The sequence below is a fragment of the Colwellia sp. 20A7 genome (genome assembly GCF_009832865.1).
Taxonomy (GTDB): Bacteria; Pseudomonadota; Gammaproteobacteria; order Enterobacterales; family Alteromonadaceae; genus Colwellia.
The window spans coordinates 2018504-2941249 of the sequence record NZ_CP047130.1; the positions used below are offsets into that span (position 1 = coordinate 2018504).

The 922746-nt window shown below is 35.9% G+C and carries 766 protein-coding genes, 11 tRNA genes, 3 rRNA genes, 19 pseudogenes and 1 riboswitch (1 of these 800 running past the window's edge); of the genes and pseudogenes, 401 read left to right on the forward strand and 398 right to left on the reverse strand.

Features of this window, described 5'->3' with window-relative positions:
* Positions 1–25: 25 nt before the first annotated feature.
* Complete coding sequence (locus GQS55_RS19990) at positions 26–214, reverse strand: hypothetical protein (RefSeq protein ID WP_442872193.1); 189 nt, start codon at positions 212–214, stop codon at positions 26–28.
* 337 nt (positions 215–551) lie between these two features.
* Between GQS55_RS19990 and GQS55_RS08785 the strand changes: the two genes are divergently transcribed.
* Both GQS55_RS08785 and GQS55_RS08790 read left to right on the forward strand, forming a co-directional pair.
* A complete protein-coding gene (locus GQS55_RS08785; RefSeq protein ID WP_159819804.1) occupies positions 552–3353 on the forward strand; it encodes a hypothetical protein in 2802 nt (933 codons plus the stop codon).
* Between the two features lie 132 nt (positions 3354–3485).
* A complete protein-coding gene (locus tag GQS55_RS08790) occupies positions 3486–6152 on the forward strand; it encodes a TonB-dependent receptor domain-containing protein (RefSeq protein ID WP_159819806.1) in 2667 nt (888 codons plus the stop codon).
* 160 nt (positions 6153–6312) lie between these two features.
* Here GQS55_RS08790 and GQS55_RS08795 read toward each other — a convergent pair whose 3' ends face one another.
* The gene (locus GQS55_RS08795) at positions 6313–7434 is read right to left on the reverse strand and encodes a polysaccharide lyase family 7 protein (protein ID WP_236559805.1); all 1122 of its coding nucleotides are present in this window, start codon (positions 7432–7434) and stop codon (positions 6313–6315) included.
* A gap of 375 nt (positions 7435–7809) precedes the next feature.
* On the opposite strand from GQS55_RS08795, the gene GQS55_RS08800 reads away from it, so the two are divergent.
* The 6 genes from GQS55_RS08800 (at position 7810) to GQS55_RS08825 (ending at position 13114) form a co-directional block, all read left to right on the forward strand.
* Positions 7810–8607, forward strand: coding sequence for a DUF3450 domain-containing protein (locus tag GQS55_RS08800; RefSeq protein ID WP_159819808.1), 798 nt, complete (start codon positions 7810–7812; stop codon positions 8605–8607).
* A 13-nt stretch (positions 8608–8620) separates the two neighbouring features.
* Complete coding sequence (locus GQS55_RS08805) at positions 8621–10030, forward strand: MotA/TolQ/ExbB proton channel family protein (RefSeq protein WP_159819810.1); 1410 nt, start codon at positions 8621–8623, stop codon at positions 10028–10030.
* A 3-nt stretch (positions 10031–10033) separates the two neighbouring features.
* Positions 10034–10561 (forward strand): MotA/TolQ/ExbB proton channel family protein, encoded by a 528-nt coding sequence (locus GQS55_RS08810; protein WP_159819812.1) that lies wholly within the window; start codon positions 10034–10036, stop codon positions 10559–10561.
* 70 nt (positions 10562–10631) lie between these two features.
* Positions 10632–11042: an ExbD/TolR family protein gene (locus tag GQS55_RS08815; RefSeq protein ID WP_201294601.1), complete on the forward strand. Its 411-nt coding sequence runs from the start codon at positions 10632–10634 to the stop codon at positions 11040–11042.
* An 83-nt stretch (positions 11043–11125) separates the two neighbouring features.
* Entirely contained in the window at positions 11126–11695 is a 570-nt protein-coding gene (locus GQS55_RS08820) for an energy transducer TonB (protein ID WP_159822678.1), read from the forward strand.
* A gap of 60 nt (positions 11696–11755) precedes the next feature.
* Positions 11756–13114, forward strand: coding sequence for a tetratricopeptide repeat protein (locus tag GQS55_RS08825; protein WP_159819814.1), 1359 nt, complete (start codon positions 11756–11758; stop codon positions 13112–13114).
* A gap of 535 nt (positions 13115–13649) precedes the next feature.
* On the opposite strand, the gene GQS55_RS08830 is transcribed toward GQS55_RS08825, so the two are convergent.
* Positions 13650–13952 carry a DUF6172 family protein gene (locus GQS55_RS08830; RefSeq protein ID WP_159819816.1) on the reverse strand — a complete coding sequence of 101 codons (303 nt, stop codon included), beginning with the start codon at positions 13950–13952 and terminating at the stop codon, positions 13650–13652.
* A 172-nt stretch (positions 13953–14124) separates the two neighbouring features.
* Positions 14125–14580: a methylglyoxal synthase gene (locus GQS55_RS08835; protein WP_159819818.1), complete on the reverse strand. Its 456-nt coding sequence runs from the start codon at positions 14578–14580 to the stop codon at positions 14125–14127.
* Between the two features lie 375 nt (positions 14581–14955).
* On the opposite strand from GQS55_RS08835, the gene GQS55_RS08840 reads away from it, so the two are divergent.
* The 3 genes from GQS55_RS08840 (at position 14956) to GQS55_RS08850 (ending at position 19788) form a co-directional block, all read left to right on the forward strand.
* Positions 14956–17133 carry an OsmC domain/YcaO domain-containing protein gene (locus tag GQS55_RS08840; RefSeq protein ID WP_159819820.1) on the forward strand — a complete coding sequence of 726 codons (2178 nt, stop codon included), beginning with the start codon at positions 14956–14958 and terminating at the stop codon, positions 17131–17133.
* Positions 17134–17409: 276 nt separating this feature from the next.
* Positions 17410–17901: a hotdog fold domain-containing protein gene (locus tag GQS55_RS08845; protein ID WP_159819822.1), complete on the forward strand. Its 492-nt coding sequence runs from the start codon at positions 17410–17412 to the stop codon at positions 17899–17901.
* A gap of 288 nt (positions 17902–18189) precedes the next feature.
* Positions 18190–19788, forward strand: coding sequence for a cation:proton antiporter domain-containing protein (locus GQS55_RS08850; protein WP_159819824.1), 1599 nt, complete (start codon positions 18190–18192; stop codon positions 19786–19788).
* A 125-nt stretch (positions 19789–19913) separates the two neighbouring features.
* Here GQS55_RS08850 and GQS55_RS08855 read toward each other — a convergent pair.
* Positions 19914–21121 (reverse strand): annotated as a pseudogene (locus GQS55_RS08855) (IS256 family transposase).
* A gap of 537 nt (positions 21122–21658) precedes the next feature.
* Between GQS55_RS08855 and GQS55_RS08860 the strand changes: the two are divergent.
* Entirely contained in the window at positions 21659–23596 is a 1938-nt protein-coding gene (locus tag GQS55_RS08860; RefSeq protein WP_159819826.1) for a hypothetical protein, read from the forward strand.
* Positions 23597–23862: 266 nt separating this feature from the next.
* On the opposite strand, the gene GQS55_RS08865 is transcribed toward GQS55_RS08860, so the two are convergent.
* Positions 23863–25662, reverse strand: a complete 1800-nt coding sequence (locus GQS55_RS08865; RefSeq protein WP_159819828.1) for an ATP-binding protein — start codon at positions 25660–25662, stop codon at positions 23863–23865.
* Positions 25663–26273: 611 nt separating this feature from the next.
* Here GQS55_RS08865 and GQS55_RS08870 point away from each other — a divergent pair.
* The 5 genes and pseudogenes from GQS55_RS08870 (at position 26274) to arsJ (ending at position 32510) form a co-directional block, all read left to right on the forward strand.
* Positions 26274–28103, forward strand: a complete 1830-nt coding sequence (locus tag GQS55_RS08870; RefSeq protein ID WP_159819830.1) for an SLC13 family permease — start codon at positions 26274–26276, stop codon at positions 28101–28103.
* A gap of 187 nt (positions 28104–28290) precedes the next feature.
* Positions 28291–29112, forward strand: a complete 822-nt coding sequence (locus GQS55_RS08875) for a metalloregulator ArsR/SmtB family transcription factor (protein ID WP_159819832.1) — start codon at positions 28291–28293, stop codon at positions 29110–29112.
* 40 nt (positions 29113–29152) lie between these two features.
* Positions 29153–30163 (forward strand): annotated as a pseudogene (arsB, locus tag GQS55_RS08880) (ACR3 family arsenite efflux transporter).
* A gap of 67 nt (positions 30164–30230) precedes the next feature.
* Positions 30231–31253, forward strand: a complete 1023-nt coding sequence (locus GQS55_RS08885; protein ID WP_159819834.1) for an ArsJ-associated glyceraldehyde-3-phosphate dehydrogenase — start codon at positions 30231–30233, stop codon at positions 31251–31253.
* A gap of 27 nt (positions 31254–31280) precedes the next feature.
* Positions 31281–32510 carry an organoarsenical effux MFS transporter ArsJ gene (arsJ, locus tag GQS55_RS08890; protein ID WP_159819836.1) on the forward strand — a complete coding sequence of 410 codons (1230 nt, stop codon included), beginning with the start codon at positions 31281–31283 and terminating at the stop codon, positions 32508–32510.
* Between the two features lie 407 nt (positions 32511–32917).
* Here arsJ and GQS55_RS08895 read toward each other — a convergent pair whose 3' ends face one another.
* Together GQS55_RS08895 and GQS55_RS08900 are read right to left on the reverse strand one after the other, a co-directional pair.
* Complete coding sequence (locus GQS55_RS08895; protein WP_159819838.1) at positions 32918–34489, reverse strand: cation:proton antiporter family protein; 1572 nt, start codon at positions 34487–34489, stop codon at positions 32918–32920.
* Positions 34490–34618: 129 nt separating this feature from the next.
* Positions 34619–35257: an arylesterase gene (locus tag GQS55_RS08900; protein WP_159819840.1), complete on the reverse strand. Its 639-nt coding sequence runs from the start codon at positions 35255–35257 to the stop codon at positions 34619–34621.
* Here GQS55_RS08900 and GQS55_RS08905 point away from each other — a divergent pair.
* The 3 genes from GQS55_RS08905 (at position 35256) to GQS55_RS08915 (ending at position 39626) form a co-directional block, all read left to right on the forward strand.
* A complete protein-coding gene (locus GQS55_RS08905; protein WP_159819842.1) occupies positions 35256–35969 on the forward strand; it encodes an ABC transporter ATP-binding protein in 714 nt (237 codons plus the stop codon). The two genes, GQS55_RS08900 and GQS55_RS08905, sit on opposite strands and share 2 nt — an antisense overlap.
* Positions 35959–38466, forward strand: a complete 2508-nt coding sequence (locus GQS55_RS08910) for an ABC transporter permease (protein ID WP_159819844.1) — start codon at positions 35959–35961, stop codon at positions 38464–38466. Before GQS55_RS08905 ends, GQS55_RS08910 begins: the two co-directional genes overlap by 11 nt.
* 89 nt (positions 38467–38555) lie before the next feature.
* Positions 38556–39626: an AI-2E family transporter gene (locus tag GQS55_RS08915; RefSeq protein ID WP_159819846.1), complete on the forward strand. Its 1071-nt coding sequence runs from the start codon at positions 38556–38558 to the stop codon at positions 39624–39626.
* Between the two features lie 650 nt (positions 39627–40276).
* Here the strand turns inward: GQS55_RS08915 and tssK are convergent.
* The 4 genes from tssK to GQS55_RS08935 form a co-directional block, all read right to left on the reverse strand.
* Positions 40277–41605 carry a type VI secretion system baseplate subunit TssK gene (gene tssK, locus GQS55_RS08920; protein ID WP_159819849.1) on the reverse strand — a complete coding sequence of 443 codons (1329 nt, stop codon included), beginning with the start codon at positions 41603–41605 and terminating at the stop codon, positions 40277–40279.
* Between the two features lie 21 nt (positions 41606–41626).
* Positions 41627–42097, reverse strand: coding sequence for a type VI secretion system lipoprotein TssJ (gene tssJ / locus GQS55_RS08925; RefSeq protein ID WP_159819851.1), 471 nt, complete (start codon positions 42095–42097; stop codon positions 41627–41629).
* Between the two features lie 16 nt (positions 42098–42113).
* The gene (tagH, locus tag GQS55_RS08930; protein ID WP_159819853.1) at positions 42114–43445 is read right to left on the reverse strand and encodes a type VI secretion system-associated FHA domain protein TagH; all 1332 of its coding nucleotides are present in this window, start codon (positions 43443–43445) and stop codon (positions 42114–42116) included.
* 101 nt (positions 43446–43546) lie between these two features.
* Positions 43547–45517 carry a serine/threonine-protein kinase gene (locus tag GQS55_RS08935; protein ID WP_159819855.1) on the reverse strand — a complete coding sequence of 657 codons (1971 nt, stop codon included), beginning with the start codon at positions 45515–45517 and terminating at the stop codon, positions 43547–43549.
* A gap of 505 nt (positions 45518–46022) precedes the next feature.
* Between GQS55_RS08935 and GQS55_RS08940 the strand changes: the two genes are divergently transcribed.
* The 25 genes from GQS55_RS08940 to GQS55_RS09060 all read left to right on the forward strand — a co-directional run bounded on the left by GQS55_RS08940 (position 46023) and on the right by GQS55_RS09060 (position 79478).
* Entirely contained in the window at positions 46023–46571 is a 549-nt protein-coding gene (locus GQS55_RS08940; RefSeq protein ID WP_236559806.1) for a DUF4198 domain-containing protein, read from the forward strand.
* Between the two features lie 32 nt (positions 46572–46603).
* The gene (locus GQS55_RS08945) at positions 46604–47776 is read left to right on the forward strand and encodes a lipase family protein (RefSeq protein WP_159819857.1); all 1173 of its coding nucleotides are present in this window, start codon (positions 46604–46606) and stop codon (positions 47774–47776) included.
* Between the two features lie 321 nt (positions 47777–48097).
* Positions 48098–49393: a type VI secretion system protein TssL, long form gene (gene tssL, locus GQS55_RS08950; protein ID WP_159819859.1), complete on the forward strand. Its 1296-nt coding sequence runs from the start codon at positions 48098–48100 to the stop codon at positions 49391–49393.
* Positions 49394–49412: 19 nt separating this feature from the next.
* Entirely contained in the window at positions 49413–52961 is a 3549-nt protein-coding gene (gene tssM, locus GQS55_RS08955) for a type VI secretion system membrane subunit TssM (RefSeq protein ID WP_159819861.1), read from the forward strand.
* Positions 52943–53659 (forward strand): type VI secretion system-associated protein TagF, encoded by a 717-nt coding sequence (gene tagF, locus GQS55_RS08960; RefSeq protein WP_159819863.1) that lies wholly within the window; start codon positions 52943–52945, stop codon positions 53657–53659. Before tssM ends, tagF begins: the two co-directional genes overlap by 19 nt.
* Before the next feature lie 2 nt (positions 53660–53661).
* Positions 53662–54435: a PP2C family protein-serine/threonine phosphatase gene (locus tag GQS55_RS08965; protein ID WP_159819865.1), complete on the forward strand. Its 774-nt coding sequence runs from the start codon at positions 53662–53664 to the stop codon at positions 54433–54435.
* 227 nt (positions 54436–54662) lie between these two features.
* Positions 54663–55769 carry a type VI secretion system protein TssA gene (gene tssA / locus GQS55_RS08970; RefSeq protein ID WP_201294603.1) on the forward strand — a complete coding sequence of 369 codons (1107 nt, stop codon included), beginning with the start codon at positions 54663–54665 and terminating at the stop codon, positions 55767–55769.
* Positions 55770–55818: 49 nt separating this feature from the next.
* A complete protein-coding gene (gene tssB, locus GQS55_RS08975; RefSeq protein WP_159819867.1) occupies positions 55819–56319 on the forward strand; it encodes a type VI secretion system contractile sheath small subunit in 501 nt (166 codons plus the stop codon).
* The gene (gene tssC / locus GQS55_RS08980) at positions 56319–57806 is read left to right on the forward strand and encodes a type VI secretion system contractile sheath large subunit (protein WP_159819869.1); all 1488 of its coding nucleotides are present in this window, start codon (positions 56319–56321) and stop codon (positions 57804–57806) included. Before tssB ends, tssC (GQS55_RS08980) begins: the two co-directional genes overlap by 1 nt.
* A gap of 44 nt (positions 57807–57850) precedes the next feature.
* Entirely contained in the window at positions 57851–59380 is a 1530-nt protein-coding gene (gene tssC / locus GQS55_RS08985; protein WP_159819871.1) for a type VI secretion system contractile sheath large subunit, read from the forward strand.
* Between the two features lie 18 nt (positions 59381–59398).
* On the forward strand, positions 59399–60184 hold the full coding sequence (locus GQS55_RS08990) for a type VI secretion system accessory protein TagJ (RefSeq protein WP_159819873.1): 786 nt from the start codon (positions 59399–59401) through the stop codon (positions 60182–60184).
* A 254-nt stretch (positions 60185–60438) separates the two neighbouring features.
* The gene (tssE, locus tag GQS55_RS08995) at positions 60439–60927 is read left to right on the forward strand and encodes a type VI secretion system baseplate subunit TssE (protein WP_159819875.1); all 489 of its coding nucleotides are present in this window, start codon (positions 60439–60441) and stop codon (positions 60925–60927) included.
* Positions 60927–62759, forward strand: coding sequence for a type VI secretion system baseplate subunit TssF (tssF, locus tag GQS55_RS09000; protein WP_159819877.1), 1833 nt, complete (start codon positions 60927–60929; stop codon positions 62757–62759). The genes tssE and tssF overlap by 1 nt, the downstream gene beginning before the upstream one ends.
* The gene (gene tssG, locus GQS55_RS09005; protein WP_159819879.1) at positions 62756–63742 is read left to right on the forward strand and encodes a type VI secretion system baseplate subunit TssG; all 987 of its coding nucleotides are present in this window, start codon (positions 62756–62758) and stop codon (positions 63740–63742) included. The genes tssF and tssG overlap by 4 nt, the downstream gene beginning before the upstream one ends.
* A 69-nt stretch (positions 63743–63811) precedes the next feature.
* Complete coding sequence (tssH, locus tag GQS55_RS09010) at positions 63812–66415, forward strand: type VI secretion system ATPase TssH (RefSeq protein WP_159819881.1); 2604 nt, start codon at positions 63812–63814, stop codon at positions 66413–66415.
* 427 nt (positions 66416–66842) lie between these two features.
* The gene (locus tag GQS55_RS09015) at positions 66843–67322 is read left to right on the forward strand and encodes an Hcp family type VI secretion system effector (protein ID WP_159819883.1); all 480 of its coding nucleotides are present in this window, start codon (positions 66843–66845) and stop codon (positions 67320–67322) included.
* 64 nt (positions 67323–67386) lie between these two features.
* The gene (locus tag GQS55_RS09020; RefSeq protein ID WP_159819885.1) at positions 67387–69195 is read left to right on the forward strand and encodes a type VI secretion system Vgr family protein; all 1809 of its coding nucleotides are present in this window, start codon (positions 67387–67389) and stop codon (positions 69193–69195) included.
* A gap of 2 nt (positions 69196–69197) precedes the next feature.
* Positions 69198–69551 carry a hypothetical protein gene (locus GQS55_RS09025; protein ID WP_159819888.1) on the forward strand — a complete coding sequence of 118 codons (354 nt, stop codon included), beginning with the start codon at positions 69198–69200 and terminating at the stop codon, positions 69549–69551.
* A 39-nt stretch (positions 69552–69590) separates the two neighbouring features.
* Positions 69591–69881, forward strand: a complete 291-nt coding sequence (locus GQS55_RS09030; protein ID WP_159819890.1) for a PAAR domain-containing protein — start codon at positions 69591–69593, stop codon at positions 69879–69881.
* Positions 69882–69974: 93 nt separating this feature from the next.
* Positions 69975–71174, forward strand: coding sequence for a hypothetical protein (locus tag GQS55_RS09035; RefSeq protein WP_159819892.1), 1200 nt, complete (start codon positions 69975–69977; stop codon positions 71172–71174).
* Complete coding sequence (locus tag GQS55_RS09040) at positions 71174–72283, forward strand: hypothetical protein (protein ID WP_159819894.1); 1110 nt, start codon at positions 71174–71176, stop codon at positions 72281–72283. The genes GQS55_RS09035 and GQS55_RS09040 overlap by 1 nt, the downstream gene beginning before the upstream one ends.
* A 59-nt stretch (positions 72284–72342) precedes the next feature.
* Positions 72343–77115, forward strand: a complete 4773-nt coding sequence (locus GQS55_RS09045) for an RHS repeat-associated core domain-containing protein (protein ID WP_159819896.1) — start codon at positions 72343–72345, stop codon at positions 77113–77115.
* Positions 77116–77160: 45 nt separating this feature from the next.
* Positions 77161–77724, forward strand: a complete 564-nt coding sequence (locus GQS55_RS09050; RefSeq protein ID WP_159819898.1) for an SMI1/KNR4 family protein — start codon at positions 77161–77163, stop codon at positions 77722–77724.
* Between the two features lie 162 nt (positions 77725–77886).
* Complete coding sequence (locus GQS55_RS09055; protein WP_159819900.1) at positions 77887–78756, forward strand: hypothetical protein; 870 nt, start codon at positions 77887–77889, stop codon at positions 78754–78756.
* 116 nt (positions 78757–78872) lie between these two features.
* Positions 78873–79478 carry a hypothetical protein gene (locus tag GQS55_RS09060; RefSeq protein ID WP_159819902.1) on the forward strand — a complete coding sequence of 202 codons (606 nt, stop codon included), beginning with the start codon at positions 78873–78875 and terminating at the stop codon, positions 79476–79478.
* 322 nt (positions 79479–79800) lie between these two features.
* On the opposite strand, the gene GQS55_RS09065 is transcribed toward GQS55_RS09060, so the two are convergent.
* Positions 79801–80969 (reverse strand): IS3 family transposase gene (locus GQS55_RS09065; protein WP_159819904.1). Its coding sequence is split into 2 segments (ribosomal slippage): positions 79801–80726 and positions 80726–80969, totalling 1170 coding nucleotides; the frame shifts between segments, so codons are not numbered across the junction.
* A 202-nt stretch (positions 80970–81171) separates the two neighbouring features.
* Between GQS55_RS09065 and GQS55_RS09070 the strand changes: the two genes are divergently transcribed.
* Entirely contained in the window at positions 81172–81702 is a 531-nt protein-coding gene (locus tag GQS55_RS09070) for a hypothetical protein (RefSeq protein ID WP_159819906.1), read from the forward strand.
* Between the two features lie 311 nt (positions 81703–82013).
* Positions 82014–82292, forward strand: a complete 279-nt coding sequence (locus GQS55_RS09075; RefSeq protein WP_159819908.1) for a hypothetical protein — start codon at positions 82014–82016, stop codon at positions 82290–82292.
* Positions 82293–82713: 421 nt separating this feature from the next.
* Here GQS55_RS09075 and GQS55_RS09080 read toward each other — a convergent pair whose 3' ends face one another.
* The 7 genes from GQS55_RS09080 to ubiG all read right to left on the reverse strand — a co-directional run bounded on the left by GQS55_RS09080 (position 82714) and on the right by ubiG (position 89300).
* Complete coding sequence (locus GQS55_RS09080) at positions 82714–83118, reverse strand: lysozyme inhibitor LprI family protein (protein WP_159819910.1); 405 nt, start codon at positions 83116–83118, stop codon at positions 82714–82716.
* 21 nt (positions 83119–83139) lie between these two features.
* Entirely contained in the window at positions 83140–83442 is a 303-nt protein-coding gene (locus GQS55_RS09085) for a YciI family protein (RefSeq protein ID WP_159819912.1), read from the reverse strand.
* Positions 83443–83450: 8 nt separating this feature from the next.
* Positions 83451–84074: a septation protein A gene (locus GQS55_RS09090; RefSeq protein WP_159819915.1), complete on the reverse strand. Its 624-nt coding sequence runs from the start codon at positions 84072–84074 to the stop codon at positions 83451–83453.
* A gap of 212 nt (positions 84075–84286) precedes the next feature.
* Positions 84287–84577 carry a class I ribonucleotide reductase maintenance protein YfaE gene (gene yfaE / locus GQS55_RS09095; protein WP_159819917.1) on the reverse strand — a complete coding sequence of 97 codons (291 nt, stop codon included), beginning with the start codon at positions 84575–84577 and terminating at the stop codon, positions 84287–84289.
* 19 nt (positions 84578–84596) lie between these two features.
* A complete protein-coding gene (gene nrdB, locus GQS55_RS09100) occupies positions 84597–85727 on the reverse strand; it encodes a class Ia ribonucleoside-diphosphate reductase subunit beta (RefSeq protein ID WP_159819919.1) in 1131 nt (376 codons plus the stop codon).
* Between the two features lie 107 nt (positions 85728–85834).
* Positions 85835–88105, reverse strand: a complete 2271-nt coding sequence (gene nrdA, locus GQS55_RS09105; protein ID WP_159819921.1) for a class 1a ribonucleoside-diphosphate reductase subunit alpha — start codon at positions 88103–88105, stop codon at positions 85835–85837.
* A gap of 466 nt (positions 88106–88571) precedes the next feature.
* Positions 88572–89300: a bifunctional 2-polyprenyl-6-hydroxyphenol methylase/3-demethylubiquinol 3-O-methyltransferase UbiG gene (gene ubiG / locus GQS55_RS09110; protein ID WP_159819923.1), complete on the reverse strand. Its 729-nt coding sequence runs from the start codon at positions 89298–89300 to the stop codon at positions 88572–88574.
* A gap of 305 nt (positions 89301–89605) precedes the next feature.
* Here ubiG and gyrA point away from each other — a divergent pair, with 305 nt between their 5' ends.
* The 9 genes from gyrA (at position 89606) to pyrF (ending at position 100404) form a co-directional block, all read left to right on the forward strand.
* The gene (gyrA, locus tag GQS55_RS09115) at positions 89606–92323 is read left to right on the forward strand and encodes a DNA topoisomerase (ATP-hydrolyzing) subunit A (RefSeq protein ID WP_159819925.1); all 2718 of its coding nucleotides are present in this window, start codon (positions 89606–89608) and stop codon (positions 92321–92323) included.
* A gap of 173 nt (positions 92324–92496) precedes the next feature.
* Positions 92497–93585 carry a 3-phosphoserine/phosphohydroxythreonine transaminase gene (gene serC / locus GQS55_RS09120; RefSeq protein ID WP_159819927.1) on the forward strand — a complete coding sequence of 363 codons (1089 nt, stop codon included), beginning with the start codon at positions 92497–92499 and terminating at the stop codon, positions 93583–93585.
* Between the two features lies 1 nt (position 93586).
* Positions 93587–94867 (forward strand): 3-phosphoshikimate 1-carboxyvinyltransferase, encoded by a 1281-nt coding sequence (aroA, locus tag GQS55_RS09125; RefSeq protein WP_159819929.1) that lies wholly within the window; start codon positions 93587–93589, stop codon positions 94865–94867.
* An 84-nt stretch (positions 94868–94951) separates the two neighbouring features.
* Complete coding sequence (cmk, locus tag GQS55_RS09130; RefSeq protein ID WP_159819931.1) at positions 94952–95632, forward strand: (d)CMP kinase; 681 nt, start codon at positions 94952–94954, stop codon at positions 95630–95632.
* 144 nt (positions 95633–95776) lie between these two features.
* Positions 95777–97438, forward strand: coding sequence for a 30S ribosomal protein S1 (gene rpsA, locus GQS55_RS09135; RefSeq protein WP_159819933.1), 1662 nt, complete (start codon positions 95777–95779; stop codon positions 97436–97438).
* A 144-nt stretch (positions 97439–97582) separates the two neighbouring features.
* Positions 97583–97870, forward strand: coding sequence for an integration host factor subunit beta (ihfB, locus tag GQS55_RS09140; protein WP_159819935.1), 288 nt, complete (start codon positions 97583–97585; stop codon positions 97868–97870).
* Between the two features lie 155 nt (positions 97871–98025).
* Positions 98026–98271: a lipopolysaccharide assembly protein LapA domain-containing protein gene (locus GQS55_RS09145; protein WP_236559807.1), complete on the forward strand. Its 246-nt coding sequence runs from the start codon at positions 98026–98028 to the stop codon at positions 98269–98271.
* Positions 98272–98285: 14 nt separating this feature from the next.
* Entirely contained in the window at positions 98286–99455 is a 1170-nt protein-coding gene (gene lapB, locus GQS55_RS09150; protein ID WP_159819937.1) for a lipopolysaccharide assembly protein LapB, read from the forward strand.
* 253 nt (positions 99456–99708) lie between these two features.
* Positions 99709–100404: an orotidine-5'-phosphate decarboxylase gene (gene pyrF / locus GQS55_RS09155; RefSeq protein WP_159819939.1), complete on the forward strand. Its 696-nt coding sequence runs from the start codon at positions 99709–99711 to the stop codon at positions 100402–100404.
* A gap of 148 nt (positions 100405–100552) precedes the next feature.
* Here the strand turns inward: pyrF and gap are convergent, their stop codons facing one another.
* Positions 100553–101560, reverse strand: coding sequence for a type I glyceraldehyde-3-phosphate dehydrogenase (gene gap / locus GQS55_RS09160; RefSeq protein ID WP_159819941.1), 1008 nt, complete (start codon positions 101558–101560; stop codon positions 100553–100555).
* A 355-nt stretch (positions 101561–101915) separates the two neighbouring features.
* Here gap and gndA point away from each other — a divergent pair, with 355 nt between their 5' ends.
* Together gndA and msrB are read left to right on the forward strand one after the other, a co-directional pair.
* Positions 101916–103445, forward strand: coding sequence for an NADP-dependent phosphogluconate dehydrogenase (gene gndA / locus GQS55_RS09165; protein ID WP_159819943.1), 1530 nt, complete (start codon positions 101916–101918; stop codon positions 103443–103445).
* Between the two features lie 56 nt (positions 103446–103501).
* Positions 103502–103873 (forward strand): peptide-methionine (R)-S-oxide reductase MsrB, encoded by a 372-nt coding sequence (gene msrB / locus GQS55_RS09170; RefSeq protein ID WP_159819945.1) that lies wholly within the window; start codon positions 103502–103504, stop codon positions 103871–103873.
* 281 nt (positions 103874–104154) lie between these two features.
* On the opposite strand, the pseudogene tnpA reads toward msrB, so the two are convergent.
* Positions 104155–104529: pseudogene (gene tnpA, locus GQS55_RS20285) on the reverse strand (IS200/IS605 family transposase); the annotation flags it as partial.
* A 58-nt stretch (positions 104530–104587) separates the two neighbouring features.
* Here tnpA and GQS55_RS09180 point away from each other — a divergent pair.
* Both GQS55_RS09180 and GQS55_RS09185 read left to right on the forward strand, forming a co-directional pair.
* The gene (locus GQS55_RS09180; RefSeq protein ID WP_159819947.1) at positions 104588–105814 is read left to right on the forward strand and encodes an RNA-guided endonuclease InsQ/TnpB family protein; all 1227 of its coding nucleotides are present in this window, start codon (positions 104588–104590) and stop codon (positions 105812–105814) included.
* A gap of 386 nt (positions 105815–106200) precedes the next feature.
* Complete coding sequence (locus tag GQS55_RS09185) at positions 106201–107652, forward strand: glyceraldehyde-3-phosphate dehydrogenase (RefSeq protein WP_159819949.1); 1452 nt, start codon at positions 106201–106203, stop codon at positions 107650–107652.
* A 170-nt stretch (positions 107653–107822) separates the two neighbouring features.
* Here GQS55_RS09185 and GQS55_RS09190 read toward each other — a convergent pair whose 3' ends face one another.
* The 6 genes from GQS55_RS09190 to GQS55_RS09215 all read right to left on the reverse strand — a co-directional run bounded on the left by GQS55_RS09190 (position 107823) and on the right by GQS55_RS09215 (position 110877).
* Positions 107823–108155, reverse strand: a complete 333-nt coding sequence (locus GQS55_RS09190) for a TusE/DsrC/DsvC family sulfur relay protein (RefSeq protein ID WP_159819951.1) — start codon at positions 108153–108155, stop codon at positions 107823–107825.
* A complete protein-coding gene (gene tusB / locus GQS55_RS09195; protein ID WP_159819953.1) occupies positions 108146–108487 on the reverse strand; it encodes a sulfurtransferase complex subunit TusB in 342 nt (113 codons plus the stop codon). The genes GQS55_RS09190 and tusB overlap by 10 nt, the downstream gene beginning before the upstream one ends.
* Before the next feature lie 65 nt (positions 108488–108552).
* Entirely contained in the window at positions 108553–108924 is a 372-nt protein-coding gene (tusC, locus tag GQS55_RS09200; protein ID WP_159819955.1) for a sulfurtransferase complex subunit TusC, read from the reverse strand.
* Positions 108924–109322: a sulfurtransferase complex subunit TusD gene (tusD, locus tag GQS55_RS09205; RefSeq protein ID WP_236559808.1), complete on the reverse strand. Its 399-nt coding sequence runs from the start codon at positions 109320–109322 to the stop codon at positions 108924–108926. The genes tusC and tusD overlap by 1 nt, the downstream gene beginning before the upstream one ends.
* 124 nt (positions 109323–109446) lie before the next feature.
* Positions 109447–110115: a Bax inhibitor-1/YccA family protein gene (locus tag GQS55_RS09210; RefSeq protein WP_159819957.1), complete on the reverse strand. Its 669-nt coding sequence runs from the start codon at positions 110113–110115 to the stop codon at positions 109447–109449.
* A gap of 153 nt (positions 110116–110268) precedes the next feature.
* Positions 110269–110877: a DNA-3-methyladenine glycosylase I gene (locus GQS55_RS09215; RefSeq protein WP_201294609.1), complete on the reverse strand. Its 609-nt coding sequence runs from the start codon at positions 110875–110877 to the stop codon at positions 110269–110271.
* A gap of 520 nt (positions 110878–111397) precedes the next feature.
* Between GQS55_RS09215 and GQS55_RS19995 the strand changes: the two genes are divergently transcribed.
* From GQS55_RS19995 to GQS55_RS09285, 15 genes are all read left to right on the forward strand, one after another.
* Complete coding sequence (locus tag GQS55_RS19995) at positions 111398–112054, forward strand: TonB-dependent receptor plug domain-containing protein (protein ID WP_236559809.1); 657 nt, start codon at positions 111398–111400, stop codon at positions 112052–112054.
* A complete protein-coding gene (locus tag GQS55_RS09220; protein ID WP_236559810.1) occupies positions 112041–113864 on the forward strand; it encodes a TonB-dependent receptor in 1824 nt (607 codons plus the stop codon). The genes GQS55_RS19995 and GQS55_RS09220 overlap by 14 nt, the downstream gene beginning before the upstream one ends.
* 518 nt (positions 113865–114382) lie before the next feature.
* The gene (locus GQS55_RS09225) at positions 114383–115114 is read left to right on the forward strand and encodes a histidine phosphatase family protein (protein ID WP_159819959.1); all 732 of its coding nucleotides are present in this window, start codon (positions 114383–114385) and stop codon (positions 115112–115114) included.
* A 40-nt stretch (positions 115115–115154) separates the two neighbouring features.
* Entirely contained in the window at positions 115155–115922 is a 768-nt protein-coding gene (locus GQS55_RS09230; RefSeq protein ID WP_159819961.1) for an SDR family oxidoreductase, read from the forward strand.
* Positions 115923–116042: 120 nt separating this feature from the next.
* On the forward strand, positions 116043–117158 hold the full coding sequence (locus tag GQS55_RS09235; protein WP_159819963.1) for an NADH:flavin oxidoreductase: 1116 nt from the start codon (positions 116043–116045) through the stop codon (positions 117156–117158).
* A gap of 64 nt (positions 117159–117222) precedes the next feature.
* On the forward strand, positions 117223–118431 hold the full coding sequence (locus GQS55_RS09240) for an acyl-CoA dehydrogenase family protein (RefSeq protein WP_159819965.1): 1209 nt from the start codon (positions 117223–117225) through the stop codon (positions 118429–118431).
* Positions 118432–118536: 105 nt separating this feature from the next.
* A complete protein-coding gene (locus GQS55_RS09245) occupies positions 118537–119568 on the forward strand; it encodes a phosphotransferase family protein (RefSeq protein ID WP_159819967.1) in 1032 nt (343 codons plus the stop codon).
* A 66-nt stretch (positions 119569–119634) separates the two neighbouring features.
* Positions 119635–120396: an SDR family NAD(P)-dependent oxidoreductase gene (locus GQS55_RS09250; RefSeq protein ID WP_159819969.1), complete on the forward strand. Its 762-nt coding sequence runs from the start codon at positions 119635–119637 to the stop codon at positions 120394–120396.
* Between the two features lie 102 nt (positions 120397–120498).
* A complete protein-coding gene (locus GQS55_RS09255) occupies positions 120499–122304 on the forward strand; it encodes an acyl-CoA dehydrogenase (protein ID WP_159819971.1) in 1806 nt (601 codons plus the stop codon).
* A gap of 97 nt (positions 122305–122401) precedes the next feature.
* Positions 122402–122863, forward strand: coding sequence for a MaoC family dehydratase (locus GQS55_RS09260; protein WP_159819973.1), 462 nt, complete (start codon positions 122402–122404; stop codon positions 122861–122863).
* A 35-nt stretch (positions 122864–122898) separates the two neighbouring features.
* Positions 122899–123819 (forward strand): SDR family NAD(P)-dependent oxidoreductase, encoded by a 921-nt coding sequence (locus GQS55_RS09265; protein ID WP_159819975.1) that lies wholly within the window; start codon positions 122899–122901, stop codon positions 123817–123819.
* Between the two features lie 97 nt (positions 123820–123916).
* Entirely contained in the window at positions 123917–125098 is a 1182-nt protein-coding gene (locus tag GQS55_RS09270) for an acetyl-CoA C-acyltransferase (RefSeq protein WP_159819977.1), read from the forward strand.
* Between the two features lie 112 nt (positions 125099–125210).
* Positions 125211–126869 carry an AMP-binding protein gene (locus GQS55_RS09275; RefSeq protein ID WP_159819979.1) on the forward strand — a complete coding sequence of 553 codons (1659 nt, stop codon included), beginning with the start codon at positions 125211–125213 and terminating at the stop codon, positions 126867–126869.
* A gap of 174 nt (positions 126870–127043) precedes the next feature.
* Positions 127044–128042: an NADP-dependent oxidoreductase gene (locus GQS55_RS09280; protein WP_159819981.1), complete on the forward strand. Its 999-nt coding sequence runs from the start codon at positions 127044–127046 to the stop codon at positions 128040–128042.
* Positions 128043–128175: 133 nt separating this feature from the next.
* Positions 128176–129084 carry a haloalkane dehalogenase gene (locus GQS55_RS09285; RefSeq protein WP_159819983.1) on the forward strand — a complete coding sequence of 303 codons (909 nt, stop codon included), beginning with the start codon at positions 128176–128178 and terminating at the stop codon, positions 129082–129084.
* Positions 129085–129239: 155 nt separating this feature from the next.
* On the opposite strand, the gene GQS55_RS09290 is transcribed toward GQS55_RS09285, so the two are convergent.
* The 6 genes from GQS55_RS09290 to GQS55_RS09315 form a co-directional block, all read right to left on the reverse strand.
* Entirely contained in the window at positions 129240–129932 is a 693-nt protein-coding gene (locus GQS55_RS09290) for a crotonase/enoyl-CoA hydratase family protein (protein WP_159819985.1), read from the reverse strand.
* 29 nt (positions 129933–129961) lie between these two features.
* Positions 129962–130570 carry a glutathione S-transferase family protein gene (locus GQS55_RS09295; protein WP_159819987.1) on the reverse strand — a complete coding sequence of 203 codons (609 nt, stop codon included), beginning with the start codon at positions 130568–130570 and terminating at the stop codon, positions 129962–129964.
* A 137-nt stretch (positions 130571–130707) separates the two neighbouring features.
* Entirely contained in the window at positions 130708–131646 is a 939-nt protein-coding gene (locus tag GQS55_RS09300; RefSeq protein ID WP_159819989.1) for a bile acid:sodium symporter family protein, read from the reverse strand.
* A gap of 50 nt (positions 131647–131696) precedes the next feature.
* Entirely contained in the window at positions 131697–132824 is a 1128-nt protein-coding gene (locus tag GQS55_RS09305; RefSeq protein WP_159819991.1) for a DUF2855 family protein, read from the reverse strand.
* A 106-nt stretch (positions 132825–132930) separates the two neighbouring features.
* Entirely contained in the window at positions 132931–133866 is a 936-nt protein-coding gene (locus GQS55_RS09310) for an alpha/beta fold hydrolase (RefSeq protein ID WP_159819993.1), read from the reverse strand.
* Positions 133867–133871: 5 nt separating this feature from the next.
* The gene (locus GQS55_RS09315; RefSeq protein ID WP_159819995.1) at positions 133872–134534 is read right to left on the reverse strand and encodes a nitroreductase; all 663 of its coding nucleotides are present in this window, start codon (positions 134532–134534) and stop codon (positions 133872–133874) included.
* Between the two features lie 542 nt (positions 134535–135076).
* On the opposite strand from GQS55_RS09315, the gene GQS55_RS09320 reads away from it, so the two are divergent.
* Both GQS55_RS09320 and GQS55_RS09325 read left to right on the forward strand, forming a co-directional pair.
* Positions 135077–136873 (forward strand): acyl-CoA dehydrogenase C-terminal domain-containing protein, encoded by a 1797-nt coding sequence (locus tag GQS55_RS09320; RefSeq protein ID WP_159819997.1) that lies wholly within the window; start codon positions 135077–135079, stop codon positions 136871–136873.
* Between the two features lie 455 nt (positions 136874–137328).
* A tRNA-Ser gene (locus tag GQS55_RS09325) sits at positions 137329–137419 on the forward strand.
* A 530-nt stretch (positions 137420–137949) separates the two neighbouring features.
* Here the strand turns inward: GQS55_RS09325 and GQS55_RS09330 are convergent.
* On the reverse strand, positions 137950–138222 hold the full coding sequence (locus GQS55_RS09330; RefSeq protein WP_159819999.1) for a hypothetical protein: 273 nt from the start codon (positions 138220–138222) through the stop codon (positions 137950–137952).
* A gap of 299 nt (positions 138223–138521) precedes the next feature.
* Here GQS55_RS09330 and GQS55_RS09335 point away from each other — a divergent pair, with 299 nt between their 5' ends.
* From GQS55_RS09335 to GQS55_RS09355, 5 genes are all read left to right on the forward strand, one after another.
* On the forward strand, positions 138522–138872 hold the full coding sequence (locus GQS55_RS09335) for a hypothetical protein (protein WP_159820001.1): 351 nt from the start codon (positions 138522–138524) through the stop codon (positions 138870–138872).
* Positions 138873–138924: 52 nt separating this feature from the next.
* Positions 138925–140142, forward strand: a complete 1218-nt coding sequence (locus GQS55_RS09340; RefSeq protein ID WP_159820003.1) for a TolC family protein — start codon at positions 138925–138927, stop codon at positions 140140–140142.
* 45 nt (positions 140143–140187) lie between these two features.
* Positions 140188–141495, forward strand: a complete 1308-nt coding sequence (locus GQS55_RS09345) for an efflux RND transporter periplasmic adaptor subunit (RefSeq protein ID WP_159820005.1) — start codon at positions 140188–140190, stop codon at positions 141493–141495.
* Between the two features lie 11 nt (positions 141496–141506).
* Positions 141507–144707, forward strand: coding sequence for an efflux RND transporter permease subunit (locus GQS55_RS09350; RefSeq protein WP_159820007.1), 3201 nt, complete (start codon positions 141507–141509; stop codon positions 144705–144707).
* A gap of 125 nt (positions 144708–144832) precedes the next feature.
* Positions 144833–145729 carry a cation diffusion facilitator family transporter gene (locus GQS55_RS09355; protein WP_159820009.1) on the forward strand — a complete coding sequence of 299 codons (897 nt, stop codon included), beginning with the start codon at positions 144833–144835 and terminating at the stop codon, positions 145727–145729.
* Positions 145730–146037: 308 nt separating this feature from the next.
* On the opposite strand, the gene GQS55_RS09360 is transcribed toward GQS55_RS09355, so the two are convergent.
* Positions 146038–146664, reverse strand: a complete 627-nt coding sequence (locus GQS55_RS09360; RefSeq protein ID WP_159820011.1) for a recombinase family protein — start codon at positions 146662–146664, stop codon at positions 146038–146040.
* 166 nt (positions 146665–146830) lie between these two features.
* Entirely contained in the window at positions 146831–149845 is a 3015-nt protein-coding gene (locus tag GQS55_RS09365; RefSeq protein ID WP_159822690.1) for a Tn3 family transposase, read from the reverse strand.
* A gap of 411 nt (positions 149846–150256) precedes the next feature.
* On the opposite strand from GQS55_RS09365, the gene GQS55_RS09370 reads away from it, so the two are divergent.
* On the forward strand, positions 150257–151201 hold the full coding sequence (locus GQS55_RS09370; RefSeq protein ID WP_159820013.1) for a hypothetical protein: 945 nt from the start codon (positions 150257–150259) through the stop codon (positions 151199–151201).
* Positions 151202–151651: 450 nt separating this feature from the next.
* On the opposite strand, the gene GQS55_RS09375 is transcribed toward GQS55_RS09370, so the two are convergent.
* Positions 151652–152806: an IS110 family transposase gene (locus GQS55_RS09375; RefSeq protein ID WP_159820015.1), complete on the reverse strand. Its 1155-nt coding sequence runs from the start codon at positions 152804–152806 to the stop codon at positions 151652–151654.
* Between the two features lie 158 nt (positions 152807–152964).
* Between GQS55_RS09375 and GQS55_RS09380 the strand changes: the two genes are divergently transcribed.
* From GQS55_RS09380 to GQS55_RS09405, 6 genes are all read left to right on the forward strand, one after another.
* Complete coding sequence (locus GQS55_RS09380) at positions 152965–153927, forward strand: hypothetical protein (RefSeq protein ID WP_159820017.1); 963 nt, start codon at positions 152965–152967, stop codon at positions 153925–153927.
* Between the two features lie 2 nt (positions 153928–153929).
* The gene (locus tag GQS55_RS09385) at positions 153930–154307 is read left to right on the forward strand and encodes a hypothetical protein (protein WP_159820019.1); all 378 of its coding nucleotides are present in this window, start codon (positions 153930–153932) and stop codon (positions 154305–154307) included.
* A 244-nt stretch (positions 154308–154551) separates the two neighbouring features.
* The gene (locus tag GQS55_RS09390) at positions 154552–155361 is read left to right on the forward strand and encodes a hypothetical protein (protein WP_159820021.1); all 810 of its coding nucleotides are present in this window, start codon (positions 154552–154554) and stop codon (positions 155359–155361) included.
* Positions 155349–155735, forward strand: coding sequence for a hypothetical protein (locus GQS55_RS09395; protein ID WP_159820023.1), 387 nt, complete (start codon positions 155349–155351; stop codon positions 155733–155735). Before GQS55_RS09390 ends, GQS55_RS09395 begins: the two co-directional genes overlap by 13 nt.
* Before the next feature lie 212 nt (positions 155736–155947).
* Positions 155948–156973 carry an IS110 family transposase gene (locus GQS55_RS09400; RefSeq protein ID WP_159817298.1) on the forward strand — a complete coding sequence of 342 codons (1026 nt, stop codon included), beginning with the start codon at positions 155948–155950 and terminating at the stop codon, positions 156971–156973.
* A 350-nt stretch (positions 156974–157323) separates the two neighbouring features.
* On the forward strand, positions 157324–157704 hold the full coding sequence (locus tag GQS55_RS09405; protein ID WP_159820025.1) for a hypothetical protein: 381 nt from the start codon (positions 157324–157326) through the stop codon (positions 157702–157704).
* Positions 157705–157827: 123 nt separating this feature from the next.
* Here GQS55_RS09405 and GQS55_RS09410 read toward each other — a convergent pair.
* Positions 157828–157974, reverse strand: a pseudogene (locus GQS55_RS09410) (IS110 family transposase); the annotation flags it as partial.
* Positions 157975–158071: 97 nt separating this feature from the next.
* Here GQS55_RS09410 and GQS55_RS09415 point away from each other — a divergent pair.
* From GQS55_RS09415 to GQS55_RS09430, 4 genes are all read left to right on the forward strand, one after another.
* Complete coding sequence (locus GQS55_RS09415; protein WP_236559812.1) at positions 158072–158530, forward strand: DUF3781 domain-containing protein; 459 nt, start codon at positions 158072–158074, stop codon at positions 158528–158530.
* Positions 158496–158855: a hypothetical protein gene (locus GQS55_RS09420; RefSeq protein WP_159820027.1), complete on the forward strand. Its 360-nt coding sequence runs from the start codon at positions 158496–158498 to the stop codon at positions 158853–158855. The genes GQS55_RS09415 and GQS55_RS09420 overlap by 35 nt, the downstream gene beginning before the upstream one ends.
* A gap of 315 nt (positions 158856–159170) precedes the next feature.
* Positions 159171–159716, forward strand: a complete 546-nt coding sequence (locus GQS55_RS09425) for a carboxypeptidase-like regulatory domain-containing protein (RefSeq protein WP_236559813.1) — start codon at positions 159171–159173, stop codon at positions 159714–159716.
* The gene (locus tag GQS55_RS09430; RefSeq protein ID WP_159820031.1) at positions 159713–160861 is read left to right on the forward strand and encodes a lipase family protein; all 1149 of its coding nucleotides are present in this window, start codon (positions 159713–159715) and stop codon (positions 160859–160861) included. The genes GQS55_RS09425 and GQS55_RS09430 overlap by 4 nt, the downstream gene beginning before the upstream one ends.
* A gap of 53 nt (positions 160862–160914) precedes the next feature.
* Here the strand turns inward: GQS55_RS09430 and GQS55_RS09435 are convergent.
* Positions 160915–161724, reverse strand: a pseudogene (locus GQS55_RS09435) (transposase); the annotation flags it as partial.
* A gap of 62 nt (positions 161725–161786) precedes the next feature.
* On the opposite strand from GQS55_RS09435, the gene GQS55_RS09440 reads away from it, so the two are divergent.
* The 5 genes and pseudogenes from GQS55_RS09440 to GQS55_RS09460 all read left to right on the forward strand — a co-directional run bounded on the left by GQS55_RS09440 (position 161787) and on the right by GQS55_RS09460 (position 164802).
* A complete protein-coding gene (locus GQS55_RS09440; protein WP_159822694.1) occupies positions 161787–162023 on the forward strand; it encodes a DUF3750 domain-containing protein in 237 nt (78 codons plus the stop codon).
* Positions 162024–162328: 305 nt separating this feature from the next.
* Positions 162329–163660: a diguanylate cyclase gene (locus tag GQS55_RS09445; protein ID WP_159820033.1), complete on the forward strand. Its 1332-nt coding sequence runs from the start codon at positions 162329–162331 to the stop codon at positions 163658–163660.
* Positions 163661–163779: 119 nt separating this feature from the next.
* Positions 163780–164073 (forward strand): annotated as a pseudogene (locus tag GQS55_RS09450) (NYN domain-containing protein); the annotation flags it as partial.
* 70 nt (positions 164074–164143) lie between these two features.
* On the forward strand, positions 164144–164200 hold the full coding sequence (locus GQS55_RS20290) for an SEC-C metal-binding domain-containing protein (RefSeq protein ID WP_159822696.1): 57 nt from the start codon (positions 164144–164146) through the stop codon (positions 164198–164200).
* 74 nt (positions 164201–164274) lie between these two features.
* A complete protein-coding gene (locus GQS55_RS09460; protein WP_159820035.1) occupies positions 164275–164802 on the forward strand; it encodes a DUF3750 domain-containing protein in 528 nt (175 codons plus the stop codon).
* Between the two features lie 124 nt (positions 164803–164926).
* Here the strand turns inward: GQS55_RS09460 and gloA are convergent, their stop codons facing one another.
* The gene (gloA, locus tag GQS55_RS09465; protein WP_159820038.1) at positions 164927–165454 is read right to left on the reverse strand and encodes a lactoylglutathione lyase; all 528 of its coding nucleotides are present in this window, start codon (positions 165452–165454) and stop codon (positions 164927–164929) included.
* 187 nt (positions 165455–165641) lie between these two features.
* Between gloA and GQS55_RS09470 the strand changes: the two are divergent.
* Positions 165642–165935 (forward strand): annotated as a pseudogene (locus GQS55_RS09470) (transposase); the annotation flags it as partial.
* 80 nt (positions 165936–166015) lie between these two features.
* Here GQS55_RS09470 and GQS55_RS09475 read toward each other — a convergent pair.
* Complete coding sequence (locus GQS55_RS09475; RefSeq protein WP_159820040.1) at positions 166016–166603, reverse strand: YchJ family protein; 588 nt, start codon at positions 166601–166603, stop codon at positions 166016–166018.
* Between the two features lie 289 nt (positions 166604–166892).
* Between GQS55_RS09475 and GQS55_RS09480 the strand changes: the two genes are divergently transcribed.
* Positions 166893–169379, forward strand: coding sequence for a S9 family peptidase (locus GQS55_RS09480; protein ID WP_159820042.1), 2487 nt, complete (start codon positions 166893–166895; stop codon positions 169377–169379).
* Positions 169380–169578: 199 nt separating this feature from the next.
* On the opposite strand, the gene rrtA is transcribed toward GQS55_RS09480, so the two are convergent.
* A complete protein-coding gene (gene rrtA / locus GQS55_RS09485) occupies positions 169579–170196 on the reverse strand; it encodes a rhombosortase (RefSeq protein WP_159820044.1) in 618 nt (205 codons plus the stop codon).
* An 87-nt stretch (positions 170197–170283) separates the two neighbouring features.
* On the opposite strand from rrtA, the gene GQS55_RS09490 reads away from it, so the two are divergent.
* The 9 genes from GQS55_RS09490 (at position 170284) to GQS55_RS09530 (ending at position 180185) form a co-directional block, all read left to right on the forward strand.
* Entirely contained in the window at positions 170284–170946 is a 663-nt protein-coding gene (locus GQS55_RS09490; RefSeq protein WP_159820046.1) for a tRNA-uridine aminocarboxypropyltransferase, read from the forward strand.
* Positions 170947–171196: 250 nt separating this feature from the next.
* On the forward strand, positions 171197–173347 hold the full coding sequence (locus GQS55_RS09495; RefSeq protein WP_159820048.1) for a TonB-dependent receptor: 2151 nt from the start codon (positions 171197–171199) through the stop codon (positions 173345–173347).
* 403 nt (positions 173348–173750) lie between these two features.
* Positions 173751–174221, forward strand: a complete 471-nt coding sequence (locus GQS55_RS09500; RefSeq protein WP_159820050.1) for a low molecular weight protein-tyrosine-phosphatase — start codon at positions 173751–173753, stop codon at positions 174219–174221.
* Positions 174222–174456: 235 nt separating this feature from the next.
* Entirely contained in the window at positions 174457–176883 is a 2427-nt protein-coding gene (locus GQS55_RS19855; protein WP_201294611.1) for an Lcl domain-containing protein, read from the forward strand.
* Positions 176884–177538: 655 nt separating this feature from the next.
* Positions 177539–178195, forward strand: coding sequence for a Bax inhibitor-1 family protein (locus GQS55_RS09510; protein ID WP_159820052.1), 657 nt, complete (start codon positions 177539–177541; stop codon positions 178193–178195).
* A 109-nt stretch (positions 178196–178304) separates the two neighbouring features.
* On the forward strand, positions 178305–178673 hold the full coding sequence (locus GQS55_RS09515) for a DUF1304 domain-containing protein (RefSeq protein ID WP_159820054.1): 369 nt from the start codon (positions 178305–178307) through the stop codon (positions 178671–178673).
* Positions 178674–178810: 137 nt separating this feature from the next.
* Positions 178811–179137 carry a YceK/YidQ family lipoprotein gene (locus GQS55_RS20165; RefSeq protein WP_159820056.1) on the forward strand — a complete coding sequence of 109 codons (327 nt, stop codon included), beginning with the start codon at positions 178811–178813 and terminating at the stop codon, positions 179135–179137.
* Positions 179138–179188: 51 nt separating this feature from the next.
* Positions 179189–179788 (forward strand): GDSL-type esterase/lipase family protein, encoded by a 600-nt coding sequence (locus GQS55_RS09525; RefSeq protein WP_159820058.1) that lies wholly within the window; start codon positions 179189–179191, stop codon positions 179786–179788.
* Positions 179789–179825: 37 nt separating this feature from the next.
* Positions 179826–180185: a VOC family protein gene (locus GQS55_RS09530; protein WP_159820060.1), complete on the forward strand. Its 360-nt coding sequence runs from the start codon at positions 179826–179828 to the stop codon at positions 180183–180185.
* Between the two features lie 99 nt (positions 180186–180284).
* On the opposite strand, the gene msrA is transcribed toward GQS55_RS09530, so the two are convergent.
* On the reverse strand, positions 180285–180875 hold the full coding sequence (msrA, locus tag GQS55_RS09535) for a peptide-methionine (S)-S-oxide reductase MsrA (protein WP_159820062.1): 591 nt from the start codon (positions 180873–180875) through the stop codon (positions 180285–180287).
* A gap of 693 nt (positions 180876–181568) precedes the next feature.
* Between msrA and GQS55_RS09540 the strand changes: the two genes are divergently transcribed.
* From GQS55_RS09540 to GQS55_RS09565, 6 genes are all read left to right on the forward strand, one after another.
* Positions 181569–183062 carry an acetyl-CoA hydrolase/transferase family protein gene (locus tag GQS55_RS09540; RefSeq protein ID WP_159820064.1) on the forward strand — a complete coding sequence of 498 codons (1494 nt, stop codon included), beginning with the start codon at positions 181569–181571 and terminating at the stop codon, positions 183060–183062.
* Between the two features lie 621 nt (positions 183063–183683).
* Complete coding sequence (locus GQS55_RS09545) at positions 183684–185567, forward strand: methyl-accepting chemotaxis protein (protein ID WP_159820066.1); 1884 nt, start codon at positions 183684–183686, stop codon at positions 185565–185567.
* 260 nt (positions 185568–185827) lie between these two features.
* Positions 185828–186172: a 5-carboxymethyl-2-hydroxymuconate Delta-isomerase gene (locus GQS55_RS09550; protein ID WP_159820068.1), complete on the forward strand. Its 345-nt coding sequence runs from the start codon at positions 185828–185830 to the stop codon at positions 186170–186172.
* 62 nt (positions 186173–186234) lie between these two features.
* Positions 186235–186789, forward strand: a complete 555-nt coding sequence (locus GQS55_RS09555) for a histidine phosphatase family protein (protein WP_159820070.1) — start codon at positions 186235–186237, stop codon at positions 186787–186789.
* Positions 186790–186854: 65 nt separating this feature from the next.
* Positions 186855–187313 (forward strand): GNAT family N-acetyltransferase, encoded by a 459-nt coding sequence (locus GQS55_RS09560; RefSeq protein WP_159820072.1) that lies wholly within the window; start codon positions 186855–186857, stop codon positions 187311–187313.
* A gap of 281 nt (positions 187314–187594) precedes the next feature.
* On the forward strand, positions 187595–188329 hold the full coding sequence (locus GQS55_RS09565; RefSeq protein ID WP_159820074.1) for an SDR family oxidoreductase: 735 nt from the start codon (positions 187595–187597) through the stop codon (positions 188327–188329).
* 183 nt (positions 188330–188512) lie between these two features.
* Here the strand turns inward: GQS55_RS09565 and hflX are convergent, their stop codons facing one another.
* The 3 genes from hflX to ppsR all read right to left on the reverse strand — a co-directional run bounded on the left by hflX (position 188513) and on the right by ppsR (position 192454).
* Complete coding sequence (gene hflX / locus GQS55_RS09570; protein ID WP_159820076.1) at positions 188513–189853, reverse strand: GTPase HflX; 1341 nt, start codon at positions 189851–189853, stop codon at positions 188513–188515.
* Between the two features lie 575 nt (positions 189854–190428).
* The gene (locus GQS55_RS09575) at positions 190429–191478 is read right to left on the reverse strand and encodes a 3-deoxy-7-phosphoheptulonate synthase (protein WP_159820078.1); all 1050 of its coding nucleotides are present in this window, start codon (positions 191476–191478) and stop codon (positions 190429–190431) included.
* A 166-nt stretch (positions 191479–191644) separates the two neighbouring features.
* Positions 191645–192454: a posphoenolpyruvate synthetase regulatory kinase/phosphorylase PpsR gene (gene ppsR / locus GQS55_RS09580; protein ID WP_159820080.1), complete on the reverse strand. Its 810-nt coding sequence runs from the start codon at positions 192452–192454 to the stop codon at positions 191645–191647.
* A gap of 170 nt (positions 192455–192624) precedes the next feature.
* Between ppsR and ppsA the strand changes: the two genes are divergently transcribed.
* Complete coding sequence (gene ppsA, locus GQS55_RS09585) at positions 192625–195003, forward strand: phosphoenolpyruvate synthase (RefSeq protein ID WP_159820082.1); 2379 nt, start codon at positions 192625–192627, stop codon at positions 195001–195003.
* A gap of 118 nt (positions 195004–195121) precedes the next feature.
* Here ppsA and GQS55_RS09590 read toward each other — a convergent pair whose 3' ends face one another.
* Both GQS55_RS09590 and GQS55_RS09595 read right to left on the reverse strand, forming a co-directional pair.
* The gene (locus GQS55_RS09590) at positions 195122–195832 is read right to left on the reverse strand and encodes a transglutaminase-like domain-containing protein (RefSeq protein WP_159820084.1); all 711 of its coding nucleotides are present in this window, start codon (positions 195830–195832) and stop codon (positions 195122–195124) included.
* Between the two features lie 315 nt (positions 195833–196147).
* Positions 196148–196891, reverse strand: a complete 744-nt coding sequence (locus GQS55_RS09595) for a helix-turn-helix transcriptional regulator (protein ID WP_159820086.1) — start codon at positions 196889–196891, stop codon at positions 196148–196150.
* A 193-nt stretch (positions 196892–197084) separates the two neighbouring features.
* Here GQS55_RS09595 and GQS55_RS09600 point away from each other — a divergent pair, with 193 nt between their 5' ends.
* On the forward strand, positions 197085–199169 hold the full coding sequence (locus GQS55_RS09600) for a sensor domain-containing protein (protein ID WP_159820088.1): 2085 nt from the start codon (positions 197085–197087) through the stop codon (positions 199167–199169).
* A 152-nt stretch (positions 199170–199321) separates the two neighbouring features.
* Here the strand turns inward: GQS55_RS09600 and ybaK are convergent, their stop codons facing one another.
* On the reverse strand, positions 199322–199789 hold the full coding sequence (gene ybaK, locus GQS55_RS09605) for a Cys-tRNA(Pro) deacylase (RefSeq protein WP_159820090.1): 468 nt from the start codon (positions 199787–199789) through the stop codon (positions 199322–199324).
* Positions 199790–199892: 103 nt separating this feature from the next.
* Here ybaK and sbcD point away from each other — a divergent pair, with 103 nt between their 5' ends.
* The 5 genes from sbcD (at position 199893) to GQS55_RS09630 (ending at position 207965) form a co-directional block, all read left to right on the forward strand.
* On the forward strand, positions 199893–201227 hold the full coding sequence (gene sbcD / locus GQS55_RS09610) for an exonuclease subunit SbcD (protein ID WP_159820092.1): 1335 nt from the start codon (positions 199893–199895) through the stop codon (positions 201225–201227).
* On the forward strand, positions 201227–204799 hold the full coding sequence (locus tag GQS55_RS09615; RefSeq protein WP_159820094.1) for an AAA family ATPase: 3573 nt from the start codon (positions 201227–201229) through the stop codon (positions 204797–204799). The genes sbcD and GQS55_RS09615 overlap by 1 nt, the downstream gene beginning before the upstream one ends.
* A 114-nt stretch (positions 204800–204913) precedes the next feature.
* Positions 204914–205834: a DMT family transporter gene (locus tag GQS55_RS09620; protein ID WP_236559815.1), complete on the forward strand. Its 921-nt coding sequence runs from the start codon at positions 204914–204916 to the stop codon at positions 205832–205834.
* A 178-nt stretch (positions 205835–206012) separates the two neighbouring features.
* Positions 206013–206507: an FKBP-type peptidyl-prolyl cis-trans isomerase gene (locus GQS55_RS09625; protein WP_159820096.1), complete on the forward strand. Its 495-nt coding sequence runs from the start codon at positions 206013–206015 to the stop codon at positions 206505–206507.
* 129 nt (positions 206508–206636) lie between these two features.
* The gene (locus tag GQS55_RS09630; protein ID WP_159820098.1) at positions 206637–207965 is read left to right on the forward strand and encodes a metal-dependent hydrolase family protein; all 1329 of its coding nucleotides are present in this window, start codon (positions 206637–206639) and stop codon (positions 207963–207965) included.
* A 169-nt stretch (positions 207966–208134) separates the two neighbouring features.
* On the opposite strand, the gene GQS55_RS09635 is transcribed toward GQS55_RS09630, so the two are convergent.
* On the reverse strand, positions 208135–208494 hold the full coding sequence (locus tag GQS55_RS09635; protein WP_159820101.1) for a DUF2750 domain-containing protein: 360 nt from the start codon (positions 208492–208494) through the stop codon (positions 208135–208137).
* Positions 208495–208964: 470 nt separating this feature from the next.
* On the opposite strand from GQS55_RS09635, the pseudogene GQS55_RS20295 reads away from it, so the two are divergent.
* Positions 208965–209102 (forward strand): annotated as a pseudogene (locus GQS55_RS20295) (IS110 family transposase); the annotation flags it as partial.
* Positions 209103–209139: 37 nt separating this feature from the next.
* Here GQS55_RS20295 and GQS55_RS09645 read toward each other — a convergent pair.
* Together GQS55_RS09645 and GQS55_RS09650 are read right to left on the reverse strand one after the other, a co-directional pair.
* The gene (locus GQS55_RS09645; RefSeq protein WP_159820103.1) at positions 209140–209481 is read right to left on the reverse strand and encodes a DUF6694 family lipoprotein; all 342 of its coding nucleotides are present in this window, start codon (positions 209479–209481) and stop codon (positions 209140–209142) included.
* Between the two features lie 427 nt (positions 209482–209908).
* Positions 209909–211624 carry a cation:proton antiporter gene (locus GQS55_RS09650; RefSeq protein ID WP_159820105.1) on the reverse strand — a complete coding sequence of 572 codons (1716 nt, stop codon included), beginning with the start codon at positions 211622–211624 and terminating at the stop codon, positions 209909–209911.
* A 284-nt stretch (positions 211625–211908) separates the two neighbouring features.
* On the opposite strand from GQS55_RS09650, the gene recC reads away from it, so the two are divergent.
* Genes recC through GQS55_RS09670 form a run of 4 tightly spaced genes read left to right on the forward strand, consistent with a single transcriptional unit; the run spans position 211909 to position 221920 of the window.
* Entirely contained in the window at positions 211909–215619 is a 3711-nt protein-coding gene (recC, locus tag GQS55_RS09655; RefSeq protein WP_159820107.1) for an exodeoxyribonuclease V subunit gamma, read from the forward strand.
* A complete protein-coding gene (gene recB / locus GQS55_RS09660; protein ID WP_159820109.1) occupies positions 215616–219404 on the forward strand; it encodes an exodeoxyribonuclease V subunit beta in 3789 nt (1262 codons plus the stop codon). The genes recC and recB overlap by 4 nt, the downstream gene beginning before the upstream one ends.
* Positions 219404–221356, forward strand: coding sequence for an exodeoxyribonuclease V subunit alpha (recD, locus tag GQS55_RS09665; protein ID WP_159820111.1), 1953 nt, complete (start codon positions 219404–219406; stop codon positions 221354–221356). The genes recB and recD overlap by 1 nt, the downstream gene beginning before the upstream one ends.
* A 54-nt stretch (positions 221357–221410) precedes the next feature.
* Positions 221411–221920 (forward strand): DUF3087 domain-containing protein, encoded by a 510-nt coding sequence (locus tag GQS55_RS09670; protein ID WP_159820113.1) that lies wholly within the window; start codon positions 221411–221413, stop codon positions 221918–221920.
* A gap of 136 nt (positions 221921–222056) precedes the next feature.
* Here the strand turns inward: GQS55_RS09670 and infA are convergent, their stop codons facing one another.
* The 5 genes from infA to ald form a co-directional block, all read right to left on the reverse strand.
* On the reverse strand, positions 222057–222275 hold the full coding sequence (gene infA, locus GQS55_RS09675) for a translation initiation factor IF-1 (protein ID WP_011043571.1): 219 nt from the start codon (positions 222273–222275) through the stop codon (positions 222057–222059).
* Between the two features lie 171 nt (positions 222276–222446).
* Positions 222447–223163, reverse strand: a complete 717-nt coding sequence (locus tag GQS55_RS09680; RefSeq protein WP_159820115.1) for an arginyltransferase — start codon at positions 223161–223163, stop codon at positions 222447–222449.
* 140 nt (positions 223164–223303) lie between these two features.
* The gene (gene aat, locus GQS55_RS09685; RefSeq protein ID WP_159820117.1) at positions 223304–224038 is read right to left on the reverse strand and encodes a leucyl/phenylalanyl-tRNA--protein transferase; all 735 of its coding nucleotides are present in this window, start codon (positions 224036–224038) and stop codon (positions 223304–223306) included.
* 96 nt (positions 224039–224134) lie between these two features.
* A complete protein-coding gene (gene trxB / locus GQS55_RS09690; protein ID WP_159820119.1) occupies positions 224135–225082 on the reverse strand; it encodes a thioredoxin-disulfide reductase in 948 nt (315 codons plus the stop codon).
* 199 nt (positions 225083–225281) lie between these two features.
* Entirely contained in the window at positions 225282–226400 is a 1119-nt protein-coding gene (ald, locus tag GQS55_RS09695) for an alanine dehydrogenase (RefSeq protein ID WP_159820121.1), read from the reverse strand.
* 219 nt (positions 226401–226619) lie between these two features.
* On the opposite strand from ald, the gene lrp reads away from it, so the two are divergent.
* The 12 genes from lrp (at position 226620) to GQS55_RS09755 (ending at position 241324) form a co-directional block, all read left to right on the forward strand.
* On the forward strand, positions 226620–227102 hold the full coding sequence (lrp, locus tag GQS55_RS09700) for a leucine-responsive transcriptional regulator Lrp (RefSeq protein ID WP_159820123.1): 483 nt from the start codon (positions 226620–226622) through the stop codon (positions 227100–227102).
* A 105-nt stretch (positions 227103–227207) separates the two neighbouring features.
* Complete coding sequence (locus GQS55_RS09705) at positions 227208–229772, forward strand: DNA translocase FtsK (protein WP_159820125.1); 2565 nt, start codon at positions 227208–227210, stop codon at positions 229770–229772.
* A 12-nt stretch (positions 229773–229784) separates the two neighbouring features.
* Positions 229785–230567 (forward strand): outer membrane lipoprotein chaperone LolA, encoded by a 783-nt coding sequence (gene lolA, locus GQS55_RS09710; RefSeq protein ID WP_159820128.1) that lies wholly within the window; start codon positions 229785–229787, stop codon positions 230565–230567.
* A 146-nt stretch (positions 230568–230713) separates the two neighbouring features.
* Entirely contained in the window at positions 230714–232033 is a 1320-nt protein-coding gene (locus GQS55_RS09715) for a replication-associated recombination protein A (RefSeq protein WP_159822702.1), read from the forward strand.
* Positions 232026–232427: a fluoride efflux transporter CrcB gene (gene crcB / locus GQS55_RS09720; RefSeq protein WP_159820130.1), complete on the forward strand. Its 402-nt coding sequence runs from the start codon at positions 232026–232028 to the stop codon at positions 232425–232427. Before GQS55_RS09715 ends, crcB begins: the two co-directional genes overlap by 8 nt.
* A gap of 61 nt (positions 232428–232488) precedes the next feature.
* Entirely contained in the window at positions 232489–233769 is a 1281-nt protein-coding gene (gene serS / locus GQS55_RS09725) for a serine--tRNA ligase (RefSeq protein ID WP_159820132.1), read from the forward strand.
* Positions 233770–234142: 373 nt separating this feature from the next.
* The gene (locus GQS55_RS09730; RefSeq protein WP_236559817.1) at positions 234143–234649 is read left to right on the forward strand and encodes a TlpA family protein disulfide reductase; all 507 of its coding nucleotides are present in this window, start codon (positions 234143–234145) and stop codon (positions 234647–234649) included.
* Between the two features lie 95 nt (positions 234650–234744).
* Positions 234745–235887 carry a M14 family metallopeptidase gene (locus GQS55_RS09735; RefSeq protein ID WP_159820134.1) on the forward strand — a complete coding sequence of 381 codons (1143 nt, stop codon included), beginning with the start codon at positions 234745–234747 and terminating at the stop codon, positions 235885–235887.
* Positions 235888–236010: 123 nt separating this feature from the next.
* Positions 236011–237519: an alanine/glycine:cation symporter family protein gene (locus tag GQS55_RS09740; protein WP_159820136.1), complete on the forward strand. Its 1509-nt coding sequence runs from the start codon at positions 236011–236013 to the stop codon at positions 237517–237519.
* Positions 237520–237625: 106 nt separating this feature from the next.
* Entirely contained in the window at positions 237626–237952 is a 327-nt protein-coding gene (locus GQS55_RS09745) for a zinc ribbon domain-containing protein (protein WP_159820138.1), read from the forward strand.
* 12 nt (positions 237953–237964) lie between these two features.
* Positions 237965–238303 carry a YeaC family protein gene (locus GQS55_RS09750; protein ID WP_159820140.1) on the forward strand — a complete coding sequence of 113 codons (339 nt, stop codon included), beginning with the start codon at positions 237965–237967 and terminating at the stop codon, positions 238301–238303.
* Positions 238304–238378: 75 nt separating this feature from the next.
* Positions 238379–241324: a DUF349 domain-containing protein gene (locus tag GQS55_RS09755; RefSeq protein WP_159820142.1), complete on the forward strand. Its 2946-nt coding sequence runs from the start codon at positions 238379–238381 to the stop codon at positions 241322–241324.
* A gap of 602 nt (positions 241325–241926) precedes the next feature.
* Here GQS55_RS09755 and ansA read toward each other — a convergent pair.
* The 8 genes and pseudogenes from ansA to GQS55_RS09795 form a co-directional block, all read right to left on the reverse strand.
* Entirely contained in the window at positions 241927–242949 is a 1023-nt protein-coding gene (gene ansA / locus GQS55_RS09760; RefSeq protein WP_236559818.1) for an asparaginase, read from the reverse strand.
* A pseudogene (gene sppA / locus GQS55_RS09765) lies at positions 242949–244856 on the reverse strand (signal peptide peptidase SppA). The gene ansA and the pseudogene sppA overlap by 1 nt, the downstream one beginning before the upstream one ends.
* Before the next feature lie 578 nt (positions 244857–245434).
* Entirely contained in the window at positions 245435–245683 is a 249-nt protein-coding gene (locus GQS55_RS09770; RefSeq protein ID WP_159820144.1) for a hypothetical protein, read from the reverse strand.
* Between the two features lie 325 nt (positions 245684–246008).
* Positions 246009–248003 (reverse strand): response regulator, encoded by a 1995-nt coding sequence (locus GQS55_RS09775; RefSeq protein WP_159820146.1) that lies wholly within the window; start codon positions 248001–248003, stop codon positions 246009–246011.
* A gap of 20 nt (positions 248004–248023) precedes the next feature.
* Positions 248024–248506 carry a response regulator gene (locus tag GQS55_RS09780; protein ID WP_159820148.1) on the reverse strand — a complete coding sequence of 161 codons (483 nt, stop codon included), beginning with the start codon at positions 248504–248506 and terminating at the stop codon, positions 248024–248026.
* A 42-nt stretch (positions 248507–248548) separates the two neighbouring features.
* Positions 248549–250039 (reverse strand): sensor histidine kinase, encoded by a 1491-nt coding sequence (locus GQS55_RS09785; RefSeq protein WP_159820150.1) that lies wholly within the window; start codon positions 250037–250039, stop codon positions 248549–248551.
* 14 nt (positions 250040–250053) lie between these two features.
* The gene (locus GQS55_RS09790) at positions 250054–250284 is read right to left on the reverse strand and encodes a histidine kinase (RefSeq protein WP_159820152.1); all 231 of its coding nucleotides are present in this window, start codon (positions 250282–250284) and stop codon (positions 250054–250056) included.
* A gap of 36 nt (positions 250285–250320) precedes the next feature.
* Entirely contained in the window at positions 250321–251667 is a 1347-nt protein-coding gene (locus tag GQS55_RS09795; protein WP_159820154.1) for a sigma-54-dependent transcriptional regulator, read from the reverse strand.
* 335 nt (positions 251668–252002) lie between these two features.
* On the opposite strand from GQS55_RS09795, the gene GQS55_RS09800 reads away from it, so the two are divergent.
* Both GQS55_RS09800 and GQS55_RS09805 read left to right on the forward strand, forming a co-directional pair.
* Positions 252003–252575, forward strand: coding sequence for a BON domain-containing protein (locus tag GQS55_RS09800; protein ID WP_159820156.1), 573 nt, complete (start codon positions 252003–252005; stop codon positions 252573–252575).
* Between the two features lie 77 nt (positions 252576–252652).
* Complete coding sequence (locus GQS55_RS09805; protein ID WP_159820158.1) at positions 252653–252853, forward strand: hypothetical protein; 201 nt, start codon at positions 252653–252655, stop codon at positions 252851–252853.
* 60 nt (positions 252854–252913) lie between these two features.
* Here the strand turns inward: GQS55_RS09805 and GQS55_RS09810 are convergent, their stop codons facing one another.
* Positions 252914–253837, reverse strand: a complete 924-nt coding sequence (locus tag GQS55_RS09810; RefSeq protein ID WP_159820160.1) for a DMT family transporter — start codon at positions 253835–253837, stop codon at positions 252914–252916.
* 834 nt (positions 253838–254671) lie between these two features.
* Here GQS55_RS09810 and GQS55_RS09815 point away from each other — a divergent pair.
* Positions 254672–255214 carry an NAD(P)H nitroreductase gene (locus GQS55_RS09815; protein WP_159820162.1) on the forward strand — a complete coding sequence of 181 codons (543 nt, stop codon included), beginning with the start codon at positions 254672–254674 and terminating at the stop codon, positions 255212–255214.
* Between the two features lie 94 nt (positions 255215–255308).
* Here the strand turns inward: GQS55_RS09815 and asnS are convergent, their stop codons facing one another.
* Positions 255309–256709, reverse strand: a complete 1401-nt coding sequence (gene asnS / locus GQS55_RS09820) for an asparagine--tRNA ligase (protein ID WP_159820164.1) — start codon at positions 256707–256709, stop codon at positions 255309–255311.
* Positions 256710–256857: 148 nt separating this feature from the next.
* Here asnS and GQS55_RS09825 point away from each other — a divergent pair, with 148 nt between their 5' ends.
* From GQS55_RS09825 to bioC, 3 genes are all read left to right on the forward strand, one after another.
* Positions 256858–257238: a hypothetical protein gene (locus GQS55_RS09825; RefSeq protein ID WP_159820166.1), complete on the forward strand. Its 381-nt coding sequence runs from the start codon at positions 256858–256860 to the stop codon at positions 257236–257238.
* A gap of 229 nt (positions 257239–257467) precedes the next feature.
* Positions 257468–258541 (forward strand): biotin synthase BioB, encoded by a 1074-nt coding sequence (gene bioB, locus GQS55_RS09830; protein ID WP_159820168.1) that lies wholly within the window; start codon positions 257468–257470, stop codon positions 258539–258541.
* Between the two features lie 766 nt (positions 258542–259307).
* Positions 259308–260105: a malonyl-ACP O-methyltransferase BioC gene (gene bioC / locus GQS55_RS09835; protein WP_236559819.1), complete on the forward strand. Its 798-nt coding sequence runs from the start codon at positions 259308–259310 to the stop codon at positions 260103–260105.
* Between the two features lie 106 nt (positions 260106–260211).
* Here bioC and GQS55_RS09840 read toward each other — a convergent pair whose 3' ends face one another.
* On the reverse strand, positions 260212–260637 hold the full coding sequence (locus GQS55_RS09840; RefSeq protein WP_159820170.1) for a type II toxin-antitoxin system HicB family antitoxin: 426 nt from the start codon (positions 260635–260637) through the stop codon (positions 260212–260214).
* Positions 260638–261093: 456 nt separating this feature from the next.
* Here GQS55_RS09840 and GQS55_RS20005 point away from each other — a divergent pair, with 456 nt between their 5' ends.
* Positions 261094–261540, forward strand: a complete 447-nt coding sequence (locus tag GQS55_RS20005) for a hypothetical protein (protein WP_236559820.1) — start codon at positions 261094–261096, stop codon at positions 261538–261540.
* Between the two features lie 81 nt (positions 261541–261621).
* Positions 261622–262215 carry a hypothetical protein gene (locus GQS55_RS20010; RefSeq protein WP_236559821.1) on the forward strand — a complete coding sequence of 198 codons (594 nt, stop codon included), beginning with the start codon at positions 261622–261624 and terminating at the stop codon, positions 262213–262215.
* A gap of 59 nt (positions 262216–262274) precedes the next feature.
* On the opposite strand, the gene GQS55_RS09850 is transcribed toward GQS55_RS20010, so the two are convergent.
* Complete coding sequence (locus GQS55_RS09850; protein WP_159820172.1) at positions 262275–263852, reverse strand: FGGY-family carbohydrate kinase; 1578 nt, start codon at positions 263850–263852, stop codon at positions 262275–262277.
* Positions 263853–263873: 21 nt separating this feature from the next.
* On the reverse strand, positions 263874–264554 hold the full coding sequence (locus GQS55_RS09855) for an alpha/beta hydrolase (RefSeq protein WP_159820174.1): 681 nt from the start codon (positions 264552–264554) through the stop codon (positions 263874–263876).
* 350 nt (positions 264555–264904) lie between these two features.
* Between GQS55_RS09855 and GQS55_RS09860 the strand changes: the two genes are divergently transcribed.
* On the forward strand, positions 264905–265177 hold the full coding sequence (locus GQS55_RS09860; protein WP_159820176.1) for a DUF4242 domain-containing protein: 273 nt from the start codon (positions 264905–264907) through the stop codon (positions 265175–265177).
* 174 nt (positions 265178–265351) lie between these two features.
* Here the strand turns inward: GQS55_RS09860 and GQS55_RS09865 are convergent, their stop codons facing one another.
* Complete coding sequence (locus GQS55_RS09865; RefSeq protein WP_159820178.1) at positions 265352–265807, reverse strand: Lrp/AsnC family transcriptional regulator; 456 nt, start codon at positions 265805–265807, stop codon at positions 265352–265354.
* A 137-nt stretch (positions 265808–265944) separates the two neighbouring features.
* On the opposite strand from GQS55_RS09865, the gene GQS55_RS09870 reads away from it, so the two are divergent.
* The 19 genes from GQS55_RS09870 (at position 265945) to GQS55_RS09960 (ending at position 277291) form a co-directional block, all read left to right on the forward strand.
* The gene (locus tag GQS55_RS09870; protein ID WP_159820180.1) at positions 265945–266565 is read left to right on the forward strand and encodes a LysE family translocator; all 621 of its coding nucleotides are present in this window, start codon (positions 265945–265947) and stop codon (positions 266563–266565) included.
* A 133-nt stretch (positions 266566–266698) separates the two neighbouring features.
* Complete coding sequence (locus GQS55_RS09875; RefSeq protein ID WP_159820182.1) at positions 266699–267106, forward strand: GFA family protein; 408 nt, start codon at positions 266699–266701, stop codon at positions 267104–267106.
* A gap of 201 nt (positions 267107–267307) precedes the next feature.
* Positions 267308–267721: a CBS domain-containing protein gene (locus GQS55_RS09880; protein WP_159820184.1), complete on the forward strand. Its 414-nt coding sequence runs from the start codon at positions 267308–267310 to the stop codon at positions 267719–267721.
* A 42-nt stretch (positions 267722–267763) separates the two neighbouring features.
* Entirely contained in the window at positions 267764–268036 is a 273-nt protein-coding gene (gene nrtS / locus GQS55_RS09885; RefSeq protein WP_201294613.1) for a nitrate/nitrite transporter NrtS, read from the forward strand.
* Between the two features lie 30 nt (positions 268037–268066).
* The gene (locus tag GQS55_RS09890) at positions 268067–268471 is read left to right on the forward strand and encodes a DUF1801 domain-containing protein (protein ID WP_159820186.1); all 405 of its coding nucleotides are present in this window, start codon (positions 268067–268069) and stop codon (positions 268469–268471) included.
* Between the two features lie 100 nt (positions 268472–268571).
* Positions 268572–269021, forward strand: a complete 450-nt coding sequence (locus GQS55_RS09895) for a GNAT family N-acetyltransferase (protein WP_159820188.1) — start codon at positions 268572–268574, stop codon at positions 269019–269021.
* Between the two features lie 379 nt (positions 269022–269400).
* On the forward strand, positions 269401–270084 hold the full coding sequence (locus GQS55_RS09900) for an alpha/beta hydrolase (RefSeq protein WP_236559847.1): 684 nt from the start codon (positions 269401–269403) through the stop codon (positions 270082–270084).
* A 231-nt stretch (positions 270085–270315) separates the two neighbouring features.
* Positions 270316–271308 (forward strand): alpha/beta fold hydrolase, encoded by a 993-nt coding sequence (locus GQS55_RS09905; RefSeq protein ID WP_159820190.1) that lies wholly within the window; start codon positions 270316–270318, stop codon positions 271306–271308.
* 196 nt (positions 271309–271504) lie between these two features.
* Positions 271505–271942, forward strand: coding sequence for a hypothetical protein (locus tag GQS55_RS09910; protein WP_159820192.1), 438 nt, complete (start codon positions 271505–271507; stop codon positions 271940–271942).
* Between the two features lie 8 nt (positions 271943–271950).
* Positions 271951–272163, forward strand: a complete 213-nt coding sequence (locus GQS55_RS09915; protein WP_159820194.1) for a helix-turn-helix transcriptional regulator — start codon at positions 271951–271953, stop codon at positions 272161–272163.
* Positions 272164–272173: 10 nt separating this feature from the next.
* Positions 272174–272773 (forward strand): glutathione S-transferase family protein, encoded by a 600-nt coding sequence (locus GQS55_RS09920; RefSeq protein ID WP_159820196.1) that lies wholly within the window; start codon positions 272174–272176, stop codon positions 272771–272773.
* Positions 272773–273243 carry an HAD family hydrolase gene (locus GQS55_RS09925; RefSeq protein ID WP_159820198.1) on the forward strand — a complete coding sequence of 157 codons (471 nt, stop codon included), beginning with the start codon at positions 272773–272775 and terminating at the stop codon, positions 273241–273243. The genes GQS55_RS09920 and GQS55_RS09925 overlap by 1 nt, the downstream gene beginning before the upstream one ends.
* 33 nt (positions 273244–273276) lie before the next feature.
* On the forward strand, positions 273277–273657 hold the full coding sequence (locus GQS55_RS09930; protein ID WP_159820200.1) for a VOC family protein: 381 nt from the start codon (positions 273277–273279) through the stop codon (positions 273655–273657).
* Positions 273658–273676: 19 nt separating this feature from the next.
* Positions 273677–274150, forward strand: a complete 474-nt coding sequence (locus GQS55_RS09935; RefSeq protein ID WP_159820202.1) for a GNAT family N-acetyltransferase — start codon at positions 273677–273679, stop codon at positions 274148–274150.
* 102 nt (positions 274151–274252) lie between these two features.
* Positions 274253–274858: a DUF998 domain-containing protein gene (locus GQS55_RS09940; protein WP_159820204.1), complete on the forward strand. Its 606-nt coding sequence runs from the start codon at positions 274253–274255 to the stop codon at positions 274856–274858.
* A gap of 80 nt (positions 274859–274938) precedes the next feature.
* Positions 274939–275319, forward strand: coding sequence for an STAS/SEC14 domain-containing protein (locus tag GQS55_RS09945; RefSeq protein ID WP_159820206.1), 381 nt, complete (start codon positions 274939–274941; stop codon positions 275317–275319).
* A gap of 32 nt (positions 275320–275351) precedes the next feature.
* Complete coding sequence (locus tag GQS55_RS09950; protein WP_236559609.1) at positions 275352–275948, forward strand: hypothetical protein; 597 nt, start codon at positions 275352–275354, stop codon at positions 275946–275948.
* Between the two features lie 73 nt (positions 275949–276021).
* A complete protein-coding gene (locus GQS55_RS09955) occupies positions 276022–276801 on the forward strand; it encodes a TSUP family transporter (protein WP_159820208.1) in 780 nt (259 codons plus the stop codon).
* 73 nt (positions 276802–276874) lie between these two features.
* Positions 276875–277291: a GFA family protein gene (locus GQS55_RS09960; protein WP_159820210.1), complete on the forward strand. Its 417-nt coding sequence runs from the start codon at positions 276875–276877 to the stop codon at positions 277289–277291.
* Between the two features lie 87 nt (positions 277292–277378).
* Here GQS55_RS09960 and GQS55_RS09965 read toward each other — a convergent pair whose 3' ends face one another.
* Both GQS55_RS09965 and GQS55_RS09970 read right to left on the reverse strand, forming a co-directional pair.
* Positions 277379–278458 carry a nucleoside hydrolase gene (locus tag GQS55_RS09965; RefSeq protein WP_159820212.1) on the reverse strand — a complete coding sequence of 360 codons (1080 nt, stop codon included), beginning with the start codon at positions 278456–278458 and terminating at the stop codon, positions 277379–277381.
* A gap of 72 nt (positions 278459–278530) precedes the next feature.
* Entirely contained in the window at positions 278531–279448 is a 918-nt protein-coding gene (locus GQS55_RS09970; protein WP_159820214.1) for an alpha/beta hydrolase family protein, read from the reverse strand.
* 465 nt (positions 279449–279913) lie between these two features.
* Between GQS55_RS09970 and GQS55_RS09975 the strand changes: the two genes are divergently transcribed.
* The 3 genes from GQS55_RS09975 to GQS55_RS09985 all read left to right on the forward strand — a co-directional run bounded on the left by GQS55_RS09975 (position 279914) and on the right by GQS55_RS09985 (position 282014).
* Entirely contained in the window at positions 279914–280528 is a 615-nt protein-coding gene (locus GQS55_RS09975) for an NADPH-dependent FMN reductase (protein WP_159820216.1), read from the forward strand.
* A gap of 308 nt (positions 280529–280836) precedes the next feature.
* Entirely contained in the window at positions 280837–281250 is a 414-nt protein-coding gene (gene rnk, locus GQS55_RS09980) for a nucleoside diphosphate kinase regulator (RefSeq protein WP_159820218.1), read from the forward strand.
* A 161-nt stretch (positions 281251–281411) separates the two neighbouring features.
* Positions 281412–282014 carry a pentapeptide repeat-containing protein gene (locus GQS55_RS09985; protein ID WP_236559610.1) on the forward strand — a complete coding sequence of 201 codons (603 nt, stop codon included), beginning with the start codon at positions 281412–281414 and terminating at the stop codon, positions 282012–282014.
* 42 nt (positions 282015–282056) lie between these two features.
* Here GQS55_RS09985 and GQS55_RS09990 read toward each other — a convergent pair whose 3' ends face one another.
* Complete coding sequence (locus GQS55_RS09990) at positions 282057–282203, reverse strand: hypothetical protein (protein WP_159820220.1); 147 nt, start codon at positions 282201–282203, stop codon at positions 282057–282059.
* A gap of 413 nt (positions 282204–282616) precedes the next feature.
* Between GQS55_RS09990 and GQS55_RS09995 the strand changes: the two genes are divergently transcribed.
* The 6 genes from GQS55_RS09995 to dld all read left to right on the forward strand — a co-directional run bounded on the left by GQS55_RS09995 (position 282617) and on the right by dld (position 287230).
* A complete protein-coding gene (locus GQS55_RS09995; protein WP_159820222.1) occupies positions 282617–282847 on the forward strand; it encodes a DUF904 domain-containing protein in 231 nt (76 codons plus the stop codon).
* Entirely contained in the window at positions 282847–283128 is a 282-nt protein-coding gene (locus GQS55_RS10000; protein ID WP_159820224.1) for a cell division protein ZapA, read from the forward strand. The genes GQS55_RS09995 and GQS55_RS10000 overlap by 1 nt, the downstream gene beginning before the upstream one ends.
* A 161-nt stretch (positions 283129–283289) precedes the next feature.
* Entirely contained in the window at positions 283290–284009 is a 720-nt protein-coding gene (gene minC, locus GQS55_RS10005) for a septum site-determining protein MinC (RefSeq protein ID WP_159820226.1), read from the forward strand.
* Between the two features lie 26 nt (positions 284010–284035).
* Entirely contained in the window at positions 284036–284845 is an 810-nt protein-coding gene (gene minD, locus GQS55_RS10010; RefSeq protein ID WP_159820228.1) for a septum site-determining protein MinD, read from the forward strand.
* A gap of 1 nt (position 284846) precedes the next feature.
* Positions 284847–285128: a cell division topological specificity factor MinE gene (minE, locus tag GQS55_RS10015; protein WP_159820230.1), complete on the forward strand. Its 282-nt coding sequence runs from the start codon at positions 284847–284849 to the stop codon at positions 285126–285128.
* Positions 285129–285460: 332 nt separating this feature from the next.
* Complete coding sequence (dld, locus tag GQS55_RS10020) at positions 285461–287230, forward strand: D-lactate dehydrogenase (RefSeq protein WP_159820232.1); 1770 nt, start codon at positions 285461–285463, stop codon at positions 287228–287230.
* Between the two features lie 472 nt (positions 287231–287702).
* On the opposite strand, the gene GQS55_RS10025 is transcribed toward dld, so the two are convergent.
* The 6 genes from GQS55_RS10025 to GQS55_RS10045 all read right to left on the reverse strand — a co-directional run bounded on the left by GQS55_RS10025 (position 287703) and on the right by GQS55_RS10045 (position 291826).
* Complete coding sequence (locus GQS55_RS10025) at positions 287703–287975, reverse strand: hypothetical protein (protein WP_159820234.1); 273 nt, start codon at positions 287973–287975, stop codon at positions 287703–287705.
* Positions 287976–288055: 80 nt separating this feature from the next.
* Positions 288056–288571: a hypothetical protein gene (locus GQS55_RS10030; RefSeq protein ID WP_159820236.1), complete on the reverse strand. Its 516-nt coding sequence runs from the start codon at positions 288569–288571 to the stop codon at positions 288056–288058.
* A 4-nt stretch (positions 288572–288575) separates the two neighbouring features.
* On the reverse strand, positions 288576–288707 hold the full coding sequence (locus GQS55_RS20170; RefSeq protein ID WP_268892392.1) for a hypothetical protein: 132 nt from the start codon (positions 288705–288707) through the stop codon (positions 288576–288578).
* Positions 288708–288746: 39 nt separating this feature from the next.
* Positions 288747–289256 carry a hypothetical protein gene (locus GQS55_RS10035; RefSeq protein WP_159820238.1) on the reverse strand — a complete coding sequence of 170 codons (510 nt, stop codon included), beginning with the start codon at positions 289254–289256 and terminating at the stop codon, positions 288747–288749.
* A 32-nt stretch (positions 289257–289288) separates the two neighbouring features.
* A complete protein-coding gene (locus GQS55_RS10040; RefSeq protein WP_159820240.1) occupies positions 289289–290635 on the reverse strand; it encodes a hypothetical protein in 1347 nt (448 codons plus the stop codon).
* Positions 290636–291127: 492 nt separating this feature from the next.
* Positions 291128–291826 carry a putative porin gene (locus tag GQS55_RS10045; RefSeq protein WP_159820242.1) on the reverse strand — a complete coding sequence of 233 codons (699 nt, stop codon included), beginning with the start codon at positions 291824–291826 and terminating at the stop codon, positions 291128–291130.
* 400 nt (positions 291827–292226) lie between these two features.
* Here GQS55_RS10045 and GQS55_RS20015 point away from each other — a divergent pair.
* The 5 genes and pseudogenes from GQS55_RS20015 to GQS55_RS10065 all read left to right on the forward strand — a co-directional run.
* Positions 292227–292538 (forward strand): annotated as a pseudogene (locus tag GQS55_RS20015) (type I restriction endonuclease); the annotation flags it as partial.
* Between the two features lie 36 nt (positions 292539–292574).
* Positions 292575–293459: pseudogene (locus GQS55_RS20020) on the forward strand (restriction endonuclease subunit S); the annotation flags it as partial.
* A gap of 40 nt (positions 293460–293499) precedes the next feature.
* Positions 293500–294855, forward strand: coding sequence for a DUF262 domain-containing protein (locus tag GQS55_RS10055; RefSeq protein ID WP_159820246.1), 1356 nt, complete (start codon positions 293500–293502; stop codon positions 294853–294855).
* The gene (locus tag GQS55_RS10060) at positions 294848–296806 is read left to right on the forward strand and encodes a GmrSD restriction endonuclease domain-containing protein (protein ID WP_159820248.1); all 1959 of its coding nucleotides are present in this window, start codon (positions 294848–294850) and stop codon (positions 296804–296806) included. Before GQS55_RS10055 ends, GQS55_RS10060 begins: the two co-directional genes overlap by 8 nt.
* Before the next feature lie 57 nt (positions 296807–296863).
* Positions 296864–297940: a zinc-ribbon domain-containing protein gene (locus GQS55_RS10065; RefSeq protein WP_159820250.1), complete on the forward strand. Its 1077-nt coding sequence runs from the start codon at positions 296864–296866 to the stop codon at positions 297938–297940.
* Between the two features lie 382 nt (positions 297941–298322).
* Here GQS55_RS10065 and GQS55_RS10070 read toward each other — a convergent pair whose 3' ends face one another.
* Positions 298323–299096, reverse strand: coding sequence for a hypothetical protein (locus GQS55_RS10070; protein WP_159820252.1), 774 nt, complete (start codon positions 299094–299096; stop codon positions 298323–298325).
* A gap of 349 nt (positions 299097–299445) precedes the next feature.
* Here GQS55_RS10070 and GQS55_RS10075 point away from each other — a divergent pair, with 349 nt between their 5' ends.
* From GQS55_RS10075 to GQS55_RS10110, 8 genes and pseudogenes are all read left to right on the forward strand, one after another.
* On the forward strand, positions 299446–300579 hold the full coding sequence (locus tag GQS55_RS10075; protein WP_159820254.1) for a hypothetical protein: 1134 nt from the start codon (positions 299446–299448) through the stop codon (positions 300577–300579).
* A gap of 307 nt (positions 300580–300886) precedes the next feature.
* Complete coding sequence (locus GQS55_RS10080; protein ID WP_159820256.1) at positions 300887–301525, forward strand: YagK/YfjJ domain-containing protein; 639 nt, start codon at positions 300887–300889, stop codon at positions 301523–301525.
* A 137-nt stretch (positions 301526–301662) separates the two neighbouring features.
* Positions 301663–302334 carry an inovirus Gp2 family protein gene (locus tag GQS55_RS10085; protein WP_159820258.1) on the forward strand — a complete coding sequence of 224 codons (672 nt, stop codon included), beginning with the start codon at positions 301663–301665 and terminating at the stop codon, positions 302332–302334.
* Positions 302335–303027: 693 nt separating this feature from the next.
* Positions 303028–304659 (forward strand): pentapeptide repeat-containing protein, encoded by a 1632-nt coding sequence (locus tag GQS55_RS10090; protein ID WP_159820260.1) that lies wholly within the window; start codon positions 303028–303030, stop codon positions 304657–304659.
* 379 nt (positions 304660–305038) lie between these two features.
* Positions 305039–305371 (forward strand): hypothetical protein, encoded by a 333-nt coding sequence (locus GQS55_RS10095; protein WP_159820262.1) that lies wholly within the window; start codon positions 305039–305041, stop codon positions 305369–305371.
* A gap of 221 nt (positions 305372–305592) precedes the next feature.
* Positions 305593–308193, forward strand: a complete 2601-nt coding sequence (locus GQS55_RS10100; RefSeq protein WP_159820264.1) for a DEAD/DEAH box helicase — start codon at positions 305593–305595, stop codon at positions 308191–308193.
* Between the two features lie 387 nt (positions 308194–308580).
* A pseudogene (locus GQS55_RS20300) lies at positions 308581–308721 on the forward strand (hypothetical protein); the annotation flags it as partial.
* Between the two features lie 103 nt (positions 308722–308824).
* Complete coding sequence (locus GQS55_RS10110) at positions 308825–309397, forward strand: hypothetical protein (protein WP_159820266.1); 573 nt, start codon at positions 308825–308827, stop codon at positions 309395–309397.
* Positions 309398–309794: 397 nt separating this feature from the next.
* On the opposite strand, the gene GQS55_RS10115 is transcribed toward GQS55_RS10110, so the two are convergent.
* From GQS55_RS10115 to radC (GQS55_RS10125), 3 genes are all read right to left on the reverse strand, one after another.
* Positions 309795–310355 (reverse strand): tyrosine-type recombinase/integrase, encoded by a 561-nt coding sequence (locus GQS55_RS10115; RefSeq protein WP_159820268.1) that lies wholly within the window; start codon positions 310353–310355, stop codon positions 309795–309797.
* A gap of 217 nt (positions 310356–310572) precedes the next feature.
* Positions 310573–310992 carry a DUF2787 domain-containing protein gene (locus GQS55_RS10120; protein ID WP_159820270.1) on the reverse strand — a complete coding sequence of 140 codons (420 nt, stop codon included), beginning with the start codon at positions 310990–310992 and terminating at the stop codon, positions 310573–310575.
* A 16-nt stretch (positions 310993–311008) separates the two neighbouring features.
* A complete protein-coding gene (gene radC, locus GQS55_RS10125; RefSeq protein WP_159820272.1) occupies positions 311009–311491 on the reverse strand; it encodes a RadC family protein in 483 nt (160 codons plus the stop codon).
* A gap of 135 nt (positions 311492–311626) precedes the next feature.
* Here radC (GQS55_RS10125) and GQS55_RS20305 point away from each other — a divergent pair, with 135 nt between their 5' ends.
* The 3 genes from GQS55_RS20305 (at position 311627) to GQS55_RS20175 (ending at position 312640) form a co-directional block, all read left to right on the forward strand.
* Complete coding sequence (locus GQS55_RS20305) at positions 311627–311938, forward strand: helix-turn-helix transcriptional regulator (protein ID WP_159820274.1); 312 nt, start codon at positions 311627–311629, stop codon at positions 311936–311938.
* A 424-nt stretch (positions 311939–312362) separates the two neighbouring features.
* The gene (locus tag GQS55_RS19860; protein ID WP_201294497.1) at positions 312363–312515 is read left to right on the forward strand and encodes a hypothetical protein; all 153 of its coding nucleotides are present in this window, start codon (positions 312363–312365) and stop codon (positions 312513–312515) included.
* Positions 312516–312517: 2 nt separating this feature from the next.
* Positions 312518–312640, forward strand: coding sequence for a hypothetical protein (locus GQS55_RS20175; protein ID WP_268892393.1), 123 nt, complete (start codon positions 312518–312520; stop codon positions 312638–312640).
* Positions 312641–312682: 42 nt separating this feature from the next.
* Here the strand turns inward: GQS55_RS20175 and GQS55_RS10135 are convergent, their stop codons facing one another.
* A complete protein-coding gene (locus GQS55_RS10135; RefSeq protein WP_159820276.1) occupies positions 312683–314017 on the reverse strand; it encodes a hypothetical protein in 1335 nt (444 codons plus the stop codon).
* A gap of 360 nt (positions 314018–314377) precedes the next feature.
* Here GQS55_RS10135 and GQS55_RS10140 point away from each other — a divergent pair, with 360 nt between their 5' ends.
* From GQS55_RS10140 to GQS55_RS10150, 3 genes are all read left to right on the forward strand, one after another.
* Positions 314378–314887 (forward strand): hypothetical protein, encoded by a 510-nt coding sequence (locus GQS55_RS10140; protein ID WP_159820278.1) that lies wholly within the window; start codon positions 314378–314380, stop codon positions 314885–314887.
* A gap of 105 nt (positions 314888–314992) precedes the next feature.
* On the forward strand, positions 314993–315334 hold the full coding sequence (locus tag GQS55_RS10145) for a hypothetical protein (protein ID WP_159820280.1): 342 nt from the start codon (positions 314993–314995) through the stop codon (positions 315332–315334).
* Between the two features lie 402 nt (positions 315335–315736).
* Entirely contained in the window at positions 315737–316471 is a 735-nt protein-coding gene (locus tag GQS55_RS10150) for an endonuclease (RefSeq protein ID WP_159820282.1), read from the forward strand.
* A gap of 10 nt (positions 316472–316481) precedes the next feature.
* Here the strand turns inward: GQS55_RS10150 and GQS55_RS10155 are convergent, their stop codons facing one another.
* The 7 genes from GQS55_RS10155 to radC (GQS55_RS10185) all read right to left on the reverse strand — a co-directional run bounded on the left by GQS55_RS10155 (position 316482) and on the right by radC (GQS55_RS10185) (position 321619).
* Positions 316482–316709 (reverse strand): hypothetical protein, encoded by a 228-nt coding sequence (locus GQS55_RS10155; RefSeq protein WP_159820284.1) that lies wholly within the window; start codon positions 316707–316709, stop codon positions 316482–316484.
* A gap of 443 nt (positions 316710–317152) precedes the next feature.
* Positions 317153–317704, reverse strand: a complete 552-nt coding sequence (locus GQS55_RS10160) for a hypothetical protein (RefSeq protein WP_159820286.1) — start codon at positions 317702–317704, stop codon at positions 317153–317155.
* 98 nt (positions 317705–317802) lie between these two features.
* Positions 317803–318693: a serine protease gene (locus GQS55_RS10165; protein WP_159820288.1), complete on the reverse strand. Its 891-nt coding sequence runs from the start codon at positions 318691–318693 to the stop codon at positions 317803–317805.
* Between the two features lie 740 nt (positions 318694–319433).
* Positions 319434–319910: a lecithin retinol acyltransferase family protein gene (locus GQS55_RS10170; RefSeq protein WP_159820290.1), complete on the reverse strand. Its 477-nt coding sequence runs from the start codon at positions 319908–319910 to the stop codon at positions 319434–319436.
* A gap of 21 nt (positions 319911–319931) precedes the next feature.
* Entirely contained in the window at positions 319932–320492 is a 561-nt protein-coding gene (locus tag GQS55_RS10175) for a tyrosine-type recombinase/integrase (protein ID WP_159820292.1), read from the reverse strand.
* Positions 320493–320647: 155 nt separating this feature from the next.
* Positions 320648–321070 (reverse strand): DUF2787 domain-containing protein, encoded by a 423-nt coding sequence (locus GQS55_RS10180; RefSeq protein ID WP_159820294.1) that lies wholly within the window; start codon positions 321068–321070, stop codon positions 320648–320650.
* 75 nt (positions 321071–321145) lie between these two features.
* Positions 321146–321619, reverse strand: coding sequence for a RadC family protein (radC, locus tag GQS55_RS10185; protein WP_159820296.1), 474 nt, complete (start codon positions 321617–321619; stop codon positions 321146–321148).
* Positions 321620–322175: 556 nt separating this feature from the next.
* Here radC (GQS55_RS10185) and GQS55_RS10190 point away from each other — a divergent pair.
* The 3 genes from GQS55_RS10190 to GQS55_RS10200 all read left to right on the forward strand — a co-directional run bounded on the left by GQS55_RS10190 (position 322176) and on the right by GQS55_RS10200 (position 326965).
* Positions 322176–323057, forward strand: a complete 882-nt coding sequence (locus tag GQS55_RS10190) for a YDG/SRA domain-containing protein (RefSeq protein ID WP_159820299.1) — start codon at positions 322176–322178, stop codon at positions 323055–323057.
* A 486-nt stretch (positions 323058–323543) separates the two neighbouring features.
* Positions 323544–324899: an SIR2 family protein gene (locus GQS55_RS10195; protein WP_236559611.1), complete on the forward strand. Its 1356-nt coding sequence runs from the start codon at positions 323544–323546 to the stop codon at positions 324897–324899.
* A complete protein-coding gene (locus tag GQS55_RS10200; protein ID WP_159820301.1) occupies positions 324896–326965 on the forward strand; it encodes an ATP-binding protein in 2070 nt (689 codons plus the stop codon). The genes GQS55_RS10195 and GQS55_RS10200 overlap by 4 nt, the downstream gene beginning before the upstream one ends.
* Before the next feature lie 70 nt (positions 326966–327035).
* Here the strand turns inward: GQS55_RS10200 and GQS55_RS10205 are convergent, their stop codons facing one another.
* From GQS55_RS10205 to GQS55_RS10230, 6 genes are all read right to left on the reverse strand, one after another.
* A complete protein-coding gene (locus tag GQS55_RS10205; protein WP_159820303.1) occupies positions 327036–328292 on the reverse strand; it encodes a Y-family DNA polymerase in 1257 nt (418 codons plus the stop codon).
* Complete coding sequence (locus GQS55_RS10210; RefSeq protein WP_159820305.1) at positions 328280–328693, reverse strand: LexA family protein; 414 nt, start codon at positions 328691–328693, stop codon at positions 328280–328282. Before GQS55_RS10210 ends, GQS55_RS10205 begins: the two co-directional genes overlap by 13 nt.
* Positions 328694–328816: 123 nt before the next feature.
* Positions 328817–330052, reverse strand: coding sequence for an integrase arm-type DNA-binding domain-containing protein (locus GQS55_RS10215; RefSeq protein WP_159820307.1), 1236 nt, complete (start codon positions 330050–330052; stop codon positions 328817–328819).
* A gap of 207 nt (positions 330053–330259) precedes the next feature.
* A tRNA-Pro gene (locus GQS55_RS10220) sits at positions 330260–330336 on the reverse strand.
* Positions 330337–330780: 444 nt separating this feature from the next.
* Entirely contained in the window at positions 330781–332517 is a 1737-nt protein-coding gene (locus tag GQS55_RS10225) for a DUF3413 domain-containing protein (protein WP_159820309.1), read from the reverse strand.
* 63 nt (positions 332518–332580) lie between these two features.
* Positions 332581–332799, reverse strand: coding sequence for a DUF1414 domain-containing protein (locus tag GQS55_RS10230; protein ID WP_159820311.1), 219 nt, complete (start codon positions 332797–332799; stop codon positions 332581–332583).
* Positions 332800–332893: 94 nt separating this feature from the next.
* On the opposite strand from GQS55_RS10230, the gene yejK reads away from it, so the two are divergent.
* From yejK to GQS55_RS10270, 8 genes are all read left to right on the forward strand, one after another.
* Positions 332894–334009 carry a nucleoid-associated protein YejK gene (gene yejK, locus GQS55_RS10235; RefSeq protein ID WP_159820313.1) on the forward strand — a complete coding sequence of 372 codons (1116 nt, stop codon included), beginning with the start codon at positions 332894–332896 and terminating at the stop codon, positions 334007–334009.
* A gap of 127 nt (positions 334010–334136) precedes the next feature.
* The gene (gene pyrC / locus GQS55_RS10240) at positions 334137–335195 is read left to right on the forward strand and encodes a dihydroorotase (protein WP_159820315.1); all 1059 of its coding nucleotides are present in this window, start codon (positions 334137–334139) and stop codon (positions 335193–335195) included.
* Positions 335196–335295: 100 nt separating this feature from the next.
* Entirely contained in the window at positions 335296–336186 is an 891-nt protein-coding gene (locus GQS55_RS10245; RefSeq protein WP_159820317.1) for a 6-carboxytetrahydropterin synthase, read from the forward strand.
* A complete protein-coding gene (locus tag GQS55_RS10250; protein WP_159820319.1) occupies positions 336179–337009 on the forward strand; it encodes a M23 family metallopeptidase in 831 nt (276 codons plus the stop codon). Before GQS55_RS10245 ends, GQS55_RS10250 begins: the two co-directional genes overlap by 8 nt.
* A 102-nt stretch (positions 337010–337111) precedes the next feature.
* Positions 337112–340915, forward strand: a complete 3804-nt coding sequence (locus GQS55_RS10255) for an ATP-binding protein (RefSeq protein ID WP_159820321.1) — start codon at positions 337112–337114, stop codon at positions 340913–340915.
* Positions 340915–341538: a hypothetical protein gene (locus GQS55_RS10260; RefSeq protein ID WP_159820323.1), complete on the forward strand. Its 624-nt coding sequence runs from the start codon at positions 340915–340917 to the stop codon at positions 341536–341538. Before GQS55_RS10255 ends, GQS55_RS10260 begins: the two co-directional genes overlap by 1 nt.
* 82 nt (positions 341539–341620) lie before the next feature.
* Positions 341621–342907: a hypothetical protein gene (locus GQS55_RS10265; protein WP_159820325.1), complete on the forward strand. Its 1287-nt coding sequence runs from the start codon at positions 341621–341623 to the stop codon at positions 342905–342907.
* Positions 342908–342995: 88 nt separating this feature from the next.
* Positions 342996–343901, forward strand: coding sequence for a DUF7281 domain-containing protein (locus tag GQS55_RS10270; RefSeq protein WP_159820327.1), 906 nt, complete (start codon positions 342996–342998; stop codon positions 343899–343901).
* 17 nt (positions 343902–343918) lie between these two features.
* On the opposite strand, the gene GQS55_RS10275 is transcribed toward GQS55_RS10270, so the two are convergent.
* Positions 343919–344827 (reverse strand): tyrosine-type recombinase/integrase, encoded by a 909-nt coding sequence (locus GQS55_RS10275; protein ID WP_159820329.1) that lies wholly within the window; start codon positions 344825–344827, stop codon positions 343919–343921.
* Between the two features lie 303 nt (positions 344828–345130).
* On the opposite strand from GQS55_RS10275, the gene GQS55_RS10280 reads away from it, so the two are divergent.
* Complete coding sequence (locus GQS55_RS10280; RefSeq protein WP_159820331.1) at positions 345131–345862, forward strand: hypothetical protein; 732 nt, start codon at positions 345131–345133, stop codon at positions 345860–345862.
* 728 nt (positions 345863–346590) lie between these two features.
* On the opposite strand, the gene GQS55_RS10285 is transcribed toward GQS55_RS10280, so the two are convergent.
* Positions 346591–347115, reverse strand: coding sequence for a hypothetical protein (locus GQS55_RS10285; protein ID WP_159820333.1), 525 nt, complete (start codon positions 347113–347115; stop codon positions 346591–346593).
* 1283 nt (positions 347116–348398) lie between these two features.
* Between GQS55_RS10285 and GQS55_RS10290 the strand changes: the two genes are divergently transcribed.
* The 4 genes from GQS55_RS10290 to GQS55_RS10305 all read left to right on the forward strand — a co-directional run bounded on the left by GQS55_RS10290 (position 348399) and on the right by GQS55_RS10305 (position 354390).
* Positions 348399–349085: an RNA polymerase sigma factor gene (locus GQS55_RS10290; protein ID WP_159820335.1), complete on the forward strand. Its 687-nt coding sequence runs from the start codon at positions 348399–348401 to the stop codon at positions 349083–349085.
* Positions 349082–350125: a FecR family protein gene (locus GQS55_RS10295; RefSeq protein ID WP_159820337.1), complete on the forward strand. Its 1044-nt coding sequence runs from the start codon at positions 349082–349084 to the stop codon at positions 350123–350125. The genes GQS55_RS10290 and GQS55_RS10295 overlap by 4 nt, the downstream gene beginning before the upstream one ends.
* Before the next feature lie 130 nt (positions 350126–350255).
* The gene (locus GQS55_RS10300) at positions 350256–352748 is read left to right on the forward strand and encodes a TonB-dependent receptor domain-containing protein (RefSeq protein WP_159820339.1); all 2493 of its coding nucleotides are present in this window, start codon (positions 350256–350258) and stop codon (positions 352746–352748) included.
* A gap of 112 nt (positions 352749–352860) precedes the next feature.
* Positions 352861–354390 carry a purple acid phosphatase family protein gene (locus GQS55_RS10305; RefSeq protein ID WP_159820341.1) on the forward strand — a complete coding sequence of 510 codons (1530 nt, stop codon included), beginning with the start codon at positions 352861–352863 and terminating at the stop codon, positions 354388–354390.
* A 78-nt stretch (positions 354391–354468) separates the two neighbouring features.
* Here GQS55_RS10305 and GQS55_RS10310 read toward each other — a convergent pair whose 3' ends face one another.
* The 4 genes from GQS55_RS10310 to GQS55_RS10325 form a co-directional block, all read right to left on the reverse strand.
* On the reverse strand, positions 354469–355338 hold the full coding sequence (locus GQS55_RS10310) for an aldose 1-epimerase family protein (RefSeq protein ID WP_159820343.1): 870 nt from the start codon (positions 355336–355338) through the stop codon (positions 354469–354471).
* 154 nt (positions 355339–355492) lie between these two features.
* Positions 355493–356680, reverse strand: coding sequence for an AGE family epimerase/isomerase (locus GQS55_RS10315; RefSeq protein ID WP_159820345.1), 1188 nt, complete (start codon positions 356678–356680; stop codon positions 355493–355495).
* A gap of 10 nt (positions 356681–356690) precedes the next feature.
* Complete coding sequence (locus tag GQS55_RS10320) at positions 356691–357584, reverse strand: carbohydrate kinase family protein (protein ID WP_159820347.1); 894 nt, start codon at positions 357582–357584, stop codon at positions 356691–356693.
* Between the two features lie 188 nt (positions 357585–357772).
* On the reverse strand, positions 357773–358414 hold the full coding sequence (locus GQS55_RS10325; RefSeq protein ID WP_159820349.1) for an RpiB/LacA/LacB family sugar-phosphate isomerase: 642 nt from the start codon (positions 358412–358414) through the stop codon (positions 357773–357775).
* Between the two features lie 522 nt (positions 358415–358936).
* Here GQS55_RS10325 and GQS55_RS10330 point away from each other — a divergent pair.
* From GQS55_RS10330 to GQS55_RS10345, 4 genes are all read left to right on the forward strand, one after another.
* Positions 358937–361726, forward strand: coding sequence for a TonB-dependent receptor (locus tag GQS55_RS10330; RefSeq protein ID WP_159820351.1), 2790 nt, complete (start codon positions 358937–358939; stop codon positions 361724–361726).
* Between the two features lie 170 nt (positions 361727–361896).
* Positions 361897–363696, forward strand: a complete 1800-nt coding sequence (locus GQS55_RS10335) for a hypothetical protein (RefSeq protein WP_159820353.1) — start codon at positions 361897–361899, stop codon at positions 363694–363696.
* A 127-nt stretch (positions 363697–363823) separates the two neighbouring features.
* Positions 363824–364639, forward strand: a complete 816-nt coding sequence (locus GQS55_RS10340) for a hypothetical protein (protein WP_159820355.1) — start codon at positions 363824–363826, stop codon at positions 364637–364639.
* A gap of 118 nt (positions 364640–364757) precedes the next feature.
* Positions 364758–365444, forward strand: a complete 687-nt coding sequence (locus tag GQS55_RS10345; RefSeq protein ID WP_159820358.1) for a GDSL-type esterase/lipase family protein — start codon at positions 364758–364760, stop codon at positions 365442–365444.
* Between the two features lie 241 nt (positions 365445–365685).
* Here GQS55_RS10345 and GQS55_RS10350 read toward each other — a convergent pair whose 3' ends face one another.
* The 5 genes from GQS55_RS10350 to GQS55_RS10370 all read right to left on the reverse strand — a co-directional run bounded on the left by GQS55_RS10350 (position 365686) and on the right by GQS55_RS10370 (position 371603).
* Complete coding sequence (locus GQS55_RS10350; RefSeq protein ID WP_159820360.1) at positions 365686–367059, reverse strand: hypothetical protein; 1374 nt, start codon at positions 367057–367059, stop codon at positions 365686–365688.
* Between the two features lie 223 nt (positions 367060–367282).
* The gene (locus GQS55_RS10355) at positions 367283–368050 is read right to left on the reverse strand and encodes a glucose 1-dehydrogenase (RefSeq protein ID WP_159820362.1); all 768 of its coding nucleotides are present in this window, start codon (positions 368048–368050) and stop codon (positions 367283–367285) included.
* A 35-nt stretch (positions 368051–368085) separates the two neighbouring features.
* On the reverse strand, positions 368086–368979 hold the full coding sequence (locus tag GQS55_RS10360; RefSeq protein WP_201294498.1) for an ROK family protein: 894 nt from the start codon (positions 368977–368979) through the stop codon (positions 368086–368088).
* A complete protein-coding gene (locus tag GQS55_RS10365) occupies positions 368976–370196 on the reverse strand; it encodes a glycoside hydrolase family 88 protein (RefSeq protein WP_159820364.1) in 1221 nt (406 codons plus the stop codon). Before GQS55_RS10365 ends, GQS55_RS10360 begins: the two co-directional genes overlap by 4 nt.
* A gap of 345 nt (positions 370197–370541) precedes the next feature.
* Positions 370542–371603: a LacI family DNA-binding transcriptional regulator gene (locus GQS55_RS10370; protein WP_159820366.1), complete on the reverse strand. Its 1062-nt coding sequence runs from the start codon at positions 371601–371603 to the stop codon at positions 370542–370544.
* A 421-nt stretch (positions 371604–372024) separates the two neighbouring features.
* Between GQS55_RS10370 and dctP the strand changes: the two genes are divergently transcribed.
* The 4 genes from dctP to GQS55_RS10390 all read left to right on the forward strand — a co-directional run bounded on the left by dctP (position 372025) and on the right by GQS55_RS10390 (position 378487).
* Positions 372025–373050: a TRAP transporter substrate-binding protein DctP gene (dctP, locus tag GQS55_RS10375; RefSeq protein WP_159820368.1), complete on the forward strand. Its 1026-nt coding sequence runs from the start codon at positions 372025–372027 to the stop codon at positions 373048–373050.
* Positions 373051–373095: 45 nt separating this feature from the next.
* Positions 373096–375045: a TRAP transporter large permease gene (locus tag GQS55_RS10380; RefSeq protein WP_201294499.1), complete on the forward strand. Its 1950-nt coding sequence runs from the start codon at positions 373096–373098 to the stop codon at positions 375043–375045.
* A gap of 135 nt (positions 375046–375180) precedes the next feature.
* On the forward strand, positions 375181–376833 hold the full coding sequence (gene pgi, locus GQS55_RS10385; protein ID WP_159820370.1) for a glucose-6-phosphate isomerase: 1653 nt from the start codon (positions 375181–375183) through the stop codon (positions 376831–376833).
* A gap of 49 nt (positions 376834–376882) precedes the next feature.
* Complete coding sequence (locus tag GQS55_RS10390) at positions 376883–378487, forward strand: sialate O-acetylesterase (protein WP_159820372.1); 1605 nt, start codon at positions 376883–376885, stop codon at positions 378485–378487.
* Between the two features lie 236 nt (positions 378488–378723).
* Here GQS55_RS10390 and GQS55_RS10395 read toward each other — a convergent pair whose 3' ends face one another.
* Together GQS55_RS10395 and GQS55_RS10400 are read right to left on the reverse strand one after the other, a co-directional pair.
* Positions 378724–379932: an IS256 family transposase gene (locus GQS55_RS10395; protein WP_159820374.1), complete on the reverse strand. Its 1209-nt coding sequence runs from the start codon at positions 379930–379932 to the stop codon at positions 378724–378726.
* Positions 379933–380007: 75 nt separating this feature from the next.
* On the reverse strand, positions 380008–380886 hold the full coding sequence (locus GQS55_RS10400) for a LysR family transcriptional regulator (protein ID WP_159820376.1): 879 nt from the start codon (positions 380884–380886) through the stop codon (positions 380008–380010).
* Between the two features lie 91 nt (positions 380887–380977).
* Here GQS55_RS10400 and GQS55_RS10405 point away from each other — a divergent pair, with 91 nt between their 5' ends.
* Positions 380978–381406 (forward strand): PACE efflux transporter, encoded by a 429-nt coding sequence (locus GQS55_RS10405; RefSeq protein WP_201294500.1) that lies wholly within the window; start codon positions 380978–380980, stop codon positions 381404–381406.
* Between the two features lie 388 nt (positions 381407–381794).
* Here the strand turns inward: GQS55_RS10405 and GQS55_RS10410 are convergent, their stop codons facing one another.
* Together GQS55_RS10410 and GQS55_RS10415 are read right to left on the reverse strand one after the other, a co-directional pair.
* Positions 381795–382520 (reverse strand): siderophore-interacting protein, encoded by a 726-nt coding sequence (locus GQS55_RS10410; RefSeq protein ID WP_159820378.1) that lies wholly within the window; start codon positions 382518–382520, stop codon positions 381795–381797.
* Between the two features lie 39 nt (positions 382521–382559).
* Positions 382560–383015 carry a DUF2798 domain-containing protein gene (locus GQS55_RS10415; protein ID WP_159820380.1) on the reverse strand — a complete coding sequence of 152 codons (456 nt, stop codon included), beginning with the start codon at positions 383013–383015 and terminating at the stop codon, positions 382560–382562.
* Between the two features lie 103 nt (positions 383016–383118).
* Here GQS55_RS10415 and GQS55_RS10420 point away from each other — a divergent pair, with 103 nt between their 5' ends.
* On the forward strand, positions 383119–383547 hold the full coding sequence (locus GQS55_RS10420; protein WP_159820382.1) for a MarR family winged helix-turn-helix transcriptional regulator: 429 nt from the start codon (positions 383119–383121) through the stop codon (positions 383545–383547).
* A gap of 184 nt (positions 383548–383731) precedes the next feature.
* On the opposite strand, the gene GQS55_RS10425 is transcribed toward GQS55_RS10420, so the two are convergent.
* The 7 genes from GQS55_RS10425 to GQS55_RS10455 all read right to left on the reverse strand — a co-directional run bounded on the left by GQS55_RS10425 (position 383732) and on the right by GQS55_RS10455 (position 391137).
* Positions 383732–383872 (reverse strand): helix-turn-helix domain-containing protein, encoded by a 141-nt coding sequence (locus GQS55_RS10425; protein WP_159820384.1) that lies wholly within the window; start codon positions 383870–383872, stop codon positions 383732–383734.
* A gap of 35 nt (positions 383873–383907) precedes the next feature.
* Positions 383908–385164 carry a valine--pyruvate transaminase gene (locus tag GQS55_RS10430; RefSeq protein WP_159820386.1) on the reverse strand — a complete coding sequence of 419 codons (1257 nt, stop codon included), beginning with the start codon at positions 385162–385164 and terminating at the stop codon, positions 383908–383910.
* A 175-nt stretch (positions 385165–385339) separates the two neighbouring features.
* The gene (locus GQS55_RS10435) at positions 385340–386578 is read right to left on the reverse strand and encodes a tyrosine-type recombinase/integrase (protein ID WP_159820388.1); all 1239 of its coding nucleotides are present in this window, start codon (positions 386576–386578) and stop codon (positions 385340–385342) included.
* A 202-nt stretch (positions 386579–386780) separates the two neighbouring features.
* Positions 386781–388007, reverse strand: coding sequence for an EAL and HDOD domain-containing protein (locus GQS55_RS10440; protein WP_159820390.1), 1227 nt, complete (start codon positions 388005–388007; stop codon positions 386781–386783).
* A gap of 89 nt (positions 388008–388096) precedes the next feature.
* The gene (locus tag GQS55_RS10445; RefSeq protein WP_159820392.1) at positions 388097–389350 is read right to left on the reverse strand and encodes an alkaline phosphatase family protein; all 1254 of its coding nucleotides are present in this window, start codon (positions 389348–389350) and stop codon (positions 388097–388099) included.
* Positions 389351–389400: 50 nt separating this feature from the next.
* Entirely contained in the window at positions 389401–389955 is a 555-nt protein-coding gene (locus tag GQS55_RS10450; protein WP_442872144.1) for a phosphoribosyltransferase, read from the reverse strand.
* A 372-nt stretch (positions 389956–390327) separates the two neighbouring features.
* A complete protein-coding gene (locus tag GQS55_RS10455; RefSeq protein WP_159820396.1) occupies positions 390328–391137 on the reverse strand; it encodes a sulfite exporter TauE/SafE family protein in 810 nt (269 codons plus the stop codon).
* A 375-nt stretch (positions 391138–391512) separates the two neighbouring features.
* Here GQS55_RS10455 and GQS55_RS10460 point away from each other — a divergent pair, with 375 nt between their 5' ends.
* The 4 genes from GQS55_RS10460 (at position 391513) to GQS55_RS10475 (ending at position 395468) form a co-directional block, all read left to right on the forward strand.
* A complete protein-coding gene (locus tag GQS55_RS10460) occupies positions 391513–392493 on the forward strand; it encodes a DUF1852 domain-containing protein (protein ID WP_159820398.1) in 981 nt (326 codons plus the stop codon).
* Positions 392494–392596: 103 nt separating this feature from the next.
* A complete protein-coding gene (locus tag GQS55_RS10465) occupies positions 392597–393640 on the forward strand; it encodes a methionine synthase (protein ID WP_159820400.1) in 1044 nt (347 codons plus the stop codon).
* Between the two features lie 517 nt (positions 393641–394157).
* Positions 394158–395021 (forward strand): hypothetical protein, encoded by an 864-nt coding sequence (locus tag GQS55_RS10470; RefSeq protein WP_159820402.1) that lies wholly within the window; start codon positions 394158–394160, stop codon positions 395019–395021.
* Positions 395022–395144: 123 nt separating this feature from the next.
* Positions 395145–395468 (forward strand): hypothetical protein, encoded by a 324-nt coding sequence (locus GQS55_RS10475; RefSeq protein WP_159820404.1) that lies wholly within the window; start codon positions 395145–395147, stop codon positions 395466–395468.
* Positions 395469–395936: 468 nt separating this feature from the next.
* Here the strand turns inward: GQS55_RS10475 and GQS55_RS10480 are convergent, their stop codons facing one another.
* Entirely contained in the window at positions 395937–397091 is a 1155-nt protein-coding gene (locus GQS55_RS10480) for an IS110 family transposase (protein WP_159820015.1), read from the reverse strand.
* A gap of 127 nt (positions 397092–397218) precedes the next feature.
* Here GQS55_RS10480 and GQS55_RS10485 point away from each other — a divergent pair, with 127 nt between their 5' ends.
* On the forward strand, positions 397219–397473 hold the full coding sequence (locus tag GQS55_RS10485) for a hypothetical protein (RefSeq protein WP_159820406.1): 255 nt from the start codon (positions 397219–397221) through the stop codon (positions 397471–397473).
* A 29-nt stretch (positions 397474–397502) separates the two neighbouring features.
* On the opposite strand, the pseudogene GQS55_RS10490 reads toward GQS55_RS10485, so the two are convergent.
* Positions 397503–398458 (reverse strand): annotated as a pseudogene (locus GQS55_RS10490) (IS110 family transposase).
* A gap of 476 nt (positions 398459–398934) precedes the next feature.
* Here GQS55_RS10490 and GQS55_RS10495 point away from each other — a divergent pair.
* Both GQS55_RS10495 and GQS55_RS10500 read left to right on the forward strand, forming a co-directional pair.
* Positions 398935–399405, forward strand: a complete 471-nt coding sequence (locus GQS55_RS10495; RefSeq protein ID WP_159820408.1) for a DUF6795 domain-containing protein — start codon at positions 398935–398937, stop codon at positions 399403–399405.
* A gap of 59 nt (positions 399406–399464) precedes the next feature.
* Positions 399465–400595, forward strand: a complete 1131-nt coding sequence (locus GQS55_RS10500; protein ID WP_442872145.1) for a lipase family protein — start codon at positions 399465–399467, stop codon at positions 400593–400595.
* A 445-nt stretch (positions 400596–401040) separates the two neighbouring features.
* On the opposite strand, the gene GQS55_RS10505 is transcribed toward GQS55_RS10500, so the two are convergent.
* Complete coding sequence (locus GQS55_RS10505) at positions 401041–402195, reverse strand: IS110 family transposase (RefSeq protein WP_159820410.1); 1155 nt, start codon at positions 402193–402195, stop codon at positions 401041–401043.
* A gap of 118 nt (positions 402196–402313) precedes the next feature.
* On the opposite strand from GQS55_RS10505, the gene GQS55_RS10510 reads away from it, so the two are divergent.
* The 6 genes from GQS55_RS10510 (at position 402314) to GQS55_RS19870 (ending at position 405600) form a co-directional block, all read left to right on the forward strand.
* A complete protein-coding gene (locus GQS55_RS10510; protein WP_159820412.1) occupies positions 402314–402664 on the forward strand; it encodes a hypothetical protein in 351 nt (116 codons plus the stop codon).
* A gap of 187 nt (positions 402665–402851) precedes the next feature.
* Positions 402852–403124, forward strand: coding sequence for a methyltransferase family protein (locus GQS55_RS20310; RefSeq protein ID WP_442872194.1), 273 nt, complete (start codon positions 402852–402854; stop codon positions 403122–403124).
* A 75-nt stretch (positions 403125–403199) separates the two neighbouring features.
* Entirely contained in the window at positions 403200–403571 is a 372-nt protein-coding gene (locus GQS55_RS10520) for a hypothetical protein (protein WP_159818046.1), read from the forward strand.
* Positions 403568–403906, forward strand: coding sequence for an IS66 family insertion sequence element accessory protein TnpB (tnpB, locus tag GQS55_RS10525; RefSeq protein WP_159817815.1), 339 nt, complete (start codon positions 403568–403570; stop codon positions 403904–403906). Before GQS55_RS10520 ends, tnpB (GQS55_RS10525) begins: the two co-directional genes overlap by 4 nt.
* Positions 403907–404002: 96 nt before the next feature.
* Complete coding sequence (locus GQS55_RS19865) at positions 404003–404647, forward strand: hypothetical protein (protein ID WP_201294501.1); 645 nt, start codon at positions 404003–404005, stop codon at positions 404645–404647.
* A gap of 2 nt (positions 404648–404649) precedes the next feature.
* The gene (locus GQS55_RS19870) at positions 404650–405600 is read left to right on the forward strand and encodes an IS66 family transposase (protein WP_236559830.1); all 951 of its coding nucleotides are present in this window, start codon (positions 404650–404652) and stop codon (positions 405598–405600) included.
* Between the two features lie 703 nt (positions 405601–406303).
* Here GQS55_RS19870 and GQS55_RS10535 read toward each other — a convergent pair.
* Positions 406304–407329: an IS110 family transposase gene (locus tag GQS55_RS10535; protein WP_159820416.1), complete on the reverse strand. Its 1026-nt coding sequence runs from the start codon at positions 407327–407329 to the stop codon at positions 406304–406306.
* Positions 407330–407630: 301 nt separating this feature from the next.
* Positions 407631–408620, reverse strand: a complete 990-nt coding sequence (locus GQS55_RS10540) for an LLM class flavin-dependent oxidoreductase (RefSeq protein WP_159820418.1) — start codon at positions 408618–408620, stop codon at positions 407631–407633.
* 287 nt (positions 408621–408907) lie between these two features.
* On the opposite strand from GQS55_RS10540, the gene GQS55_RS10545 reads away from it, so the two are divergent.
* From GQS55_RS10545 to GQS55_RS10575, 7 genes are all read left to right on the forward strand, one after another.
* On the forward strand, positions 408908–409600 hold the full coding sequence (locus GQS55_RS10545; RefSeq protein WP_236559612.1) for a type 1 glutamine amidotransferase domain-containing protein: 693 nt from the start codon (positions 408908–408910) through the stop codon (positions 409598–409600).
* A 2-nt stretch (positions 409601–409602) separates the two neighbouring features.
* On the forward strand, positions 409603–410022 hold the full coding sequence (locus GQS55_RS10550; RefSeq protein WP_201294502.1) for a hypothetical protein: 420 nt from the start codon (positions 409603–409605) through the stop codon (positions 410020–410022).
* Positions 410023–410065: 43 nt separating this feature from the next.
* A complete protein-coding gene (locus tag GQS55_RS10555; protein WP_201294503.1) occupies positions 410066–410509 on the forward strand; it encodes a hypothetical protein in 444 nt (147 codons plus the stop codon).
* A 138-nt stretch (positions 410510–410647) separates the two neighbouring features.
* Positions 410648–410917 (forward strand): VanZ family protein, encoded by a 270-nt coding sequence (locus GQS55_RS10560; RefSeq protein ID WP_236559849.1) that lies wholly within the window; start codon positions 410648–410650, stop codon positions 410915–410917.
* 109 nt (positions 410918–411026) lie between these two features.
* Positions 411027–411308 carry a hypothetical protein gene (locus tag GQS55_RS10565; protein ID WP_159820422.1) on the forward strand — a complete coding sequence of 94 codons (282 nt, stop codon included), beginning with the start codon at positions 411027–411029 and terminating at the stop codon, positions 411306–411308.
* 59 nt (positions 411309–411367) lie between these two features.
* The gene (locus tag GQS55_RS10570; protein WP_159820424.1) at positions 411368–411580 is read left to right on the forward strand and encodes a hypothetical protein; all 213 of its coding nucleotides are present in this window, start codon (positions 411368–411370) and stop codon (positions 411578–411580) included.
* Between the two features lie 127 nt (positions 411581–411707).
* A complete protein-coding gene (locus tag GQS55_RS10575; RefSeq protein WP_159820426.1) occupies positions 411708–412055 on the forward strand; it encodes a DUF6404 family protein in 348 nt (115 codons plus the stop codon).
* Between the two features lie 353 nt (positions 412056–412408).
* On the opposite strand, the gene GQS55_RS10580 is transcribed toward GQS55_RS10575, so the two are convergent.
* The 3 genes from GQS55_RS10580 to aroG form a co-directional block, all read right to left on the reverse strand.
* Positions 412409–412499 (reverse strand) — tRNA-Ser (locus tag GQS55_RS10580).
* Between the two features lie 98 nt (positions 412500–412597).
* Entirely contained in the window at positions 412598–412978 is a 381-nt protein-coding gene (locus GQS55_RS10585) for a hypothetical protein (protein ID WP_201294504.1), read from the reverse strand.
* Between the two features lie 425 nt (positions 412979–413403).
* The gene (aroG, locus tag GQS55_RS10590) at positions 413404–414459 is read right to left on the reverse strand and encodes a 3-deoxy-7-phosphoheptulonate synthase AroG (RefSeq protein WP_201294667.1); all 1056 of its coding nucleotides are present in this window, start codon (positions 414457–414459) and stop codon (positions 413404–413406) included.
* A 191-nt stretch (positions 414460–414650) separates the two neighbouring features.
* Here aroG and add point away from each other — a divergent pair, with 191 nt between their 5' ends.
* Positions 414651–415643 (forward strand): adenosine deaminase, encoded by a 993-nt coding sequence (gene add / locus GQS55_RS10595; RefSeq protein ID WP_159820430.1) that lies wholly within the window; start codon positions 414651–414653, stop codon positions 415641–415643.
* 230 nt (positions 415644–415873) lie between these two features.
* Positions 415874–416578, forward strand: coding sequence for a purine-nucleoside phosphorylase (gene deoD / locus GQS55_RS10600; protein WP_159820433.1), 705 nt, complete (start codon positions 415874–415876; stop codon positions 416576–416578).
* 64 nt (positions 416579–416642) lie between these two features.
* Here the strand turns inward: deoD and GQS55_RS10605 are convergent, their stop codons facing one another.
* Positions 416643–417527, reverse strand: a complete 885-nt coding sequence (locus GQS55_RS10605) for a LysR family transcriptional regulator ArgP (protein ID WP_159820435.1) — start codon at positions 417525–417527, stop codon at positions 416643–416645.
* Between the two features lie 182 nt (positions 417528–417709).
* Here GQS55_RS10605 and GQS55_RS10610 point away from each other — a divergent pair, with 182 nt between their 5' ends.
* Entirely contained in the window at positions 417710–418255 is a 546-nt protein-coding gene (locus tag GQS55_RS10610; RefSeq protein WP_236559613.1) for a LysE/ArgO family amino acid transporter, read from the forward strand.
* On the opposite strand, the gene GQS55_RS10615 is transcribed toward GQS55_RS10610, so the two are convergent.
* A complete protein-coding gene (locus GQS55_RS10615) occupies positions 418229–419503 on the reverse strand; it encodes a phosphopentomutase (protein ID WP_159820439.1) in 1275 nt (424 codons plus the stop codon). The genes GQS55_RS10610 and GQS55_RS10615 overlap by 27 nt on opposite strands.
* 181 nt (positions 419504–419684) lie before the next feature.
* Between GQS55_RS10615 and udk the strand changes: the two genes are divergently transcribed.
* The 4 genes from udk (at position 419685) to GQS55_RS10635 (ending at position 423147) form a co-directional block, all read left to right on the forward strand.
* A complete protein-coding gene (gene udk / locus GQS55_RS10620) occupies positions 419685–420335 on the forward strand; it encodes a uridine kinase (RefSeq protein ID WP_159820441.1) in 651 nt (216 codons plus the stop codon).
* 53 nt (positions 420336–420388) lie between these two features.
* Positions 420389–421633 carry a NupC/NupG family nucleoside CNT transporter gene (locus tag GQS55_RS10625; RefSeq protein ID WP_159820443.1) on the forward strand — a complete coding sequence of 415 codons (1245 nt, stop codon included), beginning with the start codon at positions 420389–420391 and terminating at the stop codon, positions 421631–421633.
* A 100-nt stretch (positions 421634–421733) separates the two neighbouring features.
* A complete protein-coding gene (gene deoC, locus GQS55_RS10630) occupies positions 421734–422549 on the forward strand; it encodes a deoxyribose-phosphate aldolase (protein WP_159820445.1) in 816 nt (271 codons plus the stop codon).
* 16 nt (positions 422550–422565) lie between these two features.
* Positions 422566–423147, forward strand: a complete 582-nt coding sequence (locus tag GQS55_RS10635) for a thymidine kinase (protein WP_159820447.1) — start codon at positions 422566–422568, stop codon at positions 423145–423147.
* On the opposite strand, the gene GQS55_RS10640 is transcribed toward GQS55_RS10635, so the two are convergent.
* From GQS55_RS10640 to GQS55_RS10695, 12 genes are all read right to left on the reverse strand, one after another.
* Positions 423139–423813, reverse strand: coding sequence for a class GN sortase (locus GQS55_RS10640; RefSeq protein ID WP_159820449.1), 675 nt, complete (start codon positions 423811–423813; stop codon positions 423139–423141). The two genes, GQS55_RS10635 and GQS55_RS10640, sit on opposite strands and share 9 nt — an antisense overlap.
* The gene (locus GQS55_RS10645; protein ID WP_159820451.1) at positions 423814–426171 is read right to left on the reverse strand and encodes a marine proteobacterial sortase target protein; all 2358 of its coding nucleotides are present in this window, start codon (positions 426169–426171) and stop codon (positions 423814–423816) included.
* Between the two features lie 174 nt (positions 426172–426345).
* Positions 426346–426606, reverse strand: coding sequence for a DUF5062 family protein (locus GQS55_RS10650; protein ID WP_159820453.1), 261 nt, complete (start codon positions 426604–426606; stop codon positions 426346–426348).
* Between the two features lie 111 nt (positions 426607–426717).
* The gene (locus GQS55_RS10655) at positions 426718–427431 is read right to left on the reverse strand and encodes a hypothetical protein (protein WP_159822763.1); all 714 of its coding nucleotides are present in this window, start codon (positions 427429–427431) and stop codon (positions 426718–426720) included.
* Between the two features lie 5 nt (positions 427432–427436).
* Entirely contained in the window at positions 427437–428225 is a 789-nt protein-coding gene (locus GQS55_RS10660) for a hypothetical protein (RefSeq protein WP_159820455.1), read from the reverse strand.
* Positions 428215–428607, reverse strand: a complete 393-nt coding sequence (locus GQS55_RS10665) for a cupredoxin domain-containing protein (RefSeq protein ID WP_159820457.1) — start codon at positions 428605–428607, stop codon at positions 428215–428217. The genes GQS55_RS10660 and GQS55_RS10665 overlap by 11 nt, the downstream gene beginning before the upstream one ends.
* Complete coding sequence (locus tag GQS55_RS10670; RefSeq protein WP_159820459.1) at positions 428600–430039, reverse strand: ATP-binding protein; 1440 nt, start codon at positions 430037–430039, stop codon at positions 428600–428602. The genes GQS55_RS10665 and GQS55_RS10670 overlap by 8 nt, the downstream gene beginning before the upstream one ends.
* Positions 430040–430041: 2 nt before the next feature.
* Positions 430042–430722: a response regulator gene (locus tag GQS55_RS10675; protein ID WP_159820461.1), complete on the reverse strand. Its 681-nt coding sequence runs from the start codon at positions 430720–430722 to the stop codon at positions 430042–430044.
* Position 430723: 1 nt separating this feature from the next.
* Positions 430724–431692 carry an FAD:protein FMN transferase gene (locus tag GQS55_RS10680; RefSeq protein WP_328698810.1) on the reverse strand — a complete coding sequence of 323 codons (969 nt, stop codon included), beginning with the start codon at positions 431690–431692 and terminating at the stop codon, positions 430724–430726.
* Between the two features lie 40 nt (positions 431693–431732).
* On the reverse strand, positions 431733–433052 hold the full coding sequence (locus GQS55_RS10685; RefSeq protein WP_159820463.1) for a DUF3570 domain-containing protein: 1320 nt from the start codon (positions 433050–433052) through the stop codon (positions 431733–431735).
* A gap of 97 nt (positions 433053–433149) precedes the next feature.
* Positions 433150–433380, reverse strand: coding sequence for a DUF4266 domain-containing protein (locus GQS55_RS10690; RefSeq protein ID WP_159822769.1), 231 nt, complete (start codon positions 433378–433380; stop codon positions 433150–433152).
* Between the two features lie 2 nt (positions 433381–433382).
* Positions 433383–433889, reverse strand: coding sequence for a TlpA family protein disulfide reductase (locus GQS55_RS10695; protein ID WP_236559614.1), 507 nt, complete (start codon positions 433887–433889; stop codon positions 433383–433385).
* A gap of 307 nt (positions 433890–434196) precedes the next feature.
* Here GQS55_RS10695 and asnB point away from each other — a divergent pair, with 307 nt between their 5' ends.
* Positions 434197–435861, forward strand: a complete 1665-nt coding sequence (asnB, locus tag GQS55_RS10700) for an asparagine synthase B (protein WP_159820465.1) — start codon at positions 434197–434199, stop codon at positions 435859–435861.
* 190 nt (positions 435862–436051) lie between these two features.
* Here asnB and GQS55_RS10705 read toward each other — a convergent pair whose 3' ends face one another.
* The 28 genes from GQS55_RS10705 to GQS55_RS10840 form a co-directional block, all read right to left on the reverse strand.
* The gene (locus GQS55_RS10705; protein ID WP_236559615.1) at positions 436052–437803 is read right to left on the reverse strand and encodes a GGDEF domain-containing protein; all 1752 of its coding nucleotides are present in this window, start codon (positions 437801–437803) and stop codon (positions 436052–436054) included.
* Positions 437804–438160: 357 nt separating this feature from the next.
* Positions 438161–438718 carry a GNAT family acetyltransferase gene (locus GQS55_RS10710; RefSeq protein ID WP_236559616.1) on the reverse strand — a complete coding sequence of 186 codons (558 nt, stop codon included), beginning with the start codon at positions 438716–438718 and terminating at the stop codon, positions 438161–438163.
* A gap of 114 nt (positions 438719–438832) precedes the next feature.
* Positions 438833–440692 (reverse strand): Lnb N-terminal periplasmic domain-containing protein, encoded by a 1860-nt coding sequence (locus GQS55_RS10715; RefSeq protein WP_159820469.1) that lies wholly within the window; start codon positions 440690–440692, stop codon positions 438833–438835.
* Between the two features lie 94 nt (positions 440693–440786).
* Positions 440787–441266 (reverse strand): DUF3015 domain-containing protein, encoded by a 480-nt coding sequence (locus GQS55_RS10720; protein ID WP_159820471.1) that lies wholly within the window; start codon positions 441264–441266, stop codon positions 440787–440789.
* Between the two features lie 168 nt (positions 441267–441434).
* The gene (gene pyrD / locus GQS55_RS10725; RefSeq protein ID WP_159820473.1) at positions 441435–442445 is read right to left on the reverse strand and encodes a quinone-dependent dihydroorotate dehydrogenase; all 1011 of its coding nucleotides are present in this window, start codon (positions 442443–442445) and stop codon (positions 441435–441437) included.
* Between the two features lie 171 nt (positions 442446–442616).
* On the reverse strand, positions 442617–447485 hold the full coding sequence (locus tag GQS55_RS10730; protein WP_159820475.1) for an NAD-glutamate dehydrogenase: 4869 nt from the start codon (positions 447483–447485) through the stop codon (positions 442617–442619).
* A 627-nt stretch (positions 447486–448112) separates the two neighbouring features.
* Positions 448113–450431: an efflux RND transporter permease subunit gene (locus GQS55_RS10735; RefSeq protein WP_159820477.1), complete on the reverse strand. Its 2319-nt coding sequence runs from the start codon at positions 450429–450431 to the stop codon at positions 448113–448115.
* A 45-nt stretch (positions 450432–450476) separates the two neighbouring features.
* Positions 450477–451520 carry a WD40/YVTN/BNR-like repeat-containing protein gene (locus tag GQS55_RS10740; protein ID WP_159820479.1) on the reverse strand — a complete coding sequence of 348 codons (1044 nt, stop codon included), beginning with the start codon at positions 451518–451520 and terminating at the stop codon, positions 450477–450479.
* A gap of 128 nt (positions 451521–451648) precedes the next feature.
* The gene (locus tag GQS55_RS10745; RefSeq protein WP_159820481.1) at positions 451649–453055 is read right to left on the reverse strand and encodes a DUF1329 domain-containing protein; all 1407 of its coding nucleotides are present in this window, start codon (positions 453053–453055) and stop codon (positions 451649–451651) included.
* Between the two features lie 14 nt (positions 453056–453069).
* Positions 453070–455145 (reverse strand): DUF1302 domain-containing protein, encoded by a 2076-nt coding sequence (locus tag GQS55_RS10750; RefSeq protein ID WP_159820483.1) that lies wholly within the window; start codon positions 455143–455145, stop codon positions 453070–453072.
* Between the two features lie 418 nt (positions 455146–455563).
* A complete protein-coding gene (locus GQS55_RS10755; protein WP_159822773.1) occupies positions 455564–455779 on the reverse strand; it encodes a DUF2835 domain-containing protein in 216 nt (71 codons plus the stop codon).
* A gap of 67 nt (positions 455780–455846) precedes the next feature.
* Positions 455847–458432, reverse strand: coding sequence for an aminopeptidase N (pepN, locus tag GQS55_RS10760; protein WP_159820485.1), 2586 nt, complete (start codon positions 458430–458432; stop codon positions 455847–455849).
* 60 nt (positions 458433–458492) lie between these two features.
* The gene (gene nhaC / locus GQS55_RS10765) at positions 458493–459974 is read right to left on the reverse strand and encodes a Na+/H+ antiporter NhaC (RefSeq protein WP_159820487.1); all 1482 of its coding nucleotides are present in this window, start codon (positions 459972–459974) and stop codon (positions 458493–458495) included.
* Positions 459975–460121: 147 nt separating this feature from the next.
* Positions 460122–462299, reverse strand: coding sequence for a carboxy terminal-processing peptidase (gene prc, locus GQS55_RS10770; protein ID WP_159820489.1), 2178 nt, complete (start codon positions 462297–462299; stop codon positions 460122–460124).
* A gap of 67 nt (positions 462300–462366) precedes the next feature.
* Entirely contained in the window at positions 462367–463047 is a 681-nt protein-coding gene (proQ, locus tag GQS55_RS10775; protein WP_159820491.1) for an RNA chaperone ProQ, read from the reverse strand.
* A 39-nt stretch (positions 463048–463086) separates the two neighbouring features.
* Complete coding sequence (locus tag GQS55_RS10780; protein ID WP_159820493.1) at positions 463087–463377, reverse strand: hypothetical protein; 291 nt, start codon at positions 463375–463377, stop codon at positions 463087–463089.
* Entirely contained in the window at positions 463374–463898 is a 525-nt protein-coding gene (locus tag GQS55_RS10785) for a GAF domain-containing protein (RefSeq protein ID WP_159820495.1), read from the reverse strand. Before GQS55_RS10785 ends, GQS55_RS10780 begins: the two co-directional genes overlap by 4 nt.
* Positions 463899–463968: 70 nt before the next feature.
* Positions 463969–464784 (reverse strand): SIMPL domain-containing protein, encoded by an 816-nt coding sequence (locus tag GQS55_RS10790; protein WP_159820497.1) that lies wholly within the window; start codon positions 464782–464784, stop codon positions 463969–463971.
* A gap of 67 nt (positions 464785–464851) precedes the next feature.
* Positions 464852–465532 (reverse strand): DUF2057 family protein, encoded by a 681-nt coding sequence (locus tag GQS55_RS10795; protein ID WP_159820499.1) that lies wholly within the window; start codon positions 465530–465532, stop codon positions 464852–464854.
* Positions 465533–465696: 164 nt separating this feature from the next.
* Complete coding sequence (gene prpF, locus GQS55_RS10800) at positions 465697–466875, reverse strand: 2-methylaconitate cis-trans isomerase PrpF (RefSeq protein WP_159820501.1); 1179 nt, start codon at positions 466873–466875, stop codon at positions 465697–465699.
* Between the two features lie 209 nt (positions 466876–467084).
* Entirely contained in the window at positions 467085–469688 is a 2604-nt protein-coding gene (acnD, locus tag GQS55_RS10805; RefSeq protein ID WP_159820503.1) for a Fe/S-dependent 2-methylisocitrate dehydratase AcnD, read from the reverse strand.
* Between the two features lie 165 nt (positions 469689–469853).
* Positions 469854–470978 carry a bifunctional 2-methylcitrate synthase/citrate synthase gene (prpC, locus tag GQS55_RS10810; protein ID WP_159820505.1) on the reverse strand — a complete coding sequence of 375 codons (1125 nt, stop codon included), beginning with the start codon at positions 470976–470978 and terminating at the stop codon, positions 469854–469856.
* A gap of 73 nt (positions 470979–471051) precedes the next feature.
* Positions 471052–471957, reverse strand: coding sequence for a methylisocitrate lyase (gene prpB, locus GQS55_RS10815; protein ID WP_159820507.1), 906 nt, complete (start codon positions 471955–471957; stop codon positions 471052–471054).
* 10 nt (positions 471958–471967) lie between these two features.
* Positions 471968–472672, reverse strand: coding sequence for a GntR family transcriptional regulator (locus tag GQS55_RS10820; protein WP_159820508.1), 705 nt, complete (start codon positions 472670–472672; stop codon positions 471968–471970).
* A 221-nt stretch (positions 472673–472893) separates the two neighbouring features.
* Positions 472894–472969, reverse strand: a tRNA-Glu gene (locus tag GQS55_RS10825).
* Positions 472970–473173: 204 nt separating this feature from the next.
* A tRNA-Glu gene (locus GQS55_RS10830) sits at positions 473174–473249 on the reverse strand.
* Between the two features lie 109 nt (positions 473250–473358).
* Positions 473359–473434: transfer RNA gene (locus GQS55_RS10835), tRNA-Glu, on the reverse strand.
* Between the two features lie 72 nt (positions 473435–473506).
* Positions 473507–473582 (reverse strand) — tRNA-Ala (locus GQS55_RS10840).
* Positions 473583–474033: 451 nt separating this feature from the next.
* On the opposite strand from GQS55_RS10840, the gene GQS55_RS10845 reads away from it, so the two are divergent.
* Complete coding sequence (locus GQS55_RS10845) at positions 474034–474939, forward strand: gluconeogenesis factor YvcK family protein (RefSeq protein ID WP_159820509.1); 906 nt, start codon at positions 474034–474036, stop codon at positions 474937–474939.
* Between the two features lie 10 nt (positions 474940–474949).
* On the opposite strand, the gene dcd is transcribed toward GQS55_RS10845, so the two are convergent.
* Positions 474950–475555 carry a dCTP deaminase gene (gene dcd / locus GQS55_RS10850; protein ID WP_159820510.1) on the reverse strand — a complete coding sequence of 202 codons (606 nt, stop codon included), beginning with the start codon at positions 475553–475555 and terminating at the stop codon, positions 474950–474952.
* A gap of 67 nt (positions 475556–475622) precedes the next feature.
* The gene (gene apbC / locus GQS55_RS10855) at positions 475623–476798 is read right to left on the reverse strand and encodes an iron-sulfur cluster carrier protein ApbC (RefSeq protein ID WP_159820511.1); all 1176 of its coding nucleotides are present in this window, start codon (positions 476796–476798) and stop codon (positions 475623–475625) included.
* Positions 476799–476881: 83 nt separating this feature from the next.
* On the opposite strand from apbC, the gene metG reads away from it, so the two are divergent.
* The 4 genes from metG to tsaA all read left to right on the forward strand — a co-directional run bounded on the left by metG (position 476882) and on the right by tsaA (position 482493).
* Entirely contained in the window at positions 476882–479008 is a 2127-nt protein-coding gene (gene metG, locus GQS55_RS10860) for a methionine--tRNA ligase (RefSeq protein ID WP_159820512.1), read from the forward strand.
* A 138-nt stretch (positions 479009–479146) separates the two neighbouring features.
* On the forward strand, positions 479147–481279 hold the full coding sequence (locus GQS55_RS10865) for a cation:dicarboxylate symporter family transporter (RefSeq protein WP_159820513.1): 2133 nt from the start codon (positions 479147–479149) through the stop codon (positions 481277–481279).
* A gap of 64 nt (positions 481280–481343) precedes the next feature.
* Entirely contained in the window at positions 481344–481754 is a 411-nt protein-coding gene (rcsF, locus tag GQS55_RS10870; protein WP_159820514.1) for an Rcs stress response system protein RcsF, read from the forward strand.
* Position 481755: 1 nt separating this feature from the next.
* A complete protein-coding gene (tsaA, locus tag GQS55_RS10875; RefSeq protein ID WP_159820515.1) occupies positions 481756–482493 on the forward strand; it encodes a tRNA (N6-threonylcarbamoyladenosine(37)-N6)-methyltransferase TrmO in 738 nt (245 codons plus the stop codon).
* A 71-nt stretch (positions 482494–482564) separates the two neighbouring features.
* On the opposite strand, the gene GQS55_RS10880 is transcribed toward tsaA, so the two are convergent.
* The gene (locus GQS55_RS10880; protein WP_159820517.1) at positions 482565–484388 is read right to left on the reverse strand and encodes a nitrilase-related carbon-nitrogen hydrolase; all 1824 of its coding nucleotides are present in this window, start codon (positions 484386–484388) and stop codon (positions 482565–482567) included.
* A 404-nt stretch (positions 484389–484792) separates the two neighbouring features.
* On the opposite strand from GQS55_RS10880, the gene GQS55_RS10885 reads away from it, so the two are divergent.
* A complete protein-coding gene (locus GQS55_RS10885; protein ID WP_159820519.1) occupies positions 484793–485395 on the forward strand; it encodes a PEP-CTERM sorting domain-containing protein in 603 nt (200 codons plus the stop codon).
* 517 nt (positions 485396–485912) lie between these two features.
* Here GQS55_RS10885 and GQS55_RS20210 read toward each other — a convergent pair.
* Complete coding sequence (locus GQS55_RS20210) at positions 485913–489050, reverse strand: S8 family serine peptidase (RefSeq protein ID WP_159820521.1); 3138 nt, start codon at positions 489048–489050, stop codon at positions 485913–485915.
* Positions 489051–489643: 593 nt separating this feature from the next.
* On the opposite strand from GQS55_RS20210, the gene yddG reads away from it, so the two are divergent.
* Complete coding sequence (gene yddG, locus GQS55_RS10895; RefSeq protein ID WP_159820523.1) at positions 489644–490564, forward strand: aromatic amino acid DMT transporter YddG; 921 nt, start codon at positions 489644–489646, stop codon at positions 490562–490564.
* Positions 490565–490701: 137 nt separating this feature from the next.
* Here the strand turns inward: yddG and yiaY are convergent, their stop codons facing one another.
* Positions 490702–491850, reverse strand: coding sequence for an L-threonine dehydrogenase (gene yiaY, locus GQS55_RS10900; RefSeq protein ID WP_159820525.1), 1149 nt, complete (start codon positions 491848–491850; stop codon positions 490702–490704).
* 281 nt (positions 491851–492131) lie between these two features.
* Here yiaY and GQS55_RS10905 point away from each other — a divergent pair, with 281 nt between their 5' ends.
* Positions 492132–494237 (forward strand): S9 family peptidase, encoded by a 2106-nt coding sequence (locus GQS55_RS10905; RefSeq protein WP_268892394.1) that lies wholly within the window; start codon positions 492132–492134, stop codon positions 494235–494237.
* A gap of 134 nt (positions 494238–494371) precedes the next feature.
* Here the strand turns inward: GQS55_RS10905 and trxC are convergent, their stop codons facing one another.
* The 5 genes from trxC to GQS55_RS10930 form a co-directional block, all read right to left on the reverse strand.
* Positions 494372–494884, reverse strand: a complete 513-nt coding sequence (trxC, locus tag GQS55_RS10910) for a thioredoxin TrxC (protein WP_328698813.1) — start codon at positions 494882–494884, stop codon at positions 494372–494374.
* Positions 494885–494963: 79 nt separating this feature from the next.
* Entirely contained in the window at positions 494964–496637 is a 1674-nt protein-coding gene (locus GQS55_RS10915; protein WP_159820529.1) for a B12-binding domain-containing radical SAM protein, read from the reverse strand.
* A 112-nt stretch (positions 496638–496749) separates the two neighbouring features.
* Positions 496750–497244, reverse strand: coding sequence for a tRNA-uridine aminocarboxypropyltransferase (locus GQS55_RS10920; protein ID WP_159820531.1), 495 nt, complete (start codon positions 497242–497244; stop codon positions 496750–496752).
* Between the two features lie 13 nt (positions 497245–497257).
* On the reverse strand, positions 497258–498247 hold the full coding sequence (locus GQS55_RS10925; RefSeq protein ID WP_159820533.1) for a DUF1186 domain-containing protein: 990 nt from the start codon (positions 498245–498247) through the stop codon (positions 497258–497260).
* A gap of 101 nt (positions 498248–498348) precedes the next feature.
* Positions 498349–500700: a sensor domain-containing diguanylate cyclase gene (locus GQS55_RS10930; protein ID WP_159820535.1), complete on the reverse strand. Its 2352-nt coding sequence runs from the start codon at positions 500698–500700 to the stop codon at positions 498349–498351.
* A gap of 515 nt (positions 500701–501215) precedes the next feature.
* Here GQS55_RS10930 and GQS55_RS10935 point away from each other — a divergent pair.
* Both GQS55_RS10935 and GQS55_RS10940 read left to right on the forward strand, forming a co-directional pair.
* The gene (locus tag GQS55_RS10935; RefSeq protein ID WP_159820537.1) at positions 501216–501683 is read left to right on the forward strand and encodes a hypothetical protein; all 468 of its coding nucleotides are present in this window, start codon (positions 501216–501218) and stop codon (positions 501681–501683) included.
* Positions 501673–502791 (forward strand): PQQ-dependent sugar dehydrogenase, encoded by a 1119-nt coding sequence (locus GQS55_RS10940; protein ID WP_201294506.1) that lies wholly within the window; start codon positions 501673–501675, stop codon positions 502789–502791. The genes GQS55_RS10935 and GQS55_RS10940 overlap by 11 nt, the downstream gene beginning before the upstream one ends.
* Positions 502792–502946: 155 nt before the next feature.
* On the opposite strand, the gene GQS55_RS10945 is transcribed toward GQS55_RS10940, so the two are convergent.
* From GQS55_RS10945 to GQS55_RS10970, 6 genes are all read right to left on the reverse strand, one after another.
* The gene (locus tag GQS55_RS10945) at positions 502947–504569 is read right to left on the reverse strand and encodes a methyl-accepting chemotaxis protein (protein WP_159820539.1); all 1623 of its coding nucleotides are present in this window, start codon (positions 504567–504569) and stop codon (positions 502947–502949) included.
* Between the two features lie 231 nt (positions 504570–504800).
* Positions 504801–505343 (reverse strand): DoxX family protein, encoded by a 543-nt coding sequence (locus GQS55_RS10950; RefSeq protein ID WP_159820541.1) that lies wholly within the window; start codon positions 505341–505343, stop codon positions 504801–504803.
* A 46-nt stretch (positions 505344–505389) separates the two neighbouring features.
* Entirely contained in the window at positions 505390–506232 is an 843-nt protein-coding gene (locus GQS55_RS10955) for an HvfC/BufC N-terminal domain-containing protein (protein WP_159820543.1), read from the reverse strand.
* Positions 506232–507185, reverse strand: coding sequence for an MNIO family bufferin maturase (gene bufB / locus GQS55_RS10960; RefSeq protein WP_159820545.1), 954 nt, complete (start codon positions 507183–507185; stop codon positions 506232–506234). Before bufB ends, GQS55_RS10955 begins: the two co-directional genes overlap by 1 nt.
* The gene (locus tag GQS55_RS10965) at positions 507160–507507 is read right to left on the reverse strand and encodes a BufA1 family periplasmic bufferin-type metallophore (RefSeq protein WP_159820547.1); all 348 of its coding nucleotides are present in this window, start codon (positions 507505–507507) and stop codon (positions 507160–507162) included. The genes bufB and GQS55_RS10965 overlap by 26 nt, the downstream gene beginning before the upstream one ends.
* A 266-nt stretch (positions 507508–507773) precedes the next feature.
* Complete coding sequence (locus GQS55_RS10970; protein WP_159820549.1) at positions 507774–507977, reverse strand: hypothetical protein; 204 nt, start codon at positions 507975–507977, stop codon at positions 507774–507776.
* Positions 507978–508628: 651 nt separating this feature from the next.
* Between GQS55_RS10970 and GQS55_RS10975 the strand changes: the two genes are divergently transcribed.
* On the forward strand, positions 508629–511169 hold the full coding sequence (locus GQS55_RS10975) for a TonB-dependent receptor plug domain-containing protein (protein ID WP_159820551.1): 2541 nt from the start codon (positions 508629–508631) through the stop codon (positions 511167–511169).
* Positions 511170–511422: 253 nt separating this feature from the next.
* Complete coding sequence (gene arfA, locus GQS55_RS10980) at positions 511423–511623, forward strand: alternative ribosome rescue factor ArfA (RefSeq protein ID WP_159820553.1); 201 nt, start codon at positions 511423–511425, stop codon at positions 511621–511623.
* 260 nt (positions 511624–511883) lie between these two features.
* Here the strand turns inward: arfA and GQS55_RS10985 are convergent, their stop codons facing one another.
* Positions 511884–512243, reverse strand: a complete 360-nt coding sequence (locus tag GQS55_RS10985) for a DUF7674 family protein (RefSeq protein WP_159820555.1) — start codon at positions 512241–512243, stop codon at positions 511884–511886.
* A gap of 816 nt (positions 512244–513059) precedes the next feature.
* Between GQS55_RS10985 and GQS55_RS10990 the strand changes: the two genes are divergently transcribed.
* Together GQS55_RS10990 and GQS55_RS10995 are read left to right on the forward strand one after the other, a co-directional pair.
* The gene (locus tag GQS55_RS10990) at positions 513060–513374 is read left to right on the forward strand and encodes a hypothetical protein (protein WP_159820557.1); all 315 of its coding nucleotides are present in this window, start codon (positions 513060–513062) and stop codon (positions 513372–513374) included.
* A 56-nt stretch (positions 513375–513430) separates the two neighbouring features.
* Positions 513431–515203 carry a lysophospholipid acyltransferase family protein gene (locus tag GQS55_RS10995; protein ID WP_159820559.1) on the forward strand — a complete coding sequence of 591 codons (1773 nt, stop codon included), beginning with the start codon at positions 513431–513433 and terminating at the stop codon, positions 515201–515203.
* Between the two features lie 147 nt (positions 515204–515350).
* On the opposite strand, the gene GQS55_RS11000 is transcribed toward GQS55_RS10995, so the two are convergent.
* The 26 genes and pseudogenes from GQS55_RS11000 to GQS55_RS11125 form a co-directional block, all read right to left on the reverse strand.
* The gene (locus GQS55_RS11000) at positions 515351–515842 is read right to left on the reverse strand and encodes a hypothetical protein (protein WP_159820561.1); all 492 of its coding nucleotides are present in this window, start codon (positions 515840–515842) and stop codon (positions 515351–515353) included.
* Between the two features lie 34 nt (positions 515843–515876).
* A complete protein-coding gene (locus GQS55_RS11005; RefSeq protein ID WP_159820562.1) occupies positions 515877–516137 on the reverse strand; it encodes a zf-HC2 domain-containing protein in 261 nt (86 codons plus the stop codon).
* A gap of 45 nt (positions 516138–516182) precedes the next feature.
* Entirely contained in the window at positions 516183–516860 is a 678-nt protein-coding gene (locus tag GQS55_RS11010; RefSeq protein ID WP_159820564.1) for a sigma-70 family RNA polymerase sigma factor, read from the reverse strand.
* Positions 516861–517004: 144 nt separating this feature from the next.
* Complete coding sequence (locus GQS55_RS11015) at positions 517005–518156, reverse strand: acyltransferase family protein (protein ID WP_236559617.1); 1152 nt, start codon at positions 518154–518156, stop codon at positions 517005–517007.
* A 199-nt stretch (positions 518157–518355) separates the two neighbouring features.
* Positions 518356–518706: a hypothetical protein gene (locus GQS55_RS11020; RefSeq protein ID WP_159820568.1), complete on the reverse strand. Its 351-nt coding sequence runs from the start codon at positions 518704–518706 to the stop codon at positions 518356–518358.
* Positions 518707–519071: 365 nt separating this feature from the next.
* Positions 519072–520160 (reverse strand): hypothetical protein, encoded by a 1089-nt coding sequence (locus GQS55_RS11025; RefSeq protein WP_159820570.1) that lies wholly within the window; start codon positions 520158–520160, stop codon positions 519072–519074.
* Positions 520161–520456: 296 nt separating this feature from the next.
* On the reverse strand, positions 520457–520969 hold the full coding sequence (locus tag GQS55_RS11030) for a cupin domain-containing protein (protein ID WP_159820572.1): 513 nt from the start codon (positions 520967–520969) through the stop codon (positions 520457–520459).
* 57 nt (positions 520970–521026) lie between these two features.
* Complete coding sequence (locus GQS55_RS11035) at positions 521027–521428, reverse strand: NUDIX hydrolase (RefSeq protein WP_159820574.1); 402 nt, start codon at positions 521426–521428, stop codon at positions 521027–521029.
* Between the two features lie 125 nt (positions 521429–521553).
* Complete coding sequence (locus GQS55_RS11040) at positions 521554–522033, reverse strand: shikimate kinase (protein WP_159820576.1); 480 nt, start codon at positions 522031–522033, stop codon at positions 521554–521556.
* 68 nt (positions 522034–522101) lie between these two features.
* On the reverse strand, positions 522102–522677 hold the full coding sequence (locus tag GQS55_RS11045) for a YdeI/OmpD-associated family protein (protein ID WP_159820578.1): 576 nt from the start codon (positions 522675–522677) through the stop codon (positions 522102–522104).
* A gap of 115 nt (positions 522678–522792) precedes the next feature.
* Complete coding sequence (locus GQS55_RS11050) at positions 522793–523107, reverse strand: DUF4144 family protein (protein ID WP_159820580.1); 315 nt, start codon at positions 523105–523107, stop codon at positions 522793–522795.
* A gap of 304 nt (positions 523108–523411) precedes the next feature.
* On the reverse strand, positions 523412–524104 hold the full coding sequence (locus GQS55_RS11055; protein WP_159820582.1) for an aspartate/glutamate racemase family protein: 693 nt from the start codon (positions 524102–524104) through the stop codon (positions 523412–523414).
* Between the two features lie 62 nt (positions 524105–524166).
* Positions 524167–524487 (reverse strand): hypothetical protein, encoded by a 321-nt coding sequence (locus GQS55_RS11060; RefSeq protein ID WP_159820583.1) that lies wholly within the window; start codon positions 524485–524487, stop codon positions 524167–524169.
* 105 nt (positions 524488–524592) lie between these two features.
* Positions 524593–525369: a type I methionyl aminopeptidase gene (gene map, locus GQS55_RS11065; RefSeq protein ID WP_159820584.1), complete on the reverse strand. Its 777-nt coding sequence runs from the start codon at positions 525367–525369 to the stop codon at positions 524593–524595.
* On the reverse strand, positions 525362–525568 hold the full coding sequence (locus tag GQS55_RS11070; RefSeq protein WP_159820585.1) for a ParD-like family protein: 207 nt from the start codon (positions 525566–525568) through the stop codon (positions 525362–525364). Before GQS55_RS11070 ends, map begins: the two co-directional genes overlap by 8 nt.
* Positions 525569–525746: 178 nt before the next feature.
* A pseudogene (locus tag GQS55_RS11075) lies at positions 525747–526121 on the reverse strand (GFA family protein).
* Between the two features lie 52 nt (positions 526122–526173).
* A complete protein-coding gene (locus GQS55_RS11080; RefSeq protein ID WP_201294671.1) occupies positions 526174–526671 on the reverse strand; it encodes a GNAT family N-acetyltransferase in 498 nt (165 codons plus the stop codon).
* Positions 526672–527184: 513 nt separating this feature from the next.
* Complete coding sequence (locus tag GQS55_RS11085) at positions 527185–527766, reverse strand: VC2046/SO_2500 family protein (RefSeq protein ID WP_159820587.1); 582 nt, start codon at positions 527764–527766, stop codon at positions 527185–527187.
* A gap of 136 nt (positions 527767–527902) precedes the next feature.
* Positions 527903–529927 (reverse strand): hypothetical protein, encoded by a 2025-nt coding sequence (locus tag GQS55_RS11090; protein WP_159820588.1) that lies wholly within the window; start codon positions 529925–529927, stop codon positions 527903–527905.
* Positions 529924–532269, reverse strand: a complete 2346-nt coding sequence (locus GQS55_RS11095; RefSeq protein ID WP_159820589.1) for a hypothetical protein — start codon at positions 532267–532269, stop codon at positions 529924–529926. The genes GQS55_RS11090 and GQS55_RS11095 overlap by 4 nt, the downstream gene beginning before the upstream one ends.
* Complete coding sequence (locus GQS55_RS11100; protein WP_159820590.1) at positions 532262–533734, reverse strand: BatA domain-containing protein; 1473 nt, start codon at positions 533732–533734, stop codon at positions 532262–532264. Before GQS55_RS11100 ends, GQS55_RS11095 begins: the two co-directional genes overlap by 8 nt.
* A complete protein-coding gene (locus GQS55_RS11105) occupies positions 533731–534639 on the reverse strand; it encodes a DUF58 domain-containing protein (protein ID WP_159820591.1) in 909 nt (302 codons plus the stop codon). Before GQS55_RS11105 ends, GQS55_RS11100 begins: the two co-directional genes overlap by 4 nt.
* Before the next feature lie 20 nt (positions 534640–534659).
* Positions 534660–535670 (reverse strand): AAA family ATPase, encoded by a 1011-nt coding sequence (locus GQS55_RS11110; protein WP_159820592.1) that lies wholly within the window; start codon positions 535668–535670, stop codon positions 534660–534662.
* A gap of 22 nt (positions 535671–535692) precedes the next feature.
* Complete coding sequence (locus GQS55_RS11115) at positions 535693–536394, reverse strand: DUF4159 domain-containing protein (RefSeq protein ID WP_159820593.1); 702 nt, start codon at positions 536392–536394, stop codon at positions 535693–535695.
* 128 nt (positions 536395–536522) lie between these two features.
* The gene (locus GQS55_RS11120) at positions 536523–537899 is read right to left on the reverse strand and encodes a TldD/PmbA family protein (protein ID WP_159820594.1); all 1377 of its coding nucleotides are present in this window, start codon (positions 537897–537899) and stop codon (positions 536523–536525) included.
* A 48-nt stretch (positions 537900–537947) separates the two neighbouring features.
* Positions 537948–539576: a TldD/PmbA family protein gene (locus GQS55_RS11125; RefSeq protein WP_159820595.1), complete on the reverse strand. Its 1629-nt coding sequence runs from the start codon at positions 539574–539576 to the stop codon at positions 537948–537950.
* A 313-nt stretch (positions 539577–539889) separates the two neighbouring features.
* Here GQS55_RS11125 and xthA point away from each other — a divergent pair, with 313 nt between their 5' ends.
* Both xthA and rlmA read left to right on the forward strand, forming a co-directional pair.
* Positions 539890–540699: an exodeoxyribonuclease III gene (gene xthA, locus GQS55_RS11130; RefSeq protein ID WP_159820596.1), complete on the forward strand. Its 810-nt coding sequence runs from the start codon at positions 539890–539892 to the stop codon at positions 540697–540699.
* 55 nt (positions 540700–540754) lie between these two features.
* Positions 540755–541564: a 23S rRNA (guanine(745)-N(1))-methyltransferase gene (gene rlmA, locus GQS55_RS11135; protein ID WP_159820597.1), complete on the forward strand. Its 810-nt coding sequence runs from the start codon at positions 540755–540757 to the stop codon at positions 541562–541564.
* Between the two features lie 72 nt (positions 541565–541636).
* Here rlmA and yfbV read toward each other — a convergent pair whose 3' ends face one another.
* The gene (gene yfbV, locus GQS55_RS11140) at positions 541637–542107 is read right to left on the reverse strand and encodes a terminus macrodomain insulation protein YfbV (protein ID WP_159820598.1); all 471 of its coding nucleotides are present in this window, start codon (positions 542105–542107) and stop codon (positions 541637–541639) included.
* A gap of 339 nt (positions 542108–542446) precedes the next feature.
* On the opposite strand from yfbV, the gene GQS55_RS11145 reads away from it, so the two are divergent.
* The 5 genes from GQS55_RS11145 to GQS55_RS11165 all read left to right on the forward strand — a co-directional run bounded on the left by GQS55_RS11145 (position 542447) and on the right by GQS55_RS11165 (position 545558).
* Positions 542447–542827 (forward strand): ACT domain-containing protein, encoded by a 381-nt coding sequence (locus GQS55_RS11145; RefSeq protein WP_159820599.1) that lies wholly within the window; start codon positions 542447–542449, stop codon positions 542825–542827.
* 51 nt (positions 542828–542878) lie between these two features.
* On the forward strand, positions 542879–543250 hold the full coding sequence (locus GQS55_RS11150; protein WP_159820600.1) for a Spx/MgsR family RNA polymerase-binding regulatory protein: 372 nt from the start codon (positions 542879–542881) through the stop codon (positions 543248–543250).
* A gap of 69 nt (positions 543251–543319) precedes the next feature.
* On the forward strand, positions 543320–544507 hold the full coding sequence (gene dapE / locus GQS55_RS11155) for a succinyl-diaminopimelate desuccinylase (protein ID WP_442872195.1): 1188 nt from the start codon (positions 543320–543322) through the stop codon (positions 544505–544507).
* Positions 544504–545259 (forward strand): M15 family metallopeptidase, encoded by a 756-nt coding sequence (locus GQS55_RS11160; RefSeq protein WP_159820602.1) that lies wholly within the window; start codon positions 544504–544506, stop codon positions 545257–545259. The genes dapE and GQS55_RS11160 overlap by 4 nt, the downstream gene beginning before the upstream one ends.
* A gap of 104 nt (positions 545260–545363) precedes the next feature.
* Complete coding sequence (locus tag GQS55_RS11165) at positions 545364–545558, forward strand: hypothetical protein (RefSeq protein ID WP_159820603.1); 195 nt, start codon at positions 545364–545366, stop codon at positions 545556–545558.
* A 619-nt stretch (positions 545559–546177) separates the two neighbouring features.
* Here GQS55_RS11165 and GQS55_RS11170 read toward each other — a convergent pair.
* On the reverse strand, positions 546178–550251 hold the full coding sequence (locus GQS55_RS11170; RefSeq protein WP_159820604.1) for a hybrid sensor histidine kinase/response regulator transcription factor: 4074 nt from the start codon (positions 550249–550251) through the stop codon (positions 546178–546180).
* Positions 550252–550696: 445 nt separating this feature from the next.
* Here GQS55_RS11170 and GQS55_RS11175 point away from each other — a divergent pair, with 445 nt between their 5' ends.
* The 3 genes from GQS55_RS11175 to GQS55_RS11185 all read left to right on the forward strand — a co-directional run bounded on the left by GQS55_RS11175 (position 550697) and on the right by GQS55_RS11185 (position 553102).
* Positions 550697–551200: a hypothetical protein gene (locus GQS55_RS11175; RefSeq protein ID WP_236559618.1), complete on the forward strand. Its 504-nt coding sequence runs from the start codon at positions 550697–550699 to the stop codon at positions 551198–551200.
* Positions 551201–551270: 70 nt separating this feature from the next.
* Positions 551271–552125 (forward strand): delta-class carbonic anhydrase, encoded by an 855-nt coding sequence (locus tag GQS55_RS11180; RefSeq protein WP_159820605.1) that lies wholly within the window; start codon positions 551271–551273, stop codon positions 552123–552125.
* 74 nt (positions 552126–552199) lie between these two features.
* Positions 552200–553102, forward strand: a complete 903-nt coding sequence (locus GQS55_RS11185) for a delta-class carbonic anhydrase (protein ID WP_159820606.1) — start codon at positions 552200–552202, stop codon at positions 553100–553102.
* Positions 553103–554101: 999 nt separating this feature from the next.
* On the opposite strand, the gene bamC is transcribed toward GQS55_RS11185, so the two are convergent.
* A complete protein-coding gene (bamC, locus tag GQS55_RS11190) occupies positions 554102–555220 on the reverse strand; it encodes an outer membrane protein assembly factor BamC (protein ID WP_159820607.1) in 1119 nt (372 codons plus the stop codon).
* 252 nt (positions 555221–555472) lie between these two features.
* On the opposite strand from bamC, the gene GQS55_RS11195 reads away from it, so the two are divergent.
* Complete coding sequence (locus GQS55_RS11195) at positions 555473–556000, forward strand: glycine cleavage system protein R (RefSeq protein ID WP_159820608.1); 528 nt, start codon at positions 555473–555475, stop codon at positions 555998–556000.
* A gap of 143 nt (positions 556001–556143) precedes the next feature.
* On the opposite strand, the gene GQS55_RS11200 is transcribed toward GQS55_RS11195, so the two are convergent.
* The 3 genes from GQS55_RS11200 to GQS55_RS11210 form a co-directional block, all read right to left on the reverse strand.
* On the reverse strand, positions 556144–557742 hold the full coding sequence (locus tag GQS55_RS11200) for an IS66 family transposase (RefSeq protein ID WP_159819285.1): 1599 nt from the start codon (positions 557740–557742) through the stop codon (positions 556144–556146).
* A 96-nt stretch (positions 557743–557838) separates the two neighbouring features.
* Positions 557839–558177 (reverse strand): IS66 family insertion sequence element accessory protein TnpB, encoded by a 339-nt coding sequence (gene tnpB / locus GQS55_RS11205; RefSeq protein WP_159817815.1) that lies wholly within the window; start codon positions 558175–558177, stop codon positions 557839–557841.
* On the reverse strand, positions 558174–558545 hold the full coding sequence (locus GQS55_RS11210; protein ID WP_159818046.1) for a hypothetical protein: 372 nt from the start codon (positions 558543–558545) through the stop codon (positions 558174–558176). The genes tnpB (GQS55_RS11205) and GQS55_RS11210 overlap by 4 nt, the downstream gene beginning before the upstream one ends.
* A 69-nt stretch (positions 558546–558614) precedes the next feature.
* On the opposite strand from GQS55_RS11210, the pseudogene bcp (GQS55_RS11215) reads away from it, so the two are divergent.
* The 6 genes and pseudogenes from bcp (GQS55_RS11215) to bcp (GQS55_RS11240) all read left to right on the forward strand — a co-directional run.
* A pseudogene (gene bcp / locus GQS55_RS11215) lies at positions 558615–558950 on the forward strand (thioredoxin-dependent thiol peroxidase); the annotation flags it as partial.
* An 89-nt stretch (positions 558951–559039) separates the two neighbouring features.
* Entirely contained in the window at positions 559040–560431 is a 1392-nt protein-coding gene (locus GQS55_RS11220) for a tyrosine-type recombinase/integrase (protein WP_159820609.1), read from the forward strand.
* A 1-nt stretch (position 560432) separates the two neighbouring features.
* Positions 560433–562769 (forward strand): hypothetical protein, encoded by a 2337-nt coding sequence (locus GQS55_RS11225; protein WP_159820610.1) that lies wholly within the window; start codon positions 560433–560435, stop codon positions 562767–562769.
* Between the two features lie 3 nt (positions 562770–562772).
* The gene (locus GQS55_RS11230; RefSeq protein ID WP_159820611.1) at positions 562773–564977 is read left to right on the forward strand and encodes a site-specific integrase; all 2205 of its coding nucleotides are present in this window, start codon (positions 562773–562775) and stop codon (positions 564975–564977) included.
* The gene (locus GQS55_RS11235) at positions 564974–565465 is read left to right on the forward strand and encodes a bacterioferritin comigratory protein (RefSeq protein ID WP_159820612.1); all 492 of its coding nucleotides are present in this window, start codon (positions 564974–564976) and stop codon (positions 565463–565465) included. Before GQS55_RS11230 ends, GQS55_RS11235 begins: the two co-directional genes overlap by 4 nt.
* Positions 565466–565561: 96 nt before the next feature.
* Positions 565562–566026, forward strand: coding sequence for a thioredoxin-dependent thiol peroxidase (gene bcp, locus GQS55_RS11240; RefSeq protein WP_159820613.1), 465 nt, complete (start codon positions 565562–565564; stop codon positions 566024–566026).
* A gap of 779 nt (positions 566027–566805) precedes the next feature.
* Here bcp (GQS55_RS11240) and GQS55_RS11245 read toward each other — a convergent pair.
* The 4 genes from GQS55_RS11245 to GQS55_RS11260 all read right to left on the reverse strand — a co-directional run bounded on the left by GQS55_RS11245 (position 566806) and on the right by GQS55_RS11260 (position 570119).
* On the reverse strand, positions 566806–567723 hold the full coding sequence (locus GQS55_RS11245; RefSeq protein ID WP_159820614.1) for a DUF2971 domain-containing protein: 918 nt from the start codon (positions 567721–567723) through the stop codon (positions 566806–566808).
* A 64-nt stretch (positions 567724–567787) separates the two neighbouring features.
* Positions 567788–568615, reverse strand: coding sequence for a hypothetical protein (locus GQS55_RS11250; protein ID WP_159820615.1), 828 nt, complete (start codon positions 568613–568615; stop codon positions 567788–567790).
* Between the two features lie 521 nt (positions 568616–569136).
* On the reverse strand, positions 569137–569868 hold the full coding sequence (locus GQS55_RS11255) for a DNA/RNA non-specific endonuclease (protein ID WP_159820616.1): 732 nt from the start codon (positions 569866–569868) through the stop codon (positions 569137–569139).
* Positions 569869–569930: 62 nt separating this feature from the next.
* Entirely contained in the window at positions 569931–570119 is a 189-nt protein-coding gene (locus GQS55_RS11260; RefSeq protein ID WP_159820617.1) for a hypothetical protein, read from the reverse strand.
* A 150-nt stretch (positions 570120–570269) separates the two neighbouring features.
* Here GQS55_RS11260 and GQS55_RS11265 point away from each other — a divergent pair, with 150 nt between their 5' ends.
* Positions 570270–570974 (forward strand): AHH domain-containing protein, encoded by a 705-nt coding sequence (locus GQS55_RS11265; RefSeq protein ID WP_236559619.1) that lies wholly within the window; start codon positions 570270–570272, stop codon positions 570972–570974.
* Positions 570974–571558, forward strand: a complete 585-nt coding sequence (locus tag GQS55_RS11270; protein ID WP_159820618.1) for a hypothetical protein — start codon at positions 570974–570976, stop codon at positions 571556–571558. The genes GQS55_RS11265 and GQS55_RS11270 overlap by 1 nt, the downstream gene beginning before the upstream one ends.
* A 475-nt stretch (positions 571559–572033) precedes the next feature.
* On the opposite strand, the gene GQS55_RS11275 is transcribed toward GQS55_RS11270, so the two are convergent.
* On the reverse strand, positions 572034–572576 hold the full coding sequence (locus GQS55_RS11275) for a response regulator (RefSeq protein WP_159820619.1): 543 nt from the start codon (positions 572574–572576) through the stop codon (positions 572034–572036).
* A 93-nt stretch (positions 572577–572669) separates the two neighbouring features.
* On the opposite strand from GQS55_RS11275, the gene GQS55_RS11280 reads away from it, so the two are divergent.
* The 3 genes and pseudogenes from GQS55_RS11280 (at position 572670) to GQS55_RS11290 (ending at position 574764) form a co-directional block, all read left to right on the forward strand.
* Positions 572670–572885, forward strand: a complete 216-nt coding sequence (locus GQS55_RS11280) for a helix-turn-helix domain-containing protein (protein ID WP_159820620.1) — start codon at positions 572670–572672, stop codon at positions 572883–572885.
* Between the two features lie 670 nt (positions 572886–573555).
* Positions 573556–573696: pseudogene (locus tag GQS55_RS11285) on the forward strand (thioredoxin-dependent thiol peroxidase); the annotation flags it as partial.
* Positions 573697–573984: 288 nt separating this feature from the next.
* Entirely contained in the window at positions 573985–574764 is a 780-nt protein-coding gene (locus GQS55_RS11290; RefSeq protein ID WP_159820621.1) for a zinc ribbon-containing protein, read from the forward strand.
* A gap of 61 nt (positions 574765–574825) precedes the next feature.
* Here GQS55_RS11290 and GQS55_RS11295 read toward each other — a convergent pair whose 3' ends face one another.
* The 10 genes from GQS55_RS11295 to GQS55_RS11340 all read right to left on the reverse strand — a co-directional run bounded on the left by GQS55_RS11295 (position 574826) and on the right by GQS55_RS11340 (position 587961).
* Positions 574826–576313, reverse strand: a complete 1488-nt coding sequence (locus GQS55_RS11295; protein WP_201294507.1) for an NAD(P)H-hydrate dehydratase — start codon at positions 576311–576313, stop codon at positions 574826–574828.
* Entirely contained in the window at positions 576313–577707 is a 1395-nt protein-coding gene (gene pntB, locus GQS55_RS11300; RefSeq protein WP_201294673.1) for a Re/Si-specific NAD(P)(+) transhydrogenase subunit beta, read from the reverse strand. The genes GQS55_RS11295 and pntB (GQS55_RS11300) overlap by 1 nt, the downstream gene beginning before the upstream one ends.
* A gap of 10 nt (positions 577708–577717) precedes the next feature.
* Positions 577718–579256: a Re/Si-specific NAD(P)(+) transhydrogenase subunit alpha gene (locus GQS55_RS11305; protein ID WP_159820623.1), complete on the reverse strand. Its 1539-nt coding sequence runs from the start codon at positions 579254–579256 to the stop codon at positions 577718–577720.
* Positions 579257–579478: 222 nt separating this feature from the next.
* The gene (gene adhP, locus GQS55_RS11310; RefSeq protein WP_201294675.1) at positions 579479–580501 is read right to left on the reverse strand and encodes an alcohol dehydrogenase AdhP; all 1023 of its coding nucleotides are present in this window, start codon (positions 580499–580501) and stop codon (positions 579479–579481) included.
* A gap of 59 nt (positions 580502–580560) precedes the next feature.
* Entirely contained in the window at positions 580561–581952 is a 1392-nt protein-coding gene (locus GQS55_RS11315; protein WP_159820625.1) for an NAD-dependent succinate-semialdehyde dehydrogenase, read from the reverse strand.
* A 307-nt stretch (positions 581953–582259) separates the two neighbouring features.
* A complete protein-coding gene (locus GQS55_RS11320; protein ID WP_201294508.1) occupies positions 582260–582997 on the reverse strand; it encodes a ZIP family metal transporter in 738 nt (245 codons plus the stop codon).
* 201 nt (positions 582998–583198) lie between these two features.
* The gene (locus GQS55_RS11325; RefSeq protein ID WP_159822789.1) at positions 583199–583825 is read right to left on the reverse strand and encodes a response regulator transcription factor; all 627 of its coding nucleotides are present in this window, start codon (positions 583823–583825) and stop codon (positions 583199–583201) included.
* Entirely contained in the window at positions 583815–586247 is a 2433-nt protein-coding gene (locus GQS55_RS11330; protein WP_159820626.1) for a PAS domain-containing sensor histidine kinase, read from the reverse strand. Before GQS55_RS11330 ends, GQS55_RS11325 begins: the two co-directional genes overlap by 11 nt.
* Before the next feature lie 368 nt (positions 586248–586615).
* Positions 586616–587686, reverse strand: a complete 1071-nt coding sequence (locus GQS55_RS11335; protein ID WP_159820627.1) for an AI-2E family transporter — start codon at positions 587684–587686, stop codon at positions 586616–586618.
* Positions 587687–587700: 14 nt separating this feature from the next.
* A complete protein-coding gene (locus GQS55_RS11340; protein WP_159820628.1) occupies positions 587701–587961 on the reverse strand; it encodes a sulfurtransferase TusA family protein in 261 nt (86 codons plus the stop codon).
* 233 nt (positions 587962–588194) lie between these two features.
* On the opposite strand from GQS55_RS11340, the gene GQS55_RS11345 reads away from it, so the two are divergent.
* The 5 genes from GQS55_RS11345 (at position 588195) to GQS55_RS11365 (ending at position 594419) form a co-directional block, all read left to right on the forward strand.
* Positions 588195–589661: a beta-barrel assembly-enhancing protease gene (locus GQS55_RS11345; RefSeq protein ID WP_236559620.1), complete on the forward strand. Its 1467-nt coding sequence runs from the start codon at positions 588195–588197 to the stop codon at positions 589659–589661.
* 30 nt (positions 589662–589691) lie between these two features.
* Positions 589692–590033 (forward strand): arsenate reductase (glutaredoxin), encoded by a 342-nt coding sequence (gene arsC / locus GQS55_RS11350; protein WP_159820629.1) that lies wholly within the window; start codon positions 589692–589694, stop codon positions 590031–590033.
* A 32-nt stretch (positions 590034–590065) separates the two neighbouring features.
* Positions 590066–590467: a DUF2069 domain-containing protein gene (locus GQS55_RS11355; RefSeq protein WP_159820630.1), complete on the forward strand. Its 402-nt coding sequence runs from the start codon at positions 590066–590068 to the stop codon at positions 590465–590467.
* Positions 590468–590503: 36 nt separating this feature from the next.
* The gene (locus GQS55_RS11360) at positions 590504–592405 is read left to right on the forward strand and encodes a hypothetical protein (RefSeq protein WP_159820631.1); all 1902 of its coding nucleotides are present in this window, start codon (positions 590504–590506) and stop codon (positions 592403–592405) included.
* A gap of 322 nt (positions 592406–592727) precedes the next feature.
* Complete coding sequence (locus GQS55_RS11365; protein WP_159820632.1) at positions 592728–594419, forward strand: methyl-accepting chemotaxis protein; 1692 nt, start codon at positions 592728–592730, stop codon at positions 594417–594419.
* Positions 594420–594504: 85 nt separating this feature from the next.
* Here GQS55_RS11365 and GQS55_RS11370 read toward each other — a convergent pair whose 3' ends face one another.
* The 3 genes from GQS55_RS11370 to GQS55_RS11380 are packed head-to-tail and all read right to left on the reverse strand — an operon-like array spanning position 594505 to position 597133.
* On the reverse strand, positions 594505–595155 hold the full coding sequence (locus GQS55_RS11370) for a fumarylacetoacetate hydrolase family protein (protein ID WP_159820633.1): 651 nt from the start codon (positions 595153–595155) through the stop codon (positions 594505–594507).
* A gap of 53 nt (positions 595156–595208) precedes the next feature.
* A complete protein-coding gene (hda, locus tag GQS55_RS11375) occupies positions 595209–595928 on the reverse strand; it encodes a DnaA regulatory inactivator Hda (protein ID WP_159820634.1) in 720 nt (239 codons plus the stop codon).
* Positions 595928–597133 carry a DUF2066 domain-containing protein gene (locus GQS55_RS11380; protein WP_159820635.1) on the reverse strand — a complete coding sequence of 402 codons (1206 nt, stop codon included), beginning with the start codon at positions 597131–597133 and terminating at the stop codon, positions 595928–595930. Before GQS55_RS11380 ends, hda begins: the two co-directional genes overlap by 1 nt.
* Positions 597134–597414: 281 nt before the next feature.
* Here GQS55_RS11380 and purM point away from each other — a divergent pair, with 281 nt between their 5' ends.
* Genes purM through GQS55_RS11395 form a run of 3 tightly spaced genes read left to right on the forward strand, consistent with a single transcriptional unit; the run spans position 597415 to position 600006 of the window.
* Positions 597415–598455, forward strand: a complete 1041-nt coding sequence (gene purM / locus GQS55_RS11385; protein WP_159820636.1) for a phosphoribosylformylglycinamidine cyclo-ligase — start codon at positions 597415–597417, stop codon at positions 598453–598455.
* Between the two features lie 41 nt (positions 598456–598496).
* Positions 598497–599153 carry a phosphoribosylglycinamide formyltransferase gene (gene purN / locus GQS55_RS11390; RefSeq protein ID WP_159820637.1) on the forward strand — a complete coding sequence of 219 codons (657 nt, stop codon included), beginning with the start codon at positions 598497–598499 and terminating at the stop codon, positions 599151–599153.
* Positions 599154–599208: 55 nt separating this feature from the next.
* Positions 599209–600006, forward strand: a complete 798-nt coding sequence (locus GQS55_RS11395; protein ID WP_236559621.1) for a DUF3108 domain-containing protein — start codon at positions 599209–599211, stop codon at positions 600004–600006.
* Positions 600007–600141: 135 nt separating this feature from the next.
* On the opposite strand, the gene GQS55_RS11400 is transcribed toward GQS55_RS11395, so the two are convergent.
* Positions 600142–600927, reverse strand: a complete 786-nt coding sequence (locus GQS55_RS11400) for a class II glutamine amidotransferase (RefSeq protein ID WP_159820638.1) — start codon at positions 600925–600927, stop codon at positions 600142–600144.
* A 151-nt stretch (positions 600928–601078) separates the two neighbouring features.
* On the opposite strand from GQS55_RS11400, the gene fadE reads away from it, so the two are divergent.
* From fadE to GQS55_RS20050, 3 genes are all read left to right on the forward strand, one after another.
* A complete protein-coding gene (gene fadE / locus GQS55_RS11405; protein WP_159820639.1) occupies positions 601079–603505 on the forward strand; it encodes an acyl-CoA dehydrogenase FadE in 2427 nt (808 codons plus the stop codon).
* 206 nt (positions 603506–603711) lie between these two features.
* A complete protein-coding gene (locus GQS55_RS20045; RefSeq protein WP_236559622.1) occupies positions 603712–603882 on the forward strand; it encodes a hypothetical protein in 171 nt (56 codons plus the stop codon).
* Positions 603883–603945: 63 nt separating this feature from the next.
* Positions 603946–604104, forward strand: coding sequence for a hypothetical protein (locus GQS55_RS20050; protein WP_236559623.1), 159 nt, complete (start codon positions 603946–603948; stop codon positions 604102–604104).
* 141 nt (positions 604105–604245) lie between these two features.
* Here GQS55_RS20050 and GQS55_RS11415 read toward each other — a convergent pair whose 3' ends face one another.
* The 11 genes from GQS55_RS11415 to ydiJ form a co-directional block, all read right to left on the reverse strand.
* Entirely contained in the window at positions 604246–604539 is a 294-nt protein-coding gene (locus GQS55_RS11415) for an integration host factor subunit alpha (RefSeq protein ID WP_159820640.1), read from the reverse strand.
* A gap of 3 nt (positions 604540–604542) precedes the next feature.
* Positions 604543–606981, reverse strand: coding sequence for a phenylalanine--tRNA ligase subunit beta (gene pheT, locus GQS55_RS11420; RefSeq protein ID WP_159820641.1), 2439 nt, complete (start codon positions 606979–606981; stop codon positions 604543–604545).
* A 10-nt stretch (positions 606982–606991) separates the two neighbouring features.
* Positions 606992–607987: a phenylalanine--tRNA ligase subunit alpha gene (gene pheS / locus GQS55_RS11425; RefSeq protein WP_159820642.1), complete on the reverse strand. Its 996-nt coding sequence runs from the start codon at positions 607985–607987 to the stop codon at positions 606992–606994.
* Between the two features lie 337 nt (positions 607988–608324).
* Positions 608325–608912, reverse strand: a complete 588-nt coding sequence (locus tag GQS55_RS11430; protein ID WP_159820643.1) for a cytochrome c3 family protein — start codon at positions 608910–608912, stop codon at positions 608325–608327.
* Between the two features lie 8 nt (positions 608913–608920).
* On the reverse strand, positions 608921–609427 hold the full coding sequence (locus GQS55_RS11435; RefSeq protein WP_159820644.1) for a nitrate reductase cytochrome c-type subunit: 507 nt from the start codon (positions 609425–609427) through the stop codon (positions 608921–608923).
* A gap of 9 nt (positions 609428–609436) precedes the next feature.
* The gene (napA, locus tag GQS55_RS11440) at positions 609437–611932 is read right to left on the reverse strand and encodes a nitrate reductase catalytic subunit NapA (protein ID WP_159820645.1); all 2496 of its coding nucleotides are present in this window, start codon (positions 611930–611932) and stop codon (positions 609437–609439) included.
* A 105-nt stretch (positions 611933–612037) separates the two neighbouring features.
* A complete protein-coding gene (locus GQS55_RS11445) occupies positions 612038–612325 on the reverse strand; it encodes a chaperone NapD (RefSeq protein WP_159820646.1) in 288 nt (95 codons plus the stop codon).
* Positions 612326–612371: 46 nt separating this feature from the next.
* Positions 612372–612935, reverse strand: coding sequence for a ferredoxin-type protein NapF (gene napF, locus GQS55_RS11450; protein WP_159820647.1), 564 nt, complete (start codon positions 612933–612935; stop codon positions 612372–612374).
* Between the two features lie 4 nt (positions 612936–612939).
* Complete coding sequence (locus GQS55_RS11455; RefSeq protein ID WP_159820648.1) at positions 612940–613104, reverse strand: periplasmic nitrate reductase, NapE protein; 165 nt, start codon at positions 613102–613104, stop codon at positions 612940–612942.
* A gap of 88 nt (positions 613105–613192) precedes the next feature.
* Positions 613193–613441, reverse strand: a complete 249-nt coding sequence (locus tag GQS55_RS11460) for a hypothetical protein (RefSeq protein WP_159820649.1) — start codon at positions 613439–613441, stop codon at positions 613193–613195.
* A gap of 34 nt (positions 613442–613475) precedes the next feature.
* Positions 613476–616595, reverse strand: a complete 3120-nt coding sequence (gene ydiJ / locus GQS55_RS11465; protein WP_159820650.1) for a D-2-hydroxyglutarate dehydrogenase YdiJ — start codon at positions 616593–616595, stop codon at positions 613476–613478.
* 611 nt (positions 616596–617206) lie between these two features.
* On the opposite strand from ydiJ, the gene GQS55_RS11470 reads away from it, so the two are divergent.
* Both GQS55_RS11470 and alr read left to right on the forward strand, forming a co-directional pair.
* Positions 617207–618790 carry a putative bifunctional diguanylate cyclase/phosphodiesterase gene (locus GQS55_RS11470; protein WP_159820651.1) on the forward strand — a complete coding sequence of 528 codons (1584 nt, stop codon included), beginning with the start codon at positions 617207–617209 and terminating at the stop codon, positions 618788–618790.
* Between the two features lie 227 nt (positions 618791–619017).
* Positions 619018–620100, forward strand: a complete 1083-nt coding sequence (gene alr, locus GQS55_RS11475; RefSeq protein WP_159820652.1) for an alanine racemase — start codon at positions 619018–619020, stop codon at positions 620098–620100.
* Between the two features lie 105 nt (positions 620101–620205).
* Here the strand turns inward: alr and queE are convergent, their stop codons facing one another.
* A complete protein-coding gene (gene queE, locus GQS55_RS11480) occupies positions 620206–620877 on the reverse strand; it encodes a 7-carboxy-7-deazaguanine synthase QueE (protein ID WP_201294509.1) in 672 nt (223 codons plus the stop codon).
* Between the two features lie 85 nt (positions 620878–620962).
* On the opposite strand from queE, the gene queC reads away from it, so the two are divergent.
* Positions 620963–621652: a 7-cyano-7-deazaguanine synthase QueC gene (gene queC / locus GQS55_RS11485; RefSeq protein ID WP_159820653.1), complete on the forward strand. Its 690-nt coding sequence runs from the start codon at positions 620963–620965 to the stop codon at positions 621650–621652.
* 58 nt (positions 621653–621710) lie between these two features.
* Entirely contained in the window at positions 621711–622655 is a 945-nt protein-coding gene (locus tag GQS55_RS11490) for an ion transporter (protein WP_159820654.1), read from the forward strand.
* A gap of 473 nt (positions 622656–623128) precedes the next feature.
* Here the strand turns inward: GQS55_RS11490 and uvrB are convergent, their stop codons facing one another.
* Entirely contained in the window at positions 623129–625156 is a 2028-nt protein-coding gene (gene uvrB, locus GQS55_RS11495) for an excinuclease ABC subunit UvrB (protein WP_159820655.1), read from the reverse strand.
* Entirely contained in the window at positions 625153–626541 is a 1389-nt protein-coding gene (locus tag GQS55_RS11500; RefSeq protein WP_159820656.1) for an MATE family efflux transporter, read from the reverse strand. The genes uvrB and GQS55_RS11500 overlap by 4 nt, the downstream gene beginning before the upstream one ends.
* A 492-nt stretch (positions 626542–627033) precedes the next feature.
* Here GQS55_RS11500 and GQS55_RS11505 point away from each other — a divergent pair.
* The 3 genes from GQS55_RS11505 (at position 627034) to GQS55_RS11515 (ending at position 627438) form a co-directional block, all read left to right on the forward strand.
* Positions 627034–627109, forward strand: a tRNA-Asn gene (locus tag GQS55_RS11505).
* A gap of 41 nt (positions 627110–627150) precedes the next feature.
* Positions 627151–627226: transfer RNA gene (locus tag GQS55_RS11510), tRNA-Asn, on the forward strand.
* 136 nt (positions 627227–627362) lie between these two features.
* Positions 627363–627438, forward strand: a tRNA-Asn gene (locus GQS55_RS11515).
* Positions 627439–627728: 290 nt separating this feature from the next.
* Here the strand turns inward: GQS55_RS11515 and GQS55_RS11520 are convergent.
* The 3 genes from GQS55_RS11520 to GQS55_RS11530 all read right to left on the reverse strand — a co-directional run bounded on the left by GQS55_RS11520 (position 627729) and on the right by GQS55_RS11530 (position 629812).
* Positions 627729–628064: a chaperone modulator CbpM gene (locus GQS55_RS11520; RefSeq protein WP_159820657.1), complete on the reverse strand. Its 336-nt coding sequence runs from the start codon at positions 628062–628064 to the stop codon at positions 627729–627731.
* A gap of 4 nt (positions 628065–628068) precedes the next feature.
* Positions 628069–629022, reverse strand: a complete 954-nt coding sequence (locus GQS55_RS11525; RefSeq protein ID WP_159820658.1) for a DnaJ C-terminal domain-containing protein — start codon at positions 629020–629022, stop codon at positions 628069–628071.
* Positions 629023–629353: 331 nt separating this feature from the next.
* A complete protein-coding gene (locus GQS55_RS11530; protein ID WP_159820659.1) occupies positions 629354–629812 on the reverse strand; it encodes a hypothetical protein in 459 nt (152 codons plus the stop codon).
* Positions 629813–629860: 48 nt separating this feature from the next.
* Between GQS55_RS11530 and GQS55_RS11535 the strand changes: the two genes are divergently transcribed.
* Positions 629861–631315 (forward strand): phospholipase D-like domain-containing protein, encoded by a 1455-nt coding sequence (locus tag GQS55_RS11535; protein ID WP_159820660.1) that lies wholly within the window; start codon positions 629861–629863, stop codon positions 631313–631315.
* A 365-nt stretch (positions 631316–631680) separates the two neighbouring features.
* Here GQS55_RS11535 and clpA read toward each other — a convergent pair whose 3' ends face one another.
* Together clpA and clpS are read right to left on the reverse strand one after the other, a co-directional pair.
* A complete protein-coding gene (clpA, locus tag GQS55_RS11540) occupies positions 631681–633942 on the reverse strand; it encodes an ATP-dependent Clp protease ATP-binding subunit ClpA (protein ID WP_159820661.1) in 2262 nt (753 codons plus the stop codon).
* A 54-nt stretch (positions 633943–633996) separates the two neighbouring features.
* A complete protein-coding gene (gene clpS, locus GQS55_RS11545) occupies positions 633997–634317 on the reverse strand; it encodes an ATP-dependent Clp protease adapter ClpS (protein WP_159820662.1) in 321 nt (106 codons plus the stop codon).
* Between the two features lie 245 nt (positions 634318–634562).
* On the opposite strand from clpS, the gene cspD reads away from it, so the two are divergent.
* A complete protein-coding gene (gene cspD / locus GQS55_RS11550; protein ID WP_159820663.1) occupies positions 634563–634781 on the forward strand; it encodes a cold shock domain-containing protein CspD in 219 nt (72 codons plus the stop codon).
* Positions 634782–634857: 76 nt separating this feature from the next.
* On the opposite strand, the gene GQS55_RS11555 is transcribed toward cspD, so the two are convergent.
* From GQS55_RS11555 to GQS55_RS11595, 9 genes are all read right to left on the reverse strand, one after another.
* A complete protein-coding gene (locus GQS55_RS11555) occupies positions 634858–635157 on the reverse strand; it encodes a PilZ domain-containing protein (protein WP_159820664.1) in 300 nt (99 codons plus the stop codon).
* A gap of 146 nt (positions 635158–635303) precedes the next feature.
* Positions 635304–639413 carry an ATP-dependent RNA helicase HrpA gene (gene hrpA / locus GQS55_RS11560; protein WP_236559624.1) on the reverse strand — a complete coding sequence of 1370 codons (4110 nt, stop codon included), beginning with the start codon at positions 639411–639413 and terminating at the stop codon, positions 635304–635306.
* A 149-nt stretch (positions 639414–639562) separates the two neighbouring features.
* Positions 639563–639997, reverse strand: a complete 435-nt coding sequence (locus tag GQS55_RS11565) for a CBS domain-containing protein (protein ID WP_159820665.1) — start codon at positions 639995–639997, stop codon at positions 639563–639565.
* Positions 639998–640170: 173 nt separating this feature from the next.
* Positions 640171–641031, reverse strand: coding sequence for an aminotransferase class IV (locus GQS55_RS11570; RefSeq protein WP_159820666.1), 861 nt, complete (start codon positions 641029–641031; stop codon positions 640171–640173).
* Positions 641032–641072: 41 nt separating this feature from the next.
* Complete coding sequence (locus GQS55_RS11575) at positions 641073–641927, reverse strand: DUF4392 domain-containing protein (protein ID WP_159820667.1); 855 nt, start codon at positions 641925–641927, stop codon at positions 641073–641075.
* Positions 641928–641954: 27 nt separating this feature from the next.
* Positions 641955–642902 carry a biotin-dependent carboxyltransferase family protein gene (locus GQS55_RS11580; protein WP_159820668.1) on the reverse strand — a complete coding sequence of 316 codons (948 nt, stop codon included), beginning with the start codon at positions 642900–642902 and terminating at the stop codon, positions 641955–641957.
* Positions 642899–643654, reverse strand: a complete 756-nt coding sequence (gene pxpB / locus GQS55_RS11585) for a 5-oxoprolinase subunit PxpB (protein WP_236559625.1) — start codon at positions 643652–643654, stop codon at positions 642899–642901. The genes GQS55_RS11580 and pxpB overlap by 4 nt, the downstream gene beginning before the upstream one ends.
* On the reverse strand, positions 643654–644379 hold the full coding sequence (locus GQS55_RS11590; RefSeq protein ID WP_159820669.1) for a 5-oxoprolinase subunit PxpA: 726 nt from the start codon (positions 644377–644379) through the stop codon (positions 643654–643656). Before GQS55_RS11590 ends, pxpB begins: the two co-directional genes overlap by 1 nt.
* Positions 644380–644415: 36 nt before the next feature.
* The gene (locus tag GQS55_RS11595; RefSeq protein WP_159820670.1) at positions 644416–645228 is read right to left on the reverse strand and encodes a putative hydro-lyase; all 813 of its coding nucleotides are present in this window, start codon (positions 645226–645228) and stop codon (positions 644416–644418) included.
* Between the two features lie 229 nt (positions 645229–645457).
* On the opposite strand from GQS55_RS11595, the gene GQS55_RS11600 reads away from it, so the two are divergent.
* From GQS55_RS11600 to GQS55_RS11645, 10 genes and pseudogenes are all read left to right on the forward strand, one after another.
* The gene (locus tag GQS55_RS11600; protein WP_159820671.1) at positions 645458–646471 is read left to right on the forward strand and encodes a phospholipase A; all 1014 of its coding nucleotides are present in this window, start codon (positions 645458–645460) and stop codon (positions 646469–646471) included.
* A 671-nt stretch (positions 646472–647142) separates the two neighbouring features.
* Positions 647143–647745, forward strand: coding sequence for a thiamine biosynthesis protein ThiC (locus GQS55_RS11605; RefSeq protein ID WP_159820672.1), 603 nt, complete (start codon positions 647143–647145; stop codon positions 647743–647745).
* Between the two features lie 388 nt (positions 647746–648133).
* Positions 648134–649036, forward strand: a pseudogene (locus GQS55_RS11610) (tyrosine-type recombinase/integrase).
* A 9-nt stretch (positions 649037–649045) separates the two neighbouring features.
* A complete protein-coding gene (locus tag GQS55_RS11615; RefSeq protein WP_159820673.1) occupies positions 649046–650245 on the forward strand; it encodes an IS91 family transposase in 1200 nt (399 codons plus the stop codon).
* Positions 650246–650943: 698 nt separating this feature from the next.
* Positions 650944–651627 carry a response regulator transcription factor gene (locus GQS55_RS11620; RefSeq protein WP_159820674.1) on the forward strand — a complete coding sequence of 228 codons (684 nt, stop codon included), beginning with the start codon at positions 650944–650946 and terminating at the stop codon, positions 651625–651627.
* 9 nt (positions 651628–651636) lie between these two features.
* On the forward strand, positions 651637–653079 hold the full coding sequence (locus GQS55_RS11625) for an ATP-binding protein (protein WP_159820675.1): 1443 nt from the start codon (positions 651637–651639) through the stop codon (positions 653077–653079).
* A gap of 316 nt (positions 653080–653395) precedes the next feature.
* Positions 653396–654637 (forward strand): efflux RND transporter periplasmic adaptor subunit, encoded by a 1242-nt coding sequence (locus GQS55_RS11630; protein ID WP_159820676.1) that lies wholly within the window; start codon positions 653396–653398, stop codon positions 654635–654637.
* A gap of 3 nt (positions 654638–654640) precedes the next feature.
* A complete protein-coding gene (locus tag GQS55_RS11635; protein ID WP_159820677.1) occupies positions 654641–656644 on the forward strand; it encodes a MacB family efflux pump subunit in 2004 nt (667 codons plus the stop codon).
* 431 nt (positions 656645–657075) lie between these two features.
* On the forward strand, positions 657076–657600 hold the full coding sequence (locus tag GQS55_RS11640; RefSeq protein ID WP_159820678.1) for a YgjP-like metallopeptidase domain-containing protein: 525 nt from the start codon (positions 657076–657078) through the stop codon (positions 657598–657600).
* A 264-nt stretch (positions 657601–657864) separates the two neighbouring features.
* Positions 657865–660234 carry a TonB-dependent receptor gene (locus GQS55_RS11645; protein ID WP_159820679.1) on the forward strand — a complete coding sequence of 790 codons (2370 nt, stop codon included), beginning with the start codon at positions 657865–657867 and terminating at the stop codon, positions 660232–660234.
* 241 nt (positions 660235–660475) lie between these two features.
* Here the strand turns inward: GQS55_RS11645 and GQS55_RS11650 are convergent, their stop codons facing one another.
* Together GQS55_RS11650 and GQS55_RS11655 are read right to left on the reverse strand one after the other, a co-directional pair.
* Complete coding sequence (locus GQS55_RS11650; protein WP_159820680.1) at positions 660476–662182, reverse strand: alkaline phosphatase D family protein; 1707 nt, start codon at positions 662180–662182, stop codon at positions 660476–660478.
* Positions 662183–662312: 130 nt separating this feature from the next.
* On the reverse strand, positions 662313–662867 hold the full coding sequence (locus tag GQS55_RS11655) for a DsrE family protein (protein ID WP_159820681.1): 555 nt from the start codon (positions 662865–662867) through the stop codon (positions 662313–662315).
* Between the two features lie 223 nt (positions 662868–663090).
* Between GQS55_RS11655 and GQS55_RS11660 the strand changes: the two genes are divergently transcribed.
* Complete coding sequence (locus tag GQS55_RS11660) at positions 663091–665079, forward strand: oleate hydratase (RefSeq protein WP_159820682.1); 1989 nt, start codon at positions 663091–663093, stop codon at positions 665077–665079.
* Between the two features lie 199 nt (positions 665080–665278).
* Here the strand turns inward: GQS55_RS11660 and GQS55_RS11665 are convergent, their stop codons facing one another.
* Genes GQS55_RS11665 through GQS55_RS11675 form a run of 3 tightly spaced genes read right to left on the reverse strand, consistent with a single transcriptional unit; the run spans position 665279 to position 670907 of the window.
* On the reverse strand, positions 665279–668410 hold the full coding sequence (locus tag GQS55_RS11665) for an efflux RND transporter permease subunit (RefSeq protein ID WP_159820683.1): 3132 nt from the start codon (positions 668408–668410) through the stop codon (positions 665279–665281).
* A 12-nt stretch (positions 668411–668422) separates the two neighbouring features.
* Positions 668423–669508: an efflux RND transporter periplasmic adaptor subunit gene (locus GQS55_RS11670; RefSeq protein WP_159820684.1), complete on the reverse strand. Its 1086-nt coding sequence runs from the start codon at positions 669506–669508 to the stop codon at positions 668423–668425.
* A gap of 10 nt (positions 669509–669518) precedes the next feature.
* Entirely contained in the window at positions 669519–670907 is a 1389-nt protein-coding gene (locus GQS55_RS11675; protein ID WP_236559626.1) for a TolC family protein, read from the reverse strand.
* A 171-nt stretch (positions 670908–671078) separates the two neighbouring features.
* Between GQS55_RS11675 and GQS55_RS11680 the strand changes: the two genes are divergently transcribed.
* Positions 671079–671498 (forward strand): Cd(II)/Pb(II)-responsive transcriptional regulator, encoded by a 420-nt coding sequence (locus GQS55_RS11680; protein ID WP_159820685.1) that lies wholly within the window; start codon positions 671079–671081, stop codon positions 671496–671498.
* Between the two features lie 220 nt (positions 671499–671718).
* Here the strand turns inward: GQS55_RS11680 and GQS55_RS11685 are convergent, their stop codons facing one another.
* The 3 genes from GQS55_RS11685 to GQS55_RS11695 all read right to left on the reverse strand — a co-directional run bounded on the left by GQS55_RS11685 (position 671719) and on the right by GQS55_RS11695 (position 674709).
* The gene (locus tag GQS55_RS11685) at positions 671719–672759 is read right to left on the reverse strand and encodes an NADP-dependent oxidoreductase (RefSeq protein WP_159820686.1); all 1041 of its coding nucleotides are present in this window, start codon (positions 672757–672759) and stop codon (positions 671719–671721) included.
* A gap of 17 nt (positions 672760–672776) precedes the next feature.
* The gene (locus tag GQS55_RS11690; RefSeq protein ID WP_159820687.1) at positions 672777–673946 is read right to left on the reverse strand and encodes an iron-containing alcohol dehydrogenase; all 1170 of its coding nucleotides are present in this window, start codon (positions 673944–673946) and stop codon (positions 672777–672779) included.
* A gap of 76 nt (positions 673947–674022) precedes the next feature.
* Entirely contained in the window at positions 674023–674709 is a 687-nt protein-coding gene (locus GQS55_RS11695) for a type 1 glutamine amidotransferase domain-containing protein (protein WP_159820688.1), read from the reverse strand.
* Positions 674710–674895: 186 nt separating this feature from the next.
* Here GQS55_RS11695 and GQS55_RS11700 point away from each other — a divergent pair, with 186 nt between their 5' ends.
* Positions 674896–675807, forward strand: a complete 912-nt coding sequence (locus GQS55_RS11700) for a LysR family transcriptional regulator (protein ID WP_159822804.1) — start codon at positions 674896–674898, stop codon at positions 675805–675807.
* Between the two features lie 44 nt (positions 675808–675851).
* On the opposite strand, the gene GQS55_RS11705 is transcribed toward GQS55_RS11700, so the two are convergent.
* Positions 675852–676901: a hypothetical protein gene (locus GQS55_RS11705; protein ID WP_159820689.1), complete on the reverse strand. Its 1050-nt coding sequence runs from the start codon at positions 676899–676901 to the stop codon at positions 675852–675854.
* Positions 676902–677245: 344 nt separating this feature from the next.
* The gene (locus tag GQS55_RS11710; protein WP_159820690.1) at positions 677246–678919 is read right to left on the reverse strand and encodes an alpha/beta hydrolase; all 1674 of its coding nucleotides are present in this window, start codon (positions 678917–678919) and stop codon (positions 677246–677248) included.
* Between the two features lie 240 nt (positions 678920–679159).
* Between GQS55_RS11710 and GQS55_RS11715 the strand changes: the two genes are divergently transcribed.
* From GQS55_RS11715 to GQS55_RS11740, 6 genes are all read left to right on the forward strand, one after another.
* Positions 679160–681295, forward strand: coding sequence for a TonB-dependent siderophore receptor (locus GQS55_RS11715; protein WP_159820691.1), 2136 nt, complete (start codon positions 679160–679162; stop codon positions 681293–681295).
* A gap of 494 nt (positions 681296–681789) precedes the next feature.
* Positions 681790–682089, forward strand: a complete 300-nt coding sequence (locus tag GQS55_RS11720) for a hypothetical protein (protein WP_159820692.1) — start codon at positions 681790–681792, stop codon at positions 682087–682089.
* The gene (locus tag GQS55_RS11725; protein WP_159820693.1) at positions 682086–683654 is read left to right on the forward strand and encodes a PepSY-associated TM helix domain-containing protein; all 1569 of its coding nucleotides are present in this window, start codon (positions 682086–682088) and stop codon (positions 683652–683654) included. Before GQS55_RS11720 ends, GQS55_RS11725 begins: the two co-directional genes overlap by 4 nt.
* A gap of 302 nt (positions 683655–683956) precedes the next feature.
* Positions 683957–684982, forward strand: a complete 1026-nt coding sequence (locus GQS55_RS11730; RefSeq protein WP_159820694.1) for an extracellular solute-binding protein — start codon at positions 683957–683959, stop codon at positions 684980–684982.
* Between the two features lie 158 nt (positions 684983–685140).
* Complete coding sequence (locus tag GQS55_RS11735) at positions 685141–686622, forward strand: ABC transporter permease (RefSeq protein ID WP_236559627.1); 1482 nt, start codon at positions 685141–685143, stop codon at positions 686620–686622.
* Between the two features lie 5 nt (positions 686623–686627).
* Positions 686628–687728 carry an ABC transporter ATP-binding protein gene (locus GQS55_RS11740; protein ID WP_159820696.1) on the forward strand — a complete coding sequence of 367 codons (1101 nt, stop codon included), beginning with the start codon at positions 686628–686630 and terminating at the stop codon, positions 687726–687728.
* Positions 687729–687755: 27 nt separating this feature from the next.
* Here the strand turns inward: GQS55_RS11740 and GQS55_RS11745 are convergent, their stop codons facing one another.
* From GQS55_RS11745 to lysC, 3 genes are all read right to left on the reverse strand, one after another.
* Complete coding sequence (locus tag GQS55_RS11745) at positions 687756–688403, reverse strand: response regulator transcription factor (protein ID WP_159820697.1); 648 nt, start codon at positions 688401–688403, stop codon at positions 687756–687758.
* Entirely contained in the window at positions 688403–689725 is a 1323-nt protein-coding gene (locus tag GQS55_RS11750; protein WP_159820698.1) for a sensor histidine kinase, read from the reverse strand. Before GQS55_RS11750 ends, GQS55_RS11745 begins: the two co-directional genes overlap by 1 nt.
* A gap of 501 nt (positions 689726–690226) precedes the next feature.
* Positions 690227–691606 carry a lysine-sensitive aspartokinase 3 gene (gene lysC / locus GQS55_RS11755; RefSeq protein ID WP_159820699.1) on the reverse strand — a complete coding sequence of 460 codons (1380 nt, stop codon included), beginning with the start codon at positions 691604–691606 and terminating at the stop codon, positions 690227–690229.
* Between the two features lie 127 nt (positions 691607–691733).
* Positions 691734–691938, reverse strand: a riboswitch (Lysine riboswitch).
* 341 nt (positions 691939–692279) lie between these two features.
* On the opposite strand from lysC, the gene GQS55_RS11760 reads away from it, so the two are divergent.
* Entirely contained in the window at positions 692280–693041 is a 762-nt protein-coding gene (locus GQS55_RS11760; protein WP_159820700.1) for an ElyC/SanA/YdcF family protein, read from the forward strand.
* Between the two features lie 119 nt (positions 693042–693160).
* On the opposite strand, the gene icd is transcribed toward GQS55_RS11760, so the two are convergent.
* From icd to GQS55_RS11775, 3 genes are all read right to left on the reverse strand, one after another.
* Positions 693161–694411, reverse strand: a complete 1251-nt coding sequence (gene icd / locus GQS55_RS11765; protein WP_159820701.1) for an NADP-dependent isocitrate dehydrogenase — start codon at positions 694409–694411, stop codon at positions 693161–693163.
* Positions 694412–694695: 284 nt separating this feature from the next.
* Positions 694696–696105 (reverse strand): Re/Si-specific NAD(P)(+) transhydrogenase subunit beta, encoded by a 1410-nt coding sequence (gene pntB, locus GQS55_RS11770; RefSeq protein ID WP_159820702.1) that lies wholly within the window; start codon positions 696103–696105, stop codon positions 694696–694698.
* A gap of 9 nt (positions 696106–696114) precedes the next feature.
* On the reverse strand, positions 696115–697662 hold the full coding sequence (locus GQS55_RS11775; RefSeq protein WP_159820703.1) for a Re/Si-specific NAD(P)(+) transhydrogenase subunit alpha: 1548 nt from the start codon (positions 697660–697662) through the stop codon (positions 696115–696117).
* Positions 697663–697903: 241 nt separating this feature from the next.
* Between GQS55_RS11775 and GQS55_RS11780 the strand changes: the two genes are divergently transcribed.
* Entirely contained in the window at positions 697904–698956 is a 1053-nt protein-coding gene (locus GQS55_RS11780) for an ABC transporter substrate-binding protein (protein ID WP_159820704.1), read from the forward strand.
* A 72-nt stretch (positions 698957–699028) separates the two neighbouring features.
* On the opposite strand, the gene GQS55_RS11785 is transcribed toward GQS55_RS11780, so the two are convergent.
* From GQS55_RS11785 to GQS55_RS11800, 4 genes are read right to left on the reverse strand one after another with little or no spacing between them, the layout of a single operon-like run.
* On the reverse strand, positions 699029–699895 hold the full coding sequence (locus GQS55_RS11785; protein WP_159820705.1) for a DMT family transporter: 867 nt from the start codon (positions 699893–699895) through the stop codon (positions 699029–699031).
* Between the two features lie 37 nt (positions 699896–699932).
* Entirely contained in the window at positions 699933–700451 is a 519-nt protein-coding gene (locus GQS55_RS11790; protein ID WP_159820706.1) for a YcgN family cysteine cluster protein, read from the reverse strand.
* A 14-nt stretch (positions 700452–700465) separates the two neighbouring features.
* Complete coding sequence (locus GQS55_RS11795) at positions 700466–701506, reverse strand: lytic murein transglycosylase (RefSeq protein WP_159820707.1); 1041 nt, start codon at positions 701504–701506, stop codon at positions 700466–700468.
* Positions 701496–701780 (reverse strand): YcgL domain-containing protein, encoded by a 285-nt coding sequence (locus GQS55_RS11800; RefSeq protein ID WP_159820708.1) that lies wholly within the window; start codon positions 701778–701780, stop codon positions 701496–701498. Before GQS55_RS11800 ends, GQS55_RS11795 begins: the two co-directional genes overlap by 11 nt.
* A 113-nt stretch (positions 701781–701893) precedes the next feature.
* Between GQS55_RS11800 and GQS55_RS11805 the strand changes: the two genes are divergently transcribed.
* Complete coding sequence (locus tag GQS55_RS11805) at positions 701894–702304, forward strand: hypothetical protein (protein WP_159820709.1); 411 nt, start codon at positions 701894–701896, stop codon at positions 702302–702304.
* A 141-nt stretch (positions 702305–702445) separates the two neighbouring features.
* Here GQS55_RS11805 and rnd read toward each other — a convergent pair whose 3' ends face one another.
* From rnd to rnm, 4 genes are all read right to left on the reverse strand, one after another.
* The gene (gene rnd, locus GQS55_RS11810) at positions 702446–703597 is read right to left on the reverse strand and encodes a ribonuclease D (protein WP_159820710.1); all 1152 of its coding nucleotides are present in this window, start codon (positions 703595–703597) and stop codon (positions 702446–702448) included.
* Between the two features lie 100 nt (positions 703598–703697).
* On the reverse strand, positions 703698–704771 hold the full coding sequence (gene rluB / locus GQS55_RS11815; RefSeq protein WP_159820711.1) for a 23S rRNA pseudouridine(2605) synthase RluB: 1074 nt from the start codon (positions 704769–704771) through the stop codon (positions 703698–703700).
* Positions 704772–704863: 92 nt separating this feature from the next.
* On the reverse strand, positions 704864–705484 hold the full coding sequence (locus GQS55_RS11820) for an L-threonylcarbamoyladenylate synthase (protein WP_159820712.1): 621 nt from the start codon (positions 705482–705484) through the stop codon (positions 704864–704866).
* A 63-nt stretch (positions 705485–705547) separates the two neighbouring features.
* A complete protein-coding gene (rnm, locus tag GQS55_RS11825) occupies positions 705548–706453 on the reverse strand; it encodes an RNase RNM (protein WP_159820713.1) in 906 nt (301 codons plus the stop codon).
* A gap of 489 nt (positions 706454–706942) precedes the next feature.
* Between rnm and GQS55_RS11830 the strand changes: the two genes are divergently transcribed.
* From GQS55_RS11830 to GQS55_RS11860, 7 genes are all read left to right on the forward strand, one after another.
* Entirely contained in the window at positions 706943–708598 is a 1656-nt protein-coding gene (locus GQS55_RS11830; RefSeq protein ID WP_159820714.1) for an anthranilate synthase component 1, read from the forward strand.
* Complete coding sequence (locus tag GQS55_RS11835; protein ID WP_159820715.1) at positions 708598–709269, forward strand: aminodeoxychorismate/anthranilate synthase component II; 672 nt, start codon at positions 708598–708600, stop codon at positions 709267–709269. The genes GQS55_RS11830 and GQS55_RS11835 overlap by 1 nt, the downstream gene beginning before the upstream one ends.
* 1 nt (position 709270) lies before the next feature.
* On the forward strand, positions 709271–710287 hold the full coding sequence (gene trpD, locus GQS55_RS11840; protein ID WP_159820716.1) for an anthranilate phosphoribosyltransferase: 1017 nt from the start codon (positions 709271–709273) through the stop codon (positions 710285–710287).
* 2 nt (positions 710288–710289) lie between these two features.
* Complete coding sequence (trpCF, locus tag GQS55_RS11845; RefSeq protein ID WP_159820717.1) at positions 710290–711705, forward strand: bifunctional indole-3-glycerol-phosphate synthase TrpC/phosphoribosylanthranilate isomerase TrpF; 1416 nt, start codon at positions 710290–710292, stop codon at positions 711703–711705.
* A gap of 1 nt (position 711706) precedes the next feature.
* Positions 711707–712957, forward strand: a complete 1251-nt coding sequence (gene trpB, locus GQS55_RS11850) for a tryptophan synthase subunit beta (protein ID WP_159820718.1) — start codon at positions 711707–711709, stop codon at positions 712955–712957.
* Complete coding sequence (trpA, locus tag GQS55_RS11855; protein WP_159820719.1) at positions 712957–713811, forward strand: tryptophan synthase subunit alpha; 855 nt, start codon at positions 712957–712959, stop codon at positions 713809–713811. The genes trpB and trpA overlap by 1 nt, the downstream gene beginning before the upstream one ends.
* 208 nt (positions 713812–714019) lie before the next feature.
* Positions 714020–715043, forward strand: a protein-coding gene (locus tag GQS55_RS11860) for an IS630 family transposase (protein ID WP_442872147.1) whose coding sequence is annotated in 2 segments (ribosomal slippage) — positions 714020–714474 and positions 714473–715043 — 1026 coding nt in all. Because the reading frame shifts where the segments join, the coding sequence is not laid out codon by codon here.
* Positions 715044–715176: 133 nt separating this feature from the next.
* Here GQS55_RS11860 and rrf read toward each other — a convergent pair.
* The 4 genes from rrf to GQS55_RS11880 all read right to left on the reverse strand — a co-directional run bounded on the left by rrf (position 715177) and on the right by GQS55_RS11880 (position 720661).
* Positions 715177–715291: ribosomal RNA gene (gene rrf / locus GQS55_RS11865) — 5S ribosomal RNA — on the reverse strand.
* 209 nt (positions 715292–715500) lie between these two features.
* A 23S ribosomal RNA gene (locus tag GQS55_RS11870) occupies positions 715501–718395 on the reverse strand.
* A gap of 535 nt (positions 718396–718930) precedes the next feature.
* A tRNA-Ile gene (locus GQS55_RS11875) sits at positions 718931–719007 on the reverse strand.
* A 115-nt stretch (positions 719008–719122) separates the two neighbouring features.
* Positions 719123–720661: ribosomal RNA gene (locus tag GQS55_RS11880) — 16S ribosomal RNA — on the reverse strand.
* Together the 16S, 23S and 5S rRNA genes with 1 tRNA gene alongside form the textbook arrangement of a ribosomal RNA operon.
* 1402 nt (positions 720662–722063) lie before the next feature.
* On the opposite strand from GQS55_RS11880, the gene GQS55_RS11885 reads away from it, so the two are divergent.
* The gene (locus GQS55_RS11885; protein ID WP_159820720.1) at positions 722064–723233 is read left to right on the forward strand and encodes a cell division protein FtsZ; all 1170 of its coding nucleotides are present in this window, start codon (positions 722064–722066) and stop codon (positions 723231–723233) included.
* A gap of 13 nt (positions 723234–723246) precedes the next feature.
* Here the strand turns inward: GQS55_RS11885 and GQS55_RS11890 are convergent, their stop codons facing one another.
* Positions 723247–724266, reverse strand: coding sequence for a helix-turn-helix transcriptional regulator (locus GQS55_RS11890; RefSeq protein WP_159820721.1), 1020 nt, complete (start codon positions 724264–724266; stop codon positions 723247–723249).
* A gap of 606 nt (positions 724267–724872) precedes the next feature.
* Between GQS55_RS11890 and GQS55_RS11895 the strand changes: the two genes are divergently transcribed.
* A complete protein-coding gene (locus GQS55_RS11895; RefSeq protein WP_159820722.1) occupies positions 724873–725043 on the forward strand; it encodes a hypothetical protein in 171 nt (56 codons plus the stop codon).
* Positions 725044–725101: 58 nt separating this feature from the next.
* Here the strand turns inward: GQS55_RS11895 and GQS55_RS11900 are convergent, their stop codons facing one another.
* Complete coding sequence (locus tag GQS55_RS11900; RefSeq protein WP_159820723.1) at positions 725102–725359, reverse strand: Arm DNA-binding domain-containing protein; 258 nt, start codon at positions 725357–725359, stop codon at positions 725102–725104.
* A gap of 172 nt (positions 725360–725531) precedes the next feature.
* Here GQS55_RS11900 and sbcB point away from each other — a divergent pair, with 172 nt between their 5' ends.
* A complete protein-coding gene (gene sbcB / locus GQS55_RS11905) occupies positions 725532–726977 on the forward strand; it encodes an exodeoxyribonuclease I (protein ID WP_159820724.1) in 1446 nt (481 codons plus the stop codon).
* A gap of 241 nt (positions 726978–727218) precedes the next feature.
* Here sbcB and GQS55_RS11910 read toward each other — a convergent pair whose 3' ends face one another.
* From GQS55_RS11910 to GQS55_RS11920, 3 genes are all read right to left on the reverse strand, one after another.
* Positions 727219–728580, reverse strand: coding sequence for a sigma-54-dependent transcriptional regulator (locus GQS55_RS11910; RefSeq protein WP_159820725.1), 1362 nt, complete (start codon positions 728578–728580; stop codon positions 727219–727221).
* 8 nt (positions 728581–728588) lie between these two features.
* A complete protein-coding gene (locus GQS55_RS11915) occupies positions 728589–730430 on the reverse strand; it encodes a sensor histidine kinase (protein WP_159820726.1) in 1842 nt (613 codons plus the stop codon).
* Between the two features lie 86 nt (positions 730431–730516).
* Complete coding sequence (locus tag GQS55_RS11920; protein ID WP_159820727.1) at positions 730517–731572, reverse strand: porin; 1056 nt, start codon at positions 731570–731572, stop codon at positions 730517–730519.
* A 536-nt stretch (positions 731573–732108) separates the two neighbouring features.
* Between GQS55_RS11920 and GQS55_RS11925 the strand changes: the two genes are divergently transcribed.
* The gene (locus GQS55_RS11925) at positions 732109–733560 is read left to right on the forward strand and encodes an SLC13 family permease (RefSeq protein ID WP_159820728.1); all 1452 of its coding nucleotides are present in this window, start codon (positions 732109–732111) and stop codon (positions 733558–733560) included.
* Positions 733561–733710: 150 nt separating this feature from the next.
* On the opposite strand, the gene GQS55_RS11930 is transcribed toward GQS55_RS11925, so the two are convergent.
* The 3 genes from GQS55_RS11930 to GQS55_RS11940 all read right to left on the reverse strand — a co-directional run bounded on the left by GQS55_RS11930 (position 733711) and on the right by GQS55_RS11940 (position 735273).
* Positions 733711–734574: an NAD(P)-dependent oxidoreductase gene (locus tag GQS55_RS11930; RefSeq protein ID WP_442872148.1), complete on the reverse strand. Its 864-nt coding sequence runs from the start codon at positions 734572–734574 to the stop codon at positions 733711–733713.
* A gap of 62 nt (positions 734575–734636) precedes the next feature.
* A complete protein-coding gene (locus GQS55_RS11935; protein ID WP_159820730.1) occupies positions 734637–735008 on the reverse strand; it encodes a HopJ type III effector protein in 372 nt (123 codons plus the stop codon).
* Positions 735009–735015: 7 nt separating this feature from the next.
* On the reverse strand, positions 735016–735273 hold the full coding sequence (locus GQS55_RS11940) for a DUF2999 family protein (RefSeq protein ID WP_159820731.1): 258 nt from the start codon (positions 735271–735273) through the stop codon (positions 735016–735018).
* Between the two features lie 159 nt (positions 735274–735432).
* On the opposite strand from GQS55_RS11940, the gene GQS55_RS11945 reads away from it, so the two are divergent.
* Positions 735433–735915, forward strand: a complete 483-nt coding sequence (locus GQS55_RS11945) for a glutathione peroxidase (protein WP_159820732.1) — start codon at positions 735433–735435, stop codon at positions 735913–735915.
* Between the two features lie 17 nt (positions 735916–735932).
* Positions 735933–736418, forward strand: coding sequence for a MarR family winged helix-turn-helix transcriptional regulator (locus tag GQS55_RS11950; protein ID WP_159820733.1), 486 nt, complete (start codon positions 735933–735935; stop codon positions 736416–736418).
* A gap of 180 nt (positions 736419–736598) precedes the next feature.
* Here GQS55_RS11950 and GQS55_RS11955 read toward each other — a convergent pair whose 3' ends face one another.
* Positions 736599–737540, reverse strand: a complete 942-nt coding sequence (locus GQS55_RS11955) for a hypothetical protein (RefSeq protein ID WP_159820734.1) — start codon at positions 737538–737540, stop codon at positions 736599–736601.
* A 761-nt stretch (positions 737541–738301) separates the two neighbouring features.
* Here GQS55_RS11955 and GQS55_RS11960 point away from each other — a divergent pair.
* Positions 738302–740194, forward strand: a complete 1893-nt coding sequence (locus GQS55_RS11960; RefSeq protein ID WP_159820735.1) for a monovalent cation:proton antiporter-2 (CPA2) family protein — start codon at positions 738302–738304, stop codon at positions 740192–740194.
* Positions 740195–740446: 252 nt separating this feature from the next.
* Here the strand turns inward: GQS55_RS11960 and GQS55_RS11965 are convergent, their stop codons facing one another.
* The 3 genes from GQS55_RS11965 to GQS55_RS11975 form a co-directional block, all read right to left on the reverse strand.
* Entirely contained in the window at positions 740447–741406 is a 960-nt protein-coding gene (locus tag GQS55_RS11965) for a PA2778 family cysteine peptidase (protein WP_159820736.1), read from the reverse strand.
* A gap of 40 nt (positions 741407–741446) precedes the next feature.
* Positions 741447–741818 carry a PA2779 family protein gene (locus GQS55_RS11970; RefSeq protein ID WP_159820737.1) on the reverse strand — a complete coding sequence of 124 codons (372 nt, stop codon included), beginning with the start codon at positions 741816–741818 and terminating at the stop codon, positions 741447–741449.
* Between the two features lie 334 nt (positions 741819–742152).
* A complete protein-coding gene (locus GQS55_RS11975) occupies positions 742153–744744 on the reverse strand; it encodes a TonB-dependent receptor (RefSeq protein WP_159820738.1) in 2592 nt (863 codons plus the stop codon).
* 880 nt (positions 744745–745624) lie between these two features.
* Between GQS55_RS11975 and GQS55_RS11980 the strand changes: the two genes are divergently transcribed.
* The 3 genes from GQS55_RS11980 (at position 745625) to GQS55_RS11990 (ending at position 748347) form a co-directional block, all read left to right on the forward strand.
* Positions 745625–746950 carry an APC family permease gene (locus GQS55_RS11980; protein WP_159820739.1) on the forward strand — a complete coding sequence of 442 codons (1326 nt, stop codon included), beginning with the start codon at positions 745625–745627 and terminating at the stop codon, positions 746948–746950.
* A 196-nt stretch (positions 746951–747146) separates the two neighbouring features.
* The gene (locus GQS55_RS11985) at positions 747147–747776 is read left to right on the forward strand and encodes a flavin reductase family protein (RefSeq protein WP_159820740.1); all 630 of its coding nucleotides are present in this window, start codon (positions 747147–747149) and stop codon (positions 747774–747776) included.
* A gap of 145 nt (positions 747777–747921) precedes the next feature.
* Positions 747922–748347 carry a thiol-disulfide oxidoreductase DCC family protein gene (locus GQS55_RS11990; RefSeq protein ID WP_159820741.1) on the forward strand — a complete coding sequence of 142 codons (426 nt, stop codon included), beginning with the start codon at positions 747922–747924 and terminating at the stop codon, positions 748345–748347.
* Positions 748348–748464: 117 nt separating this feature from the next.
* Here GQS55_RS11990 and GQS55_RS11995 read toward each other — a convergent pair whose 3' ends face one another.
* The 4 genes from GQS55_RS11995 to ppiC form a co-directional block, all read right to left on the reverse strand.
* On the reverse strand, positions 748465–748680 hold the full coding sequence (locus tag GQS55_RS11995; RefSeq protein WP_159822806.1) for a TIGR02450 family Trp-rich protein: 216 nt from the start codon (positions 748678–748680) through the stop codon (positions 748465–748467).
* A 93-nt stretch (positions 748681–748773) separates the two neighbouring features.
* Positions 748774–749853, reverse strand: coding sequence for a ferrochelatase (gene hemH / locus GQS55_RS12000; protein ID WP_159820742.1), 1080 nt, complete (start codon positions 749851–749853; stop codon positions 748774–748776).
* A 158-nt stretch (positions 749854–750011) separates the two neighbouring features.
* Entirely contained in the window at positions 750012–750392 is a 381-nt protein-coding gene (locus GQS55_RS12005) for a sirohydrochlorin chelatase (protein WP_159820743.1), read from the reverse strand.
* Between the two features lie 346 nt (positions 750393–750738).
* The gene (ppiC, locus tag GQS55_RS12010) at positions 750739–751017 is read right to left on the reverse strand and encodes a peptidylprolyl isomerase PpiC (RefSeq protein ID WP_159820744.1); all 279 of its coding nucleotides are present in this window, start codon (positions 751015–751017) and stop codon (positions 750739–750741) included.
* Between the two features lie 382 nt (positions 751018–751399).
* On the opposite strand from ppiC, the gene GQS55_RS12015 reads away from it, so the two are divergent.
* The gene (locus GQS55_RS12015; RefSeq protein ID WP_159820745.1) at positions 751400–751957 is read left to right on the forward strand and encodes a DJ-1/PfpI family protein; all 558 of its coding nucleotides are present in this window, start codon (positions 751400–751402) and stop codon (positions 751955–751957) included.
* A gap of 71 nt (positions 751958–752028) precedes the next feature.
* Positions 752029–752427 carry a ribbon-helix-helix domain-containing protein gene (locus GQS55_RS12020; RefSeq protein ID WP_159820746.1) on the forward strand — a complete coding sequence of 133 codons (399 nt, stop codon included), beginning with the start codon at positions 752029–752031 and terminating at the stop codon, positions 752425–752427.
* Positions 752428–752599: 172 nt separating this feature from the next.
* Here GQS55_RS12020 and GQS55_RS12025 read toward each other — a convergent pair whose 3' ends face one another.
* The 4 genes from GQS55_RS12025 to GQS55_RS12040 form a co-directional block, all read right to left on the reverse strand.
* A complete protein-coding gene (locus tag GQS55_RS12025) occupies positions 752600–753052 on the reverse strand; it encodes an SMI1/KNR4 family protein (RefSeq protein ID WP_159820747.1) in 453 nt (150 codons plus the stop codon).
* Between the two features lie 118 nt (positions 753053–753170).
* Positions 753171–754616 carry a 30S ribosomal protein S12 methylthiotransferase RimO gene (gene rimO, locus GQS55_RS12030; protein WP_159820748.1) on the reverse strand — a complete coding sequence of 482 codons (1446 nt, stop codon included), beginning with the start codon at positions 754614–754616 and terminating at the stop codon, positions 753171–753173.
* Between the two features lie 301 nt (positions 754617–754917).
* Positions 754918–755769: a hypothetical protein gene (locus tag GQS55_RS12035; protein ID WP_159820749.1), complete on the reverse strand. Its 852-nt coding sequence runs from the start codon at positions 755767–755769 to the stop codon at positions 754918–754920.
* Positions 755770–755842: 73 nt separating this feature from the next.
* Positions 755843–756574: a hypothetical protein gene (locus tag GQS55_RS12040; protein ID WP_159820750.1), complete on the reverse strand. Its 732-nt coding sequence runs from the start codon at positions 756572–756574 to the stop codon at positions 755843–755845.
* Positions 756575–757015: 441 nt separating this feature from the next.
* Here GQS55_RS12040 and GQS55_RS12045 point away from each other — a divergent pair, with 441 nt between their 5' ends.
* The 5 genes from GQS55_RS12045 (at position 757016) to GQS55_RS12060 (ending at position 763518) form a co-directional block, all read left to right on the forward strand.
* Positions 757016–758266, forward strand: coding sequence for a zinc ribbon domain-containing protein (locus GQS55_RS12045; protein ID WP_159820751.1), 1251 nt, complete (start codon positions 757016–757018; stop codon positions 758264–758266).
* Between the two features lie 166 nt (positions 758267–758432).
* The gene (locus GQS55_RS12050; protein ID WP_159820752.1) at positions 758433–760790 is read left to right on the forward strand and encodes a right-handed parallel beta-helix repeat-containing protein; all 2358 of its coding nucleotides are present in this window, start codon (positions 758433–758435) and stop codon (positions 760788–760790) included.
* A 37-nt stretch (positions 760791–760827) separates the two neighbouring features.
* Entirely contained in the window at positions 760828–760956 is a 129-nt protein-coding gene (locus GQS55_RS20180) for a hypothetical protein (protein ID WP_268892395.1), read from the forward strand.
* Positions 760957–761284: 328 nt separating this feature from the next.
* The gene (locus GQS55_RS12055; RefSeq protein WP_159822808.1) at positions 761285–761776 is read left to right on the forward strand and encodes a PEP-CTERM sorting domain-containing protein; all 492 of its coding nucleotides are present in this window, start codon (positions 761285–761287) and stop codon (positions 761774–761776) included.
* A gap of 392 nt (positions 761777–762168) precedes the next feature.
* Positions 762169–763518, forward strand: coding sequence for a hypothetical protein (locus tag GQS55_RS12060; protein ID WP_159820753.1), 1350 nt, complete (start codon positions 762169–762171; stop codon positions 763516–763518).
* Positions 763519–763621: 103 nt separating this feature from the next.
* Here the strand turns inward: GQS55_RS12060 and GQS55_RS12065 are convergent, their stop codons facing one another.
* From GQS55_RS12065 to GQS55_RS12080, 4 genes and pseudogenes are all read right to left on the reverse strand, one after another.
* Entirely contained in the window at positions 763622–764902 is a 1281-nt protein-coding gene (locus tag GQS55_RS12065; RefSeq protein ID WP_159820754.1) for a cystathionine gamma-synthase family protein, read from the reverse strand.
* A 267-nt stretch (positions 764903–765169) separates the two neighbouring features.
* Positions 765170–765697, reverse strand: coding sequence for a hypothetical protein (locus GQS55_RS12070; protein WP_159820755.1), 528 nt, complete (start codon positions 765695–765697; stop codon positions 765170–765172).
* Positions 765698–765899: 202 nt separating this feature from the next.
* Positions 765900–766091 (reverse strand): annotated as a pseudogene (locus GQS55_RS12075) (EAL domain-containing protein); the annotation flags it as partial.
* 152 nt (positions 766092–766243) lie between these two features.
* On the reverse strand, positions 766244–766393 hold the full coding sequence (locus tag GQS55_RS12080) for a hypothetical protein (protein WP_159820757.1): 150 nt from the start codon (positions 766391–766393) through the stop codon (positions 766244–766246).
* 265 nt (positions 766394–766658) lie between these two features.
* On the opposite strand from GQS55_RS12080, the gene GQS55_RS12085 reads away from it, so the two are divergent.
* Both GQS55_RS12085 and GQS55_RS12090 read left to right on the forward strand, forming a co-directional pair.
* The gene (locus GQS55_RS12085; protein WP_236559629.1) at positions 766659–767825 is read left to right on the forward strand and encodes a GGDEF domain-containing protein; all 1167 of its coding nucleotides are present in this window, start codon (positions 766659–766661) and stop codon (positions 767823–767825) included.
* A gap of 152 nt (positions 767826–767977) precedes the next feature.
* The gene (locus GQS55_RS12090) at positions 767978–768658 is read left to right on the forward strand and encodes a phosphoglycolate phosphatase (protein WP_159820759.1); all 681 of its coding nucleotides are present in this window, start codon (positions 767978–767980) and stop codon (positions 768656–768658) included.
* A gap of 126 nt (positions 768659–768784) precedes the next feature.
* Here the strand turns inward: GQS55_RS12090 and GQS55_RS12095 are convergent, their stop codons facing one another.
* Positions 768785–770290: an FAD-dependent oxidoreductase gene (locus GQS55_RS12095; RefSeq protein WP_159820760.1), complete on the reverse strand. Its 1506-nt coding sequence runs from the start codon at positions 770288–770290 to the stop codon at positions 768785–768787.
* 411 nt (positions 770291–770701) lie between these two features.
* On the opposite strand from GQS55_RS12095, the gene GQS55_RS12100 reads away from it, so the two are divergent.
* Positions 770702–772498, forward strand: coding sequence for a DUF885 domain-containing protein (locus GQS55_RS12100; protein ID WP_159820761.1), 1797 nt, complete (start codon positions 770702–770704; stop codon positions 772496–772498).
* A 309-nt stretch (positions 772499–772807) separates the two neighbouring features.
* On the opposite strand, the gene GQS55_RS12105 is transcribed toward GQS55_RS12100, so the two are convergent.
* A complete protein-coding gene (locus GQS55_RS12105; RefSeq protein ID WP_159820762.1) occupies positions 772808–773380 on the reverse strand; it encodes a DNA-J related domain-containing protein in 573 nt (190 codons plus the stop codon).
* Positions 773381–773618: 238 nt separating this feature from the next.
* Here GQS55_RS12105 and GQS55_RS12110 point away from each other — a divergent pair, with 238 nt between their 5' ends.
* Entirely contained in the window at positions 773619–774320 is a 702-nt protein-coding gene (locus GQS55_RS12110; protein WP_236559630.1) for a PEP-CTERM sorting domain-containing protein, read from the forward strand.
* 276 nt (positions 774321–774596) lie between these two features.
* Here the strand turns inward: GQS55_RS12110 and GQS55_RS12115 are convergent, their stop codons facing one another.
* On the reverse strand, positions 774597–777974 hold the full coding sequence (locus GQS55_RS12115; RefSeq protein WP_159820763.1) for an nSTAND1 domain-containing NTPase: 3378 nt from the start codon (positions 777972–777974) through the stop codon (positions 774597–774599).
* Positions 777975–778270: 296 nt separating this feature from the next.
* Here GQS55_RS12115 and GQS55_RS12120 point away from each other — a divergent pair, with 296 nt between their 5' ends.
* Positions 778271–778924, forward strand: a complete 654-nt coding sequence (locus GQS55_RS12120) for a hypothetical protein (RefSeq protein WP_159820764.1) — start codon at positions 778271–778273, stop codon at positions 778922–778924.
* 20 nt (positions 778925–778944) lie between these two features.
* Here GQS55_RS12120 and GQS55_RS12125 read toward each other — a convergent pair whose 3' ends face one another.
* The 8 genes from GQS55_RS12125 to GQS55_RS12160 all read right to left on the reverse strand — a co-directional run bounded on the left by GQS55_RS12125 (position 778945) and on the right by GQS55_RS12160 (position 785888).
* Positions 778945–779400 (reverse strand): hypothetical protein, encoded by a 456-nt coding sequence (locus GQS55_RS12125; RefSeq protein ID WP_159820765.1) that lies wholly within the window; start codon positions 779398–779400, stop codon positions 778945–778947.
* A 299-nt stretch (positions 779401–779699) separates the two neighbouring features.
* Positions 779700–780719: an NAD(P)/FAD-dependent oxidoreductase gene (locus GQS55_RS12130; protein WP_159820766.1), complete on the reverse strand. Its 1020-nt coding sequence runs from the start codon at positions 780717–780719 to the stop codon at positions 779700–779702.
* A 412-nt stretch (positions 780720–781131) separates the two neighbouring features.
* Positions 781132–781737 carry a DUF1294 domain-containing protein gene (locus GQS55_RS12135; RefSeq protein ID WP_159820767.1) on the reverse strand — a complete coding sequence of 202 codons (606 nt, stop codon included), beginning with the start codon at positions 781735–781737 and terminating at the stop codon, positions 781132–781134.
* A 108-nt stretch (positions 781738–781845) separates the two neighbouring features.
* Positions 781846–782613 (reverse strand): TatD family hydrolase, encoded by a 768-nt coding sequence (locus GQS55_RS12140; RefSeq protein ID WP_159820768.1) that lies wholly within the window; start codon positions 782611–782613, stop codon positions 781846–781848.
* A 106-nt stretch (positions 782614–782719) separates the two neighbouring features.
* Positions 782720–783046, reverse strand: a complete 327-nt coding sequence (locus GQS55_RS12145) for a PilZ domain-containing protein (protein WP_159820769.1) — start codon at positions 783044–783046, stop codon at positions 782720–782722.
* Between the two features lie 10 nt (positions 783047–783056).
* Positions 783057–784019, reverse strand: coding sequence for a DNA polymerase III subunit (locus tag GQS55_RS12150; protein WP_159820770.1), 963 nt, complete (start codon positions 784017–784019; stop codon positions 783057–783059).
* Between the two features lies 1 nt (position 784020).
* Positions 784021–784668 carry a dTMP kinase gene (tmk, locus tag GQS55_RS12155; RefSeq protein WP_159820771.1) on the reverse strand — a complete coding sequence of 216 codons (648 nt, stop codon included), beginning with the start codon at positions 784666–784668 and terminating at the stop codon, positions 784021–784023.
* A 194-nt stretch (positions 784669–784862) separates the two neighbouring features.
* Positions 784863–785888, reverse strand: coding sequence for a DUF21 domain-containing protein (locus GQS55_RS12160; RefSeq protein WP_159820772.1), 1026 nt, complete (start codon positions 785886–785888; stop codon positions 784863–784865).
* 291 nt (positions 785889–786179) lie between these two features.
* Between GQS55_RS12160 and GQS55_RS12165 the strand changes: the two genes are divergently transcribed.
* The 5 genes from GQS55_RS12165 to GQS55_RS12185 all read left to right on the forward strand — a co-directional run bounded on the left by GQS55_RS12165 (position 786180) and on the right by GQS55_RS12185 (position 794090).
* The gene (locus GQS55_RS12165) at positions 786180–786644 is read left to right on the forward strand and encodes a DUF3627 domain-containing protein (protein ID WP_159820773.1); all 465 of its coding nucleotides are present in this window, start codon (positions 786180–786182) and stop codon (positions 786642–786644) included.
* Positions 786645–786654: 10 nt separating this feature from the next.
* Positions 786655–787440, forward strand: a complete 786-nt coding sequence (locus GQS55_RS12170) for a hypothetical protein (protein WP_159820774.1) — start codon at positions 786655–786657, stop codon at positions 787438–787440.
* A gap of 7 nt (positions 787441–787447) precedes the next feature.
* Positions 787448–788317, forward strand: coding sequence for a mechanosensitive ion channel family protein (locus GQS55_RS12175; protein ID WP_159820775.1), 870 nt, complete (start codon positions 787448–787450; stop codon positions 788315–788317).
* Positions 788318–788523: 206 nt separating this feature from the next.
* Positions 788524–790365: an autotransporter assembly complex protein TamA gene (locus GQS55_RS12180; protein ID WP_159820776.1), complete on the forward strand. Its 1842-nt coding sequence runs from the start codon at positions 788524–788526 to the stop codon at positions 790363–790365.
* Entirely contained in the window at positions 790362–794090 is a 3729-nt protein-coding gene (locus GQS55_RS12185; protein WP_159820777.1) for a translocation/assembly module TamB domain-containing protein, read from the forward strand. The genes GQS55_RS12180 and GQS55_RS12185 overlap by 4 nt, the downstream gene beginning before the upstream one ends.
* Before the next feature lie 196 nt (positions 794091–794286).
* Here GQS55_RS12185 and mltG read toward each other — a convergent pair whose 3' ends face one another.
* From mltG to yceD, 9 genes are all read right to left on the reverse strand, one after another.
* A complete protein-coding gene (gene mltG / locus GQS55_RS12190; RefSeq protein ID WP_159820778.1) occupies positions 794287–795291 on the reverse strand; it encodes an endolytic transglycosylase MltG in 1005 nt (334 codons plus the stop codon).
* A gap of 10 nt (positions 795292–795301) precedes the next feature.
* Complete coding sequence (gene pabC / locus GQS55_RS12195) at positions 795302–796123, reverse strand: aminodeoxychorismate lyase (protein WP_159820779.1); 822 nt, start codon at positions 796121–796123, stop codon at positions 795302–795304.
* A gap of 127 nt (positions 796124–796250) precedes the next feature.
* Positions 796251–797486 carry a beta-ketoacyl-ACP synthase II gene (gene fabF / locus GQS55_RS12200; protein ID WP_159820780.1) on the reverse strand — a complete coding sequence of 412 codons (1236 nt, stop codon included), beginning with the start codon at positions 797484–797486 and terminating at the stop codon, positions 796251–796253.
* A gap of 120 nt (positions 797487–797606) precedes the next feature.
* On the reverse strand, positions 797607–797840 hold the full coding sequence (gene acpP / locus GQS55_RS12205) for an acyl carrier protein (RefSeq protein ID WP_159820781.1): 234 nt from the start codon (positions 797838–797840) through the stop codon (positions 797607–797609).
* A 163-nt stretch (positions 797841–798003) separates the two neighbouring features.
* The gene (gene fabG, locus GQS55_RS12210) at positions 798004–798738 is read right to left on the reverse strand and encodes a 3-oxoacyl-ACP reductase FabG (protein WP_159820782.1); all 735 of its coding nucleotides are present in this window, start codon (positions 798736–798738) and stop codon (positions 798004–798006) included.
* Between the two features lie 34 nt (positions 798739–798772).
* Complete coding sequence (gene fabD / locus GQS55_RS12215; RefSeq protein WP_159820783.1) at positions 798773–799741, reverse strand: ACP S-malonyltransferase; 969 nt, start codon at positions 799739–799741, stop codon at positions 798773–798775.
* Between the two features lie 52 nt (positions 799742–799793).
* Positions 799794–800804 carry a phosphate acyltransferase PlsX gene (plsX, locus tag GQS55_RS12220; RefSeq protein ID WP_159822812.1) on the reverse strand — a complete coding sequence of 337 codons (1011 nt, stop codon included), beginning with the start codon at positions 800802–800804 and terminating at the stop codon, positions 799794–799796.
* Between the two features lie 84 nt (positions 800805–800888).
* A complete protein-coding gene (rpmF, locus tag GQS55_RS12225; RefSeq protein ID WP_159820784.1) occupies positions 800889–801059 on the reverse strand; it encodes a 50S ribosomal protein L32 in 171 nt (56 codons plus the stop codon).
* Between the two features lie 48 nt (positions 801060–801107).
* Positions 801108–801620 (reverse strand): 23S rRNA accumulation protein YceD, encoded by a 513-nt coding sequence (gene yceD, locus GQS55_RS12230; protein ID WP_159820785.1) that lies wholly within the window; start codon positions 801618–801620, stop codon positions 801108–801110.
* Between the two features lie 157 nt (positions 801621–801777).
* Between yceD and GQS55_RS12235 the strand changes: the two genes are divergently transcribed.
* The 3 genes from GQS55_RS12235 to GQS55_RS12245 all read left to right on the forward strand — a co-directional run bounded on the left by GQS55_RS12235 (position 801778) and on the right by GQS55_RS12245 (position 804226).
* The gene (locus GQS55_RS12235; protein WP_159820786.1) at positions 801778–802377 is read left to right on the forward strand and encodes a Maf family protein; all 600 of its coding nucleotides are present in this window, start codon (positions 801778–801780) and stop codon (positions 802375–802377) included.
* 593 nt (positions 802378–802970) lie between these two features.
* A complete protein-coding gene (locus GQS55_RS12240) occupies positions 802971–803549 on the forward strand; it encodes a YceI family protein (RefSeq protein ID WP_159820787.1) in 579 nt (192 codons plus the stop codon).
* Between the two features lie 305 nt (positions 803550–803854).
* Positions 803855–804226: a hypothetical protein gene (locus tag GQS55_RS12245; protein WP_159820788.1), complete on the forward strand. Its 372-nt coding sequence runs from the start codon at positions 803855–803857 to the stop codon at positions 804224–804226.
* A gap of 67 nt (positions 804227–804293) precedes the next feature.
* Here the strand turns inward: GQS55_RS12245 and GQS55_RS12250 are convergent, their stop codons facing one another.
* Complete coding sequence (locus GQS55_RS12250; RefSeq protein WP_159820789.1) at positions 804294–804941, reverse strand: HAD-IA family hydrolase; 648 nt, start codon at positions 804939–804941, stop codon at positions 804294–804296.
* Between the two features lie 21 nt (positions 804942–804962).
* Positions 804963–805973, reverse strand: a complete 1011-nt coding sequence (rluC, locus tag GQS55_RS12255; protein WP_159820790.1) for a 23S rRNA pseudouridine(955/2504/2580) synthase RluC — start codon at positions 805971–805973, stop codon at positions 804963–804965.
* 730 nt (positions 805974–806703) lie between these two features.
* On the opposite strand from rluC, the gene rne reads away from it, so the two are divergent.
* On the forward strand, positions 806704–810006 hold the full coding sequence (gene rne / locus GQS55_RS12260) for a ribonuclease E (RefSeq protein WP_159820791.1): 3303 nt from the start codon (positions 806704–806706) through the stop codon (positions 810004–810006).
* Between the two features lie 354 nt (positions 810007–810360).
* Here rne and GQS55_RS12265 read toward each other — a convergent pair whose 3' ends face one another.
* Positions 810361–811515 carry an aminotransferase-like domain-containing protein gene (locus GQS55_RS12265; RefSeq protein ID WP_159820792.1) on the reverse strand — a complete coding sequence of 385 codons (1155 nt, stop codon included), beginning with the start codon at positions 811513–811515 and terminating at the stop codon, positions 810361–810363.
* A 79-nt stretch (positions 811516–811594) separates the two neighbouring features.
* On the opposite strand from GQS55_RS12265, the gene GQS55_RS12270 reads away from it, so the two are divergent.
* Positions 811595–812509, forward strand: a complete 915-nt coding sequence (locus tag GQS55_RS12270; RefSeq protein WP_236559631.1) for an AraC family transcriptional regulator — start codon at positions 811595–811597, stop codon at positions 812507–812509.
* A 196-nt stretch (positions 812510–812705) separates the two neighbouring features.
* Here GQS55_RS12270 and GQS55_RS12275 read toward each other — a convergent pair whose 3' ends face one another.
* Positions 812706–813329, reverse strand: coding sequence for a LysE family translocator (locus GQS55_RS12275; protein ID WP_159820793.1), 624 nt, complete (start codon positions 813327–813329; stop codon positions 812706–812708).
* A 262-nt stretch (positions 813330–813591) separates the two neighbouring features.
* Here GQS55_RS12275 and GQS55_RS12280 point away from each other — a divergent pair, with 262 nt between their 5' ends.
* Positions 813592–815301: a proline--tRNA ligase gene (locus GQS55_RS12280; protein ID WP_159820794.1), complete on the forward strand. Its 1710-nt coding sequence runs from the start codon at positions 813592–813594 to the stop codon at positions 815299–815301.
* 206 nt (positions 815302–815507) lie between these two features.
* Positions 815508–816725, forward strand: coding sequence for a pyridoxal phosphate-dependent aminotransferase (locus tag GQS55_RS12285; protein WP_159820795.1), 1218 nt, complete (start codon positions 815508–815510; stop codon positions 816723–816725).
* Between the two features lie 129 nt (positions 816726–816854).
* On the opposite strand, the gene yfbR is transcribed toward GQS55_RS12285, so the two are convergent.
* From yfbR to GQS55_RS12300, 3 genes are all read right to left on the reverse strand, one after another.
* A complete protein-coding gene (yfbR, locus tag GQS55_RS12290) occupies positions 816855–817469 on the reverse strand; it encodes a 5'-deoxynucleotidase (protein WP_159820796.1) in 615 nt (204 codons plus the stop codon).
* Between the two features lie 13 nt (positions 817470–817482).
* Positions 817483–819033, reverse strand: coding sequence for an HD domain-containing phosphohydrolase (locus GQS55_RS12295; RefSeq protein ID WP_159820797.1), 1551 nt, complete (start codon positions 819031–819033; stop codon positions 817483–817485).
* A 121-nt stretch (positions 819034–819154) separates the two neighbouring features.
* The gene (locus GQS55_RS12300; protein ID WP_159820798.1) at positions 819155–819727 is read right to left on the reverse strand and encodes a DUF4136 domain-containing protein; all 573 of its coding nucleotides are present in this window, start codon (positions 819725–819727) and stop codon (positions 819155–819157) included.
* Between the two features lie 517 nt (positions 819728–820244).
* Here GQS55_RS12300 and GQS55_RS12305 point away from each other — a divergent pair.
* The 3 genes from GQS55_RS12305 to GQS55_RS12315 all read left to right on the forward strand — a co-directional run bounded on the left by GQS55_RS12305 (position 820245) and on the right by GQS55_RS12315 (position 822851).
* Positions 820245–821972 (forward strand): acetolactate synthase 3 large subunit, encoded by a 1728-nt coding sequence (locus GQS55_RS12305; protein WP_159820799.1) that lies wholly within the window; start codon positions 820245–820247, stop codon positions 821970–821972.
* An 85-nt stretch (positions 821973–822057) separates the two neighbouring features.
* Positions 822058–822555, forward strand: a complete 498-nt coding sequence (gene ilvN, locus GQS55_RS12310; protein WP_159820800.1) for an acetolactate synthase small subunit — start codon at positions 822058–822060, stop codon at positions 822553–822555.
* 86 nt (positions 822556–822641) lie between these two features.
* Complete coding sequence (locus GQS55_RS12315) at positions 822642–822851, forward strand: DUF1653 domain-containing protein (protein WP_159820801.1); 210 nt, start codon at positions 822642–822644, stop codon at positions 822849–822851.
* A gap of 69 nt (positions 822852–822920) precedes the next feature.
* On the opposite strand, the gene GQS55_RS12320 is transcribed toward GQS55_RS12315, so the two are convergent.
* The 7 genes from GQS55_RS12320 to GQS55_RS12350 form a co-directional block, all read right to left on the reverse strand.
* The gene (locus GQS55_RS12320; RefSeq protein WP_159820802.1) at positions 822921–823190 is read right to left on the reverse strand and encodes an acylphosphatase; all 270 of its coding nucleotides are present in this window, start codon (positions 823188–823190) and stop codon (positions 822921–822923) included.
* A 90-nt stretch (positions 823191–823280) separates the two neighbouring features.
* Complete coding sequence (locus tag GQS55_RS12325; protein WP_159820803.1) at positions 823281–824135, reverse strand: LytR/AlgR family response regulator transcription factor; 855 nt, start codon at positions 824133–824135, stop codon at positions 823281–823283.
* Between the two features lie 44 nt (positions 824136–824179).
* Positions 824180–825244, reverse strand: a complete 1065-nt coding sequence (locus tag GQS55_RS12330; RefSeq protein ID WP_159820804.1) for a sensor histidine kinase — start codon at positions 825242–825244, stop codon at positions 824180–824182.
* Between the two features lie 121 nt (positions 825245–825365).
* The gene (locus tag GQS55_RS12335) at positions 825366–825716 is read right to left on the reverse strand and encodes an HIT domain-containing protein (protein WP_159820805.1); all 351 of its coding nucleotides are present in this window, start codon (positions 825714–825716) and stop codon (positions 825366–825368) included.
* Between the two features lie 250 nt (positions 825717–825966).
* Positions 825967–827268 (reverse strand): thymidine phosphorylase, encoded by a 1302-nt coding sequence (gene deoA, locus GQS55_RS12340; RefSeq protein ID WP_159820806.1) that lies wholly within the window; start codon positions 827266–827268, stop codon positions 825967–825969.
* 56 nt (positions 827269–827324) lie between these two features.
* Positions 827325–827882 (reverse strand): cytidine deaminase, encoded by a 558-nt coding sequence (locus GQS55_RS12345; RefSeq protein ID WP_328698899.1) that lies wholly within the window; start codon positions 827880–827882, stop codon positions 827325–827327.
* A 73-nt stretch (positions 827883–827955) separates the two neighbouring features.
* A complete protein-coding gene (locus GQS55_RS12350; protein WP_159820808.1) occupies positions 827956–831072 on the reverse strand; it encodes a TonB-dependent receptor in 3117 nt (1038 codons plus the stop codon).
* Positions 831073–831553: 481 nt separating this feature from the next.
* Here GQS55_RS12350 and GQS55_RS12355 point away from each other — a divergent pair, with 481 nt between their 5' ends.
* From GQS55_RS12355 to GQS55_RS12365, 3 genes are all read left to right on the forward strand, one after another.
* Entirely contained in the window at positions 831554–832177 is a 624-nt protein-coding gene (locus GQS55_RS12355) for a TetR/AcrR family transcriptional regulator (protein WP_159820809.1), read from the forward strand.
* Between the two features lie 77 nt (positions 832178–832254).
* On the forward strand, positions 832255–833415 hold the full coding sequence (locus GQS55_RS12360) for an endonuclease/exonuclease/phosphatase family protein (RefSeq protein ID WP_159822816.1): 1161 nt from the start codon (positions 832255–832257) through the stop codon (positions 833413–833415).
* A 25-nt stretch (positions 833416–833440) separates the two neighbouring features.
* Positions 833441–834859 carry an alkaline phosphatase gene (locus GQS55_RS12365; protein WP_159820810.1) on the forward strand — a complete coding sequence of 473 codons (1419 nt, stop codon included), beginning with the start codon at positions 833441–833443 and terminating at the stop codon, positions 834857–834859.
* A gap of 93 nt (positions 834860–834952) precedes the next feature.
* Here GQS55_RS12365 and GQS55_RS12370 read toward each other — a convergent pair.
* The 4 genes and pseudogenes from GQS55_RS12370 to GQS55_RS12385 all read right to left on the reverse strand — a co-directional run bounded on the left by GQS55_RS12370 (position 834953) and on the right by GQS55_RS12385 (position 840932).
* Positions 834953–836160 (reverse strand): annotated as a pseudogene (locus GQS55_RS12370) (IS256 family transposase).
* 91 nt (positions 836161–836251) lie between these two features.
* A complete protein-coding gene (locus GQS55_RS12375) occupies positions 836252–837427 on the reverse strand; it encodes a cystathionine beta-lyase (protein ID WP_159820811.1) in 1176 nt (391 codons plus the stop codon).
* Positions 837428–837647: 220 nt separating this feature from the next.
* Positions 837648–838214 carry a hypothetical protein gene (locus tag GQS55_RS12380; RefSeq protein ID WP_159820812.1) on the reverse strand — a complete coding sequence of 189 codons (567 nt, stop codon included), beginning with the start codon at positions 838212–838214 and terminating at the stop codon, positions 837648–837650.
* A gap of 252 nt (positions 838215–838466) precedes the next feature.
* Complete coding sequence (locus GQS55_RS12385; RefSeq protein WP_159820813.1) at positions 838467–840932, reverse strand: DNA polymerase II; 2466 nt, start codon at positions 840930–840932, stop codon at positions 838467–838469.
* A gap of 90 nt (positions 840933–841022) precedes the next feature.
* Here GQS55_RS12385 and dinG point away from each other — a divergent pair, with 90 nt between their 5' ends.
* Positions 841023–843152 (forward strand): ATP-dependent DNA helicase DinG, encoded by a 2130-nt coding sequence (dinG, locus tag GQS55_RS12390; RefSeq protein ID WP_159820814.1) that lies wholly within the window; start codon positions 841023–841025, stop codon positions 843150–843152.
* A 20-nt stretch (positions 843153–843172) separates the two neighbouring features.
* Here dinG and GQS55_RS12395 read toward each other — a convergent pair whose 3' ends face one another.
* The 4 genes from GQS55_RS12395 to GQS55_RS12410 form a co-directional block, all read right to left on the reverse strand.
* Positions 843173–844360: a YbfB/YjiJ family MFS transporter gene (locus GQS55_RS12395; RefSeq protein WP_159820815.1), complete on the reverse strand. Its 1188-nt coding sequence runs from the start codon at positions 844358–844360 to the stop codon at positions 843173–843175.
* A gap of 536 nt (positions 844361–844896) precedes the next feature.
* Positions 844897–845517, reverse strand: coding sequence for a PEP-CTERM sorting domain-containing protein (locus GQS55_RS12400; RefSeq protein ID WP_159820816.1), 621 nt, complete (start codon positions 845515–845517; stop codon positions 844897–844899).
* Between the two features lie 100 nt (positions 845518–845617).
* Complete coding sequence (locus tag GQS55_RS12405; protein ID WP_159820817.1) at positions 845618–846265, reverse strand: PEP-CTERM sorting domain-containing protein; 648 nt, start codon at positions 846263–846265, stop codon at positions 845618–845620.
* A 446-nt stretch (positions 846266–846711) separates the two neighbouring features.
* Positions 846712–847707 (reverse strand): helix-turn-helix domain-containing protein, encoded by a 996-nt coding sequence (locus GQS55_RS12410; RefSeq protein WP_159820818.1) that lies wholly within the window; start codon positions 847705–847707, stop codon positions 846712–846714.
* Between the two features lie 126 nt (positions 847708–847833).
* On the opposite strand from GQS55_RS12410, the gene GQS55_RS12415 reads away from it, so the two are divergent.
* On the forward strand, positions 847834–849495 hold the full coding sequence (locus GQS55_RS12415; protein ID WP_236559632.1) for an FAD-dependent oxidoreductase: 1662 nt from the start codon (positions 847834–847836) through the stop codon (positions 849493–849495).
* Positions 849495–851231, forward strand: a complete 1737-nt coding sequence (locus tag GQS55_RS12420) for a thiamine pyrophosphate-binding protein (RefSeq protein ID WP_159820819.1) — start codon at positions 849495–849497, stop codon at positions 851229–851231. The genes GQS55_RS12415 and GQS55_RS12420 overlap by 1 nt, the downstream gene beginning before the upstream one ends.
* Here the strand turns inward: GQS55_RS12420 and GQS55_RS12425 are convergent, their stop codons facing one another.
* Together GQS55_RS12425 and GQS55_RS12430 are read right to left on the reverse strand one after the other, a co-directional pair.
* Positions 851232–853256 carry a tetratricopeptide repeat-containing sulfotransferase family protein gene (locus tag GQS55_RS12425; protein ID WP_159820820.1) on the reverse strand — a complete coding sequence of 675 codons (2025 nt, stop codon included), beginning with the start codon at positions 853254–853256 and terminating at the stop codon, positions 851232–851234.
* Between the two features lie 165 nt (positions 853257–853421).
* A complete protein-coding gene (locus tag GQS55_RS12430; protein WP_159820821.1) occupies positions 853422–856073 on the reverse strand; it encodes a TonB-dependent receptor in 2652 nt (883 codons plus the stop codon).
* A gap of 222 nt (positions 856074–856295) precedes the next feature.
* Here GQS55_RS12430 and GQS55_RS12435 point away from each other — a divergent pair, with 222 nt between their 5' ends.
* Positions 856296–858251: a BCCT family transporter gene (locus GQS55_RS12435; protein WP_442872196.1), complete on the forward strand. Its 1956-nt coding sequence runs from the start codon at positions 856296–856298 to the stop codon at positions 858249–858251.
* A 2-nt stretch (positions 858252–858253) separates the two neighbouring features.
* On the opposite strand, the gene GQS55_RS12440 is transcribed toward GQS55_RS12435, so the two are convergent.
* Entirely contained in the window at positions 858254–858751 is a 498-nt protein-coding gene (locus GQS55_RS12440; protein ID WP_159820823.1) for a MarR family winged helix-turn-helix transcriptional regulator, read from the reverse strand.
* A gap of 181 nt (positions 858752–858932) precedes the next feature.
* On the reverse strand, positions 858933–859793 hold the full coding sequence (gene pdsO, locus GQS55_RS12445; RefSeq protein ID WP_159820824.1) for a sortase-associated OmpA-like protein PdsO: 861 nt from the start codon (positions 859791–859793) through the stop codon (positions 858933–858935).
* A gap of 302 nt (positions 859794–860095) precedes the next feature.
* Between pdsO and pdsR the strand changes: the two genes are divergently transcribed.
* The 4 genes from pdsR (at position 860096) to GQS55_RS12465 (ending at position 866316) form a co-directional block, all read left to right on the forward strand.
* Positions 860096–860815: a proteobacterial dedicated sortase system response regulator gene (gene pdsR / locus GQS55_RS12450; RefSeq protein ID WP_159820825.1), complete on the forward strand. Its 720-nt coding sequence runs from the start codon at positions 860096–860098 to the stop codon at positions 860813–860815.
* A complete protein-coding gene (pdsS, locus tag GQS55_RS12455) occupies positions 860781–863024 on the forward strand; it encodes a proteobacterial dedicated sortase system histidine kinase (RefSeq protein WP_328698836.1) in 2244 nt (747 codons plus the stop codon). The genes pdsR and pdsS overlap by 35 nt, the downstream gene beginning before the upstream one ends.
* A gap of 144 nt (positions 863025–863168) precedes the next feature.
* The gene (locus tag GQS55_RS12460; protein ID WP_159820826.1) at positions 863169–864476 is read left to right on the forward strand and encodes a 3-oxoacyl-ACP reductase; all 1308 of its coding nucleotides are present in this window, start codon (positions 863169–863171) and stop codon (positions 864474–864476) included.
* Positions 864477–864795: 319 nt separating this feature from the next.
* Complete coding sequence (locus GQS55_RS12465; RefSeq protein WP_159820827.1) at positions 864796–866316, forward strand: hypothetical protein; 1521 nt, start codon at positions 864796–864798, stop codon at positions 866314–866316.
* 128 nt (positions 866317–866444) lie between these two features.
* Here GQS55_RS12465 and GQS55_RS12470 read toward each other — a convergent pair whose 3' ends face one another.
* The 6 genes from GQS55_RS12470 to GQS55_RS12495 all read right to left on the reverse strand — a co-directional run bounded on the left by GQS55_RS12470 (position 866445) and on the right by GQS55_RS12495 (position 873088).
* On the reverse strand, positions 866445–867203 hold the full coding sequence (locus GQS55_RS12470) for a Nif3-like dinuclear metal center hexameric protein (protein ID WP_159820828.1): 759 nt from the start codon (positions 867201–867203) through the stop codon (positions 866445–866447).
* Between the two features lie 243 nt (positions 867204–867446).
* Positions 867447–867719, reverse strand: a complete 273-nt coding sequence (locus GQS55_RS12475; protein WP_159820829.1) for a DUF3325 domain-containing protein — start codon at positions 867717–867719, stop codon at positions 867447–867449.
* A gap of 7 nt (positions 867720–867726) precedes the next feature.
* Positions 867727–869238, reverse strand: coding sequence for a PepSY-associated TM helix domain-containing protein (locus GQS55_RS12480; protein WP_159820830.1), 1512 nt, complete (start codon positions 869236–869238; stop codon positions 867727–867729).
* Positions 869235–869516 (reverse strand): hypothetical protein, encoded by a 282-nt coding sequence (locus GQS55_RS12485; protein ID WP_159820831.1) that lies wholly within the window; start codon positions 869514–869516, stop codon positions 869235–869237. The genes GQS55_RS12480 and GQS55_RS12485 overlap by 4 nt, the downstream gene beginning before the upstream one ends.
* Positions 869517–869534: 18 nt before the next feature.
* Entirely contained in the window at positions 869535–871946 is a 2412-nt protein-coding gene (locus GQS55_RS12490) for a TonB-dependent receptor (RefSeq protein WP_159820832.1), read from the reverse strand.
* 356 nt (positions 871947–872302) lie between these two features.
* Positions 872303–873088 (reverse strand): class I SAM-dependent methyltransferase, encoded by a 786-nt coding sequence (locus GQS55_RS12495; protein ID WP_159820833.1) that lies wholly within the window; start codon positions 873086–873088, stop codon positions 872303–872305.
* Positions 873089–873167: 79 nt separating this feature from the next.
* On the opposite strand from GQS55_RS12495, the gene gloB reads away from it, so the two are divergent.
* Positions 873168–873986, forward strand: coding sequence for a hydroxyacylglutathione hydrolase (gene gloB, locus GQS55_RS12500; RefSeq protein WP_159820834.1), 819 nt, complete (start codon positions 873168–873170; stop codon positions 873984–873986).
* Positions 873987–874064: 78 nt separating this feature from the next.
* Positions 874065–875708, forward strand: a complete 1644-nt coding sequence (locus GQS55_RS12505; RefSeq protein WP_159820835.1) for a lytic transglycosylase — start codon at positions 874065–874067, stop codon at positions 875706–875708.
* 101 nt (positions 875709–875809) lie between these two features.
* Here the strand turns inward: GQS55_RS12505 and GQS55_RS12510 are convergent, their stop codons facing one another.
* Positions 875810–876292 (reverse strand): hypothetical protein, encoded by a 483-nt coding sequence (locus tag GQS55_RS12510; protein WP_159820836.1) that lies wholly within the window; start codon positions 876290–876292, stop codon positions 875810–875812.
* Positions 876293–877205: 913 nt separating this feature from the next.
* On the opposite strand from GQS55_RS12510, the gene ccoN reads away from it, so the two are divergent.
* The 11 genes from ccoN (at position 877206) to ttcA (ending at position 887799) form a co-directional block, all read left to right on the forward strand.
* Positions 877206–878633 (forward strand): cytochrome-c oxidase, cbb3-type subunit I, encoded by a 1428-nt coding sequence (ccoN, locus tag GQS55_RS12515; RefSeq protein ID WP_159820837.1) that lies wholly within the window; start codon positions 877206–877208, stop codon positions 878631–878633.
* A 10-nt stretch (positions 878634–878643) separates the two neighbouring features.
* Positions 878644–879288: a cytochrome-c oxidase, cbb3-type subunit II gene (ccoO, locus tag GQS55_RS12520; RefSeq protein WP_159820838.1), complete on the forward strand. Its 645-nt coding sequence runs from the start codon at positions 878644–878646 to the stop codon at positions 879286–879288.
* 22 nt (positions 879289–879310) lie between these two features.
* Positions 879311–879517 carry a cbb3-type cytochrome oxidase subunit 3 gene (locus tag GQS55_RS12525; RefSeq protein WP_159820839.1) on the forward strand — a complete coding sequence of 69 codons (207 nt, stop codon included), beginning with the start codon at positions 879311–879313 and terminating at the stop codon, positions 879515–879517.
* Complete coding sequence (ccoP, locus tag GQS55_RS12530) at positions 879510–880481, forward strand: cytochrome-c oxidase, cbb3-type subunit III (RefSeq protein WP_159820840.1); 972 nt, start codon at positions 879510–879512, stop codon at positions 880479–880481. Before GQS55_RS12525 ends, ccoP begins: the two co-directional genes overlap by 8 nt.
* 182 nt (positions 880482–880663) lie before the next feature.
* Complete coding sequence (locus GQS55_RS12535) at positions 880664–881158, forward strand: FixH family protein (RefSeq protein WP_159820841.1); 495 nt, start codon at positions 880664–880666, stop codon at positions 881156–881158.
* Between the two features lie 118 nt (positions 881159–881276).
* Complete coding sequence (locus GQS55_RS12540) at positions 881277–883772, forward strand: heavy metal translocating P-type ATPase (RefSeq protein ID WP_159820842.1); 2496 nt, start codon at positions 881277–881279, stop codon at positions 883770–883772.
* An 85-nt stretch (positions 883773–883857) separates the two neighbouring features.
* Entirely contained in the window at positions 883858–884097 is a 240-nt protein-coding gene (gene ccoS / locus GQS55_RS12545) for a cbb3-type cytochrome oxidase assembly protein CcoS (protein ID WP_159820843.1), read from the forward strand.
* Complete coding sequence (locus tag GQS55_RS12550) at positions 884094–884834, forward strand: sulfite exporter TauE/SafE family protein (protein ID WP_159820844.1); 741 nt, start codon at positions 884094–884096, stop codon at positions 884832–884834. Before ccoS ends, GQS55_RS12550 begins: the two co-directional genes overlap by 4 nt.
* A gap of 81 nt (positions 884835–884915) precedes the next feature.
* Positions 884916–885635, forward strand: coding sequence for a fumarate/nitrate reduction transcriptional regulator Fnr (gene fnr / locus GQS55_RS12555; RefSeq protein WP_159820845.1), 720 nt, complete (start codon positions 884916–884918; stop codon positions 885633–885635).
* Positions 885636–885788: 153 nt separating this feature from the next.
* On the forward strand, positions 885789–886727 hold the full coding sequence (gene uspE / locus GQS55_RS12560) for a universal stress protein UspE (protein ID WP_159820846.1): 939 nt from the start codon (positions 885789–885791) through the stop codon (positions 886725–886727).
* A gap of 190 nt (positions 886728–886917) precedes the next feature.
* Positions 886918–887799 (forward strand): tRNA 2-thiocytidine(32) synthetase TtcA, encoded by an 882-nt coding sequence (gene ttcA, locus GQS55_RS12565; protein WP_159820847.1) that lies wholly within the window; start codon positions 886918–886920, stop codon positions 887797–887799.
* A 266-nt stretch (positions 887800–888065) separates the two neighbouring features.
* Here the strand turns inward: ttcA and GQS55_RS12570 are convergent, their stop codons facing one another.
* From GQS55_RS12570 to GQS55_RS12580, 3 genes are all read right to left on the reverse strand, one after another.
* A complete protein-coding gene (locus GQS55_RS12570; RefSeq protein WP_159820848.1) occupies positions 888066–889364 on the reverse strand; it encodes an Ig-like domain-containing protein in 1299 nt (432 codons plus the stop codon).
* Between the two features lie 50 nt (positions 889365–889414).
* Positions 889415–889945: an outer membrane beta-barrel protein gene (locus GQS55_RS12575; protein WP_159820849.1), complete on the reverse strand. Its 531-nt coding sequence runs from the start codon at positions 889943–889945 to the stop codon at positions 889415–889417.
* Positions 889946–890160: 215 nt separating this feature from the next.
* Entirely contained in the window at positions 890161–891981 is a 1821-nt protein-coding gene (locus tag GQS55_RS12580; RefSeq protein ID WP_159820850.1) for an acyl-CoA dehydrogenase C-terminal domain-containing protein, read from the reverse strand.
* A gap of 291 nt (positions 891982–892272) precedes the next feature.
* Between GQS55_RS12580 and GQS55_RS12585 the strand changes: the two genes are divergently transcribed.
* Positions 892273–892686: an RNA-binding S4 domain-containing protein gene (locus GQS55_RS12585; RefSeq protein WP_159820851.1), complete on the forward strand. Its 414-nt coding sequence runs from the start codon at positions 892273–892275 to the stop codon at positions 892684–892686.
* A 36-nt stretch (positions 892687–892722) separates the two neighbouring features.
* On the opposite strand, the gene GQS55_RS12590 is transcribed toward GQS55_RS12585, so the two are convergent.
* The 4 genes from GQS55_RS12590 to zwf form a co-directional block, all read right to left on the reverse strand.
* Positions 892723–893370 (reverse strand): bifunctional 4-hydroxy-2-oxoglutarate aldolase/2-dehydro-3-deoxy-phosphogluconate aldolase, encoded by a 648-nt coding sequence (locus tag GQS55_RS12590; RefSeq protein WP_159820852.1) that lies wholly within the window; start codon positions 893368–893370, stop codon positions 892723–892725.
* A gap of 107 nt (positions 893371–893477) precedes the next feature.
* Positions 893478–895292, reverse strand: a complete 1815-nt coding sequence (gene edd, locus GQS55_RS12595; protein ID WP_159822822.1) for a phosphogluconate dehydratase — start codon at positions 895290–895292, stop codon at positions 893478–893480.
* 90 nt (positions 895293–895382) lie between these two features.
* Positions 895383–896078, reverse strand: a complete 696-nt coding sequence (pgl, locus tag GQS55_RS12600) for a 6-phosphogluconolactonase (protein ID WP_159820853.1) — start codon at positions 896076–896078, stop codon at positions 895383–895385.
* A gap of 2 nt (positions 896079–896080) precedes the next feature.
* The gene (gene zwf, locus GQS55_RS12605) at positions 896081–897550 is read right to left on the reverse strand and encodes a glucose-6-phosphate dehydrogenase (RefSeq protein WP_159820854.1); all 1470 of its coding nucleotides are present in this window, start codon (positions 897548–897550) and stop codon (positions 896081–896083) included.
* Positions 897551–898077: 527 nt separating this feature from the next.
* Here zwf and GQS55_RS12610 point away from each other — a divergent pair.
* Entirely contained in the window at positions 898078–898926 is an 849-nt protein-coding gene (locus GQS55_RS12610; protein ID WP_159820855.1) for a MurR/RpiR family transcriptional regulator, read from the forward strand.
* An 82-nt stretch (positions 898927–899008) separates the two neighbouring features.
* Positions 899009–900460 carry a pyruvate kinase gene (gene pyk / locus GQS55_RS12615; protein ID WP_159820856.1) on the forward strand — a complete coding sequence of 484 codons (1452 nt, stop codon included), beginning with the start codon at positions 899009–899011 and terminating at the stop codon, positions 900458–900460.
* A 198-nt stretch (positions 900461–900658) separates the two neighbouring features.
* Here the strand turns inward: pyk and GQS55_RS12620 are convergent, their stop codons facing one another.
* From GQS55_RS12620 to GQS55_RS12665, 11 genes are all read right to left on the reverse strand, one after another.
* The gene (locus GQS55_RS12620) at positions 900659–902116 is read right to left on the reverse strand and encodes an NAD-dependent succinate-semialdehyde dehydrogenase (protein WP_159820857.1); all 1458 of its coding nucleotides are present in this window, start codon (positions 902114–902116) and stop codon (positions 900659–900661) included.
* Positions 902117–902494: 378 nt separating this feature from the next.
* A complete protein-coding gene (locus GQS55_RS19875; RefSeq protein WP_201294511.1) occupies positions 902495–902662 on the reverse strand; it encodes a hypothetical protein in 168 nt (55 codons plus the stop codon).
* Positions 902663–903063: 401 nt separating this feature from the next.
* On the reverse strand, positions 903064–903624 hold the full coding sequence (locus GQS55_RS12625) for a CBS domain-containing protein (protein ID WP_159820858.1): 561 nt from the start codon (positions 903622–903624) through the stop codon (positions 903064–903066).
* A gap of 232 nt (positions 903625–903856) precedes the next feature.
* Complete coding sequence (locus GQS55_RS12630; RefSeq protein WP_159820859.1) at positions 903857–904147, reverse strand: hypothetical protein; 291 nt, start codon at positions 904145–904147, stop codon at positions 903857–903859.
* A 129-nt stretch (positions 904148–904276) separates the two neighbouring features.
* Positions 904277–905161: a glucosaminidase domain-containing protein gene (locus tag GQS55_RS12635; protein ID WP_159820860.1), complete on the reverse strand. Its 885-nt coding sequence runs from the start codon at positions 905159–905161 to the stop codon at positions 904277–904279.
* 23 nt (positions 905162–905184) lie between these two features.
* Positions 905185–906018 (reverse strand): hypothetical protein, encoded by an 834-nt coding sequence (locus GQS55_RS12640; protein WP_159820861.1) that lies wholly within the window; start codon positions 906016–906018, stop codon positions 905185–905187.
* A 117-nt stretch (positions 906019–906135) separates the two neighbouring features.
* Complete coding sequence (locus GQS55_RS12645) at positions 906136–906780, reverse strand: LysE family translocator (RefSeq protein WP_159820862.1); 645 nt, start codon at positions 906778–906780, stop codon at positions 906136–906138.
* Positions 906781–906801: 21 nt separating this feature from the next.
* Positions 906802–907392, reverse strand: a complete 591-nt coding sequence (locus GQS55_RS12650) for a DUF1415 domain-containing protein (RefSeq protein WP_159820863.1) — start codon at positions 907390–907392, stop codon at positions 906802–906804.
* A gap of 96 nt (positions 907393–907488) precedes the next feature.
* Positions 907489–909276: an ABCB family ABC transporter ATP-binding protein/permease gene (locus GQS55_RS12655; RefSeq protein ID WP_159820864.1), complete on the reverse strand. Its 1788-nt coding sequence runs from the start codon at positions 909274–909276 to the stop codon at positions 907489–907491.
* 331 nt (positions 909277–909607) lie between these two features.
* Complete coding sequence (locus tag GQS55_RS12660) at positions 909608–909985, reverse strand: GGDEF domain-containing protein (protein WP_159820865.1); 378 nt, start codon at positions 909983–909985, stop codon at positions 909608–909610.
* Positions 909985–910701, reverse strand: a complete 717-nt coding sequence (locus GQS55_RS12665) for a hypothetical protein (RefSeq protein WP_159820866.1) — start codon at positions 910699–910701, stop codon at positions 909985–909987. Before GQS55_RS12665 ends, GQS55_RS12660 begins: the two co-directional genes overlap by 1 nt.
* Before the next feature lie 450 nt (positions 910702–911151).
* Between GQS55_RS12665 and GQS55_RS12670 the strand changes: the two genes are divergently transcribed.
* From GQS55_RS12670 to GQS55_RS12680, 3 genes are all read left to right on the forward strand, one after another.
* Entirely contained in the window at positions 911152–911400 is a 249-nt protein-coding gene (locus GQS55_RS12670) for a DUF3297 family protein (RefSeq protein ID WP_159820867.1), read from the forward strand.
* Between the two features lie 193 nt (positions 911401–911593).
* Positions 911594–911899: a DUF962 domain-containing protein gene (locus tag GQS55_RS12675; RefSeq protein WP_159820868.1), complete on the forward strand. Its 306-nt coding sequence runs from the start codon at positions 911594–911596 to the stop codon at positions 911897–911899.
* 136 nt (positions 911900–912035) lie between these two features.
* Complete coding sequence (locus GQS55_RS12680) at positions 912036–912638, forward strand: 3'-5' exonuclease (protein WP_159820869.1); 603 nt, start codon at positions 912036–912038, stop codon at positions 912636–912638.
* 833 nt (positions 912639–913471) lie between these two features.
* Here the strand turns inward: GQS55_RS12680 and GQS55_RS12685 are convergent.
* From GQS55_RS12685 to GQS55_RS12715, 8 genes are all read right to left on the reverse strand, one after another.
* Entirely contained in the window at positions 913472–914413 is a 942-nt protein-coding gene (locus GQS55_RS12685; RefSeq protein WP_159820870.1) for a M14 family metallopeptidase, read from the reverse strand.
* A gap of 38 nt (positions 914414–914451) precedes the next feature.
* Positions 914452–914622 carry a hypothetical protein gene (locus tag GQS55_RS20315; protein ID WP_159822824.1) on the reverse strand — a complete coding sequence of 57 codons (171 nt, stop codon included), beginning with the start codon at positions 914620–914622 and terminating at the stop codon, positions 914452–914454.
* 244 nt (positions 914623–914866) lie between these two features.
* On the reverse strand, positions 914867–915439 hold the full coding sequence (efpL, locus tag GQS55_RS12695; protein WP_159820871.1) for an elongation factor P-like protein EfpL: 573 nt from the start codon (positions 915437–915439) through the stop codon (positions 914867–914869).
* A 526-nt stretch (positions 915440–915965) separates the two neighbouring features.
* On the reverse strand, positions 915966–916103 hold the full coding sequence (locus tag GQS55_RS19880; protein ID WP_201294716.1) for a hypothetical protein: 138 nt from the start codon (positions 916101–916103) through the stop codon (positions 915966–915968).
* Positions 916104–916245: 142 nt separating this feature from the next.
* Positions 916246–916797 carry a DUF2058 domain-containing protein gene (locus GQS55_RS12700; RefSeq protein ID WP_159820872.1) on the reverse strand — a complete coding sequence of 184 codons (552 nt, stop codon included), beginning with the start codon at positions 916795–916797 and terminating at the stop codon, positions 916246–916248.
* 402 nt (positions 916798–917199) lie between these two features.
* Positions 917200–920448, reverse strand: coding sequence for a S41 family peptidase (locus GQS55_RS12705; protein WP_159820873.1), 3249 nt, complete (start codon positions 920446–920448; stop codon positions 917200–917202).
* Between the two features lie 911 nt (positions 920449–921359).
* Entirely contained in the window at positions 921360–921860 is a 501-nt protein-coding gene (locus GQS55_RS12710; RefSeq protein ID WP_159820874.1) for a GNAT family N-acetyltransferase, read from the reverse strand.
* 355 nt (positions 921861–922215) lie between these two features.
* A protein-coding gene (locus GQS55_RS12715) for a nucleotidyltransferase family protein (protein ID WP_159820875.1) crosses the window boundary here: on the reverse strand, positions 922216–922746 show its 3' portion. It continues 111 nt past the right edge of the window; the window shows 531 of its 642 coding nt (coding positions 112–642); the start codon falls outside the window, past its right edge — the gene reads right to left on this strand; it ends in the stop codon at positions 922216–922218.

Below are 922746 nucleotides of genomic sequence, written 5' to 3' on the forward strand. Positions count from 1 at the left end.
GGCACTGTATGTAAGCATGTCAATTTTAAGCAGCTAAAAGCATGATATTAAAATAGCGATAGTTGGTGTCAAGAAGGGTGTTTTTTTTCGCATAAATTATTAAACTTACATTAGCAATGTGAACACGATACACCTCATCCATGTTACTGGAATATATTCCCCAAAACCTCAAATGTTCTAATAAATGGACACTAATATCTGAGCTTCTTGTAATACTTTGTGGTTAAACGATAACCAGTTTAGCGCTTTCTCGATAAACTTCATTAATAGACTTCATAAAGTTAAGGGGTATTTATAAAAGTAAAACAGTAAAGAATTCATGTTTCAAATTAATGACAAGTGTAATTCAGCATAAACTGGTATTTATTATTCCTTTAAATGAAATATAGATAACGCTTGCAGGCCTTGACTAGTCATTGCTGTCATTAAAATGAAATATAACTGTAAAGAAACAGTCATATTTCTAAAGCATTTCTGTCATTTTTCTCTTGTAGCATGTTGGAAAAATTAATTAGTCCTTTAATAAAACAACTAACTCTTCGGAGAGAAACATGAAATTGAATAAGATCTTTAAACACAGCGCAACCAATATTGCTATTGTAACGGCTTTATCTCTTGGTCTATCTGCTTGTGGTGGTGATATAAATCTTGAGTCAAATGTAGATAATTCAGTCGGTGATACAGTTGTAACTAATCCATCACCAACTACTCCAACGACACCTGATGAAGTGTTACCGGGTAAATCGAATTCTGCATTAAGCACACAAGTTTCTGCTGCGCTAGGTTTTGATGTTCAAATACAAGTACTTGATACAAGAATTACAGAAAGCACAACGTTAGTAGCTAACGATAGTAATGGTAATGCTGTTATGTACGCCCTTAGCGGTGGTGTAGATGTTGGTGGTTTACAATCACGTAGTGATGATGATGTGGTATTAACAATTGAACCAGGTACGGTAGTTTTTGGTCAATCAGGTAATGATTATTTAGTTATTCACCGTGATGCGAAAATCATGGCTGAAGGCACTAAAACTAGCCCAATCATCATGACATCATTACAAGATGTTCAAGGCGAAACGACTGATGCAGGTCAGTGGGGTGGTTTAGTTATTTTAGGTAATGCACCATCAAATAAATGTCCAACTGATGGTAGTGATTGTGCACTACAAGTTGAAGGTGTTGGTGAAGGTGCAGTATTTGGCGGCACTAATTGGGAAGATGATTCAGGCGCGTTAAAGTATGTAGTGGTTAAATATGCGGGTTATGAAATTGCCCCAGACAATGAATTAAACGGTATCACTTTTGGTGGTGTTGGTTCAGGTACCTCTGTTGATTATATTCAAGTACACAGCAATGCCGATGATGGCGTTGAATTTTTTGGTGGTGCTGTTAACGCGAAACATTTAGTTTTAACAGGTAACAAAGATGACAGTGTTGACTGGGATAATGGTTATAAAGGTATGTTACAGCATATTTATATTGAACATGCTAATAATTCAGGTGAAGCTAACCGCGCTATCGAAGCAGATAATGATGGTAGCAACCCAGGTAAAGAACCACAGTCTAATCCAATAATTTCTAATATGACTATTATTGGCAATAACTTCGATACAGCTGATAAAGATTCTGAAGGCATTTACTTACGTGAAGGAACGGCAGCTAAAATATTTAATACTGTTATTACTGGCCCAAGTGAAATGGGTGAATGTTTAGAGTTCGAAGCTGGAATCACGGTAGATAATGCTAATAGCGGTAAAATCGTGATGGAAAATGTCATTATGTCATGTGAAGGAGAAAACTTTAAAGATTCTACTTCTTTTGACATGGAAGCTTGGTTTAGCGCTGAATCGTCAAATAGCATTAGCTCATCAATTTTAATTGGTGAATCAGGTATACCTGATAGTGACTCGCCACTTATTGCAGCTAATGCAGGTCAAGATGTTGCTAATACTCAAAATGCATTTTTTGATACTACTAACTATGTTGGCGCATTAAATGGCACTAATGATTGGCGCGAAGGTTGGGCATTTGGCTTTGGTGGTGGTGTTGTAACGGCAACTGCTGAATCTGAAGCTGAAGGCTGTCCAACGGGTACTACGCCAATTACCCCAATTGATGGCGTTACTACAACCTGTCAATTAACCGGTGAAATCACCAATGATTTAACTTTAACTGCAAATAATTTATATGCGTTAAATGGTCCGGTATTTATTGGTGAAGATAAAGCTAATAGCGCGACTTTAACAATTGAACCCGGTACTACAGTTTATGGTCGTTCAGGTGGTGATTATCTGGTAATTAGCCGTGATTCAGCTATTGAAGCGAATGGTACTGCGACTAACCCAATTACTTTTACGTCAAGTGAAGATATTGCTCAAGGTGTTACTGGCTCGGGTCAATGGGGCGGTGTTGTTATTCTTGGTAATGCAAAATCAAATAAATGTCCAACGGACGGTAGTGACTGTGCATTACAAGTTGAAGGTGTAGCTGAAGGTGGCGTATTTGGTGGCACTGACGATGAAGACAGTTCAGGTACATTACGTTATGTTGTTGTGAAACATGCCGGTTATGAAATTGCCCCAGATAATGAGTTAAATGGTATTACTTTTGGCGGTGTAGGCTCAGGCACAACAGTAGAATATATCCAAGTACATGAAAATGCAGATGATGGTGTTGAATTCTTCGGTGGTACTGTTAATGCTAAGTATTTAGTACTGACAGGAAACAAAGATGACAGTGTTGACTGGGATAATGGCTATCGCGGTAACTTACAATATGTACTAGTGAAACATGCAGATAATGACGGTGAAGCTAACCGTGCAATTGAAGCGGATAACGACGGTTCAACGCCTAATAAAGAACCTCAATCTAATCCAACAATTGCTAACATGACAATTATCGGTAATGGTTTTGATACGCCTGATAAAGCGTCTGAAGGTATATACCTTCGTGAAGGAACCAAAGCACAACTACATAACTTTGTTGTGACAGGTACTTCAGGTATGGGTGAATGTTTAGAACTTGAAGGTGGTAGCTCTACTGTAACAACAGACCAAGCATCAAACGGTGATACGGTTATTTCAAATTCAGTATTTGCTTGTGATGAAAACTTTAAAGATTCAAAAGCAACGGATGGCACGGTATTACTTGACGCTGAAGACTGGGTTCTTAATCAAAATGATGAAAACTCAACAGCTGAAAGTATGGGTACAGTACTAAACGGTATATTCACTATTGATACAACAACCCCGAAAGATTTTACAGGTAATGCTTTCTTTGACAACGCCAATCACATTGGTGCGGTAACGGAAGGAAACAACTGGACTGCTGGCTGGACTGTAGGCTTAGAGTAACAGACTAGCTAATTAAAATGCTGTAGCACAATCATTTTTATACTACAGCATTTCATACCAAACTGGTTAATTGAATGACGTTATTGATTAGTTTGGTATTAATGTTCAAATACCTAATTCATGAGGTTTACAATGAATAATAAGTTTAAATCTTTTGCTTTATCTTCTCTAACAATTGCTTTGATGGCAACGACAGGGCAAGCCATAGCAGAAGAAGACGATAACGAGGCCATTGAAGAAGTTGTGGTCAAAGCTAGTCGCTTAAAAGGTACCGCAAGTGCCGTAATGCAAGAACGTAAAAACCAAGCTTTTGTTGCCGATATTTTAGGTGCAGAGCAAATTTCTCGCACAGGCGATTCAGATGCGGCCGCAGCGCTTCGTCGTGTAACAGGTATAACACTTGTTGATGGTAAGTTTATTTATGTCCGTGGTCTTGGTGAGCGTTTTTCAAGTACACAATTAAACGGTGCTGCTGTACCTAGTCCTGATCCAACACGAACAGTAATACCATTAGATTTATTTCCATCAAGTATTATTGAATCGTTATCAGTACAAAAATCTTACTCTGCAAGTATGCCGGCGCATTTTGCTGGTGGTAATGTTGATGTTCGTTTAAAAACTATTCCGACAGATTTCGTTTTCAACATGAAAGGTAAACTTGGTGGCAACACTAATAACTTTGATGATGGACTGACATACAATGGTGGCGGAAACGATTGGTATGGTATCGATGACGGTACGCGAGCTGCGCCAGACGATTTAACACAATTATGGAATAGCTATACATCAATCAACAATTTAGACCAAGACGAAAACCGTTTAGTTGCTGGTCAGCTTAATCGTGATTATGATCCTAAAAGCGCAAGTATTAACCCAAATACTGGGTTGGATATAGCACTTGGTAATAAGTTTGATTTTGATGATTTTCGTTTAGGTTTTCTATCTTCGATTTCTTATGACAATAAATGGGAAGTATCAGAAGGTTACGAAGGTCAAGATTATACTAAAGGATCTGACGGAGCTTGGTCTTTAGTACGTGGTTTTGATGAGGTAGATACGACTGAACATTCCGTACGTTTTTCTGGCATGATGAGCTTAGGCTTAGAATACATGCGCAACCACCGTATCGATTTTACCTCACTAATTTTACATGATACTCGTGATCAAGTGAGTGACAAGCGAGGGAATACAAACAACGTTTTACTGAGTGATGGCTTAAGAATACGCGATAGCGAAGTTATCTATGAAGAACGTGAAATGATTTCCAATCAATTGCGTGGTACGCACAATTTAAATGACTGGTGGGGACTAGGGGTTGATTGGTTTTATTCCGATGCACGTTCTAACCGTTATGCGCCAGGCAATATAGAAACACGTTATATTATTTCTGACGGCTATAATGGACAACCAGAAGACGGAATCTTTGATTACATCAATGAAAGTTCATTAAGAAAAGCAAGTACTTCTACTCGTTATACCTTTCAAGATTTAGACGATGAAGTAGAGAACTATGGCTATAATTTATCTTTACCGTTAGCTTTTTCTGGTACTGAAGTTGAATTAAAGTTTGGTGGTAACTTTGTTAAAAAATCAAGAGAAGCATTTGCAAGACGTGTTGATATTAATACGTTAGCGCTAGGTGATCTGGATTTAACGGGTAGCCAACTAAATAATATACTAACCGATGATGTTATATTAAATTACCCATTAAGTGGTAATGACAATATTATGCGTGATACGTCAATTGCGGGTGATGATTATTATTCAGGACAAATGATTGATGCTTATTACGTAGAAGCTGATTTTTTCTTTAATGATAAGTTGCGCGTCGTTGGTGGTATTCGTTATGAAGACTTTAGACAAGTGGTTGCACCGCTTGACCCGGCAACAGGAAAGTTTGACTTACCATCACAACCAACAGAAGCCGATTTAGCAGATCTTGCTTTTCAAGAAGATGAATTCTTTGGCGCTTTAGCACTAACCTATATTGTAGACGATCAAGTGCAATTTCGTGCCTCAGTCGGTCAAACAACAATACGTCCTGATCTTCGTGAAGTTGCCCCTGCAACCTATATTGATCCCCTTACAGGATTCCCTATTGGTGGAACGCCAGGTGTGGAAAGCACAGACATAGTTAACTATGACTTGCGCTGGGAATGGTATATGGAAACAGGTGAGAACTTGTCGGTTGGTTTATTCTATAAAGATATGGATATGCCAATTGAATCTGTACAGTCACCTTCACAAGATGGTCCATCACTTATTCGTATTGCTAATGCTGAAGACGGCTATGTATACGGAATAGAAATGGAGTTTTTGAAAGACTTTACGTTCTTAGGTGATTTAGGCCCCGTAAATGGTGCCGACCTTTTCTTGTCTGGTAACGTTACGTTAAGTGATTCTGAAATTAATATTAATACACAAAGTGTTGTTGAACAAACAGGTGTATCTACCAGTATTACAAACCCTACACGCAGAATGACTGGTCATTCGGAGTACGTACTTAATTTCAATTTAGGTTGGGATGCACCTAATGGCTATCATAGTGCTACATTAGTTTATAACGTGTTTGGCGAACGTATTATTATACCAGGTATTGAAGGTAAAGATGATGCATACGAGCAACCATTTCATTCACTTGATATGGTTTATACTTATTATCCTACATTCTCTTCAACAGTAACCTTTAAAGTACAAAATATATTGGGTGAAGATAAAGCGATAGAATTTGAAGATACGCTAATACAAAGTGAGACGAAAGGTACTCAATTTGAAGTCGCGTTAAAATGGGATTTCTAGTTAACTATTACTGATGTAACAGGGTTTACGTTAAGTTAAATTGAACCAAGTTAAAAGCACGTTGATTAATCAACGTGCTTTTTTATTTTAAAATATTAAGGAAGGAACTTATTAACCCAGCTGTTTCAATAAAGTTATTTGATTAAAATTATTGATAACGTTATTGCGTAATAGGCGCAAGAGAGTCACTAAGAACTAATGAACTAAAAGCAACTTGCGTATAATCTCCATTTGCTTTATCTGTTTTCCAGTCTCCAGTACCTAAACAAGCGGCATACCACATGCCCTGCGCGTCTTTAGTGCTACATTGATTATAAGCACCGGCTTTAAAGTATAACCAGTCACCAGCATAGCCCCACTTGTTATCTTTAGAATCGATCTCGCCATTTGCATCAACATTATTTGCTAAGTTTACATTGTACTCTACCGTTGGTTTACCAGGTGAAGTGAACGTTAAGTACATAATGTTTTGGTGTACGTTAATTGTATAGCTGAACTCTTCTCCAAGTGCTATACCGCTATCGCCTGGCTCATTTGGATTTTTCCAAGTATTTCCCCAAACAGGAAAAGCAATATCTGTTCTGTTAGGATCATTTTTAGCTAGATTTCTTTCATAATTCCAAAAGACAGAGCCTTTTTCATGATTTGGCCATTTTTTATAATAAATCTTTATAGGCTCATTCCCTGCACCAAAACCTAAGTTTTTTGCCTGTAATGCTTTGTCTTTTCCAGCATGAATCTGTCCTACTACAACAGAGTATGCCGCAGGCTTATTACCATTTTTAGCTCTTAGTGCAACATGATCGACTTTTAAGGTCGCTTCCATTTTACCGCCTACCGCCCCAAAACGTTCAGATAATGGGTGTGCTGCAATAGCAAAATTGTTACCCGGGTAACTTGTTTTTATTTTTGTATTACTACCACGAACCATTTGACGTAATTCGCTTCGTGTATTACTTGAATTTGCCGTTGTTATTGCTTTATTTGGTGCGGCAAAAACCATATAGCCATTTTCATCAAGATAAAAGAAATCTGGGTGCGAGTAGCTTTGCATTTTTATTACTGAAATCTCATCAATTTTACCATCATTGTTTAAATCGACGGGTACATTCATTTTCCAATGTGATAAATCAAATTTATCTGCTGGAATTTCAGCAATTGTTTTAGGAGTAAAACTAGATTGTTCGTTATCTCCATTACTTGCGCATGACATCAGCATGGCGACAGAAATAGGTATAACTGTTAAAGATAAGATAGCTTGTTTTACTCGAATGTTATTCATAATGTTCTCTTAAATTATTTTTTGTTTGATTTTTATTCTTCATAAAAAGAATAATGATGAAGTAAACATAACTATTATATTTACAATCTCCCCTCTTACTCTTTGTTACTTTTTGGTGTACCAACCTACCATACCAACTAGGTATACCAATTTCAATGTTCTAAAGTGATACTGCACATTATTTGGTCATAATTAATAAGCAAATAAAGTGGATCATTAAATGGGTGCTTTATAGAGATAAAATATTTACCTCCTAAATAATTCATAAAAGTGAAATATTACTGCAACCTAACTGTCACATTTCTATAACTTAACTGTCATATTTGTTGGGTAGACTTTGTCACAATTATTTTATGACAAGATATAGGTAAATCCATGAAGTTATCACAACTTGCCAAAGCAAGCTTATTGCTTAGCTTAAGTGCTAGCAGCTTGTTACATACAAGTGCTATAGCAAATGAAAAAAACCAACCACAACAGTTAGATGAAGTGGTTGCTGCGGGACAACAAATTAATCAGTCTGCGGTTAATTCACAAGTTAAAGTGAATGGCTTTACAGAGCAAGTACAAACCAAATTACAACAATTTAATACCGTAACGAAAGAGTTAGACGGGTTGAATGTTTACAACTTACAAATGCAACTTCAATTAGATAATCAAGTGGCTGAATTAACTCAGTTAGCTAAGTCTATGGAAGAAGTAAGTGTTATTGAACGTCAAATATCGCCTTTAATGGCGCGTATGATTTCTACCTTAGAGAGCTTTGTGCAACTTGATGTTCCTTTTCTACCTGAAGAGCGTAGTAAAAGGCTGAATGACTTAAATGACATGATGGTTCGTGCTGATACCTCTGTTGCCGAAAAATTTCGTCGTGTTTTAGAAGCCTATCAAATAGAGGTTGATTACGGTCGTACTATTGAATCTTACAGTGGTCAGTTAACGGTTGAGAATCAACAGATGGATGTCGACTTTTTACGAGTAGGGCGTGTAAGTTATATTTATCAAACACGTGATGGAAGTCGTTTAGGTCAATGGGACCAAGCAAGTGGCCAATGGCAAACACTTTCACAAGACTACCGTTTAGGTGTAAATAAAGCCCTTCGTATTGCACGTAAACAACTAGCACCGGACTTAATCATGGTGCCATTGACCAACACACAAGCCAAGCTATAGCAGAGTAACAAACATGACTATTATTAATACTGTTAAATCGTTAACAACTTTTAGCAAACAAGCAATAACGGCTGTAACGCTTTCATTAACACTGGCAAGTGGCGCAAGTATGGCGCAACAAGCGACTAATCTTGATGATTTATTAAGTCAGCTTGAACAAGGTAAAATAGCTCAATCGAAGCAAAATCAAGACAGAGAAGCTGAGTTTAAAGCGAAGGTAAATCAACAGCAGGCAATGCTTAATGATATTAAAAATCAAAGAGATTCTGCGATTTCGTTAAGTGGTGAATTAGAAAAAACATTTGCTAATAATGAAATTCAATTAGCGAATAAAACTGAAGCACTTGATAAACGTTTAGGTGAATTAAAAGAATTATTTGGTGTGTTGCAGCAAGTGTCAGGTGATACCCGTAGTAAATTTCAAACTTCTGTTATTTCGGCGCAAATTCCTGGTCGTGGCGAGTTTTTAGATCAATTTGCGCAAAGTATGGGATCTACCAGTAAGTTAGCTTCAATTGAAGAAATAGAACGTTTGTGGTTTGAACTACAACGTGAAATGACACAAAGCGGTAAAATAAGTACGTTTAATCGTGAAATTGTTCTGGCAAATGGCGAACGCACAATGACAGACGTTACGCGTGTTGGTGGTTTTAACTTAGTTGCTAATGGCAAATATTTAGAATATATCGATGAAACAGGCAGTGTTGCTGAGTTAATTAGACAACCTGCTAACCGTTACTTATCAACAGTTGATGCCTTAACAACAAGCAAAGAAACAACCGCTTTTGCGTTAGACCCAACAGGTGGTTCAATTTTAAGTTTACTTGTTCAAGCACCAGACACACGAGAGCGTATTGATCAAGGTGGTGTTGTTGGTTATATCATTCTTGCCATTGGCGCAGTTGGTTTATTAATCGCGTTAATACGTTTAGTTAACTTGATATCTGTAGGCGCTAAAGTTAATCGTCAACTCAAGTCTGATGTTGCGTCAAATGACAATCCGTTAGGCCGTGTTATGCAAGTTAAAGACGATAACCCAGGCTTAGATACCGATACACTAGAATTAAAACTTTCTGAGTCGATATTACGTGAGTTACCAAAGCTATCTAGCATGTTAACGCTTATTAAAATCATCTCAGTGGTTGCACCGTTAATCGGTCTACTTGGTACGGTAACCGGTATGATTAATACTTTCCAAGCGATAACTTTGTTTGGTACAGGTGACCCTAAATTAATGGCTGGCGGTATATCTCAAGCCTTAGTTACAACGGTTCTTGGTTTAGTTGTGGCGATTCCAATGGTATTCATATTCGCTTACTTGAATAGCCGTAGTAAAAATATTATCAATATTTTACAACAAGAAAGCACCGGTATAATTGCTCAGCGCTCTGAAAATGCAGAGTTAGCAGGGCAGGGAGCATAAAACGTGATTGCCTTAACCGAAATGTTCGACGCTATTGTAGAGTTTATGGATACAGGCGGGCAGGTATTAACCGTTATTGGCTGTGTTATTTTCATCATGTGGTTAATGATCTTTGAACGATTTGTATTTATCTCATTAAGTTATAAAAGTGTTAAAAAGCATTTGCTTAGCACATGGGAAAGCAGAGCAGATCAAACTTCATGGAATAGTGAGCAAATCAGAACTGCATTGATTTCACGTGGTGCAACTAAGCTGAATCGAAATATTAGCTTAATTCAATCGTTGGTTGTGTTATGTCCACTTTTAGGTTTATTAGGGACAGTAACCGGCATGATTGAGGTTTTTGATGTAATGGCTATTTCAGGTAGTGGCAACGCTCGTTCAATGGCTTCAGGTGTATCACGAGCAACAATACCAACAATGGCTGGCATGGTTGGCTCATTATCAGGTGTTTTTACCGTAGCCTGGATTAAACGAAATGCTAAGAAAGAAACCGAGCTATTAGCTGATTCTTTAACTGCAAATCACTAAATACAATAAAGTTACGTACTAGCCAATAATTATTGGCTAGTACCACATAGATAAACTATTAGGAAAAATCATGCGTCACTTAAATAAAATGATACAAGCGCAGGAAGAAAAAGAAGAAATAGATATGACTCCAATGTTGGATGTGGTGTTTATCTTATTAATTTTCTTCATCGTTACTGCCTCTTTCGTTAAGGAAGCTGGTATTGATGTGAATCGTCCAGAGGCTGCAACAGCGGTCAAAAAAGAACGCGCGAACATATTGGTTGCCATTAGTGATAAAGGTGATATTTGGATCAACAAACGTAAAGTGGATATTCGCAGTGTACAAGCCAATATTGAGCGATTAAAAGCTGAGAACCCACAAGGTACCGTTGTTATTCAAGCAGATAAAAAATCAACAACAGATACTTTAATTAAAGTTATGGATTCAGCGCGCGCCGCTGGTGTGTTTGACGTATCGATTGCTGCGCAAGAATCGTAGTAAACGTTGGAGAATATTAAGTGACTACAGTAATTGTGCGCAGTGGTGTTCGATATGTTATCGCAGGTGCGTTGGCGTTAAGTATGACCTTTTTATTATTTTGGGGAATGCAAAATCTTATTGCTGGTGGTAATGATGTTATGTCAGAGCCAGTGAAAGGTAACGTGCTCGACTTTATTCGTTTAAAAAAAGACGAATCGGTTGTTAAAAAAGAACGACAAGTACAAAAACCAGCTAAGCCTAAAGAGCCGCCACCGCCAATGACAACACCTCCTATGCAGCAGAGTAACCCTAACGCAAACGCGACTAAAAGTAGTTTTGCTGCTGATATTCAATCAGATATAGGTTTGTCAGGTGGTTTGAATTTAGATAGTGGTGATGGTGATTATTTACCTATTGTAAAGGTTGCAGCAGTTTACCCACGTAGAGCGCAATCACGAGGTATTGAAGGTTATGTGATTGTTGAGTTTACGGTTACTAAAACAGGTGCTGTAACAAGTCCTATTGTAGTGCAAGCAGAGCCTGAAGGTGTTTTTGACCGAGCAGCATTAGATGCTGTGGTTAAATTTAAATATAAACCACGTGTTGTAGATGGTGTCGCAATGTCGGTAGCTGGTGTTCAAAACAAAATCAGTTTTGAAATCGACGGATAAAGTAAACGTCACAATATAAGCAAGTGTGTTTTTTAATATATAAATGAAAGGAGAGTTAAAATGAAAGTGAAAATTTCCTTATTTTTAGCTTCAACGCTAGGTTTGATGTCATGTTTATCATCAGACCAAGTATTAGCTAACGAAAGTAATTCAGCCAGTACTAAACAAGAAGCTAAACAAGAAACAAAGCAAGAATATAAAAGTTACCGTGAAAGTAAAAAAGTTCCGGCGATGCGAAACCGTGTTTACACACAACTTGCAAGAGCACAAAAACTGGCTGATGAAGGTGATATACCTGCAGGAATAGCTGTGTTGGCTGAAGTTGAAGAGCGACTTGATAGTTTAAATAGCTATGAACAAGCGATGTTATATAATTTTTATAGTTTTATGCATTATGCTAATGATGATGTAGAAAATGCGATTATTAACTTTAATAAAGTGATTCGTGACGAAAGTTCAATTCCAGATAGCTTACTTATTTCAACACGGTTTTCACTTGCGCAACTATCGATGCAAAACCAAGATTATTCTTCGGCATTAACACATTTAAAGGCTTGGCAAGAAATTAACTCAAAACCACTAACCTCTAGTCAGGAAATGTTATTTGCTCAAATTTATTACCAAGATAAACGATTTGTTGACAGTTTAATGCATATTGAAAATGCGATTAAAGTAGCGGAAATTGATAATAAAACACCGAAAGAAAATTGGCTTATTTTAAAACGTGCTACCCATTATGAGTTGAATCAGCCTGAGCAAGTAACTGAAGTGATGGAACAGCTTGTGCGTTTATATAGCAAGCCGGAATATTGGTTACAGTTAGCAGGTATGTATGGTGAAGTTGGAAAAGAAGATAAGCAAGTTGCTGTGATGGAAGCAGCTTATCAAGCCGGCTACATTACTAAATCAAATGATATAATGACACTTGCACAACTCTATCAATTTCATGGTGCGCCTTTTAAAGCGGCAAAATTGTTAGATGAAGCTATTGAACAAGGCACTGTAGTTGCACAAGAGAAAAGTTTAGATTTACTTTCTCGCGCATATTTAGGTGCTAAAGAAACAATGTCGGCCATTGAAACGTTAAAAAAACTAACTGAGTTAGCTGATGACGGTAAATATGATGCATTACTAGCACAAACATATTTGAATGCAGAGCAATGGCAGCAAGCTATCAGCGCAGCCGATAAAGCGATAACGAAAAGTGAAGGTTCAGCTGATTATCTCGGTAATATGTATCTTGCTAAAGGTATGGCAAATTTTAACCTAAAAGAATTTGATGCATCATTAGAAGCTTTTGAGCATGCAGAGAAATTGCCTAAAATTAAAAAGACAGCACAGCAATGGACTAAATATGTTGAACGTGAACAAGACGCTTTTCAAAGACAACAAGAAATGCGCTTAGCTATGCTTAACTAGCATAGAGAGCCTTTAACGCCCGACCCTGTAAAAGATTTTGTTGAATCTCCCTTTTAAGCGCCTTTTGGCGCTTTTTTTTATTTTGTATATTTCTGAGTCTTTTCTATGTGCGATTTTTGCATTCTATTGTCATATTCTATAGGTCACACCATATACTTCATAGGCCATTAAATACAAAACACTTCGTTATCTCCTGTATGTATTATTTTGTCGTTACTTATTCGTCTTATTTAGTCATTCCATAGGTATGTTGATACGTAATCTCATGTGTATGGTTGAATAAAAACGAGATTTTGAATTAAGTTCAGAATGACGGACGGGTGTTCAGGCGGGCGGCGTCATGCCGTTGATCGCTTAATACGGAATCTCATGCGTGTGGTTGAATAATACGTGAGATATTGAATCAAGTTCAGAATGACGGGTTTTACTCAGTATGACCGAGATTTATCTGAGGAGATCGAGGTTAAGCGGGATTACTAAACTCAAAATGGCGAGAATTCTAGTTCAGAAATGCTCGCCATCAATTCAAGTGTTTCTATTCTTCGTCTGCAATTGGCATTGATGTTCTAATTGCCGGCTTTGCAATAATTTCTAGGTAGAAGCTTTCTAGGTCATGTTGTGCTGCATCATCAATACACTTATTAAGTGTAGACATATGAACAACATCGGCTACCTCTTTAGTGTGACCATATTTACAATCAAAGTCCCAGAAGTCAGCGTCATCAGGTAGTTTTTTATTGCGTTCTCTTTTAATGTACTTTTTTACTTCGTGCTTAATTGCATCAATAAGTCTTGCTGGCTTAATTGTTTTATGAGTTAATAAAAATTTTTTTTTCATTGGGTACCTTGGATCGACTTTATATTTTAATATTTGGTTAGCGAGCTAATCCAAATGTAGATGTGCAGTATACCATAGCGCAATTTTGATACTATTTTACTATAGAGCCTGTCATAAATAGATATTAACATGAAAAGGGCGCTACCTGATATGAAAAAAGTGCTAATGACTGTTAGGTTCTTCTTGCTAAATAGCCTTTATAGTCAGGTATACGAGCATGATAAACTTTATCAAGGTGATATGAATCTAAAATAAAGTCTGCCGTTGCTAAATTTGTTGCTACTGGTATATTCCAAACTGCTGCAAGTCGTAATAATGCCTTTACATCAGGATCATGGGGAGCAGCATTCATTGGGTCCCACAAAAAAATAAGTATGTCTATTTTTCCTTCTGCGATTTTAGCGCCAAGTTGCTGATCGCCGCCCATCGGACCTGATAATAAGCTTTCAATTGGTAATTTTAATTTTTGTGAGAGCATAGTTCCCGTTGTGCCTGTCGCATAAAGCTTGTGATTTTTTAATATGTCTAATCTCACTTCAGCCCAATCGAGTAATGATTCTTTCATATGGTCGTGTGCAACAAGCGCTATGTGTTTATTTTGCGCTAATTCGCGTGTTATATATTCCATAACTGCCCTAATTTTTTGTCAGATAACTGTAATTAATTTAATAGATAGTAACATTTTGAACTTTTTATTCTAGCGATAATAGTTTTGTTGATGAATTGAAAACTCAAAGGGTGCTAATGGTATACTTCTGCATATAAGTTCTCACTAATTAAACGAGCAAGTAGTTAACGTAAGTTGATTCGACGCGTATAATATTTATATAAATACTTACTTATACAAATATTGAGTCAATTTCTGTTATTTTTAAGGCTAATACGGCTAAAATCCGATAATTACACTCATTAAATATTAAGATGCTAAATAGTTTCGGTGCACTCTCATCAGTTGAGACGATCCAAACACTTTTATTACAACACTAAAATATGGAAACGTTTCATGGAAATCAAAGTTAATTTTCTCGATAACCTTAGATTGGAAGCTAAGTTTGATGACTTTAGCGTCATTGCTGATCAACCTATTCGCTATAAAGGTGATGGCTCAGCTCCAGGCCCTTTTGATTATTTTCTTGCATCATCAGCCCTTTGTGCTGCTTATTTTGTCAAAGTCTATTGTTCTTCGCGTGATATACCAACTGAAAATATTCGCTTGTCACAAAATAATATTGTTGACCCTGAAGATCGCTACAATCAAGTATTCCAAATTCAGGTTGAATTACCTGAAAGTATTTCTGATAGAGACAAAAAAGGTATTTTACGTTCAATTGACCGATGTACAGTAAAAAGAGTTGTGCAATCGGGACCTGAATTTAAAGTAGAAGCGGTTGAAAGCCTAGAAGAAGATGCTCAGGCAATGTTGATGGGGCAGCCTACAGCTGATAGTAGTACCTATATTTTAGGAAAAGATTTACCACTTGAACAAACCATTAAAGACATGACTGGCATTCTGGCTGATTTGGGTATGAAGATAGAAATTTCTTCATGGCGAAATATTGTTCCAAATGTGTGGTCTTTACATATCAGGGATGCGGCTTCTCCTATGTGCTTTACTAATGGTAAAGGGTCAACAAAAGAAAGTGCACTTTGTTCAGCATTAGGCGAGTTTATCGAGCGTCTTAATTGTAACTTCTTTTATAACGATCAATTTCTTGGCGAAGACATTGCAAAGAGTGATTTTGTTCATTACCCCAATGAAAAATGGTTTAAACCAGCTACAAATGATGCCTTACCGGAAGGGATTTTAGATGACTATTGTTTAAGCATTTATAACCCTGAAGATGAGCTACGTGCGTCAAACTTAATTGATACTAACTCAGGTAATGTTGAACGTGGTATTTGTTCTATTCCTTATCAACGTCATAGTGACGGTGAGACAGTTTATTTTCCATCTAACTTAATTGAAAATTTATTTTTAAGTAATGGTATGAGTGCGGGCAACAACTTAGCTGAAGCGCAAGTACAGTGTTTGTCTGAAATTTTTGAACGTGCAGTAAAAAGACAAATTATTGAACAAGAAATTGTGTTACCTGACGTACCACAACAAGTACTTGAGAAATATCCAAGTATCTTAGCGGGTATTAAAGGACTGGAAGAGCAGGGCTTCCCAGTTGTTGTTAAAGATGCCTCTTTAGGTGGTCAATTTCCGGTTATGTGCGTCACGTTAATGAATCCAAAAACAGGCGGTGTATTTGCCTCATTTGGTGCACACCCAAGTTTTGAAGTGGCATTAGAGAGAAGCTTAACTGAATTACTACAAGGGCGAAGCTTTGAAGGATTAAATGATGTACCAAAACCAACATTTAATAGCATGGCAGTATCAGAGCCTGAAAATGCAGTTGAACACTTTATTGATTCAACTGGGGTTATTTCTTGGCACTTCTTTAGTTCAAAACACGATTATCAATTTTGTGAATGGGATTTTTCTGGCACAAATGAAGAAGAGTGCGATGGCTTGTTTGCTATCTTAAAAGCAATGGGCAAAGAGGTTTATACTACTGTCTTTGATCAACTAGGTGCTACTGCTTGTCGCATGTTAGTTCCTGACTATTCAGAAGTTTATCCGGTGGAAGATCTTATTTGGGATAACACCAACAAAGCATTAGATTATCGTGAAGATATTTTAAACCTTCATGTGCTAAGCGATGATGCATTACAAGCTTTATTTGAGCGTTTAGAAGATAGCCAACAAGATAACTACATTGATATTCGCACTTTAATTGGTATTGAATTTGATGAAAATACCGTTTGGGGACAGTTAACGATTCTTGAGCTGAAGATACTTATTTGTCTTGCGTTGGGTGCATTGGAAGATGCGCTTGATTTAGTTGGGGAGTTTTTACAATACAACGATAATACGGTTGAACGTGGTTTATTCTATCAAGCGGTTCATGCGGTACTCGAAGTTACGCTAGATGACGAATTAGAATTAGAGGATTTTATCACTAACTTTAATCGTATGTTTGGCGAAGATCACATGACTAATGTTGTTGGGTCAGTGTTTGGTGAAATCAGATTCTTTGGTTTGACTAAAACAAGTATGAAGCTTGAAGGTTTAGATAAACATTTAAGACTGATTGAAAGTTATAAAAAACTTCATCAAGCACGAAGCTTAAAATAACGTAAGTTAACTATAAATTTATTTAAATTACTTAAATTTTGCTGCCTACATTTAACCGTTATTTGTAGGCAAAAATAACGTTGCATGGAAGCAATGTTTTAATATCAAGCATAATACCTTTTCTTGTTTTATTCTAAGAGCATTTTTTTATTTGTATCGTTTACTTAATTCATAAACTAAGCATAAATAATTTTCGACGTGTATAAAGCTGATTGAGTTTTGGTAAATTAATGCTAAACTCATCTGACCAGATGAAACTAACACAGGAAATCTATCATGGCGCAAGACACCACAGCTAAGTCTACTCAAGCTAAACCTACTAAAGTTATGGCGCTATATAAAAGGGTAACCCGTTTACCAATGGGGAAGAAGTTATTCTCCATGATGGTTGCTCGCATGGCACCTTATTTTAGTACCATCAACCCTTTGATTACTGAGCTAAGACCTAACTATTGCGAATGCTTTATCAAAAAACGCAATAAAGTTCATAATCATATAAAAACGGTACACGTTATTGCTATTTGTAATGGTTTGGAAATGGCGATGGGTGTTATGGCTGAAGCTTCCATTCCTAAAAATTTACGATGGATCCCTAAAGGTATGTCACTAGATTATACGGCCAAGGCTGGATCAGATATACGTTGTGTCGCGCAAGTAGAGCCTGAGCAATGGCAAGTAGGTGATCTTCTTGTACCTGTTACCGCTTACGACTGTAATGAGGTTGTAGTCGTACAAGGTCATATAAAACTTTGGATTTCTGAGAAGTAAAAAATGTAAAGTAGCGCATTACCGCTAATGACCAACAGTTAATTACTACTAGCTGCTTACCCATAAAACATAACGAAAACGAGTTTTTTTGATTACAGAATAAGAAAGTTATAGATTTGAAATAACATGCTGATATATCATGTTATTTCAAAAGTTTTATTCTGGTGTGCAATACGCTTAATCGTTTGTAGTACAACCAATTATAATATCCACACTACCTTTACTGTTTTTCTATTTCAATTTATTCATTTGAATAGGCGAGGCATGAGGTTTATTTAAGGAAGTATAATGGACTCACTACTCGTTATTATTACAATTTCATTAGCACTCGCAAGTGTATTAAATATAATATTAACTCGGTTTTCTATCTCCCATATTATTGGTTATATCATTACAGGTACAATCGTAAGTTTTATTTTTGATTTCAACGGTAGTGAAGACCTACAATCACTCGATTTAATTGGTGAATTTGGAATTGTCTTTCTGATGTTTACGATTGGTTTAGAAATGTCTTATTCTAAACTTCATAAAATGAAACATCTTATATTCTATAATGGTTTCATGCAGGTAGCTTGCAGCTCTCTTATTATTTTTGCTTTAGCACATTATGTTTTTTCACTTGATACTATTTCATCTGTCATTATTTCCCTTTCTTTTAGTTTATCGTCAACGGCCATCGTATTACCGTATCTAAAAAAGTCTAAAGATATCGTTACTCCCTACGGTGAAAAGTCTGTAGCCATTTTAGTTTTTCAAGATTTAGCCGTTATTCCTATTTTATTATTGATGAGCTTTTTAGCAAATAATGAAATGTCGATGACAGATATTCTTTTGAAAACGTTTCTTTATGCGACGGCTATCATCGTTTTTATGTTTACTTTAGGTAAAAAAATAATTGAGTGGTTATTGCATTTTTCTTCCACAGCGAAAATGGAAGAGTTGTTTTTAAGCTCCGTTTTTACCATTGTTATTGGTGCTTCGTTATTGGCGCATGAGTTGGGTTTTACTTATTCTTTAGGTGCTTTTATTGCAGGAATGATTATTGCTGAAACTAACTTTCATATTAAAGTTGAGTCGGATATTTCTTCGTATAAGGATTTATTGTTAGGGGCCTTTTTCTTCTCTATTGGTACGAAAATAGATATTTTTTATTTTGCCAGCAACTTATATCTAGTGCTAGGTATACTCTTATTGGTGATGATTATTAAAGCCGTTCTTATCTATTTTATTATTAGAAAAAGTGCCAATAAAAGTGATGCCATAAAATCTGCATTGGCTTTATGTCAAATAGGTGAGTTCTCTTTCGCAATTTTTGCCTTGGCTGTACACCAGAATATTTTAGATAGTGAACTGGGGAGTTTTCTTATATTGATTACCGTGTTATCTATGCTGGTAACACCTTTCATGATCAATAATATCTACAAAATAGCATCTCTGTTTGTGGTTGAGTTTTTTGAAGCAGATAAAATTGCACCGGTAAATGTGCGCAATCATACGATTGTTTGTGGTTTTGCTACCTTAGGTAGAATTGTTGCAAAAGAATTAGCGAAGAAAGAGATTGATTTTTTGATCATCTCTGACAATTTACAACATGTTTTATTGGCTAGAAAACGAGGATACAATGCTTACTTTGGTCATCTCGATAAGCGAGTAGTGCTTGAGTCACTTAAAGTAGAGCTATCTAAAAGCATTATAGTGACTGTACATACACTAAAAGGAAAGCAGTTAATTTGTGAAGCAGTATTGGAATATTGTCCAGAAGCTAATTTGATTGTTCAAGTAAATACACTTGAGGAAAAAGTGGTTTTATCTGAACTAGACATAAAATCATTTGTGCACGCTCATCATGAAACCGCTGTTTTGTTAGTAAAAGAAAGTTTAGTTTAGATTTAGTTCAGCTTAGCTTTATTAGATTTAGTTTAATCTAAACCTAAACATCAAAAAGCAATATTTCTTTATTGTTTTTTGATGTTTCGTTTGACCCTGTAACAATATCTGTGTAAGTACCATTTTTAAATATAGTCTGAAATACGGTCTTCGAATTCAATCATAAAACGATTCAAGGCCGATTTCCAATTCCTTATTGGCATAGTCCATTTTTTCGATGCTTGAGTAATGGCTAAGTAAATAACTTTCTTAGCTGAGTCATCGTTGGGAAATACCTTTCTGTTTTTAACCGCTTTGCGTATAACGCTGTTTAACGATTCTATCGCATTCGTTGTGTATATAGCCTTGCGGATATCATTCGGGTAAATGAATAAGGTATTGAGATTATCCCAATGACGTCGCCAGGAAGCTGATATGCTTGGGTATTTATCGTCCCAGCGTGCTGAGAATGCATCTAATGCCTTCAATGCTTGCTCTTCGTTTATGGCTTGGTAAATCGTTTTTAGGTCTTTGGTTACCGCTTTATAATCATTATAAGGCACAAATTTCAGCGAATTCCTTACCATATGTACAATACATAACTGTATTTGAGTATTTTCAAAGGCGGTATTAATGGCATCAGGAAAGCCTTTTAAACCATCAACACAGGCAATAAGGATATCTTGAACGCCTCGGTTTTTGAGCTCGGTCAACACATTAAGCCAGAATTTAGCCCCTTCATTTTCAGAGAACCACATACCCAGTAAGTCCTTTTGCCCTGTGACATCAACGCCTAGCGCTAAATAAACCGCTTTGTTGATAACCTTATTATCTTCTCTGATTTTTAGACGGATACAGTCCATATAAACGATAGGATAAACAGGCTCTAACGGCCTTGTTTGCCATTCATCGACTTTTTCAATACCGCGTTGGTCACACGAGAAATTAAGGTGGGAGAGACTTCTGCGCCATAGAATTCATCAAACGAGTCGACGATATCGCGCGTCGTCATACCTTTGCCGTAAAGGTATAAAATCTTGTCGTCCATAGAGGTGAATCGTGTTTGATTTTTCTTTACGAGGAGCGGCTCGAAGCTACCATCACGGTCACGTGGTGTATTTAGCTCAAACTCTCCGTCCTCGGTTTTAACTTTTTTAGCGCTAAACCCGTTACGGTTGTTGGGCGTACTCGTTTTTTCATGTTTAGCGTAACCAAGGTGGTCGTCTAATTCGGCATTTAGTGCCGCTTCAACAGTAACCTTGGTTAGCATAGCTCTGAATTTATCTAAATCTTCGCCTGTTTTAATACTTTTTGCGGCTTCTTTTGCAAAAGCTTCAAGTTCTTTATGGTTCATGTGTTTTACCTTTCTTTGATACCACTAGGGTAACTGATGAAAAGTACTTACACAAAATCTGTTACAGGCTCGTTCGTTTTATTGGTCATACGTACCGTCAATGCTAAAGCTCTGCTCTCTGCATTCTAAACTCTGCTCTCTACACTATATTCTCTATTCCCTACAATCTATTTTCAACTCTCAAGTTAAAATTCAAAACTAAGTTAGCTTAAAGTTAGAATACAATTATTGATGATTGAACTGCAGATAAGTATTAATCATATATACGTCTTCGATATTAATGAGTTCCTCTTGTATACGTTGTTAAAAATAGACGCTCTCCAATGATGTCTTAATATTTTAATACGATCACATCATGAAGTTTGGTTTACCAATTTTCTTGGTTTTTATTGTTTGTTTTTATTATTGGTTGACAATTTGGTAATGCGCTGTGATTATAGTTGTCAGTGTTTTAATTAAAATCAACCTTCTTTAGGAGCTTGGTTTTATATTTATAACTACAAAAAAATTAAAATAATTTGTACGGGGATAACTATAATGAAAACCAAATTGTTAATAGCAATGACGAGTGCTTTAGCACTAAGTGCATGTAAAAGTGATTATGAACTACCATCAAGCGGTAACTCTTTAGGTAGTGTTGCGCTTTCTGGCGATGCTATTATCGGTTCAACATTATCAGCTGATATTACAGAAGGTAATGGTTTTGAATCGGGTAATGTCACCTATACTTGGCTGCTTGATGGCGTTGCCATTAGCGGTGCTTCATCAAGTTCTTATACTGTTTTGTCTACTGATGAAGGCGCCAAGATTTCATTAAACGTAAGTTATGTTGATAATGATGGCTATAGCGAAATAGCCACCTCATCATTAACTGATACCATAGAATTTCCAGCAGTACCGAGTGAAGGAAGTGTCGAGATCGCGGGTGATGCTTATATAGGCTTTGAATTAACAGCAGAAATAATTGATGACAACGGCTCTGGTGATACGTCAATTGACTATACATGGTTAGCTGACGGTGTTGTCATTGCTGAGGCAAATGAAGCAACTTATATGTTAACAGCTGCTGATGAAGGAAAAACCATTTCTGTTACAGTAAGTTACCTAGATAACGATGGTTTTGAGGAAGCTTCTACTTCGTATCCAACAGCCGCTATTACAGAAAAACCTGCTGATATTATTACCTCTAAAGTTGCCTCAATCACTGATACTATGGACGATGATGCAGGAGAGTTAAGGTATAAACATAGCTCAGCTATTGAAGAAGGTAAACTTACTGTTTCATTTGCAAAAGATGAAGTCTTGACCGCAGATGGCAGTGCTAAAGAAGCGTATATTGCTTTATATGGCAATTCAACTTCAACCGCTGCAGCCATAGTTGATTTAAGAATAGGTAACGGCACTTATACTATACGTAATAGTGATATTGCTGTTACATCAACATTCACACCAGGTGAATGGATTGACGTTGAAATGACTTGGGATGCCTCAAGCGCAAGTGAAAGCGTAGCACCGTTAGTGACTATTTCTATTAATGGTAGTGCAGTGACCACTGAAGCATTTAATTCTGTTTCTGAAGATCTTGCGTCAGTAATGGATGGTGCTAAAACGGTAGTATTTAAATTAGGTGATACTGGTTCTGTGGTAACAGGCGCTTATTTAGTTGATGATTTCACACTTTATTCTGATATTTCAGGTACAACAGTTGCTTATTCAGATGATTTTGAAGGTTATGAAGTCAATAGTTCATTAGATACTGATAATACTGAATCACCTTATGACTCAAGTACCGCTGATGCATTTGTGGTTGAAGTTATTAGAGCTGGTACTAGTACACCAACAGAGCCTGAAGCTCCATCTACCACACGTGGTAAGTTTGCATCAATTACTGATACTATGACCGACGATGCTGGCGAATTACGATTTAAAGGGGCAATGTTAGCGGCGGGTAAATTAACAGCATCATTTAATAAAGCTGAAGGTGATGAAAAAGATGCTTATATTGGCTTGTATGGTAACTCAACCAGTGTTGCTGATGCGGTTATTGACTTAAGAATTAAAAACGGTGTTTTTGAAATTCGCAATAACGAAACGATTCTTAGCGCAGTAACCTTTAAAACTGATGAATGGCATGATATTGAAATAACATGGGATTCATCAAGCACTACCGAAGTTACATCATTGAATCTTTCTATTGATGGCGAAGCGTTTGGCCCGTTCTTATCAGCAACAACTGAAACGTTGGACTTAACTACTGACGGTGTATCAACTGTTGTCTTCAAGTTAGGTGATAATGGTGGTGTAGCATCAACGGCTTTTTTAGTTGATGATATTAAGCTTTATTCTGATGTAGAAGCTACAATCGAGGTTTTCTCTGATGACTTTGAAGGTTACTCAGTCGGTGATTCATTAGCCGCAGATAATTCAGCGTCACCTTATAACTCGAACTCAGCTGAAGTTGTTGTTGGGCAGTAATTAACTTGTAGAATAGCTAGCCAATAATTACACATAAAAAAAATAGCGCTAATTATAGCGCTATTTTTTTGTCTATTTTTTTTGTCTATTATTTAGTGCAAAGGCTATGTTTAGTGAGTTAAGTAAACTAAATTAAGTAGCCATAGTTAGGTCGGCATAGTCAAGTAAGCATAGTTTAATAGACCATGCTGATTACCTAATTAGTACAATCTAACATTAAATTATTGCTTTAGTTTGATGTCTTATATGGCATTATTGAATTTAGACTACCCTTCATTATTCAGTGGCAATATTAATGAAAAAACACTGCCTTTATTTAGTTCGCTAGTGACACTAACAGTACCTTTATGTGCTAAAGCAATATGTTTTACAATAGACAAACCTAAGCCTGTCCCACCTAATTGTCGACTACGTGCTTTATCCACACGATAGAATCGTTCAAAGAGTCTTGATAAATGCTCTTCAGGAATCCCACTGCCTTGGTCAGCAATGTTTATTTTAATATCACTCTTTTCTTTAATAACCGTAATGTTTATTTCACTATTGCCATTACTGTATTTAATGGCGTTGTTTAACAGGTTAATAATCGCTTGTTCTATTAATGACGAATTATGGTTAAAGGTTATATCCTCTGCGTTATGCAATATGATTTTTATATTTCTTTTCAGAGCTTTGTCTTTACAAAGGAAAATAGCATTGCTTATCGCTAAGGTTACCGATTCATCAACAAAGTCTATTTCATCAACCTCTGTTTCTTTTTCTATTTTAGATAACGTAAGCAAATTTTCTATAATCCCTTCTAAACGAATAGAGTGGGTATGTATAACACCAATGAAATAACAGCGTTTTTCTTGATCTAATTCTGGAAATTCTATTAAGGTTTCAGAAAGACCTTGAATAGCCGTAAGTGGTGTTCTAAGTTCGTGCGATACATTAGCTACAAATTCTTTTCTTTGTAATTCAAATTCTTTTAATTTTGTTATGTCGTTAAATACAACAAGAGTGCCGCACTTGTTTTTGTGTATATCAAGTAGCGGGGCTGATTGAGCAAAAAGTACTTGCTCATGTGCATTTTCATTATGAATTATAATTTCTTGGCCAACTGGAGAGCTCTGTTGTAGCGAAAAGACAATAAGATTATATAATTCACTGTTGTCTATTGTGCTTTTTAACTTACTCCCTTCTATATTTTTTTCTCTTATTTTTAAAATATTATAGGCAGCCTGGTTAATACTGATGATTTTTTCATTACTATCAACAGCAAGAACGCCTTCTACCATACTAGAAAATACCGCCTCTTGTTCGTTCCTTTGGTTCAATATCGTTTCAATACGCTGATTTAACTCAATAGCAATTTCATTAAATGCTTGGCCTAATTGTTCAGATTCAAGAGAGTCATTTGAGCCTAATTGTACGCGGCTAGAAAAATCACCTTTAGCTAACCGTTGTGCTTGAATTTTTATCATTTCAAGCGGTCTTACTAAAGATTTTGACATCCACCAACTAGCAAAAACAGTAATTACTGTGAGAATAATAAACCCAATAGATATTTTATAATAAATTATCCATAGGGCATTTTGTAATGTATCTAAAGGTGTTGAGGTTCTGATAAAGCCAATAAGATTGCCTTGCTCAATAATTGGCATGGCAAAATTCATGGCATCTGTAGATATCGTATCACTGTACCTTATCGCCAGTCCTTTACCGCTTATAAGCGCTTGTTCTATTTCTGGACGGTCTATGTGGTTGTCCATTATTTTCGGTGATTTTTTGTTATCACCAAGTACTAATCCAGAAGGCAAAACAATCGTTATTCTGGTGAATGAATCGTCACCTAATTGTTGGGCTTTATTTTGAATCTCTTGGTAGCGTTTAGATTGAATAAGTCGAGAGAATTCAGGTGCTAATATTTTTGCTCTAATTTCTAAATCTAAGGCTCGCTCTTGATAATAAAACGATTTAAATGACCAAAGCGCAATCATTACAATAGCGAGTAATGAGATAAATGAGATGCTTAAAAAAGAGGGATATAATTTCCAAAAAAGAGTTTTGCGTTTTATTGTCATTGTATATTCGTTAGTGGTTATTTGTTGTGATTACTATTAATGTCTAAAAAATGAAATATTACATTCATTAGTAGCGTTGGCGTGTATGAACATTATCAATAAAAGAAAACTAAAGAAAGAGCGTTTAGTTTACTGTTCAAGTTGTAAAGTGACTAGCGTGACAGATGCTAAATTTCAACAATGTGTTATTTTTAGCTTTTTCATGAACAATGTTTTTTCAATATAAACCAAGATGTTAACTATTATACTCATTATGTCGCTAAATATAGAACTATTTAAAATATTTGAAGCAACTATAGTTGTTAATATTAATTAACTAGAAATAGGCTGTTTCTACATTAAGCGCAAAATTAAATTAAAATATCAAGCGATAGCGGTAAAGGGCTAAATAAAATTTATTAATAATGAATACATTAGTGGTGTTATATTGCGTAAAACACAGTCTATACTTAGACTAAATAATTAATAAACCGAAGTATATACTTGATCCAGAAGGCATTATAAAGTATTTATAATGAATAAAATTAATATTAGATGTATAACTTGTAGAGTCTTTAACGTAGACGCTGTCTAATTTAATCAACTTAACTTAATCAACTTGGTATTGCCCATTGAATATTCCTGACCTACCTAATTACCATGCATTAGCTATCTTATTGATTACAGTACTTGCGTTATATCTATTTCGTCGAGACAGTATTCCTCTAGAAACATCATCATTAGCTGTTATTGCCATTTTATGTGTGATGTTCTCAGTGTTTCCTTTTTATATTGATGGTGAGCATTTTGAACCAAGCACTTTGTTTTTTGGCTTTGGTCATGAAGCGTTGGTGACTGTTTGTGCATTGATGATTATTGGGCATGGTATTGTGCGAACAGGGGCCTTAGAGCCCATTGGTCGGCACTTAGCTAAACTGTGGAAGATTAGCCCGGCACTGTCCTTATTATTGACACTTGTTCTTGCTGGAGTGTTAAGTGCATTTATCAATAACACACCCGTTGTTGTTTTATTATTACCTATTTTGATCAGTGTTTCATTGCGTAACAAAACGGATGCTTCCCCAATGTTACTACCTATGGGCTTAGCAACATTGGTGGGAGGCATGGCTACTACTATAGGCACGTCAACAAACTTGTTGGTGGTTAGTATTGCTAAAAATATGGGGTCAGTTGAATTCGGATTGTTTGATTTTGTTCAACCAGCACTTATTGCGTCTTTAGTAGCTGTTATATATTTGTGGTTAATTGCACCTAAATTACTCCCAAGTCGCACACCGTTAATGCCCGACACGTCGCCACGATTATTTAGCGCATACCTTAATATTAATGAAGAAAGTAATGTGAACGAGAAAACCATTGCTGAAATAATTGCGATAACTGATGGGCAACTTAAAATAGAAAGTATTCAACGAGGGAAGGATAATCGTAATATTATTCCTTTACCAGACACTATACTTAAGGTTGGCGATAGGTTAAAAGTTCATGATTACCCCGATCGTTTAAAGGAGTTTGAGACGGTATTAGGTGCAACTTTATTCTCTGGATTGCATAAAGTTTCTGACGAACACCCATTAAAAGCCGATGAACAAACCTTAGCCGAAATTGTGATCATTGCTGGCTCAGGTATTGAAGGGAAAACATTACAACAAGCGCACTTTATTCAAAAGTATGCTATTTCAGTGGTTGCTTTACATCGTGCTGGTAAAGCCATGGAAATAGGGCGCAGTAGTATTGGTGATACCAAACTTAAAATTGGTGATGTATTACTAGTACAAGGTAAAACAGAACAAATACATTTGTTAAAATCTAAAAAAGGCTTTTTAACTATTGATGGCGCAGAAGCATTACCTCAAACCAGTAAAGCGCCAATTGCGTTAGGGACATTACTAGCGGTTGTTGCATCTTCAGCGCTTGGCCTGTTACCGATTGAAATTAGTTCGATCGTCGGTGTGTTAATACTGTTAATTACTAAATGTTTAAATTGGGAGGAAGCTGCATCAGCTTTGAGCACTCAGGTTATTTTAATTGTTGCCGCTTCACTCGCTTTAGGCTCAGCAATGATGATAACGGGAGGCGCTGAATACATCGCACAGGTTTTTGTTGCTTTATCATTTGGACTACCGCCGGGTGGTGTTATTGCGGCATTGATGTTGCTATTAGCCATTTTAACAAATATTGTATCAAACAATGCTGCGGCAGTTATTGGTACCCCCATTGCTATCTCAGTTGCTAGCCAACTTAGCCTGCCGGCAGAGCCTTTTATATTAGCCGTTTTATTTGGTGCTAATTTAAGTTATGCAACTCCGATGGCGTATAAAACTAATTTATTGGTGATGAATGCCGGCGGTTATCAGTTCTCTGACTTTATGCGTGTTGGTATTCCGTTGATTTTACTTATGTGGGTAACGCTTTCGTTCTTATTAAGCTTTCTTTATTTGTAATTAATATCTAATAAGAGGAATAGGTTAGTAGGAAGATAGTTTAATAGCTTACTAGAGCAATCGCTTTTTGAAATCAGAAAACGTAGATATTTACTCTAATATCTACGTTTTTTTATGCATCATAATTTGCATATGCGAAAAATCATATATATAATTATTGTTATGTATTCTGAGTGTAAGATTTAATATGAACAAAAGTAAACGCAGCGTACTTTTTCTGTGTACAGGTAATTCAGCGAGATCACAAATGGCAGAAGTATTGCTTAAGCATAAAGCAGCTGATCAATTTGATGTGTTCAGTGCCGGTACACAGCCTGAAAAAGTCGATTTACGCGCAATAGCAGCATTAAAAAAATTTGGTCTTGATGCACCGCAATTAATGTCTAAAGAAATTGAGACGTTTACAGGCCAAGCGTTTGATTTTGTTATTACCCTTTGTGATAAAGCCAGCAGTGAATGTCGGGATTTTCCTGATGCTAAACAGCAATATGCTTGGGATTTTCCTGATCCTAAAAACCGTTTAGGCAACGCACCATTTACAGCGACTTTAAATGAGTTAAATAGTCGTTTGTCTATGTTTCTTGCAATGGAAGGGGGAAATGCTCAAGCAAAGATGAGTAACAGCAATGAATCTAGTGTAATACAAGAAAAAACGCTGTTGTTAACACCAATTGATTTTTATAAAAATATGACAGATGAGATCAGAATGAAGGTCTTAATGTTATCCCATTATCATGGCGAATTGTGTGTCTGTGAAATAATGGAAGCTTTAGCGGAAGACAGTCAACCTAAGGTTTCCCGTAATTTAGCCGTATTAAGAAAATCTAATATTCTTAGCGCGCGAAAGCATGGCCAGTGGGTGTTTTATCGTATTAACCCGCAACTTCCGCAATGGGCAAAAGCGGTTATAGCAGAGACAACAGAAAATAATACCCCCCTTTTTAGTGATGCTAACCTGCGTTTAACTAAAATGAAAAGTCGACCTAATAAAGCTACTTTTTGTAAATAAAACTGTTTGAAGTAAAAATTAAATTTAAGGATATATTTTAATGGGTATTTTTGAGCGTTATTTATCACTTTGGGTAGGTATCAGCATGGCTTTAGGTGTGCTGTTAGGTTTATGGCAACCTGATATTTTTCAAGTTATTGCTAACGCTGAAATAGCACATGTTAATATTGTGGTCGCTGTATTTATTTGGGTGATGATTTATCCAATGATGGTACAAATTGATTTTTCAGCAATAAAAGATGTAGGTAAAAATCCGAAAGGTTTAGTGTTAACCGTAGTCATTAATTGGTTGATTAAACCCTTTACTATGGCAGGTTTAGGTTGGCTGTTTTTTAATGGTTTATTTGTTGATCTAGTCGATCCTGAATCAGCACAAGAATATATTGCAGGTATGATTTTACTTGGTGTTGCGCCATGTACAGCGATGGTTTTTATTTGGTCGCAATTAACTAAAGGTGATCCAAACTATACCTTAGTTCAAGTATCCGTGAATGATGTCATTATGATCTTCGCTTTTGCTCCTATATCGGCATTATTACTTGGGGTGAGTGACATTCAAGTACCCTGGGAAACCTTATTTATTTCAGTGGCTCTTTACGTGCTATTACCGTTAGTTGCAGGGGTGTTAACTCGAAAAACATTAAATAATCGTGAGAAATCGCTGACACATCTTCTATCAACCATGAAGCCTTGGTCAGTAATCGGGTTACTCGCTACCGTAATATTATTATTTGGGTTTCAAGCCAATACTATTATTAATGAGCCTGAAACTATTGGTTTAATCGCTATTCCATTAATGATCCAAACTTACGGTATTTTCATTATTGCTTATATCGCTGCTATATGGATGAAACTGCCTCAAAATATTGCGGCTCCAGCTTGTTTAATTGGTACTTCAAATTTTTTTTAATTAGCTGTTGCGGTAGCCATTTCGCTGTTTGGTTTACATTCAGGTGCTGCTCTTGCAACCGTCGTTGGTGTTTTGGTGGAAGTGCCAGTAATGCTCTCCTTAGTTTACATTATTAATCGGACACAACATTGGTTCAAATAAAACAAGCATAGCTTTATGTTTAACTCTTGGTGGCACTATATTTTTTATATTACTTTAAGGAAAAATAATGACAATTAAAATAGGTATTAACGGCTTTGGTCGTATGGGACGTTTATCAATGCGTGCAGCATTTGATTGGGATGATGTTGAAATTGTACACATCAATGATCCTGCTGCTAATGCGCATACCCTAGCACATTTAATGACGTTTGATTCTGTTCATGGGCGCTGGCGTTATGAGGCAACAAGTGAAGTAACACCCGATGGTGAATTTATGCTTATTAACGGCAAAGCTATCGCTTGTACACAAAATAAAATGACACAAGACACTGATTGGTCAAAATGCGATGTCGTGATTGAAGCATCAGGAAAAATAAAAACCAAGGCTCTTTTACAAGGTTATCTCGATCAAGGTGTTAAACGTGTGGTCGTTACTGCACCGGTTAAAGAAGAGGGCATTTTAAATATAGTTATGGGCGTAAATGACAACTTATATAACAAAGATATACATTCTATTGTTACTGCAGCTTCATGTACCACTAACTGCATTGCACCCGTGGTGAAAGTTATTCATGAAAAAATTGGCATTAAACACGGTTCAATAACGACTATTCATGATATTACCAATACACAAACTATTATTGATGCGCCGCACAAAGATTTACGCCGTGCACGCTCATGTGGTACTAGCTTAATTCCAACAACAACAGGGTCAGCAACCGCAATAACGCATATTTTTCCTGAGCTGAAAGGGAAGCTAAATGGCCATGCGATTCGCGTACCGTTAACCAATGCATCAATTACCGACTGTGTGTTTGAGTTAGAACAAAGTACGACGGTTGAAGAAGTGAATCAATTACTTAAAGAGGCCGCTGAAAACGAACTAACAGGAATTATGGGCTATGAAGAACGTCCTCTCGTATCTGTAGATTATAAAACTGATCCACGCTCAAGCATTATTGATGCGTTATCAACCATGGTAGTTAATGGTACTCAAGTTAAATTATATGTTTGGTATGACAATGAATGGGGCTATGCCAATAGAACGGCTGAATTAGCGCGTATGGTTGGCTTAGCTGATTTAAGCTAGTGCATTATTAGTAAGGAATAGTCATTCATGGGGCTTTTATCAGTAAACTCGTTATCACCACAAATTAAACAATATTTGATGATAACGGGTAATTATTGGGCATTTACTTTAACTGATGGTGCACTACGTATGCTAGTTGTGCTGTACTTTCATCAGTTAGGTTATAGCCCATTAACTATTGCTATGTTGTTTTTGTTTTATGAAATATTTGGCGTAATTACTAATTTAGTAGGAGGGTGGCTAGGTGCACGTTTTGGCTTAAATAAAACCATGAATATTGGTTTAGCGATGCAAATAGTTGCGTTGATTATGTTAACTGCCTCCACAGAAGTGCTCACCATTAGTTATGTGATGGTGGCGCAAGCACTTTCTGGTGTAGCGAAAGATCTTAATAAAATGAGCGCTAAAAGTGCGATTAAGTTGTTAGTACCTGAAAATTCGGAAAGTAAATTATATCAATGGGTTGCTATTCTTACAGGCTCTAAAAACACTTTAAAAGGCGTTGGCTTCTTTTTGGGTGGCATACTGCTTACTACGTTAGGATTTACTGGTGCTATTATCGTTATGGCGAGTTTATTAATACTGGTGTGGATAGTGAGTTTACTGTTTTTAAAAGACGATTTAGGAAAAGCCAAAAATAAACCTAAATTTACCGAGGTACTTTCAAAGAGTACAGCCATTAATCGTTTATCTGCTGCGCGGATGTTTTTATTTGGTGCGAGAGATGTCTGGTTTGTGGTCGCGCTACCTGTTTATCTTTCCGTAACCTTCCAATGGGACCATTGGTGGGTTAGTGGTTTTATGGCATCTTGGGTTATTGGTTATGGTATTGTTCAATCGTTCGCCCCTTACTTCACTGGAAAAAACCAAGGTAGAGTACCAACAGGACAGTCAGCCTGTTTATGGGCAGGAATGCTGAGTTTACTTCCTATAGTAATAGCTGTTGCATTATATTTTGACTTTTATATTCAGTATTCAATCATAATCGGTTTATTGGTATTTGGTATAGTGTTTGCGATTAATTCATCGTTACATAGTTACCTTATTGTAAGCTATGCTAATAAAGATGCGGTGTCACTTGATGTGGGCTTTTATTATATGGCCAATGCCATGGGTAGGTTAATCGGCACTGTATTGTCTGGCTGGGTTTATCAAGCACAAGGTTTAATTGCCTGTTTAGCCATTTCGACATTATTTGTGATCTTGGCTGCACTTATCTCAAGTAAACTGCCAAATAAAACTGAAGTGACAATCTAAAGGGTACTTTACCTAAGCTCGCTTTTTTATATAAAAAAAGGCCCAAACTATGCTAGTTTAGGCCCAAAAGGTCGGCTCAAAGGGGTTTGAGCCGTGCGCTATATGAGTTTATATACGTTACTAAATATTTTAATCATAAAGTCCAGACCCTGTCTGCTGCGAGCATATACTTTATTTCAGAGAGAGGAAGTAAAATATTTATGTATGTAAACTGCTATAGTGCTTGAATAAGTGTAGTGCAAGGTTTGAGTTATGCGAATTATTTTTAATAATAATACTAAATTGATTAAATGATTACTCACTTAGCCATAATTCAAAGGCTGATACTCTACCTCTAAACCTAAACCTAAACCTAAACCTAAACCTAAACTTATACTTATACTCTCCCTCTCACTTTAGCTCAAGAGTTAATTTGTTGTTTGTATCAGCCCCATACTTTCGTCAGCAAAACCAACACCTGCTTCAGTATAAAAGTTAAATACTTTATCAATGCCTAGTTCTTCTAACTGAGATCGTTCATCATCATAGCGAGCAATGGCAGCTATTTTCCCTTGATAACCTGCAGATTTTAACTGATTCGTTATATTCACACTATCTATTACATTCGGTAAGGCAAGTAGTACGAGCTTTAAATTAGACAAGTTAACTTTTTCCCAGAAGAATGCGTCTTCTGCATCACCACAGTAGACTTGTGCGCCTTGCTCTGAGAGCAATTTAACTTTTTCAGGCTCTGCATCTAGTCCCCAAGCAAGCTTATTGTCATGTTCACAAATGGCACGATAAGCCCCCATACCAACGCGACCCATTCCTATAATAACAATAGGTGCATCTTGAGGCTGACAGAAACTATCTTCAGCTAAATATTCATTGCGTTCAAATTTATGGAAGAACTCTTTATGTTTACTAAAAAAGTTATGAGCATGAGGATAGAGAATATTAGTAATAACAAAGGACATGGACACAGCTAAAGCTAAAATAACTAACCACACACTACTTAGCCACTCATTAGAAACGCTGATTGCAGCGACAATTAAACCAAACTCACTAAAATTACTTAATGCTAACGCAGATAAATATGATGTTCGACAACGTATTTTTAGTAGGCATAATAGACCAAAAAATAAAATGAATTTCAATGGAATAATTAAAACCAGCATTGCTGCTAACCCTAACATCTCTAAAGTAGGTATGGCGCTAAAACCGATAGATAAAAAGAAACCGATCAGAAACATATCTTTAAAGCTTAAGAGCGACTTATTTATTTCTGTGGCTTTAAGGTGTGAAGAAAGAAATATCCCCACTAACAAAGCGCCTAAATCACCTTTAATATTAACTAATTCAAATAACTCATAACTACCAAGCGCAATAAAGAAGCCTGTTAAAGGGAGTAGTTCTCCATGGCCAACATGATCTACAATTTTATTGATTACAGGTTTGATAATAAACAGTAGCAGTAATGCTAATGCCCAAACTGTTGGGGTTTTTCCGGTGGCAATAACTAAAAAAGCAACAGCGACAATATCTTGAATTACCAATATACCGACCGCTAATTTACCATGGCGAGTTCGCATTTCACCATTTTCTTCAAGTAGCTTAATCACGCATACCGTACTACTAAAACTTAAAGCGAAGACAATCAGTGTGGCGGTTAATACATCTAACTTAGAGAAGTAGCCAATAGCTGAAATAGTAAACAGTTTTATAATAATAACCGTGAGCACTATCCAAAGCAGGGTATGAAGCGAGCTAGCTAGCCAAATTTCATTTTTAAATAAACTTCTAACGTTAAGCTTTAAGCCAATGGTGAATAGCATTAAAGTAATACCTAAATTACTTAAAATGGTTAGGCTTTCATCTGCCTGATAGCCCATAAAGTTTAAAATAAAGCCCGCTAAAAGGTAGCCTATTGAAGGAGGGAAAGAAAAAGTTTTTGCTGCTAAACCACAAATAAAAGCAAAAAGAATCCAGATAAAGTCCATATTTAGCTCAAGTTAAGTTGTTATGCCATTAAATGATATTATTATAATAGCATAGCTATAAGAGGTTACTGATTGATATTAATCAATATTTATTATCACGTTACGTTATATTAGTATAGTAAATATTGCCTAGCTATCCAGCGATTCTAAGCTTTGCAGCCATTTATTGATTTCTACATACATAAAATCTTTAATTATAGGTTGTGCTTGAGCGTTTGGGTGTAAATTGTCGTTTTGCATTAATTCAGGTTCGACAGCAATTTGGCTCATAAAATAAGGCATTAAGTAAGCGTTTGTTGCTTTGGCGACCTTATCGTAACTATCAGTAAACATTTTAGTGTACCTAGCACCTAAATTGGGTGGAATTTGAATTTCCATTAGTGCTACTTGAGCACCTTGCGCTTGGCTTTTAGTCACAAGCTCGGTTAAATGCTTCTGTAGGATTTTTATAGGAAAACCTCTAATTCCGTCATTGCCACCTAGCTCTATTAATACGTGGCTTGGTTGGTGTGTTTCTAGCCATGTGTCTATTTTGAGTAGAGCATTGTCAGTGGTTTGTCCGCTAATAGCTGTGTTAATGATGATGATATCATTATCTTTTTTATTATATTTATTTTGTAACAAATGAACCCAAGCTTCTTCTTGCTCTAGTCCATAACCTGCGCTTAAGCTGTCACCAATAAGTAATATTTTGTCTTTAGCGATGGTTGTAAATGACAAACATGTTAGCATTATAACAACAGCGGAATTTAGGAAAAAACGAGTCATGCCAGTACCTTCTCAATTAAATGTTATCCAAGTCTCAGAATTAAGTAAACATGTTAGCACGCTTGAAGGAAGCCTCACTATCCTTAACGATATTAATTTTTCTGTCAGACAAGGGGAATCTGTCGCGATAGTTGGCGCTTCTGGCTCAGGTAAATCTACTCTATTGAGTTTGTTAGCCGGATTAGATGTAGCAAGTGAAGGTGAAATTTATTTAGATGGTGATGCCTTAAGCAAGCTTAATGAAGAAGCCAGGGCGAGAGTTAGAGCAGAAAAAGTAGGTTTTGTTTTTCAATCGTTTATGTTGGTACAAAGTTTAACTGCACTTGAAAATGTTATGCTGCCTGCCGAGCTAGCTGGCGATCATAATGCTAAAAAAGAAGCCTTATCGCTTTTAGAAAAAGTAGGGTTGTCTCATCGCTTAGAGCATTATCCATCTCAATTATCAGGAGGCGAGCAACAACGTGTTGCTATTGCTCGAGCCTTTGTCGGATCGCCCAAAATACTTTTTGCTGATGAACCTTCAGCCAACCTAGATAGTAAAAATGGGCATTTAATTGAAAAGTTATTATTTGATTTGAATAAACAAAATGGCACTACCTTAGTGTTAGTGACTCATGATGAACAATTAGCTAAACAATGTCAGCGAATTATTCATATTGAAGGAGGACAGCTTGAGAAAATTAGCGAAGGGGTAATTGCTAATGTGGGTTAAGTTAGCGTTTAAATTATTTGCTCGGGAATTTCGTCGTGGCGAACTAACAATTATATTTGCTGCTATTGCATTGGCGGTGTTAACTGTTTTTAGTTTATCGTCAATCACTGAACGTATTAGTTTAAACATAGAGCAAAAAAGTAGTGACTTTATTGCCGCAGATAGACGTCTGTCGAGTAACCATGCCTTTGATCCTGAAATACTGAATAAAGCCAATCAACAGGGACTTGAGACGGCGCAACTTTTATTTTTTGATTCTATGTTGTTTGCCAATGATGAATTAGTGTTAGGGTCGGTTAAGGCAACTTCGCAGTCTTATCCTCTGAAAGGAAAAATCACGATTAAAGATACTTTAGTTGGGGAATCCTATGAAGTTGATACTGGGCCAAAAGTCGGTGATGTTTGGCTGAGTGAAGGCTTATTTTATCCGCTTAATGTTAACGTGGGTGATAAAGTTGAGTTAGGGGCCGGTATCTTTGTTATTACCAAGGTATTAGTGAATGAACCTGATGCACCCTTTTTTTCCTTATCTGGGAATAAAAGGGTCTTACTAAATTATGAAGATATTCCCGTTACAAAAGCTGTACAAGCGGGGAGCCGGGTTTTTCATCGTTTACTGTTTGCTGGCGAAGAACAAAAGCTATCAGATTATTATACGTGGTTGAAGCCACAGCTTAAAAGTAATCAGAGCTGGGAAGGAATAAAAGATCGACAATCACCTTTGGGTAATAACCTAGATCGCGCCGAAAGCTTCTTATTGCTGGCTGGGTTGTTTGGCATTATGTTGGCGGCAGTTGCTATGGCGGTTTCTGCCAAGCGATATTGCGAACGACAATATGATCCTGTTGCTATGATGAAAACATTAGGTGGTAGCCGCACAACAATTCGCAATATCTTTTTACTTCACCTTAGTTTAGTTACTATTTTTTCTATTATGGCAGGGTTAGCGATAGGTTTTATTTTACAAAATATTGGCGCGAGTTATCTAGCCAATTTTATGGGAACCGAGTTACCTCAATCAGGCTTTAGACCTTGGTTTTTATCAATATTCATTGGTGTCGTTTGCGCATTAATGTTTTCACTTAAACCGTTATTAGACTTATTTGATATTCCACCGCTGCGAGTATTACGTCGTAATTTAGGCGATACGTTAGCATTAAGCCGTATTCATGTTACCCTGTCACTGCTTACTATTTTTGCATTAATGTGGTTATTCAGTGGTGCACTTGTTACCACTTTAGTTTTATTTGGTTCGACGTTATTAATTATTGTTATTCTATTTGCGGTATCGCGCTTATTTTTCGCAGCAGGGCGTAGTTTAGGATTAAGGCCTGGCTCTAGTTGGTCACTGGCAATCGCTACACTACAAAAACGAGCGAATGCCAATGCAATTCAATTAATTAGTTTTGCCCTCGCTATTCAATTGATGTTGTTTTTAGTCGTATTAAAAAATGACATGATTGCTGATTGGCAAATGCAAGTACCTGAAGATGCGCCAAATATGTTCATCATCAATATTGCAGAAGAAGAAATAGACCCTATAACACAGTTTTTTAATGATAAAGGTATTGGTCATGAAGCTTTTTACCCCGTATTTAAAGGTCGTGTTGATGCAGTAAATGGTGAAGAGTTTGCACGACGTGTTTCAAAGCAAGAAGGTGAAGAGAAAGATGAAGATGCTAGAAATGGTTCAAGGCGTGAGCCCAACCTAACTTGGTTAGATGATTTACCTGAAGGCAATGAAATAACTGAGGGGGAGTGGTTTAATACTAACAATAGCGATGTATTAGAGGTATCAGTATTTGAAGGCTGGAAAGATGATCTTGATATTGTGCTTGGTGATACATTAACTATTTTAGTGAATGAACAAAAATTTGAAGTAAAAGTTACTAGTTTTAGAAGTGTTAATTGGGGAAATATAAAACCTAACTTCTTTATGATTTTAAGTCCTAATATGGCAGGGAACGTACCGGTTAGCTATTTTAGTGCGGCAAAATTAGAAGAGAGACACACCAAGGATGTTAGCCTTTTATTACAACGATACCCCACTATTAATATGATTGATGTTAAATCACGTATGGAGCAAGCACAGGCTATTATTTCGCAAGTAACACTCGCGATAAGTTTTGTATTATCAATTGTATTGATTAGTGGTGCGTTAGTACTGGTATCACAAGTACAAGCAAGTTTGTCTGAACGTTTACAAGAAGTGGTTATATTACGGACTCTAGGTGCAAAAGGACGCTTGATTAAACTTGCCACACTTTATGAATTTTTATTACTTGGTGCAATTGCTGGTTTAGTTGCTGCTATGGTGAGTGATATTACTTTGCTTATTATTCAACAGCAGCTTTTTGATCTTGAAGGGCGATTACATCCTTATATATGGATACTTGGCCCGACAAGTGGTGCTCTGTTTGTTGGTAGCATAGGTTATCTTATGGTTGCCCAGACAATGCGTCAAAATACACAAGGTTTATTAAGGAAACTGAGTTAATCAAATATTGATAGCGGCTTCCTCTAAACTAGTGAAAGTGATTAATTTCAGGTATATTGACTCTTATTAAAAAATAAGAGTTTATTTTCATGGTTTTATCGGCTAAAAACAGCTCAATGGTTAAAGGGTTTGTTACTGTTGCTGCTATCTTTATTATTTTTGCAGGGGTAAAAACAGCAGCAAATATATTAGTACCTTTTTTATTATCTTTATTTATTGCCATTATTTGCAACCCTCTTGTTGTTAAAGCTAGTCAGTTTAAGATACCTAAAGCAGTGTCGGTTATTATTGTTATCGGTATCTTTGTTACTATTGCACTATCGTTAGCAGGTTTAGTGGGTAAGTCGCTAAATGAATTATCAGAGCTCATTCCTCAATATCGGCTACAATTTCAAGAACAATTCACCTGGTTAACCGCTTTTCTATCTCGTTATAACATTCAAATATCTTCTTCTATCTTATTAGAATACTTTGATCCCGCTGCTGCCATGGGCATGGCTGCAAATATGCTGAGCGGTTTTGGCTCGGTGATGGCTAATTTATTGTTAATCGTACTTACTGTTGTTTTTATGCTTTTTGAAGCCTCTTCGTTCCCGGTTAAATTACATTTTGCACTTGATGATCCTGAGATGCGTATAAAACAGATCGAGCGATTTTTAGCATCGGTGAATCATTATATCGCCATTAAAACGATGGTCAGTATTGCCACGGGTATGGTTGTCTCACTTATGCTTTGGGCTTTTGGTTTAGATTTTTATCTTCTGTGGGGAGTATTTGCCTTCTTACTGAATTATATTCCAAATATAGGCTCTATTATTGCAGCTGTTCCAGCTGTGACGTTGGCTACGTTACAGCTGGGTATTGGGGAAGCAGGTTTTATTGGATTAGGTTATGTTGCTATTAATATGGTGATGGGCAATATGATAGAGCCTAGATATTTAGGAAAAGGTTTAGGTTTATCAACGTTAGTGGTTTTCTTGTCATTAATCTTTTGGGGATGGTTATTAGGAACTGTTGGTATGTTACTGAGTGTACCGTTAACTATGATTCTAAAAATAGGTTTAGAGAGCACGCCTGAAGGTCGCTGGTTAGCTGTTTTACTCAGTGATGAAGACAGTGTTTTACTAGAAATGGAACAGATTCAAAACAATAAAGATTAATACGTTGTAAGCGTCCGCTGAATAGCAGATAACATCAATGTTATCAAATCATTATGCTGCTTCTGTTGATGACGAAATAAGTTTAATAAAGGCAGGGGGATTCAAGCAGATGAAACCTTGTTTAATGTGATTAAAGAAGATAAAGTTAAAAGTTACATATGGTTGTCTTGTACAGATAGTGGGAGGTGGATTATTAAAAACGCCCGCGAAAATAGGAAGTTGTCAGGAGTCCACCCTCCGTAAATTTATTGAAGCGCAAACAACTCAACTTAAAATTAAAACGAGCAAAGCAGACTTAAGCGGAGAATAGAAATCTAGTATTGTAAATAATGAGTAATATAAACTTCAGATGTAGCTTAGTTGGTGCTTACGAACAATTGGTAAGTATGTTTGTTAGAAAAATACTAGATTACATTCTGTTGGAAAAATCTCGATTATTGAATATTTTGTGAAAAGCTAGGTTTGGATGATAATTTATTTGAAAAATCGTTATTTACTTTGGATGTATAAAACTATTTAGCGGGGAGGGAAATCAAATAGTGATACTTCTTAATTGTGCCGTTATATTTGTTTGAGTATTACCAAAAAATAACGAAGTAAAAAATAAAACAGAGATGAGCAAATGTTGAGCCCATCTCTATAAATATTTACTAATGGTTTACCACCCAAAGTTCAATTTCTAGATCAGGATAGTGACCAGAAAGATGAAGAGCAATACCACCACTCGCCTGTAGCTTTAACCAATGGTTATTTTGTTTGTCTAATTGGAAATAATGATATCCAGAATGATAAGGTACTTGTCTTGGCGCTACCGGTAGCGCAATAATACCAATCCCTGGCAGTTGATTATTAACCAACTCTCGGATACTTTCCACTGAGCCTATTTTAATTTGTGCAGGTAAACGCTTACGTACTTCTTCGTTAGGTAAAGCTGCTTTGACCGCAATGATAAAGTCAGCGTGATCCAAAGAATTTTTATCATGTATTGGAGAAAAGTAAATACCATATTGGCTTTTTTCTAATACAAGCTGAATTGCTGTTTGTTCTAATACGCTACTTAAGCTCTGTGTGATACTCGCCATAATATTGCTAAAGACATAGCAGAGGTTGTCATGCTGATACTTAGGAAATTCAGGTGCGCGTTTAGTTGCCGAGCTAAACGTTGCTAATTCACCCGAAAAGCTAATAATAGAACGATATAGCGCTTCAGGATGAATACCAGACATAGCATTGTAATGCTCAAATAAAGGTTGGTATTTGTTAAGAAGTTGTAGCATTAAAAAGTCAGATATTGAGCTAGAAGAGCCCTGTGCTTGACATAATCTTGCGGCTATCGCATCTGCACGTTGATTTATCATGCCTTTTATTTCGCGAGTAACCTTTATTAACCCTTGAATATTATCGATAGATAAACAAGGGGGTATAAACTTTTTATCTAATGAGATAACGCCTTCCTCAGACACCTCAACTACTCTGGCTATAGCTATTGAAACATATCCAGAGCGATCTTCACTTTGTAGTTTAAATTGGCAATGTAATTTGCCTATTTGTAGTACTTCTGTTGCTTCTGAGCCTATAGATGTATCAATAATATTATGATCATGATAATGATAGCGGGTAATTAAAGTGCTATCTCCATTTGAAATATTTAATCCCGTACTTTTATTAATAGGTAATACAAGATAGATCAATTGGTCCAAAGTACCTGTAGGTATACTGATTGCTTCGGGCAGCAAGCCTTGCTCGGGCAATACTGCTAATGTATTGTCTTGAAAAAGACACTCAACACTGTTTAGCCGAAATTGGCCTAATGAAAGCATGCTGTTATCAATATCAAGGTCAAATATCCCCCAAGAAAGTGGACTGACTTTGGCATTGATTTTTGATTGTTGAAATTGTAGATAGCGTTCTTGTTGCTGCATATGCTGCGGTCGCAAGAACATACCTTCTGTCCATGCTACTGGGCTAAAATCACTCATAAAGTACTTCTTTATTTGGTTTTACTTATTACTAATATAAATGGCTAGTTTTTCAATATTCATAGTGAAAGTATCATAACCTGTCGGTGATACTTCAATAACCGAGCGCCAACGAGAACTATCAATATCTCGATAGGCAACGACAAAGCCAACATAACGGGTATTTTTGTTTAATACCATTTTATATTCTTTTAGCTCATCTGGCTGTAGTTCTAACTCGTCTTTTTTTAATAAATCAGGTCCTAAAATATCTTCAGGTGATTCATATAAGGTAAAGAAGTCCTGGTTATCAAAAATAGTGCGAGAAGATAATTCAAAAACTTTTATGACGACAGGCGATGCTCTGCCATTCATATCGGGGTTGATATCTGCTGAAGCGTTAAAGTTAACATCCGTCGATGGCGGAATAATAGCATTTATAGTCGAACAACTTGTGATGAACAACACACTCATTGAAACGACAAGCGCCATATATATATTTTTTAAAGTCATTTTTACCTTCTAATAATTATAATGATTTGATTTTCTTATCATATGCTTTAACGAAGTCATCTGATAACACTGAGCTGCCATTAGCAGTTATTTCATTTACCATTTCTTTATGCAAACTTTGATATGTTTTCCAGTAACGCAACTGTTTTTGTCCTGGAACAACTTGATCAAAGATAGAGTCCTTCAAATCTTTTTTCTCTATCTCTAAAGGTGCTAGTTGTTTAAATATACCTTCAATAGCGCCTAATGTTCCAGCAGTAAGGGCAATATCATGCTTTTTAGTATCATTAAATGCTTCTGTGATCGCTTGTGTTGACGGTAAAAAACTTGAGCTTCTTTTTAAGAATAAATTTTGAAAAACATCATCAATGGTTGCCGAAAATTTTAATGGGTTGTTTTCTTGCTGTTGAAATGTTGTTTGATTAATTCTAAATTCACTTTTCAATGCTGAGCGCGCTCTTAATGATTCAACTAAGCCCATTAGCATTAACTGCATGCTTTGGCCCATTTCATAAAGTAATTTATCATTTAACTGTTCAGGTTTAATCGATTCAGATACACCTAAACCTTTAATAAAAGCATCAAAAGAACTGTTTTCTAAAGGGCGGGCCGTTGTGATTCGCTGCTTTTCATCGTTTGTTGAAATTCTTTGTACTATTTTAGCTGATAGAGGGGCAACGGGTTCAGGAATCGTTGGTGAAATTGTCGCTTGTACAGGGATCGTTGGTACTGGTTGTTTCTCAACAATCGGCTTTTTTACGATGTTAGCGTTAATAAACTCATTATCCCATTCTTCTGGAATAGCCTGTGGTACGTCAAAATGGTCATGCAAATCATTATTAACAGCAGGCATATTAGGTGAGCTTTTTATGGCATTGGCTTGCTCACCAAACAAACTACTTGGGGATATACCTTGAACAGGTGAATTAATTTCAGCTTTGTTGTTAATCTCTGCTGTCGCTTGCGAAGGTATTGGGGAACTTTGCATTGAAGCGTTCGGTGTACTGGTATTAGCTAAAGGTGTACTAGTATCTTTAAGGGAAACAGATACTTCATAATCACCAAAGGTAAGTAAATCGTTGTCGCACAACCTATGTGTATTTGATTTACCTAAAGCCTCTACAGATCGATTGATATATAAACCATTGGTTGATAAATCATGTATATAAAAACCGTCAGTACGTTTTTCTACCCGAGCGTGACACCCTGAAACAACTTTTTCTGGATCTGGCAAATGCCAATCATTACTCTCAGAACGACCTAAAGTAAGTGTATTGCTAATACTTATGGTAGAATTTTGTTCAGGGGAAAGTCTGTGATAGCTAACGATGTCAAAAATCAGTTCCATGTCCTTTTTATGCCTTATGCAGTTAATACGCATTATTTCATTTGCGTATCATTAAAAATAACTAGTTAAATTGAAATTAGTATAAAATATTTGGAGTAAACTTAATTAATCACAGAATATAGTTCATTGCCTCTTTTGATTAATTGTCTGGCTGTTTTAAATCTTTTTTTCTCTAAATATAAATTACCATAATCAAGGTACGATCCTGCCATTGTTTTCTTTATTGCAGTTAAAGGAGAGAAGTCGTCTGGTATTTGTGTTTCTAATTCAGTAATTTTCTCATCAATTTTTATTAACTCTTTTGGGTTATCGATAAGTGATAAATCATCGTTGAATTGATCAAATGTTGACGCATAAAATACCTCGGCTGCTTCATATGGGTAACTTGCTGATTTTCCGTCATTTACTTCCGCATTATATTTTGCTAATTGTGCAACCGATGACTTCATCGTTCTTCCAAAGTCTAATAGCGGTTTTGCGTCACTATAATACGTAAATGCTAATTCACCCACTGAAATTAGTTGTGTAATTCTATCTACATTATGTTCGGTCAACGCTAAAGTGAAGGTATCACTATATATTTTAAATACTTCATCTTCTGGCTGAAATTTAAATTCTGGATCAACGAAGTTTAAATCGGTGATGATTTTTTCAATACTATTATCATCTGCTTCATTATATCGTCCTTGGAGCAGCAGTAAGTGTAAACGTTCAGACAGCGCGTCAATAATTGCTATACGGCTACTACTTGCTTCCATTTGTAATTGATTTAATCGTACAGAATCAGGAAAAACAGATAGCGCATTCGCTATAATTAGGTCAACTTGATCATAATCTTTGTATGTCCCCGTTGAGTCTTTAGCAACATTAAGTATACGCTTTTCAGCTATATTGATAATTGATTGTCTATGCTCTCTAAGTAATCCTTGTTTTAAAAGCCTTTGCTCTGCAGGTATATCCTCTAATTGAGCCAATAAATCGGTTGTGGATAAGTTTTTAAGTCCGTTTAGTTTTTTCTGTTCATCATCGTTCAATGTGATGAGGCTATTCAAGTTGTTAATTTCTTTTTCTTGTGTTTGATATACTTGAAAAGCACTTGCAGCAATGACAATCGCAGCAACTACCGACAACGCTTTAGGCCAAACGTTACGAGAGAAATCATTAATTATTTTTTGAATAGAATCACAACGTTGTTCTTTATGTATGGCTAAGCCTTTTTTTAAGCTAGGCCATAATAATAAATTTAAATGTTTAGGTTTTTTTAACGGTGTTTTTTGTAAATCGACTTTATTTGCTGCTACTCGTTGGTATGGGTGTTTACATGAGAGCAATTCATAAACAATACAAGAAAAGGAAAAAATATCATCAGCAGCACAAGGCGATTGCCCCTGTAGTTGTTCAAAACTTGCATACGCCGGAGTAAATCCTGTGAGTGGCGATGATTGGTCATTATCTTGTATTGCGTATTTATCAAAGTTTAATTGGACCGCACTTGCTACACCAAAATCAAAAATCTTAATATTACCTTGTCTGGTTAGTATAATGTTTGAGGGTTTTAAATCAGTATGAACAATACCCATTTTATGTGCATACGTGAGTGCTTCGCCAATTTGTTGAATTAAATTATTAGCGCCTTTGAAAGGTAAACCCATCGGTTTAGAGCGCTTAATGACTTGATCAAGCGTTTCACCGTCTAACCATTCCATAACAATAAAATGAAAGTTATCGTGGGAGTCTACATCATAAACTCGAATTATATTTGGGTGTGAGAGTTGTTGTGTTTTTCTTGCTTCTTTAATTAATATTTGTTTTGCTTCTGGAATTGACGAATATTGTTGAAGCAGCACTTTAATTGCAACATAAGGTTCATTAATCCCCGCTGTTTCTAAATGTAAATCTTTAGCTCTGTAAATATCACTCATTCCACCCGAGCCAATCAGTGACTCTATAAGATATCGACCTTTTAAAGACTTTCCTATTAAATTTATAGGCGTAGAAGTCTTTTGTGGAGATACACCAGCGATGAGTGTTTTATCATCGCTAATAGGGGCATTTGAGTGAGTATTTTCCATAATTTACAACTAATCCTTTAAAAACATTGGTAGGGATAAAATTTACCTAATAAATCGCAGCAATATTTTGCTACTTAAATGAAAATAATTCAATAAGAAATACTCTTTGTTTCTAAATTATAAGGAGATACTTGATTCTGATACTATTTTTTGTTTTTCTATCTATCCATTACTGTATTTTTTTAGGTTGTTCTAGGGAACAAAATACCGCTGAAGTAGGGGCCGGTAGCGTTTTGTTTATTTATTTTTTTAAGATCAATTTTTATGACTAATCACCATAGTGACAGAAATTTTGAATTTACTTAATTGTAACTAAACTTTAACAGCGGGTAGTATCAGGGGTAACAAGGCTTGAATCAGTCACTTTTTTCTTTTATATTACTTTCGCGATGCAACACTCGTGTATTACCTCTTAAGCATTAGCTTAAAAATTAAGCATTAGCTTAAAAATAAAGGAATACCAAGGAAATCAGGGACGACTATACCAAGGAAATCAGGGACGACTATGAATTTTGCTTTCTCTCATCAAAAACGTATTCTCGTTATTGTAATACTGGCTGTTTCAGTACTTCTTTTTTTACTATCTACACAGGTAACTGCAAGTATGTTTGGTTTATTTAAAAAATACGATGTTCACTTATCACCCGAAGTTCACGGTGTTATCACTAAAGAAGGTAAACCTGTTGTGGGTCTTGAGGTTTTTCGGGGGTTGACCTACGTCGGCGACAAAGAGCTTCTTGATAAAACTGTAACAGACCAGCAAGGAGTATTTTATTTTGCAGAAAAAAACATTCGTTCTCGAAGACCTGGCTCTATGTTTCATGAGGCAAGAATTCGCCAAATTATAGATGTAGATTATCAAGGTTCTCGATACTTGTTATGGGCAACTGTTGTAACAGGCATTACACCAAATATAGCCGTATCAAGTAAGTTAACTCAATTAAATTGTGACTTGAATAATTCAGAAGAATATTACGAATTTAATAATGTTGAGCACCCCAATGACCCACATGGGGTTGAGAGTATATGTCGTTGGGAACCGGTTGAAAGTTAGTATCTTAATAATTTTATAAAAGGATTTAATACATGAATAATATCCCCCCACAACTAGTATCTCAGCTTGCTAATGTTGTATATCAAATACAAGAACCCGATAGAGCAGGAAAATATAATCTTAGAGGCAAAGAAGCGGTCTATGTAAAAAAACACTTCGATTTCAACCTATCCAATGGCCCAGTCAAAGGCGTTTCAGGTGGTTTTTTATCACATCTTTTTAATCGAACGACTGGCTTTGCTTTGCTTGGTCAAGGAAAGGGCGTATACGAAGGCGATCATGTCATTGCCGTTAGGGGGACAGCTTCGCTTCGTGATGGTATAACCGATGCTCATGTAGGGTTAACGGGATCCGCAACAGGAACTAGTGTTCATGCTGGCTTTAATAAAACTTTTTCCACTATGAGACCTGCGTTTAAAGCGTATATATCAGGCGTACAAGGTAAAGTGGGTACCGTACATTGTGTAGGCCATAGTTTAGGAGGCGCACTAGCAGGCTTAACTGCTGACTGGTTGAAAAGTGAATATGATATGCGCGTTAATTTATATACGTTTGGTTCACCACGTATTGGGCTAAGTAGCTTCTCAACCCAAACGACCGCACGCATTGATAATATTTATCGTTGTACTCATGGTGCAGACCCAGTACCTAATGTCCCTCTATGGCCATTCGTTCATGCCCCTTACAATGGCTCAGAATACCGATTGAATAGCGGTCAAGGATTCACCCCAAGTGCTCATAAAATGGGTGCAAATGGTAATCCCGGTTATGTTAATTCAGCTAGAGGGAATGATTGGGGAGCATTACAAAAACGCTCAGATACCTTTTTAAATACACCAGTTCGCCTTGATTATGAACAACGCAATCAAGCGTCTTATAGTGCTTATTGGGCTGATAAAATAAGTGCCGCGCTTATTACGGTATTAAAAGACGCGGGATATTATCAAGCCATTTTGGCTCAAGCATCAATTGGCTCTGCTTTAACTTTTTATGATTTAGTTTCGCGAACGTTAGCGAAAGTAGCTCAAGCATCTGTTAAATATGCTAAACAAGTGTCTGGTTTATTGGGCCATATGTTGGTCTTTGCTGGGCAAGCTTATTATAAATTAGCAGAACTTACTTATGATGTTATCAAATGGGTTTTTGACAAAACATTGGGCGTTTTATATCGCTCTGTAAAAGAAGCAATTAATAGTGCTATGTAGTTGCCATGTAATGATTATTCATTTTATTTAAATAAAATAAACAATTCATGTTAATTATCAGCAGTAATAAAAACACTTGGTAAAAAGTGTTTTTTTATTTGACTGTATTTTTTTTATTTAACGGTACTTAAGTTATTAATATCTCAATTGCAAAGTAGAAAATAAAATACATAAAAAACAATAAATATAGCAATATTTATATCTAGTAGGCGTTAAACCATGATTATCTGTTCTTTTGTTGGCTTTACTAAGCCATAAAGGATGGTTTCAGTAACCTGTGCTAGATAAAATTTAATTGTTAAATTAAGGATCGATATTACCGTGAACGATAAAACAGTGGTTAAACCTAGGCCAGGCCGTGGCGCAGGCTCGTTTAATAAATCAGATAGCCAACTTGCAGAGAATGACGGTAAAACTATTGTGCATGAAGAAAAAGTGGGTAACCGCGCATATAATACCATTCTTACTATGACTAATAACCCATTAGTCGACAATGCAGGCGCATTACTTTCAACAGGGATTAAATTAAGAAATACCCAACAACACGATGATGTTAATACGTTAAGGTTGCAATGCATTGATTTAATTAAAAATTATGAACATACACTGAGAGCCGCCAATGTCTCTGCCGAAGATATTCAGTCAGCTCGCTATTGTTTATGTAGTTTTATGGATGAAATTATTTTGAACTCATCTTGGGGGGGCGATAGTGTATGGGCTTCTGAAAGTCTGTTGTCAACTTTTCACAGTGAAACCTTTGGGGGTGAGTATTTTTATACCTTACTTGAAAGCGCTTTACAGTATCCCGCCGAGAAAAATAACTTACTTGAACTTATGTATCTTTGCTTAACGTTGGGGTTTGTTGGAAAAATGAAAGTAGAGGCACAAGGTGAACAGAAGCTCGAAGATTTAAGAGATAAAGCTTATCACAGCGTTCAATCTTTTAAAGGAGACTTACTGCGAGAATTATCACCTGGTTGGCGAGATAAAGTTATTCACAATACTGAATTTCAACAACCCTTTCCTTTATGGGTCATTGGTGCTTTATTTGGTGTATTATTACTCTTTATTTATATGTCTTTCAGCTATAACATCAATAGTTATTCCTCTAGCGTATACAAAGAATTAGTCTCTTTAGTGCCATGGCACGACGATGATAAAGCACAAATTCAAAATATGAGTAGGGATGAAGCCTTAAAATTGCAACAATTACTACAAACAGAAATAGATAAAAATCTACTTGAAGTTGAGCAGTTATCTGACCGAATAAGAATTCGTATTGGTGCAGGCGCTTTATTTGCTTCTGGTAGTACAAAACCTCGAGCAGACTTTGAAGCTATTTTAGCAAAAATTGCTAGAACACTTGAAAGTACACAAGGAAAAATATTAATCACAGGTCATACGGATGACGAACCTATTTTTACTACAAAATACCCCTCTAATTGGCACTTATCACTAGCGCGAGCAACATCAATAGGTAACTTTTTGGCTAATAATGCATCGTTAAAAGGACGTTTGTGGCCAGAGGGAATAGGCGAATCACAACCAAGAGTTGATAATAGTAATGAGTATAACCGCTCATTAAATCGTCGCATTGAAATAGACTTGTTGTTTTAGTTGTTCACAGGGAATTGTTATGTCATTTAAAGAAAGCTTTAAGAAAATCATTACTAAATTAAAATCTAAAACTGTGATCACTATTGTAGGATTTATCTGCTTGGCATTACTAATATGGTTTGGCGGACCATTGATTGCTATTGCGGGCTATGAACCACTCATTAGTATATCTGCTCGTATAATTCTTTTATTAATTATTATCATTATTTGGGGGGCCATTAAATTCGCTAGTAAAGTACAAGACAAAAAACAAAGTGAAGAAATGGTTAATAACCTTATAAATGGTGAAGAAGGCAATAACGGCAGTTCAACTGACGAAACGGTGAAGAGCGAAATAGACGTTTTACATAAAAAAATGGTGCAAGCATTAGATATTTTAAAAACGACTAAATTTGCTAATAGTAAAAGTATATATGAATTGCCTTGGTATATTATGATTGGTCCTCCAGGATCAGGTAAAACTACGGCTATTCAGCAATCAGGTCTAGAATATCCATTAAAAGAAAAAATGGGTATAGATATGATTCAAGGCGTTGGTGGTACACGTCATTGTGATTGGTGGTTTACTAATAAAGCCGTTTTAATTGATACAGCAGGAAGATATACAACACAAGATAGTCATGCGAAACAAGATTCACGAGCTTGGCAGGGGTTTCTCGGTTTACTTAAGAAATTTAGACCATTACGACCTATTAATGGGGTCATTATTAGTATGGGAATGTCTGAGTTATTAAATCAAACGAAAACAGAAAGAAATTTACATGCCCGTGCAATAAAACAGCGTCTACAAGAGTTACAAAATCAACTAGGCATGACTTTTCCTGTTTATGTATTGTTTTCTAAGTCTGATTTGATCGCAGGGTTTAATGAATTTTTTGATGATTTCGCACAAGAAGATTGTGAACAAATTTGGGGAGTAACTTTTCCGCTTACGACTGATAATGAACAAGAAAGTATTGTTAGTACTTTTAATAAAGAATTTCATGCTTTATTGAGTAATTTAAATGCACGTATTAATGCTAGGTTAAAAAATGAAAGGGATCTTGACCGTCGTGCAGCCATATACGAATTTCCAAAACAATTGCGTTTATTGCAAGGTGCAGCAGATGACTTTTTAAAAGAAATATTTTCCCCAAATGCTTATGAAGAAGCCCCTTTATTACGCGGAGTTTATTTAACGAGTGCAACACAAGAAGGAACACCGATTGATCACCTTTCTGCAACGTTAGCTGCAGGTGGTAAAGCACAAGTAAAAGCGAGTGAAGTAAAACATCAACGCAGCTATTTTATAAAGCGTTTGCTTGAAGATGTTATTTTTCCAGAAAAAAACTTGGCATCGGTTAACCGACAACACGACAAACAAAATATGTTCTTAAGGCGTGCTACTGTTGCGATTGCGTCAGTGATTACTATTTTCTTTACTTACGGGTGGTGGTCTAGCTACGCTTGGAATACCGAACTTGTTGATCACACAAAAGATGCTGTTATTGAATACCAAGAAATAACTGATGGCGGTTTAACGGCACAATCTGAAATTATCACGTTAACTAAAGGCTTATCAACACTGAGAAATTTTCCTGTTGGTTATGCTAATGAAGAAAGTGAAGATGCTCACACGTTAGGTTTATATCAAGGTAATAAATTAAAACAACCCGCCAGTGCGGCTTACGAAAGAGCACTTGATGCTTATTTATTACCTTATTTAGCTAAAGCACTAACAAAGGAAATGTTAGAAAATTCAACCCATTTAAATTATGTATATGAAACACTTAAAACTTACTTAATGTTATTTAACCCTGAATATTTTGAAGAAGAAGATATCAAAATTTGGTTCTCTGCGTATTTTGATAGAAATATATCTGGGAAAATAAATGCGCCTATTAGAAGTGAACTCAATCAGCATTTGGCTACATTACTTTCGAAAGGTACGCGAGGCAGTGAATATAATGAAGAGGCGGTATTAGAAGCAAGACAAACACTGACCATGCTACCGTTAGTTGAGCGAGCTTATCAACGTTTAAAAAGTGACTTTGTTGACAGCAGTATTCCAGATTTTAAATTAATTGATATATTAAGTATTGATAGCCTACAAGGTTTTGCATTCCAAAGTGAACGAAACTTTGATGAAGGCATTCCTGGCCTTTATACCTATAATGGTTTTCATGGTATTTTTACCATCGAAAAAAATAGAATTATAAAACGATTAATCGAAGATAGCTGGGTTTATGGAGATGACTTAAATACCCTAGACGACGCGACTAAATCACAAATAACCTCTCAATTAGAACAAAAATATATACGCGATTATATTTTTTATTGGGAAGATTTTTTAAGCGATTTAACCGTTAAACCAATCAACACTTTGAGTGAAGGTGCTGAAGTTACACGTGCATTATCTAGTCCTGATGCGCCGATTAAAAGCATTATTGCCGCGGCTCAAAAAAATGTACAATTAACCAAACTGCCCATGTCTAAAAATGGGAAAGCCGCAGCAGAAATAGCTAAAAACACAACGGATGTATTATTTGCCTCGAAAAAATCAAGAATTAGCCGTTTATTACCTGATGAGCCTTTAGAGTTAGATATTGATTTACCTGGTAAAGAAGTCGAGTTAGCCTTTACTGATCTCCTTGCAGTTGATATTAAAGCGTTAGATGAAATACAAGGAACGTTAAGATTAATTAATCGTGGTATGAGTAAGACAAGTGGCACTTCACAAGAAAAATCAGTGTATATGAATCAACGTTTAGAGAGTGACTTTTCTTCTTTAAGTGCTGACCTACAAAAACAAATATCTGATATGCCTTTTCCTGTCGTTGATTGGCTTTCACCTATCGCTAAACGTACTAAAGGGTTTGCACAAACCAATCAAAATCAACGTTTAAATGGGATTTGGAAGTCTCAAGTATTAGCTGAGTACCGTCGAGCAATCAAAGGGCGTTATCCATTTAAACGCAGTTCAACAAGAGACGTTAGAATAAAAGATTTTAGTCGCTTTTTTGCATACGGTGGAACGCTAGATAAATTTTGGAATAAATATTTAGCTCAGCACGTTGATACCAGCAAATCTACTTGGCACTTTACTAAAAACATTGGTATCAGTAACAATGTTTTAACCATGTATCAACAAGCGCATACTATCAGAGAAGCTTTTTTCGAGTCAGACAACAAAACGCCTAAAGTAGATTTCAGTCTTGAGGCGCAATATCTCGATCGAAATGTAAGTCAATTCATGTTAGAAATTGATGGACAACAACTCAATTATCGCCATGGACCAACTCGAAAAGAGCAATTTGTTTGGCCTGGGATGAGCGCTAATAATGAGACTAGAATAGCCTTTACCCCACCAAATGGTGGTCGTCCACTCAATAAAAAATATACGGGTGAATGGTCGTTATTCAAGCTTTTGGATGATCTAAGTAGTGCACGCCCAGAAACTAAAAAAGATGGTTTATTAAAAATATCACTCAGCGGCTATAAAGCAGATATTAGGTTAATTGCGAACAGTGTTAATAATCCTTTTTGGATGGTGAATTTGGAGAGTTTTTCATGTCCAACAACACTGTAAACTCAATAGGTTTTTGTGGCAAAATCCCGACCAAAGGCGATTTTGTACAAAGTGAATTAAATAATGAGTTTTTAAAACATTGGAACGAGTGGTTGCAAGCAGTTATTGCTGTCAGTAAAGAACAACTAGAAGGGAGCTGGTTAGATTGTTATTTAACTAGCCCTGTTTGGCACTTTTCACTTTCTGCAGGGATTTGCTGTGATTCAGCTATTGTTGGTACTGTGATACCAAGCATTGATCAAGTTAATCGGCCTTTTCCTTTTACTCTTGCAACAGAGCATAGCAATACCGCATTGCAAGGATGGTATAAAAACACGTGGTCAGAAAAGTTTGAAAAAACGATCTTAATGGTACTTGACGATGATTTTGATTTTGATGATTGGTGTTCGGCGTTATCGAATGAAGAAGTTGAAATACAAAATATTAAAACGAAAGTAGTAACGACTGAATCCGACGACAAAATAAAAAAAGCGTGGATAATTCAAGGCGATGTTTCTCCTGAGTTGTTTGATTTACTTCATCATCAATACAGTCATCACTATGGGCGTTATAGTTTATGGTGGACGCTTGGATCATACACTGTTGAGCCTTGCTTTATTATTACCGAAGGTTTGCCACAAGTTAGTCAGTTTTCTGCAATGTTAAATGGAAAATGGCATGAAAATAGTTGGAACGTAACTAAAATATTAAAGGAATAATAATGTATCTATCAAGTCATGCACAAACACATCGAGGTACCGTTCGACAAATCAATGAAGATGCCTTCCTTGAGTTACCCCAACAAGGTCTATGGGTGGTTGCCGATGGTATGGGAGGGCATGCTGCGGGTGATGTTGCTAGTCAATTAGTCATTGATAATATTCAAGAAGCGATAGAAAATAAATTACCAGAACAAGTCAGTACTGATTTGTTAATTGAAATACTGCAAAAGTGTAATACTCAATTACAACAAATGAGTGAAAAGCAATTTTCAGGAAAAGTTGTAGGTTCAACGGTGGTTGTTTTATGGATTAAAGAAAGTGACTATTCATTTTTATGGGCTGGTGATAGTCGTGGCTACTTACTACGAAACAATATATTACAACAAATAACTAAAGATCATAGTCAAGTAAATGATATGGTTGACGAAGGTGTTTTAAAAGCAGAAGAAGCTGAAAGCCATCCATTAGCAAATGTGATTACTCGCGCTGTGGGGGTAGACGTTCATCTTGACGTTGAGGTAAAGACAGGCCCACTTTTAGTAGGGGATGTTTTTTTAATATGCAGTGATGGCTTAAATAAAGAAGTGAGTGATAGTGAAATTGAACGAGCGTTACAGTCAGGTAATATTATCGATGCAGGTATGGCACTAATGCATGCATCATTAGTGCGTAATGCTAGAGATAATGTTACTTGTATTATTGCGAAAAACAATCAACGTGAAAGCAATGTGATTAATTATGATCATGATGCTACAATTCCAGTTTTCACCTAAATTATTTATTTTTCGATTATTATTTAGTTATAGTTTTTTTACATCTAAAATAAAACGCTTATTTTTTTGTTTATTGTGGTGAAGAATATACAATTTTTTAAATAATAAAAGAAATAATTGCTATGTATTATTCACTTGTTTAGTATTGCAACTAAAATTTTACAATTGAATGTGAAGAAAAAATTCTAAAATTGAATTTAATTATTATATAACAAGGACGTTTCAATTTGTCAGCTCAAAATCTAAATATTGAAGATCTTATTCAACCTATCAATGCTGATATTGAAACGGGAACGAATCCTCGTGATGACGTTTCGCCAACGTCTATTTATTACCTCCTTAAAGATATTCGTAACACATCAAGAGCAAAAGAACGCAAAGCTTTAGTGAATGAGGAAAACCTACTTTCTATTGCAACTGATTGGCGTCCTATTCTCGAACAAGTACCTGATATATTAAAAAATCAGTGTAAAGACTTAGAATTTGTTGCTTGGTTAATTGAAGCACTTTGTCGTTTACAAGGTTTCAAAGGTTTAGCTCTCGGCTTTACATTAGCAGCTGAATTAATAGAGCGGTATTGGGACAATTTATATCCAACCCCCGATCTTGATGATCTTTCAGAACGACTAGCTCCCTTAATTGGCTTAAATGGCATTGAAAGTGAAGGTTCGTTAATACAACCAATTAAAGCCATTATAATTATAGAAGGTCAATCAGAAGGGCCATTTTCAACTTGGCAGTACGAACAAGCACTTGACGTTGATCGTCTAGATAGTGATAAACAAGTTAAAAAGATTGAATCGGGTGCTGTTGCTTTAGAAGACGTCGATATTGCAATAAAAGAAACATCGGACAGTTTTTTTATCCAATTAAATAATGATATTGATGATTCAATTGTCGCATTTAATCGCTTGTCTAAAGTAATGGACATTGCAATGGGCGGAGAACCTCAACCTACCAGTTATATTAGCGCTGCCATACAGGCTTGCTCTGTTTGTGTCAAACAACTCGCCGAAAAAGTATTAAAAAAATCAGCGGAAGTACAGGCAGTAGAAGAAGCCGAAAACATGAATAGTGAAGTAGAAAATACTGAACCTAATCATGGTATTAATCACCAGATCACTTCAAGAGAAAAAGCAATTGAAAACTTAGATGTTATTGCTGCTTTTTTTCGTAAAACAGAACCACATTCACCCATGTCATATGCCATAGAACAAGTGATACGTTGGAGTGAATTGAGTCTACCTGAATTATTGCAAGAACTTATTCAAGATGGAGAAGCCCGTAATGGTTTTTTCAAGTTATCAGGCATTAAAACAGAAAACGACACATAACACTAAAGCGGTACTTTACTGCGTAATTTAATATTTGAAAGGAGATCTCATGAGTATACATGATAAATTAAAAAGAGTTAGAAAACCCCGCGTTCACATTACATATGACGTAGAAACCGAAGGTGCTGTTGTTAAAAAAGAATTACCTTTTGTTATTGGTATTACAGGTGATTTTTCTGGTCATAATACAAAGGATTTAAAACCATTAAAAGATCGACGTTTTGTGCAAATCGACCGCGATAATTTTGATGATGTATTAAACCGTATGAATCCTCAATTAGAGATTGCAGTTGATAATACTCTAACTGATGATGATACACAGTTGAAAGTTGCTTTAGATTTTAAATCATTAAATGATTTTGAACCTGCTTCGATTGTTAATCAGGTTGAACCGCTTAAAAAAATGATGGAAACACGTAATAAACTGCGTGATTTAATGACGAAAGTTGATAGATCTGAAGATTTAGAAAACATTTTAGAAGACGTATTAAGTAATACGGCTAGTTTAGATAAATTAGCGAAAGAATTAGATATTCAAGGAGCAAAATAATGAGTACGGAAGCTGAAGCACTGCAAGCGTCAAGCGAAGAAACAAGCTTTTCTATTTTAGATCAAGCGATTGATGCAACTAAACAAACAGAGTCTTCTCGTGCAGAAGAACTAATCAGATCGCTAACAGAAGAAGCCCTCAAAGGCACGGTACAGTGGAACAAAAACCTGACTGTTACGTTCAACCAGGCAATTCAAATAATCGATGAAACTATTTCGAAGCAGCTTGCTGCTATAATGCATAATGAAGAGTTTCAAAAATTAGAAGGCAGCTGGCGCGGGCTAAATCACACCGTACAAAACTCAGAAACGAATGCAACACTTAAAATTCGTATTATGAGTTTAAGTAAAAAAGAACTTCATAAAGATTTAAGTAAAGCCGTTGAATTTGACCAAAGTCAAACCTTTAAAAAGATATATGAGGCTGAGTTTGGCACACCAGGCGGTGAACCTTACGGATGTATTGTGGGCGATTATGAATTCAGTAACCATCCTACTGATGTAGAAACATTATCATTAATGTCAAACGTAGCTGCTGCGGGTTTCTGTCCGTTTATTTCTGCTGCTGGCTCATCGCTCTTTGGTTTTGATGACTGGACAGAGTTAAGCAAACCTCGTGATTTAGAAAAAGTATTTGAATCATTAGAATATACTAAATGGCGTTCATTTAGAGACAGTGATGACTCTCGTTTTGTTACGTTGACAATGCCAAGAGTATTAGCGAGATTACCTTACGGTGAGTCTACTCAGCCAGTAGAAGAGTTCTGCTATGAAGAGCTAGAATTAGATGAGACGCAGACTCGCTCTAAAACTGCAGAACACGACAACTATTGCTGGATGAATGCATCTTATGTAATGGCAACGAATATGGGGAAAGCATTTAGTAAATATGGCTTTTGTACTGCTATTCGTGGTGCTGAGGGCGGCGGAAAAGTTGAAGGCTTACCTGCGCATATCTTTACAAGTGACGATGGTGATCCTGATCTTAAATGCCCAACAGAAATTGGCATCACGGATAGACGAGAAGCAGAACTTAGTAAACTTGGCTTTTTACCTTTATGCCATTATAAGCATACCGATTACGCTGTGTTCTTTGGATCGCAAAGTTGTCAAAAACCACAAGTCTTTGATAGTCATGATGCAACAGCAAATGCTGCGATATCTGCACGACTGCCTTACTTAATGGCAACGTCAAGATTTGCTCATTATTTAAAAGTAATGGCGAGAGATAAAATTGGTAGTTTTATGGAAGCAGAAGATGTTGAAGCTTGGTTAAACCGTTGGATTTTATCTTTTGTAAATGCATCTGAAGGGGGCGGCCAAGAAATTCGTGCTAAATACCCATTAGCCGATGCTAAAGTAGAAGTTAAAGAAATACCAGGTCAACCAGGTGCATATAACGCTGTTGCTTGGTTACGTCCATGGTTACAAATGGAAGAGTTAACTGCTTCATTACGCCTAGTTGCAAAAATCCCAAGTATTGGTTAATTTGTTAATTTATTGAGCTGATAGGTCAAGGATATATAAGAATTATGCAGGAAGCAATTTCATTTGTGGAAAATGAGGTATTTACCAAAGAGGTAGATAGTGAAGCCACAAATCCTTCAGCTCAACAGTTACACAGCAAGCATCTAGTTGACCGTTTTTTACGCGAAACAGACATGAAAAAATCGTTAATGTTATGGCTTGAAAATTCAGGTTATAACACTGACAACATTAAGAAAATTAATATACTTTCATTGCTTCGTAAAGCAATAGCAGACATAGATAAAAAACTATCCACCCAAATAAATTGCATTATTCATCATCCTGAATTCCAAGCGCTTGAAGCCGCTTGGCGTGGTGCGTTATATTTAGTCAACCAAAAAGAAATTAACGACAAAAATCAAAAAGTAAAAATAAAGGTATTAGACTGTAGTTGGCAAACACTCAGTAAAGATATAAATAAAGCGATAGAATTCGATCAAAGCGAATTCTTTAAACTTGTTTATAATAACGAATACGATATGTCAGGGGGAGAACCTTTCGGAGTACTCATTGGAAACTATCAAATATCTCATCAAAATAGAAAAGGTACTTTGATAAACGATATTGATATTCTAAAAGAAATCACCAGAACTGCTGCAGCCGCATTTTCTCCCTTTATCACTTCAGCTCATCCCTCTTTTTTTGGGGCTGATAATTTTTCTGATTTAGCAGCACACACCGATTTCACCAATAATTTCAACCAAATTGAGTACACCAAATGGAACTCTTTACGGAGTATGGATGACGCACGCTTTTTAGGCCTTACACTACCTTACACGCTAATGAGATCACCTTATAAAAATGATGGAAGTAGAAATGAAGGCTTCCGTTTTACAGAGGTAATTAAAGATCCACAAAAAGATCACCTATGGGGGAATGCTTCTTTTGCCTTTGGTGGCGTGCTTATTCGAGCGTTTGCGGAATCTGCGTGGTTTGGCCAGATTCGAGGCATGCAACCAGGCGTAAAAAGCAAAGGATTAGTGTGTGATTTGCCAGTATGTCAATATGAAACTGACTTGTATCGAGGAAGAAGCAAGCCTTCAATTAATCTATTAATCAGCGATCGCGCTGAAAAAGCACTTTCAGATAATGGTTTTATTCCCTTATCTGCTGTACCCGGTAGTGAGCACTTAGTGTTTTATAGTAATTCATCTACTCAAAAACCAATTGAATATGATTCTGTTTCTGCAACCGTCAATGCAAAACTCTCCTGTATGTTGCAATATATTTTATGTGTTTCTCGCTTCGCTCATTATATAAAAGCAATAGGACGAGAAAAAATTGGTACTTACAGAAATGCAGACCTTTGTGAACGAGAATTGCAAAAGTGGCTGTATCAATATACAACCGCCTCTGAATCAGCGTCAGACCTAGTACGAAGTAAATATCCGCTTCAAACTGCACAAGTACAAGTAAAAGAAATAAGAGGTAAGCCAGGGCACTTTTATTCAACTATTCAGTTGCAGCCCCATTTTCAATTAGATCAAATGATCTCAAGTATAAAACTGGTGACAGAGTTAACACCTAAAAATTAACGCTAAAAAGGAATTAACATGAAAAAGATACAAGAAATGCTTCAAGAGTCTCGATTGTCTGACAGCATATCTCATTTAGAAACACAGTTACGCGATGATCCATTAAATGTTGACGCTAAAAGTAGCTTAATTGAATTACTTTGTATTAATGGTGAATTAGAACGTGCTGATAAACAACTTAATTACATGGTGCAAAAACACCCTGACTTCTTGATTGGTGCTGCAAACTTACGACAATTAATTCATGCTGAGCAAAGTAGACAAGACTTTTTAATTGGTAAATCTGTTCCTCATTTATTTACTGAGTCTGATGCACACATTGAAGCGTTTATGAAGCTTCGAGTAGAAATGAATCAAGGAAGTGCAGAAAGTATAACCCAGTGTGCTTTATCACTTGAAGAAAACAGAACCGACATTCAAGTTGAGCTAAATGGTGAAGTTGTCAATGAGTTTAGAGATTTAGACGATTCACTTGGCGGTTTTCTTGAAATATTTGGGACTGATGGAAAATATTATATCGCTCAAATAAAAGATATTGACTATATCTATTTCAAGCCAGTTAGCTCTATTATTGAACAAGTATGGCGTCGTGTTGAACTAAGCATTAAAAATGGCCCAAGTGGCGAAGCACATATACCGTTAGTGTATGCTCATAGCGGTACGGATGCTGAAAAATTAGGTAGAGAAACCGATTGGCAAGAAAAAGCGCCAGGTGTCATGGTAGGTGTTGGACAAAAGATGTGGTTTGTAAACGATCAAGCCGTGCCATTATCTGATTTTATAAAACTGTCTAAGCTAGGTTAGTACCTGTTTTTAAACAGATAAAGTCTGTTGTATTGTCCTTTTAACGTCGGGTAAATATGTCATAAAAATGAATTTAAGAGTCATTTTTAAATAAAAATTATGCTTAACATTTACTTGTTTTACCCGTAAAATAATTGAAATTAAAGGATATAAATTGTTTGATAAACGCAAGAATACTCTGAACTTGATAATTAATATCAGTAAAGCGTATTCTTTTGAGTTGCGAGTATTATGGAAGATATTATGGAAACCACGTGGGTATAAATAAACATCAATTCATTCAAGCCTCTATTTTAGATAGGCTTATAGATGACTCTCCCCAAACCCCTGATATTAAAGAGTCTAATAAAGGTCTTAATTTAAAACAATTAAGAGCCAATGTTAGGCGCGACCTCGAAAACTTACTTAATGCTAAAGTGCCTTGGTTAACTTGGCCTGAAAACTATAAAGAATTAGATAAATCTTTACTGAATTATGGTTTACACGATTTCTCTAGTATGGCTGTTGCTAGCTTAGAAGGCCGACAACGTTTATGCCAACAAGTTGCAGAAGTCATTAGACGCTTTGAACCACGCTTTATAGAGGTCGATGTTGAGGCCATTGATAGCGAACAACCCTTAGATCGTATTATGAGATTACGAATAAACGCCTTACTCTATGCTGACCCTGAACCAGAATATATTACGTTTGATTCGGAAGTAGAGCCTGTTAGTTTAGGGTTAAAAGTAGTAGAGACCTTATAATGAATGAAGATTTATTAAAATATTACAACCGAGAACTTGCTTTTATACGTCATATGGGCTCAGAGTTTGCTTCAAATTACCCTAAACTAGCAGGGCGTCTACGTTTGAGTGATGAACACGTAGAGGATCCCCATGTATCGCGACTAATTGAAGCCTTTTCGTTATTAACAGCCCAAATAAGACAAAAATTGGATGATAGTTTTCCAGAATTGACTGAAGCTTTATTAGGACAACTTTACCCTGATTATCAAGCACCTGTGCCGTCAATGACCGTGATAAAAATGGTAACTGAAAATGTTTCTACAACGGGAATTTTACTACCAAAAAACACGAAGGTAGACACACAAGTAGAAGGAATGAAAACATGTCACTTTAAAACGTGCTACGACAGTTATTTATGGCCAATTGAAGTGGCAGATGCACAGTTTCAAAATGCACCTTTTAATGCCCCAGAACCCATCTGGCATTCACGTCCAAAAGCGATAATAAAACTCGCGATAAAAGGAGAGTTTGAAGACGTATCGATGGCAACCTTAGGACTTGATAAATTGCGTTTTTTCCTAAATGGTCAAGCACATCAAACCTATTATTTATATCAATTAATATTTCAACATTGCGTTGGGCTTGCCATCGTTAAAAATGATGATTGGTCGACCGTGAAATATTTAGAAAAAAGGCACCTTAAAGCCGTTGGTTTTGATGATGAAGACCAAGTGGTACCATACAGTAAAAAAACCTTGTCAGGCTATCGTTTATTAGTTGAAAACTTTATTTTCCCTGAAAAGTTTTTATTTTTCGACATCGATGAATTAGACAATAAATGGGTAAATATTGATGATAAATTTGAAATATATATTTATTTAAAAGAAGGCTCTGAAGACTTAGAAAAGCAAGTTAACGTGAACAATTTTTTATTGGGTTGCACACCCGTTATTAATTTATTTGAACAAGAGCTAGAGCCTGTTCGCGTTGAATCATCAGAATACGAGTACAAGCTTGCACCTCGATATCTTGATGCTGAGGTTGCTGAAATAATAAATATAAAAGAAGTTATCGCCTTCGACCCGAAAGATAATAAAACCACAGTGACGCCTTTTTATGGTGAAGCTCACCCAGCATACCTTGATCAAGACCGAATGTTTTGGAATGGTCGAAGAGAAGCCTCGAATTGGGCTGGTGGTTATGCTGAATTTGGTACCGATCTTTATTTGTCACTCGTAGACCACAATTTCAATGGTTTTAACGCACAAGAAGATTATGGTTCATGGCTGCTAAGTATTAGAGCTGAATGCAGTAACCGAAACTTACCCGCCCATTTACCTTTTGGTACGGATGAACCAAAAATGTTTATTCCTGACCGAGCGGATATTATTAAAAAGGTGAAATGTTTACTTGCGCCTACATTACCCGTGAGAGCTGCATTAAATGAAGCATCTAGATGGCAACTTATTAGTCACTTATCACTAGATAGCTTTAGTGGAGAGGATGCGCTACACCAGCTAAAAGAAGTTTTAAAACTTTACGATTTTAAATGTTCGCCCGAAAATAAAACGTTAATTGAAAATATTATGGCCATTGATGTTAGCACTACAACGGCACGTGTTAATCAACGAGGTTTAGTTGGTTTTAGTACAGGTAATGATATTTTACTCACGTTTGCTCAAGATCACTATTTAGGCAGTGGTATGTTCTTTTTCTGTACGGTACTTGATCGTTTCTTTGCTCAATTTGCCGCAATTAATAGCTTTACTCGCTTAAGTGTCCAATTTAATAATAAGGATGGTATATATCATACTTGGCCAAGTAGAGCAGGAAAGGCACCATTACTATGAGTATCCAAGAACTTATAGATAGCCCTAGCGAGCATGACTTTTATAAAGCGGTGTTCGTATTACAACAACAATTAGTATCGAGTAATTCTAAACATAATAAAGTAGGGTGTGATGGTTTACCTGAAAGCGAACTGGTTAGATTTAAAGCGGATCAACATTTAGGTTTTCCAGGGCAATCTATTAGTAAAATCAATGTAAAAGATAGCAAAAATAAAGATAAAATTGCGGTAGAAATGCATGTGTCGTTTATGGGACTTACTGGTATTAGTGGTGCATTACCTCAACATTACAGTGAATTAGTGTTGGAAAGGCTTAAGTTAAAAGATACAGGGATGTGTGATTTTTATGATTTATTTAATCACCGTCTTATCTCATTATTTTATCGAGCATGGGAAAAATATAGATTTTCTGTTAATTATCAAAACAATTTAGAGGGTAAACCAGACAGCTTTACCTCCGTATTAGGTAAACTTTCTGGTGAGCAAGCGATAAAAAAATACTATGCGGGATTTTTTAATAAGAAAATCAGAACCATTGATGGATTAACGCTAATTTTAAAAGATTTCACGCAATGTGGAGTAAGTATTAAACAATTCCAAGGGCAATGGCAAAAATTGTCAACATCAGATCAAACACGTTTAGGTGGAAGAAAATCGCCAGAAGGGCAGTTTGCTGCCTTTGGGGTTGATGCCACAATAGGCAGTAAAGTCTGGGATATAAACTCAGCAATAGCAATTGTGATCAAGCCAAATGCTGACACGAAAATACATTCTTTTTTACCAGGGCAAGAAACCAGCCGTTTGTTAAAAAGCTTGATCAAAAGTTATCTTGGTATTGCTATAAAATTTAAAGTACAACTTGAAATACAAACAAGGCAAATTCCAATGGCGCAATTGTCAAATAAATCAGTGCCATTAGGGCATGGGTGTGGTTTGCTTTCGAAAAAAAATGAAGAAATTAAAGCGTGTTTGTTACCTTTATAAATTATGCTTATTCGTTATAAAAAGCTGAACACAAAGAAACTGTAAATAAATGATAAGGGACTAATAATTATGTCAGCAATGACTTTGAGTAAACTAGTAGAAAAATTAACACCAGCCTGCCGCGAGTCGCTAGAATCTGCTGCAAGTATATGTCACAGCAGAAGTCAGTTTACGGTTGAAATAGAACACTGGTTACTTGCTTTATTAGAAAAAGAGTCTGATGATTTACGATTAATTATGGCAAGTTTTTCTGTAGAACGTGCGACATTAATTCAGGAGTTACAACAAGGATTAGAAAAGTTAAAAACAGGCAACAGTGCCGCACCTAGTTTATCTCCTCATATTGTTAACTTATTAAGTCAAACATGGCTTAACACCACAATAGAGTTTAATGACAACCAAATACGATCGGCTTACATTATTTATACGTTATTAAATAATGACTCGTTAAGTACGCTTATTTCTCGATCTGCTAAAGAGCTTCTTAAGGTTGATGCAGGTCAACTGCTACATGCATGGCCACAACTCTCAGCTCAGTCAGGTGAATCGTCAGATGAACAGCAACAATTAGCTTCGTCTACAGGCAAAAAAGCGAGTAAAACCCCTAGTTTAGAGCAATACACGCAAGACTTAACGGCAGACGCTAAATCGGGAAAAATAGATCCTATTTTGGGACGCGATAATGAAATCAGACAAATGATTGATATTTTGACACGTCGCCGACAAAACAACCCTATTTTAACAGGTGAAGCAGGTGTTGGTAAAACAGCAGTCGTTGAAGGATTAGCGTTAAAAATTGCGGAAAAAGATGTACCAAAAGCTCTTAAAGATGTGCGACTTCATGTATTAGATCTCGCATTACTGCAGGCAGGTGCAGGTATGAAAGGCGAATTTGAAAACCGCCTTAAATCACTCATTAGTGAAGTTAAAAATTCAATTCACCCAATAATTTTATTTATTGATGAAGCGCACACCATGATAGGTAGTGGAGGACAAGCCGGCCAAAATGACGCGGCCAATTTGCTTAAACCTGCTTTAGCGCGTGGTGAATTAAGAATGATAGCCGCAACCACCTGGGCTGAATATAAAAAATACTTTGAAAAAGATGCTGCATTAACACGTCGTTTTCAAGTAGTGAAAATTGAAGAACCTTCTGAGAAACAAGCCATTGTTATGATGCGTGGATTATTACCTGTAATGGAAAGTCATCATAAAATAATTATTTCTGACCAGGCACTACAAGCCTCTGTTAATTTATCTCATCGTTATATTACTGGACGTCAATTACCTGACAAAGCCGTTAGTTTACTTGATACTGCCTGTGCACGAGTTGCGATGAGTCAAGGCTCTACACCAGGTGCAGTAGAAAACTTACAACGTACCGAACAACAAATTGAAACACAAATTAATTTGTTAAAACGAGAAGTGAAAACTGGCGCAGACCATAAAAAAGCATTAACCGCGTTGAATAAAACCTTAAAAGAAACTCAACAAGCGTTGTTACCATTAAAAAAACAATGGCAAAACGAGCTAGTGCTTGTGAAGAGCGTGGCCACGTTGGTGACTGAGTTACAGCAAGATGATGTTGAAGATTATGATACTAAGTTAGTTGAATTGAATAAATTAAAGGCTGAACTATCCCTAAACCTTCAACCTATGGTTCATTGGCAAGTAGATGAACAACTTGTTGCTGAGGTTATCTCTGATTGGACAGGTATTCCTGTTGGTAAAATGCAAAATGATGAAATTGATATGGTTTTGTCGTTAAAAGAAACAATGGAAAAAAGAATTATTGGTCAATCGCATGCATTAGACCTTATTGCAAAAACGGTACAAATATCAAGAGCACAATTAGGAGATGAAAAACGTCCTATTGGTGTTTTTTTACTTGCTGGACCAAGCGGCGTAGGTAAAACAGAAACAGCGTTAACCTTGGCTGAACAAGTGTATGGTAGTGAAGAGAATATTACTGTAATCAACATGTCAGAATTTAAAGAAGAACATAAAGTCTCATTATTACTTGGTTCACCTCCTGGGTATGTTGGTTATGGTGAAGGTGGTGTTTTAACTGAAGCCGTAAGACGTAAACCTTACAGTGTTATTTTGCTTGATGAAATGGAAAAAGCACATCCGGGTGTACAAGATATTTTTTATCAAGTGTTTGATAAAGGAACAATCAAAGATGGTGAAGGTAGAGATATAGACTTTAAAAACACCATTATTATTATGACCTCAAACGCAGGTACAGATACAACGATGGAGTTATTTGAAGATGAGAATACAGCACCTTCAATTACAGGGCTACGTAAAGCACTGCAAGATGACTTATTAACCTATTTTAAACCCGCGTTTTTAGGGCGTATTAATGTCGTGCCTTATATTCCATTGTCTGACGACATGTTAAATCAGATAACAAAACTTCAATTAGCAAGAATTGGCGTAAGGTTGAGTAACCATCACCAAGCTAAATTTAGCTACAGTGATGACGTAGTGAAAAAGATAGTATCACTCTGCCAAGATGCTGGCTCAGGCGCACGAAATATCCATAATATTTTGCAAAATACTATGCTGCCAGAATTGTCGATTAAAATTTTGAATAAAATGACTAACAACAAAAAAACGACCAATGTGAATATCAATGTTAAGGAAGATGAGTTCACATACAAAGTTTAGGACGTCTTAATAAAACTGTCATAAATTAAACCCGAATCACTTAAATCCTATTTCTTTTAGTGGAACGGGTAGAGTACCTTCTTCAAATTTGAAGTTGGTACTTTGTTTTTTTCTTAAGCGTCTGAATTTAAAGTATTTTTTTATTTTGTTTCTATTTGTTTCTATACGTTTTTTTGGGTTGTTCGGTTTATTATTTTGGGTATAATACTACCTGTTTTCTTTTACTTTACCTTTGGTTTACTTTCGATTTACTTTTGTTGTAACTATTTTATAAACAAATTTATTGTATGAAGAAAAGCTACAATAACTAAGTTTTTTTATAAAATAGAATGTAGGTTTTATATTCTATAAAGTTTAATTTAACTTCTGTTTAAATTAAATAGCCTATCCACTAATGGATAAAATACATGCACAAGGAGCATTAATAATGCAAGCAAATACATATTTGGACTACGAAGGAATTAAAGGCGAAACAACGGCTGAGGGATACAAAGATAAAATTACTGTACTTTCTGTTGATTGGAATGTTAGCCGTGAACTTTCTTCATTTACTGGTACTGCACAAGATCGTGAAGCTAGCGCAACACGTCTTGGTGATGTAACTATCACTAAACTTCAAGATAATGCGTCTACGTACTTATTTGAAGAAGCGACTATCGGTAAAGGTAAAAAAGCAATCTTCTACATCACTAAACAAGGTGATAAAATTGAAGAAATTATGCAAATCGAATTAACTGATGCCATGATTTCTAGCTATAGTGTTTCAATTCAAGGTGATCGCCCAGTTGAAACTATTACTATTAGCTACACTGAAATGATGATGGCTGTTACTCCAACAGATGATAAAAATAACATTACTGCTGCGCTTAGATACGGCTACAGTGGTGTTAAAGGTCAACAAATGTAATTTTTTTGTTACCTAAGCCTTAAGGGATTAATCCCTTAAGGCTTTTTCAATATTGAGGCAAGGAATGCAAAAAGCTACCCAGAAAAATAATATTATCTCTATCTCTACTCCTTTAGGTAAAGATACCCTATATTTAACACATTTAAGTGCCACCGAGGCCATTTCACAACTTTATTCATTTACAGTATCAATGTTTACGGTCGGTACAACGATTTCACTCGATGGCTTAGTGGGTAAAAATGTGTGTGTTTCGTTAAGGAATGCGGAAAGTGGTGGCGCCATTCGTTATTACCATGGTGTTGTTAGTCACCTAGAATCAACAGGAATGAGAACTGCAGCGACAGACGATGTAGAAGATTATATAGATTATCAAGCTATTATCGTACCTACCGCAGCATTCATGAAAAAAAGAAGTAATTGTCGCATTTATCAAAACTTATCAGTAACAGACATCGTGGCAGATCTTTTTGGTCAACACAGTGTAGCCTTTCAAGATAAAACGACTAAAAGTTATCCCAAATACGAATATTGCGTGCAATATCAAGAATCTGATTTAGACTTTGTTACCCGCTTATTACAACAAGAAGGTATTTTTTACTTTTTCGAACACAGTAGTGGCGCGCACACATTAGTGCTAGCAGATGATATAACTGCGTATAAAAAATGTGCAGAAGCAAAGGTGCGTTGTTTTTCAGGACACTTATCGAAACCACATGTATCTCATTGGCAAGGTGGTTTAAGCATGGTTAGCGGGGCCTATCAACAAAAAGGCTATGACTTTGAACAACCGACACTCTTTCCAAGTGGTAACAAGGTAACCGCAAGTTTACCTGCACAAGGTGGTTTGGAAATATTTGACTATATGGGTGAATCAGAATTTAATAAACGCCCACAACCTTATGCAAATACCCAACTTGAAGCATTGCAAAAAGATATGCATAAATGCGCAGGTCAAGGCGACTGTCGTAGCTTTAGTATTGGTAAAACATTTACCTTTGAAGATCACGAAGACAGCAGTTATAAAGGCAAAAGTTATTTATTAACCGCCATTAGAACCAGTGCAACACAGCCTAATCAATCAGGGGCTAATCAATCAGGTGCAGAAAACGTTTTTACCAACGATTTTGAATGTGTGCCTAAAGACACTCCTTACAGACCAACAGTATCGCTTAATAAACCGCTAATTAATGGCGTTCAAACAGCGGTTGTAACGGGTGACCCTGGCGATGAACAGCATATTGATAAATATGGCCGAGTAAAAGTGCAATTTCACTGGGATCGTGAAGGCGCATATGACAGTAAAAGTTCTTGTTGGATCCGTGTTGCTCAAAACTGGGCAGGTAATAAATGGGGCGCTTTCTTCTTCCCCCGTGTAGGCCAAGAAGTTTTAGTTGAGTTTATCAATGGCGACCCTGATCAGCCAATTATTAGTGGTGCTATTTATAATGCCGACTTAATGCCTCCTTATGCCTTACCGGCTAAAAAAACTCAAAGTGGTATTAAATCACATAGTACTAAAAATGGTGGCGCAGACAATTTTAATGAAGTGCGTTTTGAAGATGACAAAGGTAAAGAACTGTTATTTTTTCAAGCGGAAAAAGATCACGAACTTAAAGTTAAAAATGACCAAAAAGACACCATCGACAATGACCGCTTAACCGAAATAGCCAATAACGACACGCTAAATGTTGGTAAAGTTCTTAAAGTTACTGCGGGCAGTAAAATAGAATTTAAAACGGGCAGTGCGTCTATAATAATGAGCAGTGATGGCTCTATTACCATTCAAGGCACCAGTATAAAAGTGAAAGGTACTGACATTAAAGTCAATGGTACAGGTATTACTATGCAAGCCCCGTTAATTAAGTTGAATTAGTAATGGAGGCTTATAACTATCCTAATGTTGGTCGTACAGGCCAATTTTGCCAAGGTCATTATGTTATTTGCCAATTTGGCTACCATTACTTGGCGTGTCGGCCAGAAGATAAGCCAGCAGATCCATTATTAAAAGCACCATTAAAAGAATTTTTAGTCAGTAGTACTTATGGGGCGCAATTTTTGCAAAATTTACATCCATGGAAAAATGAACAAAATATTATTAATCAGCTTTTTTACTATTTAGCGCGTGATGAATACCAGCATGAGATGCAGAGTATTTCAAAATCTATAAAATGTATTGCTAATGAATTATTCATCGGTAATTTATTATTAATTCCATTAGACAATAAATGAAAATTAAACATTTAAACAACGTAATTAGAGGAAATTAACATGGGAATGCCAGCAGCCACTGTTACACATATGCATCTTTGCCCTAAGGTTAATCCAGGGCCTGTACCTCATGTAGGCGGCCCAATAATTATGGGTTCACCAAATGTGTTAATTGGTAGTTTGCCCGCAGCAAGAAAGGGCGATAAGCTTATTTGTGTTGGACCACCTGATACAATTAATGCAGGTTCAAGTTCAGTGAAAATAAATGGTAAACCTGCGGCTCGTTTAAGTGATGGTACTGCACATGGCGGAATCATTGTGGTGGGCAATCCAACGGTTTTAATTGGATAGCTTAACTTAACGACAGTAAAACAAGAATATAATAAGGATTTCAAAAGCGTACTCTTATTTAAAGTGTACAGTTTTGTTTAAATAAGTCATCTTATGGATAAGCTCACCGTGCAACTTACTCAATTAATAGCCCAACGAAAAGTATTGAGCTTTAATTTTTGCTGCTATAAAGAAAGCTTTGTTGATAACACGCAAAAGCTAGTGACCGTCGCTCATCTTATCCACGCTCAAAATAATAACCTTTGTATTCTTAGCGCGCAAAATACCACGCAAATTATTGAACACCTTCAAGCTGAGCATCAGAATACGGAACAATATAACGAACCTGAACTGGCCCTTGTTCTGGCGTTAAAATTAATAATAAAACCACAATTACAGGGCGAATTACTGACCATAATGTTAACAAGTGAACAAGCCTACTTACAATCACTATCATTAGCGGTAGTAAAAGTATTGGGCGACAACTTGATTTTCACTATTGATTTTATTAATGAATTCACATTACCAATTTCTGGTATGTCTGCAGATGAAGCAAACGAAAATACGCCACAACAAGCCTTTATTCAAAAAGCGTTATTTACGCTATATAACAGTAAAAAATTAACGGCTTACTTAAGTTCAGAATTACCTGAATATAAGCAGTATGACAACAGAGTCGCGTCTTCAGAATCATTATCGGCAATAAACTGGCTCACCATTGATGTTTTATCTGATAACAAACCAGACGTGCAAAAAATCACAACAACGTTTATCCAGCAAGAGTATCTGAATAGCCATCTTTTTGATGTATTTATTACGTCACTTAATGAACATGAAGTGACTCAAGTAGTGAATCAACTCAGTGTTGATGATACTCACATTCCGTACATTATTCATGCTATGGCGCTTAGCGGTTATATTAAGTTTATCCCTTTTCTTGCTCAATATTTACAACAAGCCAATTTTGTATCAGACGCCTATCAGGCACTACGTATAATCCTTGGTAGCAAGTTAGATAAATTAATTCCGTTAAATATTCAATTTAATAGCGAGATAGATGAACGAATAAAAGATTTACCCTATTACGGAGCTAAAATACTCAATGCATGGCAGCAAGGAATGCCGAGTATAAGCTTTACTTTTGAACAGCCAGACAATAAACGTTTATTAAATGGGTTAGAATTATCAATACAAGCCGTAGAGCATGTGGCTATGTCTGGAAGCCAATGGCATCGTTATGTGGCAATGCTACATCAACAACAAGCGAACGCTACCGCTTATTGTTATAATGCGCATGCGTTGGCAGTAAATTAATGAAAATTAAACTGCATAACAGCCATGTGCTTATTGGTGCTAAACCAACAACAGCACAAGCGATAAACTTACCGCGAGTACCTCCTGAAGAAACGTTTATTACTGTTAACAATTCAGAATACGTCAGTTATTTCTGCTCATTACCTGAAAGTCGCCCAAGTGATAATAATGCTGATGAAGCTTTAGTTACTGATGACAAAGCCTCACGGTGTCTTCAGTTAATTAAACAACTGCTTGTGCAAATTGAGCAAACCGGTGAAAAACTTCCCTTTGATGCACCTGTATTTTGGTTATTACCTGAATTCGTAGAATCTTATATCGATGAAACCAACAAAACAGACATCAATAACCAACATACCTTTGCCGATTTTGCTAAAAAACTACAACAGGCGTTACCACAATTATTTAGTCACCCACAAAGCCAATTATTTCCCTTTGGGCGAGCGTCATTCCCTATTGCCTTAACTACCGCTAAAGCGTTATTAGAAGAAGGTAAAGCTAACACTGTTACGTTAATTGGTGTTGACAGTTTATGGCACGACATTCCTCAGTTGTTCGCTGATAAGGCTTTGGTTTCAGAAATAAGTGAGCAAGGCATTACACCTTCTGAAGGTGCAATTCTTACGCAAATATCACAAACGGATAAAGGCATATCAATCGACTTTATTCAAAATAGCGTAGCACCCAGTAAACAACGAGACGTTAGCGTAAAACAGTTGTTTTCTGAAAGTATGGCTGCGTTAGCTGAAATAGATCAGAGCATTAAAAACAAAGAACAGCAGAATGATCAACAATCATCACCAACAACGCTCTCCCACTTATATTTACCTGGCAATGGCGACGAAACATTACAAAACTCTTGGTTAGAAGCCTACTTTCAATTAGCAGGGTCTGTCGATGGCAATACCAAAATTTGCCAAAGTGGCATATTTACGGGGGAGCTCGGGTGCGTTACTGGCTTATATAATTTTTTACATATAGCAAACAGTTACGAACATAAATTTTTACAAGGAAATACACTACAGCTTGAAGTGTCTAATTCACTTCATCAAGGCGTTGTTTTATATTCATATAATAATGAAAACCATGGAATAAATCATGATGAATAGTGTCTTGCTAACAACAGGTAGGCTGAAGCAAATTTACGGACAAATAAGGTTTTAATAGGATGAGCGAGCAGTATTTTCAATTTAAAGGCAGAAACCGACGTATTGTTGTATTGCCTCGTAGTGCTGGAGCACCAAGTGGGTATAGTTTGGCTTCTGAAGGCGGTAACCAAGCACAAGCATTGGTAGACGAAATATCACCTCACTTAGCTAAAGACGTCAATGCCCTTGCACAAGCTTGTGGTTTACTCAAGCAAGTTAGTATTATTGTCACGCAACAGGCAAGGCAAGTTGCGCCCAAATTATGTGAAGCAATTCGTCGTGAATTAGTTCATGTGTATGCTGAAAAGCCTCAATCGTCTCTACATTATTCAACAGAAGAGGCGGGCCCTAAAGCAAGTGCGAGCAGTAGCGCCAAGCAACCCGAGGTAAAGCCCAGTAATCAAGGTAAACAGGCCGCCAATTCACAGCAAAGTGGTAGCGTTAGTAATAGTACACCGACTGAAGTACCAATAAGCGAGCAAGAATGTCGAAGTGACCCTGTTTCATTGCTCAGCGGTGAAGAAATACTACCGATAAACGACTTTACCTATCACGGCTTAGTACCTATTACGTGGCGACGCCTTTATCGCTCTAGTAAAATAAACAACAATGTGGGCTTAGGTTACGGATGGCGACATGGTTTTAGCGCACAGTTGCTGTCTTGTTATCAAGCACCGCCGAAAGTTGGCCCTGTACAGGCAGGTAAACATTGGTTTGAATTAACCGATGAAGAAGGAGCTGTGCATGTGTTTGACCAAGTAAAACCTGGGCAAACCAGCTATCAAACATCGTCAGGTTTAGCACTGTTTCATCAAGTTGACGGTAAACAGGTATTAATTAAACCCGATGACAGCCACTGGACATTTATAAAACAGCCTATCTTGTCTAAGGACAAAGAAGGGAAAAAGCAAAAACAAGAAACGCATGTTTGGTTACTAGACAGTATCAGTAATCATTTAGGGCAATGTATTAGTCTACATTATGACAATAAACAACGTTTAATCCAATTATCAAACAGCCCTAAACGGGGTATCGCGCTGCAATATAATCAACAAAACAATGTGGTTAAAATTGCCGCATATTGTTTGGATGATGATAACAAAAAAATTCTACAAACACCGTTATTAGCGCATTATCAATACAATGACGCACAAGCGATGGTTAACGCGACCAATAGTGAACAAAACACAGAGCATTATCTTTATCGTCAAGACTTATTGCTTGCACGTAGAACCCGTGCATCGGGGTTTAGCCATCACTTTTTATGGCAAGGCGAAGGCGCTAAAGGGCAATGTATTGAACAATGGGGCGATAACGATAACTATCATTATCATTTTACTTTTCAGCCTGCTGATGCCAGCAATGCCTTTGAGCAAGTAAGTACTTCAACCGACAGTTTTGGTCATACCGAACGTTTTGTTCATAATGCACAAGGCTTGTTAACGGAATATACCAATAATAATGGTGACACTACGGTTACCGATTATGATGGCCTAGGACGTAAGGTTAAAGTCACCGACCCACAAGGAAGTAGTACAGCATTTGACTACAATGACCAAGGGCAGTTATGCACGCAAATCGATGCCTTGGGCAATAAAACGTTATACCATTACAATAATTTGGGTAAACGCATAACCACCATTGACCCCCTTGGTCGACAGCATAAACGTCATTATGACGCCACAGGTCGCTTACTTGCTATTATTACCCCAGATGGCAGAAAGCACAGCTATCGCTATACCGAGCAAGGTAAACTTGAAAGTGAAATTGACCTACAAGGCATAAAAACACAATACCATTGGAGTGTTGATGGTGAGTTGTTAGCAAAGCAAGTAGCAAATAACTTAACGCGTTTTAGCTACGACAACCTAGGGCGTGTAAATGCTGACATTAATAGCCAAGGCTTAGTGACTGAATATAAACGTAATCGTAACGGACAGGTTAGTGAGCAATGCAGTTATGGCCAATCAACACCTTATAATAAAACAGTAAAAGCGTTTTCATACGACAACGCAGGGCGACTGTTAAGCATACAAGAGTTCGGTGAACAAGAGTCAAGCGCAGCAAAAGAAAATGACGACCAACAAGAAACGAAAAACCAAAAAGACAATCAATTAGATAATCAACCAGACAATCAAATAGACAGTCAGCCAGAGCTTACCCTATACCAATATCAAGGTTTAGCGCAGCCCAGTAAAAAAACCTTTCCTGATGGCAGTTGGCTTAGTTACGGTTATGATAACGAGCGTAATTTAACTGATATAACCCGCAGTGATGGCGCGCAATATCAATTACGTTATAGCCCGACAGAAAAACCAGTCGAGCTTATTGGCTTTGATGGCAGAAAACAAACCTATCAATACGATGCGAACGACCAATTAGCCAGTGTGAATGACAGCGACCGACGCTTCATTCGCTTAAAGCGTGACAAGGTAGGGCGAATTATTGAGCAAAGCGCGAGCCAAGCATCAATAGCCGTTAAAGGGAAAGCCGCTCCCCAGAATACAAGCCAGTTTAGTCAAAAAAATCACTTTCAATATGACAAAATAGGGCGAATAGTTCGTGCACATAACAGCGAGCGTACCGTTAACTTAAGCTATCATGCAAATGGTCAATTAAGCACAAGCCAGCAAGGTCATTGGCAGCTTAGCTATGACTACAATGAGCTTGGTCAACGTAAAAGCGTGCAATTACCTGATGGTAACCAACTGTGTTATGAATACACCGAGCAAGGGCAGTTAAGCCAAGTCAGCTTAGAATCTAGCATAAGTAATAATAGTACAAGCAATGATACTAAAAGCAAGGCACAATCGTTAGTTAGCTTTCAATACAATAATACTGGGTTAAACACTCAACAGCGCTTAGGTAATGGTATTGAGCTAACACAACAATTTGACGTGTATTCAAGACTGACTGAGCAACAATGGCAGCGTACAGACGAATCTATTGCTTTTGCCGAGCTACGAACTTATCAATACGATAATAAACATCAGTTAACGGCATTGCAGCAGAAAACCAGTGTTCAAAAGAGTAACGAAAAAACTAACCAAGCCTCTGTTGAAATACAGCAAGCTAAAACCTTTCGTTATAATAATTTAAGCCAGTTAATTTCAACCAGTGTTACACAAGCGAGTAATACAAATAGCGATAACAACACGCTTAATAATACTGACGTTTTACGACCAACGGACAAAGAGCATAAAGAAAATACAGAGCAGCACACACAACAATACCAGTGGGATGCGTTTGGTAACCCACAGAGTGCAGCTCAAACCAAAGATAGCAATAATAGTGATGATATCATCGTTAAAAACGACCAACTGTTCCGTTTTGCAGGCACTGATTACCGCTTTGATGATTGTGGCAATCAAATTTCTTTATGGGGTAAGGGCAGTAAACAACAACGTGTTTACAATGCATTCAACCAATTACAGCAGCTCAACCATAATGGCAAACTCGCCCATTACGAATACGATGCCTTAGGTCGACGTAGCGCCAAAATTACCGAACAGGGCAGAGTTGATTTTATTTGGGATAATAACCAACTGATTGGTGAGCACCAAAACGGCAAGTTCACTTGGTTTGTCTATCAACCCGATACGTTTTTACCGATAGCGTTAATAAAGCAGGGTGAAGTATATTACTATCACCTAGACCAACTCGGCACACCGCTTTGTTTAACCGATAGCAATGCAACACAAGTATGGCGCAATAACAGTGATGCATTTGGTTATGAGTTAGACAATAGCAAAGAAAGTAGCAAAGAGAATCGCCAAGAAAATACCTTCACTAATTTAATTGAAAACCCACTGCGTTTTCAAGGGCAGTATTTTGATGAAGAATCAAAACTGCATTATAATCGCTTTCGTTATTACTGCCCGAAACAGCAACGCTTTATTAACCAAGACCCGATTGGGTTAGTGGGTGGGATAAACCACTATCAATATGCGCCTAATCCGGTTAACTGGGTAGATCCGTTTGGGCTGCTGTGTAAAGAAGGGCAAAGACGTGTTGCTAATGCAATCAGTAAAGATGGAAATATTAGTGATGAATTAAGCGCTAAATTAATTGCTCTATCAACGACATCAATTTATACCGCAGATTCGATGGTTAATGCTATTGAAAGTGGCAATGCAGCTGATTTAATCAAGAAAAATGAATTGGATAAAGCAAAAGCTGCTATTGATGGTGGGTTTAATAGCAAACAAAAAAGTATTATATCCAATTTAAAAGATAAATATCCAAACGCGATACCTATCGATGTTAAGCCTACAAATACTAATGCTGGAACTGGTGCTCCAAAGTTTGATAAGTGGTCACGAGAAGATGGCGTCGTTTTATATGATGTTGAAAGTAATAGTTATATTTATGCTATTGAAATGGATACATCACTATTTGGTAGTAAAGTAGTTGATATTGAATATAAGGCTGATCCAACAAATCCAGCTATGCGATATCCAGACTTTGACGAATATTCGGTTGATGAGGTAGTTCTTCCAAATGGAGTAGCTAAACCGAAAGATAGACCAAAAGATTATGGGGATATGTATGAAGCTCTAGATAAAAAGCATGGTAAAAAAAATTATAGCCAAGAGAAGTATGGTGTACCAGTGCTACAAAAGGATGGTTCTTATAAACGGAGTTCTCCAAATAACCCGCAAAGTAAGGATATTGATGAAAATATATTATATACACCACATCATCATCAAGATATGAAGAAAATGCAAATGCTTGATTATGAAGTGCATCTAAAATTCAAACATGTTGGTGGTGTAAGTAATGCGAATAGTTAGTAGTTAATAGTTAATAGTTAATAGTTAATAGTTTTTGGAGGCATAATGGATAAATTAAATGATATGTGGAATAAATTAAGCAATATAGCTGTTGCTCCCTCAAGGGGAACAGAGTTAAGCGAATACATACCTAAATTAGAATCTTTAGTTGATTCACCTTTGCCTGATGACTTCAGGCAGTTTTTACTAAATATTGGGGGATATAAAATGGCTCCTCCTGACTCTCTTGATGTGGGCTATGTAATTAAGTTGCCTAAACCTAAAGGAGGAAGAAAATCTATAGGTTTATCTAGTTCCTTGAGTATAAAAGGCATGATTAAAAGATGTGCTGAATGGGGTAGTTCATTACCACCTAAATCGATATTAATAGAGTCTACAGGTGACGGTAGTCATATATTCATGAGTATGGTTCCTGGTTCTATTGGCGAAATATACTTTATTGAAAGGGATCACTATATGGATTCTGGTGAATTTGATGACTTTGAATTTGAAGAAGATGCCTGTGACGCTTTTGACCCTAAAAATGGGGTAGTTCCCAATATTTTCTCAAAATTAGCAGATAATTTTTATGATTTTATTATGGCAATAGAATTAGAGGGTCCAGAATAAAAGCCAATGGGGTCAAATCTTGACTTCATACATCTACTTTCATTATGTTGAATTTAGAAAAAACAAAGAAAATAACAAATACACCCACTTTAAATAGTGGGTGTTGATTTACTACTAACACGTTGTACTTAAACAAGATAACACTAAGAAAAGGACACTTCGATGCCAGCCATGAAATTAATCCAATCAGTAGGAATTGGCGGCGCAAATAAGCCAGATGATGTAAAGGCAGTACAAACCGCTTTTAATTCACTTCTTTCCCTTATACCACCAACTAAAAAATTAACCGTAGACGGCCGTTTAGGCTCACGCCCTGAAAATTCTAAAACCGTTGCCGCTATTAAGCTATTTCAAAGTAAAGTTGTGAATATGGTACGCCCAGACGGAATAATAGATCCAAATGGACGCACTCATAGAAAAATCAACGAAAAGCTTGCAAGTGCTGTAACAGCTGCGATTGTTCCAATATCTGGCAATTTAAAAGTAACATTAAAACAAAATATGAAGAAATATGAAGGTAATATTCCTCATATGTATTTAGACACAAAGGGCAAGGTAACAGTTGGTGTCGGTCATTTATTAAAGGATGTTGAAGCGGCAAAAAAAGTACCTTTTACCTTTCGTGATACGGGTGCCGTTGCCTCGGTAAAACAAATTGAAGATGAATTTAAACTAATTAAATCAAAGCCTTTTGGGAGTCAAGCGGCTCCTTTTTATAAGCCTTTCACTAAATTGGTCATTACAGAGGCAGTAAGGGAAGCTCAAGTTGAACAGCATATAAGAACATTTGAAAGTGAGCTTAAAATTATTTACGGTGCGTCAGAATTTTCAAGTTATCCTAACGATGTAAAATTAGCGCTATTTGATATGATTTTTAATTTAGGTATGCCTGAGCTTAAAGACGAGTTTCCAAATTTTAATAAACATATGAAAGTACGTGATTTCAAACAAGCAGCCATTGAATCAAATAGAAAAGATGTATCAGCTGAGCGTAATACTTATGTCCGCAACCTATTCAAGAGTGCAAAATGATAAAAAAAACGACTTTACTTATATGTATTAGTATCTCTAGTACAGCATGTGCAAATATAAAAGAAAATAAAATAGCTCCAACATATAGTTTAGAGAATAAAACTAACGGGTATTTTATGGAACCGGAAGTCTTAGAAACGCCGGAACAGGTTAATGCTTTATTTAGTAAAAACTGGTTTTATTCCTATGAGGTTGTTTTAGATAGTAAGCCAGCTATTAAAGTTGATAGTTGTAAAGTTTTATCTAAAGCATTTCAAGAGGGCTATAAATCAGCAGATTATAAAGAGCAGGTCGCGTTACTAGCTACTAATAAAATATGTACCACGTGGGCTGATATGGGGAAATTAAAGCCTTCAAAAGAAAGCTTTTTAAGTTCATTTGAGCACAGTTTAGCATTGCCTAAACAGATGCCGCCTGAGTTATCTTTAATTATCTCGAACGATGACGAGCGCCGCTTAGCAAAAGCGAGTAGCTGGGAAGAAATGAGCCACATTAAAAAAGTGGAACCAGTAAATGATGACCAAGCTATTTATTACGACAACAGTGGTGGTATTCAAAGGTTAACAATAATGGCGAAGGGTGATTATAACCAAGATGGTATTGAGGACATAGTTTTGCATTTAGCAAATGCAGTTGAACGTGGAAGTTATTCTTCTTCTTATAGTTATATTGTGACACGACTAACCGCCGATGCACCTTATACGTTAATTAAGCAGTTTTAATCACTTAGTATTGCAAATGTATACTGGCATAAAGCATTCATTTAAACCGTGAGTGCTTTATGTTTACTTATTAAAAATTAACAAATTAACGAGGACAGTCGCTCAAATTTTAAACATTGAACTTATTTCGATTGATTATTTAGTTTCTGTTTTTGTTTTGTCATAGAGCGATTTATAAGCGAGTGTCCTTGTTATTTTTTGTTATTCTTTTCAAGATAAAAAAATACAGGTTAGAACAACTTTTGGCACAGTTGAGGGTAATGAGAAGATAAACCATCTAATTTATCGATCTGACCTGGTCAAGTAAATTCAGACACCCTAGTTAAGCTACTTTTTCTAACTCATTAATTTTCAATTCAAAATCATTAGGGCTTTGATACCCTAAGTAAGAGTGTAGTCGGTTACTGTTGTACCACATGGTTATGTAATTCATTATATCTTGTTGAGCTTCATAGCGTGTTTCATAATTTTTCCAGTGGACACGCTCTTGCTTTAGGCTGCCAAAGAAGCTTTCGGCAACGGCATTATCCCAACAGCAACCCTTCTTACTCATACTACCAATAAAGCCATTGTTATTGAGTAATTGTCTATACTGGTGGCTTGCGTATTGAACACCTTGATCGGAATGAACAATAAGTCCTTTCTCAGGGCTTCTTTGCCAAATAGCCATTGTTAGTGCATCACAGACAAGTTGAGCTTTCATTCTCGACCCCATGCTCCAACCAACAACTTTACGAGAGTACAAGTCAATAACAACGGCTAAATAGAGCCAACCTTCTGCTGTCCAAATGTAAGTAATATCACCGACAAATGCTTGATTTGCTTGCTCTGTGGTAAAGTTTTGTTCAAGTTCATTTTTATAAAGTGGCTTATTATGATCACTATTAGTAGTGACTTTATATTTCTTTTTATAGCGAACCCAAACATTTGCCTCTTTCATTAATTTGGCTACTTTCCATCGACTGATAGGAAAACTCAAAGCATTCAGTACCGCTTTAATACGCCTTTCGCCATAAGTATTGTCACTGAATTTGGCAATATCCTTTATTAACTCAATCATTTCTTGATGTGTTGCATTATTTTTTTTACTTGTATTACGTTTCTGATAACTATAATAATTATTAGTTTTCACGCCCAATACGCGGCACATTAATACCACTGACCAGATCTTCTTATGATGGGTAATAAACGAATATTTTACTTCGTTTCTTTTGCAAAGAAGACCGTCGCTTTTTTTAATATATCGCGCTCCATTTCTAGGCGTTTGACTTGCGCTTTTAATTGACGATTTTCTTCTTGATCGGGTGTCAGTTTTCCATTACCTCGAAAAGCTTGACCATCTTCATTTTCAGCTTCTTTGATCCAGCGGCCGAGCATTTGATTTCCAATCCCTAGATTCCTGCTAGCTTCAGAAATACTAATGTTTTGATCTCTGACTAAAGAGATAGCATCAAGTTTAAATTCCTTGGAATATTTTTTACGTGTTGTCATTTTCATTCTCCGGTTAAGTTCATTATTCCTTAACTGGGGTAGTCGAATCAATTAAACCACGTCAATCAGAGCTTATACAAAAAGTAACGAAACTAATGAACAGCGATAATAAGTTGAAAGAATTTAAAGGTTACAACACGCCTTTAGGCAGAGGTACAGTACAAGAGTATGTGCATAATTGGCAAACATATGGAATTGACGTATGAATATAAATAAGTTTTTTATTTGTGTTTTATTAACAATCACAAGTCATGTATCTATCGCTTCTGACTGTTTAAGCATAAAGGTAATTGAACCGATTAAAGTTAATGACAAAACTGAGCGTATGCAGTCAATCAAATTTGATAAAGTTAAACTGCTTCATAAAGATAAGTCGGGTATTTGTTTACCTACTCAAGATACCTATGTTTTAGCTTTTAATGAAGGCATTCCTTTTATTGCGGCCCGGTTAAAGGGACATACACCAGATATAACCTTGATTGAAAAAAGTGATAATGACTATGCGTTAATTAACTATTACGCTGGTAATAAACTGCAAGTATTGAAAGGGTATCAACTCATCAATTCGGAGCTGCATGAGCTACCTAATTTTACTTTAAGTAGCAATGTAAGCAGCATTAATGTTACTGATGGATTAATTAGTGTTAAGAATAACCAGTTAGTTGAAGAGAAGTCGACTAATTCAGTCATACTTTATGATTTCGGTTTATCTGGTGTATTTATTAAACCTTAGATATGTTTAAGCAATAATAGTGACAAGTACCCTGAATTTGTGGAAAGGAGGCTTTAATCACAAGCCTTACTTGATGACACTTGCTGCATTAAAAAAGTTTGGTGTACTAGCTAATGATGGAATGTGTTTAGAACAGAATGAAAATTCAATTAAAATTGGATACATCAAACGGTGACTGTTCTTCAATTGAGCTTGAATAATCTACAATGCCTACCACAGGTGATTGGTGTGATTAATACTGCCGACAATATATAATGATAGACATCATACAAAATAAAAACTCAAACATATAACATAAAAGGACTTACTTTATGGACCAAAAACAACGTTTAGAATTAATTAACATCATGCATGAGCTTTATCAAACACCAACGACGATAGAGGAACAGTGGCATAGGGTAACGCCCTTATTAACAGAGTTTAACGCTACAATAGGTCAAGGGCTTGAAGGAATGGCAAGCATGATAAATAAACATTTTACTAACGCTGAAAAATTTAAAGACTCTAAAGTTCAGAAATTTGAACTTGAATCTGGCTTGATAAAGCTCAATATGTATTTTAAAAAGCTGGATACATTTGAAAAAAGTTAGTATTTAGCACAAATATCCCCAAAGATAGGTGTATTAACATGTATTGTAGGTACCTCAATGGTTGTAACGGCCAAACCGAATATCTTAATACTATTCGGTTATATTGCACCTTATCTTGAAGCACTGCTTGTCTTGAAACACTGATTGATAAGAGTTGTGATGTTGGCAACTCTTAACTTGGCGTGTTAATAATAAAAATAAAGGGGGAAACTATCCGTGATCAACATCCCTGTTTCAATCGTGCACAAACAGCACCATACAGGTTTGCCTAGTCCCTAAAGCCGCTATAGCAAGTTATCCAGAATTGTGCCATTATCAACAGACAGGCGCAGATTAAAAGTCAGCTACGTTAGTCACTGGTTTTTATATGCATGTATAGTATTAGGTTTTTATATTAAGATTTAAGTTCTTTAGAGCTGTTTTACAATATTTTACTTAATTGATCAATACGGTTCTGAGTGATTAATATATAACACTGTTTATAGGTTATTTTTGCACTTTGTTCTGGCGGGGTTGCAAAATATTGCCATCGACACTCATGTTCTCGAAAAGAAAGAAAGTCGCTTTCTGAACGTCTGAATAGCTTTAACGCTGCAGGACGCCATGTTGGTGTTATTTTTTCTTCTAAATTTAAAACATGAGTATTGATAGATGTTTGCAATTCATGTTCAAGTGCTAATTTTAGCCTATCAAGACAATGTAACTGACTTTTAGGTGTTTGCTCTACCTTTTTGCATTCATCTAACGCATTATGAGCGTAGACAGGATCAGAAAGTAATAGATGCGTAATTAGTAAAGCACTTGAGATTTGTTTGTTTTTAATCATATTTTAAATAAATGACAATTATCAGTTAGGTAATACTTTTTTATAAGGCTTAACAGTGACTTTTTCATAAACACCCGCCGCAATGTAAGGATCAGCATCTGCCCATTGTTGTGCTGCTTCCAAATTGTCAAATTCAGCAATAATTAATGAACCAGTAAAACCAGCGGCCCCTGGATCGTTACTATCAATGGCTGGGCATGGGCCAGCAACTAATAAACGTCCCTCACTTTGTAGATCGGTTAAACGCGCTAAGTGAAGCTCTCTTACTGATAATCGTTTTTCTAAACTATTAATAACGTCTTCACTATATATTAAATAAAACATTAAATTTCCTATATTTTGTCATTGTCTTTGTTATGTTGAGGTTTACTTATTACATTTGAATTTATTTCAATGCTATCTTCAATTGCATTCGTTATATCTTCGCTGTCATCACGCATATATTTATGCAAGGACAATATTGTAATAATAGAGAAAGCAAACATAAGTCCTGTTAAGCCAAATACTTTAAAGTTTACCCAAGTTTCTAATTCAAAATTAAAAGCAACATACCAATTAAGTACGCCACATAACGCAAAGAATAGCGCCCAAACTAAATTTAGCTTAGTCCACACTGGATCTGGAAGGTTTATCGACTCAGATAAAAATTGTTTAATAATATTCTTTTTGAAAATGTAATAACTAACGAGTAGGGCAATAGCAAAAAATTCATTGATGATAGTGACTTTCCATTTAATAAAAACATCATCATGTAAAAAGATAGTTAAGCCACCAAAAACAGCGATTAAACCAAAAAATATCCAATTTCGCGTTGGTACTTTTTCTTTTTTTATAAAGTAGTAAAGAATTTGTAAAGCGGAGGTAATGATGAGTGAGCCAGTAGCCCAATAAATATCGGCAAATTTATTTACAACAAAAAAGATAACTAATGGAATGTATTCAAAAAGTGCATGCATATTATAATTATTACTAAGGAAGAGATTGATTAATTGATTTTAGCGAAACTTCTTATACTTTAAAAGTTAAAGCTCAATATCTTGTTAAATAACTTATTTTCTTTGTCAGAATGTCTTAAGTTTGAATATAAACTTTGAATCTTTTAGATGTGCTATGTGTTCACGATAGTTGAAGAGTAACAGTGAAAATAAAGACATTTTAAATGCCTTTATTATTCATCAATTTCCACACTAATATTGGTCACTGGTATACAACAGCAAGGTAGTATTTCATTTTCACCAATATAGGCAAGCGGTTCACCTTCAGGGTAGTTTACCTCTCCTGAGGTTAATGTGACACGACAGGCTCCGCAAAATCCATCTCGACAATGATAATGAACCTCAACACCTGCGTGCTCTAAGCATTCTAATAAAGTCTGTTTTGGCTCGGTAAACGCAATCACCTTATCATTTACACTAATATTAGGTGCTGACTTTATAGAGGGTTTACTTGAAACAGACATAAAAAGGCATTAATAAACTTTATAAATCAAAATCATCAAAGTCATCAGCGTCAATTGTTGAATCAACTTGACCGACTAAATAACTTGAAATCTCTGTTTCTTGTGGCGCTACCTGAACATTATCACTCACTAAGTAAGCATTCATCCAAGGAAGTGGATTACTTTTGATATTGAATGGCGCACTAAAGCCAATAGCAGCAAGGCGTTGGTTTGAAATATACTCAATATATTGATTTAATATTTCAGCATTCAAACCGATCATTGATCCATCTTTAAATAAGTACTGTGCCCACTCTTTTTCTTGATCAACAACATCTAAGAATATTTTCAAGCCAGCATCATGCATTTCAGCACTGATCTCTTTCATTTCAGGATCATCTTTACCCAATCGCCAGTTATTTAAAATATGCTGAGTTCCGGTTAAATGAAGTGCTTCATCGCGTGCTATTAATTTAATTATTTTTGCATTACCTTCAAGTAATTCACGCTCTGCAAATGCAAATGAGCAAGCAAAGCTAACATAAAAACGAATCGCTTCTAGCGCATTAACAGAGCAGATTGCTAAATATAAACGTTCTTTAAGCTTCCGCTTAGTGACCTCAATAGTTTTTCCATTAACCTCATATGAGCCTTCACCTTGAGATTGAAATAACTGTGTCGTTAAAATAACCTCATCAAAGTATTTTGAAATACTGCTCGCTCGCTTTAAAATCGCTGGGTTTACAATAATATCATCAAAAACTTCACCCGGATCAGTAAATAAATTACGTAAAATATGGGTATAAGAGCGAGAATGTATCGTTTCGCTAAATGCCCATGTTTCTACCCACGTTTCAACTTCTGGTAAAGAAACTAAAGGTAATAATACTGCATTCACTGATCGTGCAGCCATAGAGTCAAGTAACGTTTGATATTTTAAGTTTGAAATGAAAATATGCTTTTCAGAATCAGTTAAACCTTGCCAATCAGATCTATCTTTTGAAACATCAACTTCTTCTGGTCGCCAAAAAAAAGAAAGTTGCTTCTCAATTAGTTTTTCAAACGCGATATACCGCTGCTGATCATAACGAGAAACATTAACACTATTACCTAAAAACATAGGTTCAAGTAAAGCATTATTTGGTGTTTGGTTAAACGTGGTGTACGTCATTATTTTTTATTCCTTAATATATTGCCAAGACAACTGAAGTAGGCAATAAAGAATCAAGTAACCTACTTGATTCATTTTATTTGTTTAATTATGTTCTGTGCTAGAAATTATATTTTACAAGCACCACCAGCGCAGCTATCGTCTTCCATTTCGATATCGTCATTCGCACCATCACGTGTATTATGGTAATACATGGTTTTAACACCAAGTTTATAAGCGGTTAAAATATCTTTTAAAATTTGTTTAATTGGAACTTTGCCACCGTCGAACTTCGAAGGATCATAATTTGTATTTGCTGAAATTGTTTGGTCTACAAATTTTTGCATAATACCAACAAGCTCTAAATAACCTTCATTACTTGGAATATTCCAAAGTAATTCGTAGTTGTCTTTCAGTCTTTTATATTCAGGAACTACTTGTTTAAGTACACCATCTTTACTTGCTTTGACACTAATTAAACCACGTGGTGGCTCAATGCCATTCGTTGCATTCGATATTTGAGATGACGTTTCAGATGGCATTAAAGCTGATACGGTTGAATTACGAACACCATACTTTTTAATACTCGTACGTAATGATTCCCAATCTAAATGTAGCGGTTCACCAGTAATATCATCAATAGTCTTTTTATAAGTATCAATAGGTAAAATACCTTGAGAAAGACGCGTTTCATCAAATTTAGGACAAGCACCTTTTTCTTTCGCTAAACCGTTAGTCGCTTTCAGTAAATAATACTGAATGGCTTCAAACGTTTTATGCGTTAAATTATTTGCACTGCCGTTTGAATAATATAAGCCATTTTTAGCTAAGTAATACGCATAATTAATAACACCTATACCTAACGTTCTGCGCGCTAAACTCGCACTACGTGCTGCCGGAATAGGGTAGTCTTGATAATCTAATAAACTATCTAACGCACGTACGGCTAAATCGGCTAACTCATCTAGTTCATCAAGAGACTCAATTGCGCCTAAGTTAAAGGCAGATAAAGTACAAAGCGCTATTTCACCATTTTCATCGTTGATATCAGTCATCGGCTTAGTTGGTAAGGCAATTTCTAAACACAAATTACTTTGACGAATAGGGGCTTTACTTGGGTCAAACGGACTATGAGTATTACAGTGATCAACGTTTTGTAAGTATATACGACCAGTACTCGCACGCTCTTGTGCAAATAAAGTAAATAACTCTATTGCTTTAATGCGTTTTTTACGAATCGAGTCATCGTTTTCATATTGTACATAAAGTGCTTCAAACTTATCTTGATCTTCAAAGAATGCATCATAAAGCCCTGGAACATCACTTGGACTAAAGAGGGTAATATGACCACCTTTAATCAGACGTTGATACATGACTTTATTAAATTGAACACCGTAGTCTAAATGTCTAACACGGTTTTCTTCAACACCACGATTGTTTTTAAGTACAAGTAAGCTTTCAACTTCTAAGTGCCAAAGTGGGTAGAATAACGTTGCTGCGCCGCCACGAACACCACCTTGTGAACAACTTTTAACGGCTGTTTGGAAATGTTTGTAGAAAGGGATACAACCTGTATGAAATGCTTCACCATTACGAATAGTACTACCTAATGCACGAATACGCCCTGCATTAACGCCTATACCTGCACGTTGAGAAACATATTTAACAATCGCGCTTGATGTTGCATTAATAGAGTCTAATGAATCATCACATTCAATTAATACACACGATGAAAATTGACGAGTAGGTGTTCTAACACCTGCCATAATAGGCGTCGGTAGTGATATTTTAAATGTTGATATGGCGTTATAGAAGCCTTTAACATAGCTTAATCTAGTTTCTTTCGGGTATTTAGCAAATAAACAGGCGGCAACTAAAATATATAAAAACTGCGCGCTTTCATAAATTTCGCCATTAACACGGTTCTGTACTAAGTATTTACCTTCAAGTTGCTTAACTGCAGCATAACTGAAGTTTAAATCACGACTGTGATCTAAAAATAACGACATGTGTTCAAAATCACTTTCGTCGTAATCAACTAATAAGTGTTGGTCATATTTACCCGCTGCAACCAGCTTCACTATATGGTCATATAGTTTTGGTGGCTCAAATTGGCCATAAGCTTTCTTACGTAGATGAAATACTGCAAGTCTGGCAGCTAAATATTGATAATCAGGTGTCTCTTCTGATATTAAATCTGCTGCCGCTTTAATAATAGTTTCATGAATATCTGCAGTTTTAATCCCATCATAAAATTGAATATGAGATTTTAATTCAACTTGAGAAACAGAAACGTCATCAAGATTTTCAGCAGCCCAAGCAATAACGCGGTGAATTTTTTCTAAATCGATGGGTTCTTTTTCGCCATTGCGCTTGGTAACAAAAAGTTTATTAGTCATGAAAGGCCTGTGGTGTAAATTGTTATTGTTTTCTTTAGTTTTAAAACGTTATTTATCACTAAAGAGTCCTGTGTTGTTTCTGCTTTTCAAATAGTCTAATAAATAGGCTGGTTAAAAAGTGCATGCACAACATCTAGGGTTAGATTGTAAATATAGACACAAGATAATGAGGTTTTGGGTTTATTGCAAGTGATAAAAAAGTACTAATTTAACTTGATTTTTTCATTGATAGCATTAGGTTAGTAATGACTAACCTAGTACCGTTAAAAGCTTTAGTAATTTGCTAAAATCAATCTTTATTTGAAAAAAAATAATTAGTTAAAAATATTTTTATTTTTTTTATTATATTTTTATAACGATTAAATATGAAATCCAATGAAATATTTAATTTTGTTATTTATCAGTGGCTTAGTTGGTTTTGTTTGTAGTTTGAACAACTTGGTTGAAAAAAAAACAAATCAGTAAGTTATATTTTCTTACAGCATAAAATGTAGTTTACATCTAAGCTATCAGTTAACTTATGATTCTCAGAAATTGGGTTGTAATGAATACCACTAGCATCTATACAATTTAACCCATACTGTTCAGCCCAACTTATCAGTTGAGAAGGTTTTATAAATTTATCATGCTCATGTGTACCATCAGGGACTAATTTAAATATTTTCTCAGCGGCCAAAATAGCAAGTAAATAAGATTTCACGGTTTTATTGAGTGTAGAGAAAAAGACTAAACCACCGGGTTTAACTAAATTAGCACAGGCATTTATGATAGAAGCAGGGTCTGGCACATGCTCAAGCATTTCCATACAAGTGACCATGTCAAAACCTTCATGATTTTGTTGTGCTTTTTCTTCAGCGGTTATTTTTTCGTAATTAATGGTTAAACCTGACTCAAGGGCATGCAGTTTAGCGACGTTAAGCGGCTCTGTGCCCATATCTATACCAGTCACAATAGCGCCTAATTTCGCTAAAGACTCTGATAAAATACCACCACCACAACCTACATCAATAACTTTTTTAGAAAAAAGTTCACTTTGTTGTTCGCTAACATGTTGACATATAAATTGTACTCTTAGTGGGTTAACTTGATGTAACGGCTTAAAGTCTCCAGTTAAATCCCACCACTGATTTGCAATTTGCTCGAATTTAGCAATTTCAGCATCATTTACATTCAGCACTTTATTAGTTTCGGTCATGGTTATATCTAGTTAATTTTTGAATTATTCAATTCTAAACGAAACTTTTAGCTAAGCAAAGCGTAAACGAAGCTCAAACAGCAGCCAAAGTAATGAATTAGATCAATTTAACTGTGCATTTGTTGTTTTTATCATCATTTTTTCAATGGCTCGCCATCTCTTTGTAAATGGACAAATAAAGCTATTTGGCATCACTAAAAATTGTGCTATTATGCCGCGTTGATTTATATATTTTTTATGAAAATATAATAATAAAAATATTGTGATTTTATAGTTACATTTTAAGTTAAGGGATACGTCTATATATGTCAGATCTGGCCAAAGAAATAGTTCCAGTAAATATTGAGGATGAGCTAAAAACATCCTACCTAGATTATGCCATGAGCGTAATTGTTGGGCGTGCATTGCCTGACGTTCGTGATGGATTAAAACCTGTACATCGTCGCGTATTATTCGCGATGGAAGTTTTAGGGAATGATTGGAATAAACCTTATAAAAAATCTGCCCGTGTGGTTGGTGATGTTATAGGTAAGTATCACCCACATGGTGATACTGCTGTTTACGATACTATTGTTCGTATGGCGCAATCATTTTCTTTACGTTATATGTTGGTTGATGGTCAAGGTAACTTCGGGTCTGTTGATGGTGATAGTGCAGCTGCAATGCGTTATACCGAAATTAGAATGTCGAAAATTGCGCATTCTATTCTTGCCGACTTAGATAAAGAAACTGTTGATTTTGTACCTAACTATGATGGTACTGAATTTATTCCAGCAGTAATGCCTACTCGTATTCCTAACCTACTTGTTAATGGTGGTTCAGGTATCGCCGTAGGTATGGCAACTAATATTCCACCGCATAATTTAACTGAAGTTATTAACGGTTGTTTAGCCTTAATAGAAAACAGTGAAATTACGTTTGAAGAACTATTAACGCATATTCCTGGTCCTGATTTCCCTACTGCGGCTATTATTAGTGGTAGAGCGGGTATAGAAGAAGCTTACCGAACCGGTCGTGGTAAAATAAAAATTCGTGCTCGTGCAGAAATTGAAGTTCACGAAACATCAGGTAAAGAAACCATAATCGTTCATGAGTTACCATATCAAGTTAACAAAGCTCGCCTGATTGAAAAAATGGCTGAACTTGTTAAAGAAAAACGTCTTGAAGGTATTTCAGCTTTACGTGACGAGTCTGATAAAGACGGCATGCGTATGGTTATCGAGATTAAACGTGGTGAAGTAGGTGAAGTTGTTTTAAATAATTTATTTAAACTAACGCAAATGCAAGTGTCTTTTGGTTTTAATATGGTGGCATTAGGTAATGGCCAACCGAAAATATTTAATCTAAAAGAAATGCTTGAAGAGTTTGTTCTTCATCGCCGTGAAGTTGTTACACGCCGTACTATATTTGAACTTAGAAAAGCCCGTGACAGAGCACATATCTTAGAAGGTCTATCGATAGCCCTTGCTAATATTGAACCTATCATTGAGTTAGTGAAAACCTCTCCATCAAGAAAAGAAGCGGAAGAGCAGTTAGTTGCTAAAGGTTGGGACTTAGGTAATGTTAGCGCAATGTTAGAGCGCGCTGGTACTCATGCTGCTCGTCCTGAGTGGTTAGAGCCACAGTTCGGTATTCGTGATGACAAATATTATTTAACACCTGTTCAAGCAAAAGCTATTGTAGAGTTACAACTTTATAAATTAAGTGGTCTTGAACACGAAAAAATTCTAAATGAGTATAAAGAGTTATTAGATCTTATTGCAGAGTTAATGCTTATTCTAGAAAATCCTGAGCGTTTAATGGAAGTTATCCGTGAAGAACTAGAAGCTATTAGAGATGAGTTTGGCGATGAACGCCGCACTGAAATTACTAATGCCTCTCATGACTTATCTTTAGAAGATTTAATTACTGAAGAAGATGTTGTCGTAACACTTTCTCATGAAGGTTATGTTAAGTATCAAGTATTAAGTGATTATGAAGCTCAGCGTCGTGGTGGCAAAGGTAAAGCTGCAACCAAGATGAAAGAAGAAGATTTCATTGAGCGCTTATTAGTAGCTAATACACACGATACTATATTATGCTTCTCAGATCGCGGTAAGTTGTACTGGTTGAAAGTTTACCAGTTACCACTAGCAAGCAGAACGGCACGTGGCCGTCCAATTGTTAATATTTTACCATTAGAAAGCGGTGAACGTATTACGGCAATTCTACCTGTACGTGAATATGAAGAAGATAAATACATTATTATGGCGACAGCGTCTGGTACTGTTAAGAAAACAGCGTTAACTGCTTATAAAAATCAAAGAGCTAACGGTATTATTGCGTTAAACCTACGTGATGACGATACCTTAATTGGTGTTGATATTACTGATGGCAATAATGACATTATGTTGTTCTCAGATGCAGGTAAAGTTGTTCGCTTTAATGAAAAAGTTCGTGATAGTGAAACAGGTGAAATCAAGCTTGATCCTGAAACAGGCGAACAGCGTTGGGCATTAAAACCTATCGGTAGAACCGGTACTGGTGTTCGTGGTATTAAACTTGAAAACGACCAAAAAGTTGTTTCACTGATTGTACCTAAAAACGATGGTCCTATTTTAACCATTACTGAAAATGGTTTTGGTAAGCGTACTGACTTAAATGAATATCCTGCGAAGAGCAGAGCAACGAAAGGTGTTGTTTCTATTAAAGTCAGTGAGCGTAACGGTAAAGTCGTTGGTGCAGTTCAAGTTGAAGATCTTGATGAAATCATGGTTATTACCGATAACGGCACATTAGTACGAACACGTGTTAATGAAGTGAGTGTTATTGGCCGTAATACCCAAGGTGTTCGTTTAATTCGTACTGTTGAAGGTGAGCATGTTGTTGCACTTCAACGTATTGATGAAATTATTGAACCAGAACTACCTGAAGGAGAAGAAGGTGATAATGTAGATGCTATTGAAGCAGATGAAACATTAGCTTCTAATACTTCTGAGAGTACTGAACAGTTAGATAACGAAAGTACACCCGACGACCAATAACAGGCGTCACATATGATATAAAGGCGGCTAATAACCGCCTTTTTTTATGTTCAGGATGAACGGTATTTCGCGGTGCCATGGATGGCAAAGAGCGTGTATGTTCAGGATGAACGGTATATCAAGCGTATATTTCAAGCTTGATAAGTTAAATTTACCTATTTTGAGAAAAGATAATGTCAGAAGTATTTAATTTTTGTGCTGGACCCGCAATGTTGCCAAAACCAGTAATGGCAAAAGCCCAAGAAGAATTTATTCATTGGAACAACACCGGCAGTTCAGTAATGGAACTAAGCCATCGTAGTGATGTTTATATGGCTATGGCTGCAAAGGCTGAAGCCGATTTACGTGATCTTATGGCTATTCCAAACAATTACAAAGTACTATTTTGTCATGGTGGTGGTCGAGGTCAATTTTCAGCAGTACCGCTAAACTTACTACCACCAGGTAAATCAGCTGACTATATCGTTAATGGTTCATGGTCAAAAGCGGCAGCTATTGAAGCGAAAAACTTCGGTGAAATTAATGTTATTAATATTCGAGAAGAGCACTCTGACGGTGAAATAAGCCTTGTTCCAAGTGAACAATGGCCACTCAATAGTGATGCTGCCTATGTTCATTACTGTCCTAACGAAACGGTTGATGGTATTGAAATTAATGATGTGCCTAATACCAACGGTATTCCACTTGTTGCTGATATGTCATCCACTATCTTATCTCATGAAATAGATGTTAGTAAATTTGGTGTTATTTATGCTGGAGCTCAAAAAAATATTGGGCCTTCAGGTTTAACAATTGTCATTATCCGTGAAGATTTACTTGGGAATGCACAAAAAGCGACACCTTGTATCATGAACTACGAAACATCAGCAAACAATGATTCTATGTATAACACTCCGCCAACTTATGCGTGGTATCTAGCAGGATTAGTTTTTCAATGGCTTAAAGCATTTGGCGGCGTAAAAGCCATCGCCAAAGTTAACCAACTAAAAGCTGAATTGCTATATCAAACAATTGATGCGAGTGATTTCTATACTAATACTGTCGAACATCAATACCGAAGTAAGATGAATATTCCATTTTGGCTTAAAGATGAAAGCTTAAATGAAAAGTTTTTAGCACAAGCTGAACAGCGAGGCTTAATGGCTTTACAAGGTCATAGAATTGTCGGTGGTATGCGTGCAAGTATATACAATGCAATGCCAATTGAAGGTGTGCAAGCGTTGGTTGATTTTATGCAAGAATTTGAAAAGGGGAATAAGTAGTATGGAGCAGTTAACATTACAGCCAATTGGCAAGATTAACGGCGAGATTTTCTTACCAGGCTCAAAAAGCTTATCTAATCGTGCATTGCTAATTGCAGCATTAGCGAGTGGCGTGACTAAAATTACTAACTTACTTGTTAGTGAAGATATTGAGCATATGCTTAACGCATTAACAACACTTGGAATAAAATACACGTTAAGTGATTGTGGTACAGAATGTACTGTTGTTGGCAATAATGGCTTTTTTAAAACAGATACACCATTAGAGTTATATTTAGGTAATGCTGGTACGGCTATGCGCCCATTGTGTGCAGCATTAGCTGCTAGTGAAGGCGAATTTGTTTTAACAGGTGAGCCAAGAATGAAAGAAAGACCTATTGGTCACTTGGTCGATGCACTTGCACAACTTGGTGCGGGTATAGAATACCTTGAAAATAAAGATTATCCACCAGTTAAAATATCTGGTAAAGCGTTAACAGGTAATATTGTCAGTATTGATGGTTCAATTTCAAGTCAGTTTTTAACGGCGATATTAATGATAGCGCCTTTATTAAAAACAGACACTAAAATTGAAATTGAAGGCGAATTAGTCTCTAAACCATATATAGATATTACACTTAATATCATGAGTCGATTTGGCGTTGATGTAAAAAACAACAACTATCAATCTTTCACGGTAACTGGTAATCAATCTTACCAAGCTGTTGAAAAGTATATGGTCGAAGGCGATGCATCTTCAGCGTCATACTTTTTAGCTGCCGGTGCAATTAAAGGTGGAAAAGTCACTGTACATGGTGTTGGAACATTAAGTGTTCAAGGTGATAAGCATTTTGCTGATGTACTCGAGAAAATGGGTGCAGAGGTTACTTGGGCTGATGAATCTATCACTGTTGTGGGTAAACCACTGACGGCGGTTGATATGGATATGAATCATATCCCTGATGCGGCAATGACCATTGCAACAACCGCACTTTTTGCGAAAGGCACAACAAGCATTCGTAATATTTATAATTGGCGAGTTAAAGAAACCGATAGATTAACAGCTATGGCAACAGAGCTCAGAAAAGTTGGAGCAGAGGTTGTTGAGGGTGAAGATTTTATCTCTATTACACCGCCAGAAACATTAAAACACGCTGAAATTGATACTTATAACGATCATCGTGTTGCGATGTGTTTTTCGCTTGTGGCTTTAAGTGATACACCAGTCACTATCAATGACCCTAAATGTACCGCGAAAACATTTCCTGATTATTTTGACAAGTTAGCGGAAGTTTCTTGTTAAACAGGTTAACAGATATTTTTTTGGCGATTTTAATATATAAATCCAGTATAATTCTGCCGATTTTTGACATAAGGAGAAATATGTATGCTGGAAAGCATTCCCGTAATTACTATTGATGGCCCAAGTGGGGCAGGCAAAGGAACTGTTGCCAGAATTGTGGCTGAACAGCTTGGCTGGCACTTACTCGATAGTGGTGCTATCTATCGTGTACTTGCTGTAGCAACCCAACATCATCATGTTAACCTTGATGATGAGGAACATTTGATTCCTATGGCTGCACACCTGGATGTACAATTTGAAATAACGGTCGAAGGCGAAAGTAAAGTTATTTTAGAAGGTGAAGATGTCACTGACACTATTAGAACAGAAGAAATTGGTGCTTTAGCGTCAAAAGTGGCTGCCTTTCCACGTGTTCGTGAAGCTTTACTACGCCGACAGCGTGCATTTAGTGTTGCTCCTGGGCTAGTTGCTGATGGTCGCGATATGGGAACGGTTGTTTTTTCTAAAGCACCAGTGAAAGTATTTTTGACGGCTAGCGCAGAAGAAAGAGCCGAACGCCGATTTAATCAGTTGAAAGAGAAGGGCTTTGATGTTAAAATCGGGCGCCTTTTGGATGACATACGTCAACGAGATGAAAGAGATAGCAACCGAGAAGTAGCTCCTCTTATTCCCGCAGAAGGTGCGTTAATTATTGATTCTACTGGCCTTTCTATACAAGAAGTGGTCAATAAAGTCCTTTCATTTGCGAATGGAAAGTTAACATAAACCCTTATTTTTTTTATTGATGTTGAAAAACTTAATAAAAATAAATTTAACTAAAGCCTACGTCATGGATGTACCGAGGCTAAATTAATAACCCCATGAAACAATGATGTTGACTGGATTAATAACTGAGTTAATAGACAAGTTATGATGGAAAATTTTGCAGAACTTTTTGAAGAAAGTTTAAAAGAAATCGAAACTCGCCCGGGTTCAATTATCCGTGGCACAATCGTTAAAGTAACCAAAGACAACGTAATTGTTGACGCTGGTCTTAAATCTGAGAGTGTAATCTCAATCGACCAATTCAAAAACGCTGCAGGCGAAGTTGAAGCGGTTGTTGGTGATGAAGTGGATGTATCGCTTAAAGCTACAGATGATGGTTTCGGTGAAACTATACTTTCACGTGACGATGCTAAACGTCACGAAGCATGGCAAGTACTTGAAAAAGCTTACGAAGAAAAAGAAACTATTATCGGTGTTATCAACGGTAAAGTTAAAGGTGGTTTCACGGTTGAAGTTAGCAATATTCGCGCTTTTTTACCGGGTTCATTAGTTGACGTACGTCCAGTACGTGACACAGCTCACCTTGAAGGTAAAGATTTAGAATTCAAAGTTATTAAGCTTGATCAAAAGCGTAATAACGTAGTTGTTTCACGTCGTGCTGTTATCGAAGCTGAAGGCAGTGCAGAACGTGATGAATTACTAGAGTCATTAGCGGAAGGCCAAGAAGTTAAAGGTATCGTTAAGAACCTTACTGACTACGGTGCATTCGTAGACTTAGGCGGCATTGACGGCCTACTTCACATCACAGATATGGCTTGGAAACGCGTTAAGCACCCAAGTGAAATTGTAAATGTTGGTGATGAAATTCAAGTTAAAGTATTGAAATTTGACCGTGAGCGCACTCGTGTATCTCTAGGTATGAAGCAGTTAGGCGAAGATCCATGGGTAGCAATTGCTAACCGTTACCCAGAAGGTTCTAAACTTTCTGGTCGCGTAACTAACTTAACTGACTACGGTTGTTTCGTTGAAATCCAAGAAGGCGTTGAAGGTTTAGTTCACGTTTCTGAAATGGATTGGACTAACAAAAACATCCACCCATCTAAAGTTGTTAACTTAGGTGACACAGTTGAAGTTCTAGTACTAGAAATTGACGAAGAACGTCGTCGTATTTCTCTAGGTCTTAAACAGTGTATTGCTAACCCTTGGGAAGAGTTTGCTAAAAACTTCAACAAAGGCGATAAAGTATCAGGTAAGATCAAGTCAATTACTGACTTCGGTATCTTCATTGGTCTTGACGGCGGCATAGATGGTTTAGTTCACTTATCTGATATTTCATGGGCTGGCGGTGAAGAAGCTGTTCGTGATTATAAGAAAGGCGATGAAATCACTGCTATCGTACTTCAAGTTGACCCTGAGCGTGAGCGTATCTCTCTTGGCGTTAAACAAGCTGAAGATGACCCGTTCAACATGTACCTAACTGATAAGAAGAAAGGTACTATTGTTACTGGTAAAGTAACTGAAGTTGACGCTAAAGGCGCTACAATTGAGTTAGCTGAAAGTGTTGAAGGTTACTTACGTGTTAGCGACATTTCTGTAGAACGTATCGAAGATGCATCTACAGTAATTAAAGTTGGTGATGACGTTGAAGCTAAGTTTATGGGTGTGGATCGTAAGAACCGTACTATCAGCTTATCTATCAAAGCAAAAGACCAAGCAGAAGAGCGTGATGCAATGGATAACCTAAACCAAGTTGAAGAAACTGGTTTAAGTGCTATGGCAGCAGCGTTCAAAAACGCTAAAAACTAATATCTTGTAACAAGATACTAATTTTATTTTTTGCACTTTTTATAGATTGTATTACACTATAAAAAGACTAGGTGAGGAGAGTATAATTACTCTCCTCTTATATTAACCTCATTAGCACGATGCTAGATGAATACTGGAGGGTCTATGACCAAATCAGAACTCATTGAAAAACTAGGTGATAAATTAAGTCATTTGTCAGCTAGAGATGTAGAACAATCGATTAAAGAAATCTTAGAATTAATGGCGCAATCTTTATCTAAAGGTGAACGCATTGAAATTAGAGGGTTTGGTAGTTTTTCATTACATTATCGTGCTCCAAGAGTTGGTAGAAACCCAAAAACAGGTGAATCAGTTGAGTTAAGTGGTAAATACGTACCTCACTTTAAACCTGGTAAAGAGTTACGAGAAAGAGTTAATCTTTCAGTAGCTTAATTGTGGTGTTCTTGTAAGCTCATTGCAAAAGAAACAAAAAAATTAGATAATAAACGGTATACTTCAGTATACCGTTTTTTTTTGTTATTTATTTTGTTTTATATTCAAAAGACGGTTATGTAATTTCACCAACAACTTCAAGCGAGATAGTCCACGTGCGAATTTATTTTACTCTTTTATTAGTTCTAATTTTACTCGCTATTGCCTTTGTTTTTGGTAGTCAAAATGAACAAATAATTTCATTAAATTATTTGATTGCTAGAGTCGAGCTTTCTATTGCTGCAGCTGTTAGTTTATTTACCGCGATTGGATTTTTTCTTGGTTTATTAGCGACCATCATATGGCGATTGATCCGCAAAGGTAAAAAATCATTAGCTAAAAACCGCTCAACTGAAATATAGAAATAAGTAATCAAATGATAGAGCTCCTTTTCTTACTACTCCCGGTAGCTATGGCCTATGGCTGGTTTATGGGACGAAATAGCATAAAACAAAAAGATCAAACCATTAAACAAGACTTGTCCATCAAGTATTCTACGGGTTTAAATTACCTATTATCTAATCAAAAAGACAAAGCAATAGATTCACTACTAGACGCATTAAAAGTTGAAGATGATAGTGTTGAAGCACATTTTGCTATGGCTAATCTTTTTCGTAAACGAGGTGAGCTTGATAGAGCATTAAAAGTACATGAGCATTTAGTGCGTCATGGCAACCTACCTACAAAAGATAAACAACAAGCGGTATTTGAATTAGGTAAAGATTTTTTAAGTGCAGGTTTATATGATCGCGCTGAAAAAATGTTTAATAAATTATTAAAATCTCCAGATTACGGCTTAAAGTCATTAACTTATTTATTGCAAATATTTCAATCAACGAAAGATTGGCAGCGTGGTATTGGTCATAAGAAATTAGCCATTAAATTTAATGATAAACGTTTATTGCATACATTAGCTAACTTTTATTGTGAACAAGCAACAACTGCTTTTGAGCAAGATAAGTTTATTGAAGTAATCGAATTACTTGAACAAGCACTTAAGCTTGATCCTAATTCTTGTCGTGCTAATTGGTTAATGGCTAAGATTTATGAAAATCATAAGCAGTGTGAATTAGCGGGCAAATGTTACCAAGATATCTATAAACAGGATAAAGATTTTTTTCCTGATGTTATCGATCAAATGCATCAGTGCTACCTTGATCTTGATGCCAGTGATGAATTTTTTAGTTTTATTAAAAAAGTTTATGATGAAACGGCTAGCTCAAGTGCACTTATTGCTTACTTAAGTCATGTTGAGAAAAAGCATGGTAATAAAAAGGCTAAAGAGTTTTTATTATCAGCACTTAAACGTAGACCGACCATTCGAGGCTTCAAACATCTGGTTAAAATGGAAATGAGCCAAAGTGATGAAGTAGAGAATAAGGCTAGTTTGGATTTGATAAAAGATCTAATCAGTGAATATTTAAAACTTAAACATAGATATAGCTGTCGTAGTTGTGGCTTTAATAGTTCTACCCATTATTGGTCTTGTCCATCATGTCATGAGTGGGAACAACTTAAGCCTGTGCGTGGTCTTGAAGGCGAGTAGTCTTAATCTGCGTTATCATACTTTGCTATTTCGGCGTCATAAGTACTCATTGACTAACGTCAACTCCGTGCTTATTCCTTGAACTAGCTTTGTTTGATTTAGCAGATAAAGCCGACTAATTTAACATTGTTATTATAAGTTTCAAATAACACGTCCTTCCGGTTGTGTCTTAAGCCGGAATCTATAGCTATTAACATAAATTATACCGTAAGAGCGACATTGTCGCGTGAAAGAATTAAGAATAGGAACCCTCATGTTTGATCCAAAAGTTGTTGTCGCTTTAGACTTTGATAAAAAAAACGATGCCTTGTCGTTTGTTGACAGAATATCTCCGACAGATTGCAAGCTTAAAGTTGGCAAAGAAATGTTTACCTATTTTGGTCCTGACTTTGTGAAAACGTTAACAGGGAAGGGCTTTGATGTCTTTCTTGATTTAAAATTTCACGATATTCCTAATACAGTTGCTAAAGCGGTGACTGCTGCCGCAGATCTTGGTGTATGGATGGTTAATGTACATGCTAGTGGCGGTAGTCAAATGATGACAAAAGCAAAACAAGCATTAGATAACTATGGTAATGATTCTCCACTGCTAATTGCTGTCACGGTACTAACCAGTATGAGTGAAAACGATTTACGTGGTTTAGGCATTAATAAAACACCGGCAGAGCAAGTGAACTTTTTAGCTAATCTAACCAAAGAAAGTGGTTTAGACGGTGTTGTTTGTTCAGCAATGGAAGCTGAGCAGCTAAAATTATCGCTTGGCCAAGAGTTTAAGTTGATTACACCAGGTATTCGACCTGCAGGCTCATCTAAAGATGATCAACAACGTATTATGACACCTGAGCAAGCAATCGCAGTTGGTGTTGATTATTTAGTGATAGGACGTCCAATTACACAAGCGGTTGATCCACAATTAGTATTAGAGCAAATAAATGCTTCAATAAGTTAATACAATAAGCGCTATACAATACTTATTGTAATAGGTGGAAATGCATATCAGGACGGGACATAAACAATAAAAAAGGCTAGATGGAATCATCTAGCCTTTTTTGATCTTAAAATTACAAAAGTAATATTAAAAACGTGATTTTGATAATTTATTTTTTATAGTTATGAATATAACTAACTAAATCTAATACTTTATTTGAATAGCCAATTTCATTGTCATACCAAGAAACTACTTTTACAAACGTATCAGTTAACGCAATACCTGCTTTAGCATCGAATACTGAAGTACATACTTCACCAACAAAATCATTAGAAACAACAGCGTCTTCAGTGTAATCTAATACACCTTTTAGTTCGCCTTCTGTTGCTGCAGCTTTCATAGCTTGGCAAATTTCTTCATAAGTCGCAGGGTTATTTAAGTTAACAGTTAAATCAACTACTGAAACATCTGGTGTTGGAACACGAAATGCCATACCTGTTAATTTACCGTTTAACGCTGGAATAACTTTACCAACGGCTTTTGCTGCACCGGTTGATGATGGAATAATATTCTGACCAGCACCACGTCCGCCGCGCCAATCTTTAGCTGAAGGACTATCTACTGTTTTTTGTGTTGCTGTTGTTGCATGCACTGTAGTCATTAAACCATCTTTAATGCCCCAGTTATCGTTTAACACTTTAGCAATTGGCGCTAAACAGTTAGTAGTACAAGAAGCATTAGATACAACATCTTGGCCCGCATATTCACCTAAGTTAACACCACAAACAAACATTGGCGTATCATCTTTAGACGGTGCTGAAAGAACAACTTTTTTAGCGCCAGCTTCAATATGTTTACGTGCTGTTTCGTCTGTTAAGAATAAGCCAGTTGATTCAACTACAACATCAACATCAATTTCATTCCATTTTAAATCGGCTGGATTACGCTCTGCTGTTACACGTACCACTTTATCATTAACGATAAGTTGTCCGTCAACAACATCAACCGTGCCATTAAAACGGCCGTGAGTTGAGTCATACTTCAACATGTATGCCATGTAATCAATATCAATTAAATCATTAATACCAACTACTTCAATATCATCTCTTGCTGCAGCAGCACGAAACACAAAACGACCAATACGGCCAAAACCATTTATACCAACTTTAATTGTCATAGAACTCTCCCGGGAAACTCAATATGTAGTAAAATTACACCATTTTAGGAAAATTTCAAGTTAAAGTTTGCTTATATGGCGTTAAATGTCATTTTAAGTTAATTATTTACATGTTTTTTCTGATAAACCGACATTTATGCTAAAGTATTTTAGCTTATGTGGTTTTATTCGCTATTTTCATGATTTAGCAACAGCTGCATGTTAGAATAAAGCTATTCCGATGTACTTTTTTCTTTTTATTTTTTGATAATAAAGATAATGACCGTTACATCAGTATAACGCTTTTATATAGTTAAATTTAAAAATATAAAGTCAGCACTTCGTGTAGAGCATTAATCTTTAGGAAAATAATTTTATGACACAGGATAAAATTTTGTGTGACATCGGTTTTATTGGCTTAGGTGTTATGGGCAAAAACCTTGTACTGAACCTTGCTGATAATGGTTATAATATCGCAGCTTTTGATTTGTCAGCCGAAAAAGTTCAAGGCGTTATTGAGCAAGATAAAAAGGAAAACACAACGGGTTTACCCCGTGTTTATGGATGTTCATCCTATACTGAATTATTAGCTCAATTAAAAGCACCTCATCTTATTGTGTTGAGTGTCCCTGCTGGCTCACCTGTTGATCAAGTTTGTGAGAGTTTAATTGGTGCAGGGGTTCAGCCAGACGATATTGTTATTGATACAGGAAATAGCCTTTGGGTTGATACTGTTGCTCGAGAACAAAAATATAAAAATAACTTTCTATTATTTTCTTCTGCTGTTTCAGGAGGAGAAGTTGGTGCACGTTTTGGACCTTCATTAATGCCAAGTGGTTCACCTTATGCTTGGACTCGGGTCAAGCCTATTTGGGAAGCCATCTCAGCTAAAGTTGATGCAAATACAGGAAAGCCTATTGAACGGACTAAACCTGGACAAGTTATCACTGAAGGTGAACCTTGTGCCACTTATATTGGGCCTGCTGGAGCAGGACATTATGTGAAAATGGTGCACAATGGAATCGAATATGCTGACATGCAAATTATTTGTGAAGCCTATCATATTCTCAAATCTGGTCTTGGTTTGTCTTCTGATGAAATAGCTGACATTTTTGAAAAGTGGAATAGTGGCTTGCTTGACAGTTACTTGATGGAAATTAGTGTTGAAGTTCTCCGACATAAATCGGTTGATACAGGCACTACACTTATCGATCTTATCCTCGATAAAGCAGGACAAAAAGGCACAGGGCTTTGGACTGCCATGAGTAGTTTGGAAGTAGGGTGCCCGGCACCTACTATTGCCCAAGCAGTTTATGCTCGTTCAATTTCGTCTTTTAAAGAGTTAAGAGTTAAGGCTTCTACAATATTAAGTGGCCCTGGCGAGGTAAGCTTATCAAATCAAGAAAAACAAGATTATATTGTTCAACTTCATGATGCTATTTACTGCGCTAAAATGTGTGCATACGCACAAGGTTTTCAATTAATGAAGTTAGCGGCGAAGGAACATGGTTGGACACTGGATTTTGCTAGTATTGCTAAGATTTGGCGAGCAGGTTGTATTATTAGAGCTACATTTTTACAATCAATTGTTCAAGCCTATGCAAGAGATGAAAATTTAGATAATTTATTATTAGATAGCTTTTTTGCTGAGCAATTGAACGCACGTCAGTCTAATTGGCGTAAAGCAATTTGTGGTGCAACCATGTTTGGTATACCAAATGGTGCACTCTCATCTGCATTATCATATTATGATTCTATACGTAGCGAAATGCTGCCAGCAAACTTGTTGCAAGGGCAACGAGACTTTTTTGGTGCGCATACTTTTGAACGTCTTGATAAAGCGGACGGTAAAAAATATCATGTTGAATGGTCTACTGCAGAGCGTAAAACTGTTGTTGTAGAATAGCTATTAAGCACTGAAACTCATATTAATAAGGCTTGTAGCCCTTAGGAGAAATATTGATGAACGATCATTATAAAGAAAAACTAAGTGAAGATGCTTATAAAGTTTGCCGGTTAGCTGCGACAGAACAGCCATTTTCGGGAATTTATAATGATCATTGGCTACCAGGCACATACCTGTGTGCTTGTTGCGATAAACCTTTATTTAATAGTGACAGTAAATTCAATGCTGGTTGTGGTTGGCCTAGCTTTTCTTCTTCCATTGAAGGTAATGTTGCTTACTTTGAAGATGAAACTCATAATATGAGCCGTACAGAAATCCAATGTAAGGATTGTCAGTCACACCTTGGTCATGTATTTGACGACGGACCTATGCCAACCGGCAAAAGATATTGTGTGAATTCGCTCAGTTTAACTTTTAAAAACAATTAAGCATTACTATCTCTCAGCATATAATTATCTCTACCATTTTACTGTTAATGGCTGCGAACAAAATGACTCACATCTTGGTGAGTCATTTATACAATCACTTTGTGTCACAACCTTAAATTACCATTCCTTATAGCAAATAATTTAACGGTTCCCATCGCCTAAAGGAAATCGTTTACTACAATGCCTATCAAAGAAAACAACGTATAATATTATTTATCGAAATATAACGAGAAAACCCCGTGATCCGAGCGGAGCGAAAGTCGCGGGGATGAATCGTTAAGTTATCCTTGCTCTTGAATGTATTTTCGAATTGTATCAGCAGAAGCGTTGCCGACTGAACAGACAAAATATCCGTCAGACCAAAACGTTTTTTCAACCCAAAAATGCTTTTTAAGATCAGGGTACCGACTCCAGACCATCTTATTGGTTTGTTGTTTGATTCTTCTCACATGCTGCCCAATAGAATATTTTGGAGAAACACACAAAAGTACATGGACATGATCTTTGTCTACTTCAATTTCCTCAACCGTAAAATCAGAGCACTCCGAAATACTGAGGATAGGTTCTTTAACAAACCTCCCTTTTTCACCTGTAAGTAGCTGTTTACGATATTTAACCACGAGTATTAGGTGTAGTGCAATTAGGTACTTGCAATGTGAACTTGATTGAAATTACATTTGACAAACTCGTTTTATACAGTAGTCTATACAGTATATGAAGAAAACGCTCAGATACAATTATCGGCTCAAACCGACAGCAGCACAGGAAGCTAAGTTCGTTGAGTTTGGCTCATATGCGCGTGGGTTGTGGAATTTGTTGCTGTCTGAGAATATGCGTCGCTACCGCTACGATAAAACGTTTTTGTTTTACAACGAAATGGCGAGGTTAATTCGTGAACTGAAAAAGTTCGACGAATTCGCTTGGTTAAAAGCCTTTGACTCTGCGGCATCACAACAAGTAGCACGCGATCTTGATTTAGCTTTAAAGAACTCGTTCGCAAAAGGCAGAGTTCAACGATTCCCGACTTTCAAGGTGAGTTTTAAGCAGAAGAAACGGCACGACGATAGTTTTCGGTGTGTGAATAACTCCAACTGTGTCCGTATTGAAAAAGGCGCTATTAGTCTTCCAAAAGTAGGTAAGGTTCCGTTGATTTTACATCGGGATTTAGCTAGTAAGATTAAAACGGCTACGATTCAATTTAAGCACGGTAAATGGTATATTTCACTGACTCAGGAAGTCGAGTGTAAAAGTGCAAAGCAAGTGTTATCAACGCTTGTAGGTTATGATATCAACAGTCAGTATACGGTTGTTGGTTCAAATGGTTGGTATGTTAAAAACCCAAAAGCTTTTAAAAAGGCATCGGTAAAACTAAAGCAAATTCAAGTCCAACTGAGTCGCCGGAAGAAGGGCTCTATACGCTGGCAAAAAACCAAAGCACGCTTAAATAAACTTCACGGAAAAATCTCTCGGCAACGCTTAGCGTTCGCTCACGAAGTATCATGTTCGATAGCCAAGACCAGTGATATCATCGTGTTTGAGGATTTAAACGTAAAGGGAATGCAGCAGTTCAACGGTCAAATGGTGAATGATAATGTGATGGGTATGATCACAGGCTTGGCCAAGTATAAGGCAGAATTAAATGGTGCTGTTTACCATGAAATAGGTCGATTTGTGAAATCATCGGGGATCTGTCATGAATGCAAACACGAGCATAAGTTCGATTTAAGCGTACGAGAATTTTCCTGTGAAAGCTGCGGATTAGTGCAGTGCAGAGATTTAGCAGCCGCTAAGTCTGTTGCCGATACGGGCGAAAAAGATTTAATGGCGACTGGGATAGTTGTCAGGGCATTGCCCAAATTTCAGCAGAAATCACCTTCTAAAACGAAAGTCTTTGAGCAGTCAAAGTTTGGTGTGGAAACTGAGAAAAAAGAAGCAGCCTAGTCATCAAAAACTAGATTGCAGAAGCCCCATGATCCGAGCGAAGCGAAAGTCGCGGGGTAGTTCACAGAATAACGAAGATAAACGAATAAAATAACGCGTTGATAAATATTGTCTATTCTAAGGGGTGACCTATAAATTTTAATTGTATATCAATAATATTGATCTATTACCTTAAAATCAGGCTAGGTAATAACGAATTAATAGCGTTGTAATAATTGTAGTTTTTCTCATTAAATTATTATGTAACCTATAGAGAAATATTACGTCTTGCATTACAATATGCCAAAATTAAATATCCACCTTAGTCTAGTTTTTTATTTTTTTAATTAGGCTAAGATTATTATATTAAACTTTCGCTCAATCACTTGAAATATAAGGCTTAACTAATGACGTCTCATCTTGAGGAAGAATATCAGATCAGCTGGCAAGAACGCCAAACTTTCGCAGAAAATATGCAACCAATCATTGGTCAGCTATTTAGAAATAAAGGAATTGAAATATCTGTTTATGGTAGACCGTTATTAAATGCTTCACCTATTGATATCATTAAAGCGCATAAATCAGTTGCTTTACATGAAGAAAGTAAATTACGCCTACGTGAAAGTTTTCCATTTGTTGAAGCGTTAAGCAAAATGTCATTAGCACCTGCACGTATTGATGTAGGTAAATTGGCATACCGTTACTTATTCAAAGATAAGTCTAATGGCTTGTCTATTGAGAAATATTTAGAAAAAGAATTAGAAACAGTCAATACGACAAATAATGTAGACCAAGGGCAAGATGTTGTTTTATATGGTTTTGGACGTATTGGTAGACTTCTTGCTCGTTTGTTAATTGAACAAACTGGTCCTAATGCTAAATTAAATCTTCGCGCTATTGTTTTACGTCCAAGTAAAGGCGGAGATGATTTAGAAAAACGTGCAAGTTTATTACGTAGAGACTCTGTGCATGGTGCATTCAATGGTAGCATTACTATTGATAAAGAAAATAATGTAATTAAAGCCAATGGTGCTTTTATTAAAGTTATTTATGCAAATTCACCTTCAGAAGTAAATTACATTGAGCATGGTATTAACAATGCCCTTGTTGTTGATAACACCGGTATCTGGACTGACGAAGATGGCTTAAGTCAACATCTACAGTCTAAAGGTGTTGCAAAGGTTTTATTAACAGCACCTGCGAAAGGCGATATTAAAAATATCGTTTATGGTGTTAACCAAAGCATGATTTTACCGGAAGATAAAATTGTTTCTGCTGCAAGTTGTACAACGAATGCGATTACTCCTGTTCTTAAAGCATTAAATGATGAATTTGGTATTCGTAACGGTCATGTTGAAACTATTCACTCTTATACTAATGATCAAAACTTAATTGATAATTATCATAAAGCGCCTCGTCGTGGTCGCAGTGCACCACTCAACATGGTTATCAGCACTACAGGTGCAGCAAAAGCAGTTGCAAAAGCACTACCTGAACTTGCAGGTTTGTTAACGGGTAATGCTATTCGTGTTCCTACGCCAAATGTCTCTATGGCCATCATGAATTTAAATCTGAAAAAAGAGACTGATAAAGATAGTTTGAACAACTATTTACGTGAGATGTCATTAGAATCAGACTTACAAAATCAAATTGATTACACTGCTTCAAATGAAATTGTTTCAACAGACTTGGTGGGCTCGCGCTATGCTGGTGTTGTAGACTCACAAGCAACAATTGTTGATGGTGATCGCGCGGTTTTATACGTATGGTATGACAATGAGTTTGGTTATAGCTGTCAGGTAGTACGTGTTATGTTAGAAATGGCAGGTATTACAATACCAACTTTACCAGTAAACTAATAATATAATTAACTGAACAAGTTATACCTTGAAACGCCTTCATTAAATTGTAGGCGTTTTTTATGCTTAAAATTTATTGGATTGTTTTGTTATACCTGTTTCATTAATTAAGTGAACAATTTTATACATAGAAAAAATTGCCAAATACAAGGCACTTTATCTTCGCATCACTATAAACAACGCTTAGGTTTAGGTAAACCTGCATATTTGGTCGCTTGTTTGGCTGGCCCGTCTGGAAATAAACGAAAAAGATAACGGCTATTGGCTTTATCTTCACCGAACTCAGCTTTCATTGCTTTTGTTAAGGCTCTCATTGCTGGAGAAGTGTTATAGGTTAAATAAAACTGACGAACAAAATTGATTATTTCCCAATGCTCAGCTGTTAATACAAAACTATCTTGATCTGCCATTACTTGCGCTAAATCGGCTTGCCATTGGGTATAATCTAACAGATAACCTTGTTTATCTGTGTCAATTTGTGCGCCTTTAAAGTCTATTGCCATGTTATTACTCTGTCATTTTCAAAAGTCAGTGAAACTAAATCTGCCATCTCAATTTGTGTGAAAACCGCTTCATTGATCTTAATTGCACGAGCATTAGCATGCTGTGCTATCACGTTGAGCTTTATGTTAATTGGGTTTTCAATGTTATCAGTTAAATTATTATTTGAATTATCGATTAAGTTATCGATTAAATTATCCGTTAAATGATGGTGTAAGTTATAGCAGCCATCATCAATAAAAACGATCACATCGTTATCACCAAGCACTTGCAAACATTGTGAATAATCATTGGTAGTAAAGGCACTTTGACGAACAATATGTAGTGTAGTCATAAACGTAATTCCTTGGCGCTTATCCGTAAATTAGTAAAAATATAAAGGAGTTCAAACTAAAAACACTAAAACCTTAAAATGGTATTATGCGATGTTAATTTATGCGCAAAATCGCGTTGATTTAATACCTGTACTGCCTCAATATGAAAAGTAGCAGGTAAATTACGCTCTTCTAACGAGCTTTGGCATACATAAATATCTTCAATATCGTAAAACTCAAAAGCTGAAAACGTTTTAAGGTAATCCTTAACTGAAATAGCAGAGCCATCTTGCCCTTGTACTAGTTGCCAAACGCCATCTCCTTGAAAGAATAATGAAACGGGTTGTTCAAAAGAGCCAAAAACCAAGGCAATATCTACAGAATCCTTCCCTGCGGTATCACTATAAGGTGCTTTACTATTAAGTATCGCTAGTGTTTTTAATGGGTTGTTACTCATTACAACTGCACCATCCTATCTGCTTTTGTTGAAAGTTCAACTAACTCTCCTAGGCCTGAAACAGTAAAAATTGAGTGTATAGATTCAGTATTTTCATCACTCATTCCACGTTTTTCTGCTGCTGTAATACACAAATGTAAGGGGAGGTTATAGGTTTGTTGTAATCGCTGCCAATGTTGTATCGCTTGAAATTCATCACTGGCTATTTGAATGCCCTTATTCGCATGCATAACACCGTTTTGGTAAAAGAAAACACCTACAAGCTCAATACCACTTTGAAGAGCAGTTTCAATATAATCAAGCGCTGTAACGCTTAAATTACTATAAGGGGAGGTGGTGACAAGAACGGCAAGTTTCTTCACGGTTACATCTCTATTTTGTGTATTAATAAGCGTCATCTGTTATACCAATGAAAAACTTTACATGTTAGGCATAAAAAAGCCCCGCGATTGCGAGGCTTGGTATTATAACGTTTTTTTTTGAGACTAAAAGCTAATTAGCTTAAGCTGATATACAGCTTTATTAGTCATCGCCACCGAATACACCTAGAAGGTGAAGAAGGTGAACAAAAATATTATAAATATTTAAGTATAATGAAACAGTTGCTCTAATATAATTACGTTCGCCACCGTTAATAATACGGCTAGTATCAAACAAAATTAAACCAGACATAATCATGATAACACCAGCACTAATAGCTAATGATAACGCTGGAATTTGGAAAAACATATTAGCAATCATTGCAACAAATACAACAATCAAGCCTGTCATCAAAAAACCACCCATAAATGAGAAGTCTTTTTTACTTGTTAATGCGTATCCAGATAAAGCGAAAAATATTAATGCTGTACCACCAAGCGCTTGCATGATCATTGCTGGACCACCAGGCATAGCTGCATAGCCATTAAGCATTGGCCCTAATGATGCACCCATTAAACCAGTGAAAGCAAAAATCCAGTAAATACCACTGGCAGAATCGGCTTTTTTATTAACAACAAACATTAAACCAAAAGCAACTAACATCATCACAAGTGCTGCCATGTGTGACAGGTTAATTGCCATTGAAACGCCAGCAGTCACGGCACTAAATGCTAGTGTCATAGATAAAAGCATATAAGTATTTTTTAATACTTTGTTAATTTCAATCGCTGAGCTTTTACTCGCGGTTTGAAAATTCATATTAGTTTGCATAAAACTTCCTTTAAGGTTTAATTATAATAACTTTAAATCTTTTACATGTTATAACTAAGATAAGGGCGTTTATATAAAGTTCAAGTATTTTTTCTTAACATTAACTAACGACCTTCTGACATATTATGACATGGTGATTTTTAAATAGCTAGTTTAGCACTGCTGATATTTATCAATAATTTGTTTCCGTTTGTAACATGTTAAACTGTGGTCATTAACCATGCCACATGCTTGCATATGAGCATAACAAATAGTTGAACCAACAAACTTAAACCCACGCTTTTTCAAATCCTTACTCCAAGCATCCGACTCAGTACTTGTGGCGGGATAATCGTTCAACGTTTTATATTCTTTAACAATCGTTTTGTTATCGACAAAGCCCCACATATAATTACTAAAGCTACCAAACTCTTGCTGAATTTTAATAAATAGTTGTGCATTGTTGATCGCCGCGTTAATTTTGCCGCGATGACGAATAATTTCAGGGTTCAGTAATAATTGCTCAACTTTATCCTGATCATATTGTGCAACAATATTCACATCAAAGTTTGCAAACGCATCGCGGTAGCCATTTCTACGTTTTAATATTGTGTACCAACTTAAACCGGCTTGTGCAGATTCAAGGCACAGAAATTCAAACAATTTCTGATCATTATAAACAGGCACTCCCCACTCTTCGTCATGATAAGCAACATAATCGGGCTTGGATGTATCTAGCCACGGACAACGGCATTGCAATAACGTTTTTTGTTTATCTTCCACTGAAACCTCTTTTCTATATTTAAATTAACTTTCTTAAATTAGTTTTATTAAATTCATTAGTCACTCATATTCTTCTCATTGCACACTGTGAGTAATTGACTAAATTTACCTGTCAAAGCTGTTTCTACCACAATGGGTCACCTTAAATATATCACCTTGAAATTTGCATTATATTTAAGCGCAGGTCCCTATATTTATAGATATTGTCATAATAATTAATTCATCATTTAATTTTATATTTTTCGCTATTCTTAGTATGCATAGTTAGTTATTAGAACTATTCATTTGTTTAATTTAATAGCTAGACCTAGCATGGTTAATAGTACAAAAATTGTGCTTGAGGAGTCATTAACCTTATGTTGATGATGACAATAAATGGTAACAACAATAAGTACGGCTTAGCCAACAGCTGCTGAAATGTACTTTATACAATAATTCATGTTCAAACAAAGTATTTGAATGGGATCATATTTAGTGAATACGTATTTTTTAGTATTTATAGCAAAATCGGGGATTCAAGATGAGAGATATATCAACAACAAGAACAACAAAATATTTTAAACGTACATTACTTGTTTCAGCAATATTGAGTGCTATCAACCTGAGTGCCGTTAGTGCTCAGGAAACTAATCAAACTGTTGAGGATGATGATAAAGATGTAGAAAGAATAATGGTCACCGCATCTAAACGACTTAGAGGCTTACAAGAATCTCCTGTAGCCATAACCGTTGTAAGTGGCCTCGCTGTTGATCAAGCAAAAGTTTTAGATATGAACGATTTACAAACGCTTGTACCAACCTTACGTGTAACCCCTTTACAACGTTCTATAAATACTAACTTTGCCATTCGAGGCTTTGGTAATGGTACTAATAATACCGGTATTGAACCATCAGTAGGTATTTTTATTGATGGTGTTTATCGATCTAGAGCTGCCGCTCAAATTGGTGATTTACCACGATTACAGCAAATAGAAGTACTAAGTGGTCCCCAGAGTACGTTATTTGGAAAGAATGCATCTGCCGGGGTTATTAATGTTAGAACTATGGAGCCAGCACATACACTTGAAGGCAACATAGAATTAGGTGCCGGTAATTTTAATCAAAAACTTGTTAAAGGTTATATTACTAATGGTATTACGGAAGAGTTAGCTTTCAGTTTATCTGGTGGTTTTCAATAAACGTGATGGTTACACCGATAGTGTCGTTGGGCTAAATAAAATTAATAATCGTGACCGCTGGAATATTCGTGGCCAAGCATTATATGAACCTACCTCAGATGTAACCTTACGTTTTATTGCTGATTATAGTGAAATAGATGAAGCTTGTTGTACTGCAGCAGATGTTATTAATGGACCTACAACAGCAGCTGTTCGAGCATTAGGTGGTGTCGTATTAGATGACAATGACCCATTTTCTTATAAATCATCACTTAATATAGACCCTGATAATACAGTGCAAGATAGTGGTGTTTCAGTACAACTTGATATTGACTTTGATGGTTTTTCTTTTACCTCAATCAGTGCACTACGTAGTAATGATTCAGATTTTTTAAATGATGTAGATTATACCTCGCTAGATATATTACGTGAAGGCGGGCACACTAAAATTGATACTATTACCCAAGAGCTACGTTTGACTTCAACAGGAAAGCAAACTTTAGAATGGATGGTAGGTGCCTATATATTTCAAGAAGAAGTAATCACTGGGGATACGCTATATTACGGAGATGATATTCGAACTTTTTTTGATGCTTTGATGACCGCTGGTGGTGCCGATGGTTTATTAGCAGGTGTTGAACAAGTTTACGGGCTTGAACAAGGCTCGTTTTTCTCAAATGAATCTTTTGTAAACTCTGAATTTACCCAAGATAATGACGCTTATTCATTATTCGCTAATTTTGATTATCATATAACGGAAGATTTTACGGCTATTTTCGGTGTTAGTTACACGAAAGATGAAAAAACCATAACAGTTGAACAGATCAATAAAGATGTATTGTCTGGCCTTGATATAGACACTGAATTAACAGCGTTTGGTGTACCATTATCACTTATTCCAACACTTGCTCCAGCCATCCCTATTTTAAATAGCATTCAATTGTTACCACCCATGCCGAGTTTGCCTAACGACGTTGAACAGAGTAAATCTGAAGATAGTAAAACAACTTGGTCAATGCGCTTAGCCTATGAGGTAAACGATAACTTTAATGTTTTTGCATCAGCAGCTACTGGCTTTAAAGCATCATCATGGAATCTCGGACGAAATAGTAATCCGTTCCTTGCAGATCAAGCAGCAATGGAAAGTGCAGGTATTGCACTTGCTAATCAAACCTACGGTGGTCGTTTTGCTTCTCCTGAAGAAGCAAAAGTTTATGAATTAGGTCTGAAAGCGAGATTTAAAAAAGGGGCATTTAACGTAACCTTATTCGACCAAACAATTGAAGGATTTCAGTCATCTATATTTATTGGTACTGGCTACGTATTGGCAAATGCCGGTAAACAAAGTACGCAAGGGGTGGAGTTTGATTCAGTTTACAACCCAACTGAAAACTGGTCGTTCACGTTAGCCGGTACTTTTCTTGATCCCGTTTATGATTCATTTGTTGGAGCAACAGGGATAGATGGTCCTATTGATTTATCAGGTGAAAAGCCAGCAGGTATTCATGAACGTAGCATAACAGCCGGCATTACTTACAGTTATGAATTAGAAAATGGTGCGTATGGTTATGTTAGAACTGATTACATCTATGAAAGTGAAGTTTATCTTGCTGAAAATGTGCCAGACTCGTTAACGCGAGAAGTTGGTACGTTGAACGCGACAGCAGGGCTAAGCTTTAATAATGGGCTTAATCTTCAGCTTTGGGTACGTAACCTAAATAATGATGAGTACTTACATTCAGCATTCCCACCACCGATTCAGGCGGGTAGTTATAATGCTTACCCGAGTCAACCACGTATGTATGGTGCCTCTGTTTCTTATGAATTTTAAACAAAAGGATTAATACATAACTCACGTTTAACTACCCGATCAAACTCAAATCGATTTTATTTTCGAGCAGAGCTGATTATCAACGTAAATTAAAGCAGCCTTGTAATATTTTATTGCAAGGCTGTTTATCATTTCATTGTTACATCTTCAGAGTTATACCAATCTCACTAGCTATGTGATCATTTCTACGTATAAAATTGTTCACTTAATTAATGAAACCGGTATCATTTAAATAAACCTATATAATTCAATGCTTTATATTTGTACCTTCTAAAGTCTCATTACTTAACACTTCTACTTTTACCTAAGAAGCTAAATTCATATTGAGAATAGTAGGTTATAAGAACTATTCATTTGTTTAATCATTCGATTGGGCATAGCATGAGTTATTCGCGTTAATCCAATGCTTAATTAACTTGGTTAACAGTTTAACTATATTGGTGGTAATAAATAAAATGATAAAAATAATAAGCGTTATCCCAGTGCAACACCCAACCTTGATAATAGCAGCGTAACTTATGTCTGCTATCTATCTTATTCGCCATGGGCAGGCTTCATTCGGCAAAGCTGATTATGATCAACTGTCTGATAAAGGTTGTCAGCAATCTGAATTACTTGGTCAATATTGGCAAACGCTTAAGACACCGAATAAGCCAGGGAAAATGTTTTCAGGCGCATTATTACGTCATGAACAAACACTTGAAAATTTTTTAAAAGGTTATCAAGGCGAGGTTTCATCTACAGTACTGCACTCTGGCTTCGATGAATTTAATCATGTTGATATGTTGTCGCGGTACGATGCCCAATGGAAAAATTATGCAAAGATGGCCGCGTTAGTTAGTAAAAAATCAGAAGCAAATAAAGTGTTCCAAAAAGAATTTTCTTTAGCGCTTAACCGTTGGGTAAGTGGCAAATATGATGGTGATTATATGGAAAGTTGGTCGCAGTTTAAAAAGCGTTGTATCACTGCATTACAAGACGTGATTAACCAAGAACTCGATGCTAAGAAAGAGTTCAGTAACATAACGCCATCAAATAACATTTGTATTTTTACTTCTGGCGGCACCATCTCAGTGTTGGTTCAACATATTTTAGGCTTATCTGATCAGAATACGTTATCAATCAATCAACAATTGCGAAATACCAGTGTTACAAAGCTACTCTTTACCAAAGGTAGCCTAAGCATTGATTACTTGAATAATTATGGTCATTTAACCCAAGTGGGTCATGACTGGGAAACCTTTAGATAAAGGTAGTTAACAAAATAAAATTTTAAAGAGGAATTTAGATATGAGTACTAATTTGTTCGACTTAACAGGAAAAGTTGCTTTAGTTACCGGTGCAAGTCGAGGTATTGGCGAGCATATAGCAAAGTTACTCGCAGAAAATGGCGCTCATGTCATTGTATCGAGCCGTAAAATAGACGGTTGCCAGGCGGTCGTTGACCAAATCATTGCTGCCGGTGGAAGTGCCCAAGCAATTGCTTGCCATATTGGTGAAATGGAACAAATAGAAAGTATATTTGAGCAAATATCAGCCGAGCACGGAAAACTAGATATATTAGTAAATAATGCCGCTGCAAACCCTTATTTTGGCCATGTATTAGATACAGACCTGTTAGCTTTCCAAAAAACGGTTGACGTTAATATCCGTGGCTACTTTTTTATGTCTACTATTGGCGCTAAATTGATGAAAGAAAATGGTGGCGGGGCGATTGTTAATGTTGCCTCAATCAACGGAATAATTCCTGGCGACTATCAAGGTATCTACTCTATTACCAAGGCAGCGGTTATTTCTATGACAAAAACGTTCGCTAAGGAATGTGCACAATTCAATATTCGTGTTAATGCCTTATTACCTGGTGGTACGGATACTAAATTCGCTTCAACCTTAGTAAACAATCCAAAAATATTAGAACAACTGATGCATCACGTGCCAATGAAACGCGTTGCACAGCCAGAAGAAATGGCCGGTACGGTACTGTATTTAGTTTCTAATGCCTCTAGTTACACCACCGGTACGGCAATAAATGTTGATGGCGGTTATTTGATTGGATAAATAGAAGCACATAAATAAGCCGTACGTTTTGTCTATCTGTGTACGGTGTAAATTTAAACAATATCAAGTTAGCAACCGTGTTAACAATAAATAATTAGCAAATGAATGTTAGGAAATAAAATGAGCAACAACAACGCAGCAAAACTATTTAAGTCATTTTCATCAGGAACCTTAAACTTAAAAAATCGCACCGTGATGGCGCCCATGACACGTACGTTTTCACCTAACTATATTCCAACGGATGACGTAGCAAAATATTATCGCCGCAGAGCAGAAGGCAATGTTGGTTTAATTATTACCGAGGGAACGTTTATTTCTCATAAAGCCGCAAACGGCTATGAACGTGTGCCAGCAATTTTTGGTGATGAGGCTTTAGCGGGTTGGAAACACGTGGTTGACGAAGTTCATGCTGCAGGCGGAAAAATAGCACCACAACTTTGGCATGTAGGTTCGGTACGTAAAGAAGGTATTGGTCCAGATAAAGAAGTTCCGGGCTATAGCCCATCAGGTTTATATAAACCGGGCGCACCAAACGGTGTTGCTATGAGTAAAGCAGATATCGATGATGTTGTTGCTTCATTTGCCCAAGCCGCTGCAGACGCGAAAGCTATTGGTTTCGATGCTATCGAAGTACATGGTGCACACGGTTACTTGGTTGATCAATTCTTTTGGGAAGGCACTAACCAACGTAACGATGAATACGGTGGTTCATTAGAGAACAGAACTCGTTTTGGCGTTGAAATAGTCAAGGCTATTCGTGAAAAAGTAGGTAAAGACTTTCCAATTATCTTTAGATTTTCACAATGGAAGCAACAAGATTACAACGCCAAACTTTGTCAAACGCCTGAAGAGTTAGCAACATTTTTAACCTTATTAAGTGATGCTGGCGTTGATATTTTCCACGCAAGTACTCGACGTTTTTGGCTACCTGAATTTGAAGGCTCAGATCTTAACCTTGCCGGTTGGACAAAAAAATTAATCAATAAACCTGTCATTACCGTGGGCAGTGTTGGTTTAGACAGTGACTTTACCGGTGAAGGCAGTGTTGATCTTGCTGGCACGTCAAACCCAACGGGAATCGAAGGGTTATTAACGCGTTTAAATAATGATGAGTTTGATTTAGTCGCTATTGGTCGTGCCTTGTTGGTTGATCCTGAGTGGGTAAATAAAATTGAACATAATAAAGAAGACGAAATCGCACCGTTTAATAAAGAAGCATTAATGAAATTAAGTTAGTACCTTAATTTGATATTAGTTAATCACTTACATAACTTTATAGTAAAAATAATAAGGATCTCCCATGGATTTTGAATACAGCGACAAAGTTAAAGAATTAATGGCACGTGTTAGCGCATTTATGGACGAGTACGTTTATCCCGCTGAAGCACAAATGCATGAGCAAGTGGCGCAGGATCAATGGACAACACCTGCTTTAATGGAAGAACTGAAAGCCAAAGCGAAAGCACAGGGGTTATGGAATTTATTTTTACCGGTTAGCTATGGAAAATACAGTGCAGGACTTACCAATTTAGAATATGCACCACTTGCTGAAATTATGGGAAAAGTGTTTTGGGCTCCTGAAGTGTTTAATTGTGCAGCGCCTGATACAGGTAATATGGAAGTACTCGCTAAATATGGTAATGAAGTACAGAAGAAAAAATGGTTAGAGCCGCTACTTGAAGGAAAAATTCGTTCGGCTTTTGCTATGACCGAGCCAGAAGTTGCATCAAGTGATGCGACGAATATAGAGCTAAGTATTGTACGCGACGGTGATGAATACGTTATCAATGGTCGAAAATTTTACATCAGTGGCGCTTGTCGAAAACAATGTGAAATTATGATTGTGATGGGTAAAACTGACCCAGACAATACTGACCGTTACATCCAACAATCTCAAGTTCTTGTACCAATGAAAACAGCAGGAGTCACTATGGTGCGTCCAATGAAAGTTTTTGGTTATAACGATGCACCAGAAGGACATGCAGAAATCACCTTTGACAATGTTCGTGTACCTGTTGAAAACATCATTGTTGGAGAAGGTAAAGGCTTTGAAATTGCACAAGGTAGATTAGGCCCAGGTCGCATTCATCATTGCATGCGATCAATTGGTGTAGCACAACGAGCCCTAGATTTAATGTGCCAGCGCGTTAACGATCGTATTGTCTTTGGTCGTCCAATGATCAAACAACAATCTATTCGAGAAGATATTGCCATTTCTGCCTGCCAAATTGAACAAGCCAGACTGATGACGTTAAAAGCGGCTCAAAAGATGGATCTTGAAGGCAATAAAGCGGCCAAAGATATTATCGCAATGATAAAAATTGTTGCTCCGAGTATGTCACTTGATGTACTTGACCGTGCTATTCAATGCCATGGCGCTGTGGGTGTTAGTCAAGATACCTTTTTAGCTCATGCTTTTGCCGGCCAAAGAACGTTGCGCTTAGCTGATGGTCCTGATCAAGTACACATGATGCAACTTGGACGAGATATAGTTAAAAAATCAATATAGTACTTAACGCTATTAATAAGCAGCGGTAATTATTACCGTTACTTATAGATTTAATATTAATGCGTTAACTATTAATGCGTTAAATAAATGAAAGAGATAAAAATAATGTCAGTAACCGTTTCTTTTGATATAGAAAAATTGACTCGCTATTTGGAATCTAATGTTGAGGGGTTTGTTGGTCCTATCACATTAGAGAAGTTTCCGGGTGGTCAGTCAAATCCAACGTTTAAAGTAAATGCTAAGTCTGGTCTTTATGTTCTGCGTAGTCAGCCGCAAGGAAATTTATTGAAGTCTGCACATGCTGTAGATCGAGAGTTTCAGGTACTTGACGCATTAAAAGATACCGATGTACCGGTAGCTAAGGTTTATCACCTTTGTATCGATACTAGCATTATAGGCTCGATGTTCTATTTAATGGAATTTTGTGATGGCACTGTTTATTGGAGTGCTTCACTACCTGAAATATCAACTAACGCTTATCGAAGTCAGCTATACGACACAATGAATAGGGCTTTGGTTGCATTACATAGTGTTGATCTTGATGCTGTTAATTTACGTGATTATGGCAAAGCAGGTAATTACTTCGAACGCCAGTTTTCTCGATGGACATCACAATATCGTGCTACTGAATTACAACAAATCGATGCGATGGACAACTTAATATTATGGCTTGAAACACATCTACCGATAGATGATGGTCGAGTTTGTTTAGTTCATGGTGATTTTCGTTTAGACAACATTATGTTTAAAAAGGATAAAGCTGAAGTGATCGCGGTCCTTGATTGGGAGTTATCGACTCTTGGGCACCCATTTTCTGATTTAGCTTATCAATGCATGCAATTGCGTATGCCACAAGGTATGGGAACTATTGATGGTTTACAAGGAATAGACAGAGAGAGTCTGGGTATTCCTACGGAAGAAGAATATGTTGCCACTTACTGTCAGCGTATGGGTATTGATCATATTGAAAATTGGACATTTTATCTTGCTTTTAGCTTCTTTAAATTAGCCGCTATTGCGCAAGGTGTTGCAAAACGAGCCTCACAAGGTAATGCAACTAATGAACAAGCGAATAAAGTTGGTGCTTTTGTTGAACCGCTGGCACAAATGGCTTTAAGTATCATTAGTGATGAATAAAAACATAACAAACTGTTACCTAAACACTAAATTATTAAACAATATTTGTAACGTAAGGAATTTACCATGGATCCACTATTAGATTTTACAGGAAAAGTCGCCGTTATTACAGGTGCAGCTCAAGGGTTTGGTCAGCTGCTTGCTGAAGAATTAGCTAAGCGTGGCGCAAAGCTAGTGATTAGTGATATTAACGAAGCAGGTGTAATGAAAGTTGCTGACGGCATTAAAGCAACAGGTGCAGACGTGATTGCCATGGCGTGTAACGTTGCAAAAAATGATGATTGTAAGGCAATGGTAGATGCCGCCATTGAGCACTTTGGCAAAGTTGATATTGGGGTGAATAATGCCGGTATTGCCCACGAATTTATGCCACTACATGACATAGATGAAGCCATCATGGACTCTCAATTTGCGGTTAATGTAAAAGGTGTTCAATTTGGTATGCGTCATCAAATACAACAAATGCTTAAACAAGGCGAAGGCGCGATTTTAAATGTCAGCTCTATGGCAGGATTAGGTGGCGCAGCAAGAGGTGGTGCTTATGCAATGGCTAAGCATGCGGTTATTGGTTTAACAAAGACTGGCGCTGTTGAATACGGTCGTAACAATATTCGTATTAATGCTATTTGTCCGTTTTTTACCTTAACGCCAATGGTGACCAACTTTGCTGACGATGAACAGCAAAAACGAATGAGCAGAGGGGCACCTATGCATCGACTAGGCGAGCCTAAAGAGATTGTTGCCATGATGTTGATGATGCTATCACCAGCAAATACTTATATGACAGGGCAATGCATTGCAATAGATGGTGGTGTATCTGCACAGTAAACGGTAACGCAATACGCTTTTGTAGGGCAGTGTATTAGTCGTAAATCTTTGTTTTTATGGCTAGTAATATCGATAAGTAAAAAAAGATAATAAGAGAAAAGTATGACAGCCACTTTAATGAACGAACGAGATCTTGAATTTATGCTCTATGAGCTTTTTGACAGTGAAGCGCTGATCAAACGCAATAGATATCAAGACCATGACCGTCAGACTTTTAATGAAGTCATCAATACAGCGAAGGCGATAGCTGAAAAACACTTCTTACCTATTCGTCAAAAACTTGATACTCATCAACCAACATTTGATGGCAAAAAAGTCACACTTATTCCTGAGCTTAAACCAGCTATTGAAGCGATTATTGACTCAGGTATCTCCTCTGCAACGGCTGATTACGAATTAAATGGTATGCAGTTACCACCGATAGTTGCCAGTGTGGCGAGCACCTATTTAACGGCTGCAGGTGGTGTTGGTTTAGGCTATAACATGTTGACCAATGCCAATGCCAACTTACTTGAAGCTCACGGCAGTGAAGCGTTAATTGAAAAGTGGGTTAAACCGATGCGTTCTGGACGGTTTATGGGCACGATGGCGATGACTGAACCCGGCAGTGGCTCAGGGCTAGGCGACCTAATCACGAAAGCCGTGAAATCAGACGATGGCACTTACCGACTTAGTGGTAATAAAATTTATATTTCTGGTGGCGATCATAATTTAAGTGAAAATATTGTTCATTTAGTTTTGGCGCGTATTCCAGGTGCACCAAAAGGCGTTAAAGGTATTTCTTTGTTTGTGGTACCTAAATTTTTAGTAAATGACGATGGTACGTTAGGTGCTGATAATGAAGTTGCCCTTGCAGGCTTATTTCACAAAATGGGGGGCAGAGCACAAACATCCACCGCGTTAAGTTTTGGTGAAAAAAATGGCTCTATTGGTTATTTAGTTGGGGAAGAAAACCAAGGGCTCAAGTACATGTTTCATATGATGAATGAAGCTCGTATTATGGTTGGAACTAGTGGTGCAACACTTGCCGTTGCTGGTTATCAATATTCTGTCGACTACGCAAAAAACCGTCCTCAAGGACGCTTACCTTCTTGTAAAGATCCGCTTTCACCAATGGTTAATATTATCGAACACGCTGATGTTCGTCGTATGTTACTTGCACAAAAAGTTTATGCCGAAGGTGCGTTGTCATTAGTACTTTACGGCTCTCAACTGAGTGATGATGAAAAAACAGCACCGACAGAAGAAGCACGAGCACATGCGCATGTGTTATTAAACTTTCTAACTCCTATTATCAAAACTTGGCCGTCTGAATATGGCACTAAAGCGAATGATCTAGCGATTCAAGTACTGGGTGGGCACGGTTATATTAACGAACATCCGGTTGAGCTGTTTTATCGTGATAATCGTTTAAATCCTATTCATGAAGGTACTACCGGTATTCAATCGCTAGATTTATTAACCCGTAAAGTACCCATGAATAAAATGGCGGGCTACTCAGCAACTCTGAGTGAAATTTATAAAACTATTGAACAAGCCAAGAAATATAGCAATTTAACTGTGTTTTCAGCACAGCTTAGTGATGCAATTGAAATACTTCAACAAACGACTGATGCGGTATTAACTGCAATGAAAACCACGAATATTGACCTTGCATTGGCGAATTCAGTGAAATATTTAGAAGTATTTGGTCACGTTATCATTGCTTGGTTATGGTTAAAGCAAGGTATCGTTGCTAGTGAAGCATTGAGCAAGCAGCAGCACCAAGCAGATGAAGATTTTTATAATGGCAAACTACAAGCATTACAGTATTTCTATCGTTTCGAATTACCAGAAATAACGTTGTGGTCAAATATTTTATGTACTGGCGACAGTACAACATACGATATGAAAGTCGCTTGGTTTTAAGCGTATACCTATAGTTTTAACAATGTTTAAAGCTATAGCTAAAAATAAATTTTAATAATAAATAACATCAAAATGTTTAGATAAATAAGGACTTACAATGCCAACAATGATAAAAAAAGATCAAATAGCGGATTACATTGGCTTTCAATCAGCGCCAACACCTTGGCACGTAATAAGCCAAGAACAAATTAATCAATTTGCCGATTGTACGCTCGATCATCAATTTATCCATGTTGATGAAGAAAAAGCGAAAGCAACACCTTTTGGCTCTACCATTGCCCATGGTTTTTTATCGTTATCTCTATTGTCGCATTTCGCTGAAGACTTTAGTGTCATTATCGACGGCTTCTATATGGGCTTAAATGCAGGTTTCGATAAAGTTAGGTTTTTACAGCCCGTTAAAGTTAATAGTCGCGTCCGCGCACATGCTAAAACCTTGGTAATTGAAGAGAAAAAACCAGGGCAATATCGTTTATGTACAGAAGTTACCGTTGAAATAGAAGGTTGTGACACCCCCGCACTTGTTGCTGAATGGGTTTCTGTACAAATGGTTAAATAACGGTCGTTATTATAAAAAAATTTTAAGGAAATATTATGTCAATCAGTTTTGAAGGTAAGGTCGCCATTGTAACGGGTGCAGGTAATGGTTTAGGTCGCTCACACGCATTAGCACTTGCAGCACGTGGTGCAAAAGTTGTTGTTAATGATTTAGGTGGTGCTCGCGACGGTAGCGGTGCCTCGTCAGAAGCCTCTCAAGAAGTGGTACGCTTAATTGAAGCACATGGCGGTGAAGCGATTAGTCATGGTGCTAATGTTGCCAACTTCGATGAAGTACAAGATATGGTTAATCAGACCATGGATAAATGGGGTCGTGTTGATATTCTTATCAACAATGCAGGCATTTTACGAGATAAGTCTTTTTCAAAAATGACGTTAGATGACTTTAAACTTGTGATGGATGTTCACGTGATGGGTTCAGTTAACTGTACTAAAGCCGTTTGGGAAATTATGCGTGCACAAAATTATGGCCGAATTGTTATGACTACCTCATCAAGTGGTATGTACGGTAATTTTGGTCAATCAAATTACGGCGCTGCAAAAATGGCGGTGCTAGGGTTTATGAATACGTTAGTGCTAGAAGGTGCTAAAAACAATATTCGTGTTAATGCTTTAGCGCCAACTGCTGGCACAAGAATGACTGAAGACTTAATGCCGCCAGAAATTGTACAAGCATTTGCTCCTGAAGCAGTAACAGCGGGTATGTTAACGTTGTGTGATGAAGAAGCACCAAATCGGTTTATTTTATGTGCGGGTGCAGGTGGTTATTCAAGTGCTGGTATGTTTGAAACCGAAGGATGTTTTATTCCAGAGCACAAACAGAGCCCTGAAACTGTACTTGAGCAATGGTCTGAATTAACCGATCAAACAGGACAAGCAGCGTTGATATCAGGCGATAAACAAGGTGAGAAGTTTGTGTTAAAAGCAATGGCGTTTATGAAATCACAACAAAAATAGTGATACAGCACTTTTTCATTGAACGTTTAAATATAGTAAGCAGTAATTCATAAAAGTAATTCATTAAAGTAATTCATTAAAGTAATGGGGAGTCATCATGAGAGAAGCAGTAATAGTATCTGTAGCACGTACACCAATAGGTAAAGCATATCGCGGCGCATTTAATGATTTATCAGCACCAACATTGGCGGCAGTGGCGGTAAAAGCTGCGGTAGAGCGTGCAGGTATCGATGCGAATGAAATTGAAGACTGTATTTTTGGTGCAGCGTTAACCCAAGGTAATCAAGGTATGAACTTTGGTCGTCAAGTTGCTATGGCTGCCGAGTTACCGGTATCAGTTGCTGGTATGACGATTGATCGTCAATGTTCATCAGGTTTAATGTCGATAGCAACCGCAGCAAATCATATTGTTTGTGATGGAGCTCAGGTTGTTGTTGCTGGAGGGTGTGACTCTATTAGTTTAGTGCAAAATGATAAAATGAATATGCATCGTGCGGTTGACCCCAGTGTAAAAGCTTATCGCCCAGCGATATATATGCCGATGTTAGATACCGCAGAAGTGGTAGCTGATCGTTACAATATTTCAAGGGCAGCACAAGACGCTTATGCCCTTAAATCTCAACAACGTACAGCAGCAGCTCAAGCTGAAAACAAATTTGATGATGAAATTGTCCCTGTCACCGCAACAAAATTAGTGATGGATAAGGCAACAGGTGATATCAACAAAGAAGAAGTGACGCTAACTAAAGATGAAGGTAACCGACCATCGACTAACATCGAAGGCTTATCAACATTAAAAACAGTAAAAGATAACGGCACTATTACTGGTGGTAATGCGTCTCAGCTTTCTGACGGCGCAGCTGCAGTTGTGGTGATGGAACGCGGATTAGCCGAGCAACGTGGTCTAAAACCTTTAGGTGCCTATCGAGGTATGGTTGTTGCCGGTTGTGAACCCGATGAAATGGGTATTGGTCCTATTTATGCTATTCCAAAGTTATTAGAACGTAATAATTTAACAATGGATGACATTGGTTTATGGGAAATCAATGAAGCCTTTGCTGTTCAAGTTATTTATTGTGCAGAAAAATTAGGCATTCCAGAAGATCGCTTAAATGTTGACGGCGGGGCAATTTCAATTGGGCATCCTTATGGCATGAGTGGAACCCGTATGGTGATGCATGCCTTAATTGAAGGTAAGCGACGCGGTGTAAAATATGTAGTAATCAGTATGTGTATAGGTGGTGGACAAGGCGCAGCAGGTTTGTTCGAAGTGCTTTAGTTATTATGAATAAGCGCTAGTATCTAAAAAAGTATAAGTAATCAAATATGCGAAAGAAAGTGTCATTAATAATAACAGTGGCACTAAAATTAGTGATTGGGGAGAGAATATAATGGAAAAAATTTGGCTTGAGAAGAGTTATCCAGCAAGTGTTGAATTTGAGATAAACCCAGATAAATATAGCTCTTTAGCAGAGTTGTTTTTTAAATACACTAAACTATATAAAGATAATGTAGCATTTATTAATATGGGTTCTAGCATCACTTACCAAGAGCTTGAGCAGCAAGCTACTGACTTCTCGGCCTATTTACAGCGCGATTTAGGGTTAGTGAAAGGTGATAAGTTCGCCATTATGATCCCTAATATTTTGCAATATCCGGTTGCATTATTTGGTGCACTAATCGCAGGCTTAACTGTGGTTAATGTTAATCCACTTTACACGCCTCGTGAATTACAACATCAATTAAAAGATTCTGGCGCAAAATCTATTCTAATCCTTGAAAATTTTGCTCACGTATTAGAAGCCGTTATTGATAAAACAGATATCGATAAAGTTATTATTACGGGTGTTGGCGACAGATTAAGTACAATTAAAGGTGCTATTGTTAATTGCGTATTGAAGTACGTAAAAAAACAAGTACCAGCCTACAATTTACCAAATGCGGTAAGATTTAATCAAGCTATGGCAAAAGGTGCAAAGCTTAACTTTACCTCAGTGCCTGTTAATGGTGACGATTTAGCCTTTCTACAATATACCGGTGGTACAACTGGGCCTTCAAAGGGCGCAATGTTAACTCACCGTAATTTAATTGCAAATATTGAACAGTCTAATGCATCGACTAAAAATGTTTACGAAATAGGCAAAGAGATAATGGTGACGGCTTTACCTTTGTATCATATCTTTGCATTAACCTCTAATTGCTTGTCTTTTATGCCTTTTGGTGGCGCAAATCTATTAATTACCAACCCAAGAGATTTAGATGGCTTTGTTAAAGAATTAGCTAAATATCCTTTTACTGCCATTACAGGGGTTAACACTTTGTTTAATGGTTTATTGCATACGCCAGGCTTTGATCAACTTGACTTTAGTCACTTAAAACTAGGTTTTGCTGGTGGTATGGCGGTACAGCGTTCAGTGGCTGAATTCTGGGAAAAAGTAACAGGAACACGTTTATTAGAAGGGTACGGTTTAACTGAATGTGCACCATTAGTGACGATGAGCCCTTACAACCAAGAAAGTTACAATGGCACTATTGGTGTACCAGCACCGTCAACCGATATACGTCTGATTGGTGATGATGGTGAAGACGTTGCGTTAGGTGAACCTGGTGAAATGTGGGTGAAAGGACCACAAGTAATGAAAGGTTATTATAACCGTCAAGATGCAACCGATGAAGTATTACAAGATGGTTGGTTAGCTACAGGTGATATTGCCACTATGGATGAAAACGGTTTCTTCAATATTGTTGATCGTAAAAAAGATATGATCATTGTTTCTGGGTTTAATGTTTTCCCAAATGAAATTGAAGAAGTACTCGTAATGCATGAAGGGATACTAGAAGCCGCGGCAATTGGAGTTAAAAATGAGGTTACCGGCGAAGCCGTAAAAGTATTTATTGTTAAGAAGGATCCTAACTTAACAGAAAAACATATTTTTGATTTGTGTAATGAAATGCTGACTAACTATAAACGTCCTAAATTTATTGAATTTATGGATGACTTACCCAAAACAAATGTCGGAAAAGTCTTAAGAAAAGAATTACGAGAATAAGTCACAAGTAATAGCACTTTCATTAAGTTTATTAACATGACTATTTGCCAATATAGGCTTAATAGAAAGTAACAACAGCGTTATCTGGTGAGTGCTAATTCATTAGATAACGCTGTATCACAATGCTGTACCTCAACGCCGCACATCAGGGCAGCACCAAAAAAGAGAAACATCATGACTACTTATACCGCAATTAATTTAATCGCTCGTCCAACTGGAGGGCCAATAGGTCCAGAATTATTTGACGTTGTGCAACTTGATATACCAACGGTTGGTAACGGGCAATTTTTAGTAAAACAAAATCACATGTCGTTAGACCCTGCAATGTTTGGTTGGATGAGCCCAGATACCGAAAGCTATATTCCACCCGTGGCATTAGGTGATGTTATGCGCAGCTCTGGTATTGGTGAAATAGTAGAAAGTAATCATCCTGATTTTAACGTAGGTGATCGTGTTATGGGCATGATGGGTTGGAAAGAGTACCATTTAAGTGACGGCACAGGGTTAAATAAAGTGTCTGCGCCATTACCAGACGAAGCTATTTTATCTGTTTTTGCTTTACCTGGTTTAACGGCTACACAAGGTTTATATAGTATTGGTAAGCCACAAAAAGGTGAAACCTTAGTGGTGTCTGGTGCCGCAGGCTCAGTTGGCTCTATTGTTGGTCAGCTAGCTAAAGCGGATGGATTAACGGTTATTGGTGTTGTTGGTAGTGATGAGAAAGCCGATTGGATTATTAACGAATTAGGTTTTGATGGCGCGGTTAACTACAAATCAACAGATTTAGCTGAAGCGCTAGCCAAACTAACGCCACATGGTATCGATGTATACTTTGAGAATACTGGTGGGCCAATACAACATCACGTATTTGACCGCATGAACGCTCATGGCCGTATTGCTGTTTGTGGTTTGATTGCTGATTATCCAAAGCAAACACCAGATTTAGGTCCAAACTGGATACCGATCATTAAAAAGCGTTTAACCGTTCAAGGTTTTACCATGCCAGATCATTTCGGTGAGATCCCAGCATTATTAGAGAAACTTACACCGTATGTAATGGCCGGAAAAATCAAACATCGTGCGCATGTTCTTGATGGTTTACCGTCAGCAATGACAGGGTTGAACTTATTTTTCACTGGAAAAAATAAAGGTAAGTTGATTGTTAAAATTTAAGTTAACTCATTTTTATTTAACTTATTTTAACTGAACTGAACTGAACTGAATTGAACTTAATTTGATTTGAACTTAATTTGATTTAACTTAGCTTCATCAAATAATACTAATTATTATAATAATAAGGACGCATATGGACTTTTTAAGAACTGACGATAGTTGCTTTGCAACATTAGAAGGTTATAAATTTTCACCCAATTATTTACTCGTTGATGATACTGAAGGTGGGCAACTTAGAGTCCACTATGTTGATGAAGGCCCTAAAGATGGCCAGCCAATATTGCTATTACACGGTGAGCCGTCATGGAGCTATTTATACCGTAAAATGATACCACCACTGGTTGCAGCCGGTTATCGTGTTATTGCACCAGACTTAGTTGGTTTCGGTCGCTCTGATAAACCAACAAAACGCACCGATTATACTTACCAACGTCATGTTGATTGGATGCACAGCGTGCTTGATCAATTAGAATTAACAAGTATTACGTTATTTTGCCAAGATTGGGGTGGGTTAATCGGTTTACGTTTAGTGGCAGAGCAAAGTGATCGCTTTGCCCGTGTTGTTGCAGCAAATACCATGCTACCCACAGGAGAACATTCTCCGGGCGAAGCTTTTATGAAATGGCAGAAGAACTCGCAAGAGATGCCTGTGTTTCCAGCGGGTAAAATTATCAATGGTGGTACAAATTCAGACTTAACGCCTGAAATCCTTGCTGGCTACAATGCTCCTTACCCTGAAGAAAGTTATAAAGAAGGGGCTCGCCAGTTTCCATTATTGGTGCCAACTAGCCTTGATGACCCAGCATCAACAAGTAACATTGCTGCTTGGCAGGTATTGACTCAGTGGAATAAGCCATTTTTAACGGCATTTAGTGATAACGATCCTATTACTTGTGGCGCAGATAAAATATTACAAAAACTTATCCCAGGTACAAAAGGGCAGGCGCATACAACCATTGAAAATGGCGGGCATTTCTTACAAGAAGATCAAGGTGATAAAATAGCGCAAGTGATTATTGATTTCATCAAAGCCAATGACTAAGCTGCTAATATAGCTTTTAGTTAATGTAGGTTAAGGCAAGTAAATAAAACTAATTACTTTAAAATACAGAGTATTAAAATAAAAAAGAGGACCTTAATCGTCCTCTTTTTTTTTGTACTATGGTTGTACTATGGCTTATGCTAGAGCTTTAACACCTATAGCTTTAACACTATGGTTGAATCAAGTTCAATGGCTGCATCTAATGCCGCTAACATATCTTTTCTTTCTTTTAATTTAGTACCATGATGCGCTGTCATATTTAACGTCAGCATTTGATTAGCGATAATCTTTGCCGTGGCCATTAACTGCTCTGGCTCTACTACTGTATCTAAAAAACCGGCAGGAATAGCCGCTTCTGGTGAGAATAATTCTGCATTAATCACTGAACGTGTTAAATAGTTAATTGGAATACGATTACGCGCGACTTCGATACCCGCTTGATGCATCGTCATACCAATGGCAACTTCATTTAAGCCTATTTTAAATGCACCTAAACTGCCAACACGGTGATCGCAACTCAATAACAAAAAGGCACCTTTCGCGATTGCATGACCAGTACATGCGCCGATAATAGGGAATGGAAATGACAACATCCGACGTGATAATGTTGAACCCGCAGTAACTAATGCTACCGCTGACTCTGAACTTTCTTTCATGGTTTTTAAGTCAAAACCACCTGAGAATATTCCCGGTTGGCCAGTTAAAATAACGACAGCACCTGCCGATTCTGCTTGATCTAAAGCGTCATTTATTTCCACAATCACTTGAGGAGAAATAGCGTTAACCTTGCCATTTTTTAAGGTAATTGTTGCAATTTGTTCAGTAATATCTAAATCGATTAATTCCACGGTATTTCCTCGTGCTAAATAATTATAATTTAACCAAAACTCGCTGCTTTTTGATAGGCAGGTCTTTGCTTCATATTTACAAGATAAGCTTTGATATGTGTTCTGTTTTCTAACAAGCTAAGGTTATCAGCAATATCTAATATAATTGTCATCATAATATCTGCTGCGCTAAAAGCACCGTCAGCAAAATAGGTACGTTGGCTTAACGTATCGTCAATATATGAAAAGTCTAGCTGTAGTTCTTTCGCAATATAACCATCAAGCGGTTTGTTACCGTCACGGGTTTCCATCGACATTAATAAGCTACAGATTATTGGTAAACTTAATGACCCTTCAGCAAAATGAAGCCATTCTAGATATTGATAGTATTGAGCGCTATCAATCTTAGGTCTTAAAGTATCATTGCTTGCTTGGTTAAGAATATATTCCATTATTGCGCCGGATTCACATAAGGTAACATCGTTATCAACAATAATAGGAGCCTTAGCTAATGGGTGAATTTTCTTTAAACTTTCAGGCGCTAAACCTGTTTGCGAGTCTCGTTCGTGATTAACTATGTTATAGGGCATATTCAGCTCTTCTAGTAACCAAATAACGCGAGTTGAACGTGACTTATTTAAATGGTGAATCGTTATCATAATAAGGTAAGGCCTTAAATTTTGTACAGCTTCAACATTAGAGTTGAAGCTGTAAATGGAGTAATAGAATAACAGTATAACTTAAAAAAAACTGCTTATAACTTACCGTAACAACAAGAAACTTATTGGAATTGGTATTACGCAAGCTCATCAATAACATCAGCTTGATTTTTAGCTTTTTGTTGTTGTTTTAGTGCTAGCTCTACATTAACTTTCGAGCGAAAGAATCGAACAAGTACACCTGCGGTAAACAGCATAATTAAAGTGTATATTGCTGGCGTAAATGACATTTGATAATTCGCTAATAAAGTGAGTGCCATAAACATTGATAAAGTACTATTTTGTAACCCTACCTCAATTGTAATAGACGTAGTTTGTGCGGTATTTAAGCCAAACCAACGACTCGAATAATAACCTAATGCCATGGTAGAAATATTAAGAATAAGTGACACAGGGCCGGTTGCTATAATGGCAGAAACAATAATGTCTTGCTGAATATACGTTAAAAACATGACCAATAAGGTTAAAAATAACACACCAAATCGTGATACGTGTATTTGTGAGCTATCGGCAAATTTAGGGGCAAACGCTTTAATTAACATACCAATAATAATAGGCACTATCGTTAACTTCATTAAACTTATCATGGTTGCCATCATAGGTAATTGAAATTCATTGCCTTCACCCATAAAATGCTGCAAAGATAGGTTTAACACAACAGGAATAGTAAAAACGGTGATCAAACTTGCTACCGCTGTCATGGTAACTGACAGGGCAACATCGCCTTTCGCCAAATGGGTAAACATGTTTGAGGTGGTTCCGCCTGGACATAGCACGAGTAGCATTACACCAACGGCATATTCAGGCTCTAGTGGCATAATATTAGCTAATCCAAAACCAATCAAAGGTAAAAGTATTAGCTGATTGAGTAAACCTACGGACACTGCTTTTGGGTATTTTAATACGCGCTTAAAGTCGTTAGGAACAAGCGATAATCCCATCCCCATCATAATGAGAAATATGCAAATAGGAACGACTTTCGTATTGACCATTGTTATTAACTCTGTGCCTTCCATATTCATATCTCCAATTATTAAATAGTTTATGTCTGGTGGGGTTAGTTAACTCATAAAGAGATTATTTGCCCCGTATTAGCATCTGACGTTCCTGATAACACGCGTTGATAAATAGGGTTGATTTTTTCACTGTCTGTTGTGTGCTCTATCGTGATGGTGCTTTGGCAAAATTGAATATAATTGAGTAATGACAAGCCTATTTTTTGCATTACTGTATTAGTGCCCCAGTCATCTATCCGCTTTTTAAGCTGTGTCGGGGCAAAAAAGAAGGTTGGCGTAACGCCAGGTAAAGTTGATATTTTACTTAGTTCATCTGGTAATAAATCATCATGATGGGTTACGCCTATACGGCATGAATAACGTAATTGATCGCCAAAATGATAATAAATTTTTGACAAAACACTTTGGCTACCAGCCATATCAACCACAACTGATAATTGTCTCGCGTCTAAGGTGGCAATTTCGTCATAGCTAATGACTTCATCATAGCAACCTAAAGAGGCGACAAAATCACGATGAGTTGCAGAAGTAATACCAATACTCGGGACTGTTCCTCGTTGTTTAATCGCAAAGGCAAGGGCTATGCTGGTTTTACTTGAGGCACTGGTAATTAAGTATTGCGAAGCACCAAAATACTGATTGTCATCGATAAAATCATCAACCAGCCAAGAGGTAGTAAATAAACCACGAACAAGTATGTCGAAATCTTCATTTTCTACTGAATAAAAAGGGTTAGCACTTACAAGTTCAAATACTGAATATAAAGGAGCAAGTCCTTTTCTATAGGGGCTTACATCTGAAAAACCATTTTTATTAACGTTACCTGCTAGAATTTTTACGTGGCTTGCCATCGGCATGAAGCCCCAAACGCGTTGGCCAACGCTAATGTGCTCATTATTTGATGCAACAACGTTAGCAAATCCCATCACTGGTAATCGACCCCATTGTTTTTCACTTGTTTGTTCTGTAGGAAAAAACCGCCAATAACCTAGGCTATCACCCGCTACTCCATAACTGATGTTATTGGCGGTAAGGGCAAATTTATCGACTTTAAGCACGACTTCATTTTCACTCAGTGGCATTGCAATTGTTGATGTTGTTAAGCGTGTTGTTTGTAAATTAGCTTTTTCAACTTCAAATGTTTGAACGTTAATATCCTGCATTTTAGTACCTTGCATTTTAATTTCCTTAACTTTGGCTTGTCCTATTTACCTATTTACCTATTTACTATGCTTGTAGCGTTGGTAAGTTTTAGCTAGCGACAAGGGGATGTCTACGGCAATATTATTCGTTAATGAAGTGGGCTATTGCGTTGTTAATTTCGGGTGATTTTTCATGCGTAAGCCAGTGCGTAGCATCACAAAAACGTTCAATACGGCAATCGGGTACATATTCTTCAATACCACTAAGGTTCTCATTGACAAAAGCTTGATCATTTTCACCCCAGAGAATAAGTGTTGGTACATTGATTCTTATTTTTGGAATTCTCATTTTGCTTAGATCAGAGACTTGTGCGGGATTATCCTTACTTTCTTTTTCATGGTGCGAATTAGCATTAGCAGCAAGTTGTGGCATCGCACGATAATATTGCAACATACCGTTAATGGCATCAGGTTGTTGCCATGCTTGCTGGTAATGGCTAATTTCTTCGTCGGTAAAAATAGCTGAAGTTGACGCCACCAATATCTTTTCACGTAAGAATTGATAATTATTATCAGCTAATAAATGTTCAGCTCCCGCGCTGATCAATTGATGAATGTAGGCACTTTTTTCTCGTTGAATTGGATTATTGATCATTTCACGGGTAAAAGTACTTGGGTGCGCAGCATTTAAAATAATCAGTTTTTCAATATATTGAGGGTAGAAAGCGGCTAATGGCCAAGCTATTGCGCCGCCCCAATCATGAGCGACTAAGTAGACTTTTTTACTTGGACTGACAGCACGGATAAACTTGGCAAAAAATTCAATTAAATTAGGTATTTCGTAAAACGAAACATCTTCAGGTTTACCACTCAAGTTATAGCCCGGTAAATCAGGCGCAATAACATGATGATCAGTACAAAAGTAGTCGAGTTGGGCTTGCCACGTTTGCCAATATTCAGGAAAGCCATGTAAAAATAGTAAAGTAGAGCCTTCTAAAGCTTTATTTTTAGTAGGACCCGCTGACATGTAATGAATGTTAACGTCATCAATAAGTGCGAAGTTACTTTGAAGTTTCATGGTAATTAATTAAAAAAAGAAACAGCATTATTAAGTGATTCACGCTCGGTACGTGTGTTATTTACCGCAGCACTTTCGTCAGCGTAACCAAATGACATACCAAACAAAATACCGCGTTGTTCAGGTAACTTTAGTGCTTTTTTAACCGGATCTGGAAATTGCCCTAAGGCACCTTGCATACAACAAGATATCCCGTTTTCTTCGAGTAGTAATGCCAAAGTTTGTGCATAAATGCCAAGATCAACCGCGCCCATAATGTCTAAATATTTGTCCATGGTAAAAAAGGCGGCATGAGGTGCATCAAAAAATTGCCAGTTGCGTAACATCGACATTTGGCGTCCTTTCTTATCTTCACGACTAACACCTATTGAATTGTATAACGCATTAGCAGAGCCAAACTGACGTTCTCGATGAACGCCTTCATATTTTGCTACCCAATTAAAATCTGGGTTAGGCGCTGCACCTTTCATCACTGCAGAAACTAAATCAACTTTTAATTGGTCTTTCGTATTGCCAGAAACAACACAGGTTTGCCAAGGTTGAACATTACAATTTGAAGATGATTGTTGGGCTTGGCTAAAAATTGATTCTAATAAATCCTGTGGTACAGGTTTGTCTAAATAAGCGCGAACAGAATAGCGTTTTTCTAATAAAGCATTTAATGACATAAGAAAACCTTAATAATGTGTAAATTAATCACCGTTACTTTTATATGTTAAAAATAGTATTAACAGTAACTTAAAGATAAATGTATGTAATTTAGTATCACTCATGCTAAAGCCGATATTTTTATAATGCCAATGAATAATTATCATTGTGATGTATTCATAAAACATATAGTTATCAAAATAAGCCGGATGAAAAAATAAATATCCCTTGTAGTAACGGAATAACAAGGAGGTTACCGAGAATTAGTCAAAATAATAGCGATGCTTAATTTGCTTGAGTATACGAATAATTAATAGTTTCTTATAAGTAATATTCATTTGTTTTATATATGCAGGGTAAATTAGCATGGTTAGTAGAGTAAAGGTAACCGTGAACGTTCAGTAATCACCTTGCTACCTAAGTGCATTAACTAAGTTTGTCTGCATTGCTAGCACAAGTGGGTAAGCTAAATAGCGAGTTAACTAATGACTGAGCATTTGAATTGGTATTGAAAATAACACTTATAAAATTTTTTGATTAAAAAATAATACGGAGAGAAAAAATGCCTGAGTACAAAGCCCCAATTAGAGATATTAAATTTGTAATGAACGAATTGTTAGACTGCGACACTCACTATCAACAACTAGGTTACACTGATGCCACAGAAGATATGGTGGATGCTATTCTTACTGAAGCGGCCAAATTTACTGAACAGGTTATTGCTCCGATAAACCAAATTGGTGATCAACAAGGCTGTACGTGGAAAGAAGGGGTAGTAACAACACCTGATGGCTTTAAAGATGCTTATAAACAATATGTTGACGGCGGTTGGCCGACATTATCACAAAGTGTAGAGTTTGGTGGGCAAGGGTTGCCACATTCACTTAATAGTGCCATTAGCGAAATGATGTCTTCTGCTAATCATAGTTTTGCGATGTATCCCGGTTTAAGTCATGGTGCACTTGCAACCATTGAAGCGCACGGTACTGAGATACAAAAACAACAGTTTATGCCTAAGCTTGTTGAAGGCAGCTGGACCGGCACAATGTGTTTAACCGAGCCACATTGTGGCACTGACTTAGGTATGCTTCGCACAAAAGCCGAATTAAATGACGACGGCAGTTATTCATTAACGGGCACAAAAATATTTATTTCAGCAGGTGAACATGACTTGTCTGACAATATTGTACATATTGTTATTGCACGTATTCCTGGCTCGCCTGAAGGCAGTAAAGGTATCTCTCTTTTTATCGTACCAAAATTCAATGTGAACGACGACGGTACCATTGCTGATAGAAACGGCGTTAATTGTGGTTCGATCGAACACAAAATGGGTATCAACGCCAATGCTACATGTGTTATTAATTTTGATGGTGCCAAAGGTTATCTTATTGGTGAAGTAAATCGTGGTTTAAACTGCATGTTTACCTTTATGAATGCTGCACGTTTAGGTGTTTCACTTGAAGGCACGGCAGCTACTGAAGCGTCTTTTCAAGGTGCATTAGCTTATGCAAAAGACCGCTTACAAATGCGATCTATTAGTGGCGTTAAAAACCCTAATGGTCCTGCAGACCCAATAATTGTCCACCCTGATGTTCGTCGTATGCTGTTAACCCAGAAGTCTATTGCTGAAGGTGGTAGAGCGCTTGTCGGTTATTTATCACAATTAGTTGATATAACGCATGCAGGAAAGGATAAAGCTAAAATAGCTGAAGCAGATACAACGCTTGCTTTATTAACACCTATAGCAAAAGCGCTATTAAGTGAATTAGGGTTTGAATGTACAAGTCACGGCGTACAAATTTTTGGTGGCCATGGCTTTATAAAAGAGTGGGGTATGGAACAACTAATGCGCGATACTAAAATTAGTTGTTTATATGAAGGTACTACCGGTATTCAAGCCTTAGACTTACTTGCACGTAAAGTATTAGGCAGTAAAGGTGCGATTCTAGAACCATTTATGGTTGATATTGGCGCATTTTGTCAGGCAAATGCTGGTAATCCTGCAATGGCGCAACATATACAAGCATTAGGTGCTTACTGTAAACAATGGCAAGAAATTACGACAGACGTGGGTAAAAAAGCAATGAGCAACGCTGATGAAATTGGTGGCGCATCGGTAGATTACTTAATGTTTGCTGGTTATGTAACCTTAGCTTATTTCTGGGCGAAAATGGCAGCAGTAGCTCACAGTAAATTAGAAAGTGCTGGTGAAGATAACGCTTTTTATGAAACAAAACTTCAAACCGCAGATTTTTACTTTAAACGTATATTGCCGCGCGCTCAAGGACACGCAGCTTGTATTGCAGGTGGTGTTGACTCAATGATGGCAATACCAAGTGAAAACTTCGCCTTTTAAATATTATTAACGCAACGTTAGCGTCAGTAATATTTTAATGGTTAAATTTCATAAGCACAGCAATATAAAATAGTAATACAAAGTAGTAACTAATGTTGGGTCATAGCGTTGGTTACTATTTTTATTTTTTATAAACAATGTAATTTAGTTTAATTAGCCTGAACTCAGGTTAATTATTCCCAATAAAGAGATAATACCGAAAAAGCATAATTTAATAATGAAGCCTAAATATTACCGAAAGTAATAAAAGGGTGCATAAACGAAAATATAAACATAAATAAAAATGCCTGAAATATGAACAAAGTACGAGAGAGTGATTGATTTTTGATGATTAATTCAGCACTTAGTCAAAATAAAGTGAAAAAATGCAAAATAAGCGAAATTAGCACTTTACAAGAGCGTAACGAAACTTTAATATTCGCCTCGTTCTGAAGCAGCAATGCTTTTTAACTTCAGGTGAGATGGCTGAGTGGTCGAAAGCACCGGTCTTGAAAACCGGCAAGGGTTTGTAGCCCTTCTAGAGTTCAAATCTCTATCTCACCGCCACATTCTAAAAAACCGTTATATTAATTTATAGCGGTTTTTTTTCGTCTGGAGTTTGTTAAATACAACTCCGTGGTTTGTAGCGCTGCATCTTCGAGTAGAGTTCAAATCGCTATTTTCACCGCCACATTTTAAGAAACCGCTATATTAATTTATAGCGGTTTTTTTCGTCTGGAGATTGTTAAATATAAACCCGAGGTTTGTAGCGCTGTATCTTCGAGTAGAGTACAAATCGCTATTTTCACCGCCACATTTAGAAAACCCGTTAATCGAAAGATTAACGGGTTTTTTGCTTTTAGGGGTTTTGTGCCCATCCCCTCGAAATTGCTAATAGGGTGTATTTCAAGCAATTGTGATTATTTCACTGGAAAAAATCAAACACAAATAAATCAGTACCGGTACAAACTTTTCTATGCCATTGGGGCAAAGCTCCATAGGTTTGATGGCAACTTCGTGCTCTAAGCCGGTGAATGTTAGAGTTTAATTCAGAACACATCTTTTCTAATAACCTAAAATAAATCACCTTACCTTATTTAAAGCTTTTCGCATGAACAATACGATATAAAATAGGCAATACAAATAGCGTTAATAAGGTCTTGGGCACTTAATACGATGATATATCGTCGAGTTACTTCACCTAATAAAGTTAATGTTTCAATTTTTCGTTCAGCTTTTAATAAAACACTTCGCTCAGAAATGACACCAATCCTAGCCTCTCGTTTATCTGCCATTTCAATTACTGAGGATAAAGAAACAGTAAATTCCGCACCATCAATGCCATTTAACTGTCCTATTTTCAACGTCAAAACCTAACTCGTAAGCAGGTGCTAGAGCTTGCGTTTGTTGTTGCCCATCAAGAGACTGCTGCCGATATTTAAATGCCTTAAGTCTGGGATTATTTGCCAAGGTTGTTGTATTGCTTGTGTGAGGGTTAGCGAATTAACCGTTGATTTGTCTTGTGCTACTTTCAAAGTTTGCGCTAATGCCTCTGAACCATTGAAATTATATTATTGAAAAATCACACTTGAAAATCACGTTAAGTTTTGACTTTAGGTTGATAGCTTGACAAACTATATTAGGAAATAACATTTCATTGGAATACTTTTTGAAAAATAGGTTGTTAGTAAGCATATTCTTATTAGTGTCGATTGTTTTACAATCGTTCGCTTCTATTGCTTCACCTGCTGAAAACCATCAAGTAGATGTTGAACACCTTCAATCTGTTCATGTACATGCCAACGATAATGCTCTTCAGGAAACAGACGAAGCTGGACATGATATTAAAGATTGTCATCACTGCGGTCATTGTAGCGCCTCTCACTCAGTCTGGATGACGGTTAAAAACTCAATTAAAATTTTTAGTGTTAATTCCTTTGAATCTTCCCTTTATCTTGTAAAGTCCCCTTCAAAATATATAGAAACAACGTTTCGTCCTCCCATTTCTTATTTGACTTAACTTTTTTGGGCCGTTTTCGGCTAAATTTTTAATTAAAATTAAGAAATATTATATGTATATATTTAAAAATCATACAGGTTTTTTCCTGTTTGTGAGCTTTGCTGCTCTATCATTTCAATCGGTTGCACAAAACCGACAGAATGATACTTGGGTGGATTCCCAAGTTAATAAAAATCCGGCAGTAATAGAAGCGAGAGAATTATTAAATTCTTCAGCATTTAAAGCGAAAAGTTTAAATCAGCCAATTTATAATCCTAATCTTGAAACAAGTTATGAAAGGGAAGGTGATGGCAATAACTATTCAATCGGTTTCAGTCAAACCATCGATTTAAATGATAAAAAATCCATCAATAAAAATATTGGAAAGCTATCCTATATAGCTGATCAGAACCGCTTAAAAGCAATTTTTGAACAAACGAAAGCTGATGCATTAACTGCATTGATAAAGTGGCAGTTCGCTCAAAAGAATGCAGCGTTGGCTTTTGAACAAGAACGCCAATTGCAGCGACTTTTGACCATCGTTGATGAAAAAAAATCGGCAGGCATATTAGAGCCTCTCGATGTTGAGTTAATCTACCTGAACCTTTCTAAAACACTCATCTCAATTTCAGAAAACCAAATAAAATTGAAAGAAACAGAAGTGAAAATTAAGGAATTATTGCCTGATTGGACTCCTGAGAAAGTGGTTATACCTGTAAATGGCTTAGGTCTTTCTAATTACAGAATCGACCCGAATTGGATTGTTCAACACCCTGTAGTAGAGCTGGCCAAAACAGAGTGGAAAGTTAAACAAATATCCACTCGACTCATTGAAAAAACGTCTAAGGCTGATCCAACCATAGGGTTAAGTGCAGGGAAAAATGACCGAGAAAATATTGTCGGTATTACCTTCTCTATGCCTATCAATATTAGAAATAACTACTCTGATGAGATCAAAGCTTCCTATAGTGAAGCGTTAGCTGCTGAAGCAAAATTTCAATCTGTCTACCGCCAACAAACCTTTGTTGCAAAGGCGAATTACGAGTCACTCTTGACGAGTAAAAAGTACTTTGAACAATGGCGTACTTTAACGGCAGGACGAGCAGATAACAGTGCAAAGCTTTTAAATGTTAGCTGGGAATCGGGTGACATTAGTACGTCAGATTACCTTACTGGCTTATCTCAACGAGCTGATGGCCTTTATTCAGGTATTGAATTGGAGATGCAGTTTAAGTTAAGAGAAATTTATTTTCTTTTAAGCATCGGCCAAATATCACATTTAAAAATATAAAACCTCGTTATCTAAAATTAGTAGATAACGCTATTGGTGAGAATTATGAAAAAATTTAACAGAAAAAAAATATCAATTATTACACTTATTTCCGTATTTATAGGAGTTACTAGCAATGCTTACTCGGCAGAAACTATTGATGCTTCATTGCCGAAATCTCAAGTCAAATCGGTACAGAAAGAGGAACAACATAAAGGAGATGAACATAAGAGTGAAGAAGGACATGACGAACATAGTGATCATAGTGAAACTAAAGAACATGATGAACATGATGAACATCGTGAGCATAATGAAACTAAAGGGCATGATGGTGAAACGGAAGATAAAGGACATACGGAGTCTGAAGAAGGCATAACTCTGTCGCCAGAGAAAATGTCGATAGCTAACATCATTGTTGAGTCGATTTTACCTAAGATACATTTCAACACGGTCTATGCCCCAGGTGAAATAAAAGTTAATGGCTATAAAAGCTATGTTGTATCGCCTCGAACTGAGTCTGTCATCATAAAAAGACATGCAATATTGGGTGAACATGTTAATAAAGGTCAAAATTTGGTCACGCTTTTTAGTGAAGCCATGGCTCAAGCTCAAGCTGACTACCTCATTGCTTCAACTGAGTGGCAGCGTGTTAAATCACTAGGAAAACAAACAATAAGTGAGAGTCGATTACTGAATGCGGAAACAACGTTTAATGCATCCTATGGCCGACTTTTTGCGTTTGGTTTAACAGATGATGCCATTAAAACCATTTCAAAGAGCAATACCACTTCATTTGGGCAATACTCTTTAACCGCTCAACGTGCGGGTATTGTGTTAAGTGATGATTTCTCTCAAGGACAGCGTGTTGCAGCGGGTGATGAAATTATGCTTTTAGCAGATGAAAATGACTTGTGGGTAGAGGCTAAAGTTGCGGCTAGCAAGAAATTGAATTTATCGATAAATTCACCTGCTATTGTGAATTTAGATGGGCAGGATTATAAGGCTAAAGTCATTCAAGAAGCACACACCATCGATCCAATTACTCGAACACGGATTGTAAGATTATCGGTAACAAACAAGGATGACAATTTACATTCAGGCATGTTCGTTAAAGTAAATTTTCAGTTTGAAACTGATACTCAAGTGATGGCTGTACCTGAAGATGCTTTAATACGTGGGGCTGATGGTGATTGGACCGTTTTTGTAGAAGACCACCCTGGTGAGTTTAACGCTATAGAGGTTGAGTTAGGACAAACATTTGGAGATTACCGAGAAATCATTGGCTTAAACAGCGGTAGTCGCGTGGTAACTAAAGGAGCATTTTTTGTGGCTTCTGAAATAGCTAAAGGCGGATTTGATCCGCACAACCACTAGGAGTAACCACTATGTTTAATAAAATGATTGATTGGTCTATCAATAATAGACTACTGGTATTAATTGCTTTAATTGTCACCTTAATTGGTGCGGTTATGGTTATTCCTAAGCTTAATTTAGATGCTTTTCCTGATGTGACAAACGTGCAAGTAGCCGTAAATACAGAGGCTCCAGGGTTAGCTGCGGAGGAAGTTGAGCAACTAATTACATATCCTATTGAAGCGGTTATGTATGCTTTACCCGATGTTGAGCAAGTGCGTTCAATATCTAAAACAGGATTATCAGGTGTAACTGTTGTCTTTAAGGAAGGCACCGATATCTATTTTGCTAGGCAGCTAGTGTTTGAGCGACTACAAGCAGCAAAAGAACTCATTCCAAAGGGCGTTGGTACACCGGAGATGGGGCCAAACACTTCGGGGTTAGGCCAAGTTTATCAATACTTACTTATCGCAGACAAAGGCTCTGAATATGATTCAATGTCTTTAAGAAGCTTAAATGATTGGATCGTTAAATTACTGATAATGCCAGTAGATGGTGTCACGGATGTACTGTCATTTGGTGGTAATGTTAGACAATATCAAGTCAATGTCGATCCCTCTAAATTACTTTCTTATCAAATATCTCAAGACGATGTCGTTCAAGCGTTAGATCGGAACAATGCTAATGTGGGCGGTTGGTATATGAACCGAGGCCAAGAACAGTTAGTCGTTAGGGGTACTGGTTGGTTTAAGAGTGGTGAAGCAGGCATAGAAAACATTAAACAAGTACCTGTGAAAAGTGTCGAAGGCACCGTTGTTACTGTAGCTGATGTTGCGAAAGTTGAGTTAGGTAGTGAAATTCGACAAGGTGCAGCCACAATGACTCGACGAGCTGAAAACGGTAATGTTGAGCAACTAGGTGAAGTAGTCTCAGGTATTGTCTTAAAGCGCATGGGTTCCAATACCAAGGCGACTATTGATGGCATAAACTCACGGATTGATTTGATTAATCAGGCGTTGCCTGATGGGGTGAGATTTGAAGCATTTTATGACCAGGGCGACTTAATAGAAAAAGCAGTTAATACGGTTGTTGAAGCATTAGCACTCGCTTTTATCTTCATTGTCATTGTAATTGCTTTGTTCTTAATGAATTTAAGAGCTACGTTTTTAGTGCTTATCTCTATCCCAATATCAATTAGTATTGCCTTGATGGTGATGGCTTGGTGGGGCATATCTGCCAATTTAATGTCTTTAGGTGGTATTGCTGTTGCCATTGGTATGTTAGTTGATGGCTCTGTGGTGATGGTAGAGAATATGTTTAACCATCTTAATAGGCCAGATGCGACCCATCTAAAAAATGTAGAGTCACGTGTCCCTCATGACGATGAAGATCCTCACCGAGTAGAGGGAGATGACCATGGTATAGACTTACGATTAAAACAGGCAGGTAAAGAAGTTGCTCGGCCCGTCTTTTTTGCAGCGTCCATTATTATTGTTGTTTTTATGCCGTTATTTAGCTTTGAAGGTGTTGAAGCTAAGCTATTTCAGCCGATGGCTATCAGCATAATTTTAGCGGTAGTCTCTGCCATTATGGTTGCACTATTAGTCGTTCCGGCTTTGGCAACGTTTATGTTTAAAAAAGGCATAAAACAACGGGAAAGCTTTGTGCTTAAACCGTTAGATAAATGGTATAAGAAAGGGCTTAAAATAGCACTAACAAGAACTAAGTTGGTCATTATTACCTCCGCACTGCTTGTTATATCAGCCTTAGCAATTATTCCTCAAATTGGCACTGAATTTGTACCGGAATTGGAGGAAGGCACCATCAACTTGAGAGCTACGTTAGCACCATCATCTAGTTTGGAGACTGCCTTGTCGGTAGCGCCTATACTTGAAGAAAAATTAATGGCGTTTCCCGAAGTGACCTATGCATTAAGTCGAATTGGTCGAGCGGAAATTGGTGGAGATCCAGAGCCTGTTAATAACATTGAAATTTATATCGGCTTAAAACCTGTTTCACAATGGACAAGCGCTTCTAATCGATATGAATTACAAGATTTAATGGAACGTGCATTAGAAGTTCATCCCGGACTTTTATTAAACTTTTCTCAGCCCATAGCCACACGTGTCGATGAGCTTTTATCAGGCGTGAAAGCGCAACTGGCAATTAAGCTCTTTGGACCAGAACTCGATGTATTGGCGAGTAAAGGCCAAGAGATTGAAGCTGCAATCAAAACTATTAATGGTACACGTGATGTTGCACTAGAGCAGATAGTGGGTGAGGCACAACTCGTCATTGATCCAAACAGACTACAATTATCGCGATTTGGACTGTCGGTAGGTGACATTATGGACGTAGTTCAAAATGGTATTGGTGGAATAGAAGCAGGACAAATTATCAATGGTAATGAACGTTATAGTATTTATGTTCGCATAGCAGAGGAGTATCGTAAAAATATAGAGGCTATTGCTGATATTAGACTTCAATCTCCTAGTGGTGCATGGGTACGTTTAGGTGATGTGGCAACTGTTACTTATCAATCGGGTCCTCCGCAAATTAGACGTGATGATGTTCAACGCAGAGTGGTTATTCAGGCCAATGTTCAAGGTCGTGATATGGGCAGTGTTGTTGCTGACATTAGGACTGCAATTGCAGAGAAGGTTGAGCTACCAACGGGGTATTCCATTGTGATAGGTGGCCAATTTGAAAATCAGCAACGTGCGCAAAAGCGACTTGCTATTGTTGTGCCTATTTCTTTAGCGCTAATCGCACTACTGCTTTACTTTGCCTTTGGCTCAGTGGGTCAGGCTATGCTGATATTAGTTAACGTGCCACTTGCTGTTATTGGTGGTGTTTTCTCGCTTTATCTCTCTGGGCAGTATTTGTCTGTGCCAAGCTCTGTTGGTTTTATTACGCTGTTCGGTGTTGCCGTTTTAAATGGTGTCGTGATGGTTGAAAGTATTAACCAGCGCATTAAAGATGGCTTGGACAGTTCTAAAGCAATATTTGAAGGTGCAACGTCAAGATTGAGACCTGTTCTTATGACTGCAATCACCTCGGCTTTAGGATTGATCCCGATGTTAATGTCTAACGGTGTTGGCGCAGAAATACAAAGACCGCTGGCAAGTGTGATCGTAGGAGGGTTGGTTACAGCAACCTTACTGACACTCTTTGTTTTACCTGTGTTGTATCCTTGGTTTTCAAAGAAAAAAATAGAATTGTTAAGTCGTTAATGAGGTAGATAAATAACAATCCCATTTCATCATAGTTATGGGATTGTTTCCTCGTTTAGGTCGCTAAATACAATTACAACAAATTAAGACAACTTAAGTAAAGTTAACAAATAAGGACTGTTTTTATGGGTCACCACCATGGTCACGATCATTCCCATACACATGACGGTAAGCTAAGTTTTGCTGTTTTTATTAATATTTTGCTAACGGTAGTACAAATAATTGGTGGGCTTGTATCAGGTAGCTTATCTCTTATAGCAGACGCACTGCATAATTTAAGCGATGCAGGTGCTATTCTCATCGCTATTGTCGCAAGAAAAATAGCTCGAAAGCCTGCTAGTAGCAATATGACTTATGGGTTTAAGCGTGCTGAAATTATAGGTGCGTTAATCAATAGTACAACGCTGATTATTGTTGGTTTTTATCTTATTTATGAAGCTATATTTAAATATTTTAACCCAGAGCCGATAGATGGATGGATCGTTGTTTGGATTGCGACAATTGCCTTGGTAATAGATGCGGTAACAGCATGGCTAACCTATAGATCGGGGGTGAAAAACAACTTAAATTTAAAAGCCGTATTTATTCATAACATGTCAGATGCTTTTGCGTCTATTATCGTTATCGTAGCAGGCACGCTTATTATTCTATACCAATGGTATTTTGTTGATATCATCGCGACAATTGCAATATCCATCTATGTGATATATCACGGTTTATCACTGGCTAAACAGACAATTAAAATTTTAATGCAGGCAGTACCAGATGACATTGATATTGAAGAGTTATGTACTGTGATTGAATCTCTCTCTAGCGTAAAAAAAGTTAATCATATACATGTGTGGCAACTCGATGACAATAAGAAATTCTTGGAAGCACATGTCACTTTAGAGATAGACCAAATCGATAATGGTGTGATTCAAATTAAAAAAATTCTCGTTAACCAATATGGCATTGACCACTCGACTATAGAAAGGTGTATCGCAAATCAAGAAACCTTAGACCATTGTTATCACCCGTAGTGAGTCAGTTTTATTGAATCTAATTGACGTACCTTAGAATTAACACTCTATTTTATGACAACTTTGAAATATTCTAATGTTCGCTGAAGTGGATGTACACCTAACATTGTGGTCAAGTAAAACTGACTACAATGTTAGTTTTTTAACTCGTAAAGGGTGATGTCGCCATAGAGTATCAACGCTTTTGACTACTAATTCTCTATTTAACATATTGTGGTTATGTGCATAAACGTGATATTTTTCGCGTAAATTGCTGTCCCACTTGTTTGGCAAGGATTATAGAGGATGCATTGTTTATATTTTGTAAATTATCCTGACTTTAACCTTTTTGAAACTTTGGAAATTGTTGTACGAGAACAACTTAAAATATGCTGAATATAATCATAGGATTTTTTATCTAATAACATCCCTTCAATTTTTTTCTGCAATTCTACATCGAGTGGTCTTCCACGGTATCGCCCCTCAGACTTCGCTTTAGCAATCCCTTCATGTTGACGGCGTCTTCTGTCTTCGTAGTCCTTTCGGGCAATTGCTGCCAGCATGTCGAGCATCAAATCATTAATAGCTGATAACATTCTTTCTGTAAATTCATCTTTAACGACTGCTGCAAACTGGTGACTAGTTGGTAAATCTAATGAAACGATCCTTAAACCTTTTGTTTTTATGATGGCCTTGAGTGAAGACCAATCATCATCTTTTAATCTGGATATACGATCTATTTGCTCAACTAGTACAACATCGCCTTTTTGGGCTATTTCAAGCAACCTGAATAATTCTGGCCTTTCCAATTTTGCTCCGGATTCATTTTCTGCAAAGAATGCAGATATTACCAAATCATGTTCATTGGAAAACCGTAACAATGCATCTTTTGCGCGAGTAGCATCTTGCTCTTTTGTTGAAGCTCGCAAATAAGCATAAGTTCGAAAATTGCTCATCGTGGAAATAGTCCATTTTATATAGTCTCTTTATGTCAGTCCATTATACATAGTGTTCAGGATTTAGTGGACTATAATAACACGGGGTTTCAAGAAGTTCTGTTAAGGTATACCTTAATGAGACTTTGTAAAAGAGCGTATATTTATTATCACATAGTTTGTTTGTTCAATCGACACTATCAAGTGTTTCAATACCATTGAGCAAACCGATTAAATCAATTTCCTTACGATCTTTATTAAAGGCATATTCACCATTCAAGTTTATATGCTGCCAAGCGACAGGCGATAACCTTGAAATAATATCAACTACGTCTTGTCTGCCGTTCTTTTCTTGAATTTGTAAAAATGCCGATAATAATGCTGAATTATAATAAATAATACAGTTTGAAATAAGTCGAGCGCAGTCGTTCCATTGTGATACTTGATAATCATTACCACCTCGAAATTTATTACCGTTTACGGAAGTTATAGCCCGTTTCAACTGGTGATAAGCTTCACCTCTGTTTAATGCTTGCTGGACATAATGGCGCAGTGTTGAATTATCAACATACTCCAACACATAAATAGATTTAATTAATCGATCGTATTCATGCAAAGCAGACAACGTGCGGCTCTTGCCATTACTAATCTTTCTAATAATTGTGCTTTGAGTCGTTGTTTTACGGCTCAGTGAACAAATGATATGCTGAATATTATCCCACTCTTCAGCAATTAATTTATGGTTAATATCTTTCTTTAACTGAATACGGCCACCGTCTTCTTCAGTCACCTCAAATAAATTAAAAAATACCTTTTTCATTTTTGCGTATCGAGGGGCGAACGTATAACCAAAAAAATCTAGAATGGCGAAGTTAACATTGTTGGTACCATGCGTGTCGGTCGATAACGTATTTGGCTGTATATCTGATGAATTGTTATAAAGTAAATCGAAAGCAAAATGCCCCTCATACTCATTCGCGCCAATCACTTGCGTACTTACGGGGACATGGTTTGAAATCAATGTGAGTGCAGAAACACCTTTACCTTTAGAAAAGTATTTAGATGAATAACGCGCCTTAAAGGTATTAATTCGACACTCAAATTTTTGACCATCGATACTTGAAAATAATTGGTTATCATCAACATGGTAATATGAAAATATTGGTAACATTGCTATGCCATTAGAAACCTTATCATTCGACTGAGTTAACGTTTCATATCGAATATAACTATCATCTACACTACGTAATTTACCTATTGAACGGTCGGAGATATTCGCCATTTTATATAAACCGTAATTTGTACCATTCGCTAAGATGCAAGCGATCAGATCTTCCTTATTTGCCGATGCTTTTTCTTTGTTGACAGAGATGTGAGTGAATGATTTTAAATAGTCAGTCTTTTGATCAACAAACAACATGAGTTCAACAATACCCATATGTTGTATTTGATTATAAAGAGGATTTTCGATACTCTCATGCCATCGGATGTTTGGAATTGACCACTTAAGTTCGGCCTTACCAGGAATAAACTCAACGTACTTATTATCGCCACTAAAAATGTGTTCACTTACTTCCTTCAGCTTATCTTCTAGCTGTTGGCTCTTATCTGCTAATGTCTGGTTAATGGAAGTGCTCAACTTATCAAGCCCTGTATTTTCAATGATTTCAGCCTTGTTTTTCCATTCTTTAGGTTGGATCAAGTCAGAAGTTAAGCTTCTATTATTAACACTCTCTTTAACGGTTAGGTTGTTACTATGAAATAGTTGCTCTGCTTTTCGGTAAAGGAAGTATTCAAATCGATTGGCAATTAATTTGGTATTATCATCTTCGAAATATTCACGGTCACTTTTAGGTATCACATCGATGTTAATTGTTTTTATCATTTTGAACGCCCCTAATTCTTCGTGAGCAGTAGTGTACTGTTCACGCAATTCATCTTTTAGGTGAATGAACTCAATATCAATAGACAAGAAGAGTGAACGGATAAGTTTTTTAATTTTACTCGATTGTTTATCGATAAATTGCCATTCATATTGACGGCCATCAAAGTCATTGTTATCTAGATGATCACTTAGTAACTTAATACTCTCTGCGGGGATAAGCTCAAAGGCTTTCTTACGCACATCACCAAAGCTAAGGTTATCGTCCATGTCGGCATCGATAAAATACTTTAATAAACTACCCGCAGATTTTAATTTAGTGCGAACGATAGTGACATCTTCTACAATACGCTGTTTTGCGTAGCCCTTGGCTGATTCCGTTAACTTATTGATCATATAGATAAAAGCAGAAACTAAATTGTCATTGGTTTCTCGGTACCTAAAAAATAAATAACAAACAAGATATAAAATAGTTTGGCTGTCATCGTGTCTTCTGAGTTTATACACTGTCTTGTGTTTAACTAATGACGCGTAGTATTCAAGGTTTTTAGGTGATAGCTCCAATTCAGTAATAAGCACTTTAATTTCTGGATAAAGTGAACGTATAATTTTATGTGTCTTCAACTCTTGTGCAATTTGACTGGCCGAGAAGTCTTTAGCCATCTTTTTTAATTTGGCTAAATCTGTAAAGGTATTATTTGATTCCAGTAATTTAAGTAACGTTGCTTTTGTGGGTGGTGTTAAGTTTTCATTGAGAACAACTTCAATACGATTTCGTTCATTTGATAATACCGTTGATATAGTATCTTGCAGTGTTGTGTAACCCGCTAGCGCTATTCTATTTTGACCAAAATATGCAATGCACTCATCGAAAACATATCTAGGCTCTAAATTGATTTTTACAACATCATTAAGTCTGTTAATTAATAATGATTTATCTATTTTACTTTTGTAGATTGAAAAACTGGCATATTTAAGTAATTTATTAACTAATATAGTTTTCGTTGCTGGTGATAAATTTACTCTAAATGTTTCCTTATCTTGAAAATACTTGCGCTTTATATAATCATAATCAGCTTCTACATCGGCAAATGAAAAGTTAAAAATTATAGGGCGTGATCTGAAGTAGCCTAAAAGTAGAATAAAATAAATTCGCGCTTCAATTAATCGTGATTTATTGATGATTTTTTTTGTTTCGCTGTCTAAAGAAAAGTATTCCTCTCTATCAGAGTGATTAAAGTTTGGGAGGGTGTAAAGTTCGGTGATTTCAGATTGGCTAAGTATGTGAATACGTTTAGTGTTTTGAGTGACGATGATTATTTACCCTAGGAATGTTTTTCATTATCATACATCAATCAATTGTGTGAAAAATAGGCTTAATAGCAATTTCGAGGGGATGGGCACAAAACCCCTACTTGCAAAATGCGGGTTCGAGACCCAGTAGACTATTCGAGTGTGGTGCTTGGAGTCCTTTGTCGCGTTCGTTCTTGTTATCGGTCTCTCAACAGAGGAGCCTTCATTCAATCGAACTACGACAAGGAAAGCTTAAGTTGCTGCTTAAGCCTGGGTCTCACATTACCCGAAAAGGGTTTAAAATAGTAATTTAGATGGGTGTATTATCCATACAAGGCATTTAAACGGAATTAAAACAGTGGGTTAAGTTTCGTATCTCAACATTGTAACCCACTATTTTAATCCGCTTAATGCGGCGTTATAAGGCAAGGAGAGCTAGTGGCTAATCGTAAATTTGTTTCAGAATTCGGACTTAATATGTTGAATGGATTAAGGTTGCTTCTTCAACAAGAGCACCTTAGTTTGATAGATCAAACAGGAATCAAACCCCATATATATATTATCTCTCGTAGACCCAGAATATCCATAGTCCCTGAATCCATTAAATGCGAAGGCGATTTAATTTCAGGTATATTTAGAAAACAAATTAAAGATACATTTGAAGAAATTCCTTTTAAAACTAATAACTACTTAGGAACCACTGATTTAACTTTTAAATCAGAATATCCTTACACTGAATATGAGGTTATTGATAATAAAACTCAAAAGCTTCTAGCAAACGGTAAATCAGCATTGCTTTTAGCTAAATTAAATCCAGACTATCAAGCTCACCTTGATCTTGAAATTCTTTATGTTGGTCAATCGTATGGTGTAGAGGGGGCTAGAACTGCCGGAGAAAGACTAAAAAAACATGAGACACTGCAAGGTATCTACTCAGAGGCAATTAGAAAATCACCTGACCAAGAAATTTGGTTGTTTGTTTCGGAGTTTGAAGAAATATTGTTAGCCTCATTTGACGGTAGGCACGATGAGTATGAAACAACAGAAGATCAAGATAATACACATATAAAGAATGTTTTGAATAACGAGATGACGGAACAGCAAAAGATCAACTTTACAGAAGCTGCTCTTATTCGTCATTTTCAACCACCTTACAATAAAATATATAAAGATACATTCCCAAATCCTGCCCACAAAACGTATTCTGAGTGTTACGATATTGACTTAAATATGGTTTGCGTTGAACTTCAAACAGATGAATTAGCATTTCGCTTTTGGAGTGAAAATGTGCCGCCCAACTGGCTTCACTTTTGTTCATTCCCTCTGCACTCCAAAGAAGAGAGGATGTATATGTTTGAGATTGATGGAGAAGTTGCCTTATAACAAGCTGTTAAAGCGGGACAAATTACAGTTGGCTGTTTCGCTCCGTTCACATTATAGCCAACTACAATTCGCCCCTTAACAGGGCGTTGGTATGACTCCCCACGTCAAGTTAAACCGTAAAACATCCTGCTTTTTTTCGAGCCATGATTTTTCTCTTTTCAAGTTGAGTGAGTTAACGCATAGAATGAAGCAAGTAATTTCGTCGGTTATCATGCTGATATTCGTGGATTATTAACCTATTGGCTAACAGCGCCTACCTTACTTTTTCCGTCGTGACACCTAATTTCAGTCTATGCTCGTGGTTCAATGGCCGTTAGGCTATTGCCATCCTAACGCCCTCGGTGGTTGTGCCACATCCGATGCTTGACTCCATGCGCTAACTCAAAACTTTTTCTCATTTAATCTTTTCTCTTTTTCATGTTGTTTCTTTATTTACGACTCACTTTTTGATTATGCTGGTACCCTTGAAATACGCGTACTTGGGTCAACAGGCACTAATATTACTTCTCGTGATATCGCCCAAATATATGCGAGCATTTCACGGGCAATGGCAGCGACAACAATATTACGATGCTTACCGCGTTGCATCAGGCGTTTGTATCGTCGGCAAAGCCTTAGTTGGGCTTTCCAAGCAATATCAATAACGACCTTAGGCAGTGTTTCTTGCCGCTTTTGTAGCTCGGTTGACACGTTTGCGTTGTGCTTATAGGTTTGAGCCCCTTCAATTAATAATCGACGTGCTCGGCCATTACCACATTTAGTGATGCCGCCTAGCTTTCGATTATCCCCACTTGAGTTTTCTTTGGGAACTAATCCTAAGTAAGCCATTAGCTTTCTCGGGTGGTCAAAGCGTCTTAAATCACCTAACTCAGCAATGGTACCTACAGCGACTAAAAAACGAATACCTCGCATCGCTTGCAATGCTTGAACGACGGGATAATAGCGCCATAGTTTTGCTTGATGTGCTAATTCATTAACTAATCGTTCAACGCGCTTAATACGTTCGGTAATGGTTTGTATCATTTCTTGCAGCACAATTTGTTGGCTTGGATGCGGCAAAACTAACTCAGTTAGCCAACGTAAATGTTGATTTGACCAATTGTCATTCACTTTGCAGGTGATGTTGTTGCGCAGAAATAAACCTTTAAGTTGGAATTTAGCATCTTTTAAGTCTTTCATAGCGGTTTCTCTTGCCCTGGATAAATCACGTATTGCTTCGTCTTCAGGCTCGGGGACATAAATCGGGGTTAGCTCCTCGTCTTTAAGGAGTTTGGCCAACTTCATTGCATCACGTTTATCGGTTTTGACTTTATCTCCTGGTTTTTTAGGGATAAGCGATGGCGCAACGACATAACAGCAATGACCTAAACTTGTCAGTAGACGGTAAATCCAATAGCCACATGGACCTGCTTCATAAACAAAATGCAATGTCGCATTAGGGTATTTAGATTGATATTGCCGAGCAAGTTTAGTGATTGCTGCTTTGGTTGTTTTAATTTTTCCTTGATGAACAGTTTTTGCGCCACGTTGGTCTTCAATGTGTGCAACTTCAGTAGATACTTTATGGGTATCTAAGCCAATGAAAAGTATGTTATGTTTATTCATGCTAGCCTCTATTTTATATTGTTGATAAATATATTATGGCTCTGGTTTGTAAAACTAACCCACGAATTTAGAGGCTAGCACTTTGTGGGGAGTCATTATGTCTAAACCTCTAAATCAACGTTTAGAGTATAATTCAAACTTTAAAAGGAACTTAAAAAATGAGTGAAATAATTTTATGTAATCGAAATTTTAGCGCAAGTGCGTTTAAAAATGACTGTGGTATTGAAATTGAGCAGGCTTCTTCTCTTACATGTCCTAATCCAGAGTTGATTATTGCTAATAAACCTTATTTATTACAAAACGGTCATTCTACTATTGGTGCAACTTCACTAGCAAAATTGTCCAATCCTTCAATTGCAAAAAATCTTACAAACTTAGCTTTATCTTTTGGTGGAGATAATCTAATAGCGCTTTCTACTATTACTTCTAAATTACAAGAGTACAATGTAGGGTTGATGGGTGCATCAGCCAGCGTTTACGCTAATAGAATGGGTGGTTTTGTTGGAGCAGTAAAAGACTACCAATCGGCTTTAATGGAATATCGTCAAGTATCAATAATTAAATCTCCTGCTAATGTAGCAGCTAAGCAAAAAGCAAAAATATCTTTTGATAAAATGCAGAATGGCTTTAAGCACGAGATAAAAGTAGTAACAAGCCACGTAAAATCAGGTCGTGGTACGCCTATGACTAATTTTGATAGAGGTGCAAATATAGCTAAAAGCAGCAGAAGCATTGCTAAACTCGATTTAATTAACCCTGTTCAAGCCGACAATATTGTTAAATTGGCGAAACACGCTAAATTTTTAGGTAATGGGTTAGCAGTTATCGACTTTGGTAGTCGTGTGGGTAATATTCATAATAGTTATAAAGCTGACGCCAATTGGGAGCGTGAAATGTTTATTGAATCAAGCAGTTTTGCTGCTAGTGCAATAACGGGGACTTTAGTAGTTGAAGCTGGCTTAGCGATTCTAATTTTTGCAACACCAGTTGGTTGGATGGGCCTTATCGTTGGTGGCTTAGCTGTTGCAGGTACCGCAGCAATAACTTCTATTGCTGTTAACAATGAGTTTAAAAGTAATAGCGGCAAATGGTATGACTCTATAATGACATTAGTGAATTAGATATGAGTTTATTTTCACAGCTATTAGCCGTTTCTGCCGCAATTGGTTTTTTTGCATTAATTTTTTATGTTGTATTTGGTCAAGTTACAGTGCGTAAGCTTAGAAAAAACCCTAAAACAAAAGACGCTCTTGGAAGTGAGCTGGCAAGTGGTTGGGATATTTTAAATGTGGCTAAAGCAATGGCTCTTCCTATTTCATGGAGTAAAAAGTTTGAGAATAGTCCCTTATCATTTATGTATGCTAATTCAAACGTTGTACTTAAGCACACAAATAAATTAGATCGCTTTTTAGGTATATTATTTTTTTGGTTATGGCTAGTCTCAGGCAGTACGATGATATTTTTAATACTTTTAAAATATTTAGGTGTTTTTTCACAATAGAGGCTTAACAAGAAAATCAACAAGGACTAAAAACAGCGGGCTGTTCGCTTTGCTCCATTTTAGCCCACTATTTTTAGCCTGTTATTTGGGCGTTAGGTATTTAGGAGATAGTTGCAACTCTTGGTCGACTATACTACTTGACAATAAAATATCCGAAGCGATATAGTGCTGCACTTAAAGTAATCAAGGATGATTGTTAACTATCCCTTAGTTAATATAATCTCTTAATAATATGGAGTATAAAATGGATTTAGCCACCGCAAACCCGCAAAAAAATGCCCTTACCTTAGAAAGATTTGAAGAACATTTACATAAAGCGATTGATAAACCAACCACAAATTTTCGAATGAGAAGAGTGGGTCCTTCTAGGCAAGGCAGAAGAAGAGAAGTAAAAGTTCATAATGGCGCTCACCGAGCAACATGGGCTAAAACAACCATTAATAGTCGTTTAAGAACCATCAGCATTAACGTATTTCTTAACTTTAAGCAAAATAATTTAAGGCAGGCAGATTATAGTAAATTAAAAGCTCTCGCTATGGCGGGTATTAAACAGTATTGGTCTAACACTATCACGGTTGATGGGGTGCGCTTTAACGTAATAGTCAACGCTTTGCATAAAAGTAGCAGTGATGCCATTCCCGTTGATTTAATGATTGAAGAGAGCCCTGACTATGCTAGATCAATGAACCCCGCGATATTAGGTATAGATGCAAGTTTCGTTTATCAAAAAGGTATACAAGCTCTTGGTGCCCCAGAAAAAGCAATCGATGATGATTTTAAGCTTACTTCAGCGCATGAATTTGGTCATTCTGTTTTAATGTATGTTGGCGGTATCAGTTTATCTTGGGGTCATAAAGGCTCGACCAACGCGCTATTGCAAAATGTAAAATCATCAACTCCTGGATACCCAAACAAAGGTAAACTGGATTTAATGAAATACTATGATGCTAGTAAACGACAACCAGAAAAGCGTCAAAGAATAAATGACTCTATGGCAATAGAAATAGATGTTAAACGATTAATATGGAGTTCTGAAATATTATGGAAAGATTAAGAAATTGGTATAAGTATTTATTGATAATACTTATACCTATACTACTTAGTGCATGTTCAAATATTTACTGGGGAATTATTAAAAACAATACTAATGAGGTTATTAAAGTAAAGCTTACTTTAACAAACGAATACGGCACTCAGGTTTTGGAGCTTCTACCTATAGAATCTAAAGACAGTAGCATATGGGAATATGAACAATCATCACTTATAATCAGCAAAATAGATAAAGATTTATCTTTGGTTGAGGCAACGAATAGAAAAGGTTGCACTATTACTTTTGATCGCACAGCGATAGAGAAAAACGTTGAAAGCCATAGACAACAAATCGTGATTGAACCTCAAGACTTCATTGATGCTTGTGGAAAACAATAATAACCTAGATGAACATTCTGACTACTACCAAATAGCATCTAAAGAAACTATTTGGTAGTAGTCAAAGCATAAAATAATGTAGCTGAATTAAATACCTAACAAGGGTTTTCAAGTCGGACAAATTACAGTTGGCTTTTTGTTCAATGGTATGGACTCCTCACCTTTGACCAAATAGGTTAAGGTGAAGACGCGAATCATTAGGAGCCCAAACCATGAAAAATTCTACCACTATCAGTATCGATTTAGCTAAAACTGTTTTCCAAGTTGCCTTATTTAATAAATATGGCGTAATGAAATCTAATAATAAAATGAGCCAAGCTAAAATGGTTCAGTTTATCGCCCAGCACCCAGAAGCAACTATTTGCATGGAAGCATGCGGAACCGCTCATTATTGGGGGCGTCGTTTTCAACAAAGTGGTCATAAAGTATTACTTGTTCCTGCACATATTGCCGCAAAATACCGCACAGGTAATAAAAATGATGCTAACGATGCGTTAGCTATTTATGAGTCAATTAATCGTCCTAAAACTTATTTTGTCCAAGTAAAAAACCTTGATCAGCAAGACTTGGCAAGTTTACTTAAGCTACGACAAGGCTATGTAAAACAACGCACTCAAACAGCAAATAGAATAAGGGGCTTAGGCCTAGAATATGGGGTTAAAATTCCTAAAGGTATTGCTAAAATACGCAAAGATTTACCATGTTTCCTGGAAGATGCAGAGAATGAGTTGACGACGTCTAGTCGATTTATTTTAAGGGATCTACTCGATCAACTTTTGTTGCTGGATGGTCAAATTGATGAATCAACGAATAGATTAGTTGCTAGAGCTAAGGAAGTACCTGTTTGTATACGATTGATTGCGTTGCCAGGTGTTGCTTGGATAATTGCCAGTGCGCTTTATGCAAGATTGGGAGATGGCTCAGCGTATAAGTGTGGTCGTGATGCCAGCGCAAGCGTTGGTGTAGTTCCTGCTCATTCAGGAACGGGTGGAAATAATAAGTTATTAGGGATAACGAAACGAGGTGATAGGTGTTTACGCTCATTACTTGTTCATGGAGCACGTTCAGTTGTTAGTCGAATTAAAGACAAGCAAGATGGGTTGAGTTGTTGGATAAGAGAGCAACTATCAAAGAATCATTTAAACAAAACTGCGGTTGCTTACGCCAATAAGCTAGTCAGAATGGCATGGGCTATTTTGAAGAGTGGTGAAGAATATCGAACACCTTTAGCTCAGTAGTGTTTGATAAACCTTGAAAAAGTAACTAAGTTAACCGAGTATAAGCAGTCGTAAAATAATAATGTAAAGTGTATCAACGCACGCAAGGCAAAACCTGTGAGGCACGACGGTATTCAAATACCTCTTACTCGTTAAGGAGCTTTGTAAGTGGATTAAGCCATTAAGGTTCGGGGTAGCTCCCCATCAGAAACCGAATATACGTGAACTTGCTACATACATTTAAATTTATTACGATTAACGGCTTGCTATGCAAGAGGAGTCCATATACGTGCCTCACTTATTTTAGCCAACAGCAATTTGCCGCTTAAAACGGCGTTAGGTGCAAAGACAACTCATGCATTCGAGGCAACATGGATACATATAATCCCAATAAAGCAGTAGAACCCGAAAACTGGTTAGCCCTAGATGAAGCTACAAGAATTGAATTAGTTCATGATTTCCATATTGGTTTAGATCACGAATTAACCGAGGATGCTTTAAGTGTACATTCATCAATTCATGTAATAGTTGAAAATCAATTAGCTATGGAGGTTGATTTAATACCTGAAACTATTGCAAAACTTACAAGGCAAGGACTGAATCGGCATGAAGCCATTCATGCAATTGGAGCAATAATCACCGAAGATATTTTTAATGTTATGAAGGGAAATACGGAAGAATTTTCACCTAAGAAATACAGAAGAAAGCTTGAAAAGCTTACAGCAAAAAGGTGGTTAAAAGGGCAATATTAAATTTTGCACCTAACACAATCAAAAAGGACAGTCGCTCACACAATCAAAAAGACACAATCAAAAAGGACAGTCGCTCAAATTATATTAGGTTTGCTTTATAAGCGAGTGTCCTAGTTAAATTCACCGAGCAAGTTTAGTGATTGCTGCTTTGGTTGTTTTAATTTTTCCTTGATGAACAGTTTTTGCGCCACGTTGGTCTTCAATGTGTGCAACTTCAGTAGATACTTTATGGGTATCTAAGCCAATGAAAAGTATGTTATGTTTATTCATGCTAGCCTCTATTTTATATTGTTGATAAATATATTATGGCTCTGGTTTGTAAAACTAACCCACGAATTTAGAGGCTAGCACTTTGTGGGGAGTCATTATGTCTATGAGTTTAAGTATGAATCAAGCTTTGAAAGTGTCGATAACTGAAGGTTTTAAAAATACTGCTTTAGGATTTTTGAGAATAAGAAAAAATCTAAATGTCACTCATTTTTCAGACGTTGAAACAGAAGGTTATTTAAAAGAAATCCTATTATCAACCCCGCTTGAGGATATAGAATCGAAGGGTAAAAACCATTATTTCAAATGCATTAGTAAAAATGCAATTTTAACGGTTAACTCTCATAGTTTCACTATTATCACCGCAAAGGAAATAAACAAGAGTCCGCGGGTAAAAAACTCCATACAAGGCATTAAAGTCGGACTCGTAACAGTTTGCTCGGTTCCGCTTCACATTTTAGCAAACTGTTTCTCGCCGCTTAATGCGGCGTTAGCTGTCACAATCCACCAATGGAGTATTACAAATGAACTTGGAAGTTTTAGAATTTTTACTGGATAACGAAAACTATATTGAAGAAATGGCAAACGAAGCTGGTGTTGATTCAAGTGCTAGTGTTGGGATAGTTAAATTACTTCAAGCAAATGCCGGTGATTTGAGCATATTGAAAGGTAAGCAAACTTATCATTATGAAAAAGTCATCAAACCTTTACTTGAAAGTGTTCAATGTGCAGGCCCTATCGGAATGATCGAAGATGATGATGGTAATTGGGATACGAGTTGTATAAATGGCGGTATTGTTGATGATGAGTCTCTTTATCAAAGCTATTTAGAGGAAGACTTCAAGTGCCAAATTTGTCGTTATGACTCTGAAAACATGAGATGACAGCTAACAAGCAAATTAACTAGGACTTAAAACAGTTTGCTGTTTTTCGTTCCTCAAACATTTTAGCAAACAATTTTAAGCCTGTTATTTGGGCGTTAGCTGCAAATCATCTCTTATAGCCAGTATTCTCAAAAGCATTCCATATAGTATTTACTTCATTTGGTCTATCAGATAAAATTACAAAAAATAATTCAGCAAGGACAGCTAATGATTAAGCGTAAGAAACTCTTTATTTCACCTCTTCGTTTTCGTTCCTTTTTATTCTTAGTTATTTCATGTGCACTCATGTTCCCAATAATAAGCCAAGGAGTTGATATGTTTGGTTGGTTTAAAAAACAAGACGTATTTTTAAGTTCAGAAGTGAGCGGTGTAGTAACTGAAAATGGTAAACCCGTTGCCAACATAGAAATTACTCGCTCATTAATGTATATCGACGAAAAAGATCATCGTGACACTGCCACTACTGATGAGCAAGGGCATTTTCATTTTCCACAAAAGAGTATTCGTTCATCCATTCCGAGTAAGCCTTTTTCTGAGGATAGAGTGTCACAACAGATCACCATTAATCATGATGGCACGCTTATTCCTCTCTGGATAGCAACTCATGTTGGCATTACCGAAATACCTGAATACACTAAAAAGTTAGCTTTTTTGAACTGTGAATTAACCAACAAACGAGTGAGTTTTCAGTTTAAAAATAACAATCCCAATAATCGAGAATACCAAGCCTCTAGCATTTGTCGTTGGGATGATGACTACATCCCTTTTCTACTTTATGATGGGGAAAATCAGTATATTGTTGAAAATGGGGATTTTAATACACTAACGGATCGTTTTACAGGAAAGGAAGCAAAACTATGAATAAAACAATATCGCCAAGCATTGCGGCAAGTGTTGCCGATAGAGTCTATGATATTAGAAAATCAAAAGAATTTGTCGATGAATTCCATCTTGATTTTATACGTAATTTCAAAATTACTAACAGCCAAATACAAGGCATTAGTGGCGGTGTAATAAATCAAATACTTAATCGCAGTACAGGCTTTGCGTTAACAGCTCAAGGTATTTCTCCACAATTTAAAAATCATCATATTATTGGTGTTCGTGGCACTAAGTTTTCCTCATTTGCCGATTGGTTAACGAACGCTAATGTCGCAGTAACACTTGGCCCTAAAAACCTTGAAGTACATTCAGGTTTTCAAAAAGCTTTTAGCAGTATGCAATCTTCGTTTAACCAATACGTAACACAACATAAACCACAATGTTTACATATTGTGGGTCATAGTTTAGGTGGGGCAATTGCTGAATTAACTGCTATTTGGGCAAGTGAACGTGGCTTAGCAACTAAACTGTATACGTTTGGCGCACCACGTGTTGTACTTCAAAACTCCGCACATAGAGCATCTACTAATATAGAGCATTACCGTGTGACTCATGGCGCAGACCCTGTACCGAATGTACCTGTTTGGCCTTTTACTCATACCGTAGGTGAATATCAAACCGCAATGAATAGTGGCGCTTTTTTTAGTCTAGGTGCTCACTCTATGGCAAAGTCTGCGCCAGGATATGTCAATACTGTAAATGCTTATAAGGATTACAGTAGTATGGGGGCTGCGCTTAAAACACAACATTACAATCACATAGTACTTAAATATGAGCAGCGTCATAACGCTTCGTTTTCTCAACGGTGGCAGCAAATCATCACAGATGCGTTAGTGACACTTTTAAAGAAAACAGGGCAATATGCTCTTATTGTTGCACAAGCTTCTATCAGTGTAGGATTGTCATTTTACGATATACTTGCACGTTGCTTACACGAGACTATCGTGAAATCTAAAGAAATAGCGGAAGAATTAAGAGGTCTATTAGGGCACATGCTCGTGTTTTCAGGTAAGAGAAATCATGTGGTCAAAGATATGAGTGCTAAGTTTATTCGTTGGGTCTTAGAGTTAATGATAAAAACATTATATACCACAGCAAGGCAAGCTATTGAGCTTGTATTTTAATTTTTACGCCCATAATTGCAGCTAACAACACGCCCTGAGGTGGACAGCAAGTATTAAAACTTACTTTCCACCGCATATTTCAATAGTGGTGATCCCTTACTTTTCAAAGCGGCAAGGTAGGTAGGTTCATCATATGCCGTACTTGTTTTCCAACACCGAAATAATATCCTTATCCACTTAAAAGCCAATGCTCTAATTATCGTATTGTGCGGTTTTCCTTTAGCAGCTTGTTGTTGGTAATACGCTTTCGCCCAAAAAGAATAACGAACAGATAACCCCGCCGATTCAACAAAGGTTTGTCGTAAAAATTTAGTACAGGAGTAGCGCCAATGTATCCATTCTTTTTTACCGCTTCGCTCTGTTACAGGCGCTATGCCAGCATACTTTTGAACCTCTTCACATGACTGATAACGCTCTCTATTTGAGCCCATTGCGGCCAATAAACGCGGAGCTATTTGTGGGCCTGCACCAGGTAAACTGTCAAAGATGAACTTGTCCTTATGGTTTCTATATATTGCTTTTATCTCAACATCAAAGCGCTCAATAGCGACCATTAACTGTTTAAGTTGAGCGGTTAAACATTCAACGAGTAGTTTGTTAGGCGAGATAATCGCATTATCTGTGGTAAGTGCTTCTGCGCTTTTTATCTCCTGAATACGCTTTTCATTGACTGCTGGGTAACGTGAATTATGTTGGTTAAAAAAATCAATTAATGTTTGTTTTCTTGCGCGTTTGACTTGCTCAAGAGATGGCCAGCGCATGATGAAATCACAAAACACCTGAGTATCTTTTTCTTTAAACCAATCAAGTACATGTGGGTAATAATTTTTAAGGGTTGTGGTTATTTTATTAGTTAAGTTCAAATCAAAAAGGACAGTCGCTCAAATTATATTAGGTTTGCTTTATAAGCGAGTGTCCTAGTTAAATTCATAAATTTTGGTTCGGATCCAAACCTGAATTATTGCTTTCGATTAAAGGAAAGAAGACCGCTAAGCTTATTCCCCAAATTAAAGCAGCCATAGCGGTTTACCCTTGGCCAAATGAATATCAAGTTATTCCAGGTCCAAATAGTAATACCTTTGTCGCTTGGGTGGCTCTTCAAATACCAGAACTTGAACTAGAATTACCGTTTAGTGCCATTGGCAGTGGTTATGCCGATTAATGAGTGTAATTAACAAAATTACAAAATCAACAAGGTAAGTCGCTCAAATTTTCAAATTTGAACAACACAGACTTCTCAACTAAGGTTAATAAATAACTTGTATGAAGCGACCCTTTACAATCCTGTAAACTTTTTAACGTTTGTTGATTGGATTAAAAGAGTAACTTGTTCAATCTGAAGAAAATTGGGATTATTTCCTAATGAAACTTTATGTAATAGCCTCATTTAAGCTATACAATACTCTACAGTAGTGATGTTTGTTTTAAACCATCATAAAAACAATAACTAATAATAAGAAACAGACCATGAATGTTCTAAGTGCTTTTTTACTTAACGTTGCTATATATTCAATTTTCCCTCTGTTATTAACCACTGTAAAACCTAAATCACGCACGATCTTATTTTATGTATATATCAGTGCTGTATTAGTTTTAGGTGGCGTGCTCGGTAGTATTTATTCATTTAAGTTAAGCGAAAATATCGTTATTTCAGGCGGAACTATCGCTTTTGGTGCTTTCATGATGAGTATTACCATGCTGATAATAATTGAACGTAACGTCAGCGTTATCAATAATGTAATGAAGCTAGTTTTACTGGTGAATACGCTTACTTATCTTAGTTTTAAACTTTACAGTTTGTTGCTTGATTCAGATGTGGTTATTAATCATCTTAATATTTCGATAGATATATTTCAGACTTCTTTTTCAATGCTGTTAATAGGTGGAGGATTAATAATTTTAGAGTTATTAATCTTACTGTTTTTGTTTATTCAAATTCGTAAAGTTATCTTTAATATTTCTTTTCTTGCCTTTATTTATACTACTGCATTTATCGTTATTTTATGTATTGATGGTTTGCTATTTCCTCTGATTGCGATTGGTTTGGATGAAAACCTAAGCAATATCATCATGGATAATATAACCGGTAAATTGATACTAGCTTTAAGCTATAGTTTTCCTATGTTGATTTTTTATTGGGTATTTAAACGACATTTAGTGCTATTTCTAAAATCCCCCATACAGCTTAAAGATTTGATGACTGCACCAAGAAAAAAATTACTTGAAGAACTTCATCGTTACGAAATGCAGGATCAACAATTACGCCAAAAGAATTTAGAATTATTAGAATTGTCTAATCAGGATTCACTGACATCATTAGCCAATAGAAGAAAATTTGATGACGCCTTAAATATTGAATGGAAGCGGTGTGAACGTAGTAAAAAACCTCTAACATTGGTGATTGGTGATTTAGACTTTTTCAAGCAATATAACGATCAGTATGGTCACCAAAAAGGTGATCATTGTCTTAGAGCGATAGCAGTTCTGTGGGGAAAGTGTTTTAGCCGTCCTGCAGACTTGGCTGCTCGAATAGGTGGTGAAGAATTTGCCATGATATTACCCGAAACGCTGGCAGCTCAATGTGTTGATGAATTAAATCTGTTTATGCAAAGATTACAATCGGAAAAAATTCCCCATATAAAATCTACGGTGTCAGATTATGTCACCATGAGTATTGGAGTGGCTAGTGCTATCCCCAATAAAGATAGCTCTGCGAATGAGTTATTAGATTTAGCTGATAAGAATCTTTATCAAGCTAAACAGCAGGGAAAAAATCGTATTATTAGTACAAATAACTAAAAAAATAATAAGGACAGTCAATTAAATATTTAGCCCTTATGCTCAAATAGTGAAATGAGTTGAAATTTTATGAGGGTATGGCATAAATAGATTATACAGAACTTGAAAGGAATCAAATTTTGAAGGACAAGGAAAAAATCGCATTATTTATTGATGCTGATAATGCGCCTGCTGCAAAGATTGATGTTATTTTGTCTGAACTTGCACGTTATGGTGTTGTTAACATTCGTAAGGCTTATGGAAACTGGAAAAGTCACTGTATTAAACCTTGGGAAGATGTTCTTCATGAATATGCCATTCAACCTATCCAACAATTTGATCTTACCAAAGGTAAAAATGCCACCGACATTGCACTCGTCATTGATGCGATGGATATTCTTTACACTAAAGATGTAGATTCAATTTGTCTCGTAATTACAATTAGCAAGGACAGTCGCTCATATTATTTTAGAGAACAGTGTACTTATTAGTTAATTAGCACCCGTGGGTCGCAACGATCCTTGTCCGTGTGGCAGGGATAAAAAATGTCGTTTACGTTAGCTTAGTAGCTCGGTAAACAGAAATAAGCCATCAATGGTTTCAGTGAAATATAATGTATAAGACAAGTAGGGTATATGAGAACTTTGATTATTGTTTGCGTTGTATTATTTATTAGTGCTTGTTCAAATACTAATTGGCGTACAGCGAGCCGAGAGCCTGCGGGTATTGCTACTCCTCCTAGTGAAGATAGCAGAGCTATTATTGAATTTTATGCTGCCGATGCGTATAGCTGGCGTGGTTGGTTTGCGGTTCACCCTTGGATTGCAATTAAAGAAGAAAAAGCAACTAAGTATAGTGTTTATGAAGTTACAGGTTGGCAAGTAGAACGTGGCTTATCTGCTATAAGAGAATACGAAACGGTGACACCTGATAGATATTGGTTCGGATCCAAACCTGAATTATTGCTTTCGATTAAAGGAGAGAAGGCCGCTAAGCTTATTCCCCAAATTAAAGCAGCCATAGCGGTTTACCCTTGGCCAAATGAATATCAAGTTATTCCAGGTCCAAATAGTAATACCTTTGTCGCTTGGGTAGCTCTTCAAATACCAGAGCTTGAACTAGAATTACCGTTTAGTGCCATTGGCAGTGGTTATGCCGATTAATAATTAACAAGGATAGTCGGTCAAGTTTTAGCTAAAATGGATGAAGTGACTTTTACTTATAGCTAATTGTTTATTTGAATAAAAACCAGCTTTACAGCTGGTTTTTTAGTATTTAGTAAGCAGGTTATTTACCAAAAATAATATCGGTAATGCCTTCTGGTGAGAGTATTTCTATCCAGTAGCCGTCAGGGTCTTTTATAAATGCTAGGCCTTTCATTGAGCCATCATCCGGTTTTTTTACAAACTCTACATCGTATTTTGCAAAGCGTTCACTGGCGGCATAAACATCTGGCACGCTAATACCAATATGGCCAAAGCCTTTAGGCTCTTGGTTGCCGCTGTGGTAGCCCTCAAAGCTATCGTCGTTTTCAGTTCCCCAATTATGAGTAAGCTCAATTAGCGCAGGGCGACCAAATACCCATTTAGCTTTTGTTTTATCATCACCTTGCGGTTGCTCTGGTTCGTAGCCTAAAAAGTACAAAGTAAACTTCATGTCAGGAAAGTCATATTTACCTAATAACTTCATACCTAATACATTTTGATAAAATTCGAGCGACGGCTTTGGATCTTTAATACGCAACATGGTTTGTTGCATCACATAGCCTTTAGTGGCTTGTTCAATTTCCTCTGGAGATTCGTTATAGCTAGACATGGTGATCCTTTCTAAAATTTATAAAGCGAAAGCATATATATAATGCTTAAGCTATTATAATCAACCGAAGTTTCAATTTAAACTGCCTAAAAAGCATTAACTAATTAACAGAGGCAGTTGTTTAAATTTGAACAACACAGACTTCTCAACTAAGGTTAATAAATAACCTGCAAGTGGGAGGGATTCCATGACAACTGCCAGAAAACAATTGATTAGCTTAGCTGATACACCTTATTATCACTGTATTTCTCGTTGTGTTCGTCGTGCTTTTTTATGCGGTGAAGATAAAAATACAGGGAAAAACTTTGACCACAGGCGAGGTTGGGTAGAGGATAAATTACTTAGCCTAACTCAGGTGTTTGCCATTGATGTTTGCGCTTACGCTATTATGAGTAACCATACACACACGGTATTGTTTATCGATGAAAATACTGCAAAAGGATGGTCAACCAAAGCAGTACTTGAGCGTTGGCATCAGTTATTATTTTAAGATACCTTATAAGCGAGTGTCCTGGCTAATTAATCTGGCTAATTAAGCTAATTTACTAGCTAATTAATTGCTCACGTATCCCAACATTGTTTAAACTTTTTGCCCTTTTTAATTGACCAAGCAGTAGGGTAATTATTGCAAGGGCATAAGTCTTTTCGTTTTATTTGCTTTAGTTCGCTATGTTCAATAATATCACCATCTATATATCGCCATTGTAAGTTTTGCTTTTCTTCAGCATTATTCTCTAAGATAACGGGGTTTGATGGAACGTTCTCTAGAATAAAACGTGAGTTTTCTCTTAATTCACACAGAGTATTATCTGTTATATAAAAAGCCGAAAATTCAACAAATTGATCAGAATATTCATTATATATTGTATTTGAATTATTGTTGATTGCATGAATTTTAAGCGCAATCCATGTACAAGACTTCCCCCAATCATTAATTTCTTTCACCGACTGTGAAGCTTGGCTTATTTTGGCGTAAGTGTCATAAATGTATTGACCATTCCCCAAGGCATAAGCACTAAAACGTGAGCGCATTAATTGTTCAGGGTTCTCAGGATATATTGCTTTTATTTCATTATTTTCAATAAAAACTTGGCAGCAATTAGCAAAGATTTTTTCTGAGCCGCAAAAACAGGGATTATTAGTTAACATAGAGGATTACACATACAAAAAATAGGACTTTAGTGATTAATAAATTAGGATTCGTTTTATTATAGCTTTTATTGCTGTTAACCTTAACTTGGTTTTCGTGTTATTTAGCGAGTTTTATCGCAGAAACCAGGCTATTGGTGGTTTTCCCTTACACTTTCACTAAAAATTCAAATACTCTATTCGCTTATGCGTATTGATCAATTCCTATTTGATTAGTATAACTGTGAACACGTGAATAAATTAATCCAATATATTAATTCTTACTCTCAAATTAAGAGACTATAACTTTATGAAATTAAACCTAATAGCGGCTGTTTTAAGTATTTCTTTAGTTGCTTGTGCAAGCACTGAAGATACCTCACAAACTAGCTCAACTTCGTTAAAATCGCCTGCCACTGTGTTATCGCCTACAGCTAAAACTGGCGATGTAACCAATAATAATGAAGTTATTACATTAAAAAAAATCACATTAGAAAAAATCATGTCTGATCCTGACTGGTTTGGACGTGCTCCTGAATCTTGGTATTGGGGTGATGATAGCAATACCATTTTCTATAAACAAAAACAGTTAGGCAACCCGCTAAGAGATCTTTGGGTTAAAAATTTAGGTTCAGACTCACAAGCACAGCAAGTTAGTTTCTCTGAGCTGCATAAAGTTGCAGACAGCAATGCAAAAAGTAATAACGATGGTAGTCTTGAGATTTATAGCTTCGAAGGTAATGTTTTTGTTAAAAATGTTGCAACTAAATCAGTAAAACAAATTACGTATACGTCTGCTAATGAAAGTGATGCGTTATTTTTAACTAATGGCAAAATCGCTTACCGTATCGACAATGTTTTTTATGCACATGACTTAGTCACCGGGCAGGTTATTGAATTAGCTAACTTACAAATGGCTGAAAAACCTAAAGGCATTGAAGCACCTACAAGTTACTTAGCTAAAGAACAGCATAAACTGATTAACTACATTGTATTACAGCAACGTAATGGCGAATTAAAAGAGCAACAAAAAGACAGCTTAACAGCACAAAACACGACAGTGACACAAACCAAGTATTATTTTGGTAAAGACAATCAAGTAAGCCACGCAAGCTTGTCGCCAGCGGGTGATAAATTATTTGTGAGTATTACTGAGGCTAAATCAAGCCGAGATGATTCGGATATTATGCCAAACTATGTAACTAAAGATGGCGTAATTGCGGCTGAAAAAGTACGCGCTCGTGTGGCTAATAACCGTCAGTATAAAGAAGAACTATTTTTTATCGATTTAAAAGCAGGTAAAAAAGTTGCGTTGAACTACGAATCATTGCCTAATTTTGATACTGATGTACTTGCAGCAGTAAAAAAAGAAAACTATGCACGTGAAGGAAAAACCTATAAAAGTAGTAAAATGGCTAGAAATATTCACTTATTACAAATGTGGTTTCCTGTTAAATGGAACGATGACGGCAGCCAAGTAGCATTAATGTTAGAAGCTTGGGATAACAAAACTCGTTGGTTAGCCACTGTTGATTTTGAAAAAGAAGCCTTAGTTAATCAACATAAGTTACAAGATGATGCTTGGGTTAACTGGAGTTTTAACGAATTTGATTGGGTAGGTAATGATGTGCTTTACTATTTATCAGAAGAAAGTGGTTATTCTCATCTTTATTACAAAACGTTAAATAACGGTAAAACTAAACAGCTAACGTCGGGTAAATTTGAAGTAAGTGACGTTACTCTAACAAAAGACCAAAAACGCTTTATTTTTAAAGCCAATATAAAACACCCTGGTATTCATGAAATTTACCAAGTTGATTTGGCTAATAATGTTACTGCATTAACCGATCTTGGCGGTCAAAATAGCTACGCTTTAAGTCCTGATGAATCTTCATTACTTATTGAACATTCTAGCTTAACTATGCCGCCAGAATTGTATGTTCAATCATTAACGTCAAATGCATCAGCTACACAAATAACGCATACCGTTTCTGATGAATTTAAAGCCTTACCATGGGTTGCACCAAGTATTGTTGCTATACCATCAAGCAAGCAAAAAGAGCCGATTTACTCTCGTGTTTATTTACCTAAGAATTATGATCAAACAACTGAGAAAAACCGTGCGGTAATGTTTACTCATGGTGCTGGGTACTTACAAAATTCTCACCTTGGTTGGTCTGGTTATTTCCGTGAATTCATGTTCCATTCAATGCTAGTGCAGCAAGGTTATGTGGTGATTGATATGGACTACCGTGCTTCAGCAGGTTACGGCCGAGATTGGCGTACCAGTATCTATAGACATATGGGTAAAGTTGAAGTTGAAGATATGCGTGATGGCGTTAACTGGATTGTTGAAAATGCTAATGTAGACGCTAAACGTGTAGGTACTTATGGTGGCTCTTATGGCGGGTTTTTAACATTAATGTCAATGTTCACAGACCCTACGTTATTTGAATCTGGCTCAGCTATTCGTTTAGTGTCAGATTGGGCTTATTATAACCATGGCTATACGTCTAATATTTTAAATACCCCAGAAGATGATGCTATTGCTTATGAGCGTAGTTCACCTATTTATTTTGCTGAAGGTTTAAGTAAGCCGTTATTAATTAACGCACCAATGGTTGATGATAATGTGTTTTTTGAAGACACTGTTCGTTTAGTTCAACGTTTAATTGAATTAGAAAAACAAGACTTTGAAACGGCTATTTATCCGGTTGAACCACATGGTTTTGTACAACCGAGTTCATGGTTGAATGAATACCGTCGTATTTATAAGTTGTTTGAAAATACATTATAAATATAAATATAAATATAGATCTATAATGTAAACCAATTAGCTAAGCCAAATTGGATAAGATAATTAGTTTATAAAGCTTTTTAGTGATCATCAGTGGTTGCTAAAAAGCTTTTTTTTAAACAAAATAATTATTTAGAAAAGAAGATAATACGTGAATTAAAAACGTTAGGCTTTTGGCGTGAAAGGTGAGTTTATTTCACTAATCGATAGTAATGGTTTTAAAACGAAAGAAACGTAAATAAATAATCGTAAATACTAATCCGCCAACCGCGCCCCATAAATGCGCATCAACAGCAACACTTGCTTCAATTAAATCACTGACATCGGTACTAGCACCATAAATTTGTTCGTGAGCTATTTTCATAAAAACGCCGATAAAAAGTAAATAACCTGTTTTATCTTTTGCAGCAATATCCATTATCGCCCCAAACACAAATATGCCATGTAATACGCCAGATAAACCAACATATTGTATTATTGACGGTGAGCCATAATAAATACCCATACTGGTAATGAAGGCGCAAAAAGTAAATAAAGCACAATAATTTTTAATGGTGTAGAAACGCCCATGTAATGCCCAAAGCATAACTAGCGCGGCTAGGTTGAGCAATAAATGATAACCGTTAGTGTGTAATAAATGTCCTGTGAATAATCGCCATATTTCTCCTCGGACAATTAAGTTTCGGTGATAAACGAATACCTGAGTAACAGAGTCATTAATGAAAAATTCAGCCGCAAAAGCAAAAATTGAAACAACAGCAATAATTAATACTATTAACGAGTGCTGTTTCGAAAATGGAAAAGAACTTAATTTCATTTATGTTGATGCTTTAGGCTGAACTCATTGAAAGTTGAGTATACAATGTCAGCCTATTAATTTTAAGATTCTTGATGTTTTTATTTTATGGCCAGAAATTTATGCACACCATGCCAACGACCCACTAGTGCTTGTATTTGTAGTTTTATCATAGAAACACACAATAAAACGCCTTTGTTAGTCTTGCAGCATCCAAGTGAAGTTAAACAAAGTAAAGGCACAGTCGCTTTATTAAATGGTTCGTTAACGTCTTGTAAAATACTGGTGGGTGAAGATTTCACTCATAACGTCGAGCTGAATGAAATATTAGCGTCGCATCAAGTATTACTGCTTTACCCAGGTGAACACTCACAAATTCTCTCTTTACATGATAAAAAGAATGAAGGTAAGTTTACACAAACAGATAAGGCTAAGCCGCTTTTGTTATTGGTACTCGACGGCACATGGAAAAAGTCGTACCGTATGTTTATGTTGTCTAAAAACCTACATTCACTTACGCAAGTCTGTTTACCTGATTATCTTGCTAATAATGGGCAATACTTAATTCGTAAAGTCGCCAAAAAAAATGCGTTATCGAGTTTAGAAGCAACTTGTTATGCATTAGCATTATTGGAAGGGGAAATAAAAATTACAACAGCAGATAAAAGCCTAAAGACGGTAGAGCCAGACAATATTGATTGTGGGAATTATCAACCCATGCTAAATAATTTTATAAAATTTAATCATTTCCAGTTATCTTTTAGAGGGTAACATTTTTATCAATAATGTTAAGTACCATCGCAACTATTCATTATTCCTGTTTTTAATATAAATAATAAGTGTCATTCAATGATCTTTAAAACCCTTTTAACATTATCTACGGTAAGTTTATTGTTAATTAGTAATCTACCAGTATTCAATATACTCTCTTTTCATTACATAAAAAGGGTGTTTACGAGTAACGACTCCCTTTGTTAAAGTACTATTTTTTCCGCAATACCTCTTAAAGGATACAGTATAGATGTTACCAGGATTCCCCAGAACAGTTGTTAGCACAGTTTGTTTATCTATGGTTAGTTGCTCAGCACTAGCTGCTACTGATAAAACAGCGCTATCCACGACGAATGATAGTAATAATATAGCAGAGGTTATCGTTGTTACTGGTACGCTTCATCAATCCGAACTTCTCTCACTAACCGGTAATATCGATCGTATATCAAGTGATGATATTGCTTCAGTTAACGCTGTGCATCCAAGTGATATTTTAAACAGAGCAACAGGCGTTCATATACAAACTAATAATGGTATGGAAACGCTACCTTCGTTACGCTCTCCAGTGTTAAGTGGTCCAGGCGCTGCAGGCGCTTTTTTATTTCTTGAAGACGGTGTTGCTACTCGAGCGGCCGGCTTTGCTAATAATAATGCGTTGTCAGAGTTAAACTTAGCTCAGGCGAGAGAAATAGAAATAATTCGCGGTCCTGCCAGTGCTATTTATGGATCAAATGCGGTTCATGGTGTGGTGAATGCTTTAACTAAAGCCCCTAAAAATGGTGGGGATGTAACACTAATTGCAGGGCCAAACGACAGGTATCAACTGCAAGGGACAATTGGTAGCGAATCAGATAATCATGGCGTTAGTGCTAGTATTCAAGCTGTTGATGATGGTGGTTACCGTGATAATAGTGACTTTCGCTCTTTAAAATTGGGACTTCGTCATGACTATGTTAACGGAGATGATCATTTTAAAACGGTCATTGCTGGTTTTGTGCTTGATCAGGATACTGCTGGGTTCGTATCGTCTGGAGACAATGGCAATGAATGCTATAGCTCAATTTATTCAGATGAAACACTTTACAAAGATACTAACACCATGCAAAAAAATTGTGACAGTGATGCCTATCGTGAATGGTCGTCAATTCGTGTCGCAACAAGTTGGCAGAGAGAGTTAAGCGCAGACAGCAGCTTCACTATAACCCCATATTTTCGACTTAACCAAATGGAGTTTAGCCAACATTATTTACCGTCAAAGGCTATTGAAGAAAATAGTCATTATAGTGTGGGCATGATAAATAACTATCATTGGCAGATCGGTCATGACCTTGCTGTTGTGATGGGTATTGATCTTGAATGGACAGAAGGGGAGTTAACACAAACTCAACAACAGCCTGACAGCTATAGCTTTGGTAAAGCACGTCAACAAGGCTTACATTATGACTATAACGTTGATGCCTCAATTATTGCTCCCTATATCCAAACAGACTGGCAATTAACAGAACAATTACAACTCACCGGTAGTGTTCGCTTTGATGCAACACAATATCGATATAATAATTTAATTGCCGATGGCACGACTAAAGCCGACGGCAGTTCATGTGTAAATAGTAATAACGAGCCTATAGATTGTTTATTTAAACGTCCTAGTGATAATAATGATAGTTTTAATAATACTAGTACTAAATTAGGTTTCAATTATCGATTAAATAACAAAATCGCATTTTTTGGTAGTTGGTCACAAGGCTTCAGAGCACCGCAAACTACTGATATGTACCGACTTCAAAACCAGCAGTTGGTTGGTGAGATTGAAGCTGAACAACTTGACAGTTTAGAGCTAGGTTTACGTGGAATAAGTAATAGCCTCACTTATGAACTTGTTATGTATGGCATGAATAAAGACAATTTCTTTTTTCGTGATGACGACGGTTTAAATGTTACGGATGGTGAAACCTCACATAAAGGGCTTGAACTGAGTCTTAATTATGATTTAACTGAGCAATTTAGTGTGGCCGTTAATTATAGTTATGGTCAGCATGAGTATGAGTTTGATCGAGCCAGCAGTGGAGTTATTAAAGGCAATAAAGTAGACACAGCTCCAGAACAAATGGCTAATGTTCGCTTTGCTTGGCAGCCTACAGATAGCAGTAAACTTGAACTAGAATGGTTACATATGGGGGAATATTATTTAGATCCGGCTAACGAACATGATTATGCCGGACATGACTTATTACAACTTAGAGGCTCACTAGCACTCAATCATAATACACGTATATTTGCGCGGATAGAAAACCTGACGGATGAGAAATATGCGAGTAGGGCTGACTTCGCCTTTGGAACATACCGTTTCTTTGGTGGTCAAACTCGGACATTACACTTAGGTGCTTCTATTTCTTTTTAAATATAGCTGAGAAACAGTAAGGATTTTGATATAAATCAAGACTATAACCTCATTGTGATTGACTATATTTAATAACATTCTTATTGAAGTAATGCCGAAAATTTGAGCGTAAAACATAATCATTTGAACGCTCAAATACAATCTATAGCAAACAAATGGGATGTATCTCAAATTAGTTTTTATTCTAATAATACATAGCCATTTTTTCATAGTGATGAATAAAATTATTTATGTTAATGTAATGTAAATCTAATGGGGCTTTTAAGTTGTCTTTTAGCTTTTTGTAAAAACAAGTCAAAATAGTTTTATAAATTCGGTGAAGCAAAAATTTAACGCAATGACTAATTCCGTATGATAAACACTGAACATAACATGTAAAATACATATATTGGTAGATAAGTTTATGAATTATAAAGGAGTCAAGAGTGTACTTTTTGTCTGTATGGGCAATATTTGTCGCTCACCTAGCGCTGAAGCTGTTTTTAGGCAGAAAGCACAAGCGGAAGGTTTATCATTAAAAGTTGATTCAGCTGGTACTGTGGGTGCTCATGTTAGAGAAAAACCTGATCATCGAGCGCAAAAAGTAGGTGTTGAACGTGGCTATTCATTTAAAGGTATTAAAGCCCGAAAAGTGACAGTACAAGACTTTGATAACTTTGATCTTATATTAGCAATGGATAATGCAAACCTAGCAGAACTTCATAAAATTGCTCCTGAGCACTTACAATATAAAGCGAAACTCTTTTTAGATTTCGCTGATAATCATGACGAAGAGGAAGTACCAGACCCCTATTACGGTGGCGCTAATGGTTTTCGTTTTGTTCTAGATTTAGTTGAAGATGCCAGTGACGGTTTACTAAAGCAGTTGAAATAAGTGCTTTAATATAACTTTTTATTCCACGTCTTGTTACGAAGCCTCACAGTAATATGGTTAATATACGAGTTTTCTGGTATCTGTAGAATGCTAATGTGCTTAAGTATGAGTTTGAATTTTTAGAACACAGTAACCATTGGCTTGAGTAAAGTTTTGTAAATTTCCTGAAAACACCTGAATAGCTTTGTATAGTCACCCAAGTTAAAGAATATGAAATCATTATATCCTTGCAATATTGGGTGTTTACTATGAAAAAAACCATCATTACGCGACTTCTCTCGGGGTTGCGATATTTCTATCTGCTTTTATATTATTACCAACTGTTAATGCTTCTGAGCAACTTACAGCGACCATTATTGGCTCAGGTTCGCCGATTTATAATGAAAACCGTGCAAGTGCTAGTACTTTAATTTCAGCAGGTGATACCCATATTTTAGTTGATATGGGAAACGGCACACAGGCTAATTTGAATAAATTAGGTTTTGATGCCCGTAACCTTTCTGCATTAATGTTCACTCATCATCATCTTGATCATAATGAAGAATTTGTACCTATGTTCATCCGTTTGTTATTAGGGCAAGGTGATTTCACCATTATGGGACCGCCTAATACTGTTACGCTTACTGAGTCAAATTTAACCTTGTATGAAGAAGATATCTCATACCGCTTAGGTAAAACTAATCGTAAAATTTCAGAGCGTGTGAAAGCCTTTGAAGTGCATGATTTAACCGGTGGGGAATCCTTTAAGGTTGGCGATATTCTTGTTACTACGTTGAAAGTACCACATACTATTTATACCCTTGCTTATCGTTTTGACTATCAAGGTCAATCGGTTGTTATTACGGGAGATCTTACTTATTCTGACGAGTTACCAACATTAGCCAAAAATGCCGATTTTATGATTATAGATTCAGGCGGTATGGTAATGAAAGATGGACGTCGTAATACGAATAAAGGCAATAAAGTTAATAAAAATGGCAGTCAAAGCAGTGGAGATAAAGGGAAAAAGTCGACAGAGCGTGCTCATCTTAATTTAGCCGACTCAAGCAGTATGGCAGAGCAAGCGAACGTTAAAAATTTAGTGTATACCCATTTTAATTCTACTACGGTTGATACGGTTGCCAGTTTAAAAGAAATTCAAAAGAATTACCGTGGTAATGTGATTTTTGGTGAAGACTTAATGGTTATACAAGCAAGCATTGTTTCCACGCCAACTGCACCGTTAATATCAACTCCTAACTTGCCTAAAGTAGATAGCAGCTACGCTATTGTTGATACTGGGCAACGAATTGCTTATAGCAACAATGATGTTATTTCATTACCGGCGGATAAGGATAAGTTTTTCGGGCAAGATGCGAGTTATATCATTAATGCACCGTCTTATACTGACAATAATGACGGCACAATAACCGATAATGTTACAGGTTTAGTATGGCAAAAAGATATGGGACAGAAACTATCTTTTGAGGAAGCGCTAACAAAAGTTAATGAAGTGAAACTAGGTGGATATAGCGACTGGCGCATACCTACAATTAAAGAGCTTTATTCATTAATTCAATTTTCAGGCAGTGTGAAAGGCGAAAAAGCGCTTTATCCTTTTATAGACACAAGATTCTTTACACAACCTATTGGTGATACAAGTTCGGGCGAACGTGAGATAGACGCGCAAACCTGGTCGAGTACTGAGTATGTTGCTAAAACAATGACAAATGATGATACGGTTTTTGGTGTTAATTTTGTTGATGGCCGTATTAAAGGTTATCCAAAGTATAATCCACGTAGCAAAGCAGCTAATAAAATGTATTTTAGGTTTGTGCGAGGTAATACTGATTATGGTAAAAACAGTTTTGTTGATAATAATGATGGTACGGTATCAGACACTGCAACAACACTAATGTGGCAACAAGCGGATAGTACACAAGGACTAAACTGGCAAGAGGCACTGGAATATGCACAGCAATCGACGTTAGGTGGTTACAATGATTGGCGTTTACCTAATGCGAAAGAGCTACAAAGTATTGTTGATTACACACGTTCACCCGAAACCTCAAATTCAGCAGCGATAGATCCTATATTTAAGGCTTCATCAATTAAAAATGAAGGTGGTGAGCAAGATTATCCATACTATTGGAGTTCAACGACTCACCTTGATGGCCCTGTACCAGAGTCAGGTGCTGTTTATGTTGCTTTTGGTAAAGCTTTAGGTGAAATGCGTGGTAAAACAATGGACGTTCATGGTGCGGGATCGCAACGTAGTGATCCGAAAACGGGCGAGCCAATGTCTAGAGGCCCACAAGGTGACATGATTCGCGTTGAAAACTATGTACGTTTAGTGCGTGGTGGCGAAGTTAATGTTGCAACAGGGGAATTATCAGAGGTAAAAAGTGAATATAACGCTCCTAGTTCATTACAAAGCAGTTCAGCACAAACAAGCTCTTTGTCGAAAGCTTTATCATTAATTAGCTCAGCATCTAAAAACTCAGCACTAACTTTGAATAATGCTAATAAGTTTATTAATCGCTTTGATCAAAATAACAATGGTAAGGTTGAATTGTCAGAGTTTAAAGCAGGTGAGCAACGCTTTAAGCATTTTGATAAAAATAACGATGGTTTCATCAGCGCAGAGGAAGCACCAACCGCGCCACCTAAAGACGAGCGTTAAAATATTATTGATTTAGTTACTAATTGCGGCGCTTTCTATGCTACCTTTTACTGATAATGTTGGGGATAACAAAGATGATAACCGTGTCTACGCAGCAATTTCAGCCATTTTTTGTGACTATATTGCAAGGTGAATTATCCTAGTTTGCAAAGTCTAAGCTAGTATCTTAAAGCCCTAACGAATAAAATTAATAAGCATAAAGATGTTTCACCATAGGTTGAAATATCTTTATGCTTTTTTACCTATTGTTAGCGTTATTAGGAGTTTTAATAAAATGTATTCAGCAGAGTTATCAATTTTATTATTAAATTTAATTATTATTTTACTCGCGTACTTCTCTATCTATCCAAAATTAGCAGGTAACAGCTTTAATAAAATTTCTTTTTATGACATTTTCACATCTGGCTTTGCTTTGTGCATTGTTGGATTCAATTACTGGGGGAGTGGGCATCAATTCAATTTGTTGTTTTATCCAGTAAACTGGTTTTGGTTTACGCTGTTAACTTATGCAGCGATAGAAATACCGATTATGCTTTTGTACTTTAAAAAATATAACGTTAAGCTATGAATAACGCCGAAAAAAACATACAGCAATGGGTTTTTCAATAAAATAGTTGATTAGGCTTATGGAAGTTAATATAAATAAGGAAATAAAATGGATGTAGACGTATTTAGTAGAACAGAAACGAGTGACAAAATAATAGGCGCTTCAACTTACAATTTGGTCATTGGTCTGACACTGATATGGGGTTTTGCCATTAACTGGTTTATGGTGCAAAACATTTCAGTTGAATCTATTAGTAATATCAATCCAATCGTTTTTTTCATTGGTTATTTTGCCTCGTGTTTTTTCGGTATTTATTTGTTTCGTAAATCTGACAGCCCATTAGTTAGCTTTATTGGTTACAATTTTGTGGTTGTTCCTTTTGGGCTAATTATTAATTTAGTCGTTAGTCAATATAACCCCGACATTGTCCTTGAAGCGATAAGAGTTACTGGCATGGTAACCTTTGTTATGATGCTGTTAGGTTCAATGTATCCTGCGTTTTTCAATAAAATAGCAGGTGGACTCACCATTGCTTTGTTTTGTGTGATTGTAGTAGAGCTAATTGAAATATTTATATTTAATACGCATCATGGCATTTTAGATTGGATCGTTGCCGTTATTTTCTGTGGTTATATTGGCTACGATTGGGCAAGAGCAAATGCTATTCCAAAAACATACGATAACGCAGTTGATAGCGCCGCGGCTTTGTATATGGATATTATTAATTTATTTATTCGTATACTAAGAATATTGGGCAGAAAATAGCATTAATTTATTACGCAATCCCTATTACAATAAGGAAGCAATAAATGAGATCTCACTCAGTTTAAAGTAATGAACTTAATTATTAATCAAAGGAATATGGAAAACGTATATGAAATTATTAGCAAATATTTTTGTTTTTTTTGTGGCAATAAGTCATGTTGGAATTTTGGTTTTGGAAATGTTTTTTTGGAATCACCCAATAGGCCAAAAAATATTTTTAATGACACCTGAAGTAGCAGAATCTTCAGCATTGCTTGCTATGAACCAGGGGCTTTATAATGGTTTTCTTGCTGCTGGATTGTTTTGGGGGCTGATTATCAGTCGTTTTGATATTAAAGTGTTCTTTTTATCTTGTGTCATCGTTGCCGGTATATTTGGCGGTATTACTGTAAAAACCAGCATTATATTTACGCAAGGATTACCAGCACTGATAGCCTTGGTTTTAGTAATTATCAGTTCACGCAAAACTATTAGTTAATAGTGTATTAAGCTCTGTGATGCTTGTTATTCAAGCGTTCAAGCATCACTTTTTATCTTTTTCATTTTAAATTAATTAAGGTTTAGCTTTAATTTTATAATGCCTTATCCCATTATTCTCCTAAGAAGTAAGTACATATGAAAATACTCACTGTTTTTTTGTTCACTTTGTTTATATGCTCATGTGCAACAATTAAAACGATTAATCCTTACAATAACCATATTAATATCTCTCATTTTGGCAAGAAAAGTTATTGTAAAGATATACCAAGAATTTATAGTGGTATTTCATACAACCTTTGTCTTATGTACGGTGAACCCAGTAATAAAACAAACATAGGTAGTTCTGTTAACCACGTCCCCTTAGTGTTTATCGATACAGCTTTATCCGCTGTTTCAGATACAGTCGTTTTACCCTATACCATTATTATGCAGGCTGAAAAGGGCGATATTAAGGTTAATTAATAAAAAGTTCAGTTTCATTACTAAGTACACAAAGGGCGAGTAACTCATTATATGTATTGTCGATTTAAATCAATTGTTACCTTAATATTTTTTCTTATTGTTGGTTGTTCAGAGCAAGATAAAACAATTAAATTAACGCAAGACAGTGTCATTCTTGCCTTTGGTGATAGCCTTACTAAAGGCACGGGTGTTACCGTAAATAAGAGTTATCCAAATATTTTACAAACAACGTTAGGTATCACGGTAATCAATGAAGGTATACCTGGTGAAACAAGTAGTAAAGGTCTGCAGAGGTTAGAAAAAACACTTAAATTAACAACGCCAAGTCTTGTTATTTTATGCCATGGTGGAAACGACATTCTTAAAGGTTTATCCAAAGAAAAACTTGAAAATAATTTGGCTCAGATGATTGAGTTAATTCAGTCTTATGGCGCAGAAGTCATGTTAGTCGGTGTGCCCAAACCTTCAATCAATTTATCAACGTTACCCTTATATGAAAGGTTAGCGGGCCAGTATATGTTGGTGTCTGATTTAACAAGTTTACCTGATTTACTTAAGCAGCGAAGTATGAAGTCAGATAGTGTCCATTTAAATGACAAAGGTTATCGTCAATTAGCGTTAAACCTGGCCGCTAAAATTCAAATTATTTAATGTAAATAACTAATATCTATCAAGGAGTTCTCAATCAATGTCTCACCATGAAAAACTGAATTATGTAGAATTTCCAGCGACAAACCTTTCAGCAACTAAATTGTTTTTTGAGCAAGTATTTGGATGGTCTTTTGAAGATTTTGGGCCTGAGTATACGGCATTTACCAATCAAGGAATTGATGGTGGTTTTTATCAGTCAGACTTAACGGCAACAACAGCTAACGGATCTGCTTTGCTAGTGTTACTAAGCGATAACCTTGAATTATCTCAACGTAATGTTGAATCAGCGGGAGGGAAAATTATTAAACCTATTTTCTCTTTTCCTGGCGGTCGTAGATTTCAATTTACCGATCCCAGCGGTAATGAATTAGCGGTATGGTCAAAAGCTAGTGTATAGTCTGAGCCTTGCTTAGCTAATATTTACTTATTATCCCACTATATTAATCTTTAATAATATAGTGGGAATTATATTCTCTAATGCTTTTATATCATATTACTAGTGAGTAGCGCTTTCGCCCCAAATTTCTTGTAAACGTTTGTCTCGACCACATCCCCAACGATAAGCGTTATAACGAACAGGACTATTTTTATAAAAGTCTTGGTGATAGCTTTCAGCTCCCTTAATAGGATAAAAAGTACTAGTAGCTAAAATAGGTGTAACAACGGTTTGATTAGGAAACTTTGCTACAACAGCCTTTTTTGTCTGTTCAGCTAATGCTTTTTCTTGATCGTTGGCAACAAAAATCGCACTCAAGTAGCTTGGTCCTTTATCGCAAAACTGGCCTTTAGCATCAAAGGGATCAATATTTACCCAAAAATGGTCTAATATCCCTTGATAACTTACTTTTTCTGGATCATATGTTATTTCAACTGCCTCATAATGTCCGCGATGATCGCCTTGATAAGTCGGATTTTTTACTTTCCCCCCTGTAAAACCTGAAACAACCGAGGTAACGCCAGGTAATTTTTCAAAGTCAGATTCCATACACCAAAAACAACCGCCAGCTAAAACGGCCTTATCTGCATTCGCTATGGATGTATAAAAAAGTAACGATGTTGATAAAACTAAACCAAGTATTTTTTTCATAAAAAATTTCGCTCTAATGAATATTTATGTAGATGTAATTAATAGACCCGAACAGGCTAAAAAACATTTCATCACTTGTTAAATTCACACATTAAATAAGATACTTTTTCACGTTTTTATAGGACGAACATACCACAAATTTGGTGTGCAATAACGGCTCTGTTATTGTTTATATAATAACCGTTTTATTTTTGTCTTTGTTTAAAAATAGCGCTAAAAAAAATAAAAATAGAGTAAAAGTTCTAATTTTTTCATGAATTTTAAAAATAATTTATGTGATTAAAATGAATAATTAAAAAAACAAAACCTTCGCGGAAACTCAATGATATCGCGCTTTCTACGTTTTTTGTTTTTCCGTGAAGTCAAAAAAAATTTCTGAATAATTATCTGATTTTCCTTCAGGTTCGCATGGAACACTTGGCAGGTACATTAACAAATACTACAATACTGCCTTGCTAAAATACGACAAGGATGCATTTTAGTACAAATTATTACTCAGTTGAAAAAAATAATTTCAAGCAATTAACTGTGTAAAAAATGTGTCTGTTTTATCGGGGTAAATTCATTCTCTATGTAAATTACTAATTCGCCAAATGACATACTAGAAATCTAATATGTAATGAAAAGTAAAACATCATAGGTAATACATACGTCATAAAATCTCTATAATCTTAAAAATAAAAGTGGTTGAATATGCAATTAGAACGCATTCGAAATAGTGAGTTACATCAAAAAATAATGTCAGCTGAAGAAGCTTGTGATTTCATTGAAGATGGAATGACAGTAGGGATGAGTGGTTTCACTCGTGCAGGAGAAGCTAAAGCAGTTCCTAAAGCATTGGCAGAAAAAGCAAAATTAAACCCTATGAAAATCAATCTAATGACAGGTGCTTCATTAGGTAATGATTTAGACAAACTTTTAACGGAAGCTGGCGTTCTAGCACGTCGTATGCCATTCCAAGTAGATAATACATTACGTAAAGCGATTAATAATGGCGAAGTAATGTTTATTGACCAACATTTATCTGAAACTGTAGAACAAATGCGTAATAAGCAATTGCCTCTACCTGACGTAGCAGTTATTGAAGCGGTTGCAATTACAGAAGAAGGGCACATTGTACCTACTACTTCTGTTGGTAACTCAGCAAGTTTTGCTATTTTTGCTAAAAAAATAATCGTTGAAATTAACACCTTGCATCAGCCAGAGTTAGAAGGCTTACATGATATTTATATCCCTTCTTACCGTCCGACTAGAACGCCAATTCCATTAGTTAAAGTAGATGATCGCATTGGTAGTACGGCTATTCCAATCGACCCTGCTAAAATTGTTGGTATTGTTTTCACTAACCAAAGTGATTCATTCTCAACAGTTACAGACCCTGATGAAGATACCGCTAATATTGCAAAACATTTAGTTAATTTCTTTGAACAAGAAGTTGCTGAAAAACGTCTTCCAGCAAACTTAGGTCCACTTCAAGCAGGTATTGGTAACATTGCTAATGCTGTAATGATGGGACTATTAGATTCTGACTTTAAAGATCTAACAATGTATTCAGAAGTTTTACAAGATTCTACATTCGATCTAATGGATGCAGGAAAACTAGACTTCGCATCTGGTTGTTCAATTATTTTATCTGAGCGTTGTAATTCACAAGTATTCAACAACCTAGAAAAATATAGAGACAAACTTGTTTTACGTCCTCAAGAAATGTCTAACCACCCTGAAATTGTTCGTCGTTTAGGTATTATTGCAATAAACACAGCACTAGAATTTGATATTTACGGTAACGTAAACTCAACACATGTTTGTGGTACTAAAATGATGAATGGTATTGGTGGCTCAGGTGATTTCGCTCGTAACGCTAACCTTTCTTTCTTCGTAACAAAATCTATCGCTAAAAACGGTGCAATATCAAGTGTTGTTCCTATGGTTAGCCATGTTGATCATACTGAACATGATGTTGACATTTTAGTGACAGAACAAGGATTAGCTGATTTACGTGGTTTAGCACCACGTGAAAGAGCAGTAGAAGTTATTAATAACTGTGTACATCCTGATTACCGTGAAGCAATGTTAGAATACTTTGAGCGTTCATGTGAACGTGGTGGACATACACCTCATATACTTGAAGAAGCTTTCAGCTGGCATACTCGCCTTGAAGCTACAGGCACAATGAAAAAAAGTTAATTCGTTATGCTACTAGTTGATAGCAGTTAATGATATAAAATTTTTAAGTTCGCAAAAAGCTCATTTTATTTAATAAAGTGGGCTTTTTTATTGGTTAAATTTAAGTTTATTTTCATGATACCAATCTCACTAGCTATGTGATCATTTCTACTTGCTAAAACCTCAACTACATCGTTATTTATTTAATAATTAGAACAACTAGTTATTGAAATAAATGCCTTGTATTTGGCAATTTTTTCTACGTATAAAATTGTTCTCTTAATTAATGAAACTGGTATAAGAAATTAATGACGCTTGAGTAGGGGGATGTATTTATAAAAAAGTGATAGATAAATTAGTATTTCCTATATTAAATAAAGTGAATTATTAAGCACTCGCGAGGGAAATTAAAGAAAAAGTTACCGTCAATGTAATAGCAGTGACAATCAAATATGCGCGAATTTTTAGGGTTAAGTTGGATAATAAAAGTCATGGATGGCTTAAAGAAAAGGGCCTGCTAAAATAAATTAAATGCTTCTTACATAATTTTAGTTAATTATTAACATAGTGTTGTATGATGGTTAATAGTGTCCGCTCAATAAGTCAAACTAATTGTAATTATAGTATTTAAGGAAAATAATCATGAGTATTTCTATCGGGTTTAAGCAAAGAATAATGTTGGCTTCAACGCTGCTAGTGGCAATATCTTTGTTGGTAACTAACTGGCTTGATTATACTAATAATCGCAATGAAAGCATGATTAGGATTGAGCAACAGGCTAGTTCAGAGATTAGTCGTATTAAAAAGGACATCAATACATGGTTAACTAGCAATATGACTGTTGTCTCTAATGCTAAAGCCCTCCTTAATAGTAATGATACAGATAAAAAAATAGAAATTGCTAAACTACTTGTGGCTTCAACGCCTTTAGATGCGATTAACTTTGCAGACAGTGATGGCTTAACTATTGGTAATGCGGGCGCTATTAATAATTATGATGCTAAGCAAGAAGCATGGTATCAAGATGCCAAATCGGCCAATCGATTAATGATGACCGAGATTTATTTTGATCAAGGCATATCTGATAAATACATGTTTAGTTTCTTAGACGTAAAAAACAACGGTGTTATTGGTGGGGACATATTTCTTGAAGCTGTCAATGCCTTTATAAATAACGGCGATTTTTATGGCGCTAATATAACCCTTTATGACGGTAAAGGTGGACTTATTAGTACATCTGGCAAGGGGGCTTTTGGTGATAAGATTTCTGATAATAAAGCGTTAATCGATATTGAAAAAGAAGTGTTATCTAATAGCCGTGGCACCTATCGTTACAAAGATGATGGCGATAAACATTATGCTTCATATTCTGAATTAGGCTTACTTGGTGGCGGTAAATGGCACATTGTTATTGATATTGATGAATCGATATCTTTCGCCTTTTTAGATGAACTATTGTTCTCTGCCATTTTCACCACATTCATCTTAATTATATTAACAGTTATATTGTTAATTTTTACTCTATCAAAAATATATACGCCAATTATAACGTTAAAACAAAGAGTTGAAGATTTAGCCAAAGGTAATGGTGATTTAACTCATCGTTTAGAGGTTAAAGGAGATGACGATTTAGCAAAAATTGCTGAATCAGTTAATACGTTTATTAGCCAGTTACAATCAATGATGATTCAAATTTTAGCTTCGTCAGATCATATTTCAAAAGAAATTGATCAACTTAAAAATATGTCAGACTTAAATGCTCAATCTTTAACAATACATAGTAGTGAAACAGAACAAGCAGTTACAGCAATTACTGAGATGAGCGCCTCTGCCAGTGCGGTTGCTGACAATGCTAAACAAACAGCGTTAAGTACCAAAAAAGCAAGTGATGAAGCTTTATCATCTAAAAACTTAGTGCTTACATCTTCACAAAGCGTGCAGACCTTAGTAAATGAAGTGGAGTCAGCAGCAGGATGTATTAATACCATGAACAATAATACGCAAGAAATTGTATCTGTATTAAGTGTCATAGGCGCAATTGCTGATCAAACTAATTTACTGGCATTAAATGCTGCGATTGAAGCGGCACGTGCAGGTGAACAAGGACGTGGGTTTGCTGTTGTAGCGGATGAAGTTCGCTCTCTTGCTGCTAGAACGCAATCGAGTACTGCGGAAATCAATGACTTACTTGCTAAATTAACAAGCGATGCAACATTGGCGGTTAAAGCAATGGATTTAACGAAAGAAAGTTGTCAATCAACTACTGACAATACATTAATGGTTGGTACTGGACTTGATGCTATGGCTGGCTCTATTATTGAAATTAATGAATTGAGTACGCATATCGCTACGGCTTCTGAAGAACAAAGTCAGGTAGCAGAAGAAATAAATAGAAATATGTCCTCTATCCAAGATATGGTGGTCAGCTTGACAGAAAACGGTATATTAACAGTTGCAAGTACAGATGAATTGTTAGCAGAAAATACTCAATTAGTGAATTTAGTAAGTCGCTTTAAGTTGAGTTAAGATAATTAATCGCTCTAGCATGCTTAGTAATCAATGGAGTGAATTTGTTGATTAGTAAGCTGCGTTTACTCATACCACATCGATAAAGCTCTTTTATAGTATAGACAGGGTTTTATGGTTATATGAGCTTACTGAAAATAAACAACAAAATGATTAAACTAATTTTTATACCTGCGTTGCTTCTTATAACATACGTTTGTACTTTGTAAATTAAGATCTAAATAGGTTCGTTAGTAATATAATCATAGTAAGGAAAATTAATGCCACATTTTGTAATGGATTGCTCTGCAAGCGTCCTTGAATACCATGATGAAGAATTTATCATTGAACAAATACACCTTGTCGCAAACTCAACGGACTTGTTCGATGAGGGCGATATCAAAGTTAGAATGAACCCATTTAAAAAATATTCTGTGGCTAATAAACGTGAAGATTTTATTCATGTTTTTGCTCATATAATGCAGGGGCGTACAACGGAGCAAAAGGCAAGTTTATCGAAACAAGTGGTAAATAAATTGGTGGTTTTGTTTCCAGAAATCCCTAATATAGCAATGAATATTAGTGACTTTGAAAAGGCGACTTATTGTAATCGCGCTATGTTGTAGTTCAGTCTACCTTTAACCTTAACCTTATAAGTATTTGAGAATTGATAGGTGTTTAGTTATTCATGGAAATCATTTTAATTCGACACGGAAAACCAACGTCGGCAAATAATCCTATCGTTAATGCTAGTGAGTATACAAAATGGATCAGGCGATACAATTTTTCTGACGTTGCTGATAATAGTAGGCCTGAAAGTATAAATGCCAACTACACATCACTTTATACGATATCAAGTGATTTAAAACGAGCAATACACTCTGCAAATATTTACGTGAGTAGAAACCCAGAAGAAATTAATAGGCTATATAGGGAAATGGATATACCCAGATATAAACTGCCATTTCAATTAACCGCATGGCATTGGGTGTACCTTTGTAGAGTGTTATGGATGTTTGGGTTTAGAGGACCATTTGAGCCTTTCAAGCAAGCAAAACAGCGCGCTAATATTGCCGCAATTCAATTAATAGAAACAGCTAAAAGCCAAGACAGGGTTGTATTATTTGGTCATGGGTTTATGAATCGTTATATAAGAAAGTCATTAATTCAAAAAGGCTGGACGTTAACCTCTAAAAGTAATGATTATTGGGGTATTACTCACCTTAAAATCGAGTCAAAATGAATCAATTTTGTTAAAAACGTTGATTATCACGAAAACGTTGCCGCTTAATAAACAAGAAACGGATTATGAAATTAACAGTGCCTACAGACCAACAGCTTGTTGAGTTAATGTCTTGGTTTTCGAGCGAAGAGCAACTAACGGTTTGGTCTGGCCCCAACTTTAGCTATCCGTTTGATCTGAAATCATTTAAGCGTGATTTAAAACTTAACATGTTATCGTCATTTTCGATGGTTTCAAGCGAAGGCGATTTGTTAGCATTTGGACAATATTATTTAAGGTTAGGTAAGTGTCATCTTGGCAGGTTAGTGGTTAATCCTCATTCTCGTGGAAAAGGCGTTGTAGCTAGTTTGATAGGCCAATTGAGTGTTTTAGGTAAGTCAGATTTAAATACGCAATCATGCTCACTATTCGTTTTAGATCATAATAAAAGTGCAATTAAAGCCTATACCAAGCTTGGCTTTTGTATCACCGATTATCCAGAAAAAATAGCATTAGAAAATTGCTTATATATGGTGCAACAATAAGTACACAATAAAAGGGCAAACTCGCTTATTTATTATATAGGTACTGACTTTTTTATCTCAACATTTTGCATTAACTCCTCTAAACAAGTGGTTATGTAAAATTTCTTTAGAACACGCCATCGCTGATATAGGTATTTTTTTACCACTAAAAGTACGTTCCCACTGTCTAAAATAAATCTTATAAAGATAATTGACCTGCCTTACCAATCGGTATAGAATGCAATTAAATATACCGATCGGTACAGTTTTTATATATTTAAAGCATCAATAGGAGCAACAAAATGGGCGATGCAATTAAAGGTAAAGTAGCATTAGTGACTGGGGCTAACCGTGGAATTGGTAGAGCGATTGTCGACTCACTTCTCACTAATGGCGCTGCTAAGGTTTACCTTGCTGTACGTAAGCCTGAGTCAGCTAAAGAAATTGAAGCACAATATGGTGATAAAGTTGTTACATTAGCTGCAGATGTTGCTGATACAGCATCTATTCAACATTTAGCTACTCAAGCTAGCGATGTTGATATTTTAGTAAACAACGCGGGTATTATGCATATTACGTCACCATTAAGTGAAAATTCCGAAGAGTCGTTGATGGAGCAAATCAATGTTAATGTTTTTGGTTTAATGCGTGTAGCGAATGCATTTTCAGATATTTTAGAGCGCAACAAGGGTGTGCTAGTGCAGTTAAACTCTATTGCTTCTGTTAAAACGTTTGGTGATATTGCGACTTACTGTGCATCCAAAGCCGCTGCATATTCGATTACTCAGGGTTTGAAAGATAAATGGTCTGATAAAGGTATTCGTGTATTGAGTGTTCATCCAGGTCCAATTGGTACTGAAATGGGTAATTCAGCGGGTTTTGAAGGTGCACCAGAAGCAACGGTAGTGTCAGAAGCTATTATTACTGCACTAAATAATGGCGATTTTCATACCTTTCCAGATCCTGTTGCAAAGCAAATTGAAGCGGCTTATCAGTCTTTCTCTGATGCGATTATTACTAGCGATATATCAGTGTAGAGCGTTGATTTAAGCAGGGGATTCTTTGATTTACACTTGTGTAACGCGAATCATAGAACAATAAAAGTCGATTAATGTAAGTTAATCTACTTTTTATTGAGCTATTCTAAACCTTATTTTCCAACGAAAGTAGAGTGCTGATACTAGGTATTATCTATGCAATATTGACCATCAAACATCAAACTATAAGTTCAGCATCTTCTTCTTTAATCTCGCTAACTCAATGGCGTTAGAGCGTACAGTGAGTTTAATATGATCAAATTCATAGTCTTCTTTAGTAACACTCATAGTGGAGCGTATTTCACCAACGATGCCTTTAGCGGTATAAGGAATAACGATTTCTTCCTCAATCATTTCTTCTTGAGCAACGTTAACGATATATTTATGCAATTTGCTAACATCAGCCGGGTTACGAGCTGATGTTAACATCGCATCTGGAAATTCTTCCATCAATGCGTTTTGTTGTTCAATACTTAGTTGGTCAGACTTATTAAGTACGAGTAGCTTTTTACTGTCTTGCACGCCTACTTCTTCTAAAACTTCGTGGACTACGTCAAGTTGTGAGCGAAATGAAGGGTCTGAAGCATCAACAACGTACAGTAATAGTGAAGCATCATGCGCTTCTGCTAACGTAGAATGAAATGAAGCAACAAGATCATGGGGTAACTTTTTAATAAAACCAACAGTATCAGAGACTAATATGCGAGGGTGGGTTACTGGAAACAAGGCACGAACAGTGGTATCAAGAGTTGCGAAGAGTTTATTCTCACCTTCAACATCACTACCAGTAATAGCGCGCATCATTGATGATTTACCCGCATTCGTATAACCGACTAACGCAACACAGAAGTTTTCTGAACGTTGTGTACGTCGGCCTTTCATTTCGTCTTGAACATTGACCAATTCGCGTTTTAATTCTGCTAATTGATCACGTACTTTACGGCGATTTAGCTCTAGCGTAGTTTCACCGGCACCTTTACCCATTTGGCGCTCTTTATCACCACAGGATGTTTCACGAAGGCGCGGTGCGACATAATTTAAACGTGCAATTTCAACTTGCAACTTAGCTGTTTTAGTACGCGCATGACGACTAAATATTTCAATAATAACGCCGGTACGATCGAATACTTCTACGCCCAATTGATTTTCTACGTTACGTAGTTGTGAAGGTGTTAAATCACAATCAAAGACAACCACGTCAGCACAGGCAAAAGGAAGGTTCTCTGATGGTAAAGTAGTTAATTCATCGTCATCAAGTGAAACTTCGTTTTCTTCACTAATTTCAATAATCCCTTTATTCCCGGTAAGTTCAGCTATTTCAGCTAGCTTTCCTAAACCGAGTACATTAACTCTTTTAGTTGAACTTTGTTTTTGTGACTGGGTGCCAACTACTTTGAACCCTAATGTGGTCACTAAACGTGCAAGCTCGGCAAGTGATTCTGTTGCTTCATCGCCTTTAAAATCGGGCGTACAAACAGAAATGAGTAAAGCGTGATTAAGTGATGCTTTTGCGGTTAACTGCATAATTTTTTTATGTTAATGCACTGACTAGTGCAAACCTAATTTTTAATCTGAATATGTGTTGATCTTACGCTGTTATAGCTCAGCTTTATAGGGGAGATAATGTTTATTTTAGTGTTGGGAATACAGTTACTATTTTTAAAGGGATAAGCGTATTTTTTGAGGGCTTTGTTCACTTTATATAAACGTGGAACTTTCAGGGCCTAAATCACCAGCACTTCGTTCATTGTACAGTCCATTCCTTCATTAGGCTCACAAAGGTTATCCAAGTCATCATCTAATTCAAAGTCTATGTCAAAATCACGATTATTATAAAAAGACGAGAAATTCACATCAAACGGATTAGTAATGTCAAAATGATTTATTTCAATAATTAGTTGTTTTAATTATTAAAAAAATAACGATGTCGTTGGTGATTTTAGCAAGTAGAAATGATCACAAAGCTAGTGAGATTGGTTTAAGCATATTCAAATAGTGATAACATTCAAATATGCTTATAGAATTATGTTTAAAGACCTAATGTAGAGATGTAGTTTAACGGCTGGGTTTAAATGCCTACTTTAAACATAATAGCCAAGTTACTGTTTTTGTTTTACGGCATTAGCTAGTAAGGCTAAGATGTCTTCACTAACGGTCAAATCAATACAAGCATCAGTAATACTTTTACCATAAACAAGTGGAACATCAGCTTTAACGGCTTGGTTTCCTGCTTCGATAAAGCTTTCAATCATTACACCAAATACGTTATTATTACCTTGATGAATTTGTTCAGTCAATGAACGGGCAACATCAATTTGCTTGTTGTGATCTTTATAGCTATTACCATGGCTACAATCTACCATAATACTCTGATTAAGTTGTGCTTTTTCTAATTTATCACAAGTATCTTTTATGTCATCTGCACTATAATTAGGTACTTTACCACCACGTAAAATTACATGGGCGAACGGATTACCATGCGTACGATAAATACACATTTGTCCGCTTTTATCGGGAGAATAAAGTACGTGAGGTACGCTTGCTGCTTGAATTGCGTCTAGTGCTATTTTCACATTACCATCTGTACCATTTTTAAACCCAACAGGGCAGGAAAGTGCAGAAGCTAACTCTCTATGAACTTGGCTTTCGGTAGTTCTAGCACCAATAGCGCCCCAACTTATTAAATCAGAGATATATTGTCCAGTAACCATATCTAAAAATTCAGTACCTGCGGGTAATCCCATTTCATTTATATCAACGAGTAACTGACGAGCAAGGTTAAGCCCTTTAGCAACATTAAATGACTTATCTAAGTCTGGATCGCTAATGAGTCCTTTCCAACCTACGGTAGTACGTGGTTTTTCAAAATAAACACGCATCACGATTAATAACTCATTGCTGTATTTATCACGTAATTTTTTTAATCGTTGTCCGTAATCAATTGCCGCTTTAGGATCATGAATTGAGCAAGGCCCAATAATCACTAATAAACGTTTATCTTCGCCTGTGATTATTGCTTCTACTTCTTGTCGACTTTTCATAATAAAATCGGCAGTATTTTTACTAAGCGGTATTTGCTCTGATAATTCGGCTGGAGACACTAAGTTTTCAATTAAACTTGTGCGTAATTCATCTGTTTTTATGGTCATGGGACTAATTATTTTGTTGCATTATACGCAGCAGCTTTAAAAGTGATAAAAATACTGCGTATAAAGTAAAGTATGGGGCTAAGATAGCTAAATTTAGGGGTAATGTGAACTATTTTAACTATTTAAATAATGGCTAATTACCAATGTTTGTGAATATATTAGCGTGTTAGTATTTATATCTTTGCAGTCCTGTTTCATTTAGGATTTTAGCAGTAATTTCTTCTACTGAAAACTTAGTGGTATTAATAAAAGGAATTTTCTCTTTTTTATACAGCTTTTCGACTTCACGCACTTCCATTTTACATTGTCTTGCCGAGGCGTATTTAGAGTTCGACATTCTTCCTTCACGAATATCGACTAATCGTTGTGCATCTATAGTTAAACCAAAAAGTTTCTTTTTATAAGGTTTTAAAAAATCAGGTATTCTAAGTTCATCCATATCATCCTCGGTAAAAGGATAATTGGCCGCTTTAATACCATACTGTAAAGCTAAATAAAGTGAACTTGGCGTTTTACCCGAGCGAGAAACACCAACTAAAATAACATCGGCTTCTTCATAATTAGTGACGTTTGAACCATCATCGTTAGCTAATGCGTAATTCACTGCTTCAATTCTATAGTCGTAACTTTTATCCTGAATACTATGTGTTCTATGCGCTTTTGGCCTAGCTTTCATATTTAATTTTTTTTCTAACGGCTCAACAAAGTGCTCTAAAAAGTTAAATATAACGCCATCGCAACTATCAATTATTTCACGAATATCGTTATTCACAAAGGTATGAAATACTAAGGCAGGCTCTTTAGAACGGGCAGTTGCCTTATTTATTTTCTCTTTTGTCGCGAGTGCTTTTTCTGTTGTTTCTACAAAAGAAATAGTTTGATGTTCAAACGTGGTTGGAAATAAAGAAAGTAAAGCGTGTCCGAAAACCTCAGAGGTGATAGCAGTGCCATCAGAAATATAAAAAGCTGTACGCATTTAAGGTCCTTATAATAGAGTTTTGAAAGTAAGAGTGAAAACTTCTAAGTTTTATATCATTTTAGGTTTTAGTTTCAATAGTTGGCAGTGTAGAATGTTCCAAGTTATAAATATAGTATAAAACTTTAATTAGCTCTTTTATCTTTTTGTCGATTCAATGGAGAATTGTTGTGCAAGAAAATGTACTGTGGTATGAAAACTTGGGAATGGGTGATGTTGACCGTGTAGGCGGAAAAAATGCATCACTTGGAGAAATGATTTCAAATTTGTCAAATGTAGGAGTGCAGGTGCCTACAGGTTTTGCGACAACATCTTTTGCCTTTAATGAATTCTTAGAACAAAGTGGTATTAATGAAAAAATATATCAACTTCTTGATACACTTGATGTTGATGATGTTAATGAATTATCAAAATGCGGAGAAACTATTCGCCAATGGATTATTGACACACCTTTCTTACCGCAAATGCAGCAAGACATTGAACTCGCTTATAATAAATTAGCGGGTGATTTCACTGACGACGCTTCTTTTGCTGTACGTTCATCGGCAACCGCTGAAGATATGCCAGATGCCTCATTTGCTGGTCAGCAAGAAACCTTTTTAAATGTTCGTGGTCTTGAAGCTGTTATGATAGCAATTAAGCATGTTTTTGCTTCGCTATTTAATGATCGAGCTATCTCTTACCGCGTTCACCAAGGTTATGATCATCGCGGTGTTGCACTATCTGCGGGTATTCAACGCATGGTACGTAGTGATATTTCAGCTTCAGGTGTTATGTTCACTATTGACACCGAATCTGGCTTTGAAGATGTTGTATTTATTACGTCAAGCTTTGGTTTGGGTGAAATGGTAGTACAAGGTGCTGTTAATCCTGATGAATTTTATGTTCATAAACCAACATTAGCGAAAGGTAAACCTGCTGTTATTCGCCGTAATATTGGTAGTAAAGCCATTAAAATGGTTTATACCGCATCTCAAGAACATAATAAACAAGTTGAAATTGTTGATATTGATGAAAAAGATTCTAATCGTTTTTCATTAACAGACAATGAAGTACAAGAATTAGCTAAACAGGCTGTAATCATTGAAAAGCATTATGGTCGTGCAATGGATATTGAATGGGCTAAAGATGGATTAGACAATAAACTTTATATTGTTCAAGCTCGTCCTGAAACCGTTAAAAGCCGCGAAAACACCAATGTAATGGAGCAATTCCAATTACAAGCAAGTGCAAATGTTATCTGTGAAGGTCGCTCTATCGGTCATAAAATAGGTAGTGGTGAAGCGAAAGTTTTATCTTCAATTGCCGAAATGGATAAAATTTTACCTGGCGATGTCCTTGTTACTGACATGACAGATCCAGATTGGGAGCCTATCATGAAACGTGCTTCTGCCATTGTTACTAACCGTGGCGGTAGAACTTGTCATGCAGCTATTATTGCTCGTGAAATGGGTATTCCAGCGGTAGTTGGTTGTGGTAATGCAACTGATTTGATTAAGACGGGTGATAATATCACTGTTTCTTGTGCTGAAGGTGACACCGGTTTTATTTACCAAGGTAAACTTGATTATACTGTTACCACGTCTGAAATTGATTCTATGCCAGAATTACCGCTTAAAATAATGATGAACATTGGTAACCCAGACCGAGCATTTGCTTTTGCCAAATTGCCAAATGCAGGTATTGGTTTAGCGCGTTTAGAGTTCATTATCAATAAGATGATTGGTATTCATCCAAAAGCATTATTAAATTTTGATAAGCAGTCTGCTGATTTACAAGACGAAATTAATGACATTATTGCCGGTTACGAAAGCCCAGTTGAGTTTTACATTGCTAAGCTTACTGAAGGTATTTCAACGTTAGCATCCGCTTTCGCACCGGAAAAAGTTATTGTTCGTATGTCTGACTTTAAATCGAATGAATATGCTAATTTAGTAGGTGGCGAAGAATTCGAACCTGATGAAGAAAACCCAATGATTGGTTATCGTGGTGCTGCACGTTACATTTCAAAAGATTTCCGTGATTGTTTTGCATTAGAGTGTGAAGCAATTAAACGCGTAAGAAACGAAATGGATTTAACCAATGTAGAAGTAATGATCCCGTTTGTTCGAACTCTTGAAGAAGCAGCCGATGTTATTGATATTTTGGCAGAGCACGGTTTAAAACGTGGTGAAAATGGTTTACGTATTATTATGATGTGTGAATTACCGTCAAACGCTTTACTGGCTGACCAATTCCTCGATTATTTTGATGGTTTCTCTATTGGCTCTAACGATTTAACTCAGCTAACACTAGGTCTAGATAGAGATTCAGGGTTAATCGCTCATTTATTTGATGAACGTGATCCTGCAATAAAAATCTTATTATCAATGGCAATTAGTGCATGTAAAAAACGTGGTAAATATGTCGGTATTTGTGGTCAAGGCCCGTCAGATCATGAAGATTTTGCTGCATGGTTAGTTGATCAAGGAATCGATAGTGTTTCATTGAATCCTGACACCGTTTTACCAACATGGTTATATTTGGCCGATAAGTTAGCCAATAAATAAAAGGCAGTAAGCCACTAACGTTATTAGTGGTTTACTTTGTACTTTTATAAATAAACGGCATTATTGTTAATGAATTAGGCATCACTAGATAACTAGTGGTGCTTTTTTTTGATAAAAATTAACTTGGCAATCCATTGTTACGTAAATTTTTCACATTACGGTTAATGATATGTCTTAAGGCTATTCTGTACAGTAATTTTTTAAACCCCATTAGATTGCTGCCATGTAAGTTATAAAAATCGTCAGGGGTGTCGAATATTCCAAAATCATCAGCAATACCACTAGACTGAATGTAAGTAGACTCAGTTGTTATTTCATTGTCGGGTCGATGTAAATCAGAGACAGCAATACCGTAGCCGTTAAAATTTTTACTCTCAGGATAGGCTTGCTGTACTTGAACTAGTAATGGTTTATCGATGATGAAACCTTCATGGTTTAACCATACACCATTAATTTTTACCTCTACCCAGCTATGCAAAATACGCTTTGGCGCAAGTAACATTAAGTAATTAGGAATAACGCCTCGTTGCAAAGCATTATAAATTGTAAAACCATGAAATTTACAGGGAATATTTAAAGCTCTAAGTAATGCCATAAATAACGTACTTTTGGTATTACATTGACCATAACCATCATTAAGTACATCACTCGCAGATATGCTGTCATCTATGTTGTAACCAAACTTTATCTCATCACGTATAAAATAATATACCGCTTGTAGTGCTTGTTCTGGTGTTAATCTTCGCCATGCTTTGTGTTTGATAAGGGCTTGAATAGTTGGATGCTGATAATTAAGTATTTCACTGCTTTCTATATAGTTCGTCGTCATATTAACCTCTAAAATTTAATACCAGTTTCATTAATTAAGTGAACAACTTTATACGTAGAAAAAATTGCCAAATACAAGGCGTTTATTTCAATAACTAGTTGTTCTAATTATTAAATAAATAACGATGTAGTTGGTGATTTTAGCAAGTAGAAATGATCACATAGCTAGTGAGATTGGTATAACTTTATATTTCATTAATTTTTAGAGAAGCATAACTAAGAGAAGCAGCTAATTATTGAATAAACTAGCTACTTTACTTACATCAATGAAAAAGAGTGCTTAATTTTATAAGGATGGCTAGCTATAACAATAACTTCATCTGAAACAACTTAGTAATTGTTTACTGGTCATGCCAAATGTTCTTTTAATGGTTCGACACAGGTGCGCGCTATCACTGAAACCGGAAAGATAAGCGGCTTCAGTCAAATTAACTCCTGTTTTAATTGCCTGAATAGCACATATTAATCTACGCCATAATAAATAAGGGCGCCACGATACACCTAACTCTTTGGTGACTAGGTGTAAAAATTGACTCTCTGAAATTGCTAACCAATTAGCCACATCTTTTGCGCGCCATTGGTCTGGTTTTAAACAGTTACCGTTTAAACAGCTATCTAGCCGAGCAAGTAATTTTAATAAATGCTTGCTTTGACATTGATAAGGGTTATTTTTTAGCGACTCAACTAATGGTATGTAATGATCTAGTTTTGTCACTAGTGCACTGATACTGACATTATCGGTTGGTATCATTACAGGTAAAGGGGGTGATGCTTTTGTTAATATTTGTATTGAAAGTTCACGCATTGTGTTACCAAGTTTACTTTCAGGCTCCGCAAGTATGATCCAACCTTCAGACATTGATAACTGATGCGGTTCGTTTGGTTCGATAATTTTACCTGTTAATAATACCTCACCATTTAATGTGCTAGTTTTACTAGGGATACAAAGTTGCCATAAAGAATGTTGATGAGGCTTGGTATCAATTGCTGATCCATAAGCAATCACTACGCCAGGTGAAAAATAGGAGAAATTCTGATTATTGTTCAATGCTAAGTTCATGGCTCTATCACGTAATAAATTTTGTCGAGTTGACTATTAAGGGTAATAGTAAGCATTTATTACAAAATTGTTAACGTTACTTTGCAATAATTGATGATCGATATTATCTAATTATTTTTAACATAAATAGGCAGCTTTGATCATTTTAGACTAAAGTTAGGTTGTTATTAACCTTTTACGGCCCTTAATCCATATGGATTCACCTATAGATACTACTCTTTTAAATCATCAGTTTATAGTCAATGATCCGCTTCATTATTTATTTGATGCGGTCAAGGCTATTGCTGTGCAAGGTTACGATGAAGACAGATGTGTTATTTATTGGAATAAGGGAAGTGAATTGTTATATGGCTATACAAGTGAGGAGGCCTTAGGACAAAAACTTGAAGATTTAATTATTCCACCTGCCATCAGGAAACCTGTTGTTGATGAAATTACCGTTTGGTTGCAAAAAGGCACCGAAATTCCTGCTTCTGAGATAACGCTACGTCACAAAAATGGTAAGGATGTCCCTGTATTTTCAAGTCATGTGATATTTACTAATAAGTACAAGAATAAACAATTGTATTGTATCGATGTAGATTTAGCTGATGTAAAAGCCGCGCAAGCACAAGTCATTTATAAAGAGCGGATGCTTAAGGCTGCGTTTGAAACAATACCCGATTTGTTTTTTTTAATGACTGAAGAAGGTGTTATTAATTATTACCATACGAGTAATAAGCAAAATCTATATAAACTACCAATAGACTTTATTGGTCAGTCAATGGTTGATTGTTTACCTATGGATGTTGCTGATAAATTTATTAATAACATTAAAAAAGTTGTTGCACAAAATACAGTCGAGTGTTTTGAATATGAATTAAGCATGCCTCAAGGTCTTGCTTGCTTTGAAGCAAGAATTAGTCACTTGCATGAATATAAACAAGTAGTGGTGATTATTCGTGATATTACAGAACAGCACAAAGCGGCAGAAATAATCAAGCATCATGCCTATTACGATGCGTTAACCTTAGTGCCGAATCGTTTTCTTGCATTAGATCGATTATCCCAGTTGTTAAGTGAAGCTGAGAGAAATAATGAAAAAATAGCCATACTTTTTATAGATTTAGATGACTTTAAGAAAGTGAACGATACCTTAGGTCATGAAATAGGTGACAAACTACTGGTTGAGTCGGCGAATAGGTTAAATAAAGTTGTACGTAAAGAAGATACGGTTGGTAGATTAGGTGGTGATGAGTTTATTGTATTATTGAAAGGGGTAAATGATAATCTTGATGTGTTAACTGTTGTAGAAAATCTATTGAAATGTTTTAGAGAGCCTTTTAGCTTAGACGGCAGGGATTTAACGCTTACGCTAAGCTTGGGGATTGCTATATATCCTGATAACGGAATAACGTCTTCTGAATTGCTACGTAATGCTGATATAGCTATGTATCAAGCAAAATTTTTAGGACGGAATACCTACTCATTTTTTACCAAAAAAATGAACAGTAGTATGTTACGTCGATTAGAGATTGAAGAACAAATGTATGGTGCATTAGAGCGAAATGAATTTGAAGTTTATTATCAGCCCAAAATTGATATAAAACATAATAGTCTAGTGGGCGCTGAAGCATTATTGCGATGGTTTAATCCATCATTAGGTAATATTACTCCGAGTGAATTTATTCCTATCGCTGAGCATACCGGGTTAATTGTACCTATTGGTAATTTTGTGATTAAGCAGGCGTTAAACTTTCTGCATCGGTGGCAAAATATTCAACAAAGTCCATATACTATGGCAATAAACATTTCACCCCGTCAATTTAGAGATATTGAATTACTTACTTTTGTTAAAAATACACTGACCGACGAAAATGTTAATGCTAAAAGCATTGAGTTTGAAATTACAGAAGGTCTATTGATGAATGGTCAAGCGTATATTCATGAAGCATTAACGGGACTGAATAAGTTGGGCATAAAGCTTTCTATGGATGATTTTGGCACCGGATACTCGTCATTAAGTTATTTACGACGTTATCCTTTTGATGTTCTAAAAATAGATAGAAGTTTTGTTAAGGGTATTACCATCAACAAAGCCGATCTTGACTTGGTTAAAGCAACGATATCTATGGCGCACAGTTTAGATATATTAGTAGTAGCTGAAGGCGTTGAAACCAAAGAACAAGTCATCATACTTCATGAATTAGAATGTGATTATTTACAAGGATATTATTATAGCAAGCCGGTGACAGAGCAAAATTTAATTGCGTACTCAAAAAAGCTATTATGCTTTTGATTAAACAATTCTAGTTAACTTAATAATTAGAATTAGAATTAGAATTATATAAACTGTTCCTTGAAATAGTTCGTTTAAAAAAATTACTTAATTATGACTCAGTCATTGGTATCGTTTGTAGTCATTGTTAATCTAAACACATATTATAAATATTAAGTGGAAATAGCGGCGAAGCTGGCTTGGCTTAATGTTTTTAAATCCGTTGGGGTGAGTGCTATTTCTAACCCTCGTTTACCACCGCTAACATACATTACTTCAAGTGTTTCAGCACTGCTATCTATTACTGTAGGTAAACGCTTCTTTTGGCCTAACGGACTTACACCACCTAATACATAACCGGTTGTAACTTCAACTCGTTTAGCGTCAGCCATTTTTACTTTCTTTACTTTTAACTCTTTAGCAATGGCTTTTAAATTTAACTTTAAATTTACGGGCACTATTGCGACAGCAAGTTGATCTGTATCACAACAAACAACTAAGGTTTTAAATACTTGTTGAGCTTCAAGGGACAATTTTTCTACGGCTTCAAGACCAAAGGAAGTTGCATTAGCGTCATGATCATATTGAAGTACTTCAAAGGGGATTTTTTTTTGTTTTAGTTGTTGAGTTGCTGGCGTCATTTTTTCTCAATCTATAATTTTATTGTTAATCATTAATGGTTTATTGTCACCTTTCAGGTAGAATTATCAACCATTATTTTCCTTATCATTAATTTTCCTTTTTATGCGCATTATTCACACATCTGATTGGCATTTAGGTCAATTCTTTTATGGTAAAAGCAGGGCTAATGAACACCAACAGTTTTTAGATTGGTTATTAACTAAAGTCGAAGACAACGCTGTTGATGCCATTATTGTGGCCGGTGACATTTTTGATACCGCAACGCCGCCTAGTTATGCAAGGCAAATGTATTTTAACTTTATAAGTAAGCTACAGCGATTTAATTGCCAACTTGTTGTATTAGCTGGTAATCATGACTCTGTCAGCATGTTAGCTGAATCAAAAGAGCTATTGAGCGCATTATCAACAAAAGTTATCGCTAACGTCACAGATACTTCAATTTCTGCTAATTTAGCTGACCAAGTTTTTGCCATTAAAAATAAACAAGGAATCGTACAAGCTGTTATTTGTGCTATCCCATTTATCAGGCCACGTGATGTAATAAAGAGTCAAGCAGGGCAGTCAGCCACAGATAAATCTAAGCAATTGCAACAAGCTATTGTTGAACATTATCAGCGTTTATTTGAACAAGCTCAGCTGCTCGTCGCTCAACATGAAAAAAGCGCTAACGGCATTAAGTTACCTATTATTGCGACCGGACATTTAACTGCATTAGGTGTTACCACCTCAGATTCAGTACGAGATATTTACATTGGCACATTAGAAGCTTTTCCAAGTAATGCATTTCCTGCTGCCGATTATATTGCTTTAGGACATATCCATCGTGCTCAAAAAGTAGGTAAAACAGAGCATATTCGTTATTGTGGCTCGCCAATAGCCCTTAGCTTTGATGAAGCTAAGCAAAAAAAACGTGTATTACTTGTGGGTTTTGATGAAAATAAGCTATCGACGGTAACAGATTTAATTATTCCAACGTTTCAACCGTTAGCGATGTTAAAAACGACACTCGACACACTCAATCAAGATCTTGAAACACTTGTCTCAACACTAATTAGTGATGACAACGACAGTAAACTTTGGCTAGATATTGAATTAGCAAATACCGGACTGTTAAGTGATTTACAGCCTAAAATTACCGCGTTAGTCAAAGACTTTCCTGTGGAAGTGTTACTTGTTAGAAGGCAAAAGCAAGTAAGGCAACGTTTATTGTTAGAAAAACAACAAGATCACAGTACATTAAATGAATTAACGTTAGACGAGGTTTTTGACTCTCGTTTACAGCAAGAAGCTTGGCTCGATGATGACACTATGGATTCAGAGTCAATTGATTCAAAGTTAATTGAAACAGAGCTAAATAATGCAAAATTAACACGTAAAGAGCAGTTACAAACCTTGTTTAAGCAAACCGTTGCGCAAGTATTAAGTGAAGGTGAATAATGAAAATATTGCGATTACGATTTGAGAACATTAATGCGCTTAAAAATGCTTGGCAATTAGATTTTACGCAAGAGCCATTTGACTCTAATGGACTTTTTGCTATTACCGGTGCTACAGGTGCAGGTAAAACAACTATTCTCGATGCTATATGTTTAGCTTTATATCACGAAACACCACGTATTAAAGTGTCTGCGAGTCAAAATCAATTGATGACACGTTTTACCGCTAATTGCATGGCAGAAGTAGAATTTGAAGTAAAAGGTCAAGGATACCGTGCTTTTTGGAGTCAAAAACGCGCGAGAAATAAAGCGGATGGAAACTTATTAGCGCCTGTTGCTCAGTTGTCTTTGATTGATGGGACAATTATTGCTGAAAAATTAAAAGATGTTAAAGATAATATCGCCAAGATCACCGGTTTAGATTTTTCAAGATTTAGAAAGTCGATGATGTTATCTCAAGGGGAGTTTGCTGCCTTTTTAAACGCAGCGCCTAATGATAGAGCACAACTGTTAGAACAGCTAACCGGCACACAAATTTATGGTGATATTTCAAAACAAGTTTTTACTAATCACAAAGTGGCTGAAAAATCATTACAGTTAATGCAGGCTAAATCTCAAGGAGTCACGTTATTAACAACACAGGAGTTAAGTGATTTACAAGCACAAGAACTTGAAATAGAAAAACAAAGTAATGAAATTATACTTGAACAATCAGTCTATTCATCGTTAAAAAATGTTGTATTAATTAATGAAGCTCATCAAAAAAAATCTATTCAAATAAACGATTTAATAATACAAAGTAAAAGTGTGCAGGAACAAGCCAGTTTAGGAAGAGCAACCCTTGATGAGTGTTTACTTGCACAAGAAAAAGAAGAAGTTAAACATAAGCTTATTGAAAATAAACTGATTGAACGAATATTACCGTTAGACAGTGAAATAGCCAATATTAACGCACAATTATCACAGGTTTTAGAGCAAGAAGGCAGACAAACGCAGGAGTTAAGTCAGTTAACAATAAGCCAACAACAAACGCAAAGTAATAAAAATAAACTACGCGCAGATATTGATAAATTACAAACCTATATCAGTGAACATCAACCACTTATCCAAGTAAAAGAAAAACTGCCTTTATGGTCTAGTCAAGTCAGTCAGCTAGTTCAAATACAAGTTAATATTGATAATAAAACACAAGATTTAATAACAATAAATAATAATCATCAGCAACTTGTTAACGAACAAAATAAGCAACAAACATTATTAAGTGATAGCACACTAAAAAATAGTCAATTACAGAGTCAACAAGCAGATCTTGATAACCAAAAACAACAATTAGTTACTCAAAATTTAACTTTATTGAATACTATTGAATTAACGGGCGAAACACTAACTCCTGACAGCTTAAATTGCAAAATTAATCAGTGGCAACAGCAACAAAACTCTTGTGGGCAAGCATTTCAGCTAGCTAACCGACATAACATACTTTTTCAAGAACAAGCACAACTTAGTAATCAAAAACAATTGGCAATGCCAAAATTGGCTGAGTTGAAATCACAATTGATTGATTTACGGAAACAATTTACTCAGTTAAAACAGCAAAAAACTGATGTTGAAACCTTAATTGCTCAGCAACAAACAATTATGGCGTTAAGTGAGCATAGGGATAAATTACAGCCTGAACAACCTTGTCCATTGTGTGGCTCTAATGAACATCCTGCAATAACTGAATATCAAGCGATTAGTGTTGATACGCAACAAATACGTTTACAGTCTATTAATGATGAACTGAGCCGGTTAGAAGATCAAGGCAAATCACTAGCACAGCAAGAAACTCAACTTAATGTGGAGCTAAAAACAAAGGACGAACGTGGTCAAACAATTAAGTCAGAAGAAGCTGAGTTATTAGCTGCTTTTACCCGCTTAAATTTACCTAATGTATTGTTAACTAATAACCAGCTTGAGCTATCAGATATAACATTAATTGAACAAGCATTAGCGAAAATAAATACTGAACTAGATCTTCTTCAGCAATTTCAACGTGACTTTAATTATTGTGTACAACAACAAATAAATATTGAACAGCAACAATCTCGAGTCAGTCAAATATTGTTACAAGGACAACATCAAGCGGCCCTTATTACAGAAAAAATTAACCATAATAATCATGACAACAACGAACAAAATAAAGTGATAGAACAGTTACAATCTGATCAAAGTTTTATGTACAAAAGTTTATTTGCTGATATTCAGTCAATGCAACTAAATCAATTCTCATCACATTTACATGATCTCCTAAATAAAGAGAGCGATGAAGGTTTATGTGAAAGTTCAAACGATCACCTCAATGCTAATTTTAATGTAAACACTAACCTAAACACCCGTCTTAACTCGGGTGTATGGTTACAAGAACTACAACAAAATGTTACGTTGTTTGAGCAAAAATTCGCAGAGCACGAAGCACTTTCTAAGCAACTATCTTCTGTTGAACAAGCCATTGTTTTAGTCTCAGAACAAGTACATCAAGCAGAAGGTCGCTTAACACGATTTACACAACAACTAGCTGAATTAAAACAACAATCAAACACTAAAAAAGAGTTACGCGTAACCGAGTTTGTTGATCTTGGCTATCTAGATGAAGTGTCGCAATCATCTGAATTTATTAGAAATAAAATTTTTAAAGAAGAGAGGGTTACAAAAGATAAGTTAACAGCACTGAATAAAGAACAGCAAGCTATTGAGGCTCAGTTACAACAACTGCTAGGTCAAAAAGAAAGCCTAAAACAGCAGTTGTTAGAGCATGAGGAAGCTAAAATCAACGCGGAAAAATCACTAGCCGACAGTTTTAAAAATAGTCATGGAGACTTTGATAAATTATCACTTTTATCTTTACCCGATATTGAAGTTGAGTTGCTAAGCCTTAATGAAAAATTAAAACAACAACAGCTGCATTTAGGACAAATTCAACAAGCGATAAGTCACGATAAAGAAAGTAAAATTAAGCAACAAAGTTTACTTAATCAAATTGAAACTGAGCAAGTTGCAGTAGATGAACTTGCTTATTTAAATGGTTTGATTGGCTCTGCTGATGGCGCGAAATTTAGAAAATTTGCTCAAGGTTTAACACTTAATCACCTTGTTTATTTAGCTAACGAACAATTGAATAAACTTGATGGTCGATACCAGTTACAGTGTCAACAAAGTGATACCTTGAGTTTAGAAGTATTGGATACATGGCAAGGTGATAGCCTTCGTGACACTAAAACGCTATCGGGTGGCGAAAGCTTTTTAGTTAGTTTAGCGTTAGCGTTAGCCTTGTCAGATTTAGTTAGTAACAAAACCAGTATTGATTCTTTATTTTTAGATGAAGGTTTTGGCACATTAGATAATGATACGTTAGAAATAGCGTTGGTTGCGTTAGATAACCTTAATGCAAGCGGTAAAATGATTGGCATTATTAGCCATGTTGAAGCGTTAAAAGATAGAATTGATGTACAAATTAAGGTCGAAAAACAAAGTGGTTTGGGCATTAGTTCGCTTGATAAACTCTTTTCTTTTATCCCTAACACAGGGAGTTAGTTGTTTGCTTTGGAACAGCCAAATTAATATACACTAATGCAAGTTGAAGCAAGTTGAAGCAAGGCTAGCTTAGTTAATTGTCTCTATTATTTATACCTTAAAGGAACATCAGTCTTGTCAATTTCAGAACTGTTTACATCAGAATACACTTGGATTTATTTCACTTTACTTGCTGCTGCTATGCAAGCAATCCGAACTGCTGGCCAAAAACAACTATCAGGTAAACTAAATTCTATGGCAACAACGGCTGTGCGTTATGTTTACGCGCTGCCATTTGCTTGGGTATATGTCTGGTGGATGCTAGATTTTAGAGAGGTATCAGTACCAACACTCAATAATGACTTTCTATTTTACGCTTTAATTGCCTGTGTAAGCCAGATTATTGGTACTGCCTGTTTAGTTGCTGCTTTTCGATACAAAAATTTTGCTGTTGCAACGAGTCTAGCCAAAACGGAAGCGATACAAGTGGCTATTGTTGGCGCATTATTATTTGCTGCACCATTAAGTATCATGGGATGGTTTAGTGTCATTGTTGGTGTTATTGGGGTTTTATTTGTCTCGAAGGTTAAATTTAGACCAAGTGAGTTTTTAGCGGGCTCAGATGCGAAGATGGGGTTACTTTACGGACTTGCTGCAGGGTTAGGTTTAGCTATAACAACGTTACTTATTCGAGAATCTAGCTTAGCCCTAAATATTGATTTAATGGTAAGTGCAGCAATTACCTTGGTATTTATGATCACCGTTCAATCAATCATTTCCGTTACTTATGTTTATTTTGAAGATAAAGCACAGCTAAAGTTAATGTTAAGTCATTGGCGCTTATGCTTATTTGTAGGTATAACAAGTGTACTTGGCTCTATTGGTTGGTTTACCGGAGCAAGCCTTCAAAATGCAGCTTATGTGAAAGCATTAGGTCAAGTAGAGTTTTTTATTACACTGGCATTAACTTACCGTTTATTTAAAGAGAAAATCACTACAATTGAATACATAGGGATGTTATTGATTATTCTTAGTGTTGTTATTTTACTGTTGTAGGCTTAAATTGAGATAAAATACTCACTCTTAATTTTGAGTGTTTAATGCTAAAATAAGCGCCAATACTTCGTATGAACGTTTGGTTAACCTTTATTCAGTACTTATCCAGTATAATGCGAAGAGAAAGTAGCACCCAATTCATTAAAAAATTAATTTATAAACCGTTAAAGAGAATTACATGAAAATTACAGATAAAACCGTTGTTCAGTTCCATTATGTTTTGAAAAATGAAGCAGGAGAAGAAATAGAATCTTCTCACGGTAGCGAGCCTCTTGCTTACTTACACGGAGCAAATAATACTTTAGCGGGCTTAGAAAAAGCGTTAACTGATAAAGAAGCTGGTGATAAATTCAGCGTTACTTTACAACCTGATGAAGCTTATGGCGAACGCCAAGAAGATTTAATTCAACGTGTACCAGTAAAACATTTACAAGGTTTACCAAGCAAAAATGCTAAATGGAAAGCGGGCATGATTGCTGTTGTTCATACTGAACAAGGTCAACGTCAAGTGACTGTGTTAAAAGCGGGGAAGTTTATGATCACTGTAGACATTAACCCGCCATTAGCTGGAAAAATCATAACATTTGATATTGATGTTGTTGATGTTCGCGCTGCAACCGATGAAGAAGTGCAACATGGCCACGCACACGGTGTAGGTGGTCATCACCATTAGAACAAGCCTGCCAAATTTGTCTTCTTGACGAAAACTATATAGCTGCTAAGGTATTGGTAGCTATATTTTTATGCTTTTATAATTTTTCAGTTTAACTATTTAAGCAACCAACTTAGAGTAATACCAGCCATGACTACAACTATTGCCACAGCACAAACTACTCGCGTCCTTAACATCTTAAAACACACCTTACTTTCACTATCACTAATTTCCTCTTTCAACCTATTAGCACAAACACAGGTGATTCATGCCGGTACATTATTGCCTATTGCAGGTAAGAGTACGCTATCTAAGCAAACATTAATTATTACTGATGGAAAAATTACTGAAATCAAAAAAGGTTTTATTAGCCCAAGTGATATAGATAAAGATGCTAAGTTAATTGACTTGTCATCAAGCTTTGTTATGGCGGGCTTAATGGATATGCACGTGCATTTACAAGGTGAATTAGGCCCAAAAAATGATAGTCAATCTTTGCGTATGTCTGATTCAGATGCATTAATGCAAAGTGTTTCTAATGCTAAAAAAACCTTAATGGCGGGCTTTACTACCGTTAGAGATTTAGGCGCAAGTGCAGAGCAAATTTTTGCACTACGTGATGGAATTGCTAAAGGTTGGGTTGATGGTCCTAGAATCATTGCCTCAGGATCATCTGTTTCAGTCACCGGTGGACATGGTGACGTCGACGGATTAAGTCCCGATATTCTCGCTATGCGTACCAGTAAAACTATTTGTGATGGGCCTTTTGACTGTCGAAGAGCAACACGTCACGCTATTAAATATGGCGCAGATGTGATTAAAATCACCTCAACGGGTGGGGTTTTGTCGGATACCAATACAGGTACTGGCCAACAAATGTCTGATGATGAATTAAAAGAAGTGGTTAACGCAGCACATGCACTTGGCAGAAAAGTAGCCAGTCACGCACATGCAGCAGAAGGTATAAACGCCGCACTTCGCGCCGGTGTAAATAGTATTGAACATGGTAGCTATGCAAATAAAGAAAGCATCAAGCTTTTTAAGAAATCTGGCGCTTATTTAGTACCAACCTTATTAGCGGGTAATACGGTTGTTGAAATGGCTAAACATAGTAACTTTATGTCTGAAGCAATTAAGTTAAAAGCGATTCGCGTTGGCTCTGATATGACAGAGAACTTTAAAAAAGCATATAAAGCGGGTGTTAAAATTGCGTATGGAACAGACAGTGGAGTTTCTCATCATGGCGATAATGGCAAAGAAGGTGTGCTAATGGCACAAGCGGGGATGAAAAACAGTGACGTATTAAAATCCGCTACTGTTAACGCCGCCGATTTAATTGGTATGTCTGCAAGTTTAGGTACATTAGCGCCAGGAAAAATAGCCGATATCATTGCGTTTGATGATAATCCGCTAAAAGATATTAAAGCATTGTTAGATGTCGATTTTGTAATGAAAGGTGGAAAAGTCATTAAAAACTAATTTTTAATGACGGTTGTTATTTTTAGTCTTTTAAATGAGCTGCTACTTTGCTGCATACTTGCGTCATTCCGTAAGCCGCTTTATACGGAATCTCTATCGTTTTTCTCATCTTGCTATGACTTGTGCCTGAAAGTCACGCTGAAATTAAAAGTTAAGCGGTTGCAAAGTTTTATACGTATTTTTCAATACTGATAATAGCCTGACTGTAATCACTTAATGCATACTCAGCGCAGTTATCCTCGTCACGCCAGTCAACACCAATAACCATCGGATCGTTAGATAAATCTTCTACCCAAAATTCTAACCAATCAGCAACTGTAATGGGGGCAACTACATAATCTGCCCATTCATCAGCAATATGTACGCTTGCTAATTCAGTTGTTGACCATAAAGGCATTACGTCATGTTCTTCAAAATTTACAGAATCAAGAATAACCCACTCTTGTGATTTAGGTTCTTGTAATCCGTAAAATGTTTGAGTGGTTTCAACGTGTTTAATAAATTGGTTTAGTGGCTCTGGTAATGACATGGTTTAAGTATCTTTAAATAAAAAAGGGATTTTAACATAGGCTGTGTTAAACCATTAATGAATTTTCAAATACAAAGAAGCCAGCTATATTAGCTGGCTTTGATTTAACAACTGATTTGTAATTTAATTAAAGTGCTTTTAATTCAAGCTTTTTGATTTAAGTGATTAATTAGGATAATTAACCAGTACACTAATTAATCAGGACATTCGCTTATAAAGTATCTCAAAATAAAAAATAACACAGGTTAAATAGAACTTTGAGCGACTGTCCTCGATAAAATTTCAACCAGTACACTAATTAATCAGGACATTCGCTCATAAAGTATCTCAAAATAAAAAATAACACAGGTTAAATAGAACTTTGAGCGACTGTCCTCGATAAAATTTCTCGATAAATTTTATCGACAGTTGAATAGATGTGAACTTCAGCAATGCCAAGGACTTAATTAGGCCACCCATAATAACGTGTTATTAGATCACTGGCTTTCAAGTGGATCCTAATCGTATTTAGGTGTTGGAAAACGAGCACGCCGTACAATGAATCGAAATTCTTAGAAGCCCTAAAACTAAGAGGCTCACCGCTTTTAAAGTTTGCAATAAATTGCTGATTTTACTAGCGGTCCACCTCAGGGCGTGTTGTTATATTTATTGTGCCGCTACACTAACTTTAGTTGGTGAAGACTTAGCTAAATCTAAGAGACCGTAGTAATTTAATCCGTCAATTTTTTTGCCAATAATGAAATAGTTCATTTCATTAGTCATTGTAGGATCACCAATTACGTCATTAACACTTTTTACATCTGAAAATTGAATAGCCATTAGAGCCATCATAAATTCTATTTGTTGCGTAGGCTTTAAACGTTTTGAGACTTTAGAAATGCCATATTGGGTTGATTCAATTGTTGAACCGTCAAATACAAAATCCTTTTTTGTGCTAGCGCAAGCGCTAAGAATCAAAATTATGACAACTATCAGTAAATTTTTCATCGAATATCCTTATAAATATAAACACAATGACTCCCCACGAGGTGCTAGCTTCTGAACGTGGGCTAGTTTTACAAACCAGAGCCATACTAACTGTGTCAACAATATAAAACAGAGGCTAGCATGTCAAAACATAACATACTTTTCATTGGCTTAGATACACATGCAAAATTAGCTAGGACAGTCACTCAAACTGGAACATCATAGATATTTTAACTAATGCTTTATAAGCAAGTGTCTCGTTAAATTTCTAAATTTTTCAAGGGCTTTTCTGTGAGGCATGGTCTGAAGGAATCAGCTAGCAAATTTGCGAGCTGATGAACAATAAAACCATCTCATTGTAACTAGTCTCTGTTATTACATTAACAGCTAAAACAAAGGCCGACGCTGCATCCTGTTTCGACCTTTATTTTAATCAATATTTATCAACTTACTCTTTTAATTCATGACTTACAGAGCTGTCTGATTGAATAGCAAGCCCCTCTAAAAGCATTTTAGCTGCTCGGTCTGCTGTATCCTGAAAAGGCTCTAATATGAGTTCAACATCGAGTAAGTTTAATTCTTCGGTATCTATACTGCTTTGTGAAACAGCGGCTAATTTACCCTTATACCCAGCTGATCGGGTTAATTGAATCACGGTTCTTCTAATATCTTCTGACGACAAGCCTGTGTGTAAATGTGGAATTGTTGAAACAACCCAATTTGCATGATTCAATGGTAACTCGATGATAAATTCAGCATCGGTTGCATCGCCATATTCACACTCTAAACCTAACAGTCGCCAATGTTTTATTGCAGCAGGGTTAAAGTCGATACCTAATACGCTAATACCTTGTTCTTTAAGTCGCATCGCAATAGCAGTGCCAAGGCGCCCCAAACCAAAGATAATAACGGGGTAGTGAGCATCAGTATGATCATCCGTCATATTTTCGCGAGGAACGCCTGAACGTTCAAACATACCAATAACGGGCGTAAAAATAGAATAGAGTTGATGTGAGTAGGTGATCATATACGTTGATGCGGCAATGGTGATAATGCCAACTAATGTTACTAATCCCAGAATATCTTGTGGTACATGTCCTAAGCTAATACCCATCGCAATGAAAATTAATGAAAATTCACTAATTTGAGCTACGGTTAAACCAGCAAGGAAACCTGTTCTTTTACCATAGCCCATAAGCCCCATAATAATCATGACAATGAGTGGATTACCAATAAGCACAAACAGTGAGAAAAGCATTGCGCCTGGTAGATGCGCGCCTAATAAAGACAAGTCTAATGTTGCGCCTAAGGCGATAAAGAAAAACAGCAATAAAAAGTCACGTAAGGGCGCAAGTCTGGCAGCGATACTTTCTCGATAAGGGGTTGAAGCTAAGGCAACACCTGCAAGTAATCCACCCACTTCCATACCTAAACCGACGATGTCTCCTATGGCGGCAAAAAGGGCTGCTTGTGCAATGGCGTATATCACTAATAGCTCAGGCGCTTTAGCTAGTTTTTCAGTAAGAGGGTTAGCTATATAACGCACAAAAATAATAACAAAACCCAGTAATCCAACACCTGAAATGACAACTTGCCAAACGGATGAATTATTTGAATCGCCATGCCCAGAGCCAATACCAATAGTTGCTAATATAATCATAGCCACTACAACAACAAGATCTTGAACAATTAAAAAACCCAGCGCGATTTGGCCATGTAATGATTCAATTTCTCGTTTATCAGAAAGTAACTTTACAATGATAATAGTTGAAGAAAAAGTAAGTGATACTGCAACATAAAGACTAGTGATATGGTCTAGGCCAATACCTAAGCCTATGTAATAACCAAATAAGGATGTGAAAGCAACTTGACCAAGACCTGTTAAAACAGAAACACCACCAATAGACTTAATTAACTTTACATCTAATTTGATACCAACAAGAAATAACAGTACCGCGATGCCTAATTCAGAGAGCAGCTTGATTTGATCTTTGGAATGAACAATATCCAGTACGGAAGGTCCTGCTATTAACCCCACTGCAATGAAACTTACAATAAGGGGTTGCCTTAATAATAGTCCGATAAATCCCATGAGTGCAGCTAACACGAGCAGCGCTGCTATTTCAGTAAATGACGACTGTGAAATTAGTTCAATTAAATTCATTACATAATCCCTATCCTGTGAATATAGTATTCGATAATTTTACATTAATAGGGGGCGAGTGAATATATTAATTATTGAATAACATAGTTTTTATAAGGTTATTTGATCTGGATACTTAATTATAATAATAACGATGAAGTTAGCGCGTTAATTTACGCTAAAGTGTTTGTTAGTTATTTAAGCTTTTTAGTAATCATTCGGTGTTTATTCTCTGAAATACATGGTGTTCAATTCCTGCTTGTGGTTAAATTTAGGGTATCAAGCTTTATACGGTAAACACTACATTGATCAATCTTTATCCCGCTAACAAAATGGAAAATTTGTTACTGCTGCTTAATAAAATTTCCCAACTATCTCCCCTAGGTGTATTCAGTCAAGAAGTGATTGTGGTGCAAAATCCAGGGATGCAGCATTGGTTAAACCTCGCTATTGCCGAAGAACGTGGTATTAGCATGAATATGGGTTACGCGTTACCTGCTCAATATTTATGGAAGCTCATAAGAATGCTGGCTAGCGATGAAGATGTACCTGAACAGTCACCTTACTCAAGAGAAGTGTTAACTTGGCGTATTTATGCTTTATTAGCAACAGAAATAGTTGTTGATGACAGTGATTTTATCGCTGCAACACGGTATTGGAATAAGTCATCAGTAACAGAAAACGCTTATTCAAATCAAGAGCAGCCGAACGCTAACAAAGAAAATATTTTCAGCAGTCAGGAGAATTTAAAGCGTTATCAGTTAGCAGAACAAATGGCCGATTTATATGAACAGTATTTAATCTTCCGCCCTGAATGGTTAGACTCTTGGCAAAAGGGGCAAGAAGTTGACTTACTGTCTAATGACAGTAAGTGGCAAGCCAAACTATGGCAACAACTTATTAAACAACTCGCTTATAATCCAGTAGAGTTATTAAATAATGCGATGGCTAATATCGATAATAAGCTTGCAGCCGATCCCTTGCTATTACCGAAACGGTTAAGTTTTTTTGGTATTAACAGCATGGCTCCTATGTGGCTGACCTTTATAAATGCATTAAGCGAATATATTGAAGTAGATTTTTATCATCTAAACCCTTGTTTTTCTTATTGGGGCGATATTATTAGTGAAAAACAAGCCATTAGTAAGCTCTCTCATTGGTCTAACGGTGTTGATGATGAGCACCTATTTGTTGGTAACCCTTTATTAGCTAACTTAGGACAGCAAGGGCGAGAATTTTTAGCTTTATTGCAAGATTACAGTACGGTAAATGTTGAGCTATTTGTTAAAGCGAGCGCTAATAAAATCATTGAAGATGATAATTCAATCAGTAGCGACAATAATAATGATAACGATAGCAACAAGCCAGCCGAGCGAATTTTACATAAGTTACAAAATGATATTTTAGCGTTACATGATGCAACGAAAGTACCAGAGCAGTTAATTGATGACTCTATTACATTAGTTAGTTGTCATAGTGCTTTACGTGAAGTACAAGCATTACATGACTTCCTCCTTCATCAATTCAATGAATCTGCTAATCAGTCAAATAATACAGATAAGCTAACACCAAAAGATGTATTGGTTATGTGTCCACAAATTGAGCAATATGCACCTTATGTGAATGCAGTATTTACTCGAGGGTGGCAAGAATTAAACGATGAAGTACCGCCATTGCCTTGTTCTATTGCTGATCGCAGCGCAAAAGATAGCGATCCTTTGATTGCTGCATTTAGTGAGCTGTTAACCTTACCTGACTCTCGTTTTCAGGTGTCTCATTTATTAAGTTTTATTCGTTTACCTGCCGTAGCTAATAAATTTTCGATTAATGAAGAAGACGGCGAAAAAATAACAGTTTGGCTGAAACAAGCAGCGGTTCATTGGGGCTTAGATAAATCGCATAAAGCTAAATTACTGGGTGAGAATGTTAGTAATAGCTTTACTTGGCAGCAAGGATTATCACGTTTATTAAGAGGCTTTGCTTTTTCAGATACTGATACTATTTATCAAGAGCAACTTTTACTGGCAGCAGTTGAAGGTGATGATGCCGTATTACTTGGGCAATTAATGTTGTTCATTGAGCAACTACAAAGCTTAGCTCAACAGTTGAATACACCAAGAACGGCTAAAGATTGGCAGACCTTTTTATTAAACCAGTTGGCGTTGTTATTTACCACTAATCGTTATTTTACTAGCGACACGAAATCGAAAAGTGCTTCACAAGCGATAAATGCACAGGTAAATAATCAAATTGAAAACAGCTTAGCGATTATCGAACAGGCAATTAGTGCCCTGGTTGAATATTGCTCTCATGCACATTTTGAAGAAGTGATTGATTTAGCCATTGTCGTTGATTTTCTCAATGACCACTTCAGTCAAGGTGATGCTAGTCGTCAATTTATGGTAGGACAAGTAACATTCTGCTCTATGCTGCCTATGCGTAGCATTCCATTTAAAATTATTGCGGTATTAGGCTTGAACGATGGCGAATTTCCAAGGCAACGCCAACCATTAGGTTTTGATTTAATGGCGACCAGTGCAGCAAGGTTAGGCGATAGATCCCGCCGTGGTGATGATCGATATCTATTTTTAGAAGCAATTATCTCAGCGAGAAGTTCACTGTATTTAAGCTATCAAGGTCGTAATATTAAAAACAATAACGAAAAGCAGCCTTCGCTCGTGCTTAAAGAGTTAATGGATTATCTTACGCAAGGTTATGGCTGGAACTTCGATAAAGACAATGTAGATGAAAATTCACAGAATCAATTGCAGCAAATGCCTATGCAGCCTTTTAGTGAAGGTAATTACCTGGCCGCGCCAGACTTAACCGCTAAATCGTCAACAACTCATTCTTCAACAGCTAATTCTTCAATAGTAATTACTGCTTCACCAATAAAGGCGAGTTTTAATGCTAATTGGTTTAAGTTAGCACAAAATAATGGCCAAAAAGTTCAGCAGGATAACACTTCGTTAGTAATAACCGATGAAGAAATTGACTTAGAAACAATCACCGCAAACGATTTAATACGATTCTTTCAACACCCAAGCAAGATGTTTGCTCAAAAGGCATTAAACTTATACTTAGATGATAATAGCGTGCAACTAAATGATGTAGAGCCTTTTAGCGCAGATTATTTAGATCGTTATTTATTAAAACAAGATTTATTAACTGCAAGTTTAACAGCGTTATCTGCTAATACTACAAAGCCGATAATAAATAGCACTGAGCAAGTATTACATGCGGCTAAATTATCTGGAAAATTCCCTGATGCGCCTAGTACACAAGCTGATTTTGATAATTGGTTAGACGAAACTCAACAATTTAGCCAAGAAATTATTGATCAGGGCTGTGATAATCCAGAATTGATTGATTGCCAGATAATCGTAAATCAACATAAAACGGCAAATTCTAGTACGGGTCTACACTCAAGCCAGCCTACTATTTTGATAGCAAAAATACCGGTTAAACAGACTCATGATGGTGTTCAGTTAGTCTTTTATCGTAGTTCTGGTGCTAAAGTTAAAGATTTATTTACGTTATTTTTACATCATTTGATTGTTCAGTTATGGCAACAACAAAATATGGGCACCAAAGATTATGCGAGTAATATTCTTAGTCAAGTACAGAGTACCTGTGGTTTCTACTTTAACGCTAAAGCACAAAGTGTCGAACATTATAGTGTTTCTAGTATCGAAAATGCTGAAGCTGAGCTGAATATGCTATTAAGCACTTATGAGCAGGGCCAAAAACAAGCCTTGTTATTGAATAGTGAATTAGCGGCTCATGTGTTTAAGCAGGTACGCGGTAAAGCTGTGGAAATGACACAAGATCGTTTTGAGGGTGTTTGGTATGGCGATGATTCTGTTCCAGGGCTTAGTCATGACCCTTATATTACTTATTTTTGGCAACAATGTCCTGATATTACTATTTATTTACCGCAATTGAATATTGTTTATCAAAGTTTATTTAAGCATGTAAGCAAGAGTAAAAGTAAGGCTAAAGGTGAAAAGTCATGAGTCAGTCATCAAAATTTACCTTAACTAATTTAGATTCATCCACCATCCCGTTAACTGGCCGACATTTAATTGAAGCCAGTGCTGGTACAGGAAAAACTTACAACATAACTCGTATTTATTTACGTTTATTGCTTGAGCGAGAGCTGAAAGTAGAAGAGATTTTACTGATGACGTTCACTAAGGACGCGACTCAAGAGCTAAGAGGGCGTATTGATGCCTTTATTCGTGAAGCGCTTAATAACTGGCAAACCTTGTGTAGCCAGGATCCTTATTTTAAAGCCATTGATAAGCGAGTAAATCCAGATAACGTTAACCCTAATAAAATCGAGTTTTTACTAAAACGTGCATTATTGTTTTTAGATGAAGCGGCCATTTTCACTATCCATGGCTTTTGTCAGCGCGCGTTAACGCAACATGCTTTTGCGAGTGGTTTACCTTTTAACGCCAATATGTCGACCAACAGTAGCGAATTAGTACTAGAAGCAACGCAAGATTGGTATCGTCAATTGGCGAAACAAAGTATTGAAAATTTTGTCTTAGTTGAAGCTTTTTGGGCAACGCCTACTGCCTTTGTTTCAAGTTTTGCTAAAGCTATTTCACACAGAAGTGAGTTGTCGGTTATTGATGTGCAAAGCTTAGTGGCTAATTTTATCCAATTAGCCAAACAAGCCAGTGTAGCTTTAAATAACAATACAAGCTTACTTGATGAAGGATTAGTGGCACACAAAAAACCAGAAGAGCAAGAAAAACGCGCTGCAGAGCTTGTTAAATTGAAACAATGGTTAGATAACATTGCGCAATGCCAAGACGACAACGCTTTATTGGACGCTGCAGCCTATCCTATGCCAGATTATTTACTTAATGGTAATCGTCACCCTAAAGCATTTAAAGTGCAATTAGCGCAGGTTTTAGACAGTGCTAAAGAAATTAAAGCGCAAGTGAAAAACTTAGCTAAAAATATCAATAAAGCCCAAGCTTATCAAATTGTAAGAGCTGCTATTTATCAAATAAGACAACAAGTAAAGCAAACGAAAGAGCAGCTTAACTGTTTAGATTTTGACGACCTTATTAATACCTTGGCTGATTGTTTGCAACCAACCCCAGTAAACAATTCACCAAGTGCTAAGCAAAGAAATAATGTTTTAGCGCAAACGCTATTAGCACAATACCCTGTGGCGTTAGTTGATGAGTTTCAAGATACTGACCCTCAGCAATTTGCTATTTTGCAGGGAATTTATTATCAAAAAGATCAATCGAATGTTAATAGCGATAATACTAGTAGTACTGAATATAGCAAAAACGCACTCTATTTAATTGGTGATCCTAAACAAGCTATTTATGGTTTTCGGGGAGGGGATATCTTTGCTTATTTAAATGCACGTAGTGATTGTGATTATCATTGGTTGATGGATACTAATTGGCGTTCAAGTCCTGACGTTGTCGAAGCGTATAATCAGGTTTTTTCTGGCTCGACTACTGAGAACAGCGTGCAACAATCAGTTTTTGGCTATGGCATCGACTATCAACCCGTATTAGCGGGTAAGAAAGCGGATAGTGCTGTTGATTCATTAACCAATAAGGGACGAGCATTAAGGTTTGTACACTTTACTGGTGAAGGCTTTGCTGACAAAGTGCCACAGTCAGTCAGACCGTTAATGGCTACTTGGTGCGCTAATGAAATTGTCGAGTTACTTAATGATAATGATATTGGCAACGATATTGGCTCTGATTCCGAGAATAATAGTCAGAATAAAAAAACCAAGCCGAAAGATATTGCTATATTGGTACGTGATGGACGAGAAGCTAGTGCTATTAAAGAGGCTTTGTTACAAGCTAATTTAGCGAGTGTTTTTCTATCTGATCGTGCTAATTTATTTGATAGCGAGCAAGCAGCACAACTGATTAAGTTATTAAAAGGTATATTGGCACCAGAAGACGAACGACTTTATTTAAGCGCGATTACCTGTGGGTTACTTGGTATTAACGCCACTGCGTTGTATAAACTGCAACAAGATGAGTCGGCATATCAAATATTAAAATTTAACTTTTTCGATTATCGAGAGCAATGGCAGCGTCAAGGCTTTATCTCCATGGCGATTACTATTATGCACCAACATTTTGATTTCTCGGGTGCTAATGACAGTGGTAATAAATCTCGAGCATTGACCAACCTTTTACATTTGTTTGAGATATTACAATCGGCTAGCCAAAAGTTTTTACAACCACAAGAATTACTCTATTGGTTTGAACAACAATGTAACGATGATGGTGCGCGAGCAGCAAATGACTTAGAAACAGAGCAACGCCTTGAAAATGATGGCGACCTGATTCGTATAGTTACACAGCATGGCGCTAAGGGGCTTGAATATCCGGTTGTTTTCATTCCTTTCGCCACTCGTCATAAAGACCCTCTTAAGTTTGGTAATAAATCCGTTAGTTATATTGAATATCATAATGAGCAAGGGCAGTTATGTCTTAGTTTAGACGGCGACGAACAAGCTAAAATTGCCATGGCAAACGAGGCTTATGCTGAAAGTATTCGCCTTTTGTATGTGGCAATAACACGGGCAGAACGTCGCTGTTACATTCTAAGTACAGCGTTTGATAAATATGCATTGTCACCTTTAGGCAAAACATTGCAATGGCAACCTGAACAAGATATTGCCCAGAGTCTTAGTCAGTTAGTTGCTAGTTCACCCAATACCATTAGTTTTCAACATGAATCGTTTGATAGTCTTTCTTTTGATATTGCTAGTAATAGCATTTCGCAAAAACAGCAGGTTGAACAAACAGCTGAGCTAGAAGTAAGTAAGTTTATTGGCAAAATTGAACGAGACTGGTGGTTAAGTTCATTTTCAGCCTTAAGTAAAAATTTACGTCACGGCGGGATATCGTCGCCTGATAGAGACTCGATAGACGTTGATGATAATAGTTTAACAAATCGTAAAAATGATAAAGCAGTAATACGCTTTCAATTAGCGAAAGGTGCGCATAGTGGTAATTTATTACATGATATTTTAGAGCACAGTAACTTTAAAAGCAGTGATGAAATTGATAATAATATGCTTGAAAGCACCAAGTGGCCTCTACTTAAATATGGAGAGCTAACAACCGGTTTTACTGACGCTGATTTAGTGAGTTGGCTTGATGAAATTGTGAAAGCCCCAATGACTAATCAAAGCGATACGCTTGATACTTTTTGTTTAAGTGATATTCCTTTACAGAAAACCTTGCGTGAAAATGAGTTTTATTTTCCAATGAATGAAGCCAATATTACTGATTTAGAGAAATTGCTAACCGATCATCGAAATGCAGGTTTAACAAAGGCTAACCCAAATACTGTTCGATTACCAAGCTATAAATCTTTAAAAGGTATGATGCATGGCTTTATTGATTTAGTGTTTGAGCAAAACGGTAAATATTATGTTTGTGATTATAAATCTAGCCACTTAGGTGATGACTATAACGATTATGATTACGATGCATTGCGTGATGATATAGAAAAAAACTACTATGATTTACAGTACCTTATCTACAGTTTAGCGTTACATCGGTATCTTCAACAAAACTTGCCTGATTATGATGTAGCTGAACATTTTGGTGGTATTTATTATTTATATTTACGTGGTATGACAAATGATAAAAGCCATCAAGGGCAGGGCGTTTATTACCGAACAATTACAGTCAATGAACTAATCCAATTAGATGATCTTTTCTTGGGCAAAAAGTTAGCTAAAGACCTTGGTAAAAAATTAGATAACAAGCTAGCTAAGGAGCAGCAATAATGGCTCAAACAATCGTTAATTTTAATCAAACTCAGCAACAAATAGCCAATATAGAGGCGATAGATTATTTTTTTGGGAAAGAATTACTCGCAGCGTTAACCGTTCAGGCTGATTTGTCTGATGAACCACAACAGATCTTATTCCATTTATTAATAGCGTTAAGTGTCAGTTTACGTGCAGGACATTCATGCTTACCAATAACTGAAATTGCTGGGGAGAATTGGGGTGTTGCTTTCGATGAGCTCGGTGAGTGTAGCCATCAAGGTTACCTGTTTCCGAGTATAGATATTTTACAAGGACTACTGGCAGCTCTTAATATTTCGGCTGACCAACGACAGCCCGTAGTTTTCAACAATAATAGCATATATATGCGTCGCTATTACCAATTTGAATGGGAACTAGCCCGAGGTATTAGGCAACGGTTAACACAAACATCTTCAGTGTCTGAGGATGATATCTGTAGCATTGTTAGTCAACTATTTCCAAAGAATCAGGAGATCGAACATCCTGATAATAAGGCCTCTAGCATTGAAGAAACGAAGCATAATGAAATTGATTGGCAAAAATTGGCTGTCGCAAACGCAATTGATAAAAATTTCACTGTTATTGCAGGTGGGCCAGGTACTGGGAAAACCTATACAGTAACCAAGCTACTTGCTGCGTTATTAATGTTACAAGAAAAAAATCATTTACAGGGTGATGCTCCCGCATTAGAAATTGCGTTAGTTGCACCAACAGGAAAAGCTGCGCAACGCTTGTCTGAATCTATCATTAAGGCTATTGCAGGCTTTAGAGGGCTTATTGACGATGATATTTTGGCAGTAATGCCAACACAGGCAAAAACTATTCATCGTTTATTAGGTGTTATTCCTAACAACCATAACTTTAGACACAATCAAGATAATTTATTGTCTTGTGATGTACTACTGATAGATGAAGTGTCTATGGTTGATTTACCTATGATGGCACGTATATTTCGTGCCTTAAAACCTGAAACAAAACTTATATTGTTAGGTGATGCTGATCAGTTACCATCAGTGGCTGTTGGCTGTGTACTCGCAGATATTGCCCCAAGGCCACATTATGGTTACAGCAAGGAAAACGTAGCTTATTTGGCAAAAATTTGCGAATTAGAACCCGAATTTTTAGCTAGTCAGTTCCATCAAGCTGATTCTGAGTCAGTAACTCATCATGATCATTTAAGCTTTTTGATGAAAAGTCGTCGCTTTGACGGTGAAGGCGGTATAGGAATATTAGCTAATTATGTCATTCAAGGTGAGTCAACACTAAGTTGGCAGTTGTTAGCCAGTTCAACAAGCGAAGGTACGTTAGCTGATAGCAATAACCAGCTGAGCCTTGCAGATAGCAACTTAAGTAGTTGGTTGCCACCTTTAATTAAAAAGTATTACCATGGCATAGCACAATGTCCTGATGTTACCGATGCTTTTGCATTATTGGCTAAGTTTCGCGTATTGTGCGTTACTCGCCAAGGTGAATTTGGTGTAGATGCGGTTAATCAGTGGATAAAAGAACAATTGTTTTCTCGTTTTCATACTGAAGCTAACTATCATGGTATGCCAATTATGATCAATGAAAATGACTATCGATTAGGACTCTATAATGGTGATATTGGGTTACTTTGGCGTACTGACGAAGGTCAGTTAATGGCATACTTCGAAGATACCGAGCACGGCTATAAACTATTTATGCCATCACGCTTACCTAAATATGACATGGTTTACGCTATGACCATTCATAAAACTCAAGGCAGTGAGTTTGATCATGTTGCTATGGTGATGCCAAAGCAAACTGAACATCAATTACTATCACGTGAATTACTTTATACAGGGATTACCAGGGCAAAAACAATGCTAACCATTGCAAGTAATAAAGCCACTTGGCAACACGGTGTAAAAACTGAAATAAAACGTTACTCAGGGCTAATACTTTAATTTATAATTCACACCACACAGCATACTTTTATTTTCTAAGGAAAACTTGTCTTAATGCAGTTAATCAATATAGATAAAAAACGTTATAGAAAAAATTTAAACATTGTTATAGTCGGGTTCATTGGTACTTTATTAATTTTGTCTTTAATTTTTGGTCAACTGCTTATTGCTAGTTTTGCCCAAGAAGGGGTTAGTAATTTTAGATATAACCTACTCGGTGTTATTCTCTCTTTACTTGCTTGTGCTGGTATTATGCATACATTAAAGAATTCTGATGCTTTTAAAGAGATTTACTATGTATGGAAAGTAAAACAAATACAAAATTCAATTTATCGAAAATTGAAAAAAATCAAAGTTGGCGTAAGTAATGATGAGCACAACGCTTTAATTATTTTAGTTTTTTATTATCAGAGTTTAATACAAGTATATAAACTTGACGATAATACCTTAACCATTTCTGAAGTAGAAAAAAGATTTAGTGATTTACAAGCGGTTGTTGCTGAGAAAAACCTAACCATAAGTGCCGACCAATTTGAGAAAGAGTTGCTAGACTTTTACCGTTAATAGCGCATCGTCTTTATTTTTGACAAAAAAAACCAGTACTTATTAAGTACTGGTTTTTTAATTTTTAACATTCGCTAATATTATGTAAATCTACAAATTATTAGCCGTATTGTTATATTATCTTTAGCGCAATAAACTATCTGGCACGGAAAATAATGCGACCTTTAGATAAATCATATGGCGTTAACTCAACAGTTACTTTATCGCCAGTTAAAATACGAATATAGTTTTTACGCATTTTTCCTGAAATATGAGCAGTAACCACGTGGCCATTCTCTAATTCAACTCGGAACATAGTGTTAGGTAACGTGTCTAAAACCGTACCTTGCATTTCAATATTTTCTTCTTTCGCCATGGGGCGCTAAACCTCTATATGTTGTGCAAACAAGCAATAAGTTCAAACTAAATTGTTATAAATTATTGCCGATAAAAAAAGCTGCGCGAATAATGCCTAATTGTGCAGCTAATGTAAAGCTTTGTGGCTTTTTATTTATGAGAGATATTAAATAACAGCAGGAAAAATGTATTATTTTTGAACAAGTAACCATTGTTTTTTAGTAAATATTTCATAGGGGAAATATCTATTCTTGTAATTCATTTTCTGACAATCATCAATTTGATAACCTAAGTATAAAAACGGTAAATTGAATTTTTTACAAAAATCTATTTGAGTAAGAATAGAGAAAACACCTAAACCATTCGTCTTATAATCGGGGTGATAAAAGGTATATACCGCAGATAAGCCGTTACTTAATATGTCTGTTACGGCTAAGCACACTAATTTCTTTTCGTTGTTTTCTTCTAACCAGGTTTCAATAAACAATTGTTTGGTTAACTTACTAGCAAGAAAGGTTTGAAATTGCTCATAATTCGCAGGAAACATGCTGCCGTCTTGATGACAGGTATTAATATAAGTTTCATACAAAGGATAATATTCATCCTTTAATGCTTCAGATGTAGTAATTTTAAAATGTGCATTTCGCTTTAATGAACGTTTTTGGCTTTTAGATGGGGTAAATTGATTAACAATAACCCGAACCGAACTACAGGCATTACAGCTGGGACAATGAGGGCGATAAGATTGATCGCCGCTGCGACGAAAACCTTCCATCATTAACATACTATAACCACGATTATTCTGTAATCGTTCGTCAATAGCAATCAATAAACGTTCTTCTTTGTTAGGCAAGTAACTACAAGGAAAGGTTTTTGTTATACCTACTTTAAAAGTATCATCATTCATAGGGCAATTATTACTTATCTGTTGATTTGCGGCTTAATTAATTTAGGGTAATGCATTTGAGGTTATTTATGATCATTGAGCGATGAACGTTATTTCGTTAACTCCTTTCAACTTATTTTTTCCGTGTTGCTCTTTCCTAATTACTCACTTAAGTTGACTTCACGAGGATGCCAAAAATCTTTATCGATCGCTATATCTATAGCTTTATTTTTTAAGTTAATAAAATCATCTCGGGTAACTTCACTTGCGCCCATGTCGGCTAAAAAAGGGTTTAGTAACTGGCAATCAATAAAATCTACGTTAACCGAACTTAATAATTTACTTATTGCTACCAAGGCAAATTTAGAGGCATTAGGTTTGCTATAAAACATGGATTCACCAGAAAAGAAACCATTAATAGCAATGCCGTATAAGCCACCGACAAGCTCTTCTTTTGGTGATAATGCGTCATCATTATTTGTTTGCCAAACTTCGATTGAATGAGCAAAGCCAAGTTGATGTAAGTTGATATAAGCTGCTTCCATTTCAGGCAATATCCAGGTTTCATCACTTCGAAAGGGGGCATTAGCGCATTGTTTAATAACTTGTTCAAAAGCTGAATTAACGGTGACTTTATAAGGTGATTTTTTTATTGCCTTACGTAAGGTACGATTAACGTGTAAATCAGCAAGTTTAATTATTGCTCTAGGATCTGGAGACCACCACATTAATGGGTCGCCTTCACTAAACCAAGGAAAGATGCCATTACTGTAAGCATTTATTAATCGATTAGGCTGTAAATCACCGCCTAAAGCTAACAAGCCATTAGGTTCAGTCAGGGCAGCGCTAACAGGAGGAAATGCTACGTTATTATCGTTGAGTTGATATAGGCGCATATTATCCTAAAATTTTATGCTAAGGGAATTGTAAGGCTTATACAGGCATAAGTTTATCAGAGTAGACTGAACTATATGCCTAAGCTTTTTGGATAACTACTGGGCGTCGAGGTAGCGCTCAGCATCTAACGCTGCCATACAACCAGCACCGGCAGAAGTGATTGCTTGACGATAAATATGATCAGCAACATCACCTGCTGCGTAAATACCTTCAACACTGGTTTGTGTTGCATTACCTTGCGTACCACTTTGAATAGTTAAGTAGCCATTCTTCATTGCTAATTGGTCTTTGAAAATATCTGTATTTGGTTTGTGGCCAATTGCGATAAATACACCAGCTACATCAATAACTTCAGTTTTATCAGAATTAGTTTCTTTTAAACGTAAGCTATTTACACCCATGTTATCACCTAACACTTCATCTAAGGTGCGATCTGTGTGTAAAACGATATTACCGTTTTTCACTTTTTCATATAAGCGATCTGTTAAGATTTTTTCAGACTTAAAGGTATCACGACGATGAACAAGATGTACTTCGCTGGCAATATTTGATAAGTAAAGCGCTTCTTCAACAGCGGTATTACCACCGCCAACAACAGCAACTTTTTGGTTTTTATAAAAGAAACCATCACAAGTAGCACAAGCCGAAACACCACGGCCCATAAAGGCTTCTTCAGAAGGTAAACCTAAATATTGTGCCGATGCGCCAGTACAAATAATTAATGCATCACACGTATATTCGTTGCTGCCTGTTAATTTATATGGTTTAGAAGAAAAGTCTACTGATTCAATATGATCAAAAACAATTTCAGTATCGAACTTTTCTGCATGTTTTTGCATACGGTCCATTAATGCTGGTCCTGTTAAATCGTCAGCATCTCCTGGCCAGTTTTCAACTTCTGTTGTTGTTGTTAATTGACCACCTTGTTGCATGCCGGTGATTATTACAGGTTTTAAATTTGCACGTGCTGCATAAACAGCAGCAGTATAACCTGCAGGGCCTGAGCCTAAAATAAGTAGTGGGCAATGTCTAACGTCGCTCATGAATGAGTTCTCCAGAATTTTTGATAGTAATATATTTGAAAGATGTATAGCTTTATTAATTGGGATGATAAGAGGTTCTATCAAGGGTGTATAGTGAGAATATGCATTTTTCGAAAAAGAAATAAAAAAAAGAGCACAAATTTGAATTTGTACTCTTTATCAATTAACGTTTTAAAGACTAAAGACTAAAGACTAAACATTAAAGACTAAGTGCTGTCTTTGCTTCTACAAATTCATAACCTAAAACATCAGCTACTGGTTTGTAAGTGATTTTTCCTGCAGCAACGTTTAATCCTGCTAATAAATGCTCATCTTCAAGCAATGCTTGTTTTGCACCTTTGTTGGCGATAGTAACAGCAAAAGGTAATGTTGCATTAGTGAGTGCCATTGTTGATGTTCTTGCTACGCCACCAGGCATGTTAGCAACACAATAATGTACTACATCATCAACAATATAGGTTGGATCTTGATGAGTCGTTGCTTTAGATGTTTCAAAACAGCCGCCTTGATCAATCGCAACATCAACAACAACCGCGCCTTTTTTCATTGCTTTAATATGTGCTTTAGTGACTAATTTCGGTGCTTCAGCGCCAGGAATTAATACAGCACCAATCACTAAGTCAGCTTCAACAATCAATTGTGCCATTGCATCAGCAGTTGAGTATACTGTTTTCAAGCGTCCATCAAATTCAGTGTCTAACTGACGTAAACGAGGTAATGAACGATCTAAGATTGTTACGTCTGCACCCATTCCTACAGCCATACGAGCTGCTTGAGTACCTACAACACCACCACCAACAACAAGTACTTTTGCTGGTGCAACGCCAGGAACACCGCCAAGTAAAGCGCCTAATCCACCTTGTGCTATTTCTAACGCGTGAGCGCCTGCTTGGATAGACATACGACCAGCAACTTCTGACATAGGGGCTAGTAAAGGTAAACCACCGGTAGGAGATGTAACCGTTTCATAAGCAATACAAGTTGCTCCTGAAGTAATTAATAATTCAGTTTGCTTAGGATCTGGTGCTAAATGTAAGTAGGTAAATAAAATTTGGCCAGGTCTTAGCATTTTACATTCAATTGCTTGTGGCTCTTTTACTTTAATAATCATATCTGCAGTAGCAAATATCTCAGCAGCTTCGTCAATTATTTTCGCACCTGCTTCAATATATTGTGCATTGTCAAAACCAATAGCAGCACCGCCATTATTTTCAACAATTACTTGATGGCCGTTAACTGCTAATTCTTTAACTCCCGCAGGTGTTAAGCCAATGCGGTATTCGTGGTTTTTAATTTCTTTAGGTACGCCAATAATCATAATTATATCTCTTAAGTTAAATTATGATACCCAAGCTACCTCCAAATACATATTCTATTATGATATTAAAGCTAGCTTGGGTATCAGGCAGATTATAGAAGGAAACTGCCTCGCTAGAATGTATAGTATAAAAGTGTTTTAGTAGAATAACCTGTCGAAATTTATAGTTTTCCATTATATAATACTAAAATAAAATGAAATTATAGTGATATATACAGTATGCCATTGGTAACAAATAAAGTTATAGATCGTATTGATAAAAATATACTTGTTGAGCTTCAAAAAGATGGCAGGTTATCGAATGTAGAGTTATCAAAGCGTATTGGTTTAAGTCCAACAGCTTGTTTAGAGAGGGTTAGGCGACTTGAAAAAGAAAAATATATCACTGGATATCAAGCAAATTTAAATTCCTCAAAGCTAAACCTTGCTTTATTAGTGTTCGTTGAAATAACCTTGTCTAAAACTAGTCCCGATGTTTTTGATGATTTTGCTAGCGCAGTACACGAACTAGACGTTATACAAGAGTGCCATTTAGTTTCTGGAAATTTTGATTTTCTTTTAAAAACACGTGTACAAGACATGCTAGCTTACCGACAATTATTAGGGGATATATTATTAAGGTTACCTGGCGTAAGTGAAAGTAGAACTTATGTCGTTATGGATGAAATTAAATCCAGTAATATCTTACCAATCAAGCGATAATTTGTTATTTTAACCGTACCATTGCTTCTTCAAAATGCCTATACGTCTATTTTGAGTTAACATGGCTACAAATAATACTCATCTTCTTTTATCATGGAATTTTAATTGTCTTCAGAACTCGTAAAAAATACTGACGAAACTAGTCAAAAATCTGTTAATACTCCAACTGACGAGCTAACAACACAATTGAGCGGCGTACAACGCTTATTAGAAACAGGCTTACTGTTTTTTAGTGTTTTTGCCATGTTTTTAATGTTGGCATTATTTAGCTTTGATCAAGCCGATCCCGGTTGGGCGCAAACAGGGTATCAAACTCAAATTAGAAACCTTGGTGGCGCAGTAGGCGCTTATCTTTCTGATTTATTATTAAATCTTTTTGGTTACATCGCTTATACCTTACCTTTTGTTGTTGCTTTGATTGGTTGGCTACTGTTTCAAAAATTTCATCAATTAATGCAATTAGATTATTTAACGATTGGCTTGAAGCTTATTGGCTTTATTCTGTTTTATTTAGGCGTCACTTCATTAGCGAGTATGAATTTTGATGATATATACTATTTTTCGGCTGGTGGAATTTTAGGTAATGTATTAAGTAATACTTTCCTGCCTTACTTTTCATTTGTTGGAAGTACACTCATCTTCTTAATGTTTACTTGCTCAGGCTTTGTCTTGTTAACCGGTTTTTCGTGGCTAAACTTTATAGATGATGTAGGGCGTTACTGTATTTCTTTCTTTATGCTGCTAAAGGGTCTTCCACAAATAATAAAAAATCAGTTTGGTACCGGCGATGCTAATACGCATGAAAAAATTGACAATACGTTAGAAAAAGATCCAAGAGATAAAGAAGCAATAGAAGAAGTAACAAACACTGTTGAACCAGAAGTTGAAGAACCGGTTAAGAAAAAAATATCAATGCCGTTTTTCAATAAAAAACCAATTCCTGAGACACCTGAAAAAGCTGAAACTCAAGAGCCATTTGTTGATATCGATGATTTAATGGATGGTCCTTTTACTATCAATGTGCAAGAGCATGTTGATGATTCAGAAATTACGGCCGCTTTTAGCGCTGTTGAAAAAATTAATGTCGCCGATGACCAACAACCGCGTGGTAAATTATCGGCTAGCTCTGATACTAGCCAAGTTAATTTAGTACCCAGTGTTGAAGAAAAGTTTGAAGGCATGCCTTCTATAGATTTACTGGATAGAGCAGACAAAGCTAAAAATCCAATTAACCAAGAAGAATTAGAGCAGGTTAGTCGTTTAGTAGAAGCTAAGTTACTTGACTTTAAAGTAGTGGCACAAGTGGTTGCTGTTTACCCAGGACCTGTTATTACCCGTTTCGAATTAGATTTAGCTCCTGGTATGAAAGTGAGCAAGATCAGCTCATTATCTAAAGATTTAGCGCGTGCCTTGTCAGCTATAAGTGTACGTGTGGTTGAAGTCATTCCAGGTAAGTCTGTGATTGGTTTAGAATTACCAAATAAACACAGAGAAATTGTTCGATTAAGTGAAGTTATTTCGTGTAAAGAATTTGAAGAATCAAGTTCATCATTAACTATGGTACTTGGCAAAGATATTGCGGGTGAACCAGTTGTAGTTGATTTAGCGAAAATGCCGCATTTATTAGTGGCTGGTACCACGGGCTCTGGTAAGTCTGTTGGTGTTAATACAATGATTGTGAGTCTATTGTATAAATCAACGCCTGAAGATGTTCGTTTGATTATGATTGACCCTAAAATGCTTGAGTTAAGTGTATATGAAGGGATTCCACATCTATTATCTGAAGTTGTAACTGACATGAAAGATGCCGCTAACGCTCTTCGTTGGTGTGTTGCTGAAATGGAACGACGTTATAAACTTATGTCAGCACTAGGTGTTCGAAACTTAAAGGGATATAACAAAAAAGTCTTGAACGCAATTAAAGAAGGCGAGCCTATTATTGATCCAATATGGCAGCCAAGTGATGGTTTAGATCAAACTCCACCACAATTAGAAAAGCTGCCTAGTATTGTTGTTATTGTTGATGAATTTGCTGACATGATGATGATTGTTGGTAAGAAAGTAGAAGAATTAATAGCGCGAATTGCTCAAAAAGCTCGTGCCGCAGGCATTCATTTAATACTAGCAACTCAACGTCCTTCAGTTGATGTTATTACCGGATTAATCAAAGCTAATATTCCTACACGTATGGCATTTCAGGTTTCGTCAGGTTTAAACTCTCGAACTATTTTAGATCAGCAAGGAGCAGAGCAGTTGCTAGGTATGGGTGATATGCTTTATTTACCCCCTGGAACCGGTGTTCCTACTCGTGTTCATGGTGCCTTTATTGATGATCATGAAGTGCATGCCGTAGTGAAAGATTGGAAACTACGCGGTGAGCCAAATTATGTTGAAGAAATCTTAGCCGGTGGCAGTGATCCTGATATGTTACTACCCGGTGAGCAGCCTGAAGGCAGTGAAGATGAAGAATTAGATACACTTTATGATGAAGCCGTTCATTTTGTTACTGAAAAACGTCGCGTTTCTATCTCGAGTGTACAAAGACAATTTAGAATTGGTTATAACCGTTCAGCAAGAATTGTTGAGCAAATGGAAATTCAAGGGATAGTGTCTACTGCTGGCAATAACGGTGCTCGAGAAGTACTCGCACCACCACCAATTAGAGATTAAATTCGGATAAAAATGAATATGAATTATGTAAAAATTATTACCTTAGCGCTAACACTTAATGCTGTTATAAATAACACCGTGGAAGCAAATGAACTTGTCGAGAAAACGACTACATTAGCAAGTAAAGAAAGCGCAGGAAAAACTGATATAGTCACTGATGAATCAGCTATAACAGCGTTAACTACACCAAGTTTAGCCATCAAAAAGCTAACTACAGAAAAAGCATCAGCCGCTAAAATCGAATTAATGGCTAAACTGGCTAATTTAAATCATTTTAGTGCTAAGTTTGAGCAAGAAGTACAGAGCGAATCAGGCGATATTCTTGAACAAAGCTCAGGAGAATTAGCTATTAGTAAACCAAATTTAGCTAATTGGCATACGGCTGAACCAGACGAGCTATTGATTGTGTCTGATGGTGAAAATGTTTGGTTTTATAATCCATGGATTGAGCAGGTGAGTGTGTATTCTTTATCAGCTGCTATTGCACAAACACCTATTTTATTGCTAACCAGTCAAGATGAGGCGATGTGGCAAGAATATAGCGTTATAAATAATGAAGATAATAGCTTTGTTATCACAGCAAAAGATGTAAACAGTCAAATTAAGAGTTTAACGTTGCTTTTTGATACAAACAAAGCAGGGGGTAAATTGAAACAATTTTCCTTCTTAGACGCTACTGGCCAATTAAGCCACATTAAGTTAAGCAATTTTAACGATCGCACTATACCTGACGAAAGTTTATTTAACTTTGTTGTACCAGAAGGTGTGCAAATAGATGATCAACGCACTAATTAACTTATAACAGGAAATGTGTGAACATTGTGGAAGACAATCAACAAACTAATTTATTTGGCTTAGCACTAGAAACTTCTGAACATGAGTCAGTTGAAGATGCTGTTGCGGGTTCAACGGTGTCTTCTAACGCACCGCTTGCTGCAAAAATGCGCCCGCAGAGCTTAGTGGATTATGTCGGACAACAACACATTCTTGGTGATGACTCCCCGTTAAGACAAGCGATTATGCAAGGTCATTGTCATTCGCTTATTTTTTGGGGGCCACCAGGCAGTGGAAAAACGACCCTAGCAGAAATTATTGCCACCCATGCTAATGCTAAAGTAGTTAGATTATCTGCGGTAACATCAGGCATTAAAGATATTCGTCTTGCTATTGAACAAGCCAAAATTAGAGCCACTAATCATTCAAGCAAAGAAAGTAAAACGGTACTCTTTGTTGATGAAGTACACCGTTTTAATAAATCTCAGCAAGATGCTTTTTTACCTTTTATTGAAGATGGCACTATTATTTTTATTGGTGCAACAACTGAAAACCCAGCATTTGAACTAAATCAGGCTATTTTGTCTCGTGCGCGCGTGTATACGTTAAAAAAACTGAACACCGAAGAATTATCTCAGGTATTAACGAGAGCAATCAACTTGGTATCGCAGGAGCAGAACGTTAGCATAGCGATGGATAAAGATGCTAAGCAGAGTTTATTAAACCGTAGTGATGGTGATGCAAGAAGACTGCTTAACTTGTTAGAAAACTGCCTTGATAGCCAAACAGCTTTTTTATCGGGGGAAGATCAGAAAATAACAATATCCGTTGAACTCATAGCACAAGTAGCAGGCAGTAAAATAGCGCTTTATGATAAAGGTGGTGATGCCTTTTATGACTTAATTAGCGCCTTTCACAAATCTGTCAGAGGCTCAGATCCTAATGCCGCACTTTATTGGTATGCTAGAATTTTGACCGGCGGTGGTGATGCACTTTATGTGGCAAGGCGTTTATTAGCGGTAGCGAGTGAAGATATAGGAAATGCCGATCCACGGGCGATGCAATTAGCGATTAATGCCTGGGACACGTTTCATCGAGTAGGACCTAGTGAAGGCGAACGAGCCATTGCTCAAGCTGCTGTATATATGGCTTTAGCGCCGAAAAGTAATGCTGTTTATATGGCATTTAATCAAGCTAAGGCTCTAGCTGAACAAACATCAGGTTTAGACGTGCCCGATCATTTAAAAAATTCAACCAGTGAAATTACCAAGAATTTAGGTCATGGTGTTGATTATCGTTATGCTCATAATGAAATTAATGCTTTTGCTGCAGGAGAAAATTATTTTCCCGAAGCGTTAGCGAAAGCAAATGGTTATAATACCGATCTTTATCAACCGAGTGATAGAGGTTTAGAAAAGCAATTAAAAGAAAAACTCGATTATTTAAACCAGCTAAACCAAAACAGTAGTGAGCAGCGTTATGAATAATGCGATTAGTAACCTAACTTTATATGCTTTTGTTGCTTTAGGCGGGGCTTGTGGTGCTAGTTTGCGTTTTTATATTTCGCAATTAGTGTTAAATTGGCTAGGAAAGGGGTTTCCTTTTGCAACATTGATGGTTAATATCACCGGCTCATTTATTATGGGTTTATTATATCAATTAATAGAACATGAAATTTTAGATATAAATGTTCATAGAACCTTAATAGGTATTGGATTTTTAGGTGCTTTTACCACCTTTTCAACATTTTCCTTAGACTCCTTGTTATTAATTCAACAAGGAGACTTACTAAAAGCTGGCATTAATATTTTATTAAATGTGTCGCTTTGTATCGCTGCTGCTGGTTTAGGACTTTATTTAGTCTCAGCAATAGCCAAATAATATAACTTTTGTAGATTTATTTTTTAATCTTAATTTTAAACTAGAAATAACGTGAATAATTATGCTTGATGCCAAACAACTTAGAACAGATACAGATAACATTGCCACACAACTGGAAAAGCGCGGTTTTACCCTTGATACTGCAACGTTAAATGCACTAGAAGAACAACGTAAAGCGATTCAAGTTAAAACGCAAGATTTACAAAATGAGCGTAACACTCGTTCAAAATCTATTGGTCAAGCAAAAGCCCGTGGTGAAGATATTGCACCATTACTTGCTGCTGTTAGCCAACTAGGTAACGATTTAGATGCTGCCAAAGCAGAGCAAGATGAAGTACTTGCTAAAATTAATGATATTGCCAGTGCAATTCCTAATTTATTAGACGAATCGGTACCTGATGGTAAAGATGAAGATGATAACGTTGAAATTAAACGTTGGGGTACGCCACGTGAATTTGATTTTGAAGTTAAAGATCATGTTGATTTAGGTTTTTCTGTAGACAAAGGTTTAGATTTTGAAAGCGGTGCAAAATTAGCAGGTACTCGTTTTGCTGTTATGCGCGGTAAAATTGCTAAATTACACCGAGCTTTAGCACAATTTATGCTAGATATGCACACAGAAGAGCATGGCTATCAAGAAATGTATGTACCGTATTTGGTTAATGCTAGTTCTTTATATGGAACAGGGCAATTGCCAAAATTTGGTGAAGATTTATTCCATACTGATTTATCAGGTAAACAATTCTCTTTAATTCCTACATCAGAAGTACCGTTAACTAACATGTACCGTGATGAAATTGTTGAAGAAGCTGAATTACCAATAAAAATGACAGCACATACACCTTGTTTCCGCAGTGAGGCAGGCTCTGGCGGTCGTGATATCCGTGGTCTTATTCGCCAGCATCAGTTTGATAAAGTAGAAATGGTACAGTTGGTTAAACCTGAAAATTCATTTGATGCATTAGATGAGTTAACGGGTCATGCAGAAGCTATTCTTGAAAAATTAGAACTGCCGTATCGCACGATGGCGCTTTGTAGTGGTGATGTTGGCTTTAGCGCAACAAAAACCTTTGATCTAGAAGTTTGGTTACCAGCACAAAATACTTACAGAGAAATTTCGTCTTGTTCTAACATGGGCGCATTCCAAGCTCGTCGTATGCAAGCACGTTTTCGTAGTAGCGAAACCAATAAGCCTGAATTATTACATACCTTAAATGGCTCAGGTCTAGCAGTAGGTCGAACGTTAGTTGCTGTATTAGAAAATTACCAACAAGCGGATGGTAGTATTAATATTCCAACAGCATTACAACCTTATATGAATGGCTTAACCAAAATTGGTTAATTGGTTAATTGGTTCATAAATTACCGTTAGTCATTACTTTACGTCGTCATTCCGTAGTTCACTTAATACGGAATCTCACGCAGTTAGTCGTATAAAAAGAGAGATCCTGAATCAAGTTCAGGATGACGACAAGTAGTTGTTCAGATTGACGATAAACAGTTATTTAGGTTAACGGTAAATAACTGTTCAGGGTGGTGTTAAATAGTTGTTTAGAATAATAGTGGAACGACATTCATACTACCGATAATATTGAGAAAAGAGCTATTAACATTTTGTTATTAGCTCTTTTTTATTATCTATTAAAATATTTCTGTAATAAATTACCACTTATCGGGTCTACTCCTTGTAACCTAAAATTTAAAGGAATATTCACTTGCTTACTACACTCCGTAATTTTTTAATTCAAGCCATAATCGTCGTCGTTGTTTTTCAAAGCGTATCTTACCTGCGCGAAACGACTATGCTTTCTTCTGATACCAAAATAACACCAACGAGTGCATTGTCATTTACGCAAGTGCCAACACTGTTAGGAGATACGGTTTCATTAAATTCACAAGGCAAAAAAACGATTATTTATTTTTTTGCACCTTGGTGTAAAGTTTGTGATATTAGTATTAGTAACTTACAAACTTTGTATGAAAAAAATAGTAATATTGATGTAGTTGCTGTTGCATTAGACTATAGAAAACTCAGTGAGATATCAGATTTCTCGCAAGACAAGAAATTAACGTTCCCTATTGCGTTAGGAAATGAAGAAATTAAAAATGCTTTTTTAATTACTGCTTACCCTAGTTACTACGTTATCAACGAAGAAAATACAGTTATTGGTAAATCTTTAGGGTATTCTTCTGAACTTGGGCTTTATTTAAGATCTCTATAGTGATCTTATTTATGTTTGTGTACACTGTTTCCTTACTCTTTAGTCCATACCGAACAACAGATTAGTCGGTATGAAAGAAAAAGGCTTTCTACTTTATGCAAATATCTGACAACTTTGATAGCGGTAATATCCGTGTAATTGATGCAAGTAATACCAACAATATTCAATTAGAAATAAAACACGATAATCAATCTGAATTTTACCAGTGGTTTCATTTTAAGTTACAGACGGATGCTAGTCCTAGTAATGCTCGTCAAGAACATGTTCTTAATATTATTAATGCAGGAAAATCTGCTTATGTTGAGGGCTGGAAAGGTTATCAAGCGGTAGCATCCTATGATCGTGATCATTGGTTTCGTGTACCTACTACATTCGACGGTGACAAACTGACGATAACGATGACCCCAGAATACGATTCTGTTTATTTCGCTTACTTCTCTCCTTATAGTTACGAACGTCACCAAGATTTATTGCATAATGCACAAATGGATCTTGAATGTCAGCTACAGGTTTTAGGTCAAACACTTGATGGTCGAGATGTTAGCTTATTGAAAGTTGGTGAAGAAGGTGAGGGCAAGCGTGTTATTTGGTTAACTGCACGTCAACATCCAGGTGAAACCATGGCTGAATGGTTTATTGAAGGTTTTCTCGATCGTTTACTTGATGAAGATGATGGTGTTGCGCGTGCCTTATTAAATAAAGCTGTATTTTACATTGTGCCTAATATGAACCCTGATGGTAGTGTTCGTGGACATCTTCGTACTAACGCTGTTGGTACAAATTTAAATCGTGAATGGTTAGAGCCTTTGATGGAACGAAGCCCTGAAGTTTACTTAGTACGCGAAAAAATGCTTGAAACAGGCATTGATATGTTTTTAGATGTTCATGGTGACGAAGCATTACCTGTTAACTTTTTAGCGGGTTGTGAAGGTGTGGTTAATTACGATGAACGCCATAAAGCACTTGAAGACAAATTTAAAAATATTTTATTGTCGTTAACTCCTGAATTTCAAGATGAGCGTGGCTACGACAAAGATGAACCTGGTCAAGCTAACCCTACGGTTGGTACAAATTGGGTCGGCAATCAATTTAAATGCTTAGCTTATACTATTGAAATGCCTTTTAAAGATAATGACTTACTACCTGATTACAGCGTGGGATGGTCTGATGTTCGTAGCAGTTTGCTAGGACGTGATTTCTTAACCGGCATTTATCACATGGTAGATGATTTAAGATAGTTTTAATCTTTACTGTATTCGTCAATGTAAGTGTCATAAGAACACATTAATTGACGAATGCATTTTCAAACCAAACACTATTTAATAAGTGTATAAAATAATAAAAATAAAGAGGAAGTTTACGTGCAAGATTTAGTCAATACTATTAACGGTTATATTTGGAGTAGTGCTCTGATTTACCTGTGCCTAGGTGCAGGTTTGTTTTTTACTGTGTTAACACGTTTTGTCCAAGTTCGACAATTTTCAGAAATGTGGCGTTTGTTAATGTCAGGTAAAAGTTCAGAAAAGGGTATCTCCTCTTTTCAAGCTTTAGCCGTATCTTTATCTGGTCGCGTTGGTGCTGGTAACATAGCAGGTGTAGCTGCTGCGATAGGTTTTGGTGGGCCTGGTGCTGTTTTTTGGATGTGGGTTGTCGCGTTTTTTGGTGCTGCTACAGCTTATATCGAGTCAGCGAATGCACAAATCTATAAAGAAGAGCATGATGGTAAATATTATGGTGGTCCCGCTTATTATATTGAAAAAGCGATGGGTCAAAAATGGTATGCATGGATCTTTGCTATAGCTACAATTCTTGCTACGGGTGTGTTGTTACCGACAGTACAATCTAATACTATTGGTACAGCCATAGAACAAGTTTTTTCTAACAGTGGTAGTATTGCTACAGGTATTGGTGTTATTAGTTATGCCAAACTTTATACTGCGACCGGTATAGTATTGCTACTTGGTTTTATCATTTTTGGTGGGATCAAACGAATCGCCAACTTCACACAAGTTGTTGTGCCATTTATGGCATTAGCCTATATTTTAATTTCATTAATTATCATTGCTTTAAATATCACTGAATTACCTAGAGCATTTATGATGATTATTAGTGATGCCTTTACGCCAATGGCTGGTTTTGGTGCTGCTATAGGTTGGGGTGTTAAACGTGGTGTTTACTCTAATGAAGCAGGTCAAGGTACTGGCCCGCATGCTGCAGCCGCTGCTGAAGTTGAACATCCTGCCCAGCAAGGGTTAGTACAATCATTCTCAGTATATATCGATACGCTGTTTATTTGTTCTGCGACAGCATTTATGATTATTATTACCGGCGCTTATAATGTACACGGTGTAGGTGATGGATTTATCGTGCAGAATATCGGAAGTAATATTGCCGCGAATGGTCCTGAGTTTACGCAAATTGCGGTAGAAAGTGTTTTTACTGGTGTAGGTAAACCGTTTGTTGCTTTAGCATTATTTTTCTTCGCCTTTACTACAATATTGGCGTATTACTTTATTGCTGAAAATAATATTTATTACATCAAGCGAACGTTTAAACTTCCTGGTGCGGTATTCATACTTAAAGCCGTCATTATGACCGCTACTTTCTATGGAACGGTAAAAGCCGCTAATGTTGCATGGGGGTTAGGCGATATTGGTGTAGGCCTAATGGCTTGGTTAAATATTGTTGGTATTATTATCATCTTCTTTATGTCTAAACCGGCGATAAAAGCGTTAAAAGACTATGAAGAACAGCAAAAAGCTAATGTTGATAAATATACTTTTGACCCGATAAAATTAGGGATCAAAAATGCAACATTCTGGGAAAACCGTATAGCCAAAGCTAAGAGTGACAAGATTAACGAGTATTAACGCTATATCAATAGAAATAATAAAAAAAACGTCTTTAAGGACGTTTTTTTTTGCCTGAAAAAGGGTAGAATATTAGTAAGATAATGTGTAACAAAGGTTAACCAAAATGGCAGTAATTAATTGCCCTAATTGCAAAAAAAAAATATCGGATAAAGCAAAAGAATGTAGCCACTGTGGATTAGCATTACAAGCATTAGACAGTGATAAAATCGCTAGTTTAAATCGCGTCAATAGAATTAATAAAGCTCAAAGATTAATGAATTATTCTTTTGTCTCCATGTTAATGTTTTGCGGCGGTTTTTTGTTTATGTTTTGGGATAATGTTGAGAAAGGTTCTTGGCAGCATACGTTAGCTATGATTTGTACCATTATTGGTTTTATTATGTATTTAGTTATTCGAGTAAAATTACTTCTCTTTAAACGAAAAAAATAACCTGAGTCTCTTATGAATTTACAAGATACAATTGAACATATGCCAGAGGCAATGTATTTACGTCTAAAATGCGCAGCTGAAACTGGCAAATGGCCAGAAGGTACTTTGGTAGACCAAGCACAACGCGATACAGCGTTACAATTAATTATGGCCTATCAAGCGCGTCACTTAAATAGTGATGAAATGTTAACGATTGGCAGTGACGGTCAAATGGTACATAAAAATAAGCGTCAATTAAAAGAGCAGTTTTCTTCCGTTGCTAAAGAAGAAACTATTACGTCAAGTACTACCGTAAACCCAGAAAATGAAAATTCAACTAAGAGCGATATCGCTCATTTTACCAACCTATAATAATCAAAAGTATATTTTCTAATTCATTTTCTTAGAAGTATTGCATGTTTATTTATCATCAAAATGTGATTTCCCATGATTTTCAATCTGTTTAAAAGTAAAAACAACTGGCAACATAAAGATAGTAATGTTCGTATTGCCGCTATAAATGATGAATTAACTAATAATAGTGAGGATAAAACAGTACTATTATCACTACTACATAACGATGATAGTGAGTTAGTCCGTCGTGCGGTATTATTAAAGCTAAATAGTTTTGATCATTATTTAACTGAGAGCTCAGTTAATAATAATAACAGTGTACGAGATTTTGCTAAATCTCAAGTACAAGACATTCTCTCTGGTAAGCATAATATTGTTTTATCTCCTAAGCAAAAGCAGGATTTTCTATCACAGATAATTGATTTAACAAAGACAAGCAAAGAACAAATCATTGACAGTGCTTTATTAAACCATTGGTTTGATCTTGAAAGTGAACCTAGTTTGGTTCTCAGCTTATTTGAAGTACTTGTGCAAAACAAAAATTCAGCCCAATTCTTATTGCAAACGTTCACTAAGAAACAATCTAACCAAATTCAGAAACATTTATTATCGCTTGAATATAACGAACTCAAAGATGCGTCATTATTAACAAAATTGAGTAAAAAAGCGGTTGATGATGAAGTCTCTCAAATAATAAATACCCGTTTAACACAATTGATTGAAGAAAAAGAAAAACCGAAAAAATTGTTAAAACAAAAACAATTAGTGCTAGCGAAATTATTAGCACTTAAAGATCAATCAGATTATGCATATTACCTAACAAATAAATCAGCTTTAGAAGGTGAGTGGCAGCAAGATCTTGCTGAGATATCTTGTTTGACAGAAGAAGATCAAGAAACACTATTAAATAAATTTACTAAAATAACGGGACAACTTACCCAAATTTTTGCGCCGAAAGAAGAAGCGTATCAGCAAGCTAAAATTGCAGAAAAGTTACTTAATGAAAAAAATACAGCAAAAGAAAGCTTTAATCTAATTATTGCAGAATTAAATAAAAAAATAACCACAGCTGTATTTGATGGAAGCTTAGAAGGAAATGATACAGGGAATGTTGTTGGCAATAATACTGAAGAAGAATTTTTAAGTACATTAAATAAACTTAACGATGATATCAATGCAAGTGTGCTCAATAAAAAAGAACAAAATGAGTTTTTACAAAAATGTTCGCAACTAAGAATACGATTAACGCAATTACCTGAAATTGCTCAATCAGTGAGTGAAGCGACTTACCTTATATCTAATATTTCACAGTTAGCTTTACCTGAATCGCTGAGTGAATTAAATGAACGTCAAGAAACATATAATGATTGGTTAAGTAATTATAAGTCTGTCAATAAAAAAGCGTGCGGTGTGTTACCACAGTCGATTACTGAAGCTTATAAAGAGATTACACAAAATTGGCAAAATGGTTTAAGACCTTTGCAACAAGAACAAAAAAAATTATTTGAGCAAACGAAGAAAAAATTAATTGATCTAAAACGTTTATTAGTTGGCGGCAAATATAAAGTTTGTTTTGGTTTATTCAAAGGGGTTAATCAAGCCATTGTTTTATTATCGATTCAACAACAGCTACAATTACAACGTGACCTTGAAATCGTCAGTAAAAAAATGGCTGAAATCAGTGATTGGGAACATTACATTGCAACGCCACGTAAACAAGAGTTATTAGTTGAAATTAATACTTTAGTGACAACACCATTAGACGATCCAAATGCACAGGCAAATAAAGTAAAGCAATACAGAAAAACGTGGAATTCATTAGGTCACGCAGATGAAGACGTAGATAAAGAATTGAATGAACAGTTTAACTTAGCGTGTGAACAAGCATTTGCCCCATGTCGTTTGTTTTATGCCGAGCAAGAAAAAATGCGCGAACTTCATTTAGTCACACGTAATGAAATTTTAGTACAAGCGCAAACCTTAGCAGAAATGATACAACCTGAAAATACTGATAGTGCCGCAGTAGACTTTAAAGCACTTGATGGTAAATTAAATAAATTACAACAACGCTGGCAGCAAGCAGGTGAGGTTGATAGAGAACAATATCAAAAATTATTTAAACAATTTAAAAATATCATTCCGCCTATTAAAAATGCAATTAAAGGTTTTCATGATGCTAACGGTGTTAAAAAGCATGCATTAATTGTTGAAGCTGAACAGCAACTTGCTAATGAAGATACTTATCAAGCAATCGAAAATGTTAAGAAACTACAATCGCAATGGCGTGATATTAGTTTTGCCGGTGCTCATCAAGAGTCTAAACTTTGGCAAAAATTTAGAGCGATTAACGATCAAGTTTTCGCAAAACGAGATCAAGCTAAGTCCGAACAAAAATCAGAATTAGCTCAGTTGGCCGAAACATTTAGTCAAACACTTAGTAATATTAAAGTAAGTGTTAACAACATAGCAGATGCTAGTACAGATAAAAGTATAGAAAAAAATAATATTCTTAGTGCCAAAAAACAAGCTGAAGAATTATTATCACAAGTGATTGCTAACAAGCCTGTTATTAAATCAGTTGCTAGTGATATTGAATTGTTTATAAAACAACTCAATAAAAAAATCGTACAAATAACCGTTGATGAAGAAAAGAAAAGTTGGGAAGGTTTATTTAATATTCTTGAGCGAATGGCGCAGTCTGACATTATTGCTGAAGAAAATATTGTAAGTTTAAATGAATATCAAAACCTAACGAGTTTTTGGCAAAAACGATTATCAGATCTTTGCTCAATAACCACTCAGGCTAATTCAAGCGAACGTGAAGATAAAACACTAGAACTTGAAATCTTGGCTCAAGTAGAATCACCAAAAGAGTTAGCGTCACAACGAATGATGGTACAAGTAAAGTTAATGCAAGAACAAATGCAATCATCAGGTATTATTGATTTAAATAAACGTTTAATTGATTGGTTAGCATTAGGAAAATTAAATGCGTCAGATGTTGAATTATTGATTCGATTAAAGAAAGTATTTGTTTAATAATAACCTAAATAAGCATGGCTGCTCTTTTAAAACTGATAATGCTGTTCACCGATAGTGAACGGCATTACTAATTAAAAGCCTTTATATTGTTTTATTTAAATGAATTGTTTTTTAATCAACAACATAACTAATTCCATTTTGAGTTCTTTCTACCCATACTTATATTCGGAATAGTAGATAATAAGTATAATTTAACTTCCTAAAATTATAGAAATCAAAATTAATCCTATACCTACTAGCCACATAAAAAATGGAATTTTAGCTTCCTGCCAATATATGTATAAGAATATAATTGCAATCGGCGGGAAAAATAAGCAGCCCAACCCCCACAAGATACTTTGTATAAACGCTGTAGCTACAAATATAATGACACCTGCAAGCGTAACCTATATTTACCAAATATAATAAAATATCCAACATAGTGTTCCTTGTTATTTCAGTTAATCATCCTTTTTAACCTTGCTATGGTTATGAAAAAATACTTATGCTCTTTTCATCATACATGTACTAATTTCACAAATACAAATTCAAAATTTTTATATAATAATTGTTTTTTGCTTGCTGTTTATTTATCTAAATATAAAAAACTTGGTAGGGGGCTAACTTGTTAATTCGCCTCGTAAATTCACTTCCATCAAACGACACGTTTCCGCATAACTTAAATTTTGACTAAGCAAATAATGAAGCTTGGTTAATGTTGCTTCTAATGTCATATCATGGCCACTAATAACACCTGCTTGATTCAGGGCATTGCCTGTTGCATAGCCTGACATATTAACCATACCTTTAATGCATTGACTACAATTAATCACCACAATTTCTTGCTCTTTCGCTTTAGTTAAACAAGCGAGCAGGGCGGGATCTTGTGGCGCATTGCCAACGCCATAACTTCTGATTATTAGAGCTTTTACTGGTTGCCTAATAACATTCTCTATAACATCGCTACTAATGCCTGGGTACAAATGCACAACACCAATGGGTTGAGGTGTAATATCTCGAACAATTACGGGAGGTGCATATACACATTGATCTGAAATTTTACCCGCGATCACGTTAATATTAATACCCGCTTCAATTAATGGCGGCATATTCGGTGAATCAAAGGCATTAAAACCATCGGCATAAGCTTTTATTGAGCGGTTGCCGCGGTAAAGCTTATTATTAAAAAATAAACCCACTTCATTAATAGGGTAATTAGCTGCTATATACAGGGAGTTTAGTACATTAACCTGGCCATCAGAACGCAATTGACTAAGCGGTATTTGAGAGCCGGTGACAATAATGGGTTTGTTTAAATTTTCAAACATAAATGACAAGGCTGAACTAGTGTAAGCCATAGTATCCGTGCCATGTAATACAACAAAGCCATCATAATCATCATAATGTTTTTTTATATCATCAGCGATACGTTGCCAATCACTTGGTGTCATATTGGATGAATCAATTAACGGATGATATTCGTTAATGGTAAACTCTGGCATTTCTTCGCGGTAAAACTCAGGTAATGCATTAATAGAGTCTGTTAAGTGACCTTTAACAGGAATATATCCTTGATCACTTTTTTTCATTCCAATTGTGCCGCCAGTGTAGGCAACGTAAATGTTTTTCTTTTTAAGCATCATTATTGAACGTTACACGCTAAACATAAAGTATACATACCTTGTGGATCATTAAATTGATTCATCTTGGTTATTTCATTTTGCATTTGTTCAATAAATTGTGTCATTGGTTTTGCATTAACACTTTGTGGAGCGGATAAGTCGCTATCAAGCGGTAATAAAGTGTCGGCAAACATAAATGATTGCGCTTCACCCATCATTTTTTGAAGAAACTTATCACGTTCAGATACTTCTTTTTCAATTAATAACGTATCGTATTGTTCAATATTTGCTAAGTTAGCAGCAGCAATAATGGCATCGTTTAAATTACCTAATTCATCAACTAAGCCTAATTCTTTCGCTTTTGCACCTGACCAAACACGACCTTGAGCAATAGAATCTACTTGCGCTAATGTCATGTCTCTATTTTCTGCTACTAAGGTAATAAAGTCTTGGTAACCTTTATTGATAGAAAGTTGAAATAGCTGTGCCATACCTTCAGTTAATGGTCGAGTTGGACCAAAGCCCGCGATATCTGTTGTTCCGACACCATCAGTATAAACACCTATCTTACTGAGTGAGTCTTCAAAGGTCATCATCATACCAAAAATACCGATAGAGCCAGTAATAGTAGCGGGAGAAGCATAAATTTTATTTGCAGGAGCTGATATCCAGTAACCACCTGAAGCGGCATAAGTACCCATTGAAGCAACAACAGGCTTACCAGCAAGTTTTAATAATTCGACTTCTTGACGAATTATTTCAGAAGCAAAAGCACTACCGCCAGGGCTATCAACACGCAGTACAACGGCTTTAACATTGTCATTTTCTCGTGCTTTACGTAATAAGGCTGCTGTTGAATCACCACCAATAGTACCTGGTTTTTGTACGCCATTTAAAATAGTACCTTTAGCGACGATTACAGCAACTTTATCTAATTGGGAAAGCGTGGTACTTTGATCAAACGTTTTATTAAGGTTGATAATAGATAAGTAATCTTTAAAGCCAATATGACTATAGCTATCACCTTTTTTATTTTTACCAACAAGCTCAATTAATGCATCACGCATTTGAGTACGGGTTTTCAATTGATCAACCCAGTGATTGTTCAGGGCATAATCAGCAAAACTGCCGTTGGCTTGGTCTATTTTTTTGACTAAATCTTCAATATTTTCATCAAAGTTTTCAATATCAAAGTCTCTTTGTTGTGCAACATCACTTTTATATTGAGTCCATAAATCATTAAGCCAAAGTTCATTTGCTTCTTTTGCCGCGTCAGACATGTCGTCACGTAAAAAAGGCTCTACTGCTGATTTAAAAGTTCCAACACGAAAAATATGTTGGTTTATTGATAGCTTTTCTAACGCTGATTTAAAATACATGCCATATCTACCGTAACCTTCAAGTAACATATAGCCTTCGGTATTTAACCAAATATCATCAGCATAACTGGCAAGGTAATATTGATCTTGTGTATATTGATCACCTAGCGCAATAACTTTTTTACCTGAGCTTTTAAAGTCAACTAGTGCAGCACCAACATCTTGTAGTTTTGCTAAACCGGCTGAGCCAAGTCCTTGTAACTGTAATACTTATATTTGCACCCGATCATCATTTTTAGCTTTGGTGATAACCTCGAGTAAATCTGAAAGTAAAACTTCAGGATTACCTTCTTTTTCGCCTAGAGCTTCGACTAATAGAGTATCTAAAGGATTAACCTCTTTTTTTTGTTCTACTAAATCACCGGTCAAATTCAATACAAGCGCGGTATTATTCGGTACAGTGACACTCTTAGAGTCTGTGTTTAACATGGCTATTAGGCCGATAAAAAATACAATAAAAATAATATTAAGGACTACTGAGCGGGTAATCGTGAATACTCGCCAGAGGCTAGTGAAAATGGTTTTAAAAAAGTTAACTAAAGCGTTCATAAAAAATTATTCAAATAAAATTTAATAGGTAGCTATATATTACCTTAATCAAATAGCAAATAGACGATTAAGTGATAAATATATTAATATTTAACATGTACTTGATCTTGTTTAGACATATGAAGTGCTATGTATACAACGCTTGAATATATTTTATGGTTAATAAAATTAACGTTTGTCAGGGATATTCGAAAGAGGGGAGTGAATAAGACTTAACTCTGTTAGTAATTGTTTAGCGTTTAGTTACGTAAATGACGTCTTGAACGATAGTGGTACATGAAAAAAGTATAAGTACATAAAGGAACTATAATCGCGGCGGCAAAACTAAAAAATAAACAAGTAATAGCTTTCGTAAATATTTTTTTAATCGTTATTAATAACATAAATTCCATTCTTATTTTTACGATAAAATAGGGGGCTTGGATAAATCATGCGCTGATGTAGTCATTTAGTAAAAAAGGCTAGTTATTACACTAGCCTTTCTGAATCAGGCTATAATTTCTAAACCATATTCTTAAAGCTTTTAACTACGTCATTAGTATTTCAGTAGTTATTAACTTTAATCTATAGTTACAAAATTAACAGTCGGTATCTTCAGTATCCATTTTCTCTTTTGCGTCTTCACAAGCATCTTCGATAGCATTACCTGTATCAGTGACTGCTTTTTGAATTTTGTCACCTGTATTCTTGGCAGCATCTTTGGTACTAGAAATCATATCATCAACTGTTTCGCCAGCTTCTTCTGCTTTATCATCGCTACAGGCAGCTAAACTTAGTACTGCTGCAAATGAGATCGCCATTATTGAAAGTCTTTTATTGTTATTCATTTTGTACTCCTTAAAATTTTAAAATAATTAAACTTGGGAATTTTTATTTTGTAATGCCAATATTATTAATCAGATAACAAGTAATACGACATAGATACAAAAGTTAATGCACAATCTAACATATTATAGTTCTCCTTAACTTAACGCTTAGAGATACCTAGACTATGCTATTGTTGTGCCAGGTGTTAACTTGTTGTATTTTATGTGGTTTGTTTTGGTGTTTTTATCTGTGCTAGCGAGGAGTAGGTAAATATTACAGGGTGCTTTGCAGTATTTGCACAGTGTTAGTACTTTTGTTATCTATAAAAGTTGCGTATAGCGACAATTAAGCTTTATTAAAAAGCTGTTGTAACATAGTTAAATTAACGGGCTTGAGAAGAGAGCTATTTGCGCCATTTTCGGTTAATTCTTGTTTGGATACTTCATAACCACTAACAATAGTAATAGTAGTATTAGGCATATATGTTTTTAATGATGAACTTAATTCAAGCCCGTTACCATCAGGTAAGTTCATATCGACTAAAACGTGCTGCCAATCTATATCGGCTTTAACAATATTTTTAGCTTGTTCAGCATTGTTTGCTATTTGTACGTGCTTACCAATAGTACTCAGTAATAACGCAGTTATTTCAGCGGCATCAATATCATCTTCAATTAGTAACACGCGTTGATTAGGTTTTTTTTCTTTATCATCTTGTGATGTTGACTCTGATGATGTTACTGACATTTTCTGGTTAGGAGCAGAAATATGATGGCTTAATTGTTGTTGTATTTTTTTGTGTAATTCATATTTATCAATAGGTTTCGCTACTACATCATTGAAGCCCAACCCCTTGAGTTCTTTACGTACACCTTTCATTGTTGCTGCAGTGATTGCGATTATTGGCGTATCTACGTGCATTTCTCTTAATTGTTTTATTGCGCGCTTACCATCTAAAACCGGCATATGAATATCCATTAAGACGAGATCATATTCCGTATTTTCTTTTTCTGCTGACACTATTTTAGTGATGGCTTGTTGGCCATTATTAGCATAACTTACTTCTAATCCAAAAGATCGACACACATAGCCAAGTAATCGTCTAATATCGTCAATATCATCAACAATCAGTATTTTACCTGAAATTTTATTGATAACTTCAGTAGACGATTTATAGTCACTACGTTTAAAAGTTAAATTTTTACGTTCTGTATCGGCTATTTGTCCTGGATCGATACAAACCACGAACTTACTACCAACACCAACGTTAGATTCTACTGAAATATTACCGCCCATATACTTTAGCAATTCACTGCAAATGGACAAGCCAAGCCCGGTACCTTCTTCGTTTCGTGACACAATGTCTTGTACTTGTTCAAAAGGTTTAAAGATTGTCGCTAATAAATTATCAGGAATACCCATCCCAGTATCGGTTATAGCAAAATATAAACGGGGTTGATCGCGTAACTCATCTAACCACACGTCAATATTCACTGTTCCTTGATTAGTAAACTTTATCGCATTATGAATAATATTGATCAATACTTGGCGTAATCTAAGCGAATCAGCGCTAATTTCAATGGGTAAGGCTGATTTAGCTGATAAGGTTAAATTGATTCCTTTATCTTGGGCTGCCATCGACATTAAGGTATATACGTCTGCGATAAAGCTTTCGAGGGAGATAGTTGTAGCATTCAGCTCAAACTTTCCGGCAGCAATTTTAGAAAGATCGAGTACATTATTGAGTAATCCTAATAAGTGATTACCGTTATCTAATATAGTGGTTAACTCGGGTTGTATGCTTTTGTTACTATCATCGCTGAGTAATAATTCGGTGTACCCAAGTATTGAGGTAAGCGGTGTGCGTAATTCATGGCTCAAATGCGCTAAAAACTTATCTTTAGAGCGACTTCTTGCTTCAGCTTTTATTCGTTCAACCCGTTCATTTTCAATATCTTTTCTTGCTAAAGCGTAACGTATTGCTCTGTTAAATCTAGCACTATTAAGTTCAGATTTTACTAAGTAGTCAACGGCACCTGCATCCAGTGCATTATTATCTAATTCAGTATCTGTTTGTCCGGTAAGCATAATAATTGGTACTGTGCAGCCATCACCAGTGGTTTGTTTAAGCACAGATAAACCGTTGACTCCGCCTAATTGATAGTCAAGTAAGCAAATGTCGTGATTATTTTCTTTGAGCAACGCCAATGCTTCAATGGAGTTGTCGACCCAATCAACTTCAAAATGATGGTTTGGCATTTGTTGAAGATAATCAAGGGTGAGAATATAATCATCTTCATCATCTTCAACTAGCAGTATATGTTTAGTTAGCTTTTGCATAGATTAATTATTAATTTAAATTAGTCATTATTTGTTAGTGTGCTATTTGACGTTTTTTCTGATGATGGAAGTTCGACAAATTCCACCCAATACTTACCTAACGCCTTCATTAAATCAACTAGGCCTTCAAAGTTGACAGGTTTCGTAATATAGGAAGCAGCACCAAGATCATAACCTTTAACCATGTCTTCTTCCTGTTTTGACGTAGTTAAAATAACGACGGGTATACTTCTAAGATTCGGGTCCGCTTTAATTTCTTTTAATGCTTCCCGCCCATCTTTGCGTGGCATATTCAAATCTAGCAAGATAAGCCCAGGTCGTGGCGCACTGACTTTATCTTGAAACTTACCGGTATGTGTTAAGTATTCGATAAGCTCAACGCCATCTTCTACAAAATAAAGCTCATTTAAAACGCGGCTTTCTATCAGTGCATCCTGTGCGAGTAGGCGATCATCGTCGTCATCATCCGCCATTAATATGATAATAGGTGTACTTTTTTTCATGTAACAATATCCTTTAGCATTTATAAACTTACGTGATTAAAATTAACTGATCACAGTTAAGTTATTAGGAGCAATATAATCTTGTGGAATGCTGATAGTAAAACAAGTTCCTTTTCCTATTTCACTTTTTACATCGATGGTACCACCATGGCGCTCTACAATACGTCGACAAACGGCTAAACCGATCCCTGTCCCTTTGTAAGCTGATCTTGCATGTAGGCGCTGAAAGGGGACAAATATTTTATCTTCAAACTCTTGGTCAAAGCCAATACCATTATCGCTTATGGTAATGATATTCCATAGAACATCAGTGTTTAGAATTGTATCGAATAATGACTCATGGCTATGGCTGATTTTAATTTGAGGTATTTTATCTTCTTGTCTAAACTTTATCGCATTACTGAGTAGGTTTAAAAACAGTTGGTTTAGTTGAGAGATGTCACCATTAATCTCTGGTAAGTCTTGATATTCAATAATTGCCGAGCTTTCTTCAATAGATACTTCTAAGTCGTCAATAACGTCAGTGATTATCTGTGTGAGTGGTATTGCAACAAATGCTTTACCACGGGTATTAATACGTGAGTATTCTAATAAGTCGCTTATTAAATTAGACATTCGTTCAGCGGCATTACGCATACGTTCAATAAAATCTAAACCTCTTTCATCTATCACTTCGTTATAACTTGTGGATAATCTATCACCAAATGCTCTAATCTTGCGTAGAGGCTCTTGGAGATCATGCGAGGCAACAAAGGCAAAGTCTTCTAATTCACGGTTACTACGTGCTAGCTCTTCAGAATAGATGGTTAATTCTTTGGTACGCTGTTTTACTTTTTCGGTCAATTCTTCATTTTTAGCTTCTAATGAAAGTCGATGACGAAGCTCATTTCTATTATTGAGTCGTACCAGTGCACCAAGACCTAAAAGTAATAAAAAACTTGTGATTGCTGAAACATTAAAAGTAAATTTAGCTTCTTTTTTAATGGTTTCTAATTTTTTATATAAGCTATTTCGGTATAACACTTCCCGAGTTTTTACTTCGTTAAACAGCTTTTCCATTTTTTTGTATAAGTCTTTACCACGACCAGTCATAACAATAGATACCGCACGTTTTTCTTTGTCGTCTAATGCTAGATCAACAGTCGCACTCAGTTCTATCATTTTCATTTCAACTAAGTTAGTTAACTCTGTAATTTTATTGGCTTGTATGCCAATATCTGACTTTAACGATTGAACCAACTTTATTTGTTTTAAAACGTGTTCAATCGCGTTTTGGTAAGGTTGTAAAAAATCTTCGTTTTCGGTGAGTAAATATCCACGTTGACCTGTTTCGGCAGAAAGCACTAGGTTATGAAGCTTATCTAAACTAAGAATTATTTCACCTGTATTAGCCATACTTTTTTGAGCAATCGATAAGTCATCAATAGTTTTAATTGATAGCATCACATTGATAACAATAACGATTGCGACAATAGAGAATACTATACTCCATGACACTCTTTTGTTTGCTAATAATCTTTCAATGTAGAGCATTGTAAATAACTGCCTTAGCTTTTAGCTGCTTTTAATAGTTGTTCAAGTGTTTGACTACAGGCTTGGCATGAAACAATTATTTTGTTTGCTGCCTCTAGGGCTTTATCAACGGGCATGTCATTTTCAAGTACTAATTTAATCAGTTCTGCCTGCATTGAGATTCTATTTAACGGGCCACGGGCGTCATGAACAAGTTGATTTAAATCAGGTTGCTCTGATTGCATATTACTTTCATGATTTTTCATTGCTAGTTACTCCAAGCTTTTTTAGTTCAATTGATATTATTCTTCAAACTCTCCGTAGGCATGTAAACGGTTATATAAAGTTTTTGTACTAATGCCTAACATTTTCGCAGCAAGAGATTTATTACCATCAACATCATCGAGTGTTACTTTAATTAACTCTCGCTCTACATCTTCAATAGTGCGACCTGCACTTAAATTATGCTGTTTTTCTGTGATAGACGAGAAGGGCGAACGAAAGTCTTTTGGTAAAGCTAAATTACTACTGTCGGGATCAGACATAATAAAAGCACGATGAATCGCGTGTCGCATTTCTCTAATATTTCCTGGCCAGTCATAATCGGTTAATCGTTGAATTTGTTCAGCACTCCATTCATAGCTCCGGTTATATTCTTCGTTTAATTCTCCTAGAAACACTCTGGCTAATAACGGAATATCTTCTTTTCGTTTTCTTAATGGTGGAATGTTAATAGGAAATACAGCCAGTCTAAAATATATATCTTCTCTTAATACTTTATTTTGTGCTATTTCTTCAATAGAGCGATTTGTCGCAGAAATAACTCGGCAGTTTACTTCAATTTCTTTTGTACCACCCAAAGGTGTAATCTTATTACTTTCGAGTACTCGTAATAAGTTGGGTTGCATATCAATGGGCATTTCAGTTATTTCGTCTAGAAATAATGTGCCGTTACCTGCACGCAAGAATACGCCATCTTTTTTTGTAATTGCGCCAGTAAATGCGCCTTTTTCATGCCCAAATAGTTCACTAGCGATTAAGTCTTTTGCTAATGCGCCACAGTTAGTTGCAACTAACTCAGTGTCGTTATCTGTTGTTAAATTACTTGCGCTATGAATAGCTTGCGCCACTAACTCTTTACCTACGCCACTTTCACCTAATAACATCACATTCGCCTTTGTTAGCGCAATACGAGATATCATTGTATACATTTCTTGCATCACGGCTGATTCACCAATAAGGCAATCAAAATGTTTTTTAGGTAGTGTGCTGTTCTGCTTTGTTTCGCTAGCTGGCTTTGACTGTCGCGTTAATGCTTGCTCTAAATCTTCGCGTTGTAACGGCTTAGCAATATAGTTAACTTTGGGGCCACATAATCCAGCTAGTAAGCCTTTAACTAAAGGGTGCCCGGTAATTAGTGTAATGTAAGGTGTGTGGTTTGATTTTTTGACGTGATCTATTAGGTGTAAGCCGCTACCATCAGGAAGCATGAAATCTAAAAGAATGTGATCAAACGTATTGTTTTCTAGCCATTCATAGGCTTCTTCCAGACAACTAGCTATACTAATATCATGGCCTAAAAATTCAATTATTTGACAGGCTATTTCAGTAAATTCTGTATCATCATCTACCAATAATACTCTTAACACATTAACTCCTTAAATTTATTTAAGACTAGTATAAGCTCATTATATTTGTCTTACTCTTTTAATTTCAGAGCTTTATTGTTTATATTCACGTATTTCAAGTGTTTTCACTATTAAATACAAGCATTATTATCATTTAGCGTAATATTTCTGCCTGAATCTATCTACTACCTGATTTACCATTCACTAAGTGTAACTATTACCAGTTCATAGGTAATAGTTACACTGTTTTATTTGTTTATTCTTTATCCTGTAATTAATTTACTTATATTTCAACAGCCTAAGTGTTGGCATTAAACTGGCATTAATATTAGTGAACTTTTAACAGGAGAACAAATATGAAAAATACAACCCTTTCAATTATTATCGCTACTGCTATTAGTACGGCTTCTTTAAATGTTAGCGCAGAAAATACATGGAAAGATAACGCTAAAGACGCATGGATTGATGGTAAAGCTGAATCAACACTTCTTTTTAACGGCAATTTAAATTCTTTCGATATTAATACCGACGTTAAAAACGGTACGGTTATTCTAACAGGTAAAGTTAAAAACTCTGTCGACAAAGCTTTAGCAGAAGAGCTTGTAGCTTCTCTTGAAGGTGTAACCAAAGTAAATAATATGTTGTCTGTTATTGATGATGACAATAATTCACAAGGAAAAGATGTTGAGATCATGAAAAATCTCAAGGATTCTAAGGTGGAAACAGTGGTAAAGACAAGATTGTTGTTTGAGTCACAGATCAGTGGATTAGACATAGAAGTTGAAGTAGAGAACGGAGTTGTGACACTTGAAGGTAACGTAGCGTCTGAATCAGAGCGTGATCTTGCCGTTGCCATAGCGATGAATACGAATGATGTTACTAATGTCGTCAATAAAATTGTAGTAAAAGACCTAGTAGCAAGTAACTAAACTCTATTTAACAGTTTAACCCGCGTCTAAATTGGCGCGGCTTTAATCAAGTAACCACAAACAGGGACATCATGATTATGAAAATTTCAAATATTAAGTTACCCAAGTTTTTCAGCGCTAGCAAACCTATTAACGCGAATGTACCTGTCGTTAATCAATTCAACTGGTTTGATCGCGATGAAAACGATATAAATGAACCCCCTGAAGGATCTAGAATAACTTATATGTCAGGAATTGATATTAACGCTCCTTTGCCAACTGACCAAAACTTTAAATAATGGTCACTAGTAAAAGGGGGGTAGTTATAATCAGCTATTTTTATTCATTACACGTATTTTTTAATCTTGATCAGTTATATTATTTCTCAGTACAAGTTTTTTTTGTTGATATTTAACAACGAAAATCTCACCCCAATGATACATAGCCAATCCAGATATAACCAATAGTGCACCAAAAACTAATTGGCTATGAATAACTTCATCATTTAACACCGCGCCTAAACTTAAGGCGATAACGGGTGTAATTAACGTAATTAAAGCAACGGTACTTGCCGTTAATCTTTGTAATACAAAAAAGTAAGCAACAAAACCAATTAATGAACCGAATATACCTAAATATAAAGTTGCCCATATTGATCTTGGCTCCCAGTGGCTAGTATCGAGGCTGCCATCAAGTATTAACCAATTAATAAGAAATAAAGGCATAGATAAAGCTAATGCGCCAACGGTTGTTGCCATAGGATGAATAGCTAATGACACACTTTTTACTAACACGCTGCTTAAGCTAAATAAAAATACGGCGATTAAAACAAATATAAAACCATAAATACTGTCAGAACTTAATGATAGATTGTTGGCGCAGACTAAACCTAATCCGGCAAAAGAAAGGGTCATAGATAACTTTCTTAATATTGATATTTTAGGTTCAGCGAGTATTCTTCGAGCCAAAATAGCAGAAAAAGCAGGGGCAAGGCCAAAAACTAACGATAAAACCCCAGAAGATAAATACCCAGCAGCAAGGTATGAAAATGACATGCCTCCAAATATTCCTAACGCAGAGAAAGTATATAAACGGATCGCTTTTGGGTGCCAAGGAAAGTCTATTTTTCTGGCAACTATAATAAGGCCACCTAACACTACGGCAATAAGCATACGTAGTAAAACAGCCATAGTTGGGTTAATTGTTTCACTACTCCAAACGATAGCTAATGGTGTAGTAGACCAGATTAACAAAACTATCATATAGGCAATAGACACTTGCATTTTACGCTCCTTTTTATTCTTTATTCTTTATTGTTGATACCAATCTCACTAGCTATGTGATCATTTCTACTTGCTAAAATCACCAACTACATCGTTATTTATTTAATAATTAGAACAACTAGTTATTGAAATAAATGCCTTATATTTGTCAATTTTTTCTACGTATAAAATTGTTCACCTAATTAATGAAACTGGTATGAATACAGTGTCTCTTACGGAATATTTTATTTTTAACAATAAAAGCTTATGTATAAAAAAGCCGCAAAAGATAATCTCTGCGGCTTAATATTATGGTTAACTAATTAAAATATTTTTTGTTAACTTGAACGCTCCGCATAAATTGGCCACAGTCGAATAGCCTGACTTTGCCAACATCGCGTTAGCAAAATTAAGTTTTGACTGAGCACCAAGGCCTGCTTTGTAAGAAAAACGTTCATTATGGTAATTGCTTATGTAATTTTAAAAATACATTTATTAGGTATTAAACCGTCATTCTTAACTTGATTCAGAATCTCGCTATTACAAAGTGCTTCAATAAGATTCCGTATTAAGTAAGCTACGGAATGACGACTAGTAAATCGTCATCATGTATTAACACGTCATCCTGAACTTGATTCAGGATCTCACTATTGCAAAGCGCTTCGAATAAAATTAAGTAAACTATTAAATGACAAATGGCTTAAACTTAATATGTAAATTATAGTGCTGTTGCTTACGTGTTAAGTCAAGGAATAACACAAAGATTAAATGATTTATTATATTGAAGAAAGTCGTGCGTAAAAGAAATCATCGTTATACACTTAGCCATCGTTCACCAACTTATATATTCTATTTATGAAAGGCATTGAATTACTTTTACAGCGTCAATCTAACTCTTTAGTTACTTCACCTGCACCAGACACACAAGCGTTAGAACAGATTTTAGCCGCAGGTATGCGTGTTCCTGATCATGCTTGCTTGAAACCGTGGCACTTTACGGTAATAACCGATGATGGATTACAGCGTTTAAGCGACTTATTCGTTGCTAGCAGTAACCAGCAAACAGCTAATCTTGAAAAAGTTGCAAAAATGCCATTTAGAGCGCCAATGATAATTGTCATTAGCTCTGAGTTTACACAACATGAAAAAGTGCCGACTAAAGAGCAATTAATAACTGTGGGTTGTTGTGCTCATGCAATGCAAATGGCGGCTTATACTTTAGGTTTTGGGGCAATATGGCGTACAGGTGAATTAGCGTCTAATGAACAAGTAAAGCAGGGCTTAGGTGTTAATAAAGAAGATGAAATTGTAGGGTTTTTATATATTGGAACACCTTGTAAAGAACAAGGACTAAAAGCCAGTAAGAGTTTTGAAGAAAAAGTAACTTATTGGAAATAAATGTAGGTTGTACTTTAATACGACATGACTCTTGTTTAACAAGATGTCGAAATAAATAGTCGGAATAAATTCCAACCTACATTATAAATAGCTACTAGAACGAAGCGTTATTCGGTGTTCTTGGGAACGGAATAACGTCACGTACGTTTTGCATACCAGTAGCATAAGCAACTAAGCGTTCAAAACCTAAGCCAAAACCTGAATGTGGTACAGTCCCGTAACGACGAAGATCACGATACCAACTATAATCGGCAATATCTAAGCCCATCTCTTCTAAACGACTATCTAATACATCAAGACGTTCTTCACGTTGGCTACCACCAATAATTTCACCAATACCAGGTGCTAAAATATCCATTGCAGCAACTGTTTTACCATCATCATTTAAGCGCATGTAGAAAGACTTAATATCTTTCGGGTAGTTTTGTAAAACAACAGGGCCGTTAAAGTGTTCTTCAGCTAAGAAACGTTCATGCTCTGAGTTTAAATCTACACCCCAAGACACTGGGTTTTCGAATGTTTTCCCACAGTTTTCTAAAATGGTAATAGCATCTGTATAATCTAAACGAACAAAATCTGTTTCGATAACGGAAGTTAATCTTTCAATAACTGTTTTATCAACACGCTGCTGGAAGAAGGCCATATCATCAGCACGTTCGTCTAATACTGCTTTTAATACATACTTAAGCATTTCTTCTGCTAAATCTGCAGCATCTGATAAATTAGCAAACGCAATTTCAGGCTCTACCATCCAAAATTCGGCTAAGTGACGAGAAGTGTTAGAGTTTTCTGCTCTGAATGTTGGTCCAAAAGTATATACTTTTGATAACGCGTTACAATAAGTCTCAACGTTTAACTGACCAGAAACGGTTAAAAATGTTTCTTTACCAAAAAAGTCTTTATTGTAATCTACTGTACCAGCTTCGTTGCGTGGTAAGTTTTCCATATCTAAAGTACTAACACGGAACATCTCACCGGCACCTTCACAATCACTACCGGTAATAAGTGGTGTGCTGATCCAGAAGTAGCCTTTACTGTGTAAAAATCTATGAATAGCTTGCGCTAAACAGTTACGAACACGCGTTACAGCACCACCAATATTGGTACGTGGGCGTAAATGTGCTTGCTCACGTAAAAACTCAATACTATGGCGTTTAGCGGCCATTGGGTATGTATCTGGGTCTTCAACAAAACCAAGTACTTCTACTGCAGTAGCTTGAATTTCAAAAGATTGACCTTTGCCCGGTGATTCAACCAGTATACCTGTGACTTTAACAGCACAGCCCGTAGTTAACTTAAGAACATCATCTTGATAATTATTAAGATCACTTGGTACGATAGCTTGAATTGCATCAAAGCATGATCCGTCATGAACTGCTAAAAAAGAAATACCTGCTTTGGAATCACGGCGAGTTCTAATCCAACCATGTACGGTGATAGTTTCATCAACAGGATATTTTCCTGCTAATACATCAGTAATTGCTATAACTGACATGTAATGACCTCTTATATTTTATCAAATGTACTGAATTTTTTAAGGTGGTTATGTTACCGTGACTATTATGTTTAACAAGTAAAACTTGCTAAATTAATAAACTATATTTGAAAAAAATAACAATAATGGCCAAAAAAGTAGAAACTTGATGAAAACAGAGCAAAAACGACCAATAAAAAACCGTAGAAAGTCGACTGACTTTTGGTACTCATTAGCAAGAACATTAACAGCTTGTAGTTGGCTGGCTTTTTTTTTCTCAGTTCTCATTTCTTATTTTGTTGCTCCGGAAACGGATTATGGCGTTTTACGTTATCATGATATTGAGGTACGACAATTTTGGTTAACCCCCTTAACAGGGTATTTATATCTGGTTATCTGGTCTAGTGCTGCGGGCATTTATTCCGCTACTTTAATAGATAAATACCGAAGTAGAAGACGTAATGATAACAAAAATTATAGTGCTTATTTACTACTAATTATTAACTTAGTATGGCTACTGATAATTTTACAGCATGTTTTAAAAGCATAAAATAGTGCTTTGTGAACCAGGCCAAACTAATTTTGTATGAATATATTCTATTGTTTCATGCTATCCCATATACATTGAAATAAATTAGCCTTCCGAAAGTTCTAATTCATACCCGAACACTGCAGGTTGATATTCATTCACATGTAAACTAAAGCAAGATTACCGTATTGACAATAAAGGGCTGCTGATTAAACTATTCGATAATATAATTAGATGTAGTCGAGTAATCATGACAAAAGTAATTCTTTCTCCTATTTCAGATAATAATGACAATATTCGTAATAATTGGACCGTAACAGAGGTTCAAGCATTATTTGATTTGCCTTTTAATGATTTAATGTTTCAAGCACAAACTGTTCATCGACAAAATTTTAATGCAAACGAAGTACAAGTTAGTACGCTATTATCAATTAAAACCGGTGCTTGCCCTGAAGATTGTAAATATTGTTCACAGAGTGCACGTAATAAAACAAACTTAGAAAAAGAACGTTTACTTGAGCTAGAAAAAGTACTAGAAGCAGCAGTAAAAGCGAAAGAAATTGGATCAACGCGTTTTTGTATGGGCGCGGCTTGGCGTAACCCTAAAGCTCGAGATATGCCCGTAGTATTAGAGATGATAAAAGGTGTTAAGGCCTTAGGATTAGAATCTTGTATGACTTTAGGTATGTTAGATGAAGATCAAGCAAAACAACTACAAGATGCGGGATTAGATTATTACAACCACAACCTTGACACATCACCAGAGCATTATAATCAAATTATTACCACCCGAACTTATCAAGATAGGTTAGATACATTAGATCATGTTCGTAGTGCTGGTATGAAAGTCTGTAGTGGCGGCATTGTTGGGTTAGGAGAAAGTGCTACTGATAGGTGTTCATTATTAGTACAACTAGCCAATTTACCCCAGCAACCAGAAAGCGTACCTATTAATATGTTGGTTAAAGTAGAAGGGACGCCGTTAGCCGATGTTGATGATTTAGATAGCTTTGATTTTATTCGATGTATTGCAGTTGCGCGTATCATGATGCCAAAATCACATGTACGTCTGTCTGCAGGGCGCTCAGAAATGAATGAGCAAATGCAATCTTTATGTTTTTTAGCAGGTGCTAACTCAATATTTTATGGTTGTAAGTTACTGACCACTCAAAATCCTGAAACAGACCAAGATACACTGTTATTTAATAAATTAGGTATCAATACTGAAATTATTGTTGATGAAAGTTCATCGCAAGATCATACCCTTAAAACGTCTTTGGTTAATGAACAACATAAAGATTTATTTTACAATGCAAGTTATTGATTGAGTTCATCAGTGCTTGCTAATTTTCTTAAATTACTAATAAATATAAATGAACACAGATCTAATCTTCAAAATAAACTTACTTAAGCGATCCCTTGTTACAAGCTTCGCGTTTGTATACAACGAACAAATGTAAAACACCCACAATATAGAGCCACGATATTTATTGATGAAAAAGTTATCTCAATTTTTCTGTCAATAAATCATATCTTATAAGAGAGTGTGGCCAAATTTAGGCTATGCTCAAGTTTAGCTACAGGTTTTAATTATACTCGACAAGTATTAGTAAATAATATTTGTCGATAATTTAATCAATACTTTCATAAATAATTTAATAACATCTAAATGATTATTATTATCTAGTGGCTTTGCTGTAAATATGTCATGATTTTAAATTCCTGTTCAATATGATTGTTTAAAACTATTGTCCAAAATAATTTTCCAAAGTTATGGGCACACGATTAAACAGGTAATTAGTCAAATTTGCTATTAACTAAAAAGGGTATTACTCGTTTTATAGTGATAATTAATAGCTGAATATCACTATCATAATATTGGTTAATATAATCTAAACGATCCTTCTTTTCAGTTCATGATGAAATAAAGTACGAAATTAGTTAGCCGTTAAAAAACGGATTTAGCTAAAAAAAGTACCTTAAATAATGATTGATTGAGTAATGAGCTTAGTTACGTGTTACCAGTATTTTTAGTGATAAATCAATTTTATCAATGTGTTATAGTGCAGTCAAAACAGGCGGTTAAGTAAGTGAGTATAATCATATCAAATCATAAAAATAAGATGAAAATAGCAGAAAGCTTTGGCTCTGCCAGTAAATCTTATGATGTATCAGCTAGATTACAACGTTTTTCTGGTAAACATTTGATGCCTTGGTTACCAAAAAAAAATGCACTCACCGTACTTGATTTAGGCTCAGGTACAGGTTTTTTTACTGACGTATTAGCATCATCTTATGATCAAGTTATAGGACTAGATTTTTCTAAAAAGATGCTAGACTTTGCAAAAAGTTGTCGAAATAAAAATATAGTTTGGCTTGAAGCTGATGCACATAAAGTTCCCTTACAAAACGAAACTGTCGACTTTATATATTCTAATTTAGTGCTGCAATGGTGTCAGCCGCTTGATATTGCCATTAAAGAAATGTTACGAGTACTAAAGCCTGGTGGAACAATTGTATTTACTACCCTAGTTGATGGCACATTACACGAGCTAAAATCATCATGGGAGAAAGTTGACGATGATCAACATGTCATTGATTTTAAAACAGAGCAGCAACTTGGCGAATATTTTAATACATCACACTCGATCATCGTAGAGCATAAATGCCAAGATGTTACGCTTGATTATCAAAATGTTATTCATTTAGCGCGAGAACTCAAAGGGTTAGGTGCCAATCACTTACCCAGAAAGAAAAACCGGGGCTTGTCAGGTAAAGATAAATGGTTTGCGATGACCGAACATTACAAACGATTTCTTAAACCTAATGATATATACCCGGCAACTTATCGTTTGTATTCAGGTTTAGTTGTTAAACTAAGTAGCTAATACAACAAAAATCCAATCAATAAAGAAAAAATATTAATAAGTTAGCTGAAAGGGCAGGTGGTCGCTCTCAAATATTAGTTCATTATAATGCCAAACTCACTAACCATTATTGTTTTCCTAACTCAATTAAACAAGCACTCGCAATAAAACCGGAGCGAGTTTTATAGTGCGAGCTTTTACTTACACGTTCATCTATCTGTTTTATCAATAATTCTGGCAAAGTAACATTAATTTTGTGGCTTTTTCCTAGGTAGGCACTGATATCAATATCCACAATAGCCCAAAAAGCTTGGGAATATGTATGCGGATTATCGATAGCATATTGTTGTCTATGTTTTTCTATCGTTAAAGCTGAAGGAATTTTTTCGCCATATTCAGCAAGAATAGCTAAATGGTTTTTAATACTTTGGCTTATTTTTTCTAATCCTAAATCAATAGATTCTACATTAACACTACAACCGGGTAGGTCTGGAACTATAACCTGATATAATACCGAATTTTGTAGGTTAGCAAAGACAACAGCATATTTCATATTCATTCCTTGTTTAATTTTTGATCGTTAATCAACCATAACCCTTATAACCCTAAAGGTCAATAACCATACAACCCCAGTAACTCTATATCGGTATGTCTTGTTAACTCCAGTAACTCTATTTATTTGTTTTTATGTAACTCCGACAACCCTGCAGTATAAAAAGTAAACGTTCACTCTCGTTTTACACGTTTATTGAAGTAAATAAAAAATAACTAATAAATGAATTGAACTCTTAATTTAGTTATTAAATTATTGCCTAAACTTAATATTGTATATAACGCTAGAGTTACTAAATAGTGTGGCAGATTAGAAAATTGATCCTTATAATGAAGTAACATAGATGAGATTTAACAATCTTAAATTGAAAAATTTATTGGTTATATTCTACATATAAGCCTAATGTTTTCCCGGCAATAAATTTTAAAAATGACTAAGTATTGATTAGGAAAAGTTATGAAAGAATTGATTCATGCAAATCCAGATTTATTAATTACCGTTGTTGGCATTGGTGGCTGTGGTTGCAATACCGTTAATATGCTTTATGAAAATAACTTAGCTAGCAGTGTTAATTTAATTGCCATTAATACGGACTTAGCTGCGCTTAATTCTCTGCAAGTAGAAAACAAAATATTAATTGGTGAAGATCTAACTAAAGGCTATGGTGCCGGATCGAATCCAGATGTTGCTTTAAAAGCAGCGCAAGAAAGTGAGGGTTTATTACTCAACGCTGTAAAGGGAAGCGATATTATTATCATCACCGCTGGATTCGGTGGTGGTACAGGTTCTGGAGCAAGTCCGTTAGTTGCCCGAATAGCACGTGAACTGGATATTAATTGTTTAGCAATTGTTACTCTGCCTTTTGAATCTGAAGGTGAATTACGAATGGACTTCGCCTTATAAGGTATTGCAGAAATTAAAGCGCCTATTCATGCTTATATCACTTTATCCAATGATCTTTTGCTAAAAGGGTTAGGAGAAAGTGTGGGTTTATTTTCAGCTTTTAATCAAAGCAATGAAGTACTAAAAAACTTACTCGTCTCGTTAGTGCAAATGTTAACTGAAACAGGTTATGTTAATGTTGATAAAAATGACTTTTCCAGTATTCTTTCCTATGAAGGCGAATCAATTTTAGGTGTAGGTAAAGCAGACAGTGAAGAGCTTGCTTATGAAGCCCTGGATCAGGCTTTAAATAATCCGCTTGTTTCTATCGCGAATATAGACACAGCTAAAGGAATAATTTTTCAGCTATTTTGTAAATCTGAGCCTAAGCTCTCGACTTACAATGGCTTAATTGATCACATCAGAGAAAAAATCACCAATAAATCTGTACTGATAGTACCAGGAGTCACTTTAGATCCTAATCTTTCTTCAGAAATAGAAATTTTAATTGTTGCTTCAGGTATTGACTCTAATGTTGATAAACAAATAAACACTGAAGCATCAACAAGTATAAAAGAGGATTATCTTGATGAAAGTCTAACTTTTGTTGATTCAAATGAAGAAGTTGATACAGATATACCTGCTATAACACGTAAGTTAATGGCTAATAGAGCTTTAGACATAAATAATATCTAAATTTAATAGAGTTTACTATTTTAAGCGACATTAAATTCGTAACATTCGTATTTTACATGTTATTTTGAATAGCCAATTATGCTACGAATGCTTCTATATAATGGATTTAATCTAGCATACATCTTTTGGTATACATTACGATAAAGCTCATCATATATTGCTTTATTTGCTGCTATTGGTGTGAAAACATCACCGCCATGGGTCATTTTATTTACTGCACTTTGATAATTATCAAATAAGCCAATACCCACTGCTGCATTGATTGCTGCTCCTAAGCCGGATGTTTCATAAGTATGCGGTCGTTGCGCCGGCATACCAAAAATATCTGCAGTAATCTGCATAGCTTCATCACTTTGTGAGCCGCCACCTGACACCATTAACTGAGTGATTTTAACCTTTGATCGCTTTTCTGATAATTCTTTGCCTTCACGTAGTGCATAACCTATGCCTTCGATTATTGCTCGATAGATATGGGCCCGAGTATGAACATCACTAAAACCAATCATTGCACCTTTTGCTTCAGGGCCTGGCGTTTTAATACCAGGATTCCAATACGGCTGTAAAATGAGCCCCATAGATCCTGCAGGTACTTGCTTTAGTAGGTCATCAAATAGGCTTTCCACCATAATGCCTTGGTAGTCAGCAATTTGTTGCTCTTTTAAACCAAACTCCCGTTTAAACCAACTTACCATCCAATATCCGCGCTGGATTATAATTTCAGTATTATAATTATTCGGCATTGCGGCAGGGTAAGCCGGTAAGCGTTTGATTGCTTCAACATATTTATTATTTGTGGTGTTATAAGTCGCGGTAGTGCCGTAGCTTAAACTGCCAATATTAGGAGTTAAGCAACCAGAGCCTAAAACTTCACACGCTTTATCTGAGCCCGCAGAGATGAGTGGTAAACCTTTGGGAATACCGGTATCTATTGCCGCTTGCTCAGAGATTTTACCTAATTCATCGCCACAAGGGATTAGTGTTGGCAGCATATCTTTAGTAATCGGCAGTGCTTGCCAGCGCCAGTCTAATGAAGCTGACCAACGATGTTTCTTAAAATTAAAAGGGAGGTAACCTACTTGGCTTGAAACGGAATCAACATAGTTTCCTGTTAATTTAAAACTATGAAAACCTGACAGTAGCATAAACTTATGTGTTTTTTGCCAAATCTCAGGTTGTTGATGCTTAATCCAGTTGGCTTCAGCCTGACTTCTAAAATAAGTAACGGTATTTTTTTCACCTGCCATAGTAAAAAGGGCTCGCCAGTACCAACTCATTTTATCTAAGGTGTTTTGTTCTCGTTGATCTAACCAAACAACCGCTGGTCGTAAAGGTAAGCCATTAGCGTCTAGGTTAACCATAGTCGCTCGTTGACACGTGAGTGCAGCAGCTTTAATTTGTGATTTTTTAATTGCTAATGCATCAAGCTTGGGCCACAGTTCATGACAAGCTTTCGTTAACATTTGCCAATAATAATTAGGCTCTTGCTCAGCCCAACCAGGTTGCTTTGAAAAGTAAGGTTCAATATCAACCTTACTTTTAGCTACTAGTCCTCCATTGAGATCAAATAACAAAGCACGAATACTTTGTGTGCCATTATCAAGGGCTAAAATGTACTTTTCAGTTACATGATTACTCAATAGCTATTACTCAAGAGGTAATTACTTAATAAGCTGTTTAGTTAGCCAAAGACCAATATCATTTAATTGCTCTGGTACAACACTATGCGGCATTTGATACGTTTTCCATTGCGTATTATAGCCATTATTCTTCATTAATTCGTTTGCCATTTTACCAGAAGATAACGGAACTACATTATCTTGTTCACCGTGATGTTGTAAAATTGGTGTCGTTTTGTTGGCTGCACTTAATTCACTTGGTAATTGATCTTTTATTGGTAAATAACATGACAAAGCAAGTATACCCGCTAATTTATGTTCAAACCGTAAGCCGGTAAATAAACTCATCACACCGCCTTGACTAAAACCGGCTAAAACAATGTTACTTGCAGCAATACCATTATCTATTTGTTCATTTATCAGTGCACGCACTAGGGCTTCAGATATAAGAACACCAGTCATGTCAGCTCTATTATGCAAATTGTTATTATTGATATCGTACCAAGAAGGCATAACAAAACCATTATTAATGGTAACGGGTTGCTTTGGTGCGTTAGGAAAAATAAATCGTATGCTATGGTCTTTAGGCAGGTTTAATACTGGTACCACAGGTGCAAAACCGGCGCCTGAGTCACCTAGACCATGTAACCAGATAACACATGCTTTAGCCGGTGTACGAGGTTCAACTGTAATACGATCTAACAAGGTTGGTTGTTTATTCATTATTGTCCATTTTGTTTAATACTATGTTTATTATGCCAGCTAATATACGCTAATTCTTTTTAGAATAGGAGGTTATAATGAGTAAAAGTGAAGGGGTGTCATGTCGTTTTCATAAAAGAAATGGAAAATTTATTGTAATTCACTTAGATACCTACTGATGTGAGTAGCAACCTGAAATAAGCCTTAAGCTTTATTATTGTGAAAATAAAATAATCGCGTTAGAGTTGTTTAGTTAGAATTATTCAACGCAATTATAAACTAATAATACAAGCGCGAATTATTCTATACACTAATGCGTAAAATTAGCGTTAATTTTTATTTTTAATCAATTTATAAATGGGGAATATATCATGCCAAAATTTGTAATAGAAAGAGAAATTGAAGGTGCGGGAAAGCTAAGCGGAGATGATCTACAAGGAATTTCTCAAAAGTCTTGTTGTGTATTAGAAGAGCTTGGACCTAAAGTTCAATGGTTACATAGTTATGTTACCGACGATAAAATTTATTGTGTATATATTGCGCCTGATGCAGAGTCAGTGAAAAAGCATGCGGATATGGGAGGATTTCCGGCTAATTCAATTTCACAAGTAAGAACAATAATAGATCCTACAACGTCAGAATAATCACGGTCAGATATAACGTTATATTAATGATGATAGTTGGTTTGTATTATCTTAACGATTAGCTAACTATTATCTGTTCGTCATTAAATTAAACTAAACTAGATTAAGCCGTTTGTAAATTTATGCACAGGCTAATATTTTTTATCTACAAACTTTTTTTCTATAAACATTTATCTATAAAACTGGGTAAGCTCTCTCTGGTACTACATTCTTCATAACAATTGTTGAAATTAATCGTTGCACGCCCGGTATAGCAGACAATTTTTCGTCATAAAGCTTTTGGTACTCAGGAAGATCCTCAGAAACCACATGCAGCAAAAAGTCGGGCTCACCAAACAGTCGTTGAGCTTGTACTATTTGAGGTATACCAATAATAGCCTGTTCAAACGCTGCCACTGCTTTTTTATCTCCTTCTCTAATGGTTACAAATACAATAGCAGTAAAACCAAATCCAATCAGTGTTGGGTCTAACTTTGCTGTGTAACCTTTTATTGCGCCAGACTCTTCTAAAGCACGAACTCGGCGATGACAAGGAGAGACACTTAATCCAACACGTTCCGCTAGCTCTGTAATAGATAATCGGCCATTACCCTGCAATTCAGCAAGAATTTTCTTATCTCGGTTATCCATTTAGAAGGATCCACCCTTTATTGCAATAAATAAGCACAAATTTGAAAGCACATTCTAATCAAATAAGCATATTATTTCAAAATAAATTAAGTACTAGCAAACTTTACCTAGTAACACCATAAATCATAGGAAATGTAATGACATTGAGCATTCTTACAGCATTTTGGGCGGTATCCTTTTTATTTGTAATAACACCTGGAGTAGATTGGGCTTATGCTATTTCAGCAGGCACCAGGGGGAAAGTTGTAATCCCTGCTGTAGTTGGTTTATTAATCGGTCATTTTATTGCAACTTTAATTGTTGCCGCGGGTATTGGTGCCCTTGTAGTAAATAACCCTATGGCCGTAACCGTGATTGTTTTTATTGGGGCTATGTATCTTATCTGGATAGGAATTAATTTAATTACTAAACCATCAACACCGAGCGCAAGTGAAGGCCAAAATTCTGATTGCTGGCTCACTTGGTTAACAAAAGGAACATGTGTTAGTGGGTTAAACCCAAAAGTTTTTTTACTTTTTCTTGCGTTATTACCTCAGTTTACCGATCCAGCAGCATCATGGTCGATATCAATTCAAATTATTGCTTTAGGGTTAATTCATATTTTTAGTTCCGCAATTGTATATTTACTTGTCGGTTTTGGCTCCCAAGCTGTATTACAGTCGAGACCATTGGCGGCTCAAGTTGTTAGTAAAGTGTCAGGATCATTAATGATAATTATTGCTTTTCTATTATTAAGTGAACAATTTTTTACTGGTTAACCGGAAGTCATCAGCTATTTTTATACAAAAATTAAACTACTAATCTAAAAAAAAATATTTTACTATGAAATTTATTGATATATAACACGCTCTTAGATAGAACTATAAAAATAAATCTAGAAGGAAATATAATATGACACAAACTCACACAGGCTCTTGTTTATGTGGCTCGGTTAAATTTGAAATGGAAGGTGAGTTTAAAAAATTCTTTCTATGTCATTGTAGCCTCTGCCGAAAAACATCGGGTTCAGCACATTGTGCTAATATATTTGCCCCAGGCGCTAAATTAAATTGGTTAAGTGGAAAAGATAACATGAGTTTTTATCGACACGCAGGCACTAATTTTGCCCGTAATTTTTGCGCTACCTGTAGCTCGTTAATGCCTTTGCACGCAGAAGCTCGTGATCTCGTTATAATGCCCGCTGGTTGTTTAGATACGGATATAGAAATTACACCTCAAGCACATATCTTTGCCGATAGTAAATGTAATTGGGATGCTGTTTTAAATGACACACCGATCTATGATCAAATGCCTACCTAGAGTAAATGGCAAATATAGCATCGAGTAGCCTGTTTAATTTTACTTGAATTAACCTAAACCACCTTTTGATAGTCTATATTATTAATAGGTGGTTATTTACAGACATACTATTAACTTCCACCAAGCATGTGAGTGTTTAATACAACATAACTACTGCTGTAATTCACATAATTTCATCGTAGAGTTTAAAGAGAAAATATAATGCATGTTAAACAAATAATGTCTTCTCCCGTTATAACCATAGAGCTCGATGACAATTTAACCGTTGTTGGTGAAAAATTTTTAAATACTAAGTTTCATCATTTACTCGTTGTTGAAAATAATAAATTATTTGGTGTCGTTTCTGACAGAGATTTATTGAAGGCTATAAGTCCAAAGATAGGTACTGCTGCTGAGAAAGTGAATGATGTTGCAACGTTAAATAAAAAAGTACATCAAATAATGACGAGAAGGCCTATCTGCATTCAACAAGAGCAAAGTGTTCATGATGCTATCGCATTATTTTTAGATAATAATATCTCCTGTATACCCGTTGTTGATAGTAGCAATATACCCGTTGGTATTATTAGCTGGCGAGATATTCTTAAAACTATCAAAAAACCAACACAAAAATAAAATTAAAACATTAAGGTATTATCTACCTAAATAAGGAGTCTCTTGACTGATCAAACGATTACCCCTGCGAATAAAAATTTTTTCGCCTTAGCCTGTTCACGTGCTGTTTTTATCAGAGCACTTAAAGTCGCTGTACTTGTTGGCACTATGTTGGCTTTTATCAATCATGGCGAAAAAATATTGAATATGTCTTTTTCCGGTCAAGATTTGTTTAAAATTCTGCTTACTTATTTAGTTCCTTATGGTGTTTCAACTTGGTCTGCTGTTGGTGCTATAAAAGCCAATACTGCTAAAGTTGACTCTACTACTGAATAAGGTATTTTATTTTCAATATATGGTTATCAAATGAACGTAATGGTAAAGCAAAAATTTGAAAGTTATCCTCCTCGTATTAATAAATTACTTCATCAGATACGTGAATTAATATTAACTGTTGCTGAGCAAGAAGGTATTACGAGTATAGAAGAAACATTAAAGTGGGGTGAGCCTAGTTATGTGTCTAATATCGGTAGTACTATTCGTGTTGATTGGAAAGAAAACCCCCCCGAACAGTACGGCATTTATTTCAACTGTAAAACAACATTAGTAGAAACATTTAAAGAAATTTATGGTGATACGTTTAAATATGAAGGTAATCGTGCAATTATTTTAAGAGTGGAAGGTATATTGCCAATTAAAGAGCTATCTCATTGTATTTCAATGTCATTACGCTACAAAAAAATTAAACACTTAGCTTTACTTGGCCTTTAATTATGTAACACGTAACCAATAAAGGCTCATTTTTGTCTTTATTTCTTCTTCAAATCATACAGTATTAGCCATATTTTATGGTTATTGTAATGAGCAGTAAATGATAATACGACAATATAAAACTGACGACTTTGAACAAATAGCTGATATATATAATGCTGCCCATCCTGAAGAATTTTATCGTGAAAAAGGTCAGTTTTCGTTGGTGCCTTGGGCTGAAGACAAACACATATTATCTATATTGGATAGCTCTGATGTTTATGTATATGAAGAAGCTGCTATTCTTGGTTTTTGCGGATTCTTAGATAATAAATTAAATTGGATGTTTGTTGAACCAACGGCTAGAGGTAAGGGCGTGGCAGCAAAGCTTTTAGAACACGTACTACCCAAATTACCCGACCATTCATTTTTATTTGTTTTGAAGACGAATGTACGTGCGATTGCACTTTATGAAAAGTTTGGATTTGTTGTTCAACAAGAGTTTATAGTGAATTTTCAAGGCAGTAATATTGTATTAACTAAAATGATCATCAAAAAACGTATACCATGAGGTTTATCTTTACAGGAAAACCAACAACTTTATCTCAATTTCTTTGTTTTTTTGTAGTTTACACTGCTCATTTAATTACTCTGTTTTGCGCTACGCTACTAGGCTACACTATATAGATAAAGAGTATAGACAAAAAATATAAATAGAAAAACAATTCATCTTAGGCCATTCAAATTAAGACATATACATTGAAAGAATTAGCACTATCCACCTTTTTACTCTTAACTTCTTTTGGTGTACTTGCTGACGCAGTATCATCAACGCCATTTAATATACCGCGAAGCACTGTGGTAAATATTAATGATCCAGCAACAAACTTAATTTATCCTTTATTTATAAAACTTCCTATAAAAAACAAGTCGAGAAGCAATATCCTGTTATTTATCTAACAGATGCTTATTACGAATTTCAGGTGGTATCAGGCGCAACTCGTTATCCAATGAACATTGATGTTATGGAAGAAGCTATTATTGTTGGTATTTCTTATGCTAAAGGCAGTAAAGGCTCGTCAAGCAGAATTCGCGACTACACACCATCATTTAATAAAAAGTGGAAAAATAAAACGGGAGAGGCAAAACAGCACGCCGCCTTTATTAAAAAGTCAGTCTTTGATTATATCGATACTAATTATCGTACTGACCCAACTAATCGAACCTTTATTGGGAATTCACTTGGTGGTTTATTTGGCACTTATATCCTATTAAATAAACCAAGTATGTTTAAAAACTATATTTTAGGTAGTCCATCCTATTGGTGGGACAACGAATATATTTTTAAGCAAGAATTAGAATTTGCTAAGCAAAAAATAGCCATTAATGCTAATGTTTTTATTGCCATTGGTGAACTCGAAACAATTGAGTTCGGGGCAGGTTACAATATGGTTGGTGATGCACAAAAGTTTTATAACAGAATGTTAAATTGGCAGCCAGATAACTTAAATGTGAAATTGATGATTATTCCGGAAGCCGATCATGCGACCGCATTTCCAACCACGGCGATTCAAGGTTTAAAGTGGGTATTAGGAAAATGCGATAAAGCGACAAACTGCTTAGTAACTAAATAAACAGCGACAAAAAATATTTTATTACAAAAAATAGAAAATAATTCAACTATTAAGGCCATATAATGACTTAATTCAATATGGTTATTTTCGAATAGGTACTTAGTTTAATTTAGTTCGAGAATAGCTTCTTAATATGAATAGTTACCCAGTTCAATTTTGAATTAAATGGCTTTATTAATTCATCTATTTATAACAACCTAAAGCATTAACCCATTTATTAAGTGAGATTTTATGAAAAAGTATTGTTTTATTTTATTTTCTATTTTTGTTGTAATGTCACAGGCATTCGCGACAACTAACGTGAAATACAATAAAGAGCTAGATGGCTTCGCTTATCCGTTTGAAGTAAAAACGTTTGATTTTAATTCTCAAAATAAACCGTTAAAAATGCGCTATATGGATATTGGTGATAAAAATGCCAAAAAAACCATTGTATTAATGCACGGTAAAAACTTTGCTGGTTACTACTGGGAAAGCGTTGCAAAGGATTTACTTAAAAACAATTACCGCGTTATCATTCCAGATCAAATTGGCTTTGGTAAATCGTCAAAACCTGATTTCTACCAATACAGTTTTGGTCAATTAGCATTAAACACTAAACTGTTACTTGATAGTTTAAATATTAACAAAGCGGATATTGTCGGTCATTCAATGGGCGGTATGGTAGCCGTAACATATACCGCTAACTATGCAGATAACGTTAATAAGTTAATTTTGATTAATCCTATTGGCTTAGAAGCTTATGGTAAATATACCGAATTTAAAGATGTTAACTTTTTTTATAAAAACGAATTGGGTAAAACACTTGAGAAAGCAAGAAACTATCAGAAGAAAAATTATTATGATGGTAAATGGTCTGACGAATATGAAAAACTATTAATCCCTCTAAAAGGTATGCTTGCAGGCGATGATTGGCAAACAATTGCTTGGAATAATGCGCTAACTTATGGCCCTATTTTTTCAGAAAATATTGTTGATAGATTTTCTCAAATTAAAAATGACACGGTAATTATTATTGGTACGCGAGATACCACAGGTCCTGGTCGAGGTTGGATGAAAGCGGGTGAAACTAGAAAGCTAGGTAACTTTAAACAGTTAGGTATAGATACTCAGAATCGCATTAAAGGCTCGACACTAATTGAATTAGAAGGGCTAGGGCATATGCCACATTTTGAAGACTATGATGCATTTATCAAAGCGTTTCATCAGGCCCTTAATAAGTAGCCATCTAATTTCATTGATAAATTAATAGGCCATCGTTTATAGAACTATGGCCTTATTTTATGAAAAATCTATATCTACAATATTTATCTTCACATAAAACAGTTGAATTTTTTAGATACAAGTGTAACCTTAAGGTTTCTTATAGGGTGGTGTGAGTTACTGTTCTATTTAAATATAACCAATTTAAGGAAAAAACATGAAGAACGATGCTTTTTCAATTATCTCTCGATTTCATGTCGCAAGTATATCATTAGCCTTATTTTTAATACTCAGTATTGGAACTAAAACGCTTTACTCAATTTTGATAATGCATGAAACGATTAATATGCAAGCTTGGATGATGGTTACATGGAGTATTTGTGCAGTATGGTTACTTTTTTTTACTAAAGATTGGATTGCTTATTACAAGTTATTTAAAAATTCTAATCATTTAATTAAAGATGAACGTTTTAAATATCATTCAAATAAAGCGACAAAGTTAGCCTTTATTGCTTTAGTTATGAGTAATTTTTCTATATTGCTTGTTGATTCTTATATATATTCATTAAGTACAGTTTTTGCCTCCATATTTTCGTTGGTATTTGGTATTTCGGTCTATTTACTGGTTCATATTATTTTAGAATTACGAGAGTAGGGATAAAAATGGAACTATTCAATCAATTAAAAATACATCGAGCTATTCATAATTTAACACAAGCAGAGCTTGCTATAAAAGTAGGGGTAAGTAGAAAAACGATTAATACAGTAGAAAATGGTATATTTGTTCCATCAACCGTTTTAGCATTAAAAATAGCTGAAGTATTAAATGTACCTGTAGAATCTATATTTTCACTAAAAATCGGTAGACTATCTTAAGGAAATCCAATTGAAAATTTATGCAGATAGTCAGTCAGGTAATTGTTATAAAGTAAAATTACTCACATCGCTTTTAGCTATTGAGCACGAATGGATCAATATCGATATCCTTGCGAACGAAACACTAACAGCGTCATTTTTAGAAAAGAATCCGAATGGAAAAATTCCATTGCTTGAGTTAGATGATGGTCGATTTTTATCAGAATCTAATGCCATTATCAATTATCTTGCTACTGACTCCTTACTTATTCCCAAAAATAACTTTGATATTGCCAAAATACAGCAATGGCAATTTTTTGAACAGTACAGTCATGAGCCCTTTATTGCTGTAGCAAGGTTTATTGCTAAATACCTTGGTTTACCTGTAGATCGTAAAGCTGATTATGAATCAAAACAAGCGGGTGGTCACAAAGCGCTTAAAGTAATGGAAGCGCAATTACAAAAAACACCTTATTTGGTAGGTGATAATTTAACAACTGCTGATATCTCTCTTTATGGCTACACTCATGTTGCCCATGAAGGAGGGTTTGATTTAACTGAATACCCAGCAATTCAACAATGGATAAATAACATTCAAGCGCATCCTAACTATGTAAGCATGGAGTCATAATGATTGAGGTATACCTTTTTGATTGGGGAGATACTTTAATGGTCGATTTCCCGAGTGTTAGTGGAAAAATGTGTCATTGGGAAAAAGTAGAGGCGGTTTATGGCGCTAGAGAAGCATTAGAAACATTAGCTAAAACGGCACCAATATATATTGCGACAGGCGCAGCTGACTCCACTGAATTAGAAATTAAGTTAGCCTTTGAACGGGTTGGTTTAAGCCAATTTATTACCGGCTCTTTTTGTCAAGAAAATGTAGGGTTTTTAAAAGGAAGTCCTGAATTTCTCTCATCTATTTTAAATAAACTCAATACGCCCTTAGCTAATATAGCCATGGTTGGTGATAATTTTGAAAAAGATATTAAACCTGCAATAAACGCAGGAATTAAGCCTATTTGGTTTACACAAAAAAATATAGAAAATTCTCACGATAATGTTAAAGTAATTAGTAAGTTAAGTGCTTTATACAAGTAAGTATTTACAAGTAAACAACCACTGGGAGGATAAGTGAACTTAAATCAAGTTACATTACCTGTTAACGATATGGAACTATCGACAAAATTTTATCGAAGTTTAGGTTTTACACAAATTGTTGATACGCCACATTATGCCCGCTTTGAGTGTCCCGAAGGTGGTGCAAGTTTTTCACTATTATTAGAAAAAGCTAAAATTACCAATAGTGCCGTCATTTATTTTGAACATGAAGCACTTGATAGCTGGGTTAATGATTTAAAAGCTCGGGGGGTTAACGTTGACCAAGAGCCTACAGATCAAAGCTATTTATGGCGAGAAGCGATATTACACGATCCTTCAGGTAATAAAATAAAGCTATACTGGGCTGGAGAAAATCGCCTTCATCCACCTTGGCGTGTAGAAAAACGTAATTAACCATACAACAGGTAGTTAAATGAACATTCAAATAGATAATCTTGAAAGTACCGAAGTTATAAAGTTACTACAAGAACATCACGAAGATATGTTGCAGCATTCTCCGCCGGAAAGTGTTCATGCATTAGATTTATCTTCATTAAAAGCACCAAACGTTACTTTTTTTACTGCTTGGATTAATGATCAATTAGCCGGGTGTGGCGCGTTGAAAAAGCTTGATAATAAGCATGTTGAACTTAAATCGATGCGAACATCACCCCATTTTTTGAGAAGAGGCGTTGCCGCTAAGTTATTAACGCACATGTTAGCGATAGCGCAACAGGAATCGTTTACTAAAGTTAGCTTAGAAACAGGGACGAAAGCAGCATTTCTTCCGGCTCAGCAACTGTATAAAAATTTTGCCTTTAAAGAATGTAAGCCTTTTGCAGATTATCAAGAAGATCCTTACAGTATGTTTTTAACAAAAGATCTCTCATCAGTTGTTACTCAGTAGCAATTGTTCGTGATAAATCATTAACTAAGTATTAGGTGCTCAGTAGTTTATCTAATCAATATTCATGCCTAAGTAAGGCTTTATACTCATAAGGGAGCGCTCGTGTTTCAAAATATTGCGATTTATTCAGGCTTAATTGCAAGTGTCTGGATTTTAATTGGTGTGTATGTCGCAAGTTGTTTTTATACTGATTACAGCCATTCTAAACAATTTTGTAGTGAACTTGGTGCAACGGGTAGCCCAACTCAAAAATTATCACCGTTAATTAATAATTACCCTTTAGGCGTTTTATTTTGCTTGTTTGGCTGGTATCTAGTGAGTATTCCAAACGTATCAATATTAATAAACATAACAGGATGGCTTGTGATTACTCATGGTATCGGCACCTGGGTTGCAGGATACTTCCCAATGGATGCAGATCCCTTTACTAAGAATCCAACGCTTTATTGTAAAATACATTCTTGGGCGGGTTTTATTATGTTACTTTCATTAGTTATAGCGCCAATATTAGTTGTTGTAAGTCCAACCACTGAACTTATCCCTTTGCATTTTAAAATTTTTTCCGTTGTTTCTGTATTTGCTGCTGTGTATTATTTATTTGTAATGGCTAGCGCCGTTCGCACTCAAACTAATCCAGGCATTTATCAACGTATTTCTTATGGTTTTCAATTGCTTTGGTTAAGTGTATTTTCTTTAGTTTTAGCATAAATTTAAATTACAGCGATTTCTTTCGCTAACAGGTATATCAACCGACATTGAGTCTTATATTTTAATTGGAGAGGATCAAAATGAACAGTAAACGTCATGGCCTATCAATAGGTATGGAAAGAGCCGACAAGGATTTTTTTCTTTTTATTAAGGCTCAAGGCAAACTAACCCATAAAGATTATGAAATAATCACGCCATTTATTGAATCTATGTTAATTCAAGTAAAAACCCCAACTGTAAACGTTTTATTTGACGGAACAGAATTAGCGGGTTGGGAGTTAAGAGCTGCTTGGGATGATTTAAAACTTGGTTTAAAACACGGTAATAGTTTTAACAAGGTGGCTCTTTATGGAAATAAAAAATGGCAAGAATTCTCAGTAAAAGTCGCTGACTGGTTTATTTCAGGTGACATTAAATACTTTGAAAATGAAAACGATGCCATTACTTGGCTTAATGAATAATATGAATACCACTTTAGTGGTTTGGAATTAATGTGTTTAAAAAAGATCACAATACAATAGCCTTTAACCCTAAACATAAAACACACGGGGAATCACTGTTAAAATTTCTAGCCTTGATATCCATCATTGTTGCCTACTTTTTGTATATGAGTTGGAAATATGATGCTTCTACTGGTTTAGGCGTTTCTATATTAACCTGGAGCTTCTTTGTTTTATGTACGCCAGTTGCTGACGGCGGCTTTATTCTCGCTTTCCCCATTCGATTACTTTTTAAAGTTAAAATGGCATATACGCAAATAGTGCTTTGGTTTATGGCTATTGCTCTTAATATTTTTTATATGGCATCTAGTCCAGACACTTATGATTTAACGTTTATAACAAGGTTACTCAACCATATTCTATCAGAGCCATATCCTTATTGGAGTATTCTAATAATCAGTGCATTAGGTACTTTCTTATCAATATACTTTGGCGATGAAATGATGGATGTTGCTTCTCATGCAGAGCGTAAAAATAACCATCGTCACGGGGCAAAGTATCGAACGTTATTAGTACTAGGACTTGGCATTTTAACCGTAGTTGCTTATTACTACTTACTCAGTAGTTTAAACGTCGTATTACCTCAATAGTCACTATGGTTAAAATACGTAAAACATAAATATTATTACTTTGTTATAACGCGATATATAGAAGGGTGGTTAATTGGAATTTGCTAATATATCTATAGAATTATTATCACTGTTATTTTTAGTTGCAGTAGTCGCGGGTTTAATTGATACCTTAGCTGGCGGGGGCGGACTTATTTCTATACCTGCCCTAATTTTAAGTGGTGTTCCACCATTAACCGCTTTAGGCACTAATAAACTTCAAGGCAGTATGGGAACGGCAACCGCAACCTATATGATGATAAAAAATAGAAGAATTAAATGGGAGCATGTTAAACCTTTAATGTTAATGGCTTTTGTTGGTGCTACTTTTGGCACCATCACAGTACAGTTTATAAATACTGACGTTTTGTCGTTTGTTATTCCTATCGTACTTATCTTTATTGCCATATATTTTCTTTTTTCACCTAACCCAACTAAACATGATGGTAAATCTTCAGTGTCGTATGGGAAGTACAAAAATATTATTGTGCCTTTAATCGGTTATTATGATGGCATGTTTGGTCCTGGTACGGGATCTTTCTTTGCGTTATCGGGTGTTTCATGTCGAGGACATGATTTAATTTCTTCTACGGCTATTGCCAAATCGTTAAATTTTGCGACGAATATTGCCTCTTTAATCGTATTTCTAATCGCAGGTCATATTGTTTGGGTAATTGGTATAACTATGATGATTGGCCAAATTCTGGGCGCATGGGCAGGCTCTCATTGCCTATTCAAAATCAATCCTGCTTATCTAAGAGCGATTGTTGTTGTTATGTGCAGTAGTATGCTATTAAAATATGCGGATTCAATGGGTTGGCTGAATTATGGATAATGAAATCAATCAAATTATTAACGTTAAGCCATTAAACGTGGTTTATTTTAACTTAAATGATAGAGAGTAAACCATGAACAATATTCAATATCCTATTAAAGGCGCTTGCCAATGTGGCGGCGTTACCTATGAACTGCTAGAGCCACCTTTGATGGTCATTGCGTGCCATTGTATCGAATGTCAAAAATTATCGACTAGTGCATTTAGCATTACTGCTATGGTAAAAACTGACACTGTTATATTTAAGGGAGAAATGAAAGATTGGAGTCGTCTTGCTGATAGTGGGAATGTCAGTGCAGCTAAATTTTGTGTTACCTGTGGTAATCGAATTTATCATTACGACCCGAAAGATCCAGAGAAATTAAAACTTAAACCCACTAATTTATCTGATACGCGTATTATAAATCCAACAGCGCATTTATGGGTTAGTGAGAAACAAGATTGGTTCCAAATTCCTGAAGGTGTAAAAACTTTTGAGTATCAAACTTAGTTGCGCGAAATTGGTTTGCGATATGAACCGTCTATTTATGCAGTTAACTAGTCATAAATAGACGGGGATTGTTGGAGAGTTATACGCTTATTGACGATTTAATATTTCAGAAAATAACGAGAATACTTTATTTGGGTTTGTTTTCTTACAAACCTTTATCGCAGGATATTCAGATGTTTTCACTAACTTACCAGCCCATTGTGCATCAAGGTGTTGACGTTCTTTTCCATCCCAACGTTTTTTAGGAAAATCAAGTTGTGATGTTGGTAACCAAGGGTTATCAGTAGTCTTATGTTCCACACTAAACGATCCCATTTCACCTTCACACAATCCCTGTTCAACAGCCACTATTGCTGCTAAAGTATCCCAAAAATAATATTCACCTGATTCAATAAACCAATCATTTTTATCTAATATTTTATCCCAAAACTGAGCGGCCGGTGTTGTAACGCTTTTCTTGAATTCACTGGCAACTTTAGCGGTTAATCTAACGGAATTTGTGACATCTAAACCAACCAATTCAATTGGTAAACCAGAAGCAAACACCTTGTCTGCAGCCAATGGGTCAATAAATATATTCCACTCGGCACTGACATTCGGATGACCATCGGTGAAATTAGGTACAATAATATTACCCGGTGCGTCAACATTACCGCCCATAATAATAAGGCGAGACACTTCTTTCATATCTGCAGGATATTTTTCTATCCATTGGGCAATATTGGTAAGCGTACCCGTTGCAACAATAATAACAGGCTCATCAGCTTCTTTAATTGCTTGATGAATAATCTCGATTGCATGCTCAGACGAAGCCTGACGTTTACTTGGCTTAACCGCTACACCTGATAATGTATCAGAGTCTTCTCGCCATGCATCTGGAAATACGGCATATCCGTCTAGTGGTTCATCATCGCCACAAGCGACTAACACAGAATCACGGCTGTATTTTGACAGGTCAAGTAATGAGTTTGTATTGGTTAGACCTGGAGAACAATGACTTTCGCCACTTGATGATATAGTGATAGCAACTACGTCCGTTTGAGGATGTTGTAATAGAAATAATAATGCCGCCCAATCATCTATTGCCATATCATTGTCAAAAATTACGGGTTTAGCGAAAGCTACAGAGGTGAAGCATAAAGCAAGTGTAAAAATGAGCGTTCTCATTAATGTATCCTTTGGTTAATTGTCATATTTAAGTGTTATTTGATTTACTATTTAACCTGAAATCGGTTTTAGTTATTGTTTAGTTTGCTCAATAAAATAGTGTTCTGTTATTGCTAATAATTCCTCCGTAAGGGATTGATCACTGTTCAACTCAGCGCTGTTTTCAGCTAATACATTGAATATATGATTAGCATTCTTGATTAAATACAGAGATGTTTGTGCTTGTTTTGCTCCTTTTATTAATGAAAGAGAATTTTGCCAATGCACTGTTTTATCTGCATTTCCTGCTATTGCGAGTAATGCGCCTTGATACGTAGCCAATTGGGTAAGACTAGTGTTATTACGTATTTGCTCAAACCATTGATGACTAAAATTTAATGGTTTATCGAGCCAAGGATATTTTATTTCAGCAAAGCCGTTACTTATTGCTTCTTGTTCGTATTGTGCAAAAAATGGCTCAAAGCTGCCAATACCATCGCCAGCGACACTTGACCAAGTAACCACTGACGCTACAGGTAATGTCTCATTAACTGCTGCTAACTGGGCAATGAGGCCTCCTTGGCTAAACCCCAATAAATGAATAGATTTATGTTCAAGCTGCTTTTGTTGCTGAATAAACTGATGCACGTTAACTACATCATTTACTGCGTTTTCTAGATTGTAAACTTTATAATCGACACTACTTGCGCCGGATCCTGCGAAATCAAAGCGTATAGAAGCAACATTCTGTTTGGCGAGCTTTTCTGCTAAATGTTTAAATAAATTACCCACTTCATTCTTATTTGAAGCGGTACCATGCAACATAATAACAACGGGGAGCGGTTTTAATGATTGTAAATCTGGTAATGTTAATACTGCAGGAATTTGATAGTTATCTCCCTTAAGCGATAATTCTTGCTCAATAGCTGCGTAAACAGGCGTTACAATCATATTAAGTAAAAGAGTACATAAAGTTAGTGACAATGTACGACGATATTTTAATTTTTTCATAAAATCCCAACCTATTTCTTTATAAGAAGCAGTAATGTGAGTGCATCAACAAGGAGCAATACCTGCTTGGTTCATTAAACAAATGCAACAAAATAGAGCACTTAAATAATAATCAATGTTTACATTCTAAATATATCATTATAAAACAATGCGTTATTATGGATATGTTAATAGGTTTGTAATCTGATATACATTAATGTGTTACTACAAGCAAAAAGCTGACCATGTAGCCAGGTTTTTGGTGAATTGAAAAAATAAACGCTATCACTTGCTTAAAAAGTACGAATATTCTTGGATTTTGTTACGTGATCGCTTACTTTAATAACCATATTAAGTTTAAGGGATATAGTAGAGACACAGTATATCCAACATTACTTAGCGTAAACCGCTTATAAATACGCTTGATTCGATAAACGTTAATAAATTGAACAAGAATACATAAACATTTAATAGATGGAGTTTTAAATGAAATTTTTAATATTTTTGGGCACAACACGTGATAGTACGCCGCCAAAACCAGCTCGCCTTGGTTTGCGTGTTGCTAAAGCTTGTATAGATGCATTGGACTACCCATTAGAGTCTGTATTTAAACCATATTTTTCTTATGCGAGCAGTAAAGCCCCAACGGCTTTAAGTGCACTTGCTGAAAAAATTGAGTCTGCTGATGGCTTTGTTATGATAAGTCCTGAATATAATCATTCTATGAGCCCAGCACTGTCTAACTTACTTAACCACTTTGGTAGTTCTTTATTTTCATATAAACCCAGTGCCATTGTCACTTATTCAGCAGGACAGTGGGGTGGCATGCGAGCGGCAATAGGAATGCGAACATTTCTGTCTGAGCTGGGCTGTCTTTCTGTATCGGCCATGATTCATATCCCAAAAGCACAAGAAGTATTAACCGAGGATGGGGCTATAGCAACACATGAAGATCAAAGAGCTTGGTTTAATTACTTTGGTCGCACATTTTACCAGTTAGATTGGTGGGCTCAAGCTACAAAGAATCAACGAGATAAAATTGACCCACACAACAGAATGAGTGACTTTAAAAAAGACCCTTCTCAAAGAAATGCTCCTTAATCTCTTTGTACTCGATTTTAATAGTCACTTGGTTCTTATATATAAAATTATTTACCAAATAAGCTGACTCGTTTTTAGTATGGTAATTATGATCTTAGAAAAATAATTACCACGGTTTATCTTTTTTATATAAGTGATCAAACTTTACTTACAATTTATTAATGATAAGTCGCTATTAATAGATTGTTTAAAAAAATCAATACAGTTAGAGTATCAAGATCCCATATATAGGATCCACAAATAAGAATAAAACGAGTATTACTAAGGCTCGTTAAAAAACTTAAAACTATAGGTTATAGAGAACGAAAATGAACAAACAACCAGAAATCACTATTTCATCATTAGATGCAGACAGATTGTATGATTTAATTGAATCATTACCCAATGACGGATTAGTTGGCATAAATGAACTTGAAAAAGAACTTGCGCGAGCAAATATTGTGGAGCCTTCAGAAGTGCCTCCTACTATTGTAACAATGAATTCCACCGTTAAGTTCTCTGTTGAATCTTCGCAAGAAGAATTTCTGTTAACATTAGTATACCCAAAAGACATTGATGCTAGTGGCCAAAAAATATCAATTCTAGCGCCTGTTGGCAGTGCATTACTGGGGCTTTCTCAAGGCGATCAAATTGAATGGCCAAAACCTGGTGGTGGGTTGATAAAAGTAATAATTAAAGAGATAACCTATCAGCCAGAAAGAGCAGGTGAGTTACATCGATAATCATACCTCAATCTTAGGTGTGTCATCATTGTAGTGCTAAATAATTAAAAATAGATAAAACAGTGATAGGCCATCAAGTAGATGTGAATTTTATATAAAAAGAACGTTTATACGTTCTTTTTATATTTTATCTTCAATCAACTGTATCAGGATAATAATCATTGAATAACTTAACTAACGATATTAATAGTATCCATGATCAAGATTTCATTGATATTAAATATGCCGAACAGAAAATTTCAAACAAAGAGTTTTATAACTGTCATTTTAAGTCTTGTGACTTTAATGGCACTATTTTTATGAATTGTGAATTTACTTATTGTACATTTATAGAATGTAATCTGAATAATGTCGCTGTAAATAATAGTAAGTTTGTCGAAATTGAGTTCAATAATTGCAAAGTTATTGGTGTTAACTGGACTATGGCCCATTGGCGTGATTTCATGCTATCAGCACCGTTAACTTTTAAAAAATGCCTGATTAACTCATCTTCTTTTTATGGACTAGCATTAGAAAAAGTAATTATTGAAGAATGTCGTGCACACGATGTGGATTTTAGAGAAGCTAATGTAAAGAACGGCAGTTTTTCTCACACCGATTTACGTGATAGTTTATTTAATAAGACTAATCTCACCGGTGTCAATTTTAGTGAAGCAGTAAATTACGATATTAATATAAAAAACAATATCATTACCAATGCGACTTTTTGTCGTTACGAAGCCGTCAGACTATTAAGTGGCTTAGATATAAACTTAATCGATTAAATTAAACAGGACGATTTTTTCACCTACGTCTTTATCCGACGGTTAGCTTAAATCAGAAGAATTTAGCCCAAATTCTTTATTCCATTCATCAACTAATTGATTGAATATTTGTATTTCATCAGGTGTTGCATTACCAAGTATTACATTTGCTGACAGGCTATCACGATTTTCGAGATCATCATCTTCCATAAGAATAAACATCCTTGTTTGTCTATGCGCATAATATGGAGCAAAATGTGTAATCAAGCAAGTGCTGTTTTACCAAGTACATTAATTTATTCTAATATCTCAAAATACCAAATCTCTTGTGATTAACTTTTTATGCAAAATGCTTGAACAATAGACGATATACCTATCAAAACACTTGAAATAAAGTGGCTTTCCTATCCCTCCATGTACTTAAACTTAGCAGATTAAGGAACAATAATAACTGTTCGAAATCAACGCTAAATGCTTTTTTTTTACCCGAAATTACGTGTACAAAGGTTTTATTGAAAATTGTTACAAAAATTCAGCTAATAATTGCGCTAAAGAGTAGCATTTTTCCTCACTTTAGATTAAGTTTGCGCTTTTATTTATTATACAGTTAACCAGAGCGCCTTATGTTAGAAAATACTCTCCCACAACTCGAACAACTGATTGAACAAATCATTGAAAAAAATAACCACCTAAAAAGCCAAGTGGCTGAATTAGAGCAGCAAAAATCAGTGCTGGTTGAAGAAAATGAAATGTTGCAATTGGAAGCACTTGAAGGTGAAGAAAAACAAAAGCAAACAAGTACAGTTTTAACAAACCTACTAGGTAAATTACAAAGTGTAGAAGAGCTAAGTTAATGTTAGCCGAAGACTCTAATGGACTCAGCATTGAAATTATGGGCAAGCAACATCAGTTTTCTTGCTCAGCTGAACAAGCAGAGGATTTAAAACAGGCAGTGAATAATCTCACTGCTATGTGTAATGACATTAAGCAACAAAAGTCCGCGGCTAGTAGAGAGCGAACTTTATTGGTGGCCTCAATTAATTTAAGTTATTCGCTCCTTATGGCAAATAAAGAAATTAGTCATTATCAACATGGCGAAGAGGCCTTAATTGCTAAACTAAAAAGCGCGTTGTAATACTAAATCCATTACTTTCACTTTTTCAGAGTTACCATTGTTTTTAGTTAAATAATGGTAATTTTGGCGACTTTTTGTCATGTTGCATTATACTTAGCAGCATTTATAAGGTAAATTGCATATATATACATTAAGTTGCGTTATTTAGGACCACCTTTATTATGGCTGATGCCAGTATTGAGTTTAAAGGGTCAAGTTTTACCCTATCCGTTTTACATTTGAAATCGTCTGAATTAGCTGATATTCGGGCAGATTTAACAAAAAAAGTTGCCCAAGCCCCTGACTTTTTTTATCTAGTACCCGTTGTGGTCAATATTGAACAACTCTCGTGTTCAATTGATTACCAAGCGGTAAAAAACTTAGTTGCAGAATTCAATTTTACTTTTGTTGGTTTTACTGGTGCAGTAACAAAAGAACAACGTCTTCATATTCGTGAACTGGGTTTTTCTTTTGTTAATACAGCAAAAGCAAATACCTCACCAAAACCCGCGGTAGCAAAGAAGAGCGAAGTAAAAGAAGCTACTGTAGAAGCCCCGAAAGTTGATGAACATTTATATACTGACAAAGTACACCGAGGTCAAATACGATCGGGTCAGCAAATTTATGCTAAAGATCAAAACTTAGTGATTATTGGCTCAGTATCAGCTGGTGCAGAAGTGATCGCAGATGGCAACATACATGTATATGGTTCGTTACGCGGCAGAGCAATTGCCGGTGCAAAAGGTCATCATAAAGCACAAATATATTGCCAAAACCTTGAAGCTGAATTGGTCTCAATCAATGGTAACTATTGGCTAAGCGAGTCAATGGAAGAAAATTGGGGTTCACCAGCATTTATACATTTGACGGATAGTGAATTAACGTCATCAAAGCTTATTTAATTTTAACTTAAAAGGATATTCGGTCTATGGCACGGATAATAGTAGTTACATCAGGTAAAGGCGGTGTTGGTAAAACAACATCAAGTGCTGCCATTGGTCTTGGCTTAGCGTTAAAAGGTCATAAAGTTGTCTTAATAGATTTTGATATTGGCTTACGTAATCTAGATTTAATTATGGGTTGCGAACGTCGAGTGGTATACGATTTTGTTAACGTAATTAACGGCGAAGCAACCTTAAATCAAGCACTTATTAAAGATAAACGTGTTAGCAGTTTGTCGATTTTACCTGCTTCGCAAACACGTGATAAAGATGCATTAAATAAAGAAAGTGTTGGTAAAGTATTGGAAGAGCTTGGTAAAAGCTTCGATTTTATTGTCTGTGATTCACCTGCGGGTATTGAAGCCGGTGCAATGATGGCACTTTATTATGCTGATGAAGCTATAGTAACAACAAATCCTGAAGTATCTTCAGTACGTGATTCAGATCGTATTTTAGGTATGCTTGCTAGCCGTTCGCGCAGAGCTGAGCTCGGCCTAGAGCCTATTAAAGAACATTTGTTATTAACCCGCTATTCGCCTAAACGTGTAGATGAAGGCGAAATGCTGAGTGTTGAAGATGTTAAAGATATCCTTTCAATCCCCTTATTAGGTGTTATTCCCGAGTCACAAGCAGTACTTAAAGCCTCCAATGCCGGTGAGCCAGTAATTCTTGATACTGAAAGTGATGCAGGTCAAGCTTACCAAGACGTAATTGATCGCCTGTTAGGTGAAACTGTAGAATTTAGATTTTTAGTTGCCGAGAAAAAAGGCATATTTAGTCGTATGTTTGGAGGATAACATGGCACTATTAAATTACTTTTTACGTAAAAAAGAAAAACAGGTAACCACCGCTTCTAAAGCGAAAGAGCGTCTGCAAATTATCGTTGCGCATGAGCGTAATAGTCGTAATAAACAACCAGATTACTTACCGCAGCTCACCGAAGATATTCTTCAAGTTTTGCGTAAATACATTAAAGTGTCTGACGAAACATTCTCAATCAACCTTGATAAAAAAGATGGCGATTTGAATGTGTTAGAGCTCAATATTGAATTACATGATGAGCTAAACAAAGACAATTAAATGACAAAATCGGTTGTTCTTTGACAATTGATTTATAAGCGGGTTGTTGGGTATTTGTACAAGGTAAAACTTTTGTCGTGTGGTTGTTCCACATAAAAAAATGATAACCTGTAAAAATGTCCAACAAACGCTGTCTGAAGAATCCGGCTAGACATGACTTGCATAATTAAAACGTTTTATCTTGAATACAACAGATCATGAGTCAAGTTGCTAGGTATGGAAGGCGCAACACTTAGACGAACAATTTTACCTACAATTTACTATGTTTTATTCAGTGGAATTATCGCAATGATCACCATCTACCTGTTTAACTTTAGAGGCTTTCTAACATTATGAGCAAGCAAATAAGACAAAATCATCAAAATGAAACTTTCAATTCAGCCAATGAGCAAGATAGCGTATTAAGCCCGAATGAAGTGCTAACCAAGTTAACAACAGTCTTGGGTGCAAGTAATATACAAGCGGACCCAGAAAAAAATGAGCATTACAGAATGGGTTGGCGTTCTGGTGGTGGCAGTGCGCTTGCTGTATTGTTCCCACAAACGTTACTTGATATTTGGTATTGTTTAGAAACCTGCGTGGCAGGTAACTGCATTATTATTATGCAAGCTGCTAAAACAGGGTTAACTGAAGGCTCTACACCCAATGGTAATGATTACGACAGACCCGTTGTTGTGATTAATACCTTAGCAATGGATCAACTGTATTTAATTAATAATAATGAACAAGTCATTGGTTTACCCGGTGCAACTTTACACCAGTTGCAAAACCAACTTAAATCAGTAAACAGATCACCGCACTCAGTTATAGGCTCATCTAGCTTGGGTGCTACTGTTGTCGGAGGTGTTGCTAATAATTCAGGTGGTGCGCTGGTAAAAAGAGGTCCTGCGTATACTGAACTAGCTTTATATGCACAAATAAATGAACACGGTAAACTTAGTTTAGTTAACCATTTAGAAATCGAATTAGGTAATTCACCTGAAGAAATCCTTGCTAACTTACAACAAGGAAACTTTAATAAAACCACAGCTAAAAGTGAAAAATTAGCCTCAGATAAAGAGTATATTGCAAGGGTTAGTGATGTTAACGCAAGCACACCGAGCCGTTTTAATGCCGATAAACGTAGGCTTTATGAAGCCAGTGGTTGTGCTGGTAAGCTAGCCGTATTTGCTGTTCGTTTAGATACCTATCCTAACGCTATTAAAGAAAAATCTTTCTATATAGGCAGTAATGATGTCGGTGAACTTGCCGAATTACGCAAGAAAATTTTGTCTAGTTTTGAGAATACCCCTGAAGTAGGCGAATATATGCATCGTGATATATTCGATATCTCGGCTAAATATGGCAAAGACACCTTTTTAAGTGTGCATCATTTGGGTACCGATGCTTTGCCTAAACTTTTTTCCATTAAAGGGCGTATTGACACAATACTTAATAAGGTTTCTTGGTTACCTAAACACTTTACAGACAAAGCAATGCAGTTGATAGCCAAAGCCTTTCCACAGCATTTACCTAAACGTATGCTCGAATATCGCGACAAGTACGAGCATCATTTAATTATTAAAATGAGTGATGACGGTATTCAAGAAGCAGAAACATTCTTAGAAAGCTTTTTTTCATCATCCAATACAGGTGCTTACTTTAATTGTAGTGACGATGAAGCGAGTAGGGCATATCTTCACCGTTTTGCCGCCGCAGGTGCCGCATTAAGGTATGAAGTTATTCATGAAAAAGAAGTGGGTGAAATATTAGCACTCGATATCGCTATTCCTCGTAATGAAGTTGATTGGCTTGAAAAATTACCCAGTGACATTACCCAACAACTAGAAAAAAAACTCTATTACGGGCACTTCTTCTGTTATGTTTTCCATCAAGATTACATCTTAAAAAAAGGAGCAGATGCTAAGCTTGTTAAGAAAAAGATGCTACAACTACTTAATGAAAGAGGGGCTAAATATCCTGCGGAACATAATGTAGGGCATTTGTATGACGCTGAACCCGATCTAAAGAATTTTTATCAGGCGCTTGACCCAACCAATACCTTTAACCCGGGCATTGGTAAAATGTCAAAAAACAAACGAAACTGTGCTTGTTGTTTATAAAAAAGACGCATCTACATAAGTTGTAAGTTAATTTTTAGCGCGTTAAAGTGACTGGTTTTGCTTTAAAGTAAGCCAACAATAAAATGAAATATACTTTATTTGGGCTCACCCTAAACTGTTCTAATTTGTTGAATTCGCTCTCATTAAGCGTGGAAATAATTGTGAACACTTTGAATGTTTGGATTAAACTGTTGAGCATCATATGCAATGTGATGCTCAGTCAAATAATAAGTCTCGATGGAGTGTGTTGCCTTTGCCATATAATTTCAAAAATGACTGCTTTCATTCATTATATTGTAAACAATTTAAAGCTCATCTGACTCAATTTTTTGCGCAACGTCTTTAAGTAAATAAAACAAGTCGTGCTCAAATAAAAAACTGTCGGTGAAATTTAAGCTCTGAGAAGTATAACCTCAACAGCGGTGTTTTTAGTCGCCTCCGTTTGTAAATGAAGGTGTAGGATTAAAACACATCAAGATGAGGAAACTTCGATATTGTGATTATTTAGTACATCACTGGATATCAATACTCCCCAATTCCGAACATTAGAGTATCCTGCTAAGTAATAAGACCCAGCCTTAGTTTTTGGTTTAAAAACAGAATACCCATTAAATTTCCCTCCGCTATAGATAAATTGCTCGCCACTTTCTGCAACAACTTCGCGTGAAACTAAATAGGCAGAGCCCTCAATAAAGATCTCAAGCGTCTGAGTGGATATAAGTGAGATAATGGTTCCGTCTTGCATTATAAGCGTCTCTACGTAATTTCAATGGTGTTCACTAAGCAAGGCAAGCCTGCTTTTGAGGTTAACTGATAACATAGCAATTACATACTACCAGCGCTTATTTTATCAGCAATTTTTTTCAATTTTTCGAATAAACCATGGTCAAATAGCATGGAGTCGGTGAAACAAAACTCTTGTCGTTTTTCAATTGTTTTAGAAATATAATTTTGTCGGCTTTCATTCGCTAACGCATAACCAGGTGTTCCAAACCATCGCAATGTAATTAACTTTTCACCATTAATGATCTCACTGTAAGTGAAAGCTTCTTTTTTTAATCCGCCTTCGGCTTCAGTTTTCATAAATTTCTCTTCAATAGACTTTATGAACCAAGGTAAGCCTTGTTTAGGAAATTCGATATCAGTTCCAGCAAGCCATTCTTCTGGGTTACCATTCAATGCAGGAAAAAGACTCTTACTTACCCATAACAAATAATCTTCATCTTTCAATAAATAATAATAATCTAATCCTTTACCATTAAACCTAGGTTGAGAGAACTTTAATATAATACGGCTATCATCATCGATGGTGTTTGGGTCTGTATTTGTAAATTGTTTCATTAGTTTAATCCAGTGCTATACGCTTTAACGCGCCTGATTTTTCGAGTTCACCTAATTTCTGTGGATTTTTGTCGAAGGGAAATACTTCAACAGGGCGATAAGCCACTTTATTTTTCACATTGGTATCGCGAGTCATGCCATTGCCAGTAAACATTGAGTCATCAAGTTGATTACACTAGATTTCGCCCGTTTCAATTTTTTTTGCTATGTCTTTAAATAAGTCAAACAAACCGTGCTCAAACAAAAAACTGTCGGTGAAATTTAAGCTTTTAGGTGTTCGCCCTTCTTTTCTCGAGTTGGTTGATATTTCATAACCAGCTTCGGGATTTTCTCTTGTACCTAAAAACATGGGGCGACCTATCATCAGCTTTTCACCATCAACGACTTCAGTATAATGAAAAACGTCTTTCGGTAAACCACCTTCGTGTGACAATTTAAAAAACTTGTTTTCAATGGTGCTTACTATCCACGGCAAGCCTGCTTTGGGCATTTCTAGTTGGTAAGTCAGCCATTCACTTACTTTTGTTCTTTTATTAGTGAAATAATCACAAACGGAAATAATAATATATTCGTCTTGAAGCAGAATATAAAAGGTCTGCTCAGGTTTGTCATAACGTACTATTGAGCCAACAACATCAGGGTGTTGTTTAATGGTTAACGGATCTATGGTGTTAAAGGTCTTCATGGTTACTTATTCCGTGTTTCAAAATCGTTCGTTTATAAAGCAATACGCATTAAGATGTTATTCTCTTCTAAATGCTTTAAGGTTTTAGGGTTCTTGTCCTGGCTAAAGGTTTCGACCATGCCGTGACTTACATCACCAGTAATAGGGTCGGTATTGCGGGTTAGACCATTACCTTGGAATTGAACATTCGCACCGTATTTTCCATCTATATTATTTCTTGCTTTGAAAATATCTTCATCTGCTTCGGTTAACTTCATGTCACGGGAAAATTTATTAAATTGCTGTTTATCTTTTAAGTCTATCCCGTCAGTATCGGCTATATTAACAAGTGCTTCATAGTCTTCTGAATACTGAGGTGTCATACACGCGGTAATTGCATCCGCGGGGGTGTCTTCAAGATCTTCCTTAGCAAAGTTGGTTAGGTTGTCATAAGTCGGTATAAAGGTTTTCATATCGCCTTCTGTAGCCGCTTTGTCTGCATCTATCACCAATAAGGTATAGTCTGCTGCTTCTTTATACGCTATTCCCACAGCACTGGTAATTAATTCAGGGTCTTTGTCAGCGTATTCCAGTTGGGTATAGGTTGTTGTCCAGTAGGTTGATTGCTTAGTTTTTGGGTTTACCCAACCCACAGTGCCTTCGTCTTTGGCGTGTCTACTTTCAATAATACGTACGATGTATTTTTCATCTAAACCTTGCTCAACAATATCAAGTTTATCGGCAAGGGTGTATGGCGAGGTAGGTAATGGTGCACCAGTATTACGAGCGGCAACGACAGCTTCAGTAGCAGCTTGCATTCTTGTCTGAACTTCAGCCATGGTTACTGGTGGTTTGATGACGCTTTTATTTTTACTGGCAAGTATTTGTGCAGCAGTTGGGGTGGTGTTTGCTCTAGGCTTTGGTGTAGCATTGGCCACTTCATCATTTAGCGCTTGGGCATCTATAATATTGGTATTACTGCTAGCTGCTTTTTGCTTTGCACTCTGTCCAAGTTCATAACTTGTTGGTGAGCTATACACTGATTTTTGCTCATCAAGCGGAAATATTAATAAGTTACCCGCTTCAAGTTCTTTGGCGATATAAGGGATAAATGCCCGTTCATCATTATGCACAGCATAAACGCTTTCACCTTTGATATAACTGTAAAGGTGACTGATAATATTCTGTTCATTTTTCCATTTATGTAAATTATTTAAAAATTGCTCTCCGTAAGTACTACTTACCCTAAATTCCATTTTTGATGGCTTTAATAAAAGATCATTAGGCTTGTCAGTGGGTTTACAGGCTAGGTAGCGGTATGAAAAATTGCAAATAAGGTAATGACCCTTACTAAAAATACTTTGGCGTCCCACGTTAGGGTATGAAAATTCCGTATTCACTTTAGTTTCCGTTTAGTTTAAATAATACATCTTCAATAATAAATTTAAAGACTTACTAGCCATTTAGGTTTTCCTGACCATAGTCTTTAACTTACTATCATTGGTACAAATATTACGCTTCTACATTAATAATTAGTTATTCTACATTAAAATGAAAAAATTAAGTTTTTATACTTTGTAACTAGTTGTTTATATATTAATTATGCGATTAATCTACGCATATTAGTTATATATTTACGGCTTTAATCGCCAATGACTGCGACCAAAACCATTAAACTATTGCCGATTTGTGGGGTTAAAATAAGATCAATGAAGTTATTAGGATAAAGCTTAACATTGTGAACAGTTACGGCACTCATTTTTGGTAATGAAACCAACTAAAATGATTGGGAGTGATGTATGGTAATACGAATAATTAAATGTGAATGATTTTAAGTGATAACAATAAAAATGGGAGACAGATGCCTCCCATCTCATTTAATAGTATTTAGCTTAAAAACGACCTGTTAAACCTAATAGAAATCCATCATCACTATCTTCTAATGAGACATATTCAAGACGTAATGAAACAGCTGGAGTAAAAAAGTGTTGAGCACGTATTGTACCGTTAATACCTTCTTCAGTAGAAAGACTTAAACCTACACTTGATTGTGGTGTCCAAAAGTAATCCGCTGCTGAAATAAAGTCGTTATCAAAGTTCAAGTAAGAAACTTCAAAGTTAACAAATCTACCTTCACTTAATACAGCAATGTATTTAGTATTTAAGGCTAAAGAATCAGAAAAATCTTCATCATTAGCTGATACTGAAACCATCCAGTTTTTAGCAAAGAAATAACCAACCTCACCAACAACTGTGGTGTCGCTACTTCCGCCATCAACATCTGTAAAAGCAACATCTAAACCAACAAAAAGATCGTTGTTGTAATAATCGCCACCTAATACTAATTGGTATGCATCGCTATCAAAGTTCGTGTAGCTTAAGCTAGCGCTGGTATTTCTACCCATAAATGCCGCTTCTGACCAAGCTGTATTATTTGTTGTAACGTTGTTAAGGTAATATGTGCCTTCAAGTTTAACTGTGTCAAAACTATCAACACTGAAGTAATCTACATCGATTTGAGTGTTGTAGTTATTCGCGAGAGTCGCTGAAGAAAGTAAAGATAAACCTAAGATTGCTGCATATGTTTTCATTATATAAATCCTTTATATATTATTTTATGTTTATTCCCGAGATGAAGAGTCGGGATTGAATGGATAATTATTACAATCTACTAGTAAAACATGCCTTACTAGTAGTGTCGGAAATCCATTTCGCGCGCACTATACTGGGTCACATAAAAGAAGACAAGTTATTTTAGTTCTTCATGTAAGCAGTATTCACTCAAAAAAAAACACTCTCTTACAAGTCGGTTATAACGATAAATAGCATTTTATCAATGGTTAAGTGTATTAAATAACAATATAATAACAATAAATAATGATATTGTTATTATCTAAATTTTAAATAATAATCACCCTTATATGTTCTGTTTAAATATTAGGACGATTATCGTTATTTGTTAAACAATAGGATGTTGAACAGGCTCATAATATGGACAAAAAGAAACTCACTGAAACAGACATCATCACTAAATTCATCATGCCAAGCATCAAAAATGCTGGCTGGGATGATATGACTCAAATTCGTCAAGAAGTTAAATTACGTGATGGTAAAGTCATTGTGCGCGGCCAAGTTGGTATGCGTAAAACCGTCAAGTCTGCAGATATAGTTTTGTATCATAAGCCAAGTATACCATTGGCAGTTATTGAAGCCAAAGCCAATAAGCATGAAGTAGGTAAGGGCATACAACAAGGCTTAGACTATGCCCGTTTATTAGAAGTGCCGTTTATCTTTGCCTCTAATAGTGCAAATACAGTAAGCGCTGAACCTTTTAAAACAGATAGCTTTCAACAAAACTGGCAACGCATCAGCGAGCACTTTGACCTGTTATTCACTACCGAAGACAGCATAGAGCAACTAAAACAAACCATCCTACAACTCGCAGTGATGGGAAAACTCGTCCAACAAAACCCAAACGACGAACCCGCCAGCGTATTGCTTGAAAAAATCGCCGAAGAAAAAGCCCAACTGATTGTTGATAAGAAAATCAAAAAACAAAAGCCACTACCAGCAATCACAGACGAAGAAAAACCGTTTGAACTATCAAGTGGGTGGGAGTGGTCAAGGATCTCTGAGATACTTCAAGGAGATACTCAAAATGGTTTATCTAAAAAAGCCAATGAAAACAAACATGGAATACCACTTTTACGGATTAGCGCTGCTACAACAGGGAGTAATTTTGTTATCAATCATGATGCTTATAAACTCACAACAGATATAACAGAAGCTCAAATAAATACTTACTCACTAAAACAAAATGATCTACTTGCTGTACGATTCAACGGGAATAAAGAATTTGTTGGACGTGTTGCTGCTTATCTTTGCGAAGATAAACAGCTAACGGTATATCCAGATAAACTGATACGGATGAGATTTTTTAATCAGTGGTCCAATTCACTTTTGTTAAGATATTTTATTAATTCACAAAAAATTAGAGATATAGTTGAAAATTACTGCTCTACAACTGTTGGTAACTGGGGGATAAGCGCTAAAAACCTTAAAACGGTACCTATTCCTATACCACCACTAGCCGAACAACACCGCATCGTCGCTAAAGTCGATAAACTGTTGGAAATTTGCAACCAACTGAAAGCCCGCTTAACAGACGCCCAAGCCACCCAACTTCACCTAGCCGATGCTGTGGTTGAAAACGCACTGCAATAATACGAGTTTAATTAAAACGGACGAACAATAGGTCGCAACAATGGCAATAATCACTAAAGACATTATTACGGTAAAGCAGTTACTTGAGTTACCGTTAATGATACCTCCTTATCAGCGGCCGTATAAATGGCAAGCGCATAATGTGAATCAACTAATTGAAGATGTGATGCTACACCGTAATAAAAGCCGTTATCGCTTAGGGACGGTTGTCTTACATCAAGAAAAGTTGCATGAAGAGTCATCGGTTGTAGGAGAGGCGGATAAACTATCTATTGTTGACGGGCAACAGCGCTTGTTAACCTTAGCGCTGTTATATTCGCTATTAGATAAAAACAGCATGATAACACCTGCAATATTTAGCCATGCGTTTCAATCAAACATCACCATTACTAATTTAAAACACAATGCCGCGGTGATTAATAGCCGATTGAATCAGTTGAGTGAGTCAGTAAGAGAAGAGCTGGTTGATTTTATACTGCACAAGTGTGAAGTGATTTCGATACGTCTTGATGATTTAAGTGAAGCCTTTCAGTTTTTTGATTCACAAAATGCCCGTGGTAAAGAGCTAGCCCCTTATGATTTGCTTAAAGCGTTTCATTTACGTGAAATGGAAAATAATACTCAAGCCGAACGCATTGAGTGTGTCGCTAATTGGGAGAAAGAAGTTAGCCCCGATAAAAACGTGGCTGTGAATTTGGAAACCATTATGAGCGACTATTTGTTTAGGGTGCGTCGCTGGTGTAAAGGCTTGTCGGGAGCGTATTTTAGCCGTCATACTATTGCTGAATTTAAAGGTGTTAATTTAACCTCTACTCCTTATCCTTTTACTATGCCCTTTAGAGCGATTGATTATATGGTAGGGCAGTATAATGAAGACAAAGTAAGGGCATGGGATATGAAAAATATGCATTATCCCTTTCAAATTGACCAAACTATGATTAATGGTAAGCGCTTTTTTGAGTATATTCATTACTACATAAACGTCTACCAAACACTGTTTTTACAAGGCACTGAAGCTCTTCATCATCTTATTACTACGATTGAGGGTTACGAAGGAAAAAGTCGGGTAGGTGATCATTATGTTAAAAATTTATTCTATTGCTCTGTTTTACATTATTACGACAAATTCGGTGATGTTGAGTTAGAAAACGCGGCAAAGTTGTGTTTTGTGTGGAGTTATCAAATTCGTTTAAAACAACACCGTGTACCAATTGAGTCGATTGATAATCATGCCATGAGTCATGGCAGTATTTTTTCAGTGATTAGTAATGCGCTACATCCACATGAAGTATTAACTATGGTGGTTAAACCCATGAAAACCTCTGATATTAAAGGCACCAAAATAGACGGTTTGGCGAGTAAGTTTAAGTTATTGGGGTACCTTAGTAATGATTAATGCAGTGAACGAGACTCATCAAGTTAACTCTTCTTCGAAACCCTCTGCGAAAGTATCAGATAATAAGGAAGTGACCGAACTTTCAATCACTAATTTATTTAGTGAAGGTGAATATGTTATTCCTATTTATCAACGTAACTATGCGTGGGGTGAGCCCGAAGTTGAGCAGTTATTACAAGATATTTTAGATGTTGCAGACCAAGCTGGCGTGCAAGCTAAATCATATTACATTGGTAGTTTGGTTGCCTATAAACGTAAAAATGGTAACTATGAAACCATAGATGGGCAACAGCGCCATACCACGCTAAGTATTATTATTTCAGCGTTGCGCAATGAGTTTGGTTTAGCGGTTAATAATATAACACGCTCTAACTTAGGCTTTGATAGCCGCCCTAAATCAGATGAAACCCTACGTTCAATGTTTCATGGCAGTGACTTAGACATTGAAGAGAAATCAATGCGTGTGGCTTACCAAGTTGTTAAGCGTTTTTTTAGTAACGAAAAAGCGAAAGTGACGTTATTTGCGGAGTATTTATTAACGCACGTTAAAATATTACGCGTGATTGTTCCCCACGATACCGATCTGAATCATTACTTTGAAATTATGAACAATCGCGGTGAACAGCTTGAAAAACATGAGGTATTAAAAGCGCGCTTGATGGATGCGTTAGATCATGAAACAGAGCGAGAGGCGTTTGCTAAAACATGGGATGCTTGTGCTGATTTGCACCGTTATGTGCAACTGTCGTTTGATACCAAATCGCGTAATACGTTATTTTCTAATCAATGGAATAAAAGCCCCGAGGGTTTTGAAAGCCTGAATAATGTATTTGGGCAAACGCAAAGCCAAGATAACGCGGTTACTTTTGAGCAAATAATCAATGCACCACAATATCGTAATACAACTGATACCGTGGTAAATGAAGGTGATGGAACATTTAATTCGGTTATTAATTTTTCTAACTTTTTACTTCATGTATTACGTATTACTACGCAAAAAGATGTGCCGCTAGATGATAAGCGATTATTAGACACTTTCGCCTTATATAATCCTGCGCCTAAAGACTTTGTTGTGGCGCTGTTAAAAACTCGGTTATTGTTTGATAGATATATATTAAAGCGTGAAAATGACGAAGATTGGAGTTTAAAAACACTTAAAAAATACACCAATGAGCAAGTGACTTTTAGCTATGTGAATAGTTTTGATAATGATGCGCACAATAAACAACTGATTATGTTGTTATCTATGTTCCATGTGTCGTTTCCAACCTTGGTATATAAGCATTGGTTGAATGCTTCATTGCATTATTTATATCAAAATACCGATGACCATTTACGTGTAGATAGTGCCGATTATCTCAACTTTTTAGAAGAGCTGAGTGATAGCTTCTTCTTCGGTCGTTTTGGTCAAGTTGCGGAAGATGCTGAGCCACTTGATTACTTTGATTTAACCTATAAAAAACCTACGCTTCCTATTGTTTTAGATAAGTCATATTTACAGCAAGGTACGGGAGTACAAAACTTTATATTCAATCGTCTTGATTACCTGCTTTGGAAAAATTTAATATCAAAGGCATTTACTAAGCAAGAAGGCGGGGCAGATATTGATTACATTACTAAGCGCTTAAAAGGTTTTAGTTTTACATTCCGCACATCGGTTGAACATTACTTTCCACAAAACCCTTTAGGTAGTGAGCCTATGGTTACATCTGGCGTTTTACCTAACGGTGTAGATTCGTTCGGTAACTTATGTTTAATTAGCCGTTCAGATAATTCTAAACTTAGTAACTACCTCCCTACCGCCAAGAAAGAGCATTACGAAAAAGCGACCACAATCGAAAGCCTTAAACAGGTATTTATGATGAGTTACCCTGATTGGACGACTTCAACACAAGGCATTAAAAATATAAAGTCACATGAAGATATGATGATTAAAATTTTACAAGGCTAACAAGTAACAGTATTTATTTTGTATAAGTAAAATAAATAGTTAAAGGATTATTAAGAAATGACACATACAAAGGTTACCTGTTCAGGTTGCGATAAAGTTTACAATATACCGAATGCTAAAATACCTGCTAAAGGTGGTAAAAGTAAATGTACTCGCTGTAAAGGTGTTGTAGTTATTCCTCCACCGGCGGCGGTTACACCAAAGGCTGCTAAACTAAAAAAAGTGGCTATAACACCTAGTCAACTTGATAAAGGTATTAAAGTTACCGAAAATAAAATAGTTACTGTAAGTAATATAACTGAGCCGAAAACTGCCCCCCTTAAGGTGACAGAGCCGATCACAAAAGCACCAAGTACTAACAGACAAATTGCAGAAGAAAAACTTAAAACATCGAAAGCGGTAGTTTCTAAAAAAAGTGATAAAGCTAAGCAAATTGCAATTACTGAGTTGAATAAATTAGATAAGCCGCAAAGAAGTGCACTGTTAATAGTTGTTAGCATTATTTTGTTTTTTATTAGCGCTAAAATATTTAAAGATGTAACCGGCCTAGGCTGGATATTCGGGCGATTAATTAGCATATTTATTTTGGCTTTTTTTATTTTTATGGGAATAGGGATAGTGAAAAGGATCAAAAATAAGATTGTGATATTTGATGATACGAAAGATGTTTTATCATCATTCTTAGTACCTATTTCTTTAATTGCGGTATATGTAGGGTTTTTAATTGTTGTTTCGATGGTGATAGGTAGTGAACTTTTTGATACGGCTATTGTAAATGGGGTATGGTACCTGTCATGTATTGTTGTTCCTGCATATTTTTTATATTTAACTATAGCCACTGCTATATTTCATAATAGTAAGGTAGGGCGAGTCGAATTAACCTCTGCAATTTGTGCGAAGATAGGGTTAGGTGTACTTTACCCTTTAGTAATAATTCATGAATTATTAACCATAGGTAAAAAGACAAAACAAAATCCTGATGGAACAATAACAATCGTAGAAAAAAGCCCTATGTTTTTAATTATATTTTCGCTGATAGGCGGAGGTCTCATAACTAAGTTGATTAATGGTCAAGCTGTTTATGAGTTAAATGCACAAGGTTCAAAAACAATTGAAAATAACGGTGACCAATAAATATAATGTTTACATTAAAGTGTATTGTTAGCCAATTCTGAATTGCTATTGAGTATGGTATTAGCCAGACACAAAAAAGCCACTTCAACAGTTATTTAAACTATTATTAAGTGGCTGATTTTATTTTCTTAATTTGGTCGGAGTAGCAAGATTCGAACTATTGAGTATGAAATATAAAAAACAAGGAGTATGCTTTGGTGTAGGTGGTAGTGTTACTTCCGGTGTTACATAAAGTTAAAGTCATAACAGGTTACACGATCAAAGCATAACCTAGTATTAAAAAAGTTTTCAATGGTACTACTTTAGCTGAGTTAGATTCATCTATCTACAGGTTTAGCTAGGTGAACAAGATGGGCATCAGATATACAGGAATTAATTTAGCTCAGTTAGTTAGTGTAGGATTAACTAGTTCTAACAATGCCTTACTTTTTTCTTTATACTTTTCTTTAGCTATAGCCTTTTCCTGTTTTGATAAGGGTCTATTAGAATTCTCGCTACTTTCATCCCTTGCGATAAAGTCACACAAGGTATGCAAATGGCCTAGGGCTTTTTTTTCCAGCTCCTTTAATAGTTTTTGTGTTTGCTCTAGTTCAGATTTAACCTTTTCGTGCTCAGCCCTGCTTACAAAGGAATTAGGTAGAGCGTATTCTATATTAACTTTGGGGACCACTGTTGCTTTTGTTTGATCTGCTTTGAGCTCTTTAGCAGCTTTTTTCTCTACTAAGAGTTTAGCATTAGCCTCTTTCTCATAGTTATATCCTCGTTCAATCAGTAACTCAATAGTTTCGCTGATCCCTAAGTTCTTTTGATCGGCTAATTTTGTCAGATGATTTGATGAGCTATTGTAGATTGTATAGATGTGTTTAGATTTTCCACTTTTAATAACTTTCTTAATATGTTTTTTTTGTCTAAACGTACCTTTCATTATATTTATGAAATCCTTCGCTTGAAAGAACCCTAATTCCTCATTTGGGCTATTCAAGTACCCTAAACGTTCAAGGGTATTGACCAAGGTTCCCTTCAGGTTATCATGCCGAGAACATTCATGTGTTTCAATAATTCGAATTCCTTTATCAACTAAATAGGTTAAAACTTCCCCACATTGTTCCTCGGAAAACTTTTCTAACCAATCGCTTCTACTGAACACTTTTACCACAATAAGACTCCTTATATTTTATATTACATTACACTATTAATTTAATTGTTACTAGCGATATTAGAAGTGACATTAGGGTGACATTAGCGTGATATTAGGAGTGACATTAGCGTGACATTAGCGTGATATTAGGAGTGACATTAGTGTGACATTAGATGTGATGTTGCAGTGTTATTATAATAAATATTATCGATGATATTTTAATAATGTCATTATAATATTTACATTTATACCAGGGGGTATTTATGTTATAAATATACATCTTACCCTAAGAACCTACCTCAATATGTATCTAAAATACTTAAGGAACTCTAAAGATAATTTTCATACAAATACTAAGTATCTACTTTTGAAAATTATACAGAATTTTGGAAAAAATATTATCATAGATAAGAAGACTGCTGAGTTATCAAAACTGTTTGGTATGTCACCTCGTACAGTTTCGAATGGACTACATGATTTAGTCCATTATAAGTACCTAAATAAAGTCGTAAGACCAAATGGTGCTGGGCGACCAATTAATAGATATAACGATACACCTAAGCTAATAAAATATTTATCAGAGCTCAGTAATGAATCAACAGATACCCATAAAAAAATTATTGATGGATTATTAAAGGATAAAGACGCTCATCCATTGAAAATACCTCAAAGGTTATTACTAGCGGTCATGCTTAGTTGGTCGGATAAAGGTGGTGTCGTACGTGATCTCGGAATATCTGATTTATCTTCATTGACAGGTTTGAGTAAAGACAGTGTAAAATCCCAGCTAAAAACCTTAGTTTCTAGCAAATATATAATATCCTATATTCCAGGGGTCACTGGAAAGTTTTTAATAGGAACAGCAAAGTCTGTTTATCAAATGAGCTTACATCATGATAGTTATGCCATTGATGAAAATCCAAGCAAAGTAATTATTGTTCCTTCTCATGAGAATATTAACAGCATAACAGCCTCTTCTATTTATCAGTTAGCTGGAACCTTTATCAAAAAAAACTCTCCTGAGATGGGTAAATTACAATATAAAATACTTGAAGATTTAACCAAAGGTAATAACCTGTTTAATAAATTTGAATTATTTTTTGAATTTTTCAATATAATTGAAATGCGAGAGGTTATTGAATACTTTCAGCAAAGCTTAGATCAATATGTTTCTTCATTATTGACTTATCATTGGGAAGAGTTATTAAGTATCGCCCCTAAATACTTCGATACATTGAAGGAGCAGATAGAGAAAGAAACTTTACCCATGAAGCTAATTAAAGGTAATGAAAAAGACTTTCCATCTACAGAACAAAGAGAATTATTATTTAAATTCGTATATGACATTGTTGTATATATTGCTAAAGATATTGTTAATATGCTGAACTATGATAGCGATCTCCATGATACTTCTGCAGCTTACAACATTCTCCCTAATATTGATAAGTTTGGTAAACGTAACGATCTCTTAATCTATGTTGCAAAAACTAATAGCCTTTAGCCATATTGAATTAGCAGAATATGTTTTGCTGAATACATGATAGCTATTCCAGGGGAGTTACTTAAGAGCGCATAGCTATACTATCAAACAGTTAGTGCTATGATCGCGGTCAGTTGTAGTATTACATACTTAATACTGTTCTTATTTACTACTTCAATAACCATACTACTAACACTAATAAACCAATGTAGTGTTATATCAACTAAATAATACTTTGTACTGAGAGTTGCAATAAGCAACGGATCAGTAGTTATTAATTACATGCCAGTTTCACTTATATGAACTTAACAATCATAGAGTGATAACAATGAAGACACGTCTAACAACTAATAGAAACTTAACGCTTTACACAAACCATACTTACAAAGGAATGCCAGTACTAGGTATTCATGGTGGTATGGTAGAAGAATATCTAGCTAAGCTACATCAGACTATCGAGCTTGCATTACAACAACATTCAAAAGTATTTGCTATACGTATTAATTTGAATTTCCCAGTAGGTACTCCACCGGAAGTTGTTGAGGGTGCTATCAAGCGGTTTAACGAAGCCTTAAAGTACCAATTAACAGCTATTAGTAAAATACCAAACTCATCTGGCAGGTTACCTCATAAACTAAGTTATCGTGTTGTATGGGCTCGTGAGAGGGTAGAGAGTGATTTACCACATTACCACCTATTAATAATAACAAACGGAAATGCTATTCAGTCGGTAGGTCAATATGAAATGGGTTCAGGGAGTATATACGACTGTATTATATGGTCGTGGAATTCCGCTATTTATTTACCTAATGAAACGTCATACGTTAACTTTTCTAGAAGCGGTGAGTTTATAATTAAACGTGGACAGTCTTACGACGATTTATTTGAAGCTGGTAGTTACCTATGTAAAGTTTATTCAAAAGAGTTCTCTGCATATGGCAATAGCTTTGGTTGTAGTCGTAATTAAACGTTAATGGTCTAGCTGTCAGTCTGAATGGCCGCTGGGCTAACTATCTTTAAGCTAAATTAGCAGGCATTGGCTTCGATCGTGTTAATAAAAACAGAGTTGGTTAACTTTATGAAATTAAATATAAAGGAGTTAACATGTATAAACAATTATTAGAAAGAAACTTGAACGTATACTTTGGTGATCAGTATATGGGTATCCCACTTCAATTAGGTGAGGAATATCACATAGAAGAGTACTTAGTGGGCACGTACAACACGATATTTGAGGCTTTAAACGAATACCCTAATACTTGCGTGGTTCGGGTTGATTTAAGGCTACCTATGCATTACAGGTCGTCTAACGATTATGTAATACGGCGATTCTTTGAATTTTTACAAGAGCTGCTTAACACTGATTTACAAGAACGAAAGGAGGCAGGCCAACAGGTCGCATCTTGTAATATCAGATATGTGGCAGCACGGGACAGAAACAAATTTAATACTGAACAGTACCATGTTTTACTCATGTTTAACCTCGATGTTTATAATTGTATTGGAGCGTATAGAGAAAACGTTGGGGGTAATATGGCCGAAAGAATTCGAATGGCCTGGGCTGAAGCGTTATCTAATGAGGTGGAATACATAGCCAGAGCTAATTTAGTAAACGTACCTAAAAACCCCGTTTTGTACATTAATTATGTAAAGGGTAATTCATTTACATTTGAGTATGAACTTAAAGAAATATTCAAAAGGTTTAGCTATTTTACAACGATTAAAGATAAAAGCTTTAACCAAGGCTACACCCCATTTCTTTGTAGCGCTAAATGACGCTGCAGTTAAAGATTCTCCTGAATCGATAGTCCATCAATTAAGCATGATATAGCCCTCGGTTTACACCGAGGGCTTTGTATCACGACATCGACCAACATTAAGGTTTAAGAAGCTTAACTTAGTGAAATCAATGCCTGTGTAAGCAGGTACATCTCGATGATATATTCCTAGTACAATAGCTCTGAAGTGGCTTTAAGGGCGTTTTGAAAGATAATATATACCAGACTTCTTGTTGAGTAGATTGGATATTTACTATCGTAAGTATTAGGTGGTTCATACCCAAGTACTGTAAATTAGTTAGAGTGACCTGATATCTACTTGATATTTATTATTGTAGGTATAATATTGCATTATCGAAAATAACTATAGCAGATTCATGAGATTAGCTTTCACCTTACTTATCCTAATAGCAACGTTTGTAACGGCTTTTGTTAAAGCTGAGACATTAAAAGTAGCATCATGGAACATTGCTTGGCTTGGCTTGGCTTACACAAGTTCAACAAACGTTCTCCTAGCGATTACCAAGAGCTTGCCAGGTATGCGAAACAATTAGACGCTGATGTTGTGGCATTACAATAAGTTGAAAACGGAGAATGGGCTCGTAAAGTATTAGGTGACGAGTATGGTTATTATTTCACTACTACTAATTGGGTTCAGCGTATTGGTGTGACTGTTAATGAAAGGTGATGAATGAGAAAGGAATCCAAGGTTAATAAAAAATTATGTAAACACAAGCACATTCTAGGAGGTGGCTGTAAAAGGTTATCCATCTCAACAGGAGGCGAGTTTTGTATTTTTCATACGCCTCAAGACAATGCTTCTAGAGTAAGTGATGATGCTTTCTTTCGTGGGCTATACCGTCTAATCAAAAAAGGTGATACTGACTGGCGTGGCTTCGTTTATCCGTCAGTTATCAAGTTTGAAAAGCTGATCATCCCTATTAGTCTTAATACATCGTATGGAGAGTTTGGTGAAGTAACTTTGAAGCAATGTGAATTTGAACATCTAGTTAATATATCAAATTCTGAGTTTAGCGGTGATGTCACCTGTTCTGGCTCTAAATTCAAGGAGTCGTTGAACTTTCAAAGCTCTACTTTTTCTAAAGCTTGCCACTTGACATCTTTACATGTTGAGATTGGGCTTCAGGCTAACACTTGCCATTTTAAAGGAGATTTTTTGTTGTCAGGTGCTTTGAAGGGGAATTGTAATTTAAGCCATGGAGTATTCGAAAAGCAAGCACGATTTACTCAGTATAAAAATATATCCATTAGTGTACTTACTTCTAGCATGGGAATGTCATCTTCTATAATTGAAGTTGTTACTTTAAGTGATGGTAATGAATCGGTTTTACAATTGTTTTGGTTGAACCTAATGAAACGATACAGAACATATAAAGCCCTAGCTATTAAGAAGATGATACAAGCAAGTGTAAAAATTAAAAAGCTTTATGTCGATACTAAATCTAAATCATCTAACAAGTACAAGTCATTCCGTTCAATGTTTCCTCACAAGCGAGAAGGTGTTGAAAAGCACGCTTTGTTTCTAGGTGAAGCACATCTGCAAAATATTACTTTTAACGAACCAAGTCGTGTTCTTTTCAAAGGGGTGGACTTGACCAAGGCGTTATTTGGTGGAACAGACTTAAGGGATGTTACCTTTATTGGTAATGTTTGGTTTAATCGAATATTAAAACGGAATGGACTCAAAGAAGAAATTAGATACAGAAATACTAAGAATTACTATGACAAACGGGAGCAACTACCTGCTTTAGAAAACACTTATAGAAACATTCGGTTTGCAATGGAAGCTTCCAAAGATTTTGCTAGTGCTAATGACTTCTTTATTGGTGAGATGGAGGCGAAACGAAGACAGTTACCGTTTTATAAGCGACACCTGTTCAGTGTGGATGCAGTATATAATATGGTAAGTAAATATGGCACAAGTCCCATGCGTTGCATCCTGTGTTTTATCGTCCTTGCAATGATTCATAGTACTCTAATCTCTTCTCAAATTAACATTTCGACGGTTGACAGTTGGGCAGCATTAAAGCAGGTGTCTATTGCTTTTGTTGGAGAGGTTAGCTTGGATGAGTTCGTTGCTTTTCTTGGTGCATCGCATGATGTTCTGCTGGGATATCTGAACATCGATTCTTTAGTGTATTCATTACAAACGATGACATTGCAGAGAGATAAGCTTGATATAATTCCTCAAAGTGCAGATAAGACAGTTGTCAGCTTTATCAATATTGTTTACTCAATTATAGGTCCTGTTCTTGCCGGTATGTTTGCGTTGACGGTTAGAACTCGAATTAAAAGAAATTAGTTTGACATAGTGGTATTTTTTGTGGCCCATTTGATGTTATTTCATAGCAAACATTATTTGATAGATATATTAGCAATAGGTTATACATTTATGTGACAGCCTTCAACATATTGGATTAATGAAAAGGTGTCTTGTTATTATGATATTACTCATTAATGTTTACTCTTTGTAGTTGTAGTTGTAGTTGTCGTAGTTCAGTCATTCCATTCCCTCACTACTCCGTTTATTAGCTTTGCCCCCCAAACCCCCCATTTAGTAGGATTCATATAATAGGTAAAACAATACAAAAAAAAGATATTAATAAGAAAAGAGGGCCATCAAAGCCCTCTGTTATAATTAGATCACCAGTTCATCAAAATCTGAATCTAAATCAGCTTGTGTGAAGCTTAGTAACCAAGTTCAACCTTTGGAAGCCTGGATAGACGCACGAGCGACTGAAGGCATCCCATTTATTGTGCTAGGTGACTTTAATCGTAGATTCAACCGTGACATTGAACTTGGCTATTCAGAATACGCTGGTTTGTGGCAAGCGATTGATGACGAAGGGGCAGAAGATATGTGGGCTCCAACTACTACGGCTGAGTCCAAATATTGGGGGGGTATTACAAAGACTTTATTTACCACATTGTATTTGATCCTAGAGCCAAACAGCATTATGTTAATGATTCATTTCGCCAGCTTGTCTTTGACCAGAAGTATAGCCGCGAGGTAAGTAACTCACTAGATGATCATTGTCCAATTTCAGTCCAGATAAGGCTTTAAATATTATGTTCACTTAATAGTCAAATCTCCTAAGCTTTGATAAGTTGATAGCTTGAAGAAAGACAAATAGGCTATAGTATTCAAATAGAAAAAAAAATGAGCGTGATTGATATAGAATCATTGATTGTCAATTGCATGACATTACTTTTATAGGGATTTAACGAGGTAAGAATGGCGTTTAAAAAGAGAGGCACAAAGCAAACAGCAACAGTCAGTCCTGATCAATTATTCAGGGAACTTCCAAGGAGAAAATTCCCAGATGTCCTCCCGCATCAGCAATCGATCATGCAGCGATACGCAGAAGAGGCAGAAACTAAACCAGACGTAGCTCTGCAATTACCAACAGGGAGTGGTAAGACTTTGGTTGGTCTCCTAATTGCTGAGTGGCGCAGAAGAAAGTTTAACGAAAAAATCGTTTACCTTTGCCCAACAATACAACTGGTAAATCAAGCTGTGGAACAGGCAGAAACAAAATATGGATTAACTGTTTTAGGCTTTACAGGTAGTAAAGGAAAATATGACCCTAGTGACATAGCTAGATACAAACAAGGCATGGCTGTCGCAGTAACCACTTATAGTAGTGTTTTTAATACGCACCCTTTTTTCGATGACCCTGATATTATCATCGTTGATGATGCTCATGCAGCTGAGAATTATGTTTCCAAGCTTTGGTCACTAGAAGTCGACCTGTTTAATGATAATCACCAAGCTTTACATGGGGCTTTATGTTCATTGGTTAAACCATATTTAGATGGTACTAGTTACTCAAGGTTAACTGGAAAATGGGATAGCCCTTCAGACAAGGGATGGGTTGATAAATTACCAACACCAATATTTGATATGATCAAAGATGATCTTGTAGAGGTGTTGGATGAATACACAGACGATAATAATTTAAAGTTTAGTTGGTCAATGCTACGCTCCCATCTTCAAGCTTGTCATTTATACCTATCTTCAAAAAGTTTCTTATTGAGGCCTTTACTTCCACCAACGTGGGCTCACTCTGCATTCACTAATGCGAAACAACGGATTTATATGTCTGCTACATTAGGTGAAGGAGGGGACTTAGAACGATTAGTTGGTCGAAAGAATATCTACAGACTACCAACACCAGATGGATGGGATACACAAGGAGTTGGAAGACGATTTTTCATGTTTCCTTCTCTGACACTTTCAGATGATGAATGTTCTAAACTGAATCTTGAGCTATTTAAAAAATCAAAACGTAGTTTAGTATTAGTACCGAGTGATTCTCAAAGTAACCAAATTCAAGATAATGTGTTGGAACATACTGATTTAGAAGTATTCAATGCAAGGGATATCGAAAACTCTAAGTCTAGATTTGTAACTAATGATAATGCTATTGCTGTAGTAGCAAACAGATATGATGGTATAGACTTTCCAGGAGATGAATGTCGCCTATTAGTAATTGAAGGGCTTCCCAAAACAGTAAATATCCAAGAGCAGTTTCTAATGTCAAGAATTGGTGCAAGGATTCTATTTAATGAAAGAATACAAACAAGAGTTATTCAAGCCATTGGCCGTTGCACGAGGTCTCTTGAAGATTTCTCCGCTGTAGTGGTTAACGGAAATGAGCTCGTTGATTTTCTGGCAGACCCGGCAAGACGAAATTATCTCCATCCAGAGTTACAGGCGGAATTAGAGTTTGGTGTAGATCAGTCTATAGATAGTACTTTTGCTGATTTTGTAGAAAACTATCAGATCTTTGTAGATAACGGAGAAACCTGGGAAGACATCAACAGTGAAATTGTAGATAGTAGGGCACTCAAAACTAAGAAAAAGTTCCCTGGAATCGATAACTTAGCAAATTGTGTTTCATCCGAGATCGATTATGTTACAGCTCTTTGGTCATGTGATTACGAAGAGGCTCTTAGTCAATCAGAACGAATTCTTGGGAGTCTTTCAACGGATGGATTAAGAGGGTATCGTGCATTGTGGGAATATCTCGCAGGCTCTGCTGCATATATGGCGGATAAAAATGGCTACAGTAACTATAAACTTAAAACTAAAGAGCATTTCACAAGAGCGAAAAAAGCCGCTAAGGACATTCCTTGGCTTGTAGGACTTCAACGATTTGCTAACTCTTCAGAAACAGATAACGTGAAAGAAACTCAAGATGTTCTTCTGATGAAGCAGGTTGAAGGAATTGAGAATTTCCTTTCTACGATTGGGTGTATGCATGATAGAAAGTTGTCTCAGAGAGAACGAAAGATAAGAGATGGACTTAACTCGAAAAATCAATTTGAAGAAGCGCATAGGTTACTAGGTGAACACTTAGGTTTTGAGGCAAGAAAAGTAGAAGACGACGCTTCACCTGATCCATGGTGGCAATTAGCTGATCTTTGTTTTGTATTTGAAGATCATGCGAATGCTGAATCTGATACTCTTAGTGCAACAAAGGCCAGACAAGCAGCTACTCATCCAAATTGGATGGTTGAAAATGTAGACTCTTGTGGCTCTAATTCGGTTGAAATTATACCTGTCCTAATATCACCAGTTACTAAAGTAACAAAAGGAGGAGCACCTCATCTTCATAACGTAATGTTTTGGGAGTTAAATGAATTCAAATCATGGGCTCTTCTTGTCCTTGATGCAATTAGAGAGTTAAGAGTTACTTTTCAGGAACCCGGTGATCTAGCTTGGCGTTCTGAAGCAGCAGACAAACTTATGACAGCACGAATTGATGTTAATAACATAAAAGAAATGCTTTGCCGTCAATGTAGTAAAGACATCCTAAAAGTAGTTGTTTAACATTTTGTGTCTAGCAAAGTTTGGGAAATCCAGACTTTGTGATGGAAAATAAGATATTGGAAGAGCAACACCCACTGCCTGACAAAGCAAGGAAGCATAGTTATTAAAAATATATTGATGCTGGCGTTTGTTATATTCGCAGGCTGGAAGATTTACACTGACAGTCAGGTTAAAGTCACTAAGCCTGAACCACAAGTTAAAGTCTGGCCGTGAGTGTTGCCAAAAAGTAAACTGGGACTTTCGTAATGCTCATAATGACTTAGTTAATCTTACGCCAGCTATTGGTGAGGTAGCTGATAGAAGTAACTTACCTTATTCGGAAATCATTGATGAAGAACGAGTATACGGTCAATGTGATTTGAATATGATGCTGTCAATAAAGTCGTCAAACCATCATCACAGGTTAGAGGTGATATTGCTCGTATTCAACTGTACCTAGAAACAACATATGGTCAAGTACTTGGGGTTTTGAGTTTAGTGAGGAAAAGCGTGAGATGCTTGAATAGTGGAATGAAGCAGATCATGTAAGTGATTGGGAAATAGAACGTAACAGGCGTATTTGTGAAGTGCAAGGCTCTGGTAATACTCTTGTATCTACATGTGAGTAAACAAATAACAATAAGGAATACTGATGGTAGATTTACCTTTTTTTCTAGATTTTTCAGAACCTATAGCATGGCTTATAATCCTATGGGGAGCTATTTTTGCCCCAGCATTATATGTTGCCTTGTGGAGATCACCCGACAATGAAAACAAACACAAAAATAAAATGCTAAGGAAAGCAGGTTTTGAGATAAGCTTCGTACTGGTTCCTTTTATCTTATACGCTGTTATTTATGTGTTTTGGAACAGTTTGAATGCATTGCTAATCAGTCCAGAGTTACCTATGGCAGGTTTAATACTTTGCTTTATGTCACTAAGGTGGGTGTTGATAGCCTCAAAGAGATCCAAAGGGCAACTAGACCAAGGTAAAGTTCGAGTACTAAAGATAGTTATTTCGATCATAATAGCTATTCTCTTGATTCTGATAGTCCAGTTGGTTAGTTTCCAGCTTGGCTCAACTGAAACTATTTCACCTTGGTATGGTGTGGTTAACACTTCTCTCTTCAATATATCATTTTATCTGGCATATGGGATTATTGGTGCAATGATGATGTATACAGAGTTGCCAAATGCAATAATCTTTGGCGATCAAAAAGATTAGAGGCTATCTTGCTGCTCCCAGCATTACAGACTAGAAAGCCATTATTAATATAATATGTGTTTTAGCTATCGACGTGAGTAGAGAGCTGAATACGGTTACTTGTGAGCAAACCTATGTGTGATCAAATAATAATCCTGTCGAACTACCTATTATATGTACTCTAATGGGCTATCTTGATTGAATTAAGATTTGTAAAGTCCATTTTGCTGTACTGAACAGCTAGGTACGTAGTACCTAAGCTTTATTTCTCTTGATCTTGAATCTCTTTAACTTCATTCAATCTGAAAAAAAGCTCAGGGTTTACCTACTGAGCTGATAATTCTTATATGCAACATAGTTGGTTCTAGGTGAACAAGTTAACAAAAAGAAAGAGGGCTTTGATAGCCCTCTGTTATGATTAGATCTCTAGATCAACAAAGTCCTTATCAACATCATCTTGGGTAATTCCAATATAACGAAGGGTAACACCAACAGAGCTATGGCGTAGCATGTTCATAACTCTAGCAATATCTTTGGTATTATTATAAAGCATGAATCCTCTAGTCTTGCGTAAACTATGCGAATCGAGCTTTACCTTTACTTCTTCACCTATTTCAGAGAATGCATTAGCAACTGCTCGCCGTGTTAAAGGACGAGCGACTGAGTTGATAGATTGCTGATTTCGGTAAGATTGGAATAAATAAATATGATCAGGGTGGTCTAGTTGGATTTGATTAATCAATAGCTGCGCTTTAACATTTAATTTAATGTTAGCTTGCTTACCGGTCTTGCCTTCTTTTATGATAAGTCTATCACCGTCAATATCAATAAATCTGATTGCGAGGAGATCAGATATACGCAAAGCAAGGTTTAAACCTATGTTAAACACTTGGCTCATTTGCTTACTAAAACGCACTTCTAATAGGTGGCTTATAAGTTTGATTGTATCAGGGTTTTTAATTGCATCTACTGTTGCCATGATGAACTTCCTTTTTTGTCGTGAGACACCGTTATGGGCACTTCAGGCACGTTTATATAACCAACCCCTTATTCTATAAGGGATCGCAACTTCCCATATCTTCAATTTGGGTAGTTGAGCTTTCTATGCCGTATCGGTGTTTAAATTGTTAAAGTAGCCAGGGTTGAGTACCTTTGTATTGCAGTGCTGGCGTAACGCCAGCCGTATTGTTATTCGACTATCTAAAGTTGATTGTGGTTTGGTAAGCATTCGTCGTCTGGTAATCTATAAAGTTACTGATGAACAGCTTTACCAACGCCTTTCCATCGCAGTGATTATGCCAACCGCTAAATAAGCTAAAGACGCGTTTAGTCTCAAAACACACATCAATCTCTCTTTCGAGTTCAGGGTATTGACCACCAGAGTATGAAAAGTCAGTCATGTATATGAATTGCCATTGGTCGTTGTGTTTTTCCATACGTAACTCGACCGGATGGTAACCACCACGCTCAGCTGAATAGCTCGGGTCTCTAAAGTTGAAGGTTAGGGCATTTAGATCTTGCTCAGGTGTTTCTACCTTCGCCAGTTCACGATTAAGTAACTTATGTAGTTTTACAGGCACAGTGAAGCCCTGTACTTTGTCAAAGTTCAGTTGCATGATTATTACTCTCTTGTTAATTAATGATAGTTGACGCGACGGGTAGTAAATTGCTTTCTGCGAAAGACATGACTGTTTTACCAATAATCAAATGGTCTAACACTCGAACGTCAATTAGGCCCAGTGCGTTGACTAGCCGTTGGGTGATATCTTTATCAGCTTGTGATGGCTCAGATATACCTGAAGGGTGGTTGTGGGCTAGTATCACTGCTGCGGCGTTTACTTGAATTACAGCTTTCACCACTTCCCTTGGGTAAACCGCGCATGATCCTACAGTGCCGTAAAACAGCTCCTTATATTCTATCAACTCATGCTGATTATTTAGTAGCAGCACGGCAAACACCTCATGCCCATTAAGCTTGTAACTTAAATACTCTTTAGTCGCTTGGCTGTTACAGAAAACGTCTTCATGTAGATATTTATCAGCAATAATATTTGCAGCGGTTTCTAGTATCTGCATGGCTGTTTGTGACCAGTTAGTCGTAGTTTTAGTATGCATAATAAGGCTCCTTAAGTTAGCTAAATCACTTATGCCATTGATGATGTAGGTCTATAAATCCGTTGTATAGATTTTCAAAGTAGTAAAAAAATACTGACCTTCCTCATGGTTTGAATGAAACCAGAGGAATTCGAAATGGCACTAATAAGATTAAAAGAAGTTAAGCAATACACGGGCCTTGGCAGAAGTAGCATCTACAAGTTTATGGCAGAAGGTCGATTCCCTAAATCAGTATCGCTTGGTGAACGTGCAATTGCTTGGGTAGACACTGAGGTTGAAGACTGGGTACAAGAAAAGATAGAACAACGTGATGAAAACCAGCAGGGTGCAACGGTTAGTGAAGTTAAGCCACTTAAAGACGAAGATGTTATTGCTTGGATAAAAGATAAACTTAAGCAGAACAGTGTGGGTGAATCAATCGAGTGGCTGGTGAAAATTATTTCATAAACGATTAGCAAAACTAAGCGCAGTTACAATGTTATTTACTACCTAAACTTAATCAACCCGGTAATACAACTAAACCCAAGATGTAGCACTCGACTACTTTCATATCTAAGTACCGTAAATAACTTCAGAACAATCATGAGATTAGCATTTACTTTACTCTTCGCATTAACCACGCTAGTAATGGCATCATTAAAGGCTGAGACATTAAAAGTCGCTTCATGAAACATTGCCTGGCTCAGCTCGCATAAGTTCAACCAGCACAGAGTGGCGCGTAAGGTGTTACGTGACTAATTTTATTACTATTCCTCAGCAAAAATTGGTTTTGAACAACTTCCCCCCCACCAAAACTGAAAATGGTATAGGCATAATTCATTTCGTTAGCAGAGGCTTCTGTTAATAATCATTTAATTTAAGGAGTGTACCTATGAGTGCCAATAAAACCCCAATGACAACTGACGCAGCCCGCAGAATTCAAAGTCAAACAGCTAAGGCGAATGACGGAAAAATCACTAAAGGCAGCTTTGCAGCTAAAGCGTTAAGTGCAGCTGAAAAAAATAAAAATAATGGAGTAATATAAATATGTCACAACATGATATCGACAATCGCGCTGACCAACTAAACCCCGAAAATGATGCCTACTGGCAAAGTCGTGGTGAAGATGACCGACCTGATGACTGGCAAGAACAGCTAGATAACGACTAATATGTATTCTCTTCATTAATCTATAGAGCCAATAATATAAAACTACCATGTTGCTGGCTCTGTTTTCTCAAGTTCTTTCTTTAAATTTGTTTGGTAATAATTAGGAACCTTCGATAACACTTTTTTTATGATTATTTCAGCATCTGCCTGATTACAATTATCATTTTGGCTTTGTTCTATAAACTCATCAATTAATTTATCCATTGCTATTACTGTTTTACACATAAAAAAGGTAACTAAACCACGAGAGGTATTGGCATATTTATCTAAATTTTGTATAAAAACCGTTAATTTTTCTCCACTTGGTAGATTCTGACCATTTCGCCAATCTTTAAGCTGATTATATTGTTTATCCCTTAGTGATTCGCCAAACTCACTTGGCTCACTTTCATCAATTTCAATACAACTTGCTAATTTCCTATAGCCTTCATTTTCATTAGTTTCAGACAAAACAGACTTAAATTCTTTTAGCAGACCAGCGAAACAAGTTTTGATATTTTCCTGCCTTGCATAAGCATTGATTGCTTTAGTAACCATACCAAGTTCATTTTCAGCTTTTTCTTTATTGGTTTCATAATACATGCGACATCCAATTTCATAATGCGTAATAGCCTCCAAATAAAAATCAAAAATTAAAGAACAATAACTTTCAATAAATGTTAATTTTTGCTGTTCAGTTAATTGCTTTTGTTGCTCATTAAATTCAATAAGTTCAGAGAGTTTTAGAATGGTTGAAGGTGATATATTGGGGCAGTTAGCCCATAAAGATTGTTGGAATTTAGTTGCTGAAATATTATCTTTAAGCTTTATTTTTCCTACTTTAAGATCTTTTTTAAACTCCAGCATTAAATTTACTTCTGTATTGCAACGCTGCTCAATAAAATTTAGAAGTGGAGAAAACTCATCCAAGTCATCATGACCTGAATGTTTACAACCTTCTTTAAATGAGTGTATTGCAGGAAACCAATATATCGCATTAGACTTCGCTTGAGCAGCACGTATGGATTTAGCAATCACCTTTTTAGGAAGTAGATTTTCAAAAGGTACTGGAAGCAATTTAAGCCATTTAATTATTTTCATTGTTGTTCTTAAACCAACACCTTTATTGAACAAGGCATATTTACTGGTACGAGAAATTTTCAATGGTTTTTTGTATTGAGCTTCAAAAATATCTATGAATTGCTTTTGGTTGGTAATAAACCCAAACACAGAAGAAACTTCGCTTATGGGCGGCAAGTAAAAAGATGGTGATTTACAATCATTAATTTTTACTTTGTTTTCCTTATCGACACTTTCTTTTAATTCATCATAAAACTTACCTAATATGGCATCATTTTTTTTAAAAATGGTAGCGTGTTTATCTTTTGCATCATCCATGTGTTATATATTCCAAAAATTACTTTTACTAAAAGCCTACTATACATGGTTAAGCCAGTAAGTATAAAATTGCAAGCAGTTGTATTAATCTTCAAGTTTTCGCAAAATCAAAATAAATTTCTGTTTTATGTTCCAAGTTACTGTTAAGCAATACCAATCACTGGCATATTGAACGTGCAGAAGTCATAGCATTTAACATTAGCGTGACAGGCTCCTGAGCCACCAAAGCGGTCGTTCATCATCAAATTACTAATGATCACTTTGTGCGTAGAGGGGGATTAGCGTACAAAATTTATCAATACTTTTTCTAATACGCTATTATCTATCTTTTAATAAAATGTAACCTTACAAGGGAGGTTTATGGAAACTCAAGCGGATATTAATTGGAAGTCATATGCTTCTACTTTTTTAAATGACAAAAATATAAAATTGCGAGTAGGCTCTAAATTTAAGACAGCCTTTCCGTGGATAAATGGAGTTGTTACACCTGCAATGCCTACACGCATGTTGTCAAACGTGGTGGTTTTTGAAAGTTGGCAAAATCCTCACAATATGCGGATTGCAAAAGAAATAGTAAAATCAAATAAAAAAATTACGTTGAGAGAGTTAGTAAGTGAAATGTTAATCACTAGTGAGATCCCATATATTTGGTGGTTATATCCAGTGAGTACAAAAGTTAGAGCAATTCACGAAGATGCTAACGGAATTACATTTATAAAATTAAATAATAAATGGCAAATGGTTTTCTCTTCAAAAATGGTTGGTGCGCTTGTAGGTGCTCAAGGTGGTTTAAATACTGAAAGTTTCCCTCCTAATTCATACTTTATTTCATGGGAAAATGAAGAGTTAGCGCGAAACCATGCTAAGTAGTATGGCTATAAGTCACTTAAAAGGATAAAAACAGTTGGTTAGGTTCCGCTTGAGTGGCCGTTGGTGCATTTTGCTTTAACTTTTAACTGTAGGAGTAGATAGCATATGGTAGAACAAAATATAAAAACGCCTTGTGATTTGAATCAACTAGTCTTATGTCCTAGATGTCACTGTGAAATTAAGGAAAAAAACTTAAAAAAGCATATTTCTCGTGTTCATATAAATAAATCAAAAAAATCTAAAGCGATCGCTAAAGATATAGCAGAGCGAAAAGAGTTGAGAACAGATAATTCGTTTTATAGTGACAAAGATATCGCTATGTATTTAGCAGAAAATCCCGTAGTAAGCCAAACAGGTATATTTGGTGTTCCACAAGATAAGTATCGTTGGGGGAGTTTCGGCGTTAGTTCAATGGAATATGATTCATGGTCAAAAAATGATAAATAAACTATAAGTTATTAAAGCCGGACAATGAATGAGGCGTTATCAATACAAAATATAATCCTAAACGTCATTTCGAGATCAACGAATAATGTCCGCAGTGTAAAGGCTTCATGAGAGTGTTTGATAAGTAACTAAAAATAAAACAAGCTCTTTATAATTTGCTGTATGGGATTCGTAGCCAGTTATTTCTGCTTAAATATAAATAGGTATTACTTTCATTACTTAATTTTATAAATATTTATTCAGTAAAGTTGATTAAACTTATCTTCAATGCGATTCGTGGTTTTGAGTGTTAAGCTTGAGACCTTGGGCACTTAGCACGTAAACCACTAAAGTCGAGCTAGGCCTTGCACTCAATATAGATGACAGGCATATTCATGTAATAATTAACTCATAGGTATACGAATGAAAAAAATTATTAGCTTATTGGTTGCCATTTTAATCGCAACCCCTGCTATAGCAGCAAACCAAGAAATACAGTCCTTTAGCAAAGCCAAAAGACTGTTAGAGCAAAAGGTGTATAACGAACACCGAAAAACACTTTATTGTGATGCAGAGTTTACTGCCAACAAAGAAGTAATAACGCCTAATGGATTTTCCACTGATAAATATGTTAAACGCGCTAAAAAAATAGAATGGGAACATGCATTACCAGCAGAGAACTTTGGGCGTACTTTCAGTGAGTGGCGTGATGGTCATGAGCAATGTGTTAGCAGTAAAGGAAAGGCATTCAAAGGTCGTAAATGCGCAGAGAAAGTAAATATTGAATACCGATATATGCAAGCAGACATGTTTAACCTTTATCCTGCTATTGGTGCGGTTAATGCTTTAAGGAGTAACTATAATTTCACCATGCTACCTGATGTTAAAAGTGATTTTGGTAGTTGTGCAATGAAAATTGAAAACCGTAAGGCCGAGCCGCCTGAAGCAGCCAGAGGAAGAATAGCGCGTACTTATTTATATATGGAAGAGTCTTATAAGCGATACAACATGAGTAAAGCACAACGCCAGCTAATGACCGCTTGGGATAAAATGTATCCCGTAGATTCGTGGGAATGTAGCAGAGCAGAGAAAATTACTGTCCTACAGAAAAACCAGAATAATATTGTTAAAAGTCGGTGTGATGCTCTAAACCTTTAGTTGATACACGTCACATAAAGTAAGTAAATTCGGGGTTGTAATCAATCTTATCAAATAAGAACGAATCTACATCACCCCGTTTTACTTGTTCAATGTATAAATATGCTAGTTCTATTGAGCCAAAGTAAATATCGATTGCGTTAAGGGCGTGTGATTTAGAGTGAATTAGCTCAGTATGTTGATTAGTCGCTATAAATAACCAAGTATCAACAAGTACGACTGGTGGGTATCCTTTCATATCGTCATCATCCTTAATGTATCGTTATTTAACTATAGAACATTATTTTTAGAATACGAATTCCGACAATGGGTATTTAAACTATGTAAAGTATTAATTAAATATATATTCATTATAAGTAGCAGATTTACTTCACAGATAAATTTAACAATAATTTATTTACAAAGACATCCCAGTTATATCCAGTCACACCACCAATAGCTACATACCCTAAACTGGCTCGAATAGGGTCTGATTCATTTGCAATATCTCCAGTTAAAACGAGTAACCCGCTTTGTACTATTGCGAATACAAGGGAACCTACCAGAGTTGCGAGTCATGGCGTAAGGAAAAAACAAATATGTCTAGTAATTAAGGGCCTAATTCCTATGAAATGATGTAATACTTAAAATTACGCCATAAACCTACCGTTTTATACAGTAAATTTATGGCTTTGTTATGACTTACATAACAGATATTGGTTCTAACTTTATCTCTATTTTTTTCTCTATGCAGCTTGCTGCCTTGAGATCCTTAGCTGAAATGCTACTATTTTTAATAAGTCTATTTGATGTGGAAGAATCATCTGATTTTTCAGCAGCCAATTCATCTAATTTAGGGACTTTATAGTAAGGCAATAAGGTTCCTAGGATACTATTAATTGAATCAACACCTGTACTTGCTTCGGAGTTAATACTTATATTTGAGGCCAAGCCCTTGTCATTAAAAGTAACATCAAACTTTCCATTGGCAAATTGGGACGGGTCAAAATTCACATAATAATATTCATCTGAAGTAACGTAATCATAAGTTTCTGATATTTTTGTATCATTACAAAGTTCTGGATTTTTTGCTGCCTTAATAGCTTTAAAATAAGTGGTTTTTATAACCTTAACAAGGCGTGGTTTTGGAACAGGTATACCTTTTGATACACTACCATCGTGATTAAATGTTTCAAGATTGGTTGCGCATCCAGATATAACTGCTATTAAGAAAGTATACATAATTATCTTCATTTTACATTTCCTTTTAATTAGTTGATCCATAACTTTTATTGTCGTAGCATTAATAAAGCCCGTTCCCCATCGGTAGTAGAACGAAATTTTTAGTTAGACTAAAGCCCTGATAATACTGTATTGATCCATTTACCATAGTTAGCTACTCGGGTGTAAACGCCATAATAATTTTCCCTAGCGCATCCAGTTCCAAAACTTACAACACCAACTTGGCTCCATGCATCTCCAACCTTAAATAAAAGCGGTCCACCGCTATCTCCTTGGCAAGAATCTTTACCGCCACCCTTTTCGCCTGCACAAATCATGTTTTCAGTAAGGTTGGAATATGCAGATTTACAAATATTGTTTGCTACAACAGGAACAGTGACCTCTTGCAATGTTTTTGATGTAATCCCCCCCTCGGAAAGTCGTCCCCAACCAATAACCGTAACTTTCTTTCCTGCTGTAACATTAGCAAGCTGAGTATAAATATTTAAAATTAAAGTGTTTTCTGCATTTTCTGAAAGCTCAACTAATGCTATATCGTTGTCGCTTGTATCTGAGTTGTATAATGGATGTGGTACGAATCGGTTTATTTTATAAATTCTTCCGGTGTTTGTAGTTAAATCATGTCTTCCTATGATGACGACATCTGATGTATACACTTCACAATGCGCGGCAGTCAAAAGCCAACTTTTGGCTATTAGGCTTGCTCCACAGTATGAACTCAAGAGGCCAGAACTGTCGGAGTAAGCAAGGGATACTGCCCATGGATAGGCATTTACTTCTGTCTCTCTCCCTCCAACTATTTTAGGTTCAAACTTTTTTTGATGTTCAAGTATTCGTTGCATCCTTTCACTTGAAATTTGATGTGATTTTTCTACCGCTCGATCAATTGCCTTCTCCATGTTCGCATTACTCTCCTGGAGTAATTTGGAAATAGGGCTGAGGTTTTCTGCATCAACAGGTAGTGTGCAAAGAATCACAATCATAGCAATAATATAGTTCATAACAATCTCCTTGATTAAGTTAAATTTGGCACCACTTAATTATTGATATCCAGTGTACTTCAGCCTTTTATTATCTGTATTTCAGCGTTAATACTTTCGCAATAAAATGTTAAAATAAACATTACTTTGCATAATAGCTAAAATTAACTTTAGTCTATAATTTAGATAATTACCTATTTTTATCAAAATGAGTAAGTGAAAGTCAGATGTTTCTTTAATTAATGCTCCTAGCGCGAAGTTCAAAAAACTTTGCGCTGCAAACGACTGAAAAATTAAACCCGCTCAAATTAAAAGTCTTTTCAAGTTTCGTTTTAAATTCTCTATGTCAGCTCCGTTGGATCATTTGTCGCTCGATAAGCCAAGATTAACATCCGCTTTTCGTATCTAAGTGAACATAAACTTGCATACGTAATAAAACAAGTTTGATCATTCTGATGGGTAAGGCTAAAGTATATTGGTTTGAAAACTTAAAAAAGTTCAAGTAAAATTACTTATTATATGTACTCTGAAAGGGCTATTTAATTCTGTAAAGGATTGAATTTTATAAAGCCCTTTTTGCTGTATAGAAAGCAGAAGGTACGTAGTTCCTTCTATTCTATTTCACTTGATCTTTATTTCTAGCGCTACTATATCCTCGTTAATCCATTAGTTAATATGCAGGGTTCTACCTAAATCATTTGTGGTTAACTATACAGACAAAAAAAGAAGCATTAGCTATTACCGCTAAGCTTCTTTATATGTTAATCAGAATCCCACTGTCTCCAGGTATTAGTATTCAGGTGGTTTTTAGCTTCATCTTTTAACATCCACATAAATGAACAGCTATTTTCAAAGTCACCATTAATACAACCAGCAGTAAACTGATGGCAATTATCTATGATGACATTGTAATTTCTATTTGCTCCTAGCATTTGGATGGCGCTATCAGCAATGTAGCGTTTACCTGTCGCATAATCACCTTTACATGAAACATAAATATTAACGGCTGTAGTATTGGCCATGAAGCCTTTAGGGCTAACAGCCTCGATTAACCCATTACCATTTAAATGGACTATTTGATTATTGCCAATATAAACACCACTATGTTCAGCATAACCAAAGGCTAAATCACAATAAACAATACTTCCTACTGCTGGTGTCACTGAGTCTCGACATGAATCAATTGCGCCTTCAATAAAGTTTACTAATGGAGCAACAAAGGGTAATAAATGTAGCATAATGACTTTCTCCCTATAAAGTTATAGCTCTAGATTAATAAAATCATTATCAATACTTTCTTGGGTTAAACCGATGTATCTAAGCGTTACCCCAGTCGAGTTATGGCGCAGCATCTTCATTACTTTTGTTATGTCGTTACTTTGCTTGTACAGCATATAGCCCCTGGTTTTGCGTAAGGAATGCGTACCTAGATTGATTTTCGTTTCTACGCCTACTTCAGCAAAAGCTTTAGCAATATATCGCCTAGAAAGCGGCATAGGAGCCTTGTTTAGTGACTGTTGATTTCGATGTGATTGAAAAAGGTATAAGTGCATTGGGTGCTCTTGCTTAATTTTCTCTACAATAGCTAATGCCTTTTTGTTTAGCTTGATGTTAGCAAGCTTCCCTGTTTTTGATTCTTTGACTAACAATCGGTCGTCGTGAATATCACTGAACTTAATGGAAAGTAAGTCGCTTATTCTAAGCGCAACGTTAATTCCAAAATGCCATACATGGCTTAACTGTTTAGAAAAGCGTATTTCGAGTAAGTGGCCTATCAGGTTAATTGTGTCTACGTTTTTAACTGCTTGTACTTCAGCCATAGTCTTGTTCCTTTTTTGTTGTGAGACGCGTTTTACGGTACTTCAAAGCCACCTAATTGCTAGAGACCTTGATACACATAGCTTCCCAAGTACCCGTTTTGTCTAATTGGGTACTTGAGTTATTTATGCCGTTAACGGTGTGTGGGTTGTTAGTTTTAATGCTCAAAACCTATTCTTGCGTTGTAAACATCCATATCGTGATATGCAATGAAGTTAGTCAGAAACAATTTGATCAACTTCTTAGCATACCGATCAGTTGACCAACCACTGTATAGGCTATAAGCGCGTTTACTTTCAAAGCACACGTCAATATCTTTAGCTAATTCAGGATAAGGGCTGCCTTGATATGAAAAATCGGTTATATAGACAAACTCCCATTGGTCGTTATGTTTCTCTAATCGCATTTCAACCGGGTGATACCCGCCACGCTCAGCTGAATAACTTGGATCTCTAAAATTGAAGGTGAGGGCATAAGCGTTTAACTCTTGCTTTTCAACCTGAGCTAATTCGTGATTAAGTAAGGAGTATAGTTTTGTAGGCACAGCAAAGCACTGCTGCTTATTAAAGTTCAGTTTCATTACTAAATACTCTTTGGTTTTAAATGAGGGAAATTGTTTGGAAGTGAATTTGTATTACGATTATTGGGTAAGGGCTTATAACAAGCAGTGTTCCGCAAATGAATAACAGCTTTCACCCACAATAACGTGATCAAGTACACTAACGTCTATTAAGGCCAGTGCGTCTTGTAGTCGTTTTGTAATCTGTTTATCAGCAATAGACGGCTCTGCAATACCAGAAGGGTGGTTATGAGCGAATATTACCGCAGCTGCATTTTCGTTAAGCACCGCTTTTACTACTTCGCGTGGGTATACGCTGGCGGCATTAACGGTCCCGAAAAATAACTCCTGGTAATCTATCAGTTTGTGCTGGCTATCTAGCAACATTACCGCAAAAACTTCTCGCTCATAATTTCCTAATTTGAATCGTAGAAAGTCTCTGGTCGCTTGACTACTAGTAAACGCATCCTCACGAACATATTTGCATGCCAGTATTTCAGCTGCTTTTTCTAATATTTGATTTTCAGTCATTGGCTCATGTGTGACATAAACCTTGTTTGAATTACGCATAATCAAAGCTCCTTTATTAACTTATGTGTATATGCATAAAAGTAATATAGGTTTTGAATTTTTTAGGATCGGCTTTGATACTGCACTAGATAGGGTAAGTGTAAATTCAATGGCTGACGGTTCAGAGAAAGCTAGATATTGAATGTCTTACGAAGATTTTGGGAAATGATAAGACATTAAACCAGTCAGATAAGTATACTGCACAGAAAAGTATCTTGGGTGCCTTATCAATAAATTCTTCTACACTAGCTATAGCGATTGCGGAGATGGAGCGCTTGGGGTTGGCTGTGATGCAGGAGCATTTATGTGCCAGGGGAATAGATTTAGTTACTGTCGCGGTAAAATAGGTTAGCATCAAAAAACTGAAAAGCTCTCCAGTTCTCTATACAAAGACGTGATGTGCGATTTAAATAAACTGAAACCTATCAAGATTTTTAGTGGCATGTATTGGATGAATGAGAATGTTTGCGTAATAAGTGAATGGATATGGAACAAGGGATTGTTAACTCTTTTGTTAGTTAATACTGCAATTAAGTAATTAGTGAGGAAGTACAATATGGTAAGTAGGCCTATTATTTTTGGTGACATTGACGGCATAAAAGAAGATGACTGGATTGCCAATAGAAAAGATATGATGCCAACTAGTTTTCACCGCAATCATGGTCAAGGCATTGATGGCAATGGAAGTGAGGGTACTAGTGCCATAGTTTTATCTGGCGGCTATGAAGATGATGAAGACTTTGGTGATGAAATTATTTATACCGGCGCAGGAGGAAATGATCCTAAAACAGGCAATCAGATAGCTGACCAATCTTGGGAAAAGTCCGGTAACGCGGGTCTATTAGTGAGCATGGATCGCGGTTTACCAATAAGAGTAATAAGAGGCCATCAGCATAAATCTGATTACTCACCATTAAAGGGGTATAACTATGCTGGCCTCTACAGTGTAGTTGATGCATGGGAAGAAGTAGGTAGGAGCGGCTTTAAGATATGTCGATTTAGACTAGAGTATTGTGGTCTAAATGGAATCAGAAGAACACCTGAACAAGTTGAGCTAGGCTACGAGAATAAAAAGGCAAATAGAAAGGCGGGTACAGTTTTACGAATTGTCCGGGATACCAAAATATCTCAAGATATTAAGAAGCTATACAAATTCGAATGCCAGGTTTGTGGTACAGCTTTGAAGACTAAAAAGGGGCTGTATGCTGAAGGAGCCCACATAAGAGCTCTAGGAAGGCCTCATAACGGCGATGACCGTAAAAATAACCTTTTATGTTTATGCCCTAATCACCACGTGATGTATGATAAAGGCAGCTTTTCTATTGCAGATAACTTTGAGCTTATTGGTGACGAATCAGGCCAGTTATTTGTGCATGCAAAGCACAAAATAAATTTAGAAAATTTAACTTACCACAGGAAATGTCATGGCTACAATTAGGTGGATTTGTGGAGTGATTTTTAATGAATAACCATGATACGAGATGCCATTGATATAAATAAAGGTCCTTGGTCATCACTTGTTTAGAGCAATCAACAAAGATAACAGATGATGATGTGATTACCTTTATCAATAGTTAGTTTAAGAACATAGCTATCATCGATAGTATTGCATAGTTGGTGCAAACATTAATATAAAAGCTGTTAGCAGATCTACGGTTATATTCGATGATGTAACAGCCTCTAAATAATTGATACCATCACCTTTATCATGGTAGCTACCATCAAAGTGATTCTTCCATGCTGTAATAATAAGTGTTGGCTTAGCATTGCCTAAACTGCTAACTTATTACTCTCAAAAATATTAATTCGTTATTAGTGTTATATATACAAGGAAGACTATGAAGGTGGGAACTCTAAAATGGACAAAGTAAAGGATGTACCTAAATTGAGTCAATATTTAAAACTTGGAGATGACCAGTCTCCAGTGCAATTGGATACGCATGGTGACAATGGTAATTTTAAAGTTGTAGGTCACTGTGATTGGGCAAAAGCAGAAGATGAAATTACTCCTGACTTCCTGCGTTCAAGAATAGAGCCATGGCTAACTGCACTCTTTCAATCTGAACACCTTAATCTACTCGTGGGTGCAGGCCTAAGTTCAGCTGTTCAACAATCTGCGACAGGTAAGCCTCCGTTAGGTATGGGATGGATAAAGGACCTAAAGGTTTGTAAGTTAGAAATAGATGCTTATGTAAACAAAACAGCTGAAGCTGCGGGAAGAGAAGGTGGTAATATTGAAGATCAGATTAGATCTATCAATGAATTAATTAAAGGAATAGAGATTCTTACAGTTTTAAATCCAGCTCCCATAGCTCCACCTCCTTTACCAAGTCCCCCATATAGAAATTTTCCAACAGAATTAACTAAGCTAAAAGAAGAGCTCTCTCGTTGTCTAAAGTCGTTTGCTGATTCAGTTAGCGATGGCGAAAAATCAATCAGGGATTCGGTTCCTGAAGACAAGATAGCTACATTTAATTATTTAGTTAATTTTTTGATGAGCTTTTCAAGTAGGACAGCGACGCGTGATAGATTGCATATATTCACAACTAATTATGATCGAATAATAGAAACAGGGGCGGAAATCGCTGGTCTTAGATTAGTTGACCGCTTTGTAGGTAGTATCGCGCCAGTTTTTCGTTCGTCACGTTTGGAGGTGGATTATCATTACAATCCTCCAGGTATACGTGGTGAGCCAAGATATTTAGAAGGTGTAGCACGCTTTACTAAACTACATGGTTCATTGGACTGGTATGCTAACGAGGGTACTATTAGACGTTTTGGCCTGCCTTTTGGAGCTGCTTCTGTAGAGCCATTTTTACAAGTTGAAGGAGCTGGTACAGCGGACTATCAACAATTAATGATTTATCCAAACTCAGTTAAAGATCGTGAAACGTCTGAGTACCCCTATGTTGAGTTATTTAGAGACTTAGCGTCAGCGACATGTCGCCCGAATAGTACCCTAGTAACCTATGGATATAGTTTTGGTGATGAACATATAAATCGAGTTCTCATAGATATGCTAACAATACCCTCAACGCATATCGTGATAATTGCCTATGGTGATCCACTTGGTAGAATTATGAGTTTTATAAAAGATAGTGGTCGCCAGGCTCAAATATCCTTAATGCTTGGTGATCATTTTGGTGACCTTAAAACATTAGTAGATTACTACCTTCCTAAGGCAGCAATAGATCGTACATCAATTCGTATGGCTGAACTTTTGAAATCAAGAGGCTTATACCCAACCGCTCTTCAAGGAAAACCTGGTGGTGAAGAATGAGTTCGCTACCCATTGAGCAAGGAGAACAGCTAAGAGTTGGTACCGTAGATTTTGTTTCACCGAGTGAGATTAGGGCGGTACTTGATATTGATTCGCCAGATTCTGTTGCCTTAAATGCAGGAACACCAAGAAACTTTCCTCGGGTAAATAGCTATGTTTTAGTCTCTTGCGATAATGGTTATTTGGTTGGGCAAATAGAGTGGCTTGCCGTTGAGCGTTCGCCATACCCTAAGCAAAGAGATATTCAAGACTTTGGTTTAGTGAACTTACCCTTTCCACAGAAAAAAGTTAGCTTAAATCCGGTCGGCACTCTTAAGAGAACTTCAGTTAGAGGCATTGATTCATTTAAATTTCAAAGGGGTACTGAATCATTTCCTTCCATTGGTTCTGCTATTTTACTTCCGACTGATTTACAACTCAGATCGATTGTTGAGTCTGGTAACAATCGACGAGTTATCATCGGGCAAAGCCCGCTTGCTAATAATGCCAATGTCGCCGTAGATCCTGATCGATTATTTGGTCGTCATTTAGCTGTACTTGGGAATACTGGTAGTGGCAAATCATGCTCAGTTGCTGGACTCATTCAATGGTCATTAGAAGCGGCTATAAAAGCAGAAAAAAGACCAAATGCAAGATTCATCGTTTTAGACCCAAATGGTGAATACACTCGTGCTTTAGGGCCATCCACCAAATTCAAAGGACGAGTTTTTAAAGTAGAAGCTGGAGATGATGAACATCAACTTCAAGTACCATCTTGGTTTTGGAATAGTTCAGAGTGGGCATCATTTACACAAGCAAGTGCCAAAGTTCAATTGCCATTATTAAAACGCTCGTTGAGAGCTATGCGTAACGAAGAATTTGAACTTAATCCAAATTTGGATATTGAGGTTAAAAAGTTTCTAAGTACCATAATTTTTTCTTTAAAAAGTGATAAATCAAAAGGCTCTGCTTGGGCAAGTTTCCCTGGTCCTAAAAATCTATTTGAGAAAATAGTTTCATGGGGACAAAGTGTCTGTACTTACAAAGGTAAGTTAGAAGCTGGAGATACCAGGTTGGACTCCTTAGAAAATAACCTTAGTAGTTATATTAATAACCGTCAGGGTAATTACCCTAATTATAATGGTTCAGTTGAAGAGGTTGATGAGATAATTGTCAATATGCTAGAAGCGTTTCTCTTATTTGGTGGGATGGAAGCAGAGCTTTATCCTAAAGGTGAAGATATACCCTTGCCTTTTGATGGGGGAAACTTAGTTGCTTATTTAGAGGCGCTAGCTCAAGAAACTGGTACTGAGCAATATGTTGAATATTTAGTGGCTCGTATTCGTACAATGCTTTCTGATACAAGAATGAAGCCTATTACTAATGACTCTGAACAACGAGTTGATTTAGCTGAATGGTTAGAAAGTTATATCGGTAAAGATAGCGTTGAAGAGGAAAGTAGTAATATTTCAATAATAGATCTTTCCCTTGTACCAAATGAAATCACCCATCTTGTTACTGCCGTTATTTCAAGGATTATATTTGAATCATTGCAACGTTATAGAAGACTAAATAATAAATCTCTACCAACAGTTCTTGTAGCTGAAGAAGCACATACATTTATTAAGCGTTATCGTGATGAATCAGAAAATCAGGATGTTGCCGCAGTTTGTTGTCAAGTGTTTGAGAAGATAGCTAGAGAAGGAAGGAAATTTGGACTTGGTATGGTGATTTCATCCCAGCGACCATCTGAGTTGTCACCTACAGTTTTATCTCAATGTAATACTTTTCTTCTGCATCGAATAAGTAACGACAGAGATCAAGAACAAGTACATAAAATGGTACCTGATAATTTGAGGGGATTACTCCGTGAGCTACCCTCATTACCATCCCAGCATGCAATACTTATGGGCTGGGCATCTGAACTCCCTGTTCTGGTTAAAATGAAAAGTTTAACGAAAGATCAGCAACCACACTCAGATGACCCTGACTTCTGGGATGTATGGACAAGAAAAGATGCAGATGGGAATTTAGTTGAACGCAACGCTGATTGGAATGAAGTAGTTAAGGAGTGGCAGCAGAGCTAATAAGCCACTACATTCGAGTCTTGATCACTTTGATGTCAAAACTCCCTAGAGGAGCGTTATTGATACTAAGTTAACAACTGATTTTAGGTATATCTCGCCAGCGACTCGTATATTGAGGTGAGAGAAGACTTCTTCTCATTTGCCATTTCTCAGCTCGTCCTTCGCTAGCTAATGTCACAGCTCCTTGACCATATCGTTGATTGATTTTATCAAAACAATTCATGATCAATGGACTTGGTTGTGATGGGGTGAAAAAATCAGGTTGTTGGTATTGCTGACTTTCAAGACTGATAGCACCAACTCCACAACGATAGAAGTAAACCCCTATTTGAAATATATCCTGTAAGACAATGCTGATAGCAGAAGCTATTTGACTACTACTATCCGTTGCTACAGGAAACTCATATACAATTGATTTTTTATAATACTGGTTCTCATGTGGGGAGCTTGAAGCGAAAATCATTAAGCGCTTAACCAATGAATGTTGCTGGCGTAACTTCCTACCAACAATAGACCCGTGTGTAACTAACGCAAACATTAGAGCCTGGTGATCAGTAATCCGTTGTCCGAAGCTACGTGTTGAAAAGATTTCTTGTTTAGGGGCTCTGACTTCATCCCAGGATAAACAAGTTATACCGTTAAGTTCATTAACCGTTCGTTCAACGACAACACTAAATTGTCTACGCATCTCTTTAGCTGATTGTTGCATTAACTGATCAGCGGTATTGATACCAAGTAAGTTGAGTTTCTTACCTAATCGATTTCCAATTCCCCATACGTCAGTGACACTCATGCGCTTTAGTATCGGTCTGCTGGTTTGATTACTATCAATAACAGCGACACCATTAAAGCCAGTTAGCTTCTTTGCTGCATGATTAGCTGCTTTAGCTAGGGTAGGGGTTGTACCAAAGCCTACGCCTACCGGTAGCCGTGTTTCCTTCCAAATAGCCTTGCGGATTTCATGTCCGTATTTATGCCAGTCACCGATCAAATTACCGTAATTTTTAAACTCTAAGAAAGATTCGTCGATAGAGTAGATGTACTGGTTATCACAGTACCGAGCGATAACATTCATCATGCGTTCGCTTAAGTCGGCATATAACTCGTAATTAGATGACCGTACAACGACACCATGCTTTTCTAGAAAGTATTTAATTTGAAAGTAGGGTTTGAACTTAGGTATACCCAAACGTCTTGCTATAGGGCATACAGCGCATATACAGCCATCATTGTTGGTTAGTACAACGACTGGCTTATTACGTATGCTTGGATCGAATACTTTCTCTGCGCTGGCGTAAAAAGAAACGGCATCTACTAAAGCGTACATAGTAAAATTTCAGGTGACTTCTGATGTAATCTAATCGAACGGGTGACTACACCTTCCAATTGGAATTCGTCTTCAGGTTTAATATGAACAGGCGGGTGCTTACTTGAAGCAGATAGCAGTAATGCATGTGTTTTATCTATCAGCTTGCATACAAAGCAACCGTTATAGTTGGCGACAATAATGTCGCCATTCTTTGCCGTCAACGAACGATCTACAATTAACAAATCACCATTAAAAATGCCAACACCCTGCATAGAGTCACCATTAGCTTGACCTATAAAGGTAGCATTAGGGTGTTTGATCAATAACTGATCTAGTGATAAGCCTAGCTCTTTGTACTCAGCTGCTGGCGATTCAAAGCCACTGATACCAGCTTCTGCAAATATTGGGATAACTTTCATAAAACACCTATACTGTAATTTTATACAGTATAGGTTGAGTTATCAGAAATTGATAGTTAAATAAAGGTAATGTTCGGGTTGCCAAGTTAATACGAATGAGACTTGATAGTATTAGGTGGGCATCTAAGACCTAAGCTCTTTCAAACTAATAATCGATAGGCTTCCAACTGATGCTTTTTCTATATGATCTGACCACCAACACATTAATTTTTTTCTACGTTCAAGGTATTCAGATCTGTTATAAGAACGTCTAGTTACATCTTTATCTAGATGCGCCAGCGAGGTTTCTATGATATCAGATTCAAAATTTTGCTCATTACAGGTAGTAGAAAATAGGGCTCTTAACCCATGGCTAACTATTTGCCCTTTCAAACCATTTCTTTTCATTGCAGTGTTAACTGTTTCTCTATTTGCATGGCTGCTTGGGTGTTTTACACCAGGAAACAAATACTCTTTTTTTCCACTAATAGTACGAAGGAAATCTAGTAGATTAATCACCTGTGGCGATAGAGGGATGATATGTTCTCTATTTTTTTTCATTTTATTGGCGGGTATAATCCATAGATTTTCTTCTAAATTAAATTCTTCCCAACGTGCTGTAGCTGCCTCTACTGGCCTAACAGCCGTATGTAACTGCAGTTCGAACATACATCGAGTTATATCTGATATTTTAGCTCTGGCCATAACCTTCAATAAATAAGGAAGTTGTTCTGGTTTTAATGTTTTAAAGTGCTCTCTTACTGCGGTAGGAAAGAATCCGCTTAAATCTGAAATGGGGTTGAACTCTATTGAGCCATCAGCAACAGCAAGTCTCATTATCTGATTGATAAACGAACACAGCCGTTTAACCGTTTCACGTTTATTTTCAGCAATAAGTGGTTTCATGATTGCTATAATTTGCTTCGGCTTTACTTGGCTTATTGGTAAGTCTTTTAATGTAGGAAGTGCGTGCTTAGTTAGTGTTTGGTGTGCACGCCGAATTGTTGGCTCTTTCCATTGGCTAGTTTTAAGGATTTTCCAAGTATCTGCATATTTACCAAAGGTATTCTCTAAGGTGTTTTTTTCTTCCTGTACTTTATCGTCTCTATCCGTCTTCGGATCAATGTTTTTGGCAAGTAATTCACGAGCATTAGAGCGTAGCTTCCTCGCTTCGGCTAAAGAAAGTGCAGGGTATTGACCAAAACCAATATTAGCCCTTTTTTTTGTATACGGACGATAATAGTTAAAAATCCAGAGTTTAGAACCCTTGGGCTTTATTCTTAAAGATAAGCCTTCACCGTCTGACAAGTTGTACTCTTTATCTTTGGGTTTTGCGTTCTTCACCTCAGTATTGGAAAGAGGTTTAGTAATTTTAGCCATCGTAGTAGATCCTTTAAGCTTTACAATACATTTAAAGTAACACTGTAAATGTATTTATGCTGCAGTGTTACTTAGAGTGTTACATTAGATCATGGATTTTACAAGATGGCAATGGACGTGTACGGATAGTTAATTTGGCTACAGGGTAGTAAAAACGTAATTTAAGACATAAAAAAAGACGCCCGCGGACGTCTTTAAATACTAATTTGGTCGGAGTAGCAAGATTCGAACTTGCGACCTCACGTCCCCCAGACGCACGCGCTACCAAGCTGCGCTATACCCCGATTTGTAAACCAATGTTCTAATCAATTAGCTAATACTTATGTTTCTAAAGAAATAATAATCTGGGGAGATCACCATAAGTACACTTGATTTACGCTGACTATAATAATCGTTTCTCAAACGAATGCAATGACATTTATTAGAACGGTTAATCAATAATAACTAACCGTCTAACGAATGAACAATTATACCAATTCCAATAAGTTTCTTCTCACTCAGCGAGAGTTAAAAGGTTTAGAGGCAAGGCATTGATTGAAGAGAATGGTTATTCCCTTGTCAAAATCAATAACGCGGCATATAGACCTTTTAGACTCGCCCTTTGGGAGCTTTCCAGTGATATGATAACCGCACAGAATTTCTTTCATATAGAATGATAGGTAAAAAATTCTATTTGTTCTCAAACCACTGGCAAGCTCTGAGTGGGAACTAACTTAATGGACTTGGTATTATTCATTCTCTTGTTCTAATTGCTTACTAAAACGTTTAATAAAGTGAACACCATCAATCATTAAAGGAAAATCCTTATTTACGGTGATCGGGGCATTTAATTTACTTGAATAACTATGAAAATTACCATTTCTATCAATAAAAACGGATTTATCTTTATTAAATACCATTAAACCTGCAGCAGAAGTATTTGCAATAACACGATCTTTATTTAACGTAATAAGATCTGAACCATTACCGTATTCTTTATCTACAGTATCGCAGCCAAGCCAGTTTTTCATGAGTGTAGATTGTAAATCCATGTGGCTTGTTAATTTAGTAACGACATTCTTATTCGCTTGTCTTTGTGATTTTTTGTGCGGTGTTATCAGTAAAGCAGGTTTAGTAATTAACTGGGTATCTTCAATTTGATTTCCAATTGAGCTAATCCAAATAATATCTTTTTGCTGTTTCTGTTGTTGTGCTAATAATAAAGCATCAACAAAAAGCTCAAATTGATAATTGCTGATACTGCTTTCAACATCATTACTGACTGCACTTTTAAAGTAAATTATATGTAGCCCTAACTTTTTGCTATTAAGTTTATCAGCGAAAATTAGGCTCGATATATCGTTAAGGTGACTCTTTTCGTCAAACAAAGAAACAAACCAAGGTGCGTTATGTTGGTCAGTTATTGAGTTTGCGTCAGATTTATCTATTAACGTAAAACTACTGGCTAAACTTTGCTTTTCAATGGCTTGAAATAGTAATGGTTTAGTTAATTGTTTTAAAATATCGTCTTGATAAATATTTGGTAAAGAATAGAACAATTTAAACCAGGCTTCATCATTTAAGGCCGAGTCTACATGGTTATTAAATTGGTAACTATTGCCACTTGATCTATTGCTAAAACGTTGTAGTTGCTCGTTGTTTAACTGTGCATCAGTAAGTACTATAAATACTGACTGCTCTGCGTTAGATGTTTCACATTGCCCCGAAGTTAAACTCGGGTAAGGCGGAATAGCACTGCTAAACGATAGTGGGCTTGTTTTACGTTCTATATAATCATCAACATCAAATAAACCGTACTTGGTGAGTAAAGTTTGGGCTGTTGCCGGGTAAGATAGAGGTAATACAGTATCTTGGCGTAATATATCGTAGTCTAAATTAGCATCCGCCCAAATATGAGTTAAATGACTAAAGAAGAATGATGCAACTAAGCCAAAGATAACAAATCGAGCAAAAATCGTTTTTTGTAATCTTTTTAGGTGCTTCCATGCATAATTACTGATTGTGAATTCAAAAGCTAAAATCAAAATAGCTAAAAAACCACTAACTGTATAAAAAATGACATTTTTCTGTGCTATTTCTTGAATCAAACTAAAAATTTGAGCACTGGAGGATGCATTTAAGTGATAACCCAAACGGCTATAAATAAAGCCATCGAGTAATAATAATAATAATCCTAAAGTAAAAATTATTGATGCACTGGTCCTAATGACTTTCGTATTGGGCCAAATAATGATCAATGGAAACAAAATTAACACAAAGCTAATAAAGGTTAGAAAAGCAATATGACTAACCCAAGTAGTAACAAGATACACCTGACCTAAAAATGTAGTCGGTGCAGTTTCACTGAAAAGGTAATAAGAGGAGAGGGCTATTGCTGCAAAAATATTAAAAAATGTGAACCAATGGCTCCAACTTATTAAATGTAACAGCTTTCTACTATAGGTTTTGGTATCAAAAGTGACCATTGAACTTTATTCTTCTTATCTGATGAAATTATAAAATGAATTATTTACTAGTTATCAATAAAACTAGTGAGTTTTTTGGATAGATTGATTCAATGCGCGAGTAAAATTGTCTACAATAGCACTTTGTTTGTCGGCAGGAATTTTACTAATAACATTAGTTATTGTATTTCCTAAACACATTAAGGCTAAATCGGTTGTTGCGGATTCATTTACAAGAACATCCATAAGTTCTTGGATAATTTTTTCTACACGTTCGTTTGAGTATTTCGATACAATGGGCATAATGACACTTAATTGCTGATGATTAATAATATTTTTGCAGTTTATCAAATGCCTGCACAATATACTAATATATCCCTAACATAGACCCTTACTTATGAGTTTAATAATTTCTAACATAGCACTACATTTTATTTCGAAAAAAGAAGAATCAAGCGAAGTTTTATTACGCTTAGGGCCAGAGAGTATAGAAATAGGGCCTAAAATAACCGCTTTTGTTGACGGTTTGCATAGTATTTATAATGCTAAAAGCAGTAAAGCTTATGGTAGTTTCTCTTCTATGCCTGCACCTGCTAGCTCTGAAAGCAGTACCGAAAGCGATATAGATAGTAGTGATACTGTCACTGCACGTTTTGTTGATTTAATGGAAAGTTACTTAGGCGAGCGCCAAAACTTTTATACTTTTAGTACGCAAGCGGCAAATACCTTAAAAAATGAAATAGAAAAATATGACCTAGATGAAACCGGTTATTTAGTCGTTTGTCATTATGAATACATGGGCGGACGTTACTTATTGGTTGCCGTGATTCCTGTATCTGAGCATTATAGTGTTGATGGTGAATTAAATATTTCAGCGGATCAACACCTTGATACTACTAAATTACAGTTAGCAGCACGTATCGATTTATTTGATTATCAGCAAAATGCTAGCGGAAATCGCTACATTTCTTTCATTAAGGGTCGTGCTGGACGAAAAGTTTCTGATTTCTTTCTTGATTTTTTAGGTTGCGAAGAAGGCTTAAATTCAAAAGAGCAAACCCAAACATTAGTACAAGCAGTAGAAGACTATGTGGCTGTTAACCAACTTGATTCAAGTGAAAAACAACAAACACGTAAAGAATTGCTTAATTACTGTAAAGAGCAAAAAGCAAGTTCTCAAGATGTGTCTATGCAAGAAGTTGGCAAAGTCATTGGACATACGGCAACTGATAGTGACGGTAATGAACAAAATTTTTATCAATTTTGTCAGCAACAATCTTATCCTATTGAAGAGTCTTTTCCTCATGACCAAACTGTTGTTAATAAAATAACAAAATATTCAGGTTATGGTAATGGCATTAGTTTAAGTTTTGAGCGTAGTCACTTTGGTCAAGATGTCGTGTATAACCCACATAATGATTCGATTACTATTTTTAAAGTGCCTCCTAATTTAAAAGAACAACTACAAGCATTGTTAGCAAATAATGATGAAGAAATAATTGAAAATAGTTAATCTACTCTTATCAATTATCACCAATGAAGTTACGCGTTACTGTATTTATTTCATTAACGCGTTGAAAATTAATAATTAATTAGTAAATTACGATTAAGTGAATTACGTTAAAGAATAGAGAGTTACCATGACAAATAAAGCACAAGCAAATACAGGGAATACCCTTACTATCACCCGTCCTGACGACTGGCATGTACATTTACGTGATGGTTTAGTACTAAAAAACACCGTTGCAGATATTAGTCGTTATTTTGCTCGTGCTATTGTAATGCCAAATTTAGTGCCGCCGGTAACTGATGCTAAACTAGCAAAAAGCTATCATGAACGTATTATGGCTGTTGCAACTAATGACAACTTTAAGCCATTAATGGTGTTATATTTAACAGATCAAACAAGCGCACAAGATATTATTGAAGCAAAAGAATCAGGTCTGGTGTTTGCAGCTAAGCTTTATCCTGCAGGAGCAACAACTAACTCTTCTTCTGGGGTAACTAACATAGCTGAAATGGCAGATGTTTTTGCCGCAATGCAAAGTGTTGGTATGCCATTATTAATTCATGGTGAAGTTACCGACTGCAATATTGATATTTTTGACCGAGAACAAGTATTTATAGACACTGTATTGTCACCACTTGTTGCTAACTACCCAAATTTAAAAGTAGTGCTAGAACATATCACTACAAAAAATGCTGTCGATTTTGTTAAATCAGCGAGTAACAATGTTGCGGCAACGATTACGGTTCATCATTTACTCTATAACCGTAATGATATGTTAGTAGGCGGCATTCGCCCACATTATTTCTGTCTCCCTATTTTAAAACGCAATACCCATCAACAAGCACTTATTGAAGCAGCAACAAGTGGTAATGCTAAGTTTTTCTTAGGCACAGATTCAGCGCCACATGCACAGCATGCTAAAGAGTCGGCTTGTGGTTGTGCTGGTGTTTATTCAGCTCATGCAGCCATTGAGTTATATGCTGAAGTATTTGAACAAGAAAATGCCCTTGATAAATTAGAAGCATTTGCTAGTTTAAATGGACCAGAATTTTATCAATTACCCATTAACACTGACAAAATAACCTTAGTTAAAAAATCGTGGAAAGTACCTGCAACCATGAGCTTTGGTGATGACGTTGTTGTGCCTGTACGAGCAGACGACACTATTTTGTGGCAAGTTGAAGACTAAAATTTTATAATGGCGAGTTATTGATTTTTTACCGATAACTCGTGTAATAATTAAACAATGTAATTAAAAATTGAGAGCCAAAAGTAAATTAAGGAAAAAAATGCAATTATTTGTAGATGATTTAACCGTTATTGATTTTTCATATCTGTGTAAACAGCGTGGTATTGTGGGTGAAAGCTGGATTGTTGACGTATTGCTCGACGGTTCGTTAAATGAAATGAGTATGGTGCTTGATTTTGCTGTGGTTAAAAAGCAAATTAAAGCCATCATTGACGATGCAGTTGATCATAAATTATTGTTACCCATGCAAGAAAAAGCCGTTAACTTAGCTGAATCACCTTTTAATGATGGTCATCAAACAGTTGATTTTGTAAGTGATATTGCAAGTTACTATTTACAATCACCCGCATGTGCTTTTGCCGGTATCGACTGTTTAACTATTTCAGTAGCCGCCGTAACGAAACATTTAAAAGCAATAATTTTGGCGCAATTACCAAACAACGTAGAAGGCTTAACGTTAGTCTTGCGCCCTGAAAACATCCCTACGGATTTTTATCATTATACTCATGGTTTAAAGCTACATGATGGAAATTGCCAACGTATTGCCCATGGTCACCGCTCTAAAATTCAAATTCTAGTCGATGATAAAAGAGACGCCACCTTAGAAGCTGCTTGGTGTAAACGCTGGCAAGATATTTATATTGCCAGTGAAGCCGATAGAATTTCAGTAAACGATATTCAGCTATCGGCAAATGCTATGCGTAATTTAACACCCGATCACCAATACTTTAGTTACTTTGCTCCACAAGGTAGATTTGATATTGCCGTAGAAACTAAAATCTTAGATGTTGTTGATTGCGATTCAACCGTAGAGCTTTTAGCCGACTTTATTTTACGCCAAATTAAAGCGGAACATCCTGAATTAGCTAACAATACCATTAAAGTTATTGCCTATGAAGGTGTAGCTAAAGGAGCGATTGTTTATGGTTAAATTGAAAAAACTTTATACTTTTTTCGCGATAGGCATAAGTTTATTGCCGATTGCAAACGCGCAAGCCGCAATACAATTTTCCGGTGAAATACAACAAGGCGGGTTAATTGTTGGTAAAACCGAGGCTAATAGCACGGTAACGTTAAACGATAAAACACTTAGCGTTTCTCCTCAAGGAGATTATGTGTTTGCTTTTTCACGTGACGATACCGAGCAATATACATTAACGGTTACTTCACCCACGGGCACAGTAGAAACACAAACGTTTACCCCTAAAAAACGTGAGTATAAAATATCACGCGTTGAAGGCATTAGTAAGACGATCATGAACCCCAATAAAAAAGCCAATATACGTGCTGGTGAAGATCGCGATGCTATGGTTAAGGTACGTAAAATATCGAGTGATTTAACTGACTTTTCACAAGGGTTTATTGCCCCGCGCAATGCTCGAATCACCGGTGTTTATGGTAGTCAGCGCTTTTATAATGGCGTACCTAAAAACCCACATTATGGTGTTGATTATGCTGGACCTATTGGCGCGCCGGTAAAGGCTCCTGCCAGTGGCACTGTTTTATTATGGGTACCTGATATGTTTTATTCTGGTGGCACGTTAGTGATAGATCACGGCCATGGCATTACCTCAAACTTTTTACATTTAAGTGCTTCACTGGTAAAAGTGGGAGATAAAGTTAAACAAGGGCAAGTTATTGCTAAAGTGGGTAATTCAGGCCGCGTGACTGGGCCTCACTTAGATTGGCGTATGAATTGGCATTCCGTTCGCTTTGACCCAGAGTTAGCGATGAAAGTTATCCCTATTAACTAGTTAACTAACAACGTTTTCATCATTGCATTTATATTTCTAATTTGTATTCTTACAGAGGTTAACCTTATTGGTTAGCCTCTGTATTTTTTCTAAGGACACAGTATGGCAGATCATGGTTATTCGCTGCTACGCATTATTATTATTGACAGCTTTTGGCAAGGGCAAGTTAACGAACTTGACCTAACAGGTCACACTCAACTTGAAGGCACTAACGGCGCAGGTAAAACGTCATTAATGCGTTTATTGCCGCTTTTTTATGGTATGCGACCTAGCGATATCGTTAGTAAGGTTGATCAAGCCAAAAACTTTGCTGATTTTTATTTACCACGTGAATCAAGCTTTTTGGTATACGAATACCAAAGACCCTTTGGACAAAAATGCCAAGTATTAGCCACCAGTGATGGTAGAGGCGTACATTTTAAATTTATTGACGGTGCATACGACAGTAAACACTTCATCGCCAGTACTGATGGCAGTAAAGCTAAACCTTTTACCCTAAGCGAAATAGAAAAAAACTACCGCAATGCAGGCTCTGAAACGTCAAAATTTTTAGGGATAGATAAATATCGTCAAGTTATTCAAAATTTACGCAGTGGCCGTAAGCACAAAGAAATAAGAATACTGCAAAATCGCTTTTCTTTTAGTGAACAAGCGTGCCCGCACATTGATAAAGTGATTAATGGCACAATTGAAAAAAACCTAGACTTTGAAGCCGTTAAGCGAATGCTAGTCGCCATTGCCAGCGATCATCTTGCCCGAAATACTACCGATGAAAAAGAGCAACTGAGTTTAAATAAAGCCGATATTACTAACTGGCTTGCAGATATTCAGGCCAGTCGCGCAATTAAAAAAGTCGCCGATAAAATATCTGTTTGGCAAAATGATTTTAGCGCCTTTGCTAGCTTAGTGAATAAGTTACAGCACCTACATGCTGAAATTATCGCGCATCAAACACGCCTAGAATTAAAGCAACAGCAGCGAGACGAACTTAAAAAAAGTAGTATTGCAACGCGCAGCACATTAGAGAACGAATTAGCCAATATAACCGAACAACATCAAAAAGCCTTGTTTGATCTTATTGCAAAAATTGAAGCTGATTTAAGTAAAATTGATTTACTTGATGAAGACAAACTTAAGTACGATGATGACGATGCCAGTAGTTATCAAATTAAAGCCGATCAAGCCTCAGCCATTCAAGCTGAACTTAATGAAGTGATTGCCGTTATTGATGCCTTTGAAGGTAATATCAGTAAAATAGGGCAAAAATTTGATAAACTCATTCAACAAATTGAAGTTGAAAAACTTAAAGGCATTAACCGTAATAAAGAGAAAGCGGCGTTAATTACCTCCGAGGCTAATCAACAATTAACCCATATTAACGAAGTATTTCACCAGCAAGAACATGCGCTTAATGCCCAATTACATAAAGAAGAGCTTAAGCTGCAAAAAGATTCTCAAAAAATACAATATCAATTTGATACGGCTAAACAACAACTTGATCAGCCAACTATTTCTGCCGAATTAATGGCTGATATAGCGCGAAATACTGATGCATTATCACATTCACAACAAAACTATAACGAACTGGTTCAGCAAGAGTCTGCGTTACAAAAGCAGCAATACCAATTAGAAAAACAACAAAACCAATACTTGGCTGACCGTAGCGAAATTAACCGTTATTTAGAGCAACTTCGTCAAGACTATCATCAAGTTGAATTACAATTACTGCCACAAGCTGACTCTTTACATCACTACCTTATAAATGAACCGCAAGCGGCTAATTGGCAAGACAACATTGGTCGTTTATTAACGACGGATCAATTATCACGCACTGATTTAACCCCACAATGGCTAGAGAATAACGATAGTAGCATTCCTCCCAGCCTTTATGGTTTATCTATTGATTTACAACAATTGCCTTGTGACGATTCTTTGTTTTTAGACGAAGCTCAGCTACGTGAAAAACGACAAGGGATTGAAAGCAAGATAGAAACGCAAACGGATAAAATTTCACAGTTAGATAATCAACTTAAATTAATCGTTAAAGAGATTACTCAACTGAAAATTGAAGTGACAACACACGGGCAAAGTTTAAGTCAGCAAAAGTTAACTTTAGGCCAATTAAACACACAACAAGAAAGCTTAATCGTTAAAAAACAATTAGCGATAAAAGCGCACAGCGCAAATATTGAAGAACAATTACAACAGTTTACTCAACAAATAAAAGCGCTCGAGAAAAAACAACACAGCTTTGAAGAAAACAAAGCAGAGCAATTGCATGAACTGACTAATGATAAATTAGAAAAGTCGATGGTGGTGGAAAGTGATCGAGATAATCAACTAACGCTATTAACAGAACAACACACAGCTCTTCTTAGCAACACCAAGCAACGTTTAACAGATCTTAAAAAACAGCAAGCAAGTGATATAGAACATTTAGATCCTGATGGTGAAATAGATAAAAGCATTGCTAAGCGCAGGCTATTAGAGCAAAACTTACAGGAATGTTCATTATTCGCGCAAAAGGCCCGAGATTACAAAAGCTTTATGACAGAACGTTATTGTTATCGTGATGCTTTAGCTGAAGAGAATCAAAATAGAAAAATTGTTAAACGTAATTTAGAATCAAATTATGAAGATAGTCGTATTGAGTTAACAACAAAAATTAATGATTTAAAACAGTTAATAAGAAAAAACAACGTAGAAAAACAAGCAACTGATGATTTATTGGTACAACTCAACGATAACAAACGCTTATGCGAAATGTCAGCGATTACTTGTGAATTTTCAGCACAAGAGCCATCAAACCAAGCTGATTTAACCGTAAACTTTTGTCATGACTATCATCAACAGTTTAAAGCAATTGAAAAACGATTAACGAGTCAGTTAACGACATTTAGTGAACGCTTTAGAAAAGATCACTCAGGTAGTGAGCTTTTTGAAAACTGGCAAAAACTATTACATGACAACGATAACTTTACAGGGGCTAAATCACTCTTTAAATATCGTGAGCCCATTAGCGAGTTACTTAACAGTGCTGAGCAAAAACAGCAAAGTACTTATCAGCTAGTGACCGTTAATGCCACGATGATTAATGAGTTTTATCAACACATTGAAAACTTTGGCCGTAATATAAAACGCATTGGTAAATTGTTATCAACCAAGGTTACCGCATTAGCGCATTTTGAAGCTTTAGCTGACATTAATGTAACCACAGTAATGAAACAAGAAGAGTTAGATTACTGGGGGCCGTTACAAAAATTTGCTGAAGTGTTTGAACTGTATAAAGATCAATTACGTGATGGTATTGGCGAAGTGCCTGATGATTTAGTGTTTGCGATGCAGAAACTGGCAAATTACTTACCGAACGAAGGTTTTGTGTTAGCCCATAATAATTTGTTTGATTTAGAATTTACCATTGTCGAAAAAGGCCAAGTAAAACAAGCGCGTAATGCTAAACAACTTAAAAAAGTGAGTTCAACCGGCTTATCTTATTTAGCCATGTTGTCTTTATTTGCCGGTTTGTTAGCAATGTTACGTGGCGACAGTAAACATCCTAGCCAAATAATTTTGCCTGTAGATGAGCTAGGTGAGCTTGCGGCTGAAAATATTGACCTGTTATTACAGATGTTTAATGATAACCATATCAGTATGTTGTCTGCTTCTCCGTCAACCGATCGCCATATTTTATCTTTGTATCATCGTCATTATAAATTAAAAGATAACAAAATTTACCACGCCGATATTCCGCAATCGCGTTTAGACGAGTTATTAGCGCAACGTAACAAAATACCAACGAATACCGACATAAATACAGACGTGAATACAGCCACGAATGTTTTAGAAAGTAGCGAAGATAAAATCACACCCGATAGTACACAAGCATCAGCAGGGGAGTTAAGTTAATGTTTAAACAAAGTATTCAAAAACTGCTCTGCGGTGCGGTAATTTGTCAAACCGCTTATGAAGCTGAGTATTTGTATTTAAAAGCAGAAAGTCATAATGATAAAGTGAATGATTTTTTATCTAACCTCGATAGAAAACTGACTTATCTTGACAGTGCGGATGCCTATTATTGTACCTTCAATCAAGTTGATGAAAGTAATCACAGTGAACTGAGTAGTTTATTCAGTGAAATGCGTGGCACTTTTAGACCTTTGGTTGAATTTTTAGATTTGCTGCTCACCGCAACCCAAGCCGATTTGCCGATTAGAGCTAAATCAGTGATTAATATCAATGAGTTATTTGAACCCTTTGAGCATGATCAAACACTGAGCGAGCAGCTTAATCGGTTAACCTCGATAAAGCCTTTTAAAACCAATAAAACTGAAACACGCGAGCAATTAGTCACTATTTTTCAAAAACTTGAAGAAATGAATTACTTCGTTCGTAAAAACTCAGGTAGTAGTCGATATTATGCAACGGCGCGTTTTGACTTAATTTATTTACTCATTGAGTTTTTAAATGATGCCGAGCTAGTAAGCTTACCTGAACAAGAAAAAAGCCAGCAAGATGAGTTGTTATTTTAATGATTTCTTTAATTAGTTTAATTGATAGTGTTAATAAAAACGCAAATAAAACGTTAAATAATCGCCTTATAGGTGACTTGTAATGGCAGGTTTTGATTCTAATCAAGTGGCCAGTTTACTGAGACAAATTGGCGCGTACAACGACTTACTTGCTAGTGCCTATGTTTATGGTTCAATTGCAAGTGACGAGCAAGATGCGAACACCATTAGTTTATTACATAAATCTGGCTTGATCCGACCCGATGACTCTCCTGGTGAATATCGAGTAACCACTGATCTTAAACGCATGCTAAACCGACTCATGCGCAAGCAAAGCAGCTATCGACAATTGACCGACATGGGTAAAGTTATTGATGCTATTGAAGAAGTAGTAAAAGATTATCAATTAGCAACATTGGCGAAAGAGCAAGAAGATGCTGAATATTACTTAGACCAACTTGATGATTTACTTTATGAAACCAAAGACAGTTTAAATAATAATTTAGACACCATGCATTTTGCCATTGTTAGTCAGTTTGGTTTTGTGACCAGTCTGTCTAATAAAATACGTCAAAATGAACGCTATTTGTCGCATGCACAAAAACTGCTAAATGAACTACAACAAATTGATCCACATGATTGTTATGAGTGGTTAGATTGGGCTTGTCCTAATGAGTTTGCGCGTAAAATATCAAGTTTTGTTTATTGGTATAACCAAATATTACCAAAGCTGCGTTTGATTATTGATAACATGCGCATTAGCTTATTCCGTTTACGTCGAGATGAGAAACAAGCCAGCCAATTACGTAACATGGCTCGTTTTTTAAGAAAGCATCCTGAATTTGATCTTGATGAGCATTTATTTGAGCTACCAAACTTACCTGAAAACCTCAAGTATTCGCCATCCATGCCACTAAAAAGTTATGTTGATACGAAACAAACGGATATTGAGCAGCCATTACTAGAATTAGTACATTCATTACGTAAGCAAGCGGTTGTTACGCCATTAAAGGCAAGAACAACCAGCGAAGTGAGTGTTGATGCGATAGAAAAACTTGCCGCTGAAGAAGACTTTTTTGAACAACAAACAGAGTTATTGTTTGAACATGTGATTATTAATAATACGCCGGTTTCGGCATTGAGCTATTATCAAACATATCAAAATAATTGGCTTGAACAATCACAAACTATTGCGCCAAAGGCCTGGATAGAACTGGTGTTTAGTTGTTACTGTAAGTTAACTAGTGCGCAACAAAATGCCCTTAATATCAAAATGAAAGGCGTTGCCGTTAGCGGCACTACGGATAATTACCGTTATAGTGATGTGGTTATTGACTTGAAAGCAGAGTTAAAACCAGAGCTAAAACCTGACCTAGAAACGCATGCGTAACTGACGTGAACTACCGTAACTTAACATAAAAGAACGTAAAAGTTACCATTAAACATATAGTTGCTTAGACTGTTAAGTAGGTAAAAAAATGAATAAATCGCTTTATAATTTTACTCAAGACAAACTACAAAAGCATAGGCAAGGCGGTAGAATAAAAAATACCGCTTTGGCTACAAAGTTATACAGCGAGCATAATTTTGGTCACCTTGATTTAAGTAAAAGTCACTTAAGTTTTAGTCTTGATGATATTTTAGCGCTAAGTAAACGCATACAAAAAATACTTAATGTTGATATAAGGCACGATGCTTACCCAGAGCAACAAAGTAGAAATATTAACGCCAGTAATAATCGCAATGAAAAAATCAATAGCTTGCCTGTTAGTAAAGATTTCATATTAATTAATAGCTTATCCGATATAAAAGTAAATCAAACCAGTCTTCAATTATCCCCTTTAACGTCATTAGGTATTTATGTTAAAGCCGACGATATTCTATCGATTGAGCATAAAGCTATTGTTTTTGTCGAAAATCTTGCTGTTATGGCAAGTTTATCGACATTAAATTTAACCTCGATTCATGAGGAACTAGTGGATGCATTGTGGGTGTATCGAGGCGATATTAAAAAACAGCAAAGTACGAGTACGGCTTATCAATTTTTTCGCCGTTTTAACCATCACCAGCGGATCTGTTTTAGTGATGTAGACCCAAAAGGCATTGAAATTGCGCTAACAAGTCAAGCCGACTACTGGTTAACAATTAAGAATATTGAAGACTTCAAGCAAGTCGTTGAAAGGCTTGAAGGCAGCGAAGAAGAATGGTTTAAGCAGGGCGCTTCTATTCAATTTTTACAAAATAAGTACATAAAAGCACACAGCCAACTTCAGCATAAACCCACGTGGCAGCCCATATTTTCAGTAACATCTAGCTTACAAAAAACACTTAAACAAGAACATATCATTACGCATAATATGGCTTTAACACTGTTAGAACTCTAGTAATACCAATTTATAAGTTAAAAAGGTAGTGCTTTGGCGGCTTTTGTTTTCGCTTTTTCATCGCGCATATCATAATTTTTGGTGGTTTCAACAGAGGTGTGGCCCATTAAATCTTGCACTAAAAATACGTCTTCCCCATTTTCTAACAGCTTTGTTGCGAATGTTCTGCGTAAATCATGGGGTGTTAAGCGTTGTAAACCGGCTTCTTTATAGCGACGAATAACCACATCGTAAATTGTTTGTCCCGAAATAGGCTGATTTATCAGACGATTACCTTTTCTTGCCCTTAAGAATAAAGGTCCGGGTGCTAAGCCTCGTTCATCTAACCAGGTATCAATAATTTCTAAATTTCGATCGTGCAGGGCATTGATACGTTCTTTATTTCCTTTTCCCATCACTTTGATCGAGCCTTCTTTAACATTTAAATCAGACAACATAAGGCTAGCGGCTTCGTGTCTACGTAAACCTGCGCCATAAACTAGAGCAATAACCGCTGCATCGCGCATCGCAATAACACCTTCTTGTGCCATGCAATAATCAATTAAGGTGTTGAGTTCTTCAAGATCTAATGCACGACCTTTGATACTACGCGTACCTTTAAAACGTTTTATCTCTTTTATGTGCTGATATGTTTCAACGGATAATAACTGCTTGCGCCACGCCTCTTTTGCGACACCTTTAAGCGCTGAAAGATAAACATTAATCGTGGCAGGGGACTTTCCTTCATTAGATAAATCTGACAATAACATTAATACATTTTCATAATGTAATTGTGACCAATCATAATCTTGATGTCGTTCATGCTTACCAAATCGAAAGGCAATAATATTCAGCAGCGATTTTATTGTGACTCGACTTTGTTTAGACTGTAAAGAAAGTAAATAAATGTCTGAGGCTGTTTGTGTACTAAAAAGTTTATGACTCATAAACATTCCTAAAATAATGATAACTAACAATTGTGCGGATATTAATAAAAACTATAAAGGTGATCATATCATAGGTAGCTGTATATATTTACAGTATATTTTGATTTAGGGGTTTTGTGCCCATCCCCTCGAAATCGGCATTAGCCTTCTTTTTTGTTGGCTAGTTCTTCATTAAGAATTGAATAAACAGTAAACTCCCTTAGCTTTTTCTTCTACATTCAAAATAAATGGCTTAAGTTAATAAAAAAACGACCGATAACCTGTTAAACCAAGTTTATAAATAACGTTCAAAAGGAAGAGAACATGAAACCTATTACGTCAGCATCAACTCCAATACTTACTTCAATGAACTCGCCTACACAAGCACAACAAATTAATAGTATGCAAGTAAGCCCGTCAAAGACACAAAGTATTCCCCATACCTCTAACGATACGATAGCAACTTCATCACAACAAAGTGCGGCAACTATTAAAGTAGAAACAAATCAACTTACTGCTGATGAAAAAGTAGCTTTAAAGAAAGATCTTAAAGAAATAGCTGACTTTTGGGAAAAAAAAGAAACTTCTGCTGCTGACATGGTCTCTGAAACGCAGCGTATTTTAGCGGAGGTGGCAAAAGAGCAGCCCAACTTACTTAATAAAAAATTTGATTTTACCAACACAGGCGACGAAATAGATGTCATTGATCATGATCTAACACAAGAAGAATATAACTACTTAAAAGCCAAACTTAACGCTAGTGATAAATTGATTGAAGCAACTGATTTTTTAAATGTTGCCGCAGCGACTAATAAAACACAGACACAAGCACCAGGAAATAATAAATTATATACCAAAGAAGACGTTGTTGGCCGAATTCATGTCATGGACGTAATTGAACAAGCTGAAAAAATGTCTGCTGAAAGAGTCAGAATCACTGAAGAAAATGTTGTTATGAAACCCAATGATTCAAGATCTATGTTCAGCGAGGAAGTCCACCTTAACGCGCTTGATATTGTAATGGGGGTGAGTATTTCCTTTAACGTTAAAGTTTAAGCATGTAAATCTCATTATTGAAATTTAACTAATTTTATATGAAAATGACTACAATAGTTGCCGAGAGAAATAAATTTACTGCCTGAAGTTAAGTGCGATAGCATTGAAAAGTAGGGCGTTTATACAACCTGACTTATTTATGCCCGATCATACTTATGCTGATCTAAGCTAAACTAAACGAGTAGGGCATTTAGAAGCAAATTATTCTAATAACAATATAAAGCACGCTTAATTGTTTAAATAATAACTAAAAGTTAGTTTATAAACATTGTACAGCCAATTTTAATGAAACCTGTGCTAAAAAACAAAGGTGCTGATACATAGGTGATTACTTAGGTATTTGTCAGAGATTTTGCCTCTCAAAAAATTAAGGCCAGTAATGAAGAGTATTTTGATAAGTGGCAAAGAGAAGAATTTAGGGGAAAAATAGCACTCGTAGTCCAAGTACATCAGCACTTAATAGCACTGGCTCTTGTTAATTTTTCAGTCTCAATGGTCACGAAATCAGTTTTTCGTGCAAAAAAAACAATAAAAAAATAACGTAAACCATTGATTAATAGATTTAATTAACCAATAAAGCATCTTCTAAACGCATAAAATTATAACTTATTAAAATACATATTTTAAAAGGTTATATATGTCAGGTTTTGACTACCAATTTACGGCTAACTTTTAACATTCTACTACTTTTATGTTTGATATATAAAGAAAAATTTAATAATTTTGTTTTAATCTTTTAATGTTTCACCATATTCACTAAGTGCTGTATAGAATTCCGAGCTTGCTTTTTGTGCATCTTCTTTAAATTCTTGAGCCTCTTTTAGAGTGATCACTGAGTTCTCATCATGAATTAAATCCACAGCTTTAGTCTGGAATTTTCTTATTACATTTTCATGTTTTAATATTGCTGATTCAGCCTCTGTTATTCCTAACATTTTTATTTTTGAAAGGGCTCTACCTTTATTTTTATACTTTTCGTTGAGAGTTTCCATTGCAGGAGAAAATCTATCCTTATCTATTGCTACAGCTGATTTAGAGTTATCCCTATGGACTAGTATATTCCCTAAAGGGTGCGAGACTAATTCGTCCGCAGCATTAAAATACTCTTCTATTATTTCAGCTATATCGTTTATTATTTTTGATTTATTTTCAAAAATAGCAATCCTTATGTCTTTTTTTTGATTCAACTCAACTATTTTCAAATCTTTTTTAGCATTGTTGTATGCAATTCTTAAAGCGACAAACCCAGTCACAAAACTTGGGATAGCATTTTTATTAGGTTATCTACAACAGGAACCCATTCATTAGCTGTTTGTATTATTTCTTGAGGCATTTAAGATCCTTTTTTAGTTAAAGAGTGGTCAATTAATAGTTCGGGTACCAGAAAAACATCAATAAAAAGCACCCACAAGTGAGTGCTTTATAGTATTATAAATAAAAATAATTAGCTTAGTGTATATAATCCGCCAAGATTTCTAAGCTTTTTATTTTTTTTGCTTTATAAATGCTTTTATTATCAGCAATAATTCTAGAATTACTTTTGAATAATCGTCCATTTTTTCCTCCTCTTTTAATTGTGTTTTATTGATTATACAGTGAGACTTGATCAAAATAGAGTCCTTTTTAATTAAAACTGTGATTATTTACAGTATTACTGTGAAAAACATAATCATCAAATTTCATCCATAATACGTAGCATGCAGCTAAACGGTAAAATCTTTGTTCTATCGTAATTCGATTAGCGTGCGATGTTTGAGGAGATTATTCACTTTAGATGTCTGGATAAACTATTGGGCTGATGAAAGAGTATATTTCGCTTTAATATTAAAATTAAAATTTAATTTTATACTGTATTTGAAAACTTCATCAATCCTGAAAATTTTTTCTTCCTTGATAGCTTGAACGTACGACGAGGAATGGGAAGCCTGAGCAATGAGGAGAAGCTAGTGAAAACTATTAAATAGATCTTCTAGTATAAACACCCCCCCCCCACTAAATCCGATACTATTTAGTACTGGACATAGTGTATAATTGTTAAAGTACTGGGTTTAACCTTAATATTGTCATTACTTTGCTAATTATCAAATCGAACGCTCTGTGAAATCTGAATAACTTTAGCTATAACTATCCGTCAGAATTTACAGAGCCTCACCAAAATAATACTCAATTTAGTAATCATTAGTAATAAAATATCCGCTAATACCAACATCTTTTTAATTTTACTTAACTGGTAACTCATTCTTCATGTGTTGTTTTATTCGTTAAGAGCTAACCTAAACATCAAGTAACCAAAACTAATTTGATTGCATTAACGTTTTTAAATTTCTCATTATCAAATTGATCTACACATTTAATTAATCAGCTTTGAAATATAATTATCTCATCGCGACAATTCACAAAAATGGAAATATTAAAGTTTGACGGTCTATATATTAATTTTTTATTAATTCACTTACAGAAACCTTTAGTGTCATAACCTTGTCATAAAACCCCGATAATATCCTGCCGATTTTCATTGCTATTGAGTTAACCTTAAATGAATAAAGCACTATCCAATGTACCGTTATTTTTTGTCAATTCAGATGTTAAAGAAACTTCTGCTAAATCTGCAACCATCCATACGCTAAAAACAAAGTCAGCTAAAACACAGACCATTGATACTTTATTTCGTGATCACTGGTTAGATGTTTGTCGATTGTTACATAAGTGCTATGGCTCAGGCCCTCCAGAGCCAGAAGATGTTGCCCAAGAAGCATTTAGCCGTTTTGCACAAATGAATAATCCTGAGCAAATACATGATCCCAAAGCATATATCATAAAAATAGCTATCAACATTACGCTTAAATCGATTGGTCATTTATGCAAAGCGCGAGAATTTATTACCGAACAACTGCAAATTGATGAAGACCAAGTTGACACATTTTGCCCTGAACGTATTTTGCAGAGTGAACAACGTATTCACGTTATTCAAAAAGCTACTGAACAACTCACTAATAAACAACGCGATATATTAATGCGCGCCAGAATTAAAGGTCAAACATACGCACAAATTGCTGCAGATACAGGCTGGAGTCTTGCTGATATATGCCGTCAATTAAATACAGCAATGTCTGTTTTAGAAGCGATTGACGAAGAATCATCTAGCAACAATAACGATAAGTTAGTTAAAAATACTAGTAGTAATTCACTTGCAAGCGCCCTACCCGACGAGTACAAATCATGACAGATCAACACAAAGAAAATCAAGCTAACACGGTAAAAGATCAAGCAAGAGAATGGCTTATCTATTTATATTCAGGCGAAACTACACAAAAAAAACGTGATGAATTTGTAATATGGGTAAATAAAAATGATGTGAATAGACAAGCATTTAGCCAGTCATACAAAGTTTGGCAAAGCATAGGAGCGACAGATTCATCGGTAGAATGGCTAGCACAATATACAATACGAAAACCTACTTCGTTACCGACAACAAAATCAAAATCTATACTCACTAAATCAGCGTTATGGCTAAGTGGTATTGCCGCGAGTGCTTTGTTTTTAGTTGTTAACAATACTTTTCAAGCACCTAAAACCATGAAAGTTACGGCATCTGAAATAGTGTTTACTTCACCTATAGGTGAAAACAAAACGGTTACATTAAGTGATGGTACCGCGGTTACGTTAGCAGGAAATTCCAGTATTTTGGTGGATATAAATCAACATGAAAGGCGTATATCACTGCGTAAAGGTAGTGCTTATTTCGACGTAACTCATGATTCAGAACGTGTTTTTTCAGTGTCAGCTCAACATACTGAAGTTCGGGTTCGTGGTACAGCATTTGAAGTTGAATATAGTACTGACAATGAGTTAAAAATTTCAGTACAACGTGGGCTTGTCGATGTAGCTGATTTACCTGAGTATGGTAGTAAAGATGAAAAAGTGGTTCAGTTGCATCCAAACCAACAATTACGTGCTGATATTCATGGCGCATTTGTTAATGGTGTTACTAATTTTGACCCGGAAACAGAATTTTCTTGGCTAAATTCACGATTAATTTACGACAATATACCGCTTAAAAATGTCATTGTAGATATTAATCGTTACGTTACAAAACCTATTATTGTTTCAGATGAAAGCATCAATCATCTGCCTATCACCGCATCATTTACTTTTGATCAAATTGACTCTGTTCTATCAGGATTAGTTGCTGCTTATCCTATTAAGTTAACAGAAGAAGTAAATCGTACTGTAATAACAAAAATCAATGATAAGCCATATTAGATAGGTGCTCTGGACGTTTTTCATAAGCTTTAATTTATGAAGCTTTTGTTAAACATCAACATTTACTGAAAAAAAATTCTTCTTGATGACTCTTGTAACGAACCTCTATTAATTAACCGGAAGATACATTATGAAAACATTACTCAGTAGCTCTATTAAGTTTGCACTTTTTAGTGGCGCACTTGCTTCTTTAACGCCTCAACATGTATTTGCACAACAAGCTGAAATAAATATTTCCATTCAACCTTTAGGTCAAGCGCTTAATCAGCTTTCTCAACAAACAGGAACCGTGATTATTGCACCAAGTCGCTTAGTTAGTGATAAACAAGCCGTTGCTGCAATAGGTAAACTGACAGTTATTGAAGCCGTTGACCAATTATTACTCGACAGTGGATTAATAGCACAAGAACAACCAAGTGGTGCCATCATCATAAAAAAAGCAGACTTAAGCCCTGCTTCACCTAATAAACGTGCTGCTAACTATCAAGCCCCAATGGATGAAATTGTGGTTACTGGCCTTAAACGCGAGAGCAGCTTACAAGATACGCCCGTAGCAATTTCAGTACTAGGTGGCGATGAATTAAAAGCTCAAGGTGTCACTGATTTCACCGACCTAATCGATAGTTTATCGGGCATATCAATCAATTCAGCTTTTGGGGGCCCTGAAAACAGCTTTATCACTATTCGTGGTATTGGTGGTGCTGATGATTACAAACCTAATGGTAACCCATCAGTTGCTCTGCATGTTGATGGTATTTACCAAACCTCTAATGCTTATTTAAGTATGCCACTTTTTGATTTAGAACGTATTGAAGTACTTAAAGGACCGCAAGGCACGTTATATGGTCGCAATACCACAGCCGGTACAATTAATGCAATTACGCGTGCCCCAGGTGATACCTTAAACGGTTATGCAGATATTGAATATGGCTCATACGACTTTGTTTCTGGTAGCGCTGCTGTAGGTGGCCCAGTATCAGATAATTTAGGTGTACGGGTTGCAGTATTAATGAAGCAAGGTGGTGGCTTTATGGATGGTAAAGGCGCGGGTGATTTTGCTGGGTTCGTACCTGAAGGTACTGAAGGAATTATTCCTGCGGTGACAGATCCCGGTGAACGTGATGGTTTTGGTGATGCTGATTTATTTGCTTTTCGAGGCACTGCTGAATATGAATTTGATAATATAACATCGTTAACCTTACACTATTTTGTTAGCCAAAACCGTGGCGATACTCGCCAATATGATCGCATTGCATTCGATGATGATACTTCTGCTCTTAATGCCGGTGAAAACGATAATCCTTATGAATTCTATGCCAGTGAATATTATTCACACGAAATAGACGTAAGCGGATTTTCAGGTGATTTCAGTCGTCAATTAGATAAAGATTTAAATTTAGATGTGCTATTTGCACTTCAAAGTAGTGATCGTAACGTTAGTGGAAATGGTGATGGTACTTCTTTCCCGCGCTATCAATACAATTTTGATGATAGTTTGAATCAAACATCGTTAGAAATACGGTTAAGTGATAGTACTGGCGGCCAATTTGATTGGATAGCAGGTGCCTTTTTTATCAACGATTCTGTTGACTTTACCAGTAACTGGACCAGCTATGCTGTATTGTCTCAGTACAGCTCCCCTTATAATCAACGTCGTAATAGTGTTGCTACTTTTGGTAATCTTGACTGGAATGTATCAAACGATTTAGTACTTAGTGCTGGCCTACGTTACACCAAAGATAGCGCTAAATTTCGTGGTGAAAACATTGATGCAGATCCTTGGGGATTATCGATATTTGAAGATACTTTTAACACTGATGCTAACTTTTCTTGGGATCGACAATTTGACGACAGCAACGTGTCAGGAAAATTAGCTGTGCAATATTTTGTTAACAACAACTTTAACGTATTTGCTTCTGTCAGTACGGCTTATCGTGGTGGTGGCTTTGACGGTACTTCTATTTTTTCAGAAGAAGAAACGCAGCCTTTTGAATCAGAAGAAGTATTTGCTTACGAGGCAGGAGCACGTTATGTAAACGACACGGTCAATTTTACCTTGGACCTATTTTCTTATGACTTTGAAGAATTACAAGCGACAGCACGTTTATCGAATGATACAAACGGTAGAACAAACGTAGGTAAAGCTACCGTTCGCGGTGCCGAAGCCTCACTAGCGGTTACTTTGTTTGAACAAGATAGTCATCGAGTTACCTTCAATACTGCAGGTACTTATTTAGATACTGAGATTACTGAATTTAATTCAAATCGTGTGAATGATGTTATCAGCACCATTGGCGATCCACTTCCTGGCTCACCCAAATGGAGCCAAACGGCCGCACTTAATTATGAAACGTCATTCGCTAACAATACTCAGTTAAATGCACGCCTTAATTACAGCTACCACGGTGAAGAGTCTAATCGTTTAAACGCGGGTGACGGAAACACAACGCCTTCGTACAGCTTACTTGGATTACGTGTGGATGTAACATTGAACAATGGTTTAAATTTATATGCTTATGGCCGCAATATTACTGATGAAGTTTACTTTCTTGAACTCAATAGTGGCTCTCGCTTAGTTGGTGCACCAGCAACTTATGGTGGTGGTATTAGCTACGCATTTTAACCACCAATATAAATAACGTGCCCTTAATCAGGGCGTTATTTTCTTACCATAAAGCGTCTCATATTGTTGTGACGCTTTTCTATTAAGTGTTAGTACATTTTCAGGTGACTTTATGACTTCATCAACTTGTTTTTTTTGCTTAGCTCTACCCTTACTTATATCAAATGCTGCATTGGCTAATACGCCGCAAGTATCTAAATCAGAAACACCCTATCAATTGGCCTCTTCATGGCCAGATCGTATTATTGCCACAGCGACAGAAGATCCGGCGACAAGTATTTCAATTACTTGGCGAACCAATAACATTATCGATAGTACTTATGGGCAAATAGTTAAAGCAAATTCAGATGCCAGATTTGATATGCGTGCCAGTACCGTTAACGCAATCACCAGTATTGTATCTTTAAAACAAGGTAAAAATAATCAAGGGGAATTTAAGTACCCTGCTAATGATAAATTGCCCGATGTTAATTATCATGCAATTACCTTTAAAAACTTATCTCCAGATACCCTATATAACTACCGTGTTAGTGGTAGCAAAGGTAAATGGTCGCCTTGGCAACAAATTAAAACTTCGCCGGTAACAGTGAATAAAGATGTCGAATTTCTCTATTTTGGTGATGCACAAAACGGCATTTACTCTCATTGGCCAATGGTTTTACGACGGGCTTGGAAAAACGCAACCAATGCTGAATTTGCTATTTACGCTGGGGATTTAGTAAACGAAGGAGCGAATGATAAGCAATGGTCAAACTGGCTTAATGCTGGGCGCTTTATACATGGCATGCTCCCTGCGGTATTAGTCGCCGGAAACCACGAATATGATTGGCAAGTACAAGCTAATGAAAATACAAATAACAGTATAAAAACGAGTACAAAGGCGAGCACTCAGAAAAATTGGGCGCTTTCAACACTTTGGCAAGATCAATTCACATTGCCTCCTGCTCCTAGTTTACCTAATGCATTACAAGAAACTGTTTACGTATCACATTACCCCGACTTAGATGTTTTTGTACTTAACTCTGAAGCTCAAGGTGACGTTGCCTTATTACAAGCACAAGCTGAATGGCTAGATGATCAACTACAACATAGCACCACACAATGGCGTATTGTAACTATGCACCATCCCATATTTTCATCTTGTGGTGTACCCTTAAATACTCCAGGTCAAGATGAGCCTGAAATTAGAGCGGCTTTCTTACCTATATTATTGAAACATAATGTCGACTTAGTACTACAAGGGCATGATCACACCTATGCCCGTGGTAGCATTGGTACAAAAGAAGATATTGCCGTATTGGCCAGCCATGCGTCACCTAAAAAAGTTAAATCGGTATTTGTGACATCAGTTGCAGGCCCTAAAACCTATCCTCAAAAACCGACACGGTGGCAAGAATATAGTCATTATGGTGTAACTCTTGAACGTATAGGCGAGAATACTCCTACTTATCAGGTAATTAAAAAAACCAATAATAACTTAATATATCAATCATTTACCACAGATGGAAAGTTGTATGATGGTTTTACCTTAACAAAGGCATTAAGTGGTCAAAAGATCTTACAGGTCATAAGCGATTTACCTGAACAACGTACTTTTGACAACACAGGTGACTATAAAAGCCATCATGATTTAGCAGAATAAACTTTTAAAAGATAATTGTATATCACAGCTTTCATGGTTGAAAGCTATAGATCAGGCAAAATTTGCTAAAATTATTATTCAAAGTATATTTATACGATAGAAATTAATACCTTTAGAATTGGGACTAAGGCATAGCATGTCTGGCTTTTCTTTTAACTCTAAAGGCGTTGTTATAGATTCATCCGTCGATGTCCATGGTTCAATACAGACATAAGGCGCATTAGGTTTTGCCCAAAGCCCTAAGTGTTTGTTTGTTCCCATATCAAGCGATAATACAGGCTCAGAGGAATTTGATAAAGTAATAGACGATGAGCAAATATCTCTAAATATAAGAGCGTCTCTATCAAATAATTTTTCAGTTAAAAGCAACGTTTTATTTGATGTTTTTATACTATATTTAGTTGAAGATAATAAATCATTAACTATTAACTGACACCATTCTTTCTCTTGTTTATCGAAAGTTAAATGATATTTTCCTGATTTTAAATCGTCAGGATCTAGCGCAAAAGCTGGATGTGAACCGATAGCAAAATATAAATCTTTGCTATCACAGTTAACTACTTCATAAGTAACGGTTAGTGATGATTTGGTTAAAGTAAATAAAACGTCAAACTCATATTTAAAAGGATAATATTGCATCGTTGATGTGTTAGAAATGCTTCTTAATCTAATACTTCTTTCTGTTTTATCAATTAAGCTAAAATTTTGCTCTTTTATAAAGCCATGAGTTTTCAAGGCATATTCTATGCCATCAATACTATACTTACCTTGATTCAACCGACCCACAACTGGAAATAATATAGGTGCAGATCCCGACCAAATAGTAGGGTCTGCCTGCCAAATATATTCAATATTGTCAGATTTAGAACGTAAGCTCTTTATTTCCGCTCCCATTGAATTAATGGTGCATGTTAAAAATGGATTTGAAATAGTGTAGTTAGTATTCATTATATATGTCACAAGCGGTAGCTATTACGGCAGACTAATTTAAAATTTATCCTAAGATAGGTAAAATATGAATTTACGAATATTACTTAAAATATAGAAATAGCCTGCCCTGAATAACTTTTTTTAAACAGGCTAGTTACAAAATTTTTGTTATTTATAAAGGGTTAGTATCATTAATAGATCTAATCACTTCAAAACATGCACCTAGAGTATGATAATCACATTTAGCCCCCGCACTACTCTTTTCATTTGAATACTTAGTATTTTCTCGACTAAGTAATCGAAACCAAGCACCATGTTCTTTATCAACAAAATACTCATTACTGTAATCCCAAATAGCATTATATTGTTCTAAATATTTAGGATCGTTAGTGGCGGAATATAATAAAGCAGCAGTTGCAAAGCTCTCTGCTTGTACCCAAAAATATTTGTCGTCATCACACCACTTTCCTTGGGGATCAAAACCGTAAATCAAGCCACCGTATTTTGAATCCCAAGATATATCATAAGCCCGATCGTATAAACCTACAGCACGCTTAACTAACCACTGTTCTGGATAATGTCGATTAAGGATCAATAATAGTTTAGCCCATTCTATTTGGTGACCGGGTTGAAAACCCCATGGACGATAAAGGTTTTTAGGATCGCTTTTATTGTAATCCCAATCGACTTCAAAATTTATGTCAAAGTGTTCCCAAACTAAACCATCTGTTTTCTCAGCTTGTTGAACGGTAATGTTATAGGCTAACAGTTTTGCTTTTGTTAAAAAAAGAGAATTTTTTGTCGCTTCATAAGCAGAAATCATCGCTTCACACAAATGCATATTAGAATTTTGGCCTCGGTAGTCAGACAGTACACCTTCAGAATTAATTTCGTCTGCGTATAAACCATGCTCCTTTTGCCAAAATTTATCTTCTAATAATTCATAAGTTTCTAACAGCTTTTCGTCTGTTGTAATAATTGAGGCTTTCTTGGCAGCTGCATATGCTAATAAGACAAAAGCATAGCCATACGCTTGCTGAGTCATATCCTCAGGGCTATTGTCTTTAATAGTCCAAGCATAGGTTTTAGTTAGTGGTTGCCAGTGTATATTTTCAAGGTAATCTAAACCATGCTTTGCAATATCCAAATAGTCTGTGTTTTTAAATGTAATTGCTGCAAGTGCATAATTTACAATAATGCGGGTACTACTCACCAAATGTTTTTGGTCTTTTAAAAACAATGTTCCATCATTATAGTAATTATGAAAAAAGCCACCATTTTTATCTATAACTCGTGGGGTATAAAAATCTAAGATACTCTGGCTATGAGGCATCAAAAAGTCACAACTTAAATAATCCATTGATTATCTCCTAGTTAAATACAAACATTGATTGAGGTAGTTCCGGCGTTGCACCTCGTTGTGAACAAACATAAGAAGAAATATATGCGGCAAACTTAGCGATATCAGTAAGCTTTTCATTACGTAGCAGCCCCAAAATACAAGCCGCTGTAAATGAGTCTCCTGCACCAACGGTATCAATCACAGAAGTGGGGATAACAGGTACTTCAATTAGTTCATCGCGATGTATTAAAATAGAGCCCTCTTCTCCTTTAGTAAAAATAATACTCGTTAACTCAAATAATTTTTGTACTTCTTTTAATAAGCTACTTTCGTTTCCCGAAATCCCCATGAGCTCGGCGATAAAAGGTAATTCCTCTTCGTTTAACTTAAGCACATTTGCTAAGTTAAGTGAGTTAAGAATGATGTCTTTCGTATAAAAAGGTGGTCTAAGATTAACATCAAAGACTTTAATGGCACTTTCAGACATTGCCTTTAAGAAATTCATGATGGTGATACGAGAAGTTTCATTACGCTGAGCCAAGCTTCCAAAGCATACGGCCTGTGTATTTTTGGCAATATTATGTAATTGGTCATCCCAAACTAAATGATCCCAAGCTGAGTTCTCAGCAAAAGTATAAGTAGCTTGATGTAGTTCATCTAGATTAATGTGAACAGTACCGGTAGGGAAAGCATTAACTTGAATGAATGATGTATCAACATTGTGCTTTACTAATGCCTCAATCGCATCATTACCCAAAGTATCTTTACCTACAGCACTTATCATTTTCACGGAGACATCATGCTTTGCTATTCCAGAAAGAATACAAGCCATATTTGTGGGAGCACCGCCAAAGCGAGCACTATCAGGAAAGATATCCCAAAGCGCCTCTCCAAGACCTACAACATTGAAAGGTTGATTCATAAGTAATACCGGCTATTTGGTTTAGTTTTCTAGGGCGCTGATTATTGACGATTAATTATTTCAATCATGAAAAGTCAGAAGCCCCTGATGTGTATTTCATTTAATAATGAAGACAGTGCTAGCTACCAATGTTGTATTGATAGCCGATGACCTGCTTCTATTTAAAGTGGAATAAAATTATAGATGATTTATACGGTTTGTAGTTTTTGCTTAACAAATGCAATAAGCTTTTCATCTTTAGCGTTTTCAAAGAAACATTTTTGGAATACTTCACCACCAATAGCCGTTAAAATTAATTCTTCATCAATTGCATTTAATGCTTCTAAGTAATTTTTAGCGATAGCGGTTTTTACACTGTTTAAAATTCCAGCATTAGCCACTTGCGACGCCTTACGCTCAGGTGGATAACCTTGACCTTTAACCCCGCTAAACGCTTTTTCAAACATATACTGAATATTTAAATCTGCTCCCCAACCAAATCCCTTAGCAAATGAAAGTGCCAGAGCATTACCATTATTTATTTGTGCAAATAAATAAGCGTCTGATGGGTCAATACAGTACCCACAAGTTACGCCTGGGTGTGCATTTAAAGACATTAAAGCTCCTTGCCCAGTTCCACAACCTGCAACAACAAAATCAACAGCACCTGAATTTAATAATATCCCAGCAATAATCCCTAAATGGATATAAGTTAAACGATGATCATCATCGTTTTTCATACCTACATTAAAAACACTATGGCCTTCTTTCGCTGCAACAGTATTCAACTGCTCAACGATAATAGGGTTCTTCGCTGCTTGGCTAAATTCATTCATTAATGCAATTTTCATTTTCATTTCCTCTATTACTATTAGATATCAATATCGACTACCGTATTTATGAGTTCATTATTTAAAAGGCTGCCACACATATTTATGGCTAGCTATTAATTGAGTTAATAACCTCGTTAAGATGTCATAATAACTGTAATTGTTATCGATATCAATATGGTTTTGTTTTTATATTATAATTAAACGTTATTTTTATAATCAAGCGTGAAATATTATTTAAATACCTTAAAAAACAATAGTTAACGAACAGTTAATTGTATTTTATTTAAATTATTTAAAAATTAATCAGTTAGCTAATTTACAAACAATATATATATATTTTGGAAATACAAAAATTAAAAATAAACACCAAGTTACTGATAAGTAATAGGTTTGATGAAATAGAATATGATAAGAATAAAGTTTTAGCGTTATTAGCATAATATAAATACAAATTACTGGTTGACTAGTAATCATTTTACGTGCAATCATTTCGCTTGAGTTAACGATAACAATTATAAATATAAAAGTACGGGGATGAAAATGAAGACTTATAAAAAAAATTTATACCTATCACCTTTAGCATTAGCTGTTGTGTATGCCTTATCACCACAAGCAATAGCTCAAGAAAGCGACAATAAAGTAAGTGACCAAGAAGTCGAAGTAATAATGGTTACAGGAATCAGAGCTAGTGTAACTAAGGCATTAGCGATTAAACGTTTCGAATCTGGTGTGGTTGATGCTATTTCTTCTGAAGATATTGGTAGTTTGCCAGATGAAAATATTGCCGAATCTATCCAACGAATTGCAGGCGTTCAAATAGAAAGAGACGAAGGACGTGGCGCGCTAGTCAGTTTACGCGGAATGGGTCCATCTTATGTAGGTACAACTCTTAATGGAAATGCTCTCGCGAGTGCTACCTATGATGGTGGCTTTAGATTTGATATCGTCCAATCAGAATTAGCATCAGAGATAAAAATATATAAATCACCAAAAGCTTCATTACAAGAAGATTATCTTTCTGGGACTATTGATATAGGTACAGCGAAGCCTTTATCTTTTGATGAGAGTAAAACATTCATCAAAGTTGAAGCTAATCATACTGATGTACGAGGTGAAACAACACCAGGCTTAGGTTTTACTCATCTTAATCAGAATGATGAGGGAACATTCGGTTATATGCTGAATATGGGATATAAAGAACTAAATTCGCGTTATGATTTAATGTTTGGTCAACGCTTCACAGGTGAAGAATTAAATGGCGAAACAACAAACGCTGATGGTGATATACCCGTAGAGCGAATTGATAGACCAAGATATCGTCGAGAAGATACTGACACCAAACGTTATTTATTTAGTGGTGCTCTTCAATATATCGCCACTAATAATCTTGAAATTAACGTGGATGGTGTCTTAGCATTAGATAAACGTGATAAGTATTTACAACAACTAGTACCATTATTAAATACTGGAACAACACATTTAATTAGTAGCACAAATAATACATGGGATGTTTTTGGTGTTGAAAATGTTCAAGTTGAAAGTGGTCAAACAAGAGAAATGGACGAGCGTTCTAGTTACGCCTTAACCACTACTGCTGATTGGAATGTAACTGATGATCTACTATTAACTGGTGTTGTACATTATACGGCAGGTGAACTTAAATATACGGCACACCAAACATTAGCGGCCTTAAATACACACTTGTATGTTGATATGACTCCTGATGACCCAACATTTATTACGGGTAATATTCCAGGCGTTACTGGTTTAGAAGATGTAAACTTTAATCCTTTAAATGATCCTAATACGTGGCAAAACGATAATTTAGATAAAATGAGATTAAGTGCTCAGCATAAGCCAAGTAAAAATGATGAAATAGCATTTCAATTAGATGCTAATTACACATTAGATATTGAAGGGATTGATGCTATTAAAGCTGGGGTTAAAGTTAGAAGACAAACGTTCTCAAAATCACAAACAGATCATTATTTACCTGAAGAATACTTAGTTAACAACATCATACCAGGATTAAGAAACATATCTGAAAACTATGAGGTTGTTGATGATTTCACTCATGGCAAATATCCAGGTATGGATATTGGTTTTATAGTTCCTGACATCTACTCCCTATATAGCGACTTATGCTATGAAGGTACTTGTGGTGATATAGAAGCTTTCCCAACAAGAGAAAGTGCTTCTGCTTTTTTTGAAATGGAAAGAGATATATTCAGCAGTTATGTAGAAGTTGATTTCAACTATGGTGGTTTACGGGGGGATATAGGTATTAGATACACTTCGACAGATCGTCACACAGAATTTAATGGTGCAAGTATCGATTATGCACTAACACCTGAAGCAAGAAAAATAATAGAAAATAATGGTGGTATATTGTCTGATGAACGACAATCTGCTGACATGGACTATGATAACTGGTTACCTTCTTTAAATCTTGCTTATGACTTAACTGAAGATATTGTATTAAGAGCAGGTATCGGTAAAGTTATGAAGCGTCCAGGTGCTGACGGAGGCACTGCAGCTTTCGCTCGAAGCATTGGTTATAACACTGACGATGAACGATATAGTGTAGTAGAAGGTGACGTATTCAAGGCAGCAACAACAGGAACGATTCAAAATTTAAGTGCTGAATGGTACTTCAATGAATCAAGTGCATTAACTGTAGCTGTATTTAAAAATGTATACGAAAACCAAACAGTACAAGAAGACGCTTGTTTAGCCGGTTTTGCTTCGCCAGATACTTCTGCATATGAAGCATCTTATGATGCTGCAACACAAAGTTGTATGGACATTGATGGATTTGTATATGAAATTCGTAGAAAAAGAAATACGAATGGTGAAACAACGTATAAAGGGTATGAAATTGGTTACAACCAAACTTTTGACTTCTTACCCGCCCCATTTAACGGTCTGGGTTTAATTGCTAACTATACCAGTATTAAAGCTGATAACGGCGAAGATAAACTAGCCTTAACAAGTTTATCTGAAGAAACTTATAACTTAATTGGTTTTTATGAATATGAGAATTTCTCAGCACGTATAACTTTAAACCATCGTAGTCCTTATATCATGAACGACGGTTTCTTTTGGGGAAATAATAGTGCACTAGGCGAAAATCCAGGTAAATTAGAAAAAGAAAGACACCAAGTGGATTTCTCAATGGGATATCAGTTAACTGATAATTTAAACTTATCGTTTGACGCTATAAATGTGAATAATGATTATGAGAATGGTACTCGTTATGAAAGCGCTCGTCTACAATCATTCTCTACCTTTGGTAGAACATTCATAGTTAAAGCGCAATACCAGTTCTAATAGCTCATATATGTGCACAATAGAGTAAGTGTATTGTGCACATCATTCCATTTTGAATTTATTTCAATGAATCCTATGAAAGTTAGGGGTTGCAATTTGCAACTCCTCTTTGTAGGCACCCAAAATTGATATTTATTTAACCTATAAATCAAAATTTTAAGAGTAATATAATGAAAACTTATATCACATCACATAAACACTTAATTCGTTATTCTTTACCTTTATCATTACTTTTAGTGATGAATTTATCTGGCTGTAACAGTGAAGAAAAAAACGAAGAAACTGCACAAGAAGAAATAGTTGGCGCATTGGATTCTGAAGGCTTTTGTATAGAAAGTAATGAGTTACAACTTTGTGTAGCTGAAGCGATCGAAAAAGGAACCAATACGGTTCTCTTAAAAGAGCAAGTATACCTATTAACTGAAACCATTTTATTAGCTGATAACCTAAAAATAGCGGGCAAAGGCTCTACATCAGTTGTTACATGGCATGAAAGTGTTAAAGATACCATCGATAGCCCTCTTTTCTATACAACAACAGCTGATAATGTTGAATTATCAAACTTTAAAATAACAGGTACTATTAATCAAGATGCTAACAGTGAAGACTTAAGAAACGATCATATCGGTGTGTTTTTCGAATGTGAAGGTGATCCTGCTGTAGGTGTTGCCTTGGAGTGTAATGACGTCACCATTAAAAATTTAGAAGTAGAAAATTGTAGTCATGGAATTCATATTAAAGGCACGCAAGATGTTACCGCCATAGACTTAAATTTACATAACAATGGTAATACTGAAGTAGACTTATTTCATAATATTTATTATCGAAGAGTTTCTGATGTCTACATGGCTCAAACCGATGAAAATGTGGGTGGTTTTTATAATAGCCCTAGAGGACACGGTATCAGAGCCACTAACTTGCACAATGCGACTTTTGATAACCTACAAGTGTACGGCAATGCCGATCACGGTGTGAATTTCGGTGAGATATATAACACAACATTTAACCATGTTGATATTTACGACAACTGCGCAAACCCAGCAGGTAACTGTAGCCAAATACAATGTTATGCTGAACCTTGTGATCTAACTATCGTAACAGATGTAGAGCCAGTGCTACCCAACATAGTGTTAACTGTTAATGACACTGAGACTATTGATATAAGTTGGAACCTAACTGGCTTACTTCAAGAAGCAACCAAAGTAGAACTTTTTCGCAACACAATCAATGCAACATCGGGAAGAAGTTTAGTTCAAGCCGTTGAAAAATCGGGTATAATTACTGATAGTAGTATTTTAGTGAGTACTCAATATTGGTATATGCTCAAAATACAATTTGCCAATGGAGAAACGCTAAACAGCGAAATAGCCGGACCTATTATCGTGCCCGGCACAGCACCCGAAACTAACTTAACAATGGCTCTAGGTAGCGTAAATTCTACCGTTGACTTAACTTGGGAGCTGAACAACTTTCCCGATAATATATCCAAAGTTGAGTTATACCGAAATACCGCAGAAACAACTTCAGGTCGCACTAAAGTAGCTGATGTAGAGGCCATTGGATCGATCACCGATACAGGTGTTACACTCGATGCAAGTTTTTGGTATATGTTCAAAATAACATTATCAGATGGCTCAACTATCAACACTGATATTTCAGGTCCAATTATATTAAGTAGTACAGAAGAAACAAATTTAGCGATGGCTGTAAATACTAACGGTACCGCTATTGATGTAGATTGGTCTTTAGTGGGGTTTCCTTATAATGTTGTTAATGTAGAGCTATTTCGAAACACCGTTGACGTCGCCAGCGGGCGAACAAAAGTAGCTAATGTTGATTTAAGTGGACAAGTTATCGATACCGGCGTTGTCGAGGCTACCAGTTATTGGTACATGTTCAAAATAAGCCTTTCAGACGGTACCACCATTAATTCAGAAATAACTGGCCCTATCTGTATTTCATGTACATAGATTATATGGTTGATATTCAATCGTAATAAATCTACTTATAGCCACTGTGTAATAATGAAAATAACGCAGTGGTTATTTTTTTAATAGAACCTTGATAAATTAATTAAAAAAATAAGAAAGTAACACCATGAAAAATAAAACAAAAGAAATTAAACTCGGCTTATTAAGTCTTTTAATAGTGTCACTAGTAAGCTGCTCAAAGATTGATACTCAACAACAAAATAACTTTGAAGTATTAAGCAACCTAGCTGCATGGAAACTAAAATTATCTGACAAAGGAACAAGCAATTGGCAAAAAAACTGGTTTAAAGACGGATTAATATCAACCGTTAAACAATCAGAAAATGGCATGAACTTAATTGCAGGATCAGCAAACAGAGATGACGCTCACCACACTGTACTTTGGACAAAAGCGTCCTTTGAAGGTGATATTAAAATTGAATACAACTACACACGCACCGACACACAAATAATCAATGTAAACATCTTATACATTCAAGCTCAAGGCCTTGGTATAGCAAATTTTGATAAAGATATATCTCAATGGAATAGCTTTAGAGAAGTACCAACGATGAGCACTTATTATAATTATATGACCCCATTGCATATTAGTTATGCTGCATTTCCTATGGTTAATGACGATCCTGAAAATGATTATTTACGCGTAAGAAAATACCCTATAACTAATGACAAAACATTTCATCAAACAGAAGTAGAGCCGACTTACTTTAATACAGGGTTATTTCTCCCTAATGTAACTTACAAAGTCACTGTTATCAAAACCAAGTCAATACTTCACCTCAACGTTGAAGGCGGCGGCGAAAACAAACTATATTCATGGCCATTAAGTAAAGACCAATCCCCACAAGAAGGTCGTGTAGGATTACGTCATATGTATACACGTTCAGCGCAATATAGTGATTTTAGCGTCTATACAAAATAAGCAGAGTGAATAACGCCGCCACGTTACTATCAATAAAGTAATCGACTCCCAATTAGCCAGTTTCATGGCTAAAAAGTTAATCAATAAAGCGTTAATAGATCAATAATAGGTAAATAAAATGTTCAAAAAAACATTCATTTCTTTAGTCATCACTAGCGTATTTATTATTAATCACGCTATAGCACAAGACAAACCGCTTACTTCAACGCAAGCTAACGCAATAAAAAATACTCCTGAAAAAAAAATATACAAATATGACGGTAATTTAGCTCATCAAAAACTGTTTGACGGTTTATCTAAAAATTATGACGTGGTTTTTCTAGGAGATAGCCTAACAAATGGCGGACGTTGGTCAGAAGCTTTTATCGAGAAAAGAGTCGCGAATAGAGGTATTGGTGGTGATACATCACAAGGAATATTAAACCGAGTTGATAAAGTTATCGCGCTTAATCCTAAGACTGTTTACCTTATGCTGGGTATTAATGACATTATGCATGATAAAAAATCGGCTTATATATTCGAGCGATATAAGAAAATTATCACCAAATTAACACATAACAAGATCAACGTTATTGTTCAATCAACCTTATTAACGGCTAAACCTGAGTTAAACAACGAAGTGGCTATATTAAATAAAAAACTGCTCGCGTATACCAAGCAACTTAACTTACCTTACATTGATTTAAATAAAGATCTTGCGCCATCAGGCATATTAACCGATGACATCACTCGTGATGGTATCCATTTAAGAGCTGAAGTTTATCTTAAATGGTTTGATATCATTAGAAAAAGTGGTCATATTTAATAAATAATTCAAGCCAGTGTAAGGGGGTTAAAATCAGCCTAATTATATCTTTTGAGCTCTATTTTTCCAAAATATAGGCAAGCACCTCTTTGTTATGCTTGACATTAAAAGTAAATAAAAAGCGGCCTTAAATTACTACGAATAGCATTCAAGATCGCTTTTTTTATTACATTTTTTATATTACAAAAACAAGATAATCACTACATAAACCCTGTTACAAACATACTTAATAATTCATATATTAGCTATCATAAACAATGTTAGCTAAGGTTTTGTTTTCAAGATTAAGTCCCGTTGTTACCTTAATATCTTTCTGATAATACGCATAACCTCGTTGTGTACCTACCGCAATGAGCATTGAACTAGGAACAAATTCAGGATTTTTGGTATGCAGCTTAATCGTATGGTTATGGCCATTAATCGTGGCTAAAATATTATTTGCAAGACCATTTCGACTATCTAAAATATCTAAATCAACCGATGCATACGATGAGCTGCCATAAGGGCAACTTAATGCTTCAGCGTATTTAGCATTAGCTCTACAATTAGTTAATCTATCTTTATTGCCAATATTGAAACCTGCAGCAATACAGTCTCTTACTTCACAGTTTTCAACAATATCCGCTGCCCCACCTAAACCGGTACAAATACCTCGTCGCATTTGATAAACACTACAATTGCGAATAGTGGTACTGCCAGTAGCATTTCCTCTAAAGTTGCCATACAAACGAATACCATCTTCACTTAAAGAAATAATTTCATCAGGTAAAATTTCGCCTTTATCGCTAACGGTGACACCTTCCACATACCCTGTTTTAGGTACTTTAAAGCCATGTTCATAGGCATAACCACTTTTCTCAGCAAGCAAACTATTGGTTGTTTTTACCAAACCATCAACGTGACAGTCTTCAATAAACGTATCAATTGCTCCTTGAACAAAAATAGCATGCCCCATGGCTCTCATGTGTACTTTACAACCAATAAGTTTAACGCCAACCGCAGGCCACCCAACTCTGATACCATTCATTTTTCTAACAACTTGACCATTAATACCATATAAGCTGCCATAACCCCATGGCGTTGAGCCTGAGGTAGTAATATCAACATTTTTTAGGACAACACCCGTACCAACAACATTGAATATTTTATTTCGACTTTGGTATCCTGATTTATCACCAAAAGTTTCTATAGTTACGCCTTCAAAAACACTATTTTCGCCTGCTAAATCAATAACTCGATAAAATCCATCGGCTCCCGGTGGGTTACCAAATAAACTGAACAGAACAGTATCAACCTGCAAGATAACCCCTGTTAAGTCATAATGGCTATTACTACCAGTAAACGAAATAAACTTATGGGAAGTAGCTGAATCAAGTATGTATATACCTGAAGCTAAGCGTACTTTAATGTTATCTACACTCGCATAATGTCGTAATTCATCCAGATTATTAATGGTAATAAAATGATCAGAGTAAGACTGACTGAGTCTAGTCGTACTTAAAGATGAACATGCTGTAGTGGCCAATAAACATAAAGCTGAAGACAGAAACTTTCTACGACTTACTGAAGTGATAATTGTCTTAACATGGCTACTTTGATTAGTTTTTTCTATCATTTAAACTCCAATCATTAATATTATTTTTAATAAAATCAATCATGTCGACTAGTGATTGTTGCCTTGATTAAAATGGCTATCAGAGCAACATTGACATAAAGGACAAGTGTAATAAACCTAGTTCAAATTACTTAAAGAATAAAAAGAGTGCTTTAACTTACAGGTAAAGCACTAAAAAATGGATATTGATAACACATCAACATCCATGCTGAACGAATATAAATTAGCGAGCCAACCAGCCGCCATCTACGGCTAAAATGTGACCATTAACATAATTACTGGCTTCACTCGCTAAGAAAAGTGCAGCACCAACTAACTGTTCAGGCTGTCCCCACTCTCCTGCTGGAATACGTTTTTTTATTTCATTATTACGTTCAGAATCATCTCGTAAGGCTTGTGTGTTATCCGTTGCAAAATAGCCTGGCGCAATAGCATTAACTTGAATATTATTAATTGCCCATTCGTTAGCTAATGCCTTAGTTAAACCCACAACAGCATGTTTACTTGCCGTATATGCTGGAACAGTCATACCGCCGGTATAAGACAACATAGAGGCGATGTTAATAATTTTACCGCTACCTTTTGCTAACATTTTTTTACCAATAATTTGGCATAATAAAAACATTGAATTTACATTTATATCGATAACTTTAGTGAATTCATTAAGTGGGTATTCAACGGCAGGAAAACGAGAAATAGTACCACCATTATTAACCAACACATCAATTTCGCCATAAATATCAACCGCTTCTTTTGCTAATTTTTCAACTGCATCAAAGTCACTCAAATCAGCATAAACGCCTGTAGCAATACCGCCAGCGGCTGTGATTTCACGTTCTGTTTGCTCCGTTCCGCCTTGACGAGAACTTGCACAAATAACCTTAGCTCCTGCCGCAGCAAAACCTATAGCAAGGGCTTTTCCTATACCACGACTTGCACCAGTAACTAAAACAACTTTATTTAACACTGAAAACAAATTTTGCTCTTTCATTATTCTTCCTCTTACCTAATATGAGTCATTTATATTTATGTCCAAAGTCTAGCTGCGCCTCGAACTCTTGATGAGTATCCCCACGTTGAGGGAAGTATTTTTCCATTCCATCTATCTGCATAAACAAACTTTTCGACTAAAGCAGGTAAATCCGAATACAAGGATTGAATGTTTGACAGTCCACCACCTAACACAATGACATCAGGGTCAATAATGTTGCAAATACTGGCAATTGCTCTGGCAATTCGATCAGTTAATGCTGAAATTTCAAAAACAGCGGCAGAGTCACCTTGAGCGGCTAACTCTACTATCTCTTTTCCTGTTTTTTCTAATTTGGTTCTGGCTTTATAACTTCTTGATAAACCCGTACCTGAAATCCACTGCTCTAAACACCCTACTTTTCCGCAGTAACATGGAATACCTTTCATTTCTTGAAAGTTGGTCCAAGGAAGTGGGTTATGTCCCCACTCAGCAGCAATACCGTTACTTCCCTCAATTAATTTTGAGTCGATAACAAGTCCACCACCGCAGCCTGTTCCCAGTATGATTCCACAAACAATCGGCACGCCTTTTCCTACACCATCATAAGATTCAGACAGAGCAAAGCAATTCGCATCATTGGCTATTTTAATTTTGCGATTAAGCACATATTCCAAATCATCTTTAACGTCTTTGCCGTTCATATATAATCGATTTGAATTACGCATACGCCCTGTCACAGGAGAAATAGAGCCTGCCATACAAACACCTACCGGTAATTTTCGCCCTATTTTTTTCTCTATATCAGTAACGAGCTTATTCATAATATTCAGTGCCGCCGAATAATTACCCGGCGTAGATTCGCTCAAACTATGAATAATATCGCCTGAAGGGCCTAGTGCAGCGGCTTTAATTGTTAAACCACCAAAATCTACTCCAAGACGTATCACCAGTAGGGCTCCCAAACTTGTTCAAAACGGATGATAGCCTCAAGGTAGAAATAATCTCCCCATGTACAATACTCATCTACACCAACATTATTAGGCTTATGATATACCGCATGTTTTAATAAACCCGTACCTGGCTCTAACGACTTACAACTGTAGTTATTGATTAAACTGGCCATCATAGCTTTACATGCTGCTGCATAAGTTTCTCTATCAGGATCCTGAAGAGGAATATATTTTAAAAGCTCAAGCATTCCACAAATAGCAATAGCTGCAGATGAAGAGTCTCTAGGTTCGTCTCCCTCAACAAAGTCTAAATCCCAATAGCAAATTAAGTCTTCTGGCAGACGGTTTAAAAAGTAGTTAGTTACGCGACAAGCTTGCTCTATTAAGGCTGGAATTTGATGATATCGATAAACCAATGGGAAACCTGAGATCCCCCATGCTTGACCTCTTGCCCAACAAGAGTCATCAGAAAAGCCTTGGTGTGTTGCACCAAACTTTCCTTCTCCTGTTAGCGTATCGATAAAATAAGTATGAAAAGTTGAAGCATCATCACGTATTAAATATTTTAACGCTTGTTCGATATGTTTATTGGCCGCATCACGATACTTATTATCGCCAGTTTGTTCGCTAGCCCAGTACAATAAAGGAATATTTAAATTACAATCAATAATCATACGACCCGATTCAGCAGGGTCATTTAAATTACCCCATGCTTGAATGATTTTTCCAGTATCTATATAGCGATCATATAAGCAATCCGCTGATTTTAATGCCGCTTCTTTACAGTCTTTATCACCCGTATTTTTATATCCCGCAACACAAGAAAGCAGATACAAAAAACCATGATCATGGTGGTCCACTTCAATTCTTTCTTCAATGCGTTTTTTGTACGAAGGTATTTGCGCACTAGCAGCATCTAAAAATTGTTTATCTTCAGATAACTCATAAGCTAACCAAAGTTGCCCACTCCAAAAGCCACTAGTCCATTCAACATTATCAATCTTTTTATATATTCCATTCTCTGCAGCTGGCTCTGGATATGAGTCTTGGAAATATTCGATATTGCAACTGATTTTTTTCAGTGCAATAGACTTCGCGTTTTCTAACAAATTTTTAGTTAATGTCTGTGCACTAAAAAACTTATCCTTATCTCTTAGCTCTTCTCTCACACTACTTTGACCAAAGTCAGAAGATTTTTCTCTAATATTCAACATAACAACTCCTGCAGACAGATAATAAATTTCTATCTTTTTAAAAATATTGTGTAAATCATTTGTTTTGATAATTTATGGTATCGATAACATTTGTGTTTGTAAAGTATAAGTTTCATCTTTAATTATTAAATTAATAAAGCACATATGAAGATCTTGCCTTTATCGAGGTATTTAGCTTAAGTTGGGATGTTCAGGATGGGGGAAACATTACAATTTCATAATTGTAATGTTTTGAATAGTAGTTGATGAAGAGCGAATAAAGATTACAGCTAATTCCTATTTAAACTGAATTAGATTTAAGGTGCCCCTAGTATATAAGAACCTTTAATTAAAAGATTAAATGGGTTATTTAACTAAGCAGTGTGCAGACGAGGCACGTTCAATCAACTTAAATTGGGCAACATAATGATTGTAGCCTGGACTGATTGAATCACCTTCTCTTAACAACTTATCCAGAATTTGTACCGCTTCAAAAGCCATTTCTTCAAGAGGCTCATAAATGGTTGTCAATTGTGGCCATATCGCAGTCGCGGCTGGGGAGTCATCAAAGCCTACAATACTAATTTCTTCTGGTATTTTAATATTTAGTCCATGGGCAACAGCAACAATTGCGGTGGCCATCTCATCATTTGCGGCAAAAATAGCCGTAGGTCTAATATCTGAAGGACCAGGCTCTAATAACTTATGTGCTGCATCTAAACCGCTTTTATAGCTAAAATCACCTTCAAAAACAAGTTTGTTATTTACTTCTAAACCGGCTTCCGACATCGCAACCATAAATCCTTCAAGGCGACTGTTAGCAGGGGAATGGTCTTCATCTCCCTTAACAAAAGCAATATCTTTATGCCCTAACTCTAACAAGTAATGTGTCATTGCTGATGCAGCAGAATAATCATCAATCAACACCGCAGGAGAATGTAATTTAGGGTTACCTGAAGCAAAACTAAGCGCAATAACAGAGTGTTTACGAGCTAATTGATGCGCTTCTAACATATCACAAATTGGCGGAGGTAAGATAACCCCACCGACCCCTTTATCTATTAAAGCACGCAAGGCATTTAAGGGTTCCTCATGACCTGATAATGGTTCAATAACTAATTCACAGCCTAATTTAGATGCTGCAGAAAAAGCCCCCATTAGAAAACCGCCTAGATTAGACGACTTAGGGTTATTAAACAGAACACCTATTTTTTGAACGCCGGTTCTAGCCGCCCTAGCAGCCATGTTGGGTATGTAATTTAACTCAAGTATCGCATCAGATATTTTTTTTCGAGTTTTATCACTCACGCGTCCAGAGTTATTAACAACTCTTGAAACCGTCATGGCTGATACACCTGCAAATTGAGCTACGTCGTAGATAGTTGTAGCATGTTTACCATTTTTAATTTTTTTGCTATCCGATTGCATTAATATCCCTCAATATGTTATCGAAAGTGACAGGTGTATTGATTATGATATCGATAAAATCATACAACCTCAAGTTATAGATAAAATATAACCTCTCTAGGCCATACAATCTATTATTTCTAAGCTTGAATTCTCAGGTACTTTAATTAAAACTTTTATTATTAATACTTAAGTTTTATTTCACTCAATAATATTAGTGTTCCATAAGTCGTTTTATATACTGTTACGAATAAGAAGCTATATAAAATTAACTAAATGCAACCAACTTAGAGCCGCTTATACTTCGAGTAACCTACTATTAATTTATTTTCCTTTACACCTAATATATTGATAAAAAACTTTACATTCAACAATTAAATGTTATCGTTAACGCAGTTATATATATTAAAAATTAAAACATATAATACAAATGGTGTACTCAATGAATTTTACAATAAGTAAAGCGGATCGCACTTTACCTACATTAATAGCTTTATTAATTTCTATTACCTTACTGCCTTTAAAGCTTAACGCTTCTGAAATACCTGTTAAAACTTACAAAATAGTTACGGATATACAAGCCGATGGAACCGCAGGAAAGCTTATTTCCGAGTTTGCTAAAAATGTTCAAAAAAGAACAAATGATAAAGTACGTTTTAAAATATTTCACGCTGGTGTTCTCGGAGATCAATTACAATATTTTCAACATATACAAAGAGGTGTTATTGATATTGGTCTTATTAATAGCGCATCGATTGAATCAGTTATACCGTATTTAGGTATTATGAATATGCCTTATTTATTTCGCTCAGCGGAAGAATATAGGAAGGTAATGAACAGCGCTAAAATTCGAGATATTTTATTCGAATCAGCTAAAAAGAATAGGTTTGCCTTTCTAGGTTACCTAAGTAGCGACTTTAGAAGTATATATACATCTAAACCCGTTACTAATCGTTTAGAACTTGCTTCTCTTCGTTTAAGAACCATTTCTAGTCAAACATATATGCAAATGCTTCATCGATTCGGAGCTGTCCCTACAGCCCTTCCCTTTGGTGAACTATACTCCGCCATGCAACAAGGTGTAGTAGATGGCGCTGAAGGTGGAATAGCCGGTATTTATGAAGCAGGTTTTAGCGATGTTGCCAAATTTGTATTACATACCGAACATACGCGATTAACGGACTTTGTTATTGCAAGTACTAAGTTTACTAATAGCCTATCAGAAACGGAACGCCAAATTGTTAATGAAGAATTTATACACATTAGTGACAAATCGATAGATTTTGCCCAAGAAAATGAGCGTATTACTAAGAAAAAACTGATCGATGAAAAAGGCGTTAAGTTTTACAGTGTAGATAAAGAGGATTTTATAAACTCTGTTAAACCATTATATGAAGCTGCTTTAGCTGAACCGGAAAAAGCAACGTTATTAAAAGCCATTTTACAATTAGAGCAAAGAACGCTTTAAGCCGATATTTATAATATTTAACAATGATTTATAATGAGAGTTCCTATGTCAGAAGTAAATGAAAATAATCCGAATCAACAAGCAATCCCTCCTGTAAATACCTCATCTTTAATCAATGCATTTTCTATTAGTGCAAACGTACTTAATAAAGTAATACAGTGTTTTCTCGTTGGATTATTGGCTGCAATGACAATTGCCATTGCTTACCAAATCACCTCTCGCTTTATCTTTAACTCACCAAGTAAGTATACTCAAGAATTCCTAAGATACTCTCTTATTTGGCTTGGGTTAATTGCCGGTGGCTATTGTTTTTTTTCTGCAAGACACCTCAATCTACCTTTATTGATCGAAAAACTTTCTTTCAAAAATGCTTCCCGACTTAAACTATTAAATGCTGGGTTAACACTAGTATTTGGTGTTGTACTTTTGATTGGTGGCTATCAATCTCTACTCGATAATATGCTAATGAAAACCGCTATGTTTACTCTTCCTATTGGTATATTACAGCTCAGTATATTTATTTGCGGTGTTATGGTCTTACTGTCTCAGTTACATAATATTTATAAATTATTTGAAATTAAATGTGTGAATGGTTTTGATCTTTTATTAATTTTATCCTTCGTTGCGGTTTTTGGTTGTTTTCTTTGGTTTTTATCTCTAACCGATTCATTTTCTTACCTAGTAAATAATCACTTAGAGCTTTCATCTCTCACAGTTCTTTTTTCTGTATTTTTCTTATTCCTTATTCTCGGAACGCCTATTGCTGTAGGCCTTGCGTTTTCAGGTTTAGCAACATTATTTTTACAAGTGGAGTTGGCTCCTTTATTTCCAACTGCTGGCCAAACAATTTTTAATGGTTTAGATAGCTTTGGCTTTTTGGCTTTACCTTTCTTTATTCTTGCTGGTAGTATTTTGAGCCATACAGGACTAGCCAGACGATTAATTGACTTAGCAATGCTTATCGGTGGTCGAGTACCTGGGAGCTTATGGCAATCAAATGTTCTCGCTAACGCTTTATTTGGTACTTTATCAGGTTCTGGAATTGCTTCAGCATCAGCGATTGGTGGAATAATTACCCCTGTAGCTAAAGAAAAAAATTATGACATGCCTATGACCGCAGCTGTTAATGCTGCTTCAGCACCTTGTGGAATGCTTATTCCTCCCTCTGGCGCCTTAATTGTATATTCACTAATAACAGGAGGTAGTGCTTCAATTATTTCTCTTTTCTTAGCCGGCTATTTACCCGGTATGATTATGGCATTATGCGTCATGGTTTCAGCTTACTTTTATGCAAAGAAAAAAGGCTATAAGGCTGAAGGAAATAAAATAAGTTGGTCAGCTAAATTATCTATATTTTACAGAGCACTGCCTAGTTTATTTTTGATAGTTATTGTAATGGGTGGCATTTTAGGTGGTTTATTTACCGCAATAGAAGGTTCAGGAGTGGCTGTTGTTTATAGTTTACTATTAGCACTTATTTACCGCGCTATATCGATTAAATCTTTGTTCAATATTCTACTAGAAACAGCTATTGTTTCAGGTGTCATTCTTTTCTTAATTGCTTGTTCGGGCATGATGAGTTGGACAATGACATTTGCTTCTATTCCTGAAACTGTTGGACAAATATTGACTGGAATGAGTGATAATAAATACATAATTTTATTATTGATAATAAGTGTTTTACTTATTGTGGGTGTTTTTATGGATATGTCACCCGCGATGTTAATTTTTACACCTATATTCTACCCTGTTGTTGTTAATTTAGGTGTAGATCCTGTGCATTTTGGTATTATTTTAGTTTATGCTTTAGCCTTAGGGGTGGTAACACCGCCTGTTGGTACTGTTTTGTTCGTTTCCTGTAGTATTTCCAAAGAGAAAATTACCGACGTTATAAAACCACTTTTCCCTATTTTTGGGCTGCAGCTAATTGGGTTGTTGCTAATCACTTTTTTTCCAGCAATCAGTTTAACTTTGCCTAAACTGTTCGGCTTATAAGTTACTAAATATTAAAGGCTAAACGCTATTGTATATTAATGAGTAATTAGCAGAAAATAGCGTTCGAAACTCCTTTATTGCATTCATATTTTAACCAGAATTAACATCATCTTATATAAAATAACAGAGTATTAAATGAACTCAAGAACATCACTTTCTAGCTGGAAAAAACTAGTTACTCAGTCTGAAACTATGGCTAAATGTCATATGAAGGAATTATTTGCCATAAATGAGCAACGTTTTAATGAATTTTCCATCCAATTACCCTCTTTTCTTTTAGATTATTCCAAAAACCTTATAACCACAGAAACTATATCAACCTTGCTTGAATTAGCTAAAGAGTGTGATGTTGAAGTGTGGCGTAAAAAGATGTTTCAGGGCGAGTCTATTAATTCTACTGAAAATAGAGCAGTACTTCATACTGCATTACGAAACAGATCTAACAAAGACATTATTATTGCTAAAAAAAACATTTCTGAAGATATTCGTCATGCCTTAGTAAAAGTTGAGGAATTCAGTAATAAAATTAGACAGGGACTATGGAAAGGGTATTCAGGAAAACCTATCACTGACGCTGTTAATATAGGTGTTGGTGGCTCTAATTTAGGGCCGCAAATGGTTACTGAAGCACTAAGACAATATAGTGATAATAGTATTAATGTTCATTATGTTTCAAACGTAGATGGTACACAAATAGCAGATGTTTTAAGGAAACTAAACCCTGAAAAAGTTTTATTCATTGTTTCTAGTAAAACCTTTACGACTACCGAAACCATGACCAATGCTAAAACGGCAATGAAATGGCTTACTGCTTCTTCATTTGATAACAAAGCAATAAAGAAACATTTTGTCGCTGTATCTTCTAACAAGAAAAATGCGATATCTTTTGGCATTGAAGAGAATAATGTTTTTGATATGTGGGACTGGGTTGGTGGTAGGTTTTCACTTTGGTCTGCAATAGGTTTACCAATCGCGATTGATCTTGGTTTTGATAAATTTATTGCGTTACTTGATGGCGCTAACGATATAGACAATCACTTTTGTTTTGCCCCATTAGAAAGTAATGCACCAGTTATACTCGCTTTACTCAGTGTATGGAATTGCACTTTCCTTGGTCATCAATCACAAGCAATATTACCTTATGATCAATCATTACATAGGTTATCAGCCTATTTACAACAAGCTGAAATGGAGAGTAATGGAAAATCTGTTAGCTGGGATGGCGATGACATTGATTATGCGACAGTGCCAACTATATGGGGTGAGTTAGGTATTAACGGGCAACATGCTTTTTACCAATATTTACACCAGAGTAACAATATTGTTCCAGCTGACTTTATTGGTTCTGTTGAAACAGTTACACCCGTAAATAATCATCACAACACCCTGCTGTCTAACTTCTTAGCGCAAACACAAGCATTAATGCAAGGTGTAAATAAAGGACAAATATGTCTTGATCTAAAAGCTAAAGGTTATACCGACGAGTATATAGAGAAAGTTTCCTCACACAAAGTGCATAAAGGAAATCGTCCAACCAATACCATTCTATTAAAGCGCCTAGAACCTCGTTCATTAGGTAGTTTAATTGCGTTATACGAACATAAAATCTTTGTACAAGGGATCATTCTTAAAATATGTTCATTTGATCAGTGGGGTGTAGAGTTAGGTAAAAGTTTAGCCCATAAAATACAAAAAGAACTAGAAGGTAAAGAAATTAATGCGGGTCATGATAGTTCAACTAAAGGTTTAATGAATTTCATTTATTCAACTTTAGAAAACACTAAATAGCGTTAATTACTCTATTATAAAACATATTAGGATACAAATGGAGGACAAAATGAAGACATATAAAAAAACAAACAAGATAAAAAGTACTCTCATAAATTCATTGTTATTATCAGTAGGTCTATTGAATATAAATGCCTCTGCAAATGTTGAGCCTGCGTCATTATTTACCAATAATATGGTTATTCAACAGCAAACTAATGCTGCTGTTTGGGGGAAAGCCGATCCAAAAGAAAAAATTATTATTACTGCAAGTTGGGGGGAAAGCATATCCACTGTTGCTAACAAACTTGGTTATTGGCAAGCGACTTTACCAACGCCCATAGCAGAAAAAAATAATCCAAAACCATATACCATCGAATTCAAGGGTAAAAACACTGTTGTGATAAATAATGTTCAAGTAGGTGAAGTATGGTTAGCTTCTGGACAGTCTAATATGTCTTATAGTATAGACAGATTAAAAATACCTCGAGATCAAATTGGCGCGATAAACTTTCCTTATATCAGGGAGTTTAAAGTTAAAAAAAATGCTTCAATAACACCTGTAGATAATGCTGTAGGTCAATGGATTTCAGCAAATGAAGATAGTGTTTTAAATTTTTCAGGAACAGCTTACTTTTTTGCAAGAGAGATTCATCAAGCAACCGGTTTACCTGTGGGTATTGTAAATTCAAGCTGGGGAGGCACCCAAATTGAAACCTGGTTATCTAAAGATTCACAATTAAATCACCAATCCACTCAAAAAATTAAAGCTGACTTTGATAAGAAAGCCTTAACATTCAATACTAAAGAGTCAACAAAGATATACCAAAAACAACTACAAGATTGGCAAACTGATAAGAAAAATTCTGAAACCAATGGCAAACTATTTACTCAAAGAAAGCCTTATTTACCTGAACATCCACATGCAGGTAAAAATTATCCTAGTAATTTATACAACGGTATGATCAACCCAATCAAAGGTTATATGGTGAAAGGAGTAATTTGGTATCAAGGCGAAAATAACGGCAAATCCGCTGAAAGAGGAAACTTTTACCAAACACAACTAACACAACTCATTAATGACTTTAGAGTTGATTGGGATATGCCCAATTTACCTTTTTATGTTGTGCAATTAGCAAACTTCAAGAAAGCACAAAGCAACCCTGTTGAACCAAACCAATATTGGCCTTATGTTAGAGAATCAATGCGCAAAGTAACTGATACGCTAAAGAATACAGATATGGTAGTAACAATAGACATTGGTGATGCTGATAACATTCATCCTACAAATAAAATGGAATTGGGACGACGTTTATCATTATTCGCGTTAAAAAATGAATATAATAGAGATATTATTGCATCTGGCCCTAAGTTCCAATCAGCTGAAATAAAAGGTAATAAAATGATACTTACTTTTTCTGAGGTTGGTTCTGGCTTGGCAACTGATGATGGGCAGCGATTAGCGGGTTTTGTTATGGCGGAGAGTAATGGAGAGTATATTTGGGCAAACGCTGAAATAATACCAGGTATAAAAAATAACACTCAGCAAGTAGAGATAAGTAGTCCAAAAATAAATAAGCCAACTTCCATTAAATATGGTTGGGCAAATAACCCGAATATGCTTAATTTATATAATAAAGAAGGATTGCCAGCTTCTCCATTTAGTACTAAATAGCTTATATTTTGATTTGTTACAAGTTATTAAACACTAACAATCATTATACATATACTGCCAAATCGATATTATTAGCTTATGGACAATATCGATTTGATTACTCTGTTTAATCATAGAATAGCTAATATAATTAATTACTCTAGTTGGATAGGTGTTTTAGAATTAAAATTGATGTGTGTAGCTCATACCAAGCTAACTATTATGACCCTGTAACAATATCTGTGTAAGTACCATTTTTAAATATAGTCTGAAATACGGTCTTCGAATTCAATCATAAAACGATTCAAGGCCGATTTCCAATTCCTTATTGGCATAGTCCATTTTTTCGATGCTTGAGTAATGGCTAAGTAAATAACTTTCTTAGCTGAGTCATCGTTGGGAAATACCTTTCTGTTTTTAACCGCTTTGCGTATAACGCTGTTTAACGATTCTATCGCATTCGTTGTGTATATAGCCTTGCGGATATCATTCGGGTAAATGAATAAGGTATTGAGATTATCCCAATGACGTCGCCAGGAAGCTGATATGCTTGGGTATTTATCGTCCCAGCGTGCTGAGAATGCATCTAATGCCTTCAATGCTTGCTCTTCATTAATCGCTTGGTAAATTGTTTTTAGGTCTTTGGTTACCGCTTTATAATCAGTATAAGGCACAAATTTCAGCGAATTCCTTACCATATGTACAATACATAACTGTATTTGAGTATTTTCAAAGGCGGTATTAATGGCATCAGGAAAGCCTTTTAAACCATCAACACAGGCAATAAGGATATCTTGAACGCCTCGGTTTTTGAGCTCGGTCAACACATTAAGCCAGAATTTAGCCCCTTCATTTTCAGAGAACCACATACCCAGTAAGTCCTTTTGCCCTGTGACATCAACGCCTAGCGCTAAATAAACCGCTTTGTTGATAACCTTATTATCTTCTCTGATTTTTAGACGGATACAGTCCATATAAACGATAGGATAAACAGGCTCTAACGGCCTTGTTTGCCATTCATCGACTTTTTCAATTACCGCATTGGTCACACGAGAAATTAAGGTGGGAGAGACTTCTGCGCCATAAAATTCATCAAACGAGTCGACGATATCGCGCGTCGTCATACCTTTGCCGTAAAGGTATAAAATCTTGTCGTCCATAGAGGTGAATCGTGTTTGATTTTTCTTTACGAGGAGCGGCTCGAAGCTACCATCACGGTCACGTGGTGTATTTAGCTCAAACTCTCCGTCCTCGGTTTTAACTTTTTTAGCGCTAAAACCGTTACGGTTGTTGGGCGTACTCGTTTTTTCATGTTTAGCGTAACCAAGGTGGTCGTCTAATTCAGCATTTAATGCCGCTTCAACAGTAACCTTGGTTAGCATAGCTCTGAATTTATCTAAATCTTCGCCTGTTTTAATACTTTTTGCGGCTTCTTTTGCAAAAGCTTCAAGTTCTTTCTGGTTCATGTGTTTTACCTTTCTTTGATACCACTAGGGTAACTGATGAAAAGTACTTACACAAAATCTGTTACAGGCTCACTATTATTTATCCAATATATGAGTGACCGCATCAGCCAGCCATATCAAGGCTGGCCCTTTGGCCTTTTGTTTGGTCATCACACGTTCAATTTGCATAGGCCACGGCTTATGATCGAAACTTAAATTCATGCGTACCATTTCACCTCTTTTTTCGTATTGTTCTGCCATATAAGCAGGAATATAACTCCAACCTAATCCTGCTTTTACCATTGTATTAACAGCATTAAAGTTACTTCCCCACCAAGTATGCGAAGAAATATTCGGGCTTTGCGGCAAGGTTTTTTCATCAAGTCCTCTTGTCAATAATTGACGGTGGGCTGATAAGTCTGAAACGGTGACTATATCCATACTCGCTAGTGGATGTGATGGACTCACAACGCCATAAAATGGCAAACTCCCTATGTAACATAAATCCACTTCTTTCGGGAAACCGATATTCGCAAACATCAGCCCTATATCAGCTCGTTCAGTGTTCACCAAGGTTAATACATCGGGTGTTGAAACAGCATAAAGCTCCAAATTAGTACCAGGAAACTTCGTTGAAAAGTTATTTAAAATATCAGTAACTACCGGAAGTAAGGCATCATCTAGCGCTATTTTAACTTCTGTTTCATGAAATAAACTTAAAGCGTTGTTTACTGAGTCAAGTTCATAAGTTTGTTGCAAAATGGCTTGGGCAAACGGTAATAATCTTTCACCATGAGAGGTTAATGACGGTTTACGACTAGTGCGATCAAATAACCGCGTATTAAGTTCAATTTCAAGATTAGCAATCCCCTGACTCACTGCAGATTGAACCTTACCCAACTTACGAGCGCATGCCGAGAATGAGCCAGATTTTGCCGTTTCTACAAACATTCTCAGCTGTTCTAAATTATACATATCACTTTTCCTGATAGTAACTAACTATATTCTTTCATAATGAATGATTATTATAACAACATCAATACAAAGCAACGAAAGGAAATTTAGCATGAACGTGCAAAGTATTAGTACAACAGAGCGTATTTTACACAGCGTATTATTTGAAGCAATTGCATTAATATTTATGATATATGCCGCAATGAATTTTATCGATGTAGATACAAAATCAGCCACAGGATTAGCTATGGGCCTGTCATTAATTGCGATGTTCTGGAATTATTTTTACAACTTAGTATTCGATCATATTTTCGGAGATGATCGCATCAATCGTACAATTAAAATGCGTATAGGTCATGGACTCGGCTTTGAATTAGGACTAACTTTCGTCACGCTCCCATTAATAATGTGGGTACTACAGTTAGACTTTTGGATTGTTGCCGCGATGGAAACAACTCTTATTCTATTCTTCTTGTTATACGCGATTATTTATAACTGGTGTTATGATCTAGCTCGTGTACGTATTATCAGTGCATTGTAGATTTTAACAATACACTGATAATACTAACTAAAATAGACTGACAATAAACTATCTTTAGCGAAGGTACACCATACTATTACTGGGTACCTTTGCTAGTTAAGTCATTAGAAAATAGCACACAGCAATACCACTCAAATACATCTCATAGAGCCATACTACGTTACCACTCATAAAATGACTGTTTAGCGCTATGAACTTACATTAAGTTGAACTTGCATTAAGTTTCTGTGCGCCATACAACCCTAAAGATAATTCTCACTAAATTTACTGTATGTTTGTTATTCTCAGTCATTGAGAATATTTAAAAATGTTAATCATTAATGGTTCTTGTAGGCCGATATTTTCAAACCTTACTGATAAATACCCAAAATATTAGGTACAACCTTAATTATCTTTTCTGATTCCAGTATGCACTAGCATAAAGTGTTGACTTATCATACTCACAATTATTATCTAAATGGCTTTTTAATTGTTTCACAACACTTGCTTCAGCAGCGATAAATATAGCGGTATCATGCAAATGATTACTTTGTGATTTAAGCCCATCTAAAAAATCTTCAGTTAACTTGTTTGGCGTTACCAACCAGTGAATGTTTATCCCTTTAGGAGTTATTAATGTTTGCTTGTCTTGCTTATCAGGAATTTGTATATAAGCATGTCCAATGGCATTTTCAGGTAATTTTTCCAAAGTTGCAGCAATGGCAGGTAAGGCTGTGATGTCACCAAAAAAAAGATGTTGCTTAGCATTGATATCAAGGTGCTTTACATCTCCTGGCCCTGCTATGCCAAGATAATCCCCTGCTTTGGCTTCAAGCGCCCAATTAGTAGCTAAACCTTGATGATCATTTACCGCAAAATCGATGGTTAATGCTAAGTTTTGCTTATCAAAAGATCTCACCGTATAAGGTCTCATAAACATCTTAAAGCCGAAATATAAACCCAATTTAGGTTTTTTGTCGCTTAAATTAGGATTAGGAAAAATAGCTTTAACATGAGCACTTTCTTTGTCATCAGGGAAATCACTCAGTGATTCACCTGTTAAGATAATTCTTTTCATATGTGGTGATAAATCATTCACCGATAACACTTGTGTCATACGCATTGTAGGTCCCATAATATCTTCCAATTATTTACCAATAAATTAATTGGTTAGTTAAGCTGGTACTTTTGCTATGTACCCTTCAAGTTTTGGTTTTATGATCAAAGTCATAACAAGTGACAACGTAAGCCCCACAGGTAATGCAAAAAGTAAACTATTAAAAAATAACTGTGAAAACTGAGCTGAAGACTCGTAGCTGCCATTTTTTACCGTAAGAACTACTGCTATAATCGACTCCATTATTATCGCCATTGAAATACCTTGAAAAAGATTCTTTTGTAAAGATGACCAAGCAAGACAGTATTGATTTATAAGCTTATTCATACCGATAAATAGAACGCCACCAACGGGGAGCAAAACAACCAACGCAAAAATAAATGAATTAACCCATGTATTAATAAAAGGTTGAGAAGGTGAAAGATTGACCAATGTCATAATCGCCGTAATAGTCCCAACCATAAAAAGCATGATTAAAAGCATAACGAATAGGTTTTTCAATTTAAGTTGCATAAAAGTACCCAATAAAATATAGTTGATAAAGTCTACTATATTTTATTTTGGTTGATACTGTCAACTATATTTTGATAAATACTGAATTTGTCCGGGAGGACCCATGGAATTAAGTGAAGCAATCTTTGGTTTAGTACACACTGTGCGTAATAATATGATGCAAGAAATAAAGCTATTATCAATCGATTTAGCGCCAATGCACCTAAAGGCATTAAAAGTAATATCAATAATGGATGATTGTACAGGACAAAAATTGGCCGATTATATCGGGCGAGATAAAGCCCAAATTAATCGGTTAATTAAAGAGTTAGTTAGCCAAGAGTTAATTACTAAAATTGATAATAAAAATGATAAGCGTAGCCACTTATTAAAATTATCGGTTAAGGGAGATAAAATAATAGCGTTATTTAGAACTGCCGAAAAGCGTGTATTCAATAAAATGGCAAACGATATTTCGCCAGAAAAAATTGACGATTTTATCCAGTTAACCCAAATACTACAAAGTAACCTTAGTCCTAAAAACATCGAATAGCGATTAAAAGTTAATTTATAAGAGATAACAATATCTAGGTCTGTTGATCATTAGAAAATTTTTTTGCAGCTATTTGTTGGGTTTTTATACCCAGCAGAGCCCTTGCCATGTGCATATTCTTCATAAAAAAGCGATAACGCCGTAAAAACCACCCAAAAACGCTATCCGAAGAATTAAGCTAACACTAATTATTCTTTTTTTGCGTTCGAAATTGCTTTGGTGTCATACCAACGTATTTGTTAAAGGGTTTAGTAAATGCGCATTCTGACTCATATCCAACAGATAATGCAATATCATCAATAAAGAGTAATGTACTAGCAATCATTTCTTTAACCTAAGGTATAAATAGATATAGGCGTATTATATCCCTTGGTAAGCCTTCATAACTTCTTCTGAAATAATTTGAATACCTTGCTTTACTAACAGTTCAGGTTGAACATAGGAAACACGTAAACATTCACGTTTATGAGACCATTCGTCATCAATGCCGACAAAAAAATCATCGCCTGGCACCACTAAAACACCACGAATTTTAAGACGCTGATACAGCTCATGACTCGTTATTGGTAAGTCTTTAAACCATAACCAAAGAAAAATTGCACCTTCAGGCTTATGTATTCGATACGGTAGCTTTCCAAGATATTGACGAAACCAGTTAGCCGCTTTGTTAGCGCGCTCTTGATAAAAAGGTTTAATGTAATCTTGCGTGATAGAAACAATTTCACCGGTTTTAAATAACTCTTTAGCTAATGCTGGGCCAAGTGAACCACAAGATAAGTTAACAATGGTATTTACATTAGTATATTTTTCAATAACCTTTTCATTGGCAATAACAATTCCTGTACGTAAGCCAGGTAAACCCATTTTTGAAAGGCTCAGGGTTAAAATTGTATTTTGATTCCAGTGAGGTGTTGCTTCGGTAAAAATGATATTTGGAAAAGGGAGACCATAAGCACCATCAATAATCAGTGGTATATTTTTTTCTTTAGCTAATTCATCTAAATGATTGATTTCATCATCAGTAAGTACATTTCCTGTTGGGTTAGCAGGTCTAGAAACACACATTGCCGCGGTTTTGTCAGATAATGCTAACGTTGAAAAGTCTACATGGTATTTAAATAAGTTATCATCTAACAGTTCAATTGATGGTCTAGTTGCTGTAAAGAAGTTTTCATTTACTCCAATATCTTTATACCCTATATATTCTGGAGACAAAGGTAAATGAATGGAATGGTAATCGCCATTTGGCATAGAGCCAGCAAACATATTATATAAAATGAAAAAAGCTGATTGGCTACCATTAGAAATTGCAATGTTATTGTGGTTAAGATCCCAACCAAATTGTTTTTTCAAAAAACTAGCCACTGCGACACGAAACTCTTTGTCTCCTTGTGGAGACTGATAAACACCTAATATACTTTGTCTTTTTATAGGATCAGCTAAAAGTGATTCTAATTTTTGTTGGAATACTTTTTCAACTTCAGGTAACTGACCTGGATTTCCTCCTCCCATAAATATCATATTGGGATTTTCATCAAGGGCATTGCCTATATCATCCATTAATCCTACTATGCCGGATTTTTGGGTAAATTTTTGTCCAAATTTAGAGAGTTTCACAAGTAAAAAGATCCTATTAATACAGTAACGATATAAATCAAATAATTAATTAAACTCAATGATGGTAACAAGTATGACTGACTCTGAATAGCTTTCCAGTGATGCTTGTTCAAGACTAACGAGTATAGCCTTGAATTAACATGCAAGTTGACCGGTAAAATTATACAAATAACGATTAATCCACCTTTCTTTTTTTACCACTTTCCGCTCTTTTCTTATTCTCAGACTGTACATAAATCGTATCGGTTGTTCCCATACTGGCATGGCCTAAATCTTCTGATAGATCTTTCAGTGCTCTACCACGCTCAATTTCCATACTAGCGCCAGTGTGTCTAAGCCAATGCGTGGTTGCTTCTTTAAGTTTTACCGCTCGGTCTTCACCTTCAGCTTGTTTCATTCGTGTAAAGGCATGATCGAATATATCTTGTACTAACCGTCTTAAATGCCTTGTTGTCATGCCACCTTGGCCACGTATTTTTTCAACTAAAACATTATTATCACCGCTAGTAGGTAAGCCAGAAAGACCTCTATATAAACGATACCGTTGTAAAAAAGGAATAAAATCAGAGGGAACGGTTATATCACGCAATTTTCTTCCTTTACCAAATACTTTTAACCACCAGTTTTCGTCTTCGTCTTGCCAGAAATGTCCCATAGTTGGAGACCAATTATCTCGTTCTGACAACTCTGAAATTCTCAAAAACAAAGTCTTTAAACTGGCGATAACAAATAAATTTCGTTCATATATTGGATCTTCATCTGCAAGATCAATAGCGGTATCTAGCAAATATTGCCACTGTAAGCTTGAAAGTCTTTTAATTTCTTTGACTTGGGTATCAAAAATAAAATGCTTACAATCTTTTTTAGCTGTCTGCGCAGGGTTTCCATAACAAAGCTCTTCGCCCATCAAGTAATTATAAAATACAATAACCGCTGTAAATGTTGACGTTAAGGTTTGTTGTGACGGACGATATTTCTTTTTATCGATTTCCTTTATTGTCTGACTTTTAGCCGCTTGTATTTTAAATGGGCGCCATACGTCATTATTAGTAAAGTAACTATTTTGGAGCTTGAAACGCTCTTGATTACTGGTGCCAATCCAATTTACTGATGGCTTCCAACAAAAATCTGCATAGGTAAGAATATCTGATTTCCGTAATTCATCTATCGGTGATTTATTTTCTAAAAATGACCACAATAGGAATTTTTCAACTTCATTCCTAAATCTATCAAAGGTATGCGCTGATTTATTCCTGCCTGTATATTCAAGAAATGCCTTGCCCCACTCCCAATGACCTTTACACCAAGATGGTAGTGAATTGATAAATTTGTCTAATTCAGGGTAGTTTTCAAACTTGAAGTCACACAGTTCGATATAAGTAGGAAATAATGGTACAGGTGTTGTTTTAGACATGAATACATAATGAGAGGAGATTTTTACTTATTCTAATTAGCATCAGCTATTATGTCCAATACTAAAGAAGAATAAACAAGCCAAATATATTGTTGAATTCCTTGCTAATTCATTAATATTACTGAATTTTTACAAGGCATATCAGAAAGTGTTTAAGCTGTAAAAAAAGTAGACTTACAGTCTTTAACTTCAGGGGGTACTTTTATATATCGAGATCATTACACCATTGACTCGCTTTTAGAAACTCAGCTTGTACAACTTCTTTGTCTAATGAGTACTGATTTAAAATATTAGTTAAGGTTTTATCAATGGTTACCTGTTCGTGACCTAAAATATAACTCGTTGTTAAATCGAGTAATTGCCCTAATAAACCTTCATGCTTCACTAAAGCCCTTTCAATGGGCTCTGCTAAAGGCATCGTCTTAACAATTTCAGAAATAGGCATAGATAACATTACTTCAATAGAGCTAAGTAATCCGGTAATAAAAGCAAAGTCATTAACCGGCTTAAAGGTATCGCTATTACTTAAAGAGTACATCATTTTCGCGGTTATCAATGCTTGTTTACATACTTCATCGGTTGTTTCAGATGTTAGGTTAGACAACGCAAGAATAGAAACAAAGTGTCTTAGCTTTTCTTCACCTAAATAAGCTGCTGCTTGTTTCAATGATGTGATTTTAATACGAGTACCTGTAGAAACATTATTAACCAGCTTCAATAAACCAACGGTTAAGTTTACATCGTGACTAATAATTTCTGCAACGCTGTCATAATTAAGTGGTGAATTAAACGTTTCGCTTAACAAATGAAGCATTTGAGTTTTTATTGGCGCAAGCGTTTGACCTTCAATAATTTCAGGCTCATGATAAAAATAACCTTGGAAATAATCAAAGCCCACTTCAGCAAGTGTTTGTTGTTGATTTCTTGTTTCTACTTTTTCTGCCGCAATCGCAATATTAAATGCTCTCATGCGCGTAACTGCAGGTAATAAACGTTTAGTATTAATTTTTTCAATATCAACTTTAACAATATTAATGTACGGAAAAAGTACATCCCAATGCAGCGCTAAATCATATTGAGTTAGTGCAATCATATAACCTTCATCATGATAAAACTGTATTATTTTTAGTAACTTGTTAGTTGGTTTTTCATGACCTACTAGCTCTATTACAATAGAATCTTTATCAAACATTAAGGGGAATTTATGAATTAGGCAGTTTTCAGTGAAATTAATAAATGACAACTTACCCATACTAATTGTTTTAATATCACCATGAATATGGTTTTGAATAATCAGTTTAGAGCTGGCAATATCATGATCAACGTCGGGGAATTTATTATCAGGACTGTCTCTAAACAATAACTCATAACCAATGGTTTCTGAAGTATCGTTAAAAATTGCTTGTCTCGCGATATAAGTATTTTTCATTACGCTTTATTATTGTATGTTCCTTGACCTCAAGACTAACATTACTAGATGAAATTGCTAGTAAAAATAACAAGCTATTAACCTTTAATTTATTTTTTAAAAATAAGTGGCGTTAACACTTCCTTATTACCATCAATGGTTGCCGTTTCTTTGAGGTTTAATAATTCACTCATAAAAGAAAAAATATGTATGTTTTCAAACGGTTCCACTTTAATTCCTTTTACTATATTAGACCCTGAAGCGATAAATATTCCGGATAAGCTTGCTTGATTTTTTGGATCATAACCATGAGTGCCAATAATTGTTAAATTATTGTTATAATTTTCTTTTACAAACGTTGCAGGCGGAAGAGCATCAAGAATAATGTCGGGCACAAGATCAATATCTTTAGCTAAATGCCAATGTTCAGGATAATTTCCTTTTGCATACAATTGATAAAGATTAGGCTTCTGCTGTGCTAATTTTAGTTTCAAGTTATCAATTACTTGTAACTGTTCAGCTGGTTGCTTTAATTTTAACGGGTTAAAATAGAGAAATAATTGGGTATCGTTACTCGCAACAATAATAGCGTCAGACTTAATAAGTTCAATAGTCTCTTGATCAAACACCATTGAAGGCTTTATCGCTTTATTATTGTCTACTTGTATCATGCCATGATCTGACACAATAATAAGATTTACCTCTTGGTCTATATCATTTGCTAATGTTGAAACGAACTCTCCAAGCAGCTTATCAATGTCAGCAATAGCCTTCGCAACTTGCTTCGACCTAGGGCCATAATGATGCCCTGCACTATCGACTGTTGAGAAGTAACTGGCAATAAAATGAGGTCGTTCTTTTGACGGTAGTTCTAACCACTTAATTATTTGTGCAAACCTAGCTTGGTTTGAATCTTTTTTATTAAACGGAATGTTGTATGTTGGTGTTTTTCCAATAACCTCTGATTCAGGCCAGAAATAAACAGCTGCTTTTATGTCTTGTTGCATCGCAACATACCAAAAAGGCTCAGCCGTTAACCACGCTGGGTTATTTTTACCTGCACCTTTAACATATTTTTTACCTAATGCTGAATTGTAAAAATTGTTATTATTAATACCATGATTTACAGGGTAAGATCCGGTAATTATTGACAGGTGATTGGGAAAAGTCTTACTCGGATATACAGGAAGCAGTTCAGCAACAGCACCAGACTGAGCTAAAGCGAGCAGGTTTGATGGCTTATGTTGTTCAAGGTATTCATATGAAAAGCCATCAATTGATAACAAAATTACAGTAGGCTTTTCAGATTTACCGTAAACTGAGCAGGAAAGTAGTAATGCTACTAAGCAAGAAAGAAAACGCATTCGGTTATTTCCTATGTAATTTAGTTATCAATTTAATTAACGAAAAAAGCCTAAAACAGGTCTTTAATATTCGCTAAGTCTGATTTGTTTTCAGCAATTTCTTCTGATGTTAAACCAGATAATTCATGCGGGAACACTAACCATTCATCAGATTCATAAACAAAGTAATCAGGTGTAATATCTACCTGTTTATTACTAGGCTTATACCAAGGACAAGCAACTCTCACGTCCGTTGGCATATTATTTCTCATTGTTAATTTTAATTTTGCAATAAGCGCTTTAATGCTTCGGCCTGAATCAAAAACATCATCGACGATTAACAATGCATCATCTGCATTGGCATTTTCAATAATATAATGTAAGCCGTGCACTGTAATATCTTTACTTTGCTTGTTAATACCGTAATAAGAAGACGTACGTACAGCAATGTGATCCGTTTCGATTTTTTTATAATCAAAATATTCTTGAACAGCGATACCAATTGGAGCACCACCACGCCAAATACCAACAATAAATTGTGGTCTAAAGCCATCTTCGTATACTTTTGCTGCTAATCGGAATGAATCTTCTAGTAACTCTTGTGCCGTAATGTATTTCTTATCCATCAATAATAACCCTAACTTTTAATTTCGGGTATTATAACGCGATTATTCCGGTTTGAAAATTATTTGTCTAATTAGTCAGGTTTTTATTTATCTCTTAATATTTGACGATTATCGTGTAATGGAAAATAATTTATACATACAGATTATTACATCGTTATTATTCGGTTATAACACGGTTATTACGTTGATTTTTTATACACAGTTTAAAAGCCTAACGGCACACATTTTTAGTGCCGTAACTTCTGCCACTATCGCGTTATAAATTCATTAAAGCTTTATATATATCAACTATGCATCAACGATAAGTGGCAAGTTGAAAATTTAACACCTAAATCTAAACCTACTATCTTGAGTCTATGTATTCAGTCTACATTACATAATCATATTTACAGCCATTACTAACAATAGCGCGGCAAAAATTTTCTTTATCGTCGAAACAGGTAAGTAATGCGTTGATTTTGCACCTAACGGAGCCGTAAACCAAGAAGTACAAACAATACCTAATAACGCCGGTAAATAAACGAATCCAGCAAAACCATCGGCTAAAGCAAAATGAACACTCCCTGAGCTGATATAACCGATTGAACCAAATAATGCGATAACAATGCCACAAGCAGAGGCACAGCCTATCGCTTTTTTCATATCAATAGAGAAAAACGTTAACAACGGCACTAACAGTGCACCACCACCAATACCTATCATGGCTGATAATGCACCTGTAATCGTAGTAAAAAAGGTTAACAAGCCTTTATTGGGCATTTGGCGTTCTGTCGTAGACTCAGCTTTAGTGCTGCTGTAAAACATCTTTATCGCAATAAGTACTACACTTACGGCAAACACGATACGAACAACTTGTTCCGGCAATAATGCAGCCATAAAGCCACTAATAAGCGCTCCAAGGGCTACACCTGTCATTATCCAAGGGGCTAAGTGCCATGGAACATTACCATTTTTATGATGAGCAATTGCTGATGAAGTCGATGTAAATAATATCGATGCCAAAGAAGTCGCTACCGCAACAATAACCACTTGTTCAGGTGGTATTATTTCAAAATGCAGTAAAAAAACACTCAATATCGGAACAATAACTAACCCACCGCCAATACCTAATAGTCCAGCTAAAAAACCAACAACACTGCCAAGCAACGCGCAATATATAATCAACAACAATAAATCATTCATTCAATTCACTTCTTAATATAATCAAAGGGTTATTTCGCTACATAAAATGTAGTTGTGTACACAATAAGCGAAATAATATAACTGACAACCCCTTACACATTCAATTATATACACCATGAATTTTTCTCATGGGGTATGTGAAATAAATGCGCTTTTAATCATGTACTAATCCACGTATAAATTACTCAGCGCTTAACACTAATGGATATTTCAGATGATTATTCATTAGCACATAAGGCACCAAACGCGACAGATTTTGAATACAACAGACCTTGAAAATTACTCACTGATAAAAATCAGAATGTAAATTGAAGAGTCTAGCACCAACACACATAAATTCAGGTTTTAAATTAGACAATTGGATACTAGATCACAATGAATAACGACTTTACATTTACTATTAAAAGCATTTGTCTCGATGAAGACTACCAACCATCAGACAATACCCGTATCACTACCAACTTTGCTAACTTAGCCAGAGGAAGCTATCGTCAAGCGAACTTACGTAACGCTTTAAAGATGATCGATAATAGCTTTAATGCGTTAGCGCATTGGGACAACCCTAAAGGTGATCGTTACTCTGTTGAACTTGAAATTATTTCCGTTAATGTTGATATTGAAGGCAGTGGTCAAACCTTCCCTTCAATTGAAGTATTGAAAACAAATATTGTTGATCATAAAACTAACAAACGCATTGAAGGCATTGTAGGAAATAACTTTTCTTCTTATGTTCGCGACTATGACTTTAGCGTATTACTGCAAGAGCATAATAAAAATCAAACCAAATTTAGTATTCCAGAAAATTTTGGGGTTTTACATGGTAAGTTATTTCAATCTTTCGTTAATTCAGCTGCCTACAACGATAACTTTAATAAAAAACCTGTGATCTGTATCAGTGTTTCTGATAATAAAACGTATCACCAAACTGAAAATCAGCATCCCGTATTAGGTGTTGAATACCAACCAAATGAAACATCATTAACTGAGCAATATTTCAAAAAAATGGGCTTACAAGTGCGTTACTTTATGCCGCCAAATAGTGTTGCGCCATTAGCTTTTTACTTCTTTGGTGACTTACTTAATGATTACACCAGCCTTGAGCTTATAAGCACTATCAGCACAATGGGTACTTTCCAAAAAATTTACCGACCTGAAATTTATAATGCAAATGCGGTTGCTGGAAAGTCGTATCAACCAAATTTGAATAACCTAGATCATTCATTAACGCAAATTATTTACGACCGAGAAGAACGTGGCCAGTTAGCTAATGATCAGGGAAAATTTGCTGAAGAGCACTTTATCAAACCTTATCAAACGGTGCTTGAACAATGGTCTGCTAACACCAACTTTGTTTAACAAATACCGTTAACCATTACGTTGATTGCATACGTTTAGCAAAAACTTAATAGCTAAGTTCAATACTTAGCTTAAATTACACAAATATAAGATATCATTTATTATGAAAGCCCTTTTTAACAAAAAAATATTACCTACTTCAACGGCAGGCAGCTTACCTAAACCAGCTTGGCTCGCAGAGCCTGAAACACTTTGGTCGCCTTGGAAATTAGAAGGTGACGAATTAGCCGAAGGCAAGCACGATGCATTACGTTTATCGTTATTAGATCAACAACAAGCAGGCATTGATATTGTTAGCGATGGTGAACAAACCCGCCAACATTTTGTTACTACCTTTATTGAACACCTTAATGGGGTTGATTTTGAGAAACGCAAAACGGTTAAAATTCGCGATCGCTATGACGCCAGTGTACCAACAGTGGTAGGCCCAGTTTCTCGTCAAAAGTCTGTTTTTGTTGAAGACGCTAAGTTTTTACGTAAGCAAACCAATCAACCAATTAAATGGGCGTTGCCAGGTCCTATGACCATGATAGACACCCTTTATGATGATCATTATAAAAGTCGTGAAAAACTTGCCTGGGAATTCGCCATTATTCTTAATCAAGAAGCCAAAGAATTAGAAGCGGCGGGTGTTGATATAATACAATTTGATGAACCTGCATTTAATGTGTTTTTTGATGAAGTTAATGCTTGGGGAATCGCCTGCTTAGAACGCGCCATTGAAGGACTTAAATGTGAAACAGCTGTGCATATTTGCTACGGCTACGGCATAAAAGCTAATACCGATTGGAAAAAAACCTTGGGATCTGAGTGGCGACAGTATGAAGAAGCTTTTCCTAAGCTGCAAAAATCTAAAATTGATATTATCTCACTCGAATGTCACAACTCTCATGTGCCAATGGATCTACTTGAACTTATTCGTGGTAAAAAGGTGATGGTAGGTGCAATTGATGTTGCTAGCCATACTATTGAAACACCAGAAGAAGTTGCCGACACCTTACGCAAAGCGTTGCAATTTGTAGACGCCGACAAGCTTTATCCTTGTACTAACTGTGGCATGGCTCCCCTACCTCACCACATCGCTAGCGGAAAATTGAATGCGTTAAGTGCAGGTGCAGAAATCATCCGTAAAGAGCTAACTGCTTAGCCTATTGCCCTACCCTTATTTATTAAATGGCAGCGGCTTCTGGCCGCTGGAAACTAAAGAACATAGTTATAAGTTCTATGTTCTATGTTCTATAACCTATTTTCTTGAAATTCTCTTTAGTAAGCTCAAAAGGCGCTAAATATCCTTCCTCAATAATGACATCAACTCAAAACTCTTAACCTATTAATCAATTTATTTTATCCTTAAAAGGTTATCTGCTTAGCGCTGTAAGTTAAGTAAAATTAACATATCACCAATAACTGTATATAAACACAGCTATCGGTAATTCCTCCTTTCTACAAGAAAGAAGGCAAAATGCCTTCTTTCACACATCAACCAGTCAAGTGGTATGTTTTTAACTAATTGATTTGCTGATAACAATCAAGTAATGTGAATATATTATAAAATTATGGACGATTAATACTCTCTTGTAGAAAGAAGGTATTTGACCTCATAATAAACTGTTATAAGCCCGTCATATCATGAGTCTGATTTAAACTTTGTCATAGGAAAATAGATGTTTGAAATTATCACAACAATTGCAAATGTAGGTGCATTGGCTGTTATTGGTTTTATTTATATTGCTTATATCAAAAATCTTCGCTCGATGAATGGTATCAAAGATACACAAATAAAAGTGGCAGAACAAAATATTAAACTATGGAAAGATAAAGCATTGGATTTGGAAAGAAAGTCTCCTGAATTTATCGAAAAGCAACTCAGTGAAAGAATTAAAATACGAGAAGAAGAAATTACCCGATTAGCTCACGACAGTGAAGAGCATTCTGAAAAGATCAGTACAAAAAATTCAGAAATAGAAAAGTTACAAGAGTCACTTAATAAAGCTCATGAATACCGTAAAAGTGTATTTGTTTACGACAGAGATGAAAGAGACTTCATTGAGATACCTCACTCGGAATTAGATTGCAAAACTGTTGGTTTAATTTGTGTCGATTCAGCAAGTTTAATGATTGGTGATCCTTGGTACAAAATGATGAATGAAGAACAAGAAAAAGAAGAATTTCCAGTTCAAAGTAGCATGTATAAAGTTGTCGAAACTGGAGAACTATTTTGTACTAATTTTGATGATCCCGTTTATGATATGGAGTTATTAGGTTTAGACCCTGAGCTTACCCCACAACAAATGCTATCTATGGGGTTAATTACTAAGGAACTCTACACGGGTGCATTACCAGCAATAAAAACCTCATACATCAACAAAACCGAGTGTGATTCAGAGTATAGAAAAATTCGTCACTCATCTTTTTTAAATGGTAGATTGGGCGCTGCTATTTCAGTCTCTCTTGAGGGGGATGGTGTCTATTCTGTATCTCTTGAGTCATATAAAGGCTCAATTCAAAGGATAATTATTGACGTGTAATGGGCTTATAACAAGTCACTTAAAAGGACAAAAAACAGTTGGCTTTTTGCTCCTTCGTCGCTTATTTTAGCCAACAATTTTTTGCCTCTTAGTGAGGCGTTATGTTTTTAGGAGAGTTCAGCAATGGAATTGAACAAATTTATTCAAATCATCGAAGGTGTTTCCGAGTCTCAAGCTTATGCAAAAGAAAAAGGCGCTATTATCAACCCATCATCAGTCTCTTTTTTCAAAGACGGTAAAGGAAATTCTCATGATGACGCTATGCCCCAAGATGTGCAATTTGATGTTGGCTTAACATCTATAATTTCTGACGGTTCAAATGAAGGTGTAGGTGTTTTCCTTGGAGCTATAAAACTTGGTAAAAACAACCAGGAGAGCACACAGACATCAGCAGTTACCAAGGTAAAATTTACAGTTCCATTGGTTCTACCTACGGATTCTGAGTAGTAAAAACATAACAAGAATTTCAAGAGGGACAAAATAAAGTTGGCTGTTTTGTTCACTCCGTTCACCTATTTTAGCCAACTCTATTTTGCCCCTTAAATGGGCGTTGGTATGACTCCCCACGTCAAGTTAAACCGTAAAACATCCTGCTTTTTTTCGAGCCATGATTTTTCTCTTTTCAAGTTGAGTGAGTTAACGCATAGAATGAAGCAAGTAATTTCGTCGGTTATCATGCTGATATTCGTGGATTATTAACCTATTGGCTAACAGCGCCTACCTTACTTTTTCCGTCGTGACACCTAATTTCAGTCTATGCTCGTGGTTCAATGGCCGTTAGGCTATTGCCATCCTAACGCCCTCGGTGGTTGTGCCACATCCGATGCTTGACTCCATGCGCTAACTCAAAACTTTTTCTCATTTAATCTTTTCTCTTTTTCATGTTGTTGTCTTTATTTACGACTCACTTTTTGATTATGCTGGTACCCTTGAAATACGCGTACTTGGGTCAACAGGCACTAATATTACTTCTCGTGATATCGCCCAAATATATGCGAGCATTTCACGGGCAATGGCAGCGACAACAATATTACGATGCTTACCGCGTTGCATCAGGCGTTTGTATCGTCGGCAAAGCCTTAGTTGGGCTTTCCAAGCAATATCAATAACGACCTTAGGCAGTGTTTCTTGCCGCTTTTGTAGCTCGGTTGACACGTTTGCGTTGTGCTTATAGGTTTGAGCCCCTTCAATTAATAATCGACGTGCTCGGCCATTACCACATTTAGTGATGCCGCCTAGCTTTCGATTATCCCCACTTGAGTTTTCTTTGGGAACTAATCCTAAGTAAGCCATTAGCTTTCTCGGGTGGTCAAAGCGTCTTAAATCACCTAACTCAGCAATGGTACCTACAGCGACTAAAAAACGAATACCTCGCATCGCTTGCAATGCTTGAACGACGGGATAATAGCGCCATAGTTTTGCTTGATGTGCTAATTCATTAACTAATCGTTCAACGCGCTTAATACGTTCGGTAATGGTTTGTATCATTTCTTGCAGCACAATTTGTTGGCTTGGATGCGGCAAAACTAACTCAGTTAGCCAACGTAAATGTTGATTTGACCAATTGTCATTCACTTTGCAGGTGATGTTGTTGCGCAGAAATAAACCTTTAAGTTGGAATTTAGCATCTTTTAAGTCTTTCATAGCGGTTTCTCTTGCCCTGGATAAATCACGTATTGCTTCGTCTTCAGGCTCGGGGACATAAATCGGGGTTAGCTCCTCGTCTTTAAGGAGTTTGGCCAACTTCATTGCATCACGTTTATCGGTTTTGACTTTATCTCCTGGTTTTTTAGGGATAAGCGATGGCGCAACGACATAACAGCAATGACCTAAACTTGTCAGTAGACGGTAAATCCAATAGCCACATGGACCTGCTTCATAAACAAAATGCAATGTCGCATTAGGGTATTTAGATTGATATTGCCGAGCAAGTTTAGTGATTGCTGCTTTGGTTGTTTTAATTTTTCCTTGATGAACAGTTTTTGCGCCACGTTGGTCTTCAATGTGTGCAACTTCAGTAGATACTTTATGGGTATCTAAGCCAATGAAAAGTATGTTATGTTTATTCATGCTAGCCTCTATTTTATATTGTTGATAAATATATTATGGCTCTGGTTTGTAAAACTAACCCACGAATTTAGAGGCTAGCACTTTGTGGGGAGTCATTATGTCTATGTTTTACAGAAAGGTTTCGAGTATGGCTGAAATATTAAAAGAACAAGTTAGGAATAGGAACGATGTAGCTTGGCTACGCACTCACGGAGTTGATTCAGAAGGTTCTGCTTTATGTTCTCACGTTATAAATCTTGACGCTGATAATATTGAAGAAGGTATTGGTCAAATTACTTGTCCCGATTGCATAGAGGTTATTAAAATTTGTCATAAAATTTCTGTTAATGACTTAGCTCCTGAGTATGAAAATACAATGCACTCAAAGCGTTTTAGCAAGTAAAACCTAACAAGAGACTATGGCGTCAATAGTTAATTTTGCACTTTTGGCGCTTCCCACATTACCCCATCTCTTAACATAGAATTTAAGATCACAATCATCTTTCTAATACAGGCTATAATGGCTACTTTCTTAGGTTTACCTGCAGCTAATAATCGCTGATATGTTGCCTTGAAAACAGGGTTAGATTGCATCGCTGACATCATTGCCATGTATAATACTGTCCTCACCTGAGGCCTGCCGCCTTGTATTTTTCGCTGGCCTTTATATCGCCCACTATCTCGATTCATTGGCGCTACTCCAATTAAAGCACTGGCCTGTTTGCTGTTAATATAACCTAACTCTGGCAGGTTGCTGATGATTGAGGCCGCGGCTATTTTGCCAATGCCTTTCATACTTTGTAATATCATATCTTTGGCTTGATATTCAGGGCAACTTTCGATGAGTTTTGCGATTTTATCTTCAACCTTGGTGATGAGGTTTTTAAAGAGTGTTAACACGGGTTTAATCGTCATAACGAGTTCTTTAGGCATGATTTGTAATCGATTTTTTCCATCGTTTGCAGAGTGAGTAATTGATTTCTACGTGAGACTAAATCACTCATGGCTTGCATTTTCTCTGGCTTTAGACGCGATAATTTTGGTTGTATGGCTTCGCTATAATGTGCAATCAACTGTGCATCTAACTTATCTGTTTTTGCACGTTGGCCAAGCGCTCCTGCAAACCTTTTAATATGGACAGGGTTAGCAATCGTAAACGGTAAGTTGGCTTTTGCACAAGCAAGGATAAAGGGCATTTCTAGCCGTCCTGTTGCTTCGATGACAATACGATTGGGGTTATATTTTTTGATTTTTTTTACCGCTTCTTTAATACCTTTATCATTGTTTTCTACGGTGAAGTAGATATCTAAAGGGCGGATATAAATGTCGAGTTGGTATTTACCTGTATCAACGCCAACGTTAATGTTTTGATTTGTTTTCATATTCATAATAAGCTAACTCTTACTTGCAAAATGCGGGTTCGAGACCCAGTAGACTATTCGAGTGTGGTGCTTGGAGTCCTTTGTCGCGTTCGTTCTTGTTATCGGTCTCTCAACAGAGGAGCCTTCATTCAATCGAACTACGACAAGGAAAGCTTAAGTTGCTGCTTAAGCCTGGGTCTCACATTACCCGAAAAGGGTTTAAAATAGTAATTTAGATGGGTGTATTATCCATACAAGAACTTCAAACGGAAAAAATACAGTTGGCTGTTTTCACTTCGTTCAACATTTTAGCCAACTATATTTTTCCGCTTAAGTAGGCGTTAGTTGCCTACGCATACTTTAACCTGTGCCCATAAATTGGCTTGTTGAATTTCTTATATCTGATACAGTTAATAAATAAAAGTAGATCATATTCATTAAATTAATTACTATCTAATCAAATTGTAATGGAAGTTATATTTTTTAACTGTAAGGAGGTTTATGTGTTTGGTTTTTTCAAGAAATATGATGCTCATTTATGCTCTGTGGTGTCAGGGAGAATATTAGATAATGGCGAGCCACTGGTGGGCGTTAAGGTTGAGCGCGAACTGATGTACATAGATGAAAAGAAAAGAATCGATAGTACCTTAACCGATAAGAATGGCTGTTTTACTTTACCTGTTGTTAATGTTCGATCTAAAGCACCCGGATGGGCGTTCTGTGAGCAATTTACTAAGCAGTTTATTTGGATTAATTTGAAAAGTAAATATCATGTTTTATGGAATGCCTCTTTATCCAGTGTAGAACCTATTTCAGCTTACGATAGAAAGCTATCTCAATTAAATGCCGACTTATCAAGCGAACAAGTAGCATTTACTTTTACAAATAAAGACTCTCCTCATGTCCCTCATTGTGCCCGTAGTATTTGTCGTTGGGACACTGATTTTGAAATATTACATATCATTGAAGATTAATTTAAAAATAAAAGGAATTTATAATATGCGTGATTTAACCCCTCAAATTGCAGTAATACTTGCTAATACTTGCTAATGCTGCTTATCAAATAAAAGATAAAGCTCCTAATGGAAGTTACGATACCCCTGCATTAGATTTGTTATCGAAAGATTTCGACTTTAATCTTTCCAATAATGTAGTGCAAGGCACAAGTGGCTCATTCATGGAACATATTTTTAAGCACAAAACGGGTTTTGCTGTCATAGGCACAGGTAAAAAAAGTGGTAATTATAATGGTCATACTGTTATCGCTTTACGTGGTACCGCGAATAAACGCGATGTCGTGACCGACATGCATTGTGGTTTAAGTACCAGTGCAAACAACTTACCTGCCCATGCAGGCTTTAACAAAACCTTTAATTCTATTAAGCCAGCACTTGAAGGGTACTTTACAAAAAACAGTTCAGGTCCCGTGCATTGTGTTGGACATAGCTTAGGAGGTGCATTAGCCCACTTAACCGCTAATTGGTTGCACAGCAAACAAAATGGTCGACCAATTAGTTTGTATACTTTTGGCGCACCTCGTGTTGGTTATGCCGGCTTTGCCGACAAAACGAGTAATAGCTTACATCGCGTTTTTCGCTGTACACATTCAGCAGACCCTATTCCTTTAGTTCCTTTTTGGCCTTTTGTTCATACCGAAGGAGAATATACATTAAATGCAGCACCTAACATCAATGCACAAGCGCATAGAATGGCAGGTAATAGTCCCGGATATATCAACACCGCCAGTAGTTTTAAAAGCTTTGCAGCTGTAAATAAACGAAGCGAACATTGGCATAAAGAGCAAGTACGCTTAGATTATGAAAAACGCCACCAAGCGAGTTTTACCTCAAAATGGGCACATCGATTAGGCGCAGCATTAATTACTTTATTAAAAGATACGGGTTTATTGTATGAAGTCCAACACATGATAACGGGTAGTTTAACCTTTTACGATAAAGTGGCTTTGTTGTTAACTAAGATAGCTCACATGCCAGGTAACTTTGCGGAGCAACAAAAAGGGATGTTAGGGCATATGTTAGTGTTTGCAGGTAAGCCAGGGGTTGTTATCACAGATTTGTCATATAAATTCATTCGTTGGGTTTTATCAGTCACTCTTGATAAAGTTGCTCAAGTTGCTGGTAGTGCAATTAGTCTGCTTAAATAAAGACACGCAAGGTATCTAAAATAATCAAAAGGCAACTAACAAGCAAATCAATAGGAATTTTACAGCTGGCTGTTTCGTTCCTCAACATTTTTATCCAGCTAGAAAATCCCATTATTTGGGCGTTGGTATGACTCCCCACGTCAAGTTAAATACACTGTTCCTTATTCACTAATTTAAGAATCCTTTATATTCACTTCTATGATTAAGTGAGTTAACGCATAGAATGAAGCAAGTAATTTCGTCGGTTATCATGCTGATATTCGTGGATTATTAACCTATTGGTTAACAGCGCCTACCTTACTCATTTCGTCGTGACACCTGTCTTCAGTCTATGTTCGTGGTTCAATAGCCGTTAGGCTATTGCCATCCTAACGCCGTCGGTGGTTGTGCCACACCCGATGCTTGATCCCATGCGCTAACTCAAAACTCTTCTCTATTAAAATATTCATGCAGGCATCCTTGCTAAACGTAACTTCACATCAATGACAGGCAAGACAACTTTTCGTGATATTGCCCAAATATAGGCTATCATTTCTCTGGCGATAGCCGTAACAACCACATTACGATGCTTACCTTTGTGCATTAACCGGTTATACCTGCGACATAGCCTTAATAGCGCTTGCCATGCCATATCTATGACCTCTTTACTTAATCCTTCTTGTCTTAATTGCATTTCTTTAGAAATATTGGCGTTGTGTTTATACGAATGTGCACCTTCGACCAGTAGTCGTCTTGCACGGCTGTTACCACATTTGGTAATAGCACCTAAGTGACGTTTACCGCCACTTGAATGTTCACTCGGCACAAGGCCAAGGTAACTCATTAATTTTCTAGGGTGGTCGAAACGTGTTAAATCGCCTAGCTCGGCAATAACACCTGTAGCCACTAACAATCTCACTCCTCGCATCGCTTGTACCGCTTTTACTACGGGATAATAGCGCCAGTTTTTTACTTGATGTGTTAGCTCATTATCCAACCGTTTTAAGCGTTTAAGTCGCTCGGTAATAGTCGATACAGCTTCTTGTAAAACAATTTGCTGGCATGGATGAGGTAAAACTAATTCAGCGAGCCAACGTAGGTGTTGTAAAGACCAGTTATCATTCACTTTGCTGGTGATATTATTACGCAGTAGGAGTGCTTTTAGTTGATATTTAGCATCTTTTAAATCTTTCATCGCGGTTTCTCGTGAGCGAGATAGGTCTCTTACTGCTTCATCTTCTGGCTCAGGTACATAAATAGGTGTTAATTCTTCTGTTTTGAGTAGTTTTGCTAATTTCAATGCATCACGTTTATCAGTCTTAATGCGCTCACCAGGTTTTTTGGGGATAAGCGAAGGGGCAATAACATAACAGCAGTGATGAAGACTGGTCAGTAAACGATAAATCCAATACCCACAAGGTCCTGCTTCATATACAAAATGCAGTGTTGCATCAGGATATTTAGACTGAAGTTGTCTAGCGAGTTTCTTAAACGCTGCTTTATTACTGAGAATTCTGCCTAGGTGGGCTGGTTTCGCCCCACGTTGGTCTTCTATATAAGCCACTTCGGTAAATGTTTTATGTGTATCTAAGCCAATGAAAAGTATGTTATGTTTTGACATGCTAGCCTCTGTTTTATATTGTTGACACAGTTAGTATGGCTCTGGTTTGTAAAACTAGCCCACGTTCAGAGGCTAGCACCTCGTGGGGAGTCATTGTGTCTAGTTGCAAAGGATACTCATGCTCAAGCTGCTAGTTTTAAGTTCTCTTATAGTAATCTCAATTTTTTCCTTTGAGGCTAAAAGTGAATGTGATATTTCGGGTTTGTGGAATCACTCTGCCAAACCTGCAAAACTTTTTATCAACTTAAGTAAAGGCGAGATTTCTGTTCATTCTCATGACAACAATGCTAAAGCAATTGGATTAGTTGTTTTAAAAAGTCTTGTTTTAGATTCAATCTTGACCTCTTGGAATGCAAAGATGTACAGTGCAGCTGAGGATTCGTTTGTTGATGTTAAAATAACATCAAAAAACTGTAATCAATTAAGTGTTAGCTTTAACAACGAAGAAGTTTTAGGGCTGTTAAGGTAAGTTTTCATATAACAAGCTGTTAAATCGGGGGAAGATCACAAAATACAGTTGGCTGTGTTTCGTCCCTCAACATTTTAGCCAACAATATTTTGCCCATTAACGAGGGCGTTATGCTTACAAGGATAGTCTCGTGAAGCTCGAACAAAAAATACCACCATTAATCCTTGTTGTTATCTTTGCTACATGCATGTTTTTTACTGCTAAGGCTTGTATTGATTTCACCTTATTGTATTCATTTAACTTGGTTGCATTATTAATCTTTTTATTCATAGGGTTGCTGTTTATTTTATCCGGAGTGATAGCATTTAAAAAAAATAAAACAACGGTGAACCCTGTTAATACTGATAATGTATCAACTCTTGTTAACTCTGGAATATATAAATATACAAGAAACCCTATGTATGTTGGCATGTTATCAGTCTTAATCGGTTACGTTATTTATTTAGCTAACCCTTTGTGAGCTTACGGCAGCCTAGCTCAACTTCCCCTTTTTGATCTGTTTTAATGATCGCAACCAAATTACTAGGATGCAATCATGCCAAACCAAGATCAATTAACAACGGTCGTTACTGCTTTTGAGCACTGGCGTAGCAACAGAAGTGGTCGTCAAGTCACAACGCCCATCGCATTGCGTGAGCAAGCCGTAGCATTACTCAATCACTATTCTTCTAGCAAAATAACATCAGCATTAAGGATCAGTGGCGGCCAGCTCAAGCAATGGCGAAATACGCTTGAACCTGCTGAAAAAGCACCGCTATTTGTGCACCTTCCTATTTCACCACCGCCATTACTCACACAACCGCCCTTTACTGTTGAACTACGCTTTGCCCAAGGTAATGAAATGTCTTTATCTGGTGTTATTGATACTAACATCATCATTTCGCTCATTGGGGCAATGAAATCATGATCCATTTAACCGCTGACACCCACATATTAATCGCGATTGAACCCGCTGATTTTCGCCAGGGCATTGATGGTTTAGCCGCAACATGCCGTTATAAATTATCGGTCAACCCACGTTCGGGTACTGTGTTTGTCTTTATTAATCGCAATAAAACCATGGTGCGCGCATTATCGTATGATGGTACTGGCTTTTGGCTCATGACCAAGCGTTTATCTAAAGGAAAGTTTCAAAATTGGCCGTCATCAAACAAAAGTATTGAACAGATCATCGCGAAAAAACTGCGAAAACTATTGTGTGACAACGATCCATTATGGGAAAAAACGGATCCTCTTTACTGAGTAAAATCATTGAGATAAACACTTGATTTTTACTTTTATCGGATCATAATGCCTGCAAAATAAACCTGTACCAAACACTAAAACTCTGGACGTACCGTGAGCAAACCTTTTACCGACATTGATGGCAAAGCCCTTGAAGCGCTGATAGAGCGCGTGAACGAGGCCAAAGAAAACAATCTGGCCTTAAGCCCAGAGGATTATCAGTTATTACTTGATGCGTTATTGACCTTAGCCACCACGCAAACCCGCTTAGCGAATCATGATGTTACCGTGCATAAACTGCGAAAATTGTTAGGTATTGAAAAATCATCTGAAAAACTAGGCTCGGTGCTTAAGCAAACTAAAGCGTCATCGGGCAAGAAAAATAAAAAGCGTAGCAACGATAATGGTGAAGGTTTCACCCCGGTTAAACCCACGATTATCGTTCATGGACTAGTTGACGTAAATAAAGGCGATACCTGTGTTGAGTGCTTAACCGGTAAGGTTTATAAAACCGAGCCAGGTAGCTTGCTACGTATCACCGGACAAAGTCCTTTCAAACCTGAGCAGCATGTCATGGAGCGTCTTCGTTGTAATACCTGCGGTGCTTATTTTACCGCACCACTGCCGGACGATGTCTTAACCGATGGCTTAAGTACTCAAAAATATGGTTATTCAGCACGTTCTTTAATGGCGATTTATAAATACTTTGCTGGACTGCCTTTTTATCGTCAAAGCAGTATTCAAAAATTACTGGGGTAAAAATCACCGCGTCAACGGTTTTTGACCAAGTAGAGCTTGTTTGTAATGCTATTTATCCCGTGTACCAATTGCTCTTCAATTTAGCGGCTGATGGTAAACACTACTATTTAGATGACACAACTAACCGTATTCTTGATGCGAAATCGGTGATAAAGAAAGCACGCAACAGTGAGAAAGTCATCACACGTACGGGCGTTTATACCTCAGGTGTTATCGCAACGCTGGCTGATAACCGTCATATTGTTTTATTTGAGACTAACATCGGGCACGCGGGAGAATTCATTGACAGTATTTTGCACAAGCGCAGTCAATCATGCACCAAACCACTCATCATGAGTGATGCGCTAGCGAGCAATCGGCCGACGGTACGTGAGGCGATAACGTCACTGTGTAATAGCCACGCAAGACGACAATTTGTAGATGTTATCAATCACTTTCCAATTGAGGTCGAGCATGTCCTCAAACGTTATGGCGAAATATGGGTCAATGATGACCATACGAAAGAAGAAAAGTTAACCCCGACTGCAAGGCTTGCTTACCATCAGCAACATTCGCTGCCCATTATGGAAGCCATAAAATTGTGGGGAGAAACGCATTTAGCCAATGAAACCGTTGAAGAAAACAGTGGCCTAGGCAAAGCTATTCGCTACTTTATCAAACATTATGTCGGACTGAGTTACTTTTGCAGCACTGAAGGAGTAAAAATCGACAATAATCGTATTGAAGCGATGCTCAAAATTGTGGTGAGAGACAGAAAAAACGCGATGTTCCACAAAACCTTACTGGGGGCAACGATTGGGGATGTCATTACCTCGGTCATCGCGACGGCAAGTGAGGCGGGTATTAATGTCTTTGACTACTTCACCACCTTACAACGAGAAAAAGAGCAGGTAAAAAAGACCCCTGAAGATTATTTACCCTGGAATTATCTCGCTAAAAATTCAATCACCTAAAAAAACCAAACACGATGATTTAGGCTTTACCGCCTAGGTCAAGCTGTACCTGAAAAAATCGTGATGTCACGCTACGCTGCCGTAAGCTCACAACCCTTTAAACGTTAATTTTATCGCTTTATTTATTTTGTACATGAATAAATATCAAATATCTCCTGAAGAAGAGTTTCTTTCAAAGTTATTTGGGAGCTCGTATATATCATATAGTCGAAAAGTTAGGCGGTGGTTGTAAGCATACAAGCAATTCAAGCAGGACAAGTGACAGTTGGCTATTAAATTAACTAGGACATATATGGACGCTTCCTTGATGTCAAGCCGAGCTTAAGTGAAACAGAAGAAAATCTCTTATGTTTTACATGGCTGATCAGAGCTATTTTCAATCTACTGTTTATGATGACAGGCTCTGTGCTTGCTTAAAGCAAACTGTACTGACATATATTCGAGCTATGGTTTGTTCTCCATGCTCCAGATGAGTTGCGAACTAGAAATACCTTTAAACATTGATCACTCAAACGCGCTTTATGCACTTGTCCTATCGCAGGCTTTGTTCTAGTTGGCTAGTGCCTTTTAATTTCATCTTGTAAACAACAGTATTGAAAAGTTAAACCTTAAAAATTAGGTACTATCTAGCTGCCTAAGCACCCACACAGGCTCAAAGCCTTTGTCCTAGACAGGCTAGCTAGATAGTAAAACTGGTAATAATTCATGCAACACCCCTAACCACTTGAGGTGTGTAATGGCATTGCTTTTGTAATAATGTCCACATGATACGTGCTAATTTGTGAGCTGTTGCTACAGCGGTGCAATTGAACGTTTTTATTGCTCTTAATTGGGTGATCCATAAGCTTAATGCATCTTGCTTTTTCCCTGCATGACTAATGATAGCGCGAGCCCCATGTATTAATTGTTTACGTAGGTATTGATCGCCTCGTTTACTTATCCCTCCCATCACGCTTTTGTTACCTGAGGCAAATTGTTTTGGTGTTATGCCAAGCCACACTGCAAAATCTTTAGCGCTGGCGAAAGCTTGGCCACTGCCTATAGAAGCGACAAAGGCTGAAGCATTGAGGTATCCAATTCCAGGTATACTTAATAATATTTGCCCTAATGGATTTGCTTCAATATCAGTTTTTAATTGCTTTTCAATGGCTTTGATACGTACTGATAATGTTTTGTATTCTGTGTAAACATCTTTAACGAGCCAGTTTAACGTTACAGAGAGTGATTCATCTACAGACAAGGTTTGAATTTTTTCATTAAAGGCGACCTTCCCAAGTGGAAAAATAATACCAAAATCAGCTAATAAGCCTCGTAGTTGGTTACTTGCTGCGGTACGTGCACTGAGTAATCTTTCGCGCAAGCGGTGTAAGATTAAGATTTCTTGTTGTGCCTGAGTTTTTATCGGAACAAAGCGAATAAAAGCGCGAGAGCTTGCTTCAAAAATGGCGAGGGTATCATTACTGTCGTTTTTGTTACCACGAACAAAAGGGGTAACATGCTGAGCAGGAATTAAATCAACAGTATGCCCCATTGATTCAAACGTTCTTCCCCAATAATGAGAAGAGTAACAGGCCTCCATAACGACACGACATGAAAGTTGCATTTGCATAAAGTGACTAAGTTGAGCTCGATTTAAGCGCTTATTAAATACAACTTTACCTGTGGACGTAAAGCCCATGACCTGAAAAACGTTTTTTGCTAAATCGATTGATATTGTGGTAACTTTCATGATGGACGTTCCTTAAATTAACTGAGTTCTCAAAACCAGTTTGGCGCATTGACGCCGTAATTGGGAGCGTCCATCTCATCATCCATCCTCAATTAAATTTTAAAATAGTGTATTTGATTTTTCAATCTTAAATAAGAATGGGTGTCCGAATATATTTTAATAAAAAATGTGAATAATAAACCAAAAGATAAATTAAAATATTCTCAAAGGTAGTGGATTAAATTTCGCGCTAATCATTTATAAGCCAGTTTACCTTTGCAATTTAACGCGGTTTATTAAACCGCGTTAAATTAACCATGTTTTATTTTTTTATTGCCATTAATATTTCAAGTGCGTGGTGGCGTTTATCACTGTCGTATAAGTCATTGGTGAATATAAATTCATCCACTTTAAGCTCTTCAACAATAGCTTCTAATTTACTTTTTATCGTCTCAGGGCTGCCAATAACACTTAATGCTAAAAAGTTATCAACTTGCGCTTTTTCTTGTAGGCTCCATTTCCCATCCATATTTTCAACGGGTGCTTGTAGCCACAACTCTTGACCTCGCATAAGGGCAAGTACACGTTGCTTTGATGTGCTTGACAGGTATTGAGCCTCTTCATCTGTATCGGCTGCAACCACCGGTAATGCCAACATAAAGTATGGTTTTTTTAGTGTGGCTGACGGTGTAAATTCTCTTCTATATAATGCAACCGCTTCTTGTAAGAAGTGTGGCGCAAAGTGTCCTGCAAATACATAAGGTAAGCCTTTTTTAGCCGCCAGTTGCGCACTAAATAAACTAGATCCTAATAACCAAATAGGTACATTGGTATTTTCACCGGGAATTGCGCGTACCGGATGCGTACCATCGTAAGGACCTAATAGCTTTTGTAGCTCTTGTACTTCTTCTGGAAATCTTTCAGCACGGCGCATATCACTGTTTAATGCATGGCTAGTAACCTGGTCGCTACCGGGCGCTCGGCCAAGGCCTAAATCTATTCGGTTTGGGTATAAGCTTTCCAGTGTGCCAAACTGTTCAGCGACGACTAAGGTGGAGTGATTTGGTAGCATAATCCCACCTGAACCTACACGTATACGTTTGGTTTTTCCTGCAATATGGCCAACTAATATAGATGTGGCCGCGCAGATTATACCGGGCATATTATGGTGCTCAGCTAACCAAAAACGATTGAAGCCAAGTTCATCCGCCTTTTGTGCATATTGGGTACTTTTGTTTATGGTTTCAGATACGGTCGACCCTTTTTGCATGGGGGCAAGTTCTAATAATGAAAAAGGAATGTTTGATAACAAAATAGCACCTCTTAACTAATACAAATGAGTATAAATACATTTATGCATATGCATAACTAGATATGCTTATATATGGCTCTGCTTAGTAGATAATTCAAGGTGTTTTAAGTACAAAGTTGTGAGCAATGAACTTAGTAAGCTGAGATGTTTTTTCAATTATTTTATCGTTAGGTTATTAGGGTTAACGTTTGTGATATCTGACTTATTAGTAATCAAAGCTTGGGTGTCCGATAATTTTTTGATAATTTTTCTTTTCACTACAATATTATTCATTTCGGTTAGTGTAAATGCAGTTCCTGCGAAAAAAAGTACTGATTATTGCATCAAACATGATTGATATGGGTGATGCTGAAAAGCATGATGCGCGAAATAACTTATGGGAAGTAGCGCCGCCTTACCATATTTTTGTGAGTCATGGTTTCGAGGTTGACTTTGTTTCACCTAATGGAGGAAAAGTTGAATTCATGATGGATCCTCTAGGTATCAGTAGTTACACCATTAAATATGAAGGTTTCATGGACAAAGCAAACAACACTTTTACCCCAAGGACAATTGAACCGAGTAATTATTGGGGAGTTTATATTGGTGGTGATTACGGCCCTTTATTTGATGTTGCTAATAATAAAGAATTACAGTCAATTATTGCAAAAATATATGAATCAGGTGGTATTCTTGGTGGCGGCGGACATGGCGCTGGTGCTTTTGCTAATGTTGTTTTATCTACGGGGGAGTTTCTTGTCAAGGGTAAGAAAATTGCTGGTTTTCCAAACTCAACAGAAAAATCTAAATCATGGGCAAAACAAGGATCTCTATTACCATTTCTTGTTGAAAGTCAGTTAAATAAAAATGGTGCAATTGCACAAAACAAACATACTTTAAAAGACAAACACGAAGTTGTTATCGATCAGCGAATTGTTTCAACAATGTTTTTACCTTCGGCAGCTATTGTTGCAAAAGAAATGATAATATTAAACAAGTAGCAATGGCACTTAACAATATTTTTTCAGGTTGGAGTATCCAAATGGCCCAAGGCAACAATAAGAAATTACTAACCAAAAGAGTTCGTAAAGGAGATAAGGGCTATCCCATAGCAACGATAGCTTTTTATGGACCAAACAATGATCTTGCAACAAAAGCAGTATGCGCAATCATAATACAAGAAGGTGCGGAAACAGATCTGATGAAAAAATGGTTTTCTTCATCAGACTTGAGAAAGTCAGAACTGGTTATGAGTGAAATTTTGAACTTTATTCATGAAAACGGAGCAAAATCCGTGAGTATGATCCAAGAAGTAATAGGTTGCCCTCACGAAGAAGGGATCGATTATCCAGAAGGTAACTATTGTCCTGAATGCAACTATTGGAAAGGCCGTGATAGATTTAGTGGCGAGATGGTACATTAAAAGTTTAGTACGAAATTAAACAAGGACAAAAATGGAGCTCCCATTGAAGTTTAGTTTTAAATCAAAGTTATTAATTAGTGCCGGTTTTATTGCCGCTACTTCTGCGATATGGCACCTACTCTGTATCTGGGGTGGTCCTAGTTGGTTTACTTTCGCGCGAGCACCTCAACAAATTATTGATTCCTCACAGCAAGGAACTTTACTTGCCCCAATTGGTACAGTCGTAGTCGCTGGATTAATGCTTTCATGCACTGTTTTTGCTTTTTCCGCAGTTGGCTTAATTCGCAAAATACCTTTAGTTACACCAGCGTTAATGACTATTGCTTTTCTTTGCACATTACGTGGTTTAATCGCTATACCTACATTTACTAATCCTACAGGCTTAGATCTTTGGCAAGTTATTGCTAGTACAGTTTGGTTTTATGTTGGTATTTGTTTTATCGCCGGTAGTATAGAACAATATAGGCTTGGTAAATCAGCAACATAACAATAATTTTACAATTAAGAAAAATTTATGCATAAGTTAATCTCTATTATATCAGTCGTTTTTTTAATGTTTATCACGTGGATAATATATTTAGCTAATACCGCACAAAACAGCATTTTTTTTTAGCTGGTTGCTCGTATTCCTTATGGCGACAAATTAGGACATTTCTGCTTATTTGGCTTACTAACATTAGGGGTTAACTTTGTTTTTAAACTTAAGTCATATACATTAATTTCATTGAACATTTATGTTGGTTCAACCGTGGTTTTCTTCTTCGTGTTACTTGAAGAATTAAGTCAGTACTTTATACCTAGCAGGACACTAGACATTACGGATTTACTGGCTGGTATTCTAGGTATTATTACTTTTAGCCTTGTAACAAAGTTTATTAGTAAACACCTCGAATAGAAAATTAACCGTAAAAAATTATAGTTGGCTTTTATTTGATTTTTCAAACATTATAGTTAACAGTAATGTTCGCTTATATAAGCGTTATATATACAAGGAGTATCAAGCATTGTTTAATAAATTAATTCCTATTTCGCTGATCGTTTTATTATCAGCTTGTGGTGCAACTCAACCACCACCTTATCAAAAAGATAGAGCGCCTGAAGATAGAGATCAATATAGTGGTGCGCAAGGTATGTCACAATATCAAAAAGATCAAAGCTACCTAGTTAAAAAAGAGTTATCTGATAAATGTACTACAGCTAAAATTGACTTAGCAATTGCAAAATCAGATAAAAATACCAGCGACATTGAAAAACAAAATGCACTAATTAGCAGCTCGTGTATATAACCAGTAATATATTGTTTGTTAGGTATGCGTTATATAGAAATCACAAATAAGGATAGATGATGAGTCGAACTAAAGTTTTCAAAACTTTAAGTTTTGTTATCGGGTTAGCAATGTTACTAGCAAGTATCATGGTGTTTTTGGGCTTCTCCCCTTTTTCGGATACAAGTAATATTGGAATAACGGGATCTTCTTTAGTTGGTGCATATTTTATATTTTATGCACTAACAGGAAAAACAGATGTATTAAATTACTTTAAAGCAAATCAAGTTTAGTCATTACCTATTAAAAATAAAAATAGTTAAAACAAGACTAACAACTGCTGGATTTTGATCCGGTGTTGTTTATTTCAGCAAACTATCTTTCGTCCTTTAATCTGTAGTTAGTTACAGTGAGTGTAAAATGTCATTTCAAAATAAATTAGAAGCTGCACAAAAAGAGCTTAATGAAGCCAATATATGGAAATCTAATCATACCCCTCCGATTGTTGTATTGTTAAGGAAACTTGGCTTTAATATTCGTCCCTTCCATTATTGTTCATTCAAAAGTAATTTTATTACAGCCTCGTTATGGTTTGGTATTATTTGGGGGATTATTATGTGGTTTACCTCTTGGAAAAATGACCACATGCCTATTCAAATTGCTATATTTACAAGTTTACTTGCAGGTGTAGTCTTTGGGTTATTCATGTCGCTATATTACAAACGTAGTGCAAAGAAAAACAACTTGAGTGATTGGCATGCATTGTAGCTAACAACCCGAAAAACGAAAAAAACGTTATAAACCCTAATACCACTTTAATGAGTATTACAAAGCAAAAACCCGCTAACCTTTCGATTAGCGCCTTCTCTAAATGTGGCGGTGAGATAGAAATTTGAACTCTACTCGAAGGTGCAGCGCTACAAACCACGGGGTTGTATTTAACAAACTTTAGATGAAAAAAAACCGCGACTAGTTAAAGTTGCGGTTTCTTAGAATGTGGCGGTGAAATAGAGATTTGAACTCTACTCGAAGGTCTAACGCTACAAACCCCAATACCGATTTAACAAGACCTAGAAAGCAAAAAACCCGTTAATCTTTCGATTAACGGGTTTTTCTAAATGTGGCGGTGAGATAGAGATTTGAACTCTAGAAGGGCTACAAACCCTTGCCGGTTTTCAAGACCGGTGCTTTCGACCACTCAGCCATCTCACCAATAGTTTTAACAATCAATATTGCTAAAAAGTCGAGACGTATTCTAAGCGCTATCCATATCATTGTAAAGGATTAATTAGCATTTTATTAAAAATAAATTACTTTATAAAATCTAAATGCTCTTGATAGAAGTCTCCTAAGATTGGAACTCTTATCGTATGGCCTTGCACAACATGATAAACAGCATATATCCAAACAAGTAAAACAACTACATTTAGCAACCAACCAATAAGTGGGATTAACGCGAGTAATGCCCCTGTAATGATAAGCCCTAAGGACTGGCGTAAATGAAAACTAATGAAGTTTGACTTGTGGCTGCCATGTAAAACAATAGCGGCTAACCAACCTAATAAGGTGATATAACTCAATATTGCAAAAGCCTTTGCCATTGTAGGAACATCGTCATTGGAAGATGCATAATAATTATTGGTATTAGAGGTAACCTGTTGCTTAGATTTTTCCATTGATTGATACTGCATAAATTGACACTCCGTCTTTATTATCGTAATCACTATCTATTAACTTATTACATACTCTCTTACTCAATATAGAGATCTCTCCCCTACTTAACAATCATTTAATTAGAACAATATTGCATATTGACTCTAATCGATTAAAAATCAAACGAAATTATTTTTCATCTTTATTATCGTTGTTTAAAAACAAGATTATCACATTGATTTTTCATCATTTATGCTACGCCGCTATTATCTACAGCCTTATATTTTTAATGCATAAATTTATAAAAGCATAGTAAATTCAATAAATTACTATGCTGTTTAAGGCATAAAAAAAGTCTACTTAAATAATTAATTTAAGTAGACTTTGTAGCATATTAAAATACTTTTTTAATAGCTTAGCTTTTTATAATAGCGGGTTCGATCAAAAGTTAAATTGACATTAACTACACAGATCTTCTGGTAATAACTGCGTCACTTAACTGCGCTAATAACGTTTCAGTATCATCCCAGCCAATACATGCGTCAGTAATACTTTGTCCGTAAACCTCAGCTTTACCATTTACAAGCTTTTGGTTACCTTCAACTAAGTGACTTTCAACCATAACACCAAAAACATTTTGATTACCTTGGCTAATTTGCTCACTTACATCGGTTGAAACTAACATTTGATTTTCAAATTTCTTATTTGAATTCGCATGGCTAAAATCAATCATTATTTTAGTGTTCAAACCAGAACTATCTAACTCTTCAGTGACTTCTTTCACACTTTGCGCATCGTAGTTGGTACTTTTGCCACCACGTAAAATAATATGACAATCACTATTACCTGTTGTTTCAACAATTGCCGCATTGCCAAACTTAGTAACAGATAAAAAGTGATGTGAAGCTGCCGCTGAGCCAATTGCATCAATAGCAATTCGGATTGTACCGTCAGTACCATTTTTAAAACCTACGGGACATGAAAGGCCAGAAGCGAGTTCGCGATGCACTTGTGATTCAGTAGTACGAGCACCAATAGCGCCCCAACACATTAAATCAGCCATATATTGTGGCGTAATCATATCTAAAAACTCACCTGCTGTTGGTAAGCCTAGTTCATTGATATCCAGTAGTAATTTTCTGCCTAAACGAAGGCCGTCATTTAATTTGAAACTGTTATCCATGTATGGGTCATTGATTAAACCTTTCCAACCAACGGTTGTTCTTGGCTTTTCAAAATAAACTCTCATTACAATTTCTAGACTATCTTGATACTTTTCACGTAGTTTCACTAATCGTTGAGCATACTCTAATGCCGCTTTAGGGTCATGAATAGAGCAAGGTCCAATAACAACAAGTAAGCGATCGTCTTTGTCATTAAAAATGTTGTGAATTGCAGCACGGCCAGAAACAACCGACTTAATTGCTTTATCTGACGCTGGAAATCGTTCTAGTAATGCGATAGGAGGTAATAAGTCTTTGATTTTATTGATGCGCACATCGTCAGTTTGATACATAATATTTTCTCTTGGCTCTCTGCTAATTTAATTAGCAACTTAATTCGTTTTTATTTACGTCTAGACATCCAAATGAATAAACTAAAATATAATTTAACAGTGTTATGAGCGTAATACCAGTATATTCCCATGAAGAAAGCGATAAAATTCGCTATAATCTTAGTTTGAAATTCTAATTTAGAGGTAGATATATAATGATAAATAAGACTTTACCGTTACTTGACCTTCACAGGCATTTAGACGGTAACATTCGCCCTGCTACCATTTGGCAATTAGCAACCAAAAACAACATTGTTTTACCTGCAACGCAACTGAGTGATTTTATTCCTCATGTGCAAATACAAGGTAGCGAATCTGATCTGTTGGCTTTTTTAAAAAAATTAGACTGGGGAGTCGCAGTACTAAAAGATCTTGATGATGTGAAACGTATTGCCTTTGAAAATGTAGAAGATGCTTTTAATGCCGGGTTACATTACGCTGAATTACGTTTTTCACCTTACTATATGTCGATGAATCATAATTTACCCATTGCCGACGTGGTTGCTGCAGTGGTTGATGGCGTTAATACCGGTATGAAAACTTTTAATATTAATATTAACTTAATTGGTATTTTAAGCCGTACATTTGGTGTTAAACAATGCCAACTTGAATTAGATGCTTTGCTGACACATAAACATGATCTTGTTGCCATTGATTTAGCGGGAGATGAGTATAACTTTCCTGGCGATTTATTTGTTGAGCATTTTAAGCAAGTCCGTGATGCGGGCCTAAATGTTAGTGTTCATGCGGGGGAAGCCGGTGGTGCTAAAAGCGTATGGCAGGCAATTAATGAGTTAGGTGCTACTCGAATTGGTCATGGCGTTGCTACCATAGAAGATGAAAAATTAATGTCTTATATGGTCAATAATAATATCGCAATAGAATCTTGTTTAACGTCAAATTATCAAACAGGAACGGTTAAGGATTTATCTACTCATCCATTAAAAGCATTTCTTAAACATGGCATAAAAGCTTGTTTGAATACTGATGATCCAGCTGTTCAAGGTATAGAAATAAAGCATGAATATACCGTGGCTCAAGAAGTATTAAAGCTAAGTGATGAAGATGTTACTCAATTACAAAAAAATGCGATTGATGTTTGCTTTTTATCTGACAGTGATAAAAAACAATTAGTAAAAGGAATGTAGAAAGAGGTTTGATTTTTATTTTCAAATTGATAAAATTATATCTGTAAACGACAAGATCAGTAAAACACCCTTGATAGCTGTTTTTTAAATATTTAACCTTGTTAAGGGTTTAAAAATTTCAGGCTAAAAACTTACTGTTTATTTAACTTACTTCTTTAACTGCCTATTTTAGGGACTAGTTTAAAGAATGAATTTAGTAATTAACTTAAAGAATTAACAAGGGACTTCTCATGAGTACTCCACATATTGCAGCAAACCTAGGCGACTTCGCCGAAACCGTATTAATGCCAGGCGACCCGCTTAGAGCTAAATTTATCGCTGAAAACTTTTTAGACGATGCAAAATGCGTAACAAGCGTACGTAACATGTTAGGTTACACGGGTACCTATAAAGGTAAACGTATTTCTGTCATGGGTTCAGGTATGGGCATACCTTCTATTTCAATCTATGCAACTGAACTATATAAAGACTTTGGTGTTGAAAACATTATCCGTATTGGTTCATGTGGCGCAGTTCGCGATGATATTAAAATTCGTGACGTAATTATTGGTATGGGTGCAAGTACTGATTCAAATGTTAACCGTATACGCTTTAATCAATGTGACTTTGCTGCACTTGCTGATTTTTCATTGTTACACAAAGTAGTAAATACTGCTGCTCGTCTTGATAAAAAAGTACATGTAGGCAACGTTTTCACTGCCGATTTATTTTATACTCCTCAACCTGAAATGTTTGCATTGATGGAAAAACACGGTGTGTTAGCAGTAGAAATGGAAGCTGCTGGCTTATATGGTGTTGCTGCTGAATTAGGTAAAAAAGCATTAGCTGTATTCACAGTATCTGACCATATTAAAACAGGTGAACAAACAACGGCTGATGAACGTGAAAATACGTTTAAAGATATGATGGAATTAACGTTAGAAAGTATTCTATAACGTTAATTTTCTGTGATATTGAAAACCGTACAATCGCTTACGTTACATGCTTTCGTAAGCGATTTTAATTTAAAAGCGTTTTAGCGGTATGTATTATTTGTTGCGATATTTTCTTATTCACGCCTTTTACTAGTACCCAACTATGCCAATAAAGTGTCATGATAAGTTCTTTATCTGGGCATAAATTAACTAATTCCCCAGCTTTTAATTCATTTTCAATTTGTAAATACGGTACTAAACAATAAGCAACGCCCTGCTTTGCTAATTCTACAAATGCCTCTGCAGATCGAACGGTATGACAATAATACTCACTGGCTTCTAAACCAAAATTATCTGAAATATAGCGTATATGCATAGCATCTTTGTGATCATAGCTAATGGCTGGAGCCATTTTTAATGAAGATTGCGTAACACCTTGTTTAAAGTATTTTTCTTTAAATCCTTTAGATGAAACAAGACAATAATTCATTGTTCCTAGTTCAAATGAACGATACCCTTTCAATGGTTTTTTTATAATACTTACCGCACCTATCGCTTCGCCTGAACGCAACTTATCTAAGGTTCTATCTTCAGGTTCAATCAACAAATTCAACTCAATTAAGTTTTCTTGTAATACAGGCGTTAATGCTTTTAAAAACCAAGTAGCGATACTGTCAGCATTTACCGCCAGTGATATTTTCATTGGTTTAACTGCGTTATCTGGCATTAATTCAGGCAAGAGTTCATTTTCTAATTGTTTCACTTTTTTAAAGTGACTTAACAATTGTTCACCTACCATGGTTAATTCTATCGGCTGGCTACGTATAAGTACTGGCTGACCTATATTTTCTTCAAGTAATTTAATACGTTGAGAAATAGCAGATTGAGAAATAAATAGCTGTGCTGCGGCTAAGTCAAAGCTTTGTGTTTCTATAATAGCAGCGAGTGCTGCCAACAACTTATAATCCATATTAGTTTTACTTATGTTAAATAAATTTTATTAATTATATTAATTTAACAAATAAGTTCAAACTCTTTTTTTCTAATCACATTAACCAAACAACTTAAGGAACCTATATGTTCATCTTGGCAGCAATCAAGGGATTTACACTTTCATTAAGCATGATAATTCCGATAGGAAGTCAAAATTCAATGTTGATTTCTCAAGGCATTAATAAAAACCACCATATAACAACTGCAGCGTTATTTATACTTTACGATGCACTGATGATAACGGTTGGTGTTTTGGGCGGCAGTTTGATTTTATCTACCAATGCACTGTTATTTACACTACTAACTTGGGGCGGGATTATATTCTTACTTGGTTATGGGGCGATGTCGTTTAAACAAGCATTTGATGGAATAAAGTCGAATAATGATAATGTCAGATTAAAAAAATCATTAAAAATTGTGATTTTAACAAGCTTAATTGTTACTTTTTTAAATCCACATGCTTACATTGATACTGTGATGGTAATTGGAAGTGTGGGTGGACAATATACCGGGCAAGAGAAAATTTATTTTCTTATTGGCGCTATAATCGGCTCTATCGTTTGGTTTTCTACATTAGCATTAACAGCCTCAAAACTTTCGGTACAATTAAGTAAACCGAAAGTTAAGAGTGTCATTGATTGTTTAATTGGTGCTGTAATGTGGTTTATTGCTTGGTCATTATTTATGACTTGGACTTTGAAGTAACTCAGTCAAAAAGCTTGTACCGTAATCCATTGCTTCAACATCAAAAATTTCAGCTAATGTTTGTCCTAAATCAGCAAAACTTGTGCGTTTACCTAAGTCTATAGATGGCATTGACTTTTGATAGCAAAGTAAAGGCACAAATTCACGGGTGTGATCACTGCCAGGCCAAGTTGGATCACAGCCATGGTCGGCAGTTAAAAATAAAATATCATCTTTACCCATATGCTTATAAATTTCAGGTAAACGCTTATCAAAGTTTTCTAATGCTTGGGCATAACCAACAGGATCACGACGATGACCAAAGTCTTGATCGAAATTCACTAAGTTAGTAAAGATCAGACTATTATCTTTTGAAGATTTAATATGCTCTATTGTTGCATCTACTAAGGCATCAATGCCATTCGCTTTCGTTTTTTGCGTGATGCCTTGATGAGCAAAAATATCAGCAATTTTACCAACACTTACAACTTCTCCACCCGCTTGCGCTATTTTTTCTAATACAGTGGTTGATGGCGGCAAGACTGAATAATCACGTCTATTACCTGTACGAGCAAAGCTGTTACTTTCGCCAACGAATGGTCTAGCAATCACGCGGCCAATATTTAAATCACTGTTTGATAATATTTCACGAACTTGTTCGCAATATTGATAGAGTTCATCTAAACCAAAATGTTCTTCATGAGCCGCTACTTGGAAAACACTGTCAGCCGAGGTATAACAAATCGGTAAACCAGTTTTAATATGCATATCACCAAGTTTATTAATAATATCAGTGCCCGAAGCGTGACAATTACCTAATACACCACTGCAGCCCGTTTTATTATTAATTTCAGCAATTAAATCTGTCGAAAAAGACGAATCTTTATCTGAAAAGTAAGTCCAGTCAAAAAGTACTGGTACCCCAGCCATTTCCCAATGACCGCTCGGTGTATCCTTACCCGTACTTAATTCAGCCATATAACCGAAAGCGCCCTTGCTAGGCTTAATATAAAATTCATTAAAATCTATCGATGATTTTGCTAAATCATCTTTATATTCTTGCCAAATTTTATCGCTGCTGGCTTGCCTACTTAATTCATGTAAGCCTAATTCACCAAGGTTTGGCAATTGTATAACTTTATTTTTTGTTTTAAAGTAAGCTTTAGCTATGTTGATAAACGTATTAGCACTAACATCGCCAAAACTTTCAGCATCATCTGCGTAGCCGACCCCAAAACTATCAAGCACTAAAATTATTGCCTTTGCCATTGAATTTACACCTTTTGTTAAAAAAACATGACCAATTAGTCAAGTTGTGTTAATTTAAAGCTTTTATTATAATTAGCCAAGTTTTTTCTAACCTTTATTTCTTATTGCCTTGTGATTTACTTAGATTGTTCTAAATTAAGTTTATAATAGCAATAACTTGACCTTTTCTACGGACTTATTAATGATACAACCAAGTAAAACGACTGTAATCGCCATCGCAGGTGCTTCAGCATCAGGAAAGTCCCTTTTTGCTAAAACAATATATCAAGAGCTACTACCTGAATTAGGTCCTGATGGGATTTCTATTCTAAAAGAAGATGCTTATTATCGGGATCAATCAGATTTAAGTATGGATGAAAGAGCGCAAACTAACTACGATCATCCTAGAGCCTTTGAACATGAGTTACTCAGTGAGCATTTAACGTCATTAATAGCGCAAGAAACAATAGACTGCCCTGTTTATTGTTATAAAACGCATACGCGTACAACGAATACCCTATCGATACAACCAACTAAAATCATTTTAGTTGAAGGTATATTACTATTATCTAATCCTCAACTTCGTGACTGTTTTGATATAAAAGTTTACATGGATACACCACTTGATATCTGTCTTATTCGCCGTATTAAAAGAGATACCGAAGAACGTGAACGTAGTTTAGAGTCTATTACTAACCAATATTTAACGACAGTACGCCCTATGTACTACCAATTCATTGAACCATCTAAAGCTTGGGCTGACCTTGTTATTACCCGTGGTGGTAAAAATAGAATGGCGATAGAAGTATTAAAAGCTAAAATTCGACAGTTATCCTTAAAAAGTACTCAATAGAATTACTCATAGCATTTAAAAATAATAATTAACAAAAATAATTTGAGGTTACAATGGATCTTACGGTACTACGTAGTTTAATTGGTATTGGTGTTTTGCTCGCCATTGCTGTATTTATTTCTAAGCAAAGAAAATCAATAAATATTCGTACAGTTGCCTGGGCTTTTGCCCTGCAAGTTGGGTTAGGTGCATTTGTACTGTACCTCCCTTTTGGTAAAGACGTTTTAGCTTCAATTTCAGGTGGTGTTCAGCAAGTAATCAATAGCGCCAATGTAGGTATTGCCTTTTTATTCGGTGGTTTAGGCACAGATGCTATGTTTTCTAATGGTGTTGGTTTTGTTTTTGCCATTCGTGTACTACCGGTCATTATCTTTTTCTCTTCATTAATCGCTGTTTTATATTACCTTGGCATAATGCAATGGGTTGTTAGAATTATTGGTGGTGGATTACAAAAGCTACTTAAAACCAGCAAACCTGAATCATTGTCAGCTACGGCAAATATTTTTGTTGGTCAAACTGAAGCACCATTAGTAATACGCCCTTATATAGCGAACATGACGCAATCTGAGCTGTTTGCCATTATGGTTGGTGGTTTAGCTTCGGTTGCAGGCTCGGTTCTAGCTGGTTATGCAGGCTTAGGCGTTGACTTGAAATACTTGATTGCCGCTTCATTTATGGCGGCACCTGGCGGCCTATTAATGGCTAAAATTATTCTTCCAGAAACAGAACATGCAAAAATAGCCAATGAAAGTATTGTTATTGAAGATAGTGAAGACAAGCCTGTTAATGTTATTGATGCAGCAGCATCTGGAGCAGCATCTGGTTTGAAACTGGCCGTTAACGTTGGTGCAATGCTACTAGCCTTCATTGCGATTATTGCTTTACTCAATACAATTGTTGGCGGAACAGCGAGCTTATTTGGTTTTGAAGGCATCACGATAGAATGGTTATTAGGGTATTTATTTGCGCCTATCGCTTTCATTATTGGTGTTCCTACGTCTGAAATGCTACAAGCAGGTAGTTTTATTGGGCAAAAAGTAGTGGTTAATGAATTTTTTGCTTATGTAAACTTTATTGAGATAAAAGACACGTTAAGTGTACCAACTCAAGCTATTATTACTTTTGCATTATGTGGATTCGCTAACTTATCTTCTATCGCTATCTTACTCGGTGGTATTGGCTCTATGGCGCCAAATAGACGACCTGACATTGCAAGACTAGGCATGAAAGCAATGCTTGCAGCCACACTCGCTAATTTAATGAGTGCAGCAATTGCGGGCTTATTTTTATCCCTTTAAGGGTAACAGCCATTATTGCTAATACATAAACTATACCTAGCTAACCATAAACTGTTAGCTAGGTATTGATCCATATAAACTTAATTATCAAATTTTACCTATGACTACTCAAACAAATACCGACACACAAAAAGAAATTGCCAAACAAGCCATTAGTTTAATGGATTTAACCAGTTTAACGGATCAGGAAACACCCGCTGATATTGAAAAATTATGCTTGCAGGCTAAATCTGCAGGCGGTAATACAGCTGCTATTTGTATTTTTCCACGCTTTATTCCTTTAGCTAAAAAATTATTAACTAATCAAGGTACACCTAATATAAAAATAGCAACGGTGACAAACTTTCCTCACGGTAATGATGATGTAGCAATTGCTGTTGCAGAAACAAAAGCTGCAGTTGCCTATGGCGCTGATGAAGTTGATGTGGTTTTTCCTTACCAAGCATTAATTAATGGTGATACTGAGATAGGCTTAAAACTAGTGGCAGCATGTAAGCAAGTCTGTCCAAACGATGTATTGTTAAAAGTGATCATTGAAACAGGTGAATTAAAAACGCCTGAACTAATTAAATTAGCAAGTGAAATATCAATACGTGCAGGTGCTGACTTTATTAAAACCTCTACAGGTAAAGTTAACGTAAATGCGACACCACAAGCTGCTGAAATAATGCTTAATGTTATTAACGCGACAAATGATGCTAATACAGATACTGGTTTTAAAGCGGCTGGTGGTGTTAGAGACGTTAACGATGCTCAGGTATATTTAGACATAGCAAGCAACATTTTAGGTGAGCATTGGGTTAGTACAGAGCATTTTAGATTTGGTGCCAGTAGTTTACTTAATAACTTACTTACAACGCTTGAGTTAAACAATCAAGAAGCTAATAGCAACACTAGCACTTCTGCAAGTTACTAAGCATAAGGGTTAGATAATGGCACAACTCTACTTTTATTACTCATCGATGAATGCTGGTAAATCAACACACTTATTGCAATCGTCATACAACTACAATGAACGAGGATTAAAAACCGTTCTTTTTACCGCGCAAATTGATGATAGGTATGCAAAAGGAAAAGTCACTTCTCGATTAGGTATTAATTCAGATGCTCATTTATTTGCACAAGAAACTGACCTATTAACAGAAATTACTGCGATTAAAAACGAAACTAAAATCGCCTGCGTATTAATTGATGAAGCACAATTTTTAACCAAAGCTCAAGTTAAGCAATTAACTGACATTGTTGATAACTTAAATATTCCGGTATTAGCTTATGGTATTCGTACAGATTTCTTAGGCCAAACGTTCACAGGTAGTGCTGCATTATTGGCTTGGGCAGACAAGTTAGTTGAGTTAAAAACTATCTGCCATTGTGGCCGTAAAGCAAACTTTGTCATTCGATTAAACAGTGATGGCAAAGCTGCTACAGGAGGCGAACAAGTGGAAGTTGGTGGTAATGAACGATATCAAGCGGTATGCCGTGAACACTTTAAAGAATATGTCCCACTAGCTTAAATGAACGACATACCTCAATGATGTTTCATTATTTACGCTGCCAAAAGGGTAACACGTAACCAATATAAGTTCTTTTATATCAACAACTTCCTTGCTACTCTCATTTTTATAGTTACTTTTGTTCAACAGCACCAATTGCTCTGTAGCCAGATCTAAAATAGCAATTTTATTCACCTTAAATACGCTAGAATTACCAGTTTTTAACGTTAAGGTTACGCTATCGTTTACGCTCAATTCCTCTAAAATACTAAAGTGAGTATCATTGTGCGCAGAGATCACCATAACATTTGATTGGCCTGGTTCAACGCCAGAATCTGCCCTTTGATTAAGGCCCGGACCAAATGCTAATGCCTGTCCTGAATCATTATTTAACACAATGTGCGACAAGTTAAAACGCTCAAAAGTAAGTTTAGCGACGGGATAAAAATCAGCCCATGGCCAGGGCTTATTTACCTCACCCATTTTATTTTTCGATTTAGTTTCTGAGTGATCATCATCAACACTTATCAACTGCTTTTGCCAAGTTGACGCTAATAAGGCTTGTGCAAGATGCGCTTTTATCACCATGTAACCTGCCATTGCAAAACTAGTTGACGCTATTATCAAAAACAGTGCGACTAATGACGGTATAATTTTATCCCTCTTAAGCGTAAAATTTGGCATCATTTACTTAGCACTCAATTCGTTTGAATCACAAACATAACGCTTATGTGAAAGCTTCGATTTATTTATCAGTTGCATTAATATGGCGACCGTCATAAAGAATAAAGCAAAATATAAATAGCCCGCTATGCCTAAGCTAGTATTCGCCAATGGAATTATTTGTGTTGAGCCTTTTGGCATTAAGTTGTTTATCGCTTTGGATTTTAATGGTGCACCTTCTTTTCGTGTAATTTCCTCTTCAATAGCGATAAAGCTCGTATACGGTGAAAGTAAATGATGTTGTAACGCCAAATTGGTAATTTCAGACTTAACTATTTCTTTTTGCTCGATAGAACCTCGACGATGTAGGTCAATTAAATGGTCAATTTTTTCTTTAGCCCACCACTGTGCAACACCAATATTTACTTTATCAGCATCAAATGAACTTTCAGCTGAATTCGTGTTAATACTCTTATCTTTAACATTAGTGATATTTACTTTTTCTTGCCAAGTCATAGCCGCTAATTGACCCGATACGTTAATAGTTGACCCTACTTTTGAATTTCCTACCCTATCTTCTTTGTTTGATTGTTCGTTAGATTCATTTTTCAACCAGCGTGCACTGATCATCAAAGGCTGTCCTGAATATAAATCAGGAATATTTTTTGGAAAAGTTTCTACATCCGCCATTGGCCAACTTAACACAACTTTTTGCATCAACGGTTTACTAATTTGATTAAATAATTCGGTCATTTCATGGCTTACTTCATTGATACTTCCAATATAACGATAGGTGCCGCGACCTATTTTCGCCGCTTGTGACATAAAATAACTATTAGGGGCTGAGCCGATACCAATAGTATGTAAACGTGAATTATCTAACTTACGTTCAATTAAATTAAATAATTCTGTTTCATTACCCACACTACCGTCAGTAATAAATACAACTTGTTTATATATATGATCATTATTTTCTGCTGTTAAGGCTTGTTCAATGGCCGGATACATATTAGTACCACCGCCCGCTTCTAGCTGTGATAGCCAATATTTAGCTTGTGCTATATTATCTACATTCGCAAGCTTACTTACCTTGAATAAACGCTGTGTGCTATCTTCAAAAGAAATGATGTTAAAGGTGTCGTTTGAGTTTAATAAATCCAGTGCCGTAATCAAAGATTGCTTTGCTTGTCTAATTGCCACGCCGCCCATAGAGCCAGAAGTATCTATTATATAAATAACATCTTTATCAATTGCTTGTGCATAGTCATTACTAGGAGGCATTAGCATTAATAAACCATATTCATATTTATTATTGCTAACATCTGTTTCTGATTGTATGAAGAAAGCGGCTTTCGGTACATTATCCTGTTCAAGCTGCCATTCTAAAACAAAGTCTTGATCAAGCTTGGTGTTTTTATCTGCAAGAGATATTAACAACTTGTCATTTAATGGCGTTTTCGATATTTGATGGTATAAACTAGTAACATTCGTTAGTGGTAAACCGCCATTTAAATCAACAGATAAAGTGACAGTTTGGTTTTTGCTATTATTATCAGCCGTATCTTCTCTTGTTTGGATAGGCGTAATTTCACTGGCATCGTCAACTCTATCGTTATTCATTGCCCAGCCATGTGAATTAATGCGGGTGGTGTTTATTACTTTCAATTCATCGTTGGTATTACTCGCATGTATTAGAGTTTTACGATTAACTGCGTGCGCTGAAGGGATAAAACGAGGCGTTAAGGTTAGCGGGATCCTTAATGAAAAGGTCTCATTATTTAATTTTATTGATTGAAAATAGTGTAAATTTATTTTTATCGATTCCCCTGGCGCTATATTGGCCACTTTTGTGGTAAATAAGTTTGGCCGCTGCTGTGACACTAACCCTACTCTTTTACCTGCTGTTTTCGCTTTTATATAAAGCTTTTGAGCTTGTTTTTTTTCTTTAATTTTCCCTACTATGCGTCTTTCACCTATTTCCATGATCATTGAAGAAACAGATGCATCATCAACCAATGGAAAAACATAAACAGCTTCAACAAAATCATTACTTGAGTTTTTAAAGGTCTGAGTAAAGTTTACCTTTGCCAGTAAACCGTTAATAGTTACCTGGTAATCACTTTTTTGAATTAATGCTGAGGCGTATTTTTCATTATTTTTAAAATATAAAGTACCTGAGCTAATCGATTGATAGGGAATATTATCCATTGATAATTCATTCGCACTTACTTTTGTGAGCACTAGCAAATAACTAAAGCTCATTATGGTAAGCAGGATAGGAGAAAATACAATACTAAGTAGTGAAATACGTAAGGTATAAGGTATTAAGGTGTTATGGGATGACGTTGAAATGGTCTTGTTAATAATCGTGCTTTTTTTCATAATAAAACTCTACAGAAAATAAAGTTTTATGATGACGTGACATTGTGTTTTTACTGGGTAGGAATTATGGCTAACTTATGGCAAATTATGATAAATTCGCCATAAAGTTTAATTTACCTGTACTTTGCTTGAAGCAAATTAGTAACAAGCCAATTTAGTACTAAGAGAATAATATTAGCTTAGCAGAGAATGACCTTCAGGTAATTGCTTGGCAATCCATAATGCTAATTTATGCTTCATGTTAGGTTGATCTTCACTGTCAACTGCAAGTGGCTGAATTAAGTTATCATTTACTAATAAACGATATAAACTTTCTATTTTATCTTTAGATGAATTGGTCGCAGCAAAGCTTTTATATCCTCGATTAACTGCGTATTTTTCACCAATAACAAGTGCTTTTTTTAATAATTCAGCTTCATTCTTTAATTTTTTCATTTTACTCGATTCTTAAATAAAAACTTTGCTTAAAGATGCTTCAAATAAAGAAGTAAGTCAATTATCTATTACAATTTATAGCGTATTTAGCTACTATTTCGTTAAGGTCGGTTAAAACTCATACTCTACCGCGACCCGTAACACATGCCCTTTGCTTCTACTGTCCATTCCTGTGATAAAACCTACTTCCCATTTTAGCTGCTTTTGTGCATTAAAACGTTGTAATCCCATAAAAGCAGGGCCAATTCCTAAATAATCTTCGCCTAAATAGACCTCGATTGCCGGTTGGAATTGTTCAATATAACGATAACGGTACTTAAGGCGAAACTCAGTTTCAAGTTCACTTTTCAGCGTTTTTCCCCACTCGTAAATCATAAAAGCATTTAGCGTCAGACTTGTGCGACCAAACTCTTTTTCAACTAGGATACCCGAAGTAACTTCCCAGTTTTTTTGCTCCGTTTCTTTTTCAATCTCAAACAACAAGCCCCAATCAGCCCAATATTCTCCTTGCTCAGTTAACATCCAACGCGCTTCAAGTTCATAAGACACTATATCAAAGTCGTTGTTACTATCTCGCTCGCCAACAAGGTAAAACTCTAGCATAAGATTTTCATTCACTGATTGACCGTAAGCTAGGCGCTGAGCCAATTTATTATTATTACTTTCTCTATGTGAGAATAAGCGCCACTCAACTTCTCTCTCGTTCGGTAGCACATAAGGATGGTAAACTTTATCAACGACAACTCCGTCTGCATAAACGATAGAAGACATAACTAAAGAGATACTCAAGAATATCGGAGTCCAATAGCGATTGATTAATGACATGCTTATCATGATTTTTTACCATAAAAAGATAATGAAATGTAAGGTAATTTGAGCAGCATTACCGGAAGAATTAAAGCCGCAGCATAAGAAACTAATTGTAATAGTGATGGTGTTGTTTCATAGCCAAATAAAACAGTTAATAACTGCCCTAGCCCCGAATCTTCAGCAATGATCTCGCCACTATCCCAAATAGATTGGCTACTTGAGAAGATATCAACTTGTTGCAAAAACATTATTGCCTGCATTAATTGCCCTAATCCAAAAAACAATAAAAAATAACAAGAGCTTTGGTTATATATTCTTTTGTCCAGATACCTTAATAAGAAATAGAATAATATTGATATGCTTAAGCAAATCCCGCCACCTAGTGTTATTCCGATCAGCACCGTTTCGTCTTGTTGTGCTTGTGTCCAATAAGACACTAAATAAATAATAAAATGGGCGCCATTGAAAACGCTAATAATAAAAAATATCAATATCGCTAAGTATTTTTTAACACTAGTGTAGTCATTTTTATGACTTAAAATAAAGAGGCACACTGTAGATAAATAAACAATAATAGCACCGAATGATAAAAACAATTCAGTTCCTTTGCCATCAAGTATTAGCGATAAATTTTCTAAATGACTACTCAAAATAAAAGACGTTATTACGGTTACAATAACGCCGAACGAAAGCTGCTTAACTTTGACGATATCAAGATAATTTATCGCAAAATACCTTATTAATAATGAGGTAATAATGAACACAGGTAGCGCATTATTTAAAAACAAAAGTACGGTATTAATTAGCATCTTGTTTTCCTTTTTCTAGCTCTTGCAGGCTACTTTCTACAACAATGACCTTTCCTCGGGCACTGTGAGGATGATACTCACCAAAAAAGCTATATTCGCCAACAGGAAGCGGTCCAATAAAAATGCTTGCTTGTTTATTGGGAAAAATAACCTTTTCACGATTAAGATCGAAGCTGTCAAACTCTTCAATATTTTCGTCATGATTGTCTATAACCAGTTTAATTTTTTTATTCGCCGGAATAATTATAACTGCTGGATAAAACAAATGGTTTTTTATCCTGATATGATACTCAGTCTTTTGCGCTTGTACGTGTAAAGTAAGGAACAGTAAAAAGCTACTGCAAACAATACGTAAATAACGAATTAATTGAATGTTATCCATGAGTGTCTATTTCTTCGTTCACAGCCGCGGGAAATATTACTTCAACTTTGAGCCCGTTTAATAATGTAGAACGTGATAACTGTATTTTAGCGCCATGTAAATCAGCAATATGTTTAACGATTGCTAAACCCAAACCACAACCAAAAATGTCTGAATTATGTTGATCTCCGCCAACGCGATAAAAACGATCAAACACACGCTGATATTCTGTTTCATCGATTCCTTGGCCAGAATCTTCAACACAAACCGTTATCGTTTCGTTTCTACCTTGCTTTACGCTAATAAGAATTTCGCCTTCTATCGGCGTGTATTTATTCGCATTAGAAATTAAGTTAGTGGCAAGTAAATGAACTGAAAATTCATGAGCAGATAAGAATATATCATCACTTTCTAACGTGATTACTTGGTCTTTATTTAAAATATCGTTATACAGCTCTGCTATCACTTGTTTAAGTAGCACGTTAATATTAAAAGCACTGCTTACGTTACTTATTTGTGCCGGATTAGTTCGATTTAAGTTTAATATTTGATCTATAACATGCCCCATTCTATCCACACTATTATTTAACGCGTGTATGGAGCTAAAATTTTCAATATCAGTAGATGTTAAATTTTTATTGTCATTGTTTCTTGAACGTTCAACTAAATCTTGAATTAGGTTATAAGTATCTATTTTCAAAACACTTAACGGAGTTTTTAATTCATGTGCTGCATCTGAAGCAAAATGTCTTTCGCGTTGAAAAGCAGCATCAAGTCGAGCAAACAATTCATTTAATGTTGCTACAATATCCGCTAATTCATTATTATCTACTTGAATATTTAATGCGGTAAAATCATTACTTTTTCTTTTACTCAGTTCAAAACTTAGCTTATGTAATGGCTTTAACCCCTGAGTGATAATAATAAAAATCAATACTGACAGTACGGCTATAGCAACTATCATGGGTGTTACTGCGGCTAAAATTAATGTTTGGGTTAAAGAGAATTGTGCTTTAAGTGGCTGTGCAACAATAACAACCATTTCATCATTATGTATAGAAACTTGTTGCGATAACAAGACTGCACGCCATCGTTGATCTAAGAAATTAACCTCAAAAAACTCAACGTTTTTTTGCGATCCTAACTGAATATTAGAAATTTGATGATCGGGTGCGTTATTACTTTTCAAGATTAATGCCTTGTTTTTCCATACCTGAAAAGCAAAAGCACTTTGCTGCACAACGTGTAATGTTTGGTTTATAGTAGCATCAGAAAGAGTTGCCCCTGACACACTATTAATTACCGCTAATGTTTGGGCGAGACTTAATAGTTGTTGATCAAATCCTCGCTCAGCTTGAGACATGCTCTGTTTGTAGCCTTGGATAGCAGCGATAAATGTTATTAATGTTAAGACTGAGAAAAGTGTTAAAACCAAATAACGACGAATGCTCATAATTACCCTTTGGTATTTATTATGTAACCAACACCACGAACATTTTTAATAAATTTCTCTGGTAAGTATTTTCTTAGCTTATGAATATGTACCTCTACAGCATTGCTGAGTACTTCTTCTCCCCAATGATATAATTTGGATTCAATCTTTTCTCGAGATAATATTCTTCCCGCATTTTCCATAAGCGCTTTTAGTACCATGTACTCTTTTTTAGAAAATGTTATCTCGTGCTCTTTACCTGTAACTTGGTCACAAACAAATACTTTATGGGCGTGGGTGTCTAGCTTAACGTTGTTTATACAAACAAAGGCTGAGTTAGCAGTGCCTAATCGTCGCTCTATTACCCGCAAACGTGCCATTAATTCCTTGATTTCAAAAGGTTTAGATAAATAATCATCAGCGCCATAGTCTAAGCCTTTTACTTTACTTTCAATAGAGTCACGGGCAGTTAAAATAATAACCGGTAATGCTGATTTTTTGTCACGTAAATTTTTTAATATTTCAAGACCATCAATATCAGGCAGTCCTAAATCTAAAATCATCATATCTTGATCGGCAGTGGTTAAGGCATTTAAGGCTAGCTTTCCTTGGTTCACATGATTAACGACAAAACCTTCTGTTTGTAGCGACTTTTGAAGTGCTGTGGCAAGCGGAATATCATCTTCAACTAATAATATACGCATATTATCTCCTTGACCAAAATTTGATTTCTTGTTCTGTTAAAAAATGCTCAGCATTACTGCCTTGCAATAAAGCTAACGTTGCTAATATTCCTGCTTGAATACATTGTGGAGCAACGACCGTAATTGAACGAGGAGCTTTATCAATTGGCCAACCTGTTTTAGCATTTAAAATATGACCATAACGAATACCATCTTTTATTAAAAACCGTTTGGCATCACCACTGGTTGCAAGTGCACCAGATTTTAGGGCAACAATCATGTCTGCATTATTATTTACGTCGGGATTTACATCGGAATTTAAGTCAGAATTTACGTCGGTATTCACTTGGCTATCAACGTCGGGATTTTCGATTGCAACTTGCCATGTTTGATTATTGTGGCGAGGGCCTGAAACGGCAAGATCACCGCCTAAATTAACTAATACAGGCTGGTCTGTTAATTGTTTTGCTAAAATAATACTTCTGTCAACGGCATATTCTTTTCCTATTCCGCCAAAATCAATTTCCATTCCGTTAAGAAGCGTAATTGTTTGCTGATCAAAGTGTATTTTATACCAGCCTACCTGTAATAAGCTTTTAGATACTTTAGCCGATGAAGGAAAGGTTGAGTGTTGGTTATTACTACCTTGAAAAGACCAAGCCTTTCTTAAAACCCCTGAGCTGATATCAAACAAACCTTCACTTAATTGATAACAATGGTCAGCAAACGTTAATAGCTGGAATGTTTCTTCATCAATAGCTACAGCCTGCCCTGCATTATTATTAATTAAACTACAAAGACTATGTTGATTATAACGGCTAAATTTATCTTCGATGCGCCAGACTTCTTTGGTAATTATATTACCCAGCTTTAGCGCTAATGTTTTATCGTTTGTTTGGACAATAACTTCACAAGGACTAGCCATAGCATTGAATTGAACGCTATAGCTGTCTTTGTTTGTTATTAAGTTAATGGCTCTGTTGTTAGTCAAAAAATTCTCTATTTAAAACACTTGATTTAGTACTCTTTATTTAAAAAGAGTACGTTACCTGTGCAATAACAGCATCCACACTAGGGTAAAGATCAACACTTTTTAACACGCCAATCTCTTCAACCCCTGCATCGGTAGGTTTTTGACTATAATACTCAATTCTAAAAGATAATTCATGCCCATTGTTGACCAACATGCCATATTTTAAACCAATGGTATAAGCGGTCATTTCACCTATTCGATAATCAGCACTGGCAAAAGCAGGCATGGCCTCATTGTCGACTAAAAATGGTTGGTAAAAATCAGCCGCACTTTGTTGATAGAATCTAAAATGTGGTTGTAAATAACTTTCCTTACCGAAGCTATCACCCAAGGGAATCCTAAAACGTGAATCAATAGTATGAGATTTTATTTTCCAGTCATCCCACATGTATCGGTAAGACACATCTAAAACCGTTGTATCAAAATGATATAAAGATTGAGCAAACACACTTTGTTTGACACGAGAATCAGGACGCGATTCGTAAAGGTAATCTTGAGCTTCGCCATTATTATTGACAACAGACAACACTTTAAAAGGGTCAGTTAAATAGCCATCAACGGTTGAATAAGAATAATTAAATTGCATTAACATTCTGCGATTAATGACTTGAGTAAATCCAAGTAAAATATCGACCGTTGTTTTATCATCATCGCTACCAATGCGAGTAGTTTGAAAATCATCATCCCAATTAGACGCATCACTATCACCCACTAGCATAGAAGAAAAAGCTTTAGGAAGCCCGCCTTCTGGTGAAAATGTATCTTGAAAGTAGCTAAAACCTGCCGAAAAAGTTGAATTTTTACGATCAAAGTCGATAGCTATATTACCGTTAATACCTAATGATAAATAATCATATTCTTTAGAAAGATGTAATCCACCACTTACCGTATAATCAGGCGCTATAGGTTGCGTCCATTGTGCGTTTAATTGAACACGCGTATCTTTAAACGTATCATCAAGCGGGGTTTCTCCTGCCGTGATTTGATATTGTCCATTACCTGACGGTCGAGTAAATGTTTGCACTGTAGGTTGTGCTACAGCACCATTAGCAGAAGCACCCGTTAAGGTATCTATCGTTAATTTAAGATTTAATACTTCTTCTGTATCAAATGTTTTTTGTGCATTAAAAATCGCCTCTCCTGCGCTGACCCTATCGGTTTCACTATAGAATAAAACGGCAGTATCAAACTTCCATTCGTCTGGCTCTGCCTCAAATGTATTTGATTCAGCATGGGCTAAACTATTTGTTCCCAGTAACGTTGCAGCAGCAATAGTTAACACAGCTTTAATGTTTGATTTTTCGGTTATTTTTTTCATAATTTTTCTTCAGATGCAACTACAGACTATTGATTTTATTAAACTCACATAAAATTCACGATTTTGTATACTAGTAAGACAAAATAATTATCTAAAACTAGTTACAACCACACCCACCGCCACCAAAGCCTTTACCACCACTTGATGCCTCTTTACTGAAATAGATATGATCATCAAGCGCAGAGTCAACAGGCGATGCATTTAATAACATTTCTTTCTTGGCTAATAAATCTCGTTCCCATGGTTCAACACCCAAACCTAAGCTAGAACAGCCTGATGTAACCGTCAGTATTGAAGCGATTAATACTATATTTTTTATTTTAGACATCATTATTTAACCTCTTTCTCAGTTAAGAATTGTTCAATTTCTTGTTGATATTGTTTAATTTTATTAGTAAAAAATCCGGTGTGTCTTAACTTTATTTTTCCATCGCGGCCAATAAGCATACTGCTTGGCATTCCTTGAATATCAAAATGTTTTGCTATTTTCCCCCTTGGGTCATAAATAACAGGAAAACTCGCAGGCATTTCTATTAGAAACTTTTCAGCTAATGCTTTATTCGCGTCTAGGTTGATACTAACGACCGTAAAGCCTTGTTGCTTATATTTGTCTTGTATTGCGTTCATCCAAGGAAAAGATTTACGACAAGGAACACACCATGATGCCCAAAAATCGATATAAACAACCTTACCCTTATGTTCAAGCAACGCTTGTTCTAACATAGTTTGACTACTAACCGTTGGTTGTTCGATGTTTTGTGCATTGCTAACGCATGTCACGCTTACTAATACAATAAAGCCGATAAATAATTGAGTTTGTTTAATTAAATTTTTCAAGTATCACCTGATTGGAAGTTTCGATTGATAGTTCATTAAACCATAGCTTAAATACCTTTTCTTAACGAATACTTAAAACTAATTTAATGATGGTAATTTTATCTACATTTATTATCTATATACCGATTAGATAGATAATATTGCCGCTATTATTTACGTTTTATCGTTTAATTTAGCTTTATTTCATTATTTTATACATTTAGGTTGCTTTTTACTGCTGAGCTGTCAAAGTGTCAGTTACTAATTAGTGTAACAACACTAATTACTCACAATTCGATTCAACAATAATTAAAGGAGTAGCGCTTCAATGTGTTCGATCTTTGGTATATTAGATATAAAAACAGGTGCTGATGCACTTCGTCCTCAAGCTTTAGAATATTCTCGCCTATTACGTCACCGTGGACCAGATTGGTCAGGCATTTACAGTAACGACCATGCAATATTAGTGCATGAACGTTTATCAATTGTTGATACTGAGCATGGCGCTCAACCATTATACAACAATGATAAAACTAACGTTTTAGCAGTTAATGGTGAAATTTATAACCATAAAGCTTTAGCAAGCGAATTAAATGTTGATTACGAATTTCAAACAGCCTCTGACTGTGAAGTTATTTTACCTTTATATGAAGAATTCGGTGCTGACTTTGTAGATAAACTACAAGGCATGTTCGCGTTTTGTTTATATAACTCAAAAGACAATAGCTACCTAATTGCACGTGACCATATTGGTATTATCCCTTTATATACGGGTTATGATGCTGAAGGTAACTTCTATGTTGCTTCAGAAATGAAAGCATTAATGCCAATATGTAAAACAGTATCTGAATTTCCTCCAGGACATATCTTAGATAGCCGCGTTGGTGAATTACAGAAGTATTACAAACGTAACTGGCAAGATTATGCTGCGATTAAAGACAATACAACAAGTAAAACTAAAATCCGTGAAGCATTAGAAGAATCTGTTAAAAGTCATTTAATGACTGATGTTCCTTACGGTGTTTTATTGTCTGGTGGTTTAGATTCATCATTAATTTCTGCTATTACGCAAAAGTTTGCTGCTCGTAGAATAGAAGACAATGACTTAGCTGAAGCTTGGTGGCCCAAAGTTCACTCATTTGCTTGTGGCTTAGCTGGCTCTCCTGATTTAGTTGCTGCAAAAACTGTTGCAGACAGTATTGGTACTACGCATCACAGTGTTATTTTTACTGAGCAAGAAGGTATTGATGCACTTAAAGAAGTTATCTATCATTTAGAGACTTACGATGTAACAACTATTCGTGCTTCTACACCAATGTACTTAATGGCACGTAAAATTAAAGCCATGGGTATTAAAATGGTACTTTCTGGTGAAGGTGCAGATGAAATATTTGGTGGTTACTTATACTTCCATAAAGCGCCAAACGCTCAAGAATTCCATGAAGAGTTATTACGTAAACTTGACAGACTACATAAGTTTGACTGTTTACGTGCTAATAAATCAATGTCTGCTTGGGGTATTGAAGCCCGTGTACCATTCTTAGATAAGAACTTCATGGATGTTGCAATGCGCATCAACCCTGAGGATAAGATGTGTGGTAACGGTAAAATGGAAAAAGCTATTTTACGTGAATCTTTTGAAGGTTATTTACCAAAAGAAATTTTGTGGCGTCAAAAAGAGCAATTCTCTGATGGTGTTGGTTACTCGTGGATTGACGGCTTAAAAGCACATGTTGAAACATTAGTTACTGATCAACAACTTGAAAATGCACATATCAGATTCCCAGTAAATACGCCTGATAACAAAGAAGGCTATTACTACCGCACTATTTTTGAAGAAAAATATCCATTAGCAACCGCTGCTGATTGTGTTATTGGTGGTAAATCTGTTGCTTGTAGTACTGAAGAAGCGCTAGCTTGGGATGAAAGCTTTAGAAATAATGCCGATCCATCGGGTCGTGCTGTATTAAGTGTACATAACGAAAGTTATTAACAGTTAATTTTATACTTTTATCGACTTGGTTACTTTATTAGCACTGAGTCGATAAAAGTGTTTTTTCTTTATTGTTTGTTTAATAAAGTAAAAATAAATAATACTTATTTCAAGAAAACCCCACTTACCTCTGAAAATTCATTTTTTTGACTATAGAATCTAAAATTACGTAGCAATTCTTCATTTTATTCTAACCAATAACAACCTTATTTCGGCCATCCGCTTTTGCTTGATAAAGTAACTCATCCGCTTTTTTAATGTGAAAATCAAGGTTATTATTTGCCTTGCTAGTTATTGACGCTCCGACACTGAAAGTGATATCCCAATCGAGAGCAGGATGACCACTTTTAATATCTATACAATAATTAGCAAAATTTTCATTTAAACGTTTAAAAATATTATCTACCACTGATTTATTGGTTGTATGTAAAATAAATAACCACTCTTCACCACCATAACGGCCAAATTTATCATTTTCCCTTAATGTTTTTCTTGCTGCATTTGCAAAAGCAATCAGCACTATATCCCCTATGTCATGGCCTAAAGTATCGTTAACCTTTTTAAAGTAATCTAAATCAACAATAGCAATAGTTAACTCATTATCGCTTAAACTTGTTTCGGCTATTAACATAATACCTCGTCTATTAGGAGAGTTAGTTAGGTAATCAGTATTGGCAATAGCATGATATTTTTTACGTTGGCTTACCTGTCTATTAATCAATAGTAATGAAAAAAGTATCAATATTACGGCAATAGCCGTACTTAAACGCCAAATTATTTTTTGTTGATACTCTTCCTTAGCTTTAAATTCAGTCATAGCATTAACTTGTGCTAAGCGAAATATTTCAGCCTCCTTTTCTTTTACTTCAAATGTAACTTGCAGCGTTTTAATATTATTTTCACTTGTAGCTTCTAGGTGCTTTTTCGTGAAGATAAGCTCTTGCTCTATGGCTTCAAAAGCTTCTTCATTTAAGCCGAGTTGTCGTTTTAATTTATAACGTTTACTTAAAAAATTAGACTTATAAATACTTCTACTAAACTTATCTAATAAAGCAAAAACATCATCATTTACCTTATTCGCTTTTTCTATAAAGTCTTGTTCAATATAAATATCACTCAATAAAATCATTGATGCTAAATGCATATCATGTACACCAGCCGCACTAGCAAGAGCTATATTGTCATGCACATTATTCAAAGCTTTATCATAATGTCCTTCAGAAAATTCAATTTTTGAAATGATATATTGAGAAAAAGCAATGCCTGTATGCATATTCACTGACTTAAAGTACAGTAATGCTTTTTTCAAATAGACTAATGCTTCTTCATTCTCACCCTTGTCTTTCAGTATAGTGCCCATACTCCAATAGGCTTTTGAGGTTAAATGTTCATCATTAGTTTTTTCATAAGCAACTATCGCTTGTTTAGAGAAGCTTAAGGCTTTCTCCTTTTCATCTGAGAAGTTATATGCATCACTAATTTTACGTAGAAAAAATCCTTGTGATGAAAAATCGTCATATGTTATTGCTAATTCTAACCCTTCTACTGATACCTCGAGCGTTTTTTTAAGCTTATCTACAGACGTATAGTAATAAGACAGAGCACGAAAAATAATAATCTTTTCTTTATCACTACGCAGTAAACCCCCTTCCTCCAATTGCTTAGCTAATACTTTAGCTTCTGTTGGATCTTCCTGACGAGAAAGGTATTTCAATTTTGATTCGAGCAAGAGTAAATACAAATCCCATTGTTTTTTAATCCCCTCTTTTTCTATGTAGGTATTAATATGGTGATTAAGGGCTTCATATTTTTCTTGTCTAAAAAGTAATTCGCTGTATAAGGCAGCAGTTTCAAGATGCAGTGTTGCCCAATTATTACTTTTACTTATTTCAAATACTTTTTGGAGTTGTTTTTCATTCTTGAGATAATCGAGTTTATTCACTCTAATATCGTTAATAAATTTATTAGCTGATTGATAATCTATTGACTGAAATGGTGATTCAGGTGGGCTAGTCTTAGCTAACAGTTTGTTATTAAGAAAAATGAAAAGAGTAAAAATAAGGCACTTTGCAAACACAATATAATAACTGTGTGATTTGTTAATTTTATTTAGCATATAATCCTTTATAAACTTTGGTTTTCTTTAGGTCGATGCACCTATTAGTAAAACGTTGTTGTATAAATATTATTGAATTCAATTACTTTGTATACCTCATTAATACTTGATCATAATGTATCAGCTCTCTATTGGTTAGGCAATAATAGAGCGCTAATAATAAAAACCACCTGTTCAATAAACTTAACGTTTTGTTTTACAGGCTAATTTATAATAGTGATTATTATTAAATTCAAAATTATTAATAACAGTTAATGGTGATTTTTTCGTATGTGCTTCATATGAGCGTGTATTAATTTTATTAATAAAAGTAACCATTACTGGATAACGCTTTGTCATTTCACTTAGCGAAAAATTAAAGATACTTTCAAAGACACCTTGCCCACGAACGGCTTTATCAACACAAACAGGACCATATTGATAAGAGTTTTCTTTGGTAATTGTTTGCTCCAAACAAGTTGAGTCATGCAAATTTTCAATCATAAATTGAAACATTGGCCACTGTGACCAATAATCCCATGAAGCTGCCATAGCATAAGCAACTACCTTATGATTGACACAGGCAATAAAAAGTCCCTTTTCATCTTGAATTAAACTAGTTAAATGCTCTTTAGTAAATGCTGTTGTTATAAAACCATCAGTTTTGTCTTCTTCACTAATTGAGTCAATTTGATATTTATAATGAAGAGTCAAAATTTCATTAATATTTTCTAGTGTCGCTACTTTTAATTCAATATTCATATTTTAAAAACCTAAGTTCACCAATGAGTGATTAATTATTATGTGTTTACTTAAACCTGTGATGATATATTTATTCCTAAAATACTATCAAGTTTGTTACTCGTACATTCAAAACTAAAAATAATATCTATATTCAATTTTCAATTCATTATAATGTTTCGCATCATAAACTTTAGAATCCACTTTATGAAAACCTGCTGATAAACGAAGACTACTTGTATCACCTATCTGAATGTTTTGTTGTAAACTAATTCGACTACGTTTAGTTTGATCAAATAAGAATTGATAGTGCTCTGCTTCCAATAATAAAGTTGTTTTCGGCCAATAGTAAATGAATCCAGCATGCAAACCTGGTGCAATATTTGTGTAAGAATCTAGTTTTCTATTAAACTCTAAACGTCCTGTTGCCATTAAAAATACATAACTATTTTCAAGTGGTCGATAGCTAACACCTCTTCCGGCAGTACCTTGTGTTACTAACACTTCTTTTTCGCCTGTCCATTGCTGTTCGACACTAAGATTTGCTTGCCATGACCAGGGAGAAACAAACTCATTACGTTCGGATAGTGAAATAATATTCAGCAACTCTGCTTTATCGAGTTTAATATCGTCATTTTCATAAACACGAAAGCTAATGTTAACCATGTTTAATGACATTCCTGCATAATAACCATCTAGTGGATCGGTTAAATCGTGATAACTGCCTCGGTACTTAAACTCTGCGAAATTGTTCTTGTCATTTTGACCTACACTCACTGAAACCATTGTTGTTTTATGGCCTTGATCTGGGCTAGTTGGTGTTGCTATAGAGATATCTAGATTCGTTGGGTTTTTATTTAAATATCGTAATAACTCGAAACTTCGGCGGGTAATATCAACATCACGTCCATTAAAAGTATTTTTATAACGTAAATAACGATAAGTACTATCGACAACTAGCTGCTTCTTTTCGGTAGGTAAGTTTGTGAAACTACCATCTGATAAAACCTTAATATCTTCGCTTAACGCTAAAACAAGCTTTCGTTCTGTCGCTGATAATAATGTTAAATGTGCCTCAAGCTCTGTCAAAATAGAAGGTCTATAGTATTTGTCAGCTACTAAATTAGCATCGTCGACTACCCTTATCGTATCTAATGGCATTGCTGTCACAGGAAAATTATTAGTTAAATAAAGACCAGGTCTTGCAACATCAAGTAACTCTAACAATCGGAATGAACAATTTTCATCGAAAAAGTAGTATTCAAAGTTAATGCCCTGTAACTCCCATATATGAGAAAGCATTTTATCAATTTCATCGTCAGTTAAATTAAGCTTATATTCCCATAAGTCCCTATTTTCTAAACGACTGTATTCTTTGATTTTTTCAAAATAAGGGTTAGCTGCAAAACTACCTGGGTAACCACCGGTAAGACCTTTTGCCGCATAAAGAAATCCATTTTCATTTTCAGGTACTGTCGCACCAAAATTTAATGCATAAGATAAATAAGTCGAGTTATTATCAACTTCTTCCGTATCAAAACGTAAAAAAGTATGACCATACATTGAAGAAGGACTGTTCAGTTGCGCAGAAGCAAAAACAAGTACAACTGATTTAGTGTTTAAGCGATCTCTCCAATTGATGTATTCTGTACAATCATTTGAAAGAATTTCACTGGCTAACTCTGGTATGTTATTAAGTAAAAAAGCGGTTCTTGCTGGGTATCTACATTGAATAGCACTATCATTTTTTAAGGCTTTTAACGTTGCCAACAATTCGTTTTGCGGGTTTTTATAACCATCAGTGGCGATAAAAAATTTACTATCATCTACATAACTTTCTATTTGGCTGCTATTTTTTTCTGTACTTATGTGCAGTAATGCTCGCCACTCTGTAGTTTGCGATAACGAGAAAGTATCTACTGAATTATCGGCATAAACCTTTAATGATAGTAAGATGATAAAAGAAACGGTAAGAGAACGGAAAATAAGATTCATATAATTTCAAAATAAAAACACTAAAATAAATAGGATAAGTAATGTAATAAAAAAGGCTACATTTAGTAGCCTTTTATAAGATATTTAATAAATACTATGCAGTGTATTTAGCTAATATCTCATCATTTTTCATTAATGAAAACATAGAACTAACAACATGTTCAGTAGTTGCATTTTCAGAAGGGAATAATGTATCGAAGTTATTATGTAAAGTTGCTTCAAAGTGAGCACGCTCAGCTTCAGAAACACCTAAAGAAACAGCTACAGCTGTTAATGCTTCACCGTTACCACGTGCAACATCTTCACTAAACTCGTCCATAATCATACTAACATCAATCATTTCCTTGCCGCCGTACGTTAACGTACCGTCAGTAGAACAACCATTAGTACCAAAAGTCATACCAAAAGTATTGTTACCTGTTGAGCCGTTAGTTGTCGCTGCAAGTACATGACTTGGCGTGCCACTTTGGCCAGCAAATAACATATTACCCCAACCACAAGTTTGGCTACCAGGTGCATCAGCTAAAGCAGATGTAGATACTAACATTGCAGATGCAATCAATAATTTTTTCATAATTAATCCCTATAATTTAGTTTGTTATCTAATATCCAACTGATATTAGAGTGCGCATTCTAATGTAAGTGCTCAATAAATTCACCTTTATTCGTATAAAAAGTAAAATTTAGAATAAAAGATTATTCTATAAGCACATGGGTTACCACCACTCATATAATACCGGCGTTATAAACCACTAACTATCTCTTTAATCAGCGGTGGACCCTGATAGATAAAGCCAGTATAAACTTGTACTAAACTTGCCCCCGCGGCTATTTTTTCATTGGCATCATTGCTAGAAGCAATACCACCAACGCCTATAATAGGTAATTTACTATCTAACGCTTTTGCTAAAATGCGGATAACAGTTGTACTCTTATCTTTAACCGGTGTTCCACTTAAACCGCCCTGCTCAGTGCTATGTTCAAGTTGCTCAACGCCTTCTCGAGATAAGGTAGTATTAGTTGCAATAACACCGTCAATACCGTTATCAATTAAAGATTTAGCAATCGATTTCACTTCATCTTCAGTTAAATCTGGGGCTATTTTAACGGCAAGTGGAATATATTTTCCATATTGATTAGCTAAGGTTGCTTGCTCTGCTTTTAATGCTGACAACAACTCGTTTAACGCATCACCATATTGTAATGCTCTTAAGCCTGGGGTATTCGGTGATGATATATTTACTGTGATATATGTGGCGAAGTTATAAACTTTACGCATGCAATGAATGTAATCATCTTTCGCATTTTCTTCTGGAGTATCTTTATTTTTCCCTATATTTATCCCTAACACTCCATTAAAGTTAGCTGCGCGTACTTGCGATACTAGATAATCAACGCCTTTATTATTAAACCCCATACGATTAATAATGGCATTAGCTTCAGGTAGTCTAAATATTCGCGGTTTGTCATTACCAGGTTGTGGTCTAGGTGTTACCGTTCCAACTTCAATAAAACCAAAGCCCATTGCTGCGAAAGCATTGATACACTCGGCATTTTTATCTAATCCCGCAGCCAAGCCCAATGGATTAGGGAAATCAATTCCCATCACGTTAACCGGTTTTTCGGCGACACGTTGCTTATAAAGTGCATTTAAAGGATTTGACCCCGTACTTTTTAACCCTTTAATTGTCAACTCATGAATAGTTTCAGCATCAAATTTAAATAGAACTTTACGAATAGCAGGATAGAACATAAAACCTAGAACCTCAAAGTAGTTATACGTAGGAGCAGAAATAAAAAATCCCCGCTGAACTTAAAACATTAATAAGTTAGGCGAGGATTTTATCAGTTAACACGTTATTTATACATTGCTTTTAGCGGTAATAAATTAACTTTATAACCTAAACTTTCATTTAATATAAATTTAATCCGATTTTACTAACCTTTGACAGTTTAAGCTTAATAGCATTAATTCACGTAAAGCGACTGAGAACTTAGCAAATTCATGAGTTTGACCTACTTTAAAGTCAGCTAAAATACTCTTCCATCTATTTAATGGTTGAGCATTAGTGTTAACCCATGCTTCCAGCATATTATCTAGATCTTTCGCTGTAGCACTGCAATCGCATCGTAATACAACAGCTGTTAATGAACGTTGCTGCCAATCTAGCTCTTCTCTAAATGATGCTCTAGCTAGTGCTTGCCAATGATTTCCCACAGGTTGGCGTGTAATCTGATCTAAGAACCAATGTAAATCTAATCGAACACCTAATTTAAAGTAAAGGCTAGCAACAAGCTCTACATCTCTTCCATCTTCATCAGCAATCTCTGCTATATCTAATGCTGAAAAAATAGTACTTAATTGAGAAATACGGATAGCAATTTCTTTAGGTACGTTAGCTGCAACTAGATCATTTTCAACACGTTCTAATTGTTTTAGTTCACTTTCAATAATAAAGCTATTTAATTTCTTAGACATAATAGCAAATGTAGGTTTGTACAGCGCTATTGATTGCTCAATGGTTAATGCCTTATTACGATGACGTAAGAACCAACGAGTAGCTCGTCTTACCGTACGTCGATACTGGAATAACATTTCTGTTTGAATTGAAGTAGAAATTTTATTATTTAACACTTCAATTTTTTTCCAAAACTCTTCAAGTTCAAATATTGCACATGAAATAGTGTAGCTATTCGCTATTTCTGCAATCGTTGCACCTGTTTCTTCTTGCATGCGATTAACAAAATTAAAGCCCATATCGTTACCCATTTTATTTGCCAGTTTAGTAGCAATAATTTCAGCACGAAGTGGATGTTGCTGCATTTGTTCTTGATACTTTTTATGTAACTGTTCTGGAAATGCATTAATTAATAATTGATCGTAATATGAGTTATCAGTTACATCTGGGTGAATAAGATCTTCTTTTAACACCATTTTACTGTATGCAAGTAATACTGATAATTCAGGACGAGTTAACCCTTTATCTTTGGAAACTCTGTCTGCTATCTCTTCATCATCAGGAATAAACTCTAATGCTCTATTAAGTTTACCTGTACGCTCTAATTCATGAATAAAGCGCACTTGTTCTTTTAGTTGAGTAACGCCACGCATAGCGGTGATTGATAATGAGTGTGTTTGACGGTAACAATCTTCAATAACTAAATTACCAACGGCATCAGTCATGTCATAAAGTAACTTGTTGCGCTGTTTAATCGTTAAATCACCCGATTGAACAAGCGTATTTAATAGAATTTTAATATTAACTTCATTATCACTACAATCAACACCACCGGCATTATCAACTGCATCAGTATTAATACGACCACCATTAGATGCAAACTCAACTCGTCCAAGCTGGGTAAAACCAAGGTTTCCGCCCTCACCTACAATTTTAGCTTGTAAGTCACAGCCGTTAATTCGTAATGCGTCATTTGCTCGGTCACCTACTTCTAAATGAGTTTCTTTCGTGCTTTTCACATAAGTGCCGATACCGCCATTCCACAATAAATCTACTTTCATTGTTAAAATAGCTTGAATTAAATCAGTAGGCGACATGCTTTGTTTTTGTGTGCCCAACATCTTTTTAATTTGTGGTGTTAACTTAATTGACTTCACATGACGACTGAAAATACCGCCACCTTCTGAAATTAATTTTTCATTGTAATCTTCCCAGCTACAGCCTGGTAAATTAAATAAACGTTCTCGTTCAGGGTAAGAACTCGCAGCATCTGGATTAGGGTCAATAAAGATATGCATGTGGTTAAACGCAGCTTGTAAACGAATATGTTTAGACAACAACATGCCGTTACCAAACACATCACCCGCCATGTCTCCAATCGCAATACACGTAAAGTCAGTACTCTGACAATCAATATCTATTTCTCTAAAGTGACGTTTAACCGATTCCCAAGCGCCTCGTGCAGTTATACCCATCGCTTTATGATCATAGCCAACACTACCACCTGAAGCGAATGCATCGCCAAGCCAGAAGTTGTATTCATCTGAAATACTATTAGCAATATCGGAAAAGGTTGCCGTGCCTTTATCGGCAGCAACAACTAAATATGCATCATCTTCATCAAGACGAACAACATCAACAGGAGGAACAATTTCGCCATCAACAATGTTGTCTGTTATATCTAGTAAAGCTCGAATGAAGGTTCTGTAACATTCTTTGCCTGCTTCAAATATTTCTTGGCGCGAGCCTGTTGGCAGCTGCTTACAAACAAAACCACCCTTTGCGCCAACGGGAACAATTACGCTATTTTTAACTTGTTGTGCTTTCACTAAGCCTAACACTTCAGTGCGGAAATCTTCACGTCTGTCAGACCAACGTAAACCACCACGAGCAACTTTACCACCACGTAGATGTACACCTTCAACTTGAGGAGAATAAACAAATATCTCAAATTTAGGTACGGGTTGTGGCATCTCACTAATTTTATCTGGGGTTATTTTAAATGAGATATACGCCTTGTCACCCAATAAACTATCTTTTTGGAAGTAGTTAGTTCGGATAGTGGCAAGAATCATTTCTGAAAAACGTCTGATGATTCGATCATCATCTAAGTTAGCAACATTATCTAACGACGTTTCAATAGCAGCTAATAATTTTACTTGGGTCTTTTCTTTAGCACTTTCACTAGCATTATTTTTTGGATCAAAACGATGAATAAATAAGTTAATTAATAACTGTGCTATATCAGGATAACGCGCAAAGGCATCTTCAATGTAGCTTTGACTAAAACGTCCACCTATTTGGAATTCGTATTTAGCAAAAGCACGTAAAATAGAAACACTGCGTCCTTCTAAGCCTGCGCCTAAAATAAGACGGTTAAAACCATCATCTTCTAAATCGCCTCGCCATACTTTAGCAAAGGCATCTTGAAATAAAGCACTAACAGTATAAATATCAAATGAACTGTCACCATTGAGTAGCATAGAGAAATCTAATATCCAGAATGTTTCACCTTCAGATGTTTTAATCGCATAAGGGCTTTCACCAATAACGCGTAAACCGAAGTTTTCCAAAATAGGTAATACATCTGAAAGATGGATAGGATCACCTTTATGGAAAAGTTTCAGTTTTACAAAACGGCTATCCGCTTTTTCTTCTAATGGTTGATAAAACAACATTTCTAAATTATCAGAAAGGTTTACGCCTTCTAACTTTTCGATATCAACAATGGCAGAGCCCGGTAATACTTCATCTTTATATGATTGTGGGAATTTAATGTATTTATTACATAATGCTTTAGCGGCTACTTCCCCTTTATTTTCAGCAAGAGCGGTGGCTAATTTATCATCCCAGTTTCGTGCTGCTTCATTTAAATTCTTTTCAATTTCTTTCACGTTAACATCTGCTTTTGTTGATTTTACTTGAACAATGTAGTGCGTTCTTGCTTGCACTGATTCAGAAAAATAAGTAGTAAACTGTACTTCTTCATCACTGCCAAAGGCTTCTTGTAACAGTAATTGGGTTTCTATGCGTAATTTTGTGGTGTAACGTTCACGTGGTACATAAACCATACACGAGTAGAAACGATCAAAAGCATCGCGTCTAACAAATAAACCACAATAATCGCGTTCTTGCATTTGCAAGATACCTTTAACATTCTTCAGTAGTTCAGCAGTATTACTTTGTAATATTTCATCCCTTGGGAAGGTTTCTAAAATATTAATTAACGTTTTATATGCATGAGTACCTTGAGCAAAACCTGATGAATCGCACACTTGTTGTACTTTGGTTTTAATCAGCGGTAAGTCTAATGCACTATTGGTATAATAAGACGAACCAAATAAACCAATAAAACGATCTTCACCAATAACATTACCTTTGGCATCAAAGCGTTTTACTCCAATGTAGTCTAATTGTACGGGTCTATGTACTCTAGAGCGGGAATTTGTTTTTGTTAAAATAAGGTGATTACTACCTAATGCCACTTCACGGCCTGATTCACTTAAGGTAGAAATTAATCTATTTTTGGTAACACTCGAGTTTCTCATTAAACCGAGACTAGACTCAAAGTCGCCTTCAAGTTTTATATCTCCTTTTACCGCTGATACTTCATAAGAGCGATACCCCATCAAGGTGAAATTATTACTTGCTACCCAAGTTAAAAACTCAACGGTATCATCTTTGGCTTGTTTTCCACCCGGTAATTTACCTTTAGATACTTCAGTAATAGTACCTTTTAACTTTTTAAGCATTGGCTCCCAATCATCAACCGTTAGAGTGATGTCTTCTACAACGCTAAGCAATTCATTTTTAATATTATCAAGTGCCTGTTGATCAGGCTGGCGATCAATTTCAATAAAGAATGCTGTTTCTTGTACAGCCGCTTTCTTAGTTGTATCAGCACTAGATGCAACTTCGATGATATTTTTCTTTTTATCTCTAACAACTTTTAACGGTGAGTTAAGCATTAAATGTGGAGATAAACCTAAGCGGTTAAGTGCTATTCGAATAGAGTCAACCAGGAAAGGCATATCCTTAATGATTACTTCTATTATTGTGTGGCTTGATTTCCAGCCATTTTTACTTACCGACGGATTAAAAACATGTATTACCGGTTTTTTATTTGTGTGTTCATTAAGTGAGCTCCATAAACTTAATGTTGCACCATACATATCACTATCATTACGTTCAGATAAATCAAATGAAGAGATATTGCTATAAAGTAAGGTTGCAAATTGATCGACTAATTCTGCTGATTCTGTAGGAACTTTTTTCTTTATTAATTGTGCTACATTTTTCAGTATAACTGATGGTGAACCATTCACTAACGCCATGCTATTTTCCTTTTCCTATTTTTATACAGAAGTTAAAAAGAAAGCTTGTAATAATTTATATACTTTTATCATATTGCTACTTGCAATATAAGTTAGATATCTTTATCAAAAATAAGTATTCCTTAAAAGAATAAGAAAATATTATTTAAGTATAGTACAGATTTTATGGCTTAATTTACGGTAATGCGAGGATTATTTTTGTTTTAATTTAAAACATTTTCTTTTTAAATCAAACGTTTTCTATAAGTGTGTTTCTTTATGCAAGTATAATAAATAAAAAGCACTAAAAACGGATGTTTCCTGTTTAAATATTCAATTATTTAATAAATAATTACTGGTTAATTATTTATTAAATAATTACTGGTTAATTATTATAAATTTAATTAATAGCTTATGGTTTACATCAGTTATTCGCAAAGGTTAGTAAGTTTTATTACTCATTAAAATAATAATTACCAATTTTGTTTCATTATTTACTAAAAAGTATTGTATGTCAGTTGCTAAATTATAATGACAAACCTACGCTTATCTTTCTATTGTTAAACCAATGAAACACTTAAAAACAAATAAAAAAAACCTTTATCTCTGATGAGCTAAAGGTTTTTTATTTTGAACTTTATGAAAATATTAGTCTTTCTTGTTTGGCCATAAAAGTGCAGCTAAAGCTGGTAAAACAATAACAGCAGCTAGCATATTAACTAAAAACATAAAGGTTAAGAGTATTCCCATATCAACTTGGAATTTTAAATCCGAGAAGAACCAAGTAGAAACACCAATTGCCAAGGTAATGCCGGTAATTAATACTGCACTACCTCGCTCCTTCAATGCCGCCAGATAAGCGTCATGTACATTAGCGCCATTTTTCAATTCATTATTCATGGTAGATAAAATATAAATACCATAATCAACGCCAATGCCAACACCTAAAGCAATAACCGGTAAGGTTGAAACTGTTAAACCAATATCTAATACCGTCATTAACCACTGAGCAAGTGTTGATACAATATATAACGGTAGTACAACAACAATCGTTGCTCTGATGCTTCTAAAACTTAATAAGCACAATATAATTACCGCACCATAAACATAAATCATCATAGGTAATTGAGCTTCAGCAACAGCTTCATTTGTAGCAGCCATCACACCAATTGGACCTGACGCTAATTTAAACTGTAACTGGTCATTACCTAGCTCTTGTGCTGCTAACTTAACTTCATCAACAACACGTTCTATTGTGTCAGCTTTGTGATCTTGTAAAAACAAAATTACCGGCATTACGCTACAGTCATTATTCAACAAGCCACTTGACGATGGAACACGTGCAATAGATTGTACTAATGTTTGTTGGTTACGCGGAATAACACGCCAATTAGGATTACCTTCGTTATAACCTGCATTAACAATCTTAGAAATTGAAGCTAAACTCACTGCAGATTGCACGCCAGGAACATTCTCCATTCGCCATTGAAATCTATCGATTATATTCATTGTTTCGTAATACGTACAAGCATCAGGCGTTGTTTCAATAATAACTGACATATAATCTACACTAATAGCATAGCGGTCCGTAATTAAGAAGGTGTCCTGGTTGTAGCGTGACGACTCATGTAACGCCGGGGCTCCTGCGTGTAATTCACCTATTTTCAAATTCTGTGAATTAAATAATCCTGCTGCGTAAAGCACTACTGTCAACCCTAATATTACAATAGCAGTTTTCCTGGTTGCAAAAGTAGCCATAAAGCGCCAAATAGGACTTTCTTCGCCAATGTTTCCAGCGTGATTATTTCTATCTTTTGGTGTGATTTTCAAATAAGAAACCAATAACGGCAACAATATTAAGTTGGTAAGAATAATCATCGCAACACCTAATGATGCAGTGATAGCTAATTCCCTAATGACACCAATATCAATCGAAAGTAAGGTCATAAAACCAATAGTGTCGGATAACAATGCGATTCCGCCAGGAATTAGTAAAGCTCTAAAACTTATTTGTGCAGCTGCTTGGCTAGAGAATCCTAGACTCACTTGTCGAACAACAGAGTTAATCATTTGAACGCCATGACTAACACCAATAGCAAAGACTAAGAATGGCACTAAAATAGACATTGGATCTAAACCAAAACCTAAAGTAGACAACATACCTAACTGCCAAATAACAGCCACTAAAGAACATAAAATCGGTAATAGAGTTAAACTGATTGAGTGACAGAAAAAGTAGACCATGATCGCTGTAATCGCAATGGCGATAAGGAAGAAAACAACAACGCCTTTTGCACCATCGGCTACATCCCCAACCACTTTAGCAAAACCGATAATGTGAACGGTGATATTATCCTTTTCAAATGATTGGCGAACGTCTTCTTCAAGTTGAGCCGCTATCGTTAAGATATCAAGTTTTTCACCTGTATCAGGATTAAAATCAAGTAAGGAAGCTTTCACCATCGCACAGCTGTAATCATCGGCAACAATGCTACCCACTATGCCTGCTTTTTCAATGTTACCTTTAACTATTGCTAGGCCACGTTCATCAGGCTGAAAATCTGCAGGGATAACTGGACCACCCGCAAAACCATCTTCTACTACTTCGACAAAACGAGTACTAGGAGAATATAATGATTTAACTTGAATACGGTCAACACCCGGAATAAAAAACAATTTGTCATGAACGCCTTTCAGCGCTTCAAAAAATTCTGGGTTAAAAATATCGCCGTCACTATTACAAACAGATATTAAGATGTTATTAGCACCACCAAAATTTTCCCTATGTTTTAAATAGGTTTTCATATAACTATGGTTAAGCGGAATATTTTTAGTAAATGAAGCGCCTAATTGAATTTGAGTCGCTTGAAATAACAAAAAGCCACTAACAAGGACAAACATCATTAATACTAAGATTTTATGACGAAATAGACCAATTTCTAAACGGTTTGCGAGAGAAGTTTTCATAATATTTTGCAATCCAATATTTTTAACTATTATTATGGTTTAAGTTTATAAAGATATTTGCTTTACGCCGACATCTGAAACAACAATTAATTTTCCGTTAAACCACACGCCTGCGATTAACGACTTACCATCTTTTTGTGTTCTTAGCTGATAACTTTTACCTTTGTCATTACTTTCTAATAAGGTGCCATTATTTGCTAATAAAAAAATACGACCATCTTCACTTAATACAATATCATTAATAAGTGACGTGGTATTAGTTTGAATTGCTTGCCAGGTCATTCCATTATCTGCACTTTTAAAGACATGACCACGCAGACCAACGACTAAAAAACCGCCTTGTGCTGTTTTAGATATATCAAAAAAAGAGCCTTGGTAAATATCATCAAAGGGTACCCAATCAACGCCAAAGTTATCACTTTGAGCAACCAAGCCAATTTCACCGACCATATAGAGAGTTTGGTTATCAAGAATCAAGCGATTAAAATGAGGTAGAATAGATGAAGCTTCATCTAAGTAGGCTTCTTCATCTTCTGCTTTTATTTCAGCTAAATATTCAGCATCTTCTGGTAAGAGGAATTCTGTATGAAATTCGTTATGCCAACTAGCACCACCATCTTGCGTTCTAAACACAAGTCCATAGGCACCAATAGCAATACCTTCACTTGGCGTTTTAAAAACAATATCGAATAAAGGTTTTTCTAGCTCGGGCTTATATTGTTGTATTTGCCATGTTGAACCACCATCAACAGTATTTAAAATAGTAGCATCATGACCAACAGCCCAACCAAGATCACTATTAATAAAAAATACACTTGTTAGTGTTGTTTGTAATGGCACTTTAGCTTGTTGCCAATTAACGGCATCAGAAGAAAGTAAAATATGTCCATGCTCGCCGACAACAACTAATTTATTAGAATTCACTTTAGTTATATCGAGTAATAATGACTTACTGGCTAAGCGAGCCTCAACGGAAGGGATAGTTATGATTGAATTATCTTTTTTTGCAGATAGTTCATCAGCATAGCTCGAATGAGATAAAGAGCATAAAAGCAAAAATATGGTTAACGGGGGAAAAATAAAAGGCATCGTTGAAATTCTCGACATTAAGTACAAAATAGTAGAAAAAAATTACAAAAAATATAAAAGATAACAAAAGTAAACGTTAGAACAAAAACGGCTGACACCTGCCAGCCGTTTTTTAGATTAAAGTAGAATTATCTTCTACCTTCTCGTCTTAGCGCTGCAGGTGTGAAGTCTTTATCTTCAGCATCTGAAGAGAAGTCATACATTTTAGCTTCATTATCTAAGCCCATCGCAATGTAACGTCTAGACTGAAAGTCATGATAAACTTCAAGAGTAGACCATTGTGTTGGAACTTCATAATAATTTAAACCATGAGCGACAGCCACTCGGTATAATTCGTCACGATTATCATAAATATCTGAAACCGCAACTTGCCAACTATCTTCATCAATATAGAACACTCGTTTTTTATAAGTATGGCGAGTATTTTCTTTCAAGTCAGCTTCAACAACCCAAACACGGTGCTTTTCATAACGAACTAAATCAGGATTAATATGACCGGGTCTTATAATGTCATCATATTTAACTTTATCACTATGTAAACGATAATCGTTATAAGGAATAAGTAATTCTTGCTTACCTTTTAACGTCCAGTTATATCGATTAGGTGCGCCATTATACATGTCGAAATCATCGGTTAATCTTAAACCATCTGATGCGCTACCTGGTGCATCATAGGCTACATTAGGTGCACGTCTTACACGACGTTGACCTGTATTATAAGTCCATGCTTGACGAGGTGTTTTTATTTGGTCCATGGTTTCATGAACTAATAACGCTGTACCGGCTAAACGTGCAGGTTCAGTCACCTTTTGCTTAAACTTAAATAAGATATTAGTTTCTTCTAACTTCGCAGGTGTAACACCTTGAACATTGTATGGTAATAATAATGTTTCTTCAAAACCAATAAAAGTATAATCACCAGAAGCCGTTGGTGCTGCTTGCCCGCCTTCACGTGCTAAACTCTCACCACGATAACGAACAATATGATTCCAAATAGCTTCTAATCCATTTTCAGGAATTGGAAATGGAATGCCCACTGCTGTATTCTTAATACCATTACCACCTTCAACAAGTTCAGCTCTTGTAGAGTTTATTTTCACTGCCTTGTAAACATGATCAGGAAATGAAGCACTTCTTCTTGTTTGGTAAATATTCATTTTGTACGTTTCAGGATAAGTTTCAAATAACTTAACTTGTCCTGGAGTCAACAAATCTTTGTAATCAGCTACGTTGCTTGCGGTAATTGTAAATTTAACTTTATCATTTGGGTACGGATCTAAATGATGGTCACCAACCTTATATCCTTCAGGTGCTTTAGTAATACCACCTGTCCATTCAGGAATTGAACCGTCTTTGTTTGCCGCTTTCACAGCCCCCATCGGCGTTAATTCATTTCCTAGTTTTTCTGCATCTTCAGCTGATATTTTAGCTATTGCGCTACCTGAAGTAAATGCAACGGTTAATGCGAGTATAATTGCACTTTTCTTTAAAGTACGTTTATTTAAGGTATGAGTCTTAAAGTTCTGGTTGTTCATAATTGTGACTTCTCCTAAATTGAATAACTAATGCTAAGCGATACGTAATCACGATCTTCCATTTGGTTAGTCGTGCCAACACCATCGAAGAAGCTGTTATAGTTTATATCTGCTTTCCAGGTGCTTTGATAATCAAAAGTAAAACCAAGCGCTACAGATTTTCTATCTTCAATAAATAAAAATAATGGATCAGGCGTTATGCCCTTCACATCATGTGAAAAAACGATGCGAGGACTTACATTAACACCAGCAAAAACGTTGGTGTAATCAAGCTTACCTACCATTTTATAACCCCAAGCAAATGCAGTTGGAAATGGGTTTGTCTCTATACCATTTTGTAAACCTAACTCTAAGCCTGGTGCTGCAGCAACACCGCCGTTTCTCGACGTACCCGGACCATTCAAACGTAATACATCTTCATCAGGCATATCACTGATATTGATACCACCAATCTCAATTAAACCAACAAATTGGCTTGCACCTAACATTGGGCCAAATAAATGGGTGATAGTCATTTGAGCTTGAACAGTATCCGCTAAAATAAAGCCATCTGCCGTTACACCTGATGCATAAGGTAGACCCGTTGTAGTATCATTAAGTTGAGATACATTGTTTAAATCATCTCTTAAGCCAGCATTAAACAATTGTTGTGGCATTGCAGCAAAAAGTAATTCAACATCATCAATTTGTAGCGGTTCATCTTCACGATAACTAATTTCACCGGCAACCGCGGTATTTCCTAATGTAGTATTAAAACTCATTGCATACATTTTAATATCTTCAGGATAAGCAAGTTTTACGTGTGAAAAAGTACTAAGATCATAAAGGTTTTCTGTGGTGATTTGACTTGTGGCTATTTGTGCAAGATCAGCACCTATAGAGCCCGCACCAAAGTCAGCTGTTTGTCCTGAAAATAATGGACGACGACTATGGTAGTTTACATAATACAAACTTAATTCTGTTTCATTTAACTCAGGTAAATACCAAGATAAACGTAAACCATATTGACCACCATTTTCTGGTTGCCATTCAGCTGTTTTACCTGGCGAACGAAGCGTTACTTTAGTTGGGTAAGCTAAGTAAGCCTGAGCAGCAGATGCACTGTCTATTGAACCTGATCTTAATAAATCACCAAGTTGATTTAAACCAGCCATTAACGTATTAACATCAATATCAGGGTTTCCAGAGAACCCTAATTGTACATTGTTATTATCGCCGCCATCACCAGCAAAATCATTTGTAGAAAAATAACTGCCCGGTGGTGGTAAAATAGTTTTTTCCCAAGAGTATTGATAAAAGGCTTCAATATTAAAGTTTTCTGTAATACCTATAGATCCCCACACTGCACCAAATGGAATAAAAGCTTCTTTTAACTCAGCTCCTGGTGCTCTTAAGCGCGAAATATCTACCGGGTTAATTTCACTAATACCATGACCAATAAGGGTACTTTCACCCCAACTAATCACTTGTTGTCCAACACGAACAGAAAATGGCATATCGCCTATGTCAAAGTTACCGTAAACATAAGCATCAAGTATACGTACATCAGCACACACTTGTTTTTTAGCTTCGCTGTCATTACACGGATCATTAGCTTGACCACTAATTTGGTTGGTCCAATCTCTGTCGCTATCCATCATGGCAAAATCGTAATAATACATACCACGTACGAATACGCCCATACCATCATAATGAATATCTAACTCGTGTGTCCCTTTAAGGATTTGTGAAAATGATTCTCCAGCATCGTAATTTAAATTACCATTATCACCATTCGCAGAATAACCACCCTGACCTTGCCAGATGGTTTCTTTAGTTGGATTGGCATTAAATACCGCATTGTATTGACTGAAATCAAGACCGTTATTAGGATTGTTCGCGATCGCGACGTTATCATTCCAATTTCGGTTCTCAGTTCTCCAGCTGCTACCAGCACTGAAAGTAGAATCAAAATTAACTTCTACATCACCAAATTCCCATCTGGCCGCCTGTGCACTATTTAGACTTGTACCTAAAAGTGTCATTGAAAGTGCTGCAGCAATACCAACTGCTATTGGTTTTTTAGAAAACCTGCGAGGGTTATTTTTCATATTCTGTTTCTCCCCTGAAGCGAATCAAATAATTTAAAATCTTACTTTTCTAGCTAATACTTAAAAAGTAGATATTTACCAAAACTTAAAATCGTTATTTATTTTTATTTATTAACTACAAATGTGAAGATTAATACACAATTTGATAGTTAGCCAATAATTGCATCATTTTCATTAGGTAGCAAGTGTAAAAACAATAGTTAAATGGCTGTAATATAATGATTTGCAGATAGTTATATCACATAAACTATCAGACGTTTAAAACATTCGTTTGAAAAATAAAAATACCCATGGAATATATTATAACTAAGTTAATGAAATAACGGTTGTTTCTATACAAATATCAGATCAAACAAGTCGCCCAATGGTCTGACCTCTGTTTAAAGCTATTGCTCTATTGGGTTGAAAATAATTATTTTTATGATAATTTTTTTAAAGATAAAAATTTATTATTTTGCGTTTCTAAGCAAAATTGGCCATAAACTCCATTACTTGTTAAATGATTCCGCAAATGCATCGCTGGAAATTTAACCTTTGTCCCTAAATTAGTAGTCACGACTATTGACAAAATTTCTCCACGGTAATAAGGAAAAAATTCTTCTGTAGATATGTTTAATGAAAAGTAGTACTTCATGCTATGTTCATTCTTTAAAAATATAGACTGATGCACGCATAAATACCACACCAGTCTATGATTGAGCTTACATTGTTAGTGATGCATCTAATTTTTCTTTTAAGTCATTAGACAGATGAGGCAGCGCCTGTAATTTAATTAATTGAGCCTTCATTAGTTCTTTATGTGGCTGGGCAAAACTATTAAATTGAATAAGCGGTGTTATTAACCTAGATGCTACCTGTGGGTTAATGGCATTAAGTGCAGCAATTTTATCTGCAAGAAATTTATATCCCTTACCTGAGGTACAATGAAAATATTTTGGATTATTCATCGCAAAAGCACCAATTAATGATCTCGCTCTATTGGGGTTTTTCAATGTAAAAAGTTTATGTTCTGTTAAATTGGTCAACTGAGTAAAAATATCTTCACTAGCAAGACTAACAGATAATGAGAACCATTTATCCATAACTAAAGATGTATCTTGCCACTTATCTTCAAAAGCTTTCATTTGCGCCGAAAAGCCTGCTAAATTGTATTTTGCACTACAGCTTAATGCAGCAAGTGAATCGGTCATATTATCTGATTCATTAAATTGTTCATCAACTAAAGCAGCGTGTTGTTCTAAAGAGGCTAAGTAATGTAAACAAATATTTTTTAATGCTTTATTCGCAGTAACTTCTGCTTCAGATAAACCTGCTTTCTGTAACAGTGCCTGACAATCACGTAACTTTTGCAATAAAGGTTTTTCTATTCCTTTTGCAATAAATAAAGAAAGTTTTTGTAATGCACTAACTAAACTAACAGGGTCAACCTGGTCAATTATATCGGCGGCCTCATCAAAGCTAGGTAGCATCAACTGTTCAGCAATAAAAGCTGCATCATCGTTCGAGTTCAATAGTTCGGTAAAACAGGTTAAAAGCTGGGTGGGAATAACAAATTCAGGTATTAACGTTAGCGATTTAATGTAAGACATTAATAACTTTTGCCCTGCATCCCAACGACAAAAACTATTATTTGCGTTAGAAATAATGGTAAATAAATCATTATCATCTTGAGCGAAATTAACTTTAACGGGTGCACTAAAATCAGCTAATAATGCAATAGTTGGTTTAGTTTTAAAGCCTTTAAACTGCCAAGTTTGATCATCACCTGTTAATTCAACCATATGTTCTTGAACCGTTATTTTGCCATTATCATTAACAATTAGTTCCATTTTTATAGGAATATGTAGTGCTTGAGGTGCAACTTGCTTAGTGGTAATAGGTGATTGCTGTGCTAATGTTAAACTGTAAACGCCCGTGTCATCAAAGTGTTCACTTACTCTAATAGAAGGCGTGCCTGATTGGCTATACCAAAGCTTAAATTGTGACAGATCTTTATTTGAGGCATCACTCATGGCATTGATGAAGTCGTCACAAGTAACCGCCATTCCATCAAAACGTTTAAAGTAGAGATCCATACCCAATCTAAAGTTGTCCTTACCTAATAAGGTATGGAGCATACGAATAACTTCAGCACCTTTTTCGTACACAGTTAAGGTGTAAAAATTATTCATCTCCAATACTTTTTCTGGACGAATAGGATGTGCCATTGGTCCAGCATCTTCAGAAAACTGTTGTGATCGTAATACTCGTACATTTTGAATACGTGTTACTGCACTTGAATGCATATCAGCACTAAATTGTTGATCACGAAAAACCGTTAAGCCTTCTTTTAAACTAAGTTGAAACCAATCTCGACAAGTAACTCGGTTCCCGGTCCAGTTATGAAAATATTCATGTGCTATAACCGCTTCAATATTGAAATAATCGCTGTCAGTCGCGCAATCTTTATCAGCCAAAACATATTTACTATTAAAAACATTTAAACCTTTATTTTCCATGGCGCCCATATTGAAGAAATCAACGGCAACAATCATGTAAATATCAAGATCATATTCTAATCCAAATGTTTGTTCGTCCCATTCCATAGATTTTTTTAACGAGGCCATTGCATGTTCAGATTTATGCAAATTACCTTTATCTACGAATATCTCTAAAGAAACATTGCGGCCTGAACAAGTCGTAAAATTATCAGATAGCAAATCAAAATCTCCCGCTACCAATGCAAACAAGTAGCAAGGTTTTGGGAAGGGATCATGCCAAGTAACAAAGTGTTTATTGTTGTCTAAGTTACCCTGTTCAATTTTATTACCATTAGACAATAGGTAAGGATATAGTGATTTATCCGCAATAACTTTTGTCGTAAAAATAGCCATCACATCGGGTCTGTCTAAATAATAACTAATACGACGAAAACCTTCAGCCTCACATTGGGTGCAGAACGCATCACCTGATTTAAATAAACCTTCTAAAGAAGTATTTTCAACAGGGTTGATACGAGTAACAACAGTCAGTTTAAAGTTATTTTCTAAGGTAGTTAAAGATAAACTATTATCTACTAACTGATAATGCTCTGTAGATAGCTGTTCATCGTTAATATAAAGAGCTATTAACGTAAGTTGTTCGCCGTTTAATACAAGTGCTTCTTGGTGATCTCCTTGACGAGAAACAGCCATTTCATTAATAACTCTGGTACTTGTATCGTCAAGTTCAACGGTTAAATTAACCGTTTCTATTTTGAATGGAGATGGGCGGTAATCCGCTAAGAAATGTGCAGTAGTTTGAGACATAAATGATCCAAATATCTGATAAAAACAAACCTACCTTATCAAAGGTAGGTTGAAAAATAGTTATACACTTTCATCTAACTTTTTAATTTTAAACCCTGTATAAGCATATATAACAGCAATAACTGGATTTATTAGGTTAAAAAAACAATAAAATATGTAGTCATAAGAAGTGAGAGCAAGTGCGCCAAACATAAATGCGCCACAAGTATTCCAAGGAATTAAAGGAGAAGTAATGGTACCTGAATCTTCCAGTGTTCTACTGAGTACCGTAGGATGAAGTCCACGACGATGATATTCTTCTTTAAACATTCTACCAGGCATCACAATAGCCATGTATTGATCGGCTGTGATTAAGTTAGTACCAATACACGTTGCCATTGTACTCGTAATTAAACTACCAACTGATTTAGCCGTTTTTAAAATCGTTTCAACAAATTTAGCTAACATACCAAGGCGCTCTAACACTGCACCAAAACTTAAAGCACACATAACTAACCAAATAGTATTTAACATACTAGACATGCCGCCACGGCTTAGTAATTTATCAATTTCGCCATTGCCAGTGTTAACTACTATTCCATCAAAAAAAGCAGTCCAAATAATGGTTATATAGGCAGTAGAATTTGAAATACCTTTTTCTGCCATCGACAGAATTAACTCTTGTTGAAAAATTCCTGACCAAATAGCACCAATAATGGCACCTATTGCAACGGCTGGAAATGCTGGCATTTTTTTGAAAGCTAACACTAACAAAATAAGTAAAGGGATTAAATTATATACAGAGATATTATAGGTTTGGTCTAAGGTAGAGGTTAATTTTTGAATAGCATCTGTACTCTCTACATTTCCTGAAGAATGATTAAAACCAATAATTAAAAACAAAATTAAAGCAATTACAATGGAAGGAATTGTCGTCCACAACATATAACGTATATGATCAAATAACTCACTACCGGCTACTGCGGGAGCTAAGTTAGTTGTTTCTGACAGTGGTGATAATTTATCGCCAAAATAAGCACCCGAGATAACAGCACCTGCGGTAACCGCAGTAGACATTTCAAAGCCATTTGAAATGCCAATAAAAGCGACACCGACTGTGGCAGCCGTCGTCCAAGAGCTACCTATACTCATTGCAACAATACCACAAACAAGACAACAAGCAGCATAAAACCAGCTTGGATCGATAATTTGTAATCCATAATAAATCATTGTTGGTACAGTGCCTGAAAGTAACCAGGTTCCGATAAGTGCGCCAACGGTTAAGAGAATTAAGATTGCTCCTAATGAAATAGAAATACCTTTAACTATCGCTTCTTCAATTTCACCCCACTGATGCCCATTTTTTAGGCCAATAAGAATAGCAATCCCCATAGATAGCAATAGTGCTATTTGATTTGGGCCAAAGGAGGAGTTATCTGCAAAATAAGATACTGAAGCGGTAAGCATAATCACCAAAGCGATTAAAGGAATAACAGAGTCCAACATAGTGGGTTCTTTGCTATCTATTGGCGATTGATTTTCTTGTGGTACTTGATTTGACATATTATGAAATAACCTTTTATGTTCGTTTTTATTATTTTTTATGTATGCTCTATATTTTGATTATTTATTCACTTTAAATAAATATAAATACCTTATCCCTAAGGCAAGAAAGCCGCCCTTAGGGCGGCTTTCTTAATTCTATCTTTTCTATTTTTTAGCTATTTTACTTAAATTGACAAAGTCAAAGGTAATACGCGCCGTTTCATCAAGAAATGGGTCTAGCTCATCTAAGTCATCAGGTAAATCATCTAAGTCTTTAACTGGCTCTTTACCCATCCTAACTAGTCGTTCATTATTCCTAATAAGTCGATCATTTTTACGCTCTTCACGTTTATTTTTACGTTTTTCTAAATTCAATGAAATAGTTTTATCATCTTTTTCAGCTTTATACGTTTCAATATCTTCCAGCAAATAGTTAAATTCACTATTATCCTTAATTCTATTTTGGTATGACGAGGTTAAATAAGTAACATCTTTCGTCACATCATGTAGTTTAGAATATTGAGCTTTATCAATCTGATCCCATGGTAGCGCGTTTTCTTCTTTACTTTCGCCCCACTCTTCAGGATTTACCGCAGTTGGAAAAGCGATATCAGGTAGAACGCCCCGGTGCTGTGTGCTGCCACCATTAATTCTATAAAATTTTGCGATAGTGTATTGGATACTACCTAATGGATTTTCGTATAAGTCATATACACGACCTAAACCACGGTGCTGCTGTACAGTACCTTTTCCAAAGGTATGCTCGCCTACAATCACTCCACGGCCATAATCTTGTATAGCAGCCGCAAAAATTTCAGAAGCAGATGCGCTATATCTATCAACCATTACAGTGAGTGGCCCGTCATAATAACTAATTCCATCTTTATCACGATGGACATCAACACGATTAGCACCATTTCTTATTTGAACAACAGGACCTTTATCAATAAACAAGCCCGTTAATAATGTTGCTTCTGGTAAAGAGCCGCCACCATTACCACGTAAATCAATAATGATACCTTGCACGTCTTGTTCTTTTAACTTCTCAATTTCTTTTTTTACATCGCTTGATAAGTTGTTATAAAAACTAGGAATTGTAATTACTCCTAATTTCTCACCCTCTTTAACATGTTCAATTTTAGGGATAACTTTCGCTTTAACTTTCTCTGCTTCAGCGTTGTCAACATCTTCATTATCAACTTCAGCTTTTTCAATACCGCTGCCTTTGAAATAAATTTCAGATTTAGCCGCTTTGTTTTCTAATTTAATTTTATCTCTAACGATAGTGACTTCTTTTACTTCAGATATATCATCTGACTCACCAGATAAAACCTGAAGTCTAACAGTAGTCCCTTTAGGTCCTTTAATTTTCTCAACTACATCATCTAAACGCCAACCGATAACATCTTCAAAATCTTTATCGGCTTGTGCTACGCCAACAATACGATCTTTTGGTTTTAAGGCTTTAGATGAGTCAGCAGGACCGCCACTTACTACACTTTGAATAACAGTATAATCTTCTTCTGCACGTAAAACTGCACCAATACCTTCAAGTGATAAATTCATTTCCATTTGAAAACGTTCAGCATTACGAGGAGATAAATATGAAGTATGTGGCTCTACAACACGAGCAAAGCTATTCATAAGAAGTTGAAAAACATCCTCACTTTCACTTTGTTTAATGCGTTTTATTGCATATTTGTAACGTTTGGTAAGTACTTTTTGTGTATCTGGCCACTCTTTACCTGCTAGTAACAAGTTCAATACGTCTGACTTAACCTTGATTCGCCATAGTTCATCTAGTTCAGCGGTAGAAGTTGGCCAAGCAGCTTCTTCACGATCATAAGCGTAAACATCATCTTTATTAAAATCAAAAGGTGATTTTTGAGCTTTCTCATCGTCCGAATCAACAGCAACTCCTTCAGAGTTAATTAAATCAAGGGCATATTGATAACGCTCTAAACGACGTTGCATATTTAAATTATAAATATCATAAGCAGCGGATAACTGTCCACGAGCAAATACATCATCGAAATCTAAACTCTGTTTTTGAAGTTCTGTAATATCAGATGCTAAAAAAACATTCCTAGAGTAATCAAGTTGTTTAATAAAACGATCGAAAACATCTTGAGAAAGAGCTTCATCAATTTTTACTTTCTTGTAATGGCCTCGCGTAAACCTTGCCGTAATACGTTTTGTTGCGGTAACATGCTGAGATTCAGGTGCAAGTACCGGCAGTGTTAATTCTTTAGCTGTATCTTCAAATGCAAAAGCACTATAGCTACCTATTGAAAAACTTACCGATAAAGATACGGCAAGTGCTATACGACAAAATTTTTGCATGCACATTACTCCAAACTATAATTAACCAAACTATGACTAATATTCAAACTAAATAACCAAGATTTGATTACGAATATATATTTTGCATTTGTGTTTTAATGGTCATGCCTGAGTCAAGTTGAACACTAATATCTTTCCCTGCAATTTCAGTAATAGTTGCATTCATAGGCGAATTACCTAGTTGAACTTTTACTTTGTTACCTACCTTTATTGTAGCTGAATCTACTTTTTTCAATGGTGGTAATTCTTTTTTTACTTCTTTGCGTTTAGCTGATTTAACTGACTTAAATTTAGCTGAATCACGCTTTGTATCATCAGAAGCTTTATCATTACTTTTAAATGAGCTAGCTTTTGCTGAATTAGTTTTAGGAGCTCTTTTATCACCTTGATCTTTTTTATTAGATGTAGGTGTTTTACCAAACTTTTCTTGGCTTTCTTTTAATGTTTTGCTCGCATAATTTGCTTGCTCTTCATCAATTTCAGCAACGTCCTTTCCATCAATATCAACACGGAAAGCACCGGTTTTTATCGCTTTAAGATAACGCCAACTACTCGTGTAATGTCTTAATGCTTGACGTAAACGAGTTTTGCTAACCGTTTCATCATCACTTAGCTTTTCAGCTAAATCTTGGAATATCCCCACTTTTAATGGTTTTACTGGACCTTTAATAGAAAAACATTCTGGAAATTTTTCTGTTAAATAGGTAATGATATCTTTAGTGCTTATACGTTTAATTTCAGTTTCCATAAATACAACTTTTATACAGTTTCAGTTAAATAGTTTAAATTAATAATCTTGTGTTTGTAGGTGCTGGTCTCGATTCTCTAAGATATTACGACACCAATCATAAATATCATCAGATTCTACATCAGGTAATTCATCTTGCCCAATCCAGTAATCCCATATTAAAGCCAATAGCTGCTCTAATACTTCAGTCTCTATATCTTCTTCTGCTAAGTCATAGAATGTATGGTAAATTTCATTGATTTTCTCAACAGCCATCTCTTCTTGACCATCCCAGTCACCGACAATTTCCTCAGTGACTAGATAGTCATGTATAACTACAAATTCTTTCATCGTGTTACTTTTTCATCACAGGCTAATAAAGATTGCTCAAATACTTTTACTATCGCTTCTAAACCATTTTGGTCTTCTTGGTCAAAACGATCAAAGCCAGTACTGTCTATGTCCAAAACCGCTATTATATCACCGTTAACTTGAACTGGAATAACAATTTCAGAATTCGTCGTTGCATCGCAAGCAATATGACCATCAAATTGATGAACATCTTTAATACGTTGCGTCACTTTTGTTTGTGCTGCAGTGCCACAAACACCCGTTCCAATTGGAATTCGAATACAGGCAACTTTACCTTGGAATGGACCTAAGACAAGCTGTTCATCAATCACACGATAAAACCCAAGCCAATTAACTTGATCTAACGCATCAAAGAGTAAAGCAGATATATTTGCCATGTTGGCGATAGGGTCTATTTCATCACAAATTAACGATTTAGTTTGCGCTAATAGTTCCTGGTAAAACTCAATTTTATTAACCAATGATATTTTCCAAAGATTTAAAGAGGGCTTAAAAGGCATAACATACCTTGAAAGCCACATAAATTAAAGCTTTTATCTATCGGAAGCTTTAATTTAACTAAATAATTAACTAATCTATGGAGTATTTAACTAAAACGCTCGCATTAATTGCTTGATTACCTACTTGTGAGCTATGTTCGAAAGAATCACTCATTTTCATTGAAGCATTATAGACGGGTCTATAATGATTATTACTTGTCTCTTGAACATAAATCAATTTCCCTAACGGTTGTTCAGTTTGTTTAGCAATTTGTACTGCTTTTGCTTTTGCTTGGTCAATCGCTAATGATAAAGCCTGCTGATAATATTTATCACTATTTCCGATAGACATACTCAAAGGTGATATTCGATGTACACCAATTTTAATAATCGAATTTAAAAACTGGTCATAATCTTTAATATCTGAAAAATTAATCGTAATATTTCTACTCAACTCAAAATACTGAGGTTTAGTAGTGGTAAAATTGTTAGACGAGTTGGTATCAATGGTTAATTTACTTTTTTGATGATTTGGTAGTGTTTGTATAACTTCAACGCCCTGAAGGTTAACACCAACCTCTTCTTTAATAACACGTAAAGAAACTCTGGCTGAATTTATATTACCTGATTTGATACCTAGATTTGTTGCAACATCGACTACTTGATTGCTTTTATGATCAACAATAGCTCGGATTTTATCAGTGAAGTGCCCTTTTTCGATTATCGATACGGATAAAGAAAACACATCAGGCTCTGCCAATACACTACCTTGCCCTCTTACTTCTATCCCTGAGGCTTGAGTATTTGCGAAGCTTTGTTGAGGTAAGGTAAAAAGAAGAATTGCACTCATAGCAATCCCACGGGTAACAACTGCACTGGTAAAAGGTATTGTTAACGATTTAAACATTTTTTATCCTACTGTTGCCGAACATAAATTTACAGTGTTCAGCATAAATTAAAATATGATAGGAAAATCATTCGTTGCTATTCATGTATTGCGTAAAATGATTTCGTTCTTCATCTGAAGCATTTTGCCACCAATATTTTAACATAGTCAATGAATTAACTTGTATCAAAGTGTTACTAGCGCGATTAACGACAGTAGTTGTATCGCTTACTTGGGTAATAGGTTTCGCTACTACACTATTTTTTACTACTGCTGGCACTGTATTATTTTGAGTACTTTGTTTTGCTACATAGGAATTGACCGCTAAATTAACCTGTTGCGCTATTCGATAGTCGTCTATATTTTCTAATGTAATATTTAAGCGTTGATTTTTTTCATCTTTTAATATCAATTCAGGCGATTGAGAAAAAGACTCTGCTTGGGCTAAATTTTTGATGGCGACAGTAGCAAGTTTAAGTTCACTCTCTTCTTTAACAACAAGATTAACAACAAAGTCTTTTGATTTAACCACTCTATTTTCAGCAAAATCTAAATCTTCAAATACATCTTTATAATACATGATCAGCGTATAATTACCGGAATTAAGTTCAAAGGTAGATTTTTTATTAAGTAAGCCGTGTTCAACTGCTTTATTATCAATTTCAGAGACGATAAGGTTATCTGAAATAGTCAATGTTGTCGCTGACAAGTTCATTGAAACCGCTGATGTAAATAAAACACAACCGAGTGTGTAAATAAGCCTAGTCATAATAAAAGTCCTTAAATCATTAATATAAGTTCTTTTATAAACGGACTAAGCGATAATGCAAAGTAATATTTCACGTAACTAGGCTAAAGTACTAGATTAATGATTATAATTACCATTATCTTCAGTACGTTAATTAGCTCTGCACAATAAAGTAATCTTTAGCTTTAAAAACTGTCCCCAGGAATTCGTACCCAACCTTCCATAAGTACCCTAGCACTTCGACTCATGATGGCTTTTGTTACTTGCCATTTACCGTCAACTTCAATCGCTTGGGCACCCACTTTTAAAGTGCCTGATGGATGACCAAAAATAACTGATTCACGCTTACCGCCACCCGCAGCTAAATTAACTAAAGTACCAGGTATTGCGCCTGCTGTACCAATAGCAACAGCAGCAGTTCCCATCATTGCATGATGTAATTTACCCATAGATAAGGCACGAACATGTAAATCTATTTCTGTCGCACTCACTTGTTTAGCACTTGAGGTCGTATAATCTTGCGCCTTTGAGACAAAAGCAACCTTTGGCGTATGTTGACGATCTTTGGCCTCTGAAATATCGTTAATTAACCCCATTTTAATCGCACCATACGCACGAATAATCTCAAAGCGTTCTAGTGCTGCCTCATCATTATTTATCGCGTCTTGTAATTCGGTACCGGTATAACCGATTTCATCTGCATTTAAAAATATGGTCGGGATTCCAGCAGTGATCATGGATGCGGTAAATGTACCAACACCAGGAACCTCTAGCTGGTCAACAACATTACCCGTTGGAAACATCGCTTCAGAAGGGTCAACAGGTGCTAAAAACTCTACTGGTACTTCAGCTGCCGGAAAAGTCACGCCATCTAGTTCAAAATCACCTGTTTCCTGTACTTCACCATTAGTCATAGGCACTTTAGCGATAATAGTTTTTGAAATGTTTTTTTGCCAAATACGTACTGTACAGATACCATTTTTTGGTACACGTTCAGGATCAACTAACCCAGACATAATGGCAAATGAACCAACCGCGGCGGTTAAATTGCCACAATTACCAGACCAATCAACGAATGCCTTATCGATAGCTACTTGCCCAAATAAGTAATCAACATCATGATCTATATCACTACTTTTTGCCAAAATAACTGTTTTGCTGGTTGAGGATGTAGCGCCCCCCATGCCATCAGTTTGTTTGCCGTATGGATCTGGACTACCAATAACACGCAATAGCATATTGTCACGAGGTTCACCTGCAACCTGGCAACGTTCTGGTAAATCCGTTAAATTAAAAAAGACACCTTTAGACGTGCCACCACGAATATACGTAGTAGGAATTTTTACTTGAGGAACTGAAGACATTATTTTACCTTTTGCTATTTAACTTATTTATGAAAAAATGGCACATTATTTTTTAGAACCTATGTACCATTTTCATTAAACTCAACATACTGAATCAATTTGATACAAGCAGTTTTCTAGTCTTACTCTTAGCGTTGACTAAAGGCAGAAGTATTAAATTGACCAACATCAATAAACATTTCCAGCCTGCAAGAAGACTATAAAAGCGATTAAGTATTTGATTCTAAGAAGTCATTGGCAAATTTCTGTAATACCCCACCAGCGGCATAAACCGACACTTCTTCTGCTGTATCTAAACGACATTTAACCGGTATATTAACAACTTCGCCGTTACGACGTGTCATCACAACTGTCATGGTTGCGCCAGGAGCTGTTGAGCCCTCAACATCATAGGTTTCAGTACCATCAATACCATAAGTATGACGTGTTTCACCCTGAGTAAACTCTAAAGGTAATACCCCCATACCAACTAAGTTAGTACGATGTATACGCTCGAAGCCTTCAGAAACAATAACTTCAACACCCGCTAAGCGCACACCTTTTGCAGCCCAATCACGTGAAGAGCCTTGACCATAGTCAGCTCCGGCAATAATAATTAATGGCTGCTTGCGCTCCATGTAGGTTTCTATCGCTTCCCACATCCGTGATTCAGTGCCTTCTGGCTCAATACGGGCTAAAGAGCCTTGTTTTACTTCACCGTTATCGTCTTTACACATTTCATTGTAAAGTTTTGGGTTAGCAAAAGTTGCACGTTGAGCCGTTAAATGATCGCCCCGATGCGTTGCGTATGAGTTAAAGTCTGCTTCAGGTAACCCCATTTTATGTAAGTAAGCCCCTGCTGCACTGTTTAACTGGATAGCATTTGATGGTGATAAATGATCCGTTGTGATGTTATCGCCAAGCACAGCTAGTGGAACCATACCTTTCATCGTACGTTTACCTGCTAATGCTCCTTCCCAATAAGGTGGACGACGAATATAAGTACTGGTTTCATCCCACGCATATAATGGACTTTCGGCAGGTTCAAACGCACCCAAATCAAACATAGGCGTGTAAATTTTCTTAAATTGCTCAGGTTTAACACAAGAAGCCACAATTGAATCAATTTCTTCATCTGATGGCCAGATATCTTTTAAAGTAATATCGTTACCGTTTTGATCTTGACCTAACACGTCTCTTTCAATATCAAAACGAATTGTACCCGCAATCGCATAAGCAACAACTAATGGTGGCGATGCTAAAAAGGCTTGTTTAGCGTACGGATGAATTCGACCATCAAAGTTACGGTTACCTGATAATACAGCGGTAGAATATAAATCACGGTCGATAATTTCTTGCTGTATTTTAGGGTCTAAGGCCCCTGACATACCATTACACGTAGTACATGCGTAACCAACAATACCAAAACCTAATTTTTCCATCTCAGAAAGAAGCCCTGCTTCCTCTAAATAAAGTTTGGCAACTTTTGAACCCGGTGCAAATGACGATTTAACCCAAGGCTTACGTATTAAACCTAATTCATTCGCGCGTTTAGCAATAAGACCTGCAGCAACAACGTTACGAGGATTAGATGTATTAGTACACGAAGTGATTGCCGCAATAATTACCGCACCATCAGGCATTTCACCATTAGCTTCTTGCGCTTTACAAGCATCTAAATTTTTAGCTATATCTTTCGACACTAAGTCGGCCGTAGCTAAACGACGATGTGGATTAGAAGGCCCTGCTAAATTACGAGTAACTGTAGATAAATCAAATTCGATAACACGTGGGTATTCTGCTTCAAGTAAATCATCAGCCCATAAACCAGTATGTTTAGCGTAATTTTCAACTAATGCGACTTGTTCGGGCTCTCGACCGGTCATTTTTAAGTAATCAATGGTTTGTTCGTCAATATAGAACATACCAGCAGACGCACCATATTCTGGTGTCATATTTGAAATTGTTGCACGGTCACCAATAGTTAATAATTTAGTACCTTCACCAAAAAATTCTAAGTAACTAGAAACAACTTTCTGATTACGTAAAAATTCAGTAATTGCCAATACCATATCAGTAGCGGTAATACCTGGATGACGTTTACCTGTTAACTTAACACCAATAATATCCGGTAGACGCATCATCGATGGGCGGCCAAGCATAACAGTTTCAGCTTCTAAACCACCAACACCAATAGCAATAACACCTAAGGCATCAATATGTGGCGTATGTGAATCGGTACCTACACACGTATCAGGGAAAGCAACACCGTCACGGGATTGAATCACTGGTGACATTTTCTCTAAGTTAATTTGATGCATAATACCGTTGCCGGCAGGGATAACATCAACGTTTTTAAACGCTGTTTTAGTCCACTCAATGAAATGAAAACGTTGTTCATTACGACGATCTTCAATCGACCGGTTTTTATCAAAGGCTTCAGGATCAAAACCTGCTGATTCTACGGCAAGCGAGTGATCAACAATTAACTGAGTTGGTACAATCGGGTTTACTTTGGCGGGATCACCACCTTGCTCAGCAATAGCGTCTCGAAGGCCAGCTAAATCAACTAAAGCTGTTTGGCCTAAAATATCATGACAAACTACTCGAGCAGGATACCAAGGAAAGTCTAAATCCTGTTTTCCTTCGATAATTTGCTTTAATGAGTCTGTTAATGCCTCAGGAGCACAACGACGTACTAGTTGTTCAGCTAATACACGTGAAGTGTAAGGTAATTTAGCGTAAGCGCCGGGTTTAATTGTTTCGACAGCTTCACGAGTATCGAAAAAATCTATATTCCCACCTGGTAGTGGTTTGCGGTAATCATAATTCATAACTTAATCCACAATATTTTGTAAAAATAAAGGTATTAACTCTAAGAGCAAATACCTTTTTATTATTTATCTCTCTCAATATTTTCTTATGCTCAGCAGCCAGCAAAGTACACAACTGACTTTGCATGATTTTACTAACTGAGCCACAGAAAAAAATACGTTAAATTATCGTTGCGCGATTGGCGTTACGGTACGTGGTTCAGAGCCAGTATAATCAGCACTTGGACGAATAATGCGGTTATTAGAACGCTGTTCCATTACATGAGCAGCCCAACCTGTTAAGCGCGAGCACACAAAAATAGGTGTAAACAATTTAGTTGGAATACCCATATAGTTATAAGTAGAAGCATGGAAAAAATCAGCATTACAGAATAACTTTTTGGTGTCCCACATGAATTCTTCACAAGCAACTGAAATATCGTATAAAGACGTATCTCCATTTTCAGCCGCTAATTTTTCAGACCATGCCTTAATCACTGTGTTACGAGGATCTGAAGTACGATAAATCGCATGACCAAAACCCATGATTTTTTCTTTACGCTCTAACATACCTGCCATTTGCTCTTTTGCATCAGCAGGTGACTTAAATTTTTCAATCATATCCATTGCTGCTTCGTTAGCACCACCATGAAGTGGACCACGTAACGTACCAATAGCACCAGTAACACATGAAAACATATCTGATAATGTTGACGCACAAACACGTGCGGTAAATGTTGATGCGTTAAATTCATGCTCGGCATATAATATTAATGAAACATCCATTACACGCTTATGTTGCTCTGACGGCTCTTCTTGGTTTAATAAACGTAAAAAATGACCACCTAAAGAATCTTCATCAGTCATACAGTCAATTTCAACACCGTCATGTGAAAATTTATACCAATAACACATGATTGCAGGGAAAGCCGCTAATAAACGATTTGCAGCCTCTTTTTCCTCAGAAAAATCATTTTCAGGTTCAATATTACCTAGCATAGAACACCCCGTACGCATTACATCCATAGGGTGTGTATCTTTAGGAATAAGCTTTAATACTTCTTTTACAGCATCAGGTAAATCACGTAATGCTTTTAATTCTGATTTATAAGTATCTAATTGTGTTTGGTTTGGTAACTCACCGTTAAAAAGTAAGTAGGCTACTTCTTCAAATGTTGAGTTTTCAGCTAGATCTGCCACATCATAACCACAATATGTTAACCCACTGCCTGATTTCCCTACAGTACAAAGTTTAGTTTCGCCTGCGCTTTGGCCTCTAAGGCCTGCACCACTTAATTTTTTTTCAGTCATAATCTCATCCTCAATTATTTATACATTTATCAGACTTAAAAGCTGATCATTTGATAGTTATTGTTTATTATTATTATTTGTTTTTACCTTCAGAAAAAAGCGCATCTAACTTTTGTTCATAATCGTGATACCCAAGGTAATCATATAAGTCCATACGCGTTTGCATGTTCTCTATCTCAGCTTTTTGATCGCCGTCAGCTAATAAGGTTTTATAAACCGATTCTGCTGCTTTATTCATTGCACGAAAAGCTGATAATGGGTAAAGCACCATGGCACAGCCCCACTCGCCTAACTGTTCTTTGTTCCATAACTCGGTTTCACCAAATTCAGTGATATTGGCTAATACAGGCACATCTAAGGCTTCAGTAAAAGCACGATAATGCTCTTCTGTTTTAACGGCTTCAGCAAAAATACCATCAGCACCTGCTGCAACATAAGCTTTTGCACGTTCAAGTGCTGCTTCTATGCCTTCTTGAGCAAACGCATCAGTACGCGCCATAATGAAAAAATCAGGATCAATACGTGCATCTACCGCTGCGCGAATACGATCTGCCATTTCTTCAGTTGATACAATTTCTTTATTTGGTCGATGGCCACAACGTTTTTGTGCCACTTGATCTTCTATATGAACAGCGGCAGCACCAGCTTTTTCCATATCACGTACGGTTTTAGCTATATTAAATGCTCCACCCCAACCTGTATCGATATCAACTAATAATGGTAAAGAGGATGCACTGGTAATTCGTGCTACATCAGCCACTACGTCGTTTAAAGAAGTCATTCCTAAATCAGGTAAGCCATAAGAAGCATTAGCGACACCACCACCTGATAAGTAAATAGCTTGGTGGCCCAATTGTTCAGCCATCATTGCGCAATAGGCATTGATAGTACCAACAACTTGAAGTGGTTTATTATTCATTAATGCTTGGCGAAATTTAGCGCCAGCAGACTTTGGTTTATCGAGTGAATGCTTAATCATAATATTTCCTCTACTTATTTTCGTTAACTTCTGACAACGCTTGTTGCATTATTTTGTTTTCAATATTTTTTCTTGATGCAGCGATATGACGACGCATTAACATTTCAGCCAATTCACCATCTCTATCACTAATTGCTTGAATAATTTGATAATGTTCATTAAAAGCACGACTTGCTCTTGGGCTATTCATACCAAACTGACAACGATACATTCGAACTAAGTGATACAATTGGCCACAAATCAAATCGATTAGCTGCTTATTATGACTACCTAGAATGACCTTATAATGAAAGTCGAGGTCACCCTCTTCTTGATAATAAGCAATACCATCTTTTAATTCTTGCGTTTGGCTGTGCGCTTTAAGCATTTCTTTCATCTCTTCAATTTCTTGATCAGACATATTTAGTGCTGCTTGACGACAAGCCATACCTTCAAGCGCTTCTCTTGTGATGTAAAGCTCAAGTAAACCTTCAATAGAACAGTTTACAACTCTAGAGCCCACATTTGCTTTACGCTCAATCAAATGACACTTCTCTAAACGATTTAACGCTTCACGCAAAGTAGAACGACTAATTTGGTAACGCTTTGCTAATTCCGGCTCACTTATTTTACTTCCTGCTGGAATGTCACCTTCAACAATAGCGTACTGCATTTGTTCAAATACTTTATCTGCTGTTGTTACTGCTGTAGTCTTTGTAGGGTTTATTAAATGCATATGGGTTAAATCTTAATTATATTTAAAATTGTCGACAAACTTGAAATCATACAAGCATAATAGCTGAGTTAAATTATATTACAAGTGAACAAAACAAAAATTGTCGACAATATATTTTCATTTAAATTTTTTAGACGCAAAAAAGCCCACGCAATACTTAACTATTGCGTGGGCTTTCTATACTTCACTTTTTTGTACACTTTATTTAAAGTTAAATAAAGTGGCATCCCTAAGGGGATTCGAACCCCTGTTACCGCCGTGAAAGGGCGGTGTCCTAGGCCTCTAGACGATAGGGACACTGAATTAACAATTATAATTAATTATTAATAAAAACTATCTACCAGATCACTCTGGTGAATTAACTGACAAATCAGTACATGATTAGACAATTAAAACTCTAAACTCTTATTTGCTATTCCTTAAAGATTACTCTTTGAGAAAAAACTCAGTATAAGAAACTGATTCACTTTTTATATGCACTTTCTTAAATAAAAGAGAAAGTGGCATCCCTAAGGGGATTCGAACCCCTGTTACCGCCGTGAAAGGGCGGTGTCCTAGGCCTCTAGACGATAGGGACACTAAAACTGGTAAATCACCAATTCTGAACAGTGCTTATTATTTTATAAGTATAAGCAAACTTAATATTTTAACACTCTATTTATAACAAACAGACTATTAAAAAATAGTGGCATCCCTAAGGGGATTCGAACCCCTGTTACCGCCGTGAAAGGGCGGTGTCCTAGGCCTCTAGACGATAGGGACACTAAAACTTGTAAACAAGTTAAAACTATCTATTCTCTGTTGATAAAACCCGTCAACAAAAAACCTAAATATTGGTGGAGCTATGCGGGATCGAACCGCAGACCTCTTCGCTGCCAGCGAAGCGCTCTCCCAGCTGAGCTATAGCCCCGCTTGTTTAAAACATAACTCTTTAAGAGAAATAATTCAAACGGTTATATTTAATACCTGGCCTAATAGCTATTCAATATATTTTCTTTCTTACTATAAATAGTTAGAAAGAACATTCTCTTTCGTCATCAATTTTGTTAATTGAAGTCTTCCTGAAAACGAGGCGCATTCTAAGCAGCGACCTCGAAAGTGTCAACACTTTTTTTTAAAAAACATCGAAAATATTGAAAAAAAGTGTTTGAGTGATTAGATAAAGAGCAAGTTGATTGTTTTTTGCTTAACTAGTTGTTTGAATGTGTAATTTGCGCTCGAAGATGATATTAAACTCTAACGCTCATTTACAACGTAAATATTCCCTACATCCCCTTCTACTTTCTTTTTTTAACGATTAAAGGTATTGTTCACACACAAAAAATGTCAATTAATCCCCCATTAGAGTTTAAAATTATAGAATGCAGTTAAATCAATTAAATATTGTTGCTATTGGTGGTGGCCATGGTTTGGGTAGAGTGCTATCTACTCTTTCATTTATGGGTGACAAACTGACAGGTATAGTAACAACAACCGATAATGGTGGTTCAACAGGTAAATTAAGAAAGCGCAGTAGCTCTATTGCCTGGGGTGACTTAAGAAACTGTTTAACTGAACTTGTCGACAATGACTCTATAGGTAGTCAACTTTTTAATTTTCGCTTTGATGGCGATGATGAATTGGGCGGTCATAATTTAGGTAACCTTATTTTATACGGGTTAGGAGAAGTACAATCTCGACCTTTAGACTCAATTAAACTCGTTAGGCGAATGTTAAGAGTTCGTACACAAGTATTACCAATGTCTGAGACACCAACCGACTTAATGGCGTTTTATCCAGAAGGCCGTTGCCGCGTTGGAGAGCTTTCTGTTGATGAAATGTCAATTATGCCTAAAAACTTAATGCTAGCGCCTTTAGTGAAGTCTATTAAGCCTTGTATTGATGCTATTAACAATGCTGATCTAATTATCTTAGGTCCAGGTAGTTTTTTAACTAGTATAGTGCCGCCATTGCTAATAAGAGATATTAGTAACGCTCTTGCCAATAGAAAAGGTCACTGTGTTTTTATTGATAATGTAGTGTTGGAAAACAGTCCTGCAGCTAAACTGTCGATCGATGAGAGACTAAGTTGGATCAATGATAATATTGGCTGTTTACCAATAGATAGTGTTATTTGTCAGGACCCAGAAGTGAAATCAGATAAAGTGAATATTATTTGCCGGGATTTAGCGCATAATAAAGTTCCTCATCATCATGATAAAAAGAAACTCATTAGCGCACTTGAAGATTGTTTAGCGAGTGTTGATTACAAAAAAAGAGTAAGTTGAGTCAGTCGCCCTATTCTTCTTTGTTGGTAGATTGCTTATCTTCACTAATTCTACTCGCTACAGCACCCTTTTGATCTCTGTACTTAGCATCAGTTCTTTTATTGTAAGGACGCAAAGCACTTGACGACATAGTTTCAAAGTTAAGTGCTGCTATTTTCATTTTTGGGCGAAGCGCCAATGGTAGCTTTCCTGAATTGTAAAATTCTAAAACAATTTGTCCTGACCAACCAGGATCAATTCTATGTGCGGTAACGTGCACCATTAAACCAAGTCTAGCCAGTGAAGAACGGCCATCTAACCAACCAACTATATTATCAGGTAAAGTAACCGACTCATAAGTAACGGCTAATGCAAGTTCCCCAGGGTGTAGAAAAAAAGCATCGCCATCTGCAATATTAATTTCATCACTCATTACTGAGTTCATTGCTTCTTGCATTTCAATTTTTGGGCCACTTAAGTCAATATAAGGTGCTGCATGGGCTTGAAAAACACGAAATTCATTACCTAAACGAATATCAACACTAACCCCTGAAATCATTGAGCTATCAGGTTTTGGTAAAATAATTATTTCTTCATCTGCTAGGTATTGTTCTATATCTTTATCGCTTAATCTCATAATGGTTTTTCTTGTATTATTAATTTATATTATTGAAGTGTATTAAGTTGCGTATATTAACGTTCAGTTAGTCTGTATATTTAACCGTTGCCGTTAGTGGGCTAGCATTATCAAGTTGCAGAAAAAGTTGCCCTGTAATATTACGCGCTATTCTACGGTACAAAGATGCTATATCACCAGTGCTATTTTCAATGATATCTGATTCACCAAAATCAGCATCTTGACGGATATTAATATCAAGCGGTAATTGACCAAGTAACTGTGTTTTTTTTGATTTTGCCATTTTCTCTCCACCTGCTTCACCAAACACATGACTCTTATGGCCACAGTTTTCACATAAGTGATAACTCATGTTCTCAATAATACCTAAAACAGGTACTTGCACCTTATCAAACATAGCAATTCCTTTTTCAGCATCAATCAAGGCAATATCTTGTGGCGTAGTGACAATTACGGCAGCGGCTACAGGTACTTTTTGCGCTAACGTTAATTGAATATCACCAGTTCCTGGTGGCATATCAATTAATAAATAATCTAATTCAGGCCACGCCGTTTCATTAAGTAATTGATTAAAAGCACCACTAGCCATAGGGCCTCGCCAAACTGTTGCATCTCCCTCATCAACAAGAAAGCCTATCGACATAGCATGTAAACCATGTGCTTCTAACGGAATCATTAACTTGCCATCTTTAGAGCTTGGTTTAGCATTTTTTAGTCCTAACAATGTAGGAATAGAGGGACCATATATATCCGCATCTAAAATACCAACCTTAGCCCCTTCCGCTATTAGCGCATAAGCAATATTTACCGCGGTAGTCGACTTACCTACTCCACCTTTACCAGAAGCAATAGCAATAATATTTTTAACCTTACCGCCATTAAGAGAAGATGAGCGTACTGCATTGATAGCAAGTGTTATTTTAAAATCAACTTGCTGAGCAAAGGAATTAGATAAGGTAACTGCCAAAATATCTAACTCTCCCTGACAAGGAAAAGGCATGGTTAACTCAACAAGTATTTTATTTGATTTTTTGGTGTTTACTTCAAAATGGGTACAAACAACCAGAACACCTTGAGGGAAATTTATTGATTGATACGTTGTTAATGTTTCTTCTATTACTTGAATTTTTTCTGCTATTGTTAAGTTTAGAACAGGTAAAGCACTTTTAGAATCGTTAAAAAGTGGCGACTTAGTAGGTGATTTTTTATTTTCACTTTTATTATTGAAGAATTTACCGAACATATTGTCACATTAATTATTTGAGTATAAACGTTAAATTCTGTACTATTGCAGCCATTATTACCATCAAAAAACACTATTTATTCATGTCTATAGCTACTTCTTCGCAAACATTACCAAAAAAGCGCAAAATATTAGTTACTTGCGCATTACCTTACGCCAATGGTTCAATTCATTTAGGTCATTTACTTGAGCATATTCAAACAGATATTTGGGTAAGATTTCAACGAATGCGCGGGCATGAGACTTATTTTGTTTGTGCCGATGACGCTCATGGCACGCCTATTATGCTTAAAGCTCAAGAATTAGGTATAACACCAGAAGAAATGATTAACGCAGTTCGTGATGAACATATGGCTGATTTTGCTGATTTCCATATTAGTTTTGATAACTATCACACAACACATTGTGATGAAAACCAGGCTTTATCAAGTGATATATATAGTAAATTACATGCTAAAGGCCATATAAAAACACGTACTATTTCTCAACTTTACGATCCAGAAAAAGGCATGTTTTTACCTGACCGTTTTATCAAAGGCACCTGCCCTAAATGTAAATCAGAAGATGAAAATGGTGATAGCTGCGATAAATGTGGCGCAACTTATTCACCTACAGAAGTTATTAATCCTCGTTCAGTAGTTTCGGGGGCAACACCAGTATTAAAAGATTCTGAACATTACTTCTTCGACTTACCAGCCTTTGAAGGCATGTTGAAGGAATGGATTCGCAGTGGCGCATTACAAGAAGAAATGGCCAACAAACTATCTGAGTGGTTTGAACAAGGTTTAAAACAGTGGGATATTAGCCGTGATGCACCTTACTTTGGTTTCGAAATTCCAAATGCCCCAGGTAAATTTTTCTATGTATGGTTAGATGCTCCTATTGGTTACATGGGTAGCTTTAAAAATCTATGTAATAAAAAGCCAGAAATTGATTTTGACAGTTTTTGGGCTGAAAATTCAGACGCTGAGCTTTATCACTTTATTGGTAAAGATATTATTTATTTCCATAGTTTATTTTGGCCAGCAGTACTTGAAGGTGCCGGTTACCGTAAACCAACAAGCGTTTTCGCTCATGGTTTTGTGACGGTAAATGGCGAAAAAATGTCTAAATCAAAAGGTACCTTTATTAAAGGTCGTACCTACTTAGATCATTTAAACCCTGAATATTTGCGTTATTACTATGCAGCTAAATTAACTAATCGCATTGATGACTTAGATTTAAATCTAGAAGATTTTGCTCAGCGTGTTAATTCTGATTTAGTCGGTAAAGTAGTAAACATTGCCTCACGTTGTGAAAGTTTTATCTCTAAACGTTTTGATGGCATGTTATCAACTAATATTGACAACCAAGCACTTGCTGATGAAGTGATGAACGCTGGTGACAGTATTGCCGCACATTATGAGAGTCGTGATTTTGGTCGTGGTATGCGTGAAATTATGGCACTTGCTGATAAAGTTAATGAGTACATTGCTGTAAAAGAACCTTGGCAGCTAGTTAAAGACGAAACTAAACAGCAAGAAGTACAAGATATTTGCTCTTTAGGTATCAACATGTTCCGTACCTTAATGATTTATTTAAAACCTGTATTACCAGTACTTGCCGATAGCACAGCTGCATTTTTAAATGATGAATTAATTTGGGATGGTCATAAAAAACTACTAACTGATCATAAAATTAATAAGTTTAAAGCACTGTTACAACGTGTAGATATGGATAAAGTTAATGCAGTAACAGAAGCCTCGAAAGAAAACTTAGCGGCTATAAGCACAGACGGTAAAAAAGAAAAAACAAACGATAAGAAAAAGAAACAAGAAAAAGTTGTCGATAATTCTGCTGCACTTGCTAATCCATTAGCTGCAGATCCTATTAGTGAAGAAATTCAGTTCGATGATTTTGCTAAAATTGATTTACGAATTGTTAAAATAGTTAATGCTGAGCATGTTGAGAAAGCCAATAAACTGCTTAAATTAACATTAGCACTTGATAATGACGGCACGGAAACTCGTCAAGTATTTGCTGGTATAAAATCGGCTTATCAGCCTGAAGACTTAATTGGCAAGCATACGGTTATGGTAGCCAATTTAGCGCCTCGTAAGATGCGCTTTGGCATGTCTGAAGGCATGGTGTTAGCTGCAGGCCCAGGCGGTGAAGATTTATGGGTATTGAATCCTGATGATGGTGCACAGCCTGGTATGCGAGTTAAATAAAGTAACTCCCCTTTATCATTATCAAATTCATTTAAAATGAATGAGCTTAAAACATAAGGTATGGCGTAATGCGATACCTTTTTTTTGCTAATTAATACCAATAAAACTGATTAAAGCCTATCAAACATGAGTGTAACTATGTTCAAAAAACTAACAAGTGTACTAAGCAATACACCTGCTTCTTTGCTAATTTTAATCTCTATGTTTATCGGTTTAGTCGTTGGTGCAACGACATCAACCGTTTATTCGGGGGTAAATGAAATAGCTGATGCCTTTGTCATGCTTTTACAAATGACAGCGCTTCCTTATATTGCGTTATCATTAATTATTGGTATAGGTAGCCTCTCAGAGCATAGAATAAGCGGCACGATTAAAAAGAGTTTAGCTATTCTTATTTCATTAACTGCAACCGTATTGCTCTTTATTTTAATTACGCCCATTGCCTTTCCAGACTGGGAAAGTGCTGATTTTTATAGCTTAAGCACAATAAAAACTGTACAAGAGCTCGATATTCTTAAACTTTTTATACCAACTAATCCTTTTTATTCATTTGCTAACGGTTTAATCCCAAGCGTTGTTATGTTTAGCATTCTGGTCGGCATTGGCTTAATGAAGGTAAAAGCTAAAAAACAGACCTTAATGGCTTTAATAGGCTTAAACAAAGCCATTATTAATGTTAGCTCTATGGTAATTAAATTAGCGCCATTAGCTATTTTTTGCATAGCGTTACGTGCTGCAGCAACAATCGATAGTTCACAAATTGATGGATTACTTGTGTATATAGTTTCCGCCAGTGTTTTAGTTCTGCTTTTAGCCTTTTTGATAATACCTGCAATTATTGCCACGATTACACCTTTGGGTTATAGGGAAATACTAAAGGCCTCACGTGAAGCAATGATAACTGCCTTTGCTACCGGAAGCTTTTTTATTGTTATTCCGCTGATTGTTGAAAAAACTAAACAGTTAATTGAAAGAATGCCGGTAGATAATGTCCATTTACGCACAGATGCTGTTATTGCCCCGAGTATCATTGTTCCAATTGGCTTTAGCCTACCTATAGGCGGTAAACTTTTAGCTTTGTTATTCGTCTTGTTTGCGGCCTGGTTTTCTGGCTCAGAAGTAAATGCCAGCCATTACCTTTATTTACTCACTGCCGGTTTACCTCAATTATTTAGTTCAAGCTCAGTGGCTATGCCAAATTTATTAGAAATATTCAATGTACCCAGCTCGATGTATGAATTGTTTTTAGTCTCTGAAAATTTAATTGTGGGTCGTCTTAGCGCGTTACTCTCTGTGGTTTTCTCATCGAGTTTAGCAATATTAATCGCGACAAGTATGCTAAAACAACTTACATTTAAATGGTCAAAATTTAATAAATACTTAATTCTTCTTCCTGTAATATCTGTTGTTGCCTTTCTCGCACTAAGGTTTACTTTTGACAGCATTAGTTATCAATACCAAGGATATACAAAGTTTATTGAACGTGACTTTATTATGTATAACACCAAAAGTAAGGTGTTAGAGGCACCTACTAACGTCAAGGCTAACTCTCAACCCAATGTTGATGTGTTAACTCGTATAAGTAATCGAGGCTTTATTCGTGTTGGTTATTTTAGAGATGACTTACCTTATGCTTTTCATAATAATGAAGGAAAACTTGTCGGTTTCGACATTGAAGTGCTCAATCTACTTGCAGATGATCTAGAAGTAACGATTGAATTTGTACGGATTTTTCATAATGAAGCACAAAAGTTACTCTCTTCAGGTTATTTGGATATGACAACAGGCATTCCTTTAATTCCTAACAATATGAAGAAATTCACATTAACTGTGCCATATAGCAGCCAATCTCTTGCTTTTATTGTTCCAGATGGCAGGCGTAGTGAATTTACTAACTGGGAAAATATTGTTAGTAATGAAGAATTAATTATCGGAATCCCTGAATTATACTATAGTGAAAACTTAGTGAGCCGTCATTTTGAACACGGAAAAATTTGGGAGATTTCCACACCGAGATTATACTTTAAAAAAGAATATGACCATATTGACGCCATGCTTATAGGTGCTCCAACGGCTTCAGCTTGGACATTATTACACCCAGAATATACAGTAGTTACGCCAAAACCAGCACAAGCTCCTTTATCAATGGCATTTGCTATTAATAACAAAGATACAGCGTTTGAATTGTTTATGCGTAACTGGATACAAATAAAAAAACAAAACAACAATATTGATCGATTATTCGAATACTGGATTGCCGGTAAAGAATAGTTTAAATAGTACATAACAATAGAACCTAACCGATATGAAATTTAACAAAAAATTAAGTATGAAAATGACAATAAAGCTATGTGTTAGCCCTTTACTGCTTTTATTAGCAAGTTGTAGTAACAATTTTGTCTCAACAAACATTGATAAAGATAACTTTAATGATTATTTCTCTGCCGGTAAGGTTAAAATTTACCAAAGTGAAAAAGACATTGAGGCTAGTTATCAGTTAGTGGGGATTGTTGAAGGTCAAGATTGCCAAATTAAAGCCCATCACGCCGTACCTGATGAGATTAATGCACGCACTGAAGCAAGACGTCAGGCCTCTGATAAAGGTGCTAATGGTATTGTTTTTTCACAATGTGCCTTATTATCGCATGATCGACTAGTTCAGCTAAATAACAGTACCGATGCCCAACAGTGCCATGCCATTGTTATTTGTTATGCTAAAGCTTACGCTGTTGAAGTAACACAGTAAAATGACTGAAACGCCTGTAAATAGTAGAGATAACATTAATATAAACCCAATAGGTATTGTTAATTCTCCTTATAAAGAGAAATTCGCAATACCTCGTCAACCAGGGTTAGTTGATGCAGCAAAAGGTACAATAGCATTACTTAATGATGTAAATACACTTGATAGTGTTAGGGGACTAGAGCAGTTTAGCCATATTTGGCTGTTATTTGTCTTTCATGGAACACAAGCGCAAGGCTGGAAGCCCTTAGTTAAACCACCCCGCCTTGGTGGTAATAAAAAAATAGGCGTACTTGCGACCCGATCAACCTTTAGACCCAACCCTATTGGAATGTCAGTGGTAAAACTCGATAGCATAGAAATAGTAAAACAAAATATTATTTTACATATCTCAGGTATGGATTTATTAGATCAAACACCTATTATTGATATAAAGCCCTATATTAGCTATTCAGACGCCTTACCTAATGCATGTTCAGGCTTTGCCCAACACCAGCCTCACATTAAGCTGAACATTACCTTTTCGAAGCATTCACGCCAAATTTTAACCCGATTAACACAGCAACGACCAGAATTGCCTTTATTTATCGAACAAGTATTAGCGCAGGATCCTCGCCCTGCATACAAAAAAAACAAGCTTGATGAAAAGGTTTATGGTATGCATTTGTACAACCTCAATATTCAATGGCGGATGGTGGATGTTGAAACAATAGAAGTTATTCAAATTACAGAACTACCCTAAGATTTAGCTTTATTACAACTAAATTTCGAACAATGCTATTCTCTTGTGTGTTCACTTATTTTTTATTTTTCTTATTTATTACAAGCCGTTATAGGGTGAACAACTGCTTTGGTAATTTTACCATATTGGTATTTAACAATAGGTTGGTTTATATAACCAGTAAATTTTCTTGGCCTCCACTGAGGTAAAAAAGCATAGTCTGTTGTTAAATTAACAATTAACCCTGTCGATTTTTGACATTTTATTTTGTTCTGGTTCTTAATGTTACTCGGGCTACTCGACGCTTCATTAGCTAAAAGATCATTAGAGAAGTTTTTCTCACGACTCCCCGCGACAACACAAATCCTATTCTCAGCAGCTAGAGACAAAATATTATACTCGACCTCGCTGGGCTCTTGAATATCAAAGGGTAGCAACAATAAATGAATGCCACTCAACGCAGCAATTTTTACTATTTCAGGTAGGTTAGCATCATCGGCTGTTAACATTGCAACAGTAATATTACCTTGCTCTAGTGGCAACGCTATTATAGTTAATTTATCGCCTAATGATGTCCACTGATACCTATTACAAAAGTGTAATTGCTGTTGTGTTGCCAATAAACCTTGTTGATTTATTAGAACCGCCTGATGTATTCCTTCAATAACTAAACTGGTACACACATACTGAAAAGGTCTCAGCACTGCACTAATTTGAGTTATTAGTTGTAGGCTCAAACTCGCAATTTTTTTACGTTTTTCAACATCATTCGTTATTGCTTTATCCGCGATAAAAAACAACTCTGGTAATTGGATAATATCGCTAAGGTTATTTTCAATATAATGGCAAACATCTTCGATAGCTTCTTCATTAGATTTATAGGTTGCATATATAGCAACATTAGCTGTTTTTGCAATACTTTCATCAACCAAAGCATGCTTATGCAATGGCGATTGATTAATTTTTTCTCTTAACGCCTGATATAACTCAGGCCGTAATTGTTTAAGCACTTTAGAGCCATCAGGACGAACTTTATTATGCAGTCCAACTTTTTTACCTGTACCTATTAAATCGATATCAGCAAAAACATAGCCCTCTTTATTATGCTTTATTTGTGCTAGTACTGAACCACTAGGACAAATAATTTGGCTATTCCCTACTCCCGAATTACTCGACTGAGCAGTTTGCGTTGTAAACTCATTAGCTTTGCTTTGAGCAATAAAATCTTGTGATGATTCTTGATGACGTACTTTATTACTTACTTGGTGACGTACCGGATAAATTAATGCACCGACTTTATTAGCTGTCGCGATAAACACGTTATTTTCATAAGCACGAGCAGGATCATATAAACAACTTTGATCAAGCGCAAAAGTGTTAACGGAATTACACAATAACTGCGCGCCACCTAACGCTAATTTTCTTGATTTTTCAAAAGTGATACCATCGTTACCATTTAATAGGCCTAATTTTCCATATGGCGTTGTAGCTACATCTGCAGTTTCGCTTGTACAAATATAAAAGTCATGCTCATGCCCTATCAACGAGTGTTTATCTTTTTGTTGAATAAGCTCTCCTAATGGTGAAAATAAACAAGACGTTACCGCAATATTTGATTTAATAGCGCCATCTTGATGATCACGTGAAGGGTCTCTTCGTAAAGTAACATTAATAACAATATAACAATGATGTTTTATTGCTTGATCAGCAATACATTGTAAGAAACTACCATTGATTTCTAACGCTGCATCCCATGCTTGATTATGGTCACTACACTCAATCAAAGTATTACTATATTCAGGAAGAACAATTAGCGTGGGTTTACACACCGCAGCTTCATTTATTATACGGATACAAGTTGCTAAATTTTCTTGTGTGCTTGAAGTGGTGGCAAACTGAGTAACGGCTACACGCATAGTTTATATTTTTCCATAGAGCGAATGATTATTTATTTTAAAAATGTGAATTGTATAACAGAACACATTGCACATGATGGGCGTGATAGTACAACACAAAGCACATCAAAAACTATTGCTAAGCTTATATTTGCTAATTTTTAACTATATATGTTACTGCTAGCTATACTTTTATATGCGTAAACACATCAAGTGTCAAAAAATTTTACACTATATAAAGCGCTTTATGCTCTTGTTAATAAAAACGTCAAAAACAAAAGTAAATCACTGATATTTAATAACTAATAACTTAATTGTTAACTAGGCGTAAAAGTTGCATTAATATGTAAATTGTTGGTGTTACTAATGTAAAAGGTGATATTCAACATATAAATTAATAAAAATAAAATAAATTAGGAAGTAACATGTTAAATAAACTTTTTTTAAAAACATTATTCATATTGTCATTGGTATTTACACTTAGTAGTACAGCGAATGCGACATTAATTACGCAAGATATATGGTTAGATTCATGGACTACGGATGCTATAGACTATGAATATATAGGCTATATTAGTATAGATACTGAAAGTGCTATTATTGATGATATTAACAATGATGGCTCACTGATGTTAGGCACTGTTAGCGCTTGGGTTGATTTTGAATTATTTGGTTTTAATTTTTGGACTGAAGCAGAAAGCGACGCTGCCTTAGATGCTAATCCTTTTTCTTTTCCAATGTTTGGTTTATTTGAAGCCGTATTTGATGTAAATAATTTAGCAGCAGGTATTGAATTATTACAATTTGATGTTACTGAAAATGCAATTAATCAAATTGCTTTCAATGGTTTCATTGATACATTTGTACCTACTGGCTTTCTTGATATTTTCGATCCAACTGGTGCCTTGTACGACTTTGGTGATTTAGCTTTTGGTGAAGCTAGACTTACCGCTGTACCTGAGCCTACCAGTTTACTTCTATTTTTAGCCGCGGCAATCGGCTTAACTACACGTAGAAAAGTAAAATAATACGATTAATACACGGTTTAACAATAAAAGAGTTATTGCATCGTAAAAAAATGATAGTTTTTAATATAAGGCTAAGAGTTAACACTCTTAGCCTTTTTTTATGCCATCAGCTTAGTTATTCGCTATGCAATAAAACACCTAGACAGTATTAAGGCTATGGTAAACACATCATTTAATTAACTTCCTACTCCAAACAACCTGAGTTAGCTTAACGTAAACAGTCTGTATACAAGCTAATTAATCCAATCTTATTTAATACCAGTTTCATTAATTAGGGGAACAATTTTATACATAGAAAAAATTGCCAAATACAAGGCATTTATTTCAATAACTAGTTGTTCTAATTATTAAATAAATAACGATGTAGTTGGTGATTTTAACAAGTAGAAATGATTACATAGTTAGTGAGATTGGTATAAGAATAAATAAACCTCATTGAATTACACCAATGAGGTTTTTATTTATTTTACTATTTAAACAAATAAACAGTATTGATATTTATTTATAAAGAAAGTGATTAGTTTCCTAATTCAAGTACTGTCGTACCTTCAGCTTCGCCGTCAGCATTGTAATAAGTAACTGCACCCATATAAATAATCCCCGCATCTAAACGAGAAGTAGAAATGGTTGTATAATTATAACGTCCTTCTATCGCTCTGCGACTTGATGTTATACGTGTAGTGCTTTCAACTTGATCAGCTACCCAGCCTAATATTGTATAGTTTGTTTCAGCTGCGCCTTTTAAGTCTTTAGCATGAACAAAAGCAATATATAAATCGCCGTTGTCACCATTATTTGCTGGAGCAGGATTTGTTAAAATAATGTCTTCATCTGAATCTTCTGAAATAGCACTTTCAACGGCACTACAGCTCCATTCTACACAGTGATAGAAGTAAATATCTAAATTAGCGTCAGCTGCATCAACTAAACCACCACGTAAACTAAAGCGTGCCACTTTTGTACCTTCTGGAACAAGAAATCCATGAAAGCCTAATCCAGGTTCATTAAAGGTAAATGCACCGTCTAAATCCTGAATAACTGTGCCCCTTGAACCAAATGGCGCAACTAAACCAGTATAGTCAATAGATATAGCCCCTGAATAGTTTGTTTTTACAGGGAAACTATAACGTCCTCGCTGCAATTGAGCTGAAATTATCGCAGGTACTTCAATGTTAGTGTCTGCAACCGCTTTTATTGCAATAGGGCTACGTACACTATGACCAGCGCTATCAGTCCAAGTTATCGCACCAAATTTCCAAACATCATTCTCACTTAATGCTGTTTTTGTAAATGTTAATGCATAACTTGCCTTACCATCCACTTCAACATCTAGTGTGTTACTAGGGTTAACAGCGCCGCTAGCATCAAATGTTTGTAACTGAACATCAATTCCTTCAGGTGCTTCAATAGTAGCCGTATAAATTGATGCACTATTGGATGCATTTGAAACGGTTCTAGTGATAGTTTCTGAGGCTTGTAATTCCGCAATACCAATAGAAGGTAAATTTAACTGACTAGGGTCAAGACTAAATCCAGCGGCAGTTAATGCATCACACTCAATGCCCATGCTTGCAACAAAAGTTTCATTACCTATGCCACATAAAAAGGCAAGATAATCAGCAGTATTCGCATCATATAGTAACCCTGGAGTTAATGAAGCAACAGGATCAACATGACCAGCACCAAAATTGAATGGGTCTGCAGGTGTTATACCATCAGGTTTCATAACATCTTGGTAAGCATTAGTCATCATCGCTGATTTTATTTGCGCTGGCGACCAAGTACTATTTGATTCTACAAATAATGCCGCGATTCCCGCAATATGAGGAGAAGACATTGATGTACCTTGAAGGTACCTAAATGAATCACCTGCGGCACTACTGACAGGATTTTCACTATAAGCAGCTAATATTTTAACGCCTGGCGCTGTAATGTCAGGTTTAATTATATCGTAACTGGCTGTGTTTGGACCCAAAGAAGAAAAATCTCCCATTATATTACCAATCACAGGCGTTGGAGAGAATATTTCAGGAGACATTGTCACCTCAAGCACTTCGCCAGCAGTAATCGCTGTATTGATTGATTCACCATTACTTTTACTAATCATAAAACCTGGAATTGCAAAAGTACCATCACCACCCATAACGATAGGAGTATCATCTGTGCTATAGACGATAACGGCGGTTGCACCAGCTAGTACAGCACGTTCAACTTTTTCTGAAAAAGCACAAGTACCACGGCTAATTAACGCAATATTACCTGCTATTTCAGCAGCGTTATCAAGCGCAGTAGCAAAACCACCATCAAAACAAGCTAATAAAGGCTCAGCAACAACAACATTATCAATAATTGCGCCAGTTTCGCTTAATGGTTTAGTGATAGCGCCTTCAGCCGCCACCATAATCTCTTGAGGATCACGTGATGAAAGTTTTATACCTTGTGTTATAGAAGTACCATCATAAGTGGACGCAGCTACACTGGTAATCCAAGGAGCAGGAGTACCAATAGTTTCTGGCCCATCTTGACCACTATTACCAGCTGACACCGCAACAAAAACGCCCGCATCGACTGCGCGTAGCATTGCCGCTGTAGGTGGTACTGTTAAATCAGTTAAACTACCGCCAATTGAATAGTTCAAAACATTGACACCATCAGCAACTGCTTGATCTATCGCAGCCATGGTATCACCGTAAAAACAACCGGCTTCATCAGCACCTGTAATAGGATCTTTGTACGCGTCATTCCAACATACTTTATAAGCAGCAATACGTGCCCTAGGAGCCATGCCTGACACTGTACCCGTATCAGCCTGATAGCCATTAAGATTAATGGAACTTGCAACACCTTCATTACCTGCAGCAGTACCAGCCGTGTGACTACCATGACCGGCCGCATCTCTTGGTGACTCAACTTCACCTAATTCATATTGAATATCATAAACCGTTTCAAAAGAGTCTTTGAAATAGCGAGCACCGATGAGCTTATTATTACAATTAAAGGTTTCATCTAAGCCTGAATCACAAGCACCTAACCAACCGAGTGCTGAAGGGTCGCTATAGCTGCCATCATCAGAAAAACTCGGGTTTTCTGGCCAGATACCGGTATCAATAATTCCGACAACAACATCTTCACCTTTGATACCTAATGAATGCTGTCCTGTGCCTGAGGTTAGTCCTAAAAACTCAGGTGTATTTGCAGTAGAAACACGTTGAACTTTATCTTCCCAAACACCAACAACGTCGGGATGAGATTCTAATGCTGCTTTTTGTGTTGGTGACAATATGGCACTAAAACCATTGAAGGTATGCTTAAATGAATAGTTGATATCAATAGCACCTATTTCATTAGCGATAGCTTTTTGTTTTGACTCTAATGCTAATTGATAGGCAACCATTGCAGGTGTATTTGCATTGTAATTATTACCCGCAACAGCAACTTGCTGGTTACTTGGTATTAGCTCACCAAGGTTTCGAGCTTGCTCAACACCTGTTTGCCCTTTTATTTGTACAATATAGCTTTTACTTTCAGTGGCCTGCTCTAAATTTTTGCCAGCAAGAACTAATCTACTGTTATCTACTATCACTTCATTAGCATTTGCTGACGTTGCTAAAATGAGTGTAATGACACTTCCTATCATGGATCGTTTAAGTTGCATTTATTTCTCCAATTATTATTATTTATACGCTAAACATAGATATTATTATCTTTACCCGACATTCCAGTATGTAAAAAACATCCTTTATTTCATATCAAGGTAATTAGCGATAATAAAATGAAGCAATAACAATGCCTTTGTTGCAAAACAATGGAATATGTCACGCTAAAGTAATTAAAATGTAACAAAATTATATATACGTAAATCAAGTGTAAAAAAATTTTACACTTATAACTTATACTAAATGAGTATAAAACAAGCAAATCCAAGTTATATAGCGAAAAACACAACTCAAGGAAATTAAAAACACAAAATACGATAAAAAAAATATTTAATTCACTTTCATGCTCCGCGTATTATAGGATTTATGTAAAATAACCTGACAAACTGCTTTTATAGCTTAAATTACAGACACAAATCTTTCTTGAAATATTGATAAAAGACTAAAATATTCCAATATTCCAATATTTTAGATAGTTAAACGAGGAAAATAAAATCATATTATTTTACAAATAACGTATAACCTCGATTGTTTAAACAAATAATTACTGTTAGTTTACCGTGCAATGATTAAGTACAGCTTTAGGTTTATGATGGAATTTGTCACCAAAAATAAATATACGCTCTTTGGAGTCGCTGCAATATTACTTTGGAGCTGCCTTGTTGCACTTATAAGGGACGTATCTGAGCTTTTTAGTCCCATAGGTGGTGCAGCGATGATGTACTCCATCAGTGCCCTCTTTTTAATTTTAGTAATGGGTTTACCAAAACTTAACGATTTCCCACCCCGTTACCTTATTATTGGCGCTATATTATTTGTATCTTATGAAGTTTGCCTTGCCTTATCTTTGGGGATGGCGAATACCAGACATCAAGCAATGGAAATGGCTGTTATTAATTATTTATGGCCTGCTATCACCATATTATTAACAGTATTTTCAGGCCGTAAAAAAGTAAGTCTCTGGGTTTATCCCAGTGTCTTAATTGCTTTTGTTGGTGTCGCATGGTGTATAACTGGCGATAATGATGTTTCAGTTGCTGTTTTAATGAATAATTTTTCTGATAACCCAATAACGTATTTAATGGCTTTTTCAGCGGCATTTATCTGGGCTGTTTACTGCATACTCACCCAAAAACTGAGTAATGGTAAAAATGCTATCACTTTATTTTTTACAGCAACGGCGATTACATTATGGGTTCAGTATGCTTTTAGTGACGAGCCGCCATTAACCTTCTCAATGAGCTCTACTGTCACTCTGTTAATTGCTGGCATTGTTATTGGTAGTGGGTATGCTTTGTGGAATAAAGCAATTATAGGCGGTAACTTAATGTTATTAGGTACAATGTCTTATTTTACACCGGTGTTTTCTACCATTATTTCATCTTTTTATTTATCTATTACGCTCAGTAAATCATTCTGGCAAGGTGTTTTTTTAGTCACACTAGGTTCACTAATTTGTTACTTTGTTACCAGAGAAAAAACAAAAAAGTGTAAAGAACCTTTACTCACGTAAGCGTAATAAACAGGTCAAACTTTTTAACTGAGTAAATATAAATACTTACTCAGTTAGTGTTTTGTTTACAGTTTAGGTAAACGTTGGCTAAACTCTGATCAAACAGAATTAAAAATCACTCATTCTGCCTATCAGCTCTACATGGCCGCACGGAAAATATTACAAATTTCTTCGTGGCTTGCTTGTCTAGGGTTAGTTAAGCTACAGACATCTTTTAACGCGTTTTCAGCGAGTAAATTTATATCACCGTCTTTCGCACCAAGCTCTGTTAAACCAGCCGGAATACCTACTTTTTGGCTTAATGTTTCAATAGCACTAATAGCAGCGTTTGCGCCTTCTTCTACAGACATATCTCGTACATTTACCCCCATACTGTTAGCAATATCTTTCAAACGTTCAGGGCATACCTTTGCATTGTAGCGTTGTACATGTGGTAATAAAACTGCATTACAAACGCCATGAGGTAAATCATAAAAACCACCTAATTGGTGAGCCATCGCATGAACATAGCCTAATGAAGCGTTATTAAATGCCATACCTGCCATAAACTGAGCGTAAGCCATTTGTTCTCTTGCTTCAATATTTTCGCCATTTTCCACTGCTGTTGGTAAGTTTGCTTGAATAAGCTCAATTGCTTTAAGAGCAACAGCATCAGTGATTGGTGTTGCGCCTGTAGAAACATAAGCTTCAATGGCATGTGTTAAAGCATCCATACCTGTTGCAGCAGTTAATGATGCTGGCATACCGACCATAAGAGAAGGATCGTTTACCGATAAGATTGGCGTAGCGTGTTTATCAACAATTGCCATTTTTACATGACGCGTCTCATCTGTGATAATAACAAAGCGAGTCATTTCTGATGCAGTGCCAGCGGTAGTATTAATCGCAATTAACGGTAGCTGAGGTTTTTTAGATACATCGACGCCTTCGTAATCGGCTATTTCACCACCATTGCTCGCAACTAATGCAATGCCTTTAGCACAATCATGTGGAGACCCTCCACCTAACGAAACGACAAAATCACAATCATTTTGTTTAAGCATTGCTAATCCATCATTAACATTACTGACTGTCGGATTAGGATGTACTTGATCAAAAACAACACTCGATATTTGTTCTTTATCGAGCAAATCTGTGAATTTTTTTACCACACCTATTTGGTTTAATACGCTATCGCTAACAATTAAGCCCTGTTTAAACCCTTGATCTTTTATATAGTTAATAGCCTCGACTAAACAACCACTACCCATAACATTTAACGCTGGCATATAAAATGATGTACTCATAAAAACTCTCCTTTAGTGAATAAGGTAAAACCAATAGTTATTTGTAGCATAAAAAAAACATGAATTAATTGATCTAAAATATATCTTTAACATTCACTGTAGTTATGTCAAAAAAGCTGTGTATTCTGTTGTTTATCGTTAAAGATTCTAAAATCATTCAAACACTTATTGAAAAAATTAAAGCTTAGTTTGTAAAATATATATAGACTTACCTATTAGTTTTAAATTATCAATACAAGATTACTCAACCAGAGTTCAGGTTAATAGCATAGGAGCACTTAGTGCCAAAAATTTTACTTAAATCAAACAAAAACATTGCCGCGCCAATAGCTAAGAAAATCCCACATAAAATGGAAAATCATAATCATCAACGAGTCGATAATTATTATTGGATGCGAGATGATCAACGCAGTGATGAAAGTATTTTGGCACACCTTGAAAGTGAAAATAGTTATGCTGATGCTATGCTGGCAGATCAAAAACCATTACAAGAGTCACTTTTTGAAGAATTAAAAGCTCGTGTGGTAAAAGATGATAATACTGTGCCTGCAAAAGATGGAAAATATTGGTATCACAGCGAAATTCATGGTGAGCAAGAATTCTCAAGTCATTACCGATCAACGAGTTTTTCAGGTGAAAACAAACACCTATTACTAGACGTGAATGAAAGAGCTAAAGATCATGAGTTTTATGATTTAGGTGATCTATCTATCAGCCCCAATGACCAAATATTGTCGGTATCTGAAGATACTGACAGTCGTCGTATTTATACTATTCACTTTAAAGATTTAACTAAGCCATCAGACGTTGAAAACCCATATTTAACAGATGTTCTTGTTGAAACTGAAGGACAGATCGTTTGGGCTAACGATAACCAAACCGTTTTCTATGTAAAGAAAGATCTGGAAACCTTACTGGGTACACAAGTATTCCGTCATAAGTTAGGCACACCACAATCTGACGATATTCTTGTTTATGAAGAAGAAGATCACAGTTTTTATATGAGTTTAGATAAAAGTAGAGACGATTCACAACTGTATATCTGTCTGCACGCCACTGAGTCTACTCACTATCTATTACTCGATGCGAACGAACCAAATGGTGAGTTTACCGAATTATTGCCTTATCAAGAACAACATGAATATCACGCTGATAAAATGGGTGAATATTTTTATATTGTCAGTAACGATCACGCTAAAAACTTTAGGTTGATGAAAGTTGCTGCCGATAAAATTAATGATATAAATCATTGGCAGGAAGTCATCCCTCATAGAGAAAACGTATTATTAGAAGGGATTGAATTATTTCATAACTTTATTGTAATCACCGAACGAGAAAATGGCCAAATTCGGTTTATTGTTCACACTATTAAGGGTGAAAAGTCAGGTCATCAATATCCCTTATCATTTGATGACCCCTGTTATTTTGCTTGTTTAGGTGATAATCCAGAGCCAGAAAGTACAGTGGCTCGACTATATTATTCAAGCTTAACAACACCCGGATCTTTATTTGAATTTGACTTAGCAACAGGTGAGCGAAAACTACTTAAGCAACAGAAAGTGATTGGTGATTTTAATAAAGAAGATTATCAATCAGAGCGCCTGTTTATTACAGCTCGTGACGGAGCAGAAGTACCCGTATCAATTGTATATCGTACTGATATGTTTAAAAAAGACGGTACTAATTCACTACTACAATATGGGTATGGTGCTTATGGTATTACTATCGATCCTAATTTTTCTAGCCCAACATTAAGCTTATTAGACCGAGGCTTTGTCTACGTTATCGCGCATATTCGCGGATCAGAAATGTTAGGCAGACAGTGGTATGAAACAGGGAAAATGGCGCATAAACAAAATACCTTCAATGATTTTATTGATGTTACCAAAGCATTAGTAACGGCGGGTTATGGCGCTAAAGATAAAATATTCGCCTCAGGTGGTAGCGCTGGCGGCCTATTAATGGGGGCAATAGTAAACCAAGCACCTGAATTATATTTAGGTATTGGCGCGCATGTCCCCTTTTTAGATGTATTAACAACCATGCTTGATGAAACTATTCCACTCACTACCAATGAATATGACGAATGGGGTAACCCCAACGAAGAACAAGCCTACAAAAATATTTTGGCTTATTCACCTATTGATAATATAACGGCACAGCACTATCCCAATATACTGGTAACAACAGGGTTACATGATTCACAAGTTCAGTACTTTGAACCAATGAAGTGGGTGGCGAAAATGAGAGAGCTGAAAACAGATGATAATGTATTATTATTTAAAACCGATATGGATGCAGGCCATGGTGGTGCTTCTGGTCGCTTTAAACGCCTAAGAGAAGTGGCTTTAGAAATGAGCTTCTTTATCTCATTATTAGCAGAGTAAAACCATCTCAATTAGGTACTTGAATTAGTTAAGCACCTAAATCAATATTACTATTTTTTTTAGTAGCTATCCTTAGTTTCATCGCAACTAACATTCCTTTGCTTTTTATAAGCACAAGGGATGTTAGTTAAAACTCACACTGTGGGTAAGTTCTCAATTAACCATTGTTTAAATTGTGCTTTAGGTAAAGCACCTGACAAACGGGTAATTTCTTTTCCATGATGAAAAATCATTAAAGTGGGGATAGAACGAATATTATAACTACCTGCTGTACTTTGATTTTGCTCGGTATCTAACTTTAAAAAACAAGCCTGGGTATACATATCACCTGCCATCTGCTCAAATGTCGGTGCAAACTGTTTACATGGTCCGCACCATGAAGCCCAAAAATCTACAATAACGGGTAAATCATTATGTGTAATATAACGATTAAAGTTTGTATCACTACCGACAACAGGATTTATTGAGAGCACAGGCTTCCCACATTTTCCACATGCGGGCTTATCGTTAAGCTTTGATTTAGCGAGACGATTTTTTGTACTACAATGCGAGCAAACTATATGAATAAATGAATCAGTCATATTTAACCTTTGTAAAATAATATTGAATGTATTGCTAAGATTATCTATTTGATAAAATTCTAGCATATTAATGCAACTGATATTACTCAACTGATATAAATTATAGAATTCTAGTCAATATTGCGTTATCAAACCAAGAAAAACACTAGCTCATATGTTGTTGTTGACGCTTAAGTGCTTTATTTTTAGTTGTTGTTTCTAATTTCTTTGAATCATCTTTTGAAACAGCGTAAAGATTCAGTCCACTGAAGAGGCTTTTTAATTTAGCAGCTTCGTAATCTTGTTCAATTTTTTCAATAACTAATGCATGTTTCTCTGGGTATAAGGATTCCACCGCTTGCGAAATTAGCTCAAACAGTTTTTTCAAATTGATTTTATGAATCTGCCCTGTTTTATTAAAAATCCATTCCGCAATGGCCATAAAATCATCAAACGGCTCATCAGACAATATATGTGGCAACGAGTATTTGAAACGCCCTGAATTACCAATCATATCCCAATATCGAGCAAAGCGATTAATACGTTGCATAGTAGTGAAACTCACCCTGTCGGTACTTAATATATTAAACGGTGGCAAAGGGTTAAAGCGTAAATCAAACGCTTCTGTATGTCGGATAATAGGACTGCCCTTCAAACGTTTTAAAATACCCATTTGAATTTCGTGTGGTCGACAATGGTACAGCTGGTTAAAACTATCTTTAAAACTATCAAAAGTTTCCCCCGGTAAACCAAAAATAAGATCCGCATGAATATGTGCATGGGTATTATCTTTTAACCAAAGTAAATTTTCTTTTGATTTAGCATTATTTTGTTTACGGCTGATATTCTTTTGTACCTCAACATTAAACGTTTGTATGCCAATTTCAAATTGTAAACTACCCTTAGGAAATAACGCTAGTTGCTCTTTTAGTTTTCTAGGAAGATGATCAGGCACTACTTCAAAATGTAAATACAAGTCGTCAGTCATGCGATCTAAAAAGAACTGCATAATATGCATAGTGGTATTAATGTTTAAGTTAAAGGTTCTATCAATAAATTTAAAATTTCGTGCACCGCGGTTATATAGAATTTCCATTTGCGCTAAAAATTGTGTTATTTCAAACGGTACCGATGTTTTATCTAAAGACGATAAACAAAATTCACATTTAAACGGACAACCTCGCGACGCTTCAACGTAAAGCAGACGATGAGTTAAATCTTCATCGGTGTAATACTCATAAGGCGACGCTAAGTCTTTTAGTTCGACAGGTTTAGAATGCACTATTTTTTTATCTGGTGGCGTATTATTGATCAGATCTTTACAGAGTTGATAAAAGCTTAAATCTGCCGGCCCGGTTAACACATAATCAGCACATTGGACTATGGCTTGCTGCTCAGTTTCATAACTGACTTCTGGACCACCTAAAATAATTTTAATTTCAGGTGCAATCACTTTTAATAAACTAACAACATCAGTCGTTTCAACAATATTCCAAATATAAACACCAAAACCAACAATATCGGGTTTTGACGCTAAGATTTGTTCAACAATATCCATCGCCCGCGTTTGAATAATAAACTCTTTAATTTCACAGTATTGCTGTAATTCTTTTAAGTTAGCATAGAGGTATCGCAGTCCAAAGCTGGTATGAAAATAACGGGCATTAAGGGTCGCCAGTACAATTTTAGGAGATGCTTGATCTATTAAACTAGACTTTGTTGTCTCAGGTTTTACTGGCTCAATTTTTATAGACTCAGGCATTGATGACAGTGAAAAATTATCGTCCGTTAAATGAATTTGCGTAACGTTGAGTTCTGGGTGATGTTTTTGCTCTGTCATTCTTAATATTGACTACTTTTGATAATATAGCGGTGATTATACGGTGATTAGTGAGATTATTCAGTAACCTTATTTTGGGTTCGCATTGTTATTCCAAATTGATTTGGCTCTTTTAGCAATTAAATAGGTTAAATTTCAATGATAACTCTGCTGCCAATTTATACTTTTCTTTCAGTTTTAAAACTTCGATTATGCATTCAATAGTGCATAATCCCCCCTTAGGTTGATTCGCTCTAAGTTTGTATAACGAATCATGTGTGGTTTTCAAGGTGAATTGCGGGGCTTTTTTTAAATAGGGACTTTGATTGAAAATTTTTTTAGATTCCTGCCACGTAGCATCAATAATAATGATATTTTCATAGTCTTCAATATTTATAGGTATTGCAGATAAATATACTGTTGAGGGAGGTTCTGACAGTGATATCGCTTGCTTAGAATATAATAAGATCGCTTCATTATTATTGATTAGTTGCGTAAGCATGTCATTAGGAGATAGTCTTTCCCAAAGTATCCGTTCAACAATATTGTGAGCGTTTTGTATCGCAATAGCGCCCGTGTTTGTGGCTCTGCGCAATTCACGTTCATGAGTAAGTAAAAATATTTTCATTTTATCTACTCGTTTATTTTAAGCAGCACTTTTTATATTTTTTACCACTGCCACACAGACAAGGGTCATTACGACCAACAGAAGGTAATGAACTAATTGGCACACTGTTGTCTATAATTGTTTGTTCGTCGTACAATATATTAGACAATAAACCGCCCTCTCCCATTAGTGAATCAAATATATCCAGATCATCATTTTCAAGAAGTAAATCTTCTGAGCTTTCATTGTCATCCTCAATCCAAGATTGTAAGGTCTCAACTAAATTAAACTCTGTTTGAATAGTACCCGAAGCAATTAAACTCAGTGACTTAGATTTATGCCAAGCATTGACTTCGGTTTGTGTAAAACGCTGTTCATCAAATATGCTTTGATCGGTCAAGCTTTGATCGGTCAAGCTTTGATCGCACAAGCCTATAAACTGCTCTTTAAAATGATCTAATTGGTATTCAATACAGGAATCTGCTAATGCACTAATTAAGAAACTATTAATTGAACCAGGTACCGCTAAAAATGACGCTAACCAGCGAGAAACATGCTTACTGAGTTCTGTTTTATCAATGATAGTCAGTTCGTATTGAGCAAATACCGCTTCCATGGCAGATGCTTTGCAATACATCGCTTGATGACCATCAGCAATATAGTCAGACAACGCTTGTGTTTCGCCATTAGCAACATTATAAAATAAACTAGGGGTTAATTCTGTAAGTGCATCACCAAAAACACCTTCTATAGATGTTAAAAACGTATCACTGCGTGAAAAAAGCTGTAAACATTTTGATAACGCAGGATAATATTTTAATTCTGCTAGTAGAAATGTACCAAAAAATAAAATAGAATTTTGTTCTTCAGTAAGAGAAGTATCATCCGCAATAAATTGATCCATTAACCGTTCTAAATCAGGATAAAATACTAACCAATGGCTTTTAATTGTTTCAAGTGCTTCAACGGGTAGTTCGTTACCCTGTACATTCGCTATTACCAATAAAGCTTGTTCTAAAGTCATATAAATTCCGCGTTATATAAAAGCGCCCAATAGTATAGATAAATTAACAGATAAACCATCACCATTTAATACTAATTTAATACTGATTTAATATTTTATGCTCAAACGCTATCATCCTCTTTATAATGCTTAAAATTATTACGCCCTGCACGTTTAACTTGGTATAGGGCAATATCTGCCTTCCTCAATAAATCTTCAATTGAGTCGCTACTCTCTGGTTCTGAAATTGCAATACCAACACTAACAGATACTTGTTTTTGAAAAGTGCCATAGGAGAATTCCTCTTTAAGCGCTTTAAAAATATTTTTTGCTATTAAAGAAGCGTCACTCGGTGATTTTATTTCTGATAATATTAATACAAATTCATCTCCACCTTGACGTGCTAAGGTGTCAGTTGCCCTTAAGCAATTACTTAGTTTTTCAGTAAGCCATATAAGTAATTCATCGCCTACATCATGACCATACTCGTCATTTACTTGTTTAAAATGATCAACATCAATATACATAACTGCAAACGCTCGCCTGTATCGACGACTCAAATCAAAGGTGCGCGTTAATCGTTCTTTTAAGAAGCGGCGGTTAGGTAACCCTGTTAGCTCGTCATGACTGGCTTGATGTAATATTTGTTTTTGAAGCTCCTTACGAACAGTGATATTTTCTATTTGAGAAACAAAGTGAACAGGTTCCCCCTTAGTATCTACCACCATAGAAACACTAAGGAAAACCCAAACAGTAGAGCCATCTTTACAAAAATAACGTTTTTCCATTTGATAGCTTTTTATTTTTCCGGTCAACAATTCCGTTAAATGTTCTAGGTCTAGGTTAAGATCTTCCGGGTGAGTAATATCTTGAAAAGTTAACTTAAGAAGCTCCTCCTCACTGTATTGCAACATATTAAGCAAAGACGAATTCACTTCAATCCATTCACCTTTTAGCCCCACTAATGCAATGCCCATTGCTGCTGTTTCAAATGCACCTCGAAAGCGTAGATGACTTTCGGTAAGAGCTAGTTCTAATTTTTTCTGTTCAGTAATATCGGTATGAGTTCCTATACTACGGGCAACACGCCCATCGTCAGTCCAACTAACCGCGTCTCCTCGACAAAGAATCCATATCCACTTACCATCTTTCGCTTGAAGCCTTTGCTCTAGATTATAAATATTCGTTTTACCACTAACAAAATTTGCAATTGCTACTTCAGCACGTTCCCAATCTTCCGGATGAAGTAAGCGTTTCCATTCTGAAAATTCATTTTTAATTTCATCGTCAGCATAGCCAAGCATGGACTTCCATTTAGTATCGAAAGTGACACTATTAGTAAGGTTGTTCCAATCCCAAACACCATGTTCGGCACCAGACAATGCCGACTTCCATCGAAACTCTGTTTCAGATAGCTCTTTATTCATGAACTCGGCTCTTGCTTCAGCTCTATTTTTACTAGTAGATAAAGACCAAACAACTAATGTTATCAATATTGAAAATAAACTCCCTAACAACAAAACAGCCAACCCCTCAGTATTCACATGAGATTGAGCGAAGTCATCGTTTGCCGAAAATACAACAGTCCATGTTCGCTGAGCAATAACTAGTTGCTCCGTGTGCTGAAAAGCCATCTCCTCAAATTCTTGCTCACTTTGCATTGAAGAATATAGTTGCGTCTTTTTATTTATGGCCGTGCCATCATATATATTTAAATTAATCTTTAGTTTATCGGATAAAATACCCTCCATCAGTATATCCATACTAAACGGAGCATAAACCCATCCATATAATTTTTTTGAGGTTACACCAACCTGCCCGTCATTATTATGGTGAACAGGAAGGTATAACAAGACGCCTGAGATAGGACCTCGTTCGACATCTTGTACCAAACTTACTTTGCCTGAAAGCGCTAGTTTATTACTCACTCTAGACTTATCCATTGCTGCTCGTCTGACTTTTTCTGAATACATATCAAACCCAAATGCATTCAAATTATTTCCACTAAATGGTTCAAGGTATACAATGGAAGTATATTCTTCTCGCTCTCCTTTGGGCGACATAACATAATCGGGAAACCCTTCTGCACGAATACTTGCTATATGATCTGCCCGTTCATCGGGTGCAATAGAAAGAGCAAATCCTACACCTAATATTCCTGGATAATTCTGCTCTAATGCAAGCTCTTCAGTGTAAACTTTAAATTCATTTCGATTGACTTTATCTGAAGCAAGAAACAGCCCTTTTATACCTCTAAGTACTTGCTGATATGTTTCCATCTGCTTTTGTATATTTAATAAGCTCTTATCAGTTTCTTGTTCAAAACGCAGTTGATCTTCCAAAAGAATCGTTTCCACTGCGTTCTGCCATTCTAAGATTGTTAATGAGAGACCTACGGTTAGAACAGCAATACTTAATGCAGTCGTTCGCGTAATACGAAGTACTCTTTCAGAAAAAGTTTTAATTTTATTCATAATAACTTTTATGTGCCTAAATACTGATTGAATTCAATGACTGATACCTTGGGATAAACTCAATCATCTCGCGTCACAAAATCAATAATGCTACTCAACAAGTATTTACATGAAGAATAATTTTGCGCTGACTCTTTGAATACTAAGCTATAATTAAATATATTAACAGTATTTCGCTAATACCCACTTAGTTACTCAGTGTTTTCAAAGCTTGTACATAAACTAGATATAGATAGCTATAACAGTAGACCCTATTTAAATAATTAGCACTACAATACTTATTTTTATATAAAAATTAAAATACTTAAGCTAAGTGAAAATGATGTGATAAATAGATGAACTTGTTTTACCTAAAAAAATTTCAATTAAAATAAATATTTAACTATGTCACTACAATTATAACTTCATTCTAAAACTTTCCTGTAAGACTGTTCTAATACCATCATAAGCAGTGTATGTTTAACAACTTAAGCATTATTGTGTACCTAATCACTCAATTCATTAAAGGCCTATTTATGTTAAAAACCATTGTGCCATTTATTTTTACTACCTTGATAGCCACTCTGCTTGTGTGTATTGTTTCTACCCAAATAATCTTAGCTGACGTGCAATCATTTGGGCTTAGTATTTCCACCGAAGTACGTTTTAATGCCACTATTCAAGATTTACTCGGACTAGCGCCTGCTTTATATCTATTAATTTCAATTGGTTTTTTAGTTGGTTTTATTATTGCGAGGTACGCTCATCAACTTATTGGGGGAAACAGAGCTATTTGGTATATTGCCGTTGGCATGACTTCTTTTCCTATAACTATGTATCTTATCCAATACTTTATGGGATTAACGCCAATCGCCTCGGCACGAACGCCTCTAGGACTCTTTTTAACGACTTGCTGCTGTATCATTTCTGCATGGCTATTTGCCTTTTTAACATCACATTCTGCTGCTAAACCTAGTTACTTGGGAAATAATAATGAACAATAATACCCTTACAATAAAAAAACTCTACATGAGCTTCTTTATGTTGATTACCAGTGCTATTACTTGTGCGGAAACACAAAACAAAGAATACAACGTATCAACGATAGTCGAAAATTTGAAATACCCTTGGTCGATCGCCTTTTTGCCTAATAATGATATGTTAGTGACTGAACGTATAGGCGCCTTAAGAATAATTAGAGATGGTAAGCTACTTGAAAAAGCCATTTCTGGCTTACCTGATATTTATGTCGATGGCCCCGCATGTTTATTCGATATATTGTTAGATCCTAACTTTGAAAAAAATCAAAAGCTTTATATCTCATACAGTGCAGGAACAGCCAGTAACAATTTTGTAGCCGTAATGAGCGCAACATTGCAAGGTATGACATTACAGCAAACAAAAGTGATATTTACAGGTTCAAGTAGAAATACGCCACATCATCATGGCGCAAGAATGACCTTTCTGCCTGATGGTACGCTTCTTATCACAGCGGGCGACGGCTTTAATTTTCGTGAACAAGCACAATCCCTAGAAAGCATGTTAGGGAAAGTATTGAGAATTAACACTGATGGCAGTATTCCTAAAGACAATCCGTTTGTTGGTCAAAATAATGTAAGGCCTGAAATATACAGCTATGGCCATCGTAATCCACAAGCTATTTTAGTCAGTAAAACGGGAGAAGTTTGGCTCCATGAACATGGCCCTCAAGGCGGTGATGAATTAAACTTACTTAAATCAGGCCTTAATTACGGGTGGCCTGCTATTAGTTATGGTATCGACTATTCAGGGGCGCTAATTTCTCCATTCACCCAAGCAAAAGGTATGCAGCAACCTGTTACCTATTGGATACCTTCAATTGCGCCTGCAGGAATGACTGAATATCAAGGTGACATTTTTCCACAGTGGCGAGGAAACTTATTTATCGCCGCGCTCGCAGGAAAAAGTGTGAGGCGTTTAAGCTTAGTTGATAATTCAGTGGTCAAAGAAGAAACGATGTTGGTTGAGCGCCAACAACGAATACGAGATATAAGAACCAGCCCTGATGGCTACCTTTATGTTTTAACGGACAGTAAACAAGGACAACTATTAAAGTTATCCCCTGCTCTATAAAATTAACTTTTCACTCGCCTTTATCATTCTGGCGGTAATCCACACAATTTAACAAGCTTTGTCCAAAATGATGTAGCTATATCTGTTTCACCTGGCAATGCTAGGTGCACTACCAGTATATTACTCGTTAATTGTAAAACGTTTATAAAGCTCGTCTAAATTTTGAATTTCGTTACATGATCATTTAGCTGAACAGCAAACTGAGCAAGCGCTTGTGTTGCCATTTTAATTTCTTCAGCGCCAATACCCGTTTGGTATGACAACTCTTTAATTTCAACAACTTGCTTACCTACCTCTGCCGCAACACAACTTTGTTCTTCTGCTGCACTGGCAATTTGTGAATTCATATCAATAATTTGATAAACAGCACTTTTTATCTCTGCTAGTGCCTGTTGCACATCCATTGTTTGAGATACGATAGTTCCGGCTTGACGACGGCCAATTTTCATTGACTCTACAGAAGCTTTTGCACTTTCTTGTACTTTACTTATTTTTTCTTCAATTTCTGCAGCCGACTTTTGCGTATTAGATGCTAAGATACGTACCTCATCAGCAACGACTGAAAAACCTCGACCAAATTCACCTGCACGAGCAGCTTCAATAGCGGCATTAAGCGCCAGTAAATTGGTTTGATCTGAAATACCTTTTATAACAGCAAGTATTTCAGTAATCTCTTCTGTGTTGTCAGCAAGCTCAGAGATAATAATAGATGTGTTGTCTAGATCTGTTTCTAATCCCTTCACACCTATCGAAGATTGCTCTGCTTTCAAAGTACCTTCATCAACAAGTAAGCGAGCAGCTTCAGTTGCTTCAGCAGCAACATTTGTATTTTTAGCAACATCTTCTGCGGTAGCATGCATTTGACTGATCGCTGTTGCAATTTGTTCTGTTGATTGACCTTGCTCTGAAATATTATTTTTTGTTTGAACTGAAATGGATGCTAACTCCTCAGAGGCAGTTGCCTGAGAATCAGCAGAATCTGATATTTGTTTCATCATGGTCTTAAGTTTATCAACCATGAGTTGCATTGCTAAATAAATACCGGTCTCTTTTCCTGTATGTTCAAACTTAATACTCAAATCGCCACCAGCAATTTTACGTGTGAGTATTTCTATATCTCTCGGTTCGCCCCCAATAGGCTTTAAAATTGATAAAGTAATCTTCCAACTCAGTAATATCGCCAAAATCACGGCTATTGCGACCAGTATGATCAAGTTATTAATTGCTGATTTACCTTGTGCTAATGAATTCTTGGTAAATTCGTTCGCTTTATTTGAAGCAAAATCCTCAAGCTTTAATAGTCGACTATGTAAATCGCGAATATGCGCCGCACCTTCATTTACTGTAATCTTTCTAGCTTTGACTCTTTTACCCTCTTTCATCAAAGCAATCACTTCATTTCTGATTGGTTTCCACTTAATGAAATTTTCTTTAAGTGCTTTTATCTCAGATTGATCACCTAGAAAACGTTCATTTAATACTGAAAAATACTGCAGTGCTTCTTTTTCAATGTCAGCAACATCTGCAACCGCGCTATTAATTTGCTCTAGTGAGTTTGCAAGTGCTACATCTTTCATTGATCGATGCATACCAGTTATAGAGCCTTCTACTTTTGCAATAGCAACACTAACTGTGAAGGGATGTTTGTAAAGTAATTCTGTGTAACTAGAGAGTGATTGCATCTGCTTAACAGCTATGGCTGTCATAATTAATAAAATAATAATAACGATAGAAAAAGCAGCCGCTAATCGTTTTCCTAGTGACAAATTGTCAAACATAAAAATTCCTTCTGTTTATAAATTAAATAACAATCGATTTGAAATAAAGTTCAGATGCTAAGTATCTTGTTAATATGCATACATTCATTGAGATATATTAGTATTCCCTATTGGGTATTTCTTATAAAATTTTTAAATTATAGTAATTGATAAAAAACCAACACAAGTATCTGCATTAATTTTTAAGTTTGATCATTAACTTTTGTTTAAAAAATAATTTAAAGGTTAATACTATATTGTTCGCTTAGCATCTAAGCCAAGAAATTTATCTACTGATAAAAAGCCTGGTCCTCGTGCAAAAATTACTAATAATGAAGCTGCCCACCAAGATGCAGGATTAATCCAATGATCTAATGTTGGAAAAACCGCAAGCTGAATAAACATTGTCATACCAATCAAGCCTAATGCTGCAAAGCGAGAAAACAAACCGATAATCAATAAAATTGGTAGTACTACTTCAACAACACCCGCCACAACAGCAAGTAATTCAATTATTGTTACCGTAAGTGAACCATCAACATAATCTAATGTTTGAGGATCACAAAGAAGTAATGCTCCGTCTCTTATTGGATCTGGACAAAAGAACTCATATTTAAATAGGTCATATTTATCAACATTAAATTGTAAAAAGCCATCCCATTTACTTAACCCTGAATCGAGAAATACCTTAGCCACCATAAAGCGAATGGATAATAACGCCAAAGGCTCTAGAAACCGTGATAACTGCTCACCCATTTGTACATACAATAATTGTAATTTTTTAATCATGGTCATGCTATTTCCTTATTTTATTTATTATTTATGTTTTTAATTTATTTTTTTAATTAATGTTAATTTCTAATAACTCATTTTGTAAGCAAGCAGTAAAAGCATCACTTACTTCAAAGTTTTCATCTAGCGCAATAGCGGCATCAAAAGCCTCCCCCAACGTTCTACCGGTACCTTGCAAAGCCTGCATAAGTGCAACCTCAGCAATAGAAAGTAAACGGGCTTGTACAGCACCTTGCAAACGCCATAACATCACAAAACCATCGGCTAATGATTCAGTTGTCACAGCATCATTATTATTTGTTTTTAACGAAACCCATTCAGAAAAGGCATTTTCTCTTACACTCAGCAATAACACACTTGGGTTAAGTTTTACTTTAAGATCAGTAAACTCAACTTCTTGCTCAATTAAGTGTGTAACATACTCTATGGTTAATGTTTCGCTTGAATCGGCACTCATCAAACTCATTAACCACGCATAATCTAAACGTGCGATATCAGCTAAGCTAACGTATAAATTAGCAAAATTTTTCTGAGCTACAACCAGGCTAAAAGTATCATTATCTTCAAGCTCACTACCTTTAACTTCAATATCTTTAATTAGCTCTGTAATAAAATCAGGAAAGTTCTTTCCATATCCAACCAAGGTGCCTTGCTCTGGTGGAAAATGGTCAACATAAAGTCGTGCCATTTTTCTAAAGTCATCACTACCTAGCTTTTTTTCGCACATAGGAAAATTAGCAGCTAAAGCATCAACACAGCCTTTATAAAACCCGTTGCGATAAACAGCCATTCGCTCTAAATGAGATGAATTTTCACAAAAAGGTGCCATTACACTAAGATCACCATGGCGTAAATAGCGAGTAAAAGCATCAATGTATTGAGTAGTACTCATTAGCGAATCATTTCTTGATGAGGCATATTTAAATTTTTTTGTCCTGTGCATTGGTCTAAATAATCTTGAGCTGTTTTACGTTCGCTCATCAGATCAGCAAACGACGGAATATTCGCATCTCGCTCAACCAATACAGGTGTTTGACCAAATAACCCTAACGCTTGTTCCAATAATTTCCAGACTGGTGGTGCAACTGCTGCTGCATGGCTGTCAATTAATAGTGACTGACCAAGGGTAGGATCGGGATCATGCCCAGCAATATGTATTTCTCCAACAAGATCAGCGGGTATCTGCTTTAGGTAGTTCAGCGCATCAATGCCTGTATTTTTACTGCTGATATATAAATTATTAATATCAATCAACAAACCACAACCTGATCTCCTAGCAGCCTCAACTAAAAATTGAGGTTCGTCCATATCACTTATAAAATCTAAATAGTTACTTGGGTTTTCAATTAAAATAGACCGACCAATACCTGACTGGTAACAATCAACACCATCAATTAATGATTGCAATGCATCTTGTGTTCGAGGTAAAGGCATTAAATCTGCAAAATATTTACCCTCTGATTTAGACCATACCGCATGCTCAGATACTAACACTGGTTGAAATTCATCAATCAGTGTTTTCACTTGCTTAGTATGATCAGTCATGGCTTTATGATCAGAGCCTAGCGAACCACCAACACCATGAAAACTGATATTATGATTTTCACGAACCGCTCTCAAATAATTTAGTCGAGGGCCACCGACAACAAAATAATTTTCAGTATGTACTTCAAACCAAAGATTATTATTTGAGGATGAAGTTTGCACAGGTAGTGATAAAATATCGTCAAGGTGTTCAGGTTTTAAACTTAAACCGGCACCTAATTTATCCACAGCAATAACTTGCTGAGGATAATTATTTTGGGAATAATGTAAATTATTAACCTTCAAGTGAACCTGTGCCATTAGGTGTTACAATTGATTCACATGTGCCTTTAGGTGAATATGTCCACGCATTCGCTTGGAAATCTGATGTTGAAGTGCCCTCACAACTAGTACCAGCACCTGCTTTACAATCATTCTCACCCGCTAAAGCAATGCCAAAACATTTATCTTTACGTCCACGAACTTTGTCACCCGCTATCCAGTTAGTAATTTGTTCTTGTACTTTTGGTGATGCCCCTTCTGCAACCGTTAATTGGTTATTAGGACCTGCCATTGCACCTGTGCTTAACGCTGCAACTGATGCACCAACTAATAAAGCTTTAGTTAAATTTACTTTTTTCATTTGTATACTCCTGATTAAAATATTATTTCTTGTTTCATCGAGGGTTATTAATGAAAAAAGTTAATAACAGTCACATTCTCAAAACAAGTACATTAAGGATAAGTCATATCCCTGTATTAGCAATTTAAGAGACCTATACTTATAATAAATCATTTCAAAGTAATTTTAATTAGTTGAAATTACTTGAAAATAATCAGTAATTATTATTCATTATCACTATTAATTTATAATTAAACAAAACTTTGCTCTATGTTACCTACCCTTGTTCACCCTTTATCAGTTTGTTTTTCTACTAACGCTTTAAAGGCGAGTATTTCTTTAGCACAATATTTCATCGTAAGTTCAAATTGTTTTTTTGAATCATCACTTATTGTAGTTTTAATGGTGTGGTCAACAATACTTGGTAAGAACAACAATGACTTAGCCGTTCTATCCTCGGGGTTTTTAATAGCACTATTTGGGATTTTCACATCAAGGCAGGTTAATAATTTAATATTTATATCAATACCTTGCTCAACTTCATCACAAAAGCAAAGAATGAAAATAATACCGCAGTAAAAAAAACAGATAATTTCATTAGAACCTCAATAAAGCTTCGTAGCACAGTAAAGGTGTAGATAAGCGTTAACTAACACTCGCAATAGTGACGTTAATTGGATGGTATGGGTGATTTGATTAGTAGAAGTAGTTGGTAAAATATATTTAATCAATTTAAACCTTACATTATATTTCTGACAGTTATATTTCTGATAGTTATGTTCATTATATTAACCTTGCATTGTTAATAAGCTCTTTATTTCTTTAGATTATTACTTAGATAAAAATAATTAAACTTCTTTTAATATTTGTTATGTTCAATAATAAAAAATAAAAGTATACATATAAAACAATAATAATCATTTAGTTAGAGCGTATCACTGAACAAATAAAGCACAACAGCAGGATAAATTTTAATCCAACGATAAACTTACCTCAGCATATTGAACTTTATTCACATATTTTGAATAAATAATTACGATTTATCGTTTCTTTTTATTCGTATATATTGCTAGGATGTTGGCAACATACTGTGATTAACACAACTATAAAAAATATAATAAAACACAAACAGGGGCATTATTATGCAACATTACCGTATAAACACATTAGCACTAGCCATTACTTTAGCTGTTAGCGCTCCAAGCATTGTAAGTGCACAAGAATCACAAGAAACAACCGCTGAAAACCTTGAACGCATTTCTGTATTAGGCTCACGTGTATCTAACCGTACTTCTACAGAGTCTTCTTCTCCTATCGATTTAATTGACGCAGATGATTTAAATAAAGGTGGTTTTACTGAACTTGGTCAAAGTTTACAAGCAACAGCACCGTCATTTAACTTTACGCGTACACAAGTTTCTGATGGCTCTGATTTATTCAGACCGGCAACACTGCGTGGCTTGCAACCTGATCAAACATTAGTGTTAATTAATGGTAAACGTCGTCATAATCAATCTATCTTTGGTCTGAACGGTACTGTTGGCGCAGGCGCTGCAGGCACTGATATGAACGCTATTCCACTAACTGCATTGAAAGGTGTTGAAGTATTACGAGATGGCGCTGCAGCACAATATGGCTCAGATGCTATCGCGGGTGTTATTAACTTATCGCTTAATAACTCTACTGGCGTTACCACTGGTTATGTTCAATACGGCGGTACAAGTGAAGGTGACGGAGATACCCTTTCTACCGGTTTAAACCGTGGTTTTGAGCTAGGTGATAATGGCGGATTCATTAACTTATCACTTGAATACCGTGATGCCGATGGTACTAACCGTGCTGAGCGCGATACTGGTGGCTCACTTGACGTAGAGCCTGGCACATTATCTGATGAAGTACGTTGGGGCCAAGGTAATTCAGCGAGTGAATTCACTTCGCTGTTTTATAATATGGCAATTCCTTTTGGTGATAACGAGCTATATTCATTTGGTGGCTACTCTGAGCGCACCGCGTTAGGGAATGGCTTTTACCGTAACTTTAACGAAGCGTCTAAAAACGTAACACAAGTATACAGCGATGGTTTTTTACCACGCATTTATAATGAAGCAGAAGATACGTCTGTTGCGGTAGGTTTAAAAGGTGATATTAACCCTGAATGGACTTACGATGTTTCAGCAGTATATGGCGAGAACCAATATGATTTCTCTTCTCGTAATACGTTAAATGCCTCTTACGCTGCTGAGTATTTATTTAATAACCCAGAAGCAAGCGATACTGAAATTGCCGCGAACTCAGGCCCATCTGGCGGTTATTCTGGTGGTTTCAGATTCGATCAAACAACGGTTAATCTTGATATTAACGGTATCGTGGATATTGGTCGTAGTGAACCGCTTTATGTGTCAGTAGGCGCTGAATATCGTAAAGAAAACTACGAAATCGTTGCAGGTGAAGAATCTTCATATGCGTGTGGTTTAGCCAATATGGATACCTCATATCCTTCGGTTAACGACCCTGAGCAATTCGCTGAATGTGGTTTTCAGGCTTATAACGGTTTACGTCCAGAGGCAACCAACGACAGTGACCGTAACAGCTACGCATTCTATACAAACGTTGAAACTATGATTAACGATGCTTGGAATGTTAGCGGTGCACTTCGTTATGAAGATTTCTCTGATGCAGGTGATGACATCATTGGTAAGTTAGCCACTCGTTATGAATTTAACGATGATTTTGCGGTACGTGCAGCGGTATCAACTGGCTTTAGAGCGCCTTCTCTTCAACAAAGTGGCTACACAGCGTTCACAACGAACTTAGGCTCAGACGGAACACTAACGCAATCATTCACAGCGACAACAGGCTCAGCATTCCCAAGTGCATTAGGCGTTGATAGTTTAGAACTTGAAACATCTAAAAACTTAAGTGCTGGTTTTGTTTATGATGTGAGTAGCGAATTATCATTAACCGTAGACTTTTACCGTGTAGAGATTAAAGACCGTATCAACTTAGGTAGTTTACTATCCGCTGACGATGTTGCCTTTAGTGCTGACGCTGTAACCGCTCTTCAAGCAACTGGTGCTGTACAAGCCAACTACTTTTCAAACTCAGTAGATTCAACAACACAAGGTGTTGATATTATTGCGTCATATCGTACCGAGCTTGATGGTGCTAACGTAGCAGTAACATTTGCAGGTAATATCAACGATACAACCATTGATAATGTTAACGCTTCTGAAGGTATTCCTGAAAGTGTTGCCTTAGATGACCTACAACGTAGCTTCTTAACTGACGGACAACCGGGCGAACGTGCAACACTAACCTTCGATTATGGACGTGACGCATACATAGCAACGCTACGCTTTAATTATTTTGGCGAAACTGATGTTAAATATTTCGGTAATGACCATATTTCATTACCTGGAGAGTTGTCACCAACAGGATCATTTAAACCAACAAGTACTGTAGAGTCTGCTGTGTTAGTTGACTTAAATGTAAGTTACAAAATTAACGAAATATTGTCACTTTCTGTCGGTGCTGATAATTTATTTGATCAAACACCAGATGAATTAGGTGACGACGAAGTACTTAACTTTATTACCAATGGAGCCTTTAAATACCCTGTACGTGCATTGCCTTACGGCTTTGACGGCAGAACGTATTATGCTAAATTAAGCTTTAGTTTTTAATGGCTAACACCACTCACTAAGTCAATAAGGCTCTCTGAAAAACGCAGTTAATTACTGCGTTTTTTTATGCTATTTTTTTGTCCTTTAGTGACAATATTTATTTTGCTAAAACAGACTAAATTACAATAATAATGCTTGCATGCTTGTAAATTGAGCATACAATCGCCATCTTAATAGTAAGCTGATTTGAAGCAGTAAATTATTAAAAATATTTTAATCTCTTAAAAACGTATAAGTAACATATAGGACTGACATGACTAAAAAATCTAAAGCAAAAAACACGGTTAATTCAACCGTAGATACTGGCAGAGGTGTTGTCAAACACAATGCACTAGCAGCGATGGTAACGTCTAAATTATTTAGACCGCAAGTAGTAAAAGCGAAGAAAGGCAAAGGTTCATTTAAGCGTAACAGTAAACATTCAGGACAAGAGTCCTATTTAATCGCCGCTTAAAAAGTTGTGATCAAATAGGGCTTTTTTTCAAAGCTAGTAAAACTAGTTCAGAGCAGGACAACAGAGCATTTATTTAAGGCAAAATGTTTCTTATAACGCTTTGCCTTTTTTGAATTAAATGAATGTTAATTAGCAACATGGCTTATTTAAACTAATATGAAAATATATGGATAGGTGATTACGTTGTTCGTTTAAAATTAATAAACGACAAAGAGAAAAAGCCAACAATAATCCTTCATTAAGATATGCCTTTAATTGGCTTATGTAGCTATTGTGCCATGAAAATTTAGATATAACGTTTTTAATTTGGTAGGTATAAGTGGCCAACCAATTTCTTTCGTTGCCCTACTCGCCTGCCAAAATAAGTGTTCGACATAATACACATCAATAAATTCAAATTCTTTAGGATGAACATCAATTAACTTTTGTTCCATGTAAGATAAATATTTTTGTGCTAATCCAATATTTCCGTTAGCAAATGCGGTACAGGTTGCATCAGCGAAGGCTTCCATTTTTGATGTAGTCATAGATTCGTCTTGATCATCCATCAATAGTTTTATCTCAGGAAATGTACAACAAATTTCATTAAGAAAACTTTGTACCACGTCATCATCATTCATTACTAATACCATTACTGAAAACTTTAGAGCGCTTTACCTATAAATGAGCCTATAGTAACGCCAAAAGCCATAATAAAAACCAACCCAATCAATGATGCTAGTACGATTAAGCCAGTTTTTGGTTTTTTGGTACCGAGTTCCACCAGTTTTTAAATTCATTAATCATTTTATTTCCTTATGATATCTAAACATGAAATTATTAATTCGAAAAATATTACTTAGAGACAAACAATAGTTGGTTATAATTAACGACTAAAGTGGAAACAGCAACTATTTTTTGTCCTGTTTTATTATATGAAATTTTAGAAAGATATGTAACAACTTCCATTTTGTAACAGCATACTCAAATAATTCAGGCGGAATGAAACCTGCTTGACCAGTTAAAAAAATTTGAAATTTATCATGTATAACTTCTGCTACTTTTTCTCGACATTGGTCTTTAAAGCCGATGACAACAGTTACATTTAAAAGTTACTTGCACTTGCCTAACATACCCACTTTTAAGTTTACGTTATTAGTAGTAAATAACGTAAGACATTGCCATTGAAAGATTTTATTTAATAAAAATTTTTATATCATTAAAACTAACAACACCGTATTTCTTTTAATATGAACAAGAACCGGAGTACTGTATAAATAAACTGATCACATAATAAAAGGCACTTAAAGTAGTAATAAATGAAAAAATGCCAATAACCTTGTAACCTTTTTGAAAATAAGGACATCTAAATAGTATGTTAGATAATTTAAATCACTCCATTAGGTAATGTTTATATACCTAAAGTGGCACTAGTGTAGTAGTAATAGAGGTGATATATGTGTAGTACGCCAAGACCAAAAACAAGCGTAAAAGGTAAAACCGGTAGTTCGGGTAGTGTGTTATCGAATTTAAATACTGAGTCTAGAAGCCTTTTTGCTGATCGGGCTAATATAGCTCAAGAACGACGTCATCAAATGGCAATGAAACAAAGAAATGATCAACGTCAATATGATGCTTCGATAAAAAAAGCTACAAAAGCGGTAAATAGCGATGTTAATAATTCTCAAAACAGCTTAAGCTATTGGTTACTAAAGGCAAACTTAAAAGACCTTTTTATTATGTTATTCTTCGGTACGTCAATACGAACATAGTTTATGTACTATTAACCCCTTATAAAATTTAACTACGTTACGTAATATACACCGTTATGACAAATACAGATAAAACACCTTCAGACTTACGAATAGCATCAATGGCACCTAATTCCTTCGCTGGGTCAGTGCTTAAGTTATTTGCTCCCTTGCTTGATAAATTGTTAGGTATTAGACGCTTACGCAGCATTTACGAATCCTCTGATTTACCCGGTTTAGATAAACAAGCATTCTCTGAAAAGTTATTGAAATTGTTAGGCGTTCAGGTGTTGGGTGGCGAAGATATAATAGCTAAAATCCCAAAGACAGGTCGATGTATTGTCGTATGTAATCATCCTTACGGTATGATTGAGGGTGTTATTATTGCCCATTTACTCACCGCCTTTCGTGCTGACACCAAAATAATGGCCAATGTTGGTTTACAAATATTTAAAGAAATTAAAGACTATTTTATCTTTGCTAATCCGTTAGTACCTAAAGCACCCATTAATACTTCTGCGATAAAACAGTGTTTTAGTCATATTAATCAAGATGGATTATTAGTTATATTTCCTGCAGGTCGCGTGTCTTTTTTCAATTCAGATAAAAAAATAATAACGGACGGTGATTGGAACCGACTTGCGGTTAAAATTGCGAATAAAACTAACACCCCTATTTTGCCTGTTTTTATTTCAGGTACTAATAGCGCTTTATTCCACCGCATGGGACGCATTTATTATCGTTTTCGTTTATTAATGCTAATTCGTGAAATGCTTAAATTACAGCAACACCGCATAACCCTAACAACAAAAAACTTAATTGAGCCTAAGCAGCTAAAAGAACTTGGTAGTATTGAAAAAATTAATGATTTTATACGATTACAGTGTTATTTAAATGACGAAGATTATCTCAGCCAATGGCCTGAAGACGATGAACAAGGATCTTTTAAAGACGTTATTCCTCAGGCTGACAGTGAATTAATAAAAGCGGAATTATCTCGCTTACCGGCTAAACAGCACTTGTTAGATTTTAAATCATATTCTGTCTACTACGGTTATCAACATCAAATACCTACTTGTGTTCAAGAAATTACGCGTTTACGAGAAATTACGTTTCGGACACTAAACGAAGGCAGTGGTGAATCTTGTGATACCGATAAATTTGATGCTACTTATATGCACTTATTTGTTTTTGAAAATAACAATGAAGAAATTATAGGTGCTTATCGCGTTGGTCAAACAGATCTTTTACAAAAAGACGGTGATATTTCACAGCTCTACCTTTCACAAATGTTTGATTTTCAACCTGAGTTTATTAATCAGCAGCAACCTTGTTTAGAAATGGGGCGCTCTTTTATTATAGAAGCGTATCAAAATAGCTTATATGGCTTATTATTATTGTGGAAAGGTATTGGCGCATTTGTTTGTCAGAACCCGCGTTATAGAACGTTATATGGCACGGTATCGTTAAGTAAATTATATGACCCACGTTCAGTCGCTTTAATTAATGATATTATGGTAACAGACGCTCATGGCGTTCAGCCTAAAGCCGCGTTTGTTGGTAAGCTTCATCCGGAAGTAAAAGATTTTGTGAATAATGACTCAGTAGGTATTTCGCAACTATCGTCGCTAGTTAAAGCGATTGAAGAAGACGGTAAAGATATTCCTATATTACTGAAAAAGTACCATAAACTTGGCGCTAAATTTCATTGTACGGGCATTGATTTAAACTTCAATCAAACCCCCGGCTTACTGCTTAGTGTTGATTTTCCTCGATCACCTGACAAACTATTAAAGATTTATCTTGGTGACGGTAAAGATGAGTACGTACAATATAGCGACGTTGATTAATTTGAATATGAATGCAGTTTAGTGGGTGATCATGAACTTGGTTTTACCAAAATAGTGAGTTAAACAAAGTTCAGTGCGCCCTATTCTTTCAAAAAAATTGAGCGGTTAGCACTATCCTTATCACCACATTGCACAGATAACGAAAATTTATCTTGCTCTCATATAACTTACCGTGGCGGGGGCTAAACCAAATGTTTGAGGCAGCGCTTTTGTTTGGGCAAACGATATTTGAGCGATCATAGCATAGTGATGAACGGCATGACTACCAGCAAACACTAATTCTCGGGCGATTGAGGTTTGTACATTTTTACTGGTCATCGACACTTCAGTTTTTAGTGGCAATAACGTGTTTAATTGCCTTTCACTAAGGTGGTTAATCCAATCTGATATTTCATTTAACTTATCTATCGCAAGTGCTGGATGTAACTCTAAAGAGGTACCTCGTCCTCTTTTATCATAATCAATTTCGTTATTATGCAAGCCTGATATTAGTGCAAGGTAATGATCAATGATATGTCGAATATGGGAGCCAGCCGAACTAATGAAGTTAGGAGATATGATAGCGGTGTAATCCTCTTGGGATACTTGATTGAGGTATAACTGGGCTTGTTCAATAATTTCTAACTGGCTTTTTATCATTTTTATTTATTTCCAATGTTTAAATTAACTAATACTATTTTTTCTTTCGACTTTTTAATATCGCTTTAATAAGGTCTTCGGGTACTTTTTTAGCTGACTCGGTGTTCGTAAACTCACCTTGAGAAATGCGAATGATATTTTCGTATTTACGCACATAATTTTTACACTCTTTACACATACTTAGATGCAGTTTAAATTTCAAGCATTCTATATAGGATAATTGATTTTCATGAAAATCATATAAAAAACCGTCAATTTCTTTGCAAGTGAGCATACCAGGAACATATTTAGACATTAATCGTCTGATCGTTAACATGCTAATTCACCTTCCAATTATCATCTAAATTGTCTTTGTTTTTTCCGCTAAAATAGCCTTCAACAGCAGTCTTGCTCTATGGAGTTGAGTTTTTACTGAAACTTCAGATATACCTAATATATTCGCGGTTTCTTTAGTACTTACTTCTTGGATGTCTCGAAGCAAGATAACGTTACAATATTTATCAGGCAGTTGTAAAATAAGTTCATTAAGCGACAGTTTTAGTTCATTTTGTTCAAATAACTGCTCAACATTATGCCCTATTCCTCCCACTCCCCCATGTACAGACCCTTGCTCAGAATTAGCACTAAAAACAGTACGCTCACCATATTCATTATAATGCTGAGTAAAGCTTTCAAAGGGTAAAGTGTTTTGTCTTTTTCTCTGTCTTATCAACATTAATGCTTCATTGACTGTTATACGGTGCAACCACGTTATTAAGCTTGAACCTTTTTTAAAAGCAGCAATATTTTTGAATACTTGAATAAAGGCTTTTTGCAAGGTTTCTTGTGCATCATCATCTGAAGTAAAAAAACGACGAGCTACAGCATACATTCTTTCACTGTATTGCCGCACCAATATTTCATAAGCTAAATCATCATTATTAATTAGCTTCTCAATAAGTTCATTTTCTTTCGCTTGCTCAAAAATTATAGAGGTGTGTACTTTCAACAATGTATAACCTTTTAAATTAATGAGCATAAAAATAACTATTGAAATAGAACGATTAAAGCCGAGTTTTATTTCATATAGATGAAAATTAATAAAAAATATAACTAAATGTTCATTAAATGCACTATTTTACTTAGATTTTATTGGCTTAACTACGCTGTGCCTAGTTTATCCTTATTTGAGCGCGCTATTTTCTGCTAATAGCGACAAGCTCTTTTTGGGTTTGAGGCCAAATAGAAAGCGTAATAAATTAAATGGTTTAATGATAAAAAGACAAATTGCACTGGTAATAGTAAATGATAGAACGAATAGCAGTATGATTTTAACCGCTATTGATGCTTCCAACCCAATGACATGATAGCCAACAACCACGATAACTGTTTGATGAAAGATATAAAAAGGATAAATTAATTCATTACTAAGGCGTAACCATTGAGGGGTTTTACATAAATAAAACTGTCCATAACCTAAAATAGTTAGCAGTGCCGACCATGCAACCAAACAACAAACTAACCACCAAATAGACCAACGTGCATCTAAGGATAAATACTCACTAAGATCGGGTGAATAGTAATACGCATAAAAAATAATGGTAGTGATCAGTAATATCATTAAGTTATAAAGTCGCTGTTCGCCTATCGCTTGCCAAATGCTTTTATTTTGAATGAAAACCATACCTGCGATAAAAAAGAAAAAGTAATAGCTAGAAGATGATAAGTTTTCAATTTTATTATCGTCGCTGGTAAAAGTTAAAGAAAAGTATATTTTTATCACAATAAGTAAACAAACAAGTAAAAACAAACCGGCTTTATATTTACTCAGTTTTACGACATTATTGATAATTAGCGCCCCAAATTTAGCGCTCAAAATTTTATTAATTGGAATGGCAAGCAAAGCAAAAATAATGAGATATTCGATGAACCAAAGGTGGTTAGTTTCAAATTTAAGCGCAAGTTTAGGAAATTCCTGCCAGTAAGATTGCAGTTGTGTAATATTTTCAATGTAAGTCTGTGGAGGTACCACTAATAATACCCCTACGATCAAAGGGATAAAAAGCCTTGTTATCTTGTTTAAGGCAAACGCTTTAGCACTTACTTTCGATAATAAAATTACACTACCTACACCAGAAATAAAAAATAAGATCGGTAATCTAAATTGCTCAAAATAGACCATAATATCATCAAGAACTTTACTTGAATCATTATTCATAATATGCCAATTATCACCATTAAAAGGCATACAAACATGATGAAGGAACACGGCAAAGATCAAAATTACTCTTAACCAATCTAATTCTGATAACCTTACACTGCTGTTAAATTTCATTGTGAACATTTCAACTTAGATCGTATTAATTGGTATGGTGTTGGGTTTAGTGATTATTGATTATTGATTATTGATTATTGATTATTGATAAACGAAAACATCATTAACAACACAAGTTAAAGATAGACAATAATTGGTTAAATTTTCGGGCTAAATAAAATAATCAACAGTACTTTTGTTAACTACCCTGTTGGCTATATTAAAACACCATAGCATGGTCAACTAAAAACCGACCATTTTGGTGCGTTAACACTATTTCAGCCACATACTCACCTTCAACTTTAGAGCAAAGCTGTTTCCAGATAATAGCGGCTGAATCAGGACGTTTAAGCACAGCAATAAGCTCTCGCTTCCCCCATGTGCCTTTTTCAGATTGATATTTTTCACATACCCAAGCTAGGTGCTCTTTGGTAACAATTGCTTTCGCTCTATCAGTAAAGTCTTGAACATGTTTTGCATGATTAATATCTGTCGATGCTTGCATCAAGTTATCCATAATAGGAGTCGCTATCGCTAATATTTCTTGATCCGACATTTTCATAAAATTCATTTAAGCTCCTTAGTACGATTAATCACTATTTAACGATGCTTTGCTGTACTATTTTTTTAATACGTCTTTTAATTATCTTTTGTTCACAATAAAGCTCCACAAAACCACCAACACCAAATGAAGCAATAACTAACAACCAATACAAAAGCCTATCAAATGAGTGAATATCAGAAATATAAAGGTATAGGTTAAATGGAATAACAAAATACCTGAGAGATAAATAAATTCACTTCAATTAGTGTAAAAAATAGCGCAAAAAAAGCATTGCAACTTTTATCGTTTTAAAAATGGCAATGCTATTAAGTTTATTCAATGTTTCGTGCTTAGCTCAAAGTTTACCGTTTATAGTAAACCCTTAGTGCTAATTATTGTCTATCGTCAATGGTATAACCATTTGGAATATTAAATTGACTATCATGGATTTGTTTTTCAGAAACTGATGTTACTTCATAAATATATCGAACACGCGCATCTTTTTTCCATTCTTCAACAACACCATCAACAATTTTATCCGCTTCATCTTTTATTATATTACCCAAAAAGCTACTTGCAGCATTACCTAGACCTTGAGAGAAATCCAGTGGTGTATCTGCACGTTTTTTCTTCGCAACAGGGCAAGCTTCACTTTTTTGAAACCACTCCATTTTGACAGATAGCGGATAACCTTCAATGGTTGATAACTTTTGAGTTATGCTATTAAACTGCATTTTGTCTGTTTTTTCTACATCACCACTAAACGCGCTAATAGCTTTATAACCATCTTTACCCAGTAACCGTACTAAAGCATTATTGTCACCAACAGTATCAAGGTAGTTATCAGTCGCTTTTTCATGCACTTTCCAAGCATGAGTCATTTCTGCTGTCGGGGTTGTCGTCCAAAATACAAATTGTAAGAGGTTAAGATCAACTTTACCTGCAGAATCTTTAAACTCTGTGACCCAAGTAGCCGTATATTCTTGAGCAGGCAAACCGCCTATTTGGCGCGTGCTGTTTGTTGCAACTACGGTAAAGTCATTTTTATCTAATGTTACTGCACAACCACGTTCTTCATAGGTTTCATATTCTTCTTCCTCTTCTGAAGACGCTTGAGTTTTCGCCATAAAATTTTCAAAGAGATCAGCACAGCCACTTAACTTACATTCACGATAAGTTTCTCTATCATGATCAACTTCCCACAGTAAATTTTCAGTCATACGGAAAATATTCGTAATATCGTAATCGGCCCACCCCATATAAAAGCTATCAAACTCTGCTTTTTGGTCTATTGCTCGCATATTCTCACGTGTATATACAGTTTGTTTACCCGTATGGTCTGGAAGATATAAGCCATTAACGCTAAATTTTGCTGTAACAACAGAGGTAGGATTTTTTGGTGTGGTATCAACTGGTGGCGCAGCACATGAAGCCAGAACACTTGCTACAGCTAAAGTAATAAGTTTACGGTTAAAAGTCATTTTTTTTCCCTAATATGAATGAGTTAATAACATTTTCACATAAAAGCCTAATTTTGATAAGCATTAAATTATATTTATTGTCAATACACCCCATACATTTACCAAAGATAATAGTTACAGCTAAACCAAAATAAATTAAATTAATTATAAGTGAAAATGAGCGCTTAATAGAACACATGAGTATGCGAAGAGTTAAGATGTATTCTGCTTGCTGCCATCTGGATTATTTCTTCGTTATAAAAAATAATACCAGTGACATAGCTACTATTTTATTTTTACTTAAATATACAGCCTAACTATTTTTTATTTGCTAAACGGTCAATAACAACTTTATGTTGAGGGAACTTATTGAGTAATTCTTCTCGGCTAACCTCAATCATATCTTCTTGTTCCCAACCAGGCGCAACAGCTTCGCTTACTAAACCATATGAACCAGAAGTTAGCTCTGCAGCTTTATAAGTGCCACCAGGAACGGCAAGTTGTAACTGCTGACCATTGAATATATCTGGGCCAACGACAACTTTTTCATAACGCCCATCAGGGTAAATCATATGGTAGGTAATTGGGGATCCCATATGATAAAACTCAATACCATCCGAATACTTGGTATGAAAATGATCAATATGATTATCTTCGGTCAACATATAAAATATTGCCGACATTGTTGTTCTTTCGCCACGCACAGTACTTACTTTATCTCTATGGTTGGCCTTAAATGTCTGACGAAAATACCCTCCTTCAAAATGATGTTCTAACGATAACTTTTCAATAACTTGTGCTTTAGTTAAGTGCGAAGTGGCATTATTCATAACTTTTTGGTTATCCTTTAGTGGTGTTTTTAGCTAGTATTCAATCAAGGTATAAAATTAATGTAGTAAACCTTTACTCTTAAGCCAATCCATCACTTTAATAGTTCCAAGTGAACAAAGATGTTTATCTTGATAGTCAATAAAACCTATTTCTTCTATTTCTGCATCTGGACAAAGTTCACCTTGGAAATCAGCAAAATAACACGTTAGTTTAACAACAGTATCGTTATTTTTACCGTCCGCTTGAGCTTTAAACGTTTTTGCATATTGAATCGAATTTGGCATTAAATCTACCGATATTTCTTCTTTAATTTCACGTGTAAGTGCTTGCTCATCAGACTCCCCCGCTTCTCGTTTACCGCCAGGAATATAAAACAGCAGTTTATCTTTTGAGCGAGCACTTAGTAGTTTTCCGTCTTGAATGTATAACCAAGCGAGCTTATCAATTTCTTTTTTCACAAATATTCCTATTTATATTAACTACACTAACTATCTGATTTCCCGTTGAAAGAAATATAATTAGCTACTATATTACAGAGTAAAACTGTAAATCACTTTTACTTTGCAATAATTTGTTATACACCTTACTTGTTTGAAAAATGCATTCGCTTCTTACCTTTAAAGTCGTGATATAACTTTTCATGTGCAACTTTTGAAAAGGTATCGGCTCGATCAGCGTATTGTGAAATCCAATTCACCAGCATTGCCAAATTGGCATCTTGAGCTGCCTTACTTTCATATTTATGTGGCTCCCAAGGCCGAGCTTTAGCATTTTTTATGCAAGAAGAAACAGGTAAGTTTAGAAAAATAATTTCGTCTGCTTGCTCAATGACAAGTGCTAATAAGTCGGCATAACAACCTTCAATTACCCAGTTATTGTGGGTTATTAAAAAGTCATAAAGCAATGTACTCGACTCGGTAATAGGCAGTCGCTCTGGTGGTGTAGTCGGTTTCCAAGCAATAGTGTCTAAATCTAAATGAGCAAGATCATCGTGTAACGCTAACTGTTTTGCGAGCGTTGATTTCCCCGATCCTGAATTACCAAAAATAACAACTTTACTCAATATTATTCCTTAGCGCCTAAACACTGCTAAATGATTTACTCTGATTTTTTTGCAATATTACATCTAACTTATTTGGGCTTCTCTTCATTAATTAACATATTAATAAATTTTATAAAACGCCTTGATCTAGTTTCGGTTTTTTTCGCACTTATTAAACCATGAGCTATAACATAGCGACTTGATTTAGTTAGTTTTTCAAAAAATATTTTTGCGCTTGGGTTACGATCTAGTGCAACTAGAAAATCGGTGGGAACTTCTATTTCACTGACAACATAAGCATTTTCCCAACGACCATCCGCTTTTGCCGCGCGAATATGCACAAGACCTGGCTCCATCATTAAGTTTTCACGTATCAAACGTTCTGCATGCTCGGTATTCCTCTTAGACCAGTTACTTCGTGCGGTTCTTGGCGTAATACGTTGAAGATAAGCTTGCGCATCAATTGATTTTTTAACACCATCAATCCAACCCCAACATAGCGCCTCGATCACGATATCATTCCAAGTGACACTCAAAATACCCGTGTTTTTCTTATATACCTTAACCCAAAGTTCGCTTTCAGACGCGTGATTAGCCTTAAGCCATTGGTTTAAATCTTTTGGTATTAAGAATGTTTTTATTTTTAGCAGATCAGGCTCTGGCATCTCGTAATAACCTCTTTGGGGTATAGCCTTGCGTAGTGGTTAAAGTAACTCGTTATATCAACAAATAGTGATTATCGCTAGCTTCTATTTGTTTAAAAAAATAAGCTTATTGAAGTTAATAATTTAATGAATGTATCGCTTCAGAAACGGTTAAAAAATTGATTTTCGTAAGACAAACTGAGACCTTGTTGAATTCATGCGCCCGGATCAAGTTTACAGCTTCGTTGGTTGACAAAGTTTTGTCTTGTGCAATTAAATCAAGCTTCCCTGAAGTAGACTTCATTAGGTAGCAGTTACCTGATGCATCTATTACATAATCATCATCAGTAAAAATAAGTGCACTACACTCTAAACTGAATTTTTCAAATGAATCTAAGTAAATAAGTTCATCATCACCATCAAGTTTCAACATGCATGGCCACGAAATCATAGCAATTACCTTAATATATTTTACAGCCAAAATAGGCTAAATTAGTGGTTTAAATGTAACACTCAATAAAACGCTTTCACTATGTTAAATTTTCTTATCTACTTAACCTGAACTCGGTTTAAGATGTTTTTAATCCATTGAAATAATTACTAATAAAATTTAACTTTTACTCTAGCTTGATAGTTTTTCTTTCTTCAAGACAAATTTCGCATCAATAGCTAGTCTATTGCAAGTAAATTTAACGATGAAGCAAGTAAAAGTAACTGTTAGAGAAGAATATATTAAGCCGAGCTCAGGTTACTTATTATTCAATTGCCCATTCGACTGCTTTTTGAGCATGAATAGCGGTAGTATCTAGCAAGGTAACATTTGTATCACTTTGCTCGATTAACATACCAATTTCAGTACAGCCAAGAATTACCGCCTCGGCGCCACGATTAGCTAAAGAGTTAATAATTCTGAGATATTCATCTTTAGAAGATGAAATGGTATTTCCAAGGCAAAGTTCTTTATAAATAACATGATGAATAATTTTTCTATCTGTTTCATCAGGAACTAACACAGTTAAACCATAATTATCTTTTAGTCGCCCTTTGTAGAAATCTTGCTCCATAGTAAAAGCCGTGCCTAATAGGCCAACCGTTTTAATTCCTTTTTTAACCAAAACTTCAGCGGTAGCATCAGCTATATGCAATAAAGGGATATTAATCGCTTCTTCTATCTGGGGAGCAACTTTATGCATGGTATTTGTGCAAATAAGTAAAAAATCGGCACCAGCACATTGAACATTAATAGCAGCTTGTGAGAGTATTTTTGCAGTACCGTCCCAATCACCAGTGTGTTGTAACTTCTCAATGGAATCAAAATCAACACTATACATAGCAATTTTTGCAGAATGCAGGCCTCCTAAAGCCTCTTTAACGCCTTCATTAATCTTTCGATAATATCCAACTGAGCTTTCCCAACTCATACCACCTAAAAGACCAATTGTTTTCATGCGACCTCTCAAAATACGTTAACAATATAACGAAACTATACAGTTTCTCACTTAGCCAAATATCAATGTGACATGCCAGATTCAATTTTTAAATACTTACCTTTACCGAAAGTAATGTAATACAAGGGTAATAAAAGCAATGTTATTATATTACTCGCAAAGGAATTTTTAATAGCAATGCCATTTTCAGTTATAGCGTGTACCGGAAAAGCTTGACTTGAACACCAATCAATTTTTGCCTGAAGGTTTTTAGTATCATCGGGAATTTCAATCGATTGTACAGACCCTCTTGTAATTGTTGCTACCTCTACACCATCTGCAAATAACTTATAGTCTCGCACCATATCTGCAAGCTGCTTTGGTCTAAAAACTTGGATAATCATTTGTGCTCCATATTGGCTATATACTCCATAAAATAGCAAGGATAATTAGTTATAACAAACAACGACTAAGCAAGAGCCAACGCTTTTCACATTTTACATAATTTGTTAAGCCGCTTTTTCTTCATCTCGAAGCGTTAATACTTCAAAACCAGTCTCTGTCACTAAAATAGTATGTTCCCATTGTGCAGATAGTTTCTTATCTTTAGTCACTACGGTCCAGCCATCATTTTTAATTTTTACTTTTTGCGAACCCTGATTAATCATTGGCTCTATGGTAAATGTCATTCCCGCTTCAAGCACTAAGCCTGTATGTGGTGTTCCATAGTGAAGTACTTGAGGAGCTTCGTGCATTTCTTTACCGATTCCATGACCACAATATTCTCGAACGACACTATAACCAGAAGCTTCGGCATGTTTTTGTATCGCATGACCAACATCACCCAGTGTTGCTTTTGGTTTTACTACCTGAATACCTTTCCACATAGCTTCATACGTTGTTTTAACTAAACGTTTAGCTTCAGGACTAGCGGTGCTAAGTACATACATTTTGCTTGAATCACTGATATAACCATTTTTCTCTAAGGTAATATCAATATTTACAATATCTTTGCTTTTTAATTGAGAGATATTATTAGGTACACCATGACAGACAACATCATTTACCGATGAGTTAAGTGAATATTGATAACCATACTGGCCCTTACTCGCAGGGCGAGCATGTAATACATTAACAATATAACTATCGACTTTAGCATCAATCTCTAATGTTGTTATCCCTTCACAGATAAAATCATCAAGCATTTTAAATACTTGAACTAAAAGTCTGCCTGACTCTCTCATAAACTCAATTTCTGCATCAGTTTTTAACATTGATTTATTCATGTAAAAGCTCCGCAATAGTAAGTTTTTCTTTCAATAATTGCTTTTTAATGACTTCATGATAAGTAAGTGTTGGGTTTAACTCAGCTAGCATACCTAGTTTTATCCAGAATTCTGCTTGTGAATTGATAGACCTAGACATGACATTGCTCGACTTTCTAATTTCTTCATGCAATTCGTCTGATATTTTCACGATTCCCATTATACGCTCCATATATGATTCATATACAAATCATATATTCGTAAAAATAAAATGTCAACGTAGTTAATTGACTCTTCACTAACAGAAAAGTGTTTACTAGCCCTAATATGAGCATTAATCACAGCCAACTATCATTTGTACTTAACACTTTAATTTAATATTTTCATTATAAATTTAATTATATTTTAGCTGAAAAAGAAGCCATGATCTCATCGCTAGTCACCTCTTTGGTTGCATTTGAAAAACAATAATAGTTAGGTCGCATATCACTAAAATATTGCATATCCATTGCTAACTCTTTTAAGTTATGAAATATCCCTACCGGCATATTATATTCACCTGTAGCTTTAAATTTATAAAACAGATGAGTGCCACATTCATTACAAAAACCTCGGGATGCCCAAGATGATGACTCATACATTTTAACTTTATCTTCACCTTCAATTTTTACGTTAGTTCCATATTTAACCGCAAAGAATGGCCCTCCTCCCTAAGTTCTACATGATTGGCAGTGACAAACTGTAAACTTAGGATCAACCTCTTCAACGGTGATTGTTACAGCAACACAAAGACAATTTGATTTGCATTGTTTATATTTAACCTATTTATCCCTTCGCTCGATAATCTGGTCGTATTCTTGACATCATATGTACATCTAAATATTTGCCCGATTTAAAGGCACTTAATTTTTTAGTGCCTTCTATTTCAAACCCAACTTGTTCATAAAGTGATATCGCAGCTAAATTATCAACGTGTACTTCTAATTCTAAACGCACTAAGTTAAGCCAATTATCAGCTTGATTTATTGCCTCAAGCATTAGCATTTTACCAATTCCCTTACCATGAGAATCAGGATGAACAGCTATAGCTATACTTGCCCCATGCTTCTCTCGAATTTTATTTTTCAGGAAAATAGTTATATGCCCAACAACCCGAGATTGACTCTCGACAACTAAAGTATAGTTATCTGGACTATTGAATAAGTTTTCAACTATATCTGCATTGAGAAAAGGGAGCTGAGAAGTGTTCTCTAAAAGTGATGGGAAATTATATATTTCAAATAAATCGTTGTTATCTGAACTAGCTAACCGTCTAATTTTCATTTCCAAAATAGATTCCTACACAAATTTACAATTTGCACATACCATAGCAATAAATAACTGGAAATTCCTTACTAATATGTGAGAGCTAAAACAGTAAAATCTTTTAGTTCAATAGCAATTAGAATCATAGATGCTAGGACACATAAACAGTGACAACTTAACTATAAAAATAAATTTATTAAATGTTATTTTGATAGTTTTCATCGACTAAGTTTGAAAGTTCCATTTGAATGATTGTCCTGATAATGTGAATGATGAGCTGCTCACCTTGAGATGAGCGAAAATATGAGACTAGATACGTGAATCTCTCTTTGGCATAATTATAGTGTATTCAAGAGGAAATATTTAAAGCCCAATCAGTTCAAACAAACATAAATTGATGATTAATTTATCTGAACAATAGCCTTTAAAGAAGTAAAGACTAACGGCAACTTTTAAATAAAATTTAAGATTACTACGCTTATCGAAGAAGTGAAAAATCGATGTGTTGATAGACTATAAGTAGAAAGTATATTACGCAGCTACGTCAACTAGGCTTGATTCAACAACTGAATTTTGAACCGCTTTCAACCAACCATCAACATCCATATTTAACGGCTTGTTCATCACTTGCCCTTCTTGTTTATTGGCATGTTTTTCTTGGCAGATCAAATTCGTATTAGTTAAGATATTACTCTCAATATGTTTTTTATCATCACGAAACGCAAGTGGATTTGGTGATATAGCATTAGATAGGTGCAAGGAAGCTAAGTCATTATCAATAATCAATTGGCTTTGGTTATAGCGATTAATTTGTTGCATGTTTTTTAATGCTAACGGTGCTTCATCTGGCAGATCAAAATGTTTTCTTAACGTTTTATTGTTAACTTCTTTTATATCTGTTGACGTACCATCAATTGGTGCAGACTTTGGTAGGATAAATTGGCTTTGCTCTCTAACATCATCACAAAGCATCGCTAACATTAAAGAAAAGTCTGAACGTCTTGACTGATGCACACATTCGTTTAACTGCTCACCTAATTGCAATTCATGCAATAAAGGCTTTGAAGCTACCGAATTAGTGTTAACTGTGTCATCTACAACGTTTACAGCCAAAGGATTATCTCTTCTTTACAAAACTATAATTAAAAATTTAAGGTTAAAAAATTTAAAAAAGTTGTTGTTAAATAATGTTATGTAAAGAAGTTATCGACCCAAAAATGTAAAGCTTTAGTATTAATTTAATAAAAATTTAAAATATTTTTCTTTCGTACCACAATAAAGATGAGCTGATGAACAATAACCACCAAAACGTCAATTTATCAATAGGTACGTAGCTGACTTTGTTTGCTATTTTTAATGAGTTTTTATGCGCTAAGTGACTCGCTTCATGCTTCAATAATTGTTGCCAAGTTAGCCAGTTTTGTTGTGAATACACAAATACTGATTGGTTATTTAAGCGTATATTATTTTGTAATGGAGCACTGAGGTTGACTTGATTAAAGTCCGTTTTTTCATCCGTAAGAGCAAAGTTATACCAACCTAAATGATCACTTAAATACACGCCACAATAAGCAGACTCTAAAACAACTGATGGTAATAAATTGATATTTTTAACTTGTAGATCACTGACGTCATTCCCATTTAGTTGTGCGCACATTTGTTGTGTATCACCTTGGTAATAAATCTGGTCTATAGGTGATTTCTGAAACCCTGATTCTTGCGCTGAACGTGCAGTATTTTCAATAATATGCTGCCAATAGCGACTATAATGACTTTTATTATCAGATGTTAGCCATTGGTAACTGCTATTAATTAATGAGAAAGTCGCCGTGCCTAAACCATAATTATGTGCAATCGCCAACGTTTGACTGTCATTGCCTTCAACAAACACCTCACCGTTAGCTTTAGGTAAAATTGCATTGGTATAGGATAAAGTATGTTCTTCTTGGCTATGTAACCAACGCGGTATAGTGGTTAACCCTTGATTCACTTTTGTACTTAATGGCCATGATTCTTGTGAAAAAACACGCGTTAATAATGAATGACTTAACACTTCATTAGAAGATAACAGTAATTCATCATCGACAATAATAATTAAACCTAGACCATTTTTTACCGCAATCTCAACTTGTTCAATTTCTTCCTTTTTTAAGGATAAAACGGCACGACCATCCATATAAAGTAAGTCAGTATCTTTCAACCAAGTGCTTGTAAACACTTTTTCAATCATGTTTATGGTACTTTTATCCGCCTTATTTACATTAGATATAGCTTCTACATCGGTAGTCGCATTAACAACTTGTTGAATATATTTATTTTTACTCACTTGTGTAAAAACTAATACTTCTTCGCCCTGCTCTGCTAGCCAATTTTTTAAATGTTTACTTTCAAAGGAAGCTGCCGACTGCTTGATAACAACTTTTATTTTTTCAGCTGAAGTAACACTAAACGATACCGGCTCTGACATTAGCAACGTTTGATCATCGTCGAAGACTTTCAACTGATAAGTAAATAAACCTTGGCTTTTTAACGAAGCCGATAAATTAAAACGTTCATTATGTTTAATTAAAAATTCATCAACAACTTCATCATAAACATTTGATAAACTTATTTTAAAAATGCGTTCTTCATCTTGCTTTTGTGCTCTGAATGTTCCAGCAATATAAAAAGGTTGCCCTAGTACTAATTGTTTAGGCCAGTTAAGTTTTACCGGACCAGTTCGAATACTTGAAGGGTAAAAATTAACATTAAATTGCGGTTTACTTGGGTCTTTATCCGTTGTTGAATTAATCAAGCTCTTCAATATTTGCCACTTTGGTGACGCCAAGCCGTCGCCATAAACACTTAACTGAGTAACTAAGGGTTGGTACACCAATATTTCACCTACATTCTCAATGAACAACGGTTTAGTTAACGTAGATAAATCTAATGAAGCTTGCCAATTACGTGGCGAAGATAAAAGAAAAAACTGTGTATTATCATCCTTAGGTATTGATTCAATTTGTTGCTGGCTTGTTCCATAAGTTAATAACACGGCTGAAGTTTCGATTTTAGTTTTTATTTTTATATCACTGATCAAGCCAATAATCGCACAAAATGAGAAAATATTAAGTAAAACAATCCCAACAAAACGGCGTGAATAAGTTAAGCGTTGATAAGCTGAAAAAATTGTAATGCCTAAGATAATAAAACTAACCATAATAAGCGCATATTCAATAGCGATAATATGGCTTGGTAGGGTTAACTGTAGGTTTTCCGTTATATTAAAAATCATGGTTGCACCGACAAAAATTCAGCATACTGCTGAGTTAAAGCATCTCTAGCATGGTAAGGCTTTCTCAATACCTGCGGTTTTGCATTAGGCTCAGGCAGTAATTGCCAAATTTTTTCGGCTAAGTCAGCTATACACAATTGACAATTATCAAGTTCAAAACTATTAGCGAGTAATATTCGCTCTATGATAGCCACATACTTTATCAATACAGGACGTTTATCAAGTAACGCTTCAAGTTGATTTTTTACATTGGTAATAAGCTGTCGATCTGTATTAGAAAGCAACATTTCTTTTGACGTTGTCGCCTTATTGTTCACACGACTTAACAACCCATTTAATAAACGATAAAATTTATTTAACTGACTTTGTTCATTATCAGTTAAGTCTATGGTTTGATGGTGTTGATAGCTTAAAATATCATTTAAGTCACCTTGATATCGCCGCTGTTCAGTCACTGGAGGTGGTTCAAACCCGAGGCGTTTAACATAAATACGCTCTGCTTTTTTTGCCATGTTTAAATACTTTAATGCTTCTTCTTCATAAGGAAGCGCTTTTTCAGGTACTGATAACATTAAGTGCGACTCTGCTTGCCACATATTAGTGATAGAACGTTTCATTAAAGCTTTAGGGTCTTGGCGTGCCATAATACCAATATCTGCTTCTTCATGATTGTGCCCAAATTGACTAATAACCTCACTACTACCTGACTTATCTGTACCAAAGCCTTTCATTGCAAAATCATCACTGGCATGGTGCTCACCTTCATCGTGAGGATGTTCTTCTACTTCATCATGATTATCTTGATTCGTGGCAGTATCCGCTAGACTCGAAACTTGCTCACTTGCTTCATGACTCATGGCATGGCTACCGCCGCCATCTTCTACTTCATCACCCAAGTACTGGCCATACTTTTCTTTCAACTCACGCTGAGCAATACCTAATAACTCTGATTTTTCAACAAATTGTTCCGTAGTTAACTCTGTTTTATCATTAATAAGATCAATTGTTTCAATAATAATTTGTCGCTGACTTTTAAAATATTCAGGCATAAAATCAAGCAATGCACCGTCAAACATCACAGCCTGATCTTCATCTTCAAGCCAACGTATTATTTTTGTTATTGACCGTGTTATTTGTGCCTTTGGTTGGCGGTTATCCCATGCTTTGACAGTAAAATAAAGCTCATCACCTGGCTCCATACCCAATTTTTCTAACTGCCAATTAATATAATAATGATCAACACCGTCAATAATGTCAGTGGAATCAAAATTAAAAGTTTGATCTCTAAACTTAACCGACTCACCTGAGCCTTTGGCGATAGAAGCTAATATTTCAACCTTAGCAACATTATAATCATCAGTTATTTTCACCTGTGTTAACACGTCAGTATTACCTTGTGTCGCAATTTCAGTAATCGTTTTATTCGGGCTAATAATAGTAATTTTAGCGTTTTGATCTTTAACTATTGTTAAAGTATAAATCTCAGATAATAAGGTCTCAACGCCGTTAACAAGAATGCCTAAACGATAAACACTTGTATAATCAGCGGCTTTTTCTAGGCTATAAAAACCTTGGTTTTCTTTGGTAAAATATAATTTTTTATTATCTGAAAATTCAATGAAAACATTATCGATTGTGGAATTAAAAGCTAATTGCCAACGCAGAATTGAGCCCTCAACAGCTGACACATTTAAATCATTTTGCTGGCGGCTTTGTAACTTGGTGTAACTTGGTGGTGTTATAAGGACTTCATGCTGTGTCAATAAAAGTGTTTGGCTAGTCTCTGCCGTTTTATCTTTACTAACAGTTACCTTAATAGCGTCATTCCCGCTTGCATTCAGTAATGGTAACCATAGATGACTAAAATACATTAATAGTAAAATTATCATCGCACAAGCACATGACACCAGACTATTTTGATAAGATATTTTAGGGTAAATTGCACCCTGCTTATCGCTTAATAAAAGTTCAATACTACTAATTGTTTTTTGTTTTTGTAATGTCTGTAATATTGAAAGTGAATCGTCATCTCGAGTGACTAGTTGTGCACTTTCTTGTAGTTCAGGGTATAACCGGTTTAAGTGTTGTAATAAATTATTTAACGTTAGTTGTTGATAACTTGAAGATTTAATCCTTATCCAAATAATTAAAACAAGAGTTAGCATACTTATTATGATGAGTAAAATAAGAGGTGTGTTTATATACATCCCCACGGTTAACAATATTATTAGCCATGGCAAAAAATTAACCACAGTATAGCAATGCCATCTAACTTTTAGTTGTTTCACTACAGCATTAAGTTGAACGTTAATCGAATTTTCTGCGTTATTATTATCAGACATTATCCTTACCTCTCAATGTCTGAGAAATAAGTATGTCACTAGAATGACTGACATTATCTGAGTTAAACGCTTTATTTAGCTTACTTGGCTCCTGAGTTTTTTTAAACCTTTCACTTAACAAGCGCTCAAGCGACCAGAAAAGCACTAACAGTATGATTAATAATTGAGTAATAGATTCGTTTTTAAATGATTTCGTATAATTACCTGCATAGTGCTCTTTATTAGGTTCTTTATAATCATCTTTATTAGCTAAGGACGATGCAATAGCAGGGTTTTCATTGATAAGCTGACTCGTTATTTGTTCATCGCTTAACTGTTGCTGCATTTGGTAATCTTTTATTGCTTCATCTATTAATAGTGACATCAATACTGATGGAAACGTTATTTTCGTCACAAGTTCATCCCAGTTCACTAAATGAGTCACATTAGGCTCTTTCGCATGCGTTATATCCGCAATTAAGCTTGTTCCTTTTTGAACTTCTTGATTAATAAACAAAGGAATTGGCGCAGAGCTTAAATATAAAATCGAATCATACTTGCCTGTAATATTATTATTATTATGAAGCTGATCACCTTTGGATGGTTCATATTCAAGAGAGTTATCTTTAGGTAAATCATCTTTACCCTGCTCATCTTGAAATAGTTCATCGTTAAGTTCATCAGAAAGTTGAAACCTAAAGGTTAACTTCTCAAGCTTAGTGGCTTGAATAATAGAAAGAGCAACCCTTAAAGCCGATAAATATTCATTAGTATTCTTATCACTAATAACCACTACTGATAGCGTTTTATTGATTAATGACTCCATTGAGTCGGTTATTTCTTCTTCAGATAAGTGCTTAATATCCCAAGTAATATTATCCGGTAAATTAACTTTACCGCCGATAAATTGTGATAAACGATTAGTAGTATAAACCTTGATATTTACGTTATTAGGTAAAGTTTTGGCATAGTTATTAACAAGTAACCAAGTATTTTGTTGCTTACTTTCTTTTAAATAATTGCTTTTATTAGTATTGGTGACCGTATTTTTCCAAGTAACAATTTTATCACCGATTAATCGTTCAACCCCTGCTGATAAAAGATAAGTAGGCACATTTTCAGCTTTTAATGCTAGTGTCTTTAATTCCGCTTCAGTTGCATTATTTAGCCAATCATTAGTAATTAAGATATTACCTTCAGTAGCGCCATCAGTATTACTTCTATCATCATAATATAGTTGAGCTAACAGTAGCACCGAAAAAAGTAGCATAAGTAAACGACAACATAATAATAAGCGCTCAACTAAACGTATTTCATTCATTTTTACCGGTTTACTTAATTGAATTAACCAAATATTACCAAAAGGGACTAATTTCCCCTTACTTTTACTGAATAAATGAATAATTAACGGTACAAGTAAACTCAAAAGCGCAAGTAGCATCCAAGGCGATTGTACAAACCAGTAGGCTATTGAAGGGAATATCATTTAATAACAGCCTTATTTCTCATCGTTAGAATATCAAATAAGGTTTGATCAAGCGGTTCATCTATATTAGCAATAAAGTGTTTCACTTTGTTTTTGGTTAATCTAGTCAGTAAGTCCGTTTGATATTTTTGCTTTTCAACATAGTACTTTTCTTTAACTTGATTTGCAGAAACTAACACTTGCTCCTTGCTTTCTAAATCTTCAAATCGAATCGCACCTTTATAAGGAAATAGCTCCTCATCATCACAAGTTAATTGAATAGTAACAACGTCAGTTCTGGTATTACTGAGTTGCCCTACCAGCTCAACAATTTCATCACTTTGCTGATGAAAGTCACTAATAACAAAAATAATGCCGTTACTTTGTAAACGACCTAATTGATTCATAACATGTTCAAGCACAGGAAAAGAATTTTGTGCTTTTAATCGCGTTAATCCTAAAAGAATTTTTTGCCAATGACGTTCGCCAGATAACGCAGGAAGAAACGTTTGATTATCGTTATTTAAGGATAAAAAGCCAACATTATCACCTTGCTTTTGGGCAAGATAAGCAGCCGTTGCGATTAAACACCGTGCATAATCAAGTTTATGCCATGAGTTTTCATTTGAGCTGATCTGAGATCTTTGTAACATTGAAGCACTGGTATCTAAAACAAACCAAGCATTAATATCACTTTCTCGTTCAGCCTCTCTGACAAAATACTTATCTGAACGTGCAAATAGCTTCCAATCGACTCGCGACAAGTCATCACCAGGCTCATAAACACGGTATTGGCTAAACTCTATGCCAACGCCTCGCTGAGTACCCGTATGTAGGCCATGTAAAAAACCTTGTGCTAAGGTTTTAGCAACTAAAGGTAGGTCTTTAATTCGAGATAATGTTTTTGGATCAACAAATTCATGCATTATAATAACTTAAACCCAACCTATGTTAACGGACTAGTAGGTTTTGGTACGCTTAATAATAAATCACTAATAACATCATCTGTTGAAACATTGTCAGCTTCCGCTTGAAAGTTAAGTAAAATTCGATGACGTAAAACAGCAGGTGCAACAAAAATAAGATCGTCTAAAGTCATCGCATAACGCCCTGACAATAACGCCTTAGCTTTAGCACATAACACTAATGCTTGCCCTGCTCGAGGTCCTGCCCCCCAACGTACAAACGAATTAACTTTGTCAGACTTAACAAGATCATTATCGCTTGAACCGGGTCTTGTTGTTCTAACAAGTGCACTCACATAATCAAGCAAGGCATCAGATACTTCAACTGAGCGTACAAGTTGTTGCAATTCGAGTAATTCTTCACCTTTTAATACACGTGTTAAGGTAGATTCTGCGTTACCTGTGGTTCTTTTCAATATTTCTACTTCTTCGGCTTGGGTTGGGTAGCCCACACGAATAAACATTAAAAAACGATCTAATTGTGCTTCTGGTAAAGGAAAAGTGCCCGCTTGTTCAACCGGGTTCTGGGTTGCTAAAACAAAAAATGGTTTAGGCAAAGCGTGGCTTTCACCCGCATAGCTCACACACTTTTCTTGCATTGCTTCAAGGAGTGCCGCTTGAGTCTTCGGTGGCGTACGATTGATTTCATCCGCTAACAAAATATTGGTAAAAACTGGCCCTTTTTGAAATTTGAAAAAACGATCACCACTGCTATGGTCTGTTTCTAATATTTCGGTACCAATAATATCACTCGGCATTAAGTCTGGTGTGAATTGTACGCGATTAAAATTTAGTTCTAATGTTTGTGCTAACGAACTTACCATTAGCGTTTTTGCCAAACCGGGCACACCTTCGAGTAAACAGTGTCCGCCTGCTAAAATACTGATTAATAATTCTTCCATCACAGTTTTTTGGCCAACAATTACTTTTCCAACTTCATCGATGACTTGAGAAAGTTTATTTAATGTTGCAGTAATCTCTTGTTCGTTCATTCTTTCATCCATTGTTGTACTGTTAAGCTGTCATTGCATACATAACAATATTGACGGCAAAGCGTGTATTATCAACTTTTAACCAACGCTTATTTCTAAAGTCATAATCCCATTCGCATCCTAAATCTTTATTGCTATAAAGCACGCCAATTCTGCCATCTACTTCAATCGCTTTTAGATAATCATGCACTAGATCATCTCCCCAACCATTTAACTCAATGGATGTTCGAGGCGGTCCATCAAATTTAAAAAAGGAAGAGTAAATAGCGTGATCATTTGGTATTTTTTTTAATGAATCCTCGCCAAAAATTTCCATCATTTGTTGCTCAAAGCTACGCGCAAACATGCCATCAATATCATGATTACAATCGTCAACAAAAACGAAGCCGCCATTTTCGACATAACGTTTGAAATTTTGTTTTTCTTCATGATTAAATTGTACTAAACGATGACCCGCTAAATAACAAAATGGTGCGGTTAACATAATGGGATCAGATAACGGGACAATGCGCTCTTTTATATCAACACGTAAACTCGTGTATTCAATCAACGAGTTTAAAACATTGGCCGGCATTCGCTCATCAACTTCCCAATCTCCTGATTCATAACCTAAACGGGTAAAGTAAAAGTCAAAATAAGGTGCTGATAATACTGAAGGTATACTGCCTAAAGCGGTAATACCTGATAAAGCAGAAAGTGATTTTAGAAAATAGCGTCTATTCATTATAAAAAAGTAGCGTAATTAGAAGATGATAGTAAAGAGCATAAACTCTGCTTACTAGAATTGAATTAACTTCAAACAATAAAACAAGGTTTGAAGTTAATTCGCATATTTACGATAATAAAACAGATTTATACCGCGTCAGATAAACTACTAAAGGTAAAATCACGAATTTTCATGGGTGGTACCATAGAGCCATTTATTCTTACTGGCTTACCTAATGCTTCAATATTATTCAGCATTACGATAGGACTTTCATTAAATCTGAAGTTTTTAATTGGATACTTAATTTTGCCGTTTTCAATATAGAAAGTACCATCGCGCGTTAAACCAGTATAAAGCAAGGTTTGTGGGTCTAAAGCGCGGATATACCATAAACGAGTAACAAGTACGCCTCGGCGTGTATTTTTGATCATTTCTTCAAGACTTTCATCACCACCAGCCATAATAAACTGTGCTGCACCACCAAAAATACCTGAACCCGCATAAGCTGTAGGTTTATATTCAACACCCGTTTTTTTAGCCCAATAAGCAGAATTTGGCATATTGATAATTTTGCCATCTTTTACCCAGTCAGTTTTACTCACACTATAACCGTCACCAGAGAAAGGCGGTGTTGGTACTTCAGGGTGCATTGGATCTGAATAAATATGGACTCGCTCATCAAAAAGCTTGTCACCTAATTTATTCGTTGCGCCAACCAAGTTACCTTCACTATCTTTAATTTGTTTTTTACTTAAAAAACTACGGCCTTCATCTGCTGGTCGCTGTCCCATACTGCCAAACATATTACTTAGCAGTTGAACACTGGCGGCAGGCTCTAAAATTACCGTATATTTACCCGGCTCCATTTCTTTAGCATCAACCGACCCTAATGATTTTTTAATAGCCGCATCTGAAGTTTTTTTAGTATCAAGTAAACTAACATCGCTATAATCGCTCGTTGCCCAACCAGAGCCTTTACCATCTTCAGTTCTAATGGTTACGGTAAAATCAACGTTGGTTGATTTATCGTAAGCAAACAACCCTTTATTATTCATAATTGCAGTAAAGCTAGTGCCTTCTTGTAAAAAACCGGAAGAGACTAATTTATTCGCTTTTGATGGTTTAATGCTGTTTTCAGCTGCTTGCGCTCTATCATCAGGGGTAACACTGGCAGTTGAATCAAAAAAACCTGTTGGTTTACTGTATTTTTGCGGACCAAACACTGGCATTCTTTCTGGATTTTCTGGTGCTAATTTGGCTAACTCTTCTGAGCGCTGTACTACTTTTTTAATTGATGCATCATCAAATTCATTAATCATTGCGATACCAGTGCGTAGTCCAAAAGTAGACTGAACAGCAAGTGTTAAATCACTTTGCTCACCCGCTGTAGATACCGTATTACGTGCATAACGGATATTACCGCCTACTTGGCCTTCTAAATTACATTCACACTCATCTGCCTTTGAAAACTTTAAAACTTTAGTAAGCAATGTTTTTGCATGTTGCTCTGATAAAATAGTCATTACATATTCCTTCTTTAAATTATATTGCTTTGTGTATCGAATTAACGACTACACATTACGTGCGGTATTAATCACGTTTATATTGTTAAAACGTGTCGTTGGACAACCGTGAGACACTGCACTCACTTGCGAAGGTTGACCTTTACCATCAAAGAAAGAACCGCCTATTCTGTAATCAGATTCTCCTGCCATTTGTGTACAACTGTTCCAAAACTCCTGCGTATTCGATTGATAAGCAACGTCTTCAATTTGTTCGGTAATTTTACCATTTTTAATTTCATAAAATAATTGACCACCAAACTGGAAGTTATAACGTTGTTGATCAATTGAGAACGAACCACGACCTGCGATATAAATACCATTTTCAACATCTTTAATTACATCTTCTGCTGAAATATCTTTTTTGTTTGGTTTTAATGAGACATTAGGCATACGTTGAAATTGCACGTCACGCCAGCTTTGAGCATAACAACAACCGTGAGATTCTTTTTGGTCAATCATATGTACTTGATCGCGAGTAGCTTGGTAATTAACTAACGTACCGTCTTTAACTAAATCCCATTCTTTAGTTTTAACGCCTTCATCATCAAAACCAACATTTCCTAATGAATAAGGTTGTGTTTTATCCGCCACTAAATTAACTATTTTAGAACCATAATTAAACTTGCCACTTTTCCACTTATCTAAGGTCGCAAAACTTGTTCCAGCATAGTTAGCTTCATAACCTAATACTCGGTCTAACTCTAATGGATGACCTACTGATTCATGGATAGTTAACATTAAATGTGCAGGGTCTAACACTAAATCATACTTTCCTGGTTCAACTGATTTAGCTTTCAGTTTAATTTTAAGCTGTTTACCAGCTTCAGCGGCATCTTCCAGTATATCGTAAGAATTTTTATAACCAACATTAGCACCAGAAATACGAATTTTATCTTCTTCTTTGCCATCTAAGTACTCAAACCCCATACCAACAGGATTACCCAGGCCTGTACGTTGCTTAAAGCCTGATTCGCCAATAGCGGTAGCAAAGAATGGTGCCCATAAACGATGTACATCTTGATCAATATAAGACCCATCAGTAGAAGCAAAATATTTTTGCTCATTCACCAAAAATAGTACTGACGTAATATAATTAGCACCATTCGTCATGGCTGCATCATTAACTGACAGCAATAAATCAACTTTGTCTTTAATAGGTACTTCAAATGCATTTTTTGTGATTGGTGTATTCCAAGTAACATCACCAACCCCTTTAACTGGTGCTAATTGAACTGGCACCGTTTGAAACTTCGAATTAGCAACAGCGACGGCAACCGCTTGTTCAGCTGCTTTAGCTACGCTATCCGGTGTCATATTAGAGGTAGAAGCAAAACCCCATGTACCGTTTGCAATAACACGAACACCAATACCCGCAGACTCAGTATTAACTATGTTATCAACACGTTTTTCTTGCGTTGTAATAAATTGGTTTAAATACCGACCAATACGAACATCGGCATAAGTTGCGCCTTTCGCTTTAGCGGCATTTAGCGCAATATCAGCAAGCTTTTTCTTAAATATCACATCCATTGGCTTGTCTAATAATTGCTCTGCTGAAACCGCCATACCTGACATAGGCAGCACAAGTCCGCCGACGCCGACACCGGTGAGTTTAATAAAATCACGTCTTTGCATTAGTATTCCCTTCTATTAATTATTTGTTTTATTAATTGTAATTATTTTTAATGTATTTCAAGCTATTAATTTCATTTAATAAGTTATATCAAAAAAGGTTCTAAAAATATTTTTTAATATAACTTATGCCATCAGTTTATAACAATAATACGAAAAAGCTCAATAGCTTAAAAAACTAAATCGGTAACAATCTATTACAAAAATATTGGAAATAAACCTCTTTGAGTAAAAATAGGAAGATCAGGCAATAAATAGAGTTTTTAAAAAAGGTTTCTGTTAGCATAATCAACAAATTTTTTACTGAGTCTGTTTTATGAAAATTATCTCTTTTAACATTAATGGCCTTCGCGCTCGTCTTCATCAATTACAAGCTATTATTGATAAACACCAACCTGATATTATTGGCCTACAAGAAATCAAGGTTCACGATGAAGTATTCCCACTTGAAGCGGTTGAAGCTATGGGGTATCACGTTTATTTTCATGGACAAAAAGCCCATTATGGTGTGGCGATGCTTTGTAAGAAAGAAGCAGTATCGGTACAAAAAGGTTTTCCTACTGATGATGAGGAAGCTCAACGTCGCATGATTATGGTAGAAACAACCAACGATAAAGGTGAGAAAATCACTGTCTTAAATGGTTATTTTCCACAAGGTGAAAACATTAGCCATGAAACCAAATACCCTTATAAGCGAAAATTTTATCAAGACTTAATGACTTACTTGAATGAGCATCACACCAAAGATGAAAAAATTGTTGTGATGGGTGACATCAATATATCTCCACTTGATTTAGATATTGGTATTGGTGAAGTGAATCGCAAGCGCTGGTTAAAGTCAGGAAAATGTTCATTTCAATTAGAAGAGCGCGAATGGTTAGCCAAATTAATGAATTGGGGTTTTACCGATACTTTCCGTCAACTGCACCCTGAACAGACTGAAAAATACTCTTGGTTTGATTATCGTTCACGGGGTTTTGATGACAATCGTGGTTTACGAATTGACGTTGTATTGGCAACACAAAGCTTAAGTGAACAATGTATTGAATCAGATATTGATTATGAATTACGCGGTATAGAAAAGCCGTCTGATCATGCGCCAATTTGGTCTACTTTTAACCACTAAATATCTCTATTAAATATTAGCATTAACGATTGAACGTTAATGCTAAAGGTAAACTATGTCTCAATTAGAAAAATACCTCTGCCCTCTTTGCCTGCAACCATTATCTCTTACCGGTAAAACCTATTGTTGTGATAATAAACATAGTTTTGATCAGGCTAAACAAGGTTATGTAAATTTGCTTCCTGTGCAATTTAAACACTCAAAAGAGCCAGGTGATAATAAAGCAATGGTTGTTGCCAGAAGATCCTTTCTCGATAAAGGTTTTTATCAACCATTAGTTGATAAAATGCTTGAGCTTTATCAGCAATATGGCGATACAAACACGCCTTTACTTGATGCAGGTTGTGGCGAAGGTTTTTATACTCATCAACATAAAAAGAGTACAAATAATGTTTACGGTGTTGATATTGCGAAAGAAACAATAAAAATTGCCGCTAAGCGCTATAAAACTTGCCATTTTAGTGTTGGAACATTATCTAAATTAAGTTTTAGTGATAATTACTTTGCTTGGCTTGTATCTGTATATGCGCCAATTTTAGAAACGGAATTTACACGTATTCTTAGTGAGAACGGCTACCTTTTAACAGTAACCCCGGCTGAAAAACATCTGTTTGAATTAAAAGAACTTATTTATGAACAAGCTAACCAGCATGACACGAGTAAGAGCCCTATTGAAAACTTAACGCTTATTGAAGAGCAAAAATTAACTTACCCAATGCAATTTAGTAACAATGAAGATGTCTTGAATTTATTAGCGATGACACCTTTCGCGTTTAAAGCCTCAAAAGAGTTAATTACACAGATTAAAACGATGAGCGAATTTACTTGCCAAGCAGATTTTATTTTACGTTTATACAAAAAATAAAAACAATACTTTTACACCTGCATGAAGATACAAGTATTAATATTAGCAATAAAAGCGCTTATATTGCTTAAATCATGTATTTCGAGAGGCGTAAGTAATCTGCAAGAGCTGAGCTAAATCAATATATCTTGGGTTGGAAGTAGCTAAATCATTTAAGTTTTTATTGCTTCCCTGAGTTAATGCTTTTTCTAACCCACTACGATACCAAGATGCTAAAGGCGGAGGTAAAATTTTATCCGCTTTAACACCTAACATCACTAAAGCTTGCACAGGAATAGATAATAAAAATATTCCATACACTAAAGCTTGAGGTAACGCGTTAATCGCATTATTGATATTACCATTCCCACTAAAAAAGCCAGAAGCGAAGTAAAGCTGCATAATAACAGTAAATAACGACAATGCAGGGAAATAGCGACAAACAAAGCGTGCACTTTGTACCGCACGATAATCAGAAAAATATCGTGCTAATTCGACTTTTTTAGGCCAAAGCTTACAATACTTTTGACCTAGTTTAATAAGGTCTATTACGGATATATTCATATACAAACTATAGCACTAATGTGCGACCTGGAAAAGTGGCTCGAAAATAAACGCATCATGATAGGTTAAAAAGATAAATTTATGTCCTTTAGCTACTTGCATTCTCGACATTTATAGGACGCTTAAATAAAAAGTGACTTTGAATAGTAACGATAAGCTAAAAAACACACACACCAATAAAATTATATAAATCAACGAATTAAACTTTACCCACATAATTACACACAAAGATGTCCACAGGAAATGTGGATGTTATCACTATTGTAATATTTTGCCCTTCGCTAGAGTTAACACTAAAAAATAGTTATAATAGTGTCTTTAATAAAACATGGATTTACAATGGCTTTAACCTTAAAACGCTTAAATGAGTCTTTCGCTATTCATCGTCTATCTAAAGAGAGTGACATACCCGCTCAAGTTTTTACCGCGCCTATCTATTTTATTGCTAAAACTTTTAATGAAGTTTCTATCGTTTTACCTGACACAATTAAAATTAAAAGCGATGCAGTTGAACCTAATTGGCGAGCTTTAGAGGTTGTTGGTCCATTAGATTTCTCGTTAACCGGGATTTTATCGCGTATTGCAACTCTGCTCGCTAATGAGAGCATCAGCATTTTTGCTATCTCTACGTTTGATACTGACTATATATTAGTAAAAAAAGAGGCTATTGCCGCAGCAATCACGACACTTAAATTGAACGATTACAGCGTGATCGAATAATTGTTCGGCTATAATTCAATTTTACATTAGGATAATCAACTAGTAACTATTATGACTAAAAAATTAACACTATACGGAATCAACAACTGCGATACAGTTAAAAAATCTTTAAAGTGGCTTACAGCGAATAATATTGAACATCAATTTTATGATTTTAAAAAGCAGCCGCTTAGCGAAGCCCTATTAAAAAAATTTGTTGAACTTAATGATTGGAGTACTTTACTTAATAAGCGCAGCACCACCTATCGTAATTTAAGTGATGATATTAAGAATAATCTCACCGATGAAGTGGCTTTTGAACAAGTCCTTGCGCAGCCTACGTTGTTGAAGCGACCTTTACTGTTAATAGAGTCGTCTGATGAGTCAAGTCAGCAATTACACTTAGGCTTTAAACCTGAACTCTACCAAAGTATTTGCCAATAAATATCAAATTACCTGTGCAAATGACCTAAATGACCTATGATAGCGATGTAAATTATTTATATTTCAAGGATACCTATGTCAGACCAAACTAGTGAGGTTATCAAGCTAGCAATCGATTTAATCTCTCGCCCATCAGTAACCCCTGAAGATGCGGGTTGTCAGCAATTAATGAAAGATCGACTTGGAAAACTTGGTTTTATTAACGAAACAATGGTATTTGAAGATACAACTAACTTATGGTCTAGGCGTGATGGTAAAACGTTAAATGAAAGTGACCCTATATTCTGTTTTGCAGGACATACTGATGTTGTTCCCGCTGGAAATTTAGAACTATGGGACACTCCCCCTTTTGAGCCAACCATTATTGATGGTGTTTTATATGGACGAGGGGCTGCTGATATGAAAGGTAGTCTTGCTGCAATGCTTGTGGCTACGGAGCGATTTGTCACAGACTATCCCAACTATCATGGTGCTATTGCCTATTTGATAACAAGCGATGAAGAAGGACCTTTTATTAATGGTACAACTCGTGTCATTGATACCTTAGAAGCACGTAATGAAAAAATTACATATTGCATCGTTGGTGAGCCATCAAGTACTCACTCAGTTGGCGATATAATAAAAAATGGTCGTCGCGGATCCATCTCTGCAGACTTAGATATTAAAGGGAAGCAAGGGCATGTTGCCTACCCTGAACATGTTATAAATCCAATTCATATAGCAATGCCTGCTTTAACAGAGCTCAGTCAATATCATTGGGATAATGGTAATGATTACTTCCCTGCCACCAGTTTTCAATTATCAAACATTAATTCAGGTACCGGTGCGACTAATGTTGTACCAGGGAATTTAACGGCATTATTTAATTTACGTTATAGCACAGAATTAACTGATCAAATTATTGTTCAACAAGTTGAATCAATATTAAATAAACATAAATTAAACTACGACATAAAATGGACTTTTAACGGCAAACCTTTTATTACTGAATTAGGTAATGAAAAAGGTGATTTTTTAACATCAGTAACACAAGCTGTTAGCTCTGTTACCGGTATAGCGCCAAAGCTTTCAACATCTGGTGGTACTTCTGATGGTCGATTTATTGCGCCAACAGGAGCAAAGGTAATAGAGTTAGGGCCGTGTAATGCAACTATTCATCAAGTTAATGAATCGGTAACATGTGAGGATTTAGAAAAACTTTGTGATATTTATTATGCTTGTTTACAGCAAGTATTATTGCAAGATGAAACTGAATGACCACTATGAGTATTGCCGTAACTAATAATAAAATATGTGAAAAATTTTTAGCGCAAGCACTTGGGCTAACTGATAAACATATCCATTTTTTTGAAAATGATATGTCACTTGATACAGATAAACCGGCTAATGCAAAAGTATTAGGCATACATCAACTGATGCAAAACGATTACCAAGCATTAGTAGACCATGCAGCTAAAGCGGGTATTGAAATACAACTTGCAAGTGGCTTTCGCTCATTTGAACGACAATTGTTAATTTGGAATAACAAATTTACTGGCAAAGCGGCCATTAAAGATATTGATGGTAAAGTAATAAATATTAGTGAACTTTCTGACCTTGAGATAACGAATGCTATCTTACTATTTTCTGCCCTTCCGGGTGCAAGTAGACATCATTGGGGTTGTGATATTGATATTTATGCACCCAATTTATTAGGTGATAGCAATTTGCAGCTAGAGCCATGGGAATATGCTGAATCAGGTCCTTTCGCCAAGCTGTCATCTTGGTTGGTAGAGCATGCCGAACAATATGGTTTTTATTTTCCATATGATCGTTTCCGTGGTGGTATAGCCGCAGAGCCATGGCATTTATCTTACGCACCTCTTGCCAAAAAATATCAAGCTGTGTTGAGTATAGAATCACTACAAAACTTATTATTGAAAACCGATATGGCAGGTAAAGACACAGTCATTGAACATTTACCGCTAATTTTTAAACGCTATATCAATAACATTAATACAATTTATTAACTAAATACCATTATTTTGTTAGCGACCTTGCTTAAAGAAAGGCACTACGAGCTCATGGTGATATCACGACAAGCATTTAGCACAACAAACACATAGGATAATACATGGAAAACTGGCTAGCGATTTTAATTATAGGCGTCACTATTGCCTTGCTCATTGGTAATTTCAGTACCTTTTATAACAATACAAGTCATAAAATGCGTAAAAAAAGTTTAAATGAACGAGAAGAAACATTACCAAGATCAAATAAGTCAGAGCATAAAATGCCAACGATTAAGCAAGATCAGTTTAAAAAGTAATAAGGTTAAAATAAGTAATATTTACACAAAAAGCGCTGAGGATTAAGGGCCATTGAGTAATGGCCTGTCAACCAAATTTAGCCCCTTCTAGTTAAGAGCCATTTTCATATTTTAGCTGCAAGCTCAACATCATTTTTACTTCGGTAATACAGGTATAAATAAAGCCTACGGCTGTTTTATCACACTATTATACAATTCAATATATTATTGTGCATCATAACGTGTTTGGTAGTTACACCAGTACAAACAGACTGTACTCTCATTCATTATCTCATACTCGGCTCTACAGTTTTAAGTGAATATAAAGCAATAATCACACAAAATACAACCCGCCTTCAATTGTCCAAACGTAGATGATATTTCGACACTCGCTTGTTCTGCCTGGACTACAGTAAAATCCTATTTTTTTACTAGCCAATGATTCAGCATAAGTACGATAACGTAAAATAAATACATATTCACAGATCAACGTTCGTCATTACCGTATAAATTGTGAGCAATAGGTTTGTCGGCCATAGTATTTTTCTCTAGAGTACCTTGCCATTACTGAGCAAGATCGTTATCGATGCCTCCTAAACAGTAAGCTTACAAGTGCAGGTAATCAAACGCATACTGATTATTATTCTTTATTCATCATAATAATTTTTTGTTGGGCTTGTGTTGGGGTACTTTGAAACTTATCTTTAAAGCATTTTGAAAAATGTGGCAATGTTGTAAAACCACAAGATATAGAGATATTCAAAATACTATTATCAGACTTAAGCATTTCATAAGCACACTGTAAACGGTATTCACGGATAATATCTTTGGGCTTTTGTGATAAATAAAGGTCGGTTTTTCGTCTTAATGTCCTTTCATCCATAGCCAATAATTCTGACAGTTTCTTCACATTAAACTCAGGGTCGGGAAAATGTATTTTTAAAAAGTCGCGAGTTCGTTGAATAAATTTATTACGTGTATCATCTTCTGACAGCTCTATTTGTAGATGGCTTGATGCTAATGCGGTAATTTTATTTCTTGTTTCAGTTGATGAATCAAGTAAGTTTGTTATTTTTAATTTTAAAATTTCACCACTAAAAGGTTTACTTAAATAGTCTGTTGCTCCCGCTTGTAATCCCTCTTTTTGGCTTAACATATCACTTTTAGCCGTGAGCAAAATAATAGGTTTTTTATTATAAGGCTTATCACTTTGTCGTATATGCTGGCATAACTCAAATCCATTCATCAGCGGCATCATAACATCGGATAAAATTAAATCAGGTTGAAAGTCATCAATATGTTCAATAGCTTCTTTGCCATTATATACATTTAACACATCATAACTTGGTGTTAATATCTGTGTAAGAAATTGATTTATCTCTATATTGTCTTCAACAATAAGTAGCTTCTGATTAATTTTATTTGAAATAGTTTTTGTTTTTAAATTAGTCGCTATTTCATTTTCAATTAATGTTTGATCAATATTAAAAATTAGATCAATAGGCAATGAAATAATAAATTGGGCCATATTTGGTTGGCTATTATCCAAGGTTAGCGTGCCCTGATAAGATTCAACGAGCTCTCTACTAGATGAAAGCCCTATTCCTTGGCCTTCAGTTTTATGATGATGATCTAAGCGGTAAAATTTTTCAAAAATTGATTCCGCATCTTTTGTTGAGAGGTGACTGCCAATATTCGTGACTTTGATAATGCAAAATGGTTTTTCTAGCAAACAAATTATTTTTATCTCACTGCCGATATCTGCATATTTGATAGCATTAGAAACAAGGTTACTTAACACTGTTTCTAATAACTGAATCTCAATTATTAACTCAGCATTGGTTTTACAATCAAGCACAAAAGTGAGCTTTCTTTCTGAGGCGAAAGTTGAAAAGTTATCAATGACCTGTTTACAGATGCTAGAGAGCACAACGATCGATTTTTTTGCTGACGACTTTTCATTATTGGCAAGCGATAACAATTGTTCAACAAGGTGAAATAAACGCTGACCATTATATTTGATATTGTTCATTTTCTTATTGTTTTCGGCGCTTAATTCAGACTTTGATACTGTTTCTAAAGCGTTAAAAATGAGTGTTAATGGTGTTTTAAGTTCGTGAGATACATTTTCAATCAAATGCTGTTTTTCTTTAGTACGTTCTTCAACCTTACTTTCTAATTGCGCATTTAGCTTTCGTTCAAAAATCAATTTACGTTGCTGTGAACGGATATACACAAAAACTATCACGAGTAAAATCAAAACATACAAAGTATATGCCCACCATGTTTTCCATGCCGGAGGTAATACTCTTATTTGCAATGAAGTACCCTCTTCATTCCAATAACCATCTGAATTGCTTGCTTTTACTCTAAAAGTATAATCACCATGAGGTAAATTGGTATACGTTGCCCTACGATTTTTATAATCAGTATTTACCCACTCTTTGTCCCAACCCTCCAACTTATAAGCAAATTTATTCTTTTTAGTGTTTCTAAAATGTAATACCGAAAATTCAAACGTAATAATATTGTCTTGGTGGGTCAATATTATAGATTTAGTCTCATGTATCGTTTGGGCTAAACTAAAACCCACATTTTTTCCGGTTATTTGTCCATTTGTTGTTTGAGAAGCGGCTGTAGCAATAGGCACTGACTTATTCAATAATAACATATTGGTTATTACGACTTTTGGCGGTTGTGTATCATCCTTGCTATTTTCAGGAGTAAACCGATTTAAGCCATTTATTCCGCCAAAAAACAATTCACCTGTTTTACTTTTAAACGATGCACCAATGTTAAACTCATTACTTTGTAAACCATCACTTACATTATAACTCTTAAATGTTTCAGTTTTAGGATCCATACGTGATAGGCCTTGATTAGTGCTTATCCATATATATCCTTGCTTATCTACTTCAGTGCTATAAATAACGTTATCAGGCAAGCCATCTAGCTTATTGTATATTTTGAATTTTTTTAGTTTTGTATCAAACACGTTTAAACCGCTAAACGTACCAACCAAAATATTGTCATGACTATCTTCTGTAAGACTTAACACCGTATCATTACTTAAACTACTTGAGACATTTTTTTGATGTCGGTAATGGGTAAATTCTTTGGTTTTTGTATTAAAATGATTAAGTCCTCCAGTAGTTCCAAACCAAAAGTTACCTTGACTGTCTTCAATTATGCTCAAAACATTATTATTACTTAAACTATTCGAGTTACCATTGTGATGACGATATTGAGTAAACTGTTTGTTTGTTGTATTAAAGTGACTGATGCCTTTATTTGTGCCAATCCAAAGATTTCCCACACTGTCTTCTATCATGCTCATGACAATGTCACTATTTAGGCTGTTAGGGTTATTGGCTTGATGACGATAATGAGTAAATTTTTTGCTTTTTATATCAAAATGATTAATACCTTTGTTCGTACCAATCCAAAGATTTCCGTGCATATCCTCTATTACACAGGAAACAATGTTACTACTTAAACTATTCGAGTCGCTCTCTTTGTGAAGGTAATGGGTAAACTGCTCATTTTTTGAACTAAAATGATTGAGCCCTCCAGCTTGTATTCCAATCCAAAGATCGCCTTGTTTACTTTCTACAATACTAAAAACATTATTGTGACTTAAACTATTTAAGTCATTAGTTTGATTTTGGAAATGGGTAAATGATTCATTTTTAATATTAAAATAATTGAGTCCACCACCCACAGTTCCAATCCAAATATTACTTTGATCATCTTCTACAATTCTGAAAATATTATTGTTACTTAAACTATTCGGTTCATTACTTTGATAGTGATACTGAGTAAATTGTTGTTTTTTCTTATTAAAATAATTAAGACCTCCACCGCCTGTACCAACCCAAATATTTCCTTGGCTATCTTCAATAACACTATAAACTAAATCATGACTTAAACTTTTAGGATCATTTTCTTGATGACGATAATGGGTAAACCGTGAATTTTTTGTATTAAAATAATTAAGTCCACCTCGGGTGCCAATCCAAATATTATCTTTGGAATCTTCCACAAGACTAAAAACATTGTTGTGACTTAAACTATTCATGTCATTGGGTTTATGATGATAAGGGGTAAATTGTGCATTTTTTATATTAAAATAATTAAGACCATTAGCTGTTCCAATCCAAAGGTTATCTTGCTTATCTACAACTATACTCAAAACATTGTCATGACTTAAACTTGTTAAGTCATTTTCTAGATGACGGTAATGGGTAAATTGTTTGTTTTTGGTATTAAAGTAATTAAGGCCTCCTCCCACGGTTCCAATCCAAAGATTGTCTTTATTATCTTTTGCTATGGTATAAATAAAGTCATGACTTAAACTATTAACATTATTTTCTTGATGTTGGTAATGAGTAAATTTTTCAGTTTTGATATTGAAATAATTAAGCCCTCCTCTACGAGTCCCAATCCATAAGTTACCTTGTTCATCTTCTACAATTTTCGTAATGTAATTATGAGAAAGTGAATAACTTTTATCTCCATCGTGCTTAAAAACTTTTAGGTTATAACCGTCATATCTAGCCAACCCCATTTCTGTACCAAACCACATAAAACCGGTGCTATCTTGAAATACAGTAATCACACTATTTTGAGGTAAACCATCTTCAATACCCAGATGTTGAAAACGAATAGACGTTTCTTTCGCAAATAAAGCTGAAGGATATACTAGGGTTAACATTAAGGCTGTTGTATAAATGAAAAGTTGTATAAATATCTTATTTAGCAATGAAAAAAAACCTAAAAAACAAAAGTTTATTGAGTTTACTTTAATTCAAAAATAATAAAAACAATGAAGTTATATAAATTACAAAACATACGTTGCCATTATATTAAAAGATGTAAAAGCAGTTTAATTATTACTTTTTACGTTTTTTATTAACAAATCGGTATTGTCGTATTTCAGCCAAGAATCATTGAAAAAAACTTATTATGTACAAAAAACAAACCAATTATTTTTATGCATAGTAATTTTATGTAATTTAGACTGTTTTAGATAAATAAACATCCGATCTAGATAAGCGTTAAAATTGTTTTATTCCTTAAGATACATACTTTATTCGCTGAGCATTTATGATGCGACAGCGCTTTACCAATCATTAAGGAATACATTCATAAATAATAAAATGTTATTAGCTGTAGGTGTTTTAGCCACCTTAGTAGCATCTCCAGTATTTTCATCACCTGACGAACGTCACGCTACTCCAAAGCATATCCCAGGTATCTTTGTTGGCTATACCAATACTAATAGTAAAACAGAGTTCTCTTACGGCCTTGAATATGAATATAAAATTTCAAAACAATGGGGAGCCGGTATCGTATATGAAAAAACAGATAATGCGCATCATGGTGCTGGTGTTGATGTTGCTCTTGCCGCCGTTTATTTACACCCTTGGCAAGAGTTAAGAGTGGGTTTAGGTTTTGGTAAAGAAAAAGTTGGTAGTTATACCGAGGATGATGGCCATGGTCATCTACATCATCATGCTAGCCATAAAGAAGATGTTATACGTACCTCGGTAAGTTATGACTTTCACGTGGGTGACTTTGGTGTTGCGCCAACGTTAGCCTTTGATTTTGTTGATGGTGAAACAGCTACTGTTTTCGGCATTGCCTTTGTAAGAGCATTTTAAATAGAAATTAAATTGTAATAATTGCACTAAATTTATGGAATTATCCTAAAATAAATAAGGAATGAACCTCATGAAAAAAAATATTTTAACATTAACGTTACTAACAATGACCGCTTCACTTTCGCTATCAGCTACAGCATCAGATGATGCAGTTTCAGATGAAATTATCGCAGCTCAAAGAGCAGCATTAGAAACAAATACAGATGGAAAAGGCTTCGGTCCTCAATCTCCCCGTGATATTGATCTTGTTGCAGGTGAAAACCTAATTGCATTTGATACTGCGCCTTTACCAGAAGAAATGAATCTTTGTAATATTCACTTTCATGAAAATGCCGAACACAAAGGTGGTGAATTCACTGAATATGCAGGCAATGGTGATGGACATGGTTATAACAGTGGTTACAAATATACTGGAACACTCACTGAAGCGGAACTTTCTGCCACAACTGAAGATATTTGTCCTAATTCACACGGTTATTTAAAGCCGGGTTCGACAATAGAGGTTCACTATGTACACTCTACTGCACAAGTAGATCCAGGTCCTACTTTAGGTGCATGTTTAAGTGATTCAATTAGTAACCCACAATTACGAGTAGAAACACAAGTTTATGTGCTCGTGAATGACGAAAACGCGCTTGATTTTGCTAATTTAACTGCACACGATAAAGCTGCTGGCAAAAATCAAGTATTAAATATTCCTTCTGATACAGGTACCTCAATTCAATATAGCGGCTCAACAACAGGCCCTGGATACAATGAAGACGGTTCTCCTCTCCAAGTAAGTTGGAGTGTAAGGCCTCAAGTTGCCAAAGTTAATATAGAAAGTGTTGGTGATTGGTGTAAAGGGAACGTTTATGAAGAAGATCACGCACACGGTGTAAGAAATCTTGTTCAAAATCAAAAATTACTTTCAACAATTAAATAACTATTTCTAATAGTTTATAAATTGCATTCAAAACAAATTAACTATTTTATTGTAAAAAATTAGGAGTAGGATTTATGAAAACAAAATCAACTATCGCACTTATCATTATAAGTGTACTTGGATTAAACGCTTGTGGCTCTGATAATAACTCAGTTCCGATTATTCCAGAAGTTCCAGAAGTTCCAGAAGATGGTCATGATACTGCTGTTTCAGATGAAATCATTTTAGCTCAGAGAACTGCATTAGAAACAAATACAGATGGGAAAGGCTTTAGCCCTCAATCTCCTCGCGATATTGACGATCTTTACGGCGAAAGCTCTATTGTATTTACTGCGGAACTTCCTACAGAAGAAATGAATCTTTGTAATATTCATTTCCATAAAAATGCTGAACATAAAGGTGGTGAGTTCACCGAATATGCTGGTAATGGTGATGGACATGGCAGCGGTTACAAGTATTCAGGATCGGCACTATCTGAAGCTGAACTTACAGCAACAGCTGAAGAAATAGGCGCAAGTGATCACGGGAGCTTACATCCTGGTGATACCATCGAAGTGCATTATGTACATTCTACAGCACAAGTTGAGCCAGGTCCGACTTTAGGTGCGTGTTTAAGTGATTCAATCACAAATCAACAACTACGAGTAGAAGCACAAGTTTATGTACTTGTGAATGACGAGAACGCACTTGATTTTATGAACTTAACAGCTCATGACAAAGCCACAGGTAAAAACCAAGCATTAAATATCCCAACTAATACTGGAACACCAATTACCTATACAGGTTCAACAACAGGACCAGATTACAATGAAACAGGTTCACCTTTTCAAGTTAGTTGGAGTGTAAGACCACTGGTTGCTAAAGTGAATATTGAAAGTGTTGGTACATGGTTAGCAGGTAATGTCTTTGAAGAAGATCATGCACACGGTGTAAGAAACTTAGTTCAAAATCCTAAATTACTTTCAACAATAGAATAGTATTTTTTAAACGCTTAATAGATTGTACTAAAAGCACTCCCTAATAGGAGTGCTTTTTTATTAAGGGCTCTACACTTATTAGCATAAGCTTTGATGATACAAAGCAATACCAGGCAGATTCAACTTCGATGTGCATAACGGATAAACAGCTATAGCTAACGTGTGCCCCATCATTAATTCAGCTGGTGTTTTATAATTTAGTTTATTTCTCGACCTATCATTAAATTTGATTATGACCGCTTCTACTTATGATTGAACTATCTTTTTGAAGTCAGCTAATTTGGGCCAATATTGCCTTAACAAACCATTAGAATTTTCATTTAATCCTCGTTGCCATGATCAACAAGGATCAACAAAAAAACATCACGGTCTAATTTTATCGTCATTTTTTCATGATAAGAAAATTCTTTGCCATTATCTGCTGTGATTGTACTCACTACTTTTTGAAAGGGCTTTACAGTGCAATTGCTGCTGTGAGTGTTTTGTTGATTTATCATTGATACGTGTCCATACAGTAAAACTTGTTTTACGTTCAACAATGGTGAATTACGTACCACAGTGTCCTTTACCTATAACGAGATCAATTTCTCAGCCTCCAATTCTACTGTTATCACCAACAACTTGTGGACGTTCCTCAATACTCACGCGATTCTTGATAAACCCTCGTCCTGCTTGCTTATTTTTACTACGAGATTAATACTTTTCCACCTTTTCTCCGTAAGGCCTTGAAAAGCATACTATCATACCTAAATAGGTGGCCAAATTTACTATGACACTTCAGTAGAAGGTAAGTTATGTTTGTAACGTATAGCCGATGTCTTTAAGATTTTTAATTCTCGCTGACTGGGAAAGAGCTTAATAAACTTGGTATTATTTTTGATTAATAATATAAAAATATCAGGTAATAAAAAAGCTGTTACGTTTTTCAACATAACAGCTCAAATTACACTCTGTAGCTCACAAAGGTTCAGCGTCCCTTAATTTACTACCATTTATTTTTTAATAAATGTTTCTAAAAGATAACCCCTTTTCCATCACTGGAAAAATCAGCTCTAATACCGATAACGGTAAAGGTTCACCGTTAGAGTCATAAATAGTTACTGACGTTCTTAGGTTGTCATCTTCTATAGGCGAAAGTACAAATTGATACTTAGCATCGCTTATTTCAATAACAGGTCGATCATCACCCCAAATGCTATCCCAAATACTCATACTTGGTTTTACAAAATCTACATAATAAATTTTGTCGTTTTCATTTAAGTCAGTGATTGTAAACCCATGTTTCTCGAAAAATATAGGCATATTATCCCATAAATTATCTAAACTCATTTCAACAGCAAAGGCATTTTCTGCGGTTTGATTTTCACTAATCGTTACTAGTTTTTGATTAGCACGTACTAAACGACTTTCTCGCTGCTGCAAACGATAATTATAATCAACTTGCCCAACAACTTCATTTAACATCGCCATTTCTACACGTTGCTTATCAATAGCATCAATAACCTTAGTACCGCCACTCGTATCAGTTTTCATATAATCGATTAAAGATACTTTTAAAGATAGACTGCGGCCATGTGGTTTAAGAAATAACTCATAACGAAAGCGCATACTTTTAGATAGTTCAATTTCTTTGAACAACCAACCTGTTTCTACTTCTTGATGGAACCATTGGGATTCAATTACTTCTGTCGTACCCTCTAACCCCTGATCTTTTTCAGGAGAGCTCACAATATTATAGCTAACACCGTCTGAAGTTAGCTGCGAAATAAGGGCGTTTTTAACAACAGTAAGTAAATTTTCATCTTCAAGTACCTTATCAAACCAAATAATAGGATCAGCTGATTCAGGAATAGTTCGAGAAGAGTCGGCTACTGGTAATACCAAAGACGGCGCTCTGATATCCATGTTTTCACCGATAGGACCTTGAGTATTTATTTTACTCGTAATAACAAATTGCTGTTTTTTTGTTGGTTGATCCAAATTTTCAGGGACAACAAATTCTTTAGACTCTTGTTTTTTTGCATAATCAAAATCTCCCTGTGCCCGCTTACTATCAACACTACTACATGCTGATAATGTTAAGCTGATAACAGAAAAATAAAACAATTGGCGATTCATTAAAACTCCTGAGAAATCCCATTTGGGCATATATATAGTATTCATTTGATGGTTTAAAACGTATTTAGTTCAATTGTAACATTAAAAAATAGGAAGCTTAAAACGCATCAATTTATTAGCGCTCCATGGTACTTGCCTGTTTTTGCAAACACAAGCCTATTATTATGATTCGTTAAGGATATTTTCCCTATATGGGTACGCTATATTATTTAGATACGTTATAATCTCCTTTTTCACCGACTAGGCAAATAAATGTCTCAATATTTAGTGTTAACCGCTATGGGTTCTGATAGAACAGGTTGTGTTAGCGAACTAACTAAATTAGCAAGTGAATGCGGTTGTAATATTCTAGATAGCAGGATGGCTATTTTTGGACAAGAATTCACGTTCATAATGCTTTTGCATGGCGATAATCGTGCTATAAACAAGATTGAAACACGGCTTCCTATGGTTGCCCACGCACTTGATTTAATTACGATGATGAAACGTACTTCTGGCCATAAAACTTATGATCTTGTTGAGCATTATCAAGCAGACTACACTGGTACTGACCAACCTGGTCTACTCAAAGCAATGACTGCCTTTTTTGCCACGCGAAAAATTGATATTTCCTCATTGAAATCTGAAATAAACCCCCAAACTAGCATCATAAGTGCAAGTATCTCCATTGCATTAACGCAAAAAATAAGCATTAATGATATTGAAAATGACTTTTTACGACTTTGTGAGCAATTTGGCGTACAGGGTTGTATCAAAGAAACTACTCATGGGCTTGTATAGTTACTTAAATAAAATTACTTAAGAAAGGATTAATATGAATACCTTAACTACTGTGAGCTTACGGCAGCGTAGCGTGACATCACGATTTTTTCAGGTACAGCTTGACCTAGGCGGTAAAGCCTAAATCATCGTGTTTGGTTTTTTTAGGTGATTGAATTTTTAGCGAGATAATTCCAGGGTAAATAATCTTCAGGGGTCTTTTTTACCTGCTCTTTTTCTCGTTGTAAGGTGGTGAAGTAGTCAAAGACATTAATACCCGCCTCACTTGCCGTCGCGATGACCGAGGTAATGACATCCCCAATCGTTGCCCCCAGTAAGGTTTTGTGGAACATCGCGTTTTTTCTGTCTCTCACCACAATTTTGAGCATCGCTTCAATACGATTATTGTCGATTTTTACTCCTTCAGTGCTGCAAAAGTAACTCAGTCCGACATAATGTTTGATAAAGTAGCGAATAGCTTTGCCTAGGCCACTGTTTTCTTCAACGGTTTCATTGGCTAAATGCGTTTCTCCCCACAATTTTATGGCTTCCATGATGGGCGCTGAATGCGTTTGATGATAGGCCAGTCTTGCGCTCGGGGTTAACTTTTCTTCTTTCGTATAGTCATCATTGACCCATATTTCACCATAGCGTTTGAGGACATGCTCGACCTCAATTGGAAAGTGATTGATAACATCTACAAATTGTCGTCTTGCGTGGCTATTACACAGTGACGTTATCGCCTCACGTACCGTCGGCCGATTGCTCGCTAGCGCATCACTCATGATGAGTGGTTTGGCGCATGATTGACTGCGCTTGTGCAAAATACTGTCAATGAATTCTCCCGCGTGCCCGATGTTAGTCTCAAATAAAACAATATGACGGTTATCAGCCAGCGTTGCGATAACACCTGAGGTATAAACGCCCGTACGTGTGATGACTTTCTCACTGTTGCGTGCTTTCTTTATCACCGATTTCGCATCAAGAATACGGTTAGTTGTGTCATCTAAATAGTAGTGTTTACCATCAGCCGCTAAATTGAAGAGCAATTGGTACACGGGATAAATAGCATTACAAACAAGCTCTACTTGGTCAAAAACCGTTGACGCGGTGATTTTTACCCCCAGTAATTTTTGAATACTGCTTTGACGATAAAAAGGCAGTCCAGCAAAGTATTTATAAATCGCCATTAAAGAACGTGCTGAATAACCATATTTTTGAGTACTTAAGCCATCGGTTAAGACATCGTCCGGCAGTGGTGCGGTAAAATAAGCACCGCAGGTATTACAACGAAGACGCTCCATGACATGCTGCTCAGGTTTGAAAGGACTTTGTCCGGTGATACGTAGCAAGCTACCTGGCTCGGTTTTATAAACCTTACCGGTTAAGCACTCAACACAGGTATCGCCTTTATTTACGTCAACTAGTCCATGAACGATAATCGTGGGTTTAACCGGGGTGAAACCTTCACCATTATCGTTGCTACGCTTTTTATTTTTCTTGCCCGATGACGCTTTAGTTTGCTTAAGCACCGAGCCTAGTTTTTCAGATGATTTTTCAATACCTAACAATTTTCGCAGTTTATGCACGGTAACATCATGATTCGCTAAGCGGGTTTGCGTGGTGGCTAAGGTCAATAACGCATCAAGTAATAACTGATAATCCTCTGGGCTTAAGGCCAGATTGTTTTCTTTGGCCTCGTTCACGCGCTCTATCAGCGCTTCAAGGGCTTTGCCATCAATGTCGGTAAAAGGTTTGCTCACGGTACGTCCAGAGTTTTAGTGTTTGGTACAGGTTTATTTTGCAGGCATTATGATCCGATAAAAGTAAAAATCAAGTGTTTATCTCAATGATTTTACTCAGTAAAGAGGATCCGTTTTTTCCCATAATGGATCGTTGTCACACAATAGTTTTCGCAGTTTTTTCGCGATGATCTGTTCAATACTTTTGTTTGATGACGGCCAATTTTGAAACTTTCCTTTAGATAAACGCTTGGTCATGAGCCAAAAGCCAGTACCATCATACGATAATGCGCGCACCATGGTTTTATTGCGATTAATAAAGACAAACACAGTACCCGAACGTGGGTTGACCGATAATTTATAACGGCATGTTGCGGCTAAACCATCAATGCCCTGGCGAAAATCAGCGGGTTCAATCGCGATTAATATGTGGGTGTCAGCGGTTAAATGGATCATGATTTCATTGCCCCAATGAGCGAAATGATGATGTTAGTATCAATAACACCAGATAAAGACATTTCATTACCTTGGGCAAAGCGTAGTTCAACAGTAAAGGGCGGTTGTGTGAGTAATGGCGGTGGTGAAATAGGAAGGTGCACAAATAGCGGTGCTTTTTCAGCAGGTTCAAGCGTATTTCGCCATTGCTTGAGCTGGCCGCCACTGATCCTTAATGCTGATGTTATTTTGCTAGAAGAATAGTGATTGAGTAATGCTACGGCTTGCTCACGCAATGCGATGGGCGTTGTGACTTGACGACCACTTCTGTTGCTACGCCAGTGCTCAAAAGCAGTAACGACCGTTGTTAATTGATCTTGGTTTGGCATGATTGCATCCTAGTAATTTGGTTGCGATCATTAAAACAGATCAAAAAGGGGAAGTTGAGCTAGGCTGCCGTAAGCTCACTAACTACTGGTGATATTGCGCCATTATTTACATTAAAAGATGAAAATGATAACAACATAGCTTTAGCTGATTATATTGGTAAAAAACAGGTGTTAGTTTACTTTTATCCTAAAGCAATGACACCTGGTTGTACGATTCAAGCACAAGCCCTTCGTGATAGCAAAAGTGAGTTAAGTGAATTAAACACTGTTGTTTTTGGTATTTCGCCAGACGAGCCTAAACGTTTAGCTAAGTTTTGTGAACGTGATGAACTTAATTTTACTTTACTGTCTGATGTTGATCATAAAGTAGCGGATGAATTTGGTGTTTGGGGTTTAAAGAAGTTTACCCCTGATTAAAATATATGATAATAAACCTTGATGATTTTCTATGATAAATTGTAATTAATTTGAGTAGATAATATTAAGGATGTGTTATGTCTAAAAGCCAAAAAAAAGTAAACGAGGAAGATTTTAGATTAATAGAAATAGAAGTTGATACCCTAGCTAAAATCAAATATACAACACAAGTAAATGAAGACACATGTAAAGTTGTCTTATCCCCTACTCTTGAACTCTCAAAACTTAAATCACGCCATAAAAAAACCAAAATCATTTTAGCTCCTGATGGCACCATCATTTATCCACAATCACTTTATCTCGTATCAAGGTTAAGTGGTCAAGGGAAGATAAAAGATACTAGTAGTATTGCCAAAGCACTGTTAGCTTATTCTCGCTTTCTTGATAGTACCCATTCCGAGAAAATTGATGATAATGGCGATATAATACCACCTGAATATCTTACTTATAAAAGTTTGAGCAAACACGAAGAAGAAGGTGCACCATGGCGCTTCGCAGAATTCTTACTTTTAAATACTCGTCATAGAAGCTCAAAAGGAAATGAAGCTTTGGCTCTCAGTACAGCAAAAAGTTATATGAACTCGGTGATTGGTTTTTATAAATGGCTGCAAAGGCTCAGCTATATCAAAAATGATAATAACAATATCGTCACGCATTTCTCAAAAATAACTATGGGTAATAATTATGAAAGAACTCAACATGACATATTAGCGCATATAAAATCGAAGAAGCCTCGTGAAGTTGATATGTCTAACATTATGCAAATATTCCCACGTGCTGATTCAACACCTTCCTATAAAAAACTTAAACCGATGACTCTTGATCATTATTCCTTATTTGATCAATATATTAATTACTTACCAGTTCCATTTTCATTAATGTTTAGGCTTGCCATCAAAACAGGTACTCGTATCGATGAGTTATGCCATTTTCCAGCACACCAACTAGGTAACATAAATGCTTCAGGATTAGATGTTATCCCAGTCCAGATCACAGTAACCAAATTTAATAAGCCTCGAATAATAGAAGTACCCGTAGATATTTATGAAGAACTTGAAATTTACAAGTTTAGTAAGAAGCGAATGAGTAATACATCTAAGCGCGATAACCTAATTGGTTCAGAAAATATAGACAGTTATGATTACCTTTTCCTATCGAACAAAGGCAGGTTATATTCAGAAAAAACACTTGAAAAACATTTTAGCAATTTACGTAAATCTATCATAAATATTGATTCCTCATGGTATTACAAAATTCATGATTTACGTTCTACATATGCGACTAACTGGTTACGAAATGAAGCATCAGAGCGAGAAGTAGGTTATGACTTCTTAATGAGTGAGCTTGCTAGCTTGATGGGCCATGAAAGTACCGCAACTACAGAGAAGTACGTAAAACTCATGAATGAAGATACTTCACAACGCTCCGCAGCCAAGCGTAAAAACAATAAAATTAATGGTGGGTGGTAGCATGCCAAAAAGTCCATTAGCCAAAGGTTCTATACAAGTAAAGTCATCCAGAAATAGAGATAATGTCACTCAATTAGCAATTACCATCCCATATAAAAGCAGCGCTGATAAGTTGAATAAAAGTGTTGATATTTCACACCTTACTTTCAAAGGTTGCAATAAAGAAAATCAGCAAATACGAGATCGGATTGTATATTTGCGAAGGTTTGCCAAGAAAGTAAATCAATATGTAGAAAATGGAAAGTCAGTGTTATTTACCACTAACTTGTACGAGACTTTAAGATCTTATCTATTTTTTTGTGATAGTCAGAACGTAGATCCTTTTTCAAAAGAAGGCTATCTCAAGTCTTTTGGTAATGATGGAGAGCAACGTCATCAATTAAAAAAATATGAACCATCATTAAGGTTATGGCAAAGAAGTGATGGCGATGAGATCGGCATAAAAGAGTCTACTTGCGTAAACAAAAACACTGGCACAATAATAGCTCTAAAATGGTGCGGTGTTTATTGTGAAAGCTGGAAACACCTTCATCGCCCATTTAGGAATAGACATGATCCGTTCTTGCCCTACTCTGACGCAGATGAAAAAATGATAGTTTCACGGTTATGCGACTTATTTTTTGGTTTAGCTTTACAGTTAATAACAATTAAAAAAAGTAAAAACCTTAGTTCTGAAATCCTTCCTGTAACGATAGATTTCGGATCTCACAAGGAAGAACTTAACTTATCTACCTCACTTCAGCCACATGTTGGGCGAGTTAAAAATAATAGTGCGTTTAATATTACAATGGGCGCCGCATACCATTTACTTTGCTACTTTACTTCATTTAATGACGGTGTTGTTAGAAAGCTATCTCATCCTATAACCGTTGAGGCAGATAGCCGAGATAAATCTCTTAAGACCATTAAAATTAATGGCTTTAAAGTAAGAGCTAATAAAGAAGTCAGCGCAACATTAACAAATGAAGTGGATAATAATATTTCATTTGATGTAGAAAAAAAAACAGGCGTAGCATTTATTAAACTTTTAACAGAACTATCCTCTTTGTATGGGAGTAATACAGAACTTCTTTATGCTCTTAATTCAGATGGAAAAATATCAAAAAGTTTTGATGTCACTGAAATAAACAAACACTTAGTCACTTTACTAAATCTTGTATCTTCACGTCGAACGTTAAATTTACCTTGGCTACGAGAGTTGTTCTATAGTTTTATCAGCGGTAAAGCTATTGACCTAAAGATTGTTATTAATGATATAGGTAGAAGTATTGTCAGTAGAACTGATTACCCAATAAACCAGAAAAACGCTACTTATAATACCATGAGGGTTAGCTATTTAATTATATCATGCTTTACAGACTCTCCTCTCAAAGGAGCTTTATTGCCTTTTAAATACTCTAATAAAAATGAAGATGGAAATATCAATATTTCATTCTTCTATGATAGTGGTGAGGAAGGATATTTTGAGGTTCCAGTAGGTGAGTTATCGTTAGTTAAAGATATTGAACTATGGGCGACTGCCCGAGCGGATAAAGCACTTAAAAAATATCAACGTTATTTATTTAGAGCTGGTAACTTAGCTGATAAATCCAAGCAATGGGAAGGGTTTAGTCCAATAATATCTAATTCAATGAAGAATTATAGTATTAGGAATAATGACTATTTTATTTCACTGCAATCGAGTCGTTTTCGAGAAACAACTAGTATACAGGAATATAAAGATGGCCACTTATTACACTTGAGTAATCTCCTACAAAACACACTATCAACACTGGAGAGACATTATGCTAATGGCAATCCTGATACTAATAAACAAATCTTATCTCAAGCTATACAAGTTCTTGAACGCATGGCAACAGGAACTAACTTAGAAAAAGCGAAGGAAGAAATAAAAGCAACACTCGGCATACCAATGCTTACACATGATGAATGGCTCAAAAAAAAGACACCCACCAACCCAAATGGATTGATGTGTAATGGTAAACAGGACTTAAAAGAGGGACAAAATACGCAAAGAGCAACTAATAAATCGGTTGGTAAGAAACTACCTTGCTCAGAGTTTGATGTTTGCTTCAAATGCCATTCAGCTAAAGCCGTAGATGAACCAAATGCTATTTACAAACTGATTTCATTCATAGACGTATTAAAGGATTCCTTAGACCATTACCCTGAGGCTAAACAAGAGGTAAAAACTAGAGTCGAAGCATTTGAACAGACACTTGAAGGCGCTAGTATTAATGTTTTTGAAGAAGCAATAAGCCTTTTTAATAAGAATGGACGACACCCTCGTATCACCATGGACCATGCATTACTATCTATCGTTAAGCCAAGGTTATAAATCATGATAAAAATACCAAATCTTGAACATTTAAAGGTTATCAAGAAAGCCCAAAACAATGTTGGTAAACATTCAAATTATCTTATTGACGTTTTAAAACCAGCAATTGAGCATGGTGATTGGGATAGACTTGAGCAACTAGATATCGGGTTCGATATAAATGGGAAATCACTCGGCAAAATCATTGATAATGAAGCGTGGAAAAAACTCCAACAATTTTTAATTCCTAACGCAAGTACCGCACACACATTAGACTTTTCACTCGATGGAAAAATAATAGAGCGTAATCTTATAAATGAGTTAAAAAGCTTAATTTTAAAAATGATGTGGATATCACCTAAAGAAAATTCATTTGCAACGCTTTATCATACTTTAAATGAATTAAAAAAATTTATTAAACCTTTGCTTTTAGAAGGGGTAAATAGTTTTTCACATATTGATATAAACGTCTTGGAAAAATGGGAGTTAGAAGGTTTAACACAGTTAAACTTCAGACGAGAGAGCATTTACTCTTCATTAAACAAACTATTTATTGAACAGGATGGGTTGTCTTTTAATATAGCACTAACTAGCAGATTAACAGCTTCAGATTTTAATCTGAATTTAATCAAAAGGGAGCAATATCCTGTTATCCCACAACGGCTATACTACCGCGCACTATGCGAAGCTGAATCGCTAATTAGTCACTTGTATCCTATGCGTGATGATATTGGCAAACTTTCTAGCTACCTAGTAAACTTTCAAGATAACATCTATGCAGGTTATGTAAAGTACATACACCAAGGTATTCGTGTTAAACCAAATGGTGAGCTTAGTTGGCGACTAGAAAACTCAAATAAAAACGGTAGAATTAAAAACAACCTATTTAAAGAGGCGATTAGTATGATAATTTCGCCTACACTGGCACAAATACTAAACTTAATGGTACAATATCAACCAGTTATAAAGGAGTCATTTTATGATAAATGTTACCCCGATCGCTATATAAAATTAGGCAATGAAGCCATATCGAATCAATCACAAGCTGAACAACTACTGACAAAATACTCTGGTGTTTGCACTTGGGCACTAATGGCAAAATCAGGGATGAGAGGCGATGAAATTTATGATCTCCACACGGTTAATGGTTGCACTACAGTAGTAATAGCAAGACAAACCATTTATTTATTAAATGCTGATTTGGATAAAACCGTCAAAGGTATTCAATCAAAACAAGATGAATTTGTGTCTACAAAGCTTTCCATGAAAGCTTATGAGATACTACAAGCGATTCATACCCCTCTTCGATTAAGTAATAATAGTAAGAGGTTTTTTCATAAATTTCGAGATGGTTTTGGTGCTGTCATGAAAAAGTCAGTTTCTAGAAAAGCTAAAAATTGGTTTGAATCCACTCTTAAGTCAGAACTTAGTCTAACCAACGATGATATCAAAGATTTGAAGCTATCGGATCCAGAGAGAAGCTTTGATGTTGGTGATGACTACCAATTTACTTGTCATCAATTACGTCGCTCATTTGCTTATTACCTTATTGGTTACGAACTACTGTCTTTCCCGCAACTAAAACAGCAATTTAGTCATGTATCGTTAGGCATGAGCAGGCATTACGCAAATAACGCTAGTAAATTTCAAAAACTACGTACACAGAAAGGCAAAGTGAAAAATTTATGTACTGAAGTCGATGATGAAAGAGTTCGTCAAAAGGCTCAAATTTATCTCAATATTTACAATCAATTTGCCAATAAAGAGCGCGTGGCTGGTGGTAAAGGTAAAGAATTTTCCAAAAGGATGATGGTACAAGGTACCAACGCCTTTAAAGATAAAGTTAATAATGACATGTTAACTATCGAATATTGGGAAAATATAATGAGAAAAGGCAAAAGGCACTTACATGTCGTTGCACCAGGCATTTATTGTACGTCTCAAAACTGTAGTCTAAGAACACAAGTCAGCTTAATCGAGTGTGTTGATTGTGATAATGATTACATCGTGGATGCCGTATATGCTGAGGCAATGCGAAAAGAAGCAGAAACACATATGTACTTCGATATTGAGCACAATGAATTAACTCCTCAAACAGCTTCAGAGTCATACATCAAAATTACTGCTGCACAACGAATCATGGATGATTTAGGGGTAGAATATGTACCTGTAAAATTTCCAAAGGCAGTCAAAGATCTACTGATACCTCAAATTGGAGTTACACGATGAAGAAAGCAACAAGAAAAGCACTATTAAGCGCTCTAGATCGGCTCCTTCAAGGTGAACCAACTAATATTGAGTTAAAGAAAAAGGTGAAACAAGGTAAACTTAAAGTCAATAATAATACAGTAGAAAAAGAAGCGGGTTTAAGTGTTGGTACTTTGCGAAACCATCCTGACATCAAGCAGATAATAAAAGCAAAGTCATTGAAAGCAAAGGTTGATAGTAGCGAATCTGTAACATCTGAAATCGAGCTATTACAACTAGAAAATAAAAAACTAAAAAGTGAAAGAACACAACTAAGCAAACTCAAAGCCAAGCATCTTGCAGATTCAAGAAAAAGTGAAGAAGCATTAGCTGAACAAGCCGCACGTCATATCAGCATGGTTAAAAATTTAATGGAAATGATACCTGAGTGTGAGCGCGAGAAGGCAATGGATAAAGTGGTTAATGCTCGAGCTGACAATGTCATTAAAGGCACTTTTAATAAGCAATGAAGTCTTCCACTTTAGAGTAATAACTAACAGTAACGTAATTAATAAAACGACTAACTATAAGCATAACTTAACTTAAGAAAATAAGGACAAAAAACGATGACAATCGAAGTAGGACAAATCGCACCAGATTTTACTTTAAATGACCAAGATAATAATCCAGTCACTCTCTCTGGACTGCAAGGAAAGAAAGTTCTCATTTATTTTTACCCAAGAGCCTCTACTCCTGGCTGTACGATACAAGCTTGTGCATTAAGAGATACTAAAGCAGAACTTGATGCATTAAATGTGGTTGTATTAGGTATAAGTCCTGACACGCCAAAAAAATTGACTAACTTTATCAATAAACAAGAGTTGAACTTCACATTATTAGCCGATGAAGATCATGCTACTTGTGAAGCCTATGATGTTTGGCAGTTAAAAAAATTCATGGGTCGTGAAAATATGGGTGTAGTAAGAACATCTTTTCTTGTAGATGAAAATGGTAATTTAGAGCATATTTTTAATAAGTTTAAAACTAAAGATCACCATGAAGTGGTATTGGACTACTTAAATAAGAACTAACCACCAATAAGACTTAATATTTAACTTGGGCAAACGATAATTGACTGACCCCTCACCTAAAGCAGACGGATAGTCACCTATCTATCAATGTCTTCACAACCAGTCAGGTATACATATATCTGACTGAGTCTAAGAGCATATTTCTGCCCAGCTAACGTGTTTTTGATATTTCTGAGTTACAAAGGACCTGTGATTTCGATTAGTAAGTTAACATTAATATGTTAACTTACTTGTAGTAGTTCAAATATTACCATTATATTCCAAATGTCAGTGTTTACTAAACTAGGTGGCCGTTTAATAGAACAATCCCTTTTCATAAAGAGGTATTATTGTAACCTTCTGGTTTTAATAAACTATACTTTTCTTTAAGTTCTATTTGATGGTAACCATGCATATTACTTTCTAGTGATACAGCTCCTATAATCACTTGATTATTTCTCCCTAAATCCTCTGTACATAAAGCAATTAACTTCTCTGTACCTTCTGTATCAAGATCTTGCTGTTAAGGTGAATCGATTACAACAGGTAACATACATACAGTAGAGTGCTTTTCCATTGTTTTGAGTAAACCATAAACATATTATGGACGATTTTAACCAATAATCACTACAAGTTTGAGGGACTGCTGTAAGCTCAAAGCTGCCTGTGATGTTTCACTTTAGAACGATAACTTTTACCAAAAAGAAGAGATTAATAACTAACAGTAAAAGTAGATTCAGATTAGATATTGTAACAAACAACGCCATAGTCTCTTGTTAGTTTTCGTTAGCTACGAATGATTATTTGCCTATTTTACTCATTGAACTCATATAACTATCCAATTTCCCAATTGCATTTATCATTCTGAATGGATTGCTTAGTGCAGCATCTTCTTCATCTGCTTCGGTTATATTACACCAAGGGCATAACTCACTATCTGTAACAAGTGGCTCTGAACAACTATTACAAGTGCTAGGTGCGGGAGTGATACATTCTTCAGAAAATGTAAATACCTGTTCACTTTCTGATTTCATGTATGGTTTAGGATGACTTTTACCAATAACTAATTCATACCAAACTAAACTGTTTAACTCCGCTACTTCCTTGCTCAATTCAATACTACTTTCAGGGTGTTTGGGACCAACTATAATTGCAGTAACCAGCTCAATCGGAATATATAATATATCGTTTCCGACAACCTTCTCAGTAGCCCCATTCATATCAACAAACCTACACTCTTGTTCATACTTCCAATCATCATATTTAGCAAAATATGACTCAACAAAAACAGCTTCTTGCAGATCATATGAGTATCTAGGTTTTTTTAATACAGCAGCTCTTTCGAGGATCCTCTTTAAACTTTCGAGAGGTTGTTGCCTATAATCTACATCCCAAATTGGATTTCCTTTAAAGTGATTTTGAAGACCTACTAAATCAAATTCCAATACAAACCCAGTGTAGTTATTCGCATAATGAGCCCACATAGGAGAAACAATTGGAGATTTGGAAAAGCATGTAGTTGGACTTTGAGGTATCTCGCTAATTATGTCTTTATAGAAAGCAAGTTGCTCAGTTGGCGTATTTAAGTTCATACCAAGAAATAACTCATAAGGATCATTATAATCCTTAGGTAATGAACACTTTACTCCACAAAATCCTTCTTTTTCAAAAACAAGTTCAATAACATCACTACAAAAGTATTTGTAAATTTTTGCCATTCGAAGTGCACCTATACCAGTAAGAAAACTATTTTTGTCCGCTTAAAGCCTTGTTAAATGTACATTAGTCAGAAGTAATTCTTGATTTAATATCACTAACCTGAACATCCACTTTACTTCCAATGTTAGTAAAACAACCTTCCTCTTCATCGTTTAAATTTACGTAAACATAACTGCCGTCAGCTTTAAGGACTGGCTCATACTTTCCGTCATCAGTAACCTTCTCCATTTTGACTCCAAAAATTTTATTTGCTCCGAGATCAAGTTCATGCCAATCACTTACCTTATAAATTGCAGTTAAAGTAAAAGGCAGCAAGTCTTTAGGTATATTTATATCACTAACGGACATATGCTCAATTAATCGCTCACACTCTTCCCGGTGAGAGAGAAAAAGACGCCTTAAACGAATTCTTTGTTCTAAGTCGTGTTCAATAAAACCGGCTTGATCAAAGGCTATTTCTAAGTCAGAGAATAGCTCATTTTGCTTTTCAATGTATTTTCTGAAATGTATTTGAAATGAGCTTTGAGTTGTCTTTTTTACTTCTTCAAAATACTCTAACAAACTAGCAAGGTTTCTATTTTTGGAGTTTGACTCACTTATAAAGTGCCTATGCCAAGCATGCAAAGCTACTTTTAAATTCTTTGCTTCGCTTAATTCAATATCTAAAAGTATTTGCTGTTTCCACATCGAAGCAGATCTTTCTGCAATTCTTGCACTTTTAGAAGCACTAAGTGCAGCATATGCTGTCGCAAAAGCTGCAAGTCCAGTAAAAACAGTCGCCAATAGTGATAGAAAATCTATACCCTTCTCTGATAGCCATAGAGCAAAAAGGCCACTTATAAAGACTGTTAGCATTGTCCAAAATGCAGTCATAAATTTATATATTGACACAAAACCTCTCGAGTACATTTAACAATTTAATAGTGCGTAACTTGCGCACTTTCCTGCGTTATTGTTGCTCACTTTACTACTTATGTTATTTGTAACAAATAACATAAGACATTGCCACTTAAAGATTTTATTAAATTGTGATTGCAAGAAAACGACCCATTTGCGCATCTACATGAATAGGGGAGAAACTTGTTACAACTGTATATCAATACAGTCACCGTAAAGATAAATATGAAAATAGAATGTAAGTGCTTTTTTAAACGGTTAATTCATTTAAAAAAGTATGGTAAAAACACTAAAACTAAAGTCGGCTATGCTCACAAAGTGAACATTAATATTTAGATGATGAACGACCGCAATGGTGGCATTGCTGTCTATTAGGTAAATATTTACGTAGTCTAAACTGCACATAGATTGATAGATGATAATGCTTGTTTTGCTGAAATCATATTAAACTACACTAGTTGTATTGACATTATGAATCCAGGTTTTGTTGAAGGGTTACCAGACTTCGTTGTATCTTAACAACCGAGTCTTTCGAGTATTTTAGGTGAGTCGCTAATGCTCGGCATAGCGTATGAGATTATATCGTTTAATTCTTTGTTTTTAATCATTTGCTCACAATATTTAGCGCTTCTAGGTAAGTCTTGGTCGAATAAAAAACTTGCACCATTGCCTTTTAAATCATAGATTATTTTAAAATATGCAGATGGAATAGTGTGTGACTCATCAGCACCTGGAAGAGGTTCTTCTTCTAAATATAGCGTGCCAGTTATTACATACAGAGAGTTTCTAAAGCTGACAGCATTGCGTACAGCAATTTCTAAGGCAACCCATGAACCTTGATTTAATGCTGATTTTTGTAGTGTTATATTGGATAAGTAGTTTAGCTCTATCCAATTCTTATGCCCAGCAAAACTCGCTAAGGGAGCTTGATGTCCTCTGTCAGTTTTCAACTGCTTAAAAGCGCCTTTATAATCAGGCTCTTCTAATGATTCGTCATCATCAATCAAGTCATCATTACCCCAATTTCTGCCTGGGCTATCACCAAAATTAGATACATTTACTTCATAGGCAACCCAATCTGCAAATTTTGTTTTTGGGTTATTACTTAAGGCATAAGTATGGTTGAACACAACATCATTATTTTCAATTAGTACGCTAGGACAACCTATAGGGCAATGCACACTTCTAATTTCAGCGTGAGCTAAAGTGTTATAAACAATGAATAATAACAGTATAAGTATTTTCAATTTTAGCCGTTAGGAATGTGGCCATTGATTATATATTAAAGACTATTATACAAAAATTTATATCAAACAGAATAGTCTTCAACTTTATTCTTTTGTATTTGTTCAAGGTAAAGTTCTGCAAGCTCCATCGAACCAAAAAAATTATTAATAGCTTCACGGATAGACAATTTAATATGATGAAGTTCAGGGTTTCGATTTGTGGCTAAGTTTAGCCATGTTTCAATGAGTATTACTGGTGGGTATCCTTTCATAACCTTAACATTTGGTGTTATATAACTATAGAACACCTTCCTTAAAAAGCTAATTTTTTATTAATATAAATTAATTCATTTATTAACTATTGCTCTTATGAATACAGGGTATTAATATTAGATTTCAAAATTATTTTCAAGGATAGAAACATGATATTAGAAAATCGTTTATACCCACACCCAACAAGACCAAATGACCCTAGCCCTCTAGAATTAGCTATTTTTAACTACGAACTGAAAGCAAAAAATTATCACAATCAGCGGATTAAAAAAAATAACAGCAAAGATATTCAGGAAAAAATGAAACGTGACTTTGAGCATTTACAGCGTGAAAAAACAAGGATAACTGGGCATGTTTTGGCTCAAGAAAGCTTAAATATTTATAGAGAAAACAACGAAAAATTGACAACAAAGCAATTAAGGCAAGAGAAACATCACCCCACTGAAAAATTAGCTAGCTATTTAACCGCTGTTGGAGAGCCAAAGCCAACAACAATGCATGAAGCTCACCACATAATATGTGGTAAAGGAAGGTTCCGGCAAGCAATGATGTTAAGAGCAAGACTTAATCTGCACATCCATGGGATTGGTATAAATGACCCTGTCAATGGGGCTTGGCTGATTAATTTCGTCAAAAACAAAGAACAAGATTGGGCAACACCTGATGCACCCGCACATAGAAAAATCCATCGGTATAATTATGAAACATGGATAGGCTCTACTTTAGGAATCCAAAATAGACCAAGTAAGATCCAGTTTTTGAACTCATTACGAAATGTAAAAATAAAAATTAAAACAGGTAATATGCCTGCGAAAGTATTAGACACTAAAGATGAACTTTGGAAGGGCGTGTAATGGGTATATACCAAATAAAAGCACAAGAAAACACATATGACATAATTGATTTAGATGTTGTTGTTCTTGCAGAGAAGCTTGCTGAAAACCCAACGCTTGATGAAGATACTCTTATTGAGCTTTTAATGAATCTACCTTTTGACAATACATCCTTAAAAAGCATGTGGCCGGACGAAATGGTATGTAACTATTTTGGAAAGTCAAAAGAGCAAAATTACGATATTAATGTTTACGCTAACTTTTTAGTGTTAAATATGAAAGCCTATAATACCTTGCATGGTGAACTAAAAGAATTTGGCGAATTTTTACCCCTTAATGTTGAGGGTGATAAAATGATGATGTTTAATTTATTAACATTTGCTCAAGAGAATAAAACCTTATGTGAAATGTCATATTTAGATGGTTTTGAAAATGGATTGAAAACATTGTGCTTTGATGAAGCTGATACTGTTACTAAAACTATATTTAAATCAAAATTGCAAGGTGGGATGACAAATTATTGTACCGATAAGCTTAAGCACTTAGTTGAAAAAAATGACCTGTCAGGCGTTAAATTCGATACAGATTTACTTGATTATTTTTAATAATCAGGTTTTTTATCTGGACATGTTACTTAATACTTTCGATAAGATTTATTGTATCTTGGTAGCATTCTTTGCAAAAACTAATGAAAGCTTTAAGCTCGTTTCCTGTGTGATATAGCGGCTCTCCAACACTAGGAGCATCATATTTAGCGCTATATTTAGAAAGAATGGCTATATAATCGAGTCTACGTGTGGCAGGTATAACAAGAGGAGCGAAACCCGCCCTGATCTTCCCCCGTTTTAGTGGACACCTCCTCACACACTGAGGAAGTTAATGTCTGCAAACCTTCACCTAAGTTGTCCTTATTTACTGAAAAGGTCAGCTTATGGCTAACTTTTGACCTAAAGAAAAAACAATAGATAACTTCGAAAAAGCTACATTGAAGTAATACCCATTCAACTATGCGACTGTCCGCAATGGTGGCTTTGGAGCCAGTTATTCAAGTTATACGCTCCAAATAAAATGTTAGTGATTTTATTCTTTATTTGTATATGATAATAGTGTGTTAATTGCTTTTATCTGCCCAAGTAATTTAAACTTTTTATCTTCAGCATTATGATAATCATTTGTTAATACCGCTTTCAATTCAGGGTAAACTTTTAGCAACCTTTTATATTCTTCTGTCTCTCCAATAGCAGACATTACCTCTACCTTATATTGCATCAGGGTATCTGACTCAGTATTGATGGTTACTGAATAAGGCTTGGTTGATTTAACTAAGTTATTTGTGGGGTTATTGCTCTCCTTTGAGAGCTTACAAATGAACTTAACACTACCGAATAAACATGTTTTTAAATAAATAGCATTATGACTATATTTATCACCTTTTTTATTAACTAATTTTTTTTTAAGTAATCTTAATATTTGCTTATAGACAAACTTTCTAGCTACAAAACGACAAGTACCCCCGGATAACTTTAAATAAGCATCACTTAGCTCAGAAATGGTGAATTGGTAAAAAGAGGTGTCTTCTAGTATTTGAATTAAATGTTCATTCATTCCAATTTTAATATCCAAAATATCACTCCTCAATTTCAATTGCTCTGTATACGGAGCAATTTTATGTTTTTTCTCTGTGACAATCAAGCTCCATTATCGGAGCAGTGTCATATGAATATTATAGGTTTTAATATACGAAAAATTAGAGAACGTAAAGAATGGACTCAAGATCTGCTTGCAGCGAAATGTAACTTACTGCAGTGGAATATAAGCAGAGGTACGCTCGCAAAAATTGAAGCTAAAGTAAGACGAGTAACGGATATAGAAGTAAAAATATTAGCTCAAGTATTAAATGTGACTATTGAAGAGCTCTTTGAAGATACTTAAATTTGGTACTCACTTAAAGTGATAGCTTTTCTCAAGTTTGAATGTCGATGATATTTATTGGCATTGATAATCCTAGTATAAATAAGTGCAATTATAATATTACTACCCTGAACATAATGAATCACAATTCTGGCCTGAAAACACACGTTTTTTTGGAAGAAAACAAGCTGGTTTACCGTAAATTCACTCTCTAGTTTTTTTAGTATTCACTCCGATAATAAAAAATGTTCTCATTGTCTTAATAAATACTATTATCGATGAGCTAAAAAACAGCATTTGATATAAGTAAATGGTATTAGTCTGTATAGATGAGTGAGCTAGTAATAATAATGCAAACAGATCTTTTTCGTTAAGGGTTAGTTCCTACAAATCTAGGTAAGTGGGTTTTTGCAGAATATATTTACCCTAGCTCATTCTTTTATACCGATTTACCCATAGAAGTATCAACAAATAGACCACTTCGTTGTGCTGACAAGGAAGATGAAAGGTAGGTGCAATAATAATTGTTTGATTTTTTGATTGAATATCTACTCTAATTTGAAAAAAATATGATAAATATTATTCTTTGAGGTGAATAACAAGCTAATATATGCTAAGATATTGTTTTAAAATGTTTTATTATAGAATCATCATTTTTATTATCATAAATAATTCCCAAGGGTAGGCTTGCATGGGTAAAGAATACGATGGCATTCACCGTTTAAGCTTCCTTATTGGTTTAGATGGTAAAATAGCGCATGTATTTAATAAATTTAAAACCAAAGATCATCATGAAGTAGTTATCGATTTCTTAAAATCAGCTAAAATATAGTCTGTTAATAAAACGATCAAATGACAATATTAACTAGCGGTTTACTCGCTGGTTAATAATATCCCTCTACCACTAAGTATATCTGAAATCCCCCCTCTAAATTATATATGCTGCGTACTTAAAACCATCACAGCTACTTAATTAATCAAATAACATCGTAAATATAGATATCTTAAATTCAAATTAAATACGTAGTTTCCACAATTCATTAAGTAGAATACCCAATAGAGTTTTCCATGCGTATAGGTAATCATCACACTATTAATTTTAATTTTTGAGGTGTTGGTTATGAATAAGAAAAAACATAAAACGGAATTACAGGCAAATTATCAAGCAATGGTAGATAGCATAGAAAAATTTGTAATTGAAGAAGGTAAAACTTTACAACAAGCTTTTCAGGCGGCAGAAGAACAGCTCGAGGATGCGAAAGAAATAAGCAACGAACATATTCAAGAAGCCAGTAGAGACTTAAAAGATAAGCTGCATTTATGGGGTGATGCGATAAAGGGCGTAAATGAAGCCTACAAAGACCAAATAAAATTAGAAGTGAACTATATAAATGATTCAATTTGGGACAAATTACAACATGTTGCTAATTCAAACTACGCAGAATTAATGAACTTCACAAACTCGCTAAAAGAAAAAGCTCAAGCAGTCAGATCAGATGAGCATCTCCTTGCACATCAACAACACAATCAATGGGCTTCAGATCATGCTTTATGGTTAGATGAAGTTGAGTACTGGAAAAAAGATCATCGTCAAGCATTAACGAAACTAGTCGAAATAGAAAAACGATTTAATCAGCAATCAAGATCTCTTGATGAGCATTCTCAAGACATTAAAAAGCATACACAAATAGATCATCAACACGAAAAATTTGTCGCAAATGCTGAACAAGACCCTACGAGCGAAGTTTTTAAAATTATTGATGAAAACGCAATCGCAGACCATCAGACAGAATGTAAGATACATGAAAAAAATGCTGCAAATCATCAAGCATTAAAAACTCAGCATTTGAAAATAATGTCGATGCTGAATATGCTTCATAACGAACTTAATAAGAGCTAATACACCAAATGATGGCTGACAATAATGACTAAGAGAAACGTAAACATCATTATCTATTTCATCATTTTTCTTCAAAGAAAGTTTTTTGTAGTTTCTGCAATACAACAGGGAGTAATTCGGGAAGATCTTGCGCGATAAGACCCAGGCCAAATTCTGACGCTGCTGCTCCATGCAGCCAGACGGCTGTTGCTGCAGCATCGAAAACAGGCATCCCTTGTGCTAAAAGACCAGCAATAAATCCGCTAAGAACATCACCACTGCCACCGGTGGCAAGTTGAGGAGGTGCATTCGCATTAATAATGGCTCGCCCATCAGGAGAGGCGATAACTGTATCAGCCCCTTTGATAATAACAACCGCGTTACTTTGCTTGGCTGCACTTCTTGCACAATAGAGCTTGTCACCTTCAAAGTTAAATAATCGCTTAAACTCACCTGCGTGTGGTGTTAACACACAAGGTCCAGTGATTGCTTTAAAAAGTTGTTCAGGGCTATCGGTGAAAACGGTGAGTGCATCAGCATCAAGAACTACCGCGCGTCTTGTCGCTAGCGCCGCGAGTACAAATTGCCGTGTTATTTCATTAACGCCAGCTCCAGGCCCTATCGACATAACATTACAGCGAACATCGCCAAGCATAGTTTTTAAATCTTTGAGCGTTTCAAAACGGCGAACAATAGCATTAACTAGTGATGAGGCATAAATGTTCCATACCTTGTCTGGAGCTGCAACAGTCACTATTCCCGCACCTGCGCGTGCTGCTGCTTGAGCCATCAACCGACTAGCACCAGTGATGTGTTCACCTCCCAAAATAAGAACGTCTCCGCGGTCATATTTGAAATTTTCTGACTGCGGCCATGGGTATTTATGCTGCCACAATAGTGGATCATTTTTCCATGTCATTTGTCCATTATTTGGAAGTAATGACGACGGTATGCCAATATCAGCTAAAACGATATCACCGCAGTGTTTTCTACCAGGATAGAGTAAATGTCCAATTTTTTCTCTAAAAAAAGTTACAGTGATATTGGCCCTAGTGGCAAGGCCTAATACCTTTCCGGTAGATCCATCAATCCCGCTAGGAATGTCAATAGCACAGACTGGAGTGTCACTCTGATTCAATGCCTCAATTTGCGCCAATGCTATTCCAGCGATTGGACGTGAAAGTCCAGCCCCAAAAATAGCATCAACAACAAGATCCGCGTTATTGAGACAATCTGTAGAAAAAGACTCTATGTCGCTGCCCCAAAGATTAGCTGCTTTAGCGGCATCGCCTGACAAATCATCAAGTGACCCTAATAAAGCAACAGTCACCGGCCAACCTGCTAAACGTAACGCAATCGCTGTAACAAAACCGTCGCCACCATTATTGCCTGGACCACAAAGTACAGCTACTGGCCTTATAGACCAGTGTGCTTCAATGGTATTTGACACCGCAGAACCTGCAGCTTGCATCAGAGTGAACGAATCTATTCCCTCAGTGATAGCACGGCGATCCACAGATTGCATTTCAAGTGCGGTCAGCAGTCTTAGTGAAGAAGCGAACATAGTCATTACATAGCCTCAAATACTTTTTGCAGGGTATCTTTAGCGTCACCGAATAACATTCTTGTATTATCTTTAAAGAATAGAGGATTCTGTACACCAGCATACCCTGTTGCCATTGATCGTTTTAGCACAATAGATGTCTTACCTTTCCAGCATTCAAGCACCGGCATTCCAGCAATAGGACTGTCAGGTTTATCGAGTGCTGACGGATTAACAATGTCATTGGCGCCAATAACGAGAGAAACATCGACTTGTGGAAAGTCTTTATTGATTTCATCTAGCTCAAAAACAATATCATATGGAATTTTTGCTTCTGCTAGTAATACATTCATTTGCCCAGGCATTCTACCTGCTACAGGGTGAATACCAAAACGCACGTTAACCCCTTTAGCAAGTAAAGATTTCGTGAGCTCAGCAACAATTTGCTGTGCTTTCGCAACGGCCATGCCATAACCCGGGATAATCATCACTTCTTTTGCGTCCAGAAGAAGTTGCGCTGTTTCATTTGAAGTAGTCTCGATGATATCTCCTTCCTCTTCTGATTCTGACGAGGTTTTAGTTGTACTACCACCGCCAAAACCGCCCGCAATCACAGCAAGAAATTTTCTATTCATTGCACGACACATGATATAACTTAAAATTGCACCACTTGAACCAACTAACGCACCTGTGACAATTAACAGATCATTGTTCAACATAAAACCGGTAGCCGCTGCGGCCCAACCTGAATAACTATTAAGCATAGATATCACAACCGGCATATCGGCACCACCAATTGCCATTACCATATGAATACCAAAAACCAATGCAATACCAGTCATGACCATCAAGGGCACAATACCACTCCCCGTCGCAGACTGTTCAACGAACTCATATCCTAGCCAAATTGCCGCGACTAGCAAACCAAGATTGAACAGGTGACGTCCTGGTAATGTTAGTGGTTTACTACCGATATTACCGGATAATTTTCCAAACGCAACCACCGAACCGGAGAACGTGACGGCACCAATTAGCGTGCCGAGATAGGTTTCAATATCATGAATTGTTAGATCAATACCCGTTAATTGCCCAGAAGTGTTCGCGAAATTTGCATAACCAACCATAACAGCTGCCAACCCGATTAAACTGTGTAGGCTAGCAATAAGCTCAGGCATTGCAGTCATCTGCACACGTTTTGCCACAAGCAACCCAATACTACCACCGACGACCAATGCCAGCATCAACTCAACATAATGGTTAGTTACAACACCAAAAATTGTCGCTAATAAAGCGATGACCATACCAGAAATACCATACCAGTTACCCCGACGAGCCGTTTCCTGACTAGAAAGTCCACTTAAGGCTAGAATAAAAAGAATCATTGCGGCGATATACGCCATAGTTACAATACCTGTACTAATCATAACAACCTCATTTGCGGAACATTTTGAGCATACGATGTGTGACTGCAAAGCCACCGACGATGTTAATGCCCGTAATTAATATGGTGAAAACGGCAATCCACATGATTGTGTTGTTTGTCGAACTTATTTGCATCAACGCGCCAATAACGATAATACTTGAAATTGCATTGGTGACACTCATCAGCGGCGTATGTAATGCTGGTGATACATTCCAAATTACCATGTAGCCAATAAAACAGGCGAGTACAAAGACAGTGAAATGCGACATAAAATCAGGCGGTGCAACCGAGCCGAGTCCCAATAAAGCAACCGCAGAAATTACAACACCGATGATTGGGCCAATAATTGATTTTTTACTTTCAGTCTCAACCGCTATTGGTGGCGATGTAGGCTGCTTAGCTTTAGGGGGGACATTCACTTTCAACACTGGTGCTGGCCATGTTATTTCGCCGCTAGTACAAACCGTTGCGCCACGGATAACATCATCTTTCATATTAACGACAATCTCGCCGTTTTTTTCTGGTGTCATGTCGGTTAATAGATGTCTAAGATTAGTGCCATATAATTGACTAGACTGCGCTGCCATACGGCTGGGATAGTCGGTATAACCGATTATCGTCACACCATACTCGACAGTAATTTCACCTGGCACCGTTAATTCACAATTACCACCTTGTTCTGCCGCAAGATCGACGACAACGCAACCATTTTTCATCGATTGAATCATCTCAGTAGTAATTAATTTAGGTGCAGGTTTTCCAGGAATAAGCGCTGTAGTGACAATAATGTCGACATCTTTAGCTTGCTCAGCAAAGAGAGCCATCTCAGCCTGAATAAATTCATCGCTCATCACTTTGGCGTAACCACCATCCCCTGTGCCATCTTCATCTTTGAAATTGAGCATAAGGAACTCTGCATCCATGCTTTCAATCTGTTCTTTAACTTCGGGGCGTGTATCAAAAGAACGAACGATTGCCCCCAGACTTTTAGCGGTAGCAATTGCTGATAACCCAGCAACACCCGCACCAATAACGAGGACTTTAGCGGGTGGCACCTTTCCTGCTGCGGTGATCTGTCCTGCAATAAATCGATCAAAATTATCCGCAGCCTCAATGATAGCTCGGTAGCCAGATATATTTGCCATAGAGCTACGTGCATCCATTTTTTGTGCACGTGAAATACGAGGGATATTGTCCATCGCAAGAGCAGTGACCCCTATCTTGTTCAAGCGTTTTAATAGTTCGGGGTTTTGCTCTGGCCATAAATAACTGATCAGGGTTTGGCCGTTTTTAAATAACGAAATCTCGCTATCTTCAGGTGCCAGTACCTTAAGCACTATGTCAGATTGTGCCCATAACTCTTTCGCAGTAGCAATAATGTCACAACCTGCACTAGCATAATCATAATCACTAAAGTTAGCGGCGACTCCAGCGTCAGTTTCTACTAGTACCTTGTAACCCAATTTTGATAATTGAGCTACAATGTCTGGTGTTGTCGCTACGCGTCGCTCACCCTTAAAAATTTCTTTTGGAATACCGATTTTCATTAAATATTCTCCAAACCGAATCATAAAAATAGCTAATACCACAAATCACTGACATTTAATTATTAAGCTGTATAGCCACTATCAATCACCAACTCGCTCTAAGTGACAAATGTTAATGTCCTTTATGTACTAAATCCAAATTAATCATGATTCTGATAAAGCTTTAACTAAACGATAACAGCGAACCAAGTGAAAACATCATCTAATCCGCTGTAGTTGAATTTAGTTCTTGGTAAAATCGATGACTACTCGTGCAGGCACTTTCCCATTCTCAAGCCTTGTAAATATTTCATTAATTGATGATAAAGGCTGTAATTCAATATCAGCTTTAACTTTACCTTCTGCAGCAAAAGCAAGTGCTTCAGCCATATCCTTACGATTACCAACAAATGATCCACGGATAGTGATGCAATTTGCCACAACATCAAAAAGAGGCGTTGGAAATTCACCTGGAGGTAAGCCAACTAACACACAAGTACCATGCTTGCGAGTCATACCCAGACCTTGTTCAAATGCTGGAAGCGAAGGTGCTGTTATCAATACACCGTGTGCACCGCCATTAGTCACTTTCTTAACCGCTTCTATTGCATCATCCGCTTTAGCATTAACTACTGCATCGGCACCAACTTGAGTAGCATGTTCAAGCTTGCCGTCATCAATATCTACAGCACAAACCTTCAGCCCCATGGCTTTTGCATATTGAATAGCCAAATGCCCAAGACCGCCACAACCAGAAATTGCAATCCATTCACCAGGTTTAGCAGTAGTCTCCTTAATTCCCTTATAAGTGGTAATGCCAGCACAAATAATTGGCGCGGCTTCTATCGCTGATAATCCATCAGGAATATGCGCAACATATTTAGGGTCGGCAATAATGTACTCAGCAAAACCACCATTTTTGGTATAACCACCAAATTCGGCGTCAGCACACACAGTTTCCCATGCACTTAAACAGAACTCGCAATGACCACAAGCAGAATAAAGCCAAGGCACGCCAACGCGATCACCAACTTTCACATTTGTTACACCTTCGCCTATTTCTACAACCAAACCAATTCCCTCATGTCCTGGAATAAAAGGTGGTGTAGGTTTTAATGGCCAGTCGCCATTTGCTGCATGTAAATCGGTATGGCATACACCACAGGCTTCAGTTTTAACCAAGATTTGACCTGATTCCGGTGTAGGGATATCCCATTCACGAAGAACCAATGGTTTTCCAAATTGTTCGACTACGGCTGCTTTCATTTTCTTAACCATGATAATTTCCTTTATAATTCAATACATCGTTTCAGTGGAATGTATCGTTAAAACGGTGCGTTAATATCTACAACGTCGATCAGTTTATGATTAACGAACTCTTTAATTCCTAAACCAAGTAATTCTCGGCCATATCCAGAGCGGCGCACTCCGCCAAAGGGTAAATCTGCTTTTACCATGGTTGGATGATTTACAAACACCATGCCGGTAGAAATTTTCTTCGCTACCTCAAAACCATGTTGCGGATCCGAAGTAAATACTGAACCACCCAACCCAAATGGAGAATCATTAGCAATCCTAATTGCGTCTTCTTCATCCTTAGCACGAAAAATCATTGAAACTGGGCCAAAAAACTCCCAATCTCGCGCGGGGTTATCTTCGCCAATATCAGTCAAAATGGTTGGTTGTACGAAAGCTCCTTGGGTTGGAACTTTAGGTCCCACTTCAGTCGCTTTTGCGCCAAGTTTGATTGCTTCTTTGATTTTTTCTTTAAGATCATCAGCAGCGCTTTGTGATGATAAAGGCGCCAATGTCGTTGCTGGGTCAAAAGGGTCACCTGCACGTAATTCAGCTACACCTTTGGTATAACCTTCTAGAAATTCATCGTAAACTTCATCCGCAATGATCATGCGTTTAGAAGACACACAAACTTGTCCACCGTTCCAATGACGGCCAAACACTGCCCAGTTAATTGTTTTTTCCATCTCGGCATCAGCTAATACAACAAAAGCATCTGCACCACCGAGTTCTAATGTTGATTTTTTAAGTGCTTTACCAGCGGTAGATGCGATTATTGCACCCGCACCTTCTGAGCCAGTAAGAGCAACACCACGAACGAGTGGATGATTAATAATCAGCTCAGTCTGCGAATGTGCTGCATAAAGATTTTGGAAAACACCTTTTGGTAGCCCTGCTTCTAACATAAGTTTTTCACACGCTGCAGCACTTTGTGGAACAATGCCAGCATGTTTAAGCAACATAGTGTTACCTGCTGACAATTGCGGTGCAATGATACGTGCTACTTGATAATACGGAAAATTCCACGGTTCAACCGCAAGCAATACACCGAGAGGGTCGTGAACAATAACCGCGTCACCTTCTGCTGGATCTGCGACTACTAGTTTCTCTGGCGCAAGTAGTTTCTCAGCATTAACAGCGTAATACTCAAAAATTGCGGCTGATAGTTCAACTTCAGCTTTAGCCTCTCCGGTTATCTTGCCCATTTCTAAGGTCAATAACTTGGCATAATCATCGATGTTTTTACGTAACAGATCAGCGGCTTTGTGCATGATTTTCGCACGCTCAGCAAATGATGTGCTTTTCCAAGCAAGAAACGCTGTATTCGCGTCTTCTATTGCTTTATTTATTTCAATGTCAGTAGCATCAGGAAACGTTTTTAAAACTTCTCCAGTGTATGGATTTGTTGTTGCATAAGTCATAGTAATCTCCAAGTTAAATATCGGGTCATGTCTGCTAATTATGATGCGGCGACAACGCCATACATCTTTATTAAACGTATACATAAGACGGGGTTAAAATACCCATAAATTATCGTCTTCATGCATTACAGGTACAATTGGTGATTGCCGTAAAAACATGTGGATATCCACAATGATTAAAAATGATTAGGAGATTCAAGGTAAATTGTTACCCCTATATTTACGGGCGCATGATTTTACTGAACTTGGTATTAGAATGAAGAGTATCGAAAAATAAAAGTATATTAAGCTGAGATCAGATTAATTATTACGACATAACCCAAAAAAACAAATAAAAACCAAATATAAAAGCGATGACCGCTATGACCTTGCTTTCAAGCTTTAGGCTTATATATCGATTCGTTTCGGAGACTAGATCAGACAACCCTATATAAATAAAATTGCCCGCTGCAAATGGAATAAGCCACAAAATATCTATTTGAAAGAACAATATATACGCAGTTATACCACCAAGTAAATAAGTCGGACTCGATAGTAAATTGAAAATAAGTACTGAACGTTTTGACCATCCAGTATAAAAGAGTGTCGTTAAATCTAACAATTTTTGAGGCACTTCATGTACTACAATCGCCAACCAACAAATAAGACCTAAACGAGTATCAATTAAGAATGTTCCTCCTATCATCATGCCCGCTAAAAAACTTTGAAAAGCACCACCTATCATCATAATGTAGGTCATTTGCTTCTTATTTTTTTCTAATGAGTTAAGGCGGTATTTCCAATGTAAAAGCTGCTTTAAAATAAAAAATATAGTGAAGCCTGCCATGATCAATACTGCTAATGATTCTGAGCTGTTATTTATCTTATGAACAAAGGGCAAAATATGAAAAAAAACACTGCCGAACAATGAACCAGCAGCGAAATAAATCAGCGGTAAAAGTAATTTTTCAATCGTAGAAATATTAAGTAGTAATGTGACATTTACTATCAGAGCCATTAAGCTCATAAATAAGCCACTAATAATGATCCAAGTTAAGACAGTCATTAAGCACGACCAACTTTACATTCCCCTAATTAATAAACAGGGCAAGTAATATGAGTAAATAATTATATTCTCATGTTCATTAGCTATACTCTATTAGGGGTTTCCACATGCAGATAGGAGAAATATTTTACACTTACGCATCAGTGCAATGTGATTGTTTAAATATTTTTAATTATTAGGCCTAAATATATAAGCCTGAGGTTATAATACAGCTGATTCTATCGCTTCTAACTTAACTTTAACTCGTACTAACTCCGCGAGTGTTTTGACGCCTAATTTATCCATAACATGCGATCGGTGAACCTCTACCGTGCGCTCACTTATACCAAGTTCGGCTGCAATCACTTTGTTCATCACTCCGCTAGTCACTCGCTCAAGCACGTCCAACTCTCTCTTTGATAGTGATTCAAATTTATTTTTAAGATTAAGTTCACTAATGACCTCATCATTTCTTTTTTCATCAAACTCAAGTGCTTCATTAATGCGATCAATCAAATCTTGTTCATTAAAGGGTTTACGAACAAAATCCAGTGCGCCTAATCGCATAGCCTCTACAGCCATGGGTATATCACCGTGACCAGTAATAAAAATCATAGGTAATAAACACTTCAATTCATTAAGTTTTCGTTGAAGCTCCAAACCACTCATTTTAGGCATACGTATATCCAAAACGATGCAACCCGACATATTATCATTATAGGCTTTTAAAAATGACGTAGCTGAATCAAAGCTGCAACACGCCTGCCCTATTGACTCTAACAGCATAGTCAAACCGTCTCGAATGCCTTCGTCATCATCTATAATAAAAATAGTCGGTTTATTTGTCATTAAACTTGTCATCAAGATTTCCTTCGTCATGAACGGGCAATGTAAATAAGAAGATTGCGCCGGAGGGCTTATTGGGAATAAAATTTATTTGGCCATTGTGCTCTTCGATTATCCTTTTAGAAATTGATAAACCGATACCTGTTCCATTATTTTTCGTTGACGAAAAAGGTGTGAACAACTTTTCAATCATCTTTTCAGCGAGACCACAACCGGTATCGGCAATGGTAATCTCAATAAAACCATCTGTTTTTAGACTTTCTGTCAGTGTGATCGTTGATCCATTTTTGCAACCAATTGACTGCATTGCCTCCATCGCATTTCTAAGCAGATTGAGAATAACTTGTTGTATTTGTACTCGGTCAACCACTAGTTTTATATTCTTGTTAGCTACAATGGGCACTATTTTAATATCATATAACCTAGCTTCTAATTCAGCTAACTTTATCACTTCATCAATCAATAACTTGCAATTAACCACTTCTTTAAGTCTTTCCCCTTGCCTTGTCATGATCTGAACACTTTCAAGCACAGCCCCTGCACGACGAGAGTGCTGACTAATTTTTTCAAATATTGAAGGCAACTTCTCAAACTGATTGTTTTTACAGAAATTTTTAGCCGTTTGAGAATAAAGTGAGATGGCAGTTAAAGGCTGATTGATTTCATGTGCCATTCCAGCAGCCATTTCACCCAGCGAATTTAGTCGGTCGGCATGAGCAAGTTGTTCCGTATGTAACCGCCTTTGTTCTTGGCTAGCTCGTTGCTGGGTTATATCTCTAATAACTCCAACAAACATTCTATTTTCATGATTTTTAAATTCACTGACCGATATATGAATGGGGAATACCTCTCCATCTTTACGTTGGGCGACAAGTTCACGCCCGGTACCAATAATATGGATTTGGTTGGTCTTTATATAATGTGATAGATAGTCATCATGTTTGTCATTATAATATTTTGGCATCAATATTTTGATTGCTTGATCTTTTATTTCATCGAAGGTGTAGCCAAACATTTTTTGCGCCGCATCATTGAAACTCTTAATCATCCCACGTTGATCAATCGTTATTACAGCTTCTACTACCGAATTTACAATGGTGTTTGAGAATGCATCACTGTCGATAAGGTCAAATTCGACCTGTTTGATTGAAGTAATATCAGTAATGAAACCCTCAAGTATGAAATCATTAGTATGAGAAGAACTGATAGATTCACCCTTTTCCCATACAAATTTAATGCTCTTTTCTTTCGTTAAAATACGATATTCAATTTCAAACACATTCTTTAATTTTATCGCATTATTAATCGTTTGACACACCCGTTCATAATCATCAGGATGTATAATACTTCCCCAAAGTATATTATATTGTTCAAATTCTAGTTTAGTGTAGCCGGTGAGTTTTTCGCAACCATCGCTGACAAAGATCATAGGCCAATTTGTCTTGTTTAAAGCCTGATAAGCCATACCAGGTAGATTATTTAACAGTTGCTTCATTTTTTTACGATCACATCTAATTTTATTAGCTTGATTGACCGCAAATAACGCTGAACATACGGCTAGCCCAAAGAAAACACTTAACAAGACACCAAGCAACATCAACGTTTTCATCATTCGAAAGTGTGTTTGAGAAAGAAATTCACTTTCAGGTGCCATTTCAATTCGCCATGTTTGCTCTAAAAACTCAAATGATGCTTGCTTATTCCAAGTGCTATCTATCATTGAATCATCAGTGCCATCTGAATAGATTTTTTTATCATCAATAAAGATTGTTAATTGATGCTCAACTAGTAAGTATGAAGGCAGAACTTTATTAATATAGGTATTTAATAAAAGGATACTGCCAATACCCAATTCTAACTCTTGGCTTGTTTTAGTATTTTTATAGATGGGAATAAAAATTCCCAAACCTAAATCGCCTTGATTTGAATTTACGGCAATAATAAGACCTGCTCCACTATTTATTTTTTCTTTAATTGCGGATAAATGTACTGGTGACCTTAATGCTACATCAAAATCACTGGTTGATTGCTTAGTTTTAACCGGTGTTATTTTTCTGATTTTATAAGCTTTATCAAACCATGTAATCACCTGATAACCATAATCAGTATCTGATAAAGCATGACTGATCATAGCCCAATCATCATCTGCTATTTGGCTCGGCGAGGTAGATAAAGGTGCGGCATATAAATGGGCTAATTCAGACAATGATGTTATTTGCTTTCGGATGTCTTTTTCAAGGAGTGTTTTAACCCCATTGGCTACGCTTTGGGTAACTCTATCAATATGGGCCTGTTCCTGTGACTCAATATACAGAACGACAAATGTTATTAAGCCAGCAGATAAAACACTGGCTATTATTGAATACCATAAAATGGCAAGTTGAGGGGAGAAAGAGATTAACTTGTTTTTACTATCAAATTTCATGAATAGAGTTAACAGATTATTTAAAAAACAATTGGTCGTTTGATTGTACACCTATTGGAAGAAAATTGAAGTTGTGTTGAATCTTCTCCATTCTAACTTTATATACGCTATTACGTAAATTATTCACCATAGTTTTAAGTTTAAATAACTAACCGATATAACTGTTTACCCGCACTTAAAATAGAGCACAACCGTTTACCTGTCGGCTATATAAGCAATTCAACTGAGAATAGCTTATATAGCTCCCTTGGAAAAACTTATGATTAAGCTAACAGTAAATATTGCTGATTAAATCGGCATATATTTACGTTTACTGTAACGAAGTAATAATTAAAATGGCAAGTATTATCGCTACCCTCTTTAATTTTTTAAGTTATAGATTCAAAGTCTTCCTGCGTTGTAGACCAAGCATTAATTACCGCTTTTACTAAAGTTGCTAAAGGTATCGCGAAAAATATTCCCCAAAATCCCCACAGCCCGCCAAAGAGTATTACTGCAATAATAATAGTCACAGGATGAAGGTTAACTGCTTCTGAAAAGAGCAATGGCACAATAACATTACCGTCTATGGCTTGAATAATCCCATAAGCCAACATTACATAGCCTAGTTCTTGGCTAAAACCAAACTGAAATAGCGCTACCAAAAAGACAGGAATGGTTACAATAGTTGCCCCAACATAAGGTACTAATACTGACAAACCAACGAGTACGCCTAATAAAACAGAATAACGTAAATCAAGAAAAACAAACGCGATAGTGGTAGAAGCGCCAACAATAAGAATTTCAATCACTTTACCGCGTATATAATTTAATATTTGTTGATTCATTTCTTTACCAACTGCAGTGGCCATACGACGCTCTTTAGGTAAGAATCGACTGAAAGTAGCAAACAAATCTTGCTTATCTTTAAGAAAAAAGAACACCATTAAAGGCACTAAAATAAGATAAACCATTAAGGCCACAATATCAGAAATAGAATTAAGAGACGCCTTAAGAGCAACTTCCCCCCATTCAAGAGACTTGTCTTTAATCGTATTAATAAAGGTTTCAATCTGTGAAGCTTGAATGATGTCTGGATATTTTTCAGGTAACGTTAATAGATATTTTTGTCCTTCAGTCACCATGTTGGGTACTTCTTGCAATAAATTACTACTTTGCTGCCAGATAATTGGCAGTAAACCAAGCAGAGAAATTAACGATATACCCACAAAACTAGCAACAATAACAACGGTTGAGCCAGTTCTGGAAAGCTTTAAAGCCACTAATTTATTTACGGGTAAATCTAATAAAAAGGCTATCGCTAGCGCGACTAATACTGGCATTAATAAATGACTAAATAAGGCGAGGAATAAAAATAGACCGAGCAAAATAACCACAAGCGTAACAGCATGAGGGTCTGAAAACTTACGGGTATACCAGTCGCTAAAAAGCTTAAACATATATTTCCTTTACTCTACTGTGTTTTATCATATTTTATATTAGTTAAATTTAATTGTTTTTTAGATAACGTTATTTCTACAATATTATTGCCAAGAATATTTTGCTTAAAAACATAGCCTAACTTAGACAATAATTTAGGTATACTTTCTTTAGAGCCTGAATCACGTATTTTTAACACACAAACATCATCTTTTGTCATTTTCTTCAAAATCAAGCGTAACTGAACCAATGGAAGTGGACACTTTTCTTGACTAGCATCATATTGAAAGATCATTATTTAGTTCTTTTTTTTAACAAAGTAATCTGAGACAATCTATTAGATATCTTATCTTAACTGTTCTTATATAAATAGCTAAATGAACAGCTTACTTAAACAACTTAATTGATAATAATTTAATTTAAACCGAATTTTTCTTCATAATCGGTGTCAAAGAATGATGGGTATTTAGCATCAATATACTGCATTTATTCATATCATTCTCATAATACTAGTGACAGGATTACATATTGTTTAACATAAAACCTTTATTGATAGGCTTTGCTATCACAACGTTAATGGCAAGTACGTTTGCTTTAGATGCCAAGGCTAATGGGCAAAATAATAAAAACAAATTACCCGAGATAGGCATTTCAGGCTTTAGTGTTCTCTCTTTAGACAAAGAAGGACAAATAGGCACAGCTATGATGCGTCAGCTTCGTGCTAGCCAACCTGTTATTCAAGATCCTGTTTTAATAGAATACATCAATCATTTAGGCAATCAATTAGTTAAAAATGCTAATGATGTTAATTATCCGTTTGAATTTTTCTTAATCAACAACGATGAACTTAACGCATTTGCGTTTTTTGGTGGTCATGTTGGTATTCATAGCGGTTTATTAACGACTGCAGATAATGAAAGTGAACTTGCATCTGTTATTGCTCATGAAATATCTCATGTGACTCAACGCCACTTAGCGCGCCGTTTAGAATCGCAAAGTAATAGCCAATCCTTAACGATGGCAGGTATGATTTCAGGTATATTACTTGCCTTAGTAAATCCTACCGTCGGTATGGCGGCCTTAAGTGCTTCTATGGCTGCTTCTCAGCAAGCAAGTATTAATTATACTCGTAGTAATGAAAAAGAAGCCGATAGAGTCGGCATAGCTTTATTGGCGAATAGTAATTTTGATCCTCAAGGTGCGCCCAGTTTCTTTGCTAAAATGTCAGAGAAATATCGCTACGCGAGCAAACCACCGGCAATGTTACTCACGCATCCCTTACCTGAATCTAGAATAGCTGACGCAAGACAAAGAGCACATAACTACCCTATAAGACGCTTAGCGCCTAGTCTCAATTTTGAATTAGCAAAATCTAGAATTCAGGCACGATACCAAGGTAACTCTAAAGATAATATTGCATACTTTGACCGACAATTACGAACACAAAGTTATGGTTTAGAAGCTGGTGCAAAATATGGATTAGCGTTATCATATTTCGAAAATAAAAATAATGACCAAGCCAAAGCCATTTTAGAATCGCTAAGACAAGAAGATAAGAATAACTTGTTTTATATTGATGCCCTAACAGATGTTTATTTATCGTTAAAAGAATATGACAAAGCAATAGCAATGCTGAGCGAGTTAAGTTTACTGATGCCTAATAATCAGGTCATTAGTTTAAACCACGGAAATGCTTTACTTACTGCTGGTAGGTATGAACAAGCAGCACGAGTTCTTCAAGACTTTTTAATCGTTAGTCCGGAAAACTTTATTGCTTATGATATATTGACAAAAGTATATAGAAAACAAGAGAAAAAAGGCTTAATGCATATAACAAACGCTGAAGTGATGGCCTTATTAGGCGCATATAAAAAAGCAGTGGATGAACTACAAACGAGTTATGAGTTTATTGAAGGGCAACCTCTTTTACAAAAACGCGTTAAAGCCAGAATATTACAATTTCAAGAACAAGAGAATAAACTTAAACGTTTATAATACAAAACCTTACTGATTAAGAAATATATTATGTTAACAATTTATCACAACCCAAGATGTTCAAAAAGTCGAGAAACACTTGAACTAATTAAAGAAAACTCAAAAAAAGAAATTAAGGTAATTGAATATCTTAAAGAGCCACTTAGCGTTACAGAGATTGAAAAAGTATTATCATTATTGTCTTGTTCTCCTATAGAAATGATGCGAGTAAAAGAGGCCGAATTTAAGGAGCAAAACCTTAAAGGCGCTGATGATAAAACACTTATAGCTGCTATGGCTGCTACACCAAAACTAATTGAACGCCCTATTGTAAGTGACGGTAATAAAGCCGTAATAGGCAGACCGCCAGAAAATGCCCTCGCTTTATGTTAACTTGGCTCTAGATTAAAGGTTGTAAGCAATAGATGAAAACTCAAAGAATCTCTACCCCGAATCTAAGAAAATTAGCATTGTTTGGCTATTTTTCTTTACTTATTTTTATGCCGCTATGGTTATTAGTCTTATCTCCAAGTGAAAGTTTAAGTACTTTAACAACATTTTTGCTCTTTATTTTACCACTACTCTTCCCTATGAAGGGAATTTTGCAAGGCAATCCATTTACTCATGCTTGGGCAAACTTTATTGTTTTAATTTACTTTTTACATTCATTAACAACATTATGGGTCTTACCAAGTGACAGGATCTGGGCTTTATTAGAGCTTATATTTGCTTCTACTATGTTTTTGGGATGTAGTTATTATGCAAAATATAAAGGACAAGAACTTGGTCTTAGTATTCGTAAACCTAAAACGGATAAAGCTGATTAACTTGGTTGTTTTATCTGCACTTAAAGGATTCACAGCATGACACTTAAAAATACTCTCTTACACTTAACACTTTCATCAACGCTTGTGTTGTCAGCTTGCGGTGGTGGAACCTCTCAGCCTGATAATACTAATAATGTTGATACTATAGGAAGTATTTTACAACTTGAAGAGTCACTTTCAATAAACCAAGGGATAGATTTAATTTTATACTTTCCTGAGGGTGACTTAACTAATATACAGTGGCAACAAACAGCTGGTGACTCCGTAGATATACTCGCTCCTACAAGTAAAGCTATAGGTTTTACACCTAATAGTGCTGGTGAATACAGCTTTTCAGTCAGTTTTAATAATGACGGCGGTACAAGTCAAACATTAACAAAATCTATAACCGTAGCAGAAGAATCAAGTTTAATCACAACGCGATTAACACATGAAGTACGCAGCGGTAACAAAGTGTCTTTAAGAGCTGAAGTTGATGCAGACATTGATAGTGACTTATTGAATTGGGAACAAGTTGCCGGTCCTACCGTAACATTAACCGATACTAACACTAACGGAAAGTTAGCAATATTTTTCGACGCACCACAAGTAAATCAAGATACTTACTTAAGTTTTGAAGCCTCAATTTCTGCGGACGGAATAAAACATACTGATACAGTAACAATACTTGTTGAATCAGCCGATACAATTAGTAATAACGCTTATTTTGATACACGCGTAGCTAAGGTATTTCCTTATAATGAATCTAGCCCTTACAAAGATAATGTAGTTGATTGTGTTTACTCTAATACCTTAACGAGTTCTTGTACATTAAGTAAATTACCTCTTATTGCGAGTGAAGTTCAAAACGCTGCTGATATTCCATCTGTCGATACTATTATGGATAGAGTTGTTGTATCGCACCAATGGATGGGTGAAAAGTTTGAATCATTTTTAATTAACAATGATCCTCATGATGATATAAAACGTCTACTTAGAGCAACAACAGCAATTGTTATCAGCTACGATGTTCGTCCCTCTTTTTACTGGGCTGCAACAGGTGCTATCTATCTTGATGCCAATAATTTTTGGCTAACAGCACAAGAACGAGACACAATAAATGAAGCACCAGATTATCGAGCAGATTTTGGTAATGATCTTCAATTTGTGATGCCTTGGCGCTATGTAAAAGATAATGATTACGCTTATTTGACTATTCCTACTTCAGTACGCACTGACCGTACCGAAAGTGATGATTTATATCGACTAACATCATTGATGTACCATGAATTAGCGCATGCAAATGACTTTTTTCCTAGTAGTCGATGGTCGACCTACTCGTCTTCACAGCGTATATTAGATGCCGCTGTTAGCAATAGTACTCAATCAGACAACTTGTCTGTAGCACTTCCTCTACAAAGTCAAACGATGCGTGATTTGGCTCAAGTAAACTTTGCCGGTGAAAGTGCGACAAATACGCAAAAATCGTATTTACCAACTGATATAGAAACCTTTTTTAGTCCTGATGCTGCCACCGACTTTTATGCTTATTCAAGTTTACGAGAAGATTACGCCATGTTATTTGAAGAATTGATGATGCAAAAGCGTTTTGATATTTTTAGAGATGTTGCAATAACAAACCAACCTATTGGTGATAATATTTTCAGTAGTGATTATAAGGTTACTTGGGGTCAGCGCGGTAGAATAGGAGAGCAAGATGTTCAACCAAGAGTATTGTTTAGTGCGAGTCGAGTATTACCTGAATTTGATAGTGAAACTGCGCTAATGACTGTACCTACCCCTATTCAAATGACAAGTGGAAATGATTGGATAGAAAATTTAACAATAAGTCCAATCCAGTCAAATAAACAAAAAAATGCAAAACGCGTATATACAACGATACAAGAGCAACAAGTTATCCCTTATCAGTATCATCATAAATCACTACCTAAACATTAATTTAATTATTAAACCTAAACATCAAAAACAGTAAGAAATATTATTAGTGAGCGTTAACAATAGTAATATTTCTTACAATTCTGTAGAATCTCTTAAATAAAGTATGTGTAGTTTTAGTTCACATCACTTGTGAATTCCATTTTGCTTATCTATTAGAGTTCCTTCTAATAATAAAACAAAAAACTTATACTCACTTCTTTGTAGAAAAAAATAATTTGTCTATACTCCTTGATAATTAAACAATTATTTAAACAAGCATATAGAAACTATTTAACGTTTAGCTTTATCTGCTTTAAAAACACTCTGACTGGTAAGGATTATCATGAACACACTTAGTATTAAGCAAAGGATTTTATTGCTTTCAATAGTCCCTCTCATATTGGCTGTTTTAGTCATTATGTTTTTGGTGAATATCCAACTTCAAGCACTTGGCGAAGAACAAGTTAAAAATACTAAAATCACTATGATGGCAGATAAACGAACAACACTTAAAAATTATGTTGATATATCGTTATCTTCAATTAATAAATTAGTTGAACAAGCTGTCGGTATTGATGATGAACAGAAGAAAAATGAAGTCGCCAGTTATTTACGTGATATTGTTTTTGAAGAGTCGAAAGATGGTTATATTTTTATTTATGAATATGACGGTGTAAACATTGCCCATAAAGAAAAACCAGAGCTTGAAGGAAAAAACCTTTATAACTTAAAAGATCCAAACGGTGTACTTGTTATTAAGGAATTAATAGAGCAAGCCCAAAATGGTGGTGGTTATGTAGAATACATGTGGCACAAACCTTCTAAAGATATGGAAGTGACTAAATTAGGTTATGCGAAATCTATTGATAAATTTAAATGGATGGTAGGCACTGGTTTCTATGTCGATGATATTGAAGATGAAATTGCAAATATCCGTATGAAAGTTGATGCTGGTATTAATAAAGCCATGTTGCTTATTGGTACTGTCGGTGCTTCTTTAGTCGCACTTGTGATTTTTATCAGTCTTTACATCTCTGCTAGAATTACGCGACCTTTATGTGACACTGCGCTTGCATTAGACGATATTAGCCAAGGAGAAGGTGATTTAACTCGTCGTTTAAAAGTATATGCTGAAGATGAAGTTGGTCAAGTATCTAAGGGTTTCAACTTATTTGTAGAAAAAATGCAGCAATCTGTTTTAGAAGTTAAAAGTGGCATTATTGATCTAAGTAGCTCTTCTCATCAGATGGAAACAGTCGTAATAAGTACCAATGGTAATGTCGAAAATCAAAGACAAGAAACAATTCAAGCAGCAACGGCCGTACACGAAATGGCCGCAGCAACACAAGAAATAGCAACAAATGCTGCCAATGCCGCAACTTCTGCACAAGAAGCTGATACAGAAGCGATGACTGGTCAACGTATTGTTGAAGAGACTATTGCGGCAATTTCTGCACTTTCTGACAATATAAATGGTGCGAGTGAAGTTGTTAATCAACTGAGCACTGATGCAGATGAAATAGGCAATGTACTTAATGTTATTAAAGCAATCGCCGACCAAACTAATTTACTTGCACTTAATGCAGCGATAGAAGCCGCCCGTGCAGGTGAACAAGGTCGAGGTTTTGCGGTTGTTGCTGATGAGGTTCGTGCATTAGCAAGTCGTACTCAGCAAAGTACAGAAGAGATACAGCAAATGATAGAACGTTTACAGCAAGGAGCCAGTGAAGCAGTAAATGTTATGGGAACTAGCCGTAAACAAAGTCAAGACACGGTAATGATGGCAGCCACAGCAAGTGATTCATTAAGAACCATTACTAATTCAGTAAGCACTATTACAGATATGAATACCCAAATAGCTACTGCGGCAGAAGAGCAGACAACGGTTGCCGATGAAATTAGTAAAAATGTACAACAAATAGCTGATATTGCTGAAGACTCTTCAGAGCGAGCTGTTGAACTTGCTAATACAACGAATGGACTTATTCAACTTGAGCAACGTCTATCAAAGATTGTGGCACAGTTTAAAGTTTAAGGTTAAAGCCAGACTCTAAATACAGTCAAAATACAGTCAAAATACGGTGAGTGTTAGTTCGCGATGAACTAACACTCTGTATTAATTAATTAGCCAACCATGAAGCAGAGATAAGTGTTTCATTACCTTTTTTTACTTTGCCTATAAACTTACTGTTAGCAACAATTCCCCCTACTCCCTTAGGAGTACCAGTCATTACAATATCACCGTCTTCAAGCGTAAAAAAACTGCTAAGTTGAGCTAGAATAGTATCCGGTTTATACATCATGAGTTCAACACCGCCTGATTGCATCACTTTACCATCAATAATTAATTCTAATTGTAAGCTATTATCAATAGTATCAATCGCGACAAAATCACTAAATAACGCCGCGCCATCAAACCCCTTAGCACGCTCCCAAGGTAGCCCTTTCGCTTTTAACCTTGCTTGCAAATCACGTTTAGTTAAATCTAACCCAAGAGCAACCGCAGTAAATTTTCCCTGCTCATTTTCACTTTTATGATTATTTTTTTGATTGTTTTTTTGATATAGGAAGCATAATTCAGCTTCATAGTGCAGTGGTTCTTGATGAAAAGACGCTAACTGATCAGAAATAGCTGAATTAGGTTTTAAAAATACAATCATTTCATCTGGTATTTCATTCCCTAATTCGGCTATGTGAACAACATAATTACGACCGATACAAATAACTTTAGAGGGTGTTATCTTCTTCCCGTCAAAATTTACTGTTTTCATCCTATTCTCTTGTAATTAAATTAATCTAAAGGGTTTATCGTTATCAAGTAATATTAAGCTATATTTAGAATATCTTTGATAAAAGGAATAGTTATCTTACGTTGCTCTCTAATTGAAGCTTTATCTAGCACATCCAATGAGTCAATTAAATTTGTCATCGCACGAGACAACCTATTGAGAAGAAAGGTTGCAGCATCATCACTGAGCATTAAACCACGTTTAGATGCTCTATATTGCAGCGCAGAAATCTTTTCATTATCATTTAATGGTTTAAGCTGCTCTGTTAACCCCCAACTTAAACGAGAAACTAAATCAGGTAATGTTAAACCTAATTGAACAGCACTTTGATCACCACTAATTAATAAACTATTGTTCTGTTCTAAAACTCGGTTATACAGATCAAAAATAGCTTGCTGCCATAGCTCATTATTAGCAATTAATTGAATATCATCCAAGCAGATGAAATCAATTAGCTCTAAGCCGTCTAAAACTTCTACTGATAATTGTAATAACTCTGCACAAGATAAGCAGACAGACGTTTTACCTAATTGAGAAGCATAAGCACTAGCAGAGTGTAATAAATGTGATTTACCAACACCTGTTAAACCAAACAAATAAAAACAGTTAGGTTGTTTAGAATTAGGTAACAAGGTATTTTCAACAAATAGAGATAATTGACTGACCACAGCACTATTTGATTCACTTAGGTAGCTATCAAAAATTTCATCGTCTGGGAGTTGTACAGATAAAGCCAATTGCGCAGTTTTACCCATTACTTGCTCCAATTAAAAACTGGTACCAATATCCCTTCACCTTTTGGTGTAGGTGAATTGAATTGAGCTAAAGGGTCAATAATTTGAACAAGCGTATTATCAAGCTTCAACGAAGCCAGTAAAGCATCACTAGAACCAAGTAATTGAAGATTAAAGCGCCTTGCACTACCTTTAGCACTAAGTAATGTTGCAGATTTTACTGCAGATAAATTATTTAAAAAATTAAATACGTCAACATAAGTCGCTAAGTTATCTATATTAGCAACTTCAATAACTAAGTCGTTCTGTTTAGCTGTAGATAAAGCATAACGTTGGTAAATTAACTCTGTTATGTCAGCCAAACCTTGCTCTAATAATTCTTGTGGATTATCACCTAAATATTGTTGACTTAATTTTTGTTGTCCTTCAATAAGCCCCCAGTCTAATAAGCTCCAATCAAGCACATAATTATGGTTTTTTACTTTTGACTCTACACAAGGTAAAGCACAATCACTCGTTTCAACTTTAGCCGTGTCTGTATAATTGTCAGTATAGCTATCTGTAAGTAAACTTGAATTTGAAATTCTCATTACAACAATTGCTTCAGCTAAATAACGATTCGACGCTTCTTTTATAGGCTGTTGGAAACGCCCCCATACATCACTAATGGTTAATTGATTAAAATCAGTTAAATCCATTAATGGCATAATAATAGGCAAGCCTCGTTGAATAGAAAATTCATTCACTTTATAAGGTAAAGTAGAAGAAGAGGAATTAGAGACAATACTACGTTGTAACCCTTGCTCTTCAATTAACCAAAGTAATATTTGAGGTCGTAAACTACCCCATAAGGGTAAATTCGCTTGTTGAAATAACTGATTTATTTTTTCTTCATTGAAGCTAGCTAAAATAAATAATTGTTTTGTAGAGCCTAGCTGACCTTCAACCTTAATTGACTTTTCTTGGTATCGGTATTGATTTAGATAAGAATCGAAATCTTTCAAAGATTGTTTGATAATTTCATTATCTAAAACGCTTTGTTCGCCACCTACTTTTAACATCACTGCAGCAAGTGCCTTTTTCAAAGCATTAGCTCTATCACCACTGCTTTGTGATTTAATAGCAACACTGGCCTGATATAAATCTTTTATTTCAACCGCTTCAATGGTTATAGAAGATAAAATGGTAAGAATAACAAACAGTAAAAAATTAATTTTTTTGAACATATTAAAAAAAACAAGCTATTTTGTAGGTCTGATTCTATCATAATCAAATCAATATACATATCTCTACAATCAATGCCTTGGCTAAAATCGTTACTAATTCTAGTCTAATCCTTACATAGAAGTGAATTAGGCAATGACTAAATAAAAAAATTGATTAATTAAGATAAAGATTTTGAGTATATGTGCTTGCACTGGTAGAATACGCATCTTTTTAAACCTTAGTAAGTCTAAAATTTACGCTTATTTAGGTATTATTCTATCGGTAATTTTTGAGGTTTCCTGTGAGCGAACAAAAACAATCTTTAAGTTATAAAGATGCTGGTGTTGATATTGACGCTGGTAATGCCCTTGTTGAAAACATTAAAGGTGCAGTAAAACGTACTACTCGCCCTGAAGTTATGGGTGGTTTAGGTGGTTTTGGTAGTGTTTGTCAGTTACCTACTGGCTATAAAGAGCCTGTATTAGTTGCGGGCACAGACGGCGTAGGAACCAAATTACGTTTAGCAATTGATTTAGCAAAGCATGATACTGTTGGTATCGATTTAGTTGCTATGTGTGTTAATGACTTAATTGTTCAAGGTGCAGAGCCATTATTCTTCTTAGATTATTACGCAACAGCAAAACTTGATGTTGCCGTAGCTTCTTCAGTAGTTGAAGGTATAGCAGAAGGTTGTATTCAAGCAGGTTGTGCTTTAGTTGGTGGTGAAACGGCTGAAATGCCAGGTATGTACCATCAAGGCGATTACGACATTGCAGGGTTTTGTGTTGGTGTTGCTGAAAAATCACGCTTACTTGATGGTAGTAAAGTGGCCGCAGGTGATCAGTTAATAGCATTAGGCGCCTCAGGTCCTCATTCAAATGGTTTTTCATTAATTCGTAAAGTATTAGAAGTTAATAATACTGATACAAGTGAATTACTTAATGGAAAAGCGATTAGCGAACATTTACTTGAACCAACAAAAATTTATGTGAAGTCTGTATTAGCCTTACTTAAAGAAATTGATGTTCATGCGCTTTCACATATTACTGGTGGTGGTTTCTGGGAAAATATTCCACGTGTTTTACCTGAAACAGCGCAAGCAGTGATTAATGGTGAAAGCTGGCAGTGGCCAGAAATTTTTAATTGGTTAAAAGAAAATGGCAATATCACTGAACACGAAATGTACCGTACCTTTAATTGTGGTGTCGGTATGATTATCGTTGTTCCTCAAGATAAAGTTGAACAAAGCATTGAAGTTTTAACTGCCCACGGCGAAAAAGCTTGGCATATTGGCTCAATAGCTGACAAAGCCGACGGTCAAGAACAGGTTGTTTTTTCTTAAGTTAGATACAAATCTAATAGTTAATTTTATAAGGAAAGCAAATGTCTAGCCGAATAGTTGTACTTATTTCAGGCCGTGGCACTAATTTGCAAGCAATCATTGATGCTTGTAAATTAGGCGATTATCCTGGTTCTGTTGTTGGTGTGGTTTCAAATAAACTTGATGCTTATGGCTTAGTTCGTGCCAAAGATGCTGATATTGAAGCCATTGCGCTTTCACATAAAGGTTTTGAGAGTCGTGAAAGTTACGATCAGGCTCTAATCACTAAAATTGATAAGTTCTCTCCTGATATTATCGTACTTGCGGGTTTTATGCGTATATTAACACCTGCTTTTGTTCAGTATTATCAAGGGAGATTAATCAATATCCACCCTTCTTTGCTGCCTAAGTATCAAGGTTTAAATACACACCAACGTGCCATTGATGCCGGTGATAAAGAGCATGGTGTGAGTGTACATTTTGTTACTGAAAAATTGGACGGTGGTCCTGTTATATTACAAGCTAAAGTGCCTGTATTTGACGGTGATACTAGCGATGATTTAGCTGCACGCGTACATGAACAAGAGCATAGAATTTACCCTTTAGTCGTTAAATGGTTATGTGAAAATCGTTTAAGAATGGAAACTAAAGATAAAAATGAAGTAGCAATATTAGATAATAATATTCTCTCAATTTCAGGTTATGCGAACGACGAATAAGCTGTTAGTATAAAGGTAGTTAATTTTTTACCTTTATACTTTTTCAGGATAAACCGTGCCAATAAAACACTCTCTACTTTTTTTACCTGCCCTTTTACTTATTTTGATATCTACTACTAGTATTGCCGATACTATTGAAAAAGTAGTCACTACTCATCAAGACAGTAATCAATATAAAAATATTATTCCTGAATTTACAGCTGAATATACGGTGTTACATAAGGCTGACCCGGTAGGTACTGCAGTTAGGTCATTAAGTTATCAAACTGATGGTAGTATTGATTATCATTATAAAACTTATGTTGAATGGCTTATTTTTTCACAAACTCGCAGTGAAACCTCAATTCTAACAATAACAGATAACCAAGTAACACCACTACATTATAAATATAGTAGAGAAGGTACAGGTAAAGATAAACATTACGAGTGGCTTTTCCATGCATCAGAAAATAAAGCTGAAGATATTCAACGCAAAAGAGCGCACACAGTAGACTTCTCTAATAATCTACAAGATAAACTCAGCTATCACCTTCAACACAGGTTAAACCTAATAGCTGATGCCACACAAAAAACTTACACCTACTCGGTGATTAATACTGCAGGTTCAATTAAAGATTATATCTATGAGTATGATGGCGAAGAAGAATTGATTCTGCCGTACGGTTTAGTAAAAACCGTACGCTTTAAGCGTGAAATCAAAGACAAAGAACGTATTACTTATGCTTGGTTTGCCCCTGAACTCGATTACTTATTAGTAAAACTGTACCAAACAAAAGCAGGAAATGAACAGTTTGAAGCCCAGCTTTCAGGCTATACGTTAAATGTAAAAACAGACAAAGGCATAGTAAAGTAGCAGAAACGATACTGAAAAAAATCTGGAATATAAGGATGACGACTTTACTCGTCATCCCATAAATAGCTCTATATCACGTCTTCTATATAGCGCTGCTTCTAAATAAATAAGTCGAGAGTTACCGCTAGTTTTTGATTATTCTTTTCTACCACACGATATTGATTCACCCAATCGAAATAAATGCCAATCTCCGGCACTCATCTTATGCCAAGTTTCATCATCGGTCAGTGGTTTGGTTGCGATCACAGTAACAATATCTTTATCTGTCGTCTCTTGGTGGAAATCTACTGCCATTTCGGCATCAATTAAACTAGCTTTTCCAAAAGGTGCTCGACGTGTTATCCAATGTAGATTGTTAGAACAATAAGCAAATAAGCACTCACCATCGCTGATAATAATATTAGCAACACCTAGGCTGTCAATTTGACTGGTTAATGTTGCGATAAATTCAAATAACACAACTGATGACGGCTCTTGCTCAGCGAACTTAAAATGAAGCTGGTCTAAAATCCAACAAAAAGCATGCTCACTATCAGTCGTTCCAATCGGTAAGTGCCATTTAATAGGCAATGCTTTTTGAAAATCATTTAATTGCCCATTATGTGCATAAGTCCAATTTTTACTCCACATTTGTCTAATAAAAGGATGGGTATTTTCTAAACAAACACCACCTGAATTAGCTTGTCGAATATGGCAAACTACAGACTCGCTTTTCATCGGATACTTTGTCACTAAATCGGCAATAGGCGAATGAGCACTCGGTTGTGGATCTTTAAAGCTACGACAGCCTTTACCTTCATAAAATGTGATACCCCAACCGTCTTTGTGAGGACCTGTATTTCCTCCTCGCTGCATTAAACCACTAAAACTAAAACAAATATCTGTTGGTACATTAGCTGACATAGCTAAAAGTTCACACATAATTAACCTTAAAGAGAATCAAATAAAATAAAATTGAAAAGCAAAATAAAACCAATATAACCCAAACAAATACTTGGTTATCTTGTTAATATAATCTATATATAGATTATACAATTACTTTTATTCAATGTAACAAAAACAAGGATATTTTGTGGATATTTTACTTTGGTTAATTTTAGCGCTTTCGCTTACTTGGTTTATGAGCTACTCGCGTGCTTCGCTATCATCATTTACTTTTGCATTTATGGGATTAATGGCTGTTGGTACTTTTTTCGATATTATCGGGTTTGTATCTTGGCTACTTTTTGCTGTGATTGCTCTTCCATTGAATATTGATAATATTCGCCAACAATTTATTAGTATGCCGTTATTAACATTATTTAAAAAAATAATGCCAAAAATGTCGGAAACAGAACAACAAGCTATAGACGCCGGTACTACTTGGTTTGAAGCTGAATTGTTTCGGGGCAACCCAAACTGGTCAAGGTTACATAACTATCCTCAACCTCGCCTTAGCGCTCAAGAAAAAGCATTCTTAGAAGGCCCTGTAGAAGAAGTATGTGGCATGGTTGATGAGTGGCAAACTACCCATGAAATTGCAGATTTATCACCAGAAGTTTGGCAATTCTTAAAGGATAATAAATTTTTTGCCATGATTATTAAGAAAAAGTATGGTGGCTTAGAGTTTTCTGCTTTTGCTCAATCAAGAGTATTGCAAAAATTAACAGGAGTAAGCTCGGTTCTTGCGAGTACTGTCGGTGTACCAAACTCTCTTGGTCCAGGTGAGTTATTACAAGAATATGGCACTAAAGAACAACAAGATTATTACTTACCACGTTTAGCTACCGGTGAAGAAATTCCGTGTTTTGCATTAACAGGTCCAGAAGCAGGATCTGATGCAGGCGCAATTCCAGATACAGGTGTCATTTGTAGACAAGTATTCGAAGATAAAGAAGTATTGGGAATAAAACTGAATTGGGACAAACGCTATATTACGCTTGCACCTGTTGCGACGGTGCTAGGATTAGCATTTAAGCTTGAAGATCCTGATGGGCTACTTGGCGAAACTAAAGAATTAGGTATTACTTGTGCGCTAATTCCTACAAATATGAACGGCATCACGATAGGCCGCAGACACTTTCCGCTTAATGTTCCATTTCAAAATGGTCCAACACAAGGTAAGGATGTGTTCGTTCCACTTGATTATATTATTGGTGGAAGTGAAATGGCTGGACACGGCTGGCGTATGCTGGTTGAGTGTTTATCTGTTGGCCGAGCAATCACATTGCCTTCAAATAGTGCGGGTGGAATAAAAACAGCTGCATTAGCTACTGGTGCTTATAGCCGAATTCGACGTCAATTTAAATTACCTATTGGTAAAATGGAAGGTGTTGAAGAGCCTCTTGCAAGAATTGGTGGTAACGCCTATTTAATGGATGCTGTTACAACGTTGTCAACCGGCGCAATAGATCTTGGCGAAAAACCGTCAGTTATTTCTGCTATTTCTAAATACCACTTAACAGAGAAAATGCGTTCATCTATCATTGATGCTATGGACATTCATGGTGGCAAAGGTATATGTATGGGACCTAACAACTATCTTGCTAGGAGTTACCAAGGTGCGCCTATCGCGATAACGGTTGAAGGTGCAAATATTCTGACCCGCAGCTTAATCATCTATGGTCAGGGGGCTATACGTTGCCATCCTTATGTTCTAGCTGAATTAGAAGCGGCCAATGAAAGTAACCCAGAACAAGCATTGAATGATTTTGACCACGCACTATTTGGTCATATTGGTTTCAGCATTAGTAATATAAGCCGTAGTTTATGGTGCTCTCTTACTGGCGCTCATTTATTACCTGCCCCGTTTAATGATGAAAGTAAACGTTATTACCAATTATTAACTCGCTTTAGTTCCAATTTAGCGATGCTTAGTGATGTTTCGATGTTGGCCTTAGGTGCAGATTTAAAACGCAGAGAGCGTATATCAGCACGATTGGGTGATGTATTAAGTCATTTATACCTAGCAAGTGCTTGTCTAAAACGTTTTAATGACGAAGGTAGACAAGCCGATGACTTACCATTATTGAAATGGGCTGTAGAAGATTCTTTATATAACATACAAGTCGCCATAGATGCTTTACTTAGCAACTTTCCGAATCGCTGGCTCGCATGTACATTAAGAGCTGTAATATTCCCGTTCGGTACTTGGCTAACTAAACCATCAGATCATTTAGACCATCAAGTAGCAAGCTTATTACAAACACCTTGCCCCGCCAGAGATAGATTAGGTAAATGGCAATATTTAACCAGAGATGGTAAAAATGTTTATGGTTTATTAGAACAAACATTAGAAGATATTATTGCTTGTGAGCCAATCTTTAAAAAAGTATGTGACGCTATTGATAAGAAATTACCTTTTTATCAATTAGATAATGCCGCTAAATTAGGGTTAGCTGCAAATGCTATCACCGAAACAGAAGCACAGTTACTAATCAAAGCCGAAATAGGAAGAAAGGCTGTTATTAGTGTTGATGATTTTGATAGTAATGAGTTAGCAGCCTCAAAGTCTTCATAATAAAATTGCATAAATATAACGTTATAACAAAGTATTGTTATAACGTTATAAATACCGTCACTATTAATTAGTTGTATATAACGTCTGTAGAATAATATCCCCTTTCCCCCTAAAATAATCAAAAAATCAATGTAATAAATAGCTATAATCATTTATATATTAAGTGAAGCCTCTCTATTTAACTAATTAATCTCAAAGGTTTTAAATTGTCTAAATCTAAACAAATCCCAACTGATTTTTTTGATATGTTACCAATTCCTATTGCTGTACTGGAGCTTAAGGATAATACGCTTAATCATCCTATGATTTACCTAAATAGTAGCTTTAATCGTACTATAGGTTGGAATTTAGACGATATACCTGATAAAGATCATTAGTGGGCAAAGGCATATCCGGATCCAAATTATCAAAAAACGGCTGAAGATTTATGGGAGCTCTATATGGAATCGGCTAATTATAACGATGAGAGTTTTGCAATGATGACGGTGAATATTACAACGAAGTATCATGGAGTTAAGCGCTTTAAAGTCCATACAGAGTTAAAAGGTGCGTTGATCGACGGATATTATGTTGTAGCATTTAAAGAAGTATATGACTAAAAATAACACGGCAAGAATTAACTTGATGAATATCAAATTATAATATAGAAATATCTAACTCAAATCTAATATGAAATAGCACCTAAAATAGGAGCTTAACATATTAGACCTGAGCTAATACAGATATTGAACTAAAGGTATTTAGTCGCTATTTCCATCTTCAACACGACTTTTTAACTTTTGACCTGGTCGGAAAGTAACAACTTTACGAGCAGAAATAGGAATATCCTCTCCTGTTTTAGGGTTTCGCCCTGGACGTTCGCTTTTTTGACGTAAGTCAAAATTTCCAAAACCAGAAAGTTTGACTTGTTCGCCACTTTCTAATGTTTCGCGAATATCTTCAAAAAACATTTCAACCATGTCTTTTGCGTCGCGCTTGCTAAGCCCAACTTTCTCAAATAAATGTTCTGCTACTTCTGCTTTAGTAAGCGCCATTGCTTAGTCCCTCAGTGATGCTTTCAACTCTGTTTGTAAAGAATCAACGACTCGATCAATGACATCTGTGATGTCTTTGTCTTCAAGCGTTTTGTTTGTATCTTGTAATACTAAGGCTATGGCAAGACTTTTATAACCATCGTCTATACCTTGACCTTTGTATACATCAAATAAGTTTAGATCAATTAGTAGACTTCCGCCAACCTTTTCAATAAGTTGTAACACTTTTTTTGCATCAACATCATCTTTTACCACTACAGCAAGGTCACGTCTGTTTGCAGGAAAGCGAGAGAGATCACAGGCTTCAGGGATTTTTTGACCTAAAATTTCAGGTAATAATAATTCAAAAATTAATGTTCGACCATTTAATCCTAATTTCCTTTCTAATTCAGGATGTAAAGTACCGACAAAGCCAACTAACTGACCATTTTTAGTGATTTGAGCCGTTTGTCCTGGGTGTAGTGCACTAACTTCAGCTTTAGAAAATTCATATGATGCGGCATCACACGTTAGTGAAAGAAGCGCTTCAACATCGCCTTTTATATCATAAAAGTCTGTTGCTGATTTTTCTACACTCCAATGTTCATCAGCACAATTACCACTGATAACACCAGCAATCATATTTTGTTGACGAACACCATTTTCTGCATTTTCATCAGGTACAAAACGTAAGCCAGCTTCAAATAAGCGTACTCTACTTTGTTGACGGTTTTGGTTATAAACAACTGACTGCAATAAACCTGTCCATAAACTTAAACGCATTACCGACATTTCTGACGATATAGGATGAGGTAAAGTCATCACTTCTTGATTAGGATGAATTATCGATTGTATTTTAGGGTCAACAAAACTGTAAGTTATCGCTTCTTGATAATCACGGTTTACCAACGTATTTTTTAATTTAGCTAAATCAATAATCGCTTCTTTTTTATTGACCATTTTTAAACTCGCTTTTGGTGCAATATTAGGAATATTGTTATAACCATAAATACGAGCAACTTCTTCAATTAAGTCGACTTCAATTTTTATATCAAAACGGTAAGCGGGAACTACCACTTTCCATTTTGTTGCACTACCCTCACCTTCAACATTAACAGTGAAACCAAGGCGTGTTAAAATTTCAGTTACTTTAGTATCTTCGATATGATGACCAATACGGCTATCTAACTTTTCACGTCTTAAAGAAACATTTTTAGTTTGAGGGATATCGCTTTCTGATTTGGCTTCAACGATAGGTCCTGCCTGACCACCAACAATATCCAACAATAGCTGTGTAGCGCGCTCCATCGCATCATTTTGTAATGTAGGGTCTATTCCACGCTCATAACGATGTGATGCGTCAGTATGCAAACCGTATTGACGTGCTTTACCTAAAATAGCCAATGGAGCAAAAAATGCACTTTCCAAGAATATATCAGTAGATTCTGTTGTTACACCAGAATCAAGGCCACCAAAAATACCGGCAATGGCTAATGCTTTACCATTACCATTAGCTGGTTCATCAGCAATCACTAATGTTTTATCTTTAAGTGTTACTTCATTCTCATCTAATAAGGTTAGTTTTTCCGCTTTATTTGCAAAACGTACTTTTATGCCACCGTTAATTTTTGATAAATCAAAAGCATGCATAGGATGACCAAGCTCTAACAACACATAATTAGTCACATCAACCACAGGATCTATTGAACGCGTACCACAACGACGTAGTTTTTCTACCATCCATAATGGCGTTTGTGCTGCAGGATTAATGCCTTTAATCACACGACCTAAATAACGAGGACATGCTGTGCCTTCTTCAATTGTAATATCAATAACATCATCAATTGTTGATTTAACCGCACTAATTTCTACTTCAGTTACTTCTTTTGAATTAAGTACGCCTACTTCACGAGCTAAGCCTTTTATACCTAAGCAGTCACCACGGTTAGCCGTTAAATCAACATCAATAGTAACATCGTCTAGATCTAAATATTCACGTAAACAAGTACCTACTGGAGCATCTTGCACTAGCTCCATAATACCATCAGAGCTATCACTTAAACCTATTTCAGACTCACTACACAACATACCAAATGAAGGTACACCACGTAATTTAGCCTTTTTAATTTTAAAATTACCCGGTAATACTGCGCCAACTGTCGCAACCGCGACTTTAAGCCCAGTACGACAATTTTTTGCACCACAAACAATGCTAACCAACTCGCCTTTTTCTACTGTAGTAGAGCTATAATCGCCAAGACTTATTTTTGTTACTTGCAGTTTATCTGCATCAGGGTGAGGTCCACATTCAACCACTTCACCAATAATAACATTGGTGAATTCGCCTGCAACAGGATCGACTCCGTCTACTTCAAGACCAGCCATAGTAATTTGATGAGCTAATTCATCAGATGAAAGTGCAGGATTTACCCACTCACGTAACCAAGATTCACTAAATTTCATTTGGGGTTTCCTACTTGAACTGTTTTAAGAAGCGAAGATCGTTTTCAAAGAATGCACGTAAATCATTTACGCCATAACGAAGCATTGTTAAGCGTTCAACGCCCATACCAAATGCAAAGCCGGTGTAAACTTCAGGATCTATACCTACACTTTTAAGTACATTAGGATGCACCATACCGCATCCAAGTACCTCTAACCATTTACCATTTTTACCCATAATATCTACTTCAGCAGAAGGTTCAGTAAATGGGAAATACGATGGACGGAAACGAATTTCCACTTCTTCTTCAAAGAAATGGTGCAAGAAGTCATGCAAAATTCCTTTAAGGTGAGTAAAGCTAACATCTTTATCAACCATCAAACCTTCGACTTGATGAAACATTGGCGTATGCGTTTGATCGTAATCGTTACGATATACTTTACCCGGAGAAATAATACGTAATGGTGGCTTTTCAACTTCCATCGTACGGATTTGAACACCTGAAGTTTGCGTACGTAGCACTAATTTAGGATTGAAGTAAAAAGTATCATGATCTTGACGGGCAGGATGATGCTCAGGAATATTTAATGCATCAAAGTTATGATAATCATCTTCAACTTCAGGGCCAGCTTTAACTTCAAAACCTAAATCACCAAAAAAACTTTCAATACGGTTGATAGTACGAGTAACAGGATGCAAACCACCAAGTTGAGGGCCTCGTCCTGGTAAAGTTACGTCAATAGATTCTGCAGCAAGCTTTTGAGAAATCTCTTCTGCACGTAACAATTCACCTCGGTCTGTTAATAATTTTTGCACTTTTTGTTTGGCAATATTTATTACTTGGCCCATTTTAGGCTTTTCTTCTTTAGGCAGTTTACCTAAGCCTTTCATTTGCTCTGTAAATAAACCTTTTTTACCTAAAAAGTTAACGCGAACTTGATCTAGTGCATTAGGATCGATTGCTTCACTAATCGCCTTTTCTGCCTGAACGACAATATCATCTATGGTGGTGGTGTCTAAACTCATGATTTCCTCTAAAACGGGACTAAAACAGCCTTTGTGAAAAGGCAAAATTGCCGTTCAATAAATAGACTTAAAAAATGAGGTCAATTTTACATTAAAGTCTATAACCATGCCACCTTAAGATGATATGAGTCTATGATTATGTAGGATAAACTGCTTTTATTTAGTTTCAAGAGGGCTTGAAGTAGGAAATAAACACGATTTAACACCATTAATTGCTTAATAAAATGAGGATATAAAAAACCAGTGACATGCACTGGTTTTAATTTATTAATGTTAGATTCGTCTTTAATTAGTAAAAATGCGGCAATAACAATTAGTCATCACCATTACAATGCAATTACCAACCGTCTACATCTTTCATATCAGGTAATTGATGTGCAATACCTTTATGACAATCAATACACGTTTTTTCACCTGCCGCTAATGCGGTTGAATGTTGGTAAGCAGCACGTTCACTTTGCTCAGTAAAATCCATATAATCAAAATTATGACAGTTACGGCATTCTAAAGAATCATTAGCTTTTAAACGCGTCCATTCATTTTGAGCTAAACGTTTACGGTGATCCAAAAATTTTTCACGCGTATTAATAGTACCAAAAATAGTACCCCACACTTCTTTCGACGCTTGCATTTTTCGTGCTATTTTATCTGTCCACTTATGCGGTACATGACAATCAGGGCAAGTAGCTCTAACACCTGAACGGTTTGAAAAATGGATAGTTGTTTTTAACTCTTCATAAACATTATTTTCCATTTCATGACATGAAATACAAAACTCTTCCGTGTTGGTCACTTCTAGAGCCGTATTGAAACCACCCCAAAAAATTATACCCGCGATAAAACCACCAATCACTAAAACACCAAGGCTATAATAAGCACTAGGTTTTGTTAAGGTTCGCCAACCTATTAATAGTATATTTTTCATAATAGCTCCTAATGCTGGTCGGTATTAACGGTTTTACTCTTCATTAAACTGTTCATATCAATAAAGCTATTTTCTATTAACGGTTCAGTATCTAACTGAGTAACGTGACATTGATTACAAAAATAACGACGTGGTGAAACATCTGCTAAGAAATTCCCATCACGATCCATATAGTGTGTAACGCTTACCATTGGTGCTTGTGACTTTTCAGTACGATGACGAGAATGACAAGACATACATTTATTGTTGTTTTTATTTACTTCATAACCACGAACAGTATGCGGAATAATAGGCGGCTGCATAGGATAATTACGTCCTTGCTTTATATCCTTATTAATAACTTTAGGAATTCTGTTTGGTTCTTTTTGTGTCAAAATTTCAGTATGGTCACGTAATGTTGCGACCGTATTTATTTCTGATTTATCTGCAGCGAGTACCATAAAACTAGAAGAAATAATCAGTGAAAATATGACTAAAAGGTTAGTAATAGCTGATTTAATATATAAATTTTTCATATCCCTCCCCTAAACTTTAACAATTTTGATAGCACACTTTTTATAATCCGTTTGTTTGGATAACGGGTCGGTCGCATCTAACGTGACTTTATTTACTAAACGGCTAGCATCAAACCAAGGCATATACACTAAACCAATAGGAGGTTTATTACGGCCTCTAGTCTCTACACGCGTTTGTACTTCACCACGACGAGAAACCAGCTTCACTAAATCACCACGACGCATGTTACGTGCTTTAGCATCATCCGGGTGCATGTAAACCAATGCATCAGGCATAGATTTGTATAGTTCAGGTACACGTTGAGTCATTGAGCCAGAATGCCAATGCTCTAATACACGACCTGTTGATAACCATAAATCATATTCTTCGTCTGGTGATTCTGCTGGTGGCTCATAAGGTAAAGCGAAAATAATCGCACGGCCATCTTTGTGACCATAAAAGTCCCAGCCACTGCCAGGTTTGACATAAGGATCAGAGCCTTCTTTGAAACGCCATTGTGTTTCTTTACCATTTACGACAGGCCAACGTAAACCACGTTCTTGATGATATCTGTCATACGGTGCTAAATCATGCCCATGACCGCGACCAAAACTGGCATACTCTTCAAATAAACCTTTTTGAATATAAAAACCGAAATCACGAGCTTCATCGTTTAAGCGATCTTTTGGTATTTCATCCAATGAATAATTTCCGACTGAAGAGTCTTTATAAAGCACATCAAATAAGGTTTTACCACGAACGTCTGGTTTCTTAGCGATTAGTTCTTCTGGCCAAACGTCTTCAATTTTAAAACGTTTTGAAAACTCAACCAATTGCCATAAATCAGATTTAGCCCCTGTTGGAGCTTCCACCATTTGATACCAAGATTGTGTACGACGTTCAGCATTCCCATACACCCCCTCTTTTTCTACCCACATTGCCGTAGGCAAAATTAGATCTGCAGCTTGAGCTGTTACAGTTGGGTAAGGATCAGAGACAACAATAAAGTTTTTAGGATTACGGTAGCCAGGATAAGCTTCTTCATTAATATTAGCCGCTGCCTGCATGTTGTTATTACACTGCACCCAATAAAAATTGAGTTTACCGTCTTTTAACATACGATTTTGTAGTGCTGCGTGATAACCAGGTTTAGGCGGCACAGTACCATCAGGTAAATCCCATATTTTTTCAGCCGTAGCTCGATGTTTTGGGTTAGTAACCACCAAATCAGCAGGTAAACGATGTGAAAAAGTGCCAACTTCACGTGCTGTACCACAAGCTGAAGGTTGACCCGTTAACGAAAATGGACTGTTACCCGGAGTTGAAATTTTCCCTGTTAATAAGTGAATATTATAAGCAAGGTTATTAGCCCATACACCTCGTGTATGCTGATTAAATCCCATCGTCCAAAAAGAAGTTACTTTAATTTTAGGGTCTGCATAAAGTTCAGCTAAGGCTTCAAGTTTATGTACTGGCACCCCTGATAATTTAGCAGTGTATTCAGCAGTATAAGTACTAACAAATTTAGCATAAGTATCAAAATCTATTTCGGTAGAGCTACCCGCTGTTTTACCATTATTTTTTGCTGCTTGTTCTAAAGGATGTTCTGGACGTAAACCATAACCAATATCTGTTTCACCTAACCTGAAATTAGTGTGTTTATTTACAAAGTCTTTATTAACGCGATCAGTTTTAATGATGTAGTTAGCAATAAAATTCAAAATAGCTAAATCAGTTTGTGGTGTGAAAATCATCCCATTATCGGCTAAATCAAAGCTTCTATGTTCAAACGTAGATAATACCGCTACTTTTACATGAGGCGCACTTAAACGACGATCTGTTAAACGCGTCCATAAAATAGGATGCATTTCAGCCATATTTGAGCCCCACAATACAAAAGCATCAGCCGCTTCTAAATCGTCGTAACACCCCATAGGCTCATCAATACCGAAAGTACGCATAAAGCCGCCAACGGCAGAAGCCATACAGTGACGTGCATTTGGATCAATATTATTGGTACGAAATCCTGCCTTCATTAACTTTACTGCAGCATAACCTTCTTGCACTGTCCATTGGCCTGAGCCAAACATACCAACAGCCTCAGGACCACTTTTATTCAATGTTTCTTTTGCTTTTTCAGCCATTACATCGAACGCTTTATCCCATGATACCGGTGCAAACTCTCCTTGTTTATCGTACTTACCATTGGTCATACGTAATAATGGTTGGGTAAGCCTATCTTTACCATACATAATTTTAGAAAGAAAATAGCCTTTAACACAGTTAAGGCCTTTATTGACAGGAGACTTGATGTCACCGTGAGTGGCAACAACTTTACCATCCATAACCCCAACATTGACACTACAACCTGTACCACAAAATCGACAGGGTGCTTTATCCCATTTGAGTTTAGTAATATCTGAACTTGTAATTAAGTTTGATGCTAAAGCTGGCACGGACACCCCCGCAACAGCCGCTGCGGCGGCAATAGCATTAGCTTTAATAAATTCTCGGCGATTAATCATTTTGTCACCTTCCCCATCGTGTTAAATTTAGTTTCAATTTAGTTTTAATTTAGTTTTAATTTATTTATTGTAGTTTTAAACCAGAGTCATGAGCATTTATGCTTCTTAATTACTGTCACTATCAGTACTTTCATCTAGAATCTGATGGTAAACGGGTGATAAATTAATAATGCATTTATGGTTTCTTATCGTATCCATTTTATTACCAATATCTTTATAACTATGCCCTTCAATCGTAAAAACAATTTTACCTTCTGCACTGGTTGCATGAATTTCAGTGCCATCAACCGTTGTTATTGCTTTTTTCACCTCGGTTAGCTTCTCAAAAATAGGGTAAGCAACGAAACTTGCCACATGATATTCATCTGTTCTACTTTCATTATTTTTCGTCATATTATTTCTTAAATACCGATAATTTTAATATAAATACAGCTAAAGGTTAGTTTGCCTTTGGCTCGAATATGAAGGTAATAGCATCTTGTGGGCATTTACTAATACAAGCTCCACATTGTGTGCAATCAGCATCATTTAAATTAGGCTCAGGAATACTCGAATTAACATATTGAAATTTAATAACATTCGTTTCACATTCATCACGACAACTTTGGCAATAAATATTATTTTTAGCTAAACACTTATCACTAATATCTATATTTACTGGCCAAGGCTTTTTATTATCAGCAACCTTACCTTCCCTGTTTTCATCATCAGAAAAATCGCTAAAGAAAAGCGGTTGTTCACAAACATCAATACACTTATTACAAAAAGTACATTCGCCTAAATTAAAGTCTACTGTTGGAAAACCATCATTATCTTTAATAATGATCTTGGTTTCACAGCTACTTATGCAGTCTTGGCACTGTGTACAACCTGAGGTGAATACGGATTCATTGATGATCCAAGGTAAGCGTAATATTTGTTTAGTGTGTATCTGACCACGAAAAAGTCGCCTTCTCGCAGGGTTATCAACACGTTCAGTGGTTTTAAATGTTGTAGTAGACAAGGAATTAAGACCCAGGAGGACCAAATAAAAACATTTGGCTTATCCAAATAGCAAAGCCAAAACCAGCAACGATAAATATGGATAATATGGGAGCAAGGAAAACAGTAAGAAAAATAAAAGTATTACGCTCATATTTTTTTTGTTTCTCATTAAGTATTGTTTGGCTCATATTGCACTCGATACTATATAATTAGATTAAAATTATGGTACCTACTGTAATATTATAGTTAAGCTGAGGACTTGATATAGATCAAGATTTATTTCAACTTATGATTTTGGGGCTTATTTTCCGTTTCTCGCTTAACAAGTAAAAAGGTTAAATACATTTTTGTAGGCAAAGAAAAAACTAAACCAAAAGCGATACAGACTGCACTAATAATGATGCCTGTAACGCCTAAAGAATCTATATAGTCACTATAGTTATGTAAATAAACACCTAAAATTAACAAACATAAGCCAATACAAATAGATATTTTCAATAATAAAATTAATTTTTTATCTGACATAGCCACCTCAAATAAAATGGTTATTTAATTTTGGTTATTGTAATTTAGCTAATAACGCCTCAACAGGATGTTTGGCTTTCAGTGCTGTTAAACGTTTGACTTGTGAGCGACAAGAAAAACCGGTTGCTAATATTTGTGTTTGCTCCAATTTAGCTAACTTGGGTTGCCAACTTAAATTAAATAATTCTTTTGAATTATCTAAATTAGACTTTTCATGTCCATAAGTACCCGCCATACCACAACAACCCACACTAACCTTTTCTAAATTCAAACCAAAATGACTAAAAATACTCGTCCATTCGTTTTCACTATTTACTAAAGCTGTTTTCTCAGTACAGTGAGCAAATAATTTGAACGCCTGTTGATTTTTATCAGCAATGCTTTTAAATTTTTCATCTTGTTCAGTAAACGATAACAACCATTCATGCGCGAGCAATACATTAAAATCACCGCGTTTATCACCCAAAATTTTTGCGTATTCATCACGATAGCAAAGCACCATCGACGCATCCATTCCTAGCATAGGTATATTCAACTTGGTTAGTTGATTTAAAAAATCACTTGATGATTTGGCCGTATTAGCAAAACGAGCTAAGAACCCTTTAACGTGTTGAGCCTTACCGTTTGGTTTAAAAGGTAATAAAATAGGCTCTAAACCTAATGCTTTTATTAACGCCATCATGCTTTCTACAGTATTAGCATCATAAAAAGATGTAAAGGGATCTTGTACAATTAATACATAACCTTTACGTTGTAAGTCCGTTAAACCTTGTAATTTAACTAAATCGAATCCTGAATAACCTGCTTTTTTTACTTGTTTTTTTAGCGTAGGAACACTTAGTAATGGGGTATTAACATAACCAATCGTTTTTTCTGATAACTTATCATAAGCATTTAAACTCAAAATACTATTCACTAATTTGGGCATTTTAGCCATTAATGGCGCTAATATTTCTACATTAGCCACAAGATGATCTTTTAGTGGTCTAGGGTAACGTGAATGATATATGTTGATAAATCGACTTCTAAAATCTGGCACATCAACTTTTATTGGACATTGACTAGCACAAGCTTTACAAGCTAAACATCCTTGCATGGCTTCCATAACTTCATGAGAAAAATCATTTTCATTCTCAGATTTTTCAAAAAAAGTAAGCTTGAATTTAGCAATGGTAGAGTCTAATAGTTTTTTAACTGACCAATGATTTACTTGCGTTTCTAACGCTAATATATCAACACCTTGCTTCTCTAATAACCTTAACCATTCACGCATTAAACCAGCACGGCCTTTAGGAGAATGACGTCTGTCTTTAGTTACCTTACTCGATGGACACATAGGACTATCAACATCATAATTAAAACATAAACCGTTACCATTACAGTCCAATGCGGCACTAAAAGAATCTTTTACTGTAATAGGGATTTGTCTATCAAAAGAACCACGTTTAGTATCATCAACACTCACTAATTGCTCGGTCGAATCAATGGGGGTACATATTTTGCCTGGATTCATTTTATTTAGCGGGTCAAATGCGGCTTTAATTTTTCTTAATTCCGTAAACAATGCTTCGCCAAAAAATTCAGGGCCATATTCACTACGATAACCTTTCCCATGTTCACCCCACATTAAACCACCATATTTAGCCGTTAGTTTAACCACTTTGTCAGATAAGGTTCTCAGTAATTTCTCTTGTTCTGGATCACACATATCAAGGGCTGGACGGACATGTAAAACACCTGCATCTACATGGCCAAACATACCATAATGTAAATTATAACTATCAAGTAAGTCTCTAAATTCACTTATAAAATCAGCTAAATTTTCAGGAGGTACTGCCGTATCCTCTGCAAAAGCTAACGGTTTTTGGCTACCATCGGTGTTACCTAATAAACCCACCGCTTTTTTACGCATGGCATACAATTTATTGATACTACTTAAGTCCGAGGTAACTTGATACCCAATCACCCCACAAGCACTACCACGGTTACCACCATTATCTTCACTTGCAATTGTTTCATCCAAACCTGCAGTTAAGATAGCAACTTGCTCTGCTAAAGCTTCAACACTTGTACCGTTAAATTCAACAATATTAATACCATCCATGACTTTATTAGGCACGTCAGTAATCAGATCGCTTACGCTATGCCAAACAATATCTTGTTTAGCTAGGTTTAACACTTTACTGTCGATAGTTTCTACTGAAGTCGCTTTCGCTCTTACTAAGAAAGGTGAATGACGTAATGCAGAATCAAAGCTATCATATTTAATATTGATTAACGTTTTAGCTGGACTAATAGGGGTAATATTTAGTGTAGCCTGACAAACAAAAGCTAAAGAACCTTCTGAACCAGTAATAATTCGGCTTAAATCAAACGTATTCAGTTCTTCATTTTCACTATCTTGAGCTTGTAATACATTTTCCAAATCATAACCGGTTAAAAATCGATTTAAACGGGGAAATTTTTTCAGAATAAGCTCACGGTTATCAACACTAGACGCGAGAACCTGTTGAACTATTCTGCCATGACTAGTTTCTTCTTTTGCCAACGCTTGTGCTTGGGCAATAGTCATAGGTTCAGTATTAAGTACATCGCCATTAGCGAGTACTGAGGTTAAAGCTAAAACATGATCAGATGTTTTACCATACACTAATGAGCCTTGCCCTGAAGCATCAGTGTTGATCATTCCGCCAATAGTGGCACGGTTACTCGTTGATAAATCAGGTGCAAAGAAGAAACCGTGTGGACGTAAATAATCATTTAATTGATCTTTTACAACACCCGCCTCAACTTTCACCCATTTTTCTTCAATATTAATTTCTAATACTTTATTTATATACTTAGATAAATCAACAATGATACCAGGTGTTAAACTTTGCCCATTAGTACCCGTACCGCCACCTCTAGCACTAAATTTTATATCCTTGTAGGTATCTTCACTTGCCGTTTTAGTGAGCAAAATAATATCTTGTTGTGTACGAGGATTAATAACTAACTGGGGTAGTTGCTGATATATACTATTATCAGTAGCCACAGCAAGACGTGCGCTATATTTGGCACTAATATCACCAGTAAAATTTTTAGCTTTTAACGCACTAACAAAATTATCGTAAAGAGGAGAAAGGTGTGTTTGATGATCAATACGAGGTAGCATGAATATTTATCTGTAAACAAGAAAGAATTGCTTGAGTATATCATGTAAAAAGTGACTTTTGCTCAGCTTATTAATGTTCCTTTATATTAAAATTATATTTTATAAACGTTAAATTTATCAAGAGCATTATATTAACAATAACGTCTCCTAAAAATAATGAAAAGTTAAACTATCAATTAGTTTTCTTTTCATATAATTCATATGCCTTTGATTAAGAATATAGATACTTTAACTATAACCATGTGAATATTTATTTTTCCTATTGATTAACCTAACAATTTTGGCCTAACCTTCCCTATTTTAAACACAAAAAGCTTGCATTAAAAATGATTGCCACTCTATAATCCTAATTACTCTTGTATGTTCTTTATTTTCAAAAGGATTTATTTTAAATGTCTCAGCAAGTGTTGGTATTATATAATCGTCACTCAAAAATATTCCTTTTACTCTGCCTTATTCCCCTTACTATATTTGCAACAGTACATTATCTAAATCAAAATTATGTTTTAGCTAGTAGTCTTTTGTTTAGTTTACTTTTTTTTGCTATCAGCCTTCTGAAAGTTAAAAATAATACCATTAGTGTTCTTTGTAAATTCAGCATGATTTTCTCTATGTTTTTTAGCATAGCATTTGCCTGTTACTATATGGGATTACATGGAATTGTTTATGCCTTTCCAGCAATTACAGGGTTATTTTTTCTTACATCAATTAGAACGGCTCTATTAATAGCGATACCGTCGATATTCTTATATTTAGTGTTAACTATGCTCCATGGCGAAGTATTTGAAACATTTAGGCTATTACCTTCTCTTGTTTTAACTATTATTTTCACCGCTTATTCAGCTTATTATTCACGAAAACAAAAAGATGCCGTAGGTGAAGAAGCCAAAAAGGACCCGCTGACCGGTTTAGCAAATCGTCATTCCTATAATAAATGGTTAGATGAATGTCATCTAAACACTAATATTAGAAGTATTACCTCCATCAATTTAGATATTGATAAATTTCGTATTATTAATGACACCTTAGGTTTTGATGTGGGAGATGAATTAATTCAGCAACTTTCTAAAAAGTTATCAAATGTAATAGAAAACGATATGACACTTACTATTGCTCAGTCATATTATTTTGCACGATATTCAGGTGATTCTTTTGCTATAGGGTTAACCAACCTTCCAGAAGAGTTTGACATATTCCCCTTTATTAACAGATTAAAATTAGCTGTTAATGAATTAAAAGTTATATCTAAAAATCCCATTAAAATCTCTGCATCTATCGCAATTGTTAGGGCAAACAGATTAAAAGGAAAATTCCAAAATATTATCGATAACGTTGATATAACATTAAAACAAGCAAAGCAGCTTGGGGATAATAGTATACAAGTCTTCGATGAGTCTATTAATAAGCAATTTAAGGAACAAAAACATATAGCGCAAGAGCTAACACAGGCGCTTAACAACAACGAATTTCATATGGTGTTTATGCCTATTTTTCGTCATGATAAAAATAACATTGCGGGTGCTGAGTTATTACTTAGGTGTGATAGAGATGAACTCAAAGAGTATGGACCAGATAAATTTATTCCAATAGCTGAAAGCACGGGTTTAATTGAACAAATCGACTACTGGGTTCTGAATGAATCATTTAAAATCATCGCTAATACAGATATGTTGAAAATACCAAGTATTGAATTCTATTCTATTAATATATCTTCCAAACAACTTCATAATAAAAACTTTATTTTACGCATTAAACAGATCCTTAACCAATATGATTTAGACCCAACAATCATTGAACTTGAAATAACTGAAACGAGTTTAGTTGAAAGTGACTTACAAGCAGTTGACACCCTTATTTCTTTAAGACGAATTGGATTTAAACTATCACTTGATGACTTTGGCACTGGCTACACGTCCTTTAATCAACTTAAAAAATTCCCACTCAATAATTTAAAAATAGATAGAAGCTTTGTCAGTGGTGATCTCGAAAATACATCACCATTAATTGGAATGTCTCTTGTTATTTTATCAATAGCCAAACTTTATAATTTTAGTGTTATCGCTGAAGGAGTAGAAACAGAAAAACAGTATCTTGAATTGAAAAATAATGGTTGTGAATATTTCCAAGGCTATTGGTTCTCTAAGCCTATTACCGTAAAAGAATTTGTATATATGATTGCCCATACAGATGAATAGAAATACAGGTAATGCAAGCGTTAATGGTAGCTTTATCGATATAATAAAGATCAAATTAAACAAAGACGATTTATCCCTAAAATTCCTTGTTAAATTGTTAGCAAAGACTCCCAATAATTTATAAACATGGTAAACTGAGACAAAGGGCTTAGCCTACCAACAACATGGTAAACTGAGACAAAGGGCTTAGCCTACCAACAAATGAATACTTTGAATCAATAAATTGTATGAACAACCTATCAAGAAAAACTTACTCTACTGTAAATTTACCCGCATTATTAAGTAACTATACTCAAATTGCTAATCTCGCGCCGACAAGTAAAACAATTGCGGTTATAAAAGCAAATGCATATGGTCATGGTGCCGTCGAAGTGGCTAAATATTTAAGCCCACATGTACCTGCTTTTGCCGTTGCTTTTATTGATGAAGCAATTCAACTTCGTGATGCAGGTATAACATTACCTATTTTGATTATTGAAGGCGCGTTATCGTACCAAGACTTATCAATTGCTTTAGAACAAAATTTTTGGTTAATGGTTCACTCTACCGAGCAAGTTAATTGGTTAAAACAATACCCTACACCCTATGTTGGTAAATTGTGGCTAAAAGTAGATACAGGAATGAATCGACTCGGTATAAAACCAAGTGATGTTGATGGTATTTTAACTCAATTTTCACCAGAGCAATTAGAAAATTTAGTACTTTGCACCCACTTTTCAAGTGCAGATGAATTGGGTAACCCTAAAACACAATTACAAATTCAACAGTTTGAACAAGTAAATGAAAAACATGGCTATAAAAAGAGTTTAGCTAATTCAGCCGGTATTCTAAGTTGGCCAAAAAGTCATGGTGACTATAATAGACTAGGGCTTGCTCTATATGGCGCAACCCCAATACCTATTAATGATTTACCCATTAAGTTAACACCAGTGATGACATTACAGTCTACTATTATGGCTTTGAGAAAATTAAATATTGATGAGTCGGTCGGTTATGGTGAAACATGGCAAGCTAAGCGCCCTTCTCTGATAGCCACGGTAGCAATAGGTTATGCTGATGGGTATCCTAGAAATGCTAAAAATGGTACGCCTGTTTGTATTAATGGACAAATTGCAACGCTTGCAGGAAGAGTATCAATGGATATGATTACCGTTGATGTTACTGATATTGTCGATGTTAACGTTGGTGATAGTGTTGAATTATGGGGTGAAAACTTAACAATTGAAACCGTCGCAGAACACCTCGACAGTAACAATTATGAACTACTTACTAGGATATCTAACCGTGTTCCTAAATTTTATGTGAAGTAATCCTCACAATTTAATCAAAATATTTATTCTAGGAACATTGCTGTTAAGCTTTATAACCCGACTATAGGACTTACATGACATAAGTTAAAAAGCTCAGCAATATTACTACTCTATTCCTATATATTTATGCACTTGTATTGATAAACGCCAATTATTAGCAATACAAGTATCAATTGCCAACTGTGTTGCTCGATCTTTTTGGCTAATAGGTTGTAAATATATAGGTGTATTTCCTACATTATGCTCGGCCAATAGTGCTTTAAGATCATCAACATGTTGTTCAGTAGCAACCGGATGCTTAATTTCATTAGCCCGTGCCATTGCACTAGATAAAATTGGATATCCACCACGCATATTAATTTTTGGTGAAACCGTTACCCAGCATTTATTTGACACCAAAATTTCAAAAGTACCTGATGTTTCAACTTGAGTACTGTAACCAAATTCCTCAAAAGCATTACACAGAGACGTTAAATCAACCATGCAAGGCTCTCCTCCAGTAATCACTATATGTTTAGCCTTGTATCCTTGTTCGGTAACTAGTGCTTTTAATTGGGTAACAGAAAGATTGCTCCATTGTGGTGTTTCTTGCGATTTAGCTAGCATCTTTTCTTTCGTTACTTCATCGCTTAATTCAACTTCCCAAGTATGCTTTGTATCACACCAAGAACAGCCTACAGGGCAGCCTTGTAAACGAATAAATATTGACGGTTGACCTGTAAAAGAGCCCTCGCCTTGTATTGTTTCAAACATTTCATTAATTTTATATTGAATCATTTTAATTTGTGCTTTTGCCTAAGATTTTATTCAAGTAAAATGGACATAACTGATTATACCCTATTTATTTTTAAGAGACTTAACTATGACTGAAAAACTATCCACTGAACAAATAAAAATAGAAAAAGTTGTTGTTATTTATTCGGGCGGAATGGATTCATTTACCGTATTGAATCGTGCATTAAAAGATGGCAAAGAAGTGTTTGCTCTTTCGTTTGATTATGGTCAACGTCATGTAAAAGAGCTTGAGTGTGCCAGTAAAGTTTGTAACTCTTTAGGAGTAAAACATAAAGTGATTGATATTTCGTCTATCAATCAATTATTAGCAGGCTCTTCTTTAACTGATGATATTGATATACCTGAAGGTCATTACGAAGCTGAAAATATGAAATCAACCGTTGTACCTAACCGAAATATGATTTTATTATCTTTAGCGGTAGGTTATGCAGTTTCAGTAGGTGCTGCTCAAGTATATTATGGTGCTCATAGCGGCGATCACACTATTTACCCAGATTGCCGACCAGAGTTCGTTCAAAAAATGAATGATGTTTGTCTCATTGCGAACTATGAAAGTGTAGAAATTTTCAGTCCATATTTAACTGTAGATAAATCGGCTATTTTATCCGATGGAATAAGTATGGGCTTAGATTACAGCGATACTTGGACTTGTTATAATGGTAGAGAGAAAGCCTGTGGAAAATGTGGCGCTTGTGAAGAACGTCTTGAAGCATTCAGTGATAATAATGTTGTAGATCCAATTGAATATGAAGCATAGCTAGAAATCTAAGCTCAACTTTATATTTAATTTAACAACCACATGAGCAAGTAACGATATGTCTACTACAAATAAAAATATTTTACGTGTTAAGGCATATCAATTACTCGAAAGTGATACTAAGTCAGGTATTACTGCAAAAATTGTCAATTGGCTGTTAATCTTACTTATTATAAGTAACGTTGCTGCAGCGATCACGTCTTCTGACTCTGACTATTATTTAGCGTATAAACATGCATTCATACTTTTTGAAACTATCTCACTTTCAATTTTTTGCTTTGAATATTTACTGCGAGTGTGGTGTTGCGTTGAGGCAGAAGAAAATAAGAAAGTCTCAAATGTAAAAACAAGAATTAACTATATATTCACCCCCATGGCATTAATTGATTTGATTGCCATATTACCTTTCATTATAGCGCTATTCTTTTCTCTAGATCTACGAACCCTACGGCTAATAAGAGTATTAAGGTTACTCAAGTTAACCCATTATTTTAAAGGGTTTGATATTTTTATTTCTGTTATCACAAAAGAATTAAAAAATATTATTGCCGTCATGGTGGTGATGTTGTTTTTTATTATTATCGCTGCAAGTTTGATCTATTCTATTGAAGGAAAAATACAGCCAGACACTTTTGGTAGTATTTTTGAATCTTTTTGGTGGGCTGTTGTTACCATGACAACAGTAGGTTATGGCGATGCCGTCCCTATTACTACCTTAGGTAAAATTATATCAACTTTCATCATGCTTGTTGGTGTTGTTTTCGTGGCATTACCTGCTGGGATGCTAGCTGCACGTTTTGGAGAAGAGTTAAGGCGCAGAAAAGAACGTTTAGACGCTAACATCAAAGGGGCATTAACTAATGGTTATATTGACAATGATGACTTTAAAACATTGCAATCTTTAGCTGAAAAGTTAGAAATTGAACCTGAAGATTTACAACGTAGTATTACACTACTAAAAGAGAAGCATCATGAAATAAAATGCCCTCATTGTGGTAAATAAAAAATTACGCAATAAAAAATCACAACAATAAATCAAAATAACTACAATAGTATTTTATTCTTACTTTAAGACGAAATACGTCTACCCCTTATCAAATCATAGTCTACACTTATTAATACCTTGTCTATTAAGCTATTAAGGATGATGTATGAATGAAGAATTTAGACATCAAACGCAGTATATAAATAAATTTATTAATGACAATAATGATACTAAAACACATATCTATCTTGAACAGATACTATTATTACCCCCTGATATGCAAGACAAAGTCATTAATGAAATTAGCTATTTGAACAATTGTAATTGCTTCGCCATAGCAAAGATAATAGGTAAATATTCTATTGTTTATCCCAAATAATTTGCCGTAATTAACCTTCAGTCATTAAGGTTAAGTGTTTAAATTAGCATTAATAGGTAATGATTAAAGACTCAATAAAATACATAATTATGTAGCATTGCTAATTCAATCTTTAAGTATTTAGCTGTTGAGTTCTTAATTTAGCAATTTCATCACGTGTTGCCGCAGCTTTCTCAAACTCCAGATTTTGCGCATGTGAATACATTGCTTTTTCTAGCTCTATAATCTTTTTGTCAATTTCTTTTGTCGTTAAGGCTTGATAGTTAGCTACTTTCTCGGCAACCTGATCTAACGCTTTTGACTTACTAAAATCACCAACATCCATTACATCTGTTATTTTACGGATAACACCTTTGGGCGTAATATTATTGTCAAGATTATATTGATGTTGTACTCCTCTACGGCGTTCAGTTTCATCAATCGCTTTACGCATAGACTTAGTGATTTTACTCGCATATAAAATTGCTCTACCATTAAGGTTACGTGCTGCCCGACCAATCGTTTGAATTAAGGAGCGCTCTGATCTTAAAAAACCTTCTTTATCCGCATCAAGTATCGCAACAAGCGAAACTTCAGGCATATCTAAGCCTTCACGTAATAAGTTAATTCCTACCAGCACGTCAAATTTACCTAAGCGAAAATCTCGAATAATTTCAACACGCTCAACAGTATCAACATCAGAATGTAAATAACGTGCTTTAATACCATGTTCATCTAAATAATCCGTTAAATCTTCCGCCATACGCTTCGTTAGCGTCGTAGCTAAAACACGTTCGTTTAATGGTAATCGTTTATTAATTTCTGACAGTAAATCATCAACTTGTGTTTCTACATCGCGTACTTCAATTTCTGGATCTAATAAACCAGTAGGTCTAACAACTTGCTGGGCGATATCGCCAGCTGACTTTTCAATTTCATAATTGCTCGGTGTAGCTGATACATAAATAGTTTGCGGTGATAAAGCTTCAAACTCTTCAAATTTCATCGGTCTATTATCAAGTGCAGAAGGAAGTCTAAAACCATATTGCACTAAATTTTCTTTTCGTGACCGATCACCTTTATACATGGCGCCAATTTGTGGCACAGTAACATGTGATTCATCAATAATAAGTAAACCATCATCGGGTAAATAATCAAACAACGTTGGCGGCGCTTCACCCGCTTCACGACCAGATAAATAACGTGAGTAGTTTTCAACACCCGAGCAATAACCAAGTTCGGTCATCATTTCGATATCAAACTGAGTACGTTGAGATATTCGTTGCTCTTCTACTAAACGATTATTGTCTTTAAGGAACTGAGAGCGCTCTTTTAGCTCTACTTTTATTTTTTCTACTGCCGATAATATTTTATCGCGTGGTGTTGCATAATGAGTTTTCGGATACACAGTAACACGCGCTAAAGTACGTTCAACTTGCCCGGTTAAAGGATCAAACTGACTAATACGTTCAATTTCTTCATCAAACAATTCTACTCGCAGTGCAAGACGATCTGATTCTGCTGGAAAAATATCAATAACATCACCACGTACACGATAAGTTGCACGTGCAAAAGCAAGATCATTTCGTTTATATTGTAATTCTGCTAAGCGACGTAATATATCTCGCTGATTAATGATGTCACCTACGCTAATATGTAACATCATTCTTAAATAGGAATCAGGATCGCCCAAACCATAAATAGCCGAAACAGATGCAATAATAATAACATCACGGCGCTCTAATAAGGCCTTGGTTGCCGACAAACGCATTTGTTCGATATGTTCATTAACCGAGGCATCTTTTTCAATAAAAGTGTCTGTCGTTGGTACATAAGCTTCAGGCTGATAATAGTCATAGTAAGACACAAAATATTCCACAGCGTTGTTTGGGAAAAACTCTTTCATTTCACCATAAAGCTGAGCCGCTAAAGTTTTATTTGGTGCTAATAACATTGTTGGTCGATTAAGCTTTTCGATAACGTTCGCAATAGTGAAAGTTTTACCTGAGCCCGTAACACCTAATAAAGTCTGATGAGCTAAGCCCGATTCAATACCCTCTAATAATTGCTTAATAGCGGTTGGCTGATCACCACTCGGTATATAATCAGATTCTAATTTTAGTGACTTTACCGTTACTTCTTTAAATAAATCATCTTTCAAGACAATTGTTCCTTAGTAATAAACTCATCATTTTTAAACTGCTTAGTGAATAATCGATAAGATATAAATGCCATCACTAAATTACCAAGTAAGGCCCCAATAAAGAATCCGTGTAAACCATATAAATAACTACCTAAGTACGCTAAAGGTACATAACAAATAAATAATCTTATAATACTTAATATCAAAGCAATAATAGGTTTATGAAGCGCATTAAAAGATGAGTTAGTTATAATCACTACACCTTGAAGACCGTACCCTAATGGTAAAATCCACATAAATAATACAATAATATCTGCTACTTCTTTCTCTTTAGCGAAAGCAGATGCAATTAAAGGCGCGGTTATAACTAAGATCACATAAATAAGTATTTGCCAAAACATAATGAACTTAATAGATGTTTTATAGGCTTGTTCAACACGCTCCATGTTATTTGCACCAAAGTTTTGGCTAATAAAGGGGGGCAATGTCATTGTCATTGCTAAAACGACTAATGAAGCTATAGACTCTATACGAGAGCCAACCCCAAAGCCAGCCACAACAGATTCACCATAACTAGCAGCAATAGCAGTCATAATAGCTGCAGCAATTGGTGTTAACATATTAGCACCTGCAGCAGGTAAACCTATTTTCAATATACCGCGACATGAAGCTATTAATTGTTTCATGGGAATTATATGCGTATGAATTAAGTTTTTTTGTTTTGTGAGAATAATCAATACCAGTAAGAAGCCAACAACCCAAGAAATTAATGAAGCTATAGCGGCACCTTCAATTCCCATTGCTGGCACTGGGCCAAAGCCAAAAATGAATATAGGGTCAAGCACAGCATTAATTAAGCCCGAACTACCCATCACTATACTAGGTGTTTTAGTATCACCTGATGCTCTAAGCACCGCATTACCAATCATAGGTCCAATCAGAAACACACTGCCTAAGTACCAAATATCCATGTACTCATGAATTAAAGGTAATAATGATTGGTTTGCACCAAGTAGAGTGAAAAGTTCGTCAGTAAATAAATAACCAACAAATGACAACATAACAACGACAATTGCTGACATATATAAAGCCGCTGTGGCTGAGTCTTTTGCCGACTCATGATCATCACGCCCCAAAAATTTAGCAATAACTGCAGAGGTACCTATACCTAAACCAATCATTAAACTAATAACAGTAAAGGTAACAGGAAAAGTAAAACTAATGGCGGCTAATGGCTGTGTACCCAACATACTAACAAAAAATGTATCGACTAAATTAAAAGTCATTAACAAAATCATGCCGTAAATCATCGGGATGGTCATTCGTTTAATTGTATTACCAACGGGATCTTTGAGTAAATTGATCGGTTGTTTATTATTTTTTATTTTTTTATTTGACGTCATTAATAAATTTTAGAAAATTCCTGGTGATAATACATAAGTTTAACAATTGCTATTGTAATCAAAAGCAAAAGAAATTCACAGTAAATGCAATGAAATATCCAGCTGATTAAAAAGCAACCTAAAGTGCTAATAAAAGCACAAAAAACACATAACCTACTGATAAACAAATACTAAATAAAACATTCATTTTGTTGTTGACTTACCTACACGCTAAGCAAAACGATAATGTTACTAGTTTTTACAATTTAACTCACATAGTTATCCACAAGTTTCGTGGATAACTACATTTTCATCATGTTTTCTAAGTGATTAAAATACCATGCGTACAAAACAGTCAAGAAGCGACGAGAAACTAACGTTACTGAGCGCAATTTGAGCAAACAAACTAATAATTCATTTTTTTCTTATTTTAGTGTTGACAGTTTGCCGTCAGGTCTTTAATATTCCGCCCCGTTAGCCGAGATGGTTAACACGCAATCGAAAGAAAGAAATTCCCCAATAGCTCAGTTGGTAGAGCGATGGACTGTTAATCCATGTGTCACTGGTTCGAGCCCAGTTTGGGGAGCCAAATTTAAGAATGAGAAGTAACGAGCTCATGTAAAAGTTTATTCCCCAATAGCTCAGTTGGTAGAGCGATGGACTGTTAATCCATGTGTCACTGGTTCGAGCCCAGTTTGGGGAGCCACATTTTAAAACAACGACAAATGTAGAGAGATGGACTGTACTCTCTAATAATAACATGTGTCGCTGTTGGTTTCCCAAGCTCAGTTTGAGGAGCCATATTAAAGAATGAGAAGTAACGAGCTCATGTAAAAGTTTATTCCCCAATAGCTCAGTTGGTAGAGCGATGGACTGTTAATCCATGTGTCACTGGTTCGAGCCCAGTTTGGGGAGCCACATTAAAGGCTACGAGAAATCGTAGCCTTTTTTATTGCCTAAAATTTATTCCCCTATAACTAACCCTATAACTCAAGCTGACTCAAGTAATAAAGAACATAGCAATGGACTGTACTCATTATTAGCCAGGCATGTGTCACTGGCTTGAGCCCTTATTATACAAAGAGCAGGGAGCCACATTAAAGGCTACGAGAAATCGTAGCCTTTTTTATTGCCTAAAATTTATTCCTTTATAACTCAAGCTGATTCAAACAATAAAGAACATAGCGATGAACTGTACTCATTATTAGCTAGGCATGTGTCACTGGTTCATTACACACCGCTAATGTTGACTCTAATGTTTCAATTTTCTCTAGTAAATCCAAAGCAAGAGCGATCCCTGCTTGATTAACACCAAGATCCCGTTGAAGCCTCATAGCCATTCGAGCACGTTTAAAACTATAAACCGAAAATATCCAGCTCGTCTGTTCTACTGGTGTTGCTTGGTAATTAATAGGGTCTAATACTCCAACTTCAACTAGTGCTATAACCCATTCTGTAGAACTTGAACACGCATAAGACAGTTCCTCAAGAGAAAATTCAGCCTCGTCATCGATAAGTACACCGTCTAATATTATTTCTTTCATTAGTTTATACTCCTAATAAGGTTCGAGGGTTAAAGTCTAATTCATCTTGCATTTTTTTATAGATCGCTTTAGCAGCCTCACTATCGGCCGGTGGTAAAACAATCTGAGTCACTACGTATAAATCACCCGCTGTTTTAGCAGGAATACCACGCGCTTTTAAACGTAGCTTCTGGCCGCTTTTTGTCGCAGGTACAATCTTTAAATCTACTGGACCTAATGGTGTAGGCACTTTAACCGTTGCACCCAACGCAGCTTCCCAAGGAGTAATGGGTAAATCGAGATATACATCATGCTCGACCACACGATAAATAGAATGAGTATTGAATGATAACTCTAGGTAAAGATCTCCTGCAGCCCCTCCCCCGTGACTTGGCGTACCTTGACCGGATAATCGAATACGTTGACCTTCTTTGACACCTTTGGGAATTTTAATTTTCAAGGTACGTTTTTTATTTACAACATGCCCTTGCTTATCCAATTCCGGTGACTGAAGTACAATACTCCTTGTTGCGCCAAGGTATGCGTCTTCAAGATCAATCACCACTTTAGCATGGTAATCTTCACCACGGGCCTTATAATCAGCTTGATGTTGATTGTTTGGTTTCTGTGAGCTATATCCTTTACCAAATAATGAATCAAAGAAATCACTAAAGCCTGCCTGACTTGCTCCGCTTGACCCACCATCTTTAAATTCAAATCCAGCATCCCAATCAGGTGGTGGATTAAAATCTTGTCCTGATTGCCAGTCGTTTCCAAGCTGGTCATAAGAAGCACGTTTATCGGGATCTTTTAGTACTGCGTATGCTTCACCAACCTCTTTAAAACGAACTTCTGCGTCAGCAGCTTTATTAACGTCAGGATGATATTTTCTCGCTAACTTTTTATAGGCACGCTTAATTTCATCCGACGTTGAATCTCGATTGATCCCCATTACTTTGTAATAATCTTTAAAATCCATAAATCACTCCAGTGCGGCCCGTTAACAAAATATATTTTATAAAACGATGAATAGCATAAACTTCATAAATCATTATGCGCTTACTGGCTATAGATAAAAGATCTTTTAATCACAATGACAATACAAATCAATAAAAAGTTATAAAGTTATAAAGTTATAAAGATATAAAGATATAAAGATATAAAGATATAAAGATATAAAGTTATAAAGTTATAAAGTTATAAAGTGAAATATCGTAGAACGAAAATTTCATACTAGCGCTTAATCCGTGATATTTTTGATATATGTGTACTCTATTAGAGTTAGAGTTGAAGAATAATACTCCATCATGTTACTCAAAAATAAAAAGGGGTTTATTGGCTTTTACTCTGATCCAATTTAGAGAATGCTGCACTGATTTTCGAGCAAGTAGATTTTTTTCAATCTTATTCTTACCAGGAAATGGCACTAAACTCAGACCGATTAATAATGTTATTATGCCTTGGCCAGGTAGCACTAACATCACGATACCAGACACAATCAAGACTATTCCAATCATGACTTTTACTATGCTAATTACGTAGGTTATGCTGCGACTCATTGACGTTAATTGTTTCTTTTTATTAGCGATATCATTCGGGATATCTTTACGGATAAAGTATTGTGAATCCATTTGTGTAATGATGTAAGTTATCGCCATAAAATATGCAATTGAAGCAGATGTGGTTGCTAAAAAAATTACAAAAATATAATCGAAATCAACGATTCCTATTAGATAGGTTGAGATAATATTGTAAAATTCTTTAAGCATCTTTGTTATCCGTTATTACTTAGTTTCACATTATTTGAGTTGGGTATTATGCAATTATTCGAAACATTGGTTCAATGGCTCACTACCCATTGGGTAACGATCATAGTTATCTTTCATATTAGCTTATCTCTTGTGACATCAGTACACGTACTTCTTTTTAAAGAAAATGAACGCACTTCATTGGCTTGGATTGGGCTAGTGATACTTTCACCCGTTGTTGGAAGCCTATTTTATTGGCTATTTGGCATAAATCGCATCAAACGTTTAGCCCAAAAAAAACACCCTAATACACTTAAAAAAAGCTTCAGCCAACAAGGTAAGCAAAAAAAGTTTACCAATATCCCTAAAAACTGGCATTCAATCATTACATCTGGTCACTCTATTCATTCTATCAATTATGTTGCAAATAACAGTATTGAACCGCTTATTAATGGAGATATGGCCTATCCTGCCATGATTAAATCGATTGAATCTGCGAAACATCATATTGTTTTATCAAGTTACATCTTCGATTATGATTCAATTGGCCGACAATTTATCCAAGCTGTAACCGTTGCACATAAAAGAGGTGTGATTGTAAATATTTTATTAGACGGTATAGGCATTGGCTATGGTTGGCATAAATCAGATCGTGCTTTAAAAAAACAAGGCATAAAAGCTATGCGTTTTTTGCCGGCAATTTCACTAACGGGCATTCGGTTCATTAATCTTAGAAACCATAGAAAGATACTTTGTGTTGATGGTGAAGAAGCTTATATTGGCGGGATGAATGTCAGTCAAAATAATATTGTTAAGTTGGCAGAAAACCCCATCGATGATGTTCACTTTAAAGTAACAGGCCCTGTAATTGATCAGATTAGTCAGGTATTTATCGAAGATTGGTTTTTTGCAACACAAGAAGTACTTCAATTTCCTCAGTATCGTGCTACCCCAGAAAAAAATAATGCTGATAGGCCTGTGGTTGCTCGCGTTATTCAAGATGGTCCAGACGAGCACCATAATAGAATACGTTGGACATTAATTAATGCCTTAGTTTGTGCACAAAAAAGTGTCAAAATTATTACACCATATTTTGTGCCTGACCATACATTAATGACTTCTCTTCACGCCGCGGCATTACGAGGGGTATTAATTGAGATTATTATTCCAGAGCACACAGATATATGGTTTTTAGACTGGGTAATGGAAGCTAATTTTTTAAGAATAATGGAGCATGGGATAAAAATATATAAAAACACAAGGCCTTTTGATCATAGTAAAATAGTTATTATTGATGATATATGGTCATTTATAGGCTCTTCCAACTGGGATGCTAGAAGCTTAGAGTTAAATTTTGAAATTAATCTTGAATGTTTTGATACGGCTCTCAATAGCGAGTTAAGTGATATTTTCACCTTAAAAAAACAAAACTCTCGACTGGTTGATAAAACTAACATTAGTAGTTTGTCGATCTACAGAAAAATTCGCAATAATTTGTTTCGCCTATTTTCATCCTATTTATAATCGCTATACTTAATACTACGTATTACTACTACCAAATACATTAAGGTTTTAAAGCCGATGTAGCATAGTAGGCTCCCTAAAGATTATGGGGAATGCTTAAAAGTAGAGCTGGGACCAAAATTGAAAATATTACTTTGAAATACAGTTAAATGTAAAAAGATAGACTGGTGGGATTGTTTTAAATATCTCATGTATAACAGATATTTAATCTTATTATAGGAAGCAATCCAACACTGTTACACTTTCTTTTGCTCGTCATTTCCCCTCTTGTATCATTCGTTTAATCCATTATTTTATACAATAAAAAAGTCTTATACTCGATAAGAATATAAGACTTTAATTTTAACAGTTAGCTGAGTTAATTTTTATTTTTCAGAAATTAGCTCTTTTTTATTTTCAAATGAAATAACCAACTTGTCTTTCTTAACACCTACCTTAGCAACACCGCCATTAGTTAACTCGCCAAAGAGTAACTCATTAGCCAACTCTTTTTTAAGCTTCTCTTGAATCAAGCGAGACATTGGACGAGCGCCCATTGTTTTATCGTAGCCATGTTCAGCTAACCATTTTTTAGCATCACGTGTTAATTCTAATGAAACACCTTTTTCATCAAGTTTCGCTTGTAGTTCAACAATAAACTTATCAACTACTTGCTGAATCACTTCATTATCAAGATGATTAAACCAAACGATATTATCAAGGCGGTTTCTAAATTCAGGCGAAAATACTTTATTAATCTCACTCATGGCATCTGAGCTATGATCTTGTTGTTTAAAGCCAATAGACTGACGAACAGTTTCTTGAACACCAGCATTGGTTGTAAGCACTAGTATAATATTTCTAAAATCAGCTTTACGTCCATTATTGTCAGTTAATGTCCCATGATCCATCACTTGTAATAAAATATTGTACACATCCTCATGCGCTTTCTCTATCTCATCAAGCAGGACAACAGCATGAGGATGCTTTATGACTGCATCAGTAAGTAAACCACCTTGCTCATATCCTACATAACCAGGAGGAGCACCAATCAAGCGACTAACCGCATGCTTTTCCATATATTCCGACATATCAAAGCGTAACAATTCAACACCTAAGATTTTAGCTAATTGTTTTGTTACTTCTGTTTTACCAACACCGGTTGGTCCGGCAAATAAGAAAGATCCTACTGGTTTTTCGTCATCACCTAATCCTGCACGTGAAAGACGAATTACCGATGATAACTCTTCTATTGCTTGATCTTGACCAAAAACAACTAATTTTAAGTTGCGATCTAGCATTTTAAGGCTATCTTTCTCAGTCGATGAAACTGATTTCTCCGGAATTCTAGCCATTGTCGCGACAACACTTTCAATATCGGTATTACTGATCGTTTTTTTACGTTTTGAAGGAGCAACAAGCTGCTGTTTAGCACCGGCTTCATCAATAACATCAATGGCTTTATCAGGTAAAAAACGCTCATTTATATATTTATCTGACAATTGTGCTGCTGCACGTAAAGCTGCATTGGTATAACGAATACCATGATGCAATTCATACTTTTCTTTCAAACCTTGTAATATTTTAGTGGTATCTTCAACACTTGGCTCAACAATATCTATTTTTTGAAAACGTCTTGCTAGTGCACGATCTTTTTCAAATACACTTTGGTATTCTTGATAAGTAGTCGAGCCCATACAACGAAGCTTACCCGCTGACAGTAATGGCTTGAGTAAGTTAGAAGCATCTAACATTCCGCCAGAAGCTGCACCAGCACCAATAATAGTATGAATTTCATCAATAAATAAAATGGCATTTTCATCAGTTTCCAGATCTTTTAACAACGCTTTAAAACGTTTTTCAAAATCACCACGATATTTTGTGCCTGCAAGTAAAGCGCCCATATCAAGAGAGTATATTGTTGCGTTACTTAAAAACTCAGGTACATCTTCGTTAACAATCATATTTGCTAAGCCTTCAGCTATTGCAGTTTTACCTACACCAGCCTCACCTACAAACAAAGGATTATTTTTGCGTCGACGACTTAATACTTGTAAGGTTCTTTCAAGCTCGCTGCTTCGGCCAATTAAAGGATCTATATTCCCTTTTAATGCTTCTTCATTGAGGTTAACAGAGAAATTTTCAATAGTACGTGGTTCTTCTTCAGTAACCTGTTCACCGTCTTCTAAAGGTGAATTACTCGAATCATTACCAATTTTAGCAATACCATGTGAAATATAATTAACAATATCTAAACGGCTAATATCTGCTTTCTTCAATATATAAGCGGCTTGAGACTCTTGCTCGCTAAAGATGGCTACTAAAACATTAGCACCATTTACTTCACTCTTACCTGAAGATTGGACGTGAAAAACAGCGCGTTGTAATACACGTTGAAATCCCAGAGTTGGTTGAGTTTCTCTTTCTTCTTCTTCAGCTGGAATTACCGGTGTAGTCTCTTGAATGAATTCAAGTAAATTAGCTTGTATCTTACTGAGATCTGCACCACAGGCCTTTAGCACTTCAATAGCTGAAGGATTATCTAATAGTGCTAATAATAAGTGTTCAACCGTCATAAATTCATGACGATACTCTTTTGCTTGACGAAAAGCTAAGTTAAGGGAAATTTCTAAATCTTTATTAAGCATAGGTACTCCAATTTAATTCCTTGCTAATTTCTCTTTTAAATAAAAAAGAGAACATTAAGCCTTTTCTAAAACGCACTTTAATGGATGATCATTATCCAGTGCATAACGTGCTACAAGATCTACTTTCGTTTCAGCTATATCAGCAGTATATGTGCCACAAAGCGCTTTTCCTTCATAATGAACGGTTAACATAATGTCGGTAGCTTCATCTGAATTTTTATGAAAAAACTTACACAGTACATCAATAACAAAATCCATTGGTGTATAATCATCATTAAGTAAAAAAACATGGTATTTCGGTGGTTTTTCTACTTCATCTTTTATTTCTTCTTCAATAAACTCATGGTTGTCAATTAACTCTTTCCAATTACTCATATCTTTATATTAGTCTCTGCTGATAACTTTTGCTGTAACTTATTTGTAAAAAAAAATGTTTTTTTTCTTTATTCACTTGACTAATCTTTTAATTTATCTACGATTCATTAAGTGGTTGTTTTTTAGCCACGTACTTAATTGTGTCTATGCTTCATTATATCTCTCTTTTTAAGGGGCTAAAATCAATTATAAAATTGATATATAGCAAGACATATAATACTAAAGGATATAGAGGAAGTAGAAGTATGGCTCACGGTACAGTTAAATGGTTTAATAACGCAAAAGGCTTTGGTTTTATTCGTCCTGATAGTGGTGGAGATGATATTTTCGCTCACTATTCAACTATTGAAATGGAGGGTTATCGCACACTTAAAGCTGGTCAAGATGTTAATTATGAACTAAATGATGGCCCTAAAGGACATCATGCTGCAAGTATAAAGCCCACTGACGAACAATTAGATTAATAAATAATTACCTATATCATTTTCTACAATATAAAATTTATTTATATTGTAGAAAATTTATAACAATAAAAAAGTTTTAATCTAACTCCTCTATTGCTATGCCAATTAAATATAAGCTATCGCATTCTTCATCAATACGGACAACTTTACCAAGTATATCAAGTGACTGTATTTGCTCAGAAGCAGAATTAAGCCTAACCTTTACATGAGTAGACATGGCAATAGGATGATCAATTTCAATAGCTACTCCTGTAGCGCTTAAGTCTCGACAAGTCGCTTTTATCTGACTATTGCTTTCATCATCAATTATGGTAACAACTACTTCAGTATTCAACATCATGCGATAGAAATTACGTTTATCATCAAAATTTATCATTTGTACCTCAATATAATCAAACTTAAAAACGACCATATCTAAATAATTTGGTCACATCCTCCTTTAACGTTTATGGCTAATTTACTTAGAGAATAACTATTTATACTGAGGTTGTGTCTTTGTGTCAAATGACAGTTATGTATAATCTAAGAAAAATCCTTTAAATGGTTAACTATTCTCTTTAAAGAAATAGGTTGTGCTGTACCTAAATTTTGGGAGAAAAGTGAAATTCTAAACTCTTCTATCATCCACTTAGTTAATAATATTTCTTGTGCTATTGGCTTATCTTTACGCTGCTGTGATAATACACTAGCGTATAAATCTGATGCCCTTTTTACTTCAATTAACTTTAATCTATCTTGGTTAGGGTCAATGGGTAACTTTTCTAATCGACGTAAAATACCTTTTAAATAACGTGTAATATCATCTAACTTTTCAAAACCTGAAGCGCTGACAAAACCTTTAAAAACTAAAGCTTCGCTTTGTTGTTTAATATCACTATGAGATTGAATTACATTAAGCGCTACATTACCTTTTAGCTTTCTAGCGATATCATGTCTTAAGCTTAATGTTTGCTCTACTTTAATTGCAGCCGTTAATACACAATCTGATATTTCAGCGCGTACATACTCACGAAGTAACTCAAAGCTTTTTTCATCTCGAGGTAAAATAGCCATTTTTTTAGTTAGCATGTACTCTTTAACTAAATAGACACACGCGCCTTGAATACAATCTTGCAATAAATCCGTAATGGAGCCAAAAGGATTAAAGTACAAACCTAGTTTAGCTTTATTAGGCATTTTTTCTTGTAAATATTTTAATGGTGATGGGATATTTAGAAGAATAAGTCGACTAATACCATTTAACATCGCTTGCTCGGCATGCTCTTCTTGCTCAAATAGTTCAATTGCAACACTACTTTTATGATCAACTAGCGCAGGAAAAGCCTTAATGGTCATATTTGCGACTTTTTTCTCATAACCTTGAGGTAATTTACCAAAATCCCATAAAGTCAATTTAGACTTCTCTATGCCCTTCTCTGCCACCTGCTTAATGGAAGCTTTTACTTTGCCTTGTAGTTGCGCTTTCAACTCATTAAGATCTCGCCCCTGCTTTAACAACTCCCCTTTTTCATTAACGACTTGAAAGTTCATTGTTAAATGTGCAGGTAACTCAACACCTTGCCAAACATCTTCAGGTAATCTAACACCGGTCATGCGCAGTAACTGTTTGGCCAGTGCATCCACTAAACTCTCTTGGTTTTTACTGGCATTAGCCATATTTTCTAAACACGCTTCTGCATAATTAGGCGCGGGAACAAAGTTACGTCGTAAAGCTTTGGGTAACGCCTTAATTAACGCCACAACCAAATCATAACGTAGAGCCGGAATAAGCCAATCGAATCCTTCATAATGACACTGATTCAGCAAGGCAACAGGAATAATAACACTGATGCCATCGTCAATATCCCCTGGACTAAAATGATAAGCTAACGGTAAAGTAAGATTATTTTGCTGCCATGTGTCGGGATATTCTTTTGCCGTCACATCATTTGATGATTTGTTAAGTAAGAAATCTTTAGTGAAATTAAGTAATTTTGCGTCTTGTTTTTTAGCTTTTTTCCACCAAGATAGAAAACTTCGTTGGCAAATAACAGTTTCTGGAACTTTACTTGAATAAAAATCAACAAGCTGTTGTTCGTCAATTAAAAAGTCTTTACGGCGAGCTTTTTGTTCAAGTACTTCAATACTTGCTATTAATGCTTGGTTTTCATCTAAAAATTTTTCTTTTATAAAACAATCACCATTAACCAATGCTTCACGGATAAATATTTCTCTACAAGTAATCGGCTCAATCGTATTAAAATTAATTTTTCTTTTTGTGACAATCGGTAAACCATAAAGGCTGACTTGTTCAAAGGCCATTACGGCCCCTTGCTTTTTCTCCCAATGAGGTTCGCTGTAACTGCGTTTTAATAAATGTTCAGCTAAAGGCTCTATCCAAGTAGGATCAATACGCGCATTCATTCGCGCAAATAAACGGCTGGTTTCAACCAATTCAGCTGACATTAACCACTTAGGTGGTTTCTTTGATAGCGATGAACCAGGAAAAACGAAGAACTTGCTTCCTCTCGCTCCTTTAAACTCTCTGTTTTCATCTTGTTGACCTAAATGGCTTAATAGACCAGACAACAAAGCTTGATGCACTGTCACTAAGCTACTAGGTAATGTTTGTTCTTTTTTATCTTGTTTTTTTTCTGCACCGGTGTCATTAATTGAAAACTGATAATCAACAGACGTTAATGATATTTTTTGCTCTTTTAACGTTAATTTAAGCTGGGTAAAAATATCTTGCCATTCACGTAGCCTTACATAAGACAAGTATTCGCGCTGACATAGTTTTCTAAAGTGATTTTGTGATAAATCATTTTTTTGCTCATTTACGTACTGCCATAAATTAAGCAAACTAACAAAGTCTGAATTTTTATCTTTAAAACGATTATGTTTTTCATCAGCCGCTTGCTGCTTTTCGTGTGGTCGTTCTCTTGGGTCTTGAATGCTTAGCGCACTCACAATAATAAGCACTTGCTCAATACAACCCAAATCAATTGCGGTTAACACCATTTTTGCAAGTCGAGGATCAATAGAGAATTTAGATAATAAACGTCCTGATTTAGTTAATTTTGTCCCTTCATTTTTTTGTGCTTTTGACTGTTTATTTTCATGAGCACCATTATCTATCGCAGCTAATTCTTCTAATAATTTAACACCATCGTTAATATTTCTATTATCAGGAGCTTCTACGAAAGGAAAGTCGCCGATCTCTCCCAAATCTAACGCTAACATTTGTAAAATAACGGTAGCTAAATTGGTACGCAATATTTCAGGATCGGTAAATTCAGGTCTACTTAAGTAATCTTCTTCGCTATACAGGCGTATACAAATACCTGATGATACACGCCCACAACGTCCTGAACGCTGATTAGCACTCGCTTGTGAAATAGGTTCTATAGGTAAACGTTGCACTTTAGTACGGTAACTATATCGTGATATACGGGCAGTACCCGGGTCAATCACATATTTAATACCAGGCACAGTTAAACTTGTTTCGGCAACGTTAGTCGCTAGTACAATATTACGACCTGAATGCGGTTTAAAAATAAGATTTTGTTCACTAACGGTTAAGCGTGAATAAAGGGGCAATATTTGTGTGTGTCGTAAATTCGCTTTGTTTAAGGCAGCAGCAGTATCTCGGATTTCTCGCTCACCATTTAAGAAAATTAATATATCGCCTAAGTTATCTGAAGCAAGTTGTGAAAACTCATCAACGGCATTTAAAATTCCACTAATAATATCGTTGCCATCATTCGTATTTTCATCTTGCTCGTTATCATCTGAGCCATTGTCATTTAATGGTCTATAACGCATTTCTACTGGATAAGTACGACCAGAGACCTCAATAATAGGTGCTGGTTTACCATTTTTATCGGCAAAATGATTAGCAAAGCGTTGCGGATCAATAGTCGCTGAAGTCACTATCACTTTTAAGTCAGGTCGCTTAATTAAAACTTGACGCAAATACCCTAAAATAAAATCAATATTTAAACTACGCTCATGCGCTTCATCAATAATAATAGTGTCATACTGGCGCAGTAAGCGATCTCTTTGCATTTCAGCTAACAAAATACCATCAGTCATTAATTTAATATAACTGTGTTGGCTCACTTGATCATTAAAGCGAACTTTATAACCCACCTGCTCACCAAGTTTAGTATTTAGTTCGTCGGCAATACGATTAGCAACAGTTCTAGCGGCTATACGTCTGGGCTGAGTATGACCAATTAAACCATCAATACCTCGTCCTAGTTCAAGGCAAATCTTAGGTATTTGTGTCGTTTTCCCTGAGCCTGTTTCACCTGCAATAATGACTACTTGGTTATCACGAATAGCACGAGATATTTGTTCTGCATTGTCGCTAATCGGCAGGCCTTCCGGATAAGTTATTTTTGGAAGGTTATTGATTTTTTGCTGTTTTTCTTTAATTGACTTTTCAATTGCTTGTACAGTCTTAGTAAACTGTTTAAGTTGCTGGTCAACTTTAGCTTTATCAGACTGAGACTCAAGTTGAGTCATTATTCTTTTGTGATTAATAATTTGTTGTTTCAAGCGGTGAAAATCAGATTTTTTCACTTGAGTTAACGCATCAAAAGAAGACTGTATATTCGGGGATTCACTTAGAGAAATGTTTGACGGCAAAATAGACTCAACTAATGTAACAAAAAAAAATGTAGAAAAGTCTATTTTATCAGTTATACCTAAACTACTTCAAGCTGGAGTTTCAGCCATTGTAATAAACTGCAGTCATATAAAAATGGATAACAAACCAAAACGATAGCTCACAATAATTATTGAGCTGCGTTTACTTTACCTGTTTTTAAATTTTCGCGTAAAATTTTATCAATAGAACGTAAAACATCATTACGGCAAATGGTCCCTAATAAGTTATTACTTTCATCAACAACAGGGTAAACTTTTGGCTTGTTTTGAACCATTAAACGCCCTAATTCAATTACACTGTCATAAGGCTTCATTGATAGGACATCTTTACGCATTAAGTCTGAAACATTAACGATATGCGCGTTGTGGTACATAGTTTCAAGCATTTTAGCAAGAACATCACTTTCAGATAAAAAGCCAATTAATTTACCATTATTATCAATAACAGGGCCACCTATTTGCTTTGTTTTCAAAAACCGTAATGATGCCTCTTCAACACCCATATCAGCAGTAAAAGTAACAGGATAGTGGTTCATATATTCTTCTATTTTTAACGACTCCATCATAACCCCTTATACATTAATCAAAAAAAGTTATACATTTATATTAGGATATATCCCTACTATTAATGTAGATAACTATTTTTAATAACACCAATTTTTCATAGATTTATCTTGGTTTTATTGTATAAAGTTTTATGATTTCAACTAAGAGCCGCTAAAAAATAGAAACAACGCTAATATGAAAATTTATTTTCTGTATATAACGTTGATGCTTTCAACCAAATCTCACCCACTTTTCCAGTACCTACCGCTACACCATCTAGCTTAGTGACCGGCGCAATTTCTTTTGATGAGCTAGTAATCCAAATTTCATCTGCAGCGCGCACTTCATCTAAAGTGACAATACGTTCTTGAACTGTCAATGTTCCATCTTTAGTCAATATATCAATGATTAAACGACGAGTAACACCCGGTAAAATTTGGTTATCTTGAATCGGCGTAGCAATAATTCCATCTTTTACGATGAAAATGTTTGATGCACTCGCTTCCGTTAATTCATTTTTGCTATTAAACAATAAAGTTTCTTGGCTGCCGGCATCAAAGCCTTCTTGAAAATGTAAAACATTCCCTAACAATGAAGTTGATTTTATATGGCAACGTTTCCAACGCAAATCTTCTGTACTTGTTAAGGCATATCCATTACCAACCGTATCCAAACAAGGCGTTTTAGGAACAGGAATTTCAAAAGCCATTGCAAATACAGTTGGAGATACGTTGGTAGGGAAAGCGTGAAAACGTTTAGTATCAGTACCACGGCTTACATGCAAATATAGCCCTAGAGGGCCACCACCATTGCTACTTGATAACTTGTCACATAAGGCTAACCACTGACTATCATCCCAATTTAACTCAATGCCAATAGCCTTTAAGCCATCATTCATTCTATCTATATGGGCTTGAAAGCCAACCATTTTGCCAAAGTACGATGGAATTACTTCATATATCCCATCACCAAATAAAAATCCACGATCTAAAGGGGAAATCTTGGCTTCTTCAATTGGCATATAATCGCCATTTAAAAATACTGTGCTCATTTTACTTTTCCTGATAATTTAAGTTTACTATTTAATTTTTCTTAACTGGCAGTTGGATAACCAATTAAGGATCTAATTCTTGCAATTAAGGCAATCCCTTCTGAAGCAGGAAGACTGTCTTCGGTTATTTCATTTCTGCGTGTTACACCATCAACACTGCCTAACTTTGAAATATATTTCAGAATCTGCTCTGGGCAGGTTTCATTCAATAAATCTTTTTTAGACCAAACACTTAAAAAGGCTAAAATACCATAAACGCCCCAATTTGATACATCACTTAATATCAATTCATCACACGTAGTCGCGGCAGGAACAATATCAAGTTTTGCTAATAGCTCTTTCACGTTCCCCATGCCTATTTCATTACCACCATCACCAATAGCAATCGTTGGACAATTTGCTTCTGTCATAAAGAAATCAAAAGACGCTGATTTAGCACTTATATCTTCACCACGCATATTATGGTAATTTCCATTTTCCGCAGCGCCAGGACATTCAATAGCTATAATAGCTTGAGGTTTATACTGTAAAAGTGCCGCTTTCGCTTCAGCTAAACCAGATTTTTTATCACCAACACTAATAACACAAACGTTATAATCATCTTTGAGTGCATTAGCCATTGGGTTACCACACACTAAAATAGGAGTGGCACCTAAAAGAGCCAACGCTTTATATAAAATTAAAGCCCCTACAGGGCCGTCTGTTTCAAACGTGTCCAAAACAGGAAATCCAGTACCTATAAGCACTGTACCTTCTATATTGCTCAAAGATTTAGCCGCACGTAAACAATAACCTGAAGTAACTTGTTGTTGTAAATCCTTCATACCGCGTAAATTTCGCTCAACAAGCATGCATTCAATTTGTTCACTAAGTGATGCTTCATTTTCTATATTCATGTTTCTTATACCAAGCTTGATCTAATTTTAATCACAAACATTGAGTTTTTTACGATTAAAATAACTTAAATTCAAATGAAAACAGTTATGTGCCTGTTCCATACTAATAGGCTCAAAGCGAACTTTATCGCCTTGTTTGAGTTGCCCTAACTTTGCAATATCAATGGATATAACAGCGCCAATTTTAGGATAGCCACCAATCGTTTGTCGGTCATTCAACAACACAATTGGCTGACCATCTGCTGGGATTTGAATAGCCCCCTGACAAATACCTTCAGATAAAATGCCTTCAATATCACCCGTAATTTTTTTACCGGTTAACCGATAACCCATTCGATCGAAACTTTTACTCACGCTATAGTCACTAGAGTAAAATAATCGTTGTTGAAAAGATGAAAAGTTTTTTTGTTGATAGCTTGGTATTGTGCGTAACACCACGTCATTAAAATATTTTGGCCTTAATAATTCAGGTAAAACCAAATTTGTTTTTCTCTGTTGGCTAGCACAAGGCAATATATTGTCTTTTTTAAGCTTTTCACCAACTAAACCACCAACACCTTCACGACATACCGTTGCAGTACTACCAAAACTTTCTTTGATAGTAAAACCACCAGCAACAGCCAAGTAACTTCGTATACCTTCGCTAGCAAACCCTAACTCAATAAGGTCGCCCGCTTTAATCGCGTAACTGCGCCATAAATCTTTGTTAGTATGATTAATTGACAGCGACATATTTGCACCAGTGACGGCAATAGTTGTATCAACTTGTGCAATAAGTGCTAAACCGCCAATACTAATTTCAATAGCCGTAGCATTTAATTCATTAGCACATAAGCGATTAGCCCATTGAAATGCCTGTAAATCTATTGGACCACCATTGGTTAATCCAATATTAAAAGACCCAAAACGCCCAGCATCTTGAATAAGGCTTAGCATGCCTGGCTCTTTCACTAAAAAACCTGTAGAAAAACTCATGATAGTTTGCCAAATCCTTCCGGTAATTCACCACCTAATGATAAAAACTCATTCTTATCAATTGACTTAAACCTTACTTTATCACCAACTTTAATTGGCATGATTGGAGTTGCCGTGACATCAAACATATCGACTGGGCATAAACCGACTATATTCCAGCCTCCTGGGGAGGTATTTGGATAAACAGCAGTTTGTTTATCAGCAATAGCAACAGCTCCTTTGGGCACTTTATTTCTTGGGGTACTTAAACGTGGTGAAGCAATTCTTTCATCAACTTCACCTAAATAAGCAAACCCAGGCGCAAAGCCGATAGCATACACGTGATAATCTTTAACTTGATGAATCTCGATTACTTGCTCAACACTTAATTTATTTCGTTGAGCAATAACGGTTAAATCAGGCCCTGATTCTTCAGAGTAATATACCGGTAGCTCAATAATAGAAGATTGCTCTACATCGCTATCAGTTGCTGAATTATCATCTAAACGTCGTAATAAAATTCTGAGTTTATTTCGCACCTGGTGATGATCGGTATGAAGTATATTAAATACCACTAACATCGATGCATAAGATGGAATTAAATCCACAATATCATCAGACAAGTCAACCTTCATTGCTTGACGAATCAATTGTTCAACGTGTTTTATTTTTGCCGACGTGTCATCGCTAACTTCATCAGAAAAATAAATAATTAACGCATTTTCACCTGCAATATTAATCGTTGGCATACTAAGCCCTTGTTCTTTTAACATTAACCAATGAGCTCCAGAATAGATTCAATCGCCTGTACGCCTTCAATATTGTCGCCATGAACACACAAGCTATCGGCATTTAGAGTTAAAATGTTGCCACTTACCGAGGTAACGCAACCTTGCTCTTTCAGTTGTTTCACTTGAGCAAGCATTTTTTCTTTATTATGAACAGCGCCAGGCTTAGTGCGAGCTAACAATTTACCGTCGTCGTCATAACAACGATCCGCAAAAGCTTCGCTCAATATATCAATATTATATTGTTTAGCCTCGGCTCTGTGTTCTTCAATTTTAGGTGTCGCTTGTAACATTAATTTTAAAGGACGATGATAACGACTTAATGCACATAAAATAGCATCTCTGACTTCTTTTTTTACCATCATGTCATTATATAAAGCACCGTGTGGCTTTACATATTCCAATTCAATTCCTATTGACTTAGCAACACCATCAATAGCTGCCACTTGATACATGACCAACGCTATCAATTCCTCAGTTGAGCAATTAATTGAACGTCGTCCAAAACCGACCAAGTCAGGGTATCCTGGATGTGCACCAACACTAACGTTGTTCTCTTTTGCTAATGCTAGTGTCTTTTGCATCACTAAAGGGTCACCCGCGTGAAAACCACAAGCAATATTAGCTTGATCGATATGCGGCATAACTTTCTCGTCAAGCCCCATGGTCCAGCTACCAAAACTTTCGCCTAAGTCACAATTCAATTTCATTATTTTTCCTTATTTCGCTAGTAATTTTAGCAAAACTTATAACACTGCTAATGTTGAATTGGCAATATCGGTTACTAACATTTTACCTGGACTATGGGTTATACAAAACGGAGGCTTAGTTTGTTCTAACACAAGCTGTGGTGTTACACCACAAGCCCAAAATACCGGCACTTCGTTTTCTTTAATAGTGACACTATCGCCATAATCAGGTTTATTAATATCATTAATACCAATAAGCTCAGGTTGACCAAAATGTATAGGTGCACCATGAACCGATGGAAAACGACTACATATTTGAATCGCTCTAATTGCATCTTTAGCTAACATTGGTCGCATACTTACCACTGTTTCACCGCTAAATCTTCCTGCAGTTTTGCAAGGTATATTAGTACGATACATAGGAACATTTTTATTTTCGCTGATATTGCGAATTTCAAGCCCATCAGCAATAAGTGCATCTTCAAAAGAAAAAGAACAACCCAAAACAAAAGTAACTAAATCATCGCGCCAAAGTTCTTTAATGTCAGTGAATTCTTGCTTAAATGTGCCATCAACAAATAAACGATAACCTGGGACATCAGAGCGAATATCAATATCTTTGCCCAAATCAGGTAAAAGATAATCTCCTGCATTTTCTGACATGCCAATTAATGGACAAGGCTTAGGGTTAAATTGACAAAATTGTAAAAAGTCATTCGCCCAATCTTTTGGCAAAATAACAATATTTCCTTGAACACAACCTTGAGCAAAGCCTGATGTGTTTTCTTTGAATTTATCATGACGAATTAATTGACGTAATTCATAAGCACTAAGCTGTGCTGAAGCGGGATCGTTAATATTTATAGACATGGATAATCACTTTATCTGACGAAAAATAAGAAGAATATTTTATAGGTTAATATTATTACTAATAAATAGGAGAAATACTACGATAATCATGTCGACTTCAGATATATTTTTAAACATGATGAATTGCTAAAATAGCATCATTTACAGTGAATAGACATATTTGTGACATTTTACATATTCAACGCTATACTGACCTTCTAATAATAGAATATTCCTTAAGATATTTAATATGTTAAAACTATTTATCCCACTGATTAGCTTGAGTTGTTTTTTCGCTATGTCGTATTCCTATGCACAATCATTTGAAACCCTATTAGATAGGTGTTTAATTAAAACGATTAAAAAAACAGACAAAAATAAAACGCTTCAACAAATTGAAGACTTTTGCGAAAAAAAAATAGTGAAAGAACAGCTAGGCAGTGAAGAGCTTGGCGCTATTTCTGAACGAATGATTAAAGAAAAAAAATCAGCGTTTGATCCCTATGTTATTACGCCACATAAAATGAACTATATTTTACCCGTAACTATCACAGATGGTATCAATAAAGAAGCCTACGCTGGTTATTCAAACTGGGAAGACGAACTGCGAGATGTTGAAACCAAGTTTCAACTAAGCATTAAAGTACCGTTAACCACCGGCAGTTTTTTAAATAGTGGAGATCAGCTTTTTTTTGGTTTTACTTTAGAGTCTTGGTGGCAATTATATACTCATAAAATTTCACGACCTTTTAGAGAAACTAACTACCAGCCAGAAATATTTTATTTTACACCTACCAGCTGGCACCCTTTTAAGACCAACACAGCCATGATGATCGGTTTTGAACATCAGTCAAATGGTCGTTCTATGCTGCTTTCAAGGAGCTGGAACAGAGTTTATGCCAACTTCCTTTTTGAAAAAAACAATCTCGCGGTATCATTTCGTACCTGGTATCGAATCCCCGAAGGTAGCCAAGCGACTACTATTGATAAGATTGGTGATGATAATCCTGATATCAATGAATATATGGGATATTTTGAATTAAGCACTGTGTATAAGTGGAACAATAAATATGAAGCATCGATGAAATTACGAGAAAGTTTCGCTCATCACCATGGAGCCATAGAACTTGGTATCACTTTTCCTTTATGGGGAAAATTAAAAGGTTATGCTCAATACTTCAATGGTTATGGAGAAAGCTTAATTGATTATAATCATAGACAACAACGCTTAGGTATTGGCTTTGCTTTAACAGACATCTTATAGAATTTACCGTTTAAATATACATCACCTTTTTTGTCAACAATATAAAATCAAGTCAAAGAGATGTTGGATAATAAAAGATTTAGCTAATATTTATTATCCAAATCGCCTCAAGCACACAGTATTACAAGCGATAAAGCGTTAATAGTTTTCGCGCTGAATTTAAAGCAATGCTCGTGGTATATGAATAGCACATTTAAAAGAAAAAGGATCACAACTATTCCTAACAGCCGATTATGGGCTAAATGTTGTCAACTTACATTCAACGCTACCACATCTAATGTGTAATTAATGTCATCCTTCATTGAACTATATTGCAAACCGTTAATGACTACTTATAGCACTTCACACATTGCAGACATAAGGAGTTAGCTTCAATCCTTGCTTTAGAGTAGATATTGTATCTATGTCCTAGCTACTATGAGTGACTTCCCTTATAAATTTCTTATAAATTTTTTTAAACTGCATCACCTTTGGCAACATAACAAGACTGTAGTATTACTCGTTTGTTATTAATTATTATTTTTATAGGTTTGAGTGAAAGAATTAAATAGTTTTACCTGTCTTATACCCCAAGTATGAGCGCTATTTATATAAAAAGTCTCATCTGTTTGATGTATTCAAATCTGTTGCATCTATTAAAAGCGTAAAATATAAATTATAAGAGGTAAATAATGGAATTCACGAATAAACGCACCATCCTAATTACAGCATCTTTATTGTTGGTATTGGCGATATCACAAACTATTTATTCTGCCCTTTACAGTGCTGAAATTAGTTTTTCAAGGCAGTTTTCATGGGGACTAGAAGCTCTAGTATTTACTTTACTTGCCGCCTTTGCGGGTTCTGCCATGGTTCAAGTAAAAAACTCTCAGCTAGGATGGTCAGCTATCGCGTTTAGCGCGGTACTTAACATAGTACAGGTGAGTATTGGCCTAACTTTGTTTTCAACGTTTGGAAAAGTAGCGGGTACTGTAGAAGGCGCACAACCTTTAATTGGTGGCGTGGTTTCTTTGTCATTCATGATTTACTACGCAGCTAAATTATTATTGGGATTAGCAGCACTTGTTTTTGGCCTGTCTTGTATAGCTAAAGGTGGCAAGGCGATAGGTACGCTTACGGCTTTGGCGGGTGTGGTTGCTATGTTTGCCAATGGTATTTTAATTACCTTTGGCCGTGATGGATTTCTTCCATCAGCTGTTGCTGGCGCTTCAGGCATGATCGCAACGTTACTTTTAGCAATATGCTTAATAGGCCTTTACCGTAAACAAGACTAAAGCTTAACACCTCACAAGTGATGTAACATTTTTGAATAAAGTATAAACATCGGCGCATACTAAACCGTTAATTCGCCGATGTTTTACGTTTAGAGCATTGACCTATTACAATAAGTGGCTTTTTCAAAGTCGCTCAAAATTACAATAAATACAATAACAATAAAGGACAGTCACTCAAATTTGAACAACACGGGGATTACAACTAATGTTTTTTAAGCGTTATAAGCGAGTGTCCCGTTAAATTTCCTATTGATCACTTATACCCAAAGAACTAAACCGCTCCGCGGTAATGGCGTACTTGGCTAGCTCTGTATTACCTTCTAATTTTCATATTCTTTTCTACTCTTAGTATTGAGGCATTTCGTCTCAATTAACGAGGAGTTTTAACATGATTTTTTCTACTTATTTTAATCCTGAGCTGAGCCAACGTTTCACTGAAGACATGGTTATCCGTAATCTTACAGCTAAAACACAAATAGATTATGTCCGAGCACTAAATCGTTTTTGTGAATATTTTAAACATTCACCTGAACATGCTACCCGTGACAATTTACGCGAGTTCCAATTGTTTTTAGTTAAAGACGGCGCAACAGGACCAACGATTAATAGCACCCTTTCTGGTTTAAGGTTTTTATATAATGTTACGTTAGATAAACCACAGCTACTCACCAAATTAACCACTGTTTCGGTCGCACGTAAGTTACCTATTATTTTAAGTCTAGAAGAGATAAAGCTGTTTCTTGCAAGCGCTGCTCACCCCAAATACCATGCTGCATTTTCTGTTGCTTATGGTGCGGGGCTTCGCGTTAGCGAAGTTGTTTCGCTTAAAGTCTCAGATATAGACAGTGAGCGTATGGTGCTTCGCGTTGAACAAGGTAAAGGAAGCCGAGATAGATACGCTATGTTATCTCCTGCGCTACTCGCGCATTTACGACAATGGTGGTTGTTTGCTAATAAACATGGGCAAATGCACCGTGAAGGTTGGTTGTTCCCAGGACTTAATCCAATTAATCATATGACGAGTCGTCAGCTTTCTAGAGTTTGTACAGCTACAGCCAATAATGCTGGTATTAATAAAAGGGTATCGATGCATACCTGACGTCACAGCTTTGCGACACATTTACTTGAAGCGCATGTTGATATACGTGTCATACAGGTATTGCTTGGGCATGCTAAATTAGGTACCACGGCTTTATATGCTCAGGTCGCAACAAGCTTATTACGCGAAGTTATCAGTCCACTTGATGCTTTAGAAAACAAGGATAAGACAAAAGATAAGGACAAGTCGTGAGTATTCACCATGACTCGTCCTCAATTAGAAATATCTGATATATTTCGACATCATGGTCAACAATGGCGTGAACACAATCAAGGACATATTAACCTCAGTCAATTGAAAATCATGTCAGCCATTGAAAATTGTCGAACAGAGGTGTTAGGTGGCCATCAACTTTATTGCCAATCATGTCATAAGACGCATATTTCTTATAACTCATGTCGTAATAGACATTGCCCAAAATGCCAAGCAAGCTCAGCAAAAAGATGGCTTGAAGCGAGACAAGCGCAACTACTACCTGTCGATTATTATCATTTGGTTTTTACCTTACCAAAAGAAATCGCAGACATAGCCTACTACAACAAGTCGATAATGTATGGTTTATTACTGAAAACTGCTGCACAAACGCTTCTAACGATAGGCGCTGATGAAAAGCGACTCGGCGCTAAATTAGGGGTTACTTTTGTCCTACATACATGGGGATCTGCGATGACTCATCATCCACATGTGCATGGTATTGTACCAGGCGGTGGTTTGTCTCTTGATGGGGAGAAATGGGTATCGAGTAAATCAGGCTTCTTCCTGCCTGTTCGTGTGTTATCTCGATTGTTTCGTCGACTATATCTTGAGAAATTAGCGCAAGCTTATCAACAAAACCAACTGGTATTCTTTGGTAAAAGTAAGCAGCTTGAAGATGAAGTGTCGTTTACGCAATGGCTTACGCCATTACGAAAAAAGGAATGGGTCGTTTATGCTAAAAGACCTTTTGCAGGGCCTAAAGCTGTTTTCGCTTACCTTGCTCGTTATACACACCGCGTAGCCATATCCAATAGTCGCTTGGTTAAAAGTGATGAAAAGGATGTCACGTTTCGTTGTAAAAACTATCGTGCTAAAGCGTCAAAGCGATACCGAACGATGACATTAAGCCATGGTGAATTTATACGGCGCTTTTTATTACATGCTTTACCTTCAGGGTTTCAACGTATTAGACATTATGGCTTGATTGCAAATACGACTTGTAAGAAGAATTTAACTAAAATTAAGGGCCTACTCAATGTAAAAGTGCCGGAAGTAACCACAAGGGAATTAGTTGAGGGTAAATCACTTCCACCTGCAAAAGGTATTGTATTTACCTGCCCAAAATGTAGTGGGCCAATGATTATTAGTGAGATTCTACTTTGTCAGTTGAAGCCTCGCGCACCACCAATCAAGCGTGTAAATTAGCAAATAGAAATAAGTGTTAATATTATCGAATGTTGATAAGGGATCGCTTTGCCAAAAACACCACAATAGCGAATATGGCGCTATACTTCATTGAGTTTTTACTCGTTAATAAGTCGCTTATGCCAACTAAAACCAAGCAACATCAAGCGTTAATTCAAAATTACCCAATAAAACCCTCAACCACGATATAGCAATCCCCATAGTAAGTGTTTGTGTCACGCGGTTTCGTTCTCTGGAGTTTGTTATACACCCGTCTGAGGAGTGAAGCTTGTGGATCTTATGGTGTTTTGTCGCGACTGGTATCTAACAAACCTAAACAATGCTGACCTTAGCTTTTGAGTTATTAACGGCAGTTAAGAGCTTAAATCAAACATTAAGATTTTTAAAAAAACGATCATATTCAGAATAGTGTTGCTTTCACCATTTGTACCAAAGATCATAGCTGTTATTTATATTCTATTTATCACGTTAATTTAAAGCCTATATAGTCATTATCTGCATTGAAATCGGGTGTTGTTTCATAGTTTAAAGACTAATTATTGGAAGACTCAGAAAAGCAGTACTTACTATAAATAAAAAGTTAAATTAATAGAAACTCACTTTGATTACGAACTCTAAAATGACAATGTTGTCATACTTGTTGCGATATCAATGCCTCAGGTGAGATACTTTCATTAGTTGCTTAAGGATATAACTTAATGAAGATACTGCTTGTTGAAGATGAACAAAAAATTGCTGACTTTATCTGTGAAGGCATGCGAACAAAAAATTTCACGATTACCCATTGTGCTGATGGTAATCAAGGCTATGAGAGCGCGAGTAAAAATACTTTCGATATTATCATTCTCGATATTATGCTTCCTGGTCGTGATGGCTTAGATATTCTTCGCTCTATTCGTCAAATGGGTATCGATACGCCTGTTATTCTTCTGACCGCTCGTAATGAACTTGGTGATCGTGTTAAGGGCTTAGAAATGGGCGCTGACGATTACTTAGCAAAACCTTTTTATGTAGAAGAGCTCAATGCCCGTATTCAGGCATTACTGAGACGACATGCCGGCACACAACAACATGTCATTGAAGTAGGTTCGTTGCAACTTGATTGCATTAACCGCAGCATCAATTGTCAGGGGCAATCTGTCGAGCTCACTAGTCGTGAATTTAGTCTGTTGGAATACTTAATGCGCTCGCCAAATAAAGTCTTAACGCGCGGACAATTATTGGAGCATGTTTGGGGCTATGATTTTGACCCCTGCACTAATGTTGTCGATGTGTGCATTAAACGTATTCGCCGTAAACTTACCTCACTGGAAAGTGCAGGGAAAATGGTTGGTGCCATTGAGTCAGTTCGTGGTACAGGTTACCGTTTAAGCCCACGTTAAGGTGATAAAATGAAGTTTCGTACGCGTATTTTTTCTATATCTATCTTAACGGTAAGTGCTGTGCTCGCGGTTATTGTTAGCTTAAGTTGGTCACGTATTATGAAAGTGGAGCTTGAGCAACTTGATGCCCGCCTTTGTATGGAAGAAAAGCGCATAATGGACTTTTATTTGCGTAAAGAACGTCGTGGAAATAATCCGTTGAGCACATTTCCCGTGGCAAGTAACGTAGCTAATGCTGATGACTGGCTTATTAATGATTTAACGCAGAAGTTGCGCATTAACTCTGCTAGTCAACTGATGTTATTCGTTGAATCAAATGAATCTGGCGTATTAACACAATCTGATGGTGTAGACGTTCAAGCAGTAATAAGTACATTAAACAGTGAGAGTGAAGAGCAATTTACCTCAGCGGATAGAAATGGGGCAACGGTGCTTTGTCATCTTGTTTTCTTTGAACATAATAAAAGCCAATGGCGAGCAAGTTTTTATCATACCGCCCAAGCACAAAGCTTTATTGCTGTTGACGTTTCCGCAACCACTAACCAACTAAAAAGTACTTTACGAGAGGCACTTATCGTTGTGATCCCTTTTTCTTTATTACTTTGTGTCCTTGGTGCATGGTTTATTACCAGTAATACTATACGACCGATAAACCGCTTACAAAAATCAATGAATATGGTGACAAAAAAAGACCTAAGCCACCGCTTGCCTGAGCATAAAGCAGATCAAGAGTTTAAAATATTAATTGCAGCATACAATACGATGCTAGAGCGACTTGAAGATAGTTTTCAACAAATTTCTCGCTTCACGGCTGATGCTGCTCATGAACTTAAAACGCCACTGACGGTGTTAAGAGGCAAACTTGAACAAGCCGTTATCAATGAAAACGTCGATCAATTAGATCTCAATGCCATTCTTGATGAAGTGGGACATCTGTCGGCCATTACACGAAAACTGTTACTGCTGTCGCAGGCCGATGCTGGTTCGATGGCGCTGCATCTCGAAGCGATAAATATAACCGACTTATTAGATGAGTTAACTGCCGATATGGAGCTGTTGTCAGATGAATTGGTACTGCATTGTGCGATTGAACAAGCCTTAATCATCCAAGGTGATGCTGTATTACTAAGGCAGCTGCTAAATAATGTGCTAGTTAACGTGATGCGCTACAGCCTTCATGAGAAAGGAGTCACTATTCAAGCTAAACAAAATGGCGGTCAAATAGACGTGCTTATCAGTAACTTTTGTCTGCCTATGTCAGATGCAGTGAGAGTTAGATTATTCGAACGTTTTTATCGTGGCGAGCCTGAGCATATGCAAGGACTATCGGGCAGCGGCCTTGGGTTAAGTCTAGCGCGAGAAATTACCCGAGCACATGATGGCGATCTCATTATTGAAACGAGCGATAAAGAGCTATTTACTCTGCGATTGTCGTTGCCGATAGCTAAATAATAAATTCGAAATGAGAAGTTAAATGACAACATTGTCATCCATAGCTAATGGCTAATCGTTAGAATTAGGGTAACTCATAAATGGTTACCTTAATTGCTAAAGAGATTGGTCATGAAAGTCAAAAAAATTGCTTCCCTTATTACTGTTGTATCAATAGCAAGCTTGATACTACTAATGTCAACTACAACCGATGAAGCCCTTAAGCTTTTTAGTTCTGCGTTTTTAGATAATCAAGTACTTCTCAAAGACAACCAGCTTTAAAGCTCTAGTTAAGCACCGTTATAAAATATATCTGTACAGAAATTGAGAGAGTCCCATGAAAAAAAACATTAAAAAGACCTTGCTATTAATCCTTTTTATCGCCGTTATCATCGCAGGTGCAGGCTACAAATATAGCTTGTCACAGCAGGTGCAAACGGTATTTATCACCGATATTGTTAAGCGAGGTAATATTGAGAGTGTGGTACTCACAAACGGTGTGTTATATCCGTCTAAATTGGTTAGTGTCGGTGCTCAAATTTCAGGGCTGATTGAAAAAATTGGTGTTCAGTTGGGCGATGAAATTAAGCAAGGTGATTTTATTGCTCAAATCGATAATTTGACCCAACAAAATGCTTTAAAAGAAGCCGAAGCTTTACTCAAGAGCATTGATGCTCAGTTACGGGCAAAACAAGCTCAAATTAAAGTGGCGACTGCTGAGTTTACGCGAAGTAAAAAGATGCTGGCGACTAGTGCGAGCTCACAATCGGACTATGACACTGCTGAATCTGTACTGGCAGTTTATCGAGCAGAGCTAGATCAATTAATTGCTGAGAAAGAGAAATCTATTATCAGTGTAGATAACGCTCAGGTTAATTTAGGTTACACCCTTATTGAGTCGCCTATCGATGGCACAGTCATCTATGTTTCGGTGGAAGAAGGTCAAACGGTCAATAACAATCAAGGTACACCAAGTATTATTGAGCTAGCACAACTTGATGTCATGACTATTAAGGCACAGGTTTCTGAAGCCGATATTATAAACGTTAGTGCCGGACAAAAAGTTTATTTTACTATTTTGGGTGCAACAGGCAAGAAATATTACGGTATTTTACGCGCCATTGAGCCAGGCCCAACATTACTTAGCGGTGACGATAGTTCGTTGAAAATTGGTGACGATGAAGCGATTTATTACAATGCCTTGTTTGATGTTGAAAACCCAGATAAGTTATTGCGCTTTGGCATGACGACACAAGTTTCTATTATTCTTGAAAAAGCAGAAGACGTCTTACTTGTACCTTCACAAGTGTTAGTTAAAAAAACTGGTCTAAAGGCTTCTTATCAAGTGCTAGTGAAAAATGGCGATCAAGCTGAATATCGAAATGTCGACGTTGGCATTAATAATAAAATATACGCACAGATATTATCAGGGTTGAACGAAGGTGATGAGATAGTGATTAGTCAGTCTTCAGGTCTTGACGGAACGGCTTCCTCTAATGCTATAGCCAGCTCAATAGCGGGATTATCAGGTGGCAGTTCACGTGGACAAGGCGGACCGGGTGCAGGTAGGGGGTTATAAATTATGACTAATGCACTGATCAAACTTGTTGATGTGAGCCGTAGTTTTACTGCGGGGGATAATGAACTTACGGTTTTAAAAAATATTAACTTGCAGATTAATCGTGGTGAAATGATAGCTATTATCGGCGCATCTGGTTCAGGAAAGTCGACACTAATGAACATTCTTGGCTGTCTGGATAAACCAAACAAAGGCAGTTATTTCATCAATGGACAAGATACTTCCACTATGGGAGAAGATGAACTTGCTGCATTACGACGTGAATACTTTGGTTTTATTTTTCAGCGCTATCATCTATTAAGTGATTTAAGTGCACTGGGCAATGTAGAAGTACCAGCATTGTATGCCAATGAAGATAAGCACTCTCGACAAGAAAAAGCGAAACAACTACTTACACGCCTTGGCTTAGGCGATCGTTTAGATCATAAACCAAACCAACTAAGTGGTGGTCAGCAGCAACGTGTTAGTGTCGCCAGAGCTTTAGTTAATGGTGGCGACGTTATTCTTGCCGATGAGCCAACTGGAGCATTAGATAGCACCAGTGGCGATGAGATGATGAAGTTGCTTCAGGAGCTACATAGCGATGGTCATACCATTATTTTGGTAACACACGATCCTAATATCGCAGAGTTTGCTGATCGCGTTATTGAGATAAAAGATGGAGAAATTATTAGCGATAAAGCTAATGTGAATAACCCTAGCAACATTGAACAAGAAACTTATAGAGTCGCTAATGAAGGCAAAGTAGTTGAAGGTAAACTCCCTGAAAGTACTAAGAAAAAAGCTAATAACAAAACTCGCGAGCGTATTAACTGGTCGCGTTATTTTGAAGCCTTGAAAATGGCTATTATTGCCATGTCCAATAACCGTTTGCGTACATTCCTTACCATGCTAGGGATCATCATTGGTATTGCTTCTGTTGTATCAGTAGTCGCTCTAGGCGCGGGATCGCAGCAACAAATCATGGATAATATTGCTTCAATGGGTACCAATACCATAGAGATAAAACCTGGAACAGGTCGTGGAGACCGTCGCTCTGGTCGGGTGCATTCACTCACGGCTGAGGATGCCAAGGCGCTTAAAACATTATCATTTGTCGATAGCGCTACGCCAACAGTTAGAGCGAATGTCGCTATTCGTTATTCCAGTGAAACCGTTACCGGCTCTGTTCAAGGTGTTGGCACTGATTATTTCCGTGTACGGGGTTATGACTTAGCAAAAGGACAATACTTTGGCGAAGACAGCATCGATGCACTAGAACAAGTTGCGGTAATTGACGTGAATACCGAACAAGCACTTTTTGCCGACGGTAATGCACTTGGTAATGTTATTTTTCTAGGCCGACTTCCCGTTCGCGTTATTGGCGTGACCAAGCCAATTGAAAGTATGTCTGGCAATAGTGATGAATTGAATGTTTGGTTACCTTATACCACCGTATCCGGACGAATATTCAGGCAAGACTATGTTGATGATATCACTGTAAGGGTTGACGAAAATGTATCAAGTGAGATGGCAGAACAAGGAATTATTAAGTTATTGACCATGCGGCATGATACGGTGGATTTTTTCACTATCAACACTGACACCATACGAAAAAGTATAGAAAAAACATCTGAGACCATGACGTTACTCATTTCTGCTATTGCGTTCATTTCTTTGTTAGTTGGTGGGATTGGCGTAATGAATATCATGTTGGTTTCAGTAACTGAGCGCACGAAGGAAATAGGTATACGCATAGCCGTTGGCGCTAGGCAGATGGATATTTTACGTCAATTTTTGATTGAAGCCGTATTGGTCTGTTTCTGTGGTGGCGCACTAGGTATAGGGCTAGCTTATTTGGCCGGGGTAATTTTTTCTTACTCAGGTAGTGAATTTCAAATGATATATTCTAGTACATCTATCATTGCCGCTTTTGCTTGCTCGACCCTCATTGGTATTCTATTTGGCTATCTTCCGGCCCGTAATGCGGCAAAACTTAACCCTATTGAGGCTCTGTCAAGGGATTAGGTGGAGTGTGATAATAGATAAGTGTTATAGCAATGCTGACTTTAATAGTTTTTTCAACTATTAAAGTCAAAGATAATTAGTTAGCTGCTCTATTCAACATAAATGCGGCATGTACAGGTTCACACAATAGTTTATGTCAGTAAGTGACTTTCTTGTCTATCAATATGACGACGGGTCAATGCTTTTGTGTACAAAAAACAGGTCAAAAAATTATTGATGCTAGTGTCTGCTATAGCCGGATCACTTGTCGTTAGATAGGCCAAGGCTAACGTCCGCTTTCGTATCCTAACTGGCTTTATGTTTTTTTGTTGTGTAAGGCCAGATACGTTAAAACAGTATCTTTTGTTTGTCTTTTCAACTTGAGATTTTATCACTATCAGAATAAAAATAAGTAAGGTACAATTTTATTTATTCGATTATCTAAGCTAAAAATGCCATCCTCAACAGTTAAACTAGCGCCATTAAAGTATTTATCTTCATATTCAATTGAAGTACAAGATCAAATCAGCACGATGATCGAAAAAGATACATTAGGTAATTTTCTACTTCAGAAACATCCTCAAACACATCATATTAACAACGATAAAATGCTTCGTGAATATGTCATGAATTTAAAGAATACTCATTTACGAAAGTCATCCCCATTAAGTAAAGTTATTTACGATAAAAAAATACATGTTGTAAATAATGCTTTGGGCTTGCATACATTTATTTCAAGAGTTCAGGGGAATAAGTTAAAAAGTAAAAATGAAATACGAATTAGCGATATTTTCAAAACGGCACCAGAGGTATTCTTAGAAATGATTGTTGTTCATGAGTTAGCTCACATCAGGATCAAGCCGCACGATAAAGCATTTTATCAATTGTGCCAACATATGCTGCCAGACTATCATCAGTTAGAATTTGAGATGCGTTTATATCTAACTCAACTCGAATTAAAAGGTCCTATTTACTAATTATCATCAATTAGAAAATTTCGCTAACAAAAGATGTTAGCTTTTGAGTCACTAACGATAAATAATTGCCCTGTGGATAGCCCCCTCCCTTAAGCTTTTAGTTTTTTTCTTCATGTATTAAGGAATTATATAGAAATAAACTCAACACCAATTCATAAAATTGAAATATAGTTTAATAAATTTGTCATTATTTCGACGCAAAAAATTCGCATTACTCAGTTACTCTTCTTTCGACTTAAAAAACTACTTAAATCGGAACTAAAAATGACAAGTAAAGTTATTAATCAACCTTTATTTAAACTAACAAAAATTTCTCTAGCGATGTTATGCGTTACATCAGTAAATGGTTATGCAGCACAGCAAGCTGAAAAAGAAATAGAAAAATCTTTGGAAGAAGTTGTGGTTGTTGCACAGAAACGCGCGCAATCAATTCAAGATGTACCTGTAACAATAACGGCTTATGATGGTGATTTTCTAGAAAGTATAGGCATTGGTGAGTTAGATGCATTGTCTGACATAACACCAGGGCTTGTAATTCAAGAGCAAAGCCCAAACAATCCAGGATTTGTTATTCGCGGCATAACCTCAGACAGTGGCTCTTCACAATCATCATCACGCGTTTCTGTATACTATAATGGCGTAGATGTTTCTCGTTCACGAGGCTCATACTTTGAACTATTTGATGTTGAAGGCATTGAAGTTGTAAAAGGGCCACAAGCAACCTTGTTTGGTACTGCCGCTTCTGTTGGTGCAATCAGTGTTGCTACTCGTAAACCTGAACAAGACTTTTCCGCACAAATTAAAGCCTCGGTTGGTAACTTTTCCGCTAAAAACTTAAGTGGTTTTGTTACCGGCGGTAGCAATCTAGTACAAGGTCGCTTTGCCTTTACTTCCCGTACTCGTGACGGTTTTATTGAAAATATAGCGGGTAATGATGATTCACAAAGTGCTGGCGGATTCGTTCAAGAAGACATGCATGCACTTGATCATGTTTCTTATCGTCCATCTCTACGCATTACCCCAAACAACGACGTAACGATTGATCTTGTATACACCTATGAAAAAAATGATGACTCTGGTACCTCATTTAAAAATGGTTTATACGCACCAACGGGTGGTGATACTAGCCCATACAGTTTTGTAGAATTATCAGGTTCACCACTTGCTAAAGACGTATTTGGTAAAGAAGATTTAGGGGTAGAACGTACCGTTAACGACCTAAACCTGACCGTTAACTGGGATGTAAACGATAACCTAACCGTTACTTCAATTACGGCGCAACGTAGCTTTGATTCGTTAGAAGTTTTCGACGGTGACGGAACACAAGCTTGGTTTCTAGAATTTGCAGAAGCCGCTGAAGGCGATCAATTTAGCCAAGAATTACGTGCTGTTTATACAGCGGGTGACTTCACGACTATTTTTGGTGCTAGCTACTTTGATGAAGACGGCAGCCAAGCAGTGCCATTTAGTACAGAAGAGTCGGTATTCTTAAATTGTCTTGGTTTATTAGGAAGTGACTTACCCTGTATTAATACAGATGGTAGTGTTAACGTATTAACTCCATATTTAACAGAAGGAGCCGCAACGCTACTTCCTTATTCGCTTGAATTTACTAACTATGGTGAAAATACTGCCTATTCAGCCTTTGCTGATGTTAGTTACCGTGCCACTAACGCATTAGAGCTAACCGCTGGTTTACGTTATGTAAAAGAAGAAAAACGCAGTGGTTATCAGTCAGACGCGCCAAATAGTATATTAACAGGCGCAGCATTATTCACCGTGGATACTGGTGGTGAAATTTTCTACGCAGAAGCCGATTATGACGACTGGTTACCACGCTTTAATGCATTATATGAAATTAATCCGACAACTAACGTATATGCAACTATTTCAAAAGGCAGACGTTCTGAAGTCTTAGAAGTTAGCTCAATGTCTACTGCACAAGGTGATGCTGCTATCTCGGTTAGCGAAGTACCTGCAGAAGTTATTTGGAACTACGAAACAGGGGTTAAAGGTAAAGCATTACAAAACCGCGTGGATTACTCTGTGGCAATGTTCTACCAAGAGTATTCAAACTTCCAAGTTACTTTACAAGATGAAGAAGGCGTTGCTTATTCCGCTGATGCTGGCTCTGCAACTAATCTTGGTTTTGAAGCCGAAATAAGAGCCTTACTTAGCGATGAATTTGAAGTATTTGCAAACACTGCTTTCCTTGATGCAGAAATTGATGATGACAGCAACAATGGCCAATTAGCCGGTAATACCTTTAGATTACAACCTGAATGGACATTCAGTACAGGTTTGTTCTACGGTACTGAAATATCAAACTCATTAAGCCTAACGAGTTCATTAATATACAGCTACCGTACAGAAGTATTCTTTGAACCTGAAAATGCCCCAATCTCCGGCTTAGACATCAGCCAAGAAGCATTTGGTTTAATGAGTGCTCGTGTTGGTATCGCGAGTAATTCAAATTGGTCTGTAAACTTATATGCTAACAACCTTCTTGATGAAGAATATTTAGTTGATGCGGGGAATACTGGTGGTGGATTTGGCAACCCTACTTTTGTAGCGGGTGCCCCTCGTATGTTTGGTGTTGAGTTCACAATGAACTTTGGTACTGCGGGCTTATAACTTATACCTTATAACCACTAGTAAACAGTAAACAACTTATAATCCCAAGAGATTAATTAAGCCACTTTTATTGTGGCTTTTTTATTGTCTACATTTCACTTCAGCTTGATTTCCTCTATATACTTACAAACTAAGCAAATAAAAAAGCGGTTACGCATTAACGTAACCGCCCTACTTTTATATTATCGTTACCTATCGTTCGAGCTACTTAATCCGTTTAGCGTAACTTATGCTTAGACGCTTAAGCTTTATAAATTCTTTGCGCTGGATTAACCATTGTGAATTGCTCTGACAAGATATTATCGACATAACGCCAGTCGGTTTTTATCGCTTGCTTGGTTAGCGTAACAAGCATATAGCCACGTTGTGACAAATCACAATACTCTAAATCATTGATCAATAAAGACAAGCCTTGAGCCATTTTTTGCGCTTGTGCTGTATCTATTGATAAATAGCTTTCCATACCTGGTGAGGTTACTCCAGGTGTTGCAAACTCAACACCAACAGCATTGCCTTTTACATCTTTTAATGTTCCATACCATGCATTGTGCGTATCACCCGCCACCACAATCAACTGCTTATTTAATGCCGAGACACTATTATACAGAGCTTCACGCTCTGCAGGATAACCATCCCACGCATCTAAATTGTATGGCATTAACGTGTTCACCCTAGCAAGCTGTTCAGCCGTCACTGTTTTGTTATTCAAAACATCTTGTTTTATTGCGCCGAGTTCAGCCACGACTCTAGGAATATCATTGCGATCTGCTTGTGAAAATATTTCTGTTGGCAACCACATTTTAGTCATTAGCACTTGTTGACCTAACACCTGCCATTTTGCTTTTGAATTACCAACGGCAGACGTTAACCAGTTTAATTGGGTTTTACCCAGTAATTTTCTTTTAGGGTCGTTAAGATCTTGCGCAAATTTAGCAATATCCATGGCTTTGCTGCTTTTATCTCGGTAATCGGCATAAGACAACTGTTTGTCTCTGGCGATAACACGCGTGTCTAACATGTGTAAGCTAAGTAGATTACCAAAATCGAAAGTTCTGTATATTTGTGGATTTTGCTCGCCCATTGGTGGACGAATAGGTAGCCATTCGTAATAGGCTTGAATTGCAGCAGCACGGCGTTTAAAAAAGTCACCTTCATTTGCACTGTGATTTTCTGCGCCACTTTTATAGGTGTCGTTACTGATTTCATGATCATCCCAAACCGCAATAAATGGCGCGGCTGCATGCAACGCTTGCAAACCTTTGTCGGTTTTATAAATGGCATAACGTTTACGATAATCACTTAAAGTAATTATTTCACCGCTGTTATCAGCAGCTAATTGCCGTCCTATTTTTTCTGCATTGTTCGTTGCATAACCGCCCATGGGGTATTCATAAATATAATCACCTAAATGTAAAACCACATCGAGATCTTCTTGCTTTGCTGCATCTGAATAAGCATTAAAATAACCTGCAGGATAGTTTGAACAAGACACAACGACCATTTTAATTTGCTCAACATTATCGATTGGTAATGTTTTACCACGGCCTACTGGGCTTAATGACGCTAAACCAACAAAACGATAAAAGTATTCGGTGTTAGGTTGTAAATCTTGCACATCTATTTTGATGGTAAAATCACGACGCTTATCTGTTTTTTCAGTACCGTTTCTAATAATGTTTTTAAACTCGGCATCACTGGCCAGTTCCCACGCAACGGTTGCGCTAGATTGCATGGTATCTTTTAATACTGAGACGCGCGTCCATATAATAAGCGCATTGTTTAGTGGATCTCCACTGGCAACGCCATGCTTAAATTCAACATTGCTTAACGATTCTTTCTGTAATGCTGCGCAGCCAGTTAACGAAGTAGATACGGCTAATGCAAGCACACTGCCAGCTGATAAGCCTGTGGTTAGTTTTAAAAATTTACGACGAGAGGTATTTGACATAATTTACTTAATAAGATGTTTAAACAGTAACCTCACACTTTACTGCTTAAATATTTCATTTTTATAAATAGAAAAAGAAGTTTCAATGACATTTATGTTGCAGAGTTATCATAATGTACAATTGCAAACACTAAGGATTCAAAGTGTAACCTTGTTGCTGTAACAAAGCATTAGCAGTCATGGCTGAAAGTGCCATATCAACACCTGGGTAAAGATCTGCAGTTTTAACATCGTAAAAAGCCGCTGACTGACCACATAAATAAATTTTTACATTGTTATCTAGCAAGCTTTGTAATAACGGTATATTTTTATTCTCACCAAGTTGCTTTGCCTCAACCGCTGCTGCATTTTGTACGTCAAGTGTTGCCTTACCGTGTACAACCAACGCCAAATCAATATTTTCAGGTTTAACACCGTTAGCTACGTGCATGTTAATAAATCGCGCTAAACTATCAAATTTACGATTAACCGTACCTGCATCTCCCGTTGTGGCGACATCGAATACAATCTTAAACTTTGTGTTTTTGGGTATTGCGACTGCTGTATCAACCGATGCAATTTTACCAAATTCTTTTATTTGAGTGCCTGGTTTAAATGCCTCACTGCCGGCAAACGAAGAACCAGCCGTACACATTAATACTACCGCCACTAAATATTTCGCCTTAGCCAAATCAATAAATTTCATTTCATTCACCTTTAAAATACGTTAAATATTATATTGATATAAAAAAGCAGCAATTACCATTCTTATCATTTAAATTTACAGAGTTTACGCGAAATTATAAGTTTTTAAATAAACGTCAATAGATTGATCTATCACAATATATTTACTGTTTGGTGAGAGCATGATTAGTTTAAGCAAAAAATCATACTTTCTGCACAACACTCGCTTATAAAAGGAACGCGTTATGTCTATAAAAATGAATTCCAAATTTGATATTCCAACAACTGCACCAGAGGGATTTGAACATGAACCTGATGCAACTAAAGACTTTTGGCATCACCAAAAATTAAATACCTTGCCACCTTGTGACTATATTTCTCCTTATTCTCGTCATAAGCCTTTACCTACTCCGGATGTAGAAAAACGTAAAGCTTGGATCATCGGTGGTGGAGTTGGTGGACTTGCCGCTGCATTTTATCTTATTCGTGACGGTCATATGCCAGGTAAAAACATTACCATTTTAGAAGAAATGGATGTTGCTGGCGGCTCTATGGATGGTTCTGGAGATCCAGAAAACGGCTACATAATTCGCGGTGGCCGTGAAATGACTTGGAACTACGATACCTTGTGGGATATATTCCAAGAAATACCTGCACTTGAACTACCAGAAGGTTATTCTGTACTTGACGAATATCGCCTCGTTAACGACAACGATCCTAATTACTCTAAAGCACGGTTAATTAAAACAAGCGGTGAGATTTTAGATGATAAGGACTTTGGACTAAGTAAGTCTCAACAGTGGGAAGTGCTCCGCCTCATACTAAAACGTAAAGACACATTAGACGACATCAGCATTGATGAGTATTTCAGTGAAGGTTTTTTAAAGACTAATTTTTGGTTTTTATTCCGCACTATGTTTGCCTTTAAAAACTGTCATAGCTTGTTAGAAATGAAACTGTATTTACATCGTTTCCTTGACGCTATTGATGGCTTTGGTGATATGTCTACTTTGGTGTTTCCTAAGTACAATCAATACGACACCTTTATTAAACCACTGCAAAAGTACTTACGTGATAAAGGCGTTACGTTTCAGTTTAATACTTGTGCACATGACCTTGATATCAATTTCACAGGCGATAAAAAAACAGTTACGGCTATCAAAACCGTTATTGATGGTAAAGAACAACAGATTGCAGTGGCACCACAAGATTTAGTCTTTGCTCTTAATGGCTCCATGACTGAACAAACTGCTTATGGTGATATGGACAGCGTTCCTGTTCTTACTTGTGAAAACGATGATCCCGGTAAAAATAGCGGTTGGGATTTATGGAAAAACTTAGCGGTAAAATCGCCTGTATTTGGTAAACCTGATAAGTTTTGTGGCAATGTTGAAAAGTCTATTTGGGAGTCAGCTACGCTAACATGTAAACCGTCACCGCTTATTGATAAATTACAAACTCTTGCGGTAAACGACCTTTATTCTGGCCGAGCTGCAACAGGTGGCATTATTACCGTTACGGATTCAAACTGGCTGTTAAGTGTTACTTGTAATCGCCAACCGCATTATCCAGAGCAACCTGACGACTTATTAGTGATATGGGTTTACGGCCTGCTTATGGATAAAAAAGGCAATCGAGTTAAAAAAAACATGAGTGAGTGTACTGGTAAAGAAATTCTTGAGGAGCTTTGTTTCCACCTTGGTATTGTCGACCAACTTGACGACGTTATTGCCAACACTAAAATTCGTACGGCATTAATGCCTTACATAACAGCTCAGTTTATGACTCGCGGTTCAGGCGACAGGCCAAAACCTGTGCCAGAAGGCTGTACTAATTTAGGCTTTGTTGGTCAGTTTGTCGAAACTCGCAACGACGTTATATTCACTATGGAAACATCCATTAGAAGTGCGCGTGTTGGCGTGTACAAGCTATTGAATATTCCTAAGCAAGTGCCAGATATTAGCCCAACGCAATATGATATTCGTAACATGATCAAAGGCGCAAGAGCACTTAACAGTGGTAAACCTTTCTTTGGAGAACGTTTATTACATCGCTTGTTGGATAAAACATATTTTGCTCACATCTTACCTCCACTGCCAGAGCCTGAAGAGAAAAAACAATGGCATTTTGAAGAAGAAATGAATGAACTGCTCGGTAAAGGTAATACGGTAATGCATAAGCTTGGTGGTTGGATAAGCTCACTCAGAGAAGGTTTTTCAACTAAAGATAAGTAACACTGCCAAAAGTAACTTATTGCTTTAATAATGTATTGATGTAGTAATTTATTACTACATCAATACAGCCTTCCATTTCTTTTGACAATGGAGGGTTATCAACTTTTAACTTGCGCAACATTTAACGGGTACATCATGGTATTTTTCAAAGTGACTGTAACTTGCATTAATAACATCAGCTTTGTTCGGAAAAATTTTATCAATTAGATTGAAGTAAACCTTTGTCAAATTCACGCTGATGAACAATACGATACAAAATAGGTAACACTAGCAATGTTAACAGCGTGGATGAAATAATACCGCCAATAACAACGGTAGCTAATGGGCGTTGTACCTCTGCCCCCGTACCAATATTTAATGCCATAGGAACAAAGCCTAATCCTGCAACTAACGCAGTCATCAATACCGGTCTTAATCTGAGCATAGCACCATCGATAATGCTTGAAATAAGCTCACCTCGCTCTTTAAATAAATCACGAATGAACATCAGCATCACCAAACCATTGAGTGTAGCTATACCAGAAAGTGCGATAAAACCAACACCAGCAGAAGTTGATAATGGCATATCACGTAACCACAAGGCTATAACACCACCAGTAAGGGCTAGCGGGATCCCTGAAAATATGATTAACGCATCCTTTAAACTGCCAAAAGCCATAACTAGCAAGCCTAAAATAATTGCTAAGGTTATCGGTATAACGAGGGTTAATCGTTCATTGGCTGATGCTAATTGCTCAAACGCACCACCATACTCAAGCCAATATCCCGACGGAATTTCTACATTACGCTGAATTTTTTGTTTAACATTCTTAACAAAAGTACCTAAATCAGTACCTCTCACATTGGCTGTTACCACAATACGGCGTTTACCATTTTCACGGCTAATTTGATTAGGAGCTGGAGCAATATTAAGATCAGCAACCTCTGATAAAGGCACAAACTGACCATTAGGTAAAACTATAGGTAACTCCCCTAATCGGTAAATATTATTTCTAACTTGCTCTGGTAATCTTACTACGATACTAAAACGACGATCACCTTCATAAATGGCGCCAGCATTTTCACCACCAATTGCCGTAGCTAAAGCCTGTTGTAATTGAGCAATATTAAGACCATAACGTGCAAGCTCTATACGTTTAGGTAAAATTGATAACATAGGTAAACCCGTCACTTGTTCAACCTGAATGTCACTTGCACCGTCAATTTTCTCAATCTCTTCCCTAATAGCATTAGCAGAGCGTAATAGTTGGTCTAAATCATCACCCACCACCTTAATTCCTAGATCAGCTCTAACCCCTGAAATCAATTCATTAAAGCGCATTTCAATAGGTTGCGTAAGTTCGAAATTATTACCCGGTTGTCCTGCGACAGCTTCAACAATGTGTGCCGATAATTCATCATAACTCAAGGTAGGATCTGGCCATTGGTTTCTTGGTGTATACATGACGTAAGTATCTGCAATATTGGGTGGCATTGGATCATTCGCTACTTCGGGTGTTCCTATTCGGGAAAATACATTTTTAACCTGAGGGAATTCTTGTATTTTAAGCTCTAATGCTTTTTGCATTTCAACTGACTGTTCAAGGCTTGTACCTGTGATACGAATTGCTTGTAACAATAAATCTTCTTCATTAAGTTGTGGAATAAACTCCGAGCCAAGCGTTGTTGCTAACCAAAAAGAAAAAGCAACTAAAGCCGCACAGCAAACTAATATTACCCATCTAAATTTCATCGCAATCATTAGCACAGGCTTATAAACTGATTTCGCCCCACTAATAATACGGCTTTCTTTTTCTTTAATTTTACCTGTCATAAATAACGCAACTGCAGCAGGTACTAAAGTAAGCGATAAAACAAGCGCGGCAATCAGTGCCATCATTACGGTTGCAGCCATTGGGTGAAACATTTTACCCTCAACCCCCGTCAAACTAAATAATGGAATATAAACGATGGTAATAATGAAAACACCAAATAAACTTGGCCTGATCACTTCATTGGTTGCTGAATAAACGACCTTTAACCGATCTTTTTTAGCAAGAATACCGCCGTTATTTCGTTGTGCATCACTTAGTCGCCTAATTGAATTTTCAACAATAATGACGGCACCATCGACAATCAAACCGAAGTCTAATGCGCCAAGGCTCATTAAGTTTGCCGACACACCGGCTTTCACCATACCAGTGATGGTGGCTAACATAGCAAGAGGAATAACTGCAGCAGTGATTAATGCCGCCCGAATATTACCCAGTAATAAAAATAATACAGCGACAACTAATAATGCTCCTTCAACCAAGTTCTTTTGTACTGTAAACATGGCTTTATCAACAAGGGTTGTTCGATCATATACCGCCTCAACGATAACGCCTTTAGGCAAAGATAACTTTATTTGTTCAAGTTTTCCTGCCACAGCTAGCGCAACAACACGAGAGTTTTCACCAACAAGCATCATCGCACTGCCTATAACGGTTTCTTCACCACTACGCGTTGCAGCACCTGTGCGTAATGACTTACCAATAGCAACATCCGCAATATCGACTATTTTAATTGGCGTACCGTCAACCAACTTAACAACAACCTGCTCTATGTCATTAACTGAGGTTAGTTGACCAGGTGATCGCACCATAAGTTGCTGACCATGTTGCTCAATATAACCTGCTCCACGGTTACTGTTGTTATTATTTAAGGCAGTATTAATGTCATTAAATGAAAGTGAAAACTCAAGCATTTTACTTGGTGTTGGCGTAATGTGATATTGCTTGTCATAGCCGCCAATGGTGTTAATTTCAGTTACACCGTCAACTAACGATAACTGAGGTTTAATGATCCAATCTTGTATTTCACGTAACGCTGTAGCATCAAATGGTGAGCCGTCTGCCTGTAAAGCATTGGCAGATGCTTCAACGCTATACATAAATATCTCGCCAAGCCCGGTAGAAATTGGGCCCATCTCAGGCGTTAATTCACTCGGCAGTTTATTTTTAAGTGCACTTAACTTTTCATTAATAAGACTACGAGCGAAATATAAATCAGTACCTTCATCGAAAATAATAGTAACTTGCGATAACCCATAGCGCGAAATAGATCGCGTATATGACAAAGCAGGAATTCCTCTAATTGCCGTTTCAATAGGTACAGTGATTCGCTGTTCAGTCTCCAATGGTGAATACCCAGGCGCACGCGTGTTAATTTGTACTTGGACATTAGTTATATCGGGTACAGCATCAATAGGAAGCTTTTGATAACTCCAGTAACCTATAGCAATAATAACTAAAATCATCGCCATCATTAACCCACGTCGCGCTATCGAAAAGCGCAATATTGATTCAATCATATTCTATTCTCCTTAATGAACATGCGCTGCACCTGCTTTACCTAAATCAGCTTTAAGTAGATAACTATTAATAACGGCATATTGCTCGCCTGCATCAATTCCGGCGAAAACTTCAGTTAATTCACCATCTGTTTGACCCAACGTTAACTCACGTTTTTCATAACCGCCTTTATTTCTTACAAAAACGACACGCTGACCTTCAATTTCTTGAATAGCTCGATTATCAACGGCGATAGTAACCTTCTCTTCGCTTGTTACTATGCTGCCAGTGAGCATTTTTCCTGGACTCCATAGGTTATTTGCATTATTTATAGGAACTATTGCGGTAATAAACGGCTGATTCTTATTGGCCAACAAATGTAATATTGTTGATTGGCTAGATTTGACTTGAGCGGCTTTTATTGAGAGCAAGTTTGAAAGTGGCTTTAAGGAGTGCATTGAAGAGTGTTTTGGAGATAAGATAGTGACTGCTTGCCCCTTTTTAACACTTACTTGCTGACTTGGAAAAATCTGAAACTTAGCCCACAACTGTGCATAATTCTCTATTGTGATTAATGTTTGTAACTCTGCTATTTCACCAGGATTAGCAAGTCGCTCTGCTACTACACCTGAAATAGGTGCGGTGATATTATATTTTTTTAAACTATCACTCGACTCAACTTCAACGAGAATATCGCCAGCGTTAACATTATCACCAACATCGACATTTACACGTGTAATTAAACCAGCAAAACGCGCTTTTACTTGGCTAATAGCATTAGGTTTTATTTCTGCCTTACCATAAACGGTTATACTTTTTTTTATTTGAGCACTATCGGCAATCAAATTTACGATGCCAGCTTCTCTTGCGTTATCGACTGAGATCTCAACATGCTCTTCATGTCCATGATCATCTTGATGCTCATTTTCATGTCCGTGTTCATCTGCATGTGGGCTTTCTTCTTCATCATGATTTGAATGTTTTTCTATACGCTTATGCTCATGACTATCATGCTCAGACATAGCAAAGGTGTTTTTACTTATCACAGCACTACTGATTGTTGCCATAGTTAATAAGAACATAAGTGTATATTTTGTAATTCTCTGGGTAATTGTCATGTAAAAGCCCTTAAAACTGGTCATTTAATTGTGATGTGAAATTATGCTGCGAAGCTGGTAATGGTTCAGCGATAAGCTGTTCTATTTCTATGCCATATCGTAGTGCAGCTGTAGCTGATTCAATAATTGCACGGCGTGCAAAAAGCAGTTCTTGTCTCGCACTTAAATAATCTAAATAGCTATAGCGACCACGTTGGTAGGCTATTTGGGTTTCTTTCAAGGCTTCTGTTAATGTAGGGATAATGCTATCTTTTAAATTTAATGCAGTAAAAATAGCTTGTTTTCTATTACTATAAGCTCGATATAATTGGTTATGTAACGCTAACAATTTCTCTTCCCTTTTGTAGTTAACTTCATCTCGTGCAGCTTGGGTTGATATAATGGCACCGGTATTCCGTTGAGATGAATACAAAGGCATACTAAAACCAGCGGTAAGCGCCGTATCATTAAGCGCTTGAATTTGCTTAATACCCACCGACCATTTTATGTCTGCACTTGACTCAGTCCGCGCTAAACGAAGTTGAGCATCTCTTAAACGCTCTTCTGCTGCATAAACTAAAATCTCAGGGTTTTGTTTAACCTTGTTATATAATTTTTCAAACGCTACATCTTTAGAAAACTGGAATAAGTTACCTTCAACGCTTTCAAACTCAGCTGTTGTTTCTTTCCACATCATTGCTAAAAAAACTTTTGCATAATCAAATTGTTGTTGCTCTGATGAAGTCACTAATCTTGCATTTCCTAGTGCAGCAAGTGCGCGTTTAATTTCTGCCTCTGGTGCAACCCCTGCTTTTGCACGTTTTTCTACTTCAGATAATGTTTCCTCAGCTAATGCCGTTGCTTCTTTAGCCAATGACAATCGCGCTTGTACCGCTAGAACATCAATATATCGGCGTGCAACTTCACTCAATAAATTTAAGGCCTTAATTTTGCGCATCGCAATCAGTTGAGAGTTACGACTATGACTAATACCTGCACGAGCAGAGCGTTTATCTCCCATCTCAACCACAGAAGAAAGAGATACCGTAAACTCAGTATTTTCAAAGGTACCTATACTGCCAGTACCGGCAAAGTTTTCCATTTCGAAACCGATTTCATAAGCAGGTTTTAAATGCTGACTTTGCAACTGACCTTCAATCGCACGTTGGCGAAATTCAAATACTTTAAGCGAAGGATTATCATTGAGTGTTTTTTTGATTGCTGAAGCTAACGTTAACGTGTTTAACACTACACTTTTATTTTGTTGAGTTTTGTTATCGCTATCAGCTAAAGAGAAAGGACTTAAAAAGCACAAGCTCATCATCAGTAGTTTCACAGGGGATAATTTAATCCTTAATGGGTCTTTTGATCGGTGTGACAATTTTGCAGCTTTACATGGCAAAAAAAACAAATAACACATTTACATATCCTACATTTTTATTGACGTAATTAAGGGGTTTTTTACTCTGTAGTACAAGGTGATAGAAGCCGCTACGTCAAATGATGCTGTAGCAGTTTTTATGAATTTATGTTGAATAAGCCCTTATTTTGGCTCATCATAAACCTTACTGTAGGTGTAAGGTCAAATGTTATGAAAATAAATCAACTGTCTAAGTTAACGAACGTACTCAGTAAGACAATTCGCTATTATGAAGAAATAGGATTACTGCCAAAACCATCACGTAATAGTAATGGTTATAGAGAATATAATTTAGCTGATGTAGACAACTTGATTTTTATCCGCAGGTGTAGAGAATTACAAATACCGCTTGAGCAAATAAAAGTATTAATAGCAGTACAATCAGATAAAACATCTTCTTGCCTTGAAGTAGATTTACTTATAGATCAGCAATTAAAGAAAGTTCGTCGTACGATAAGTGAATTAACGCTATTAGAAAAAACGCTTCATACCTTATCTACATCTTGCTCAAATAATATTATTGGTGAATGTGAAATATTGAAGAAATTAAACAAAGAATCTACTGAGCATTTATCAGAAACACCTTACTAAAAAACTCGTGATTCAAACACTAGCTACTAGAAAGACAATCCTTAAAAAACAATTAAAAGAAAATTAAAATCAAAGACTACAAGCATAACAACTTAATTTGATAACTGATTAATTTAATAGAAGTAGTGCAATAACGAATAAACCAACAAATATAAAAAAGGGCTCTTAATTTATAAGAGCCCTTTAAAAATATAAAGCAGTTATTAAATCGGCGTTAAAATCAGAGGTTATCTGGACCAACACGCACAACTAACTTACCAAAATTATCACCTTTTAATAAGCCGATAAATGCATTAACTGAATTTTCAAGTCCTTCAACCACTTGCTCTTTATATTTGATGTCACCAGCTATTAACCATTTAGCCATTTGTTCGCTAAATTCATTATAACGATGGCCATAGTCATCAAACACGATAAAGCCTTGCATTTTAATACGCTTAATTAACAATGTGCCCATTAATAATGACAATCTGTCAGGACCACTTGGTAATTCAGTCGCATTATATTGCGATATAAGGCCACATAAAGGGATACGGGCTGAGCTATTTAATAATGGCATAACAGCATCAAATACTTTTCCGCCAACATTCTCAAAGTAAACATCAATACCTGATGAACAAGCTGTCGCCAGTTGTTCAGCCAAATCATCTGAATAATGATCTAAACAAGCATCAAAGCCTAAGGTATCAACCGCATATTTACATTTAGTATCGCCACCGGCAATACCAATGACTTTACAGCCTTTCAATTTGGCTATTTGTCCAACTAAGCTTCCTACTGCACCTGTTGCTGCAGCAACCACAACAGTTTCGCCTGCTTTAGGTTGGCCAATATCAAGTAACCCCATATAGGCTGTTAACCCAGGCATACCTAAAACACCTAATGCATGCGATGGGCTGGCCATATTATTGTCAAGTTTAAGTAATTCACTGCCATTGATAACACTATAATCTTGCCAGCCACCAAAAGCGACAACCCAATCGCCTTTTTTATAATCAGCATGGTTTGACTCTTCTACTCGACAAACACTGCCACCAACCATTACTTCATTAATACCAACTGGCTCAGCATAAGACTTCGCATCATTCATGCGGCCACGCATGTATGGGTCTAATGAAAGAAACACGGTACGAAGCAATACTTCATCTGTTTTAGGTGTCGGCTTTTCACTCGTTACCAGGTTAAAATTTTCGCTTACTGGGGCACCAAAAGGTCTTGATGCCAAAAGCATTTGACGATTAATATCCGTTGTTTGAGTCATATTACTTCCTATTATCTTTATAGTGCTTGAGTTAAAATTTCACGGCTTATGTCTAACGTAATATCGCTATGTTCACCTAACGCTGTCATGCCGTGTTGTTCTAATCGCTCAACTAATAAATCAATATCTTTACTACCAAGTTCAACATCAGATAAACGTGTTGGCACTTGCATTTTTTCGAAAAACTCTTCAGTTAATTTTATTGCTTGGTCAATACGTGTGTTTTCATTACCTTCATTTACTCCCCATACGCGCGATGCATATTGTAGTAATTTTTCACGCTTTTGTTCTTTACAAACCTTCATCACGGCCGGTAACACAATAGATAATGTACGCGCATGATCAATACCAAAAGCACCGGTTAATTCGTGCCCAATCATATGTGTTGACCAATCTTGTGGTACACCCGCACCGATTAAGCCATTTAATGCCATGGTTGCAGACCACATAATATTGGCTCTGACTTCTAAATCATCTTTCGTTTCAGCTGCTAAAGCTTTAGGACCTTCTTCAATTAGCGTTTGCAACAAACCTTCACTAAAGCGATCTTGCACCTTACCATTAACACTGTAAGTTAAATACTGTTCAATTGTGTGAACAAAAGCATCAACAACACCATTACTAATTTGGCGATCTGATAATGACAAGGTTACTGTTGGATCTAATACTGCAAATAGTGGACGAACTAAAGGGCTAGCAAAAGGTAACTTATTGCCATCTCGTGTCACTACAGAGTTACCATTACTTTCTGAACCTGTTGCCGGTAATGTTAATATTGCGCCAAGCGGTAATGCTTTAGTGATAGTTGCTTGTTTCGCTAGAATATCCCAAGGATCATTTCCTTCAGTATCCCCTTCATATAATGCAGCTGCAGCAATAAATTTTGCGCCATCAACCACAGAGCCGCCACCTACCGCCAATAAATAATCAATTTTTTCTGCTTTAATGATATCTTGGGCTTTCATCAAGGTATCGTAGGTTGGGTTTGGTTCAATTCCTGAAAACTCAAACCAAGTATGATCAGTAAGCGCATTAACAACTTGTTGATATACGCCATTACCTTTAATTGAACCACCACCATAAACCACTAATACTCGTGCGTTTAAAGGAATTTCTTTTGAAATAACGTTGATTTGACCTTCGCCAAAGTTAATCTTTGTTGGATTTTGAAAATTAAAATTTAACATATGTTGTCCTGTATTTATCTCTAGCGAATTAGCTAAGTTAATTAGTTAAATAACTTAGCTAAACGAAGTAATTTATTTAAGCCGAAAGATGAGTCAGTAATTTCTCAGCAGCTAAAGCTGAACTAGCTGGGTTTTGCCCCGTAATAATTAGGCCATCTTGTACTGCAAAGGGATGAAAATCTTGTGCTTTTTGATATTCAGCGCCACGTTTAATCAGCTCATCTTCTAGTAAAAATGGCACAACATCTGTTAACTGTACGGCTTCTTCTTCGCTATTAGTGAAACCTGTTACAGCTTTGCCTTTTATAACAAAATTATCTGACGCATCTTTAACATTTAATAAAGCAGCACTTGCGTGACAAACGGTTGCAACGGCTTTACTTGCATTTAAAAAGTTTTCAATTAAGGTGATAGAGTCAGTATTATCAGTAAGATCCCATAATGGGCCATGGCCGCCAGGATAGAAAACACCATCAAAATCTGCTTCACTCACTGACGCTAATTTTACTGTTGTAGCAATTCTAGCTTGTGCTTCAAGATCAGCATCATAACGTTCTGTTGCTGCTGTTTGGAAATCGGCTAGCGTACTTGTTGGATCTATAGGTGCTTGTCCCCCTAAAGGTGTAGCTAGCGTAACTTCAACACCGGCATCGATAAAAGCATAATAAGGAGCTGCAAATTCTTCAACCCAAAAACCTGTTTTATTACCTGTGTTTCCTAGTTCATCGTGCGAAGTAAGTACCATCAATATTTTCTTAGTCATTATCATTTATCCTTTTATCTATATATCCATAGAAGTATGTATATATCTTGTGATTGTTTATTTATTTTCAATAGAGCTAGTATATGCTCAATCATACAAGTGAACAATGCAGATAAAATTAACTACTTTGTATTAATAATTGATACAATGATGAGTGTTTTATCAAAAATTGTATCGGGTGGCTTTATGGATATCTCGTTTGAACAACTCAAGAGTATGGTTGTATTTGCACAAGTTATTGAACAAGGAAGTTTAAGTGCTGCGGCAAAACACCTAGGCTTATCCCGAGCAGTGGTCAGTTATCATTTAAAAAAGCTTGAAGCACAACTAGAAGTGAAATTACTTAACCGCTCTACCCGATCTATTAACCTTACCGAAGCAGGCCAAGGATATTATGAACGCTGTCGTATAATTTCTGAACAAGCGAGTGCAGCTAATCAACAAATAGAGAATTTTAAAAATGAGCCTATTGGGCTACTTAAAATAACGTGTCCGGTTAATATTGGTTTACAAACCGTTGTACCTGCACTAAATGAATTTAAAAAAATCTATCCTAAAATATCACTTGATGTAATGCTAACAGATGAAGTTGTTAACATTATGAAAGAAGGCATTGATTTAGCTATTCGTGGTGCGCCTTTACTTGATTCTGGTTTGCAAGCAAGTAAATTAGCCACATTACAAACGTGTTTGTGTGGTGCTCCTGAGTATTTCCTTCAGTATGGCCGACCCAAAAGTCCTGCCGACTTAAGCAATCATCAATGGATCATATACAAATTAACATCAGGTGTCGTTACACTAACTAAAGGTAGTCGTTCATTCAGCATTACGACAAAAGGCAGCATTAGTACCAATAATGCTGCTGCACGAACTTCTTTCGTTGCAGCAGGACATGGTTTAGGGCGCATACCTACTTATGATGCGTTACCAAAAATAAAAGCAGGCACGTTAGAAACAGTGCTTGATGATTACAAACTTAGCGATATTAATGTGTATGGCGTATTTCCTCCAGGCACAGCAAATTCTAAAAAGCTCAGGTTACTGCTTAATTATTTAAAAGAATATTTTACAAGTCAAATAAGTATAACAACAGTCTAAAAGTATACTTCCTTATGGATAGCACCAGACAATACTTAAAATGATTAAGTATTGTCTGGTAATATTCCTTCAATACCATTAAACGAGTTTAATATGTTTCTAATGCGCTCTGAAAATACGCTGGTGTTTAATTGAGGAACTCGCGCTAAGTCCACTTGATAGTTTTCTTTACGCCAATCTTTTTCAAAATCTGACTTTTCCGCTGATTTGTGAAGTTCACGAGTATTAGCTGATATTTTAGCAATCGCTTTTATATCATTTTCTTGGCTAAAACGGGCAACGCGAGAAAACATAAAGTTTTCGTCTACATGCCTATCACTTAATCGAATTAGCTCTGCCATTAATTGATAACAAACATCATTAAAGGTAAGTTTATTAATGATTAACACAATAAGTTGATCATGCTCTATTTCATCTAAGTGACTTGAAGGCTCAAGACATACTTTTAATTCAAGTATCCAATATTTTTCATGTCGGTTTTCAATATTCATCACCTGAAAATTAGCTTTTTCATAGCGCAAATTATCCAACTCTTGTTGTAGTTCTAACCATGAAATCTCAGTATCTTTACTTCTAATTTCTTGAGTATTAATCAACATAGTCACATCATGATGACAATTTAATGGTGTTGTAGTTTTATTAAACGCTTTTAAACGAAATAGCTCTCGTACTTCATGCTCTCTCACCTTTTTTATCGCAAGAAAAGCGGTTTGTATTATTTCAGCACTGGGTAATTTAGGCTCTACCCGCCATTTTCGCCCATACATTATTTTAAGGTTTTTATCTTTTACTGCTGAAACGCCATTACTTAATCTTTGATTATTATGAAGAATAGAACGACTTTCATAATGATTACCTTTGTAGTTATCGGCGCCGATAATACCAACTTGTATATAAATCCCTTGATTATCTTCTGAAACAAATATGGGGTATCTATCGCAATAACTTATTTTTAAAATAAGCTCTTCCACACTCGCTAACGTGTGTCGATATTTAAGATAATGCTGTGGTATGCAAAAACTGCCATTATCAAGTTGTGCTTTGGGCGCATTTTCAGCAGAAAACTCACCATTAAATAATTGAATGATTTTCATATAGGTAACTCAGTTCGACTTGTCATTGTTTTTATCGCAATTAATAGGTAATACGTTTTAACTCCTAACCTAGACCACAAAATTAAAATAATTTATTCATCAAAATAAAATTATTTTAATAAAACCGTTAATAACGCAATAATATAAGCTTAAAAAGAAAGATTAATGACAAAAGACTTACCTAGCCCAAAAGTGACATAAAAAATAAAACCCATGTATTTCATGGGTTTTATTTTACGCATAATAAATGAATTCGATACTATTCTAATAGCAAAATGAATTTAGCCATAACTAAATTAATTGATTAGTAAGTAAAAATAATGAAAGTCATGCCCAAGGTTACATTATTTCTCTTGCTTTTCTCTTTGTTGATTGGAAGTAAAAAGTGAAAGTAAACCATCAGCTATAATACCTCGCCATGCAAAATAATCATGTCCTGCACTGTATTCTTGATGGGTAACGTCATACCCTTTTGCCAGTAAAACATCACGTAAATGGCGATTAGTCTCTAAAATTCCATCACCAACGCCACGAGAGTTTTCAAATAAACCTGCGCTTAAGAATAAACGAACTGCTTTTTTATCCATAGCTATGACTTCAGAAGCTACAAAATGTTTATCATTTTCAGTCTGAGCTTTGGGACTCCACCAAAATGACCCTGACATAGAGATAACATTGCCAAATATCTCAGGATGACGTAATGCTATCGTCGTTGCTGCTAATCCACCATAACTAGAGCCAGCAATAACCGTTTTTTCTTTTGGTATTATAATTGGTAACCTCTGCTTTATTTGAGGAATAAGTTCATTAGCCAAAACATCAGCAAATATGCTATTAGCTGGCAATTCACGAGCACGAGCTTCACGATCAGGATTACTGATAAAAACGGTAATAACAGGAGGAATAGCACCTTCTGCCATTAAATTATCGAGTATTGTTGGCAAGTTGACCAATTCTATGTAAGCCTGCGCATCAAAAATATATAGCAGTACAGCATCCTTTTTATTTTTCTTAGTCATTAGAGGAGAATAAATAGTTATCTCGCGAGTATTCGCTAAGGTACTGCTCGTAAAATAAAATTGAGAAAATGTCCCTTTTGGCTTTATTTCTGTTGAATCGATCATAGGGTTTTTAGGCGCACCTTCAAGAGTGATAGTTGATTTCGTACTAAACTTGTCAAAACCCGAAGATGACCAGGGGTAATGGTTGTACGGATCAACCTGAGCCACAGCTTTTATAGCAACTCGACGAGCAAAACCAGTTAGTGGTGGTTGCGGCACATCAGGGGCTATTTGATAAGATAAATGAGTATTGTCAGGTACAATAAAACTTTTATACCAGGTATCAGAATTAGCAAGCCTTTGTAGGGACTCATGATTGTTAGAAGGCGCCCCAATCAATTTAACGTTGTTATAATCACCTCTGGCGAGAAAAGTCATCACTGTGCCCTCTGAAGTTTCTTCAACAAGCGGCGTACCTAATTTTTCTACCGCTAGCCAAAAATCATGGGTAGACCCCCCTTTTTTCAATACGTTATTTAGTGCTGATATTTTTGGACTTGATAACGTATCTTGCTTATCGGGTGTTTGATCTTTTAAACTGATACGATTCTCAAGAACAATTTGATAACTGCCAGAGCCAGATAAACGCCATGTTTCATCACAATTTTCAGCTACCGAGTAAAAAGAGTGTTTACCACTTTTATGATCAATTAAACGACGAGATATATTTCCTTCTGAATTAATTACATCAATTGTCAGTGTGTTATTACCATTAGAAACAAATCCCGTAAGGTAATCACCCTTCTGACAAGAAACCTTTATTGCCACTGAAGACTGCTTCTGTTTTAAATTATCTGCTTCAATAGCATTATTACTGAAGGATCCATTCAAAGGAGTGCCAACCTCTAAAGTAATCATCTCTGAGCTAAAAGCAGTAGATGGTGTAAAATATATTAACCCACTAACGCCGAACAAAAGCCAACACATTTTCTTAAGATAAAAACTCATTATTTTCATTTATTTTCCTTACGTTCTAAATTTATAATCGCCAAGCATCTAAATTCACAGTGTTTTTTTATAAATCATATCAAGAATAAATAATAACTTATTTATTTATTAAATGCTATTAACAATCATTCTTATTTAGGTTAAGATCTTCGCCGCTTAATAATTACAATAAATATTGGGTTAGGCAATATCTCCCTGTTTATCCTTTGCTGCTCTCAATATTTATTTTCAAATAATATGGAATACTAAATGAAAACTAATAGCTTACAGTTTAAAAAAAGCAAAGTAGCTGTGGTGTGCGCCACAGTTTTATCTGTAAATAGTTATTCAGCGATAGCAGCTGATGAACTTGATAAAAAAATAGAAGTCATTAGCGTTGTAGGTCATAAACTTACAGAGCTTAGTGAAGAAAATAATGGTGGAGCCCTAGGTAACAGATCACTACTAGAGACCCCTTTTTCGGTAGATGTTATTTCACTAGAAGATTTGGAAATTCGCCAAGTAAACACACTAGATAGTTTATTTAGTCGAGAAGCTTCTGTCTCTGTTGATGGTAGTGCTTACAGTGCCTTCGGTGATACGCTGCGTGTACGTGGTTTAAAGTTAGATTACACCCAGAGTTTTAAAGTAAATGGCATGTCTGTTAATAGTTTTAGTGGTGAATTACCCTATGAAGCTTTTGAGCAAGTAACCCTTATAAAAGGTGCTACGGGTTTTATGTATGGTATGGCAGCACCTGGTGGAGTCGTTAATTACGTCACTAAAAAAGCAAAAGAAGAAGCAGTAAGCTTTGATTTCGGCATGCGTAGCGATAGTGTATTTAGCGGACATATTGATGCTAGTACACGTATGGGTGATAACGATGAATATGGATTAAGAGTTAATTTAGTTAAAGAAACCGGAGATACCTATTTAAATGGCGGATCTATCGACCGCGATACTGCTTCATTAGCTTTTGATGCCCAATTAACAGACTCCCTCTTTTGGACTGTAGATATTATCTATAATGATCGTTTAATTGAAAATTCATGGACTCAGCTCAGTAATAGTTTAGATAGTACGGACTCTTTACCTAAACCGATTAACGGTACTGAAAACATAGCTGTTGATGGTACTTTTGATCAATACGAAAACTTAATTGCGCTTACAAGCTTAAAATGGGAAATTAATGATGATTGGGTTGCTCGTCTCGATTATGACCATTCTAAAAATGAAACTCGGTGGGTTAAACATTTATCATCATTACTCAATAGCGCTGGAGATATTGAAATTGGGTTATATGAACAGTATTTCGATGTTGAATATGACCAAGTTCAAGGCTTACTTACAGGCCAAGTTAACACTGGCAGCATTACTCATAATTTAGTGATTGGTGCATCTTACCAAGAAGCAACCACTTATAGAAATGATGGTGGTATCTATGGACGTAAGGTAACTAGAGGCTATGCTACTAATAACCTATTTAACCCCGTTGACATACCTAGTTATAGTGCAGATCTTGAAAAAGACATTCAAATGGCTTGGGTAGATACACAGAGCTCTATTTTTATCAGTGATTTTATATCTATTACTGATAAATGGGAGGCTTTAGTAGGGGTAAGGTCAAATAATATTGAACATACACCAAGTGATTATTTCTCTGCTTACCATGATGATTATAGTGATTCTGCTGTAAGTCCCACAGCTGCATTAATATATAAGCCTGACACAAATACTTCTTACTATGTTAGTTATGTAGAGTCTTTTGAAGGGCAAACATCATTTGTGGGCGAAACCTATGCGAATGCCGATGAACTACTACCTCCTTTAGAAAGTTTACAATATGAATTAGGTCTTAAAACAGCAGGAGAAGGATGGTCTGTCACCTCAGCCCTTTTTCGTATTGAACGGGGTGCGACACTTGTTACAGATGATAATTACCTAGTTCAAGACGGGATAAGCCTTTATCAAGGATTAGAGTTCAGCGGCGCATTAGAGATCTCAGAAAACTTATCACTGTATGGTGATTTTATGTTGTTAAGTGCTGAATATGATAAAACAAACACACAAATAGAAGGTAATGATGTAGCTGGTTCACCGAAGCAACAGGTCACTTTACAGTCTAACTACAATGTCGCCTCAATTCCTGGTTTAACAGTTAATCTAGGGGGGAAATATCATGGTGTAACTACAGTAGATTCCAATAATAATTGGGAGTTACCTGCTTATACTATATTTTACGGTGGCGCTAGTTATACGACAAAAATCGCAGGACAAGCCTTTACCGTTATTGGCACTGTCGACAATTTACTTGATAAAGAATACTGGGCAAATAGTGACTCATATGGTGGTCTAAGAATTGGAGAACCTCGCACTTTTGCTGTCAAAGTAAAAATGGATTTCTAACATCCTTACTTGTACAAGCGTAAATTATTTATACGCTGATAATTCAACTTTAAAAAAGAGTCGTTAATGTCTCTTTGGTACTATGGATATCCGTTAAAGGCTCTCTTTATCGGATTTCATATTCTACAAATAACCAATGTAATCGCTAATAATTATTTGTCATAGGTTGAATAGCATCCATACACTTCATTTCAATTAACATTGAGAATTTATAATATGTGGCAATTTTTGGCACTCAGTTTCACCTTTATTGGGGTATTTATCGTCTATTCCACCAATAAAAACCAACGTTTTACTCATAAACCTTTATCAAGAAATTGGCGAATAACCGGTTATGTTTTTTGGATTTTAGCGCTTATTTCATGGCTTCAAATATATGCATTCTCTGCTGCATTCTTCGTATGGTTTTTTATACTTTCAACTGGTTTAGTTTGTATTCCTTTCATTAGCTTATTTATTAACACTAATAAAAATAGAAATAAAGGAGCGTCCTCGTGAGTAGATTAACCGCTGAACAAAAAATCCAACCTCATTGGTGGTTAAAAACTTTTGCGGGCGTTATATTCGGTTTTTTCTTGGCGTATGGTTTTGTTGCTATTTTTGCATGGTTTGGACCTGGCGGTCTTGATGCTACAGCTAAAGGGCAATTTAATATGTGGATCGTTTCACCCATTGCATTATTCGTATTATCTTTCACTTATTTATTTAAAACAGCGGCTAAAGCAGTGATATATCTGTTAGCTGCGAACATAATAGTTTACGGCTTATTTTTTCTTTTAAGGTGGTTTTCATGAGAGTTCGTGGCGATATACTTCGAACATACCAATCTATTCATACATGGACAGGTATTATTGCGGGTTTAGTGTTATTTATTGGTTTTTATGCTGGCTCGCTTACCATGTTTGAAGATGAAATAAGTCAGTGGGCAACACCTTCGAATCACCAGCTTGCACAAGTACCAACAGAACAACTAGATACTTTAATATCTAAAGCTTTATCTACCTCTGAAAAAGCAAAAGAAAGCTTTACAATAAACCTAGATGAACAATCATCGCCAATGACTTGGTACGAAAATAAAGCGGGACGTGGTCTTTCTTTAGATAGTGTTATGGTGCATGCAACATTATCGGAACAAGGTGAGTTAATTACTCACGCCCAGCCAACTAACGAATTAGGCGACTTAATTGATATGCTACACCGCACTGCGGGTATTGCAGGAAAAGTAGGTCGTGGGAATCTTGGTGTATTGGTGCTAGGAGTCGCCTCTGTACTGTACTTTTTAGCTTTAGTTTCAGGTATTATTATTTTACTACCAACATTAACAAAGACTTTTTTTGCGATCAGAAAAAATAAAGGTGCAAATCGTTTTTGGCTTGATAGCCACAACCTTGTTGGTGTTGTTAGCCTCCCCTTCCACTTACTTATTGCTTGGTCTGTTATTGTTTTTTCATTCCACGATATATTTTATGATGGATTAGACTTAATTTACCCCGACAAACCAGCAATTGAAAAAGTGAAATCTGCGCCGGTAAAAAACTCCGCTGATGAACTACCATCTATTTTAAGCTATATAGAGAAGATAGATGAACTCACTGACGGCTACAGCATTAAATCTATGGCATTTTCTCGTTTATCAACAGAGCGTGCTTCCGTTGGTATTTCGGTTGTAAATTACAATGAGATGATGCGTAATAATACTGGCGATTATATCTATATGAACCCCTACACTCTAGAGATAAAGGGCGGCAGTATAGCAATGAATGACGATGATTATTATGTTGATTATGTTGCGAGCTTCTTTTCATTACACTTTGGTGGTTTTGGTGGTGAAATTGGCCGTTGGTTATACTTTATTATGGGTCTATTAGGCGCATTTTTATTTTACAGTGGTAATTTATTGTGGTTAGAAAAACGAAGAAAAAAACAAGCAGTACAAAGTAAATCAAATCGTTTTATGGCAAATCTTACTGTGGGAATATGTCTAGGCTCAATACTCGCGGTAGTTGCCACGTTTTTAGCAAGTAAATGGTTATACTTAGGTAACGTGAAAATTAACAATGCATACCTCAATTGTTACTATTTAGTATTTTTCGTTGCATTAATTTATAGTTTTATTTTAGGGGCAGCAAAGAGTGCTATTCACATACAAAAAGCCATATATATAGGTTGTATAGGTATTCCACTAACAACATTAATTACAATAACAATGCCAAATTTAGCGTTATGGGATGCAACTAATACGACTAATCTAGCCATTGATATTGTCGCACTTATATTTGCCGGTATATTTTATTATGGGGCTTTAAAAACTAAAAACCGCGCGTATTATGGAGAGCGTAATAGTATTTGGGCATTATAATAATCCATTAAACATATATTAATGTGCCATCATTGCCTTCTACCTAGGATAGTTAACTAAAGAGTAGAAGGCTAAGCTTATTATGCTAGGCTCAGTTAATAATAAGTAATTTAGATCAGTAGATAATCAAATGATCTTGATTAATAAAATATACTCATCGCATTAGTTACCAACGGCTAAACAAGACAAATGAGAACCGTTATCAAATGACGTTGACATATTATAATGTTTTCTTTAATCTTGCGCCCTATTCCTATTAAAAACGATTAAAGAGACTGACTTTGTATTGTCAGAATTATGTTATGCCAAAAATAACCAACATCAGAAAAAAAATCCTGTTGACCTTTGCTAGCTTGTTACTTATTTCATCTTCTCTTGTACAGGCGAATGAAGAAGTAAATGTGTATTCTTATCGCCAAGCATTTTTAGTTAAACCTCTATTCGACAAGTTCACTGAAAACACCGGTATCAAAGTAAACGTTATTTTCGCTAAAACAGGTATGGCAGAACGTCTTGAACGTGAAGGTAAATATAGCCCCGCAGATGTATTATTAACGACGGACATTAGTCGACTTATTGAATTACATGATCGTAACTTATTACAAGCCAATAATGCTGAAGTGTTACTTGATATTATTCCTAGTCAATACAGAGCAAAAGACAATACCTGGTTTGCATTAACAACTCGTGTACGTAATATTTATTCTGCTAAACGTTTAGGCACACTAGACATTAATTATGAAGACTTAGCCGATAGTAAATATCAAGGTAGAATTTGTACACGCAGTGGTAAACACGCTTATAACATCGCGCTTGTTTCCTCTATGATTGCTGAGCACGGTAGCGCTGAAACACTTGTTTGGCTAGAAAAATTTAAAGCAAATTTAGCACGTAAACCGCAAGGTAATGATCGTGGTCAAGTGCAAGCTATTCATCAGAACTTATGTGATATTTCGCTAGGTAATAGTTATTACTTCGGTAGAATGTTATCAGATGAGAAACAAAAGGTATGGGCTGAAGCGGTAAACATTAACTTTCCTAATCAAAGTAACCGTGGCGCTCATGTGAATATATCAGGTATGGGTATGGCAAAATTTTCCCCTAATAATGATAATGCTAAAAAATTAATGGCCTTTTTAGTATCGAAAGAAGCACAACAACTTTATGCGGAAACAAATGTAGAATATCCAGTGAGAGTTGATGTAATGCCTTCTGAATTAGTTGCTTCATGGGGTAAGTTTAAAGCCGATGACTTACCATTAGAGACTATTGCAAAATATAGAAAAGAAGCGCTTAAATTAATTGATCAAGCTAAGTTTGATTTATAAAATGAAATAGTTCTTCCTTGATAAATCCATTAAAAAATAATCTCTGGCGAACGGCTTGTTGGTTAATTGCATTAATACTAGTAACCCCTATAGTAGTTATGTTGTTAGCAAGTATAAGTTCGTCGAGTGATTTATTCTCTCATCTCTGGCAAACTGTTTTGCCAGATTATATTGCCAATACACTAATACTTGGTGTGTTGGTGGTTTGTCTTACGTTAGTTTTTGGTACCTTTAGTGCTGCATTTATTGTTCATACCAATATAGTAGGTAAACGTTTTCTACGATGGCTGCTTTTATTACCGATGGCAATGCCCGGCTATTTAGTTGCTTATCTTTATACCGACGTTTTTGACTATGCAGGACCAGTTCAACGAACATTACGTAGTTGGTTTAATTGGCAATCACCAAATGATTATTGGTTTTTTGATATACGTACTTTACCCGGCGCTGCCGTTGTTCTCGCATTAGTATTATTTCCTTATGTTTATATGTTGGCGCGAACAGCATTTGAACAACAAGATCAAAACTTATTAAGAGCCGGACGACTATTAGGTTTGTCATCCAAACAAAGTTTTTTTAAAGTTGCCCTACCTTTGGCGCGCCCCGCTATAGCAGTCGCTGCCAGTTTAGTTCTAATGGAAACATTAGCTGATTTTGCTACGGTGAATTATTTTGCTGTTAATACACTTACGACAGCAATATACGATACCTGGTTAGGATATGGCGACTTAGCCGCAGCAAATGCGTTGGCAAGTATATTAATGTTGCTGATATTCTTTGTAGTTATAGCAGAGCAGCGTGCAAGAGCTGGACAAGGTCATCAATCAAATAGACCTAATAAGCATATAGAAGTGATTAAATTATCTTTTATGCAACAATGCTTTATTGGTGCCTTTTGTTGGGTTTTAGTGTTAGCTGGCTTCCTACTACCTTTCGTTTTACTGATTATCATGGCACTTGAATACAGTGATATGAATCAGCTAATAGCGTTGTTATCGCCAAGTATCAACAGTATTGAAGTATCATTTTATGCTGCAACTATTGCAACTTGCTTAGCTTTACTATTAGGTTTATATCGTAGGCTTAGTCAAGATAAATGGCGTATGCTCCCATTAAGTTTCGCTGGTTTCGGTTACGCTATTCCTGGTACAGTCTTGGCAATGGTATTACTCGCGACTTTTGGCCCATTAGATCACATGATTAATGAAGTCGCCGATTATTTAGGGCTAGACTCACCAGGATTACTATTGTCAGGCACTATTTTTGCTGTCGTTTTTGCTTTTGTGGTTCGTTTTGCCGCTATTGCTAATGGCACAATATCAAGTGGTATTGAACAAATACCGAGATCTGTCGATTTTGCCCCAGCAAGTTTAGGTGCAGGCTTAGGTAAGATGTTAAGAAAAATACATATTCCTATCCTAAAACCGTCTATTTTAGTGGCATGGTTATTAGTGTTTGTTGAATCGATGAAAGAGCTGCCAGCCGTTTTACTGTTAAGGCCTTTTAACTTTGAAACGCTGAGTATTCAAATTTATCAATTAATATCTGATGAAATGCTAGAGCAAGGTGCGCTGGGTGCTATTTTAATCGTTCTTCTGGGATTACTCCCTATTGTTTGGCTTAATAAAGAAAGGAAATAACATAAATGAACAGTAATGAATTATTAAGCATCAAACAACTTTCGGTGAAATTACAGAATAAAACCATCTTATCTGATACTAATTTAGTCTTAAATTTTGGCGAAATTCTTGGTCTGGTAGGTCCTAGCGGTTGTGGTAAAACAACATTACTTAATACCATCGCTGGCTTTAATGAACTGAGCACAGGTGAATTAAACATAAACAGTAGTACGCAAACTACAGCTCATATACTTACGATTAGCCCATCTAAGAACATACCACCAGAACATCGTAATATTGGCATGATATTTCAAGATTATGCGTTATTTCCTCACTTATCGGTTAGGAAAAACATCTACTTTGGTATTGATAAATTACCTAAAAGTGAACAAGAAGCACGCACAGCTGATCTACTTCATTTACTTAAGCTGACCGGTTTAGAATCAAGATATCCTCATCAGCTATCGGGCGGCCAGCAGCAAAGGGTTGCTATTGCACGAGCATTGGCCCTTCAGCCTAAATTATTATTACTAGACGAGCCTTTTTCAAATATTGATGCCCGTTTACGTAATGAATTAATGTTAGAAATGCGCCAGCTTTTAAAGCAACTAAAAATGAGTGCTATCTTTGTTACACATAACAAAGATGAAGTATTTACTTTTGCAGATAAAATAGCGGTAATGCACGAAGGAAGAATTTTACAAACAGGCAGTCCAGCTTCAGTATGCCAGTCGCCGAGTAGTTGGCAGGTTGCTGACTTTTTACAGTTAGGTAGTTGGATACCCGTAAAGGCCAAAGGTAATGAATACCAAACAGCCATCGGCAGTTTTTCGTCAACCAATTCAGTAACTCCAAACACGAATAATGAAGCCAATAAAATAAGTTCGCAAACTTTACAGTTTTTGTTAAAACCGCAAGCTATTGAGTATTGTGCAAATGAAATGGGTAATGTGACAGTAGACAATATTACCGTTACTGAACAAGGGTTTCGCTATTTACTCAGTAGCCTTGAAAGTGATTCATCATTAGCTTTTAAACAACTGAGTTTTTATAGTGATATTTTGCTGGATTTAGGTCAAAAAATAGCAATAAAAATTAAGCCCCATGCATATCAAATATATCAATAAAGTAACAAATCAGTCATTAGTCAGTCATTAAATAATATTATTTACCATCGCTATATTAGCAAGATCAGCAGATGTATTCGCATTCAGTTTACTTTTAATTTGCGTATTATAATTACAAATAGTTTTATAACTTAAACAAAGCTCGCTAGCGACATTATGAGCGTTTAAACCTTTTGAAAGTAAGCGGAACACGTCAAATTCACGTGGCGATAAAAGCTTAAGTTTATGTTTTGGTTTTTTAGTTTCGGTTAAGCGAATATCATTTACTTCCGGCATTAAACCTTGTTCAATATAGCGTTTACCGCTAGCGATAACGGCAACCGCCTGCGCTAATACTTCAGCAGCACTATTCTTACTTACATAGCCACTTGCACCTGCTTCTAATGCGCGTTCAATATAAACTTTTTCGTCATGAATACTATAAACTAAAATAAGTACATTAGGATAATGCTTACAAAGACGACGAATAGCTTCTAAACCACCAATACCTGGCATTGACAAGTCCATCACAACCACATCAGGCTGAAAGCGTTCATACTCTTTAACGGCAAGTTCACCGCGTTCAATATCTACAATATCACCAATATAAGGTTGAGAGGCAAGCAGCATTCTAAACCCTGCCCTAACAACCATATGGTCATCAACTAATAGAACTTTTATTTTTTTTGTTTCCATTACTTTTCCTCCCAATAAGGTAATTCCACAACAACATTTACACCAGTATTTAATACAGACTCGAATGTAAATTTTCCACCTAAGTTTTCAGCCCGCTCACGCATGCCTAACAAACCAAAGCCTGGAGAATTTAGTTGCTTTCCTTGACCATTGTCCGATACGGTAATCATGACTTTATCACCACGTTTAACGACTAAAATAACAACTTTTGTTGCATTTGCATGTCGAACAACATTAGTTAAGCACTCCTGAACAATTCGGTAGACATGAATAGTAATATCGTGACTTAAATGATCTAAAGCTTGGTCATAATCTAAATCGAACTGAACCTCACTACTTCGTCTTTGCCATTCTCTAACCAGCTCAGATAACGTTGCACCTAAACCAAGCTCTGATAAACTTAATGGGTGTAATGTTCTCATCATAGACCGAACGACCACAGATAAATGGTTACAAATATCAACAATTGAACTGGTGACTACTTTTACATTTGTTTGAGGCTGTTGACATGTGATCGCCATTGCCTTGATTGCCGTTAACGATTGCCCCATTTCATCATGTAACTCTCGAGACATATTTTGTCTTTCAGTTTCTTGAATTTGCATAGTGTGGCGAGCCAAGGCTTGGTTCTTTTCTTGAGCGGCTTTAAGCGCTGATGACATACCATTAATTTCTAGCGCTATTGCATCAAATTCACTAATTTTGAAGTGAGGAAGAACATGATCAAAATGCCCTTTTTCAACTTGGCGAAGCCCAGATAAAATAGCTTTAACCGCGTCCAACATTGCGTTAAAAACCAGGTTAACTGTCAAGAACATAATAAAAAGCATCAACACAATAGACCAAAAAAAAGACTTTGTTTCTTCCCAAGCTTCGTTTATTTCATCCATTGGGTTCGCGGTAATAACAATGGCTTTGATAGAGCCATCCGCAATTTTAATATCATAATTATGAATAAAAAAATCGACCATAACAGACTTAACAAACCAACGAGGTGTCGACTTTTCCTCACTATTTAAATCATCATCTAGATTGGTAGCATTTGTGCTTGTTAATTGATTTTCATTCTTTTTAATAGATATATTTAAATGTCTTACTGGTTGCATTGTGGCAACCTTGTCTAACCATGCGTCTTTCTCTTCACTAGTAGAAGAGGTCTGGTTAAGGCCAAATTCAATCATTTGTACCGCTAAATTAATCGAAGAATTTACCTCTCGCTCTACTGAACTTCTTGCCTGCCAAACAGCAATAATTGCACTGAAAATTAAAATCAACAATACTGACGCAATTATTCTCACATTGATCAGGGCACGTATACTCATTTGTAGAATTCCAATAATGAGGTGAATAAGATAAAAAATGCACGAGTTAATTGAACTATAAGTGCTAAAAATATCAAAAATTTAAGAGACAACACCCCTAAAATTTTTTTCTTAAGTTTGTTCTATATAATCAATCATACGCATCATATTTAATATAGGCACTGTACGTTCGAATTATATTTCTCATACTTTTGCACTACACTCGAAATGACAATATCAGTGATGAGAATATAATCGGTGAGATGATTAATTAGGTAATTAGGTAATTAGGTAATTAGGTAATTAGGTAATTAGGTATTAAGATAATAACAAGGAGATATAAACAGGATATACCAATTATTAAGATGAAGGAGTCGTAATTAAAGAAAGCAATAATTGATAGTTTACTGCTTTAGATGGTGCTAAGGGGCTTTTGGAATGATTTATTACCAAGTAAAAGCGACTCTCCTACTTGGTAAGATAATAACGAGAAAAAGCTAACACTAATAAAGCGTAAGGTAATTAAACGAATAACTCTCTATGTAGCTTCTCAACAACACTATTCGCATCTTGCTCATTCACTAAAAAGCATAAGTTATTAGCACTAGCACCATGACAAATTAAACGAACACTGGTGTCATTAATCGTTTGAAAAATACGCTGTCCTATTCCTTTTGCGCAATCCAAACCATTACCAATAACAGCAACTAATGAAAGGCCGTGTTCAACAGTTACTTCACAAAGTTGCTCTAATTCTTCTACTACAGCTGATGTTATTAACGCTTGCGTAGAGCCACTTGGGTTATCAAACGTTAAGGCAACACTAATCTCACTAGTGGTGATCAAGTCGACACTCAATTCGTGTTTAGCCAAAATACCAAATACTTGTGCTAAAAAACCACTCGCGTGTAACATAGCCGGGCTTTTAACCGTGACTAATGTTTGTTCTCGTCTTAAGGCGATTGACCGATAGGTAGGATTAGAAGCAACCGATTTTTTGATTTGTGTTCCACCTTTTTCTGGCTCTTTACTTGATCCAACAAAAACAGGGATATTCTGACGCATTGCTGGAATTAAGGTAGCTGGATGTAATATTTTAGCGCCAAAAGTTGCCATTTCTGCTGCTTCGCCAAAGCTAATTTCTTTAATTGCACGCGCCTGATCGGTTATACGAGGATCGGTGGTAAAGATCCCAACAACATCAGTCCATACGGATAAATTACCCGCATGAAGTGCTTCAGCCAATAAAGCCGCACTATAATCAGAGCCACCACGACCTAAGGTTGTTGTTTCACCTAAACCATCTTGACCAATAAAGCCTTGTGTTACTAACACTTGTTGAGCCAATTTAGGCGCTAAAATCTCGGTACATGCTAAGCTTAATTGCTCTATATCTACTACGGCTTTACCGTATAAACTATTAGTTTTCATTACCTGCTGTACATTAAAGTAAGCACCGTTTACATCAATAGACTGTAATACTTGCGCAAATATACGTGAGCTTAACTGCTCACCAAATGACAGAATGGCATCACCTTGCTTAACACTATGCTGCTGAGATTGTTTTAACGCATGCGTTGCTAGCTCTTCAAGTAACCCTTTTATTTCAGTATTTAAAGCTTGCTCAACATCTTTTGCCAAATGCTGAGTAATATTTAGCTGAATAGCTTGGATTTTTTCAATAATATCGGCTTGTTCTTCAAGCAATAAATTTGCTTGGCTTAAGCGTACTAAATAGTTGGTAACGCCAGCACTAGCAGATACAACCACTAAGCGATTACTACTGTCATTTTTAATAATGTGAGCGCAACGCAACATAGCAGGAAAGTCAGCAACGCTTGTTCCGCCAAATTTTGCAACGGTGAGGGATAAATTTTCTTTTGATGAACTTGGGTGTACCATGGGTAATCTTCCTAAATACAATAATTTACATTAGCGAATAATAATCACTAATTAAAACAGGAAGAGCATGACTGAACAGTTCGATAGGCTAGCATATTGTAAATAGGCATAGAGCATAGTAACTTTTTCAGCCAGAAGCTCTCCACCTTAGTCTATACAGACACTAAAATCAGGTGACAGTCCTAAGGATTCAGCCTTAGTGACCGAACATAAACAGCCACAGTGTTTATGTTCTCGGCGATAATCTCCTTCAATAACGTATGTTGGAATGTGGTTCCTAATACTTCTCAGTATAACGTTATCTATCTAGTTATCGCTCCTCTTCTGGTGTTGTAAACACCACTTAAATTAAAAGTGTTTCAACAACTGCCCTATTAGACATTAATTAAGTATGAATTGCAATAGACTTTTAGACGGCTATAAATAACAGAGTTTGAGGGTGTAATCATTATATTAAATCGCCATTATGCATAGAGCGTATTTTTAATTAACTAAATAGACCTGAACAATAGATGAACCTTAAGAATCAATTCCACATACAAATAAAATGTAAATACAGCAAAAATTAAGCTCAACAATTGTATTGCATTGTGTGCATAACTTTTCCCTATTTTACAATCACATTTGTTATAGTCTAACTATAAACATGTCTTACTACCTTATGTAGAGCCTAATGGATTTATTTTTACTAAAAAAAGTTATTTCAGCTGCTATTATGCCAATTAATTTAGTGTTAATTTTATTAATATTATCTCTCCTGTATTATCGAAAACGCCCCAAAAGAAGCGTTAAGTGCTTAGTCTCTGCCGGCTTACTATTAGTTTTATCTTCTCTGCCAGTAATTTCAGATCAGTTAATGGTAAATATTGAAAATAATTATGAAAGCTTTACTCACTCGAGTAAACCTGTTGACTATATTATAGTGCTAGGAGGTTGGCATGTTGCTAATGATGCCTTACCCGTAACTAGCCAACTTAATACAAACTCATTAGAAAGATTGGTTGAAGTATTAAGGATTTATCAATTACATCCAGAAGCAACGATTATCACGTCAGGTTATTATATTAAGGATCAGTTATCTCATGCTCAAACAATGAAGCAATCTTTAGTTCTTTTAGGTGTACCTGCCAATAAAATCATGGCAGAAAATTTTCCTAAAGATACTGAAGAAGAAGCGCAATTAATTGGTCCTAGAGTACAAGGACATAATGTTGTATTAGTAACCAATGCAAGTCATATGCTAAGAGCAATGAAATACTTTCAAGCACAAGGAGTGGAGCCAATACCTGCACCAACAGGCTTTATGGTTAAAAATATAAATGGTCCTAAAGGTTGGGGTTACTACGTTCCTAAAAGTAAATCTCTACAGCAAACAACCGCTGCATGGTACGAAAGCTTAGGTCTTTGTGTGCAATGGCTAAAAAGCTTACTTTAAAATCAAATAATAGTGTTAATTGTAGACATAAAAAAACCAGTATCATCTTAGATAATACTGGTTTTAATGCTTTTACTTTGCTTATATTTACTTAGTTACGTTAGCTCACGTAGGCTTAGTTACATATTTTCAATAATACAATCACCAAATTGTGAACAAGTCACTAAGGTTGCATCATCCATTAGGCGTTCAAAATCATACGTTACTGTTTTCGCACCAATAGCGCCAGACATACCTTTTAGTAGTAAATCGGCTGCTTCAACCCACCCCATATGGCGTAGCATCATTTCAGCAGATAAAATTACAGAGCCAGGGTTAACTTTATTTTTACCCGCATATTTAGGCGCAGTACCGTGAGTTGCTTCAAAAATAGCAACTTCATCATTTAAGTTAGCACCCGGAGCAATCCCAATACCACCAACTTGTGCCGCTAAGGCATCAGATAAATAATCACCATTTAAATTTAGTGTTGCAATAACACTGTACTCAGCAGGACGTAACAATACTTGCTGTAACATTGCATCAGCAATTACATCTTTTATAATTATTTCTTTGCCTGTTTTAGGATGCTTAATACGACACCAAGGACCACCGTCTATTAATTCTGCCCCAAACTCTTCGCACGCTAATTCATAACCCCAATCTTTAAATGCACCCTCAGTAAATTTCATAATATTACCTTTATGCACTAAAGTTACTGAGTCTCTATTATGATCGATAGCATATTGGATCGCTTGACGAACTAAACGTTGAGTGCCTTCTTTAGAAACAGGTTTAATACCGATACCACAATTTTCAGTAAAACGAATTTGAGTGACACCCATTTCTTCAGTTAAGAAATTAATCATCTTCTTAGCACTATCACTGCCAGCTTTATATTCAATACCTGCATAAATATCTTCCGTATTTTCACGGAAAATCACCATATCTACTTCAAATGGTTTTTTAACAGGGCTTGGTACACCAGTAAACCATTGCACTGGACGCTGGCATACATATAAATCTAAGATCTGGCGTAAAGCGACATTTAACGAACGCATACCACCACCCACTGGTGTCGTTAACGGTCCTTTAATGCCAACTTTATATTCTTTAAACATTTCTAATGTTTCATCAGGTAACCAAGTTTCGGAATCATATACTTGCGTGGCTTTCTCACCGGCATACACTTCCATCCAGGCTATTTTCTTCTTCGTTCCATAAGCTTTTTTGACAGCAGCATCGACAACTTTAATCATAGGAGGAGTTACATCAATACCAATACCATCACCTTCTATAAAAGGGATTATTGGGTTATTTGGCACTATTAATTTACCGTTAGATACCGTAATTTTATCACCTGAACTGGGGATTGTGATTTTACTTGTCATAAAGCGCTCTCCTAATTGGAAGAATGAACATTAAAAATGTTTGAAAATATTTATATCATGATAGCTACAAAAACTAAACACCATGAAAATTAAGTCTTTTGAAATATCATTTTATTACGTGAGCTAAATTAATTGTAATTAAGCGTTCAACAATGATGATTTAAACTTTCATTGCATCTAAAGTAAAGCAAAAAGCGCCTTTACACTATAACTTCACCTTCAATACCTACTATTTATTTGCTGAATATTATTGTTATAATTGATTTTTATAATAAATATTTACATTACAAAGCTCTAAATATTTGTTCGGTTGTTGCTTTAGCGTCACCAAAAAGCATTTGTGTATTATCTTTAAAAAACAAAGGATTTTGAACACCGGCATAACCTGTATTCATTGAGCGCTTGAAGACGATGACTTCTTTTGCATGCCAAACCTCAAGTACAGGCATACCCGCAATTGGGCTGTTAGGATCATCATTAGCCGCAGGATTCACAGTATCATTAGCACCAATAACCAACACCACATCAGTTTTAGAAAAATCATCATTTATTTCATCCATTCCTAGAACTATATCGTATGGAACTTTAGCTTCGGCGAGTAATACATTCATGTGCCCAGGTAAGCGACCAGCAACAGGGTGAATAGCAAAACGTACATCAATCCCTTTACTTATTAATTGTTGAGTCAGTTCATATACCGGGTATTGTGCTTGAGCAACAGCCATACCGTAACCGGGCGCTATTACTACAGATTTGGCATTTCGTAACAAGTCAGCAACCGCTTCTACTTGTATTTCGCGGTGTTCTCCATAATCTTTATCTTCATCAATCACTACCGTTGTACCAAAACCGCCAGCGATAACACTGATAAATGATCGGTTCATCGCTTTACACATGATATAAGATAAAATAGCACCTGATGATCCAACTAATGCACCAGTGATAATCAACAAATCATTACTTAACATAAAACCTGCTGCGGCGGCTGCCCAACCTGAATATGAATTCAGCATTGATACCACCACAGGCATATCGGCTCCTCCAATAGAAGCAACAAGGTGCCAACCAAACGCTAGAGCAATAACGGTCATTAAAAACAGTGGGAAATTTGATCCTCCATTTTGCACAAAGATAATCATTAAAACAAATGAAACAACGCCAGCAGCAAGGTTCATTTTATGACGATGTGGTAACGCCAAAGCGCTAGAGCTAATAGAGCCACTTAACTTACCAAAAGCAACAATAGAGCCGGTCAAAGTAACCGCGCCAATAAAAATACCTAAGAAAATTTCAGTTAAATAAATATTCATAGCTGTTTGTTGGCTGGCAGTAATAATAACGTGATGACCAGCCTCAAAATAACTATTAAAACCAACCAATACTGCAGCTAAGCCAACGAAACTATGCAATATAGCAACAAGCTCAGGCATTTGTGTCATTTCAACCTTATTAGCTAATTTAAACCCTATGCCTGCTCCAATAACCATGGCAATAACAACAATCCAAATACTAGTCACTGCGGGGTTAAATATTGTCGCCACAAGGGCAATGGCCATACCGATCATGCCATATAAATTACCTTGTTTAGCCGTTTCTTGCTTACTAAGTCCGGCTAAACTAAAAACAAAAAGTAGTGCTGCAACAACATAGGCTGCACTGATAAAGCCATTAGACGCAATTTGAGTAGATTCCATACAGTTCCCCTACTTACTAAACATTTTTAACATACGACTGGTCACTTTAAAGCCACCTACTATATTTATTGTGGCAACCAAAGTAGCTAACGCGGCGAGTATTTGAACGACTATATTCTCAGAGCTTATTTGCAGTAGTGCGCCCACAATAATAATGCCTGAAATGGCATTAGTGACACTCATCAAGGGTGTATGTAAAGAGTGGCTAACATTCCACACAACGTAGTACCCAATAACACAAGCTAATACAAAGACAGTAAAATGAGTGACAAAATCAGCGGGTGCTACATTGGCGACCCAACCAAACAATGCCATACCTACCGCTGTAAAAGCATATCTTTTTACAGGTGATACCGGCTCTTCGACAACGTCAATACTAGGCGTTACCTTTTCTTTTTTATCAGGAGTAGGTGCTGCACTCACTTGAATAGGTGGTGGTGGAAAAGTAATTTCATCCTTATTCACGACCGTCATATTACGGATAACTACATCATCAAAGTCGATGACGAAGATGCCGTCTTTTTCTTTACAAAGTAACTTAGCTAAATTCAATAAATTATTTGAATAAAGTTGTGATGCTTGGTTTGGCAACCGCGAAACCAAATCAGTATAACCAATCACTTTAACATCATGTGCGTTAACCACTTTACCCGCAACAGTACATTCACAATTACCACCACCTGCCGCGGCTAGATCAACAATCACACTACCAGCTTTCATTGATTGAACCATTTTATCTGTAATCAGTTTTGGCGCTGGTTTTCCAGGAATCATTGCAGTAGTAATAATAATATCAACGTCTTTGGCTTGCTCTGCAAATAAAGCCATTTCAGCATCAATAAAAGCCTTGCTCATTTCCTTAGCATAACCATCTCCAGGGCCTTTTTCTGATGATTTTTCGGGCTCTTGATAATTCATTTCAAGAAATTCAGCTCCCATACTTTCAATTTGTTCTTTTACTTCAGGACGCGTATCAAATGCCCTAACAATGGCTCCTAAACTACTGGCAGTGCCGATAGCAGCAAGACCTGCAACACCAGCACCTATAATCATTATTTTCGCAGGTGGCATTTTACCTGCTGCAGTGATTTGCCCAGTGAAAAAGCGACCAAAAAGATGCGAAGCTTCAATAACGGCGCGATAACCAGCAATATTGGCCATAGAGCTCAATGCATCCATTGATTGTGAGCGTGTCATGCGAGGTACCATTTCCATCGCTAATGTAGTGATGGACTTTACTCGAAGCGCTTCTAATAAATCAGGACTTTGCGCTGGTGAAATAAAGCTGATAAGAGTGGCTCCTTCATTCATTAGCCCAACTTCCTCTAAAGTAGGAGGATTTACTTTGAAAATGATGTCACTTTGCCAACAGATTTTTTTAGTCACTATTTCTGCATTACATTTGCTATACTCTTCATCAGTGAAACTTGCTTTAGTGCCAGCACCTTTTTGTACTTGCACATTAAAGCCTAACTTGATTAAAGCACCAATAGAGCTAGGTGAGCCTGCAACACGGTTTTCTCCCTTTAATGACTCTTTGGGAATGCTAATGATCATAAATCACCTTTGAAAGTTGATAAAAAGGACTGAGTGCTTAATGTTTTACCACTTATAGTGTTATTTTTAAACACCCATGTTCAGTTATTTTTCAACTACTTGATAATTTCATAGTGACTTCTAGAATTAGTGCAACAAAAACACGTTAATTCTTTATATATTTATAGGTTTTCTTCGATTGTTTAAAACTTCTCTAATCCTTTCTTTTATTTTCAGTGTAACTTGTTTTTCAGGTCAAACATTGTCGGCAAGCAATATCAAATTAGGCATGTCGAATGCGTTAACAGGACCAGCTTCTTATGCTGGAAAAGGGGTTAGTAGAGGCGCAACCGTTTATTTTGAACAACTAAATAATTCTGGCGGGATTAATGGTCAACAAGTTGAATTAATCGGTTTAGATGATGGTTATGAACCAGACAACACGATTAAAAATATAAAAAACCTCATCATCCAAGAAGAAGTTTTAGCCTTACTCAATTTTATGGGAACACCTAGCTCTCATGCTGTTTTGCCAATATTAAAGCAATCAAACATTCCTTACTTAATGCCACTTACAGGTGCTGACTTTCTTCGTATTCCTGTCATTGATAATATTTTTAATTTACGAGCTAGTTATTTACAAGAAGCTCAAGCTCAAATTGAATTTTTGGTTGAAGTAAAAAAGGTAAGTAAGATTGCATTAGTTATTCAAGCTGATGAGTTTGGCTTGTCAGCCCAAAGAAGTTATGAACAAATTCTAAAAAAATATAATTTAGAAGCGGTTATAACAGAGCGATATAAACGTAATTCGAATGATATTGAACGGGTTCTTGATAATTTAACAACAATACCACTAGATGCAGTTATTTTTGTTGGTACCTATCAACCTCTTAGTTATTTAATAAACTTAGGTTATGAACAGGGAATTAGAGCTTATTTCAGTACCCTATCATTTATATCAAGTTCATATCTTTTTGCGAGGCTAGAGCACCCAAGTAAAGTAATAGTAAGTGAAGTTATACCTTCTCCCTACGAGTGCCAGTGGCGCATTTGCAAAAAATTTATTCGTGATATGAAACAAGCGGGGTATGTTGATTTTAATAAATTTCAGTTAGAAGGATACATCAATGCACATATTTTTAGCCTTGTTGCCAAACGGTGTGGGAAAAAATTAACAAGAGCATGCTTACTGAATAAATTTAATTCATTTGAATATAACCGAGGTGGACTAAACGTTGCATTTTCACCTGATAATCATCAAGGATTAAATCAAGTATATTTATCCTTTAGTGATAGTTTAAAAGCAGAAAACTAGTTTAATAACGTTCTAAAAAACAGCCTAAAGAATAATAATAAAACAAAATTCAGACTATTTATATCAAGCTAATTATCGACTCTTACTCACTGACCATGTTTCAAATAATGCAGCACTAATCACCAACGCCCCACCAACAATAGTCATGACATTAACTCTTTCATTAAGTAATAAAAATGCTAAAACGCTTCCATATAGGGGTTGTAAGCATGAAATAAGGCCTGCTGTTGTTGCAGATAAATGACGTAAAGCTGAGGCAAATAAAGCATGAGGCATAGCGGTAAAAACAGCGCCGGCCAATAAAACGAGTAACCAATCATTGGTCGTCACATCAAGTGGAGGAACCTCAACAAACAACACTAACATTAAAAAAGCAACTAAGGTCTGATACAACATAGTATGTGGGCCTGAGTAGTGACTAAAGTAATTTTTATGAAGTACATTTCTTAATGCAAAGAAGAAAGCTGAAATAACACCGGTTATAATTCCTACCGTAACTTGATTGCCTAAATTAATTTCAGGAATTAATAGAAAAATTCCAATTAAAACAATAACAGCAATAACAATATCTTTAATTTGAGGCCTACTTTTAGCATGGCTTAGCAGTGGTTCTAAAAAAACAGTAATAACGGGATAAGTAAAGAAAGCAATAACCCCAACAGTTACGCCTGCCATTTGCATACTAGCAAAATAGGTGACCCAATGAATGCCTACGACGACGCCAAGTAATATCGCCACGCCATAGTCTTTAGGCTTAGCTAGAGCAATCTTCTTTTTTTGAATTGTAAGTAGAATAAACAATACAATTGCTGCAACACCAGTACGATATACGGTAATATCTAAAGCCGGTAAGCCAATAAGCTTAGAAAATAAAGCTGTGCCACCAAAAAGCAGAACAGCACTATGAAGAAACCAAAGACTTTGTTGTTGAGCGGTCATAGATTAACGTCGACTTTATAATTAATAGATACGTTGACTAATCAAGATCATTGAGAGGCCAAATGACGATATAATCTTCAAAATCCTCAAGCGCAACATCATCATCTTTTACTATTTTTCCACGAACCGACATACCTGCCTTGTGCATTGCCGATTTTTTCCCATTGTGAAGTAATGGATGCCAAGATGGCATACCTCGCCCTTCTTGCAAGCGACGATAAGTACAACTTGGTGGCATAAAAAAAACGTCCGCTAAGTTATCTTGTGTGAGCTGAACACAGTCAGGTACTAGTGTTGTTCTTGTAGCGTATTGACTACATTGACAGCTTTTTTCATTTAATAAATGGCAAGCAATACTCGAATAGACGATTTGCTCGCCTTCTTCTATATGATTAGTTGGTTGCAGTTCATTGAGATCATCCGTATCTTCATCATCAATAAACTTATTGAGACAACATTTAGCACAACCATCGCACAGTGATTCCCATTCACTGCGCGACATTTCAGCTAATGTTTTACTTTGCCAAAATGGCGTATCGTTTTGGAGAACGGTCATAATTAATTATATTCTTACTGAATTGGTGGATATTTAATTTGATCAGATAAATGACCAACTGAACTAACAAAATAATAAGATAAATTCCAATGCATCAAACTTTTATAATTGTCATATGCTAAATATGCCCGCCCGTTTTTTCCATCAGGAAAAACAAGAGCAGCGGTAATATCTACATTAGGAAGATTTGTGTCGTCGGTACGACGAATACCTAAGGCTTGCCATTCTGATAATTTTTTCTCAGTTTTAGCCCAAGCTTTTAACCAGTTTCTACGGCTACCGGTATTTTGAGGTATCGCTAATGAAGTATCAAAGTTTTCTGGTAAGTTAACCTGGCGTCCCCAAGTTAAGTTATTATTCCAACCTTCTTTTTGTAAATAATTAGCCATTGAAGCAAAAATATCGACTTGGTTCTGCCAAATATCTTTTTTACCATCACCATCGCCATCAACTGCATAACCTAAGAACGAAGTTGGCATAAACTGATTTTGTCCCATTGCGCCAGCCCATGAACCTTTCATATCATCTATTTTAATATGCCCTTCTTTTAAAATAGTTAATGCGGCCCATAATTGCTTTTTAAAAAAAGCTTCGCGACGCCCTTCATAAGCTAAAGTCGATAGTGCAGAAATAACATTATAACCACCGGTAAATTTACCAAAGTTAGTTTCTAAACCCCAAAGCGCTACAATGAATCGAGGTTGAACAGAATAATCCTTGCCAATTTTTGTTAGTATTTCTTCATGCTCTTTAAATAATGCTCTGGCTTTATCAACTTTCCAAGCAGGTATACGTTTTGGCAAATAAGTATCTAATGTTTCAACTTTTTCAGGTTGTTTTCGATCGGCGGCTACGGCTCTTTTATGAAATTTAACATTAGTAAAACTTTCATCAATTAAATTTTGATTGAAACCTTGTACTAATGCAGCTTCTTTCAATTCAATTACATATTGTTTAAAGCCTTCTTCGTTCAACGTTTTTGCTTGTAATACCTTGCTAGGAATAACTATCAAGCTAACGGCTAATAAAGAAGTAAGGATATGATTAAATTTCATTCCCGCCCCCCATATATTCTTTATGTTGTTTTAATAAGTCTTCTTTTGGCGGTGGTAATTGTAAATAATAGCCCTTATCACCTAAGTTAGTTTTCACTTTAGCTAAGTCAGCAAATGCTAGTTTTTCTTTTGTTGCTAAATTAATTAAAGTCACCAATACAGGTGTACCAAAGGTAAGCATTAATGCGCCTGGTACCGACGAGAAATCATCGCGTGTTTTAACAAAAAGGTATGTTTGCTCTTTTTTAGCACTTTTATAAATAGCACATAGCATAATGGAGACCTATGATAAGAAATGGATGCATAATATATCACGCACTCGTATTGATATGCGATACAATGACACAATAAATTACATTACTTTTTTTGATAACTTTAGGTAAAAACATGAAAGCTCCTTTATATGATGAAATTCTCGGCATTTGTCAACAAATAGCCAACGCCTCTACCGAGAGTAACGATGAAATTAGAGATAATGCTTGTAAAGATTTGCAAAAATTATGTGCAACTAATCAAGAAACACCTAAAGATCACCCACTACAATGGGAAGCATTAGGCGATTTTACTGAGGATGGCGATTTAGCAATGGATATATATGAAATTGCACTAAACACAGCCAACAAGCTAAAACTATCAACATTTACTGCTTCTATTTATTTAGCAATGGCACAAAGACAGCAAGAATTTGAAGAGTCAACTAAAGCTGTTGAGTATGCTAAACAAGCTGAAATTGCGAGTGAAAGCATTGATGATGAAGAATTAAAAGAAGAAATTAAATCGTTTTTAGCTAGTTTATAGAACTAGCTACAGGTAAACATAGCTAATTTAAAGCTCAGAATTAATTTTAGTTAGTTAATGTTAATCAAAACTAAAAAATTTATTTTAATATGCATTGGCATTTACTTTAATATCAAAACAGTAAACGCCAATGAATAAATATTACTTAAAACCTTTCTCAGCAAATTCTTGTAGTAACTTGCCAAATAACTCTTTTCGCCAAACAATTAAAATATCAGGGTAAACACCTGTATTTTCGCAATGTTTTTTAGCCTCATTTAAATCAAAGTACCAAGTTAAGAATTGGTTGATTTGTTTTTTAGACGCTAAATTTTCAATAGTTAAATCATGCTTTTCAGCAATAGCATTGATAAACGATTTTACCTGTTTAAATATTTGCTTATAACCTGGGTACTCATCTAATCGCTGTATTTTTTTCGGGTAACTGACCTCTTGGTCTTGATTAGCTTCTTGTACAATAGCTAGCATTGCTTTACCTTTATGCCGAATATCAAGCACCTCAGCACCATCTAACTTGTTCATTGCAGATAAACTTACCGGGTTATTTGCGGCAACAGCCATCATGGTATTTTCTTTAACAACGTATCCCAAAGGTAGATCACGCATTTTTGCTTGTTGAAAACGCCACTTAACTAAGTGTTGTAAGATATTTAATTGCTTAGAGTTTAATCGCCAAGCTAATTTCATTTGACGATATAGCAAATTTTCATCAACAGGCGTAAATTTTCTGTCGATAAGTAGTTGTGTTTCTTGTTGAGCGTAATTCAGCCAACCAGCCTGTTCAAGTAACGTAACTAATTTAGGATAAATATTAAATAAATACTCTACATCTGCACTAGCATAATTTAATTGTTTTTCTGACAATGGCCTTCTTGTCCAATCTGTACGAGACTCTGACTTATCAAGCTCAACCCCTGTAAAATGTTCAACCATCGCTGCATAACCTATTGATAGTCCATGCCCTAAAAATGACATCATTATTTGACTATCAAGTAGGTTAACAGGTTTACAATTAGCACTCGTTAAGAATACTTCTAAATCTTCTGAGCAAGCATGAAGCACTTTAACAATATTTTCATTCGTCAATAGTTGCCAAAATGGTGATAAATCATCAATTGCTATCGGATCAATCAAGGCCAGTGTTTTGCCATCATAAACTTGCAGCAAGCCTAATTTAGGATAAAAGGTACGAGTACGAACAAACTCAGTATCTATTGCTAGTACACTGGCTGTATTGTATTGCTGACAAAGGGTTTGTAAACTTATAAAATCTTCAATTAATTGATACTGCATAATTTTTACGTTTTTTATCCCTTTATTTCTTAATGTTGTGTAATCAACTTAGCTTGGTAAGTTGATTACTCATGCCTGTATATAGTATTTAAAGCGACCGTTACTTTCTTCTACGGCGTGTTGCTTGTTGATGACGCTGTTGATGTTTTTTCACCGAGCGACGAATTCTGCGGCTCTTAGCGTTATCCATTGCTTTTTCATCAACCTTTACTTTCGATTGTTTTTCAGGCGTTAACTGTACTAACTTACGAAAGTAATTAACATCTTGTAGTCCTAACTCTGTCCAACCGCCCAAAGGTAACTGTCGTTTCATTTCCATGTCACCATAACGAACACGAATTAAGCGACTTACTTGTACTTCTTGGCTTTCCCATAAACGTCTAACTTCACGGTTACGACCTTCAGATAGTACTACATGGAACCAATGATTTCTTCCCTCACCACCACGGTAAGTAATTTTTTGAAAACGTGCTGGGCCATCTTCAAGTTTTACACCAGTACGAAGCGTTTGTAACATAGCTTCATTGATTTCACCAAAAACACGAACAGCGTATTCACGCTCAACTTTTTGTGATGGATGCATCAAACGGTTGGCTAATTCACCGTCAGTGGTAAAAAGTAACATACCTGATGTATTTATATCTAAACGACCAACGGCAACCCAACGCCCTGATTCTAAAGGAGGTAAGCGATCGAAAACAGTTGCCCTACCCTCAGGGTCTTTACGCGTACACATTTCGCCTTCTGGTTTGTTGTACATTAATATGCGACAAATATCGTCGTCTTGCGCTGTTAACTTAACTTGATGTCCATCAATACGAATTTGTTCGCTACCATCAACTCTATCACCTAAGAAAGCTGTTTTTCCATCAACACTGACACGTCCTTGACCAATAATAGTCTCCATTTCTCGACGTGACCCTTTACCAGCTCTCGCTAAAACCTTCTGCAATTTTTCAGAATCTTTAACGGTCGCTTTTTTAAAATCAACTTTTACCGGGAGCTCTTCAGGTTTTTTACCTTTCCCTTGGCCTGGCTTACCCGGTGTTGCTTTACTCTGACCTTTTTTAACGATGGCTTTTGTACCTGTACCACGGCTGCCATATTTATTATTAGCAGATTTAGAATCGGTAGAAGTGCTTTTACTTTTAGATGTTTTTTTGTCTAGTGACATGTATTTTTACTCTGTTACGTCAGTAGCAGTTCCCTAGAAACTTACTTCTGGCTCATTTGTACGTTATTAACGTTTTGAATATTTAAAGCGTGTTACTCAAATGGAGAAGGATCACCTTCGCCTACTCGTATAACTTCAATATCGTCGTTTGAAAAATCAATAACTGTTGTTGGGTGTTCACCTAAATGACCACCATTAATAATTAAATCTACTTGATGCTCTAACAAATCGCGAATATGTTCCGGATCAAACTCAGCCATGGTCTCCCCTGGCATGATCAAACTCGTAGACATTATAGGCTCTGCAAGTTCAGCCAACAAGGCTTGGCAAATAATATTATCAGGCACTCGAATACCAATGGTTTTCTTTTTCGGATTAAGTAACCGTTTAGGCACTTCTTTACTACCTTTAAAGATAAACGTATAAGCACCGGGTGTATTATTTTTCAGTAATCTATATGCGGTGTTATCAATACGCGTATATTCAGATAATTGTGATAAGTCCTGACAAACCAAGGTAAAATTATGACTTTTACTAATATCTCGAATTTGGCAAATGCGTTCTAAAGCTTTCTTATCACCTATATGACATCCTAAAGCATAACCAGAGTCTGTTGGGTAAACAATAACACCACCGTCTTTAATAATTGCTACGGCTTGTTTCATTAAACGCCCTTGAGGGGTCTCTGGATGAACATAAAAAAACTGACTCATGATAATTTCCTTTTTTAATGCTTAACGTTACTACTTAAGAAGCATTATCGAAATTAGAAGCTATTAATTCCACAATGCCCAAACAGGTGAAGCACCATCAGGTAAGATTAAATTACGGCCAAGATCCGACCATTTATTTGGCTGATGAAAATCAGATCCCGTTGATGCATGCAAATTATATTCTAAACAGTAGTTTAGCATTATTTGTCGCTGTTGGGGATTCATTTGAGGTAAAACAACTTCTAAAGCATCACCTTGGCTTTCTTTGAAATGCACAATTAACCGTCTTAACCATTTTGCCGATAAGTCATAACGAATGGGATGTGCCATAACAGCAGTACCTCCAGCAGCATGTATTACTTCAACAGCTTCTTCAATAGAACACCAAACAGGCTTTACATAAGCTTTTTGAGTATTACGCCCTTTTTTTCCTAAATATAGATCAAAGGCTTTTTGCATCGTTCCAACATGACCTTGTTGAAATAACACTTTAGCAAAATGTGCTCTCGTGATTGTACCTTTGCCTGCAATCGCTTTAGCATCATGGTAAGCATCAGGAAAACCACAATTAGCTAGCTTTTCACCTATTGTTATAGCTCGTTGTTCTCGCGCTTGCTGTTGTGAAGTAATTAACTTTTGTAGCGCTAAGTTATTTTTATCAAAATTAAGACCTACAATATGGATCTCAAAACCTTGCCAAGCGGTAGATATTTCAATACCAGTGATTAATTTTAATGGAATATTATTTTCCATTATATAATCTTGCGCTATATCAAACCCTGCTACTGTATCGTGATCAGTGATAGCTAAAACATCTATCTGATAGTTAACAGCCCTATCTATCAAGGTTTGTGGCGGCAAACTTCCGTCAGAGCAATGAGTGTGACAATGTAAATCAATACGGCCATGAGAAAAACCGTCGGTTTTTTCAATTAAAAAAGGAAAATCAGTGGTTGACAGCAACGCCATAATAAGGTCTTCTATAGGAACTTTCTTGTGGGTAGATTTTTTTCTTTAAGATATTTTCAACAATAAACTTAAAGAACAACCTACTTATTGTGATTACAAGTTTACTTATTAGAGCAGAATAATGATACAAACAAAGCAATTTAATTTAATATACGGCCAACTTGGTTGGTGGTGGCATAACTCTACATAAGTGGGTTGTGATAATTGCGTGTGTCTTACTATAAGCTGATAAACTGAAAGCTAGAGTAAATCAAAACAAATTACAAAACCCGCTAAAATTAGCGGGTTTTCTGCTTTTTAAAGCCCTAAAGTTTTATAAGCAGTTATTTGGGAAAACGTTGTTAATACTATATTTAACTACAGCAAATTTTAATTAACATTAATAAGAGAAAATACAATGAATAAAACAAGAACATGGTTTCTTTGGTGGCTTCAGCCAATTTATGCAGGATGACACTCTAAAAATAACCAATGAAAAAGAAGACACAAATGACAAAGTTAAATCAAAGTACCTATGACCAAGCTACGGCAAGTGTTTGCACATTAACGGATAACGCTAATTATCAAAGCGACCCATTAAGTGTTTATCAATTGCTTTGCCACGATAAAGAAAATAATTTACTCCTAGAGTCAGCAGAAATAGATCAAAAGCATTTATTAAAAAGTCTATTACTCGTTGATGCCGCTTTAAAAATTGTTTGTAATGACAATGTTGTTACTTTTAGCGCATTAACAGTTAATGGCCAAACCGCGCTACAATTTGCTGCGGCTCAATTACAAGATCATGCAAAACTTACCTTTTGTGAAAACAAACAAGTATTAACTGCCACTTTTCCCGATATTCCTACAGAGCTTGATGAAAAAGCACGATTAATGGCGATGAATCCATTTGAAAGCTTACGTTTATTTAATCGTATAGAAAACAGCGATAATCATCACTTTGCTATTTTTCTCGGTGGTGCATTTGCTTTCGACATGATCAGTATGAGCGAAACGCTGCCACAAGTTCCAGATGGTGAAAACACCTGCCCAGATTTTGTTTACTATTTAGCAGAAACGGTTGTTGTGATAGATCATGAAAAAAGAAGCACTGAAATTATTGCTAACTTATTCTCTTCATCAAATGAAAAAAATATTAAACAGGTTGATCCAACGAAATCAGCTGAACGTATTGCCCACATAAAATCATTACTATCAGATAATATTACGACTGAATCTATCGATCCATTAATTAAAAGAAACAACGCTATTGTTGATAATTCGCAGGTAGTCTCTGTAGATATTAGTGATGAACAGTTTTGCAAAAATGTTGAAGAATTAAAAGAGAACATTCGTGCTGGAGATATTTTCCAAGTTGTACCGTCTCGCACTTTTTCGTTACCTTGCTTAGATAGCATAACGGCTTATCAAGCATTAAAATTGAGCAACCCTAGTCCTTATATGTTTTATCTTAAAGACAGTGATTTTTCTATGTTTGGCGCTTCTCCTGAATCAGCGATTAAATATCAACAAAACTCTCCTGAAGGAAAACGACAAGTTGAAATTTACCCTATTGCCGGTACTCGCCCACGGGGATTAAATGCCGATGGTAGTATCTCGTTAGATTTAGACTCAAGAATAGAGTTAGAGTTAAGACAAGATAAAAAAGAATCAGCCGAACATATTATGTTAGTTGATTTAGCACGTAATGATATTGCACGTGTTTGTAAACCAGGCACTCGCTATGTTGCCGATTTATTAAAAGTGGATCGTTATTCTCATGTTATGCACTTAGTGTCACGCGTATGCGGTACTTTACTCGAAGAGTTAGACGCTTTACACGCCTATCAAGCATGTATGAATATGGGAACCTTGTCAGGTGCACCTAAAGTGAAAGCAACCTCTCTAATAAGAGAAATTGAAGGTAAGCGTCGCGGCAGTTATGGTGGCGCTGTTGGCTACCTAACTGGTGAAGGTGAAATGGATACCTGTATTGTTATCCGTTCGGCGTTTGTCAAAAACAATATTGCTTATGTACAAGCAGGAGCCGGTGTTGTTTATGATTCTATTCCTCAGGCTGAAGCTGATGAAACCAAACAAAAAGCACAAGCGGTTATTAATGCCGTATTAGCATCGAATGAATCACTAGCTCCAGGAGTGAACTAATGACCTTAGCTAAAAATAAAAAAACGACTGTTAACAAGAGAAACACAAAACTATTTATGCTTGATAATTTAGATTCATTTACTTATAACTTAGTCGATGAATTTCAATGCTTAGGTTTTGAACCTACCGTTTATCGTAATACGTTAAGCTGTGATTTTATATTTAACAAAATGCTTGAACACACGAAAGAAACTGGTGAGAAAGTTATTTTAGTATTATCTCCTGGCCCAGGTGCACCTAAAAATGCAGGCTGTTTAATGGCATTGATTAGTTTATGCGCAGGAAAAATACCAATGCTTGGCATTTGTTTAGGTCATCAAGCATTAATTGAACATTATGGTGGCACTGTTGGACGCGCGGAAGAAATAGTACATGGTAAATCATCACCAATAACACATTGTGCTAGCGGCCCTTTTGCTAATATTCCTAATCCATTACCGGTTGCCCGTTATCATTCATTAGTTGGTATAAAAGTTCCAAACTCTTTAACTGTGATTGCCGACTATAACAATATGGCGATGGCTATTTGCCAAGAGCAGGATGCAATATTAGCGTATCAATTTCATCCAGAATCTATTTTAACCACTTTTGGCTCTACATTATTAGCACAAAGTTTTGATTATTTACTGACTTTGAGTGAGAACCTAAACACTAAGACGCTAGGATTATAACATGACGAATATATTATCTACCTTAGTTGACGGCAAAGACCTTGATCAACAAACAATTAAAACATTTTTTGAAGAAGTTCTTAAGGGTGAAACAGATCCTATCTTGCTCGCTAGTGTACTTACTGCATTAAAAATAAAAGGCGAAACACCCGAAGAGATATCAGGTGCCGCTATCGCAATTAAAAGCGCAGCAACAAACTTTCCTCCACAAAATATCGGTGTCGCAGATTGTGTAGGTACCGGCGGCGATGGTGCAAATACCATTAACATTTCAACTACCGCGGCTATTTTAGCCGCAACCTGTGGCTTGAAAATGGCAAAACATGGTAACCGTAGTGTTTCAAGTATGTCAGGGTCTGCCGATTTGCTTGAAGCATTTGGTGTAAACTTAAACATGTCCCCAGAAACAGCTAGTAACTGTTTAGATAAAGCAAATTTATGCTTTTTATATGCTCCTGCATATCACACTGGTTTTAAGTATGCGGTAACAGTACGTAAAACAATGGGTGTACGAACGTTATTCAATATTTTAGGGCCTCTAGCAAACCCTGCCAACCCGAGTGTTATGTTACTTGGTGTATACACACCTGACTTATTGCTACCTATGGCTGAAGCTCTACAGCTGACGGGTGTAGAACGTGCTTTTGTTGTTTATGGTAGTGGTTTAGATGAAATAGCACTTCACGGTGACACCAATGTTATTGAGCTTAAGGAAGGGAAATTAACTGAACGTACTATTTCCCCACAAGACTTTGGTTTAAAAAACTACTCCCTTGAACAAATCAAAGGGGGCACTCCGCAAGAGAATGCTGACATTATTAAAACAATTTTATCAGGTGAAGGACAAGAAGCTCACAATGCTGCAGTAATAATTAATTGTGCCGCATTGCTTTATTTACATGGTAAAACGGATAATTTAAAAGACGCCGCTCAACTAGCAAGCGATGTATTAAAAAGTGGCAAAGGCCTAGAAACACTAGAGCAACTTGTTGTACTTTCTAACGAGGAATGTAAATAATCATGGCTAATATATTAGAAAAAATAGTCGCTGATAAGCGTATTGAAATAGATGCCCTTAAAAAGTCAAAACCATTATCAAGCTTTATTGATGGGCTAAAACCAACAACAAAAGACATGTACGCTGCATTAAGACGTACTAAAGAGAAGCCTGAAGCCGGTTTTATTTTAGAATGTAAAAAAGCATCACCATCAAAAGGATTAATTCGTCCTGATTTTGATGTGAAGAGTATTTGCCAAGTTTATGATAAATATGCAGCGGCAATATCAGTACTTACAGATCAAAAATATTTCCAAGGTAATTTTGATTACTTAAAAATCGTTACAGAAACCGTAAAATGCCCTGTGCTTAATAAAGATTTTTTTATTGATACATATCAAGTACATTTAGCTCGTTACTACGGCGCAGATGCTATTTTATTGATGCTCAGTGTTTTATCAGATGAACAATATCTCGAATTATCAGCAGTAGCCGAGCAATATAATTTAGCAATATTAACTGAAATTTCGACAGAAGATGAACGTGATCGTGCGATAAAACTTAACGCAAAAATGATTGGCATTAACAATCGTAATCTTCGTGATTTAAGTACAGACATTTCACGTACTTTTGATTTTGCTCCTACGCTACCCGACGATACCATTATTATTTCAGAATCAGGAATTTATAATAACGCTCAAGTGCGCGAGTTAGCCCCTGCTGTTGATGGTTTTCTTGTTGGCAGCTCTTTGATGGCAATGGATAATAATGCGCATAACGATATAGATTTAGCTTGTCGTAAGTTAATTTTTGGTAATAATAAAGTTTGTGGTTTAACAGCCCCTGAGCATGCTATTTCTGCCGCAAAATCAGGCGCTCGATTTGGTGGTTTAATCTTTGTTGAGAAATCCCCGCGTTGCATAACTAAAGAAATAGCGATGAATATTGTTAAATCTCAGCCACATTTAGACTATGTGGGTGTTTTTGTAAATCATCCTCCTTTAGAAGTCACAAATTTAGCTAACGATTTAAACTTAACGGCAGTGCAACTTCATGGTGATGAAGATAAAACCTATATTGCTTCACTTAAGAAGCAACTTGCTGAAAGTGATAATAAAGCATGCTTGGTTTGGAAAGCACACCCTGTGACAAACGCAGTCCCTGAGTTGGATGAAACCATAACTCACCATGTACTCGATGGAAAATCACCAGGTTCTGGACAAGCTTTTGATTGGCAAACGTTATCTGATAGCAAGCAAGATTTATCAACCAGTTTACTTGCTGGTGGATTAAATCCCGAGAATATTAATTTAGCACTAACACAGTTAACAAATTTAGATTTATTTGGCTTAGATCTCAACTCAGGCGTTGAAGAAAGTCCAGGTATCAAATCTAGCGAAAAGCTTAATAAAGTTTTTACGCAAATAAGGAATTATTAAAATGACTAATACAGTAAAAAACACAATAAAAGAAACATTACCGGCTTATTTCGGCGAATTTGGCGGCATGTTTGTCGGAGAATTACTTGTTCCTGCTTTAGAGCAGTTAGAGCAAGCATTTATTGAATCGCAAACCGACGAGGCCTTCCTTACTGAGTTTAATAACCTACTAACTAAGTATGCAGGCCGCCCAACACCGCTAACATGCTGTCGAAATATTGTTAAAAATCCATTAGCAAAAATTTATTTGAAACGTGAAGATTTATTGCATGGTGGGGCTCATAAAACTAACCAAGTATTAGGACAAGCCTTACTTGCTAAACGTATGGGGAAAACAGAAGTTATTGCTGAAACCGGCGCGGGTCAACATGGTGTAGCTACAGCTATTGCATGCTCATTATTAGGCCTAAAATGTAAAGTTTATATGGGCGCAGTAGATTGTCAGCGTCAACAACCAAATGTATTCAGAATGAAATTAATGGGCGCTGAAGTCATTCCTGTTACCGCAGGATCGGGGACTTTAAAAGATGCAGTTAATGAGGCTTTACGTGATTGGTCTGCTAACTATGAAAATGCACATTATTTATTAGGAACAGCCGCAGGCCCACATCCTTTTCCAACTATCGTTAGAGAGTTTCAAAAAATGATAGGTGAAGAAGCAAAAGCGCAATTCTTAGAAGAGGAAGGTCGTTTACCAGATTATGTTATTGCTTGTGTTGGTGGTGGCTCTAATGCTATTGGCATGTTTAATGATTTCATTCAACATGAAGAAGTTAAACTCATTGGTGTTGAAGCTGGTGGTAAAGGCATAGATACAGACCAACATGGTGCTACATTAGTTGCTGGTACCAAAGGCATGTTACACGGTAACTATACTTATATTATGCAAGATAAGCATGGACAAATTGAAGAGTCTTATTCAATTTCTGCCGGTCTAGATTACCCTGCAGTTGGCCCACAACATGCGTTTTTAAAAGAAACTGGACGCGCACAGTATGTTCCTATTAATGATGATGAAGCATTAAGCGCCTTTCAAGCTTTAGCACAATGTGAGGGAATTATTCCAGCACTTGAATCATCACATGCATTAGCACAAGCACTTAAAATGGCTGAGTCAGCTACAACTGAAACTATTTATTTAGTTAATTTATCAGGACGTGGAGATAAAGATCTCGCCCATGTTCATGCTGTTTTACACCCTAACGAGCAAACGACCGAAACGGTAAATGTTAAGCACAGAGGAGAAGCATAATGACTGAGCAGAAACTACAAGCGGGTTATCGCTATCAACAAGCATTTGCTGATTTGTCAGTTAAAAAAGAAAAAGCCTTTATCCCTTTTGTTATGATTGGCGATCCAAATGCTGAGCAATCATTTAACATTATTAAAGCATTAATTGATGCGGGTGTTGATGCGCTGGAACTTGGTATTCCTTTCTCTGATCCAAGCGCTGATGGTATTACTATTCAAATGGCGGCATTACGTGCAATAAAATCAGATATTAATACCGATGTATGTATTGATATACTTGCTAAAGTTCGTGAGTATGCCCCGAATATTCCAATTGGTTTACTTCTTTATGGTAATCTAATTTTTGCACGAGGTATTGATACTTTTTATGCCGATATGGCTAAAGTAGGTGTTGATTCTGTTCTAATCGCTGACTTGCCTATTCGTGAAAGTTTGCCATTTAGAGAAGCCGCGATAAAACACAATGTTGCCCCAATATTTATCGCACCACCTAATGCTAATGATAATACTCTACGCGACGTATCTTCTTTTAGTAAAGGTTATACGTATGTATTGAGCCGTGCAGGTGTTACCGGTGTAGACAGCCCTGTAGTAGCGCAAAAAGAAATAAGTCAGGAAGAGTCACCAGCGCACAAACTCATTAATACATTAAATGAATACAATGCTGCGCCACCGATATTAGGCTTTGGTATATCTAACCCACAACAAGTGAAAGATGCTTTAGATGCAGGTGCAAGTGGCGCTATTAGCGGCTCTGCTGTTGTTAAAATAATTGAAACTAACTTAAACGATCATAAGAAGATGCTAACTGAATTGACAACCTTCGTCATAGATATGAAAGCGGCAACTAGATAGTTCTATTCAATACTTTTATAAATATTGGAAATAAAATTGAACTTTACTGTAGAAAGGTACTCTTACTTAATAGTTATGTTATCCCTTAGTGTTATATATTTTATGCATCTATTTTTATAGGTGCATTTTTTTTGCTTTTTTAGTGAAATAAATAACACCAATTCCGATAATTTTGTGATCTAATGTAAGCTTAAATATAAGGCTTAAAATGACTCATAACTTATCACAGCTTATTTCATCAACGAGTAATGCAAGAATGCGATTACGATTGCTTGCTGTATCTCACTTTATCGATGGAAAAAATCGCACACAAATAGCTACTTTCTTGAAAGTTAGCCGCACTAGCGTTAATAAATGGATCCATACTTATTTACATGATGGCTTAGAGGGACTTAAAGAAAAAAAACATACAGGTCGCCCAAAATCTTTGGATGATAAGCAGCTGTCACAACTGAAAAGTTTTGTTATCAATTCTGCTATAAAACCGAGTGGTGGTAGGCTTCAAGGAAAAGATGTACAAGAATATATTGCGACAGAGTTTGGTGTTGTCTACCAAAAATCTAATGTATACGACACACTACACCAGCTTGAACTAAGCTGGGTAACAACACGTTCAAAGCACCCTAAGCAATCCATTGAGACACAAGAAACCTTTAAAAAAATTCCAATTTGAAACGATCGCCAAGATCCCGTTATCGATATCGCTTGATCAAGTCGATGTGTGGTTTCAGGATGAAGCGCGGTTTGGTCAGCAAAACACAACGACCAGAGTGTGGGCAGAAAAAGGAACGCGCCCTAGGGCAATCAAACAGCAGCAGTTTACCTACGCTTATTTGTTTGGCGCAGTCTGCATCACCAATGGAAAAACAGAAGCTATCGTAGCCCCATTAAGTAATATGGATGTGATGGCGTCACACTTAGCACTCATTTCAAAGGCGACAGAAGAGGGACGACATGCTGTAGTCTTGATGGATGGTGCCAGTTGGCATCAAAAGTATCTTGATGACGAATACAACAATTTGACGATCATCCATATTCCTCCCTATTCACCCGAGTTAAATCCAATTGAGCAAGTGTGGTCATGGATGAGGCAGAATGAAATAGCTAACCGTTGTTTCAAGGATTATGAGGATATTGTTGAGAAGTGCTCAGAAGCTTGGAACCGCTTCAGAAGTAATACTAAAAGGGTGATATCTCTATGTCACCGAGACTGGGCCATTATGACCAGTTAATTATCGGAATTGGTATTACCTACATGGATGTAGGCAATTAGAACAACGCAGGAGCAGTTGTCAAGGAGTCAGGTAACTTTATCTCAGACAGCAAAAAGCCCGACTCTTTCGAATCGGGCTTCTCTAAATAGAAGTTTAGCAATGTCCTACTCTCACATGGGAACTCCCACACTACCATCGGCGCTACTGCGTTTCACTTCTGAGTTCGGAATGGAGTCAGGTGGTACCACAGCGCTATTGTCGCTAAACAAAAAGGTTACAATCTTAGAAAGCTAACGTACACGGATGTACTAATGTCGATAATGTTCATGGATGAACGTTTTTATCGACTCTCTTTCGAGGTTTAAATATCGTTTTGTTCTTTATTCTGATTCAAGTAACACGTAAGTACGTGTGTTTTCTAATGTCAGTCTTCATACAATGCACTTCATAGTTCTAAAAACTACTTGGGTGTTGTATGGTTAAGCCTCACGGGCAATTAGTATCAGTTAGCTCAAGACCTCACAGCCCTTACACACCTGACCTATCAACGTTGTAGTCTCCAACGACCCTTTAGGGAGCTTAAAGCTCCAGTGAGAACTCATCTCAAAGCCTGCTTCCCGCTTAGATGCTTTCAGCGGTTATCAGTTCCGAACGTAGCTACCGGGCAATGCTATTGGCATAACAACCCGAACACCAGCGGTTCGTCCACTCCGGTCCTCTCGTACTAGGAGCAGCCCTCTTCAATTCTCAAACGCCCACGGCAGATAGGGACCGAACTGTCTCACGACGTTCTAAACCCAGCTCGCGTACCACTTTAAATGGCGAACAGCCATACCCTTGGGACCGACTTCAGCCCCAGGATGTGATGAGCCGACATCGAGGTGCCAAACACCGCCGTCGATATGAACTCTTGGGCGGTATCAGCCTGTTATCCCCGGAGTACCTTTTATCCGTTGAGCGATGGCCCTTCCATACAGAACCACCGGATCACTATGACCTACTTTCGTACCTGCTCGACGTGTCTGTCTCGCAGTTAAGCTGGCTTATGCCATTGCACTAACCGTATGATGTCCGACCATACTTAGCCAACCTTCGTGCTCCTCCGTTACTCTTTGGGAGGAGACCGCCCCAGTCAAACTACCCACCAGACAGTGTCCCCAAGCCCGATTAGGGCCCTAGGTTAGAACATCACGCATACAAGGGTGGTATTTCAAGATTGGCTCCACAAAATCTAGCGACTCTGTTTCAACGCCTCCCACCTATCCTACACATGTAGGAGCAATGTTCACTGTCAAGCTATAGTAAAGGTTCACGGGGTCTTTCCGTCTAGCCGCGGGTATACGGCATCTTAACCGCAAATTCAATTTCACTGAGTCTCGGGTGGAGACAGTGTGGCCATGATTACGCCATTCGTGCAGGTCGGAACTTACCCGACAAGGAATTTCGCTACCTTAGGACCGTTATAGTTACGGCCGCCGTTTACCGGGGCTTCGATCATCAGCTTCGACCTAAGTCTAACCGAATCAATTAACCTTCCGGCACCGGGCAGGCGTCACACCGTATACGTCATCTTTCGATTTTGCACAGTGCTGTGTTTTTAATAAACAGTTCCAGCCACCTGGTTACTTCGACTGCTCTGAGCTTAGGAAGCAAGTTCCATCACCCTGAGCAGCGTACCTTCTCCCGAAGTTACGGTACTATTTTGCCTAGTTCCTTCACCCGAGTTCTCTCAAGCGCCTTAGTATTCTCTACCTAACCACCTGTGTCGGTTTGGGGTACGGTTCCTATATATCTGAAGCTTAGAAGCTTTTCCTGGAAGCATGGCATCAATGACTTCATGTCCGTAGACACTCGTCTCGAGTCTCAGTGTTAATAGCAACCCGGATTTACCTAAGTCACCCACCTACATTCTTTCACACGGACTACCAACGCCGTGCTCATCTAGCCTACTCCGTCCCTCCTTCGCAATATATAGAAGTACAGAAATATTAATCTGTTTCCCATCGACTACGCGTTTCCGCCTCGCCTTAGGGGCCGACTTACCCTGCCCTGATTAACATGGGACAGGAAACCTTGGTCTTTCGGCGGGGGAGTTTTTCACTCCCCTTATCGTTACTCATGTCAGCATTCGCACTTGTGATACCTCCAGCAAACTTCTCAATTCACCTTCAACGGCTTACACAACGCTCCCCTACCACTTAATCCTAAGATTAAATCCGCAGCTTCGGTGACTAGTTTAGCCCCGTTACATCTTCCGCGCAGACCGACTCGACTAGTGAGCTATTACGCTTTCTTTAAAGGATGGCTGCTTCTAAGCCAACCTCCTAGCTGTCTATGCCTTTCCACATCGTTTCCCACTTAACTAGTACTTTGGGACCTTAGCTGGCGGTCTGGGTTGTTTCCCTCTTCACAACGGACGTTAGCACCCGCAGTGTGTCTCCCGCATATCACTCATTGGTATTCGGAGTTTGCAAAGGGTTGGTAAGTCGGGATGACCCCCTAGCCTTAACAGTGCTCTACCCCCAATGGTGTTCGTGCGAGGCTCTACCTAAATAGATTTCGGGGAGAACCAGCTATCTCCCGGCTTGATTAGCCTTTCACTCCGACCCACAAGTCATCACCGCATTTTTCAACATACGTGTGTTCGGTCCTCCAGTTGATGTTACTCAACCTTCAACCTGCCCATGGGTAGATCGCCGGGTTTCGGGTCTATACCCTGCAACTAAACGCGCAGTTAACACTCGCTTTCGCTACGGCTCCCCTAATCGGTTAACCTTGCTACAGAATATAAGTCGCTGACCCATTATACAAAAGGTACGCAGTCACCCGACTAAATCGGGCTCCCACTGCTTGTACGTATGCGGTTTCAGGTTCTATTTCACTCCCCTCACAGGGGTTCTTTTCGCCTTTCCCTCACGGTACTGGTTCACTATCGGTCAGTTAGTAGTATTTAGCCTTGGAGGATGGTCCCCCCATATTCAGACAAAGTTTCACGTGCTCCGTCCTACTCGATTTCACTTAAAGGTTGCTTTAGTGTACGGGACTATCACCCTGTATCGTCTTACTTTCCAGTAAGTTCCACTAGCGCCCAATAAGCTTAAGGGCTGATTCGCGTTCGCTCGCCGCTACTAACGAAATCTCGGTTGATTTCTTTTCCTCGGGGTACTTAGATGTTTCAGTTCTCCCGGTTCGCTTCATTATCCTATGTATTCAGATAATGATACCTAGCTTATGCTAAGTGGGTTTCCCCATTCGGACATCTTTGGCTATAACGGTTTTTATCACCTCACCAAAGCTTTTCGCAGATTAACACGTCCTTCATCGCCTCTAACTGCCAAGGCATCCACCACATACGCTTAGTCACTTAACCATACAACCCTAAGTAGTCTTTTCTAATAAAAGAAGCAAAAAAAGTACACCGTGGAGACTAATCCACAGTAATTGTAAAGTCTGACATTTTCACGTACTCAATATATCCGAAGATATAAGATGAGTTACTTGATAAGACATCTTTGCTCTAAGAGCAAGTATGAATTCGATAATACATCCTTGGGGGATGCATTATCACCATTACAGCATTCACGATAAGAGAATGTTGTAACAGCTTGGTATTTATACTGTAACAAACAACAGCGCGACACCGTGTTTGTCATATAAATACCGATATTTATATCAGCTTTCCAGATTGTTAAAGAACTAATTTTTAACTCACATTCGGTTAAAAACTTGATTACCCTCCTAATAGAGTAAAAACCAAATTTAAAATCACTTAACAAGCGTATTTAAATTTGGCTTCTTTCTTTTATGAAGAATTAATACCATTTCGTTTTATCTTAAGGTGGTTTGTAGCGACGTGTAGTCTTTTCTACACGAGACTGCGAACTTACGCAGATATAACACGAAATTGGTAGGTCTGGGCAGACTTGAACTGCCGACCTCACCCTTATCAGGGGTGCGCTCTAACCAGCTGAGCTACAGACCTATTTTATCAACAAGCCCTACTGAGCTTTTTTCTTCATTTCATTATCATACAATTTGTGTGAATACTCTGAACATCTCTTAAAAGGGATATTCCATTATTCGTTTTTACTTCAAGATAAGGAGGTGATCCAACCCCAGGTTCCCCTAGGGTTACCTTGTTACGACTTCACCCCAGTCATGAAACACAAAGTGGTGACCGTCCTCCCGAAGGTTAAACTAGCCACTTCTTTTGCATCCCACTCCCATGGTGTGACGGGCGGTGTGTACAAGGCCCGGGAACGTATTCACCGTAGCATTCTGATCTACGATTACTAGCGATTCCGACTTCACGGAGTCGAGTTGCAGACTCCGATCCGGACTACGACAAGCTTTGTGGGATTCGCTCAACCTCGCGGTATTGCTGCCCTCTGTACCTGCCATTGTAGCACGTGTGTAGCCCATCCCGTAAGGGCCATGATGACTTGACGTCGTCCCCACCTTCCTCCGGTTTATCACCGGCAGTCTCCTTAGAGTTCCCGCATAACGCGCTGGCAAATAAGGATAGGGGTTGCGCTCGTTGCGGGACTTAACCCAACATTTCACAACACGAGCTGACGACAGCCATGCAGCACCTGTCACAGAGTTCCCGAAGGCACAAGTCTATCTCTAGTCTCTTCTCTGGATGTCAAGGGATGGTAAGGTTCTTCGCGTTGCATCGAATTAAACCACATGCTCCACCGCTTGTGCGGGCCCCCGTCAATTCATTTGAGTTTTAACCTTGCGGCCGTACTCCCCAGGCGGTCAACTTAGTGCGTTAGCTGCGCCACTCACGCCTCAAGGGCACAAACGGCTAGTTGACATCGTTTACGGCGTGGACTACCAGGGTATCTAATCCTGTTCGCTCCCCACGCTTTCGTTCCTCAGCGTCAGTATCTGTCCAGGTGGCCGCCTTCGCCACTGATGTTCCTTCCAATCTCTACGCATTTCACCGCTACACTGGAAATTCCACCACCCTCTACAGTACTCTAGTCTACCAGTTCAAAATGCAGTTCCAAGGTTGAGCCCTGGGCTTTCACATCTTGCTTAATAACCGCCTACGAACGCTTTACGCCCAGTAATTCCGATTAACGCTTGCACCCCTCGTATTACCGCGGCTGCTGGCACGAAGTTAGCCGGTGCTTCTTCTGTTGTTAACGTCACAGAATGCAGCTATTAACTACATCCCTTTCCTCACAACTGAAAGTGCTTTACAACCCGAAGGCCTTCTTCACACACGCGGCATGGCTGCATCAGGCTTTCGCCCATTGTGCAATATTCCCCACTGCTGCCTCCCGTAGGAGTCTGGGCCGTGTCTCAGTCCCAGTGTGGCTGATCATCCTCTCAAACCAGCTAGAGATCGTCGCCTTGGTGAGCCATTACCTCACCAACTAGCTAATCTCACTTGGGCTAATCAAATGGCGAGAGGTCCGAAGATCCCCCCCTTTGGTCCGTAGACGTTATGCGGTATTAGCAGTCGTTTCCAACTGTTGTCCCCCACCATAAGGCATATTCCCAAGCATTACTCACCCGTCCGCCGCTCGTCAGCAGATAGCAAGCTATCTCTGTTACCGCTCGACTTGCATGTGTTAAGCCTGCCGCCAGCGTTCAATCTGAGCCATGATCAAACTCTTCAATTAAAAATCGTTTGTGTAACCCCACCATTCTTACCTAAGTAAAAGTGATGTGTTACTGCTCAATGAATTCTGTCGTGATATCCTCTCAACCTAATAAAAGGCGAAGCTGATATCGCATTACATAGTCGCTACCTATCTCGCTAGAAATAAGTAACTATATTTATTTGCATGAACATCATTCATTAAGCGTTTTTTTGTTCCTTGCTACAAGAGCGAGAAACTATGTAAAAACAAGTTAATGTGAGTATTCACACAAATTGCATGATAACTAATTGTTAAAGAAGCTTACACTGTCTACCTTAGTAGAGGGTAAGCAGTAAATAATCGCATTCGTTATTTACTTGACTTCGTTGCTGTTGCCCCGAAGCAGGATGCGTATCATACGCTTCCGAGTTTTAATGTCAACGTTTTATTTTGATTTATTTAAAAGTTTTTGCAAACTCTCAAACCCTTCATTTTAAAACGTTAAGTTAACTATTTATCATTAAATGAGAGTAGATAACTTATTAAAACAGCCCGTTGATGATTCGTTTTGCCTGAACCCCTTGGAACTGGAGCGCATTGTAGAGAGTTTTTATATTTGAGCAAGTGTTATTTTCATTTTTATTCAATTAAATTCAAAAACAGCATCGTTCGTTTGTTATTAACCCAAAAGCCGTACACAAAGCAGACAACACCTTGCGTGAGACACTTAATGCTCTTAAAGAATGGCATATTCAACTTCCTTTTATCTACAAATATTAGCTATCTGGATACATCAAATTAAATAAAATGTTAAAACAGCTATATAAGAGTAATACTTTATGAAATTTTGAATAATTTTGAATAATTTTGAATAATTTTGAATAATTTTGAAGTAAAGAATAACCTTTATAAAGCTCATATTCTCTAGCATCTATTTAACACAGTAATTAAACTGGTATCTCTTTATTATTTAATAACTAGTATTAGCCAATATAATAGCCTTTCATTAACATTTTCAATTCATTGTTTCTTACCATGACAACTAAAATATGCCACTTGGGTGTAGTTAACCACAATTAATGATTTTCTATGTTTTGACATAAACATTTTAGCTGTTGATTTAGGCTTGCTAATAGCTCACCTAATAGCACTTACTTATCTACTTTATCGTAATTTATAAATGCATAATATGTTACCTAATGACATGACCGATCGCCTTATTAATAATATTACTCCTCCGCTTTTCAATGAAGAAAGAGCTGTATTGATTAATCAAAAGGATTTCAAACGAAATTATGCATAACGCTATAATTTTTGATATCGATGACAGCTAACTTTTTTCAACTCATACATAAAACTAGCCATTAGCAACTTTTATGCGACAATTTATGACGCACATGCAATCTATAATAAGTTCGATATCAACTGAATGAGAAATATAATGGAAGAACTCCTACAAACACGACCCGGAATAATTATTACAGTAGTAGGTATTGGTGGTTGTGGCTGTAATACAGTAAACACGCTACATGAAAGTAATTTAGCAAATACGGTTAATTTACTCGCTGTTAATACCGATATGGCCACACTTAATTATATTGATGTTGAGAATAAAATACTGATCGGTGAAGGCTTAACAAATGGTTATGGAGCTGGCGCAGATCCTGCTGTTGGTTTAAAAGCAGCATTAGAAAGTGAAGAAGCGATAGTGAATGCACTTAAAAATAGCGATATTGTTGTAATTACCGCTGGGTTTGGTGGAGGAACAGGTACTGGTGCAAGTCCTCTAGTAGCAAAGGTTGCACGTGGTCTTGGTATTAGCTGTATAGCTATTGTTACCTTACCATTCGAGTCTGAAGGAAAAATGCGTATGGATTACGCCCTACAGGGTTTAGACGATATTAAAGAACCTGCTCAAGCTTTTATTACACTATCCAATGATCTACTACTCAAAGGGCTTGGTGATAGTGTCGGTCTCTTCTCTGCTTTTAAACAAAGTAATGATGTATTAAAAAACTTAGTTTCAGCTTTAGTTCAAATGTTCACTCAAACCGGTTTCATTAACGTCGATAAAAATGATTTCTCCAGAATACTATCGTATGAAGGAGAATCTATCCTCGGTGTTGGTAAAGCAGAAAGCGAAGACCAATACCTAGAAGCTTTAGATCAAGCACTCAATAATCCATTAGTATCTATTGCTAAAATTGACACTGCGAAAGGTATTATTATCCAAATAGTTTGCCGAGAAGAAATACAGTTAGCTACTTACGATGGTATACCTAAACAAATACGTTCGAAATTAGCGAATGAATCTGCTCTAATCGTGGTTGGCGTAACCTTAGACCCAAATTTAGATTCAGCCCTTGAGATCCTATTAATAGCATCAGGAATAAAGAGTGAGGATAACCAAATAGATAAAAAAGAAAAAGTTGAGAAAGTTTCTTATGTAGATGATGATTTATCTTTTATTCGTAATAACATTGAATCCATTGAAAACAATAAACATTACATTCCCGCCGATGAAGATTTTACTGATATACCAGCGATAACTAGGCAACTAATAGAAACTCGGCGATTGAAAGATTTAGAGAAAATTAAAAACGTCAGCTAATATTCTCAGGGAGCTATTGATACTTAGCAAGTAACTCTTGTGCCTGTTCTTTAAAATATCGTCTTAAAGAACTAGGCTCTAATACTTCTATTGTGTTGCCTAAGCCACGTAAAAAAGCTCGTAGTTTTGGGTTATCTTCAACTGTGGCACTAATTTTTACAATCTCCGAGCTTTCAGTTTCTATCGTTACCTGATTATCACTGAATTTCGCATTACTCATAACAAAATAACTGTCTTTACGGGCTAATAAAGATAATAAGATTTCTTTTTGGCTAACATTAGATCTGAAATACGAATTTTTTGTTTGTTCGAAATTAAAGTGTTTAGGAACGGTTACATCAGCATCATCTAGCTGGACATCTTTTATAAAAGCGATGGGGAATTTATAAATTTTTTGATGAAAACAACCAATGCTACAAATCAATGTGACTACATATTCTCGTTGAATTAAGCCCAATGGGTTTATGTGATGATATCGCTTCCAGATAGGATCTTTATTAGGAAGTAAGTAGCGTTTCAAATCAGCAGACATCTGTTTCTTATGAAAAATTGCCTTTTTAATTTTAGTTAAGGCCTCTTTATCAGGTAAAGGTAATGAGACCGGATTATTGCTATTAATTAAAGCAACAGATTTTTTCCAGTGGGAGATCAATGGTGACTTCTCACTATTAATGATGATATCTGCTTTTTCAAAGTAAGGTGAAAGATCATCTAAAGTCGACTCTGGTAGCAAAGTACCAGCCACTTCTTTTAAGGTTGAAAAAGCTAAAGCAGAATTAGCATCCATCAAAGCTATATTGAGCTTTTTCCAGTTTAAGTTAATTGACCAGCCGTAAGGTTTTGAACGCTTATCAACCTCTAGACCAAACATCCCCATCGATTCAATTGCTTCGAGATCACGTTGAATCTTTCGAATGATTAAACTCTCATGACCATTAGCTTCAAGTAAATCAAGTAACTGCCGTGTAGTTATTTTATTTGGATAGCGAGGAATATGATCGAGTAAATCTAACCGCCTCTGGAATGATAACAAACTTACTCCTTGTATTATTCAATAATGATTTACAAAGAGGATATCACGCAAGTACGACAAAAACTGTCGCATAGATTGTTTTCACAATAATTAAATATGCAACACAGATCAATAATAGCTAGTGTTAAAAAGGAATTTAAGTGATGAAAAAAATGCATTAATTATTTTAGAAAAGCCATGGGGAGCAAATATTAGCAAGAACAATCAAGCTAGTGTCTGCCATTCTTTAAAGGATTAGAGTCAATTGATGGTAGTTTTGATACATATTATTCTAATTTTTACGAAACAAAAAGCTTTGAACAAGCTTTAGATGCTCTAACCGAATCAAACGACAAACAATATTATATTTATGTCGCCTGTCATGGTTAAGGATTACGCCTAGGCGGACTCAATTTAGAAACGGTTATGCGCTTAATTGACCAGAAGGCTCAAGAAAAAAATATAGTAGGTGTTCTCTACGGTTCTTGCCTTGTAGGGAACAACTTTGGTCACTTTTAAGCCTATACTCAAGCTTCCTCCATTTGCTGAAAAATAGGTTATAAATGTTCTGTAAATTGGCTAGATGGCACACTTTTAGATGTAAACCTTCTATCTAACTTAATTGGCTTGACCGACAAACGACTTCATCAGGAAGACTATATACTTAATAGCATTAAAAGTGCTTTATCAACTTATAAAAGTGACTATTCTATTGGTTCTAATGAGCAAGAAGAAATGTTACTTTCAGACTCTTTAGCTGCAGTAATCCAGCCTAAAGGACAAGGTAAAAAAAACTAAGGATGTAAGTAACTTACTTTTTGAAGAGTAAATATTATGGCTGCCAGGTAATACTCTTTTAGTTAAGAAGAGGATCAAAACCATCTAACAAAGCTTGACGGTATTCTCCTGTTTTTATTCTAGCATCAGCCAATTTAATATCTGGATAACGACCAATTTTAATTCGTTGTTGCTTACCTTGCCATCTAAAGCGATAATTGAACGTAATTATTGCATTAGCGGTGATCCTTGCGGTCAAACCATCACGGTCAGCTAATTCTCTTTTACCAGTGTAAGGTGCTTTTATGTTTCTGAGTTTGTTATCGCTTAATGACATAGTAAAACCTAAATACAATACGATCCGTCTATGGGCACAGCTTACACTTTTATGATGCACACTTTAGAATTAGCGATAAAAAATAGCAATGAACCTTAATGGATACTAAATTGATAAAACATACTGATATTAAAAGAAAAAATGTAACCTCAGCATGGAGCAACAGAAGCTAATGGATGCTAACAAACAACCTACAATTTTATGGCACGATTACGAGACATGGGGAATTTCACCTGCGTTTGATAAACCTTCTCAGTTTGCTGGTATTCGCACTGATCTTGATTTAAACATTATTGGCGAGCCTGAAATGTTCTATTGTCAGCCGCCTGTAGATTATTTACCTCATCCTGAAGCTTGCTTAGTTACCGGTATTACACCACAAAAAGCACAACAAGCTGGTTTAACCGAGGCTGAGTTTGCGAGTCGAATACATCATTTATTTAGTACACCTAATACCTGTGTGGCCGGTTATAACAACATTCGCTTTGATGACGAAGTAAGCCGCTATTTATTTTATCGCAATTTCTACGACCCTTATGCCCGTGAATGGCAAAATGGTAATAGCCGCTGGGATATTATTGACATGGTTCGCGCTTGTTATGCTTTACGCCCTGAAGGTATTAACTGGCCAACTGTTGAACGTGACGGAGAAGAAGTTGTTAGTTTTCGTCTTGAGTTGTTAACAAAAGCAAATGGTATAAATCATGAATCAGCTCATGATGCGATGAGCGATGTTTATGCCACTATTGCTATGGCTAAATTAATTAAAGATAAGCAACCTAAGCTTTATGATTTTATTTTTAACTTAAAAAGTAAAAAACAAGTGGCTGAATTACTGAATGTGGCTGAAATGACGCCGGTTGTTCATACCTCGTCTAAAATATCATCGGCGCATGGCTGTACTAGTTGGTTTGCGCCTATTAGTTATCATCCTGTAAATAAAAATGCCGTAATCTGTGTCGATTTAGCGCAAGATATCGAACCATTACTGTCATTAACCAGCGAAGAGATAAAAGCACGCTTATATACACGTCATGATGACTTAGCCCCTGATGAAAAACCTATTCCTGTTAAGTTAATTCACATTAATAAGTGCCCTATTGTTGCGCCAGCTAAAACCTTGTTACCTGAGAATGCCCAACGTTTAAATATTCCACGCGATTTTTGTTTAGAAAACTTAGCAACATTAAAAAAACATGCTGAATTACGAGATAAATTAAGTGATGTGTTTGCGACATCAGATTTTGACAATACTGATGTAGATGCCGAACAAGCATTATATGGTGGCAGTTTCTTTAGCCATGGTGATAAAGCGCAAATGGATATTTTACGTGGTTTAACGCCTGAGCAATTAGCGAACCATCCATTTCAGTTTCAAGACGAGCGTTTAAGTGTGTTGTTATTTCGTTATAGAGCGAGAAACTATCCATATACCTTGTCTACCGAAGAGCAGCAAAAATGGCAACAACATTGTCAAACCAAACTTCAATATGGCGGTAAAGGTATTTTATCACTTGATGAATTTATGATTAAAATTGAAAACCTTGCGCATGAACATGAAGATGATAAAGCTAAAATGTCTGTGCTCAAATCCTTATATGAGTTTTTACAAGGATAACAGAGGGGATATCATTCTTCGTTTTTAATCGAGTATTTTACTTTCGTTAGTGTTAACTGAGTTTGTGTTAATTGGTTTTATTTTAATCCAGTGAATTTAATCAAACATGGAATGGTTGATTAAATTCTACTTTCATTATTTTGCGCTATAACTAGCGTTACTGTACAACGTTGTAATTGGCAGAATAATGAAAGTTACCTGCCAATTACAAATACGCACGAGTTTAGCTGTACCTTAATCACTATTGATATGTTGTTCGTTCTAGCTCATATTTTTTCATTTTATCGTATAAGGTTTTACGAGCTAGCTTAAGCTCTTTCATTGTATCTTTAATACAGCCTTCATTATTAGCTAACGCTTCTTCGATCATAAACTTTTCAAAAAATTCCACTCGTTTTGTTAATCCCATGCCATTATTCATCAAACTAGCATGCGTGTTCTCTTTAAAGTTAAATGCTGCAGACTCGCCTAATAAGATGTAACGCTCGGCTAAATTACGTAATTCCCTAACATTACCTGGCCATTCATAACTTAATAGCTGTGCTTTATGTTCTTGCGAAAGTGGTATTAACTCTTTTTTATAACGAGCAGAAGCTATTCTAGCAAAATGTAAAAATAGTAAAGGGACATCTTCAATACGCTCTCTTAACGGCGGAATATCAACTTTAACGAGATTTAAGCGATAATATAAATCTTTGCGAAACAGGCCTTCCTCGCATAACTCTAATAAATCGACCTTAGTTGCAGCGATAACTCTAACATCAAGCTCTATCCCTTCATTACCCCCTAAGCGCACAATTTTACGTTCTTCTAACACTCTTAATAACTTGATTTGCAATGCCATTGGCGTACTTTCTATTTCATCTAAAAATAAAGTACCTCCATTTGCATACTCAAATTTTCCAATACGTTTTTTATCCGCACCCGTATATGCGCCTTGCTCAGCGCCAAATAATTCACTTTCTATAATATGCTCTGGAATTGCACCACAGTTAAGTGCGACAAAATTACTTTCTCGGCGAATACTGTGGTCATGTAAATATCGTGCAACTAATTCTTTTCCAGTTCCGGTTTCGCCATCAATCAAAATATCAGCGGGAGCATCCATCACTTGATTTAATATATTTCGCATTTGAACGATATTAGCTGAGTTCCCTAGAATTCGAGGCCCTGGTAAGCAATGTGTTTCAATTTCCTTTTTTAACTTTCTATTTTCTAACACTAAAGAGCGATTCTCTAACGCTCTATTTACTGTATCGACAAGATCATCATTATTAAAAGGTTTTTCAATGAAATCATAAGCACCATTACGCATCGCCTTTACTGCCATGGATATATCACCAAAACCAGTAAGTAAGATGGTTGGAATAGCTAAGTCGATAACTTTAACTTTTTCCATGAGTTGATGACCATCAACTTTCGGCATATTAATATCACTAATAACAACGCCTGCCCACGTATCACTTAACTGTTCAAGTAATTGGCTTGCTTCTGAAAAAGTTGTTACTTCAAACCCTTGTAATTCAAATAATTGTTCAATAGCACTTCTTATATGCTCTTCATCATCAATCACAAATACTGTTTTCAAACGTTCGCTTTCCATATAAATCCTTAATCAACCTGCTTTTGGGGTAAACTAATGGTAAAAATTGCACCACCATCAGGGTGATTACTAACGTTAATTTGCCCTTGCATTGATTCAATAATGCGGTGTGAAATAGACAAGCCCAAACCTAAGCCAAAATTATCTTTAGTCGTAAAAAACGCTTCAAAAACTCGATTAATATTATCCACTAAAATTCCTGGACCATTATCTTGTATTTCAATAATCACCCGTGTTTCAGTGTTAGAAACAGAAATTCTTATTCGCTTATCTTCTTGCTCACTTAATGCCTGCATTGCGTTACTTAATAAATTAACTAACACTTGTTCAAAACGAATGGTATCACCAAACACAAACGACGGCTTTAAATTCGGTATACACGTGAGTTCAACCTTAGCCACTTTAGCTTGATGCTTCACTATACTCATGGCTGCCATTATACTCGTGTGTACATTAACAGTCGTAGCAACACCCGTGCTTTTTTTAGAAAAACTATTAAACTGGCTAACAATATCGCTTAATCTATCCACTAATCCAATAATGAGTGTCAGATTATTTTTTACTTTATCTGTCATCTCACGTTCTTGGTAAGCTAATGCATTTTCTGAATAGCTGCGTAATGCGGTTAATGGTTGATTGATTTCATGATTAATACTGGCTGACATGCTTCCAATAACGGCTAGTTTTTCTGATTGAATAAGCTCTTCTTGCATTTTATTCATTTGAATTTGCACTTGTTGTCGTTGCGCTATTTCCTCATGAAGTTTAACGTTACTTGCACTTAAATCAGCCGTTCGTACCTCAACCTTTTTTTCAAGTAATTGTTGAGACTCTTTAAGTCTTCGAGCATTTTTATAGCGCTCATTTGCAAAAAGAATTAAAAGAATCAACAATAAATAAGCACTTGTACTCTGTATAATTAACAATTCTCGTTGTTTATTTATCGGCTTTGTTGAACGCCATAAATGCACTTGCCAATTCACGTTTTTCATTAATTTTTGTAAAGCATAAACCTGCTCGTTATGTTCATTTGTTTTTATTGCTAGTAACTTACTGTTTACTTTCATTGGCAAATAATGACTTGAAACATTAGAAACATTTAATGGTTTAATTTCTTTATCAGCATAACGTTTATCAGTAATAATATTACGCTGTTTACTTTGAGATAAATCACCAATGGTTTTAAGACGCCATTCAGGCCTATCTGAAATAAATATCACATCATCTGGTGCAACAATTAAAAAATTAAAACTGTCATGCAGTACCGTTTTTTTATAATGGTCTTCAATATCGGCAATACTGACTTTTAATGCGACAACGCCAATAACACTGTTGTTATCTATTACAGGGTAAGCATAATAAAAACCACGCTTGCCACCACTTAACCCTACAGCATAATAATGTGATAGTTTGCCTTTTAGCGCATCTTTAACATAAGGTCTGAATTTAAAATTCATGCCAATAAATGTAGTTGGTGAAAGCCAATTACTAGCAGCGATGGTAATGCCAGACTTATCTATAAGGTAAATATCAGAAGCTTGGGTCATGTGACGTACATCTTCTAGCAGCTTATTTAGCCTTTTAACCTTTGAGGGATCGCTAGGGGATAGTAATACTTCTGTTATTAGAGCTTGTTTAGAGAGTACTTCGGGGACTGTATCAAAACGACTAAGAATATTCTCTATATAGCTCACTAAGTTATCGAGTTGTTGGCTAGATTCCTGGTGTATTTGCTGATAAGCATTACGCATGCCTATCAGCTGTGTTATCTCAATAACCGACAATAATCCCACAACAACCAAAAAGGAAGTAATATAGTTTTTACGTTTTAATTTACCTTGATAGATCAAAAAAATTACCTTGTTAAAAACTCAATTTACTTTACCTACACCAATTTAACAGGTTACTTATTGTGGAGCACTTGATCTTTAAGCGATTAAAAATCAAATCTAGCCGCAACTTGTAGTTCCGACATATTTTCTCCTGTTGAAGGTAAACGCGTATTATCGTTATCTAGTTGTTCAAAAGAGGTCCATAAACTAAAATTCTTAGAAAGATAACGGACATATTCTACTTTAATTGATCTAACATCGCCCTTAATTTCACAAGCATTTATCGCATAACGTGCATGTACTTGGTTATCACCTTGACGCCATTTAGCATATAAGCCCGCAGTTGAACGTTCTTCATCTACACATGCCGTAACTCCGCCAACATTATCAGTGTTTTTTCTTGATACTAATTTAACATTACCAGAAGAATTTCCACTATATATGTCGAAGTCTTCTTCTGCTAACTGATAAAATGTAGACACGGTGATAGTGTCATTTATGTCATACCAAGCTCTAACACCATATAAGTTTCCAGTATTATCACCTTGTTGATCTGCGACCAACGCGGCTTGAAGTTTTAATTTTTCATGGTGATATTGAGCTGCTACTTGGTATTGATCAATCGAATCACCATCTTCACCTTCGGTTTGTATTGCAGCGCCAAATTTCCAAGCATCGAATGACTTTTGCCATTGCAACATATCGTCATCGCGAATAGCGCCTTGGCGTAATGAATCTAACGCATCAGAAAAGTAAGCACTACGAACATATTGATGCCATATAATGGTTTGAGAGCCATAAGTAACAGTACCAAATTTACTTTTTATACCTACATAGGCAAGACGTAAACCAGCACTTTGATTTTGATTAAAGTTAACACCGTCATCACCACGTAAACCGTATTCGACTTTAGCAATACCGGTTAAATCATCAGTTAATTGGGTATTAGCATTTACACCAATTCTACTTAGGTAGTCTCGACCATTTGCAGCATCATCAGCTGTACCACTATCGATATAGTCAGCACCTAATCGTAATGAGCCATAAAACTCACTATTAACCTCAGCCGCATAAGTATTCATACTTAAAATAGAACAACCAAGTATCAATGTATTTAAACACCAGGTATTATTTTTTTTGTTTACTAAAACGTATTTCATGTATTCCCCTTGATCTTAAATTAACCTTAAGAAGTTTTTATATTTTTATAAGAGCCAACAAAAACTTAATTTTTATCAGCACCCTCTTATGGCAATATTTAGACCAATTAAAAACAAAAAACGAAACAATTAAAATAAAGCAATAACAATAGGTTACAATTTCTGTAGTTATACGGCGTTAAGTGGTACGGGTGGAATATCACCCCTAACGATTGATGTTGTATATAGAATTCCCCCCATAACAGTATTTTCATCAAAAAGATAAAGTCAAAAGATGAACAACATAACTAACAGCAGGCCAATTACGGTATAAACCTAAGATTTCCTGACTAACCCTATAAATTTTATTGCGATGTATTCAAGGGCGGTTTTCCACACATAGCTATTTAATTATGGGGGGATTTCAATACATATTATAATAAAAAACAGAGTAGACAAAAATAAAACATATATTTAACAACAAGATAAAAACATGGCAGCGTCTTTGCTATGCATAAATTAGAATTATTATAAAAAACACTATCGGGAGTGAATTTATGACAGAGATTAAAGACAAAGAAACACCATTACGAATGCTTTTACTAGGACCAGCAATAATGCTGATCACTTTATTAACCCCTTCTCCTTTTGATGGTATGTCTGCTGTAGCATGGCATACACTAGGACTAACTTTATGGATGGCAATATGGTGGATTTCTGAAGCAACCCCTGTTTCTGTTACCGCATTTTTACCTTTAATTGTTGCACCTATTGTTGGTATAGCCCCAATTAAGTTAACAACCTCTTCTTATGCTCATCCACTAATATTTCTCTTTCTTGGTGGTTTCTTTATCTCCATTGCGATGGAACGTTGGAATTTACATAGACGAATTGCCTTAAAAGCAATGTCTTTAGCCAGTACTAAACCTAGTCACCAAATTGGTGGCTTAATGTTAGTTACTGCTTTTTTATCTATGTGGATGTCAAATACAGCAACGGCAGTAATGATGTTACCTATCGCCTTGTCTATTATTGAAATGGTAAAACAAAAGCAAAGTGGAGAAAAACAAGAAAACTTTTCAAAAGCAATGCTTTTAGCCATTGCTTTTTCTGCCAGCATTGGTGGTTTAGCTACATTAATTGGTACACCGCCTAATGCACTTATGGCTGCTTACTTGGCTGATAGCTATAATATTGAAATTGGTTTTGCTCAGTGGATGATTATTGGCATACCATTAACGTCTGTACTATTAATACTATGTTGGTTAATCCTCACAAAGATATGTTACCAAGTTAACGAAGGTGAACATATTGACACACATGATATGTTTAGAACTAAATTGAAAGAGTTAGGTGTAATGAGTAAAGGCGAAAAGTTAGTACTATTTTTCTTTGCGTTTGCAGCAATCAGTTGGATATTAAGACCTTTAATAGCCAGTATTACCGGGCTTGCTATATCAGATACCGGCATAGCAATGTTTGTTGCTTTGTTACTTTTTGTTGTCCCCGTTGACCGAAAAAAAGATATTCGTATTTTAGCCTGGGAAGACACCAAGAAATTGCCTTGGGGCGTATTGTTACTTTTTGGTGGTGGCTTAGCCTTAGCAAGTTTAATTAAGCAGTCAGGTCTTGCCGACTTTATCGCAATTCAACTTGAAGCAACGTCAAACATTCCACTTATCGCTGCTATTTTGGTTGTTACCGTTACTATATTATTCCTAACTGAGATAACCAGTAATACCGCAACTGCGGCTAGTTTTTTACCTTTATTAGGGCCAATATCAGTTACCTTAACTGATGGACCGATGATGCTAGTAATTCCGGCAGCTTTAGCCGCTAGTTGTGCGTTTATGATGCCAGTAGCAACCCCACCCAATGCCATTGTATTTAGTTCTGGTGAGTTGCGTATTGCCGATATGGCTCGAGCGGGTTTTTGGCTTAATATCGCCGCTATATTTATGATAGTTATATTAATGTTAACGGCAGTACCTTTGGTATTTAATTTATAACGTAGCCGCTATACGCTGTTTATATCAATGCCAGATAATTAGTCTGGCATTGATTTACAAGCTATTCTAAAGTGTTAACATTTTAATATTACTTTTTGAAACCTTACTTTTCGAAATATTATTTTTCGAAACAGCTATTTTTTGTAACCGTTACTTTTTAAAACGAGAAATAAGACTTGAAGTATCCCAACGATTACCACCGGCTTCTTGTATCTCTTGGTAATAACCATCAATCTGTTTAGTCGCCGTTAAATCAGCACCTAATTTTTCCGCTTCATTAAACGCGATAGCAAGATCTTTTCTTACCCAATCAACGGCAAAACCAAAGTCAAATTCGTTAGCACACATCGTTTTCCCTCGATTATCCATTTGCCAAGAGCCAGCAGCACCTTTGCCAATAGTATCAAGCAACTTATCTGTATCTAACCCTGCCTTTTTCGCAAAGTTTAAACCTTCAGCTAAACCTTGAACAGTATTAACAAAACAAATTTGATTTACCATTTTTGCTAACTGGCCTGAGCCAACAGGCCCCATTAATTGACTAAAACGGGCAAATGTAGCCATAACAGGTTCCACTTTAGCAAAGACAGCTTCGTCACCACCAACCATAACCGTTAATATGCCATTTTCAGCGCCAGCTTGCCCACCTGAAACAGGAGCATCTAAAAAGTATTGCCCATTTTTTTCAGCAATAGCAGCAAGCTCTACTGCAATTTCTGCAGATGCCGTTGTATGATCAACTAAAATACTGCCACTAGGCATACCGGCTAATATCCCCTGCTCACCTAGAACAACTTGTTTTAAGTCATCATCATTTCCAACACAACAAAACACAATATCACAATCATTAGCAGCTTCAGCTGGTGTTTGTGCGAAAGCGCCTGAAAATTCTGCCTGCCATTTTTTAGCTTTTTCTGTTGTACGGTTATATACGCAAACGTCATAACCCGCTTTTTGTAAATGCCCTGCCATTGGGTATCCCATTACACCTAACCCAATAAATGCTACTTTCATAATACTCATCCTAATTGTGTTGCGCTGACTTATCAAAAATTAACAAAGTGTTTAATACTACTTTACGATGAGGGTATAAGCGCTAAAGCAATAGTGTCAAATTTAATCCCTTGCCAACCTGTTTTGATAAAATTTCTAATATTACCGTGATCATCACCAAGTGGATTTTCCAACACATCTTCACGATAATACCGACCAAAACACGCTAACGTTTGTTGTTGGTTTAGTTCATTTAATTGCGCAAAATAAAATATTTTACATGAGCCTTCATTAGTACCTGCCTCATTGACAAGTTCGCCATTAATAAAAGATGTCGGTTGATAATGATAGTTATCTTTAATTATTTGCATCACTTGCTCAAACGCTACACTTTTTTCATCTTGCTTAATCTGTGTAAGTAATGTCGTTAAAGTATTTGTATTATTTTCTTGCATGATGATCTTATAAACCTTCTTTAAGTTTAGCTTTCGCCGCTTCAACTTTTGAAAAGTCTAAACCTAGCTCTTCTACGGCCTCTTGAATCAAGTTTGGTTGAGTCATCACAACACCCATAATGGCTTGTAATTTTTCAGGTGGGATGCCTAATTGTTGAATAATCCCCATCGCCATTAAAGGATTTTCTGTTAACGCTTCAAAAAGTTCATTGATTTTTTCTTCACTAACATTTTCTTCTTTTAACATTTGAATAATTGGATTCATTTTTATTTCCGACTTTGGTTAAGGTAATTAATTTTTATGGTTGAAGTTTACCCTTTTTTGCTATCAAAATAAAAACAATGTACAGTGTGTAAAATTAAATTGTACACAACTTAACTTGTCATTAAATAACTAATAATAAAATAAGCCTAAGGAATAAACATGAATAACGATATATACCAATTTTCGGCTAACAATAATTCGGGCGAAGCAGTTCAATTATCAACTTATAAAAATAAAGTTATGTTAATTGTGAATACAGCAAGTGATTGTGGGTTTACCCCGCAATATAAAGGCTTACAAGATCTTTATGAAAAACACCAATCGCAAGGATTAGAAATACTCGCCTTCCCATGCAATCAATTTAAACAACAAGAACAAGGTGATGACGCTGCAATAAAACAGTTTTGTGATTTACGTTTTAACATTAAGTTTCCTTTGTTTAGCAAAATTGATGTTAATGGCGACAATGCCCATCCATTATTTAACTTTTTAAAATCAGAAGCTCCTGGAATAATGGGCTCTACGGGTATTAAATGGAATTTCACTAAATTTCTAGTAAATAAAGAAGGTAATGTTGTTAAACGTTATGCATCAACAACAAAGCCTGAAGCAATAGAAGCTGATATTGAAAAGCTTTTATAAACACTAGGTAGTAATTTATGAGTGATGATGAAAGTTTAAAACTAGAAAATCAATTTTGCTTTCGGCTTTATAGCCTAACCAAGCTAATGAACCGACAGTATAGCCCGGTATTAAAAAAACTAGGGCTAACGTACTCGCAGTATTTAGTGATGTTAGTTTTATGGGAGACTAACAATACTAAAGCGTCTACTTCAGTTAAACAGCTAGGTGAAAAACTAGATTTAGACTCAGGTACCTTGTCACCATTATTAAAACGCTTAGAGAAACAAAACCTAGTAACGCGTGTTCGTAATAAAACTGATGAACGCAGTGTTGAAATAAAGCTAACTAACGTTGGTTGTGAATTAAAAATAAAAGCCAAAGATATTCCTGCGGAAATGTTTTCTGTTACCGGAATGTCGCTAGAAGCGTTGCAATTAATGAATAAACAACTCGATAATTTATTAATGGTTATGAACAAAAATGATATTAACCACACAAGAATATTATGTCCTACTGAATAGGTAAATTTAAACTCATAACGGAAATTTTAAATGTTATGTTACTAAAAGTGACCTATCTCACCTGAATAAAACACTTTGTTCAGTTCAAAATAGATCCTAGCCATACTTTAAAGTAGGCAATTAACGTTAGACATTTTTATAATGTAAATCTTCCTTAAGACTTTATTCACATTTAGCGTACTAGATTAGCTTTTTTCCTGCACGCCAAACGAGGATAAAAAACATCACGAGATAAATTGGTGTTTCAACAAAGGTGTCATAAGTGAGCCACTGATCTTCGGTTAATTGACTTGCAACACTAAAATTCAACCCTGCCATACATAGACCGATCACAGCTAAACCTAAGACAAAATATTTATGTTGAATCGGAGAATTTAAGTATCTCTCAAAACGAGCGCCAAAGTAACCACCTTTATTAAGCACTCCATCTATTATAAGGGCTGACGCACTGATTACCCCCATAAATGTCCCCTTGAGTTGAACTAAATACTCACTTTGAAAAACAATGGAGAATATTGCTGATATTAAAAGCATTATCGTGCCGAAGACTGCGAACCCACCGAGTAAATCGACTTTAACAAAGCGCTGGATAACCACAAGTGACAACCCTAAGAACACACCTGTGAATGCAGCTATGGTTAAGTCTCCGGTTACTTTTGCTACTATAAAAAATGCGGCGCCCGTGCCTATATCAGCGAGAATAGAAGGTTTGTTTTTTTGCCATTTTTCATTTTGAAGATCTCTTTTATCATTTGCCTCTATTGAATTGTGAGAAACACCTAAGTTTTTAAGTTTTTTAGTTGCAAAGTGAATGTCTCTGCCAGGGTGACTTTCGTAAATTAAGTTGTTATCTTCCCTAACTTCGATACCGACATTCAACCAACTAAAATAGCCAACTGAAACGAATAACGCTTTAGTTTGATTATTTGGTTGACTGGTAGGTTGAAACTTATGTTCAACCACTTTGAAGTCACCATCAAATAAATGTGAACATTTATCTACCAATGTTCCATTATAAAAAAGCTCTGACGTATAACTTTTAAATGAAAAGGAGTACCTCACTTCATAATCGTTCCCGTCATATTGAAAAGGTCTTTTAAAGGTCCATAAACGCATAGTCATCCTGATTGTTCCTATTTTTAATATTTATAACTTTGCTAACGTCATTCGAATATATGTTCGTCTTTTCTTCATAATTGACTTTACACTTTAGAAAGACAGTTTATTTTTACGACACAAGCGTTTAAAAATGCCTGGGTATCGATGATGTCCTCTTAACGCTTAACACTTGTGCATGTGCATGTGCAAGCATAAGTAATAAACATTCCATAACTTTTATTTAATTAATATCCCATAATAACAGGCTGTTAGGAAAGATAAATTTAAAATTATTGTGATAACTGGGATCTTACTAAAAAGTATCAACTCCCCCCTTCTCTTGTAAATAAGTGTAGTGCCTTCAATTTTATCGGGTGCAGATTAAATGACAAATTTTACAGTTAATAACTTTACGGAGTATAATGATTTTTCGGATATCCAGCCATAAACCTGAGCGTTATTTTTGGCCACTCAAAGCCTGAAGCTAACCCAGTACAAATTGAAGTAGTCCCTAAAGCACTATATAAAAGTTTAAATGACATTAGTTTCTTCTACATTCATAAAAATATACAAAAAGCCCATTTTTTACTGTGATAATTTTGTGTACTTTTTATCAGTACTTTAAGCAACTAAATTTATTTAATTAATGCTTTATAGTGGAAATAATAACATTTAAATAAAACCTATTTCATATGACAAGCGGTCACTTTCTTATGTGGGTTGGTATTACATCATCATACAATACTGATAAGTAGTTTTTTGTTAAACAATAAAAAGAGAAACCTATGTTAGAAATGGCAGTCATTTATTTAGCCGCAGCCATAGTCGCTGTCCCCATTGCCAAACGTTTAGGCTTAGGCTCTGTGCTTGGCTATCTCATTGCTGGCATTATCATTGGCCCTTTTGCTTTTGGACTTGTTGGCGACCAAACCGATGTTATGCATTTTGCAGAGTTTGGTGTAGTTATGATGTTATTTTTAGTCGGTTTAGAGCTACAACCCTCAAGACTATGGAAGTTGAGACACTCCATTATGGGCTTAGGTGGGTTACAAGTTTTACTAACTAGCGCACTGTTTTTTGCTATTGGTTATTTTATATTAAATTTACGTTGGGAAACGTCATTAGCCATAGGGCTTATGTTGGCATTATCATCTACGGCTATTGTGGTACAAACCTTAACCGAAAAATGTTGGATAAAACAAGAAGCAGGCCAAAACGCCTTCTCTGTACTGTTATTTCAAGATATAGCCGTTATTCCAATTCTCGCTTTATTACCACTGCTCGCTTTTACACAAATGGGCAACGTTGACGTTGCATTAAGTCATGAAAATTTAATTGACCACCTGCCTGTTTACACACAAGTTTTAATATCACTAGCGACTATTGCTGCCATAGTATTTGCAGGAAAATACATTTCGACACCACTATTTCGCTATATAGCAGAGACACGTTTACGTGAGCTATTTACTCTTTTCGCTTTGTTTTTAGTCATTGTTATTGCTGTCATTATGCAAAAAATTGGTTTGTCTTCTGCTTTAGGCACATTTTTAGCCGGTGTTGTCTTAGCGGAAAGTGAATTTAGACATGAATTAGAAGTAGATATCGAACCCTTTAAAGGTTTATTACTTGGCTTATTTTTTATCACCGTTGGCGCATCAATTGATTTCCCATTATTAATAGCACAGTTTAGTCATGTTATGATATTTGTCGTTGGGCTAATTGCCATTAAAGCGCTAGTTTTATATACCCTTGCTTACGTTTTTAAAATTAGAAGCAAACAACAATTACTGTTCACTCTGGCATTAGCACAAGGTGGTGAGTTTGCTTTTGTATTGTTATCGCTAACCAGTACACTACAAATTCTCAGCGTAGAACAAACCAAACTAACCACTTTGGTTGTCGCTATATCAATGCTAATAGCTCCGTTGTTATTGATGTTTTATGACAAAGTTATCAACCTCGAAGACAAGCCACAAAAATCGTTCGACAAGCCAGAGGAAATAGAAGCCACTAAAAATGTTATCATTGCCGGCTACGGCCGTTTTGGTCAAGTTATTGGTCGTTTATTAACAGCACAGGGCTATCACTTATCAGTTCTTGACCATAGCCCTAGCCAAATAGAATTATTAAGACGTTTTGGTCATAAAGTATTTTATGGTGACGCTGCACGTTTAGATTTACTAAGAGCTTCAGGCGTAAATGAAGCGCAATTATTGATTATTGCCATTGATGATGCAGACAAAGTGCTTCAAATAGCAACAATGGCAAAAAAATACTACCCTCACTTAAAAATTGCCGCACGAGCAATTGATCGTCGTCATGCTTATCAATTAATGAATCTTGGCATTGATACATTTAAGCGTGAAACTTTTGACTCAGCGCTTAACTTAGGTGTAGAAGCCCTCACCCTATTAGGTAATGATCGGGCCGATGCCAAACGAGCCGGCGAGATATTTGCTCAACATGACAATAAATCATTATCTGAACTAACTGACTTATGGAGTGATGAACATCGTTATAGCATCGCTGTAAAACAACGCACTGAAGATTTAAAAAGAATATTAAACAACGATAAATCAGAACAGGATAAATTAAATACTCGTCGTAAAAATAAGGGTACCTCTTGTGATGACACAGAAGAAAATAATCCAACAACTCCGGTGAACACCTCTAATTAAGTACGTAAAAAATATAGGTAAGTTTTAGGTGTATTTAAACGTTACCTATATTAATTTTAAGATGAAACCAAGAAATAAATAAACGTTCACTATTCCGTTTTTAAAGGCCGCTGCTCTGACAGAGCGGTCGTTAACATTAATGATTTTTTGAAGTATGTTGGTATTCAGATGGCTTAATATTATTTTAAGTTGTATTCCCAAAAGACGGTATATAAGTATTATTGTAGTGTTTCATTCGTTTGTAGTGGTCAACTAATTTAGGTTTGTTGCTTGACAGTACGCTGTATCGAGCGGAATAGACTGTTTAATTTGTTCCTTTGTATCAAGTAAATTATCTGCCTCTGGTGATAGTGCTAAGGCTTGCTCAATCAAAACATTAGCCTTGTTCTTACAGCCAATTTTAGCCAACACATAGGCATAATTATTTAAGTACGGGACTTGAGTCAGAACATCGGCTTTCGCCAGCTGGTAGCCTTTTTGGTACCACTGGGCGGCTACTATGGGGCTAGTAGGCAAATAATGATTAGCAAGTAAAAAATAAGGTAGCCAGTAGTCTTGCCACTCTTGACTGGCACGCTGCATAGCAGTCAAGCCTGCACCAGTTTTCTCTGTGCTTAGTAAATCTTGGGCTGCTTTGGTATAGATAAACTTGTTAAAGTGCTGACTGCTAACATGGCCGGGTACCGCAGCTAGAAACCAATAATTACCACGCTGCCACGTGCGTTCAAATGTGGCTAGGTTCAGCTTATGTGCTTGAGTTTCTCCGGTGTGCAAGATAATATTTTCTTCAGCTAGGTCATATCCTATAACCACAGCATAGTGCCACATTGGAAACATCGATATAGAATTGTTCTGCAGTACAATAACGGGGATATTATCTTTCACCAAGCCCAGTAACTGGGTTAAAGAACCTCGTTCTGCATAGGCAAGTAGTCCATTTTGACGGGCACTAGAAATCATTTCGACTTGTAATGTGCCTTCTAGTTCCGGAATGAAAGTAGCTGGTGCAATATCCTTAGGTGCTGCAGTACCTCCATAAAAGTTAATTACTTCTGAAAGAGTCGTCGGCCCACAGAAAAATGCTTGCTGAGGATAAAACGGCACATTTGGAATGGTATGTTGACTAAAACCAAAGTGATTATCTGATAATAACACTTTGGTTTGTATTGGCGTTTGACAGGCAGTGAGTAATAATAAAATACTAACAAACATACTAGTCTTGATGATTATACTCCTTTTGAAACATTAGGAATTAGATAGGTCTAATAAAAGGATATACGTCTGTAATTCCCATTAAATCTAGTACAGCAACTACTACCAGAACAGTTACAACAGTACCTACTATTCCGCCTGCTGGCATTTCATTCATCTGTGTATTTAAAGATGCCAATTCTTCTTGTGTCATGTTAGCAATACGCATTTTTGCATTAGCTTGATCTACACCTAAAGCTGCTAACTTTTGTTGCACAGCATCTGAATCTACAAAAGACAAGACATGTTGTTTATTGTAGCTGTGTTGTTGACTTGCAAGTACCTGTTCTGAACCATAGACTCCGGCTGAAGCTTGCCCTAACCCTAAAATAAGTAAGAGGCAGCCTAAAGCAGTTTTTATATATTTATTCATAAATTAATAATCCTATTTAATGTGACTCTTATACTTTAAGAGATAAAATTCAATATGCTATTTGATAAAGAAGTGCTTTGACACTTACACTATAGCTTAATTAAGCAATATTGACCCTAGGTACTTTCCCTATAAATTGTAATCAAGTATTCAACGTATAAAATTTTTCACTTAATTAATGAAACTGGTATAACTAAAGAAAGCGCGGTAGAAAGTTGCATAAAAAAATCCAGTGATATCAATCACTGGATTTTTATCTCATTAGCCAATTAATCAAGCTATAAATTGCTTAACTGCTCGGCATTAGCCAATTGGCGGTTTTTTTATATTTAATTTAAAACGCAAATCTTACTTTTGTATACAGGTAACGACCACGAGGATTATGTACACTAGACACATAACCGTATAAATCGCTATCGCCATCACCAATTGCAAATGGTGGCTCTTCATCAAATAAGTTATTAACACCTAACGATAATTTAATAGATTCAGTAACTCGGTAAGACGTTTGTAAATCAACTAATATTTGTGAGTCAACCATACGTGATGTATTACTATCAAAATCTAAAGTACCGTTAAAGTCGATGTCAGGTGTGTCTTCAAATTCACCTACATAACTAATGTTTAAGTTTGTATTAAGCTCACCAATTTCCCAATTGGTAGAGAAGATAAAGCGATGTTCTGGATAACCGTATTCGCCAGTGTAATCACGACCATCTTTTTCAAACTTGTCTTGATATGCCCATTCTAAATTAAACTTAAGTAAACCTAATTCATCAAGAGAGTAATTGTAGTTTACAGAGATATCAACACCGGAGACTTCCTGCGACGATAAGTTTTTAAATGTACTGTGTACTTTTTGTATTGTACCTAGGCTTAAACCACCTGTTGCTGGTAGACGAACACAAACTGTACTATTTTGATTGCCACATTCTGCAGCATAAATAGGACCAAAATCTTCTTGATCAATTTTATTATCTTGAGTAATACTCCACACATCAACACTTACACCAAATTCGGCTGCTGGTGCCCAGATAACACCCACGTTCCATGATTCTGACTCTTCTGCTTGTAAATCAGGGTTACCAGAGAACTCAATATTGTAATCAAGCGCTTGGCAATCTAATCCTGTTTGTTCACAACGTTCTGTATCCACAAAAAATTGACTTTTTTGTGATGGACCTAAGCCTATTTGTGCTAATGATGGCGCTCTAAAGCCTTGAGCCCACGAACCACGTACAGTAATTTCTTCAGTTGGTGCCCAGCGCAGAGCTACTTTTGGATTAGTTGTAGTACCAAAGTCACTATAATCATCGTAACGACCCGCTAATTGTAGTTCAAGGTTATCAGCAAGCGGAATAGAAAACTCAACATAGGCAGCATACTGCTCACGATCAGCAGAGGCTGATACAGATTCAGTACCAAAAATTAAGCCTCGTTGAAATTGATCATCAGGAATATCATTTACATCTTCTTCTCGGTATTCGATACCTGCCGCCATCATGACAACATCATCACCAAAACTAAATGCTTCGCCGGTAATGTTTGCATCAAACGATGTCATATGTGATTCGCCGCGTCGTACTAAACTAGTTGTTATTCTATCGATAACTGCCGCATCGTTATAAGTGCCGCCAAACGGGTTGTAATTTCCAGCATCAATTTCTTGTTGTAAAAAGTCAGTCCGAACCCAGCCTTGGGTTCTATCGCCAGTTTGTAGCGATTTACTACGGCCTTTTTGCACCGCTGTTTCCCAACTCCAATCGTTAATTTCGCCTTTTAACCCTGCAACAAAACGTAAGGTGTCTGACTCAATGTCCCATTGGCGAGCGCCTGCATCAACTGTACGGTAACGACCAATTTGAATGTCTTCACCAAATGGGTTATTTGGATGACTAGCTGGTACCGTAAGGCCTGCATCTTCATCAAGTGGTGTTGGCGCACCTGCAGCTACAGAGCTATTATGCTGAACAGCCATTTCTAAAAAGCCAGTAATGCCGTTATCAAAGCGATATTCAAATTGTGAAATAGCGCCTATACGCTCAGCTGCTGGGGCAATATATCCATAAGATCCGTAATCAAATAAGCAACTCCCCCCAGAAGTTGCATTTTCAGCAGGGCATGCAGGGTCAATTGTTTTTACGCCATCGACATAAAAGTAGCCTGGAAAACCACGAGATGAACGGAAATCTTCACCACCATACGGTGCTTGGTTTGCTGTACCTAAACTACCCATTTCATCAGAAGACAAAGAGGTGTTTTTAAAATAATCGATAATAACTGATGCACTACTTTTTTCGCTTGTAGTACCCCAAACTAGGCTTGCTGTTGTTTCTTCATAATTTGGACCATCTGTACCGCCATAGCCTAGATTAATTTCAACACCATCAATATCTTTCTTTAAGATAACGTTAACTACACCCGCTACTGCATCTGAGCCATAGATAGCTGAAGCGCCATCTTTTAGTATATCGATGCGCTCAATAGCAGAAACAGGAATACTGTTAATATCTACAAATGAGTTGGTGATACCCTCAGCAAAAGCACTAATTGATACACGACGACCATTGATTAGCACCAGTGTTGCATCGGCCCCTAAGCCTCGTAAGCTTACAGCAGCTGAGCCGTTAGCAGTTGAATCTTGATTATTACCACGAGTAGAGAATGTACCGCTACCTGCTACAGGCATTCTTTCAAGAAGTTGCTGTAAATTGTCGTAACCCATATTTTCAATATCAACTCGACCTATAGATTGCACCGGAGAGGGGCCTTCTATATCTGATCGCTTGATACGTGAACCTGTTACTTCAATACGTTCTACATTCTTTACTTCATCTGCAGCATATGAAATTGTTGTAAAGCCAGCTGATAATGCGAGTGTTGCACCCGCAATAATATTGGGTGTAAATACAGTTGATTGTTTCATCCTTAAATCCTTGTTGATATGTTATTAATATTGTTGTTTAAAATTTAAAACAGGTACATTAATATCATGTAACTTAAGTGTTAGCAATTGCGATTTTTTGAGATTTAAGTATGAATTTTGAGCGATTTCATTAGTACTTTAATCTGAATAAAGGTAGTTTGATGCGAGTTAACTTAACGAATATAGGGACGACGTTTAACTATTTATTTTATCAAAAATGCTGAGCTAAACAGTAAAAACTGAGATTGAAGCCAACTCATTAGAGCAAATATTGAATAATTCAGCACAACTCAATATCATCACTTTATTACGATTATTATAATCAATGGGGTCAGAGTATTCGAAATAAGCGATTTGGCCTTAGTCTTGTAGCTAGACAATAATGTCAGACTAAACTTCCACAGCCCGCTGAAGATCCAAAGCTATCATTCATCTGTAATGAATATTTTCAATAATATTCCTAATGTTTAGATTTCTTGAAACCTGAGTTTAATACGTTGTGAATAAGTCCTTCAACGCTTATTTTACTTATTTAAATATAAAACTACAAAGAGAGGAATAAAACTAGGGATAACAATGACTGCTTTGTCATGTTCTTGGTCAAAGTAAGCGTTATTTACTGCATTATTTAATAAATACTTAGTAATGACTAAGTAATAATAAGTAGCATAAATGGTATCGCTAAGTGTCAGAGGTCCTTCAATTATTCATCGTTAAGTCTTACTAAAGAATTCTCTAAAAAACAGCTCAAAAAGTAATGACATTATGCAAATTAGGTAGATAATAACCATACAATAGTTACTTTATTTCATAGAGATAACAAACACTCTCTCCAATAAAGTTCCTTTATTAATAAATACCACACAAAAAAGAAGTTACGATGAATTTAAAAACAGAATCCTCCTTAGAAAAAAAAGCATTTGGTTTATGGAGTGCGGTATTTTTAGGTATAGGCTCCATGGTTGGTGCGGGAATTTTTATTGTTATTGGAGAAGCTGGTGTTATTGCTGGGAATCTAGTGACCCTCTCTTTTGCTATTGCCGCAGTTATCGCATTATTTTGTGGTTACTCCTTAAGTAAACTTGCTGTTCGTTATCCAAGCCGAGGGGGTATTGTAGAATATCTTACACATGGTTACGGCGAAGGCGTATTTTCGGGCGCGCTTGGTGTATTATTTTACTTCGCTCAATTAGTTGCCATAGCAGCCGTGTGTAAGTCTTTTGGCACATATGCAGCAACCTATTTTCCAGATAGTGATAGTGGCTTAATCCTTAATATATTTGCTGTTTCTATACTGTCTTTTTTTGTCATTATTAATTTTATTGGTGCCTCAATTGTAGCTAAGGCTGAGAATATAATTGTGGTTATTAAATTATTCGCGTTAATTATTTTTACTGTAATAGCATTATTTTATATTCAACCTGCGCGCCTAACATTAGCCAATGCGCCAGCGACTTTACATGTTTTTTATGCCTTAGGATTAACATTTTTTGCCTTCCAAGGATTTAGCGTTATTACTAACAGCGTTGAAGATATGGAGAGCCCTGAAAAAACGATGCTAAAGGCGATGATTATTGCCATTGTTCTTGTTACTGTTTTGTATATAGCCGTTTCTCTCGCCGTTTTTGGTAATCTATCATTAGCAGCTATTATTGAAGATAAAGATTATGCTTTAGCTGAAGCTGTTCGCCCCGCCTTAGGTGAATGGGGATTCAAAATTATAGCCATCACAGCGTTACTTGCTACCGCATCGGCGATTAATGCAACCCTGTATGCGGTAACCCAAATTGGCTACACATTAGCAAAAGAAGGAAACCTACCAGAAGTATATGAATACCATATTTTTAATAACACTGAAGGGTTGTTAATTTCTGCATTACTTATAGTTCCAATGATTTTATTGTTCGACTTAAGTCAAATTGCCAGCATAGCGGCTATCTCAGTATTACTGATACAAGGATTTACGCATACAGGTCATTTATTTAAAATCAAAGAAACTAACGCCAAAATATCCTGCGTTATCGCTGCCGTTGTCGGGTCTTTTGGTGCCGCACTTTTTGCAATTGCCTATTCATCTCAATCAATGCCGAATATTGTTTATTATATACTTTCAATTTTCTTTATCGCGTTTATGTTCGAAGTAATAATGCGCTTGTATACAAATAGAGTTATACAAAAACAGATAGTATCCACAGTTGAAAAATAAAAAGCACTCATAATACAAAGTAATAAAGCAATTAATACTAACGTTTATAATTACTTATATTGTTCTTCAATAATATAAGTAATTATCACTATTTATTTGATCTTAAATTAGCTTTCGTACGTATAGGTTTTATTATGAAACTAAACGTTGAGTATAAAATAAATTGCGATATTTAAATTACCTCGAGCTAGTGAATATGACAGACAGTTATAGAACTAAACTGATAAACAGTTTATCTGGGTTTAAAAGTGCTAATCTTATCGGCACCATCAATAAACAAGGCCAAACTAATTTAGCCATATTCAGCTCTGTTGTTCATCTTGGTGCCTCCCCTGCACTCATCGGTTTTATTACCAGACCACACACAGTTACCAGACATACTTTAGAAAACATTAAACAAACCAAGCAATTTACCATTAACCAAGTAAATAAAGATATTTGGCGTTCAGCTCATCAAACATCAGCACGTTACGATGCAGATCAATGTGAGTTTCAACACACAGGGCTAACACCTATATTTATTGATGAAGTTAACGCCCCTTTTGTTAAAGAAAGCCTGTTAAAATATGCGTTAACACTTGAAGAAATAGTACCGGTTGCTGCAAACAACACCCAATTAGTCATAGGTAAAGTAACAAATATTATTTGTGAGCCTCACGCGATTCGAAAAGACGGTTACATTGATATTGAATCGTTAGAAACGGTTAGTATTTCCGGGTTAGATAGCTACCACGTAACTGAGCGATTATCTCGATTAAGTTATGCAAAAAAAGACAAGTTACCAGAAGATCTTTCTATCGACGGTGATAGATTGAGTAAACAATAAATATAGCATCGGTAATGAAATATTAACAATAGATTGCATTACCGGATCGTTATTTTCGATGTATATACTAGATACATAACTGCACTTAATATTTGATGTAACTGATATCAATTTAGCTATTTGATGACCTTGTTTGGAGATAAACATGCTTAACATTTTTTATGATGGTAACTGCCCTTTATGCGCTGCAGAAATGAGTCATCTTAAAAAGTTTGATACCGATAATTTAATTACCTTAATTGATATACATCAACCAGACTTTGAAGCTCTATACCCTAATGTACAATTTTCTGATGCGATGAAAATACTCCACGGACATTATAACGGGCAAGTGTTATTGGGATTAGAAGTTACCCACAGAGCATGGACTTTGGTTGGAAAAGGTTTTTGGGTTGCACCACTTAATTGGCCAGTAATTAAAACAGTGAGTCATTGGGTATATTTAGGTTTAGCTAAATATAGACATCAAATTTCATCATTTTTAGCTAAAACATTTAATATGAAAACCAATGATTGCGGTACAGGTACTTGTAACGCAAAAACGTTAAAGAATCATAATAAAAAGCACTAAAGTAGTATAAACACAATTACTTTAGTGCTTTAGTGCTTTAGTGCTTTAGTGCTTTAAAAAGTATCCCATCCTGAAATTATTTTAAACAGTGATGTCAGTAAATTGATGCTAAACAAACTATTTCCAGCCCATAAGCCATTTATCACGCAACTTTAGCTCACGCCAGTCAATATTATATTCGTTCTTGGTCATTACGGCTTCTATCACGCATTGAATCACGTTTTGCTGTTCATCAAACTTAACTACAGTGATAACAAAATGCTTTTCTTTTTTTGTCACCTCAACCTTAGTCCACTTACTGTGTATCAGTGCTTTGGGATTAATCTTATTTATGTGCTTTGTCTTTATATGCTTTGTATTTATATGCTCAGCGTTCATATACTTGTGTCCATAAGTTTGGTGTTATCACAATTTAGCTTGTTAAAATTAGTCCTTCGCACCTAACGTTGTCGCTAATTCAAAACGTTGAGCTGTGTCACTATTAACAGACCAGCCTTGTAAATGTTGTTCTACTAGTTTCGCCATCATATCAATATGATCTGACTCTGCATTCAGCGCTGGAATATACTCGTACCTTTCACCGCCTGCGTCCATAAAGTAGTCACGATTTTCGATACCGATTTCTTCAATGGTTTCTAAACAGTCCGATGAAAAACCAGGGCAAACTAATTGCACTGATTTAACGCCTTGTTGCGCTAACTCTATCAGTGTTTTGTCTGTGTAGGGTTGCAGCCATTCTTCACGGCCAAAGCGTGATTGAAAACTAACTAGGTACTCATCTTCATTCAAGCCTAAGTTTTCTGCGAGTAATCGAGACGTTTTATAACACTCACAATGATATGGGTCACCATTAAGTAGATAACGTTTTGGAATGCCGTGATAAGTGAAAATTAACTTATCCGCCCGCCCATTACTTTCCCAATGTTGACGAATTTTGTCTGCTACGGCTTCAATATACGCAGGAAAATCATGATAATGGTTAATAAAGCGTAATTCTGGTATTAAACGTTTTTTAGCTAAACTTGCTGCTACGGCATCAAAAGTAGATGCTGTGGTAGAAGCACAATATTGCGGGTAAAGCGGTAACACTAATAATTTACGTACGCCTTGATTAAGCATGTTATCAATCACTGAATCGATGGAAGGCGAGCCATAACGCATGGCAAATTCAACAACTATATTCTCACCATACTTTTGCTTTAGCACTTTATCCAGCGCATCACTTTGATCTTGAGTATGAAATAATAACGGTGAGCCACGCTCTGTCCAAACAGTACTATAAGCTTTAGCAGAACGTTTAGGACGAATATTTAAAATAACCAAATTAAGGATCATCCACCACAGCAAGCGCGGAGTCTCAACAACACGAGGATCTGACAAAAATTCTCGTAAATACCTTTTTAACTCAGTTTTTTTAGGCGCGTCAGGTGTGCCTAAATTAGTAATCAGTATTCCAATCTTATCTTGTTGTTTATGGGTAAAGCTGGAATTTCCTTGATATTTCATTTATTTACTCAGTATGATTTAAAAATAATAAGTTAACGATAATGGGACTTTAACATTACTTGCATGACTCATTTACGCTAGATTAAAATGTGTGATAATTACAATGGCATAAGTATAGATAACATACCTATATATAATCTACGCTTAGATAATATAAATTAAGCCATGTTGGTTACAGTAGTATTTGCAGAAGCAATTAACAAATCCATAATAAGTGGTGAAGCCCCTATGTGCGGCGCAACATTTATTTCAATATCTGGATATAACGCCCTTGTTTCATTAATAATATTTGGAATATCTTCAATAACATGACGCCCAGAATTTAAAAAATAAGGCAGTACAATAATTGATGTTGCGCCATCATCAACACATAGCTTTATACCATCAGGTATTAAAGGTGCTGATAACTCTAAAAAAGCGGCATGAATAATAGTGTATTGCGCTGAACATTGGCTTTTTAATTTTTCGGCTAATATAACAACTTCTTCATTAGATTGTTTTCTTCGGCTGCCATGAGCCACTAGTAATAATGCTTTCATAAAACGTCCTAATAAACCTGAATTCGTCTTTAAACTTATCTTTGAATTGGTTTTAATAATGTATTACTACTTATACGGTTGATACGCTATTTTAGTTCAATGCCAAGTCCATTAATTTAAAGCTTACTTAAAAAAATTGACAATCGCTTTTACTAATCGCAACAAGCATTAGCCGCAAATACATTACCTAATAAACCATTAGCCACAAAAAAACCCGATTTATAGTCGGGTTTTTAGGTTTACTTGCTTCGTATTCAATGTTTTTATATAAAACACCCGTGAAGTAAAATACTTATATGCCAATCGCTAGGTTAGGCTAAGTTCAGCGAAGTTAGACTAAATTCAACTAAGTTCGGTAAAGCGTTTTAATAACATGGTATCCAAATCTTGTTTTTACTGGTCCATGAACTTTGAGTACCGGTTTTTTAAAGACAACTTCATCAAAGCCTTTAACCATTTGACCTTTTTTAAACTCACCTAAATCGCCTCCTTTTTTGCCAGAGGTACATATTGAGTGTTTTTTTGCTAATTTGGCAAAAGGTTCCCCTTTAGCAAGAAGCTTTATAATCTCTCTTGCAAGTTTTTCCGATTTTACCAATATATGAACTGCACTTGCTGATGACATATTACTCTCTTTAAAGACGTTGATTTTGTCATATTATACGTTACTGTAAGGCTCAACATAAAGAGCTAAGCCTATTTAAACAAATTAATCTTCTATTTTATCCCTAATTCAAACGTAAAAACTCTTTCCGTTTAAACCATTTTCATGGCCTTTAGCATGAACTACTTATATTCACGTAGGTATTTCAATTTTTCCTGACTTTTTAAAATGATAAATTCTATTTATAGCCCGTTCATTAATAAAAAAATCCAAATGTAGTATTCCTATATTACCTGTGTTTTAGTTATGATGATTTAATGATTGTTGCAAAATACATTCATTAGAAGAACCTTAACTCATTTAACGAATGTTATTCTATTATAACTATATTAAGGATTTACAAATGGCTAAAGTACTTATGATCACGGGAGATTTTGTTGAAGACTATGAGAACATGGTCCCCTTTCAAGCTTTATTAGCAATGGGGCATGAAGTAGATGCCGTATGCCCTGATAAAAAATCTGGGGATATGATTGCTACTTCAATACATGATTTTGAAGGTGACCAAACTTACACAGAAAAACGTGGTCATAACTTTGAGCTTAATGCCTCTTTTGCCGATATTACTGTCGAAGATTACGATGCATTATACCTTCCAGGTGGCAGAGCCCCTGAATATTTACGCTTAAATGCAAAAGTTCTAAAAATGATTCAGTATTTTTTCACTAGCGATAAACCTGTCGCATCAATTTGTCATGGTCCTCAGTTACTCACTGCTGCTGGTGTGCTTGTAGGTAAAAAAGTATCTGCTTACCCCGCTTGTCAACCAGAAATTGAAATGGCTGGGGCAGAATATATAGAGTTACCGATGGATGGAGCAATTACTGACGGTAAGCTGGTAACAGCTCCTGCATGGCCTGCTCATCCAGCTATGTTAAAGCAATTTGTAGCTTTACTTTAGTATAGCTATATATGCCCACTCCACTTGAAGATTCAAGTGGAGTGGGCATAATTAACATTTAGAGAGTTACCATGTGTCAACTTTTCATTAATGCCGATAATCAATTATGGGCCTATAAAACTAAATCACTTCGTATAGACGGGGTTGTTACGTCAATTCGTTTAGAGACTTTTTTTTGGGAAATATTAGAAGAGTTATCGTTTCGTGATCAAATAACGGTAAATCAAATGATTACTAAGTTGTATCATGAGTCTCTTGATGCTGATCATGACATTAGCAATTTTACCTCTTTCTTAAGAGTTTGTGCTTCGCGCTACCTATCGTTAATAGCCGATGGCGATCTCATTAGAGAAAGTGATACTTCCTTAAGTGATGTAGGTACTCAAGATATATTAGGGCAAGAGTCTATTCGCAGACGTGAACGCAAAGTGCGCTTCAACCATGCTATTAACAAACATTCAATAAATTAGTAAACACTCGTTTTTATATAATGTCACTTCTAACATTAATTACATACTTTAAAAAAATTCTTGGTTCAAAGTATGTAATTACACCGATATCGATACAAGGTCAAATTAACCTAATGCATTAGCTGTAGCGTCTTCCGCTGGTCAGTATTTAAAACAATCCACACGATATATATTAAAACTCATTGAAACCATCTAACCATTCAATGAAAGAATTCGATACTTTTTTAACAGTACCAAGTCCATAGTCAAAAAACCATACCGCTATATCTACTTGCTTGCTCGCACAATCACTGAGTTTGAAACAAAACATGTTTCCCTTACAATCAGATGCAAACAGAACATGCCCCTTAGGCATCATGCCACCCATTTCATAAAGCTGTGATAGTGAAAAAATATCATCCAAACTTAAAAAGTCTTGTACTTCAGTAATGTCAGAGCCTAAATCACAAGTTTTAGTTAATACATTTGGTGTGTGAACCAAGCCATAGGTAGATATTAAATATTTATATGATTCAGGTAGAAAAGCATTTAATTTTGATTCAAGATCTTCAATATCATTACTCGATATCGGAACCATAAAACTTTTTTGACCCCAGCTCTTTACAAAAAGGTCAATGCTATTCATATAGGGAAATCCATGGTGGTAACAAGGGAAGAACTCACTTATGTTAGTTAAGGTTAACCGAAGAAAGGTGTTATGCAATAATCTAAATTTATTACCTAACACCTAATACATATAGTTATTAATCTTCTACGCGAACGCCCCAAACATCGTGTTCATCAGCATGAATTATTTGAACCCACATTAAGTCGCCCGGCTTAGCATCGTAATCATCAGACAAATAAACCTTACCATCAACTTCTGGTGCGTCCATATATGAACGCCCTACTGCGCCAAGCTCATTAACTTCATCAATTAAAATTAAATACTCTTGGCCAATACGTGCTTGTAGTTTGTCGCTACTGATTTTTGCTTGTACAGCCATAAAGCGCTGAAGCCTATCTTCCATTACTTCATCTGAAACATGATCAGGTAACGCATTTGCTGTAGCGCCTTCAACTGGTGAGTATTTAAAACAACCTACACGATCTAATTGTGCTTCTTCTAAGAAGTTAAGTAGCTCTTCAAATTCTTCTTCTGTTTCACCCGGAAAACCAACAATAAAAGTAGAACGAATAACAAGCTCAGGACAAATTTCTCGCCATTTAGCGATACGCTCTAATACTCGGTCTGAACTACCAGGACGTTTCATTAATTTAAGAATGCGCTTGTTGGCATGTTGAAACGGAATATCTAAATAAGGCAGAATTTTACCTTCAGCCATTAACGGAATAATTTTATCTACATGCGGATAAGGATAAACATAATGCAAACGGATCCAAACCCCCTGCTTTGCTAGCTCTTCACACAACTGCTGCATGTGTGTTTTAACTGGCATACCTTCCCAGAAATCTGTTTTGTGTTTAACATCAACACCGTAAGCAGAAGTATCTTGTGAAATAACTAATAATTCCTTAACACCAGAGTCAACCAAGCGTTTTGCTTCACCTAACACATCACCGACGGGGCGTGAGTCTAAATCACCACGCATTGACGGGATAATACAGAACGTACAACGGTGGTTACAGCCTTCTGATATTTTTAAATAAGCGTAATGTTTCGGCGTTAACTTAACACCCTGTGGCGGAACTAAATCGATAAACGGATTATGCACCGGTTTCGCAACATGTTTATGTACTTGTGTTAATACTTCATCGTAGGCATGCGGACCCGTAACACCAAGCACATTCGGGTGAAGTTCAATAATTTCATCCTTTTTAACACCTAAACAACCGGTAACTAACACTTTACCATTAGCCGCTAGCGCTTCACCTATAGTATCTAAAGACTCTTGAACTGCTGAATCAATAAAACCACAAGTATTCACAATCACTAATTCAGCATCGTCATAACTATTAGTTACATCGTAACCTTCAGTTCTAAGTTGCGTAAGAATACGCTCACTATCAACTAAGTTTTTAGGACAGCCGAGACTTACGAAGCCTACCTTTGCAGCGCGATTTGTATCGCTATCTGAGGCAATAGCCGCCTTACTTTGCTCTTCAATCATTTTAGATGGAATATCTAACGTGGTTGTTTGGCTTTTATTTGAGTTACTTGTGCTTGGGTCGAATTGTTCTACGGTCATGTGCTCTCTCAACTTGAACTGTATAGCGTTTGTCGTTGCTTCAACTTATCGTGTAATAAGGTATAGCAACGTCATAAATGGTGGTTTAACTGCCTTTATTGCAAAGTCAGGGTCTTTGTAAAGGCTTTAATGAATTGGGCGAGATTATACAGGAGAATATTTAGCTTGTCTTTTGTGTTTTATTTGGGGATTACTGGTTTATGAATGGCGTTTTTGATACTGATGCAATTAACCTTGCATCAGTGTTTTTTTGAACAGGTGTTATAATCCAAGGATGAAAGCTTAGTTTTACATTCCTTACTTAGCTGGTTAGCTGAAGTTTAAACTCAAAACCAGTTTCCTTGATTTTAAAAATGTAACCTTTTTTATGGCAAATACGCATACCAATAGTCAGTGTTTCACTATTTCTTACTTTAGGATCTGACTCAATTATTATTTTAATATTATCTTTTATTGTTTCAAAGTAATCATTCAACATTTCAATTACTTTATTATAATCATTTATGATATTTAAAGGTACTCCATCAACTTTAACACCCCCTCCTGGTGGAAAATATTCTGTACCATCACTGACTATAACATTACAACAGGCATTTCTACTTCTTAAGTTTTTCTGCTGTTCTTTATATTGCACTTGTACAATTTTATTTGATTTATATACAGCTAAGTTCGAGGGCCAATTCTTATGTATTGATTCGATAATATCAATATCACACCATGATTTGTGATTATATACCCCCACGATATAGGCTGTAGTTTCTTTAAAAAAAACGAATAATAGGTCACTAGTCCTTTCAATATAACCATCGGGTTTAACATCAAGCCCTAGATGTAAATGTTGAATACCCCAGTGGGATAACATGTCATCATTGTAACCTATTATTTCAAGCTTCTTACTCTGATATTTTTTTAGACTTTGACCATCCAAAATATCTTGTTTTATGAGTTCATACGCTGATTGATATTTATTTGGAATTGAGAATTCGAAAGCTTCAACTATTTTTCTTTTTTTAGAGTCGATTATTCTATATTTATATCGCTCATACCAATAAATTGAATCGAACTTAGTATAATCATAACCTTTGAACTCTTCTATTAATTTATCATGGCAATAATTAGCATAATCCTTTAACACTTCATTTACTAATTCCAAAATCACTCCTTATAGTCAGACTATTATTAAATTATATTATTGCCAACAAATAGCTATCTATACTAGAAACTTGTTAGTATTCTAGTTTAAGGTCTTTGGTTGCTATAACTTTCAGTTTTTTAATTATATTACCAAGTAGTTCACTAGATTTATTATAATGCTCAATCTGTCTTTCCAAAAAGTCATCTACATCCTCACCTTCTTCTTTCATCAAATTTTGTTCAAAAGCTCTAATATAAATGTCATTAATTGAATTTCTTATTTCACTTAGTTCAATACTTAAATATATAGATTTCTTTTGAAGAGTAGTTTCTAATATTCTTAGCCTGTCTTTTATATCATTTTCAATTGTACTTCTATGTTTAAGAGCTCTTTCTGAATTATATTTTTGATTAAATTCTAATTTTTCACCCTCTCTATATGAAGCATATGCTTTACAATATTCTTCATCGTATTCTACTCGTTCACCTGGACTCTCATTAGAGTGAAACGCATTTTTATAATCAGAAGTAAACTCATTTAAAAACACTAAATAATTTTTAGTGTGATAGAAGCAATCTATAAGTTCATCATATGATTCTCTTTTTGTATCCCAAATTTGTTGCTTAACCCAAAATTTCTCACTGAGTTGAATTTTAATATCTTCAACTGCTTTAGTACTTTTTTCTAATTGCTTTAAAGCTATATCAAAATCATGTTTAGTAGCTAAATTTTTCATTTTAATTTTAAAATAAAATCCGAAAGGAGCTATTATAACTACAGTAATCAAAGTGGGTAAGTAATTGTAAAAAGATTCCATTTCCATTGATATTAATCCTTGAATTGAGCTTTATGTGAAATTATAAAATTTAACTCGGACACCCACCTTAATTTATATCTGCGGTGAAATAATGAAAGGCTCTAAGATGGGTATCCCAGTAAAACATGGTATGTATTTTTATCGAATTAAGTTTAATTTACTTTTTTACTATCAGAATATCAATTAGTTAAATAAAAGAATAATACATTTATGGTGAAAGCGTGCAATTCTCACGCTTTTCTCGATGAAAGTGTGCAATACAGTATGAGGTAAATCTAATCGGTTGTTCTTACTACCCAACAATTAAAAAGGTAGCGTCTTTCACTAGTGAAAAGAACCATTGCAGTTGTTATTGAGGGAATTAATGCTAGAAAATGAGTTAGCTAAATCATACAATGAAATGAGTAAAAGCTTCAGTTGGTGTGATTATCAATTAAAAGGGATTTTATGTCTAAATTAATTTGTTCTAAATGTAATGCCAATAATAACCTTGATAGCAGGTTTTGTAATCATTGTGGAAACGAACTACCTGCTTTTACAGTTTTAAAGCAAGAAAAACAGGAAGTAGACTCAAAACCATTCGGTATAATAAGTATAATAATTCTGCTTTTTTTTGTAGCATTTATATTAAGTTCACTATTCTCAACCCCTGATTCTTCCTATCATAATAAAAGTGACATAGTACAGTCTAACAAAGCTGACATTTGCAGGGCTGCGATATCTTTAGCTTATGGAAGAAGCATACATATAATTAAATTAGATGCTATTGACTCAAATGGTAATGTTAGAGTTAGTTATAACCGAGCTAATGATAATTCTTATTGGGCATTCGCTTGTGATGTTAGTCAAGACAGCCTTATTTACTCTGGATGGAAAAACTATGAGCAGGAGTGGGGTCGATGGCGGCATGACGAAAAAATCAACTTTAGCATAACACCAAACAAGCATGGTTCTTTTACACTGAACATAACAGACAATAGTGCAGGCACTAAAACTTACAATATAGGTCAGTACTTAACCCCGACAATAAAGAAACAAGTAAAAATAGATAGCAACAATTCAAAATCACAGCTAATAAGTAAAATACACCAATTTCAAACTGAAGTTACAGACTTCCTGACTACAAAAGAGCTAAGTATTACCCCAATAAAGCAACAAGTTAAAGATATGAAGCTACTTTGTAAAATAAATATGACTCTTTATGGTAGTAGAGCGATAGTTAATTATACGATTCAAGAGGAACTTTATAGTCTTGGTGGGAGCCCGCATCATATAACGAATTTCAGTTCTATATTTAAATCTATATTTGAAACTCTAACTAGAGCTGAGCCTGTAAATAAAAAAAAGGAATTGGCAGTCGTTTCAAAGGAAGCGTATAACGTTATTCATGTCGCTAATGGCAATCAAAAAAAATGGCAAGAAAACTATAATACTTTCTTGAACAGTGATAATTCAAAAAAATTGCTTAAGCAAAGAAATGACATACTTGCTTCTATGCCAAAAATAAGTAATGACACTCAGCCTGAAAATTATAATCGAGCAATTCAAGCATTATTAATTGTGAATTGTCCAACAGCTGATATTTTACTTGGTGTATTCTCTAATGAGAATGTTAAAACAACTGAGTATTTAAAGGCTATGGCGCCATCTATGCAACGTAAAAACTCAATACCATATTGGTTAACTCCACTTAATTAAAAAGGTCGGTGACATTCAAAAATGATAAGTATGCTCATTTGTCATCGACCCCGTTATTATCATTTAACTCGGACACCCACCTTAATTTATATCTGCGGTGAAAAAACTGAAAGGCACTAAGATGGATGTCCCAGTAAATCAAAAAAAAACATGGAAGAATAATTTTATGAACTCTTTAATATTAAAAAAAATATTAATAAAGCCTTGTCGCTTAATCGTATTATGTTGCTTATTCTTAACTCTTTTAACCGCTTGTGGCGGTAGCAACTCATCTGAATCAACCACGCCTAACATCGCTGATACAGGTACTGATACCACTATTATTACTGTCGATGCAGGTGATGACCTAACGGTTAATGAAGGTGATACCGTTACCTTGACCGCACAAACCGATGCCGAAAGTACACAGAGTTTGACATATCTATGGACACAAACATCTGGCTCTTCTATTTCAACAACACTTGGGACCCAAAATACGCAACAATTTACAGCCCCTTTGGTTGACACAGCAGGTGACTCATTAGTCTTTCAAGTAACCGTCACTGACAGTGACGGCGTGCAATATAGCGATACAGTCACTATTACAGTAAACGATATTCCTGTTGAAACATTTACTATTACTACCCTCGCCGATTCAAATGGCGCTATTACAGCCTCATCTTCTGTGGAATATGGCGCTGATATAACCATTACAATCACCCCAAGTATTGGCTATCAAGTATTAGCAGTAACCGTTGACGGACTTTCAGTTGGTGCCTTGACCTCTTATCAATTTACCAATGTTACCGCCACGCATACCATTGATGTAACCTTTAAGCTTGCTGATATTATAAGCACTAGTGAATACACAATGCCTGTTGGGATCCCTGAAACTAATCTAGATTTTACTCAAGAAGCGCCCGAAAGACCAAGTGACTGGAGCGCTGAAGTTCCGGGGTATTACTACATAAATTATCAAACGGGGGATAAAAATGCTGCGTATGGTACGCCTTCGTCACCAAGGCAACAAATCCCAAACCCATTACCCGCAGGCTCTTACGTTGAAATATCAGGAGAGTACACTCAAGGCTTCTCAGGCAAAGGTAATAGAATGTATTACCTTAATGGTACTGATGCTGTATGGGAGGCAAATGTAGCTGGACCTGTTTGGATTACAAGCGCTAAAGATACAGGAGGCTCTATTAAATATGTAGGGTTTCAGATGTCTGGTGCTAATGTTTATCTGACAGACCTTATTTTTACTGATGGAGCTAAAGTACAGGTAGGCTCTCCAAGTGCAGGTTACCCGATAGTAAATGCAGTAGTAAGAAACTTAGATATTAATGGAGGAGGTATAACAATAGCTGGTAAAGCTGATCCTGCAAAAAGTGAGGATAACGTCAGTGAAGCTAATAGTATTGTTATATACAATAATGAGGTTCACCACGCAGGGGATATGTATGATTTAGACGACGAAGATTATACTGGTGTACAAGTTGTTTCAGGTGTTAGAAATCTGTGGGTTTTAGACAATGAGATTCATGAAATGTCTGGTGCAGGTGTACAGGTTATTGGTAGTAATTACTCTACCTCTTTTATATATGTAGGTAACAATGAAGTGTACCGAGTTAGGCAGTCAGGTTTATGGGTCAAGTATGGCAATGGTGTAGTGTTTTCTTCTAACTATGTGCATAACATTATTGCTACTCAATGGTCTGTATCTAAGTGTATGGGTTCTCAGTATCAACCTCATAATATTTGGTTTATCAATAATGTTTTACATGACTGTACTTATGGGATTAGAGTTCCAAGCACAGACACGGTTGCATGGTCTAAAACTATTAACATAGTAGGCAATATTATTTATAACATCGCCCCTCAACAAAGAATGGACGGTACATTAGATGCTTGGTCTACTCCGTATAATACATGGCAATCGGCCGCTATCGGTCTTGGTGCTGACGTAGCGAATATATCTAATAATATTATCTATGATGCAGCGGCAGGTATTACCTTAATGGCTCATGCATCTACAGCCTCTATCAAGAATAACATTATATACAATATGGGGTATATGCGAGAAGAACAATCAGACCCTTATGGGCCTACTCTACTTTTTGAAGCGCAGTATCCCAACTCAGAGATAAAATTTAACTCTAATATTATGAGTGAAAATCCTATTATACGTAGAGGGAGTTCTATATTTTATACAATGAGCGATCTAGTTAACTTAGGTAGTACAGGAAATGTAGCTGCCGCTCCTTTATTCACCAAAGCAGAATTACTAACTGCTATAGTTAATAAAGACTACAATGGGTTAAACATAGGTAGCTTGGTAGATGCAGGTGACAACGTAGATGACTTATTAGTTCCGTTATTTACTGATTATTTTACTGATGGTGTTGGGGTAGTCGTTGATATGTTTGGTATGGCTCGCGTTCAAGGAGCTGGTATTGATATAGGCCCATTTGAGCAAGACGGAGCTGAAATGCCTACCATTCCTGATACTACAACTGTTCCGCTAAAAACAGAGGGAGTACAGTAATTCAAATTCAATAACGGATGCAGGGACTATTGACTGGTTGGGTTTTACACAACTTAACGATGCAGGAACCAATATTGATGATATTTTAACCACAGAGTTAAACACTATATTTACTACCATTCCAAGTATTGATGAAGATATATTCAAAAATTTAACTCAAATTTAACTCGGACACCCACCTTAATTTATATCTGCGGTGAAAAAACTGAAAGGCACGAAAATGGCTGTCCCAGTCCCCCTAGTAAACCTATCAGGAAGATGCTGTATAGTAATGTTAATGCATATGGTATTATATGGATTTACTGAGTGGATGTAGGTTTTTTATTTATTATAATCGGATAGATGTCTAATTATTTATACTTTTATATTTTTCAAAAAAACACCTATTTGAAATGCAGCACCTTTAGTTAAATGGTATGTTTTTACATATTAAACAATTAAAGTTAACAACAATACGCTTCTTTCTTTGAGAATGTATTACAAAGGAATTTAATATGAATGTAAAAATGTTAAAAGCAGCTTTCGCTGGTTTAGTTTTATCTGTAAGTGGTTTTGCCAATGCAGGATTAATTTCAGTAGTTTTTGATGTTACCAACTTTGATGATGAAATTGGTTCTTTTAGCGGTACTGACGTAAACAATGATTTTATCTTATCACTCGATGAACTAAGTGCTTTCAATTGGACCTCATCTAATCACGGGTATGTCATTGATGAAGTAAGTGACCTAGATGGTTTTGGTGACTTTGACTTATTAACAAATACCTGGATAGATAATGGCATTGGCTGGGTAAACTCTTCAAATGATGCTTATTACACGTGGAATAACAGATCGAATAGCATTTCTTCATCATGGGCTCAAATTGATATTGTTTCAGTAAATTCAGTAGGTCCAGTAAGTTCTGTAAATGTTCCAGAGCCTTCGACACTTGCTATTTTTGCATTAGGCATCATTGGTTTAGCATCAAGAAGATTTAAGAAACTGTAATCTAACTGTTTACTTTTAAACAAAGCACCTACGTGGTGCTTTTTTATTGTTTGGAGTTTACACTCTGAAATCTAATAAAAATTCAACTCGAATTTAACTCGGACACCCAACCTAACAATTATTATTAATAAAAAACACTCTGTTTTTTATTTTGTCTTTCTCAAGAATATACTTTTTTCTTGCGCATTCATTACTTATATACTCATTACAACAATTACTATAATTAAATAAAAAACTTACTGATTTAGTGCTTTAAATGTTAGCAAACACTTCTTTGCTTGTTGTTGGCTTGTTATTTAGACATAAGGCGTTTAGTAATTTACTGTAATAGCATGATTTTGATCTTCGAAAAACATAACAGCTAGCGCGATAATAAATTTTAAGGATCCACAGTGGAACAAGATACCCTCAATGCGACACATGATAATCAAGTGCAAGCGAGACCTGAAGTCATTGCTGGTTTACCGGGCGCCGAACCTGAAGTACATCGCAGTTTGCTCAAAGCAGGTATTGATTCGAGTCGGTTGTCGATCTTACATCTTGGCCAGCCGCCAAAACCTTTAAAGTATAAAGCCCCCGGCTGGGCGTATCGCATGTTAATAGGGTATTCTCTTTGGTTGGTTTTGTTTCTGCTTCCTAACTTCGGTGTAAAATTACCGGGTTATCTAGATGCTTTTTTTAGCCTTGTTGTGGGATTATTAATTGTTCAGGTGGCATGTCAGGTACTGGTGAAAGCAACGGAACAATTCGCTGCGAGGATGCGTTGGACACATTACATCGCGGGTACGGCTGCAGAGATACTTTCTACACTGCCAGAGCTTGTGGTGATCGCCTTTCTTGTTATGGTGGACCCTCTAATGGCGTTTTTAGTCGCCATGGTGACTATTTACAACAATGCGTTGGTGTTCAGTATCTACTCCTATTTTTTACCTCGAGATCAACATGGCAAGTTTCTTATGCCAAAACCTATTACCGACTCTGGAACACAAATTCTTATCGCTGGTGGTATGCTTGGTCTGATCATGGGTTTGATAATGTTGACCTTTTCTTTAGATAGGCATCCCAAAAAATCTTTTGAGGGCATTGATTTATTGGTCATCGCTATTTTGTTATTGGCTATTTTTGTTGTCTATATTTACAAAATCGTACGAGATCAAGGAGAAGAGGAGGAAGCAGTTCAGTCAGTGCTTGAATTAACCGAGGGAGAAGTTGAGTTACGTCATGATTTAGCTTTTAAACATGTAAAGAAAAATAGTTTCCTCTTTATATTTTTCCTGTTGTCGCTCGGTATTCTTGGGTCTTTTTTGGGCGGTGAACGAGTCGCAGTGTTTGCAAGCTTGGCTATTGAAGATTTAGGTCTTAGCGGTGTCGTAGCCGCTATTATATTGGCTGGGTTCGCGGGCATGAGTGAGTATGTTATTTTATGGACTTCTCACCGTAAAAAAGAATATGGTATTGCTTTAGCAAACGCCTTTGGTGGTATTGCTCAGGTTTTATTTCTGATTGTACCTTTTACTTTTATCGCAATAGCTTATTATCAGATATTTGTTAATTCAGGCCACCCTGACTTACCTATTGCTTTTTCAGTAACACATATATTACTACTGATCTTCTTATTCCCTACTTTACACACGTTAGCCTCGTTGCTACAAAATGATCACACCATGGATATTCTTGATACAGTGATTATGTTTGCTATCGTAGGGCTTTTAGTTCTGCTTTTAGTGACGTATGGCGTGTAAATTAAAAGGGTCGGTGATATTCAAGAATGATAACACTATTCATTTATCACCGACCTCTTTGTTATGTTAAAAACTACGTGAATTAACACAGGATATCAAACTGTTACAACTCGTTCATTGCCTGTGCTAAATCGGCAATAATATCAGCAGGCTCTTCAATGCCTATTGATATCCTAATTAACCCATCGGTAACACCAATTAATTCTCGACGTGCCTTTGGTACACCTGAATGAGTCATCGCGGCAGGATGCTGCGCTAAGCTTTCAGTTCCACCTAGACTAACCGCAAGTTTAACTAATTTTAGTTTATTCAATACGTTAAATGCAGCTTTTTCACCACCTTTAATTTCAAAAGAAAAAGTTGAGCCCGCGCCCGTACATTGTTTTTTATAGATTTGATATTGTGGATCACCTTCGGTTAATAATCCTGGGTAATCAATTCGTGTTACTTGTTGATGCGTATTTAAATAATCAACCACTTGTTTTGCACCAATGGCTGATGCTTGCATACGAATTTTTAATGTTTCTAAAGAACGTAATATCAACCAAGCGGTATGTGAATCCATGGTTGTGCCGATGCAATTTCTGATTTTTCTGATTTTGGCGATCAACTCTTTATTACCTGAACAACTACCACCAATAAGATCGGAATGACCGCCAACATACTTGGTTAACGAATAGAGACATAAATCAGCACCGTGATTTAACGGTTGTTGCCATAAGGGCCCTAACATAGTGTTATCTACTGCCAATATCGGTCTAACGAGTTGTTTTTCAGATATTTCATCAATAAGATGACGACACTTAACTAAATCAACAAGATTGTTTGTTGGGTTATCAGGGGTTTCAAGCATAACCACAGAAATGTTCCCCATTTCACTGGCAGTCTTTAATGCTTCTTCCAGCCCTTTAGTGCCTTCACTCGATATAAAACCGACCGCTTTAATATTCATTTGCGTTAACATACCGTTGATCAAAGTATCTGTGCCACCATAAATAGGTTCAGAATAAACAATGACATCGCCAGGTTTAGAAAGCGCTAACAGTGTTGTTGAGATAGCTGACATACCACTACCGGTTACGATACAATCTTGTGCATTATCCCAGATGGCAATACGATTTTCTGCAATTTCAACGGTTGGGTTGTTGAATCGTGAATAGACTAAGCCGGCTTTTTCGCCTTCTTTAAGTTGGATACGCCCAGAAGAAACATCAAATAAATGCTTACCTTGCTCTGCTGATTCAAATACAAACGTTGATGTTTGAAAATTAGGACATTTAATTGCACCTTCCGATAGCTTTGGATCATATCCATAGCCCATCATTAACGATTCAGGTTGCAGTTTATGCTCACCTATTGCGGTTTTCTTGTAATTATTTGGCATGTTCATATTCTCGGTTAACTAAAGTCTATTGTCGATACAAGTATTATAGAGAGCGTTTATCACTATTCTATCTATTGATTTCTCATTTAAAATATTTGATAAAAATTTTAAATGTTATTTAACGACATCTACCTTAGTACTTGTAATCATTGGTGTCTATGGCCTTTAAGAAGGATATGTATATTCATTTATAGCCACTCCTTTTAGTAATTTTACTGAGTAAGTTTACCTATTATTACCTAGAATCTATCAACAGTAATGTCAATTTCATCGATCAGTCTTATTTATAAAGTTTTTTCTATCGGCTGGTGTTGCGCTCTCATTACATTCACCATGTATAGTGTAAATAGACTTGCTAAGTGTGCGCTTCAGTTCAAAAAATCCTTTTCGGCAATAACCATTTTCTTCAAGTTTTTCAACTAAGCGAGTCTCAAGTTCATTGGTCATTTGATTGTCTCGTTTGTTACTTTTATTCGAGCTTTTTAATTCTTGTTTATTAGGTCGTTCGCCGCCTTTATCTCCCCTTTTGCCTTTTCCTCTTTCTTTGGCTTGCTTGTGTGATTTAACCTCATTGCTATCGTCATTGTTATCGTCTTGTGCCGTAGTTTTGTATACAAAAACTAATGAAAAAGAAAACATTTTTGTATCGCCTACAATATTACTTCTAAACACTTCTGTTATCTTATTGTCATATTTACTACTGCAACCAGATAAAATAAATAAAGTTATTAAAAAAACGACAATCGTATTTTTTAATGAAGTAGCATGTAAAAAGTTAGCGTGAATAAAGTTCATATAATGTAATCATAATAAAAAGGAGACTAGATAAATATAATACTCCTTATTGAGTAAAGAAACGTAAAGAGGGGTTATTTAATTAAACAACTAGCCAATTAATACTAACTAGCATATCGGCTATATCAATATCTTAATACCTGAACAGTCAAAAAGAGAAAACTTGCTCCTAAAGTAAAGGCAGCTTAGCTTTAATGTTATCTTATTTTTGTGCATCGAATAACAGGCAGAACTCTTCAAAAGGTAAGGCTTTATTAAAATAGTACCCTTGATATTGATAACAGCCGAGTTTTTTCAAACAATTCAATTCTTCTAGGGTTTCAACGCCTTCGGCTAAAACATCCATATTCAGCGCCTTCCCCAAACTGATAATCATATTCACAATCGCTAGGCTTTCATCACTGACTTGATCTAAGTCATAAAAAAGTGACGTTTGTAAACCTCTTTAAAACCTATAATTAAAGCTCCTTGTTTATACAAAGCAGTTTGGTGAGTAATCATAGGGTACATTCCCCCAAAAATGGGTAACGAACAACCTGTTAACAATTACGTCAGTGCTTTTTCGTTGTATTCATTTTGGCTACAAATTAGCAGCATTAAGCTTTTTGCTCCTTTATCCTGAGCTAGCTGTAAACCTTTATTTAAATCATCAAGTGCTACACTTTCAATATACAAAGTGAATAATTCTTTATTCATATGCCGGTATCCATCTGCATCTACCCATTTTTTTGTTATATAAAATGGTTTTATTATATAAAAGTAGCGCTAATGCGTAAAATTGTCTAGCTAATAGTAATCTCAAAACCTAGCCCCCCTTTTTTATTTCGCCTTAAAATAACCGACTTCAGAGCGTGTGCTTTTTTTATCGAATCTAAAACTAGAAAAGCAATTAGTATATCAATACAATGGTGACTTTATTTAAGTAGAAGTTTTGGAGTATCAGTTGGTTAAGTTAAAAGGAATGAAGTCTACATTTTTATGTTTAATTGCAGTTACAGGCTTATTCTCATTATTAATTCACTTTCAAATACAGTGGCAAAGTAAATTAACGTTAATCAACTATTTGGTTTATCCATTACTGATCGTTACTGCTATCTTTGCAACCCAATTTAATCGTAGTAGAATTGCTATTTTATGCGGTTTTTGGCTAGCATTTTTAATTGCAACAAACTCCCCATCCCCCAGCACTAAACCTTTAATGATGAATTCACAATGGCTACTATTATATGGTGCTAGTTTATTTGTGTTATTGGCTTTAATAAAAGATCGCGCACTTTTATCTGTTCATGTCGTCAGTAGGCTTATATTTATTGGTTTGTGTGGCGTAATCACCTTTTTTTGGCTGCAACTGAGCCAAAGTTTAAATAGCTTAATACCACAAACGCCATTATGGACATCAGTTTTACCTTACGTTCCTATTATCATACCACTTGGCTTGATAGGTCTTTTATTGGTGTGGCGTAGTATAAGTAATCACGATTTAACACTCACAGCGCTACTGATTACCTTTATTGTTTGGTGTCTAAATCAGCTAAATATTATTGCTTTGCCTTGGACACTTATTGCCATAGTGATGTCTGCACTATATTTACTTGCTGTTAGTACTGACTCGTACTATTTAGCTTACCGCGATGATTTAACTGGATTACCTACTCGTCGTGCATTAAACCAACTCGCCCTATCACTGGGACGTAAATACACAGTGGCTATGCTTGATATTGATCATTTTAAAAAATTTAATGACACCTACGGACATGACATTGGTGATGAAGTGCTAAAACTGGTAGCAACAAGAATGGCTGAAATGCGTAGTAGTGGTAAAATTTATCGCTATGGCGGCGAAGAGTTTACTGTTGTTTTTCCAAGAAAAACAGCTGAGCAAGCTATTCCTGAGCTAGACAAGCTACGTCAAAGTATTGCTAATTACGACATGGTGATTCGTAGCGATAAACGAACAGATAAAAATAGTAGGAACACCAAAAAGAATAATAACAAAACGGTCAATGTTGCAGTATCAATTGGTGTAGCACAAAGAGAGCCAAAACAAAGTTTTGAGCAAGCATTAAAAAATGCTGATTTGGCATTATATCGTGCTAAAAAGAAAGGCCGAAATAATGTCAGTCAGTAGCATTCTTACTTTCTACTTAGGCTCTTGTAATACGAGCTTTAACATAAAGTTTTCAAACACTGTTATATTTACTAGATACAATGAAGACTAACTGCCTAAATGATATAATCGTGTAAATAACCATTAAATTAAAAATGTGAATCGAGATCTTTATGAGTATAAAACAAAAACAGGTGTTACTTTTCGATCTTGACGGCACATTGGTCGACAGCGCACCCGATATTGCTTTGGCAGTTAATAGCACCTTAAAAGATCTAAATAAACCGGCATTTGATGAAAATACTATTCGTCAGTGGGTAGGTAATGGCGCTAAAGCATTAATAGAGCGTGCGTTATCTGGCTCAACCAATATTGATAAAGAACTCGATACCACAGTAGTTGAAGATACTTTAGCTATTTTTTTAATGCATTATCAACAATATTTATGTGTCAATTCTGTTTTATATCATGGTGTTAAAGAAGGCTTGCTCACTTTAAAAAAAGCGGGTTTTCGTTTAGCGATAATCACCAATAAACCTGAAAAGTTAATTCAGCCAATATTATCAGGCTTAGGTATTGGTGATATGTTCGAAATATTGATTGGTGGCGACACCTTACCAGAAAAAAAACCTAACCCTGCACCACTTTTATTAGCCTTAAAACAGCTTAATGTTACCGCAGACCAGTGCTTAATGATTGGTGATTCTAAAAATGATATTTTGGCCGCAAAAGCAGCTAACATAGACAGTGTTGGTTTTACTTATGGTTATAATTACGGTGAAGATATCGCACAATATAATCCACAGTGGTGTTTTGATACTTTCCCTGAATTCACTTCAGCAGCTTTTGATTAATCAATATAAGCTAAGTGTTAATTGCGTTAATTGCGTTAATTGCGTTAATTGCGCCATGCTAATAAAAACTTAGATTCAAATAACAAGCTGACTTACGCTAATCGCCAAATCAATTATAGATATAGATTATAGATTATTCGCTAACGCCATCGGATAATCTCGCTCTTGTGCTAACGCTATAGCTCGCTCTGTTACTTCAGTTTCAGAGCACTGCAAGCTAACAGGAAAGTAATGTTCTGTTAAATAGTTTATGCCTGCTTTTACTAATCTCTCATCTGCATACATTAATTGCTCAGAAATAAGCCCACAATCAATAAAATTCTTTAAGATCGCATCGGCGGCATCTAAAGCAGAAGAGGCTTTCACTATTTCAGCGCGAGCGTAATGTTGACCATAAAAAGATACATCTGCAGTCCGTAAGTTAGCATCTTCGCCAGGGATTTGTTGTGCCCCAAAAAGTGGTTTTGCCGCCACTGTCGCTGAGCTAAATTCGGGCAGGAACTGCGCCATATGTTCAATTGAACCTAGCGTTCTGTTTTGAATTAATTGTTCAGGCCACTGTTTATCAATTTTTTCTATAAAGCGTTTGGCTAATTTAGGCTGAGCACTATTAACCGAACTAGCCACTAAACCTTGATCAAAAAGTGTGATGTCTTGCGTCATGCCATGTAATTGAAAATATCCGTCTGGGTAAGGCGTTAATTGTGCCATACCTTGCGGCGTTCCCCGCTCACCATAAAAGACAATTTCAGGCCATATACCATGACATTGCGGCCAATGTGCAACATAAGCGGCTTTAAATTCAACCATGCGCTTACGTTTGGCACTTACCATGTCATCAATTTCACCGCTTTTGAAACCACAGGCATTAATGACATAATCATAATTTTTATGCTGAACAATATCACTGCCATGTTGCTTTGTTGATACCTGCCAACCTGGTTTATCTGTTTGTTGAGTGAGCCCAACAACTTGATTATTTGTTTGCAGGTGACACTTAGGTAAACGCTCTATCGCTAAACTCGCAATGGCTGCAAAACGAAATGCTGACAAGCCATATTCTTGTACTAACAATACTGGAAATTTAAGTTTATTTAAGTCAACATTTTGCGCAAATGAAATTAACCAATCACTCGCATCAATCGCATTTTCTGGTATTGTTTTTTGCTGTAATACCTCAAGCTCTGCACGAGAATAAAAGCGAAAATAATCCGCTGGTTTGCCCAATACTTGATTACGATTGTCTTTATTAACCAAGTCCTGATATTTAGCTCGTAACTTTTCTAAACGGGGTAATAAGTCTTCTGGCTCACCATTATCTGTTTTAGGTAACGCAATCACCGTGGGGCGAATATTGACACTGTGAGGGTAAACTTTAACCGTATCAATTGATTGCTGCAATAAAACCAAACACTGCTCATCACTGATTTCACGATATAGGTTGCCACCCGCATGTAAATGACAAATAGGAGGGCCGTTAACCAAACTAGGTCCTTTTTCTATCAAGGTAGTATCTAAACCTAATTCAGCAAAACGTAATGCAATAGTAGATCCTGCAACGCCGCCGCCAATAATAGCTATTTTAATTGTAGAATTTAATAAAGGCTGATGAGTAATTAAAGGTTTATGCATATTTTCGGGTAATGTTATATCAAGTGAGTTAATTCAACTTGAACTTGCAGCTTTATCGATAAATTAACTTATCGTTTAAATAAGTAATATCAACGTGATGAATAATATTTTACTACCTTTATGGCAAAGTTAGGATCTTTGCAAAGGCTTTAATAAATTAAGCGAGATTATACAGTAATGTTGTTAAGGGTGGAACTTATCACATTTGTTTAATCGTTACCTTATCGCCCTTTTGTTCTGTGCTTAATAGGTCATATTATTGCGACAGATAAAAATAAAACTCAAGTAGGTAGATCAACTTACCTATAAACAATACAATCTGTTAATAGTAAATACACTTAAATAATGTTGTTAATCTCGATTACTTTAACCACCTTAAAATATTTATACCTGTAAAAAACTAGGAAAACAATGAAATACAATAACTTAACTAAAAATTATAAAACCAGAAGTTTGCTTACCTGTCTGTGGCTTTTTGTTTATAGCAGCTGTTCATTTGCTAGTGAGCAAATAACTATAAATGCCAATGAAAAGCTAACAGAAATAATTAATGAAAGATGGGATTATTCTTTAAAAGAAAGTCCTTTATCTGCGACTCGTTCTGGATTAAGTGAATATAATCATTTACTTCCTCGTGTATCACCAAAAGATAACAATAATCGCCTTATCACAGAACAGGCGTTTCTTACCCGATTATCTATCATAGACATTGAGCAACTTACCGAAGAAAATAGAATTAATCACCAGCTACTAAAATGGGTAGTTGAAGACTCTATTAGTCGCTATCAATTAAACTTATCTCGTATCCCACTAAATACTTTTAGTAGTTTTTTTCTATCCGTTCTTAGTATGGGTAATGGTTTAGTCATGAGTAATGCTAAAGACTATCAAGACTATATCGCTCGATTGAATGAAGTACCAAGATACTTCAATGAAAACATCGATAATATGCGCACCGGCATTGAAACCAATTTTACCCTGCCAAAAATAGTTATTGAAGGCATCCTTCCTACTGTTAAAGCACAAATTTATAAAGATCCGACTAAAAGCAGTTTATATAAACCGTTTTTAAAGATGAATAATACACTTTCAGAAGAAACAAAAACACAACTTAGGTCAAGCGCCAAACAAGCAATAGCAAAATCGGCGATACCGGCGTTTGAAACATTTTCTGAATTTTTTGGTGGTGAATACTTACGAGCAGCGCCTGAAAAGCTTGGCGCAGAGCAAATGAATAATGGCAAAGCCTATTATGCTCATCAAATTAAAACCTACACCACATTAACAGACATTACGGCACAAGAAATACATCAAATAGGGCTTAGCGAAGTAAAGCGTATTCGAGAAGAAATGGACCAAATCATCAAGGATCTTAATTTCAAAGGCTCTTTTGAAGAATTTACTCAATTTCTTCGAACTGCTCCGCAATTCTATGCTAAATCTGCGAAAGATTTATTGAAAGAAGCTTCTTATGTTGCCAAACGTATTGATTATGTAATGCCTGAGTTCTTTGGAAAGCTACCACGTTTGCCCTACGGTGTAGTACCCGTACCTAAAGAAATAGCGCCTAATTATACAACCGCTTCATATAATGGTGCTGTCATTGGTGGCAATCGTGGCGGCGCATACTGGCTAAATACTTATCAACTGGATCAACGCCCTTTATACGAACTTACCGCACTCACATTACACGAAGCAGTACCAGGTCATCATCATCAGTCAGCTATTTCAAGTGAACTAAAAAATGTACCTAAATTTCGTTTAGGGCTTTATTTTAGTGCATATGGTGAAGGCTGGGGATTATATTCAGAAAAGTTAGGTGTAGAAATGGGGGTTTACGACACGCCATATGATCATTTTGGCCGCTTAAGTTACGAAATGTGGCGAGCCTGTCGTTTGGTTATTGATACAGGCATACATTCTCAAGGTTGGAGTAGACAGCAAGGTATCGACTTCCTTGCGAGTAACACTTCGTTATCTGAAGCGAATGTAAGAGCTGAAGTAGATCGCTATATATCGTGGCCTGGACAAGCACTTTCATATAAATTAGGCGAAATTGCTATTTGGAAGCTTAGAAATAAAGCAGAAAAAGCACTAGGCGCAAAATTTAGCCTTCCTGATTTTCATGATGCTTTACTAGGTAACGGTGCATTACCACTTACCATGGTTGAAGCTGAAATTGACCGATTTATAGCGGCTAATAAGTAAGCCGAGTTCAGGTTAAATAAGTTAAATGCTATTACGTTAACGTTGATAAAATTTAATTCGAAAAATCAGATGTTAACAATAAAATATCATAAACTGCTCAGCCAACGGTTGTGCAGTTTATGAGTGATAACTATTAAAAAATGAGCTTACTGATTTTTTAAGTAAGTATCAACGGCTTCGACATAAGCTTCTTAATTTTTATTAATTTATTCAATAGCTAGGTGGAAACCATTAATTCTATTTAAGAATGCCCCTAACAACCTTGTTGTTACATAAGGTTCAATCATTGCAGAATTATCAAAGTTAAAGTTAACTTCGATAACTAACGCTTAATATTTCATAAGCTTTACGAATTTCAATAAAATCTTCTGGGCAGCCCCCTTTATCTGGGTGGCTCATAGTGACTTTACTTTTATATGACTGACGAATATCCAGCCAATTTACACCTTTCTCTAGACCTAATGTAGCCAACGCCGCATCAACTTTATCCACCGCGCGATACTTTTGCCAAAAGCTTGCAAAGAGTGCGTTAACGTCGTCAGCAGTAATGTTCTTCAAATTAGACCAAGCTAGATAATAGTGAGCTAAATCAGTATCACGTGTGGTTAAGCTATGTTCATTTGCTGCGTTCTTAGCAATAAGACAAATTTCTAATGGAAAAATAGTGAGTAAGAAACCTTCCGTTTGAATATCACGTTGAATTTGATATAAGGCATTCATAACAAAAAAATTCTTCTGAAAAAGAATAACTTGAGGGTCTTCTTCTTTACCAATAAGGGAAATAAGATCATCTTTACAAAGGTTAACTAAATCAATTAATGAGCATGCGCTATGTTGTTTTTTTAAATACTCCAAAATAGGAATAATCAAAGGATTGGTCATTAATTTAGCTTCCTTTAAATGAATTTCTGACATGTATTATCATTGCACTATGCTTTATATTAATTATGCTTTATATCAACTTTACTAGATACGACTGAATAAATGTCAGATTATTTTACACTTTTAATTTTTACCTTCATCTAAGAAACTAATTAACTGATAAATAAAAGTTTTAATTTTTGGTATATAACCTGCTTAAGTTATGAAGGAACATTAAAAATTACTAAAGGATAATAAAATGAATATAAACTTTTTTAAAGCAACTGTTGTTACCTTAGCATTAGCTGTAAGTAGTTTTGCTAATTCATCTTTAATTACGCATGAATTTAACGATGGAGACTCTTTAGCTGCTTGGTCTGTAGATCGTACAGCGCCTGACGGATTTGAAATTATAAATAATGAACTTGTTATGTCGTTAACAGGGCCAGTTCACCCTACAAATACTTTTTATGATACGCACGGAATGAATCTTGATGTTGGTCAATCAAACTATGTATCTATTGATGTTTTCATTGATAAGGCTTGGATCAACACTGAGCGATATGGTGGTGTGTGGGCTGAATCTTTTAACGCAGCTGATGTCACTACAGGTTGGCCTATTGTTGAATTTAGCGGGATAAGCGGAGTACAAGCTTGGGATAATGGTGGTTGGCAAGCATTTACAACTAACTTTATTACTGGCGAATTTAATAACTTTAAACTTCAAGTAACTTCTAATGGTGTAGAGTACTCATTAAACGATACTGTTTTTTATACTGATACTGTTGTAGATACACAATATTTTGGCAAAGTATTTTTGAATGCTAAATATGAAGGAAATGATTTTTCAGTAAGATATGACAACTTAGTTTATGGGACTGTTAACGTTCCAGAGCCTTCAACCTTTGCTATTTTCGCATTAGGTATCTTGGGTTTAGCGTCACGTAAATTTAACAAGTAATAAGCTGATCGGTTATACACGCTTACATTCAAGTAAATGAATAGAATAAAAAGCACCATTTTTTTGTGCTTTTTATTTACTTTAATTTAAAGAGTTGTCTCGTCCTGTATTCATGTTTCACTCGTGATTTTTAGCCGAAAACTAGTAATACTGTCAGCAATCTTTTTCGTAAAAACTAAACTTATATATAGATTCATATACTTGCCCAGCTCCATAGAAGAAGCCTGTATGAATTACGTACTAAAAACAACGAAACAGGGTCTTTTTATAAGGCTATTATTGTAAAGATGCTAACGCTTTTTGATAAAAAAGCTCCTTGTCATGATTACTTGTTTGAGTAAAATAAATAATGAATGCGTTCAATGTTTTAATAAGCTCTTCATCCGTAATATTTTTGTTTTCTCTCATTATTGTTAAGCATCGCGTTAAATAGGTTTCAGCTTTGTCACTGTCGCCTTTTAATAAATAGAGCCGTGCTAAACCAATTAAAGGACCTCTTAGTCCAGGATGATGCTCACCTAAAACTTCGATCTTAAAGTTAAGCCCTTCTTGATATAAACTGAGAGCTTTATCCAGTTGATTCCTATCGAGGTAAAGATTAGCAAGCTCTTGTGATGCGGTTAACGTGGTTGGGTGTTTAATACCTAATTTAGAGGTTAATTTTTTTACGGTATCTTCAATTAAAGGTCGTGCTTCGTCATAGCTTGCATTCAAGCGTAATAAACGTGAAAACTTCATTTGCGTTTGTAAGGTTTCAATATGGCTTTGACCTAGAATATCTTGTCTTAATTGCAGTGTTTTTCTAAATAACTGTTCAGCCTCTTCTACTTTACCTAAACCACGGTAACTATCAGCAAGGTTATGCATTGATCTTAATACCGTAATATGATGTTCTCCAAAGACCACTGATGCATGCTGAATATGTGCATTAATCATAGGCACTGCTAATTGATATTGCCCCATAGTTTCATATAATGAACCTAAGCTACTGGAACATACTAATGTTAATGGATCATATTCACCTAAAAGAACTCGACTATTTTCAATACACAAGGTGTACATCTCTTTAGCTTCTTCGTAGTCCCCTAGCCAGTAAGCTATAGTGCCCAATTGATTTAATGAACGAATGCTTTCTTTATTTTTATTACTAAAAAGTTTTTGTCGTTTTTCATAAACTTGTGTAAATATTTTTTTTGCTTTCTCTAGCGATCCCGTATCCTGATAAAAACCACCTAAATTACTTAAATAACCAAGGTATATAGGACTTTCTTCACCATACAATGTTTTACTTAGTGCGATAGACTCTTTAATTAACGGCAATTGAATTTTGAACTCAAATTTATTACCGTAAAAAAGAATATATTGCCTCAAAAAGTTTAAGTATTCTTTGCCTTGCGGTAATTCAGTATTGTTATAGAACGCTGCCGCGTTTATTAAATGCTTTTCTGCGGATTCGGATATCCCTAAGTCGATATAAATACCAGCAATGACCGTTTGTATAGTCGCATCAATTTCAGGATGCTGAGCTAAAGCATTATCAGCATTAAGGTTTTCACTTGCTTTTACCAAAATATCTTTGACTAATACCTCTTTACCTTTGGCTTTTTGGGGTTGGATTTCCTTAAACATATTAGTTAAAAATGTGGATATTGCATCGGTTTTTTTGCTCTGGTATAAAGCGACATCACGCTCATAAGCGACCTGCCTTGATTGATACCAGGTTAAAAAGCTAAAACCAACCATGGCTAATACAAACAATGTGATGAAATTATTCTTTCTGTTTTCGTGCCGCTTAGATTTGGAAATAAACTCGATTTCATTAGCATTTAGATGAATGCCAGAGCGCTTACTTAATTGAATATCGTCTAAAATCTTCTGCTTTGAATTGAGTAACGTGTCAGTAGACTTATTACTTTCTAACCAATATAAACAATCATCTGCCAATTGTTCACGCTTATAAATTGCTTCACTATTTTCGTTAACCCATTCGCTAATTCGATGCCAATGCTTTAATAAGGCTTCATGAGCAATAGTGATAAATTGTACTTCATTATCTGTTTTTTCATTTTCAGCTTTTGAAGGAAAGTAACGCTGCTCTCCTGTTGATGTCTGAAGGATTGTTACGAAAAGGTGCGCATTAAGAAAGCTTTGAATAAATTCTTTTTCGGCTGGATCATCAAAAATAGCTACTGGTACTTTTCGTGCCGTAATACTCAGCTTATTACGGTAGTCTATTTTGACTAAAGCGTGCATTATGCTCTCCCAGCATTTTTGCGCAGATGGTGATAAAAGATTAAAGGTGATTTCTGCTTGCTGAGCTATCGCTCCTTCCATTCCCCCCATATCATGATAAACGCTAAGCAGTAATTTGTTATCTTTACTACGTTGCTGGTATAGCAAGTCAAGTGTGTACTCTAACAGTGGTAGAGCATCGTGGTTTTTAACCGCTGCGGCCAGTAATATCTCATCCAATTGTTCGCCGCTTATTTCATCTTTTTCAAATGTTAAGCCTGCGGCTATAGCTGGATTACGTATCATCCTTGTAATTTCAATGGGGCTGGCGGCTTGTAAGTCGTATTGACGTCCATTATCTTTTAAATCAGGAAAACCGTTAACGTCGATACATTCTGCATAAAAATCATTTCGTAACATGGCAATACATAATAAATTTTCGCATTGTGCTAATTGCTTTATACAAATAACCAGGTTTTCTTTCAAACGCGTATCTAAATTATCATCCAGTAAAAATTGTTCAAACTGATCAATAACCAATAATTGGTAATTTTTTACCTTATTTGGACCGTCAATGTTTTCTGTTAATTCACCAGTGTTTACGAGGTCGTTTTGAACGAGATTTGCTGTATATAATCCTGACGTTAGTTTGAGTGGTGTTTGTTCTACTTCCTTTATAAAAGTCGTCAATTCAATATCAGGCTTTAATAGAGATAAAGTACTTAAAGCATTAATAATTGTAGCCGTAGGTGATTCATGAATACTTTGATTGGGCGTTATAATATGATGTTGTTTAACACGCAATTGAGAAAAGCCAGTTTCGCTGTTTAAATAAGGTAATACCCCTGCTCGAATCAATGACGATTTACCACTACCACTTTTCCCTAATAATAATAAAAAATGACAACGGCGTTCAATACAATGCTTTAAACTTTGAATAACTTCAGCAATCGCTTTTGTTCTGCCAAAGTAGATAGGCGTATGACTTTCATCAAACGTATTCAAACCCATATATGGTGAACCATGGGTCCATTGTGCAAGACTCTGTCGTGGAGCAAAGTGTGATGCTTCATTTTTAAAAACAACATCACTAATAATTCGATAACCGCGTCGATATATAGTTTCAATATATATCGGCTGTTTTGCATTACAACCCAACTTTTTTCTTAGGCCCGCAATACATTTTTGGACAGGAGCATCGCCATAGAAAGTACCCGACCAACAAGCGATTAACAATTGCTCTGCGCTGATAGTTTGACCCGCGTTTTGACATAGATAAATGAGTACATCCATCATTTTTGGTTCAATGGTAAAACTATTGTCTTTACTAATGAGTTGATTTGAACCGCTATCCACGGCCCATTCACCTAAGGTAAAAGAGTATTGTTTATCGGTTGTATTCAAATGATCTTTGCTTGCCATTTTTGTACCCGTAACTTAATAAGCCTTATCGATTGATATAAAGCTTATAGTATCAACAACGCCTTTACCATAAACATTACATAAAAAATGAAAACTCAATAAAAAACATAAGCCATTGATAAGCAATGACTTTAATACCGATCGTCATGGTAAGGAAATCGTAAGATTCTCTATATTGGCTTTATTACAATTTGGTAAGGAAACCGTAAGTACTTTTACATAATAATTAGTAATAATAGTTCAAATGCACAGGAAGTATAAATTAACAAATAACAAATCCATAAAGGAGAAAGACAATGAAAACTATATTTGGTTTACTATTAATATCTGTTTTTTTATTGATGGGTACGGTAACTAATGCTAACAACTTTAATATAAAAGTTAACACAAACGTTAATAATAAAAACTTGGTTGATGTTTGGAATAATGACTTTTCTCAAAAAGCTTTTTTTAATGAGAAAAATAATACCACCTATTTAACTATTTATAATCAGCAAAATGAACTCGTTGCTGAACACCTTATACCAAGAGCGACAAAGCTGAAGAATATTACTTGGTCTGCAAACAACAAATATCTAACCTTTACCGAAAATGATCGAAATTTATGGGTCTATACCATTGAACACAATGCGAGTAAATTAATTGAAAACAATCTTATTGATATCCAAGAAAATAAATTTAGTGTGCAATGGTCGCCAAATAGTGAATGGATTCAATATTTATCGCATGTAAATTCTCGAAATAAAGCAAAGCTCTATTCATTAAAACGCCATCGTTCTTTTATATTACCTATAAATTCAAGCCAAATATCATCTATAAACTGGCAAGGTTATGACAATAAACTCATCATCAACTCTTCGTTTATGGAGCCAGAAAAACCTGAGCAGATGATTATTTATGGAATTAAGTTGGTATTACAAGCTGACTCTCAGGTTGCCCGCTTACACTGATTTATCAAAGCAGTATTTATTTAAATATCATCCATGCGATTAGCTGCATGTATAATTTGTTGAGCCTTTGCCGATTGGAGTTCGATTAAATTTTCAAGGTGCGTTTTCACTGTTTCACTTGGCATTAGCGCCTTGATAATGTTCAACCAGTCGTTTAGCTCAAGCCTTATTTGTGTCGTTACATCTAGCACAGTAGTAATGTTAACATCCGAGTTTTCTTTAAAACTGATAATGCTTTCTGATACCTTGTGTTCAATATCTTCATCAATCCACGTACTGAGAACACCAATAGCTTCATCGCTAATTAACCTTTTGATATCAAGAATATTTTCGGTTTGCTTTTCAATAATGTAATGAAGAAAAATACGCGTTCGTTCATCCTTTGTGTTTTCTAAAAAATAAACATATAAGTCATTTAATTCTTGGTTTATTTCCGTTACGTGCTGATATATGTCTTTTAATTGATGGAATCTCATTTTATTTTCCTTAAATGTATAATAATACCAATGCTATTAAATTATTGCCCACTTGTGCTGGTTAAAATAAGCCAAAGTTGTGTTGCTTTCAATCACAATAGCCAGCTATTGCTCAATCAAGCGCCTTACCTTGATCTATTTTTCCTTCGCACAACAAGATCACAAACTTAATAGAAATGGTATAAGCCGTATCGCTTTTGATGGTTATGGCTGAATTTACAATACCATGTTAAATATTGAAGTAACTATCAATCTTAATCTTAATCTTAATCTTAAAAAAATATGTCACGACACTTACTTTAAGAGTTAAGCAATTTTTGTAAAATAGGGCTTGTGGTTGTATACAGTGTCGCAACACGTTTTGTAGTATCCATTGACTGCTTAATAGCAAAAGCGGCTAATGCTGATTCATGAAAGCCACTTAAAATTAGATTTCTTTTGCCTGGATAATAATTTATATCGCCGACAGCATATATACCCGTAATAGACGTTTGAAACTTTTCCGTATCTACACAAATTTGATGACGGTTCATTTCAAGATTCCAGTCAGCTATGGGGCCAATTTTGGGTGATAAACCAAACATAACAAGTAAAGAATCAACATCAACGGTTCTTTTTATACCTGAAGATTGAATTATAAGCTTACTTAGTGAGTCTCCCTCTTTTTTATAATCAACCACTTGTCCGCATAAGAATTGCATTTCATAATTTGCACATAGCTGTTCCATTTTATTAATACTCGCTTCTGAGGCTCTAAAGTTAGTACTTCTATGAATCATCAAAACACTTTGTGCAATAGGTTGTAATGTCAGTGCCCAATCAAATGCACTATCACCACCCCCTAATACCACAACATTTTTATCTTTAAATAAATTTTTGTCTTTTACTTTATAAAAAAGTTGGCGATCTTCAAATGCCTCAATACCCTTGATTTTTAAACGAACAGGTTCAAAAGCACCACTGCCTGCAGCAATAATTACTGCTCTACATTCGATTAAAACATCTCTATCCGTTTTAACAAAAAACAAATCATCTCTTTCTTTATGTATCTCTATGACCTTTTGAGATAACAAATATTCTGGGTTAAATGGTGAGGCTTGCTTTTCTAACGCCTCAATTATCGACTGCGCGGAAGCGACAGGAATAGCGGGAATATCATAAATAGGTTTGTCTGGGTAAAGTTGTGAACACTGGCCTCCTATTTCAGGAACGCTATCAACAACAATAGCTTTCAGACCTTGTAAACCTAATTCAAATATTTGAAATATTCCTACAGGGCCGGCACCAATAATAACAACATCTGTCTTTAAGTTTTCCATATTGAGTATTCCTAATATCTACGAATCTTTAAAAGTTAAACTAAGCAAGGACAAGGCGGTAAATTTTTATTTAAGCTATCTCTAAATTATTTCGATGTAGTAAAGTATTTCATAAGATCAGCCTCACTAACTCCATAAACTATATCATGAAGCCCATTATTGTATAACCCAAGTATCTTCATTGTTTATAGCGAAAGATATCCAGTATTTTGGTAAAATATTTTTGAAATTAAAATGTGAATAAAGTGATTTTTCTTTAAGATATAAAACTTAGCGAACAGAACTGTTGACGTTTCAAAGCATTTGCCCCTAGCTATTTTAATGTTAGGGTTGATAGCTTTAGCTTCACCTAAATTTAAAAACAGTACGTTAATCTGTTTACACGTTTACATTCATGATTTCACTCATACTTTTAGCCAATAATTTTTAACAACGTCTGCCCTTTTGGTGTAAAAAACCACACTAATACAGCTAAATTTACAAATACTGTCAGCCAAAAAATCCTTCTAAATTCTTTCTTTTGAGATTTATGCCTTAATACCTGCTGTGCTATAGCGGCTCCTGGCCAACCACCAATCAAGGCTAGCATATGTAAAGAGTTTTCTGGTGTTCGCCAAACTCTGCGCTTTGCTTTTGACTTATCTGATGCATAAGCTAAAAAGGTAATAGCACTAGCACCTACATATAGGAATATAAGCTTCTGAGGAAAGTATTCAAGCAGATAAAATATTATGATCGAGGTAATAAAAACAATCGACAAATAAATTGAAAACCGATTCATTTTTTTGGCTGTTTTTATCTTTACTTTTTCACCCGAAAATGTCGCTTGATCTGCACAAGTTCGCCCTTGCTTATCTTTTGATAAAGAAAAGGTAATAACATCATTTATTTGAGGTGTTCGATGTCGATTGATTAACGCCTTTTTATGAATAAAAACCTGTTTACCACCGCCATTAGGCGCGATAAAACCAAAAGCCTTATCTTCATTCCATTTAATTAGCTTACCTTTTGAGCGCATGCTCAGCTCCTTATTAACCGCTACACTATTCGATAATTTACCAGCGTTTGATAATTAATAAAGAGCTTTTCATTTTAAAAAAGGTCTTCGAAAATTGGTTTTTATAAGTTATAGCTTAAAAAGGCGATTAAAGTTATCGGTTGATAATTTAGCAATAGTTTCAACCGATTGACCACGAATACTTGCTAAGTGTTTAGCGACTTCTACTACATACGCGGGTTGATTCTCTTTACCTCGATGTGGCACAGGGGCAAGGTATGGTGAATCCGTTTCAATCAAAAATCTATCATCAGGCACAAGTTTAGCAACTTCTCTTAGCTCATTCGCATTTTTAAATGTAACAATGCCGGAGAATGAAATATAAAAACCTAGTTCAATTGCTTGCTTAGCCATATCCCAAGACTCTGTAAAACAATGTAAAATACCGCCAACTTCTGCTGCATTTTCAGAACGTAATAAATCTAAGGTATCTTGCTGAGCAGCCCGTGTGTGAATAATTAAAGGTTTATTCAGCTCTTTAGCAACAATGATATGTTTTTTAAACGAGTCTAGTTGTACCGCTTTAGTTTCTGGCGCGTAATGATAGTCTAACCCTGTTTCACCCACCGCAATAACAGCAGGATCGCTGGCTAAGGTGCGTAACTCATCAATATTGACTTCATCTTCTTGATTTAATGGGTGCATACCACACGTAAGCATTACATTATCAAAGCCTTTAGTTTGTTCAGCCATGGCAGGAAAGTCTTTCAACGTAACACTAACACACAAAAGCTTATCTACTTTTACATCTTTTGCTGCCTGTACTACATTCGCTAAACTGTCACCATGAAGCGATAAATTTAAACGGTCTAAATGGCAATGTGAATCTATAAACAATGGAAAACTCCAATAATACTAAATTGATTAGGTTGGTGTAACTTACTAAAAAAAAAGCCCTAAGAATAACTAAAGGGCTTAGTAACAAATTGATAAAATTATGCTATTACATGGTTAATGTAACTTCTGACGAACTTAACTGTCGCGCAATTGCTTTTTCAATTTGAAAACGTACTTTGTCAGGATCATCCCTAAAACTTACCCCAATTCCTGCAGGTGTTCCGTTTTGTGCTCCTGTAGGTGTTAACCAGCACACTTCACCGGTAATTAATGAAGGCTCTAAAGAGTCAGGTAATAATATATTTAGCTCAACCTCTGCACCTAAATCATAAGGCTCTACGGTACGAACAAACAAACCACCTTCTTTTAAAAAGGGCATATAAGAAATATATAAATCGTGTTCTGATTGAAATTCAATATTAATTGGGATCAAAATCGATATCCTACTCGTTAACTTTCGCTTGCTCAAGCACGTCACTTATCGCCATGATAAGTTTTTCATAAACAAACTGTTTGTTTGCTTGAGTATATGATTTTATTACTTTACACCCATTTATGATGACTTTGTAGAGGTTATTCAAAACTTCAGGGTCTAATGTTAATTTATTCGAAGGCTCGGTCGTAAGAATGAACTGATCACGATATAAATTGACAGTAATTTGCTCTAACCAACGCAAACCATGTTCATTACTTTGTAGCTGTGCAAGTAATTGAGGTTCTACTTTCTGCCCATCAAGAAAATTTACATAACATGTTTTGAACTGTTGAAAAGCATCATTAATAACCGTATTTGTTAACTCTGGTAACTGAGTTAAATTGATAAATGGACTGTTCAGTTCAGTATTAGCGTCAATACTAACTCCTTGCTCTGACATACTTTGCAGTAAAGCTTGCCCCACTTTCGGTCTAATATTAATAACTCTACATCGACTAATAATGGTTGGTAGCAGCATTTCAATGTCATTCGTTAATAAAATGATAACGCTATTATCACTGGGCTCTTCGAGGGTTTTTAACAATGCATTTGCTGCAGCTTGTGTCATTGTTTCTGCGTGTTCAATTAAAACTGTTTTGAATTTACCTAAGTGAGCTGTTTGTTGTAAAAAGCGATTAGCATTACGAACGTCATCTACCCCTAAACTAGTTTTTTCTGCAATAAGCGCCAGGTGATCGGGGTATGTTTTGCTTTTTAATAATAAACATGATTTACATTGGCCACAACTAACTAACACCTCGGTTTGATTAACCGTTTGCGGTTGCTTACAGCTTAGTAAGTGCAATAACCACTGCGCAAATTCAAGTTTACCTGAGCCGGTAACACCATTAATTAAAATAGCATGAGGCAAAATATTACGACGGAACTGATTGCTAAAAATTTGTTGGTGAGAAAGTAGCCATGGTTTCATATTAAGAGTGCTTTTCTTGTTGCTGACTAAGCAAAACATCAATGATGTTGATTACATCTGATAATACTTTTTCTTTTGATTGAGCCGCATCAACCACTTCAAATTTTTCTGGTGATTGCTCTGCTTGCTTTAAATAACCATTGCGAGCACGAATTAAAAAGTCAGCCTTTTCATCTTCTAAGCGGTCAAGCCCCTCTCCGCGACTCTGCACTCTTTTCAAGCCTTCAGCAGGGTCTAAGTCTAAAATAATATTCATATGAGGACTAAAACCATTTAATGCTAAATCATTTATTTTGGTAATAGTATCAATATCAATGCCTCTCGCATAATGCTGAAAGCTAAACGTAGCCGCATCGAATCGATCAGATATAACAACTTTGCCTGCCGATAACGCCGGTATTATTTTTTCTTGAATATGCTGTGCACGACCAGCACCAAATAGCATTAATTCGGTCATGAAAGACATTTCAGGTGTTTTAGGATCTAAAATAACGTCTCTAATTTTTTCACCTATCGGTGTTCCTCCGGGCTCTCTGGTAAGTAAAACATCAACACCCTTTGAAATGAGGTATTTTTCAATGCTTTGTATAACGGTAGTTTTACCTGCGCCATTACTACCATCAAAAACAACCATAAAACCTTTTTTCATATAATTTCTCTATGTTTCAACTAGAACATTCAAGGAATATATTCAAAATGAATAGTTCCTATTGAATACCTATCTTGTTGACTTAAATTGGTTACAGTAACCTTTATTCGCTGTATTTTCTCAAATTCACTGAGTAAATACAAACAACGGGTCGCTATATTCACACTCAGCAATTTAATAAATTATGAACTTGGCTACTTAGTGCTCGGTAGCATACCTTTAAGCAATAGACCAAAAATATCAGCCCCAGTGATAATGCGTTTAGTTTTGCCCCAAATGAGTAAAACATCATAATCTATAACGCCATCAAAGTTTTTATCGGTCGATCTATTTACTTTCATTTGCAACATTGCTTCATTTAATGGGGTTGTTTCATCGGTGATAACAACTGGACGATGGCAATAGTTATAAGGGTCAAAGTTTTCTGTTTGATACAGTGCAGCCCTTGATAAACCATCGGCATCTAATATTAATAATGGATAACCTTCTAAATTAGTGAGAATTACCCAACTATGATTTGTTTCGTTAACTTGCATAAGAAAAGGATCATCTGGACTTTGCTTTATTAGCGGTATCATGGGCAAATCTAACTTAGTTGGTAAAGCGATAATTGATTTAGGATCAATAATTTCACCTTCTTCCGTTACGTGTATTTCATCTAAAGCAAAAAAGTTTAATGCGCCTATCCCTTCTACTTGGTTAAGATCGGCTTCTTCGGCTGTTATATGCTGACGAATGATATTCCTAAGTTCACTTTCTTCTAAGTAGGTTATGCCTTCTTTTCCTAACCATGCGTCAAGAATAAGTGCAGTAGGTTTAGCGACAGGATAAAAAACAAACTGATAAAAACGAATAACTGGCGCTAAAATACTGCCCATTTTTAATGCATTACGTGAAAAGTATGCTTGTGGAGTAATTTCACCAATAATGGTAATTGCGATAGTTGAAAATAAAAAAGCACTAACGCCAGTTAATACCGAATCTGACAACATAGTTAATAAAACATTAATACCAACATTACCCCATAAAATGGTAGATAAAAGAAAATTTGAATCATCTCTAAGCTTTAAAACTTTTTGAGCTGCTTTGTTACCTTTTTTAACTTCAACTTCTAAATGAAGCCGACTGATCGAGAAAAACGCAAGATTTAGGCCTGAGAAAACAGCTGAGTGTGTGATACAAATTGCGATAGCACACCAAGTAAGAATGTCAGTTGACATATCGGATCCCTAAGATTAATTTTAAAGCATATATTAAGGCGAAATATTAACTGAACCTGTTTAGATCACAACTAATCATTTGTTATTTACTACTATATATTGCTTATAATGTTGTATATTTACTTTAGCATCATATTACATAGCAATAAGTAATGGTAAGCGTGTTCATAATAAACATACTTTTACTTGTTCCTATAACATCACTTGCCGAAAACGATAGTTATTATTTCTATCAGGCTTATCATTTTTATTTAAATAACGGTTACCTATAACTTACAAAAGAAGAAAAGCTTGAACGATCCAAAAACTATATATCAAAACAAAGTCGTTAATATAAGAAAGCGACAACCAATCATGATTTGGTTACTTTCTTTAACATTCCTATTTATGGGCTATTACTTATCAAAGGTTCACTTTCTAAATGGCGAATGGTTAACTAGAAGTGGATGTTTGATTGTTTTATTAGGTGTATGGTCAAGTATTGGCGCTATCATTGCTGAAAGAGTCTTGATTAAAAAAGTAAAAATTCAACATCGAATTGTAATATCTCGTGCAAAAGCAAAACTAAAAAAAATCAAAGCTACTGATGAATATATCAACAAAGAAATGGATACCATTAAAGATGATTTTGACGATAAGATTGAAGTGATTAAAGACAATGTTAGATATCAACTAGGAATTTTAGAGGTTTCTTTGTTAATGACAGGTACTTTTATCTGGGGCTTTGGCGATTTATTTTTTAAAATTACTATCTAATGAGTGAACTATGAAAAACAATAGTTGGTGGGGAGAATTTACCTTTGAACTACAAGAGAAAAAATGTTGGAGCGTAGGTGAGCGAGCAATTGTCCTTAGGCGCGAAGCCGCTGAATGGAATACCTGGAATATTGAAAGCGAAGAAGAAGATAACGATATTGTCGTGTCTGACGGTGCGTGTATTAATGTAGACGATATGACAATCACCGGTCGATTTTTAGAAAAAAACACCTCAGAAAAAATAAAGGTGTCTCCTTTATTAGCAGACCGCACCGTTATTGCTCGCCCTTCATCCCCTTTAACTATTCTTGCAGGAGAAAAAATTCAATTATTTATTAGTACGCCTATTTGGTTTTACGCTGAAACATTTCCAAATGGAAAATGTCTGGTAGATTTACCCTTTTGGCGACCATCAGATTCATGGTTTGGCGGCTCTACTATTGATGGACAGCTATGCTATGCGAAATATACCTCAGCAAAAACAAGAATTGATGAACTAGAACTTCACCCACATAAAGCGACAACGCCTATTATGGTTATTAATAGTCACAATAAAGAATTAACAATTAATAGAATTAATGTGCCAGTAAATCATTTGAATTTATACAGTGATGATAAAAACCAACTGTGGACATCTCGAATCACCATTGAAATAGCAGACGATTCAGCAGATATTGAATTAGTTATTGATAAAAATGTTTCTGCTGAATTCGAACCTCTCACATTTATCAGTAGTCCACGAATATCTTCAGAGCATGGAAGATTAATCCGCAGAATTAGTAACTTATTTGGATAAACAGTTTATGGAAGCCATTAGCGAATTTTTTAATATGTTTGAATCATCTCATTGGTATGCATTAATACAGGCATTAATTTTAATTGTTGTGGGTTATTTTATTGCTAAAGCCTTAAGTAGCACAGCTGAAAAACTTGCCGTAAAAAAAATGACAACACATGGCCTTTTTTTATTAAGAAGAACAATCTTTTATACTGTATTAATTTTGTTCCTATTGTCTGCTTTAAAACATATTGGTATTGACCTAACCATATTACTTGGCGCAGCAGGAATTTTCACTGTCGCTGTTGGCTTTGCCTCACAAACATCTGCTTCAAACTTAATAAGTGGCTTGTTTTTAATGATAGAAAGACCTTTTTCTATTAGTGATGTAATTAAGGTAGATGGTTATACAGGGGAAGTTATTTCTATTGATTTGCTGTCAGTGAAATTAAGAACATTTGATAACTTATTTGTTCGAATACCTAATGAAAGTATGATTAAAAGCGCAGTAACCACCATGACCAAGTTTCCTATAAGACGAGCCGACTTAAAATTAGGTATTGCGTATAAAGAAGACATTGAAATAGTTAGGGATGTTTTGTTAAAAATTGCTGAAAAAAATGTAATTTGTTTAGAAGAGCCTGCCCCTTTATTTATTTTGACCGGTTTTGGAGATTCATCTGTCGATATTCAATTTTCAGTCTGGTCAAAAAGAGAAAACTACCTAACACTTAAGAATGAAATGTATCAAAATATTAAAAAAACGTTTGATGAACAAGGTATTGAAATACCCTTCCCTCACATCAGCCTATACTCTGGTATGCAAAGCAAACCCTTCGATGTTGTTTTAACTAATACTTCCAAAGACGCTGAAAGTACCGTATACAAGGAATAATCGTTACTTAATAACTTGAACAACGGCTAAATAATTATTTTAGCCGTTCATTTATACGCTGGCTATTTTCAAAAAACACCTGATGGAATTTTAATATCGGTAAGAATATAAATATTTTTTTGTAATGAAAGTTAGCACGGCTATCTTGCATTTGCTGTTATGCTATGTACTTATTTATTATTTAAAATGTTTATTGAATCGTTATAATGCAAGACATAGTTCAGAGCGCAGTGCAAAGCGTAACGCCAAAAGTACTACAAAAAACATTGCGAAAAGTTAGCAAGATTAACCTAGTGAAAAAAACTACGTCTTTGTTTATTGCGTTATTTTTAATTTCTCCTTTTGCCATGTCAAATCCCCTTTTGGTTGAACTCCCAGATAAATTACCTCGAGAAGTTGCGCAAAATATTCATGCGTATTTAGGCAAGTTACCAAAAGAGAGTAATGAGCGAGCTGCATTTATTTTTACCGCTAAAAAAAAGGTTACCAATGCGCTCAATGCTTTAGGATATTACCGTTCCGTAGTAACTAACGTAATTAAGAAAGATACCGACAAAGACGTTTGGACACTTACTTTTAATATCGTTTTAAATGAACAAACACTAATAAAAAAATTACAGCTTAATATTGTTGGTGATGCAAATAAAGATACTGCTTTTTCAGAAATAATTAGCAATATTCCTATACTAACCGGGGATGTGCTACATCATGGAAAATACGAAAAATTTAAAGAAGACTTAACGTCGCTTGGATTAGAGCGTGGATATTTCGATATTAAATTTACTAAGTCGACTATCGCAATACATCAAGACTTGCAAACAGCGGATATTATTCTTAATTTAGATAGTGGCGTTCGTTATCAATTTGGTGAACTAAAGTTTAACTCTTTCGATTTAAACCCTGATGTTTTATCGCCATTAATGTCTTTTAATAAAGGAGATTATTACCAACAAGATTTATTGCAAAACTTACAAAATGAACTCGATGAAACCCAATATTTCAGTAATGTAATTGTTTGGCCTAATACCGAAAAAATTATTGATCATACTTTACCTATTGATATTTCATTAGAGCCAGCAACACGACATCAATTCGATTTAGGTCTGGGATATTCAACAGATACAAAAGAAAACTTTTCTTTTGTATGGAAAACCCCCTTGGTTAACCGTTATGGACATCGACAAGAAACGAAGTTGTCTTATTCAAAAATAAATCCTACCGGGTATTTTATTTACGGTATTCCTTTATCACACCCTAATAATGATGTTTTACAATTAAAAGCCTTACTAGAAGAAAATGATTTCGCAGACTTAACAAGTAAATTCCTTTCTTTCCAAGTGGGCCGTGTTTACCTAAAAGATAGTATGTTGCGCCAGCCTTACCTTAGACACCTTTCTGAAGAATGGAGTACCGATGGTATAGATGATGATGCTAAATATTATATTCCTGGTTTTACTTGGTCTGATAAAGAATGGCAAGGCTCAGTTTTAGATCCAAGTAATGGTTTCCGCCAATATTATAATATAGAAGGAAGCTATGATAAGTTGGACTCTAAAACTTCATTTTTGCGTTTTAATGCACGTTGGAAATATATTTCATCGATAACACCAAAACATCGTATTGTGACCCGAGCTGAAGTTGGCTATGCCATTGTTAAAGATGATATAGAAGCAGAGCTTTCACCGTCACTGCGTTTTTATGCTGGTGGAGATCAAAGTATTAGAGGTTTCGGTTATCAATCAGTTGGCCCTAAAATAATGCTTACCCAAGGAGAAGATAACACTGAAGAAGAGATCGTTGTTGGCGGAACGAATATGGTTGTTGCTAGTGTAGAGTATCAATACTACTTTACCCCCGAATGGCGAGGTGCACTGTTTACTGATGGCGGTAGTGTGAATAATAAAGACAAATTAGACTTTGTTTATTCTATTGGAACAGGCATTCATTATATTTCTCCTATTGGCCCCATCCGATTTGCCCTAGGTTATCCATTAAGTGAAGATGAGTCGTCATGGCGCATTCACTTTAGCATCGGCGCAGAACTATGATTTATAAACGTGTTAGCTTCTACCTGACTACGATATTTACGGGGATACTCTGTTTATTCGCCATATTACTTTCAACGCCTTGGGGAACTCAACTAACCCTTTATTTTGTTGGCGATATTTCTCCTATACAAGTTAAATATCGCAGCGGTGCATTTTTAAAAGATTTACAGTTAAGCCACTTAACCATTAACAATGAGCAAATGGAGGTTAATGCAACAGACATACGTTTAACATTAAATTTACGCTGTCTTTGGAAAAACCAAGTATGCATTGATGAACTGAGTCTTGCGTCTCTTCAAGTGAGTTTAAATGAAAATAGCGCCACGTCGTCAGATCAACTTATGGCAGAAATTATTATTCCGCCTATTTTCACCTTACCTTTTTCCGTTAAAGTGAAACAGTTCTATTTAGCAAGTGCTCAAATAAAAAATCCAAACCTACAGGTAAAGTTAACTGATTTCTCGAGTATTTTAGAAATCAATGACGCGGCGCTAACAATAGAAAAATTCAGCCTGGCTGCTGCACATATTACCTTAGTTAAATCAGATACTGTTCCAGCTAATACCACTAAAAAAGCTAAAACAGCTTGGCCTTTGGCTTCGTTACCAAAGGTATATTTACCTTTCAAATTTAATGTAAAGTCATTTACCGTTAAAGAGCTTATTGTTAATGAGTTAATAACTACTGGTGATGAGGAAACGTTAGTACATATAGAAGATGCAGTTGCACGCTTATCTTGGTTTAAAACAAAACTCACTATTGACACACTGTCATCAAACATTCAAAAAATAGGATCTTTTTCTTTAAAAGGTAAGCTTGATTTTGTTCCACCTTATAATGTTGATATAACAGTGTTAGACACAATTAAGGACAACGAAATAGTACCTGAGTTAAATGATTCTAGACAACAAACGTTACTCCAAGGAAACCTATCTCATTTAGCTATAACAGTAAGTAGCGAAGGAACATTAGCATTAACCGCTGATGCAAAAATAGATCTAACCGATGCCAACTTACCTTATGAATTAACCACCCAAGTAACGCAATATACGTTACCTAGTGATATTACCCAAGTCATTACCCCTGCAATGTTTGTACTGCAAAGCCAAGGTGATCTTAATCAACAGACAATCGAATTTAACAGTGAATTCAGTGGGTTTGGTTATCAAAATTTCGCCGTTGAATTAAGTGCAAGCTTGCAGAAAGATCTTCTTAAGATAAATACTTTTTATCTAAAAGATTTCAACGCAGATAATGAACTAAATTTAGTAGGCGAATTACAATTAGGAGACAAATTATTTTGGGATATCAACCTTGATACCTCAGGCTTTACTTTGCCCAATATCGACAAACGTTTATCCGGACGTGTACAAGGGAATATTGCCAGTAAAGGTTTTTGGCATGGTGATGAATGGGCACTAAGCTTAGTGAATTCAAAGCTTACAGGACAAATTAATAATATAAAGCTTTTGGCTGAAGCTAACATTGATCTTAATCATCAAGGTAAATTAGCACCAAGTAAGGTGTTTATTGATTATGGTGATATAGCACTTAACCTTAACGGCTATAGCGATGAAAATTGGCACGTTAATGGACGAGTAAATGTTGACAGTGCCAACTTATGGTTAAAAGATATTGAAAGTAGCTTACGTTCAACAATTGATATTTCTGGACCTATTCAAGATCCTGAAATAACTTTACAAGGTGAGATTGAAAAACTCGTTATGGCAAACTTTTCAAGTGATGCCATTCATTTTAATGCCGCCTATCGCCCTTTGAATAATCATGAACATAAAGTGGCGTTTACCAGTATGCTAATGAACCTAAATCAACACACAATTAAAGAGGTGAGCTTTTCAAGTAATGGTGACTTAGCACAACAACAAATTAATTTAGCCTGGCTTGGCGATTCATCACTTAATTTATCACTCGACAGTCAATATTCCCCTACAGATGAGCAATTAACGATACAAGCAGCTAATACTATTTTTTCTTTAGGTGAACAAGTGTTCAAATCAAGTCAGCCTATTCATCTGCTTTACAACAATAAACTAAATACACTAGCCATTAATCAGCATTGTTGGTTAGGAAGTTTGTCGCAATTATGTTTAAACGATAATACTGTTTTAAATTTGACTAAGGGAGATTTGACGGTAGCACTTCAGTTAGATACGGCACTGCTAAAACCTTTTATACCTGAAGAATTTCGCTTTGATAATACCATAAATGGCAATATTTCTATTGGCTGGCAACCAGATGCTACGCCATCTATTGATGCACAATTACTGATTAATGCCGGGCTACTACAAATAAATAAAGAAAATGAATTACATAAGTTGCTCGAATGGGAACAAGGCCAATTAAATTTACAAATGAACGACAACAGTATAAAAGGAAACATGACCTTGTCGACCGCTGTTGATAATACTGAATTATTAAATGCAAGTACGTCCATTTCGTTAACTGATAACAGTATTAAAGATAGCCATATTACCATTAATAATTTTAACCTTTCGCCAATACAAGTTTTTGTACCCGAACTCTCTTCATTAGAAGGCATGTTAAATACTAATATCACAGTCAATGGGATGTTAGATAAACCTATTATAAATGGCGAAATGAAATTAACAGATGGAAAAATAAAAATTGCAAGCAATATGAATACGCTAGAAAACATTAATATGGCTTTTGACTTCAAAGGACAACAAGCCATTGTTTCAGGTGGTGTTGATGTTAATAAAATAACTGCAAACCTTACCGGTGATGTTGATTGGCAAAATGAATTACAAGGTAACTTTAATCTTGATGGCGAAGCCATAAGTTTTTCTGTTCCCCCAGATCTAGCATTAACCATTTCCCCTCACCTTAATGCACAAATAAATGCCTCAGAGCTTAAGTTATCGGGTCGCATAGAAGTGCTTAAAGGAAAGTTAGCCATCAACAAGTTGCCTCAAGGCAGCGTTAGCTTAAGCAAAGATGTCATCATTGTTAATGATGATGGTGAGCAAGTCACCCTTGAGAAACCTTTTAATATTTTAACAAACGTTCGTGTTGTTATCGCTGACGCTTTCCAAATTGAAGGGCAAGGGTTTGTTGGACGCCTCGGTGGTGAATTACAAGTAAGTCAGCAACCGCAACAACCTTTACAGTTATTTGGTAGTTTAAAAATTCCAGAAGGTCGTTATCGAGCTTATGGACAAGACTTATCGATAACAAAAGGGAATATATCTTTTAATGGCCCAGCCAACACTCCCTATGTATCAATGCAAGCGACACGTAGTATTGAAAAAGAAGACATCATTGTTGGCATTGACGCTAAAGGTTTAGCGAATAGTTTACATATTACATTGTTTTCAAAACCTACTATGCAGCAATCAGAAGCCTTGTCATATTTAGTTAGAGGCCGAGGCTTAGATGCTAAAACGAATAATAGTAATGCTGCAATAGGTGTGGCCTTAGGAACGGCAATAACAAACTTTTCGGGAGTACTAACTCAAATAGAGAAGTTACCCTTGCTCAATAAACTTGAAATTGACGGAGACGATGAACAAGCGTCTATTGCCGGATATTTAGGTGACCAAGTTTATGTTAAATACGGCGTAGGTGTAACTGAACCAATTAAAGAGCTAACGGTTAGGTTTTATATCTATAGTCGTCTATGGGTTGAAGCGGTTTCTGGTTTAGAAAACTCGGCGAATATTTACTATTCATTTGATATAAAGTAAACGGATGTCGTTAACGTGACGGTAGTAAAGTACCCTACAAAAATAGAACATTAATAAGCATATTATTGCCAATTGACGTCTGTTAAGTGCATTTTTGATGAACGGACAGGTAATTTCCCTTCGAATAAACTATGTCATAAGCAATGTAGTAAAGAAAAGCTGTTACAGGCTCAAAATTGCGCTTACTGTTTTGCACTTACTGTTTTTCTCTTAGCTGTTTCAAATAATCTCTAACGGCACTGTTATGCTCAGCTAGCGTTCGGCTAAAAACATGCTTTCCATTCCCTTCGCTAACAAAGTAGTAATAATCACTTTCTTGGGGATTAAGTGCTGCTTTAATAGCTGATAACCCAGGCATTGCTATAGGACTTGGTGGTAAACCATTTATTCGATAAGTGTTATAAGCTGTTTTCTCTCTTAAATGAGCCCTAGTTATGTCTCCTTTATAACGATCGCCTAAGCCATAAATAACCGTAGGATCGGTTTGTAATCGCATTTTTTTCGCTAATCGATTCATAAATACAGAGGCGATCAAAGGCTGCTCTGGTATATGGCTTGTCTCTTTTTCAATAATTGATGCCATAATTAAGGCTTGATAAGGTGACTCATAAGGTAGACCAATAGCTCGCTCTTGCCAAAGCTTAATTAGGGTATTTTGCATCGACGCATGAGCACGTTTTAAAATTTGAAGATCTTCAGTACCTTTAGTAAAAGCATAAGTTTCAGGAAGAAACCATCCTTCGGGATTAGCTTGTTCTATATTTAAACGTTGCGATACTTGCTCAACTGTTAATGACTCAACAGTATGCATTAGTTCAGGTTGATTATTTAATTGAGTGAGTAGTTCTTTAAACGTTATGCCTTCCACAATGGTAAATTTGAATTGATGTTCGTTTGAGCTAGTGATTAATGTCAGAATATTTTGCAAACTTGAGTTGGGAAAAACTTGATAAGTGCCAACTTTAATAATAGTTTTTTGAGGTTGTAAACGTGCGTAGACTCTAAGCCAAAAGCGGTTATCTATCCAACCTTTACTCTCTAATGCCCTTGAAAATGAAGCAACAGAACTACCTTGTTCAATAGTAATTAATTGATGCTGTGCAATGGGTAAAGGCTTATTCATTTCTTTTTCTAATAAAAGAAAAAAGCCAAGAATAAATATAATAGTGCTACCAATACAAACATAAAGTATTTTTTTCATTACAAACCTATTAATAGTTTATCGCTTCATGGTTAATACCATTACGGATAGTTAGTGCTATTTCTAATGGTAAGGCTAATGATAATACCTGTCCGTTATAATTATTCACAGGCATAACGCCCATAACGCAATTACAAACAAGCATTGCCTGCGCTTGGGCTATTTCCTCTAGAGAAATAGCTTTGATAATAGTTTCAGGGTAATGGCGCAATATAGTTTGGCGCATAATACCATTGACACCACTTTGACTAACATCTGGCGTATATAATGTGTCATTCAAGCAGAAAAATACATTGGCACTCGTTGCTTCTATCACGTTATCATTTATATTCGTTACCAATAAGTCATCTACATCACTCAAAGACAGTTCTTGCCTTAAGAGCACTTGTTCAAGACGGTTTAAATGCTTTAAACCACCTAGCATAGGATTAATCCCTATTTGTTGTTTACTGAGACCTAAGTTAATACCGGTATGAATAAGATCGTCATAATGTGTAGGATAATCATGGATCATAATAATCAGATCATGGTGATTACTTGATGAACGTGCATAACCTCGCCCACCACTACTCGCTGCAATGATGACTTTGAGTACGGCTAATGGATAGTTTTTTGCTATAGCAGCTAATTGGAGTGTTAATTCGTTTGGTGAAGGTGGTGTAATACCCAGTTTTTCACAGCCAGAAGTTAAACGTTCCACATGCTGTGTTAAGTACGCCACCTTACCATTTATGACTTTTGCCGTAGTAAACAGGCCATCTCCATAAGCAAGACCACGACTTTCAATATCAATATGATGTTGTTGTATTCCATTAACTAAACATAATTTCATTGTAGGTTCACTTTATAGATAAAACAGATTTAAACTAAATTAAAAAAGCCTGAGACTTACGCATATATGCTAAGTATTCAGGCTTAATAAATAGATTTCAAGCTTTAGTTACAAGTCACTTCAATTATTATATTTTTTTAAATATTAATGACCCGTTTGTACCACCAAAACCAAATGAATTACACAAAACATAATCTAAATTAATATCTCGGGCTGAGCCGCGAATATAATCTAAATCACAACCTTCATCTGGGTTATCTAAATTAATGGTTGGAGGAACACAAGAGCTAGCTAATGCTTGGATACTAAAGATACTTTCAACCGCACCAGCTGCACCTAATAAATGCCCTGTCATCGATTTTGTAGATCCCATCAATACATTGTATGCATCAGCACCAAAAATTGATTTTACCGCATTAGTTTCGGCAATATCACCTGCTGCTGTTGATGTACCATGCGCATTAATATAGCCGATTTGATTAGCATTTATTTTTGCGTCATTTAATGCATTTTCCATTGCACGTGCTGCACCAGCACCATCTGCAGGAGGTGATGTCATGTGATAAGCATCACCACTCATACCAAAACCAACTAACTCAGCATAAATTTTTGCGCCACGCGCTTTAGCATGTTCGTACTCTTCAACAACAACAACACCTGCACCGTCACCTAAAACAAAACCATCACGATCTTTATCCCAAGGGCGTGAAGCTGCTTGTGGGTCATCATTTCGTCTAGATAAAGCACGAGCAGCACCAAAACCGCCCATACCTAGAGGCGTAGACGCTTTTTCAGCACCACCGGCAACCATTGCATCAGCATCGCCATAAGCAATCATTCTAGCAGCATGTCCAATATTATGAACACCACTAGTACAAGCAGTAGTAATTGAGATGTTAGGCCCTTGTAGACCAAACATAATTGATAGATGCCCTGAAATCATATTAATGATTGTCGAAGGTACAAAAAATGGTGATAATTTTTTAGGCGTGCCTGCTTTTAGCATTTTTTCATGGTTTTGTTCAATTAAGCCCAAACCACCAATACCTGAACCTACCGCAACACCTATACGAGGTGCATTTTGTTCATTAATTTCAATACCTGAATCTTGGATTGCTTGAACACCTGCAGCCACACCATATTGAATAAAAAGATCCATTTTTTTGGATTCTTTCTTTTCCATATAACTTTCTGCATCAAAGTCATTCACCAAACCCGCAAATTTAGTAGTGAATTCAGTTGTATCAAAATGTTCAATATTACGAATACCACTTTTACCAAGTAATAAGTTTTCCCAAGTTTTTTCAGCAGTATTGCCTAATGGGCTAAGCATACCAAGACCGGTAACAACGACACGTCTCATTGTGTTCTACCTCTTAATTATGAAATAGGAGATACAAAAAAAGCGGTCACTTAAATGATAAGTATACCGCCTTTTTTTCAATTACATTTTTACAATTAACTAGTAACGACTAGTTAGCAATTACTGATTAGCGTTAACGTAATCGATTGCCGCTTGAACAGTAGTAATTTTTTCAGCTTCTTCGTCAGGAATTTCAGTATCAAATTCTTCTTCCAACGCCATAACTAATTCTACTGTATCTAATGAATCAGCACCTAAATCATCAACGAAAGATGAATCAGTTTTTACTTCTGCTTCACTAACACCTAGTTGTTCAATAGTGATTTTTTTAACGCGTTCTTCGATAGTACTCATTTTTTTTCCTTTACTTACTGAAAGTGTAATTTATCAAATTGCGTGTAGTGTATTCGCCAAAGGCCTGCCATGCAAGCCTATAGCTTTATTTTTTTAAGTGGTCAAACCTGTTCACTACACTAAAATAGTAATACGAAACAATGTAGCCCTTTATATTTAAGGGTTACACCATATACATACCACCGTTAACATGGATCGTTTCGCCAGTGATATATGCCGCTGCATCTGACGCTAAAAAGGCAACAGTGCTCGCAATTTCTTCAGGTTTACCTAAACGATTCGCTGGAACTTGTGAGAATATACCTTCTTTTTGTTCATCAGTTAACGTTTGTGTCATATCTGTATCAATAAAACCTGGTGCAATCGTATTAACCGTTATGCCGCGAGAAGCAATCTCACGTGCTAACGACTTAGTAAAGCCTAATAAGCCCGCTTTAGCAGTCGCGTAGTTAACTTGCCCTGCATTCCCCATTGAGCCAACTACAGAGCCAATATTAATGATTCGGCCATTGCGTTTTTTCATCATAGGACGAATTGCCGCTTTACTTACCTTAAAAACAGAGGTTAAGTTAGTGTCAATAATATCTTGCCATTCATCATCTTTCATACGCATAAACAAATTATCGCGCGTAATACCGGCATTATTCACTAAAATATCAATGCTACCATGTGCGTCTTTAATTGCTGAAAATAGTGCAGCAATAGAGTCATCGCTCGTCACATTTAATACCAGGCCATTGCCCTCGCCTAAGTATTCTGAAATTCGTTCTGCGCCATGTGCTGAAGTCGCAGTTCCTACAACCGTAGCACCTAATGCTTGTAATTGTGTCGCTATTGCTTTGCCAATGCCACGACTAGCGCCTGTAACCAGGGCTATTTTTCCTGTTAATGAAAACATAATATTTCCTATTTGTTTCTTATTTTTATTAAATCTAGTTAGCTTGCGTCAATTCTTTTGCTTTAACTAATGAGTCTTCCGTATTAAAAGAAACACAGTTAATCGATTTATTTATACGTTTAACCAATCCTTGTAATACTTTACCAGGACCTACTTCAACCATTTGAGTAATACCCATTTCACCAATTTTAGTGACAGTTTCGCTCCAACGTACAGGGCTATATAACTGTTTAACTAAAGCTGTTTTAATAGCTTCACCGCTCGTTTCAATAGCTACATCTACATTGTTAACAACATTAATTGATGGTGCTTTAAAGGTAATACCTTCAAGATCAGCCGCTAATTTAACAGCAGCATCGGCCATTAATGCGCAATGAGATGGAACACTTACCGGTAAAGGTAAAACACGTTTAGCACCTGCGGCTTTACAAAGTTCACCTGCACGTTCAACAGCGTCTTTATGACCTGCTATTACAACTTGCCCAGGTGAATTAAAATTAACTGCGGCTACAACTTCTTTAACTTCATGTGAGTCTTGTGCTTGTGCACAAGCATCGATAATCGCTTGATCATCTAATCCAATAACAGCAGCCATTGCACCTATTCCCGCCGGTACGCAAGTTTGCATATATTCGCCACGTTTTTCGACTAATTTAACACCGTCAGTTAACGAAATAACATCTGCACATACTAAAGCTGAGTATTCACCTAAGCTGTGACCAGCTAAAATTGCAGGGAGAATATCAGACTCTGCTTGCCAAACACGCCATAACGCAACACTCGCAGTTAACAAAGCGGGTTGTGTAAAGTTTGTTTGGTTAAGTTGTTCAACAGGCCCTTGCGCAACTAATTGCCACAAGTCGTAACCTAGTGCGTCAGATGCTTCTTTAAAAGTATTTTGAACAATATCATTGTCACTAAAGTCACTTAGCATAGCAACGGCTTGAGAGCCTTGCCCTGGGAATACGAAGGCTAATTTACCTTGTAAGGATATATTTTGCATTTTTATTTGTTACTCTTATGTTTATAAACAATATAGACAATATAATAAAATATTATTGAGGAGACAGACCTTGCTCTAATGAGCATTTTATTTTCTCAGGTACTTGACGCTCAACTTCTTTAACAGCTTCCATTATAGCGGAGAAAAAAGCGCCTGAATTTGCATTACCATGGCTTTTTACAACGATACCGCGCAATCCTATCAAACTTGCACCGTTATACTGGTCGGGGTTCATTGACTTAAGTAATTTTTTTAAACTAGGTTTTACAATAAAAGCTAACATTTTTACTAAAATATTTTGTTCGAAAAGTGTTTTTGATCGCTCATACACTAAACGGGCAACACCTTCACAGGTCTTTAGTGCGACATTACCAACAAAGCCATCACAAACGATAACATCTGCTTTATTCGAGAAGATATCCCCTCCCTCAATAAAACCAATATAATTGATATCTTTATTGTCAGATAATTCAAGTGCGGCTTGCTTTATATGATCACTGCCTTTTATTGATTCTTCACCCATATTAAGCAAGGCTATACGGGGTTTATCAATACCATCAACTTGCTCAGCCATAACAGAGCCCATAATACCAAACTGGTATAATACATGAGAGTCACAAAAAACATTCGCACCTAAGTCGAGCATAAATACGTGTTTGTCATCGTCATGTGTAGGTAAGGAAGAGATTAAAGCAGGACGTTCAACACCAGGTAATGTTTTTAACACAAAGTGTGCCATAGAAAATAAAGCTCCTGTATTTCCAGCACTAACACATGCTTGGGCTTTACCATCATGTACAAGATCTAATGCTTTACGCATAGAAGAGTCTTTTTTAGTTCTTAGGGCAAAAGCGGGTTTTTCGTCCATTTCAACGACTTCTGTGGTCGGAAAAATAGATAACTGTTGATGTTCAGTTAATGCTTCTTGGGAAATATTTAATCGTGCAAGTTCTGATGTAATGATATGTTCATCACCACAAAGAATTAGGTGCAAGTTAGGCAGATGATTGATTGCCATTATTGCTGAAGGAATTGTTATAGAGGGGCCTTTATCGCCCCCCATAACATCTAACGCTAAGGTTAGAATTTCTTGACTATTCAAGCGTAAATTAATTTAGCTATAAATAGGGTGTTAAAGTAAAGTCGCTTAGATAGCGATTACTTTAACGCCTTTGTAAAAGCCATCAGCTGTTACATGGTGACGACGATGCGTTTCACCTGATACTGGATCTACCGATAAATTCTCTGCTGTTAAAGCATCATGTGAACGGCGCATGCCACGTCTTGAACGAGACTTCTTGCTTTTTTGAACTGCCATGAGTTACTCCTAAATAGGGTTAGTAGTTAAATTGCTAAATGCGTTTAACTATTTAAATTGTTTTAATACGTCAAATGGGTTCGGCTTATCGAGCTCTTCCGGCAATTCACCCCAAACACTGTCAGCATCAGCTGAACAATCTTCAATGTCATGCCTTGGAATTAATGGAATAGAAAGTAAAAACTCTTCTTCCACTAGCTCTCGTAAGTTTACTTCACCATCTTCATTAAGTTCTATTACATCATAATATGATGGAATGTTTTCAGCTGCTTCTTCATTTTTTGCTGGACTAAAAATAAAATCTACTTTTAATTCAGTTTCAAAAAGTTCATTACACCGCTGACAAGTTAATGCAACTAATGCCGATGCAGTGCCAGACATTACTGTCAAACCACGTTCATCTACATCGAACTTAACACTAACTTGAGCATACTCGCTGCGCATTTCGCTGACAGCAAGAAGCCGAGTCATATCCGACACGCTAAATATACCTTCACACACGAGCCTGCGCTGTGCACTTCGGGATGGACTAATTGTAATCGGAAGCTTAAGATTCTGCATAAGTCGCGCATATTAAAGCCCCTAGAGGCAACTGTCAAAAGAAAATTAGCTTATTTTGTTTAAAAACGATAGATTGACCTAATAATAACTGAAATATGATAATTATTGTATAATTCTTCACCAAAAATGAACAATTCACACATTTTTAAGGATCTTCATGAAAACCTTAGTTTTAGGCTCTACCTCCCCTTTTCGTAAAAGTATTTTAGAAAAACTCAATTTAGCCTTTGAATGTGCTAAACCTAATGTTGATGAAACCGCGTTAGTAAATGAAACACCTCAAGCCCTGGTCGAACGTTTAGCAATTGAAAAAGCGAAGGCTGTTGCTACTGAGTTTCCTGATGCACTTATTATAGGCTCAGATCAAGTCGCTGTTTGTGATGGAGAAATTTTAGGTAAACCACATACGTTTGAAAATGGCATAAAGCAACTATCAAAATTTAGTAATAAGAGTGTCACTTTTTATACCGGTTTGTGTGTATATGATAGTGCAAGCAATACGACTACTTCATTAGTTGAACCTTTTATAGTGCATTTTAATGAATTGTCGCGCTCAGAAATAGAAAGTTATTTAAAAGCAGAACAACCCTATAACTGTGCAGGTAGTTTTAAAAGTGAAGGTTTAGGCATTTGTTTATTCAAAAAACTTGAAGGCGATGATCCCAATACCCTTATTGGCTTACCATTAATTAAGTTAGTTGCCCTACTTAAACAACATGGATTAGATACCTTAGCGCAGCAAAATCCCACCAGCTAAGCACTTTATTACCTAATGACTTAACAAAAACAGTTTTTCATACCAGGCGCTTTATAAGAGTCTGGTTAATATAGTTTCATCAACGCAATAAAGAAGACTGTTAATACCAACCTCACTAACTATGTGATCATTTCTACTTGTTAAAATCACCAACTACGTCGTTATTTGTTTAATAATTTGAACAACTAGTTATTGAAATAAAGGCCTTGTCTTTGGCAATTTATTCTAGGTATAAAATTGTTCACCTACTTAATGAAACTGGTATAAAATATAATTTATCATTAGAGCTCTTCTTTATTGTAGGTATAAGTAGTTAACTAATATAAGTGGTTAACTAATATTAGTTTCTACTATTGTTCTAATACCTCATTTATTTTAGACTTTACGTTATTGAATAATTACTATTCAATAATCAAGCTTGTCATTGTGTTCTTGATGTCACGTGATAATGTGAGCTAATAATTCTTTAATCCAGAAAACAGTTGGCATTTGTTATTTCGTCGCTTATTGTGAACAATTATATTTACCCTCTTACCGGGATTAGTAGATAGGCTTACATAAAGTCATTGTATTGAAAATCCAAAGGAATAAAAATGTTAAAAAAATATGTATTTTTACTGTCTACGTTGCTTTTATCTTCAAATGCTTTAGCTGAATGGGAGCTGGTAAATGATCAATCAACCATTAACTATGTTTCTGTCAAAGCATCAAAAGTGGCAGAGATAAATAGTTTTAAAAAACTTAATGGTACAATAAAAGATACTGGTGAATTATCTGTAGATATCGACTTAGGAAGTGTTGAGACCAATATTGCTACTCGTAATGAACGTATTAAAGCAATGCTTTTTGAAGTTGCTTCATTTTCAACCGCAAATATCAGTGCCGAGTTAGATCCTAAGTTATTCAACGATCTTACTATTGGCGAGTCATTCAAAAGCGCTATTAGTTTCAATTTATCTTTACATGGTGTGTCACAAAAAATAACGACTAATATACAAGTTGTTAAATTAGCTAAAAATGACATATTAGCATTTTCATTGAATCCAATAATTATAAATGCTGATAAGTATAATTTAGTAGCGGGTATTGAAAAGTTGCGTGACGTTGCTAATCTTCCGTCAATCAGCCCTGTTGTACCGGTATCATTTAGCTTAGTATTTAAACAACAATAATAAGTCTCAACGGTAAATAATTTCGATAGATTTAAAACTTGGAGGGAAGCCTCCAAGTTAATAAGCATGATGACTACGTTATACCAATCTCACTAGCTGTGTGATCATTTCTACTTGCTAAAATCACCAACTACATCGTTATTTATTTAATTATTAGAACAACTAGTTATTGAAATAAATACCTTGTATTTGGCAATTTTTTCTACGTATAAAATTGTTCACCTAATTAATGAAACTGGTATTAAATCGATAAACAAAAAGACTAAATTAACACGATACATTAAAAGTTTGTGATGAGGATGCGCATGAGTCAAGTTAAAGGATTTGCTTTATCAATTATTATGGTCATTGCTTTATTTTTAATTTCAGCAATATCTGCCGGTATTATTGCCGATATAATGGGTGTTTGGAAAAAACCTATTATAGGTGCTTGTGCTGCATTTTTTGTTGTTATATCTGGTTATATCACAGCACCAAGTCACAAAAGACAATCTGCTTTCATTTGGTTAATTGTAGGCGCTATTGCAGCCTGGTTTTTATCCGGTGATTCTTTTTATCCAGAAGATCATGAACATGAGTACCAGCTTACAATAATTCCTATTATAGCAACGTATATAAGTGGTCTATTTGCTTTATTAATATGCCTGTTGTGGCATAAACAGCGTGGTAATCAATAAGTAATATTTGAGAGCTTTACAGATGCTGTCATTTAAACGTATTTTAAATAACCAAGTAACTCAACAACTAGACAAGCAACGCTTGTAACTCACTTAAAGAGTCAACAACAATTTTAGGTGAGTACTTTTCAAGTATTTGCTTATCATGCACACCAAAAGTCACTCCGACACTATCAACACCTGCATTTTGTGCCATTTTCAAATCATAGCTTGTATCACCAATCATTATAGCTTCATGTGAAGATATACCTAATTCAGATAAAATACTAAGCAGCATTGTAGGATCGGGTTTTGATGGCATTTCATCAGCACAACGAGTTGTATGAAAAAGATCAGTTGTGTTACTCAAACTTAACACTCTTTTCAAACCCTCTCTACCTTTCCCTGTAGCAACAGCTAATAATTTATTGTGTTCTTTTAGTGTAATAAGTAAATCCATTGCATTTTTAAATAAAGGCGATGGTGTTGTATCAACTTCAAGATATTGATGTTTGTACTGCACTGACATGGCTTCTACTTGTTCAGCGGTTATATCAGTAAATAATCGGTCAAACACAACAGGTAGGCTTAAACCAATAATGTCTTTTACTTCATCATTGGTTGGTATTACTAAGCCAACAGTGTCAGCGGCTGATTGCATTGACGATACAATACGATCAACCGAGTTCATCAGTGTGCCATCCCAGTCAAAAATAATTAACTTATAGTCTTTCATAGATACTTTCTAATTTAGTCATTACTCTCGAACTAATTTAGTCAGCAACTTTTCTAAACTAGGCTCAAGTGGCGCTTCTATTGTTATACGTTCTTCAGTTTTTGGGTGAGTAAATTCAATACTAGCCGCATGTAAAAACAAACGCTTTAAACCTTTGCTTTTCATCTCAGCATCAAATTCTTCATGACCATACTTTGCATCCATAGCGATAGAATGACCGCTAACTTGACAATGTACACGAATTTGATGTGTTCGACCTGTTACAGGAAAAGCGCGAACTAAAGTTGCACCACGGTAACGTTCTAATACTTTAAATCGTGTTTCAGATTCTTTACCATTAATATTATCTGTAATTACCACACGCTCTCCCGATTTAAGATCATTTTTTCTTAATCCTTCGGTTACGCGAGTTAATTTAGTTGGCCAATGGCCTTTTACTAAAGCATGATAAAATTTCTGAACATTTTTACTGCGTAGTTGTTCATGTAAATGACGTAATGCCGAACGCTTTTTAGCAACCACTAAACAACCTGATGTATCTCTATCAAGTCGATGTACTAATTCTAGCATGCGAGCATCAGGACGAAGAGATCTCAGCGCTTCAATTAAGCCAAAGCTTAAACCACTACCACCATGAACAGCCATTCCTGACGGTTTATTGATAACAATTAATCGGTCGTCTTCAAATAATATTTGTTTTTCAAGATTAGCGACAATACTCAAACCTGTTGACACAGCGTCTGCTTTTTCAGATACGCGAATTGGCGCAATACGAACAACATCATCAAGCAGTAATTTATAAACAGGTTTAATACGTTTTTTATTTACCCGTATTTCGCCTTTACGCATTAAACGATATAAATGACTTTTAGGAACGCCTTTTAATGTTCTTAATAGAAAGTTATCAATACGCTGACCGGCATCTTCACCATCAATAGTTATATATCGTACTTGTGGTTTATCTTCAGTTTGATTTTCATCACCCTTTGATTTTTTTATCTCTGGTTTCTTTGCTATTGGTTTTTGTGACATGGCTTGCGTTTAATTAACTTAGATTCTTAATGAGACACAGTTTAACATACTTTTTTTACTGCTTTTTAACATTTAATCTGTTTTTTTATTGGCTTATCATACTTTATAAGGGATAATAAAGAGGTTAATACTTAACAAAGTTATTTTCTGGGTAAATTTCTAAATAAAAACTTACCTAAACAGTAAATAAAAAAAGTATTATATTTGAAGCTTTACAGAGAGATGTAAGAGGCAAACTGCGGCCACATTAGTATGCATAACCGATAAAAAGGTAATTGACACATTAATAGTACGGCCTGTTGTACAATTAACGCGTGTAACTTGTTAGTCATGACATAAACAGTTTTTATCACAAAAAGATACTAGTCCAGCTCCATAAAGCAATTTATTTAAATTAACTTATTTTGCAAAAAAGTTTTAATTTAATAATAAAATGCGCAACAAAGAAGTGTAAAACATCACTAAGCAAATTTTTATTATTTAATTGCAAATATAAGTGCGCACAGCACATTCGCTGAGCACATAAAGAAACAAGACCGCTATGATTCTTGAATAAGTCAGGTCATAGCCAATAGAAACAATCAAAATTTATAACAGCTTATCGTGGTTTAATGACACGTTAGGATTGACACCCGTGAGGTTGACAAAATGCTGTTACATCACTACAGATTGCACTACTTTGTGTACTAAGCACTAGTGTGCTGTGACTTAAAATTGAGTCACACAAACTATGAAACGTATGTTAATAAACGCTACCCAATCAGAAGAATTGCGCGTAGCACTCGTTGATGGACAAAAACTTTACGATTTAGATATCGAAAGCCCTGGTCATGAACAGAAAAAATCTAATATTTACAAAGCAAAAATCACACGTATTGAACCTTCATTAGAAGCCGCTTTTGTTGACTATGGTGCAGATCGCCATGGTTTCTTACCAATGAAAGAAATCGCACGTGAATACTTCCCTAAAGGTTACACATTTCAAGGCCGTCCAAGCATCAAAGATGTATTGCATGAAGGTCAAGAAGTTATTGTTCAAATAGACAAAGAAGAACGTGGCCAAAAAGGCGCTGCGTTAACTACTTTTATCAGTTTAGCCGGTAGTTATTTAGTATTAATGCCAAATAACCCTCGTGCAGGTGGTATTTCACGCCGTATTGAAGGTGATGAACGTACAGACTTGAAAACATCACTTAGCAAGCTTGACCTACCTAAAGGTATGGGACTTATTGTTCGTACCGCTGGTGTTGGTAAAGCCTACGAAGAATTAGAATGGGATTTAAGTGTTTTATTACATCACTGGAAAGCGATTAGTGATGCAGCAGAAAGCCGTAAAGCACCTTTTTTAATTCATCAAGAAACAAACCTTATTTTACGTGCTATTCGCGATTACTTACGTCGTGATATTGGCGAAGTATTGATTGATCGCCCAAAAACATTCGAAAGTGTTAAGAAGCATATTGAAATAGTACGTCCTGATTTCTTAAGTAAAATTAAACTTTATACCAGTGATGTTCCTTTATTCACGCATTATCAAATTGAAACACAAATTGAAACGGCATTTCAACGTGAAGTACGCTTACCTTCAGGTGGCTCAATCGTAATTGACCCAACAGAAGCAATGACTTCTATCGATATTAACTCTGCCCGCGCAACTAAAGGTAGTGATATTGAAGAAACTGCATTCAACACCAACCTAGAAGCAGCAGAAGAAATAGCCCGCCAATTACGTTTACGTGATTTGGGTGGCTTAGTTGTTATTGATTTTATTGATATGACACCTGTTCGTCATCAACGTGAAGTAGAAAATCGCATGCGTGATTCTGTACGTCAAGACAGAGCGCGTATTCAATTAGGTCGCATTTCTCGTTTTGGTTTATTAGAGATGTCGCGTCAACGTTTACGCCCTTCTATTGGTGAAACTAGCCAAGGTGTATGTCCTCGTTGTAGCGGTACTGGTCAAGTACGTGGTGTTGAATCACTTGCCTTGTCTGTACTTCGTTTAATGGAAGAAGAAGCCATTAAAGAAAACACTCTTCACGTACAAGCACAAGTACCTGTACCTGTTGCTACTTACTTGCTTAATGAAAAACGCCGCTCGGTAATGCATATTGAAAAGCATCATAGCGTACGTGTTTTAATCATTCCTAACCCTCATATGGATACACCACAATATGAAGTGTTACGCGTTAAGAATGATGAAACTGTTAGTGAAGCTAGTTACGACATTTCAATTAAACAGGCAGAGCTTGAAGAAGCTAAAATGCCTAAGTTTGATAAAGAAACTGTTAAACGCGATGCACCGCTAATTCAGGCCATGGGTCAAGGAATGACAGCACCTAATGTTGCTCCTGTTCCTGAGCCAGTAAAAGCCCCTATATCAAATAAAGCAACTGTTTCTGAAAGTAAACCAACTGGATTTTTTACTTGGTTGAAAGGTTTATTTACGTCAGAAGAAGTTGTTAAAGAAGAAGAAAAAGAACCAGAGAATAAACCTAAACCAGAAAGTAATACTCAACAACGTAGCCGTCAAGGTCAACGCCGTGGTAATAACCGTAATGGTAATCGTGGTAATAACCGTAATGATGAACGTACTAATGATCGCAACCAAAATCGTAATGCAAAAGTAGCTGATAAGTCTGATAAGTCTGATAAGTCTGATAAGTCTGATAAGCCAGCTAATCCTCGTAATGAACGCGATGACACGAAGAAAAATGCACCTAATAAACCTAAAGTGCAAAATAAAAAACCTGAACACGATAAAAACAAACCGGTAAAAGAAGAAGTTGTAGCTGAGCGTCGTCAACGCAGAACGAACCGTAAAAAAGTACGCGTTAACAAAGTTAAAGTTGAGCAAGAAGTTGTTACAACGGCTCAAGTTGCTGCACCTGAAAATAAAGAAACAGTGAATAAACCAAAGAAAGCTGTTAAAAATGCAACTGCTGAAGCGACTAATGCTGATGTTGTTAGTGTTAATGCAGTTAGTACTGAAAAATTAACAGAAACAGAGCAAACAGTGACAGCAACGTCAGAAGAAACGAAAGGGAATAATGAAGAACGTTCACGTAATAGACGCTCTCCAAGACACTTACGTTCTAATGGTCAACGTAGACGTCGTGACAAAAAACCAGAAGATGAAGTAGCGCAAGGCTTGCCTGAGAATGCTTCAACTGAAAATACTGCGACTGAGAATAATGAAGTAATTGAAGCTCGTTATCCAAAACCTGAAACGCCTGTAGTAGCAGATAAAGTTGCAGCAGAAAAAGTTAGTGATATAACTACAACTGAACAGCCGAAGGCCGCAGTTAAAAAAGACACAAATACTGTTAAAGAAGTTGCTGTTGAAGTAGCAAAAGCTGAAGTTACTGCTGAGCCTGTTGTTTCTAAGCCAGAGACTACTGAAACAGAGGTATCTGAACCTGTTACTGCTGAACCAGTTGTTTCTGACTCTACTCCTTCTATTGCTAAAGAAGAGCAACAAGATTTACCGTTAACTGATGTTAATGTTGAGTCAACAGTTGTAACCGATACAGCACCAACAGAAGAAGTAGCGCAAACAGATAACAATAGCGAAAAAAATGTTGAGACTTCAACAGATGCAGAGCCATCTCAAAAATCGATAAAACTTGAGAAAGCTGCTGTTGATGACATTATACTTGATAAAGTTTCAGTACCAGAAACTACTGACAAGCTTGCTGACAATGGTAATGAAGCACAGGTAGAAACTGAAACAAACGTTGAAGCTTCGCAAGCAGAAACTAAAGCAAAACCGAAAAAAGTTGAAGCTAAAGTTGTAAAGAAAGCACCAAATAAAGACAAAAAATTAGCGAGACAAGTGAAAAAAGCTAATCGTTTATCTGGCCGTGCTTCTTCGCCAATGACGAAAACTGAAACTATTACAACTATTAACGAAATTCCAACTAGCTTTATGGCTAATGAAAATCGTGTAGCGCATAAAGTTTCAGGGCGTACTGCAATTTCTGCCGATGTAATCAGTAGAAGCTCTGCACCAGCGACAAAACCAACGTTATAAGTTTTTAAAACTTATAATAAAAAAGCCAGTTGTTATTATTAACAACTGGCTTTTTTAATTGTAGAATCAAAAAACTGTGTAACCTAAATGTACAATATTAGTAGTCCTAATTTAGAGCTAACTAAAATGACTGCTCCTGAACTCGCTTTAAAATATTTTAAATTGATTCATACACTTAACAATATTATTTTTACTATACTCTAGCTTGATAGTTTTTCTACTTTAACAAATAAACAAGCAAGTAGAAATGATCACATAGCTAGTGAGATTGGTATTAATCTATTGCAAATAAATTTAACCATAAAGTCAGCAAAAATAGCGATTAGAGAAGCATTGATTAATCCGATCTGTTACCTAATCACAATACTGTTTTATCACTACAGCTAATCGCTCAACGGCTATCGCTAACTCTTCTACACTCGCGTTAGTAAAGTTTAATCGTAAAGCGGGTGTCACAGATGTTCTATCATGATAAAAAACAGAGCTTGGTACTACAGCTACACCATGCTCCAACGCCGACTTAGCTAAAGCGTCAACATCACATTCAGGTAATGAAAGCCATATAAACATCCCACCATCAACTTCATTTGCATGACAATAGGATTCTAAATGTAATGATACATTTTGAAACAGCGCTTTGTAACGTACAGAGTAAAGCTGTCTTAACTCTTCTAAATGCTGTTCAAATCCATCATGCTCTAACAAGTCTAACAATACTGCTTGCATTGGAATACTTGAATGCAGATCAGATGCTTGTTTAACAATATTCAATGTATTTATCCAATCAGCTCTACCAGTAACTAATCCTAACCTAATACCTGGTGTTGCTATTTTAGAGTATGAGCGTAATACCAATGAATTATCAGGACAAAAACTTGATACTAACGGTAAAGCCTCCCCCTTAAAACGAAGCTCTCTATAAGGTACATCTTCAATAAAAGCCACCTTATATTTATTACACAAAGCTGCAACTTTTTGGCGCACGGTTAAAGACCAACACACACCCGTTGGATTATGAAAGTCAGGTACTGCATAAAAAAGAGTAACATCATTAGTTGAAAAACAATTTTCTAATTCATCTAAATCAGGGCCATCAGATCGTTGTGAAACGCTCTTAATGTTAGCTTGCGTCAGTCCAAAGACTTGAATAGCACCTAAATAGCTCGGAGCTTCCATGACTATAATATCGTTAGGATTAAGAAATGCTCGCGCAATAAGATCTAACCCCTGCTGTGATCCTGTACAAACGATACCTTCGTGCGAATGAGGTAATTGATAGCGTTCTTTTAAATGTGTAAGTAATGGAGCATACCCAGCCGTATTACCATATTGAAATAACTCAGCCCTATTCGGTAAGTTCATTAATGAATTAGTCATTAATGCTAATGGGAATTTCTCATTTGCAGGTAACCCCCCAGCCAAAGATATAACACCTGGCGCACTTGCTGCTGCTAATATTTCACGGATATAAGAAGGTTGAATATTTTGTAACGATTTTGCTAATTTCATGGTGAGTACATTCTTTTAATAATGGCTTAAAGAATACGATAACTTGAGATTTTTTACTTGTCCGTTTATGCTGTTATGTATGTCTATTTATGCTATAAATTTAAAACCAATGCACACTAGCCAACAAATATCACGTATTAACGACGTATTATATTTTATTCATCAAGATATAAGTAAGTCGTTATTGGCAAAAGATCTAGCCGCGATTGCTGCCTACTCAGAGCAACATTTTCATCGGCTATTCAAAACTATTGTCGGCGAGCCTGTTCATCATTATATTCGCAGGATTAGAATAGAGTTCGCAGCGAACCAATTAATGTTCGACGCAACAACTTCTGTATTAAACATCGCTATAAAATCTGGATATTCATCATTATCATCATTTGGCCGTGCCTTTAAAACAATATTCAACATGTCACCAGGTGAATGGCGTAATAAAGATCGCCAGCATCAAGATAAACCTTTTTTGGCTGATGAGGAGGTTGCCAAATACTATCAACAACTGAGCACAATGACAGTGCCAAAGTGTGAGTTAGTACAGCTTCCTCAAAGGTATGTCGCTTATGTACGTCATCAAGGATATGATCGCTCTATAGCCAATGCTTGGCAAAAGCTAAATGCATGGGCGAGTATTCAACAACGTGACTTTTCGCATCAATACGGTTTACATCATTCAAACCCTGCCTGGGTAGCACTTGATAAATGCCGTTATGTTGCATGTTTAGCTATTGACCGACCAATTCAACGTAGAGGGTTAATCAATAGCATGACAATTCCTGGAGGCTTACATGCCGTATTTAAGTTACAGGGAAAATATGGCGAGTTATTACCACAGCTGAGTAATATTTTAGAATATTGGCTGCCCTCTTCAGGCTTCAAAATGTTATCAACACCGGCTTACGTGCATTATCGAAAGAATCACTTTTTATCAGAAGATGAAAAATTTGACTTAGATTTTTGCTTACCTATTTCGCTAGGTTATGACGTAGCCTAATATGGTAATTATACCAATCTCACTAACTATGTGATCATTTCTACTTGCTAAAATCACCAACTATATCGTTATTTATTTAATAATTATAACAACTAGTTATTGAAATAAAGACCTTGTATTTGGCAATTTTTTATACGTATAAAATTGTTCACTTAATTAATGAAACTGGTATTAGCTATTAGAATAATTACAGAAATTAACTTGTTGCTAGCCATAAAGCGACAAGGATCATTAAAGTACCCGATAGCCTGTTCAAATATTTCACATTACTTTGCTCAGTGAATACCTTGCCTATGGTTTTTCCTCCTGCTGCATATAACATCATGCACGTAAACTCTGATATTAATATAATGCTAATTAACACTGATAATTGAGGGGCAAGTGCGTATTGCGTATTAATAAAAGGCGGCAATAAAGAAATCATAAATGCCCATCCTTTAGGATTAGCTATTGCCGTAATAAATCCTTGATAAAATAAACTGCCTTTATTGGTATTAACAGTGGAATTATTAGTGATTGAAATTGCTAATTTACCTTTTGAGCGCCACATGTTTATGCCAATATAAAACAAATAACCCGCACCAATAAATTTTAAAATATCAAATATCTCTGGAAATTCAAGCATAATAGCCGATACACCAATGACCGATGATATAGCTACAATGGCTACGCCAATTAACTCTCCCCACATCATCCATAAAGTTTTTCTTATACCAATTGACATCCCTAGCACCATAGCCAAAGTCATACACATACCAGGTGTAATCGATACAATAAAAAAGGTCGGAATAAATAAGCTAACTAAAGTAAAGTCTAACAAACAACACACTCAACACGATAATGACAAGAATACCGACTTTATCAATAAATCTCAGGTTACACAATTAGCTTATTTATAATAATTTATAACTAATAATCAACATCTTACTATCATAAAAACATGTTACCTTTAGATTTGAAAATAAATTATTAATTATTCCTGTTTCATCGCTTATCTCCCTGCTAGAATAGCGGCAATTTTATTTGTCATCATGTAACGTACTACAATTTCGTTTGCATGATTTTTTCGGAAATACTTAGTAATGCGTACCAGTCAATACTTACTGTCTACTTTAAAAGAAACTCCTGCTAGTGCAGAAGTGATTAGCCACCAATTAATGCTACGCGCTGGGCTGGTAAGGAATCTTGCCTCAGGCCTATACACATGGTTACCAACAGGTTTACGTGTATTAAAAAAAGTTGAAAATATTGTTCGTGAAGAAATGCAACGCACAAATGCTAATGAAATATTAATGCCTATGGTTCAGCCTGCTGATTTATGGGAAGAGTCGGGGCGTTGGGATGATTATGGTCCAGAATTATTACGATTAAATGATCGTCATAAGCGCCCTTTCGTTTTAGGTCCGACTCATGAAGAAGTGATCACAAAGTTAGTCGCCAATGTAGTAAGTAGTTATAAACAGCTGCCCCTGTCATTGTTTCAAATTCAAACTAAATTTCGCGATGAGATTAGACCTAGATTCGGTGTAATGCGTAGCCGTGAATTTCTAATGAAAGATGCGTATTCATTTCATTTAGAAAACGATTGTTTAGAAAAAACATATAAAACAATGTTTGATGCTTATTGTCGTATCTTTGATCGTTTAGGATTAAATTATCGCCCAGTTTTAGCTGATAGTGGTTCAATTGGTGGTGACGCAAGCCATGAATTTCATGTATTAGCTGATTCAGGTGAAGATGATATCGCTTTTAGTGACGCTAGTGACTTTGCTGCGAATGTTGAAAAAGCAGAAGCTTTAGCACCAACAGAGCAACGAGCAGAGCCAACACAAGATTTAACTAAAGTTGCTACCCCCAATGTGGCAAGTATTGAAGACGTTACTGACTTTTTAAAAGTAGATGTAAAAAATACAGTTAAAACTTTACTTGTTTGTGGTGTTGAAAATGAAGATGGTGAAACGCCTATTATTGCGCTTGTATTACGTGGTGATCATCAACTAAATGAAATAAAAGCAGAAAACTTACCGCAAGTATTAACGCCATTAACATTCGCAACTGATGAGCAAATAATGTCGGCTGCAAATTGTAAGGCAGGCTCTATAGGCCCTGTTGGACTAGATGTTAAAGTGATTGTCGATAGAACTGCAGCACAATTAAGTGACTTTATTTGTGGTGCTAATGAAAATGATATGCACTTTACCGGCGTAAACTGGGAAAGAGATTGTTCAGACATTGAAACTGCAGATTTACGTAATGTTGTTGAAGGTGATCCAAGCCCTTGTGGTCAAGGTAAAATAATTATAAAACGTGGTATTGAAGTCGGCCATATTTTCCAATTAGGTACCAAGTACGCTAAAGCAATGAACTGTACAGTTTTAAACGAGGGAGGCAAAAACCAAACGTTAACCATGGGTTGTTATGGTATTGGTATATCTCGTATCGTTGCTGCGGCAATAGAACAAAACCATGATGAATATGGCATTAAGTGGCCAGAAGCTATTGCGCCTTTCCAAGCAGCTATCGTCCCAATGAATATGGCAAAATCAGCACGCGTAAAAGAAACAGCTGAAGCGTTATATGAAACATTAAAACAAGCCAATATTGAAGTTTTATTCGACGATAGAAAAGAACGTCCAGGCGTTATGTTTGCTGATCATGAATTAATGGGTACACCATATTTGTTGATTGTTGGCGAACGCAACCTAGATGCTCAACAAGTAGAATTAAAAAACCGCATTACAGGTGAGAAATCACTTATTGCTATTGACGATGTTATGTCACTTTTTAGCTAAACTTTATTTATAATAATTATGCGAATAAAAAGGAGCTTAGGCTCCTTTTTTGTTATGTTAATACCAATAAAATTGCTTTTTATACTGTTTTATACAAAACAATCACAAATTATCATTAAAAACTTACTCTTAGCTATTTCAATGCGTACCATTTTTAGCAACAATGGGATATACCTTTAACCCTATAAAAAAGAAGTACCCTTGCCATGAAAGCTATTATCAAGTCATCTAAATTAAACAATGTTTGTTATGAAATTAGAGGGCAAATAGCAGCCGAAGCGCGTCGCTTAGAAGATGAAGGCCATAAAATTCTCAAATTGAATATTGGCAACCCTGCCCCATTTGGTTTTGAAGCCCCTGAAGATATATTAAAAGACGTTATCTACAATTTACCTAGCTCTCAAGGCTATAGTGAATCAAAAGGAATATACTCTGCTCGCGTTGCTGTTATGCAATATTTTCAACAGCAAGGTATTAAAGATGTCAGAGTAGATGATATTTTTATTGGCAATGGTGTTAGCGAACTTATTGTGATGGCTATGCAAGGCTTATTAAATAATGGCGATGAAGTATTAATTCCTGCTCCGGACTACCCATTATGGACAGCAGCAGTTGCTTTATCTGGCGGTACTCCTAAGCATTATATTTGTGATGATGAAAATTTTTGGTATCCGGATATCGAAGATATGGAGAGTAAAATCACAGATAAAACGAAAGCCATTGTCTTAATTAATCCTAATAATCCAACCGGCTCGGTCTACCCTGAAGAAGTACTTCAGGGAATTATAGCGCTTGCCAGAAAGCATAGTTTAATTATTTTTAGTGATGAAATTTACGATAAAATATTATACGACCAAGCTAAACATATTCCTACTGCATCGCTTGCGCAGGATGTACTGATCATCACCATGGGGGGGTTATCTAAAAATTACCGTATTGCTGGTTTTAGAGCCGGTTGGATGGTTGTTTCTGGTCCTAAAATACATGCTGAAGATTACCTGGAAGGCCTTGATATATTAGCGTCAATGCGATTATGCGCCAACGTGCCCTGCCAGCATGCTATTCAAACAGCTTTAGGTGGGTATCAAAGTATTAATGAGTTAATCACCGGTGATGGACGTTTATTAAAGCAACGTAATATTGCTGCAAAAATGATTAATGATATTGATGGTTTGTCATGCCATCCAGCGATGGGGGCTTTATATTTATTTGTAAAAGTAGATGCTGAGAAATTTAACATCACTAACGATGAAAAAATGATTTTAGATCTACTTAAGCAAGAAAAAATTCTACTCGTGCATGGCAGTGCTTTTAATATTGAAGCTAATAACTATTTCAGATTAGTATTTTTGCCACATGTAGATGAATTAGTACCTGCATTGATAAAACTTAAAAACTTCTTTTCAACTTATCAGCAAGTATAGAATAGGATAATGATAAGCGAGGGTTAATCTTACCTCGCTTACCTTAAAACATAATGATATAAGTTTCATTAATTAAGTGAACAATTTTAGCAAGTAGAAATGATCACATAGCTAGTGAGATTGGTATGATTAATCTGGACGAGAAAGCTCGTCTAATGTTTGCATACAAGCAGGGAATTGAGACAGGAAGTATTCATTAACTTCTGGCCATTGCTCACAATGTTTACTTACTCTACCTTCTAACAATTTAGCCGCGTCTATAAATTCTCTGTTACCAACATTTACTTCTGATAGACTGTAATGATATGCGGCTAAATCATCTGCTGATTTAACGATAGCTTTGGTCTGCTTATCTACATTTGCTTGAATCACTAACGGCGCCATAGCTTCGTGTAAATAGTCAGGCAGCCCTTGGTACACCATAGAGTGCTCTACTTCACTTTCTATTTTCTTGATTTGTTTCGTTAATTCAGGATTATAATATTTCAATGGACTAGGAATATCACCCACGCCTCCAGATTCACTGGCTTCATGATACAAAGCGGCTAAAGCTATTGCAGAAGGATCGTAAGTCCGATTAAATTTTATTTTGCCAATCAAGGCAATTTGATGACTAATTAACGCAACTTCAAATGAGTGCTGTGCACAGGTTTCGGGCTCTCTTGAAGTCATTAATGGCCAGCGTATTATCTTTCTTAATCTTAACATCCATGCGCTAAAACTACCTTTTTTATGATGAAACATACAATCCTTTTTACTAATTATTTGAGAATTTTGCTCTAAGTGCAGTGAATTCATCAAAATTTTCAATGATTAAATCAACCAACGCGGCATCAAACTTTTTATTTTTTTCTGACATAATAAAGTCTTTTATTTTTTCGTCTGACCATGGCTCTTTGTAACATCGTTTAGAGCCTAACGCATCAAATACATCAACAATAGCCATAATTCTTGATTCTATAGGAATACTCTCCCCTTTTAGTCCATCAGGGTAACCAGACCCATCCCAATTCTCATGATGGTAATGCGCTAGTCTCGATGCTAATTTAGACACATTTGCAGTAGGCTGTTGTAAAAGACCTTCACCTATTTGAGTTTGTGTTTGGGGTTTCATAACCTCCCACTCCTCATGTGTTAATTTTTCAGTTCTCTGTAATAAATCTTCTGGTACTGCAATTTTTCCTAAATCATGTAACGGAGCGGCTAAATACAATGCCTTAACAAAAGAGTCTTCTAACCCTATTTTTTTTGCTAATAATTCACAAAGCGAAGCAACGCGCTTTACATGAGATCCTGTTTCTTTACTTCGCGCTTCAACCGCTTCACTAATAATAAAAAGTAACTCTTGTTGTGATTTTTCTATTTCTTTTTGTTTGGTCAAGTTTTCTAAAATTAGCGCTACATTGGTAGCAAATAATTCTGCCAAACTAACATTAAAATGCTCTTCCTTGTCATTTTCAAACTCGATATACAAAACAGAGGCAGCATTTCCTGGCGACTGATAATAGCCAACGAAACAGTTTTCATTACTGAAATGTTTTTTGTCTTTAAATACTTTTTTAATTTTTTCTTTTACACCCTCTGATATATCTGATGATTCTAAAGAGTCAGACTTACTGACATACTTACCAGTACAAGCAAGTATTAAACTAGATGATTGCATGTCAAAATCAATTTGAGTACGAGCAATATATAATGCTGAACTATCTACATCCATTAATGATAATAAATGACTTAAAGCAGCAGAGCCAAAAGATTTTAATTGATCTTTCTTAAGTAAATCATGAGTCGCTTCAAGTAACTTTTTAAAAGCATCTAAACTACGCTGAATAGTTGTAATATCTCGATATGCTCTAATACTAGCGTACACTGTGGTGATCATTTTATTAGATGTGAAATCTGTCTTTTCTTTATAATCATTAATATCATACTCTTTAATGACTTTTGCTTCTGGCGCAGTTCCTGCCTGTCCCGTTCTAAGTACTAAGCGAATAGCCTGATTCTTTAACTCTTTTCGTATCCATTGTACTAACTCTAAACCGGCATAATCGGTTTCCATCACAACATCAACAAATGCCATGCAAAAATCATCATCCCTTAATAACTGCTCCTTAGCTTCAATCATAGAGAAGACGGAGACTATCTCTAACGGACGACCTTCAATTTCAACGTCATTCAAAACTAGTTTAGTAACTTGGTGTACTGAATCATCATCATCAACAACGAGAATGCGCCATTTTTTATTGCATTTTTTTGTACTTAAGCCGCTATTTTCTTCTGATTCTTCTTTAAAAATAAAATCATTCATTTGATTTGTTTATCATTTTCAGTTTAGCCTTATTAATCAGTGTAATGCACATAATAAAAAAAGCATTAAAAATATACAAAAAAAGCGGCAAAAGCCGCTTTTTATTTAAAACAAATACTTATTAATTAAATTGTGTAACTACTTCATTCACAGCATCTTTAACAATACCTGACGTACCGTTTTCATCGTTAGAAGTGATACGTTTTGTGGCCCAACCATGCCATGCCGGTTGACGCAGTTTAACATCATAAACATCTATTGCTAACTTGCCTTCAGTATATTGACGAACTGTCACTTCATCTCTTATGCTTCTGCCAAACATACCGCCATAATAACGTCGTCCCCAACCAAAACTAGCATTGTATGAAGAAGGATAGCTACTCACCTTAATTTTATCTCTGCTACCCACAGTATAAGAAATAGTAAAATCAGCTTTTTCAGCTTCGGCTATTAATGTGTAGCCTTTGGCTATAAATGCTTTTTCAATAGCTTCATCGACACGAAACTTCATAACCGGGTTAAAATCCTCAGCTGGTGCCATTATTTTAGCGGGTGTTAACCAGGCAAAAGTTTTATAGTTCGCCGTATCTATATTCTCATTCTTATCAGAGCCAACTTTTACGTTATAAGTACTTGCACAGCTTGCAACAAGTAAAACGAATACAGTAACTAATGTTACTTTTATAGCGTTCATATTTCCCACCTTCCACTTATTTAATTAAAACTTAACTAAAGAATTCAGTACTAACTTTTTAATACTACCGTAAATACTAAAATACTACTGCTTATTAAATGTAACATTGCGTTAACTATAAATCATCATGGCACGCTTAAACAGAATAAATAGGAAATAAACTATAATCCTTGTTTTATTTCAAATAACTTATCATCCTATTAAAAAAATATTAAGAAATATTATGCCTTATTGTAATTAAAGGTTGACAGTTATTGTTAAACCCTTTAAAAATAGAGCCAAGTATTATCTTTTTACCATAATTAAATTTAATTAAGTTAGTTAAGCATGTATTCAATTAATCAAAACAATAAATTAAACGTCGTCCTCATGGTCGTAGTGATAGTCAAATCACTTCGAGGGTTAGGTTGTTTTAAAAATTAATTTTAATTAAAACAGATATACAAATAAATAACCAAACCCTCGCTCTATTTTAGGCCGAGGGTTTTTTATGTATTAATCATTAATAGGTATCAATATGACAACAGAACTTTTTACTGGTGCAGAAATGGTAGTAAAAGCATTATCCGCACTTAAGGTTAAATATATTTTTGGCTACCCTGGAGGTTCAGTTTTAGATCTTTATGATGCTATTTTCCAACAAGATGAAATTGAACACATTTTAGTACGCCATGAGCAAGCAGCTACTCATATGGCTGATGGTTATACTAGAGCTACTGGTGAAGTTGGTGTTGTTCTAGCAACCTCTGGTCCTGGCGCGACAAACTGTGTTACAGGAATAGCGACAGCTTACATGGATTCTATTCCAATGGTGGTATTGGCTGGTCAAGTGCCAACAACCTTAATTGGTAATGATGCATTTCAAGAAACTGATATTGTGGGTTGTACACGCCCTATTATTAAACATAGCTTCAATTGTCGCGATTTAGCAGATATCCCTAACGTGATTGCTAAAGCATTCTACATTGCTAGTACAGGTAGACCCGGCCCAGTTGTGGTTGAATTACCAAAAGACTTACTTATACCACAAAATAAAGCGCCCTTTACTATTGAAACTAACCCGACAATACGCTCTTATAATCCAAATATTAAAGGTCATCCAAAACAAATTCGTAAAGCCGCAAAAGCAATCAATGAAGCGAAAAAGTTAGTGGTTTATTCTGGTGGCGGTATTGTTATCGCAAATGCTTCAGAGCTATTAACTAAATTAGTTGAAACATTAAAAGCTCCTATCACTAATACCTTAATGGGTCTTGGCGGTATATCAGGAACCCATGAAAACTTTATTGGTATGCTAGGTATGCATGGTAGCTTAGAGGCAAATAAAGCAATGGCTAATGCTGATGTTATTCTTGCACTTGGGGTTCGCTTTGACGATAGAGTAACGAATAATGTTGAAAAATTCTGTCCTAATGCAAATATTATTCATGTAGATATTGATCCAACGTCAATATCAAAAACTATCAACGCACATATCCCTGTCGTTGGCTTAGTTGACATTGTAATGCAGCAATTACTTGATGAACTTAGCGCAATTAATTACACACCTGATGAAGCAGCATTAAAAGATTGGTGGGAACAAGTCAACGTATGGCGCGATGTAAAAAGTGTGAGCTATAAACAAGCAGAAGGTGAAAAAATAAAACCTCAACGTGTAATAGAAGCCATGTATCGAATTACCGAGGGGCAAGCTTACGTTGCATCAGATGTAGGGCAGCATCAAATGTTTGCAGCCCAATACTATCCGTTTGATAAACCTCGCCAATGGATAAATTCAGGTGGCGCAGGTACTATGGGGTTTGGCCTACCCGCAGCTATGGGCGCCAAACTTGCCTTTCCAGATAAACATGTTATTTGCATTACCGGTGACGGGTCAATTCAAATGAATATCCAAGAATTATCTACCTGTAAACAGTACAACCTTCCGGTAGTAATAATTACGTTGAATAACCGTTCTCTTGGTATGGTACGTCAATGGCAAGATATGGTTTACGATGGCAGACACGCCTCATCTTACATGGAGTCACTTCCTGATTTCATTAAAGTGGCAGAGGCTTACGGCCATGTAGGTATTAAAATTGATACTTTAGATGAATTAGAGCCAAAATTAAAAGAAGCTTTTAGTATTAAAAATCAATTAGTATTTGTCGACGTATTAGTTGACGAAAAAGAACATGTTTATCCTATGCATATTCGCCAAGGCGGTATTGATGACATGTGGATATCTAAAGGAGTTAAAGCCTAATGAAATATTTATCAAAATGTAAAAAGAACGTAAATAATATTGATGACATATGGGCTGATATAGCTACTAAAGGAGATAAGGCATAATGCGACATATTTTAGCGATCCTACTGGAAAATGAAGCTGGTGCTTTATCACGTATCGTTGGTCTTTTTTCTCAACGAGCATTTAATATAGAAAGCTTAACTGTTGCTCCAACGGATGATAACAGCTTATCTCGAATCACAATTTCAACCATAGGCGATGACAAAGTTTTAGAGCAAATTGTAAAGCAAGTAAATAAGCTAGTTGACGTTATTAAAGTGTCTGAACTAACAGATAGAAAACATGTTGAACGAGAGTTACTGCTCGTTAAAGTTGCCGCTTTAAATGACAAGTCTCGTACTGAAGTTAAGCGAGTAACAGATATTTTTCGTGGCTCTATTATTGATATTGGCAAACAAGTTTATACGATAGAATTAACCGGTAACAGTGATAAGCTTAACGCCTTTATTGAAGTGTTAAGTAATGAAACAGAAATAATAGAATCGGCTCGTTCAGGTTGCGTTGGCATGGCACGTGGCGATAAGTCTTTACGAGTATAAGCACTCTCTTTTAAAAAATAGGATGCTGTAAAGTATGTTTACTTTACAGTTCTATTTTTTTAACTTTATATTACTGGAAATATTTAATGATTAAATTAGGAAAATATCAACACTTTAAAGGGAGTTACTATCAAGTACTTCACCTTGCAAGACATAGTGAAACGGAAGAATATTTAGTTGTTTATCACCCTTTTGATAGTTCAGACGATATTTGGGTTCGCCCTTTAGCAATGTTCAATGAAACTATTATCAGAGAGGGTAAAAGTATTCAACGCTTCAAGCATATAGAAGAATGATCGCCAAAGTATTGAATACCTAATTTTGAATGTAGTCCTTATGATAGATTTTGTGTAGTTTAAGTATTTTTAGCTTATAGAAAAAAAGTTATGCTCTTGCCAATCTACTTGTTTGTGTTGAACTTTAGTAACATCTGCTAGTGTAGGGCCCGTTTCTAGCCACACTAGCATTTTTTGTACATCGACATCTTTACCTGAAAGAAATACTTCTACGTCACCATCAGCTAAGTTGCGAGCATAGCCACTGAGTCCATACTCAATTGCTTTTTGTTGACTTGATACCCTAAAGTAAACACCTTGAACCTTACCTGATATATGACTAATGTAACTAACATTCATTATGTAAACTCTTTTAATTATATTTTTGATACTTATATAAACTAAAGTATAGACGCTAATCTTAAATTAAAAGTTCAAAAAACAATAAAATTAACTATTTATTGCTTGTTTAACTTTTTCTTTATAACTACGACTTACTTTTAATTCTTTGCCATTTTTCAATATCAATAAATATTCACCACTTGCTTGGCTACAAAATTTTTCAACATAGTCTTTATTAACAATAGTAGAGCGGTGGTTTCTAATAAACACTTTTGGATCAAGATGCTCTTCAAGTTGCTTCATTGTTTTTCTTAAGATATGTGTATTTTCTTGTGGATTATCTAGCGACTGATGTTGCGAAGTATTAGTTGTATGAACACACATATAGTCTCCGGCAGCATCAATCCAAATAATATCTTTAACGGGAACTCTAGTGACTTCACCAACATCTTTAATCGCTAATATATCCGAGTAATTAGATAGACTGACAGGTTGGTTATTAGTAAGCTCTGTTAAGATTTGTTGATAATTGTTACCGGTGACATCACTGACTAATTTAATCAATTTAGACTTATGCTCTGCATCAGTACTTGATTTAAAGTGTTGTCTAATTTTGTCAAGTGTTTGAGCAAGGCGCTCTTCATTGGTTGGTTTTAAAATGTAATCAAGCGCATATACTTCAAAAGCTTTAATCGCATACTGATCAAAAGCCGTGGCAAAAACCACCAGTGGCATTCTCAACCCTTGCTTTTCAATTTCATCAATAACTTGAAAACCAGTTAACCCAGGCATTTGAATATCAAGAAACATTAAATCGACCTGATTATCTCGTATTACTTCAATCGCTTCTCTGCCATTACTACATTGTTCAATGATATGAATATCGCTGAAGCTTTGTAGACGTATGCTTAACCCCTTTCGAGCAAGCGGTTCATCATCTACAATAATTGTGCGAAAAATCATAACTCAATCCTGATAATGTGCTTTAAATAGTTTCACTGAACACATTATAATAATTCAAATGGCATACGAATACTTACTTTAACACCCGATGGGATATTATTAGCAACAACAAGTGAATAATTATTAGTATATAAAGCATTTAAACGTTCACGAGTATTCACTAACCCTACACCATTTTCTCGATATAAGTTACCATCAACAATTTCTGCACCAGGTCCGTCATCCGCTAATTCTATCATTAAATCGTTAGCAAATTTATTCACTGTGATTGTAATACTGCCACCTCTTTCTTGTGTCGCAACTGCATGTTTAATTGCGTTCTCAGCAATAGGCTGCAGAATCATACTGGGTACTAATGCTTTTTCACAATTTTCATTAATAGAAATATAAACTTGTAACCGCTCTTCAAAACGGACCTTTTCGATATCTAAATATAACTCTAGCGCTTGAATTTCACTATTTAAAGTCACTTTTTTCATCGGATCTTTATCAAGAGAATAACGTAAGAACTCACTTAATCTGGTTACCATACCATTAGCTGTAACATTATCTTTTAACAAGATGAGTGTAGAAATAGCGTTAAGCGTATTAAATAAGAAGTGTGGATTAAGCTGGTATCGCAACATTTTTAACTGAGCCTGATGAGCAACAGAATTTGCTTTTAATACATTTTGCTTTTCAACTTGTAACATTTGATAGTATTTAGTACCAAAATACAAAACACTCCAGCTGAGAATGATATAAAACGACCAGACACTTGATTGGGTATACATCAAGATAAAATCTGGTTTATAGCCGTGTTTATATATTTCCCAATAATTTAGGTTTTTAACAACTTGCCATAAAACGCCCGTGATATAAGAAGAGAAAACAACCACAAGCGCTATTTTAAGTGGCGGAAGATTCCAAACCCTACGATATATATAACGAAGAGGAACAGAAAACAACCAACCAGCATAAGCGTTTAAAAAAATAATAACGACAAATATATCGCGCAAATTATGAAGTAAAGACCCCAAGTAATGCACTAACGCAAAGCCAAACCAACCTGCAGTGTGAACAAGCCAGAATAGGCGATTTCTATTTTCGAGCAATGCTTTCCAATTCACATAAAATCCTAGAAAGTATAATGTCTACATATACCTTAATTATGCGTTAGCTAAAAATTAAGTGCACTGCCTTTAGTCTTAACTATATAACTGCTTATCGTTTTTATAACCTAAAATGTAATCAAACCATCAACATTTCGCCTAAACGTTGACCTCCAAGTAAATGCATATGAATATGGTATACTTCTTGACCACCATCACTATTGCAATTTACAATTAATCGATAGCCACTTTCATCAATGCCTTCTTGTTTAGCTAACTTTCTAGCGACAGTAAACATACGTCCCATGGTTAACTCATCAGCATCAGTAACATCATTTGTGGTAGGGATATGCTTATTAGGTACAATTAAGATATGAGTGCTCACGCGTGGGGCAATATCCCTAAAAGCGCTTACTAATTCATCTTGGTAAAGTAATGGCGTTGGAATTTCTTGTCTAATAATTTTAGAAAAAATAGTTTCAGCTGTCATAGTCATCTCTACAATATAAGTTACTTTATGATTTGTTGCTATTTTACGTTAAAAAAACTTTCGGTAAACAACTTTCGCTAAACAACTTCCCTAAACAACTAATTAACAATCATAAAGTATCGACAAACTATAAAAGTAAATCTACTCGAGTTACTTATATTGATTTTCATTTATTCAATTTTATTTCTATTCTGCAGAGAGAATAGAAATAAAAGTTACTCGCTATTTGCTATTTATAATAACTTAATAGTTAATAAATAATTTGTGGGTCATCAACCGGTGTATCTGAAAAACTAACTGCGTCTATATATTGCTTACTAGCAAGTTCTCCACTATCTAAAGAGTTCGAATGTACTCTTGCAATAACATCACCTCGGTTAACACGAGTGCCAATCGGTAAAATACGATCAAAACCAACACTGTGGTCAATTTTTTGATCATTACTAATACGTCCACCACCTAAACCGACAACAGAGAAACCAATATCACGAGTTTGCATTCCTTTGATGTACCCATTACAAGGAGATAATATTTCAATGATATGGGCTGCTTTATTCATAGAGCGCCAAGGTTGTTCAAGTAGATCCGTTGGTCCGCCTAAAGCACTAATCATTTTAGCAAAAATTTCAGCTGCTTTACCTGAATCTAATGCATGATCTATTTTTACTTGTGCTTCATTATCACTATTAGCGAGTTTGCCATTAATTAACATCGCTTTCGCTAAAGTAACAACTACTTGATGAAGCCTTGGCTCACGAAGCTTACCCGTTAAATATTTTACGGTTTCATACATTTCTAATGCATTACCTGCGGTACTACCAAGCACTTGATTCATATCAGTAATAATTGCTTGGGTATTTACTCCAGCGCCATTAGCAACAGTAGTGATACTATTTGCTAATGCTTTCGCTTGTGCTAAATCTTCCATTTGAGCACCGTTACCCATTTTTATATCCATCACTAACACATCAAGCCCTGCAGCAAGTTTCTTAGATAAAATAGAAGCAGTTATAAGCGGGATAGAAGCAACAGTAGCGGTAACATCACGTATAGCATATAAACGTCTGTCTGCCGGCGCTAAGTCAGGTGTTTGAGAAATGATTGCCACACCAAGATCAGCAACAATGCGTTTAAAATCGGATAAATTAGGCTGAACATTAAAGCCCGCTATACTTTCAAGCTTATCTGCAGTACCTCCAGTGTGGCCAAGTCCTCGCCCTGAGATCATAGGTACGTAACCACCACAAGCGGCAACAATAGCAGCGAGCATAAAGCTAACTTTATCTCCAACACCGCCAGTAGAATGTTTATCAATAACAGGTCCATCTAAATCCTGCCAAGATAATACCTCACCTGAATGCATCATGGCTTTTGTTAATTCTACAGTTTCTTGAGGTACTAAGCCTTTTTGAAAAATTGCCATTGCCATTGCGCCAACTTGCGCATCATTAAAATTATTAGATACTAAGCCATCAACAAAAAATTTAATTTCATCTTGTTTAAGTACTTCACCATCTCGCTTTTTAGCGATAATTTCTTGGGGTAATAACATTTATTTAATCCTTTCTGTCTTTTTTAATTATTATTTTAAGTAGTTGTTATATTTTACTAGGTCTTATTGATAAGGTTGTAGGGAGTAAATGCATCGGGCAATAACTCTGCTACCGTCCAGTGTTGCTGTTGATTCAAATGGTTAGCTGCCATAATTAAAGCATCTTGAGGAAAGAATTCAGCAATGACTTGTCGGCAAGCACCACAAGGCGGCGTTAGTATCTCTTGTTCGGTATAAACAACCAGAGCAGTGAACTCAACGGTTTTATTGCTTGTATTATGAATAACCCCTTGAGCAATACAATTACGTTCAGCGCAAACAGTTAACCCATAAGATGCATTTTCAACATTACAGCCTTGCACTATTTTAGTATCTGTCGTTAACGCTGCAGCACCTACTCTAAACTCACTATAAGGTGCATAAGCTTGCTGGTAAGCTTGCTTTGCATTGTCGACAAGGTTTTGCCAAACACTAGCATCAATATTGTTACTCATTAATTTACTCACTTTTTCTAGCTTAAGAATATTACTTGACCATACGGTCAAGTATTTAGTTATACTAACATCAATTATTAAATTTAGTAGTAAATATTTTTCTAAAAATATAATTAAAATAACTAAAAGTTAGACATAAAAAAACCGTGCGATAAAGCACGGTTTTTAAGGTTACGCTTTTATAAATTAATCATTAGAAATCGTAACTAACACCAATACGAATTTCCCATAATGACGCATCAGTTTGTCTACTTTCACTACTAGGAGAAGTAAACTTATTATATGAATATTGACCATCATCAGTAATTGAAGCTTCTACAGCACCTTGTAAGAAGTTACCTTCTTTAAGTACACCCCAATCATCATTTAACAAGTTACCAAAGTTTTCTATTACTAGGTATGCACTTGCTTTATGATCTTCAGTGAAACCAGGGATTTCTTGCTCAACACGAACATCAAACTTAGTCCACCAACCACCATCAAGGCTATTACGCTCAATAATTCCACCGCGAGTTAGACCTTCAGAAGCAATAAAGTTGTTAAATGCATCTAAATCAAAATCAGCACCGTAAATTACTTTACTGTCACTTTCAGTAGGTACATATAATAACTGACGACTTGAATCATTATAACCAAATCCATCTGAATCATTAGAGAAGTTATAGTCATAACCATGAGTTTGCATCGCTTGACCGAACAAACTAAAGTTTGTATCTAAGCCATCAAAGAATTCATGAGAGTAATTTACATTTAATGTAAATCTATGTGGAACTTCGTAATTCGACGTTGCAACACCTGGAGATTGCGGATCTGCAGTTGCAATGCCATGGTAGTTAGAAAACGCAACAGAACTAGTCATTGGGTGAACATCTTTAGCTTCTGTGAATGCATAAGATGCTGTCATTGACACGCCATTTTCATATTCTTTACTAACAGCGAAAGATACAACAGTTGTTTCGCCATCTTGACCACTAACATTCGTTAAGTAGAAATCGTTATCAAAACCACGAGAGCTTTCATAGATACGTCTGCCATCAGGAGCTATATCAGTTACTACTGCTGCTAAATCATTTACAATCGCAGAGTTTTCTTTATCAGTAAATAAGTAATCTGCTGTAATTACATATTCTGACTCAGTCACATAAGTAAGGCCTAATGAATATTTCCATTCTGAAGGAATTTCAAAATCAGGATCTGTTGAGTTAGTGCTTGAATCTGCAGTTCCTGTGCTCACATTGTTAATTTGGTCAACAGGAATGTCGTATCCTGGTTGCCCAGTGCCATCATAAGCAATAGCATCAGGACCCAAAATATATGCATCTCGAACAGAACTATCTTGAATATTACGAACACCATCATTTGAATAACTATTAGAAATCCAAACGTTTGGATTACCACCAGAATAAAGACCAGCACCGGCACGAACTTCTAATTGATCATTAACGACCCAATTCAAACCTAAACGCGGTTGAAGTAAGTCAATACCATCTAAGTTTTGAGCATTTGAAAAACCATTACGTTCTTCAAAATTAGGATTATAGTTTGGTTTATCATCACTTGTGTACCAATCATAACGAAGGCCCGCAGTGATGGTAATATCATATGAATCTAGCTCAAACTTATCTTGAAAGTATAACGTATTTAATGCGTATTTAAATTCACCAGCCGCATCCGCAGGATTAAGTGAAGACGCATTACCGTAGTAAACATCATCAGCTAAACCATTTTCAAAGTCGGTAACATTATTAAAACGTGTTTCAGTTTGAGAATGCTGAACAAATAAATTAAATACGTCTAATTCTTCACGTTCGAAACCAAAATATAGCTCATGTTCATCAAGGTAATAAGTACCAGCAATTTTTAATGATAATGTATCGTAGTTCAATTCGTTCGACTGACGAGAATCATCAGGACCTAAATAAACATCAACATCTGAGCCAACGTTTTCAATTCTGAATTCACCAAAGCCACTCGATTCATCTAACGATGTTTGACGATTTTCTAATTTAGAATAACCTAAACGAAACTCAGTAGAAAAGTTATCTGTCCAATCTGAATATAAAGACGAAACATAATTCGTAAACTCTGCACCACGCTCATAAAAATGGTTAGATAATGATAATCGCGAAGAACCTTCGTCAGATTGACCAATTTCATAGCCATCATTGTAGTTATACACAAAGTTTAAACGATGTTGGTCATTGATGTTCCAATCTAACTTAACTAAGATTTTTTCATCATCAACTGGAATACTAGAAACCATAGAGCCTGGATCATAGTTATACTTATCTTTTGATATTTGAATAATGTTATCAATATCACTTTGTGAAATAGCGCCGTTATCAAATGCAGTATATTGCATGATTTGAGAGCCATCTAACTTTTCATAAGCAGCAAAGAAGAATAACTCGTCTTCAATTAATGGGAAGCCAACATTAAAGCCATAACGTTTTTCGTTATAACTACCTGTATCAATAGAATCACCTTCTAAACTATCACCTTTTAAAGAATCACTTGTGTAATCAACAAAAACACTACCGTGAAGCTCATTACCACCAGATTTAGTTACAGCATTAATATTACAAGAGGTGAAACCACCGTATTGAACATCAAAAGGAGCTAATTCAACAGAAACTTGATCAATTGCATCATATGAAAATGGAATACGAACTGTTGGATAACCATTGCCATTCAAACCAAAGTTATCATTCATACGAGCGCCATCAACAGTTAGACTGTTAAAGCGTGGGTTACCACCAGCACAAACAATTGCATTTGAGCTAGATTCATTAATATATACACGAGGATCAACACGAATAACATCTTTCAGGTCGCGATCGACACTTGGTGCTAGTTCAATATCTTTTAAATTAAAATTAGAAGCAGGACTAGTACTTCCATAATTATTATTAACTATTCGTCCAGTTATTTGAATAGTTTCCATTGATTCTTGTGCTTCTAATGAAACACTAACAGGGTAAGTTTCACCTAAAGTTAAAAATACATTTGATAGCTCAGTATCTTTAAAACTATTTGAATCAACAACAATACTGTATGGTCCGCCAACACGTAAACCCTTAGCAGAGAATTGACCTGATTCATTAACAACAGCTGTTTTCGTCGTTCCTGATGGAACGTGAGTAATCGTAATTTTAGTACCCGCAGCAGCATTGCCTTGAGGTCCTACAACTTGTCCTTTAATACCCGAAGAAGTTGTGTTTGCAACAACATCTGTTGAAATAACAGATGTTGACAAACCAAGCGCAACAACAAGGGCGCCCGCTATTCGAGAGATAGAGTGGGTTTTCATGTTAATATTCCTATGTGTTTTATGTATAAATTATTATTTTCTTCAGACTATATTAATCTAAAGTTTGTTTACCGTTTTATCTGACCTAAAGCAATGTAGTCAATTTAACCAAAGTTTCATTACATTTTTATTACATACCTGTATAAATTAACCCAATTTCACTAAAAAAAAAAGCGTTATAATAAAAAACAAACCAAAAGGTCAGCTTTTTGCTTTTTATAGACAATATCTATAGGATTAGCAGATTATTTAGCAATAAATAAATAGACCAATAGGACAAGAAAGTAAAAACTAACACAAATATAGTAACTAAAAAAACACGTATTATTGGTATTAATTATGGTAGATATAACCATAAAAATCCTCTTTAACTTCAGTGTAACCTCACTATGATTTAATGAAAAAATGGTTAATAATCACCAGTGAAAGTTATGTAATCTCTTATGAAAAATAGTCAATATTAGTTAAAAATCAAATAAAAATGAATAAAACTACTAAATCACAAAAAATACGAACGATCAGTACAGACAAAATACTGAACGCCGCTCAAGACGAATTTATATTACAAGGGTATAAAGGAGCGACTGTACAATCTATCGCAGATAATGCAGGTTTACCCAAAGCTAATGTTTTGTATTACTTTAAAAATAAAGAGAATATTTATCATGCTGTTTTAGAAAAAACACTCAATATGTGGGATGAAGGCATCGGAGATATTTTACTTGAAGATGGTCCTAAACTCGCTATAGAAAAGTTTATTAGAGCTAAGGTTACCATGTCTTTCAACAACCCAAAGGCGTCTAAAATTTATGCGATGGAAATTATCCAAGGTGCACAACACCTAAAAGATTTTGCCCGTACCTACCTTCGGCAATGGGTGAGAGAAAAAGCAAAAATATTTCAGCACTGGATTGATAACGGTGAGATGCACGCGGTAGATCCAGTCAATTTAATATTGCTCATTTGGTCATCAACCCAACACTATGCTGATTTTGATAATCAAATATTAACTATAATGAATCGAGCTGATTATGAGAGCGATGATATTGAACATGTTACAAACTTTCTGACAGATATAATTTTACGAGGCTGTAAATTAAAATGATAAAAAACTTTTTTAAGTTAAGTGGATTAGCCCTTTTTAGCGTTTTTCTATTAAGTACAACTATTTTGAGTAAAGCTATGGCAACAGATGACACACATATAAATAAAGAAGCTAAAACGAAACTACGTATTGCTACTTTCAATGTCAGTATGGAAGCATTCAACTATGCTAAACCTTCGCTAAATAGAACACCTAACGTAACAGGTGATGAGCTTACTCAAGCATTAAAGAATAACAACCAACAAATTAAAAACATTGCTGAAATAATTCAACGTGTTAACCCCGATATAATTTTATTAAATGAATTTGATCATGTGGATAAAAATCATGAAAACATTCTTTATTTTCTTCAAAATTATTTAGGTAAAGAGCAAAATAAACAAACCAGTATTGACTACCCTTATTTTTATCAAGGAACAGTTAATACTGGCGTCAAAGTAAACACAAACATCAACAATGATGATAAAAATAATCAACCAACCACGAATAACTTACATGGTTTTGGTTATTTTGAAGGCCATTATGGAATGGTTTTATTATCTAAATACCCTATTAATGAAAAAGCTATTAGAACATTCCAACACTTCAAATGGAGTGATATGCCAGGTGCTTTAAAACCGATTGATCCTAGTACTAAAAAATCTTGGTTTAGTGATGATGTATGGAGTAAATTAAGGTTGTCGTCAAAGTCACATTGGGATATCCCAGTAAATATTAATGGCAATACGGTACATATTTTAGCTAGTCATCCTACACCACCTGTGTTTGATGGCCCAGAAAATCGTAACGGCAAACGTAATCATGATGAAATACGTTTTTGGTTTGATTACATCAATAATACACAAGCCAGCTACATCTATGATGATAATGATAACAAAGGGGGATTATCACCTAATCAACCTTTTGTTATATTAGGCGACCAAAATGCATCAAGCGTTGAAGGTGATGCAATTAATTCAAGTATTAATGCCTTAATTACAAATGATAAATTACAAGACCCTATGCCAACAAGTTTAGGTGGAGAGTCACATCAAAGTGACAATGTAAACGCTCAATACCATACAGCATATTGGGGAATGCGAGCAGACTACGTTCTTCCTTCGGTACTTGGCTTTACAATTAAAGATTCTGGCGTATTTTGGCCACAAAAAAATGATGAGGCCTTTCGATTGATAAAAGATAGAAAAGCATCATCAGATCATAGACTTGTCTGGGTTGACCTTGACTTAACTAAATAATTTGTTTTAAACACAGGAAAGAACAATGAAACTATTTTTATCTGCTATTTCACTGTCATTACTTTGTGTGTCTTGTGCAAACACGACTCACATAAATGACAAAGTAGTAGCGCAAGAAACAATGAACACATTATCAACGGTTATGCCTACTAACTTACCAAAAAATATTATTATGGTAATTGGCGATGGTATGGGACCAGCTTACACAAGCGCTTACCGCTATTTCAGCGATAACCCAAAAACAACAGTTGTGGAAGAAACAGTATTTGATCGCCACCTTAAAGGTTTATCAAGTACCTACCCAGCTCCTGTTTCTGGCGTAGTCACTGACTCCGCAGCAAGTGCAACAGCATTATCGACCGGCGTAAAAAGTTACAACGGTGCTATAGGTGTTGATGTAAACAAAAAAGAAATACAAACAGTATTAGAATGGGCAAAATTACAAGGTAAAAAAACAGGTGTAGTTGTAACGTCCCAAATTAACCATGCTACACCAGCTTCATATCTGGCACACAATGAAAGCCGTAATAATTACAATGAAATTGCCGATAGCTATATAGACAATGGTATAAAAGCAGATCTTTACCTTGGTGGTGGCTGGAAATACTTCATCCGTGAAGACCGAAACTTAGTAAATGAGTTTAAAGATGCTGGTTTTCATTACCTTGATAATTACCAAGGCTTAGATAACTTTCCTAAAGATAAACCTGTACTAGGACTTTTTGGTGATGTTGGTTTACCTTGGGCATTAGACGATACAAATCAACACCGTTTATCAACAATGACTAAAGCAGGTATACATCATCTGCTTGATTTACAAAAAACAGATAATGCCCCAGATAATGGATTTTTTATGTTAATTGAAGGCAGCCAAATTGATTGGGCTGCTCATGGCAACAATATCGGTGACGCCATGGCTGAAATGGATGATTTAGCAAAAACAATCGAATATTTAGAACACTTTGTTGAGAATCACCCAGATACGCTTGTTGTAATAACAGCCGATCATAGCACTGGTGGTTTTACTATTGCTGCTAATGGAAAATATGAATGGAATGCAGAAAAACTTCGTACAATGAAACATTCCGTTAATTATATCGCAAAAGAATTAGCGACGAATAAAATTAGCCCTAGTAATACAACGTCATTATTCAATTTTGAACTATCTCAAGAAGAGCTTAGTTTACTGATCGATAGTAAAAACAACCCTAAAATCGATGAAAACATGTACCGAAGTAAAAGCATGCCTGACAGTGAAGTTTCTTTAAATAATAGTGTTAAAAAAGTAATGGATATGCGTAGTAACAGTGGTTGGACTACGGGTGGTCATACCGCTATAGATGTCCCTGTATTTTCTTTTGGACAACACAGTGAATTGTTTGATGGCTCGCAGGATAATACTGATATAGCTAAAAAAATATTTATGTTATTAGGTAAAAAGTAACTTAAAAAAGGCGAAAAAACTAAAAATGAATGATGAAGGTGGATGTTTAAAACCCACCTTGACCCTGTAACAATATCTGTGTAAGTACCATTTTTAAATATAGTCTGAAATACGGTCTTCGAATTCAATCATAAAACGATTCAAGGCCGATTTCCAATTCCTTATTGGCATAGTCCATTTTTTCGATGCTTGAGTAATGGCTAAGTAAATAACTTTCTTAGCTGAGTCATCGTTGGGAAATACCTTTCTGTTTTTAACCGCTTTGCGTATAACGCTGTTTAACGATTCTATCGCATTCGTTGTGTATATAGCCTTGCGGATATCATTCGGGTAAATGAATAAGGTATTGAGATTATCCCAATGACGTCGCCAGGAAGCTGATATGCTTGGGTATTTATCGTCCCAGCGTGCTGAGAATGCATCTAATGCCTTCAATGCTTGCTCTTCATTAATCGCTTGGTAAATTTTTTTAGGTCTTTGGTTACCGCTTTATAATCAGTATAAGGCACAAATTTCAGCGAATTCCTTACCATATGTACAATACATAACTGTATTTGAGTATTTTCAAAGGCGGTATTAATGGCATCAGGAAAGCCTTTTAAACCATCAACACAGGCAATAAGGATATCTTGAACGCCTCGGTTTTTGAGCTCGGTCAACACATTAAGCCAGAATTTAGCCCCTTCATTTTCAGAGAACCACATACCCAGTAAGTCCTTTTGCCCTGTGACATCAACGCCTAGCGCTAAATAAACCGCTTTGTTGATAACCTTATTATCTTCTCTGATTTTTAGACGGATACAGTCCATATAAACGATAGGATAAACAGGCTCTAACGGCCTTGTTTGCCATTCATCGACTTTTTCAATTACCGCATTGGTCACACGAGAAATTAAGGTGGGAGAGACTTCTGCGCCATAAAATTCATCAAACGAGTCGACGATATCGCGCGTCGTCATACCTTTGCCGTAAAGGTATAAAATCTTGTCGTCCATAGAGGTGAATCGTGTTTGATTTTTCTTTACGAGGAGCGGCTCGAAGCTACCATCACGGTCACGTGGTGTATTTAGCTCAAACTCTCCGTCCTCGGTTTTAACTTTTTTAGCGCTAAACCCGTTACGGTTGTTGGGCGTACTCGTTTTTTCATGTTTAGCGTAACCAAGGTGGTCGTCTAATTCGGCATTTAGTGCCGCTTCAACAGTAACCTTGGTTAGCATAGCTCTGAATTTATCTAAATCTTCGCCTGTTTTAATACTTTTTGCGGCTTCTTTTGCAAAAGCTTCAAGTTCTTTATGGTTCATGTGTTTTACCTTTCTTTGATACCACTAGGGTAACTGATGAAAGGTACTTACACAAAATCTGTTACAGGCTCCCCACCTTCCGCATTTTATTTTACTTTAACTTTTCATTAAAACGTTCAAAACCTTGTTCTAAATCTGCAATTAAATCATCCACATCTTCTAAACCAATGTGTAAACGGATTAACGGAAATTTAGCTGTCCACTTGGTTGCACTACGAATTGAATCAACACTGGTAATACCTAAAATAAGTGATTCAAATCCTCCCCAAGAATACCCCATTTTAAAATGTGATAAACCATCAAGAAACGCCGTCAGTGCTTCTCTATTGCCACAATTTAAGGTAAAAGAAAATAAGCCATTAGAGCCGGTAAAATCACGTTTAAAAAATTCATGTCCTGGGCAAGATTCAAAAGCAGGATGTAAAATAGTATCTACCTCTGGTCTTTCTTTTAACCAATTAGCCACAGTTAATGCACTTTTTTGATGTTGCTTCAAACGTACACCAATCGTTCTGATACCGCGTAGAGCAAGGTACAGATCATCAGGCGATGTGCACTGACCCATTAAATAACTATTGTCACGTAATTGTGGCCAATATTTTTCTGTTGCTGTTGCTGTACCCAACATAACGTCAGAATGCCCAACAATATATTTAGTGGCTGCTTGTATACTAATGTCCACGCCAAAATCAAACGGTTTAAAGTTAATGCCGGCAGCCCAAGTATTATCAAGCATGACAATACAGTTATGCTGGTGTGCTATTTTTGCAATGGTTGGTACGTCTTGTACTTCCATCGTAATTGAACCGGGAGATTCTAAGAAAACAATTCTTGTGTTTAGTTTAATTAGCGCTTCAATACCAGCACCAATAAGCGGATCATAATACGTTGTTTCGACCCCCATTTTAGCCAAAATTTTATCGCAATAATCGCGCGTTGGTTCATAGGCGCTATCAACCATTAAAATATGATCGCCACTTTCTACAAATGAGATAATTGCATTAGTTATCGCTGCGGTACCTGAAGGATACAATGCACAACCAGCACCGCCTTCCAATTCGGTCATGGCATCACTAAAAGCAAACGCTGTTGTTGTACCTCTTCTACCATATACCATGGTTTGATTATTGCGATTCTTTAAAGCATTATTCATTTCAGCAACAGTTTCAAACACAACAGTTGAAGCCCTTGTAACACTTGGATTAACTACACCATTTGTCCATTTTGCTTTGCGACCTGCAGTAACAATTCTAGTATCTTGTTTCATTTAAATCTGACCTTTAGGTTTAATTATTTAAAATAGCTATCTAGCCATCTAAACTTACTTATATTTATACAGGGAAATGAAAAATAATTCACCTGTTATCTGTTAAGTTTTAAAACTGATAGCTAATAAGTGATAACTGAAATAGATATCTAGAACAATTCATTAGAATAATAGTTAATAATAAAAGTATTGAGACAAGTTTTAGATTGCTTGTATCTTGTTATGATTGACACAAAACAGCATCCGCCTTATTACTTGTCTTTAATTTCAATTTATTATTTTCTTCATTTAAAATAATATTATCTGCAGTTAACTCATCTAATTGGTTCTGTAACTGAATCATATTACTCATACTTACTGTTTTTTCCTGCTTGTATTGTTTTTCTCTTTCTAATGATTCTGCTAGCTTTAGTTGAACACTTTCTAATGTTGTCATTAGTTGTTTAATGTTCATTTCATTTTCATTCTTAGCGCTATTACCATTTTGTAACAGGGTAAATTCTTCACTGTTATCATCATCTGCTAAGACTTGTGTTAAATAATCAAATCCGTAGATAATAAGTGTTAGCATTATCGTTAAAAATAAAACAACTAAATATTGATTTGAACTGACAGATTCAAAAGCAGTTTGCAGTCTTACGTTTAATCCGCCACTGGTCATCACCAGTGAAATAATAAACTCATTATGCCAAACAAACCAAATGACAATATAGGTTATAAGAAACCGAAAAGATGGCTTTAAATTCAGAATAACTCTGAGAAACGATTTTGTTTTATCCGACAACATAAAATTCCTTTTTATATACTTAATATGAACTCTTAAACCGAGCTCAGGTTAGTTATTACTGATTTGCATAAATGTTCATTAAATCATGCCAGTTTTAAAATAGACAAGCAACCAGAATGCACCTAAGTAACTTGCTTAGTAAAGAAGGGCTTAAAATAATAATTGCAGCATAAGGAAGACAGAGTACACAAGTTATAAAATGAAATAACGACTGAAAAATCAAATCAGCATAAGATAACAAACAACAGTCAACTAAAATAAATTAATTTGTTTACTAACAATGACATCGAAGGATTTACCTAAAAAAGGTAACACATCATCAGCTATTGGCTTAATCTGTTTATCAATATAATGCTCATAATCTAAATTTCCTTTCGATAGCTCTATTGGCATGACACCATTTAAGGTCATAACATATTCAATAATACTTCTTCTTCTATATTTAGGTGACTGACCTGAATCTATTAAGGCTTTATTAGCAATTAAACATGCCTTGATATGAGGTGGTGTATTAACATAATCGTTAAGATCTCTTCTTATTTTTTTCATATAGACTAGGTTCTTATCGTGCTTACCTGCCCTTATTTCACTCAATATAGTACAGATGTATTCTTCTATTGGTAGACCATCAAATACAAGTCTGAACAATTCTTGCTGGAATACTTTACTCACTTGAGTCCAGTCACTTCTAACGGTTTCTAACCCTTTAAAAATTAATTTCCCATCACTTAAACCAACATACCTTTTTTTAGTGCCAACCTTCTGTCCTTTCGTCGCTTCCTGCCCTCGAATTGTTGGCATTAAAAATTTGGTGAAGTGTGTTTCAAACTCAATTTCTAAATCACAAGGCAAGTCAAAAACTTCTTTTATATAATGTTGCCACTTTTCATTAATAAAGCCCTGTAAATCTCGTCCTAGTTTTTTACATTCATCAACAGTTTTATCATCACCAACATGCACAAAGATTGAATCGGTATCACCATAAATAACACGAAAACCTTTTTCTTCAATCCAATGTGTTGTCTTTTTTAAAATTTCATGGCTTCGTTTAGTAATAGAGCCCGAAAGCCTAGGATCAAAGAACCGGCAACCTGTTGAACCTAAAACACCATAAAAACTGTTCATGATAATCTTAATTGCTTGTGATAATGCCGCATTCTTTTGTAGTTTCGCTTTATCTCTCTCTAACCAAAGTGAAGTGATAATATCGGGTAAGAAGTGTTTATCTCGTGAAAAATACGCACCATCGAACCCCTTAATCACTTTTTTATTTGGTTCAAGTGTTCTGGGATCAGCTTCCTTATTTATTGCGTTGTCATTTTCTACTTCAAGCAAACCTTCAACTAACCCCATAGGATCTATTTTAAAGCTGCGAATAATACTAGGATAAAGAGACTTAAAATCAAGCACTAACACATTGCTATAGAGGCCAGGTATCGAATCCATAACATAGCCACCTGGAGATATTAAACCAGAAACTCCGTCTCCCATATTGGGCGCGACATAACTACTACGATGAAGTTTAGGTAAATAAAGGTTAGTAAAAGCCGCAACAGAGCCACCTATTCTATCAATTGCGAGTCCGGTTAATTGCGCACGCAATTGGGCAAATTCTAACAATTGAGTTTTTTCAAATATTAGCCATACCAATCGGCAATCTTCAAGGTTGTAAGCAGCTAAAGCCGATTTATTATTTAAAAAATTATCTGTAATTTCATCAACTCTATTTTCAACATTATCAACTTTTTTTCCTATGCCTAATAACGTATTCGCAACGTTATCTAGGGAAAAACTAGGAAAGCTATAGGTTGCTGTTTTAAGTAAATCAATACCGTCAAGCACAACTCTACCGGCGATTTCAATAAACTGCTGATCAGTATTGTTACTGTTAGTTCGCCAGCGAGGTACACTGCCATCACGTCCAATAGAAAGTTTCAGTTGATGAAGGTCACAACGCTTTTGTAATAAACGAAAGTCAAAATTAATCACATTCCAACCAATAAAAATATCAGCATCAATAATGTCTATTTGTTTAATGAGCTCAATGAGTAACTGTTTTTCATTGGCAACCCAAATAATATAATATTCAGCATCAAGCTGAGGCTCACCTATCATTAATACGCGTTTAAATTCTTCATTATTATTAGCATAAAGGCCGATTGAATAAAGCTCTCCAGCCATAGAACATTCAATATCAAGTGATAACATACTCAAGTTGATTGCTACCGGGTGTGCTGATTTTTTACACTTAACTTGAGAGGGATTAAGAAAGGTATTATTCGTTTGGTCAGTATTCGACTTACTGCTAGACAAAAAATCAATATCAGCAGTAATAAAGCGCTCCATTAAATAACGATCATCAGGGCGTATATCATCTTCATAGCATTTTATTTTATTAGCTTTAAGACATTCTCGTGCGCGATAAAACTGCGATAAATTAGCAAAGTAAAAACCATGCACATACTGTTGACCAAACGTTTTTAGTGCTAACGGTTTTTGTTTAACAAGGGCAATGCCTTGTTGTTGCAATATGGTCTCGGCGTGACTCGCTTGTGGTTGCTCAACAAAAAAAACGGCTAATTCATTATTAATAACAAGTTTTTTGGCACCTTTCTCGGTTTTTAACCACAATGTGATCTGTAAATCGTTGCCTTTGTCTTGCACTTGCCGACTGAGTATAAAGCCTTGTTGAATTTGTTGTGGTACATTAGTTTGCATATTTTTTAAAATTAAATAGAGAGAAAAAACAAAGCCTGTTAATATATACAGCAGTGTACTTTATAATCTTACCTTTGGAAACTGCGTTAAATGCTAACTGACAAGTTAAAACTTCTAATCCGTCAATCATATAAAGCAATTGGTGAGAATTTAAGTAACTTTAATCCTCGAAAACAACAAACTTTTCTGATTGCTGAAATAGCAAAAACCTTAGCCGGTGAATACAGTAAAGATAGAAAAATTATCACTATAGAGGCAGGCACAGGCACGGGTAAATCTCTTGCCTATAGTTTAGGTGCAATTCCACTTGCTTTAGCGAGCGACAAAAAAGTTTGTATTTCTACTGCAACCGTAGCATTACAAGAGCAATTAGTTGATAAAGATTTACCTTTTTTAAAGAAATATGCCGGATTAAAATTTGATTTTGCCTTAGTTAAAGGCCGACAACGTTATGTATGCAGACAAAAGCTAACACAAGCTGTCGCTACTGATTCACCACAAGCAGGTTTTACTTTTGCTGAAAAACCACAAGCGAGCGATATTCGTACATTAAATGCTATGCATAAGGCATTAACTGACGGCTCTTGGCACGGTGACATAGATTCATGGAAAAGCCCTATCCCGCACCATATTTGGTCTCAAGTACAAAGTGATAAACATAGTTGTTTAAAAACGTTATCAGAACATCATCACTGCCCATTTCATAAGGCTCGAGAAACTATGGAACAGGCACACGTGCTAGTCGTCAATCATAGTTTATTATTAGCAGATCTTGAATTAGGTGGCGGTAGAATATTATCAACGCCCGATGAAACCTTTTATATTATTGATGAAGCACACCATTTACCTAAAGTAACCCGAGACCATTCAAGTGCAAGTGTTACCTTACGCGGCGCCATTGATTGGCTAACTAAGTTAAGAGAAACGGGTGATAAAATGGCAAAGTTGATTAAATCTCAACGTGCTATTTCTCCGGCATTAAAACTCAGTGATGATTGCCAGGATTTATTGATTGAAATGCAAAAAGTACTCACGTTTGTCGATAGTAATGCTAAAACTTACTTTATTGATAATAGTGCAACTGACAATAGCAACAATTTCAAAAACAATGATGAAAAAGTGTATCGTTTCGACAACGGTATTATCCCTCAAGTTCTCAAAAATTGGGCAGAAGACTGTAATGAACTGAGTAAAAAATCTCTAAGCCATTTGAATAAACTATATAACGCCTTAATTGAAGCGGTAAAAGATGGTGATTGCCAAATGTATCTTGCTGAGCCTGTTTTAAGTGAGGCTGGCTTTATGATGCAACGGTTAGAAAACTTGCAATCGCTTTGGTATATGTATGCAAAAACAGACAGTGATAAAGCTGCGCCAATGGCAAGGTGGATTCAACTTCAAGACCCCGCTAAAGCTAGCGCCCGACAAGACTATTTACTGTGCGCTTCGCCAATAGAAGTCGGATTCACGTTAGAAGATAAACTATGGAGTCAATGTGAAGGTGCTGTATTATGCTCAGCGACATTACTTGCCTTAAATTCTTTTGATAACTTTCGTTTTCAAGCTGGTTTAAGAAACGATGATGGCAGTCAGTATCAACAGGTAACGTCACCGTTTGATTATCAAAACAATGCTCAACTTGTTGTTGCAAAAATGACGAACGAACCAAGTGCAATACAATTCACTGACGAATTAATAGAGAAACTGCCCAAATATTTACAGCAAGGTAGTGCCAGCTTAGTGCTATTTTCTTCCTATTGGCAAATGGAAAAAGTCGCACAAGCGCTAAGAGAAAAGAATAAACTCGATATTGCTGTACAGGGAGAGCATTCTCGCCAACATATTATTGAAAATCATAAAAAAAATTGTGATAACAATAAAACTAGCATTATTTTTGGCACACAAAGCTTCTCTGAAGGTTTAGATTTACCGGGGAATTACTTAAACAATTTAATTATCACTAAACTGCCTTTTTCTGTACCAACATCTCCGGTTGAACAAGCTCAAGCCGAATATATTACGGCAAAAGGAGGTAATCCTTTTATGTCATTATCAGTACCTGACACGTCTAAAAAACTTGTGCAAGCCTGTGGGCGATTATTGCGTAATGAAAAAGACGAAGGCGTAATCACCTTAATGGATAAACGGGTAGTAACTAAAAGATACGGAAAACAGTTACTTGACTCTTTACCGCCATTTGAACGTGTAATTGAAAAATAAAAAACACCAAAATAAAGATACTATTGAGCAGTATCTTTAGCTTCTTTATAATTAATTTTGGCATAAGTTAATGATAAAATACCAACCGTAACAATTACCGCAGTTAAATATAAAGCATCATTATAATTACCAAACTGCTTTATTAATGCAACTGAATATAATGGACCTAAAATTTGCCCTATTCCATAAGCAGATGTAATTGCTCCCATAATAAACACAGGATTTTTCTTAGAAAGTTGACCGCCAAAATTCATAAATAAAGACACTAATCCTATAAATGTAGCACCAAAAAGTAAGCCGCTAATAAGATTCATTACAATATTACTAGAAAGGGTTGGGATTATAATGCCGACAATTTGTAATAGCATAGCAACAATCATAATATTAATACTGCCAAAACGATGTGCTAAGCGCATCCATATAATGCATGATGGAACACCAGCAATACCTACCGCTAACCAGACATAACCACCATAACCGTCTAAACCCTCTAACGAGTTAACAATGTCAGGTAGAAAAGTTGCTTGTACAACCATACCAATACCTTCGGTAAAATAAGCCAATATTAAAATGATCACCATTGGAGAAAATAGCGACTTATCAAACTTATGCTTAACCACTTCATTGTTAGGCTGTTTATCAAACCGTAAAACATAAGCTGAATAACACGATAAAAATGCTCCTAATATCGCTAAGATGATCCATGCATCTTTCCAATTTCCGCCAGCATAAAACACGCCCCTCATAACAAGATCAGTAATGAGTATTGAAAAGCCTAAACCACTAAAGTGTATCCCCATCGCTTTGGTTTTATTTACCGACTTTAGCTTTAACATGACAACAGCCGATCCTACTACCAAGGCCATTGCTGCACCAAACCCAGCAAATAATCTTGCAATAAACCATATTGTACTATTGTCAGTAACGCCTAAAATAAAAGAGGATATGACACAAATAAACAGTCCAAACCTGAAGTATTTAACTTTAGAATGAATATCTTTAATAAAAACAGAGAAAATAGAGCCAGTTAAATAGCCTACATAGTTGATGGAAGCCAGCACGCCAGCATAGGCAATACTAATACTATCTTCTAACATTGCAGGTAACAGCGAAGTAAACACAAAACGAGCCACACCAACGCCTACAATTAGCGCAAATATACCTGCTAATAAAATAGCACTGTTACTCTCTCGGTTAAATTTAAGCATACTTTCCCATACATTGTTTTATTTACGGTATATTGCAGTCTATAACCAATTGAGTTAAATAAAGAAATCACTAAGAATGATAAGCGGTATATAAAATACAGATTTAATCGATAAATTAGATAAGCGAGATAAAATAGTTAACACATTTCAATTAACGTATTCCACTGATGAATTTGTATCTTTCTGGTTTATTTTTAGATTGTTGCAGTAAATTAATATTATTGACAACACTTTCCTCGATTCTTCGATAATTAACTTTCTACGAAGAAGGATAACAACTATAAATTCACCTAAAATTTAACGTGATTTAACGTGATTTAACGTGGAAAGAAAATTTAACGTGATTTAACGTGGACACCCATCTTTATTTATAAACAAAATTAAAGCAGGCGAAAGATAAAAAGCGCTAGGGGTGGGCCAATAGTTCAAAACTAACATAGCGGGCTATATTAGTTTTGAAGGCCAATGATACTAACTTACTTACGCGATCAACGTCACTGGTTATTGGTTATTGGTTTTAAACAAGCAATATTTGTTTAAGACTCTTTATTGCAACGACGCAATGTCAAACCTATTAACCCTAATGCAAAAATAGTCAGTGTTGTTGGCTCTGTTACCGCTTGTAACGGCTTAGGACTGCTCCATACAGCGTAAGTTGAGGAATTAGAATTACCGGTATTTAAACCTACACCCACTGTAAAAGGACTCGTTGTATCCCAATTAGGATTGCTATTATTTAATGCCATTACGCCAAAGAGTGTGTTAGTTGTATTACTTTTGTATGGCGTGATTACAAAACAATCATTGTAGGTGTTACTACTGCAACCAAAAGTTAAATCAGGTAACGAATCAAATAAACCATCAACTGAATCTACAAAGACATCATTTAATAATGCCAATGATGCGACTTTACTTTCTTCTGCGGTTTGCCAGAAAAAATCGCTCTGTTCATCACATCCGCTAAACAAGTCAGGACAAGTGCCATCAACAAAGCTTACATCATAAAGCTCACCGTTGATGTTTATATTAGAGGCACCTAATAGCTTGCCACTGGTCAGATCTATATTCAACATGAGCGACGCATTGGCCAAGTTAAATAAACTGCAGGCCGATACCAGCAAAGATAATATCATTACTTTAAAATATACTTTTTTCATTTTATTTTTTCCTTATAAATTTAACTCAATTTAACTTGGATGAATTTAACTTAGGCTAAACTTATGAAGTAATTACTATATTTAGCACTAACGGTAGTGCTTAGATGCTTATTTTCTGACGAGATACCAATAACATTATACCGAATGCTAAAATGGCAAATGTTGATGGTTCAGGTACCTCGTGTATTATCGGATCAGAGATTGAATCATCAATAATCTCAACCCAATTAGGAGAGCTACCAAAATCTTTTGATCCACGTACCAAGCCACCACTACCGCCACCGCCACTACCGCCAACAGTGTCAGCTGCAGTGTCTCTGCAGTTTATACTGCCGGTTATTGCACCAAATACACAACCTGTTTCCCATGCGGTTACTAACGGATCACTAAAACTGAGCGATTCAAAGAAAAACTTCCCTGCTGTAATTTCAAAATCATTGTTGACAAGCGTACCTGAAAGACTATCAATACTATTAATATCAGTAACTGAAAACCCACTAAATAAATCGGTATCGAAGTATTCGAAAGAAACAAAATTAGTGAGTAAAATGGTATCACCCCAAGTATAATCGACTAACTCTAATATCGCCTCAGCGCTTCCATATGAACCATCAGCGTTTGCATAGCAATCTTGGCATTGCCCAGTGAAATAATATGAGGTGATAATTCCGGCATTAGCAAATGGCACAATAATCATGAGTATGATTACGGCAAAAATTTTACTCAAATAACTTTTAATATTTTTCATGGAAACTCTCTTTTAATGATTAATTAATTTTTTAATTGTAATCATTATCCTCAAATATTTTATTTAGTCCTTACGCTTTCCTTACCATTATCAATAAATCATATAGTCGTTTGATATATAGACTAATATTAAATAAAAAAATTAAAAGTTTGTCGTGCTCTGAATGCGTTTTTTAAATTTTTTCGTTATTTAATCTTCTGAAACGAAGGGACTTACGAGAGTAATTAATCTAAAACTCAACCACAAAGAAGTGCTCGGCAAGCACATTGGGTTGTAGTGGCATAGTTAATATGGGATATCAAGTAAACCAATGTGTTATTTTCTAGTGGTAGTCATCAACAAAATCCTTTTTTTGATAAGTTCTCTATGAAGTGGCATAGTTAATTTGGCCTCCTACTTAGCGATGTTGTGATGCATTTCATATCAACACAGTCACCCTTTTATATTTATGTTAACAACTTAAATAACTCACTTTTACTGCCAATATTCAGTTTTTGATAAATGCGGTAAAGGTGGTTTGACACCGTTGATGGAGAAAGCCCTAACTCTTTTGCTGCTTCTTTAAACGTTAATCCTTTCGCGAGTATTTGTACAACTTCATGTTCCCTAATCGATAAACTATCTAAAGGGCCTTGTGGCCAAATTTCAACAATGATTAAATCATTAAAGGGTTGGAGTTCAACTTGCAGTCCATCTACCGCATAACTTTTTCTAGCTAGATCTAAAGCAAAAGGTAATTTCAGTAAACTGCTCTCCAATTCAGTTTTGTTAGCATAATTCTCTTCAAGTAAATCAATAAAGCTACTTTGTACTTGATGAAAGTAACCTTGTTTATCACAAATCGCTTTATGACTATTAGAATGTAATTTACTGTTAGTTATTGTCGTTTGGTTATCATCAGTACGTGCAAGTTGTAAGAAAAGTGCATGTCTCGCTGCGGTGAGTAAATGATATAGCGCTTGTTTTTGTATTTGTTTATCTTGATCAGAAAAAGGCTTGTTACGCTTAAATCGATATAAGCTTAACAACGTAAATAACCCTGTTCGGTCATCAAGGTGAATTGATGATAAAACTCTTTCTATATTGTGTGGTTTGAAGCAAGTTAGATAAATTTCAGAACGATAAAAGTCTTCATCAGCCATTAAATCACGCATATCTATTGGTGAGCCTAAATTCTCAAACAGACTATTTACCAGAGGGTTTATTGACAAATTATCAAGTAAACACTGCGCTAATGATTCAGGTACATTTATCAAGGTATGATTATGAAAACGAACCGTTTGTTGATGTCCGTTACTCCAAATAGCTCCGTCAAAACTAATTAAGTGTTGTAGCTTTGATAATGCCCAATCACGATATTCAGATAAATCAATTTTACTGGTGCCTAAATAAAGATCACTAATAAACCGGTTCAATTTATCTTGTTCAATAATAACAGTCACAAGTAAAGAGCCTGATACACGTTAGCGATTTTTTTATCGAGTCGATTCATTGGGTAATTTTTACTATAGCGTTAAAAAAATGACGAGCTATGATAATGCTATGGCAACCAAAGTGATGCAAGACATATGTCTAATGACAAGAACAAAAATACAGATGGCATGAATAGTAATAACAGCAAAGCAACTTACGACACTATTATAATTGGCGCAGGTATTGCTGGCTTAACTGCAGCTCTCGAATTAGCAAAAGCCGATAAACAAGTACTGATACTTGATGCACAAGATGAAACAAAGGTTGGTGGCTTAGCCAGGAGTGCATTTGGCGGTATGGCATTGATAGGCACGCCAGAACAAAAACGAAGTAATATTATCGACTCACCAGCCATAGCATTAAAAGATTGGCATGATTTTGCTCATTTCTCCCAAGATGATATTTTCCCAAAACAATGGGCGAAGCTTTATGTGGAAAGCAGTTATCAAGATATTTACCACTATGTTAAAGATCTCGGTGTTAAGTTTTTACCGGCGGTAAACTGGGTTGAACGCGGTTTGTATTCAGGTGGTAATTCAGTACCTCGTTACCATGTAATATGGGGAACATCACTAGAGCTTGTTAATAAAATGCTGCTTGCGATTGCTCCCTTTAAAAATAAAAAAATTCACTTTAATTTTAATTGCAAAGTTAACAAATTTATTAAGTCTGATGAAGCGGTTATTGGCTGCCAAGACACTAACAGTAACCTGTACTTTGCTGATAACACTATCGTAGCAAGCGGTGGTTTTACCGGTAATTTAGCAAAAGTAAAAGAACATTGGCCTAAACACTTTGCACCAGCACCTGAAAACCTATTAAACGGTACTCACCCCAGTTGTGATGGCGCCATGCATGACGAAGTTAATAGTATCGGCGGAAATCTTACCCATTTAGATAAAATGTGGAATTATGCTGCAGGCATCCCTCACCCTAAAGCAACATTTGACCAACAAGGTTTAAGTTTAATTCCTTGTAAATCGGCTCTTTGGCTTGATAGCAACGGAACACGAATTGGTCCAGACCCTATGGTAACTGGATTCGATACCCATGAATTATGTCGGCGTATGAGTGAACAAAAAGACGGCTATGCATGGCAAGTACTTAATTGGAAAATAGCCAGTAAAGAGTTTGCTGTTTCAGGTGCAGAGCATAACCCAATGATCCGTGATAAAAAATTATTTACTATGCTAAAAGAAACTTTATTAGGCAATCATCGACTAGTAAAACAGATGCAAGAAGAGTGTGACCACTTTATCGTTGCGAATACTGTTAGTGAATTAACTAATAAAATGAATGCATTAACTCCAAAAAAACGTGTTAATAACGATGTTTTACAACAAACATTAGACGATTATGATGCCATTTTATCTCGACCTTCATCACAATGGAATGATGATCAAATAAGACGAATAGAACATGCTAGAAAATGGAAAACAGATAAATTAAGAACATGTAAACCACACCCTATTCAAGACGAAAAACACGGGCCTCTCATTGCAATTAAAGTAGCACTGATCAGCCGAAAAAGTTTAGGGGGTATTCAAACAAACCTGAACTCTCAAGTAGTCAACCAACATGCCCAACCAATAACAGGCTTATATGCAATTGGCGAAGCATCTGGTTTTGGGGGTGGTGGATCAAATGGTGAAAAATCTTTAGAAGGTACTTTTTTAGCCGGTTGCTTACTAACCGCTCAGCAAGCCGCAAAATATATCAATAACTTAGCGAGTATAAACACACAGGGAACCAAATAATGAAAAAAACAGCTGCATGGTTAACACAATACGCGTTAGAGCAAATTGGCGTAAAATATACTTTTGGTATTCCTGGGGTTCACAATACTGAACTTTACGATGAATTAAATAATTCTGATCTAATTACACCTAACCTAGTTATGCACGAAGGTCATGGTGGTTTTATGGCTGATGCGATTAGTAGAGTCACTGATTCCATTGGCACATTAGTTATCGTTCCAGCTGCCGGCGTTACCCACGCAGCAAGTGGAATTGCTGAAGCTTACCTTGATGGTATACCTATGCTTGTTATTACTGGCGGTATTCGTAACGACTCCAAATTTGATTATCAACTCCATGAACTAGACCAACTTAAACTTGTTGCAGGATTTACCAAAGCAGCGTTTAAAATCAACAATCATGATGAAGTTATCGACACTATCTATAAAGCTTATGATATCGCGACCTCAGGAGAGCCTGGTCCGGTATTTATTGAGATCCCTGTAAACTTACAACTTGATAAAGCCGTAATTAATGCACTACCAACTTACGTTAAGCCCGAACAAGCAGCTTTATCAGCTAGCATGCTAACGCAAATTGAAAATGCAGCTCACATGCTAATGAAAGCGAAGAATCCTGCTATCTTTGCGGGCTGGGGCGCGGCTCATGCGAGTAGTACCTTAATTGATATTAGTGAAGTGATTGGCAGCCCTGTTGCGACGACTATGCAAGGAATTAGTGTATTTCCGGCAAACCATCCGTTACATACAGGGTTTTGTTTTGGCCCTGCTGCTGTCCCTGCGGCTCAAAATGCATTTAATAATGCTGATTGTGTGTTAGCTATTGGTACACGTTTTGGAGAAATAGCGACCGGCAGCTTTGGTGGTCAATTACCGCAAAATTTAATTCATATCGATATCAACCCTGATGTTTTCGATGCCAATTATAAAAGTGCAATTGCTATTGAAGGTGATGCTAAACAAATTTGTCAACAACTGCTTAGCACGCTAAGAGCTTTAGGGGTAACTACAGATTTTTCTGAGACAGCTAAAAAAATTGCGGCGGATAAAAAATATTATCGTGAAACATGGTATCTACATGACTCAAAAGATAAGGTAAATCCAGCTCTATATTTTGACGAACTTAGGGCACAACTTAGTGATGATGCTCATATTGTGGTAGACGATGGCAATCATACATTTTTAACAGCTGAGCTGATGCCTATTCACCAAGCCTATGGTTTTATTTCACCTACAGATTTCAACTGTATGGGTTATGCCACGCCAGCAGCTATTGCGGTGAAAATGGCTAAGCCACAACAAGAAGTGCACGCTATTGTTGGCGACGGTGCGTTTATGATGACCGCAACTGAATTAGCGACTGCAGTTAGCCAAAATTTAGGGCTTGTTATTGGTGTATTTAACGATGGGGAGCTATCTCAAATAGCACAAGCACAGCAAATTCCTTACAACCGAAAAACATGTACAGTATTACCACAAACTAAACTTAAAGGTTTAGCGATGGCAACGGGTGCTGAATATGTACGCATTGAAAATAACAGTGACATTAAAACGGGGTTAACGAAAGCCAGAAGCTTAGCTCAACAAAATAAAACGGTTATTCTAGACATCAATATTGATTATTCTAAAGCAACCGCTTTTACCGAAGGCGCCGTTAAAACTAACTTGACACGTATGCCTCTGCCAACCAAAGTACGTATGGTTGGTCGCGCCTTGGTTAGAAAAGTAACCGGATAGCTACTCTTTGCTATGTTCAATATTTAGCACCTTTTTTAAAGGGTCTAAATATTGTTCAAAATGCTTCCATTGTTCGGTAGCGCTTTTATATATCGGCTGTCGAACTTGTTCCGAACTTGGTGTTTTAATATTACGTTTAGTTTTATGAAAATCAATACATGACTGTTCAAATGGTAGACCACAAAAATCAAGTATTCGGTGCACCTGTTTATCTAAATCATCAACAACATCTTCATGGTTAACCGTTAAAACAAAATCAGGTAATACTTCATGCCAATGGTTCATTAACTTTAAATAAGCTTGATAGTAACGACCAATATCTTCTAACTTGTAACTAAAGTCTTGTCCTTCCGCGAATAATTGTTTGAATCCGCTAAAACAACAAGCCATTGGCGAGCGTCTAGCATCAATAATTTTCGCATTTGGCAGTATTAATCTGATCAAGCCGATATGCAGAAAATTATTAGGCATTTTATCAATAAATAATGGCGCTTGTTCGCGGTAGACACGCGTTTCATCAATAAATTGCTGCCCAAAACGTTTAAAGTAATCTGGGTTTATCTCATGTAAATTTTTAGGATATTGACTTTCTTTATTTGTATCTACGTTTGAATTACGTCCTCTTAACCGAGAAGCTAAACCTAAGATATTATGCAGTTCCATGGTGCCATCTACTTGGCTATGAGAAGCAAGTATTTGTTCAAGCAGAGTAGATCCCGCCCTTGGCAAGCCAACAATAAAAATAGGATCTGGTGAATCTATACCTAAGTGACCACGGCTTTCAAATAATTCTGCGGTGCAATATTTTATTTGCTCTTCGACTTGTTGTTCTATTTTACTGATATCGAAACCATTTATTTCATGCTGAAGTTTATTGCCTTGTTGATAATAGTGAAAGGCTTGTTGGTATTGAGCTCTATCTTCAAAAGCCTTACCTGTGGCAAAGCTCAGTTGAATTTCATCTACTATTGGTAAGTTTTTATTACCTTGTTGTGCCTGCATCTCTGCGATTTCATCATCGCTAAAGCGATAGGTTTTAGTATTCGCTAAACTCCAAAATGCATCACCATAACTTGGGTTTATTTGATAGGCTTTTTGGTAAGCTAAAACAGCTTGTTTTATCTCGCCTTTCGCTTTAAGTGCGTGGCCTAATTGTAAATGAAAACCTGCTACGTTGTTTCCTTGTGAAATAGACTGTGCAATAGCTTGCTCAAAAAGAACAATAGCCTCTTCTATTTTACCCAGCCCAGTTAACACATTAGCTTTAGCAACTGTAAAGGTAATATTATTGGGTTGAGCATTAAGTAATGTCTCAACTTGCTGTTCAGCCGCTTTATATTTGCCTAAGCGAATAAGTAAGTTGAGGTACTGAGAACGCGCATAAAGGTGAGTTGGCTCTAACTCAAGCGCACTAGCGAGAAGAAACTCAGCATCATCATAGACTTTAAGTTCCATCCCTATTTCAGCCAACAAACACATTCCATCAATATGACGCTTATTGTTCTGTAGAAAATGTCGGCAAATCTGCTCTGCTTTTAATAATTTCCCTTCATGCATTAACTCAGTTACCGCAAGTAAAGCTGGCGGTAACTTTTTTAATCTTTCTAATTGGTTTGCCGTTTTTTGAACATTATCTTGTTGACCTGCATCTCGGTACAGTTCAATCAATTCTTGCCAACTTGCCACTAAACTAGGATTAAGTTTCACTGCATGTTCAAATGAGAACATCGCACTTTTAGGCTCTCCTAAGGCGATATTGATAAATCCTTTTTCTTGATTAGCTCTACTGTGATGCTCATCAAGCTTAAGTAGTTCACTAATGCTCACTAAAGCTTGAGCGAAGTTTTTTGCATAACGCTGTGCAACAGAAATTAAATACCATAGCTCAACTTGTTGTGCTTTTTCTGTGTTGTTTGTCTGGAGTTTTTTACTTGCTAAAATAGCGTCATTGAATTTTGCTGTTTGGATCAATTGTTGAATTGATTTTAATTGTGTTTCAAATGATTGAGGCGATGTGGTGTCCAATGACTTAGCTCCGTGAAATATAAGGTTTAATAGCAATTCAATTAATTACTTTGTACTTTATCAATAAAAAGCCGCTTGAAACAAATATCAAGCGGCTTTAGTACACTTAATTAAGTATCAGTCTTATGACTTTTACTTAATTTTATTTTCTATTTATCTTGTTATTTAATAGAAGTCATACGAAAATCTAAAGCCAATAGTACGAGGTCTATTAGAAACCACTTTAGGCGTAAACTGCTGAGTATCAATATACAATATTGCACTCTCATCCGTTACATTATCGATAAATATTTCCGCTTTCCATTCATCATTAGTAACACCAAAGCTTAAATTAGCCAAAACATAACTGTCTTGTATGTAACGGCCACCGGCAAAGGTTTCACCATTTCTGTCTTGATAATTAACACCTGAGAAAACATCAGCTTCTTTTTGTATACTTAAACCTGAACCAGTACCGTAAATTAAATTAGTGGCATCTTCTACCACATAAGCATCCATACTCATCCCTGCAAGTCTATCGCCAGTGTAACTTATAGAGCCATTAATATAACCGGTCATATCGTTAGCAATTGAATAAAAATACTGTGCTTGTAAGTTACCTGAGAATTCAGCTGAATAAGGTAATCGACTACCTACGGCTGGAGCAATACCGGCAAGCTGACTATTGACTGATGTTAACTCAGTATCAATATAACTAAAGGCACCTGATATTATTAAGTTATCTGTGGCTGCCCAAGTAAAGTCACCATCAATACCTCTTATTTCTGCTTCACCAACATTATCAGTAAATACTAAGAAACTAATATTTGTAGGGTCGTAACGTGATGTTTGCAAATCAGATATCTCTGAATAATAAGCTGTGGCATTAAAGCGTAGTGATTGATCAAATAATGTTGATTTAAAACCAATTTCAAAATTATCTAAGCTATCAGTAGTTGAGTACACTGGAATACGGAAGCCGTCAAAAGCACCTTCTTGACTTGTCGCTGCCCCACCACCTACTCGGTTAGTCACTGGAGGTCTAAAGCCTTCTGAATAAGAAGCAAAGAGCATCACTTTATCTGATACCTTCCAATCAATCGAGGCTTTAATAATGGTGTCATCTACGGTTAACGTACCATCATCATCAAGTAAACTAGTGTCTAATTGTCCGCTAGCAATGGCTGCTTGTATAGCTGCAGCTTCTTCTGCACCGAAAAACTCAGTTAAGGCTTCATCGCTACCATCACCAAAGGCTCTTAGTCGACCACTAACATCATCCCCGGTAGTCGCGCCTTTATAAATATCATCTATTTGATACCAACGGGCACCAAAACTTGCTGTAACAGTATCAGTTATATCAAATTCTAACTGCCCAAAAACAGCAATTTGGTCAATAGTATGGGTAACATCATTAACAAAACTTACTTCAGAAGCAAAAGGACCTCCATCACTATTTGTGCCTTCAGAGCCAGCAAGAATTTTTGCCATATTAGGGAATTTATCTGTACTCGCTATGTTAAATTGACCAACGGTTGATAATTCTTGAGAATCATAAAAAACACCGGCAGTAACACGCCAGCGGTTTTCAGCAGTAGTACTAAATCTAAGTTCATGCGTAATTCGTGAAGTGCTAGTTTCTTCTTTATAATATTTAGTTGGATCAAGACATTCTTGTTCAGATTCAACTACACCTGCATAATTACAAACATAATAAGCAGAGAATGAACCACCATTAGTATAACCAGTGTAATCAATGGTTGAATTGATATCTCTATCTAAGTAACCACCAGTATAAACAATATCAAGGTTTTCAAGACGACCTTCTAGAGTCCACGTTGTTAGACCAAAATCATCATTATTGTTTTCTGGAATAAAGCGATTAGTTGATGATTCGCCTTCCAAATTAGGATCATAAGCAAACACCCCTTCAGTATCGAGTGATTGTTGCGTATGTTGAACTAAAAGCTCCCAATCATCATTGATGAGGTAAGATAAACCAAAACGTGCGCCCGCATAATCTGCAGTGTTAAAATCGTCTTCAACTAACGCGGCATTTTTCGGCGATATAATAGGAACACTTTCTGGATTAGTTAATGCGCCACCTGAAATGCGACTAATAACTTCAGCACTCCCTCTATAACCGCCTTCCCCAGGAACATTGAGTATATTGTCTATCCAACCACCTTGATGATCATTATAGGTAGCAACACGAATAGCTAATGAATCTGTTAACGACATGTTGATGTAAGCTTCAACAGAGTTACTCATATCACCGCCTGACGTAGAGCCAGTACTCGTATCAAAACCAGCAGAAAAACCATCATGGCTTGGTTTGTTAGTGATTATACGAACTGTGCCTGATTGAGAACTAGCACCAAAAAGCGTTCCTTGAGGACCCGGTAAAACTTCTACACGTTCCACATCACTTGCGTAAACATCTAAATTACGACCTTGCATCGATACAGGCTGTTCATCTAAATAAAAGGCAACTGAAGGTTGTAATGCTTGCACTGATGAAACTGAAATGTTCGTTTGTGTCGTTGCCGCGCCACGAATATATATTTCATTTTGTCCAGGGCCTGTGCCTTGGAAAACAACATTTGGTAAAAATTCTACATATTGATCAAAATTTGAAACGCCGAGTTTTTCTAAACTATCACCTGTTAAAGCAGTAACGGTAACAGGAACATCTTGAATAGACTCTGCTCGTTTTGTTGCTGTAACTTCAATTATTTCAATTTTTGATTTTTCTGGTGTTTTTACTTCTTCAGCATGGAGAGAGCCAGATGCGGCTATAGCTGTTAACACTGCTGCATGCAGTTTTGTTAATTTCATATTATTATCCCTTTATTATAGTGATTCTATTTTTCAATTATGTTTCGAGTTGATATTATTAGAGTTCTAATTAAATTTTTATAAGGGCTATCTTAACAAAATAAGCAATCTTTTTCAAAGACGCATATAATGCTAAACTGCACGGGGAAGTTATATATAATGTATGATTATCTACAGCGTGACCAAAATAAAAATAATATCAATACAAATTAAATCCGAGGAATTAAATTGCCTACTACAGTTCAGAGTCACTTAAATAAGAAAGTATTTATTGGTGCTTCGTCAGTTATCATTGCCCTTTTACTCTATACCGCCTTGCTCCCTAAACAAGCACAAGACTTATTTACACTTATTCAGGCGAGCATTATCGATAACGGCAGTTGGTTTTATGTCCTTACCGTGGCCTTTATTTTCTTTTTTGTTGTTTTTTTAGGTTTCTCTCGCTATGGAGATATTCGTTTAGGGCCTGATCATGCTACTCCTGATTACTCTATAGCTACCTGGCTTTCAATGCTTTTTGCTGCTGGTATGGGCATTGGCTTAATGTTTTTTGGTGTCGCTGAACCATTAATGCATTATTTATCGCCGCCAACAGCCGAAACAGGTTCAGTTGAAGCCGTTCGTGAAGCAATGAAAATGACATTCTTCCATTGGGGACTTCACGCTTGGGCAATTTATGCGGTTGTTGCGTTAGTATTAGCTTACTTTAGTTACCGTCATAATTTACCGCTGACATTACGCTCTGCTTTATATCCCTTAATTGGCGATAGAATTTATCAATGGCCTGGGCATTTAGTGGATATTTTTGCCGTTGTTGGTACCGTGTTCGGCGTTGCTACTTCGCTCGGTTTAGGGGCTTCTCAAGTTAACTCTGGTTTTAGTTATTTATTTAATATTGATATATCGACAACAAACCAAATAATTATTATGTGCGCTATAACTGCATTAGCTGTTATATCTGTAGCAACGGGTTTAGATAAAGGTATAAAGATCCTATCCGAAACCAACATGATTCTGGCCGTAATATTATTATTATTAGTTTTTATTCTAGGCCCAACCGTGTTTTTATTGCAGGCATATTTGCAAAACATGGGCGATTATTTGGCAGATATAGTACACAACACTTTTAATTTATTTGCTTATAAAAAGACAAACTGGATTGGCGGTTGGACTATTTTTTATTGGGGATGGTGGCTTGCTTGGGCGCCATTTGTTGGCTTATTTATTGCTCGAATTTCTCGTGGACGTACCATTAGAGAATTTATTATCGGCGTAATGCTGATACCAACTCTATTTACTTTATTTTGGATGACGATTTTTGGTAATAGCGCTATTGATTTGGTTCATAATCAAGGGGTTGTTGCCTTAGGGGAGATGGTAAGCAAAGATTCGTCCGTTGCATTGTTTGTGTTCCTTGAAAACTTCCCATTAAGCCAAATACTTTCTTTTTTCAGTGTATTAATGATTGTAATATTCTTTGTTACCTCATGCGATTCAGGCGCCATGGTGGTTGATATGCTTTGTTCGCATGGCAAAAACAACACACCTCTTTGGCAACGTATTTATTGGGCTGTGGGTATTGGTGTAGTTGCCAGTATACTTTTACTTGTTGGTGGACTCAATGCACTACAAACAATGACTATTGCTAGCGCATTACCTTTCTCTGTGGTGTTATTATTGGCCATTTTCGGTTTCGTCAAATCATTGAGAATTGAAGCCTTTAAACAGGACAGTCAACTAATTACAGCTATCCCTCATGCAAATAATGAAAATAACGATAGTTGGCAATTACGCTTAAAAAATATTGTCGATTTTCCAAATAAAACCAATGTGAATAAGTTTATTAGCCAAACGGTTAAGCCTGCATTTGATTTAGTCGCTAAAGAGTTACAAACAAACCAAATACAAGTGGAGATTTCGAACGACGATGGACTCACCTTAATTGTTAATCATGGTGAAGAACAAGAATTCATTTATCGAGTGCTGGCTCGCAAGTATGCACAACCTGACTTTATCCATGAAGCTGATGAGGATGAACAAAGCTATTATCGTGCTGAAGTTCACTTAAGCGAAGGTGGGCAAGATTATGATATTATGGGTTGGTCTAAAACCTCAGTGATTAATAACATTATTGATCAATATCATAAACATTTGCACTTTCTACATTTATTACGTTAGCCCTATGAAACGTCAGTTTTGTTAGCAATACTGGCGTTCATTGCATTTAGCTCTAATACTGGCGCAGCATCAATTTCATTAGCATCCATCATTTCAGCAAGTCGCTCAAGTGAAGATAATAATTGTGACTGCTCCCACTGTGCTAGATTAGAAAAATTTTCAATAAAATGTTCTTGAAGTGCTTGTGGGGCATTAAGTAAAAGGGCCTTGCCTTGGTCTGTTAAATACAAACCAACTTTACGTTTGTCTTGTGTATCTCTAACTCTTGAAACAAGGTTTTTATTTTCTAAACGATCAAGAATATTAGTTACCGTTGCTGCACTTAAGTTAACACTTTTAGCGACTTGACTAGAGTTTACCCCTGACATTTTATCAATTTCTAACATAATTAATAATTGTGGGCTGGTTAAACCTGAGGTTTTACTCAAGTGCTTTGAATGTAAATCTATCGCTCTAATCACTTTTCTTAAAGCGATTAATAACTCTTGATGCTTTTCCATGAAAAACTACTTTTACTTAAATTTCCCTTAGTTTAATCAAAATTAAAAGTAGTGCCTAGACAAATTATGAAATAGGCACCTTTATCAAGTAAAAACATAGTTTTTCTATTCATTGCACAAAATATAGCTAACTATGATGGCTAAGTTAACTCTAATAATTAACTTAATTAATATCAGTAAGTTAATTATTATTTGCCATCTGATTATGTTCTAATACTGATGGTTTATATAGTTTTAACAATACACGTCGATCATAAAAACTCATTTTTCGTTCGTTATTGGCGACAACAGGTGACTTTTCCCCAAAAGCAAAAGTTGCTATTTGTTGTTCATCAACACCTTGCGCCATTAATAGTGTTTTTACTGAATTGACTCTGGCTTTTGACAATGCTTGATTATGTACTTCTTCGCCCGTTAAATCTGTATAGCCTGACAAATCAATTTTCATGTTTGGGGAGTTATTTAATATACTTGCTAACGCTGCCACTTGCTCTTGATAATGTGCAGCAATATCACTTGAGCCAGTCGAAAACTGCAAACTCATTAATAGTTTCTCTGCTTGTAACTGCCCTTCTTTTTTTTGTTGGTTTTCAAGTGCAGCTAACTGGTATTGATAAGATTCTTCTAAGTGCTGTAATTTTTCTTGGTATTGTTGTTTAGTCTGCTCACTCGATAATTGATAAGTTTGCTTTTCTTGTAACAGCGTTGCTGTTAACTCTTCGTTGTCATCATTCGCGTTCATTAACTTCGCAATTAAAGAGCCGCCTAAACCTGCGATAATGACACCTAAAGGCCCTGCGGCAATCCCACCAATTATAGCGCCTGTACCAAAACCAATATTTTCATTGTTCGTTTTTGATTGCTGCTTTTCGGCTAACGTTAACTTTTTATCAATGTCATTTTCAAACGCTGAAACTGAGGTGCTAGCAATTGTAGTCGCAAGTATTGTAGCAAGTAATATTTTTGTATAATGATTTGCTGAATTAGCTTGTACGCTTTTTGTTTGCTGCTCTTTTAACATAGTAGGTTGCATGTTTGTCATAATATTTTCCTTTTTCATATTGGCTATAGTTGAGTAAACGTTTATGTGTTGTTTGTTGACGTAAGCTATTAAAGCTTAATAAAAAGGCCGTAATATGTAGTAATAAAGGCAAATCGGTGAGCAATTGTGGCAACAATATGGCAATTTCAAAAATAAGGCGCGAAAATAGTAAAAGTTAGATATAGTCGAAGACCACGGTATTGTTTCAATGTTTTTCACCATTCAATACGTTGTTTTCTGTAACATTATGATAAAGACTATTAACTCATTACCTTTATCAAAAATTATTAAAGTATTTATAAATGACCAAACGAATTGCTATTGTTGAAGATGAAGCCGCTATACGTGAAAATTATGCTGATGTATTGCGTACCCAAGGTTATCAAGTGCAAACTTATGCCTGTCGAGAAACAGCAACACAAGCTTTCAATTTACGTTTACCTAATTTAGTTATTTTAGATATTGGTTTGAATCAAGAATATGAGGGTGGATTTGTTTTATGCCAGCAATTACGCGCCAAATCAGCGAGTTTACCCATCATTTTCTTAACCGCTCGCGATAATGATTTTGATACGGTGTCCGGACTTCGTATTGGTGCAGATGATTATTTAACAAAAGATATTAGCTTACCGCATTTAACTGCGCGTATATCAGCTCTATTTCGTCGCCAAGAAGCCTTTAAACAACCTATTAACAATGATCATATTACCCAAACAGGATCCTTAACTATTGATAGCCAACGTATGACCATTACTTGGCAAAATAAATCAATTGATTTAACGATTACTGAGTTTTGGTTAGTACATGCACTAGCCAAGCACCCTGGTCATGTTAAAAACCGTACTCAATTAATGACCGATTCAAAAATTTACGTTGATGACAGCACCATAACATCACATATTAAACGTATACGTAAAAAGTTTATTAAAACCGATGAACATTTTGACTGCATTGAAACCGTTTATGGTATGGGGTATCGCTGGTTAAGTGAAATCAATAACACTGACGCGTATGCCCAATAATAAGTTTTTTCAACTACGCATAGGTTTAAGAGCAAAAGTATTATTACTTTCTAGCTTTCTTTTTGTCATTCCTTGGTTTGGCTATCAATATGTATGGGAAATGGAAAAGTATTTACGCTTTGGGCAAGAGCAAACACTAGTAGGCACTGCTAGAGCATTAGCGACAGCATTACATGAACGTGAAAATTTATTTAACAACCAAGCCAGTTTTTTACCTAGCGTAGAACAAGGTAAAGATTTATACGGCTATCAGTTCACTGAAGCGATCCAACTGGACGGCTTATCTAATGATTGGACAAATTTTTCACAAAGAGCCCATTTTTACAATCAACAACAACAGCTATTTGCAAATGAAGCCTTAAGCTTGAACTTTAAGGCAAGTGTCGGAAAATATGACAAATATTTATATCTATTTTTTCAAGTCGTTGATAATAAAGTCACCTTCCGTGGTAAAAATAACCGTAGTATCACTAACAATGATCATTTAGCCCTATCATTTAGCGACACTAACAATGAGTTAAATCGTTTTATTATCAGTAATAAACAAGCCGGTTGGATATCAGCCTTTAGCATTACTGATGATCTTGATGATATCCCTAAGCCAGCGCCGCAGATCCAAGGGCACTGGTTACTAACACCTCAAGGTTATAATATTGAATTACGTGTTCCGTTAAAAACGCTAGGTGATAAAATTGCCTTTGCTTTTTTTGATGTTGATCGCCCTCTAGGAGATGCTATTTCCGCTATTGGCTCTGCTGATCCAAGCAAGCTCAATAGTTTGGGTACCATATTAGTTCCTTCGCCTGAAATTGAACGTATTGTAAAAGGTATGCGCTATACTAATTCGAGTATCTGGGTTGTTGACCAACATCATAGAGTACTCGCCAGTGCAGGCTCGTTAAAGTCGGCTAGTGGTGTTTGGCACACGAAAGAAAATCCCCTAGATGAGCAAGAAGAAAATAGTTTATGGTATCAATTTAAACAACAAGTATTACTGCCCTTATATTATAAAGTACTCACAAAACCCCCAGCAGATTTCATTGACAAAATTTACGATGAAGGTCACTTAAGTGGCGAGCATATTGTTAATGCACTATCAGGCAAAGCTAAATCTCAGTGGCGATTAACAACAGACAAACAAGCATTAGTTTTATCTGCCGCCTACCCTATTTTTATTAACGAAAAAGTGCAAGGTGCGGTGATTGTAGAAGAAACAACTAATGGTATACGTACTTTAAGAAACAGGGCTTTAGAAAAGCTGTTTACTGTAATTTTAGCCATAATGACCTTAGGGGCATTAACCTTTATTATTTTTGCTACACGCATTTCATCACGTATTCGACACTTATCTAACCAAGCCGAACACGCCATTGATCCCCAAGGACGTATTATCGGCAAAATATCGCCATCTAATAGTCATGATGAAATTGGTGATTTGTCACGTAGTTTTACCACTGCCGTTAATCGACTTAGCGAATATAATCACTACTTAGAAAGCATGTCTTCACGTTTATCTCATGAATTAAGAACGCCTATTGCAGTGGTAAAAACATCTTTAGAAAATCTTGCTATACAGGAAAAGCAAAAATTATTAACTGATAACACAACAGGCAAGTCTATCGAGAGTAATCCCTATATTGAACGAGCGCAAACAGGCATTAATACATTAAACTTAATTTTAACAAACATGAGCGAAGCAACTCGGCTTGAGCAAATGTTATCTAGCACAGAAAAAATTGATTTTGACTTAAATACCGTTGTTTCTGGCTGTATTGCTGGTTATCGACAAGTATATAAAGAGCATACTTTTATATTAAACACTGACCTTGCTAAGTTAACGTTTAAAGGCTCACCAGAGCATATTGTGCAATTACTAGATAAAGTAGTCAGTAACGCTGTAGAGTTTAGTGAAGATAACATTGTAACTTTTGACTTAAAACAACATGACGAACAGGTGACATTATTAATTCATAACAATGGTATTCTATTACCTAAACTGTTAAATGAAAGCTTATTTGATTCGATGGTTTCCTTACGCGAACATTATTCAGCTAATAAAAAAATCCCCGAACAGCCTCATCTTGGTTTAGGGTTATACATTGCTCGATTAATCTGTCAATTTCACCAAGGTAAAATTAGTGCATATAACCATCACTCACCTGACGGTGTAACGATAGAAATTAGCTTACCATTAAAGCTTATTCGCTAAGTTGAATGGCTAAAGCTAGGTCACTAAAGTTAAGTTTTAATATTAGCTTCCTAACTTTAGCGCTAAAGTTAGGAAGCTAAAGTTAGCAACTTGTGCAAATTAATTTGTTAAACTGAAAGTATCATCCTATTAAAAATAAACCGCATGAGCTTAACCAATAAGTTTTTTTCTTTGCTTGGCTTTCCTGAGCCGATTTCTTTAAAGCGCTTCAATAGTAAAAATTCATTACCCGAAAACGTCGTTTTATTAAGTATAAGTAAGCAAATTAATTCGAATATTGAACAAGCCTTACTTCAACTACCAACTAATATAATTAAAAGTGCTTCTGATTTAACCGAAAAATCTATTGCAGCACTTATTATTGATGCAACCAATTATATTGATGAAAGCAGCTACCAACAATTATATTTAACTGTTAAAAATACTCTTAGGCACCTAGATAGCAATGCAAAAATATTAATTATTGCTCATGCACAATCACCCAATAAAAATGTAGATGAAAATACCTTTAGTCAGTCATTAATAGGTTTTAGTAAAAGTTTAGCTAAAGAAGTTGGCAGAAAAGCTAGTACTACTAATATTATTTTTATTGCTGATGAAGCCCATGATAGTCACTTAGCATTATCAAACCCTATAAACTTTTTTTTATCGAGCAAGTCATCCTTCATTAGCGGCCAAACATTAACCATAAATGCTGTAAATAATTTGATAAATCCTCCCTCAAAGACGAAAAAAATAGCGGTAGTCACAGGTGCAGGGCAAGGAATAGGCTCCGCTATAGCTTCAAGATTATTTGATGAGGGATATTTTGTAATAGGCATCGATATAGAACCAATGAAAATACAACTCACCAATGTGATGAAAACATTACAAGGTGAAAGTGTCATTTTAGATGTATCAGCAAATGATGCCGGAAGTAAACTAGTTACCTTGGCTAAACAGCACGGTGGTTTTGATCTAATAGTACATAATGCGGGTATAACCCGAGATAAAACATTAGCTAAAATGCCCGAAAACCTCTGGCAACAAACCCTTAATATAAACTTACTTTCAGTTATGCGTATTAATAAAGCATTATTAATGGAGCAGTCCATTAACCAAGGTGGACGTATCATCTGCTTGTCTTCTATGAATGGTATCGCTGGCCAAGGCGGACAAACTAATTACGCCTGCTCTAAAGCTGCCATTATTGGTTATGTTAAAAGTATGAATACCAAGTTAGCCCGTGAGAAAATTACTATCAATGCCATAGCTCCAGGCTTTATTGAAACACAAATGACTAAAAAAATGCCTTTTTTTACCCGTGAAATGGGAAGAAGAATGAATGCCTTAGGACAAGGAGGTTTACCTATTGATGTTGCAGAAGCCGTTACTTTTTTAGGTGATGAGCTTAGTTTTGCTATTTCTGGGCAAACTCTTCGGGTATGTGGATTAAATATAATAGGAACATAATGTACTATTATTGAAATTTTACGCGTGGCTTCAGATAGATTTAAATTTATAGCTTGATATTTACAAATGGCCAAATAGTACTGTTATTTGCTTTTTACCATGCTTGTAATACCATTAATGTTGTAAAGTTATGTAAAGTTATGTAAATTTCACTAAATCAGTTATTATATGGTGAACTTATTACGAGCAATACACTCTATCTGCAAGTACAATAATAACCAGGTTAACTTAACTGCTTAAAATGTGAGTAATCTAGCTAAGGGTCAATATTGCCCTAAATTTAATGTTCTGATAGTGGTAATTTATAAAAGGTAAACAAATGACAAACAATAATTCTCTATATTTTCAATTTAAACAAAATATACCGCTATGGTGTGTTCTACTATTTTCATTCACGTTAATGAGTTGTGGTGGTAGTTCTAGTTCTAAAACAGGCTATGTGCAGTTATATAACTTATCGCCAAACGCTCCTGGAATATATTTAACAATAGATAAATATGATGATGATGATTATGTTGAACAAACATATTCTGCAATATCATTTACGAACACGAGTAGTCGCTTTTCTTATGAGCCTGACACTTATGATATTGAGTTAGCTTGGCAAAACGAGTTTGGAAATCAAAGCGATTTAGAAATTGTTTATGAAGACCAACTAAAAATCAGTAATGAAAGCGTTGAATTTATTGTTATCTCAGAAGACATTAAAGCACCACAAGTTTTAGTTTATGAACTTCCTGTTCGAGACGATGATGAGCTAAATGATGATAGCGATGATGACCTTTTCAATATTAAAGTGCTCAACATGCATAATTGGTCAGCTGGTTTAGATTTCTATTATTCAGAAGCTGATGAAACATTCAATGAAGCTCAACTACTAAATAAAACTAGTTACACTGAATTGTCTGAAAACCAAAAATTAGATCAGGATAGCTATATTTTCTACATTACGTCAGCAGGTGAAAGTGACGTTTTATTTACTTCAGAAGATATCTCATTTCCTTACGCATCTGAATATATCATCGTAATTAGAGCAAATACGGGTGTTGGTTCATCGCCATTCCTTATCGATGTTGTATCTACTTCTACTACACAAGAATTTACAGATTCTGGTGCTGAAGCTAGCTACCGTGTATACAATGGTATTGTAGAAAATGAATTACTACCTGGCTATGAAAAAAATATCGATTTTCACATCAATTCAATTGATGAGACACCAGAAGTTGCTTCACTTGGTTATGGCGAATTTAGTCCATCAACTATTATTGAATCAGGTGATTACAGTATGAATGTCGTTTCATCTGAGAATCAAACTAAGATCATCAGTAACCACCTATTACCACTAAATGAAAATACTGACAAAACTATCTTCCTTTACTTGTTAGAAGAAGCTGTAGATGAAGATGGGGATGGTGATATCGATGAAAATGGTGATGGTTATATTGATGAATTAGAAATCACACTGAATTCACTTGTTGTGACTAATAGTACTTCTGAAAATATTTATAGTCATGCAATGACAGTAATTAACTTAATTGACCAAGATGAAATCATTGACGATTTTTCTAGTGTTAAAGTTTATTTTGTTTTAAATGATGAAATAATTGAAACAGCATCACAAAGTTTAACGACTATTTTTGCAGTACCAACTACCGCTCAACTACTTAACAATACATACTCTATTTATGCTATTGGTAGCCTTGATAGTAGTAACATAGTGCTAGCATCAACTCAGTTAACACTTGATGAAGATAGTACAAACCAATTTATTATTTTAGAGAAAGATGCTGATAGTGCAACTGGATATAAAATGACCTTTACTAATCAAAGTAATAATTAATATTATTCGATAAGTAACTGAAGATAAAAATTAAAAAGCCTACTTAAAATAATTAAGTAGGCTTTTTTTGTGCTAAAAAATCAATAATGGTAAACTAATAACAGGGTCTATTGGCTCGTGCTTAAACGCTAGACTGGATTATCGATATCCACAAAAACAACATCGATATTTTTCTCTTTTGCTAAGTATTCACCTAAAGCTTTAACGCCGTAACGCTCAGTTGCATGATGACCTGCAGCAAAAAAATGTATATCCATTTCATGAGCAATATGTGTAGTCTTTTCTGAAGCTTCACCAGAAATAAAGGCGTCAATGCCCTGCTCTGCTGCTAACTCAATATAATCTTGTCCACCGCCAGTACACCAAGCAACCGTTTTAATTGGCTTATTTGATGGAGGCGCAATATGTAAGCAAGTTCGATTAAGTTTTTCACTAATTTTTTGAGCGAATACATCACTTGAAGATTCTTCAGTTAACTCACCTTGTATAGCGACGCTTAACTTATTACCTAACTCAAGTGGTCCAGTGATATCAATGTTTAACAGTTTTGCTAATTGTGCGTTATTACCTAACGTTGGATGAATATCTAACGGTAAATGGTAGGCGAATAAACTAATGTCGTTATCAAGTAACGCTTTAATACGCTTATGCTTCATACCTCGAATAACATAAGACTCATTCTTCCAAAAATATCCATGATGAACGAGTATTGCATCAGCCTTCTCATCGATAGCTTTATTAATTAATGCTTGCGACGCTGTTACACCCGTAACTATTTTAGTTATTTCTTCTTTGCCTTGTATTTGCAGCCCATTAGGAGCGTAATCCTTTATTATTGCGGGCGTTAATAACTTATCTAAATATTGCTCTAACTCATTTCTATTCATTATTTTTAATCTTTTATAAAACGTACTAAGAATAAAAATATGATACTAGATCATCAGGCATTTATCATGCGTTAACATTAGATCTAACCACTGTACATGATAATTAATTAGGTAAAAATGATATGTAAATTTGGGATAAGCTACTATTTAGCTCCGTAATTATAATGAATAGCTGTAGTGATCACACGATCAAAACCACCTTCTTTGTCTTGTATTGTATTATTTATATAACTTTGTAGATGATTATTTTTTTGCCGAAATAGAACTGTAAATAAGCACTACAAATAAAATATTAACAGACAAAAAAGCTAACCAATAAAGAATGGCGATGGAAAAGGTGAAAGACATCAGAGAAACTGATAATAATGACATCATAATAGTCAACCAGCCTGAAATTTTAAAATAAAGGCTTAAGCGTGACGTGAGCGCTCTTTTAAAAATAGATTTGAAATGTTTATCCATACTCAATGACAAACATAGCAAGCCAATAATCTGCGTAATAAAGACAATAAGCATTACTTTATCACTCTACTGTAACCAATTTAGCAAACTCTTTTTTATTCAACCAAACCGCTGTTTTCATGAAAGCTAATCCCGTAAAGATGATAAACAATGTAAACGTTAGGTAAGCAGAGTTACCGCTTATGATGGCGTTTTCTAATCTTTGACTGTCTTGAAGTAAATCAATGATCGGTATCAAATAACAGCCTAATGCCGTAATTGATAATTGTTCAATCCAAGCACTTTTAACTGGGCGTATAAAGCTATGAAGTAAACAAGCCAACCAAGTCAATAAAAACACCTGAACTTCTGCTGTTGGTCTTTCTGCTAACATAACAGGTAATAACCTATTACTAAGAAAAAATGCGACTATAGCTAAGGGTAAGCCGCTAATAGCAGCGATATTTAAACGCTCGACAATATCATGTCCAATATGACGATTATTAACTTTTTCTTGACGTTTATTTACCCAGATAATCAAGCCCGTAGCAATCAGTGCGCTAGATAATAAACCGATAAAAAACAATAACCAACGTAAATCTGCTTTAGCAAAATGTCCTTCATGTAAACCAAAAAAAACTCGTCTTACTTCTGTTGCGGTACTGGCTTCTGAGTAACCTGCTAACGGTTCACCACTGTGAGATGAGAAAACTAACCGCGCTGACTGCCTAGAAAGTGTAAAATCTTTTATTCTATCGACAATAATTCGACCATTTTGACTATACGGTGCTTCAAAAGTAATTCGGCGAATTTGATTATCGCCTGGCCAATGTTCTGCTATTTGATGCTGAATAATAGCAAAGTCACTCAAAGGGAGTTGACGAGTAGCACTGGTGTTTACTTTCTCTAAGCCAGGACTTAATACCCGGCTTAATTCTCGCTCACCGCCAACGTAATGGCCTGCACTAAAGGGCATATACATAATGACATAGATCATAATACCGCTAGTACAAATCATAATACAAAACGGAATGGTAACAACACCAGCAATAGCATGAAAATCGGTTAACGTTTTTGAAAGCTTGTTTATGCGTAAAGTAAAGAAGTCTCGAAAAAATCGTCTATGTGTATAAATACCACTAAAAACAGCAACCAACATAAACATGGCAGCGATGCCAGCGATGTACCTGCCACCATAGCCACGAAGTTGTAGGGTGTAATGAAATACTCGAAAAAAGTTACCTCCAGCAGATTCCCGAGGTGTTAATATTTCCCCTTCATTAGGTCCTAAGCTCAAGTTATGCCTTTTTCGTCCCTCACTCCATTGAACAGTCCAATGCTGTGTTCTGTTATCAGGTAGATAAATACGCCATCTATCAGCATCAATGCCTTCTTTATGTAACACGGATAAAGAACGATTAACCATGCCTTTTGTTGATGATACATGTACCAGCTCGGGTTTCATCCATTGCGTTATTTCAGGATTAAAATAACTTAATGTTCCCGTCAAAAAAATAGTAAACAACAACCAACCTATGAGCAAACCAGAGTAGGTATGTAGCCAAATCATAGACTTTCTAAAGTCAGGTTTCATACGTCATCCATCAACCAAAAAGTTATCAATAAAAGGCAAATAGATAACACAATATCTCGCCAAAGAAGCCATGAACTTTTGCGGCTAAAGCTCATAATGATAACAGTAAAATAAACAACATAGCTGAGCATACTTGCTACCATAATTGCGTCATTTCTATCACATGCCTGTAACCAAACTAAAATAGGCACGCATGCAAGACTAAAAGCAGATGAAACAAAATAACCGCCAAAAATGGCGGCTATTGTGCGTAACAAAACATCATATTTATGTTTCATAGTTGAACGAATTAAGTATTAAAAGCTATAAGTAACAGTCAGTTTAGCATTTCGGCTTTCACCTGGTAAACCACCTAAAAACATAGCTTTACTATAATAAGTCTCGTTGGCTAAATTGCGTAAATTAAGTTGAACATCAAAATCTTCGCCAGCGTAACTAATCGCACTATCCCAAACAGTATAAGCTTCAATAATTGCATAGTTAATACCAAATGAAGATGAAGAAATAGAGCGTTCATCTTCATAGGTCATACCTATACTAAATTTTATTGGGCTAGCTAAGCCATCAAACTGATGACTATAGTTGGTCCAAATACTTGCAAACTTCTCAGCAATACCTTTTGTTTGCTCATCAACTACACTTAGTGCATTTCCACCAGGTTCAGTAACAGGCTCTTGGTAAGTCGCATTGAAATTCATTGACCATTGTTCGTTAACTGCAAAGTTTACATCAACTTCAATACCTTGCGTACTGTCTTGCTCGTCGTAATAATATTCTGCTACATCAATATTAAAAGCAGCATCAGCTGGATCATCTTCAAACAACGGGTTTTCATAACGTAGATTAGTACGAGCGGTATCAAACAAGACAATCGAGCCTAATAAATCTTCATCAAGTGCTGTAAAACGCACACCTAAATCCCAAGATACTGACTCAGAATCAGGGCGGTTATCATCCTCGGTTAAACTGCCTAATACACTGTAAGCTGTTCTACCTTTTGAGTGGTTAATGAATGTAGAGAAATACTTAGAAAACTGATAGTTAAGTCCTAGGTTATAAGTAAAGCCATCATCATCAGCATCAAGCTCTGGGTTACCGCTACTAAATTGATTTTGATACGTTTGCTTAACAGAGCTGTAAGCACCACCGATACGAGCGGTTAATTCCTCATTAAAATAAACAACTTCTTGTAAACTCAAACCCCAAGCTGTTGCAGATTTATCGTATTTACTACTTAATGATGGATTATAATCTTCAAAACTTCCCGTAGGCCAGTTAGGATTGCGAATATCTAAAATATAAGGAACTGCATCGCTTCTGGTATCATCAGCATCCCAAATTGAGTGCTGTTGATATTCCATATCACGCTTTTCGTAGTTAGCACTTAATAAGTGCTCACCTCTTAAACTTCCATAATTCCATGTGTTAGACAAATCAGCAAAGTACTGTAATGTTTTCTCGTCAGCGTTTATTTTACGATATTCTTGTCGGCGTGCCGCATAAGGATATAGAACATCATCAAGAACTAAAGGCGCTCTAGGGTCAAGGTTAATGGTGCCATTACGGTCATGGTAAATATAATTATAAGCTGATGTTTGACGAACATAATCTGTAGAATAAGTTCGATATTGTAATTGATGAGTAAGGGTCCAATCATCGGTAATATTAAGGTCTTGACGAAGTTTGATTCTAAACTCTTTACCTTCATTCGGCGTAGAGATAGGTGAAATCAAACCAGTTTCACCTAAATCAAAAGGTTGCCAACCATCAGTAGAGGCTAAAGTACCTGCAAGCTCTTGGCGTTGTGAATCAGTTAGTTGTAAGCCGCCACTGTCAATGTCGCCATTTACCAAGTCAGCAGCAGTAATATTTCCAGGTAATGAATCCACTAAAGTTAAATCAATTAACCGAACCGGATCACCGATAGAATCTATTTGTACCGCATCATCAATATAAGCAGCAGATAAAAGTATTGTATTGTCGTTTGAAAAAGCATGGCTTAATGATGTGTATAACTCTGAACGTTCAGAGCTTAAACCACGATATCCATCTGAAGTTTCATAATTAGCTACTACGCGATAAGCAGTGTCTTCTGTTATGCCAGCAGTCGCATCGAACATAACACCGTAATTTTCCCATTGACCAACAACGGCTCTTATTTGATAAGCTTCTTCTTGTTGTGGTTTCTTTTCAATTAAGTTAATTACGCCACCCGCTGATCCCATACCATAAAGCCCTGTAGCAGGACCTTTTAATACTTCAATACTTTCAATGTTTGTCATTGAACGTGTAGGGTTGTAACTATTGTCTAAATCTGCGCCACCATACATACCATCGTACGCGTAGTTTACACCTAAGCCCCTGATAGCTAAATTATCTCCAACGCCATAATTATTACCATCTTGAGATAAACCACTTACATTTCGTAAACTTTCTTGTAATGTAGCCCCTGCTTGCTCACTAATTAACAGTTTGTCGACTACAACCACAGCTGCAGGTGTTTGCATCAAACTCATATTAGATTTAGTTGCAGTGCCTGACTCCAATATCAATTGATTGTGTCTACCGTAAATTGTTATTTTTTCAACTTTCTTTTCTTCAGAATTAACCGTATTAGTTTCATCGGCGAAAGTTGGAAGAGAAACAGTTACCAAGATACTGGCTACTGCAGCAGCAATAGGCCATGTTTTTTTCAATTTAAAGTTCATTATGTATTGTCTTTAGAGTTAGGTAGTAATTTTGAGCGAATGATAATGATTTGCATTAGTTATTGCAATATATTTAATGATACATTTGAAACTTTTTCACTAAATGTTAAGTGAATATGAGTTTTGAGCACGATCTGAATGATTTTCGAACAAACGACGAGCTAACTATGAGCAAGTTACGAACAAGCGAATTAATTACTATGGAAGGAAATTCAATGGGTTTATTTTATACCTATAATAAAATAAATTCAGATAAGAGAAGGTTGACTTAGTAGCTGTAATTTCATACTTTGATAATTACAGCATAGCTTAGATTAAATTAAATTAAATATTAGGAGTCATTATCTATTTAATTTTTATTTATGATGCATGTTTTTATTATTTTCAGAACTAACATTCATTGTAGGAATTTTAACAGGATTAAATTTAGCTCTTATTTGCCATTTGGGTTTTATTGGTGTTAAAGGTAATACCCTCTTCTTCGCTACAATGACATATATTGAACCTAAACTAGTTAAGTAATTATTTGCAAAACTATGCCAATAATTAGCCATACTATGCTCACTCACTTTCCCCGATAAACTGCTATGTAGGCAACGTTCATCACTTAGAATTTCAAAGCCCATTAACTGCAGCCAGTCCTTTACGCGCATAGGTGAAAAAAAGTGCTCATTCCAAGGCATTGTTTTTCTTCTGTAAGGAATAACACGATTAAGCCCAGCCAAAGACAATGGATTAAAACCGGTAATAACAATATAACCATTAGGAATCAGCGCTCTATTAGCTTCGCGAATGACATGATGAGGATCAAGAGAGAATTCTAATACATGACTAAGCAAACAAACATCTACGCTATGTTCTAGTAAAGGTAAATCATCTAACTCACAGACAATATCTGTATTGTAATTATGTTGTGTACCGGAACAAGGATTAGGGCTACAACTGATCTGATTTTTTATTGGGCTTTGTTCACATGATATTTCATGACTCAAAGCACCTATTTTTAGTAAATGATAACCAAAAAACTTTTGCCACCATGGCTCTAAAGTTTTTTCAATAGCCGATAAAATTATGTCGCCATTAGGTAAGTCTTGCCAAGATTTAGGATAATGGGGTTGTCGAAATGCTAAAGCAGGTTTCATAAATACAAGTTATTTCATTGGTATTACTGTTAATCTCAGTATAATTAACTCTGATTCTTAAGCAAGTTGGAAATTACAAATGAGCACAATTAAAACAAATAATGCAGACATTATCGTTGAGGCTTTGCCTGCATTTTCTGATAATTATATCTGGGCTATCACTAACGAGACTAAAGCTGCATTAGTTGATCCGGGCGATGCTGATGTTTGCATTAATTTTTTAGAAAAGAACAAACTCATTCTTAATACAATTTTAATCACTCATCACCATGCAGATCATACCGGTGGTATAAAAAAATTAGTCGCTTATTGTCAACAGCAACAATGGTCTCTCACCATTTATGGTCCGGCAAAAGAAAATATACCTCACTGTGATGTTAAACTAACAGAGAATGACATTGTTAATTTACCTGATCTTGAAGTGAGCTTTACTGTTATAGACTTACCAGGGCACACTAATGGGCACATTGCTTATTTCACCAAAAATCATATAACACCTGTTCTTTTCTGTGGTGATACTTTATTTTCTGGCGGTTGTGGTCGACTTTTTGAAGGTACCCCTAAACAAATGCTAACGTCATTAACTAAATTGGCAAATTTACCGGAAGATACCAAAGTATATTGTGCGCATGAATATACACAAGCTAACCTAAAGTTTGCATTAACAGTAGATCCCACCAATGAAAATTTACTAAGCTATAGTCATCAAGTTAATGAATTACGTGATAATAAACAAAGTACAATTCCAACCACGATTAAAATTGAAAAACAAATCAATCCCTTTTTAAGAAGTCACGAGCAAACAATACAAGCCAATGCCATGATTTTTGATAGTAATACATTGGCGAATAGTTTAGATGCTTTCACTACAATTAGACGCTGGAAAGACCAATTTTAACGTGTTAATCTAAAAGCTTACTGCGCTGTAAAGTGCTATTTAATATTCTTTTCCCTTACAAATTATCACTGGTTATTCATGAAATATTTTTTATTCCCTGCATTCATTTTTCTTAGTGGCTGCCAAAGTACGTTATTGTCACAAGATAATAAAGATATAGAAAACAGCACTAACCAAGCAGAATATATTGCTTCTACTACTGAAATAAACCAAGCGCTACTCTTCGATGAAAACATCGATGTTATTCACCCTGTAGACGATGTCGACTTTTCATTATCTGCAGAAGATCCCCAACAACAAGATAATGTTTGGCATCGAATTAGACAACAATTTACCTTTGATGTGCCTGAAAACGACCGTGTAATAGAACAACGTAATTGGTACGTTAAGCACCCTAGTTACCTAACAAGAATAGGTAAGCGTGCTGAACCATTTTTATACTATATTGTTGAAGAATTAGAAAAAAACAATGTTCCTGTCGAACTTGCTTTATTACCTATCGTTGAAAGTGCATTTGACCCTTTCGCCTACTCTCATGGTAGGGCATCTGGGATGTGGCAATTTATTCCTGGTACAGGAACACGTTTTGGTATGAAGCAAAACTGGTGGTATGACGGTCGCCGTGATGTTATTGCATCAACTGAAGGTGCTATAGCGTACATGAAGTATTTACATAAATTCTTCGATGGTGATTGGCTACTTGCCTTAGCTGCTTATAACTCCGGTGAAGGCCGAGTTCAACGTGCAGTAAGAAAAAATAAAAGAATGGGGAAGAAAACGGACTTTTGGTCATTAGATTTACCTAAAGAGACTAAAGCCTATGTACCTAAACTATTAGCGCTTGCTGATATCATTAAACGTCCTGAACAATTCAATCTAAGCCTTTATAAAATATCTAATGAAGAAGTGATTAGCCAAGTAGACATAGAGTCACAACTTGATTTAGCTAAAGCAGCTAGCTTAGCAGGTTTATCATTAACTGAATTACAACGTTTAAATCCTGGTTTTAATCGTTGGTCAACAGATCCTGAAGGCCCTCACCGTTTAGTTTTACCTAAACATAAAGTTGATAGTTTTGAAAGTAACTTGGCAAAACTAGAAAAAAGTGAACGATTAGCTTGGCAACGTTATAAGATAAAATCAGGTGATAACTTAGGAAATATTGCTAAAAAATTCCATACTAACATCGACTTGATTCGCCAAGTAAATAGCATTAAAGGTAACCAAATAAGAGCAGGAAAACACTTATTAATTCCAGTTGCAGCTAAATCACTTGATAGTTATATATTATCTCAAGATCAACGTATTGCTTCAAAACAGGCTAAACCACAACAAGGTTTGAAAAAAACCCATATTGTTGTCGCTGGTGATAACCTTTGGGATATTGGGCGTCGTTATAAAGTAAACAGCAGTAGTATTGCCAAATGGAATGGTATTGCACCACGTGACACCTTAAAATTAGGTCAAAAGTTAGTGATTTGGCAAAAAACACAAGCATCTGATAAACGTGATGAAGTAACAAGAATTAATGCGAGTGTAGAACAAGCAATTATGCGTAATATCACTTATAAAGTTCGTAGTGGCGATTCTTTTGCACGAATCGCAAATAAGTTTAATGTCCGTATCAGTGATATTGAACGTTGGAACAGTTTGAGCAGAAATAAATATTTACAACCAGGGCAAAAACTAAAACTGTCGATTGACGTAACCAATAACATTTAAAATATCAAACAAGACTATCTAAAGGATACTTATTCGTTTGCTTTTACATTGAATAAATTAAACACGAATAAGTACCTTCTAAGATTATAACCTACCGTTTGTTATAATCGTTGACTATCAAAATCAATAAAAAACTCTTGTTGTTCAACTTTATCGGCAACAAGTACTTCTACCGTAAACCATAATCGCCAAGTCATTATATCTTCGCTGCAATTAGCAAGTAAGCTTTCAGCAATCATGCCATTGTTTTGATCTTCTTTAAAAAAGACCGGTATTTTCCCCATAAACATACTTTTACCTTCAAGGTAACTTGATATGCTCTGTATTTGAGATTTTTTATCTAAGCCATCGAAATGTAATTGAATGTAGAAAGGCAACTCTGTTTTAATCTTCCCTTCTTGTGCCGTTTGTGAAAATTGAATATCAAAATGACCATAATCAACGTTTACATTACACTGGCTTTGACTGACTAAACAAACAAATGAAGATGGTTGTAACTTGATATCATTACTAGAGACTGGTGTTACCGGTTTACAAGCTAATAGCGTAAACATAAGAACTAAAACAACAAAAATTCTGATCATTATAACTTTCTAAGTTCAAGTAAATAGCGATGACTTACTTAACTCCCTTAAACTAAATAAATTTAATAAACTAATTATGCAACTATATAAATTACATAAACATCTGTTGAAAAATCATCAACAGGGCTACTACTGCTAGGGTAACAAAAACATGATAGGTATACCTGTTCAAGCTAAGTTCAAGCTAAGTTCAAGCTAAGTTCAACAACGATTAATAACTCTACCTCAAACCATCCTATAAGAGCATAGCAAGTAAGATTTAATTTCAACAATTAGAGCTTTTATTCAAAAAAAGATAAAATTTACAAAAATAAAAACCTGTAAATGCATTTTTTAATGCATCATTTTTTTCTACATTATCAAAAGAAATACTAATTATATTGATAACAATGATTACAACAGCTTACTATTTTATTGTATGGTATTAAGCTATAACAAATATCTTTATAAACACTTTATTCTATATTTTCATAATTACCACAACACACTATCACATCAAAAAAACACATTTACTTATTTTTTTCAGTCAGTTAATTAACAACTAATTATTTTATCCAGAAAAATGTTTTTTATTTTTTGGCTAACTCTATTTATGTTTTCACTCTTTTGAACTATTAATATAACAACTCAACGATTAAGCAATACGCTCAAATATTATTGTTTAATAGAGTTAATAGTCCTGTAACTTGATCTAAGTCAAATTTAAACGAATCCAACAGTTGATTTATAACACCACCAAGAGGTAAAATTGCTTTGCATATAGACCATTTAGCTCGATTTTTTTGACATATATCAACGCCATTTGACATGCAAATATAAATAGTACAAATATAGTTCGTTTTTATGACTAAATTTTAATGATAACTAAGTCGTAAAAGCTATTTCTTAATAATAACACTGCGGAATACAAAACATGACTCAAAGTAATACGTCAGCAGTAGACTACAATTTCGATGTTGTACGTCAGTTTACTGTAATGACCGTAATCTGGGGGATCGTAGGTACAATGATAGGTGTACTCATTGCGGCACAATTAATTTGGCCTGCACTAAACTTCGATACTCCTTGGTTAACCTACTCTCGTCTTCGTCCACTACATACTAATGCGGTAATTTTTGCTTTTGGTACGAGTGCCTTATTTGCCACATCTTATTATGTTGTGCAACGAACTTGTCAAACACGGCTATTTGGTGGCAAGAAATTAGCAGCTTTCACGTTTTGGGGATGGCAAGCAGTTATTGTTGCAGCAATCATCTCATTACCTTTAGGTTATACATCAACCAAAGAATATGCTGAGTTAGAGTGGCCAATTGATATTTTAATTACGGTTGTTTGGATTGCGTATGCCACGGTATTTTTCGGAACCTTATTTATACGTAAAGTATCGCATATCTACGTAGCTAACTGGTTCTTTGGTGGTTTTATAGCGACTATTGCTGTTTTGCATATAGGTAACTCAATGGTTATTCCTATTTCTGCAATGAAATCATATTCAATCTACCCTGGCGCTATAGATGCGATGATGCAGTGGTGGTATGGACACAATGCCGTAGGCTTTTTATTAACCGCTGGTTTCTTAGGTATCATGTATTATTTTGTACCAAAACAAGCTGAGCGTCCTATTTATTCTTACCGTTTATCTATCGTTCATTTTTGGGCCTTAATTTCGTTATATATCTGGGTTGGCCCACATCATTTACATTACACAGCTCTACCTGACTGGGTTCAATCAGTTGGTATGGTTATGTCTATTGTGTTATTTCTTCCTTCTTGGGGTGGTATGATCAACGGTATCATGACACTTTCAGGTGCGTGGCATAAACTTCGTCATGATCCTATTTTACGCTTCTTAATTGTTTCTCTTTCTTTCTATGGTATGTCTACCTTTGAAGGACCGATGATGGCTATCAAATCAGTAAATGCATTATCTCATTATACTGACTGGACTGTTGGCCACGTGCACTCTGGTGCTCTAGGTTGGGTTGCTATGGTTACAATTGGTGCTATGTACCATTTAATTCCAGTATTATTTAACCAAGGCCGCATGTATAGCATTCGACTTATTAACGTACATTTCTGGTTACATACTTCAGGTGTTGTACTTTACATTGTAGCAATGTGGATCTCAGGTGTTATGCAAGGTTTAATGTGGAGAGCTGTGAATACTGACGGTACATTAACTTACAGTTTCGTAGAAAGCTTAACTGCATCGTATCCGTTCTATTTTATACGCTTCTTAGGTGGCGTTCTCGTTGTAGCTGGTTTTATTTTAATGGCTTATAACATGTTTAAAACAATTTACGCTAAAGATAATAGTCTTCAGCCTGTAGATGAAGCTTAGGAGAGCCCACATGAAAAATTTACATGAAAAAGTTGAAAAAAATGTTGGCTTGTTTTTTCTTTTTACAATTATGGCTATAAGTGTTGGTGGTTTAGTTGAAATTACACCATTGTTTTTTCAAAAAGAATTATCAACACCTGTTGATAATTTAAAACCATACACAGCCTTACAAATGGAAGGACGTGATATTTATATCCGTGAAGGCTGTAGTAACTGTCACAGCCAAATGATTCGTCCATTTCGTGCTGAAACTGAACGTTACGGTCACTATAGTGTTGCTGGCGAACACGTTTGGGAACACCCATTTTTATGGGGTTCAAAACGTACAGGTCCAGATTTAGCGCGTGTTGGTGGTCGTTATAGTGATGCCTGGCATATTGCTCATTTAACAGATCCGCGTTCAGTAGTACCTGAGTCAAACATGCCTGCTTATAGCTGGTTAAACATCAATACACTTGATGGTGAGTTGACGGGCAAAAAACTTGCTACATTTAATATCTTAACCAAGAACCGTACTCATAAAGATGAAAATGGTGAGTTTATTCCCCTTTATACACAAGCTGAAATTGATGGTGCTAAAGCAGCTGTTGAAGGCAAAACTGAAATGAGTGCCTTGATTGCTTATTTGCAATCACTTGGCCATGCATTGAAGTAGGTACTGTACCCGAGGATAAATTATGGATTACGGAACACTTAGAGGGTTTTTTGCCCTTCTTATATTGGCGTTATTTACCATCATAATTATATGGTCTTATTCAAAAAAACGTAGAGGATCATTTGATGATATTGCTAACTCTATTTTTGAAGAAGACAATAAAACTACAGATGATATAAAGCTCCATCACGATAAAGATAGCAAACAGGAGACGAATAATAATGTCTAGCTTCTGGAATATATGGATTTGGGTTCTTACCCTTAGCACGCTAGTAGGTTTGATCTTACTACTACGTATGTGCTTAAAAAACTTTGCAGGTGTTAAAGAAGGCGAATCAATGGGTCATAGTTTTGACGGCATTGAAGAGTTAAATAACCCTTTACCTAAATGGTGGAGTACATTTTTCTTACTTACTATTATTTGGGCATTTGGTTATATTGCACTTTATGGTTTAGGTAGCTGGACTGGCTTATTAAGCTGGAAGAGTTCTAACCAAGGCATTTTAAATCTTGCTGAATCAAAAGCTAAAACACTAGAAAATTTAGCTGAAGGTTCAGGTGTTTTAGTTCAATATGACCGTGAAATGGCACATGCTGACGAAAAATATGGTCCAATTTTTGATGCTTATGCTGCTCGTACTATTGAAGACTTATCAGCCGATAGTGAAGCATTAAAAGTAGGCCAACGCTTATTTATTCAAAATTGTGCTCAATGTCATGGATCTGATGCTCATGGTACTACTGGTTTCCCTAACCTCGCTGATAAAGATTGGTTATATGGTGGCACACCTGACAAAATCAAAGAAACTATCATGTATGGCCGTAAAGCCGTAGGCATGGCAGCTTGGTCAGACGTGCTTGGTGGTGAATCTGGTGTTAAAGAAGTAGCCGCTTACGTTATTAGTTTAAGTGGTCGTTCGGTTAACCCTGATCTTGCGAAAGCAGGTAAAGCAAAGTTTGCACTTTGTGCCAGTTGTCATGGTCCTGAGGGACAAGGTAGTTTAGCACTTGGATTACCAATGGGTGCGCCAAACTTATCTGATAATATTTGGTTATACGGTGGCTCTCAGCGTGCAATTGAAGAATCAATTCGTAATGGCCGTGCGGGTGTAATGCCGCCTTGGAAAGATATTCTAGGTGAAGAAAAAGTACACGTAATAAGTGCTTATATTTACTCTCTTTCACAAGATTAAACGTTAAGATAACCTTGATTTTTACAAAGTTTTGTAACAATCAATGTGAAAGATAAAACCCTAGATAACACATTGTTATCTAGGGTTTTTTATTATCAAAATCGAATAAAGAAAACTAGCTCAACTGCTTAAAAAACGTTATAATGTGCGTCAAGTTTATCCACCTGAATATATTACATATTATGAAAAAATCTTGGTATAGTGAGCCTTGGGCTTGGTTAGTTTTCTTTCTTCCTTTTACTGCAGTTGTCGCAGGAATTTCAACGTATATTATTGCTAATACTAATGCAGATACTTTAGTTGTCGGTGATTATTATAAAAAAGGCAAAGCAATAAACTTAGAAGTTGATAAGGTAAAAACAGCACAGAAGTTAGGTATGCGCTTTTCTTTACAATTAAAAGATCATCAATTACTGATAAAGCCTACTGGTATTGATAAAATATTCCCTTTACTTCACGTAAACTTCTTTCACCCAACTCTTGAAGATCAAGATTTTTATTTAGCCTTAACACCTGATGGTAATGGTAATTTCAGACATCACTTTGATAGAGAAATCAGCGGTAAATGGAAAGTCACCCTAAGCTCTTTTGAGGGTAACTGGAAAATACAAGATACCATTTTTTTACCGCAGAGTGAGTTTATCGACTTTATACCTGATCCGATAAAGGCCCAATAAGATTTAAATAAATAGTTATTTCATTTAATTAATACTACAACTATTAACCTTTAAAGCTTTATTTCATTCAATTTGATAAACATCATACTGGTGAGATAAAGTGATAAGTACATAACTCATGAACCGTCAATGTTTTCACTGTAATGAAGCTATTCCAACTGGCATAAACCTATCCGTTGAAATAAATAACACCCAACAACCTATGTGTTGTATTGGTTGCCAAGCCATAGCCCAAACTATTGTGGATAATGGTTTAACCCAATATTATGCCGTTAGAACTGAGCCTGCACATAAAGGACAACCATTAGTTCCTGAGCAATTACAAAAAAACAAACTCCTTGATGAAGCTGTGTTGCAAAGTGAATTTATCTTTAATACTAGTATTAATCCAAATGCCCCCCAAAGTGGCTCTCAAAATATTAGTTGCAAAGAGGCTATTCTTACGGTTGATGGCATAAGTTGTGCTGCGTGTGCCTGGCTTATTGAAATGCAGTTAGACAAGTTACCTGGGCTAATTAACATAAATGTAAACGCTACTAGCCAACGAGCAACGGTAAAATGGCAAGATAACAAAGTTAAACTGAGTGAAATATTACTCGCTATAGAAAACATTGGTTATCATGCGATGCCCTTTAAGGCTAATGATGTCGAAATAAGTAATAAAAAACAAAATAAAACTTTTATTAAACGCTTAGGTATAAGCGGTATATTGATGATGCAAGTCATGATGGTTGCAATTAGTCTTTATTTCGGTGCTTTTTTCGATATGACTGAAAGCAATATATTATATCTGCGTTGGGTCAGTTTTATTTTAACTACACCTATTATTTTTTATGGGGCTTTCCCTTTTTATAATGGCGCAATAAAAGCGATTAAAGTAAAACGTTTATCAATGGACGTTCCCGTCTCTATTGCTATTATTCTAGCCTTTAGTGCGAGTGCTTGGGCAACTATCACGCAGCAAGGCGAAGTGTATTTTGAATCTGTTTCCATGTTTACCTTCTTATTACTTATCGGTAAATTTTTAGAATTTAGAGCTCGCTCACGAGCAGCACAAGTTTCCGCTAATTTATTAAAAATGATGCCATTAACCGCGATTAAATTAGTTACTATTACTGACACGAGTATTCAAACTAAGTCAAAAAAAGCAATTAATAATTCGGAAGTATTAATTGCCGCTAAACAACTTGTTAAAGGTGATTTCGTTATCATAAAACCAGGTGAAGTTGTGCCTGCTGATGGCATAATTATTTCTGGTACTAGCCAACTAAATGAAGCAATGCTTTCGGGCGAACAACTCCCTATTAGTAAAACTGTTAACGACAAAGTTTTCGCAGGAACTATTAATGGCGACGGTAATATTAGCATTGAAGTAAAAAACACGTCTAACCATTCCTTTTTGAGTCAATTGATTCGCTTAAGTGAATCATCACAAGCTCACAAGCCTAAAATAGCTCAATTATCGGATAAAATTGCTCAATATTTTGTCGCCCTTATTTTATTAACCTCTATTGCTACAGCTATTTATTGGCAACAACATATGCCTGAACAAGCTTTTTGGATCACGCTTTCTGTTTTAGTTGCAACCTGCCCTTGTGCACTTTCTTTAGCAACGCCAACAGGGTTAACCTGTGCAACTACGCGTTTAAATAAAGCGGGTATAATGATCAAAGGCGGTCATGTAATGGAAACCATGCCAAATGTTAACTGCTTTGCTTTTGATAAGACAGGCACCTTAACCACGGGTGAATTTAGCATTAGTGATATTCGTTTAACTACCGATAATAAAGAATATACAAAAGAGAAATTATTAGCAATTGCCTCTGTATTAGAGGCACATTCTGAACATCCTATAGCCAAACCTTTTACTAAATATAGAGATAACAACTTAATCGCTAAACAAGTTGAAGTACATTCGGGAAAAGGCGTTAGCGGCAGTATTGATGGTGTTGACTATGCTATAGGAAAATATACTTGGTTAACCGAAGCTAAAAATGATCCTGAAAATGAAAAACTAAGCTCAGACATAAAAGTCGCAAACTGTCTTTTAATGGCTAATAAAAAAATCATTGCCGCTTTTTATCTTGTTGATGAAATCCGTGATGATACTTTTTCACTTATTAGTCAGCTTAACCAAAATAATAAAACATTATTATTATCAGGCGATAGTCAAAGTGCTTGTGATGCTATAGCAAAACAAATACCGCTTAACGAAACCTTTGGAGGATTAAGCGCAAAAGATAAAATGAATAAGATTAAAGATGCTGAAGCTAAAGGCTATACCGTTGCCATGACTGGCGATGGCGTTAATGATTCGCCTGTATTTGGTGCAGCTCATATCTCTATTGCAATGGGTTGTGGCGCTGATATCACTAAAAGTGGTGCCGATGTAATATTACTTAATAATAAACTAAATAGCATTAATACCTTAATAACAGTATCACACCGCACTAGACGAATCATTCTTCAAAATTACTTATGGGCTTTTGGCTACAATGCGATTGTATTGCCTTTAGCTGTTATGGGGTATATAACTCCTTATATGGCGGTTATTGGAATGTCGGCGAGTTCTATTTTAGTGATCACTAACTCATTACGTTTACTTAAAAAATAAAATACTCAACCTAATTAATAAACTTAAATAAACTCAACTACACCTTTTAATAATGATTGACTGTTGAGTTAACAGTGAGAAAAACATGAGCATTATCTACATTTTAATTCCTGTCGGTACAATCATAATTGCTATCGGTATTTACTTATTTTTCTGGGCTGTAAAAACAGAGCAATTCGATGACTTAGAAAAACATGGAATGAGTATTCTTTTTGATGAAGACATCGAAGACTCTAAATCAGAAAATTCGAATCACGAAGAAAAAACCAGTGAAGATTACGAATTACCTATGTCGAAGAATAAATATAAGCCGCCAAATAAATGAATCTAGACTTATTCTCTGCATTTATAATAGGAATACTTGGCTCGGGGCATTGTATTGTGATGTGTGGCGGTATTACCACCATGCTCACTTCAGCCCTTCCTCAGTCAAATAAATATGAAAATAACCAGATACCTGTTAATAATCAGGTCTCTGTTAAGAGCCAGGTAAAACCATCAGTAGCTAAAAGTAAAACCACCCTAGTTATTTTATACAATGTTGGACGTATTTCTTCTTACGCCTTAATCGGGGCAATTGTTGGATTTACCGGATCTATCGCAGCAAAAAATATTGGTATGCCACTCGCTGGTCTACGATTACTTTCAGCCACCTTTATGATTTTACTTGGCTTACATTTAGGTCAATGGCTAATGTGGTTAAATAGGATTGAGGCTTTAGGTAAGCATTTATGGCGTTACATATCACCTTTAGCAGGTAAAGCTATCCCTGTAGACTCACCAATAAAAGCACTCTCTCTTGGCGCTGTTTGGGGTTGGTTACCTTGCGGATTAGTTTACTCAACCTTAACTTGGGCATTAGCAAGCGGTAGCATGATTACCGGGGCGAGCATTATGTTCTTTTTCGGCTTAGGTACACTACCTGCGCTATTAACTCTCTCTATTGGATTTAGTAGTATCAAGAATACCTTAACAAAACCATCTTTTAAAAAAGCAATGGCACTAGTGTTAATAACCTTTGGTATTTATAGTTTTATTGTTGCATACCACCAAGTGTTCTAATACCATAGCACTATCCTAGAAATTAGAGTAAATACATAAATTACAGTTTACTCTATTCCTATAATAATAAATGAGTAGCCTATGTTAAATAATAGTTCCCCTGGTGCACAGCATATTAATTGCCAAAACTGTAGTATTAGTGAACTTTGTCTACCTTTTACCCTAAATGATCAAGAACTTAATACTCTCGATAAAATCATAGATCGTAAACGCCCTTTTCACAAAGGTGATAAAATATTCACCGATGGTCAAAAAATGCATGCTCTTTATGCTATCCGTTCTGGCACTTTTAAAACTTTTACCGTTAATGAACAAGGTGAAGAACAAATCACTGGTTTTCACTTAGCTGGAGATTTACTGGGATTTGACGCTATTGCTGAATCAGAGCATAAAAGCTTTGCTCAGGCATTAGAGACATCGATGATATGTGAAATTCCTTATGATAATTTAGATACTTTATCTAATACTATGCCAAAGCTTAAGAAACAAGTTTTGCGTCTAATGAGTAATGAAATTCGTACCGACCAAGAAATGCTCACATTATTGAACAGAAAAAATGCAGAGCAACGCGTCGCTACCTTTTTAGTAAGCTTAAGCAAACGCTATCGTGCCAGAGGTTTATCAGCCGCTGAATTTCGTCTTACAATGACACGAAGTGATATTGGAAATTACATCGGACTTACCGTTGAAACAATAAGCCGTTTATTAAACCGTTTTCATAAAAGTGGTTTGATAAAAGTCGACGGTAAACTTATTACTATTGTAAGTCTTGATGAACTCGTGGATTGCGCTGAATTCTAACGCCCGTTCATATTTGTTAGCTTCATAATTTCTAATGCTTGTTTTAAATCAGCTATAGTTTGATTTAAAACAAGCATTAATCTCACACTTTTGATATAAATTACTTAGGCTTTATTAAAGTTTAACCAATGTATAACAACAGGGAGAATTATCATGAAAACCTATCAAAAAATTCTAGTCGTTATCGACCCATCAACTGACGAACAAAAAGCATTAAAAAGAGCAATAGACTTAGCTGCCAACATCAAAGCGAGTGGTGGTCAGGTTGAAGTAACCGCTTTTTTAAGTATCTTTGACTTCTCTTATGAGATGACTACTATTCTTTCCAACGATGATCGTGGCGCTATGCGACAGTCAGTCATTAAAGACAAAGAGCTTTGGCTAGAGAGCCTAATAAGTGATTTAAAACCTGACATTGATATTAACAACTTAGTTGTTTGGCATAACCGCCCTTTTGAGTCAATTATTGAACAAGTAATTCAAAATAATTACGATCTTGTCATTAAAGGGACTCATCAACATGACAAATTAAAATCAGTTATTTTCACCCCGACTGATTGGCATATACTCCGCAAATGTCCTTGCCCTGTTTTATTAGTGAAAGAACATGAATGGCCAAGCAACGGCAATATACTTGCAGCAATTAATGTGGGTAGCGACGAAACAGAGCATAACTCACTAAATGATAAGATCACTAAAGAAGCAAAGAAATTAGCACAACTTATTCAAGGTAAGGTTCATTTAGTGAACTCATTTCCAGGTACGCCAGTTAATATAGCAATTGAAATACCAGAGTTTAACTCTAGTGAATACAATAATACTATGCTTCAACACCATAAAAAATCGATGGCAGCACATGCTACTGAATTTGAAATTGATATCACTAACACTCACGTGGAAGAAGGCTTACCTGAACGGGTTATTGAAGAGGTAGCTGATAAAATTGATGCAGAGCTAGTTGTTTTAGGTACGATAGGAAGAACAGGTATTTCAGCGGCTTTAATTGGTAATACAGCTGAACACGTCATTGACCAACTTAATTGTGATGTACTTGCGCTCAAACCTGAAGGTTATGTGTCTCCGCTACAGTAAAAGTATTCTCTCATAATGAAATCAAAGACTGAAAGAGGTATAGTAACCTTTTTCAGTCTTTATTAAGCTAATATAACGTCAAAATAATACCCTACAAGCAACTTTAATAGCACTTTAAACTTTTAACCTATGATAGAATTTACCATCAAAAATAAAATATCTAATGTGATTAAGTGGTAAGTAGTTTTTAATGAATACTCAACAGGCTATTAGCAATAAACTAGAAAAAAAAATCAGGCACCTAACAGGCAAAGCCGTTTCTGATTACAAAATGATTGAAGAAGGCGATAAAATTCTTTGTGCGATAAGTGGTGGCAAAGATTCTTTCGTAATGCTTGACATCCTTTTACACTTAAAACGTGTTGCGCCCATTAAATTTGACGTAATTGCGGTCAATCTCGATCAAAAACAGCCTGGTTTTCCTGAGCATATATTACCTAATTATCTCGAAGAAAAAGGCATTGATTACTACATTATAGATAAAGACACCTACTCAGTAGTAAAGCAAAAAGTACCTGAAGGAAAAACAACGTGTTCTTTATGCTCAAGGCTTAGAAGAGGGTCATTATATGGTTTCGCTGAAAAGATTGGTGCAACAAAAATAGCACTGGGTCATCATATGGATGACATAGTTGAAACATTAATGATGAACATGTTTAATAATGCAAAATTAAAGGCTATGCCACCCAAACTACTAAGTGACGATAAACGAAATGTAGTAATAAGACCGCTGTCATATTGTAGAGAGAAAGATATTGAGCAACTATCAGAGCTAAAGAACTACCCTATTATTCCTTGTAATCTCTGTGGTTCACAAGAGAATTTACAAAGAAAACAAATAAAGCATATGCTTAATACTTGGGACCAAGAATCTTCTGGACGTGTAGAAAGTGTATTTAAAAGTACACAAAGTGTTAGTCTTTCTCAATTATCTGATCATGACTTATACAACTTTTCAGCACTTACCATCGATAGAACGGCTGAGCCAAAAGAACAAGAGTTTGGAGGAGCTGACATCTCATCGTCAAATTTAATTGACGTTAAAAACATAGAAATAATCGACGCTTCTTGATCCAATATTTGGAACACACAAGAGTGTGTTCCAAATATTGGCATTATTCCTTTTTTATCCTGTTTCTATCGCAAGGTAAACAATTTTTTGCTCAATCATCAAAAATAAGATGATCAACTTGCGTGCTGAGCTATTCGTTGAAAAAGTCGCATAAGCATAACTTATAAACCCTCTGAACCATCAAAACCTTACTATATTGAGATGATCTTGATATAAAGCTGACATCTAAGAGTTTAGTTAGGTTTACTCGTTTTTATTACCTGTATTTATTCAAGAGTGATATTTATAGTGCTACTTTCCCCAGCATAAGTCACCGAAACAATCACTTCATCGGTACTTTTTGAAATATTAGTTAACTGATAACTAGCTTTGTTTGTACCTAAATCAATCAATTCCAGCGTGACTACGCTATTATCACTAACCGACCAATTTGCAAATTCAGAAACATTCAAGCTTGTTGGGGTGTCGGTATAATAAGCCGTTAAGGTTAAGTCTACCGACTCTGATGATGCCAGGGTAATATCACTACCTTTATTAATTTTTATAGAGTCAAGTTCAGCTGTTCCTGTTACTGATACGGTTGCCGTGGTTTGATTGCCACCACAAGAGCCAACAAGTTGAGTAGTACCAGCAATAAGACCAATTAGGGTGCCTTTGTTATCACCTGTTGTCGTAATGCCGAGATAGTCACCACTTTCTTGCGACCAAGAAATAGTATTAGCAATAGAATATGGCAAAGTAATATTGGTTAATGTGGCCTGTCCGTTAACTAAAATACGTTCTCCCATTGCGAGCGTAATATCATCGGTAACAGTATCATCAAGTAAAATATCAAGATGCCCTACATTGAGTGGGTCGGCAATAACGGTTAATGAGTCGGTAATGTCGTCTAATGTCCCCGTTATTATTATAGTTTCAATGTCAGGTGATGAAGTATACAAGGTACCTTTTTTATCAATAGTAGCACTGGTATCGCTATCAAGACTAAAACTCATACCTTTGATCGTATTCATTGAGATATAACCATCTTCATAATTTACATTTGCAGTAATGTTGGTCGCCACACAGGTACTAATAGTACCTTCTTCTGGCTGGGGATGAATTAAGTTAATAGAGCTTACCGCAACGTCACTAACTGAAATTTCTCCTTCATCCACAATCCCATTAATGCTTGTTCCCATAATAATAACAATACCTTGATTACTCGAGGAATTGGCAACAGCGGTGACTAAACCTTGCTCATTAATAGTAGCGATGCTGATATCACTTGAACTCCAATCAATACTTTCCGTTACGTCGATAGCATCACCACTATTAGTTAAAGCCATTGCGCTAAGTTGATGAGTTCCACCTTTCGTTAATCGAATATGATCATCGTTGATCGTAAGTGACTCAATAAATAGCCCTTGCTCACGCAATTTTTCAAACGTAACTGCTTGACCGAGTTCGCTAGCGTTATTATCCGTATCGCAACCAAATAACATGATGTTCGTTAAGCATACAGCAATAAAATAAGCTATAGCGTTGCTTTGTATTTTGTTAGTATTCATTGTTTTAATTTTCACCGCAAATGCCTTTTATGAACTTTTATACATTCAAATAGCATGATTAATAACTAGAATTGGTAGATTACACCAAGAGAAATACCAGATATGGATATATCATCATCTTTATAGAGTGATAGATAACCAAACCTAAGTTGAGTATTTTCGATATAAGATATTTTTTGATGAAAAGTGATGCCCCAAGAAAAACTGGAATAGGTATCTTCGCCGTTATACGTTTCTGCAGGCCCCTGCACCGTCATATCGGTTACAGCATAGCCTAGTGATACATCTAAACCAAAACCACTGATAGTCTTTGATTGCAATACAAGGTAAAGAGCAATACTTTGTTCTAAATCGAATTCCATACGATAAATATTATCGGTATTGTTACCTCTTAGATACTGAGCTTCCAAGCCAATACGTTCTTTATTCGCTCCTATGCGAAAGGCAGTTGTACTAGGTTTCGCACGTTCATCACGAAGTTCAATAGAAGATAATATATAATCAACACCAACATAAGTTGAGTCGACAAAGGGTGATTTGGCAGCACTGGGAAATGAAAAGCTAATTAATAATAGCCAAAAAATAATTTTTATCATGAAGATCCATCTACATTTTATATCCTATTTAGAGGTAGATAATATAGAACTGAGCGAATCTAATCAATACTTTTTACTATAACGGCCGCTGATTAAAGAAAACATACATTAACCGTAAGTGTAAAGAAAAAAACCACAATCAATGATTATAACTATTGATTGTGGTTAATATCTATTTAAGCGAATAAAGGTTATTTAATTAACCTAGCGTCATCCTACAAAAACGACAACAACTCTTGGTCAAGCTGCATTAACGTTTTAGGATCTGCCATCATCGTTTTCGCTAACGATTTAGTTCTTGGTAACATGCGTTCAAAATAAAACTCTGCTGTTTTAATTTTTGCACGGTAAAAATCACGATTTTCTACATCTGTCGCTAACTTTTCGTAAGAGGCCTGTGCCATTTGAGCCCAAAAATAAGCCATAACGACATAACCAGAATACATTAAATAATCAACAGACGCTGAACCAATAATATCTCTATCTTTCTTAGCTTTAAGCGCTAATCTAAGAGAGTACTGTTGCCAGTTAGCTGTCGCTTTACTTAATGGCCAAATAAATTTATTCATTTGACGTTTATGCGGACTACTTGAAATCATGCTTTTATCTTTACAGAACGTGAGTATTTCTTTAGTAAAGGCTTTTAATGATTTACCACGCGTGAGTAAGATTTTACGACCAAGTAAATCTAGCGCCTGAATCCCTGTTGTGCCTTCATACAATGTTGCAATGCGAGCATCACGAACAATCTGCTCCATTCCCCATTCTTTTATAAAGCCATGACCACCAAATATTTGTAAGCCATGATTTGCACTTTCTGAGCCAAGTTCAGTTAGAAAAGCTTTAAGAATAGGAGTAATAAAACCTAAACGTTCATCTGCTGCTTCTTTTTCAGCATCCGTTTTTGCCATTTCTATATCATCAACAATCTTAGCCGTATAGTAAATCATGGCACGACCACCTTCTGATATAGCTTTCTGTGTCATCAACATTTTACGAACATCAGGATGAACAATAATAGGATCTGCTACTTGATCAGGAAATTTCTTGCCTGTAAGCGATCGCATCGACAAACGTTCTTTTGCGTAAATTAACGAGTTTTGATAGGCCAATTCTGCAGAACATACGCCTTGTAAGGCTGTACCTACACGCGCAGTATTCATAAAGGTGAACATACATTCTAACCCTTTATTTTCTGGGCCAATTAATTCACCAATAGCATTATCAAAATTAAGCACTGCCGTTGCAGAAGCTTTAATACCCATTTTATCTTCAATTGAACCACAAGTAACATGGTTGCCTTCACCTAAATTACCTTCTACATCAGTTTTGATTTTAGGCACAATAAATAAAGAGATACCACGTGTGCCTGATGGCGCATTAGGAAGCCTAGCGAGCACAATATGAATAATATTGTCTGTTAAATCATGCTCACCTGCTGAAATAAATATTTTCGTACCGGTGATACTGTAAGTACCATCGTCATTAGGCTCTGCTTTCGTTTTAACTTGTCCTAAATCAGTACCACATTGCGGCTCAGTTAAACACATAGTACCTGTCCAAGTACCTTCAGTTAAACGCGTTAGATAAAGCTCTTTTTGTGCATCGCTACCATGGGACTGTACTGTATTCATAGCACCATGACTTAATCCAGGATACATAGCCCAAGACCAGTTAGCTGTTCCCATCATTTCTGATTTAGCCATACCTAGCGACGGTGGCAAGCCCTGCCCGCCATGCTCGATAGGATGAGACAAACTTTGCCAGCCACCTTCAACATATTTGTTATAAGCTTCTTTAAAGCCTTTAGGCGTGGTTACAGTACCATTATCAAAGGTACAACCTTCTTTATCGCCACTTTGGTATAACGGTAATAATTCATTTTCACAAAACTTTGCACATTCTTGTAAAATGGCATCATTTAAATCAGGAGTTGCTTCGGCAAATTCAGGGTATTTTTGGTAATGTCCGTAATAATCAAATACATCTTCTATTAAAAATTTAATGTCTGCTATGGGTGCTTTGTAACTAAGCATAGTTTTCTCCTACCACTGAAGTAATTTAGGGGGCTGTGATAATATTAATAATTCACCTTAAGTAAATACGTTATATTTATGTTTACTTAAAGATCATCACTATAGGTAATACCAGTGATTAGAACACTGGTCATACCACCCGCGCAAGTTGTTTTTTGTTATTTTTTATGCGTAACAGTAGTGCGACTTACTAACTAGCTGTTTTATATGTATTAAAATAGTGAAACCTTCATTTAAAAAAGTGATAAAATAAACGATATAAAGCGACTATTTTAAAGCCTGAGAAAATATATGTCAGAAAGTTATTTAGAAATACAGTTAGATAAACAGCCCATAGAGTTATGCAAACTTCTTAAAATTGCTGATCTTGTTGCAGGTGGTGGTGAAGCAAAAGTTGTTATTAGTGAGGGGTATGTTTTACTCAATGGTGAAGTGGAATATCAAAAAAGGAAGAAAGTTTATCATGATGATATTGTTGAGTTTAATGGCGAGATATTACAGGTTGTGATCAATGAAGAATTAAATGAAATTGAGAGTTTCGATTCTGCTTCTGATGAAATAAAAGCATCTCCTGAACATTCGAGCAATAGTAAAGGTAAAAGTGCTCAACCAATTAATAAGTCGATGAATAATGAAGTAAAAAAAGCAGCACCAACAGTTGAAGGTACTGCTAAGGTTTCTAAAAGAAAACCTATTTCTTTTTAATTTAGTAATTTAGTACTATAAAACTGATATAAACAATTATTTAACGAGGTTAAGTACTTCGTTAGATAATCGAGTTATTTCTGACCAATTTTTAGTTGCTACAGCTTGACTAGGGACTAACCAAGAACCACCACAACAAGCAACATTTGATAGTGCTAAATAATCACGAACATTCTTTAAGTTAATTCCGCCTGTTGGGCAAAAAGTAATGTTAGGGAATGGACCACCAATCGCTTTAATTGCATTAACACCACCAGAAGCTTCTGCTGGGAAAAACTTCAAGTGATCATAGCCTAAATCTGCTGCGCCCATCAAATCTGAAACAGAAGAAACACCTGGAATTAAAGCAATACTACTTTCATTTCCTGCTTTTAATAAGTCAGGAGTTAAACCTGGACTTAACGCAAATTTAGCGCCAGCGTCAATTGATTGTTGTAAATGTAGACGATTAGTTACGGTACCAGCTCCAACAACTGCTTCAGGTAACTCTTTGGCAATAATACTAATTACATCTAGTGCAGCTGGTGTACGTAAAGTTACTTCTAACACTTTAATGCCTGCAGTTAAAAGCGCTTCTGCAATGGGTAAAGCATCTTCAACTTTATCAATAACGAGTACAGGAACGATAGGTCCCATTGCGAAAAGTTCTTTTGGCGTAATTTGCCAATTATTTAATGATGTCATAAATCCTCTATTCTATTTATTATTAAATATAATTTAATGTGTAGTTTTAAATTTTTTGAATGCGTTAACGTAGTTTGTTTAACAAAAGCCTTAATTTATCAACTCATTTACTCATCAAACAGAGAACAAGCACCTGTTTCTGCCGAGCTTAAGTTACGACGCATGAAGCCAAACAATTCACGGCCCATACCTTGATGATGACCATTCACTTGGAAAACTGAATTTTCACGAGCGGCTAACTCTTTTTCATCAACTAACAAAGTTAATTCACCTGTCTCACCATCTAAACTAATCATGTCGCCAGTTTTAACTTTAGCAATTAAACCGCCGTCTAATGCCTCTGGGCATAAATGGATCGCTGCAGGTACTTTACCTGAGGCACCAGACATACGACCATCAGTAACTAAAGCAACTTTAAATCCCTTGTCTTGTAAAACACCTAATGGTGGTGTTAATTTGTGTAATTCAGGCATACCACGAGCTTTCGGTCCTTGGAAGCGAACTACCGCAACAAAGTCCTTTTCTAACTCGCCATTGTCGAACGCAGACTGAAGCTCATGTTGATCTTCAAAAACAATTGCAGGTGCTTTAATCACAAGGTGATCTTCACTTAAAGACGATGTTTTTAAAACAGAGGTACCTAAATTACCTTTTAACGTTTTTAAACCGCCATCAGCTTTAAATGGTTTCGCAACTGTTGTAATTACTGCTTCGTCTAATGATTTTTCAACGCCATCAACCCACTTAAGTTGACCATTATCTAGTATTGGCTTTTGAGTATAACGAGTTAAGCCGCGCCCACAAATCGTTTCGACATCTTCATGCAATAAACCAGAATTAATTAACTCTTTAAATAATAATGCCATACCACCCGCTTCTTGGAAGTGGTTGATGTCGGCATGGCCATTTGGATAAATGCGAGTAATTAATGGCACAGCATGAGATAAATCATTAAAATCTTGGAAATTAATAATAATACCGGCAGCACGTGCAAACGCGATAATGTGCATAGTTAAGTTAGTAGAGCCGCCTGTAGCTAATAGCGCTACAATTGCATTAACAATAGACCGTTCATCAACCATTTGACCAATAGGCATGTAGTTGCCTGACTGCTGCGTTAAACGAGTTACTTGACGCGCAGCGGCTTTTGTTAATTCTTCACGTAATGGTGTATTAGGCGCAACAAAAGAAGCGCCCGGTAAATGTAAACCCATCACTTCAACGACTAACTGGTTAGAGTTAGCAGTACCAAAGAAAGTACATGTGCCTGCCGAGTGATAAGAAGCAGACTCAGCTTCTAACAAGGCAGCTTCGTCAACTTCACCTTGTGCATATTGCTGACGTACACGTGCTTTTTCTTTATTTGGAATACCTGAAGGCATAGGCCCTGCAGGAATAAAAGCCGTTGGTAAATGTCCAAATGTCATACTTGCAATCAATAAGCCAGGTACAATTTTATCGCAAATACCCAACATTAATGCGCCATCAAACATGTTATGAGATAAACCAACCGCTGTTGCCATAGCAATAACATCACGGCTCATTAGGCTTAAATCCATACCAGGCTGACCTTGTGTAACACCGTCACACATTGCAGGAACACCGCCAGCAAATTGCGCTACGCCACCCGTTGATTTAATCGCATCTTTGATAATTTGAGGATATTTTTCATAAGGCTGATGTGCACTCAACATATCATTGTATGCAGAAACAATAGCGACATCTGAATGGTTTAAACCTTTAATTGCTTGTTTATCTTCTTTATTACAAGCTGCAAAACCATGGGCTAAATTACCACAAGATAAGCTTGCACGATGAACCGTATTTGATTTTGCTGCCGCTATTTTAGCTAAGTACTCTTTTCGAGTTGCAGCACTTCGAGTGATAATACGTTCTGTAATATCTACTATTTCTTGCTTCATTGCTATTTTCATAGGTCTACTTCTTAATTTTTAACGGTAAATTATTAAATTAATATTTTTTATTAAATATTAATTTGCAGATAATATTCCTTATTTAGCCCAATATATTTGGGTATCGATCACATCACTGTGTAAAAAAGCTCTAATTGGCATTTCAAAAATATTGTGAGTGCTCAGAGCTTGATCTAATACTTGTTTTTTATTATCACCACAAACATGTAAAAACACATTTTTACTTTCTTTTAATGCCGCAAAGCTAAACGTTATACGCTGATGAGGTGCTGTTTTTGGTTGAATTTTCATTAGTGCATTTATATTAGTTACATCTAAGCCTTGTTCTATTTCATCACTACAAGGAAAAAGCGATGCGGTATGGCCATCTTCACCCATACCTAAAATAACGACATCTAATGGTAATAATGCATTATTAGCGGCTAAGTTAAGATCTGCTAAGGTTTCCTCACATAATTCATCGCCCTGCTTAAGGTGGAAGAATTTTGCAGAAGCAGCTTTATTAACTAACAAGTTTTCGTGCACTAATCGCGTATTACTATCGTCTGAATTTATATCAACCCAACGTTCATCAGCTAACGTAATCGTTACTTTCTTCCAATCAATGGATTTATTTGAAAGCGCTTTAAAAAAACCTTTAGGTGTTGAACCACCTGAAACAGCAATACTTGCTTTGCCTTTTAGCGTAATCGAAGACTCTAGTATTTTACTAATATTATCAGCTAACGATTCGTCTAATTGTTCTCTGCTATCAAAATTATTTAACTGATACATGATTATTCAACCCATTGGCGATCATCTCGCGCAATTAAAGAAATAGAAGATACAGGTCCCCATGACCCAGCAGCATATGGCTTCGGCGCTTCATTAGTTGATTTCCATGCATCGATAATGCTATCAGCCCAAGTCCAAGCAGCTTCAACCTCATCACGACTCACAAATAATGACTGGTTTCCATTAAGTACTTCAAGCATTAAACGCTCATAAGCATCAATCACCCTTTGATCTTTGTATGTATCGTTAAAACTTAAATCTAATTTATTTTCCTGAATATTCATTTGTGTAGCAATACCAGGAATTTTATTCATCATTTGCAATTCAACCCCTTCGTCAGGCTGCAAACGAATTGTTAATTTATTAGCTGGCAAATCACTGTGACTATCTTTAAAGATGTTATGTGGCTGCGCTTTAAAATGAACAACTATCTCACTATGCTTAGCTGGCATACGCTTACCCGTTCTTAAATAAAAGGGAACACCAGACCAGCGCCAATTATTAATTTCAGCTTTAATAGCAACAAACGTTTCTGTTTTACTCGTTGTATTAGCGCCTTCTTCATTCAAATAACCGGGTACACCGACACCATTTAAATAACCATCAGCATATTGGCCACGAACGGTTTTTTCTTTAACATTATTACGGTCAATCGGCGCAAGCGCTTTAACTGCTTTTAATTTTTCAGCACGAATACTCTCAGCACTTAAATCAGCAGGAGGCTCCATAGCTAAAAGAGATAATACTTGTAATAAATGGTTTTGAATCATGTCGCGCATTTGCCCGGCTTCATCGTAAAAACCCCAGCGCCCTTCTATGCCAACACTTTCAGCAACAGTTATTTGTACATGATCAATACTATTTCGATCCCAATTGGTCGTAAATAATGAATTAGCAAAACGCAATACCAACAAGTTTAATACTGTTTCTTTACCTAAATAATGATCAATACGGTAAATTTGATTTTCTTTGAAAAAACGGGCTACTTGATTATTAATGACTTTTGAAGATTCTAAACAATGGCCAATAGGCTTTTCCATTACCACACGATCATTGTCAGTAACAAGATTAGCATGATTTAAACCGTCACAAATATTGCCGTAAATTGCAGGAGATGTAGAGAAATAATAAACTCGAGTTTTATTACCTGCTAATAAGGTTTTGGCTAAGCCTTCGTAGGCTTCAACTTCTACTAAATCCACTTGCTGATAAACTAAACGCGCCATAAAACGGGCCAAAACCGATTCATCTAGTGATTCTTTTACAAAAGTATTAATATTTTCTAGCACAAAAGCTTTAAATTCTTCTAGATCATGCGTTGGACGAGCAACACCAATAATGCGGCTATTCTCATTAATTAATCCACATGCTTCTAATTGATATAAAGCAGGTAATAATTTACGGCGAGACAAATCACCTAAAGCACCAAAAATAACGATTTCACTGGCAGATTGACTATCTAATTTATTCATAAAACTCTCTGACCTCTTAATACCTCAGTATAGTAATACTGATGATAACTATCATTTTACTTTATGGGAACAATGAACAATAAAGTTATCTCCCACCTACTACGATTCACTTATAATTAAAATAAAGAAATCGGATTGTAACTTAGCTACATATACATCTAATTTAGCGTTTGAATGTTAATCAGTAAAGAACTTTCTGTAATTTTACTACATTTTATTTATAAAAAGTCTAAAAACAATAAAAATCTGATGTGAACCATAAGATTGTTCGAATTTAATGCCCTAACATTACCAATAAAACAAAGCAAACCTCTCTTTATTTATTAAATATTTGCAAAGTCACTGTGTTTTACATTATATTAACGTTAATTTATGAAATAAAATTTCATTTTTTATGTTACTAAAAGAGAAAATAAATTACAGTAAGCATATACGGTTATAATACAGTAACTATTATTAGTTATATAATTTCAATATTATCACGCCAATTAGTGGCTAGTAATAAGTAGGGCCAAGGTCACAAAATAATGAATATATTAGAAAAGATCACTAACGAGCTGGACACCCTAAGTAAATCTGAACGAAAAGTAGCTGAAGTTATACTCTCTTCGCCAAATACAGTTATTCACTCAAGTATAGCTGCCTTAGCAAAGCAAGCGAATATAAGTGAGCCAACCGTTAATCGTTTCTGTCGTAGATTAGATACAAAAGGTTACCCTGACTTTAAACTGCACTTAGCGCAAAGCTTAGCTAACGGCACTCCATATGTTAACCGCCATGTAGATGAAAATGATACGGCTGAAGATTATACCGATAAAATTTTTGAATCAACTATGGCTAATCTTGAATTAGCACGTAAAAGTTTAGATTCATCGTTGATTAATCGTTCTGTCGATGTACTTACTCAAGCCAACAAAATATCATTTTTTGGTTTAGGTGCTTCTGCGATTGTTGCACATGATGCTCAAAATAAATTTTTCCGCTTTAATGTTCCTGTTGTTTATTTTGATGACATATTAATGCAACGTATGAGTGCTATAAATAGTCGCCAAGGTGATGTTGTTATTGTGATATCGCATACAGGTAGAACAAAATCATTAGTTGAGGTTGCTAGTTTAGCCAAAGAAAATGATGCTACCGTGATTGGGATAACAACCAAAGATACACCACTTGCTAAAGAATGCAGTATTGTTTTATCCGTTGATGTTGCAGAAGATACCGATCTTTATATGCCAATGTCTTCAAGAATAGCGCAATTAGCGCTAATAGATGTACTTGCAACAGGCTTTACTTTAAGACGTGGTAGTAAATTTAGAGATAATTTAAAGAAAGTAAAAGATAGCTTAAGAAGTTCACGATTCGACCGTAAAGATTAATACAAAAGAAATTGTACAAAAATTGCAAAAAAACGAAAATAAAATATATTTTTAGACACATTAAAAAGTTATAAGGATTAACATGCCTAGAAGAACGAAGATTGTTGCTACCCTTGGTCCAGCAACTGATGATAAAGCAATATTAAAAGCAGTTCTTGCTGCTGGTGTAAACGTAGTAAGACTTAACTTTTCTCACGGCGTACCACAAGACCACATTGACAGAGCGAATAATGTACGCGAAGCGGCGAAAGAATTAGGTATATATGTTGGTATTTTAGGCGATTTACAAGGCCCTAAAATTCGCATATCTACATTTAAAGATGGTCCTATTAGATTAGCTATTGGCGACAAGTTTGAACTTGATGCTACTTTAGAAAAAGGCCAAGGCTGTCAAGAAAAAGTAGGTATTGATTACAAGAAGCTTGTACAAGATGTTAATGAAAATGACATTTTATTACTCGATGATGGTCGTGTTCAACTGAAAGTTTTATCAACATCTGATACCTCAGTATTTACTGAAGTAACTGTTGGTGGTCCATTATCAAATAATAAAGGCATTAATCGCCAAGGTGGTGGTTTAACTGCTCCGGCATTAACAGCTAAAGATAAAGAAGATATTAAATTGGCCGCTAAAATCAATGTTGATTTCTTAGCTGTTTCTTTCCCTCGTGATGCTGCAGATATGCGTGAAGCTCGCTCTTTAGCAGAAGCAGCGGGCTGTGATGCTCGCTTAGTTTCAAAAATTGAACGTGCTGAAGCTGTAAATGACAATGACGTACTTGATGGTATTATTTTAGCCTCTGATGTTGTTATGGTTGCTCGTGGTGATTTAGGTGTTGAAATTGGTGATGCTGAACTTGTTGGTAAACAAAAACACATTATCGCTCGTTCTCGTCGTTTAAACCGTGTAGTTATTACGGCAACACAAATGATGGAAACCATGATAGAGCAACCAATGCCAACGCGTGCTGAAGTTATGGATGTTGCAAACGCAGTATTAGATGGTACTGATGCAGTAATGTTAAGTGCAGAAACTGCTGCTGGTAAGTATCCAGTAGAAACAGTAACGGCAATGGCAAGTGTTTGTGTTGGCGCAGAAAAACACCGTTCGGTAAATATATCTAATCACAGAATGGATTTAACCTTTGATGAAATATCTGAAACGGTTGCCCTATCTGCTATGTATGCTGCAAACCACTTAAATGGTGTTACTGCTATTATTGCATTAACAGAGTCAGGTCAAACGAGTAAGTTAATGTCTCGTATTACTTCTGGATTACCTATTTACTCATTATCACGTCATGCTAAAACATTAAACAAAACAGCAATTTATCGTGGGGTTTACCCGATTTCTTTTGATTCAACTGATAGCAGTGTTGAAACGTTAAGTGATGATCTTTTAAGAGTTGTTTGTAAAAATTCAGAATTAGCCGTTGGTGATAAAATTATTTTAACCCACGGTGACTTAATGGAAACGGTTGGCGCTTCAAATACATTAAAAGTATTAACGCTTGCTGAAAAGCACTTTAGTTAATTAGTAATAGTTAAATACTAACCCTTAGCTACTAATGGTTAGTTACTACTGATTAATTACTAATGATAAGTTACTAAGACTAAATAGTTAAAACCCAATAAAAAAACAGCTAGTTTATAGATTTATTCTATAACCTAGCTGTTTTTTACTTTTCAGTACTACATTAATCATGATGCCAGTTTAGCTATCATTATTGTGCTATTTATCTAAACCGCCCATACATAAGTATTTAATTTCTAAATAATCATCTAAACCATACTTAGAGCCTTCACGACCATTGCCTGATTGTTTCATACCACCAAACGGCGCTGCCGCATTAGAAATTAACCCTTCGTTAATACCAACCATACCAAAATCTAAACCTTCAGCAACACGCCAAACTCGACCAATATCACGAGAATAAAAATAAGCAGCTAAACCGAATTCTGTATCATTAGCGATAGTAATCGCTTCACTTTCATCTTGGAAACTAATAATAGGTGCAACAGGCCCAAAGATTTCATAATGGGCTACTGGCATATCGTTAGTAACTTTGGAAAGTACTATGGGTGCTAAAAAATTTTCGCCAATAGATAGATCATAATCACCAAAAGTCAGCTCAGCGCCTTGACTAATAGATTCATCGATAAGTTTTCTAACCTCTTTAACAGCTTGTGCTGTGATCATAGGGCCAACCGTTACATCTTCATCTAGCCCATTACCAATAGACAAGGCCTTAACGGCTTCAATAAATTTTTCAGTAAACTCTGCTAATACATTTTCCTGCACTAGAATACGATTAGTACAAACACATGTTTGACCCGCATTTCTATATTTAGACACTAACGCGCCAGCAACAGCGGCATCAATATCAGCATCATCAAAGACAATAAATGGTGCATTACCACCTAACTCCATTGATACTTTTTTAACGGTAGTAGCACATTGGCTAATAAGCGACTTACCTACCTCTGTAGAGCCCGTAAAAGTAAACTTAGCAATGTCTTTGTGTTCGGTTAATATCTTTCCCATTCCTCGAGCATCATCACCTACTACAACATTAAAAACACCTGCAGGTATGCCTGCCCTTTCAGCAAGCTCTGCCATCGCAAGTGCAGATAGAGGTGTTTGTGTTGCCGGTCTAACAACAAAAGTACAACCAGCAGCAAGTGCCGCCGCTGCTTTTCGAGCAATCATTGCATTAGGAAAGTTCCATGGGGTAATAGCAGCAACAACACCAATAGGTTGTTTTATCACAACAATACGCTTATCGCCTGATGAAGCTGGAATTGTATCGCCATAAATTCGCTTACCTTCTTCAGCAAACCATTCAATAAAAGAAGCACCATAAGCAACTTCGCCTTTTGCTTCAGCTAAAGGTTTACCTTGCTCAGATGTTAAAATACGACCCAAATCATCTTGGTTTGCCATCATTAAATCAAACCAATTACGTAATAAGGTAGAACGTTCATTTGCTGATTTTGCAGACCATGCCTTTAACGCCTTTTTAGCTGATTGTATCGCTAATTCAGTTTCAGTCACGCCAGCATTGCACACCTTAGCAATTTCTTCACCTGTAGCGGGGTTTAGAATTGCTATTTCATTAACACAATAGTGCCAACAACCATTGATATAAGAAGCGTGTTTTAATAATTTTTGATCGTTTAAATGTTGCATACTTATTGAACCCTTAAATAATATTATATGGCAAAAAATAGTGCTCTATAGCCGTTATTATAGCGTACAAATAAAATTATTTAGAGAAGTCTATCAAGACCATTTTCAAGAGGTTTGTATATATAGCGTGCTTAGAAAAATAGATCAGGGTAAGACATTGGTTAGTTAGGGTATTAGCCACAGTGAAAGTAGCTTTTTGATTCGCGATATTAGTATTTTGTTTAATGATTATCGGAGGGTAATAATAGTAAGAACGAAAAAACTGTGAAGTATAGATAAAAGGCTATTACCTATACTTCTTTTGTTATGTGTTCTTTATAGTGATTTTCGATTAATTCTAAAATTAGTTAACTTTAAAATTAGTTAACTTTAAAATTATTAACTGTTGTAAACCCATGCTAAAAAGCATTTTGAATCAATTACATTAGTAAATTTAATTAATTTTGAACCGTTTTGATCAGTAACAACAATATTATTTTTGTTAACTGAAATAGATTGTACAGGAGATTTAATTGAATAAATCATTCCTTTGTATGTATAAGACATAATAAAACTCTTTTAATTTGCGTTTAGACGCATGAATAATAAAAGCTATATTATTGTGTGAAAACTTTTCGATATTTATAAATATCAACTCAATACGAGATTATATCTCGATAACTCAGACAATAATTGAAGCTTAATAATTTGAGTGATGGCTAACTGTGAAAGGGAAAGACAAAACAATGATTATCGTAGAAGATAACCTGTTAGATAAACGAGAGGAGAGTAAATAACACGAGAAGTATATCGGTGAATTATAGTTAAGTAAACACTTTATATTGAAATACTGCTATTTATTTTAATTAAAATTAAAAAGACTCTAATAAATAGAGTCTTTTTAGTCGTTAATCGAGTTCTATATGTTTCTATATTTAAAAATAAAAACAATAAAGCTGATCTAGTAGTTAATCATTAAGAGAATTAAATATTTTGCTAAACGACGTTGCTACATCGATAGTAATTGGCAGCTTTAATTTTCTAGCAATATCGCTAGATGAAATTACGCCGCGAATATGGTGATGACTTTGATCAAGTACTAGGCAGTGTCTAACTTTATAATGTTTTAATGCCTCTATAACATCACTCACCTTAGCTCTCTCCAGCTCTTCAAAATTAAACGCATTTAATGAAGCTCTAGTAATCATTACGTCAGACACTAATAGCTCTTCACGGCTGTAACCTTGTGCTATTTTTGCCATAATATTTTGTTCGCTGACCTCATTACTGGTAATAACACCCAAAAAGTCATCCTCTGCTGTAACCACTATTTTCATATGAACATGTTCTTTCATCATTAACTTTATCGCATCTACTGCTAACGTACTTGCTTCAATCATAAGTGGTTTATGTTGATTAAAATCAGTAAAAATATTAATTGCAGGTGAATGCATATGTATTTCTTGAAACTGTTCAGGTGTTGCAATTTGATCGATTTTGTCTAAATCAAGAAGAGAAAGTGTTTTCATAATAGCCTCTTTATCTGTTCTAACTTACTACAGATAATTAAATAATTTTTATTAACGAAGCAATCAAAGTAATAACTATGATTTAACTATAATTTGATTAATTCGTTGTATGTTTTATAAAAAATTTGACTACACTAAAATATGTCGGTGGCTTACACAGCTGTACCGCTAGTTCTTATTGTTAAATAAAATAGTTATACAATAAGGTTAATTTATATTTCAGCGTAAAGGACTATGAAATAGGAGGTGCTCGGGGATTCGTTACAAAACGAGTAGTAGTAACAAAAGTAATTTTTTTATCTAAAGTACGTACTGGGTGATATTTATTGCTTTGATAAAGGCTCGATGCAGTAGGTAATGCATCAGTAGGCTGATCGTTAACTTCACTATTATCTATTGATAAGTGAACAATAGCTGAATCAAGGTTTTCGATATCAAAGGTGTCTTTATTCTCTGCAATACTATATGCAGTGAACAATACCAATAAAATGGTGCAATATCGAAAAAAGTAGTTTAGATTCATAACTTCATACTAAGTTAACTTAGATTAAGAGTAAATATAAATTTCAATATAATTACAGTCTTTAATTTGTTGCTATTAGGCAAATCTAAAAAGGGAATAAATTATTTAAATTCCCATTCACCTTAAAGTTTATCCTTCAATAACTTCTGCTGACAAAGCATCTTTTTCTTGTTCCATTAAAAAGTGTTCATTTTGTCTAAGCATTTTTGTAATGTCGATAACGTAATCAACACCACGTTCAGAATAAGGTAATAAACCAGCAGCTAGAACTTCTGGGTTTAACTCCTGCTCTTGTGACCTTAATTCATATCTAATAGTACGAAAAACACGATAAGCATTATGAGAATTAATATTATCAAAATAATGAGCAACCGCTTCATCTAAGCTTTGAAAAGCAGCAACTTCATGGTTCGCACCGGTATCTCTACTATTAGGTACCATGCCACATCCCTCTTGATAACACCAAATCCCAAAGAAATTTAACCCTATTCGAGAAAAACGTGAAGTGCCCCAAGCTGATTCATTAGCCGCTTGAACTAACACTAAAGGCATAGGAATAACGTCTACACGCAAGAGTAAGGCATTTAATTGTGACAAAATTGAGGCGTTTTTATTAACCCGATACTTTTTGACTAATTGCTTTAGTTCTTGCTGCTCTTGTTCAGATAAAGGTATTTCTAATGAAACATGCTCAAGCCAAGCATTCAATTTTGATCTAGTTTCTAATAGTTTATTATTCTGCTTCATTACTGCAGGTTTTATAAAGTCAAAAAACTTTTTCTTTTTGGTTTGTATATCTAAAATAGAAGCAAAATCAGGTAGTTTTACCTTATGTAATGGCTTCTCAATTTCTTTTTTTATGATTTTTTTTATTGGTTTGTTTTTTATAACCTTAGCGAGTGGTTCATCAATCGTTTGCTCTACTACTTTTGGTTTCAAAAAAGTAAAGGGGGCGAATAAAGAAACCACCAAAAAGAATAATAAAACAGCTTTAATTAACATTGAGCTTTTCATAAATAGTCCATAATTTACTGAATTTACGCTGAAAATGTATCATCTGAATCAGATTGACTAGCTTTAGGAACTACTTTTGTTGAATTATGAGGGTTATCAACATACTTATCAGTCGCTATACTAATGCCAAATATTTCACGATATAAAATCCCTTTAACATTATAATAAAGCGGTGCAAGAAATGAGATGCCAATCAATAAAACAATAATACCTAATGGGGCAAAGCTTGATTCAATGAGTAGTGCCAAAGGCATAAATAAAAGTACTAAGGAGAGAAACAAAACAACATAAATATAAAGTAAAGATAAAAACTTAAAGCGTAACGTTTGAATAGATAAAATAATTGCTTTCATTGGCGTCATTTTTTTCTCAATAACTAGCGGAATCGTTAACGATAATGTTATTGCTAAAAACACACCGGGCAACACAAGCAACTGAAAACCAATACTAATTAGCACTGAAGTAAATAAGGCACATAAAACAACCCAGCTTGCACGTTGTAAAAAAGAAAATGTCATTTTCACATTAGTTTTCATCCCAACAGCATGCGATACCCCCATCATTTCAACGCCACCTAAAAAAGGCCACACAGCAATGGTAACAACTACATTTAATAACATACTTGCTTCTGGATCGGCTAATACCGCTTCAATCCCACCAAGATAATTACTTCCAACAAAAGAAACTAACATACCAAGTAATACGGAAAACAATAAACCGACGTTCATTGAAATTCTAGACTTTAATGTTTGTTGCCAAGCTTCGGTGAAAATGGCTCTAATATCAATTTGATAGTCACCTTTAAGGGCACTTTCAATATTACCACCAACTTGTACAATAGTTATTTTCTCTGGCAAAACAATGATCCTTTTATGCTTTTTTTCGTTAGATTTTATCACTAAATACGGATGAAGAATTAAATGACGGGATATTATACCCGAATATAAAACAGAATGTTGATAGAGGTATGTCGTCTAGCCCAAATCACTTGCTACAATTTGTATCGCTAATAGCAATAACACTGCGCCCATTACCCGATCAATAAGGTAGCCTTTTATTTGTAAGAAATTTCTCATTTTATGGTGTGTTAATAAATAAGATAAAAAAACAAACCAAATAGCCGTAGCTGCAGCCATATACAAACCATAACCAAGCTTAATAGAGAAAGGCGTTTCTGGTGCAATAACGACTGAATACACACTAACAAAAAACAATGTTGCTTTAACATTTAGTCCATTAATCAAAAACCCCGTAAAAAAAGCATTTTTTGCCGAAGGTGTTTGATCGTAATTATTAATTGAAACATTTAAATCATTAATTGACCCCGAAGGTTTTTTCGCGCGTAAACCATGCCAAGCGATATAACAAAAATAACTCGCGGCAATATATTTTAGTACGGTAAATAAACGTTCATCACTTGCAATGATCACCCCTACCCCAACGAGAGAATAAGTAACATGCAATAAAATTCCTGTACCTATACCTAAACTGGTAAAAATAGCGATTCGACGATCGTATCGAATACTTTGCTTTAATATAATAGCAAAATCAGGACCTGGACTTGCGACAGCAAGCAAATGTACGGCTGCAACAACAAAAAACTGTTCTAAATATGACATACTGATTTTATTTACTTTTGTTTAAGAATGTTTCGAATGAATTCGCTGAAGGATTTCCTGAAAAAAGTTAGTGCCTTTTTCATTTGCCAACGCAATATTATTCTCAGGAATTTTTTCTGGTTCATTATAAACAGATAAAACCCTAGCCATACTCGCTTCGCGAATTATATGAATAATAGGATATGGTGAACGGTTGGTAAAATTACTGCTATCATCATAGTCTTCACCCTCAAAACAATATTCAGGGTGCATACTCGCCAGTTGAAAACCCCCTTCAAAACCAGACTCAACGAGTAGATCATTTCCATAATCAACCAAATCTAAATAACGTTCAAAACTACGAAAGCCATCACTATAAATGATTAACGTGGTTTCAATTTCATCATGCGCTTGTAAATAACGACACTGCTCTATTAATTCATGTAAAGCAGCCTTTACTTGATCAGCACTGGAATGATGATAATAAATAGTATTATTTACAAATTCTTTTTTCGCAAAAGGACAAAAATTAAGCGCTATTATAACTTCTTTTAGCCATTGTTTAGTCGCCTTTATCTCTGTAGAAATATCTGCACTTTCTATATTTACGATGTTCGTTTTATTTATGGACATAAATGTAATTCTAATGAAATTATCTGCGCGCTAGTTTATCCTGTATAAGAATTAAATTATACGGTGAAATCCTCGATAAGAATTGGTATTAATTCTTTAGTTAATCGATTGCTGTAATTGCCACATTTTACTGTATTTACCTTGCAAGGCTAGTAAATCTTGATGGTTACCTTGTTCCACAACTTCACCTTCACTCATCACAATAATATTATCGCTATCAACAATAGTGGATAATCGATGAGCAATAACCAAACTTGTGCGATTTTTGGTAACATCATTAATCGCCCTTAGAATAGCTTGCTCTGAGTGGCTATCTAATGATGATGTCGCTTCATCAAATACCAAAATCTGTGGGTTTTTCAAAATAGTACGAGCAATAGCAACTCGCTGCTTTTCACCGCCAGAAAGCTTTAAACCACGCTCCCCTACCATAGTATCTATGCCATCAGGTAAACTGTTTACAAACTTAGTTAAGTGCGCTAATTCTATTGCATGCATCACTTGTGCTGCACTCGCATCTGGATTGCCATAATTCACATTTGCAAATAAAGTATCATTAAATAACACCGTATCTTGCGGTACTATGCCGATATGTTGACGAAGTGAATTTTGTGTTACTTTGCTAATATCTTGATTATCAATACTAATAGAGCCTGAACTAACATCATAAAAACGAAATAGTAATTTAACCAATGTTGACTTACCTGAGCCACTTTCACCAACAACGGCAACTTTCTCGCCTCCTTTAATAGTAAAGCTTATGCCTTTAATAATTGGGCGCTTGCTATTATACGAAAAGTGAATGTTATCAAAACAAATATCAGCTTGATCAACGATTAGCTCATTCGCATCAACGTGATCTTGTACTTTTGGTGATTTATCTAATAAGCCAAATAAGTTTTCAATATTCGCTAGAGAGCCTTTAATTTCACGATAAACAAAACCTAAAAAGTTTAATGGCATAAACAATTGCATCATAAAAGCGTTAATAAGAACAAAGTCTCCTAACGTCATTTTTTCTTCGCTAACATGTACCGCAGCTAGTGCTAACATTGACGTCATCGCTATAGCGATAATAAGTGCTTGCCCACCATTTAAAGCGAATAATGATAAACGATTCTTAATTTTGGCTTGTTCCCACGTGCTTAATTGTTTGTCGTACGCCTGCGCTTCATAATCTTCATTGGTGAAATATTTAACAGTTTCATAGTTAAGTAGGCTATCAATAGCACGTGTATTGCTGGAAGAATCTGCTTTATTGGCCGCTCTAACATAACGTGTACGTAATTCTGTCGCATACACTGAATAAGCAATATAGGAGAGTATTGACCCTAAGGTAATTAACGCAAACCAGATGCCATAATTAATAAATAAAATAGTCACTACCATAACAATTTCAAGCAAGGTAGGCACAATATTAAAAATCATAAAGCGCATTAAAAAGCTAATCCCCGAGGTCCCTCGATCAATATCGCGAGACAACCCACCCGTTTGGCGGTTCAAATGGAAATCTAAATCTAACTGATGCAAATGACGAAATACTCTTAAACCAATGCGTCGTATTGCTCGCTCGGTTACTCGTCCAAATAAGGTGTCGCGTATTTCTGCAAAGACCACAATAGATAAACGTACTAAACCGTATGCTAGTACCAAGCCTATAGGTACAACTAAGGCTTGCGCACTTTCAGGTGCTTTGCCGTCTAAGGTATCAACAATATCCTTTAAAATAAAAGGCAAATAAACGCTCGCAATTTTAGTCAAAATCAAACAACAAAAAGCCACTGCAATTCGTTTTTTAAATTCAAATAAATACGGTAGGATAAGTTTAAAAGCTTTCCAATTTAGCGTGGTAACTTCGTGTTCAGGATAGCTTGATCGGCGCATAATCTATTAATATCAAAGTAGTTTAAAGTCATTCTATGCCAACTTGCTATGTTTATCACTCGGTAATACTTAAATAGCTTATTTATTATTACAATAACTTGAGCACGATACTTGTACTATCCGAGGCATTCTTTAGCCATCTGCTCAGTTATAAAAATTAAATAATTGTTATACCAGTTTCATTAATTAAGTGAATAATTTTATACGTAGAAAAAATTGCCAAACACAAAGCATTAATTTCAATAACTAGTTGTTCTAATTATTAAATAAATAACGATGTAGTTAGTGATTTTAGCAAGTAGAAATGATCACATAGCTAGTGAGATTGGTATTATGATGACACCCTATTTCTTCCACTTTCTTTAGCTATATATAATTGTTTATCTGCTTGTTTATATAAAGATTCAATAGAAGGGTATTCTTTATTTAAGACAGATATACCGATACTAACTGTTATGCCAATAGTGAGTTCCTTATACATAAACATTTTATCTTCTATAGTTTGACGTATTTTATCGGCAATCACCTTTGCCCCATAAAGTGAAGTATCATTAAGTAAGATTGTAAATTCTTCACCGCCAATACGAGAAAAAACATCACTTTTACGCAGAATTCCTTCTATTTTTTTTACTAAGAATATCAATATAAAATCACCGGCATGGTGTCCATAGGTATCATTTATTTTTTTGAAATAATCTATATCAATCATTAAAAGCGATACTGTTTTTTCTCTCTTATAGCTATATTAATTAGATCTTGAGACACTTTAAAAAAGTAGCGGCGATTGTAGGTATTAGTCAATTCATCCATTATTGATAATAGATGTAATTTACTAGCACTTTTTTCTAAATCTTCATGAGCTTTGATACTCGATAGACGATTGTTATATATAGCCTTTGAAAGCAGAATAGTCGCTGGTATATAAATAAGTGTAAGAACAATTAAACCGATATGATAATGCTCGCCAAAGTAAATCAGAATAATGATTTGAGGCGTAATCATTGAGAAAAAAAAGATCAAATATGCCTTATAAAGTGAAGACATTGATAATGCCGCCGCTGTTATAATCCCTATAATCATAACAAAAATAACTAATTCATAAGGTTGAGGCGCATATATAAGCGATAAAATAGAGGTTATTGTCCACATAAAAGCTTGGAATATATTCGAAACAATAAAATACATTTCATTTTTTAATATTTTTTCTTTATCCTTTACATCCAAATATTTTTTAAACATTTTGGCGTTATAAAAACGATACAAAGCTAATAGAATTTGTAATACAAACCACACAACCAAAATCTTCATTGGAATATATTTAATAAATATTCCAATATAAGCGATAGAAACTATGAGCATAGCAATCATAGCTCTGGGTGTTTGCTCAACTAGGCTTTTTACAAGTTTAGGATGGACTGTACACATATAGATCCCTTATGATTTAATCAGTAACTTTTCCTACTTAATCAATTAATCTTATCTTCTGCATAGCAAAAAGTAAGATTAACCTAGTAAATTTATAACTGTTTGTATTAAAGGCATAAAAATTAGACTAAATTAACAAGCATAAAGAAACTGCTCACCTAATCCAGGCTATTAACTAAAACATTGTTAATAAGCCTTTATATCTTTGCACTTATAGCCAAAGTGTTATCAATTAATTAGTTTACTTTATATAACTTTAGTAAAAACATCATTGAAAAGTAAGTGTTTAAATATAAACTTCCCTATATAAACCATACTATTAACAAGATTCGTGACATAAACAGATAAAACCTTCTAACATTATCATAGAGTTTAGCTATGCTAAGTGCTTGAGCACTAGGCTGATATTGTCTAAAATAGCGTACTTTTTATTTTATTTAGGTTAATAACATGAGCGATACTAAATCGTTACCCGCTTTACCAGATCGCCTTTCGGGTAATCCTCGTAGCCCACATCATGTGGAAGAAATTTTTGAGCACAATATCGGTATTCGATTAAACGGTAAAGAGCGTAAAGATGTGGAAGAATATTGTATTAGTGAAGGTTGGGTAAAAATAGCATCACCTAAAGCATTAGACCGCCGTGGACAACCACTTTTACTGAAGTTAAAAGGAACTGTTGAAGCTTTTTATAGCTAAATTTTTATAACTAAAAGTGACGCTGACTTTCAACGTTATAAGTTACAAAAGATATAGAGCAAGTTGTCAGCTAACTCTCTGGCAACTTCACATTGTAATGAGTATATAATGCTTTAATATTTTGCTTTTACGTACGTTATGTTTATTCCTCAGCTAGTGAGTATCAATAGTGTAAACATTAAAGGTGGGACAAATGACAAAGAAATATAATACTTTTAACGAGTTTTATCCGTTTTACTTAAGTCAGCATACTAATGCGATATGTCGTCGGTTACATTTTTTTGGCTCTTGTTGCATAATTTTGTTAATACTTTATGTGTCGATATCTAATAAATTATATTTACTGTGGTATATCCCTTTTATTGGTTATGGCTTCGCTTGGGTCGGACACTTTAACTTTGAAAAAAATAGACCCGCTACATTTACTTACCCACTTTACAGCTTAATGGGTGACTGGGTTATGTTTAAAGATATGCTGGTTGGTAAAATTAAGTTTTAAGCTAATTTATATTTAACAAAAGTTAAAGGCCAACACGATTCTCCTACCCTTTTTTAGGTTTAGTTTCACCCTATAACCTCAGTATTTTATCGAAAACATAACATTTTCCAGATAGTTAACAATTAAAGGCAAAACCATGATTCGCCCCACTAAAGAAGAAATAAGAGAACTACCTTTATATAAAGGTCTTGCCCTTAACGATATTACTATTATTGAAAGTAAACATGATGCTGCCGATGCATTAAAAAAATTGAAAGCTGAAGTTTGCCTTGGCTTCGATACGGAGACTAAACCTATTTTTAATAAAGGTGAAAAAAGCCCAGGCCCAACATTAATACAGCTATCAACTCAAGAAAAAGCTTACCTTTTCCCAACACGATTTCCTGATGCAGTAGCGGCAGCTAGGGAAATATTGAGTGATCCGAAGATAGAAAAAGTAGGTTTTGGTATTAAAGGTGATAACAAAGAGCTCCGCAGTAAACTTAATATTGAAATAGCGAACACACAAGATTTATCTATAACATTGAAAAATTTAGCCGGTGAAAAGAATAGTATAGGAGCTCGTGCTGCTGTAGCAATGGTACTTAAGTCGAGACTAGGAAAAGGTGCTCAGAAGTCTAATTGGGGCGCTTACCCACTTAAGAGTAGCCAAATTTTGTACGCAGCAAACGATGCGCATTCAGCTATTTGTGTGCTAAATGCCTTGAATGCTAAAAATACTATAGATTCATCTATTTAATTTTGAATAGAAAGTTAATTTGAGCAACATAGTATAAACATCACAAGCAGACATTGTTACAAGACCAAAATTTAGACATAAAAAAAGTGCAACTTAAATAGCTGCACTCTTTTAACTAGCTTGTTATGCATCCTGCATCTTATTCAGTGTTCTCATTCATCCTTAAAAACTTTCCTTAGTATATCCTTTGAGTAAACTCCTACTCATTGTCCTTAGCTATAAATCCTTTTACTTCCTTGCAAATTATATCCTCAATTACTTTGAGGCTAATTCCATTTAGATGTGCTTCCTAAGCAATATCTTCCTAATATCAATTATCCTTAATTGATCACATCCTTGTTCATTTATCCCTTAGCGAAATCCTATTCGCCTGATTTATCCTATAAATCGTCCTAAAATATTCTATTTCTAGAATAGTATCCATACTCTACAAGTTGTTACATAAAGTAATCCTTACTCTAGTAATACTTATAATAAGAGCTTCCTGCTCCTTGTCTTCCTGACGTGGTAAATAATACACTGAAAAGCCTAATTTAGGATGGCACTAATAAGATGGGTTATATTTGGAACTAATGGATAATAATGAAAAGCAGATTAAAGCTATAATAATTAGTAACTTAAAAATACCATCTGATAAATCAGGAGAAAAAAGACAATATCTCTCACACCTTTGTAAGAGATCTCTTACAAAATAATGGGCAAATGACTATTAGATGTTTATTGGAAAATGTAAATTGAAGAGATTATCTTTAGGTTGTGCTTTAAAAGTAGCTGAGAATCGTTAAAAAGCCTAGATAACTAGGCTAATAAATTAAAAATTAAGTTATAAAGACTTAATTATTTTCAATAATAAAATCAAGTGCGCCTGTTATTGCGGCTACTTGTGCAAGAATACAGTTTTCATCATTAGATTTAGGGCTATCTGGATAAACTTCTGTTGTAGTGACATAACTAGCATTAGTTAATCCCATGCAAAGACCTAGCTCTCTTCCTGGATAATTTATAACGCCAAACTGCTCTATATCGACTCCAATTAATTTACCACTGTCATCGGCTGGTGCAATATGTGTCACATTCTCAACAGCATGAATTATCGCTTGTTGAAATTCAGTTTGAGGGTTAAGAGTATTACCAACTAAATAAAAACCGTCTGGAATATCCCAAACTTTTTGTTCAATGGCATCTCGTGCTGAAAGTGCGGGTCTAAATACAGTATTATCTGTATCAGTAGTTTCATGCAGATCTACATGGACCAAAATATTAACATCAAGACTTTGAACAAATGCCATTAATGCTGCAGATTCTTGAGCGGGACTATCCTGATAAAATGATCGGTTAGGGTCGATCGCATCAGGATTCCATCGATTAATCGTTTCATAACCCCAAGGACTAACACAAGGGACAACTAACACATTAAACTGCTCACCATAGCTTGTACTGTTTGAGCCTAGATTAGCAGCTTCATTTTCTAAAAAGCGTAATGCGCCTTGCACACCACTCGTTTCATAACCATGTACACCACCAGATACGAGTATTGTGCTTTTATCACTTTGCCATTGCTTACTTTTTAATGCAAATAATGGATAGCGTTGTTCATCAGCTGACAATGCACCATATTGCACAATATCAAAATGCGAAGATAAAGCATCAATTTTACTAATAACCTCATCTTGATACGAACGTTGTACTGTTTGCAGTGTAAACCATTTCTTTTTGTCAGCTGCATCCCATTTTTGTCCTAATGTACCAATGGTGCATTCAAGGTTATCAGTCATATTTACCTATCTTTATATTGAATTTTTAATTTGGTAGCTTATTTAGAGTCAGAGCGCTCCGTAAACTTATAGTCACTTGCATTTACTTTTATTTTATCGCCTGTAAAAATATGCTCTGGCATATGAACGATTGAAGCAGTTGAAAGTGTCGTTGGCTTAGTTCGAGTATTTGCCGATACACATTTTATTGAAGGAGCTATTTCAGTAATAAATAAAAGCTCATCACTAAGGCTATTTTTTTTCTAAGCGATGAGGCGTGTAATCTTCTGTATCTACCTTAACACTTAAACCAAATTAAACATTAGAGCTATAACATTTTTATTGTACTGAATCACAATTTGTCTTTTATTCTTAATGATTAATAAAGTTGAGATTTTTAACATGTTAAAAATATAACATTCTCAACTTTAATTTCCGATGCAAACTTTATAAATTTAATTGTTATCCTTCAGACTACTTATCCGCTCGGCCCATAAATTTACGTTCTTCAGTGTTTATTTTAATTTTATCACCGGTAGAAATATGCTCAGGTACTTGAATGATTAAACCTGTAGAAAGAACTGCGGGTTTAGTTCGTGCTGTGGCAGAGCCACCTTTTATAGAGGGGTCAGTCTCTGTAATAACTAATTCTACACTAGGAGGTAATTCAAGCGATACAGGTACACCATCGACTAAAATAATGCTCGCATCCACAGTGCTTTCATCGATAAATAATACTTCTTCTTCAATACTCTCTTTATTCAAATTGAATTGTGTATAATCTTCTATGTCCATAAACACATATTCATCGCCATCGATATAAGAAAAAGTGACCTTACGTCGTATTAAATCAGCTAAAGTAAGCATGTCGCTATCTTTGAAAGTTTCATCAACCTTTAAACCTGAGACAACATCATACATACGCATTCTATATAAACTTCCCCCTGCTCGCCCTTGAGGTACTGAGCGCTCTATACCTCTTATAATATAAACGCTATTGTTATACTCGATAGCGGTATTCTTTTTTACATCACTAGCTTTTGGCATGAAATTGTCCTTTGTCTTTACATTGCTTAATACAATAATTGAGTAAATTTTATAGAATCATCGACAAGGAAACAAGTAATAAATAATGTATGAAACACCAATAATCTGAGTTCACTCAAACAAATAACAGTCAAAAAATATAATTTATTCGACGTTGCCCTGAAAAATTATAAAACACTAATAGTATAAGTTATTCAATAGCTTGACGCTAACGATTACCTATTATTTTTTATCGAATTAATTGTTTAATATTACTTCAATACCAAACATCACTTTCCTTCATTAATTACGCTATAAGCTAAAGCTACATTTTTCAGAGCAACTCAGTTAACAATGCTCTGACTTTACCTTAAAATTACTGGATATTAATACTTGATAAAACAAATAAACATTAATAACTACTAGCATGTAACAACAATAGTAAACTTTCATAACAAAGATCAAAAAACCCAGATGTTTTAACGAAAAAAAGGCTAGTATAAATAAATATACTAACCTTCATTTTAGATTTTGTTCGTTTAGAATATTACTCGTAAGAACGTTCTAACCATGCCAGCTGTAGCTTTAAATCTGCAATTTCACTATTTGCATCAGCTAGTTGTTGTTGTATAGTTTTTTGATCATTATCACTGCTTTCCACATTTAACTCAGTTTTTAATAACATATTATTTCTATCCTCGTAGGGCATAAACCCCATCAACATTGGTTACTATGGATGTATTATTACATAGCAACCTACAGAATTAATAGTACTACTAAACTATGACAAATATTCATACCAGAAATAATGCCTACTTAATAAGGTATTACCACATTAAATCATCTGGGATCTGATAGTCAGCATAAGGATCATCCTCATCTACCTGCTCATCAATTACTTTATCATTTTGCACTAATATAACGTCTTTATTTAATTCAGCTAGTTTTTCAGCTGTTTCGCGAGTAACAATATAAGTTACATCTTCCAAGCCACATAAAGACAGTCGACCATTAACCAATGCTTTATGGGTAATAGGATCTAATGAAAGCTTTTTAATTTTACTACCAAAAGTATAATTATATTCATTATCACCATCAGTGCGCGTGATCTGGTGATGCATTAATATTTGCTTAATGCGTAACCCTTGCTCTTTATCTGCAAGTTGCTGTTTTTTCATTTCATTTAATGCATTGTCTTTTTCTTGCTTTTCAGCTTTAGACTTTGCTAAATATTGTTTAACTTGCTCTTGTAAAGACGCACCATGCTGAACTCCACTGCGCTTTTGTTTATTTTTTTTTCTTTTATCAGCATTCGCTTGGCGTGTTTTTTGTTTGGTTGTTAAACCCGCATTTAGTAATTGATCTTGAAGTGATGACATTATAATTTTCACTGAGATTTATTGATGGTTTATTCTAACAATAAAAAATGATGAGACAACCCCTTGATACTTTATCGGATCATAAAAGATGCAATATAAAACTAAATAATTCATAAAAAAAACAAAACCAACTGTTTTTTGTCTGACTTAAAAAAACCTTGCTACGATGATATTAATTCGGCTAATGTAAGCAAGGTTTTGTTACCTATGATTCAGTGAGTAGATCTAACACTCATATCAGTACTTGAAACAATCACGATATCTACAACAGTGTTTCCAATTTGCTTGATAGTATGAACAAGCAAGTTACTCATTCTTTGGTTTAGCTTGAATACAGGCAATAAAAAATCCGCGATAAACGCGGATTTTTCACATCAATGAGCCTTTACAAATGAGACCGTATTATTTTAATTTATTAAGTAATACTTCAACAGCTTTCTCAATTTGCTTGTCTTGACCGTTTTCAGATGATTCTGGATCATTTTTTACCATGTGATCAGGTATGGTTTGATTATTTTCTAGGTAATTGCCTTTAGTGTCTTTCATACCAACCTGTGGTACACCCGCTCGGAAGTCACCAGATATACCCGTTTCCCACCATACTGCCGTCATTGTACCTGGTACAGGCATGCCCACAATGTCACCTAAATTCAATTCATCATAGGTGTAAGAGAAAGCATGTGCATCACTGTAGTTACCTTCGTTGATAAGTAGTACCGATGGTTTATTCCATTGATCAATGGGGTCACCTGCGTATTTACGGCCACGAACGTGCATGGTGAAGTATTCATTCCCACTAAGCAATTTAGCTAAGTCGTTGTGTAACCAACCACCACCGTTAAAGCGTGTATCAACCACTACCGCTTCTTTATCAAAGTGCTTTCCTAATAGGCTAGAATACACCGCTCTGAAGCTTGGATCGTTCATACTTCTTACGTGAACATAAGCAAGGCGACCATTTGATAGTTTATCAACTAACGCTTCTCGCGAACTTACCCAACGCTCATATAATAAGTTACTGATTTTTCCTCCTGAAGCTGGCTTTATCACTTCTTCAAAGTTTTCACCGTTAGCGCTTTCAAAAGTAAACCTTACACGTTTACCATTTGTATGATTTAGTAATTGGTATAAATTTTGTGTTTTTGTTAATTCAACGCCATTTACTGCGATAAGTTTAACACCAGGCTTAACTTGACTATTCGCTTTATCGAATGGGCCTTTTGCCAACACTTCCTCAACCAGTAAGCCTTTACTGTAATCAAAAAATAAGCCTAAGCGACCTGTACTGTCGTTAGTGTTTGTTGATTTTGGTCGATAAGATGAACCAATGTGCGACGCATTTAATTCGCCTGTCATTTCTGCAAACATGTTAGCAAAATCACGACCATGGCCTATTGACGATAATTTCTGGCGGTAAGATTTACCAACATCATCCCAGTCTATACCGTGAAAATCGTCACGGTAGAACTTGTCTTTAATTACGCGCCAACTATGGTCAAACATAAATGCACGCTCTGAAGCAGTTTTCAGCTGCATAACAGGATTAGCACTAATTGGCTTTAAACTGATGGTTTCACCAACATCGCCTTGTTTTAACTGACCATCGGCAAGAATAAAGATTTTTTTACCATCGTCGCTAAAGGACATACTAGCCGATCTTGCATTAAGCTTTGCCACTAGCTCTGTTTTATTGTCACGAATAGACTGACGCCATAAATCATAACCTTTTTCAAAGCGGGCTAAGTAATATAGCGCTGTAGTATCTTTGGTAAGATAAGCTTCGCTTAAGTTTGAAGAATGAACAGTAAGACGAACGGTGCGACGTTCAATATTATCCCACTCAATGTCTACAGCTTTTGGCTCTTCAATTTTCTCTTTTGAAGTATCTTCGTCTGTCTCTTTGGCGTTACCTTCTTGGTCTTTATTCGACGCTTTTTCGTCCTTTGTTTCTAACTCTTTTTGTAGCTCATATTCTTCTTCCGACATACGGAATTTATCGTAACTATCTTGTGTTAAAAATGCGGCTAAAACATCGCCTTCACGACCCCAGCTGCCATGATCACGCATACCAAAGCGAGCACTCCACCAAAGCACGACTTCACCATCTGTATGCCAAGTTGGATTACCATTATTATAGCCAGATAAGCTAATATCTTTAGGTTGAGCTGAACCGTCTGATGGGAAAACACCAATATTGTTAACAAATAAGCGGCTTCGTGGTGAGAAACTTGCGGTCATCCAATAACTGTCTGGTGCCCAAGCAAACGACATATCACCATCTGCGTAGGAATAGTTATGCTCTTTACCTAAAGCAATATTTACCTTTTTACTTTCACGGTCAATTACTTGAATTTCATCACGATTTGCTAAAAACGCTATTTTTTTACCATTTGGAGAATAAACTGGTTGGAAGCTGTCTGAGTCAGCTAAGTGAACTACTTCTTCTTTTAATGTCGTTGCGGCAAAAAAGTATGGTTCAGATTCATTTGCAATACTTGTTTCGTATAAACCCCAATGCCCTTCACGTTCTGCAGCGTATAAAAGCGTTTTACCATCTTTATGGAAAGACACTGAACGTTCTTGCTGAGGTGTATTAGTAATGGCACGTGTTGTTTTAAACTCTGTACTGGCAACAAACACTTCGCCACGAGCGATAAAGGCAACTTCTTTTCCATCAGGTGATACTGTATATTCAGTAATTTTTCCACCTAAAGAAACCGGAAGTAATTCATCTTCTTGTATGTCATTAGCTATCGCTATTTCTACATGTGTAGCTGAGCCATTTTTACTCGTATACACGCTACCATGATGTACAAAAGCTAATGTGCCATTATCACTTATCGATAAACTGCGAACAGGATGTTCTTTAAATGTAGTTACTTGCTTTTTGTTGCTGCCATCTAAGTCTGTTTGCCAAACATTAAAAGTGCCAGACTTTTCTTCAGACGTATAATAAAAGCTGTTTTTGTCTTTCCAAACAGGATTGTGATCCCCACCTTCAAAGGTGGTTAACTGTTGATGCTCGCCTGATTTAATGTCTTGCAACCAAATATCACGGGCAAAAGCTGACACATCGTGCTTTCTAAATTGGTTCTCGTAGGATTTTTCATCACGATAAAGCACTTGTTTACCATTTGGAGAATACTGCAGTTCAGATGCTGGTATGGTGGCAAGCATTTCAGGAGTGCTGCCTTTTATTGAAACAGTATAACTTTCAGTTAAACGAGAAGTTGGAAACACCGTTGATTGCTTTGAATCCATTCGGCTCGAAATAAATAATACTTCTTTACCGTCTTTGCTGAAATCTTGTGGAATATCATTCGATGAATGATAAGTTAACCGTTTTGCTTTTCCACCACTTGCAGGCATAACATAAACATCTAAGTTGCCATTTCTGTCACTTGCAAATGCAATTTGTTTCCCATCACGAGACCAAATAGGATGACCATCCCAGTCACTATGAATAGTTAAAGGGCGGGCTGTTCCGCCATTAGCTGGGACTGTGTATATATCGCCTTTGTAAGAGAATGCGATCGTTTTACTGTTGGGTGAGATACTACTGTGTAAAAACCATTCTTCGCTTTTCTCTGCGGCTGTCGCTGTAGTGGCAAACATAGCCAAAGCCGACAACATATACTTTATTCTGTGCATTATTACTTCCTTAATAACTTAAAATATTGTTTACATTTTATTATTGAATACTCAACAAATAAGTTTCTGATACATAAAAATCAATCCTAATAACATTGAAGCTAAGCGATCAGATTTTTTAATTGTATTATTCATAAATGATTTTGATATGGTATATCATTGATGAAATTATGACATGAATTCCATCCCAATTATCAATGCATTAGTCTTATTTATTCTTATACCAATCTCACTAGCTATGTGAACATTTATACTTAATTAATGAAACTGGTATTACATAGCAAACATAAAAGCTAATAAAGATATTACTAGGAGCAACCGCAACCAAACTATTTAATTAAGTAGAATAATACCAAGTCCATTAAGTTAGTCCCCACTCAGAGTTTGCCAGGGATTTGAGAACAAATAGAGTTTTTTACCTATAGTTATTCTATATGAAAGAAATTCTGTGCGGTTATCATATCACTGGAAAGCTCCCAAAGGGCGAGTTGAAAAGGTTTATATGCCGCGTTATTGATTTTGACAAGGGAATAACCATTCTCTTCAATCAATGCCTTGCCGACATGGATGTCGGTACTTAAGTTATGTTTGGAACGTATAACTTGTGCCTCTAAACCTTTTAACTCTCGCTGAGTGAGAAGAAAATTATTGGAATTGGTATAAGGTTCAAGGCGAGGACAAAAGAACCAATACATGGCCCATGTAAAATTATCAGACGAAAAAGTGTTTTATTTTGCGACTTAATTTATTGTGTTAAACGATAAACTGATTGTTATTTGTCAGAAATACAAACTTGAAAAATTTTAGCTAAATCCACACCAACAACTGTACTGAAAATAAAAGACTCCTGATTAAAGTTGAGTCATTAAGCGTAGCTAAAAACTCATAATCAAGTGAGGCCAGTTATCCTGTTATGTGTATTTTAATCGAAACGCTGTACAGGCTAATGATTTATTATTTAATGTAATAAAATTAGGTACATTACCAATAATTTCAAATCCCTGCTTTAATAACACCTGTTTTGAAGCAGGGTTATTTGCTAGTACTTTAGCTTCAAGGAATTGAACACCAAATTCTTTTTTTGCAAATTCAATTAGCGAAGCCAGACAGAGGCTGGCATAGCCTTGAGATAAAAAACGTTTTGAAACCCTGTAACCTACAAAAGCTTTATTAGCACTAATATCTCTTAAATTAGCTCTTGCGACAATTTCATTATCTTTAATCAGTAAACCACAAAACGCAGTACCAGAAATTACCTTATCGAGTTCTGCAGCAATATGTTGTTCAACACCGTGCTCTGAATAAAAATTATTATCTCGAGGTTCAATTAATGATTCAAACCATACTCTATTTTCTAGCTCAAAATCAAATAACGGCTGTAAATGGTGCTTAGATAAAAGTTCAAGCTGCATTGAAATACTCCATACGCATAGACATTATGCTGAATAGGTGAGCGCATAACACTCAACTAAAAAACAAATTAAAATCAACAAAATAATACCAGTTTCATTAATTAAGTGAACAAATTTATATGTAGAAAAAATTGCCAAATACAAGGCATTTATTTCAATAACTAGTTGTTCTAATTATTAAATAAATAACGATGTAGTTGGTGATTTTAGCAAGTAGAAATGATCACATAGTTAGTGAGATTGGTATAATATAATAAATCAACCATTCAAAACGACTTAAAAGCATTAGCTGCTTCTTAATTAGTTTTTAGTGCTGCTTTTAATATAGGCTTTACAAGGAGCCTGTAAATTGATGCTAGCTATTTTTGCTATTCAATTCTTGTAACTGCTCAGGTGTATCTAAGTCAATAAATGCTAATGGCATGTTCTTTATATTCACATATTCATTATTATTTTTAAGGACCTTCTTAGCTCCTTCATCGCCAGATAAAACGATAAGCTCTTTAAAGAAAGAGCGTGGGAAAATAACAGGTGGACTCAAGTGATTACCATCACCCGCAATATGAATTTTATCGGGATTCTTTCGCCAGTCGCTAATTAAGCTAGTCAAATTATCAACAGTCAATTGCCATTGATCCACTAAAAAGATAAGTGCTGCGTCTATATCCTTGTCTAACTCACTTACGCCTTTAGCAATAGAACTTGATAAACCTTGTGACCAGTTATTGTTATTAATTAACGTTAAGTTTTTTGCTGAAGGAAAACCAACTAGGTTTTTTATTAACTGTTCACGTTGAAAGCCTATGACACAAAAGGCTTTAGCATTATCTGATAAGCAAATACTATTCATCATAGATACTTGCCTACGCAATAAACTTTGAGGTGG

Excerpts from the sequence above, each read along its gene's own strand:
- udk (WP_159820441.1), top strand. The coding sequence starts at position 419,685 with ATGATACAACCAAGTAAAACGACTGTAATCGCCATCGCAGGTGCTTCA.
- GQS55_RS11660 (WP_159820682.1), top strand. The coding sequence starts at position 663,091 with ATGTCTATAAAAATGAATTCCAAATTTGATATTCCAACAACTGCACCA.
- adhP (WP_201294675.1), bottom strand. The coding sequence starts at position 580,501 with ATGAAAGCAGCCGTAGTCGAACAATTTGGAAAACCATTGGTTCTTCGT.
- GQS55_RS09055 (WP_159819900.1), top strand. The coding sequence starts at position 77,887 with ATGCCAGCCATGAAATTAATCCAATCAGTAGGAATTGGCGGCGCAAAT.
- GQS55_RS11365 (WP_159820632.1), top strand. The coding sequence starts at position 592,728 with ATGAACACACTTAGTATTAAGCAAAGGATTTTATTGCTTTCAATAGTC.
- GQS55_RS09975 (WP_159820216.1), top strand. The coding sequence starts at position 279,914 with ATGAAATTTTTAATATTTTTGGGCACAACACGTGATAGTACGCCGCCA.
- cmk (WP_159819931.1), top strand. The coding sequence starts at position 94,952 with ATGCTGGAAAGCATTCCCGTAATTACTATTGATGGCCCAAGTGGGGCA.
- GQS55_RS10225 (WP_159820309.1), bottom strand. The coding sequence starts at position 332,517 with ATGGTCACTTTTGATACCAAAACCTATAGTAGAAAGCTGTTACATTTA.
- nrdB (WP_159819919.1), bottom strand. The coding sequence starts at position 85,727 with ATGACGTACACCACGTTTAACCAAACACCAAATAATGCTTTACTTGAA.
- GQS55_RS09315 (WP_159819995.1), bottom strand. The coding sequence starts at position 134,534 with ATGTCATTAAATGCTTTATTAGAAAAACGCTATTCTGTTCGCGCTTAT.
- GQS55_RS11175 (WP_236559618.1), top strand. The coding sequence starts at position 550,697 with ATGTTATTAGCTGTAGGTGTTTTAGCCACCTTAGTAGCATCTCCAGTA.
- plsX (WP_159822812.1), bottom strand. The coding sequence starts at position 800,804 with ATGGGGGGCGATAAAGGCCCCTCTATAACAATTCCTTCAGCAATAATG.
- GQS55_RS20305 (WP_159820274.1), top strand. The coding sequence starts at position 311,627 with ATGGCACTAATAAGATTAAAAGAAGTTAAGCAATACACGGGCCTTGGC.
- GQS55_RS12630 (WP_159820859.1), bottom strand. The coding sequence starts at position 904,147 with ATGAATCTAAACTACTTTTTTCGATATTGCACCATTTTATTGGTATTG.
- GQS55_RS12160 (WP_159820772.1), bottom strand. The coding sequence starts at position 785,888 with ATGTCAACTGACATTCTTACTTGGTGTGCTATCGCAATTTGTATCACA.
- GQS55_RS10180 (WP_159820294.1), bottom strand. The coding sequence starts at position 321,070 with ATGAAACTGAACTTTAATAAGCAGCAGTGCTTTGCTGTGCCTACAAAA.
- GQS55_RS11145 (WP_159820599.1), top strand. The coding sequence starts at position 542,447 with ATGGCTTTAACCTTAAAACGCTTAAATGAGTCTTTCGCTATTCATCGT.
- GQS55_RS12285 (WP_159820795.1), top strand. The coding sequence starts at position 815,508 with ATGAAAGCTATTATCAAGTCATCTAAATTAAACAATGTTTGTTATGAA.
- GQS55_RS09825 (WP_159820166.1), top strand. The coding sequence starts at position 256,858 with ATGAAAACAGAGCAAAAACGACCAATAAAAAACCGTAGAAAGTCGACT.
- ccoO (WP_159820838.1), top strand. The coding sequence starts at position 878,644 with ATGAAAAATTTACATGAAAAAGTTGAAAAAAATGTTGGCTTGTTTTTT.
- GQS55_RS12480 (WP_159820830.1), bottom strand. The coding sequence starts at position 869,238 with ATGAAACCTGACTTTAGAAAGTCTATGATTTGGCTACATACCTACTCT.
- tssJ (WP_159819851.1), bottom strand. The coding sequence starts at position 42,097 with ATGACTTTAAAAAATATATATATGGCGCTTGTCGTTTCAATGAGTGTG.
- GQS55_RS11010 (WP_159820564.1), bottom strand. The coding sequence starts at position 516,860 with ATGCTCATTAATTTAAAAGGTTATACATTGTTGAAAGTACACACCTCT.
- GQS55_RS11070 (WP_159820585.1), bottom strand. The coding sequence starts at position 525,568 with ATGGGAATCGTGAAAATATCAGACGAATTGCATGAAGAAATTAGAAAG.
- acnD (WP_159820503.1), bottom strand. The coding sequence starts at position 469,688 with ATGAATTATGATTACCGCAAACCACTACCAGGTGGGAATATAGATTTT.
- dinG (WP_159820814.1), top strand. The coding sequence starts at position 841,023 with ATGCTAACTGACAAGTTAAAACTTCTAATCCGTCAATCATATAAAGCA.
- tssK (WP_159819849.1), bottom strand. The coding sequence starts at position 41,605 with ATGAGTGATTTTAGCCCAGTAGCATGGACAGAAGGTATGTTCTTGCGA.
- ydiJ (WP_159820650.1), bottom strand. The coding sequence starts at position 616,595 with ATGCTACCTCGTATTGATCATCAAACACACCTTTCTCCTCTTTACGAT.
- GQS55_RS10110 (WP_159820266.1), top strand. The coding sequence starts at position 308,825 with ATGGTAGATTTACCTTTTTTTCTAGATTTTTCAGAACCTATAGCATGG.
- GQS55_RS09960 (WP_159820210.1), top strand. The coding sequence starts at position 276,875 with ATGAACAATATTCAATATCCTATTAAAGGCGCTTGCCAATGTGGCGGC.
- GQS55_RS12365 (WP_159820810.1), top strand. The coding sequence starts at position 833,441 with ATGAAACTATTTTTATCTGCTATTTCACTGTCATTACTTTGTGTGTCT.
- GQS55_RS12645 (WP_159820862.1), bottom strand. The coding sequence starts at position 906,780 with ATGTCATATTTAGAACAGTTTTTTGTTGTTGCAGCCGTACATTTGCTT.
- GQS55_RS10745 (WP_159820481.1), bottom strand. The coding sequence starts at position 453,055 with ATGAACAACCAGAACTTTAAGACTCATACCTTAAATAAACGTACTTTA.
- ccoN (WP_159820837.1), top strand. The coding sequence starts at position 877,206 with ATGACTCAAAGTAATACGTCAGCAGTAGACTACAATTTCGATGTTGTA.
- GQS55_RS08875 (WP_159819832.1), top strand. The coding sequence starts at position 28,291 with ATGAACAAAAGTAAACGCAGCGTACTTTTTCTGTGTACAGGTAATTCA.
- GQS55_RS10260 (WP_159820323.1), top strand. The coding sequence starts at position 340,915 with ATGTTTAAACAAAGTATTCAAAAACTGCTCTGCGGTGCGGTAATTTGT.
- aroA (WP_159819929.1), top strand. The coding sequence starts at position 93,587 with ATGGAGCAGTTAACATTACAGCCAATTGGCAAGATTAACGGCGAGATT.
- GQS55_RS09965 (WP_159820212.1), bottom strand. The coding sequence starts at position 278,458 with ATGAGAACGCTCATTTTTACACTTGCTTTATGCTTCACCTCTGTAGCT.
- GQS55_RS11760 (WP_159820700.1), top strand. The coding sequence starts at position 692,280 with ATGGATTTATTTTTACTAAAAAAAGTTATTTCAGCTGCTATTATGCCA.
- GQS55_RS09810 (WP_159820160.1), bottom strand. The coding sequence starts at position 253,837 with ATGCAAGTGTCTATTGCCTATATGATAGTTTTGTTAATCTGGTCTACT.
- GQS55_RS12110 (WP_236559630.1), top strand. The coding sequence starts at position 773,619 with ATGAATATAAACTTTTTTAAAGCAACTGTTGTTACCTTAGCATTAGCT.
- GQS55_RS10275 (WP_159820329.1), bottom strand. The coding sequence starts at position 344,827 with ATGAGTCATAAACTTTTTAGTACACAAACAGCCTCAGACATTTATTTA.
- trpB (WP_159820718.1), top strand. The coding sequence starts at position 711,707 with ATGACTAATACAGTAAAAAACACAATAAAAGAAACATTACCGGCTTAT.
- GQS55_RS10570 (WP_159820424.1), top strand. The coding sequence starts at position 411,368 with ATGAGTCGAACTAAAGTTTTCAAAACTTTAAGTTTTGTTATCGGGTTA.
- GQS55_RS10605 (WP_159820435.1), bottom strand. The coding sequence starts at position 417,527 with ATGGATTATAAGTTGTTGGCAGCACTCGCTGCTATTATAGAAACACAA.
- arsC (WP_159820629.1), top strand. The coding sequence starts at position 589,692 with ATGTTAACAATTTATCACAACCCAAGATGTTCAAAAAGTCGAGAAACA.
- GQS55_RS09800 (WP_159820156.1), top strand. The coding sequence starts at position 252,003 with ATGAAAAATACAACCCTTTCAATTATTATCGCTACTGCTATTAGTACG.
- GQS55_RS09755 (WP_159820142.1), top strand. The coding sequence starts at position 238,379 with ATGATTTTCAATCTGTTTAAAAGTAAAAACAACTGGCAACATAAAGAT.
- GQS55_RS11295 (WP_201294507.1), bottom strand. The coding sequence starts at position 576,313 with ATGACTATGTTCGCTTCTTCACTAAGACTGCTGACCGCACTTGAAATG.
- GQS55_RS11185 (WP_159820606.1), top strand. The coding sequence starts at position 552,200 with ATGAAAACAAAATCAACTATCGCACTTATCATTATAAGTGTACTTGGA.
- GQS55_RS10165 (WP_159820288.1), bottom strand. The coding sequence starts at position 318,693 with ATGAACTATATTATTGCTATGATTGTGATTCTTTGCACACTACCTGTT.
- bufB (WP_159820545.1), bottom strand. The coding sequence starts at position 507,185 with ATGGCACAGGTTCACTTGAAGGTTAATAATTTACATTATTCCCAAAAT.
- GQS55_RS10000 (WP_159820224.1), top strand. The coding sequence starts at position 282,847 with ATGTTAGCCGAAGACTCTAATGGACTCAGCATTGAAATTATGGGCAAG.
- GQS55_RS08845 (WP_159819822.1), top strand. The coding sequence starts at position 17,410 with ATGGCGCAAGACACCACAGCTAAGTCTACTCAAGCTAAACCTACTAAA.
- arsJ (WP_159819836.1), top strand. The coding sequence starts at position 31,281 with ATGGGGCTTTTATCAGTAAACTCGTTATCACCACAAATTAAACAATAT.
- GQS55_RS10300 (WP_159820339.1), top strand. The coding sequence starts at position 350,256 with ATGAAAACATTACTCAGTAGCTCTATTAAGTTTGCACTTTTTAGTGGC.
- bcp (WP_159820613.1), top strand. The coding sequence starts at position 565,562 with ATGACAATCGAAGTAGGACAAATCGCACCAGATTTTACTTTAAATGAC.
- GQS55_RS11680 (WP_159820685.1), top strand. The coding sequence starts at position 671,079 with ATGAAAATAAATCAACTGTCTAAGTTAACGAACGTACTCAGTAAGACA.
- lapB (WP_159819937.1), top strand. The coding sequence starts at position 98,286 with ATGATAGAGCTCCTTTTCTTACTACTCCCGGTAGCTATGGCCTATGGC.
- GQS55_RS10920 (WP_159820531.1), bottom strand. The coding sequence starts at position 497,244 with ATGAAAATATTTTTACTTACTCATGAACGTGAATTGCGCAGAGCCACA.
- GQS55_RS12025 (WP_159820747.1), bottom strand. The coding sequence starts at position 753,052 with ATGAATAGCATTGACCTTTTTGTAAAGAGCTGGGGTCAAAAAAGTTTT.
- GQS55_RS09295 (WP_159819987.1), bottom strand. The coding sequence starts at position 130,570 with ATGATAACGATTCACCATTTAAATAAGTCACGTTCAACTCGCGTTATT.
- GQS55_RS12295 (WP_159820797.1), bottom strand. The coding sequence starts at position 819,033 with ATGAATGATTTTATTTTTAAAGAAGAATCAGAAGAAAATAGCGGCTTA.
- GQS55_RS10315 (WP_159820345.1), bottom strand. The coding sequence starts at position 356,680 with ATGGATTATTTAAGTTGTGACTTTTTGATGCCTCATAGCCAGAGTATC.
- GQS55_RS11590 (WP_159820669.1), bottom strand. The coding sequence starts at position 644,379 with ATGAAATTGAATTGTGACTTAGGCGAAAGTTTTGGTAGCTGGACCATG.
- GQS55_RS11800 (WP_159820708.1), bottom strand. The coding sequence starts at position 701,780 with ATGCTATGTGCTATTTATAAAAGTGCTAAAAAAGAGCAAACATACCTT.
- ilvN (WP_159820800.1), top strand. The coding sequence starts at position 822,058 with ATGCGACATATTTTAGCGATCCTACTGGAAAATGAAGCTGGTGCTTTA.
- GQS55_RS09890 (WP_159820186.1), top strand. The coding sequence starts at position 268,067 with ATGAACGTAATGGTAAAGCAAAAATTTGAAAGTTATCCTCCTCGTATT.
- GQS55_RS11640 (WP_159820678.1), top strand. The coding sequence starts at position 657,076 with ATGCCATCCTCAACAGTTAAACTAGCGCCATTAAAGTATTTATCTTCA.
- GQS55_RS11005 (WP_159820562.1), bottom strand. The coding sequence starts at position 516,137 with ATGTCTAAATATGTTCCTGGTATGCTCACTTGCAAAGAAATTGACGGT.
- hemH (WP_159820742.1), bottom strand. The coding sequence starts at position 749,853 with ATGAAATATCAAGGAAATTCCAGCTTTACCCATAAACAACAAGATAAG.
- GQS55_RS09080 (WP_159819910.1), bottom strand. The coding sequence starts at position 83,118 with ATGATTAAAAACAAACAAATCTCAAGTGCTTTACTAATTACGCATCTA.
- GQS55_RS10150 (WP_159820282.1), top strand. The coding sequence starts at position 315,737 with ATGAAAAAAATTATTAGCTTATTGGTTGCCATTTTAATCGCAACCCCT.
- GQS55_RS11725 (WP_159820693.1), top strand. The coding sequence starts at position 682,086 with ATGAGAGTTCGTGGCGATATACTTCGAACATACCAATCTATTCATACA.
- GQS55_RS09790 (WP_159820152.1), bottom strand. The coding sequence starts at position 250,284 with ATGAAAAATCATGAAAGTAATATGCAATCAGAGCAACCTGATTTAAAT.
- ccoP (WP_159820840.1), top strand. The coding sequence starts at position 879,510 with ATGTCTAGCTTCTGGAATATATGGATTTGGGTTCTTACCCTTAGCACG.
- GQS55_RS11460 (WP_159820649.1), bottom strand. The coding sequence starts at position 613,441 with ATGTCAGATAAAAAATTAATTTTATTATTGAAAATATCTATTTGTATT.
- rne (WP_159820791.1), top strand. The coding sequence starts at position 806,704 with ATGAAACGTATGTTAATAAACGCTACCCAATCAGAAGAATTGCGCGTA.
- GQS55_RS11195 (WP_159820608.1), top strand. The coding sequence starts at position 555,473 with ATGTCTCAATATTTAGTGTTAACCGCTATGGGTTCTGATAGAACAGGT.
- deoD (WP_159820433.1), top strand. The coding sequence starts at position 415,874 with ATGAGTACTCCACATATTGCAGCAAACCTAGGCGACTTCGCCGAAACC.
- minC (WP_159820226.1), top strand. The coding sequence starts at position 283,290 with ATGGCTGATGCCAGTATTGAGTTTAAAGGGTCAAGTTTTACCCTATCC.
- GQS55_RS11150 (WP_159820600.1), top strand. The coding sequence starts at position 542,879 with ATGACTAAAAAATTAACACTATACGGAATCAACAACTGCGATACAGTT.
- ttcA (WP_159820847.1), top strand. The coding sequence starts at position 886,918 with ATGAATACTCAACAGGCTATTAGCAATAAACTAGAAAAAAAAATCAGG.
- GQS55_RS10320 (WP_159820347.1), bottom strand. The coding sequence starts at position 357,584 with ATGAATCAACCTTTCAATGTTGTAGGTCTTGGAGAGGCGCTTTGGGAT.
- GQS55_RS12495 (WP_159820833.1), bottom strand. The coding sequence starts at position 873,088 with ATGAAACCTGCTTTAGCATTTCGACAACCCCATTATCCTAAATCTTGG.
- GQS55_RS12665 (WP_159820866.1), bottom strand. The coding sequence starts at position 910,701 with ATGTGTACAGTCCATCCTAAACTTGTAAAAAGCCTAGTTGAGCAAACA.
- GQS55_RS10305 (WP_159820341.1), top strand. The coding sequence starts at position 352,861 with ATGACTTCATCAACTTGTTTTTTTTGCTTAGCTCTACCCTTACTTATA.
- GQS55_RS09355 (WP_159820009.1), top strand. The coding sequence starts at position 144,833 with ATGGGTCACCACCATGGTCACGATCATTCCCATACACATGACGGTAAG.
- fabF (WP_159820780.1), bottom strand. The coding sequence starts at position 797,486 with ATGAGACGTGTCGTTGTTACCGGTCTTGGTATGCTTAGCCCATTAGGC.
- GQS55_RS09015 (WP_159819883.1), top strand. The coding sequence starts at position 66,843 with ATGCAAGCAAATACATATTTGGACTACGAAGGAATTAAAGGCGAAACA.
- GQS55_RS12610 (WP_159820855.1), top strand. The coding sequence starts at position 898,078 with ATGAATATATTAGAAAAGATCACTAACGAGCTGGACACCCTAAGTAAA.
- GQS55_RS11280 (WP_159820620.1), top strand. The coding sequence starts at position 572,670 with ATGAATATTATAGGTTTTAATATACGAAAAATTAGAGAACGTAAAGAA.
- pepN (WP_159820485.1), bottom strand. The coding sequence starts at position 458,432 with ATGTCTCAAACTACTGCACATTTCTTAGCGGATTACCGCCCATCTCCA.
- GQS55_RS09320 (WP_159819997.1), top strand. The coding sequence starts at position 135,077 with ATGCCTGAGTACAAAGCCCCAATTAGAGATATTAAATTTGTAATGAAC.
- GQS55_RS12400 (WP_159820816.1), bottom strand. The coding sequence starts at position 845,517 with ATGAAAAAAGTATATTTTAAAGTAATGATATTATCTTTGCTGGTATCG.
- GQS55_RS11990 (WP_159820741.1), top strand. The coding sequence starts at position 747,922 with ATGCTTAACATTTTTTATGATGGTAACTGCCCTTTATGCGCTGCAGAA.
- GQS55_RS11090 (WP_159820588.1), bottom strand. The coding sequence starts at position 529,927 with ATGATTTTTAATATAACGGAAAACCTACAGTTAACCCTACCAAGCCAT.
- GQS55_RS09025 (WP_159819888.1), top strand. The coding sequence starts at position 69,198 with ATGGAGGCTTATAACTATCCTAATGTTGGTCGTACAGGCCAATTTTGC.
- GQS55_RS11790 (WP_159820706.1), bottom strand. The coding sequence starts at position 700,451 with ATGACCGTTCTCCAAAACGATACGCCATTTTGGCAAAGTAAAACATTA.
- GQS55_RS09040 (WP_159819894.1), top strand. The coding sequence starts at position 71,174 with ATGAAAATTAAACTGCATAACAGCCATGTGCTTATTGGTGCTAAACCA.
- GQS55_RS12180 (WP_159820776.1), top strand. The coding sequence starts at position 788,524 with ATGCAAGACATAGTTCAGAGCGCAGTGCAAAGCGTAACGCCAAAAGTA.
- tnpB (WP_159817815.1), top strand. The coding sequence starts at position 403,568 with ATGATCCATTTAACCGCTGACACCCACATATTAATCGCGATTGAACCC.
- fabD (WP_159820783.1), bottom strand. The coding sequence starts at position 799,741 with ATGCAAAATATATCCTTACAAGGTAAATTAGCCTTCGTATTCCCAGGG.
- GQS55_RS12525 (WP_159820839.1), top strand. The coding sequence starts at position 879,311 with ATGGATTACGGAACACTTAGAGGGTTTTTTGCCCTTCTTATATTGGCG.
- GQS55_RS10635 (WP_159820447.1), top strand. The coding sequence starts at position 422,566 with ATGGCACAACTCTACTTTTATTACTCATCGATGAATGCTGGTAAATCA.
- GQS55_RS12590 (WP_159820852.1), bottom strand. The coding sequence starts at position 893,370 with ATGACATCATTAAATAATTGGCAAATTACGCCAAAAGAACTTTTCGCA.
- mltG (WP_159820778.1), bottom strand. The coding sequence starts at position 795,291 with ATGAAAAAAATACTTTATGTTTGTATTGGTAGCACTATTATATTTATT.
- GQS55_RS10585 (WP_201294504.1), bottom strand. The coding sequence starts at position 412,978 with ATGCAGTATCAATCAATGGAAAAATCTAAGCAACAGGTTACCTCTAAT.
- GQS55_RS12050 (WP_159820752.1), top strand. The coding sequence starts at position 758,433 with ATGAACTCTTTAATATTAAAAAAAATATTAATAAAGCCTTGTCGCTTA.
- GQS55_RS10390 (WP_159820372.1), top strand. The coding sequence starts at position 376,883 with ATGAAGACATATAAAAAAACAAACAAGATAAAAAGTACTCTCATAAAT.
- GQS55_RS10035 (WP_159820238.1), bottom strand. The coding sequence starts at position 289,256 with ATGAAGACCTTTAACACCATAGATCCGTTAACCATTAAACAACACCCT.
- yddG (WP_159820523.1), top strand. The coding sequence starts at position 489,644 with ATGGAATTTGTCACCAAAAATAAATATACGCTCTTTGGAGTCGCTGCA.
- GQS55_RS11045 (WP_159820578.1), bottom strand. The coding sequence starts at position 522,677 with ATGCCAGAGCCTGATCTGCTAAAAATAAAAACATTCTTAATACCAAAA.
- GQS55_RS12680 (WP_159820869.1), top strand. The coding sequence starts at position 912,036 with ATGATTCGCCCCACTAAAGAAGAAATAAGAGAACTACCTTTATATAAA.
- GQS55_RS11655 (WP_159820681.1), bottom strand. The coding sequence starts at position 662,867 with ATGAAATTTATTGATTTGGCTAAGGCGAAATATTTAGTGGCGGTAGTA.
- tssH (WP_159819881.1), top strand. The coding sequence starts at position 63,812 with ATGTCAGCAATGACTTTGAGTAAACTAGTAGAAAAATTAACACCAGCC.
- ald (WP_159820121.1), bottom strand. The coding sequence starts at position 226,400 with ATGATTATTGGCGTACCTAAAGAAATTAAAAACCACGAATACCGCATT.
- icd (WP_159820701.1), bottom strand. The coding sequence starts at position 694,411 with ATGACAAGTAAAATCACAATCCCCAGTTCAGGTGATAAAATTACGGTA.
- tmk (WP_159820771.1), bottom strand. The coding sequence starts at position 784,668 with ATGAAAAAAGGTTTTATGGTTGTTTTTGATGGTAGTAATGGCGCAGGT.
- rnm (WP_159820713.1), bottom strand. The coding sequence starts at position 706,453 with ATGGCGTTGCTGTCAACCACTGATTTTCCTTTTTTAATTGAAAAAACC.
- GQS55_RS11100 (WP_159820590.1), bottom strand. The coding sequence starts at position 533,734 with ATGATATTCCCTTCAATAGCCTACTGGTTTGTACAATCGCCTTGGATG.
- GQS55_RS09305 (WP_159819991.1), bottom strand. The coding sequence starts at position 132,824 with ATGCAAGGTACTAAAATGCAGGATATTAACGTTCAAACATTTGAAGTT.
- serS (WP_159820132.1), top strand. The coding sequence starts at position 232,489 with ATGCTTGATGCCAAACAACTTAGAACAGATACAGATAACATTGCCACA.
- GQS55_RS11740 (WP_159820696.1), top strand. The coding sequence starts at position 686,628 with ATGAACAGTAATGAATTATTAAGCATCAAACAACTTTCGGTGAAATTA.
- GQS55_RS11455 (WP_159820648.1), bottom strand. The coding sequence starts at position 613,104 with ATGAGCCAAACAATACTTAATGAGAAACAAAAAAAATATGAGCGTAAT.
- GQS55_RS11370 (WP_159820633.1), bottom strand. The coding sequence starts at position 595,155 with ATGAAAACAGTAAATTTTGACGGGAAGAAGATAACACCCTCTAAAGTT.
- GQS55_RS09945 (WP_159820206.1), top strand. The coding sequence starts at position 274,939 with ATGAACAGTAAACGTCATGGCCTATCAATAGGTATGGAAAGAGCCGAC.
- queE (WP_201294509.1), bottom strand. The coding sequence starts at position 620,877 with ATGATTCAATATAAAATTAATGAAATGTTTGAAACAATACAAGGCGAG.
- alr (WP_159820652.1), top strand. The coding sequence starts at position 619,018 with ATGAACAACCTATCAAGAAAAACTTACTCTACTGTAAATTTACCCGCA.
- GQS55_RS10155 (WP_159820284.1), bottom strand. The coding sequence starts at position 316,709 with ATGAAAGGATACCCACCAGTCGTACTTGTTGATACTTGGTTATTTATA.
- GQS55_RS12360 (WP_159822816.1), top strand. The coding sequence starts at position 832,255 with ATGGCAACAGATGACACACATATAAATAAAGAAGCTAAAACGAAACTA.
- GQS55_RS09915 (WP_159820194.1), top strand. The coding sequence starts at position 271,951 with ATGGAACTATTCAATCAATTAAAAATACATCGAGCTATTCATAATTTA.
- GQS55_RS09300 (WP_159819989.1), bottom strand. The coding sequence starts at position 131,646 with ATGGAAGGCACAGAGTTAATAACAATGGTCAATACGAAAGTCGTTCCT.
- GQS55_RS08805 (WP_159819810.1), top strand. The coding sequence starts at position 8,621 with ATGACTATTATTAATACTGTTAAATCGTTAACAACTTTTAGCAAACAA.
- GQS55_RS09540 (WP_159820064.1), top strand. The coding sequence starts at position 181,569 with ATGCAATTAGAACGCATTCGAAATAGTGAGTTACATCAAAAAATAATG.
- pdsO (WP_159820824.1), bottom strand. The coding sequence starts at position 859,793 with ATGACAAACATGCAACCTACTATGTTAAAAGAGCAGCAAACAAAAAGC.
- GQS55_RS10380 (WP_201294499.1), top strand. The coding sequence starts at position 373,096 with ATGTCAGAAGTAAATGAAAATAATCCGAATCAACAAGCAATCCCTCCT.
- GQS55_RS11900 (WP_159820723.1), bottom strand. The coding sequence starts at position 725,359 with ATGTCATTAAGCGATAACAAACTCAGAAACATAAAAGCACCTTACACT.
- GQS55_RS10255 (WP_159820321.1), top strand. The coding sequence starts at position 337,112 with ATGGCAGATCATGGTTATTCGCTGCTACGCATTATTATTATTGACAGC.
- GQS55_RS10355 (WP_159820362.1), bottom strand. The coding sequence starts at position 368,050 with ATGAAAGAGCAAAATTTGTTTTCAGTGTTAAATAAAGTTGTTTTAGTT.
- clpS (WP_159820662.1), bottom strand. The coding sequence starts at position 634,317 with ATGAGTAATTGGAAAGAGTTAATTGACAACCATGAGTTTATTGAAGAA.
- GQS55_RS09785 (WP_159820150.1), bottom strand. The coding sequence starts at position 250,039 with ATGCTCTACATTGAAAGATTATTAGCAAACAAAAGAGTGTCATGGAGT.
- GQS55_RS09430 (WP_159820031.1), top strand. The coding sequence starts at position 159,713 with ATGAATAAAACAATATCGCCAAGCATTGCGGCAAGTGTTGCCGATAGA.
- GQS55_RS11050 (WP_159820580.1), bottom strand. The coding sequence starts at position 523,107 with ATGATTTCGTGGCCATGCATGTTGAAACTTGATGGTGATGATGAACTT.
- GQS55_RS09895 (WP_159820188.1), top strand. The coding sequence starts at position 268,572 with ATGATAATACGACAATATAAAACTGACGACTTTGAACAAATAGCTGAT.
- GQS55_RS11965 (WP_159820736.1), bottom strand. The coding sequence starts at position 741,406 with ATGTTTGTTAGTATTTTATTATTACTCACTGCCTGTCAAACGCCAATA.
- pabC (WP_159820779.1), bottom strand. The coding sequence starts at position 796,123 with ATGAAATTATGTTTAGTTAATGGAATACAACAACATCATATTGATATT.
- GQS55_RS09050 (WP_159819898.1), top strand. The coding sequence starts at position 77,161 with ATGGATAAATTAAATGATATGTGGAATAAATTAAGCAATATAGCTGTT.
- GQS55_RS10790 (WP_159820497.1), bottom strand. The coding sequence starts at position 464,784 with ATGTTTAAATCGTTAACAATACCTTTTACCAGTGCAGTTGTTACCCGT.
- GQS55_RS12265 (WP_159820792.1), bottom strand. The coding sequence starts at position 811,515 with ATGAAATTAGCAAAATCGTTACAAAATATTCAACCTTCTTATATCCGT.
- GQS55_RS12710 (WP_159820874.1), bottom strand. The coding sequence starts at position 921,860 with ATGCAGCTTGAACTTTTATCTAAGCACCATTTACAGCCGTTATTTGAT.
- GQS55_RS10650 (WP_159820453.1), bottom strand. The coding sequence starts at position 426,606 with ATGAAAAAATTAAAGAATGAAGCTGAATTATTAAAAAAAGCACTTGTT.
- rpsA (WP_159819933.1), top strand. The coding sequence starts at position 95,777 with ATGATGGAAAATTTTGCAGAACTTTTTGAAGAAAGTTTAAAAGAAATC.
- GQS55_RS10865 (WP_159820513.1), top strand. The coding sequence starts at position 479,147 with ATGTTCAAAAAACTAACAAGTGTACTAAGCAATACACCTGCTTCTTTG.
- GQS55_RS11805 (WP_159820709.1), top strand. The coding sequence starts at position 701,894 with ATGAAAGCTCCTTTATATGATGAAATTCTCGGCATTTGTCAACAAATA.
- GQS55_RS09905 (WP_159820190.1), top strand. The coding sequence starts at position 270,316 with ATGAAAAAGTATTGTTTTATTTTATTTTCTATTTTTGTTGTAATGTCA.
- GQS55_RS11055 (WP_159820582.1), bottom strand. The coding sequence starts at position 524,104 with ATGAAAACAATTGGTCTTTTAGGTGGTATGAGTTGGGAAAGCTCAGTT.
- GQS55_RS09805 (WP_159820158.1), top strand. The coding sequence starts at position 252,653 with ATGAAAATTTCAAATATTAAGTTACCCAAGTTTTTCAGCGCTAGCAAA.
- GQS55_RS11030 (WP_159820572.1), bottom strand. The coding sequence starts at position 520,969 with ATGAATAATGCCACTTCGCACTTAACTAAAGCACAAGTTATTGAAAAG.
- GQS55_RS12085 (WP_236559629.1), top strand. The coding sequence starts at position 766,659 with ATGAAGTCTACATTTTTATGTTTAATTGCAGTTACAGGCTTATTCTCA.
- GQS55_RS11360 (WP_159820631.1), top strand. The coding sequence starts at position 590,504 with ATGACACTTAAAAATACTCTCTTACACTTAACACTTTCATCAACGCTT.
- GQS55_RS11290 (WP_159820621.1), top strand. The coding sequence starts at position 573,985 with ATGAATAAGAAAAAACATAAAACGGAATTACAGGCAAATTATCAAGCA.
- GQS55_RS09210 (WP_159819957.1), bottom strand. The coding sequence starts at position 110,115 with ATGCAAACTAATATGAATTTTCAAACCGCGAGTAAAAGCTCAGCGATT.
- GQS55_RS09190 (WP_159819951.1), bottom strand. The coding sequence starts at position 108,155 with ATGGCAATAGACTTTAAAGGCGCACAAATTGACACAGATAAACAAGGT.
- GQS55_RS09750 (WP_159820140.1), top strand. The coding sequence starts at position 237,965 with ATGAATTTACAAGATACAATTGAACATATGCCAGAGGCAATGTATTTA.
- GQS55_RS12670 (WP_159820867.1), top strand. The coding sequence starts at position 911,152 with ATGAGCGATACTAAATCGTTACCCGCTTTACCAGATCGCCTTTCGGGT.
- GQS55_RS11635 (WP_159820677.1), top strand. The coding sequence starts at position 654,641 with ATGACTAATGCACTGATCAAACTTGTTGATGTGAGCCGTAGTTTTACT.
- GQS55_RS12305 (WP_159820799.1), top strand. The coding sequence starts at position 820,245 with ATGACAACAGAACTTTTTACTGGTGCAGAAATGGTAGTAAAAGCATTA.
- GQS55_RS09490 (WP_159820046.1), top strand. The coding sequence starts at position 170,284 with ATGGCCAGAAATTTATGCACACCATGCCAACGACCCACTAGTGCTTGT.
- GQS55_RS10935 (WP_159820537.1), top strand. The coding sequence starts at position 501,216 with ATGTTAAAAACCATTGTGCCATTTATTTTTACTACCTTGATAGCCACT.
- GQS55_RS09020 (WP_159819885.1), top strand. The coding sequence starts at position 67,387 with ATGCAAAAAGCTACCCAGAAAAATAATATTATCTCTATCTCTACTCCT.
- GQS55_RS09360 (WP_159820011.1), bottom strand. The coding sequence starts at position 146,664 with ATGAGCAATTTTCGAACTTATGCTTATTTGCGAGCTTCAACAAAAGAG.
- pheS (WP_159820642.1), bottom strand. The coding sequence starts at position 607,987 with ATGAGTTTAGACACCACCACCATAGATGATATTGTCGTTCAGGCAGAA.
- GQS55_RS09680 (WP_159820115.1), bottom strand. The coding sequence starts at position 223,163 with ATGAATGATGATACTTTTAAAGTAGGTATAACAAAAACCTTTCCTTGT.
- GQS55_RS10055 (WP_159820246.1), top strand. The coding sequence starts at position 293,500 with ATGGCAATAATCACTAAAGACATTATTACGGTAAAGCAGTTACTTGAG.
- yfbR (WP_159820796.1), bottom strand. The coding sequence starts at position 817,469 with ATGTTTCATCATAAAAAAGGTAGTTTTAGCGCATGGATGTTAAGATTA.
- GQS55_RS11730 (WP_159820694.1), top strand. The coding sequence starts at position 683,957 with ATGCCAAAAATAACCAACATCAGAAAAAAAATCCTGTTGACCTTTGCT.
- GQS55_RS09545 (WP_159820066.1), top strand. The coding sequence starts at position 183,684 with ATGAGTATTTCTATCGGGTTTAAGCAAAGAATAATGTTGGCTTCAACG.
- GQS55_RS11925 (WP_159820728.1), top strand. The coding sequence starts at position 732,109 with ATGACAGAGATTAAAGACAAAGAAACACCATTACGAATGCTTTTACTA.
- GQS55_RS10085 (WP_159820258.1), top strand. The coding sequence starts at position 301,663 with ATGTATAAACAATTATTAGAAAGAAACTTGAACGTATACTTTGGTGAT.
- GQS55_RS10755 (WP_159822773.1), bottom strand. The coding sequence starts at position 455,779 with ATGAAGTACTACTTTTCATTAAACATATCTACAGAAGAATTTTTTCCT.
- yfaE (WP_159819917.1), bottom strand. The coding sequence starts at position 84,577 with ATGTCTGTTTCAAGTAAACCCTCTATAAAGTCAGCACCTAATATTAGT.
- GQS55_RS11690 (WP_159820687.1), bottom strand. The coding sequence starts at position 673,946 with ATGTTAAATTTTAATTTTCAAAATCCAACAAAGATTAACTTTGGCGAA.
- GQS55_RS11985 (WP_159820740.1), top strand. The coding sequence starts at position 747,147 with ATGACAGACAGTTATAGAACTAAACTGATAAACAGTTTATCTGGGTTT.
- GQS55_RS11930 (WP_442872148.1), bottom strand. The coding sequence starts at position 734,574 with ATGAAAGTAGCATTTATTGGGTTAGGTGTAATGGGATACCCAATGGCA.
- GQS55_RS12235 (WP_159820786.1), top strand. The coding sequence starts at position 801,778 with ATGAAAACCTTAGTTTTAGGCTCTACCTCCCCTTTTCGTAAAAGTATT.
- GQS55_RS12015 (WP_159820745.1), top strand. The coding sequence starts at position 751,400 with ATGGCTAAAGTACTTATGATCACGGGAGATTTTGTTGAAGACTATGAG.
- tsaA (WP_159820515.1), top strand. The coding sequence starts at position 481,756 with ATGACTGAAACGCCTGTAAATAGTAGAGATAACATTAATATAAACCCA.
- GQS55_RS10845 (WP_159820509.1), top strand. The coding sequence starts at position 474,034 with ATGCAGTTAAATCAATTAAATATTGTTGCTATTGGTGGTGGCCATGGT.
- GQS55_RS10820 (WP_159820508.1), bottom strand. The coding sequence starts at position 472,672 with ATGCATTTAATAAACCCTACAAAGACTACAGCAGTAACAACAGCAGAT.
- GQS55_RS11470 (WP_159820651.1), top strand. The coding sequence starts at position 617,207 with ATGTTTTTTAGCATAGCATTTGCCTGTTACTATATGGGATTACATGGA.
- GQS55_RS20005 (WP_236559820.1), top strand. The coding sequence starts at position 261,094 with ATGAAAGAATTGATTCATGCAAATCCAGATTTATTAATTACCGTTGTT.
- GQS55_RS12250 (WP_159820789.1), bottom strand. The coding sequence starts at position 804,941 with ATGAAAGACTATAAGTTAATTATTTTTGACTGGGATGGCACACTGATG.
- GQS55_RS12335 (WP_159820805.1), bottom strand. The coding sequence starts at position 825,716 with ATGACAGCTGAAACTATTTTTTCTAAAATTATTAGACAAGAAATTCCA.
- pgi (WP_159820370.1), top strand. The coding sequence starts at position 375,181 with ATGAACTCAAGAACATCACTTTCTAGCTGGAAAAAACTAGTTACTCAG.
- GQS55_RS09500 (WP_159820050.1), top strand. The coding sequence starts at position 173,751 with ATGAATTATAAAGGAGTCAAGAGTGTACTTTTTGTCTGTATGGGCAAT.
- GQS55_RS10310 (WP_159820343.1), bottom strand. The coding sequence starts at position 355,338 with ATGAATACTAACTACACTATTTCAAATCCATTTTTAACATGCACCATT.
- GQS55_RS10610 (WP_236559613.1), top strand. The coding sequence starts at position 417,710 with ATGTTGATTTCTCAAGGCATTAATAAAAACCACCATATAACAACTGCA.
- GQS55_RS12575 (WP_159820849.1), bottom strand. The coding sequence starts at position 889,945 with ATGATAAAAATTATTTTTTGGCTATTATTAATTAGCTTTTCATTTCCC.
- rnd (WP_159820710.1), bottom strand. The coding sequence starts at position 703,597 with ATGCAGTATCAATTAATTGAAGATTTTATAAGTTTACAAACCCTTTGT.
- dctP (WP_159820368.1), top strand. The coding sequence starts at position 372,025 with ATGAATTTTACAATAAGTAAAGCGGATCGCACTTTACCTACATTAATA.
- GQS55_RS11945 (WP_159820732.1), top strand. The coding sequence starts at position 735,433 with ATGAATAACGATATATACCAATTTTCGGCTAACAATAATTCGGGCGAA.
- GQS55_RS09735 (WP_159820134.1), top strand. The coding sequence starts at position 234,745 with ATGCAAATATCTGACAACTTTGATAGCGGTAATATCCGTGTAATTGAT.
- GQS55_RS09385 (WP_159820019.1), top strand. The coding sequence starts at position 153,930 with ATGAGTTTATTTTCACAGCTATTAGCCGTTTCTGCCGCAATTGGTTTT.
- GQS55_RS09635 (WP_159820101.1), bottom strand. The coding sequence starts at position 208,494 with ATGTCATTACCAGAGCCACTAAACCAATTTATTAAACACGTTGAAACC.
- sbcB (WP_159820724.1), top strand. The coding sequence starts at position 725,532 with ATGGATGCTAACAAACAACCTACAATTTTATGGCACGATTACGAGACA.
- GQS55_RS09415 (WP_236559812.1), top strand. The coding sequence starts at position 158,072 with ATGTCTATGAGTTTAAGTATGAATCAAGCTTTGAAAGTGTCGATAACT.
- GQS55_RS11650 (WP_159820680.1), bottom strand. The coding sequence starts at position 662,182 with ATGTCAAATACCTCTCGTCGTAAATTTTTAAAACTAACCACAGGCTTA.
- GQS55_RS10205 (WP_159820303.1), bottom strand. The coding sequence starts at position 328,292 with ATGTACGCTTTAGTAGATGCCGTTTCTTTTTACGCCAGCGCAGAGAAA.
- cspD (WP_159820663.1), top strand. The coding sequence starts at position 634,563 with ATGGCTCACGGTACAGTTAAATGGTTTAATAACGCAAAAGGCTTTGGT.
- GQS55_RS09510 (WP_159820052.1), top strand. The coding sequence starts at position 177,539 with ATGGATGTAGACGTATTTAGTAGAACAGAAACGAGTGACAAAATAATA.
- GQS55_RS09090 (WP_159819915.1), bottom strand. The coding sequence starts at position 84,074 with ATGCATGCACTTTTTGAATACATTCCATTAGTTATCTTTTTTGTTGTA.
- gloA (WP_159820038.1), bottom strand. The coding sequence starts at position 165,454 with ATGTCTAGCTATAACGAATCTCCAGAGGAAATTGAACAAGCCACTAAA.
- ubiG (WP_159819923.1), bottom strand. The coding sequence starts at position 89,300 with ATGACCGAAACTAATAAAGTGCTGAATGTAAATGATGCTGAAATTGCT.
- GQS55_RS09860 (WP_159820176.1), top strand. The coding sequence starts at position 264,905 with ATGCCAAAATTTGTAATAGAAAGAGAAATTGAAGGTGCGGGAAAGCTA.
- GQS55_RS12420 (WP_159820819.1), top strand. The coding sequence starts at position 849,495 with ATGAAAAAAACAGCTGCATGGTTAACACAATACGCGTTAGAGCAAATT.
- prc (WP_159820489.1), bottom strand. The coding sequence starts at position 462,299 with ATGCAAAAATTTTGTCGTATAGCACTTGCCGTATCTTTATCGGTAAGT.
- GQS55_RS10455 (WP_159820396.1), bottom strand. The coding sequence starts at position 391,137 with ATGAATGATTTATTGTTGTTGATTATATATTGCGCGTTGCTTGGCAGT.
- GQS55_RS11270 (WP_159820618.1), top strand. The coding sequence starts at position 570,974 with ATGGGTATATACCAAATAAAAGCACAAGAAAACACATATGACATAATT.
- add (WP_159820430.1), top strand. The coding sequence starts at position 414,651 with ATGATAAATAAGACTTTACCGTTACTTGACCTTCACAGGCATTTAGAC.
- radC (WP_159820296.1), bottom strand. The coding sequence starts at position 321,619 with ATGCGTAATTCAAACAAGGTTTATGTCACACATGAGCCAATGACTGAA.
- GQS55_RS10505 (WP_159820410.1), bottom strand. The coding sequence starts at position 402,195 with ATGTCAAAACATAACATACTTTTCATTGGCTTAGATACACATAAAACA.
- rpmF (WP_159820784.1), bottom strand. The coding sequence starts at position 801,059 with ATGGCAGTTCAAAAAAGCAAGAAGTCTCGTTCAAGACGTGGCATGCGC.
- GQS55_RS11670 (WP_159820684.1), bottom strand. The coding sequence starts at position 669,508 with ATGACAATTACCCAGAGAATTACAAAATATACACTTATGTTCTTATTA.
- gyrA (WP_159819925.1), top strand. The coding sequence starts at position 89,606 with ATGTCAGATCTGGCCAAAGAAATAGTTCCAGTAAATATTGAGGATGAG.
- GQS55_RS09070 (WP_159819906.1), top strand. The coding sequence starts at position 81,172 with ATGAATATAAATAAGTTTTTTATTTGTGTTTTATTAACAATCACAAGT.
- GQS55_RS10350 (WP_159820360.1), bottom strand. The coding sequence starts at position 367,059 with ATGATAGAAAAAACTAATCAAAGTAGCCATGTTAAGACAATTATCACT.
- GQS55_RS10030 (WP_159820236.1), bottom strand. The coding sequence starts at position 288,571 with ATGAAACAATTTACAAATACAGACCCAAACACCATCGATGATGATAGC.
- GQS55_RS08785 (WP_159819804.1), top strand. The coding sequence starts at position 552 with ATGAAATTGAATAAGATCTTTAAACACAGCGCAACCAATATTGCTATT.
- GQS55_RS09030 (WP_159819890.1), top strand. The coding sequence starts at position 69,591 with ATGGGAATGCCAGCAGCCACTGTTACACATATGCATCTTTGCCCTAAG.
- GQS55_RS11330 (WP_159820626.1), bottom strand. The coding sequence starts at position 586,247 with ATGAAATTTGATAGTAAAAACAAGTTAATCTCTTTCTCCCCTCAACTT.
- GQS55_RS10120 (WP_159820270.1), bottom strand. The coding sequence starts at position 310,992 with ATGCAACTGAACTTTGACAAAGTACAGGGCTTCACTGTGCCTGTAAAA.
- GQS55_RS09630 (WP_159820098.1), top strand. The coding sequence starts at position 206,637 with ATGACTACAACTATTGCCACAGCACAAACTACTCGCGTCCTTAACATC.
- GQS55_RS12540 (WP_159820842.1), top strand. The coding sequence starts at position 881,277 with ATGAACCGTCAATGTTTTCACTGTAATGAAGCTATTCCAACTGGCATA.
- GQS55_RS12315 (WP_159820801.1), top strand. The coding sequence starts at position 822,642 with ATGATTAAATTAGGAAAATATCAACACTTTAAAGGGAGTTACTATCAA.
- GQS55_RS11000 (WP_159820561.1), bottom strand. The coding sequence starts at position 515,842 with ATGATAAAAAGCCAGTTAGAAATTATTGAACAAGCCCAGTTATACCTC.
- GQS55_RS12325 (WP_159820803.1), bottom strand. The coding sequence starts at position 824,135 with ATGATTTTTCGCACAATTATTGTAGATGATGAACCGCTTGCTCGAAAG.
- GQS55_RS12585 (WP_159820851.1), top strand. The coding sequence starts at position 892,273 with ATGTCAGAAAGTTATTTAGAAATACAGTTAGATAAACAGCCCATAGAG.
- GQS55_RS10080 (WP_159820256.1), top strand. The coding sequence starts at position 300,887 with ATGAAGACACGTCTAACAACTAATAGAAACTTAACGCTTTACACAAAC.
- GQS55_RS11430 (WP_159820643.1), bottom strand. The coding sequence starts at position 608,912 with ATGAAAAATATACTATTAATAGGTTGGCGAACCTTAACAAAACCTAGT.
- GQS55_RS11935 (WP_159820730.1), bottom strand. The coding sequence starts at position 735,008 with ATGCAAGAAAATAATACAAATACTTTAACGACATTACTTACACAGATT.
- GQS55_RS09770 (WP_159820144.1), bottom strand. The coding sequence starts at position 245,683 with ATGAATAACAATAAAAGACTTTCAATAATGGCGATCTCATTTGCAGCA.
- GQS55_RS10160 (WP_159820286.1), bottom strand. The coding sequence starts at position 317,704 with ATGAAGATAATTATGTATACTTTCTTAATAGCAGTTATATCTGGATGC.
- GQS55_RS11565 (WP_159820665.1), bottom strand. The coding sequence starts at position 639,997 with ATGGAGTCGTTAAAAATAGAAGAATATATGAACCACTATCCTGTTACT.
- GQS55_RS10405 (WP_201294500.1), top strand. The coding sequence starts at position 380,978 with ATGAACGTGCAAAGTATTAGTACAACAGAGCGTATTTTACACAGCGTA.
- GQS55_RS10880 (WP_159820517.1), bottom strand. The coding sequence starts at position 484,388 with ATGCGTGTAGCCGTTACTCAGTTTGCCACCACTTCAAGCACACAAGAA.
- GQS55_RS10135 (WP_159820276.1), bottom strand. The coding sequence starts at position 314,017 with ATGGATGATGCAAAAGATAAACACGCTACCATTTTTAAAAAAAATGAT.
- GQS55_RS10115 (WP_159820268.1), bottom strand. The coding sequence starts at position 310,355 with ATGGCAACAGTAGATGCAATTAAAAACCCTGATACAATCAAACTTATA.
- deoA (WP_159820806.1), bottom strand. The coding sequence starts at position 827,268 with ATGTTATTACCCCAAGAAATTATCGCTAAAAAGCGAGATGGTGAAGTA.
- GQS55_RS09525 (WP_159820058.1), top strand. The coding sequence starts at position 179,189 with ATGTATTGTCGATTTAAATCAATTGTTACCTTAATATTTTTTCTTATT.
- GQS55_RS09645 (WP_159820103.1), bottom strand. The coding sequence starts at position 209,481 with ATGAAAAATTTACTGATAGTTGTCATAATTTTGATTCTTAGCGCTTGC.
- GQS55_RS11970 (WP_159820737.1), bottom strand. The coding sequence starts at position 741,818 with ATGAATAAATATATAAAAACTGCTTTAGGCTGCCTCTTACTTATTTTA.
- GQS55_RS08900 (WP_159819840.1), bottom strand. The coding sequence starts at position 35,257 with ATGACTCGTTTTTTCCTAAATTCCGCTGTTGTTATAATGCTAACATGT.
- GQS55_RS12675 (WP_159820868.1), top strand. The coding sequence starts at position 911,594 with ATGACAAAGAAATATAATACTTTTAACGAGTTTTATCCGTTTTACTTA.
- GQS55_RS12280 (WP_159820794.1), top strand. The coding sequence starts at position 813,592 with ATGCGTACCAGTCAATACTTACTGTCTACTTTAAAAGAAACTCCTGCT.
- GQS55_RS09375 (WP_159820015.1), bottom strand. The coding sequence starts at position 152,806 with ATGAATAAACATAACATACTTTTCATTGGCTTAGATACCCATAAAGTA.
- GQS55_RS12175 (WP_159820775.1), top strand. The coding sequence starts at position 787,448 with ATGGAAGCCATTAGCGAATTTTTTAATATGTTTGAATCATCTCATTGG.
- GQS55_RS10740 (WP_159820479.1), bottom strand. The coding sequence starts at position 451,520 with ATGCCTTTTATTTTTCCCCCGTTAACCATATTTTTGCTTTTATGCTCT.
- GQS55_RS10655 (WP_159822763.1), bottom strand. The coding sequence starts at position 427,431 with ATGTCATTAATCAATCGCTATTGGACTCCGATATTCTTGAGTATCTCT.
- bamC (WP_159820607.1), bottom strand. The coding sequence starts at position 555,220 with ATGAATCGCCAATTGTTTTATTTTTCTGTTATCAGCTTAACATTATCA.
- GQS55_RS11820 (WP_159820712.1), bottom strand. The coding sequence starts at position 705,484 with ATGAGTCAGTTTTTTTATGTTCATCCAGAGACCCCTCAAGGGCGTTTA.
- GQS55_RS08830 (WP_159819816.1), bottom strand. The coding sequence starts at position 13,952 with ATGAAAAAAAAATTTTTATTAACTCATAAAACAATTAAGCCAGCAAGA.
- metG (WP_159820512.1), top strand. The coding sequence starts at position 476,882 with ATGTCTATAGCTACTTCTTCGCAAACATTACCAAAAAAGCGCAAAATA.
- GQS55_RS10100 (WP_159820264.1), top strand. The coding sequence starts at position 305,593 with ATGGCGTTTAAAAAGAGAGGCACAAAGCAAACAGCAACAGTCAGTCCT.
- ihfB (WP_159819935.1), top strand. The coding sequence starts at position 97,583 with ATGACCAAATCAGAACTCATTGAAAAACTAGGTGATAAATTAAGTCAT.
- tnpB (WP_159817815.1), bottom strand. The coding sequence starts at position 558,177 with ATGATCCATTTAACCGCTGACACCCACATATTAATCGCGATTGAACCC.
- GQS55_RS10550 (WP_201294502.1), top strand. The coding sequence starts at position 409,603 with ATGGCACTTAACAATATTTTTTCAGGTTGGAGTATCCAAATGGCCCAA.
- GQS55_RS10945 (WP_159820539.1), bottom strand. The coding sequence starts at position 504,569 with ATGTTTGACAATTTGTCACTAGGAAAACGATTAGCGGCTGCTTTTTCT.
- GQS55_RS09350 (WP_159820007.1), top strand. The coding sequence starts at position 141,507 with ATGTTTAATAAAATGATTGATTGGTCTATCAATAATAGACTACTGGTA.
- GQS55_RS09600 (WP_159820088.1), top strand. The coding sequence starts at position 197,085 with ATGGATTCACCTATAGATACTACTCTTTTAAATCATCAGTTTATAGTC.
- pyrF (WP_159819939.1), top strand. The coding sequence starts at position 99,709 with ATGTTTGATCCAAAAGTTGTTGTCGCTTTAGACTTTGATAAAAAAAAC.
- GQS55_RS11415 (WP_159820640.1), bottom strand. The coding sequence starts at position 604,539 with ATGGCGCTTACTAAAGCAGAAGTAGCAGAACATTTATTTGAGAAAGTT.
- ccoS (WP_159820843.1), top strand. The coding sequence starts at position 883,858 with ATGAGCATTATCTACATTTTAATTCCTGTCGGTACAATCATAATTGCT.
- GQS55_RS12490 (WP_159820832.1), bottom strand. The coding sequence starts at position 871,946 with ATGAACTTTAAATTGAAAAAAACATGGCCTATTGCTGCTGCAGTAGCC.
- GQS55_RS11235 (WP_159820612.1), top strand. The coding sequence starts at position 564,974 with ATGAAGAAAGCAACAAGAAAAGCACTATTAAGCGCTCTAGATCGGCTC.
- GQS55_RS11955 (WP_159820734.1), bottom strand. The coding sequence starts at position 737,540 with ATGACTATGCGTTTATGGACCTTTAAAAGACCTTTTCAATATGACGGG.
- trpCF (WP_159820717.1), top strand. The coding sequence starts at position 710,290 with ATGGCTAATATATTAGAAAAAATAGTCGCTGATAAGCGTATTGAAATA.
- GQS55_RS10265 (WP_159820325.1), top strand. The coding sequence starts at position 341,621 with ATGGCAGGTTTTGATTCTAATCAAGTGGCCAGTTTACTGAGACAAATT.
- GQS55_RS11615 (WP_159820673.1), top strand. The coding sequence starts at position 649,046 with ATGACTCGTCCTCAATTAGAAATATCTGATATATTTCGACATCATGGT.
- pdsR (WP_159820825.1), top strand. The coding sequence starts at position 860,096 with ATGACCAAACGAATTGCTATTGTTGAAGATGAAGCCGCTATACGTGAA.
- GQS55_RS10060 (WP_159820248.1), top strand. The coding sequence starts at position 294,848 with ATGATTAATGCAGTGAACGAGACTCATCAAGTTAACTCTTCTTCGAAA.
- GQS55_RS09715 (WP_159822702.1), top strand. The coding sequence starts at position 230,714 with ATGCGCCCGCAGAGCTTAGTGGATTATGTCGGACAACAACACATTCTT.
- GQS55_RS20170 (WP_268892392.1), bottom strand. The coding sequence starts at position 288,707 with ATGACTCGCGATACCAATGTGAAAAATAAAGTGGCTTATCGCCCTGTT.
- GQS55_RS09815 (WP_159820162.1), top strand. The coding sequence starts at position 254,672 with ATGAAAGGCATTGAATTACTTTTACAGCGTCAATCTAACTCTTTAGTT.
- GQS55_RS08860 (WP_159819826.1), top strand. The coding sequence starts at position 21,659 with ATGAAAACCAAATTGTTAATAGCAATGACGAGTGCTTTAGCACTAAGT.
- GQS55_RS12550 (WP_159820844.1), top strand. The coding sequence starts at position 884,094 with ATGAATCTAGACTTATTCTCTGCATTTATAATAGGAATACTTGGCTCG.
- GQS55_RS10425 (WP_159820384.1), bottom strand. The coding sequence starts at position 383,872 with ATGATTGCTAGTACATTACTCTTTATTGATGATATTGCATTATCTGTT.
- GQS55_RS09780 (WP_159820148.1), bottom strand. The coding sequence starts at position 248,506 with ATGAAAAAAAGTACACCTATTATCATATTAATGGCGGATGATGACGAC.
- minE (WP_159820230.1), top strand. The coding sequence starts at position 284,847 with ATGGCACTATTAAATTACTTTTTACGTAAAAAAGAAAAACAGGTAACC.
- GQS55_RS10435 (WP_159820388.1), bottom strand. The coding sequence starts at position 386,578 with ATGTCTAAAACAACACCTGTACCATTATTTCCTACTTATATCGAACTG.
- GQS55_RS10230 (WP_159820311.1), bottom strand. The coding sequence starts at position 332,799 with ATGCCCATTGTATCGAAATACTCAAACGAACGTGTAGAAAAAATTATC.
- GQS55_RS09560 (WP_159820072.1), top strand. The coding sequence starts at position 186,855 with ATGAAATTAACAGTGCCTACAGACCAACAGCTTGTTGAGTTAATGTCT.
- GQS55_RS09910 (WP_159820192.1), top strand. The coding sequence starts at position 271,505 with ATGAAGAACGATGCTTTTTCAATTATCTCTCGATTTCATGTCGCAAGT.
- GQS55_RS10990 (WP_159820557.1), top strand. The coding sequence starts at position 513,060 with ATGTGTAGTACGCCAAGACCAAAAACAAGCGTAAAAGGTAAAACCGGT.
- GQS55_RS12385 (WP_159820813.1), bottom strand. The coding sequence starts at position 840,932 with ATGCAAACTAATGTACCACAACAAATTCAACAAGGCTTTATACTCAGT.
- GQS55_RS10685 (WP_159820463.1), bottom strand. The coding sequence starts at position 433,052 with ATGAAAAAAATAACCGAAAAATCAAACATTAAAGCTGTGTTAACTATT.
- GQS55_RS09425 (WP_236559813.1), top strand. The coding sequence starts at position 159,171 with ATGTTTGGTTGGTTTAAAAAACAAGACGTATTTTTAAGTTCAGAAGTG.
- GQS55_RS20050 (WP_236559623.1), top strand. The coding sequence starts at position 603,946 with ATGGAATCGGCTAATTATAACGATGAGAGTTTTGCAATGATGACGGTG.
- zwf (WP_159820854.1), bottom strand. The coding sequence starts at position 897,550 with ATGAATAAATTAGATAGTCAATCTGCCAGTGAAATCGTTATTTTTGGT.
- yejK (WP_159820313.1), top strand. The coding sequence starts at position 332,894 with ATGAGTTTAATAATTTCTAACATAGCACTACATTTTATTTCGAAAAAA.
- GQS55_RS20175 (WP_268892393.1), top strand. The coding sequence starts at position 312,518 with ATGTCACAACATGATATCGACAATCGCGCTGACCAACTAAACCCCGAA.
- acpP (WP_159820781.1), bottom strand. The coding sequence starts at position 797,840 with ATGAGTACTATCGAAGAACGCGTTAAAAAAATCACTATTGAACAACTA.
- pheT (WP_159820641.1), bottom strand. The coding sequence starts at position 606,981 with ATGAAATTTAGTGAATCTTGGTTACGTGAGTGGGTAAATCCTGCACTT.
- tssG (WP_159819879.1), top strand. The coding sequence starts at position 62,756 with ATGAGTATCCAAGAACTTATAGATAGCCCTAGCGAGCATGACTTTTAT.
- GQS55_RS10715 (WP_159820469.1), bottom strand. The coding sequence starts at position 440,692 with ATGAATCTTATTTTCCGTTCTCTTACCGTTTCTTTTATCATCTTACTA.
- GQS55_RS09480 (WP_159820042.1), top strand. The coding sequence starts at position 166,893 with ATGAAATTAAACCTAATAGCGGCTGTTTTAAGTATTTCTTTAGTTGCT.
- crcB (WP_159820130.1), top strand. The coding sequence starts at position 232,026 with ATGAATAATGCGATTAGTAACCTAACTTTATATGCTTTTGTTGCTTTA.
- tagF (WP_159819863.1), top strand. The coding sequence starts at position 52,943 with ATGTCCAACAACACTGTAAACTCAATAGGTTTTTGTGGCAAAATCCCG.
- GQS55_RS09565 (WP_159820074.1), top strand. The coding sequence starts at position 187,595 with ATGGGCGATGCAATTAAAGGTAAAGTAGCATTAGTGACTGGGGCTAAC.
- GQS55_RS10460 (WP_159820398.1), top strand. The coding sequence starts at position 391,513 with ATGAATAACGACTTTACATTTACTATTAAAAGCATTTGTCTCGATGAA.
- GQS55_RS11535 (WP_159820660.1), top strand. The coding sequence starts at position 629,861 with ATGCAATTATTCGAAACATTGGTTCAATGGCTCACTACCCATTGGGTA.
- GQS55_RS11170 (WP_159820604.1), bottom strand. The coding sequence starts at position 550,251 with ATGTTAACCCTAGTATATCCTTCAGCTTTATTTGCGAAAGAAACGTCT.
- GQS55_RS12245 (WP_159820788.1), top strand. The coding sequence starts at position 803,855 with ATGAGTCAAGTTAAAGGATTTGCTTTATCAATTATTATGGTCATTGCT.
- GQS55_RS09995 (WP_159820222.1), top strand. The coding sequence starts at position 282,617 with ATGTTAGAAAATACTCTCCCACAACTCGAACAACTGATTGAACAAATC.
- GQS55_RS09280 (WP_159819981.1), top strand. The coding sequence starts at position 127,044 with ATGACTACTTATACCGCAATTAATTTAATCGCTCGTCCAACTGGAGGG.
- GQS55_RS10750 (WP_159820483.1), bottom strand. The coding sequence starts at position 455,145 with ATGAAAAATAACCCTCGCAGGTTTTCTAAAAAACCAATAGCAGTTGGT.
- GQS55_RS12380 (WP_159820812.1), bottom strand. The coding sequence starts at position 838,214 with ATGTTGTCGGATAAAACAAAATCGTTTCTCAGAGTTATTCTGAATTTA.
- GQS55_RS11685 (WP_159820686.1), bottom strand. The coding sequence starts at position 672,759 with ATGACTCAAACAACGGATATTAATCGTCAAATGCTTTTGGCATCAAGA.
- GQS55_RS11795 (WP_159820707.1), bottom strand. The coding sequence starts at position 701,506 with ATGAAATTTAATCATATCCTTACTTCTTTATTAGCCGTTAGCTTGATA.
- GQS55_RS12040 (WP_159820750.1), bottom strand. The coding sequence starts at position 756,574 with ATGGAAATGGAATCTTTTTACAATTACTTACCCACTTTGATTACTGTA.
- proQ (WP_159820491.1), bottom strand. The coding sequence starts at position 463,047 with ATGGAAACTGAAATTAAACGTATAAGCACTAAAGATATCATTACCTAT.
- GQS55_RS10930 (WP_159820535.1), bottom strand. The coding sequence starts at position 500,700 with ATGAATAAAATTAAAACTTTTTCTGAAAGAGTACTTCGTATTACGCGA.
- GQS55_RS11160 (WP_159820602.1), top strand. The coding sequence starts at position 544,504 with ATGACCACTATGAGTATTGCCGTAACTAATAATAAAATATGTGAAAAA.
- GQS55_RS12485 (WP_159820831.1), bottom strand. The coding sequence starts at position 869,516 with ATGAAACATAAATATGATGTTTTGTTACGCACAATAGCCGCCATTTTT.
- tusC (WP_159819955.1), bottom strand. The coding sequence starts at position 108,924 with ATGAGTAACAACCCATTAAAAACACTAGCGATACTTAATAGTAAAGCA.
- GQS55_RS10915 (WP_159820529.1), bottom strand. The coding sequence starts at position 496,637 with ATGACAGAGCAAAAACATCACCCAGAACTCAACGTTACGCAAATTCAT.
- GQS55_RS09475 (WP_159820040.1), bottom strand. The coding sequence starts at position 166,603 with ATGTTAACTAATAATCCCTGTTTTTGCGGCTCAGAAAAAATCTTTGCT.
- GQS55_RS11355 (WP_159820630.1), top strand. The coding sequence starts at position 590,066 with ATGAAAACTCAAAGAATCTCTACCCCGAATCTAAGAAAATTAGCATTG.
- GQS55_RS11600 (WP_159820671.1), top strand. The coding sequence starts at position 645,458 with ATGTTAAAACTATTTATCCCACTGATTAGCTTGAGTTGTTTTTTCGCT.
- GQS55_RS12350 (WP_159820808.1), bottom strand. The coding sequence starts at position 831,072 with ATGAAAACCCACTCTATCTCTCGAATAGCGGGCGCCCTTGTTGTTGCG.
- GQS55_RS12115 (WP_159820763.1), bottom strand. The coding sequence starts at position 777,974 with ATGGCAAGCAAAGATCATTTGAATACAACCGATAAACAATACTCTTTT.
- GQS55_RS11695 (WP_159820688.1), bottom strand. The coding sequence starts at position 674,709 with ATGACTAAGAAAATATTGATGGTACTTACTTCGCACGATGAACTAGGA.
- GQS55_RS09670 (WP_159820113.1), top strand. The coding sequence starts at position 221,411 with ATGCAGTTAATCAATATAGATAAAAAACGTTATAGAAAAAATTTAAAC.
- GQS55_RS11325 (WP_159822789.1), bottom strand. The coding sequence starts at position 583,825 with ATGACAAATAAACCGACTATTTTTATTATAGATGATGACGAAGGCATT.
- rluC (WP_159820790.1), bottom strand. The coding sequence starts at position 805,973 with ATGTCACAAAAACCAATAGCAAAGAAACCAGAGATAAAAAAATCAAAG.
- GQS55_RS11620 (WP_159820674.1), top strand. The coding sequence starts at position 650,944 with ATGAAGATACTGCTTGTTGAAGATGAACAAAAAATTGCTGACTTTATC.
- GQS55_RS11110 (WP_159820592.1), bottom strand. The coding sequence starts at position 535,670 with ATGAACGAACAAGAGATTACTGCAACATTAAATAAACTTTCTCAAGTC.
- tssC (WP_159819869.1), top strand. The coding sequence starts at position 56,319 with ATGAGTACGGAAGCTGAAGCACTGCAAGCGTCAAGCGAAGAAACAAGC.
- GQS55_RS09225 (WP_159819959.1), top strand. The coding sequence starts at position 114,383 with ATGTCTGCTATCTATCTTATTCGCCATGGGCAGGCTTCATTCGGCAAA.
- GQS55_RS11940 (WP_159820731.1), bottom strand. The coding sequence starts at position 735,273 with ATGAATCCAATTATTCAAATGTTAAAAGAAGAAAATGTTAGTGAAGAA.
- GQS55_RS09245 (WP_159819967.1), top strand. The coding sequence starts at position 118,537 with ATGTCAGTAACCGTTTCTTTTGATATAGAAAAATTGACTCGCTATTTG.
- prpC (WP_159820505.1), bottom strand. The coding sequence starts at position 470,978 with ATGACTGAAAAAAAATTAAGTGGTGCAGGCCTTAGAGGCCAAAGCGCA.
- GQS55_RS10675 (WP_159820461.1), bottom strand. The coding sequence starts at position 430,722 with ATGCGTATATTATTAGTTGAAGATGATATTCCGCTTGCCACAGCACTT.
- GQS55_RS09870 (WP_159820180.1), top strand. The coding sequence starts at position 265,945 with ATGACATTGAGCATTCTTACAGCATTTTGGGCGGTATCCTTTTTATTT.
- lysC (WP_159820699.1), bottom strand. The coding sequence starts at position 691,606 with ATGGTACACCCAAGTTCATCAAAAGAAAATTTATCCCTCACCGTTGCA.
- GQS55_RS11095 (WP_159820589.1), bottom strand. The coding sequence starts at position 532,269 with ATGTCTGATAATAATAACGCAGAAAATTCGATTAACGTTCAACTTAAT.
- GQS55_RS10190 (WP_159820299.1), top strand. The coding sequence starts at position 322,176 with ATGGTAAGTAGGCCTATTATTTTTGGTGACATTGACGGCATAAAAGAA.
- GQS55_RS10965 (WP_159820547.1), bottom strand. The coding sequence starts at position 507,507 with ATGAAAAAAGTAAATTTAACTAAAGCTTTATTAGTTGGTGCATCAGTT.
- bioB (WP_159820168.1), top strand. The coding sequence starts at position 257,468 with ATGACAAAAGTAATTCTTTCTCCTATTTCAGATAATAATGACAATATT.
- GQS55_RS12105 (WP_159820762.1), bottom strand. The coding sequence starts at position 773,380 with ATGACCAATCCTTTGATTATTCCTATTTTGGAGTATTTAAAAAAACAA.
- GQS55_RS11120 (WP_159820594.1), bottom strand. The coding sequence starts at position 537,899 with ATGACTATTTTATCAGAGCAACATGCAAAAACATTGCTTACTAAAGTT.
- GQS55_RS09060 (WP_159819902.1), top strand. The coding sequence starts at position 78,873 with ATGGAACCGGAAGTCTTAGAAACGCCGGAACAGGTTAATGCTTTATTT.
- GQS55_RS11080 (WP_201294671.1), bottom strand. The coding sequence starts at position 526,671 with ATGAAAATTAGACGGTTAGCTAGTTCAGATAACAACGATTTATTTGAA.
- GQS55_RS10950 (WP_159820541.1), bottom strand. The coding sequence starts at position 505,343 with ATGACCATGATTAAAAAATTACAATTATTGTATGTACAAATGGGTGAG.
- GQS55_RS12660 (WP_159820865.1), bottom strand. The coding sequence starts at position 909,985 with ATGATTGATATAGATTATTTCAAAAAAATAAATGATACCTATGGACAC.
- GQS55_RS11785 (WP_159820705.1), bottom strand. The coding sequence starts at position 699,895 with ATGACCGCTCAACAACAAAGTCTTTGGTTTCTTCATAGTGCTGTTCTG.
- GQS55_RS08795 (WP_236559805.1), bottom strand. The coding sequence starts at position 7,434 with ATGAATAACATTCGAGTAAAACAAGCTATCTTATCTTTAACAGTTATA.
- GQS55_RS10470 (WP_159820402.1), top strand. The coding sequence starts at position 394,158 with ATGTTTGAAATTATCACAACAATTGCAAATGTAGGTGCATTGGCTGTT.
- GQS55_RS09615 (WP_159820094.1), top strand. The coding sequence starts at position 201,227 with ATGAAAATATTGCGATTACGATTTGAGAACATTAATGCGCTTAAAAAT.
- GQS55_RS10140 (WP_159820278.1), top strand. The coding sequence starts at position 314,378 with ATGGAAACTCAAGCGGATATTAATTGGAAGTCATATGCTTCTACTTTT.
- GQS55_RS09045 (WP_159819896.1), top strand. The coding sequence starts at position 72,343 with ATGAGCGAGCAGTATTTTCAATTTAAAGGCAGAAACCGACGTATTGTT.
- trpA (WP_159820719.1), top strand. The coding sequence starts at position 712,957 with ATGACTGAGCAGAAACTACAAGCGGGTTATCGCTATCAACAAGCATTT.
- GQS55_RS12580 (WP_159820850.1), bottom strand. The coding sequence starts at position 891,981 with ATGCTTAGTTACAAAGCACCCATAGCAGACATTAAATTTTTAATAGAA.
- GQS55_RS08940 (WP_236559806.1), top strand. The coding sequence starts at position 46,023 with ATGAATTTTGCTTTCTCTCATCAAAAACGTATTCTCGTTATTGTAATA.
- GQS55_RS09085 (WP_159819912.1), bottom strand. The coding sequence starts at position 83,442 with ATGTTTTATTTAATATATAGTGAAGACGTTATTAATAGTTTAGAAAAA.
- GQS55_RS08835 (WP_159819818.1), bottom strand. The coding sequence starts at position 14,580 with ATGGAATATATAACACGCGAATTAGCGCAAAATAAACACATAGCGCTT.
- GQS55_RS10730 (WP_159820475.1), bottom strand. The coding sequence starts at position 447,485 with ATGGCGTTAGTGAATGGTTCACCATCAGTTATACTGAAAAATGTAGCA.
- deoC (WP_159820445.1), top strand. The coding sequence starts at position 421,734 with ATGACTACTCAAACAAATACCGACACACAAAAAGAAATTGCCAAACAA.
- GQS55_RS11445 (WP_159820646.1), bottom strand. The coding sequence starts at position 612,325 with ATGACGAAAAATAATGAAAGTAGAACAGATGAATATCATGTGGCAAGT.
- GQS55_RS10670 (WP_159820459.1), bottom strand. The coding sequence starts at position 430,039 with ATGAGCATTCGTCGTTATTTGGTTTTAACACTTTTCTCAGTCTTAACA.
- GQS55_RS12620 (WP_159820857.1), bottom strand. The coding sequence starts at position 902,116 with ATGCAACATTTAAACGATCAAAAATTATTAAAACACGCTTCTTATATC.
- pyrC (WP_159820315.1), top strand. The coding sequence starts at position 334,137 with ATGACAAATAAAGCACAAGCAAATACAGGGAATACCCTTACTATCACC.
- GQS55_RS10250 (WP_159820319.1), top strand. The coding sequence starts at position 336,179 with ATGGTTAAATTGAAAAAACTTTATACTTTTTTCGCGATAGGCATAAGT.
- ybaK (WP_159820090.1), bottom strand. The coding sequence starts at position 199,789 with ATGACGCCAGCAACTCAACAACTAAAACAAAAAAAAATCCCCTTTGAA.
- GQS55_RS11020 (WP_159820568.1), bottom strand. The coding sequence starts at position 518,706 with ATGAATTTTATGAAAATGTCGGATCAAGAAATATTAGCGATAGCGACT.
- GQS55_RS08850 (WP_159819824.1), top strand. The coding sequence starts at position 18,190 with ATGGACTCACTACTCGTTATTATTACAATTTCATTAGCACTCGCAAGT.
- GQS55_RS19860 (WP_201294497.1), top strand. The coding sequence starts at position 312,363 with ATGAGTGCCAATAAAACCCCAATGACAACTGACGCAGCCCGCAGAATT.
- GQS55_RS09235 (WP_159819963.1), top strand. The coding sequence starts at position 116,043 with ATGAGCAACAACAACGCAGCAAAACTATTTAAGTCATTTTCATCAGGA.
- GQS55_RS12375 (WP_159820811.1), bottom strand. The coding sequence starts at position 837,427 with ATGAAACAAGATACTAGAATTGTTACTGCAGGTCGCAAAGCAAAATGG.
- nhaC (WP_159820487.1), bottom strand. The coding sequence starts at position 459,974 with ATGTCAAATCAAGTACCACAAGAAAATCAATCGCCAATAGATAGCAAA.
- GQS55_RS11710 (WP_159820690.1), bottom strand. The coding sequence starts at position 678,919 with ATGAAAATAATGAGTTTTTATCTTAAGAAAATGTGTTGGCTTTTGTTC.
- ansA (WP_236559818.1), bottom strand. The coding sequence starts at position 242,949 with ATGATGCTTAAAAAGAAAAACATTTACGTTGCCTACACTGGCGGCACA.
- lolA (WP_159820128.1), top strand. The coding sequence starts at position 229,785 with ATGAATATGAATTATGTAAAAATTATTACCTTAGCGCTAACACTTAAT.
- GQS55_RS12430 (WP_159820821.1), bottom strand. The coding sequence starts at position 856,073 with ATGAAATTAACAAAACTGCATGCAGCAGTGTTAACAGCTATAGCCGCA.
- GQS55_RS10340 (WP_159820355.1), top strand. The coding sequence starts at position 363,824 with ATGAAAAATAAAACAAAAGAAATTAAACTCGGCTTATTAAGTCTTTTA.
- GQS55_RS08905 (WP_159819842.1), top strand. The coding sequence starts at position 35,256 with ATGCCAGTACCTTCTCAATTAAATGTTATCCAAGTCTCAGAATTAAGT.
- GQS55_RS11950 (WP_159820733.1), top strand. The coding sequence starts at position 735,933 with ATGAGTGATGATGAAAGTTTAAAACTAGAAAATCAATTTTGCTTTCGG.
- GQS55_RS12355 (WP_159820809.1), top strand. The coding sequence starts at position 831,554 with ATGAATAAAACTACTAAATCACAAAAAATACGAACGATCAGTACAGAC.
- GQS55_RS10465 (WP_159820400.1), top strand. The coding sequence starts at position 392,597 with ATGAAAGCCCTTTTTAACAAAAAAATATTACCTACTTCAACGGCAGGC.
- GQS55_RS09075 (WP_159819908.1), top strand. The coding sequence starts at position 82,014 with ATGGACCAAAAACAACGTTTAGAATTAATTAACATCATGCATGAGCTT.
- rimO (WP_159820748.1), bottom strand. The coding sequence starts at position 754,616 with ATGACCGTAGAACAATTCGACCCAAGCACAAGTAACTCAAATAAAAGC.
- GQS55_RS09530 (WP_159820060.1), top strand. The coding sequence starts at position 179,826 with ATGTCTCACCATGAAAAACTGAATTATGTAGAATTTCCAGCGACAAAC.
- GQS55_RS10545 (WP_236559612.1), top strand. The coding sequence starts at position 408,908 with ATGCAGTTCCTGCGAAAAAAAGTACTGATTATTGCATCAAACATGATT.
- napA (WP_159820645.1), bottom strand. The coding sequence starts at position 611,932 with ATGATTAATCGCCGAGAATTTATTAAAGCTAATGCTATTGCCGCCGCA.
- purN (WP_159820637.1), top strand. The coding sequence starts at position 598,497 with ATGTCTAGCCGAATAGTTGTACTTATTTCAGGCCGTGGCACTAATTTG.
- GQS55_RS12470 (WP_159820828.1), bottom strand. The coding sequence starts at position 867,203 with ATGAATAGAAATGAGTTAGAGCAATATTTAGATAAGTTATTAACGCCC.
- GQS55_RS10450 (WP_442872144.1), bottom strand. The coding sequence starts at position 389,955 with ATGGATAAGAAATACATTACGGCACAAGAGTTACTAGAAGATTCATTC.
- pyk (WP_159820856.1), top strand. The coding sequence starts at position 899,009 with ATGCCTAGAAGAACGAAGATTGTTGCTACCCTTGGTCCAGCAACTGAT.
- GQS55_RS10720 (WP_159820471.1), bottom strand. The coding sequence starts at position 441,266 with ATGAAAAAATTATTGATTGCATCTGCAATGTTAGTATCTACATCTGCT.
- GQS55_RS09595 (WP_159820086.1), bottom strand. The coding sequence starts at position 196,891 with ATGAACTTAGCATTGAACAATAATCAGAATTTCTCCTATTTTTCACCT.
- GQS55_RS11835 (WP_159820715.1), top strand. The coding sequence starts at position 708,598 with ATGACCTTAGCTAAAAATAAAAAAACGACTGTTAACAAGAGAAACACA.
- GQS55_RS11775 (WP_159820703.1), bottom strand. The coding sequence starts at position 697,662 with ATGATCATTAGCATTCCCAAAGAGTCATTAAAGGGAGAAAACCGTGTT.
- GQS55_RS10480 (WP_159820015.1), bottom strand. The coding sequence starts at position 397,091 with ATGAATAAACATAACATACTTTTCATTGGCTTAGATACCCATAAAGTA.
- serC (WP_159819927.1), top strand. The coding sequence starts at position 92,497 with ATGTCAGAAGTATTTAATTTTTGTGCTGGACCCGCAATGTTGCCAAAA.
- GQS55_RS08935 (WP_159819855.1), bottom strand. The coding sequence starts at position 45,517 with ATGGAAAATACTCACTCAAATGCCCCTATTAGCGATGATAAAACACTC.
- pgl (WP_159820853.1), bottom strand. The coding sequence starts at position 896,078 with ATGTATCAGTTAAATAATTTTGATAGCAGAGAACAATTAGACGAATCG.
- clpA (WP_159820661.1), bottom strand. The coding sequence starts at position 633,942 with ATGCTTAATAAAGATTTAGAAATTTCCCTTAACTTAGCTTTTCGTCAA.
- GQS55_RS11975 (WP_159820738.1), bottom strand. The coding sequence starts at position 744,744 with ATGAAACAATCAACTGTATTTACACCCAATATTATTGCGGGTGCAACA.
- arfA (WP_159820553.1), top strand. The coding sequence starts at position 511,423 with ATGACTAAAAAATCTAAAGCAAAAAACACGGTTAATTCAACCGTAGAT.
- fnr (WP_159820845.1), top strand. The coding sequence starts at position 884,916 with ATGTTAAATAATAGTTCCCCTGGTGCACAGCATATTAATTGCCAAAAC.
- tagH (WP_159819853.1), bottom strand. The coding sequence starts at position 43,445 with ATGGAACTGATTTTTGACATCGTTAGCTATCACAGACTTTCCCCTGAA.
- yiaY (WP_159820525.1), bottom strand. The coding sequence starts at position 491,850 with ATGAGTACATCATTTTATATGCCAGCGTTAAATGTTATGGGTAGTGGT.
- GQS55_RS09390 (WP_159820021.1), top strand. The coding sequence starts at position 154,552 with ATGGATTTAGCCACCGCAAACCCGCAAAAAAATGCCCTTACCTTAGAA.
- GQS55_RS10065 (WP_159820250.1), top strand. The coding sequence starts at position 296,864 with ATGACACATACAAAGGTTACCTGTTCAGGTTGCGATAAAGTTTACAAT.
- GQS55_RS09395 (WP_159820023.1), top strand. The coding sequence starts at position 155,349 with ATGGAAAGATTAAGAAATTGGTATAAGTATTTATTGATAATACTTATA.
- GQS55_RS11830 (WP_159820714.1), top strand. The coding sequence starts at position 706,943 with ATGACAAAGTTAAATCAAAGTACCTATGACCAAGCTACGGCAAGTGTT.
- sbcD (WP_159820092.1), top strand. The coding sequence starts at position 199,893 with ATGCGCATTATTCACACATCTGATTGGCATTTAGGTCAATTCTTTTAT.
- GQS55_RS11380 (WP_159820635.1), bottom strand. The coding sequence starts at position 597,133 with ATGTTCAAAAAAATTAATTTTTTACTGTTTGTTATTCTTACCATTTTA.
- hda (WP_159820634.1), bottom strand. The coding sequence starts at position 595,928 with ATGGGTAAAACTGCGCAATTGGCTTTATCTGTACAACTCCCAGACGAT.
- GQS55_RS11910 (WP_159820725.1), bottom strand. The coding sequence starts at position 728,580 with ATGGAAAGCGAACGTTTGAAAACAGTATTTGTGATTGATGATGAAGAG.
- GQS55_RS10365 (WP_159820364.1), bottom strand. The coding sequence starts at position 370,196 with ATGTTGAATATTAGAGAAAAATCTTCTGACTTTGGTCAAAGTAGTGTG.
- GQS55_RS10045 (WP_159820242.1), bottom strand. The coding sequence starts at position 291,826 with ATGAAAACATATGCAGCAATCTTAGGTTTATCTTTACTTTCTTCAGCG.
- GQS55_RS10645 (WP_159820451.1), bottom strand. The coding sequence starts at position 426,171 with ATGAAAAAAAGCACGATTATTAACAAGACCATTTCAACGTCATCCCAT.
- GQS55_RS09230 (WP_159819961.1), top strand. The coding sequence starts at position 115,155 with ATGAGTACTAATTTGTTCGACTTAACAGGAAAAGTTGCTTTAGTTACC.
- GQS55_RS10025 (WP_159820234.1), bottom strand. The coding sequence starts at position 287,975 with ATGCAAGACGGAACCATTATCTCACTTATATCCACTCAGACGCTTGAG.
- GQS55_RS08800 (WP_159819808.1), top strand. The coding sequence starts at position 7,810 with ATGAAGTTATCACAACTTGCCAAAGCAAGCTTATTGCTTAGCTTAAGT.
- GQS55_RS11745 (WP_159820697.1), bottom strand. The coding sequence starts at position 688,403 with ATGGAAACAAAAAAAATAAAAGTTCTATTAGTTGATGACCATATGGTT.
- GQS55_RS12150 (WP_159820770.1), bottom strand. The coding sequence starts at position 784,019 with ATGAAACCATGGCTACTTTCTCACCAACAAATTTTTAGCAATCAGTTC.
- msrB (WP_159819945.1), top strand. The coding sequence starts at position 103,502 with ATGAACGATCATTATAAAGAAAAACTAAGTGAAGATGCTTATAAAGTT.
- GQS55_RS12650 (WP_159820863.1), bottom strand. The coding sequence starts at position 907,392 with ATGTCCATAAATAAAACGAACATCGTAAATATAGAAAGTGCAGATATT.
- GQS55_RS09925 (WP_159820198.1), top strand. The coding sequence starts at position 272,773 with ATGATTGAGGTATACCTTTTTGATTGGGGAGATACTTTAATGGTCGAT.
- GQS55_RS09550 (WP_159820068.1), top strand. The coding sequence starts at position 185,828 with ATGCCACATTTTGTAATGGATTGCTCTGCAAGCGTCCTTGAATACCAT.
- GQS55_RS10615 (WP_159820439.1), bottom strand. The coding sequence starts at position 419,503 with ATGGCAAAGGCAATAATTTTAGTGCTTGATAGTTTTGGGGTCGGCTAC.
- GQS55_RS11530 (WP_159820659.1), bottom strand. The coding sequence starts at position 629,812 with ATGCTTAAAGAATTTTACAATATTATCTCAACCTATCTAATAGGAATC.
- GQS55_RS10280 (WP_159820331.1), top strand. The coding sequence starts at position 345,131 with ATGAAACCTATTACGTCAGCATCAACTCCAATACTTACTTCAATGAAC.
- GQS55_RS11105 (WP_159820591.1), bottom strand. The coding sequence starts at position 534,639 with ATGCATGAATTTGTTGATCCAAAAACATTATCTCGAATTAAAGACCTA.
- trxC (WP_328698813.1), bottom strand. The coding sequence starts at position 494,884 with ATGCTAGAATTTTATCAAATAGATAATCTTAGCAATACATTCAATATT.
- GQS55_RS11520 (WP_159820657.1), bottom strand. The coding sequence starts at position 628,064 with ATGAAAGAAATAATATTAGACGGTGTACTTATCGATGACGAGGCTGAA.
- recB (WP_159820109.1), top strand. The coding sequence starts at position 215,616 with ATGAGTCAGTCATCAAAATTTACCTTAACTAATTTAGATTCATCCACC.
- GQS55_RS12510 (WP_159820836.1), bottom strand. The coding sequence starts at position 876,292 with ATGATCAGAATTTTTGTTGTTTTAGTTCTTATGTTTACGCTATTAGCT.
- GQS55_RS09840 (WP_159820170.1), bottom strand. The coding sequence starts at position 260,637 with ATGAAATATGCTGTTGTCTTTGCTAACCTACAAAATTCGGTATTATAT.
- GQS55_RS09035 (WP_159819892.1), top strand. The coding sequence starts at position 69,975 with ATGGATAAGCTCACCGTGCAACTTACTCAATTAATAGCCCAACGAAAA.
- GQS55_RS08815 (WP_201294601.1), top strand. The coding sequence starts at position 10,632 with ATGCGTCACTTAAATAAAATGATACAAGCGCAGGAAGAAAAAGAAGAA.
- asnS (WP_159820164.1), bottom strand. The coding sequence starts at position 256,709 with ATGTCAGTTATAGCAATTACTGATGTATTAGCAGGAAAATATCCTGTT.
- yfbV (WP_159820598.1), bottom strand. The coding sequence starts at position 542,107 with ATGAATATATCCGTAATAGACCTTATTAAACTAGGTCAAAAGTATTGT.
- apbC (WP_159820511.1), bottom strand. The coding sequence starts at position 476,798 with ATGTTCGGTAAATTCTTCAATAATAAAAGTGAAAATAAAAAATCACCT.
- GQS55_RS09340 (WP_159820003.1), top strand. The coding sequence starts at position 138,925 with ATGTATATATTTAAAAATCATACAGGTTTTTTCCTGTTTGTGAGCTTT.
- GQS55_RS11580 (WP_159820668.1), bottom strand. The coding sequence starts at position 642,902 with ATGAGTTTTTCTACAGGTTTTTTAGTGAAAGAGCCAGGCATGCTAAGC.
- GQS55_RS12020 (WP_159820746.1), top strand. The coding sequence starts at position 752,029 with ATGTGTCAACTTTTCATTAATGCCGATAATCAATTATGGGCCTATAAA.
- GQS55_RS10735 (WP_159820477.1), bottom strand. The coding sequence starts at position 450,431 with ATGAAAACTTCTCTCGCAAACCGTTTAGAAATTGGTCTATTTCGTCAT.
- GQS55_RS12415 (WP_236559632.1), top strand. The coding sequence starts at position 847,834 with ATGTCTAATGACAAGAACAAAAATACAGATGGCATGAATAGTAATAAC.
- GQS55_RS11625 (WP_159820675.1), top strand. The coding sequence starts at position 651,637 with ATGAAGTTTCGTACGCGTATTTTTTCTATATCTATCTTAACGGTAAGT.
- GQS55_RS10795 (WP_159820499.1), bottom strand. The coding sequence starts at position 465,532 with ATGACTAGGCTTATTTACACACTCGGTTGTGTTTTATTTACATCAGCG.
- GQS55_RS11265 (WP_236559619.1), top strand. The coding sequence starts at position 570,270 with ATGATATTAGAAAATCGTTTATACCCACACCCAACAAGACCAAATGAC.
- GQS55_RS12100 (WP_159820761.1), top strand. The coding sequence starts at position 770,702 with ATGAAATACAATAACTTAACTAAAAATTATAAAACCAGAAGTTTGCTT.
- GQS55_RS11340 (WP_159820628.1), bottom strand. The coding sequence starts at position 587,961 with ATGATCTTTCAATATGATGCTAGTCAAGAAAAGTGTCCACTTCCATTG.
- gndA (WP_159819943.1), top strand. The coding sequence starts at position 101,916 with ATGACACAGGATAAAATTTTGTGTGACATCGGTTTTATTGGCTTAGGT.
- rnk (WP_159820218.1), top strand. The coding sequence starts at position 280,837 with ATGAACAAACAACCAGAAATCACTATTTCATCATTAGATGCAGACAGA.
- GQS55_RS10325 (WP_159820349.1), bottom strand. The coding sequence starts at position 358,414 with ATGAAAATTGCATTAATGAATGAATTTAGCCAAGCAGCGAAGAACCCT.
- GQS55_RS10410 (WP_159820378.1), bottom strand. The coding sequence starts at position 382,520 with ATGGGACCTACAATGCGTATGACACAAGTGTTATCGGTGAATGATTTA.
- nrdA (WP_159819921.1), bottom strand. The coding sequence starts at position 88,105 with ATGACTAATAAACTTTTTGTTACCAAGCGCAATGGCGAAAAAGAACCC.
- GQS55_RS10090 (WP_159820260.1), top strand. The coding sequence starts at position 303,028 with ATGAGAAAGGAATCCAAGGTTAATAAAAAATTATGTAAACACAAGCAC.
- GQS55_RS09745 (WP_159820138.1), top strand. The coding sequence starts at position 237,626 with ATGGCAGTAATTAATTGCCCTAATTGCAAAAAAAAAATATCGGATAAA.
- GQS55_RS10510 (WP_159820412.1), top strand. The coding sequence starts at position 402,314 with ATGCTCAAGCTGCTAGTTTTAAGTTCTCTTATAGTAATCTCAATTTTT.
- GQS55_RS10985 (WP_159820555.1), bottom strand. The coding sequence starts at position 512,243 with ATGAATGATGATGACGTGGTACAAAGTTTTCTTAATGAAATTTGTTGT.
- GQS55_RS08945 (WP_159819857.1), top strand. The coding sequence starts at position 46,604 with ATGAATAATATCCCCCCACAACTAGTATCTCAGCTTGCTAATGTTGTA.
- GQS55_RS12475 (WP_159820829.1), bottom strand. The coding sequence starts at position 867,719 with ATGCTTATTGTCTTTATTACGCAGATTATTGGCTTGCTATGTTTGTCA.
- trpD (WP_159820716.1), top strand. The coding sequence starts at position 709,271 with ATGACGAATATATTATCTACCTTAGTTGACGGCAAAGACCTTGATCAA.
- rrtA (WP_159820044.1), bottom strand. The coding sequence starts at position 170,196 with ATGAAATTAAGTTCTTTTCCATTTTCGAAACAGCACTCGTTAATAGTA.
- GQS55_RS09250 (WP_159819969.1), top strand. The coding sequence starts at position 119,635 with ATGGATCCACTATTAGATTTTACAGGAAAAGTCGCCGTTATTACAGGT.
- GQS55_RS10925 (WP_159820533.1), bottom strand. The coding sequence starts at position 498,247 with ATGACTTTAGAACAAGCTTTATTGGTAATAGCGAATGTACAGGGTAAC.
- GQS55_RS11645 (WP_159820679.1), top strand. The coding sequence starts at position 657,865 with ATGACAAGTAAAGTTATTAATCAACCTTTATTTAAACTAACAAAAATT.
- GQS55_RS10295 (WP_159820337.1), top strand. The coding sequence starts at position 349,082 with ATGACAGATCAACACAAAGAAAATCAAGCTAACACGGTAAAAGATCAA.
- GQS55_RS10170 (WP_159820290.1), bottom strand. The coding sequence starts at position 319,910 with ATGCTACATTTATTACCCTTTGTTGCTCCATTAGTAAACTTTATTGAA.
- asnB (WP_159820465.1), top strand. The coding sequence starts at position 434,197 with ATGTGTTCGATCTTTGGTATATTAGATATAAAAACAGGTGCTGATGCA.
- GQS55_RS09445 (WP_159820033.1), top strand. The coding sequence starts at position 162,329 with ATGAATGTTCTAAGTGCTTTTTTACTTAACGTTGCTATATATTCAATT.
- GQS55_RS11595 (WP_159820670.1), bottom strand. The coding sequence starts at position 645,228 with ATGTCTATAAATATTAACGATCCCGCTTCAGCACAGCTTAGTGCTTAT.
- GQS55_RS09405 (WP_159820025.1), top strand. The coding sequence starts at position 157,324 with ATGGATACATATAATCCCAATAAAGCAGTAGAACCCGAAAACTGGTTA.
- GQS55_RS10780 (WP_159820493.1), bottom strand. The coding sequence starts at position 463,377 with ATGAAAGAATTTGTAGTTATACATGACTATCTAGTCACTGAGGAAATT.
- GQS55_RS12405 (WP_159820817.1), bottom strand. The coding sequence starts at position 846,265 with ATGAAAAATATTAAAAGTTATTTGAGTAAAATTTTTGCCGTAATCATA.
- GQS55_RS12505 (WP_159820835.1), top strand. The coding sequence starts at position 874,065 with ATGAAATATTTTTTATTCCCTGCATTCATTTTTCTTAGTGGCTGCCAA.
- GQS55_RS09460 (WP_159820035.1), top strand. The coding sequence starts at position 164,275 with ATGAGAACTTTGATTATTGTTTGCGTTGTATTATTTATTAGTGCTTGT.
- GQS55_RS12635 (WP_159820860.1), bottom strand. The coding sequence starts at position 905,161 with ATGAAAAGCTCAATGTTAATTAAAGCTGTTTTATTATTCTTTTTGGTG.
- GQS55_RS11220 (WP_159820609.1), top strand. The coding sequence starts at position 559,040 with ATGTCTAAAAGCCAAAAAAAAGTAAACGAGGAAGATTTTAGATTAATA.
- GQS55_RS10575 (WP_159820426.1), top strand. The coding sequence starts at position 411,708 with ATGTCATTTCAAAATAAATTAGAAGCTGCACAAAAAGAGCTTAATGAA.
- GQS55_RS08965 (WP_159819865.1), top strand. The coding sequence starts at position 53,662 with ATGTATCTATCAAGTCATGCACAAACACATCGAGGTACCGTTCGACAA.
- GQS55_RS09625 (WP_159820096.1), top strand. The coding sequence starts at position 206,013 with ATGAAAATTACAGATAAAACCGTTGTTCAGTTCCATTATGTTTTGAAA.
- GQS55_RS09990 (WP_159820220.1), bottom strand. The coding sequence starts at position 282,203 with ATGGAAGATGATGATCTCGAAAATCGTGATAGCCTGTCAGCAAATGTA.
- GQS55_RS10940 (WP_201294506.1), top strand. The coding sequence starts at position 501,673 with ATGAACAATAATACCCTTACAATAAAAAAACTCTACATGAGCTTCTTT.
- GQS55_RS08885 (WP_159819834.1), top strand. The coding sequence starts at position 30,231 with ATGACAATTAAAATAGGTATTAACGGCTTTGGTCGTATGGGACGTTTA.
- tusD (WP_236559808.1), bottom strand. The coding sequence starts at position 109,322 with ATGACGCTTATTAATACACAAAATAGAGATGTAACCGTGAAGAAACTT.
- edd (WP_159822822.1), bottom strand. The coding sequence starts at position 895,292 with ATGAAGCAAGAAATAGTAGATATTACAGAACGTATTATCACTCGAAGT.
- gloB (WP_159820834.1), top strand. The coding sequence starts at position 873,168 with ATGAGCACAATTAAAACAAATAATGCAGACATTATCGTTGAGGCTTTG.
- GQS55_RS09400 (WP_159817298.1), top strand. The coding sequence starts at position 155,948 with ATGAAAAATTCTACCACTATCAGTATCGATTTAGCTAAAACTGTTTTC.
- GQS55_RS10660 (WP_159820455.1), bottom strand. The coding sequence starts at position 428,225 with ATGCTAATTAATACCGTACTTTTGTTTTTAAATAATGCGCTACCTGTG.
- GQS55_RS20210 (WP_159820521.1), bottom strand. The coding sequence starts at position 489,050 with ATGCAACTTAAACGATCCATGATAGGAAGTGTCATTACACTCATTTTA.
- GQS55_RS12055 (WP_159822808.1), top strand. The coding sequence starts at position 761,285 with ATGAATGTAAAAATGTTAAAAGCAGCTTTCGCTGGTTTAGTTTTATCT.
- GQS55_RS19875 (WP_201294511.1), bottom strand. The coding sequence starts at position 902,662 with ATGTCTTATACATACAAAGGAATGATTTATTCAATTAAATCTCCTGTA.
- GQS55_RS12535 (WP_159820841.1), top strand. The coding sequence starts at position 880,664 with ATGAAAAAATCTTGGTATAGTGAGCCTTGGGCTTGGTTAGTTTTCTTT.
- tusB (WP_159819953.1), bottom strand. The coding sequence starts at position 108,487 with ATGACTACACTACATATTGTTCGTCAAAGTGCCTTTACTACCAATGAT.
- GQS55_RS10145 (WP_159820280.1), top strand. The coding sequence starts at position 314,993 with ATGGTAGAACAAAATATAAAAACGCCTTGTGATTTGAATCAACTAGTC.
- GQS55_RS08895 (WP_159819838.1), bottom strand. The coding sequence starts at position 34,489 with ATGGACTTTATCTGGATTCTTTTTGCTTTTATTTGTGGTTTAGCAGCA.
- GQS55_RS10785 (WP_159820495.1), bottom strand. The coding sequence starts at position 463,898 with ATGCCTTTTAAGCCCTCTTTAAATCTTTGGAAAATATCATTGGTTAAT.
- GQS55_RS12080 (WP_159820757.1), bottom strand. The coding sequence starts at position 766,393 with ATGAATAAAGAATTATTCACTTTGTATATTGAAAGTGTAGCACTTGAT.
- GQS55_RS10330 (WP_159820351.1), top strand. The coding sequence starts at position 358,937 with ATGAAGACTTATAAAAAAAATTTATACCTATCACCTTTAGCATTAGCT.
- GQS55_RS11920 (WP_159820727.1), bottom strand. The coding sequence starts at position 731,572 with ATGAAATACGTTTTAGTAAACAAAAAAAATAATACCTGGTGTTTAAAT.
- GQS55_RS12065 (WP_159820754.1), bottom strand. The coding sequence starts at position 764,902 with ATGCCAAATAATTACAAGAAAACCGCAATAGGTGAGCATAAACTGCAA.
- GQS55_RS11665 (WP_159820683.1), bottom strand. The coding sequence starts at position 668,410 with ATGATTGAATCAATATTGCGCTTTTCGATAGCGCGACGTGGGTTAATG.
- tssB (WP_159819867.1), top strand. The coding sequence starts at position 55,819 with ATGAGTATACATGATAAATTAAAAAGAGTTAGAAAACCCCGCGTTCAC.
- GQS55_RS09185 (WP_159819949.1), top strand. The coding sequence starts at position 106,201 with ATGACGTCTCATCTTGAGGAAGAATATCAGATCAGCTGGCAAGAACGC.
- GQS55_RS12045 (WP_159820751.1), top strand. The coding sequence starts at position 757,016 with ATGTCTAAATTAATTTGTTCTAAATGTAATGCCAATAATAACCTTGAT.
- tssM (WP_159819861.1), top strand. The coding sequence starts at position 49,413 with ATGTCATTTAAAGAAAGCTTTAAGAAAATCATTACTAAATTAAAATCT.
- lrp (WP_159820123.1), top strand. The coding sequence starts at position 226,620 with ATGCCATTGGTAACAAATAAAGTTATAGATCGTATTGATAAAAATATA.
- GQS55_RS10370 (WP_159820366.1), bottom strand. The coding sequence starts at position 371,603 with ATGCAATCGGATAGCAAAAAAATTAAAAATGGTAAACATGCTACAACT.
- GQS55_RS10200 (WP_159820301.1), top strand. The coding sequence starts at position 324,896 with ATGAGTTCGCTACCCATTGAGCAAGGAGAACAGCTAAGAGTTGGTACC.
- infA (WP_011043571.1), bottom strand. The coding sequence starts at position 222,275 with ATGGCGAAAGAAGAAAATATTGAAATGCAAGGTACGGTTTTAGACACG.
- GQS55_RS10475 (WP_159820404.1), top strand. The coding sequence starts at position 395,145 with ATGGAATTGAACAAATTTATTCAAATCATCGAAGGTGTTTCCGAGTCT.
- GQS55_RS10440 (WP_159820390.1), bottom strand. The coding sequence starts at position 388,007 with ATGAAAAATACTTATATCGCGAGACAAGCAATTTTTAACGATACTTCA.
- GQS55_RS09260 (WP_159819973.1), top strand. The coding sequence starts at position 122,402 with ATGCCAACAATGATAAAAAAAGATCAAATAGCGGATTACATTGGCTTT.
- GQS55_RS11605 (WP_159820672.1), top strand. The coding sequence starts at position 647,143 with ATGGAATTCACGAATAAACGCACCATCCTAATTACAGCATCTTTATTG.
- GQS55_RS09555 (WP_159820070.1), top strand. The coding sequence starts at position 186,235 with ATGGAAATCATTTTAATTCGACACGGAAAACCAACGTCGGCAAATAAT.
- efpL (WP_159820871.1), bottom strand. The coding sequence starts at position 915,439 with ATGCCAAAAGCTAGTGATGTAAAAAAGAATACCGCTATCGAGTATAAC.
- GQS55_RS09285 (WP_159819983.1), top strand. The coding sequence starts at position 128,176 with ATGGACTTTTTAAGAACTGACGATAGTTGCTTTGCAACATTAGAAGGT.
- GQS55_RS12170 (WP_159820774.1), top strand. The coding sequence starts at position 786,655 with ATGAAAAACAATAGTTGGTGGGGAGAATTTACCTTTGAACTACAAGAG.
- GQS55_RS09420 (WP_159820027.1), top strand. The coding sequence starts at position 158,496 with ATGAACTTGGAAGTTTTAGAATTTTTACTGGATAACGAAAACTATATT.
- GQS55_RS10420 (WP_159820382.1), top strand. The coding sequence starts at position 383,119 with ATGGAATTAAGTGAAGCAATCTTTGGTTTAGTACACACTGTGCGTAAT.
- GQS55_RS12320 (WP_159820802.1), bottom strand. The coding sequence starts at position 823,190 with ATGAATGTTAGTTACATTAGTCATATATCAGGTAAGGTTCAAGGTGTT.
- GQS55_RS09575 (WP_159820078.1), bottom strand. The coding sequence starts at position 191,478 with ATGACCATAAAAACAGATGAATTACGCACAAGTTTAATTGAAAACTTA.
- GQS55_RS12460 (WP_159820826.1), top strand. The coding sequence starts at position 863,169 with ATGAGCTTAACCAATAAGTTTTTTTCTTTGCTTGGCTTTCCTGAGCCG.
- GQS55_RS09180 (WP_159819947.1), top strand. The coding sequence starts at position 104,588 with ATGAAGAAAACGCTCAGATACAATTATCGGCTCAAACCGACAGCAGCA.
- GQS55_RS09310 (WP_159819993.1), bottom strand. The coding sequence starts at position 133,866 with ATGAAACTTCAAAGTAACTTCGCACTTATTGATGACGTTAACATTCAT.
- GQS55_RS12125 (WP_159820765.1), bottom strand. The coding sequence starts at position 779,400 with ATGAGATTCCATCAATTAAAAGACATATATCAGCACGTAACGGAAATA.
- GQS55_RS10885 (WP_159820519.1), top strand. The coding sequence starts at position 484,793 with ATGTTAAATAAACTTTTTTTAAAAACATTATTCATATTGTCATTGGTA.
- GQS55_RS11570 (WP_159820666.1), bottom strand. The coding sequence starts at position 641,031 with ATGAGCACAGTATTTTTAAATGGCGATTATATGCCAATTGAAGAAGCC.
- GQS55_RS11015 (WP_236559617.1), bottom strand. The coding sequence starts at position 518,156 with ATGAAATTTAACAGCAGTGTAAGGTTATCAGAATTAGATTGGTTAAGA.
- GQS55_RS10665 (WP_159820457.1), bottom strand. The coding sequence starts at position 428,607 with ATGGATAACATTCAATTAATTCGTTATTTACGTATTGTTTGCAGTAGC.
- GQS55_RS10335 (WP_159820353.1), top strand. The coding sequence starts at position 361,897 with ATGAAAACTTATATCACATCACATAAACACTTAATTCGTTATTCTTTA.
- xthA (WP_159820596.1), top strand. The coding sequence starts at position 539,890 with ATGAAAATTATCTCTTTTAACATTAATGGCCTTCGCGCTCGTCTTCAT.
- GQS55_RS11210 (WP_159818046.1), bottom strand. The coding sequence starts at position 558,545 with ATGCCAAACCAAGATCAATTAACAACGGTCGTTACTGCTTTTGAGCAC.
- GQS55_RS09265 (WP_159819975.1), top strand. The coding sequence starts at position 122,899 with ATGTCAATCAGTTTTGAAGGTAAGGTCGCCATTGTAACGGGTGCAGGT.
- GQS55_RS12005 (WP_159820743.1), bottom strand. The coding sequence starts at position 750,392 with ATGAAAGCATTATTACTAGTGGCTCATGGCAGCCGAAGAAAACAATCT.
- yceD (WP_159820785.1), bottom strand. The coding sequence starts at position 801,620 with ATGCAGAATCTTAAGCTTCCGATTACAATTAGTCCATCCCGAAGTGCA.
- GQS55_RS10520 (WP_159818046.1), top strand. The coding sequence starts at position 403,200 with ATGCCAAACCAAGATCAATTAACAACGGTCGTTACTGCTTTTGAGCAC.
- GQS55_RS08840 (WP_159819820.1), top strand. The coding sequence starts at position 14,956 with ATGGAAATCAAAGTTAATTTTCTCGATAACCTTAGATTGGAAGCTAAG.
- rlmA (WP_159820597.1), top strand. The coding sequence starts at position 540,755 with ATGTCTCAATTAGAAAAATACCTCTGCCCTCTTTGCCTGCAACCATTA.
- GQS55_RS09775 (WP_159820146.1), bottom strand. The coding sequence starts at position 248,003 with ATGCAAAAGCTAACTAAACATATACTGCTAGTTGAAGATGATGAAGAT.
- GQS55_RS08790 (WP_159819806.1), top strand. The coding sequence starts at position 3,486 with ATGAATAATAAGTTTAAATCTTTTGCTTTATCTTCTCTAACAATTGCT.
- GQS55_RS11885 (WP_159820720.1), top strand. The coding sequence starts at position 722,064 with ATGGAAGAACTCCTACAAACACGACCCGGAATAATTATTACAGTAGTA.
- GQS55_RS10485 (WP_159820406.1), top strand. The coding sequence starts at position 397,219 with ATGGCTGAAATATTAAAAGAACAAGTTAGGAATAGGAACGATGTAGCT.
- GQS55_RS09255 (WP_159819971.1), top strand. The coding sequence starts at position 120,499 with ATGACAGCCACTTTAATGAACGAACGAGATCTTGAATTTATGCTCTAT.
- GQS55_RS10175 (WP_159820292.1), bottom strand. The coding sequence starts at position 320,492 with ATGGCTGAAGTACAAGCAGTTAAAAACGTAGACACAATTAACCTGATA.
- aat (WP_159820117.1), bottom strand. The coding sequence starts at position 224,038 with ATGCGCCTATATCAACTCAACGATAATAACGTAGCATTTCCTCCTGTT.
- rcsF (WP_159820514.1), top strand. The coding sequence starts at position 481,344 with ATGACAATAAAGCTATGTGTTAGCCCTTTACTGCTTTTATTAGCAAGT.
- GQS55_RS11715 (WP_159820691.1), top strand. The coding sequence starts at position 679,160 with ATGAAAACTAATAGCTTACAGTTTAAAAAAAGCAAAGTAGCTGTGGTG.
- GQS55_RS09880 (WP_159820184.1), top strand. The coding sequence starts at position 267,308 with ATGCATGTTAAACAAATAATGTCTTCTCCCGTTATAACCATAGAGCTC.
- rluB (WP_159820711.1), bottom strand. The coding sequence starts at position 704,771 with ATGTCACTAGACAAAAAAACATCTAAAAGTAAAAGCACTTCTACCGAT.
- fabG (WP_159820782.1), bottom strand. The coding sequence starts at position 798,738 with ATGTTTTCATTAACAGGAAAAATAGCCCTGGTTACAGGCGCTAGTCGT.
- GQS55_RS11575 (WP_159820667.1), bottom strand. The coding sequence starts at position 641,927 with ATGAATATAGAAAATGAAGCATCACTTAGTGAACAAATTGAATGCATG.
- GQS55_RS09345 (WP_159820005.1), top strand. The coding sequence starts at position 140,188 with ATGAAAAAATTTAACAGAAAAAAAATATCAATTATTACACTTATTTCC.
- GQS55_RS10345 (WP_159820358.1), top strand. The coding sequence starts at position 364,758 with ATGTTCAAAAAAACATTCATTTCTTTAGTCATCACTAGCGTATTTATT.
- GQS55_RS12130 (WP_159820766.1), bottom strand. The coding sequence starts at position 780,719 with ATGGAAAACTTAAAGACAGATGTTGTTATTATTGGTGCCGGCCCTGTA.
- GQS55_RS09380 (WP_159820017.1), top strand. The coding sequence starts at position 152,965 with ATGAGTGAAATAATTTTATGTAATCGAAATTTTAGCGCAAGTGCGTTT.
- GQS55_RS12095 (WP_159820760.1), bottom strand. The coding sequence starts at position 770,290 with ATGCATAAACCTTTAATTACTCATCAGCCTTTATTAAATTCTACAATT.
- GQS55_RS11060 (WP_159820583.1), bottom strand. The coding sequence starts at position 524,487 with ATGATTATCCAAGTTTTTAGACCAAAGCAGCTTGCAGATATGGTGCGA.
- GQS55_RS10270 (WP_159820327.1), top strand. The coding sequence starts at position 342,996 with ATGAATAAATCGCTTTATAATTTTACTCAAGACAAACTACAAAAGCAT.
- GQS55_RS12300 (WP_159820798.1), bottom strand. The coding sequence starts at position 819,727 with ATGAACGCTATAAAAGTAACATTAGTTACTGTATTCGTTTTACTTGTT.
- msrA (WP_159820062.1), bottom strand. The coding sequence starts at position 180,875 with ATGAAAAAAATACTTGGTTTAGTTTTATCAACATCGTTACTTTTTTAT.
- GQS55_RS10215 (WP_159820307.1), bottom strand. The coding sequence starts at position 330,052 with ATGGCTAAAATTACTAAACCTCTTTCCAATACTGAGGTGAAGAACGCA.
- GQS55_RS11245 (WP_159820614.1), bottom strand. The coding sequence starts at position 567,723 with ATGGCAAAAATTTACAAATACTTTTGTAGTGATGTTATTGAACTTGTT.
- GQS55_RS08910 (WP_159819844.1), top strand. The coding sequence starts at position 35,959 with ATGTGGGTTAAGTTAGCGTTTAAATTATTTGCTCGGGAATTTCGTCGT.
- recD (WP_159820111.1), top strand. The coding sequence starts at position 219,404 with ATGGCTCAAACAATCGTTAATTTTAATCAAACTCAGCAACAAATAGCC.
- GQS55_RS11500 (WP_159820656.1), bottom strand. The coding sequence starts at position 626,541 with ATGACGTCAAATAAAAAAATAAAAAATAATAAACAACCGATCAATTTA.
- GQS55_RS11630 (WP_159820676.1), top strand. The coding sequence starts at position 653,396 with ATGAAAAAAAACATTAAAAAGACCTTGCTATTAATCCTTTTTATCGCC.
- map (WP_159820584.1), bottom strand. The coding sequence starts at position 525,369 with ATGAATAAATCAATGTTAAAAACTGATGCAGAAATTGAGTTTATGAGA.
- GQS55_RS10640 (WP_159820449.1), bottom strand. The coding sequence starts at position 423,813 with ATGATGCCAAATTTTACGCTTAAGAGGGATAAAATTATACCGTCATTA.
- GQS55_RS10400 (WP_159820376.1), bottom strand. The coding sequence starts at position 380,886 with ATGTATAATTTAGAACAGCTGAGAATGTTTGTAGAAACGGCAAAATCT.
- GQS55_RS09650 (WP_159820105.1), bottom strand. The coding sequence starts at position 211,624 with ATGAATTTAATTGAACTAATTTCACAGTCGTCATTTACTGAAATAGCA.
- GQS55_RS11165 (WP_159820603.1), top strand. The coding sequence starts at position 545,364 with ATGGAAAACTGGCTAGCGATTTTAATTATAGGCGTCACTATTGCCTTG.
- GQS55_RS11980 (WP_159820739.1), top strand. The coding sequence starts at position 745,625 with ATGAATTTAAAAACAGAATCCTCCTTAGAAAAAAAAGCATTTGGTTTA.
- queC (WP_159820653.1), top strand. The coding sequence starts at position 620,963 with ATGACTGAAAAACTATCCACTGAACAAATAAAAATAGAAAAAGTTGTT.
- GQS55_RS10690 (WP_159822769.1), bottom strand. The coding sequence starts at position 433,380 with ATGTCTAAAATAAAAAATATAGTATTAATCGCTTCAATACTGACGGTT.
- GQS55_RS11125 (WP_159820595.1), bottom strand. The coding sequence starts at position 539,576 with ATGCAAAGACGTGATTTTATTAAACTCACCGGTGTCGGCGTCGGCGGA.
- GQS55_RS12120 (WP_159820764.1), top strand. The coding sequence starts at position 778,271 with ATGAAAACTATATTTGGTTTACTATTAATATCTGTTTTTTTATTGATG.
- GQS55_RS11490 (WP_159820654.1), top strand. The coding sequence starts at position 621,711 with ATGTCTACTACAAATAAAAATATTTTACGTGTTAAGGCATATCAATTA.
- GQS55_RS12465 (WP_159820827.1), top strand. The coding sequence starts at position 864,796 with ATGACAAACAATAATTCTCTATATTTTCAATTTAAACAAAATATACCG.
- gap (WP_159819941.1), bottom strand. The coding sequence starts at position 101,560 with ATGACAATTAAAGTTGGTATAAATGGTTTTGGCCGTATTGGTCGTTTT.
- ppiC (WP_159820744.1), bottom strand. The coding sequence starts at position 751,017 with ATGTCATCAGCAAGTGCAGTTCATATATTGGTAAAATCGGAAAAACTT.
- tssF (WP_159819877.1), top strand. The coding sequence starts at position 60,927 with ATGAATGAAGATTTATTAAAATATTACAACCGAGAACTTGCTTTTATA.
- GQS55_RS12625 (WP_159820858.1), bottom strand. The coding sequence starts at position 903,624 with ATGAAAACACTTTCTCTTCTTGATTTAGACAAAATCGATCAAATTGCA.
- GQS55_RS12705 (WP_159820873.1), bottom strand. The coding sequence starts at position 920,448 with ATGCACAGAATAAAGTATATGTTGTCGGCTTTGGCTATGTTTGCCACT.
- GQS55_RS10210 (WP_159820305.1), bottom strand. The coding sequence starts at position 328,693 with ATGAAAGTTATCCCAATATTTGCAGAAGCTGGTATCAGTGGCTTTGAA.
- tssC (WP_159819871.1), top strand. The coding sequence starts at position 57,851 with ATGCAGGAAGCAATTTCATTTGTGGAAAATGAGGTATTTACCAAAGAG.
- GQS55_RS12685 (WP_159820870.1), bottom strand. The coding sequence starts at position 914,413 with ATGACTGATAACCTTGAATGCACCATTGGTACATTAGGACAAAAATGG.
- GQS55_RS11335 (WP_159820627.1), bottom strand. The coding sequence starts at position 587,686 with ATGTTTAAGCTTTTTAGCGACTGGTATACCCGTAAGTTTTCAGACCCT.
- GQS55_RS08865 (WP_159819828.1), bottom strand. The coding sequence starts at position 25,662 with ATGACAATAAAACGCAAAACTCTTTTTTGGAAATTATATCCCTCTTTT.
- GQS55_RS11180 (WP_159820605.1), top strand. The coding sequence starts at position 551,271 with ATGAAAAAAAATATTTTAACATTAACGTTACTAACAATGACCGCTTCA.
- GQS55_RS12240 (WP_159820787.1), top strand. The coding sequence starts at position 802,971 with ATGTTAAAAAAATATGTATTTTTACTGTCTACGTTGCTTTTATCTTCA.
- GQS55_RS19880 (WP_201294716.1), bottom strand. The coding sequence starts at position 916,103 with ATGTTATTAAAAACTGAGTTAAATGTGGAAAGCAGTGATAATGATCAA.
- GQS55_RS11675 (WP_236559626.1), bottom strand. The coding sequence starts at position 670,907 with ATGTGTTATTTGTTTTTTTTGCCATGTAAAGCTGCAAAATTGTCACAC.
- GQS55_RS10975 (WP_159820551.1), top strand. The coding sequence starts at position 508,629 with ATGCAACATTACCGTATAAACACATTAGCACTAGCCATTACTTTAGCT.
- GQS55_RS09865 (WP_159820178.1), bottom strand. The coding sequence starts at position 265,807 with ATGGATAACCGAGATAAGAAAATTCTTGCTGAATTGCAGGGTAATGGC.
- GQS55_RS09970 (WP_159820214.1), bottom strand. The coding sequence starts at position 279,448 with ATGAAAAAATTAAAATATCGTCGTACATTGTCACTAACTTTATGTACT.
- GQS55_RS12270 (WP_236559631.1), top strand. The coding sequence starts at position 811,595 with ATGTCTATTTATGCTATAAATTTAAAACCAATGCACACTAGCCAACAA.
- GQS55_RS11230 (WP_159820611.1), top strand. The coding sequence starts at position 562,773 with ATGATAAAAATACCAAATCTTGAACATTTAAAGGTTATCAAGAAAGCC.
- GQS55_RS08915 (WP_159819846.1), top strand. The coding sequence starts at position 38,556 with ATGGTTTTATCGGCTAAAAACAGCTCAATGGTTAAAGGGTTTGTTACT.
- GQS55_RS09875 (WP_159820182.1), top strand. The coding sequence starts at position 266,699 with ATGACACAAACTCACACAGGCTCTTGTTTATGTGGCTCGGTTAAATTT.
- minD (WP_159820228.1), top strand. The coding sequence starts at position 284,036 with ATGGCACGGATAATAGTAGTTACATCAGGTAAAGGCGGTGTTGGTAAA.
- GQS55_RS11400 (WP_159820638.1), bottom strand. The coding sequence starts at position 600,927 with ATGTGTGAACTTTTAGCTATGTCAGCTAATGTACCAACAGATATTTGT.
- GQS55_RS09515 (WP_159820054.1), top strand. The coding sequence starts at position 178,305 with ATGAAATTATTAGCAAATATTTTTGTTTTTTTTGTGGCAATAAGTCAT.
- GQS55_RS11705 (WP_159820689.1), bottom strand. The coding sequence starts at position 676,901 with ATGAAAATCATTCAATTATTTAATGGTGAGTTTTCTGCTGAAAATGCG.
- GQS55_RS12395 (WP_159820815.1), bottom strand. The coding sequence starts at position 844,360 with ATGCTTAAATTTAACCGAGAGAGTAACAGTGCTATTTTATTAGCAGGT.
- GQS55_RS11435 (WP_159820644.1), bottom strand. The coding sequence starts at position 609,427 with ATGAAAAATTTATATATTAAATCAGCTATTACTAACCTTTTAGTCATA.
- dcd (WP_159820510.1), bottom strand. The coding sequence starts at position 475,555 with ATGAGATTAAGCGATAAAGATATAGAACAATACCTAGCAGATGAAGAA.
- uspE (WP_159820846.1), top strand. The coding sequence starts at position 885,789 with ATGAAAACCTATCAAAAAATTCTAGTCGTTATCGACCCATCAACTGAC.
- GQS55_RS10535 (WP_159820416.1), bottom strand. The coding sequence starts at position 407,329 with ATGAAAGTTACCACAATATCAATCGATTTAGCAAAAAACGTTTTTCAG.
- GQS55_RS11555 (WP_159820664.1), bottom strand. The coding sequence starts at position 635,157 with ATGATAAATTTTGATGATAAACGTAATTTCTATCGCATGATGTTGAAT.
- GQS55_RS10415 (WP_159820380.1), bottom strand. The coding sequence starts at position 383,015 with ATGCAACTTAAATTGAAAAACCTATTCGTTATGCTTTTAATCATGCTT.
- GQS55_RS10710 (WP_236559616.1), bottom strand. The coding sequence starts at position 438,718 with ATGAATATTGAATTAAAAGTAGCGACACTAGAAAATATTAATGAAATT.
- GQS55_RS20165 (WP_159820056.1), top strand. The coding sequence starts at position 178,811 with ATGAAAATACTCACTGTTTTTTTGTTCACTTTGTTTATATGCTCATGT.
- GQS55_RS11960 (WP_159820735.1), top strand. The coding sequence starts at position 738,302 with ATGTTAGAAATGGCAGTCATTTATTTAGCCGCAGCCATAGTCGCTGTC.
- GQS55_RS11305 (WP_159820623.1), bottom strand. The coding sequence starts at position 579,256 with ATGAAAATCGGTATTCCAAAAGAAATTTTTAAGGGTGAGCGACGCGTA.
- trxB (WP_159820119.1), bottom strand. The coding sequence starts at position 225,082 with ATGAGCGACGTTAGACATTGCCCACTACTTATTTTAGGCTCAGGCCCT.
- GQS55_RS11320 (WP_201294508.1), bottom strand. The coding sequence starts at position 582,997 with ATGACTGTCTTAACTTGGATCATTATTAGTGGCTTATTTATGAGCTTA.
- prpB (WP_159820507.1), bottom strand. The coding sequence starts at position 471,957 with ATGATTAAGCATTCACTCGATAAACCAAAGTCTGCTGGCGCTAAATTT.
- GQS55_RS12655 (WP_159820864.1), bottom strand. The coding sequence starts at position 909,276 with ATGCGCCGATCAAGCTATCCTGAACACGAAGTTACCACGCTAAATTGG.
- GQS55_RS11750 (WP_159820698.1), bottom strand. The coding sequence starts at position 689,725 with ATGAGTATACGTGCCCTGATCAATGTGAGAATAATTGCGTCAGTATTG.
- GQS55_RS09270 (WP_159819977.1), top strand. The coding sequence starts at position 123,917 with ATGAGAGAAGCAGTAATAGTATCTGTAGCACGTACACCAATAGGTAAA.
- GQS55_RS09935 (WP_159820202.1), top strand. The coding sequence starts at position 273,677 with ATGAACATTCAAATAGATAATCTTGAAAGTACCGAAGTTATAAAGTTA.
- hflX (WP_159820076.1), bottom strand. The coding sequence starts at position 189,853 with ATGCAGTTAACCGCAAAAGCATCACTTAATCACGCTTTACTCATTTCT.
- prpF (WP_159820501.1), bottom strand. The coding sequence starts at position 466,875 with ATGTCTTCAGTTCCTCAAGTAAAAATTCCTACTACGTATATTCGTGGT.
- GQS55_RS08820 (WP_159822678.1), top strand. The coding sequence starts at position 11,126 with ATGACCTTTTTATTATTTTGGGGAATGCAAAATCTTATTGCTGGTGGT.
- GQS55_RS12135 (WP_159820767.1), bottom strand. The coding sequence starts at position 781,737 with ATGCGCTCAAAAGGTAAGCTAATTAAATGGAATGAAGATAAGGCTTTT.
- GQS55_RS12185 (WP_159820777.1), top strand. The coding sequence starts at position 790,362 with ATGATTTATAAACGTGTTAGCTTCTACCTGACTACGATATTTACGGGG.
- GQS55_RS12090 (WP_159820759.1), top strand. The coding sequence starts at position 767,978 with ATGAGTATAAAACAAAAACAGGTGTTACTTTTCGATCTTGACGGCACA.
- GQS55_RS09495 (WP_159820048.1), top strand. The coding sequence starts at position 171,197 with ATGTTACCAGGATTCCCCAGAACAGTTGTTAGCACAGTTTGTTTATCT.
- GQS55_RS08990 (WP_159819873.1), top strand. The coding sequence starts at position 59,399 with ATGAAAAAGATACAAGAAATGCTTCAAGAGTCTCGATTGTCTGACAGC.
- GQS55_RS12700 (WP_159820872.1), bottom strand. The coding sequence starts at position 916,797 with ATGTCATCACTTCAAGATCAATTACTAAATGCGGGTTTAACAACCAAA.
- GQS55_RS09275 (WP_159819979.1), top strand. The coding sequence starts at position 125,211 with ATGGAAAAAATTTGGCTTGAGAAGAGTTATCCAGCAAGTGTTGAATTT.
- GQS55_RS11115 (WP_159820593.1), bottom strand. The coding sequence starts at position 536,394 with ATGAATAGACGCTATTTTCTAAAATCACTTTCTGCTTTATCAGGTATT.
- ppsR (WP_159820080.1), bottom strand. The coding sequence starts at position 192,454 with ATGCGTACAGCTTTTTATATTTCTGATGGCACTGCTATCACCTCTGAG.
- GQS55_RS11225 (WP_159820610.1), top strand. The coding sequence starts at position 560,433 with ATGCCAAAAAGTCCATTAGCCAAAGGTTCTATACAAGTAAAGTCATCC.
- GQS55_RS10995 (WP_159820559.1), top strand. The coding sequence starts at position 513,431 with ATGACAAATACAGATAAAACACCTTCAGACTTACGAATAGCATCAATG.
- GQS55_RS10290 (WP_159820335.1), top strand. The coding sequence starts at position 348,399 with ATGAATAAAGCACTATCCAATGTACCGTTATTTTTTGTCAATTCAGAT.
- GQS55_RS10445 (WP_159820392.1), bottom strand. The coding sequence starts at position 389,350 with ATGCGTTTTCTTTCTTGCTTAGTAGCATTACTACTTTCCTGCTCAGTT.
- GQS55_RS12440 (WP_159820823.1), bottom strand. The coding sequence starts at position 858,751 with ATGGAAAAGCATCAAGAGTTATTAATCGCTTTAAGAAAAGTGATTAGA.
- GQS55_RS10955 (WP_159820543.1), bottom strand. The coding sequence starts at position 506,232 with ATGAGTACTACTCAATACATTGATGCTTTTACTCGCTATTTACGCCAT.
- GQS55_RS08825 (WP_159819814.1), top strand. The coding sequence starts at position 11,756 with ATGAAAGTGAAAATTTCCTTATTTTTAGCTTCAACGCTAGGTTTGATG.
- GQS55_RS11315 (WP_159820625.1), bottom strand. The coding sequence starts at position 581,952 with ATGACTTATGCAACAACAAATCCATACACTGGAGAAGTTTTAAAAACG.
- GQS55_RS09855 (WP_159820174.1), bottom strand. The coding sequence starts at position 264,554 with ATGAATAAACAACCAACCTTGTTAGATCGTATTACAGTTGAACCTCGT.
- GQS55_RS11025 (WP_159820570.1), bottom strand. The coding sequence starts at position 520,160 with ATGACTTTTAACCGTAAACTTATTACTTTAGCTGTAGCAAGTGTTCTG.
- GQS55_RS09240 (WP_159819965.1), top strand. The coding sequence starts at position 117,223 with ATGGATTTTGAATACAGCGACAAAGTTAAAGAATTAATGGCACGTGTT.
- GQS55_RS11260 (WP_159820617.1), bottom strand. The coding sequence starts at position 570,119 with ATGAAAGGATACCCACCAGTAATACTCATTGAAACATGGCTAAACTTA.
- pntB (WP_159820702.1), bottom strand. The coding sequence starts at position 696,105 with ATGGAATCTACTCAAATTGCGTCTAATGGCTTTATCAGTGCAGCCTAT.
- GQS55_RS10395 (WP_159820374.1), bottom strand. The coding sequence starts at position 379,932 with ATGAACCAGAAAGAACTTGAAGCTTTTGCAAAAGAAGCCGCAAAAAGT.
- radC (WP_159820272.1), bottom strand. The coding sequence starts at position 311,491 with ATGCATACTAAAACTACGACTAACTGGTCACAAACAGCCATGCAGATA.
- GQS55_RS10245 (WP_159820317.1), top strand. The coding sequence starts at position 335,296 with ATGCAATTATTTGTAGATGATTTAACCGTTATTGATTTTTCATATCTG.
- GQS55_RS12070 (WP_159820755.1), bottom strand. The coding sequence starts at position 765,697 with ATGAACTTTATTCACGCTAACTTTTTACATGCTACTTCATTAAAAAAT.
- GQS55_RS19995 (WP_236559809.1), top strand. The coding sequence starts at position 111,398 with ATGAGAGATATATCAACAACAAGAACAACAAAATATTTTAAACGTACA.
- pyrD (WP_159820473.1), bottom strand. The coding sequence starts at position 442,445 with ATGTTCTATCCTGCTATTCGTAAAGTTCTATTTAAATTTGATGCTGAA.
- dld (WP_159820232.1), top strand. The coding sequence starts at position 285,461 with ATGAGCAAGCAAATAAGACAAAATCATCAAAATGAAACTTTCAATTCA.
- GQS55_RS20310 (WP_442872194.1), top strand. The coding sequence starts at position 402,852 with ATGTTTTTTACTGCTAAGGCTTGTATTGATTTCACCTTATTGTATTCA.
- GQS55_RS11525 (WP_159820658.1), bottom strand. The coding sequence starts at position 629,022 with ATGGATTTTAAAGATTATTACAAAGTAATGGGGATCAATCGAGATTCA.
- pxpB (WP_236559625.1), bottom strand. The coding sequence starts at position 643,654 with ATGTTAAAAGAACAAGGGCTTAGTATGCCAACGATTAATATTGCAGGT.
- GQS55_RS10625 (WP_159820443.1), top strand. The coding sequence starts at position 420,389 with ATGGATCTTACGGTACTACGTAGTTTAATTGGTATTGGTGTTTTGCTC.
- GQS55_RS09590 (WP_159820084.1), bottom strand. The coding sequence starts at position 195,832 with ATGACGACGAACTATATAGAAAGCAGTGAAATACTTAATTATCAGCAT.
- GQS55_RS11700 (WP_159822804.1), top strand. The coding sequence starts at position 674,896 with ATGGATATCTCGTTTGAACAACTCAAGAGTATGGTTGTATTTGCACAA.